Below are 898,877 nucleotides of genomic sequence, written 5' to 3' on the forward strand. Positions count from 1 at the left end.
CTACACCCGCTGGATCGAGACCGACTTCACCAACACCATCCCCGCCTTCACCCCCACCGGCACGGACACCGACGAACCCGACACCCGCGAGACCGTCGTGGTCGAGGTCGGCGGCAAACGCATCGAGGTGTCGCTGCCCGCCAACCTCGCGGCCAGCAGCAGCAAGCCGGCCGCCGCCAAGTCCAAGCGCCGCACCGCCAGCACCAAGGCCGGCTCCGCGGCGTCGGGCGACACCCTCGCCTCACCGATGCAGGGCACCATCGTCAAGGTCGCCGTCGAGGAGGGCCAGGCGGTCGAGGCAGGCGATCTCATCGTCGTCCTCGAGGCCATGAAGATGGAGCAGCCGCTCAACGCCCACAAGACCGGCACCGTGGTCGGCCTCACCGCCGCCATCGGCGCCACCGTCACCAGCGGCGCGGCGATCTGCGAGATCAAGGACTGACCACCGTCCCACCCCCTCCCCCACCTACGGGAGGGGGTGGGACGGGGCGGGGTGGTCGCGGCAGGGGCCGTCAAAGCGAGAAACGGGTGCAATCGGCGAAATAAGGGCACCTCGACGAGAAAGCACCCGTTTCGCAGCAGGCCCCAGAGCGACTTCCCCGACCCGGCCCGCCCCCGCACACAAACCCGCGCCGCAGGCAAACCCCAGGCCAGCGCAGCGCAGCGCCCCGCGCCGCAGCAAACCTCACCCCCGGGCGACTCCTCGCGCCACCGGCAGCGCCGCCCTCCGCTGCGCCGGAAACGCCACCCCGGAGGACGCCGCCCCCCGCCCAGCGGCGGAACCGCACCCGTCGGCGGGACCACCGGCGCCACGCACACCTGGACCCCCCGATCCGCCAGCGCGTCCAGCTCCCTCGACGCCACCTCGGACATCCCGGCCCCCTCGTCCGTCACCAGGCAGGCGATGCCCTCCGCGGCGACGGTCTGGAACATGGTGTCGGAGCCGAGCTTGCCGTGGTCGGCGAGCACGACGACCTCCGCCGCCGCGCCGACCAGGGCCCGGTCCACACTGGAGGAGAGCATGTTGGTGGTCGACAGCCCCCGCTCCGCGGTGAGCCCGCTGCCGGAGATGAAGGCACGCGTCACCCGCAGCCCCTGCAGCGACTGTTCGGCGCCGCTCCCGACCAGGGCGTAGTTGGACCCGCGCAGGGTGCCGCCGGTCATCACCACCTCCACCCGGTTGGCATGGGCCAGCGCCTGGGCCACCAGCAGCGAGTTGGTGACCACGGTCAGCCCGGGCACCCGGGCCAACCGGCGGGCCAGTTCCTGCGTGGTGGTGCCGGCGCCCACCACGATCGCGTCGCCCTCGGCGACCATCGAGGCGGCCAGGTCGGCGATCGCGCTCTTCTCCGCCGCGGCGAGGTGCGTCTTCTGCGGATATCCCGGCTCTCTGGAGAGACCCCCGGGCAGCACCGCTCCACCGTGTCTGCGGTCGAGGAGGCCTTCGGCCTCCAGGGCACGCACATCACGGCGGACGGTCACTTCGGAGGTCTGGACGACTCGGGCGAGCTCCCGGAGCGAAACCGCTCCATTGGCGCGCACCATTTCGAGGATCAACTGGCGACGTTCTGCTGCGAACACGAAACAGACGGTAACGTGCATGACCATCTGCTTTCAGGCGTTTGCCCTTAGTAGTCGAAGTTGTCCACCACGGACGGGCGCGCACCCCTACAATGCGCGCCGCCCGTCACTACTTCACGCCCCGCCCGCGCTCTCCGCCCGCTTGCGGATGTGCAGTTGCCGGGCCGCCTCCGCGATCGATCCGGAGACCGACGGGTAGACCGTGAACGCGCTGGCCACCTGCTCGACCGTCAGATTGTTGTCCACCGCCAGCGAGATCGGGTGGATCAGCTCGCTGGCCCGCGGCGCGACCACCACCCCGCCCACCACGATCCCGGTGCCCGGACGGCAGAACAGCTTCACAAAGCCGTCCCTGATGCCCTGCATCTTCGCCCGCGGGTTCCCGCGCAGCGGCAGCTTCACGCAGACCGCGTCCATTTTCCCGCACTCGACGTCGGCCGCGCTGTAACCGACCGTAGCGATCTCCGGGTCGGTGAAGACATTGGACGCCACCGTCTTCAGGTCCAGCGGCTGCACCGCGTCCCCCAACGCGTGGTACATCGCGATCCGGCCCTGCATCGCCGCGACCGACGCCAGCATGAAGACCCCGGTGCAGTCCCCGGCCGCGTAGACGCCCGGCGCGCTGGTGCGGGAGACCCGGTCCACCTTCACCTGGCCGCCCTCGGTGAGCTTCACCCCGGCCGCCTCCAGGCCCATCCCGGCGGTGTTGGGGATCGAGCCGACCGCCATCAGGCAGTGCGAGCCGGTGATCACCCGTCCGTCGGCCAGGGTCACCTCGACCTTGTCGCCGACCCGTCGCACCGACTGGGCCCGGGACTGCGACATCACGTTCATGCCGCGCCGGCGGAACACGTCCTCCAGCACATTGGCGGCGTCCGGGTCCTCGCCCGGCAGCACCCGGTCCCGGCTGGACACCAGGGTCACCCGCGACCCCAGCGCCTGGTAGGCGCCGGCGAACTCGGCCCCGGTGACGCCGGAGCCGACCACGATCAGCTCCTCCGGCAGCTCGTCCAGGTCGTAGACCTGGGTCCAGGTGAGGATCCGCTCGCCGTCCGGCGCCGCGTCCGGAAGCTCCCGCGGGTGCGTGCCGGTGGCGATCAGCACGGCGTCCGCGCGCAGCTCCTGCGATCCGCCCTCGGCGAGGTCCACCACCACGCCGCGCGAGCCGTCCACGCCCTGGCCGCCCTCGGCGAGCCGGCCGAAGCCGCGCAGCAGGGTGACCCCGGCCCTGGTGACCGACTGGGTGATGTCGTGCGACTGGGCGATCGCGAGCCGCTTCACCCGTCGGTTGACCTTGCCCAGGTCCACCCCGACCACCCGGGCCCGCGCGGTGGGGCTGTCGTCCGCGACCGTGATGCCCAGCTCCTCGTAGGAGCTGTCGAAGCTCGTCATCACCTCGGCCGTGGCGATCAGGGTCTTCGACGGCACGCAGTCCGTCAGCACCGCCGCGCCGCCGAGGCCGTCGCTGTCCACGACGGTCACCTCCGCGCCGAGGTCCGCGGCGACAAGCGCCGCCTCGTATCCGCCTGGTCCGCCACCGATGATCACTATCCGAGTCACATGCGCCATTGTCCCGCACCTTTACCCCTGGACCACACCGGGCTCGGCCGTCCGGAGCCCGCCGCCAGCCACGTCTCCCGTACGCTGTGACGCATGTCGCTCTACGCCGCCTACGCCAGCAACCTCGACGCCCGGCAGATGAGCCGCCGTGCCCCGGCCTCGCCGCTGCGCGGCACCGGCTGGCTGGACGGCTGGCGGCTGACCTTCGGCGGGGAGCAGTTCGGCTGGGAGGGCTCGATCGCCACAGTGGTCGAGGACGAGAAGGACCAGGTCTTCGTCGGCCTCTACGACATCGCCCCGGGGGACGAGGCCGGCCTCGACCGCTGGGAGGGCCTGCCGCTGGGCTTCTACCGCAAGCTGAAGGTCAGGGTGCACACCCTGGAGGGCGACCTCACCGCCTGGACCTACGTCCTCAACGACTACGAGGGCGGCCTGCCCTCGGCCCGCTACCTCGGCATCATCGCCGACGCGGCGGAGTCGGCCGGCGCCCCGCACGACTACGTCATGGAACTCCGCAAGCGCCCCTGCTGAGCGCCCCGGCCGGGCCGGACCCGCCTCGGATCCAGGCAATTGGCGGACCGTACAGTCCGCACCCGCTCGACTGTCGGAAATGTCATCCGTTCGTTCTTCTACGCGCGTAGGGTGAACGGATATCCTCGTCAGTGTGAACGCATCCCCTCAGCCGGTCGCCGCCGCTGACACCAGCAGCAGGACCGCCGACGACACCCCCGCCGACCCGTACTCGCCGTACGCCGCCGCCAAGGAGGCCGCCGCCGCGCTGCGCGCACTCACCGGTGTGGAGAACCACGATGTCGCGCTGGTCATGGGCTCCGGCTGGGTTCCGGCCGCCGACGAGCTCGGCACGCCCGACCACGAGTTCCCGATCACCGCGCTCCCCGGCTTCCCCCCGCCCGGAGTGGCCGGCCACTCCGGCATGGTCCGCTCGATCACCATCGGCGGCGTCCGCGCCCTGGTCTTCCTGGGCCGCACCCACTACTACGAGGGCCACGGCGTCGCCGCCGTCGCCCACGGCGTCCGCACCGCCGTCGCGGCCGGCTGCCGCACGGTGGTGCTGACCAACGGCTGCGGCGGGCTCCGCGAGGGCATGGCCCCCGGCCAGCCGGTGCTGATCAGCGACCACATCAACCTGACCGCGGCCTCGCCGATCGTCGGCGCGAACTTCGTGGACCTCACCGACCTCTACTCCACGCGGCTGCGCACCCTGTGCCGGGAGATCGACCCGAGCCTGGAGGAGGGCGTCTACGTCCAGTTCACCGGGCCGCACTACGAGACCCCGGCCGAGATCAGCATGGTCCGCGCCATCGGCGGCGACCTGGTCGGCATGTCCACCACGCTGGAGGCCATCGCCGCCCGCGAGGCCGGGGCCGAGGTGCTGGGCCTGTCCCTGGTCACCAACCTGGCCGCGGGCATCACCGGCGAGCCGCTGAACCACGCCGAGGTCCTGGAGGCCGGCCGCACCTCCGCCACCCGGATGGGCGCGCTGCTGGCCAAGGTGCTCGAACGGCTCTGAGCCCCGCCGCCCCCACCGCCGCCCACCGCCCCCACCCGCAGCCCTCCCCGCAGCCCTCCCGCGGGCCGGACGAACCGAGCCCACCCCTGGCATCCGCCGCTTCCCCGTGGCGGGTGCCATGCTCGTTGTACGGACCTGAACCAGAGATAGAACGGACGAAGCGATGAAGCCGACCGCCGGCACCGACCTGCTGACCCGGGCCCGTACCTGGCTCGCCGAGGACCCTGACCCGGACACCCGGGCCGAGCTCACCGAGCTGCTCGCGGCCACCGAGGGCGACGCCTCCGAGGAGCACTCGCGGGCCTGGTCGGTGCTCTGCGAGCGCTTCTCCGGGACGCTGCAGTTCGGCACCGCCGGCCTCCGCGGCGAGATGGGCGCGGGCCCGATGCGGATGAACCGCGCCGTGGTCATCCGTGCCGCCGCCGGGCTCGCCGCCTATCTGAAGCGGGACGCCGCGCACGGCCTGGTGGTCATCGGCTACGACGCCCGGCACAAGTCCTACGAGTTCGCCCGCGACACCGCCGCGGTGATGGTCGGCGCCGGGCTCAACGCCGCACTGCTGCCGGGACCGCTGCCCACCCCGGTGCTGGCCTTCGCGGTGCGGCACCTGGACGCGGCGGCCGGGGTGATGGTCACCGCCAGCCACAACCCGGCCCGCGACAACGGCTACAAGGTCTACCTCGGCGGCGAGCTGGAGGGCTCGCAGATCGTTCCGCCGCACGACGCCGGCATCGCCGACCGGATCGACGCGATCGACTCGCTGGACCAGGTCCCGCTGGCCGCCGAGGGCTGGGACGTGCTCACCGAGGCCGAGATCCTGGAGCCCTACCTGGCCCGCGCCGCCGCCGTGGTCGACCCGCACGCGCCGCGCGACCTGTCCGTGGTCTACACCCCGCTGCACGGCGTCGGCCGGGACACCTTCCTCGCCGCGTTCAAGCGCGCCGGCTTCCCCACCCCGAGCACGGTCGCCGAACAGGCCGACCCCGACCCGGACTTCCCCACCGTCAGCTTCCCCAACCCGGAGGAGCCCGGGGCGATGGACCTGGCCTTCCGCACCGCCGCGGCGCTCGGCCCGGACCTGGTCATCGCCAACGACCCGGACGCCGACCGGCTCGCGGTGGCCGTCCCCGACCCGGCCGCCGACTCCGGCTGGCGGATGCTGCGCGGGGACGAGGTCGGCGCGCTGCTCGCCGCCCACCTGGTGTCCCGGCGGGCCACCGGGGCCTTCGCCACCACCATCGTCTCCTCGTCCCTGCTGTCCAGGATCGCCGGGGCGGCCGGCCTCCCCTACGCCGAGACGCTGACCGGCTTCAAGTGGATCTCCCGGGCCGAGGGCCTGCGCTACGGCTACGAGGAGGCGCTCGGCTACTGCGTCGACCCGGACGCCGTCCGCGACAAGGACGGCATCAGCGCCGCGCTCACCGTCGCCGAACTGGCGGCGGGCCTCAAGTCGTCCGGCCGCACCCTGGGCGACCTGCTGGACGACCTGGCCCTCACCCACGGGCTGCACGCCACCGACCAGCTCTCGGTCCGGGTCGCCGACCTGCGCCGGATCGCCGACGCCATGGCCCGGCTGCGCGCCCACCCGCCGACCGCCCTGGCCGGGCTGCGGGTGGACTCGGCCGAGGACCTGGAGCGCGGCAGCGAGGGGCTGCCGCCCACGGACGGGCTGCGCTACCGGCTCAGCGGCGCGGCCGTCACCTCGGCGCGGGTGGTGGTCCGGCCGTCCGGCACCGAGCCCAAGCTGAAGTGCTACCTGGAGGTCGTCGTCCCGGTCGGCTCGGGCGACGTCCTCGGCGACGCCCGGAGCACCGCCGCCGAACTGCTGGCCGCGCTGAAGCGGGACCTCGCCGAGGCCGCGGGGATCTGACCCCGTCACAGCGGGTCCAGGCACCCTGCCGTCACAGCGGGTCCAGGCACCCTGCCGTCACAGCGGGTCCAGGCACCCTGCCGCGCTGTCAGCGGGCGGCTCTAGGGTGAGGGGCATGGAGACGGACCAGCAGCACCCCACCCCCACTCCCACCCCCGGCGCCGACCGGCTGATCAGCATCCCCGGCGTCCGCAACCTCCGCGACGCCGGGGGCTTCGCCACCGCCGACGGCGGCAGCGTCAGCCTCGGCCTGCTCTACCGCTCGGCCTCGCTCTGCGAGTTGGGTCCGGACGGCGCGGCCCGGCTCGCCGCGCTGGGTCTGCGCACCGTCGTCGACCTGCGCAGCGCGGAGGAGGCCGTGTACTGGCCCAACCAGCGGCACGGGCTCGACTTCGAGCTGGTCTCGCTGCCGACGCTGCCGCCGTACGAAGCGCCCGCCCAGCTCGCCGAAGCCGCCGCCGACGCCGACGAAGCCAGGGCGGCCGCCGCCCCCACCGGGAACCCGGACACCGCCGCCGCCGAGGGCGAGGGGCTGGAGGGGATGTACGCCTTCATGGCGGAGACCGCGGGCCCGCCGATCGTGGCCTGCATCCGCCGACTGATAGCCCCGGACGCGCTCCCGGCCCTGGTCCACTGCGCGGTCGGCAAGGACCGCACCGGCGTGACCATCGCCGTCATCCTCTCCGCGCTCGGCGTGGACACCGCCGACATCGCCGCCGACTACGCCCTGTCCAACGCCGGCCTGGGCCTGCTCGACGGCCCGGTCTTCTACCTGGACGAGCACGGCGCCGAACGCCCTTCGCGCCCGGTGCACGCCGCCCTGCTCGCGCTCTTCCTCGGCCGCGTCCACACCCGGCACGGCACCACGGCGGGATTCCTGCACCACCACGGGCTGAGCGCCGAGGAGCTGGAGCGCCTGCGCGGCCTGCTGGTGCGCGAGGCGGCCCCCGCGCACCCTCCTAGGACCGGATTCAGCCGAGCAGCCCCAGCACCACCAGGGCCACCGCGCCCGCCACGGCCGGAGCGATGATCCACCAGGTCCAGACGACCGAGACGCTGCCGACCGCAGCAGGACGCGCCTCCGCCTCGTCGGACAAGGTGTTCAGCTCCGCCACGACCCGGTCGGCCCAGGCCAGGCCCGCCGGTGCGGCGCCGTCGTCGCCGGAGCCCGCACCGCCGCGTGCGCGGCCGCGCAGCAGGCCGGGGCCGCCCACCGGGTAGCTCCCGGCGCCGCCCGCGCCGCCGAAGCCGGTACGGGTGCGGCGGGAGTCCATCATGGCCGCGTCGCCCTTGGCCATCATCGCCCGCCGACCGACCCGCTTGCGCTGGCGCAGCGACACCGGGACGGCCCAGACCTGGTACTTCTTGCCGCCCGCACGCAGTTCCACCGACAGCGCCGCCTGGACCGTCTCGACCTCGCCCCAGGGCGCGGTGATGGTGCGGAACGGGTTGCGGACCAGCAGCCGGTCCCGGTCGGCCCGGACCACGGGCCAGAAGGTGAAGGCGGTGAACAGCGGCAGCACCAGCGCCAGCGTCGCCAGCCCGAACCACGGCGTCCGGCCGTGGCCCTCGACCATGGCGTCGATGCAGAGCCACAGCGCCAGCGCGGTCAGCAGTCCTCCGGCGACCATGCTCGGCACGGAGCGGTAGCGGCGCTCGGCGTAGCCGGGGTCGGCCGGGTCGGCGTCGGCGTCGACCAGGCCGGCGGGGGCGACCGAGCCGGCGGGGACGACCGGGCCAGCGGTGTCAGCCGAGCCAGCGGGGGCGACCGGGTCGGTGTCGGCCGAGCCAGTCGCGACCGGGTCGGCCGTCGGGTTCAGCGGGGCCGCCTCGCTCGGGCCGGGGGTCTCCTGGCCTGGAGTGTTGCGGTCTGATGTGCTCTGGCCATGGGGGTCGCTCATGGTGAACGATTCTGCCCCAGCCGACCACCGGGATCGGCCGGGGCTCTGGTTGCGGTATGGCATCAGCTGCCCATACCGGGCGGAATGGGGCGGCCAGGCCGCCGCCGAGGCCCCGCGGGGCGGCCACCGACGGCCGACGAGGCCCCCGCCGACAAAAGTCACACCCGATCGGCGCTGACGAAACGCTACGCGTGTAGATATGCTGATCTGGTGAGCATGCCCACCACTTCCCCAGCCGCCACCGCCGCCGGACTGACCGAGGTCGCCTCGTCGGAGGCGACGCTGCGCCGCTTCCTGCACGGGCTGCCCGGCGTCGACGCCGTCGGTCTGCAGTCGCGTGCCGCGTCCCTCGGCACCAGGTCCATCAAGACCACCGCCAAGGCCTACGCCATCGACCTGGCCATCTCCATGATCGACCTGACCACGCTCGAGGGTGCCGACACCCCGGGCAAGGTCCGCTCGCTCTGCGCCAAGGCGATGCGCCCCGACCCCAGCGACCCGACCACGCCACGCGTCGCCGCCGTCTGCGTCTATCCCGACATGGTCCCGTTCGCCAGGGCCGCCGTCGGCGGCAGCGGCGTGCGGATCGCCTCGGTCGCGACCGCGTTCCCGTCCGGGCGCGCCGGGCTGCCGGTGAAGCTCGCCGACACCGCCGAGGCGGTCGCCGCCGGGGCCGACGAGATCGACATGGTGATCGACCGCGGCGCCTTCCTCTCCGGCCGCTACCTGGAGGTCTTCGAGACCATCAGGGCGATCAAGGAAGCCTGCGTCCGCCCCGACGGCAGCGCCGCGCACCTCAAGGTGATCTTCGAGACCGGCGAACTGCAGACCTACGACAACGTCCGCCGGGCCTCCTGGCTGGCGATGATCGCCGGGGCCGACTTCATCAAGACCTCCACCGGCAAGGTCGCGGTCAACGCCACCCCGCCGGTGACCATGGTGCTGCTGGAGGCGGTCCGCGACTTCCGCGCCGCGACCGGCGCCCAGGTGGGCGTGAAGCCCGCCGGGGGGATCCGCACCACCAAGGACGCCATGAAGTACCTGGTGATGGTGAACGAGATCCTCGGCGACGACTGGCTCTCCCCGGACTGGTTCCGCTTCGGCGCGTCCAGCCTGCTCAACGACCTGCTGATGCAGCGTCAGAAGCTGACCACCGGCCGGTACTCCGGTCCTGACTATGTGACGGTGGACTAGCCGTGGCGAAGAAGAAGCCCAACGAGACCGAGACCCCGGCTGCGGCCGCGGCGCCGGCCACCACCACCCCCGGGCGCAAGCTGTTCGAGTACGCCCCCGCCCCCGAGTCCCGGGCCGCCGCGGGCGAGATCGCCAGCTCCTACGGCCACTACATCGGCGGCGAGTTCGTCGGGAGCAGCGGCACCGAGTCCCTGAAGACGGTGGACCCGTCCACCGAGCAGGTCCTGGCCGAGGTCGCCCAGGGCACCGCGGAGGACGTCGACCGCGCGGTGAAGGCCGCCCGCGACGCCTTCCCGGCCTGGTCGGCGCTGCCCGGCGCCGAGCGCGGCAAGTACCTGTTCCGGATCGCCCGGATCATCCAGGAGCGCTCGCGCGAGCTGGCGGTGCTGGGAGTCGATCGACAAGCGGCAAGCCGATCCGGGAGACCGCGACGTCGACCTTCCGCTGGTCGCCGCGCACTTCTTCTACTACGCGGGCTGGGCCGACAAGCTGGAGTTCGCCGGCTACGGTCCCAATCCGCGTCCGGTCGGCGTGGCCGCGCAGGTCATCCCGTGGAACTTCCCGCTGCTGATGCTGGCCTGGAAGATCGCCCCGGCGCTGGCCACCGGCAACACCGTGGTCCTCAAGCCCGCCGAGACCACCCCGCTCACCGCCCTGCGCTTCGCCGAGATCTGCCGCCAGGCCGGGCTGCCCGGCGGCGTGGTCAACATCGTCACCGGCGACGGCCGCACCGGCGCCGCGCTGACCGGGCACCCGGGCGTGGACAAGGTGGCCTTCACCGGCTCCACCGAGGTCGGCCGGTCCATCGCCCGCACCCTGGCCGGCACCCGGACCCGGCTGTCGCTGGAACTGGGCGGCAAGGCGGCGAACATCGTCTTCGACGACGCCCCGATCGACCAGGCCGTCGAGGGCATCGTGGACGGCATCTTCTTCAACCAGGGCCATGTCTGCTGCGCGCGGGCTCGCGCCTCCTGGTGCAGGAGTCGGTGCACGACGAGGTGATCGACGCGCTGAAGCGCCGGATGGAGACGCTGCGGGTCGGCGATCCGCTGGACAAGAACACCGACGTCGGCGCCATCAACTCGGCCGAGCAGCTGGCCCGGATCCGGGAACTGACCGACGCCGGCGAGGCCGAGGGCGCCGAGCGCTGGGCCCCCGCCTGCGAGCTGCCGACGTCCGGCTACTGGTTCGCGCCGACGATCTTCACCGGCGTCAGCGCCACCCACCGGGTCGCCCGCGAGGAGATCTTCGGCCCGGTGCTCTCGGTGCTGACCTTCCGCACGCCCGAAGAGGCCGTCGCCAAGGCCAACAACACCCCGTACGGGCTCTCGGCGGGCATCTGGACCGAGAAGGGCTCGCGCATCCTCTGGATGGCCTCGCAGCTCAGGGCCGGTGTGGTGTGGTCCAACACCTTCAACAAGTTCGACCCGACCTCGCCCTTCGGCGGCTACAAGGAGTCGGGCTACGGCCGCGAGGGCGGTCGCCACGGCCTGGAGGCGTACCTCGATGTCTGAGACCCAGCAGATCCGCCTTGATGTCTACAAGACCTACAAGCTCTATGTCGGGGGCAAGTTCCCCCGCTCCGAGAGCGGACGGGTGTACGAGGTGACTGACCGGAAGACCGGCGACTGGCTCGCCAACGCGCCGCAGGGCACCCGCAAGGACACCCGCGACGCGGTCTCCGCCGCGCGCAAGGCGGTCAGCGGCTGGTCCGGCGCGACGGCGTACAACCGCGGGCAGATCCTCTACCGCGCCGCGGAGATGCTGCAGGGCCGGCGCGAGCAGTTCGCCGCCGAGGTGGCGGTGAGCGAGGGCGTCAGCGCCAAGAAGGCCGCCGCGCTGGTGGACGCGGCCGTCGACCGCTGGGTCTGGTACGCGGGCTGGACCGACAAGGTGGCGCAGATCGCCGGCGCGGCCAACCCGGTCGCGGGCCCGTACTTCAACCTCTCCACGCCCGAGCCCACCGGCGTGGTCGGGATCCTGGCCCCGCAGGGCGGGAACGGCTTCTCGCTGCTCGGCCTGGTGTCGGTGCTGGCGCCGGTGATCGCCACCGGCAACACCGCGGTGGTCGCCCTGGCGACGGACGCGCCGCTGCCCGGGCTGTCCCTGGGCGAGGTGCTGGCCACCTCCGACCTCCCCGGCGGAGTGGTCAATCTGATCTCCGGACGGACCGAGGACATCGCCCCGACCCTGGCCTCGCACCAGGATGTCAACGCCCTCGACCTCTCCGGCGTGAATTCACCGGAAGGCCCCGGCTCGGCGCGAGCTCTGGAAGTGCTCGCAGCGGATACCCTTAAGCGTGTAAGGCGGCCCGACATCGGCAACGACTGGACGGCTGCTCCGGGTACCGACCGTCTCCTGGCCTTCCTGGAGACCAAGACGGTCTGGCACCCGATGGGGATCTGACCGACGGTCGGGCCCCCTCCACAAGCCGGGCGGCCCGCCCCACCCCCCCTGGGCCCGGTCGCCCGCTGAGAACGGGCACGCGCTCCTCCCCCCGAGTGCGTGCCCGTTCGCTTTTCCCGCGCAGCCGGCGGTGCCGGGCGCGATGATGGGCGCCATGAGCGATCAGGGCTACTCGGGCACACCACTCGCGAAGAAGCTGCGGATCAAGCCGGGCCACCGGGTCGCCCTGCTGCACCCGCCGCAGGACTGGACCGTCGCCGCGATCCCCGGCCTGCCGGACGGCGTCGAGCAGGCGGACGGCCTCGCCGACGCGGACGTCACCCTCGCCTTCTTCCGCACAGCGGCCGACCTCAAGGCCGAGGCCACGGGGCTGGCGGCGGCGCTGCCCTCGGCCGGCTGCCTCTGGATCGCCTGGCCCCGCCGCGCCGCCGGACACAGCAGCGACATCACCGACAACCTGCTCCGCGAACTGTTCCTGCCCACCGGCATCGTGGACGTCAAGGTGGCCGCCCTCGGCACCGACTGGTCCGGCCTGGCCTTCGTCCACCGCCTCGCGAACCGGTAGGGCCGTAGCGACCACCGGGGCCGATGCGTCAGACTTGGGTCCTGTGAGCAGCCAATCCGTGAACAGTCCGCATCCGGCCCGTGTCGTCCTGCTGTGCGGGCCCTCGGGGTCGGGGAAGTCGACGTTGGCGGAGCGGTCCGGGCTGCCGGTGCTGCAGCTCGACGACTTCTACAAGGACGGGGACGACCCGACCATCCCGCGGCTGCCGGACGGCGCCGGGCCCGACTGGGACCACCCCGGGTCCTGGCACCGGGCGGACGCGATGGCGGCGATCCGGGCGCTGTGCACCGCGGGGCGGGCGGAGATCCCGGTGTACTCGATCCCCGACAACGGCCGGGTCGGCACCCACACCCTGGTCCTGGACGGCGCGGGAGCGTTCGTCGCGGAGGGGATCTTCGCCGCCGAGATAGTCCGCGGCTGCGCGTCCGAGGGGCTGCTCGGCGACGCGATCTGCCTGCGCAACCGCCCGGCCGCCACCGCGTGGCGGCGGTTCCGCCGGGACGTGCGCGAGCGCCGCAAGTCGGTCCCCTACCTGCTGCACCGCGGCTGGCGGCTGATGCGCGCCGAGCGCGGGATCGTCGCCCACCAGGTCGACCAGGGCGCCTTCGCCTGCGCCGGCGCCGCCGCGCTGACCCGCATCGCCGCGGTGGCCGCGGCCCCCGCCCCGGCCTACGCGGGCTGAGCCCGGCTGAACCGAGGCAGGAACCCCGCCCGGCCCCGTCGCCCGAGCCCGGCCCGGCCCGGCAGGGCCGGAACGCACGGAACGGGCAGCGGCTCCCTCCCCCGAGGTGCCGTGCCCGTTCCGTTCTCCGCTGTCGCGGGCCTTCCCGGCTCCCCCGAGCCGGGCCCCCGCCCGCGACGCCCCCTCCCCCGTTCCCCCCTGGCGTGCTCCCGGGAGTGCGGGCCCCATGATCCCCCCGGACCACGCGGCTCCCCGGGTTTTTCCCTCGGCGAGAAGAGTTGTGCCTGGTCAGGTCGTGCTCAAGCGACCAGCTCGCCGAAAGCCTGTCCCGCGTCGCCGTCCCGCGACGCCAGGATCTCGTCGTCCCGCAGCCGGCGCAGTGCGCGCCAGATGCTGCTCTTCACGGTGCCGACGCTGATGTTGAGCACGTCGGCGATCTCGGGGTCGGTGCGACCCTCGTAGTAGCGGAGGACCAGCATGGTGCGCTGGGTCTCCGGAAGCTTGGCCAGCGCCTGCCAGAGCACGGCGCGCAGCTCGGTGCCGCCCATGGCGTCGGTGTCGCCGACGGTCTCCGGCATCTCCTCGGTCGGGTACTCGTTGACCTTGCGGCGACGCCAGGCGGAGATGTGCAGGTTGGTCATGGTGCGGCGCATGTAGCCGCCGACCGCGGCCTTGTCGGTGATCCGGTCCCAGGCCCGGTAGGTGCTGAAGAGCGCGCTCTGCAGCAGGTCCTCGGCGGCGAAGCGGTCGCCGGTGAGGTGGTAGGCGGTGGCGTACAGGGAGGCACGGCGTTCCCGGACGTAGGCCGAGAACTCCTCCTCGCTGGTGAGCGAGGTCTCCCCCGTCGTGCCCTCCTGTACGCCGACCGCCACCGCGGCCTGGAGGCCGCTCTCCCCCGTACCCCCGTTGCCCGTCCCCCCGGCGGGCAGCTCGCGGACGGTGGTGCCGCGCACCACGCCGCGAAGTGTGAGTGTGACGGTGCTGGAACCGTCGTGCGCCCCGCCGCGTCCGACACCGTGAAGTGCCTGCAGCGAAGAGGTGCGGTGCGGTGCGGTGTGTGCGGCGGTGCCGTGCACAGGGCGCACAGCGCGAAGTGCCGCGGAGCTCCGGGCCTCGGTGACTGCGTTCATGCTGCGCTCCCTGGTGGATGTTGGTTCTGTTGCGCCGGAGTCCCCCGACTTCGACAAGCAAAAGCTTCCCTCGCCGGCGTCATGGCCGTGTCCGCCGACTGTCACAGCCCTGTCACAGAGGCAGGGCGGGGGTAGGGGTCGATCAAATACGCCCGATGGGCAAGAATGGCTGCCGTGTCACATCTGCTGCTCATCGAGGACGACGACGCCATCCGCACGGGCCTTGAGCTCGCGCTGACCAGGCAGGGCCATCAGGTATCGGCTGCCGCATCGGGCGAGGACGGCCTGAAGCTGTTCAAGGAGAAGCGTCCGGATCTGATCGTCCTGGACGTGATGCTGCCCGGTATTGACGGTTTTGAGGTCTGCCGCCGGATCCGCCGCACCGACCAGCTGCCGATCATCCTGCTGACCGCGCGCAGCGACGACATCGACGTGGTGGTGGGCCTGGAGTCGGGCGCGGACGACTACGTGGTGAAGCCGGTGCAGCCGCGGGTGCTGGACGCCCGGATCAGGGCCGTGCTGCGGCGCGGCGAGCGGGACAGCTCGGACTCCTCCGCGTACGGGGACGTGGTGATCGACCGCAGCGCGATGACGGTCACCAAGGCCGGCGTGGACCTCCAGCTGACCCCCACCGAGCTGCGGCTGCTGCTGGAGCTGAGCCAGCGGCCGGGGCAGGCGCTGTCCCGGCAGCAGTTGCTGCGGCTGGTCTGGGAGCACGACTACCTGGGCGACTCCCGGCTGGTGGACGCCTGTGTGCAGCGGCTGCGGGCAAAGGTCGAGGACGTGCCGTCCGAGCCGACGCTGATCCGTACCGTGCGGGGCGTGGGCTACCGCTTGGACCCGCCGCAGTAGGCTGCCCCGCGACCACCCCGGCGGCACACCGGGTCAGACCCAGTCCCAGGCAGCGAAGGCACCGTGACCGAACAACCCGAGGCCCCGGCCTCCCCGCCCCGTACCCGCAACGGGAGCTGGCTGGCGCGCTGCCTTCGGCTGACCTCGCTGCGGATACGGCTGATCGCCGTGTTCGCGCTGGTGGCGCTGGCCGCCGCGGTGTCCGCCTCGGGCATCGCGTACTGGCTGAACCGGGACGCGGTGCTGAAGCGCACCCAGGACAACGCGCTCTCCGACTTCCGCGGCCAGGTCAGCCGGACCGTCACCGAGCTGCCGCTGCAGCCGAGCTGCGAGCAGCTGGGACGGGCCGCCAACGTGGTGGCCCACTCCGGGCTGCAGTACAGCGTGGTGATGGTGGAGCACGACTGCTCGGTCTCCACCGACCCGAACCTCACCCAGGCGCTGATCCCGACCCGGCTGCAGACCTCGGTGACCACGCCCTGCGCGCTCTGCACCAGCCAGCCGGACCAGTACCACCTGTTCTGGCAGCGGATCACCGTGAACGGCACGCCCTACCTGGTCGGCGGCAGCGAGGTGGCCCCGGACGGGCCCACCGCCTACATGTTCAAGTCGCTGGACGGCGAGCGCCGGGACATGGACTCGCTGGCCTGGTCGCTGGGCATCGCCACGCTGCTGGCGCTGGTCGGCTCCGCGCTGCTGGCCCAGGCCGCGGCGTCCACGGTGCTCCGCCCGGTGGCCCGACTCGGCGAGGCAGCACGGCAGTTGGGGGCCGGACGGCTGGACACCCGGCTGGAGGTGAGCGGCGCGGCCGAGCTGGCCGAGCTGTCGGCGACCTTCAACCGGACCGCGGAGTCGCTGCAGGCGCAGGTGGAGGAGCTGAGCGCGCGCGAGCACGCCAGCCGCCGCTTCGTCGCCGACATGTCGCACGAGCTGCGGACCCCGCTGACCGCGATGACCGCGGTGACGGACATCCTGGAGGACGAGGCCGACACCCTCGACCCGATGATCGCCCCGGCGGTCCGCCTGGTCGTCAGCGAGACCCGCAGGCTCACCGAACTGGTCGAGAACCTGATGGAGGTCACCCGCTTCGACGCCGGCACCGCCAAGGTGGTGCTGGACGAGATCGACGTCTCCGACCTGCTGACCTCCTGCATCGACACCCGGGCCTGGCTGGACGCGGTGGAGCTGGACGCCCCGCGCGGCATCGTCGCCAGGATCGACCCGCGCCGGGTGGACGTGATCCTGGCCAACCTGATCGGCAACGCGCTGAAGCACGGCGGCTCGCCGGTCCGGGTCCGGGTCAGGGCGGAGCAGGACGAGCTGGTGGTCCGGGTCGCCGACGGCGGTCCCGGCATCCCCGAGGACGTGCTGCCGCATGTCTTCGACCGCTTCTTCAAGGCGGACGCGGCCCGGCGGCGCTCCGAGGGCAGCGGGCTCGGCCTGTCGATCGCCATGGAGAACGCCAGGATCCACGGGGGGACGATCAGCGCCGAGAACGGCGAGGTGGGGGCGGTGTTCACACTTCGCCTGCCGATGACACCCCCGGTCGAGGCCGGGCACCCGCTCGCCGCGGACGGCGGGCCCAGCGGCGGGAACCTGGGCGGCAGCGGCAGCAGCGGTCATGGCAGCAGCGGTGGCAACAGCACGGCGAAGGGCGGCACCGCGTGATCAGCGACAGCAGCACCAGCAAGGCCCGCCGGGCCGGTCTGCTCGGCGCCCTCGGCGCGGTCACCGCCGTGCTCGCGCTGACCCTCAGCGGCTGCGGGATCCGGGACACCGCACTGCCGGTCGACGCAGGGGTCGCGGCGTCACGCACCGCCTGCCCGCCCGCACCCGACGCGACGCTCAGCAAGCTGGAGCACGACGAGAGCATCCTGCCGACCGGCGTCGCCGTCCCGCTTCCGCTGCCCACGGCGGTCGACAAGCGCGCGGCCTCGGCCGAGGCCCAGGCCCAAGCAACGGCCCAAGCAACGGCCAAGGCCAGGGCTCAGGCTTCGGGCAAGGTCCAGGCTTCGACTGAGGCTTCAGCCAAGGGCACGGCCAAAGCCACGGCCCAGCAGGAGGGGCGTCCGGCCGAGCCCCCGACCGCCACCGCGGCCCCGACCAGCTCGGCGCCGACGCCCAGCGAGACCAAGACCGCCGCCGGCCTGGGCTGTCTGCATGTCTCCGCCACGGGTACAGGCACCCCGACCGACCTACCCGTCCCGACACCCTCGGCCACCACTTCTCCCTGACGGCGGGAACCGAGCAGGCCACGACGCGCGTCCTCCCCGGCGTGCAGCGAGGAGACACCGGCGTGCGAACCGGTTTCGACCAGCGGTCCCCCGAGGGTGACCGCCCCGACCCCGACGACCGGTCCGACGACCGCTCCGAGGTGCACCGGGGCGCGCGGAGGCTCGGACTGCTGCTGCTCGCGGTCCACCTCGGCCTGGTGCTCTGGACGTCCTTCCTGCCGGTCTCCGCGGCCTGGATGGCGGACACCAATCTGACGCCGTTCGCGACGGTCCGCACCGAGCTGATGGCCGGGACCCAGCACGCCTACCTGGAACTGCTCCGCGGTCTGCTGCTGCTGGCGCCGCTGGGCCTGCTGCTGCCGCTCGCGGGGGGCAGGGCGACCTCGACCACGCTGTCGTCCTTCCTGCGCACGGTCTTCGCCGGGGTGCTGCTGGCGACCGGGGTGGAGGTGCTGCAGTCGACGCTGACCAGCCATCTGCTCAATGTGGACGACGTGCTGCTGGCCGCGGTCGGGATCGCCGCCGCGCACCTCGCCGTGGTGCCCGCCTTCCGCGCGGCGCTGCGCCGCAGGGACCGCGGCGACCACCACGGCAAGGGCCCCAGCCTGCCGGCCACCGCGCCGGGCTTCGGCGTGGCCCGCTCCGCGCACTGACGCTGCGCGCGACGGCGGGTCGGCGCACTGACCGGTTCCGCGCGACGGCGGTCGGCGGGTTCTCAGGGGTGACCCTGAGGGCGGCCCTGAGAACCCGTCGTTCCTGAGCCGGGGGCGGGCCGGGGCCCGGATCGTCGAAGCGGAGGACGTTTCCCGCCCGCCGCCGCGGGAGGCTTGAAGCATCCCGACGGAGCACCGTCGCGAGAGACCTCAGGCATCCAGGAGTCACCGATGAACGCCACCGCCACCACCCTCGCCCGCCCCCGCAGCAACCGCATGATCGGCGGAGTCTGCGCCGGCATCGCCAAGCGCTTCGGGCTGGCGCCCAGCACCGTGCGGGTGCTGGCCGTCCTGTCCTGCCTGCTCCCCGGCCCGCAGTTCCTGGTCTACCTGGCGCTCTGGCTGGTGCTGCCCCAGGAGCCCTGACCCGGCTCCGGGGGCCCGCCCGTGCTGACCTATCCCAGCGGGGAGTGGACCGGGAGGCCCGAGGTGACCTGGCTGAGGCCGGACGTCGGCGAGGTCTGGCCGAGCACCGGCAGGCTGTTGCCCTGGCCCAGCTGGCCCACCACCGGCAGACCGCCGTCGAGCCCGACCGGCAGGGCGCGGGTCTCGGGCATCGACCGCACCGAGGGGGTCGCCGAGTTGACCAGGCCCTGGGCGGTACCGGTCACCGCGTGCACACTGCCGTTGGGCGAGCCGAGCACCTGCTGGGTGTCCGTCACCGGTCCGCCGGCCAGCTTGGAGAGGTCGCTGGTCGGCAGCCCGCTGGTGAGGGGGCCGGTGGTGAGGGGCCCGGTCGGCGCCGCGGCACTGGCCTGGGCCGCACCGGCCGGAGCCGCGCCGAGCACACCGCCGAGGCCGTCCGCCGCAGCAGCCGGGGTGACGGCGGCCGCGGCGAGCGCGACACCGAGCACAGCGGTTCCGGCGGCCTGACGCATTGCCTTCTTCATGGGCTGTTCCCTCGTGTCCTCGGGTCTGGAACGGAACGGAACGACTACGCCCCGTGTCCGACTGGCGGCCCAAGGTATCCACGAGGGGGGACCGCCCCCAAATCTCCGTCCCCCGGTCGGCCTAACCGGCCGTCAACTTCTCATATCCCGGCTTGATCACGTCGTTGATCAGGGCGAGCCGCTGCTCGAACGGGATGAAGGCCGACTTCATGGCGTTGATGGTGAACCAGCGCAGATCGTCCAGGGTGTAGCCGAAGGCCTCGGCGAGGTGCTCGAACTCCCGGCTCAGGCTGGTCCCGGACATCAGCCGGTTGTCCGTGTTGACGGTCACCCGGAACTGCAGCTTCCGCAGCAGCCCGATCGGGTGCTCGGCGTACGAGACGGCCGCACCGGTCTGCAGGTTGGAGGTCGGGCACAGCTCCAGCGGGATCCGCTTGTCGCGCACGTACTCCGCCAGCCGGCCCAGCTTGACGCCGCCGTCCTCGGCGACCGAGATGTCGTCGATGATGCGCACGCCGTGGCCGAGCCGGTCCGCGCCGCAGCACTGCAGCGCCTCCCAGATGGACGGCAGGCCGAAGGCCTCCCCGGCGTGGATGGTGAAGTGGTTGTTCTCCCGCTTGAGGTAGTCGAAGGCGTCCAGGTGACGGGTCGGCGGGTGCCCGGCCTCGGCGCCGGCGATGTCGAAGCCGACCACGCCCAGGTCGCGGAAGCGGTTGGCCAGCTCGGCGATCTCGCGGGAGCGGGCGGCGTGCCGCATCGCGGTGAGCAGCGTGCCGATCCTGATCCGCTGCCCCTTGGCGGCGGCGCGGGCCTCGCCGAGCCGGAAGCCCTCGTTGACGGCCTCGACCACCTGGTCCAGGGTCAGTTCGGCCTCCAGGTGCTGCTCGGGCGCGTAACGGACCTCGGCGTAGACGATGCCGTCGGCGGCCAGGTCCTCGGCGCAGTCGGCGGCGACCCGGACCAGGCCCTCGCGGGTCTGCATCACCGCGCAGGTGTGGGCGAAGGTCTCCAGGTAGCGGACCAGCGAGCCGGAGTCGGCGGCGTCCCGGAACCAGGCGCCGAGGGCGACCGGGTCGGTGGTCGGCAGGCCGTCGTAGCCGACCTCGGCGGCGAGCTCGACGATCGTCTCCGGACGGAGGCCGCCGTCCAGGTGGTCGTGCAGCAGCACCTTGGGCGCGCGGCGGATGACCTCAGCGGTCAGGGGTGCGGGGGTGAGGGTGTTCTCCATCACGCAACGATACCTCCTACGCGCGTAGATGCAGGTGTATTTCCGCCCACACCGCCCGCCCGCACTCCCGCCTTCAGCTGTGCAGCGGCAGCTGGCCCCTGACCGACAGCACATAACTGCGGAAGGCCTCCGCCGGGGGCGTCAGCGGACGCCCGGTCACCCAGGTCAGCGCGATCTCCCGGCGCGCCCCCGGCGAGGAGAGCTGCAGCTCGGCCACGTCCGGGCGGGCCACCGTGGCCGGGGGCAGCACCGCCACGCCGAGGCCCGCCGCGACCAGGCCGCGCAGGGTCTCCGACTCCTCCCCCTCGAAGGAGATCCGGGGCGTGAAGCCGGCCTCCGCGCACAGCGCGTCGGTGATCCGCCGCAGCCCGTACCCGGGCTCCAGGGTGACGAAGGCCTCCTCGGCCACGTCCCGCAGCCGCACCCTCTGCCGTCCGGCGAGGCGGTGGTCGGCCGGGACCACCAGCCGCAGCCGCTGCTCGCCGAGCCGACGCGCCGTCAACTCCGGTCCGTCCGGGCGCGGCGAGACCAGGCAGAGGTCCAGCTCGCCCTCGCGCAGCCGCTGCAGCATCGAGTCGGTGTAGTCCTGCACCAGCTGGAAGCGCACCCGCGGATGCTCGGCGCGGAAGCCGCGCAGCAGCATCGGCACCGCCTCGGACCCCATGGTGTGCAGAAAGCCGAAGGCCACCCGCCCGCCGGTCGGGTCGGCCTCGGCGCGGGCCGCCTCGGCCCCGCGCTCCACCTCGGACAGCGCCCGCTCCACCGCACCGAGGAAGATCCGCCCGGCCCTGGTCAGCCGTACCGTACGGCCCTCGCGGGCGAGCAGCGCCACGCCCAGCTCCTCCTCGAGCCGGGCCACCGCGCGGCTCAGCGTCGGCTGCGGCATCCCCAGCTCCGCCGCCGCCCGGGTCACATGCTCCAGCCGGGCCACCGCGGCGAACTGCGCCAGCAGCGGGGCGAGCAGCACGGCGGGAGCGTCGGGGGCGAGCTCCGCGACCACCGCAGGCATGTCATCTGCGTCACGCGACTGTTTCCCGGTATCGGCTGACCTGTCTTCATACGCCACAGCATCAATCATCCCGGTTCCATGCATTGGACGCATCAGACCGGCCGTCCTAGTTTTGCGGTATGCCGCCTGCACCTAGCGGGGCATTCGACGACCAGCCGTCGACTGCCCTCACCTCGCCGATCCGTTCCACTGCCGCCGTCACCTCGACCGCAATCGCCGTCGCCGAGGACCTGCGCCACCTCCCCGGCAGCCGGGGCCTGCGCCGCACCCAGCTCGCGCTGTTCGGCGCCGGTCTGGCGACCTTCCTACTGCTGTACTCCACCCAGGCGCTGCTCCCGGCACTGTCGGCGAGCCTGCGGCTGACGCCGGCCCAGGCCAGCCTCACCGTCTCGGCGGCAGCGATTGGCCTGGCCCTGGCGGTGATCCCGGTCAGCGCCCTGTCCGAGCGCTACGGCCGTACCGCGGTGATGACCGCCTCGGTGTTCACCGCCGCCGCCATCGCGCTGATCCTCCCGTTCGCGCCGGACCTCACCACGCTGACCGTGCTCCGCACCCTCCAGGGCGTCGCGCTGGCCGGGCTGCCGGCCACCGCCATGGCCTACCTCGCCGAGGAGGTCCACCCGACCGCCCTGGCCTCGGCCATGGGCCTGTACGTGGCGGGCAACAGCATCGGCGGGATGAGCGGGCGACTGGTGTCCGGCGTGGTGGCCGGCTCCTTCGGCTGGCGTTGGGGCCTGGCCTCGGTAGCCGTGCTGTCGCTGCTCTGCGCCATCGCCTTCCGGCTGCTGATCCCCCGCGCCCGGCACTTCCGCCCGGGGCCGATCAACCCGGCGGCGCTGCTGCACACCGTCACCTCGCACCTGCGCAACCCGCTGCTGGGACGGCTGTTCGCGCTGGGCCTGCTGTTCATGACGGTCTTCGGCGCGGTCTACACGGTGATGGGCTACCGGCTGGTGGCGCTGCCGTTCGGGCTCTCCCAGGGCCTGGCCAGCTCCATCTTCGCGGTCTACCTGGTCGGCACCTTCGCCTCCGCCGCCTCGGCCCGGGTGACCGGCCGCTTCGGCCGCCGGGGCACTCTCTACCTGGCCGTCGGCACCACCTCGGCGGGCCTGCTGCTCACCCTGCCCGACTCGCTGCCGCTGGCCCTGCTCGGCCTGGTGCTGATCACCGCCGGATTCTTCACCGGCCACTGCGTGGCCTCCGCCTCGGTCGGCCGCACCGCGACCCACGGCCGCGCCCAGGCGTCCGCGCTCTACCTCGCCGCCTACTACCTGGGCAACAGCCTCGGCGGCACCCTCGGCGCCGACGCCTACCACGGCAACGGCTGGACCGGCACCGTCCTGGTAGCCCTCGCCGCCATGGCTTTGGCAGCCGGCGTCACCCTCTACGGCACGGTCCACGCCCGCGTCACCGCCCCGGGGGCGGTGGCGGCCGCCCGCTGAGCAGCTTGCAAGCTAGCTAGGCTCTGGTCATGAGCGTTGACGCTGCCACGTATGCCAGGTTGCGCGAGATCGCCGGCCAGGTGCCGAGGATTCCCGGGACGGGGCCGGTGGAGATCGCCAACGGCAGGGTCGTCCTGACGCTCTCCCCGGTGCGGCGGCATGAACTGGCCGTACTGCGGATCGGCAAGCAGCTCAACGAGCAGTTGGCGGCCACCCACCCCGGCTTGGTGGCACACCCGGGGCCGACCTTGAGGACGTGGGCCTGGGGCGGTTGCGGCGGCCCGACCTCATGGTGTTCCCCGAGTCCGTGCTGGAGGAGGACGCCTCGGCCGTCTACCCCGCCGATGTGCTGCTCTCGGTCGAGGTCGTCTCGAAGTCGAACCCGGAGAACGACTACGACGAGAAGGTCAGGGACTACGCCGCCATGGGCATCCCGCTCTACCTGCTCGTCGACCCGCGCGACGGGACCGGCACCGTCCACTCGCAGCCCGGGTACACCCACCGCGAGCGCTTCGTCTTCGGCGACACGGTCCAGGTCGGACCCTGGCGGATCGACACCGGCGGGCTGCTCACCTACGGCGCGTGAGTAGGCAGCCCGCCAGGGCGGTCAGCTGATGCGGTCGAGGATGATCGGGGCGCGCTCGAAAGCCGTGCCGGGCGCGGCGATGGTGATGCCGGTGGCGAGGGCTTCCAGGGCGTAGTCGAAGCGCTCGGGGGTGTCGGTGTGCAGGGTCAGCAGCGGCTGGCCCGCGGTCACCGTGGCGCCGGGCTTGGCGTGGAGCTCGACGCCGGCGCCGGCCTGGACCGGGTCCTCCTTGCGGGCGCGGCCTGCGCCGAGGCGCCAGGCGGCGACGCCGACGGCGTAGGCGTCCAGCTCGGTGAGGACGCCGGAGGCGGTGGCGGTGAGGACGTGCTGCTCGCGGGCGACCGGGAGCGGGGCGTCCACGTCGCCGCCCTGGGCCGAGATCATGCGGCGCCAGTGGTCCATCGCCGAGCCGTCCTTCAGCGCGGTCTCAGGGTCCTTGCCGCCCGAGACCCCCGCCGCTGCCAGCATCTCCCGGGCCAGGGCCAGGGTCAGCTCGACCACGTCGGACGGGCCGCCGCCGGCCAGCACCTCGACCGACTCGCGGACCTCCAGCGCGTTCCCGGCCGTCAGGCCCAGCGGGGTGGACATCCCGGTCAGCAGCGCGACGGTGTTGACGCCCGCGGCCTTGCCCAGGCCGACCATGGTGCGGGCCAGCTCCTGGGCGTCCGCCAGCGACTTCATAAAGGCGCCGGTGCCGACCTTGACGTCCAGCACCAGCGCGCCGGTGCCCTCGGCGATCTTCTTGGACATGATGGAGGAGGCGATCAGCGGAATGGCCTCGACCGTGCCGGTGACGTCCCGGAGCGCGTAGAGCTTCTTGTCGGCCGGGGCCAGGCCGTCGCCCGCCGCGCAGATGACCGCTCCGGCGTCGCGCAGCACCTGCATCATCTCGTCGTTGGAGAGCGAGGCGCGCCAGCCGGGGATGGACTCCAGCTTGTCGAGGGTGCCGCCGGTGTGGCCGAGGCCGCGTCCGGAGAGCTGGGGCACGGCCGCGCCGCAGGCGGCGACCAGCGGGGCCAGCGGCAGGGTGATCTTGTCGCCGACCCCGCCGGTGGAGTGCTTGTCCGAGGTCGGCAGCGGCAGCGAGGAGAAGTCCATCCGGATCCCGGAGCGGATCATCGCGTCGGTCCAGCGGCTGATCTCGCGCAGGTTCATCCCGTTCAGCAGGATCGCCATGGCGAGCGCGGACATCTGCTCGTCCGCCACCTCACCCTTGGTGTAGGCGTCGATCACCCAGTCGATCTGAGGGTCGGTCAGCTCGGCGCGGTCGCGCTTGGCGCGGATGACGGAGATGGCGTCCATCGGAAGTCCTCTTCAATGCGAGTGCGTACGAGCAGGCGAGCAGGCGAGCAGGAGGAAAAGAAGGTCAGAGCCGGTCGGGGCCGAAGGCATCCGGCAGCAGTTCGGACAGCGGGCGGATGCCGGAGACCGACTCCACCAGCAGGTCCGCGCCGCCGTGCTCCCAGAGCAGCTGCCGGCAGCGGCCGCAGGGCATCAGCACCGCGCCGGAACCGTCGCAGCAGGTGAACGCGACCAGCCGGCCGCCGCCCGAGGCGTGCAGCGCCGAGACCAGCCCGCACTCGGCGCACAGGCCGAGCCCGTACGAGGCGTTCTCGACGTTGCAGCCGCTGACGGTCCGTCCGTCCTCGACCAGCGCCGCCGCGCCGACCGGGAAGCCCGAGTACGGCGCGTAGGCACGGGACATGGCCTCCTGGGCGGCCAGCCGGAGCTTGTCCCAGTCGACGGTCATCGGGTCGGGATTCATCGGCGAAGCTCCTAGCGAGTGCGGAGTGCGGTTCAGCCCTTGACGTACGGCTTGCCGGACGCCGCCGGCGGCCGGGCCAGGCCGCCCAGCGCCGCGACCACGAAGATGGTGACCAGGTACGGGGCCATCGACAGGAACGCGCCGGGGATCGGGGTGCCGAGCGAGGACAGCGCCAGGTTCAGCTCGGTGGCGAAGCCGAACAGCACCGCCGCGCCGAGGGCGCCCAGCGGCGACCAGCGGCCGACGATCAGGGCGGCGATGGCGATGTAGCCCTTCCCGTCGCTCATGTCCTTGCCGAACTGGCTGTCCAGACCGAGCGTCAGCCAGACCCCGCCGAGCCCGGACAGCAGGCCCGCGGTGATGACGTTGCGGTAGCGCAGCCCGATCACCTTGATGCCGACGGTGTCGGCCGCGGTCGGGTGCTCGCCGACGGCCCGGGTGCGCAGGCCCCAGCGGGTGCGGAAGAGCAGGAACCAGACGATCGGCACCAGCAGGTAGGTCGCGTAGAACAGGATGTTCTGGTTGAACAGCGCGGCGCCGATGATCGGGATCGAGGACAGCCCGGGAATGGAGATCGCGGAGAAGCCGGGCGGGGTGTTGTAGGTGGCGCCGTCCGTCGACATCAGCCGGTCGTAGAGGAATCCGGTGATGCCGGAGGCGAGCAGGTTGAGCACCACGCCGAGGACGACCTGCTCGATCAGGTAGCGGTTGGCGAACACCGCGAGCAGCGAGCACATCAGCGCGCCGCCCAGGCAGCCGGCGATCAGGCCGGCCCAGACCGAGTGGGTCATCGACGCGGTCAGCGCGGCGGAGAAGGCGCCGAACAGGAACTGGCCCTCGACCGCGATGTTGACCACGCCGGAGCGCTCGCAGAGCAGCGCGCTGAGCGAGCCGAGCACCAGCGGCACCGCGGCGATCGCGGTCTGCTCGATGATCGAGGGGACGTTCATGCCGATGCCGGAGCCGGCCGCGGCCCAGATCAGGAAGGCGAGCACGACCGAGCCGAAGTAGCCGGCCGCCAGCCAGCGCTGGGCCTTCGCGGAGATCGGGGCGAACGCCCGGACCAGGCCGCAGATGATGGCGATGCCGGTCAGCACGATCGCCACCGGCTGGGCCGGGGCGGAGATCGAGCCGGGGCCGCTGCCGGCCGGGTCCAGCTTGAGCACGAACAGGGTGTGCGCGCCGTGCGCGGTGCGGGAGCCGAGGCCGAAGGCCCACAGCCCGTAGAGGCCGACGACGGCCTGGGCGACGCCGCCGATCAGCTTGGACCGGTCGGTCTTGACCACGGGGGTACCGGCGGGGCGGGTCTCGGTGGTTGCGGTGGTCATGCCTGGCCTCCAGCAGAGGTCGCGTGGAAGGGGTCGGGGCTCACCGGGGGCGGCGGCGCCGGGCTCTTGTCGACATCGACCCGGGTGGCCCGCAGCCGGAAGATCTCCTTCACCAGCCGGGGGGCCGCGACAAAGATCACGATCATGGCCTGGACCACGGTGATGATCTCGATCGAGACCTGGGCCTGGGTCTGCATCAGCGCGCCGCCGGCCTGGAGTGCGCCGAACAGCAGCGCCGCCCAGACCACGCCCCAGGGCTTGGTGCGTCCGAGCAGGGCCACGGTGATCGCGGTGAAGCCGAGACCGGCGTCGATGTTGGGGGCGATCGCGTTGTTGTTGGGGTTGGCCAGACCGATGGTCTGAGTCACCCCGATCATGCCCATCAGTGCCCCGGAGATCAGCATCGAGGCGATCTGCACCCGGGCCACATTGATACCGGCGGTCCGGGCGGCGCTCGGGGTGAGCCCGACCGCACGCACCTCGAAGCCGAGCTTGGAGCGGTTGAAGAACCAGGCCACCGCGAAGGTCGCGGCCAGCGCGAGCAGCAGCCCGAAGTCGGTGTTCAGACCGGAGCCGAACAGGTGCGGCAGCACCGCGTCCGGGTCGGCCTCCTTGGAGATCGCCTGGCCCGCGTTCTTGGTGCTGTGGAACACCGAGGTGTTCAGCAGCCAGCCGCCGAGCAGCAGGTAGGCGACGTAGTTGAGCATGATCGTGACGATGACCTCGTGCGCGCCGCGCTTGGCCTTGAGCCAGCCGACCACGCCGCCGTAGAGCAGCCCGCCGACCAGTCCGGCCGCGACCGTGACGACCAGGTGCAGCACACCGGGCAGCGAGGTCCAGGAGAAGGCCACGTACGAGGTGAAGATCGCGCCGATGATGGTCTGGCCCTGGCCGCCGATGTTGAACATCCCGGCCCGGAAGGCGACCGAGATGCCGAGGCCGCCGAAGATCAGCGGGGTGGCGTACTCCAGGGTGTTGGTGATCGGCCCGAAGAACTGGGACGGGGTCCCGGCCAGCGTCGAGGGGTCGAAGATGGCGCCCTTGAACAGCGAGGAGTAGGCGCTGGAGATGTTGTCCCAGGCCGAGGAGAAGAAGTCGCCCGGGCTGGCGAAGAAGTACGCGGCCTTGTCCATGGTCGCGGTGTTCGACAGCACGATCAGCACCGCGCCGACCACCAGCGAGAGCACGATCGCGAGGACCGTGACCAGGGTGCTGTTCTCGGCGGTGAAGACATTGCGCAGCACGGTGCCGAGGCTGCGGTCCGAGCCGGAGGGGCCCTCCGGCCCGGGCTTCGCGACGACGGCGGCGGGCTCCGCGGCGGCGGGCTGCTCCGCAGGCGTCTCGGCGGAAGCCACGGGCGTCTCGGCGGCGGGAGCCTGCTCCGGGTCCGGCGTGGTCTCGGGGGTGGTCATGAGGTCGCCTCCTCCGTCCTGGTCGTGGCTGCGTCGGTGGTGACACCGGCGTCGTTGGTGGTGATCCCAGCCATGAGCAGGCCGATCTCTTCCCGTGAGGTGTCCGGAGGAACGGTCGCGACGATCTTTCCGCGGTACATCACGGCGACCTTGTCGGCGAGCGCGAGGACCTCGTCCAGCTCGGTGGAGACCAGCACCACCGGCCTGCCCTGGTCCCGCTCGGCGACGATCCGCTTGTGGATGAACTCCATCGCGCCGACGTCCACGCCGCGGGTGGGCTGCGAGGCGACCAGCAGCCGCAGCGGCCGGGACAGCTCGCGGGCCACCACCACCTTCTGCTGGTTGCCGCCGGACAGCTTCCCGGCCGGGTGGGTCGGCTCGGTGGGACGGATGTCGAACTCCTCGATCCGGTGCCGGGCGTTCTTCTGGATCTCGCCCAGGTCCAGCGAGAGTCCCTTGCCGAACGGCGCCGAGGTGTAGAGGTCGAGCACCAGGTTCTCGGCGATGGTGAACTCGCCCACCACGCCGTCGTGGCCGCGGTCCTCGGGGATGAAGCCGACCCCGGCGTTCAGCGCCTGGCGCGGCGTCAGCCCGGTCAGCGCGGTGCCGTCCAGGGTGATCGTCCCGGACTCGGCCTGGGCCAGGCCGAGGATCGCCTCGGCCAGCTCGGACTGGCCGTTGCCCTGCACCCCGGCGATGCCGAGGATCTCGCCCTCGTGGACGGTGAACGAGACGTCGTCGACCGCGGCGTTGCCGTGCTGGTCCCTGACCGTGAGGTGCTCGACCTGCAGCGAGGCCGCGCCCGGCGTCTTCGGCTGCTTGTCGACGACCAGCTGCACCGAGCGGCCGACCATCAGCGAGGCGAGTTCCTGCTCGCTGGACGAGGGCGAGGCCTCGCCGACGACCGCGCCGCGCCGGATCACCGTGATCCGGTCGGCGATCGCCTTGACCTCTTTGAGCTTGTGGGTGATGAAGACGATGGACTTCCCGGCCTCGCGCAGCGAGTTCATGACCGTGAAGAGGTCCTCGATCTCCTGCGGGGTGAGCACCGCGGTGGGCTCGTCCAGGATCAGCGTCTGGGCGTCGCGGACCAGGGCCTTGACGATCTCCACCCGCTGCTGCACGCCGACCGGCAGGTCCTCCACCAGCGCGTCCGGGTTGACCGGCAGGCCGTAGCGCTCGGAGACCTCGCGCACATGCGCCTTGGCCCGGCGCCGGTCGAGCAGCCCGAGCGGGCCGCGCTTGGCGCCGAACTCGGCCTCGTCGCCGAGGATCACGTTCTCGGCCACGGTGAACACCGGGACCAGCATGAAGTGCTGGTGCACCATGCCGATGCCGTTGGCGATCGCGTCGCGCGGGCTGCCGATGGTCTTGGCGACGCCGTCGACCAGGATCGCGCCCTCGTCCGGCTGGTGCAGTCCGTACAGGACGTTCATCAGCGTGGACTTGCCGGCGCCGTTCTCACCCAGCAGGCAGTGGATCTCGCCGGGTTCGACGGTCAGGTCGACGTGGTCGTTGGCGACCAGCGAACCGAATCGCTTGGTGATACCGCGCAATTCCAGACGCACTAGTGAACACACCCCTCACGCCGCGCACCATTGTCGGTCGGCGAAAGCTATCGAGGTCTTGTCTGACAGGGAATTAAGAGTGACCAGCAATTGGTGGCTGGCGTCGCGGGCCGATGGCTCTCGCCTGGCCGGGTTGTCGTCGGTCGCCAGTGCTCCGCAATGGCTCCCTCCTCCGCCCCGCCCAGACTCGGCCCTCGACCCGCTCCTTCACCCAGCCACCAATTGCCGGTCACTCTAGGCGGGCGCAGAACGCGCCCGCCTCAGCTCGTTACCGGATCAGTTGGACGGCTGGTTCTTGGAGGTGATCTTGATGGTGCCGCTGACGATGTCGGCCTTGACCGTGGCCAGCTCGGTGGTCAGCGCCGCCGGGACCTTGGACTCGAAGGCGTGGTACGGGGCCAGGCCGGTGCCGTTGTTGGCCAGGGTGCCGATGTACGGGGTCGAGGAGAAGGAGCCCTTGGCCGCGTCGGTGACGGCCGTGGTGACCGCGCTGGCGATGCCCTTGGTGACCGAGGTCATGATGACCGAGCCGTAGGAGGCGTTGGACAGGAAGCCGTCGTCGTCGACCCAGATCGCGTTGAGCTTGCCGCCGCTGGCCTTGGCCTGGGCGAGCGCGCCGATGCCGGTGCCGCCGGCGACCGGGAAGACGATGTCCGCGCCCTCGGACTGGAAGGTCGCGGCGATCTGCTTGCCGCCGGCCTGGTCGGTGAAGCTCTGGGTCGGGTCGAAGGTGCCGGCCTGCTTGGCCTCGTCCCAGCCGAGGACCTGGACCTTGGTGCCGTGCTTCTGGTTGTAGTACTGCACGCCCTCCCAGAAGCCGTCCATGTAGACGGTCACGGTCGGGTACTTGGCGCCGCCGAAGGTCGCGACCTTGCCGGTCTTGGTCATCCCCGCGGCGAAGTAGCCGCCGAGGAAGGCGCCCTGCGCGGTGTTGAACTCCAGGCCCTGGACCTGCTTGGGCGAGGAGGCGTTGTCGACGATCGCGTACTGCTGGTTCGGGTTCTTCTTCGCCGAGGCGACGGTCGCGTCGTCCATCGCGAAGCCGACCGTGACGATCAGCTTGCAGCCGGCCGAGACGAAGCCGGCGATGTTGCTGGCGTAGTCGTTCTCGGTGGCGGAGGTGGCGTTCTGCACCGCGATGCTCGGGTTCGCCTTGGCGGCGTCCTGCATGCCGGCCCAGGACTCGGCGTTGAAGGAGTGGTCGTCCAGACCGCCGGTGTCGGTGACCATACAGGCCTTGAACGCGGCAGCCTGGCTGCTCGCGCTCGCGCTGCTGCTCGAGGTCGCGCCAGTGGTCGACACCGGCTTCGACCCGCAGGCCGAAGCGGTCAGGGCGACCACTGCCGAGATCGCTACGAGCGCGAGGGGCTTCTTCATCGATTCCTCCTGATAAGAGCCGACGTCCCAGAGCTCGGTTGCGGCGAGCCTCGGCCGGATTGAAGGCGACGTTAACGCGCGTAGAACACGATTGTGTTACGTACACGCTGGCGTTATCAGATCGTCGCAAACAGGCGCCGTCCACCTACGATGATCCGGGCATCGAGTCGGCATCGAATGGAGTACAGGGCATGACAAAAGGTCAGTTCGACGGCAGGGTGGCCGTGGTCACCGGGGCGAGCAGCGGCATCGGGGCCGCGACCGCGCGGCGGCTGGCCGAGGAGGGGTTCCGGGTGGTCCTCGCCGCCCGCCGCACCGAGCGGATCGAGGAGCTGGCCAAGGAGATCGGCGACGCCGCCACCGCGTACACCGTGGACGTCACCGACCGGGCCGCCGTCGACGCCTTCGCCGCCTCGCTGGACCGGGTGGACGTGCTGGTCAACAACGCGGGCGGGGCCTTCGGCGCGGAGAGCGTCGAGGCCGGCGACCCGGCCGACTGGCTCCGGATGTACGAGGTCAACGTCATGGGCGTGCTGCACGTCACCCAGGCGCTGCTGCCGGCGCTGCGGGCGAGCGGCGAGGGCACCGTGCTGGTCCTCTCCTCCACCGCCGCCTTCGTCCCCTATGAGGGGGGCGGCGGTTATGTCGCGGCCAAGGCCGGCGCGCACGCCATCGCCGGGACGCTGCGGCTGGAGCTGGTGGCCGAGCCGATCCGGGTGATCGAGATCGCCCCGGGCATGGTCCGCACCGACGAGTTCGCGCTCACCCGCTTCGACGGCGACGCCGCGAAGGCCGCCAAGGTCTACGCCGGGGTGGCCGAACCGCTGACGGCGGAGGACGTGGCCGACAGCATCGCCTGGGCGGTCACCCGTCCGGCCCATGTGAACGTCGACCTGCTGGTGCTGCGGCCGCGCGCCCAGGCCGCCGCGCACAAGGTGCACCGGGAGGGCTGAACGCGGGCGCCAGGGAGGGCGGGCCGGGGGCGGGAGTCGGGGGTTCACCTTCCGGAAGCCGTCGCATCATTCGGCGGCAAGGGTCTCGACTTGATAGCCAATTCGAGTGAATCCTTATCTCGGGGGCAAACCGGCCTGAACGCTAGGACTGCCTTGCCGCGTATGGCCTCTGAACCCCTGTTCACTCCTTCGGCACGCCCCGACCCCAGGAACCGGAACCGTCACTACGCCGTCGCAGCCTGCACCGGCAGGCCGGTGCTCCGCGGCGAACTCCCGATAGCCTCGACAACCGTGCGAGCCCGCCCTTCCACGCTCGACCGAGGAGGACCCGCTGACCAGTGACATTCCGGCGCAGGCGCGCACCACCGCCGCGTCCGGCCTGCGACGTTTCAACGACGCCTCGCTGGGCGCCGCCGAGGAGGCGCTGCTCGCCTGCTGCGGCAGCCGCCGCTGGGCGCTGCGGCTGGCCCTGCACCGTCCGTACCCCACCGTCCCCTCGCTGCTCGCCGCCGCCAGCGAGGCCTCCTACGACCTCTCCTTCCCCGATCTGACCGAGGCGCTGGCGGACGAGAGCTGCATGCCGCAGCCGCTGCTGGGGATGCGGGCGCCGGGCAGCCAGGCCGCGCACACCGCGCTGCGGGCGGCGCACGCCGCGTACGAGGCGAGGTTCGGCCATGTGTTCGTGGTCTTCCTGGACGACTGCCCGCCGGAGGAGATGCTGGACCAGGTCCTGGTGAGCCTGCGGGCCCGGCTCGGCAACGACCCCGACGAGGAGCGCAGCACCGCGGCCGAGGAACTGCGCCGGATCGCGCTGAGCCGACTGGAGCATCTGGTCGCGTCTCACGCCTCGGCGGCAACGTGAGACGACCGGAGTGATCTCTCCCACATCCGCTGACCTAGCGTCGGACAGGACAGCAGTACAGGACCCCGGGGCCGTTAGGCCGGGCAGGGCTGTTTGATCATCCGATGGACCCCCGGCGGGCTGAGTGCCTGCTGGCGTGGCTACGATGGCCAGGGCCGGTGGACCATACCCGGCCGGGCCGACCGACGCTGACGCCGGCCGAGCCCCCGCCCCGCTTCCGGAGGGTTGTTCCGTGCCGGCTGGAACGCTGTACCGCGGCCGGGAAGGAATGTGGTCGTGGGTGGCTCATCGAGTCACCGGCGTACTCATCTTCTTCTTCCTGTTCGCCCACGTCCTCGACACCGCTCTTGTCCGGGTCTCACCACAGGCCTACAACAGCACGATCGCGACGTACAAGACCTGGCCCGTCAACCTGATGGAGTACGGCCTCACCGCCGCCATCCTGTTCCACGCGCTGAACGGCCTCCGGGTCATCGCGGTGGACTTCTGGGCGAAGGGTCCGAAGTACCAGCGGCAGATGCTGTGGACCGTGGTGACGGTGTGGGTGCTCTGCATGGCGGGCGCCTTCTACCCGATCCTGCAGGCCACCCTTCGCGACTGGTTCGGGTGAGGCGAGAGATGGCAATCGAGACCGACAGCATCGAGCTTGTGGACGGCGGTCCGGTCGCGGACCCCTCGGCCTTTCTGATCGAGGCGCCGCGGGCCCGCACCAAGCGCAACAACGGACGCAAGTCCCGTACCAACTTCGAGATGCTGGCCTGGCTGTTCATGCGGCTGTCCGGCGTCGTCCTGGTGTTCCTGGTGCTCGGCCACCTGGTCATCCAGCTGGTGCTGGACGGCGGTGTCTCCAAGATCAGCTTCGCTTTCGTCGCCGGTCGCTGGGCCTCGCCGTTCTGGCAGGGCTGGGATCTGCTGATGCTGTGGCTGGCGATGCTCCACGGCGCCAACGGCATGCGCACGGTCATCAACGACTACGCGCAGCGCGACAAGACCCGGCTCTGGTTGAAGCTCCTGCTGGTGACCGCCACGGTGTTCACCGTGCTGCTGGGCACCCTGGTGATCTTCACCTTCGACCCGAACATCAGCTGAGCGCGGACGGACGAGGCAGCACTGACATGCAGGTACACAAGTACGACACCGTCATCGTCGGCGCCGGCGGCGCCGGAATGCGCGCGGCCATCGAGTCGACCAAGCGCAGCCGCACCGCCGTGCTGACCAAGCTCTACCCCACCCGGTCCCACACCGGCGCGGCCCAGGGCGGCATGGCCGCCGCCCTCGCCAACGTCGAGGAGGACAACTGGGAGTGGCACACCTTCGACACCATCAAGGGCGGCGACTACCTGGTCGACCAGGACGCCGCCGAGATCCTGGCGAAGGAGGCCATCGACGCGGTCCTCGACCTGGAGAAGATGGGCCTCCCGTTCAACCGGACCCCCGAGGGCAAGATCGACCAGCGCCGCTTCGGCGGCCACACCCGGGACCACGGCAAGGCGGCCGTCCGCCGCTCCTGTTACGCCGCGGACCGCACCGGCCACATGATCCTGCAGACGCTCTACCAGAACTGCGTCAAGGAGGGTGTGGAGTTCTTCAACGAGTTCTACGTCCTGGACCTGCTGCTGGCGGACGTCGACGGGGTCAAGCGGACCTCCGGCGTGGTCGCCTACGAACTGGCGACCGGTGAGATCCACGTCTTCCAGGCGAAGTCGGTCATCTTCGCCTCGGGCGGCAACGGCAAGTTCTTCAAGGTGACCTCCAACGCGCACACGCTGACGGGTGACGGCCAGGCCGCCGCCTTCCGGCGCGGGCTGCCGCTGGAGGACATGGAGTTCTTCCAGTTCCACCCGACGGGCATCTGGCGGATGGGCATCCTGCTGACGGAGGGCGCGCGCGGCGAGGGCGGCATCCTCCGCAACAAGGACGGCGAGCGCTTCATGGAGAAGTACGCGCCCGTCATGAAGGACCTGGCCTCGCGTGACGTCGTGTCCCGCGCGATCTACACCGAGATCCGCGAGGGACGGGGCTGCGGCCTCGACGGCGACCACGTCTACCTGGACCTGACCCACCTCCCGCCGGAGCAGCTGGACGCCAAGCTCCCGGACATCACCGAGTTCGCCCGGACCTACCTCGGCATCGAGCCCTACACGGACCCGATCCCGATCCAGCCCACCGCGCACTACGCCATGGGCGGCATCCCCACCAACGTCCAGGGCGAGGTGCTGATGGACAACGACACCGTCGTCCCCGGCCTCTACGCCGCGGGCGAGGTGGCCTGTGTGTCGGTGCACGGCGCCAACCGGCTCGGCACCAACTCGCTGCTCGACATCAACGTCTTCGGCCGCCGGGCCGGCATCGCCGCCGCGGACTACGCCTCCACCGCCGAGTACCTCGAGCTGCCGGAGGACCCGGCGGCCCAGGTGCTGGCGCAGCTGGAGCGGATCCGCAGCGGCGACGGCACCGAGCGGGTCTCGGACATCCGCAGCGAGCTGCAGCAGACCATGGACACCAACTCCATGGTCTACCGCACCGAGGCGACCCTGAAGCAGGCGATCGAGGACATCGCCGCGCTGAAGGAGCGCTACCTGAACATCTCGGTGATGGACAAGGGCAAGCGCTACAACACCGACCTCCTGGAGGCCGTGGAGCTGGGCAACCTGCTCGACCTGGCCGAGGTCACCGCGGTCTCCGGGCTCGCCCGGAAGGAGTCCCGCGGCGGTCACTTCCGCGAGGACTACCCGACCCGCGACGACGTCAACTTCATGCAGCACACCATGGCGTACCGCGAGGTGGACGCCGACGGCAAGGACAGCATCCGCCTGGGCTACAAGCCGGTCGTGGTGACCCGCTACCAGCCGATGGAGCGTAAGTACTGATGAGCACCCCCACGATTGAGAACGCACCGCAGCACCACTCGGCGGGTCTGGACGCCGCCGAGTCGGGCAAGGTCGAGCTGGTCACCATCACCCTCAGGATCCGCCGGTTCAACCCGGAGGCGCACCCGGACGCGGTGTGGGTGGACTACCAGCTGACGGTCGACCCGAAGATCCGCGTCCTGGACGCGATCAACACCGTGAAGTGGGAGCAGGACGGCACCCTGACCTACCGCCGCTCCTGCGCGCACGGCGTCTGCGGCTCGGACGCCATGCGGATCAACGGCAAGAACCGGCTCGCCTGCAAGACGCTGATCAAGGACGTCAACCCGGCCAAGCCGATCACGATCGAGCCCATCAAGGGCCTCACGGTCCTGAAGGACCTGGTCGTGGACATGGACCCGTTCTTCCAGGCCTACCGCGACGTGATGCCGTTCCTGATCACCACCGGCAATGAGCCGACCCGTGAGCGGATCCAGTCCGAGGAGGACGTGCAGCGCTTCGAGGACACCACCAAGTGCATCCTCTGCGCCGCCTGCACCAGCTCATGCCCGGTGTTCTGGAACGACGGCCAGTACTTCGGTCCTGCCGCCATCGTCAACGCGCACCGCTTCATCTTCGACTCCCGCGACGAGGGCGCCGAGCAGCGGCTGGAGATCCTGAACGACCGCGACGGCGTCTGGCGCTGCCGGACGACGTTCAACTGCACCGACGCCTGCCCGCGTGGCATCGAGGTCACCAAGGCGATCCAGGAAGTGAAGCGGGCCCTGGTCACGCGTCGCTTCTGAGCTCCTCAACCGAGCACAGGGAAAGGCCGGCCACTCGCAACGAGTGGCCGGCCTTCTTTGTGCGGTGACGACTACTTCAGGCCGACCCAGGTCTGGGCCGAGGCGGCGGCACCGCTGGTGCCGTTGCCGCCGTAGACGTAGCGCCAGCTGCCGCCCGCGCTGTCCTTGACGGTGGTGCTCAGCGCGCCGGTCCTGCCGGACTTGACCCACTTGACCGTGGTCCAGGTCTTGCCGCCGGTCTTGCGGAACTCCAGGCGCACCTGCTGGGCGCCGTAGCCCTGGTAGGCGAACGTGTCCCAGTTGGCCCGGTTGAGCTGGCCCCTGACGGTCAGGTTGGCGCCCTTGCGCACCTTGGTCGCGGAGACCTTGGCGGTGAGCCGGTCGGCGCGCTTGAGGGCGAAGGTGGCCGCCTTGGCGTTGAAGGTGGTGCTGCCGTCCTTCGCGGTGACCAGAACCGCCAGCTGCCAGGCGCCGGCCTCCTCGTTCAGCGGCATGTCGCCGCGGACGGCCTTCTCCGTGGCGGTCTCCGACGCGGTGGCGGTGGTGGCGGTGGCGGAGTGGATCTTCAGCGCCTCGCCGCCGTCGGCGACGTCGGCCGCGGTGATCGGGCCGTACGCCTTGAGCAGCGCGACCGGGAGGGGCAGCACCTTGATGCTCTTGATCCCGGAGGCGTCCTTGGCGCTGACCGCGAGGGTCAGCTTGTAGGTCCCGCTGAGCCCGACGGTCAGCGAGCTCCCCGAGGCCTTGGTGATGACCGGCTTGGCGGTGGCCGCGAAGGCGGCGCTCGGCACCGCGAGGGCGCCGAGGACGAGCGCGCCGGCGAGGACCGGGGCGGCTATGGCAATACGCATGATGCTCCTGTCACGAAGACCCCACCGTGCGGGATCTTGTGTGCCAGTTATAGAACATCTTCCTGCTGCTTCCGCACGCCGCCCCTGAGGCTGCGCACCCCGACCCAGCCGACCACCAGGCCCAGGACCAGCGAGGTCAGCGCCAGGGCGGCGTGGATCCAGAAGTACGCGGTCGGCTGCGAGTGGTCCCCGTGCACGAAGGCCAGGCCCTCGCCGTCCGACCAGAGGTTCTTGAAGAAGGTCGCCCAGATCCAGATGCTCCAGACACCGAAGGCGGCGAGGAACCAGGAGGCGCGGCGGCTGAGTCTCATACGACGATTATCGGGGAGGCATCCGTGGGTTCTTACCGGGGGGTGGTTCGTACGCGGGGTTCGATTGGGTACGGTCGTGCGGTGTCCAATGAACCCGCCACCACTGCCAGGATCACCACTGCCGCCCTGCTCGCGCTGGCCGCCGGGCTGGTCGGGGTGACCCCCGCCGCCGCTGCCGTGCACAGAGGCGCCAAGGTCCCGCAGCCGCCCGCGCGGATGTCCGTGGTCGGTGGCGAGCGGCTCGGCCTGCCCGGGCTGCAGGTGGCCCCGCAGGCGGGGGCGCCCGCGGTGCCGGCGAAGCTGTCGGCGCTGTCCTGGATGGTGTCGGACCTGGACACCGGCCAGGTGCTCGCGGCGGACAACGCGCACTGGGCGCTGCCCCCGGCGAGCACCCTGAAGACCCTGTTCGCGGACACGGTGCTGCCGAAGATCCCCACCGCGGGCAGCCACAAGGTGGTCGACGCCGACCTGGCCGGGATGGGCTCGGGCAGCAGCCTGGTCGGGGTGCTACCCGGCAAGACCTACAAGGTCACCGACCTGTGGCTGGGCGTCTTCCTGCGCTCCGGCAACGACGCCGTGCACGTGCTCGCGGCGATGAACGGCGGGGTGGCCGCGACGGTGACCCAGATGCAGGAGCAGGCAGTACGGCTGGGCGCGGACGACACCCATGTGGTCTCCCCCGACGGCTACGACATGCCGGGGCAGGTCTCCTCGGCGTACGACCTGAGCCTGTTCGCCAGGGACGGCCTGAAGAACGCCGACTTCGCCCGCTACTGCTCCACCGTCAAGTCGGAGTTCCCCGGCGGCCCCAACACCAAGGGCAAGCCGTTCGAGATCGACAACACCGACCGGATGCTCGGCGGGATCGACGGCGTGCCGCGCTACGCAGGCCTGATCGGGGTCAAGAACGGCTACACCACCAATGCCGGGAACACCCTGGTGGTGGCGGCCAAGCGGAACGGCCACACCGTGCTGGTGAGCATCATGAACCCGCAGAGCAAGGCGCTCAACTCGGTCTACACCGAGGCCGGGAAGCTGCTGGACTGGGGCTTCGCCGCCGAGGGCAAGGTCGCTCCGGTCGGCAGCCTGGACCAGGCCCCCGCCACCCCCGCGCCCAGCGCGTCCCGGCCGCCGGCCAAGGCCCCCGGCGGCCCGCTGAACGCCTCCGGCAGCAGCTCCACCGCCTCGTTCGGCCTGAACGGGACCGAGGCGGTGGCCGCCGGGGTGGTGGTGCTGGCCGCGGCCGGCGGCGCGATCGCGGTCACCCGCCGCCGTCGCCGCCGGGTGCTGCGGTAGGGCTGGGACCGACCGACCCTACTGGCTCGGGTCGGACGCGGCATCCGAGTCGGCGGCGGCCGCCGCGCTCTGAGCCGCGTCGACCTTCTGCTGCATCTGCTGGACCGTACTGGCGGAGACCCCGGTCGGCGTCGCCGCCGGCCCGGCGTGCCCGGAGGAGCAGCCGGTGAGACATCCGCTGAGGCCGAGACCTGCCAGCACGCAGGCGGCGAGCAGCAGCACCGGCTTCCGGCCGGACATCAGGAGGCCCCGAGGTGGTTGGCGCCGCACCAGCTCTCGACGCCCTTGAGGTCGGCCTGCCGGGTCGTCAGCGTCCCGACCAGGGCCTGACGGGCGGTCAGCCGGTCATTGAGGTAGGTCTCGATCGCGGTCTGACCCGCCCCCTTGGCGAGGTCCACCCGCTTCTGCAGCCGGGCGATGGAGCCGCGCTCGGTGGCCCTGCCGTGCAACCGGGCCAGCGCCCTGGTGATCCTGGCGTCCACCTTGGGCGCACGGACGCAGACAGCCTTGGCCTGACGCTGCGCCGGGGAGGTACTGGGCGTCGCGCTCGCAGCCGAGGCGGGGGTGACCGCTCCGAGCAGGGCGCCGGCCAGGGCGAGCCCGGCACAGGCCGAGCCGAGAGCAGTACGGCGGATGGGCATGGTCGCTTCTCCTCACACACTGTCGGAACGTCCGGCTGACGCCCCGTCCGCGGCGAGCGTAGGAAGCTTCCTTGTGGAAACTATGTGGCAGCGGTGAGCCAGTCGCGGCGTGGGTGCAGCGTGGGCGGGGAGGTGAGGGGGAGGCGGATCTCGGCTCTGGTGCCCTGTCCTGACGGGGTGTCGGTGAGTCGTACGGTGCCGCCGTGCAGGGCGATCTGCTGGGCCACCAGGGTCAGTCCGAGTCCGGAGCCCGGACTGTCCCGGCCGCGCCGAAAGCGCTCGAAGACCTGCTCGCGCTGCTCGGCCGGGACGCCGGGGCCCGCGTCGTCCACGGTCAGCACCAGCTGGTCGTGATCGGTCCGCAGCTCCACCTCGACCTGGGGCGGGCCACCGGCGCTGCCGCCGTGCACCAGGGCGTTGACCAGCAGGTTGTCCACCGCGAGCCGCAGCCCGGGCTCCCAGCCGCGGAGCCGCGGCGCGGGCGCGCACCGTACCGTCAGCCGGGCCTGCGGCTCGCGGCGGCGGGCGTCCGCGGCGGCGGCCTCGACCAGCTCGGCGAGGTCGACGTCGGCGAAGGCGTCCGCCTCGACCAGGTCGCCCTGGGCCAGCGAGCGCAGCGCGGTGAGCAGCCCGAGCATCCTGGCGTGCTCGTTCTGCAGGTCGTCCAGGACCTCGGCGCGCTCGCGCGGGCCGAGCCCGGGGTGGTCGGTGAGGATGTCCAGGTTGGTGCGCATGCTCATCAGCGGGGTCCGCAGCTCGTGCGAGGCGGAGGCGGCGAAGGCCCGCGCGGTCTCCAGCGCCTCGGCGGTACGGGCCGCCTGGGCGTCGTAGCGGCGCAGCACCGACTGCAGCGTCCGGGCCAGTTCGTCCACCTCGGCCACCCCGGTCGGGCGTTCCGCCAGGCTGAGCCTGGTGGCCGGATCGTCCGGGTCGAGCCCGCTGGTACGGCGGCGCAGGGTGCGCAGCGGACGGGCGGCGCGCTCGGCCACGCCGAAGGCCAGCAGCCCGCCGAGCGGCGCGGCGACCAGCGCGACCAGGCCGATACGGCGGCGTACCGACGCCACTTCGTCGCCGACCTCGGCGGCCGGGGCGAACAGCCACAGGGTGCCCGGTGGCTGCCCGGCGGCCCGGGTGACCGGCTGGGCCAGCACCCGCCAGGACACTCCCCCGGCCCGGAAGCTGACCGGGCCGCCCGCGGCGGCGGCCCCCTCCGGCAGCGGGACGCCCGGGTCGGGCTGGGCGCCCTCGGCCACCAGCACGCTGCCGTCGGCGGCGGTGAGCCGCACGCCCGCGTCCAGGGCGGCGGCGGAGAGCCGGTGCTGCTGGTTGGCCTCCTGCCGGGTGCGCCCGGTCGCCTCCGCCCGCAGCGCGGTACGGGCGGACGGCAGCGCGGAGGCAGCCCGGTCGCGCAGCCGTCCATCCTGTCCCGCGTGCAGGTCCCGGTTCACCAGGCCGAGCAGCAGCAGCCCGGCGAGCAGCACCATCACCGGCACGATCGCGGCGGTGACCAGGGCGATCCTGGCGGACAGCCTCATCGCTGCTCCTCCCGCAGCACAAAGCCGACACCCCTGACCGTGTGCACCAGCCGGGGTCGGCCGCCTGCCTCCAGCTTGCGCCTGAGGTAGCTGACGAAGGTGTCGACCACATCGGTGCGGACCTCGAAGTCATAGCCCCAGACCCGGTCCAGCAGCTGATCCCGGCTCAGGACCAGGCCGGCGTTGCGGGTGAGCGCCTCCAGCAGCTCGAACTCACGGCGGGTCAGTTCCACCGGCTGCCCGCCGTAGTGGACCTCCCTGGTGGACGGGTCGACCGTGAGCGCGCCGACGGTGAGCGGCTCGGTCGCCCGGGGCGGCCTGCGGCGGAGCAGCGCGTGCAGCCGCAGCACCAGCTCCTGCAGCGCGAAGGGCTTCACCAGGTAGTCGTCGGCGCCGGCCTGCAGCCCGGCGATCCGGTCCTCCAACTGGTCCAGCGCGGACAGCATCAGCACCGGGGTCTCGTCCCCCGCCGCGCGCAGCCTGCGGCAGACCTCGGTGCCGGACAGGTCCGGCATCGAAACGTCCAGCACCAGCACGTCGGGCGGCGCCTGCTCCAGCGCGGCCAGGGCGGCGAGGCCGCCCTCGGCCAGGCCCACCGCGAACCCGCTGAGCCGCAGCCCGCGCTCCAGCGACCTCCGGATCGCCGCATCGTCGTCGACCACCAGCACCCGGCCCTGCCCCTGCCCAGCCATCGCGCCCCACCCCGCCCTCGGCCCCGTGGGGAGCCACCCTAGGCCCTACCGGCGCAGCCTCCGCAGGACCCCGGCGGCAGCCGCGGCGGAGAGCGCCGCCCCCTCCACCCGCCCGCGCCCCCGCCCCGCCGGGGCAGCCGGCGCCGACGCGGCGGAGAGCACCGGGTCAGGCGCCGGGGCCTTCGCCAGCGCGACCGCCGCGCCGCCTGCCCCCGCCGTACCGGAAGCCCCCGCCGCAGGCGGCCCCGCGCCGAGCTGGACGGCCAGCCCGTCCGCCGCGGTCAGCGCCTCCTCGGCCCGCTCGCGGGCCCGGACGGCCGCCGCCGCGGGGTCCGCGCTGGCGGTCCAGGCCACGCAGAAGAACAGCCAGCGGAAGATGAAGTCGATCCACAGCAGCAGCGCCACCGGGGTGCCGAACGCGCCGTACATGCTCTTTCCGGCGACCTTGCCGAGGTACGCGGAGAGCAGCAGCTTCAGTAGTTCGAAGCCCACCGCGCCCAGCAGCGCCCCCTGCGCGACGATGCGTTTCCGCTGGTCGGCGATCCGTGGCAGGCCGACCAGCAGATAGGCGAACATCAGCATGTCCGCGCCCACCGCGATGACGAACCCGGCCGCGCCCAGCAGCACCGAGCCCCAGGCCGAGTGGTCCAGGCCGAGCCAGTCGGCGACCTGCCCGGTGAGCGCGGTGGTGAGCGAGGAGGCGCCGATCGAGACCGCCCCGACCAGGCCCAGGCCGACCAGGACGCCCACGTCCAGCACCTTGCGCAGCACCGGATTGCCCGGTTCGACCGGCAGCCGCCAGACCGTGCGGATGGAGACCCGGGTGGTGTCCACCCAGCCGAGGCCGGAGACCAGCAGCAGCACCCCGCTGACCAGTCCGACCGTCCCGGCGTTGCGGACCAGGGAGTCCAGGTCGAGCGACTGCGCCAGTGCCGGGACCTGCTTCTCGATGCCGTTCTGCAGGTGCCGCACCTGCTCGTCGCTGAGCCCCGCGGCCGCGGCCGCCATCGCCACCGTGAGCAGCGGGAACAGGGCCAGGAAGCCGAAGAACGTCACCGACCCGGCGAGCCGGTTGCCGCCCACGTCGTTGAAGTACTGATAGACCCGGTACGGCCGGGTCCGCAGCACCCAGGAGACCACCGGCCCGATCACGGGCAGTCGGGTCAGCACGTCCACCGGTGGTCCCCCTGTCAGGTCGGGCCAGGTCCTGCCGGAACAGATCCTGTCGGGACAGGTCCTGTCAGGCCAGGTCCTGCCGGGCCGGCCGACCCGCTGTCAGCCGGCCTTCCCTGCAGCGATGATCTCCTGCTCCGGCGGTTCCGGGTGCTCGACATCCGGGGCGGCCGGGAATCGCTCCGCCAGCTTCCGGTCCCGGGAGCGGGTGATGGTGGCCAGCGGGAGCGACAGCACACCGATCATCAGCGGCCCGGCCATGTACCGCCAGACCTGCGCCGGGCTCGCCGCGATGACGGTGAGCTGGAGCGACAGCGTCGGGAGCAGCAGCAGCAGCCAGACCTTGTTCCGCCGGACCCAGGCCAGCCGCAGCACCAGGGCGTAGAGGATGTAGCACCAGATGGCTCCGCGCCAGACGATCCACTGGATCGAGGCCACCGTGCTGTTGACGGAGTACTTCCGCTCGAAGCTGTTGAGCTTGTAGGAGAGCGGATGCTGCTTCTGCAGCACCTTCCAGTACGGGCTCTGCTTGATGTTGCTGCCGTGGTAGGACCAGTTGGCGTTGTCGTAGGTCCAGTGCATCATCGCCTTGGTGACCCAGGGCACCTTGATGTTGGTCTGGCCCTGCACGCTGGTCGGCCCCTGGACGACGCCCCAGGCGATCTGCGACCGGCAGATCCGGGCCTTGGCGATGTCCTGCGGGGTGCGCAGCAGGATCCGGGTCCACAGCGACAGCAGCTCCGGGCCCTTCGCGGCCGCCTCCGGGCGGTTCATCGGAGCGGCCATCGCCCAGTCGGCGTCCCAGCAGTTGGCGGCCCGCCCGCGCCAGTGGGACAGCGGTGCCACCTGGGCCATGAGCGCGACGTCGGCCGGGGTGAACGAGCTGGGCGAGTCCTTGTAGGCAAAGGCGATGTCGGCGATGTTGATGCCGAGCACCGCGTCCTCGTGCGGCAGCTTGACCCCGGCGGCGGGATAGACGAACAGGGTCAGCACCAGGGCGACCGCCGTGGTGACCGCGCCCGCGGCCAGCACCTTGAGCCGGACCCCGGGAACCAGCAGCAGGATCCCGACCACCACCACGATGACCGCCGGGTAGCTGTTGTTGCGGAACACCAGGATCGCCGCGAAACCGGCCGTGAGCCGCCACAGCCCGGGCCTGACCAGGACGGCCCGGTCGGCGGCCCTGCGGAGGTTCCCGTCCTTGGCCACCCCGGCCAGCAGGATGCAGCCGGAGAACATCAGCACGCCGCCGAGGACGTAGGGCACGTCCTTCCAGATGAACACGAAGAAGGTGCCGGTCGACGGCAGCAGCACCACCAGCGCCGACGCGATCACGGTCCAGCGGGCCCGCACCCCGATCCGGTGCAGCGAGACCGCCGTGTCGGCCATCAGCAGCGAGGCGACGAAGGTCTGCAGCAGGGTCAGCAGCCAGAGGTTGCCGGTGCCCTTCAGCGACAGCCAGACCAGCGAGTCATAGGCGATCGAGTGGTCGGACACCCAGTTCCCGGTGGTGACCTGCCAGACGTAGGTGAAGGAGTCCGGGCTGTACAGCGCCGGCCAGAAGGCCGCCCAGTGGACCAGGAAGAGCGCCTGGCAGAGGACCAGCACCGTGAGCGCCAACCGCTGCGGCGCGGTCAGGCCGCCCCATCTGCGCGTGACGGCATGGACTGCGGGCGGCATGCTGGGCATTGTCGGTACTGCTCCCTCGTCGTCAGGTGGTGCTGCGTCCTGCGGACCGCCGTCAGCTCATCACGGTGGCGGACTCGATCGCGTTCTGCCTGCGCGGCTGGCGACCCAGGGCGGCCCTGGCCACCAGGTCGTCCAGGGCCATCTGGAACCGGGTCATCGAGCTGGGCTCCTCGGGGCCGAGCAGGTACGTCCTGAGCTCTTCGCGCTGCTCGGCCAACAGGTCGGCGGCCGGGTCGCGCACTGCCGCAAGCAGCGTATCGAGACCGGTTGAGTCCGGGGTAAGAACGACCGCCGCCCGCGCCGCCGTGTTGCGGAGCCGGAACTCCTCCTCGCCGAGGCCGGCCGAGTCGGTGATGGCGTAGGGCTTGCCGGTGGCCATGAAGTCGGACACCACGCTGGAGATGTCGGAGACCAGGGCGTCGCTCTCGTTGAAGCAGTCGTACAGCGCGTAGTCGTCGCCGATGGCCAGGCGGTGCTCCGCGGGACGGCCGACGAACCAGACCAGCTCGCCGCGGCGGCCGCGGAGCCAGGTGACCCGCTCCTCCTGCGCGCGGGTGAGCCTGCAGTCCCTGGTGCGGTCGGCGCCGTCGCCGTGGGCGCCTTCCCAGCCGCCGAGGATCGAGGCCAGCTCGGCCCGCACCTCGGCCAGCTCGGCCTGGGCGGCCTTCTGCTCGGCGGTCTGCGCGGCCGAGGTGCCGGCCGCGGCGGCGGCGTTGGCCTGCGCGATCATCACCCGGATCCTGGCGTCGACGTCGGCCATCCGGCGGTCCCGCAGCCCGGTGAACGGGTGCGGCCGGTAGAGCACCCGGAGCGGCTCCGGCGAGGCCAGCAGCTTGGCGATGATCTTCTCGCCGGCCACCCCGAGCGAGGTGTTGCCCGGGTCCTCGGTCCAGCTCTCCCAGGTGGGCGCGTAGAGGACGGTACGGACGCCGCCCTCGCGGGGGCCGTGCTTGATCCGGCCGAGCTGGGGCCGGCCGACCTCGACCAGCGCCTCCTCGCGCACGCCGACCTGGGCCTGGTCGTAGCGGTCCACGCCGGGCCCGGCCCGCGGTCCAGATCTCGTCGTAGACCCGGCTGAAGGGGTTCACCGAGGCGAGCTTGTCGCTGTCGCCGTGGCCGAGGAAGACGTGCCGGGCGGTGGGCAGCCGCATGGTCTGGATGCTGGGCGCCACGTTGGCGGCGTAGAAGACCACCTTGACGCTGGACCAGTCCAGGTTCATCAGCTCGGCGCCGACCGGGATGCAGACCACGGGCAGGCTGGTGGGCGCCAGCTCCTCCATGATGTGACGGTCGCTCAGCAGGATCATGGTCCGGCTGTCCAGCTGGGCCAGCGTCTCCAGCCACATGTTCAGCTGGTAGCCGGAGGTCCGGGTGCCGGCGAAGTGCAGCATGGTCTGCGGCTGGTAGCCGTCGATCCACTTCTGGACGTGGGCCAGGGCCTGGGTGCGGTTGGCGATCCGGCGGTTGCGCAGCAGGATCGGCGCCAGGTAGCAGCACCAGGCGCCGGCCACCAGCAGCATCAGGCCGCTGCCGAGCAGGCTGAGCCAGAGCACCCCGGTGCCGACCGCGAGCAGCGGCCCGGCCATGCCGAGGAAGCCGGAGACCTGGTTGACCTGGACCGCCAGCGGGCCCAGTTCCTTGGCCGCGCCCTTGGCGATGCGCAGGCCGGTGGCGTCGACGTTGCGGGTCTCCACCGCGAGCTTCCTGGTCCGCCACAGCCGGCCCATGGCGGCCGTGCTGGGCATCCGGAGCAGCCGGCGCAGGATGAAGGCGCTGACGATGAGGATGACCGCCCGCGGCATGTGGTCGTCGGGCCAGCTGCGGACCAGCAGCAGCACCAGCAGCATCTCCCGCAGCGTGGTCCTGACCTCTATGCCGGCGAAGTTGTCACGGAGTATCCGCCTGAGCCAGGAGGGCTGCCGCTCGCCCTGGAGTTCGGCGCCGACCCCGAGCACGGCCCCGGCCAGGAACACCCAGGGCTGCTCGGCCACGACCGCCACGACCATCAGCAGATGGCCCAGGAGCAGGCTGAGGTCCCTGCTGCCGGCGACTCCACGCTTCACGCGGTCACCGCCTGGGAGCCGTCGGCGGCCTGGGAGCCCGCGGTCTGCGGGGCGCCGGCCGGGGTCAGCCGGATGTCCACGACCTGGCCGGTGAGCGGGGCGAGCAGCATGTCCAGCGAGGTGCGGGCGACCGCTTCGGAGCTGAGCAGGGTGCCGGGGTTCTCGTCCCCGAAAGCACGCTGGCGCATCGGTGTCCTGGTTCGTTCGGGGTTGATGCAGTTGACCCGGATGCCGTCGGGGGCCCACTCGTCGGCCAGGGCCTGGGCCAGGTTCACCACGGCGGCCTTGGCGGAGGAGTAGAGGCTGTAGCCGGAGCGGCCCCGGGTGTAGCTGCTTGAAGTGTAGAAGAGCAGGTGGCCGCTGGTCTCGGCGAGGTGCGGGTGGGCCGCCCTGGCGATCCTGATCGGCGCGAGGTAGTTGACCTCGAGCGCCTCGGCGATCTGGGCGTCGTCCTGGTCCGCGAGCTGACCGATCTGCAGCGACCCGGCGGAGTTGACCACGAAGTCGATCCGGCCGAACCGCTTCTTGGCGTCGGCCAGGGCGTCCTCGATGTCCTGCTGGCTCTTGACGTCGGTGCCGGTGGTGGAGCGGCCCAGGGCCAGCACGTTCGCGCCGTAGCCCTCGGCCAGCTCGGCGACCCCGGCGCCGATTCCGTAGGAGCCGCCGAAGACCACCACCGTGCGGCCCTCCAGGGCGGCCCGGTAGTAGGCGTCGTCGTGCGAGGGCGGCGGCTCGTGCGAGGCCAGCTGGAACAGCTTGTCGATCAGGTAGACGTCGAGCGGGTGGGTGACCTTCATATTGTGGTCGTCACCCTGCACCACCAGGATCGGCACGTCCGGCAGGTACTTGAGCACCACCGAGCAGTCGTCGGTGGCCTGGAAGTTGGGGTCGAGCGAGGCCAGCTCGTACGCCTTGCGGATGGTCGACAGCCAGAAGCCCTGCGGGGTCTGGCCGCGCCGCAGCCGCGAGCGGTCCGGGATCTCGGTGATGAACTCGCCCTCGTCGCCGTGGGTGCGGGTGACCACCACGGTGTCCGCCGAGGGGATCGCCACGTCCACGGCCTGGTGCCGCTGCAGCGCGGCCACGCAGTCGGTGATCACCCGCGGCGACAGCAGCGGCCGGACCGCGTCGTGGAACAGCAGGATCCGGTCGTCCTCGCCCGGCGCCAGCCGGTCGGCGACCTCGGCGATCGCGCGCTCGGTGGTCTCGTTCCTGGTGGCGCCGCCGGCGACGACGGCGACGACCTTGCCCTGGCCGACCGGCACCGCGAGCTCCTCGGCCACCGTGAGGTGCGAGGCGGTCATCATCACGATGATCTCGTCGACCTGGGGCGAGGAGGCCAGCGCGGCGACCGTGTGCTCCAGGATCGTGCGCCCGGCCACCTTGAGGAACTGCTTGGGGACGTTCAGTCCCATCCGCTCGCCGACCCCGCCGCCGAGCACGATCGCCGTGACACCTCGGGTTGTGGTTGAGGTGTTCGCCACCATGATCGACCGCCGTTCTGCTATGCACCGGACTCAACTCTACGGACGGGCTAAAGGTACACGCCCTGTTCGGCTCAGCCGATCCCGGGCAACCCGCATGCAGTAACAGGAATGCAACATCTGGAAGGGTGATAGCGCATCCTTCGGCCAGGGACTTCGTTGGGCATCGGGAGTTCCCATCCCAGGAGTGCGAATGCCCCCGCCCGATGTCACGGTCATCACTCCGGTGCACGACACCCGTGACTACCTGGGCCCGTGGTTCACCTCACTGCTCGACCAGACCATGCCCAGGGACCGGTTCGAGGTGATCGCCCTGAACGACGGCTCCACCGACGGCAGCGCCCAGGTGCTCGACGAACTGGCACATGACTGGCCCGAGTTGCTGCAGGTCGTCCACCTGCCGCCGAGCGGGGGGCCGGCCCGGCCGCGCAACCTCGGCCTGGAACTGGCGAACGGCAGGTACGTCTTCTTCCTCGACTCGGACGACCGGCTGGGCCCGGAGACGCTGGCGCGGCTCACCGCGTACGCGGACCGGCTCGGCTCGGACGTGGTATTGGGAAGAATAGTGGGAATCAACGGCCGCCGGGTTCCCCGGGACGTGTTCCGGCACAATCGCGGGCAGGCCGACATCAAATCATCGGGTATCCTCTACGCCCTCACTCCGGCGAAACTCTTCCGCCGCGAATTACTCGATCAGCACCGGATCCGCTTCCGCACCGAGCTGCGCATCGGAAGCGATCATCCTTTCGTGGTGGAGTCCTATCTGCGGGCCCGGCGGGTCTCGGTGCTCGCCGACTACCCCTGCTACTACCTGGAGGCCAGGGACGGCGGCGGAAACATCTCGCTCGGACCCGCGGTGACCTCCTCGCTGCGGCTGCCCTACATGCGCGCCTCGGCGGAGACCGTGCTGCGGGTCGACGGTCCTGGGAAAATCCTGGACGCACTGCTCAGACGGGTGCTGCGGATCGAGTTCACCGACCTGCTGGGGCCCGGATTCACCGCGCTCCCGCCGTCCGCGCAGCGTACCGAGATGGCCGGCCTGCGGGCCTACCTGGACGACTGGTACCGGGCCGAGCTTTCCCGGTCGCTGCCCTCCTGGGTCCGCTGGCGCATTCACTGCGTACAGGAGGGGAAAAGGAGTGCGCTGTGCGCCCTGATCGCCACCGAGAAAGCCGACGGGCTCGGCTTCCGCGCCGATGACAGCGGCAGTGCCGCGCCCGTTCTGGTGTCCGAAGGGCACGCCTATGCGAATCTCCCCGGGTTCCGTGATCCGGCGTTCGGAATTCCGGACTCCTGTTATGACATCACCGCTGAGCTGGCGGTGGACCACCGGCTCGGCGAGGTCGCCCTGGACCGGGACGGACTGACCCTCGCCGGAACCGTCGGCCTGCCCCGGCTGGCCGGGCCGCCGTCGGCCGTCGAGGTCTTCGCCAGGGAGCGCGGCGGCGGGGCGGTGGTCCCCTTGTCCACCGAGCACCTGAACGGCGGTTTCCGGGCCCGCTGGGCGGCGGACGGGATGGCCCGTCCGGGCACCTGGGACCTGTTCGCCGAGGTGTGCTGCCAGGGGGTGCGCCGGGAGGTACGGCTCGGCAGCAGCCGCGACCCCGGGCTGACCCTGCCGTCCCCGTGCTACTGGACCGCGCCCTACGGCAACCTCAGCCTGCGGGTCGAGGCCCCGCCGGCGGTCGCCGCCGTCCCGCTGCCCCGGCCGCAGGCGGCGCAGCCCGCCCCCGCCCCGCGCGGGCTGCGCCGGCTGCGGCCCGGCCGAGCGGGCTCCGGGGCGGCGGCCCCGGGGGCGGCCGGCGCGGCCCCGGGGGCGGCCGGTTAGCGCCGGCGGCGGGCCTGCTCCGGGGTCGGGGCCGGGGTGCGCTGCGCCAGGGGGACCACCGGCAGCGGCTCGGTCTCGCCCAGGAAGACCCGGCGGACCACCCGCTCCGCCGCGTTGCCGTCGTCGAACTGGCAGAACCGCTCCCGGAACGCCGCCCGCAGCCGGGCCGCCTCGGGCGAGCGCCAGGAGCCGTCCTGGAGCAGCTCCGCCAGCTCGTGCTCGCTCCGGGCCACCACGCCCGGGGTCTGCCCCGGACGGCCGGACAGCAGGTCCAGGTAGACGCCGCGGGACTGCCGGTAGACCTCCCAGTCGTCCGCCAGCACGATGATCGGCCGGTCCAGGTTGGCGTAGTCGAACATCACCGAGGAGTAGTCGGTGATCAGCGCGTCGGCGGCGAGCGCCAGCCGCTCCACCGAGGGGTGCCCGGACACGTCCACCACCTGCGCCCCGGCACCCGGGGCCGGCAGCGCGGCCCGGTCGTAGTAGTAGTGCGCCCGGTTCAGCAGCACATAGCCGGGGCCGAGGGTGCGGGCCAGCCGCTCCAGGTCCAGCTGCGGCCGGTAGGAGGCCCGGTAGTCGCGCATGGTCGGCGCGTAGAGCAGCGCCACCGCGCCCTCGGGGATGCCCAGCTCGGCCCGCGCCTTGAGCACGTCCTCGGCGCTGGACCGGTAGTAGACGTCATTGCGCGGATAGCCGTACTCCAGCGTCTCGTAGCCGGACGGGTAGACCCGCTCCCAGATCAGCGAGGTGAAGCGGTTGGCGGTGAGGCTGTAGTCCCAGCGGTCGACCCGGCGCAGCAGCTTGTCGAAGTCCATGTCGGCCGAGGCCGCCGGATAGTCCTGCAGGTCCAGGCCCATCTTCTTGACCGGGGTGCCGTGGTGCGTCTGCAGGTGCACGGTGCCGGGGCGCTTCGGCACGTTGTCGGGGAAGTTGACGTTGTTGACGAAGTACTTGGCCCGGGAGACCGCCTCCCGGTAGGCGCGGGAGCCGGGTCCGACGAAGGTCAGCCCCTCGGGCGCGTCGGCCCGGCGGTCGGCCTTCACCACCCACACCGTTCGCATGCCGGGCACCAGCTCGCGCAGTTTGGCGTGGATCGCCAGCGGGTTGCAGGCCGGGCCGCGGCTCCAGTACGAGGCGAAGACCGCCAGGTCCTCCTCGATCGGCAGCGCCCGCTGGATCCGCTGGTAGCCGCCGAGCACCGGCCGGACCACCGCGCCGCGCAGCCCGGGGCGGGCGCTCCGGGCCGCCTGCTTGGCCTTGCGGGCCGCCTCGCCGAGGGTGCCGACCCGCCAGCTGCCCTTGCTCCGGGCCGGCACCGGCTGCGCCCCGGCCGGGCGGTGCCGCTGCTCGGCCTGCGCCGCCAGCTCGAAGAACTCCCGGTGCGCCGCGTGCGGCACCCGGCCCGGGTGGTTGCCGATGGTCCCCAGGTGGTTGACCATCCGCAGGTACATCGCATGGTGCCAGTGCTCGAGCTCGGGGTGCTCGTCCAGGAAGGCGAACACCCGGTCGTACTGCTCGAAGATGTCGAAGTGCTTGCGGCTGACCGTGGAGAGGATGCTGCCGCCCCCGCGCCGCTGCCGGTAGTGCACCACCACCCGGTCCAGCAGGGTGATGCTGGTGGCCGCGAGCAGCGCCGGATAGGTGTACGGGATGTCCTCGTAGTACCCGGTCGGGAAGCGGAAGCCGTACTGGTCCAGGAAGCCGCGCTTGTAGGCCTTGTTCCAGACCACGGTGAGCAGCCCCAGCAGCTCCTTGCGCTGCGACACCTCGAACACGTCCGGGCGGTCCGGGCCCGGGGCGAACACCTTCTGGTCCACGCTGCGGATCAGCCGGCCGTCCCAGAAGGACCGGGCGTAGTCGAAGACCACCAGGTCGGGCCGGCCGGTGGCGTCGATCCGGTCGGAGATCGCCTGCAGCGAGCCGGGGGTGAGGGCGTCGTCGCTGTCCAGGAAGAGCACGTAGTCGCCGCTGGCGAGGGCCAGCCCGGCGTTGCGGGCCCGGCCCAGGCCGACGTTCTGCGGCAGGTGCAGCACGGTGACCCGGAGATCCCGGCTCGCGTACTCGTCGAAGATCTCGCCGCAGCCGTCCGGGGAGCAGTCGTCGATCCCGATCAGCTCGAAGTCCGCGTACGACTGGTCCAGCACCGAGGCAAGGCATTCACCCAGGTAGGCCTGGACGCGGTAGGCAGGGACGATCACGCTGAAGCGGGGCATGGGGATTTCCACAGGGTCGACCGGCGGGACGCCGTCACTCTAGCGCGACGCCCCGGCCGGGCCCTGGTGAAGATCACCGAACGGGAAGGCGCGCAGCGGCCGCCACACCTCGTCCGCGCCGAAGCGGTACAGGCTGAACCCGGCCACCTCGAAGTCCGCCCGGTAGCCTTTCAGCCCGGTGTACGCCCGGTCCAGCGCCTCCTCGGCGACGGCGTGGGCGACGGTGACGTGGGGATGGTAGGGAAAGCTCAGCTCCCGGGCCAGCAGTCCGGAGCGGACCGCGGCCTCGACCGTGCGGCACTCCAGCGCCCCGGCCTCCACCCGCAGGTAGACCACGGGGGACACCGGCCGGAAGGTCCCGGTGCCGAGCAGCAGCAGCCGGAACGGCCGCTGCGCGGCGGCCGCGGCGGCGAGGTGCCGCTCGACCTCGGGCAGCGAGTCCGCCGGGACCTCGGTCGGCGGCAGCAGCGTCACATGGGTCGGTATCGACCGTGCCAGCGGGTCGCCGTAGCCCGCGCGGGCGTCCTGCACCTCGCGCGCGTACGGCTCGGGCACGGCGATCGAGACGCCGATCACGATCGGGCCGGTCATCGCGGCCTCAGTGCTTCGCCGGGAGGAAGCCGATCCGGTCGTACGCCGACGCGAGGGTCTCCGCCGCCACGGCGCGCGCCTTCTCCGCGCCGCGGGCCAGCACCGCGTCCAGTTCCGCCGGGTCGTCCAGGTACAGCCTGGTCCGCTCCTGGAACGGGGCGACCCACGCGCTGTACACCTCGGCCAGCTCGGTCTTCAGCGCCCCGTACATCTTGCCGTCGAAGTGCTCCACCAGCTCCGGCACCGGCCGACCGCTGATCGCCGAGTAGATGCCCAGCAGGTTGGACACGCCGGGCTTCTCCTTCTCGTCGTAGGAGACGACCGTGCCGGTGTCGGTGACCGCGCTCCTGAACTTCTTGGCGCTGACCTTGATCTCGTCCAGCAGGCTGACCAGGCCCTTGGGCGAAGAGGCCGACTTGCTCATCTTGGCGGTCGGATCCTGCAGATCGTAGATCTTGCCGGTCTCCTTGGGGATGTACGGGTTGGGCACGGTGAAGGTCTGCCCGTAGCGGTGGTTGAAGCGCTCGGCCAGGTCGCGGGTCAGTTCGACGTGCTGCCGCTGGTCCTCGCCCACCGGGACCTGGTCCGCCTGGTACAGCAGGATGTCGGCGACCTGCAGGATCGGGTAGGTGAACAGGCCGACCGAGGTGTTGCCGGAGCCGTACCTGGCGGACTTGTCCTTGAACTGGGTCATCCGCGAGGCCTCGCCGAAACCGGTGATGCAGTTCATCACCCAGGCCAGCTGCGCGTGCTCGGGGACGTGCGACTGCACGAAGAGGGTGCAGCGCTCCGGGTCCAGGCCCGCGCCGAGCAGCTGCGCCACCGACACCCGGGTGTTCTCCCGCAGCAGCGCCGGATCCTGCTCCACGGTGATCGCGTGCAGGTCGACGACCATGTAGAAGGCGTCGTGGGTCTCCTGCAACGACACCCACTGGCGCACCGCGCCCAGGTAGTTCCCCAGGTGGAAGGACCCGGACGTCGGCTGGATACCGGAGAGCACGCGAGGGCGATCAGTGACCATGCCGCCATTCTCTCAGGAACCGGCAAGCACTTTGCGCACGGTCGGCCGCCGCCGCGCTCAGGACGGCGCCGCGCTCGGACCGCCGCCCGCGCTCAGACCGGCGGCTGCTCCGGCTCCGCCACCGAGACCCGGACCCGGTCCACCCGGCGGCCGTCCAGCGCCGCCACCGCGATCCGGTAGCCGGGCACCCCCTCCGCCAGCGGCTCCACCGCCACCTGGTCGCCGGGCTCCGGCAGCCGGCCCAGCTCGGAGACCACAAAGCCGGCCACCGTCTCGTACGGGCCCTCGGGCAGCTCGACCCCGGTCTCCTCGGCGAAGTCGGTCAGGTTGAGCAGCCCGTCCACCTCGATGCTGCCGCCGGCCAGCCGCCGGGTGGTGCTGACCTCCTGCGAGTCGTACTCGTCCCTGATCTCGCCGATGACCTCCTCGACCAGGTCCTCCAGCGAGACGATGCCGGCGGTGCCGCCGTACTCGTCCACCACGATGGCCAGGTGGTGGCCCTCGTGCCGCATCTCCGACATCGACGGCAGCACCCGCTTGGTCGCGGGCAGCAGCTTCACCGGCCGGGCCAGGTCCCGCACGGTCTGCGCGACCGGGCCGCCACCGGGCTGCGGGGCGCGGTAGAGGTCGCGGACATGGACGAAACCGACCACCGCGTCGTAGGAGCCGTCCACCACCGGGTAGCGCGAGTGCGGGTACTGGCTGACCTCCTCGCGCACCTCCTCGAGCCGGCGCGAGGCGTCCAGGAAGGTGACCTCGGTCCGCGGCACCATCACCTCGCGCAGCTGCCGCTCCCCCGCCGCGAAGACCTCGGCGATCAGCCGCCGCTCGTCGCTGCCCAGCTCGGTGTTGGACGCGACCAGGCCGCGCAGCTCCTCCGAGCTCATCGCGTTGCGCCCGGCCTTGGGGTCGCCGCCGAGCAGCCGCACCATCAGGTTGGTGGACCGGGACAGCAGCCAGATCACCGGCCGCAGCACCACCGAGATGAAGTCCACCAGCGGCGCGGCCAGCAGCGCGATCGACTCGGCCCGCTGCAGCCCGATCCGCTTGGGCGTCAGCTCGCCGAGCACCAGCGACACATAGGAGATCAGCAGGGTGAGCAGCACCAGCGCCACGGCGTCGGCCAGCCCGTCGCTCATCCCCAGGTCGGTGAACAGCGGCGCGGCCTTGGCCGCGAGGGTGTCCGCGCCGAACGCCGCCGACAGGAAGCCCATGCAGGTCACCCCGACCTGCACGGCCGCGAGGAAGCGGTTGGGGTCGCCGGCCAAGTGGGCCGCCCTGACCGCGCGCTTGGTACCGCGCTCGGCCAGGGCCTGGATCTGCCCTTCGCGCAGGGAGATCAGCGAGATCTCGGCAACGTTGAAGATTCCACCGATGATGATGAAGATCAGGACCAGTCCCGCGTCCTGGAGGGTCTCGCTCACGGGGACAGTCTAGGAACTTCTACGGAGTCAGTTCACCGGAAGGCCGGGCGCCGGGTACGCGTCCATGAGTTCCTTCACCTCGGCGCGCACCTTGCCGACGGTCTCCTCGTCGCCGTCGCGGGCGGCCAGCACCGTGCGGTCGATCCACTCGGCGACCGCGGCCATCTCCGCCTCGGGGATGCCGCGCGAGGTCAGCGAGGGGGTGCCGATCCGGATCCCCGAGGGGTCGAACGGCTTCCTGGTGTCATAGGGGACGCTGTTGTAGTTCACCACGATGCCGGCCCGGTCCAGCGCCTTGGCGGCCACCTTGCCGGCGATGTCCTTGCTGGTCAGGTCGATCAGCAGCAGGTGGTTGTCGGTCCCGCCGGACACCAGCTCGAAGCCCCGGGCGGCGAGCTGCTCGCCCAGCGCGCGGGCGTTGCCGACCACCTGCGCCGCGTACGTCCGGAAGTCCGGGCCCGCGGCCTCCTTCAGCGCGACCGCGATGGCGGCGGTGGTCTGGTTGTGCGGGCCGCCCTGCAGACCGGGGAAGACCGCCCGGTCGATCGCCCGGGCATGCTCCTCGGTGGACATCAGCATCGCGCCGCGCGGGCCGCGCAGGGTCTTGTGGGTGGTCGTGGAGATCACATCCGCGTACCCGGCCGGCGAGGGGTGCGCCCCGCCCGCGACCAGCCCGGCGATGTGCGCGATGTCGGCCACCAGCACCGCCCCGACCTCGCGGGCGATCTCGGCGAAGGCCGGGAAGTCGATGGTCCTGGGGACGGCCGTGCCACCGCAGAAGATCACCTTGGGGCGCTCCTTCAGCGCCAGCGCGCGCACCTCGTCCAGGTCGGTCCGCCCGGTGTCCCGCCGGACGCCGTACTGCACCCCGCGGAACCAGGAGCCGGTGGCCGAGACGCCCCAGCCGTGGGTCAGATGGCCGCCCATCGGCAGCGCCATCCCCAGCACGGTGTCACCGGGCTTGAGGAAGGCCAGGTAGACCGCGAGGTTCGCGGGCGAGCCGGAGTACGGCTGGACATTGGCGTGCTCGACGCCGAACAGCGCCTTGGCCCGGTCGATCGCCAGCGTCTCGACCTGGTCGATGTTCTGCTGGCCCTCGTAGTAGCGCTTCCCCGGGTAGCCCTCGGAGTACTTGTTCTGCAGCACCGTCCCGCTGGCTTCGAGGACGGCGGCGGAGACGTAGTTCTCACTGGGGATCAGCCGCAGCGTGTCCGCCTGCAACTGCTCCTCGGCGGCGACCAGCGCGGCGATCTGTGGGTCTGTCTGCTGAAGCGCGCTCATGGCGTTCCTCCGGGTCTGGTCCAGTGACGGGTGACCCGGATGCCCAGGCGTACGGCACTCCGGTGGCTCTGCTCCGTCGCTCCCTCGTGGTTCCTTCCACGTGCGCCAGTCGCGACAGCTGCCAGCTTAGGGCGCGACCCGGCAGAAAATCCCTTCGTCCCGCTGAACGAGACGGAATAGCGTTGGGGCATGCACCCCACCGCCGACCCCGACGACCACCCCGCCTGGCGCGATGCCCTGGTCCTGGTCAACCGCGACCTCGCGGTCTCCGAACCGGGTCTGGAACCGCTGGCCCTGCTGGACTTCGCCGAGAACGGGATCTACGTCGGCCTGCCCTCCTGGGGTTCGCAGGGAAACGCCCTCTTCCCCTCGTCCGACTACCACGAGGTCGAGGCGGACGCTCCCGCCGCCACGCCCGACCAGACCCTGCTGACGATCGCCGATGCCGGGCAGGAATCGGTGATGGAGTACGCGTGGCGGGCCTGGCCGGTCTGCCCCGTGCACCTTCTCGGCATGCACCCCCGCCCGGACCCGGACGCCGGCGGCCGAGCCTCCTGGTGGTGCCGGGGACGGGACGCCGCCGGCCATGTCGAGGCGGCCATCGGCGAACTCACCGCGCTGCCCAGCGCCGACCCGCGCAGCAAGAGCGAGCGCCGGCGGCAGCGCAAGGCACGCAAGCCGTAAACGCCTCCGCCCGCCGGTACAGGTTGCGTACGGGCGGGCGGGGGCGCGGTGCGGTGGTCCGTGGCGGGGACTAGATCAGGCCGAGACCCTGGACCGCGTCGCGCTCCTCGACCAGCTCGTTGACCGAGGCGTCGATGCGGGCGCGGGAGAAGTCGTTGATGTCCAGGCCCTGGACGATCTCGAACTTGCCGTCCTTCGCGGTGACCGGGAAGGAGGAGATGAGGCCCTCCGGGACGCCGTAGGAGCCGTCCGAGACGACACCCGCGCTGGTCCAGTCGCCGGTCGCCGTGCCGTTGGTCCAGGTGAAGACGTGGTCCAGGGCGGCGTTCGCGGCCGAGGCGGCCGAGGAGGCGCCGCGGGCGTCGATGATGGCCGCGCCGCGCTTGGCCACGGTCGGGATGAAGAAGTCCGCCAGCCAGGCGTCGTCCGAGACGGCCTTGGCCGCGTTCTCGCCGTTGACCTCGGCGTGGAAGACGTCCGGGTACTGGGTGGCCGAGTGGTTGCCCCAGATGGTGAGCTTCTTGATCTCGGAGACCGTCACGCCGAGCTTCTTGGCGAGCTGGGCCACGGCCCGGTTGTGGTCGAGCCGGGTCATCGCGGTGAAGCGGTCGGCCGGTACGTCCGGCGCGTTGCGCTGGGCGATCAGGGCGTTGGTGTTGGCGGGGTTGCCGACGACCAGGACCTTGATGTCGTCCGCGGCGTTGGCGTTGATGGCCTTGCCCTGCGGGCCGAAGATGCCGCCGTTGGCGGCGAGCAGGTCGCCGCGCTCCATGCCGGGACCGCGCGGGCGGGCGCCGACGAGCAGGCCGATGTTCGCGCCCTCGAAGCCCTTGTTCGGGTCGTCGAAGATGTCGATGCCGGCGAGCAGCGGGAAGGCGCAGTCGTCGAGCTCCATCGCGGTGCCCTCGGCGGCCTTGACGCCCTGCGGGATCTCCAGCAGCCGCAGCTTCACCGGAACGTCGGGACCGAGGAGGTGGCCGGAGGCGATGCGGAAGAGCAGCGCGTAGCCGATCTGGCCGGCGGCACCGGTGACGGTGACGTTGACGGGAGTGCGGGTCATGAGAGATCTCCTGCTGATACCTGGGATGCTGAATTCCTGGGTGGTAGGGCTTCGGCGGCAGGCAGCAGAGCACGTGCAGGGCACGCCCGCGGTGCCGGACCCTGATCGATCTCTTGACTTCAAGAGACCGCTGTCAGGTTATCCCAGCGAGACGGATGCGTGTGACGACGGGCGGAGACGCGAGAGCGTCCTTCGTCACGTTTTCCCCAGCACTGGCTCTGGAGCCCTAGCTCTGGTCCCTTCCGAAGAACCGGGCGATATCGGTGACATAGGGGATGGTGATCACCGGATCCGGTTCCGCCGCCAGCGCCAGCACGATGATGGCGGCGCCGAGCACGCCCATCACCACGATGTCGGTGAACCGGCTCCGCACCGCGAGCATCCCGACCTCGGGCAGCACCCCGCGCAGCACGCAGCCGAGCAGCAGCGCCACCCCGATGGTGATCACGCCGGGACGGAAGTCGTCCAGCGCGGTCACCGCCAGGCCGACGCCGACCAGGGTGAGCACCACCACTATCGGCCACTGCCGGACCGGGACCGGCTGGCTGCGGTCCGCCGCCGCCGCGGAGCCCTCCGGCGGAAAGGTGCCGACGGTCTTCTCCGGACGGCGGCGGGACTTGGCTCGCGCCCGCGCCCGTTCCGGCTGCTCCGGGACGGACTCGTCCCCCGTCGCGGGGGACGAGTCCGCCGTCGGCTCCGCGGTCGGCTCGGAGTCAGCTCGCGGCACGCTCGGCCGCCTCGACCACATTGCTGAGCAGCATCGCCCTGGTCATCGGCCCGACCCCGCCGGGGTTGGGCGACAGCCAGCCGGCCACCTCGGCGACCGCCGGGTCCACGTCCCCGACCAGGCCGTTGGCGTCACGGCTCACGCCGACGTCCAGCACCACCGCGCCCGGACGCACGTCCGAGGGCTTGACCAGGTGCGGCACTCCGGCCGCGGCGACGATGATGTCGGCCTGGCGCAGGTGCGCCGAGAGGTCGCGGGTGCCGGTGTGGGTGAGGGTGACGGTGGCGTTCTCGCTGCGGCGGGTGAGCAGCAGCCCGATCGAGCGGCCGACGGTGATGCCGCGGCCGATGACCACGACGTTGGCGCCGTTGGTCTCCACCTTGTGCCGGCGCAGCAGCTCGACGATGCCGTTGGGGGTGCACGGCAGCGGCCCCTCGATGCCCAGCACCAGGCGGCCCAGGCTGACCGGGTGCAGCCCGTCGGCGTCCTTGGCCGGGTCCATCAGCTCCAGGACGCGGTTCTCGTCCAGGCCCTTGGGGAGCGGCAGCTGCACGATGTAGCCGTGGCAGGTCGGGTCCGCGTTGAGCTCGCGGACGACGTCCTCGACGTCCTGCTGGGTGGCGGTCGCGGGCAGCTCGCGCTGGATGCTGGCGATGCCGACCTGGGCGCAGTCGCGGTGCTTGGCGCGGACGTAGGAGTGGCTGCCGGGGTCGTCGCCGACCAGCACGGTGCCGAGGCCGGGCTGTACGCCCCGGGCCCTCAGCGCTTCGACGCGGACGGCGAGCTCGGACTTGATCGCGGCGGCGGTGGCCTTGCCATCGAGAATCTGGGCGGTCATGGAGCCATTCTCGCGGATCGGGGAGCGTCCGCGCACAGCGCCCTGCTGCTGGGGGCAGGGTTGGCGGCGATGGCCGGGGGAATACCCGGATTGTTCGCCTCCGATTGCAGTACCACTACAACTCCGATCCGAGGCGTGAACGCGATGGACAGCGCGCGCGGAGATGGCAACGATGGTCGTGCGAGAGTAACGGCATCAAATTTCGGGGGAGACCGTGAGCAACCCGTACCAGCCGCAGGACCCGTACAGCCAGAATCCCTACGGTGAGCAGGCGCCGCCGCCGCCACCGCAGCCGGGGTACGGCTACCCGCAGCAGCCTCCGCCCCCGCCGGGCGCGCCGTACGGGCAGGACCCCTACGCGCAGCAGCCCCCGCCGCAGCAGCCGGGGTACGGCTACCCGCAGCAGCCCGGCTACAGCGGGTACCAGCAGCCGGGCTACGGCGGCGGCTACGGGCAGACCGGCGAGAACAACGGCATCGCCGTCGCGTCGATGGTGGTCGGCATCGTCTCGATCGTCGGCATCTGCTTCTTCGGCGGCTTCCTCGGTCTGGTCGCGCTCGGGCTCGGCATCGGCGGGCTGAACCGGTCCAAGACCACCGGCACCGGCCGCGGCCAGGCCATCGCCGGGATCGTGACCGGGTCGGTGGGGGTCCTGGTCGCCGTCATCCTGCTCGCCGCCATCCTCAGCAGCCCCAGCTTCAGCACGTACTGACCGCCGCCCCGCCATGAGCAGCGACCAGGTGACAGCGTTCCGCCCTGTCCCGCCCGCATCTGTCCCGCCCGCCCCTGCCGCAGCACGCGCACCGCTCTCGCGGCGCCTCCGCGACGTGCTGCTCCGGGGTGGCGGCGCGGGTGCGGCCGCGGTGGCCGTCGCCGCCCTGCACTCGGCGCACGATCCGGGGGTCGTCTGCCCGCTGCGGCTGCTGACCGGCATTCCCTGCCCGGTCTGCGGCAGCACCACGGTGTTCGTCGAGCTGGGCTCGGGCCACCCGCTGGCGGCGCTGCTGGCGAACCCGTTCACCGTGCTGTTCGGCCTGGGCCTGCTGCTGGCGCCGCTGGGACTGCGGGGCTGGTGGCAGGGACGGTCCCAGCGGCTGCGGGTGGGCGTGCTCGTTTCCGCGGCGGTTCTGTCCTGGTTCTGGCAGCTGCACCGGCTTGGACTGCTTTCCCACTGACTGTCAGACAACTCCGATAATCTCACCGCGCGCTCACCTTTTATCCATCCACTCTCCTGTCCGGAGGACCGCATGAGTTACCCGCCCGATCCCAACAATCCCTATGCACAGCAGCCCCAGCAGCCCCAGCAGCCGCCGCAGCAGCCCGGCTACGGCTACCCGCAGCAGCCCCCGGCCCAGCCGCAGTACGGCTACCCGCAGCAGGGAGTGCCGCCGCAGGGCGCGCCGCAGGACCCGTACGCCCAGCCGCCCGGCTACGGCTACCCGCAGCAGCCGCAGCAGGACCCCTACGCCCAGCAGCAGGCCGGTTACGGCTACCAGCCCGAGGCGTACGGCAACACCGGCGGCGGCTACGGCCAGGGCGCGTACGCGAGTTGGGGGGCGCGCTTCGCCGCGTACCTGCTCGACGGCCTGATCGTCGGGGTGGTCCCGTTCATCCTCTACATCATCGCCGCGATCGCCCTCGCCAGCAGCGAGCACACCTCGACCGACTCCTACGGCTACACCTCGACCACGACCAGTGGCGCGGGCGCCGGGATCGCCGTCATCTTCTACCTGCTGGGCGCGGCACTGGGCCTGGCCGGCGCCCTGTGGCTCTGCTACAAGGAGGGCACCACCGGGCAGAGCCCCGGCAAGAAGATCATGAAGATCCGCCTGGTCCGCGAGGCCGACGGCCAGGTGATCGGCTTCGGGACGGCCTTCGTCCGCAAGCTCGCCCACTTCCTGGACGCCATCGCCTGCTACGTCGGCTTCCTGTGGCCGCTCTGGGACGCCAAGGCGCAGACCTTCGCAGACAAGGTCATGAGCACCGTGGTCGTCAAGGCCCAGTAGCAGCAACGGCAGTACGCGGAGAGGCCCGCTGCCCCCGATCGACGGGACAGCGGGCCTCTGCGCGTGCCGACGGTGCTACCGGCTCAGTGGAAGAAGTGCCTGGTCCCGGTGAGGTACATGGTGACCCCGGCGGCCTTGGCCGCCTCGATCACCAGGTCGTCGCGGATCGAGCCGCCGGGCTGGACGACCGCCCTGACACCGGCCGCGAGCAGGATCTCCAGACCGTCCGGGAACGGGAAGAACGCGTCCGAGGCCGCGTACGAGCCGACCGCGCGCTCCCCCGCCCGCTCGACCGCGAGCTTGGCCGAGTCCACCCGGTTGACCTGGCCCATGCCGACCCCGACCGAGGCGCCGCCCGAGGCCAGCAGGATGGCGTTGGACTTGACGGCCCGACAGGCGCGCCAGGCGAAGGACAGTTCGGCCAGCGCCGCCGGGTCCAGCGCCTCGCCGGTGGCCAGGGTCCAGGTCGACGGGTCGTCACCGGCCGCGTCGATCCGGTCGGCCTGCTGCAGCAGCACCCCGCCGGTGACCGCGCGGGTCTCGATCGCGGCGGCGGCGGGAGTGCCGCGCAGCACCCGGATGTTCTTCTTGCGGGCCAGCACCTCGACCGCGCCGTCCGCGTAGGAGGGGGCGAAGACCACCTCGGTGAAGATCGGGGCGATCTGCTCGGCCAGCTCCACGCTGACCTCGCGGTTCACCGCGATGACCCCGCCGTAGGCCGAGACCGGGTCGCAGGCGTGCGCCTTGCGGTGCGCCTCCGCGACGTCCGCGCCGACCGCGATGCCGCAGGGGTTGGCGTGCTTGATGATCGCGACACAGGGCTCGTCCTGGTCGTAGGCGGCGCGGATCGCGGCGTCGGTGTCCGCGTAGTTGTTGTAGGACATCTCCTTGCCGTGCAGCTGCTCGGCGGCGGCGAGACCGGTGCCGCTGCCGTCCGTGTAGAGCGCGGCGGCCTGGTGCGGGTTCTCGCCGTAGCGCAGCACGTTCTCGCGCTCCCAGGTGGCGCCGAGGAAGGCCGGGAAGCTCTCGTCGTCGGCAGGCGCGTACGCACTGGCGAACCAGGAGGCCACGGCCACGTCGTAGGCGGCGGTGTGGGCGAAGGCCTCACCGGCCAGGCGCTTGCGGGTGGCCAGGTCGAAGCCGCCGGCGGCGACGGCGGAGAGCACGTCCGCGTAGCGGGCCGGGGAGGTGACCACGGCGACCGAGGGGTGGTTCTTGGCGGCGGCGCGGACCATGCTCGGCCCGCCGATGTCGATCTGCTCCACGCACTCGTCGGCGCTCGCGCCGGAGGCGACGGTGGCCTTGAACGGGTAGAGGTTGACGACCACCAGGTCGAACGGGGCGACGCCCAGCTCGGTCAGCTGCTCCCGGTGCGACTCCAGCCGCAGGTCGGCCAGGATCCCGGCGTGCACCCGCGGGTGCAGCGTCTTGACCCGGCCGTCCAGGCACTCGGGGAAGCCGGTCAGCTCCTCGACCGGGGTGACCGGCACCCCGGCCGCGGCGATCCGCGCGGCGGTGGAACCGGTGGAGACCAGCTCGACACCGGCCGCGTGCAGGCCCTGCGCCAGCTCCTCGAGACCGGTCTTGTCGTAGACGCTGACGAGGGCGCGGCGGAGCGGCCGCACGTTCTCTGAAACGGGAGCGGGCTGGTTGCTGCCGGAGCTCATTGCTGAATCCTTTTGGTGTGGGGTACGTCGGTGGGAGTTACTGCGTCGGTGGGAGTTACTGCGTCGGTGGGAGTTACTGCGTCGGTGGGAGTTACTTCTGGGACGGCAGCGGGAGCACCCGGCGGCCCTGGACCCGGTGGCCCTCGCGCGCCAGCCGTCCGACGGCCTCGACCAGCAGACCGCGCTCGACCGCCTTGATCCGCTCGTGCAGGGCCTCGCCGCCGTCCTCGTGGTCCGCGTCGGTGACCTCGACGGCGCCCTGCGCGATGATCGGGCCGGTGTCCACGCCCTCGTCCACCAGGTGGACGGTGCAGCCGGTCACCTTCACGCCGTACGCCAGCGCGTCCCGCACCCCGTGCGCGCCGGGGAAGGCCGGCAGCAGCGCGGGGTGGGTGTTGATGATGCGTCCCTCGAAGCGGCGCATGAAGCCGCCGCCGAGGATCTTCATGAAGCCGGCGGTGACCACCAGGTCCGGGGTGTGCGCGGCGGTGGCCTCGGTGAGCGCGTGGTCCCAGTCGGTGCGCTCGGGGAAGTCCTTGACCCGGAGCACGAAGGTCGGGATCCCGGCCTGCTCGGCCCGGTCGAGACCGGCGATGGAGTCGCGGTCGGCGCCGACCGCGACGATGCGGGCGCCGTAGGCGGGATCGGCGCAGGCCTCGATCAGGGCCTGCAGGTTGGTCCCCGAACCGGAGATCAGGACGACCAGGCGGGCGGGGTTTTCCGGTGCGTTGAAGTCGAGGTGGGGGGCGGTTGGCGAGTACGCCAAGGCTCAGTCCTCCATAACGGCGCGGCCGTCCCCCGGCGACTGGTTCGATCCTGCGCACGGGCACAAACCGGGCACTGCTGGCTGCGAAGGTGGGGTGTCATCTTGTGACCGGCATCCACGTCCGCCGACGGGCCCACGGCGGCGCCACGGGCCGACCAGGAACCCCAGAGGGGCGCCGGTCGTCAGCAACGATACCGGCCCCCGTCACCCGGTTCGCACTGCTGGTCGACGATCATGGGGTGGGGACGCGCCACAGCGGGGTACAGGGTGAGAGGGTGTCCCTCAGCGGGACAGTGCGACAAAGCGCGGGACAGCGGACGTTCACAGGCAGGAGTACGGCGAAGACCATGGTCCAGAAATCGGACAGCGGCACACCTCCCGAGGGCCCGCGCGACCCCTTCGCCCCGCCACCCAAGGACGCACCCGACCGTCCCTGGCAGTCCCGGCAGCACCCGGTGCACCCCGGCGAGCGCGGCTGGGCCAACGAGGACCCGCCGCCGCACGGCCAGGGCGGGCAGGGCGGCCACCAGCACGGGAACAACGGCCAGGGCGGGGAGAACGGCGCCCCGGCGGACGGCAGCGGACAGGGCGGCAACGGACAGAGTGGCAGCGGGCAGGGCGGCGCCCCGGCGGGCGGCGGACAGAACCCCCCGCCGCGGCCGACCGTACCGCCGCCGCACCCCTGGAGCCCCGGCTACCAGGGCTCACAGCCCCCGAACCTCGGCTACGGCCCCTCGCTGCCGCCGCAGCCCCGCTTCGACCCCAGCGACCCGGTGCAGCGGCGGGCCAGGTACGCGCTGCTGAGCGGGATGTGGGGGATCTTCTTCCTGATCCTGGACATCCCGGACATCACCCTGGCGCTGGCCTCCCTGGCGCTCTACTGGTCGATCAGCTCGCTGCGCGGCACCGCGAAGACGCCGGTCACCGCGTTGACGGCCGGGGCGCCCTCGGGCCAGAACGGGCAAGGCGGTCAGGTGGGCCAGAGTGGCCAGGTGGGCCAGCACGGGCCGGTCGGCCAGCCCGGTCCGGTCCCGCCGCCCGCCTATCTGCAGTCGGGCCAGGTGCCGCCCTACTACGCGGCGAAGCCGCAGCTCCCGGCCGCGCTGGGCGGTCTGATCGCCTCCCTGGTCGGGCTCTCGCTGGTGGCGGTCGTCTTCGGCGTGCAGCTGTACTACAAGAACTACTACGACTGCCAGACGAACGCGCTCACCAAATCCGTCTACAGCCAGTGCGCCACCAGCGTGACCCCGGAGCCTCCGCAGTGGCTGCGGAAGCTCGGCGGCGACAACTGATCCTCCAGCGCAGCAGCACCGCCCCGGGCACCCCGGTGGCGGCGGTCCAGGCCAGCACGGCCAGCCCGGTCCGCCAGGGCGAGGGGCCGACCTGGGCGAGCGCGGCCGTACCGAGCGCACCGCCGGACGCGGCCGCGCACAGGGCGGCCAGCAGGCCGGTCCCCAGCGCGGCGGCGAGGGCGACCTCGGCCGTCGCGATCGGCCCCCAGCTCCGTCCGCCGCTCTCGGCCGCTCGGCCGACGATCACCGCGGCCACCGCGCCCGCGGCCGGCGCCAACGCCAGGGTGAGCAGCCCCAGCACCGTCCGACCAGGCCCGGGCAGGGCCGTGAGCAGCGGAAACGCAGGTACGTTCACGACCGCCGCGGTGCCGGCGCCGGTGCCCAGCGGGCCGAGCCAGCCGCCGAGGGCAAAGCCAGGACCGGTCGCGTAGGCGGCGCCCCAGACCGCGGCATTGGGCAGCACCACCGCGCAGAGCAGCAGCAGCGCCAGCCGTCCGGCCAGGTCCGGGGCGGTCTGCGCGGCCATCGTCCCGGCCGCGCCGAAGTGCGTCAGCAGGGCGGCCAGCAGGACCAGGCCGCCCACACCCAGCAGCGCCGCGCCACCGCCCAGGGCGGCCCGCAGGGCCACCGCGGCGCCGCCGGGGGCCCGGGTGCGGTCCGGCAAGGCGGGGACGGCGATGGAGACCTTCGGCAGTCGGCTCGACAGTCGGCCCCACCACTCACCGAGGGCGCCCCTGGGGACGCCGGGGATTCTGGGAACGCTGGGGACCGGGTACCCGCCGGGGCCGGTCCCCATCCGTACCCCCAGCGCGGCGACCGGCAGTGCGACCAGGGCGACCCGGCCGAAGGCGGCGAGCGGGGCGGCCAGGCCGATCGGCCCCGCCGTGGCGGCGGCCACGGCGACGGCGGCGACCAGCAGATAGCCGGCCCCGAGGCCGAGCAGGGCGGACCAGGCGTGCGGCTCGGAATCCGGTTCCGCCTCGTCCTGGCCGTCGTCCTCGTCCGCGTCCTGGTCCTGGTCCTGGTCGGAGGGCGGCTGCGGTGAGCCGGCCCGGACCCCGGCCCGGTACAGCGGCAGCAGCGCCAGCACGCTGACCAGCAGCGGCGTCACCGCGAGCGGCACCCCCGGGCCGCCGTAGCCCGGAGAGCCGTAGGTGGCCGGGCGGACCAGATCCGCCCCGTGGGCCAGCAGCCAGACGCAGGCGGCGAGGTGCACCACCCCGCCGGGGCCCGCCACCACGTACGGGGTGACGATCCACAGCAGCAGTATCGGCAGCGCCACCAGGGCCAGGCCCAGGCCGGCCGCCACCGCCCCGCCGATCAGGCCGCCCCTGAGCGCCGCCAGCTCGACCCCGGAGGCAAGGGCCCGCTGCCGCGCCGCCACCGGGCGCAACCGCTCCATCAAGAACGCCATGCCCCACCATGCGCCGAGAAACCACCCGTTATGCCCACCGACATGGCAGTTGTCACTCTTCGGGAAAACAATTCGTATATGTCACTTATCGGGTCGGTGGAGACCTCGGCGCAGGCTCCTGCCCCTGCCGTCTTCGAGGCGCTGCACCAGGACTCCTACACACGCGTGGCCCAGCAGACCTTCCTACTCACCGGGCACCGGCGGCGCGCGGAACGCTGCGCCGACCGGGCCTTCCAGCTGGCCTGGAGCAACTGGGACACGGTCGGGGCGGACCCCTCCCCCGAGGGCTGGGTCCGGGCCACCGCGTTCGAACTGGCGCTCTCGCCCTGGCACCACCCCAGGCTGCGCCGTGCGGACCCCGGCAACGGCCTCGGCGCAGCGGACCAGCTGCTGCTGGCCGCGCTGCTGCGGCTGCCCAAGGCCCAGCGCCGGGCGCTGGTGCTGCACGACGCGCTGGGCCTCAGCTGGGAGCAGGTCGCCCAGGAGGTGGAGTCCAGCACCCCCGCGGCCTACGGGAGGGTGGTCAGGGCCCGGCTGGGGATCGCCAGGCAGGCCCCCAAGGCGGCCGGCGCCGACGCCCGGAAGCCCGGCTTCGCCCGACGCCTGGGCCCGCTGCTGCGCGGCCTGGCGGTGCGCGGCTGCCCGGCGCCGGACGGGGCGCTGCCGTCGAACCAGCTGCAGCGCCGGGCCAGACTGCACGAGGGCGGGGTGAACGCCGCGGCCGGCCTGGCCGTCGCCGCGGTCGCGGGCGGCGTCATCGCCGGTCTGGCGCTGGGCACCCCCTGGCACCCGCCGACCCCCGCCTTCATCACCTTCGGCCACCGCGCGGCGCCGCCGGCGTTCGTCCTCCCGGCCGGACCGGTGACGGCCGCCAAGACGGGACCGGGCGCCAAGACGGCGCCGGTCAGCACGCCCGTGCCGACCGCTGCCGTGGCGCGGAGTTCGGCGGATGCGGACCGGATGCGGGCGCCCGCACTGCCTCTGAACCTGTTCCGCTTCCCTGCCACCGCGCCCGCCCACCCGGTCGCCCGGGTCGCGACCCCGTCCCTGCTGGCCGTGCCCTCCGGCGACCCCGCCCGAGCCCCAGAACCTGCGCGCTGACCAGCCCGTTCTGCTGACCCGGACAGCACGGAGCCGCCCCGCACTGAACCCTCCAGTGCGGGGCGGCTCCGCCGTGCTGTGGTCCTACTTGAGGATCAGCTCGCGCGCCAGGCGGGCGGTCTCGGACGGCGTCTTGCCGACCTTGACCCCGGCGGCCTCAAGGGCCTCCTTCTTGCCCTGGGCCGTGCCGGAGGAGCCGGAGACGATGGCGCCGGCGTGGCCCATGGTCTTGCCCTCGGGCGCGGTGAACCCGGCCACGTAGCCGACGACCGGCTTGGTGATGTGCTCGGCGATGTACGCCGCCGCACGCTCCTCGGCGTCGCCGCCGATCTCGCCGATCATCACGATCAGGTCGGTGTCGGGGTCGTCCTGGAACGCCTGCAGGGCGTCGATGTGCGTGGTGCCGATGATCGGGTCGCCACCGATGCCGACGGCGGACGAGAAGCCGATGTCGCGCAGCTCGTACATCATCTGGTAGGTCAGCGTGCCCGACTTGGACACCAGGCCGATCCGGCCGGGCTTGGTGATGTCGCCCGGGATGATGCCGGCGTTGGACTGGCCGGGGGTGATCAGGCCGGGGCAGTTCGGACCGATGATCCTGGTCTTGTTGCCCTTCTCGCCCGCGTACGCCCAGAACGACGCGGAGTCGTGCACCGCGATGCCCTCGGTGATCACGACGGCCAGCGGGATCTCGGCGTCGATCGCCTCGACCACGGCGGCCTTGGCGAAGGCCGGCGGCACGAAGATGACCGAGACGTCGGCGCCGGTCGCCTTGATGGCCTCGGCCACGGTGCCGAACACCGGGACCTCGGTGCCGTCGAAGTCGACGCTGGTGCCGGCCTTGCGCGGGTTGACACCGCCGACGATGTTGGTGCCGTCAGCCAGCATGAGGCGGGTGTGCTTCAAGCCGGTGGCACCGGTCATCCCCTGGACGATGACCTTGCTTTCCTTGGTGAGGAAGATAGCCATGGTTGTGGAGTCCTCGTCCCTTACTTCGCAGCCAGCTCGGCGGCCTTGTCGGCCGCTTCGTCCATGGTGTCCACACGCTGCACCAGCGGGTGGTTGGCGTCAGACAGGATCTTGCGACCCAGCTCCGCGTTGTTGCCGTCCAGGCGGACGACCAGCGGCTTGGTGACGGCCTCGCCACTGGCCGCGAGCAGCTCCAGCGCCTGCACGATGCCGTTGGCGACCTCGTCACAGGCGGTGATGCCGCCGAACACGTTGACGAACACGGACTTGACGTCCGGGTCGCCCAGGATGATGCCCAGGCCGTTCGCCATCACCTCGGCGGACGCGCCGCCGCCGATGTCGAGGAAGTTGGCCGGCTTCACGTTGCCGTGCTTCTCGCCGGCGTAGGCGACCACGTCGAGGGTGCTCATCACGAGACCCGCGCCGTTGCCGATGATGCCGACCTCGCCGTCGAGCTTGACGTAGTTGAGGTTCTTGGCCTTGGCCGCGGCCTCCAGCGGGTTGGCGGCGGCGTGGTCCACCAGCGCCTCGTGCTCGGGCTGGCGGAAGTCGGCGTTCTCGTCCAGGGAGACCTTGCCGTCCAGCGCGACGATCTTGCCGTCACCCGTCTTGACCAGCGGGTTCACCTCGACCAGCAGGGCGTCCTCGGCGATGAAGACCTTCCACAGGCTCTTCAGGACCTCGGCGATCTGGTCGGCGACGTCGGCCGGGAACTTGGCCGCCGCGACGATCTCACGGGCCTTGGCGTCGGTCACGCCCTCGTTGGCGTCCACCGCGACCTTGGCCAGCGCCTCGGGGTTCTCGACCGCGACGACCTCGATCTCCACGCCGCCCTCGACTGAGGCCATGGCCAGGAAGGTGCGGTTGGTGCGGTCCAGCAGGAACGAGACGTAGTACTCGTCCCTGATGTCGGCCGTCTGGGCGAGCATCACCTTGTGGACCGTGTGGCCCTTGATGTCCATGCCCAGGATCTGACCGGCCTTGGCCACCGCGTCGTCCGGGTCGGAGGCCAGCTTCACGCCGCCGGCCTTACCGCGGCCACCGACCTTGACCTGCGCCTTGACGACCGCTCGGCCGCCCCATTCCTCAGCGATCGCCCGCGCCTCTTCAGCGCTTTCGATGACTGCACCGCCCAGCACCGGTACACCGTGCTTGGCGAAGATGTCCCTCGCCTGGTATTCGAACAGGTCCACGCGCGTCCGTCCTTGTGATCGCGACTTCGAAGTGGTCGGTCACAGAAGGGCCGGCCACCCCTATCTTCCCAGCGTGCCGCCCGAAAGCTCGCCGCTGTGGCCGTCGTGGCAGTCGGTACGCGGAGCCCCGGGGGAATCTCGCGTCCAGCCTCTCGCCCCGCTACGGGGAGCACACGGCCTGGCGGTCGGACGGGCAGGCATGTCCGTCTCGCAGGTTATCCCCGTACGACGTGCGTGTTTCACCGTGAGCCTGGCTGAGCCCGGTGATAACCGTCACAGCGGGCGCGTCGCCGGGTCGGACCGCGATCGTCCCAGGGGGAGCGCGCCACTCCCCTCACTTCGGAAAATTGCGCCCCGATAAGGCGAATCCCGCCAAGGAAGTTGCTTCTGCAACCTTACTCGGGGAGTGTTTCTTGAGTAACGGTGAACACACAGACCGTAGCGACGCCGCGCGCGGAGCCAGTGGAGACCCTGCTTCGTACGACTGCCCCCAGAAGCGGATGCTCGATGCACAGCGCACGCCATCGCGTTCAGACCCCTCCGGATCCCGAGCCGGAGCCGGAGGCGCCTCCCGAACCGGGCCGGGCCGAGCTCGGCAGTGCCCGCAGCACCTGGGCGATGGACCGCCAGGCCGCGGCCACCTTCCCGGCTGCGCCCGAGTCGGTCGCGACCGCCCGGCGCTTCGTCCGGATCACCGCGGCCATGTGGCGGCTGTCCGGCGACACCCTCGCCGACGCCGAGCTCTGCATGTCCGAGCTGGTCTGCAACGCGGTCACGCACACCCGCAGCAGCCGGGTGCACTGCCGGCTCTGGAGCGCGCGCGGCGTGCTCTTCCTGGAGGTCGACGACGAGGACCGGCGTGACCTGCCGCAGCTGGAACGGGCCGAGGACGAGGACGAGCACGGCCGCGGCATCCTGCTGATCGACACCTTCGCCACGGCCTGGGGCGCGGTGCCCCGGCCTGGGTGCAGCGGCAAGACGGTCTGGGCCGCGCTGAAGCTGCCTCTTTGAGTGAAGCTGCCGCTGTGAGTCAGGACTGGTCGGGAACCGGCAGCGGGAGCTTCTGGATCGCGGCGGCCATCACCTCCGGGAAGAGGTCGGGGGTGCAGGCGAAGGCGGGCGCGCCGAGCGCGGCCAGCGCCGCCGCGTGCGAGCGGTCGTAGGAGGGCGCGCCGTCGTCGGAGAGCGCGAGCAGGGCGATGAACTGCACCCCGGAGGCCTTCATCGCGGCCACCCGTTTGAGCATCTCGTCCCGGATGCCGCCCTCGTAGAGGTCGCTGATCAGCACCACGACGGTGTCGGCGGGGCGGGTGATCCTGGACTGGCAGTAGGCCAGCGCGCGGTTGATGTCGGTGCCGCCGCCGAGTTGGACCCCGAACAGCACGTCGACCGGATCGGTCAGCTGTTCGGTGAGGTCCACCACCGAGGTGTCGAAGACCACCAGACGGGTGCTCAGCGAGTGCATCGAAGCGAGCACCGCGCCGAAGACCGAGGCGTGGACCACCGAGGCGGCCATCGACCCGGACTGGTCGATACAGAGGATGACCTCCTTCCGCACCGCGTTCTGGGCCCGGGCGTAGCCGATCAGCCGCTCCGGGACGACGCTGCCGTGGGCGCGCTCCCCGGTCGGCTCGATGTAGTTCTTGAGGTTGGCGCGGATGGTGCGGTTCCAGTCGATGTCCCGGTGCCGGGGCCGGTTGACCCGGGCGCTGCGGTCCAGCGCGCCGCCGACCACCGAGCGGGTCCGGGTGGCGATCCGGCGCTCCAGGTCGGTGACCACCTTGCGGACCACCGCGCGGGCGGTCTCCCTGGTGGTCTCCGGCAGCGCGCGGCCCAGCGAGATCAGCGTCCCCACCAGGTGCACGTCCGGCTCGACCGCCGCCAGCATCTCCGGCTCCATCAGCAGCTGGGCCAGGCCGAGCCGTTCGATGGCGTCCTGCTGCATCAGCTGCACCACGCTGGTGGGGAAGTACTCGCGGATGTCGCCGAGCCAGCGGGCGACCTGCGGCGCGGAGCCGCCGAGGCCCGCCTGTCGCGGGGCGCCGCGGTCGACGGCGCCGCCGGTGTCGCCCCGGTAGAGGGCGGAGAGCGCGCGGTCCATCGCGGCGTCGCGGCCGGCGAGTTTGCAGCCGGTGCCGTCGGCCTCGCCGCCGAGCACCAGCCGCCAGCGGCGCAGCCGCGCTTCTTCGGGGAGATCGGGGAGATTCGCGGGGAGAGCGGTCATCGCTGAACCTCCGTCAGTTCTTCTTCCGGGTCGATGCCCAGCAGCAGGGCCGCGGTGGCGCGGGCGGCGGCGGCGCGGTCCTGGTCGAGGGTGTCGGCGAAGCCGGGACGGTCCGAGGCCCGGGCCGACGCGGGCTCCGCCGCGCCGCTGCGGATCCGCTCGCCGATGGTGCGGCGTACGCCGGCCTCGAAGTTGGAGAAGGTGCGGCGCAGCAGCGGCAGCACATCGGGGAAGGCCTCCTCCGGGACCGAGCCGAGCCAGTTGTCGACGAGCCCGAGCAGCTGGGTGTCATGGACCAGCAGCATGCCGCCGCCGGCCAGGAAGCCCTCGATCCACCCGGCGGCCTCCGCCGGCGGCGTCACCGGTGACAGCGCCAGCCCCATCTGCCGAGCGGCCTCCAGCCCGTCCCACACCCCGTCATCCAGCAACAACCGCACGGCGCGTCCGCGCAGCAACCCCGGCACTGTGTCCCGCCCGGCCAGCACCCGCAACGTCCCCACCCACCGCTCCCCCAACGCGGCGCGCCCAGCCGCGGACCGCTCGGGCGCAACGGACTGGGGCTCAGCAGAGCCCGTGCCCGAGGCAGCCTCCGCGCCGGAAGGCGCGACCGCACCCCCGCCGGAGGCGACCTCCGCGCCTGCGTCCGCACCCCCCTCGGCGCGCAGGAGCGCCACCGCGGTGTGGGTGGCGCCCAAGTGGGCGGCCATCGCGCCGGCCCCCTCGGCGTCGAGGCCGGCGCAGGCGGCCGGGAGGCCGATGCAGATCCGCACCGCGAGCCCCTCGGCCAGCTCCCGCAGGGCCCTGGCGTCGGTGCCGCGGACATCGCCGTAGCGGAGCGAGCGGACCAGCGCGGGCAGCGCCTCGGCCAGATGCGCCACGTCGGCGTCCAGCGCGGCGCGGTCGGCCAGCGCCTGGAGCACCGTGGGCAGCGCCTCGGCGAGACCGGCCAGCAGGCAGACCTCGGCGAGACCGGTGACCTCCGCCAGCGAGCCCGCGTGCGCGGCCCGGTCCCGGGCCCTGGCTGTGGCGGCGGCTTCGACGGTGGTGCCCCAGATACCCGCCTCGGCGATGGCCACCGCCAGCTCGGGCTCCCAGCGCAGCAGCCAGCTCTCCCGGAAGGTCCCGGTGTTCCCGGTGCGGGAGGCCGCGGCGCGGCCCCAGTGGATGCCCAGCAGCGCGAGCCGGTGCAGCAGCCGGCTGCGGGCGGCGCCGGTGTCCTCGCGCAGGTCGAGGTCGAGTTCACGTTCGACCGGTTCCGGCTTCAGCCGCAGGCTTCGCTGAAGCCGGGTCAGGTCCCGCTGCAGCGGCACCGCGGGCGCCTCGTCCGGGACCTCGCCCAGGCAGTCGCCGACCACCATCCGGTCCTCGACCAGGGCCAGCGGGACGTCCGAGCCCTCGCACATCACCGCCCGCACCGCGTCGGTGGCCTCGGCCAGGCCCGGCAGCGGACGGCCGCGCATCGCGGCCAGGGTCTCGGCCAGCCGGACCGCCTCGATCACATGCGCGGAGGAGACCGGGTGGTCCTCCTCCCGCAGCAGCGCGGCGACCCTGGTCATCCAGCGGACCACGGTCTGCTCCGGAGAACCGAACAGATGCTGGTACCAGCCGGGCGAGGCGATGCCCGCGCCGTAGCCGGTGTGCTGCGCCAGCCGGCGATGCGTCCAGGGCACCCAGGTCAGCTTGACCTTGACCTTGGGCAGCCCCTTGAGCAGCGCGTTGTCCGCCGCCACCGGCACCTTGGCGGCCAGCGCGGGGACGTGCCAGGCGCCGCAGACCACAGCCACCCGGCGGTGACCGGCCCGCCCGGCGGCCCGCAACTGCCGCCGCATGAACGCCTCCCGCAGCAGGTCCGAGCGTCGCTCCCCGGTCGCCCCGGTCCCCTCAGCAGGCCGCAGCGCCGTCATCGCCTCGGCGATGGCGCGGAACGGCGCCAGCGCGTCCCCGCCCCCCTCCGGGAGCCGGTGCTCCACCGCGTCGTCCCACCACTGCTCCGGATCCTCGTGGCCGGCCAGTCGGGCCAGCTCGGCGATCGGGTCCAGCGGGGCCCGCTGCGCCTCCTCGGTCGGCTCGACCAGCGCGAAGGTGTGCGCCGCCGGGAGGTCGATGAAGTGCACCGGGATCCCCCGGTCCAGCGCGTGCCGCAGCGCCACCCACTCCGGTGAGAACGCGGCGAACGGCCAGAACGCCGCCTGCGCCGGGTTGTCCATGACATGGGCCAGCAGCGCGACCGGCGGCACCATCTCCTTGCCGGCCGCCAGGCCCAGCAGCGGATCGGCCTCGGCCGGGCCCTCGATCAGCACCACGTCGGGCCGGTACTGCTCCAGCGCGGCGGCCACCGCCCGGGCCGATCCCGGCCCGTGGTGCCGCACCCCCAGCAGCACGACCGCCGGCGTCTGCTGCGGTGTCTGACGTTCCATCACACCCCCTCCACGAGTTCGACGGACCGGTTCAGCGGGCGTCCGCGTCACGGCAGCTGCGGTAGAAGTCCTTCCAGTCGTCGCGCTCGCGCACCACGCTCTCCAGATACTCCTGCCAGACCAGCCGGTCGGCGGCCGGGTCGCGGACCACCGCGCCGAGCAGGCCCGAGGCGATGTCGGCCGGGCGCAGCACCCCGTCGCCGAAGTGCGCGGCCAGCGCCAGCCCGCTGGTCACCACCGAGATCGCCTCGGCGGTGGAGAGGCTGCCCGAGGGCGACTTGACCTTGGTCCGGCCGTCGGCGGTGACCCCGTCCCGCAGTTCCCGGAACACGGTGACGACCCGTCGGATCTCGGCCGAGCCGCTGGGGACGGCGGGCAGCTCCAGCGAGCGGCCCAGCTCGCCGACCCGGCGGGCGACGATGCCCACCTCCTCCTCCAGCGAGGCGGGCAGCGGCAGCACCACCGTGTTGAACCGCCGCCGCAGCGCGCTGGACAGCTCATTGACGCCCCGATCGCGGTCGTTGGCGGTGGCGATCAGATTGAAGCCGCGCACCGCCTGGACCTCCTCCCCCAGCTCGGGGATCGGCAGGGTCTTCTCGGAGAGGATGGTGATCAGGCTGTCCTGGACGTCGGCCGGTATCCGGGTCAGTTCCTCCACCCGGGCGGTCATCCCCTCGGCCATCGCCCGCATCACCGGGCTGGGCACCAGCGCGTCCCGGCTGGGGCCCTCGGCGAGCAGCCTGGCGTAGTTCCAGCCGTAGCGGATCGCCTCCTCGGGCGTCCCCGCGGTGCCCTGGACCAGCAGCGTGGAGTCGCCGCTGACGGCGGCGGCGAGGTGCTCGGACACCCACGTCTTGGCGGTGCCGGGGACGCCGAGCAGCAGCAGCGCCCGGTCGGTGGCCAGGGTGGTCACCGCCACCTCGACGATCCGGCGCGGGCCGACGTACTTGGGCGAGATCACCGTCCCGTCCGGCAGCACCCCGCCCAGCAGGTAGGTGGCGACGGCCCAGGGGGACAGCAGCCAGCGCGCCGGGCGCGGACGGTCGTCGGCGGCGGAGAGCGCGGCGAGCTCGTCGGCATAGGCGGTCTCGGCGTGCGGGCGAAGGGCTTCCGAGGCAGCGGGCATGAAGGCTCTCCTCAAAGGGCGTCCGGGTTGCCCACCACTCTGCACCCAGCCACTGACAATCCGACAGGACCCGTCCCCACCTGGGGTTTTCTTCGGGCAGCCGGATTGTCAGTGGTGCCGTCTACCGTCGTTGCCATGGAGGATCGCTGGACACCGGAGCATGTTCTCTCACTCGCCCCCGACGCGCCCTCGCGCAAGGCGGCGACCAAACTCTCCACGCCCGCGCCCTGGTCGGGCACCGGCTGCGACACAGCCACGGCCTCGGCCGCCGTCTGGGGCGAGTGCAGGGGCAGCGGGAGCACCCCGTACCGGGTCGTGGTGGACCTCACCGGGCCCGCCTACCAGTGCAGCTGCCCGAGCCACAAGTTCCCGTGCAAGCACGCCCTCGCCCTGCTGCTGCGCTGGTCGGCGGGCGCGGTCGAGGCCGGCGCGGTCGAGGCGGGCGCCGTCGAGGTCAATGCGGGTGCAGCCGCTGCCCCGGACTGGGCCGCCGACTGGCTGAAGGGACGCCGCCACCGGGCCGAGCAGCGGGCGGCGCGGGAGTCCGACGCCGCCTCGGCCGTTCCCGACCAGGCGTCCCTGCTGGCCGCCGAGCGGCGGCGCGAGCGCCGGGCGGCGCGGGTCGCGGCCGGCGCCTCCGAGCTGGAGGCGCGGCTGGCCGATCAGCTGCGCGGCGGGCTGGCCGACGCCCCGGCCCAGGGCTACGCGGGCTGGGCCGACGTCGCGGCCCGGATGGTCGACGCCCAGGCGCCCGGATTGGCCTCCCGGGCCCGCGAGCTGGGCGCGGTGCCGTCCTCCGGCCCCGGCTGGCCGTCCCGGCTGCTGGAGGAGTACGGGCTGCTGCACCTGCTCGCCACCGGCTACCGGCGGGTGGACGCCCTGCCCGGGCCGCTGGCCGCGACCGTACGGGCCCGGGTCGGCTTCACCGTGGACGCCGCCGAGCTGCTGCGCGGGCCCCGGGTCCGGGACCGCTGGCTGGTCCTCGGCAGCCGCGACAGCGCCGACGAACGGGTCACCACCCGCCGGATCTGGCTGCGCGGCGGCGAGACCGGCCAGGACGCCCTGCTGCTGTCCTTCGGCCGTCCAGGACTCGCCCCGGAGCTGGCGCTGCCCACCGGACTGCTGCTGGACGCCGAGCTGGCCTTCCACCCCGGCGCCCGCCCGCTGCGCGCGGTGCTCGGCGCCCGCTACGGCGTCCCCGCCCCGCCGCCGCCCGCCGCGGCGGTCCCGGCCGGGCTCACCCTGGACGCCGCGCTGGACGCCTACGGCCGCGCCCTGGCCGACGACCCCTGGCTGGAGTCCTGGCCGGTGGCGCTGCACCAGGTGGTGCCCACCCCCACCGCGCACGGCTGGGAGCTGGCCGACCGCTCGGGCCCGCTGTCGACCGCGATACCCGTCGACCGGCGCGGCACCCCGGACGCCGCGCTGTGGCGGCTGGCCGCGGTCTCCGGCGGCCGGCCGATCACCCTGTTCGGCGAGTGCGGCCACCGCGGCTTCGCCCCGGTCACCGCCTGGTACCCGGACGGACCCAGGATCCGCACGCTGGGAGTAGCGGCATGACGAACCTTCAGCAGACCGGCACCGCCTGGCCGGAGCTGGTCAGCACCGCCCTGCTCGGCACCGACCGGCGCCCGCCCGCCACCGCGGTGGACCTGCTGGACCGGGCCGCGCTGCAGGCCGTCCAGCGGCGCTCGGGGCTGCGTCCGGGGCCGGCCGCGGCGGCGGCACCGGCCGAGGCCCCGGCGGACCCCAGGCCGTCCCTGCCGGAGCCCGCGGCCCAGCGGCTCGGCCTGCTGCTGCCGGGGCCTGACGCCTCGTCGCAGGGCTCCGGCAGCCTCGCCAACATCAGCGAGCTGCTGCCGCAGTACCTCACCGCCGCCGCCGGGCACGGCTACCGCGCGCCGGCCGCGCTGGTCCCGCCGCTGCTGGACGCCGCCCGCGCCCGCAGCGAGCTGCGCACCGACGCGGTGCTGCTGGCCGGGCCGCTGGGCCGCTGGCTGGCCGAGCGCAACCCGGACTGGCGCTATGTGCTGCGCACCCCGCTGCCCGGCGACACCGCCCCGGCGGACGAGCGGATCTGGCAGGAGGGCCTGTTCGCGGAGCGGGTCACCCAGCTCACCCGGCTGCGCCGCCGCGACCCCCCCGCCGCACGGGAGCTGCTGCGGACCTCCTGGGCCAAGGAGCGGGCCGAGGACCGGCTGCTGTTCCTCGACGCCCTCCAGGAGCGGCTCTCGGCCGAGGACGAGCCCTTCCTGGAGACCGTCCTCAGCGACCGCTCCAAGAACGTCAGGCTGACCGCGGCGGAGCTGCTCTCCACCCTGCCGGGCTCGGCGCTGGCGCTGCGGATGGCCGAGCGCGCCCGCGCCGCGGTCCGGCTCGCCGCCACCGCGGACGGCCCCCGGCTGACCGTGCATCCGCCGACCGCCTGCGACGCCGCGATGCTGCGGGACGGGATACCGCCGTCCTCCCCCACCGGACGGGCCGACCGGGCGTTCTGGCTGGGCGAGATCCTGGCGGCGACCCCGCTGGATACCTGGCAGGCGGAGTTCGGCCGCCCGGCCGAGGTGCTGGCGCTGCCGGTCTCCGACACCTGGGCGGCGGAGCTGCGCGAGGCCTGGTCCCGGGCCGCGGTCCGGCAGAACGACGCCGGCTGGGCCCGGGCGCTGCTCGCGCATACCCCCGCCACCGGGCCCGCGGGCGGCGGCGCGGCCAAGCTGCTCGGCGTGCTGCCCCCGCGCGAGCGGGCCGACTGGACGGCGTCCCACCTGGACCGGCACAGCCTGGACTCGCACAGCCTGGGCGAGGCGTTCCAGCTGCTGGTCGCCTGCCCGGCGCCCTGGCCGGAGCCGCTGGGCAGCGCGGTGCTGCGGGCGCTGGCCCGGGTCGCCGAGGGCGGCGGCTACCCGTGGAGCCACAGCGGGGTGCTGGGGGTGGCGGAACGGGCGCTGGCCCCGTCGGCGGCGGCCGAGCTGGACGCCCTGGCCGAGGACGCGGGCTCGGCCTGGGCCGAGATGTTCACCCGGCTCGCCGCCACGCTCCGACTCCGCGCCACGATGCTCGCGGAGCTCGCGGGGTAGGCCGCCGCAGGTCAGGCGGTGGCGGAGTCGCGGAGGTGGCTCTGGACCCAGGCGACGATGTCCCCGGTGGTCGCCCCCGGGGTGAACACGCCGTCGATGCCCAGCTCCTTCAGCAGCGGGATGTCGTCGTCGGGGATGATGCCGCCGCAGAACACGGTGATGTCGGCCGCGTCCCGCTCCTTGAGCAGCTGCACCACCTTGCCGCAGAGCGTCATGTGCGCGCCGGAGAGGATGGACAGGCCGATGCCGTCGGCGTCCTCCTGGACGGCGGTGTCCACGATCTGCTCGGGCGTCTGGTGCAGCCCGGTGTAGACGACCTCCATGCCCGCGTCGCGCAGGGCACGGGCGATCACCTTCGCGCCGCGGTCGTGGCCGTCGAGACCCGGCTTGGCCACGACCACACGGATAGGTCCGGACTCGCCCATCGCTGCCTCCTCTGAGATGCCGCCGATGTTAACGAACGTTAGCCCCCTTTCCCGGCACCGCGTTGTCGGCACCACGGCGACCTGCCGACCGTTTCGCCGTCCGCACCGGGGGGAGAATCACAGCGGAGGCCCGCGTGAGCAGTCTGTTCCGTCGCGCAGCGACGACCGTACGAGCCGTCACCCAGGAGACCGCCGCACTCGCCGAGCACCTCCTCCGCTATCCGACCGGGATCCCCGGCGAGCCCTGGCCGCTGCCCGCCGCCCGGTGCGCCCACGAGACCCACCGCCCGGTCCTGCTGCTGCACGGGCTGTTCGACAACCAGGCCGTGTTCACCAGGATGCGCCGCTCGCTCAACGCCGACGGCTGGGAGCACGTCCACGGGCTGAACTACAACCTGCTCACCGTCGACGTCCGCAGCGCCGCCGAACTCCTCGGCCGGCATGTGCAGCACACCAGCGAGGTCTACGGCGGCGAGCGGGTGGCCGTGGTCGGACACAGCCTCGGCGGGCTGATCGCCCGCTACTACGTGCAACTGCTCGGCGGCGACGCGCTCGTCCACACCGTGGCCACGCTCGCCACGCCGCACGGGGGGACGCTCAGCGCGCACCTGCTGCACCCGCTGCCGATCGCCGACCAGCTGGTGCCGGGCAGCAGCGTGATCGAGGAGCTGCGCGCCCCCGCGCCGGGCTGCCGTACCCGGTTCCTGGCGTTCCGCGGCGACCACGACCCGCTGATCCTGCCGCCGGGCCGCGGCGAGCTGCGGCACCCCGACCTCTGGGCGGAGAACGTCCTGGTGGCAGGCACCGGACATATCGCCCTACCGGTCCACCGGACCGTGATCACCCGGATCGCAGCCGCCCTGGCGAACCCGCCGGGACAGGCCCGACCGGGCGCGGACCGGCTCAGCGCCTAGGACATCCGTGGCCAATTACTCTTATCCACCCAAAGACGGATAGATCTCTCAGGAGATTGTGGCTGGTCCGTTACGGGGGATACAGTCACGCTCACTTTCCTTTGGGTTGTGGATTGGGACTTCCGTGGTGGACACCGAGACCGGCTGGTACGGGTACGCAGCGCCGACGCCTGCGCAGCCCTACTATCCGGAGCAGGACACGGCGTACTACGGCTACGCCGCCTATCCGGTCTACCAGGACCCGATGCCCCAGCAGCAGTACCCGCAGGAGCAGTACACCCAGCAGCAGCAGTACGTGCAGGAGCAGTACTACTACCCGACCGAGCCTCTTGCCGCCTATGAGCAGGAGTTCGCGTACCTGCCGGAGCCGGAGCTGCAGTTCGAGCCGGAACCGGAGCTGGAGCCCGAGGCGGAGCCAGAACTCGAGCCGGAACTCGAGCCCGTACTGGCCGCCCCCGTGGTCGTCACCGGCGGCCGCGCCGCGGCCCGGGTGGCCCGGGGCCGGACCAAGCGCCGCCGCTCGGCCGTGCTGACCATCGCCGTCCCCTCGGTCGCCGTGCTGGGCATCGCCGGCGCCGCCGCCGCGACCCTCGCCCCCGAGGCCAGCAGCCATCCCGTGGCCGCGAACGACGCCAGCAAGCCGCTCACCGCGAACGACCAGAAGGCCAAGGACCTGGCCGCCGCGCAGGCCAAGGCCTCGGCCGAGCAGGTCAGCCGGGACCAGGCCCGGCAGGCGCTGACGCTGCGGACCGCGGCCGCCAAGAAGGCCGCCGCCGAGGCCCCCCGCTATGTCATGCCGATCACCGCGCACACCGGCCTCAGCGCCCTCTACGGCCAGGCCGGGACGCACTGGATGTCGCTGCACACCGGCATCGACTTCCCGGTCAGCACCGGCACCCAGGTGCACGCCGTCACCAACGGCACCATCAGTACCAAGTGGAACGCCTACTACGGCAACATGCTGATACTGACCGCCCCCGACGGCACCCAGACCTGGTACTGCCATCTCAGTGCCTACAAGAAGCGCAGCGGCTCGGTGAAGGCCGGAGACGTGGTCGCCTACTCCGGCGACACCGGCAACTCCACCGGACCGCACATGCACTTCGAGGTGCACCCCAACGGCGGCGTGGCGATCGACCCGCTGCCGTGGCTGCTCTCGCACGGCCTCGACCCGCGCTGACCGAGCAGCCGCAGGCCGAGCAGCCGCGCAGGCCGACCGCGCTGAGCAACCGTCAGAGCTTCTCCACCGGGGCGTAGCGCAGCAGCAGCTGCTTGGTCCCCTCCGCGCCGAAGTCGATGGTCGCCTTGGCGTCCTCCGCGGGCCCGCCGACGGCGACGACCGTGCCCAGGCCGAAGCGATCGTGCGTCACCCGGTCGCCGACGGCCAGCGAGAGGGCCGGCCGCTCCTTGATCCGCCCGGCGTTCTTGCCCCAGCCCGCCGGAGCCGTGCGCTTGCCGCCGCCCGCCCCCGAAGAACTGCTGCCGAAGGCTCCCCGCGCGGCCGGCACCGCGGCCGAGGCCGTGCGCTTCTCATGGACCAGGGCCGGCGGGATCTCCTCCAGGAAGCGCGAGGCCGGGTTGTACGAGGGCTGACCCCAGGCGCTGCGCAGCACCGCCCTTGACAGGTAGAGCCGCTCCCGGGCCCGGGTGAGCCCCACATAGGCGAGCCGCCGCTCCTCCTCCAGCTCCTTGGCCTGGCCGAAGGTCCGCATGTGCGGGAAGACGCCGTCCTCCATGCCGGTCAGGAACACCACCGGGAATTCGAGGCCCTTGGCGGTGTGCAGGGTCATCAGCGTGACCACGCCCTTGCTCTCGCCCTCCTCGTCATCGGGGATCTGGTCCGAGTCGGCGACCAGCGCCACCCGCTCCAGGAACGCCGCCAGACCAGTAGCCACCGGCTCCACCTCAGCTGCCGGGTCCGCCTCCGGATCCGGCACCTCGGCGGCAGCCGCGGCCGCGGCTTCCTCCTGCTCGAACTCCAGCGCCACCGCCGCGAGCTCCTGCAGGTTCTCCACCCGGGTCTCGTCCTGCGGGTCGGTGGACGCCTGCAGCTCGGCCAGGTAGCCGGTCTCGGTCAGCACGGCCTCCAGCACCGCGGCCGGACCCGCTCCCGAGTCGACGACCCCACGCAGTTTGGCCAGCAGCTCATTGAACTTCTTCACCGCATTGAGCGAGCGCGCGGCCATCCCGTACGCCTCCTCCGCGCGCCGAAGCGCCTCGGCGAAGGAGATCCGCTCGCGCTGGGCCAGCGCGTCGATCATCGCCTCGGCTCGGTCGCCGATCCCGCGCTTGGGGACGTTGAGGATCCGGCGCAGCGGCACGGTGTCCTCGGGGTTGGCCAGTATCCGCAGGTAGGCCAGCACGTCCCGGACCTCCTTGCGCTCGTAGAAGCGCACCCCGCCGACCACCTTGTAGGGCAGTCCGGTCCGGATGAACACCTCCTCGAACACCCGGGACTGGGCGTTGGTCCGGTAGAACACCGCGACGTCGCCCGGACGGGCCTTGCCCGCGTCGGTGAGCCGGTCCACCTCGTCGGCGACGAACTGCGCCTCGCCGTGCTCGTCGTCGGCGACATAGGCGGTGATCAGCTCGCCGTCTGCGCCGGCCGTCCACAGGTTCTTGGCGCGGCGGTTGGTGTTGCGCTCGATCACCGAGTTGGCGGCGCTGAGGATGGTCTGGGTGGAGCGGTAGTTCTGCTCCAGCAGGATCGTGGTCGCGCTGGGGTAGTCCTCCTCGAAGTCGAGGATGTTGCGGATGGTCGCGCCGCGGAAGGCGTAGATCGACTGGTCCGCGTCACCCACCACGCACAGCTCCGCCGGGGGCACGGTGGCGAGACCGGCCGAGGCCGGGTTGACGAACTCCCCGTCCGCGGTCATCTTCGGGCGGAGCCGCTCGCGCCGCCGCTCAGCTCCCTGACCAGCATGTACTGGGCGTGGTTGGTGTCCTGGTACTCGTCCACCAGGATGTGCCGGAAGCGTCGGCGGTAGTACTCGGCCACGTCCGGGAAGGCCTGCAGCAGGTGCACCGTGGTCATGATGATGTCGTCGAAGTCGAGGGCGTTGGCCTCGCGCAGCCGGCGCTGGTAGAGCGCGTAGGCGTCGGCGAGCTTGCGCTCCATCGGGTTCTCCGCCTTCGCGGCGAAGGTCTCCTCGTCCACCAGCTCGTTCTTGAGGTTGGAGATCTTGGAGGTGAAGGACTTGGGCGGGAACTGCTTGGGGTCCAGGTCCAGATCCCGGCAGCAGAGCGCCATCAGCCGCTGCGAGTCGGCGGAGTCGTAGATCGAGAAGCTGGAGGTGAAGCCGAGCCGCTTGCTCTCCCGCCGCAGGATCCGCACACAGGCGCTGTGGAAGGTCGACACCCACATCACCTTGGCCCGGGGGCCGACCAGGTCCTCGACCCGCTCGCGCATCTCCCCTGCGGCCTTGTTGGTGAAGGTGATCGCCAGGATCTCCCCCGGCTGCACCCCGCGCGCGCCCAGCAGGTAGGCGATCCGGTGGGTCAGCACCCGGGTCTTGCCCGAGCCGGCCCCGGCCACGATGAGCAGCGGCGATCCGGCGTGCACCACGGCCTCGCGCTGCTGCGGGTTCATCCCGTCCAGCAGCGCCTCCGGGTCGATCGCCGGACGCGGCGCACCGTTCCGGTAGTGGGCGTCGCGCTGCGGCGGAGGCGCGTCGAAGCGGCCCGCGAAGAGGTCGGCGGGGATCTCCTCCTCGTAGGGGGCGTCGTCCGGCGGCTCGGGCTCGGCCGCGAAGGCTCCGGGCTCGGCGAAAGATCCGGGCTCGGCGTGGGAGCCGTCGAGGCCGGGAAGCGGGATGTCGTCAAAGAGGCTGCTCATCGGACACGAGTCTAGGCCGCCGCACCGACAGCCCTCCGCAAAACCAGGAGACGCCCGGATCGGCCGTCGCTATCGTCGCTGATATGTCCGAAATCACAGACCCCGGCCGCGAAAGACGGCTGGTGAAAATCTCCAGACACCTCTCCCTGGTGCTGCGTCACAACCCCGGTTCGATCGGGATCACCCTGGACTCCGCAGGCTGGGTCGACGTCTCCGTCCTGCTGGCCGCACTGGCCGCCCACGGCCGCCGGCTGAGCCGGGCCGACCTGGACGCGGTGGTGGCCGACAACGACAAGAAGCGCTTCGCCTTCGACGACACCGGCAGCCGAATCCGGGCCAGCCAGGGGCACACCGTCCCGGTGGACCTCGGCTACACCGACTCCGAGCCGCCGGCCCGGCTGTTCCACGGCACCCATCCGGCCGTCCTGGACCAGATCCGGCGCGAGGGGCTGCGCCCGATGAAGCGCCATGAGGTCCACCTCTCCCCCGACCCGGAGACCGCGACCCGGGTCGGCGCCCGCCGGGGCCGTCCGGTGGTGCTGACCGTGGACGCCGCCAGGATGTCCGCCGACGGCCACAAGTTCCGAGTGAGTGCCAATGGCGTCTGGCTGACCGACTCAGTCCCGCCGGGGTACTTGAGTCACTGATCACATGATCCGATTGATCAGCTTTCTGATCGTTGGATGTCAGAAGAGGTTCATAAACCGCCGCCACTGGGCGAATCGGAACGATTGATTCCGGCAGAACGGGCCAACCTCGGACTCTGCCCCGCACGCCCCTCCCGTACCGGACTAGCGTCCCGGCCCATGGCGTCCCACCGAAAACCACACGTCGTACGGCTGCCCCGCACCACCCTCACCCTGGTCACCGCGGCCGCTGCCTCGGTCAGCGTGCTCTCCCAACCGGGGCACGCCGCGCCCAGGCTCACCCCGGACGAGGTGAAGGCCCAGCTGGACACCCTCTACCAGCAGGCCGAGAGTGCCACCCAGGACTACGACGGCGCGGTCGCCCGGGCCGCCGAGCTCCAGCGCCAGGCGGTCCAGCTGCAGCAGCAGGCGGCCAGGACCGAGGCCGCGATGAACGGCCTGCGGACCCAGCTCGGCTCCATGGCCGCCGCCCAGTACCGGGAGGGCGGCATGGACCCCACCCTGCGCCTGCTCACCACCGCGCACCCGGACGACTACCTCCAGCTGGCCGGCTCGCTCGGCCAGGTCTCCGCGGCGCAGCAGCAGGTGCTGGACCAGTACGCGTCGCAGCAGCGCAGCTGCCAACAGCAGCAGGCTGCGGTCGCGGCCCGGCTCAGCACGCTCCAGGCCCAGCAGCAGCGGATCTCCGCGGCGCGCACCCGGATCACCAGCAAGCTCGCCGCCGCCCAGCGGCTCCTGGACACCCTGACCGCCGCCCAGCGCGCCACCGTCCAGCAGGCCGAGTCCGGCAACGGTCAGCAGCCCACCACCCACCCGCCGAGCCCCGCCACACCTGTGAGCTCCGCGAACGTCCCGGTCTCCGGCCGAGCCGCGGCCGCCGTGGCCTTCGCCCGGGCCCAGCTCGGCAAGCCCTATGTCTGGGGCGCCACCGGACCCGGCTCCTTCGACTGCTCCGGGCTGACCCAGGCCGCCTGGCGCGCCGCAGGCGTCTCCCTGCCACGCACCACCTACCAGCAGATCGACGCCGGCCGGCGGATCCCCACCAGCCAACTGCAGCCGGGCGACCTGGTGTTCTACTACTCAGGCATCACCCATGTCGCCCTCTACGTCGGCGGCGGCCGGATCATCCACGCCCCGCACCCGGGCGCGGCGGTGGAGTACGCCCCGGTCGGCGAGATGCCCATCTCCGGTGCGGTGCGCCCGGCCTGACCGATCGTCAAAAACGTCAGAAACTCAGACCAGCCGCCGCGCGGTGGCCCAGCGGGTCAGCTCATGACGGTTGCTCAGCTGCAGCTTGCGCAGCACCGCCGAGACATGGCTCTCCACCGTCTTCACCGAGATGAACAGCTGCTTGGCGATCTCCTTGTACGCATAGCCGCGGGCGATCAGCCGCAGCACCTCGCGCTCGCGCTGGGTGAGCCGGTCCAGGTCCTCGTCCACCGGCGGGGTGTCGGTGGCCGCGAAGGCGTCCAGCACGAAGCCGGCCAGGCGCGGCGAGAACACCGCGTCGCCGTCGGCGACCTGGAAGATCGCGTCGACCAGGTCGGTGCCGGTGATGGTCTTGGTGACGTAACCGCGGGCGCCGCCGCGGATCACCCCGATCACGTCCTCGGCCGCGTCGGAGACCGACAGCGCCAGGAAGCGCACCGCCCCGGCGCCCTCCACCGAACTGGCGGGCGCGGTGCCGCCGGGCATCAGCGAGGCGCAGCGGCGCAGCACCTCGACCCCGCCGCCGCCGGGCAGGTGCACGTCCAGCAGCACCACGTCGGGCCGGGTCGCGGTGACGATGGCGACCGCCTGCTCCACGTCCGCGGCCTCGCCGACCACGTCCACGCCGGTCCGCTCGGTCTGGCCGATCTCGGCGCGCACCCCGGTCCGGAACATCCGGTGGTCGTCCACCAGGACCACCCTGGCCCTGCGCTCGACCGTCCCCTGATCAGTGCTTCCCTGGTCAGCAGTTCCCTGGTCAGCAGCCATCTCGTCCCCGCCCGTCGTCATCCGCCCGCCCTCTCCATCTCCAGCTCGACCTCGGTACCCCCGGCAGGTGCCGGACGTACCCGCGCGTGCCCGCCGTTGCGCTGCATCCGGCCGATGATCGACCCGCGCACGCCCATCCTGTCCTCGGCACCGAGTCCAGGTCGAAGCCGGGGCCGCGGTCGCGGACGAACACCCAGACGGTGTTCCCCTCGACCTCGGCGTACATCGAGACCGGCTCGCCGCCACCGTACTTGGCCGCGTTGACCAGCGCCTCCCTGGCGGCCTGCAAGGTGACCACCAGTTTCTCGTCCATCGGGCAGTCGCCGACGCAGATCACCTCGACCGGCACCCCGTGCAGGTCCTCCACCTCGGCGGCGACCTTGCGGGCGCACTCGGCGAGGGTGTCCGGGGTGTCGTCGGCAGCGTCGGGCCCGGTCGGCCGGTAGAGCCACTGGCGCAGGTCCCGCTCCTGGGCCCGGGCCAGCCGGGACACCTCCTTGGGGTCCTCGGCGTTGCGCAGGATCAGGGTGAGCGTGTGCAGCACCGAGTCATGGATGTGGGCGGCGACCTCGGCCCGCTCCTGGGCCCTGATCCGCTCGCCGCGCTCGGTGCTCAGGTCCTGCCACAGCCGCAGCAGGTAGGGCCCGCCCAGCAGCAGCGCCCCGGCGAAGACGGCCAGCACGGCCTGGGCGACCTTGGCGAAGTCGGCCAGCGATCCGGAGACGAAGAGGAAGCCGGTGACCCCGGCGCCGACCAGCAGCACCCCGGCCCCCAGCCGCAGCGCGGCCGAGCCGCGCTTGCTCTCGCCGATCGAGAACCAGCGGGCCCAGCGGGCGTCGTCCGCCTGCCGCCAGACCATCGCCACGCCGAGCCGGTGACCAGTATCGGCCAGGTGTACGGCGAGGTGGCCTGCTTGGTGACGATGTTGAGGAACACCAGCAACCCGGCCACCACAGCGATCAGCGCCAGCAGCGGCCCCCGGTGGTCCTCGGCGTCCTTGGCGCCCGGCGCGGCGGACGCTCCGGGCACCCCGGACCCCCCGGGCCCCGGCAGCGGCTCGCCCTGGATCGTCTGCTGCAGCAGCTCCCGCACCCGGCGCAGCCCGCGCGGCTTCTTCACCAGCGAGTACGGGCCGACGCCGCCGGCCTGCCAGGTGGTGACCGGGGCCGCGCCGGCCCGCAGCCCCATCGGCACCGCGAACCAGAACGCCGCGTACAGCAGCGCGCCCAGGCCGTTGCCGAGCAGCAGCACCACGAACGCGACCCGGACCCAGAAGGTCGCGATGCCCAGATGGGCGGCCAGACCGTTCGCCACCCCGCCGAGCATCCGCCCGTCGGGGATGCGGTAGAGCTTGCGGACGGGCTCCGGCCCCGGCTCGTGAAGCAGGGTCGGATCAGGCTCGGTGCTGGAGTCGATGGATGCCACACCCCGATCGTCACATGTCCGGGCTCGTCTGAGGCACCCTTAGGGATGGATCTCAGGGTCGGACCAGGGAGATGACGGATGGGCGCGGCGCCGAACGGACCGCAGGATGGTGGCATGACCGAAGACGCGCCACCTCCCCAGCCGCTCCACGACCCGGCGGCCCCGTCCCGATCGGCCCGGCCGCCGCTGGAGCGCAGCCGCGACCGCCGGGTCGTGGCCGGGGTCTGCGGCGGCCTGGGACGGCATCTGGACATCGACCCGGTGGTGTTCCGGGTGGTCATCGCCGTGCTCTGCCTCTCCGGCGGGGTCGGGCTGTTCATCTACGGCCTGGCCTGGCTGATCGTCCCGGTCGAGCGGACCCGGCGGAACGAGCTGCAGCGGCTCCTCTCGGGCCGGGTGGACGGGCAGTCGCTGGGCGCGGTGCTGGTGACGGTGCTCGGCACCGGCATCTTCTTCTCCTACATGGGCAGCGCCGGCCACATCTTCCCGCTGCTGCTGATCGCCCTGCTGGCCTTCGCCGCGCTGCGGTACGACCCGGCGAAGCACCCGCGCCGCCGGCTGCAGCAGCCGCTGCCCCACGATCCGGTCGGCGAGGACGGTGAGCCGACCGGCTCCTCCGGCTTCGAGGCGACCATCTTCGGGGTGAGCTTCCGTTCCGGCACGGCGCCGAGCACCCCGCCGGAGCAGCCGACCGTCCCGGTGCCGCCCGGCGCCCCGGCCTGGTGGAAGCGGACCGACCCGCTGGCCAAGGACGCGCCCGAGGACACCGTGGTCATGGACGCGCCGCCGACCGACGCCCCGCCGTGGACGCCGCCGCCCTGGACCGCGCCGTCCCCGCCGCCCGCACCCCCGTTCGTGCCAGTCGGCGTGCCGGTGCGGGAGCGCCGCCCGCGCTCCTTCCTCGGCTCGGCCTTCTTCTTCCTCGCCCTGATCACCGGCGGCTCGGTCTGGTGGATCGCCGCCAAGGAGCACCGCGACGTCGATGTGCTGACCGTGCTGGCCTCGTCGCTGCTGGTGCTGGGCCTGGGTCTGATCATCTGCGCCCGCTGGGGCCGCGGCCGCAGCCTGGCGGTGTGGGCCACCCTGCTCACCCTCGCCATCACCGCGGTGGGCGCCAGCCCGGCCAAGCTGAGCACCTCGTACCAGCGCCAGGTCTGGACGCCCACCGCGGCGGCCTCGCTGCAGCCGACCTACAACCTGGGCACCGGACAGGCCACCCTCGACCTGAGCCGGATCACCCCGATCCCGGGGCAGACCCTGAGCACCGACGTGCACCTCGGGGTGGGCAAGCTGCTGGTCATCCTGCCGCCCGGCAGCAGGGTCGAGATCACCGCCCATGTCGGCGTCGGCAGCATCCACCTGCCCGACGAGGACGGCGACTCCAGCGGCACCGGCGGCGTCTCGGCCAACCGGTCCGCGGACCTGAACCCGACCGGCGCCCCCGCGCACGGCACCATCGACCTGGACCTGAGCGTCGGGGCCGGAGACCTGGAGGTCACCCAGTGAAGCGCCATCAGCTCGATCTGTTCTCGCTGATCACCGGGCTGACCTTTGTCGCCATCGCGGTGGTCTACCTGATGGACGCGGCGGGCCGGCTGAGCGTGAACGGCCGGCTGGTGATCCCGCTGCTGCTGATCGCGCTGGGGGTGGCCGGGCTGGCCGCCGCCGTCTACCGGATGGCGAACGGCCAGCGCAGCGCGGCCGCCGCGCCGGAGGCCGGGGCCGAGTCCGAGCCGCAGTTCCAGGCCTCGGCCCCGGTCGGTCTGTCCCGCTACGACAGCCTGTCGCCGGACCTGGAGGCGCTGGGCCTGCTGGACGACCCGGTCGACCCGGTCGAGTCGGCCGGACCCACCGACCCGGAAGCGCCCAGGGACCGGTTCTGACCCGTGTGCCCGGCCCGCCGGGACGCCAGCCACCGGTCCAGCGACAGGTACGGCGTCCCGGCCAGGACCAACGGGGTCCAGGCCATCAGATAGATCAGGTCGTTGCCCAGGTAGTACGGGTGCACCTGCCAGCTGACGGTCAGCCAGAAGCTCAGATTGAGCAGCACCCCGCCCAGCGCGGCGACCCGACCCAGCAGCCCGAACAGGGCGCCGAGGCCGACTGCCAGCTCACCGATCGCGATGGCGATCGCGAAGGCGGTGGGGGCCTTGAGGGCGACGTCCAGCAGCGGTGCGATCGGGCTGCCGGACTTGACCCCCTGGGTCATCGAGGCGAAGGACAGCGGATCGCCGGCCCCGGCCAGATAGTGCGAGTCGGTGAGCTTGTCCAGCCCCGCATAGATGAAGGTCACGCCCAGAAAGAGCCGCAACGGCAGCAGCGCGAACTGCGCCATCCGCTCCCGTGGCCCGGTCACCGTGCTGTGCTCGGCCATAACCGCCGCCTCTCGTCCGCCGACCGCACAACCGTACGGCCAATCCTGACTACGCGGTCGGCGGACGAGAGGTTCACTTCAGGGGTTACTGAAGGGGTTGCTACAGGAGTCGCTAGAGCGCGCCCTCGTAGGCGTCGGCGTGGCCGGCGGCCAGCGGCTGGTAGTTGATCCAGGCCACCAGGTCGTTGCCGAGCTGGTCCCGGGTCAGCACGGCGCTGTCGTGGTCCACGTGCACCGGCTTCCCGGCCGCCTTCGCCATCAGCTGCACCTGGCAGGACCGCTCCATGGTGATGAACCACCAGGCGGCCGCGTCCACCGAGTCGCCGACGGTCAGCAGACCGTGGTTGCGCAGGATGACCGCCTTGTGGCCGCCCAGGGCCGTCGCGATCCGACGCCCCTCCTCCTGGTCCAGCACCACGCCGGTGTAGTCGTCGAACAGTGCGTGGCTCTCGTAGAAGGCGCAGACGTCCTGGGTCAGCGGCTCCAGCAGCTCGCCCAGCGAGGACAGCGTCTTCCCGTAGAGGGAGTGGCTGTGCGCGGCGGCGATCACGTCCGGACGCGCCGCGTGGACCTGGGAGTGGATCGCGAACGCGGCCGTGTTCACATGGTGCCGCCCCTGGACGACCTGGCCCTCGTGGTTCACCAGGATCAGGTCGCCGACCGTGATCTGCCGGAAGGACATCGCGAACGGGTTCACCCAGAAGTGGTCGGTCCACTCGGGGTCGCGCACGGTGATGTGCCCGGCGACCCCCTCCTCGAACCCGAACTTCCCGAACAGCCGCAGCGCGACGACCAGCCGCTCCTTGCGGTGCCGCCGCTCCTCCTCGACCGTCTCGAACTTCTGGGGCAGCGCGAAGTGCAGCTGGTCCATGGGTACCGGGAAGGGGGCGGGTTGGTCATCTGGGCTCTCCTCACGGGGGTGGCGTCCTGGCTTGGAAGCTACCCCCCGGTAGCAGCGAAGACCAGAGCCTGCCCCCGAACCGAAGGACCGGCGAGGAGGGCTACTCCCACTCGATGGTGCCCGGGGGCTTGCTGGTGACGTCCAGCACCACGCGGTTGACGTCGGGGACCTCGTTGGTGATCCGGGTGGAGATCTTGGCGAGGACCTCGTACGGCACCCGGGACCAGTCCGCGGTCATGGCGTCCTCTGAGGAGACCGGGCGCAGCACGATCGGGTGGCCGTAGGTCCGGCCGTCGCCCTGGACGCCGACGCTGCGGACGTCCGCGAGCAGCACCACCGGGCACTGCCAGATGGAGCGGTCCAGGCCGGCCGCGGTCAGCTCGGCGCGGGCGATGGCGTCGGCCTCGCGGAGCAGGTCGAGCCGCTCCTTGGTGACCTCGCCGACGATCCGGATGCCCAGGCCCGGGCCGGGGAAGGGCTGCCGCTGGACGATCTCCTCGGGCAGGCCCAGCTCCGCGCCGACCATCCGGACCTCGTCCTTGAACAGCTTGCGCAGCGGCTCGACCAGGGCGAACTGCAGGTCCTCGGGGAGGCCGCCGACGTTGTGGTGCGACTTGATGTTGGCGGTGCCGGTGCCGCCGCCGGACTCGACCACGTCCGGGTAGAGGGTGCCCTGGACCAGGAACTCCACTGACTCGCCGTGGCTGCCGGCCTCGGCCACGATCTCGGCGGCGGCCTGCTCGAAGACCCGGATGAACTCCCGGCCGATGATCTTTCGCTTCTGCTCCGGGTCGGACACCCCGGCCAGCGCGGAGAGGAAGCGCTCCTCGGCGTCGACCACCTTCAGCTGAACGCCGGTGGCCGCCACGAAGTCCTTCTCGACCTGCTCCGACTCACCCTTGCGCATCAGCCCGTGGTCGACGTAGACGCAGGTCAGCTGGTTGCCGATGGCCTTCTGCACCAGCGCGGCGGCGACCGCGGAATCCACCCCGCCGGAGAGGCCGCAGATGGCGCGCTTGTCGCCGACCTGGGCCCGGATCAGCGCGATCTGCTCGTCCACGACATTGACCGTGGTCCAGTCGGGGGCGATGCCGGCGCCGCGGTAGAGGAAGTGCTCCAGGATCTGCTGGCCGTGCGTGGAGTGCAGCACCTCCGGGTGGTACTGCACGCCGTAGAGCTTGCGGACGTCGTCCTCGAACGCGGCGACCGGGACCACGTCGGTGGAGGCGGTCACGGCGAACCCGGGAGGCGCGGCGGAGCAGGCGTCGCCGTGCGACATCCACACCGACTGCTCGACCGGGGTGCCCTCGAACAGCGTCGACCCTGGCTTGCTGACGGCCAGGGAGGTGCGGCCGTACTCGCGCGCGCCGCTGTTGTCGACGGTGCCGCCGAGCGCGACCGCCATCAGCTGGAAGCCGTAGCACATGCCGAAGACCGGGACCCCGGCCTCGAAGATCGCCCGGTCCAGCGAGGGCGCGCCCTCGGCGTAGACCGAGGACGGCCCGCCGGAGAGGATGATCGCGGCGGGCTTCTTGGCGAGGATCTCGGCCACCGGCATGGTGGAGGGGACGATCTCGCTGAAGACCCGGGCCTCGCGGACCCGGCGCGCGATCAGCTGGGCGTACTGGGCGCCGAAGTCGACGACCAGGACGGTGCCGTTCGGCGACGGCGTCGTCGTCGGGTGGTGGTCGGGGGTCGCTGTGGGCACGGGGCGGCCTTCCGGCAGTGCAGTGGGAGCGGACCCCCATCCTACCGTCGCCCGCCCGGCCCCCTCGCTCAGCCGAAAGCTAGGCCCGCCCGCGGCAGAGCTCCAGCAGTTGCATGGCCACCTCGGTGCCCTGCGGGCCGAGCGCCGCCCGGTAGCGGGCCAGCACCTCCAGCTCGCGGGACAGGGCCAGCCGGGGCCCGCCGCTGCCGATCCGCGCGGCCTGGACCTCGGCGGAGACCGCCATCCGTTCCTGGACCAGGGTGATGATGCGGGCGTCGAGGTCGTCGATGCGGCCGCGGGCCTCGGTGATGACCTGCTGCGCCTGGGCCGGGGTGAGCGTGCTGTTCTCCATGGTGGGTCTCCCTCTGGGTGGCGGCGATCCTGGCCCGACCGGCCCCGGGCAGACGACAGGCGCCCCGGGCCAGATGGCCCGGGGCGCCTGTGCGAAGCCTGATGTCTGCTGAGCGTCAGACGGCGTCACCGTGGCAGCCGGAGCCTCCGGTGCCATAGCTAAACTCGTACGCCGTCGTCCGTGAACATGGGCGACATCATAGCCGCTTCACCCGTTCGGCCGGGACCGCGCTGCGTGACTCCTCGTCAGGAGAATCGTTGTCCCTCTTGACCGCACGGGGTTCACCTCTCCGCCAGGGAAGTGAACCCAGCCCCCGCCAGGGGGCCAGGTGCGGCAGCAGGACCACGCGTGGAGTGTCACCACAGTCAGCCGGAGCGATGAGACGTGCCTTCACCGGTACGTCGTGGGACCTCGCCCCGGTGCTGTGACCGGTATGCAGGGGACAGCGGCCCGGTCGCGACTGAAGTGAAGGGGCGGTCGGAGCCGGGGACGCTCGGACCGGCCGCCCCCGATCAGATCCCCTCAGGCCCCCTCAGGCCCCCTCAGGTCCCCTTGCAGAGCGTGACAATTGATCCGCCGTGGCCCGGGCGGCACATCTACGCGCGCAGTCGCCGAAATCGGCTGTGCCGAGTATGCCGAACTGGTTGCGCGTCACCCCCCGTATCCTCCACGATTGCTGGTGAGGGGGTTGCGTCGAACACAGCGGAACGGTAGCCGGGGAGGCAGTTCCCGCCAGACGCCGGCGCGTCCGTCCGAGGACCCAGCCTGGTCACTCGGAGTAGCGAAGACACCCTCACGATGACCAACTGACAAACGGCGCCACTCCCCCGGTGCCGTTTCCGCAGCACCGGCGCTGCCCTGACGCCGGCTGCCGCAGACCGAGGGCCCCGTCTTCCCCCGCGGGGCCCTCCGTCGTTGGCCCGCGACCTCGGCCCACAGTCGTCAACCGGCCGAGTAGGGGTATCACCCGACCGCGGCTCCTCCGGCTCCTCGCCCTCCCGCAGCGGCACCGGCAGCTGGTTGAAGCCGTAGTACACCGCGAGCAGCCCGTGCAGGCCCAGTGTCAGCGGCGCGGACAGGAACGAAAGCCCGACCAACACCGGGTAGACCACCGTGCCGAGCGCGAAGCGCAGCCTGGTCCCGCGCGCGGCCTCGACGTCCACCCGGGCGTCGAAGAGGTGTCCGGTGCGGGTGAGCCACCACCAGAGCGGCCCGAAGGTGAGCGCGTGGGCGACCATGAAGCCGCTGTAGACCGCCAGCGCCACGGCTGCCCGCGCCGTGGTCCGGACCGTCCAGGTAGTTGGCGACCAGCCCGGCCGCCCAGGGCAGCGCCGAACAGACCATCAGCAGAAGCAGGTTGAGGAACACCAGGACCCGGTCCACCCGGGCCACGTAGCCGAAGACGGTGTGGTGGTTCGCCCACATGATGCCAATGTTCAAGAAGGTCACCACATAGGCGGCGTACGACGGCCAGTGGTGCAGCAGCTGGTGTCCGATCCCGGGCCCCGAGGGGACCTTGACCTCCAGGATCAGCAGGGTGATCGCGATGGCGAACACCCCGTCGCTGAATGCCTCCACCCGGCCTGAATCATTCAGTCTGGCCACGTCGCACCCTCCCCCGGACATGACACCGCCCGCGGCGGCGGTGATCCGTCAACGCGGGCGGGTTCTGAACGCACAATGTACTGATCGGATCGTCACAGCGGCGGAGAGTTCCCAGGAATGTGACCTGGATCGCTTTCCCGGGCCGGCCGCTCTCAGTCCGCTCTCAGTCCGCTCTCAGTCCGCTCTCAGTCCGCTCTCAGTCCGCGACGGCCTTCGGCGGCACCACCGGGACCGGCAGCAGCAGCTCCGCGAACGCCCCCGCGGGCACCGCGGGCTGCCGCGGGGCGACCGCGGCACCGGGGCGTAGGCCGCGCCCTGGGCCGGTCGGGGGTCCGGCTCGCCCTTGTTGGGCCACATCGACAGCGCCCGTTCGGCCTGCGCGGTGATGGTCAGCGAGGGGTTCACCCCGAGGTTCGCCGAGACCGTCGAACCGTCCGCCACGGTGATCCCCGGGTAGCCGTAGAGCCGCTGGTACGGGTCGATCACCCCGTGCTCGGGCGAGTCCCCGATCACGCAGCCGCCCAGGAAGTGCGCGGTGAGGGTGCGTCCCAGCAGGTCGCTGACGCCGCTGCCGGCCTGCCCGCCGATCTCGGCGGCGACCGCGCGGGCCGCCTCCTCGGCGGCCGGGATCCACTTGGGGTTGGGCGCGCCATGGCCCTGACGGGAGGTCAGCTGCCCCTTGCCGACCCCGGACTTCTTCCGGGACACGATCACCGAATTGTCCAATGACTGCATCACCAGACCGATGATGGTCCGCTCGGACCAGCGCCGTTTGTCCAGCATCTGCAGCAGCAGGTTCGGCCGGCGCAGGGCGATCTTGGCGAAGCGCAGCAGCGGGGCCCGGCTGCCGCCCGGCACCTGCATGATCGACATCAGGCTCATCGCATTGGAGCCCTTGCCGTAGCGCACCGGCTCCACATGGGTGTGCTGGTCCGGGTGCACCGAGGAGGTGATCGCCACGCCCTTGGTGAAGTCGGCCCGCTTCCGGTAGCGCCGGTCCGTGGTCATCGCGCCGACCAGCGCCTCCGAGTTGGTCCGGGTCAGCTCGCCCAGCCGGGCCGAGATCCGGGGCAGATGGCCCTCGTCCCGCATCTCGTGCAGCAGCTTCTGGGTGCCGTAGGTCCCGGCCGAGACCACCACCCAGCGGGCCCTGATGATGCGTCGACCGTCTGCCTTCTTCGCGCGGGCGTTCGCGCGGGCGTCGGTGGGGCGGACAGCGACCGCGTAGCCGTCGCCGTCCTCGGTGATCCTGGTGACCGTGGTCATCGGCAGGATCTGGGCGCCGTTCTGCTCGGCCAGGTAGAGGTAGTTCTCGGTGAGGGTGTTCTTGGCCCCGTGCCGGCAGCCGGTCATGCACTCGCCGCACTCGGTGCAGGCCTTCCGGCGCGGTCCCGCGCCGCCGAAGTACGGGTCCTCCACCTCGGCGCCGGGCGCCACCCTGGCCCCGGCCCCGCCGACGTCCTGGCCGTCCCCGAAGAACACCCCGACCGGCGCCAGGTGGAAGGTGTCGCCGTAGCCCAGCTTGTCGGCGGCGTCCCGCAGGTGCACGTCCGAGGGCGTGACGGTGGGGTTGGTGCGGACGCCGAGCATCCGCTGCGCCTGGTCGTAGAAGGGCGCCAGCTCCGCGGACCAGTCGGTGATGTGCTTCCACTGCGGGTCCTGGAAGAACGCCTCCGGCGGCACATAGAGGGTGTTGGCGTAGTTCAGCGAACCGCCGCCGACGCCCGCGCCGCCCAGCACCATCACGTCCTTGAGCACATGGAAGCGCTGGATGCCGTACAGCCCCAGGGCCGGGGCCCAGAGGTAGTTCCTGGTGTCCCAGGAGTTCCTGGGCAGCGTGGCCGGGGTGAACCGGCGGCCGGCCTCCAGGACGGCCACCGAGTACCCCTTCTCGGTCAGCCGCAGGGCCGAGACCGAACCGCCGAAACCCGAACCGACGACCACCACGTCGTAGTCGAAGCCCGCATCTACCGTCGCCATTGACGCTGCTCTCCCTGACTCGGGGGCTCTACCTGGGGGCCCTGCCTGGAGGGTGTGCCTACTTGAGCCGCAGGGCCTTCATCGCACCCAGCGCGCGGGTCTGGAACTTGGCGTAGCCCTCGTCGTCCATGCCGAACGAAGGCGCCATGCTGATCAGCTTCTGCACCGCGATGGTCTGCGGTTCGGTGTACTTGAGGATGCCCTCGGAGCCGTGCCGGCGGCCGATGCCGCTGTCGCCCATGCCGCCCATCGGCGCGCCGACGCTGGCGTACGCGGGGGCGTAGCCCTCGTTGACGTTGACCGTGCCGGAGTGCAGCCGGGCCGCGACCGCCACCGCGTGCCTGGTGTTCCGGCCCCAGACGCTGGAGTTCAGCCCGTACGGGGTGCCGTTGACCTTGGCCACCGCCTCGTCCTCGCTGTCGAAGCGGTAGATCGAGACGACCGGGCCGAAGGTCTCCTCGGTGCACACGGCGCTGCCCTCGTCCACCCCGTCCAGGATGGTCGGCTCGAAGAACAGCGGGCCGAGGTCGGGCCGGGCCTGGCCGCCGGCCAGCACGGTGGCGCCGTTCTTGACGGCCTCCTCGACGTGCCGGGTGACCGTGTCCAGCTGCCGCTGGGCCACCAGCGAACCCATGTCGGCGCCCCAGGCGAGGGTGTTGCCGAGCCGCAGCGCCCGGGTCCTGGCGGCGAACTTCTCCAGGAAGGCGTCGGCGATCGTGCGGTCGACATAGAGCCGCTCGATGGAGATGCAGAGCTGACCGGCCGAGGAGAAGCAGGCACGCACTGCGCCCTCGGCGGCCTTGTCCAGGTCGGCGTCGGCGAGCACCAGCATGGCGTTCTTGCCGCCGAGCTCCATCGAGGCGCCGATCAGCCGGGCGGCCGCGCGCTGGGCGACGTCCCGTCCGGTCCTGGTGGAGCCGGTGAAGGAGACGTAGTCCGCGTGGGCGACCACCTCGGGGCCGATCACCGGGCCCTCGCCGATGACGATCTGCCACAGCTCGGCCGGCAGCCCGGCCTCGACCATCAGCTCGCGGGCCCGCAGCGCGGTCAGCGCGGTCTGGCTGTCGGGCTTGGTGACCACGGCGTTGCCGGCCGCGAAGGCGGGCACGGCGTCGCCGACGAACAACGCCAGCGGGTAGTTCCAGGGGGAGATCTGGCCGACCACGCCCTTGGGCTGGCGCAGCTCGCGGACCTGGGTGAGCACCGGGTAGACCCCGCCGCGGCGGCGCGGCTTGAGGTACTTGGCGGCGGCCCGGCCGTAGTGGCGGGCCTCCAGCGCAGCGGCGGTGAGCTCCTCGAAGGCGTGCCCGCGGGTCTTGCCGGTCTCCGACTGGACCAGGTCCAGCAGTTCCGACTGCGCGGCGAAGACCAGGTCGTGGAAGCGCAGCAGCACCGCCGCGCGCTCCCGGACCGGACGCAGCGCCCAGGCGGCCTGGGCCACCCGGGCCCGGGCGAAGGCGTCGGCGACGTCCGCCGGGGTGGACTCGGGGATCTCCGCGAGCACCTCACCGGTGAACGGGTCGCGGCTCTGCGCGAAGGTGGGCTCGGGGCCCGTCACCACGCCGCGGACCAGCCGGGCGACCAGCTCGGGCGTCACCGCATCGGCGCTGGTCCGGGGCCCGGCGGCCGCGACCGGGTTGCGCTCACCGATGGCACCGCTGGTGCTGATGTCAGTCATGACGTGCAGCGTAAGCGGTTTTGCCGCGCTTGGGTACCTGCCGGTAACAAAGAACTGACCGTGGCGGGGCCGTCTGCCCGCCGGGCGGGCCGGCGGGCAGACGGGATCACTGGTCCTCGATTTCTAGATGCGGCGCGCGGTGTATCCCCCCTGGATGGAGGTGACCAGTGAGGCGATCTTTCTGCTCCCGAGGGGTTTCCCTGGGAACAGGAGCGGTTGCCGTGGTGCGATCTCCAGCAGCAGGGACTCCTGGTTGATGGTCACGGTGATCCGGGTCAGCCATCGGAGCACTGTTCCGAGGTCGACCCCCCATACCCCTTCTCGGATCTTTCGGACTTCGAATTCAGGTGCAAGCGAGCGAATGAAGCCCGCGGCCTCGACACCGGATCCGGTCGCAGCCGGATCGAATCTCATGATCTGAGTCGACCACAGCTGCGCCGTTGCCGGACCCCGCGTTCGCCTGACCCGAACGAGATGCGCCCCGGTCACCACCATCGCTATCCCCGCGGCACCGAGGGGCGCCCTCTCCAGGGCGTGTCCACCGGCCCGAAGGGCGGGATAGAAGAACAGCCCCTCCACGAAAAGGAGTACGGCGATCAGTGCCAGGCAGAACAGGAACTGCACAAGCAGCATCCGGGCACAGAGCAGCAGAACGGCTCTTCTCGTCGGTTCTCGCGTCATCGGCAGTTTCCCCCTCCAACGGCTTCGGTGGTGACGAGCCGTTAGGGGCCACCGGGGCACCAAGCTTCGCATGGGCCTCCGCGGCCCGGCGTCACAGGTCCTTGAGCGCGTCCCCCACCGCACGGTGGAAGGTGGGGTAGGCCCAGATCGTCGCGCGCAGCTCCTCCAGCGGCATCCTGGCCTGCACCGCGAGGGTCAGCAGCCCCAGCACCTCGCCGCCGGAGGGGCCGGCCGCGGTCGCGCCGACCAGCACCCCGCCCGCGGCGACCAGTTTCACGAAGCCGTCGTTGCCCGCGCCGTGGACGAAGCCCCGGCTGCTCGCCGCCAGGTCGACCACCGAGGTCCGGACGCCGGGCCCGTCGGCGCGGGCCTGCGCCTCGGTCCGGCCGACCGCGCCGATCTCCGGGTCGGTGAAGGTCACCCTGGGCACCGCGTGGTACTGCGCGGCCCGGCCGCCCTGCCCGAGGATCCCCCGGGCCGCGACGTCCGCCTGGTACATCGCCATGTGCGTGAACGCCCCCTTGCCGGTGACGTCGCCGACCGCCCACACCCCGGGCGCGCCCAGCACCCGCATCCGCTCGTCCACCGGCAGCGCCCTGGCGTCGGCCGGGACGCCCAGCGCGCTCGCGCCGAGCCGCTCCAGGTCCACCCGCCGGCCTGAGGCGACCAGCAGCCGCTCCGCGCCCAGCCGTTCGCCCCGGCGGCAGACCACGGTGAAGCGGCCGCCCTGGTGGCTCACCGACACCGCCTCGACCCCGGTGTGGATCTCGATCCCCTCGGTGGTCAGCACCCGCATCAGCAGGTCGGCGGCCTCCGGCTCCTCCTGGGACAGCAGCCGCGACTGCGCCTCCAGCACGGTCACCTGGCAGCCGAAGCGCTGCACCGCCTGGCTCAGCTCCAGACCGATCGCCCCGCCGCCCAGCACCAGCAGCGAACCGGGCAGCTCGGCCGCCTCCACCAGCTCGCGGTTGGTCCAGTACGGGGTCCCGGCCAGACCGGGGACCGGCGGCACGGAGGGACGGCTGCCGACCGCGAGCACCAGGGCCCGGCGCGGCCGCAGCACGGTCTCGCTGTCGTCGGGACCGGTCACGCAGATCTCGTTGGGGCCGGTCAACCGGGCGGTGCCGCGCAGGAAGCGGCCGCCGCGGGTGGTGAAGCGGTCGACCGCGACCTTGTCGTCCCAGTCGTCGGTCGCGCCGCGGACATGCCGGGCGACCGGCCGCCAGTCGGTCTGCACCCGGCTGATCCCGGCCGACCCGGGCACCCGGTGGGCCTCGGCGACCAGGTTTCCGGCCCGAACCATGATCTTGGAGGGGATGCATCCCCAGTAGGGGCACTCCCCGCCGACGAGTCGTTCGTCGATGCCGACGACGTCCCATCCGGCGTCCGCGAGACGTCCGGCCACCTCCTCCCCAGCCGGACCCATTCCGATGACGACGGCGTCAGGTGTGGAGACTGCGGAGGCGACCATGACCGGCTCCCTAATCTGCGCTGGGGATTGGCCTTCGTCGTTCCACCGTACTCGGGACGGGTTCCGGCGTCCTGTGCTCGGACGTCCTGCTCTCAGCCGTCCCCGGCGAAGCCGTTGGTGATGTCCAGGAACCGCTGCAGTCCGGTGGTCCAGTCACTCTCGGGATAGTCGACCAGGATGTCGTACTCGGTCCCGTCGGTGTCCTTGAACAGCTCCTCCATCGCGTGGTGCGGCAGATTGTCCTTCTTGTTGGTGAAGGTGTACTCCCACTGGGTCGCCTGGAGGTTCCGGTGGAAGGTGTCGCCGGACACCATCTGCACCAGCTGGTAGCTGGCGTCGACCTTCTGGACCTGCTTCTGCATGGTCTCGGCGTGCTGCAGCGGGGTGCCGGTCTGGTTCGGGGTCACCCCGAAGATGACCTTGTGCAGGCCACTGTCCGGGCTGTAGGTGATGGCGATGGTGCCGCCGCCGGGGTTGCTCCTGGTCCAGTCCGTCCCGCCGAACGGCGGCGGGAGCGGGAAGGTGAAGCCGGCCTTGTCGTGCAGGAACCGGTAGCCCTCCGGCAGCGTCGGCTTGAACTCCGAGGGCGGCGTGGCGGAGGCGGACGGGGTCGGATCGGCCGGGGTCTGCGTCTGCAGGCCCACCGCGTCCTGTCCCGGGCTGTTCCGCAGACTGACCTCGTAGGCCGCGCCGCCGCCCGCGGCGGCGGCGACCAGGCCCGCGACGACCAGCCACGGCCAGGTACGGCGGCGCCGGCGCGGCGGAGGGGCGGGTGCGGGCGCCCGGGTCAGGCCGGTCGGGTGCGCCGGGGCGGGCGCGGGGGCGTACCCGGCCTCGGTCCGGCCCGTCTCGCGCCCGGTGTCCCGATCAGTCGTCTGGGGGTGGGCTGCTGCTTCCCGGTGATACTCCGACTCGACGTAGGTCGGCCGGATCGGCGCGGCCTGGAAGGCGGTCGGGGTGTACTGCTCGCGGCGGTCCACCAGCGGCACGTGCTGGGTCGGGTTGCGCAGCGGGACGGCCGCGGCCGGGACGCTGATGTTGGTGGTCAGCCCGGCCGCCACGTCCTGCAGCATCCTGATCGCGTCCGGCGCGCTGGGGCGCTCGGACGCCTCCTTGGTCATCAGGGCGTGCAGCACAGGGGCCAGCGCCCCCGCGCGCTTCGGGTCCGGCAGCGGGTCGGTGACCACGGCGGCGAGGGTGGTCAGCGGCGAGTCACGGCGGAACGGCGACTGCCCCTCCACCGCCGCGTACAGGGTCGCGCCGAGGCCCCACAGGTCGGACTCGGGGCCGGGACGGTGGCCGTGCACCCGCTCGGGGGCCAGGTAGTCGGGCGAGCCGATCAGGTCGCCGGTCCGGGTGAGCGCGGAGTCGCCCTCGTAGGTGGCGATGCCGAAGTCGGTCAGCACGACCCGCCCGGTGCCCCGTTCCAGCAGGACGTTGGCGGGCTTCACATCGCGGTGGATCACGCCGACCTGGTGGCCCCGGTGCAGCGCGGCCAGCACCTGCGCGCCGATCTCGGCGGCCTCCCGGGGGTTCAGCGTCCCCTCCTGCTCGACCAGCTCGGCGAGCGAGCGGCCGTCGATCAACTCCATCACGATCCACGGCTTGCCGTCCTGCTCCAGGACGTCGTGGATGGTGACAACGCCGGGGTGCTTGATCCTGGCGGCGGCGCGCGCCTCCTGCCGCATCCGGGACTGGACGATGAGGAGGTCCTCCTCGGCCAGATGGTTGACCGAGAGCTCCTTGACCGCGACCGCGCGGTCGAGCATCTGGTCGTCGGCCCGCCAGACGGTGCCCATACCGCCCCGGCCGAGCCGGGCGCCCAGCAGGTAACGGCCGGCCAGCATCCTGGGCGCGGCGACATCGGCGTGCGTGGCCGGGCCCCGCGTCGCCTCGTCACCTCGTCCCGGTTCCACTGCCGGACCCTCTTCCGTACCCACCGTGCTCCCCCTTGCCTGCGTCCTGCCGTGTACGTCCAAGCCTGCGGCAGGAACCGACGGCACCGCACGACAACCCCAGGGTTTGCTGCACAGCCTAGGCACCTGGCCAGTCGGGTGGAAAGGCAGGGCCACTCATGAGACCCGGCTGTGACGCTCAGCCCATCACCGATACCACCAGTACCAGGGCCAATAGGACGAAAAGAATGATGCCACCGACCAGGATCGCACCCAGCAAAGCTGGGTTGCGGCGTGGCGCGGCATGGCGGTGATGGGGGAACTCGGGGTGCGGGAAGACCTCGCCGCCCCGCTCGGCCCCCGCTCGCTGCCCCGCTCGCGCCGCCGGCGCTGCTGGTCCGGGTCCGCCGGCATCAGGGCCGCCGCGGACAGCTGGGCGTCCTGGTTGATCGGCTCGGGCGCGCGCAGCAGCAGCTGCCGGATCCGCTCGGCCACCTCGGGCAGGGACGGCCGGGCGGCCGGATCGACCCGCAGCAGCCGCTTCAGCAGCGGGCCCAGCGGCCCGCACTCCGGCAGCTCGGGCGGCGGCTGGGTCGGCTTCGCCCCGCGCGGGAGCAGCGCCGGGACGACCGGCTGCCCGAAGCGCCCCTCCCTGATCGCGGCGAACAGCGCACCGGTGTCCTGCTCCTCGCCGTCCCGGCCGGGCACCGGCGACTCACCGGTCACCGCGCGGTAGAGCAGGACGCCCAGCGCCCAGGCGTCCGCCTCGGGGCCCACCGGAGGAGCCGGCGGCGGTGCGCTGCCGGCCGGCCGCGCGTCGAAGGGCGGCCGCGCGTCGAAGGGCGGGGGGCCGATCTGCTCCGGCGACCAGCGCTCGGGGACCGCGCCGACGATCACCGCGCGCGCGTCCCTGGCCCGGATCCGGACCGGCGCCCAGGGGCCGCCGGGCACGCCCGCACCCGGCTGGTCCGCGCCGGGCCCGCCGCACAGCGCCTCCTGGGCCACCCCGGTCACCAGCCCGCAGAGCAGCGCGGTGCCGTCGTCGCAGACCAGCACCGTGTCCGCGGTGACATTGCCGTGCACAAGACCGGCCGCGTGCACCGCCCGCAGCGCCATGGCCAGGTCGTACCCCAGCTCGGCGGCCCGGAAGGGCGGCAGCGGGCCGCCGCGGTCGAGCAGGGTGCGCAGGGTCACCCCCGGCACCGCCTCCCCGGCCACCCAGAGGTAGCCGTCCTCGTCGAACACCTGGAACACCTGGCTGAGCCGGGGGTGGTCCGGGACGGTCTCGGCCACGAACGCGGCCAGCGTCAGCGCCCGCGCGGTGGTGCTGTCCGGACGGGGGGCCACCGCGGGCCGCGCCACCTGGTCGAACGGCTCAAGACCCTGGTCCTCGGGGCCGACCAGCTCCGGCAGCGGCACCCGGTCCAGCTGCACCGCCGCGCCACTGCGCTGGTCCTCCGCCGCGACCCCGGACCCACGCGACCGCCCGGACAGCAGATAGCGCCCGCCGAGCATCCGTCCGCCGCCGGCCACCGCGCCACCTCCCTCGCCCTTCGACCTCAGCGTACGTGCTGACATCGGATCAACTCGCAGGCTGGAAGCTGGAAAAGAAACGGTTCAGCAGCTCCTGGTTCCTGGCGCCGCTCCAGGTCGCGTTCGGCGCGGTCCAGTAGATCGCGTAGCCGTGGGTCGGACCGGTGACGAACCCCCGGTTCAGCGCGTGCAGCGCACCGCTCTTCGCGGAGTCGTAGGTCCACTCCCAGTCCGCCGCGTCCCAGCCGCCCCGGTAGTGGACGGTGGCCAGCCGGAGCCGGTGGTAGTTCGCGAAGCTGTGCGCTATGGCCCCCTCCTCCGACTGCCAGGCGCCCAGGGCGCTGCTGCCGGGCGAGCTGGTCGCGTCGATCTGCAGGGTCCCCTCCGGGCCCTTGTACTTCCAACTGCTCGCGCTCTGGCTGACGACCCGCCAGCCGACCGGGATGTCCAGCGCGGAGCCGCCGGGGCCCTGCACCTTGCGATAGGCCCCGGCCTCCGCCGAGGGCGTGGCGGATACCGAGGCCGAGGCGGAGGCCGGCGCCGACGCGGGGACGGACAGCGGCGCGGCGGCCCCGGTGCTCGCCGGTGTGCCGCTGACCAGGGCACCGGCCTTGTGCCCGGCTCCGCTCGCCTTCCCGTGGCCGTGCGCCAGCACCGCGATCAGCGCCCCGCCGGCCGCGACCAGCACCAGCGCGACCAGCAGCGCGATCCACGGCTTCCAGTTCCGGGCGGCGGGCTCCGCACCGCCAGACTTCGGCAGCGGCGCGGCCGCCGGTGCGGGCGTCGGCGCGGCGGCCGGGAGCGGCTGCACCCGGGTCGGCGGGCTCAGCGCGGCCCGCTGCTCCGGCAGCTGCGGCGCCGCGGGCTCGGGCACGGCCACGGCGGGCGCTGGAGCGGCCACCGCGGCGGTCTCAGGGGCGGCCAGCACCGCCGCCAGCATCCGCCGCGCCGCGGCCCCGTCCAGCCGCTCGTGCGGGTCCTTGCGCAGCAGCCCGTCGATCACCGGCGTCAGCGCCCCGCCGTTGGGCGGCAGGGTCAGCTCCTCGGTCATCACCGCGGTCAGCGTCGACAGCGCCGAGCCCTTGTCGTACGGGGGGTAGCCCTGGACCATCGCGTAGAGCGTCGCCCCGAGCGACCACAGGTCGGCCGGCGCACCGGGTATCCCGCCCCTGGCCCGCTCCGGCGAGATGTACGAGGGCGCGCCGACCAGCATCCCGGTCGAGGTCACCGAGGGGTCGCCCTCGACCCGGGCGATGCCGAAGTCGGTGAGCACCACCCGCCCGTCGTGCCCGATCAGCACATTGGACGGTTTGACGTCCCGGTGCAGGATGCCCGAGCGGTGCGCCTCGGCGAGGACGCCCAGCAGGTCGAGGCCGATCTGCGCGGCCCGGCGCGGCGGCAGCACGCCGTCCTCCCGGATCACCTCGCTGAGCGAGCGGGACTCGACCAGCTCCATCACGATCCAGGGCCGGTCGTCCTCCTCGACCACGTCGTAGACGGTGACCGCGGAGGTGTGCCGGATCCGGGCGATCGCCTTGGCCTCGGTCAGCGCGCGGGCGATCAGCCGGTGCCGCTCGTCCTCGCCCACCCCGGCGGTGAAACGCAGCTGCTTCACCGCGACCTCGCGCCCCAGCACCTCGTCCTTGGCCCGCCAGACCGTGCCCATCCCGCCCCGGCCGAGCACGGACTCCAGCCGGTAGCGGCGCGCCAGCAGCCGCCCGGCAGCATCCTGGTCGCCGGCTTGGTCACTGGTCTGCTCGCTGGTCATCCGGCTGAGGTCCCCTCCGTCGTGCGCGTACCCCTATCGTCCCCTACCCCAGGGGCACGATGTCCTGCGCCCCCAGCCGGGCCGCGTCCGCGGTCAGGTCGTCGGGCTGCTGCTGGGACTCGCGCTCGGCCTCGACCCGCTTCCGGTAGTGGTCCACCTCCCGGTCCACCTGCCCCTTGTCCCAACCGAGTTCACCCGCCATCAGCTCGGCGGCCTCCTGCATCGAGGTGGTGCCCCGGTCGAAGGTCTCGATCGAGATCCTGGTCCGCCGGGCCAGTACGTCGTCCAGATGCCGGGCGCCCTCGAACCGCGCCGCGTAGACCACCTCGGCCCGCAGATAGTCGTCCGCCCCGGTCAACGCCTCGGCCAGGGACGGATCCTGGACGATCAGCGCCATCACCTCCTCGGCCAGCGAGCCGTAGCGGTTGAGCAGGTGCTCGACCCGGGCGATGTGCAGCCCGCTGCGCCGGGCCAGCTCGGCCCGGCCGTTCCACAGCGCCTGGTAGCCCTCGGCGCCGACCAGCGGCACCCGTTCGGTGCAGGACGGGGCGACCCGCTGGTCGAGGCCGTGCACCACCTCGTCCACCGCGTCCTTGGCCATCACCCGGTACGTCGTGTACTTGCCGCCGGCCACCACCACCAGGCCGGGCACGGCGTGCTGCACCACGTGCTCGCGGCTGAGCTTGGAGGTGGCGTCCGACTCCCCGGCCAGCAGCGGACGCAGCCCGGCGTAGACGCCCTCGACGTCCTCCCTGGTCAGCGGCACCGCCAGGACCGAGTTCACATGGTCGAGCAGGTACTCGATATCGGCGCTGCTGGCCGCCGGGTGGTCCTTGCCGAGGGTCCACTCGGTGTCGGTGGTGCCGACGATCCAGTGCCGGCCCCAGGGGATGACGAACAGCACGCTCTTCTCGGTCCGCAGGATCAGCCCGGTCGAGGAGTGGATCCGGTCCCGCGGCACCACCAGGTGGATGCCCTTGGAGGCGCGGACGTGGAACTGCCCGCGCGAGCCCACCAGTGCCTGGGTCTCGTCGGTCCACACCCCGGTCGCGTTGACCACCTGGCGGGCCCGCACCGCGAACTCGCCGCCCTGCTCCAGGTCGAGCACCCGGGCGCCGACCACCCGCTCCCCCTCGCGGAGGAAGCCGACCACCCGGGCCCGGTTCGCCGCCAGCGTCCCGTAGGAGGCGGCGGTGCGGACCAGGGTGGTGACGAAGCGGGCGTCGTCCATCTGCGCGTCGTAGTACTGCACCGCGCCGACCAGCGCGTCCTTGCGCAGGCAGGGCGCCTGGCGCAGCGCCTGGCGCCGGGACAGGTGCCGGTGCACCGGCAGTCCGCGGCCGTGGCCGCCGGCCACCGACATGGCGTCGTACATCGCCACCCCGGAGCCCACGTACGGACGCTCCCAGCCCCGGTGCTGCAGCGGGTAGAGGAAGGGGACCGGCTTCACCAGGTGCGGGGCGAGGGTCTGCAGCAGCAGGCCGCGCTCCTTGAGCGCCTCCTTGACCAGGGCGAAGTCCAGCATCTCCAGATAGCGCAGCCCCCCGTGGATCAGCTTGCTCGACCGGCTGGACGTCCCGGACGCCCAGTCCCTGGCCTCGACCAGACCGGTGGTGAGGCCCCGGGTCGCGGCGTCCAGCGCGGTCCCCGCGCCGACCACCCCGCCACCGACCACCAGCACGTCCAGTTCCTGCTCGGCCATCCGGGCGAGCGACTCCGCCCGTTGGTCCGGACCCAGCTTCGCGCTACGCAAAATCTTCCTCCGCAGGGTGCTGTCCTGGTGTTTCGCCGTCCTGGCCGCTCTCGCTCACAGTCTGCCCGGGTACCTGCCCAAAACGGGCAGGTGGACACATGGCAGCGCCCCCGGCACGGGCTGTACCGGGGGCGTCTGCGCAAGGGAGGGGCTGCGGCTACTTGTGCGCCACCGTGACCTCGACCCGCTGGAACTCCTTGAGCTCGGAGTAGCCGGTGGTGGCCATCGCCCGGCGCAGCGCGCCGAACAGGTTCATGGTGCCGTCGGGGGTGTGCGAGGGCCCGTGCAGGATCTCGGCGGTGCTGCCGACCGTGCCCAGGTCCACCCGCTTTCCGCGCGGCAGCTCCTCGTGCACGGCCTCCATGCCCCAGTGGAAGCCGCGGCCCGGCGCGTCATTGGCGCGGGCCAGCGCCGCGCCGATCATCACCGCGTCGGCGCCGCAGGCCACGGCCTTGGCCAGGTCGCCGCTGTAGCCGACCCCGCCGTCCGCGATCACATGCACATAGCGGCCGCCGGACTCGTCCATGTAGTCCCGCCGGGCCGCCGCCACGTCCGCGACCGCGGTCGCCATCGGCACCTGGATGCCCAGCACGGTCCGGGTGGTGTGCGCCGCGCCGCCGCCGAAGCCGACCAGCACCCCGGCCGCGCCGGTGCGCATCAGATGCAGCGCCGCGGTGTAGGTGGCGCAGCCGCCGACGATCACCGGGACGTCCAGCTCGTAGATGAACTGCTTGAGGTTCAGCGGCTCGGCCGCGCCGGAGACGTGCTCGGCGGAGACGGTGGTGCCGCGGATCACGAAGATGTCCACGCCCGCGTCCACCACGGCCTTGGAGAACTCGGCGGTGCGCTGCGGCGACAGGGCGGCGGCGGTGACCACGCCGGAGTCGCGGATCTCCTTGAGCCGGCGGCCGATCAGCTCGGCCTTGATCGGCTCGCGGTAGATCTCCTGGAGTCGGCGGGTCGCGACGGCCTCGTCCTTGACCTCGGTGATCTCCTCCAGCAGCGGGCGCGGGTCCTCGTAGCGGGTCCACAGCCCTTCCAGGTTGAGCACCCCCAGGCCGCCCATCTGCCCGAAGGCGATGGCCTGCTCCGGGGAGACCACGCTGTCCATGGGCGCGGCCAGGAACGGGAGCTCGAAGCGGTAGGCGTCGATCTGCCAGGCGATCGAGACCTCCTTCGGGTCCCGGGTCCGCCGGCTCGGTACGACGGCGATGTCGTCGAAGGCGTACGCCCGTCGGCCCCGCTTGCCCCGCCCGATCTCGATCTCGGTCACGTCCAGCCCTTCGCTCAACCTGCTACTGCCAGGTCCCAGTATCCCGCACCGGCGGGCAGGGCCGTGCGAAGCGCTCACCCATGCGGGCCGACGGGCCGTCCGAGGGTCCTCGCCATCCGGTGGAGACCGGGAGCCAGGTCGATGTCAAAGCTCATCAGGACCAGGCCCTTGGAATTCTTGTAGGGACCGAGGCTGACCCGGCCGCGCCAGGACTCACGCATCCGGCCGACGGTCAACCATCCGCCGTCGAGCGAGTCCTCGGAGAGGAGCCTGCCGCGCACTCCCACAAGGTCGACTAGTTCGACCAGCGGCACGATCCCCTCGCGCGCCTCCATCCCCAGTGCCGCGTGCACACCGGCGCCCAGAGGCGTCCGGACGTCGGCGAGGACGTCCCGGGCGCTCATCATCAGGCGCTCGCCGACCCGCCTCGCCGAGTCCAGCTCCCCGGCGGAGACCCGGCAGTTCCACCCCGTACCGGCCACAAGGATGAAGTCGTCAGGCCCGAGGATCCGGGCAACGAGCGCACCGGCCTCCTCGGCGACCAGGTCGGGCCTGGATCCGGCCCGCGCTTCGGCCGCGACCCGCTGCGCCCACGGGCCCGCGAACGCGGACTCCTCCAGGCACCGGATGTGGCAGGGGCCGCCGACCCCCGCCCCGTCCGTCATGACGTCGAGCGGGTCACCGGCGAAACGCCGTTGGGACAGCCGGCAGTCCTGCCCCCGGATGCCGAGGACCGGATCGTCGCAGAGAAAGCAGAGCTCCCAGGCGAACCCCCCGGAGGCGCTCACCAGGATGCGCCGATGATGCGCCGGATCCGGCCGGGGGTGCCCTGCTCGAACAGCTCGGACCGTGCCCGGCACCATTCCCGGCCGGCGGCGGGGTTCCGCCCCCAGCCCTCCCGCAGATATCGCCGCACCAGCCATGGTCTGAGGACCGCCGGGATCTCCTGCGGATACGGGATCCGGTGGCAGGTGTCGGCGATGCTCTCGATCCGAGCCATCGTCCCCTCGTCCGGTCCTCCGGGGTGGTCCGGTCCTCCGGGGTGGAGGCGGGCGAGCGCGGCGATGTCCGCGTACCCCGCGGACATCACCTGGTCGCACCAGAGCACCGAGCCCGACCGGAACCGTTCAGCGGTCCTTCGGCCCTCCGGTCCGGCGGACGGGCCTTCTGGCGGAGGACCGGCCCGGCGGCCTGCCAGGAAGGGGGACGCCGCGGCCTGGCCGACGTACGTCCGCAGCGTGTCCTCCAGCCAGTGCCGTCCGGCAGGGCCGGCCCCCGACCAGCCCCGGCCGAGCGCCGTCAGCCCGTCCTCCCGCTTGCCCGGGACCGTCCGATCGCGAGGCAGACGCCCGCGAGCCCTTCATGACCCCCCGGTCGTCTCCGGAACCGCTCGTCGAAACTAGTTGCCGTGGTAGTTCGGGGCCTCGACCGTCATCTGGATGTCGTGCGGGTGGCTCTCCTTGAGCCCCGCCGAGGTGATCCTGACGAAGCGTCCCTTGGACTCCATCTCGGCGATGTTCGCCGCGCCGACGTAGCCCATGGTCTGCCGCAGCCCGCCGACCAGCTGGTGGGTCACCGCCGAGAGCGGACCGCGGTAGGGGACCTGGCCCTCGATGCCCTCGGGCACCAGCTTCTCGTCCGAGCCGACCTCGGCCTGGAAGTAGCGGTCCTTGGAGTAGGACTTCGCCAGCCCGCGGGACTGCATGGCGCCCAGCGAGCCCATGCCGCGGTAGGACTTGAACTGCTTGCCGTTGATGAACAGCAGCTCGCCGGGCGACTCCTCGCAGCCCGCGAGCAGGCTGCCCAGCATCACCGTGTCGGCCCCGGCGGCCAGCGCCTTGCCGATGTCGCCGGAGTACTGCAGCCCGCCGTCGCCGATCACCGGGACGCCGGCCGCGCGGGCGGCCACGGCCGCCTCGTAGATCGCGGTGACCTGCGGGACGCCGACGCCGGCCACCACCCGGGTGGTGCAGATGGAGCCGGGGCCCACGCCGACCTTGATGCCGTCCGCGCCGGCGTCGATCAGCGCCTGCGCGCCGTCGCGGGTGGCGACGTTCCCGGCCACCACGTCGACGTTGATGTTGGCCTTGACCTTGGCGACCATCTCCAGGATGCCCCGGCTGTGGCCGTGCGCGCTGTCGATGACCAGGAAGTCCACGCCCACCGCGACCAGCGCCTGGGCCCGCTCGTAGGCCTCGTCGCCGACGCCGACGGCGGCGCCGACCAGCAGTCGGCCCTCGCCGTCCTTGGCGGCCAGCGGGTACTTCTCGGCCTTGACGAAATCCTTGACCGTGATCAGGCCCTTGAGCCGGCCCTCGGCGTCGACCAGCGGCAGCTTCTCGATCTTGTGGCGGCGGAGCCGGCCGATCGCGTCCTCACCGCTTATCCCGACCTCGCCGGTGATCAGCGGCATCGGGGTCATCACCTCGCGCACCTGGCGGCTGCGGTCGGACTCGAAGGCCATGTCGCGGTTGGTGACGATGCCCAGCAGCCGTCCGGCGGCGTCGGTGACCGGCACCCCGCTGATCCGGAACTTGGCGCAGAGCGCGTCCGCCTCGGCCAGGGTGGCCTCGGGGCCCACCGTGATCGGGTCGGTGACCATGCCCGACTCCGAGCGCTTCACCAGGTCGACCTGGTTGACCTGGTCGGCGATGGAGAGATTGCGGTGCAGCACCCCCACGCCGCCCTGCCGGGCCATGGCGATCGCCATCCGGGACTCGGTCACCTTGTCCATGGCGGCGGACAGCAGCGGGATGTTCACGCGTACGTTCCGGGACACCCGTGACGACGTGTCCACTGCGTTCGGCAGGACCTCGGAGGCGCCGGGGAGCAGCAGGACGTCGTCGTAGGTGAGCCCGAGCATCGCGAACTTCTCGGGGACACCTGCGGCATTCAAAGACATTGGGGCACCTTCCCGTACCGACCCGAATACTTGAGTCTACCGGTAACCGGGTGACCCCCCTTGCGCATCGTGGCCCCTGTGTGCTCAGGGACACAGCACCCGGTCGGACCGTCGACGGGGTGCTAGGCGGAGAGCCCCTCGGGTCCGCCGAGGGCCAGCGCCCGGAGCCGGCTGAGTGCCCGGTGCTGGGCGACCCGGACCGCGCCCGCGGACATGCCGAGCACCTCCCCGGTCTCCTCCGCAGTGAGCCCGGCCGCCACCCGCAGCAGCACCAGCTCGCGCTGGCGGGCCGGCAGGCAGGCCAGCAGTTCCCTGGCCCAGGCGGCGTCGCTGCTGAGCAGCGCCCGCTCCTCGGGACCGAGGGCGTCGTCGGGGGTCTCCGGAAGCTCCTCGGCCAGGAAGACCGACTGTCCCGGGCCCTTCATCGCGGCCCGCTGTAGGTCCGCGATCTTGTGCGCGGCGATGCCGTAGACAAAGGCCTCGAAGGGCCGCCCCTCGTCGCGGTAGCGCGGCAGGGCGCAGAGCACCGCCAGGCAGACCTCCTGGGCGACGTCGTCCACATGGTGCCTGGCGCCGCCGGGCAGCCGGACCAGCCGGGCCCGGCAGTAGCGCAGCACCAGCGGGTGGACCCGCCCCAGCAGCTCGTCGGTGGCCTCGGACTCGCCGCCGACCGCACGGACCACGAGAGCGCCGATCGGGACCGGAGCCCCGCCGGTGGTCTGCACGCCGCCCGAGGCAGCGCTGATGTCGTCGTCACGCACCGGTCCATGGTGCCTGGTCGCCGCAGCAAACGCGGCACCGCGCCCCGACTTGTGCACAGGAACGTTATGCGCCACCGTCGCCCCCTTCCGCCGTCCGCCCGCACTCCCCCGAGGATCCCATGCCTTCCATGGTGCGTCCTCGGCGGGGAAACCGGAAACAGACCACCCCCGCCCATCGGGCGGGGGCTGTGTTTCGCACAGGCTCGCGTCCGTCAGCGGACCAGGCCCCAGCGGAAACCCAGCGCGACGGCGTGCGCGCGGTCGGAGGCTCCGAGCTTCTTGAAGAGCCGGCGGGCGTGGGTCTTCACGGTGTCCTCGGAGAGGAACAGCTCGCGGCCGATCTCGGCGTTGCTGCGGCCGTGGCTCATGCCCTCCAGCACCTGGATCTCCCGGGCGGTGAGGGTGGGCGCGGCGCCCATCTCGGCGCAGCGCAGCCGGCGCGGGGCGAGCCGCCAGGTCGGGTCGGCCAGGGCCTGGGTGACCGTGGCCCGCAGTTCGGCCCGCGAGGCGTCCTTGTGCAGGTAGCCGCGGGCGCCGGCGGCCACCGCGAGCGCCACGCCGTCGAGGTCCTCGGCGACGGTGAGCATGATGATCCGGGCCCCCGGATCGGCGGACAGCAGCCGGCGCACGGTCTCGACCCCGCCGAGGCCGGGCATCCGCACGTCCATGAGGACCAGGTCGGACCGGTCGGCCACCCAGCGGCGGAGCACCTCCTCGCCGTTGGTCGCCGTGGTCACCCGGTCCACGCCGGGCACGGTGGCGACCGCACGGCGGAGCGCCTCCCGGGCGAGCGGTGAATCGTCACAGACGAGAACGGATGTCATGACCGTCCTCCGTAGCTGATCCGCGTCACGTTGAGCCTCCTGGCTGGTACGAGCAGGTACGAATCGTCATTCGACACGGCCTCGGCCACCGGCGTCTTCCCCGACGCCCGGGCCGTTCACCGCCTCCGCACTCCCAACGACCGTCACCCGAATGAGTTACGGGGTGGCAGCCGTCCCACCACTGTATGTGGCCGACCCACTACGGATCATCCCCTGTTGGGCGCACTCCGGCGCACAGGCGCGCCAACCGGACGGTTTGCCCGGTTTGTTAGATTTTCAGAATCTTAATGAGCATATGCAACGCGGATGGCCTCTTGTCCGATTAGATCTACATGAGTCATATTTTCACCAGAGTGCCGACAACACCGAGGGAATGAGCAATGGCAGACTTCTCCCGCCTCCCTGGCCCCAACGCAGACCTCTGGGACTGGCAGCTCTCGGCCGCCTGCCGCGGCGTCGACAGTTCCCTGTTCTTCCACCCCGAAGGAGAGCGCGGGGCAGCCCGCAGCTCCCGCGAGCAGTCCGCCAAGGAGGTCTGCACCCGCTGCCCGGTGCGGACCGAGTGCGCGACCCACGCCCTGGCCGTCCGCGAGCCGTACGGCGTCTGGGGCGGCCTGACCGAGGACGAGCGCGAGGAGCTGCTCGGCCGGTCCCGGCACCGCCCACTCGACGTCGCCGAGCCGGCCGACGCCGACGACGAGGCCCTGATCAGCGGCTACTGAGCCGCCCCGCAGGCCGGGTGAAGAAACGATTCTGCAGCGCCCTCACCCGGCCCGCGGGCATCAGCCGGGCCTCAGCGCGGCCCCGGCTCAGCGGCCTGCCGACAACCGGTCCAGCATCAGCTCCACGGCCGGCACCTGGGCCAGGTCGGGCAGGGTCAGCGCGACGATCTCGCGGAACACCCCGGAGGCCAGCGGCACCACCGACACGCCGCTCGGCCGGACCGACGCCAGCGCCAGTTCCGGCAGTACGGCCACGCCCAGACCCGCCGCGACCAGCCCCAGCACCGCCGGGTAGTCGTCGGTGGCGAAGTCGATCCGGGGCGCGAAACCGGCCTCGGCGCACATGTCCACCAGATGCCCCCGGCACTGCGGGCAGCCCGCGATCCACTGCTCCTCGGCCAGCTCGGCCAGCCGCACCGGGTGCTCGTCGCCGCGCCCGGCCAGCGGATGCCCGGCCGCGACCACGCCGACCAGCCGGTCCCGCAGCAGCGGCCGGACCACCAGGTCGGACCAGTCGCAAGCGGCGGCCGAGGCCGAGGCCTCCACCACCGCGTCCGCCCGGGCCTGCCGCCGCAGCCCGGTCAGATCCCCGGCCGGGAAGTGCAGGGCCAGCCCCTCGCCCGTCACCGCCCCGGCACGGAGGCGCTCCGCGCCGGCCAGCCCCTGGTCCGGGTAGCGGAAGGCGAGCGCCACCTCGCAGTCGCCGCCGCGCAGCATCGCCAGCGACTCCGGCGGCTCGGCCTCGGTCAGCGACACCCGGATGCCGGGGCTGCTGCGCCGGACCGCCGCCACGGCGGGCGGGACCAGGGTGGAGCTGGCCGTCGGGAAGGACACCAGCCGTACCCGGCCGGCCCGCAGCCCGGCGATCGCGGCCAGTTCCTCCTCGGCCGCGGTCAGCCCGGCCAGGATCCCCGTGGCGTGCCGTACCAGCACCTCGCCGGCCTCGCTGAGCTGCACCCCGCGGCCGACCCGGACCACCAGCGGGGTGCCGACGGACTTCTCCAGCGCCTTCATCTGCTGGCTCACCGCGGGCTGGGTGTAGCCCAGCTCCCGCGCGGCGGCGGAGAAGGAGCCGGTACGGGAGACGGCGCGGAGCACTCGGAGATGGCGGGCCTCTATCACCGCTCCAGCATAAGCCGCGCTTGGGCTCAGGCCCATAATCGGTCTGTCTACTTATGGGCTCTGGCCCGTAATCGGTGGTGGCCCTCCGTGGCTATGACTGGAGCAGGATCCGTTGGCGGAGGAGGGGGAAGGCGGCGCGGCCGTGCATCTGCCTCATGATCTTCTTGGTGCTGGTGTTGACGCCCTCGGTGCGGCCGTTGTGGTACGGGAGAGTGAGGCCGGCGTCGACGGCGGCTCGGTCGAGTTCGAGGCCGTTGGCGAAGGAATGCAGGTGGGGCAGGTCAGCGGCGCGGACCTGGCTGATCCAGGTGGTGAGTTTCGCGTCGTTTCCCTCTATGGGTGTCAGGAGTTGGGCGAACTCGCCTGCAAGTCGGGTGAGTTCGGTCATCTCTGGGCAGGACGTGGTGAGGTTTCGCAGTAGTTCGGTGTCCTTGTCGCGCAGGTTGTCGGGGCGGGTCAGGAGGAGTCGGGCCAGGCGGTTGGGGGTGATGGTGGGCCGGTCGCCCTCGGCGCGGCCCTGGGTGAGGTACCGCACCAGCAGGTTCGCGCTGCCGGTGTAGCCCATTTCCTTGATCTCGCGCAGGAGTTGCGTGGCGGGGACGGCTGGGTCGGTGGCGCGGCGTTCGCGCAGGTGGTCGCGGTAGGGGTCGACCAGCGTGGTCCGGTACTGCGGCACCCGGCGCTGGGGGGCGGGCTCCGTCATGCGGGCGTACCGCTTGACGGTGTTCAGTGCCACGTCCAGGCGGCGGGCGCATTCGAGCAGGCCGACGCCTTTGCCGAGCAGGTCGTGGACGTGCCGCCAGCGCTGGAGGGTGGTCTGCTCGCGGACCCCGGCGGGGCGGGCCGGATTCGCGGTCGCCCAGCACGCGGCGTGGGCGCGGACCTCGGACAGGGCTCTGCCACACAGGTTGATGGGTCGGGCCGGGGCGCCCTGCCGGGATTACTCCCGGTGGGTTTCCCCGACCCGCCCTCCGAACCCGGCGTGCGGCTCTCACCGCACCGGGCTCTCCACGAGATCATCCGTTGGAAACGGGCTGCCCAGAGCGTCCGGCCAAGGGCTGGGGATGCCGTTCGTGCCTCGGTAGCGATACCGAGTGATCGGTACTCTGCCGAGGTCGAACAGTTGGATCCCGTCCATTTCGATGGGCTTCCACCGCCCGTTGGGGCCGCGGAGCCATCGCCGGATGGCCGTCCACGTCATGCGGTGCCGGTGCATCACCCAGCGGACGATGCGCCACCAGACGAAGGTGTGCAGGGTCTGCAGGGTGTGCTTGGCGACCGCGTGCCTGAAGTAGTTGGCCCAGCCGCGCAGGATCTGGTTGATCCGGATCAGCGTGATCTTGTAATCGAGATGCGACAACTTCTGGGTCAGTGCCTTGATCTTCCGTTTCAGCGACGCGACCGGTTTGTCGGCGATGAACGTGTAGACGTGCCACTTGTCCGTTCCGCGTTTCCGCATCCAGACGATTCGGAAGCCGAGGAAGTCGAACCCGTCCGCAAGGTGCACCACCTGGGTCTTGGCCTCTGACAGCACCAGGCCCATCGGGGCCAGGACCTCGCTCACATGCTCGCGAAGCGCCTCGGCGTGCTCGCGGGTGCCGTGGACCATGACGACGAAGTCGTCCGCATAGCGGACCAGTCGCCAGGTCGGCAGGCCCCGCCGCCGTTGCCGCTCGCGATCGCGCCGACTGCCCATCATGCTGGTCCACTGCTCGGCGGCAAAGTCGTCGAGCACGGACAGTGCGATGTTGGCCAGCAGCGGCGAGAGGATCCCGCCTTGCGGGGTTCCCGAATCGGTCTCGTTCCGCTCGCCGAGCTCGGTCATGATCCCGGCTTTGAGGAACGCCTTCACCAGCGCGAGCACCCGCTTGTCCTTCACCCGCGCCCGGACACGGCCCATCAGGGCCGTGTGGTCGATGCGGTCGAAGCACGCCTCGATGTCCGCGTCCAGCACCCAGCGGTATCCCTGAGAGCCGAACAGGTGGATCTCGGCGATCGCGTCGTGTGCACGCCGGTTGGGCCGGAACCCGTAGGAGTACGGACGAAAATCCGCCTCGAACACGGGCTCCAGGACCAGCTTCAACGCAGCCTGCACCACCCGGTCCGCAACGGTCGGGATCCCCAGCCGGCGCAGTTTCCCGCCCGCCTTGGGGATCATCCGTTCGCGCACCGGCAGGGGCTGGAAGGCCCCGGCCCGGAGCTGGTCGCGGATGTGGTTCAGGTGCGCTGTCACTCCGGACGCCAGGACGTCGGCGGCGCGAACGCCGTCCACGCCTGCTGTCCGGGCTCCGGTGTTGCCCGCGACCCGCTCAAACGCCATCACCAGGACGGCCGGGTCACAGACGAAGTTGAACACATCGTCGAACCGGAAGCCGTGATCGGCTACCGCCCAACGGTGCAGCTTGGTCTGCATCTTCCGTACCCGCGCCTCGGCAACCAGCACCGAGGGCCACGCGACCAGGGCATCCACCCCGGTGTCTTCGGACATTGCAGTTCCTCCCTTGCAATCTCGCTGCCGCCCTTCCCCATGCGCCGGGCTCTCCCCGGCTCGGAGTACTACGGCGGCTCCGCCCCTCCCCGGCCCGGTCGGCCGACGGTGGACCCAGCCCGGTTCCCGCGCTGGCCGCGCGGAACCCGGGCAGAGCCGGGGAGGTTCCCGTGTTCACTGATTGATCGATCGTCGGAGTAGGCACCCGGCTATACCCCCGCGGCATCGCCACGGCTACCCCGCAGCACTTCACCGTGGCCTCCCCGGCGCTCTGGCAGAAACCGCCGGGAAGTTGCCCGCCTTGGCACCGGCGAGCACGCACCGCAACCAGCCCAGATCCGCCAGGTTCGAGCTGATGTCACCTTAGGAGGCTTCGAACACCGGTTCCTCTCGTATACCTCTCCGTCTCGCTCGCCGGACCCGCACCATCTGGCAGTGCTGACACGTCCCGGCTTCGTCAGGGCCGCTTGCCACCCTCCCCGGCACCTCCCGGGTCAGGCTGCCCCCAGCTTCACCGCCCTGCTGCGACAGGACAGCGGCGAAGGTCTCCCACCTCCACTCGATCAATCAGCGCCTCACGGCGCACGTGCCATAGATGCCATCGGTCACTGACCTGCACTGCTTCCGGCAGGGATCGGCGGATTGCCTCCCCGTAGGAGCCGGATCCGTCGCGGCACACATACGCGGCTCCGGGGTGCTCGCGCAGCCACTTCGCCAGCGTGTCCGCACTGCGGTCGGGCAGGACATCGATGCGCTCGCCGGTCTCGGCGTCGATGATGTGGCACATCCCGTGAGCTCCCCTGCGGTCGGGTGGGTGATTGCCCCTGTGGTCAGGGCGTTCTTCCTCCTTCGGGTGGCTTGCTGGACGGTGACGTAACTTCGGGATTCCTGAAGCGTTCTCATCTTGTCTGACCGATCTGCGGTCTGGTCGAAGGCGAGGAGGCTCGGGTTGGCTTCGCTGGCGGTCGTGAGGGATCTGCGCGAGTTCCGGGCACCTGTCTCGGCGGGTGAACTGGAGCGATTCGAGACGGACGTGCTGGCCGGCTTCGTGCTCGCGCGGGCGTCGGCGGGCCTGGCGGACAGCACCATCCGCGGCGACGTCGGGAATCTGGAGCAAATGCGGACCTGGTTCGGGCAGCCGTTGTGGGACATGGAGCCGAAGCATGCGGACTCCTACTTCGGCCAGGTCCTGCGAGGGTCGCCCAGCGGCACCCGCCTGGCGCGGTCCCAGGCTCTGACCACGTACTTCGCGTTCCTAGAACTGCGGCACAAGATCGAGATCCACCAGATGACCGGCCGGGTCCTGGAGTGCCCGATCGATGAGATGAACCGGCCTCGCGGGAGCAAGGACGCCCAGCTCCGGATCCCACCGAACACCGCCGAGGTCGCCGCGCTATTCACGGGCTGGGGCGGGGAGTTGGCGACGTGCCGCAAGTTCGGCCCGACGGCCCGGAACTACGCGGCTGCCAGGCTTATGGCCGAGGTCGGGCTGCGGGTCAACGAAGCCTGCCGTCTGGATCTGGGTGACATCAAGTGGGACCTGGGCCGGTTCGGGAAACTACACGTCCGCTATGGCAAGGGCTCGCGGGGTTCGGGCCCGCGTGAGCGCATGGTGCCGTTGATCAACGACGCCGGGCGGACCCTGCAGTGGTTCATCCAGGACGTATGGGCCCAGTTCGGGGGTGACCACACCCGGCCCGGAGTCCCGCTCTTCCCCTCCGAACGCAAGAGCGTGGACGGCTCACCGCGACGGGTCGGCGACGACGCCCTGAGGTCCGGGCTCGCCGACGCGGCGGCAGCCCATCTTCCCGCCTGGACAGACAAGTTGACGCCACATGTGCTGCGGCACTTCTGCGCGTCCGAGTTGTATCTCAACGGCCTGGACCTGATCTCGATCCAGGAAGTACTGGGGCATTCGTGGATCGCCACGACGATGCGCTACGTCCACGTGCACCGCACCCGGGTCGAGGACGCCTGGATGGCCGGCAACGAACGGGCCGCACGGCGGCTGGGAAGTCTGGTCCGATGAAGTGGAACCTGCGGCTGACGGCGGCGAACCATGGCGTCTGGAAGGCTTCCGACCTGCAGCGGAGCCTGGCCGAGCACGGCCTGGTGATCTCAGCGGGGAAGATGTCGGGTCTGTGGTCCGGTCAGCCGGTCTCCCTCAAGCTCGACGATATCGACGTCATCTGTGTGGTCCTAGGCTGCGAGATCACCGACCTCCTGGTCCCCGAGCCCGAGAAGGTGTCCCGGCCAGGACACGGCGACGGGCAGCAGGCGGCGGTGGCTTCCGGCGGGACGGCGCCGAGCGTGGTGCCCCGGCGTCGTGACGGCCGCTCTCTTCCTCCGATGTGACGGGCAACAAGACGATGACACCACCGCGAACGGACAAACCGGCGTCCTCCTGCAAGGCCTGCTTCTCCTGGGGGCAGTTGCCCGGATACTCCTGCCGGGCCTGCTTCACCTTCGCCGGCCTCCACGAGGTGGGCCAGTGCTCGGCCTGCCACCGGTCGGTGCCCACCAAGAAGGGCTACTGCCGGCTGTGCTGGCTGCAGGCGAGCCTGGAGGCCAGGACCAACGGAGATGTCGTCGTTCTCGCGCCCTACCTCGCACAGCTCCAGCACCAGCAGCTGTTCCTGGCCAGGATGCATCGCATCCGCCAGCCCGGCCCCCTGCTGGGCAGGGCGGGCCGCCGTCCCGCGCGGCACGCACCGGAACCCGCACGCTCACCGTCCCCATGGATCCAGATGTCGTTGCTCGACGCGCCCCGGGACTACCGACGCTTCGATCGACGCCGTGACCAGGACCTGGACAACCCCTGGCTCGTCAAGGCACGCCATTTCGCGAGGGAGTTCGGCGAGGCCCGGGGCTGGACGCACTGGACCGCCCCGGAACGTGTCAAGTCAAATGAGACGTTCGTACGGTTATGCGCTCTGTTGTGCTGATTCGGGTTCTCTGCGTTTGGCGGGGTCGTTGATCCACGCCTGATCGGGGATCTTGGGCGGGCGGGGGCGGCGGGCGAAGCGTTCGGGGTGGCGGGCGTATGCCTCGTTGAGCGTGACGGCGCGCTGGTCCTGGACTTGGCCGGCGGTGCCGAAGTGCACGGACGCAGGCGTGTGCAGCCCGATGCCCGAATGGCGATGCTCATGGTTGTAATAGGCAATGAATGAGTCGAACCACTCGCGTGCGTGGTTCAGGGAGTCGAACCGCGCCGGGTAGTCGGCCATGTACTTCGTGGTTTTGAACTGGCTTTCGCTGTACGGGTTGTCATTCGAGACCTTGGGGCGCGAGTGCGAGCGCGTCACGCCCAGATCGATGAGCAACTGCGAGACTTTCTTGCTGGTCATCGAGGTGCCGCGGTCCGCGTGCAGGTGCTCGGGGGCGATGCCGTTGCGTTCGACGGTCTCGCTGATCAACTCCTCGGCGCGCTCGGCCGATTCGGCCATCTCCACGGTGTAGCCGACGACGTAGCGGCTGAAGATGTCGATGATGACGTAGGCGTGGTACCAGATGCCCTTGTCTGGTCCGGCCAGTTTGGTGATGTCCCAACTGAAGACCTGCGAGGGGGCGGTGGCCACGAGTTCGGGGATGGACTTGGCGGCGTGGGTGGCCTGGCGGCGGCGCTCGCCGGTCTGGCCCTGGGCCTCCAGGATCCGGTACATCGTGCGCACTGAGCAGTAGTAGCGGCCCTCGTCCAGTTCGCGCGCCCAGATCTGGGCAGGTGCCAGTTCGGCATAGGCCGGGCTGTTCATCAGTGCCAGGATCCGCGCGCGCTCCGCCGGAGCCAGAGCTGAGGGCGGCGAGGGGCGCGGAGCGCGCTCGCGCGGCGGGGGCGGGTTGAGCCGACGGTAGTGCGTGGCCCGTGAGCGACCGGTCAGCCGGCAGGCCGCAGTGGTGTTCAACTCCCGCTCCAGCGACTGGAAGAGCTCGTCGGCGACCTGCTCGGCCTCGGCTTTCAGCCCGCACTCTTGGAGAGCAGTTCCAAGAGTGCGGAAGCTTTTCCCAGCAGCTCCAGGGCGGCGTCCTTCTGCGCCAGCTCCCGTTCCACGACGGCCAGCCTCTTGCGCAGCCGCTCGGCCTCGGCTGCTTCGGCGGGCCTCTTGGGGCGTGCGGGCGAGGTCCGCCGGTCGGCGAGCGTGGCCATCGCTCCGGCGTCTCGCGCGGCCCGCCACTCGATGATGTGCGAGTGGTACAACCGCTCGCGGCGCAGGACCGCGCCCTTCTCCCCGCTGGGGGCGGCATCGTACTCAGCGACGATCCGCAGCTTGTATTCCGCCGTGAACGTGCGCCGCTTCGGCCGCGGGGCCGGGTCGGGCTCGGGGGCTGTGCGTGAGGTGGTGGTATTGGAAGCCATGCCGGGAATCTCCTGTCTCGCCCATCCAGACTAACCCGGACGAACCGGACGTCTCAGTCGAGACTGTCAGAGAGGGCCCGCGACGTGGACCGCGCACTGGTCATCGCCCTGTCGGGCTTCACCGCCGGAGACACCGTGCGCTACTGCGAGTTGCTCCCGGCCCTGCGGGAACGCGGACTGAATACCGGACGCACCATCGAAGTCCTGAACCGGCTCGGCCTGTTCCAGGACGACAAGCCCACCGTCGCCCGATGGCTGGACCGCAAACTCCAGGGCGTCGCCCCCGGGATCCGCCACGATGCCGAGGACTGGGCACGCACCCTTCTCGACGGCGGACCGCGCAGCAGACCGCGGGGCCAGAGCACCGTCTGGCACTACCTCAGCAGCGTCGCACCCGTGCTCCTGGCATGGTCGAATGACCACGACCACCTGCGGGAAGTCACCCGCGAAGAGCTGCGAGCCGTCGCCGAAGCGCGCCAGGGCAGCGAACTCCACCACACACTCAGTTCGCTGCGGTCGCTGTTCCGGCACTGCAAAGCGACCGGGACCATCTTCCGCGATCCCACCGTCCGGATCCGCCGTGGACGCCGCAGTTACGCAGTGATCCTCCCCCTCGAGGCCGGCCAGATCCATCAGGCGGTAGCCGCCGCGACCACCCCCACCGCCAGGGTCGTGATCCTGCTGGCCGCCATCCACGCCGCCCGGTCCAAGACCATCGCCGAACTCCGCCTCGAGGACATCGACCTCGGCCAGCGCACACTCGTCCTCGCCGGACGCGCCCGCCCCCTGGACGATCCCACGCGCCAAGCAATCACCGACTGGCTCGACTGCCGCCGACAGCGATGGCCGAACACCGCCAACCCCCACCTGCTGATCAACCGGCGAACCGCCCTGGGGACCGAGCCGGTCGGCCGGCTCTGGCTCACCAACCCCCTCCGCCACCAGGTCGCCACCCTTGAACGACTCCGCATCGACCGCCAACTCGAAGAAGCCCTGACCCACGGCCCCGACCCGCTCCACCTCGCCGAGGTCTTCGGCATCGCCGAGATGACCGCGATCCGCTATGCCACCGCAGCCCGCCAGATCCTGGAGTCCTCCGCGGAAACCGACTCCTCAGCTTCCTCCCGAACCCACGGGTCCACCAACGACCAGCACACCAACAGACCCTCGGGTTCCCGCTGAGAACCCCTCAGTTCGCCGGAACCCACGGCGGAGTGATCGTCGCGTAGCGGTGGCGGCGTTTGAGTGCGAAGTCGTCGATGCCGATCACCCGCGGCACGCGCAGTGGAGCGATCGGCAGGCGCATGAGCTTGCGCAGGGCCGTCGAACGGGAGACGGCGAAGGCCAGGGAGCGGGAGAGGCGGGAACCCGCCCGGCCCGCTAACTCCTTGACCACAGAGCCGAGTTGTCTGTCAAGGCGGTGGGTGCGGCGCTGGTAGCGCTCCACGAGGCCGGGCACCTGCTCGCGGAATGTCTGCCGCGGGCATCCCAGAACCGGACAGACCAGACGCCGCAGCCGCACCGAGACGACAACCCGCCGCCCGTCCACCGGCACGTCCATCAGGGTCCGGCCGTGGAAGCCGTGCACCTTCGAGGTCAACGTCCCGCAGGCCGGACACGGCACCGGACCGCCCCGCGTCCGCGCCACGACCCGGATCACCTCGACTTCGTCCGCCACATCCTCCACGACCAGCGCAGACAACCCGGAAAAGACCATTGCCACAAGCGAGTTGACGTCAATCATGCCCAATCTTGGCACGCTGTCACTAATCGTCACCACCGATTACGGGCCAGAGCCTACTTATGTGTGCGCGGGACCGCCGCGCTCTACGCTGAACGGCATGGGGAATCTGCTGTCACTGAACGTCGGCCGGAGCCGCGCCACCGGCCACAGCGATGTCGGCGCCACCGCGATCGACAAGCGCCCGGTTCCTGGCCCGGTCAGGGTCACCGCCCCGGGGCCGCGCGGCAGCGGCGGCAGCGGCAGCGCGCTGGTCGGCGACGAGGTCTGCGACCAGCGGAACCACGGCGGCGACGACCAGGCGGTGTACGCCTACAGCCGCGAGGAGCTGGACGTCTGGGAGCGGGAGCTCGGCCGCGCGCTGCCCAACGGCGTCTTCGGCGAGAACCTGACCACGCTCGGGATCGACACCACCGACGCGCTGATCGGCGAGCGCTGGCAGGTCGGCGGGCAGCTGGTGCTGGAGGTCTGCGCGACCAGGATCCCCTGCCGGACCTTCGCCGGCTGGCTGGACCAGGCCCGCTGGATCAAGCACTTCACCCAGCGCGCGCTCCCCGGCGCCCATCTGCGGGTGATCACCCCGGGCGAGATCAGCGCGGGCGATGCGATCACCGTGCTCTCCCGTCCGGACCACGGCGTGACCAGCGGCATCGTCTTCCGCGCGCTGACCCTGGAGCCCGACCTGCTGCCGCTGCTGGTCCCGATCGAGACCCTCGGCGCCCACCAGCGCGCCCGCGCCCTCAAAAGGGTTCAGTAGGCAAACGCCAAGGGGCGCGAGGAACTGCGCTGCCAACCATGCACTCACGTGCACCAAGCAGCACAGCTCCTCGCGCCCCTACCAGGCGTCAGCGACTAGTGGCTGTGCCCGTGGCCACCGTGGCCGGCCGCAGCCTCTTCCTCGGCCGGCTTCTCGACGACCAGGGTCTCGGTCGTGAGCAACAGCGAAGCGATCGACGCGGCGTTCTGCAGCGCCGAGCGGGTGACCTTGACCGGGTCGATGACGCCGGCCTTGAGCAGGTCGCCGTACTCGCCGGTCGCGGCGTTGTAGCCCTGGCCCTCTTCGAGCTCCGACACCTTGCTGGTGATGACGTAGCCCTCGAGGCCCGCGTTCTGGGCGATCCAGCGCAGCGGCTCGACCAGCGCGCGGCGGACGACGGCGACACCGGTCGCCTCGTCGCCGACCAGGCCGAGGCTGCCGTCGAGCACCTTCTGGGCGTGCACGAGGGAGGCGCCGCCGCCGGCGACGATGCCCTCCTCGACCGCCGCGCGGGTCGCCGAGATGGCGTCCTCGAGACGGTGCTTCTTCTCCTTGAGCTCGACCTCGGTGGCAGCGCCGACCTTGATCACGCAGACCCCGCCGGCCAGCTTGGCCAGGCGCTCCTGCAGCTTCTCGCGGTCCCAGTCCGAGTCGGTGTTCTCGATCTCGGCCTTGATCTGCGCGACCCGGCCGGCCACCTCGGAGGAGTCACCGGCGCCGTCGACGACGGTGGTGTTGTCCTTGGAGACGGTGACCCGGCGGGCGGTGCCCAGCAGCTCCAGACCGGCCTGGTCGAGCTTGAGGCCGACCTCCTCGGCGATGACCGTGGCACCGGTGAGGGTGGCCAGGTCGCCGAGCATGGCCTTGCGGCGGTCGCCGAAGCCGGGGGCCTTCACCGCGACGGCGTTGAAGGTGCCGCGGATCTTGTTGACGACCAGGGTCGACAGCGCCTCGCCGTCGACGTCCTCGGCGATGATCAGCAGGGGCTTGCTGGCGCCGCCCTGGAGGATCTTCTCCAGCAGCGGGAGCAGGTCCTGGATCGAGGAGATCTTGCCCTGGTGGATCAGGATGTAGGGGTCCTCCAGGACCGCCTCCATCCGCTCCTGGTCGGTGACCATGTAGGGCGACAGGTAGCCCTTGTCGAACTGCATGCCCTCGGTGAACTCGAGCTCGAGGCCGAAGGTGTTGGACTCCTCGACGGTGATGACACCGTCCTTGCCGACCTTGTCCATCGCCTCGGCGATCAGGTCGCCGACCTGCTGGTCCTGGGCGGACAGACCGGCGACGGCAGCGATGTCCTCCTTGCCGTCGATCTCACGGGCGATCGAGAGCAGGTGGTCCGACACGGCCTTGACGGCGGCGTCGATGCCCTTCTTCAGCCCGGACGGACCGGCGCCGGCGGCGACGTTGCGCAGACCCTCGTTGACCAGGGCCTGGGCCAGCACGGTGGCGGTGGTGGTGCCGTCACCCGCGATGTCGTTGGTCTTGGTGGCGACCTCCTTGACCAGCTGCGCGCCAAGGTTCTCGTACGGGTCGTCGAGCTCCACCTCACGGGCGATGGTGACACCGTCGTTGGTGATGGTGGGAGCGCCGAACTTCTTGTCGATGACGACGTTGCGGCCCTTGGGGCCGAGCGTCACCTTCACGGTGTCGGCCAGCTTGTTGACGCCACGCTCGAGCGAGCGGCGGGCGTCCTCGTCGAACTTCAGGATCTTCGCCATGCTTAGGGTTTCCCTCTCAAACAACCGAGCCCGGGCACCCGGTCTCACTCAGTGAAGACTGGGGGCCCGGGCGGGGTCACGACTCTGCGGTCAGCGTCGTGGCTGCAAAACAGCCAGGTGGTACTTCTCGACTACTACTTCTCGACGATCGCGAGAACGTCGCGGGCCGAGAGGACGAGGTACTCCTCGCCGTTGTACTTGACCTCGGTGCCGCCGTACTTGCTGTACAGCACGATGTCGCCGACGGCGACGTCGAGCGGCAGGCGCTGGCCGTCCTCGAAGCGACCCGGGCCAACGGCCAGGACAACGCCCTCCTGGGGCTTCTCCTTCGCCGTGTCCGGAATGACCAGGCCAGAAGCCGTGGTCTTCTCGGCTTCGAGCGGCTGGACCACAATGCGGTCCTCGAGCGGCTTGATGGCAACCTTGGAGCTGGTGGTCGTCACGTTCCGACCTCCCCCTTCGGAGATCACGGGGTGATTCATGTCTTGGGTCGCGAAGAGTGTGGTGCGAAACCGTCGTCGCGGTGCCGGAATCGCCCCTTCGCGGGGTTAGCGCTCTCACAAGGAGAGTGCCAACGACGACACTAGGCCGCCGTTAGCACTCAGTCAACCAGAGTGCCAACGACGCGCTTACGGGATGATGTCCGGGTGGAGACCGAATCGTTCCTGGCCCTGCTCACCGACGAGGGCCAGACCCTGCTGGCACAGCTGCGCGACCACGCCCCGGGGCAGGAGCTGGCGGTGGCGACCAGGCTGCGGCGTTCGCACCCGGCGGAACTGGTGTCGGCCGCGATCGGCCAGGCCCGGCTGCGGCAGCGGGCGGTGGCCAAGTTCGGCGCGGCCGACGCGGGGCGGATGTACTTCACCCCGGACGGGGTGGAACAAGCCACCCGAAAGAGTGTCGCCGAGTGGCGCGCGCAGCGGTTCAAGAGCCTGGGCGTGGCCCGGCTGGCCGACCTCTGCTCGGGCGTGGGCGGCGACGCGGTCGCGCTGGCCCGGGCCGGCATCCAGGTCCTCGCCGTCGACCGGGATCCGCTGACCTGCGCCGTCGCCGAGGCCAACGCGGCGGCGCTGGGCCTGGACGGACTGATCGAGCAGCGCTGCGGCGACGTCGCCGAGGTGGCCCTGGACGGGTACGACGCGGTCTTCGTGGACCCGGCCCGGCGCGGGGGCCGCGGCAGGATCTTCGATCCTGAGTCGTATTCGCCGCCGCTGAGCTGGGCGGTCGCCGCCGCCCGGCAGGCGCCGTTCGCGGCGCTCAAGGTGGCCCCGGGCATCCCGCACACCGCCGTTCCCGAGGGCGCGGAGGCCGAGTGGGTCTCCGACGGCGGGGACGTCAAGGAGGCGGTGCTCTGGTTCGGCACCGACCCGGCCGTGGAGCAGCCCCATCGCGCCACCCTGCTCCCCTCCGGCGCGACCCTCGCCGGCGGCCGGCTCCCCGACCCCGAGCCGGGGCCGGTCCTCAGCTACCTCTACGAGCCGGACGGCGCGGTGATCCGGGCCCATCTGGTCGCCGAGGTGGCCCGGGAACTGGACGCGACGCTGATCGACCCGACCATCGCCTACCTGACCGCCGACACCCTGCGAGCGACCCCGTTCGCGACGGCGTACGCCATCAGCGATGTGCTTCCGTTCGGGCTGAAGAAGCTCAAGGCGCTGCTCCGCGAACGCGGTGTCGGCACCGTCGTCATCAAGAAGCGGGGCTCGGCGGTGGAGCCGGAGGACCTCCGCCGCAGGCTCAAGCCGCAGGGCCCGCACTCCTGCACGGTCTTCCTGACCCGGGTCGCCGGCGCCCCGATGATGCTGCTGGGGCAGCCCGCTGACTGAGCGGCAGCTGGACCACGGCCGAGCTACGGCCGCTGGATGTAGTCGTCCAGGCGGGCGACGGTGAAGCCCTGCTCCTCGATCCGCTTGACCATGTTGGCGAACATCTTGGTCATGCTCTCGCCCTTGAGCTCGGACGGGCCGCGGAAGTGGGCCAGGATGATGTCGCCGTCGTGCAGCTTGTGCACCGCCGTCTGGTACTGGAAACCGGTGATCTGCATGGTCTCCTTCCAGTAGACGATGGCCCGCGGACCGCAGGCCTGGACCGCGGTGTTGAGGCTGTCGGTGTGGGCGCCGGCGCCGTACGGGGGGCGGAACAGGAACGGCGCGGTGCCGTACTGGGTGGTGAGGATCTTCTGGTCGCCGCAGACCTCCTCCTTCTGCCGGGCCTCGGAGATGGTGTTCATCGCCGGGTGGTGCAGGGTGTGGTTCTGGATGCTGTTGCCCAGGGCCTGCAACGGCTTGAAGTAGCCGTAGTCGTTCTTGATGGTGTCGTTCATCAGGAACATCGTGAAAGGGATCTTCAGGTCCCGCATCATCTGGACGAACCTGGGGTCCTTCTCCGCGCCGTCGTCCAGGGTGATGAAGACGACCTTCTGCGTGGTCGGGATGCTGTCGAGGACCGGCACCTTCCCGGTCTTCGTCAGCTTGACCGGGCGGTCGGCGGGCGGGGCCGGGGTCGGCAGCAGCGGTTTGAGGCCCCACTTCTTCCACAGCGCGGCGGAGACCGCGGCCGAGTCGGAGGAGGGCGCGCCGGCCGAGGGGGCGACCGTCCCGGCGCTCGACAGCGGGCTCACCGACGGCGCAGGTGTCGACGCGGAGTCACCACCGCCACCGCTGCAGCCGGTGGCCAGTGCCGTCAGGGAGAGAGCCCCCGCCGCCAGTGCGAGGGCCCTGCTGTTCCGCATCACCGTGCTGTGCTCCCTGCGTCCGACCAGCCCCGTTGTCTGCACAGCAGGACGCTATCGGCTCCCAGGCAGTTCCCAGTCGGTAGTCAGGTAAGGATTATTCAGAGAGCCGGTGCAGCTCGTCGTGGGTGGCGGGGACGTGAGTCTCGGTGACAGGCAGTGACGAGTCGGCTGAGAGGTCGAACGAGGACGGGGTGCGGTTGCGCCAGACCATCTCCGAGCCCAGGGCCGCCACCATGGCCCCGTTGTCCGTGCACAGCTTCATCCGGGGCACCCGCAGCTCGATCCCGGCCCGCTCGCAGCGCTCCAGCGCCATGGCCCGCAGCCGCGAGTTGGCGGCGACCCCGCCGCCGATCATCAGATGGTCCACCCCGTGGTCCTTGCAGGCGCGGACCGCCTTCCGGGTAAGAATGTCGGTGACGGCCTCCTGGAAGGACGCGGCCACGTCCCGGACCGGGACCTCCTCGCCCGCGCGCCGCTTGGCCTCGATCCAGCGGGCCACCGCCGTCTTCAGGCCGGAGAAGGAGAAGTCGTAGGCCGCGTCGCGCGGCCCGCTGAGCCCGCGCGGGAACGTGATCGCCTCGGGGTCGCCCTCGGCGGCGTAGCGGTCGATCACCGGGCCGCCGGGGAAGCCCAGGCCGAGTACCCGGGCCACCTTGTCGAAGGCCTCCCCCGCCGCGTCGTCGATGGTCGCGCCGAGCGAGCGGACGTCGCTGGTGATGTCGGAGGTGAGCAGCAGCGAGGAGTGCCCGCCGGAGACCAGCAGCGCCATCGTCGGCTCGGGCAGCCGGCCGTGCTCCAGCTGGTCCACGCAGATGTGCGAGGCCAGGTGGTTCACCCCGTAGAGCGGCTTGCCGAGGGCGTAGGCGTAGGCCTTGGCGGCGGAGACGCCGACCAGCAGCGCCCCGGCCAGACCCGGGCCCGCGGTGACGGCGATGCCGTCCAGGTCGCTGGCCTTGATCCCGGCCTCGTCCAGGGCCCGCTGCACGGTCGGGACCATCGCCTCCAGGTGCGCCCGGCTGGCGATCTCGGGCACCACCCCGCCGAACCGGCTGTGCTCCTCCACGCTGGTGGCGACGGCGTCGGCGAGCAGGGTGGTGCCCCGGACGATCCCGACGCCGGTCTCGTCGCAGGAGGTCTCGATGCCGAGGACCAGCGGTTCGTCAGCCATCGTGGCTCAGTGCTCCTACGTCGTTCTTCGCCGAGGGGGTCGGCGAGGGGGTGGGGAGGGTGAGGTCGTCCAGCCGCATGACCAGGGCGTCGACCCCGGAGGGCTGGTAGTAGTTGCGGCGGATGCCGATCGACGCGAAGCCGAAGCGCTCGTAGAGCCGCTGGGCGCGCGGGTTGTCCACCCGCACCTCCAGCAGCAGCTCCTCGCAGCCGGCCGCGGCGGCCTGCTCGATCAGCACGGTCAGCAGCCGGGCGCCGAGGCCGGTGCCCCAGTGCGGCTGCGCCACCGCGATGGTCTGCACGTCCCCGCTGCCGGCCACCGCCATCAGGCCCGCGTAGCCGACGATGGTGCCCGCGGCGTCCTCGGCGACGGTGTACCAGCGGGTGGCCCGGGGGTGCCGGGTGTCGGCGAGCTCGGACCAGAACATGCCGGTGGACCAGGCGTCCTCGGGGAACAGCTCGCGTTCGAGCTGGAGCACCGGGGCGATGTCCCACCAGCGCATCTCCCGCAGCGTGGTCGTCTGCGGGGTCGTCGCGGTCATGCCGGCAGGACCGTCTTGTAGTTCTTGGGCACCTCGGCGTCCGGGCGGCGCAGGTACAGCGGCGTGGGCGCCGGCAGCGGGCGGCCCGCCGCCAGCTCGCCGGCGGCGTACGCCGCCAGCGCGGCGGCCGACTGGTGCGCGGGCATGCCGGGGACGAGGCGGCCGAACACCTCCGGGTACAGCTCCGCGCCCGCGCCCACCGCGGGGACGGCCCCGAGGCGCTCGGCGAGGTCGGCCGGGCGGTCCACGGCCGGTCCCTCCACCCTGGCGCCCTCGGCGTCGTAGGAGGCCCAGTAGACCTCCTTGCGGCGCGCGTCGGTGGCGGCGGTGAAGGCGCCCGTCAGCCCGGCCGCACGAGCCGCGTGGGCGATCCCGTCCAGGGTGCAGGCCCCGTGCACCGGGATGCCGAGCGCATGGCCGAGCGCGGCGGCGGTGACCAGACCCACCCGCAGCCCGGTGTAGGGGCCGGGACCCGTTCCGACGACGATCGCGCCCAGCTGCTCCTTGCCCACCCCGGCGGCGCGCAGCACCCGGTCGATGGTGGGAAGCAGCAGCTCACCGTGGCGGCGGCCGTCGACCTGGTCGGCGGCGGCGAGGGTCGCTCCGCTCCCGGTGTCGTGGACGGCGGCGGTGACGGCGGGGGTCGCGGTGTCGAACGCAAGCAGAAGCACCCCACCAGGTTAGACGGATACCGGGGTGAGGATGAGAAGCTGGGCTTTTGTAAGAGTTTCCGGCACATGGGGAGAGTCGTGGCAAGGATCGGTTCCGGCACCGTCGTCACCGGGTTGACGGGGTTGGCGCTCGCGCTTGTCACGCTGCTGGCGCTGCAGGCGAAGAGCTCCGCGCACGAGACCCCGGTGGCCGGCGGCGGCAAGCCGGGAGCGTCGCCGACCGCCACGGCGGGCCCGTCCGGCCGTCCCAGCGCCTCGCCCAAGCCGGTCGCGGTCCCGGCGCACTCGGGCACCGGCAAGCGGATCGTCTACTCGCTGGGGGCGAACCGGGTCTGGCTGGTCGACCCCGCCAAGCCGGCCGTCGACCGCACCTTCACGGTGCAGCCGAGCACGGTCGACCCGCTGGTGGGCAACTACAGCGTCTACCGGACCACGGCCACCCCGTACCAGGGCTCGGACGGGGTCAACGTCAAGAACGGCGTGCTCTTCGCGCAGCACGGTTCGACGGTGATCGGCTTCAGCTCGGCCGTGGACGGCACCACCCCGACGCCGGACCCCAACAAGAAGACCGGCGGCATCAGGGAGACCCTGGGCGACGGCCAGGCCCTGTTCGACTTCGCCCCGAACGGGACGAAGGTCGTCGTCGTCGCCTGAGTCAGGCCGCTGCGGCCCGGCGCTGATGCCCGGATGACGGCTGCTCCGCGGCCTCCCGCTGCGGCTCGGCGGTCTCGGGCCCGCTCGGCGGGGTGCTCAGCGCGGTGGCCGAGCGGGTGGCGGCGAGCAGCGCGGCCACGCTGACGGACCGTTCCCCTGGGTGGGTGGTCGTGTCGGACATGTCGCCTCCCGTGGCTCCGCCGCGCAGCGCGTTCCTGTGAGGAACATCTTCCCGACAGCGCGTCGGAATAACAACCGGTGCCGACCAACTCTCTCGGCGGCCCCTCCCTCCCCGTCCTCCTCAGAGGCGGGACCAGTCGACGGCTGACCAGCGGTCGCCCAGGCCGGTGAGGGTGACCAGCCGCTCGTCCGGGCCGTCCTCGATCGACAGGTCGTCCCCGCCGAGGGCGCGGGCGATGCGTACCTCCAGCCGGGAGTCGGCCAGCTCCTCGACCTTGCCCTCGCCCCACTCCACCACCACCACCGAGTCGGACAGCGCCACGTCCAGGTCCAGGTCCTCCATCTGGTCGAGGCCGCCGCCGAGGCGGTAGGCGTCGACGTGGACCAGGGCCGGGCCGCCGGTCAGCGAGGGGTGCACCCGGGCGATGACAAAGGTCGGCGAGGTGACCGCGCCGCGGACGCCGAGGCCCTCACCGAGGCCCCGGGTGAGGGTGGTCTTGCCCGCGCCCAGCTCGCCGGAGAGCAGCACCAGGTCGCCCGGGCGCAGCAGCCCGGCCAGGCTGCGGCCGAGGTCCTGCATGGCTGCGGGGTCGGGAACGGTGGCGGTGGTGGTGTTGCCCATGGTCCTGCGGCTGCCTTTCCTGGTTCCGGTGCTGCTTGCTTCTCAGAGCTTCAGATTCAGAGCGTCAGATCAGAGCCGGCGGTGCGACGCCGGCCTCCGGCAGGCCCAGTGCCAGATCGCGGACGGCCTGCGGCAGCGGCGCGCCGGTGCGCCGCGCGGCCTGTTCCAGCAGCAGCGCCAGCTGGGTGTTGACCAGGTCGGGCCGCTCCAGCAGGACCAGGTGGCCGGCGTCCTGGACGATCACCAGCTCGGCGTCCGGCAGCTCGGCGGCGATGGCCTCGCTGTGGGCGGCCGGGGTGAGCAGGTCGCGGGTGCCGGCCAGGACCAGGGTGGGTATGCCGCGGAAGGCGGCCAGCGCGGCCTTCTTCTCGTGCAGGTCGAAGGCGGGGAAGAACTCGGCGACCACGTCGATCGGGGTGGCCTCCAGCATCCGCTGGGCGAAGCGCTCGACCGCCGGGTCCACGTCCTCGGTGCCGAAGGAGAACTTGCGGTAGAGCACCGAGGTCAGGTCGCTGCCGAGGCGGCGGCTGCGTTCCACCAGGTCGCGCTGCCGGCCCAGGGCCTTGAGCACGCCGGGGGCGAGCCGGTGCAGCACCTTGGCCCCGTAGCCGGGCAGGCCGAGGGTGACCCCGGACCAGCCGCCGGAGGTGGTGCTGATCAGGGCGACGGCGGCCACCCGGTCGGCGAACAGCTCGGGGTGCTGCTCGGCGAGGGCCATCACGGTCATGCCGCCCATGGAGTGGCCGATCAGGACCAGCGGCCCGGTCGGGGCGACCGCGTCGATCACGGCCTTGAGGTCGCCGCCGAGCTGGTCGATCGCGGCGGGCTGCCCGGCCAGGTGGCTGCGGCTGCGCTCGGAGCGGCCGTGGCTGCGCTGGTCCCAGAAGACCAGCCGCAGGCCCTCCCGGAAGGCCGCCCGCTGGAAGTGCCAGGAGTCCTGGTTGAGGCAGTAGCCGTGGCAGAAGACCACGGTCAGCGGCGGGGTGGGGGCCATCCCGAGCCAGCTGCCGACGCCCGACAGGACGCCGCCGAGCGGGCCGCCGCCGGTCGCCTGGACCCCGCCCGCGGGCCGGAACCGGCCGAGCCAGCCCTTGCGCCCGCCCGTCCCGTTGGCAGCACCGGCGCCGTTCGCAGCCGTAGCACTGCCGTTGGCGGCGTCGTTGCTGGTCACCATGGGTGCCTCGGCGCCCGGGCCGGGCCAGCCGCCGCCGTCCAGCTCCACGTACAGCTCGGTGCCGTCGGGTGCGGCGACGGTCTGCGGGCGGCCGCGCAGCGAGCCGAAGGGGGTGGCCGCGTCCACCTCGATGCCGGCCCGGCGGCGCATGTCCCGGCCGAGGGCGAGCCGCTCCACGGCGACCCCGGCCGCGGCGCCCGCGGCGACCACGCCGACGGTCAACCCGACCAGGCCGGCCCGGCGCCAGCGCCCGGCCGCCACGTCGCCCACCACGGACCCCGCTGCCGCCGCCACCTGTCGGCCGGCCTCGGCCGCTGCCGCTCCGGCGACGGCGGAGATGCTCTCCTCGCCGCTCATCCGCTCCCCCTGACGTCCGTCCCGGCCCCCGTGTACCGGCGAGGGACTCTTGCCCCGATCCTGGTGACAATCTCGTAGGAGATCGTCCCGGTCGCGCGGGCCCAGTCCTCGGCGGTGGGCTCACCGCGGTCGCCCGGGCCGAACAGCACGGCCAGGTCGCCGACCTCGGCCAGGTCGCCGCCCAGGTCCACCACGAACTGGTCCATGGCGACCCGTCCGGCGATGGTGTGCCACTTGCCGCCGATCCACAGCGGCCCGGTGCCGCTGGCGTGCCGGGGGACGCCGTCGGCGTAACCGATCGGGACCAGCGCCAGCGTGGTCTCGCCCTGGGTGGTGTAGCTGTGGCCGTAGCTGACGCCGTGTCCGGCCGGCACCCGCTTCACCTGGGCCAGCCGGGCCTGAAGGGTCATCACCGGGCGCAGCCCGAAGTCCTCGGGCCCGCCGACCTCGGGCACCGGGGAGAGCCCGTACTGGGCCAGCCCGGCCCGGACCAGGTCGAAGTGGGTCTCCGGCATCAGCAGGGTGGCCGGGGAGTTGGCGAGGTGCCGCACCTCGGGCCGCAGGCCGGCCGCGTCGGCGACGGCCAGGGCCTCGTGGAAGGCCGCGAGCTGGGCGGCGTTGGCGGGGTGGCCCGGCTCGTCGGCGCAGGCGAAGTGGGACCACACCCCGGCCACGGTGAGCAGCCCCTCGGCCTCGGCCGCGCGGGCGGCGGCCACCAGCGCGGGCCAGTCGTGCGGCTGGGCGCCGTTGCGGCCCAGGCCGGTGTCCGCCTTGAGGTGGATCCTGGCCGGACGCCCTGTGGCCCGGACCGCGTCCAGGACGTGCCGCAGCGCCCACTCGCCGCTGACCGAGATGTCCAGCTCGGCGGTGACGGCCTGCTCCCAGGGCCCGGCGGGCGTCCACAGCCAGCAGAGCACCCGGGCCAGGGCCGGGGTGATCCCGGCCGCGCGCAGCCCCAGCGCCTCCTCGGGCGTGGCGGTGCCGAGCCAGGTCGCCCCGGCGTCGAGGGCCGCCAGGGCGCAGGGCACCATGCCGTGGCCGTAGGCGTCGGCCTTGACCACGGACATGACCGCGGCCGACCCGGTACGGGCGCGGAGGGCACGGATGTTCCCTCGCAGCGCGGCCAGGTCGATCACGGCTTCGGCACGCATCGCAGTTTCCATTGCCGGTGATTCTCCCAGACCGAGGGGGCTGCCCGGCGAGCGCGGCCGATCAGGTGCCGGGCTTGCGCCCGAAGATCTTGACCGGGTCGTGCAGCTTGAGGATGCTCCAGGCCTTCTTGGCGTCCCAGGTGTTCATGTTGACGCAGCCGTGCGAGCCCGGCGGGGTGGACATCGGCTCATTGAGGCCGTGCAGCGCCTCGCCGCCGGAGAAGAACTCGCTGTAGGGCATGGCCACGTTGTAGAGCGTGGACCAGTGGTTGATCTGACGGCTGTAGATGTGCCAGAGGCCGGTCCTGGTGGCGTAGCCGCGGCGGCCGGTGCGGACCTGCACCGGGCCGAAGACCACCTTCTTGCCGACCTGGATCCACATCCGCTGGTGGGTCAGGTCGACGCAGGCGATCCGGCCCAGGTTGGTCGGGCAGAGCCCGGCGGCGTTGGGCCCGGCGGCCTTCGCCACCGCGGCCTTCGCCACCGCGGCCGTCGCCGCCACGGCCTTCGGCGCGGCGGCCTGCTGTGACACGGCCTGCTGCACCACAGCCCGCTGCATCACGAACTTCTGCGGCGCGGCGGCCTGCGCGTCGGTCGCCCCGACACACGCCGTCGCGACGATCCCGGCCCCGGCAAGCAGCGCCCCGGTCCGCTTGGTCAGTTTCAACTGGCCCTCACCCTCTGTCCGTTCCATCAGCACTCTTACCTATGAGAGGCCGTGGTCAAGCCCCGCGGTTGCACACGTCCCAGCAGATTCTCAGCTGTCGCTCAACCGAACGGACAGTACGGTTCAGCGGGCCCCGGCCACATCGCGCCACGCCGCCGGAAGCGCCGCCGCGACCTCCGACGCGGTGATCGGAGCGCCGGCGGCGGCCCCGCTCGCGGTCCGTCCGGCGAGCCCGTGCAGATAGGCCGCCACCGAGCCCGCGTCCAGCGGGGCGAGGCCTGCCGCCAGCAGCGATCCGGCCAGCCCGGACAGCACGTCGCCGCTGCCCGCGGTGGCCAGCCAGGGCGTCCCGGTCCGGTTCACCCGCACCGCCGCGGCCGGGTCGGGTCCGGCCACCAGCGTGGTCGAGCCCTTGAGCAGCACGGTGCAGCCGTACAGCTCGGCCAGCTGCCGGGCGTACCGCAGCCGGGCCGCCTCGACCTGCTCCCGGGTGGCCTGCACGCCCGCCCCGGCCAGCAGCGCCACCGCCTCGCCCGCGTGCGGGGTCAGCAGCAGGTCGGCCCGGGGCGCCGGCCCGCGCCGGGCCAGCAGCCGCAGCCCGTCGGCATCCACCAGCAGCGGGACGCCGGCGTCCAGGGCCTCGTCCAGGGTCCGCCGCGCGTCCTCGCCCTCGGACAGGCCGGGGCCGACCACCCAGGCCTGGACCCGTCCGGCCTGCTTCAGGCCCCGCTCGGACACCAGCACTTCCGGATGCGCCCGGACCACCTCTTCGGCCGCTGAGCCGACGTAGCGGACCGCGCCCGCGCCGCCGTGCAGTGCCGAGGAGACCGCCAGCACCGCGGCGCCGGGGTAGCGGGCCGAGCCGGCCGCGATGCCGACCACCCCGCGCCGGTACTTGTCGCTCTCGCCGGAGGGACGCGGCAGCAGCACCGCCACATCGGCGTGCTGCAGCGCCTGCACCGCGGCGGGCGGCGTGCTGGTCCCGATCGGCACCAGCCGCAGCACCCCCGCGTACTCCGCACCCGGGTCGACCAGCTGCCCCGGCTTGTGGGTGCCGAAGGTCACCGTCACCGCCGCGCGCACGGCCTCCCCGGCCACCTCGCCGGTGTCCGCGTCCACCCCGCTGGGCAGGTCCACCGCGACCACCCGGACCCCGGCCCGCTCGGCCGCCCGGACGTACGGCAGCGCCTCGGCGCGCAGCCCGCCCCGGCCGCCGATGCCGACGATGCCGTCCAGCACCAGATCCGCCCGCTCGATCTCGGCGCAGCCGTCCGGCTGATCCCCGGTCAGCAGACCCCCGGCGGCCTGAAAGGCCGTCAGCCCGGCCTCGTGCACCCGTTCCGGGCTGAGCAGCACCGCGCTCACCCGGGCCCCGCGCCCGGCCAGCCGGGCCGCGGCGAACAGGGCGTCACCCCCGTTGTCCCCGCTGCCCGCCAGCACCACCACCCGGCTGCCGTAGACCCGGCCGGGCCGTTCCGACAGCAGCCCGGCGCAGGTCACCGCAAGCCCGGTGGCGGCCCGTTGCATCAGCACCCCGCTGCGCAGCGCCTCGCCCTGCTCGGCCTCGGCCGCCCGCACCTGCTCCACCGTGTGCGCATTCCGCATGACGACTCTCCTCAGCCCTCGGCGATCACCATGGCCGACGCTACGCCCGCGTCATGGCTCAGCGAGAGGTGCCACGTCCGCACACCCAGCTCCGCCGCGCAGGCGGCCACCGTGCCGCGCACCGCCAGCACCGGACGTCCGGACGGCTCGGTCCGCACCTCGGCATCGGTCCAGACCAGTCCGACCGGCGCGCCCAGCGCCTTGGCCAGCGCCTCCTTCGCCGCGAAGCGTGCCGCCAGCGAGGCCGTGCCGCGCGGCTCGCCGCTCGGCAGGAGCATCTCGGCCGGCGTGAACAGCCGCGCGGCCAGCGTGGGCGTCCGCCGCAGCGACACCTCGAACCGGCCGATGTCCGCCACGTCGGTGCCGATCCCGATGATCATTCATCCACTCCCTCGTCGAGCCCCACCCGGGACCGCGTTCATCATCGTGCACCAGCCCGACTGCTTTCCCTGGAGAATGGGCCCGTGCGGATACAACTGCTCGGCCCCCTCCAGGTCACCGACGCCGACGGGACGCCCGTCGACCTCGGTGGCGCGCGGCTGCGCCTGCTCCTCGCCGCACTCGCCCTGGACGCGGACCGGCCGGTGTCCGCGAGCAGCCTGGCCGAGACCCTGTGGCCGAACGGCGACCGCCCCGGCAATCCCGCCAACGCCCTGCAGGCCCTGGTCTCCCGGCTGCGGGCCGGCGTCGGGCGCGAGCTGGTGGCGGCGACCCCGACCGGCTACCGGCTGGCCCTGGACCCCGACCAGGTGGACGTCCACCGCTTCACCCGGTTGCTGGACCGGCCCCGGCCGAGCCGGGAGCAGCTCACCGAGGCGCTGGCGCTGTGGCGCGGCCCCGCCCTCGCGGACGTGCCCGGTCTGCCCGAGGCCGCCGCCCGGCTGGACGCGCTGTGCGCCCACGCCCGCGAGGATCTGCTGGAGCACCGGATCGCCGCAGGTGAGGGCGCCGAACTGCTCGGCGAGCTGCATGCGCTCACGGCCGAGGCCCCGCTCCGGGACCGACCGCGCGCGCTGCTGATGCAGGCCCTGCACCGGGCCGGGCGGACCGCGGAGGCCCTCGCCGTCTATGAGCAGGGCCGCGCCCTGCTGGCCGAGGAGCTGGGCGCCGACCCCTCGACGCTGCTCCGGGACGCCCATCTGGCCGTCCTCACCACGGAGGCGCCCGCCGACAAGCCGGCCCCGGCCGCAGCGCCTGCCGCGGCACCCGCTTCTACGCCTGCCTCCGTGCCTGCCTCGGTGCCTGCCGAGGCGCCGCCGCTGCCCGCCCCGCTCACCAGCTTCCTCGGCCGTGAACCCGACCTCGCCGCCGTGCACGCCGCGCTCCGCGCCGCCCGGCTGGTCACCCTGATCGGCCCGGGCGGCACCGGGAAGACCCGGCTGGCCCTGGAGGCGGCCGGGCAGACCGAGTCGGTCCAGGTGCGGCTGGTCGAGCTGGCCCCGCTCACCGACCCGGCCGACCTGCCGTCCACCGTGCTGGCCGCGCTCCAGCTGCGCGAGTCGGCGGTGGCCCAGCGCACCAACATCGCCGCCAAGCCGCAGCTGGTGGCCGAGGCCACCGAGCGGATCGTGTCCGCCCTCGGCGGCCGGCCGCTGCTGCTGGTGCTCGACAACTGCGAGCACCTGATCGAGGCCGCCGCCGTCCTCTCCGCCCGGCTGCTGGCCGGCTGTCCGGGGCTGCGGATCCTGGCCACCAGCCGGGAACCGCTCGGCATCAACGGCGAGCAGCTGCACCCGGTGCCGCCGCTCGGCTTCCCGGTCGAACCGCAGCTGGACCGCACCCTGACGGTGGATCAGGCCTTCGCCTTCCCGGCGGTACGGCTGTTCGCCGACCGGGCCGCCGCCGTCCGCCCCGGCTACCGCCCCTCCCCCGCCGACCTGCCCGCCGTGCTGCGGATCTGCCGGGCCCTGGACGGCCAGCCGCTGGCGATCGAGCTGGCCGCCGCCCGGATGCGCAGCCTCACCCCGGAGCAGATCGACCAGCGGCTGGCCCGCCGCTTCCATCTGCTGACCGGCGGCAGCCGGGCCGCGCTGCCGCGCCAGCGGACCCTGCGCGCGGTGGTCGACTGGAGCTGGGACCTGCTGGAGAAGCCGGAGCGCTCACTGCTGGCCCGGATGTCGGTGTTCGCGGGCGGCGCCGAGCTGGAGACCGTGGAACAGGTCTGCGCCAACGAGGAGCTGTCCTCCGACGAGGTGATGGACGCCCTCGCCTCGCTGGTCGACAAGTCGCTGGTGGTGCGCACCCCCTCGGGCCGGCACCGGCTGCTGGAGACGATCAGGGTCTACGCCACCGAGAAGCTGGACGACACCGGCGCGACCGCGGCCACCCGCGACGCCCATGCCCGGTACTTCCTGACGCTGGCCGAGGAGGGCGAGCCCTGGCTCTACCGCTTCGGCCAGGTGGTCTGGCTGGCCCGGTTCAAGGCCGACCACGAGAACCTGATCTCGGCGCTGCGCTGGTCGGTCGAGCAGCGGGACGCGGTCACCGCCCAGCGGCTGGTCGCGGCCCTCGGCTGGTACCTGTGGCGGCGCGGCGAGCGCGGCGAGAACCTGCCGCTGGTGCACCAGGCCCTGGACCTGCCGGACGCCGAGGTCCCGCTGCTGGCCAGGGCGGTGGCCCGGGGCATCACCGCCCTGTACAGCCTGGACACCACCTGGAACCTGCCGTCGACGCTGAGCCTGATGCGCAGCGCGATCGAGCTGCGGGAGCAGCTGGACGATCCCACCGCGCATCCGCTGCTGCCGATGCTGGACATCATGTCCTCCATGTTCGAGCAGAAGGACTGGCGGATCGGGACCCTAGCCGAGCGCATGTTCGACTCACCGGTCGAATGGGTCCGCGCCATCGCCCGGATGTTCATGGGCTACTCGCTGCAGAACAGCGGCCGGGCGGACGAGGCCGAGGTCTATCTGATCGACGCCGGCGAACGGTTCCGCGGCATCGGCGACCTGTGGGGCCAGTCCTTCTGCGCGGCCGGCCTGGCCGACTTCGCGCAGTGGCGCGGTGACATCGCGGAGGCGGTCCGGCTCTGGGAGCTGGCCATCGAGTACGAGCGGCAGCTCGGCATCAGCGCCGACTCCGACGACTACCGGGCCAGGCTGCTGACGCTCAGGACGATGGGGCTGACCATCACCGAGGAGTCGATCGCCGAGCTGGAGCAGGAGGCCGCGACGGCGCTCAGGGAGGGCACCTGGACGGTGGTGATCGCCACCCACAGCACCCTCGCCGAGGCCTACCGCAGGGCCGGCCGGGCGGAGGAGGGGCGGGCGGTGCTCACCACGGCGGCCGACCACGTCAAGCTCCGCTCCGGAGGCCTGCCGCAGGTCCAGGCCCTGCTGCTGAGCGCGCGCGGCTACATCGAGGCGGCCTGCGGCACCTACGAGGTCGCCACCGGCTACCACCGGCTGGCGCTGGAGGCAGCGGCGACCGCGTACGACGGCCCGGTGGTCGCCCACTGCCTGCAGGGCTGGGCCGACCTGGCCCTGCGCCAGGGCGATCCGGCCAGGGCGGCGGAGCTGCTGGGCGCCGCCCACACCCAGCGCGGCATGCCCGACCTGTCCTCCCCCGACGTCCTTCTGGTCGGCGCCGCGGCCACCGAGGCCCTCGGCGAGGAGGCCTACGCCACGGCCTACGAACGCGGCAGGACCACCCCGCGCGACGAGATCATCACCTCGCTCGGAGTGGTGCCCATGGCCGTCCCGGCCTTCGACGAGTTCTAGGCCGGTCCGGGTCCAGCCGCGCCGCTGGTAGGCGCCCCGTTCGGCCCCAGCACGCCCAGCACCGTTCCAGTGCGGGCCACCAGGTCCACCCCGTCCGGCACCTTGGCCTCCTTGAAGGTCTTGACCAGGCCCTCGGCCTGGAACGCGTAGGTCATTCCGGGTCTCCCCCGTTCGCTCGCCGTCTTCCTCGGTGACGACTGTGCTCCACCCCACTGACAGACGGCTGAGATGAATCTCTCGCCGCTGACAGCCCGCTGACGCGCACCACCGGGCCCCACGCCCGGAGAATGGACAGGTGCCGACCACGCTGGAAGCCCAACGCCGCGCTGACGCGTCCCCCTTCGTCGATCTCGACCGAGCGGAGTGGAGCGCGCTGCACCAGCGCACGCCCCTGCCGCTGAGCGCCGACGAGCTGGAAGGCCTACGAGGCCTCGGCGACGTCATCGACCTGCAGGAGGTCCAGGACGTCTATCTGCCGCTGTCCCGCCTGCTCAACCTCTATGTCACCGCCACCACGCAACTGCGCGGCTCGCTGAACGCCTTCCTGGACAGCAACGAGCACACCCACACCCAGCAGGGGACCCCGTTCGTGATCGGGGTGGCCGGCAGTGTCGCGGTCGGCAAGTCCACGACCGCGCGGCTGCTGCAGGCGATGCTGGCCCGCTGGCCGGAGCACCCCCGGGTGGAACTGGTCACCACCGACGGCTTCCTGCTCCCCAACGCGGAGCTGCGCCGGCGCGGCCTGATGGCCCGCAAGGGCTTCCCCGAGTCCTACGACCGCAGGGCGCTGACCCGCTTCGTCGCCGCGGTGAAGTCCGGCCGGGCGGAGGTGAGCGCACCGGTCTACTCGCACCTGGTCTACGACATCGTCGAGGGCGAGAAGAACACCGTGCACCGCCCCGACATCCTGATCGTCGAGGGCCTCAATGTGCTCCAGCCCGCGCTGCCCGGCCTGGACGGCCGGACCAGGGTCGCCGTGGCGGACTTCTTCGACTTCTCGATCTATGTGGACGCCCGGGCCGACGACATCGAGCGCTGGTACCTGGACCGGTTCCGCAAGCTGCGGCAGACCGCGTTCCAGGATCCGTCGTCCTACTTCCGCCGCTTCACCGAGGTCCCGGAGGAGGAGGCGATGGACTACGGCCGTCAGGTCTGGCGCAGCATCAACCGCCCCAACCTCCTGGAAAACGTGGCCCCGACCCGGGGCCGCGCCAGCCTCATCCTCCGCAAGGGCGCCGACCACAAGGTGCAACGGGTCCGCCTGCGGAAGTTGTGACCGCGTGTGCATGGTTGTTCGCGCAGTTCCCCGCGCCCCTGGGGGTCTGCAACTGGGTCAGCTGCAGCACCTCAGGGGCGCGGGGAACTGCGCGAACAGGTAGCTGAACTCAGCCCAGACGTTCCCGCACAACCCCAGCCAACCGCTCAGCGACAACCTGCGCCTGCGGGCCGTCCGCCGCCTCCACCATCACCCGCACCAACGCCTCAGTCCCCGACGAGCGAAGCAGCACCCGCCCCGTGGAGCCGAGTTCCGCCTCCGCCTCGGCGACAGCCAGCAACAGGCCCTCGTCCGTCGCGGCCCGCGACTTGTCCACGCCCTTGACGTTGATCAGGACCTGCGGAAGCCGCGTCATCACTCCGGCCAGATCCGCGACCGACTGCTTCGTCGCCGCCAGCCGCGCCGCCAGCATCAGCCCGGTCAGCGTGCCGTCACCCGTCGTCGCGTGGTCCAGGAAGATCACATGGCCGGACTGCTCACCGCCGAGGTTGTACCCGTGCTGCTTCATCGACTCCAGTACATAGCGGTCCCCGACCGCGGTCTGCACCAGCTCGATCCCCTCCTGCTCCATCGCCAGCTTGAAGCCGAGGTTGGACATCACCGTGCCGACCACGGTGTTCTTGCCCAGCGTCCCGGCCTCCCGCATCGCGCAGGCCAGCACCGCGAGGATCTGGTCGCCGTCGATCTCATTGCCCGCCGCGTCCACCGCCAGGCAGCGGTCCGCGTCGCCGTCGTGCGCGATCCCCAGATCCGCCCCGTGCTCGACCACCGCCGCCCGCAGCGGAGCGAGGTGCGTGGAGCCGATGCCGTCGTTGATGTTGAGGCCGGTGGGGTCGTCGCCGATGGTGTGCACGACCTCCGCCCCGGCCCGCCGGAACACCTCGGGGGAGACCTTCGCCGCCGCGCCGTGCGCCCCGTCGATGACGACCTTGAGCCCGTCCAGCCGGTTCGGCAGCACCGACAGCAGGTGGGCCAGGTACTGCTCGAAGCCCTCGGCATGAGTCCGCACCCTGCCCACCGCCGCGCCGGTGGGGCGGTTCCACTCATGGCCCTCGAAGCGCTCGTACTCGGCCTCGATGGCGTCCTCGACCTCGTCGTCGAGCTTGTGCCCGCCGCGCGCCAGGAACTTGATGCCGTTGTCGGGCATCGCGTTGTGGCTGGCCGAGAGCATCACGCCGAGGTCGGCGTTCAGCAGGTCGGTCAGATACGCCACGGCCGGTGTCGGCAGCACGCCGACCTTCAGCACGTCCACGCCCGAGCTGGCCAGGCCGGCGATGACCGCCGCCTCCAGGAACTCGCCCGAGGCCCGCGGGTCGCGGCCGACCACCGCGACCGGGCGGTGCCCGGCGAACGCGCCGGCGTCCCCCAGGACGTGTGCGGCGGCGACCGAAAGGCCCAGCGCCAGTTCCGCGGTGAGGTCGGCGTTCGCCAGCCCCCGTACGCCGTCCGTGCCAAAGAGTCGTCCCACTGCTGTTCCTCCGCGGCTCATTGCCAGTCAAAGTCCATAGAACGCAGCACGCCCCGGGAGCACATGGTGTGCTCCCGGGGCGTGACAGTCCAGCTTCGCGCCGCGCTGAATCCCTCCAGCACGGCAGCTAGGCGGGGAGGCTTAGCGCTTGCTGTACTGCGGCGCCTTGCGAGCCTTCTTCAGACCGGCCTTCTTGCGCTCGACGGCGCGCGGGTCACGGGTGAGGAAGCCGGCCTTCTTCAGGGCCGGGCGGTTCGCGTCGACGTCGACCTCGTTCAGCGCGCGGGCGACACCGAGGCGCAGGGCGTATGCCTGGCCGGAGATGCCGCCGCCGTGGATCCGGGCGATGACGTCGTAGCGGCCGTCGAGCTCAAGGAGCTTGAACGGCTCGTTGACGATCTGCTGGTGCACCTTGTTGGGCAGGTAGCCCTCCAGGGTGCGGCCGTTGATCTTCCAGACGCCGGTGCCGGGGACGATGCGCACGCGGGCGATCGCCTCCTTGCGGCGGCCCAGGCCGGCGGCCGGGATGGCCTCGGCGAAGCGGCCCACGAGGGACTCGCTGGTGTACTCGGTCTCCTCGACCTCGACGTCGAAGGTCTCTTCGACCTCGAGCGGGGTCTCGGCAGTGGTCTCGGCCACGGTTCTCCTCAGCTACGTTCTTCTAGATTCGGGGTGTGGCCGGTATTACTGCGCGACCTGGGTGATCTCGAACGGCACCGGACGCTGGGCAGCGTGCGGGTGCTGGTCGCCCGAGTAGACCTTCAGCTTCGAGAGCATCTGGCGACCCAGGGTGTTCTTCGGGATCATGCCCTTGATGGCCTTCTCGACGGCCTTCTCCGGGTTCTTGCTCAGGAGGTCGTCGTAGCGCACGGAGCGCAGGCCACCCGGGTAACCGGAGTGGCGGTAGGCCAGCTTCTGGGTCTTCTTGTTCCCGGAGAGGTGCACCTTGTCCGCGTTGATGATGATGACGAAGTCACCCATGTCAAGATGCGGCGCGTACACCGGCTTGTGCTTGCCCCGGAGGAGGTTCGCTGCCTGGGAGGCCAGACGGCCGAGAACGACGTCTTGGGCGTCGATGATGAGCCACTGACGCTGGACGTCGCCGGGCTTGGGGCTGTACGTACGCACGGTCGTAGCCTTCGCTTTTCAGTGAGTGTGTCCTGACAGGACCACCCGGACGATCGGAAGCAGCCGAGACGCACTTCCCCGGACGCAATCGGATGGGCGCGTCGCTGCTTATCGGCCGGTTGGACCGGCGTACCGACCTCTCACGTGAGATGGAGCGAGCCAATACGCACAACGAACTCGCAGGATACCGGGACGGAGCCGTACGGGTCAAAATCGCCCGATCGGGACCGCGGTATCCCGCAAGCCGTTCTCCAGTCTACGTCCTGTTTCGGGGTCATCTCTCCCGGGTGACCCGGGACTCGTCCCAGACCGGCTCGGGAGCCTCGTAGACCCGACCGTCGGAGCCGAAGACCACGAAGCGGTCGAAGCTGCGGGCGAACCAGCGGTCGTGGGTGACCGCGACGACCGTTCCGGCAAAGCTCTCCAGGCCCTCCTGCAGGGCCTCGGCGCTGTCCAGGTCCAGGTTGTCGGTCGGTTCGTCCAGCAGCAGCGCGGTGGCCCCGGAGAGCTCCAGCCGCAGGATCATCAGCCGGGCCTGCTGGCCGCCGGAGAGGTCCTGGAACCGCTGCTCCTCCTGGTGATGCAGCTCATACCGGCGCAGCACACTCATCGCCGCCTTGCGGTCCAGCGCGTGCTCGGACTCCAGGATCTCCCGGGTGGTCCGGCCGAACAGGTCGGGGTGCGCGTGGGTCTGCGCGAAGTGCCCGGGGACCACCCGCGCGCCGAGCTTCCAGCTGCCGGTGTGCGCGACCTGCTGGCCCGCCAGCAGCCGCAGGAAGTGCGACTTCCCCGAGCCGTTGGAGCCCAGCACGGCGACCCGCTCGCCGTAGAAGACCTCCAGGTCGAAGGGCTTCATCAGCCCGGTCAGCTCCAGCTTCTCGCAGGTCAGCGACCGTACCCCGGTGCGGCCGCCGCGCAGCCGCATGGCGATGTTCTGCTTCCGCGGCGGCTCCGGCGGCGGGCCGATCTCCTCGAACTTCCGCAGCCGGGTGACCGACGCCGCATACCGCGAGGCCATGTCGGGGCTGCGGGCGGCGTAGTCCCGCATGTCCAGCATCAGCTTCCGCAGCTGGGCGTGCTTCTCGTCCCAGCGGCGGCGCAGCTCGTCGAAGCGGGCGAAGCGGTCCTCGCGGGCGGCGTGGAAGGTGCCGAAGCCGGAACCGTGCACCCAGACCTCGCTGCTGCCCGCGCCGGTCTCCACACTGACGATCTTGTCGGCGGTGCTGGCCAGCAGCTCCCGGTCGTGCGAGACGAACAGCACGGTCTTGGGGGTGGCCCGGATCGCCTCCTCCAGCCAGCGCTTGCCAGGGACGTCCAGGTAGTTGTCCGGCTCGTCCAGCAGCAGGACCTCGTCGGGACCGCGCAGCAGGGCCTCCAGCACCAGCCGCTTCTGCTCGCCGCCGGAGAGCGTGTTCAGGCCGCGGAACTGGGCCCGGTCGTACGGCATGCCCAGAGCGGCGGTGGTGCAGACGTCCCAGGTGGTCTCGTACTCGTAGCCGCCGACGTCGGCCCAGTCGGACAGCGCCTGGGCGTACGCCATCTGCGTCTTCTCGTCGTCCTGCGCCATCATCGCCAGCTCGGAGGCGTCCACCGCGCGGGCAGCGCCGCGGATCCGCGGCGGCGCGACCGAGACCAGCAGGTCGCGGACCGAGGCGTCGGCCGGGAGCACGTGCTGGTTGTCCTCGTCCGCCTCGGCCACCCGCCCGGTGGTGCCGACGAACTGGCGCATCACGCCCAGGCCGCCGCTGATGGTCACGGTGCCGCCGTGCGGTTGCAGATCGCCCGCGACGATCTTCAGAAGTGTGGTCTTGCCGGCCCCGTTGGCGCCGACCAGGGCGACTGCCGCGCCCTCCCCCACCCGGAAGGACGCGTCGTCGAACAGCACCCGCCCGTCCGGCAGGTTGTACTCCAGGTGCGAAATCTCGACATGTCCCATAGCCGCAATTCTGCGCTGCCCGTCTCCGCAGCCCAAACCGGTTTTTTGCCGACCGCGGCGCGGTCGGGTCTAGGATGCGTCGCCATGAGCAACGGGTCAGCGCGGGACAACGCCACCAAGCCGCTCCCGCGCCGGGACGCGGACAGATCGGGACGCATTCCCACGAAGTACGGTCCGGGCAACCCGGTCTCGGACCGGCTGAAACGGCATCAGTTCCGGGTCCGGCCGGGCGCGCCCAACCTGCCCGTCCCCGAGCCGCAGCAGGCCGGTTCGCCGACCGCGGAGCCGCTGACGAGCTACGCGGTCAGGCCGGGCACCCCGGCCGACCCCGACCCCCGGCCGGACCCGGCCGACGCGGAGCCGCGGACCGACCGGGACCGGCCGCGCCGGCTGCTCTGGCTCGGCGTGGCCGTGGTCGCCCTGATCGGCCTGGTCGGCGCCTGTACGGCGCTGCTCGGCTCACACTCCGTCAAACCGGTGGCCGAGAAGGCTCCTTCGACCGCTCCCGCGCTGCCGCTGCCGTCAGCCGCGACCCCCACCACACCCGCCCCCGCGCCCAGCCCGGCCGGCCCGGACCCGGTGGCCCTGATCTCCAGCGCGGGCACGGACACCGCACCGCTGAGCGCGGTGACGCTCTTCCCCGGCAAGAGCGTCACCGTCCACGGACATTCCTATACCCAGGCACTGACAAGCGCCTCGGCCTGCGCCCCCGCGGCCACCCCGCCGCTGGCCGCGGTACTCGCCAAGAACGGCTGCCGGCAGCTGTTCCGGGCCAGCTACACCAGCGGGACCACCGCGGTGACCGTCGGCGTCGCCGTCTTCGACAGCGCGGCCCAGGCCGCCGCCGTCAAGCAGCAGGCGCTGGCCGGCAATCTGCAGCCGCTGGCCGGGGGCGCCCTGCCGGCCTTCTGCCACGCCGTCGCCTGCCGGCTCTCGGTCAACGCCTTCGGCCGGTACGCCTACTTCACCGTGGCCGGCTACACCACCGGCAAGCCGGTGCCGGCCGCCGACACCTCCGCGCTGGCCGCGGGGACGGACATGAACGCCATGGCCTTCGAGAACCTGGCCACCCGGGCCCGCGCAGAGGCAGCCACCGCGGCGCCCTGACCGTCCGTCAGCCCGGGGTCAGCACCCGCAGGTTGCGGGCCTCGCGGCTGCGCGCGGCGAGGTCGGCGTCCGGCGGGTAGCCGACCTCCTCCAGGGTCAGCCCCCACGGCCGGACCACATTGACCGCGGAGTGGCGCACGCCCCCGGCCAGCACCTGGGCCGGGAAGGACACCGGCTTCAGCCCGCCCCCGACCAGCAGCATCGACCCGACCAGCGCCCGCACCATGTTGTGGCAGAAGGCGTCGGCCCGGACCGTCCCGATCACCAGCTCCGGCATGACCGGCCCGAGCAGCACGTCCCCCGGCTGCCGCTCCCAGCGGAAGTCCAGCAGCGACCTGATCGTGGTCGCGCCCTCACGCTTCTTGCAGTACGCCGCGAAGTCGTGCTCGCCGAGCACCAGCGCGGCCGCCTCGTTCATCGCGGCCACGTCCAACGGGCGGTCGTGCCAGAGCACATGGGAGCGCCGCAGCGGGTCGGCCCCGGCCGGGTGGTCGCAGACCCGGTAGGCGTAGCGCCGCCAGATCGCGGAGAAGCGCGCCTCGAAGCCGGGCGGGGCCTGCTCCACCCGCCAGACCCGCAGATCCCCCGACAGCTTGCCGGCCAGACGGCGGCGCAGCTTGGCCCCGTGCCCGGCCCAGACCTCCTCCGGCAGGTCGACATGGGCGACCTGGCCGCGTGCGTGCACCCCGGCGTCGGTGCGCCCGGCGACTGTGAGCGGAAACACCTCGGGCTGCCGCAGCACCACCCGGATCGCCTCCTCCAGCTCGCCCTGGACCGTCCGCCGGCCGCCGGCCTGCTTGGCCCAGCCGGAGAAGTCGGTCCCGTCGTAGGACAGGTCGAGCCGCACCCGGACGAACCCCTCGGCCGGACCCTCCCTGCGGGGCGCCCACTCCTCCACACACTCAGTCATCAACTCTCCTGGGTCCATGAGACCTGGGTACATGGGAACGGGCCCGCCCTCCCCGAGGGGAGAACGGACCCGTCACAGCTGTCACAGCAAGCGAAGGACGATCAGGCGTCCTTCGGCTCCTCAGCGGCGTCCTCGACCGGAGCGGCGTCCTCGACGACCGGGGCGGGAGCCTCGGTCTCCTTGACGGAGCGCTTGGTCGCGGCCTCGGCCTCGCCGACAGCGGTCTGGGCCACAGTCAGGGCCTCGACCAGCTCGATGACGGCCATCGGGGCGTTGTCGCCACGACGGGGGCCGATCTTGGTGATGCGGGTGTAGCCACCGGGGCGGTTCTCGTAGCGAGGCGCGATCTCGGTGAACAGGGTGTGCAGCACAGCGATGTCGGTGATGACCTTGCGGGCCTCACGGCGGCTGTGGATGTCACCCTTCTTGCCCTTGGTGATCAGCTTCTCCGCGAGCGGACGCATCCGACGGGCCTTGGCCTCGGTCGTGGTGATGCGGCCGTACTGGAACAGCTCACGGCACAGACCGGCGAGCAGCAGACGCTCGTGGGCCGGGCCGCCACCGAGGCGGGCACCCTTTGTGGGGCGGGGCATGGTGTCTCCTTGAATCTCCGGCTCCCGGCCGTATCAGGTACCGGGACGGGCGTACGGGCACTGTTGCCCGCACGGCTTGGTGGCACAGCTGTCAAGAATACGGGACCGCCGAAGCGGTCCCGTACCCGTCAGGCTCAGTACTGCTCGGTCTCCGCGAAGCCCGGGTCGTCGTCGTCGGCGCCGAAGGCGTCGGCGGCGGCGGTCGGGTCGAATCCGGGCGGGCTGTCCTTGAGGGCCAGGCCCATGCCGGCCAGCTTCGCCTTGACCTCGTCGATCGACTTCGCACCGAAGTTGCGGATGTCGAGCAGGTCGGCCTCGGAGCGGGCGACGAGCTCACCCACGGTGTGGATGCCCTCGCGCTTGAGGCAGTTGTACGACCGAACGGTGAGCTCGAGCTCCTCGATCGGCAGGGCGAGATCAGCGGCCAGGGCCGCGTCCGTCGGCGACGGGCCCATGTCGATGCCCTCGGCGTCGATGTTCAGCTCGCGGGCGAGACCGAACAGCTCCACCAGGGTCTTGCCGGCCGAGGCCATGGCGTCACGGGGACGCATGGCGGGCTTGGTCTCGACGTCGACGATGAGCTTGTCGAAGTCGGTACGCTGCTCGACTCGGGTCGCCTCGACCTTGTAGGTGACCTTCAGCACGGGCGAGTAGATCGAGTCGACCGGGATCCGGCCGATCTCCTGGCCCGACTGCTTGTTCTGGACGGCGGAGACGTAGCCGCGACCGCGCTCGACGGTCAGCTCCATCTCCAGCTTGCCCTTGCCGTTGAGCGTGGCCAGGACCAGCTCGGGGTTGTGCACCTCGACACCGGCCGGGGGCGCGATGTCGGCGGCGGTGACCAGACCCGGGCCCTGCTTGCGCAGGTACATCACGACGGGCTCGTCGTGCTCCGAGGAGACGACCAGCTGCTTGATGTTGAGGATCAGGTCGGTCATGTCCTCCTTGACGCCGGGCACGGTGGTGAACTCGTGCAGGACGCCGTCGACCCGGATGCTGGTGACAGCGGCACCGGGGATCGAGGAGAGCAGGGTGCGGCGGAGCGAGTTGCCGAGGGTGTAGCCGAAGCCCGGCTCCAGCGGCTCGATGACGAACCGGGAGCGGAACTCGTCGACGACCTCTTCGGTCAGCGACGGACGCTGAGCGATCAGCATGGGGTGAATCCTCCAGATAGATCTTCGGCACCCACTATTTGATGCCGACGAAAGCAAGGATACGGCCCTCGCGTGAACGAGGGCCGTATCCCGAGTACTACTGCTGCTTCAGAAGCAGCCGTGCGTCAGACGCGACGGCGCTTCGGCGGGCGGCAGCCGTTGTGCGGGGTGGGGGTGACGTCCTGGATCGAGCCGACCTCCAGGCCGGTGGCCTGGATGGAGCGGATCGCGGTCTCGCGGCCGGAGCCCGGACCCTTCACGAAGACGTCGACCTTGCGCATGCCGTGCTCCTGGGCGCGACGCGCGGCGGCCTCGGCGGCCATCTGCGCGGCGAACGGAGTCGACTTGCGGGAGCCCTTGAAGCCGACGTGGCCCGACGAGGCCCACGCGATGACGTTGCCCGCGGGGTCCGTGATCGAGACGATCGTGTTGTTGAAGGTGCTCTTGATGTGCGCGTGGCCGTGGGCCACGTTCTTCTTTTCCTTGCGGCGGATCTTCTTCGCGCCTGCAGCCTGACGACCCTTGGGGGGCATAAGTCTGTTTCTCCTACTGAGGTGGTCGGTCCGCTAGCCCAGCGGGCCGGATTCAAGTCCGGTTTGTGGGGCGGACTACTTCTTGCCGGGCTTCTTCTTGCCGGCGATCGCGCGACGCGGGCCCTTGCGGGTACGCGCGTTGGTGTGGGTGCGCTGACCGTGGACCGGCAGGCCGCGACGGTGACGAATACCCTGGTAGCAACCGATCTCGACCTTGCGGCGGATGTCGGCGGCGACCTCACGGCGGAGGTCACCCTCTACCTTGTAGTTGGCGTCGATGAACTCACGCAGCTTGACGAGGTCTTCCTCGGTGATGTCACGAACACGGATGTTCGGGTTCACACCGGTCTCGGCCAGAGCCTGCTGCGAGCGGGTACGGCCAATGCCGTACACGTAGGTGAGGGCGATCTCGATCCGCTTTTCGCGGGGGAGATCAACGCCGGCGAGGCGTGCCATGAATGTGGCTCCTGGTTTCCTTCGGAGGTCTGGCGCGATGCCTCCCCTTCGACTCACGTCGATGGAGCCCCGGCCTCCGGACCGAGGGTGGCAGTCCACCCGTTCTCTGCTATTGAGGAGAACGAGCGGATCGGGCATCCCGCTTCATGTTGTTTTTCGCGTCCTGCGAAGAGTTACGACCCGTGAAGGGAAGTGATCAGCCCTGACGCTGCTTGTGACGCAGGTTCTCGCAGATCACCATGACCCGACCGTGGCGGCGGATCACCTTGCACTTGTCGCAGATCTTCTTGACGCTCGGGTTGACCTTCATGTGATTCAGGTTCTCCGGGTCCAGCGCGCCGCGTGTCAGCGCGGTGCGAGATCTACTGCTTACTTGTACCGGTAGACGATGCGTCCACGGGTCAGGTCGTACGGGCTGAGCTCGACGACGACCCGATCGTCCGGGAGGATGCGGATGTAGTGCATACGCATCTTGCCGCTGATGTGGGCGAGGACTTTGTGCCCGTTCTGCAGCTCTACCTTGAACATGGCGTTCGGCAGAGACTCGATGACGGTGCCCTCGATCTCGATGGCGCCTTGCTTTTTGGCCATGTCCTGCGGGTATCGCCTTCCGGGGTTCGACTACCGTAATCGGCACCTCACGCAGGACCGCTAAGTCCACCCCGCCGTATCCGGGCGGGGGCATGCAGGGGCAAGCTACGAGTGAGCCGACACAGCAGTCTACGTCAGCGGACAAGCGATCGCGAAATCGCCTCGGGCGACGCTCAGGCGGGCGCTCGGCCAACGCTCAAGCAGGCGCTCGGGCGGCCGCTCAGGCCAGCGGGTCCGGGGCAGCGGTGATGCCCAGCTCGGCCAGCTTGGCCCGGCCGCAGTCGAAGGCGGTCAGCACCAGCGGACCCTCCTCGGTCACCGCGATGGAGTGCTCCCAGTGCGAGGCCCAGGTGCCGTCGTTGGTCTTGACGGTCCACTCGTCGGCCAGGGTGTGGGTCTTCGGGGTGCCCAGGCTGATCATCGGCTCGATCGCCAGGCAGAACCCGGTGACCAGCTTGGGGCCCCGGCCGCGGGCCCGGTCCACGTAGTTCAGCAGGTGCGGGTCCATGTGCATCTCGGTGCCGATGCCGTGGCCGCCGAAGTCCTGGATGATCCCGTACTTGCCCTTGGCCGGCAGCGGCTGCCGGCGGATGTAGGACTCGATCGCCCGGCTGACGTCCACCAGGCGGTTGTTCTTCTTCATCGCCGCGATGCCGGCCCACATCGAGTCCTCGGTCACCTGGCTGAGCTGCAGCACCTCGGGGGCGTGGCCCTCGCCGACGAAGACGGTGATGGCCGAGTCGCCGTGCCAGCCGTCGACGATGGCGCCGCAGTCGATGGAGATCATGTCCCCGTCCTCGAGCTTGCGGTCGCCGGGGATGCCGTGGACCACCTCGTCGTTGACCGAGGCGCAGATCACCCCGGTGAAGCCGTGGTAGCCGAGGAAGTTCGACTTGGCCCCGTGGTCGCTGATCACCCCGGCCGCGATGGCGTCGAGCTCACGGGTGGTGATCCCGGGCGCGACCGCCTGCTCGCAGGCCTTCAGCGCCTCAGCGACGACCAGGCCGGCCTCCCGCATCTTCCTGATCTGCTCGGGAGTCTTGATCTCAACCATGCGCTCTCGCCTTCCCCATGCCACTTCCGGTCACCGATCCCTGCCGCCGACCGTTCCACGGTACGCGGCGGCCCACCGAAACGTGCTCCGGCCGCGACGCCCTTGCGGGCACCGCGGCCGGTTCGCTACGTCTGACGACTCACTCGGAGTCGACGGTGGCCTTGTTCTCCCGCAGCGCCTCGATGGCGCGCTGGGTAACCTCGTCCACCTTGCCCAGGGCTGGGATCGTGGTGACGAGTCCCTGCTTCTGGTAGTACGCGATGATCGGCTCGGTCTCCGTGTGGTAGACCTCGAGCCGGACCCGCACCTTGTCCTCGGCGTCGTCCCCGCGCTGGTACAGCTCGCCGGTGCAGACGTCGCAGACGCCGTCCACAGCCGGGCGGTTGTACTCCACGTGGAAGATGTGCGCGCTGTTCTGCCGGCAGATCCTGCGCCCGGCGATCCGGCGGACGACCTCGTCCTCCGGCACCTCCAGGTCCAGCACGCCGTCCAGGGCGATGCCCCACTCGGCCAGGGTCCCGTCCAGCGCGACCGCCTGGGCCACGTTGCGCGGGAAACCGTCCAGCAGGAACCCATCGGCGGCGTCGGGCTCGGCGAGCCGGTCCTTGGCCATCCCGATGGTCACCTCGTCGGGTACCAGCTTGCCCGAATCCATGATGGCCTTGGCAGCGAGACCGAGCTCGGTGCCCTGGCTGATGTTGGCGCGGAACAGGTCACCGGTGGACACGTGGGGAATGGACAGGGTCTTGGCGAGCAGCGTCGCCTGAGTACCCTTCCCGGCCCCGGGCGGCCCGACGAGGACAATACGCATCAGCGGAGGAACCCTTCGTAGTTGCGCTGCTGGAGCTGGCTCTCGATCTGCTTGACAGTTTCAAGGCCGACACCGACAACGATCAGAATGCTCGTACCGCCGAACGGGAAGTTCTGTGAAGCGCCGAACAACCCGAGGGCGACCAGCGGAACCATGGCGATCAGGCCCAGGTACAGCGAGCCCGGCCAGGTGATCCTGGTCAACACGTAGTTCAGGTATTCGGCCGTCGGGCGGCCCGCCCGGATACCCGGGATGAAGCCACCATACTTCTTCATGTTGTCGGCAACTTCTTCGGGGTTGAAGGAGATGGCGACGTAGAAGAAGGCGAAGAAGACGATCAGCACGAAGTACAGCAGCGCATACAGCGGTTTGTCGCTCTTGGTCAGGTTTGTGGTGACCCACGCGGCCCAGGGAGCGGTGCTCCCGCTGAGGGTGACGATCAGTCCGGGGATGTACAGCAGCGAGCTGGCGAAGATGACCGGGATCACACCGGCCTGGTTCACCTTGAGCGGGATGTAGGTCGAGGTGCCGCCGTAGGCACGGCGTCCGATCATCCGCTTCGCGTACTGCACCGGGATCCGGCGCTGCGCCTGCTCGACGAAAACCACCAGGGCGACCATGGCCAGGCCCATCACGATCACGAAGGCGAAGGTGGCCCAGCCCTTGGTGGTCTTGATGCCCCAGAGCGAGGAGGGGAACTGGGCGGCGACCGAGGTGAAGATGAGGATCGACATGCCGTTGCCGATGCCGCGGTCGGTGATCAGCTCACCCAGCCACATGATGACGACGGTTCCGGCGGACATGGTGATGACCATGACCGCGATGGTGAAGATCCCCCGGTTCGGGACGATCGAGCTGGTGTCGCAGTTCACGCCGCTGAACAGGGCGCCGGTGCGGGCGGTGGCCACGATGCCGGTCGCCTGCAGGATGGCCAGGGCGATGGTGAGGTACCGGGTGTACTGGGTGATCTTGGTCGTCCCGGCCTGCCCCTCCTTCTTGAGGGCCTCCAGGCGCGGGATCACCACGGTCAGCAGCTGAAGAATGATGCTGGAGGTGATGTAGGGCATGATGCCCAGCGCGAAGATGGTGATCTGCAGCAGTGCGCCGCCACTGAAGAGGTTGACCAGGCCGAGCAGCCCGGGCGACTTCGAGGACGCGCTGACGCACGCCTGGACAGCGGTGAAGTTCACTCCGGGAACGGGGATGTGCGCACCCATCCGGAAGACGACCACGATGCCCAGCGTGAACAGCAGCTTCTTGCGCAGGTCAGGCGTCTTGAACGCCCGGGCGAACGCGGTGAGCACGGTGCCTCCTGCAGCTCCCTGCCTGGGGCGGCGGGAGGGACGGTGTATCTGGGCCCAGCACGAATCGAAACGGGGCCGGAAGGTGGGTTCTGCCACCTGCGGGCACGGCTCGCAGACACATCCTGCGGCCAGCCTACAAGTGGACTCCACGGACTCTAACAGTCCGTGGCCGCTCGAATGAAGCGCGTGGCCCCCTCAGCTTCAACTCGACTGGCGCCCCGGGTGTTGCGGGGACGACAAAAGGCCCGGTTCACCCCTGCGAACAGGAGTGAACCGGGCCTTGAAGGCTTGTCAGGCGCGAGCTCAGATGAGCTCGGTGACCGTACCGCCCGCAGCGGTGATCTTCTCGGAGGCGGAACCGGAGACGGCGTCAACCGAAACCTGCAGCGCGACCGTGATCTCACCGGTGCCGAGCACCTTGACGAGCGAGTTCTTGCGAACCGCGCCCTTGGCGACCAGGTCCTCGACGGTGACCTCGCCACCCTCGGGGTAGAGCGCACCGAGCTTGTCCAGGTTCACCACCTGGAACTCGACCCGGAACGGGTTCTTGAAGCCCTTGAGCTTCGGCAGGCGCATGTGGAGGGGCATCTGGCCACCCTCGAAACGCGCCGGCACCTGGTAACGGGCCTTGGTGCCCTTGGTACCACGACCAGCGGTCTTACCCTTGGATGCCTCACCACGACCGACACGGGTCTTGGCGGTCTTGGCACCGGGGGCGGGCCGCAGGTTGTGGATCTTCAGCGGGTTCTGCTCCGCCATTTAGTCCACCTCCTCGACCGTGACGAGGTGGCGGACGGTCTGGGCCATCCCGCGGATCTCGGGACGGTCCTCCTTCACAACCACGTCGTGCATGCGCTTGAGACCAAGCGAACGCAGGGTGTCACGGTGGTTCTGCTTGCTGCCGATGTAGGACTTGGTCTGCGTGATCTTCAGGCGAGCCATTACGCAGCCCCCTGCCCGGCAGCACGCGCACGCAGCAGGGCTGCGGGAGCGACATCCTCGAGCGGCAGTCCACGACGGGCCGCGATCTCCTCGGGGCGCGAAAGGCCCTTCAGAGCGGCGACCGTGGCGTGCACGACGTTGATCGCGTTGTCGGAGCCCATGGACTTCGACAGGATGTCGTGGACGCCGGCGCACTCGAGCACGGCGCGCACGGGACCACCGGCGATGACGCCGGTACCCGGGGAAGCCGGCTTGAGCATGACGACGCCGGCCGCCTTCTCACCAGTGATCGGGTGGGGGATGGTGCCCTGGATGCGGGGAACCTTGAAGAAGTTCTTCTTCGCTTCCTCGACACCCTTGGCGATGGCCGCGGGAACTTCCTTGGCCTTGCCGTAACCGACACCGACAGTGCCGTCGCCGTCTCCGACCACGACCAGGGCGGTGAAGCTGAAGCGACGACCACCCTTGACTACCTTGGCAACACGGTTGATCGCGACAACGCGCTCGACGTACGCGGTCTTCTCGACGACAGGAGCGCCGTCACGACCATCACGCTTGCGGTCACGCCGCTCGCCACCGCCGGTGCCGCCGCCGGCACCGGTGCCGCCGCCGGCGCCGCTACCGCGGCGCTGGGGTCCAGCCATTGGATTTACCTCTCTCGTTTACGTCCGCCAGCTTGGCGAGCGGGTCAGAAGTCGAGCCCGGACTCACGGGCAGCGTCCGCCAGGGCGGCGATGCGCCCGGCGTACTGGTTACCCGCGCGGTCGAAGACGACCGACTCGACGCCGGCGGCCTTGGCGCGCTCGGCGACCAGGGCTCCGACCTTCTTCGCCTGCTCGGTCTTGTCACCGTCGACGCCCTTGATGGACACGTCGAGGGTGGACGCCGAAGCCAGCGTGTGGCCCGCGAGGTCGTCGATCACCTGCGCCAGGATGTGGCGGTTGGACCGGGACACGACCAGGCGCGGACGCACCGGCGTACCGGAGACGCGCTTGCGGACGCGGATGGCGCGGCGCTTGCGGGCGGCGGCCTTGTAGCCGTTGCCCTTACCGATCTTGACACTGAGGCTCATGAGCTACTTACCACTCTTTCCGACCTTGCGGCGGATGACCTCGCCGGCGTACTTGACACCCTTGGCCTTGTACGGGTCGGGCTTGCGCAGCTTGCGAATCTTCGCAGCCACCTCGCCAACCTGCTGCTTGTCGATGCCGTCCACGTGGAACTTGGTGGGCGACTCGACCACGAAGGCGATGCCTTCGGGGGCCTCGATCAGGATGGGGTGGCTGTAGCCGAGCGCGAACTCCATGGAGGAGCCCTTCGCTGCGACGCGATAGCCGACGCCGCTGATTTCCAGCGACTTGCGGTAGCCCGCGGTCACGCCGGTGATCATGTTCGCCACCAGCGTGCGGCTCAGGCCGTGCAGGGCCTTGGACACGCGCTCGTCGTTGGGGCGGGTGACGAGCAGAGTGCCGTCCTCACCCTTGGCGATGTCGATCGGCGCGGCAACGGTGTGGGCAAGGGAACCCTTGGGGCCCTTGACCGAGACCGTGCGGCCATCGATGGTGACGTCCACGCCGGCGGGAACCGGGATGGGCAGCCGTCCAATGCGAGACATTGCTGTACCTCCGTTTCCCTGAGTTACCAGACGTAGGCGAGGACTTCCCCACCCACGCCCTTCTTGGCTGCCTGCTGTCCGGTGAGCAGACCCGCGGAAGTGGAGACGATCGCCACTCCCAGGCCGCCGAGCACCTTCGGCATAGCGGTGGACTTGGTGTAGACCCGCAGACCCGGCTTGGAGATCCGCTTGATGCCCGCGATCGAGCGCTCACGGTTCGGGCCGAACTTCAGGTCGAGCGTCAGCTTCTTGCCGACCTCGCCCTCCTTCGGGTCCTCGACCTTCCATCCCGTGATGTAGCCCTCCTGCTGGAGGATCTCGGCGATGTGAGTCTTGATCTTGCTGTGGGGCATCACGACAACGTCGTGGTAGGCCGAGTTCGCGTTTCGCAGACGCGTCAGCATGTCTGCGATCGGGTCGGTCATGGTCATGATGGCCTGTGGCCTCTCTCACCGGGGTTTCCCGAAGCGCGCAGCCCGGGGATGAACCAGAGCGGGCGCGGCGCGGGGACCTACGGCGTAGTAAGACGAATCAGGGGCGCGGGGCCCCGACCTCACCACCTTACGGGAGACTCCACTGGAGTTCCAAAAAGGCCGATCTTGGTCGGGGACCCTGCTTGCCCAGAACTACCGGACTACCAGGAGCTCTTGGTGACGCCCGGGAGCTCGCCGCGGTGAGCCATCTCACGAAGGCAGATGCGGCAGAGACCGAACTTGCGGTACACGGAGTGCGGCCGGCCGCAGCGCTGGCACCGGGTGTAACCCCGGACAGCGAACTTCGGCTTGCGGGCCGCCTTCGCGATGAGGGACTTCTTAGCCATGTGCTCAGTTCTCCTTGAACGGGAAGCCAAGGGCACGCAGCAGCGCCCGGCCCTCGTCGTCGGTCTGGGCAGTGGTGACCACGGTGATGTCCATGCCCCGGGTGCGGTCGACCTTGTCCTGGTCGATCTCGTGGAACATGACCTGCTCGGTCAGACCGAAGGTGTAGTTGCCCTTGCCGTCGAACTGCTTCGGCGACAGACCGCGGAAGTCGCGGATGCGCGGAAGCGCCAGCGACACCAGGCGGTCCAGGAACTCCCACATACGGTCGCCACGCAGGGTGACGTGGGTACCGATCGGCTGGCCCTCACGCAGCTTGAACTGCGCGATGGACTTGCGAGCCTTGGTCACGGTCGGCTTCTGACCGGTGATCGCGGTGAGGTCGCGGACCGCACCGTCGATCAGCTTGGAGTCGCGGGCGGCGTCGCCCACGCCCATGTTGACCACGACCTTGACCAGGCCGGGGATCAGCATGACGTTCTGGTAGGAGAACTCCTCCTGCAGCTGGCCCTTGATCTCGGAGCGGTAGCGCTCCTTGAGACGGGGGCTCACCTTCTCAACAGAGGTGTCGGTCATCAGATGTCCTCACCGGTTCGCTTGGCAACACGGATCTTGTTGCCCTCGTCATCGAAGCGGTAACCGACCCGGGTGACGACCTTCTTGCCGTCCTTCTCCACGACGAGCTGAACGTTGCTCACGTGGATCGGGGCCTCAGTGGTCACGATGCCGCCGGTCTGGGCACCACGGGCGGTCTGGCCGACCTTGGTGTGCTTCTTGACCCGGTTGACACCCTCGACCAGGACGCGGTCCTCAGTAGGGATGGCCTGAATGACCTTGCCCTGCTTGCCCTTGTCCTTGCCGGTGATGACCTGGACCAGGTCACCCTTCTTGATCTTCATGGCGTTCTTGGTGATGTACTTCGCGCGGCCGGTCGTCATGGCTAGAGCACCTCCGGCGCAAGCGAGATGATCTTCATGAACTTCTTGTCGCGCAGCTCACGGCCGACCGGGCCGAAGATGCGCGTGCCGCGGGGGTCACCATCGGTGTTCTTGAGGATGACGGCGGCGTTCTCGTCGAAACGGATGTAGGAACCGTCCGGACGACGGCGCTCCTTCACGGTGCGGACGATGACGGCCTTGACCACATCGCCCTTCTTCACGTTGCCACCGGGGATCGCGTCCTTGACGGTGGCGACGATGACGTCACCGATACCCGCGTAGCGTCGGCCGGAGCCACCGAGAACACGGATGCAAAGGATTTCCTTCGCACCAGTGTTGTCGGCGACTCGCAGTCGCGACTCCTGCTGGATCACAGCTTTCTCCTGATCGTCAACGATCGGGACCGGGCCGGCCCGCTGCTCACCCGAGCGATCCCCTCACGGGGAACCTCGGGCACATACGAGCCGCGCCCAATCGCGTTCGTTACTACTTGGCCTTCTCGAGGATCTCGACGACGCGCCAGCGCTTCGTCGCGGACAGCGGCCGGGTCTCCGCAAGGAGGACACGGTCGCCGACGCCCGCGGCGTTGGCCTCGTCGTGCGCCTTCAGCTTGTTCGTACGGCGGATGACCTTGCCGTACAGCGCGTGCTTGACGCGGTCCTCGACAGCGACGACGACGGTCTTGTCCATCTTGTCGCTGACGACGAGACCCTCACGGGTCTTACGGGCGCCGCGTGCAGCTGCTTCGTTCGTGTTCTCAGTCATCAGGCGCTCTCCACCGTCTCGATGCCCAGCTCGCGCTCACGCATCAGGGTGTAGATCCGCGCGATGTCCTTCCGGACCAGCTTGAGCCGTCCGTGGTTGTCGAGCTGCCCGGTCGCCGCCTGGAAGCGGAGGTTGAACAGCTCCTCCTTGGCCTCGCGGAGCTTGGCGACGAGACCCTCGCCGTCCAGCTCACGAAGCTCTGCAGCCGTGGTGGTGGCCGACATCAGCTCTCACCTGCCTCGCGCCGGACAATCCGGCACTTCATAGGAAGCTTGTGCGCGGCGCGGGTGAGCGCCTCGCGAGCAATCTTCTCGTTGGGGTACGACAACTCGAACATCACGCGTCCGGGGTGCACGTTGGCAATCCACCACTCCGGCGAACCCTTGCCGGAACCCATGCGGGTCTCGGCCGGCTTCTTGGTGAGGGGACGGTCCGGGTAGATGTTGATCCAGACCTTGCCGCCACGCTTGATGTGACGAGTGATGGAGATACGAGCGGACTCGATCTGCCGGTTCGTCACGTACGCCGGGGAGACGGCCTGGAGGCCGTACTCGCCGAACGCCAACTCGGTACCGCCCTTAGCCATGCCACGCCGCTTGGGGTGGTGCTGCTTGCGGTGCTTGACCCTGCGAGGGATCAGCATCTGGGTCAGGCCTCCGTTCCGCTGTTCGTAGGTGCTGCCTCGGCCGGAGCCTCGGTCACCGCGGCCGGAGCCTCGGTACCGGGACGACGGGCGCGGCCACCGCGCTCGCCACCGGCGGGGCGCTCAGCACCACGACGGGGACGCTCAGCCGGAGCGCCACCCGCACGGGGCGGACGGTTCCCGGCCTTGGCCGCGGCGTTGTCGGCGCGGACCTCGGCGATGTTCTTGACATTGCCCTTGTAGATCCACACCTTGACACCGATGCGACCGAAGGTGGTCTTGGCCTCGAAGAAGCCGTAGTCCACGTTGGCGCGCAGGGTGTGCAGGGGCACGCGGCCCTCGCGGTAGAACTCGGAGCGGGACATCTCGGCGCCGCCGAGACGACCGGAGCACTGGACCTTGATGCCCTTGGCGCCGGACTTCATCGTGCCCTGCATGCTCTTGCGCATGGCACGACGGAAGGAGACGCGCGAGGACAGCTGCTCCGCGACGCCCTGAGCCACGAGCTGGGCGTCCAGCTCGGGGTTCTTGACCTCGAGGATGTTCAGCTGGACCTGCTTGCCGGTCAGCTTCTCGAGGTCGCCGCGGATGCGGTCGGCCTCGGTGCCGCGACGGCCGATCACGATGCCGGGACGTGCGGTGTGGATGTCCACCCGCACACGGTCACGGGTGCGCTCGATCTCAACCTTCGAGATGCCGGCGCGCTCCATGCCGGACGTCATCATCCTGCGGATGGCGACGTCTTCCTTGACGTAGTCCTTGTAGAGCTTGTCGGCATACCAGCGGGACTTGAAGTCCGTGGTGATGCCGAGGCGGAACCCATGCGGGTTAACCTTCTGGCCCATTACCGGGTCCCTTCCTTCGACGCGAGAACCACAGTGATGTGGCTCGTCCGCTTGCGGATCCGGTACGCGCGGCCCTGGGCCCGCGGACGGAAACGCTTCAGAGTCGGGCCCTCGTCGACGTACGCCTCAGCGACGTACAGCGACTCCACGTTGTTGTGGTTGTAGTTGTGCACAGCGTTGGCAATGGCGCTGTCAAGCACCTTGCCGACCGGCACAGTTGCGGCCTGCGGAGCGAAACGCAGGACCGCCTGGGCCTCCGTGGCATTCATGCCACGGATGAGGTCCACCACGCGGCGGGCCTTCATGGGCGTGACGCGGATGTACCGCGCCTGGGCCCTGGCTTCCATGGTTGTCCCCTTGTTGGTGTCTGTCATGGTCTTCGCTTTCCGCCGATCAGCGACGACGCGACTTGCGGTCGTCCTTCTCGTGGCCGCGGAAGGTGCGGGTCGGCGCGAACTCGCCGAGCTTGTGGCCGACCATCGACTCGGTGACGAACACCGGGACGTGCTTGCGACCGTCGTGCACCGCGAGGGTGTGGCCCAGCATCGCCGGCACGATCATCGAGCGCCGGGACCAGGTCTTGATGACGTTCTGGGTACCTGCTTCGTTCTGGACATCCACCTTCTTGAGAAGGTGGTCGTCGACGAAGGGCCCCTTCTTGAGGCTGCGCGGCATCGAGACTGCTCCTAGCGCTTCTTGTTCGTCTTGCGGCGGCGGACGATGTACTTGTTGCTCGCCTTCTTCGGCGAACGAGTACGACCCTCCTTCTGACCCCACGGCGAAACCGGGTGGCGACCACCGGAGGTCTTACCCTCACCACCACCGTGCGGGTGGTCGATCGGGTTCATGGCGACACCACGCACGGTCGGGCGAACGCCCTTCCAGCGCATACGGCCGGCCTTGCCCCAGTTGATGTTCGACTGCTCGGCGTTGCCGACCTCGCCAATCGTGGCGCGGCAGCGGGCGTCGACCAGGCGAACCTCGCCGGAGGGCATGCGGAGGTGGGCGTAGACGCCCTCCTTCGCGAGCAGCTGCACGGAGGAACCCGCGGAACGGGCGATCTTCGCGCCGCCGCCGGGCCGGAGCTCGATGGCGTGGATGACCGTACCGACCGGGATGTTGCGCAGCGGCAGGTTGTTGCCGGGCTTGATGTCGGCCTGGGGGCCGTTCTCAACCCGGTCGCCCTGGCCCAGCTTGGCCGGGGCGATGATGTAGCGCTTCTCGCCGTCTGCGTAGTGCAGCAGCGCGATGCGTGCGGTGCGGTTCGGGTCGTACTCGATGTGAGCGACCTTCGCCGGGACGCCGTCCTTGTCGTGACGACGGAAGTCGATGACGCGGTACGCACGCTTGTGACCGCCACCCTGGTGGCGAACAGTGATGCGACCGGTGTTGTTACGACCGCCCTTGCTGTGCAGCGGGCGGACCAGCGACTTTTCCGGCTCGGACCGCGTGATCTCGACGAAGTCGGCAACGCTGGAGCCACGACGGCCCGGCGTTGTCGGCTTGTACTTGCGGATGCCCATGGCTTCTTCTGTCCTCGTCCGTTTCGGTTATCCGACTCGCCGTCAGGCGGAGGTCGGAGCCCCGAAGATGTCGATGGGCTTGCTGCCCTCTGCCAGCGTCACGATGGCGCGCTTGGTGTCCTTGCGCTTGCCGAAACCGGTCTTCGAGCGCTTGCGCTTGCCGACGCGGTTGATCGTGTTGACGTTGGCGACCTTGACCGCGAAGACCGCTTCGACGGCCTGCTTGATCTGGGTCTTGTTGGAGCCAGGCGCCACGATGAACGTGTACTTGCCCTCGTCGAGGAGCGCGTAGCTCTTCTCCGAGATGACCGGCTTGACCAAGATGTCACGGGGGTCCGTGAAGGTCTTGCTCGTGATGTCTGCGTCGCTCATCAGGCGTCGCTCCCTTCGAGCTCGCTCGAGGAGGCAACGGCCTTCGCGGACGCGGCAGGGCCGGCCACGAAGCGCTCGAAGGCGGCCTGGGTGAAGACCACATCGTCGGAGACGAGCACGTCGTAGGTGTTCAGCTGACCGGCCTCAAGAATGTGCACCTCGGGCAGGTTGCGGGCGCTCTTGATCGCCAGCTCGTCGTCACGCTCGACCACGAGGAGGACGTTCTTGCGCTCGCTGATCTTGCCGATCAGGATGCGGGCAGTCTTGGTGGACGGCGCCTCGCCCGCGGTCACGCCGGTGACGACGTGGATGCGGGAGTTGCGGGCCCGGTCGGTCAGGGCGCCACGGAGCGCGGCGGCCTTCATCTTCTTGGGCGTCCGCTGCGAGTAGTCGCGCGGCTGGGGGCCGTGCACGACGCCACCGCCGACGAACTGCGGAGCGCGGGTCGAACCCTGACGGGCGCGGCCGGTGCCCTTCTGGCGGTAAGGCTTGCGCCCACCACCGCGGACCTCGGCGCGGGTCTTGGTCTTGTGCGTTCCCTGGCGGGCCGCGGCCAGCTGGGCGACGACGACCTGGTGGATCAGCGGAATGCTGACCTTCGCGTCGAAGATCTCGGCCGGCAGCTCAACGGTGCCGACAGTCTCACCCGCAGGGGAGAGAACATTGATGGTGCTCATTGCTTCAGACCCCCTTCGCCGCGGTGCGGACCAGGATGAGGCCGCCGTTCGGACCGGGGACCGCGCCCTTGATGAGGAGCAGGCCCTTCTCCGCGTCAACGGCGTGGATGGTCAGGTTCTGGGTGGTCACGCGCTCGTGGCCCATGCGACCGGCCATCTTCATGCCCTTGAACACGCGACCCGGGGTGGCGCAGCCACCGATCGAGCCGGGCGAACGGTGCTTGCGCTGCACACCGTGGCCGGCGCCCAGACCGTGGAAGTTGTGGCGCTTCATGACACCCGCGAAGCCCTTGCCCTTGCTGGTACCGGTCACATCGACCTTGATACCGGCCTCGAACACCTCAGCGGTGATCTCCTGGCCGAGGGTGTACTCGGCGGCGTCGCTGGTGCGAAGCTCGACGAGGTGGCGACGGGGGGTGACACCGGCCTTGGCGAAGTGGCCCGCGAGGGGCTTGTTCACCTTGCGCGGGTCGATCTCGCCGAAGCCGATCTGCACGGCGTCGTAGCCGGTGCCGTCAGCGGTGTGGACCTGGGTCACGACATTCGGCCCGGCCTTGACGACGGTCACCGGAACGATCCGGTTGTTCTCGTCCCAGACCTGGGTCATGCCGAGCTTCTCGCCCAGGATCCCCTTCATCTGCTTAGCCATCTTCGTTCAGCCCCTTCAGAGCTTGATCTCGATGTCGACGCCGGCCGGGAGGTCGAGTCGCATCAGAGAGTCAACGGTCTTGGGGGTCGGGTCGAGGATGTCGATCAGACGCTTGTGCGTGCGCATCTCGAAGTGCTCGCGCGAGTCCTTGTACTTGTGCGGCGAGCGGATGACGCAGTAGACGTTCTTCTCAGTGGGCAGCGGCACCGGGCCCGCGACCTGCGCACCAGTACGCGTCACCGTCTCGACGATCTTCTTCGCCGAGGAATCGATGACCTCGTGGTCGTAGGCCTTGAGCCGGATGCGGATCTTCTGTCCCGCCATGGCTTCTTGTAGTCCTTCGTGTCGTCTTGCTGCTTCTGCGGCCGAGTTCCCCGGATGGGGTTCCCGGTGGCGTTTCGTTCGACCCACGCGGTCGGGCGTGTCGCGCTGCCCGCCATAGCTGTGCCTGACCCAAAAAACGGGCCTTGGTCGAACTTCTCAGCTCCGGGCGGCGGAACCGTGAGGTTCACACCCGGGGCGAAACGCCGGATCGAGGGCCTGTCTGCACTTCCCGGAAGATTCCCGTACGTCCGCGCCGCAGCTGCCGCGCTTCGTCAGAATCAACTAGGCAACGGCCATCACGGGCACGACGAGTACTGTGGGACTCGCTTCCGGTCCTCCCGACGGGAGGCGCGCAACATCGACGCTCAACCGAGCAACTTGGCTAGTGTGCCATACCGGACACGCGGCACGCCAATCGGGGCCGATGAGGGTACCCAGGCGTCAGCCCTTGTCAAACCTGGTGCGGGCGCCAGACCACCAGATAGCCGCCGCTGTGCGGATCGGTGTCGCGGAGCACCAGTTGCGGGGCCCAGCCGGGCGGGGCGTCCGGCCAGCCGGACGCCGGCAGCACGGCCACCGTGGCACCCGCCGGGAGCCGCCGCCCCCGGCTCAGCCCGGTGCACCAGGTGCGCCCGGGGAAGACCTGGAAGGGCTGGATCCTGATCAGGTACTTGTCCAGGCTGGAGTCGAGGACCAGGTCGTCCCCCGGCCTGATGCCCGCGGCCGCGGTGAACCCGGGCCCGGCGAAGTGGTGCTCCTTCATCCGGGGGTGCACCAGGACCGCGCTCACCGTGACCGTCTCCACCAGCGCCAGCGCGATCCCGGTCAGCGCCAGCGGCAGCAGCGCCCGGCGGCGGCCGGGACCGGCGATCGCCGCGGCGCAGAGCAGCAGCAGCCCGCAGCCGGCCGCGGTGGCCACCGGCACATCCAGCCGGTGCGCGTTCCCGCCGAGGAACAGCGCGTCGGGCATGCCCCAGGGGGCGAACACCCCGGTGCGGAGCCGGGCGCCCAGACCCACCGTCAGCAGCGCGCCGAGGCCGGCCGTCAGCGCGGTCACCGCGGCGGCCCCGCGCAGGATCCAGCGACGGCTGTACCGGCTCAGCCCGGCCGCGCCGATCGCGAAGAACACCGGCAGCAGCACCGCGAGGTAGCGGGCGTAGACCCAGTCGTCGATCCGGTGGTCGGACGGCAGCGCCGCGGCGGCGGCCAGGTCGATCCCGGCGAAGGTGGTCAGCAGCACCCCGGCCAGGATCCGGGTGGCTCGATCGGTACGGCGCCGCACCAGTTGGGCGCCGGCCACGACCAGCCCGAGGGCGCCGACACCCCAGCTGGAGACCGAGAAGTACCAGAGCTGACCGAGGCAGCGGACCGCTGTGCGAACCAGCAGGTGCGGATCGAACAGGCCCTTGACCACGGCGTCGGCGACCGCGCTGGGAGGCGCCTGGAACCGGGCCAGCAGATAGCCGGAGAGCAGTTCCGCGCCCAGCACCCCGGCCCCGAGCCCGGCCAGCGACGCCAGCACCGCCGGCCGCGGCGCCCAGCGCAGGACCAGGGCGGCCAGCAGCAGCACCCCGGTCACCACCACGATCAGGGTGCCCCGGTCATGGGTCGCCATCGCGCACCCGGCGGCGAGTCCGGCCACCGCGCCCAGCAGGGAGCGGCGCCTGGTCGGCCCCTCGGAGAGCAGGACGTGCAGCGCGACGACCCAGCCGAGCACCAGCACCGGGAGCACCGTGTCCGCCATGGCGAACTCGGAGTAGAAGAGGACCGGGGTCAGCAGGGCGATCAGCAGCGCCGTCAGAAAGGCTCCGCCCCGGGTCAGCCGGAGCCGCCGGAGCAGCAGGTACGCCAGCGGCATGACCAGGGAGTTGAGCAGCGCGTTGGTCAGCATCACCAGGTGGTAGGCGTCGGCCGGGGTGCGCCCCAGGGCCAGCGCCGGGGCGAGCAGCAGCGGGTAGCCGCCCGGGATCAGGATCCCGGCCGGGAGCGCGGTCACCGCGTGGCCGGCCAGCACCCGGGCCTCCACCAGGTAGGTGCCCTCGTCGGGCTGGACCGTGGGGAAGCTCATCGACGCGGTGAGCAGCAGCCGCAGCGCCACCTGCCCGGCGTAGCCGAGCAGCAGCCCGATCGGCAGCAGCCGGCCGCGGCCGGCCGCCGCGGCGCCCCCGGCGGCCGCGCCCCGGCCCGCGGCGGCCGCTCGCGCGGGCGCCCGGTCGTCCACCATCGATTCCATCGTTCCCCGATTCCCACTGGTGCGGGCAGTCCGCTCCACATGGGTGCCCAGGAGGCTCACAGTGCGTGCCCAGGACGGTGTGGGAAAAGCCAGTTGGCCGAGTGTTCAACCAATCCACACCTGGGTTGACACCAGGGGAAGGGCGGCTACCGGGTCAGCGGTCGCCGCGGGTGGGAGCGAGTGCGAATCGGGTGAGACTTCGGGCCCCCGCGGTGTGGCCGTTGCGCAGGGCCCCCGGCAGCAGCGTCAACGCGTGCAGCCGGGTGGAGCGGTGCCGACGGGCGGCCCGGGCGGCGCGGTGCCAGCCCAGTCGGTCCATGCGTCCGGCGGTCTCCAGGAAGAACCTCCTGGCTTCGACGAACCGGGCACCGCTGAACGCCTGCGCCGAGGACTCGCTCAGGGCGTGCCGGCGGTAGCTGAAGCAGACCTCGTCCGCCAGGGCCAGTTGCTCTCCCGCGGCGACGAGTTCGAGCACCAGGGCCAGGTCCTGGATGACCTTGAGGTCCGCCCGGAATCCCCGCGCCGGCAGCGCGTCGGCGCGCCAGCAGATCGACGGGAAGTAGAGCCAGTTGCCGTGCAGCAGGCTCACCGCCAGCTCCTCGCCGCCCAGCAGGCGGCCCCCCGACCGGATCCGTGCGTGTATCCGCCGCTTCACCGCGTCGGCCGAGGAAGCGGCCGGTCCGCCGTCGCTGCCGATGACCTGGACCCCCGGCTGCACCATGGCCGCGCCGGGAGCGGCCCGCAGCGCCTGTTCGACCACCCGCAGATAGCCGGGGTGCATCAGGTCGTCGCAGCCCATCAGCACCACGTACGCGGCGTCCGCCAGCTGGAGGCAGCGGTTGAAGTTGCCCGAGACGCCCAGGTTGCGGGGATTGCGGAAGTACCGCACCCGGGCGTCGTCCAGGCCCGCGAACCACTCGGCGACCCCGGGCTCGGCGCCGTCGTCCACCACGGTCAGCCGCCAGTCGCCGGCGTCCAGCGCCAGCACGCTGCGGACGGCGGCCTGCAGCAGAGCGGTGTCCCCGTAGTGGGGCATCAGGATGTCGAAGCGCGGCGCCGCGTTGACCACGCTCAGCCGGCCGCCGGCGACGGCGCGTCGTGGGAGGACACCGGGCGGTCCGGCATCCGCCGGATCATGGCGAGCAGCAGCACGAAGCCGGCCCGGCCCAGGTAGACCATCGCCTTCACCGGCGACGCGCTCGGGGTGCCGGTGGTGCGCTCGCGCATGGCCACCGGGACCTGCTGCACGGTGAAACCGCAGCGGACCGCCCCGACCATGCTCTCCACGGTGTCGCCGAGGTACTCCACCGGGTACCAGTGCGCGAAGAACGCGATCAGGTGCTTGTTGCAGGCCCGGAAGCCGGAGGTGGTGTCGGTGAGCCTGGTGTGAGCTATCCGGGAGAGCACCGAGGACAGCAGCCGCATGGCCCACTTGCGCGGACCGCGGACCGAGTACTCGCCGGTGCCGGCGAACCGTGCGCCGATCGCGAGGTCGCAGGTCTCCAGCGCCTTCAGCAGGTCGGGCACGTAGGACGGGTCGTGCTGGCCGTCCGCGTCCACCTGGATGGCGATGTCGTAGTCGTGCTCGTAGGCGTAGCGGTAGCCGAGCCGCATCGCGCCGCCGACGCCGAGGTTGTAGGGCAGCCGCACCACACTGGCGCCCGAGGCGGCGGCGACCCTGGCCGTGTCGTCCAGCGAGCCGTCGTCCACCACGAGTGCGTCGACGCCGGGGAGCTTGGTCTGGATCTCCTTGAGGACCATCGGCAGGCCCTCGGACTCGTTCCAGGCCGGCAGGATGATCAGGACACGCTGCTCCGGGTTCATGCCTGGACCTCGTGCTCTTCCTTGAGTTCCGCCGCGGCCGCGTTGTCGGGGACGGCCGGGCGCAGGGAGTCGAGCAGGACTGAGTGTTCGATGACCTTGCTGCGCACCAGGGCGACCTCTTCGGACAGTATCCGGGTCTCCGCCTCCAGCCGGCTGGCCTCCCAGCTCAGGTGCAGGCAGACGAGCAGCAGCAGGATGATGCCCGCGAAGAGCACCAGGCTCACGCCGTTGGCCACGCCGAGCCGGTGGGCCACACCGTCGAGCAGGCTGGGGAAGAAACCGAGCGCGGCGACGACGACGCCGATCGTCAGCCAGATGACCGCGTACTTCTCCCGGAGCTGCTGGCGGCGCAGCAGTTCCAGGATGCACCCCAGCACCACCACGGCGGTGATGGAGGTGAGCACGGAGAGTTGCACGGGAGTCGCGCCTTTCGACTGGGCTTCGCTAGAGGGATTCGGTGGCCCGGGGCATCGCCACCGGGCCGAGTTCCTGTGCGTCGGCGGCCGCTCCGGGACGCGGGGTCCGCCTGGACTCGCGCCAGATGAGCCCGAGCAGCAGCAGAGCTGTACCGAGCGATCCCAGGAAGTATGACACCTCGACCCGTGTCGCCACCGGGCCGGGGACACAGCTGACTCCTAGCAGGACCGCGGTGCCGAAGGCCCAGCCCACCAGTTGCAGCACATGGCGCCCCATGGCCACCAGCGCCTGCCCCAGCACCATGGCGAGCATGTAGAACATGGTCCCCGCGGAGAACCAGAAGAGGTCCATCGAGCCCAGCACCGGCGGGGCGCCCATGAAGGTCTGCAGCAGCCAGGGGCCGATGATCACCGCGGGAACCGCGCCGAGCACGCCCAGCCCGCCGACCACCGCGCAGGTCTGCACCAGCATCTTCCGAAAGCCGGGGCCGTCCCCCGAGGTGGCGGCGGTGGAGAGGCCGGTCATCAGGGTCGGCTGGAGCGAGCCGAAGACGAACAGCGGGACCCGGCACACCACCCCGGCGTTCAGGATCGCCACCTGGAGGTCGGTGTCGTGCGGCGCCAGCAGCCCGGTGGTGAGCACGGCCGCGTTCACCACGACCTGGGCCAGCAGGGAGGAGGAGATCAGCAGCCCGGTGTTCTGGAACAGCTCCGACCAGCGCATCTGCGGCCCGGGGAAGCAGCCTCTGAGCATGGCGGGCAGGGTGCACAGCACCGCGCCGAGCGGCGCTGCCACCAGGACCAGGGCGTACGCCAGGGCCGAGTGCACGCCCGCCGCCAGCAGGCCCAGGGCCAGCAGGATCCGCAGGCCGCCGTCGATGCCCAGCGAGACGCCGTAGGCGTTGAAGCGGCCGAGGCCGGCCAGCACGCCCCGGCTGGCGAAGGCCAGGCCCATCCCGGCCATGGCCGCGGCGAAGGCCCACAGCAGCTGGCTCTGCCCGTGCAGGAAGAGCCTGGCCACCGGGCCGGAGAAGGCGGCGATGGCGAGGGAGAAGAAGACGATGATCCCGAAGGTGACCGCGGCGGCCCTGCGCACCACCGGCAGGATGCCGTCGCCCCGGACCGCGCGGGCCGCGACCACCCGGGTCAGCTCCTGCTCGACCGGGAAGAACAGGCCGAGGGTGAGCATCATGATCAGCGACCAGAGGGCGGCCACGGCGGCCCGGGAGTCGCCGGTCAGGGCGTGGTTCGCGGCGGCGATCTGGATGTACGAGGCCGCGCCGAGGACCAGGGTTCCGCCGATGACCAGATGGGTCCCCGGCGGTACGACGCTCAGGACGCGAGCGATCTTCTTGTTCATTGCGGTTCGTCTCTTATCGCTGACCGGCCGGTTGAAGTTGCTGGAAGGCGGGGCGCCGGAGCGCCTGCTCCAGTCCGGACCGCCAGTCGGGGAGCGGCTCCAGGCCGGCCCTGGCCCAGCCGTCGTGACCCAGCACACCGTAGCGGGGCCGGTTGGCCGGTCGGACGTACGCCGTGGAGGTGGTCGGCCTGATCCGCTCGGGATCCAGGCCGGAGAGCCCGAACACGGCGCGGGCGAGCCCGAACCAGGTGGTGGCCCCGGCCCCGGTGCCGTGGTAGATGCCCGCGGGCGCCCGGCCGTCGACCGCGGCCAGGCCCAGCGCGGCCAGCTGCCCGGCCAGCTGGTACGACCAGGTCGGTTGTCCGCGCTGGTCCTGGACCACGTCGATGGTCGGCCGCTGGGCCGCCAGCTTGAGCATGGTGGCCACGAAGTTGTGGCCGTGCTCCCCGTAGAGCCAGGCGGTGCGGACCACGTAGCCCAGTTCGGGCAGCAGCTCGATGACGGCCCGCTCGCCCAGCAGCTTGGTGCGGCCGTAGGCGTTCAGCGGACCGGTGCCGGCCTGCTCCGGGTACGGCATGGTCGCGGAGCCGTCGAACACGTAGTCGCTGGAGACCTGGAGCAGGACCGCGCCCCTGGCCGCGCAGGCGGCCGCGAGGTTGGCCACGCCGTCGGCGTTAACCGCCCTGGCCGTGGCCTCCTGGGTCTCGGCGCCGTCCACGTCGGTCCAGCCCGCGGCGTTGACCACGATGTCGTGGTCCGCGACGGCAGCCAGGACCGCCTCGGGATCGGTGATGTCCAGGTCGTTCCGGGTCGCCCCGGTGACCCGGGCACCCGGTACCGCAGCGAGCACGGCCAGCAGGTCCTGGCCGAGCATCCCCCCCGCGCCGGCGACCAACCAGCTGCTGTGCTCGGACCGGCTCACGGCTCCAGTGCTGCCTTCCGCTTGAGCGGCTCCCACCAGGCGCGGTTGTCGCGGTACCAGGCGATGGTGGCTGCCAGGCCGTCCTCGAACCGTACCTGCGGCGCGTAGCCGAGTTCTTCGCTGATCTTGCCGATGTCGATCGAGTAGCGCAGGTCGTGGCCCTTGCGGTCGGCGACCGGCACGACCATGTCCCAGCCGGCTCCGGCCGCGTCCAGCAGCAGGCCGGTGAGCTCCTTGTTGGTGATCTCGGTGCCGCCGCCGATGTTGTAGACCTCGCCGGCCCGGCCCTTGTTCAGCACCAGTTCGATGCCCCGGCAGTGGTCCGAGACATGCAGCCAGTCCCGGATGTTGCCGCCGTCGCCGTAGAGCGGCACCTGCGTGCCGTCGAGCAGGTTGGTGGTGAACAGCGGGATGAGCTTCTCCGGGAACTGGTAGTGCCCGTAGTTGTTGGAGCAGCGGGTCACCACGACGTCCATGCCGTGGGTCCGGTGGTAGGCGAGCGCCAACAGGTCCGAGGCGGCCTTGGAGGCCGAGTACGGGGAGTTGGGCTGCAGCGGCCACTCCTCGGTCCAGGAGCCCTCGCGGATCGAGCCGTAGACCTCGTCGGTGGAGACGTGGACGAAGCGGCCGACCCCGTGCTTGCGGGCGGAGTCCAGGAGCACCTGGGTGCCGAGCACATTGGTGGTCACGAAGGGGCCGGCGCCGGCGATCGAGCGGTCGACGTGGGACTCGGCCGCGAAGTGCACCACGGCGTCGTGGCCCGGCATCACCTGGTCGACGCTGTCGGCGTCGCAGATGTCGCCGCGGACGAAGCGGTAGCCGGCGTGGCCCGCGACGGGCGCGAGGTTCTCCTCGACGCCCGAGTAGGTGAGTTTGTCGAAGACAGTGATCCGGGCGGAGTCGTCAGCGCCGAGCAGCTGGCGCACGAACTCCGACCCGATGAAGCCGGCGCCGCCGGTCACGAGAATACGCATAGTAAGGGCATCATACGGGCCCCCGCGCTCCCCGGCGGGGGGACCGGTCAGCCCGGAGCCCATAAGCTTCGGTCATGCGTGGAATCCTCTTGGCCGGCGGCACCGGCTCGCGACTCTGGCCCCTCACCCGGGCCGTGTCCAAGCAGCTCATGCCCGTCTTCGACAAACCGATGATCTACTACCCGCTGACCACCCTGATGATGGCGGGGATCAGCGAGATCCTGATCATCACCACCCCGCAGGACCAGGAGCAGTTCGAGCGGCTGCTCGGCGACGGCTCCCAGTGGGGCCTGCGCCTGGAGTACGCGGCGCAGGAGCACCCCGAGGGCATCGCCCATGCCTTCGTCGTGGGCGCCGATTTCATCGGTGACGAGTCGGTGGCCCTGGTCCTCGGCGACAACATCTTCCACGGCAGCGGTCTCGGCATCCGGCTCTCCACCCACGGCCCGCTGGTCGGCGGCCGCATCTTCGCGTACCCGGTGGCCGACCCCAGCGCCCTCGGCGTCGTCGAGTTCGACAGCGAGGGCACGGTGATCTCCATCGAGGAGAAGCCGGAGAAGCCGAAGTCCCGCTACGCCGTCCCCGGGCTGTACTTCTACGACAACCGCGTGGTCGCCATCGCGCGCGACCTCAAGCCGAGCGCGCGCGGCGAACTGGAGATCACCGCCGTCAACGACACCTACCTCCGGCTGGGCGAGCTCCATGTGACCGTGCTGGACCGCGGCACCGCCTGGCTGGACACCGGCACCTTCGACTCCCTGGTCCAGGCCTCGGAGTACGTCAGGGTGCTGGAGCAGCGGCAGGGCCTCAAGGTGGGCTGCGTCGAGGAGGTCGCCTGGCGGATGGGCCTGGTCGACACCGAGCAGCTGCTGGAGCTGGCCCAGCCGCTGCTGAAGAGCGGCTACGGGCAGTACCTGGTGGACCTGGTGAACGAGGAGAGGAGCAAGGCGTGAAGATCAGCCCGCTGAGCATCGAGGGCGCCTGGGAGATCACTCCCCAGCAGCACGGCGACCCGCGGGGCATGTTCATGGAGTGGTACCGCTTCGACCTGCTGGCCGAGGTGGTCGGGCATCCGCTCCGGCTCGCCCAGGCGAACATGTCGGTCTCGGCGAAGGACGTCGTCCGCGGGATCCACTTCGCCGACGTCCCCGAGGGGCAGGCCAAGTACGTGACCTGTGTCCGCGGCTCGGTGCTCGACGTGATCGTGGACCTGCGGGTCGGCTCCCCCACCTTCGGCCGCTGGGAGGGCGTCGTGCTGGACGCGACCGAGCGCCGCGCCGTCTACATCTCCGAAGGCCTGGGGCACGGCTTCTGCGCGTTGGAGGACGACGCCACCCTGTCGTACCTCTGCTCGACCACCTACAACCCCACCGGCGAGCACACCGTGCATCCGCTGGACCCGGACCTGGGCATCGAGTGGCCCGCCGGAGCACCGCAGCTGTCCGCCCGCGACACCGAGGCCCCCTCGCTGGCGGAGGCCGTCGCCTCAGGCCTGCTGCCGGACTTCGCGGTCTGCACGGCCTACACCGAGGGCCTCGGCCGCTCCTGAGCCTCGTCCGCACCTGAGCCTCGTCCGCACCTGAGGAAGGGCCGGCCGGGGCCCTGGAGGGTTTCAGGCGCCCTGGCCGACCGACACACTGCTCGGCGGGTCCGCCGCCGGGAGCCCGGCCTGGGTCTCGCTCGGGACCTCGGCCCGGCGGCGCGGCCGCCCGGGGATCCAGCCGGGCCGGTTCGGGCTCCAGTCCTTGAGCCGCATCGCCTGCCGCTCGACCAGGTGCCAGGACAGGAACGCCACGACCACCGTCACGGCCAGGGCGGTCGCGAAGTAGCGCGGCCCGCCCCAGTGGGCGGCGCCGTACACGCACAGCACCTGCTCCACCACGAATCCGTAGATGTAGATGCCGTAGGAGTAGTCGTTCTTCCGCCCCACCCAGTGGACCTGCTTCGGCAGCCGGAGCCCCAGCCAGATCAGCAGGTAGGCGAAGGCCGGGTAGCCGATCACGGTGAACATGCCCCAGCGGAACGTCGCCAGCACCACCAGCGCGGACAGCACCCCCAGCAGGTCGTTCACCGGGACCTTGTCGCGGAACAGCTGGAAGCACGCGCCGAGCATGAAGGCGAAGGTCAGGTAGATGATGTAGTGGCTGTTCGCCCCGCCGAGGATCGGGATCCGGATCGAGGCGGCGGACTCGTTCGAGGGGCCGCGGAAGGTGGTGGCGTGCAGGGTGTTGGCCCACATGCTGGACCACAGCGCCAGGGTGAACAGCAGCACCGTCCGGGGCGCGCGCCTGAGCACTCCGCCGGCCGCGAAGATGCCCACGATCACGTAGCAGAGCAGTTCGTACTTCAGTGACCACAGCGCCCCGTCGAAGGCGGCGTCGTGGATCAGGCCGCGCTGGGCCGCGGTCCGCATCACTCCGGAGATGTCGTAGCCGGAGGCCAGGGCGGTGCTGGCGGTTCCCTTGATGTACTCGAAGGGGCCGTCCGCGTGGTTCCAGTAGCCGCTGGTGCTGCCGTGCAGGTGCGCGTACAGGACCGGGCCGACGACCAGCGCCGTGACCAGCACGCAGACCCACAGCCCGGGGAAGATGCGCAGGGCCCGGTGCCAGGAGTAGCGGCCGATCCCCAGCCGCCGGCCACTGGAAGTGATCATGAAGCCGGAGAGCACGAAGAAGCCGACCACGGCCATCTTGCCGACGTCCGTCTGATGGCCGCTGATCGCCCAGAGCGGGTCCTCGTCGTTGTAGGCCAGCGGGAAGACGTGCGCGTACACCACTGATGTCGCCAGCAGCAGCCTGAGCAGCCCGAAGGCATTGGCCCGGCCTGACAGCAGCTGTCCCAGTGTTCCCCGGGACCGGAGCCAGGCCAGGCGCGGGTTGCTCTCAGCGGTAGCTGTGGACATCGTGGGTTTCATCCTCGTGTCTTGCTGCGGGGTACCGTGTCGCCGCCGTCACGGCAGGCGGTGGCGGACAGCCTAGTCGCCCCCGGAAGGCGGTTCGGCATCGAGTCGACTCCCGGCGAGTGCCTTTGTTCGACTGCCCCTAGCATAGGGGCGGGACTCTCCCTCTCCAGCTATTGAGGACTCCGTTGACAAGCGCACCTGGTACGCCCGTCACCGAGGGCGGCAGCCGTCGGGCTCCACAACCCGGCTCCGCCACGGACGCCGGAACCGCACCCCCGGCGGGCTCGCCGGCCCGCAAGCTCCTCGGGGCGGTCTGGCTGTGGCCGGCCCTGGTCGCGGCGGGGCTGACGCTCTACAACCTCGGCGGCCCGGTCATGTGGCACGACGAGCTGGCCACCCTCAGCGTGATCAACCGCTCGACGAGCCAGATCGTGGCCATGCTGCACCACGTCGACGCGGTGCACAGCGCCTACTACCTCTCCCTGCACTTCTGGGTCTCCCTGGTCGGGGACTCCCCCTTCGCCATCCGCTTCCCCTCCGCGGTGGCGATGGTGGTCGCGGCCGTCTGCACCGCCCTGGTCGGCAAGAAGCTGTTCGGGCACCGGTCGGGAATCGCGGCCGGGCTGGTCTTCGCCCTGCTCCCCACCGTCGCCAGGTACGGGCAGGAGACCCGTTCGTACGCCCTGGTCGTGATGAGCTCCGCGCTGGCCCTGTTCCTGCTGGTCCGCGCGGTGGAGCGGCCCGGGCCGCTGCGCTGGGTGCTCTACACGCTCTCGGTGGGGCTGGTCGGCTACTTCAACCTGGTCGCGCTCAGCTTCCTGGCCGGGCACGCGCTGCTGGTGCTGGTGCGGTACCGGGAGACCAGGGCCCGGCGGCTGCTGGTCGGCTTCACCGCCTCCGCCGTCGTCGCCGTCGTGCTGGTCTATCCGGTGCTGCACCTGGGCGGACAGCAGTCGAAGCGTCAGATCGGCTGGGTCCCCAAGCCCACCGTCCACGGCCTGGCCACCATCTGGCCGCAGATATTCGGCTCGCTGCCGCTCGTGCTCCTGCTCCTGGTGCTGGCCCTGCCCGCGCTGCTGCGCAAGCCGCGCGGCGAGGTCGTCGCCGTGGTCGGCATGGTCTTCATACCCTGGCTTCTGGTCTGGGCGGTCTCGCACGGCAGCAGCTCGTACTACCTGTCCAAGTACCTGTTCTTCCTGCTGCCCCCCGCCGCGGTGCTGGTCGGGGCCGGTCTGGGCACCCTGCGCACCCGCTACCTGGTGCCGCTGACCCTCGCGGTGGCCGCGGTCGCCGCTCCGGCCCAGCGCGACATGCACGCGACGCTGTCCCACGCCGAGTACACCTATCCCGAGCCGCTGTGGTTCACCCCGCTGGACTACCGCGGCGCCGCCGACATCGTGGCGGCCGGCTACCAGCCGGGCGACGCCATGGTCTACGGGCAGAAGTACTCGGTGTGGTGGGAGGAGAGCGTCGGGGTCCCCTACTACCTGCCCTCCGACGTCCAGCCCCCGACCTTGTTCATCGGTGAGACCGCGACCAAGCGCAACGACCTCTGGTTCACCTTCGCCAAGGACCCGGCGGCCGCCCTGGGCGACCACCCGAGGATCTGGCTGGTGGCGGTGGGCGGCGACGTCAAGGACGCCTTCTCCTCGGTGCCCGCCAACCAGGCGAACGTGCTGCGCCAGCACTACACCGTGCAGGAACGCAGGACCGTCTCCGGGATGACCGTCTTCCTGCTCGTCCGCAAGGCCTGAACGGGCGGGGCGGCCCGGCCTGTTCAGGCAACGGGCCGCCCCGGGGCTCGCTCAGCTGCGGGTCTGCTCAGCTCGGGCTCAGCTCTGCTCGCTCGGGCTCAGCTCTGCTCGCTCGCGACGGCCTGCCACAGCCCCTTGACCGCGGCGGACAGCGGCTCCAGCGGCTCCCAGCCCAGGGTCTGCCGGGCCAGCCCCGCGTCCAGGCACTGCCAGTCGGTCTCAGGACCCGCGCCGACCGGGCCCGGGTCCTCGGTGACGACCGTGGGCACCCCGCTGACCTCGATCAGCAGTTCCACCATGGTGCGGGCAGAGACGCCCTCGCCCCGGCCGACGTTGACCACCGGAGCGGGCGCGGCGGCACGGATCGCGGCCGAGACCGCGAGGACCGCGTCGGCCAGCCCGATGAAGTCGCGCCGGGCGGTGAGCGGGGCGAGGGTGAGCTCCGCCGGAGCGCCGGCCGCGGCCGCCCCGGCCAGCTTGCGGGCCATCACCCCCAGCAGGCTGTGCCCCGGCTGCCCGGCCCCCACCACATTGCCCACCCGCAGGACCACCGCGTCCAGCCCGCCCGCGGCCACCGCCTCGGTGATCAACCGGGTGGCCTCCAGCTTGAGTTCGCCGTAGACCATCTGCGGCCGGGGCTCGAAGTCCTCGGCCTGGACCGTCCCGATCGGGGCCAGCCCGTACTCGTGCACCGAGCCCAACTGGACCAGCCTGACCCGTCCCTGCAGCAGGGTCAGCGCCTCCATGATCCGGCGGACCATGCCCACATTGGCGTCGACCATCTGCTCGTCGGTCAGCCCCCACATGCCGCCGGCCGCGTTGACGACCGTGTCGACGCCGTCGGCGCGCAGGATCTCGGCGAGCTCGGCCGGGGTGCCGGTACCGAGGTCGAAGCGGCGGAACGAGCCCGCGGGCAGGACGGCCGGCTGGTTCCTGGCGAAGGCGAAGACCTCGTCGCCGGCGTCGCTGAGGGCCTCGCAGAGGGCCCGTCCGATGAAGCCGGTCCCGCCCAGCACCGCGATCCGTCGGCGTTCCTGGTCAATCATGCGCTCAACTCCTGCACTTGCCCGCTCGTGGCGTTGGTCCTAGATACGTCGGGCCGGGCCCGCGGCGTACTTGAACAGGGTACGGGCCCCGTCGCGTCGGCCCGCCCGCAGCGCACCCGGCACCAGGGTCATGGCATGGATGCGGGAGGAGAGGTGGAGTCGGGACGCCTTGGCCGCCTTGCCCCAGCCGGCTTCCTCCATCCGCTGCGCCTCGTCCAGGAAGTAGCGGCGCGACTCGGTGAAACGGCTGCCGGAGAACGCGGTGGCGGAGGAGATGCTGACGGCGTGCCGGCGGTACTGGAAGCACAGGGTGTCGTCGACGATCATCTGCTCGCCGTCCCGCAGCAGGTCGATAACCAGGGCGAGGTCCTGGATGATCTCCAGACCGGGCCGGAAGCCCATCTTCCGCACCGCGTCGGTGCGCCAGCAGATCGAGGGGAAGTACAGCCAGTTGCCGCGCAGCAGACTGACCGCCAACTGCTCCCCGCCCATCAGCTTCCGGCCGGTGAAGCGGGGGGCGTACAGCCGCCGCTTGGACTCGTCGGCCAGGGTGGTGCTGGGCCTGCCCTGACCGTCGATCACCTGGACGCCGGGCTGGACCATCGCGGTGCCGGGGAACTCCGCCAGCGCCGCGCGCACCCCGGCCACATAGCCGGGCAGCATGATGTCGTCCGTGCCCATCATCACGAAGTGGTCGGCCGCCACCAGGCCGAGGCACTTGTCGTAGTTGCCGGTGACGCCCAGGTTCTGCTCGTTGCGCTCATAGCTCACCCGCTCGTCGCCGAGGGCGGCGAACCACTCGGGCACGCCCGGCTCCTTGCCGTCGTCGACCACGTGCAGGCGCCAGTCCGGGTCCGTCTGCGCCTGGATGCTGCGGACGGCATCCTGCATCAGGGCGACATCGCCGTAGTACGGCAACATGATGTCAATGGTCGTCATACCTAGAGCACCCAGTCGGAGTAGGAGTCCTGCGGTACCGCAAGGATGAGCCAGTCTACTGGTTGCCCACCGCTGCCCCTTCGGGCTCCGGGACGGCGGCCGCCGGTGCCGGGGCCTGCTCGGCTGACGGCCGGGGCGCGACGACCGCGCGCCGCCGCCGGTTCTGCGGGCCGATCTTGCGCAGCCACTGGTCGGCCGGATGCTCCACGAAGCGGTAGCAGAGCCAGGACAGCACCACCGCCAACGACAGCCAGGTCCACAGCGGCACCAGGTTCTGCCAGTGACTGCCCGGCACCGTCTTGACGTAGTGCCGCAGCGATTGGATCACCGTGAGGTGGATCAGGTAGAAGGCGTACGACCAGGTCCCCAGGGCGACCAGGATGGGCGACCGGAACACCGAGCGCTTGCCCGCGAGGTCGCGCCCCGCGGCGGAGATGATGAGCAGCGCGAAGGCCGGGGTCAGCAGCTGGTTCCACCAGTACATCCCGAGCCAGTGGTGCTGCATGCAGTAGCGGATCGCGTAGACGTCGGCCGCGATCACCAGCAGCGCGACGCTCATCGGGACCCGCGGCCGCCAGCCCTGGAGCATGGCTGCGGCGACGACGATCCCCAGCAGGAACTCCAGCGCCCGGTACGGCGGAATCCGCAGCACCAGCAGCAGATGGAAGGTACCCGGGTGGTGCGGGAGGTAGCTGTCGAACGCCCACTTGCGAAAGCCCAGATCCAGGCCGATCAGCAGAACGGCCAGCGCGGCCAGCACCATCGGCTTGGCCTTGATGATCGGGCGGATCACAAAGGGGAAGATCAGATAGAAGAAGGCCTCGGCCGACAGCGACCACGACACCGGGTTGCCGGTCAGCAGCACATTGGGATGCCAGGCCTGCAGCATGGTCACGCTGAGGATCACGTCGTTGTGGGCGACCGACCACACCTGGTGCAGCGCGACATACGCGAAGGCGGTGGTCACCACCAGGGCCGGCCAGATGCGCACCAGCCGGCGCCAGTAGAACACCCTCATCCTGGTGTCCTCGGAGAACGACCAGGCCAGCACGAACCCCGACAGGATGAAGAAGAACGCCACCCCCGCGTCACCGTAGAGGGTGTACTGACCGAGATACGGTATGCGGCACACCTGGCCGCTGTGGTAGACGAACACCGCCAGCGCGGCGAACCATCTGAGGCCGGTGAGCGAGTCCAACCGCTGGCTCCGGCGCTTGGGCGTGGATGGCAGTGACATTCAAAGAGTCCAAGAATTAGATGGGCGCGGTGCCAGGCTCAGAATATTAACAAGGGTCACACGCCACTCCTGCCCCGCTCATCCTCGGCCTTCGACCGTGTACGGCACAAGGGGCCCGCGGCATCGGATGATGCTGCGGGCCCCTTGGTGCACTGGTGGTGCAGGCAGGTCGGATCGTCCTACTTGATGATCTTGGTGACCTGGCCGGCGCCGACGGTCCGGCCACCCTCACGGATGGCGAACTTCAGGCCCTCCTCCATGGCGATCGGCTGGATCAGCGCGACCGTCATGGCGGTGTTGTCGCCGGGCATGACCATCTCGGTGCCCTCGGGGAGGGTGACGACGCCGGTCACGTCCGTGGTGCGGAAGTAGAACTGCGGGCGGTAGTTGTTGAAGAAGGGGGTGTGACGGCCACCCTCGTCCTTCGACAGGATGTACGACTGGGCCTCGAAGTCGGTGTGCGGCGTGACCGTACCCGGCTTGATGATGACCTGGCCGCGCTCGACGTCCTCGCGCTTGATGCCACGGAGGAGCAGACCGACGTTCTCGCCCGCCTGGCCCTCGTCGAGCAGCTTGCGGAACATCTCGATGCCGGTGACCGTGGTGGTGGTCTTGGCTTCCTTGATGCCGATGATGTCGACGGTCTCGTTGACCTTGAGCACGCCGCGCTCGATACGACCGGTGACGACGGTGCCACGACCGGTGATCGTGAAGACGTCCTCGATCGGCATCAGGAACGGCTTCTCGACGTCACGGGCCGGGGTCGGGATGAACTCGTCCACGGCAGCCATCAGGCCGAGGAGCTTGTCGCCCCACTCCTTGTCGCCCTCGAGCGCCTTGAGCGCCGAGACCCGCACGACCGGAAGGTCGTCACCCGGGAACTCGTACTCGGAGAGCAGCTCGCGGACCTCGAGCTCGACGAGCTCCAGGATCTCCTCGTCGTCCACCATGTCGGCCTTGTTCAGGGCGACGACGATGGAGGGGACGCCGACCTGGCGGGCCAGGAGCACGTGCTCCTTGGTCTGCGGCATCGGGCCGTCGGTGGCGGCGACGACGAGGATCGCGCCGTCCATCTGCGCGGCACCGGTGATCATGTTCTTGATGTAGTCCGCGTGACCGGGGCAGTCGACGTGGGCGTAGTGACGCGCCTCGGTCTGGTACTCGACGTGCGCGATGGAGATGGTGATACCGCGCTGGCGCTCTTCCGGCGCCTTGTCGATCTGGTCGAAGGCCGAGGCCTCGTTCAGGGTCGGGAAAGCGTCGTGCAGCACCTTGGTGATCGCCGCGGTAAGGGTCGTCTTACCGTGGTCGATGTGACCGATGGTGCCGATGTTGACGTGGGGCTTCGTCCGCTCGAACTTCGCCTTCGCCACTGGGGTCCTCCTGAGGACTGGTTCTGTACGCCGTACGACGTCAGGTGGTCTGGATTCGCGCCGGTCCCGGCAGCGGGGCTGCCGCTCGGTTCCGGCCCTGGGGGTGGGGGCCGGAGGGAGCCCGGAGACCGCCGTTGACACGGCGGGCTCCGAGCGTCCTCCTACAGCCTAAGGGGTGCTAACTCCCGGAATGTCCGGGAGTTACTCGCCCTTGGCCTTCGCGATGATCTCTTCCGCCACGTTCCGGGGAACCTCGGCGTACGAGTCGAAGGTCATCGAGTAGCTGGCGCGGCCGGACGTCTTGCTGCGCAGGTCGCCGACATAGCCGAACATCTCGGACAGCGGGACCAGAGCCTTGACGATACGGGCACCGCTGCGCTCCTCCATGGCCTGGATCTGGCCACGACGGGAGTTGATGTCGCCGATGACATCGCCCATGTAGTCCTCGGGCGTGGTGACCTCGACGGCCATCATCGGCTCGAGCAGCACGGGGGACGCCTTGCGGACACCCTCCTTGAACGCCATCGAACCGGCGATCTTGAACGCCAGCTCCGAGGAGTCGACATCGTGCGAGGCGCCGTCGAGCAGGATCACTCGAACACCCTGGAGCGCGTAGCCGGCGAGGATGCCGAACTCCATCGCTTCCTGGGCGCCGGCGTCCACCGAGGGGATGTACTCCTTCGGCACACGGCCACCGGTGACCTTGTTGACGAACTCGTAGCCCTCGCCGGACTCCAGCGGCTCGATCGCGATCTGGATCTTCGCGAACTGGCCCGAACCACCGGTCTGCTTCTTGTGCGTGTAGTCGATGCGCTCGACGGCCTTGCGGATCGTCTCGCGGTAGGCCACCTGCGGCTTGCCGACGTTGGCCTCGACCCGGAACTCACGCTTCATACGGTCGACCAGCACCTCGAGGTGCAGCTCGCCCATACCCGCGATGATCGTCTGGCCGGTCTCCTCGTCGGTGTTGACCTGGAAGGACGGGTCCTCCTCGGCCAGCCGCTGGATCGCGACGCCCAGACGCTCCTGGTCGCCCTTCGACTTCGGCTCGATCGCGACGCGGATGACCGGGGCCGGGAAGTCCATGGACTCCAGGATCACCGGGTGCTTGTCGTCGCTCAGGGTCTCGCCGGTCGTGGTCTGCTTGAGACCCATGACGGCGACGATGTCGCCGGCGCCGACCGAGTCGATCTCCTCGCGCTTGTTGGCGTGCATGCGGTAGATCTTGCCGATGCGCTCCTTGCGGCCCTTCACCGAGTTGAGGACGGCGGTGCCGGCCTCGAGTCGCCCGGAGTAGATCCGGATGAAGGTCAGCTTGCCCAGGTGCGGGTCGGACATGATCTTGAACGCCAGCGCCGACAGCGGCTCGTCGTCCGAGGCCTTGCGGAAGATCTCCACCGACTCGTCACCGGGCTTGTGGCCCATGACGCCCTCGACGTCGATCGGCGAGGGGAGGTAGTTCACCACCGCGTCGAGCAGGGGCTGGACGCCCTTGTTCTTGAACGCGGTGCCGCAGAAGACCGGGGTGAAGTTACCGGCGATGGTGCCGCGGCGAATGCCCGCGACCAGCTGCTCCTCAGTGGGCTCCTCGCCCTCCAGGAACAGCTCCATCAGCTCGTCGTCGCCCTCGGCCGAGGTCTCCAGGAGCTTGGCGCGCCACTCCTCGGCGATCTCGGTGTGCGACGCCGGGATGTCGACGGTGTCGTACATCTCGCCCTTGGCGGCCTCGGCCGACCAGAGCAGCGCCTTCATCCGGACCAGGTCGATGACGCCGATGAAGTCGGCCTCAGCGCCCACGGGGAGCTGCATGACCAGCGGGACGGCGCCCAGGCGGTCGATGATCGAGTCGACGCAGCGGAAGAACTCCGCGCCGGTGCGGTCCAGCTTGTTGATGAAGCAGATGCGCGGGACGTTGTAGCGGTCAGCCTGACGCCACACGGTCTCGGACTGGGGCTCGACGCCGGCGACACCGTCGAACACCGTGACGGCACCGTCCAGGACACGCAGCGAACGCTCCACCTCTACGGTGAAGTCCACGTGGCCGGGGGTGTCGATGATGTTGATGGTGTTCTCAATGCCGTCCACCGACCAGTGACAGGTCGTCGCGGCCGACGTGATCGTGATGCCGCGCTCCTGCTCCTGCTCCATCCAGTCCATGGTGGCAGCGCCATCGTGGACCTCACCGATCTTGTACGAGACGCCGGTGTAGAAGAGGATCCGCTCGGTGGTGGTCGTCTTGCCCGCGTCGATGTGCGCCATGATCCCGATGTTGCGGACCCTGGCAAGGTCAAGGGAGGTTGCAGCCATGGTGGCTCGTCTCTCTCTTTCTTGTTTCTGACGGGGTTCGGACTACCAGCGGTAGTGGGCGAAGGCCTTGTTGGACTCGGCCATCTTGTGCGTGTCCTCGCGACGCTTCACCGAGGCACCCAGGCCATTGCTGGCGTCCAGGATCTCGTTGAGCAGGCGCTCGGTCATCGTCTTCTCGCGACGGGCGCGGGAGTAGCCGACGAGCCAGCGCAGCGCGAGGGTGTTGGCACGACCCGGCTTGACCTCGACCGGCACCTGGTAGGTGGCGCCACCGACGCGGCGGGACTTGACCTCCAGCGTCGGCTTCACGTTCTCCAGCGCGCGCTTGAGCGCGACGACCGGGTCGGCGTTGGTCTTCTCGCGGACGCCCTCGAGGGCGCCGTACACGATGCGCTCAGCGGTGGAGCGCTTTCCGTGCAGAAGGATCTTGTTGACAAGCGACGTCACCACAGGGGAGCCGTAAACCGGGTCGATGATGACCGGGCGCTTCGGGGCGGGGCCCTTACGAGGCATTGTTTACTTCTCCTTCTTGGCGCCGTAGCGGCTGCGGGCCTGCTTGCGGTTCTTGACACCCTGGGTGTCGAGCGAGCCGCGGATGATCTTGTAACGCACACCCGGCAGGTCCTTCACACGACCGCCACGCACGAGCACGATGGAGTGCTCCTGCAGGTTGTGGCCCTCGCCCGGAATGTAGGCGGTGACCTCGATGCCACTGGTGAGGCGCACGCGGGCGACCTTGCGAAGCGCCGAGTTCGGCTTCTTCGGGGTGGTCGTGTACACACGCGTGCAGACACCGCGGCGCTGAGGGGAACCCTTCAGTGCGGGCGTCTTGTTCTTCTCGACCTTGTCCTGCCGGCCCTTTCGGACCAGCTGCTGAATCGTAGGCACGCTATCTCCGTCTTCTTTGTGCCATCTCTTGGTGTAACTACCCTGGTTGTGTCACGTCGACGTCCGACCCACGCGGTCGGGTGTGTCGAGCCACTCATCCCTCCACTCGACCCCTTGCGGAGGAGCGGTGCGGCAAGTGCGGTTCCCATGAAGCGGCGGCGAATACGCACGCACGCACAAGAGACCCGGGGACACCCCAGGCACAAGGACAGAGCCTACCTAGCGCATCGGCGCGGGTCAAAACAAATAGATAGCGGTCGACTGCTAGCCGTCCGCGGTCGGCTGCCCTCAGCCGCCCTGGCCGCTGGAGGCCACCGAGACGAAGATGATCAGGATCCAGAACGCCACGCCCAGCCAGCCGAGGACCAGCCCGGCGGTGGCCATGCCGTCGCCCTCCTCGTCCTGCCGGTGGATCTGGGACTTCGCGATGTGGCCGCAGATGACGGCGGGGATCGCGGTGGCGCCGAAGGTCGGCAGCTGGGCCAGGCCCAGCACCAGCGAGGCGACGGCGAGGCCGTTCTTCGGGCGCCGGTAGACGGGCGGCGGGGCGAACGGGTTGCCGTACCGGTCGTACGGGCGCTGGTAGCCGTAGCCGTAGGGGCCGGGGGCCGGCTGCGCGTAGATGTACGGCTGCGGGTGACCGTACGGCTGCGGGTAGGGCTGCGGCGGGTACGCGGCGAAGGGCGCCGGGACCGGGCCCGGCGCCAGGTACGGCGTGGGCATCGGCCCGCTGGGGAGGTCGTGGACGATGCCCGCGAGCTGGCCGTACGTCTGCGCGCGGTAGATCCGGTCGACCCGCTCGTTGTACTCCTCCGAGGTCAGCCGCCCTTCGGCGAAGGCCGACTTGAGGACGTCCACGGTGCGCTCCCGGTCGGCGTGGGAGGCCCGCATGGTGGCGACCTCGTCCATCGACGGCTGCGCGGGCAGCGGGCTGCTCTGCTGCGGCGGGGCCTGGCTCGGGCTCGGCTTGGCCAGCGGCACGCCGTCCTGCCACGGCTGGACCGGATGCCTCGGCTGCTGGTTCGTGGACAAGGACGACCTCCCCGAATGCGCCCGGACGCGGAGGAGCGGGCACGAGCTCTGAACCCCATAGTGCAAGACGATCGGGCTGAACGCATCGTGCCCGCCAGGCTGTCGAGGAGTTGTGACACAACCTCAGGCCCCGCGGCGGCTCGTGGACGACTGCTACGGGGAGACCCCTACTGGGTGACCCCGTCGTAGCGGGCCAGGAAGCGTTGCTCCAGCTGGGGCCAGGCGCGGCGCAGGGTCTCCGTGCTGATCGGCCGGTCCCCGCTGGGGGCGGCCAGCCCGCGGAACTCGAACAGGTAGTCGGCCAGCTGGGCCGGCGCCGGGTCGTGGTTGTACGCCTCGCGGTAGGCGACCAGGCCGTCGAAGTAGGCGTCCAGGGGGTCGGTGCCCTGAGCCGGGTCTGTCGCGGCCTCGGCCGCGGCTGCGGCCTCGGTCGGGAGGTCGGCGCGCGGGGGCTCCGGCTCGGGGTTCGTCCTGGGCTCGAACCAGGCCTCGGGGCCGTCCTCCGCGGCGGAGTCGGCGTCACCGGGGTGCTGCTGGGGGGTCCAGGCGCCGTTGCGGACCGCGCCGTTCGCCGACGCCGCAGCGGCCGCAGGCCGGGACGGGTCCTCGGCGGAGGCCTCGGGGTCGTGCGGCGCGATGTCGTGCAGCGGGGTGCGGTGGCGGTGGGTGGCGAGCTTGGTGAGCAGGCTCACCGCGACCGGGTCGGGGCCCTGGGGCTGCGGTACCGCCTGCGGGGGCTGCTGGTGCAGGGGCTGGGGCTGGTTCTGCTGGGGCTGGTTCTGCTGGGCGAGTTGCTGCGGGGTGGGCCAGGGCTCGGCCGGCGCGGTGGCCTGGACCGGAGCTGCCGCCGGAGCCGCGGCGGCGACCGGCGCTGCGGGGGCGGGGGCCGCTTCCTGAGCGGCGGGCGCGGCGGGGGCCGGCAGCGCCTGCTGCTGGGCCGACTGGGCCGGTATCCGGCGGACGACGTCCAGGTCGAGCGGGACGCCGTACTTGGCCAGCTTCAGCGGCAGCAGCGTCTCGATCGGCGCCTGGCGGCGCCAGGCCCGGCCGTACTGGGCCCGCAGGTGGGTGCGGTAGACGAGACGGTTCTGCTCCAACCGCACCACCTCGTCGTAGGAGCGCAGCTCCCACAGCTTCATCCGGCGCCAGAGCCGGAAGGTGGGCACCGGCGAGAGCAGCCAGCGCATCAGCCGCACCGACTCCATGTGCCGGTCGGCGGTGATGTCCGCCATCCGTCCGATGGCGTGCCTGGCCGCCTCGACCACGACCACGAAGAGCACCGGGATGATCGCGTGCATGCCCATCGCCAGCGGATCGCCCCAGGAGGACGCGGCGTTGAAGATCACGGTGGCGCCGGTGAGCAGCCAGGCGGTCTGCCGCAGCAGCGGGAACGGGATCCGCAGCCAGGTGAGCACCAGGTCCAGGGCGAGCAGGACGGCGATGCCGACGTCCACGCCGATCGGGAACACATAGGAGAAGTCGCCGAAGCCCTTGTGCAGGGCGAGGGTGCGCACGGCGGCATAGGACCCGGTGAAGCCGATGCCGGCGATGATGAAGGCGCCGACGGCGACCACGCCGATGAGCGCGCGGTGCGCGCGGGTTATCGCAGGGCCAGCCATGGCTCGTTCAACCCCTGGGTGTGACGGTCGATGGTTCCGCGATGGGACGTGAGTGGAGGACAGCTTGCCACAAGCGCGTGTCGGTTCGGCTCCGGGCTCAGTTCACCTGGGACTCCTGGACAATGGGGTCAGCGAAGGTGGCCGTACGAGCAGGAAGAAGGAGGGCTGTGATGGGCAGGCGCAACCAGGAGCACCGCCGTGGGCGGAAGCGGGAGCAGGCTGCCCATGAGCGCCCGCAGCAGTCCCAGCAGCAGGCCCATGCCCAGGAGGGCGGCCCGGGAGAGCCCTCGTTGCAGGAACTGGTGGAGGCGGCCTTCAGCGGGGTGCTGTACGCCTCGGAGGCCGGCTACCACCTGGCCCTCGACCAGGGCGCCAGCATGCTCTCCGAGCCGGCCGCACGCTGGCCCAGGACCAGCCGGGCGGCGCTGCTGGTGACCGCGGCGCTGCTGGCGCGGCTGTGGCAGGCCGGCTGGCAGCCCGCCGACCTGGCGCGGGCGGTCCGGCGGGAGCTGACCCCGCAGCACTCCCGGCTCGTGGTGGACCTGGTCGCGGCCGAGGTCCGCGGTTATGCGGCGGCCGCGCTTGACCCGCGCTGGTCGGACCAGCTGCGGGAGTTGGAGGCCTCGGTCTGGTGGGCGGACGACGACGCCTTCCTCGGCGGGATCGCCGAGCGGGAGCGGGCGGACCGGTTCACGGTGGCCACCCTGCTGCTGGAGCTGTACCGGCTGGTCGGACGGCTGCCTCCGCTGACGCCGCTGGGCCCGCCGCCGGGAGCGGTGCCGCGCAACGGCGGCTCGACCGTGTTCTTCGCGCAGAAGACCGGTTCCGAGCCGAGGATGCTGGGCCGGATCAGGGCGCTGCTGGCCAAGGCCGAGTCCACCGAGTTCCCCGACGAGGCGGAGGCGCTGACCGCCAAGGCGCAGCAGCTGATGGCGCGGCACAGCATCGACGAGGCGCTGCTCGCGGCGTCCTCGGGCAGCCGGGCCGAGCCGGGGGCCTGCCGGATCGGCGTGGACAACCCCTACGAGGCGCCCAAGGCGCTGCTGCTGGACGCCGTCGCCCACGCCAACCGGGCCACCTCGCTGTGGACCAAGGAACTGGGCTTCTGCACCGTGGTCGGCTTCCCGGCCGACCTGGAGGCGGTGGAGCTGCTGTACACCTCGCTGCTGGTGCAGGCGACCACGGCGATGAACAGCGCCGGCATACAGGGCGGAGGCGCCGGGGGCTCGCGGACCAAGTCGTTCCGGCAGTCGTTTCTGATCTCCTACGGCTCGCGGATCAGGGAGCGGCTGGCCGAGGCCACCGCGCAGGCGACGGAGGAGGCTCTCGCCGGGCTGCGGGCGCAGGACCCGGGCCTTGACGGCACCGGTTCCGAGGGCTCGGACGGCTCGGACGGCGGCTCCTCGCTGCTGCCGGTGCTGGCCGCGCGGGAGGAGGCGGTTCGCGAGTCGACCGAGCGGATGTTCCCCAACGCCCGGGCCGGCCGGGCGATCCGGGCCAGTGACTACGAGGGCTGGACCCAGGGACGGGCCGCGGCAGACCGGGCGCAGCTGCGCGGCCACGGGGCGGCGCTGCGGCGGTAGTGACCGCTGCGGCCACGGGCGGAGAGCCGTCCGCGCTACGGTCGACTGGTCCGACGGTTACGTCCCGGGAGAGCACCTGTGAAGACCCTCCAAGCCCTGGCCGAGCAGCTCTCGGCGCTCAGCCCTGACGACCTGGCCGCGCTGCTGGACACCCGCCGGGTGCGTGCTGTTTCCCAGCGTTCGGGTCCACAGCGCTCGGGCGCACAGCGCGGGGCCTCGGGGCCGGCCGAGTTCGAACGGCTGGCCGGGGCGCTGCTGGAGGACCGGTCGGTGGCCGAGGCGGTGGGCCGGCTCGACACCCCCGGGGTGCAACTGCTGTCCGCCGCGGTGTGGCTGGCCGCGCAGCGGCACGGGGTGCTGCGGGAGCAGCCGTACTGGACCCAACTGGAGCCGTCCGAACGGGCGGTGCCGGTACCGGCGCTGCTGGACTTCCTGGCCGGGGACGACGCCGGGTTGCGGAAGGCGGCGGAACGGACCCTGACGGGCCTTCAGCGGCTGCTGCTGGTCCTCCCGGCCGGGGAGGGCGAACTGGCGCTGCCGGCCTTCGTACAGCGGCACCTGGCCGAGGCGGTCGGGTTGGGTCGTCCGGCCGGGCGACTGATGACCGACGCCTTCAACGCCCCGGAGGTGCACCGGATCGCGGCCGGTCTTGATCTGCCGGCCAGTAGGAGCCGGGACGCCGCACAGGCCGCCGTGGTCGCCGTGCTGGGCGACCCGGAGCAGGTACGGGCGCTGCTCGCCGCGGCCCCGCAGCCGGCCCGCGACCTGGTCCTGCGGATGGTGCGGGAGGCGCCGCGGCTGCGGGTCGGCTGCTTCGTCCCGCTCGGCGGCTTCCACTACGGCACCGGGACCAAGTACCAGCTGCGGCCGGTCGGATCCGGCTCCCCCGGGGCGGACTGGCTGGCCGAGCACGGGATGGTCGTGCCGATCGGCCTGGAGCTGGTGGAACTGGTGCACGAGGTGATCGCCGCCGTCACCGACGGCCGGGTCACCGCGCGCTTCGATCCCGAGCCGCCGGAGCTGACCGCAGGGCTGCGGCCGGTCCCCGACTCGCTGAGCGAAGCCCAGTCCGCGGCCGCCTCGGCCAGCCGCAAGGTGGAACTGCTGCTGGCCGCCTGCGCCGCCGCTCCCCCGGCCATCCGCAAGGTCGGCGGCCTGGCCGTACGGGACACCCGGCGGCTGGCCAAGGCGATCGAGGCGGCGGAGGAGCAGACCCGGCTGTGGATCGACCTGGCCTACAACGCCGACCTGCTCGGCGACCACCAGGAGCCGTCCGACGTCCCCGCACCGCGCGGGCGGGGACGTCGGCCCGTCGCGCCGAGCGCGCCGCTGCGGCTGCTGCCGACCGGTCGCTACGACGCCTGGCTGGCGGGGTCGCCCGCCGAACGGCTGGTCCCGGTGGTGACCGCCTGGACGGTGCTGCCGGAGCTGCTGACCTGGTGGCCGGACCAGCAGGAGGAGACCCCGGTGGCCCTGGTCGCACCGGCCGACCGGGACGCGGTGCCGCTGCGCAGGGAGCTGCTGGCGGCCCTGGCCACGCTGCCGCCGGGCCAGGGCCTCGGCCCGGCCGCCGGGCTGGCCGCCGACGACCTGGCACGGCTGGTGGAGCTGGTCAACTGGCACTGCCCGGCGAGCGTGCCGGTCGGCCGGACCAGCGGGGAGCGGGTGCTGGCCACCCTGGTCGAGGCCGAGCTGCTGGGCGCCGTCGCCCACGGCAGGCTGACGCCGCTGGGCGTGAGCGCGCTGGCCCTGCTGGAGACCGACGCGGCCGAGTGGTTCCCGGCCGTCCCGGGGATCGCCCAGGGCGGCAGCGGCTACCGGAAGCTGGTGGACGGCCTGCGGGCGGCCGCAGCCGGGCTGCTGCCGCCACCGCAGCGGACCGCGCGGTTCCAGGCCGACCTGACCGCGATCGCCGCCGGAGCGCCCTCGGCGGAGCTGGCCGAGCTTCTGGGCTCGGCCGCCGACCGGGAGTCCGAGGGGCATGCGGTGGTGTGGCGGTTCAGCGCCGCCTCGGTACGCCGCGCGCTGGACGGCGGGCGGTCCGGGGAGGACCTGCTGGCGGGGCTCAGGGAGGTCGCCGAGGGCTCGCTGCCGCAGCCGCTGGAGTACCTGGTCCGCGACGCCGGGCGGACCCATGGCCGGGTCCGGGTGGTGCGCTCCGCCTGCTGCGTCCGCTCCGACGACGAGGCGCTGGTGCTGGAGCTGTCGAAGAGCCGGATGCTGGCCAAGGTGGGGCTGCGCCGGATCGCGCCGACGGTGCTGATCAGCACCCACTCCCCCAGCGCCACCCTGGACGCGCTGCGCGCGGCGGGGTACGCGCCGGTGCTCGAAGCGGAGACGGGCGTGACCGTGGTGGAACGCGCCCCGGGAACCCGGGCGGAGTCCCGGATGCCGTCCATGGAGCGGATGCGCCGGCACCGGGGGCTCTGAGCCGCGTCCAGGCCTTCTTGCCCGCCGGACCTTCGGTGGGAACGCCGCAGGGCGGCCACCCCGAGTGATCGGGATGGCCGCCCTGCGGTTTGCTGCGGTGCTACGAGGCTCAGCCCGTGTAGGGGCCGTAGTCGTAGTCGTCCAGCGGGACTGCCTGGCCGGAGCCGGAGCCGAACGGCGAGTAGTCGATGTCGTCGTAGCCGACGGCCGAGTACATCGCAGCCTTCGCCTCCTCGGTGGGCTCGACCCGGATGTTGCGGTAGCGGGGAAGACCCGTACCGGCCGGGATGAGCTTGCCGAGGATGACGTTCTCCTTGAGGCCCAGCAGCGGGTCCGACTTGGCGTGGATCGCCGCGTCGGTGAGCACCCGGGTCGTCTCCTGGAAGGAGGCGGCCGACAGCCAGGACTCGGTCGCCAGCGAGGCCTTGGTGATACCCATCAGCTGCGGACGGCCGGAGGCGGGCTGGCCGCTCTCGGACACCACACGACGGTTCTCGGTCTCGAAGCGGCCGCGCTCGACCAGCTCGCCGGGCAGCAGCTCGGCGTCGCCGGACTCGATGATCGTGACCCGGCGGAGCATCTGCCGGATGATGATCTCGATGTGCTTGTCGTGGATCGACACACCCTGCGAGTTGTAGACCTTCTGGACCTCGGCGACCAGGTGGATCTGCACCTGGCGCTGGCCCAGAATGCGCAGCACGTCGTGCGGGTTGACGGTACCCGCGGTGAGCTGCTGGCCGACCTCGACGTGCTCGCCCTCGCTGACCCGGAGCTTGATGCGCTTGGAGATCGGGTAGGGGATCTCCTCGCTGCCGTCGTCCGGGGTGATGACGAGCTTGCGGGTCTTGTCGGTGTCCTCGATCCGGACCCGGCCCTCGGCCTCGCTGATCGGGGCCACACCGCGCGGGTTACGGGCCTCGAACAGCTCGACCACACGGGGCAGACCCTGGGTGATGTCGTCACCGGCCACACCACCGGTGTGGAAGGTGCGCATCGTCAGCTGGGTGCCGGGCTCACCGATGGACTGGGCGGCGATGATGCCGACCGCCTCACCGATGTCGACCAGCTTGCCGGTGGCCAGCGAGCGGCCGTAGCACATGGCGCAGGTGCCGACGGAGGACTCGCAGGTCAGGATCGAGCGGGTCTTGATCTCGGTGATGCCGAGACGGATCAGCTCGTCGATCAGGACGTCGCCGAGGTCGGTGTTGACCGGGGCCAGCACCTGCCCGTCGATGACGATCTCCTCGGCCAGCGCCCGGGCGTAGACCGCGGTCTCGACGTCGTCCCGCTTGCGCAGCACGCCGTCGGCGCCACGGTCGGCGATCGGCAGCTTGAGGCCGCGCTCGGTGCCGCAGTCCTCCTCGCGAATGATGACGTCCTGGGAGACGTCGACCAGACGACGGGTGAGGTAGCCCGAGTCGGCGGTCCGCAGGGCGGTGTCCGCGAGGCCCTTACGGGCGCCGTGGGTGGAGATGAAGTACTCCAGCACGGAGAGGCCCTCACGGAACGACGCCTTGATGGGTCGCGCGATGGTCTCGTTCTTCGCGTTGGACACCAGTCCACGCATACCGGCGATCTGACGCATCTGCATCATGTTTCCGCGAGCCCCGGAGTCCACCATCATGAAGATGGGGTTGGTCTTCGGGAAGTTCGCGTTCATCGCCTCGGCGACCTCGGCGGTCGCCTTGGTCCAGATCTCCACGAGCTCCTGCTGGCGCTCGTCCTTGGTGATCAGGCCGCGCTCGTACTGCTTCTGGACCTTCTCGGCCCGCTCCTCGTAGCCCTCGAGGATCTGGGGCTTGTTCGGCGGGACCACGATGTCCGAGATGGAGACGGTGACGCCGGACCGGGTGGCCCAGTGGAAACCGGTCGCCTTCAGGTTGTCCAGCGTTGCCGCCACGACGACCTTGGGGTACCGCTCGGCGAGGTCGTTGACGATCGCCGAGAGGTGCTTCTTGTTGATCTCCTCCTCGACGAACGGGTAGTCCTCGGGGAGCTGCTCGTTGAAGAGCGCGCGGCCCAGGGTGGTCCGCAGACGGACCTGCTCGCCCTCCTGCCAGGTCGGCTTCCCGTCCTCGTCGACCGGGGGGACCCAGCCGCGCGGCGGGACGGTGCCCAGCGGGAGGCGCAGGTCGATCTCGGCCTGGAGGTCCAGGTCCTTGGCGTCGAAGGCCATGACGGCCTCACCGGTCGAACCGAAGGCGCGACCGACACCGCGGAGGGTGTCGGGCTCACGGGTCGAGGTGAGGAAGAACAGGCCCAGCACCATGTCCTGGGTCGGCATGGTGACGGGGCGACCGTCGGCCGGCTTCAGGATGTTGTTGGAGGACAGCATCAGGATGCGGGCCTCGGCCTGCGCCTCCGCGGAGAGCGGAAGGTGCACGGCCATCTGGTCGCCGTCGAAGTCCGCGTTGAACGCGGTGCAGACGAGCGGGTGGATCTGGATGGCCTTGCCCTCGACCAGCTGGGGCTCGAAGGCCTGGATACCGAGGCGGTGCAGGGTGGGCGCACGGTTCAGCAGCACCGGGTGCTCGGCGATGACCTCTTCGAGGACGTCCCAGACCACCGGGCGGGCGCGCTCGACCATGCGCTTGGCCGACTTGATGTTCTGCGCGTGGTTGAGATCCACCAGGCGCTTCATCACGAACGGCTTGAAGAGCTCCAGCGCCATGGCCTTCGGCAGACCGCACTGGTGCAGCTTGAGCTGCGGGCCGACGACGATGACCGAACGGGCCGAGTAGTCGACCCGCTTGCCGAGCAGGTTCTGGCGGAAACGACCCTGCTTGCCCTTGAGCATGTCGCTCAGGGACTTCAGCGGCCGGTTGCCGGGACCGGTGACCGGGCGACCGCGGCGGCCGTTGTCGAACAGCGCGTCGACGGCCTCCTGCAGCATCCGCTTCTCGTTGTTCACGATGATCTCGGGGGCGCCGAGGTCAAGGAGACGCTTGAGGCGGTTGTTGCGGTTGATCACGCGGCGGTACAGGTCGTTCAGGTCGGAGGTCGCGAAGCGGCCACCGTCCAGCTGCACCATCGGGCGGAGGTCCGGCGGGATGACCGGGACGCAGTCCAGCACCATGCCCGAGGGCTTGTTGGTGGTCTGCAGGAACGCGGAGACGACCTTGAGGCGCTTGAGCGCCCGGGTCTTCTTCTGGCCCTTGCCGGTCTTGATGATCTCGCGGAGGCGCTCGGCCTCCTCCTCCAGGTCGAAGGTCTCGAGGCGCTTCTGCAGCGCCGCGGCACCCATCGAACCGGAGAAGTACGTGCCGAAGCGGTCGCGCAGCTCGCGGTAGAGCAGCTCGTCGCCCTCGAGGTCCTGGACCTTGAGGGTCTTGAAGCGGGCCCACACCTCGTCCAGGCGGTCCAGCTCGCGCTGGGCCCGGTCCCGGAGCTGCTTCATCTCGCGCTCGGCGCCTTCGCGCACCTTGCGGCGCACGTCCGCCTTGGCGCCCTCGGCCTCGAGCTCGGCGAGGTCGCCCTCGAGCTTCTTGGCGCGGGTCTCCAGGTCGGAGTCGCGGCGCTGCTCGATCTGCTGCCGCTCGACGGACACCTGGGCGTCCAGCGAGGACAGGTCACGGGTACGGCGCTCGTCGTCGACCCACGTGATCATGTAGGCGGCGAAGTAGATGACCTTCTCGAGGTCCTTGGGAGCAAGGTCCAGGAGGTAGCCGAGGCGTGAGGGCACGCCCTTGAAGTACCAGATGTGCGTGACAGGGGCGGCCAGCTCGATGTGGCCCATCCGCTCACGACGCACCTTGGCGCGAGTGACCTCGACGCCGCAGCGCTCGCAGATGATGCCCTTGAAGCGGACACGCTTGTACTTACCGCAGTAGCACTCCCAGTCCCGGGTCGGGCCGAAGATCTTCTCGCAGAAGAGTCCGTCCTTCTCGGGCTTGAGGGTGCGGTAGTTGATGGTCTCGGGCTTCTTAACCTCGCCATGGGACCACTGACGGATGTCGTCAGCGGTCGCAAGGCCGATTCGCAGCTCATCGAAGAAGTTGACGTCGAGCACGGGTCGTCAGTCCCACCTTCGGGGTCGAAGTTTAACGCTGGTCTGAGGGGGTCCTGGGGGTGACGGGCCGGCGCTGGTTCTCAGCGCCGACCCGAACCTCCGTCAGACCTCTTCGACGCTGCTCGGCTCACGCCGGGACAGGTCGATACCGAGCTCCTCGGCGGCGCGGAACACGTCCTCGTCGGAGTCGCGCATCTCAATGGACATGCCGTCGGAGGACAGCACCTCCACGTTCAGGCAGAGCGACTGCATCTCCTTGATGAGCACCTTGAAGGACTCGGGGATGCCGGGCTCGGGGATGTTCTCGCCCTTGACGATGGCCTCGTAGACCTTCACGCGGCCGAGCACGTCGTCGGACTTGATGGTGAGGAGTTCCTGGAGGGCGTAGGCGGCTCCGTATGCCTCGAGCGCCCACACCTCCATCTCACCGAAGCGCTGACCACCGAACTGCGCCTTACCACCCAGCGGCTGCTGGGTGATCATCGAGTACGGACCGGTCGAACGGGCGTGGAGCTTGTCGTCGACCAGGTGGTGCAGCTTGAGGATGTACATGTAGCCGACCGAGACCGGCATCGGGAACGGCTCACCGGAGCGGCCGTCGAACATCCGCGCCTTGCCCGAGGAGCCGACCAGGCGGTCGCCGTCCCGGGTGAGGGTGGTGTGGTCGAGCAGACCGGTGATCTCGTCCTCGCGGGCGCCGTCGAAGACCGGGGTGGCCAGGTTGGTACCGGCCTCCACCTTGTGGGCGCCGATCTTCTGGAGCCGGCGGGCCCACTCCTCGCTCAGTCCGGAGACGTCCCAGCCGGTCTTGGCGAGCCAGCCGAGGTGGGTCTCGAGCACCTGTCCCGGGTTCATTCGGGACGGGACACCCAGCGGGTTGAGCACGATGTCGACCGGGGTGCCGTCCTCGAGGAAGGGCATGTCCTCGACCGGAAGGATCTTGGAGATGACGCCCTTGTTGCCGTGGCGGCCGGCCAGCTTGTCACCGTTGGTGATCTTGCGCTTCTGGGCCACGTAGACCCGGACCAGCTGGTTGACGCCGGGCGGCAGCTCGTCGCCCTCCTCGCGGTCGAAGACGCGGACGCCGATGACCTTGCCCTGCTCGCCGTGCGGCACCTTCAGCGAGGTGTCGCGGACCTCACGGGCCTTCTCACCGAAGATGGCGCGCAGCAGGCGCTCCTCCGGGGTCAGCTCGGTCTCGCCCTTGGGCGTGACCTTGCCGACCAGGATGTCACCGGTAGTGACATCGGCGCCGATCCGGATGATCCCGCGCTCGTCCAGGTCCGCGAGGACCTCCTCGGAGACGTTCGGGATGTCCCGAGTGATCTCCTCCGGGCCGAGCTTGGTGTCGCGGGCGTCGACCTCGTGCTCCTCGATGTGGATCGAGGAGAGGACGTCGTCCTGCACGAGGCGCTGCGACAGGATGATCGCGTCCTCGTAGTTGTGGCCCTCCCACGGCATGAACGCCACGAGCAGGTTCTTGCCGAGCGCCATCTCGCCCTGGTCCGTGCAGGGACCGTCGGCGAGCACTTGGCCCACCTCGATCCGCGCGCCCTCGTCCACGATGACCTTCTGGTTGAAGGCCGTGCCCTGGTTGGAGCGGGTGAACTTGGCCACGCGGTACGTGGTGTAGGTGCCGTCGTCGTTGGCGATGGTGACGTAGTCCGCGGAGACCTCCTGGACCACACCCGCCTTCTCGGCGGCGATGACATCGGCGGCGTCGACCGCGGCGCGGTACTCCATGCCGGTGCCGACCAGCGGCGACTCGCTCTTGAGGAGCGGGACGGCCTGGCGCATCATGTTGGATCCCATGAGCGCGCGGTTGGCGTCGTCGTGCTCGAGGAACGGGATCATGGCGGTCGCGACCGACACCATCTGGCGCGGCGAGACATCCATGTAGTCGATCTCGACACCGGGGATGTAGTCGATCTCCCCGCCACGGCGACGGACCAGCACGCGGCCCTCGGCGAAGTGGTTGTCATCGGTCAACGGCGCGTTGGCCTGGGCGATGACGAACCGGTCCTCCTCGTCCGCGGTGAGGTAGTCGAGGTCGTCGGTGACGATGCCCTCGACGACCTTGCGGTACGGGGTCTCCACGAAGCCGAAGGCGTTGACCCGGCCGTAGGAGGCGAGCGAACCGATCAGGCCGATGTTCGGGCCTTCCGGGGTCTCGATCGGGCACATGCGTCCGTAGTGGGACGGGTGCACGTCACGGACCTCGAAGCCGGCCCGCTCACGGGACAGACCGCCGGGGCCCAGCGCGGACAGACGACGCTTGTGGGTCAGCCCCGACAGCGGGTTCGTCTGGTCCATGAACTGGGACAGCTGGCTGGTGCCGAAGAACTCCTTGATGGAGGCGACGACAGGCCGGATGTTGATCAGGGTCTGCGGCGTGATGGCCTCGACGTCCTGGGTCGTCATCCGCTCCCGGACCACGCGCTCCATACGGGCGAGGCCCGTACGCACCTGGTTCTGGATCAGCTCGCCGACGTTGCGGAGACGACGGTTGCCGAAGTGGTCGATGTCGTCGTCCTCGACCACGATGGTGTTGCCGTTGGGAGCGACCGTCTCGGTCTCCCCCGCGTGCAGCTGCACCAGGTACTTGATCGTGGCAAGGATGTCGTCGGTGGTAAGGACGCCGCCGTCGAGGGGCTGCACCACGCCGAGCTTCTTGTTGATCTTGTACCGGCCGACCTTGGCGAGGTCGTAGCGCTTCGGGTTGAAGTAGAGGTTCTCCAGAAGCGTCTGCGCGGCCTCGCGGGTCGGCGGCTCGCCAGGACGCAGCTTGCGGTAGATGTCGAGCAGCGCGTCGTCCTGGCCCTGGGTGTGGTCCTTCTCCAGGGTGGCGCGCATCGACTCGTACTGGCCGAACTCCTCCAGAATCTGCTCGGAGGTCCAGCCCAGGGCCTTCAGGAGCACGGTGACCGACTGCTTGCGCTTGCGGTCGATGCGGACACCGACCATGTCGCGCTTGTCGATCTCGAGCTCGAGCCAGGCACCACGCGAGGGGATGACCTTGGCGGAGTAGATGTCCTTGTCGGACGTCTTGTCCAGGGTGGTGTCGAAGTAGACGCCCGGAGAGCGGACCAGCTGCGATACGACGACACGCTCGGTGCCGTTGATCACGAAGGTGCCCTTGTGGGTCATGAGCGGGAAATCGCCCATGAAGACCGTCTGCGACTTGATCTCGCCGGTCTCGTTGTTGGTGAACTCGGCGGTGACGAAGAGCGGAGCCGCGAACGTGAAGTCGCGGTCCTTGCACTCGTCGATCGAGTTCTTGGGGGGCTCGAAGCGGTGGTCGCGGAAGGTCAGCGACATCGAACCGGAGAAGTCCTCGATCGGGGAGATCTCCTCGAAGATCTCCTCCAGACCTGACTTCTGCGGGACGTCGTGTCCTTCTGCGAGTGACGCCTCGACCCTGTCCTTCCACGCCTGGTTGCCGAGGAGCCAGTCGAAGCTCTCGGTCTGCAGGGCGAGGAGGTTGGGAACCTCGAGGGGCTCACGAATCTTCGCGAAAGAAATACGGAGCGGTGCGGTGGATGCGGAGTTGTTCGAGGCGTTGCGCGAGGCGGCCAAGAGGGGGTCCTTCCGAGGGCTCGGACTCACTACGCGCGTACCGGGCCCACCCTTCGCACGGGTAGCATCCGCGCTTCCGCACGTGCTCAGGGGCCTGGAAGAATCTCCAGGTCGGAGCCAGTGCGCAAACGGGGTGCCACCCCTGGTCGGGGCAGTGCATACTCCGGGGGTCGAGTCACGGAGCAGCTAAAAGGCAGCGCAAAGGGACAGTGTAGCCTCACGGCACACTGCTGTCCAGTCCGGATTCGGAGACCGAATCGTCGAACTCCCTACCTCGCGGGATCACCCTCTCCGAGGGCGCCCCCTGGGGCGGTCACTGCCTACTGGGTGTGTATTCCCCACCACACCCCGGTTCCATGCCTGCCGTCCGCAGATTCTGCGGAAGACGGACCCGAATCCCTCGTCCTGAGAATTGCGCGCCGCGTCCGGTTCGTCAAGGGCGAGCCCGCAACAGGGTGCTCACGGGCGGCGGCCGGGCCGGGCGACTGCCCTGGTGGGGCGGGCCGCTCGGCGACCGCTGCGCGGTGCCCGCCACGGACAGGTCGTACCCGCAGCGACGACGATCACCCTACTCGCCCCGGCCCGTCATGGGCAGCAGCCTGGCGACAGAAGTGGCGAATCGTCATAAATCGTCCAAGCAGCCGGGCGTGGTCCGCCGGCCGGGACGCAGCGGGAACGCAGCGGGAACGCAAAAGCCGGGCCGGCCACCCGTGAGGGTGACCGACCCGGCCTGAACCGCAGTCAGGTAGTCGAGACTACTTGACGGTGACCGAGGCGCCAGCGGCCTCGAGAGCGGCCTTGGCCTTCTCGGCAGCGTCCTTGGCAACCTTCTCCAGGACGGTGGCGGGCACGCCGTCAACGAGGTCCTTGGCCTCCTTCAGGCCGAGGGAGGTGAGGGCGCGCACCTCCTTGATGACCTGGATCTTCTTGTCGCCGGCGGCGGTGAGGACGACGTCGAACTCGTCCTGCTCCTCGACCTCTTCGGCAACGGCGCCGGGGCCCGCGGGGCCGGCGGCGACCGGGGCGGCAGCCTTGACGTCGAACTTCTCCTCGAACGCCTTGACGAACTCGGAGAGCTCGATGAGGGTCAGGGTCGCGAACTGCTCGAGCAGCTCGTCCTGGGACAGCTTCGCCATGATGGCGTCCTTCCACTATTTCGGCAGGTGCCGGATGTACGGATAGGCGGGCGTACGGGCCCGCTGCGAGGCAGGAGGAAGGCGGAGGGTTACTCCGCCACCTCGTCCTCGGCGGCGGGAGCCGGCGTACCGGCACCGCCCTGCTCGACCTTGGCCCGGAGCGCCTCCGCAGTGCGGACGAACTCCGTGAGGGGGGCCTGGAAGGTGGCGGCGGCCTTGGCCATCGACGCCTTCAGGCCACCCGCCAGCTTGGCGAGCAGCACCTCGCGGGACTCAAGGTCCGCGAGCTTCTTGATGTCATCGGCGGACAGCGCCTTACCGTCAAGGACACCGCCCTTGATGATCAGTGCGGGGTTCTCCTTGGCGAAGTCACGCAGAGCCTTCGCCGACTCGACCGGGTCACCGGCGATGAAGGCGACAGCCGTCGGACCTGCGAACAGGTCGTCCAGCGTATTGATCCCGGCCTCATTGGCCGCAATCTTGGTCAGCGTGTTCTTCACCACGGCGTAATGGGCGTTGTCGCCGAGCGAGCGACGCAGCGTCTTCAGCTGCGCCACGGTCAGACCGCGGTACTCGGTCAGCACTGCCGCGTTCGAGTCACGGAACTTGTCCGTGAGATCGGCGACAGCATCAGCCTTGTCGGGCCTTGCCATAGGCTTACGCCTCCTTCCGTGATGTCGATGCGTGGCCGACCGTTGAGTCGACCTGCTACGCCCGTCCCGCCGGAAGAAGTGCTTCGAAAAAACACGACAGCCCCGGCGCAGGCGCACGGGGCTTCAACATGCTCGACATGTGACGTACCTTGCGGCACGCACGCGGAGCGCGATTGTCCTCATCCATCCTGCGCGGGTCGTCCGCATCCTTCGCGGATCCTTCGGTCGCCACACCACCCCTTGCGGGGCACGCGGCAACGACCAGCGGTCTTTGGCAGTCTTCACTGTACGGGATGCCCGTCCCGATGAACAAATCGCTCATCGGGACGGCCAACCGCCTGCGCTTCAGCTGCTCTTGGCCTGCTTGAGCAGGGTCGCGAAGTCCACCGTGTCGGCGGCCGGGGGCGGGGTGACCTTCACCGGAGTGGTGCCGAAGTCGGAGTACTCGACGGTGATGTCGATCGGGCCCTGGTTGCTAGTGGCCGTCTCGTGCACCTTCACCGGGAGGCTGCGGGAGTCGACCCACAGGTCCACCTTCTCGGTGGTCATCCCCAGCTGTCCGGCCTGGTCGATGATGGTCTTCAGACCGCTGTCGGCGCCGGCCTCCTGGGTCGCCAGCTTCTTCATGTCGACCGTGCCCGCGTAGTGGGTGGTCGGCACGCCGTCCACGGTCTCCTGGCCGACCTTCTTGATGTCGCCGGAGGTGGTCAGCAACTTGATTGCGTCGGACGGGTCCTGGCCGTTGCTCTTGTTCATCGCGCTGGAGAGGGCCTTGCCCTGGGCACCGAGCGCGGTGAAGTCCATCTTCACCCAGTGCTTTCCGCCGAACTCCTTGGCACCGGAACTGCCGAGGTTCATGTACATGGTGCTGCCGGTCATCATCATCTGAATGGAGGAGGAACCGAGCTCGCTGGTCAGCTGCGGGTTGGACATGGTCATCCGCATGGCGAGCGGGTCGCGGGACATCACACCCGTGGCCGTGCTCGTACCGACCTTGGGCATGACCTCGGTCATCTTCATCTTCATCGAGGTGTACTTGGCGGTCTGCTGGGTCGTCAGCGACATCGCGTCCGCGACCGAGACCACCGCGCTCTTGGCCGCACCGGTCGCCGTGCCGCCGGCCTTGGAGGCAGCGGTGCAGGAGGTGAGGGCCGCCAGGCCCAGGGTCGCGCCGGCGACCATACAGAGCGCACGTGTGTGGCGCATGTGGAACCCCCCAGTGGTTCGTATGAGATCTCTGCCAAGAAGCTACACCGGGGGTACGACACGCAGACGGGCCGGTCGCCCTTCCGTTACGGAAGAGGGACCGGCCCGTCGAAGACGCGACTACGTCCTGATCGGAAGGATCAGAGCGACGCCGGGTCCTCCTCGACGAGGAGGTTCCGGGTGCGGCTCGGGTCGACCTGGATGCCGGGGCCGATCGTGGTGCTGAAGGCGATCCGACGGATGTACCGGCCCTTGGAGGAGGACGGCTTGGCGCGCAGCACCTCGTCCAGGGCGGCGGCGTAGTTCTCGACCAGCTTCTCGGTGTCGAAGGACACCTTGCCGATGATCAGGTGCAGGTTCGAGTGCTTGTCGACGCGGAACTCGATCTTGCCGCCCTTGATCTCGGTCACGGCCTTGGCCACGTCCGGGGTCACGGTGCCGGTCTTGGGGTTCGGCATCAGGCCACGCGGGCCGAGCACGCGGCCCAGACGACCGACCTTGCCCATCAGGTCCGGGGTGGACACGACGGCGTCGAAGTCGAGACGGCCCTTGGCCACCTCGTCGATGAGCTCGTCGGCGCCGACGATGTCGGCACCCGCAGCGCGTGCGGCCTCGGCGCGGTCACCGGTCGCGAAGACCAGGACCCGGGCGGTCTTGCCGGTGCCGTGCGGGAGGTTGACGGTGCTGCGGACCATCTGGTCGGCCTTGCGCGGGTCGACACCCAGGCGCATGGCGACCTCGACGGTGCCGTCGAACTTGGAGGTGGAGGTCTCCTTGGCGAGGCGAATGGCCTCGAGGGGGGCGTACAGACGCGCGGGGTCGATCTTCTCCGCCGCGGCGTTCAGAGCCTTGCTGCGCTTCACTGCTGCTCCTGTGGATATTAATGACGTGGAGTTGTGGTGGCTGCGGACCGCGCTCGGTCCTACCACTGCCGTAGGTGCACGGCCGTACAGAGTGCTGAGGGGTGCTCAGCCCTCGACGGTGATGCCCATCGACCGGGCGGTGCCGGCGATGATCTTGTCGGCCTGCTCCAGGGAGTTGGCGTTCAGGTCGGGCAGCTTGGTCGTGGCGATCTCGCGGACCTGGGCAGCCGTGATCTTGGCGACCTTGGTCTTGTGCGGCTCGCCGGAGCCCTTCTCCACGCCCGCGGCCTTGAGGATCAGGCGAGCGGCCGGCGGAGTCTTGGTGATGAAGGTGAAGGAGCGGTCTTCGTAGACCGTGATCTCCACCGGCACGACCATGCCGCGCTGCGACTCGGTCTGCGCGTTGTAGGCCTTGCAGAACTCCATGATGTTGACGCCGTGCTGGCCCAGCGCGGGGCCCACGGGCGGCGCGGGGTTGGCCGCGCCCGCCTTGATCTGGAGCTTGATCAGCCCTGTGATCTTCTTCTTCTTGGGAGGCATGTTCTCTCTCCGGGTCCTTACGAGAGGTGTTCCCGACCGGCACGCTGAAGCGCGGCGGCGGGGCCTGGGATTTCTGTGTGGCTCGCCGGCCGGATGGCCAGGCTCCACGCACACATCGAACCAGGATAGCCCGAAAGGGTCGGCGATCCTAAATCACGCCTCGGAGGCAGGCGGGGCAGGGGGTTCGGGGCGCGATTCCGGCTGCGGCTCGCGGCTGGGTTCGGGCTGGGGTTGCGGGCGTTTGCGGCCGAGCAGGCCGACCAGCATGGCCGCGCCTCCCAACAGTGCACCGGCGGCACCGGCGGCGGCCTTGACCGGGGAGGGGAGGGCCGAGTCACCGAGCATCCCGCCACCGCCCTGAACAGTACGGCCGCCCGACGGCGCGGCCAGGGCGAACTCCGAACCGGTCGGGGCGGCTGCGGTCGGGGCGGCTGCGGTGGAGGGGGCTGCGGTGGAGGGGGCTGCGGTCACGACGTCGCGGAGTTCGTGCCGGGCGACCGCCGTACCGTCCTGGTGGGCGGTGAGCCGCAGGCCCACACCCAGCTCTACGTCGACCAGCACTTCCAGACCGTCGAAGGCCATCAGGGGCATCGCCCTGGTCTCCCCAGGGCCGCAGGTCACCGCGACCCGGAGCGCCGTCCGGCCGCCGTACTCCACCAGGCCCTCCACCACGAGGTGGTGGCGGAGCAGCCAGGAGAGGTCGAGCGCCTGGGCCAGGTCGAACTCGGGGGGCGCCGGCGGGACCGTGACCAGCCGGTCGGGGAACAGCCGGTAGCCGGTGGCGCCGTCACAGGCGAGAGCCAGCGGCTTGCCCTTGGTCTCCAGCCGGTTGTCCAGGCGGTAGTGCAGCAGGTCAGCGAAGACGACGCGGTGCACCCGGTGGTGGCGTGCCGGAGCCGTCTCGCCGAGCGCCGACCAGAACGGCTCCGGACCGAAGATGCCCTCGACCGCCGGCTCGGACTCGCGGAGCGCCCGGAAGACGCCCAGGAGTGCTCCGGTGTCGAGCCAGCAGTGCAACTCGGCGGTGAAGCGCGGGGTTCCGCGTCCACTGCGGTGCAGCAGCCAGCTCAGCTCGTCCTGGGAAGGAATCTGCTGGTCCGGCGCGGGCGATGCCGGCGCGAGGTCGAACCAGGGCTCGTCGTCGGCCGGCTCGGGGACGTGCTGGAGCTTGGCTCCGATCCGGACCGCCTGGCCCAGGGCGGCGCCCATGCCCTGGGCGATGAGGCGGACCGGCTCCGGGATGTTGTCCTTGAACGCGGCGAAGGAGTCGTCGTCCTCCTCGTCGTCAGCCTCGTCCTCCTTGCCCGGTGCGGCTGCAGGTTCCGGGGGCGGGGGGTCGAGGACCAGGTCGGAGAGTTCGACGGTGCGGCAGAGTTCATCCTCGAAGAACTCGTCGATACGGAGCAGGATGCCCAGCTCACGGTCCATCAGCAGGTCGATCCGGCTGAGCAGGGCCCGGTCGTGCACCCAGCTCTCCGGGGTGGCGCAGGGACGGGTTTCCGCCGTGACCCGCACCGCGTTCCAGACCGAGTCCCGGGCCGGCTGCTCGGTGCCGACGGACAGCTCGAAACCGGACAGCAGCCAGTCGGGGCAGAGGAGTTCACGCAGACCCGCGGGCTCGTCGGCGGGCTCGTAGTCGGGGTCGCGGAGGTCGGCGGGATCGAACCGGAAGGGTTCGCTGCGCTCGGGCCGGTCGGCTCCGTCGAATTCATCGGCTTCGACGTGGCCGCCCAGGAAGCGGGTGAAGCGCGAGGCGCCGGCGCCGAAGGCCCGGTCGCGGGCCTCGCTCATGCCCCGGTTGAGCAGGCGCAGCCGGACCTCGGCCACCTCGCGGACGGTCAGCGTTCCGGCGATGCTGCGCCCACTGTGCGACGCCCGGTGCAGCAGGGCTACGACCTCGGCTGGCCTCATGGCAGGGGCCTACCCACGCAGAGAGGTCCCGTACCGCCGACATCGTCGCGGTACAGGACCTCTGAGCTGGACATATGGGGCCGATCAGTCGTTCTTGGCGATCTGGTCGAAGGAGAGCTCGACCGGGGTCTCCCGACCGAAGATCTCGACCAGGCCCTTGACCTTCTTGGAGTCCGGGTTGATCTCGTTGATCGTCGCCTGCAGGGTGGCGAAGGGGCCGTCGGTGACGGTGACCGAGTCGCCGACCTCGAAGTCCAGCACCTGGATGTCGGAGGGTCGGACCTGCGAGGGGCGGCCGGCTTCCTTGGCCGCGGCGCGCTCGACGTCCGGGGCGAGCATCTTGACGACCTCGTCCAGCGTCAGCGGGTACGGGTCGTAGGCGTTGCCGACGAAGCCGGTGACACCGGGGGTGTTGCGGACGACGCCCCAGGACTCGTTCGTCAGGTCCATGCGCACCAGCACATAGCCGGGGAGCTTGTTCTGGCGGATGGTCTTGCGGTCGCCGTTCTTGATCTGGACGACCTCTTCCTGGGGCACCTCGGCCGCGTAGATGTAGTCCTCGACGTTGAGCGAGACGGCGCGCTGCTCAAGGTTGGACTTCACCCGGTTCTCGTAACCGGCGTAGGTGTGGATCACGTACCACTCACCGGGCGCGACCCGCAGTTCCTCGCGGAAGGCGACGATCGGGTCGATCTCGACCTCGTCCTCGGCGGTGACCTCGGCGTCCGCCTCTTCCTCGGCCTCGAGGGCCTCGGACTCGTCGGCGGTGACGACGGTCAGCGCGGACTCCTCGGCGGAGTGTCCGGCGGCGTCGTCGGCAGCCTCCACCTCGTCCTCGTCACCGTCGGCGTTGTCGATGATCTGGTCGGCGGAGTCGTCGGCCTCGGCCCACGTGTCCTGCTCCGCAGCGCCGGCCGACTCGACGGCCTCGTCAGCCTCGGGGGCCTGCGCGGCGTCATACGGGTGGGACTCAGACACGTTGGCTGCTTCTTCCTGGAGATGAAGGGTGGGACGGTTCCGGACCGTCCACAGGGAGAAGCAGGGCTTGGCTGCGGACGGCTCGGAGACTCAACGATACCGACACAACGGTAGCGGAGCGCCCGGACATCGCTGTCCCACGAGGGTCAGGCAGGGGTTTGTACAGAGATTCGGACAGGCCGGACTCAGGCGAAGACGAGCTGAGCCAGCTTGGCGAAACCAGTGTCAAGACCGTAGACCAGGGCCATGATCACCACGACGAAGACGATGACGACCGTCGTGTACGTGGTGAGGTCGTTCCGGCTGGGCCAGACGACCTTGCGAAGCTCGGCGATGATCTGGCGGTAGAAGAGGGCAGTACGGGCGAAGATGTTCGGGCGATCGCCACGCTTCTTCTTGCCGTCCTTGCCAGCGGCCTTGTTGGCACGCTTGCGGTCACGACGCGACAGGGTCTCGCCCTGTTCGTCCTCCGCGCTACCACGATCAGGTGTCGCGGTGGAGCCCACGGTCTCCGTCACTCGTCCCTCACCTGAAATCGGGTACCTGTCGAGTTTCGCAATGATTGCGAGCCCGTAAACGCTTTGCTGAGGGTACCGCCTGTTGCCGTTAGGCAACAGGGCGGACAGCAGGGCCGGAGGGAATTGAACCCCCAACCGCCGGTTTTGGAGACCGGTGCTCTACCAATTGAGCTACGACCCTTTGAATCCGGACGGGCCGGATTCGCGTACCCCAACCTACCGTACCGGGACGAGTGCGCGAGGTGCGCTTCGCCCGAGCCTTCGGCCGGGTCCATCGAGGCTTGAGTGTAGGGGGTGGATGCCCGATTGGTCGAATGACATGCCTGGCCGGGCCCGGTGACCGGCTGGTGGAGGCCAGAGGCTCAGCTGGTGGGAGCCGGAGGGCCAGCTGGTGAAACCACGATGCCCCGCCCGTACGGCTTCTGGGACCATGCAGCTATGAGCGCTGCCACTCCCCACCCAGACCCCAGCATCCGTCCGGCCGACCGTCGGGTCTCGGCCCGCATCGGCGCGATCGCGGAGTCCGCCACCCTCGCCGTGGACGCCAAGGCCAAGGCCCTCAAGGCCGCCGGGCGTCCGGTCATCGGCTTCGGCGCCGGCGAGCCCGACTTCCCGACCCCCGGCTACATCGTGGACGCGGCGGTAGCCGCCTGCCGCGACCCGAAGAACCACCGCTACACCCCCGCGGGCGGGCTGCCCGAGCTGAAGTCGGCCATCGCGGCGAAGACGCTGCGCGACTCCGGCTGGGCCGTCGACGCCTCCCAGGTGCTGGTGACCAACGGCGGCAAGCAGGCCATCTACGAGGCCTTCGCCGCGATCCTCGACCCGGGCGACGAGGTGATCGTCCCCGCGCCGTACTGGACCACCTACCCGGAGTCGATCCAGCTCGCGGGCGGTGTCGCGGTCGATGTGGTCGCCGACGAGACCAGCGGCTACAAGGTGTCGGTGGAGCAGCTCGAGGCGGCCCGCACCGAGAACACCAAGGTGCTGCTGTTCGTCTCGCCGTCCAACCCGACCGGTGCGGTCTACACCCGTGCCGAGGTCGAGGCGGTGGGCCGCTGGGCGGCGGAGCACGGTCTGTGGGTGCTGACCGACGAGATCTACGAGCACCTGGTCTACGGTGACGCCGAGTTCGTCTCGCTGCCGGTGGCCGTGCCGGAGCTGGCCGACAAGTGCATCGTGGTCAACGGCATCGCCAAGACCTATGCGATGACCGGCTGGCGGGTGGGCTGGGTGATCGGCCCGCAGGACGTGATCAAGGCGGCGACCAACCTGCAGTCGCACGCGACCTCCAATGTGAGCAATGTCGCGCAGGTGGCGGCGCTGGCGGCGGTGTCCGGCGACCTCTCGGCCGTGGACGAGATGCGGACCGCCTTCGACCGGCGCCGGCAGACCATCGTGCGGATGCTGAACGAGATCCCCGGTGTGGTCTGCCCGACGCCGGAGGGCGCGTTCTACGCGTACCCGTCGGTGAAGGCGCTGCTGGGCAAGGAGCTGCGCGGGCAGCGTCCGCAGAGCTCGGCCGAGCTGGCGTCGCTGATCCTGGACGAGGTCGAGGTCGCGGTGGTGCCGGGCGAGGCCTTCGGCACCCCGGGCTACCTGCGGCTCTCGTACGCGCTGGGCGACGAGGACCTGGTCGAGGGCGTGTCACGGCTGCAGAAGCTGCTGGGCGAGGCGCAGGACTGACGTCCTCGGGCCCGCCGTCCTGATCTCGGTCGGACGGCGGGCCCCTCGCTGGGCGCGAGCACGGGGGCACGACGTCACCGTCGCACGCTGTTCTTTCACCCGATCGAGCGTCTTGACCTCGTTGTTTTCCGCCGTCAGGCTTAATACGCGAGGATCTCCGAATGGAACAGGTACCCGCTCCCCCGGCCGCCACCCCTTCCATTCGCGATGTCCGCCTGCTGCCCAAAGCGCATCTGCACCTGCACTTCACCGGCTCCATGCGTCCGTCCACGCTGCTGGAGCTCGCCGACAAGCACGGAGTGCACCTGCCCGAGGCGCTGAGTTCCGGCGAGCCGCCGAAGCTCCGGGCGACGGACGAACGCGGGTGGTTCCGCTTCCAGCGGCTGTACGACATGGCGCGATCAGTACTGCGCGACGAGAGCGACATCCGGCGGCTGGTGCTCGAGGCCGCCGAGGACGAGCGGGCCGACGGCAGCGGCTGGCTGGAGATCCAGGTCGACCCGACCTCCTACGCGCCCCGGCTGGGCGGGTTGATCCCGGCCCTGGAGCTGATCCTCGGCACCGCCCAGGACGCGTCGAGGGCCACCGGGGTGGGGATCAGGGTCCTGGTCGCCGCGAACCGGATGAAGCACCCGCTGGACGCCCGTACCCTGGCCCGGCTCGCGGTCCGTTACAAGGACCAGGGCGTGGTCGGTTTCGGGCTCTCCAACGACGAACGGCGGGGCATGGCGCGGGACTTCGACCGGGCCTTCACCATCGCCAGGGAGGGCGGCCTGCTCGCCGCGCCGCACGGCGGGGAGCTGGCCGGTCCCGCCAGCATCAGGGCCTGTGTGGACGACCTGGGTGCGGGCCGGGTCGGCCACGGGGTCCGGGCCGCGGAGGACCCGCGGCTGATGCAGCGGCTGGCGGACCGCCAGATCACCTGCGAGATCTGCCCGGCGTCGAATGTGGCGCTGGGCGTCTACGAGAAGCCCGCCGACGTACCGCTGCGGGCCCTGTTCGAGGCCGGGGTGCCGCTGGCGCTGGGCGCGGACGACCCGCTGCTGTTCGGCTCGCGACTGGCGGCGCAGTACCAGTCGGCACGGGATGTGCACGGCTTCAGCGATGCCGAACTGGCGGAGCTGGCACGGCAGTCGGTGCGGGGGTCGTGCGCACCGGAGGAGGAGCAGAAGCAACTGCTGGCCGGGATCGACAGCTGGCTGGTGAGCTGAGGGCTGGTGAGCTGAGGGCTGCTACCGGCTGCTGACGGCGGGTCTCGGCAGATCGGCTGCGCTCAGAGGTCGACGCCGACCAGGACCGGCTCGTTGACCAGGGTGACGCCGAACGCGGCGTGGACGCCGTCCCGCACCTCGCGGGCGAGGGCGAGCAGGTCCTCGGTGGTGGCCCGGCCCCGGTTGGTGAGGGCCAGCGTGTGCTTGCCGGAGAGACGGGCCGGGCCGCTGCCGTAGCCCTTGCCGAAGCCCGCCCGGTCGATCAGCCAGGCGGCCGAGGCCTTGGTGCTGCCGTCCGCCGCCGGGAAGGCCGGGAAGGCGGCGTCCGGGCCGAGCCGGTCGCGGACCCGGGCGGTGAAGGCGGCGAACTGGTCCGGGTCCAGCACCGGGTTGGTGAAGAAGGAGCCGGCCGACCAGGTGTCGTGGTCCTCGGGGTCCAGCAGCATGCCCTTGCCCCCGCGCAGCAGCAGGACCTGGTTCAAGGCCGCCCCGACCGGCACCCGCTCGCCCTGCTCCACGCCGAGGGCGCGTGCCACCTCCGCGTAGCGGACGGGGGTGGAGAGCCCGCCCGCGTCCTCCAGGGCGAAGCGGACCCGGAGCACGACGTAGCGGTCGGGCTGCGCCTTGAAGATGCTGTGGCGGTAGGAGAACCCGCAGGCGGCGTTGGGGAGGGTCACCGTCTCACCGCTGCTGCGGTCGTACGCGACAACCTCGGTGAGGGTGTTCGCCACCTCCTCCCCGTAGGCGCCGACGTTCTGCACCGGGGTCGCGCCGACCGAGCCGGGGATCCCGGCCAGGAACTCGATTCCGGCGAGGCCGTGCTCCAGCACCATGCCGGTGACCAGGTCCGACCAGACCGCACCGGCCGCGACGTCGAGGGCGGTGCCGTCCCGGTCAACGCCGGTCGTGGCGATGTGGAGGGCGGTGCCCTCGAAGCCCTTGTCGGCGATCAGCAGGTTGCTGCCGCCGCCGATGATCAGCAGCGGCTCACCGGTCTGGTCCGCGCGCCGCACGGTCTCGACGACCTCGGCATCGGTGGTGGCCGTCACCAGCCTCCGGGCCGGGCCGCCGAGGCGGAAGGTGGTCAGCGGGGCGAGGGGGGCGTCCTGGAGTTCCTGCACGCGACCAGCCTAAGGGGCGGACACGGCGGTGCCCCGCCGGTCCCCGGGTGGGGAGGGCAGGGCACGTACGCCGTGGGCTGCGGATCAGTTGACCTGGACCGGGGCGAGGGCGGGCGTCCCGGCGTCCTGCTGGGCTTCCTGCGGCTGAGCTTCCTGCGGCTCGGTCGTCTCGACGCCGGCGGCAGCGGCAGCGGCGGCTGCGGCTCGGCGGCGGGGGACGATCAGTGCGGCGACGGTCGCGGCGGCGATGGCGGCGGCGCCGACCCAGATCGCCGGGGTCAGGCCGTCGGCGTAGCGCTGCGGGCTGCTGAAGTCACCGTTGGCGGTGAAGACCGAGGCGAGGACCGCGATGCCGAGGGCTCCGCCGATCTCACGCAGGGCGTTGTTCGCGCCGGAGGCGACTCCCTGCTCCTCGGGCTTGACCGAGCCCATCAGCACGGTGGTGACCGGGGCGAAGAACAGGGCCATACCGGTGCCGGAGAGGACCAGCGGCGGGATCTGCGCGCTGTAGTCGACATGGGCGGCGATGATCAGCGCGAACCAGACCAGGCCGGCGGCCTGCAGGGCGAGCCCGGCGGCGATGATGATGCGTCCGCCGATCCGGTCCGCCAGCATTCCGGCGAGCGGGGCGACCACCATCGGCATGGCGGTCCAGGGCAGCATCCGGACGCCGGCCTCCATCGGGCTGTAGCCCTGGGCGGTCTGCAGCCACTGGCTCAGCAAGAAGATCGAGCCGAACATGCCCATGGACATCAGCAGCGAGGCGCCGTTCACGGCGGCGAAGGCACGGTTGCGGAAGAGCCGCATCGGCAGCAGCGGGGCGTCCGTGCGCAGTTCCCAGACCACGAAGGCGACCAGCAGGAAGACTCCGGCGATCAGGCCGGTGAGGACGGTGGGGCTGCTCCAGCCGTCGGCGTTGCCGCGGATCAGGGCGAAGACGATGCCGAAGAGGCCGGCGCTGGCGAGAGCGGTGCCGGGGATGTCGAGGCGGCCGTTGGGCCCACGGCTCTCGGTCAGGCGGAGCCGGGCCAGGGGCAGCAGGGCCAGGCCTATCGGCACGTTCAGGGCGAAGATCCACTGCCAGGAGAGGTGCTCGACGATGGTGCCGCCGATCAGTGGACCCATCGCGATGGCCATGCCGTTGACCGCGCCCCAGGCGCCGAAGGCCAGGCCGCGCTTGGCCGGCGGGACGGCGGAGGTGAGCAGGGTGAGGCTGACCGGGGTGAGCAGCGCGGCGCCGATGCCCTGGGCGGCACGGGCCGCGATCAGAGTGTCGATTCCCGGCGCGAAGGCCGCTCCGAGCGAGGAGAGGGTGAACAGCGAGAGGCCGATGATGAAGAGCTTGCGGCGGCCGAAGCGGTCGCCCAGGGCGGCGCCGAGCATCAGCAGCACCGCGAAGGTGAGGGTGTAGGCGTTGACAGTCCACTCGAGGTCGGAGATGCCTCCGCCGAGGTGGGTCCGGATGGAGGGGAGCGCGGTGGTGACGACGAGGTTGTCCAGCGCGGCCATGAAGCCGGCGGTGCTGGTGATGACGAAGGCCCAGACTGCGGGGTTGCCCTTGCGCATGACGGTTCCCTTGGTGTGCAGTGGCTTTTATTAGTGATTGATCAATTACTTTTGAGGGCAGAGGTCAGCATGCGCCTCTGCTCCGACCGAAAGCCGCCATCAGGCCTTGGAGCCGTCAGGCCTTGGGGCCGCATCCCTCCCAGAGCCGGTGCTCCGGCGGGAAGCCCATCGCGACGAGTACGTTGATCAGCATGCCCTGGGCGAAGAAGTCAGTGGCCTCTTGGGGGGTCATCCCGGCCGCCTCCGCGACCGAGTCCCAGAGTTCGACCCAGAGGGCCCTGACCGCCTCGCCCACCTCGGTGTCGCCATTGGACTCAGCGGCGGCCACGGAGACGTACATCTGCATCTGCATCAGCAGACGGCTGCGGTCGGCGATCAGGTCGAAGTAGGCCGCCCCCATGGCATCGCGGGCCTCCTCGGGCCCGAGGCCCTTGGCTGCGTCGACGAAGGCGGTGCGAATGTCGTCCATGCAGCGGCGTACCGCGGCTTCGAACAGCGCCCGCTTGCTGGGGAAGAGCCGGAACAGGTACGGCTGGGAGACGCCGACCCGGTTGGCGATGGCCTGAGTGGAGGTGCCGTTGTAGCCCCGCTCGGCAAACTCGATCATGGAGGCTCGGATGACGCTCTCGCGCCGCTCCTCCGCCGACATCCGCTCACTGGTCTTCGCCATGAGTAGAAAGTTAGTGGTTGATTACTAACAAGGCAAGGGCTTGCCAGAAAGTGAGAGGCGCCCCTCCGGAAAACTCCGGAGGGGCGCTCCCGGGCAGGCCGCCGGGGCTGGGCACCCGCTCAGGCCGGTCTCGGGCTCGGCCCTCAGGCCTGGGGCCCGGCTTTCGGGCCCCAGCATTCAGGCTCGGCTCTCAGGCTCGGCTCTCAGGCTCGGCTCTCGGGCCCGGCTCTCGGGCCCGGCATTCAGGCCCGGCTCTCGGGCCCCGGCTCAGGCCAGCTGGACCACGGCGCGGGACATCCCGAGGACCTTCTCGCCGGCGCTGGTGGCCAGCAGGTCCACCCGCACCCGGCGGTCGTCCAGCTTCACCGCGACCTTGGCGGAGACCTCGACCAGGGCGCCGACCCCGTCGTTGGGGACGACCACCGGCTTGGTGAAGCGGACCCCGTACTCGACCACCGCTCCCGGGTCGCCGAGCCAGTCGGTGACCACCCGGATCGCCTCGGCCATGGTGAACATGCCGTGCCCGATGACATTGGGCAGGCCCACGGCGGTGGCGACCGCCTCGTTCCAGTGGATCGGGTTGAAGTCGCCGGAGGCCCCCGCGTACTGGACCAGAATGGCGCGGGTCACCGGAAAGGACTGCGCCGGGAGCGCGGTGCCGACCTCGACGTCGTCGTAGTTCACACGTGCGGACATGCTGCTCACTCCCCCTCGGCGGCGCGGGCCACCAGCATCATGTGGGCGGTCACGACGTGCTCGCCGCTGTCGTCGCGGACCTCGCCGCGGACCGAGATGACGTCATTGCCGGCCAGGGACTTGATCGACTCGATCACTGAGGTGACCCCGAGCCGGTCACCCGCACGTACCGGGCGCGAGTAGACGAAGCGCTGATCGCCGTGGACCACCCGGGAGAAGTCCAGCCCGAGTTCGGGATCCCCCACCACCAGGGCGGCGGCGCGGTAGGTGAGCGCAAAGGGGAAGGTCGGCGGTGCGATCACATCGGGATGACCCAGGGCCTTGGCCGCCTCGGCGTCCAGATAGGCGGGATTGGCATCGCCGACGGCCTCCGCGAACTCGCGGATCTTCTCGCGGCCGACCTCGTAGAACGTGGTGGGCGGGTACGTCCGCCCGATGAACGAGGGGTCGAGCGGCATGGGGCAGCTCCTCACGGTTCAGGAAAACGCGATGTCTCACACGGCACAGGGGTCAAGGAAATCAGACAAACGGTCGCCCTGATCGCGCGGCACCCGGAGCTGGAAGGATCACAGACTCCGGCAGCCCGCGGAACCGACGTCCATGGACCGGGAACCCCACGGACCGGAACCCACGGACCGGAACCGATGGACCGGAACCGATGGATCACCGATGGATCACAGGAAGCCCAGGGAACGCAGCGAAGGCCGCCCCCACGGATGGGGACGGCCTTCGCCGACGGCCTGGACGATATTCCGTCGGCCCTACGTCGAAACGGAGGGTCAGCGGGTCTCGCGGTGCGCGGTGTGCGCATTGCAGCGGGGGCAGTGCTTCTTCATCTCAAGACGGTCCGGGTCGTTACGCCGGTTCTTCTTGGTGATGTAGTTCCGCTCCTTGCACTCCACGCAGGCCAGCGTGATCTTCGGGCGGACATCAGTGGCGGCCACAGGAGTGCCTTCCTCGGACAGACAACGTTATGAACACAGACAAGAGTAGCCGACTTGAGCGGTTAACCCGACAATCGGCCACAGGCGTGGTAGCGGTGACCGGACTTGAACCGGTGACACAGCGATTATGAGCCGCTTGCTCTACCAACTGAGCTACACCGCCACGACGATCGAGCGCCCCGCCGAAGCGGGGCACCCTCTCATCCGGGCCCCCATGCGGAATCGAACCGCAGACCTTCTCCTTACCATGGAGACGCTCTACCGACTGAGCTATAGGGGCTGGCCGAGAGAGACATTACACGGTCCGCCGCCCAACCGTGAAATCCGTTTCGCCCCGCTCGGACAGCGGCCGAACGCCCGTCGCACGCAGGTCCAACAGTGCCCCGCTGGCGACGCCCATCGCGTCCGGGCGACAAGGCCGCAGCCGATCACGAGGCAGTACGACTTATCCAGCACGAACCCCTCCCCCACGCGCCTTCCCTGGTCCGGCGCGGCTTCGCCCTAGGCTCCCCTCATCGATCTTGGCCCGAGCACCCCGGTGGGAAGGAGCAGCGAATGCCCGCCGACATGCCCACGGGTGAGCAGACCGCGCCGATCGGCCCCGCCCTGCTGCTCTCGGGCGCACGGCTGCTGGACGGCCGCACCGTGGACGTACGCATCGCCGGGGACCGAATCGAGGCGGTGGAGGCCGCCGGGAGCCTCAGCGCCGCCGAGCGGGTCGACCTGTCCGGCTACCTGCTGCTCCCGGCCCCGGTGGAACCGCACGCACATCTGGACGAGGCGTTCAGCGGGACGCCGGCGCCCGGCTCGGCGATCACAGCTGCCGCTGCCGCGGCAGCCAGTGCCGCTGCCGCCGCTGGGGGCGGCCCCGGCACCGGCGCCGCGCGGGAACCGGGCCAGGGGCCGCAGCTGGAGGATCTGCAGCGGCGGATCACCGAGGCCGCGCTGACCGGGCTCGGCTACGGCGCCACCGTGCAGCGCACCCACGTACGGATCGGCGGCGCCCAGGGGCTGGTCGGTATGACGGCGGCCCTGCAGGCGGCGCGGGCACTGCACGGGCTGATGGAACTTCAGGTGGTACCCCTGCCCGGCCCACTGACCGGGCTCGCCGGGGCGGAGGGGCGGGCGATGCTCAAGGAGGCGCTCGGCATGGGCGCGCACGCCGTTGGCGGCTGCCCCGATCGTGACCCCGACCCCGACGGCCATCTGGACGCCGTGGTCGGCCTGGCCGAGGACTGCGGCCTCTCCGTCGACCTGCACACGGACGCGGCCGATCCACGGCGGTTGGCGAGGCTCGCGGCGGTGCTGGGATCGCTGCGTTCCCGGGCCGTGATCGGGCCGTGCTCGGCGCTCGGCCTGCTGGCCCCCGAGGTGGCGGCCCGGTGCATGGCGCAACTGTCCGCGGCCGGAGTGTCCGTGGTCACCCTGCCGCAGTGCGCACGCTGCGTGGGATCCCGGCCCGCGGGCGCGGCCGGGCCCGGCGGCGCCGAGGCAGCACGGCCCGCCCCGGCCCGGCTGCTGCTGGCGGCGGGGGTGTCGGTGGCGGCGGGGAGCGGGGCCCTGCGGGACACCGCCAACCCGGTCGGGCGGGTGGACCCGCTGGAGGCGGCGTTCCTGCTCACGGCATCCGGAGAGCTGGACGAGGGCGCCGCGTACGAGACGGTGAGCGGGGCGGCCCGAAGGGCCCTGGGGCTGGCCCAGGTGCGGGTCGCCGCGGGATTCCCCGCCGATGTGCTCGCGGTGCGCGGGGAGAGCCTGCGCGGGGTCCTCTCCGGAGGGCACAGCCGGGTGGTGGTGCACGGCGGACGGATCGTCAGCAGGACGAGTGCGGTGCGGGAGTTCGCCGAGGCCAGCGCGCCGGCCGTACCCCGCCAGGGGCGGAGCGGGCCGACCTGCTGAGCACCGCGGCGCGGACGGACGCGCGCGGCTGGAACGGCTGGGTGCTGTGTGCTGTGTGCTGGGTTCTGGGTGGGTGCGGACAATTGGATGCGGACCTGTCGGCGCGGGATCAGTCGGCGCGGGATCAGCCGGCGAGGCTGCGGCGGTAGTGGACCAGCAACTCGCCCCAGTCGTCGACCCGGACCCGGCCGCTGCGACGGAAGTCCATCGCCTTGTATAGCCGATTGGCCCTCAGATTGTCGGCATGCGTCCACAGTTGGGCTTCGCGGAAGCTGCCGGCCAGGGCCCGCGTGAGCACCGCCTCGACCAGCAGTCGGCCGACGTGCTGGCCCCAGCGGTCGGGAGCCACGCTGAGCAGGGATATGTGCAGCAGCCCTGGCAACGGCGGCCCTGCCCCGTCCTGGTCGCGCCCCTGGACACCGAGGATCGTCCCGATCAGGTCGGCGCCGTCGGCTTCCGGGCGGTGGGCGAGCAGCAATAAGGCCTCGGGAGCAGCCATCCGCTCCTGGGCCAGCGTGATGTGGGCCTCCGGCAGGGGCCTGCCGTTGCGCCGCGCGACATGCGACAACGTCCACAGCGCCACCGCCGACTCGATGTCTGCGTTCCCGGCCTCGCGCACGACCACGGTTTCGCCCATAGCGTCCCCTGCCCCTCTGTTGTGCCCTGCTGCTCCCCCACCACTGAACCCGCTTTCTACCACGCCCTTCTGGCAACGGGCTCCGGCAGGTAAGACAAAAAGCGCCTCTCATCCGTGTTTCCGCAGATGAGAGGCGCTTCTGTTTCCCTGGTGGCGGGTAGAGGGTTCGAACCTCTGTAGGCAGAGCCGGCAGATTTACAGTGTCCGATGATCAACGATCTTCGGGACTGCTGCCGTGCAGGTCAGACAGGCGCCAGGGCACCAGCCGCACCGTCGTCACCCTCGTCGTGCCGTCCGCGTGCCGTAATTGCTTGATCGCGGAGAACGTCCAATGCGGCGGCGGCTTCATCCTGACGAGCCTCCACAGCCCGAGCATAGTGCCGAGTCGTCACGCTCGCGTTCGAGTGGCCCAGCCGCTTCGCAGCCACCATGACGCCCAGCCGATCAGCCACCCAGGTAGCGTGCGTGGCCCGAAGATCCTTGGGCGTGATCTCCGACAGCCCAGCCCGCAACGCCGCCGGGTCGAACACCTGATCCCGCCACCAGTCGTAGCGCAACGGCCGACCGAGCCGATTCCCGACGAAGACCAAGGGATCACCATCCGCCGGCAAGGTCGTGATCACCAATCGCAGCGCGACGATCACACTGGGCGGGATCGTGACCTCCCTGGTCTGGTGCGACTTGGGCAAGCCGAAGACCTGCTTCCCGGCAACCTCCGTCACGCTGGCCACGACATGTACCCGCTGGCCGGCGAGATCGACGGAGGACCGGCGGAGCGCGAAGGCTTCACCGAGGCGGAGTCCGGCGTACGCCAGCAGCATGACCAGGACGCGATGCTGTCCGGTCAATTCGGCAAGCAGCCGTTCCACCTGCTCCGGGGTGAGGATCGACGGCTCTGCCTGAGTGACGCGCGGAAGCTTCACACCCCGGCAGGGCGAGGAGGCGCGCAGTTCGTTGTTCACCGCAGCAGCCATCAACTGGTTCAGCACGATGTAGGCGTGCCGGATACGGGACGCGCTGAGACCGTCGCCACGCATCCCGGCCACCCACTCAGCCACCATGATCGGACGCAAGTCAGCCACGGTCACCTCACCCAAGACCGGCTTGATCCGAGAGCGGATCAGTCCGGCGTACAGGGCATGCGTGCTGGGCTGGAGTCCAGGACCGGCGGACTTGAGCCAGCGATCCGCCCACTCCCCCACCGTGATCTTCCCGGCATCGGGGTCCAGCCAGCGCCCATCGGCGATCTCGGCACGCTTCGTGTCCAGCCAGAGCCCGGCATCCGTCGCAGTGGCGAAAGTGTGGTCAGCCGGGCGGATGATCCCGTCAGGGCCGGGGTAGCGAGCCTGCCAACGGCCTGACGGCAGCTTGCGGATCGCACCGAACTGACGGCGGTTCTTGCGCTTCTTCGGAGCCATCAGGCAGCCACCCCCAGCCGGCGACGCGGGGCTACCGGGTGCACGGTGTTCGCAGTCAGGTAGGCGTGCACCGCGGACTCGGGGATGCGGACGTGGCGGCCGACGTGGACGAATTCGATCCGGCGTTCCTCGATCAGGCGGCGCGGGAAGCGTTCGGTGGTGCCGAGGAGTTCGGCGACCTGGGCGACGGTGAGCATGTGGTTCACGGGCGTTCCTCCATCTCTTGGGTGAGTCGTTGCGACTCCTCTCGGGCGGTGGTGCGGTTGTGCTCGAGCTGTTCGGCGATGCCCGCGGCGAGTAGAGATTCGCCGGGGGTCAGGCCGGAGCCGGCGTAGGCCCAGTGGGCGAGGACGAGGGTTTCCGCCTCGGGCAGGTCGTCCAGGTCCGGGAACCCGTCCGCGAGCAGACGTTCGCGAAGATCGGAACGGGCTTGTTCGGCGCGGAAGTCGGCGCGGATCTTGCGCAGGGCACCGAGGGTGGTGGAGTAGGAGGGGGACTTGGAGGAGAAGTGGCCTCGGAAGCCGAGCATGTGTGACCAGTGCGCGAGCAGCCGTTCCGGGTACAGGTCGTCCAGGTCCCAGCAGGCTTCGATGAGCCGGCGGGTGTGGTCGGGCAGTCCGAGGCGGGCCAGGTCGTGGCGTTCGGTGATCCGGCGATCAACACTCTCGGTGGCCTCAGCGGACTTGGTGGCGTACTTGGCCACGTAGGAGGCCACGGCTTGTTCGGTGATGGCGGAGCCGTCGCCGAACGCCTTGATCGGCCGGACGTCGACCTGTGTGCCCCAGCGCAGGACCAGGGCGGGCATGTCGGCGACCGCTTCCAGGGGCACGAAGGTGCGCCGGGCAGCCGAGCGGATCGCCCGATCCAGCAGCGCGACCGTAGCCCAGGCCGGCGGGGTGGTGCTGGCGCCCTCGGGACCGTCGATGCGGATCACAGCGTGGAAGTGGACCGCCCCGCGACGTTGGTACTCAGCGACCTTCCCGAAGGAGATCTTGGCGTGGTCGCCGAACTCTGTGCGAGTCAGGCCGGCAGCGCGGGCCAGGTCGCGGCGCAGGTAGATCGTGAAGCGGCGCCACAACTCAGGGGCGTGGTTGTTCCACAGCACCGCTTGCCGGTAGTCGTAGCGCTCAACGTGCAGCGGGGTGCCGACCAGCGGATCGGTCACCGGGTGCTGCCGGCCGCAGCGACACGCGGCGTGGTCGCGTCGGTTGTGGACCGGGCCAAACGAGGGTGCGGTCAAGGTGGCGAACACGCGGGGGTGATCGCGGACCGTGGCCGGGACGCCCTTCGTGGTGTCGCCGATGAGGCCGGCGCGGATCAGGTGGTAGGTGTCGCCGGCGTAGGTGCGGGCGCAGGAGGGGCAGCGGGAGGCGCGCCGGTTGCCGCAGGCCACCCGCAGCCGGGCACCAGGTTCCCCGTCGGTGGCGTAGCGGTGCAGGATCTGCCCGGTTGGGGTGTGTAGCAGGGTTTTGAAGCCTTGCAGGTGGACGGGGTTGGCGCAGCCGGAGGTGCGGCGGAGCTGGTCCACGAGCTGTGGCAGGTCCCCGCGGGCGGACAGTCGGGCAAGGTCCAGGGTTGCGGCGTACTCCCGCTCAGCGGCCGGCGCGAGGAGGGTGGCCGTCATCGGTCGGTCCGGGAGTCCGCGGGGGCGGAGTGCCCCTCGATCCAGTCCTCTGCGCAGACCTTGTGGACCGGCTTGTCACGGTCCGAGCGCAGGTTGGTGGGCTTGTCGCACAACACGCACGGGGCCGGGGTGTTGTCCCAGTGCTTGGAGTCGCGCCAGTCCAAGTGGGCCATCAGGTTCACCGGCTCACGAGGACGCGGGCGGGCAGGGCGGTGGTGCGGGTGCCGGTGCCGCGGCAGGTCGGGCAGGTCATGGGCAGGGTGGGCAGGGTGCCGTCTGGACGGCGGGTGCCGGTGGTGACGGCGACGGTGGGGAAGCCGTCGCAGGTCGGGCAGAGGCGGGTGGTGTGCGCGGGGAGGCTGTTGGTGGGCATGATGGGGTTTCCTGTCTGCTCTGTTGGGTGGTCGGGTGCTCGGGGCGACCGGTCTTCCTGCCAGGGATGTGGGCGGTCGCCCCGAGGTCGAGCTAGGTGTGTGCGGCGCGACGGCGAGCCATGAGTGCGGCCAGGCCGGCACGGTCGATCGGTTGGGCACCGACGCGTAGAGCCGCGGTGCGCTTGCCGGGGGTCACGTCGTAGTGCCAGCGGTAGTTGCCGGCGTTTTGGAACCAGGCGCGGCGCAGGCCGATTCGGTCGGCGAAGGCGTGCAGTTCCTCGCGGGTATCGGCGGTCAGGTGGGCCCATCGGGTGGTGCGAAGACCCGCGGCCCGTGCAATCTCGCCGTAGTCGGTGATCTCATCCACGTAGACCGCCACAATCAACGCCCCCTGCGCTGCGGGGAGTTAAGCAGTCCGCGGAGTACGGCGATCACGACAGCGATAGCCAGGGCGCTGACGGCGAAGGCGACGAGCAGACCGACCAGGACCACGCCGACTACGACCACGGCGCCGACTGCCCCGATGCCAGCGGCGACGTAGGGAGCGATCGAGGGCCGCGGTGCAGCGACCGGAGCCGGGGCGTAGTTCATCGGGGTCGGGGTGTGCTGCTGGCAGCCACAGGCCGGCGCCGGGACCGCGGCGGGCGGGTAGTTCGCGGGCAGGTGTGCGGTGGTCTGGTAGACGTCGTTGGAGGTGGGGGCGTAGGTCGGGTGCAGGAACATGACGGCGGTTTCCCTTCGGATCAGTGGTTGTTGACGATCTGGACGCCGGTGCGGGTGCCGGAGTCGATGGCGGGGGCCATGAAGGTGTGGGCGAGGAAGAACCCGAACAGGACCAGGGCGAGCACGGCCCAGAGCTTGAGCCGGAAGAACTTGACGATCAGCCAGGCTGCGAAGCCGAGGATCACGACCAGGGGCAGGTTCACGTTCACAGCGGATTTCTCCTTCTCAGAGCTGTGCGGCGATAGCGACAGCGAGGGGTTCGGGCACCCCAAGCAGGGACCGCAGGGCATCCAGGTCCAGCGGGGCACCGGTGCGGGCGGTGTGCGCGGCGGCCACGGTGCGGGCATGGGTCAGTAGTGCGGCCGGAACCTCCATCACCGCGGCGACCGGGGAGGCCAAGGCTGGCGGAAGCGCCGGCGCAAGGTCCGGTTCGACCAGAGCCGGGACCGGGGCCGGAGCCGGCGAGGGCGGGGGCGAGAGGGGTTCGAGGTAGACCGAGTCCGCCGGATGCTCGGCAGCGGGGGCGGTTGAGGGGCTGTGGGCCAGCAAGGTGCCGCCGAGGAACGCCGCGGCGGGCCAGCCGGCGACCAGGATCCGCAGCCAGGACGGGACAGCGTGCAGGTCCAGGAGGCCGGCTGTGGCGACGTTGGCCCCGAGCGAGGCGAACAGAGCCACGGTGAACCAGATCCAGGCCAGACGAACCGGGGTGCCGGCAGCGCGCCCTTGTCGTAGGCGGCGCCACGAGGCGACGAGCAGCAGGTCGACGGAGACCGGGTAGGCCCAGGCTTTCCAACCGGACTGTCCAGCAGCACCAGCGATGTCGTGCAGGTGAGCGAAGGACAAAGCGGCGGCGATCACCGCTTGCACCAGGACTGGATCAACGCGGGCGAGAAGGCGGCGCATGCCGATCAGCCCCAGTCCGTGTCGATGTCCAGGCTGTCCCAGGGGCAGTCGCGTTCGTCGTGGTCGATGCCCGTGCTTTGGCCGTTTTCATCGCCGCAGTGTTCGCAGAACATGGGTGCCTCCTTCGTGCATGGGAAGTTGGGGCCGGTGTCGGGCGGGGCGCGCGGCCGGCCGCCCCGCACCAGCAGTTCAGGGGTGATCAGGTGGGTTCGGGTGCGGGGGCTTCGCCGGTTCCCCAGCACGCCAGGCAGGCACCCTGCTGGGAGCCGACGTTGCGCTGCCGGCGGCCGACCCGAACAGCCTTGGCGACCAGTCCCGAGCCCTCGCAGGGTTCACAGGGGACCATCGGGTCAGGTGCGGGCGCGGTCTTCGGCGTGGACTTGCGGGAGGTCACCATGTCGTCAACTCCCGTCTTCAGTAACGGTGTTGGCAACGGCGAAGATCTCCAGGGCGGTGACGTAGCGGGCGGTGGCGTCCGCGAGGGAACGGGCGAAGGCCAGGTGGTCAGCGAGGGGACCGCGGTCGTGCGTACTGATCGACAAGTGCGTCCGGTCTTCGGCCAGTGTCAGGATCGGGGTGCGCTCGGTGCCGTAGGTGTTCAGGTCAACCCGGGTGTTCGCGTCGGCGTGCAGCGACATGAAGGCGGACACGGTTGTCCCCTTTCGGGATGGTTTCGGGCATGGGCGGGGTAGGGACGTGGCGCGAAAGGGTCACGCCAACCAGGAAGAACAGGAGCGCTATGCGGGAGCGGGGAGGTAGACCGAGGCATCCTCAGGCGATACAGGCGCACAGCCGGGACCGGACGGAAGGCATCCAGGGCGGGCAGGTCCGAGACTAGGTGAGCTGTCACGGCGCAGACCGCGGCAGTCTCGGACAGCAAGCGGTAGGGGGTGCGGATGCGCTGCCAGTGCCCGGAGGTGTCGCCGATGATGGCCATCCCCGGCAGGTCGGGGCTGATCTGGGTGGCAGCTTTCACGCCCTGCTCCGATACGTCGCCCAGGCCCATCTTGGCGGTTTCAATGTCGTTGACACGGTGCACCACCCGGTTGGTGAGCTGCGATCGCAGGAGCGTGGCGCCCTTACCCAGCTCGGCCCCGAAGCGCTGGCCCATGATCTCCAGGTAGATGCCGGCGGAACGGGCCAACTGTGCGAGGCGGATCAGGAGTGTGACGGTTTCCGCGCTGCGGGCCTTATGGGCTGTCGTGGCGCCGAGGAACAGTTCCGCGATCTCATCCACGATCACCACGATCGGCACCGGCCGGATCTTCGCGGGCAGACCCCAGATGTCAGCCGTGATGTCCGAGCCGGGCACGTCGCCGGGGATCCCCATGTACGAGCGGATCAGATCGAAGCGCGCTTCCATCTCAGCGACCAGGACCCGCAGCAGTTCCAGCGCCACATCCGGATCCGTGGCCAGAGCCGACAGGCGCGGAGCGAACGGAGCCTGCTCCACTCCCTTGCAGTCGATGCCCACCAGAGCCACCGGCTGACCAGCCAACCCGTGGAACAGGTTGCGGGCATACATGCTCTTACCCGAATCGGTCGCACCCAGAGTCAACGCGTGCGGAGAACGGCGGTAGTCACGCACCACCACCCGCCCGTCATCACCCAGCGCCACCGGCACCCGAACCGGGCTAGTGGACTTGGCGACCACCCGAGCCGGCAACACCACCCGCCGCAGCACATCGAAGCCAGTGATCCGCAGATCAATGATCCCCGGACGCACCTCGACCACATGCACCGAATGCACCTGCCAGGCATGCCGCAGACTCTCAGCAGCGTTGGTCATGTCCTCGGTCGCCAAGCCGCGCGGCAGCCGAAGCCGCAGCCGAAGGCCCATGGTCGAAGCTGTCAGGCCCCGGAGCTTAGGCGCCGTGGGCTTGATCTCGGCCTCACCACGGCGAGCGGCAATGACCCGCCACATCGGAGGCTCAGCCGACAGCCCACAGGCCTCCATCGTCTCCGCCCAGTCATGGCGAATCCGAGCCACCGTTAGTGGCAGGCTGACCGTGGACCAGTACACGCGCGGATGACGCTCACGGGCATACACCGCGCCACCGCCAGCAGCAGCCAACGGGCCAGCCGTCTCCAACAGGGCCAGGACCTGATTCATGATCCTCAGCCCCTCGCCGCAGCCGGGACCAGCGAAGTGACCGCCAGCGCGCGGAACGAGATCCCATGCCGCTTCTGACCGTTGAACTCGTTCTCCCAGTCACGCGCCCGCAGCCCCGTCACCGCCACCGGCATCCCTAGGGCCAGGTTCGCCGGGATCCCCGACTCCGGCACGCTCACCGTCAGCAGCTCAGCCGAGCCGTCATCGGCCACGGTCAGGCCGACCGTCATCATGTGCTCCCGCGTCTCACGGTCAAGCGCGATCTCACCGGTCTCCCGGTTGATCACCTTCGGCGCAGCCGGGACCGCCACGAAGACGACGGCGGTCGAGAGATCAATCTTGAAGGAAGGCATCTGCCTACTCCTTGGGTTGCTGTCACATGAAGTACTTAGTACTTCATCTTCCCTATGAGAGTGAACCTAACCCACTTGGTATGTCAAGTGAGTTGGCGTGATTGGCTGTCGACCAGCGCCAGTGGGATGTGGTCCACTTGTTACAACAAGTACGGAGAGGGGATATGGCGCAGTTCAGAGGGCGTGCGGAGTATCTACGGATCGCGGATGAGATCAAGGTCAAGATCCGGGAGGGCCTCATCCGGCCGGAGGCCAAACTGCCGTCCGAGGCAGAGATCATGCAGCAGGAGGGCGTCTCGCGGACGGTCGCCCGTCAGGCGATCTCTCGGCTCCGGGAGGACGGATACGCGTACTCGCACCAAGGCAAGGGGAGCTTCGCGGCCCTTCCTGATGCCCAGACGTCGAGCAAGCACAGTCCGGAGTACGAGCAGATCAACGAGAGCCTGTTGACGGTCCTTGCCGAGGTTCGCCGGCTAGCCACTCGGCTTGACGAGTTGGAGGCTCACGTCCGTCCCCCGAAGCCGCCAAGTTAGCGATGCCGCCAGCACGATTGGCTAGGCCGCGCAGCAGCTCGCTCACGATGTTGATTCGCATTGCCAAGTCCGACCGCTCAGCCGGGGTGAGTACCATCCGAGCCCCCATGACGTGATCTCAAGTCCGCTCAACCCCTTTGGGGTTGAGAGCAACGCTAGATCCGAACGGAAGTCCCACCCCGGAAAATCCTTCCGGGGCACCGAGGATGAGCGGGGGCAACCTCTTCCCATGCGAGGAATGACAGCGAGTCTCACTATCGGCGAGCGAGTGGCCTGGTACCGCCGACGCCGAGGCATCTCACAGGAAGTGCTAGCTGGTCTGGTTGGCCGGACGGTCGACTGGCTCAGCAAGGCCGAGAACAACCGAATAGAGCTTGACCGACTGTCAGTGATCAAGTCCCTGGCCGATGCCCTGGACGTGACCCTTGGGGACCTGCTCGCGGAACCGAGTCTTCTGGAATGGACACCGGACAGCGGGAAACAGACAGTCCCCGCCCTGCGTACCGCCCTGATGAACTACCGCCAACTGACCCCACTTCTCGGTGTACCGACTGAGGGTGAGCCGTCTCCGCTCGGTGAACTGCGCAGCAACGTCGCTGAGGTTTGGGACGCCTACCAGGAGTCGCGGTACGGATTCGCCACCCGCCGGCTCCCGCTACTTCTAGCCGACGCGCTCATTGCCGTTCAGAGCTACGACGGGCGGGAACGGGAGCAGGCGTATGAACTCATGGCGATGACCTACCAGGGTTCGGCCATGGTGCTGACCAAGCTCGGTGAGGTCGACCTCGCATGGATTGCCGCGGACCGTGGATTGGCGGCAGCCCAGCTGTCAGGCAACGGCGTGATTATCGGCTCCCTGTTCCGCTCCGTCACTCACTGCCTGCTCTCGAACGGCCGCTTCGACTCTGCGGTTCAACTCGTCAACGATGCCGCCGGATATCTCCAGGGCGGCTTGGGCGATGCCAACCCCGAGTACTTGTCGATCTACGGCACGTTGTTCCTCACGGGAGCGATAGCGGCATCCCGCGCCGAGGACCGGGCGACCACGCGCAGCTTCCTCGCCGAAGCAGACCAGACCGCACAGCGGCTTGGAGCAGACGCGAACCACATGTGGACGGCATTCGGACCCACGAACGTAGCCATCCATCGCGTCGCAACAGCCGCAGAACTCGGAGACATGCAGGTCGCCATGGATCTCGGTCCCGGAGTCGACACCAGCGGATTGCCGACCGAGCGCCGGACACGGCACAACCTGGAGATGGCTCGCGCTTTCAGCGCCCGCAACCGGGTGGACGGTGCACTCGAACTCATCCTTCAGGCCGAAGCTTGGGCGCCCGAACAGGTGCGGAGCCACTACCTCGCCCGAGAGCTGGTGCTGAGCTGGGTACGCAATCAGCGAGGACGCCCAAGTCGACCGATGGCTGATCTGGCACAGCGCCTCCACGTGGTCTGACCTCTGTACCCTCGTTCTCATGCCGACGAATGAAGACCAGGCTGAAGCCTCCATGGCGCACCCGCGAATGGCTGCGGGTGCGCTCTTTTTTGATGCCGCCGGACGCGTGCTGATGGTCGAGCCGTCATACAAGTCGTATTGGGAGATCCCAGGCGGATACGTCGAGACTGGAGAATCACCGCTCATGGCATGCGTCCGCGAGGTTCAAGAGGAGTTGGGGATTGCGCCGCCGATTGGCCGACTTCTTGCTGTCGACTGGGCGCCAAGCGATGCCGAGGGAGACAAGGTGCTCTACATCTTCGACGGCGGCCAGCTCACCAGCGAACAACTTGCCGAGGTCCGGCTCCAGGCCGAGGAACTGACCAGCTTCAAGTTTCTTGATCTCTCCGACGTGAAGCAGACCACGATTCCACGACTGGCACGCCGCATCCTCGCTGCCGCAGAGGCTCGAACAGGTCTGAGTCCGGTCTATCTCGAACACGGTCAGCCTGCTGCCTGAGTCAGCCCACTTCCCGCCGGGGCCGAGGTCAGCTGTCATTGTCGTGGTGATGGATTTCTCTACTTCATCAAGGCTCGCTCTGCTCGCTGGCGCGGTCCCCGTCCGCGCCACGGAGCCATCCCAGCAGCAGAGAAGCAGCAGGGGAAAGGGGGAGGGCATCGGAAGCACATCGAAGCGGAGGACCGCGACACGATTCCCGGATCTCTCAGGAACTGCAAGCAGTCTTCAACACAGAGGTTGAAAGGGGCCGCGCGATGCGCGGCGGCGCCGGCCGTGCGCCGACGCCCGCCCGCCCCCATGTCTTCGCCGGGGCGGGCGGTCGCCGTCGCCCGCCCGCGCCCACAGGGGGCGTAAAACACAGACCGGGGCTGGGAAACGAACCCAAAGCCACACCCACCAAGCACCCCGCAGGGGCAGACGCCAGGCGACAGGACCCGGGCCATGCCTCCGGCGGGGAACGCCCCGACACCGGGATGGCCGCGGTTCAGCCGGCGAGCACCCATCGTTCATGGCTGAGGTAGGGGGCTGCCATCCCGTCTGCCGTCGTCCCAGGCAGAGCCGAGCAGCCTTGCCCCCTGGTGTCCAGGTCGTTCGTACAGTGGCGCGCTCCACCTGGACACCAGGGGGCAAACCCGCTCCACGGTGTGTGGGACGACGGCAGACGGGATGGCAGCGGGGCGAGCCGTGGTACCTGCGGAGCCGCTGGAGCATTGGTAGGCCCGATCTCAGCAGTGCGGCACACGACCGCTAGACCTGCACGTTTGTCTTTGCTGTGTCGTAGGCTTGATGATGAGGAGGATGTCCATGGGACTCATCACGGGATTCTTCGGTTGGCGCACGTCGAAGAACACATCCAAGACAGCACGCAACACGCGCGCGACGGCACGCAATACTCGCGAGACGGCTCACAGCACGGCCACCATCGCCACCGCCCTGAAGCAGCAGTCCGAATCGGCAGCCAGGGACCGTCACAACGCCTACGTTGCCAGCACTTCTCGCTTCAACCCCGAGACCGGCAAGTGGGAGAGCACTCTTGTGGACGTCGACAGGGAAAAACGGGCTGCCTATTGGGCAACCATCAAGGATGGTCAGGTACCACCCTCTCCGCCCGCGTCATGATTCACAACATCACAGGCGCAGAGCGTAGCCCGTGCCAGTCACGTGCCAGACGAGGCGGGAAACCATGGGGAGTAGCGGTGAGACAGTCGAGCCCAGGCAGCAAACAGCCCCTGACCGTTTGTGCTGGTCAGGGGCTGTCCCGTTCCCTGGTGGCGGGTAGAGGGTTCGAACCTCTGTAGGCAGAGCCGGCAGATTTACAGTCTGCTCCCTTTGGCCACTCGGGCAACCCGCCAGGGATGTCGCGCGGTTCCCCGCTCGACGTCGTAAACAATACCTGATCCGAGGGGGTGCTCCGCCACTCGGTTGATCGGGTGTGGCGGCGGGGACGGGGTGGCCCTCGGCGACAGCGCGCGGGGCCGCTGATGGCTAGGCTGGATCGGCAGCCTCTCCGCGCGGGGAGGCCTGCGCCGTCCGTGCCACCGCACTGTCAAGGAGACTCACTGATCATGGCCGACTCCAGTTTCGACATCGTCTCGAAGGTCGAGCGGCAGGAGGTCGACAACGCGCTCAACCAGGCCTCCCGCGAGCTGACCACCCGTTTCGACTTCAAGAACGTCGGCGCCTCCATCGAGTGGTCCGGCGAGAAGATCGAGATGAAGGCCAACTCCGAGGACCGGGTCAACGCGATCCTGGACGTCTTCCAGACCAAGTTGGTCAAGCGGGGTATCTCGCTGAAGTCCCTGGACGCCGGTGAGCCGATGCTCTCCGGCAAGGAGTACAAGATCTTCGCCACCATCGAAGAGGGCATCTCCCAGGAGAACGCCAAGAAGGTCGCGAAGATCATCCGTGACGAGGGCCCCAAGGGCGTCAAGGCCCAGGTCCAGGGCGAGGAGCTGCGCGTCACCTCCAAGAGCCGGGACGACCTGCAGGCCGTGATGGCCCTGGTCAAGGGCAAGGATCTGGACTTCGCCATCCAGTTCGTGAACTACCGCTGATCCGTACGCCGGACCGTACGCGTCCTTGCACAGGGGGCTGAGGCGCCCCCTCGGATGGCCTCAGGTCTCGCCGATCACCCGGGCGGCGAGACGGCGGAGGGCGCGGCGGTTGGCGGGAAGGGTGGCCACCGGGAGCAGGGCGGCGCGGCCGGGGATGCGAATGCCGCCGGTCGCGGCGACCAGCGTGCCGTCCGGGGTCGGGACGGCAGCGATGCCGATCATCAGGAAGCGGCTCTGCATCCAGCACCAGCCGGGTTCCAGTTCGACGTCGAAGCGCGCGCGGAGGCCGATCCGGCCGCGGGCGCGGGCCTCCGTGCGGTCGCCGATCCGCCGCACCACGACCCGGTGCATATCGGGCTCGAAGGTGCCGAGTTCGTTCTCGAGGTCGGCGACGATGTCCCAGACCTGCGTGAAGGGGGCCGGGATCAGCCGTTCGGCGACCTGCGCCCCGGAGATGCCGGCGGCCAGCACCCGCAGGCGGCGGACCTGGTCGAAGTCGGCCACGGGCCACGGACCGTTCATGCGCTCCACGCCTTTCGGAAGTTGTCGCGGGCCCGGTGCAGTCGGGATTTGACCGTGCCGACCGGCAGCGCCAGCACGGCGGCGGCCTGGACCTCGTCCAGGCCTTCGAGATCACGCAGCACGATCACCGCACGGTGCTCGGGACTGAGCCGGGCCAGGACGTCATGGATGTCGGTGGCCTGCTCCACGTCGGTACGGGAGGGGAGCTGGTCGAGGCCGTCGACAGGAGCGCTGCGGGCCGAGCGCTTGGCCAGCCGGACCGACTCGCGTACGGCGATGGCCCGCACCCAGCCGTAGCAGGCCCCTGGATCCTGCAGCGAGCGGAGGTTGCGGAAGACCGCGATCAGCGTCTCCTGGGCCGCGTCGGCGCCGTCCGCGAGGGCGATCGGGCCGCAGATCCGGGTCGCGTACGGAGTGAGCCTGGCGAGCAGGTCGCTCATCGCCATGGTGTCGCCGCGCTGAGCTCTGCACACCAGGAGTGAGAGGTCGTCAGCTGTCATTCGGGGCTCGCCGGTGTCTGGTCCACACCTACAGGAGTACTGCGGGGCGACGGACGTTCCCTCGGGTTTGGTCGAGTTTCCGGCGAGCCGGTCGCGAGCGGCAGGTCGCGATCGGACGGTCGCGAGCGGCAGGTCGCGATCGGAGGGAACGCGCGGGGGCGTCGGCGCCTCTTCCTGGCGGGGCCCGCGGAGACGCCGCGGGCGCGAGCAGGAGGAAACGATGAGGATCCGCAGCAAGGCGGCGATCGTGGCGGGCGTGCTCACGGTGGACGCGGCGATCCACCTGTACTGGGCCACCGGGGCGACCTGGCCGGCCCGCTCCACCGCTTCCCTGTCCCAGGCCGTGCTGAACATGGAGGTGCCCTTCACCCCGCCGAGTCTGCTGCCCATCGCCGGGCTGCTGCTGTCGGGCTCCGGCCTGCTGCTGGCGCGGGCGAACGGACGGGGCGGGCGGCTCGCGGCACTCGGCAGCGGCGCAGTGGGCGCCGGGATCGCGCTGCGCGGCGCGGCGGGACTGCTGTGGGCCACCGGACTGGGCACCGACACCGCTGCACCGTTCTACTGGCTCAATCTGCTGGCCTACACCCCGGCCTGCCTGGTGCTCGCACCGCTGGCGCTGGGGGTGGCCCGGGGAGAGAACGCTGCTGCGGGCCTGGAGGCCGGTGTCCTCAGCGCGCGGTGAAGGGCTGGTCGCTGGAGACGATCTCACGTCCCAGGGGCATCAGCGAGATGGGAATCATCTTGAGGTTCACCCAGGCGAAGGGGATGCCGACGATGGTGATCGCGAGGGCGATGCTGGTGGCCAGGTGACCCAACGCCAGCCACCAGCCCGCGAAGATCAACCAGATGACGTTGCCGACGCAGGACGCGCCCCCGGCGTCGGGGCGCTCGCGGGTGGTGCGGCCGAACGGCCACAGCACATATCCGGCGATGCGGAACGAAGCGATGCCAAAGGGGATGGTGATGATGAGGATGCAGCAGATGATTCCTGCGACGACGTAGCCGAGGGCCATCCAGAACCCCGCGAAGATCACCCAGAGAACGTTGAGCAAGAACCTGAGGACATCCATGTGCTGCCGCCTCCCGCACGTCCGAGGGAAATCAGGGTCACTGAGATTCTGACACGACTGTGATCATGGGGCCGGGTGAGCGGTCGTCAGGGGCGGTAGCCGGCCATCGCCTCGAGCCGGGCGATGCGCTCCGCCATGGGCGGGTGGGTGGAGAACAGCTTTCCGCCCGTCCCACCGGGGCGGAACGGGTTGACGATCATCATGTGGCTGGCCGTCTGGAGCTGCGGCTCCGGCGGCAGCGGCAGGCGGGCGGCGCCGGCGTCCAGCTTGCGCAGGGCGCTGGCCAGGGCCAGCGGATCGCCGGTCAGCTGGGCTCCGGAGGCATCGGCCTGGTACTCGCGGGAGCGGCTGACGGCCAGTTGGATCATGCTCGCGGCGATCGGGCCGAGAATCATCATCAGCAGCATCCCGACCAGCCCCGGGCCGTCGTCGTCATCCCGGCCGAACGGGATCAGCCAGGCGAAGTTGACCAGGAACATCACCACCGAGGCCAGGGAGCCGGCCACTGAGGAGATCAGGATGTCGCGGTTGTAGACATGGGAGAGCTCATGGCCGAGGACCCCACGGAGCTCGCGTTCGTCCAGGATTCCGAGGATGCCCTGGGTGCAGCAGACGGCCGCGTTGCGGGGGTTGCGGCCGGTGGCGAAGGCGTTGGGGGCCTCGGTCGGGGAGATGTAGAGGCGGGGCATGGGCTGCCGGGCAGATGTGGAGAGCTCGCGGACGATCCGGTACAGCCAGGGCGCCTCGATCTCGCTGACCGGGCGGGCACGCATGGCGCGCAGGGCCAGCTTGTCGCTGTTCCAGTAGGCGAATCCATTGGTCGCCAGGGCCACCGCCAGGCCGATCAGCAGACCGGTACGCCCCCAGAAGGCGCCGATGAGGATGATCAGCGCCGAGAGGCCGCCGAGGAGCGCGGCGGTTTTCAGACCATTGTGCTGGCGGTGCACAGGTGCCCTCCAAGACGTGCGATGAGGGGCGTCTTCTTCCACAGCCCTTGAGTCCGTTCCTCCGGTTCAACGGCCGGGATGGATGCCCTGGTTCCCTTGTCCGCTGCTGGGCGGCCCGGCGCAACCGGAGCACCGCAGGGCCGGGGTCAGCGGAAAAGCGATCCCGAGGCGACCTGGAGCACGAGTTGCGGGGCCACCGAGAGCACCACTCCCACGGAGGCGGCCAGGCCGAGGCAGAGGGCGACCGACACGGGCAGCCGCCGTGCGGTGACGGCTGCGGCAGCCGGGGTCCCAGCGGCGGGCTGGAACAGTTTCGCGGCCCAGCCGAGGTAGTAGTACAGGGCGACGACGACGTTCAGGGCCATCACCACGGCGAGCCAGCCGAGGCCGGAGTCGACGGCGGCCCGGAAGACCACGATCTTGCCGAACAAGCCGATCACGCCGGGCGGCAGGCCCGCCAGGCAGAGCAGGAAGAAGGCCATGGCCAGGGCGGTGGCCGGGCGGGAGGCGAAAAGCCCCCGGTAGTCGTCGATACGCCCGGCGACCAGGGCCACCACGGCGAAGGCTCCGAGATTGACCACGCCGTAGATCAGCGCGTAGGCCACGGTCGCGCCGAGCGGGTCACGGCCGCTGCTGGTGCCGTAGCCGGCCGCGGCGATGGGGACGAGGAGGTAACCGGCCTGGGCGATCGAGGACCAGGCCAGGAGTCGCACAGCGCTGTGAGGGGTGTCGGAGCGCTGGCGCAGTGCTGCCACATTACCCAGCGTCATGGTGATTGCGGCGAGAATGGCGAGGGCAAGGCCCCAGGTTCGCCCGTACGAGTGAAAACCAACCACTGCCACCAGGGCAAGGCCCGAAAGACCGGCTACCTTGCTCACGACGGAGAGGTACGCTGCCACCGCGACGGGCGCACCGGCATACGTGTCGGGCACCCAGAAGTGGAACGGCACCGCGGCGGTCTTGAAGGCGAAGCCGACCAGCGTCAGCACCGCCCCCACCAGAGCCAGGGTCTTCAACTGCGCGGGGACGTGCGGCAGGGCCGCGGCAATCCGAGTGAGATGCATACTGCCGGTCGCGGCATAGACGAAACTGACGCCGAGAAGCATGACGGCGGTCGCCGTGACCGAGGACAGGAAGAACTTCAGCGCGGCCTCACCACCCCGTCCGTCACGGCGTAGGCCGACCAGGGCGAAGGCGGGGAGCGAGGCGGTCTCGAGGGCGACCACCAGGGTCGCCAGGTCACGGGAAGCGGGCAGCAGGGCGGCGCCCGCGGCGGAGCTCAGCAGCAGGAACCAGAACTCACCCGAGGGAAGCCGGTCGGCCTCGACGGTGTGGATCGAGAGCAGCGCGACCAGCAGCGCGCCGGCGAGCACCAGCAGCTGGATGACCAGGGCGAAGTGGTCGGCGACGTAGGAGCAGCCGGAATTGTCGGTGGCCCCTGCCAGAGTTCTGAGACAGAACGTGGAACGGTCCCCGTCGCGCAGTGGGACGAGTGAGAGCAGGGCCAGCAGCAGGCCCCCGACAGAGATCCAGCCCAGGAGCTTCTTGCGTGGCTCCGGCAGGAAGAGGTCGCCGACCAGGACGGCCAGGCCGACGGCGGCGGTGATGAGGGGCGGCGCGACGGCCGTCCAGTCGATGGACTGGATCAGCGAGCCGGCAGCGGCGACAGCGAGATGGGTCATGACTCAGCTGCCTCCGAGCAGGGCCTTGACGGCGGGGTTGCTGAGGCCGAGGAGCACGGCCGGCCAGAGCCCGGTGACAAGGGTGAGGGCGACGAGGGGGGTCCAGGCCGCGAGTTCGTAGGTCTGGACGTCGGAGAAGCCGGGGGCGGGTCCGGCCGCTGGATCGCCCATACAGACCCGGCGGACGACGCCGAGCAGATAGCCGGCGGTGAGCAGGGTGCCGAGCCCGGCGAGGGCCATGAAGACCAGGTAGGCGGGGCGGGAGAGCCCCGCCGCGGGCTGGAAGGAGCCGAACATGGCGAGCAGTTCACCCCAGAAGCCGGCCAGGCCCGGCAGGCCGAGACTGGCGACGGCGGCGAAGGCGAGGAGCCCACCGAGGCGGGGGGCGCGACCGTAGAGGGCGGCGCCGGAGCCGGCGCCGAGGCCGGCCAGGCGGTCGAGATCGGCGGTGCCGTGGCGGTCCTTGATGGCTCCGACCAGGAAGAAGAGCAGGCCGGTGACCAGGCCGTGGGCGATGTTGGCGAAGAGGGCGCCGTTGACCCCGGTGGGGGTGAGGGTGGAGATGCCGAGCAGGACGAAGCCCATGTGGCCGACCGAGGAGTAGGCGATGATCCGCTTGAGGTCACCGCCGGCCCCGGGACGGACCAGGGCGAGGCAGGCCAGGGAGCCGTAGATGATGCCGACGACCGCGAAGGCGGCGAGGTAGGGGGCGAGGGTCGCCATGCCGCCGGGCGCGGAGGGCAGCAGGATCCGGACGAAGCCGTAGGTGCCCATCTTCAGCAGCACCCCGGCGAGCAGGACGGATCCGGTGGTGGGCGCCGCGGTGTGGGCGTCGGGCAGCCAGCTGTGGAAGGGCCACATGGGGGCCTTCACGGCGAAGCCCAGGCCGATGGCCAGGACCACGAGGACCTGGGTGGTGTGGGAGAGGCCGCGGCCGTGGCGCTGGGCCAGGACGGTCATGTCGAAGGTCCCGGCGTGCAGGCCGAGCAGCAGGAAGCCGAGCAGCATGATCGCGGAGCCGAGCAGGGTGTAGAGGATGAAGCGGGTGGCCGCAGGGCCGCGGTTCTCGCCGCCCCAGCGGGCGATGAGGAAGTACATGGGGATGAGCACGACCTCGAAGGCCAGGAAGAACAGCAGCAGGTCGAGCACCGCGAAGGTGCCGAGCATGCCGGTTTCGAGGAGCAGCAGCAGGCCGGTGTAGGCGCGCGGGCTGGGGTGCCGGGGGCGTCCGGGAGCCTGCGCAGGGAGTAGATCGCGCAGAGGAAGGTGAGCAGGGTGGTCAGCAGCAGCAGCGGCAGCGAGATGCCGTCGACTCCGAGGTGCAGCCGGACGTTCAGGGCCGGGATCCAGGACCGGTCGGTGACGGCCTGCATCCTGGCCGAATGTCCCCGGTCGAATCCGACCGCGAGAGCGATCGCCAGCAGCAGGGTGCCGCCGGTGACGGCGACGCCGAGGTACAGCGCGCGGCGGCCGGCGGTGTGCTCGTCCGAGCCGAAGAGGCCGGGGAGGAGGGTGGCTGCAGCGCCGACCAGCGGGAGCAGCAGCAGGGCGATGAGGACGGCGTTCATCGGGTGGCCTCCATGTGCCGGTCGGCCTTGGGGTCGGTCACTGGGCCACCACCACGAGGACGGCGAGGACGACGACGGCTCCGGCGAGCAGGGCACTCAGATAGGTCTGGGCATTGCCGTTCTGGGCCCGTCGGACGGCGGCTCCGAGGAGCTTGGGCGCTCCGGTGGCTCCGGCGAGATAGGTCTCGATGACCTCGCGGTCGAGGAAGCGGACCAGGCTCGCCGCGGCGAGGAAGGGGCGGACGAAGGCGGCGGCATAGAGGCGATCGAGGCCGAAGCCGTTGCTTGCCGGGCCGAGCAGGGGGCCCAGGAGCAGCCGGGCCGGGTCGGGGACGTGGGCCGTCTCGGCGGCGAGGGCGGCGCTGCCGGCGTCGGCGAGGGCCTGGTCCGGGGTGCGGCCGGGGACGGTGGCCAGGTCGGCGGTGACCTGCTCCGGGTCGGCCACGGTGGTGTGCGGGCGGGTGGCCTCGTCCAGTTCGTGCGCGGCGAGGCTCGGTGCGGCCGTGCGGGCGTCGGTGACCAGCGAGGTGGCACGGCGCCAGGCGGCGTAGGAGATGAGGACGCCGAGCACGGCCGCGCAGCTGCCGAGGACGGCGGTGGTGGTGGAGGGGGTCAGTGACGTTCCGTCGAGGAAGGAGGGGAGCCAGTTGGTGCGCAGTCCGACGACGCCGAGGGCGACGGTGGGAATGGCGAGGAGCCACAGCGGCCAGCGCATGGCCTGGGGTTCATCCGTGGTGTGGGCCTGGTGGGCGGTCTGGGCGTCTTTGGCGGCCTGGGCGGTGCTGCGGGCGCCGCTCGGGTCGGGCGCCCGGAAGGCGAGCAGCCACAGGCGGGTGGCGTACATGGCGGTGAGCAGCCCGGTGAGCAGCCCGGCGACCAGGATCAACCAGCCGACGAAGGCGGGGACGGCACTGGCCGGGCCGAGGCCGCCGGTGAGAGCCGCGCCGTCGGCGGCGTGCTCGGCGGCGGTGAGGACCGACTCCTTGCTGAAGAAGCCTGCCAGCGGCGGGATACCGGCCAGGGCCAGCAGGCCCAGCGTCATGGTCCAGAAGGCATCCGGGACGCGCTTGCGCAGGTCGGGCATCCGGGACATGGCCGTGAGCGAGTTGGTGTGCGAGGCGTGGATGACCACGCCCGCGGCGAGGAAGAGCAGGGCCTTGAAGGCACCGTGGGTGAGGAGGTGGAAGACAGCGGCGTCGCGGTCGCCGGTGGCCAGAGCCCCGGCCATGTAGCCGAGCTGCCCGACCGTGGAATAGGCCAGCACCCGCTTGATGTCGTCCTGGGCCAGGGCGCATAGGGCGGAACCGACCATGGTGACGGCGGCCATCACGGCGAGGACGACCAGGGCCGTCGAGGAGAGCAGGAAGACCGGCAGCAGCCTGGCGACCAGGTAGATGCCGGCGGCGACCATGGTGGCCGCGTGGATCAGCGCCGACACCGGGGTCGGGCCCGCCATTGCGTCGGGCAGCCAGGTGTGCAGCGGGAACTGCGCGGACTTGCCGGCGACGCCGCAGAGCAGCAGCAGCGCGATCAGCGTGGGGTGGTGCAACTGGCCGTCGGTCGCGGCGGCGAGGACACCGCTGATCCGGAACGTCCCGGCGTCGGCGGCGAGGGCGAAGATGCCGAACAGGAAGGGGATGTCGCCGAGCTTGGTGACCAGGAAGGCCTTGATGGAGGCGGAGCGGGCGTCGTCCTTCTCCCAGTGGTGGCCGACCAGGAAGTAGGAGCAGATGCCCATCACCTCCCAGCCGACGAGCAGCACGATCAGATCGCCGGAGTAGAGGACCAGGAACATCGCGGCAGTGAAGAGGGACACCAAGGCGGCGTAGGAGGGATAGCGCGGGTCGTCGCGCAGATAGGAGGTGGAGTAGATCTGCACACAGGCGGCGACCACGCCGACCAGGACGGCGAGCAGGGTCGAGAAGCCGTCCAGGTGCAGGGCCAGGTCGATCGGGATGCCACCGGTGGGAGTGAGCTGGGTGGCGGCGTCCAGGTGGCGTCCGCTGCCCAGGTCGATGGCCACGACGACGGCGAGGGCCGCCGAGGCGAGCGAGGGCAGCACGGCGAGGGGACGGACCAGGCCGGGGGCCCGGCGGCCGGCGGCGAGACCGGCGAAGGCACCGAGGAAGGGCAGCAGTGGGACGAGCACCGCCAGGGTGAGGGTCATGCGACGGTGGCCTTCCCCGAGGAGTCGGGCGCGGATGCGGGGCCGGTCGTGGGGCCGGACGCAGGACCGCTCGTGGGGCCGGATTCCGTGGCGGTGTCCGCCTCCGGCTCCGGGCCGGAGCCGGGGTTGCCCGGCCGGTCCGCGAGGGCGCGCAGCCGGTCGATGTCAGCGGTGCCCTGGGTACGGAAGACCATCAGGATGATGGCCAGGCCGAGGCCGATCTCAGCGGCGGCGATGGTGATGGTGAACAGGGTGAGCGCCTGGCCGGCATGAAGGGTGTCCCGCAGCCAGACGTCGAAGGCGACCAGGTTGAGATTGACCGCGTTGAGCATCAGCTCGACGGACATCAGTACCAGGACGGAGTTGCGCCGCGCGAGCACTCCGTACAGGCCGACGGAGAACAGCAGGACCGCCAGGACGGCGGGGTAGGCGAGATGCATGGGGCTCAGCGCTCCTCTCGGTGGCGGCGAGAGATGACGATGGCTCCGACGAGCGCGGCGAGCAGCAGCACGGACAGGGCCTCGAAGGGCAGCACCCAGTAGCGGAACAGGACGGCGCCGTCGGCCTGGGTACTGCCGCTCCCGGTGGCGGCGTTGAGGTCGAGCCAGGTGCTGCGGAAGGCGTCCACGACCAGGGTGACCAGGGTTCCGGCGGCGGCGAGGGCCACCGCCAGGGCGACCCAGCGGTTGCCGGAGTCGGCGTCGGGCGAACGGCCGATGGGGGCCTTGGTGAGCATCAGCCCGAACAGGACCAGGACGACCACCGAGCCGAGGTAGATCAGCACCTGGACCCAGGCGATGAACTCGGCGGTGAGCAGCAGGTACTCGATGGCGAGACCACCGAGGGCCACGACCAGCCAGAGGGCGGCGTGGACCAGTTGCTTGGTGGTGACGGTGAGCAAGGCTGCGCCGAGGACGGCGAGGCCGACCAGGACGAAGACGATCTCGACGCCGGTGGGCGAGAGGAAGGAGTGGCCTGCGGAGGAGAGGACCGTGGCGTTCACGGGGTGGGCTCCTCTCCGGGAGACGGGGTGGCGGCGGCCGGTGCCTCGGTCGTGGCGGCGGCTGTGGCTTCGGCGGCTGCGGCGGCCTGGGCGGCGGCGGCGATCTTGTCGGCGGACTTGCGGGCGGCGGCGATCTCCTTGGGCGGCTCGGCGGCAGCGTCCAGGGCCGGCGGGGTCGGGACGGTCCACATCCACTCGCGGAGGCGGTCCCGCTCATGGGTGAGCTCGTGAATGTCGGTCTCCGCGTACTCGAACTCGGGCGACCAGAACAGCGCGTCGAAGGGGCAGACCTCGATACAGATGCCGCAGTACATGCAGAGCGAGAAGTCGATGGCGAATCGGTCCAGGACGTTGCGGGTCCTGGCCCTGGCGTTGGGCTCGACCGCCGGCAGCGTCTCCTTGTGGGAGTCGATGTAGATGCACCAGTCGGGGCACTCGCGGGCGCAGAGCATGCACACCGTGCAGTTCTCCTCCAGCAGCGCGATGACGCCGCGGGAGCGGGGTGGCAGGTCCGGCTGGGCCTCCGGGTACTGGGCGGTGACGGTGCGCTTCATCATCGTGCGCAGGGTGACCGCGAGGCCCTTGGCCAGGCCGCGACCGGGGAAACCGCTGTGGTCGGCGTGGCCGGAGTGGCTGCGGTGGGTGGGGTGGTCGGCGTGGGTGGGCTGGTCGCCGTGGGTGGCGGAAGGAGGGGTCATGAGATCGCCACCTTGACGATGCCGGTGAGGACGAGCTGGGCGAGGGCGAGCGGGATGAGGACGATCCAGGCGAAGCGCATCAGTTGGTCCTCACGCAGCCGCGGATAGGTGACACGCAGCCAGATCACGACGAAAGCGAGAGCGAATGTCTTCAGCAGGGTCCACAGCCAGCCGAGGTCCGCCGAGAGCGGGCCGTGCCAGCCGCCGAGGAAGAGCACCGAGGTGAGCGCGCAGAGCACCAGGATTCCGGCGTACTCGGAAAGCAGGAACAGGGCGAAGCGCAACCCGGTGTATTCGGTGTAGGCACCGAAGATGATCTCGGAGTCGGCCACCGGCATGTCGAAGGGCGGGCGCTGCAACTCGGCCAACCCGGCCGTGAAGAAGACGAAGCCGCCGACGATCTGCCACGGCACCCACCACCAGTGGAACGCCCGAGGATCCCGGGGAGCGACACGGTCCCGGCCGCCATGGCCACTGAGGCCGCGGCGAGCAGCATCGGCAGCTCGTACGCCAGCAGTTGCGCGGCGGTGCGGATGCCGCCCAGGAGGGAGAACTTGTTGGCCGAGGCCCAGCCGGCCATCAGTGAGCCGAGGACCCCGACGCCCATGACGGCCAGTACGAAGAAGAGGCCCGCATCGAGGGTCTGCCCCACGAAACCGCCGGGTCCGACCGGGACAGCGATCAGGACGACGAGATAGGGGAGCAGTGCGACGGCGGGTGCGAGCTGGAAGACGCGGCGGTCCGCACCGGAGGGGACGATGTCCTCCTTCTGCGCGAACTTGACTCCGTCGGCGATGAGCTGGGCCCAACCGTGGAAGCCACCCGCGTACATGGGGCCGAGGCGTCCCTGCATATGGGCCATGACCTTGTGTTCGGTCTGACCGATGATCAGAGGGAAGGTCAGGAACACCACCAGGGCCGCGAGGCAGCGGAGCAACGCTTCGAGTGCGCTGATCATGCGTCGTCTCCTGTCGGGCTCGGCGGGGTTGCCTCCGGCGGAGGGGTGGCCTGCGGCGGCGGGGTGGCCTCCGGCGGGGCGGTCTCTGACGGAGGAGTGGCCTCCGGCGGGGTTGCGTTCGGCGGCAGGGGGATCTGCCAGGGGGCGTCGGGGGTGGCGGCGGCGGTGGCCGGGGTGTCAGTGGCCGGGGAGTCGGTGGGGGGCGCCTGGCTGGCGGATCCCTGGTCGACGCTGCGGTTGCGGCGCGGACGGTCCGCGCGGACCGCCGGGCGTTCGTCCGGGGCCGCGGTCGCCGCAGCGGCGCGTGGGCCTCGGGCGGCGCCGCGGGCCGGGCGCTCGGCCACCGGAGGGAGGGTGCCGGCGAGTGGCCCCCACTCATTGGGGTCGGGTACCCCCGGGGGCAGCATCCTGCGGCGCGCGGCGGGGGCACCCTCGGCGGAGCCGTGGTCGCTCTCCCCCGGTTCCTTGGCTCCCGGCCAGGCCTTGGCGACCCGTGCCGCGAGGACGAACTCCTTGCGGAGCGGGTGGCCCTCGAAGCCGTCCGGGAGGAGAAGCGGGGCGAGGTGGGGATGCCCGGGGAAGTCGATGCCGAACATCTCGTGGGTCTCACGCTCGTGCCATCCGGCGCCGGCGAAGAGGCCGGTGGCGGTCGGGAGGGAGGCGGCGCCCCGCGGGATCCGGGTCCGCAGCAGGACCCGGCGGATCCGGCCGACGCCCTCGCCGGGGGGTGGGGGCGTTGCACCCACGGGAGGGGAGGGTGTGGACGTGGACGTACCCGTGCCCGTGCCTGTGCCCGTGGCAGGGACGCCCGCAGCGGTGGTGCCCGCAGCGGCGCTCACAGCGGCAGTACGCACGGCGGGGGTGCTGCCCACAGCGGGGGTGCCCACGGCGGCGAGGTGGACGGCGACGGAGAAGCCGTCGGCGAGTTCGTCCACGGCGCTGAGCCAGTCGAAGAAGGTGAGGCCGAGGGTGTCGCGGGCTGCTGTCAGCGCCTCGATCCAGTGCTCGGCGGGGACGTCCACGGTGAGCAGCGCGAAGGCTTCCTCGGCGGCGGCCCAGGGGCCGATCGCGGCGGCGGTGCGCTCGGCAGGCGTCAGTTCCGGGTCGGCGGCGGGCGTCAGTTCCGGCTCGGCGGCGGGTCCGTCACCGGTCCGGTCGTCAGCTGGCCCGTCGTCGGTCCGGTCACCGGAGCCCTGGCCTTCGACGGCCTGGACATCGGGACCCTGGGCGTCGGCGCCCTGGTTGGCAGCGGTCTGGTCAGCAGCGGTCTGGACGTCGGGGCCCTGTACGTCAGAGCCCTGTGCGTCGGCACCCTGGTTGGCAGCAGCCTGGCCGTCGGGGCCCTGGGCGTCGGCGGCGCGATCGTCGGGGCCCCGGTCGTCGGGGGTCGGAGTGTCGGCGGGGGTCACTGGTGGGGGGCTTCCGACGGGGCGTCAGGGGCAGGGAGGAGCGGACGGGCCAGCGTGGCCGCTGACGGGGGGCGGACCGGGTACTGGTCCGGGAGGGACTCGTGGGCGATCTTCTCCTGGAGCTTCAGGATGCCCTGGAGCAGCGCCTCCGGCCGGGGCGGGCAACCAGGGACGTAGACGTCGACCGGGATGATCTGGTCCACGCCCTTGGTCACCGAGTAGGAGTCCCAGTAGGGGCCACCGGAGTTGGAGCAGGCGCCGAAGGAGATGACGTACTTGGGTTCGGGCATCTGCTCGTAGAGGCGCTTGATGGCCGGGGCCATCTTGTCCGTCACCGTGCCGGACACGATCATCAGGTCGGCCTGCCGCGGTCCCGGCGCAAAGGGGATCACACCCAGACGGATGAAGTCGTGCTTGGACATGGACGCGGCGATGAACTCGATCGCGCAGCAGGCGAGACCGAAGTTGAAGCACCACAGGCTGTAGCGGCGGCCCCAGTTGAGGACGACCTTCACCGGGTCGGGCGCGAGCCGGGCCAGCGGGCCGAGCCGGCGCGGCTCCACCGCCCCGCCCGGGGCGGAGGGATCCGGGATGCCCAGGGGAACGGGGCCGCCGCCCGGTGCCGCGGAAGTCGCGTGCGCGTGCGAAGTCGCGTGCGCGTGCGAAGTCGCGTGCGAGTGCGAAGTCGCGTGCGAGTGCGAAGTCGCGTGCGAGTGCGAAGTCGCGTGCGAGTGCGGGGTCACGTCCATTCCAGGACACCCTTCTTCCAGGCGTAGAGGAGGCCGACAGCGAGGAAGCCGATGAAGACGAACATCTCCACGAGCGTCCCCGCCCCGAATCCGGGGGCGGCGAAGACAGTGGCCCAGGGGAAGAGGTAGATGGCGTCCACCGCGAAGATCACATAGAGGAAGGCGTAGACGTAGTAGCGCACCTGGGTGTGGGCCCAGCCCTCCCCCACCGGGTCCACGCCGCACTCGTACGCGAGCAGCTTCTCCGGTGTGGGCGCATAGGGGCGGAGCAGCGCGTTGGCGCCGAAGGCAGTGGACACGAACAGCACCCCGACCACAGCCAGCAGGCCGACCACGGCATAGGCGTGGAAGTAGCCGGTTTGCGCAGGTTGGCCCGGTTGTCCCGGCTGCGCGGACGCGGCCGCTGCCACTGCCGCCAGTACCTCCATGCTCGCCAGCCTCCGGTCCCGCCAGGCACAGTGATGCCTTTACGTATCCATGACGTTCTTTACGCACGGGAGTCTAGGTCCACAGACACCGCGTCCGTACACCGCGTCCGTACACGGCGCCCGCTTCGCGGACGGCGGCGGGGGTGGGGTTATCCCCCCTTCCACGATGCCGACCTGCCCCATCGTCACCCTGCCGTGCTCAAGGCAGGCTGGATTCCGCAGGTCGACGCCTGCGCCCGACCGGCGTAACCGAGGATGGCCCGATGGACACCGTGCGAGAGAACGACCCCTGGAACGACCGGCCCGACCGGCCCGAGCGGTCGGAACGGCCCGACCTGGTCGTCCGGCCGCGTCCCGGTTACAACCGGCTGATGTGGCGCGAGGTGCTGTTCCTGCTGACGAACCTGCCCATGTCGATCGCCGGCTTTGTGCTCACCGTGACCGGGCTCGCCCTGGGAGCGGGGCTGATGGTGACCATCGTCGGCTTCTGGGTGCTGGCCGGCTCCCTGTTCGCGATCCGCGCCTACGGACGGGTGGAACGGGCGCTGCTGCGGTCGCTGCTGGACGAACACATTGCCGAGCCGCTGCCCGTGGGGGCGGGCCGCGACCGGAACAGCGCCTGGCGGCGGGTCTTCGACGTGCTGTCCGACGGCCTGTCCTGGCGGACGGCGCTCTACCTGTTCATCAAGCTGCCGTGGGGCATCCTCACCTTCGCCGTGACCCTGGTGGCGCTGATCGTGCTGTGGCCGCTGCTGCCCTGGATCACCCGCGGCCTGTCCACCGTCGACCGGATGCTCGCCGGCTCGCTGCTGGCCCCGGCGAAGCTCACCGAGCGGGTGCGGGAGCTGGAGCAGGACCGGGGCACGGTGGTCGACTCGGCCGCGGCCGACCTGCGGCGGATCGAGCGGGATCTGCACGACGGGGCGCAGGCCCGGCTGGTCGCCCTGGCCATGGACCTCGGCCTCGCCAAGGAGAAGCTGACGGAGGACCCGGTGGCGGCGGCGAAGATGGTCTCGGACGCGCACGGCGAGGTGAAGCTCGTCCTGCAGGAACTGCGTGACCTGGCCCGGGGCATCCACCCGGCGGTGCTGACCGACCGCGGGCTGGACGCGGCGCTGTCCTCGGTCGCGTCCCGCTGCACCGTCCCCGGCGGGGCGCGGGTGCGGGCCGACCTGCCCAGCGGCTCGGACCGGGAGTCCCGACCGGACTCGGCGGTGGAGGGCATCGCCTACTTCACGGTCAGCGAACTGCTCACCAATGTCTCCAAGCACTCCGGGGCGCGTACGGCGACGGTCGACGCGTGGCGGTCGGGCGACCGGCTGATGCTGCAGGTGGGCGACGACGGCGAGGGCGGCGCACTGGAGGCACCGGGCGGCGGGCTGGCCGGGCTGGCGGAGCGGATCCGGGCCGTGGACGGGGTGTTCGTGGTGGACAGCCCGGTGGGCGGCCCGACCACCGTGACGGTGGAGCTGCCCTGGCGCACCGGCAGTCGGAGTTAGGGGCAAGGCTGCTGCCGGTCGGGGGTCTGCGGGGTGGGGGTAACCCCACCCAGGGACACCGAACCGCACCAGGGTTTTTCGGGGCGCGGAACGGCAGGCTGGTCGGGACGGAGCACAACGGAGCACACCCACAACGAAGCACGCACAACGCGACCGACCGACAGTCGGTCTGACACGGGAGAGCCGGAAACATGAGCAGCATGGCGGACAGCCAGCAGTACCGGGACGTCACATACAAGGACACGGCGCGGCAGCGGCCCCAGCGGCCCGGCTTTATGACCGCGCCCTTCGAGGGACTGGTCTGGCGCGAGTCGCTGCACATGCTGGTCAACCTCCCGGTCGGGATCGTGACCTTCACCTATGCGGTGGCGATGCTGTCGCTCGGAACCGCCACGGTGCTCACCTTCGTGGGTCTGCCGATCCTGGCCGCGGCCCTGCTCGGCTGCCGGGCGTTCGGCGCGGTGGAGCGGGCCCGGGCACGGGCCACGCTGGGCCTGGACGTCGCGGCGCCCGAGCGTCGGCGCCGAACGCGTCCGGGTCTGACCGGCTGGATCGCGGCGACGCTGAAGTCGGGGCCTGGATGGCGCAGCGCCCTCTACAGCCTGCTGATGCTGCCGATGGGGGTGCTGTCCTTCTCGGTGACGGCGATCATGTGGATCTTCGGCATCGGCTACGGCAGCTACCCGCTGTGGCAGTGGGTGTTCCCCACTACGTGAATGTGCCGGGCCTGCAGCTCTACGAGAACAACGGCCACACGGTGTATCTGAGCAGCGTCCCGCAGATCGCCGGGGTCTGCGCGGCCGGCCTGCTGGTGATGTTCCTGACCCCGTGGGCGGTACGCGGCCTGGCGGCCGTGCAGCGGGCCATGGTGCGCGGGCTGCTCGGCTAAGGACCCCACACCAGCGCAGGCTGCTCGGCTGAGGACCCCGTCCCCGTCCCTGGCCCCGTCACCGTCCCTGGCCCCGTCCCTGCCCCCGTCCCCGTCCCTGCCCCTGCCCCGCCCCCACCAGCAGCGCGGTCAGCTCTGCTCGGCTCGGAGCATGCGCAGGAACGCCTTCAGCCCCGCCACCAGTTCCTGGTTGTCGGTGTAGCTGTCGAGGGCGTCCTCGAACCGTCGGGCCAGCGTCTGCACCTGCTGCGCCACCTGGTCGCTGCGGGCCGCGAAGCGGGTCTCCAGCTGGTCCGCACGGGAGGTGGCCCTAGCCTCGATCCGGTCCGCGCGGTCGGCCAGCCGGGATTCGACCAGGTCCGAGCGGCGGGCCGCGTCCGCCTCGCCTGCGGTGATCCGTTCGGACTGCTCGCCGATCCGCAGCTCCAGCTGGTGGAACAGCTCATGGAGGCTGACCCGCTCGGCCTCCGCCCGCTCCACCCCCGCCTTGAGCTGCTGGATGTCGTCGCGCGGGAAGCGGGTCTCGGTCAGCATCGTCCGCAACTGCCCCCGGATATGCGTCAGATAGGCCTGGGCCGGCCGGAAGACCGTGCTGAGCAGGTAGAAGCCGGAGAAGTAGTAGCCGACGGTGCGGCCGGAGAAGTAGCTGATCACGGCCACGACAGCCGCAGTGACCAGGTGAGCCCCGATGGCGAGCAGCCGCAGCCTGCGGGCGATCCGGGCGGCTTCGGCGGCCCGGTCCTGCGGGACCTCGATCCCCCGTTCCTGGCTGGCCACGGTCTCCTTGACCACCTGCCGCGCCTGGAAGTAGAGGCTCCAGGGCACGGTCAGCAGCAGCACCTGCCACAGCAGGAAGACACCACCGAGGCCCACCGCGAGCAGGTCGGCCAGCGTCACCTTGGCGAAGAGGTGCAGCAGCAGCGCCACCCCGGCCGCGAGCACTCCGAGCACGATCCACACATGTCTGGTCTTCATCGACTCCCCCGTCCCACCACACCTGACATGGTGGGACGAACCGATGCCGTCGGACAGGGCCGAGATACTCAGATGTGCTACTCAGTAAGCGATCTGAGTAGCAGTCAGCAGTCAGCAGTGGGAAGTGGGAAGTGGGAAGTCAGCAGTCAGCGCGTCGGCACGGTACGGGTGTCGCGGCCGGAGCGGAGCACCGTCCCGGGCACGGCGCCGGTCAGTTTGTCCTCCCGCACCGTCTCGACGCCGTTGACCCGGACGCTGACCACGCCCTCGGCCCGCGAGTCCAACCGGGGGCTGTCCCCCGGCAGGTCGTGGACCAGGGTGGCCGGGCCCGCGTCGATCCGCTCGGGGTCGAAGAGCACCAGGTCGGCATGGTTGCCCACGGCCACGGTGCCCCGGTCCCGCAAGCCGAAGAGCTCGGCCGGGTCGGAGGTGAGCATCTGCACCGCCTGCTCGATCGGGACCAGCCGGCGTCGCCGCAGGCTGTCGCCGAGGAAACGGGTGGTGTACGGGGCGCCGCACATCCGGTCCAGGTGCGCGCCGGCGTCGGAGCCGCCCAGCATCACGTCGGGGTGCTGCCAGGTCTCACGGCGCAGATCCCAGCTCGCCTGGTCGTTGTCGGTCGGCATCGGCCAGAGCACCGTCCGCAGTTGGTCGGCGGAGCAGATCTCGACCAGGGTCGAGAAGGAGTCCCGGCCGCGCTCGGCGGCGATGTCGCGGACCACCCGGCCGCTGAGCCCCTCGTTGGCGGCGGCGTAGGTGTCGCCGATGACATAGCGGCCGAAGTCGGCGAGCCGCCGGAACACCCCGGCCTCGGGGCTGTTGGCCCGCCGCAGCATCTCCGCCCGGACGTCCGGGTCGGCCAGCCGGGCGATCCGCTCGGGCACCGGCAGGCTCAGCACCTCGCCCCAGCCGGGGATGAGGTTGAGCGCGCAGAAGGTGCCCAGGCTCATGTTCATCGGGGTGAGGATCGGCATGGTCAGCGCGATGATCCGGCCACCGGCCGCGCGGGCCCTGGACGAGGCCTGCAGCTGGCGCGGCACCCGGGCCGGCACCGAGGCGTCGATGGTGAGGACGTTCCAGTTGAGCGGCCGTCCGGCGATGACCGACATGTCGATGAAGAGGTCGATCTCCTCGTCGCTGAACTGGTCCAGGCACCCCGACACAATGGCCTCGATCTGCGTGCCCTCGTGCTCCCCCACGGCCTGGCTGAGCGCCAGCAACTCCTCGCGGGAGGCATGCCGGGAGGCGACCGGCTGCCCGTCGCCGTCCGAGTGGGTGGACGACTGGGTGGTGGACAGGCCCCAGGCGCCCTCCGCCATGGACTGCCGCAGCAGCGCGACCATGGCGTCCAGCTGGGCCGGGGTCGGCTGCCCGCCGACGGCGTCCGGGCCCATCACATAGCGGCGCAGCGCGCAGTGGCCGACCATGAATCCCGCGTTGACGGCGGTGTGCCCGTCCAGCGCGTTCAGGTACTCGCCGAAGGAGGACCAGCCCCAGGGCACGCCCTCCTCCAACGCGGCCAGCGACATGCCCTCGACCCGGCACATCATCCGCCGGGTGTAGTCGGCGTCGGCGGGGCGGGCCGGGTTGAGCGGGGCGAGGGTGAAGCCGCAGTTGCCGCCGGCGACGGTGGTGACGCCGTGGCCGAGTGAGGGAGTGGCGTAGGGGTCCCAGAACAGCTGGGCGTCGTAGTGGGTGTGCGGGTCGACGAAGCCGGGGGTGAGGATCAGCCCGGTCGCGTCCTCAGTGGTCGCGGCCTGCTCCTCGGTGGCGCCGGCGGCGGTGATGCTGACGATCCGTCCGGCACGGATGCCGACGTCGGCGGTACGGGAGGGCGCGCCGGTGCCGTCCACCAGCGTCGCGCCCTGGATGAGGTGGTCGAGCATGGTCGTCCCTCCGGAGGTCGAGTCGTCATGTCAGCTAGAGCGGAAATGCGGGCGGAGATGCGGGCGGAGCGGGAAAAGCGGGCGGGCACGGGTCGCAGGCCGCTGCTTCCTGTGCCCGCCCGGTCAGTGGGCCGCCCGGCGAGTGGGCCGCCCGGCGAGTAGGCCGCCCGGGCGGGGTGCCCGTCAGGCCGGTGCGCCGCCCGGCGGAGGGTCAGGCGGAGGCCGTCAGGCGGGCGGGCAGGCCGTCAAGCGGGGCGGGCGGGCCGTCAAGCGAGGCAGGCGGCCCGTCAGGTCAGGAGGCTGCCTGGCGGAAGCGGGTGGTGCGGTGCACCGGGTCGGTGTCGATCTTGGGGATGACGTGCTCGCCGATCAGCTTGATGGTCTGGGCCGTGTTCTCCGGCGAGATGCCGATCGGCAGCCCGAACACCAGCTGGTCCGCCCCGGCCGACTCCCAGCGCTTGCACTGCTGCAGCACCTCGTCCGGGTCGCCGCAGATCATCAACTCCTCCGCGATGAGCAGGTCGATCAGCTCCTCGGTGTACTCGGGGATCAGCTCCGGCCAGACCGGGATCCCCTCGATCCGGGGGAAGGTGTCGTGGTACCGGAACAGCAGCGACTGCAGGTAGTTGAGCCCGCCGCCGACCGCGATCCGGCGGGCTTCCTTGCTGGTCTCGGCGCAGATCGCGGTCGAGGTCACCATCACGTTGTCGTTGACGAACGCGCCGATCGGCTCGGCGTCGCGGACCGCGTTCTTGTAGGAGTTGACGACCCACTCCATGTCGGAGACCTTCTGCACGCTGAAGCCCAGCACGCCGAGGCCCTTGCGGGCGGCCATCTCGTACGAGGAGGGGCTGCCGGCCGCGTACCACATGGCGGGGTGCGCCTTGCCGTACGGCTTGGGGAGGATCTTGCGGGGCGGCAGCGACCAGTGCTTGCCCTGGAAGCCCTGGTACTCGTCCTGGAGCCACATCTTGGGGAACTCGACGATCGCCTCCTCCCAGATCTCCTTGGTGCCGTTCATGTCCGTGAGCTCGGGCATGAAGCCGAGGATCTCGTGGCTGCCTGCGCCGCGCCCGGTGCCGAACTCGAAGCGGCCCTCGGAGAGGTGGTCCAGCATGGCGACCCGCTCGGCGACCTTGACCGGGTGGTTGACCTTCGCCAGCGGGTTGAAGATGCCGGAGCCCAGGTGGATCCGCTCGGTGGCATGGGTGAGGTAGCCGATGCACACGTCGTTCGCGGAGATGTGGGAGTACTCCTCCAGGAAGTGGTGCTCGGTGATCCAGCCGTATTTGAAGCCCGCCTTGTCGGCCTGGACGATGTAGTCCATCTCCTCCATCAGGGCGTGGTGCTCTGCCAGCGGGTCGACCTGGGAGCGACTCTTGGGCACATAGCCCTGGATGAAGATGCCGAACTCCATTGCTTCACCGTCCTGTTTGGGTCAGCCATATCTGACGATCCGTCAGATATGGCTTGACTCTTACATCGTGGGCCTGGTCAGTCAATAGCTGACGCAGCGTCAGCCCGACCGCGAACAAGGTCATCTGATCGTCACCCCGGCCAGCCAGCCGCCGTCGGCGACGATCGGCTGCCCGGTGATGTACGAGGAGTCCTCCGAGGTCAGGAACAGCGCCAGCTTGGCGATCTCGTCGGCCCGTCCGATCCGCCCCAGCGGGATCAGCCGGGCGTAGAGCTTCGCCGTGGCCGCCGCCAGCGCGGCCCCGTCCTCGGTGGTCATGGCCGGCCGGCCGCTCGCGTCCATGAGGGCGTTCGCGGGGTTGGCCATCGGGGTGTCCACCGAGCCGGGGCAGATCGCGTTGACCCGGATCCCCTTGGCCGCCAGCTCCATCGCCGCCACCCTGGTCATGCTGAGGATCGCGCCCTTGGTCGCGGCATACGAGGTCAGCATGGCCATACCGGACTGTGCGGTGAACGAGGCGGTGTTGACGATGCTGCCGCCGCCGGCTGCCTCGATCGCGGGCGCGGTGGCCCGCATGCCGAGGAAGCAGCCGACCTGGTTGACCCGCACCACCGTCATGAACTCCTCCAGCGGGGTGCTGACCAGCTCGTTGAAGCGGAGGATGCCGGCGTTGTTGACCAACCCGTCCAGCTTCCCGAACGCGGTGGCGGTGGCCTCGACCGCGGCCTCCCAGTCCGCCTCGCTGCTGACGTCCAGGTGCTGGTAGCGGGCCCGGTCGTCGCCGAACCGCTGGGTCAGTTCCTTGACCAGCGCCTCACCCAGGTCGTCCAGGACGTCCGCGACCACCACCCGGGCGCCTTCGGCGGCGAACAGCCGCGCCTCCTGCTCGCCCTGGCCGCGGGCGGCTCCGGTGACCAGGATCGTACGGCCGGCGAGCCGGGTTCCTTCGGATTGGGACATGGGACTCCTCCAGGCGACGGGGCACGGTCGAAGCGACGACGACAGCGGCAGCGACAGCTGCATATCTGACGCACCGTCAGTCTCTGGCGAACGCGGGGAGGAGGGAAGGGGTACGAGCAGCCGAAAACCCCGATCCCGGCATCGGGGTCGGGGCAGCGGGCAGTAGCCGGAGGGCGGAGCGAGGCACGGGGAGGCGGCCCAAGCCCAAGCAGGCGCCCACCGTTCAGACCAGCGGCAGCACCTCCACCGCGATGCGGTTCAGCTGCTCCAGGTACTCGTCCACCCCGCGGCTGCGCGGCCGCAGTTGCAGATGGGTGGCTCCCGCAGCGACATAGCCGCGCAGCGTCTCGGCGAGCTGCTCGGGCTTGCCGGAGACCGACCGGCGGCCGAGCTCCCAGCCCGGCTCGCCGACGAACAGCGCCGGCGGGATGACGTTCACCGCGAACGGGCCGCTGTGCCCCGCCTGCTCCCGGGTGGTCCGGATCAGCTCCACCTGGTCCGGCAGGGTGGCGAGGGTGTCGCCCTGCGACAGCCAGCCCTCGCCGAGGGTGGCCGCCCGGCGCACCGCGCGCGGCGAGGAGCCGCCGACCCACAGCGGCGGCCGCGGCGACTGCACAGGCCGGGGGCTGACGCTGAGGCCGCTGAACGAGAAGCGCGGCCCGGTGTGCACCGGGTACTCCTCGCTCAGCGCCAGGTCCAGGGCGACCAGGGTCTCGTCCAGGATCGCCCCGCGCTGGTGGAAGTCCACGCCCAGCGCCTCGAACTCCTCGGGGACGTGCCCCGCGCCGACCCCGAGCAGCAGCCGTCCGCCGCTGAGCAGGTCCAGCGTGGCGTACTGCTTCGCCGACAGCAGCGGGTGCCGCAGCGGCAGCACCGCGACGTGCGAGAGCAGCAGGGTGCGGGTGGTCAGCGCGGCCAGCCAGCCAAGGGTGGACACCGGGTCGTACCAGGTGGCGCCCATCGCTCCGGCCAGCCGCTCGGGAATGGCGACATGGTCGCAGACGGCCACATAGGCGAAGCCGAGCCGGTCGGCAGCCTTGGCGACAGCGGCGATCTCGACCGGGCCCGCCGTGGTCTCCCAGGGTTCGCAGTAGATGGTGCTCTGCGACTGCACCGGGAGCTGGATGCCGAAGGACACCGGCCCGGAGAAACCGGCCGAGCCGGACAGGCTGGGCTCAGACATGGGTCGACCCCTTCCACAGCCCCTCCGGGGTCAGGTCCAGCAGCTTGATCGCGTTGCCGCGCACCAGCTGCTCCACCACGTCCGGCGCCAGGTGCCCCATCTGCGACTCGGCGACCTCGCGGCTCTTCGGCCAGGTCGAGTCGGAGTGCGGGTAGTCGGTCTCGTAGAGGACGTTGGCGGCGCCGATCGCGTCCAGGTTCCTGACCCCGTGCGGGTCGTCGAAGAAGCAGCCGTAGATGTGCTCGGCGAAGATCTCGCTGGGCCGGGTCAGCACCTTGTCGGCGACACCGCCCCAGGCCGCGTTCTCCTCCCAGACCACGTCGGCGCGGGCCAGGATGTAGGGGATCCAGCCGATCTGGCCCTCGGCGTACATGATCTTCAGCCCGGGGAAGCGGTCGAACTTGCCGCTCATCAGCCAGTCCACCATCGAGAAGCAGCAGTTGGCGAAGGTGATGGTGGAGCCGACGGCGGGCGGCGCGTCCGCCGAGGTGGACGGCATCCGACTGGAGGAGCCGATGTGCATGGCGATGACCGTGCCGGTCTCCTCGCAGGCGCGCAGGAACGGGTCCCAGTCGTCGGTGTGGACGCTGGGCAGCCCCAGGTGCGGCGGGATCTCGCTGAAGCACACCGCCCGGACCCCCCGCGCGGCGTTGCGACGCACCTCGGCCGCGGCCAGCTCGGCGTCCCAGAGCGGCACGATGGCCAGCGGGATCATCCGGCCCCGGGCGACCGGGCCGCACCACTCCTCGACCATCCAGTCGTTGTAGGCGCGGACGCAGAGCAGCCCCAGCTCGCGGTCCTTGGCCTCGGTGAAGGTCTGCCCGCAGAAGCGGGGGAAGGTCGGGAAGCACAGCGCGGACTGGACGTGGTTGAGGTCCATGTCCTCCAGCCGCTCGGGTATCGAGAACGACCCGGGACGCATCTGCTGGTAGGTGATGGCCTCCAGCCGCACCTCCTCCCTGGGATAGCCGACGGCAGTGTCCAGCCTGGTCAGCGGGCGGTGCAGATCCTCGTAGACCCACCAGTCGGCGATGGTCCCGGCGCTGCCCGGCTGCCCCATCACCGGCGCGAACCGGCCGCCGACGAAGGTCATCTCGGCGAGCGGGGCGCGGACGATCCGGGGGCCGGTCGCGCTGTACTTGGCGGGCAGGCGGTCCTGCCAGACGTTCGGCGGCTCGACGGTGTGGTCGTCCACCGAGATGATCCAGGGGAAGCTGTCCCCAGCGTCGCTGCTGTCCGTGGCATCCATAGCGGCCAGGCTAGCGCTGATCTGACGATCCGTCAGGTAGTGCGTCACGGGCTTCTGCCGACACCGGGCGAGCACCGCCCGAACGCCGTGCGGACGCCGCCCGAACGCTGCCCAAAACGCCGTGCGGACGCGGAAGCGCCCCGCTGCTCCGCAGTGCAGCGAGGCGCTTCCCCTCCCCGCGCAGACAGGCAGCGCATACGCGGGGCGGTGGGGGCCGGATGGTTCAGGTGGGTGCCGAAATGGTTCAGGTGGGGGCCGGAAGGGTTCAGAGGGTGCCGAGGGTGACCGTCACCGTCTGCTGCGTACCGCCGCGCAGGACGGTGACCGGCACCTGCTGGCCCGGCTGCAGCCCGGCCAGGGTCTCGCTCAGCTGGTTGGAGCTGCTGATCGGGGTGCTGCCGACCTTGGTGATGACGTCCCCGGCCTGGATCCCGGCCTTGGCGGCGGGCCCGCCGCTGACCACCGACACCACCCCGGCGCCGGTGTTGGCGTCCCCGGCACTGGTCAGCACCGTCCGCGAGGAGATGCCCAGGGCGGCCCGGCCGGAGTTGGTGACCTTGCCGTCCTTGATCATCTGGTCGGCGAGGCTGGTGACCGTGGACGCCGGGATCGCGAAGCCGATGCCCGGGGCCTGCGCCCCGGTCTGGCCGGCGTCGGTCGCGGCCAGGGTGTTGATGCCCACGATCTGGTCGGCGAGGTTCACCAGCGCGCCGCCGCTGTTGCCCGGGTTGATCGCCGCCGAGGTCTGCACCATGTTGGGGATGGTCGCCCCCGGCGAGTCCTGGCTCCTCGGCTCGGAGACGGTACGGCCGACCGCCGAGACGATGCCCTGGGTGACGCTGCTCTCCAGACCCAGCGGGTTGCCCATGGCCAGCACGATCTGGCCGACCTCGACCTTGGTCGAGTCGGTGAAGGTGGCGGGCTTGAGCCCGGCCGGCGGCTTGGTCAGCTTGATCACGGCGAGGTCGCTGGCCGGATAGGAGTAGACCAGCGTGGCGTCGAGGGTGTCGGAGCTGTTCGCCAGCGTGACCTTGAAGCTCTTCCCGCTGCCGATGACATGGGCGTTGGTGACCACGTCGCCCTTGTTGTCGTAGACGATCCCGGAGCCGAGGCTGTCGCCCGCCGTGATCTGGACCACCGAGGGCAGCACGGCCTTGACGGTGTCCTGGTAGGCGGTCTGCAGGTCATTGCCGCCGGCCGCGGCGGCGGAGGCCGTGCCGGAGGCGGAGGCGGAGCTGCTGGAGGACCCGCTGCTGCAACCGGCCGCGGCCGCGAGGACGAGGCCTGCGGCCAGCACCGTGGCGGCGCGGGTGACTGCCGTTCGGGTCACGACGTTCCTCTCGGACAACTCAGACGACTCGGACAATCTTGGGAGATTTGACCCTGTTGTCCATTTAGTGAGGTTTTCCGAGACGGAGGCGCGCCGACGCGAAAACCCCGGTACGGAGAGAGGGCGCGGGGGCGCCCTCCGGCCGTACCGGGGATGGGGGTGCGTCAGTTGGCAGCGGTGCGGCAGGTCAAGGAGAAGATCAGAGGCCGAGCGACTTGGCGATGACCAGCTTCATGACCTCGCTGGTGCCGCCGTAGATGCGGAACACCCGGTTGTCGGTGTAGAGCCGCGCGATCGGGTACTCCAGGATGTAGCCGTAACCGCCGTGCAGCTGCAGGCACTTGTCGACCACGCGGGAGCAGACCTCGGTGGTGAACAGCTTCGCCTTGGCGACGTCGGACGCGGTCAGGTCGCCGATCTCGAACGCCTCCAGCGCGCGGTCCACGACCGCCTGGGCGGCGTCCACCTCGGCCTCGCAGGCGGCCAGCTCGAACTTGGTGTTCTGGAACTCGGAGACGGACTGGCCGAAGACCTTGCGGTCCTTGGTGTAGGCCACCGCCAGGTCCACCGCGGCCCGGGCCGCGGCGAAGGCGCCGACGGCGATGGCGAGGCGCTCCTGGACCAGGTTGTGGGCCAGGTAGAAGAAGCCCTTGCCCTCCTCGCCGAGCAGGTTCTCGACCGGGACCTTGACGTCCACGAAGGACAGCTCGGCGGTGTCGGACGTGCGCAGGCCGATCTTCTCCAGCTTGCGGCCGACGGTGTAGCCCTCGGAGGTGGTGTCGACGCAGAGGATCGAGAGACCGGTGCGGCGGTTGTCCGGCGAGGCCGGCGAGGTGCGGGCGACGACCAGCATCAGGTCGGCCTGGACGCCGCCGGTGATGAAGGTCTTGGCGCCGTTGAGGACGTAGTGCTTGCCGTCCGCGGAGAGCTTGGCGTTGCTGGTCATCCCGGCCAGGTCGGAGCCGGTGCCCGGCTCGGTCATGGCGATGGCGGTCATCATCTCGCCGGAGACGAATTTCGGCAGCCAGCGCTTCTTCTGCTCGTCGCTGGCGTACTCCATGATGTACGGCAGGCACAGGCCGGTGTGGACGCCCGAGCCGCCGAAGCTGACGCCCGCGCGGGCGCACTCCTCGGTGACGATCGCCTGGTACTTGAAGCCGCTCATCCCGGCGCCGCCGAACTCCTCCGGCACCTCGATGCCGAAGACGCCCAGCTCGCCGAGCTTCAGGTAGAAGTCCTTGGGCGCGGCCCCGGCCTTCTCCCACTCCGGATAGACCGGCACGACCTCCTTGGCGATGAAGTCGCGGATGGTGTCCCGGAACGCCTCGTGGTCCTCGGTGAAAACGGTGCGGCGCACGATGGCGCTCCCTTCCAGCAGCTCCAGCATCGGTCATTCGTCGTTTGTCGAACGAACGTTAAGTTAATCGCCAGTAGGTCGTCTGTCCAGGGGGCCGGGGTGTGACCTCCACCCCTATCGGCCGCCCAGCAGCTGAACGATCGATAAGGAGCTGTCGAACTTTCCTGTCGCCCGGCCGGTCCGGTCAACCTACGATCAACCTACGGTCACTTTGTCCGTATTGTCCTAACGGTTCTTTTGCTGGTCGACCTGACAGTTGTCCTGATGGTCGTCCTGATGGTTGTCCTGATGGTGCGAGGAAGGGCGGTCCCGGGGTGGACGCACGACGGGCACGGCAGACGGCGGCGGAGGGGTGGGTCTACGGCTACGCCCTGCTGGAGAACTACCGGACCATGTACGCCCAGGCGATCGACAGCGACGACCCCCGCTACGTCGGGGGCTTCGGCGTCTTCCGGCACTACGCGCAGCCCTTCACCCCGGCCAACACCGATGTGGTGACGCCCAACAACGACACCCCCTACTCCTGGGCCTGGCTGGATCTGCGCAGCGAGCCCTGGGTGCTGTCGGTCCCGGCCGAGGACCGCTACTACGTGGTCCCGATCCATGAGCTGGACACCGTCTACCTGGGCTTCGTCGGCGCCCGCAGCACCGGCCGGGAGGCCGGGCACTACCTGGTGGCCGGCCCGCACTGGGACGGTCCGGTGCCCGAGGGGGTGACCGGGGTGCTGCGCGCCGCCACCCAGCTGCTGGGCCTGGTCGGCCGCACCTGCCTCACCGGCACCGGGGCCGAGGACGTCGCCGCGCTGCGGGCCATCCAGGAGCAGTACCGGCTGCGGCCGCTGCACGCCTTCGCGGGCACCCCGGCCCCGGAACCCGCCCCGGAACCCGACTGGCCGGTCTGGCGCGAGGAGGCCCTGCCGACCCTGGAGTTCTTCGGCTACCTGGACTTCCTGCTCGGCTTCTTCCCGGTGCTGCCGGAGGAGTCCGAGCTGCGCTCCCGGCTGGCGGCGCTCGGGATCAACGGGCGCGGCAGCTTCGAGCCCGGGACGCTCCCGGACGAGCTGCGGGAGGCGCTGGCCCAGGGCATGGCGGACGGGGCCGCCCGGCTGGAGCAGGCCGCGGCCACCGTCAGCGGCACCATCGGACTGTTCGGCACCCGCGACACCATGGGCACCGACTACCTGCACCGGGGCATCGGCGCCCAGAAGGGCCTCTACGGCCTGCCGTCCGAGGAGGCCTGGTACGGCGGCTGGCTCCAGGACAGCGCGGGCAACCGCCCGCCGGACGCCTCGCAGCGCGACTATGTGATCCACTTCGCACCCGGCACGCTGCCCCCGGCCCGGTTCTTCTGGTCCGTCACCATGTACGGGCTGCCGGGCCGCGGCCTGGTCGACAACCCGATCGGCCGCTACTCCATCGGGGACCGCACCCCGGGCCTGGTGTACGACGCCGACGGCGGGCTGACCCTGCAGCTGCGGCACCAACGGCCGGCGGACCCGGCCGAGGCCGCCAACTGGCTGCCGGCCCCGGACGGCCCGTTCTCCGCGATCATCCGGGCCTACGGCCCCGGCCCGCGGGTCCTCAACGGGAGCTGGACGGTCCCGCCGCTCGAGCCCCGTAGCCCCCGTCCATGAGGGAGCCGGCCAAGCTGGGGCAACTGCTGCGGGGGCTCGGCAGGCCGACTGCCTCCGATGTCTCGTCCGGGCTGGTCACCGGTCTGTTCAGCATTCCGGAGGGGATGGCCTACGCCTCGATCGGCGGCTTCAACCCGGTCACCGGGATCTACGCCGGGGTCTGGCCCACCGTGCTGGGCTCGTTCTTCGCCCGGACCGTGCTCATGGTCACCACGCTGACCAGCGCCATCGCGCTGACCGCGCACAGTGTGCTGGCCGACGCCAAGCTCGACCCCACCAAGCCGGGCAATGTCGCCGCGCTGACGCTGCTGGTCGGAGCGGTGATGCTGCTGTTCGGGCTGCTGCGGCTGGGCGTGGTGCTCAGCTTTGTCTCCAACGCGGTGATGACCGGCTTCGCGACCGGCATCGCGCTGCAGATCATCACCGGGGTGCTGGACGACGCCACCGGCTACAAGCCGCCCGAGCACAACAAACTGGTCCAGCTCGGCGACTGGGTACTGCACTTCGGCTCCTGGGAGACCGCGCCCACGCTGGTGGCCATGGCCACCGTCTGCGTCTATCTGGCGGCGCACCGGGTGAAGCGGCTGGAACCGGTGGCGCTGCTGGTCGCGCTGGTGGTGGTGAGCCTCGCGGTGGGGGTGCTCGGGACCAAGGTGAAGCTGGCCAAGGACATCGGCGCCATCCCCGGTGCGCTGCCGCCGATCTCGCTGCCGGACTGGTCCGCGGTACCCCATCTGTGGGGCGGCGCGCTCTCGGTGGCTCTGGTGGCGCTGGCCCAGGCGGCCGGGATCGGGTCGTCGGTGCCCAACCCGGACGGCAGCCGCTCGGACATGAACGCGGACTTCCGGGCCCAGGGCCTGGCCAACCTCGGCGGCGGGCTGACCTCGGCGCTGCCGGCCGGCGGCTCGCTGTCCCGGACCGGGGTCGCGGTGAGCGCGGGTGCGAAGACCCGCTGGGCCGGGATCTTCGCCGGGTTGTGGCTGGCGCTGATCGTGCTGCTGCTGGGGTCACTGGCCGGACGGATCCCGATGCCGGTGATCGGTGGGCTGATCCTGGTCATCGGGATCGAGCTGATCGCCGGGCGGCGCAAGGACATCCTGCTGGTGCTGAAGACCTCGCCGCTGTCGGCGCTGGCCATGGCGGTCACCTTTCTGGCCACCACCCAGCTGCCGCTGCAGCAGGCCATCATCATCGGCGCGGTGCTGTCGCTGCTGCTCTACTGCGTGCAGGCGGCCCGGCAGTCGAAGCTGGTGGCGCTGACCCCGGCGGAGGACGGCGGCTGGACGGTCGGCCCGGTGCCGGCCCGGCTGCCCTCGGACCAGGTGACCGTCCTCTACTACGCCGGGGTGAACCTCTTCGCGGAGCTGCCGAGGATCGACGCGCAGCGGCCCGACCCGCAGGGCAGCGAGCGCGCGGTGGTGGTGCTGGCGATCCGGGGGCGGCCGGACGTGCCGTCCTCGGCGGTGCTGAAGCAGCTCGGCCGCTACGCCGACGAGCACCGGGCCTGCGGCGGGCGGCTGATCGTGGCCGGGGCCGACGAGGGGACCGCCCGGCTGCTGGAGACCACCGGGGTGTCCGCGCGGCTGGGCCCGGGCGGGGTGGTGCGGAGCACACCGCAGCTGATGGCGGCGGTGGAGCAGGCGGTGGCGGAGGGGCAGCGCTGGATCGCCGAGGAACGGCAGCGGGCCGGGCCGTGAAGCGCGGAACGCTGGAGGGGCCGCCCGGTCCCGGAGGACGGGGCGGCCCCTCAGCGGTCGCGTCGCCGGCCTACGGGGTGAAGTAGCCGGTCAGGCCGGCGACCAGGTCGACCGTCCCGGTGGCGTTGGAGAAGTTCACCTTGCCGTTCACCACCGGCACGATCACCAGGTTGGAGATCAGCGCGCCCTGGGTGAAGCTCAGGCTGGACACCGCCGGGACGGTCTTCAGTCCGTACGGGTAGACGGTGACGGACCCACTGCTCGACGGCTTGACCGCGGTGACGTTGAGGATCACCGCGGTGGCGTTCAGCGGGACCCCGTTGCGCCCGCCGACCTGGAGCGTCACCACGCCGCCCGGGCCCAGCTTGCCGGTGCGCACCCCGAAACCGGTGCGGGTGTCCATCGCCCGGACCGGGCCCGCCGTGTGGAACACCCCGCCGCCGCCGTCACGGGTGAAGTAGCCGGTCAGGTCGGCGAGCAGGTCGACCGTCCCGCTGGGGTTGTAGAAGTCGACCACGCCGTCGGTCACCGGGACGATCACCAGATGGGGGGTGCTCTCCCCCGCGGTGAAGCTCAGCGTGGACCCGGACGGCGGCGTCCTCCCGTTCGTACCGTTCGTACCGTTCGTACCATTCGGACCGCTCGGACCGTCCGGGTAGACGGTGAGGAAACCGGACGCGGACGGCTCGGCCGCCGTCACGTTCAGCGCCACCGCGGTGACCCCGGTGGCCGGGACCCCGGGAGTGCCGGCCACCCGCAGCCTGACGGTGCCCTGGGGCTGCACCCGGGCCTTGGCTGCGCCGACGCCGCCGACGGTGTCGAGGATCCGGCTGGGGCCGGTCGGCACGAAGGTGGAGCCGACCGTGGTGTCGGTGGTGAAGTAGCCGGTCAGGTCGGCGAGCAGGTCGACCGTCCCGACGGCGTTGTAGAAGTCGACCTTGCCGTCCAGCACCGGCACCACCACCAGGTTGGGGACGGCCAGGTTCTCGGCGTAGGCGAAGTTGATGCTGGAGACGGCCGGCCGCGACCGGCCGTCCGGGTAGACCGTGACGAAGCCGGACGCGGACGGCTGGACCGCCGTCACCTTGAGCACGACCGCGGTGACCCCGGTGGACGGGACCCCGGGAGTGCCGGTGACCTGCAGCTTGACCGTGCCCTTGGCCTTCAGTCGGGCCTTCGGCACACTGCCGGTGCCGTCCATGGTGCTCATCACCCGGGTCGGCCCGACCGGCACCAGGGTCCCGGTCGGCGGGGCCTTGGGCGTGGTGGTCTGCACGTCGGACGCCAGCACATAGGCGAGCCGGTGGTTGTACCGGATCTCGTAGTACTGGGTCGTCCCGATGACCACCTTGCAGGCGGCGGTGGCGCAGTCGGCGTCGTCGTAGTCGTAGAAGTCACCGGCCAGCGCGCCGCCCGGTGGTGGTGTAGGCCTGGCCGGGGGCGATGCTGTAGTGCGGGAGCGCCACCAGCGGCTGCACATCGGCCGGGACCCCGGCCGTGGTGTAGGCGGCGGCCTCCGGGTAGGCACGGCCGTACACCTTGATCGGGGTGCTGCCCTTGGGCAGGACCAGGTTCTGGGCGGGGTTGCCGTTGGCGTAGGTGTTCACCCCGCCGGGGTTGTCGAACCACGCCTCCTGGCCGCCGTACCAGATCGCGGTCCAGTCGCCGGAGACGCCGGCCACCACGAAGCTCTGTCCGTAGACCGCCTTGTCGCTGACGTCCGCGCCGCCGGTGGTCGCGGAGGTCGTCCGGACCGACTTCAGCAGCGCGTCGCTGATCAGCGGCGCCGAGGAGGAGGGGCTGGTCCGCAGGTAGACGAAGTTCGCCGGGTGGGACACGCAGGCGCCGCCGCTGCAGCCGGTCAGCACCGGCTTGTTGCTCGCGTAGTCCGGCGCGATGGTGACCGTGCCGCCGACCAGCGGCATCCCGGTGCCGTCCAGCGCCGGGGCGCCGAGCAGGCTCAGGTAGTGGGACCAGTCCCAGTACGGGCCCGGGTCGTCCTGCTGGTCGGTGACGTAGTCGCCGGTCACATAGGGCACGTCGTCGTGGCCGAGGATGTGCTCGCGGTCCAGCGGGATGCTGTAGAGCTTGGCGAGTTGCTTCACCAGGGCGGCGGAGGCGTCGTACTCCACCTCGGAGACCCAGCTGCCGGTCTTGAGGGCGTAGCCCTCGTCCTCCACGCCGATCGAGTGCGAGTTGATCGTCTTGTTGTCGGCCTGGAAGGCCACGTCCTTGGTGTGCACCAGCTGGGTGACCGCCCCGGTCGCGGCCACCACGAAGTGGGCGCTGGTCGGGTTGCTCGGGTTGTAGGTCCGGAAGGTGTTGATCGCCGAGGCCGCACTGCCCTCGGTGGTGTGGATGACGATGTCGCGGACGGTGTCGCCGTCGGCCGCGTTGAGGCGGTTCGCCACGTCGAAGTTGCCCGCAGCCGCGGGGACGAAGGTGCAGCCCGCGGGGCCCGCCTCGCAGGTCTGGGCCGCGGTGAGGCCGCGCGCCCTACCGGGCGCGGTCTGCGGCTGCGGCTTCACCGCGGGTTCGGCCGCCAGCAGCACGGCCTGGTTGTCGCCGGTGGTGCGGGCCGCGCCGGTGGCGATGACGCCGTACACCCCGTCGGCGAACTGGTTCTGGGTGGCGGTGTCGGCGGCCTGGGAGAACTGGGCGACGGCCGGGTACCACTGGCCGGCGTCGGTCGGCAGCGAGCCCTTGGCCGCCTTCTCGTAGGAGGCCAGCAGGGCAGCGCCGCCCCGGACGCTCTGCTTCATCTGACCGCGCAGGGTCGAGTCGGGCTGCTTGATCAGCGCGGCGGCGGCGTCCAGGGTGTGCAGCGCGGGAGCGGTGGTGTCGACCGTCTCGAACTGGGCCAGCTGCTGGGCCGCGGCGGCGGAGGCAGCGGCGGCCGAGGCGGTGCTCTTCTTCGCGATCTGCGCCGGGTCGCCGGCCGCGCCGGCCAGGTCCGCCTTCTTCTCCGCGGTGGTGACCGGGTTCAGGTCGGCGGGGTTGACCGAGGTCAGGCCCATCACGTTGTAGTTGCCGGTGACGCTCGGCTCGCCCTGGTGGGACTCCCAGAGGGTCTCCTGGTAGGAGACCGCCAGCAGCACGCTCACCGGGACCTGGAACTCGGCCGCGGCCGCGGTGAAGTCCGCCTGCAGCGCGGCGGAGGCCGGCGGAGCGGTCGACGCGGGGGACGCCTTCCGCACCGCGGTCGGGGTGGTCCCGGTGGCGGCGTTGGCCACCGCGCCGACCACCAGCCCGCCGACGGCCAGCCCGGCCGCGGCCCCGGCCCACAGCCGTGACTTGGTCCTGACGTGTTTCGGCGCCCGCTTCGCGGTCGATTGCGGAGCCCTGCCCCGTGCCGGCCGACCATGTCCCGCTGTCAAAGCTGTGCCCCTGCCCTGTACTCATGTACGGGTCAGCCGCGACGCACCCGGTCCCCCCGGTTCCCCTGGCCCCGGCCTGACTACCCCGCCTGTGTGAACGCTGTCCGCGTCGCTGCGGACAGTGGTGCTCCCCATGCGTCGGGACGCTGTCCCCCGGACGCGATCCCCTGCGATTCGAACACATGCCAAGTGCGGAGAGAGGCTAGCAGCAATTGGTTTGGTTGCGACCGTTGGGGCTCCTGTGCCGAAGCCGGTCGTGCGACGATATGCACATGGTTGACGCGAACCGCACGCATCGCAGCGACGCTCCCGCCGGCGAGGAGCCGCTCTCCCCCACCGGCCCCCAGCAGGTCATCGAGTACGGCGACTACCGCGCGGTGGTCACCGGTGTGGGGGCGGGCCTGCGGGCCTTCAGCCACCGCGGCCGACCACTGATCGTCAAGCACCCGGTGGACCAGACCCCGCCCGGCGGGGCCGGCCAACTGCTGGTGCCGTGGCCGAACCGGGTGCGCGACGGCAGGTACGCGTTCGACGGCCACGAACAGCAGCTCGACATCAGCGAGCCGCCGAACCACAACGCCAGCCACGGCTTCGTCCGCTGGCTGCCCTGGCGGGTGGTCGCCGAGGACGCCGCCTCGGTCCGCTTCGGCCTGCGGCTCTACCCGATGCACGGCTACCCGCACATCCTGGAGCTGACCGCCTCGTACGAGCTGGGCGAGGACGGCCTGAGCGTCTCGGTCGCCGCCCACAACGTCGGACCCACGGCGGCCCCGTACGGCATCGGCGCGCACCCCTACCTGACCCTGGGCCGGGGGCCCGGCAGTGTCGACGACATGGTGCTGGAACTGCCGGCGGACACCTGGCTCCCGGTCGACGAGCGGATGATCCCGACCGGCGCCCGGGAGGACGTCAGCGGCGGCTTGTACGACTTCCGCAAGGCCCGCGGCATCGGCGACACCCTGCTGGACACCGCCTTCACCGGGCTCCAGCGCGACCCGGACGGACGCGCCCGGGTCCGGCTGACCAGCGCGGACGGCAACCACGGGGTGGAGATGTGGGTCGGCGAGGGGATCGGCTGGCTCCAGGTCTACTCGGCCGACGGGCTGCCCGGCGGATACCGGCGCGCGGGGGTCGCGGTGGAGCCGATGAGCTGCCCGCCGAACGCCTTCGCCACCGGCGAGGACGTGATCCGGCTCGAACCGGGCGAGCGGGTGGCGCACCACTGGGGCATTCGCGCGCTGTAGTCGCATTTCACCACTGCCGTAGAGCCCCTCTTCCACCGTAGAGTTGGGCGGACGAGGGGGTACCGCACATGGGCATGTCGCAGGGGTGGACCAGCACGGGGCCGGAGTCGGCCGAGGAGATGATCACGGAGGCGCGGAAGGCGTTCTTTGTGATGTTCGGCTTCATGGTGGTCATCTGGGTGCTCCAGATCGTCAACTGGGCCGGGCACTACCAGCTGGACCGGGAGTACGGCCTGGTCCCGCTCCGGGTCAGCCGGCTGCCCGAGATCCTCACCTCGCCGTTCCTGCACTTCAGTTGGCAGCACATCGAGGGCAACTCGGGCCCCCTGTTCGTGTTCGGCTTCCTGGCCGCCTACCGCGGCGTCGTCCGCTTTCTCTGGCTGACCCTGCTGGTCGCGCTGACCAGCGGATTCGCCGAGTGGTTCTTCCAGGGGACGAACACCCTCGGGGTCGGCGCCAGCGGGCTGATCTTCGGCTACTTCGGCTATGTGGTGCTGCGCGGGATCTTCGACCGGCATCTGATCGACACCCTGATCGGGGTGGTGATGGCGGCGTCCTTCGCCTACCTGGTCACCATCGCGCTGCCGGGCACGCCCGGGGTGAGCTGGCTGGCGCACCTGGGCGGGCTGATCGGCGGCATGGCCGGCGCCTGGCTGCTGCGGGACCGGCACCCGAAGGCGGCGGCGGTGCCGACGGCTCCCGAGGCCTCGGGCGCTTTTGGGCCTTCGGCCGGTGCTGGTGCTGGTGCTGGTGCTGCTGGTGCCGGTGCGGCCCCCGGTTCCGGGGTGAACCTGCCCGCGCAGGCGTCCAACCGCAGTGACCTGCACAAAGAGCTGGGCGATCTCGGCCTGCTGTAGCGGATGAGCGGAACCTGGGAACCCCCGGGCGAAATTGCCATGGAATCCACAGGACCGCCACAGACCGGCCTCATGGGTTTCTCATCTGTTCTCGGCAACGTATCGGCATGACCACAACTTCCTCTGCCTCCGACGCGGCCCCGGCCGACCTCCGCCGACCCGACGGCTCCCCGGTGCGTGTGCTCGTGGTCGACGACGAGGCCCCGCTGGCCGACCTGCTGTCGATGGCGCTGCGCTACGAGGGCTGGCAGACCGCCACCGCCGGCGACGGCGCCGAAGCGCTGCGCGGCGCCCGCGAGTTCCGCCCCGACGCGGTGATCCTGGACGTGATGCTGCCGGACATGAGCGGGCTCGAGGTGATGCGCAGGCTGCGCGCCGACCAGCACGACGTGCCGGTGCTGTTCCTCACCGCCAAGGACGCGGTCGAGGACCGGATCGCCGGGCTCACCGCCGGCGGCGACGACTACGTGACCAAGCCGTTCAGCCTGGAGGAGGTCGTCGCCCGGCTGCGCGGCCTGCTCCGGCGCTCCGGCACGGCCGCGGCGAGGGCGGAGTCGGTGCTGGTCGTCGGCGATCTGACGCTGGACGAGGACAGCCGCGAGGTGTTCCGCGGCGACGACTCGATCCGGCTCACCGCCACCGAGTTCGAGCTGCTGCGGTTCCTGATGCGCAACCCGCGCCGGGTGCTCAGCAAGCCGCAGATCCTGGACCGGGTCTGGTCCTACGACTTCGGCGGCCAGGGCAATGTGGTCGAGCTCTACATCTCCTACCTGCGCCGCAAGATCGACGCCGGACGCAAGCCGATGATCCACACCATGCGCGGCGCCGGGTACGTGCTGAAGCCCGCCGACGCGGGAGCCCCGGGGCGATGAGATCCGCGACGGGCAGCGGGACCGACCGGTTCCGGCGCTGGTCGACCTGGTCGCTGCGAACCCGGCTGCTCGTCACCACGACCGTGATGCTCGCCGTGGTGAGCGGGGCGATCGCGCTCACCACCACGCTGATGCTGAAGCAGGACCTCACCGCGGCCGCCCGGACCAAACTGGACCAGGCCTTCGCGCAGACCTTCAACCACCCAGGGGGCGGCCCCGGCGGTTCCGGTGCGACCGGCGGCCCCGGCGGGCGGCACCAGGGTGACGACCCGTTGGACTACGTCGGGGTGCTCCCCGAGAACGCGATCGGCGGGACGATCGTGAACGGCGTGGTCACCGCCGCCGTCAACTCCGGCATCAACTACAGCACCTTTCCGCCACGGGCCGCGACGGTGACCCTCACCGCCGACCAGACCGCGCCGCTCGCCGCCGCCGCGCACGGGGCGGAGCACCTGACCGTCAACATCCCCGGCTCCCAGTACGGGGACTACCTGGTCAACGCCCAGGTGGTGAACGGGACCACCGTGCTGGTGGCCGTCCCGCTGGGCCCGGCCGAGGCCCTGGTCGACAAGCTGATCGCGGTCGAGGCCGTGGTCACCGTCGGCGGGCTGATCGCGGCCGGCTTCCTCTCCTTCGCGCTGATCCGGATCTCGCTGCGGCCGCTGGACCGGGTCGCCGCCACCGCCGTGCGGATCTCCCGGCTGCCGCTGGACCGGGGCGAGGTCGGCGAGCTGGTCCAGGTCCCCGACGCGGACACCGACACCAGGACCGAGGCCGGCCAGGTCGGCGCCTCGCTGAACCGGCTGATCGAGCATGTCTCCAACGCCCTCGCCGCACGGCACGCCAGCGAGACCAGGGTCCGGCAGTTCGTCGCCGACGCCAGCCATGAGCTGCGCACCCCGCTGGCGTCCATCGCCGGCTACGCGGAACTGACCCGGCGCGGACGGGAGACCGTCCCGCCGGACACCGCGTACGCGCTGAGCCGGGTGGAGTCGGAGGCCGCGCGGATGACCCGGCTGGTCGAGGACCTGCTGCTGCTCGCCCGCCTGGACGCCGGACGCCCGCTGGACCGCGAACCGCTGGACCTGTCGCCGCTGGTGATGGACGCGGTACGGGACGCCCACGCGGCCAACCCGGACCACCGCTGGCAGGTCGACCTCCCGGACGACCCGGTGATGGTGGACGGCGACCCGCACCGGCTGCAGCAGGTGCTGGTCAACCTGCTCGCCAACGCGGGCAAGCACACCCCGGCCGGGACCGTGGTCACCGCGTCCATCGTCAGCCTGATCGACACAGATGATTGTGAGCTGCGGATCACCGACAACGGCCCGGGGATCCCGGAGGCGCTGCTGCCCACGGTGTTCGAGCGCTTTGCCCGCGGCGACAGCTCCCGCTCCCGCGCGGCCGGCAGCACCGGCCTGGGCCTGGCCATCGTCGCGGCGGTCGCCGCCTCGCACGGAGGCCAGGTCAGCGTGCAGAGCGAGCCGGGGCGGACGGTGTTCGCGGTGCGGCTGCCGCAGGCGGCGTCCGAAGGGACGGACCAGGTGGCTTCGGAGGTTGTGGCTTCGGAGGTTGTGGCCACGAACCGATAGGCGGCTCACAGCACCGGCATACGTCGGCGACAGGGCGGCGGGCGAGATTGGCAGAGTGCCCACTCCGCAGCCCCGAGAAGGCTTTCCGATGACCGAGACCGCTCCGCAGCCCCAGGTCGTAACCCCTCCTCCGCTCCCCGAGGCCACCCCGGCCACCGCCCGCGCGAGCGACCCGCGCTGGGTCCGGCCCGCCTTCGTCGCCCTGCTGCTGGCCACCGCGGTCCTCTACCTGTGGGGGCTGGGCGCGTCCGGCTGGGCCAACCAGTTCTACTCGGCGGCCGTGCAGGCCGGGACCAAGAGCTGGGAGGCGATGTTCTACGGCTCGTCCGACGCCTCCAACTTCATCACCGTCGACAAACCGCCGGCCGCGCTCTGGCCGATGGAGATCTCCACCAGGATCTTCGGCGTCAACTCCTGGGCCATCCTGGTGCCGCAGGCGCTGGAGGGGGTCGGCACCGTCGCCGTGGTGTACGCGGCGGTCCGCCGCCGCTTCTCGCCGCAGGCCGGGCTGATCGCGGGCGCGGTGCTGGCACTGACCCCGGTCGCGGCGCTGATGTTCCGCTTCAACAACCCGGACGCGCTGCTGGCGCTGCTGCTGGCGCTGGCCGGCTATGCCGTGCTGCGGGCCCAGGAGCAGGCCCAGACCCGGTGGTTGGTGCTGGCAGGGTTGTGTGTGGGAACGGCGTTCCTGACCAAGACCCTGCAGGCGTTCCTGATCCTGCCCGCGCTCGGAGTCACCTATCTGGCCTTCGCGCCCACCGGGATGTGGCGGCGGATCAGGCAGCTGCTGGTGGCGACGCTGGTGCTGGTCGTCAGCAGCGGGTGGTGGGTCGCCATCGTGGAACTCACCCCGGCCGAGTACCGGCCGTTCGTCGGCGGCAGCCAGAACAACAGCTTCCTGGAACTGACCTTCGGCTACAACGGGTTCGGGCGGCTCAGCGGCGCCGAGACCGGGAGCGTGGGCGGCGGGGGCGGCGGCGCGGCCGGCAGCACCGGGATGTGGGGCAGCACCGGTCTCGGCCGGCTGTTCGGCTCGGAGATGGGCGGGCAGATCGCCTGGCTGCTGCCTGCGGCGATGCTGCTGCTCGTGGCCGGGGTCTGGCTGACCCGGCGCAGCCCGCGGACGGATCCGCGGCGGGCGGCGTTCGTGCTGTGGGGAATCGCCCTGGTCACGACGTTTCTGACGTTCAGTCTGATGAAGGGGATCTTCCACCCCTACTACAACGTGGCCCTGGCCCCGTACATCGCGGCGCTGGTCGGCATGGGCGGCGCGCTGCTGTGGGAGCGGCGGCAGACCTGGTTCGCGTCCGCGACGCTGGCCGTGGTGGTGGGCGGGACGGCGGTGTGGTCGTATGTGCTGCTGGAGCGCAGTGCGGACTGGTATCCGTGGCTGCGGTATGCGGTGCTGGTCGTCGGCATGCTGTCCGCGCTGGGCCTCATCGGCGCGGGGCAGCTGCCGGACCGGATCGCACGTGCGCTGGCGGTGACCGGGCTGCTGGCCTCGCTGGCCGGGCCCGCGGCCTACACCCTGCAAACGGCCGGCACCGCGCACGGCGGCTCGCTGCCGACGGCGGGGCCGACGGTGGCGGGCGGTGGCGGCTTCGGCGGCGGGGGTGGCTTCGGCGGGGGTGGCTTCGGCGGGGGACGTGGGTTCCCTGGGGGCGGGGCCGCAGGCGCTACGGGCGGCGCGGGTGGCGCTGCGGGTGCTGGGCGTCCGGCCGGCGGGTTCCCCGGTGGGACGCCGCCGCAGGGGGCGCCTGGCGGCGGGGCCGGTGGTGCCGGTGGTGCCGGTGGTGCCGGTGGCCTGCGGGGCGGCGGCGCGGGGGGTGGCGGCGGGACCTTCCTGAACGGCTCCACGCCGGGCGCGGCGATCACCTCGCTGCTCAAGGCCGGTGCGTCCAAGTACACCTGGGCCGCGGCGGCGATCGGCTCCCAGAACGCCTCGGGATACCAACTGGCCACCGGCGAACCGGTGATGTCCATCGGCGGCTTCAATGGGACCGACCCGGCCCCGACCCTGGCCCAGTTCGAGCAGTATGTCCGCAGCGGCAAGATCCACTACTTCATCGGCGGCGGCGGGATGCCGGGCGGCAGTAGCGGGAGCGGCGACTCCTCGCAGATCTCGACCTGGGTCGCGGCCCACTACACCGCCAGCACGGTGGGCGGGGTGACGGTCTACGACCTGACCAAGGCGAAGGCGACGACGACTGGGTGAGGGCTGAGGTTGGCTGAGAGCTGAGAACGGGTGCGGGCCGAGGACGGGTGCGGCCCGAGCGGGGTGCGCTGCGCGGGTGGGGTCGGCCTTCCCCGAGCAGCGCCCCCGCTCCGTCTCGCGCCTCCGGCGCAAAGCAGCCAACTACGCGGAGCCGGCTGCTAGGCGGCGCAGGCTGCTAGGCGGCGCAGGCTGCTAGGCGGCGGCTTCCGCGTGGCCTTGGCGCCAGTAGCCCATGAAGACGACGGCGTCGCGGGGGAAGGCGCGGGTGTTGACCAGGTGTCGGCGCAGGTTGCGGACCTGCGCCGCCTCGCCGGCGAGCCAGGCGCAGGGGGCTCCTGACGGGAAGTCAGCCGTGGTGACGACCTCCGCGAGTGTGGTGTCGCCGTGGAGCCAGTGGAATCGGGCCGAGGCGGTGGTGCGCAGCGGCTGGCGGTCGGCCGGGTCGGCGGTGCGGATGAACACCTGGACCGGGAAGCCGCCGGGGAGGGATTCCAGGATGCAGGCGATGGCCGGCAGCGACGTCTCGTCCCCCACCAGCAGCGCCCAGTCCGCCGTCGCCGGGAGGTGGAACTCGACGCCGCCGGCGTCGGGGACGGCGGGACCGAAGACCGCGATCCGGTCGCCCGTACGGGCGGCACGGGCCCAGCGCGAGGCGGGGCCCTCGCTCGCGCCGGCGTGCAGCGCGAGGTCGATGTCGATCTCGCGGGCGTCGGCGCGCTGGGCCCGGACGGTGTAGGTGCGCAGGACCGGGCGCCAGGCGGTGGGCATCCGCTGCCAGGCGCGGTACCAGCCGCCGTCCGCGTCCTGGTCGGGGAGGGTCGGCTCGGTCTGTCCGGGCTGCGGGAGCAGCAGCTTGATCCGCTGGTCCCGGCCTCCGTTGACAAAGCCGGCCAGGTCCTCGCCGCCGAGGGTCACCCGCATCATGCCGGGGGTGAGCCGTTCGGTGCGGACGACATGGACCGAGAACAGTCGGAAGGGGCTGACGGCGGGGGCAGCAGCAGAGGAGGGGGCGGGGGCGACGGCGACGGACATGCGGACTCCAGGCGGCCTAGAAAGTTAGCTTAGGCTAACCTAACTAAAACTCAGGCGCATCCCCCTGCCCCCGTCGTGTCACATCCGCGGCCACTGCTCTGTCCTACCGGTTGAAAGCTTCACACAGCAGCACAGCAACCGGGGAGACGACATGAACATCCTGCTGGCAGGCGGAAGCGGCGTACTGGGTCAGTGCATCCGGGAGGCGCTGACCGCGGACGGGCACCAGGTCTCCGGCCTCGGCCGGGGCGCCGCGAACGAGGTGCGGGCGGACCTGCTCGACCGGGACTCCGTGCTCCGGGCGGTGGACGGCCTGGAGTTCGATGTCGTGGTGCACGCCGCGACCGCGCTCTCCGGCAAGTCCCTGACTCGGCACCAGGACATGGTCGGGACCAACGCCCTGCGCCTGGACGGCACCCCGCACTTGATCGAGGCCGCCCGGGCCACCGGCGCCCGCCGCTTCGTCGCCGAGTCGATGATCTTCGGCTACGGGTACGGCGCCCACGGCGGCGCGGTGATCACCGAGGACGGCACCCCGTTCGGCCCCAAGGGCGCCAACCCCTGGCTGGAGAAGCACGTCGGCGCGATGCGCGCCAAGGAGGAGCTGACCCTGGGCAGCGACGGCATCGAGGGCGTAGCACTGCGCTTCGGCCTGTTCCACGGCGCGGGGGTCACCGACACCACCATCGTGCCGCTGCTGCGCAAGCGGTCGCTGCCGGTGGTGCCGGAGCGCGGGCTGCTGCTGTCCTGGGTGTCGGTGCAGGACGCGGCGGCCGCGGTCGCGGCGGCGGTCAGGACCGGCCGCGCGGGCCGGGCGTACAACATCGTGGACGACACCCCGGTCAGCTTCGGCGCCCAGATCCGCGCGATCGCGGAGGCGTTCGGCACGCCGAAGCCGATGACCGTCCCGCTGTGGCTGCTGCGGGCGGCCCCGCTGGCGCACACCCTGTTCAGCACCGACCTGCGGGTGTCCAACGCCCGGGCCCGGGCGGAGCTGGGCTGGGCCCCCACCCACGCCTCCAGCCTGGACGCGGTGCGGGCGCTGGCGGCGGGACAGCCGGAGCGGGTGGCCGTCTGAGCGAACGGGCTGGTTGGACCGGTCGGGCGGGTCGAGTCGGGCCGGTTAGGCCGCTCAGGGGATGGGGACCGCCGTGCCGGAGACCCGGATCCGGCGGTCGCCGTCCCGCAGTTCCACCCGGAGCAGACCGGGCCGCCCCAGGTCCGCGCCCTGGTACAGGGTCAGTTGGGCGGAGGGGCCGACCGCGCCCAGCTCGCGCAGATACGCGCCGAAGGCGGCCGCCGCCGCGCCGGTGGCCGGATCCTCGACCACGCCGCCGACCGGGAACGGGTTGCGGACGTGGAAGACGTCGGCGCTCTCCCGCCAGGCCAGCTGCAGGGTGGTCAGGTCACGTTCCGTCATATGGCGGGCCAGGCCGTCGAAGTCGTACGCCAGGTCGGCGAGGCGCTCGCGGGTCCGCACCGCGAGGACCAGGTGTCGGGCTCCGGCGTAGGCGATCCGGGGCGGGAGGGCCGGATCCAGGTCGGCCGGCTGCCAGCCGAGCAGCCGCAGCGCCTCGGAGACATCGGCGTCGGCGACCGGCTCGACCCGGGGGTCGACGCTGGTCAGGGTGGCCGCCATGACCCCGTCCGGGCCTGCGGCCACGAGCACCGGGACCTCCCCGGCGCGGGTGCGGAAGAGCAGCTCGCCCGGGCCGGTGAGGTGGTCGGCCAGGGCGACGCCGGTGGCGACGGTCGCGTGGCCGCAGAACGGGACCTCCGCCTTGGGGCTGAAGTAGCGCACGTCGAAGCCGCGTACCTGGGCGCCGCCCGGTTCGACCTCGTCACGTCCGGTCACGAACGCCGTCTCCGAGTAGCCCAGCTCCGCCGCGACCGCGAGCATCGCCTCCTGGTCCAGTCCGCTCGCGTCGAGGACGACACCGGCGGGGTTGCCGCCGGCGGGATCGGTGCTGAAGGCGGTGTAGCGAAGGATGTCCATGCCGGGGGAAACGGACCGGTGGACCCTGGTGTTCCGGGGTGCGGACGGGGGTGCGGGCGAGGGCGCGGACAGGGGTGTGGACGGGGCGTCCGGTGCGGAAGGGACTGAAAGGGATTGGCAGTCCACTCTGCAAGATTCTGCAAGAACTTGCCGCAGGAGTATTGACGCGCCCGCGCCACTCCGAGCATGGTCGGGCCACCACCCCCCTCCACCCAGGGAGCCCCTGATGCGCCGTCAACCCCCGGAGCCAGGCCCACGCAGAGGCCGGCTCCGTGCCGTCCTCGCCTCGGGCGCGCTGCTCACCGCCGGCATCGTCCCGCTGACCCTCGCCGCCACCGCCGGGACCGCCCACGCGGCCATGAACAGCAGCGATGTCATCGCCAACCTCTTCATGTGGAACTGGAAATCGGTCGGCAACGAGTGCACCACCGTGCTCGGCCCGTCCGGGTACGGCGGCGTGCAGGTGGCGCCGCCGCAGGACTCCACCACCGCCGCGGGCCACCCCTGGTGGGAGATCTACCAGCCGGTCGACTACAACCTGACCAGCCGGATGGGCAATGAGGCCCAGTTCGCCGCGATGGTCTCCAGCTGCCGCGCGGCCGGGGTCAAGGTCTACGTGGACACCGTGATCAACCATATGACCGGCCAGGGCAGCAGCTCCTACGGCGGGGTCACCGGCTACAGCAAGTACAACTACCCGGGCCTCTACTCCAGCGCCGACTTCCACAACTACCCCACCGACTGCGCCGAGTCCGACGACCAGATCCACAACTGGAACGACTTCAACGAGGTCACCCACTGCGAGCTGTCCAGCCTCGCCGACCTGCGCACCGAGTCGGACTACGTCCGCACCGAGATCGCCGGGTACCTCAACAAGCTGATCGGCTACGGCGTCTCCGGCTTCCGGGTCGACGCCGCCAAGCACATCGGCCAGACCGACCTGGCCGCCATCGAGGCCAAGCTGCACACCACCGCCGACGGGACGGCCCCGTACGTCGCCCAGGAGGTCGCGCTGGGCAGCACCGGACAGCTCGCGCCGTCCGCCTTCGAGGGCACCGGCAGCCTGCTCGGCTTCGACTACGCCGACGACCTGGCCCAGCAGTTCAACGGGAACATCGCCAACCTGAAGACCTTCGGCGCCTCCTGGGGCCTGCTGCCCAGCAACAAGGAGCTGGTCTTCGTCGAGAACCACGACACCGAACGCGACGGCTCCACCCTCAGCTACAAGTCCGGCGCCAGCAACACCCTCGCCACCGAGTTCGAACTCGCCTGGGGCTACGGCACCCCCGAGGTCTACGCGGGCTTCGACTTCAACGGCCGCGACGACTCGCCCCCGGCCGACGGCAACGGCTTCGTCACCGACACCAGCTGCGGCAGCGGCTGGGAGTGCACCGACCGGATCACCGGGGTGAACCACCTGGTCGCCTGGCACAACCACACCGCCGGGCAGTCGGTCGCCAACTGGTACGACGACGGCTCCAACCTGATCGCCTTCAGCCGCGGCAACGCGGGCTGGATCGCCCTCAACAACGAGGGCTCGGCGCAGACCAGGACCTTCGCCACCGGACTCGCCGCGGGCAGCTACTGCGACATCGTCCACGGCGCGGTGAGCGGCGGCAGTTGCAGCGGTCCCACGGTCATCGTGGACGGCAGCGGCAACGCGAGCGTGACCGTGCCGGCCAAGGACGCGGTCGCCTTCGACAGCACCGACCTGGTCACCACCGGGACGGCCTCGCCGACCCCGACGCCCACGCCCAGCTCCGGGGTGACCGAGACCTTCACCGTGGCCGGAGCGCCGGGCACCACGCCGATCTACCTCACCGGATCGATCGGCGCGCTCTCCAACTGGTCGCCCGCGACGGCGATCCCGATGACCAAGAACGGCGCGTACTGGACCGTCACCGTGAGCGGGCTGCCGGCCTCGACCGCGGTGCAGTACAAGTACATCGCCAGGGACGCGAGCGGGAACGTCACCTGGGAGCCGGGCGGCAACATGGCCCTGACCACGGCGGCGAGCGGATCGGCCGCGGTCAGCGACGTCTGGACCGGCTCCGGGGCGACCGCCTCGCCCAGCGCGTCACCCACCGCCTCGCCCACCGCCTCGCCCAGCAGCCCGGTCGGCTCGGTGAGCGAGACCTTCGACGAGAACGCCACCACCGTCCTCGGCCAGAACGTCTACGTGGTCGGTTCCATCCCCGCCCTGGGCAGCTGGAACACCGGCAGCGCCGTCCTGCTGTCCTCGGCGGCCTACCCGGTCTGGGCCGGAACGCTGTCCCTGCCGCCCAGCACCGCCTTCGAGTACAAGTACTTCAAGAAGGACGGGAGCGGAAACGTCACCTGGGAGAGCGGAGCCAACCGCACCAGCACCTCACCCGCCTCAGGCAGCGCCACCCTCAACGACACCTGGAAGTAGTCGCCGCCACCACAAACGTAAGGGCCCGCGCAGCATGTGCTGCGCGGGCCCTTACGGCTCGCTGTGCCCCCGGCAGGATTCGAACCTGCGACCCTTCACTTAGGAGGCGAATGCTCTATCCCCTGAGCTACGGAGGCCTTGGCCAGGCGGTACACAGCCAACTGCGCCGCGACCGACCCCCCACAGACTAGCGGATCGCCGGGCGCGGATTCGCCCCCCTTTCCCCGACCGGCCGCCGAAACCGCGCGGACGGCCCGCCTCAGCGGGTGTCGGCCGGGCGGGTGGCGGCCGGGCCTGCGGCGGCCTGGCGGAGGTGGTGGCTGAGGTCGCCGACCAGGCGGACCTGGACTCGGCGCTCCACGAAGCGCCAGGTGCCGTCGTGGCGCTCGAAGCGGTCGTGGTAGCGGCCGCCGGCGATGGGTTGCAGCGGCAGGTCGGGCAGCGCCTGAAGCGCGGTGAAGTACGCCCGGGAGACCGCCGTGCCGGCCTCCTCGTCCACCTCCACCAGGACATTGGTGACGCTGTGCTGGGTGCGCGGTGTGCCGTCCTCGTAGACGATCAGGGTGTCGTGGAACATCTTCTCGATGGCGTCACCGCCGCTCACCGGCGCACCGCCGCCGATGAAGACGGCGTCGGCGAGCAGGACGCCGAGCCCGGCGAAGTCGCCGTCGTCCACCAGCTCGGCGTAGCGGGTGATCAGGTCCTCGACGGCCTGCCGGCTGGACCCGGATGTCGACATGGTTGCTCCGTAGGGTGTCGGGCGGCCCAGGGGGCCGGGGCGGGCCGGTCAGACCCGGATGACGTGCGGGCCGAGCTGCGAGTAGCGGTGCGCTTCCGCGCTGGACAGGCCGGTGTCGGTGACGATCGCCTCGAAGTCGGCGACCTCGGCGAAGCGGCAGAAGCTGACGGCTCCGAACTTACTGTGGTCCCCCAGGAAGATCCGGCGGCGCGACACCTGGAGCGCCTTGGACTTGACGTCGGCCACGACCGGATCGGGGGTGGTCAGCCCCAGCTCCCGGGAGATCCCGTTCGCCCCGAGGAACGCCAGGTCGATCACAAAACCGGAGAGCATGGCGCAGGCCCAGGAGCCCACGGTGGCCAGGGTCCGGGCCCGGACCCGGCCGCCCAGCAGCAGCACGGTCGTACTGGGCGAGTCGGCGATCGCCGCGGCCGTGGTCAGCGACGCCGTCACCACCGTCAGCGGCCGGTCGGCGGGCAGCAGCGCGGCCAGGATCTGCGGGGTGTAGCCCTCGTCCACGAAGATGGTCTCCGCCTCGCCGATGAGGGTCACCGCCTCGGCCGCGATCCGGCGTTTGCTCTCGACATGGAGCGTGACCCGCTGGGCCAGGTTGGTCTCGAAGCCCGCGCTCTCCACCGGGTAGGCGGCGCCATGGGTACGGCGGACCAGTCCCCTGCGCTCCAGCTCGCTCAGATCCCGCCGGATCGTCTCCGGCGCGACCCCGAACTCGGTGGCCGCGGCAACCACCTCGACCCGGCCCTCGTCCCGGGCCAGCACGAGGATCCGGTGCTGCCGCTCGTCTGCCCGCATCCGTGGGGTCCCTCCTCTCGCCGGCTCTGCGCCCGAGACCGACATATGCCGGTAAGTGAGGTATACCGTCGCCCCCCAGCAGTACACCGCCCTGGACCGGGCAATACTCCTCACCCCACGGGTGACCCGTCCAGCAGTCGGGCCCGGGCGCGGGCGAGGTGGGTGCGCATGGTGGCGGCCGCGGCGTCGGCGTCCCGTTCCCGCAAGGTGTCGAGGATGCGCTCGTGCTCCCGGCAGGTCTCCTCGGCGATGCCCTCACGGAAGGAGAGCCGGTAGAGGTGGGTGTGGGCGTGCAGCCGCTCCAGGGTGGCGCGCATCAGCGCGCTGCCGCCCGCCGCGGCGATCCGGTCGTGGAAGAGCGCGTCCTGGCGGACGAACAGCTGCAGCGCCTGATGCGGGCCCGCGCCCTGGGCCCGGCGCATCTCGGCCAGGTGTCCGGCGAGTGCCCGCAGGTCGTCCTGGTCGGCGCGGTCCGCCGCACGGGCCGCCGCGGCGGGCTCCAGCAGCGTCCGCAGCTCGAAGAGTTCGTCGAACTCCTCATTGCTGAGCAGCGCCGCCGCCGTGTAGCCGGCCAGCGTCCGCTTCAGCACCAGCCCCTCGGCCTCCAGCCGGGCCAAGGCCTCGCGGACCGGTGTCGGGGAGACGTCCAGCTCCAGGGACAGCGCGTTGATGTTGAGCTTGGACGCCGGTTCGATGGCGTGGTCCAGCAGCCGCTGCCGGAGCGTGTCATAGACCGTGTCCGCCAGCACCTGCCGCTGCGGGCTGGATACCATGGCCGAAATCCTACACGATCAGCATCCACATGCCCTGGAGTTGAGCTGAAAAGGCACGATAGTCTCTTGGAAAATATAGGAAGAGGCAGAGATGACACTGATCGTCGCAGCGAGCGCCTATCTGATCGACGTCGAGGTGGAGCAGGAGCGCACCGACGCGGTGCAGGCGTTCCTCAAGCAGGAGACCGTCCTGGTGGAGATCCGCACCGACGACGGCCGCACCGGCGTCGGCTACTCCTACACGATCGGCACCGGCGGGCGCTCCGTCCTGGCGATGCTCCAGGAGCACCTGCTGCCCCGGCTCCCGGGCCAGGACGCCCGGGTGGTGGAGGCGATCTGGTTCGACCTCTTCGCCGCCACCCGGGCCACCACCGTGGGGGCGATCACCTCACTGGCCCTGGCCGCCGTGGACACCGCCCTCTGGGATCTCCGGTGCCTGCGCGCGGACGAGCCGCTGTGGCAGCTGGCGGGCGGCTTCCGGCGCCAGGTCCCGCTCTACGACACCGAGGGCGGCTGGCTGCACCTCTCCACCGAGGAACTGGTCGCCGGGGCGCTGGCCTCGCAGGCCGCGGGCTGGCACGGCATCAAGCTCAAGGTGGGCAAGCCGAGCGCGGGCCAGGACGTCGAGCGGCTGCGGGCGGTCAGGGACGCGGTCGGCGCCGGGATGGAGATCATGGTCGACGCCAACCAGTCGATGACCCACGCCGAGGCCCGCCGCAGGGCCGCCGCCTTCGAGCCCTTCGACCTCGCCTGGTTCGAGGAGCCGCTGCCGGCCGACGACGTGGCCGGCCACGTCCTGCTGTCGAACTCCACCTCCATCCCGGTGGCGGTCGGTGAGTCGCTCTACTCGATCGGCCAGTTCCGCGACTACCTGGCCCGCGGGGCGGCCTCGATCGTCCAGGTCGACGCGGCGCGGGTGGGCGGGATCACGCCCTGGCTGAAGGTGGCCCATCTCGCGGAGGCGTTCAATGTCCAGGTCTGCCCGCACTTCCTGATGGAACTGCACGTCAGCCTGGCCGCAGCGGTGCCCAACGGGCGCTATGTGGAGCATATTCCGCAGCTGCGGGCGATCACCGAAGGACAGTTGGAGATCATCGACGGGCACGCCGTCGCACCCGACCGCCCCGGGCTCGGCATCACCTGGGACCAGGACGCGATCGACGACCGCAGGATCATGTGACAACGTTGTCTATAGTGGACGGACAAACAAGTCCGTCCCCTGCCAGCCGCACCGTCAGCCACCCCGGAGCCCGCGCCGTGAATCTCCCGCCGATCCCGCCCGAGCGTCTGATCAACTCCGTCCGCGGCTACGCCTGGGGCTCCACCCGTGCCCTGGCCGAGCTGCTGGGCGAGGAGCCGACCGGTGAGCCCCAGGCCGAGCTGTGGATGGGCGCCCACCCCGGAGCGCCCTCCCTGGTCGACCGGGGCGCCGGGCCCCGCCCGCTGGACCGGCTGATCGCGGACGATCCGGAGGCGGAGCTCGGCCCGGCCGTGCTGGCCCGGTTCGGCCCGCAACTGCCGTTCCTCTTCAAGGTCCTGGCCGTGGGGCAGGCCCTGTCCGTCCAGGTGCACCCCACCCTGGAGCAGGCCCGCGCGGGCTTCGCCGACGAGGAGGCACGCGGCATCGCGCCGGACGCGCCCGAGCGCACCTACCGGGACCGCAACCACAAGCCGGAGATGATCTGCGCGCTCAGCGACTTCGACGCCCTGTGCGGTTTCCGCCGCTGCGCCGAGACCGCCGACCTGCTCGACGCCCTGCGGCTGCCGGCGCTGGACCGCTGGTCAAAGCTGCTGCGCAGCGCGCCCGAGCCGGAGGCGCTACGGACCGTCCTGGCCGAGGTGCTGAGCGACGAGCACCGGCGGCAGACCGCCCGCGCGGTCGCCGCCGCACTGCCCGGGGCCGCGACGGCCGCTGCCGACGCGGGCACCGCGTATGCCGCCGCGCTGGCGGCGTACGCCGGGGTGGTCCGCGACTACCCCGGCGACCCCGGGATCCTGGCCGCGCTGCTGCTCAACCATGTCCGGCTGCGGCCGGGGCAGGCACTCTTCCTGGGCGCAGGGGTGCCGCACGCCTATCTGGGCGGCCTGGGCGTCGAGGTGATGGCCAACTCCGACAATGTGCTGCGGTGCGGGCTGACCCCCAAGCACATCGATGTGCCGGAACTGCTGCGGGTGGTCGAATTCCAGGCCGCCGCCCCGGGCCTGGTGGATCCCGTGGCAGTGCCGGGGACAGCGGGTGTGGATGTGTACCCTGCCCCCGTGGACGAGTTCCTGCTCACCCGCCACACCCTGACCGGCGCGGCGACGCAGCGCATCGACGGCGAGGGCCCGCAGATCCTGCTCTGCGTCGCGGGCGAGGCCGTCCTGGTGGACGGGCTGGACGGGGTTGGCGGACTGGACGGGGTTGGCGGGCGGCTGCGGTTGGTCAAGGGGCAGTCGGCCTATCTGCCCGCCGCGGCCGGCCGCACCACGATCGAGGCGGACGACGCCGTCCTGTTCCGGGTCGGCGTCCCCGCCCCGAGCCGGTAGCAGTAGCAGCACCCAGCAGCACCCAGCAGCACCCAACAGCACTCGACCGAACGAGACAGGGAACCAGCACGATGCAGCGATTCGCCGGGGTGATCCGGTTGCGCCCGGAGTTCGAGGCCGAGTACCGCGCCCTGCACGCCGAGGCCTGGCCGCAGGTGCTGGCCGCGCTGAAGCGGGCGCACATCGGCAACTACTCGATCTTTCTGCGGGACGGCCTGCTGTTCAGCTACCTCGAGTACACCGGTACGGACTACGCGGCCGACACGGCGGCGATCGCCGCCGATCCGATCACCCGGGAGTGGTGGGCCCACACCGACCCCTGCCAGCAGCCGGTGGACAGCGCGGCCCCGGGCGAGTGGTGGGCCCCCGCGGAAGAGGTCTTCCACCTGGACTGACCCGTCACACCGCAACCGCTTGCTCGGCCGGTGCCAGTGCCAGGTCCGCGGCCCAGAAGGTGCCGTGGGGGTAGGCGAATTGCACCAGCGTCTCGGGGTGCATCTGGGCGGAGAAGCCGGGGGTTTGGGGGGCTTGGTAGTGGCCGTTGCGGATGGTGGCGGGGGCGAGGAAGTGTTCGTGGAGGTGGTCGACGTATTCGATGACGCGGTCGTGGGTGGTTCCGGAGAGGGCGAGGTAGTCGAACATGGACAGGTGTTGGACCAGTTCGCACAGTCCCACCCCGCCGGCGTGGGGGCAGACGGGGATGTTGTAGTGGGCGGCGAGGAGCAGGATGGCGAGGTTTTCATTGACGCCGCCGACGCGGGCGGCGTCGATCTGCAGGATGTCGATGGCGCCGGCTTGGAGGAGTTGTTTGAAGATGATGCGGTTGTGGACGTGTTCGCCGGTGGCGACGCGGATGGGGGCGATGGCGGTGTGGATGGCGGCGTGGCCCAGGATGTCGTCGGGGCTGGTGGGTTCTTCGATCCAGTAGGGGTCGTGGGGGGCCAGGGCGCGGGTCCATTCGATGGCCTGGTCCACGTCCCAGCGCTGGTTGGCGTCGATCGCGATGCGGATGTGCGGGCCCACGGCGGTGCGGGCGGCGCTGAGGCGGCGGGTGTCGTCGGCCAGGTCGGCGCCGACTTTGAGTTTGATCTGGGTGAAGCCGTCGGTGACGGCTTGTTTGGCCAGGCGGGTGAGTTTGGTGTCGGTGTAGCCCAGCCAGCCGGGGGAGGTGGTGTAGGCGGGGTAGCCGGTTGCCAGGAGGTCCTGTTCGCGTTGGGCGCGTCCGGCTTGGCCGCGTTGGAGCAGGTTCAGGGCTTGGGTGGGGGTGAGGGCGTCGGTGAGGTAGCGGAAGTCGACTTGGGAGACGAGCCAGGCGGGGTCGGCGTCGGCGAGGAGTTTCCACAGGGGTTTGTTCGCGCGTTTGGCGGCCAGGTCCCACACGGCGTTGATGACGGCGCCGATGGCCATGTGCATCACGCCTTTTTCCGGGCCGAGCCAGCGTAGTTGGCTGTCTCCGATCAGGGCCCGGTTCAGGGTGCCGGGGTCTGCGCACAGCTCGGCCACGGGTAGGCCGATGACGTGGGTGCGCAGGGCGTTGATGGCGGCGACCTGGACGTCGTTGCCGCGGCCGATGGTGAAGGTGAAGCCGTGGCCCTGCAGTCCGTCCTCGGCGTCGGTGTGCAGGATCAGGTAGGCGGCGGAGTAGTCGGGGTCGGGGTTCATGGCATCGGAGCCGTCCAGTTCCCGGGAGGTGGGGAAGCGGATGTCGAAGGTCTGCAGGTCGGTGATGCGCGCGGTGGGGGCGGGCATGCTGGTTCCTCTCATGCCTGCTCGAAGGTCTGGTGCTGGGCGCCGAGGCGGTCGATGGACAGCTCGACCACGTCGCCGGGGCGCAGGTAGGGGTGGTCGGGCAGGCCCAGGGCGACTCCGGCCGGGGTCCCGGTGTTGATGACGTCACCGGGTTCCAGCACCAGGTACTGGCTCAGGTACCAGACCAGGTGGGCGACGTCGAAGACCATGCTCTTGGTGCGCCCGTCCTGGCGCTTGACGCCGTTGACGGACAGGTACAGACCCAGGGCCTGGGGGTCACCGACCTCCTCGGGGGTGACCAGCCAGGGGCCCAGCGGGTTGAACGTCTCGCAGGACTTCCCCAGATCCCACTGACCCGAGAACTCCAACTGGAACTCCCGCTCCGAGACGTCATTGCTCACCGCATACCCGGCGATCACCTCGACTGCGGCCAGCGGCGATGCCAGATAGCGGGCCTGACGGCCGATCACCACCGCCAATTCCACCTCCCAGTCGGTCTTGGCCGAGTTCCGGGGGATCAGCACACGGTCGTCGGGGCCGACCACCGTGCCGGGGTCCTTCATGAACACCACCGGCCGCATCGGGATCTCGGCACCGGTTTCCCGGGCGTGGTCGCGGTAGTTGAGGCCGATGCAGACGACCTTGCCCGGCCGGGCCACCGGGGCCCCGATCCGCTGATGCGGGTCAAGCTCCGGCAGCAGCCCGGCCGCCTCAGCGGCGCGGGCCCGATCTGGCCCGTCCCCGGCCAGAAACGCACCGTCGATGTCACCGGTGACCGAGGACAGGTCCAGCAGTCGACCGTCCTCAGCCAGCAGCGCCGGACGCTCGGCACCGACCGGGCCAACACGTAGCAGCTTCATATCAGTTGGTCCCTACGCTGGTGGAGTCGGTGGAGTCGGCCGGCGAAGCAGCGCCAAGGTTCGACAAGGTGCCTACGCCGGGCACATGCACGGTCGTCAACACAGGCGAGGCCCCCACGGATCCGCAGAAGCTCGGCTCGAAGCCGAACAGCCCGGATATCACCGCCTCGGTCGTGGCCACCCCCGCCACCGAGTCGCGGTTGGAGACGCCGTCCTCGGCGACCCGGGTCCACTGGCCCCGCGCCTCGTCCTGCACCACCTCCATGGCCTGGCCCCACAGCCCGCCCGAGGCCGCGGCGTGGACCCGGCCGAGCAGCTGCGCGGCGAGGTCCTTGCGCCCCAGCTTCGCGAAACCGTGCGCGGTCACCCCCGGCCAGGCGCCGAAGGCCCCGGCCGCGCCGTGGTCGGGGCGGTCGGCCAGCGGGGCGGCCGGGTCGTCGGCGGCGAGCGCCCGCATCCAGGTGGTGGTCAGCAGCTTCTGCGAGACAAAGTCGACCATGGCCGCCCGCTGTTCCTCGCTGAGGTCCTCGTGCAGATGCGCGGCGACCAGCCCGAAGTCCAGGACGTGCCCGATGGACTCGTCCCCCTGCGGGTGCCTGATCTGCCACCGGCCGTCCGGCAGCGCCAGTTCCAGCAGCGCCGCGGCCATGGCGTCCGCCTGGGCGAGCGCGGTGTCCGCCTCCTCGTCGCGGCCGACCGAACGCAGCAGGCCCGCGAAGGAGCGCATCATGCCCACATAGGCCGCGTTGAAGGACGCCACCACATTGACGTAGTTGGGGACGCACTCCAGCAGCAGCCAGGGGTCCTTGCCGAAGTCGGCGAGGACGCCGCCGGTGGCCGCGGTGGTCTTGTCACGCCAGCCGTGGGCCAGGTGGTCCAGGTGCTCGAACACCGTGCGCGAGCCGGCCTGCTGATCCAGGAACGCCCGGTCACCGGTGACGCAGACATAGTGCTCGACCAGCCGGAACAGCGCGTAGTGGCTGGCGGTGTACTCATTGCCGAGCGGTCCGCCGTTCCTGGTGTCGAAGCCGAACGACTCGTCATACGGGCCCGACAGCGCCCGGTGCAGCCAGGAGCGCAGGCCGGCCGGCTCCAGCAGGGCGTAGCTGCGGCTCCACTCGGTGTGGTCCCAGTAGTACGTGGTGGTCGGGCCCAGCCGCGGGCCGCCGGTGAGGAAGATCGGCTCGGTGTCGCTGATCCTGGTGTTGCGCATGTAGAGGGCCAGCAGCGCGCCCATGTAGTAGGACTTGGCGACGCCGGGATCCTCCGCCACCAGCGCCGGGAGGTGGCCGCTGAAGTGGGGGTTGCCGGGGGTGAACATGCCGCGCCACAGCTCGCGGTAGCCGCGCTCGCCGGCCGCCAGCGCCCCGGGTACGTTCTGCGCGGTGTCCGAGGCGGCGGCGGCCACGGCGGCGGTGTCGTCCCCGTAGGCGCAAACGATGCCGATCTTCCGGGTCTGGCCGGGCTCCAGGGTGATCGTCCAGTGGGCGCGGGCGCCGGAGCCGAGGTCCTCGACCGTGTCGGGGGCGGTGTCGAAGCCGTAGGCGGCGCGGGCCGGGGAGCAGCTGTCGGCGACGCTGACCAGCGAGTCGGCGGCCAGCGCCTTCCAGCGCGGCGAGGCCGACCAGTGGCTGGTGGCCGCGACCTGCTCGCCGTCCAGCGACAGGCTGACCCGGGTCTCGTCCAGGGTGACCGCGACCCGGTACCAGCGGCCGGGCTCGATGGGGGGCGCGGCGAACTCCTGCTCGCCGCAGATGCCGAACCAGAGCCGGCCAGCGTCCAGGCCCAGCTGCAGCGAGTCGGGGTGGTTGCCGTGGGTGAGCAGGATGCCGGTCTGGTCCGGGGCGTCCGAACGGAACTCCAGTTCGAATATCTGACCAGCAGTCAGCTCCAGGGCACCCAGCGCGACCTCGCTGGTGATGTCCGTCAGCGCGATCTCACCCTCGGAGCACTGCTCCACAACGGAAGCACCGCTCTCGTCGCCGCCAGAGGCCCCCGAGCGGCGCAGGCCGCGCAGGGTGGCCAGGGCGCTGTGCCGGTGCGGGTAGACGGTGTCCTGGCTGACGTGCCGGGGCAGTTCGAAGGCCAGCGACATCGCCTCGGTGTCGGCGTCCCGCTGGATGCCGGGCAGCCGGGGCCGGCCCAGCCGCAGCCGGCGCTCCCCCGGGCCGAGCAGATAGCGGCCCTGCGCGGGCCCGTCGCCGCAGGTGGTGGCGCGGGTGGTGGCGCGGATCCGCTCCAGCGACATGAAGTCATGGTGGTTGCCTGCCGTCCACGGCACGTCGTAGAGCCAGCCCCAGCCGGTCTCGGTGTGCGCGACCATCGCGAACAGGTCCTGCGACACGGTGTGCCGGACCGTCGTGTCACCGTCGTTGACCAGCTCGATCTGCCACAGCAACTGCTGGTCGGACAGCGCCATCCGGCTGTCCGTACACACCGTCAGCCCGCCGTCGACGTACTCGCGCTGGACCCCCCACGGCTTCCAGCGGAAGCGCTGCGCGGGCAGCACCGCACCGTCCAGGCGCAGCACCCCGGTGTGGTAGCCGAAGGTGTACGGGGGCGCGGCCAGCCAGGACATTGAACTGAGGTCGTGGTTGACGTGGCCCTGGCCCCACTGGTTGCGCAGCGAGGGCAGGTGCGCCAGGTCCTCCGCGTCGACCCACTCGCCGGACACGTCGGCGAGGTCGGGCACGCCCTCGGGCAGGTCGGTCACGCCCTCACATAGCTCGCCCTCGGGCAGCAGCGGATCGCGAGCTCGGCCGGACGGTTCCGGCGGCGTGGCGGTCACTTGGTGGATCCCGCGGTCAGCCCGGCGATGAACTGCCTCTGCATCAGCAGGTAGCCGACCACGGGGATGATCCCGGCCAGGAACATGGTCCCGAACAGCTGTCCGTAACTCATCGAGAACTGCCCCACAGAAAGATAGAGACCGGTGGTGATGGTCTGGCCCTGCAGCGGGCCGAGGATGAACAGGGGATTGAGGAAGTCGTTCCAGATCCACAGCGAGAGGAAGATGGCGACCGTCGCGGTCGCGGGCCGCACCAGCGGCATGATGATGCTCCACCAGATCCGCAGGCCGCTGGCGCCGTCGATCCGCGCCGCCTCGACGATCTCGTCCGGGACCGCCCGCATGAAGCCGACGTAGACGAAGACCGCGAACGAGAAGTAGCCGCCGCCCAGGTTGGACAGGATCAGCCCGGGATAGGTGTGGTCCAGCCCCAGCAGGGTGAGGATGTGGATCGTCGGCAGCAGCACCACCTGCGGCGGGATCATCAGCCCGGCGGCGAGCAGGGCCAGGATCGCGGCGCGCAGCCGGGTCCGCCGGCGGGAGATGTAGAAGCTGAACGCCGAGCCCAGCGGGATCAGCAGCAGCACCGAGCACACCACCACGATCAGCGAGTTGCGCAGGCCCAGCTGCACCAGGTGGTCCGGCCGGTTCAGCACGGTGGAGAGGTTGCTGAGGGTGGGGTGGAGCGGGGGCGCCGCCGGGTCGGCGACGATCGCGTCCTCGTGCTTGAAGGCGTTGACCACGGTCAGGTAGATCGGGCTGACGAAGACCAGCGTCACCAGCACCGCGAACAGCAGCCTGGCCCGGCCGAGCAGCAGGCGCGGGGTCCGCCGCGGCGGGCGGGCCGCGGGTCCGGGGACGGTGGAGGAGGGCAGCCGGGGGGAGGCGTGCTGGACGGTCACAGGTCGACCTCCCTGCGGCGCAGGAGACTGGTGGTGGACAGGGCGATGACGGCGGAGATCAGCAGCAGCACCATGGCGACGGCCGAGGCGTAGCCGAACCGGTCGCTGGTGAAGGCCATCTTGACGATGTACTGCGCGGTGGACTCGGTGGCGTTGGCGGGCCCGCCGGAGGTGAGCACCGCGATCACGTCGTACAGCTTCAGCACGGTGATCAGCGAGATGGTGACGCTGATGGTGGTGGCCGGCGCCACCATCCGCACAGTGATCATCCGGAACTGCTGGCCGCTGCTGGCGCCGTCGATGGAGCTGGCGTCGTAGAGCTCGCCGGGAATGTTCTGCAGCGCCGCCAGGTACACCACGGTGGTGAACCCGGACAGGACCCAGGCGACCACGACGCCGATCGACAGCTGCGCCAGGTGCGGGTCGCCGAGCCAGTCGACCGGCTCCTTGACCAGGTGAGTACGCGTCAGCACATCGTTGAGCAGGCCGTCCTGGATGAAGATGGTCTTCCAGACGAAGCCGACGATCACCCCGGAGACCACCTGCGGCAGGAACGCGATGGTGCGCAGCACCCGGTAGCTGAGCTGAGTGCGGTTGAGCAGCGTGGCGAAAGCGAGCCCGATGGTGTTGGCCACCACCGTCACCCCGAGCGCGAGCAGCAGGGTGAACACGACGCTGGAGCGCAGCTCGCTGTCGTGCAGCATCTCCGTGTAGTTGGAGAAGCCGATGTAGTTGCTCCCCGACTTCAGCGGGTTCTCGTCGGTGAAGCTGCTGCGCAGGCTCATCAGCACCGGCACGACGATGAAGACGAGGTAGAGCAGCAGGCCCAGGGCGGCGATGCTCCGCAACCCGAAGTCCTGTTTGGCGGCGCGAAACCAGTGCGTGAGCGGCTTCACTGTCCCTGTCCTTTCTTGCCGGAGCGGAGCGTGGTGGGCTCCGCTCCGGCAGGGCCAGTCGGTCGTTGGTGCGGTCCGTGGATCACTTGGTGGCGGTGGTCCAGGCCTGGTCGAGCTTGTTCATCTGGCCCTGCACGTCATTGGTGTTGAACAGCGCCTGGGCGGCGGCGTAGAAGTCGTTGTTGAGGGCGCCGGGCATGGCGTCGTCGTTGGTGGTCCAGCCGATCGAGCTGACCTTGTTGTTGGTGTTGGTGACGAAGCTGAAGGAGTCGGTGAAGACCGGGCTCACCGTGACCTTGTAGTCGGCCAGCGTCTTGCCCTTGAGCATCGGGAACGCGCCGTCGCCCTCGATCAGCGACTTGAGGTTGGCCGGGTCCAGCGACCAGGCCTCGGCGAACTTGGTGGCGTCGGCGACGTTCTTGGTCTTGGAGCTGATGGCCATCGAGCCGCCGACCGCGAACGGCACCACGACCGAGCCGTCGTCGGTGGGCCACGGGAACACGCCGATGTTGCTCCACTGGTCCTTGGGGACCGAGCCGAGGTACCAGCTGCCCATCGGGTACATCGCGGCCTTGCCGGCGTTGAACTGGGTGATCGAGTCGGCGTAGCTGACGTTCAGCGCGCCCTTCTCGAAGTAGCCGTTGGTCACCAGGGTGCGCATCTTGGTCGCCGCGGCCACCACGTCGGCGTCGCCGAACTTCACCGACCCGGCATAGCGCTGCTGCAGCCACTTGGGGTTCTTGCCCAGCACGTCCGCGCTGAGCGCGCCGGTCAGCGGCATGGCGGCGGCGAACGGGTCGTTGCCGCCCAGCTCCAGCGGGGTGATCCCGGCGGCCTTGAGCTTGGCGTTGACCTGCATGAACTCGGCCCAGGTCTTCGGCGGCTGCACCCCCGCCTTGGCGAACAGCGACTTGTTGTAGAACACCAGCGGGATGATCTGCGAGTTCGTCGGCGGGACGTAGACCTTGCCCTTGATCGCGTTGCCCTGCGGCAGCAGGAAGTTCGCGTCGATCCAGGACTGGTCGTACGGCGTCAGCAGGCCGGCGTCGGTGTACTGCGACGGGGTGATCGACTGCAGCAGGTCCGGGAACTGTCCGGACGCCTCCAGCTGCTTGGCGTAGGAGTCGCGGTCGGTGCTCGGCGCCACCACCTGCTTGATGGTCAGGCCGGGGACGGTCTTCTGCGCGGCGGCGATCGACGACTTCCAGAAGGCGGGGGTCAGCGAGGGGGTGTTGAAGGTCAGGTACGTGAGCGTCGCACCGCCGCCGCCCGCCGCACCGGTCTTCGTCGAGGAACTCGAGCACGCGCCCGCCAGCAGCAGCACGCTCGCGGCAGCGGCCACAACAGCACTTCGTCTGAGCATGAGGGTGTCCCTTTCAGGGGTGGGATGTCAGGGAGTGAAGGTTCTTGAGGGTCTCGGCGCCGAAAACGTTTACCGTTCCGACCCGGCGAGATAACGTTGTCTCGCCGAGAACTGTAAGGTTCCCGGACGCAGTGTCAAGCCCCTTCGCGATCACGGACAGGTCTCGGGGCAGCGGGGGCAGATCATGAACGATCGACTGAGGGGAAGCAACGTGCCAGGTCCTGGGTCCTTGGACAAGAGCGGTCCGCCACGCCCGCGCAGACCCACGATGGTCGATGTCGCACGGGAGGCAGGCGTCGCTCTGCGCACGGTATCGCGCGTGGTCAACGGGGATGCGACCGTGGGCGAAGGACTCGCCCGGCGGATCCGCGAGGCCATCGAGCAACTCGGCTACCAGCCCGACGAACGGGCCCGGCAGCTGCGCAGCGGACGCAGCGGCACCATCGGCGCGGCGGTGCGGAACATGGCCGACGCCCACCCGGTGCTGCGCGCGGTCGAGGAGTCCGCCCGCGCCGCGGGGCTCAACGTGGTCGCGATGTCCACCGACGACGACGAGGCCCGCGAGCGGGAGGCGGTGATGTCCATGTGCGGCCGCCGGATGGACGGGATCATCATCGAGCCGACCGCCGAGGACCACCGCTACCTGCAGCCCGAGATCGACTCGGGCATGGCCGTGGTGGCCTTCGACCGGCCCGCCGCCGGCATCGCCGTGGACACCGTGCTGAGCGACAACCGCGGCGGGATCCAGCAGGCCTTCCAGCACCTGGCCGCCCAGGGCCACCGCAGGATCGGCTACATCGGCGACGACGAGCGGATCTACACCGGCCTGGAGCGCACCACCGCGTTCCGCGAATGCCTGCGGAGCATCGGCGCCCCGATCGAGGGCCTGGTCCACCCCGGGCCGATCGAGCCGGCCCGGATCGCGGCGGCGCTGGCCCGGCTGCGCAGCGGCCCGGGCCACGCCACCGCGATCGTCACCGGCAACGCCTCGACCACCATCGAGGTGATCCGCCAGCTCGGCGACGACTTCGCCGGCACGGCGCTGGTCGGCTTCGACGACTTCCCGCTGGCCGACCTGCTGCGCCCAGGGCTGACCGTGGTCGCCCAGGGCAACCGCGAGATCGGCGGAACGGCCATCGACCTGCTCCAGGCCCGGCTGGCGAACCCGGCCGGACCGGCCCGAACGGTCGTGGTGCCGACCACGCTCATCGTCCGCGGCTCGGGGGAGGTCGCCCCCTGACCGCACCCCGAAGTCGGGAGAAAACGTTATCCGACCCCTTTACAGCCCCCTGGGAACACGTCTATAAACAACCCCAGGCATCCGGCGGCACTATGCGTCGGAATGTTTTCGGACGTGCAGCCCGTTCAGATCCGCGTCCGCCCCCCACCCGTTCTGCGGCCGCTCAGATCGGCCCCACCTGCAGTTTCTGATGCCGTGTGCCCGGGCATCGCCATGCCCGGAATCAGTCGCCCGAGACTGCTTCGAGTGGAAACTGTCGCCGTGGCGGACGCAGGTCAAGCCCAAGAAAGGCAACGTGCCCATGAGGCTCAGGTTGCTACTCAGAAGGGCCGCAAGCGCGGCCACGGCCACCGCGCTGGTCAGCGCGGCCCTGGCGGCTGTCGTGTCCCAGCCGGCGGTGGCCGACACGGTCACCGCCAACCAGGCGATGCGCGTCGTCTCGCAGTACCAGGGCGTCTGGACCACCCCGCCGACCCAGCTCACCTCCGGCGAGACCGTGGACGCGCCGGAGCTGGGCAACGGCGACGTCGGGGTCGCGGTCGGCGGGTCGATCGACAACCAGACCTTCTACCTCGGCAAGAACGACTTCTTCTCCGCCGCCAGCCATGCGATCAAGCCGCTCGGCCGGATCGTCCTCGCCGTGCCGGGGATGGCCGGCGCCAGTTACCACGTGGTCCAGGACATCGCTCATGCCCAGGTCAAGGGGACGTACGGGCTCGGCGGCTCGACCCTGACCACCACCAGCTGGATGTCCGCCACCGAGAACCTCTTCGTCACCTCGGTCACCCTCAGCGGCTCGGCGAGCCAGAACGCCAGCTTCACCGTGCAGAACGGCGCCGGCGGCACCCCCACCGTGTCCAGCAGCGGCGGCGTGCTCAACGCCGACGTCGCCGCCGACACCGCCGGTTCCAACAACCCGCTGGCCCGGATGGCCTCCCGGGTGATCGGCGGCAGCCCCACCGTCTCCGGCAACAGGATCAGCCTCACCCTGCAGCCCGGCACCACCTACACCTTCACCTCGGGCATCGTCAGCAGCATCGACAGCACCAGTTTCCAGGCCACCGCCGACTCCCTGGTCAGCAGCCTGCAGCAGGCCGACCTGAACACCCTCAGCAACTCGCACCAGGCCTGGTGGCAGACCTACTGGTCGCAGTCCTTCGTGGAGATCCCGGACAAGTCGGTCGAGAAGAGCTGGTACGGCTCGCTGTACCTGCTGGGCTCGGTCTCCCGCCCGGGGAAGTACGCGCCCGGGCTGTGGGGCAACTGGATCACCGGGAACATGAACTGGAACGGTGACTACCATACCAACTACAACTACCAGACCCCGTTCTACGCTGCGCTGTCGACCAACCACATCGACCAGATGGCCTCCTACGACCAGCCGGTCCTCGACTACATGTCGGCCGGCCAGGCGCTCGCCGCACAGAACGGGTTCCAGGGCGTGCTCTACCCGGTGGGCATCTCCCCCAAGGGCACCAGCGCGGACACCAGCCTGCACAACCAGAAGTCCAACGCGGTGAACCTGGCCAGCGACATGGTCATGCGCTACGAGTACACCCACGACACCACCTACGCCGCCACCGTCTACCCCTACCTCAAGCAGGTCGGGCTGTTCTGGCAGAACTACCTGACCCTGGACTCCGGCGGCACCTACAACATCACCAATGACGCGCCGCAGGAGGACGACGCCTACCCGCAGACCAACAGCATCCTGTCGCTGGGCCTGGTGCACCAGCTGTTCCAGGGGCTCACCGACATCAGCACCGCCCTGGGCCAGGACGCAAGCACCCGCACCACCTGGCAGAACATCAACACCCACCTCGCCCCGCTGCCCACCATGACCCGCAACAGCCAGACCGTGTTCCGGGAGACCTCGGTCGGCGCGGACTGGGTCAACGACGGCAACGACATCGACATCCAGGCCGTCTACCCGGGCAACCAGGTCGGCCTCGACAGCAGCTCCACCCTGCTGCAGACCGCCCGCAACACCGTCGACCAGCTGACCGCCGCCTGGAACGGCGGCAACGCCCCCGGCACCTTCTACACCGCCGCGGCCAGGGTCGGCTACAACCCCGCCACCATCATGACCAACCTGCACGACGAGGCCGCCAACCAGAGCTTCAACAACCTGGCGGTCCATCACAACGGCGGCGGCATCGAGAACATCAACGTGGTGACCTCCGGCCTGGACGAGATGCTGCTGCAGTCGGCCCAGAACGACATCAAGGTGTTCGCGGACTGGCCCGCGAACTCCAACGCCAAGTTCGGCGACCTGCTCGCCTACGGCGACTTCCTGGTCTCCAGCAGCATCTACGGCAACACCGTCCAGTACGAGCGGGTGGTCAGCCAGAAGGGCGGCGGCTTCACCTTCACCAACCCCTGGCCGGGCCAGAACGTCGAGGTCTACCGCAACGGCACGGACACCGGCACGGTCTCCGGCACCAAGATCACCATCGCCACCTCGGCCAACGACACCCTGGACCTCGCCCCGGCGGGGACGCCGCTCAGCACCGTCACCACCGAGCTCGGCCAGGCCGTGCAGACCGGAAGCGGCAGCACCAGCAGCAGCTTCAGCTCCGGCTTCGAGTCCAGCGACCCCGCGCCGACCTGGACCGACAGCGTCGACACCACCGGCGGCGGACTGAACAACGTCGCCGGAATCTGCTGCGGCGCCACTGGCCCGGAGACCGGCCCGCGCAGCGGCGAGACCGCGCACACCGGCAGCAGCGCGCTGATGTACTCGGGCTCCGCCAGCGGCAGCAACCCGCACGCCTATCTCAAGGTCTACGACCTCAGCGGCAGTCCGCTGGCGATCGGCGCCACCAAGACCCTCAGCTACTGGATCTATCCGCAGAGCAGCGCCACCACGCCCTGGGTCGCGGCCGGATCCACCAACAGCAGCTGTGTCGCCGTGGATCTGATCTTCAGCGACGGCAGCACCCTGCGCGACTCCGGAGCCATGGACCAGAACGGCCACCAGGCCCACCCCGCGCAGCAGTGCGGACACCTGACCCTGGACGCCTGGAACCACGTCACCGTCAACCTCGGCACCAACAACAGCAACAAGCAGATCAACCGGATCCTGGTCGGCTACGACCAGCCCGGCGGCAGCGGCGGCTACCGCGGCTACGTCGACGACATCAGCATCAGCTGAACCCCGGAGCCGGGCGGTGCGGCGGTGCGTCCGCCGCGCCGCCCGGCCCCCAAGGAGAGGAGCAACCACCGTGGGCACCCGGGTCGAGGTCGACGCCGAGGCGGTGATGCGCGACGGCACCGTGCTGCGCGCCGACATCTACCGGCCGGACGGGGAGGGGCCCTGGCCGGTGCTGCTGGTGCGCTCGCCCTATGACAAGGCGGACGCCCGCATCCTGGAGCTGCTGGAACCATGGGGCGCGGTGCGCCGCGGCTATCTGGTCGTCATCCAGGACACCCGCGGCCGGTTCCGCTCCGAGGGCGACTGGCAGCCGCTGGTCAACGAGCACGAGGACGGCTGCGACAGCGTCCGCTGGGCCGCCCGCCTGCCCGGGGCGAACGGGCGGGTCGGGATGTACGGGCCCAGCTACCTGGGCCAGGCGCAGTGGGCCGCCCTCGCCGCCAAAACACCCGAACTTCTCTCCGCCGCAACGGAGTTCACCTGGTCCGACCCCGCCGACGGGCTGTTCGCCCGGGGCGGCGCCCGCGAATTGGGGCTGATGACCCAGTGGACCCTCACCCTGGCCGCCGACCTGCTGCGCCGACGCCATGCCGACCGGCCCGCCGAGCTGCACCGAAAACTGACCGAACTCGACGAAGCAGTAAGGGAGTTGCCCACCCGAACCTACTGGGAGCTGCCCAGCTCCGCCCTGCCCACGCTGGCCCGGCTGAACCTGCCGGTGCCGGGCGCCCCCGGCTCCCCCGAGATCCAGCGGGTCGGCGACGGCCTGGACCGGCTCACCGCACCGACGCTGACCGTGGCCGGCTGGTACGACTCCTTCCTCCAGGGCAGCCTGGACAACCACTGCGGCGCCCGCGACAGTGGACAGCCGGCCGCGCTGATCGTCGGGCCCTGGTCGCACAACAACCAGACCAGCCTGGTCGGCGAGGTCGACTTCGGCCCCGGCGCGGACGCGGCCGGGATCGACGGCGGCGGCTCGCTGCGCTCCCGCGAGCTGGACTGGCTGGACCTCCGACTGCGGCCGGAGCAGCCGCCGGCCCGGGCCACGCCGCCGGTGCTGCTGTTCGTCATGGGCGCCAACGAGTGGCGCCGAATGGACCGTTGGCCGCCCCCGGCCGTCGACACCGCCTGGTATCTGCGCTCCGACGGGGTGCTGTCACCGGAGCCGCCGGGCCCGGACGAGCCGGCCGACCGCTTCCGCCACGATCCGGCCGACCCGGTGCCGACCTGGGGCGGCCCGGTGCTGCTGACCGACGACTACCCGGCCGGACCGCTGGACCAGCGCAGGACAGAAGAACGTGCCGATGTCCTGGTGTACACCAGCGCACCGCTGCCGACCGCGCTGGAGGTGATCGGCCGGATCCGGGCCCTGGTCACGGCCTCCTCCTCGGCGCCCGCGGCCGACTGGGTGGTCCGGCTGTGCGACGTGGACCCCGCGGGGGTGTCCCGCACCATCGCCGACGGCATTCGGCGGGTCGACGTCAACAGCACGGAGGAACAGGAGCATGCGATCGACCTCTGGTCCACCGCCCATGTGTTCCGGACCGGCCACCGGCTGCGGGTGCAGGTCACCTCCAGCAACTTCCCCCGCTGGGACCGCAATCCCGGCGCCCTGGCCGGGACCGCCGAGCAGACCGTCCACCACGACGCGGCCCGGCCGTCGCGGATCGTGCTGCCGGTGCTGCCAGTACTGCCGGTGCTGCCGCTCAGCCCGCCGTAGCGGGACGCCCGACCACGGCCCCCTGGACGCCGTTGCCGGGATCGACCCGGATCCGGGCGGCGATCTGCCCCCGGGAGGGAATGTCCAACTTGGCCAGGATGCGCTCCAGATGGGCGTCCACGGTCCGTTTGGAGATCACCAGGTACTCGGCGATCTCACGGTTGGACCTGCCGTCCGCCGCGAGCAGCGCCACCTCGTTCTCACGCCGTGTCAGCGGGGTTCGGCCGCGCAGCAGTCCGGGACGCGCGGACGGCCTGCGGTGGGTCAGCTCGGTCGCCCGGGCGATGACCAGATCCAGCGCCTCGCTGGTCCCCTCGTGCCGCAGCGCCTCGCAGCGGTCGGCGCCCAGGGCCTCCTTGGCCGAGCGCACCGCCGCCTGGTGCAGTTCCTCCAGGATCACCGTGCCGCCGAGCCGGGCCCCGGCGCGCTGCCACAGCGGGTCGGCGGCGCCGAGCAGCCAGACCGCGTCGGCGTAGCGCTGCTCGCGCGCGGCCAGCCAGGCCAGCAGTTCCAGGCAGTACGCCATCCCGACGCCGTCGCCCAGTTCGTACTTGATCCGCAGCGCGGTGATCGCGGACTGGGTGCTGCGGTCGTGCTCGCCGCGTCCGAACCGGGCCACGCCGATCACATAGTGCAGGTAGCCGCGCACCCAGCCCTCGGTGGAGTGCTCGCCCAGCCGCCCCAACCCCTGTTCACAGGGGGCGATGGCGCTGTCGTGGTCCCCGGCCAGCTGGTGCATCAGGCCGATCTGGGTCTCCAGGGTGACCAGGCCGACCCGGTCGCCCGCGGCCTCCAGCAGGGCGTGGGCCTCCGCCCCGGCCACGGCCGCCTCCTCGTGGCGGCCCATGAAGGTCAGCGAGAGGTGCAGGTAGACCCGGCCGCGGCCGGCCACCACCGGGTCGTTCAGCTCGTCCGCGATCGACACGCACTCCTCGGCCTGGGTCAGCGCCAGCGGGTCGGCCTGGAACGCGCCGAGGTAGCTGCTCTGGGCCAGCGCCCAGGCCCGTTCACGGACCCGGCCCGGGTAGCGGTCGGTGATCTTCGCGTACCAGTGCCGCCCCTCGGTGTGCAGCCCGGCGATGTGCCAGAACCCCCAGATGTGCCCGATCAGGGCGGCGGCCTTGGCGTCGCCGCCGGGGATGGAGAGGGCGTACTTGATGGCCAGCCGCAGGTCGGCGTGCTCGGCGCGGAGCCGGCGGTACTGCGGGATCTGGTCGTCGGCCAGGAAGTCCTGGTCGAACCGCCGGGCCAGGGCCAGGTAACGGGCGAAGTGCCGCTCGCGCTGGGCGCTCTCCTCGCCGCTGGCGATCAGCCGTTCGGCGCCGAACTCACGCAGGGTGTCCAGCATCCGGTAGCAGGATCCGGACTCCTGCACCCGCAGCACCACCGACTTGTCGACCAGGCCCACCAGTGCCACCAGCAGGTCCTCACCGCTGAGGGTGCCGGCCGCGCAGACCTCCTCGGCGGCGGCGAGGTCGAAGGCCCCGGCGAAGACCGAGAGCCGGGACCACAGCAGCTGCTCCTGGTCGGTGCAGAGGTCGTAGCTCCACTCGACGGCTGCGCGCAGGGTCTGGTGCCGCGGCAGCGCGGTCCGGCGGCCACCGGTGAGCAGCCGGAAGCGGTCGTCGAGCCGGTCGACCAGCTCGGCCAGGTCCACCGCGCGCAGCCGCACGCTGGCCAGTTCGATCGCCAGCGGCATCCCGTCCAGGTGCCGGCACAGCCGGAGCACGTCCGCGTGGTTGCCCTCGTCGACCACGAAGCCCGGCACGGCGGCGGCGGCGCACTGGGTGAACAGCTCCACCGCGTCCCCGCCCTCGGCCTCGATCGGCAGCGGCGCCACCGACCAGATCAACTCCCCCGGCACGTCCAGCGGCTGGCGGCTGGTGGCCAGCACGGCGACCCCGGCGACCTCCCGCAGCAGCGTGTCGACCAGCAGCGCGCAGGCGTCCACCAGGTGCTCGCAGGTGTCCAGCACCAGCAGGATGTGCCGGTCGCGCAGGTGCTCAAGCACGGTCTCCAGCGCGGAGCGGGTGTCCTGCCGGTCCAGGTTGAGGCTGGCGGCCAGGGTGTGCGGCAGCAGTTCGGGGTCGCGCAGGTCGGAGAGCTCGATCAGGCAGAGCCCGTGCTCGAACTGCTCGGCGATGCCCGCGGCGGCCCGCAGCGCGATCCGGGTCTTGCCGACCCCGCCGGGGCCGGTCACGGTCACCAGCCGGGACGAGCGCAGGGCGGAGCGGACCTCGGCGACCTCCGTGGTCCGGCCGACGAGCGCCGTCACCTCGACGGGAAGGTCACCGGCCCGTCTGCGGCTCGGCCCAAACGTCATTTCGCGCCCCCGCCACCGATAATTCGGCCATCCGTGCCCCGACGATACCCAGCGGGACAGAGAGCCCACCAAGGTCGTCAAATCCGCCGTGCCACACGGCTGTCAGCACTACAATCTACCCTCCTTCGGCAACCAGGGAACGGGGTTCACCGGACAAGTACGAACGGGTCTCCCGCCGGGCCTCCGGCGTCACCCAAGCGGATGCAGCAGCGCAGCACACGGCATAGTGTCCTGTTTGTCTGTTTTTATCCGGCTTGGATCGGAGCGCCCCATGTCCCGTCCGACCACCACCACCACCAGTCAGGGCGCCATCGCGCGCACCGCCCGCGCCCCCAGCGAGAACCACCGCTGGTGGGTGCTCGCCGTCATCGGCCTGGCCCAGCTGATGGTCGTGCTGGACGCGACCATCGTGAACATCGCCCTGCCCTCGGCCCAGGCCGACCTCGGCTTCAACGACAGCGACCGGCAGTGGGTGGTCACCGCCTACGCGCTGGCCTTCGGCAGCCTGCTGCTGCTCGGCGGGCGGGTCGCCGACCTGGTCGGACGGAAGCGGATCTTCCTGATCGGCCTGGTCGGCTTCTCGGTCGCCTCCGCCCTCGGCGGCGCCGCCCCCAGCTTCGAGATCCTGGTCATCGCCCGCGCCCTGCAGGGGGCCTTCGGGGCCCTGCTGGCGCCCGCCGCGCTGTCCCTGCTGACGACGACCTTCACCGACCCCAAGGAGCGCGCCAAGGCCTTCGGGATCTACGGCGCCATCGCCGGCACCGGCGGCGCCGTCGGCCTGCTGCTGGGCGGCCTGCTCACCGAGTACCTGAACTGGCGCTGGTGCCTGTTCGTCAACCTGATCCTGGCCGCCATCGCCTTCGCCGGCGCGGTCCGGCTGCTGCACGCGGGCGCGCCGGAGAACCCGCCCAAGCTGGACATCCCCGGCACGGTCCTGGTGTCGCTCGGCCTGTTCGGCCTGGTCTACGGCTTCTCCAACGCCGAGACCCACTCCTGGAGCACGGTCAACACCTGGGGCTTCCTGCTGGCCGGCGTGCTGCTGCTGATCGCCTTCGCCTGGTGGCAGACCAGGACCCAGCACCCGGTGCTGCCGCTGCGGGTGGTGCTCGACCGCAACCGCGGCGCGTCCTTCCTGGGCATGTTCGTGGCCGGTGCGGGCATGTTCGGGGTCTTCCTGTTCCTGACCTACTACCTGCAGCAGTCGCTGAACTACTCCCCGGTGCTGACCGGCGTGGCCTTCCTGCCGATGGTGGTGATGATGATCATCACCTCGGTCACCGCCACCAACGTGCTGGTCCCCCGGTTCGGCGCCAAGCCGATCGTCCCGGTCGGGATGCTGCTCGGCGCGGGCGCGATGATCTGGCTGACCCGGCTGACCCTGCAGAGCACCTACCCGGCGGACGTGCTGCCGCCGCTGCTGATCCTCGGCCTGGGCATGGGCCTGATCTTCGCTCCGGCGATGTCGCTGGCCACGGCCGGGGTCGCCCCCAACGACGCGGGCGTCGCCTCGGCCACGGTCAACACCAGCCAGCAGGTCGGCGGCTCGATCGGCACCGCGCTGCTGAACACCCTGGCCGGCAGCGCCGCCACCGCCTACCTGGTCGGCAAGCAGCGCACCCCGGCCAACCTGGCCCAGTCGCAGCTGCACAGCTACTCCACGGCCTACTGGTGGTCCGCCGGGTTCTTCCTGGCCGGGATGGTGGTCTGCGGGCTGCTCTACCCCTCGGGCAAACCGGTGATCAACCCGGAGGGCGGCGAAGCCCCGGTGCACATGTGAGGCACCGGGGCTCCGGGGTCCGGCCGCGGCGGTCGGCCCGTGCTGCTAGCCGAGGCGGGTGAGCCTGGACTGGTAGGACGGGGTGACCAGGTCGGACTGCAGCGTCACCGGGATCTGCTGGGCGGTCGGTCCGGTGCCCACCATCAGGGTGCCGACCGTCGTCCCGGCCTTGGCGGTGTGCGGGAGGCCGCCGGTGGGCTTCACCAGCGACATGTCCACCGACAGGCCGCCCCAGCCGGCCACGGTCACGTCCTGGGACACCACCACCGGCACCTTGCCGCCGAGGCCGTCGTCCACATAGCCGACCACGTCGCCCTTGGCGGCGATGCGGTGCGACTGGAGCGCGGCCTCGGCGCTGACGATGACCTTCTTGCTGTTCGCCAGCACCATCGGCAGGTAGCCGACACCGTTCACGGCCGGCTGGCTGAGCACCACGCCGAGCACGGTCTGGGTGGTGCCGCCGATCTTCTTCTCGGCGGCCCACATCAGGCAGCCCAGGGCGGCGGTGCTCGACCCGGTCTTGACGCCGATCACGCCGTTCGTGCCGAGCAGGGCGTTGTTGTTGTAGGTGATCTTGTCACCGGGCGGGGTGAACGAGGGGGTGCTGACGATCTCCCGGAAGACCGGGTCAAGCATCACCGCCTCGGCCAGCTTCAGCTGGTCGTTCGCGGTGCTCTTGGTGGTGCCCTCAAGGCCGCTGGGGTCGGTGTAGGTGCTCTTGGACATCCCCAGCGCGGTCGCCTCGGCCTGCATCTTGGCGATGAACGCGGGGTCGCTGCCGGCGTCCCAGCGGCCCAGCAGCCTGGCGATGTTGTTGGCCGAGGGGATCAGCAGCATCTGCAGCGCCTCGTACTCGCTGATCTGCTCGCCGGTGGTGACCTTGGCGGAGGACTCGCCGCTGGTCGCGGACGCCTGGTACTCCTGCTGCGCCTGCTTGTCGACGGTGATCAGCGGGCCCTGCTCGCCGGTCTTCAGCGGGTGGTCCTTGAGGATCAGGTGCGCGGTCATCACCTTGGTCACGCTGGCGATCGGCACCGGGTTGTCGGAGCCGGTGTGGCCGAGCGAGCCGAGGCCGTTCACCTCGGCGGTGGCCTGCCCGCTGGCCGGCCAGGCCAGCACCGGCGCGGAGCCGCTGAACGCGTAGTTCGACGCGCTGGTCAGCTTCAGGTCGGGCGAGGGCAGCGGCCGCAGCACCTGGACCACGGCCAGGACCGCCAGCAGCACGCAGAGCAGGCCGCCCCAGATGCTGATCCGCTTGGCCGCGGAGCGCAGCGCGGAGGCCGGCCGGCGGTTCAGGGTGGCCAGCACCTCCATCGCCTCGGAGGTGGTCTCCGGGAACTCGTCCGGGGACGGCGCCGGGGCCTGTCCCGGGCCGGGGGACGGCGGGGGCGGGGTCCAGGAGGGCGTCGCACGGGTGCGCTCGGCCTCGGGGGCGGCGGCCCAGGGCGGGGAGACCGGGGCGGGGGGCTCAGCGCGCCATGCGGACTCCTGCGGGCTCTGCGGGCTCTCCGGGCGCGGCGGGCTCTCCTGGCTCGGCGGGGCCTCGACGGAGCCGGTGTCGGCGATCTGCTGGCGCAGCGTCCGGGTGGGGTCGTCCAGGGAGACCCGCAGGGCGGTGGTGGGCGAGTCCAGCGTGCTGGCGGGGGCGCCCTCGGGCGGGCCCGCGGGGGTGCTCCCGGGGCTGGGCTCGGGGCTGGGCTCGGGACGGGGTTGGGGCTCGGGCTGGGGCTCGGGACCGAACTGCGGCCGGGCCTCGGGGCGGGGCTCAGGCTGGGGCTCGGGGCGTTGCTCCGGCTCGGGCCAGGGCTGGGCCTCCGGCCGGAGCTGGGGCTCGGGGCGGACCTCGGGCCTGGGCTCGGGTTGGGGCTCGGGTTGGGGCTCGGATTGGGGCATGGGGGGTCGTTCGGCGCTTGCCCTGACCGGATCGTTCGTGATCGATCCGAATCCTGCCGCCCCGGCGCTCGGCGCAGCCGGCCGCGCGAACCAGGACTCGGGCGCCGCCGCCCGCCCCTCGCCTGTTTCGCCGTTCCGTTCCGCCCTGTCGGGGGACTCGCCCACGTGATCCAACCTCCTCGCACACCCGAAGAAGCGCCCGAGTCCGGACGCCTCCCCACAAGTTTCTTTCACAACCATGACAACAGTGGCCCAGGGCGGCTCTCACCGGCGATTCTCAAGTGACACCAGCCCCTCCAGTGCCAGACGTGGGGCCAGGACCGGCGGTTCCCGAGATCACGTAGTGGTGTCACTCTCCAGGCACCCTCGACAGCAGGGTGTGAGAGGCGTCACTCTGTCTTCATCCACGCGGGGAGGCCTGGATGGGAAAGAGCCGCAGAACCATTCCCGAGGAACTGCTGCTGCTCGCACTGGACCCGACGACCGGGACCACCGCGCAGCCGCAGACCCTTGACCTCGGACTGGCCGGAGCACAGCTCGTCGAGCTGGCGATGGCCGGAAGAATAGTCCCGGACGGGGACCGTATCGCCGTGGTGAACCCACGGCCGACCGGTGACCCGACCCTCGACCACGCTCTCGAGCTGCTGCGCCGTCGTGGCAGCGCGGTGCGTGCCGTGCACTGGATCGGCGGGCCCCGACTGGGGCTGCGCCAGACGTACCTCGCGCACCTGGAACGGTGCGAGATGGTGCGTGCGGTGCCGGGCCAGGTGTGCGGGGTGCTGCCGACCACGCGCTATCAGGCGTCCGACGACTGCACGAACAGCGCCATCAAGGAACGGCTGGACACGGCGATCCGGACCGGGGTACCCCCCGATCCACGGACGGCCGCGCTGGCAGCCCTGGCCCACGCCGTGGGTCTGGGAAAGCACCTCTACCCCGGCAACGAGGGTCGCTCCTCCAGGTCGCGCCTGCGCGACCTGATCCGGTACGACCCGCTGGGCGGGATGGTCGCGCACGCCGTCATGGACGTGCAGAACGGCCTGCCCGCACCGCAGGTCCGGGGAACCGCTCCCGGACGCACGCCCGCGCGGACGGCAGCCCGTCCGTCCGCGCTCCCGGGGATGGCCCGCGCCGCCGCGCGCTGACCGTCCTCGTCCCGAAACGCCGACCGCCGTCCCGTGCCGCGACCACCCTCGCGGCACCGGGCGGCGGTCGGCGTTTCCGCGCCCGACCGCAGGGACGGAAGCAGGGACGGCAGCCGGGAGGCGCGCGTCCCGGAGCGCGCGCCGTCCTGCGCGCCGATTGATGCACATGGGTGACCTTGGCAGTGGCATGCTCTGAACGGAATGCATCCCAACCAATAGCGAGAGCGAGAGCCGGAGGCCCCGTGTCGTCCGCCAGCATCAACCCCACCGTCCGCCGCCGCAGGCTCGGGGCGGAACTGCGCAGGCTCCGCGAACAGAAAGGCCTGACCGCGGAGGACGTGGCTCAGCAGCTGCTGGTCTCCCAGTCGAAGATCAGCCGCCTGGAGAACGGCCGCCGCAGCATCAGCCAGCGCGACGTCCGCGACCTCTGCACGGTGTACGGGGTCGCCGACGAGGCCATGGTCGAGGGCCTGATGACGATGGCCCGGGAGTCGCGGCAGCGCGGCTGGTGGCACGCCTTCGGCGACCTGCCGTACAGCGTCTACATCGGCCTGGAGCAGGAGGCGGCGAAGATCCTGGTCTATGAGTCGCTGCTGCTGCCGGGGCTGCTGCAGACCCGGGACTACGCGACCGCGCTGGTCGCCGGGATCCAGCCGGACCGGGACCTGGACGCGGTGCAGCGCCGGGTCGAGGTGCGGATGCAGCGCCAGGAGCGGATCCACGGGGAGGACCCGGTGGACGTCTGGTCGGTGATCGACGAGGCGGCGCTGCAGCGGGTGGTCGGCGACCCCGAGGTGATGCGGGCGCAGCTGGAGCACCTGGCCCAGTTGTGCGAACTTCCGCACATCAACATCCAGGTGCTGCCGTTCCGTTCGGGGGCACATCCGGGCATGACGGGGGCATTCTCCATCCTTGAGTTCCCCGAGTCTGCTGATACGGCTGTTGTGTACCTCGAAGGAGTGACAAGCGACCTCTACTTGGAGAAGGAACCGGATGTCCGCCGGTATACCGGACTGTACGAGCACCTGCGTGCCTCGGCTCTCAGCACGGCCGAGAGCAAGGCGCTGATACTGGACAAGGCGAAGGAGCACTCACCATGAGCGACACCATGAGCACTCGTACTCCCCTCGACAACAACGCGCTGACCTGGCGCAAGAGCAGCCACAGTGGCGCGAACGGCGCCTGCGTCGAGGTCGCCGAGCCCGGTGGGCCGGTGATCGCCGTGCGCGACTCCAAGGACCCGCAGGGGCCGGCGCTGACCTTCTCGGCCGACGCCTGGTCCGCCTTCGTGGCGGCGGCGGCCGCCGACTCGTTCGGGGCCTGAGCGCGCGTACAGAGGCGGGTACGAGGTGCGGCCGCGCCGGTCGGGACGAGGAGATCCGACCGGCGCGGCCGGCTTCCACAGCCAGTCGGGTTCCACCGACCGGCGCTTCAGCGCAGTTGGTCCACGTAGGCGTCGGTGCCCGGCAGGGTCGGGATGAACGGCGCGACCAGTTCCACCCGGGCCCCCGGCACCGCGGCGGCGACCTGGGCGTCGAGCCCGGTGAAGGCGTCCCAGCAGCCGCGCGGGTCCTCCTGGAGGAACCAGAGCAGGGTGAGCCGGGTGTCGGTGCCGTCCACCGGCTTCACATAGGACATCTTGTCCACCGGCAGCGGCAGCGGGCGGAAGACCACGCACATGGCCGCCGGGCTCCCGGTCCGCAGTTTGGCCGGCAGTCCGCGGTCGAGCAGCCAGTCCAGCAGCTGGTCCCGCTGCTCCGCGCTCTCGGTGTCGATGACCTCCAGCACCAGCCCGGCGTACGGGTGGTCCAGCGCGTGCTTGTCCCTGGGCCCGGCCGCGCCGTCGCGGTAGGCGGCGCCGGCGTGCTGCTGGAACGAGGTGAAGACATGGGTGCGGTCGCGGTAGACCCGGCCGTCCCGGTTGAGGCGTTTGTTGATGCCCACGGTCCAGCGCATGTGCGCGTCCTGGCGGCCCTCGGTGATCCAGTACACGGAGAGGTAGCAGCCGGTGCCGACCGGCTCGGCGACGGCCGACTTCTCCGGGTAGCGCAGCAGTTGCAGCTCCCGGGTGGCCACCCAGCGCCGGCCGGCGAACATCCAGGGCATGGCCATCGCCCCGCTGTAGAAGTGGTCGTCCTCGTACCAGCGGTTGTAGCCGTACTCATGGCCGGGGTGCGGCTCCACCATGGTGATCAGCGCGGATCCGATCTCCACGCCGTAGGGCCCTTGCGCGGCCAGCTCGGCGTACTGCTCCAGGTCGTCAGTCATAGGAACTGACGGTACGTCAGACGGAGTCGACTGCCCAGCCCCCGCGGCTCTGGCAATTCCATTCACCCGCACCTAAGCTGACGCCCCATCAGATACTGGGAGGGCTGAGGCATGTCACTGTTCGCAGGTCGTACCGTCGTGGTTTCCGGGGTCGGCCCCGGGCTCGGCCAGCAGATCGCCGTCCGCGCCGCGCGGGACGGGGCGAACGTCGTCCTGGGCGCCCGTACCGAGGAGAACCTGGCCAAGGTGGGGGCGGAGATCGAGGCGGCCCACCCCGGCGACGGGCGGGTCGCCTGGCGCTCCACCGACATCGCCGACGACGACGCCTGCCAGGCGCTGGCCGCGCTCGCGGTCGAACGCTTCGGCCGGATCGACGCGGTGATCCATGTCGCGGCGCTGGACAGCTACTTCGGCGGTCTGGCCGACGCCGACTTCGCCTCCTGGCGGCAGGTGCTGGACGTCAACCTGATCGGGACGCTGCAGCTCACCCGGGCCTGCCTGCCCGCGCTGCGGGAGCGCGGCGGCTCGGTGGTGATCATCGGCACCCAGTCCGCGGTGGCCTCGCCGAGCCAGGTCAAGCAGGCGGCGTACGCGGCCTCCAAGGGCGCGCTCACCTCGGCGATGTACTCCATGGCCCGGGAGCTGGGCCCGGACCGGATCCGGGTCAACACCGTGGTCCCCGGCTGGATGTGGGGGCCGGCGGTGGAGATCTACGTGCAGTGGACCGCGGGCACCGAGAACATCAGCGAGCAGGAGGTGCAGACCAGGCTCGCCGAGCGGATGGCGCTGCCGGAGCTCGCCTCGGACGGGGATGTCGCCGAGGCCGCGCTGTTCTTCGCCTCGGACCGCGCCAAGTCCATCACCGGGCAGTCGCTGCTGGTCAACGCGGGCGAGTTGATGCGCTGAGCGGTGGTGCGGAGGCGTTTCGCGACCCTCCCTTCTGCGATGGTCCCTGCGGTGGTCGATCCGGGTGAGCCGGAGCCGGTCGGTCCTGGCGAAGCGTGTGTTCATGGTGGGGACAGCCGAGTGCTTCAAGCAATCACCAGGAAGGTCAAGGAATAGTAAAATCGTTCCGCCTGTAGATCGATGTTCAGGAATATGAACTTTTATATCCACTCCAAACCGCCCAGGAGCTGACAACTCGCCCTGGCAGACGGTCCTGGATGTGAACGCGCGCTCTTGACCCCTGGTCAGGAGCGCGCTTCAATCCCTGAGCAGCACACATCAAGTCAAACACCTTTACACAACGCCCCTGCCCCGTCGCCCCACCCCGTACGCCCCGGAACGGTTCGGTCCTGCGAAGCGCGCTACCGACCACCACCCCGGTACGTTCACGAGACAAGGCGATTTCGCAATGACGCAAACCGCAGCAACGGCGCCACCGTCGTCCCTACGCAGAATCAACCCGGCCGTCCTCTACTTCTTCGGTGCGCTGGGCGGCATCCTCTTCGGCTACGACCTCGGCATCATCAGCGGCATCCTGGTCGTCATCTCCAAGGCCTGGAACCTGGACGGCTTCGGCAAGGGCGTGCTCACCGCCAGCCTCTCGGTCGGCGCCATGGTCGGCGCCGGGCTCGCCGCCAGGCTCACCGGACGGGTCGGCCGGCGGCGCACCATCATGGTCGCGGGCGGCGTCGTCATCGTCGCCACCGTGGCCTGCGCGTTCGCCCCCGGCTTCGGGGTGCTGGTCGCCTTCCGCACCGTCCTGGGCGTGGGCATCGGCCTCTCCTCGGCGACCGTGCCGACCTACATCTCCGAGCTGGCGCCCAGCCGCATCCGCGGCGCGATGGGCGCGCTGAACCAGATCTTCATCGTCAGCGGCATCCTGATCGCCTTCCTGGTGAGCTACTGGCTGCAGCCGGACCACCTCTGGCGCTGGATGTTCGCCGGCGCGATCGTCCCCGCCACCATCCTGGTGATCGGCCTCAACTTCCTTCCGGAGACCCCGCGCTGGCTGCTGAACGTCGGCAAGGAGGACGAGGCGCGCGCGGTCCTGGCGAGCACCCACGCCGCGGACGGCGACGACATCGACGCCGAGGTCGAGTCCATCCGCGAGGTCATCCGGCTCGACAGCGAGCAGAACTACCGGATCCGCGACCTGGGCCGGAAGTGGGTCCGCCCGATGCTGTTCGTGGCCCTGCTGCTGGCCGTGGGACAGCAGTTCAGCGGCGTCAACGCGATCAACGCGTACTTCCCGACCATGCTGATCTCACTGGGCTTCACCGCCAACACCGCGCTGCTGTCCGCGATCGTCCTGGGCGTCACCAAGCTGGCCTTCACCGCCTGGGTGGTCTTCGTGGTCGACCGCTGGGGCCGCAAGCCGCTGCTGCTGATCGGCAACGCGGTCATGGTGGTCACCCTGGCCGCCACCGGCTGGGTGGTCCTCAACGTCCACGACAAGGACACCCTGGGCACCCTGGCCGTCGTCCTGCTGGTCCTCTACCTGGCCGGCTACGAGCTCGGCTGGGGCGCGGTGGTCTGGGTGATGATGGCCGAGGTCTTCCCGCTCAAGGCCCGCGGCGCGGGCATGGGCGTCGGCGCGGTCGTGCTCTGGGGGGCGACCGGCATCATCACCGCGGTCTTCCCGATCATGTCCGACCACAACCATCTGGGCATCGGGAAGTCCATGTACGTCTTCGCCGGGATCAACCTGCTGCTGTTCGGGCTCACCAAGTGGCTGGTCCCGGAGACCAAGGGCCGCAGCCTGGAGCAGATCGAGCTGAACCTGCGCGACGCGGCCTGACGGCTGCTCATCACACAGGCGTCATCACACAGGCGGAGGGGTGTCCCGGTGGAACCAGGACACCCCTCCGTCCTTGCTGTGGCGGTTATTCCAGCACCGGCAGCAGCTGCGGCAGGTGGCCGTCCGAGGCCAGGGCGGCGGTGCGGCGCTCCGCCGGGACCTCCCCGTACAGGGTGGTGCGCTGGGCGGAGGGGCGGCCCGCCAGGGCGGCGATGGCCTCCAGGCCCTGGATCGACTCGTAGCTGCCGTAGGCGGAGCCGGCCATCCGGGAGATGGTCTCCTCCATCAGCGTCCCGCCGAGGTCGTTGGCGCCGCTGCGCAGCATCTCCGCCGCGCCGTCGGCGCCGAGCTTGACCCAGCTGGTCTGGATGTTGGGGATGCGCTCGTGCAGCAGCAGCCTGGCCATCGCGGTGACCGCGCGGTTGTCACGCAGGGTCGGCCCGGGGCGGGCGATGCCGGCCAGGTAGACCGGGGCGTTGGTGTGGATGAAGGGAAGGGTGACGAACTCGGTGAAGCCGCCGGTCCGCTCCTGGATCTGCGCCAGCAGCCGGAGGTGGCCGAGCCAGTGCCGGGGCTGGTCGACATGCCCGTACATCATCGTGGAGGAGGAGCGCAGGCCCAGCTCGTGGGCCGTGGAGACCACCTCGACCCAGGTCGCCGCCGGGAGCTTGCCCTTGGTGAGGATCCAGCGGACCTCGTCGTCCAGGATCTCGGCCGCGGTGCCGGGGATGGAGTCGAGCCCGGCCTCCTTGGCCTGCTGCAGCCACTCGCGGATGGACAGGCCGGTCCTGGTCGCGCCGTTGACCACCTCCATCGGCGAGAAGGCATGGACGTGGATGCCGGGCACCCTGGCCTTCACCGCCCGGGCGATGTCGAAGTAGGCGGTGCCGGGCAGGTCCGGGTGGATGCCGCCCTGCATGCAGACCTCGGTCGCGCCCACCTCCCAGGCCTGAGCGGCCCGGTCGGCGACCTGGTCCAGCGAGAGGGTGTAGGCGTCCGCGTCGGTGCGGCGCTGGGCGAAGGCGCAGAAGCGGCAGCCGGTGTAGCAGACATTGGTGAAGTTGATGTTGCGGGTGACGCAGTAGGTGACGGTGTCCCCCACCGTGTCCCGGCGGACGTCGTCGGCGATCCGGCAGAGCGCGTCCAGGGCGGCGCCGTCGGCGTGGAACAGCACCAGGGCCTGATCGTCCGTCAGCTTGGTCGGATCGGCGGCGGCGGTTGCCAGCGCCTCCCGGACGTCCCCGTCCAGCCGGGACGGGACGGAGGAGGCCACTGCCTGCTCGCGCAGCGAGTCCCAGTCGCCGTAGACCTCGTCGAAGTCGGTGCGGCGGTCGTCGGTGCGGCCCTCGGTGTCGACGGCGGTGTGCAGGTCGGTGCGGCCGGAGGCGGTGAAGGCCTCGTCCGGCTCCTGCCAGGGCAGCCCGACGGGCATGGCCCCGTCGCGGGCCAGACCCGTCTCCGGGTCGGCCAGGGCCCGGACGTGCGGCAGGATCCGCGGGTCGAGCCAGGGCTCGCCGTGCTTGACGTACTCGGGGTAGACGGTGAGCCGCTCGCGCAGCTCGAAGCCGTTGGCGGCGCACTGGGCGGCCAGGTCGTCGATCTGCGGCCAGGGGCGCTCGGGGTTGACATGGTCCGGCGTCAGCGGGGAGACGCCGCCCCAGTCGTCGATGCCGGCCCCGATGATCAGCGCGTATTCAGCGTCGACCAGGTTGGGCGGGGCCTGGATCCGGGCGGAGGGGCCGAGGATGACCCGGGCCACCGCGATGGTCGCGGCCAGCTCCTCCAGCTCGGCGTCCGGCATGGCCCGCATCGCGGTGTCCGGCTTGGCCCGGAAGTTCTGGATGATCACTTCCTGCAGCCCGTGGTACTGCCGGGCGATCCGGCGCAGCGCGAACAGCGAGTCCGCGCGCTCCTCGTAGTCCTCGCCGATGCCGATCAGGATCCCGCTGGTGAAGGGGACGTTGGAGCGCCCGGCGTCCTCCAGCACCCGCAGCCGGACCGCCGGCTCCTTGTCCGGCGAGCCGTGGTGCGGGCCGCCGGGCTCGGACCAGAGCCGGGTGGCGGTGGTCTCCAGCATCATCCCCATCGACGGCGCCACCGGCTTCAGCCGCTGGAAGTCGGTCCAGCTGAGCACCCCGGGATTGAGGTGCGGCAGCAGCCCGGTCTCCTCCAGCACCCGGATCGACATCGCCCGGACATAGGCGAGGGTGTCGTCGTAGCCGTGCGCGTCCAGCCACTCGCGGGCCTCGGGCCAGCGGTCCTCGGGGCGGTCGCCCAGGGTGAACAGGGCTTCCTTGCAGCCCAGGGCCGCGCCCTGGCGGGCGATGTCGAGCACCTCGTCCGGCGAGAGGTAGAGCCCGTGGCCCTCCGCCCGCAGTTTGCCGGGGACGGTGACGAAGGTGCAGTAGTGGCAACGGTCCCGGCAGAGCCGGGTCAGCGGGATGAAGACCTTCTTGGAGTAGGTGACGACGCCCGGGCGCCCGGCCTGTTCCAGTCCGGCGTCACGGATCCGCGCCGCGGTGGTACAGAGGTCGCTCAGGTCGCTGCCCCGGGCCTGGAGCAGCACGGCCGCCTCCCCGAGGTCCAGGGCGACGCCCTCCCTGGCCCGGTGCAGGGCGCGACGCATGGCGTTCGCGGTGGGCGGGACCGGCGGGGCGGGGGCGACAGCGGGAACGGAAGCGGCGGCGAGGGGACGCTGATCCTTCATGTCCTGAACCATAGACGAGCGGATCGGGGAAGCGAGATAGGGACCCTGAGGTCGTCTAAGGGTCCACTGCGCCGAGAGGCGGAGAGGAGTTCGACCGCGCGGGCGATCCAGCCGATGCGATTGAGGCGTCTAATGGATGGAAGAAGAGAAGAAGGCATGCGGCCGCCGAGGGGAGCGGTGCGGCCGACCGCGGATGTTGAGGGGACACGAGGATGTCGAACCAGTCAGACCAGGAATTCCCGGGCCAGGGTGACCGGCTCGGCGAGCCGACGGCCGCCGCGGCCGACGTTCCGCGGATCAGGGGACGCCGCGGCCGGATCCTGCTGCCGGCGGCGGTCGCGGTCGTGGTGGCGGCGGGGGTGGCCGTGGTGCCGGCCCTGGCGGCGAGCCAGGACCTGCCGTCGATCACCGCGCAGCAGCTGCTGACCAAGGTGCTGTCCTCGCATGTGCAGACCTTCTCCGGCAATGTCACCGCCACCGTGGACCTGGGCCTCCCGGCCGGGGTGACCGGTCTGCTGCCGTCCGCCGCCGCGAGCGGACCGGCCGGCAAGGCCGCCCAGTCGCAGGCCGCCGCCGCGCAGCAGCAGCTGCTGGCGCTGCTGTCCGGCGGCAAGCACACCTTCCAGGTCGCGGCCGACGGCCCGGACCGGCAGCGGGTCTCCTCCACCGACACCGGCACCGCCTTCACCCTGGTCCACAACGGCGGTTCGGCCTGGGCCTACGACGCCCAGGGCAACACCGCCACCCATCTGACCGGCGTCACCGCGGCCACGGCCGGCACCGACAGCCGGCTCAGCGACCCGCAGCAGGTCGCGACCGAGGCGCTGAAGGCGCTGGGCCCGTCCACCACGGTCTCGGTGGCGGGCACCTCCAAGGTGGCCGGCCAGTCGGTGTATGAGCTGAGCGTCAAGCCCAAGGGGGCGGGATCGACCGTCGGCGAGGTGCGGATCGCGGTGGACGCCGCCAACGGCATGCCGCTGCAGGTCCGGGTGAACCCGGCGGACGGAAGCACCCCGATCCTCAATGTCGCCTTTGCCAAGGTGTCTTTCGTCACACCGGCCGCGAGCACCTTCGCCTACACCCCGCCCAGCGGCGCGAAGGTGAGCACCCAGGCCGCGCCTGAGGGAACAAAAGACTCGAAGGGCGCGAAGGGCACAAAGGGTATTAATTCCGGCGCCGCTTCGAACGAGCGGACGATCGGAACCGGTTGGAGCACGATCTATTCTTTCGCTCCGTCGGCAACCGGCGCCAAGAGCGGAAGCGCGGCAAGCGACATCAGCGGCCTGAAGGCCCTGGGCAAGGCGGTTCCCGGCGGCACGCTGATCTCCACCAAGCTGGTGAACGTTCTGATCTCCGACAATGGGACGGTCTACGCCGGCGCGGTCACTCCGGCACTGCTGCAGCAGGCCGCCGGAAAGTAGCGGTTGACCTGCGCGCCTAGATATCGCGCAGGTCACGGAGTATCGAGCCGGTCACGGAGCGGCACCAGGAGGGGCGTCCCAGTCACGGGCGCCCCTCCTGTCCGCTCGTGCACCACGCGCAGTGGTGTCAATTCCTCCACCGAATGAATCCGAAATGTGCCCGGAATCCGTCTCATTCAATGAATCCTGACTTGACTCGCAGGCTTGTTGGACTGTCAGATGATGCCTATTCATCTGAACGTGTGACAGTAATCCGTGCCGGGTCGTGTGGATCCCCCTCTCCCTCAGTCCCAGGACCGAGCGGCGGCGCGGGCTGCTTCGTGCCGCCTTCGTGCGAGGGCGGCACCGCACGTTCGCCCGCACGACAGGAGACATCCACACATGGCCATGAGCCGCCGTTTCTTCCTCGCAGCCGCCGGCGTCGTCGGTGCGACCGCGAGCACCGGGCTGCTCTCCGCCTGCAGCAGCGGAGCCAACTCGGCGACCGGGGCCAACGGCTCCGCCGGCCAGATCGAGGTGTTCTCCTGGTGGACGGCGGGCGGTGAGCTGGATGCGCTCGACGCCTTGGTGTCGGTGTTCAACCAGGGCAACCCGAACATCAAGTTCATCAACCGGGCGGTCGCGGGCGGTGGCGGCGACGCCGCCAAGGCCCTGCTCGCCACCCGGCTGAAGGCCAAGAACCCGCCGGACACCTTCCAGGCCCAGGCCGGTGAGATGGTCGGCGACTACATCACCGCGGGCCAGATCGAGGACCTCTCCTTCCTCTACCAGCAGGAGGGCTGGGAGAAGCAGTTCAGCCCCAAGGTGCTGAAGCTGATCCAGCGCGACGGCAAGTACTACTCGGTGCCGGTGGACACCCACCACATCAACGTCCTCTGGTCCAACCCCAAGGTGTGCGCGGAGCACGGGGTCAGTGCCAAGCCCACCTCGCTGGACGAGTTCATCGGCAACCTGCGCAAGCTGAAGAAGGCCGGTGTCATACCGCTCGCGGTGTCCCTGGACCCGGGCCAGGAGTGGCAGGTGAAGCACATCATGGAGACCGTCCTGGTGAGCACCCTCAAGGCCGACGCCTGGGCCGCCCTGTGGAAGAAGGGGGCGGACTGGAGCACCCCGCTGGTCACCAAGGCGCTCAACACCTTCGCCGAGATCATGACCTACGCCCCCGGCACCGCACCCGCCGCCAGTTGGGACCAGGTCTGCACCCTGGTCGGCAACGGAAAGGCCGCCTACCAGATCATGGGCGACTGGGTCGAGGCCAACTTCACCGTGACCCAGAGCCTCTACCCGGGCCGGGACTACTCCTGGTGCGCCGTGCCCGGCACCGCGGGCACCTTCCTGTTCGCGTCGGACTGCTTCACCCTGCCGGTCGGCGCCAAGGACCGGAAGGCCACCATCGCCTGGCTGACCACCTGCGGCAGCAAGGCCGGACAGGACGCCTTCACCGCGGTGAAGGGTGCCATCCCGCCCCGGGCCACGGTCGACACGGACGAGCGCACCCTGTTCGACCCCTACCTGCAGTGGTCCCTGGACGAGTGGGACAAGGACATCCTGGCCGGCTCGCTCACCCACGGCGTGGTCGCCTCCGGCGCCTGGAACACCGCGGTCGACGCGGCGGTGACCGGCTGGATGAAGGACAAGAGCGTGGCCAAGCTGCAGCAGGGACTGGTCAAAGCCGCTGCTCAGTTCGCGGACCAGTCGCACAGCTGACCTGCGCTTGGGCGGGGGCGGCCGGGACGCTGCGGGCCGCTGCCGCCCCGGCCCGGGCGGTGCGCAGCGCGTCCCGGCTGAGCAGCAGCAGCGCGGCCCAGACCAGGGCGAAGCCGGCCCAGCGGACCGGCGGCATCTGCTCGTGGAACACCGCGATGCCCAGGCCGAACTGGAACACCGGGGCGAGGTACTGCAGCAGCCCGAGCATGGTCAGCGGCACCCGTACCGCCGCCGCGCCGAAGGCCAGCAGCGGCACCGCCGTCACCAGCCCGCAGAGCACCAGCAGCACGCTGTGCCCCCAGCCGTAGGAGCCGGGGTCGGTGCGGCCCAGGGTGCCGTGGCCGCTGACGGCCAGGTACACCAGGAAGCCCAGCGCGGGCAGGAACTGGAACGCGGTCTCCCCGGCCAGGCTCTCCAAGCCGCCCAGGTCGAGCTTCTTCTTGATCAGGCCGTAGCTGCCGAAGGAGAACGCCAGCGTCAGCGCGATCCAGGGCAGCTGCCCGTACCCGATGGTCAGCACCACCACGGCGAGCGTGCCGACGCCCACCGCCGCCCACTGCGCCGGACGCAGCCGCTCGTGCAGCACCAGCACCCCGAAGGCGATGGTGACCAGGGGGTTGATGAAGTAGCCGAGCGAGGTCTCGACGACATGGCCGCTGTTGACCCCCCAGATGTAGACGCCCCAGTTGACCGATATCAACGCCGCGGCCAACGCCATCAGCGCCAGCTTGCGCGGCTGCCGCAGCAGCGGACGGACCCAGCCCCAGTGCCGCGTGGCGATGAGGATGGCCAGGACGGCGACCAGTGACCACACCATCCGGTTCGCCAGGATCTCGCCCGCGCCGCTGGGCTTCAGCAGCGGCCAGTAGAGCGGGAACAGTCCCCACATCCCGTAGGCGGCCACGCCGAACCAGAACCCTCTTCGCGTCTCCTGCATGCCACTGAAGGTAGAGGGAGCGAGGGCCCGGTGTCATGTCCGTATAGCGGCCATGGTGCTGTCAGTGCACCATCCAGCTGTTCAGTGCACCACCCAGGTGTCGGTGCCGGCCAGCAGGGCCGCCAGGTCGCCCGGGCCGCGCAGGGCCACTGCCTCGTCCAACTGGTCGGCCATCTGGGTGTCGTAGACCGGGCGCTGGACGCTGCGGAGGATGCCGACGGGGGTGTGGTGCAGGGTGTCCGGGTCGGCCAGCCGGGTCAGCGCGAAGGCGGTGGTGGGGCTGGCCGCATGGGCGTCGTGGACCAGGACCCGGTCGCGGTTGGCGTCGGTGACCGGGGCCGTGGTCAGGTCGCCGGTGGCCGGGTCGCGGAAGACGCCCTCGCCGCCCTCGGCGCCGAAGACGATGGGTTGGCCGTGCTCCAGCCGGATCAGGGCCAGGTCGCGGGTGGCGGGCTCCTTCAGGGCCTCGAAGGCGCCGTCGTTGAAGATGTTGCAGTTCTGGTAGATCTCCACCAGCGCGGTGCCCTGGTGCTGGGCGGCGGCGCGCAGCACGGACTGCAGATGCTTGCGGTCCGAGTCGATGGTGCGGGCGACGAAGGACGCCTCGGCGCCGATGGCCAGCGACAGCGGGTTGAAGGGGGCGTCCAAGGAGCCCATCGGGGTGGACTTGGTGATCTTCCCGACCTCGCTGGTGGGCGAGTACTGGCCCTTGGTCAGCCCGTAGATCCGGTTGTTGAACAGCAGGATCTTGAGATTGACGTTGCGGCGCAGGGCGTGGATCAGGTGGTTGCCGCCGATGGACAGGGCGTCGCCGTCACCGGTGACCACCCAGACGCTCAGATCGGTACGCGAGGCCGCCAGACCGGTGGCGATGGCCGGCGCCCGGCCGTGGATCGAGTGCATGCCGTAGGTGTTCAGGTAGTACGGGAACCGCGAGGAGCAGCCGATGCCGGAGACGAAGCAGATGTTCTCCCGGGCCAGGCCCAGCTCCGGCAGGAAGGACTGCACGGCGGCCAGGATCGCGTAGTCACCGCAGCCCGGGCACCAGCGCACCTCCTGGTCGGACTTGAAGTCCTTCATCGTCTGCGGGACAGCTGTCTTGGGCACCAGCGTCAGGGAGGGGAAGGAGCCGTTGCTGTCAGGCATGGTCGGCCTCCAGTTCGGCGAGTTCGGCGGTGAGGGCGTCGGCGAGCTGCTCGGCCTTGAACGGCAGGCCGGTGACCTGGGTGAAGGAGTGGGCGTCGACCAGGTACTTGGCCCGGATCAGATGCGCCAGCTGGCCCAGGTTCATCTCCGGGACCAGCACCCGGTCGTACCCCTTCAGCACCTCGCCGAGGTTGGCCGGGAAGGGGTTCAGATGCCGCAGGTGCGCCTGGGCGACCTGGCCGCCGGCCGCCCGCACCCGGCGCACCCCGGCCGCGATCGGGCCGAAGGTCGAGCCCCAGCCCAGCACCAGCAGTCTCGCGCCACCACCGGGGTCGTCAACGGACAGGTCGGGGACGGTGATGCCGTCGATCTTGGCCTGGCGGATCCGGACCATGTGGTCGTGGTTGGCCGGGTCGTAGGAGATGTCGCCGCTGCCGTCCTTCTTCTCGATCCCGCCGATCCGGTGCTCAAGGCCCGCCGTCCCCGGCACCGCCCATGGACGGGCCAGCGTCTCCGGATCCCGCAGATAGGGCCAGAAGCTGCCGTCCGGACGGTTGGGGCCGGTCGCGAACTCGACGTGCAGGTCGGGCAGCTCCGCGGGCTCCGGGATCCGCCACGGCTCCGAGCCGTTGGCCAGATAGCCGTCCGAGAGCAGGAACACCGGCGTGCGGTAGGTCAGCGCGATCCGGGCCGCCTCCAGGGCGGCGGTGAAGCACTCCGCGGCCGTCGCGGGCGCCACGATCGGCACCGGGGCCTCACCGTTCCTGCCGTACATCGCCTGCAGCAGGTCCGCCTGCTCGGTCTTGGTCGGCAAGCCGGTCGAGGGGCCGCCGCGCTGGATGTCGATGATCAGCAGCGGCAGCTCCAGGGACACCGCCAGCCCGATCGTCTCCGACTTCAGCGCCACCCCGGGGCCCGAGGTCGTGGTCACCCCCAGCGCCCCGCCGAAGGCCGCGCCCAGCGCCGCCCCGATCCCGGCGATCTCGTCCTCGGCCTGGAAGGTGCGCACCCCGAAGTTCTTGTGCTTGGACAGCTCGTGCAGGATGTCCGAGGCCGGGGTGATCGGGTACGAGCCCAGGAACAGCGACAGCCCCGACTGCTGCGAGGCCGCCACCAGACCGAGCGCCAGCGCCAGGTTCCCGGAGATGTTGCGGTACCGCCCGGGCGCGAAGGACGACGTGGCCGGCGCCACCTCGTAGGAGACCGCGAAGTCCTCCGTGGTCTCGCCGTAGTTCCACCCCGCCTTGAAGGCCAGGATGTTCGCCTCGGCGATGTCCGGCTTCTTCGCGAACTTGTTGCGCAGAAAGCGCTCCGTCCCCTCGGTGGGGCGGTGGTACATCCAGCTGAGCAGCCCCAGCGCGAACATGTTCTTGGCCCGCTCCGCGTCCTTGCGGGCCAGACCGCTGTCCTTCAGCGCCTCCACGGTCAGGCTGGTCAGCGGCACCCGGTGCACCGAGTACGCCTCCAGCGAGCCGTCCCCCAGCGGATCGGCCGGGTAGCCGACCTTGGCCAGGGCGCGCTTGGTGAACTCGTCGGTGTTGACGATGATCTCCGCGCCGCGCGGCACGTCCCCCAGATTCGCCTTCAGCGCCGCCGGGTTCATCGCCACCAGCACGTTCGGCGCGTCACCGGGGGTCAGGATGTCGTGGTCCGCGAAGTGCAGCTGGAAGCTCGACACCCCCGGCAGGGTTCCGGCAGGGGCCCGGATCTCGGCCGGGAAGTTCGGCAGCGTCGACAGGTCGTTGCCGAACCCCGCCGTCTCCGTGGTGAACCGGTCCCCGGTCAGCTGCATGCCGTCGCCCGAGTCGCCCGCGAAACGGATCACCACCCGGTCGAGCTTGCGCACCTGTTTGTCGGCCTGTTGCCCGCCGCCCAGCGGGGCTGTCGGTTCGCCGTCCGTGGACTCCGCTACCTCGACCTGACTGGTCACCGGGACCGGTCCTCCCTCGCCGCCGTTGGCTGGTGCTCTCCTTCGCATCATAAGCCGGGAGGCTCAAGCCGCGGGGGAAGCCGCGTCAAGCCGTCCGACCTCGGCATACAGTTTATCTGACCTCCCGTCAATAAGGCCTCGACGTCAGGAGTTCAGGTGCGTCAGCACCGCCAGCACCCGCCGGTGGTCGTCCGAGCTCTGGGTCAGCCCGAGCTTCATGAAGATATTGCTGACGTGCTTCTCCACCGCCCCGTCCGACACCACCAGCTGCCTGGCGATGGCGCCGTTGGTACGCCCCTCGCCCATCAGCCCCAGCACCTCGCGCTCGCGCGGGGTGAGGGCGTCCAGGACGTCGTGGCGGCGGCTGCGGCCGAGCAGCTGGGCCACCACCTCCGGATCCAGCGCCGTGCCGCCCTGGGCCACCCGCTCCACCGCCTCGACGAACTCGCGCACCTCGGCCACCCGGTCCTTCAGCAGGTAGCCGACGCCCCGGGTGGACCCGGCCAGCAGCTCGGAGGCGTAGCGCTCCTCGACGTACTGCGAGAGCACCAGCGTGCCCACCCCAGGATGCCGCTTCCGCAGCTCCACACAGGCCCGTACGCCCTCGTCGGTGTGCGTGGGCGGCATTCGTACGTCCGCGACCACCACGTCCGGCAGAGCCTGCTCGGAGGCCAGCCGCTCGATCACCGCGAGCAGCTCCTCGCCGTCCCCCACCGCGGCGACGACCTCCAGGCCCCGGTCGGTGAGCAACCGGGTCAGCCCGTCCCTCAGCAGTACCGAATCCTCCGCGATCACTACCCGCAGCACGTTGCGCGCTCCCCACGTCGTCGGTCCCGGCCGCTGCCGCTGCCGCCATCACATGGTACGGAGCGCCACCGCGTCGCAGAGGCCCTCGAGGGCGGCCTTGGCCGCGCAGTCCGGCAGCGGGGTGAGCAGGGTGCGGGCCTGCTCGGAGTAGCGCAGGGTGGCCTCGCGGGCCTGGTCCAGGGCCGGGTGGGCGCGCAGCAGGGTCAGCGCCTCGGCGTGCCGGGCGTCGCTGTCCGGGTCGTCGGCGGGGAAGCCGAGCCCGATCAGCTGGCGCAGCCGCAGGTCGCCGGGGACGGCCGGGTCCGGGGCGGAGGCCTGCAGCAGCAGCACCGGCAGGGTGGGGATGCCCTCGCGCAGGTCGGTGCCCGGGGTCTTGCCTGATTCGTGGCTGTCGCTGGCGATGTCCAGGATGTCGTCGGCGAGCTGGAAGGCGATGCCGATCCGCTCGCCGTACTGGGTGAGCACCTCGGCCACCCGCTCGTCCGCGCCGGCCAGCAGCGCGCCCAGGTGGCAGGCCACGGCGATCAGTGAGCCGGTCTTGCCGGAGAGGACGTCCAGGTAGTGCTGGACCCGGTCCTCGCCGGGCAGCGGGCCCGCGGTCTCCTGGATCTGGCCGGTGACCAGCCGCTCGAAGGCGCCGGCCTGGAGCCGGACCGCCTCCGGGCCGAGGTCGGCGAGGATCTTGGAGGCGCGGGAGAAGAGGAAGTCGCCGGTGAGGATGGCCACCGAGTTGTCCCAGCGGGCGTTGGCGCTGGGGGCGCCGCGGCGCATGGCCGCCTCGTCCATGACGTCGTCGTGGTAGAGGGTGGCGAGGTGGGTGAGCTCCACGACCACGGCGGCGGGGATCACGCCGGGCGCGTTGGGGTCGCCGAACTGCGCGGCGAGCAGGACCAGCAGGGGGCGGAAGCGCTTGCCCCCGGCCTCCTTGAGGTGCTGGGCGGTGACCGTGATGAACGACACATCACTCTTGGTGGCCTCGGCCAGCGCCTGCTCGACGCCCGCGATGCCGATGTGGACGTCCGCTTCCAGTGCCTGGTCCTGCATGCTCAGCCCGAAGGGCCCCACGACGGTCACCGGGAACTCTCCTGTCACTGGTCGGTCGCTCATTGCGGCTCCTACCCGGGGCACGCCGTCCCAGGGGTTGCCGCAGCCATCCTGTGCAGCGTATCCGGTCCGAAGACGATCACTGCGCCTGCCCGGCGTGCCGGGCAGGCGCAGTACGACTCAGTGGACGAACAGCGACGCCTGGTCCGCCAGATGCAGGAAGTACTGGGGCAGGATGCCCAGCCCGATGGTGACCAGGACGCCCAGCGCGATCGCGGTGGCGGTGAAGGCGCTGGGAACCGCGACCGTGGGCCCGTTGGGCTGCGGGTCGGAGAAGAACATCAGCACGATCACCCGGATGTAGAAGAACGCCGCGACCGCCGAGGACAGCACACCGACGATCACCAGCGGGGTGGCCCCGCTGCTCGCCGCCGCCTGGAAGACGGCGAACTTTCCAGCGAATCCGCTGGTCAGCGGGATGCCGGCGAAGGCGAGCAGAAACAGCGCGAAGGTCCCGGCGACCAGCGGGGAGCGCCGGCCGAGCCCGGCCCAGCGGGAGAGGTGGGTGGCCTCGCCGCCGGCGTCGCGGACCAGGGTGACCACGGCGAAGGCGCCGAGGGTCACGAAGGAGTACGCGCCGAGGTAGAACAGCACCGCCCCGAGGCCCTGCTTGTTCATGGCGATCACGCCGGTGAGGATGAAGCCCGCGTGGGCGATCGAGGAGTACGCGAGCAGCCGCTTCACATCGGTCTGGGTCACCGCGATGATCGCGCCGACCACCATGGTGAGGATCGCCACACCCCACATCACCGGGCGCCAGTCCCAGCTGAGGCCGGGGAAGGCCACGTAGAGCAGCCGCAGCAGCGCGCCGAAGCCCGCCACCTTGGTCGCCGAGGCCATGAAGCCGGTGACCGGGGTCGGCGCGCCCTGGTAGACGTCCGGGGTCCAGGCGTGGAAGGGGACCGCGCCGACCTTGAACAGCAGGCCGACCCCCAGCATGGCCAGGCCGATCAGCAGCAGCGCGTCATTGCCTGTGGTGTTGGCCAGCGCCGGGGTGATCGGGGCCTTGCCGGAGACCACGTCGGCGATGCCGCCGAGCGAGACGGTGCCCGCGTAGCCGTAGAGCAGGGCCAGGCCGAACAGGAAGAAGGCCGAGGAGAACGCGCCGAGCAGGAAGTACTTGACCGCCGCCTCCTGCGAGAGCAGCCGCCGGCGCCGGGCCAGCGCGCAGAGCAGGTAGAGCGGGAGCGAGAAGACCTCCAGCGCCACGAACATGGTCAGCAGGTCGCTGGCGGCCGGGAAGAGCAGCATCCCGCCGACCGCGAACATGGTGAGCGGGAAGACCTCGGTGGTGGCGAAGCCGGAGCGGGCGGCGGACTTCTCCGCGTCGCTGCCGGGACGGTCGCGCCCTGCGGCGTGAAGGCGTCCACCGGGGCGCCGGTCGAGGAGCGGGGCTCCAGCCGGCGTTCGGCGAAGCCCAGCACCGCCACGATCGACACCAGAACGATGGTGCCGTCCAGGAAGAGTGACGGTCCGTCAACCGCGACCGCACCCATCGCGGCCAGGTGCGCCCTGGTGGTGGCGTACCCGTCGGCGGCCAGCAGCACGATGGCGACGAAAGCGCCGATCAGCCCGACCATGGCGATGCCGATCTGGGCCCAGTAGCGGTTCCGCCGGGGCAGGAAGGCCTCGGCCAGGATGCCCACCGCGGCGGCGCCGAAGACGATCAGCATCGGCGACAGCTGGGTGTACTCGATGTGGGGGGCCGGGATGGTGGCCACCCCGTTGGAGTCGGCAGCGAGCGTCCACAGGCTGTGGACAACGTTCGGCGCGGCGCTCACTGGCCACCTCCGTTAGCGGTCGTGGGCGCCACCTGCGCCAGGGGAGCCGGGTGCGGCGGGGCCGGGTCGGTGCGGTGGACGTCGGACAGGGTGGCCCGGACCGCCGGGTTGATGATGTCGGTGAGCGGCTTCGGGAAGACGCCGAGCACCAGCAGCAGCGCGATCAGCGGAGTGACCACGACCAGCTCGCGGGCGCGCAGATCCTTGAAGCCGGCCACCTCGGGCTTGACCGGGCCGGTCATGGTCCGCTGGTAGAGCACCAGGACGTAGAGCGCGGCCAGGACGATGCCCACGGTGGCGATGATGCCGATCACCGGGTAGCGGGTGAAGGTGCCGACCAGGACCAGGAACTCGCTGACGAACGGCGCCAGACCCGGCAGCGACAGCGTCGCCAGGCCGCCGATCATGAACGTCCCGGCCAGGACCGGGGCGACCTTCTGGACGCCTCCGTAGTCCGCGATCAGGCGGCTGCCCCGGCGGGACATCAGGAACCCGACCACCAGCAGCAGAGCCGCGGTGGAGATGCCGTGGTTGACCATGTAGAGGGTCGCCCCGGACTGGCCCTGGCTGGTCATCGCGAAGATGCCCATGATGATGAAGCCGAAGTGCGACAGCGAGGCGTAGGCGATCAGGCGCTTGATGTCCTTCTGGCCGACCGCCAGCAGCGCGCCGTAGATGATCCCGATCACCGAGAGGACCAGGATCGCCGGGGCGAAGGTCTTCGAGGCGTCCGGGAACAGCTGCAGGCAGAAGCGCAGCATCGCGTAGGTGCCGACCTTGTCGACCACCGCGGTGATCAGCACGGCGACTCCGGCGGTGGACTCCCCATCGCGTTGGGCAGCCAGGTGTGCAGCGGCCACAGCGGGGCCTTCACCGCGAAGGCGAACATGAAGCCCAGGAACAGCGCGTTCTCGGCGACCGGGGAGAAGTGCAGCTTCCCGGAGGCGAGGGCCTGGGTGATGGTGCTGAGGTCGAAGGTGCCGTGCCCGTCGGTGCCGATGCCCTGCTTCGCCGTGATCACGTAGAGGCCGATCACCGCGACCAGCATGATCAGGCCGCCGAGCAGGTTGTAGAGCAGGAACTTCACCGCGGCGTAGGAGCGCTGGCGGGCGTCCTCGCCGTGGGTGCGGTCGCCGAAGCCGCCGATCAGGAAGTACATCGGGATCAGCATGGCTTCGAAGAAGACGTAGAACAGGAAGACGTCGGTGGCCTCGAAGGAGATGACCACCATCGCCTCGACCGCCAGGATCAGGGCGAAGAAGCCCTGGGTGCGGCGGCTGCGCTCGAAGGTCCCGGCGTCGTTGGCGACCGGGTCGGCGTCGTGCCAGGAGGCCAGCATCACCACCGGCACCAGGACGGCGGTGAGCAGGATCAGCACCACCGCGATGCCGTCCACGCCCAGGCTGTAGCTGACGCCGAAGTCGGCGATCCAGGAGTGGTACTCGGTCAGTTGGTAGCGCGCGCCGCCGGGCTTGAAGCGGAGCGCCACGATCGCGGCCAGGACCAGCGTCAGGACCGAGATCCCGATCGGCACGGCCTTGTTGAGGTCGCGCCGCTTGGCGCTGGTGGCTGCGGGGAGCGCGGCGGTGAGGACCGCGCCGACCGCGGGGAGCGCGGCCGCGACGGTGAGGAGAGGGAAGGAGCTCATGCCATCCTCATCAGGAGAGTCGTGGCGACCAGCACCAGCGCACCGCCGAACATCGACAGCGCGTAGGAGCGGACATAGCCGTTCTGGAGCTTGCGCATCCGGCCCGACGTGCCGCCGACCGCGGCGGAGATGCCGTTGACGACCCCGTCGAAGCCCTTGGCGTCCAGGTAGACCAGGAAGCGGGTCAGGTGCTCGCCGCCGCCGACCAGGACGACGTGGTTGAAGTCGTCCTGCAGCAGGTCGCGGCGGGCCGCGCGGGTGAGCAGCGAGCCGACCGGGGCGGTGGCCGGGACCGGCTGCCGTCCGTAGACCAGCCAGGCGATCACGATGCCGACGACGATCACGGCCATGGTGACGAACATGACCACGGTGGCGGAGAGGGGCGAGTTGCCCTCCTCGTGGCCGGTGACCGGGGTCAGCCACTTCACGAAGGAGCTGTTCCAGTTGAACAGGAAGCCTGCGCCGACCGAGCCGATGGCCAGCACCACCATGGGGATGCCCATGGTCTTCGGGGACTCGTGCGGGTGCGGCTCGTGGCCCTCGGCGTCCGGCACCCAGCGCTTCTGGCCGAAGAAGGTCATCAGCATCACCCGGGTCATGTAGAACGCGGTGACCGCGGCGCCGACCAGGGCGGCCGCGCCGAGGATCCAGCCCTCGGCGCCGCCGTGGGCGAAGGCCGCCTCGATGATCTTGTCCTTGGAGTAGAAGCCGGACAGGCCGGGGAAGCCGATGATCGCCAGATAGCCCAGACCGAAGGTGGCGAAGGTCACCGGCATGTACCTGGCCAGGCCGCCGTACTTCCTCATGTCGACCTCGTCGTTCATGCCGTGCATGACCGAGCCCGCGCCGAGGAAGAGACCGGCCTTGAAGAAGCCGTGGGTGACCAGGTGCATGATCGCGAAGACGTAGCCGATCGGGCCGAGCCCGGCCGCCATGATCATGTAGCCGATCTGCGACATGGTCGAGCCGGCCAGGGCCTTCTTGATGTCGTCCTTGGCACAACCGACGATGGCACCGAACAGCAGCGTCACCGCGCCCACGCACACCGTCGCCAACTGGGCGGTCGGGGCGAGGTTGAAGATCGCGCTGGAGCGGACGATCAGGTAGACGCCGGCGGTGACCATGGTCGCCGCGTGGATCAGGGCCGAGACCGGGGTCGGGCCCTCCATCGCGTCACCGAGCCAGGACTGCAGCGGCACCTGGGCCGACTTGCCGCAGGCGGCCAGCAGCAGCATCAGTCCGATGCCCGTGAGCGTGGCCTTGGAGGCGGTGGGGGCGGCATGGAACACCGGGCCGAAGGCGAAGGTCCCGAAGGTGCTGAACATCAGCATGATCGCGACCGAGAGGCCGATGTCGCCGACCCGGTTGACCAGGAACGCCTTCTTGGCGGCGGTGGCCGCGCTGGGCTTGTGCTGCCAGAACCCGATCAGCAGGTACGAGGCCAGGCCCACGCCCTCCCAGCCGAAGTACAGCAGCAGGTAGTTGTCGGCGAGGACCAGCAGCAGCATCGCCGCCAGGAACAGGTTCAGATAGGCGAAGAAGCGCCGCCGCCGCTCGTCGTGCTCCATGTAGCCCACCGAGTAGAGGTGGATCAGCGAGCCGACACCGGTGATCAGCAGCACGAAGACGACTGACAGCTGGTCGAGTTGGAAGCCCATCTGGGCCTGGAAGCCCTCGACCGGTACCCAGGTGAAGAGGTGGTTGTGGATCGGCCGGGCGTCGGCGGACCGGCCCAGCATCGAGAAGAACAGGACGAGCCCCACGGCGAAGGACGCGGTGGAGGCGAGGACGCCCAGCCAGTGGCCGAAGCGGTCCAGTCGGCGGCCGCCCAGCAGGAGCACGGTGGCTCCGGCCAGGGGCAGGCCAACCAGGAGGGGGATGAGATTGTCCACGGTCAGTCAGCCTCCGCCGCTACAGCTTCATGAGGTTGGTGTCGTCGACCGAGGCCGAGTGACGGGTGCGGAAGACACTCACGATGATCGCGAGACCGACGACAACCTCGGCCGCGGCGACCACCATGGTGAAGAAGGCGATGATCTGTCCGTCCAGGTTGCCGTGCAGCCGGGAGAAGGTGACCAGGGCCAGATTGGACGCGTTCAGCATCAGCTCGACGCACATGAACAGCACGATCGCGTTGCGCCGGACCAGCACGCCGGTGGCGCCGATGGTGAACAGCAGCGCGGCGAGGTAGAGGTAGTTGACGGGGTTCATTCGCTCTCCTCCACAACCGCCGCAGGGGTGCTGGTCGTGGTGTTGACGTTGGCCAGCTCGGTGCTGGTGCGCTGCTTGGGCGTCTTCCGGCCGAGGTATCCGGCGGTCGACTCCTCCAGCTCGCCCATCCGGTGCACCAGCTCGCCGCTGACGTCCCGCATCTGCCCGCGGGCGCGCAGCGTCGGGTTGACGGACAGCTCGGAGACCGTGCCGTCCGGCAGCAGGCCGGGGATGTCCACCGCGTTGTGCCGGGCGTAGACGCCGGGCGCGGGCAGCGGGGTGATCTGGGTGCCGAGCCGGATCCGTTGCTCGGCCAGCTCGCGCTGGCTCTGCCGCTCCTCGGTGTGCTCACGGTGCGTCAGCACCATGGCGCCGATGGCGGCGGTGATCAGCAGCGCGCCGGTGACCTCGAAGGCCCAGACGTACTTGGTGAAGATCAGCACGGCCAGGCCCTGGACGTTGCCGCCGGCCTTGGTGTTGGCCGCGCCGGTGCCGACGAAGGTCCGCAGCTTGGCGTTGGCGATCCCGGCGCAGAGCAGCACGCCGAAGCCGAGCCCGGCCACGACGGCCGCGATCCGCTGGCCCCTGAGCGCGTCCTTGACGGTGTCCTCGGCGGTGACCCCGACCAGCATCACCACGAAGAGGAACAGCATCATGATCGCGCCGGTGTAGACCACGATCTGGACGATGCCCAGGAAGACCGCGCCCTCGGCCATGTAGCAGATCGCCAGCGAGAGCATGGTCCCGGCCAGGCAGAGCGCGGAGTGCACCGCCTTCCGACAGAGCACCATGCCCAGCGCCCCGGACACCGCGATCACCGCGAGGACCCAGAACTGGACGGCCTCCCCGGTGGACGCGGCCCCGGTGAGGGGGGTGGCGAGTTCGATCATGCCGTCGCCTCCTCGGGTTCGGCGGGGGTCTCGCCCTTGCCGACCGTCTCGCCCTTGCTGACCGCGACCTGGCGCTCGGTGCCGGGCGCGGCCTCGGTGACCAGGCCGCGGTAGTAGTCCACGTCCTCCATCCCCGGGAAGATCGAGTGCGGGGAGTCGACCATGCCCTCGGTCAGCCCGGAGAGCAGCTGCTCCTTGGTGAAGATCAGCGACTCACGGCTGCTGTCGGCCAGTTCGTACTCGTTGGTCATGGTGAGCGCCCTGGTCGGGCAGGCCTCGATGCAGAGTCCGCAGAGGATGCAGCGGGCGTAGTTGATCTGGTACACCCGGCCGTAGCGCTCCCCCGGGGAGTAGCGCTCCTCCTCGGTGTTGTCCGCGCCCTCGACGTAGATCGCGTCCGCCGGGCAGGCCCAGGCGCACAGCTCGCAGCCGATGCACTTCTCAAGGCCGTCGGGGTGACGGTTGAGCTGGTGCCGGCCGTGGAAGCGGGGCGCGGTGGGCTTCTTGTACTCCGGGTACTGCTCGGTGAGCCGCTTCTTGAACATGGCCGTGAAGGTCACGCCGAAGCCTGCGGCGGTCCCAAGAAATCAGGCATCGTCATCCGCTCCCTTCAGTGCTGCAACGGGTTCTGGCGTACGTGAGCGCCGACGCGGGACGGGCGGCAGCTGCTGCCCGGGCAGCGGCGGGACGGGGAAGCCGCCCGCCATCGGGTCGAACTCGTCGGCGGCCGCCGCGGCGACCGGCTCCGGCTTCTTGCGGAGCGAGTCCCAGAGGATCGACAGCAGCAGCAGGACGACGACGGCTCCGCCGATGTAGAGGGCGTTCTGGCCGAAGCTGTAGCCCTTGTTGCGCAGCGCGCGGAAGGTGGCGACCATGACCAGCCAGACCAGCGACACCGGGATGAGGACCTTCCATCCCAGCTTCATGAACTGGTCGTAGCGCAGCCGGGGCAGGGTGCCGCGGAGCCAGATGAAGAAGAACAGCAGCAGCTGGATCTTGACGATGATCCAGATCATCGGGAACCAGCCCTCGTTCGCCCCGGCCCAGAAGGTGCTGATCGGCCAGGGGGCGCGCCAGCCGCCGAGGAACAGCACCGAGGCGACCGCGGAGACGGTGACCATGTTGATGTACTCGGCCAGCATGAACATCGCGAACTTCAGCGAGGAGTACTCGGTGTTGAAGCCGCCGACCAGCTCGCCCTCGGCCTCGGGGAGGTCGAAGGGGGCCCGGTTGGTCTCACCGACCATCGAGATGATGTAGATCACGAAGCTGACCGGCAGCAGGCAGATGAACCAGGTGTGCGACTGCGCGTCCACGATGCCCGAGGTGGACATGGTGCCCGAGTAGATGAACACCGCCGCGAAGGACAGGCCCATCGCGATCTCGTAGGAGACCATCTGCGCGGCCGAGCGGAGGCCGCCGAGCAGCGGGTAGGTCGAGCCGGAGGCCCAGCCGGCCAGCACGATGCCGTAGATGCCGACGGAGGCGGCGGCCAGGATGTACAGCATCGCCACCGGGAGGTCGGTGAGCTGCATCGTGGTCCTGGTACCGAAGATGCTGATCTGGTGGTCGGCCGGACCGAACGGGATCACCGCGATCGCCAGGAAGGCCGGGATCGCCGCGATCACCGGGGCCAGGATGAACACCACCTTGTCGGAGGCGGTGACCACCAGGTCTTCCTTGAGCGCGAGCTTGACGCCGTCGGCGAGGCTCTGCAGCAGGCCCCAGGGGCCGTGCCGGTTGGGGCCGATGCGCAGCTGCATCCAGGCGACGACCTTGCGCTCCCAGACGATCGCGACCAGCACGGTCACCAGCAGGAACGCGAAGCAGAACACCGCCTTGATGACGACCAGCCACCACGGGTCGGTCCCGAACACCGACAGGTCCTCAGTGGCGAGGAGAACTCCCTGCGGGGCCATCAGTTCACCTCCGTAGCGATCGCGGCCGAGGCCTGGGCCAGGCCGACCACGCGGCCGGGAACCGCGCCCAGGGCGCGGAAGGCGCCGCCGGGGGTGGAGTTGAGCGGGATCCAGACCACCCGGTCGGGCAGGTCGGGGGTGAGCACCAGCGGCAGCGTCACCGTTCCGGTCGGGCCGGAGACGGTGAGCGGCGCGCCCTCGGCGATGCCGACCTCGGCGGCGGTGGCCGGCGAGAGCCGGGCGACCGCGGGGTGCCGGGTGCCGGCCAGCGCGGTGTCGCCGTCCTGGAGCGTGCCGTTGTCCAGCAGCTGCCGCCAACCGCCCAGCACCGCCTCGCCCACGCTGGGGCGGGGCAGCGGACGGGCCGGCTCGGCCGGCGCCTCGGCGTGCTCGCCGCTCCAGCCGCTGAGCGCGTCCAGCTCGCGCCGGGCGGCGGTGGTGTCCGGCAGGCCGAGCCGTACGCCCAGGGCGTCGGCCAGCATGTGCAGCACCCGCAGGTCGCTGGACAGATGACGCTGCGCCAGCTGATCGGCCCTCAGCGCGGGCTCGAAGAGCCGAACCCGGCCCTCCCAGTCCAGGAAGGTGCCGGCCTTCTCGGCCACCGCGGCGACCGGGAAGACCACGTCGGCGCGGTCGGTGACGGCGGAGGGCCGCAGTTCCAGGCTGACGATGAAGCCGACCCGGTCCAGGGCCTCGTCGGCGGCGACCGGATCGGCCAGGTCGGCCGGATCCACCCCGCCGACGACCAGCGCGTCCAGGTCGCCGTTGGCGGCGGCGGTGAGGATGCCGGCGGTGTCCCGGCCGAAGCGGGCGGGCAGCTGCTCCGGAGTGAGCCCCCAGGCGGCGGCCGTCTCGGCGCGGGCGGCCGGGTCGGTGACCGGGCGTCCGCCGGGCAGCAGGCCCGGCAGTGCGCCGGCCTCCACCGCTCCGCGTTCACCGGCCCGGCGCGGGATCCACGCCAGCCGGGCCCCGGTGCTGCGGGCCAGCCGGATCGCGGCGCTCAGCGCGCCGGGGACCCCGGCCAGCCGCTCGCCGACGATCAGCACCGCGCCGGGCTCGCGCAGCGCGGCGGCAGCCGCACCCGCGTCGCCGTCGAGGGGGTCGCCGTCGGACAGTGCCTCCAGCCATTCGGCCTCGGTGCCGGGGGCGGCCGGCAGCAGTTTGCCGCCCAGCTTCACCAGGCCGCGCGAGGCGTGCGTGGCGACCGAGTAGACCTTGAGCTTCTTGGTCCTGGCGGCCTTGCGGAGCCGCAGGAAGACGATCGGCGACTCCTCCTCCGGCTCGAAGCCGACCAGCAGCGCGGCCGGGGCGGACTCCAGGCCGGCGTAGGTCAGGCCGGTGCCGTCCAGGTCGATGCCCCGGCCGGCCACGGCCGCCGCGAGGAAGTCCGCCTCCTCGCTGCTGTGGATCCGCGAGCGGAAGTCCACGTCATTGGTGCCCAGCGCGACCCGGGCGAACTTGGCGTAGGCGTAGGCGTCCTCGACCGTGGCCCGGCCGCCGACCAGCACCCCGGTGCGGCCCCGGCTGAGGCCGGCCGCGGCTGCCCGCAGCGCCTCCGGCCAGGAGGCCGCGACCAGCTCGCCGCTGGCGTCCCGGACCAGCGGCGTGGTCAGCCGCTCCTTGGACTGCGCGTAGCGGAAGCCGAAGCGGCCCTTGTCGCAGGACCACTCCTCGTTCACCTGCGGCTCGTCCCCGGCCAGCCGGCGCATCACCTTGCCGCGCCGGTGGTCGGTGCGGACCGCGCAGCCGGAGGAGCAGTGCTCGCAGATGCTCGGCGAGGAGACCAGGTCGAACGGCCGCGAGCGGAACCGGTAGGCCGCCGAGGTCAGCGCGCCCACCGGGCAGATCTGGATGGTGTTGCCGGAGAAGTACGAGCGGAACTCGTCGCCCTCGCCGATCCCGACCTGCTGGTTCGCGCCGCGCTCCAGCAGCTCGATGAAGGGGTCGCCGGCGATCTGCTCGCTGAACCGGGTGCAGCGGGCGCAGAGCACGCAGCGCTCGCGGTCCAGCAGCACCTGGGTCGAGATCGGCACCGGCTTCTCGAAGGTCCGCTTGACCCCCTCGAACCGGCTGTCCGACTGGCCGTGCGACAGCGCCTGGTTCTGCAGCGGGCACTCGCCGCCCTTGTCGCAGACCGGGCAGTCCAGCGGGTGGTTGATCAGCAGCAGCTCCATCACGCCGCGCTGCGCCTTCTCGGCGACCGGCGAGGTGAGCTGGGTGCTGACGACCATGCCGTCGGTCACCGTCATGGTGCAGGACGCGACCGGCTTGCGCTGGCCCTCGACCTCGACGATGCACTGGCGGCAGGCCCCGGCCGGGTCCAGCAGCGGGTGGTCGCAGAAGCGCGGGATCTGGACGCCGATCAGCTCGGCGGCGCGGATGATGAGGGTGCCCTTGGGCACATGCACCTGGACGCCGTCGATGGTGACGGCGAGGAGCTCCTCGGGTGGCGGAGCCGCAGGCGTGGCAGGGGTGTTGGCCACTGTCGTCATGCGAGCACCCCCTTCTCCTGGGCAGTGGTGTGGGTGGGTACGTGGTCGCGCGGCCCGCGGTGCTCGTCGGCCCAGACCGTGGAGGCGGCCTGGTCGAACGGGCAGCGGCCCTCGCGGAGGTGCTGCTCGTACTCCTCGCGGAAGTACTGCAGCGAGGAGAAGATCGGGCTGGCGGCGCCGTCGCCGAGGGCGCAGAAGGACTTGCCGTTGATGTTGTCGGCGATGTCGTTCAGCTTCTCCAGGTCGCCCTCGACGCCCTTGCCGTCCTCGATCCGGCGCAGCAGCTGGACCAGCCAGTAGGTGCCCTCGCGGCAGGGGGTGCACTTGCCGCAGGACTCGTGGGCGTAGAACTCGGTCCAGCGGGTGACCGCGCGGACCACGCAGGTGGTCTCGTCGAAGATCTGCAGCGCCTTGGTGCCGAGCATGGAGCCGGCCGCGGCGACGCCCTCGTAGTCGAGCGGGACGTCCAGGTGCTCGTCGGTGAACATCGGGGTGGAGGAGCCGCCCGGGGTCCAGAACTTGAGCCGGTGCCCCTCGCGCACTCCGCCGCTGACGTCCAGCAGTTGACGCAGCGTCACCCCGAGCGGGGCCTCGTACTGGCCGGGGTTGGTGACGTGCCCGGAGAGCGAGTAGAGGGTGAAGCCGGGCGACTTCTCGCTGCCCATGCTCCGGAACCACTCCTTGCCCCGGTGCAGGATGCTCGGCACCGAGGCGATCGACTCGACGTTGTTGACCACGGTCGGACAGGCGTAGAGGCCGGCGATGGCCGGGAACGGCGGACGCAGCCGGGGCTGGCCGCGGCGCCCCTCCAGCGAGTCCAGCAGCGCCGTCTCCTCGCCGCAGATGTAGGCGCCGGCCCCGGCGTGGACGGTGATGTCCAGGTCGAAGCCGGAGCCGAGCACGTCCTTGCCGAGGTAGCCGGCCGCGTACGCCTCGGCCACCGCGGCGTGCAGCCGGCGCAGCACCGGCACGGTCTCGCCGCGCAGGTAGATGAAGGCGTGGTTGCAGCGGATCGCATAGCTGGCGATGATCATGCCCTCGATCAGCACATGCGGGTTGGCGAACAGCAGCGGGATGTCCTTGCAGGTGCCCGGCTCGGACTCGTCCGCGTTGACCACCAGGTAGTGCGGCTTGCCGTCGCCCTGCGGGATGAACTGCCACTTCATCCCGGTGGGGAAGCCCGCGCCGCCGCGGCCGCGCAGTCCGGCGTCCTTGACCAGCGCGATCACCGCGTCCTGGTCCATCCGCAGGGCCTCCTGCAGGCCCTGGTAGCCGTCGTGGCGGCGGTAGGTGTCCAGGGTCCAGGGGCGGTCGTCGTCCCAGCTGTCGGACAGGACCGGGGAGAGCAGTTTCTCCGGGTGCTCGGCGCTCACTCTGCCGTTCCTTCCTCATGGTCGGGGTCGGAGGCCGACGTCTGGGCGGGGCCCTCGGCGTCGTGCGCGCTCGGGGTCTCGGCCGGGGACGGTGAGGTGCCGCCGGCCGGTGCGTCGTCCCTGGGTGCGTCCTCGTGCCGGGGGCGACCACGCGGGTGGCCCCGGCCGTGCCCGGCAGGGTCTCGCCGCGGGCCAGCCGCAGGCCGGCCATGGTGGCTGCGCCGCCGGCGCCGGACTCGTGCACCGCGCCCTCGCGCGGGTCAGGGAAGCCGGCCAGGATCCGCGAGGTGTCGCGGAAGCTGCACAGCTTGGCGCCGCGGGTGGGCTGGACGTCCTGGCCGCCCGCGCGCAGGTCGTCGACCAGCTGCCGGGCGCTGTCCGGGGTCTGGTTGTCGAAGAACTCCCAGTTCACCATCACCACCGGCGCGTAGTCGCAGGCGGCGTTGCACTCGATGTGCTCCAGCGAGACCGAGCCGTCCTCGGTGGTCTCGTTGTTGCCGATGCCCAGGTGCTCCTGCAGCTCGGTGAAGATCTGGTCGCCGCCGAGCACCGCGCACAGCGTGTTGGTGCAGACGCCCACGTGGTACTCGCCGGCCGGCCGCCGCCGGTACATGGTGTAGAAGGTGGCGACGGCGGTGACCTCGGCCGTGGTCAGCCCCAACTGCTCGGCGCAGTACCGGATCCCGGTACGGCTGACGAAGCCCTCCTCGGCCTGCACCAGGTGCAGCAGCGGCAGCAGCGCGGAGCGGCTGCTCGGGTAGCGGTCGATCAGCTCGCGCGCGTCCAGGTCCAGCCTGGCCCGCACCTCGGCCGGGAACGCCTTGGCCGGCAGCTCGGGCAGGCCGAGCAGCGTCGGTTCTGTGTCCTGAGTGGTCACCTGTCCACGCCTCCCATCACGGGGTCGATCCCGGCCACGGCGACGATGACGTCCGCGACCTGCCCGCCCTCACACATCGCGGCCATCGACTGCAGGTTGGTGAAACTGGGGTCGCGGAAGTGCACCCGGTAGGGGCGCGTGCCGCCGTCGCTGACCACGTGCACGCCCAGCTCGCCCTTGGGCGACTCCACCGCCACGTACGCCTGTCCGGCCGGGACGTGGAAGCCCTCGGTGACCAGCTTGAAGTGGTGGATCAGGGCCTCCATCGACTCACCCATGATGGTGCGGATGTGGTCGAGCGAGTTGCCCATGCCGTCCGGGCCCAGCGACAGCTGCGCGGGCCAGGCGATCTTCTTGTCGGCGACCATGACCCGGCCGGTCGCCCCGCCGCGCAGCTGGTCCAGGCACTGCTCGACGATCCGCAGCGACTGCTCCATCTCGGCGAGGCGGATCAGGAAGCGGCCGTAGGAGTCGCAGGTGTCGGCGGTCGGCACCTCGAACTCGTACTGCTCGTAGCCGCAGTAGGGGTCGGTCTTGCGCAGGTCGTGCGGCAGGCCGGTGGAGCGCAGGATCGGCCCGGTCGCGCCCAGCGCCATGCAGCCGGCCAGGTCGAGGTAGCCGACATCCACCAACCGGGCCTTGAACACCGGGTTGTTGGTCGCCAGCTTGTCGTACTCGGGCATCCGGCCGCGCAGCGTCTTCACGCCCTCGCGGATCTGGTCCAGCGCGCCGGGGGGCAGATCCTGCGCCAGGCCGCCGGGGCGGACGTAGGCGTGGTTCATCCGCAGGCCAGTGACCAGCTCGAAGATGTCCAGGATGATCTCGCGGTCGCGGAACCCGTAGATCATCAGGGTGGTGGAGCCGATCTCCATCCCGCCGGTGGCCAGGCAGACCAGGTGCGAGGAGATCCGGTTGAGCTCCATCATCAGCACCCGGATGACGGTGGCCCGCTCCGGGATGTCCTCGGTGATGCCGAGCAGCCGTTCGACCGCCAGGCAGTAGGCGGTCTCGTTGAACAGCGGGGTCAGGTAGTCCATCCGGGTCACGAAGGTGGTGCCCTGGACCCAGTTCCGGTACTCCATGTTCTTCTCGATGCCGGTGTGCAGATAGCCGATCCCGCACCTGGCCTCGGTGACGGTCTCGCCGTCGATCTCCAGGATCAGCCGCAGCACGCCGTGGGTGGACGGGTGCTGCGGGCCCATGTTGACGATGATGCGCTCGTCGTCGGCCTTCGCCGCCGCCTGCACCACGTCGTCCCAGTCGCCACCGGTGACGGTGTAGACCTTGCCCTCGGTGGTCTCCCGACCCGGGGCCTCCGCGTGTGCTGTCTCGTTCGCGGCCATCAGTTGTACGACCTCCGCTGGTCGGGAGCCGGGATCTGCGCGCCCTTGTACTCGACGGCGATCCCGCCGAGGGGGTAGTCCTTGCGCTGCGGGTGGCCCAGCCAGTCGTCCGGCATCATGATCCTGGTGAGGGCCGGGTGGCCGTCGAAGACGATGCCGAAGAAGTCGTAGGTCTCGCGCTCGTGCCAGTCGTTGGTCGGGTAGACCGCGAACGTGGACGGGATGTGCGGGTCCTCGTCCGGGGCCGATACCTCCACCCGGATCAGCCGGTTGTGGGTGATCGAGCGCAGGTGGTAGACCGCGTGCAGCTCACGGCCGCGGTCGCCGGGGTAGTGCACCCCGCTGACGCCGGTGCAGAGTTCGAAGCGCAGCGCCGGGTCGTCCCGCAGCGTCCGCATCACCTGGACCAGGTGCTCGCGCCGGACGTGGAAGGTGATCTCGCCGCGGTCCACGACCGTCTTCTCGATCACCGACCCTGGGAGCAGCTCCTGCTCCTCCAGCGCGCCCTCGAACTCGTCGGCCACCTCGTCGAACCAGCCGTGCCCGTACGGGCGGGGGTCGGTCCGGGCAGCACGATCGGGCTGACCAGCCGGCCGTAGCCGGAGGTGTCGCCGCTGCCGCCGCCCACTCCGCGGCCGCCGCCGAACATCCCGTGCCGGACGCCGACCACCTCGAGCTCGGTGGCGCCCTCGGCCGGGGTCGGCACGCTGCCTTCCTGGGTGTTGTCGGTCACCGCAGCAGCCCCTTCATGTCGATCGTGGGGACCGCCAGCAGCGCCTGCTGCTCCGCCTCGTCCTCGGCCTTGGCCTTCTGCGCGCCGAGCTTCTCGTGGCGGATCTGGTCGTGCAGCTTGAGGATGGCGTCCATCAGCATCTCCGGCCGCGGCGGGCAGCCGGGCAGGTAGATGTCCACAGGGATGACGTGGTCGACGCCCTGGACGATCGCGTAGTTGTTGAACATCCCGCCGGAGGAGGCGCAGACGCCCATGGAGATGACCCACTTGGGGTTCGCCATCTGGTCGTAGACCTGGCGGACCACCGGGGCCATCTTCTGGCTCACCCGGCCGGCCACGATCATCAGGTCGGCCTGGCGCGGGGACCCGCGGAAGACCTCCATGCCGAAGCGGGCCAGGTCGTAGCGGCCGGCCCCGGTCGTCATCATCTCGATCGCGCAGCAGGCGAGCCCGAAGGTGGCCGGGAAGAGCGAACTCTTCCGCACCCACCCGGCGGCCTGCTCGACCGAGGTGAGCAGGAAGCCGCTGGGGAGCTTCTCCTCGATACCCATCCGGTGTCCTCTCAGCTCTCGGTGGACGTTGTGGCGGTGCTCTGGCGACAGCCGGTCAGTCCCACTCCAGGCCCCCGCGCCGCCAGACATAGGCGTAGGCGACGAAGACGGTGGCGATGAACATCACCATCTCGACGAGGCCGAAGATCCCGAGGGAGTCGAAGGAGACCGCCCAGGGGTAGAGGAAGACGATCTCGATGTCGAAGACGATGAAGAGCATCGCCGTCAGGTAGTACTTGATCGGGAACCGGCCGCCGCCCTCCGGCTGCGGAGTGGGCTCGATGCCGCACTCGTAGGCGTCCAATTTGGCGCGGTTGTACCGTTTTGGGCCGGTCAGCGCGGCCATCGCCACGGAGCCGACTGCGAAGGCAGCCGCGAGGGCGCCAAGTACCAGAATCGGCGCATATGCGTTCATACCGAACGACCTCCCAGGCGTCAGTCCATTCCGACTTCCCTGTCGGTGACTGCGAGTCAATACAGCTCGGAAGCGTGATCACCTCATGTGAGGCGGTTCACAAGCCCCCAAGACGGCTGCATCCTATGCCCGTTCAGGTGTGATCTGCGACACGGGTGTCAGCCCCTTCAATGTGATCTACGCCACCTGATGGATGATCATGAAGTAATGAGAGGGCAAAATCAGCCACGGGGCGTGTGCTTCCGTTCACAAACCGTAGGGCATCCCACTGACAACGCAGGTCAGCGGCCCTGCGTCTAGCATCCGACAGCGATCCATAGCAAGTTTTGCGACGCCCAGCCACCCGTGTTATTGAACCTGGGCCACGTCGGAGTGGCTTCCGGATCCGGCCGTTGACGCGCACCCCTGGACGCCCCCGCCGCCCAGGACCGAGGCTGGCGGAATGCTCCTCCGCCAGCTCGAGTACCTGGTCGCCCTCGCCCGCGAACGGCACTTCTCCCGCGCCGCCGACGCCTGCTTCGTCTCCCAGCCCTCGCTCTCCGCCGCGATCCGGAAACTGGAGCACGAGCTCGACGTGCCCATCGTCCGCCGCGGCCGCCGCTACGAGGGGCTGACCCCGGAGGGCGAACGGGTGCTCGCCTGGGCGCACCGGATCCTGGCCGAACGGGACGCGCTGCAGCAGGAGCTGTCGGAGATGCGCGGCGGCCTGACCGGCACCCTGCGGCTCGGCGCGATCCCCACCGCGCTCACCGCCGCCTCGCTGCTCACCACACCGTTCTGCGGACGGCACCCGCTGGTCCGGGTCAGCCTGGAGTCGCTGTCCTCCCGCGAGATCACCGACCGGCTGGCCGAATTCGAACTCGACGCGGCGATGACCTACCTGGACGACGACACCCTGCGCCACATCCGCCGGATGCCGCTCTACGAGGAGCGCTATCTGCTGCTCACCCCGGCCGAAGGACCGCTCGCCGGGCAGCGCACCGCCCGCTGGTCCCAGGCTGCCACGCTGCCGCTGTGCCTGCTGTCCCCCGGATGCGCAACCGCCGGATCATGGACGAGTGCTTCGCCGCGGACGGCGCGACCGCCCGTCCGGCCATCGAGTCGGACACCGTGGCCGGCCTGTACGCGCATCTGACCAGCGCCAACGGCCGCTGGTCCAGCGTGATCTCGCATGCCTGGCTGCATATGTTCGGGGTCCCCGAGGCGATGCGGGTGCTGCCGCTGGAGGGCCCGGCGCACGGCCCCCGGGTCGGCCTGGTGGTCGCCGACCACGAACCGGGTTCGGTGCTGGCCCGCGCGCTGTGGGAGGTGGCCCGGGAGGCCCGGGTCCGGGACACCCTGGAGCAGTTGCTGGCGTCCCACACCGGCCCGCCCGGACTGCGAAGTTGATAGGCGGCGGCTATCACGCGATAGCAACTTTCGCTTTGACCCCGCTCAGCCGCCGCGAGGACCGTAAGGGCCACACCCCCTCCCGGACCAGGAGCTTCCACCATGGCCAAGGTTCTCTGCGTTCTCTACGACGACCCCAAGGACGGCTACCCCGCCTCCTACGCCCGCGACGACCTGCCCGTGATCGACCACTACCCGGGCGGCCAGACCGCGCCCACCCCGAAGGGCACCGACTTCACCCCCGGCCACCTGCTCGGCAGCGTCTCCGGCGAACTCGGCCTGCGCACCTTCCTGGAGAGCCGCGGCCACACCCTGGTGGTCACCTCCGACAAGGAGGGCGCGGCTCGGTCTTCGACCGCGAGCTGGTGGACGCCGACATCGTCATCTCCCAGCCGTTCTGGCCGGCCTATCTGACCCCCGAGCGGATCGCCACCGCCAAGAACCTCAAGCTGGCCGTCACCGCCGGCATCGGCTCCGACCACGTCGACCTGGACGCCGCGGTCGCGCACGGCCTCACCGTGGCCGAGGTCACCTACTCCAACAGCATCAGCGTCGCCGAGCACGTGGTGATGATGACGCTGTCCCTGGTCCGCAACTACCTGCCCTCGCACCAGACGGTGCTGGACGGCGGCTGGGACATCGCCGACTGCGTGGCCCGCTCCTACGACCTGGAGGGCATGCAGGTCGGCACGGTCGCCGCCGGGCGGATCGGGCTCGCCGTGCTGCGCCGGCTCGCGCCGTTCGACGTCGGCCTGCACTACACCGACCGGCACCGGCTGTCGCCCGAGCTGGAGCAGGAGCTCAACCTCACCTGGCACCCCAGCGCCGCCGACCTGGTCCCGCACTGCGACGTGGTCACCATCAACGCGCCGCTGCACCCGGAGACCGAGGGCCTGTTCGACGACAAGCTGATCGGCAGCATGAAGCGCGGGGCATACCTGATCAACACCGCCCGGGCGCTGATCGTCGACCAGGACGCGATCGGCCGGGCCCTGCGCAGCGGGCAGCTGGCCGGCTACGCCGGGGACGTCTGGTACCCGCAGCCGGCTCCGGCCGACCACCCCTGGCGGACCATGCCGCACCACGGGATGACCCCGCACATCTCCGGCTCCTCGCTCTCGGCCCAGGCCCGCTACGCGGCCGGGACCAGGGAGATCCTGGAGTCCTGGTTCGACGGCACCCCGATCCGCGACGAGTACCTGATCGTCCGGGGCGGGGCGCTGGCCGGGACGGGCGCGCACTCGTACGCGGTCAGCAAGTAGCTCTCGCAGGGGGCGGGGAACAGCGCGGCTCAGTGAGAGTCGGCCGCGCGGTTCCTCGCGCCCCCAAGCGTCAGGCCCTGGGGGCGACCTTGGCGAGGCCGTTGATGATGCGGTCCATCGCGTCGCCGCCCTGCGGGTCGGTCAGGTTGGCCAGCAGCTTCAGCACGAACTTCATCAGCACCGGGTGGGTCAGGCCGCGCTGCGCGGCCAGCCGCATCACCACCGGGTTGCCGATCGCCTTCACAAAGGCCCGGCCCAGCGAGTAGTAGCCGCCGTAGACCTCCTTGAGGATCTTCGGGTAGGCCTCCAGCGCCCGCTCCCGCCCCAGGTCCGTCTGCCGCGCCAGCGCTTGAACGATGACCCCGGCCGCGATCTGCCCGGATTCCATCGCATAGGCGATGCCCTCGCCGTTGAACGGGTTGACCATCCCGGCCGCGTCCCCGACCAGCAGGAAGCCCCGGGTGTAGTGCGGCTGCCGGTTGAAGGCCATCGGCAGAGCGGCCCCGCGGATCGGCTCGGTCATGTTCTCGGGGGTGTAGCCCCACTCCTCGGGCATCCCCGCGCACCAGACCTTGAGCAGGTCGCGGTAGTCGATGTCCTTGAAGGACTTGGTGGTGTTGAGCAGCCCCAGGCCGACATTGCTGGTGCCGTCGCCCATCCCGAAGATCCAGCCGTAGCCGGGCAGCAGCTTCTCCTGGCCGCCGCGCCGGTCCCACAGCTCCAGCCAGGACTCCAGGTAGTCGTCGTCGCTGCGCGGCGAGGTGAAGTACGTCCGGTAGGCGACGCCCATCGGGCGGTCCTCGCGCCGGTGCAGGCCCATGGCCAGCGACAGCCGGGTGGAGTTGCCGTCCGCGGCGACCACCAGCGGCGCCCGGAACTGGACCTCCCTCTTCTCGTCGCCGAGCTTGGCGGTCACCCCGACGATCCGGCCGGTCCGCTCGTCCAGCACCGGTCCGGTGACGTTGCACAGCTGGTGCAGCTTGGCGCCGGCCTTCTCGGCCTGGCTGGCCAGCAGCTCGTCGAAGTCGGCCCGCTTACGGACCAGGCCGTAGTCGGGGAAGCTCGCCAGCTCCGGCCAGTCCAGCTCCAGCCGGACCCCGCCGCCGATGATCCGCAGGCCCTTGTTGCGCAGCCAGCCGGCCTCCTCGGAGATGTCGATCCCCATGTCGACCAGCTGCTTGGTGGCCCGGGGCGTCAGCCCGTCCCCGCACACCTTCTCCCTCGGGAACTGCGCCTTCTCCAGCAGCAGCACCTCAAGCCCGGCCCTGGCCAGGTGGTACGCCGTGGTCGCGCCAGCCGGGCCGGCCCCGACCACGATCACATCGGCCTCCGCCTCGACGGCTGCGGTCTGCTCGGTCACCTGCGACACCTGGACTCCTGCTGATCGTGGGGAACGCGCGGCAGCCCGCGAGGGGCCACTGCGAAGTCTAGGAGATGCGGCCTACCCTGATCCGGATCCCCCAACAGATCAGAACCGGATCAGAACCGGATCAGACCGGTCGGTCTCAGCCAGGAGCATTGATGCACATCGGAGTTATGGGCCACACCGGCCTCTCGGAGATCACCGAGATGCTGGTCCGCGGCGAGCTGTGGAAACTGCTCACCGGCTACCAGACCTACGGCCTGGTCGGGGTGAGCCCGCTCGGCGAGGGCCCGGAGACCTGGTTCGCCGACGCCCTGCTGGAGCACGGCGGCACGCTGGAGGTCCTCGGCGCGCCGACCTCGCCCACCGCGGCCCCGCTGCTGCGCCGGGCCCGGGCCGTGCACCGGCTCGCCCCCGGCCTGGACCCGATCGAGTCCCTGCTCGGCCTGGTCGACGAACTCGTCGCGGTCTGGGACGGCGAGCCCGGCTCGGCCCTCGCCGACGCGGTCTCCCGGGCCCGCGCCCGGGGCACCTACGTCCACGTCATCTGGCCGGAGGGGTCGGCCCGTTCCTAGTCTTCGGGAGCTGTTCGGCGGCCCGGGTGCCGCGGTGCAGCGCGACGATGCCGCCGGTGAGGTTGCGCCAGCCGACCCGGACCCAGCCGGCCTGCTGGAGCAGCGCGGCGAGCGCGGGCTGGTCCGGCCAGGCGCGGATGGAGTCGGCCAGGTAGACATAGGCGTCCGGGTTGCTGCTGACCGCGGTGGCGACCGGCGGCAGCGCCCGCATCAGGTACTCGCTGTAGACGGTGCGGAACGGCCGCCAGGTGGGGTGGCTGAACTCACAGATGACCACCCGGCCCCCCGGCTTGGTGACCCGCAGCAGCTCGCGCAGCGCGGCGTCGGTGTCCTGGACGTTGCGCAGGCCGAAGGAGATGGTGACGGCGTCGAACACGCCGTCGGCGAAGGGCAGCCGGGTGGCGTCCCCGGCCGTCAGCGGCAGCTCGGGGTGCCGGCGCTTGCCCTCGCGGAGCATGCCGAGCGAGAAGTCGCAGGGCACCACGGTGGCACCGGCCTCGGCGAAGGGCAGCGAGGAGGTCGCCGTCCCGGCCGCGAGGTCGAGCACCCGGTCGCCGGGCCGCGCGTCCACCGCGCGGGCGACGGCCTTGCGCCAGAGCCGGGCCTGGCCCAGCGAGAGCACGTCGTTGGTCATGTCGTACTTGGCCGCCACGTCGTCGAACATCGAGGCGACTTCGTGCGGCTGCTTGTCCAGAGAGGCTCGGGTCACGCCCCCCATTGTTCACCCACCGAAGTGCGGCTCACGCACGGCGGTGGACGAGTCGCCCGGCGAGCACGGTGGCCAGGCACTCGCCGTCCTCGGCGAAGACCGCGAGGTCGGCGCGGGCGCCCACGGCCAGGACCGGCGCCCGGTCGGTGGCGGCGAGCCCGTTGCGGCTCGCTGCGGCGCGCAGCGCGGGGTCGGTGAGGTGTTCGGGGAGCGCGGCGGTTGCGCCGGCGCGCAGCAGTGCGTGCACCTGCTCGCGCGCGCTGGGCGCGTCCGGCAGCGGCCCCTGGTGCAGCCGCCCCGGGCCGAGCGTGCCGCGCCAGCGGCGCACCCGGGCCGTCGGGTACGCCGCTTCGAGCTCCGCCGCCGGGCCGATCGCGGCGATCAGTTCACCGTCCACGGCCACGCCCTGCTCCGCCGCGATATGAAGGGTCAGCAACTCGGTGACGCCGCGTCAGTTGGCGTTGAGGAGCTTCAGCTCCGGGTGCGCCGTGCCGCCGGCGATCGCGGTGGAGGCGATGTGCGAGTAGGCGTGGTCGTTGACCGGGTCGTTCGCCGGGTCGTCGTGGATCACGATGTGCTCGTAGGTGGTCGCGCGCTGTGCGGGGACGCGTCCGGCCGAGCGGATCAGGTTGATCAGCTCCATCCGGTTGGAGCGGTGCTTGGCCCCGGCCGAGGAGACCACGTTCTCCTCCAGCATCACCGAGCCCAGGTCGTCCGCGCCGTAGTGCAGCGTCAGCTGGCCCATCTCCTTGCCGACGGTCAGCCAGGAGCCCTGGATGTGGGCGACGTTGTCGAGGAAGAGGCGGGCGACCGCGATCAGCCGCAGGTACTCGAACAGCGTGGCCTGGGTGCGGCCCTTGAGCTTGTTGTTCTCCGCCTGGTAGGTGTACGGGATGAAGGCCCGGAAGCCCCCGGTGCGGTCCTGCACGTCGCGGATCATCCGCAGGTGCTCGATCCGCTCGGCGTTGGTCTCGCCGGTGCCCATCAGCATGGTGGAGGTGGACTCCACGCCCAGGCCGTGGGCGATCTCCATGATCTCCAGCCAGCGCTCGCCGGACTCCTTCAGCGGCGCGATGGCGGTACGGGGGCGCTCGGGCAGCATCTCCGCGCCGGCGCCCGCGAAGGAGTCCAGCCCGGCGGCGTGGATCCGGCGGATCGCCTCCTCGGCGGTGACGCCCGAGATCCGCGACATGTGCTCGATCTCGGACGCGCCGAGGGAGTGGATGACCAGCTGCGGATAGTCCTTCTTGATCGCCGAGAAGGCCCGCTCGTAGTACTCCACGCCGTAGTCGGGGTGGTGGCCGCCCTGGAACATGATCTGGGTGCCGCCGAGCTCGACCGTCTCCGCGCAGCGGCGCAGGATCTCCTCGAGGTCGCGGGACCAGCCCTTCTCCACGTCCTTGGGGGCCGCGTAGAAGGCGCAGAACTTGCAGGCCGTCACACAGACGTTGGTGTAGTTGATGTTCCGCTCGATGATGTACGTCGCGATGTGCTCGGTCCCGGCGTAGCGGAGACGGCGCGCGGCGTCGGCGGCCCGGCCGAGGGCGTGCAGGGGGGCGCGGCGGTAGATGTCCAGCGCCTCCTCCGGGGTGATCCGCCCCCGGCCGCGGCCCGGTCGAGGACAGCCTGCAGATCCGTCTCCTGGGGCTGGGCGGTCTCAAGCACCTCGGGCGTCCTCTCACTTCGGCGGTGTTCAGCGACTGGCGTGTTCTGTCACTGGCGGTTCGTCGCCCAGACTACGCCAGCCCCTCACCCCACCTTGTGGAAGTCCCCGCTGGGGGTGCCGCTGCCCGGGTCGTCGTCGCGGTGGTGCAGGGTGCCGTCCGGGTTGAGGGTGAACAGCTGGGTCCCGGTGCCGGCCGTGCAGAGGCCGGTGGAGCTGCCCTTCAGCAGCCGGTCGTGGAAGGTGATCGAGGTCGCGGTCGCGGAGACCAGCGACTCGCCGCCGAGGCAGGCCGCCCCGGCGACCCCGGCGACGGTGGTGATGCTGGTGGTGTTCTCGGCCCCGGCCGGCCCCGGCCGGATGGTGATCGAGGTGGGCTCGCTGAGCAGCCCGTCCGAGGTGGTCATCACCCCGGTCCAGGTGCCCAGGAAGGCCGCGGGGACGGCATTGGGCTCGCTCGGCCCGGGGGACGGCGCGGGGGGCGGGGAGGACGGGACGGCGCCGGTGGTGGTGCCGGTGCCGTCGTCGCCGCTGCTGGCGGCTGTGGTGGGCTGCTGCTGGGTCGCGGTGGAGGCGGCCGTGGTCGGTCCGCCGCCGGTGGCGTTCGCGTGGTTGCTCTTGTGATTCAGCAGCAGCGGCACCAGCACGGCCGCGAGCAGGACCAGCACCACCCCGGCGACCACCGCGGGGGCCCGCCGCCGGGCCGCAGTCGGGGCCGGTGGCTCCGCCCCGGTCGGCACGGCGTCCCAGACCGCGCCCGTACCCATCTGCTGCGGCTGCTGATACGGCTGGGGCCACGGCGTGGGGTTCATCACCGGCGCGGGTCCGAACCCCGGCCCCGGCCCCGGCCCCGACGCCTGCCCCGGCCCCGGGACCCCCTCCCCCACCGTCTCCAGATCCAGCAGCTCCGCCGTCCGCCTCCCCACCGAGGCGACCAGCAGCGGCGGCAGCCAGCCGTCCGAGGGGACGACCCCGCCCAGCGCCTCCCGCAGCTCGCGCGGTGTCGGCCGGTCCCCCGGTTCCTTGGCCAGGCAGCGCTCGACGATCTGGCGCAGCGGCCCGTCCGCCATCGCGGCCATCCCGTCCAGCCGGGGCGGCTCGTGCATCACCCGGTAGAGCAGGACCGGCGCGCTCGCGCTGTCGCCGAAGGGGCCGACCCCGGTCGCCGCGAAGGCCAGCACCCCGCCCAGCGAGAACACATCGCTCTCAGGACCGGCCGGCTCCCCCGCGCCCTGCTCGGGCGACATGTAGCCGGGCGAGCCGACCACATAGCCGGACCGGGTCAGCGCCGTCGCCGCGTCCAGCGCCCGGGCGATGCCGAAGTCGATCAGCCTCGGCCCGTCCAGGGTGATCAGCACATTGGACGGCTTGAGGTCCCGGTGCACCAGCCCGGTGGCGTGGACTCCCGCCAGGGCGTCGGCCAGCGCGACGCCCAGCATCCGCACGGACGGCGCCGGCAGCACCCCGAACTCGCGCACCGCGGCGTCAAGGCCGGGGCCAGGGACGTAGCCGGTGGCCACCCACGGCTGCTCGCCCTCGGTGTCGGCGTCCAGCACCGCCGCCGTCCAGACTTTTCCGACCCGGCGGGCCGCCGCGACCTCCTGCCGGAAACGGGCCCGGAAGTCCCCGTCGTCGGCCAGCTCGGACCGCACCACCTTCACCGCGACGGTACGGCCCCCCGCCGTCCGCCCGAGGTAGACCCGGCCCATTCCGCCCGCGCCGAGCCGCCCCAGCAGCCGGTACGCACCTATCTGCCGCGGATCTCCCGCCCCCAACGGTTCCATGGCACACCATCATGGACGCCGGCCGGATGATCCGTCAGCTTTCCAGCACCTCCACGTGCTCCGTGCTCGCGTCGATCCGCCGGGCGAACTCGCGCATCCCGGCGAGCTGCCGCTCGCCGAAGGAGAAGTCCAGCGCCTCGGCGAAGTAGCGGCGCAGCACCTCCTGGTCGAACAGCTCCCAGCGGGCGGTCTGCTCGGCGACCTTGTCGACTTCGGACATGGACAGGTCGCGCGAGTCCAGGAAGGCGCGGTGCACCTCGCGCACGGTCTCCGGCTCGCGGGCCAGGAAGTCGCGGCGGACCGCCCACACCGCGAAGACGAAGGGGAGCCCGGTCCAGGCCTTCCACATCGCACCCAGATCGTGCACCTCCAGGCCCAGCCGGGGCCCGTCGTGCATGGTGGCCCGGAGCGCGGCGTCGCCGATCAGGACGGCCGCGTCGGCCTCCTGCATCATCAGCGCGAGGTCGGGCGGGCAGGTGTAGTAGTCGGGCTGGACCTGGTACTGCTCGGCGAGCAGCAGCTGGGCGAGCCGTACAGACGTACGACTGGTGGAGCCCAGGGCGACCCGTCGACCGTCCAGCTGCTCCAGCGGCACCTGGCTGACGATCACACAGGACTGCACCGGCCCGTCGCTGCCCACCGCGATATTGGGCAGGATCACCAGCTGGTCGGCATTGCGCAGGTACTCGACGCAGGTGATCGGGGAGATGTCGAGGTCTCCGGACACAAGCTGGTCGCTCAACCGCTCCGGGGTGTCCTTGTGCAGGTCGAGGTCGAACAGGGTGCCGGTACGGGCCAGGCCCCAGTAGATGGGGAGGCAGTTCAGGAACTGGATGTGTCCCACGCGGGGCCGGCTACGCCCGGTCGCGCTGTCGGGGTCGCCGTCACGCTCGGTGTAAGTGTCCACACCAGCACAGTAGACCGGAGCCTGAGATCTTCCCTGGCCGGGCCCGGAACTGCGTGCTAGGGTCTCCGCAGTTGCAGTTTGATTTCCCATGCAGTACTCAAGCCTGCGGAGCATGTGACCGCGGGCTTGTGTAGTTTTCAGCGCTTTGTCAAAGAAGTACCTGAAGGCGGGGCGATCAGCGCAGCGGACCGGGCATCACGAGGTGTGGTGTCCTTTACGTCCCTCGCAAGGAGAACGGTATGGCGACCGGAACCGTCAAGTGGTTCAACGCCGAGAAGGGCTTCGGCTTCATCGCCCAGGACGGCGGCGGCCCCGACGTCTTCGTCCACTACTCCGCCATCAACGCGAGCGGTTTCCGTTCGCTTGAGGAGAACCAGCCCGTGGAGTTCGACGTCACGCAGGGTCCGAAGGGCCCGCAGGCGGAGAACGTCACCCCGGTCTGACATCCAACCAATGATCACCAGCGCCTGACCGGACCCGGTCGGGGCATCTGATCGTCAGGTGGCTCCCACAGCACCGCCCCCAAGAGGGCCCGCGCCGCTGCAGCGACGACGGGCCCTCTGCCTTCTTCCTGCCCTTGCCCGCGCTTACTTGTCGGGCTTGCCCGCACCTACTCGGCCTCGATCGGACCGTCCATCAACTCCCGCCCCCGCAGGGCGAGTTCGATCTCAAAGCGCGCGTCCGGATCCGTCAGTGCCGGGCCGAACAGCTCCTCCAGCCTGCGCATCCGCTGCCGCGCGGTCTGCGGGTGCAGCCCGAGCCGCTCGGCGACCTCGGGCGCGCTGCCGCGGGAGCTCTGCAACCACACCAGCAGGGTGGCCTCCAGCCGGCGGCGGCGCTTCTCGGTCAGCCCGTCCAGCGGGGCCAGCCGACGCGCGGCCAGCAGCCTTACCAGTTCCTCGTCCCCGAGCAGCAGCACCGAGGAAAGTCGCTGGTCGCAGCGCACCATGCCGAGGGCGGCCCCGTGTGCCGCCGCCTTGGCCGCGACGGTACGGGCCCAGCGCAGCGACTGCCCGGCCTGGGCGAGCGGAACGGTGGGCCCGAGCACGGCACGGCGGTCGGCCAGCACCCGCCCCAGCTGGTCCCGGCGCCCCGGCTGCTCCGGATCGGCCAGGAACAGGCAGGGCTCAGGACCGTCCAGCTCGGCCAGGACGAACAGCAACGGCCGCAGCCCGGCCGCGACCGCGGCAAAGCCCTCCGGGCCGGAGCTACCCAGACTGCCGGGGTTGCCTGCCGCGTGTGCGCCGTGTGCGCCATGTGCACCGCCTGCGTTGCCTGAGCCGCCGAGTTTGCCCGCCCCGGCGGGTCTGCCCGCGCTGCCCGCGCCGTGGAATCCGCCGCCGGGCACCAGCGCCACCGCGGCCAGCTGCGTCGGCAGCTCCCAGCGCGCCGACCGCGCGGCCTCGACCAGCACCGGCAGGGCGGCGCCCTCGGTCAGCAGCTCCACCAGCCTGCGGCGGGAGCGCCGCAGCGTTCCGACCGCATCGGCCCTGGCCTCGCTGTACCCCTCCACCGAGGCGGCGGCCATCTCGTCGATGTGCGCGAAGATCGCCTCCGCCAGCACCGCCGTGGCCGCCGGCGGCATCCCGGCCCGCCGCGCCACCTGCGCGTACCGTCGCCAGGCCAGCCGGCCGCCGAGACGGTAGGCGGCCTGCAGCGCGTCCAGGCTGCGCCCCTCGCGCCACTCCCCCCGGCCCAGCGCCCGGTACACCTGCAGCGACTCCTCCGGGGGTGCCTCGTCGTCCGCGATCAGCTCGGCGAACTGCGCCAGCGCGCGGGCCGCTCCGCGCTGGATGCCGAGCCCGAACCCGCCGCCCAACGGGCGTGCGTACTCGGGTATCTGCCGCCTTATCTCATGCACGATCTCCGGGCCGAGCCGTACATTCTCCGCTCTGATCAGCGCCGCGAGCCCGTGCGGAAGCACGGCCCAGGGCCGGTCCCGTACAAAGGAATTCACCCGGTCGTTCACGGGCGTCACGGGCGGGACCAAGGGGGCATTCGCGGGTCATCGAAGTTGATGGGTCATCAGCTTGCCGCGTGCCCTTCGGGTGGTTGCGCAGTGTGATCGCAGGCGTTGGCTCTGGCGGTTGCGAAAGCCGTAGGCCTTGCGGGCTTCGAGTTTGATCACGCGGTTGTTCCCTTCGGATGCGGCGTTCGTTATGCCGGTTTTGATGTAGTTCTCGATGCCGTCCCACCACTGATCGACCGTCTCGGCAAGAGTGACGAGCTCGACCAGGTAAGGGTGGTCGGCGCAGAAGGCCTGGAAGCGGTAGCGGGCGGCGGAGACCGCGGAGCGGTCGGGCAGGACGTGGGCGTGCTTGGCAGTGAGCCGCAGCAGATCGCGCAGGAGCTCCTTGGCTCGCCAGCCGTCGAGGATCTGTTTGCCGTAGGTGCCCATGCCGGTCAACTCGCCGGTGAGTGTGGCGAGTTCTTCGGCGGTGAGGTCTTCCTTGTTGCGGCGCAGGAGCTTGCGGACGCTCCAGACGGGGTCGCCCTTGCGGGCGCGGCGGCCGTGGTGCCTCCAGGTGAGGCGGCGGCGCAGGTCGGCGAGGTGGCGCTGGGCGAGCTGGACGACGTGGAAGCAGTCCACGACGATCCGTGCGTGGGGCAGGGCCGTGCGCACGGCGGCGCGGAAGGTGGCGCACAGGTCGATGGCCACGTACTTGACCTGCTGTTTCCAGGTCCCGGGCTGGATGGTGAGCCAGGCGGCGACGGAGGCGGCATTGCGGCCCTCGACCTGCCCGAGCAGGCCCTGGCCGCCGACCGCGTCGACGAAGCCGATGTGCCAGGCGTCCGCGACCAGCTCCCACCTGCCCGTCTCGGGGTTCTCCCGCCACACCGGCTTGCCCCGGCGAGTCTCGTCGATGCCGACGGCCTCGGTTGCGGGCGTCTGATCAGGCAGGACGAGCTCGGCGTACTGTTCGAAGGCGGCTTGGGTGGTGGGCCAGGAGATGCCCAGGTCGCGGCCGGCCTGGAGGACCGTTCGGCCGCCGTCGGCCACCACGCGTCCGGCCTCGCGTCGCAGCACGTCGGTCAGCCGGGCCCCGGCCGGAACTTGGCGGACCTGTTCGGTGAACGAGGAGCGCGGGCACAGTCGCTCACGGCAGTGCCATCGGGACTTGTGCCAGCGAAGATCCACCGCCCGCCCACCGTAGGACAGTTGGCGCGGGCTGGTGACGCGGCCACCCTTGCGCGTACCGGAGAGTACCCCGCACCCCGGGCATGCCCGCGCGGATCCGTCCACGGTTGCCACGTGCACGACCAGAACCGCACCGGCCTCCTCCACCCTGATCACCCCCAGACCCTCCAGGCCCAGCAGCAGCGTCGCGTCCGAATCGGTACAGGTATCGTTGATGTTCAGCCCGCAGGTGTTCCGTGGTTGGTTCTCTAGACAAGAACCATGATCACGAAGCCCTGCGGGCTCCCTGCGTCCGGGGTACCAGCACCCTCACATCATCACCCAGCGTCACGAACAGATGGCCTCACGCCGCTGACGACCCATCAAGTTCGAAGACCCGCATTCGCGGGCACCACAGCGGGCATGAAACCTCCTGCGCCGGACCGGAATCGGCCTGCCACCGAGGCGGTTCTGACAATTGCCAGCATTCGGTGGCAGATTCCGAAGATTCACATCCCCCCGACGTGAAGAATCTGCGCACAATCCCTTCAAGAAAGGCAACGTGGATTGCCTGGCTCGCAGTATCTGCCGCTTGTCACCAGCGTGTCAACGTTCCGGCCCCGCAGCGGCGCTGGCCACCCGCGCGGGCTCGACCCGGTCACGGTGCCGGACTCCGCCCGCAGTCAGGCCGAAGTCCAGCCGCAGGCCGCCCGCAGTCAGGCAATGCGCGATCACCCCGAAAATGTCGCCGGAGATCGACTAGAAAGGAGGCATGGAGCTCACCCAGCCTGAATCTTTCACCGCAGCGGCCCGTTGATCGTGTGCCCGGGTTGTCGCTTTTGCTCTGCCTGGCGGGCTTCGCCGGGTACAGGGCTGTTGCAAGGTCGGGTAATCTTGTGAACTCGCTGGTCAGCGTGCCGTGTCCGGGATAGACGAAGCTCCGTTGTGGTCGATGACCTCACAAGTCCTCGACAAACAACGGAGCTTCGGTGATTCCTGAGTCTGCCATGTCCAGTCGGCTTCCATGGGGCGCGGGGAGCGTGTCGCCTGGTGCCACGGTGTTCGCGCTGGTCAACGGCTTGCGTGACCCGCGTGATCCGCGTGGGCGGCAGTATCCGCTCGGTGCGGTGCTGCTGGTCGCGCTGTGCGCGCTGTCGTGCCGGTTCGAGTCGTTCCGGGCGATGGGGCAGTGGGCGGCCGCGGCGCCGGCGTCCACGCTGGAGCGGCTCGGATTGCGCCGCTGCGGGGTCTTCGGGCTGGTCAGGGCGCCGAGTGCGTCCACAATCCGCCGGGTAGTCGGTGCTGTGATGCCCGGCGGGCTGGAGGGGCTGCTGCGAGCCTTTGCGGTCCAGGCGCGGGAGGTGGCGGTGGACGGCAAATGTCTGCGGGGCTCGCGGGACCAGGCCGGGCAGGCGGTGACGGTACTCGGGGCGATAGTGCAGGACGGCACACTGGTCGCGCAGCAGCGGGTTCCCGACAAGACGAACGAGATCACCGGGTTCGCGGCGCTGCTGTCGGTGCTGGACCTGGCGGGGGCGGTGGTGACGGCGGATGCTCTGCATACGCAGCGTGACCATGCCCGGGTGCTGGTCGAGGAGTTCGGTGCACACTACGTTTTCACGGTCAAGCGCAACCAGCCCGAGCTGTGGACGGCGTGCCGGGCGGTGCCCTGGGAACGGGTCAGCACGTCCTCCCGGTCCACGGTCCGAGCGCACGGCCGGGTGGAGACCCGCATCATCCAGGCCGTGACCTGGAACGATCTCGACTTTCCGCACCTGCGACAGGTGGCCCGGCTGACTCGGCACCGCACCGACAGCAAGACCGGGAAGCGTTCGCGGGAGACGGTGTACGTGATCACGGACCTGTCGTCGGCGCAGGCCGACCCGCAGATGATCGGGGCTTACGTCCGCGGCCACTGGGGAGTGGAGAACAAGATCCATTACGTTCGTGATGTTGCCTTCGGCGAGGACGCCTCCCGCATCCGCACCCGCCACGGAGCCCAGAACATGGCCACCTTGAGGTCAGTCGCCATGAACTTCCTCCGCAGGAGCGGGAGTTCCATCGCCGATGCACGTCGAGCCATGGCCCTCGCGCCCCACACAGCCCCGCTCGAACTCTTCGGCATCCCTACTGACCTGCACGTTCACCCATGAAATCCGACCTTGCAACAGCCCTGTCGCCGGGTAGGGCTGCGCGTCGACTGTCGCGTCGGTGGCGCCGGGTTCCACGGGCCCGGGGACTGCGGGTCGGCCTCCTCTCGATGCTCTGCTGGGCGGTTTGCCCAGGTCAGGTTGGGTAGGGCAGGGCCATGAGGCGGCGGAAGGCCTGGACGACCGCGTTCGCCCAGGGCCAGGTTCTGGGGATCTTGAGGGTGCGTTTGCGCTGGCCGCGCACGATCACGGCGGGCACGTGCAGGAAGCGGAAGCGCAGGGTCTTTGGGGTGGCTTTGGCCATCTCGCCCTCACAGCCGAGGAGTTGGAGCCAGTTGCGGAGGTCGCAGGCCAGCGCGGTGGCCAGCAGCCACGCCTGGTTGACCTTCATGTGGCGCGAGGGGAACCGGTTCAGGCCCGCGTCCTTGCTGTCGCGGATCTTCGCCTCGACCCGGGCGTGAGTCCTGTGGCGGGCATCGAGCCATGAGGCCTGACGGTCGGGAGTGTTGGTCGCGAACGTCTGCAGCCGCATGCCGTGTTCGAGCTCGTAGGGTGAGGCGTCCTTGACGTAGCGCGGGTGCAGCGGTTCGCGGCGCACGATCACCCGGTGCCCGGGCGGCCAGAGCGAGAGGTCGCCGAGCAGTCCGGTGATGTCGGCGACCTGCGCGTCCTCACGCGCGGCACCGTCGGCGTCGAGGGCGGCCTGCCACACCGAACGGCCCTGCTTGCGCTCCTGCTTCTCCAGTTCGTCCAGCGCCGTCACGGCCGTCATCTCACGGTCGGTGAACGCCCAGCCGGTCGAGTACTGCCAGGTGAAGGAGGGGTGGCGACGGCCACCGGCCTTCGCGATCCACGTCAGGAGCCCGTGGGAGAACCCGGCCCCGTCGATCCGGAACAAGATCTTGCGGCGGTAGGCGGCGGGCAGCTGCTCGACCGCGGCGGCGAAGCAGGCGATGTTGTCCTCGGCGCTGTTGCAGCCCGCGTCGCCGGGACGCAGCTCCTGCGCGAGCATCTCCCCGGTGTTGTCACAGAAAGCGATCATGGGGCACAGGCCGTAGACGCCCTTCTTGTACGTCCCGGCCGCGCCCTCCTTCTCCGAGGCGCAGGCCACCGGCGTGGCATCGGAGTCGATCACCGTCCAACCGGTCAGCGCCGCACCGTCCACCACGATCCACGGGAACCCCTGCGGCCGGTTCTCCAGCCAGGACCACACCTGCCGGCGCACCGTCGCCCGGGCCCGGGCGACCCGGCGCACCTGCAGCTCGCCAACCTCGTCCAGGACCCGCCACACCGTGGGCGGCGACGCCACCGCCGGGCCGCCCGCCATCACCTCGCGCTGATGCTCCAGCACCGCGATGTCGCCGATCGCCACCGCCCCCAGCACGATCGCGCAGGCCAGGTCCACCAGCACCCGCCCCCGCTCGTGCCCCGGCCGGAAACCCGGGCGCCGCATCGCCTGCGTCAGCGCCCCTGCCAGCCCCGCCCGCTCGGCCAGCACCTGCAGATGCACCCCACCCGCATGCCCGACCTGCCGCCTCCTGTCAGCCGACATGGCCAGATCGGTCAGACGTCCAGTATTCTTCCCCACGGATTCGGTGCCCCACCTCGCGACGATACGTTTCTAGATAACTCGCATCATTGCAGGTAGGGGCACCGTCTCTGCATCCAGGTGACGCTCAGTCACCACACGCCAAGGGCTCGTGAATCACCGAGGCCAGATACGCCTCCTGGTGTCCGACTTCCCGGCCGTCTACCGCTTCTACCGCGACGTCCTCGGCCTCAAGCCGCAGTTCGATGCGGAGGACGGCCCGTACGCCAAGTTCACCCCCGACACCGGCCACGCCGCCATCGCCCTGCAGGACCGCGCGACGATGGCACAGGTCCTGGACCAGTTGGCAGCACCCCCGACCGGCTACCGCGCCCTGATCGTCCTCCGCGTCGACGACCTCGACGCCACCCACGCCGAACTCACCGCCCGCGGAACCCAGTTCGCCCAACCGCCGGCCCCCATGGGCGACCGCATCCGCGTGGCCCACCTGCAGGACCCCGAGGGCAACCTGATCGAACTCCAACAATGGCTCGCCCTGCGCTGACCGGTGCCCAGGAAGCGACCAGTCACCGAGCGGAGCGAGTCATCCCGAGCAGTCGGCTGAGATCCAGGACGCATTCAGGTCATGCACCGCTGTCCGTGGAAGTCGTAGTGCCCGGTGTCGGTGGCGAACGCCCGCGCTCCCCAGGGCAGTTCCTCAGCCAGGGCAGGCAGGCGCGCGAGATAGCCCAACGCGCTGATAACGCCAGTCAACGCTCCGACCCTGGCGTCGAGACTGACGTACTTCATCTGCTTCTCCTCCGACTGCAGCCCGAACAGGTGCCATGGCCCCGACCTCATCGTAGAAGTCGGGGCCATGACGTTTGTTGGATCAGGCGGTGACCAGCGGCCGGGCCTCGGCGTCGGCAGCCTCGGCGGCTTCCAGCTCCACGTCCGCCTCGGCGAGGTTGAAGTCGGGCTTGGGGGCCGCGAAGGCCTCGCGGTCGAGGATGCCCTCACGGGCGGCGACCAGGATCGGGACGACGGCCTGGCCGGCCACGTTGGTGGCGGTGCGCATCATGTCGAGGATCGGGTCGATGGCGATCAGCAGGCCGACGCCTTCGAGCGGCAGGCCCAGCGTGGACAGCGTCAGGGTCAGCATCACGATGGCGCCGGTGAGTCCGGCCGTCGCGGCGGAGCCGATCACCGAGACGAAGGCGATCAGCAGGTAGTCGGCGATGCCGAGGTGGATGCCGTAGACCTGGGCCACGAAGATCGCCGCCAGCGACGGGTAGATCGCGGCGCAGCCGTCCATCTTGGTGGTGGCGCCGAACGGGACGGCGAAGGCCGCGTACTCGCGCGGGACGCCCAGCCGGGTGGTGACGCGCTGGGTGACCGGCATGGTGCCGACCGAGGAGCGGGAGACGAAGGCGAGCTGGATCGCGGGCCAGGCGCCCCGGAAGAAGTCCAGCGGGTTGACCTTGGCGACGAAGCGCAGCAGCAGCGAGTAGACCCCGAACAGCACGATGGCGCAGCCGACGTACACGTCCGCGGTGAAGGTGGCGAGCGGGCTGAGCAGGCTCCAGCCGTACAGCGCGACGGACTTGCCGATCAGGCCGAGGGTGCCGAGCGGGGCGAGCCGGATGACCCACCACAGCGCGGTCTGCACCAGGTCCAGCACGGACTGGGTGAGCTTCAGGAACGGCGCGCCCTTGGCCTCGCCGACCTTCAGCAGCGCGATGCCGAAGACGATGCCGAGGAACACGATCTGGAGGACGTTCATCTGGACGAAGGAGTCCACGATGTTGGTCGGGATCAGCCCGGTGAGGAAGTCGGTCCAGGACGCGGTGACGTCGGTCAGCTTGGAGCCGTCGTGCGGGGTCAGTCCGGTGCCGTGGCCGGGGTTGGTGAGCACGCCGATCAGCAGGCCGATGCTGACCGCGATCAGCGAGGTGATCGCGAACCAGAGCAGGGTGCGGGCGGCCAGCCGTGCGGCGTTGTTGACGTTCCGCAGGTTGGCGATGCTGACCACGATCGCGGTGAACACCAGCGGCGGGACCGCCAGCTTCAGCAGCTGGACGAAGATCGTGCCGATCTGGGTGAGCGTGGTGGTGAGCCAACCGACCTCGGCTTCACGGGCGACGAAGCCGAGGGCGACCCCGAGGACCAGTCCGAGCAGGATCTGCGCCCAGAAGGGGGTCCGCCGGATCCGGCGGAAGAAGGACGCGGCGGACGATCCGAGCAGGGAGCCGAAGGAGGAGGGTCCGGAGGACGGCGGCGGCGCGGGCTGCGAAGGCGTGGGAGAGGAGGGCGTGCGGGAGTTCATGGGTGGGATGGCTCCAGTGCGGGGCCGGGTCACGTCCCGGACAGAACAGGGGGACGGACGGCCGAAGGGCGGGGCGGCGTGGGGCGATGGGCAGCGCGCTGCGGTCAGACGGACCGGGGGGAGGTGCGCACCGCCTGCCGACAACACACGCAGGCAGCAGCAGACGTCAGCGCCGTGAGCCGGGGGCTCAGGACGTGCTGCGGGTGCGTGGTCGGGGCGAACATGAGAACGACCCTAGCATTCTTACTTTGGGAATCTCAAAGCAATGCTTTGATGTGACAACGCAGCGTAGGTGAGGTGCGGTGGTCGGAGTCACGCCGGGCGGTGGCGTCGTCGCCGTCGCCGTCGGAGTACCCGACGAGGTTCCAGGAGGTGACCGGGAGCCCGGAGCCGTCCGGGGCGATCACCGCCGACGACGGCCGGTCCAAGCCTGCACCGGCGGTGGTGTTGGCGTCGCTGAGCACCAGACCGCTGGCCTGGTCGGTGAGGACGAGCGAGCCGTCCGGGCTGGTTGATGATGGCGAGGTTCGCGCCGTTGATCTGAATCTGGACGAGCGGATCAGACATGGAAGTCCTCCGGGGAGCAGATACGTACACCGCCGAAGTTCTGGCACCCGCGATCCTGCTCGACGGGGCAGGGGGCAACAAGGTTGCACGGCCTCCCCCACGCGCCCCTGGGCGTACGCCGTCAAGAACCGGCCCTGTGCGCCCCACTTCGAGCCATGCCACCAAGGAGGGCGACCAAAAAGTGACAACCGCAGCGATCAGAACGTCCCAAACGGAAGGAGAGACAGGTTTGGCGGATGCTGTGCTCAGGGCGGGAGGGGGTCATGGGGATGAGTTTCCGGCTGGCGGCGTACGCCGTGTGCATTGAGGGCGGGCGAGTGCTGCTCTCGCGCCATGTGTCACCGAAGGGCGAAAGCAACTGGACTCTTCCGGGCGGCAGGGTCGAGCACGCGGAGGATCCGTTCGATGCCGTGATCCGGGAGGTTGCCGAGGAAACCGGATACGACGCGACGGTCGAACGCCTACTGGGCGTGGACTCAAGGGTGATCCCCTCGGCCGTCGCGCGTACGGGAGTTGAGCATCAGAATGTCGGGATCTTCTACCGGGTCCGCATCACCGGGGGCCGACTCCGGCCTGAGCCCAACGGCGAAATCGCCGAGTCGATCTGGACTCCGATCCCCGACGCCGCCTGCCTGCGCCGGTCATCGCTGGTCGACATCGGCCTCGCCCTGGCGCGGACCGCTCCAGCCACCGGCCACGTCCCTCCCGTCGCCATCGGCGGCCTGATCCAGCACTGAGCCACGAGGCACCGGTCGTGATCACGGGCGGGGGTTTTGCCATCGGTCAGTTATACGTATAACTTGAAGAGTCCCCCGCTCCCTGCCACCCGAGGAGACCGGCCTTCGTGGGCTACCTCACCGTCCTGCGCAGCCCCCAGGTCGCGCGTCTGCTGCTCGGCACTCTGGTCGGCCGCCTGCCCGCCGGGATGACCGTCGTCGCCGTCGCGCTCTCGCTGCACGCGGCGGGTGCGGCGTACACCCAGATCGGGTTGACCACCGCCGCCTACGCGGTCGCCGCAGCGATCGGCGGCCCGGTGCTCGGCCGGGCCGTGGACCGGGTCGGCCAGCCGCGGGTGCTGCTCGCCTCCGCCGCCGTCGCCGCCTGCGGCTACGCGATCCTGGCCGTCGACCCGCGCGACCCCGCCGCCGCGATGGCCGGCGCGGCGCTGGCCGGGCTGGCCATGCCGCCGCTGGAACCGTGCCTGCGCTCGCTCTGGCCCGACATCGTCGCCCCCGCCGCGCTGGAGACCGCGTACGCGCTGGACTCCGCGTCCCAGCAGGTGCTGTACGTGGCGGGGCCGCTGCTAGTGGCCGGAGTCGCCGCGGTCGGCAGCCCGTCCGCCGCGCTGTGGCTCGCCGCGGGCCTCGGCCTGGTCGGCACCCTCGCCGTCGCCACCGCGGCCCCGGCCCGCGCCTGGCGGGCGCCGGTGCGCGTCGCTCCTGACGGACCGTCAACAGGCAGCGACGGCAAGGGCAGCGGCAGCAAGGGCAGCAGCGGCTGGCTCGGTCCGCTGCGCTCCCCCGGGCTGGTCCTGCTCCTGCTCGCCTTCGCCGGGACCGGCTGGTCCGTCGGCGCGCAGAACATCCTCTTCGTCGCCTACGCCCAGTCCCACCCCGGCATCCCCGGCGGAGCGGGCGCGCTGCTCGCGCTGGCTGCGCTGGCCGGGCTGCTCGGCGCCCTCGGCTACGGGGCGATCCGGTGGACCGCCCCGACCGCCACCCGGACCTGGGCCCTGGCCGGGGCGATGGCGCTCTGCTATCTGCCGCTGCTGCTGGTGCCAGGACCCGGCGCGATGGGCGTGGCCGCGTTCGTCTCCGGCCTGGGCCTGGCCCCGTTGCTGGCCGCCGCGTTCGTCCTGATCGCCGAGCTGGCCCCGACGGGCACCACCACCGAGGCCTTCGCCTGGCTGGTCACCCTCTTCGCCACCGGCAACGCCCTGGGCTCCGCCGTCTCCGGCGTCGTGGTCTCGCACTCGCTGCGCGGAGCAGCGGCCGTAGCGGTCGGCGGAATCGCGGCAGGAGCTTTGCTGCTGCTCGCCTCACGGCGGGTCCTGGCCGCAGGCTCAGCCGCCGCAGCGGTCCAGTCGGCAGCCGAGGCCGACGCCGACGCCCATGCCGACGCCGACGCGGAGGCCACGCAGGCGGCCTGAGCCACGACCGGGTGGTCCGCCGTCGCCCCTCGCTGGAACAGGCTTTGGGCCGGCCCCAACAGGCGACGCCAGCCCTGGCCTCAACCGCCGAGCAGGTTCTTGACCACGGATGGTCCGGTGAAGTCGGCAGCGAGCGGCGGCACTGAACGTTGTGGGCAGCGAGGTGCACGATGGGCGCTGGGCAGCGACCTGGTGCTCGATGGCGCCCCAGCTCGCGTTAGGCGTGCTGGCCGACGTCGCTTTCCTCCAGGGCACTGGGCCCCGGCGGGAGTCAGCAGTCCGCTGGTGAGCAGGGCGCAAGAGCAGCGGCAAGAATCGCGGCGCTCACGGCGACTGCGATGTGCCACACGGCTTCCCCCCTCGACGCCATCCGAATGCGGCTCTCTGGAAGGCCGAGAACACCCAGCCGATTCCCATGGCAGGCCACATATACGGCGAGTATGGTTGCCTATATGGCATCTAAGAAGGTCACAGTAACCATCCCCGAGGATCTCCTCGACGAGATCCGCACAGAGGCGGACGAGCGGGGCATCTCCGCCTATGTCACTGAGGCGCTGCGCGCGAAGCGTGACCGGGACCGGCTCCTGGAGCTCGTGCAGTGGCTCGAAGAGGAGCATGGGCCGGTCACCGACTCCGAGCGCTCGGCTTCCTACGACGCGCTGGACGATCTTGATGCCGAGCACGCGCGCCGTCAGGCGGCCACTGCCAAGCGCGCCGGCGAGGCCGCATGACGCCGAAGCGCGACCACCAGGCGAAGCCGCTCCGTGTCTTCGTGCTGGACTGCGAGGCGCTGTCGCTAGCCGTCCGCGGGGACCGCACGATGATCGGCTGGCTCGACATCGCCGCACGCGGAGAAGCCGACGTCATCACCTCCCCCATGACACTGGTCGAGGCGTACGACGGCAGGACAACCGAGCAGCGATGGGACTGGGTGCTCTCCCGGGTCAAGGTGGCCGATCTCGGCAAGGAGGAAGCACGACGGGCCCGCAGGCTGCTGGCCGATACGAAACTGCACGGCCACAAATACGCCATCGCCGCCATGCTCGCCGTCGTCGCAATCTCGCAACGCGGCCAAGTCACCGTCTTCACCTCCGACGTGGACGACCTGGAGAAGCTGCTTCCACCCCATATTGTGGTCAAGAAGGTCTGACCCAACTGCGTGGCTTGCACTCACCCACGGATACGTCTGAGTAAGTATCAATCCCTGCAATCGTAGAGACCCACAGGTCAGACGACTGAAGCGCGCATCGGGTCAGTCGGAATGATCTCGTGCTCGTCGAAGAGTTGTTCCAGCGCTTCGTGACCGTGCTCGCGACGGAACGTGATCTCGGCGGCCGTCACCGGCAGCGTCCAGAGAATACGGGCGTGGCCGTCGGGCAGTGGACACTGCTCCAGGTCGGGGCCATGCAGGTAGGGAAGGCTGACCAGCAGGTGGTCGCAAGTGGATCCGGGAACCCAGGGCTCGCCGATCGGCATGCTGTGCTCAAGATCAAGGTGGTGGCCTGCGTGGTAGTAGGCGATCTTTGCGGCGAGATCGACAAAGCTCTCATCGCCGCCTGGGGACGTCAGGACGAACTCCAGGCCGTGGCCGTTCCTTTCCACCGCTGACCAGCAACCAGCGGTGACGTAGGCCCAGCTATCAGTCCGGGGGCCTGGACCGGCCACGATGATGCGGAGTCCTGGAACTGCGTCGCGCCGTCCGGGGCCGAGTTCGTAGTCGTGGGCCTCGATCGTGTGGCCCGCAAAGAAATGGCGGACGTGGGCTTCGACGCCCGATATGGCCTGCTGCCTGCGTTTCGTTGCGAACATGGCGGCGATGATCTCATGTGCCTGAGTGCCTGGTAGCAGCTGAGCTCGGAGGCGCTGTCCTCGGCGTAGCTCTCACTCTCGGATGAGCTGTGGGAGTGGGACGATCACTCCACTCGTCATGACCTCGCCCCGTGAACTGTCGGTGCAGGCTCCCCCGCTCTCCTCTGTCCGCTACGGGCAGCGGACGACCTGGCCGGCGTAGGCGAGGCCGCCGCCGAAGCCGAGGAGCAGCACCGGGGCGCCCGAGCGCAGCTCGCCGCGTTCGACGAGCTTGGAGAGGGCCAGCGGGATGGACGCCGCCGAGGTGTTGCCTGAGTCGATGACGTCGCGGGCGACGACCGCGTTCGGGGCACCGATCTTGGCGGCGATGGCGTCGATGATCCGCAGGTTCGCCTGGTGCGGGACGAAGCCCTCCAGCTCGGCCGTGGTGATCCCGGCCTTCTCACAGGCCTGCCGCGCCAGCGGGGCGATCTGGGTGGTGGCCCAGCGGAAGACGGACTGGCCCTGCTGGGTGATCGTCGGATCCCAGCCGTCGATGCGGACGGCGTCGCTCTTGGTGGTGTCGGTGCCCCAGACCACCGGGCCGATGCCCGCCTCCGCCGAGGCCTCGATCACCGCCGCGCCCGCGCCGTCGCCGAAGATCACGCAGGTGGTGCGGTCGGTCCAGTCGAGGGTGTCGGACATCTTCTCAGCGCCGATGACCAGCGCCCGCGTGGACGCGCCCGCGCGGATCGCGTGGTCGGCGGTGGCCAGCGCGTAGGAGAAGCCGGAGCAGACCGTGTTGATGTCGTACGCGGCCGGGGTGGCGATCCCCAGCCGGCCCGCGACCTGGGCCGCGGTGTAGGGGCTGCGGTCGATCGCGGAGCAGGTGGCGACCACCACCAGGTCGATCGTGGACGCGTCGAAACCACTGGTGGCGAGGGCCTTCTCGGCGGCGCGGAAGGCGAGGTCGGCGACGGTCTCGTCCTCGGCGATGTGCCGGGTACGGATGCCGACGCGGCTGCGGATCCACTCGTCGTCGGTGTCCACCAGCTTGGCGAGGTCGTCGTTGGTGAGGACCTTCGGCGGCTGGTAGTGGCCGAGCGCGACGATGCGGGAACCAGTCATGTCTCCACTCAAGCCGGTTACCCGTGGGTCACCGGAGGCTGCCAGGGACAGTATCCGGGCGATGTAGCTGTAGGGCTCGGACAACTCCCCTGTGGGGGCTGGCCCCCACAGGGCAAGGGCCAGTACTGAGTTTGATGAGACAGCCCCGGTCGGACCCGGTGTCTCCGCAGGTCAGGCGCGCAGCGAGGCCGCGTCGCCCATGACTATGACCGGGTGCTTCGACGGGTCGAGATCCCTGAGCAGTATGGCCATGTTCGCCTTGGAGAGGCTGATGCAGCCGTGCGTCGGGCCGCCGTGGTCCACGTGGATCCAGATGCCGCCGCCGCGCGAGGCGCCCATCGGGCGGTCCGCGGAGAGCGGGCTGGTGCCGGGGTCGTGGTTGTAGTTGATGGCCACCACGTAGTCGAAGGCGTCGGCGAGCGACTCGCCCTCGAAGCCCGTCCCCAGCGCCTTGAACGCGGAGGAGTGCAGATACGGCAGCTTGGTACCGGGGTTGGCATCGAGGCCGCCCGCGTCGGTGAGGCTGTAGACGCCGATCGGGCTGTGCAGGTCACCGGCCATGTGGTCGGCGGTCCAGCCGTCCTTGGCGTTGTGCGCGGCCCAGGACGTGCCGGGCAGCCAGCTGCCGTCGGCGGTACGGGTGTACAGCACGGCGGTGGAGGTGTTGGCGTTCTTGCCGGTGCCGGTGACCAGCAGCACCTGCTGCGCATTGGCCGGGACCTTGGCGCGGAAGGAGGCGCCGAGGCCGGGGAGCTGCTTGAGCGCGGTGGTCGGGGTGGGCCGGGTGACCGAGCGCGAGGCGTCGGCGGGGGCGCTGCTGCTGCGCCCGCTGTCGACGGTGGGGGACGCGGCGGCGTTGGCGGCGGCCCTGGTCGGCTCGGGGTGCAGGAAGCCGGCCACGGCGATGACCGCCACGGCGGCGACCGAGCCCACGCCGAGGAAGCCGTTGCGCACCCGGCGCTTGCGCCGCGCACGGGCCTTCGCGGCGGCGCGGACCTGGGTCCTGGTGCCGGTGCGGGACACCGCGCGGGAGCCGACACGGGCCTCGGGACGGGCGGCGGGGCCGCCGGGACGCTCCGCGGACAGCGAGGCGGGTGCGGGCGCAGCGGCGGCGGGGCCTCGGCGTAGACCGGGTCGAGGTCGTCGGTGTAGTCGGTGTAGCCCATGTGGTCGGCCGGCGGCGTGTACTGCCCGTAGGGCTGCTGCTGCGGCTGGTACTGGCCGTACGGCTGCTGGGCGTAGCCGGTCTGCTCCGCGTAGGAGGGGTCGGGCTCAGGAGCCGGGTAGTACCCCGCCTGCCCCAAGTTCGGCTGCCCCAAGCCTGCCTGCCCGTAGCCGGATCCGTAACCACCGTTGGTCGGTGCCGCGGGCTGGTACGGAACGCCGTACGGCTCGCCCTGCCCGTACCCGTCGTAGCCGGCCCCGTACCCGCCGTAGCCGGCCCCGTCGTACCCGTACCCGCCCTCACCGGAGCTGTATCCGTCGGCGGAGCTGGGTTGACCGGAAGGGTTGGGGTGACTCGACATGTACGGTTCGTTCCTCGCAGGGTGGGGGGCGCGTCCGGTGGGGTGGCTGCGGTCAGCAGGGCGGGGCTGGTGGCGTTCCGGTCACTCCTTGTCACGGGCCGGTCGCACCTCAGTCGGCGCAACCATTTCCAGCGTCACGGTACCCCCATCGGGTGACCCGACACAGGAACCGGAGCGCCGTCATCACCATGCCCTCACACTCCCGCAGCACCCTCCTGCCCCATGCCCGGCCCGGGGCGACCGGCGATCATCAACGGTCAGCCGGACGGAAGACGGGCGCGGCGACCGGCCCTGAGCCGGCCTCAGCTGCGTAAACCTCTGTGGGCAAGGTCACATGCAACCTCTGGCCGACACAGAGCGTCAGGGGGTCGCAGTCCACGACCGCCGTCATCATCCGGGGCCCCTCGGCGAGGTCGACCACGGCCGCGACATAGGGCAGCCGGTCCCGGAACGGCGGCAGGTCGTTGGCGTGCACCACGGACCAGGTATAGAGGACGGCCTCGCCGGACGCCTGCTCCCAGCCGACGTCCTCGCTCCAGCAGTACGGGCAGAACTCGCGCGGGTAGTGGTGCGCACGGCCGCAGCCGCCGCAGCGGCGCAGCAGCAGCCGGCCCTGGGCGGCGGCCTCCCAGTAGGGGCGGGTGAAGGCGTCGGGCTCGGGGCGGTCGACAACGGTCATGGCAGGGGCTCCCTCAGGCGCCGAAGAAGTGACGGTCATGGGCAGGGGGCACTCTCAGGCGCCGAAGAGATGGAAGACCGCGTCCAGCGACCAGGCCTGCCAGCTCATCGCCAGCAGCGCGACCAGGGAGATCATCGCCATCATCAGGTTCTGCCCCTGCTCGGCCCAGTCGTGGATCATCAGCACCAGGTAGAGCAGGTTCAGCAGCAGCCCGGCGGCCAGGGCGATCGGGGTGAGCAGCCCCACCGTCAGGCCGAGGCCGAGGGCGAGTTCGGCGAAGACCACCACATAAGCCATCGGCTTGGGCCGGGGCGCGACGATCCGGTCGAAGGAACGGCCGACGAAGGGCCAGCGGTGGCCGGCCGCCACGCCCTTGGCCCAGTCGATGCCGGTGCCGCGCTGCAGCCAGCCCTTCTTGTCCTTGTGCCGCCAGCTCTCCAGCCACCACAGGCCGAGGCCGATGCGCAGCAGGGCGAGCCAGTGGGCGGCGCTGAGCCCGTAGGTGTGGACGACCTGCATGGACGGACTCCCTGGTGGCGGTCGGAGTTTTTCTGACGTTCCGTCAGTTCAGCGTATGCGCGGAGCCTGGCGCAAGGGGCGGGACGGTCTCCGCCCTCTTCCAGCACAAGCTTCCGGCCAGTAATCTGATGGAACGTCAGATTTAATGAAGGAGGCTCGCCATGCTGGACGCGGGGGACGAGACCGATGTCAGCGGACGGCCGGTGCACGGCCGCCCGGTGGACCTCGACGCCTTCTTCCGCCCCGCGACCGTGGCGGTGATCGGCGCCTCCGACACACCGGGGCGGCCCAACACCGGGATCACCCGCCAACTGGCCGCCTGGGCGGCCAGGGTCGGGGCGCGGATGTACCCGGTGAACCCCGGCCGGGCAGAGGTGGACGGGGAGCCCTGCTACCCCGACCTGGCCTCGGTGCCGGTCCCCGGCGGGGAGTCGATCGACCTCGCGGTGATCCTGCTGAGCGACCCCGAGCCGGTGATCCCGCAGCTGATCGAGGCCAAGGTGAAGTTCGCGGTGGCCTTCGCCTCGGGCTTCGCCGAGACCGGCGCGGACGGCGCGGCGGCCCAGCAGCGGCTGGCCCAACTGATCGCCGAGGCCCCGACCGGACTGCGGCTGCTCGGGCCGAACACCAACCTCAACGCCTTCGAGCGCTTCCGCGAGGACCTGACCGGACCCGCCATCGCCCTGATCACCCAGAGCGGCCACCAGGGCCGCCCGCTGTTCTCGCTCCAGCAGATCGGCATCAGGCTCAGCCACTGGGCCCCCACCGGCAACGAGGCCGACCTCGAAGTGGCCGACTTCGTCCGCTGGTTCGCCGACCAGCCCGAGGTCGGGGCCATCGCCGCCTATATCGAGGGCCTCAAGGACGGCCGCGCCTTCCTCCTCGCCGCCGACCACGCCGCCCGGCGCGGCGTCCCGGTGGTCGCGGTCAAGGTCGGCCGGACCAGGGAGGGGGCCCGGATGGCCGCCTCCCACACCGGCAAACTGACCGGCGCGGACGACGTGGTGGACGCGGCCTTCCGGCAGTTCGGGGTGATCCGGGTCGACGGCCTGGACGAACTCCAGGACACCGCAGCCCTGTTGGCCCGGGCCAAGCCGCCGCAGGCGGACGGGGTGGCGGTGTACTCCATCTCCGGCGGAACCGGCGCCCACCTCGCCGACCTGGCCTCGGCGGCCGGTCTGACGATGCCTCAACTCTCGGACGCCAAGCAGGCCGAGCTGCACCAGTGGATCCCGAAGTACCTCAGCGTCGCCAACCCGATCGACAACGGCGGCCACCCGGTGGGCGACTGGCGCGGCCGGAAGATCCTGGACGCGATCCTCGCCGACCCGGCCGTGGGGGTGCTGATCTGCCCGATCACCGGCCCCTTCCCGCCGATGAGCGACAAGCTGGCGCAGGACCTGGTGGAGGTGGCCGAGACCACCGACAAACTGGTCTGCGTGGTCTGGGGGTCGCCGGTCGGCACCGAGGCCGCGTACCGGGAGACCCTGCTCGGCTCCTCCCGGGTGGCCACCTTCCGTACCTTCGGCAACTGCGTGGGCGCGGTGGCCGCGTATCTGGAGCACCACCGCTTCAGCGCCGCCTACCGCAGCCCTTTCGAGCAGGCGCCGCAGGCCCCCTGTGCCGGGAAGGCCAAGGCGCAGCGGGTGCTGCGGCCGGGGCAGCAGCTCAGCGAGGTCGCCGCGAAGCAGCTGCTGCGCGCCTACGGCCTGCGGGTGCCGCGCGAGCAACTGGTCACCAGCGCGGCCGGCGCGGTGCGGGCGGCCGGGGTGGTCGGCTACCCGGTGGTGCTGAAGGGCTCGGCGCCCGAGGTGGCCCACAAGACCGAACTCGGCCTGGTCCAGGTCGGGTTGACCTCGGCCAGCCAGGTCAGGGAGGCGTTCCGGATCCTGACCGACAACGCCCGGGCGGCCGGGATCCCGCGGCTGGAGGGCGTGCTGGTGTGCCAGATGGTCGAGGCGGGGGTGGAGATGGTGCTGGGCGTCAACCAGGACCCGACCTTCGGCCCCACGGTGACGGTCGGCATGGGCGGCATCTTCGTCGAGGTGCTGGCGGACACGGCGGTCCGGGTCCCCCCGTTCTCCTGTCCCGACGTCCGGACCATGCTGCGGGAGCTGCGCTGCTGGCCGCTGCTGCAGGGGGTGCGGGGCGGGCCGCCGATGGATGTGGACGCGCTGGTGGAGGCGGTGATGCGGGTGCAGCGGATGGCGATGGAACTGGGCGACGACCTGGCCGAGCTGGACATCAACCCGCTGATGGTGCTGGAGCGCGGCAAGGGCGTGGTGGCGCTGGACGCCCTGGCGGTGTGCAAATGAGCGCCCCGCAGGCGGGTGCCCCGCTGCTGGTCGAACGGGATGGCGGCAGCAGCACCGTGCTCCGGCTGACCCTCAACCGGCCGGAGACCCTCAACGCGGTCACCGCGGAGATGCGGGAGCAGCTGATCGCCGAGCTGGACGCGGCCTCCGCCGACCCCGGGATCCGGGCGGTGGTGCTGACCGGCGCGGGGCGGGGCTTCTGCTCCGGCGCGGATCTGCGCTCGTCCGGCGGCGGCCCGGCCGGCCCGCGCGTCCCCGGCGACGTCGCACGGGTGCTGCAGCGCGGCGTCCAGCGAATGATCGCGGCGGTGCTGGACTGCGAGAAGCCGGTGCTGGCCGCCGTCAACGGCACGGCGGCCGGAGTGGGCGTGCACCTGGCGCTGGCCTGCGACCTGGTGCTGGCGGCCGAGGGTGCGAGCTTCGTCGAGGCCTTCGTCCGGCGCGGGCTGGTGCCGGACGGGGGCGGCGCGTATCTGCTGCCGCGGCTGGTCGGGCCGCAGCGGGCCAAGGAGTTGATGTTCTTCGGCGACGCACTGTCGGCCGCTGAGGCGGAGCGACTGGGGCTGGTCAACCGGGTGGTCCCGGCCGAGGAGCTGCAGAAGACCGCCCAGGAGTGGGCCGAACGCCTGGCCGCGGGCCCGACCCGGGCCCTGGCCATGACCAAGCAGCTGGTCAACGCCTCACTGGAGTCCGACCGGGCCACCGCGTTCGCGGCCGAGGCCACCGCACAGGAGATCAATATGACCACCGCGGACGCCCCGGAGGGGGTCCGTGCCTTCGTCGAACGGCGCCCGCCGAGCTTCGAGGGACGCTAGCGACCTGGTGACGTCACGGTGCGCACAACAGGATGCGCGCGGCTCAGCCCTCCAGGACCTCTACCGCGCCGATGTAGCCGGTGGAGTGCTCCAGGACCGCCTCGGCCTCGCGGCGGCGGTACTGGGCGGCGCCGGCCCGGAGCACCGCGCCGTAGGGGTGGGTGTCCAGGTCCAGGACGGTGGCCTGCCAGCCGTGGCCGAGGGCGGTGTCGGCGTCGACCTTCAGCACGATCCGCGGACGGGTGCCGGGCAGCGGCTCCCACAGGCCGGCGGTGATCGAACCCTCGCTGCCGCCCCGGCCGTGGGCGGAGGTCAGGGTGAAGACGCCGTCCGACTCGAACTCCAGGACCCCGCCCGGGGTGTCCCAGACACCGAGGATTTCGGGCGATATCCGGTCCCGCTCCGGCCGCGGGGTCCGGTCCCGCAGGATCCAGCAGCCGGCGGCCAGGCCGAGGGCGGTGGTGTTCGCCAGGTTCACGGCGCCGAACACCAGCCCCGAATAGCTCTCGATGGCTCCGTGGAAGGTGAACCAGCTGGTGCCCAGCGCGGCGAGGGCCAGCAGGAGCCCGCCGACGACGACACGGAACCGCCCGCGCAGCAGAAAGCGGCTGATCAGCAGGGTCAGCGCGAGCAGGAGCGGGACCGCCAGGGTCTCTCCCAGCGGCCACAGCAGACCCTCGCCCATCAGTGTCCAGCGGTTCGACTGCGGGCCGCCGCCGTATCCGTTCGAGCCGCTCATCTGCCACAGCTCGTAGATCTGCCAGGAGTTCATCAGGCCGACTGCGCCCGCAGCCGCACCCGTGATCAGAATCCAGCGCCTGAGCTGCTCGTTCATGGTTCCCACTCCCTGGGCTCTCCCCAGAGCCGAGCCGCAAGAGTACGCAAGCACTGATCATCCGCGTCAAGGGGAAATCTCATTCCCTTCCGATCTGACGTACCGTCAGGTTTAATGGAAGGCGGACCCGGCACGCCCGGGTGTCACCCACACCCTGCGAGGTACCGATGGGCCACGAAGGCATGGCGGTGGCCGCCGTCCGCTATCTGCGGACCGCGGCACCAGCACCGGAACCGTCAGCCCTTCCGCTCGCCCCGCCCCCGCTGCGCGCGGTGGGCCCGGACGAGCGGCTGCCGAGCGCCGTCACCGACCCACGCCTGCTCCGTACCGTGCTCGGCCACTTCTGCACCGGGGTGACCGTGATCAGCGCCGTGGCGGAGGGCGGCAGCCCGGCCGGCTTCGCCTGCCAGTCCTTCTCCTCGCTGTCCCTGGAACCCCCGCTGGTGAGCTTCAACGTCGCGCGGACCTCGGCCTCCTGGCCCCGGATCGCGCACGCGGGCCGCTTCTGCGTCAACGTCCTGGCCGCCGACCAGGGCGAGCTGTGCCGTGCCTTCGCCGTCAGCAGCGCCAGCGGCGCGGACAAGTTCGCGGACGTGGACTGGGCCCCCTCCCCCGGCACCGGCTCGCCCCGGATCGCCGGGGCGCTGGCCTGGATCGACTGCACCATCCACGCCGTCCACATCGGCGGCGACCACCTGATCGTGCTGGGCCGGGTCTGCGACCTCTCGGTCTCCGAGGAACGGGCCGGGACCGGGCCGCTGCTGTTCTACCGCGGCGGCTTCGGTGCACTGACGCCGTAGCGCTGGCGGTGGCTCACGCGGTGGCGAGCTGCCGCGCCTGCGGCACCGCCGGGGGCTTGGCGCGGAGCAGCAGGGCGCAGCTCGCGGCGATGACGCAGAGGGCGCCCGCGCCGTACCAGGCGGCGTCGTAGCTGCCGAGCTGGTCGCGGACCAGGCCCGCGCCGAGGGCCACCGCGGCGGCGCCCACCTGGTGGCCGCAGAAGACCCAACCGAAGACGATCGGGGCGTCCTCGCCGAACCACTGCCGGCAGAGGGCGATCGTCGGCGGGACGGTGGCGACCCAGTCCAGGCCGTAGAAGATGATGAAGATGACCATGCTGGGGTGCACCGTGCGGGCGAACAGCGCGGGCAGGAACAGCAGCGAGGCACCGCGCAGCAGGTAGTAGACGCCGAGCAGCTTGCGGGAGTCCAGCCGGTCGGTCAGCCAGCCCGAGAAGACCGTGCCCACCACGTCGAACACCCCGACCAGCGCCAGCAGTCCGGCCGCCGTGGTCTCCACCATGCCGTGGTCGCCCGCCGCCGGGATGAAGTGGGTCCCGACCAGGCCGTTGGTGGTGGCGCCGCAGATCGCGAAGGATCCGGCCAGCAGCCAGAACGGCCGGGTCCCGGACGCGGTGCGGAGCACCCGCAGCGCCCGCAGCCCCTTGCCCGCACCGGACGCACCGGCCGCCGAGGCGGCCGGCTCCACCGGCTCGGTCGCCCCGTACGGGAGCAGCCCCAGGTCGGCGGGGTACTCGCGCATCAGCAGCAGCACGATCGGGACCACCGCGAGCGAGCAGCAGCCGACCGTGATCGAGGCGCTGCGCCAGCCGTAGTCGCTGATCAGCCAGGCCAGCACCGGCAGGAAGACCAGGTTCCCGGCCGCGCTGGCCGCCGTCAGCACCCCGGTGACCAGCCCGCGCCGGGCCAGGAACCAGCGCCCTGTGATGGTCGCGGTGAACGCCAGCGCCATCGAGCCGCTGCCGACGCCGACCAGGACGCCCCAGCAGAGCACCATCTGCCAGGACTGGGTCATGAACACCGTGGCACCGCTGCCCAGCGCCATCAGCAGCAGCGCGGAGGCCGCCACCCGGCGGATCCCGAAGCGGTCCATCAGCGCGGCGGCGAACGGCGCGGTCAGGCCGTTGAGCAGCATGTTCAGCGAGACCGCGGAGGAGATGATCCCGTGCGACCAGCCGAACTCGGTGTTCAGCGGCTCCATCAGCAGCGCCGGGGTGGACCGGAACCCGGCCGCGCCGACCAGCACCAGCAGGCAGACCGCGGCGATGACCCAGGCGTAGTGCAGGCCCGGGGCTCGGGGACCGGAAAGGGCTACACGTACGGAGGTGGGATGAGTCTGCTGTTCAGTCACCCGATGATTCTTACGCTGCTCCTACACTCCGGCGAGTGGCCGGAAGGACAGCTTGCGCAAGGATCGGGCCACGGCGCACAGTAGTGGCATGCCCGCACTCCCCCGTCCGCACCCCGCACCGCACCGCGTCGCGGTCCTCGCGCTGCCCGGGGTGATCGCCTTCGAGCTGGCCACCCCTCCAGGATCCTGGAGTCGGCCCACCTCCCCGGCGACGCCCCGCTCTACCAGGTCATGACCTGCACCCTGGACGGCGCCCCGGTGCAGACCAGCGCCGACTTCCGGATCGCCGTCGAGCACGGCCCCGAACTGCTCGGGGACGTCGACACCGTGGTCATCCCGGCCAGCCGCAACCTGGTGCCGACCCTGGCCGAAGGACGCCTCCCGGCCGAGATCGGCGCCGCGCTGGCGCTGATCCGGCCCGGGACCCGGCTGGTGTCCATCTGCACCGGCGCCTTCGTGCTCGCCGCGGCCGGGCTGCTGGACGGTCGGCCCGCGACCACGCACTGGAGCTACACCGACCAGTTCCGCAGGCTGTTCCCCCAGGTGCGGCTGGACCCGGACGTGCTGTTCGTCGACGACGGCGACGTGCTGACCTCGGGCGGGGTCGCCGCCGGGGTGGACCTCTGCATGCACATCGTGCGGCGGGACCACGGCTCCGGCATCGCCAACCTGGTCGCCCGCCGCTGCATCGTCCCGCCGTGGCGCGAGGGCGGGCAGGCCCAGTACATCGACCTGCCCGTCCCCGACCCCGGCGCCGACGGCACCGCCCCGGCCCGGGCCTGGGCGCTGCAACGGCTCGGCGAGCCGCTGGCGCTGCGCGACCTGGCCGACCACGCCGGGATGAGCGTGCGCACCTTCACCCGCCGCTTCCGCGACGAGACCGGGCTCAGCCCCGGCCAGTGGCTGGTCCGCCAACGCGCGCACCAGGCCCGGCAACTGCTGGAGGGCAGCGATCTGACGGTGGACCGGATCGCCCGTCAGGTCGGCTTCGGGACGGCGGCGTCCATGCGCCAGCACCTGCGCGACACCCTGGGCGTCGCCCCCAGCGCCTACCGCCGCACCTTCCGCGAGGCGAGCTGAACCGGGCCGCCAACCAGGACACCGCTACGCGAAGTCGGCCCGGTGGTCGCCGACCCACTCGGCGAAGGTGCGGCCGGGACGGCCGGTCAGCTTCTCGACCGCGCCGCTGACCGCGACCGGGCCGTCGAGCGACTCCGACCACTGGGTGAACAGCGCGTCGATCACCGGCTCGGGGACGTGGAAGCTCAGCATCTGCTCCCGCACCACCTCGGGCGGCAGCTCCTGGTAGCTCACCGGGCGGCCGAGCACCTCGCCGACCGTGGCCGCCTGCTGGGCGTGCGACAGCGACTGGGGCCCGCTCAGCTCGTGCACCGCACCGGCGTGGCCGTCCTGCACCAGCGCGACCGCGGCCACGGCGGCGATGTCCGCCTCATGGATCGGCGCCATCTGCGCCTCGGCATAGGCGCCGCGGATCACCTCGCCGCCCTTGAGCTGCCCGGCCCACTGCAGCGCGTTGACCGCGAAGGCACCCGGACGCAGGATCGTCCACTCCAGACCGGAGGCCCGGACCGCCTGCTCGATCTCGCCGTGCCACTGCGCGAGGACGTCCGGCTGCTCCTCGACCCCGTCCTGCACCGACGCGGAGGAGAGCAGCACCACCCGCGCCACCCAGGCCTGCTTCGCCGCCGCGAGGAAGCCGGGCGCGGCGCCGGGCGTGGGAAAGAGAAAGGCCGCCCGCACCCCGGCCAGGGCGGCCGGCAGCGTGGCCGGGTCGGTCAGATCCCCGCGCACCACCTCGACCCCGGCCGGCAGCCCGGCCTGCTCGGGGTTCCGGGTCAGCGCCCGCACCTGCTGTCCGTCCGCCAGCAGCTCGCGCACCACGTTGCGTCCGACATTGCCGGTCGCTCCGGTTACCAGAATCACGATGAGGCTCCCTCGTTGACTGCCTGCTCGAACCAGTACGCGGACGAGCCTACGGGTGAGGGAGAGTCAACTGTCCGACAGCGTCAGAACACCAGCACCGCCCGGGCCACGCCGCCGCTGTGCGTGGCCTCCGCTGCCGCGTCGAAGGCGTCGATCGGGTAGGTGGCCGTCACCAGCTCGTCCAGCAGCAGCCGGCCGCTCCGGTAGAGGTCCGCGTAGAGGGCGATGTCGACCAGGGGCCGGGAGGACCCGTAGCGGCAGCCGAGGATGGACTTGTCCAGGAACATCTCGGCCGGACGGAAGGACGCCTCCGCCTCCGGGCGGGTCATTCCCAGCAGCACGGCCTGGCCGTGCCGGTTGAGCAGGTCGACGGCCTGGCGCACCAGCGCCGTCGCGCCGACGCACTCGAAGGCGTGGTCGACGCCCTCCGGCAGCAGCGCCTTCACCGCGTCCACGGTGGAGTCCACCGCCCGCGCGTCGATGAAGTCGGTGGCGCCGAAGGTCCGGGCCATCGCCTCCTTCTCGGCGACCGCGTCCACCGCGATGATCCTGGAGGCCCCGGCCAGCCGCGCGCCCTGGATGACGTTCAGCCCGATGCCGCCGCAGCCGATCACCGCGACGGTGTCGCCGAGGCCGACCCTGGCCCGGTTCAGCGCCGCGCCGACCCCGGTCAGCACACCGCAGCCGATCAGGGCGGCCGAGGTGAAGGGGATCGACGGGTCGATCCGGACCGCCTGGACCGCCTTCACCACCGTGCGTTCGGCGAAGACCGAGGTGGAGGCGAAGTTGTAGAGCGGGACGTCGGGCTGCGAGCTGCGGATGAAGGGCTTGCCCGGGAAGCCGATGGCCTTGCGGCACATGGTCGGCCGCCCGCGCCCGCACTCGGCGCAGGTCCCGCAGTTGGCGAGGGTGGACAGGGCGACATGGTCCCCCGGCTGGACGTGGACCACGCCGGGGCCGACCGCCTCGACCGTCCCCGCGCCCTCGTGGCCGAGGACCACCGGGACCGGGAAGGGGATGGTGCCGTCGATCACGGACAGGTCGCTGTGGCACAGCCCGGCCGCCGCGATCCGGACCAGGATCTCGCCGACACCCGGGTCGCGTACCTCCAGGTCGTCGACGACCTGGGCTTCCTTGCCGTCGAAGATGACGCCTTTCATATCTGCATCCCTAGGTAGAAACGAAGGTGACGGAAGGTCAGGACTGCCAGACCAGGGCCTGCAGCTCGCTGTACGCGCTCAGGCCGTACGAGCCGCCGTCCCGGCCGATGCCGCTCTGCTTGAAGCCGCCGAACGGGGTCTCCGGGTGGCGCTGCGCGGTGTTGATGCCGACATTGCCGGTGCGCAGCCGGCCGGCCAGGGCGTAGGCGCGGGCGGTGTCGGCGGAGAAGACATAGTCGTAGAGGCCGAAGTCGGTGGAGTTGGCGATGGCGACGGCCTCCTCCTCGTCCCGGAACGGGATCACCACGACCACCGGGCCGAAGACCTCCTCCCTGGCGATGGTCATCGTCGGGGTGACGTCGGCGAGCAGGGTCGGCGCGACATAGAAGCCGGTGCCGGGCAGATCCTGGCTGTCGGCCGCGTGCTCCTTCCTGGTCCCGCCGGCCACCAGCCGGGCCCCTTCGGCGACCGCGCCCGCGATGTAGGCCTCGACCCGGTCCCGGTGCAGCGCGGTGATCACCGGGCCGACCACGGTGGTCGGCAGCAGCGGATCGCCGACCGCCAGCGCGGCGGCGTAGCGGGCCAGCCCGGCGACGACCTCCTCGTAGCGGGACTCGTGCACCAGGGCGCGGGTGGGGGCGGTGCAGATCTGGCCGGAGTGGAAGGACCAGGCCGAGCCGATGGCGGCAACGGCGCTGCGCAGATCGGCGTCCTCCAGCACAAGGCCGGCGCCCTTGCCGCCCAGCTCCATCAGCATCCGCTTCATGGTGGGCCCGCCGTCGGCGGCGATCCGGCGGCCGACCGTGGTGGAGCCGGTGAAGCTGATCATGTCGACCTCGGCCGAGGCCACCAGCGCGGCCCCGGTCGCCGCCCCGGAGCCGGTGACCACATTGAAGATCCCGGGGGGCGCCCCCGCGTCCTGGAAGACCTCGCCCAGCTTGAGGCACCCCAAGGGGTCCTGCGGAGCCGGTTTGGCGACCACGGTGTTGCCCATCGCCAGAGCGGGCGCGAGCTTGCCGGCCAGGTTGACGATCGGGAAGTTGTAGGAGGTGATGCAGCCCACCACCCCCACCGGACGCCGCACCGCCGCCGCGCTGGTCAGCCCCCCGGCCGCCAGCGGCGTGGCCGCCACCGGGTAGGGGGCCAGGGAGCTGACGGTGGCTTCGAGCGCGCCCCGGGCATAACGACGGAACCGCTCGGCGGCGACCGGGACCTGCATCGACGAGGCCACCCGGATCGTCGCCCCGGTCTCGGCCTGGAGCAGCGGCACGAACTCCTCGCTACGGGCCAGCAGCGCGTCCGCGATCCGGTTCAGCACGGCCGCGCGCTCCACCGCGCTGGTGCGGGACCAGCCCTCGAACGCCTCCCTGGCGGCGGCGACGGCGTCCGCGACGTCGGCGGCCGAGGCCTCCGGGGCGTGGCCGACGACCTGCTCGGTGGCCGGGTTGACGACGGGATAGCTGCCGTCGCCGCCCTCGCGCCACTCGCCGTTGACGAACAGCCGGTGCGATGCGGATTCTTGCGACTGGGTGGTCATTGTGCTGCCTTCTGCTCGCGGGGCAGGCCGAGGACGCGCTCGGCGATGAGGTTGCGCTGGATCTGGTCGCTGCCGCCGTAGATGGTGTCGGCGCGGGAGAAGAGCATGCTGTGCTGCGCGGCGAGCAGCGGGTACCCGTCCGGGTCGTGCGCGCCGCCGCCGGCCAGCGCCCCGTCCGGGCCGAGCACCTGGACGGCCAGCTCGCCGAGCCGCTGGTGCCAGCCGCCCCAGACCAGCTTCGCCACCGCGGCGGTGCCGGGCTCGGCCGTGCCGAGAGTGCGCAGCGCGTTGCAGCGCATCACATGCAGCTCGGCCCACTGCCGGGTGAGGCGTTCACGGAGCACCGGATCCTGCTCCGCCCCCGAGGCGGCGGCCGAGGCCAGCACCGCGTCCAGCTCCCGGGTGTAGCCGATCTGCCGGCCCAGCATCCCGACCCCGCGCTCGAAGGACAGCAGGTCCATGGCCACCCGCCAGCCCTGGCCGACCTCGCCCAGGACGTGCGCGGCGTCGGCGCGGGCGTTGTCGAAGAAGACCTCGCTGAACTCGGACTCCCCGTCCAGCTGCCGGATCGGGCGGACCTCGATCCGTCCGGGCTGGTCCATCGGCAGCAGCAGCAGACTGAGGCCGTGGTGCCGCTGCGAGCCGGGCTCGGTGCGGGCCAGCACGAAGCACCAGTCGGCCCACTGCGAGAGCGAGGTCCAGGTCTTCTGACCGTTGATCAGCCAGGCCTCCCCGTCGGCCGTCCGCTCGGCGGTGGTGCGGACGGCGGCGAGGTCGGAGCCCGCGCCGGGTTCGCTGTAGCCCTGGCACCAGATCACCTCGCCGCCGGCGATCCCCGGCAGGAAGCGGGCGCGCTGCTCCTCGGTGGCGTGGCGCAGCAGGGTGGGGGCGAGCAGGTGCTCGCCGACGATGCCGATGGGCGCCGGGGCAGCGGCCCTGGCGTACTCCTCGGCCCAGATGATCTGGCTGGTCAGCGGGTGCTCGCACCAGCCCAGGCCGATCCAGCCGCCGCTGCCCAGCTCACGCTCCCAGGCCCGGCGGCGGTCCGGGACGAAGCCCTCGGGGGTGCGCAGATCGGCGAAGGGACGGCCGTCGGCGAGGCGCTCGGTGAGCCAACCGCGGGCCCGGGCCCGGAATGCCTCGTCCTCGGCGCTGAAGGAGAAGTCCATGGTGGGTGCCGACCGCCCCTCAGGCGTTGGGGCGCTGTTTGGCGGCGGCGGCTGCCGCCATGGCGTCGAGCTGGGCCAGCATCGGCATCGGGTCGGTGCCGACCGAGCCCGGCAGCACGGCGGCGATCCGCTGCGGCGTCCAGACCGGGCCGCTGCCGTCCGACGTAGCACTTTCCGCGTGCACGGCGCGCAGTTTCGCGCGGCTGGGCCCAGACCGCGATCTTCGGCCCGGCGACGGTGTAGACCTGCCCGGTGATCCCGGCGGCCTGGTCCGAGAGCAGATAGACGACCAGGGCGGCCACGTCCTCCGGCTCGCCGATCTCGGTCAGTTCCATCGGGACGTTGGCCGACATCCTGGTCCTGGCCACCGGGGCCACGCAGTTGGCGGTGACCCCGTACTTGTGCAGGCCCAGCGCCGCGCTGCGGACCAGCGAGATGATGCCGCCCTTGGCCGCGCTGTAGTTGGGCTGGCTCACGCTGCCGGTGTGGTTGCCGCTGGTGAAGCCGATCAGGGTGCCGCTGCCCTGACGGCGCATCAGTGCGGAGGCGGCCCGGAAGACGGTGAAGGTGCCCTTGAGGTGGGTGGCGATGACCGGGTCCCACTCCTCCTCGGTCATGTTGAAGAGCATCCGCTCGCGCAGGATCCCGGCCACGCAGACCACCCCGTCCAGCCGGCCGTACGTCTCCACCGCGGTCCGGACGATGCGCTCGCCCGCCGCCATGGTGGACACGTCGTCGGCGACCGCTACGCCTTCTCCCCCAGCTGCCTGGATCTCCTTGACCACGCCCTCGGCCACCTCGCTGGTGGGGTCGGCGCCGTCCATGCCCACGCCGTAGTCGTTGACCACGACCCTGGCGCCCTCGGCGGCGCAGGCCAGCGCGACGGCTCGTCCGATGCCGCGCCCCGCGCCGGTCACCGCGATCACTTTGCCGTGCAGGAACTCGCCCACGTCGCAGCCCTCCTCAAGAATCTGACGGACCGTTAGATTCTAGGTACGAGACGGGTGCGGCAACAGACCTGAGTGCCCGTCAGATCTCATTCACACCCGTCCGGGAGGCCGACCGTGCCCGCACTCACCGATTTCGACGAGTTCCGCGACATCGCCAAACGCGTCAACAACTGGGGCCGCTGGGGCGCCGAGGACGAGATCGGCACGCTCAACCTGATCACCCCCGAGGTGGTCCGCGCCGCCGCCGCGACCGTCCGCACCGGCCGCCGCTTCGCGCTGGCGCTGCCGCTGCAGCAGTACGGGGTGCAGACCGGGCTGATCCCCGGACGGGTCAACCCGCTGCACACCATGACCGCGCTGAACTGGGAGATGTTCGGCCCCGGCGCCATCGCCACCAGCGACGACGTGGTGACCATGGGGCTGCAGGCAGCCACGCACTGGGACGGCCTCGGCCATGTCAGCCACGGCGGACGGATCTGGAACAACCGCCCCGCCGCCAGCATCACCCCGCACGAGGGCGCGCTCTTCAGCGGCATGGAGAAGGCGCCCCCGCTGGTCAGCCGGGGCGTCCTGCTGGACGTCGCCCGGGCCCGGGGCCTGGCCCGGCTGCCCGGCAACCACCCGGTGACCCCGGAGGACCTGGAGGCGGCCCAGGAACTGGCCAGGACCACCGTACGGGCCGGGGACGTGGTGCTGGTGCGCACCGGGCAGATCCAGCTCTACCTGGGCGGCGACCGGGACGCCTACGCCTTCCCGTCCCCGGCCTGTCGCTGCGGACGCCGGAGTGGTTCCACGCCAGGGACGTGGCGGCCGTCGCCAATGACACGCTGACCTTTGAGATCTTCCCGCCCGAGGTGGACGGGCTGTACCTGCCGGTGCACGCCCTGGACCTGGTGGAGATGGGGATGCTGCAGGGCCAGAACTGGAACCTGGAGGCACTGGCGGCCGACTGCGCCGAGGACGGGGTCTACGAGTTCCTGCTGTCGGCCCCGCCGGAACCGTTCACCGGCGGAGTCGGCGCGCCGGTGGCGCCCATCGCGGTGAAGTAGCCGAAGTCGGCGAAGTAGCCGACGTAGTAGTCAATTCGGCCGACCGGTCTGGACAACTCGCCACAACCCACCCGGACGACAAGGGAGTTCGTGATCGCACACGAGCCTTCGGGCGGCCTCTGCCGGCCTGCCGGAAAGACCTGGTGGCGGGACGCCGTGTTCGCCTCGAGCTCGACACGGAGACCCGCCACCCTGCCTCGACGCATGGGCCCTGACCAGCGTCGATGCGATCCGCACTCGCCAAGGACAGGCAGGCTTGGCTAGGCCCGCGGCCGCCCTCGACGTCCCCTCGCAACGAATCGCTGCGTCCAAGCGTGATCAGGCAGACACGTCACGTCAATGGGTTACCCGGAATTCGGATTCGTTGCGTACGCTTTCGGACGACTGATCCACTCGGCGATGGCGCATTCCCCATGCCTCGCTCAGAGCCCCTCCGTGCGCCGCGCAGCCGCGGCATAACGCTCGCCCATCACCCGCTGGTACGGCGGGTCCGGATGCAGCCCGTCGCTGAGCCCGCCCGCCCCTGCGTCCGCCGGTCCAAAAAGAGATCGCGGCCATCTGCCCAGGTCAGAGCCCTGTCACCGCGCCTGCGCAGAACATCCACCACTCCTTCGGCAATCCCTCGTATCTGCTCCAGGGTCAGATCCCCCTCGACGTCGAGACCGCTTCCGTCGGCCGCGCGGCGGCAGGCGACCGTCGATTTCTCGCGCTCCCCGCCGAACACCGGGCCGAGAAGTGCTATCGGGACGCGGGGTCGCCGTGACCGGATCGTTGCCAGGAATCCATGCAGTACCGGTGCGAACGTACGTTCTCGCAGGCCAGCGGTATTGTGTACGTTTATACCGATTTTGAGGGTGATGTGATCGATCGGCAGCTCGGCAATCATCCGCGCCACCAGGGGGTCCAGCAGGCAGGCTCCGGCATAGCCGAGGTTGGTCACACTGCGGCCGAGCAGCCGTGCCGCCACCGCAGGCCAGGTCTGCGCCGGGTCGGCCCCGTGCCCGTGGGTGATGCTGCTGCCGTGCACCAGCCAGCGCGGACGGCGGTCTGGCGGGGCCGGGAGCAGGGCCGCCCCGTCCAGCGCGCGCAGACCGCGGAGCCGGATCCCGGGGAGGGTCGGCAGCCACAGCTCGACCTGCTTCTCTCTGCCCGGGAGGTGGTCGAAGCCCACCCCGTCCTGACTCAGCTCGGCTGTGGCGAACGACTGGCCGTCCAGCAGCAGTTCGCAGATCGAGGGGAAGAGTGGCGCGGGCGCAGTCCCTGGAATTGACGTCGGCAGCGCCGGTTCCGCGTCCAACCACAGCCGTCGCGAGGCCGTCACCAGCCGCAGCCGCACCCCGCTTGGGCACATCGCCGGGACCACGAGCTGCGGGTGGTACAACTCGACGTCGGCGAACGGCAGCCGCCACGGCTGCACCGCGCCGGGCGTGCGCTGGACGTCCACCATGCCGACCAGCGCCTGCTCCAACTCCGCCGGACCCCAACGGGATCCAGGAGCGGGCGGTGTCACGGACATTCAGCCCCCCATCGACGCCCAGTTGCCTGCCGCTGCCTGCCCGTTCACACCCAGCCACCTGCCCGGTTCACAGCATCCCGGCGCGGCCTGCGATCATCTCTCATGACAGTCTTACCCATTGCCTCCATCACTCCCCGAGGATCACGTGTCGAACCGCCGTCGCCCCAACCAGCGCCGCCGCTACGGCGTGCTCACCCTCAGCGCCGTGGTCCTCCTCGGCGGCGGCGCGGCTGTCGCCGTGGCCGCGACCTCGGGCGGAGGCGACTCCGGCAAGGCCCGACTGATCGTCAGCGCCGATCCGCTGCAGAGCCCGGGCGACGCCTCGGCCTCCGCCGGCGCGTCGGCGTCCGCGGGGTCGGGAGCGTCTGGGGCGTCAGGGACGGCGTCGGCCCAGGCCGGTGCGAGCGGCTCCGCCTCCGCCTCCTCCTCCAGCAGCGCCAGTGCCCAGGCCGGCAGCAGTGCCGGCGCCAAACACACGGTGCCGATTCCCGTCACGCCGGCGAAGAGCGTCCCGCTGCCCGCGCACGCGCCGGCCGTCTTCACCGGCAAGGCGTTCGACGCCTGCTCCGCGCCCAAGCTCGCCACCATGACCGCCTGGCGCAAGAGCTCCCCGTACGGCGCGGCGGCGGTCTACATCGGCGGCAAGAACCGCGGCTGCTCGCAGCCCCAGCTCACCAACTCCTGGGTGCACTCGGTCAGCTCGGCCGGCTGGAAGCTGATCCCGCTCTATGTGGGCGCCCAGCCGCCGTGCCAGACCGGCGGCAACCCGGAGCGGATCAGCGCCGCCAACGCCACCTCGCTCGGCACCACCGACGGCGCCGACGCCGCCGCCAAGGCGTCCGCGCTGGGGATGCGCGCCGGGAGCGCGATCTACCTGGACATGGAGTCGTACGACATCAGCAACACGTCCTGCGTGGCGTCCGTGCTGAGCTACGTCCAGGCCTGGGACCGGGCCGCCCACAGCAAGGGCTACTGGGCCGGGTTCTACGGCTTCAGCCAGTCCAGCGCCGCCGCCGTCGCCACGGCGAAGTCGGCCGGGAAGGCCGACCTGCCGGACGCTTTCTGGTACGCCCGCTACGACAACAACGCCAACACGACCACCGGCTTCCCGTGGCCGAGCAGCCTGTGGTCCGGGCACCGCAGGGGCCACCAGTACGCGGTGAACTTCAAGGAGACCTTCGGCGGCGCGAGCGTCACCGTGGACCACGACGCCTGGGACGGCCCGGTCGCGATCGTCTGACAGGTGCTGGCTGTGTGCTGACTCAGGTTGCCGTTCAGCCGACGAGGAGCTGATGGAGCGTCCGCGCCGTCTCCTCGTCCAGCAGCGGGACGGCCTGCTCACGCGGCTCGCGCTCGATCTCGCACCAGACCCGCTTGCCGCCGCCGTCGGGGAACCAGCCCCAGCGCTCGCAGAGGTTCTCCACCAGCTCCAGGCCGCGCCCGTTGGTCGCCTCGCCGGGCGCGTGCCTCGGCTTCGGCGGCCGGTCGCTGGCATCGGCGACCTCGACCCGCACCGGATACTGCTCCGCGCCGGGGCCGACCGGGAACTGCAGCCGCAGCACAGCGCTGTGGCCGGTGTGCACCACCGCATTGGTGACCAGCTCGGAGACGACCAGCACCAGCGCCTCGGACAACGAGGCCTCCGGGTCGTACCCGCAGCCGGACAGACGTGACCTGGCCCATCTCCGGGCACGCCCGACCTCGGCCGGGTCCGCCTCGACGGCGATCTGCAACTGAAGCACCTGCACCGCTCACACCACCCGTACTTGCGGGATCAGCTGCGCCTTCGGAACTGTCCGACATCGCGGACAGCGCAGAGAGCGCACCCATGCGCATCTGTTCCAGGATGTTTCGTCCGCACCGATTCCAGCAAGCGCTTCGGGCATATTCCAACACGGGGACCACCCCACGGTGCATACTGCCCCGGCCCTCTGTTTTGTCGCAGCTTGTGCCGCGACTGAGCAGACTGCAGGCCCTGCTGTCCGATGCGTGCGCACTCCGCGAGCGTAACCGAACCGTGGCCGGATCATGGGAACCCTGCGGACGCCCCGCCAGAACCACCCTTACGACAAGTGTCCGACGTACGTCTCTGCCATGCTGCTGAGCAGCCCGGATGCCACTTTCTCAGCACATTCGGCACTTCCCGCGAACATACGCTCCAGCAGCCAGGCGCGTTTGAGCAGCAGATGGACGTCAGCCTCCCAGGTGAACCCCATTCCCCGTGGACCTGAAGGCAGTCCCGCGCGCCGCGCACCGCCGCCTCGTCCGCGAGCAGCTTCGCCCCGGCGACCTCGACGGCGTCGAGCAGCGGGGTGGTTGGGGAGGTTGGGAAGGTTGCGGACAGTGCGGCGGCCCGGACCGCGGCCCGGGCCGGCTCCACCCGCGCCAGCATCTCCGCGCACAGATGCTGCACCGCCTGGAACGCCCCGATCGGACGTCCGAACTGCTCGCGCTGCGCGGCATAGGCCACCGCCGACTCCACCGCCCGCGTGGCCAGGCCGACCTGGAGCGCGGCCGTCAGCAACGTCCCCTCGGCCCAGAGCACCTCCGGATCGACGCCGGGCAGCAACTCCCCGCGCGGCAGCGGGGCGGTGAGCTCCCAGAGCGGGGTGAGCGGGTCGAGAGACCGGACCTGCCGGGCCGTCACCTGCCGAGGATCCACCGTCCGGACCTCCCCGGCCTCGGCGTCCAGCACCAGCAGCACGCTCAGCGACGGCAGCCGCTCCACCAGCACCGGCCCGCGGGGTGGTGCGGACACGGACGCAGGCACCCGCACCACCCCGGCGCGGCCCGTGCGGGTTTCCGCGGCTTCTGCGGCGTGCACCGCCGCAAGCTCCGTCGCCACCAGCGGGCCTGGGACCAAAGCCCGTCCCAGCTCCTCGAACGCGAGCACCGCCTCCGCCATCCCGAGACCGAGGCCCCCGTCTGCGATCGGTCGCCGCAGAGCGAACAGCCCTGCCTCGGTGAGCGCCTCCCACACCCCGTCCACCGGCCCTTCGGCCGGCCCTTTGGCAGCGGCGCGCAGCTGCTCCGCCCCGAACCGTCCCGCCAACAGCGCCCGCAGCCCGTCCCGCAGCTCCACCTGATCCTGAGTCAACCGAAAGTCCATCAGCCCGCCGCCCCCTCTCCCTCTCCCTCTCCGCAATTCGTCAAGCTACTTGTCCGATTTCGGCAACCCCAGCACCCGCTGCGCCACGATGTTCCGCTGGATCTGCGACGTCCCCGCCGCGATGGTGTAGGAGAGGCCCTGCAGCCGCTGCGCCGTCCAGCCCTCAGCGCCGGAGGCCTCCTCGTCCAGGACCAGCGCGCCCGGGCCCAGCACCTCGGCCGCCAGGTCGTACAGCTCCTGCCGCGCCTCGGAGAAGCGGAGCTTGAACACCGAGGCCCCCGGGCCGGGCACCCCGCCGCCCTGGGCCTCCGACACGTTCCACTGCACCAGCCGCCACAGCGCCCCGAACCGCGCCGCCAGCAGCCCAATGCTCCGCCGCACCCCCGGCTCGTCCCACGCGCCGTTGCCCTGCGCCAGCCGCGCCAGCGCCGCCAGCGAGCGGCGGCAGCCCACCACCTCGCCCGCGAACGCGGTCCCGCGCTCGAACGAGAGGGTCACCATGGTCACCCGCCAGCCGTCGTTCTCCGCCCCGACCCGGTTGGCGACCGGAATCCGCACCTCGTCCAGGAACAGCTCGGCGAACTCCGCTGTCCCCATCAGCGTCCGCAGCGGACGGACCGTCACCCCCGGCGCGTCCATCGGCAGCACCAGCCAGCTGATGCCCCGGTGCTTGGGCGCCTCGGGGTCCGTGCGGACCAGCAGCTCGCACCAGTCGGCGACTTCGGGCGTGCGAGGTCCACAGCTTGCTGCCGCTGACGACGTACTCGTCCCCGTCCCGCACGGCCCGGGTGCGCAGCGCGGCCAGGTCGGAGCCGGCCCCGGGCTCGCTGAACCCCTGGCACCACACCTCCGCGCCGCTGAGGATCGGCGGCAGCCAGCGCCGCCGCTGCTCCGGCGTGCCCTCGGCGGCGATGGTCGGCCCGGCGTGCAGCAGCCCGACGAAGTTCGCCCCCACGTACGGGGCGCCGGCTCGCTCGGTCTCCTCCAGGTAGATCAGGTGCTCGACCGGCGTCGCCCCCTGGCCCCCCGCCTCGCGCGGCCAGTGCACCCCGGCGTACCCGGCGTCGGACAACCGCCGCTGCCAGGCGGTGTCGTAGGCCCGACGACCGGGCCAGTCGGCGGGGTCGGGGGGCGGGGGCAGGTCAGGCAACGCCTTGGCCAGCCACTCACGCAGACCACGCCGAAAGGCCGCCTCGGCGGGGGTGTCACGTAGGTCCATACGGCCGGCTCCTGGTCTCGTCTCTGGGGCTCAAGGTCAAAGCTTTCGCTGCGCGGGTGGGGTCGGCCTTCGCCGTACCAGCGGCTGTTGCGCCGTCTCGCGTCTCCGACGCAAAGCGGCCAACTACGCGGGAGCAGGGCGGGGCCGAGCGCCGTCCCTTTCCTGCGGGGCGGCGGTGGTGCTGCGCCAGCCCGCCACCGCCCAGAGCCGCCCCCGCCTCGCCGCCGCCCGGGAACGGCGCCCCGCCCCGCACCCCCTCGGCGCAGTTGGCTGCTTTGCGTCGGAGACGCGAGACGGCGCGCGGGCCGCCGTTACGGCGAAGGCCGACCCCACCGGCGTGGCGCGAGCCGTAACCCGAACCCCCACCACCTACCGATCCAGATCCAGATCCAGATCCAGATCCAGCATCCGGATCGCGTTCCCCCGCATGATCTTGTAGACCACGTCCAGCGGCAGCCCCGCCACATGGTCCAGGGCCACCGCCTTCGTCTCCGGCCACGTGGAGTCGACGTGCGGGTAGTCGGTCTCGAAGGTGACGTTGTCGACCCCCACCTGTTCCAGCGAAGCGACCCCGTGCTTGTCGCGGAAGAAGCAGGCGAAGATCTGGCGGTAGTAGTACGTCGACGGCGGCTCCGGGATGATGTCCCGCACGCCGCCCCAGGCGCGGTGCTCGCGCCAGACGTCGTCGGCGCGCTCCAGGGCGTACGGGATCCAGCCCATCTGGCCCTCGCTGTAGGCGAGTTTCAGGGTCGGGAACTTCACCAGCACGCCGGAGAACAGAAAGTCCGTCATCGACGCCATCGCGTTGTTGAAGCTCAGCGTCGCCTGCACCGCCGGCGGCGCGTCGGGCGAGGCGGCCGGCATCTGCGAGGAGGAGCCGATGTGCATGCAGACGACGGTCCCGGTCTCCGCGCAGACGGCGAAGAAGGGGTCCCAGTAGCCGCTGTGGATCGACGGCAGCCCGAGGTAGGTGGGGATCTCGCTGAAGCAGACCGCCCGTACCCCCCGTGCCGCGTTCCGCTTGATCTCGGCGACGGCCAGGTCGACGTCCCAGAGCGGGATCAGGCAGAGCGGGATCAGCCGGCCGCCGCTGTCGCCGCACCACTCCTCCACCATCCAGTCGTTGTAGGCGCGGACGCAGGCCAGCGCCACCTCCTTGTCGTGCGCCTCGGCGAAGGTCTGGCCGCAGAAGCGGGGGAAGGTGGGGAAGCAGAGCGAGGCCTCGACGTGGTTGTTGTCCATGTCGTCGAGGCGGGCCTTGGGGTCCCAGCAGCCACGCCGCATCTCCTCGCGGGTGATGCCTTCGAGGGTCATCTCGTCGCGGTCGAAGCCGACGGCGGCGATGTTGCGCTTGTACGGGAACTTCAGGTCCTCGTAGATCCACCAGTCGGTCGGCGGACCGTCCGGGTCCATGGTGATCTGGTACTTCCCCGCGACGTAAGCCAGTTGGCCGATGCCGGCCCGGAGCGGCCGGGGGCCCCGGTCGCGGTACTTGGCGGGCAGCCAGGTGTCGAAGAGATGGGCGGGTTCGATCACATGGTCGTCCACGCTGACCACCCTGGGGAGGTTGTCAGCAGTGACCGGCTCGGGGTTGTCCATAGGTCTCCCTCCGAGGTCCGGCTGCCCGAACCCTTTACCTGACGATCCGTCAGATTGAGACTAGTGAGGCATGCGCTGGGCGGCAAGCGCCCGGAGGAGTGAGCCCGAACCGACCCGGAGGAGCCACCGTGACGACAGCCGACGAACGACTGGACGCACTGCTCGACCCCGTGCACACCGCGCTGGTGACCTGCGAGTGCCAGAACGGGGTGCTCGGCCCGGACGCCGTCTTCCCCGAGCTGGCCGCCGTCGCCGAGAAGGCGGATCTGGTCGGACAGATCCGGGAGTTGTCGGCGGCGGCCCGGAGCGCGGGCGTCCCGGTGCTGCACTGCACCGCGCTGCGGCGCGCGGACGGGCGGGGGGCGAACGCCAACGCCCGGCTGTTCGCGGCGGCGGCGAAGGTCGCCGCGCTGAAGCCGGGGGCCGCGCTCGCGCCGGGGTCGGCGGCGGCCGGGCTGCACCCGGGCATCGGGGCGGACCTGGGGGCGGATCTGGTGCTGCCGCGACTGCACGGGCTCGGCCCGTTCCAGGACACCGGACTGGCCTCGGTGCTGCGCAACCTCGGCGCGCGGACGCTGGTCTGCGTCGGGGTGTCACTGAACGTCGCCCTGCTGGAGCTGGCCTTCGGCGCGGTGGACGCGGGCTTCCAGGTGGTGCTGCCGCGCGACGCGGTGGCGGGCACCCCGGCCGAGTACGCGGAGGCGGTGCTGACGCACACCCTCGCCCTGGTGACGACGGTGACCGTGACCGAGCGGGTGGTACGGCGCTGGTCCGGCGCCGACTCTTGAGTCGGAGGACGCCGATCGGTAGCCTCGATCCAGATCTGACGACTAGTCAGATATCAGGGGAGGCCGCCATGACCACCAGCACCAGCACCGTAGCCGATGCCCGTACCTTCTGGGAGCTGCTGGAGCGCCGGGTCGCCGAGACCCCGGACGCGCCGATGCTGATCCAGGAGGTCGACGCCGCGAGCGGGCAGGACCGGGTGCTGAGCTTCCGCCAGGTCCGCGACCTGGCCCTGCGGACCGCCGCCGGGCTGCACCAGCGGTACGGCGTCGGCGAGGGGACCAGGGTCGCCTGGCAGCTGCCGACCCGGGTGGAGACGGTGGTGGTCTCGCTGGCGCTGGCCCGGCTGGGCGCGGTGCAGACGCCCGTCATCGCGATCTACCGGGGCTCCGAGGTCGCCCAGATCCTGCAGGAGGCGCGCCCCGAGCTGTATCTCGTCCCCGGTGAGTGGCGCGGGTTCGACTACCTCGCCTTCGCCCAGAAGCTGGCCGCCGGGCTGCCGACGCCCCCGCGCGTCCTGGTGCTGTACGACGCCGAAGACCTGCCCCAAGGGGACGTGGACGCGCTGCCCGCGCCGCCGCGGACCGATCTGTCCGACAAGCGGGCGCCGATCCGCTGGGTCTACTACACCTCGGGCAGCACCGGCACCGCCAAGGGCGCGCTGCACACCGACCGGACGCTGATAGCCGGCGGCGTCGGCATGGCCGACGCGCTGGGGATGGGGCCTGCGGACGTCGGCTCGATCGCCTTCCCCTATGCCCACATCGGCGGCCCGGACTACCTGGTCACCATGCTGGTGCACGGCTTCCCGGCGCTGCTGGTGGAGGTGTTCGCGCTGCCCGACTCGCTGCCCGCGTACGCCCGGCAGCAGGTCACCATGGCCGGCGGCAGCACCGCCTTCTACGCCGCCTTCCTGGCCGAGCAGCGCAAGCGCCCGCCGGGCGAGCGGCTGCTGCCCAGCCTGCGGGTGATCTCCGGCGGCGGCGCGCCGCGTCCGCCGGAGATGTACCGGGAGGTGCGGGACGAGCTGGGCTGCGTGCTGGCGCACGGGTACGGGATGACCGAGGTGCCCGCCATCTGCATGGGCTCGCCCAGCGACACCCCGGACCAACTCGCCCACACCGAGGGGCATCCGGTCACCGGGGTCGAGGTGCGGATCGTCCGCACCGCCGACGGCGCCGAGGCGGAGACCGGGGAGGACGGCGAGGTGTGGCTGCGCGGCCCGATGGTCTGCCGGGGCTACACCGACCCCGAACTCACCCGGGAGTGCTTCACCGTGGACGCCGACTCGGCCGGGCTGCTGCCCTGGCTGCACACCGGCGACCTGGGGCACGTCCGCGAGGACGGCCATGTGGTGCTGACCGGGCGGCTCAAGGACATCATCATCCGCAAGGGCGAGAACATCTCCGCCAAGGAGATCGAGGACCTGCTCTACCAGGACCCCCGGGTCGGGGCGGTCGCGGTGATCGGGCTGCCGGACCCGGTGCGCGGCGAGCGGGTGTGCGCGGTGGTCGAGCGGAAGCCGGGGGTGGAGCCGCCGACGCTGGCGGAGATCGCGGCACGGCTGCGGGCGGCGGGGCTGATGGCGCAGAAGATCCCGGAGCAGCTGGAGATCGTGGACGCGCTGCCGCGCAACGAGACCCTGCGCAAGGTGCTGAAGCACGAGCTGCGCGCGCTGTTCGCGGTGCTGCCGTGGCAGGACCCGGCCCGCGGCGGTTCCCGCACACTGCCCTGAGAGAACCCTGACCCGCCCCCCGCCGTCCGGCCAGGGGTCGCTCATCCATTGGTATGAGGCTCCCAGAAAGCTCACAGGTAGGCTCGGATGTGAAGCCATCACCCGGGCTTCTCCCACCAAAGGTCACCAATGAGTCTCACAGGCATGCCCTTCTTCGTCCTCACCATCGCCCTGGTCGTGCTGACCGTGGTGGCGCTGGTGCTGGTCTGGAACCGGATACCCGGGCCGGCCCCGGCGCGGATCGCCGCCCGGGTCGGCTTGACCGTGTTCAGCCAGGCTGCCGCGGTGGTGATGGTCCTGGTGTACGTCAACAACAGCATGGGGCCGTTCTACGACAGCTGGGGCTCGCTGGTCGGCGAGAACGCCGAGGTGCAGCTGCCGCCGAGCGCCGGCGGCAAGCCGGTGGGATCGGGCGGCAACGATGCCGGCTCGGTCACCCAGAAGCTGGTCTTCACCAAGTACAACTCCGACGTGATGCGCACCACCGCCGTCGGCCCGGACTCCCGGATCAAGGGGGACCTCTACGTCTGGCTCCCGCCGCAGTACAACGACCCGGCGTACGCGCACACCAGCTTCCCGGTGCTGGAGCTGCTGCCCGGCACCCCGGGCGTGCCGCAGACCTGGTTCGGCACCCTCAAGGCCGACCGGACCATGGCCCAGCTGATGCAGCAGGGCAAGGTCAAGCCGATGATCCTGGTGGCGGCCCGGATGAACATGTTCGGCGGCACCAGGGACTCCGGCTGCGCCGACCTGCCCGGCAGCTACCGCACCGCGACCTGGCTGGGACGGGACGTGCCCGCGCTGGTCAAGGAGCACTTCCGGGCGTCGGCCGACGCCAAGAAGTGGGCGATCATGGGCTACTCGGCCGGCGGCTACTGCGCCGCCAATGTCGCGGTGCACTACCCGCACACCTTCCATGCCGCGGTCAGCATGTCCGGCTACAACGCCCCGATCTCCGCCGCGGTGACCCATGACCCGCAACTGGCCGCCGCCAACAACCCGCTGCTGGAGCTGCGGAGCCAGGCCGTGCAGCCGGACCTGGTGCTGATGGCGATGGGCTCCAGGCAGGACCCGGGCACCGTCGGCGACGCGACGGCGCTGGTCAAGGCACTGCACCAGCCGAAGACCAGCCAGGTGCTGACCCTGGCCAGGGGCGAACACGACACCGGGACCTTCATCGCCGAGATGACGCCCGGGCTGGAATGGGCGTCGCAGCAGATCGCCGGCTGAGCGGGTCTCGTCAGGGCCCTAGACCGGGAAGACCGCGCGGACCACGCGTTCGGCCGCGCCGCCGTCGTCCCAGGGGCAGAACCGCTCCCGGAACGCCGCCCGCAGCTTCGCCGACTCCGCCGCAGCCGGGGCAGCGGCCTCGGCCGTGGCCGGCTCGGCCAGCAGCGCCGCCAACTGCTCCGGGGTGTCGGCGACCGGGCCCGGGGGCTGCTCCCTCAGGTCGAAGTAGACCCCGCGGAAGCGCTGGTACTCGGCCCAGTCCGGGGTGAACAGCACGATCGGCCGGTCCAGCACCGCATAGTCGAACATCAGCGAGGAGTAGTCGGTCACCAGCACGTCGGCGGCCAGGCACAGCTCCTCGACCGAGGGGTACGCGGAGACGTCCAGGACCTGCCCGGCGCCCAGCTCGGCCGGACGCGACGCGGTGTAGTAGTAGTGGGTGCGGACCAGCAGGGTGGTGTCCGGGCCGAGCGCGGTGGCCAGGGCCTCGAGATCTGTCGCGGGGACGTAGCCCGCGTGCTGCTCCCGCCGGGTGGGCGCGTAGAGCACGGTCCTGCGCCCCTCGGGGATGCCCAGCCGCTCCCGGATCTCCCGCGCCTCCGCCGGGGTGCCGTTCGCCAGCCGGTCGTTGCGGGGGTAGCCGGTCTCCAGCACGCGGTGGTCGCCCGGGTAGGCGGTGCCGAAGGCCGCGGTGGTGTGCGGGTTGGGCGAGACCAGGTAGTCCCAGCGGGCCACATGCTCCAGCAGCCGCTCGAAGTCCATCTCGTCCGCGCCGCCGGGGTGGCCCCGCATGTCCATCCCCATCAGCTTGACCGGGGTGCCGTGCTGGGTCTGCAGGTGCACGGACCCCGGCCGCTTGGTCATGTTGCCGGGGAAGTTGACGTTGTTGACCAGGTACTTCGCGGTGGCCATCAGCTTCAGGTAGGCGGGCGTGTTGGCGATCACATAGGGCACGCCGGCCGGCAGCGCGGCGGCCTTGGCGGCGTCCGCGACCACCCACACCCCGCGTACCTCCGGGGCCAGCTCGCGGGCCTTCTCATAGATCGCGGCCGGGTTGCAGGCATAGCCCCGGTACCAGTACGCCGCGTACACCGCCAGCTTGTCGTCCAGCGGAAGCTGCTGGTAGGCGGCGTAGAGCCCGCGTCGGGCGGTGCCGCGGACGGCGCGGCGGGCCAGCGGCACGCTGCGCCGGGCGGTGGTCCTGACCGCGCCCTTCACCGTGCGCGGCAGCGCCTGCAGCGGGCGCAGCCGCTGGTACGCGCCCCAGGAGTCCCGCTCGACCAGCCGGTACTGCACCCCGCGCAGCCCGCTGGGGTGCCGGTGCCCGGCCGGGCGGTGCCGGCGGACGTGGTCGGCGGCGCGGGCGAAGAACTCGCGGCGCAGCTCGGCCGGGACCAGGCCCGGGGTGTCCAGCACGGTCACCGCCTGCCGCAGGGTGCGGTCGAAGACCAGTCGGCGCAGCTCGACCGGGAGGTCGGGGCGGCTGTCCAGGAAGGCGAAGATCGCGTCGTACTCGGCGAAGACGTCCAGGTGCTTGGGCGAGGGGGTGGTGGTGATCGCCCCGGGGCGCTGCCGCCGGTAGTAGTAGACGTCCTGGTCCAGGAAGCTGATCCGGGCCGCCCCCAGCAGCAGCGGGTAGGCGACGGCGATGTCCTCGTAGTGGCTGGGGCCGAAGCGCACCCCCTCCGCGCGCAGCCGCTCCAGGTAGGCGCGGCGGGTGACCTTGTTCCAGACCGCCAGGATCATGCTCAGCACCCCGGGCCACTCGGCCAGGGTGAAGCTCTCCGGGGCCCCGGCCATCAGCCCGCGCCAGGTGTCGGCCTCGACCCCGCCGTCCGGGTAGGCCCGGACGAAGCCGGTGACCAGCACGTCCGGGCGCTCGGCGGCGGGGAAGGCGGTCAGCCGGGCGGTGACGGCCGCGGCCGCGCCCTCGGCCAGCCAGTCGTCCGGGTCGACGAACCAGACGTAGTCGCCGGTGGCCAGGTCGAGCCCGGCCTCGCGGGCGCCGCCCTGGCCGCGGTTCTCCGGCAGGTGCAGCACGGTGAGCCGGGGATCGCGGGCGGCGTACTCGTCCAGGATCGCGCCGGAGGCGTCCGGCGAGCAGTCGTCCACGGCGATCACCTGCAGGCCGGGGAGCCCGGCGGGCCCGCCGGCCAGGATCGAGTCCAGGCAGCGGGGCAGGTACTCGGCGACCCCGTGCACGGGCAGGACGAGGGAGAGGGTCACGGCGGGGTTCACGGGGGTCTTCTCCAGGGGCCGGGGATCGCGCAGTCCCGAGCCTACTTGGCGGAGGCCAGCATCCTGACCGGCAGGGGCGAGCGGACCGCGGTGGCCGAGGCCAGGTCGGGGTGGATGTCGAAGAGGCGGTGGATGCCCAGCGCGCCGAAGACCCGGTGCACCTCGGCGCAGCCGCCGTCCCGGGCGTCCGGCAGGACCAGCCGCAGCTCGCCCGCGCAGGAGCGCAGCAGCCGCCGGGCGGCGATCAGCACGCCCACGCCGGTGGAGTCGCAGAAGCGCACCCCGCTGAGGTCGAGCACGATGGTCCGGCTGCCCGCCGCGACCGCGCGCTGCACCTGCTCGCGGACCATGCCGCCGGAGACCAGGTCGATCTGCCCGGCCACCCGCAGCAGCAGCAGTTCGCTGTCGCCCGATCGGGGGCCGGCGCGGTGGGGGCCAGGGTTTCGGGGGTCACTGTCAATGTGGTCACGCTGTGCCGCGATTCTCGGGTCGGAGGCGAGCCATGGGGCAGAAGTGACGTCGATCCGGTCACAGAGCGTCCATGACGAAGCATCAGGTTAACCGGAGTGAACAGGAGAAGGCACGAGGGCTGACCCGCTCCGCGCCACCGTTTCACCAAATCCGCGCGTATCCCCCGCCAGGAGCGATACGTTTGGCCAAGCGCCCAAGTACGGTGCTCAGAGGAAGGGGTGGTGCCCATGGCAACGCCGGCCCCCATCCGTTGGGACCGTCAGATCCAACGCCGCCTGGCCCGCGGCGAGGAGTCCGCGCTCGGCGAGCTCTACGACCAGTTCGCGCCTCTGGTGCACGGTCTCGCCAGCCGGGTGCTGCCCGATCCCACCGCCGCGGAGCAGATCACCCGCGAGGTGTTCGCCCATGTCTGGGAGCATCCGGAGGAGTTCGACCCGGCGCACGGCTCGATGCGCTCCTGGATCGGCACGCTGACCCACCGCCGCGCCGTCGAACGGCTGCGCGAGGACCAGAAGGAGACGGACAGCCCCGAGGGCTACCCCATACCGCTGGAGTCCTCCAGCGTCGAGGAGCAGGTCCTCGCCGAGGCGACCGCCGCCCGGGTGCAGTACGTCGTCACCTCCCTCCCGCAGGCGCTGCGGGAGACCCTGGTCCTCACCTACTTCGGCGGCAAGACGTACCAGCAGGCCGCCCAGGAGCTGGGGATCAGCGCGGCCACCGCGAAGCACCGGATGCGGCTCGGCCTCCAACTCCTCGCCACCGCCCTCTCGACGGAGCACAGCCCATGACCGGTCCCCTGCGCCCGGGCACCTCCGGGGAAGCACAGCCAGACCACGACACCCTGCGCGGCCTGCTCGGCGCCTGGGCCCTGAACGCCTGCCCGCTGGCCGAGACCGAGTGGATAGAGAAGCACCTGGACGGGTGCCCCTCCTGCGCCGACGAGGCCGGCCGGCTGCGGGACGCGGCGGGCTGGCTCTCCGCCCACGAGCCGCTCGACCCGGCGCCGACGCTGCGCACCCAGGTGCTGACCCGGGCCCTGTCGGTCCGCCCGGCCGGGATCAGGGTGCCCGAGTACGCCTCCGGATTCGTCGCCGAGACCGCCCGGCTGGACGCGCTGCTGCGCGACCTGGGCGAGTCCGACTGGATCCAGCGGGCCGAGCTGCCCTGGCACGGCGGGACCGAGCAGCAGCGCCCGGCCGAGGTGCTGTGCCACCTGGCCGCGGTGGACGGTGTGCTGTCCCGGGCGCTGGGCCTGCCCGACCCGGTGCCGACGGGCCCGGCCGGCGCCGATCCCGGTGTCGACCTGGTGCAGCGCACCGCCCGGCTGCAGGAGGCCCACCGCCGCCGCGGTCCCGAGGCGGTCCGGGCGTTCTGGCGCGAGCAGACCAGGGCCCTGGTGGAGACCGCCTCCCTGGCCGAGACCAGGGACGGCCTGAGCGCCGGCAACGTCATGGTCGACTACGGCACGTTCCAGCTGCCGGTGCGGGACGCCTTCGTCGACCGTGCCTTCGAGTGCTGGATCCACGCCGACGACATCGCCGAGGCCATCGGCTGGCCCTACGGGCCGCCGCGCGGGGTGCACATCCGCGCCATGGTCGACCTGGCCACCCGGCAGCTGCCGCAGGCCATGGCCGCGCTGCGGGTCGAGGGGATGGCCTCGCTGACCTCCTGGCACGACCCGTCCTACGGCGACCCGCGCGGGATCAGGGCGGTGAAGCTGATCATCGAAGGCCGCGGCGAGAGCGAGTGGCTGGTCCCGATGGAACCGCTGCCGCCCGGCTCGGGACCGCTGCCGCACGACATCGAGCCGGTGGCCACCCTGGCCATCGACGGCGTGGAGTTCGCCTTCCTCTGCTCCGCCCGGCGCGATCCCGACCGCACTCCCTGCGGCATCACCGGCGACCGCGCCGCGGCCCGCGACCTGCTGCACGCGGCCCGGCTGCTGTCCCGCCCGTAGAACCTGGCGCGGGTCAGGTGAAGACGACGGTGCGGCTGCCGTTCAGCAGCACCCGGTGCTCGGCGTGCCACTTCACCGCGCGGGCCAGCGCCTGGCACTCGGCGTCCCGGCCCAGCGCGACCAGCTGCTCCGGGTTGACGTCGTGGCTGACCCGGACCACCTCCTGCTCGATGATCGGGCCCTCGTCCAGCTGCGCCGTGACGTAGTGCGCGGTCGCGCCGATCAGCTTCACGCCGCGGGCGTGCGCCTGGTGGTAGGGCTTGGCGCCCTTGAAGCTCGGCAGGAAGCTGTGGTGGATGTTGATCGCCCGGCCGGTCAGGGCCTTGCAGAGGTCGTCCGAGAGCACCTGCATGTAGCGGGCCAGCACCACCAGGTCCACCCGCTCCTGGTCCACCAGCCGCAGCAGCGCCGCCTCGGCCTCGGCCTTGGTGTCGGCGGTCACCGGGATGTGGTGGAACGGGACGCCGTAGGAGCCGGCCAGCTCCTGGAAGTCGGTGTGGTTGGACACCACCCCGACCACGTCCACCGGCAGCGCCCCGCTGCCCGCGCGGAACAGCAGGTCGTTGAGGCAGTGGCCGAACTTGCTCACCAGCAGCAGCACCCGGGCCCGCTCGGCCGAGGGGTGCAGCTGCCACTCCATCCGGAAGGCGTCCCCGGTGGCGGCGAAGCTGGCCCGCAGCTTCTCCAGCGTCACCGGCTCCTCGGCCGAGAAGTGCACCCGCATGAAGTAGAGACCACTGGTGGCGTCGCCGAACTGCTGGCTGTCGACGATGTTGCAGCCGGTGAGGAAGAGGTAGCTGGAGACGGCGTGCACGATGCCCTGCTTGTCCGGGCAGGACAGGGTCAGAACGTACTGGCCGGTACCGGGCTGCTGCTGTGCCACCGGGAGTGGTCCTCTCGTGCGATCCGCTGAGAGGCCCAGGGTGTCACAGCCCGCTGCCGCCCGGCGGGACCGTCTCAGGCTGCGACCCTCGTCAGGATGCTGAGCACCTCCAGCGACCGCGGCGGCGCGTCCGGGTCCTCGCCGTCGTTCAGGGTCAGCCGTATGTGCGCGTCGCGGCAGGCGCGGACCGCCTCGGGCCAGGCGTGGTGCTGCAGGTACGCGGCGGACGGGGCGTCCGGGCCGACCTGGTGCAGGATCCGCAGCACCCGGAGCACCGCGGTGTCGACCAGCGCGGCCTCCGCGGAGTCGCGGAACACCGCGCCGACGTACTTCTCGGCGGACCAGCGGTCCAGCCAGGTGTCCTCGACCAGGCGGTACACGGCGTCGGTCACGTCGCCGTAGCCCTCCCGTCCGGCGACCCAGCAGTCCTGCTGGAAGGCGGGGTCTCCGAGCATGTGCAGGGCTGAGCGGACCCGGGCCCGCCAGCGCCACCAGGTGATGTCAGTGAGCGGCATAGCGCCCATGGTGCTGGAGCGAGTGCCCGTTCGGGAAGACTTCGCCGAATTGTGCTGTGAACCCTGCATGGGAAGGGATCCTACGTTCCGATCCGATCCTGCTGTTCCCCGCGCGTTGGTTCACCGTTCCCCGAACGTGCGCCCTGCCGCCCGGCGTGCCGTCAAAGCTTTGATCCGCAAGTGGTCGCTGGGGCACGTGACTGGGAGGGGTACCACAGCAATGCGTTCCACCAGGAGGTTCGGGCGGTTCGCCGTGGCCGCTGTCGGCGCGGCCCTGCTGGTCGGCGGGCTCGCCGGGTGCGGCGGGGACGCGGACGCGTCCGAGGGGTCCACGGTCAAGGTGATGACCTGGGCCCCGGAGGACGACGCGGTGGGCGGCCAGCCCGGGGTGACCGCGCTGGCCCAGGCGATCGAGAAGCAGGTCAATGACACCGGCGGGCTGCAGGGGCGCCACCTCCAGGTGCTGACCTGCAACGAGCACGGCACCGCGGCCGGGGTCACCGCCTGCGTGAACCAGGCGGTCAGCGCGCAGGTGGTCGCGGTGGTCGGCTCGTACAGCCAGAACGCGGACGTCTTCATGCCGCTGCTGGAGTCCGCCGGGATCCCCTACATCGGCGGTTTCGGACTCTCCTCGGCGGAGTTCACCTCGCCGTACTCCTTCCCGGTCAACGGGGGCTACCAGGCGCTGCTGGCGGGCAACGGCGAGCAGCTGGTGCAGTCCGGCTGCCGCCGGGTGGCCGTGGTCAGTCCGGACACCAGCGCCGCCGCCAGCATGCGCGCCTTCCTCGACGTGGGGCTGGCCACCGGGCACATCCAGGCGGTGGCCATCACCGCCACCCCGGGCCGGACCGACTACACCGCCGAGGCGGTCAAGGCCATCGGCGCCGACCTGAAGCACTCCTGCGTCACCACCACCCTCGACGCGGCGTCCACCGCGACCTTCTTCGACGACTACCGGCGGCTGGCCCCCCGGCACACCCAGCTCTCCTCGGTGATCGGCAGCTTCCAGCAGTCCCTGGTCGACTCCACCGGCGGGGACAACGGCCCGCTCCGGGCCGCCCTCGCCACCAGCTGGTACCCGCCGGACAACAGCCCGGTCTGGGACGAGCTGCACGCGGCGGTGAAGAAGTACGCCTTCACCGACAACCGGATCAACACCGCGGACCCGGGCGAGCAGACCACCTGGATCGCCTACGAGGTGCTGCGCAAGGCCGCGGCCGGGATCAAGGGCCCGGTCACCGGGCACTCGCTGCGCGACTTCCTCACCTTCTGCGACCCGATCACCACCGGGCAGACCCCGCCGCTGGCCTGGCGCAACAGCGACATGCTGGCGCTGGCCTCGGCGCCCCGGCTGGTGAACACCAGGGTCACCTTCCTCCAGGTGCGCAACGGCCAGCTGGCGCAGGCCGGGACCGGTCCGGTGGACGTCAGGGCGCTGCTGGTGGACAGCGCCACCGCCAACGCCTGAGCCGGCTCAGAGCTGGATGCTGGAGCGCTTGGGCAGGTCGGTCGGCGAGGCGATGGCGTTCCACAGCTCGGACGCCTTCTTCTTGGCGATCGTCGCGGTCGAGCTGGCGCTGTCGCCGGCCGACTTCTGCCCGCCCGACTTCGGCTTGTGCTTGTGGTCGCACTCGCTCTTCGACTGCTTCGCCCAGGCCGCGTAGTGGGCGTCGGCGTCCCTGGAGGCGTTCCAGCCCTGCCGCAGCGCGGTGACCAGCTCGGTGCCGCTGGGGAGCTTGTCGGTCTGCAGCGCCGCGAGCTGCTGGAGCAGCTGGCCGCGGTAGGCGGCGGCGGCGGTGAGGTCCTGGGCGGCCCCGTCCAGGTTCTGGCAGTGCTCGATGTTCCCCACCGCGGCGACCACCGCGGTGCGGCTGTTGGAGGCGCCCTTGAGCAGGTCGGACAGCGCCTGGGCCTGGGCCTGGTCGGCCGGGGCCGCCGCGGAGCCGCCGCCGGCGGGCTGGGAGGCGCTGCTGGACGCGGTCGCGCTGCTGGACGCGCCCGCGCCGGACGTCCCGCCGCCGCCGCTCATCGCGGCGGCCACGCCGATGCCGAGCACGGCGCAGCCGGCGACCACGGCGATGCCGATCGCCATCGGGCTGAACCGGCGCCCGGCCGACGGTCCGGCCGGTCCGCTCGGCGGGGCGTAGCCGGGGCCGGCCGGCGGCGGGGTCTGGTACCCGCCGTAACCCTGCGGCTGCGTCGGGTAACCGCCGTACTGCTGCTGCGGCTGCGGTTCGGCCGGGAAGGGCGGCATGAACTGCGTCGACGCCTCTTCCACCGGCTGCGGCGGCAGCTGCGGCTGGTACGCCGTCTGCTGGTACGGGTCGGCCTGCTGGTACGGATCGGCCTGCGGCGCGTAGGGCGCCGGGGCCTCGCCGAAGTACTCCGGCTGCTGCGACGGCGGCTGGGCCGGGGTGTTCCACGGCATGTCGTTGGACCGGACCACCTCGCCGGGAATCGTCGTACCCTGCGAGGGCTCCGGCCTGAACAGATCCTCGGGCGTCAGCTCGTCATGGCTCGGGCGGCGGTGGTTCAACGCGATTCCTCTGTCGGGACAGCTTGCTCTGCGCCCACGCTACCCGTTCACTCCGACGAGTGGCCACCAAGCCTCCGCTTTGACCGGTTCCGGGCGCGCGGCCGCGGTCAGGCAGCCGCCTCCGCCAACGTCCTGGCCTGGAACTCCCTTACCGCGCGCTGCTCCCGGTAGGGCTCCAGCCTGCGCCGGAAGTCGTCCAGGTACTCCGCGCCGCGGGCCGAGCGCAGCCCGGAGAGCAACTCGACCGCCCGGGCCCCGGTTTCGCACGCCTGCTCGATGTCCCGCAGCTGCAGCTGCGCGGTGGCGAGCAGCACCAGGTCCACCGCGCGGCGGCGGACCCGGGTCTCCGGGTGGCCGTGCAGGGCCCGCTCGGCGTGCCGCGCGGACTGCTTGGGCTGGTCCAGATCCCGGTGGCAGTGCGCCAGTTCATCGGCCAGGTAGGCCGCGTCGAAGTGCCTGATCCACTCCGGGTCCTCCTCGGGGCGGCTGTGCTCCATCGCCTCGACGGCGCGTCCGGCCACCGCCTCGCAGGAGCGCGCGTCGCCCAGCAGGGCGTGCCCGCGCGCCTCGGCGACGTAGAACATCGCCATCGCCGTGGGCGTGGCCTCACCGCGGGCGCCCTCCTGGGCGGCGCGGGCGAGTTGGGCGATCTCCCGGGGATTGCCCAGGGCGGCGGCGAGATGGCTCATCGAGGCGGCCAGCACATAGCCCCCGTAGGCGCGGTCCCCGGCCGCCTGGGCCAGTCGCAGCGCCTGGATGTAGTACCGCTGGGCCAGTCCGGCCTGGCCGGTGTCGATGGCCATGTACCCGGCCAGCTCGGTGAGTCGGGCCACCGCGGCGAACAGCGCCCGCCCGGTCTCCTCCCGGTAGGCGCCGGAGAGCAGCCCCGAGGCCACGCTGTTGAGGTAGTGCACCACCACCGGACGGACGTGCCCGCTGCCGAACCGGTGGTCCAGCTCGACCAGCATCTCGGTGGTGGCCCGGACCGCCGCCACGTCCGCGTTGCCGACCCTGGCGCCCCCGGTCCTGGCGACCTGGGCGTCCGGGCGGGTGATCAGCCAGTCCCGACTGGGCTCCACCAGCGCCGAGGCGGCGACCGAGGCGCCGGTCAGGAAGTCGCGGCGGCCGACATCGCTGCGCCACAGCTCGCAGGCCTGTTCGACCGCGCCGGACAGGGTCGGTGCGAAGTGCAGCCCGATGCTGGACGAGAGGTTCTTCCCGTCCGCCATGCCGATCTCCTCGACGGTGACCGGACGTCCGAGCTTGCGCCCGATCGCCTCCGCGATCACCGCCGGGGCCTGGCCCCGGGGTTGCTGGCCGCGCAGCCAGCGGGCCACCGAGGTCTTGTCGTAGCGCAGGTCCAACGCGTGCTCCGCGCCGCACAGGTTGACCCGGCGGGCCAGGCCCGCGTTGGAGCAGCCGGCCTCCTGGATCAGCGCCTGGAGCCGTTCGTTGGGCTGTCGTGCGACCAGTGGTCTGGCGGCCATGGACGTGCCTCCCCCTCGAGCGTGGTGGTCACCCCGACAGGTCCCCAGCATTCCCCGGAGCGAGGCCCTTGAAGCCTGGACAGACGAGTCTCTCGCTGCGTCAGTGGGTTGGCGCGGCATGGCATTTGAGACATTCCGTCCAGGGTAGCGAGCGGACTCCCCGCAGAGATACCCGTTACCGGTCCCGGAACCCCGTGTGCGCCCCGTCAGTGCCCCGACGCGCCCCCTGGTCGCTGATCACGCCGCGGCCGTGACCCGGCGTCAAAGCGCCCGTTTGAGGCAACGCCCGTAACCCGTCCCGCCTGCGCGAGTTGTGCACGGCGTGGAAGACACCCTCGGAGCCGTCCTGCCGGCCTCCGTCCCCCAGGACACCGCCCGCGACCTCTTGATCGAGTCGGCCATCCGCTACGCGGAGGAACGCCATTGGGAGGTCGCCCCCGGCACCTGGCTGGTCGAGGACGACGGACCACTGCGCTGCTCCTGCGGCGATCCCGGCTGCGCGGCGCCCGGCGCGCACCCCGCCACCCGCGACTGGGCCCGCAAGGCCAGCGCCGGGCCCGGTGTGGTCCGGCGCTGGTGGACCGAGAACCCGCTGGCCTCGATCCTGCTGCCGACCGGACGCGCCTTCGACGCCATCGACGTGCCGGAGATCGCGGGCTGCCTGGCGCTGGCCCGGATGGAGCGGATGGGCGTGCAGCTGGGCCCGGTGCTGGCGGTCCCCGGCGGCGGGGGCGGCCGGGGCCGGCGGCTGGTCTTCCTGGTCCTGCCGGGATCGCTGCCCAAGCTCCCGGACCTGCTGCGCAAGCTCGGCTGGGGCCCGGGACGACTCGACCTGGTCGGCCACGGCGAGGGCGACTGGGTGGTCGCCCCGCCGACCCGGGTGGGCGCCTACGGCTTCGCCCAGTGGGCCAGGGAGCCCACCACCCTGAACCGCTGGCTGCCCGAGGCCACCGAGCTGATCAACCCCATCGCCTACGCCTGCGGCCGCGAGGCGCCGCTCTCTGCCTCACTGCACTGAAAACCCCTCTTTCGAGTGACAGGGCTCAAGGATTGCCGAGTTCTGCCGAGGGGAGGAATGGGGTCGTAAGGACTCCACGGCACAGAGACGGAGGCGGGCAGCACTCAGCGGCACGGCAACAGGGGAGGGCCCGGAGGGGAAGCCGGGTGCAGGGGGGACAAGGGGGAGGTGAAAGGACCCGGCGCTCGGGGAAAGAGCCGGGTCCTTTTGCTGCACGTGGCGGTACGTGTACGTGTGGGTCAGGCGCGGGCGACGAAGACGTGCGCGGCGATGTCCTTGTCCAGCTCGGCGGCCTCGCCGCCACTGCTGACCAGGACCCCGCCGGGAGCCTCGGTCACACTGACCACCGCGCCCGGCTGCACGCCGGCCCGGCGCAGGGTGTACATCAGCTGGGCGTCCGTCTGGATCGGCTCGCCGATCCGGCGGATCACCACGCTCTTGCCCTCGATGCCCGGGGCCAGCAGATCCAGGGTGATCAGCGTCTCCCCGTCGCCCTCGTCCACCGACGGCGCCTCGCCCAGCTCCTCCAGGCCCGGGATCGGGTTGCCGTACGGGGACTGGGTGGGGTGGCGCAGCAGTTCGAGCACCCGGCGCTCCACCGCCTCGCTCATCACATGCTCCCAGCGGCAGGCCTCGGCGTGGACCTGCTCCCACTCCAGGCCGATGACGTCCACCAGCAGGCACTCGGCGATGCGGTGCTTGCGCATCACCCGGGTCGCCAGCTGGCGGCCGCCCTCGGTGAGCTCCAGGTGGCGGTCGTCGGCGACCTCGAGCAGGCCGTCGCGTTCCATCCGGGCCACGGTCTGGCTGACCGTGGGCCCGCTCTGCTCCAGGCGTTCAGCGATTCGGGCGCGCATGGGTACGACGCCCTCCTCCTCCAGTTCGAAGATCGTGCGCAGATACATCTCAGTCGTGTCGATCAGGTGCCCTGACATCGGCCGCGGGCTCCGTTCCTCGTGGGCTGTCGTGGTCGCTGAGCCAATTCTGACGCATGACGCCGACAAACCCGCCTGTTCGAGCCGGTGACCCTGTTGACAGCGGCCCGGCCGAGGCACCAGCGTGCCTCCGGATAGAGCAGAACCCGAGCGAAAGCGAGCGCATTCCCGATGAGCGATCTGGCCGGGCAGTACTTCGACGCCGCGATCTCCCTGCTCCAGCGGGTCCGCACGGAGGAGGCCGAGGGCATCGACCGCGCGGCGGAGGCGCTGGCCGAGACCGTGCGCAGCGGCGGCCGGGTCTTCGCCTTCGGCGCCGGGCACTCCTCACTGGCCGCGCAGGACGTGGTGTACCGGGCCGGCGGCCTGGTCCTGATGAATCTGCTGGCCGTCCCCGGGGTAACCGGCATCGATGTGATCCCGGCCCACCTGGGCAGCTCGCTGGAGCGGGTGTCCGGGCTGGCCCCGGCGACCCTGGACGCCAGCCCGGCCCGGCGCGGCGACCTGCTGTTCGTGATCTCGCTCTCGGGCCGGCAGATGATGCCGGTGGAGCTGGCCATGCACGCCCGCGAGCGGGGGATGACGGTGGTCGGGATCACCTCCTTGGCCTATCCGGCAGCGGTGTCCTCGCGGCACCCGTCAGGTACCTACCTCAAGGACCAGTGCGACATCGTGCTGGACAACAAGATCGCGGTCGGGGACGGCGAGCTGACCGCGGAGGGTGCGGACACCACCTTCGGACCGGTCTCCAGCATCACCACCATCGCGCTGATGCAGGCCGTGGTCGCCACCGCGGTCGGGCTGCTGGCCGCGCAGGGGCTGACCCCGCCGCTGTTCCGCTCCGGGAACGTGGACGGCGGGATGGACTGGAACGCCAAGCTGATGGCCGAGCACCGCGACCGGGTCTTCTACACCTTCTAGACCCGGCTCTGGGCCAGGTCCACCGCGGCGGCGACCCTGGTCGCGATGTCCTCGGCGTAGGCGATGTCGGCCCGGTCGAAGCGGGGCCGGGTGCTGCCGCGCAGGAAGGTGAGCACCCCCACCGTCCGGCCGCGGCTGCGCAGCGCCGTGCACAGGCCGTGCACGGTGCCGCTGGGCCAGTGCCGCAGCAGCGCCCAGTCCGGCTTGGGCGCGACCGGCGCACCCGGGCCGGCCACGGGGGCGGCGGGCGCCGCGGCGGCCGGCACGTCCGAGACGGCGACCGTTCCGGCCCGCTCCAGGGCCCGTACCGCGGGGTGGACCTCGCCGTAGCGGGCGGGGATGCCGGAGGGCTCCAGCGCGGCCTCCTGCCCGGCCGAGCCGATCGGGGACACCGCCGCGCGCAGCAGCCCGGCGCCGGGCGCGTCCTCGTCCACCGGGGTCTGCACCACGTCCAGCAGCGCGTAGTCGGCGAAACCGGCCAGCACGAAGTCCAGATAGCCGACGGCGCCATCCATCGGGTCCTCGCACTCGGCCGCGGCCTGCCCGGCCCGGCGCAGCTGGGTGGTGCGGAACCGCAGCACCGTCCCCTCCTGCTCGGACTGCTCGTGCAGGGTCACGTCCTCGAAGAACCAGGCCACGCCGAGCGGGACCGGCTCCTCGCCGAGCGGGGAGCCGAGCCGGACGAACTCGCTGCGCCAGCAGCGGCGGCGGGCCGGGTCGGCCCGCAGCGCGGCCCAGAGCTTGACCCCGCTGAGCGGCTTCCCTGTGGCGAGGACGTGCTGCAGGGCGGCCTCCAGCTCCTGCACGCCGTCGCCGAGCACCTCCCCCAGCGGGTGGCCGAGCAGGGCGTTGCGCTCGCAGTCCAGCCAGCGGGCGGCGGAGTCGCCGACGGCGGCGGGGCGCAGGTCGGCGTCCACCAGCACCACGCCGGTGGGGGCCTCGTCCATCATCGCCTCGGCCAACGCCAGCGAGCGTTCCAGCTCGACCTGGGCGCCGGCCTCGGAGAAGGCGAAGTAGAGGCCCAGCGGGCGGCCGTCGGGGGCGGTGACCTGGTGCGCCTGGGCCCGGACCAGGACCCGGCGGCCGTCATTGGTGAGCAGCGCGAACTCGTGCACCCGGGGCGGCGCCCCGGCACTGGCGCCGAGCAGCTGGGTACGGACGGTCTCCGCGTCGGCGGGGCGCAGCGCCCAGCCTTCGAGCCCGGTCCGCCCGACCGACTCCTCGGCGGTCCAGCCGAGCATTCTGGTCGCCTCGCGGTTCCAGTGGGTCAGCACGCCGTCGCGGTCCATCGCGGCGAGGCCGACCTCCATGCCGTCGAGGAGGGCGGCCAGCAGCCGCGCGTCGGCGTCGGGCTGCCGCACTGTCGCACCCCGCACCGCGGGTCCTTGGGCGTTCACCTGCTGGGCACCTCCCCTACCGGGTTGAGCCCATTCAACTCGCCTGCCCCGCCGGGTACACAGGTTTCCGCCAAATGTCCCCCGACCGGGAGGATTCGCGCTATTGGAGCCTGCGCGGAAAAGCCGTTGCCCGCTCCCCGGTCGCCTGCTTACAGTGACGGCACACTGAACCCGAATCCACCGGCTGATCATTTCGGGGTTGCTCTCCTGCCCGTGGACGGTCGGCCGCTGGGGGCAACAGGTTGAGGGTGTGCGGTAGCCGCCGTGCGCGGGTCGCGGCCTGTCCGAGGGGTTGTGCGGGGTCGGGAGCGGTTGGTGGCGCTGTCGCCGGTGGCCGTCGGGCCGTCGCGGTGCGGGATCTTGTGGCGGTCAGGCCGCCGGGCGCGGCGGTGGGGAGTGGACGGCCTCGAACAGGGCGGTGAAGGCGTCGCGCCAGGGCCAGTGCTCGGGCAGATGCACCGTCAATTTGGTGCGCGCGGTGCGCGCGAGCCGGGCCGGGACGTGGACCAGGTGGGCGCGCAGGGTCGCTGTGGTGGCCTTGGCGTGGAAGACCGAGGTCAGCGCACCGGCGGCCCGCAGCAGGTTGTGCGACATCGCCCACAGGGTCAGCCACGCGGCGTTGGCCTGGAAGTTCCCGGACGGCAGGTGGGCCAGAGGCCCGGACTTCCCGTCCGCGATCACCTGCTCCACCACGGCGTGCTGCCGGTGGTGCAGTTCCGCCTGCAGCACCGCGAAGGAGCTGTCGGTGAAGACGGGGTGGTAACGCCAGGCGGTGAACAACTCGCCCTGACCCTGGGCCACTTCGGCGTTCAATCGGCGGACCCGGCGCACGATCAGCCGGGCGGTGACGTGCTCGGACTTCCTTCGGCCGGTGAAGGCGGTGTAGGGGATCTCGGCGACCTCGGCGTCGGAGACCATCTCGCCGGTGTCGGGGTCGACGAAGGCGTCCGGGTAGCGGATCGCCGTCCAGGACTCCTGCGGGATGCGGGAGATCGCGCCCGCGATGGAGGGGTTCATGCCGGTGGTCAGGGAGAATCGGGCGCCGGCCCGGCGGCAGGCGGCGACCACGTCGGCGGTGTAGAACTTGCTGTCCGCGCGGACCAGGCGGATCCCGGTGCCGCCGGTCTCCTTCGCTATGGCCAGGGCCTCGCTCACGAAGCTCTCGGCTCCGCGGACGTCGGCGGCCTTGCCGCGGCGCAGGCGGACCGCGCCGATCACGGGCCGGGCGATCGGGTGGACAGGGTGGCCAGGATCGGGTGCAGGGTGCGCTGGCCCTTGAGGCGGCCGACCTGCGCGCCCTGCTTGGCGTGGCCGTACACGCGGCGGTGGGTGGGGTCGATGTCGATGAACATCAGTGTGTCGGCGCCGGGCAGCAGTGGGGTGCTGCGGGCCAGTCGGGCCAGGAAGTCGCGGTGAACGCGGTGGAGCTGGCGGTTGTGGCCGTGGGTGAAGGAGCGCAGGAAGGTGCCCAGGGTGGAGGGCGCGCGGACCGAGGTGAAGGCGCGGTCCATCGCGCCGTGCCGCAGCCGCGCCGCGTCGTCGATGCTGTCCGCGCCCGCGCACATCGCGCTGATCAGCGACATCACTTTGGCGGCCGGGTTGGCTCCGCCGCTGTTGTCGGCGCCCTCGATGCGGAGCGCGGACGCGGCCAGTTGCCGCAGGCCGGCCCGCTCGGCCAGCCGGACCAGCGACAGCAGCCCGGCATCGGCGATCAGGTTCGGCTCGTCGAAGACGGCGGAAACCGCTGTGGCGGCATGGCAGGATTGCATCTCGCGGATGTTCTCTCGTTCTGGCGACTTGGTTCTGTAGGAAGTCCCATCGTCCCAGGTCAGAGGGCATCCGCGTCGTTATGTCCAGGCCTCGGACAGGTCATTCATCGGTGGATTCGGGCTGAAAGGAGGTGATCCGAAAGTATGAGTACTTCCGGGACTCGTGAGGTGGCTGCGTCCTAGCAGCCCTTACCCGCTGAGCGCTTAAGGGCGGCGGGGCATTCCCCAGCAGTCACCCGGCCCCTGGGCTCGCCGGCCGTCCTCCGGCGCCCGTCCCCCCTTCGGGACGGGAGCAGGCCCAGGGGCCGTTCCCTTCTTCCCTCCGTGCTTCATCCCCCCGTGCTCCCAGGAAAGTTCGGCGCATACGTGTGCTGTGCAGAGCCGCTGGGCAGCGTCAGACTTGGCGCAGCCGGGCAGTTCCATGCGACACAAGGGGGATGTCGATGATCCAGAAGGATTCGTCGAGCCAACGCGAACGGGAACTGCTCCCTGAACCGTTCTGGGCGGTCGACACCGCCTCGCTCCAGGGCCAGGCGCGTTCGATCACCTGGTACCGGGGCCAGATGCTGATGCTGGTCCTCGCCGCGCTGGCGGGAATAGGCGATGTCGACCGGAACCACCTGAACTGGCTCCAGGGCATCTCTGCCCTGCTGTTCGCCGGCGCCGGCTACTTCTGGTGGCGGCTCGGCCGCGACAAGCCGCAGGCCCTCTGGTACGAGGGCCGGGCCGCGGCGGAGTCGATGAAGACCCTGGTCTGGAAGTACGTGGTGCGGGCCTGGCCGTTCGCCGGGGACGCCGACTCCGGCGAGGCCGACGAGGCCTTCCTGAAGCAGATGAACGAGGTCTTCCTCGCCTTCGGCGACAGCGCGGTGATACCGTCCGACGCGCGGCCGGGGATCACCCACGCGATGCGCACCCAGCGGCAGTTGTCGCTGGGGCTCCGCCGCGACGTCTATCTGCAGGAGCGGATCCGGCCGCAGCGGACCTGGTACCAGTCCCGCGCCGACCGCTGCGAGAGCGCGACCACCACCTGGCAGCTGATCTCCAGCGCCACCATCATCATCGCCGCGGCCTTCGCCGTGATCCAGTTCCTGGGCCTGGTCGACCTGCACCTGCTCGGCGTGTGCACCACCATCGCCGCCGCGGTGACCGCCTGGACCCAGCTCAAGCAGTTCCGTCCGCTCGCCTCCGCCTACCGGCTGGCCGCCTCCGAACTCGGAATGATCGAAGCCGAGTTGACCCACTTCGACCTCAGCGACCCGCTGGCGGAAGAACGCTGGTCACGGCTCTCCAGCGACGCCGAGGACGCGGTCTCCCGGGAGCACACCATCTGGCGGGCCCGGCGCGACCGCAGGGTCTGACCCGGCGTCGGCTCCCTGTGAATGTGCGCACGCGTCCTGTACGGAGTCGATCCCCCTGGCGCAGACTGGAGGCGACGCCAGGGGGAGCCTATGCCGCACCGGGAACCGCCGCGCCGCCGTGAGGCGGAGCTGCTCCCCGATCCTTTCTGGGCCGCCGACCTGGCCGCACTGAGGGGCAGGACTCCGCCCTGTACTGGTACCGCTGGCAGTTGGGGCTCACCCTGCTGGCCGCCCTGTTCGGAGTGTTCCCGGCCCACCTGGTGAACGGGGTGAACATCGTTCCGCTGCTCTCGGTCGCCTCCTTCCTCGGGGCCGGCGGATTCGCCCTGGCACTGCACCGGCGCACCCCGCAGGAGCAGTGGTACCAGGGCCGGTCCGCCGCCGAGTCGTTGAAGAGCCTCACCTGGAAGTACCTGGTGCAGGCCCGCCCCTTCGACGGCCCGGCCCAGTCCCCGCTGGACGACCGGCGGTTCCTGGACGCGCTCCAGGACATCCTGTCGTCCTACCCCGAACTGGTCGGGCCGGAGGTCGGGCCGGACGGGTCCACCGGGGCGGCGATCACCCGGCAGATGCGCGACGAGCGCCGGAAGCCGCTGCAGCAGCGCCGCCAGCTCTACCTGAACGAGCGGGTGTACGCGCAGCGGACCTGGTACCTGTCCCGCGCCGACGAGTGCGACCAGAAGTCCCGGGTCTGGGGGCTGTGCACCGGGATGATGATCACTGTCGGCATCCTGGTCGCGGTGCTGGAGGCCACCAGCTACCCCTCGCTCCGCATCCTCGGCCTGTTCTCGGCCGGCGCGGCCACCGTGACCGCCTGGACCCAGCTCAAGCAGTTCCGCCCGCTCGCCGCCGCCTACCGACTCGCCGCCCGCGAACTCGACCGCCTCGCCGCCTTGTTGACCCGGATCGACCTCACCGCGAAGGACGCCGAGGAGACCTGGTCCCGGCTGGCGGGCAACGCGGAGGACGCGATCTCCCGCGAGCACGTCATCTGGCGCGCCCGCAGTCAGCACCGGACCTGATCCGGGGTGCCAATGGGGAACCACTTCAAGGGAGTGACATTGCCGGGAACGACCGTCGAGCTGCCCGACCGGAGAACACTCGCAGTGGAGACGTCGGGCAGTCCGCGCGGCAAGCCGGTCTTCCTGCTGCACGGCACCCCCGGCAGCCGGCTCGGCCAGGCACCACGCAGTGCGCTGCTGTCCTGGATGGGCATCCACCTGATCACCTTCGACCGTCCCGGCTACGGGGACTCCGACCGCTTACCCGGGCGCCGGATCGTGGACGGCGCCGCCGACGTCGCCGCCGTGGCGGACGAGCTGGGCCTCAAGGAGTTCGCCGTGGTCGGCCGCTCCGGCGGCGCCCCGCACGCGATGGCCTGCGCCGCGCTGCTCCCGGACCGGGTGACCCGGACCGCGGTGCTGATGAGCCTGGCCCCCAGGGGCGCCGCCGGTCTCGACTGGTACGCCGGCATGGCGGCCTCGAACGTCCGGGACTACTCCAGCGCGCAGAACGGCAACCCGACGCTGGCGCCCTCGCTGCGGGCACGCTCCCGGGACATCAGGAACGACCCCTACCAACTGGTGGCCGCGCTCAAGGAGGAGATGCCCGCCTCCGACCAGCGGGTGGTCGCCGACCAGGGCGTACGCGCCATGCTGCGGGCCAACTTCCGCGAGGCCATGCGCAGCCACGACGCCGGCGGCTGGATCGACGACGTCGTGGCCTTCAACCAGCACTGGGGCTTCGATCCCGCCGACATCCCGGGCCAGGTACTGATCTGGCACGGCGAGGACGACGTGTTCTGCCCGGTCGAGCACGCCCGCTGGCTCGCCGACCGGATCCCCCGCTCGCGGCTGCGGATCGCGCCGGGCGTCGCCCACTTCGGGGTGCTGCGGGTGCTTCCCGCGATCCTCCAGTGGGCGGCGGCCTGACCGGTCGTCGACCGGTCACACCGGCTGCAGCTCCAGGTCGCGGCCGTTGCGCTTCCAGCCCCTGACGTTGCGGGTGGCCGGGTGCTCCTCGCCGAGCTGCCGGATCAGTTCGGCGACCACCCGGTTGCGCAGCGCCACCGCCTCCTCCTTGCGGCCCGAGTCCCGCAGGGTGACCGCGAGGTTGCCCTCGCAGACCACGACGTCGGGGTGCAGCGGCCCGTACCGCTCGGTCAGCCCGGCGAGCGCCTGGCTGCCCAGTTCCTCGGACCTGGCGTAGTGCCCGCTGTCGCCGTAGCAGTTGGCCAGGTTGACCATGACCGACATGGTGAACGGGTGCTCGGGGCCGAGGACCCGGCGCATCGAGTCCAGGGTGGACTCGCCGAGTGCCGTCGCCTCGGCGATCTGGCCGCTGTCGCGGAGGTAGATCCCGACGTTGTTGGCGCAGGCCAGGGTGAACGGGTGCTCCGCCCCCAGCGACTCCCGGTAGCCCTGGTGCACCGACTCGGCGAAGTCCCTGGCAGCCTCCTTGTCCCCGACCGCCGAGTAGTCGGCGGCCAGGTTGAGCGCGCAGGCCAGGGTGTCCGGGGCGGAGGCGCCGTAGCGGTCCAGGTAGCGGTCGTAGGTGTCCTTGGTGAGCTGCCTGGCCTCGGCCTGCCGTCCGATCCGGCGCAGGGCCACCGCGAAGCTCTTGGCGTAGCGCAGCGTGGGCAGGTCGGTGACCGGTACGGCGGTGTAGGCCTCCTGGAACTGCTCCAGCAGTTCCACCGAACCCTGGTAGTCACCGAGCGCCCGCAGGTCCTCGGCCAGCGAGGCCATGCTCGCCAGGGCGTCCTGGTGCTGGCGTCCCAGCACCGAGATCCGCTTGTTGAAGGTCTCCTCGTCAAGTCCGCGCGCGGCCTCGTAGTCTCCGTTGAAGCGGTAGTCGAGGGCCAGGTTGTTGGCGAGCTTGAGCGTACGGGGGTAGTCCTCGCCGTATATCTCCCTGAGCTTGGCGTAGGTCTCGTGGTCGAGATCCAGGGCTTCCGAGAACCGGCCCAGGGCCCGCAGGTCCGCGCCCACGTTTCCGGCCGTCATCAGGGAGTGCAAATGGTCCCGGCCGAGCAGGGTGCGCTGCCGGTCCCAGGTGTTCTGGTCGAGCTCCAGCGCCTCCTCGAACCTCCCCTGGAAGCGCACCACGTTGGCGAGTTGGAAGCGCAGCACCAGGGTCTGCCGGTCGTCGGGGCCCATCTTCTCGGTCCAGGCCACGTTGAGCCGATGACCGAGTTCTTCGGCCGCTTCCAGCTCACCGCGCACCCACAGGTAGCGCACCCGGTCGACGAGCAGCTGGCGACCCTCGGGCTCGTCGCAGAGGTGCGCCTCCGAGGGGGTGAGGTGCGGCCAGATCAGCTCGAAGTCCGGCCAGCTCCGCCAGTCGTCGACCTCGCGGTTCTTCGGGCGGGCCGAGGCCAGAATCTGGTGCACCTCGTGCTTGGTCGTCTCCACCTGCGCGCTGTCCAGTTCGGACCGGATCACCGCCTGCACCATGCGGTGGACCTGGAAGGTCTGGCTGTTGGTGTCGACCTTCGCCAACCCGTAGCGGGTGACCGCCCGGACCACCTTGCCGAGCATCACGTCTTCCTGCAGGTCGGGGTCGAAGGAGACGAGGGATTTCCCCATCTGCTCGTTGTAGATCAGGCTGAGCGCCACCGGGTCGGCCGAGAGGTAGGCGCACAGTTGCAGCAGCCTGTTGGCGGCCGGCGACTCCTCGCGGAGCCGGGCGATCGAGACGTTCCAGGTGGCGCTGAACCGCTGCGGGTATTCCGGGATCTCCAACTGGGTGGTGGTCAGCGCCTTGACGGCCTCGCGCTGCAACTCGGCGATGTAGGAGCTGACCGGGGTTCCGGTGGTCTCCAGCCAGGCAGCGGCGATCTCCACGGCAAGCGGCAGGTCGCCGACGGCCTCGGCGACCTGGTCCGCGTCGGCCCGACTCAGGCTGGTGCTGCGGCGGCGCAGGTGCTCGACGCTCTCGTTCCGGGTGAAGACGTCGACCGGCAACGGTTTGGCCTGAGCCGTCCAGGCCGGGTTGCGGGAGGTGATCAGCACATGCCCGGGTCCGCCGGGAAGGAACCTGGCGATCTCGGACGGCTTGTCCGCGTTGTCGAAGATCAGCAGCCAGCGGTCGGTGGTCGTGCCCTGACGCAGCGCCTCCCTGGCCGCCTCCGCGGCCTCGGCCACACTGTCGCCGACCCGCAGTTGCAGCTTGCCGGCGAGTTCGGCCAGTGACAGCATCACCTGGTCCGACTGCTCCGCCTCGACCCACCACACCAGGTCGTAGTCGGCCATGAAGCGGTGGGCGTACTCCAGCGCGACCTGGGTCTTGCCCACACCGCCCAGTCCGTAGAGCGTGGTGGGGGTGGGCAGCACCACGGCCGGGCTGCCGCCGCGCAGTTGGTCCCGCAGGTTCTCCAGGATCACCGACCGGCCGGTGAAGGCCGGGTTGCGGAGCCGGACGTTCCAGATGTTGGGGCGGGTGCCCGGGAACCGCGGCCCCTCCGCGGTGAGCAGTTGGGTGAGGTCCTGGCCGTCCCGGCGCAGGGCGCGCAGCAGCGCGTTGGCCGCCTGGTCCTCGTCCATCCGGACCAGGTCGACGGCGTTGCGGTTGTTGAAGGGTGTCGACAGCCGCACCTCGCCGACCCGGACCGGAATCAGCTCGCGGCGGACCCCGGCCGGGTCGGAGTCGGTCACCGACCCCCACACCGCCGTGGCCTGCGGGGAACGCATGTACGAAGGGGACAGCACCACCAGGGTGCGGGCCGCCGCGTCCATGCCGTGCTCCGTCTCCGCCCTGGGCTCGGCGCCGACCTCGTTGGGCAGCACCCGCAGACCGGCCCCGGACAGCAGGGCCGCGATCCAGTCGGCCCACATCCGGTCCTCCGGCGCGTACGAGAGGAAGATGTCCTCCTGGATCGCCGGCCGGCGGCGGGTGAAGGAGTCGGCGTAGCGCAGCCGCACGTCCTCGGGCATCACCGGCAGGCTGGTCACCGTGCCGCGGGTGAGCTCGGAGGTCAGCCGCTCGCAGGCGGACAGCATCGAGGTCGGCGATCCCGGCTGGTCACCGAAACTGGCCAGGATCTCCTCGTAGGCGTAGAAGGGCCGGTAGGGGATCTCCACCGCGCCCCAGTACTTGGCGAGCCGGGCCTCGTTCATCTCCTCGGGCAGCCCGGCGAAGCGCTGTCGGGCCAGCGCCCGGCCCGCGTCCGCCTTCACCTTCTCGAAGTCGTCCACCCGCATCGGCACCGGCAGGATCCGGATGCCCCGGCCGCGGAAGCGCTCGGTGATGGTCCGGGCGATGGAGGAGGCGCCCTCGATGCTCTGGTCACTGAGGGTGAAGCAGACCACCAGGTCGTCCGGCATCTCCACGGTGCAGATATCCGCTATGTCCGAGAGGCCGGTGCGGCTGTCGATCAGGATGTAGTCGTAGTGGCGGCGCATGTCCTCACGCATCGCGGTGAAGAACTGGCTGCCCTCAAGATCCTGGTAGAAGTCGTCCCAGTTGATGCCGGCCACGGTGGCCGCGTAGTCGCTCCTGATCAGCCCGGCCGAGAGGAAGTCCAGACTCCCCCCCTCCTGGAACAGCGGCCAGTTGACGGAGAGGGCGTGCCGCCGGACCCTGGCGAACTCCTGGTGCCAGCCCTCCTCGCGGACCAGGCCGCGGAGCGCCTCGTCCCGGTAGTCCATGATCAGATCGATCACGCCGGTGGTGCCCGCCAGGGCCTCCTGGTCCAGGAAGGGCCGGAAGAAGTGCGCCAGCCCGGGCGCCTCCAGGTCCCAGTCCACCGTGAGCACCCGGTTGCCGTTCGCGGCCAGGATCCAGGCGGTGTTCGCCAGCGCCATCGTGCGCCCGGTACCGCCCTTGTAGGAGTAGAAGGTGATGATGCGGCCGTTCCTGTCCTCCACCTGGTACTCGGTCATGGGTACGCTTCCTCCGCCGGGTCCGCTTGGCTGCTGTCAGGATTCCGTGCTGCCGGGCTGCTCCGCGCCCGGGTCATACTCGGTGCCTGCCGGTTCGGCGCTGGTCGGTGGTGAGTGGCCGGGCACGGCCCGCAGGCTCGGCCGACCGGAGCCGGGAGCCACGGTCGGCGACGCGACCCGGTGCGCGGACGGTTTGCCGCGGTCGTTGAACCCGTAGATGGCCCGCTGAGCGGCGCGGGGCAGTTCCGCCTCGAAGGAGTCCAGGGTCGGCAGTCCGTCGAAGCCGCCGCGCAGGCTCGGCCGGGAGTCCCGGCGCCGGTGCCGCAGGGCCTCCTCGGCCGCGCTCTGCAGCTCGCCGTTCGCCTGCTGGCATTCCGGATCGTCGGCGCTCCACGGCTCCATCAGGCTGATCCAGGCGGGATTGCGCTGGTCGAAGGCCTTGACCAGCTCCCGGCGGGCCGGGTCGAGCAGGGCCCAGCGGTCCAGCAGCAACAGCCCGGGAGCGGTGGGGTCCTCCGCGTGCAGCACCGCGTCGACCTCGTCCTCGAAGTCATGGATGCTCGGGTGGAAGCCGAGCTGCCGGGCCACCCGGTCGGCGTGCTGCACCAGCGGACGGGTGGAGTCGGGCCGGTAGGGCTGCCAGTCCAGCGGGCTCTGGCCGTAGGCGTCCGCCGAGCGGCCCGGTGGCAGCTTGTCGGAGTCGCAGGCCAGCACGGCTATCCGTAACTGGCGCGACGGCGCCGGATCCTCGAACGCGCAGGGCCTGGTCAGGAACTCCTCGCGACGGCCGACCGGGATCATCGTCTGCTCCGCCACCTGCACGATGCGCTGGGCCAGCCGGTGCACCGCCAGGTCGTAGGCGTCCCGGAAGTAGTTCAGCTTGAGCAGGGCGTACAGGCCCTCCCTGACGTAGTCCTGGCCGAAGTCGCTGTGGTTGAACTGCAGCCTGCTGGCGACCGGGGGCAGCGAACTCTGCGGGAGGGTCACCCACAGCGCCGGCACGATCCCGCTGGCATGGCCGCTGTTGCGGGGTATCCGGTACACCGGGCGGGAGGCGAAGGCGTCCCATTCCTGGCCGCAGGCGACACTGCGGAAGTAGCGCGGCGAGTACAGGGGCACGAACACCCGGCAGTGCGCCAGCGCCTCGGCTATCCGTTCCGCCCAGCCCTCGCCCAGGTGCATACCGCGGTCCATGAATCCCGGCGGCTCGTCCGCCGGCAGGTCCGTCAGCTCCAGCACGGCCGCGCAGAGGTCCTTGTAGAGCTGGTGCACCCAGTGACTCGGGTCGCTGTCCACATGGCTGTTGGCCGGAGTGTGGGCGTAACTCAGAAAGAAGTAGGGCCGGGGTGCGTCCTCACCCCATCCTTCGCGAGCACTCAAGCGCCACCCCGAGACGGCGTCGTCCAGCAGAAGGCATGCGAACACAGGCTCCCCCGAATCGTCAATCATACGACAGAGTATGTGTGATGAGTGCTCGTCAGGAAGGCCGCCCTCGAAAAGCCGTACCTCAGCGGGCCGCCGAATCCCGTCGCCGCCGCGCCAGCCACTCGGTCGCGGCGTCGACCGCGGGAACGAGCGGCACCAGGTAGGACCGGGCGTCGCCCAGTCGGCCCTCCCCGAAAGCCACCCGCTCCCTGACCGCCGCACCCAGCTCCGGAAAGTGGAGGTCGTCCAGGTCCACGCCCTCGAAGTCAACCCAGCGGGGTTCGCCGCCCACGCCGGGCAGCACACATGAATAGCGCCGCCGGGGCGGGTCCTGCACCCGGCAGTCGGCCAGGTGGTAGGGCGTGAACAGCCAGTCCTGGATGCCCACCAGGAGCACCGAGGCGTCGAGTTTGTAGAGCCTGGCGAGCGGGGAGTCCTCCCCCAGGTGGGACTCCAGCCGGTGCTGCTCGACGATCCACCGGGCCTCCGGACCGATCGCCGCGAAGGAGGTCTGCGGATGCGCGCTCCGGAGCGCGCCCGGCGTGGTCCTGACCTCCTCCGCCAACCGCCCGACGGTCGGCGAGCACGGCGTCCGAGCAGGATCGAAGGCCGGCATCCGGGCCCGGAACCCCCTGGCCTCCTCGGGATCAAGACCGGCCGTCGCCGCCAGGTACAGCGGCGAGGACAGCGAGTTCTCCGGAGTCGCGGTGTAGGCGACCAGGGTGCCCTCCGGCCCCAGCACCCGCCGGAGTGCCCGCACCACGGTCCCGGCCCCGCCGTCGACCGGGCCGACGCTGCGCAGCGAGGACTGCACCAGCAGTACGCCGCCGCGCCGTACCCGGGACCGGACCAGGTCCTCGACCAGATCGTGCTCGGTCCACACCGTCAGCCCCTCGCCACCGGCGCCGGACCCGGCCCGGCCGGACGGGTCGCACACGGTTCGTCCAGCCAGGGTGCCACGGTGGCCCGCATTCCGGCGGCGAAGCGCTGTCCCAGTTCGGTGAGGGAACCGGAACCGGCCACATCCTCCACCGCCTTGGCGGTGTGCCAGCGCCAGGTGTCGAACTGCTCCGCGGCCTGTTCCACCTGTTCCGCCGGCGCGCCCCGCTCCATCAGGTCGAGCCGCCGCGAACGCCAGTACTCGGCGACCGCCACATGGGCGTAAGTGCCCTGGAGCAGGCCTTCCAGGGGGCGCGGGTCGGGGCGCCAGGGCGGGAAGAACCTCGGCTTGGTGTCGGCCGGGTCGAAGAGGTCGTACAGATCGAGCACAGCTCCCAGCTTCACGTGCTGGAACTCATGGATGACCAGCAGCGCCAGCAGGTCCGAGGCCTGCGGATGGGCGATGCCCACCGCTCCGAAGGCCTGCCGCGCCGCCGCGCTGACGGACCGTCCGGCCGGTGCCGCCGCGAGCGGGGTGATGGTGGAGAGCCCGGCGGCCACGCCCTCGGTGTACCCGGGCAGGGTGCGTCCGAGCAGGTGCCAGGCCTCGGCGAGCCCGGAACGCCAGGCCGCCGCCTCGGCGGACGACAGGCGTCCGGCGACGGGGTGCAGATGGGCGTCCCGCTGCGGATCCGTGTCCTCCAGCGCCACCCGCCAGCCCGGCAGTTCGCAGTGCCGCACCGGCTGCCAGCGCGGGTCGGCCTCGTCGTCCTGGCGGATCCGCAGCACCTCGCCGGAGCTGGAACGCACGGTGAAGCCGCCGGGCTCCGCGGTGACCAGCGCCTCGGACGCGCCGTCCAGCAGCACCGCGCCCAGCGTGGGCAGCCGGAGCAGTCCGCCCCGCACCGGGACGACCACGCCCCGGTCCTGGCCGGCCAGCACTGCGGCGGCGGCGGCGATCTCGGCGATTCCCCCGGCGTCCGCCGCCGGGCCGCCGCCCTCGGGCTGCAGGCAGCGGAGGGCCCAGGCCCGGGTGTACGGGTGCGCCAGCACCGGATCCAGCGCCTCGGGCGCCTCAACGTCCAGCTCGGTGATCAGCCCCCAGGCCGCCCGGACCTCGCTTCCCCGCCCCGCTCGGTCGAACACCGCGGACAGCAGTTCACGGCTCAGGTCCAACTGGCTCTCGGCGAGCGCACGCACCGTCCCGGTACTGCCGTATCCGGCTGCCAGCTCCTGCAGTTGATCATCCGTCAGCGGCGCCGGATCGGGGACGGCCTCGCTCTGCGCCGGCACGGTGCGCTCCTTGATGTGGGTGACGAGTTCCAGCAGATCCGGACAGAAGACTGACGGGTTGTCAAAACCGGTGCCGGCGTGGTAGCGGTGGGCGTAGAGGCCGCCCCCGCAGGACTCCACCACGGGGCAGCTGCGGCACTGGGCGCAGAGGCCCTCCAGGCCGTGCTGACGGTCGATCATGCCCGGGTGCCGGGCGGCGGTGTCCAGATCGTGGGTGAAGATGTCGAAACCGGTGGCGGCGGCGCCGTCGAAGGCGGTCTTGAGGGAGTCGGCCTGCTCGATGGTGCCGTCGGTGTCGATCACCACCAGGTCGGCCGGATCCAGGCCGAGCGACTCGGTCAGGCTGTTCAGCCCGCGCAGGGTGCGCAGCACGGAGTCGAAGATGCGCACCGGCACCTGGCGGCCCTGCGCGTCCCAGCGTTCGAAGACGGCTGCCAGCCAGTCGGCGTACGGGGTCCGGGCACCGTCGGGCCGAAGCGGAGGTTCGTCCCATGTCGCGTGGGGTAAGAGGAAATCGACATGGGGCGGATCGAGGGCCATCAGGGCGTCGTACACAGCGATCGGGTCGTTGCGGACGTCGATGGTGCAGAGCAGACCAGCGTAGAGGTGGCGGTAGTGGGGCCGGTTCAGCAGAGCGATCGCCTTGAGCACCTTGGCGTGGCTGCTGCGACCGTCCGCATAGCGCCGGTGCAGGTCGTTGGCCGCCTTGTCGCCGTCCAGCGAAATGCCGACCTTGATGCCGTATTCGGCGAAGAGGTCGCAGAAGCGTTCGTCGAGCAGCACGCCGTTGGTGTGGATGCGCAGGTCGAGTGCGCACACACCGGCCAGGGCGCGGCTCAGTTCTTCGGCCGCGCGGCGAAGCCGCGGCAGACCGGCGAGCAGGGGCTCCCCACCGTGCAACACCACGTGTACGGCCTTGAGTCCGTGAGCCCTCGCGTGCTCAGCGATGCGTTCCGCGGTGCGCGCGAGCACCTCGTCGGAACTCGCTTTCGGACGGCCTCTCCAGCTGCTGTCGGCGTGTTCGTAGATGTAGCAATGGTCGCAAGCAAGGTCGCAACGACTGTGCATCTTGAGAACGAACTGACGGAAAGGCACCAAGGTAGTGTCCATGACGTAGCGGCGGGGAGCCCTCGGCAATCAGATGGACGAACTGAACGCGGCGACCTCGACGCGATCCTCGCCTGCGCCGGGAAGGATGCGCTGGAGCCTGAAACTCGGTGCGGCACCACCGCCCTTCACCATGCGGGCGAGAGGGGTACGGGTCGGCTTGACGGAAGCCGCAAGGGCCTCCGTGGGCTTGACTGCCACAGGAGTTTTCATTGACCGGAGCCCAATCAGGGGAAGGGATTGAATGACTCGGTGGTTGACCTGACGCGACGAAAGCTCGACTCCGGGCGACTTCATGATCAACCAGCTCCAGGAGACCCCCGGGGCGTTTTCTCGCGCGCGCGTTCAACCACATAGCTCAAAGAGGAACGTTACCCTTCCCCCAGGTCGGAGTATGTGGATTGGGCCATCTCGCGCTATAGCGACGCACGAGTCCCACTCCAAGGGACGCCTGGGCTCCGCTTCCTCGAAACCCTCCGGACCTGGCCTTTTGCCCCGGCCTGAATTTCATCCGGTCGAGTGATCTTCAAACTGCAGATCGATAACAATTCAGCATCACCACCCGCCTCACCTGCCCCACCCGTGGGCCCGGCCGGGAAGGGCTGAGACCAGCGTTCCCCGAGCCGCCTCCGGTACCCATACTGACAGGGTGCCCAGCCACCGCGGCGGGAACGGATATACGTCAGTTCCATGGCAGCGCAAGGCATCTCACGTATCATCACGCACACGTCGTACGCACGGCCGGACAAGCACGCGGCCGGAGGGGCTTGCGGAGCGGCACCTCAGGGCTCTGATGTCGTACTGGCGTGCCTCCGGTAACCCGATTGCGTGAACCGCGGAGGGGCGATTTCGTGTCTGCTGGGTCAGAGTTCACCGGTTCCGCCATCATGAGTGCCCTGTCGGAGGACCTGGCAGCGGCGGGGGGCACGGGTGAGGACGACGTCGCCTTAGGCACCCGCGGTCCGGCGCCCGGGAGCCCCCCTGTGAACCACATGTTCAAGAACAGAGCCGGACGCCTGCTGACCGTGAGCGAGTGGGGCAAACGCACCGGAACGCCGGTGTTCCTGCTGCACGGCACCCCGGGCAGCCGCCTCGGAGTGGCTCCGCGCCCCAGCGTGCTCTACCAGCTCGGTGTCCGCCTGATCGCCTACGACCGCCCGGGGTACGGCGGTTCCGAACGGCACGAGGGCCGCACGGTCGCGGACGCGGCCGCCGACGTCAGGGTCATCGCCGAGGAACTGGGCATCGAGGAGTTCGCCGTGGTCGGCCGCTCCGGCGGCGGTCCGCACGCGCTGGCCTGCGCCGCCCTGCTGCCCGACCTGGTGACCAGGGCGGCCGCCCTGGTGAGCCTCGCCCCCAAGGAGGCGGCGCACGGAGGGATGGGCCCGGCGTGGTTCGAGGGGATGAGCCAGGGCAACATCGATGTGTACCGGCGGGCCGAGCGGGGCATCTCCCATCTCGCCCCCGGCCTGACCGCGCGCTCCACCACCATCGGCGCGAACCCCGCCGCGCTGATCACCCAGTTGCTCGACGAGGTGGTGGACTCCGACCTGCAGGTGATCTCCGACGCCGGCATCCGCAGTCTGCTGAGGGACAACTACCAGGAGGCCTTCAGGGAGTCGGGCGACGGGTGGATCGACGACGCCATGGCCTTCACCCACGACTGGGGCTTCCGGGTCGAGGACATCACCGTTCCGGTGCTGCTCTGGCACGGCCAGGAGGACGTCTTCTCACCTGTGCGGCACTCCGTCTGGCTAAGGGAGCGCATGCCCGGCTCCACTCTGCGGCTGGAGCCGGGAAAGGCCCACTTCGACGCGGTCTCGGCCCTTCCCGGCCTGCTCCCCTGGCTCAAGCAGCCCTGAGCCCGCGGGGTCGGCGGCGTTGGCGCCGGCCTTGGCGTCACCAGGAGTGCAGCTCCAGCACATGGCTGATCCGCTCCCACCGCCCGACCCGCACCGTCTCCGGGTGCGAGCTCCCGAAGTTGCGGTTGCCGTCGAGATGCCGCAGCGCGGCGTCGTGCAGCAGTTGGGCCTCGTCGGTCTGGCCGAGCGCCCGCAGGGTCACCGCCAGGTTGGACCGGCAGGCCAGGGTATCGGGGTGGACCTCGCCCAGGGTCCTGACCATCCGGGCCAGGCAGGACCGCTCGCTCCGCTCCGCCGCCGCCAGGTCGCCCAGCTCCGCCCGTGCGTTGGCCCAGTTCACCTCCGCGCAGAGGGTGAAGGGGTGCTCCTCGCCGAGGTGGAAGCCCAGGTTCAGGGTGATCTCCTCACCCAGCGCCGCCGACCTCCGCAACCGCTGCGGCGAGGCTCCGGGCGCACGCAGGTAGACCGACACGTTGTCGCCACTGGCGAGGGCGTCGGGGTGCCGCGCGCCGAGTTCCCGGATGAGGTGCCCCCAGACCTCCTCGGCGCGCCGCAGCGCCTGCTCGTGCCTCCCCGCGCACCAGTCGTCGGCGGCGAGGTTCAGTCCGCAGGTCCAGGTGTCGGGGTGGTCCTCGCCGTAGCGCTCGACATAGCGGGCGTAGGTGTCCCTGGTCAGCTCGGCGGCCTGCTCGTAGGCCCCGAGAACGCGGTGCGAGACGGCGAGGCTCTTGGCGGTCCGCAGGGTCTCCGGGTGGCTGTCGCCCTTGGTCGCGCGGCAGGTGCCCAGCAGCCGCTCCAGGTCCCCGGCGGCCTCCCGGAGCTGCCCGCCGTCCCGCTTGTCACGCGCCAGGTAGAGCTGGGAGCTGAGCGTCCGGTCGTGCAGCGGTCCCAATGTCTGCCTGCGGAGGCGCTCGGTGCGCTCGTCGAACTGCTGGGCGCTCCTGGAGTCGCCCAGCAACCGGTGGTCGATGGCGATGTTGTGGCTCAGCGAGAGCACCTTGTCGTCCTCCTCGAGGAACAGCTGGAGCAGGCTCTCGTAGGTCTTCAGATCCCGGTCGAGCGCCTCCCGGTACATCCCCAGGGCGCGCATGCCGGCGGCCATGCCGCGCGCGGTCGCCAGCGTTCCCGGTTCCTCCTCCCCGAACAGCTCGCACTGGCTCTGCCAGGTGCGACGGTCCAGCTCCAGCGACTGCCGGTACTCCCCGCGGTCGCGCAGGATGTTGGCCCGCAGGCAGCGCAGCGCCAGCGTCTGCTCGTGCTCCTCCCCGAGGGTGCTGCTCCAGAGCGCGTCGATCCGGTCGGCCTCGGCGCCCGCGAGCGTGAAGTCCCCGCTGCGCCAGTGGAGTCGGACGAGATCGATCATCAACTGCCGGACCGCGGGGTTGTCGGAGGACTCGGCCGAACAGGCGGACAGGTGCGGGCGGATCTGCTCGAAGGCCGGCCTGTTCTCCGGGTCCTCCACCTCGCCGCCCAGGGGCCGCTGTCCGGCCAGGATCTCCTGCACCTCGCCCCGGACCCGCGCCTGCTCGTCCTCGGTCATCTGCAACCGCAGCAGGACCTGCAGCAGGCGGTGGACCTGGATGGTGCCCTGCTGACGGTCCACCTTGGCCAGGGAGAGGCGGCGGACAGCACGGACGACCGTGCCGAGCTGCACCGGTGACCGCGAACCGACGTCGTGTGCGGACAGGGCCCTGACCATCTCCGGGCTCTTGTAGACCAGTGTCTGCGAGAAGGCCTCCGGGCCGAGGAACACGGACATCTGCAGCAGCCGCTTGGCGGCCGGCCACTCGGTCTCCAGCTTCTTCAGCGAGAGGGCGAACGTGGTCATGATGGGCAGCGGGTAGTCCATGCTCGTGGTGTCACCGAACATGTCGGAGGGATAGGTGTCCAGGAGATCCAGATAGGTGTCCACGGACATGCCGGTGATCAACAGGTAGGCCGCGGCCTGTTCCACCGCCAGCGGCAGGTCGCCCAGCGCCTCGGCCAGCCGGCGGGCCTGGTCCGGATCCATGTCGACCACCCGGCGGCGCAGGTGGACCACGCTCTCCTCGGGGGTGAACACGTCCACCTCCATCTCCGCCGCGTACTGGTCCCAGACCTGGTTGCGCGAGGTGATGAGCACATGGCCCTGACCCCCCGGCAGGAAGCCGCCCAGGCTGGCCGGATCCTCCGCGTTGTCGAAGATGAGCAGCCATTTCGGGTAGGGCCGCCCCTCGGACAGGGCGTTCAGCACCGCTGTCGCGGCGTCGGCGTCGCTCAGGCTGCCGACCCGGAGCTCCAGCACCGTCGCCAGCTCCGCCAGCCCGGTGGTGACGGATCCCGGGAGTTCGGACGGAATCCACCAGACCAGGTCGTAGTCCGGCAGGTACCGGTAGGCGTACTCGAGGGCCAGCTGGGACTTGCCCACCCCGCCGAGTCCGTGCAGCGCCTGGGCGCCGTCCCGGGCGGAGCCGCCGCGAGCGGTGAGGCGGCCGCGCAGCCGGTCCAGTTCCCCGGCCCGGCCGGTGAAGTCGGCGTTGCGGCTCTGCAGGTTGACGATCACGGCCCGCTGCCCGGGGTAGCGCGGTGCGTCGACGGCCTCGACGGCCGCCCGCACCTGCCGCACCGATGCGTCGTCCGCGCCGACGTGGTGCAACAGCTGCTCCGCGGCGAGCACGGCGTTGAGCGAGGGCGAGGACAGGTCCAACGGGGCGGTATGGCCGGCCGGGACCCCCGGCTGCACCGCGCCGAGACGGAGCCCCACCGTGCGGGCCCGCGGCCCGGCCAGGTGGCCGGCCGCCAGCGGGCCCCAGACCTCTCCCGCCCGCGCGGTGCGCTCGAAGTGACGGGTCAGCAGGGGCATCGAGACCAGCTCCTGGTCGGCTTCCCCCTCCCCCTGGGCCTGCGGGTCGACCGGTCCCTCCGGCTCGGCGTCGATCCTGGACGCGGTCACCGGGTAGCCGGCCCGGCCCAGGACGAACGCGACCCAGTCGGCCCACATCTGGTCCTCGGCCGCGTACCAGAGCTGGAACGCGGCATTGGCCTGCCCGTTGACGGCCTTGCGGACGAACCTGGCGACCGTGCTCTCGCGCAGATCCGCCGACATCTCCGGAAGCCCGCTGACCTCGCCCCTGGTCAGCTCACCGACCAGCCGCTCGCACGCGCCCAGCACGGTGCTGGGCACGCCGGGCTCGTCCCCGAAGGTGGCCAGCACCTCCTCGTAGGCGTAGAAGGCCCGGTAGGGGATCTCGACCGAGCCCCAGTACTGCATCGTGGAACTGAAGGTGTGGAGTTCCTTGGGGAAGCCGCGGAACCGCTGGCGGGCCACCGCTCGACCGCGGTCGGCGCGGTCCTTCTCGTTCTCGTCGACCCGCATCGGCACCGGAAGGATCCTGATGTTCCGGTCCCCGAAGCGGCTGTCGATGAGCCGGGCGACCCCGGCGGCCCCGTCGATGCTCTGGTCGCTGAGGGTGAAGCACACCACCAGGTCGTCCGGCAGCTGCTGGGTGCAGATCTTGGACGAGTCGCTCAGGCCGGTACGGCTGTCGATGAGGGTGTAGTCGTAGGTGCGGCCCATCTCCTCGCGCAGGGCGTCGAGGAAGGTCCCGCCCTCGTAGTCCTGGTAGAACTGGTCCCAGTTGAGGCCGTTGAGGATGGTCGAGTAGTCCTCGTTCTGCTTGCCCGCGGAGATGAAGTCGATGCCGCCCCGGCCCGGGAAGGGCCAGTCGAGGCTGGTGGCGTGGCTGGACACAGCCGCGTAGCCGCTCTCCTGCGCGTGCTCGGGCGTCGGGCCCGAGTCGATGGCCCGTTCCAGGTAGTTGTTGATCATGTTGACCACGCCGCCGGTGGTCGCCAACCCGCGCTGGTCCAGGAACGGGTGGAAGAACCGGGACAGCCCCGGCGCCTCCAGGTCCCAGTCCACCGCGAGCACCCGCTTGCCGTTCGCAGCGAGGATCCAGGCGGTGTTGGCCAGCGTCATCGTGCGCCCGGTGCCGCCCTTGTAGGAGTAGAACGTCACCACCCTCCCGGCGCGGCGGTCGCTCGTCTCCTGCGCTGTGCCATCCATCGCGGACCTTTCACCTGGTTCGTGGTTCTGAGGTGGGGGTGTCAGCGGCGCTGGGCGAAGAACGCCTGCCTCGCCTGCTCCAGTGCCTTGGGCAGCAGGTCCGCGAAGGAGGAGGCGTCTGGAATCCCCCTGCGCAGCTGTGCGAAATCGGGTTTGGGTCGTCCCAACGCGCGGTCCAGGGTGGTGAGGGTCAGTTCCTGCAACTCGCTGTCGAACACCTGGGCACCGGGTATTCGAGGGTTCCAGGGAACCATCACCGCCAGCGGATGCCGGCGATTCCGGTTGTACGTCAGCAGTAGATCCCGTAACCGGGTGCTCCGCAGCGCCCATCGGTCCAGCAGCAGCAGTTCCGGACCTCCGAGGCGGTAGGACTCCGATTCCTTGCCGGCCGTCTCCTCGAAGTCGTCGACACTGGTGACATGCCAGTTGCGTTCCAGCACCAGCCTGCCGGCGAGTTCCGCGACCGGCGCCGCATCGGCAGCCCCGTAGGGGAGCCAGTCCTGGGGCAGATCACCGTAGCGGGTGGCGTCGCAGCCTGGCGGCAGGGCGTCACGGCTGCGGTAGGCCAGCACATTGATCCGCAGGCTGCGCGCCAGCGGATGGTCGGGCCACGGCCTGGGCCCGCACTCCAGCGCACCCGCCGCACCCGCCGCCAGATCCACCTGCTCGGCGGCCGTGTGCACCGCCTCGGCCACCCGCTCCACCCCGTTCGCGTACTCCTCGCGCAGGCGCGGCCTGGTGAGTGCCGCGCGCAGGCCGTCCGCTCCGTACTGCCGGGCCAGGGCCCGCCGGTCCAGGCCGGCCCGCCCCGGGTCGTCGGTCCACAGCCGCTCCCACAGCACCGGCACCACGGCCTGGCGCGGGCTGCCGCCGGGCGCCAGGCGCTGGTGGAACGCCGTCCATTCACTGTGGCACTCGAGATCGGTGAAGTAGTCGGGCGAGCACAGCGCGACCAGCACCCTGCACCGGGACAGTGCGGTCACCCGCCGCTCCCGGCGGAGCGCCTCGCTGCCACCGGGCACATCCATGAACCCGTGCGCCTCCGGGTCGGTGCTGCCGACGCGGTCGAGGAGCGCTCTGACCAGATCCGCGTGGAACCTGGCCACCCAGGTGTCCACCGACGGCGAGTTGCGCCTGTGCGCATAGCTCAGGAAGAACCATGGGACGGCTCCCCCGGCGCCTGTGCTGTCCAGCACGGCAGTTACCGATCCCTTCCCCGTCCGACGCAGCGTCAGAAGTCCCTCTCGACAACGGTAGCGCGCATCCCGGCCGCGAAGAGGTCGCCCGCCGGAGACAGTGCCCCGGATTCCAGCAGCGAGCCCGCCACGGCGTCGGTCCAGTCCCGGAACCGCTCGCTCCGCCGCTGTGCCCGCGCGCGGTCGCGGCCGTCCAGGAGGCCGGCCCTGGCGTGCCAGAAGTCGCCGAGGGCGAGGTGCGCGTAGGCGCCCTGCAGCGCGCCCTCGACCGGCCGCCGGTCCGGGCGCCAGGGGACGCTGAAGCGCCCCCGGTGGCCCCGGTCGTAGAGGTCGCCCAGGTCCAGCACCGCCCCCAGCTTCACATGCTGGAACTCGTGCAGCAGCAGCTCGGCGAGCTGTTCCGGGGAGCCCGGCCTGGCGATGCCCACCGCGCCGAACGCCGAACGGGCCGAGGCGCTGAGGAAGCGTTCCGCCGGGGGCCGCACCAGCGGGGTCAGCACCGACAGCCCCGCGCGCAGACCCGAGGCGTACCCGGGCAGGCTCTCGGCGATCATCGCCCAGGCGCCCGCCAGCTCCTGCTCCCAGCTGGACAGTTCCGCCGGGTCCAGCCGCCCGGTGACGTCCGTCCGGTAGCAGGCACGCTCGGGATCACCGTCCGCCAGGGCGAGTTGCCAGGCGGCCTGCCCGTCGACGGCCGGCATCCGCAGCGATCGGACCGGCTGCCAGCCGGGCTCGTCCCGGTGCAGCCGCAGCTGCTCGCCCCCTGCGGTCACCCGCCACTCGCCGGCTTCCACCACCACCCGGTCCACGGCTCCCACCCGCAGCACGCCCAGGGTCGGCAGCCACAACAGCCCGTCCCGCACCGGAACCTGGATCTCCGCCGCCGCTCCGGCCCGCAGCGCCATCGCCGCTGCCACAGAAGCGAGTTGGGCCGGTTCCCCGGGTTCCTTGCGACCGTTCAGCAGGGCCCGTTCGGCCCAGGGCCGCAGATAGGGGTGGGCCAGGACCTGATCCACCGCCTCCGATGCCTCGTCGCTGAGGCGGAGGACGAGGTCCCAGGCCGCGGCGACCAGGGGGTCCTCCCCCGCTCGGCGGCGCAGGTTGTCGAGCAGGACGCCGTTGATGAAGCGCTCGGCGTCGGCCAGCTCCCCGATCGCCCCGGGGCTCCCGGGCCCGGCCGCGAGCTCGCGCAGTCGGCTGCCGCCCAGCTCGGCCGGGTAGCGGGCGGGCAGGTCGGCCGCGGTCTCCCGGTCCTGCGCCATCCGGCCGATGAACTCCTTGAGGTCGGCGCAGTAGACACTGGGGTTCGCGAACCCGGTGTCCAGTCGGTACCGGTGCGCGTAGAGGCCGCCGCCGCAGGAGCGCAGCACCGGGCAGGACCGGCAGGTCGCGCTCAGCCCCGCCGCTCCGCGCCGGCGGTCGGCCAGCCCGGGATGCGCGGCGGCCTCGTCGAAGCTGTGCTGGAAGACGTCGAGGCCGGTCCGCGGGGCCCCGTCGTACGCGGTCTTCAGCGAGTCGGCCTGCTCCAGGCTGCCGTCGGTCTCGATCACGACCAGATCGGACGGTTCCAGCCCGAGCGACTCGGTCAGGCTGCTCCGTCCCTCCAGGGTGCGCAGCACCGAGTCGAACATCCGCACCGGCACCGCACGGCCCTCCGCCTCCCAGCGGTCCCGCACGACCCCCAGCCACTGGGCGTACGGGGTGCTCGCCGGGCCGTCCGGGCGCAGCGGCGGCTGCTCCCAGGTGGCGTGGGGCAGCAGGAAGTCGATGGCCGGCGGGTCGAGCTCACGCAGGGCCGCGTAGACGGCGAGCGGATCGTTGCGGACGTCGACGGTGCAGAGCAGCCCGGCGTACAGGTGGGCGTAGCGGGGCTGCCGCAGCAGGGCCACGGCCCGCAGCACCCGGTCGTGGCTGCTGCGCCCGTCCGCGTAGCGGCGGTGCCGGTCATTGGCCGCGCGGTCGCCGTCGAGGGAGATCCCCACCCTGATCCGATGGGTGTCGAAGAGGTCGAGAAAGGCCTCGTCCAGCCCCACCCCGTTGGTCTGGATACTGAGGTCGAGCACACAGCGTCCGCCGAGCTCCTCCCGCAGCGACTCGGCCGCCAGCCGAATGGTCGCCAGCCCGGCCAGCAGCGGCTCGCCCCCGTGCAGCACGACACGCACCACGGGCAGACGGTGCGCGAAGGCGTGTTCGGCAATCCGCGCGGCGACCACGCGCAGCGTCGCCGGCGTGACCTTGCGGGGTTTGTCGCGCCAACTGGTGTCGGCGTGCTCGTACACATAGCAGTGGTCGCAGGCCAGATCACAGCGGCTGTGCAGCTTCAGTACGAACTGCCGGAACACTGCCGCGTCGGATTCCATCGGGTTACCGCGGACCTCGGTTCAGATGGAGGAATTGAAGGTCGCGACCGCCAGGCGGGTCTCTCCGTCCGCCGGCAGCACCCGGGCCAGCAGCCGGGAGTCGTCGGCGACCACGCGCTCGTGGAGCTGCCGCATGGGCACCGGCCCGGGCGACCGCCGCGCCGGATCGGCCGTACCGGATTCAGCAGAGGTGGATGCGCTCATCGAGTACCAACCTTCAGCAGAGTGGAGAACCCACAGGACTCATCAGGACGCGTGCCGATTCCTGCAACAGCGTCGCCGGACCGGGCACTCGTCGCAAGGTCCCGGTCGCCGATGGACCGGATACGTCCCAAAAATGCGCGACTTCCGGCCAGAACCGTCCACCGCGTCACGGGCAGAGCCGCTGCACCGTCCAGCCCTCGCCCACCGCCGCCGCGTCCTCCCGCTCGTACCGCAGTCGGTCGTGCAGGCGGTTCTCGCGGCCCTGCCAGAACTCCACGCTGGCCGGGGTGACCCGGTAGCCGCCCCAGAACGGCGGGACCGGGACGTCCTCGCCCTCCGGGTAGCGGTCCGCCAGGTCCGCGTAGCGCTGCTCCAGCTCCTCCCGGGAGTCGATCGGCCGGGACTGCTCGCTGGCCCAGGCGCCCAGCTGCGAGCCGTGCGGGCGGCTGCGGAAGTAGGCCGCGGTCTCCTGGCGGCCGACCCGCTCGGCCCGGCCCTGGACGATCACCTGGCGGGACAGCGGGTGCCACGGGAACAGCAGCGCGACCTGTGGATTGGCGTCCAGCTCGGTGCCCTTCCGGGAGCCGTGGTTGGTGTAGAACACAAAGCCGCGCCGGTCGTACCCCTTCAGCAGGACGGTCCGTACGCTCGGCCGGCCCTCGGCGTCGGCGGTGGAGACCACCATGGCGTTGGGCTCGTCCAGTCCGGACTTCGCCACCTCGGCGAACCAGCGGTCGAACTGCTCCATCGGCTCGTCGGCGAGCGCCGACCGGTCGAGGCCCTCCGCGGTGTAGTGGCGGCGCATGGCGGCGACCGCCGAGGAAGGGGCGACAGGGAGCGAGGGTTCCGGAGGCTGCACGTGCCACATCATCCCCCACCTGATCCCCCGCCCGGCGTCCGGACGTTCTTTTCATCACTACAACATCTCGATATCAAGAGATAAGGTGTCCGGATGAATCCCGCCCCCGTGCGGGGTATCACCCTCGCGTGGTCTGGCGCATTGCACCCAGTGCCTGCCACCCTGACACTGCGTGCCACACGCCAACTGCCTGCCACACGCATGCCACCACCGCGCAACCGCGCGACACGTCCAGACACCGACGACTTGGCCACACCACAGTCACCGACGTCAGATCCAGAGGAGCCGCCTGATGTCCGATTTCGTACCCGGACTCGAGGGAGTCGTAGCGTTCGAGACGGAGATCGCCGAACCCGACAAGGAGGGCGGCTCGCTCCGCTACCGCGGGGTCGACATCGAGGAGCTGGTCGGCCACGTGTCCTTCGGGAACACCTGGGGCCTGCTCGTCGACGGCAAGTTCAACCCCGGCCTGCCGGCCGCCGAGCCCTTCCCGCTGCCGATCCACTCCGGTGACATCCGGGTCGACGTGCAGTCCGCGCTGGCCATGCTCGCCCCGGCCTGGGGCCTCAAACCGCTGCTCGACATCAGCCCCGAGCAGGCCCGCGACGACCTCGCCCGCGCTGCCGTGATGGCCCTCTCCTACGTGGCGCAGTCCGCCCGCGGCCAGGGCCTGCCGATGGTCCCGCAGAGCGAGATCGACAAGGCCGAGACCATCGTCGAGCGCTTTATGATCCGCTGGCGCGGCGAGCCCGACCCCAAGCACGTCAAGGCCATCGACGCCTACTGGACGTCGGCCGCCGAGCACGGCATGAACGCCTCCACCTTCACCGCCCGGGTCATCGCCTCCACCGGCGCCGACGTCGCCGCGGCCCTGTCCGGCGCGGTCGGCGCCATGTCCGGACCGCTGCACGGCGGCGCCCCCTCCCGGGTGCTCGGCATGATCGAGGAGATCGAGCGCACCGGCGACGCCTCCGCGTACGTCAAGAACGCGCTGGACAAGGGCGAGCGGCTGATGGGCTTCGGCCACCGCGTCTACCGCGCCGAGGACCCCCGCGCCCGCGTGCTGCGCCGCACCGCGATGGAGCTGGGCGCGCCGCGCTACGAGGTCGCCGAGGCGCTGGAGAAGGCCGCGCTGGAGGAGCTGCACGCCCGCCGTCCCGACCGGGTCCTGGCCACCAACGTGGAGTTCTGGGCCGCGATCGTGCTGGACTTCGCCGAGGTCCCCGCGCACATGTTCACCTCGATGTTCACCTGCGCCCGCACCGCGGGGTGGAGCGCGCACATCCTGGAGCAGAAGCGCACCGGCCGCCTGGTCCGCCCGGCCGCCCGCTACCTCGGCCCGAGCAGCCGCAGCCCGCACGAGGTCGAAGGCTTCGACGACATCGCGCGGTAACTTTCACGCAAACGGCCAGTAGCACCACCCAGGGGCGCGGGGAACTGCGCAAACAGCAACCCGCGCCCACCGGTGGGCCGCCCCTGAACCCCTGGTGTCTCAAACGGCGGACCTCCCTCTGCGGTGCTGACGGCAGCCGCTAGGCTGCCCCCGTGGCTGAGATCCAGATCCCCGCTGACATCAGGCCCGTAGACGGCCGTTTCGGCGCAGGTCCCTCCAAGGTTCGCCCCGAGGCGCTCAGCGCCCTCGCCGCGACCGGTAGCTCGCTGCTCGGCACCTCCCACCGCCAGGCCCCGGTGAAGAACCTGGTCCGGCGCGTGCGCGAGGGCGTCAGCAGCCTCTTCTCGCTCCCCGAGGGCTACGAGGTGGTGCTCGGCAACGGCGGCTCCACCGCCTTCTGGGACATCGCCGCGTTCGGCCTGGTGCGGGAGAAGTCCCAGCACCTCAACTTCGGCGAGTTCTCCTCCAAGTTCGCCGCCTCCACCAAGGCCGCGCCCTGGCTCGCCGACCCGTCCGTGATCAAGTCCGACCCGGGTACGCACCCGGTGCCGGTGGCCGAGGCCGGCGTGGACGTCTACGCGCTGACCCACAACGAGACCTCCACCGGCGTCTCCGCGCCGATCGCGCGGGTGGCCGGCGCCGACGAGGGCGCGCTGGTGCTGGTGGACGCGACCTCCGGCGCGGGCGGCCTCCCGGTCGACATCACCGAGACCGACGTCTACTACTTCGCCCCGCAGAAGTCCTTCGCCTCCGACGGCGGGCTGTGGATCGCGGTGTTCTCCCCGGCCGCGCTGGCCCGGGCCGCCGAGATCGCCGCCTCGGGACGCTACATCCCCCCGTTCTTCGACCTTCCGACGGCCATCGACAACTCGTCGAAGGACCAGACGTACAACACCCCGTCGCTGGCCACCCTGTTCCTGCTCGGCGAGCAGCTGGACTGGCTGAACGGCAACGGCGGCCTGGACTGGTCGGTGGCCCGTACCGCCGACTCCTCCTCGCGGCTGTACGGCTGGGCCGAGAAGGCCTCCTACGCGAGCCCGTTCGTCGCCGACCCGGCCGAGCGCTCGCAGGTCATCGGCACCATCGACTTCGACGACTCGATCGACGCGGCGGCCATCTCCAAGGCCCTGCGCGCCAACGGCATCGTGGACACCGAGCCCTACCGCAAGCTGGGCCGCAACCAGCTGCGGGTGGCGATGTTCCCGTCCGTCGACCCGGCCGACGTCGAGGCGCTGACGGTGTGCATCGACTATGTGATCGACCAGCTCTGATCAGAACCTGACTGAGGGGCCGTCCGGCACCGCCGGACGGCCCCTCAGTCATTTCAGTACGAGGGCTCAGCGCACCAGCGCGCCGATCACGACGGCCAGCAACAGCAGCACCAGGGCACTGCTCACGATCCTGCTACGAGTCTTGGGGTCCACGGTCCGAGCGTACCTCCGCCGGGTCGGCCGCCCGCGTGGAGCCCCTCACCACCAGGGTGGTCGGCAGCGGTTCGGGCGACGGCGGGGCGGAGCCGCCGATCAGCGCCGCCAGCAGGTCCACCCCGGCCCCGCCGAGCCGCTCGCCGGGCAGGTCCACCGTGGTCAGCGCGGGCGCCAGCAGTGCCGCGGCGAGGATGTTGTCGATGCCGACCACGGACAGGTCCTCCGGGATCCGCAGGCCCAGCTCGGCCGCCGCGTGGTAGAGCCCGGCCGCGACCACGTCGTCGTCGCAGACCACCGCGCCGGGACGGTCGGCCCGGGCCAGCAGCTCCCGTCCGGCGGTCCGGCCGGCCTCCAGGCCGCCGTTGACCGACACGCCGACCTCCACCACCGCCAGCCCCCGCGCGGCCCGCTCGAACCCGGCCTGCCGGGAGCGGAAGGTGTGCGCGGAGTCGGTCGACCGCAGATGGCCGATCCGGACGTGCCCCAGCTCGCGCAGATGCCCCACCGCGGCGGCCATGCCCCCGGCCACGTCCAGCTCCAGGGTCCGGCGCAGCGGCCGCAGCGGGGAGTCGGCCGGGCCCGGCTCGGCGTCCAGGAAGACCACCGGGACGGCCTCGGGCAGCTCGCCGAGCTGGCTGTCGTCCGGGGAGCAGAGCAGCAGGCCGTCGAACTGGCCGGTGCCGTGCACCCGGGCCAGGGTGTCGCCGTCCCAGCCCGAGCTGGCCACCACGGTCAGGCCCAGCGCGGCCGCGGCGCTCTGCGCCCCGTCCAGCACCCGGGCGAAGAAGGGGCCGAGGATGTTCGGCACGGCCAGGTGCAGCAGGCCGGTACGGCCGAGCCGGAGCTGTCGTCCGGCCGCCTGCGGCTGGTAGCCGAGCTGCCGGGCCACCGCCCTGACCCGCTCCCGGGTGGGCCCGGAGACCCGGGCCCGGGTCAGCTCGCTGTCCGAGAACACCAGCGAGACCGTGGCCTGGGAGACCCCCGCGGCCTGCGCCACATCACGCCCGGTGGGGCGGGCCCCGGTCACCGGTTTCAGGCCGTGCCCTGCTCCGCGCGCACCGCGTCGTCGAGGGCGTCCTCGGCGGCGTTCTGGGCGGCGATGCGGTCCTTCATGCTGCCGCCGCCCCTGGCCCGGCGCTGGTCCAGGCCGGTGGTGATCTGCTCCGACACCTGGTCCCGCTGCTTGCTCAGCAGCACATAGCTGAGCAACCCGGACACCAGCAGGGAGATCATCAGCAGCAGCAGGACGCCGGATCCGCCGGCCATCACCGGGAAGATCTTGAAGTGGGCCAGCATCAGCGAGACGAAGAAGCAGGCCCCGAAGATGCTGAACCGCATGGAGGTGTAGCGGAGGGTGGCATGTGACTTGCTGCTCACGGCGCTGGGCTCTCTTTTCCGAGCGGTTGTGGACGACCCGTCCAGTACAGCACGGGGGACGGGCCGATCTTCAGGAGGGGGCTGGCTGCGGCCGGGTGGCGGCCGGGGTCAGCGCTGTCCGCGCAGCTCCAGCCACATCAGTACGTCGTCGTACTCCTCGTCCGGGGCCACCCGGATGGCCCCGGGGATCCGGCCGACCTCCTTGTAGCCGCTGCGGCCGTAGAAGGACTCCAGGCCGCGGCCCCCGCGCAGGGTCAGCCGCAGCCCGGCCAGCCCCCAGCCGCGGGCGATCCGCTCGGCCTCGGCCAGCAGTAGGCCGCCGTAGCCCGCCCCCTGGTGCCGGGGGTGCACCATGACCCGCTTGAGCAGCCGCCAGTGCGCCGTCAGCTCGAACCGGGTGTCCTCGAAGAAGAGGCAGGCGGCGAGTTCCCCGGTGCGGTCGTCCCGGCCGATCAGCAGCCGGTCGTGGCCGGCCGCCACCCCGGCGAACTGTTTGTCGGCGGTCGGCAGGACCCGCTCGACGGTGACCGGCGGGACGAAGCCCACGGCCCCGCCGGCGTTGCTGACATCGGTCCAGAGCTCGATCAGCTCGGCCCGGAGGGCAGGGGTGAGCTCCGGGTCCAGCGTGAAGAGAAGTGCCATGTTCCTTGTCCGGGGAGTTCCGGTGGGGCTTCCTAGAAGCGCATCAGCTGCGGGGTCTCGCGGCGGTCGGCCACCGGGCCGTCGTACTCGCGGATGATCTCGTAGCGGGTGTTGCGCTCGACCGGGCGGAAGCCCGCGTCGCGGATCAGGTCGAGCAGGTTCTCCCGGCTCAGCTTGTTGGGCGTGCCGAAGCCGTCCGCGTCATGGGTGATCTTGTACTCGACCACCGAGCCGTCCATGTCGTCGGCGCCGTGGTTGAGCATCAGCTGCGCGCCGTCCAGGCCGTGCATCACCCAGAACACCTTGACGTGCGGGACGTTGTCGAACAGCAGCCGGGACACCGCGAAGGTCTTGATCATGTCCGCGCCGGTGGCCATGGTGGTCTTGGCCTGCAGCTTGTTGCGGACGATGCCGTCCTTGGAGTCGTGGAAGTCGTGCTGGTAGCGCAGCGGGATGAAGACCTGGAAGCCGCCGGTCTCGTCCTGCAGCTCACGCAGCCGCAGCACGTGGTCGACCCGGTGCCGGGGCTCCTCGATGTGGCCGTAGAGCATGGTCGCCGGGGTCTTCAGGCCCTTGGCGTGGGCGAGGCGGTGGATCCGCGACCAGTCCTCCCAGTGGGTGTCGTGGTCGACGATGTGCTGCCGGACCTCCCAGTCGAAGATCTCCGCGCCGCCGCCGGTCAGCGACTCCAGGCCGGCGTCGATCAGCTCGTCCAGGATCTCGCTGGCGGAGAGCCCGGAGATCTTCTCGAACCAGTGGATCTCGGTGGCGGTGAAGGCCTTCAGCCCGACGTTGGGCAGCGCCTTCTTCAACTCCCGCAGGCTGCGCGGGTAGTAGCGCCAGGGCAGGGTCGGGTGCAGCCCGTTGACGATGTGCAGCTCGGTGAGCTGGTCGTTCTCCATCGCCTTGGCCAGCCGCACGGCCTCCTCGATGCGCATGGTGTACGCGTCCTTCTCGCCCGGCTTGCGCTGGAACGAGCAGTAGGCGCAGGAGGCGGCGCAGACATTGGTCATATTGAGGTGGCGGTTGACGTTGAAGTGGACGACGTCGCCGTTCTTCTGCGTCCGCACGTAGTGGGCCAGACCGCCCAGCCAGGCCAGGTCGTCGGTCTCGTAGAGGGCGATGCCGTCCTCGCGGGACAGCCGCTCCCCGGCATAGACCTTCGCCTCGAGCTCCCGCTTCAGTCCTGCGTCCATCCGGCCCTCAGCCCTTTCCGCGCTAACCAGTAAACCCCGATGAGCCTACGCCAGCAGTTCAGCCAGCATTGACGGCTCCACATTCCCCCCGCTGACCACCGCGGCGATGCTCCGCCCCGGCGGCAGCTGCTCCGCGTGGTGCAGGTACGCCGCCGTGGTCACCGCACCTGACGGTTCGGCGACCAGCCGTCCGCGTCGGGCCAGCACCGCCACCGTGGACCGGATCTCGTCCTCGGTGACGGTGATGATGTCGTCCACATAGGCCTGGACGTGCTCCCAGGGCAGCACCCCGAGCGAGTTGGTGCGCAGGCCGTCCGCGATGGTCCGGTGGGTCTGCTCGAACGGCCAGACCTTCCGTTCGCCGCTGCGGAAGCTCTCCGCCGCGTCCCCGGCCAGCTCCGGCTCCACGCCGATGACCCGGACCCCCGGCATGGTCAGCTTCAGCGCCGCCGCCGTGCCGCTGATCAGCCCGCCGCCGCTGACCGGGACCAGCACCGTGCGCAGGTCGAGGTCCAGCGCGGTGGCGTCCTCGGCGATCTCCAGGCCGACCGTGCCCTGCCCGGCGATGATCCACGGGTCGTCGTACGGCGGCACCCAGACGTAGCCGTGCTCGGCGGCCAGCTCGGCCGGGGTGGTGTCGCGCTCGTGCATCCGGACCAGCACCACCTCGGCGCCGAAGGAGCGGGTGTTCTCCACCTTCACCGCGGGCGAGGTGTCCGGCATCACAATGACCGCCTTGATCCCCATCTCCCGCGCCGCGTACGCCACCGCCTGGGCGTGGTTGCCGCTGGACTGGGCGACCACACCGCGGGCCCGCTCCTCCGCGGTCAGCACCGAGAGCCGGTTGTAGGCGCCGCGGATCTTGAACGCCCCGGTCGGCTGCAGGCTCTCCGGCTTCAGGTGCAGCGAGTGCGCCTCGGTGGCGGCCCAGGGGCAGGGGAGCAGCGGGGTCCGCACCGCCACGCCGGCGATGCGCTTCTGCGCCGCGCGCAGGTCGTCCAGGGTCACCAGCGCCATTCGCGGGTCACGCCTTCCGGTCGCTGAGGGCGTCGGTGTCGGGCAGCTCGGTGGCCCGGTTCTCCCACTTGGTGGACAGCACCACCGTGGTCCTGGTCCTGGCCACGCCCTTGGTGCCGGACAGCCGCTTCACGATCGACTCCAGGCCGTCCACGTCGGGCATCCGGACCTTCAGCATGTAGGAGTCGTCACCGGCGATGAACCAGCAGTCCTCGACCTCGCTGAGATCCCGCAGCCGGTGCGCCACGTCGTCGTGGTCGGCGGCGTCCGAGAGCTGGAGCCCGATCAGTGCGGTGACGCCCAGGCCCAGCGAGGCCGGGTTGACCGTGGCCCGGTAGCCGGTGATGATCCCGGCCTGCTCCAGCCGGTTGATGCGGTCCGTGACGCTCGGTCCGGACAGGCCCACCAGCCGCCCCAGCTCGGCGTAGGAGGCGCGGCCGTTCTCGCGAAGAGCTTGGATGAGCTGTCTGTCCACCGCGTCCATGCTGGAAACCCGCGCCTTCCGATCGTTGGGCAACGAGCCGACATTATCCGGAATCGAAGACCCCCGACCTGTCGACCCTGACATCCCAACGACAATACCCCGCCCGGGTGAGCTACCTCACTCCGGGCGGTTCCCCCCGCCCAGCTCGCCTTTCCACCGGCGGTAGAGATCGTGCGGCACCCTGGCCGCGTCCAGCACCCGGCCGGCCACAAAATCCACCAGCTGCTGCGCGCTGCGCGTCCCCGCGTAGAACCCGGGGGCGGCCGGCAGCACCACCGCCCCGGCGTCGTCCAGCGCCACCAACTGACGCAGCGTCTGGCCGCTCAGCGGGGTCTCCCGGACGCACACCACCAGCGGGCGGCGCTCCTTGAGGGTGACGCTCGCGGCCCGCTGCAGCAGGTCCTTGGACAGCCCGAGCGCGATCCCGGCGACGCTCGCCGTACTGCACGGCACCACCAGCATCCCCCGGGCCGGGTAGGAGCCGCTGGACGGCCCGGCGGCGAGGTCGCCCGCCGCCCAGTAGCGGACCCGGTCCAGGTCACCGACCTGCGGTTTCCCCGCGTCCAGCGGCTGCGCCAGCCACTCCGCCAGGTCCTCTTCCCAGTGCCCGTCCCGGAACGGGATCCCGGTCTCGTCCAGGATCGTCAGCCGCGCGGCCCGGCTCACCACCAGATCGACGGCCTCCCCCGCCGCGAGCAGTCCGCGCAGCACCGCCGCCGCATACGCCGTCCCCGACGCCCCGGACACCCCGACCACCCACGGTTCTCGCTCCATCCGACCGAGCCTACCGGCGCCCCCACTCCGCGACGCCGCAGGACGGCTCGCGCCTCGGGTGATCAAACACCCTTGCGACGGTGGGTCGCGTCCCCTAAATTCCAGGTCCGGCGCAGGCAGCGCAGACCAAGCGCCACCGACCGGGTGGGAGACGCTGCTCCGGGTCGTGCTGGGACTGGTGATCGCCTACCTGCTCGTCTGCGTGGGCCGGCTCGTCTTCGTGGTCCACGAGACCTCCACGCTGGTCGGCCTGGTGAACCGACCGCCGACGGCGGACGGCAGCACGACCATGGACTCGCTGTCGGGAACGGACGGAAACCTGCTCACCCTGCAGTCGGTGACCGCTTGGGCCTACCTCATCGGCTACGTGCTGCTCGCCCGGAAGATCCGCTGGACGCTCAGCGAGCACACCCCGCTGTCCCCGAGCACGGTGTTCAGCCACTGGACGGTCTATGTCTGGACCGGGGGCAGTCTGCTGACCCTGGCGCTCGGCCTGCTGCATCCCGCGAGCACCGATCTGTCCGGCTACTACCCCGGCCCGTTCAGCCCGACCGGCCCTCAGCCGCCGAGGCCGCGCAGCAGCAGGTCGAGCAGGGCGAAGGCGAAGAGGGAGATCCCGACGAAGCCGTTGACCTGGAAGAACGCCCGGTTCAGCCGGGACAGGTCACCCGGCTTGACGATGGAGTGCTCGTAGAGGAAGGCGCAGCAGACCACGATCAGGCCCAGCCAGAACGCCCACCCCGCGTCGGTCCGCACCGCGTACCAGCCGAGCAGCAGCACGGTGATCAGGTGCGCGCCGCGCGCGCCCCAGATCGCGGCGTCCACGCCGAAGCGGGCTGGTACCGAGCGGACCCCGTCCACCCGGTCGGCGGCGACGTCCTGGCAGGCGTAGATCAGGTCGAAGCCGCCGATCCAGACGCCCACCGCGAGGCCGAGCACCACCGCGTCCCAGGACCAGGTGCCGGTGACGGCCAGCCAGGCCCCGATCGGGCCCATCGCCTGCGCAAGACCGAGGATCGCCTGCGGGAAGTCGGTGAACCGCTTGCCGTAGGGGTAGACCACCATCGGAATCACCGCGACCGGCGCCAGCGCCAGGCAGAGCGGGTTGAGCAGCGCCGCCGCGCCCAGGAAGACGCAGAGCGCCACGGCCGAGCCGGTGTACGCGGTGCGCATCGACACCGCGCCGGTGACCAGCGGGCGCTCCGCGGTACGCGGGTTGCGGGCGTCGATCTCCCGGTCGATGATCCGGTTCGCGGCCATGGCGAAGGTCCGCAGCCCGACCATGGCCAGGGTGACCAGCAGCAGCTGCAGCCAGTGGATGCTCTGGTTGTCCAGGAACATCGCGGTCAGCGCGGCGATGTAGGCGAACGGCAGCGCGAAGACCGAGTGCTCGATCATCACCAGCCGCAGGAACGCCTTGGTTTTCCCCGGTACCGGGACGACTGCCGCCGTGGTCGCGCTCACAGGCCGTACTCCTTCCAGCGACGGGTGACCGTCGCGGCCGTCTGCGGGTCGGACTCGACCATCTCCGGCCAACCCCCGTCCCTTGTGTACCCCTCCTCGGGCAGCTTACGGGTCGCGTCGATCCCGGCCTTGCCCCCCCAGAACTGCTGGTAGGAGGCGTGGTCCAGATGGTCCACCGGTCCTTCGACCACGCTCAGGTCCCGGCTGTAGTCGACGTTGCCGAGCGCCCGCCAGGCGACCTCCTGGTAGTCGTGGACGTCGCAGTCCTTGTCCACCACCACGATCAGCTTGGTCAGCGACATCATGTGCGCGCCCCAGATCGCGTGCATCACCTTCTGCGCGTGCTTGGGGTACTTCTTGTCGATCGAGACGATCACGCAGTTGTGGAAGCCGCCGGCCTCGGGCAGGTCGTAGTCGACGATGTCCGGCACGATGATCTTCAGCAGCGGCAGGAAGAACCGCTCGGTGAACTTGCCCAGCGGCCCGTCCTCGGTCGGCGGCCGGCCGACCACGATGGACTGCAGCAGCGGACGCTTCCGCATGGTCACGCAGTCGATGGTGAGCGCCGGGAACGGCTCCTGCGGGGTGTAGAAGCCGGTGTGGTCGCCGAACGGGCCCTCGGGCAGCATCTTCCCCGGCTCCAGCCAGCCCTCCAGCACCACCTCGGCGTCGGCCGGCACCTGCAGCGGCACGGTCCTGCAGTCCACCATCCGCACCCGCTCCCCGGCCACGAAGCCGGCGAACAGGTACTCGTCGATGTCCCCCGGCAGCGGCGCGGTCGCGGCGTAGGTCACGGCCGGCGGGCAGCCGAAGGCGATCGCGACCGGCAGCCGCTCGCCGCGCCGCTCGGCGACGGCGTAGTGGTTGCGGCTGTCCTTGTGGATCTGCCAGTGCATCCCGATGGTGCGCTTGTCGTGCCGCTGCAAGCGGTAGAGGCCGAGGTTGCGGATGCCGCTGTCCGGGTCCTTGGTGTGGGTCAGCCCCAGGTTGAAGAAGGAGCCGCCGTCCTGCGGCCAGGTGAACAGCGCCGGCAGCTGCTCCAGGTCCACCTGATCGCCTGTCAGCACGACCTCCTGCACCGGGGCGTCCCCGGACTTCACCTTCTTCGGCGGCACGTGCGCCATCCCGGCCAGCTTGCCGAAGGCGTCCCGGACGCCGGTGAAGCCGTGCGGCAGCTCGGGCTTCAGCAGCCCGGCGATCTTGTCGGCGATGTCCTGCGGGCCCTTCAGGCCCAGCGCCTTGGCCAGCCGCCGCTCGGTGCCGAAGACGTTCATCGCCAGCGGCATCGACGCGCCCTTGACGTTCTCGAACAGCAGCGCCGGGCCCTTGGCCTTCTGCACCCGGTCGACGATCTCCCCGACTTCGAGGTACGGGTCCACCTCCGCCTTGATCCGCTTGAGGTCGCCCTCGCGCTCCAGCGCCCGGAGGAAGGACCGAAGATCGTCGTATGCCATGCCTGCCAGTATCCGCCACCGGTTAGGCTGCCTTCGACGCACACCGCCGTGACCACCCCCGGCAACCTCGCGGCCACGTACAGAACGTACGCCGTACCCCCGCGTAGACCCGTCGTTCCGACCGTTTACGGGCTCCATACGCACCCGGACACTGACCGTATGACCGCCGCCCCCACAGAGATATCCGCGTACGGCGACCACGTACTCGCCGTCGAACCCACTGGCGCAGAGCCCATTCCGGACGAGGCCAGGCACGGCCGGCCGCTCGGCCTGCTGTGGACCTGGACCTCCCCCAACATGGAGTTCGCCACCGTCTTCATCGGCGTGCTCGCCGTCGGCATCTTCGGCCTCGGCTTCTGGTCGGCCGTGCTCGCCATCGTCCTCGGCACCGCGCTGGGCTCCGTCGCCCACGCCTTCCTCGGCCTCAGCGGCCCCCGCTTCGGGGTGCCGCAGATGGTGGCCGGCCGCTCGGCCTTCGGCTACTGGGGCAACGCCCTCCCGGCCGGGCTGAACGCGCTGACCGCGGGCATCGGCTGGTTCGCCGTCAACAGCGTCAGCGCCTCCTACGCGCTGAACACCCTGCTCGGCTGGCCGGTGCTGCTCTGCCTGTTCATCGTGGTGATCCTGCAGGTGGGCATCGCCTACTTCGGCCACAACTTCATCCAGAGCGCCGAGAAGTACACCTTCCCGCTGCTGACGGTCGTCTTCCTGATCGCCTCGGTGGTGATCCTCAGCAAGTCCGACATAGGCGCCGCGACCGGGGCGCACGCCTTCAAGGGCGCGTTCCTGCTCACCGCCGGCGCGGCCTTCGGCTACGCGGCCGGCTGGACCCCGTACGGCTCCGACTACACCCGCTACCTGCCGCGCAGCTCGGCCAAGTGGGCCGTCGGCCTGTGGCCCGCGCTCGGGGTCTTCCTCTCCTGCGTGCTGCTGGAGACCGTCGGCGCGGCCTCGGCCACCATCGTGGTGCCCAAGGACCTCAGCCTCACCGACGCCTTCACCCACGCCCTGCCGACCTGGCTGGCCGACCTCACCCTGCTCGCCATCGCCGTCGGCGGCATCGCGGCCAACGCGCTGAACATCTACTCCGGCTCGCTGTCCTTCGTCGCCATGGGCATCAGGCTCCCGGCCGCCGTCCGCCGGGCAACCGTCGCCCTGGTCTTCGGTGTGGCCGGCACCGCGGTCGCCTGGAGCGGGCTGAGCGACTCCGGCACCAAGTACGAGGACTTCCTGCTGGTCATCACCTACTGGATCGGCCCCTGGCTGGCCGTGGTCTTCATCGACCGGGTGCTGCGGCGGAACCAGTCGGACGCCCAGGTCGGCGCGCTGCTGGGCGACCGCTCCTTCAGCAACTGGGCGGCGCCGATCGCGATGGCGGCCGGCACCGGGATCGGGGTGTGGCTGTTCTCCAACCAGTCCGACTACACCGGCCTGGTCGCCAAGCACTTCCCCGGCATCGGCGACATCGCCTTCCTGGCCGGCTTTGTCATCGCCGGGGCGCTCTACCTCGCGCTGCAGCTGGTGCCCGGGCTCGGCCCGGTCAGCCGCACGGCCGCGGACGTCCCCGCCCCGGCGGCGGAGCCCGCGGGAGCCTGACAACCGCGGCGGTCCTGACCACAGCGGGAGGGGCCCAAGCCCCTCCCGCTCCCCCTGCAGGACAGCTATTCCCCGGCCCGCAGCAGCCGGTGCGCGCAGCAGGCCAGCAGCAGCTCGCCGTGGCTCTCGGCCTCCCCCACCGGCAGCCCCAGCAGCGACTCGATCCGCTCAAGCCGCTGGTAGAGCGACTGCCGGCCGACGTGCAGCAGGGCGGCGGTGCGGGTCGGGCTGCAGCCGTTGCGCAAATGCACCTCCAGCGTCCGGACCAGGTCGCTGGCGTGCGCGGCCTCCCATTCCAGCAGCGGGCCGAGCGCCCGGTTCACCAGATGGGCGAGCCGGTCCCGGGACACCGGGGTCAGCCCGTCCCCGACCAGCTGCCGCTCCAGCGCCAGCGCCCGGGAGGAGGTGACCTGGACCCCGCCGACCGCTCCGCCGCCGACCGCGCAGCAGTCCGGCTCGGGGGCCGGCACGGTCAGCGCCAGGGCCAGCGTGGACCGGGCCTCGCGCAGCGACTCGCCCCAGCGGCTCCAGGCCGCGTCCACCGGCGCGGCCGGTCCCAGCGCCACGGTCACCCCCGCCCCGGTGGCCGCGAGCAGCGCGCTCTGCGCCGTCCTGACCACATCGCCGGCCTTGGCCGGGACCGCGAACAGGGCCGCCACCGCGCCGCCGGGGACGGGCGCCCGCAGCAGCGGCGCGTCCAGCGCCTCGGCGGCCTGGTCCAGCACCGCGAGCACCGCCAGCGGGTCCGCCCCGGTCGCCGCCAGGCCGAGCAGCCGTCGGCTGCGGTCCGGGCGGAAGTCCAGCGCGCGGGCCCGTTCCAGCACCTCCGCCTGGCTCAGCGCGGTGCCCTCGGCCAGGGCGGCCAGCAGCGCGGCCGCGCGGCCGTCCCGGTCGGCGGCGGGGTGCGGGCGGTCCGCCAGCGACTGGGTGACGATGGCGGTGTTGGCGGCCTCGGCGATCCGGATGAACGGCACCACCGCCCGCAGCACGACCAGCGGCAGCCCCCGGCGCCGGCTCTCGTCCAGCAGTTCGTACGGCATCTCGGTCAGCGACCGGCCCAGCTCCACCGCGATCCCGGCGATCCCGCGTTCAGCCAGCTCCCGGACGTAGTGGCGGCGGGCCCCCGCGTCCGCCCCGGCCAGTCCGAGCCCGGTGGTGAGCAGCAGTTCACCGCCGGAGAGCAGCGGCCCGATCTCATAGATCTCACTGGAGTGCACCCAGCGCACCGGGCGGTCCAGGCCCTTCTCCCCGCACAGCAGTTCCGGCGCGGCGGGGCCCAGGACGTCGAAGGAGAGGATCTCGCGGAGCGTGAGTGCGGCCATGGCGACTCCCAGGGATCGAACGGGCGACACGGTGTCAGCGGCGAAGTGCGCTGGAGCGTACTTTCCGCACGTTGCCGAGGTGTTTCGCGGACGGGACAGTGGTGCCATGACTGACACCGCAACACTGCTGGCTGTCGCCGTCGAGGAGGCCAGGCTCGGGCTCGCCGAGGGCGGCATCCCGATCGGCGCCGCGCTGTTCGGCCCGGACGGGGAACTGCTCGGACGCGGCCACAACCGCCGGGTCCAGGACGGCGATCCCTCGACCCACGCGGAGACGGCGGCCTTCCGCGACGCGGGGCGGCTGCGCGGCTACGGCCGCACCACCATGGTGACCACCCTCTCCCCCTGCTGGTACTGCTCGGGCCTGGTACGCCAGTTCGGCATCGGCCGGGTGGTCGTCGGCGAGGCCGAGACCTTCCACGGCGGCCATGACTGGCTCGCGGAGCACGGCGTGCAGATCGTGCTGCTGGACGACCCGGAGTGCAAGACCCTGATGCGCGAGTTCATCGCGGCCAGGCCGGAACTGTGGTTCGAGGACATCGGCGAGTGACCGCTGTCGGAGCACCGAGAAGGAGCGACATGTCCCCCCGTATCCCCGTGATCGACCTGGCCCCCTGGCTGTCCGAGGACCCGGAGGCCCGGGCCCGGACCGCCGCCGCGGTGGACGCGGCGCTGAGCCAGGCCGGCTTTCTGCTGATCACCGGCCATGGCGTGAGCCGCGAGGAGCGGGCCGGGGTACGCGAGGCCGCCCGTGCCTTCTTCGCGCTGCCGGAGGAGGTCAAGCAGCGCTACGGGGTGAACGTCGGCGGCCGCGGCTGGCTGGCGAAGGGCGTGGAGGCCAACGGCTACTCGGAGGGCACCGAGACCCCGCCCGACCTCAAGGAGTCCTGGACGGTCGGCGCCGACCGGCCGATCGGCGACCCGGAGATCGACGACTTCTGGTTCCAGCAGAACCGCTGGCCGGAGGCGGAGGCCCCGGCGCTGCGGAAGGCGGTCGAGGACTACCTGGCCCGGATGCGGGTGGTCGCGGACGAGGTGCTGCGGCTGCTGGGCGCGGCGCTGGGCCAGGATCCGTCCTTCTTCACCGACCACACCGCGCACCCGACATACACCCTGAACATCAACTGGTACCCGGGCACCGGCGTCGTCGGCGAACCCCAGCCAGGGCAGTTCCGGATCGGCCCGCACACCGACTTCGGCACGGTCACGCTGCTGGACCGGCAGCAGGGCCGCGGGGGCCTGCAGGTCTACGTCGACCCGGCCGACGGCGGCATCGGCTGGGAGGACGCCCCGTACGACCAGGACGCGCTGACGGTCAACATCGGTGACCTGATGGCCCGTTGGACCGGCGACCGGTGGAAGTCCGGACGCCACCGGGTGCTGCCGCCGTCGCCGGACGCGCCCGAAGAGGACCTGATGTCGCTGGTCTACTTCTACGAGTGCGACCCCCGCACCACGGTGCGGCCGGTCGGCGGCCCGGTGGCCTATGAGCCGGTCGACTCCTCGGCCTACCTGCGGGCCAAACTGGAGTCCATCAGCATCGACTGACGACCGGTCAGCCGACGACCCGTCAGCCCGGTGCGGGCCGGCCGACGGCAGGTCAGCTGTGGCCGAGCTCCTCGGCCGGGTCGTCGGCGGCCACCGAGCCGCCGTCCCGGTCGGGGTGCAGCGGGAAGTCCTCGTCGAGGAACTCGTCCAGCACCGGCGGCGGGGGCTGCGGCGGGGTCGGCATCACCGCTGCCTCGGAGTGGCCGCCGCAGCCGTAGTCCAGGGCGACCACATGGCCGTCGGCCGGGCCGAACTCATTGGCGCAGATCCCGAAGGTCTGGCTCAGCGTCCCGGCCACCGGCACCAGGAAGCCGCAGCTCGAACAGTCGGCCGGGGCGGCCTGGGCCATCGGGCTGTGCGCGCCGAAGTCCTTCTCCCAGCGGTCCGCCGCGAGGTGCAGGCCGAGCCGGGAGAGCACTCTGGTCCGGCCGAGGCCGAGCTCCAGGGCGACCGCGGCGATCGAGCCGCGGACGGTGGGCGCGGCCAGCGCCTCGGCCCGGGCGGCGGCGTCCGCGCCGTCCTCGTCCCGCTCCTGGGCCGCGGCCAGCTCGGCGTCGACCAGGGCGGAGTTGGGCGCGGGCTCGTCCGCGCCGGTCCAGCCCGGCTCCAGCCGCAGGTCGTCCTCGTCGGTCGGCAGCAGGTCGCCGGGGCCCATGTCGCCGGGGCGCAGCCGCTCGCTCCAGGGCACCCACTGCGGAGCGATCAGCGCGTCGGCGCCGGGCAGCAGCACCGTTTCGTCAAGCGTGACCAGCTTGCTCCGGGAGGCCCGGGTGACCGTCACGGCCCAGCGCCAGCCGCGGTACGCCCACTCGCGGGTCGCGAAGTAGTGCGTGACGACGCGCTCACCGTCTGCGTCCATGCCCAGGTACTCGCCGACCGCGGCCTCGCCGGCCATCTCGACCGCGGCACCCCGGGCGAACTCGACGGCATCGGCACAGAGCCGGTCGGGGGTACGGCTTCGCGTCGTCGCAGCACTCATCACAGGATCGATTCTCTCCCAAGCTTCATCCATGGATCGCCACAAGCGTCGGGCGGCATGGCGCGGATGGCCTGCCGGGAGGCGCCGGGCGTCCCTTACTTCCGCGTGATTCCGCGGGCCGATCCGGACGGGAGACCTTGTTCAGGAGAGTCCGGGCCGCCGCAGGAGTTCACGCGACGCACTACAGAAAAGTGTTGGCGCGACACGCTCCTCGGAGAATGCCACTGAGTGCACGGTACCGGTCGCGCCGCCAACCGGGACAGTACCTGGCCACTTGTCACCCTGCGGCGTCGCCCGGCGACACGGCGGAAGCCGCGGCCGGAGCACCGGCCGGAGACACGGCGGCGGACGCGGCAGGACCGGAAAGTCCGGCATGACCCGGCCTGCTTCGGGCAGGATGGGCGACGTGGCCGAAGAAGCACCCCGGGGAGCGACTCCCGGAGGTTCCGAAAGCCCCGCACCATCCCGGGAAGGGTTGGAGGGGCAGGCCCCGGCTGAGCCGGCGGCCCCCGCCCCGACCTCACGGGTCGGCGGCGCGCTGCACCGGGCGGCCTCGGCCACCGCGCGCGGCACCGGCCACGCCGTGCACGCCACCGGGCGGCGGATCCGCCGGGCCACCTCCGCCGAGGGCGCGGGCGAGTCCGGACTGGCCAAGCTGATCGAGCTGCATGCGATCAGCTCGGCCGGCGACATGATGATCACCGTCGCGCTGGCCTCGACCATCTTCTTCTCGGTGCCGACCGGCCAGGCCCGGGACCGGGTGGCCCTGTACCTGCTGATCACGATGGCCCCGTTCGTGCTGCTGGCACCGGTCATCGGCCCGCTGCTGGACCGTCTCCCCAGCGGACGGCGCGCCGCGATGGCGCTGTCGATGCTGGCCAGGGCCGCGGTCGCGTGGATGATGACCAGCTCGATCGCGGGCGGCGGCCTGCAGATCTACCCGGAGGCGCTGGGCGTGCTGGTGGCGTCCAAGGCGTACGGGGTGATCCGCAGCGTGGTGGTGCCACGGCTGGTCCCGGAGCAGGTCACGCTGGTGAAGGCGAACTCGCGGGTGACCCTGGCCGGGCTGCTGGCCACCGGTGTGGCCGCGGCGATCGGCGGCGGACTGCACCTGATCGGACCGACCTGGCCGCTGCGCGGGGCCTTCCTGGTCTACCTGGTCGGAGCCTTCCTGGCCTTCTCGCTGCCGCACCAGGTGGACTCGGCCGAGGGCGAGGAACGGGCCGTGCTGCACGGGGATCCGGTCCCGGTCTCGCTGAGCAAGCAGCCGCAGGCGCCGGCGGAGCCGCCGACACCGAAGCAGCCGCCGACACCGGTGGAGCCGCCGGCCCGGGTGAACCTGCGCACGGTCGGCCCGTCCGTCATCCTGGCGCTGCGCGGCGAGGGCACCCTGCGCGGGCTGTCCGGATTCCTCACCTTCTTCCTGGCCTTCCTGCTGCGCGAGCACCCCTTCAGCGGCCTGCGGCCCACCGTCGCGCTGGCCTTCGTGGTGGGCGCGCTCGGCATCGGCAACACCCTGGGGACGGTGCTCGGCTCCTGGCTCCGGGCCCGGGGGCCTGAGATCCTCGTCACGCTGATGCTGACCGCCGCCACCGTGGCCGCCGCGGCCGCCACCCTGTTCTACGGGCTGCTGACGGTCACCCTGCTCGCGGGTGTGGCGGGCATCACCCAGTCCCTCGGCAAGGTCGCCCTGGACGCGCTGATCCAGCGGGACGTCCCCGAGCTGGTCCGGACCTCGGCGTTCGCCAGTTCGGAGACGCTGATGCAGCTCACCTGGGTGATCGGCGGCGGGCTCGGCATCGTGCTGCCGCTGGTCGGACGGCTCGGCACCGCCACCGCGACCGGCATCCTGGCGGTGTCGCTGGCCTTCACCGTCCGCGGCCTGATCCGGCTCCCCCGCGTCACCACCCGACCCCACCTGGCCTAACACCCGGCGCGACCACGGCCCCCCGACGTGGCGTGATCACGGACGGACGGTAGCCTCAGCACCATGAGTCTCAACCGCGCTGTCGCCGCCCTCGGAGCCGTCGCCGTCGTCGGCGCCCTGACGGTGGGCTTCTCCGTCGTCAAGGCCAACGACGCGGGCAAGCCCGTGCCCCGGATCTTCGTGACGGCGGGATCGACCTGGACCCCGGTCACCAAGCTCTGCTACAACGACGGCAAGCCGCTGACCGCCAAGCAGCTGGCCGCCTGCAACACCGCGTTCCAGAAGCTGGCCACGGCCAACAGTGCCAAGCCGATCTCGATCCGGCCGAACACCAGCTTCACCATCAGCGTGGACAAGCAGATCACCAAGGTGGGCTGGTACGCGAGCAGCGCCACCATGCTGGTGCCGCTGACCAAGGACTACCAGGCGAACAACCTGCCGCTGAGCGGCGTCTTCGCCAGCAGCACCGATCAGAGCACCGGGGCCACCACCACGGCCGACAAGGGCACCGTGCTGGTCCTGGAGCGCAAGAGCGCGAGCAGCCCCGACATCTACGGCGCCTGGGTCTTCACGCTGAAGTCCACCGCCGCGACCTCCTGACGCTGCTGAGCGGGTGCGGCGGATGAGCCCGGCGCAGCGGCGACTGCTGGTGGTCACCGCCGTCGCCCCCGAGGCGGCGGCGGTGCTGCGCGGCGTCCCGGAAGGTCCCGAAGCCGAGTCCGAGCTGGTCCTGCCCGGCGGCTATCCGCTGCAGCGCCGGGGCCCGGTGGACGTGCTCGTCGCCGGGGTCGGCCCGGCCGCCGCGGCCGCCGCCACGGCCACCGCGCTGGCGCTGGCCGCCCAGCCGTACGCGCTGGTGGTCTCGGCCGGCATCGCCGGCGGTTTCGCCCCGCTCGCGGCGGTGGGCTCGCTGGTGGTCGCCGACGCGATCGTCGCCGCCGACCTGGGCGCGGACACCCCGGAGGGCTTCGCCACCGTCACCGAGCTGGGCTTCGGCCGGGTCCGCCACAAGACCGCGCACTCCGCCGGCGTCGCCGCCGCGCTGCGCGCCGCCGGGCTGCCGACCGCGGTCGGTCCGGTGCTCACCGTCTCCACCGTCACCGGCACCGCCGCCCGCGCCGAGCAGCTGACGGGCCGCCACCCGGGCGCGGTCGCCGAGGCGATGGAGGGCTTCGGCGCGGCCGAGGCCGCGGCCGGCCACGGCACCCCGGTGCTGGAACTGCGCAGCGTGTCCAACCCGGTGGGACCGCGCGACCGCGCCGCCTGGCGCCTCGGCGAGGCCTTCGCCGCGCTGGAACAGGCGTTCCGGGCCCTGCCCTACGAGCAGCTGCGCTGAGCCGGGATCGGCTGGGTTAGGGTCGAGGGCATGACTGCCGCCGCGGATGTGCTGAAGGTCGCCTACTCGCCCTGCCCCAATGACACCTTCGTCTTCCACGCCTGGGCGCACGGCCTGGTCCCGGCCCCGGTGGTGCCCGAGGTGACCTTCGCCGACATCGACATCACCAACGGCATGGCCGAACGCGGCGAGCTCGACCTGCTGAAGATCTCCTTCGCGGCGCTGCCCTGGGTGCTGGACGAGTACACCCTGCTGCCCTGCGGCGGCGCGCTGGGCCGCGGCTGCGGCCCGCTGGTGCTGACCGGCCCGGACGCGTCGGCGGACCCGGCCGAGCTGGCCGGGAAGACCGTGGCCGTCCCCAGCGAGCGGTCCACCGCGTACCTGCTGTTCCGGCTGTGGGCGGCGGAGGCCGTCCCCGGCGGGCTCGGCGAGATCGTGGTGCTGCCGTTCGACGAGATCATGCCCGCCGTCCGCGACGGCAAGGTCGACGCCGGACTGGTCATCCACGAGGCCCGGTTCACCTACCAGCGGTACGGCCTGCGCTCGCTCGCGGACATGGGCGAGGCCTGGGAGGCCGCGACCGGCCTGCCCATCCCGCTCGGCGCGATCATCGCCCGGCGCGACCTCGGCGCCCAGCGGCTCCAGGAGCTGGCGGCGGCGATCCGGGCCAGCGTGGAGCACGCCTGGGCGCACCCGGAGGACAGCCGCGGGTACGTCCTGGACCACGCGCAGGAGATGGACCCGGCCGTCGCCGACCAGCACATCGCCCTCTATGTGAACGAGTTCACCGCCGACCTCGGCGAGGCCGGCTACGCGGCGGTCCACGGCCTGCTGGACCGGGCCGCCGCGGCCGGCCTGCTGCCGGCGGTGTCCCCGTCGGCGCTGGCCTTCCCCTAGCCGCGCCCCCGGCCCGGTCAGACGTCCAGCTGGTCGGCGACCGCCCGGAGCAGGGTGGCGACCTGGTGGCCCGCCTGCTTCTCGGGATAGCGCCCGCGCTGCAGCCCCGGCAGGATCCGCTCCAGCAGGGTGGTCAGGTCCTGCACGATGGGCGCGAGGTCATCCGGTTTGCGGCGGTTCTGCGCCGCGAGCGACGGCAGGTCCTCCAGCACGGTCACCTTCTGCGCCTGGTCGCCGCGGTGACCCGCGATCACCTCGAACTCGACCCGCTGGCCGGGCTTGAGTGCTTCGACCCCGACGGGCAGCGCCTTGGAGTGGACGAAGACGTCGCCGCCGTCGTCACTGGAGAGAAAGCCGAAGCCCTTCTCGCCGTTGAACCACTTGACCTTGCCCGTGGGCATACCGAAACCTCGTCGCTGCTGGGATGGGGTTGAAAGGATGAAGCTCACCACATGGAGGTGGCGCGTACAGATCAGTGCCGCGCCATTGTTCCAGGCCCGCGGTGTGTTGATCGAGGGGTTTCCGCGGCGAACTGCGCGGAGGCGCCGGGATGCGCGGGTTGGCTACGGAGTTTCGCGAGCCGTTTCGCCCGTCGTCCTGCCGCGACCATGACACACCCCCCATGCCTTCGCGGGGCTGCCTCCGGACGGTCTCGGCGCAATCCCCGTGCGTGACGTGCATACCCTTGCGGGGTGACTACTGAAACTCCGCAGCCCGGCGACGCCCTGGTACGGGTCGGCGCGATCCTGTTCCTCATCGGCGCGGTGGCGACCATCGCGACGGTGACCCCGCTGTTCCTGGGCGTGGCGGCACTGCCGACGCCCGCGTACTTCGTCAGCATGGTCATGCCGCTGGGCTTCGGCATCGCCCTGGTCGGGCTGTTCCGCTCGGCCCGCGCACAGCGACGGAGCCCGGTGCGGACCAGCGCCACCCGGTAGCCGCGGGCGGTTCAGCGGCGCAGGTGCTGTTCCAGCCACTCCGGGAACGCGGTGAGGTCGGGCAGCACCACGTCCGCGCCCGCCGCGGCCAGTTCCTCCGCGCGGTAGGGGCCGGTGGCGACGGCGAGGGCCAGCGCGTCGGCCGTCCTGGCGCCCAGGATGTCGCCGAGGTGGTCGCCGACGTAGACCGTCGCGCCCTCCTCGCGCAGCACCGTGCCCTTCTCCGGGCCGAAGACCGAGCCGTGGACCGCGTCCACCGCCAGGTCGAGGGCGTCCAGATTGAGCCGGGCGTTGGGGGTGTGCTTTCCGGTGACGACGACGGAGCGGCCGCCGTGCTTGCGGACCGCGGCGAGGGCGTCGCGCGCGCCGGGGAGGGCCAGGCAGTCGGCCACGCCGTGGTCCGCGTAGAGGGCGCGGTAGCGGTCGGCGACCTCGCGCACCTGCTCGGCCGGGAACCAGTGGGCCAGCTCCTGCTCGACCGGCGGGCCGAGCCGGCTGACCACCAGCTCGCTGTCGATGAAGACCCCGGTCTCGGCCGCGAGCAGCTCGTAGACCTTCCCGATGCCGGGCCGGGAGTCGATCAGGGTCATGTCGAGGTCGAACCCGATGGTGAGAGCCGTGCTTCCGATCATGTGTCCAACCCTACGGTGTGGACCGGCGGCCGCCGGGTTCCGGAAGTTCCTGACGGCCTGACAATTCCGGTACGCCTCTTGTGACCCACGTCACCCCGTTCCACCATGGCAGGATGCCGACCACAGCAGAGCAGGCAGGACAGACACCTTCGGACGTCAAGCGCAAGGCCGAGATCGCCCAGGGCTTCGACCTGGTGGCGGACACCTTCGGCTCAGGCAGTGGCTCAGAGGAGAGCGGCTCGGAGAAGAGGAGCGGCTCAGCAGGCGGCTCCTTCTTCGAGCAGGTGGGACGACGGCTGGTGCGGAGGGCCGGGCTGCGGCCCGGGGACCGGGTGCTCGACCTCGGCTGTGGCCGGGGCGCGGTGCTGCTCGCCGCCGCCGAGGCCGTGGGCGCCGACGGCTACGCCGCCGGGATCGACCTCTCCCCGGAGATGGTGCGGGCCACCGCCGCCGAGATCAGCAGCCGCCGGCTGCGCAATGTCGCGGTCCGGGTGGACGACGCGGAGGACCCCGGCTTCCCGGCCGGCTCCTTCGAGGCGGTGCTGGCCGGGCTGATGCTGTTCATCACCCCGGACCCGGCCGCCGCACTGGCCTCCGCGCACCGGGTGCTGGTGCCCGGCGGGCGGTTCGGGATGACCAGCTTCGCCCCGGAGGACCAGGGCTGGCAGCGTCCGCTGATCGCCGCGCTGACGGCCGGCGGCCGGGAGGCCGACGCCGGGGAGTGGAGCCGCAACAAGGGCAGCAACGGACTGCTCGACACCCCCGAGCGGATCGCCGAGCTGCTGCGGCAGGCCGGCTTCACCGAGGTGGAAACGGTGGAGGAGGAGCAGGTCACCACCTATGCCGAGCCCGAGCAGTGGTGGACCTCGCTCTGGTCCAGCGGTCGCCGGGCCGCCCTGCTGGAGCACATCCCCGAGGACCGTCGCGAGGCCGCCCGCGAGGCCGCCTTCGCGGAGCTGGCCGCCCTGGCCGTGGACGGCGTCCTCACCCGCCGCACCGCGATCCGCTACACCACGGCCGTGCGCGACTGAGCCGGTCCGCGACTGGGGTCGCCGTCGTTGCTAGTGCGGTGACCGGGTGACTTCGCCGGGTCGGTGGGCTATGCGACGGCGAGGAGGGGGCGTCCGCCCCAGCGGATGCCCTTCTCGCTGCGGATGCGGGCGCGTTCGCGGCGTTGGGCGGCCAGGACGTCGGGATGGCGGGCGTGGGTGTTGCGCCAGCGCAGGTAGGCGTGCAGGGCCCGGGTCTGGACGGTGTGGTTCGGGTGGTGGGAGTTGGCCAGGGTGAACTGACGCAGGGGCCCGAAGTGGGCCTCGATCGGGTCGGCCCAGGAGGCGTTGGTCGGGGTGAAGCACAGTTCGACCTGGTACTTCTTCGCCCAGGTGCGGATCTTGGTGCCCTTGTGGGCGGACAGATTGTCCATGATCACGTGTATCGGTGCGCCGTCGGGTCGCGCGGCCCGGATTGACTTGAGCGCGGCCAGGGAGTTCACGCCGCTCTTGTGGCGGCGGTTGACGCCCCACAGGGTGTCGGTGCCCACCGAGTAGCAGCCGTGGAAGTAGGTCACGCCGTGGGTGCGGTGGTAGGTGGCCGGCAGCCGGTTCGGGCGGCCGGACGGTGCCCAGCCGGACCCGGCGGTGGGGCGGATGCCGAGCGGTCCGAACTCGTCGAACGCGAAGACGCGCCCGGGTGCGTGCTCCAGCAGGTACTCGATGCGGTCGAGCTTGGTGTCGTAGTGGGGTTCGGTGGACTCCTTCCAGGTGCTGGTGCGCTGGAAGGTGACGCCGCGTCGGGCGAGCAGGCATCGCAGGGCCTCGCGTCGCAGGCCGATGGCCCGTCCCGGGACGGTGGGCAGGTAGTCGGCGAGTTTGCGCAAGGACCAGTGGGTGAAGGGCTGGCCCAGGCGGGTGGGTCGGGTGGTGGCCGTCTTGACGACGAAGTCCTCGTCGTCAGGGCTGAGCTGGCGGGGACGGCCTCCCGCCCACTGAGGGTCCAGTGCGGCCAGGCCGATCTCGTTGAACCGGTGGATGACGTCGCGCACGGTGTCCTCGTCGGCCGCCACCAGCTGGGCGATGACCGGGACCCGGTTGCCTCCGGCCGAGGCCAGCAGCATCATCGCGCGCCGGTAGCGCACCGTGTTCATGGTGCCGCGCCGCACGATCTGCTGCAGCTTCTGGCCCTCCTGGTCGGATAACCGACGGACCCTGACTGGCTCTGCCACCACGCCTCCGCGAAGCCGGAAAAGTTGAAGCCCAACAGTCCACCGTCCCACACCCCACCAACCCGGCGAAGTCACCCGGTCACCGCACTAGCGGCGTCGGGAGATGCGCCAGGCCAGGAAGGCCGCCGAGCAGCCCGCCGCCGCGCGCAGCCAGACCACGACGGCGGACCGCACGGCGGCCTTGAACTGAACGTCCGTCAGATGGTGCCCGGCGGGCTGGCCGTGCACATGGGCGTAGAGCCAGTACCCGCAGCCGAGGGCGGTCAGCAGCGGGATCCAGAGCCCGGCGAAGTGCGCGGCCTGCCGGGTGATCCGGCGGCCGGTGTAGGCGAGGCCCCAGCCGAGCAGGGCGACGTACCAGAGGCCGAGGACGGCCGAGGCGACCAGCACCAGCGCGGCCAGCGACTCCACCAGCGGCAGCGGCGGGCGGACCACCACGACCGGCTCGGCGACGGTCTCGACCACCGGCGGCGGGCCGCTGAGGATGCGTCGCAGCAGCGGGCGCCGCGGCGGTCCGGCGGCGGCCTTCTTCTGGATCGTGACCGCGGCCGGCGCGGTCCCCTCGGTCGGCTGCCGCGGCGGCGGGACCCGGCGGCGCTCGCTGGGGTCGATGTAGTCCGGGTCCAGGAAGTCGGGCTCATAGGTCGCCCGCCAGCCGGGCAGCTCCCCGAGCGACGCCCCGCCCAGCGGCGGCACTCCCCCGGCGCCCAGCTCCGGCACGCCACCGCCCCAGCCCCAGCCGTCACCGGCGCCGCCACCGCGCGTGCCCGCACCGCCACCGCCACCGCCACCGCCGCCCAGGCCCGCGCCACCGCCGCCGCCGCTGTCGCGCCAGCCGCCGTCCCGGGGGGAACCGGTGGGCACCGAAGGACCGTCACCCCTGCGCTCGCCCCCGCGCTCACTCCCCCGCTCGCGCGCGGGCTCGCGCCGCCCCGGCACGCCGTTGCTGACGGCCTGTCGGACCACCTCGTCCGGGCTCCCGATCCCGGACAGGATCTTCTGCACCGCCGAGGCCTCGCCCCGGCTCGACCCGATCGTCGCGCCCGCGGCGGGCCCGCGCCGGGTGTCGATGGTCTCGCGCAGCCCGGAGACCAGGCGGGCCCGTTCCGCCGCGGTCAGCGACGTGGCCTGGGCCAGGTCGCCCACCCTGCTGAGGTAGTCGTAGACCACCTGGTCGCTCTCGATCCCCATAGCGGCGATCACCTTCCCCAATACCCGCCCCGGGCCCGACCGCCGGAAGCCCGCGATCGAAAGCTTAGGGTGGCCTGATGGATGCCATCTCCGTACCCGCAGAACCACTCTGGCACGCGCTGCCGCCGCAGCTCCGCCGGATGCGCCGCACGCTCGTACTCGCGTTCGGGCTGCTGGTGAGCGTGGTCCTGGCGGCGCTGCTCGGGCTGCTGGCCGGGTGGAGCTGGGCCGCCGTCGCGCTGCTGCCGCTGCTGGCGACGGCCTGGGGCTGGTACGCGGTCGGCCGGAACTGGCGCAGCTGGCGATTCGCCGAGCGCGAGGACGATCTGCTGATCACCCACGGCGTGCTGTGGCGCCGGCAGCTGGTCGTCCCCTACGGCCGGATGCAGGCCGTGGACGTGGCGGCCGGGCCGCTGGAGCGGGCCTTCGGGGTGGCCTCGGTGCAGCTGCACACGGCGACCGAGCACACCAGCGCCAAGATCCCGGGGCTGCTCCCGGCCGAGGCGGAGCGGCTGCGGGACACCCTGGCGGAGCGCGGCGAGGCCCGGCAGGCGGGGCTGTGACCCCGACCGGCTCCCCCGCGGCACCCGGGCCCGGCGCACCGGCGGCACCCGGCTCGCCCGCGAAACCCGAGTTCCGCCGGCTGCACCCGCTCACCCCGCTGATGCGCGGCTGGGCGATCGTGGCCGCCGTCCTCTACTTCCTCGCCCGCAACCTGCAGGACCTGGCCAGGGACATCACTCCGGACCGGGTCGGCCTCGGGCTGCTGGTGCTGGTCCCGGTCGCCCTCGGCTACGGCTACCTGTCCTGGCGCTTCACCCGCTACCGGATCGAGGACGACCAGCTGCGGGTGGAGACCGGGGTGCTGTTCCGCCGCACCCGGCACCTGCGGCTGGACCGGGTGCAGAGCATCGACGTGGTCCGGCCGCTGCTGGCCCGGATCATCGGCCTGGCGATGCTGAAGTTCGACCTGGCCGGCGGCGAGAAAGACAAGTCGACCCTGGAGTACCTGTCGGTGCGTCAGGCCGGGCAGTTGCGCGCCGAGCTGCTGGCCCGCGCGGCCGGGGTGGAGCCGACCGCGGGCGAGGCCCCGGAGCGGGTGCTGTTCCAGCTCGACACCGGCAAGCTGCTGGCGTCCATCGTCCTGTCGCTGGCGCCCTGGATCGCGCTGGGCTTCGCCGTGCTGGTGTCGCTGCCGCTGCTGCTCGCCGGAAGCTGGGCCGGGTTGCTGGCGGCCGTGCCGGTGCTGCTGGGCGTGTGGCACACCACCTTCGGCCATTTCGCCAAGTCCTTCTCGTTCACCCTGGCCGACTCCCCGGACGGCCTGCGGATCAGCGCGGGGCTGCTGGAGCACGCCCACCACACCGTCCCGCCGGGGCGGGTGCAGGCGCTGCGGATCGAGGAGCCGCTGCTGTGGCGGCGGTTCGGCTGGGCCAAGGTGGAGATCAATGTCGCGGGCAAGGACAACTCCGCGGTGCTGCTGCCGGTCGGCCCGCGCGCCGAGGCGCTGGCGCTGCTGGAACGGGTGCTGCCCGGGGTGCGGATCGAGGAGATCGCGCTGACCCGGCCGCCGCGCCGGGCCCGGCTGATCGCGCCGCTGTTCTGGTCCCGCTCCAGCTGCGGTGCGGACGACCAGGTGTTCGTCAGCCGCAAGGGCCTGGTCCGGCGGCGGACCGAGGTGATCCCGCACGCCAAGGTGCAGAGCCTGGAGCTCACCCAGAACCCGCTGACCGCCCGGCTCCGGCTGGCGAGCGTGCGGCTGCACTCCACCGACGGGCCGGTGAAGGTGGTCTCCCGGCTGCGCGACCTGGACCAGGCCGAGCAGTTGCTCGCCGCCCAGGCCGAACGCTCCAGGATCGGGCGCAGGACCGACATACCGGCGCGCTGGATCTCCGGCCGCCTCCCGGTGCCCGCGCCGTCGCCCACGCCAGAGCACGCGCCGCCGTCCGAGCCCGCGCCCGAGCCGCTGCCCACGCCGCTGCCCGCGCCCCACGGCGAGCCCTCCGGCTGAGCCGGGCAGTCCGGGTTCGCGGCCAAACCGGCTAGCCTGGGTCGGATGAGCAGCAGTCCGAGCAGCGCCACGCCCGCGCCCCGCGCACCGCGGACCACAGCCGCGCGGACCTCCGCTGCGCGGCGGCAGCCGCCCCCCGCACCGCGCACCCTCGCCGAGGAGCTGCGGGCGCGGTCCGACGACGGCCTGGCCGCGCTGCTCCGGGCCCGCCCGGACCTGCTGCACCCGGTTCCCAGCGACCTGACCCAGCTGTCCACCCGGCTGTCCACCCGCGCCTCGGTGGTCCGCGCGCTGGAGCGGCTGGACCAGTTCACCCTGCAGACCGCCGAGGCCCTCGCCGTCGCCCCGGACATCTGCCGCTACGACACCCTGCGCGACCTGCTCACCGGCACCGTCCCGCACGAGGACGTGGACGCCAGGGCGGTGGTCAAGGCCCTCCCCGGCGCGCTGGCCGCGCTGCGCACCCAGGCGCTGGTGTGGGGCGGCGACGACCAGCTGCGGCTGGTCCGCACCGCCCGCGACGTGCTGCAGCCGGTCAACGGCGCGCCGGGGCCGACCGGCCTCGGCCCGACCTACCCCGAGGCCGCGGCGATCGCCAAGCTCTCCCCGGGACGGCTCCAGGAGATGCTGGCCGACGCCGGGCTGCCGACCACCCACGACCCGGTCAGCGCCGTCGCCGCGCTGGCCGCGCTGTTCGAGGACCGGCCCCGCGCCACCGCCCTGCTGGCCGAGTCCCCGCCCGGGGTCAGGGACGTGCTGCGGCGGCTGATGTGGGGCCCGCCGTACGGGGCGTCGCCGCCGCGCGCGGTCCGCGCCGCCGAGGCCCGTACCCCGGTCGAGTGGCTCCAGGCGCGCGGCATCCTGCTGCCCGCGGGCCGGGAGAACGTGGTGCTGCCGCGCGAGGTGGCGCTGTACCTGCGCGGGGGGCGGGCGCACCAGCAGGTCGAGCCCCGGCCGCCGGCCGTCACCGCGGCCGCCGTCCACGAGCCGGAGCAGGTGGACCGCACCGCCGCCGCCCAGGCGTTCACCGCGGTCCGCACCGTCGAGGAGGCCCTCGACCTGTGGAGCACCGAGGCCCCGATCGTGCTGCGCACCGGCGGCCTCGGCGTCCGCGAGCTGCGCCGCACCGCCACCGCGCTGGACCTGCCGGAACCGGAGACCGCGTTCTGGCTGGAACTCGCCTACGGCGCCGGGCTGCTCGCCAGCGACGGGGAGACCACGGAGCGCTGGGCGCCCACCCCGCTGTTCGACGAGTGGCTGCGGCAGCCGGTCGGCGACCGCTGGCTGCTGCTGGTCCGCGGCTGGCTGGCGAACAGCCGGGTCGCCGCGCTGGTCGGCAGCAGGGACGCCAAGGACAAGGTGCTCGCCGCCCTCGGCAACGACCTGGACCGCCCGTCCGCCCCCGACCTGCGGCACAGCGTGCTGGCGCTGATCGCCGGGCTGCCCGCCGGCGGCGCCGCCGACAAGGACAGCCTGCTGGCGCACCTGCGCTGGCGCAGCCCGCTGCGCGGCGGCTCGATCCGGGACCGGCTGGTCGGCTGGACCCTGACCGAGGCCGAGCTGCTCGGCCTCACCGGCCGGGGCGCCCTGGCCCGGCACACCGGGCGGCTGCTGGACGGCACGGACCCGCTGCCGCTGCTGGAACCGCTGCTGCCCGAGCCGCTGGACCATGTCATCCTGCAGCCCGACCTGACCGCCATCGCGCCGGGCCCGCTGCACACCCCGCTGGCGCAGACCCTGGCCGTCGCCGCCGACATCGAGTCCAAGGGCGGCGCCACCGTCTACCGCTTCACCCCGGACTCGGTCCGCCGGGCCCTGGACGCCGGGCGCAGCGCCGACGAGCTGCACTCGTTCCTGGCCCGGCACTCGCGCACCCCGGTGCCGCAGCCCCTCAGCTATCTGATCGACGACGTGGCCCGGCGGCACGGGGTGCTCCGGGTCGGCGGCGCGTCCGCGTACCTGCGCTGCGACGACGACGCGCTGCTCGGCGAGCTGCTGGCGGACCGCCGGGCGGCCCAGCTGCGGCTGCGGCGGCTGGCGCCGACCGTACTGGCGGCGCAGGCCGACCCCAGCACCCTGCTGACCCTGCTCCGGGCGATGGGCTACGCGCCCGCGGCGGAGTCCCCGGACGGCGATGTGCTGATCTCCCGCCCGGACGCGCTGCGCACCCCGCCGCGCAGCGCCCCGGTCCCGGTCTCGGACGGCCCGCCCCCGGTCGGCGACGGCCTGCTGGCCGCAGCGGTGAAGGCGGTCAGGGCCGGCGACCGGGCGGCCACGGTGGCCCACCGCGACCCGGCCGCGGACCCGTCCGCCGCCCCGTCCAGGACCGCCCGCGCGCTGCCCAGGACCAGCGCCGCCGACACCCTGGCCGCGCTCCAGGCCGCCACCATGAGCGGCGAACCGGTCTGGATCGGCTACGTCAACGCCGACGGCGCGGCCAGCCAACGGGTGGTCGAGCCCAAACAGGTCGGCGGCGGCTTCGTCACCGCCTACGACCACCTCCGCGAGGAGGTCAGAACCTTCAGCCTGCACCGCATCACCGGCGTCGCCGAGCTGGCCGACTAGCCGTGTCCTTCGCACATGGGGAAACGTGTGTCGAGCCAGCGGGGGTGGGTTGGGTCGACTTCGAGTATGTCGAGGAGTCGGGCCTGGATGCCTTCGCTGACTAGGACGACCGGTGGGTTGGTGGCGGTGCCGCTGCGCATGCGCAGGTCGGACAGCGCGGTCAGGATCAGTTCGCCGGTGGGTCGCAGGGCCTGGTTGCTGCCGGGCTGGAGGCCGTGCATAGTGCGCTGGTCGCCCAGGGCCTGGCGGACCTGGCGCTCGATCAGGCAGAAGACGAGCAGGGCTAGGCAGATCACGGTGATCAGGGCGGCGATGCGGCGGTTGTTCTGCAGGAACATCGGCGCGATCGCGAAGGGGCCCTTGACGTGGCTGTAGCGGCGTTCGACGGTGCCCTGGCCCTTGTAGTGCAGTAGGACCTGGGCGGCGGTGGCCTGGTCGGCGGGCAGGTTGGTCAACAGCGCGTACCAGCCGTCGACGGCCGCTTCGGCGTCGATGGCAGCCTGGTCGAAGGACCAGGCCAGGGTGGGTTTCCCGTCCGGGCCGGTGCCGACGTCGGTGTGCAGGTAGGCGGTGACCCGGTGTTTGGTGGCGATCACCGCGACCGTGTCGGCGACCTTCTTGGCGTCGGGGTAGTGGCGGGTGCCCAGGTTGCGCTGGACCTTCTCCAGGTCCTCGCGGGCCCGGGCCAGCTTCTTGGTCCGGGCCTTGAGCTGGCCGGTCGCGTTGGCGCTGGAGTGGACCAGGATCCGGCGCATCGTCAGCGCGGGGTCCTTCTTGCGCCGGGGTTTCCAGGTGAACTCGTCCTCCAGGACCCGGTAGGCCGCGCGTTGGTCGGCCGGCTTGTCGGCGTCGCGTTCGGCGGTGTAGTCCACGGTTGCGGCCGATTCCAGGTCCAGGGCGGCGTAGACGGCGCTGTCGACGCTGGCGGCGGCGGCCGGGGCCAGGAAGTGGACGCCTTCGGCCGTCATCGCGGACACGTTGTCGTAGGTCAGCAGCTTGCTGTCGCCCACCAGCAGCAGGTCCGGGCGCTCGGCGATCTGCCGCAGGGCGGTCATCGCGCCGGTGACCTGGGAGACCTCGGCGGCTCCGCCGCTGAAGGCGCGGTGGGTGACGGGGATGCCGCCGTCGCCGGTGACCGCCATTCCGGCCTGGATCTGCTTCAGGTCGGTGCGCCGGTCCTTGGGGTGCCCGAACCTGACCACGGGGTAGTCACTGTCGGGGTTCTCGTAGGCGCCGTAGAGGGAGACGCTGGTCATGTCCCAGTGGCAGCGCGAGGCGTCGATGCCGAACTCGGTGATCGCCTTGGCCCCGATGGATCCGATGAGTTCGTCCAGATGCGGGGCGACGGCGTCCAGCGCGCGGGCGATGCGGTCGTCGTTGAGGAAGTCGGCGTGGATGCCGAAGACGTCCTCCACCGCCCACTGCTCGGCCCAGCGAGCCACCTTGAACAGCGGTGTGGGCGAGGACAGGCGGTTGGCGATCAGCGCCTCGATGACCTGTCCGTGGGTGAGGTGAGCGACGTCGCGCACCGGGCACAGTCCGTCGATGATGCCGGCGACGTCCAGCCGGCGCAGGAAGTGCGCACAGGCCGGCAGCGCCCCGAGCCGCTTCTCGACCACCGCAGTGATCAGAAGCTCGGCTCGGGGACGCTGCACACGGGAACGATCGCGACCGACGGAGACAGGCACGCCACCATCAACGCCCACAGCTCGATGACGACACCGCCCAAGGCTGCGAATCGCCACAAAGAGTCATGTGCGAAAGACAGGACTAGCCTCAGGCCGATTGCCGTGACGGCTTCGGACTCCGGGCTGGCACACTGGAGGGTCTGCCCTGTGCTCGACCCTCCGGAGGCTCCGCTCGTGAACGACGGCCCGCTCATCGTCCAGTCCGACAAGACCCTGCTCCTGGAGACCGGCCACCCGCAGGCCGGCGAGTGCCGCCGCGCCATCGCGCCGTTCGCGGAGCTGGAGCGCGCCCCCGAGCATGTGCACACCTACCGGGTGACCCCGCTGGGCCTGTGGAACGCCCGCGCCGCCGGGCACGACGCGGAGCAGGTGGTCGACGCGCTGGTGAAGTACTCCCGCTACCCGGTGCCGCACGCGCTGCTGGTGGACGTCGCCGACACCATGTCCCGCTACGGGCGGCTGACCCTCAGCAAGCACCCGGTGCACGGGCTGGTGCTGACCACCACCGATCGTCCGATCCTGGAGGAGATCCTCCGCTCCAAGAAGGTGATCCCGCTGGTCGGGGCCCGCCTGGACCCGGACACTGTCGCCGTCCACCCGTCCGAGCGCGGGCAGATCAAGCAGGTGCTGCTGAAGCTCGGCTGGCCGGCCGAGGACCTGGCCGGGTACGTGGACGGCGAGGCGCACCCGATCGAGCTGGACCAGGCCGACTGGCAGCTCCGCCCCTACCAGCAGCAGGCCGTGGAGGGCTTCTGGCACGGCGGCTCCGGAGTCGTGGTGCTGCCCTGCGGGGCCGGCAAGACCCTGGTCGGCGCGGCCGCGATGGCGACCGCCAAGGCCACCACGCTGATTCTGGTGACCAACACGGTCTCGGCCCGGCAGTGGAAGCACGAGCTGGTGAAGCGCACCTCGCTGACCGAGGAGGAAATCGGCGAGTACAGCGGCACCCGCAAGGAGATCCGCCCGGTCACCATCGCCACCTACCAGGTGATGACGACCAAGCGGAAGGGCGTCTACGCGCACCTGGAGCTGTTCGACTCCCGCGACTGGGGCCTGATTGTCTACGACGAGGTCCATCTGCTGCCCGCGCCGGTCTTCAAGTTCACCGCCGACCTGCAGGCCCGCCGCCGGCTCGGGCTGACCGCGACCCTGGTCCGCGAGGACGGCCGCGAGGGCGACGTCTTCTCGCTGATCGGGCCCAAGCGCTTCGACGCGCCGTGGAAGGAGATCGAGGCCCAGGGCTACATCGCCCCGGCCGACTGCTGCGAGGTCCGGGTCACCCTCACCGACACCGAGCGGCTCGCCTACGCCACCGCCGAGCCGGAGGACCGCTACCGCTACTGCGCGACCACGGCCAGCAAGCGCCGGGTCACCCAGGCCCTGGTGGAGAAGCACCGCGGCATCCCGACCCTGGTCATCGGCCAGTACATCGACCAGCTGGACGAGTTGGGCGAGGCGCTGGACGCTCCGGTGATCAAGGGCGAGACCACCAACCCGCAGCGCGAGAAGCTGTTCGACGCCTTCCGCAACGGCGAGATCACGGTGCTGGTGGTGTCCAAGGTCGCCAACTTCTCGATCGACCTGCCCGAGGCCACCGTCGCCATCCAGGTGTCAGGCACCTTCGGCTCGCGCCAGGAGGAGGCCCAGCGACTGGGCCGGGTGCTGCGTCCCAAGGCGGACGGCCACACCGCCCACTTCTACTCGGTGGTCGCCCGCGACACCATCGACCAGGACTTCGCCGCGCACCGCCAGCGCTTCCTGGCCGAACAGGGCTACGCCTACCGCATCGTCGACGCCGACGACATCCTCACCGGCGAGGACGTCTGACCGACGGTCCAGCGGTAGGCGGTCAGCGGCGGGGGTCGTCGACGCCGTCGCTGCCGAGCAGGACGACGCGCCAGGCGGTGTCGAGGAAGACGCCGGTGCCGCGCAGGGCGGTGCGGACGGGGTGGCGCCGACCGGAGTCGGCCTTGGTGCTGCCGTGGACGCTGCCCTGGCAGGCGCTCGCGCCGGCCACGGCCTTCGGGGAGATCTGTGCGGTAGCCATGGCTCCACCGTAGGTTTTCGGGCGGCCGAAAACGTCGCCCCGAAGACCGAGCCGACCGCCGCCGGGGTGTCCTACCTCGGAGGTACCCGCGCTCATCCCGGCTCAGGGTTTCCCCCGAGACGTGTCCCGAGGAAACCCGTTCGCGCTCGACCGGCTCGCAGGTCTAGGATGCTCGGTCTGCCGCCTTCCCCTCCGCCCGGAGCCGGGGAGTGCGCCGCCCGGCCGGTACCGGGCGGCTCTCAAACTCCATCGCAGACTTTTGAGACCGCTGCACGCCGGGCACCCCCGTGCCCGCGCAGCCGGGAAGGCTCCTCCATGCCCGCGCACGCCCCCGCCTCCGCCGACCCCGACGGCTCCGACGATGCCGCCGCCTCCACCGATCCGCTGCAGCGCGAACGCGCCCACCTCGCCGCCTCCCGGGCCGCGCTCCGCGCCATGCGCGCGGACGTCGAGTCGCTTGACCTCTCCGACGTCACCGGGAACTGGGTGAACGCCGCGATCCTGCAGCGCGAGATGTCCGACCGGATCAAGGCCCTGGCCGACCTGGCCCACACCCCGCTCTTCTTCGGCCGCCTCGACTACCTGCACGCCCCCGGCCTGGACGGGGCCGGGGACCGGGCCGAGGAGCAGTTCTACATCGGCCGCCGGCACGTCCACGACAACCACGGCGACCCCATGGTCATCGACTGGCGCGCACCCGTCTCCCAGCCCTTCTACCGGGCCAGCCGCAAGGACCCGCTGGACGTCGGCCTGCGCCGGCGCTTCGGTTACACCGCGGGCGAGTTGACCGCCTACGAGGACGAGCACCTGACCGACCCGGCCGAGCTGGACACCACCAGCGCCCTGCTCGCCGCCGAGATCGAGCGCCCGCGCGTCGGCCCGATGCGCGACATCGTCGCCACCATCCAGCCGGAGCAGGACGAGATCGTCCGCGCCGACATCCACGGCACGGTCTGCGTCCAGGGCGCGCCGGGCACCGGCAAGACCGCCGTCGGCCTGCACCGCGTCGCCTACCTGCTGTACGCGCACCGGGAGCGGCTGGCCCGCACCGGCACCCTGGTGATCGGGCCGAACCGCTCCTTCCTGCACTACATCGAGCAGGTGCTGCCCGCCCTGGGCGAGCTGGACGTGGCCCAGGCCACGGTCGAGGAGCTGGTCTCCCAGGTCGCGGTGACCGGCGCCGACCCGGCCGGCACCGCCGTGACCAAGGGCGACGCCCGGATGGCCGCGGTGCTGCAGCGCGCCGTCCGCTCCGGCATCCGGCTGCCGACCGAGCCCTGCGTGGTGGTCCGCGGCTCCCGCCGCTGGCGCGTTCCGGCGTACGAACTGGAGGAGCTGGCGCAGGAAACTGATGGACCGTGACATCCGCTACGGGGCGGCCCTGGCGGCGCTGCCGCAGCGGATCGCGCACGCCGTCCTGGTCAAGATGGAGAACGGCGGCGAGGCCCCGGACGACCGGGTCCAGGACGCGGTGGCCCGCAACCCCGCGGTGAAGGCCGCGGTCAAGGCGATCTGGCCGGTGGTCGACCCGGCCAAGCTGGTGTTCCGGCTGCTCACCGAGCCGGCCTTCCTGGCCGCCTGCGCCGAGGGCATCCTCACCCCGGCGGAGCAGACCGCCGTGCTCTGGGCCAAGCCCCCGCGCAGCTTCCGGGCCGCGCCCTGGTCGCTCGCCGACGCGGTGCTCATCGACGAGGCGCGGGACCTGGTGGAACGGACCCACTCGCTCGGCCATGTGGTGCTGGACGAGGCCCAGGACCTCTCGCCGATGCAGTACCGCGCGGTCGGCCGCCGCTGCACCACAGGATCGGCCACCGTCCTCGGCGACATCGCCCAGGGCACCACCCCGTGGGCCACCGCGACCTGGGCCGAGGCGCTGGAGCACCTCGGCAAGCCGGGCTCCAGGATCGAGGCGCTGACCAAGACCTTCCGGGTGCCCAGCGAGGTGATCGGCTACGCCTCCCGGCTGCTCCCCGGGATCGCCCCGGACCTGGCCCCGGCCGAGTCGGTCCGCGAGTCCGAGGGCGCGCTGACCGTGCGCCGGATCCAGGTCGACGGCCCGGCGACCGCCGCCGACCGGGCGCACGCCGCGGACGACTCCGCCGCCCTGGACGCCGCCTCGGCGCTGACCCCGCCCGCCGCCGCCCCGGCGGCCCCGACCGCGCTGACCGACGCCGTGGTCGCCGCCTGCCGGGAGACGCTGCGCCAGGAGGGCTCGATCGGCCTGATCGCCGCCGACGCCCGGATCCCGCTATTGGCCGCCGCGCTGGCCGCGGCGGGCCTGCCGCACCTGGAGCCGGGCACCGAGACCACCGCCGAGTCCCGGCTCACCCTCGTCCCGGCCTCGCTCGCCAAGGGCCTGGAGTACGACTACGTGGTGCTGGACGAGCCCGCCGCCATCGTCGACGGCGAGCCCGACCTCAGGACCGGCCTGCGCCGGCTGTACGTCTGCCTGACCCGCCCGGTCTCCGGCCTGACCGTGCTGCACTCCCGCGACCTGCCGACCGCGCTGGTGGCATGACGCCGGGGGCATAGACAAGTGAGGTGCGGGTGGCGGCTCCGGAGAGCCGCCACCCGCACCCTGCCTACAGAGAACTACGCCGCCGCGTGCACATCGGTGTCGACCAGCCGACGCCACTGCTGGACCAGACCGGTGTCCACCGGGCCGTCCCAGCCGGCCTTGCGGACCATCCCGCCGACATGGAAGCCGGCGATGCCCAGCGCGCGCAGCCCGGGCACCTGGTCGGCCTTGAGGCCGCCGCCGACCAGGATCTGCGGGCGGTAGCCCGGTTCGCCGGACCGGGCCGACTCGGCCGCGAGCACGTCTATCCCGGCCGCCACCCCCGCCGGCGAGCCGGCCGTCAGCACCGTGTCCAGGCCGGGCAGGCCGTCGATCGCGGCCCGGACCGAGGCCCGGTCCGCGGCGTTGTCCAGCGCCCGGTGGAAGGTCCAGCTGCAGCCGGGAATCGCCTCCAGGACGGTACGGACCGCCTCCAGGTCGACGGTGCCCTCCGGCGTGAGGAAGCCGAACACGAACTCCTCCGCGCCCTCGGCGCGCAGCGCCTGGGCGGTGGCGGAGAGCTGGTCCAGGTCGCGCGGCCGGAAGCCGTCGCGGTCGCGCAGCATCACCCGCAGCGGGATGTGCACGGCCGCGCGGATCCGGGCGAACTCCTCCACGGACGGGGTGAGCCCGTCGGCGCCCATGTCGACGGCCAGCTCCAGCCGGTCGGCACCACCGGCAGCTGCGGCCACCGCATCCTGGGCGGACGTGGCGATAACCTCGAAGATTGGTCTAGACATATTGCTTAGCCTGCCATATCCGGCCGCTTCGCGGCGAGTCCTGGACGTCCCTTGATCGCGTGAACTTCGGCGACCCTCAGGTCCACGATGGCGTCATCCCCAGGCCTCCGCATCCCGGGGCCGAGCCATCCGCCGCCCGGCAACCCCACGGGCGGGTCCCACCCACCGCGCCGTCCGGCCGCCGTCCCGGACCGGGCGGCAGCGCCGGCAGTGGCGGTGGCGTGCGAACTCAGCCCGAATCCACCGGCTGATCATTTCGGGGTTGCTCTCCTGCCCGTGGACGGTCGGCCGCTGGGGCAACAGGTTGAGGGTGTGCGGTAGCCGCCGTGCGCGGGTCGCGGCCTGTCCGAGGGGTTGTGCGGGTCGGGAGCGGTTGGTGGCGCTGTCGCCGGTGGCCGTCGGGCCGTCGCGGTGCGGGATCTTGTGGCGGTCAGGCCGCCGGGCGCGGCGGTGGGGAGTGGACGGCCTCGAACAGGGCGGTGAAGGCGTCGCGCCAGGGCCAGTGCTCGGCAGATGCACCGTCAATTTGGTGCGCGCGGTGCGCGCGAGCCGGGCCGGGACGTGGACCAGGTGGGCGCGCAGGGTCGCTGTGGTGGCCTTGGCGTGGAAGACCGAGGTCAGCGCACCGGCGGCCCGCAGCAGGTTGTGCGACATCGCCCACAGGGTCAGCCACGCGGCGTTGGCCTGGAAGTTCCCGGACGGCAGGTGGGCCAGAGGCCCGGACTTCCCGTCCGCGATCACCTGCTCCACCACGGCGTGCTGCCGGTGGTGCAGTTCCGCCTGCAGCACCGCGAAGGAGCTGTCGGTGAAGACGGGGTGGTAACGCCAGGCGGTGAACAACTCGCCCTGACCCTGGGCCACTTCGGCGTTCAATCGGCGGACCCGGCGCACGATCAGCCGGGCGGTGACGTGCTCGGACTTCCTTCGGCCGGTGAAGGCGGTGTAGGGGATCTCGGCGACCTCGGCGTCGGAGACCATCTCGCCGGTGTCGGGGTCGACGAAGGCGTCCGGGTAGCGGATCGCCGTCCAGGACTCCTGCGGGATGCGGGAGATCGCGCCCGCGATGGAGGGGTTCATGCCGGTGGTCAGGGAGAATCGGGCGCCGGCCCGGCGGCAGGCGGCGACCACGTCGGCGGTGTAGAACTTGCTGTCCGCGCGGACCAGGCGGATCCCGGTGCCGCCGGTCTCCTTCGCTATGGCCAGGGCCTCGCTCACGAAGCTCTCGGCTCCGCGGACGTCGGCGGCCTTGCCGCGGCGCAGGCGGACCGCGCCGATCACGGGCCGGGCGATCGGGGTGGACAGGGTGGCCAGGATCGGGTGCAGGGTGCGCTGGCCCTTGAGGCGGCCGACCTGCGCGCCCTGCTTGGCGTGGCCGTACACGCGGCGGTGGGTGGGGTCGATGTCGATGAACATCAGTGTGTCGGCGCCGGGCAGCAGTGGGGTGCTGCGGGCCAGTCGGGCCAGGAAGTCGCGGTGAACGCGGTGGAGCTGGCGGTTGTGGCCGTGGGTGAAGGAGCGCAGGAAGGTGCCCAGGGTGGAGGGCGCGCGGACCGAGGTGAAGGCGCGGTCCATCGCGCCGTGCCGCAGCCGCGCCGCGTCGTCGATGCTGTCCGCGCCCGCGCACATCGCGCTGATCAGCGACATCACTTTGGCGGCCGGGTTGGCTCCGCCGCTGTTGTCGGCGCCCTCGATGCGGAGCGCGGACGCGGCCAGTTGCCGCAGGCCGGCCCGCTCGGCCAGCCGGACCAGCGACAGCAGCCCGGCATCGGCGATCAGGTTCGGCTCGTCGAAGACGGCGGAAACCGCTGTGGCGGCATGGCAGGATTGCATCTCGCGGATGTTCTCTCGTTCTGGCGACTTGGTTCTGTAGGAAGTCCCATCGTCCCAGGTCAGAGGGCATCCGCGTCGTTATGTCCAGGCCTCGGACAGGTCATTCATCGGTGGATTCGGGCTCAGCGGTTCAGCACGCCACCGTGAAAAGCATGTTCAGACGATTGAATCGCCGCAGCTCACGAGCAGTTCTGCACAGCCGCTATTCGCACAGGTGTGGCCTGAATGAGAAAAGCGATGATCGACAACTGCGACCGGGTCGGGTCACCGAGCTTCCTCCGAATGTTTGAGATATGGAATTTGACGGTCCGCTCACTGATTCCCAGCAGCCCGGCCAGTACCGGCGAGGACTCCCCCTCGCTCATGGCCATGAGGACTTCGATCTCCCTGCTGGTCAACTCTACGGAGCGGGCTAACGCCACGCTCACTGGGTGGTCTGATCCATCGGACTGCTGCGGGATCTGCAAATTGAGCAAAGTCGACATACGGCGCGGCCTTCCCCCGGCTCGGCGTACATGCGCAAGGCAACGCTCACCACTGTAATCGACATCGCGTGAAACCTGTGTGAGTTGTTCGTGAAGCTGAACGGAATCCCGGCATTACCTTGTCAATGAATCGGCAAGCTTGATACGTTCGTCCATTTCCGTCCTAGCCTGTGCCAAGGTCTGCGCATTCTGTTCGACCACGCGCTTCTGGTAGGCGACCTCGACGGTGTACCAGATCCCCACCAGGTTGACCTTCTGCTTGCAGGCGACGTCCTTCTTGGCGGCGTCGATCGCCTTGGGGCTGGAGAAGGTGGCCTCGGTCAGCCCCAGGTCCTGCTGCGGACTGACCGGGTGGGTGCTGTGGTAGCCGCTGGCCGCCATGCAGCTGGACCAGTCGGCGATCGCCTTCACCACCCGGGAGTCCTGCTCCGCACGGGTGAAGGAGTCCATCGCCAGACCGGTGGCGAACTCGATGTCGACCGCGCCCTTCTTGGGCGCGTACAGCTGCAGGAAGGACTCCCGGGAGCAGCCGCCGACCGGGATGGCCGCGCCGTTCACCGAAGGGGATCCGGCCTTCGCCTTCGCGCTCGCCGCCGCCGCCTGCTCCTCCTCCAGGCTCATCGGCATGGCGCTGATGGCCACCGCCGGGCCGCTGAGGGCCAGCGTCTCGTTCGCACTCAGCGAGGGCTGGACCGGCTTCGCGGGCGCGGTCACCGGGTTGCGGTAGCCGTAGGTGGCGGCGGAGACCGCGTCGGTGAGGCCGTACTTTCTGCTGTTGGCCGATCCGGCGGGCTGGTTCCCGACGGTCAGCCCCTCCGGGGTGTAGTCGAACCCGAAGGTCTTCATGCACCGGCTGATCAGCAGGTTCTGCGCCTGGGTGAACTCGTCCACCTGACTGTTCGTCTCAAGGTAGGAGTCCAGCGGGTAGCTCAGCGTGGCCGTGCTCAGCAGGGTGGGGACGGCGCCGATGGCCGGCTCCCCGGAACTGCCCGACCCGCCGTGCGAGGAACTGGAGCAGCCGCTGAGGGCGACGGCCACGAGGAGCGCGAGGACGGGGGCGGCGTGGGTTCGACGCATGGCGGTACTCCAGGGGAGAGCGGCGGGTACGATACTGCGAAGCCGTCGCTCCGCCCGCTGATTCCGGGCGGAGCGACGGCATTTGTGTGTCAGTGCGAACTACCTGGCAGGCCTGGGTCAGCGGGCCTTGTAGTAGTACGCGGAGGAGATCTTGTTCTTGAAGCCGGACGAGGCGTTGCCGACGTAGCCGACCGGCAGGCTGCCCTCGGAGCCGCCCGCGCTGGCGTCCGTGTAGACCCACCAGACGTTGACGTCGTCGTTGCGGTACGAAGCGGTGTTGTCGTTGACACCGATCCCGTGGTTCGAGGGGAAGACCTCGCCCTGGAAGTTGGTGTCGGCGACGAACAGGTCGAACACCGGGCCGGCCTCGCCCGAGTTGTAGTACAGGCCGAACTCGCCGCTCTCCAGCACGCCGTTCTTGCCGGTGGCGGCCGAGGCCGAGCCGGCGGTGGCCAGCGCGCCCGCGCCGACGGCGACGAGGACGAGACTGGTCGCCGCGAGGCGACGGAGCGTCAAACGCTGAGACATGGTTGTCCTTCCGATTGGTTCCCGTAAACCCCGACCGGATTGCCGGGTGTTTACGGGTCGGAAGCGAACCATCGCCGACTCCTGCGCGTCTACTGTCCGGAAGGACAGTAGCAACTCTCAACCCAGGAGCCTAGATTGCGGTTACCCGGTGATCACGCAGACCTGCGCCCGGCCGAACCACAGCGAGCGGCGGACGGCCGCGGAGGAATCCCACTCATGATGCAGAGCACCGCCCGACGTCTTGCCGCGCCGATGCTGATGGTCGCCCTCGGCCTGACCGCCTGTTCGAGCAGTGGCGGCACTCCGACCGCAGCGGGCTCCGGCGGCACCGGAACCGCGGCCGCACCGGGGGTGAGTGCCTCCTCCGGGGCGACCACCTCCTCCGGAGCCGGCGGCGCCTCCGCGGCGGCCTACCTCAACTGCCTTGGCAGCAACGGCGTCAAGCTCACCGCGGACGGCAAGCAGATCGACAAGAACGCCAACACCCAGGCCCAGGAGGACGCGGGCTTCAAGGCCTGCAAGAGCCTGGAACCGGCCGTCCAGGCGGACCCGGCCAAGGTGAAGGCGGCCAAGAAGGTCACCGACTGCATGCGCTCGTCCGGGTTCAAGGACTACCCGGAGCCCGACGCGGCCGGGAACATCAACCCCAGCGGCGCGGTCGCCGACGAACTGAAGAGCAGCCCGAAGGCCATCGCGGCGCTGAAGAAGTGCGCTCCCTCCTCCGGCGGCGGAGGGACAACGGTCAACGGTGGCTGAGGACCCGGAGCAGACGATGGTGATGGACGTACCGGACCCCGACAACGAACCGCCGCAACCCCCGTCGCAGGAGTCACAGCAGACGCAGGAGCCGCAGCCGTCGCCGGAGGACTCGGCCACCGGGTCGGGCCTGTCCCGGAGGCGGCGGTGGGCGCTGGCCATCACCGTCGGCGCGGTCCTGCTCTCCGGCGCGGGGGTCGCCGCCACCGCGGTGATCAAGTCACCGGCCCAGGTCGCCGCGGAGACCGGGCCGCCGCCGCAGGACGTACTGATAGCCCGGGTGGAGAAGCGGGTGCTGCAGGAGACGGTGGTGCTCCGCGGCACCGTGGCGGCCGGACAGTCGGTGCAGGTCACCCCGACCGCCTCCGGCGGCGAGGGGGCCGGGCCCGCGGTGGTCACCAAGCTGTCCCTCAAGGCCGGCGCGCAGATCCACTCCGGCCAGGTGCTGGTGGAGGTCTCCGGCCGGCCGGTGTTCGTCCTGCCGGGGAGCGTGCCCTCCTACCGGGACCTCAAGCCGACCTCCACCGGCCAGGACGTGGCCCAGTTGCAGAAGGCGCTGCGCGGTCTCGGCCACGGCACCGGAGGGGACGCCTCGGGCACCTTCGGCTCCGGGACCAAGGCGGCGCTCAAGGCCTTCTACGCCTCGATCGGCTACGACCCCAAGCCGGCCGTGGACGACAACGGCGCCGCGTTGAAGAGCGCCCAGGACGCCGTGCTGTCGGCGAACCGGGCCGTGCAGGACGCCCAGTACGCGGTGGACCAGGCCCGTACCGCGGCCACCAGCGCGGGTGCGAGCACCGGCGGCGCCGCGGGCGGCACCGCGGGCACGGGCGGCGCCAAGACCGGCGGGACCAGCGCCGGAGCCGGCGCCGGCAGCAGCGACCAGCACATGCTGAACGAGACCCTGAGCCGGGCCAAGCAGGACCGGACCACCGCCCGGTCCACACTGGCCGCCGCCCAGGCCGCCTCGGGTCCGATGCTGCCCTCCGGCGAGGTGGTCTACCTGGACAGCTTCCCGGCCCGGGTGGACGCGGTGTCGGCGAAGGTCGGCTCGACCGTCAGCGGACCGGTGATGACGGTGTCCTCCGGCGCGCTGGTCGCCCAGGGCTATGTGCAGGACTACCAGAAGGGCCTGGTGCACCCGGGCCAGAAGGTGCAGATCCTCTCCGAGGGCACCGGCACCACGGCCACCGCCACGGTGGAGAGCGTCGCGGCCCAGGCCAGCGTCGCCGCCGGCACCACCCAGGGCTCGTCCACGGGTCAGAGCGGGACCGACGACTCGGGCGGGGGCTCGGCGGCCGGCGGCAGTCTCGGCTACCTCATCGTGATCAAGCCGGACCACAAGCTCCCGGCCGTCCTCTCCGGCGCGGACATCCGGCTCACCATCGAGGCGGCCTCCACCAACGGCAAGGCACTGGTCGTCCCGGTGACCGCGGTGTCGGCGGGGGCCGACAGCAGGACCGTGGTCACCAAGGTCGACGGCACCGGCCGGCAGACCAGGGTGGAGGTGAAGACCGGCACCACCGGCGACGGCTATGTCGAGGTCACCCCGGTCGTCGCGGGCAGCCTGTCCGAGGACGACAATGTGGTGACCGGCATCAACCCCGGTGCCCCCAAGGGGAATCCGTGACGGACACCACCGACCTGGTCGACATGCAGCCCCAACAGCCGGTCCCGGTCATCGAGTTCACCGGGATCGGCTTGACCTACCCCGGCCCGCCACCGGTCACCGCCCTGTCCCACTGCGATCTGACGGTCGGTCGGGGCGAGTTCATCACCGTGGTCGGCCCGTCCGGCTCAGGCAAGTCGACCTTCCTCAATGTGGTCGGCCTGCTGGACGCCCCCACCTCGGGGGTCTACCGGCTCGACGGCATCGACACCGGCGGCCTCAAGGACCGCGACCGCACCGCGCTGCGGGGCCGCCGGATCGGCTTTGTGTTCCAGTCCTTCCACCTGCTGCCGCACCGCAGCGCCCTGGAGAACGTGATGCTGGCGATGGTCTACACCGCGCAGCCGCGCGCGGAGCGGCGGGACCGGGCCCGGGCCGCGCTGGAGAGCGTACGGCTGGGCCACCGGCTCAGCGCCGTGCCCGGCAGGCTGTCCGGGGGCGAGCGGCAGCGCGTCGCCATCGCCCGGGCCCTGGTCGGCAACCCCTCGCTGCTGCTCTGCGACGAGCCGACCGGCAACCTGGACACCTCCAACGCCGCCTCGGTCCTCGACCTGCTGGACGACCTGCACGCGGCCGGCATGACCATCGTGGTGATCACCCATGACAACGAGGTGGCCGCGCGCGGCGAGCGCTCGGTGACCATCAGGGACGGGCTGCTCCGAGAGCAGGTGAGCAGCTGATGCGGACCCTGCGACGCACCCCCCGCTCCGAACGTCCGATCGAACCCACCCGGTTCGTGCTGCGGGACGTCCTGGACGAATCGCTCGCCGGGGTGCTCCAGCGCCCCGGCCGCTCCCTGCTCACCGCGCTCGGCACGGTGCTCGGAGTGGGCACCTTCGTGGCCATCCTCGGGCTGACCGCCACCACCTCCTCGCAGATCGACTCCCGGTTCTCGGTGCTCAGCGCGACCGAGGTGACCGTCACCGGGGTGTCGCCGGGCCAGGACTCGTTCGCCGGGTTCCCCTTCCCCGCCGACGCCGACCAGCGGGTCGGACGGCTGCACGGGGTGCGCGGCGCCGGGGTGTACTGGCCGGTCGCGCTCGCGGACGGGGTGACCGTACGGTCCGCCCCGGTCGGCGACGGGGCGGCGCCGGGCGACCAGATCAGCGTGATCGCGGCCTCCCCCGGGGTGTTCACCGCGGTCCTGCCCACCTTGGCGCAGGGACGGGTGTTCGACTCCTTCGCCGACAACGGTTCCCAGGCCGTCGCGGTGATCGGCGCCGGCACCGCCGCCAAGCTGGGCATCTCCACACTGACCGCGCACCCCGCCGTGTTCATCGGCGACCAGGCGTTCACCGTGGCCGGGATCATCTCGGACGTCCAGCGCGAGCCCGACCTGCTGTCGGCCGTGATCGTGCCGCGCCGGACCGCCGAGAAGCTCTGGGGGCCGCCGAAGGACCCGGGGGACGCGAAGATGGTGATCTCCACCGCGATCGGGGCGGCCCAGCAGCTCGCCGCCGAGGCCCCGACCGCGCTGCGGCCGGACCACCCGGAGTACCTCAAGGCCACCGCGCCGCCCGACCCCCGGACCCTGCGCACCGATGTCACCTCCGACCTCAACCAGCTGTTCCTGCTGCTCGCGGCGATCTGCCTGATCATCGGGGCGGTGGGCATCGCCAACACCACCCTGGTCGCGGTGCTGGAGCGGACCGGCGAGATCGGCCTGCGCCGGGCGCTGGGGGCGCGGGGCGGCCACATCACGCTCCAGTTCCTGGCCGAGTCGGGGGCCCTGGGGCGATGGGCGGTCTGATCGGCACGGCGCTGGGCGCGGCCACGGTGGTCCTGGTGGCACTCGCCCGGCAGTGGACCCCGGTCATGCACACCAGCACCGTCGCCGCGGCCCCCCTGGTCGGCCTGCTGACCGGCCTGGCGGCGGGCCTCTACCCGGCCTGGCGCGCGTCCCGGATCCAACCGGCGGAGGCGTTGCGGCGCTGACGGCCGCCTTGGCCGCCCGGGGGTGCCCCCTCTTGCTTCACAATGGCCTCATGCCCATGCCCCAGCATCCCGACGCCGAGCTCGCCGCCGCCCTCCTGGAGCGCTGGACGGCCCTGCTGGACCGCGTCGCAGCCCCCGGTTCGGCGCCCTCCGCCGGCTTCGGCGACGAACTGCTGCGCCGCTGGTCGGAGCCGCAGCGGCGGTACCACACGCTCAGCCATCTGGCCGCGGTCCTGGACGGGGTCGACGAGCTGGCCGAGCTGGCCGAGGACGCCGACGCGGTCCGGCTGGGGGCCTGGTTCCACGACGCCGTGTACGCGCCGGACCGCGCCGAGAACGAGGAGCGCAGCGCGAGGCTCGCCGAGCGGGTCCTGCCGGAGGCGGGGGTGCCGGCCGCGGTGACGGCCGAGGCGGCCCGGCTGGTGCGCCTGACGACCGGTCACGACCCCGCGCCGGGCGACCGCAACGGCGAGGTGCTGTGCGACGCGGACCTGGCCGTCCTGGGCCGCAGCCCGGCCGCGTACACCGCTTACGCGCTGTCGGTACGGGAGGAGTACGCCTTCGTCCCCGACGAGGACTTCCGGGCCGGACGCGCGGCCGTCCTGGAGCAGCTCCTGGCACTGCCGACGCTGTTCCGCACGCCTGTCGCCAAGAAGCGCTACGACGCAGCCGCCCGGAGCAACCTCACCAGGGAACTGGACACTCTGCGCCCGTAGTAGGCAGGTGGCCAGCCAGGCAGCTACCTGGGGGCGCGGGGAACTGCGCGAACAAGTGCCCCTACAGACGTGCACCTTTCCGCCGCCTCAGCCCTGCCGCGGTAAGCCTGGCGACGACCTCACGGCTCCGCACAGGCACCGCCCCCGCCGCCACCGCCGCCTCGTACAGACGTTCAGGAACGTCATAGTGGTCGCGTTCGAACCCCCGCTCGGGAATGTCCAGCCGCCGCGCGAACGCATGCAGCTCCTCGAAGGAGACGTCGCTGACGAGGTGCGACCACAGTCGCCCGTGCCCCGGCCAGGCCGGCGGGTCGATCAGGATCATGCCTCGAGCGCTCCGACCGCGGCGATCACAATGCCCTCCTTCTCGCACACCCAGTGCGGGTCAGGACCCAGCTCCGGATCCACGCTGAGCGCCTGCAGCTCCCCCTCGACCGCGCAGGACCCGCACAGCGGCCAGCGGCCGTAGGCCTCCAGCAGGGCGTCCTGGATGTCCTGGGCGACCAGCCCCAGCAGGAACCCGGCGCCGTCCGGCCACTGCTCCACCCACCAGCGGCGCTGCGCCACCGCGTCCTCCAGCAGCGAGACGACCGCGGCGTCGGCGATGTCGCGGGTGGTCAGGTCGCGGAGCACGCCCGCACGGGCGGTGTGGAGGGCGGATTCGATCCCGGGGTTCGAGCTTTCGGCGGAGTCCATCCCCCCATTGTCCCAAACCCGGCAAGCCCCAGGACATCGCCGGCCCCCGGGACACAGCAAAGCGGCCCTCCCCTCAACAGGGAGAGCCGCCTCGCACGCGGGTACTACTGATCCGACCGGCAGGTCAGGATCAGAAGTCCATGTCGCCGCCCGGCATGCCGCCGCCGCCGGCAGCGGCACCGGCCTTCTCGGGCTTGTCGGCGATGACCGCCTCGGTGGTGAGGAAGAGCGCGGCGATGGAGGCCGCGTTCTGCAGGGCGGAGCGGGTGACCTTGGCCGGGTCGATGATGCCGGCCGCGATCAGGTCCACGTACTCGCCGGTCGCGGCGTTCAGGCCGTGGCCGTAGGGCAGGTTGCGGACCTTCTCGACCACGACGCCGCCCTCGAGGCCGGCGTTGAAGGCGATCTGCTTGATCGGGGCCTCAAGGGCGACCTTGACGATGTTGGCGCCAGTGGCCTCGTCGCCCTCCAGCTCCAGCTTCTCGAAGACCACCGAGGCCTGCAGCAGCGCCACGCCGCCACCGGCGACGATGCCCTCCTCGACGGCCGCCTTCGCGTTGCGAACGGCGTCCTCGATGCGGTGCTTGCGCTCCTTGAGCTCGACCTCGGTCGCGGCGCCGGCCTTGATGACGGCCACGCCGCCCGCGAGCTTCGCCAGGCGCTCCTGGAGCTTCTCGCGGTCGTAGTCCGAGTCGCTGTTCTCGATCTCGGCGCGGATCTGGTTGACCCGGCCGGCGACCTGGTCGCTCTCGCCGCCACCGTCGACGATGGTGGTCTCGTCCTTGGTGATGACGACCTTGCGGGCGCGGCCGAGCAGCTCCAGACCGGCGTTCTCAAGCTTGAGGCCGACCTCCTCGGAGATGACCGTGCCACCGGTGAGGATGGCGATGTCGCCGAGCATGGCCTTGCGACGGTCACCGAAGCCCGGAGCCTTGACGGCGACGGACTTGAAGGTGCCGCGGATCTTGTTGACGACCAGGGTGGAGAGCGCCTCGCCCTCGACGTCCTCGGCGATGATCAGCAGCGGCTTGCCGGACTGCATGACCTTCTCCAGGATCGGGAGCAGGTCCTTGACCCCGCCGATCTTGGAGTTGGCGATCAGGATGTAGGGGTCCTCGAACGAGGTCTCCATACGCTCCAGGTCGGTGGCGAAGTACGCCGAGATGAAGCCCTTGTCGAAGCGCATGCCCTCGGTGAGCTCGAGCTCCAGACCGAAGGTCTGCGACTCCTCGACGGTGATGACGCCTTCCTTGCCGACCTTGTCCATCGCCTCGGCGATGAGCTCGCCGATCTGGGGGTCAGCGGCGGAGATGGAGGCGGTGGAGGCGATCTGCTCCTTGGTCTCCACGTCCTTCGCCTGCTCGAGGAGCTGGGCGGAGACGGCGGCGACGGCCTTCTCGATGCCGCGCTTCAGCGCCATCGGGTTGGCGCCGGCGGCGACGTTGCGGAGACCCTCGCGGACGAGCGCCTGGGCGAGCACGGTGGCGGTGGTGGTGCCGTCGCCCGCGACGTCGTCCGTCTTCTTGGCGACCTCCTTGACGAGCTCGGCACCGATCTTCTCGTACGGGTCCTCGAGCTCGATCTCCTTGGCGATGGAGACACCGTCGTTGGTGATCGTGGGGGCGCCCCACTTCTTCTCCAGGACGACGTTGCGGCCCTTGGGGCCGAGCGTGACCTTGACAGCGTCGGCGAGCTGGTTCATCCCGCGCTCAAGGCCGCGACGAGCTTCCTCGTTAAACGCAATGATCTTGGCCATGGAAGTGGTCCTCCCGGACAGGGTGGCTGCGTGTGGACCGCGCTGGCGCCCGCGACGGACGGCCCCGACCTACGACGGTCACTTCCCGTCGCGTCCGGAGCCTCACCTACCCGGCCCGTTGTCACTCTCTACCTCAGAGTGCTAACGCCAATGATTAGCACTCTCACCCCTTGAGTGCAAGGTGCGGCCCTTCAGGGCCTCGATGAGGGGTGGCGGTCGGGCGACGGGTGGGAGCAAGCAGATGTCTCACTCGGACCCCGGGAACGCCCGTGGGCCCGCCCTCCGAGAAGGAGTGCGGGCCCACCGAAAAGCGTCTCGACGATCGCTCGACCGAGCGGTCACACCACGCGGACCATGTCCGCCTGCGGACCCTTCTGACCCTGCGAGATCTCGAACTCGACCCGCTGGCCCTCCTCGAGCGACCGGTAGCCGTCCATCTGGATCGCGCTGTAGTGGACGAACACGTCCGCACCACCGTCGACCGCGATGAAGCCGTATCCCTTCTCCGCGTTGAACCACTTGACGGTGCCCTGAGCCATTCCGTACTCCCCTATTACTGGCCCTTTCACGGACCGCACTCCGCGGACCGGATCGAGCGCCCACGCTCTGCGCGACGCTTGACCGACGCTGAATGTATCCACTCAGATGCCCTCCGCAACAGGGCGCACGGCGGAGAATTCTCAGCCGGTATTAAGGGGCAGAGCAGTGCTTATGCCAACAAAGGGCAGCAAAGCGCTCCGGGCATAGCGGACCTGAAGGACAAATCGCTTCAGGATTTCTCGGCGAACCCGTGGGGGCGCGGCAGCCCCTTGGGCTGCAGGTGGTGGCAGATACCGGAAGAGAAGGGGTTTGAATACCGCGCGGACCGCGCGGCCTGCCTCAACCGGAAGCCACTCTACCGCTGTCCCGGGAAAGCAAGAACCGGGGTGCCCTCCTGATGGAGGAAGGCACCCCGGCTTTTGTCAGGCGGCGGAACGAATGAAATCAGCCACCGGCCACGGCGGGAATGATCGACACCGCGCCGCCGTCGGCGATCACGGTTTCCAGGCCGTCGGCGAAACGCACGTCGTCGTCGTTCACATACACATTGACGAAACGTCGCAGCTTGCCGCTGTCGTCGAGGATGCGGCCGCCGATCCCGGCGTGGTGGGCCTCCAGGTCGGCGATGACAGCGGCGAGGGTGGCGCCCTCGGCCTTCACCTCGGCGGCGCCGCCGGTGTAGGTGCGCAGGATGGTCGGGATGCGGACGGAGACGCTCATGCGAGGCCAGCCTCTCGGAAGGAGTCAAGGGTGGGGCGGATGGTGGCGGACAGGCCGGTGGTGGCTTCCACCGCGTCCAGGGTCTTCAGGCCGTCGCCGGTGTTGAGGACCACGGTCTCGACGGCCGGGTCGAGCAGGCCGTTCTTGATCAGCTTCTGCAGCACGCCCACGGTGACCCCGCCCGCCGTCTCGGCGAAGATCCCCTCGGTCCGGGCCAGCAGCTTGATCGCGTCCACGACCTCCTCGTCGTTGACGTCCTCGACCGCGCCGCCGGTGCGCCGGCAGATGTCCAGCACATAGGGGCCGTCCGCCGGGTTGCCGATCGCCAGCGACTTGGCGATGGTGTTCGGCTTCTGCGGGCGGATCACGTCGTGGCCGGCCTTGAAGGCCACCGAGACCGGGGAGCAGCCCTCGGCCTGGGCGCCGAAGATCTTGTAGGGCTTGTCCTCGACCAGGCCGAGCGCGATCAGCTCCTTGAGCCCCTTGTCGATCTTCGTCAGCTGGGAGCCGGAGGCGATCGGGATCACCAGCTGGTCCGGCAGCCGCCAGCCCAGCTGCTCGCAGATCTCGTACGCCAGGGTCTTCGAGCCCTCGCCGTAGTACGGCCGCAGATTGACGTTGACGAAGCCCCAGCCCTCACCGGCCGGGTCGCCGATCAGCTCCGAGCAGAAGCGGTTCACATCGTCGTAGTTGCCCTCGATGCCGACCAGCTCGCCGCCGTACACGGCAGCCATCACGATCTTGCCCTGCTCCAGGTCCTGCGGGATGAACACGCAGGAGCGGAGCCCGGTGCGGGCGGCGGCGGCGCCCACCGCTCCGGCCAGGTTGCCGGTGGAGGAGCAGGAGAGGGTGGTGAAGCCGAAGACCCGGGCGGCCTCGACGGCGATCGCGACGACCCGGTCCTTGAAGGAGTGGGTCGGGTTGCCGGAGTCGTCCTTGACGTACAGGCCGCCGGTGACGCCCAGCTCGCGGGCCAGGTTGTCGGCCTTGACCAGCTTGGTCCAGCCGGGGTTGATGTTGGGCCTGGTCGCCACGTCCGCGGAGACCGGCAGCAGCGGCGCGTAGCGCCAGATGTTCGCCGGGCCCGCCTCGATCCGCGCCCGGAGCGCCTCGGGGTCGCCGCTCGGCAGCTCGTAGGCCACCTCAAGGGGCCCGAAGCACTCGGTACAGGCGAAGTCGGGGGCGAGCGGGGTCCGCGCACCGCACTCCCTGCAGGACAGGGCGACGGCGGGACCGAAAGACTCGGGTGTGACAGTTACAGCAGCCATGATGGCGAGGCCCTCTCTCCTCATCTTCCCCGCGACGCGTTTCGCCGCAGGACGGAATTGGCACCTTCCCCACCAGGGCCTTGACGGCTGTAGCTGGCAGGAGGGTTGCCGGGACTTCAACGGGCCGTTCCCTCAGTCCCTCTGGATGAGCTCTATGGCGACCGGTCGCAGCCGGACCGCGTTTGTGCTCCGGCGCTTGGATACTGTGGTCGCACCGGAGTGGAGCTGACGACGTGTGTCCACCGTGCGGCGGACGCGTGTCATCCCCAAGACTGTAACCGAAGCGACGCCCGCGATCACTGGGCGTCCGCGAGACGAGACGCGCATCACGGCCCGTGTCACACCAGAGGAGTCCTGTGCTTGACGAGGTCGCGGACTGGCTGCGCCACCGCTCCTGGGCGGCCGCCGACCGCTCGCTGCCCGAGCTGCTCGCCGCCAAGCGGGCGAGCGGCAGCACCGTCAGCGTGGTGCTGCCCGCGCTGGACGAGGAGGCCACGGTCGGCGGGATCGTGTCCGCCATCCGCCGCGACCTGATGGACGCCGTGCCGCTGGTGGACGAACTGGTCGTGGTCGACTCCGGCTCCGGCGACCGCACCGCGCAGGTCGCCGCCGACGCCGGGGCCCGGGTGGTGCACCGCGACTCGATACTTCCCGAGCTGCCGGTGCTGCCCGGCAAGGGCGAGGTGCTGTGGCGCTCGCTCCTCGCCACCAGCGGCGACATCGTCTGCTTCATCGACGCCGACCTGCGCGAGTTCGACTCCGCCTTCGTCTCCGGCATCGTCGGGCCGCTGCTCACCGAGCCCGAGGTGGCCTTCGTCAAGGCCATGTACGACCGGCCGCTGGAGACCGAGGACGCGGTCATCCCGGCCGGCGGCGGACGGGTCACCGAGCTGGTCGCCCGCCCGCTGCTGAACCTCTACTGGCCGCGGCTGGCAGGTTTCGTCCAGCCGCTCGGCGGCGAGTACGCGGCCCGGCGCTCGCTGCTGGAGCGGCTGCCCTTCCCCACCGGCTACGGCGTGGAGCTGGGCCTGCTGGTGGACGCCCTGGAGCTGGCCGGGCTCGACGCCCTGGCCCAGGTGGACGTCGGCGTCCGGCACCACCGGCACCAGGACGCGCAGGCCCTCGGCCGGATGGCGGCCACCATCCAGCTCACCGCGCTGGACCGGCTGGTCCGCAGCAACCGGATCAAGGCCGCGGACGACCTGGCCACCCCGAGGCTCACCCAGTTCACCCGCACCGCGGCCGGATTCACCCCCACCACCGCGGACATCCCGGTCACCGACCGGCCACCCATCGTCACGCTGACCGCGAACGACGTTTGACCCGGTCACGAGTAGGCAAGGCTGAGCACCATGGTCACAGCTAGTCCGGCATCGATTCTGCTCGCCTCCAACCGGGGTCCGATCTCGTTCACCGTCGAGGACGACGGCACCCTCACCCCACGCCGGGGCGGCGGCGGGCTGGTCTCCGGGCTGAGCGCCATCGGCGACGAGGTCGACTCGGTCTGGGTCTGCGCCGCGCTGTCGGAGGGCGACCGCGCCGCGACCCGGCAGGGTCTGGACGACCCCTCGGTACGGATGCTGGACATCGACCCGGGCACCTTCGCCCGGGCCTACAACGGGATCGCCAACTCGACCCTCTGGTTCGTCCACCACCTGATCTTCAACACCCCGACCACCCCGGTCTTCGGCAGCTCCTTCCGGCGCGAGTGGGCCTCCTACGAGGCGTACAACACCGCCTTCGCCGAGGCCCTGGCCGAGAACGCGGCGCCGGGCGCCACCGTGCTGGTCCAGGACTACCACCTGTCACTGACCCCCCGGCTGCTCCGCGAGCTGCGGCCCGACCTGCGGATCGGGCACTTCTCGCACACCCCCTGGGCCCCGCCGGACTACTACCGGCTGCTGCCCGACGACGTGGCCCGGGACGTGCTGGCCGGGATCCTGGGCGCGGACCACGCCGGGTTCCTCACCCGGCGCTGGGCCGGCGCCTTCGCCGACTGCTGCGAGGCGATCCTCGGCGCCGACGTCGACCGGGACGCCCTCACCGTCACCTACAAGGGCCGGACCACCCAGCTCGGGGTGCACGCGCTGGGCGCGGACGGCGACTTCCTGCGCGAGCGGGCGCACCGTCCGGACGTGGACTCCCGGCTGGCCTCGCTGCGCGAGGCGGTCGGCGACCGGAAGACCGTGGTCCGGGTGGACCGGACCGAGCTGTCCAAGAACATCGTCCGCGGCCTGCACGCCTACCGGCACCTGCTGCGGACCCGCGACGAGTGGCTGGACCGGGTCGTCCACATCGCCTTCGCCTACCCCTCCCGGCACGACCTGCCGGAGTACCGCGAGTACACCGCCTCGGTGCTGCGGGTGGCCCAGGAGATCAACGACGAGTTCGGCACGCCGACCTGGCAGCCGGTGATGCTGCAGGTGGACGACGACTTCGCGCGCTCGCTGGCCGCGTACCGGCTGGCCGACGTGGCGTTGGTGAACCCGATCAGGGACGGCATGAACCTGGTCGCCAAGGAGGTCCCGGTGGTCTCCGACCAGGGCTGCGCCCTGGTCCTCTCCCGCGAGGCCGGCGCCTACGAGGAGCTGGGCCAGGACGCCATCGTGGTCAACCCCTACGACATCATCGCCACGGCGGAGGCCCTGCACACCGCCCTGACCATGCCGGAGCAGGAGCGCACGGCCCGCAGCCGGCGGCTGGCCGCGGCGAGCACGGCGCTGCCGCCGTCGGCCTGGTTCCTGGAGCAGTACCAGGCCCTGACGGAGGATCAGAAGGGCTGAGCTATTGCGAGGTTATTTCGAGCAGGAGTAGTTGAAGGTGGCGGAGGCGGAGTGGTCACCGGGCTCGGTGATCTCCACCGTCGCCGTCGCCTGCAGATTGCCGCGGCCCTGAACGGTCCAGTGGAACGGCAGCGACACCTGGTGCACCCCCGAGGGGACGGTCCTGGTCTGCATCCCGTCGTCCTCGCCGTCACTGCGGAGCCAGCGGTACTGGATCTTCCCGGAGCCGCCGTTGGTGTTGACCACGGCGTTGATCTGCTCGGTGCCGTCGCAGGCCAGGGCGGCCGGGCTGGTGGTGACCTTGACCGAGCTGATGGCCAGCGGGGTGGCGAAGTGGTTCCACAGCAGGAACGCGACCACCCCGAGGAAGACCAAGGCGGCCAGCAGGAAGCCGCCCAGCAGCCGCTTCTTCGGCTTCTTCTCCTCGGCGCCGGCAGCGGCGCCGGCCGGGCCGGCGCCTTGCCAGACGGCCATGGTCCGCGCGGTCTTGGGGTCGGGCACGCCCGGCCCGAACCTGATCAGACTCTCAGCGGGCGGCTCAGCGCCGGGCGCGGGCGTCGGCGAGAACACCGTCGGCGTCGCCTCATACGCCGGCATCGGCGCGCCGTACCCGTACCCGCCGCCCCCACCCAGCTGCACGGTCGAGGTGTCCGGCGGGGGCGCAGGCTCATACTGCGGCCGCAGCCGAAAAGTGCCGTCCTGCGGAACGGCGTCGTAGGGGGTGTCTTCCGGGGTGGTCATCCGATTACCTCGCAGTACAGAACGACGCTGGCGTTGGACCAGAGGAAGTTGGGATCATCGGGGATCGAGTGCGAGAAGACCTGCTGGCTGGCGCACCCGTTGGCCAAGGTGACAGCGGTGAAGCCGTCGGCCAGGAGGAGTTTCTGCGCCGAGGCGAGCGTGTAGCGCTCGGTCAGGACCGGGAACGCCAAGCAGGCGTAGGTGCGTGACGAGAAGCTCACCTTGCTGGTCTTGGGCACCGAGGTACCGGCACGCAGGCTCTGTGCGTAGACCCCGGCCGGGGCGGCGGCAGTGCACGTCTGAGCCAGGGTGTAGGTGATGTTGTCCTTGGCGAAGCCGACCCTGACCAGCGTCGCCTGGGCGGTGCCGGTGGCCAGACCGTTCAGGTTGGGAACGGTGACCTTGGGGACCGGGGGGACCGTGGTCGGCGGGGCCTTGGTCGGCGGCGTCGTGGGGGCCTTCGTTGGGGCCTTGGTGGTGGGGGCGACCGTCACCGGCCCCCCGCCGGCCGGCGCGGTGGTCGGGGGCACCACCGTGGGGCTCACCGAGGCGGTCGGGGTCGCCGAGGGGGTCGGGGTCGTACTCGGGGTGGGCGTCGGCACCGGGGTCGGGGTGCCGCTCGGGGTGAATGACGTGATCGCGGTGGGGACCGGGTCGGCGACGGTCTTGGTGTGGCCGTTGCCTATCGCGCCCGAGGCGTACCCCCCGCCGAGCAGGGCCAGCAGCAGGGTTCCGGCCACACTGCCGACCAGCACCCGCTTGCGGATCAGCCGACCGCCCGACTTGCCCACGGCTCCGACACCCCCCAGGACCGTCGTCGCCACCGCCGTGGAGCCGTCCGCAGCGACACCCCCCGCGGAGGGGAACAGCAGCGGCAGCAACGCCGCCAACGCGGCCAGCTTCCGCTGGCCGGTCTCCTCCCAGCCCTCGCCGTAGGCGACCCCCGCGACCGACTCCAGCTCCGCGACGAACGCCGCCGCACTGCTGGGCCGCTCCTCGGCGGTCTTCGCCAGGCCGTGCCGGATCAGCGGGCGGACCGCCTCCGGCGCCAGCTCGTCCGGGATCGGGGCAGTGGTGTGCTGCACCACCAGCTCGGCGAACTCGGTGCCCGGGTACGGGCGCTTCCCGGTCAGGCACTCGAAGAAGGTGGCCGTCGCGGCGTAGACGTCCGCCGCCGGCGTGGCCGGGTCACCGGCCCACTGCTCCGGGGCCATGTACGGCGGGGTGCCGGCGATGCCGACCGCGTCGCCGGTCTTCACCGCGATGCCGAAGTCCACCAGCTTGGACGAGCCGTCCGCCGCGACCAGCACGTTCTCCGGCTTGTAGTCGCGGTGCACCACGCCCATCGCATGCGCTGCCGCAAGACCCAGCAGCGAGCCCTTGAGGACCACCAGCGCGGCCTCGGGGCCGGTCGCCCCGGCCTGCCGCAGCAGCGCCCGCAGGGCGATGCCGTCGACCAGCTCCATCACGATGGCGGCGCCGAGCGGCCCTTCCACGTACTCCCAGAGCCGCACCACGTACGGCGTCTCCAGGTCTCCGAGCAGCCGTGCCTCGTCGCGGAACTCCGCCAGGAAGTCCGCGTCGGCGCGGAGTTCCTCGCCGAGGTACTTGATGGCGACCGCCATGCCGGTCTCATCGTGCAGCGCCAGCACCACGCGCCCGCTGGCGCCCGAGCCGAGTTCTCGCGTGTGCCGGTATCCGGGAACAACCCATTCCATGCTCCTACTACCCCCTGTTTGACTTCCGCCCCGCGCTACAGCGCGAGGATTCCGGCTGCGCCTACGGCACGGGGGCTTCGCCCCGCAGGTGTACGCGGCGCCGGTGGTTGGCGCTTCGCGGACCGGCTGACGCCGAAGTCTCCACGCCCTGACACCGCATGCCCTGCGGCGTTTTGGTACTTGTCGAGGATGTTCTTCGCCGCGTTCACGTCGGCGTGCGCCAGGTGGCCGCAGGACGTGCACTCGAAGGCCGCTTGGCTCTCGCGGTTCTTCGGGTCCACGTGCCCGCACGGATTGCACGTCTGCGACGTGTACGCGGGATTGACCAGTACGACTGTGGTCCCGGTGTACCGGGCGGCGTTGCGCAGGGCGAGTTCGAGCAGGTGCCACCCCTTGTCCAGGATGACCCGGTTCAGGCCCCGCTTGGCAGCGACGTTGACGCCAGGAGCGTTCACTGTCCCGGCCGCGCTGCGGGTCATACTCTTCGTTCGAAGGTCTTCCAGGACCACCACGGCATTGTCCGTGGCGAGGCGGTTCGCGGCGTACGCGCAGAAATCCGCGCGCCGGTCCCGCACACGACCGGTGATGGCGTTGATCGCCGCGACGTTGGCCCTACGCCGGTTACTGCCGCGCTGCTGCCGCGCCAGTCTCTGCTGCAGCCGTCGCAGCCTGCCACATTCGCCGACAGTGGTGAACTTCCGGTCAAGGAACCGGTTGTCGGACGTTGTCGCGGCGACCTTCACACCCCGGTCCACGCCCACGGCCGTGGAGGGCATCGCGTGCTCATCCGGCGTAGCGCGGCCGTCATCGACCAGAAATGAGACGTGCCAGTGCGCGCCCGACCGGGAGACGGTCGCCGACCGGACCTCACCTCCGAGCGGTCGGGAGCAGCGGAACCGAACCCAACCCAACTTCGGGAGTTTCGCCCGGCCCCACTTGCGGCCGATGCGTTCCACTGTGATCAGCTTGCCCATCGGAAATCGGAACGAGGGCGACCAGCGCGCCTTCGCACGCCAGCGAACCTTGAACGTCCCGTGGGTCCGGCACGCCCTGTCCAGATCCTTGAGGGTCTGCTGCAAAACATGGGACGGTGCCTCGGCGAGCCAGGGGAACTCACGCTTCGCGTCGGCCATCTCGGCGCACTGGGGCACATAGTCCATCCACGCATCGCGCCTGCGGTACATCCGGCGCTGTTCGAGCGCGGTGTTCCACACGCTGCGGCATACGTCACCGAACGTCTCGGCCTGAACAGCCTGAGCATCAGTCAGTTCAAGTCGGTACCTGCGGCCCGTCAGCATAGAAACACCCCCCTTCGGTCACCGTAGCGCAGGCCACTGACAACGCACGGACCTCCGCCGCTGCACAGCTCCGAGCCAAGGACGGGCCAATCCCGGCCGAGGCCGGGGCTTGCGCTCAGGAGTCCCGGCCATTGGGAAGGTAGCGCCTGGGAGGTCTCCACGGGGTCTTCGAAATGTCACCGTTATCCGACAGAACACGCTTCGTTGACGGATGGTCAGTCTACGTACTACTTCATCCGCCCAGTGCTTCGGCCAGGGCGTTGATCAGTGCCACCACACCCTCGGGCCCGGGGACGATCAGGTCGGCGCGGTCGGCCAGGGCGCGGACCGGGGGCTCTCCCGTGGTCGGGGCGCTGCACACCAGCAGGGCGTCCATCCCGGCCGAGGCCCGCAGCCCGTCCACCGCCGCGAAGGCGGCGAGATCGCCGAGGTCGTCGCCGGCGAAGAGAACGCTTCCCACCTCGTGCTCGCGCAGGAAACCGGTCAGGGCGACGCCCTTGTCCATGCCGGGGGGCCGCAGTTCCAGCACCATCCGTCCGGGCTCGACCGCCAGCCGATGCCGGGCGGCGGCCGCCCGCAGCGGGGCGTCCAGCGCCGCCAAGGCGGCGTCGGGCTCGGCGGCGCGGCGGGTGTGGACGGCGAGGGCATGGCCCTTGTCCTCCAGCCACACCCCCTCCGGCGCGGTGGCGAGCAGCCCCGGCAGCTCGGCCCGCAGCGCGGTGACGCCGGGGTGCTCGGCGGGGGCGTGCAGCTCGCCGGTCGCGGCGTCCCAGCGCTCCAGCCCGTAGTGGCCGAGGACGGTGAGGTGCTCCAGGCCCGGCGCCCCGGCGAAGCCGGCGTACTCCACCGCGGTGGCGGCGGGGCGTCCGGTGACCACCACCACCGCGGCCAGCCGCGGGGCCAGCCGGGCCAGCGCGGGGACCACGCCGGGGTGGGCCCTGGCCTGCTCGGGGTCGGCCACGATGGGCGCGAGCGTCCCGTCGAAGTCGAAGCCGGCGACGGCGCGGGCGGGGTCCTTGAGCAGCGCGGCGAGCCCGGCTGCGCCGGCGGTGGTGCTCGGTTCAATGACGGCCATGCGTTCGAGCCTATCGGCGCGAGCGCCGCGCCTCCCGCAACCTCCGCAGCCGGTTGACCAGCACCGGGTCGTGCACCAGCGCGGCCGGGCGGTCGAGCAGGCCGTTGAGCAGCTGGTAGTAGCGAACCGGGGCCAACCCCAGCTGCTCCCTTATCGCCGCCTCCTTCGCCCCGTCGGTGCGCCACTGCCGGGCCTCCAGCGCCAGCACAGCCCGGTCCCGGTCGGTGAGTTCGTCCACCTGCTCCAGCCCTCCTGCAGCCCTCCCGCGGCCCTCCCGCTCCCGGGCCCCGCTACGACCTGTCATTCTGCCGCGCGGGTACGACAGACTGTGCCGCTGCCCCGCCGCCGCCCCCAGCGGTTAGCGTCGAGGCCATGACCAGCATGAGCAGTTTCGCCGTACACATCCCGGACGCGGAGTTGGAAGCCGACCCGCTCGACCCGGAGCAGATCATCGAGGGCGCCCCCGAGGTCTCCGGCAAGGTGCTCTGGGAGTCCGAGGACGGCAGCCAGATCCGCGGAATCTGGCAGATCACCCCGGGCACCGTCACCGACACCGAGGCCAATGAGCTTTTCGTCGTGGTCAGCGGCCGGGCCACGATCGCGGTGCAGGGCGGCGACACCTTCGACGTCGGCCCCGGCGACGCCTGCGTCCTGCGCGAGGGCGACCGCACGGTCTGGACCGTGCACGAGACCCTGCGCAAGGCGTACCACATCAGCCTCTGAGCCGGAGAAGCAGAAGGAGGGGTCGCCCCCAGCGGGGTGCCCCTCCTCTGCTGTGCCGAGGTGCTACTTGACCGAGCCGGCCGTCAGGCCGGAGACGACCTTGCCCTCGATCAGGGCGAACAGGATGATCACCGGGATGGTGGCGATCACCGAGCTGGCGAACAGGTGCTGCCAGTCGGTCGAGTACTGGCCGATGTAGGTGGAGGTCTTGACCGTCAGCGGCTGGTGGTTGACCGAGGTGGTCAGCGTCAGCGCGACGACGAACTCGTTCCAGGCGGCGATGAAGGTGAAGATCAGCGCGGTGACCAGGCCGGGCATCGCCAGCGGGATGATCACCCGGAACATCGCGCCGACCCGGCTGCAGCCGTCCACGATCGCGGCCTCTTCGATCTCCTTGGGGATCGCGCTGAAGTAGGCGTTGAGGATCCACACCGCGAAGGCCATGTTGAACCCGGCGTTCACCAGGATCAGCGACCAGACCGAGTCAATCAGGTTGAACTGCAGGAACTCCCGGTAGATTCCGACGATCATGGCGGTGGGCTGGAACATCTGGGTGACCAGCACCAGCAGCAGGAAGAACCGCTTGCCGCGGAAGTTCCGCCGGGCGGTGTAGTACGCGGCGGGCACGGCCACCAGCAGCACCAGCAGCGTGGCGCCGATGGCGATCTCCAGGCTGACCCCGAGGTTGGTGCCGAGGCCGGTGTCGCCCTGCCCGGCGGACCAGACGTTGGTGAAGCTGGAGAAGCTGAAGTGGTGCGGCAGCAGGTCCCGGTCCTTGAGCTCATTGGACGGACGCAGCGCCGTGATGATCATTTCCAGGTACGGCAGCAGGAAGATGACACCGATCAGGTATGCGGTGCCGGCGATCAGCACGGTGCGCAGCTTCGGCGTCTTGCGCTTGCTGCCGTCGCTCTTCCGACCGGAGGGAACGGGCACCCGCGCGGGTGCGGTCTGGGTGGTCATCTGTCAGTCCTCCGCGGAGTTCCACTTGGACGCCCGCAGGAAGAGCAGGACGATCACGATGATGAAGCCGAAGTTGACGACCGACATCGCTGCGGCCTCGCCGATGTTCGACGACTTCAGGGTGTACATGAAGATCGTGGTGGTGGCCGTCTGGTCGCCGGGGCCGCCGCCGGTCATCTCCCAGATGATCGGGAACGAGTTGAAGACGTTCATCACGTTGATCAGGACCGCCACCAGCAGCGCGGGGCGCAGCAGCGGCAGGGTGACGGACCAGTAGGTCCGGAACGGGGAGGCGCCGTCCAGCTTCGCGGCCTCGTACACCTCGGCCGGGATCGACTGCAGGCCGGCCAGCAGCGCGTAGGTGGTGAAGGGGACCGAGACGAAGACGGCGACCAGGATCGCCCAGCCGAAGGCGTAGGTCGGGTTGCCGAGCCAGTCGGCGTTGCCGGCGTTGAAGCTCTTGAGCAGGCCCAGGTCGTGCAGCAGCACGTTGAAGGCGCCGTTGCTGGGGTCGAGCATCCAGCGGAAGACGATCGAGGTCATCACCACGGAGGCGGCCCAGGGGGCGATCAGCGCCCAGCGGGCCACCCGGCGTCCGGGGAACTCCTTGTTGAAGAGGTTCGAGACGGCCAGCGAGACCAGCAGGGTGATCGCGACCACGGCCACCACCCAGAGCACGGTGCGCAGCAGCACGCCGGGGAGGTCGGTCTCGTCGAACAGCTTGGTGAAGTTGGTCCAGCCCGCAGAGCCCATGTCGCCGCCCAGGGAGCCGAAATGCCTCCGGGAGGTCTGGAACATCGCGACGACCGGCCAGATCACCACAAAGAGGATGAGGCCGGTGGCCGGGGCGATCCAGGGCAGCGGTTCGAGCGCCCGCCCCAGCCGCCGCAGCGGGCTCATCGTGGTCCGCGACACCGAGGGGGCCTCCCCCGGACCGGGCGCCGCACCTGGCGCGTCGGCATGAGTCGTTTGGGTCATGGTCTTCTCCATCGGTGCGCGCCGGAGGCCGGCGCAGCGAACCTGCTCGCTGCGCCGGCCTTCAGCAGTGCGGATCAACTAGTTGCTGGTGGCGGACTTCTGGAGGTCGCCCAGAACCGTGGCCGGGTCGGTGCCCTGAGCAGCGGTACCGATGTCCTTCTTGACCAGCGCGGAGAGGCTGTTCCAGTTGGTCTGGTTCGGGTAGACCACGGCGTTGGGGACGGTGGCCAGGAAGCCGGCCGCGACCGGGTTGCTCGCGGAGATCGCGGTCGACGCGGAGGTGGTGGCCGGGAGCAGGTTGTACTCGTTGTCGAACTGGATCTGGTACTTGTCGGAGTACGCGAAGTCCAGGAACTTCTTGATCTCCGCGGCGTGGCCGCCGGCCTTGAACGCGGTGATGTCGTCGTGGACGGCGAGCGACTTGGTCAGCGGGCCGGACTTGCCGGGCATCGTGGTGACGCCCCAGTCCGCGGCCTGCAGCTTGCCGGCCTTGGTGATGCCGCCGATGAGCGAGCCGGAGCCGCCGGCCATGCCGACCTGGCCGGCCGCGAAGTCGTCCCAGATGGTCTGGCGGTTGGTGGTGGCCGGGCTGGGCTGGGTGTCCCCGGCCTTGACCAGACCGGTCAGGAACTTGAAGGTGTCGATGTTGGCGGGCGAGTTGATCGCGTACTTGTTGGAGTCGTCGACGTAGCCGCCGCCGTTGCCCAGCATCCAGATGTAGGACTCGGCCTGCGCCTCCTCCGAACCCAGCGGCAGACCGTAGCCGATGGTGCCGTTGCCGAGCGCCTTGATCTTCGCGGCGTCGGTCTGCAGCTCGGCCCAGGTGGTCGGCGGGGCGGCGATCTTCGCGGCGGCGAACAGCTTCTTGTTGTAGAAGAGGGCGCGGGCGCTGGTGGTGAACGGGGCGCCGTAGGCGGTGCCGGAGGCGTCGTCCTCCTGCTTGGCGAAGACCGGGATCAGGTTGCTGATGGTGCTGGCGGACATCACGTCGCTCAGCGGGTACAGCAGGCCGTTGGCGGCGAGCTCCTGGGGGGCGTCGCCCTCGAGGATGTCCGGGTACTGCTTGTTCTGGATCTGGGTGGCGACCTGGCTCCAGTTGTCCCAGGCGATCGTCTGCACCTTGACGGTGATCGTCGGGTTGGCCGCGTGGAAGGCGTCGGCGATGCCCTGCCAGTAGGTCTGCGAGCTGTCCGGGCCACCGGCGGTGCCGTAGTCGGCAGCAAGAAGCTTGATGGTGGTGGCGCCACCGCTTGCGGCGGGCTTGGAGGAGGAAGAGGAGCTGCTGCCGCAGGCCGTCAGGGCCATGGCGCCGACGACGCCGATTGCAGACAGGGCAAGCACACGACGCTTCACTAAAACTACCGCCTTCGCAGATGCGAACCCGGTCCTGGCCGGGTTCGAATGTGAGTCCCAGGTCGGCAGCAACCACCGGATGGCGTAAGAGAACCCGCCCCACTCCGACTGGAAGACCTGCCGTCCCCGCTATGGGCGTCAGTCTGTCCGCGTGGCGCTCAAGAGGTCTACACCATTTACCGAATAGCTGGACTTCGTTGCAGCCTGTGCAACGACTATTTGGACATATCGCTGTATTTTCCATCAGCTAAACCCATCCGACGAGGGCTCAGGTGTCGAAAAGTAACGACAGAAAAGGTTCTTGTGGTGAATTTTCTGGAACACCCTTGCGGAATCGAGGGGCCGATGACCTGCGGTTCCACTTGGTCTAGACCACAGCGCCCGGCAATTCGGCATCTCCGCAGCTCAGCGCATTGTCACAATCCGTAGTCGAGTGACGACAAATCTGTCCATTACCCCCGCCGAGCTGCCCTTCTGGGCCTGGACCAGACCAATCCGCAAACTGGACTAGACCTCTGATCCCTCGTACAGGGAGACTGTCCCCCGTGAAGCACGTCATCGCACTCGATGTCGGCGGGACCGGCATGAAAGCCGCACTCGTCGCCCAGGACGGCACCCTCCTGCATGTGGAGCGCCGTTCGACCGGCAGGGAGCACGGGACCGACGCGGTCGTCGCGACGATCCTGGACTTCGCCGCGCACCTGCGCGACGAGGGCCTGCGCCGCTACGGAACGGCCGCCTCGGCGGCCGGCGTCGCCGTGCCCGGCACCATCGACGCGGAGCACGGCATCGCCGTGTTCTCCGCGAACCTGGGCTGGCGCGACCTCCCGATGCGGCAGCTCCTGAGCGCACGGCTCTCCGACCACGGGGAGGAGGTGCCGGTCGCGCTCGGGCACGACGTCCGCACCGGCGCCCTGGCCGAGGCCAGGATCGGGGCGGGGCGGGGCATCGACCGCTTCCTCTTCATGGCCCTGGGCACCGGCATCGCCGGCGGCATCGGCATCGACGGGCGGATCGAGGCCGGGGCCCACGGCAACGGCGGGGAGATCGGCCACATCATCGTCCGTCCCGGCGGGGAGCTGTGCGGCTGCGGGGCGCGGGGCTGCCTGGAGACCGTGGCCTCGGCCGGCGCGGTCACCCGGGCCTGGGCCGCCGCCAGCGGCGACCCGGCCGCGGACGGGGCCGACTGCGCCCGGGCCGTGCAGGCCGGGGACAGGCGCGCGATCAGGGTCTGGTCCGAGGCGATCGCGGCGCTGGCCGACGGGATCGTCTTCGCCCAGAGCCTGCTCGACCCCCGAACAGTCATCATCGGTGGCGGCCTCGCCGAAGCCGGTGACACGCTGTTCACACCCCTGCGCGAGGCGGTCCAGGAACGGATCACGTTCCAGGTGCCGCCCGTGCTCGTACCGGCGATGCTCAAAGACACCGCCGGATGCCTGGGCGCAGGGCTGCTCGCCTGGGATCTGCTCTCACTGGAGGTGACCGCGTGAGCAACGCGGACCGCACTGTGCTGGCCGGGGCCAGGCTCGTCCTGCCCACCGGCGTCGTCGACAACGGACGGCTGACCATCGAGAACGGCCGGGTCGTCGAGGTCCGCAGCTCCGAGGTCGGCGGCGCCGGGACCGACGCGGCCGACGACGGCACCACTCCCCCGGTCGGAGCAGCCCCACCGCTCGACCTCACCGGCTACACCGTGGTCCCCGGCTTCGTGGACATGCACGTCCACGGCGGCGGCGGCGCGTCCTACGCCTCCGGCATCGCCGCCGAGGCCCTGGTCGCCGCCAGGACCCACCTGGAGCACGGCACCACCACCACCGTCGCCAGCACCGTCACCGGGGAGATCGACGAGGTCTGCCGGCAGGCATCGGTGCTCAGTGAGCTGGTCGAGGACGGGGTGCTGGCCGGGGTGCACTTCGAGGGCCCCTTCATCAGCATCAACCGCTGCGGCGCGCACCAGCCCGACCTGCTCCGCGACCCGGACCCGGCGCTGGTCCGCAAGCTGGTGGACGCCGCCCGCGGCACCGCCAAGATGGTCACCCTGGCCCCCGAGCTGGACGGCGGCATCGAGTCGATCCGGCTGCTCAAGGAGCTGGGCGTGATCGCGGCGATCGGCCACACCGACGCCCGCTACGACAAGGTGCTGGACGGCATCGAGGCCGGCGCCACCGTGGCCACCCACCTCTTCAACGCCATGCCCGGCATCGCCCACCGCGCGCCGGGCCCGATCGTGGCGCTGCTGGAGGACGAGCGGGTCACCGTCGAGCTGGTCGGCGACGGGGTGCACCTGCACCCCGCGGTGATCGACCTCGCCATCAAGGGTGCCGGCCTCGACCGGGTGGCGCTGATCACCGACGCCATGTCGGCGGCCGGCTTCGGCGACGGCCTCTACCCGCTGGGCCCGCTGCAGGTGCGGGTCGAGGACGGGGTGGCCCGGCTGGTCGAGGGCGGCTCCATCGCCGGCAGCACGCTCACCCTGGACGTGGCCTTCCGCCGCGCGGTGGCCCTGAACGGCCTCTCCCTGGTCCGCGCGGCCCAGGTGCTGTCGCTGAACCCGGCCCGGCTGCTCGGGGTGGACGACCGGGTCGGCTCGATCGAGGTCGGCAAGGACGCGGACCTGGTGGTCCTGGACGAGGCCAACGAGCTGGTCGCGGTGATGCGCAAGGGCGAGTGGATCGTCGGCGCGGACGTGTTCCAGGTCCCGGCCCGGGTCTGACCGCGAACGCAGCAGGGCCCGGTGACGCTGCTGCGTGACCGGGCCCTTGTGCGTCGCGGCGCTGCTTCCAGGCGCTGCTTCCAGGTGCTACTTCCAGGTACTGGGACGGCTGCTGGAGTCGGTGGGCGGGGTCAGCGCCAGCTGGTCCAGGTTGAAGTTGCAGGCCACCGGGGGGGTGCAGGTGATGGCGATGGTGTTCTGGCCCTTCTGCAGCGAGACCCCGCTGTAGGAGCTGAACCAGGAGTCCCAACTGCCCTTGCTGCCGTAGTCCTTGAGCCCGATGGACCGGCTGGAGGAGGCCTTCTGGTTGACCGTCACCATCGCGCCGGAGTCCTGGCCGGTCGCGTTGGCGTAGTGGACCCAGAGGAAGTAGCTGCCCTTGGCCGGTGCGTCGACGGTCCAGGTGACGGTGGCGCCGGGGGTGGTCATCCCGTCCACGAAGGTGCCGCCCGCGCTGAGGGCGTTCTTGTGGTCGGTGTTGGTCTTGGCCCCGCCGGACAGGGTCAGCGTCGCGGCGTCGACCGGGGCGACGATCCCGGTGGTCGGCGCCACCGAGGGGGTCGTCGAGGCGGAGGCGACCGGGGGCAGCGCGGCCGGGGCCGAGCTGCTGGCGGCACCGGTCTTGCCGGCATTGCCGGACTTGTCGGGACTGCCGCTGAACGCCACCACGCCGATGACCACCACGACCGCGACGCCCACGCCGATCGCGCCGAACATCACCCCGCGGCTGCTGCCCCGACCGCCGCCGGCGGCCCTGGTCCCGGCCCGGCCCCCGCCTGGCGGCGGGGTCGCCTTGGCCGGCGCGGCACCGGGCCCGGCCTGGTACGGCGAGGCCTGGTACGCCGAGGGCTCGCCTGCCGGGCGGTACTGCGCCGTCGGCTGGTCCTGGTGCGGCAGCTGCGGCTGCGGCTGATAGCCCTGCGGGGCCTGCTGCGGGGCCTGCTGCTGTGGCTGGCCGTACTGGGTCCGGCCGACCTGGGTCGCCTGGTGGTACGAGGTACGCGGCACACCGGGCAGCGGGGCAGTCTCCTGCACCGACGACCCGTCCGCACCGCCCTCGCCCCGGTAGAGGTAGGCGAACGGGTCGTCGTCCTCGGCACGCCGTGGTTCTCGGACGACATCGAGATCTCAACTCCCCAGGGGTGGCAGACCGTCCGCTCCCGCTCGGGCGGAGGAAGGTCAACGTACATGATCATTTGTCTGCGCCGCGCCCGGGTTGGCCTGATCCGGCGGACACACGTGTCAACGCACACTACCTGGCTCCGGTGACACTCAGGTAAGTACGGGATGAGCCGCCGGGGAACCCGGGTCAGCCCGCCCGGCGGTGCGAGCGGTTGCCGGTGCCGGGCTGGCGGCTGCCGCCGGCCGCGCCGGCCCTGGCCCGCTTCTCCAGGTACATCCGCTCGTCGGCGGTGTGCAGCACCTCGTCGATGGACATCCCGCAGCCGGCCCAGCCGATGCCCAGACTGACCCCGACCCGCACCGCGCGGCCGTCCACCCGCATCGGCGGGATGATCGCCGTCCGCAGCCGTCCGGCCAGGTCCTTGGCCTCGTCCCGGCCCACGCCGTCGGCCAGCACCACGAACTCGTCGCCGCCCAGCCGGGCCACCGTGTCACCCTCACGGACGACGTGCTGGAGCCGCCGGGCGACCTCGATCAGCACCGCGTCGCCCGCATTGTGGCCGAAACGGTCATTTATCGACTTGAAACCGTCCAGGTCGCAGAACAGCACCGCAAGCCCGCGCCCGCCGCGGCCCTCGGCGGCGGGGTCGTCCGGCAGCATCGCGTGCACGTGCTCGAAGCCGCCGTCGAAGGGGCCCCCGCCGTGCGGCACCGGCTGGTAGCCGTGGGCGCCGCTGCCGAAGGTCCCCAGCGCGCCGGGGCCACTGCCGGAGCCCGCGGTGACCGCCTGCCGCTCCTCGCCGCCCTGCGGCTGCTCGCAGAGCCGCAGCGTCAGCCGGGCCCTGAGCTCGGCCGCGTTGGGCAGCCCGGTCAGCGCGTCGTGGCTGGCCCGGTGCGCGAGCTGCAGCTCGTGGCGCTTGCGGTCCTCGATGTCCTCGATGTGGGTGAGCAGGAAGCGCGCGCCCTCCTCGGTGTCGGCGACCACCGAGTTCCGCAGGTAGACCCAGAGGTAGCCGCCGTCGCGGCGGGCCAGCCGCACCTCGGCCCGGCCGTTCTCGGCGGAGACCCGGCGCAGCAGCCCCTCGTCCTCGGGGTGCACCAGGTCCTCGAAGCTCTGCCGCTGCAGCGAGGTGCGGGGGCGGCCGAGCAGCCGGCACAGCGCGTCGTTGACCCGGGTGAGCTTGCCGCGCTGGGCGCCGTGCAGCTCGGTGATGGCCATCCCGCTGGGGGCGTACTCGAAGGCCTGCCGGAAGCTCTCCTCGCTGGCCCGCAGGGTGTGCTGCTCGCGCTCCAGCCGGACCAGGGCCCGCTGCATCTCGGCGCGCAGCCGGGCGTTGCCGATGGCTATCCCGGCCTGCTGGCTGAACATCTCCAGCGACTCGCGGGTCCACTGCCCGGGTCTGCGTCCGCTGCGCGGCCGGTCCACCGAGAGCACGCCGAGCAGTTCGCCGCCGAGGCTGTACATCGGGGCGAGCAGGACGTCGTCCGGGTGCCAGGGGTGACCTGGGGGCCGGCGGCCGGCGAGAGGCCGTCCCGGACTCCGCCACCCTCCCAGTTGGGCAGGTCGGCGGAACGGGCCCAGCTGCGCTCGTGCGGGACGAAGACCAGCGAGCCCCAGACCTCGCCGACGTTGAGCAGCCGGTTCCAGGAGTCGCGGGAGCCGATCTGGCCGAGCAGGGAGTCGATGCCGGACCCGTGCCCGGCCCCCTCGCCGTGCTCGGCCTCGGTGTCGTGCTCGCCCTCGCTCCAGACCGCGGCGACGACCAGATCCCCGTCCGGGCGGACCAGGTTGACGACGGCGCTCTCGAAGCCGAGGCCGGTGACCGCGCCCTCGACCACGGCCTGCAGCGTTCCGGCCAGGCTGCGGGCGGCATTGAGGTCCGCCACGACCCGGTGCAGTGTGCGCAGGGTCGCGAGACGGACGTACGGCTCCGACTCGGGGTCCATCACGCACTCCCTCCGTGACAGTGGCAGATTCGGGATTCCAGTCATGCCTATCGTCCGATTGCCAAGCAAACTGAATCACAGGGAGCACATCAATAGGCACGCTGGGTCAGCAAATGAACGTCACTTGTGACCCAACTCACACAACTGATCAGCCCTGATAAGCAGTTCATCTGGGGCAAACCCGGCCAATCCCCTTCTGGGACCCTCCCCCGATCCGGCTTCAGGCGCCAAGAACTGAAGTCATCATCGCGCCACCACGGCTCCCGCGTTCACCCCTGGGGGCGAAAATTCGCGTTTCGCCCACACATGAAGCCCACTTCCCCCACTTCCCGACGCCAAGCCCCGGCCCGACGCCCTCCTAGGACCATCGATGTGGGCAGGTATACACCGCTGGTCCGATGCGGTCGACGGGTGGGCGAAGATACCGTGCGTTACGTGTACAACGCCGCGCACCCTTCCCCGACCAGTCCCAGCACCGGCCCTGCCGCCGCCGCAGAGGCCCTCCAGGCGACCCCTGAGGAGTTCCGGACCGCCCTGAGCCACCTCGCCTCGGGGGTGGTGCTGCTGACCGCGCACGACCCCGAGGACGGCCCGCGCGGCGAGGACGTGGGAATGACCGCGACCGCGTTCCTGTCGGTGTCGCTGGATCCGCCGCTGGTGATGGTCTCGGTGCGGGAGGACTCCCGGATGGAGGAGACGCTGACCCGGATCGACCGCTGGGCGGTCTCGGTGCTCGGCGCCGACCAGCGCACCGCGGCGGCCCGCTTCGCGATGAAGGGCAGGGTCAGCGACCGGCTGCTGTTCGCCGACCTGCCGCACCGGCGCGGGGACGCCTCGGGGGCGCCGCTGGTGGACGGGGCGCTGGCGACCGTGGAGTGCCGCACCGAGCAGCGGATATCCGCCGGGGACCACGTGCTGCTGATCGGCCGGGTGCTCTCGGCCGAGGTCGCCGCGGCCGAGGGCAGCCCGCTGCTCTACTTCCGCGGCCAGTACCGGCAGCTGGGCTGAGGGCTCGGCAGCTGGGCTGAGGGCCCGGCAGCCGGGCTAGTCGAAGTTCTTGCCGGAGCGCCCGCGCTTCACGTCCGCGCGGCGCTTCTTGTCGGTGAGCCGGCGCTCCACCATGCCCCGACTCGGCTTGGTCGCCCGCCGGGTCCGCGGCGGCGGGGCCACCGCGTCGCTCAGCAGGGCCCCCAGCCGCACCGCGGCGGCCTCCCGGTTCCGCCACTGCGAGCGGTGCTCGGAGGAGCGGACCACCAGCACCCCGCCGTCGACCAGGCGTCCGGAGAGCCGCTCCAGGGCGCGGTCCTTCCAGACCTGGGGCAGCACCGCGGAGCCGACGATATCGAACATCAGCTCGACCTGGGTGTCGGAGGTGTTGACATGCTGACCGCCCGGGCCGGACGAGCGCGAGAAACGCCACAGCAGCTCGGCGTCGGGCACGACGACCGAGCCGCGGACGCGGACGGGAATGGACATACCCCCATGATCCCTGCTCCGGGGCCCCGCCCGCCAGAGGATTTCGCACGTACGAACGCCCGCACGACCGGCTCAGCCCGCCGTGGGACCATCGACCGGTGATCGACCTCGGCTACTCGCTGTCCAACCGCTTCCCCGACCCCCGCAGACCGACTACCGCAGCGTCGGCGCCCGCCCGCTGCGGCACGACCTGTTCTGCGGCGACATCCACCTGGAGGGCGAGGGGGTCGACCTGTCCACAGCCTGGGGATGGGTGCCGGTGCTGGACTTCGCCTGGGCGCTCTGCGACATCGTCGAGGAGATCGACCAGGACCCGGCCGGGGCCCGCGGCTCCCGGCTGCAGCAGGCCGACCTGGACTTCACCGAGTCCGCCGACCTGCTGCGGTTCAGCCGCCGATTCAACTGGGTCGAGATCCACGCCGAGTGGGTGGACCGGCCCCCGATCACCGTGCGCCACCCGGATCTGCGCCGGGAGGCCCGCGACTTCCTGCAGGACCTGATCGCCGACCTCGCGGACCTGCACGAGGGCTTCGCGGACAACGCGACGGTGTGGGAGGTCCAGGCCCGTTTCCCGCGCATCGGATAGCCCCCGAGAAACCGGACATTCCGGGGAACCGTAAGAGGTGCCTCCCGCGTTCTTACCGGCGAAGCACCTGAGCGGCAGACTGTGGCCGCAAGAATGCGCGTATCCGGAAGAGCAACGCAGGAACAGGAAGGGGCTCCACCATGCCGGTAAGCCTGTCCAAGGGCGGAAATGTCTCCCTCACCAAGGAGGCTCCCGGTCTCACGGCCATCATCGTGGGTCTGGGCTGGGATGTTCGCACCACCACCGGGACGGACTTCGACCTGGACGCCAGCGCCATCGTCCTGGACGCTTCGGGCAAGGTCCTCTCGGACAAGCACTTCGTGTTCTTCAACAACACCGCCACGCCGGACCAGACCGTGGTCCACACCGGTGACAACGTCACCGGCCAGGGTGACGGCGACGACGAGCAGATCAAGGTGAACCTGGCCGGTCTGCCGCCCGAGGCGGACAAGATCGTGTTCCCGGTCTCCATCTACGACGCCGAGAACCGCAGCCAGAACTTCGGCCAGGTCCGCAACGCCTTCATCCGCGTGCTGAACCAGGCCGGCGAGGCCGAGATCGCCCGCTACGACCTCACCGAGGACGCCGCGACCGAGACCGCGATGCTCTTCGGCGAGATCTACCGCAACGGCGCCGAGTGGAAGTTCCGCGCCACCGGCCAGGGCTACGCCTCCGGCCTGGCCGGCATCGCCGGCGACTTCGGCGTCCGCCTCTAGTCAGCCACCGGGACGGGCCGCCCGGGGACGCGTTCCCCGGGCGGCCCGTCCTGTCTGCGGTCAGGCCGCTGCGGTCAGGCCGTGCCGCGGCCCAGGGTGAGGCCGTGGCCGTCCGGCGAGCGCCCGAGCTCCTGGAAGCCCAGCCGGTCGTAGAAGGCCCTGGCGCCGGTGTTGGCCGTGCTCATGCCCAGGTGCACCCGGGCCACCCCGGCCGCCCGCAGCGCCGCCAGGAAGCGCTCGATCATGGCCCGTCCCGCGCCCTGGCCCTGGGCCTCCGGCAGCAGGTCGATGTGCAGGTGGGCCGGGTAGTCGACCAGGTCCTCGCGCCACATCCACTCCGGATGGTGCAGCTCCTGGATCCGCCCGGCTTCCAGGCCGGTCCCGCTGCCCTCCGGATAGCGGGCGGCCACGGTCGGCAGCCAGCGCTCCCGGTAGGCCGCGACGAAGGCCGGGGTGTCGGCGGTGCCGATGACGTACCCGATCGCCCGGTCCTCGGCATCGGCCAGCACGAAGGCCAGCTGCGGCTCCAGCGCGAGATAGGGCCCGGTGAAGATGTCCGGCAGGATCCGCGGGTCGGTGTAGAGGCCGCTGGCGTCCTTCCCGGCGTGCCCGGTACGGACGCAGATGTCGTACATGGCGTCGTGGTCGGCTGGGCGGTAGGGGCGAATCGTCGGCATCCCGCCAGCCTTTCACAGCCGACGGGACGCCTCGGAGGGACCTGCCCAGGACCTGCCTACCAGGCCGTGGCCACCCAGCTGGGGCTGAGCGCGAGGGCCTTGAGCTGACTCAGGGTCAGCACCGGCTCGGGGCGGTCCTTGGCGCTGGTGAAGGCGGCGGCGTTCAGCTCGCTGACCACGATCCGCCGGCCGTCCTTGTGCAGCACCTGCACGGTCCACTGGACCGCGCCGGCGCCGCCCTTCTCGGACGGGCCCTGGTCCACCACGATCCTGGTGCCGTCCGCCAGCACGGTCGCTCCGCCGAACACCTGGTCGACGGCGTCGCCGGTGGTGCCGAACCAGTCGGCGTTGACGCCGATGACGCCCGCGCCGTGGCCGTCGTTGATCCGGCCGGAGGCGTAGCCCTCCTCGTTGTCGCCGTCCATGGACAGGGTCAGCCCCTTCGGCAGCGCGGCCCGCAGGGTCCCGGTGATCCGGTCGGCCGAAAGGCTGTTGTGGGTCGGACCGGTGTGCAGCGCCGGGGGCGGCGGCGCGGGCAGCGACGAGGTGACCTTCGTCCAGAACGGGTCGGTCACCACGGCCTTGAGCTGCTTCACCGAGAGCACCGGCTCGGGCCGCGAGACCGGACCCTTCTCCAGGGCGGAGTTGGTCTCGTCCAGGGTGATCAGCGAGCCGTTGGCGGTGGCCAGGTACGCCGTCCAGTCCTTCTCCTTGCTGGTGCCGACCGGGCTCTCCAGCCCCTGCGTCACGGTGAGCACGGTCCCGTTGGGGAGGGTCTTGCGGGTGCATTGGATGTCCGGCCGGGCGCTGTGGCTCGGGCAGGCGAGGTACTGCTGCACCTGCTGGTCGTTGACGGTGGTCGCCAGCCGCTGGATGATGATCGAGATCGCCGACGGGCCCTTGCCGTCGTTGAGGACCAGGGAGAGCAGGGCCCGCTGGGCCCTGGAGCCGTTCTGCAGGCTGTCGAACCCTTCGGCCTCGACGGCGGAGAGATGGCCCTTGGGGAGCATCGCCTCAAAGCCGGTCAGCAGCTCCTGGGGGCCGAACTCCCGGACCACCACGCCCTTGGTCGCGCTCGCACCGGGGCTGCTCGGCAGCTGGGTCGGGACGGCCGCGGGGCCGACCGGCCTGGCGTCGGCCTGCAGCACGCCGGAGGCGACCGTCCCGCCGATCCCGACCAGGGCGAGCGCGGTGACGCTGCCGATCACACCGACGGTACGGCGCCGGCGCCGACGGCGCCCGTCCGCGATCCCGGCGTTGACCAGCCGGCTCGGATCGGTCTGGAAACTGTCCCCGGTGCTGCGCAGCGCGTCGGTCAGTTCGTCCTCAAAAGGCATGGCAGTGCCACCATCTCGGGTCAGTGGGCGGTTCCCGGAAGTCGGGGGAGGGGGAGGTGCGCACCGCTAGGGGTGTGCGAAGTCGCTGAGGCTGTCGCCGAGCACCAGCCGAAGCCTGGCCAGTGCGCGCGAGCTCTGGGTCCGGACCACTCCGGACCTGAGCCGGAGCAGGGTCGCGGTCTCCTCGACGCTGTGGTCCTCCCAGTAGCGCAGGACCACCACCGCCCGGTCCCGCACCGACAGCTCGCCCAGGGCGTGCAGCAGGGTGATCCGCAGGGCGGTGTCCGCCTCGGGGGCGACGCCGTCCGGCAGGTAGCCGGACGGGCGCTCGTCACTGCTGCGCCGGCGCCGGTGCGTGAGGAACGCCCTGACCAGCACGGTGTGCGCGTACGCGGCCGGATTGTCGGCCGCGGACACCTTGCGCCAGTGGACGTAGACCCGTCCCAGCGTCTCCTGGACCAGATCCTCGGCCAGGTGGCGGTCGCCCCCGGTGAGCAGGCAGGCCGTCCGGTAGAGCGGTGTACTTCGTGCGGTCGCGAACTCCAGGTACTCGTCCACGTCTTTCTGTTTCACTGGCCCCCGCAGGTGTTCCGGCTGTGCTTCCTTCTCTGCTCCCTATGACGCGGGACCGCAGGGCGCACGTTACAGGGAAGCCCCGGAATTTCTTCCGGGGCTTCCCTGGGGGGGGTGTGGCTCAGCGTGGGGTCGGCAATCGGTCCAGGAAGACCTTGAAGGCCGTGGGCTCGATCTTGGTCACCCCGTCGAAGGGGTAGTTCATCTCCTTGATCAGGATCAGCGACCCCACCACCAGCGCGGTCAGCGACAGCACCATCAGGGCGTGGGCCAGGGTGTTGGACAGGCCGAAGAGATAGGTGAAGCCGATGGTCAGCACCGCGCCGAGGATCAGCGCCCCCCAGAGGATCGGCGGCACCGAGTCCTCCACCTCGGTCAGCCGGGCCCTGCGCTCGGTGGCCAGCTCCTCCACATGGGACACCGCGTGCTCGAACAGCACCTGCTGGGCCGGGGTCGTCGGCTGGTAGGAGTTGACCGCGTTACGGATCGCATAGACCTCCTGGGTGGCCTGGGGACTGCTCTGGTGGCTCGCCATCAGCGGCCACTCGGTGTCCTCCACGGTGTGGGCGTAGTCGAGGGTGTCGTGTTCGATGGTCGCGCCGAGCGGCAGCGGCAGGTCCCGGGAGATCCAGTAGATCCCGGCCAGTGCGTCGGCCTCCTTGAAGGTGGTCTGCCGGGCCGCGTCGACGTTCTCCCAGACGGAGATGACGACAAAGGCCAGCAGGACCGCGTAGATGACTCCCACGCCGGCGAAGATGAAGCCGGCCACGTCATTGCTGCCCTCCCGGGCGGGTGCGGGACGAACCGCTGCACCGCCCAGAGCAGGAAGCCGGCGAAAGCCAGCGAGCCGAAGAAGATCAGTAGGTCCGACCAGCTCAATGGGCACGCTCCGTTCCTCGGTCAGTCGCGCTCCGTTCCTCGTCAGTCGCGCGGGTGCGCGACCTCGACGTTCTCCAGCACCCCGAGCGCGTCCGGGACCAGCACCGCGGCCGAGTAGTAGGCGCTGACCAGGTACTGGATCACGGCCTTCTCGTTGATCCCCATGAACCGGACCGACAGGCCGGGCTCGTACTCGTCCGGGAGACCGGTCTGGTGCAGCCCGACCACGCCCTGGTTGTCCTCGCCGGTGCGCAGCACCAGGATCGAGCTGGTGTGGCCGCCGTTCACCGGGATCTTGTTGCACGGGAAGATCGGCACCCCGCGCCAGGACGGGATCCGGTGCCCGCCGACGTCCACCGCGTCCGGGTAGAGCCCGCGCTTGCTGCACTCCCGGCCGAAGGCGGCGATCGCCCGCGGGTGGGCCAGGAAGAGGTTGGAGCCGCGCCGGCGGGAGAGCAGCTCGTCCAGGTCGTCGGGGGTGGGCGGGCCGCCGTGGGTGTGGATCCGCTGCTCGTGCTCGGCGTTGTGCAGCAGCCGAACTCGGGGTTGTTGACCAGCTCGTGCTCCTGCCGTTCGCGCAGCGCCTCGACGGTGAGCTTGAGCTGCTGCTCGATCTGGTTCATCGGCTGGTTGTAGAGGTCCGCGACCCGGCTGTGCACCTGGAGCACGGTCTGCGCGACGCTCAACTCGTACTCGCGCGGCGCGAGTTCGTAGTCCACATAGGTTCCGGGCAGCTCCTCCTCGCCCTCGTGCCCGGAAGCGAGCTCGATGGCGGCCTGGCCGTGCTTGTCCTTGGACAGCTCGGCCTCGGCCAGGTAGAGCTCGACCTGGACCCGGAGCTCCGGTGAGCGGTCGACCAGTCCGGCGAAGGCCTCCTTGGGCAGCGCCAGCAGGGTGCCGGCGGTCGCCGCCTTGGCGGTGTAGCCCCAGGTGGTGCCGGCCCCGGTGAGGACCTCGGTGAGCGCCTCGTCGCCGAAGTGGTCGCCGTTGGCGAGGGTGCCGAGGACGGCGTCGTGGTCGCCGAACTTGCCGTCCCCCAGCTTGCGGATCTTGCCGTGGGCGACCACCAGGACATGGTCCACCGGAGCGCCGAGGGCGGCGATCACCTCCCCGGCCTCGAACTCCGCTGGCTGAAGCGCCCGGCCAGCTCGGTGAGCAGTTCCTCGTCCTCGAAGCCCCTGAGCACCGGCAGTTCGCCGAGCGTGGGCGGGACGATTCGGACCTCCGAGCCGGTCTGCGCGATACTGAGCCGCCCCCGACCGGTCGCGTAGGTGAGCCGGCGGTTCACCCGGTAGGTGCCGCCCGACACCTGGACCCAGGGCAGCATCTTCAACAGCCACCGCGAGGTGATGCCCTGCATCTGCGGGGCGGTCTTGGTGGTGGTCGCGAGATTCTTTGCCGCTGCTGTGCCGAGAGCGGTCTGCTGGTCCGTCATCTGCTACTGCCTCCCCAGAACGTGTGACCTGCGGTTCCAGAGTGGCGGTCGGGGAGGCTCCGTTCCATTCCCTGAAAGAGTGCGCATGTTCGACACCCGTTCGGGGTAGTCCCAGCCGCTGTTCGCATATGCAGCGAGGCATATGACGTAGCGTCACCGAAATCTCAGCCGGCGTCACCCAGCGCATCCAGCAGGTGGGGCCAGGCCGCGGAGAGCGGGTCGATCAGACCGAAGTGCTCCATCCCCGCGAGCTCCACCAGCCGCACCGGATCACCGCTCCGCTCGGCCAGCCCGGCGTACTCGCGGCTCATCGCGGCCGGGACCACGTCGTCCTCGCTGCCGTGCAGCAGCGTCACCGGGACGCCCAGCGGCAGCAGCGCGCCGGGGTCGGCCAGGGCGTAGCGCTCGGGGACGGCGTCCACACTGCCGCCGAGCAGGGTCGCCGTCGCGCCCCGGCCCAGGTCCCAGATGTCGGAGAGGGCCAGCGAGGCGCAGCCGGCCAGCGACACCACCGCGTCCGGGCGCCACTCGGTCCGCCAGGGCGAGCCGACCGGCAGCCGGTGCCTGGCGGCGGCCCACAGCGCCAGGTGGCCGCCGGCGGAGTGGCCGACCAGCACGGTGCGCTTGAGGTGGATGCCGCGGGCGGCGGTGATCATCCGCAGCGATTCGGTGAAGATCGCCAGGTCGTCGAAGGTGCCCGGCCAGCCGCCGCCGGGCGAGCCGACCCGCCGGTACTCGGGCACCGCCACCGCGAACCCGGCCCGGGCCAGCGCGTCCGCGAGCGGCGCGGTGTGCGCCCGGTCGTAGGCGACCCGCCAGAAGCCGCCGTGCACCAGCACCACCAGGGTGCTCGGCGGCGGTCCTTCCGGCGGCAGCCGCAGGTCGACGATCTGCTCGGGGTGCGGCCCGTAGCGGGCGGTGTGGTCGGGCGGCGGGGCGGCGGGCCGCTCCTGGAGGGACTGGAGGACGGCGTCGTCGTCGCTCGGGCTCACGTCGGTGCTCCTGGTTTGTCGTCAGTGCGTCATCAGGTCGTCAGGTCGGCGGGTCGCCAGTCAGGTCGGCTGCACGGGGCGCCACTGGACCGGACTGGAAAGGATCATCGTGCTGGCGGGCTGCCCGTACTCCGACAGCCGGTCGATCAGCGCCTCGAACTCCGCCATCGACGCTACCGCCACCATGAGCACGCAGCAGGCGTCTCCGGTGACACGGTGCAGTTGCAGTACTTCCGGCCAGTCGGCGACGGCCGGATCCCGCAGTACGCAGTGCGGGCCGTAGCACTGCACCTGTACCAGGGCACTCACCGGCCGGCCGGCCCGGACCAGGTCCACCCGGGCGTGGTAGCCGGCCAGCACCCCGGTCGCCTCCAGCCGCCGCACCCGCTCGGCGACGGCGGGCGAGGACAGATTGACCCGCCGCGACAGCTCGTTGAAGGAGAGCCTGGCGTCCTGCTGCAACTCGGCCAGCAACCGCCGGTCCACCGCGTCCACAGGCTGTGCCTTTCGTTTGGAAACCCGACGGCATGATCTGCCTTTCCCATGGTAGGCAGCAGCGCCCAAGTGGCATCCGACGCCCATTCAGCGCAGGGTCGAAACAATCAAGAATGACGTGACCGCTTGAACCGTCGTCCAGAGACCCGAGGAGGCATGCCATGGAGCCCAAGCTCGACTTCGGCGAGCCCACCACCCGTACGCCGCCTACGCGGGCATCGACACCCTGCACTCGCTGCAGCACCCGCGCAGCAAGGAGCCGGCCGAGCGCACCTTCATCGTCGCCACCCAGGTGATGGAACTGCTGTTCGCCCAGCTCCGGCAGGAGTGGGTCGGCGCCCAGCACGCCCTGCGCGCCGACGACCTGACCGGCGCGACCGCCGCGCTGCGCCGCGGCCTCGGCGTCCAGGAGGTGCTGGTCGGCTCCTGGGAGCTGCTGGCGGCGATGACCCCGGTCGAGTTCAGCGCGTTCCGCCCGTACCTGGGCGAGGCCAGCGGCTTCCAGTCGTTCAGCTATCTGCACCTGGAGTTCCTGCTCGGCAACAAGAACGAGCGGCTGCTCGCGCTCTACGCCGGCCACCCCCAGGTGTACGACGAGCTGGCGGAGACCCTGCACGGCCCCTCCCTGTACGAGGACGCGGCGGCGGTGCTGGCCCGGCGCGGCCTGACCGGCCCCGAGCCCTGGGTGACCGTCTACGGCGACCCCGAGTACAGCGATCTGGCGCTGCTCGGCGAGCTGCTGCTGGACGTCGCGGAGCGGGTCACCCGATGGCGCCAGCGCCACCTCAGCTCGGTCAAGCGGACCATGGGCGCCAAGCCGGGGACCGGCGGCTCCAGCGGCCTGAGCTGGCTCCGCAAGGCCGCCGAGCAGGACGTCTTCCCCGAGCTGTGGAGCGCCCGCAATGCGCTCTGAGCCGCAGGCTGTCCCTTCGCAGCCGGTGGATGTCGAGGCGCTGGACGCCGCCGACCCGCTGCGTTCGTTCCGGGACCGCTTCACCCTGCCCGAGGGCGTGCTCTACCTGGACGGCAACTCCCTCGGCGCGCTCCCCGCGCACACCCCGGAGCGGATCGCCCGAATGGTCGAGCAGGAGTGGGGCCGCGGCCTGATCCGCAGCTGGAACGAGGCCGGCTGGTACGACCTGCCGCGCGGCCTCGGCGACCGGATCGGCCCGCTGGTCGGCGCGGCGGCCGGGCAGACCGTGGTCTGCGACTCGACCTCGGTCAACCTCTTCAAGGTGCTGACGGCGGCCCTGCGGCTGCGCCCGGACCGCCGGGTCATCGTCTCCGAGCTGGGCAGCTTCCCCACCGACCTCTATCTGACCGAGGGCGCCGGGCCCGGCCGCGACCGCCGGCTGCTCGGCCGCGACGGGGACACCCTGGAGCAACTGCTGGACCAGGACGTCGCCGTCGTCCTGCTCTCCCATGTCGACTACCGCAGCGGACGGCTCCAGGACATGGCCGCCGTCACCGAACTGGTGCACCGGCACGGCGCGCTGGTGGTCTGGGACCTGTGCCACTCGGCGGGCGCGCTGCCGGTCCGGCTCGACGCCTGCGCGGTCGACTTCGCCGTCGGCTGCACCTACAAGTACCTCAACGGCGGGCCCGGCTCCCCCGCCTTCCTCTACGCCGCCGCCCGGCACCACGAGGCCGCGGAGCAGCCGCTCACCGGCTGGTTCGGCCACGCCGACCCTTCGCCTTCGAGCCCGGCTACCGTCCGCCCCCGGCATCGGCCGCTTCCTCACCGGCACCCCGCCGCTGCTCAGCTTCGCCGGACTGCAGGCCGCGCTGGACCTCTGGGACGAGGTGGACCTCACCGCGCTGCGAGCCAAGAGCCTCGCCCTCAGCTCGCTGTTCCTGCGGCTCACCGAGCCGCTGGGGCTGCCCTCGCTGACCCCCGCCGAACCGGAGCAGCGCGGCAGCCAGGTCTCGCTGCAACACCCGCACGCCTACGCCGTCATGCAGACGCTGATCGAACGCGGGGTGATCGGCGACTTCCGGGCCCCGGACGTACTGCGCTTCGGCTTCACCCCGCTGTACCTGAGCCACGCCGACGTCCGCGACGCGGCGGCGGTGCTGACCGAGGTGCTGACCTCCGGCGTCTGGCGCGAGCCCCGCTTCGCGGCGGCGGCAGGGGCGGTGACCTGACGCAGGCGGTGACCTGACAGCAGCATCAGTTATGGACACCCCTGTCGCCGCAGGCCCTCGCGCTGCCAGACTGGGCCGATGCGCACCTCCACCCCCACCCCCGCTGCGACCCGGCGCCGAACCGGCCTCACCCTCGCCCTGCTCTCCGCCTGCGCCTTCGGCGGCTCAGGGACGGCCGCGAAGCCGCTGATCGAGGCCGGGCTGACGGCGATGCAGGTGGTGTGGCTGCGGATCGCGCTCTCCGCGCTGGTGCTGCTGCCGGTGGCGATCCGGCACCGCGACCTGCCCCGGCGGCACCCGGGGCTGCTGATCGGCTTCGGCCTGATCGGGGTGGCCTGCGTCCAGGGCTGCTACTTCTATGCGATCTCCCGGATCCCGGTCGGGGTCGCCCTGTTGATCGAGTACCTCGGCCCGGTACTGCTGCTGGGCTATGTCCGCTTCGTCCAGCGGCGCCGGGTGAGCCGGGCCGCGGTGGTCGGCGCGGCGGCGACCATGGCCGGGCTGGCCCTGGTGGTGCAGTTCTGGACGGCCTCGGCGGCCTGGACCCGATCGGGGTGGCCTCCGCGCTGGCGGCGGCCTGCGGGATGGTCGGCTACTTCATCCTGTCCGAGAAGTCCGGCACGGCCGGCTCCCCAGGCGCGGTCGCAGTCGACCCGATGGGCATGACCGCGTACGGGTTGATCATCGGCACCATCGTGCTGCTCCCGGTGGCCCGTCCCTGGGAGACGCACTGGCAGCTGCTCGGCCGGGACGCGTCCATGGGCGGCACCCCGGTCCCGGCGCTGCTGCTGCTCGGCTGGGTGGTGCTGATCGCCACGGTGCTGGCCTATCTCACCGGGGTCGCCTCGGTGAGCCGGCTCTCCGCTCCGGTGGCCGGCGTGGTGGCCTGCCTGGAGGCGGTCGTGGCGACGGTGCTGGCATGGGTGCTGCTGGGCGAGCACCTGGCGCTGCCGCAGATCCTCGGCGGCCTGCTGGTCCTGGCCGGGGCTTGCGTCGCGCAGACCTCGACGCCCTCCGCCCCGGCTGCTGTTGCCGCGGCCGAGGTGGTCATCGGTCCCGCTTCGTCGCCGCCACCTGCTCGACGGCCCAGCGTGCCCACTCCTCCCGCATCGCGGTGAAGCGCAGCCCGAACTCCAGCGCCAGCCTGCCGTTGGTGGACAGCATCCCGCCGTCCCATTCGATCGACTGCTCCAACTGCTCCAGCGCGCCGTGCTCGCCGGCCGCGGTCTCGGCCATGCCCCGCAGATAGGCCAGCGCCTGCTCGTCGGTCAGCACGCCCAGGAAGAACACCCGGAGCAGGGTGTCGCTGCGGCGCGGCGGCTCCGGCTGGGTGTCCACCAGCCAGCGGCGCAGTTCGGCCAGGCCCTCGTCGGTGAGCGCGTACTCCTTGCGCCCGCGCGGGCCCTCGGCCGAGACCTCCAGCAGCCCGGCGGCGGCCAGTTTGGCCAGCTCGCCGTAGACCTGGCTCTGGGTGGCGGGCCAGACATTGGCCAGTGAGGTGTCGAACAGCTTCATCAGGTCGTACCCGCTGGCCGTTTTGTCGACGAGAAGTCCGAGGAGTGCGTGGCGAAGGCTCATACGACCCACTCTACCTTCCACTGTTGACAGGTCATAGCTAGACCTTCTAGTTTTGACCTATCAGAGTTGGAACGTCGCAGTGGAACGTCACATCGAGGGGAACGACCACCATGAGCTACCTCCGAGGATTCATCCCGTGGATCGCCTTTGCCGCTCTCTCCTCAGCCGGCTGGCAGTGGGGCGCGCTGGCCGCGCTGGCCATCGGGGTCTGGCTGCTGCTGCAGGACCGCAGGGCCGGCGTCGCCGCCGACGCGCAGATGCTGGAGATCAGCACCGTCGGCTACTTCGCCCTGCTGACCGCACTCGCCTTCGCCGCCCCGCACTCGCCGCTCGAGCACTACGACGGCGCCCTCTCCTTCGCCTGGCTCGCCCTCACCGCCTGGGGCACCCTCGCCGCGGGCCGCCCGTTCACCCTGGGCATCGCCAAGCGGCAGACCCCGGAGGAGTTCTGGGACAGCCCGGTGTTCCTGCGGATCAACACGGTGCTCACCGCGGCCTGGGCCATCAGCTTCACGCTGACCGCTGTCGCCACCGCGGCCTGCAGCGCAGCCGACGCCGGCACCCTGGCCCGGGTCGCCTGCCAGGTGGTCGGGTTCGCTGCCCCGGCCGTCTTCACCTCCCGCTACCCCAAGGCGGTGCAGGCCCGACTGGCCAATGCCGCAACCGCTGCCGCCGCCGCCCCGGTCCGCTGACCCCCGCCACCGATCACCTCAGGAGCCCGTCATGAGCACTGCCACCGCCCCGCACCTGCTCGGCAACTACGCCCCGTCGCGGACGAGATGACCGTCACCCAACTCCCGGTCAGCGGTTCGATACCGCCCGAGCTCAGCGGCTGGTACCTGCGCAACGGGCCCAACCCGCGCGAGGCCGCTTCCGCCCACTGGTTCCTCGGCGACGGCATGGTGCACGGCGTCCGCCTCGACGGCGGCCGGGCCACCTCGTACCGCAACCGCTGGGTGCAGACCGACTCCTTCGCCCACGGCGCGGCGTTCCGCGACGAGCGGGGCGTGCCCAATCTGGCGGCCGGGGTCGCCAACACCCATGTGGTCCGGCACGCGGGCCGCACCCTGGCCCTGGTCGAGTCCTCCTATCCGTACGAGCTGGACTGCCGCCCCGGCCATGAGCTGGAGACGATCGGGGTCCATGACTTCGGCGGTCGGCTGCGGACCCCGATGACGGCCCACCCCAAGACCTGCCCCACCACCGGTGAGCTGCATTTCTTCGGCTACGGCGGGCTGTCCGCCCCGTATCTGACGTACCACCGGGCGGACGCGAGCGGGGAGCTGACGGTCAGTCGGCCGGTGGAGGTGCCGGCCCACACGATGATGCACGACTTCCAGCTCACCGCCGGGCACGTGGTCTTCCTGGACCTGCCGGTGGTCTTCGACCTGGAGCGGGCCAGGGCCGGGGTCGGCATGCCCTACGCCTGGACCCCTGACTACGGCGCCCGGCTCGGCGTACTGAAGCGGGACGACCCGTACGGCGCGGTGCGCTGGTTCGACATCGCCGCCTGCTATGTCTTCCACACCCTCAACGCCCATGAGGAGGGCGACAGCCTGGTCCTGCACGCCATGCGCTACGACTCGCTGGCCGACGGCGCCAGGGTCGACACTCCCGCCACGCTCTGGCGCTGGACCCTGGACCTCGCCACCGGGGCCGTCCGCGAGGAGCAACTGGACGACCGCGGCGCGGAGTTCCCGCGGATCGACGACCGGCTGGCCGGCCTCCCCAGCCGCTACGGCCACGCCGCGGCGACCAACGCCGTCCACCGCTACGACCTGCTGACCGGCGCCGGCAGCAGCCATCTCTTCGGCCCCGGCCGCACCCCCGGGGAGGCGTCCTTCGTGCCCAAGGACGGCGCCCCGGCGGCCCCGGCTGGCTGATGACCTTCGTCCACGACGCCGACACCGACCGCAGCGACCTGGTCGTTCTCGACGCGGACGACCTGGCGGCGGCGCCGGTGGCGACGGTGCACCTGCCCCGGCGGGTGCCGTTCGGCTTCCACGGCAACTGGCTGCCGGACGCCGAGGCCTAGGAGGGTGCTCTCGGCCCTGGGGTGCTACCGCCCCAGGGTCGGGGTCATCCGGGTCGACACCGCGATCCGGTTCCAGGAGTTGATGGTGAAGACGACCGCGATCAGATGGGCCAACTCCTCCTCCTCGAAGTGCTTCGCCGCGCGCTCATAGACCGCGTCCGGGACGAATCCGTCGGTCAGCACGGTGATCGCCTCGGTCAGGGCGAGGGCCGCCTGCTCCTTCTCGGTGAAGACCGGGCCGGCCTCCTCCCAGGCGCTGAGGAGGTGGATCCGCTCCTCCGACTCCCCCGCCTTCCGGGCGTCGCGGGTGTGCATGTCGAGGCAGAAGGCGCAGTGGTTGAGCTGCGAGGAGCGGATCCGCACCAGCTCAGCGAGCACCGGGTCCACCCCCTTCCTGGACGCCTGGTCGAGGGCGACCATCGCCCGGTAGACCTCGGGAGCGAGCTTGCCGAGGTTCATGCGCTGGGTGTGCGTCGTGGTGGTCATGGATCAAGCCTAGGTCGGCAGTGGCGCAGGAGTATGGTCCATTTCCATGGCAGAATCCTGGGCCAATTCCCAGCCCGAAACCCAGCCCGGCAGCGTCGACCTGCATCTCGACCTCGACCTGACCGGTCCCGGCGGGATCCGCGCGTCGCTGATCCGCGCCCTGCGCGAGGCGGTGCGGTCCGGGCGGCTCGCCCCCGGCACCCGGCTGCCGCCCTCGCGCTCGCTCGCGGTGGATCTGGGCGTGGCCCGCAACACTGTCGCCGATGCCTACGGGGAACTGGTCGCCGAGGGGTGGCTCTCGGCCCGCCAGGGGTCGGGGACCCGGGTGGCCCAGCGCGCCGGCAGCGGCGCGGCGGCCCGGCGGCGACCCCAGCGGGCCCGGCGTCCGAGCGACCCGCGTCCGAGCGACCCGCGTCCGGCCGACCCGCGTCCGCTCCGGGCCTTCGAGCCGTTCCACGGCCCCGGCAACGGCAGCCTCTTCGCCGGCATCCCCGACATCTCCGCCTTCCCCCGCGCGGCCTGGCTCGCCGCCGCCCGGCGGGCCCTGGCCGTCGCGCCCAACTCGGCCTTCGGGTACGGGGATCCGCGCGGCTGCGAGGAGCTGCGCCGGGCGCTCGCCGACTACCTGGCCCGGGCCCGCGGGGTGCGCACCGACCCGGACCGGATCGTGGTCTGCTCCGGCTTCACCCAGGGCCTCTCGCTGCTCAGCCGGACCCTGCGCGGCAGCGGTGCGCGGACCCTGGCCGTCGAGTCCTACGGCCTGGACCTGCACCGTGGTGTGATCACCGCCGCCGGACTGCGCACCCTTCCCCTGGAGGTCGACCATCATGGCGCAAGGACAAGCAGCTTGACGGTTCATCAGCGCGTGGGCGGGGTCCTGCTCACCCCCGCGCACCAGTTCCCCACCGGCGTCCCGCTGCACCCGGACCGCCGGACCGCGGCGGTGGACTGGGCCAGGAGCAGCGGCGGGCTGATCCTGGAGGACGACTACGACGGCGAGTTCCGCTACGACCGCCAGCCGGTGGGCGCGCTGCAGGGGCTCGACCCGGAGCGGGTGGCGTACCTCGGTACGGCGAGCAAGAGCCTCGCCCCCGCGCTGCGGCTCGGCTGGATGGCGCTGCCGGGTCATCTGGTGGACCAGGTGGTGGCGGCCAAGGGCGCGGGCGAGCGGCATCCGAGCGTGCTGGACCAGCTGACCCTGGCCGAGTTCCTCACCTCCGGCGGGTACGACCGGCATCTGCGCGCGATGCGGCTCCGCTACCGCCGCCGGCGCGACCGGCTGGTCGCCGCGCTGGCCGAGCGCGTCCCCTCGGTGCGGGTCAGCGGTATCGCCGCCGGGCTGCACGTGGTGCTGCGGCTGCCGCCGGGCACCGAACGCGAGGCGGTGCGGGCCGCGGACTGGCTCGGCCTCGCCGTCCAGGGCCTGGACGGCTTCCGCTACCCGGGCCAGGCGGCCCGGGGCACGGCCGCCAAGGGCCAGGCCGCGGAGGTGATGGACGGCCTGGTCGTCGGCTACGGCACCCCCGCCGAACACGCCTTCGGCGAGGCCCTGGACACCCTTTGCCAGGCCCTGGAGACGGTACAAAGGACCCTGTGACCACCAAAGCTCTGCGCGACGCCTGGGCCAGCCTCGTCCCCGACCGGCGGGACGACCCCGAGAACCGCCAGGGCCCGCTGCCGCCGCTGCTGCTGACGCTGACCCTGGTCACCGGGCTGGTCGACGCGTTCAGCTATCTGGTGCTCGGCCGGGTCTTCGTCGCCAATATGACCGGCAATGTCATCTTCATCGCCTTCTCCCTGGCCGGTTCGCCCGACTTCTCGCTGAGCGCCTCGGTGGTCGCCCTGCTCTCCTTCGCCGCGGGCGCGGTACTCGGCGGACGGCTCGGGGTGCGCTTCGCGGCCCACCGGGGCGGCTGCTGTTCGCCGCGGTGGTCGCCGAGGGCGTGCTGGTGCTGGCCTCGTACCTCTGCTGCCTGCTGGTCCCGCAGGCCGAGACCGGCGGCGGCCGCTATCTGCTGGTGGTACTGCTCGGGCTGGCCATGGGCGGGCAGAACGCGGCGGCCCGCAGGCTCGCCGTGCCCGATCTGACCACCACCGTGCTGACCCTCACCATCACCGGCCTCGCCGCCGACAGCCGACTGGCCGGGGGCCCGGACAGCAAGATCGGCCGACGTCTGCTGGCGACCCTCTCCATGTTCCTCGGCGCCCTGGTCGGCGGCCTGGTCGCGCTGCACGGCCACACCGCGCTGCCGCTGCTGCTGGCCGTGGTCCTGCTGGCGCTGGCCACCGCGGCGCTGGCCGGCCAGACCCGCTCCACCCTGCCCTGGACCCGACGGCCCTGACCCTGCAAACCCGCCGTCAGAAGCCGGGAGGCGTCAGTCGCCGGCCTCGAACCGCCTGCGCCCCGCGCCGGCCGAGGGGCCGGCCGGCGGCCCGGCCATGGGATCGACCCCGGGGGCGAGCCGCATCGAGAGCTGCACCGCCGAGCCGTCCGCGCTGCCCACGATCTCGTCGCAGAGCGCCCGGGCGATCCGCCAGCCCCGCCCCGGCCCCACCGCCGGATCGGTCAGCCGTGACACCGGGCGCGGCAGACCGGAGCCGGGGACGGCCGCGGTCTCCCGGATCTCGCAGACCACCCCGTCCGGGATGTCGCCGATCAGCAGCATGGCGGGCCTGTCGTCCACCGCGAAGGCGCAGACGGCGATCTCATGGACGGCCAGCACCAGGTCGTCGGTGCGCTCGTCGGAGAACCCGGCGAGCCGGGCGAGGCAGCGCACCAGATCCCGGACCTGGTACAGGTCGTTCAGGCCGAACAGCAGGACTTCCTCGGGATCCCTGCAGTCGTCCTGGCTCGATTGGCTCACGGGGCTCCTCCCGGCTCCGGGTCCGTCTCTGCTCTCAGCCCGCTCGCGCTGTCCCAGCCGAGGATCGTCAGCACCTTGCGGACGGTCGGCGTGGGCGAACGGACCACTATGCTGCGCTTCTTGTCCAGCCGCGACGCCGCCAGCAGCAGCGCCTCGACCGCACTGGCGTCGGCGAAGGCCAGCGAGGAGAGGTCGACGATGATGTCGGCGTCGTCCGCGGTACGCGCCGCCGCCTCGAAGAGCGCGGTGTCGAGAAGGTGCCTGACCGTCAGGTCGGCCTCGCCGATCAGCCGCAGGCCCCTGGCCGTCTCCAGGATCTGCAGGCTCGGCGCCCGCACCCGCCCCGGTCCGGCGACCAGCGAGTGGTGGTGCGCGCGTTCCTCGATCTCGGCCAGGGTGAACTCGCGGGGGTCGTAGATGCAGAGGCCCATCCCCGGCCGGTTCTTCAGCCCGTCCTCGATCAGCCGCTCCATCTCCACCAGCTCGGGGTGGCTGACAGAGTGTCGCGGGCCCCAGGACATGTTCGGAGCAGACCCGCAGGCCCCGGTAGCCGTCGGCGAGGGCCCCGTCGATGGCGTCGAACATGATCTGGGCCGAACCGGTGGACGAGAAGTCGCCCTGCCAGGTGGGGGTCAGGCTCATGTCGACGATCACCAGCGAGCCGTCGGCCTCGTGCTTCTCCACCGGAGTACGGGCCGCGACCAGCGCGTCCACCAGCCAGGAGCGCTCGCGCAGCCCCAGGACGCAGAGGATGCGGTCGTCGGCGGCCAGTCCGTCGCGGACGAAGCCGGTGAGCGCGAGCTGGGTGATGTCATCCTGGTCGGAGACGAAGCAGCAGTGGCTGCCGTACCTCATCGCCCCTACCGCCGCCACGGCGGCTCCCGCCTGGGATGTGTCCATCCTCGCGCACTCCCTGCCCCCGAAGGTATCCGGCCGACACTTCGCCCATGTAATGATTCGCCGCCGGGACATCACCGGATTGGCCACAATCAAACAGTATTGTCCCAGGGATCGGCCACCGCAGTCCCCGAACGACCCGAAAGATGACAGGAGTTCGGGAAGCCGGTCAGGTCGCGGCGGGGGTTTTTGCGAACTTTGCGGCAATTGACAAGATCCGCCCGGGGTGCGGGCGTACTGCGGGCGCAGTAGGCCGAAGTGTCGGCGGAGGGCCAATGACGAGAGAACGCCGGATCGCGAGGGTTGACGGGTCAGCCTTGCGTGTTCCCGTCCTCCCGGAGGCCCCTGATGTCCACGTTCGCCCGATGGTGCTACCGGCGCCGGCTTGTCGTCGTCCTGCTGTGGGTCGCCCTGTTCGTGGGCCTGTCGGTCGGTCTGTCCGCCCTGGGCAGCAACTTCAGCAGCATCACCACCGCGTCGAACACTGAGTCGAGCAAGGCCACCGCACTGCTGCGGCAGAAGTCGCCGGGCGAGGCCGGGGCCAGCGGCACCGTGGTCTGGCACACCGGCTCCGGCCGGGTCACCGATCCGGCCGTGCAGCAGCGGATGTCCGGTGCGCTGGCGCAGATCGCCCACTCGCCGGGCGTGGCCAGCGTGCTGAGCCCGTACGGCGCGCAGGGTGCGTCGGAGATCAGCAAGGACGGCAGCACCGCGTTCGCCACGGTGAAGTTCAATGACAACAAGCCGACCGACGCCATCACCGAGCCGATCGAGAAGATCGCCACGGATGCCCGGGCCAGTGGCCTCGACGTGCAGCTCGGCGGCTCCGCCTTCTCGGTCACCCCGTCCGGGTCACCGATCGGCGACGTCCTGGGCATCGCGGTGGCGGCCGTCATCCTGTTCCTGATGTTCCGTTCCGCCTGGGCGGCCGCGCTCCCCATCATCACCGCGATCGCCGGGGTGGGCAGCGGCCTGCTCAGCATCGTGCTGCTGAGCCATGTGACGTCCATCGCCGACACCGCGATCTCGCTGGGCACGCTGATCGGCCTGGGGGTGGGGATCGACTACGCCCTGTTCATCGTGAACCGGCACCGCAAGAACCTGATGACGGGGATGAGCGTCCCGGAATCGCTGGCCAAGGCACTGAACACGTCCGGGCGGGCGGTGCTCTTCGCCGGGCTCACCGTGATCATCGCCCTGCTGGGCATGTTCACCCTGGGGCTGACCCTGCTCAACGGCATGGCGCTGGGCGCGGCCGTCACCGTGGCGCTGACCGTGCTCTCGGCGGTCACCCTGCTGCCCGCGCTGCTCGGCTTCCTCGGGCTGCGGGTGCTCAGCCGCAAGCAGCGCCGCCGGCTGGCCGACCAGGGTCCGGACCGGTCGGTGCCGCGCGAGGGCTTCTGGGGACGCTGGGCCGGACGGATCCAGTCCCACCCCAAGCGGATGGGCCTGATCGCGCTCGTGCTGCTGGCCGGGATGGCGCTGCCCACCCTGTCCATCCGCCTCGGCTCGGCCGATGCCGGCAACCTCCCCACCAGCAGCACCAACCGGCAGGCCTACGACCTGCTGGCGCGGGGGTTCGGCCCCGGCTCCAACGGCCCGTTGGTGCTCGCCGCCGAAGCCTCCGCGCCCCGGGACCAGCAGGCGCTGACCGCGCTGGTGGCCGAGCTGCGGACGGTCCCCGGAGTGGCCGGCGTCAACGCGCTGCCGATGACCTCCGGCGAGACGGTCGGGGTGGTGAGCGTGGTGCCCACCACCTCGCCGCAGTCGCAGCAGACCGTCGACCTGATCAAGCACCTGCGCAAGGACGTGATCCCGCAGGCGGAGCAGGGCACCGGCCTGCGGGTGTACGTGGGCGGTGTGACCGCCTCCAACGCCGACTTCGCCTCGGTGCTGGTCGGCAAGATCCCGGTGTTCCTCGCGATCATCGTGGCGCTGGGCTTCCTCCTGCTCACGGTCGCCTTCCGGAGCCTGCTGATCCCGGCGCTGGGCGCGGTGCTGAACCTGCTGACCATCGGCGTGGCCTTCGGCGTGGTCACCCTGGTGTTCCAGTACGGCTTCGGGGTCAGCCTGCTGGGGGCGGGCTCGGCCGGGCCGATCGAGGCCTTTGTACCGATCCTGGTGGTCGGCATCATGTTCGGCCTGTCCATGGACTACCAGGTGTTCCTGGTCAGCCGGATGCGCGAGGAATGGGCCCACTCGGGTGACAACCACCGCGCGGTCCGGGTCGGCCAGCGCGAGACCGGCCAGGTGATCGCGGTCGCTGCCTGCATCATGTTCTCGGTGTTCTCCCCCTTCGCGGTGGGCGGGACCCGCGTGATCGCCGAGTTCGGCCTCGGCCTGGCGGTGGCGGTCCTCTTCGACGCCTTCCTGGCCCGGATGATCCTGGTCCCGGCGCTGATGCACCTGTTCGGCGACGCCAACTGGTGGCTGCCCAGGTGGCTGGACCGGGCGCTGCCGAACGTGTCCGTGGAGGGCCCGGCCGACGAGGACCCGGACGCGGTCGACTCCGCCCCGCGACAGGAGACCGCAGGCGTCCGCGGCTGACCGTGCAGGCCCGGGCCCCGGGGAGGGGTCGGCCGACCCCTCCCCGGGGCCCGGGCCGCGTACCGTGAGGGAGTGCAGCTGATGAACGCGGTTCGCGGATGGCTGGAGCGGCATGAGCGGGTGTCCGACCTCGCCCCCGCCCTGATCGTGCCGCTGATCCTGCTCATGATCAGCACCGTGCACGACGACGCGCACCCGCATCGGGCGGCCGGCTTCCTGCTGACGCTGCTCGCCTGCGTGCCGCTGCTGTTCCGCAGCCGCTGGCCGGTCCCGGTGGTGGCGGTGACGGTGGCCGTGGAGATCACGCACCTGCTGCTGGCCCGCACCGTCCCGCTGGTGCCGGCCGCGAGTCTGATCGCGATCTACTCCATGGCCGCCAGGACGCCCCGCCGGACCGCCTGGACCGTGGGCGGCGTCGCGACCGCGGCGATCACCCTGACCGCCGTCCTCACCCGTCCCTTGTCGGTCTCGCCCTGGGGCGATCCGATCGTGCTGGACCTGCTGCTCGCGGCAGCGGCGCTCGGCGTCACCATCCGCAGCCGCCGGCTCCACCTCGCCGCGGTGGAGGAACGGGCGGCGCACGCCGAACGCACCCGCGAGGAAGAGGCGCGGCGGCGGGTCGCCGACGAGCGCATCCGGATCGCCCGTGAGCTGCACGACGTGGTCGCCCACCACATGACCCTGGTCAACGCCCAGGCCGGGGTGGCCCACCACCTGCTGCGCACCGACCCCGAGGCGGCGTACCAGGCGCTGGCCCACCTCAAGGAGACCAGCCGGGCCGCGCTGGACGAACTGCGCGCCACGGTCGGGCTGCTGCGGCAGACCGAGGACCAGCCCGACTCCCGCGAACCCCTGCCGGGCCTGGGCGACCTCGACCGGCTGATCACCTCCTTCCGGCAGGCCGGACTCCCGGTGGAACTCCACCGGCAGGGCGAGCCGAGCACCCTCGCCCCCGCCACGGACCTGACGGCCTATCGGATCGTCCAGGAGGCACTGACCAACGCCCACAAGCACGCCGCGGGCCGGGCCGTCCGGCTGGACCTCGGCTACCGCGCCGACGCCCTGTCGATCACGGTGGCCAACGACGGCCCGTCCACCCGGGTGGACGCCCCCGGCACCGGGCACGGCCTGATCGGCATGCGCGAGCGCGCCACGATCGTCGGCGGCACCCTCAGCGCGGGCCCGCAGCCGCGCGGCGGCTTCCTGGTCAGCGCCGAACTGCCCCTTCCCGCCGTCCCGCCCGTTCCCGCCGTTCCCCCCGCCCCGCCCGTCTCCCCCGTTCCTCCCGTCTCCCCCGTTCCTCCCGTTCCGCCCGTTCCCTTCGGCACGAAGGATCCCCGATGACCATTCACGTCCTGCTCGCGGACGACCAGGCGCTGCTGCGCGGCACCTTCAGGCTGCTCATCGACGCCCAGGAGGACATGGAGGTCGTCGCCGAGGCCTGCAACGGCCGCGAGGCCGTCGAGCTGGCCCGCAGCCACCGCGCGGACGTGGTGCTGATGGACATCCGGATGCCCGAGCTCGACGGCATCGCCGCCACCCGGCTGATCGGCGCGGACGAGGACCTCGCCGGGGTCAAGGTCCTGGTGCTGACCACCTTCGAGGTGGACGAGTTCGTGGTGGAGGCGCTGCGGGCCGGGGCCAGCGGATTCCTCGGCAAGGGCATCGAGCCGGCCCAACTGCTGGACGCCATCCGCCTGGTGGCCTCCGGCGAGGCCCTGCTGTCCCCGGCCGCGACCAGGGGCCTGATCTCCCGGTTCCTGTCCCAGCCCAGCGTGGGCGGCCGCGCCGACTCCGGGCGCCTCGACGTGCTGACCCCCCGCGAACGCGAGGTGATGGGCCTGGTGGCGCTCGGGCTGTCCAACGACGAGATCGCCGAACGCCTCTTCGTCACCTCGGTCACCGCGAAGACCCACGCCAACCGGGCCATGCTCAAGCTGGGCGCCCGGGACCGCGCCCAACTGGTCGTCATCGCCTACGAGACCGGCCTGGTCCGCGCCGGCGGCTGAGTCAGCCGAGCCGGCGGCTGAGTCAGCCGAACTGGCCCGGCTGGTAGTCGCCGGCCGGCTGCTGGATGATCACGTTCAGCCGGTTGTAGGCGTTGATCAGGGCGATCAGGGACACCAGCGCGGCCAACTGGTCCTCGTCGTGGTGCTTGGCGGCGTTCGCCCAGGCCTCGTCGGTGACGCCGCCGGCGGCGTCGGCGATACGGGTGCCCTGTTCGGTCAGTTCCAGCGCGGCCCGCTCGGCCTCGGTGAAGACCTTGGCCTCCCGCCAGGCCGCGATCAGATTGAGCCGCAGCGAGGTCTCCCCGGCGTGCGCGGCGTCCTTGGTGTGCATGTCGGTGCAGAAGCCGCAGCCGTTGATCTGGCTGGCGCGGATCTTCACCAGCTCCTGCGTGGCGGCCGGCAGCGTCGAGTCCGCGACGGCCTTGCCGGCCGAGTTGATGTACTTGGTGAACTTGGCCGCGGTCGGGCTGCCGTAGAGGTTGAGTCGGGCGTCCATGGTGGCGTTCTCCTTGCCGTGTCGATGGTTACACCGCTCTGACACGCACCACCGACGACATGTGACAGCCGGCCCGACCCGGCGACTGTGACGTACGTCTCACCCCCGAGCCCGCGCTACTTCGGAGGGAGCAGGGTCGCCTTCCAGAGCCAGGTGCCTTCGCTTCCGTCCGGAGCGCCAGGTCCGTCCCCGGCGCTGAACACAGGGGCGTCAACCTCCTGGCCGGGCTCCGCCCTGGGTGGTACCAGAACCTCCGGCGGGTGGATCGCATCCGCCAGAGCCCCGGTCGGGGAGGGCTGGGGGGATCCGCCGTCGTCGCCGGGCTCCAGATCACGCCGCGTGGCCTCGGAGATCTCACAGCCAGGGGTGGTCGAATCCAGCGGGGTGACCATGCCGCCGCTCGAAAAAGTGGACCACCCAGGGGCCGCGTAGTACAAGAAATGCCCCGGGTTGTACCCGGTCCCGAGGCCACTGCTGGAACAGGACAACCCGATCAGGTACGCCTCACGCCGGCTCGTGGGGTTGTGGACGGTCAGCGCGCAGTGGAAGAAGTCCAGGGACACGCCCCCGACGTCCGTGGGCGTATCCGTCACGCAGGGTCCCGTGGTGACCTCAGCCATGGCGCCGTGCTCGACCGGAGCCGAACTGCCGCAGGCAGTGAGCAGCATCCCCACAGTCAGCGCAGCAGGTATCGCACGCAGAGCAAGGCGCATACGCGGGTCTGTCCCATCTGCTCAATGTCCTACACCAGCACCAGACGGGTCGAGGCAGCCTACTGGCCATGGGGCGCAAGCACGACAACTGCCCGCTGAGGCCGGACCGGACAACGACCTCGGGTTGAAACGGTGCGCGACCATGGCCGGGTGAACAAGGTAGAGGGCCAGACACTAATGCGAGTTGTGCAGACGTGTTCCACCTACCCATCTCAGTGGGACGCTTGGACGGTTGACGGCCAGTACCTGTATCTCCGCTACCGGCATGGCAAAGGCTGCGTCGCGCGGCATCCTGGCCCCAACTCCGCGCCGAATTGAACGCATTCGGGCACGGCATCGCGGACGTGGGCCGCACAACCCCGGAGGCAGCAACTCGACTCGCTGAACTCCTGGACCTGGCCGGCGGGCTGGTCGCTCACCATGACCCTGAGCTGCACCGGAATAGTGGATCGTTGTCAGCGCCGCGCCCCTTTGGCTGACCTCGCACGGCCCCAAGACGGCCCCAGCACCGCGCCTAGGTCTCGGCGCCCAAGACGAGTTGATATCGCCACGATCATGAAGTGACGCTGTCATCATCTGCTCATGGCCACGCCGAGAGAGTCTTTACCTTGGTCCGACGAGCCCAGGAGCCCACAGATCCGACATTTGCGATCTGCGATGTCCGAGGCGGCAGCGGAAGCCGCTGAGCAGGCAACCGCAGCCCGTCGATGGGGATCGATTTGGGGCGCTGCTCATCTCACCTTGGGATTGCCCAGTGCTGTGCTGGCCGTGCTGTCCGGAGCTACTGGGCTCGCCTCGGCTGATGCCCGGGTCCCTGCGGCCGTGCTTGCTCTGATCTCCGCCAGTTTGACTGCTGCCGCTGGATTCCTACGCAGCGATGCGAGGTCGCTTGAGAACGATCGCCGAAGCAGCGCCTGGTTGGCCTTCGAAACGGATCTGCGGCGGATAGCGGCGAGGGAAGGCTATATGGGCGCCGCGCCTTTGGGTGAGGCTTGGGCCAGTCTTCTTGAACAACGCAAGCTGATCCTCGCTGGAGACTACGAGGCAGCTCTCGGTGTCTTCAAGGGGGAGCCCATCAGGTTCAGGGGCGCTTACGGGGGTGATCTCCTCATCAGCCCGAATCCACCGGCTGATCATTTCGGGGTTGCTCTCCTGCCCGTGGACGGTCGGCCGCTGGGGGCAACAGGTTGAGGGGTGTGCGGTAGCCGCCGTGCGCGGGTCGCGGCCTGTCCGAGGGGTTGTGCGGGGTCGGGAGCGGTTGGTGGCGCTGTCGCCGGTGGCCGTCGGGCCGTCGCGGTGCGGGATCTTGTGGCGGTCAGGCCGCCGGGCGCGGCGGTGGGGAGTGGACGGCCTCGAACAGGGCGGTGAAGGCGTCGCGCCAGGGCCAGTGCTCGGGCAGATGCACCGTCAATTTGGTGCGCGCGGTGCGCGCGAGCCGGGCCGGGACGTGGACCAGGTGGGCGCGCAGGGTCGCTGTGGTGGCCTTGGCGTGGAAGACCGAGGTCAGCGCACCGGCGGCCCGCAGCAGGTTGTGCGACATCGCCCACAGGGTCAGCCACGCGGCGTTGGCCTGGAAGTTCCCGGACGGCAGGTGGGCCAGAGGCCCGGACTTCCCGTCCGCGATCACCTGCTCCACCACGGCGTGCTGCCGGTGGTGCAGTTCCGCCTGCAGCACCGCGAAGGAGCTGTCGGTGAAGACGGGGTGGTAACGCCAGGCGGTGAACAACTCGCCCTGACCCTGGGCCACTTCGGCGTTCAATCGGCGGACCCGGCGCACGATCAGCCGGGCGGTGACGTGCTCGGACTTCCTTCGGCCGGTGAAGGCGGTGTAGGGGATCTCGGCGACCTCGGCGTCGGAGACCATCTCGCCGGTGTCGGGGTCGACGAAGGCGTCCGGGTAGCGGATCGCCGTCCAGGACTCCTGCGGGATGCGGGAGATCGCGCCCGCGATGGAGGGGTTCATGCCGGTGGTCAGGGAGAATCGGGCGCCGGCCCGGCGGCAGGCGGCGACCACGTCGGCGGTGTAGAACTTGCTGTCCGCGCGGACCAGGCGGATCCCGGTGCCGCCGGTCTCCTTCGCTATGGCCAGGGCCTCGCTCACGAAGCTCTCGGCTCCGCGGACGTCGGCGGCCTTGCCGCGGCGCAGGCGGACCGCGCCGATCACGGGCCGGGCGATCGGGGTGGACAGGGTGGCCAGGATCGGGTGCAGGGTGCGCTGGCCCTTGAGGCGGCCGACCTGCGCGCCCTGCTTGGCGTGGCCGTACACGCGGCGGTGGGTGGGGTCGATGTCGATGAACATCAGTGTGTCGGCGCCGGGCAGCAGTGGGGTGCTGCGGGCCAGTCGGGCCAGGAAGTCGCGGTGAACGCGGTGGAGCTGGCGGTTGTGGCCGTGGGTGAAGGAGCGCAGGAAGGTGCCCAGGGTGGAGGGCGCGCGGACCGAGGTGAAGGCGCGGTCCATCGCGCCGTGCCGCAGCCGCGCCGCGTCGTCGATGCTGTCCGCGCCCGCGCACATCGCGCTGATCAGCGACATCACTTTGGCGGCCGGGTTGGCTCCGCCGCTGTTGTCGGCGCCCTCGATGCGGAGCGCGGACGCGGCCAGTTGCCGCAGGCCGGCCCGCTCGGCCAGCCGGACCAGCGACAGCAGCCCGGCATCGGCGATCAGGTTCGGCTCGTCGAAGACGGCGGAAACCGCTGTGGCGGCATGGCAGGATTGCATCTCGCGGATGTTCTCTCGTTCTGGCGACTTGGTTCTGTAGGAAGTCCCATCGTCCCAGGTCAGAGGGCATCCGCGTCGTTATGTCCAGGCCTCGGACAGGTCATTCATCGGTGGATTCGGGATCAGTGACGAAGATGACGAATATCCGTCGTAATCCGAGGTTCATCGACCTACAAGAGCGGCTCACGCTGCCATGAACAACCTGGGCGCGCCGCCGCACCGGTCGGCCAGGGCGACAGGGGCGTCTGTGCGGGTGGCGACGGGCTCTCCGGTGGTGGTCCAGCGGATGGCGTCGGCTTCGGTGTAGTGGCCGGTCTTGTCCCCATCCCGCCTCCGCTCATCCCCGTCTTTGAGGAGGCCTGGCAGCAGCAACAGCAGGAGCGGACTGCCGCCGGCGAGGCCCGGCAGGACAACGACCTCGTGTTCTGCCGCCCCGACGGTCGACCGATCGGCCCCCGTGACGACTGGGAGGAGTTCAAGGAGCTGCTCAACGATCATGGAGATCCTCGGCCACACCCACTCAGCATGACCCGCCGCTACGTGCACGCCACCACCCCGCTCACCGAGGAGGCCGCACGCCGCATGGGGGACGCGCTCTGGCCCCAGCCGAAAACTGAGACCAGAACTGAGACCAGCCCCACGAAGGACGCTCGGGCCCGACGCCGCAGACGGCTCCGGTAGACGAGAAAAGCCCCGGTCAGAGTGATCCGACCGGGGCTTCAGCTGGAGCCCCCTGTCGGATTCGAACCGACGACCTACGCATTACAAGTGCGTTGCTCTGGCCAACTGAGCTAAGGAGGCGCGGTACCTGTCCGCAGCGTGCCACGGCAGGACCAGGGTGGAGTCTACCGGGAGAGGGAGGCGTGCCGCGATCAGCTTTCGGGTGGGTCGTCGGCGCCGGAAGGGCCCCGGAAGGGCCCCGGAAGGGCCCCGGAAAGGCATGGCGCCGACCTCTTTCCGCCGCCACGACAGGCCCGCCGCCGACGTCGCGCACCGCGGTCGATCGGGGTCGCTGGATTTTGGTCCCGGGAAGGTACTGACAGGACGGGTTTGTGAAGGTAGCGTCACCAGGAGTTTACCGACAGGTGGACTAGACCTCTGGCACACCGTGCCGCTCCGGCGGGTTGGCACGGCAGGATGTCGGGGGATGCACCACCCCCGCACCATCCGCCTTTACTCGGATCGTCCGGCACGTTCCTGCCGGTGAAGGAGAGCAACAGCATGCCTACCGTGACTTTCGACAAGGCCACGCGCATCTACCCCGGCGGCACCAAGCCCGCTGTCGACGCCCTTGAGCTGGACATCGCCGACGGCGAGTTCCTCGTCCTGGTCGGTCCGTCCGGCTGTGGCAAGTCGACCAGCCTGCGGATGCTCGCGGGCCTGGAGGACGTGAACGGCGGCGCCATCCGCATCGGCGACCGCGACGTCACCCACCTCCCCCCCAAGGACCGGAACATCGCCATGGTGTTCCAGAACTACGCGCTCTACCCGCACATGACCGTCGCCGACAACATGGGCTTCGCCCTGAAGATCGCCGGCGTGAACAAGGCGGAGATCCGCGCGAAGGTCGAGGAGGCAGGCAAGATCCTCGACCTCACCGAGTACCTCGACCGCAAGCCGAAGGCGCTCTCCGGCGGTCAGCGCCAGCGTGTCGCGATGGGCCGCGCGATCGTCCGCGAGCCGCAGGTCTTCCTCATGGACGAGCCGCTGTCGAACCTGGACGCCAAGCTCCGCGTGCAGACCCGCACCCAGATCGCCTCGCTGCAGCGCCGCCTCGGCATCACGACCGTCTACGTCACCCACGACCAGGTCGAGGCCATGACCATGGGCGACCGGGTCGCGGTGCTGAAGGACGGCCTGCTGCAGCAGGTCGACTCCCCCCGCAACATGTACGACCGCCCGGCGAACCTGTTCGTGGCCGGCTTCATCGGCTCCCCCGCGATGAACCTGATCGAGGTCCCGCTCGCCGACGGCGGCGTGAAGTTCGGCAACTCGGTCATCCAGGTCTCCCGCGACGCCGTGGCCGAGGCCGCCAACGCGGGCGAGACCACCGTCACCATCGGCGTCCGTCCGGAGCACCTGGACCTGGTCACCGAGGGCGGCGCGGACGGCAAGGGCGACGGCCTGGCCGTCACCGTCAACGTGGTCGAGGAGCTCGGCGCCGACGGCTACGTCTACGGCACCGCGCACGTCGGCGGCGAGGACAAGGACCTGGTGGTCCGCGTGAGCGGCCGCGCCGTCCCGCAGAAGGGCGAGACCCTGCACGTGGTCCCGCGCGCCGGCGAGACCCACGTCTTCTCCACCGCGACGGGCGCCCGGCTCAGCGACTGACCCGGCTTGAACGACTGAACCTTCCCTGGTGGGCATTCGGCCCACCAGGGAAGGTTTATTCATGGAGATAACCAACACGCCATCACTCATTTGAGTGACTGAATGTCGCTGAGCCATTACTCATCGCTAGCATCACCAGCGTGAACCAGCTTGCGAGCCGACTCGGCAAAACCCTCGCCTTCGTCCTCCCCTTCGTCCTGGTGACGACAGGCACCCTCGCGGTGACCCGCGTCTCCTGGGCCCCAAGCGGCTCCGGGGACAAGCAGGTACTCGCCGCCTCCTCCCTCAGCGTGGACCGCGCGCCGGCGAAGGCGGCACCGGCGAAGGCCGCTCCGCAGGACGTCCTGCGCGACCGCCTGCTGCGCACGCTCCGCACCGAGAACCCGGGCACCGCCCTGGACGCGCTCGCGCAGGCGATGCAGCAGCAGCCCTCGCTCACCCGGTACTGCACCGACATCGCCCGCGACCTCGGCCAGGCCGCCGTCCGCAAGTACCACGGCGACGTGAAGCGGGCGCAGTCCTACGCCCGGCCGGTCTGCGACGGCTCCTTCGCGGTCGGGACGCTCACCCCGGCCGGCTGACCGCCCCGGCCGGCTGATCACCCCGCCCGCCTGATCACCCCGGCCGACTGATCGCCCCCGGCGGGCTGATCACGGCACGATCATGGGCGGCGTCTAGAGTTCTCCCCATGACCGCTGACCTCATCCCCTCCATCGAGCGCTCCCCGCTCTCCTCACCGCCGGTGACCCAAGCCGTGATCCTGGCCGGTGGACAGGGATCCAGGCTCCGTCCGCTCACCGACACGCGCCCCAAGCCGATGATCGAGATCCCGGGCACCGGGATCCCGATCATCGGCCACCAGCTGCAGTGGCTGGCCGAGGAGGGTGTCTCCGATGTCGTGATCTCCTGCGGATACCTGGCCGAGGTGCTCCAGGACTGGCTCAAGGCCGCCGACCTGCCGCTGAACGTCACCACCGTGATCGAGAGCGAGCCGCTCGGACGCGGCGGCGGTCTGAAGTTCGCGGCCTCCTCGCTCCCCCGCAAGGACGAGCCCTGGTACGCCACCAACGGCGACATCTGGACCCGCTTCAAGCTCAGTGAGATGGCCGACTTCCACGCCGAGCGCGATGCCCACGCCACGCTCGCCCTGGCCCGCCCCCGCCTCCCCTGGGGCACCGTCACCACCGACCAGTTCGGCAGCATCCTCGACTTCATCGAGTCCCCGCCCTCGCCCTACCTGATCAACGCCGGCGTGTACGTCTTCTCCGCCGAGTTCACCGCGATGCTGCCCGACCTGGGCGACCACGAGCGCAGCACCTTCCCCCGGCTGGCCCGCGAGCACCGGCTCTCCGGCTGGGAACTCCCCCAGGGCGTCTACTGGCGGGCCATCGACACCGCCAAGGACCTCACCGAGGCCGCCAAGGAGCTCGCCGCCACCCGCAGCGGCGAATAGTCGCCGCGGCGAATAGTCCGAACGAAGCGGCGAACAGTCCGCAGCAAGATGTGGCCGGTACCGACCATCGGTACCGGCCACACTGCTGTCCTGCTCCTCGGCCCCGAGGGCTCAGGTCACCGGCTGCTGGTGGCTGGCGCCACCGCTGGACATGCCCAGCAGCGGCAGCGGGGCCCCGCTGCCGAGCAGGCCGCCGATCACGCCGTTGCCCCCGGTCGGCTTGCCCGCGGGCGGGGTGTGCCGGGCCGGCGGCTTGCTGCTCTTGGGCGCGCTGCCGGTGGCCGGGGCCCCGCCGCCGGACGGCGTGCTGCCGCCGCTGTGGGTGGTGCCCGGGGTGTGCTTGGCGGGAGGCGCCGTGTGGTGCTTCGCCGCCGTGCTCGCCCCCGCGGTGGGCTTGGCCGGGTGCTTGTGCTTCCCGGTCGGCGCCTTGCCGGTCAGGGCGGCCCCGGTCGGGTAGATCGGGCTGGGGTACTGGGTCGGCACGCTGGTGGTGGTGGCCGGCTGCACCGTCTCGACCGGCTTGGCGCTGCGCACCGCCGCGCCGAACGCGGAGCCCAGCAGCAGGGTGCCGCCGATCACCATGGTCGCCACCACGAAGCCCCGGCGCAGCACCCGCCGCCGCAGCGCCGACACCGCCGCCCGCTCGCCCAGTCGGCGCCAGGCCTCGATGGCCAGCCGTCCGTCCAGTGAGAACAGCGGGGCGCCGGCCAGCAGCAGCGGGCTCCAGGCGGCCAGGTAGATGATCTCCGGCGCGTCGTACGCGGGGACCGCGCGCCAGCTGACGGTCAGCAGCAGCGCCAGCGCCAGCACCATTGCGGCGCCGGCCGCCAGCCGCTGCCACAGGCCGAGGATGGACAGCACGCCCACCACGATCTGGACGAAGGCCACCGCGAGCCCCGCCCCGACCGGGTGGGTCAGCGCGAACTGCAGCAGCGGCTGGGCCATCGGCCAGGGGTGCAGCGACTGCAGCCAGTGCATCATCGAGCCGCGGGCGCCGCCGTCGAAGTAGACCGGGTCGCAGAGCTTGACGAAGCCGGCGTAGATCGAGATGCCGCCCAGGAAGACCCGCAGCGGCAGCAGCACCAGCCCGAGGTCGACCCGGCGGCCCGGGTACCAGGCGTGCCGAACCGGTTCTCCGGAGTCGCGCTCCTCCAACTGGTACTCGGGCCCGGAGAACCGGGGCTCGCGCCCGTCCACGTACCGCGGCTCGTCGGCGAACGGGTCGGCGTAGCCGGCGCCGGGCCGGACGGCCTGTCCGGCCTGGGCGCCGACCAGCGGGAGCAGCTGGGTCTCCCCGGTCTCGCCGGAGCCGCCGGGGGAACCGGTCAGCTGGTTCGGCAGCGTGCCGCCCAGCCGTACCGCGTCGAGCAGCGGGGCGGCGCCGCCGGTCCAGGTGATCGGGGTGACCCGGGCCAGCCGGCGCGGCGCCGCCGAGGAGGCGTGCGCACCCGCGCCGACGAGGGCGGGCAGCACCACCATCGGCTGGGTCTCGTCGGGCGCGAGCCCCGGGTAGCGGGTCGAGGGGGCGGCGGCGAAGGCCGGCGCGGCCGTGGCCGCGTCGATCAGCGGGCGCGCCGACGTGCCGAGACGCACGCGGAAGCTGGCGGTGGTGCTGCTCAGCCGGGCCGGGTCGGTCGGTACCTTGACCGTGTAGAGCCCCGGTCCACCGTCGCTGTCCTCGGCGCCGCGCCCCCCCTGAAAGCGGTTTGGTGTTCTGGTGTCCACACCCCACTAACCGGTTGGGAGGCCGTTTGGACACCCTCCGGAGTGAACTCCGCTCAGCTCAGGTTTCGGAGCTTGCCTTTCGGGCCCCCGTCGCCCGCGCTTTCAGTGCCTGCCGCTCAGCGCCTGCCGCGCAGCCGTGCCGCCTCGTAGAGCACGATGCCGGCCGCGACGCCCGCGTTGAGCGACTCGGCGGTACCGGGCATCGGGATCCGGACGACCAGGTCACAGGTCTCGCTGACCAGCCGGGACAGCCCCTTGCCCTCCGAGCCGATGACGATGACCACAGGCCCGGTGAGCGCCTCCAGATCACTGATATCGCCCTCCCCGTCGGCGGCCAGGCCGACCACGAAGCAGCCGGCCTTCTGGTAGGCCTCCAGGGTCCGGGTCATATTGGTCATCCGGGCCACCGGCACCCGGGCCGCGGCACCCGAGGAGGTCTTCCAGGCGCCGGCGGTCATCCCGGCGGCGCGCCGCTCGGGGATCACCACGCCGTGGCCGTCGAAGGCCGCCACCGAGCGGACGATGGCGCCGAGGTTCCGCGAGTCGGTGATCCCGTCCAGGGCCACGATCAGCGGGTCCTCGCGGTTCTTGGCGGCCCGCGCCAGCAGGTCGTCCGGGTGCGCGTACTCGTACGGCGGCACCTGGAGGATCAGGCCCTGGTGGTTGTGGCCCTCGGCGAGGTTGTCGAGCTGCATCCGCGGGGCTTCCATCAGCGGGACGCCGCGCTCATTGGCGAGCTGCAGCGCCTCACGGACCCGCTCGTCGTTGTCGATGAACTGCTGGACGTAGAGCGCCGAGGCCGGCACGCCGCCCGCCAGCGCCTCCACCACGGAGTTGCGGCCGTAGACCAGCTCGGAGCTGGCCTTGCCGCCGCGCCGGGCGCTGCCGCGGGACTTGTTGCCCGCGGTGGCGCGCTTGGTGGCGGCGTTGGCCATCCGGTTCTTCTTGTGCCCCTTGCGCTCCGACGCCTTGGGCGTCGGGCCCTTGCCCTCGAGCGCCTTACGGCTGTGGCCACCGGTGCCTACCGAGGGACCCTTCTTCGAGCCGGGCTTGCGGGCGTTCCTGCGCTGGCTGTTGCCGGCCATCAGTTGAGTCCTGCTTCCATGAATCCACGAACAAAGAACAGCGATTTAGTTGAGCGTCCAGCGGGAGCCGTCGGCACGGTCCTCGATGGCGAGACCGGCTTGGGAGAGCCGGTCCCGGATGGCGTCGGAGGTCGCGTAGTCCTTGCGCTCGCGCGCCGCCTGCCGCTGCTCCAGCACCAGCTTGACCAGGGCGTCCACCACACCGTGCAGGTCCTCGCCCTGCGCCGGACCGGCCCACAGGGCGTCCAGCGGGTCGAGACCCAGCACACCGAGCATCGCACGGACCTCGGCCAGACGCGCTACCGCGTTCTCCTTGTCGTCCGCCGCGAGGGCCGCGTTCCCCTGCCGGACCGCGGTGTGGACGATGGCCAGGGCCTGCGGGACGCCGAAGTCGTCGTCCATCGCCTCGGCGAACGCCGGGGGCACCTGCGGGGCCGGCTCGACCGTCCCGTGCAGCTCGGTGACCCGCTGCGCGAAGCCCTCGATCCGGGCGAACCCGGTCTCGGCCTCCCGCAGCGCCTCCTCGCTGTACTCGATCATCGAGCGGTAGTGCGGGGTGCCCAGGTAGTAGCGGAGCACGATCGGACGCCACGCCCGCACCATCTCGGAGACCAGCACCGAGTTGCCCAGCGACTTGCTCATCTTCTCGCCGCTGAGGGTCACCCAGCCGTTGTGCATCCAGTAGCTGGCGAAGTCGTCGCCGAACGCCTTGGACTGCGCGATCTCGTTCTCGTGGTGCGGGAAGACCAGGTCGCGCCCGCCGCCGTGGATGTCGAAGGCGGAGCCGAAGTACTTGTGCACCATCGCCGAGCACTCCAGGTGCCAGCCCGGACGGCCGCGCCCCCACGGGGTCGGCCAGCTGGGCTCGCCCGGCTTCACGTTCTTCCACATCGCGAAGTCGCGCGGGTCCCGCTTGCCGGTCTCGCCGTCGCCCTCGGGCTGCCGCAGGTTCTCCAACTCCTGGTGCGACAGCGCCAGGTAGTCGGGGTACGAGGTGACGCTGAAGTAGACGTTGCCGTCCGCCTCGTAGGCGTGGCCGCGCCGGATCAGCTCCTCCATCATCTCGATCATCTCCGGGATGTGCCCGGTCGCCCTCGGCTCGCCGGCCGGCCGCAGGCAGCCCAGCGCGTCGTAACCGTCGCTGAAGGCGCGCTCGTTGGAGTAGCCGATCTGCCACCAGGGCAGGCCGGTCTCCCGCGACTTGGCGATGATCTTGTCGTCGATGTCGGTGACGTTCCGCACGAACGTGACGTCGTAGCCCCGGTAGGAGAACCAGCGACGGATGATGTCGAAGTTCAGATTGGACCGGACGTGCCCGATATGCGGAGGCGCCTGCACGGTCGGCCCGCACAGGTAGATCGAGACACAGCCCGGCACGATCGGGACGAAGTCGCGTACCTGGCTGGCGCTGGTGTCGTACAGGCGAATGCTCACAGCGTCAAGCGTAGTGGGAACGACGGGGTGCCCTGTGCCCATCCGGGCACAGGGTCTCGATACATTCACACCGACGCAATGATCGGCGGGCCTTCCGAAGCGGTCAGAGGCCCCGCTCGATCACCCGGCGCGGGGTCACCCGGATGACGGTGCGGACCGCCTCCGGCGGCTCGGCCGGGTACTCCTTGCCGTTGTACTTCCAGGACAGCTCGTTGATCAGCTCCGGGCCGCCCTCGGTGTCCAGCGTCGCCGTGCCGCGCACCTCGACATAGGAGAAGGGCGCGTCCGCCGGGTTGAGCAGCAGCGTCACCCGCGGGTCCTGGACCAGGTTGAGATGCTTGCGGCGGCCTTCGAGGGTGGAGATCAGGATGTCCTCACCGTCGGTCTTCGCCCACACCACCGACAACTGCGGCGTGCCGTCCGGCTGGATCGTCGCGACAGATACGTAGTTCTTGCCGTCGAAGAGCGCCTTGGCCTGGTCGGAGAGCTGGTCTGGCATTCCCGGTCCTTCCCGCGAGCGAGTACATCTGTCGCAGGGTCAACCACAGCCCCCGCCGGACTGTTCCCGGCTCTGCCCCGAAAGAGTGAGGACCGGTCAGTTCCCGGGAGACCGAGCGCCGGCCTCAGTAGACGAGCGCGGTCGCCAGGGCGACCAGCCCCTCCTCGCGTCCGGTGAACCCCAGCGCGTCGGAGGTCGCGGCGGAGACCGAGACCGGGGCGCCCAGCGCCTCGGAGAGCACCCGCTGCGCCTCCTCCCGCCGCTTGCCGATCTTCGGGCGGATGCCGATGACCTGCACCGCGACATTGCCGATCTCGAACCCGGCGGCCCGGACGATCCGGCCGGCCTCGCCTAGCAGCCGGACGCCGGAGGCCCCGGACCACTCCGGCCGGTCGACCCCGAAGTGCGCGCCCAGGTCGCCGAGGCCGGCCGCGGAGAACAGCGCGTTGCAGGCGGCATGGGCGACCACGTCGCCGTCGGAGTGGCCGGCCAGGCCCACGTCGTAGCCGTCCCAGCGCAGCCCGGCCACCCACAGCTCGCGGCCCTCGGCGAAGGCGTGGATGTCCGCGCCGATCCCCGTGCGGGGAAGCCTCATGGGCGGTGGTGCAGGAATCTCAGAACTCATCGAGCGACCTCCGTCGCGCCAGTACCGCCTCGGCCAGCACCAGGTCCAGCGGCCTGGTCACCTTGAACGCCTCCTCGTGGCCCGGGACCACCATCACGCTGCCGCCGTAGCGCTCGACCAGCCCGGCGTCGTCGGTCGCGTCCACGCCGTCGTGCAGCGCCTTGTCGTGCACCCGGAGCAGCAGCTCGCGGCGGAAGCCCTGCGGGGTCTGAACCGCGCGCAGGGTGCTGCGGTCGGGCGTGCCGACCACCGGCTCCGGGCCGCCGGGCACGGCGGCCGGGCCGACCTGCTTGACCGTGTCGGCCAGCGGCACGGCCGGGACCACGGCCTCGGCCCCGTCCGCGACGGCGCGGGCGACCGCGTCCACCACGTCCACCGGGACCAGCGGCCGGGCGGCGTCGTGCACCAGCACCACCTCGGCCGTCGCCGGGACGGCGGCGAGGCCGAGCCGGACCGACTCCTGCCGGGTCGCGCCGCCGGGGACCACGGTGACGGCGGTGCCGTCCTGGCCGTCCAGCCCGTAGCCGTCCAGCAGCGCCCGCACCCGGGCGGTGCCGTCGGCGGGCGCGACCACGACCACCAGGGTCACCACACGGGAGCGCGAGAGCGCGCGGACGGCGTGCACCAACAGCGGCACGCCCCCGAGGTCACGCAGGGCTTTGGGGGCACCGGGGCCCAGTCGTTCGCCCCGCCCTGCGGCGGGAACCACTGCTGCGGCGTTCAGGGTTTTGTTCCTTCGGGGAAGTGGGTATGGCCAAGGCGTGGAACATTACCGGGACGGCCCCGGTTTCCACGGGGGTCAGGACATGACTCAGCGCCCGCCGTCGGAACGGCGAGCGCTGGATCGTTGTGTACGCAGGCGTGGGGCCGGCGGCTCAGGAGGCGAGGACCTCGTCGAGCAGCGTTTCGGCCTTGTCCTCGTTGGTGTTCTCAGCGAGTGCCAGCTCGCTGACCAGAATCTGCCTGGCCTTGGCCAGCATCCGCTTCTCACCGGCGGACAGCCCGCGCTCGCGCTCACGTCGCCAAAGGTCGCGCACAACCTCCGCGACCTTGATAACGTCACCCGAAGCAAGCTTTTCCAGGTTCGCTTTGTAGCGGCGGGACCAGTTGGTGGGCTCTTCGGTGTACGGTGCCCGCAGCACCTCGAAAACCCGGTCCAACCCATCCTGGCCGACCACATCGCGGACGCCTACGAACTCTGCGTTCTCCGCAGGTACGCGAAGCGTCAGGTCACCCTGCTGCACCTTCAGCACCAGGTAGGTCTTGTCCACACCCTTGATCTGGCGAATTTCAATTGCCTCGATCAGCGCGGCCCCGTGATGGGGGTAGACCACGGTGTCGCCAACCTTGAACGTCATGTGACAGGTACCCCTTCCGTGGCTTTCCAGAATAACACGGTTGCGGCCATATCCGAAGGGCGTTTTCGCAGGTCAGAGCGGTTCTCAGGGCTTGACAACCACCCCTGTCGCGTGCTGCGACCCCAGTTCGAGACAGGCTTCCCGCAGGTCGGAGCGCTTGCGCACGAACCGACCGACCCCGCGAAAGCTGATGTCGATCTTACGCAAAAGGCGTAACCGAAACGTGATCTGATCTTGGCCCGGCCGGGTCGAGGGGCCGTCGGCGGCGGAAGTGGATCACGTAGTAGGTTGCGATCGGCGCTCGACACGGGGCCACCCCGTGCAGAGCCGACAAAGGGGCTCGGTAACCTGATCGCGGCCAGCCAGCCACATCTGTCGCACAACTGAGGAGAAGTCACCGCCGTGAGCCGCAGTCTTCGTCGCGGCGCAGTCGCCGCCGTCATCATCGCGACCGCTCCCATCCTCGCCGCCTGCTCCGCGGGGGACAACGCGGCGACCCTCCAGGTGAAGCCGGACAACGCGGCCACCTCGATCCCGCTCGCCGACGGCACCGCGCTCAAGCTGAACGGCATCGCCGTGGTGACCGACGCGACCGGCAAGGCCCCGGCCGGCGTCGTCGCGAACATCGCCAACGGCGGACCGACCGAGGACACCCTGACCGGGGTCACCGTGAACGGCGTGCCGGCGGTGCTCAGCGGCCCCGCGACGATCCCGTCGCTCGGCTCGCTGAAGCTCGGCGGCCCGGGCCAGCCCTCGGCCACGGTGCCGACGCTGACCCCCACGCCCGGCCAGAACACCACCGTGGCCTTCACCTTCACCACGGCCGGCTCGGTCCAGGTGCAGGCGCTGGTCACCACCGGCACCGGCGAATACGCCTCGTACGCGCCCTCGCCGTCCCCCACGCCGACGCCGACGCAGACCCCGACGGCGGTCGTGGCGGCGACCAAGAAGCCGGTCGGCTCGGCGACCGCCACCTCGACGGCCACCGCGACCAAAGAAGCCCTGACTCCTCACCCGATCGGGTACAGCTGTGCCCCCGGAAGGATGATCCTGCCGGGGGCACAGCCAATCAGGTACAGATACGGCTTACGGCTCGAACTTGTAGCCGAGGCCGCGGACGGTGACCAGGTAGCGCGGGGCGCCCGGGTCGGGCTCGATCTTCGCGCGCAGCCGCTTGACGTGGACGTCCAGGGTCTTGGTGTCGCCGACGTAGTCCGCGCCCCAGACCCGGTCAATCAGCTGCATCCGGGTGAGCACCCGGCCGGCGTTGCGGAGCAGCATCTCCAGCAGGTCGAACTCCTTGAGCGGGAGGTCGACCTTGGCGCCGTCCACGGTCACCACGTGCCGGTCGACGTCCATCCGCACCGGGCCCGCCTCCAGCGCGCCGGGGCCGCCGATGGTGGTCTCGGGCTCGCCGCGGCGGCGCAGCACCGCGCGGATCCGGGCCACCAGCTCGCGGGTGGAGTAGGGCTTGGTGACGTAGTCGTCGGCCCCTATCTCCAGGCCGACCACCTTGTCGATCTCGCTGTCCTTGGCAGTCACCATGATCACCGGGACGCTCGACTTGGCTCTGAGCTGGCGGCAGACCTCGGTGCCGGGCAGGCCCGGCAGCATCAGGTCGAGCAGGACCAGGTCGGCGCCGTTGCGCTCGAACTGGTCCAGGGCGTCGGGGCCGGTGGCGGCGATGGCCACCTCGAAGCCCTCCTTGCGGAGCATGTAGGAGAGGGCGTCGCTGAAGGACTCTTCGTCCTCGACAACAAGCACACGGGTCACGGCTGGACCTCCGGGGCAGGCGAATGGGCAGACAAGGGGACGGGGGCGGGCTCCGGGTCAGGTTCTGGCTCCGGGTCCGCGAAGGGGGCGCGGTCGCGGGCGGAGTCGCCCCTAGGCGCCGTGGGAAGGCGCAGGGTGAAGGTCGAGCCCTGGCCCTCGACGCTCCACACCGAGACCGTGCCGCCGTGCGAGGCGGCGACGTGCTTGACGATGGAGAGGCCGAGGCCGGTGCCGCCGGTGGCCCGGGAGCGGGCCGGGTCGACCCGGTAGAAGCGTTCGAAGATCCGCTCGCGGTCCCGCTCGGAGATCCCGGTGCCCTGGTCGGTCACCGATATCTCCACGGTCTCGACCTTGGTGCCCGGCACCTTGCGGGCCGCGATGGCGACCCGGGTGCGGGCGGGGCTGTAGTTGACGGCGTTCTCGACCAGGTTGCCGAGGGCCGCGGCCAGCTGGCCGCGGTTGCCGTGCAGGCGGAGTCCGGCGATGCCGCCGGCGGCCATGGTGATCTGCTTGGCCGCGGCCTGGTGCCGGCAGCGGTCCATGGCCTCGGCGACCAGTTCGTCCACCGCGACCGGCTCCGGGTCGGTCAGGCGTTCGTCGTCCTGGACCCGGGAGAGTTCGATGATCTCCTGGACCAGGCTGGTGAGCCGGGTGGCCTCGATCAGCATCCGCCCCGCGAAGCGGCGGACCGCCTCCGGGTCGTCGCTGGCGTCCTGTACCGCCTCGGAGAGCAGGGACAGGGCGCCGACCGGGGTCTTCAGCTCGTGCGACACATTGGCGACGAAGTCGCGGCGGACCGCCTCGATCCGGCGGGCCTCGGTGAGGTCCTCGACCAGCACCAGGACCAGCCGCGAGCCGAGCGGGGCGACCCGGACCGACACCGCGAGGGCGTCGGCCGGGAGCTTTCCGCCACCGCGGGGGATGTCCAGGTCGGCCTGGCGTATCTCCCCGTCGCGGCGGGTCATCCTGGCCATCGCCAGCATCTCGTCGACCGCGATGGCACCACCTCTGACCAGGCCCAGCGCATACGCGGCGGAGCTGGCCTTGATCACCTGGTCACTGTCGTCGAGCACCACCGCGCAGGAGCGCAGCACCGACAGCACCGTGTCCACTCCGGGTGGGAGTTCTGGTTCGGGCTGCACATCGATCCGTTTCACGGACTTCTTTCGGTCCTTCTCGCTCCAGCGGAAGGACAGCGCGGCGGTAAGGCCGACTCCGAGCCCGGCAAGCGCGCTCGCTGCGGCTTCAGCCACGTTCACGTCCATGCGTTCAGCGTAAGCGCAGAGTGATGACCTGCTGTAACCCCTGGACAAGGGCATCAGCCTGCGGTCGCCGAGAATTCACCTTGGCGTCGGCGCTGGTTCACTCCTTCTGGCCAAGAGGGACGTCCGGACAGCCCATGGTGGGGTTATACGTTCGGATCAGAGGCAGACCAGTCAGCAGGAGGAGCGGGACGATGCGCGACGCGTACCACGAGGAACTCGATTCGATCGGCGACGGCCTGGTCGAGATGGCCCGGCTGGTGGGCTCGGCGATGGGGCGGGCTACCACGGCGCTGCTCGACGCGGACCTCGCGCTTGCCGAGAGCGTCATCGCGGCCGACGAGAAGGTCGACGCACTGCACCACGACCTGGAGAACCGGGCGATCGCCCTGCTCGCCCGGCAGCAGCCGGTGGCCACCGACCTGCGCATCGTGGTGACGTCGCTGCGGATGAGCGCGGACCTGGAGCGCTCCGGCGACCTGGCCCGCCATGTGGCGAAGCTGGCCCGGCTGCGCTACCCCGAGTCCGCGGTCCCGGCCGACCTTCACCCGATCGTCCTGGAGATGGGCCAGCTGGCCCAGCGCCTGGTCGCCAAGGCCGGCCTGGTGATCGCGTCCAAGGACGTGGACGCCGCGCTGGAGCTGGAGCGGGACGACGACGAGATCGACGAGCTGCACCGCCAGCTGTTCTCGCACCTGCTGGACGACCGCTGGCAGCACGGCATCGAGACGGCCGTGGACGTCACCCTCTGCGGGCGCTACTACGAGCGCTTCGCGGACCACGCGGTGTCGGTGGCGAAGCGGGTGGTGTTCCTGGTGACCGGCGAGCACGCGGACGACTTCGTGGCCGACCCCAAGTAGACCGGCCCCACGTAGACGGGCCCCACGTAGGGGGCGCGCGAGCGGGCGTACGGGCGACTCCGTACGCCCGTTGACGCTGTGTACACGGGCGGCTTCACTGGGGCATAGGCATGACCGTCTGCAGAAGGGTCCACCCATGGCTCAGACTCCGAATCCGCCCACCGCGCCCGCTGCCGAACCGGCCGATCCCACCGCCCAGCAGACCCTGCGGATCCCGCTGCCCCTGCTGGCGGCCTGCGGCTGCGGTTCGGGCTGCGGCTGCGGCTGCCAGTCCGGCGGCACCTGCCAGTGCGGCGGCAAGCACTGACCTGATCCGCCCCGCGGCTGATCGAAAGGGCCCCCACCGGCGTGCTGGTGGGGGCCCTTGGGGGTTCGGCCTGGGGACTACTTCTTCTTGCCCTGGTTGGCCACGGCCTCGGCGGCGATGGCGGCGGCCTCCGGGTCGAGGTAGCGGCCGCCCTTGGTGAGCGGCTTGAAGTCGGCGTCCAGCTCGTAGAGCAGCGGGATGCCGGTGGGGATGTTGAGCGCGGCGATGTCCGCGTCGGAGATTCCGTCGAGGTGCTTGACCAGTGCCCGCAGCGAGTTGCCGTGCGCGGTGACCAGGACGGTGCGCCCGTCGGCGAGGTCCGGCACGATCGCGTCGTACCAGTAGGGCAGCATCCGGTCGACGACGTCCTTGAGGCACTCGGTCTGCGGCCGGACGTCGGCGGGGAGTTGGGCGTAGCGGGAGTCGTGCGCCTGCGAGTACTCGGCGTCGGCGGCGAGCACGGGCGGCGGGGTGTCGTACGAGCGGCGCCAGAGCATGAACTGCTCCTCGCCGAACTCGGCCAGGGTCTGGGCCTTGTCCTTGCCCTGGAGCGCACCGTAGTGACGCTCGTTCAGGCGCCAGGAGCGGCGGACCGGGATCCAGTGGCGGTCGGCCCGGTCGAGGGCGATCTGCGCGGTGCGGATGGCGCGGCGCAGCAGGGAGGTGTGCAGAACGTCGGGAAGGAAGCCCTCGGCGGCGAGGAGTTCACCGCCGCGCACGGCCTCCTTCTCGCCCTTCTCGTTGAGGTCGACGTCGACCCAACCGGTGAAGAGGTTCTTCTCGTTCCACTGGCTCTCGCCGTGGCGGAGCAGGACAAGACGGTAGGGAGCTTCAGCCATGGCCAGAAGCCTAGTCGAGTTGGCCGTATCGGAAACCCGGTGGCGGCGGGGGCGAGACAGTGAGTAATCTCCGAACTGCTTAAGTGACACTTACACCTGCCGCTCAGGAGCCCTGCCATGCCTCGGTACCCCCTACCCCGTCCGGGTCTCGCCGAGCGGCTGGGGGCGTCCTTCCGCGAGACGGCGGGCGGGCTGCCCAGCGCCTTCTGGTGGCTCTGGCTGAGCACCCTGGTCAACCGGATCGGCGGCTTCGTCGTCCCCTTCCTGGCCCTCTACCTGACCCTGGGCCGACACACCAGCCCCGCCTTCGCCGGGCTGGTCGCCTCGCTGTACGGGCTCGGCGGCAGCGTCGCGTCCGTGGTCGGCGGCGTCCTCGCGGACCGGGTCGGGCGGCGCCCCACCCTGCTCGCGGCGCAGTCGGGGACGGCCCTGGCCACGCTGGCGCTGGGGCTGGTCCACCCGCTCTGGGCCATCGCCGTCGCGGCCGCGGTGGTGGGCTTCACCAGCAACGCCGGACGGCCGGCCGTCTCCGCGATCATGGCGGACCTGGTCCCGGCGGCGGACCGGGTCCGCGCCTACTCGCTCAAACTACTGGGCCATCAACATCGGCTTCGCCTTCTCCTCGGCGGTGGCCGGGCTGATCGCGGCGCACGGCTACCTGCTGCTGTTCGTCGGCGACGCGGCGACGACGCTGCTCTGCGCGGTGGTGGTCTTCGCCAAGGTCCCGGAGACCAGGCCGGTGGGCCCGTCCACAGCGGTCCAAGTCAGCGCCGCCCCCAAGGCCGGCCTCGGCGCGGTGCTGCGCGACCCGGTCTTCATGGCCTTCGTCGGCCTCACCTTCCTGATCGCCTGCGTGGACGGCCAGGGCAGCATGGCGCTGCCGATCGTGATGGGCCGCAACGGCTTCTCCCCCACCGACTACGGCCTGGTGGTCAGCCTCAACGGGGTGCTGATCGTGCTGCTGCAGATCCCGCTGACCCGGCTGGTCCAGGGCCGGAACCGGGCCGCGATGCTGGGCGCGGCCGCGCTGCTCACCGGCTGCGGCTTCGGGCTGACCGCGTTCGCCGGGGCGGCCTGGGGCTACGCCCTCACCGTGACGGTGTGGACCGCGGGCGAGATGCTGCGGGTCCCGGCCGGGACGGCCATCGTCGCGGAACTCTCCCCGGCGCACGCCCGCGGCCGCTACCAGGGCGTCTACTCGCTGGCCTGGAGCGGCGCCTCGTTCCTCGCCCCGCTGACGGCGGGTCTGCTGCTCACCGCGGGCGGCGGTGACGCGGTCTGGATCAGCTGCACCGTGCTCGGCGCGATCACCGCGGCCGGGTTCGTCCGGCTGCTGCGCGGACGGACGCCGGGGCAGGTCAGGACGCTGCGGGCGGCGGTACCGACGGTTCCGCTAAATGCGGATGCCACGACGGGCGCGGCCTCGTAGGGTGCCAGGCATGGGACAGCAAGGCGAAGACAGCGAGCAGGACCAGATCCAGATCCGGGTGGTCGAGGAGGACGAGCTCCTCGACTGGGGCAGGGCCCTCCAGGCCGGCTTCATGGAGGCCATGGGCGACGGCAGCCTCGAGGTGCGCAAGGCCTACTTCGATCCCGGGCGGACCCTGGGCGCCTACCACCGGGGCCGCTGCGTGGGCACCTTCCGCAGCATGGAGCGCGAACTGACCGTCCCCGGCGGCGCCGTCCTGGTCACCGACGCGGTCACCAATGTCACCGTCTCCGCCACCCACCGCCGACGCGGGCTGCTCAGCCGGATGATGACGCGGGATCTGGCCGCCGCCGCCGAGCGCGGGGAGAGCCTGGCCATCCTGATCGCCGCCGAGCACCGGATCTACGGCCGCTACGGCTTCGGCCCGGCCACCCAGCGCAAGAACTACACCGTCGACAAGCTGCGCGCGGGCGGGGTCCGGGTTCCGACCGAGGCCGAGGGCGGCAGCTTCGAACTCCTGACCATGGAGGAGTGGCGCAAGATCGGCCCCGATCTCTACGACCGCTTCCGGCGCACCCAGCCCGGCGCGATCAACCGGGCGCCGACCACCTGGCGGCTGCTCACCGGGGAGCTCCAGGGCGCGGACAAGTCCTGGAAGGAGCCGCTGGTCGTACTGCACCGCGACGCGGCGGACCAGCCGGACGGGATGCTCGTCTACTCGGTGGCCGACGAGTGGCCCAACCTGGTCGCCAAGGGCGCGCTGACGGTCCAGGACATCTTCGGGCTGGACCGGGGCGCGACCGCCGCGCTGTGGCGCTACGCGCTGAGCGTGGACTGGGTCGACCGGATCCTGATCCCCACCATCGCCCCCGACGACCCGCTGCCGCTGCTGCTCGACGACCCCCGGGCCTGCGTGGACGGCGGCGACACCGGCGCCGACTTCATGTGGCTGCGCGTGCTGGACGGCCCCGCGGCCTTCGGGGCCCGCAGCTACGCGGCCCCCGGCCGGGTGGTGCTGCAGATCCACGACCGGCTCGGCTACGTGGACGGCCGCTGGGCGCTGGAGGCGGCGGCGGACGGCACCGGCAGCTTCACACGCCTGGACACCGCCGACGCCGCCGCGGCCGACGACCCCGCCGACCTCGCCGACCCCGCCGACCTCGCCATGGACGTACGCGAGTTGGGGACGCTCTACCTCGGCAGCGACTCGGTGGCCCGGCTGCACGCCGCCGGCCTGGTGCGGCAGCTGCGCGAGGGCGGGGCGGCCCGCGCGGACGCACTGCTGCGGACCGACTTCCGCCCGTGGTGCCCGGAGACCTTCTGACCGCCGAAAACAGCGGTCAGCCGGTCCGGGTCCGGGCGGTGGACCAGGTGGCCAGCGGTGGGCTCGACGCCGCCAGGACGGTGAAGCCCGCAGCCAGTGCCGCCCAGCCGGCCGGGCCGCCGGCGATCGCCCAGCCGACCGCCACCGGGCCCGCCACCTTGCTGGAGCCGTCAGCCAGGAACTGCCACATCCCCTGGTAGTGGCCGAGCAGGTGCTCCGGGGCCAGGTCGTAGGAGAGGGTCCAGCCGGCCGCCGCGCCCAGGATCTCGCCGAACGCCAGGGCGGCGCAGGCGAGCGCGAACAGCGGCCAGACCAGGGCGGCCGGGCGCGGGCCCTCGGCGAGGGCCAACGCCGCGCAGCCGAGCCCGGTCAGCCCTCCGGCCCACAGCAGCGACCGGCCGCACCCGGCGAGGTCGGCGGCCCGGCCGCTCAACGGGGTCTGCAGCAGCACCACGGTCAGCGTGTTGGCGATCATCGCCGCCGAGACCGCCCAGTGCGGCAGGTGCGTGCCGTAGACGACCCACAGCGGGAGGCCGATGGAGACCACCGACCGGTTGACCGCGTGCGCGGCGTTCAGCAGACCCGCGGTGAGGTAGCCGGGGTCCACCAGTGCCTCCCGGGCCAGGCCGCGGCGTCGGGCGCCGCGGCCGGTGCCGGGCAGCCTGGCGGTGGCGTACGCGCCGAAGCAGTACGTCGCCGCGTCCAGGGCGAGCAGGGTGGACAGCGCGGTCGTGCTGCCGTCCGCCAGGGCCAGGCCGGAGAGCAGCGCGCCGACCGAGAAGCCGGCGTTGGAGACCGATCGCTGGTAGGCGCGCAGGGCGGCCCGCTCGGCGGGCGGCACCAGGCCGCCCATCAGCGTCGCCCGGGCCGCCGTGTTGCTGCTGGTCGCCAACTGCCGTACGGCCAGGCACAGCGCGCACCACCAGGCGCTGTCCGCCGGAAGCAGCAGCAGGGTGGCCACGGCGCAGAGCAGTTCGGTGACGATCGCCATCGCTCTGGCGCCGAAGCGGTCGCTGAGCTGCCCGAGCGGCAGCGCGCCGAGCACCCCGGCCAGTCCGGCGGCGGCGAGCAGCCAGGTGGCCTGCGCCAGCGGGAACCGTTTGACCACGGCAAGGAAGACCACCAGCGCGGACATGGTCGCGCCGGTGCCGGTCATATTGACCAGGTTGCCGAGGGCCAGCAGGCGCTGGGTCCGGTCGTCGGGGACGAGGCGCACGGTCACTCCCCCAGGGACAGTCGGGCCAGCCGCTGGACCCGGCGGTCGGCGACGCCGAGGGTGCGGGTCCCGTCCGGCTCGGTGCGCAGGCCCACCGTGGAGGTCCCGCCGGGGTGCCGGACCGCGAGGTCCGCCGGGCCCGGGGTGGCGCCGGCCACCAGCGAGGCGACCGCGACCAGGCCGGTGAGCGCCAGGCCGGGATGCCAGTCGTCGGCGGACAGCGCCTTCGCGTACAGCCCGCCGTCGGCGGTGCGCAGCAGCAGCGCGGGCTTGGGCAGCACCTCGGAGTCGCCGAGGCCGAGCCGCGGCGCCAGCTGGGCGCGGACCTGCCGCAGCACCGCGCGGACGTCGTCGCCCGCCGCGAGCAGCGCCGCGCCGTCGCCGATGCCCAGGGCGGCGGCGTCCACGAAGGCGTACGGGTTGCCCCGGTCGACCACGGTCACCGGCACCGGCCTGCCGTCGATCCGGAGCAGGACCGGCTCGGCGCCGAGCGGGAGGGCGGTGCCGCGGTCGTCGTCGAGCGGGAACCCGAGCCCGGCGTCGTGGATCCCGCGCTCCCGGTCGAGAGTGCGGATGTCGCAGCTGACGATCCGGCGGACGCCGGAGCGCCGGGTGAGCAGCCGCAGCGGTCCCGGGCCGGGCGGGACCAGGCCCCGGGCATGCAGATGGGTGGCGGTGGCCAGCATGGAGTGCCCGCACTCGGGGGTGAGGTCCAGCACCTGTCGGCCGTCGCGCCGGACCACCTGCGCGAAGACGTACTCGGCGGCGACCTCGCTGCCGTCGTCGGCCGGGTGGGCCAGCGCGACCTTGTCGACCGGCCGTCCGATCGCGGCCACGGCGGTCTCCAGGACCGGCAGCGGGTCAGCGAGTCGCCGGGAGCTGGCGACGACCAGGGTGGGGGCGGCGGCGCCGCCGACGCTCCACAGCCCGATGTCGACCCCGACCGTGCGCACCCGGTCGGCGGTGAGCGCGGTCATCGGCTGCCTCCGGCGGTGTCGCGCAGCCACAGCTCCAGGACCAGCAGCGCCCACACGGTGTGCGCCAGCGGCTCGGTGCGCTGCTCCTCGAACTGCGCGAGCAGCTTCTCCACCTGGGCGGGTTCGAACAGGCCGCGCCGCGCGCCGGGGTCGGTGAGGACCTGCCGGGCCCAGTCGAGGGCCAGTCCGCCGTCGTCCAGCAGGTGGTCGCTGAGGCGGAAGGTGAACGGCTGCTTGGGCCGGTCGACCACCTGCGCGGGGGCCCAGCCGTAGCGGGCCGCCGCCCGGTTGAGGGTGACCTTGGCGGTGCCGTCGGCGCCGACCCTGTCGGCCGGGCCCAGGGTGCGGGCCAGGCCGGTGACGCCGTCGCGGCAGAACGGCACCCTGGCCTCGACCGAGTGGGCGGCGCTGAGGTGGTCCACCCGCTGCAGGTGGTACACCGGCAGCCGGTGGCGCAGCTCGAACGCGGTCGCCGCCTCGGCGGCCGTCCGGCCGGGGGCCGGTGGCCGGGCCCAGGGGCCGTCGTCGGGCCGCCGGGCGGTCCGCAGCCGCTCCCGGGCCTGGCCGGTGTAGAGGGCCGAGCGCCAGGACTCCGGCACCCCGGCCAGGGCTGAGCGGTACCCGGCGCTGTCGCCGTCGGCGACCAGCGCCCGGAACCGGTCGTATCCGCCGAAGTGCTCGTCGCTGGCGTCGCCGGTCAGCGCGACCGGGTAGCCGGCCTCCCGTACCGCCTGGAACAGCCGGTAGGTGCTGACGATGATGGGGTCGGAGTTGGGCTGGCCCAGGCTGCGCACCGCCGCCGGCAGCAGTTCCGGCAGGTCCCGGCCGCCGACCCGGACCTGTTCCAGCCGGGAGCCGGTGGACGCGGCGACCAGCTGGGCGAAGGGCAGTTCGTCGAACGCGGACGGGGATCTGGGCACCACCGTGAACGTCTGCAGCGGCCCCCCGGCGCGGGCGGCGAGGGTGGTGACCACCGAGGAGTCGAGTCCGCCGGACAGCACCGAGCAGTACGGCACGTCGGTCGGCAGCATGTCCGCGACCAGTCCCGGCAGCCTGCGGCCCAGCTCCGCCACCGGGTCCTCGATCTGTTCCGGAGCCGGCTCCGCGAGCGCGGTGACCTGCGGGGCGCCACCCGGGACGAGCGCCAGCAGATGGCCGGGCGGCAGCGTCCGCACCCCCTCGACCAGGGTCGGGTCGCCGAGGGCGCCGGGCTCGGGAGCCGCCCCGTAGACGGCCTTGAACCGCAGGTAGCGGTCCAGGCCGTCGGGGTCCAGCGCGGTGGCGCCGCCGCGCAGCCGCAGCAGCGCCGGGATCTCCGAGGCGAAGCCGAACCGGCCGCCCGCGGCGAAGAAGTACAGCGGCTTGATCCCGCTGCGGTCGCGGGCGAGCAGCAGCCGGCGGCTGCGGTGCTCGTAGACCGCGACCGTGAACATCCCGTCGAGCAGTTCGGCGGCGGCGGCCCCGTGGCGGGCGAAGAGCGGGGCGAGCACCTCGCCGTCGCAGTCGGTGCGGAACACCGCGCCCTCGGCGGCGAGTCGGCGTCGCAGCGCGGGCGCGTTGTAGATCTCCCCGTTGTAGAAGACCGTCACTCCCTCGGCGGTGAAGGGCTGCCACCCCGCCCCCGGGTCGGAGATCGCCAGTCTGGTCCCACCGAGCAGCGTCCCCTCGTGCACGCGGTGGGCGTGCCCGTCGGGGCCGCCGTGGTGCAGCAGCCGGGCCAGGTCGTCACCCTGCCGATGCAGTTCCTGTTCGCTGAGGCCGACGTCGATCAGGCCGAATATCCGGCACATGGCTCCTGCTCTCGCTTCCGTTCTGGCGGTGTTCGGCCCGTACGGAGCCTGGTCGGACCGGTGGTCAGTGGTGGGTGAGATCGGCGTGGGCCTCCAGGAAGGCGGGCCACTCCGGGTTGGCGTACCAGGTGTCGAGGGTGTCGTCGGCGGGGCAGCGCCGGCGGTCGGCGAGGTCCCTCAGGGCGTCCAGGGCGGCGGTGTCCAGGCCGTGGTCGGCGAGGCCCTTCTCGGCGCGGTCGAGGGCGTCGTCGACCAGCGCGCCGGCGTCCACCGGCTGGAAGTGCCGGTCGAGCAGCGGCGCCCGGTAGCCGTGCACGGCGGCCTGGCGCATGTTGCGGTCGGCGAAGGGACTGGCGACGCGGTCGAACTCGCCCTGTTCCAGCATCAGTCCGGCGACCAGGGAGGAGTAGCCGCGGATCAGGTCGAGCCGGTTGGTGATGTCGACACAGGTGACCTCCTTGCGGAAGTACTGGTCGTCGCGGAAGTACATCGGGCGGCGGGTGAAGCTGCGGCGGTAGGAGCGCTCGGACTTGCCGACCACCCCGTCCACCTGCCAGGGGCCGTCGCCGCGGACCGGGGTGTTGGCGCTGAGCAGGATCAGGGCCGGGCCGAACCAGTCCATCTTGGCGTAGAGGTAGTCGCGGTCCAGGCCGGCCTCGACCGCCTCCGGGAAGCTGACGTTGACGTGGATGCCCCAGGTCATCATGGCGGTCTCGGCCGCCGCCCAGCCCTCCACGCTGCGTCCGCCGCGCGGGCCCCGGTACTCCTCGGTCGAGGCGTGCGCGCCGTAGGCGCTGCCGCGCAGGCCGACCCCGGCCAGCAGGGTCTGCATCTCCTCGTAGTGCTGGACCAGGAAAGCCTGCTGCTGGTGCACGTCCTCGGCGATCGGCGTGCTGATCTCGATGCCCTTGACGTGCAGGTCGGTGATCTCGCCGCGCTCGTCGGTGAGGTCGTAGCCCTCCAGGTAGAAGCTGCGCTGGTCGGAGCCGGGGTACTTGACCGCCATGTAGTCGTTGGACGGCGCGTTGGACTTGCCGATGACCTCCTTCAGCACCGGGAAGGACAGCTCCTTCCAGTGCTGCGGGCGGCCGTGGGCGTCGACGACCTGGTACTCGAACTCGATGCCCATGCGGTAGGCGTCGGGGTTGTATCCGGGCATGGTGATGTCCTCTCGGAAGGGAACGAAGGGAAGGCAGGGAAGGAAGGGAAGGCAGGGGGGACGGTCAGCCGACGGTGGCGTGGTCCAGGAACCAGCGGTGCAGGGCGAGCAGCCGCTCGGTGGTCTGCGCGCGGTCGTCCCCCAGCGCGACCGCGCTGACCAGGTAGGAGGAGGAGGCGACCTCGGCCGCCGGTCCTTCGGCGGGCGGCAGCACGCTCTCGTAGTGGCTGATGCCGGGCACCGGGCAGTCGGCGGGTGCGGTGCCCCGGGCGCCGTCGGCGTCGTAGACCAGCAGGAAGCCGCCGGTCGGCGCGGCAGCCCTGGCCACCAGCTGCTCCGGGGAGGAGCCGGTCTGGTGCCGGGCGGCCAGCTCGACCAGGTCGATCCCGTGCAGTCGGCGCAGGGTCGGCTGGATCCGGCCGCCGCCGACCCGGCTGGCCGCCTCGTTCACCACGATGCCGTCGGCGGTGTCGAAGAACTCGATGTGGAAGGCGGTGACCCGGGGAGTGGGCAGCGCCCGCAGGGTCTCCTCGGCCAGCCGGACCACGGTGGCCCTCCGGGCGTCGTCCCGGTCCAGCGTGACGGCCATGGTCGGGGTGGGCTCGTCGCGCACGGCCAGCATGGTGCTGGACCAGGACCAGACCTCGGAGAAGACGGCCAGCCCGTCAACCAGTACCCCGTCGCAGTGCAGGAGTTCGTGCGGGGTGAACGCCTCGGCCAGGTAGTCGCCGAGCGAGTCGCCCTGTTCGGCGGCGAACCGGGCGGCGCCGGTGTCGTCCGCGATCCGCTCGATGCCCTGCGAACCGGTGCCGGTACGCGGTTTGGCGAGCACCGGGTAGCCGACCCGGGCAGCGAACCGCTCCAGGTCGCCGGGGTGCTCCAGGGCCGCGTAGGGCACCACCGGCAGCCCGGCCCGGTCCAGCAGCCGCTTCATCCGCAGCTTGTCCCGGTACGCCTCGGCGCTCTCGGTGTGCTGCCCGTCCAGGCCGAACTCCTCGCGCAGCCGTGCGGCGCGCAGCACGTCGTGCTCGGAGAAGGCGATGACGGTGTCGATGCCGTGGGCGCGGATCCACGCACGGGCGGTGGAGATCAGTTCCGGGTTGCCGATGTAGTCCTCGAACTCGGCGATCCTGGTGTAGCGCGCCCGGATCGCCTCGGCCTCGGGATGCCGGTCGACGGCCCTGGTGGCGCAGTTGAGCAGGAACAGCTCGTGCTCCGGGTCCAGCCAGCGGTGGAAGGCGGCGGACTGGAGGCGGTAGCGGTTGAGGATCAGCACCCGGCTCATGGCTGCTCCGTCCCGGTCGCGGCGGGCAGGGCGGTGGTGTGGATGACCACGTTCGCGGCCAGCGCGTCGGCGGCCTCGACCGCCCGCTGCCGTCCCTCGGCGAAGGCGACGACGACGGCACGCATCCCGTTGCCGTTCTCGATCGGTTCGAGCCGGTCGCCGGGGTGGACGAAGCAGCGGGTCAGCAGATGGTGCCCGCGCAGCTCGGGCGGCAGCTCGCCGATCTCCACCGACCGCACCAGCCCCTCGGCCTGGTCCAGGCAGCGCCGGACCGCGTACCCGCGCTGCTCCGGGACCAGCACCGGAGCAAGGCCGTGCAGCACGTCGTACCAGGCCCGGTAGAGGTCGACGCCGGTGACGGCGCGCACCATGTGGGCGATGAAGACCCCGCCGATCCGGCCGTTGACCTCGACGATGCGCGGCCCGTCCCGGGTCAGCCGGACCTCGGTGTGGGCGGGCCCGTCGTGCAGGCCGCAGGCCAGGACCGCGTCGGCGGCGACCCGCTGCACCGCCGAGCGGTCGGCGGCGTCGAGCCGGGCCGGCAGCTCCGCGTCCAGCTTGAGCACCCCGGTCCGGCCGCCGATGCCCTTGCCGGTGACCGCGACGGTGGTCACCACGCCGTCCGCGACCACGGCCTCGACGCTGTACTCGGGTCCGTCCAGGTACTCCTCGACGATCACGTCGGCGCCCCAGGACTCGGCCAGCGCGGCCCGCACGGCGATCTCCAGCTCCGGTTCGGAGGAGACCACCGAGACCGCGCAACTGGCCGCCCGGTCGGCCGGTTTGACCACCACCGGCCAGCCGGACTCCTTGGCGAAGTCCCGCGCCCGGGCCAGGTCGCGGCAGGCCGCCCAGCGCGGCTGCGGCACCCCGGCGCGGTCCAGCGCGGCCCGTTGCAGGCGCTTGTTGGAGCAGGTGAGTCCGGACCGCTCGGTGTGTCCGCGCAGCCCGAGCCGCTCGTTGAGCCGGCCCACCAGCGGCAGCAGGTAGTCGAAGTCCGCGAACACGGCGGTCAGCGGGTGGCGGGCGTGGAAGTCGCAGATCCGCTGCTCCAACTCGCCGACCCGGTCGGCCCGGAACGCCCCGGGGATGTTCGGCAGCAGCAGCTGCAGGTCGCCGAAGCCGACCAGGTCGTTGTCCGGGTGGTCGGCGACGACGATCTCGGCGCCGGTCCTGGCCAGCGTACGGAGCGCGGCCTCGCGTTCCTTGGACGGGCGGATCACCAGGACCCTGGGGGTCGGGGGATGTTCCATCTTCCTTCTCTCCTCTGCTTTCCTGCGCCTGCTTTCCTGCGCCTGCTTTCCTTCACCGCCGTCACAGCGACGGCAGTACCTCGCTGCTGAGCAGGGCCACCGATTCCAGGGCCTCCTCGATCGGGGCCCCCGACCAGTGCACCCGCAGGACCAGCTCGGTGGCGCCGGACCTCCGGATCCACTCGCGCAGGACCCGTCGGCAGTCGTCCGGGTCGCCGATCACGAAGCGGTCCCGGGACAGCTCGGTCAGGTCGGCGTCGAAGCGGTCGCCGTCCGGCAGCACCGCGTCCTGACCCCAGTCCTTGTAGACCGCGTACTTGGCGGCCAGGTGGCGCCGGGCCCGCGCGGCGGCGGTGTCCCGGTCGGGGGCGCAGACCACTTCCCGCATCAGCGGCACCTCCACCGGTCCGGAGCGCCCGGCCTCCGCCCTGGCGGTGTGGAACAGCTCCAACTGCCGCTCGACCGTGGCCATCGCCGCGTGCGGGTTGACCATCCAGGCGTCGCCCAGGCGCGCCGCCCTGGCCACCGCCCGGTCGCTGTTGGCGGCGAGCCAGACCGGCGGTCCCGGCCGCTGCACCGGCAGCACCGAGAGCCGGGCGCGGTCCAGCCGGCACCAGGGCAGGTCGGCGTCCACCTGCTCGCCCGCCCACAGCCGCCGGACCAGGTCCAGGTTGCGGGTGAACCGGCCGAGGCGGGCGCCCGCCGGAACCCCGAAGGCGTCGTACTCGAGGTCGCGGTAGCCGAGCCCGGCGCCGAAGACCAGGCGTCCGCCGGAGAGGATGTCCGCCGTGGCGTACGCCTCGGCCACGTCCACCGGATTCTGCAGGGCCAGCAGGCAGATCCCCGCGCCGAGGCGCATCCCGCCGGACAGCGCGGCCAGGCGGCCGAGCAGCGGCAGCGGTTGGAGGTGGGCCATCCCCTCGCTCAGGTAGTGCTGGGCCACGAACACGGAGTCCCAGCCGGCCGCCCTGACCGCGTCGACCAGCCGGAGGTGGTCGTCCAGCGCGCGGGCCGGATCCTCGCCGTGCGGGTACTGCAGGGTCAGGTTGAGCCCCACCCGCACGGTTCTCTCAAGGGTGTCCATCACTGTCCAGTACTCGGGTTCCGGTGGAGGGCCGCTGCTCGCGCAGTCGGCGCAGGTCGCGGGCGACCAGGATCTGTTTGAGCCACTCGCCCGGGTGGCGGCGGAGGTCGTGCACGGCCTGGTGGTTGTCGATGACCAGCACGCTGCCGGGCTCCAGCGTGACGGTCCGGCGGCACGCGTCCAGGCCGTCCAGCAGGGCCCGCAGAGCCGCCCCGGCGGCCCCGTCCCCCGCCGGGGCCCGGGCCCGGAACGGGTCGATCCGCAGGTAGGGGGCGGTGCGGCCACCGCAGAGCAGCGCTCCGACGTCGGCGCCGTCAGCCGGTTCGGCACAGCTGAAGCGGGGTTGCCGCAGCACCGCGCGGTTCCCCTCGGTCAGCGGGACGTCCCCGACCGCGGCGATGTCGATCCGCACCGGTCCGGCGCCCCGCGGCGCGAGGAGGCCGACGTAGTCGGCCCGCCCCGGCCCTGGCCCGTCGGCGGTGCCCCAGGCCGCCGCCAACTGCTTCGGCAGCAGGTCGCCGATGACGCGGGCGCCCTGGCGTCCGGCCCGGGCGAACGGCTCGCCCAGCCCCATCGACACCAGGGCCAGCAGCAGTTCCTCGTGGTGGGTCCGCCACGGCGGCGGGGCCGGGAATCCGGTGGCGGGCGGTTCGCCGAGCACCTGGTCGTCCAGTCGCAGGCCCTGAATCAGGAAGGCCGCCGGGGACTCGGCGGAACGGAACTCGTACAGTGCCTTGCGCAGTCCCGCCGGAAGCTCCGGCACCAGCTCCCAGGAGTGCTCGTACAGTTCGCCGTGAGCCGGGTCGAGCCGACTGTCCAGGAGGTCCTCGACCAGGGCCTCGATCCGACGGCAGTCCGCGATGCCCAGGCGGTGCACCAGCGGCAGGGCCACGCTTCGCACGGGAGGTCAGCCCCAGCCGAGGTCCAGCGGGGCGGCCTGGACCGCGCCCGCGGAGGCAGTGGCCGCGGTGGAGCCGGTAGCGACTGTCGGCCCGGCCGCCGTGGTGATGGTCGGTCCGGTGAGCTGGACGACCAGTGGCAGGGCCAGAGCGGCCAGCCCGAGCAGAAGGGATCCGACGACGGTGCGCTGCTTCATGGTGGTGTCCCCTGGGGTGGCAAGTGGTGAACCGAGCAGGTGGTAGCTCCTGCCGGCCTCTCCATCTTCACCGCGCCGTACTGGATAGGTATCCATTCCAGCGTATCCTTTTGTGCGATGGCGAATCGCGACAGGTGGACGGACATGCACGGAAGCGAAGAAACCAGACAGAGCGACCTGCCCCGGCTCAGCCCGGTCGAGGTGCGGGTGTACGAATGCGCGACCCGGGTGCTGCGCTTCTCGATCGCGGAGCTCGCCGAGGCGGCCGAGCTGCCGGACCAGGTCGCCGAAGAGGCGGTACGGCGTCTCACCGAGCTGCGGCTGCTGCGGCGCAGCACCGACTACCCGGAGCTGCTGACCGCCGTCTCACCGGAGAACGCCCGCGAACAGCTCACTCGGCCGGTGCTGCGCCGGATCTCGCAGTTGCAGGCCGCCGCCGACCGTCTCAGCGAGGACCTCGACCAGCTGGTACCCGCGTACAGCGCCGGCGCCGCCCACCAGGCCCGCCGGGAGGGAGTGGAGGTGATCCCCGAGCTCTCGACCGTCCGGCACCGGCTCGCCGACCTGGCGGCCGGGGTCCGCACCGAGGTGCTGACCTCGCAGCCCGGCGGCGCGCGCAGCGAGGAAGTACTCACCGAGGCCATGGACCGCACCAGGAAGGTCCTGGCCAGCGGCGTCCGGATGCGGACCCTCTACCAGCACACCGCCCAGTTCAGCCAGACGACGGTGGCGTACGTGGAGCAGGTGACCTCGCTCGGCGCGGAGATCCGCACCCTCGGTGACGGTTTCCACCAGGTCATCGTGCTGGACCGGGAGGTGGCCGTGATCCCGCTGCGCGGCAACCCGGTCGGCGCCGCACTGGTCCGCGACCCGCACATGGTCGACTTCGTCGTCGCAGCCTTCGAACGGGCCTGGTCGGCGGCGCTGCCGTTCCCGTCCGAGCACGGGCGGACCCAGGCCATCGCCGCCTCGGAGACGATCAAGGCGGACATCATCCGGCTGCTCCTGACCGGCGAGGACGACAAAGCGGTGGCCCGGCGGATGGGCATGTCCATCCGCACCTGTCAGCGCCACATCACTGAGATCATGAACCGGCTCGGCGCCCGCAACCGGGTCCACCTGGGGTTCCTCCTCAGCCGACAGAGTTGAGTTCGGCGATCGCCTCCTCGGGCAGTCGCAGGTCGGCCGCGGCGATGTTCTCCCGCAGGTGGGCGACGGAGGAGGTGCCGGGGATCAGCACCGTCGACGGCGAGCGCTGCAGCAGCCAGGCGAGCGCCACCTGGTGCTCGGAGGCGCCGAGGCGGCGGGCGACGTCGCGCAGGGCCCGTGACCGCAGCGGGTGGAATCCGCCGCCGAGGGGGAAGAACGCGGCGTAGGCGATGCCCTCCTCGGCGCAGCGATCGACCAGGTCGTCGTCGGCGCGGTCGACCAGGTTGTACTGGTTCTGCACGGTGACCACGGGGGCGATGGCCTGGGCCTGGGTGAGCTGGGCGGCGGTGATCCCGCTGAGGCCGAGGTGACGGATCAGGCCCTGCTCACGCAGGCCGGCCAAGGTGCTGAACGGCTCGGCGACGGAGGACCCGTCACCGTCGAACGCGGCCGTGCGCAGGTTGACCACGTCCAGGGTCTCCAGGCCGAGGTGCCGGAGGTTCTCGTGGACCTGGGCCTTGAGGTCGGCGGGGTCCAGGGCGGTGATCCAGCCGCCGGAGGCGCTGCGGCGGACGCCGACCTTGGTGACGATGTGCAGACCGGCCGGGTAGGGGTGCAGGGCCTCCTTGATCAGTTCATTGACGACAGCCGGCCCGTAGAAGTCGCTGGTGTCGATGTGGGTGATGCCGAGTTCGACCGCTGCGCGCAGCACGGCGATCGCCTGAGTGCGGTCCCTGGGCGGTCCGAAGACACCGGGACCGGTCAGCTGCATCGCTCCGTACCCCATCCGAGTCAAGCTCAGGTCGTCGGCGAGGGTCAGCGTCTGCAGGGCGGGGATACTCATCGGAAGGCCTTCCATAGGTGCGGCGGAGCCAGGAATGCGTTCGGGTGGCCAGGGGCGCGAGCCCCTGGCCACCCGACTTTTTCACACTGGCGGTTCAGGCGAGGGACGCTGCCGGACTGTTTCCGGCAGCCGCCCTGGCCGCGTCATCCTGCGGGGAAGTGCGAGCGACCGTCGCAAAGTTGAACGCCTTGTCGCGAATGCTGATGGTCCACGAGAGTCCGGACCTCGCGCCCACGGTGAGCCCCAGCACGATGAGCGGCATGTGCCACTCGTACCTCACCAGCGTGCCCTGGTCCGCATCGGTGTCCGAGCCGTCGTGCGCCGATACATTGCCGTAGTTGTTGACGGCAAAGACGTCGGGCGTGGCAATCATCTTCCCGATCCTGGCCTGGCCGGCCTCGATGAAGTCCTCTCGCCGCTCGATGCCGGACAGCAGGTCGATCTGCCGTTGCTCCTCGGCGCGGTAGTAGTCACGGATCTGGATTCCCGTGCTCTGCTCGATGACGCTCCGCGGCACCGTCAGAAACTGGAGCGAGTTGCCGAGGGGCAGCTTCGGCGAGTAAAGGCTGTTCTTGAGGACGAACATGTTCGCGCTGTCCCGGTCGAGGAAATCCGCCTTCATCCGCTCCAGGAAGGGGCCGATCCTGGTCGCCGGGTCAACGCTCTCGGTGAACGTGACCGGGAGTTCCTTGTTCGCACTGGCGGGCGAGGTCTCGGCGGGCGGCAGGAATTCCGCCAGCTCGTCGGCCCGGATCCCCAGCTCGGCGAGGCCCTGGGTGATCTGGAAGGCGTCCTCCCGGGTCTTCAGGGTCCTCATCAGCGCCTGATGGAATCGGAAGGTCTTGTATCCGTCCTGCAGCGGAAACGGCACGCAGGTGAAGATGCCCTGCCGGTGCGGGTCGGAGCGGTAGGTGACGGAAGCGAGCAGAAAGCTGTCGTAGTAGCTTTCGTACTTCTCCGCGAGAAGCCCCTGGAAGGACGAGAGGGGGAAATCCTCAGGAGTGTCGAAGGTCAGCTCCACCAGGTGGCACTTGGAGAAGAGCGGATTCCCCCGGAAGAAGTGCGCCATGGCCTCCTCGAACTCGGCGAGTTCGAAGGGCCTGTCCACCTTGTAGGTGGAGAGCGCCGGAAAGAACTGTGACGCGTCCAGGAACGAGAACGTGGTCAGGGAGAGCCGGAGGACTTTATCGGCGATAGAGAGGGGCATTTGGTTACCTCCATTAACTGGTGTGTGCCGGGAAGCGCCGTCGGCGATTTCCCGCGAAAACGCGCCACATGATGCCCGGGGTGGACAGTCTTGTCGGCGGTTCAAGCAAGTACTGGACTTTCAGGAATCTCTCGGCCACGACCATGTCCGTTTCGGCCGCGGCGAGCACCTTGTCCATGTAGGAGTTGATGAGCCGTACCGGAAGCGGCCTCGGGCCTTCGATCTGAGGGAGGGCCAGGTCACTGCCGGTCGCCATCTGCCAGGCGACGCCGATGGGTTTGGCGGCCTTGCGGAAGAATCGTTGCGCGACCTGGTCCAGGTCACCGCTCAGCGAGTCGCGCAGCGCCATCGCCTGGAGCGAGGCCACCGTCATCCCCTGGGCGTAGATGGGGTTGAAGCTGGATATCGCATCGCCTACCACCAGCAGCCTGCGCGGGAATCGGGTCAGCTTCTCGTAGCGACGGCGCACGCTCGCCGGGAACCGGTGCGCGGAAATCTCGCTGAGCGGCTCGGCGTCGCGGATCGCCGCGAAGACGTGCTCGGGGACCAACGGCCTGGCGAACTCCACCCATCCGGCCGGGTCGGTCGGCGGGTGGTGGTCGCGGTAGCCGATCAGCGTCAGGACCCAGCGGCCGTCCTCTTCCTCCAGGAACTCCGCGCCCATGGGGCTCCCCGGCGCGTGCCCGATGATCACGACCTTCTCGCGGCCCATCGAACCAGGGGCCGGCCGCAGATACCGGCTGGTGTACATGATGTCGACGTCGATACGCTCCTCGACCGGCGCCTCGTACCCCATCTCGACCAGCCACTTGGTGCTCCGTCCGGACCGGCCGGTCGCGTCCACCACCAGGTCGGCGGGGATCACGTCCTCGGAGCCGCCCTCGTACCTGACCCGCACGCCGGTGACGGCGGCGTTGTCCGGGGTGGTCTCGAGGCCGGTGACCTGGCACTGGTCGACCAGCTTGATCTGCGCAAGAGCCCCGATCCGGGCGCGGAGCTGACTCTCCAGATGCGGCCGGCTCGGCTGGTAGGTGCGGGACAGATCGGCGTACTCGCCGTCCATGCACAACAGGTGCCCGCCCAGGCGCATCCGCAGCTCGGCAGGTCCGTCGATGACGGGCGCGCCACCGGCGACGAATTCGTCGAGTATCCCGGGGAACAGCTCCTCGAAGATCTTCGCACCCTTGGAGAGCAGGCCGTGAGCGTGGCGGCCCTGCGGCACACCCCGCCGCTGAGTCCGCTGCCCGTCCGGCAGCTGGTCGCGCTCTATCACCGTTACCCGGTCGAATGCCTCGGAGAGCACCCGGGCGGCTAGCAGACCCGAGATACTCGCGCCCAGCACCACCGCATGTTCACCGATACGCTTCACTGGAATTCCTTCTAGTCGGGCGAGCGTCTTGTGTGGGGTATGCCGTGCCATATAGGGGTGATCGCGGCCCGCTCGGGCGATGGTTTCCCGAATCCTTCGATATGGATAAGCGAGGTTTTCGGTACGCACAGCGAATGTAAGTGCCCCCCAGGTTTCCCCACCGCGCGTGGCGCAGTATTGACTTGTTCGTTCCATCGAGCGCGGCCCGCGTGGCCGAAATTCACGTCGGATGCGAGGCTCCGGCGCGCCGGCGTCCCTCGCCCGGAGCGTTGATCAGGTGGTGTCCGCGCGCGTCCGCGGTCCCGGGGAGCGCTCCGGCCAGGGTGGCAGGACCGGCTCGATCAGCGCCCACAGCTCGTCATCGACCGTCCACGGTGCACGGGTGTTCGGGCAGAGTCGTGCCCGCCATGGAGCAGATCCTTCAGATCGGTGATACCCGTTGGAATCTTTTGACCAGACAGCGGTGATCGGCTTCCCGAACCAGCCAGGGTGTGAACAAAATCTGGCATACCCGTCGTGCACGGGATGGCGGGGTCGACAGAAATCTCCTGAACCAATGCATGATTATGCTCTTCAGCATGGTCGTGATGGTTGAGCCTGCCCTTGTGCGCGCGGTGATCCGGCTTTACTTCGGCACTACAGGAAGAGCCAATGGTCGACATCACCGGCACCGCTGAGACCACCGATACATTGTCGAAGTCCCGAAGCGACGCGGAACAGCGAACGAGCAACCGCGCGATCGTGGAACAGTACATGAATACCCGTGGGCAGGATCGCCTGCGTCGGCACCTCCTGTTCACCGAAGACGGCACCGGCGGTCTCTGGACAACGGAAACCGGGCAGCCGATCGTCATCAAGGGCAGGGACCGACTGGGCGACCACGGCCAGTGGTCGCTCCAGTGCTTCCCCGACTGGGCCTGGACGAACATCGAGATCTTCGACACGCAGGACCCCGACCGGTTCTGGGTCGAATGCGACGGCGAGGGAACGATCCGCTTCGCCGACTATCCCGACGGCCACTACCGCAACCACTTCCTGCACTCCTTCCTGTTCGAGAACGGGAAGATCAAGAGCCAGCGCGAGTTCATGAACCCCTGCGAGCAGTTCCGGGCTCTGGGCATCGCCGTCCCTCAGGTCAAGCGGGCTGACATACCGACCTGAACGCCGTTCGCCGGGCGTCTTCCTATCAAGCAATGGAGCAGGTCGTTATGGGAAACATCCTTGCCGACATCGAGAGGTCCCAGGCGCGCCATCAGCCCGAATGGGGCAATCCCTCACAGGTCGAGCTCGTACGAGCGATGCTGTCGTCCGTCACACCGCTGGTGACCGCGGTGCAGGTAGAGAACCTCCGCTCCCACCTGGCCCGGGTCGCCACCGGCGAGATGCAGGTGCTGCAGGCCGGCGATTGTGCGGAGGACCCGGCCGAGTGCACCGCCGGGCACATTCAAGGCAAGACCGGACTCATCGACCTGCTCGCCCGGAACCTGGAGACCGCCACCGGCAAGCAGACGCTGCGGGTCGGGCGGATCGCAGGGCAGTTCACCAAGCCCCGCTCCAGCCGGGTCGAAAAACTCGGAGACGGCGAACTGCCGTCCTTCTTCGGGCACATGATCAACGGGCCGGAGCCGACCCACGAGAGCAGACGTCCCGATCCCCTGCGCATGCTCACCGGCTACATGGCGGCGTGGGAGATCATGATGCAGCTCGGCTGGGTCGGGTCGACGCCCCGGCCTGACGGAGTTGTCGTCTGGACCAGCCACGAAGCGCTGCTCCTGGACTACGAGATGTCGATGCTCCGAGAGCTCGACGGCGGTCGGCACTGGCTCGGCTCCACCCACTGGCCGTGGATCGGCGAGCGGACCCGGCAGATCGACGGGCCGCACGTCGCCCTGCTCGCCGGGGTGGTCAACCCGGTTGCCTGCAAGGTCGGCCCGTCCATGACCGCCGGCGAGATCGTCGAGCTGTGCGACCGGTTGGACCCGGAGCGGGAGCCGGGCCGGCTTTCCCTGATCGTGCGCATGGGCGCCGACCTCGTCGCCGACCGGCTGCCCCGGCTCGTCGAGGCCGTGCAGTCGGCCGGGCACCCGGTGGTCTGGCTCAGCGACCCGATGCACGGGAACACCGAGAGCGCGGCTGACGGCACCAAGTACCGGCTGGTGGGAACCGTCGCCCGGGAAGTCCGCGGCTTCCGGCGGGTCCTGGACCTGGCGGGGGTGCCGGCCGGGGGGCTTCACCTCGAGGCGACCCCCGACCACGTGACCGAGTGCGTGCTGGACCCGGCCGAGCTGGGGTCGGGCCCCGTCACCAGCCTGTGCGATCCGCGGCTCAACACCCCCCAGGCCGTCGAGGTGGTCTCGGCGTGGTCCGAGTACTGAGATTCCTAGAGAGAAGGAGCCTTTGATGACGGGAATACCGCCGATCGCGCCTTACCGACTGCCGCCGAGGGATGCGCTGCCGGACAACACCGTGCGCTGGACCGTCGACCCGGACCGGGCGGTGCTCCTCATCCACGACATGCAGAGCTACTTCCTCGAACCCTTCGACGACGGCATGCGCAGCGAACTGGTGAGCAACATCGCCGACCTCAAGAAGCGCTGCGGAGCGCTGGGGGTGCCGGTGGCCTACACCGCCCAGCCCGGCGGGATGACGGACCGGCAACGCGGGCTCCTGAAGGACTTCTGGGGCCCCGGCATGCGCACGGACGAGGCCGAACGCGCGGTCGTGCCCGAGCTCGAACCCGACCCGGACGACTGGATGAGCACAAAATGGCGCTACAGCGCGTTCTTCGGGTCGGAGCTGCTGCAGCGTATGCGCGCGCTGCAGCGTGACCAGCTGATCATTTGCGGCGTCTACGCGCACATCGGTGTGCTGTCGACCGCTCTGGACGCGTTCTCCAACGACATCCAGCCCTTCCTGGTCGCCGACGCCCTCGGCGACTTCTCCGAAGCCCGCCACACCATGACCCTCGAATACGCGGCACGGTGCTGCGCCATGGTGGTCCGAACCGAGGACGTGCTCGCATGAGCGCCCTGCTCGAGCAGGTTCTCGCGCTGGAACTGCCCGCCTTCGCGATCATCCACCGTCCCGAAAGCGGCTCCCCCGGCACGCTGGACGTCCTGACCGGCCAGGTGAACGAGTACAAGTCGCTGGAAGACATCCCGTTGGCCGACGACTCCGGGCCGGGTCCCGCGCTCGACACGCTGGTGCTCGTCCCCTACCGGCAACTGGCCGATCGCGGCTTCGCGGCGCGGGACGACGCCGCACCCCTGCTCGCGATGAGCCTCACCGCGCGCGACACGGTGCCGGTTGCCGAAGCGCTTGCCCGCTTCCCGCAGGTCCCGACGGAACTGACCGGCGGACACTTCGACGTGGACGACGCCGCCTATGCGCAGATGGTGCGCCAGATCGTCACCGAGGAGATCGGCACCGGCGAGGGCGCCAACTTCGTGATGAAGCGCTCGTTCGTCGCCGACATCGGCGACTACTCTCCGACCAGCGCCCTGTCGTTCTTCCGGCGGCTGCTGGAGCGCGAGGAGAAGGCCTACTGGACCTTCATCATCCACACCGGCCGCCGCACTCTCGTCGGTGCGACACCGGAGCGCCACATCTCGCTCGCCGACGGCGCGGCCGTCATGAACCCGATCAGCGGCACGTACCGGTATCCGTCCGGCGGCCCCACCCTGCAGGGGGTCATGGAGTTCCTCGCCGACACCAAGGAGACCGACGAGCTCTACATGGTCCTCGACGAGGAACTGAAGATGATGGCCCGGCTGTGCGACGACGGGGGACGCGTCCACGGGCCGTACCTGAAGGAGATGGCGCGGCTGGCGCACACCGAGTACCTGATCGAGGGCAGGACCAGCCGCGATGTGCGTGAGGTCCTGCACGAGACGATGTTCGCCCCGACCGTCACCGGGAGCCCGCTGGAGAGCGCCGCCAGGGTCATCTGGCGCTACGAGCCGCAAGGACGCGGCTACTACAGCGGGGTCGCCGCGCTGATCGGACGGGACACGGCCGGACAGCAGACGCTTGACTCGGCGATCTTGATCCGGACCGCCGACATCGATCCCGGCGGCCGGATGAACATCTCCGTGGGGGCCACCCTGGTGCGCCACTCCGACCCGATGGCTGAAGTCGCCGAGACCCACAGCAAGTTGGCGACCCTGCTCAACGCGCTCAAGTCCGACCGTTCATCCGGCTACGCGGCCGACCCGGAGGTCCGCGCCGCCCTGGACCGCCGCAACGAGGGGATCGCGGAATTCTGGCTCCGGGACACCTATGACCGCCCGCCGGCCGGGGCCCGGCTGGACGGCATGACGGCACTGGTCGTGGACGCGGAGGACACCTTCACCGCGATGCTCGACCAGCAGTTGCGGTCACTGGGGTTGTCCGTGGAGGTCCGCCGCTTCGACGAGCCGTACGACGTGGCGGCCTACGACCTGACGGTCTTCGGTCCCGGTCCGGGAGATCCGCGGATGGCCTCCCACCCCAAGATCGCCAAGCTGCGGCAGTCGATCGACACCGCGCTGGCGAGTCGCCGGCCGATGCTGGCCGTGTGCCTGAGCCATCAGGTGCTCAGCTTGAGGCTCGGCTTCGACCTGCACCGCCGCGAGGTGCCCAACCAGGGTGTCCAGCGTGAGATCGACCTGTTCGGCGTGCGCGAACGCGTGGGCTTCTACAACACGTTCGCCGCGCACAGCGCGGTGAGCAAGCGAACCGTCGAAGGGATCGGTGTGGTCGAGGTGAACCGGGACGAGGAGACCGGCGAGGTGAACGCGCTCCGCGGGCCGGGCTTCGCCTCGGTTCAGTTCCACGCCGAGTCGGTGCTCACCGTCGACGGTCCGCGCATCATCAGCGAGGCGATACAGGGGGTGCTCAGCCGATGAGAGTGACTGTCGTCTGGTGGGACCTGGCCAGATCGCAGCAGACCGTCGAATCCCTGGAGCAGGATCTTCGTGACGGCTCCGTCGAGCCGTGGCGCGAGGTCGAGGGACTGCGCCTGAAGCTGTGGATCGCCGACCGCGAACGCGGCCGTTGGGGCGCGATCATGTGGTGGGATCCGGATGTTCCGGCAGATCAGCCGCTGCCCCCCAACCGGGCGGCCGAGCTGATCGGATACGCGCCCGACCACCGCGCCAGCTTCGACGTCGCAGCGGTGGCCGAGGGGATCGACTCGCTCGGCTTCGCCTTCTCCGCCCGGCCCTCGATACCGGCCCAAGCCGTGGAGCGCTGAACTCATGCACCGATACATGGTCGTAGACGCTTTTGCCAGCGAGCCGTTGCTGGGCAACCCGGTCGCCGTCTTCTTCGACAGCGAGGATCTGACCGGTGGGACGATGCAACGCATCGCGAAGGAGATGAACCTCTCCGAGGTCACCTTCGTGCTGCCGGCCGAGCAGGGCGGCGACGCACGGATCAGGATCTTCACCCCGGTGAACGAACTGCCGTTCGCCGGGCACCCGATGCTCGGCACAGCCTGTGCGCTCGGTCGGACCTGGAGCCGCGACAGGTTCCAGCTGGAGACCGCGATGGGTGTCATCCCGTTCGAGCTGGGCACCCGCGACGGCGCCGCGTGGGTCCGGATGGAGCAGCCGGTTCCCAGTTGGAAGCCCTACGATCTCGCCGCGGACCTCCTGGCCGCACTCGGGATCGGGTCATCGACGGCCCCGGTCGAGATCTACCACAACGGGCCGCGGCACGTGTTCGTGGGGTTGCCCGACGTCGAGGCGCTTTCCGCGCTCCACCCGGATCATCGCGCCCTCTCGCACTTCCCCGACATGGCCGCCAACTGCTTCGCCAGGGCGGACGGGGGCTGGCGGACCCGGATGTTCTCCCCCGCCTACGGGGTGGTCGAGGACGCGGCGACCGGTTCCGCTGCCGGGCCGCTCGCGATTCACCTGGCCAGACACGGGTTCGCCGAGTACGGGCAGGAGATCGAGATCACCCAGGGAGTGGAGATGGGACGCCCGTCGGTCATGAGGGCGACCGCCGAGGGGGCCGGCGAGTCGATCCGCTCGGTCCACGTCGGCGGGCACGCCGTCGTCGTCGCCGAAGGGACCATCCATGTCTAGCGTGGAGACTCCCGTGGACGCGAGTAAATTCGAGTCCCTCAGCGGGAAGGTCGACCTCCCCTTCCCCGAGTACGACCAGCCGCCGTCGGAGCCGCTCCAGCTGGTGCGCAGCTGGCTTTCCGAGGCACGGGACATCGGAGTCCGCGAGCCCGCCGCGCTGGCGCTGGCCACGGCGGACTCCCGCGGCCGCGCCTCCAACCGGGTGGTCGCCATCACCGAGGTCACCGACCTCGGTCTGGTGTTCACCAGCCACAGCTGCAGCCAGAAAGGACGCGAACTCGCTGCTACGGGGTGGGCGTCGGGATTGCTGTACTGGAGGGAGACCGGTCAGCAGATCATCCTCTCCGGTCCGGTCGTGCTGCTGCCCGACACCGAGTCGGACGCCCTGTGGTCCGCCCGGGCGATTCCGTTGCACGCCATGTCGACGGTCACTCAGCAGAGCGAGCCGCTGGGGGGGTTGGCGGACGTCGAGGCTCTGCGCGCCAGGGCCCGCAGCCTGGAACTGACCGGAGCGCCCCAGCCCCGGCCCGAGTTCTTCGTCGGCTACCGGCTGCAGCCCGACGTCGTCGAATTCTGGTCCGCGAGCTCGGACCGGCTGCACCGCAGGCTGCGCTACGACCGCGACGCGCCCGAGTGGCGCACGAGCCGCCTTCAACCGTAGGTCCCAGCCACACCCGACCCTTTCCACGAGGAAGAGACCATGCCTCTCACCGCAGAACAGATCCTGGATCTTCCGTTCGACGTCCAGCCCGATCCGGACGAATTCATCCGCGCCGCCATGGAGTGGCACTTCAATCCCGAGACCGGCTCCCCGTTCTGGCTGGACCGAGCCGCCACTCTCGGCTTCGATCCGCGGGCCGACGTCAAGTCCTACGAGGACCTCCGGCTCTTCCCGAACGTGGCGGCGGAGCTCCGTGACGTCCGCGGCGAGGACCTGATTCCCAAGGGCTACGGAAAGCAGCCCGACGTGATCGGGTTCTTCGAAAGCGGCGGCACCACCGGCGCCCCGAAGCGGGTCGTGCTGATGCGCGACTGGCTGGACCGCATGGTGGGCTGGAGCAACGCGAACCTCGACCGGCACGGTGTGCCGCGCGGAGCGAACTGGCTGGGAATCATCCCGACCGGGCCGCACGTCGTGGGCGCCCTGTTCCGGCAGCACGCCGTCACGCACGGCCGCCACGGCTTCACCATCGACCTCGACCCGCGCTGGGTGAAGCGGCTCATCGCCGAGGGTCAGTTCGGGCAGGTCGACGCCTACGCCCAGCACCTCATCGACCAGGCCGCCGAGGTCCTGCGGACGCAGGACGTCGGCCTGCTCACCATCACCCCCCCGCTGCTGGAACGGCTGTCCAGGGACGAGAAGTTGGTCGCCCTGGTGAACGAGCGGGTGAAGTGCATCAGGTGGGGAGGCACGCAGATGGACGCCGACTCCCGGCGCATCTTCAAGACCGAGGTGTTCCCCGAGGTCGCGCTGTGCGGCGAGTACGGAAGCACGATGATCATCGGGGTCGCGGGCGAGCGTGCCGGGATCTCCCTCGACGATCCGTGCATCTTCGACTCGTTCTCCCCGTACGTGACCTTCTCGGTCGTCGATTCGAAGAGCCTTGAGCCGGTGCCCTACGGAGAGCGGGGCCGGGTGCTGGTCAACCACGTCAGCAAGTCCTTCCTACTGCCCAGCAACCTGGAACGTGACCTCGTCACGCGCATTCCGCAGGTGAGCGGCCTGGTCGGGGACTCGGTCGCCGACGTCTCCACGGTCGCGGTGTTCGAGGACGAGGACGTCATCGAAGGGGTCTACTGATGATCGACCTACCCGCGCTCGGTGCAAAGGGCGCCTTCCGCGCCAGCAACAGGCAGACGGTCCCCGATGTGGCAGGCACTCCCCTCGCCGAGCTGAGCCTCGTGCCGCCGCTGTACGTGAACCGCACCATGGCGGCGCTGCGCCGGGGCGGCGTCATGCCGGCCGACGAACGGGCCGACGCGATGATCCGTGCGGCCGCCCTCTTCGCGACCGCGACGATCGACGGCCTGACCGTCGAGGAGTACCAGTACGCCGTCAGCAGGGTCGGTGGAGTCCCGATCTCCTCCGTCGTCACGGCGACCACGACGGTCGCCGAGCGGGTGGCGAAGGCTCATGCGAGCGTCCAGTACGCGCGCCCACGGGGGGCGGTCGACAACTGGCGCGATCCGCTGACGCGGACCGGGCGTTCGGTGTGGACCCGGCGCGGAGACGTGTTCGCCGTGCACGCCGCGGGCAACCATCCCGGCACCCACAGCATCTGGCCGGAGGCCCTGGCGCTGGGCTACCGCGTCGCGGTCCGCCCGTCCAGCCGCGATCCCTTCACCCCGCACCGGCTGGTGTCGGCACTGCGGAGCGCGGGATTCGCCGACGACCAGGTGGTGCTCCTGCCCACCGACCACGCCGGCGCCGACGCCGTTCTGCGCGGCGCCGACCTGGGGATGGTCTACGGCGGCGAGGAGGTGACCCTTAAGTACGGCGAGGCCGCGACGGTGCTGCCGCAAGGGCCGGGCCGGTCGAAGATCCTGATCACGGCCGATGTGGACTGGCGCGACCACCTGGACGTGATCGTGGCATCCGTGAGCGGCCACGGCGGGACCGGATGCGTGAACACGACAGCCGTCTTCGTGCAGGGCGACCCGACTCCGCTCGCCGAGGCTGTCGCGGCGCGGTTGTCCGCCGCGATGCCCTTGCCGCCCGAGGACGACAAGGCCGTCCTGCCCGTACAGCCGCTCGCGGTCGCCAGGGCGATCGAAACGCACCTGCTGAAGAAGGCGGCGGGCGCCCGGCCCTGGCTCGGCGGCGACGGCATCGTCGGTGAACTCGGGGACGGGAGCGCCGCGTTGCTGCCTGCCGTCCACCAACTCGACGATCCAGCCGATCCGCGGGCAGGTGTGGAACTGCCGTTCCCTTGCGTGTGGATCGCGCCGTGGACACCCGAGGCCGGTACGGGCCCGCTGAAGAACACGCTCGTGCTCAACGCGATGACCCATGACGCCCAGCTCATCGACCGTCTGCTCGACGAGCCGACCATCAGCAACGTGTACCTGGGAAGCCAGCCCACCCACTGGATGGATCCCTCGGTACCGCACGACGGCTACCTGGCCGACTTCCTCATGCGGAACAAGGGCGTCATCCGGAACTGACCTCCGGTGCCGGTCAGCCCGCTCCCACTCCAACAAGATCGAAAGGGTCATACCTTGTCCCACTCCGTCGAACCAGCCGACGTCCTGATAGTCGGCGGCGGGTCGGCCGGCGCAGTGCTCGCCGCTCGCCTGAGCGAGAACCCCGCCCGGCGCGTCGTGCTGCTCGAGGCAGGGCCGGACTACGGCCCCACCCGGTTCCCCGACGCGCTGCTCGACGCCAACCGCATCGCCGATCCCGATCACGACTGGGGATACACCTCACGGGGCGGGCGACTGAGCCCCGAGATCGCCACTCTGCGCGGCAAGGTGATGGGCGGGAGTTCCGCCGTCAACGCCGGTGCCGCCCTCCGCGCCCGGGTCCGCGACTTCGCCCGCTGGGCCGAGAACGGGCTCGACGACTGGAGCTTCACCGACGTCCTGCCGTACTTCCGCGCCCTGGAGAACACCCCCACCGGCGAGGACGAGTTCCACGGGCGAAGCGGGCCGATGCCGGTGCGCCAACTGGGCGAATCCGAGCTGACCCCCGCGCATCGCGGCTTCATCGACGCCGCGGTCGCCCGTGGCCACAAGCGGATCACCGACTTCAACGGCACCGAGCAGGACGGCGTCGGAGCCTTCGCGGTCAACGTCCTCGATGGGATCCGACAGAACACCGCACTGGTCTACCTCACCGCTGAGGTGCGCGCTCGCCGGAATCTCACCGTGCACGGCGCCGTCGACGTCGACCGGGTCCTGTTCGGCGGTGGCAGCGCGACCGGAGTGGTCACCGCCGACGGGGTCGTGCACCATGCCGACGAGGTGATCCTCTCTGCCGGGACCTACGGAAGCGCGGCGATCCTGCTGCGCTCCGGCATCGGCCCGGCCGGCGACCTGGCGTCGCTCGGCATCGAACTCCTCGCCGACCTACCCGTCGGACAACACCTGCAGGACCACCCCTTCTTCCACACGATCTATGCGCTCCCCCCCGAGCGGGCGGAGACGACTCCGGCCCTCGGCGCGCTGCTGTGGACCGCCTCCAGCGAGGCCGCGGACGGTGAACTCGACCTGAACGTCGTCGCCGTGCATCCCAACGGGCTTCCGTTCCTGCCCCCCGGCGGCGTCTTCGCCCTGTCCACGGCTCTCGTGCTCCCCGACGCGCAGGGCACGCTGCGCCTGGCCAGCCGCGATCCGCTTGCCCAGCCCTTGATCGACGACAACTACCTCGGCACCGAGCGCGACCGCCGACGCATGCTCGAAGGCGTACGAATCGCCCGTGAGCTGGCCCGTGACCCGGCCCTCGCGCCGTACCTCGCCGGGCCCCTGTTCCCGCGCGAACTGCCCGACGATGACCGGGAACTGATGCAGGTGATCGAATCCAACCTCTCCATCTACGGTCACCCCACCTCCACCGCCCCCATGGGTGCCGCCGACTCGCCTCAGGCCGTCGTCGACTCCCGCGGAGCCGTGCACGGACTCGCCGCCCTGCGGGTCGTGGACGCCTCGATCATCCCGTACGTGCCCTCCAGCGTCACCAACCTCACCACGATCATGCTCGCCGAACGCATCGCCCACCTCGTCTACAACCACTGACTGCCAGGGGCTTTCCCCGGCTGGACTCGACGGGAGTTCAGCCAGGGAAAGCCCGGCTCGCGTCAGGCTGAATGGCTGCGTCTGGGGGTGCTGTGCAGGAACGGACTGGAGGTTTTCAGGGTCCTCTGGACCGGACTTGTTTCGAGCATGCGGATGGAGTCCAGCGTGCTGAGCCGATGGGCCAGGTAGTCGTGCAGTTCGCTGGGACTCTTGCACAGGACGAGGGCCACCAGGTTGGTCGGGCCGGTGGTGGAGGCCAGGAAGGCCAGCTCGCTGTGTTTGACCAGGGTGCTCGCCACCTGGTTCAGGTGCGCGGGGGCGACCGACATCCACAGCAGGGCTTGCGTGGTGATGCCGTACACCTCCGCACTGATCTCGACGTCGAAGGTGAGCATGCCGCTGGCCTGCAACGCAGCGAGCCGGCGGGTAATGGTCGAGGAGGACTGGCCGGTCTCGGCGGCGAGGTCGGTGTAGCTGATGCGGCCGTTGTTCTGCAACGCGGCCAGCAGCTGCCAGTCCGCCTGGGTCAGGGATGAGCGCAACTTGGGCTCGTCAGCGCCTTCTGACGAGTCGATTGCTCGGCGCAGTTGTTCCTGCTGCTCGTCGGTGAGAGCGGCCGTGTGCCCCTGCCATGCGGTGGGGCCGCCCAGATAGGTGTGCAGCAGGCGGTGCGCAGACACCTCTATGATGTTGGCCACCCGAGGGATCTCGCGGAACAGCAGCGTGTGGTGCGCATCGGAGCTCATGACGAAGCACATTTCGGTTCCCCCGGACATGAGCCGCACCCAGGTGGTGTCGTCCCGCCGAGCCAGGCTCTGCGCGACACTCTGAGCGGTGTTCGGGCTGGCCGTGAGCCTCAGGATCCATTTCCCGCCCGACGGTCGCCGCGGGTTCACCACCCCGACGACGCGAAGCGAAAGCTCGCTGCTCAGCCGCCCGTAGCGACGGGCGACTGTTTGCGTGGAGACGCCCAGAACCTCGGCGATCCGGCTGAACGGCGCCCGACCGTCGATACGCAGGGCGTGAATAATACAGTGGTCCAATTCATCGACCACGGGGACCGTTGGCTCAGAAAAATCGCCCACTGACCGTCTAGGGCCAGGGGCGCTCAGCAAGGTTTACTCAGCACGGTTTGCGGCACCAGTTTTCCTCGGATAGCATGGAACAGGACCTCGGATGAACTTGGCTGTCGGCGACGGCGTTCCATGGTGGTGGTCAGCCAGTTCTCGTGATCGGTCATGCTCTGCCGAATTTGGCGCGCGGGCATGGAGTCGCAATAATCGTGGTTTAAGGAATACGTGTTCGGTACCGCCGGCCTGCCGGCCTCGGACGCGTTTCCCAGCGACCTGGCGGTCCGTCAACAGCTGCATTGATCCGCGGAGTACCGGCGCCAGGCCCGCACCGCGCGGCTGCCCGGGAACCCCTCCGCCCTGCCCGACCTGGCATTCCAAGCGGTGAAGGCCGACCGATTCGGCATTGTTCGCTGACACTGCACCAGCCCCCCGACCAGCTCCTGAACTACTCGGGCGAGTGTACATGTTCTTGCTCTTCGTGGCGGGGCTGGTCGAGAAGTTCGCAGGTTGCTGCCGCATCCGGATGGGCGACGTCGGCGTCTGGTATTCGACGCGGACGCGCGGGCGCTGGGACACAGCGGGATTCGTGTGGCGGCGGGTGCCACAGGGGTTTCGCCCTCGGGGCGCGTGCGTCGCCCGGCCGGGGCGGGGCGCAAGCAGCTGCGCGCGCACGACTTCCCGGAGAAGGGCGCGCAGCAGGCGCTGCCCTCTAAGGGATCTACGACCCGGCCGCGGACGCCGGGCGGGTCTCGGTGGGCTGCGACGGGGACACTGCGGCGTTCGCCGTGGCCACTCTGCGCCGCGCTGGTGGGAGTCGGAAGGACGGGCTCGAGGTATCAGAGCCTGAGCCGCCGCTTCCTTCGCTGAACTCTCGTCGAGTTCAGCGAAGGAAGCGGCGGTGCCGTGCGGGAACGCGCGGCCCGGGGCTCGGCCCCGGAGTGGACCTTGATTATTCGTGAAAATTCGAGGAATTCACGAATAATCGAGGTCCACGAATGCCCGAGGTCAGCCGACCGGCTTCTCACCGGCCGAGATGAGCCTGCGGTATTCCTTGGCGTCCAGGGCGAGGTCCTCGTCCGACGGGTCGAACATCACGCCGTAGACGGCGTGAAAACCCTGGTAGTCGAGCTGGCAGAACGCCAGCGTCTGGGCGACCGGGGCGAGGTACTCCTCGAGGGTCCGTCGGGCGAGGCCCTCCGCGGTGTAGGTCTCCAGGGTGGTGCCGGCCGTGATGGCCAGCCAAGCCTTCTTGCCGCGCAGTTCGGAGGCGGAACCGTCGAAGGTGAAGGCGAAACCGGGAACCAGGACCGCGTCGAACCAGGCCTTGACCATCGGGGTCACGTTGTACCAGAAGACCGGGAACTGGAGAACGACGGTGTCGTGCTCGCGCAGCAGCTGCTGCTCGCGGGCGACATCGATGTTGAAATCGGGGTAGGCCTCGTAGAGGTCGTGGACGGTGGCGTTTTCCAAGTCCTTGATCTCGGCGATCCGGGCGGCGTTGGCGCGGGATTCCGTGAGGTTCGGGTGGGCAACAATGACGAGGGTGCGATTGGTGGTCACTAACTGGTCCATTTCTCGTGTTAGGACGCGAACCGTGTGCGTCCTCACTGCCAATGTTGGCGAGCGGGTCGGCCGTGGCCGCAGCCATGCGCTCTTCTCGATCGCCTGCAAAGGGTGATCGCTTTCGGAACGAGCGGCTGCGTCTCTTCAAGTAAAGGCGGTCGGCGACCCGAGCGGCATTTATCACGCAATATTGAGGGACTCATTCCACCGGTGCCCGCCCAGGTGGTGGATATTCACGCGCACCCCCGGCGCCCCGGGGCCGCCGCAACGTCGGCCCTGCAGGTCAGTCCCGGGCGCCCAGCAGGAAGTCCGGGTACAGGTGCACCGTCTGCTCGACCAGCCCGTGCAGCCCGGCGACGTACCCGCCCACTCCCCCGGCCTCCTCGACACTCGCGTGCAGCCCGTCGATCAGCGGCCCGGCCGTCGCCGCGTAGGCCCGCAGGCGGCTCGGCTCGGTCAGTCGCGCCGCGAACTCGTCCCGGGCCGCCGCGGAGTCCGCGCACCCGGCCAGCAGCTTCTCCGCCACCGCGCGCTCCGGCTCGGACAGCGACTCCAGGTACTGCACCACCATAGAGGTGGCCGTGCCGTTGCGCAGGTCCTCGTACCGCCCCGAGGAGATGTCCCGCTGGTCGTTGACCATCTGCCGCAGCACCCCGAAGCGCACGCCGAAGTCGCGCCAGGCGTCCACCTGCGCCGCATCGCACCCGGCCAGCACCGCGCCCATCGCCGCGGCCATCCCGTACGGGGCACCGGTCTTGCCCCGGTAGCCGGCCGTGACCTCTTCGGCGGTCGCCGTCGCCGCGGTCGTCGTGAGGTCGGTGAGCTGCCCGGCTATCGCCCGGTGCCAGCAGCGCGAGAGCTCCTGACGCAGCCGCAGCGCCATCTCCGGGTCGTCGCGGCAGGCCTCGTCCAGCACCTCGGCCGACAGGTGGCAGGCGATCCCGACCACGGCGAGCAGCTCCCGGTCCGCACCGTCCGTGCCGTCCGCACCGACGGCCGACGGCCGGGGTTCGGCGTCGGACAGGTCGTCCAGGTAGCGTGCCGAGACCCACCACAGCACATGCGCCATCGCCGCGGGTTCGGCCGCGGCCGGGTCGCCGGAGTGCGTCCCGTGCACCAGGAACGGCAGCGCGACGATGCCGTCCACGGCCGGCCCCGAGCCGCGCCCGGCGATCCGGTCCAGGAAGCCGGTCAGGGCCCGTCCCATCGCCCGGTCGGCGGCTGCGCCGGGACCGTCGGAGACGGACAACTCCTCCCCCAGGCCGCGCAATCGCCGCAGCACGCCGTCCGAACTCCACAGGGGTGCATTCGCTGTCATGGTGCCCTCCACAGTCGACAATCAGGATGCTGAGACGCTAACTTGTGCCAGCCGAGCACATGGAACTCGCATGGTGCTGAAGGTAGTTGTGCCATTCATTTGTGACCGCCGTGTTTCGGCACGGGATCCGGCACGACCAGGGGGAGGGGAATACCGGTGGCCGACACGGACCGGCAATTAGTCTGGCGACAGACGATCACACCCGCACTGTTCGCTATTGGTCTGGTGGTGAACACCGTCGGATTGGCAATCGTCTGGAGCCGCCACGACCAGCCAGGACGCATATTCGCGCTGGCGTTCATCGGCCTCAACCTGCTGTGGCTGCTGGCCGAGGCACCGGTCAGCCTGGGCCGGCCGAGCGCCCCGCCGCGCGAGGTGTCCACGCTCGTCGTCTACGGCCTCACCCGGTTCGCGACCGTCGCCGCGGCCCTGTTCATCGTGCCGCTGGGCGCCGAGACGGTGCTGCGCGAGACCGCCGCGGTCGCGGTGTTCGCGGGCGGCGTGACGCTGCGCCTGGTGGCCATCAGGACGCTGGGGCGCTTCTACTCCCATCACGTGATCCGCCACGACGCGCACGCGATCGTCTCCACCGGCCCCTACCGCCTGATCCGGCACCCGGCCTACGCGGGCATGCTGCTGGGGCACGCGGGCCTGATCGTGTTCTTCTTCAACTGGCCGGCGCTGGTGCTGCTGACCGGGCTGGCCTGCGTGCTGTCCTGGCGCATCCGGGTCGAGGAGCGCACGCTGCTGGTACTCCCGGCCTACAGCACCTACGCGGCGCAGCACGCCCGCCTCGTGCCGGGAGTGTGGTGACCCTCCCGGCGGGGATACCCGGGCTGGACGCCGACGTCTGCGACCGACTGCTGAACACCACGCGGTCGGTCCGGCGCGGCCTGGACCTGGAACGTCCCGTCCCCCGGGCTGTCGTCGAGGACTGCATCCGCCTCTCGCTCCAGGCGCCCAACGGCGCCAACCGGCAGGACTGGCGCTGGATCCTGATCACTGATCCGCACCGCCGCGCGCAGGTCGCCGAGATCTACCGGCGTGCCTTCCGCGCGAGGCACGGCCCGACGGCTCCGCAGAACGGCGTCCTCCGCGACGCGAGCGACCTCGCCGAACGACTGCACCGGGTGCCGGTGCTGGTCCTGCCCTGTCTCCAGACCGGCGAGCCGCTCCCGGAGGGCAACCAGGCCGGCCTCTGGACCTCGCTGCTCCCGGCCGCGTGGAGCTATGCGCTGGCCGCCCGCAGCCGGGGCCTGGGGACCACCCTCACCACGGTCCACCTCGGCCTGGAGGCCGAGCTGGCCGAGCTGCTGGGCCTGCCCGAACACGTCCACCAGGGACCGCTCATCCCGACCGCTTACACGCTCCGGCGGACCTTCGGGCCCGGTCGGCGGCGTCCGCTGGAGGAGGTACTGCACGTGGACGGCTGGCAGTCGGAGACCGCGACGGCGGCCGCGGGACCGGGCCGATGACGGCGGCCGTCGAGGCCCCGAGCGGCGGCCTGGCGGAACGTCAGGGCCCGGTCGGCGAACCGGTTCCCGGTCTGCTCCGCGAGAAGCAACTGCTCGATCCGACCGCAGCGGGCCACAAGTTCTCCCGGCTGGCCGAACTGCGCGCCGCCGGGTTCGCCGTGCCCGACCTGTTCGCGGTGCCCGCCGCCGCCTTCGACCGGGCGCTCGCGCCGGTGCTGGCGGGCCTGGCCGCGCCGCCGACCGCCGCCGACCCGGAGGCCGTGCGGCGCTGGAGCGAGCAGGCGCGCGCCGCGGTGCTGTCGGTCGAGGTGGACGACGACCTCGCCCGCGCCGTCCGGCTCGCGTTCGACGAGGTCATCGGCCCCGACGGGCTTGCCGCCGTGCGCGCGTGCGTCGTGCCGGGCCGGGGCCAGCAGGGCGAGGACAGCGCGGCCGACCCGTTCGCCGGACTGAGCGACAGCTTCCTGTACGTACCGCGCGCCGACCTGCTCCGGCGGATCGTCGAATGCTGGGCCTCGGCCTACAACGCCGAAGGGGTCCTCTACCGGCTGCGGCGCGGCACCGATCCGGGTGCGGCCCGGGTCGCGGTGGGCGTCCAGCAGATGGTGCTCGGCGCCGGCTCGTTCGTCGCGTTCACCCGCGACCCGCGCGACGGCGCCGACCGGGTGGTCGTGGCGGCCGCCTACGGCATCGGCGAGGGCGTCGTCCAGGAACGCGCCGACGTCGACCACTACTTCGCCGAGCGGGCCACCGGCACGGTGCGGCAGGAGATCGCGGTCAAGCGCCGTATGGTCGGGGCGCCGGAACCGGGCGGCCCGGCCGGACCGACGCCCTGCGAGGTCCCCGCGGAGCTGGCCGAGCAGCCGGTCCTGAGCGAACACGCGCTGGCGCTGGTGGTCGGGACCGCCCGCAGGATCGAGGAGTTCTTCGGCTGCCCGCAGGACATCGAAGGGGCCCTCACCGCCGACGGAGAACTCCGGATCGTGCAGTCCCGGCCGCTCGCGCAGCTCCCGGCCCAGGTGCTGTGGAGCAACCACAACATCACCGAGAGCTATCCGGGGGTCTCCTGCGCGCTGACGTACTCGCTGGCGCGCGACTTCTACCGGACCGCCTTCACCGACCTCTACCGCCGGATGGGCGTTCCCGAGGAGCGTCTGCGGGAGAACGCGCAGCATCTGGAGCGCATGGTCGGCCTGCGCGAAGGCCGGGTCTACTACCGGCTCGACGCCTGGTACGCGCTGCACGGGATGATGCCCGAGTTCGAGTTCGTCCGGGGCTGGTGGGAGCACTCGATGGGCCTGCGCCCCGAGCCGGGGACGGACCTGTCCCCCGGCTGGCGCCGCCGGGCCCTGCGCACGGCGCCCGGCACCCTGCTCCGCAGCGCCCGGCACTTCCGTCAGGTACGGGAGTTCCTCGCCCGCTGGGACCGGACCGCCGCGGACGCGGGCGACCTCGAATCGCTGGACGCCGAGGCCCTGGTCGCGTTCTACCGCCGGCTGTGGGCCGAGGTCGGCACGCAGTGGGGCGTCACGCTCACCAACACGGTCCTGGGCATCCTCCCCGCGGCAGGCTACGAGAGCTCGCTGCGCCGTTGGACCGGCGCCCGGCACCGGGCCCTGTTCGGCGCGTTGCTGGCGGGCGGGCCGGAGAACCGCACCCTGGCCGGGCTCCGCGGCGCGCTGGAGCTGTCCGACCTGCTCCGCGCGCGGCCCGACGCCCGCGACCGGATCCTGAACGCCGCGACCGCCGCCGAGGGCGCCGCCGTGTGGCGGGAGCTCGTCGACGGCGTCCACGGGCCCGACATCGCCGAAGCAGCCCGGCGCCAGCTGCGCCTGTTCGGCGATCGGGCCGTCGGCGACCTGAAGCTGGAACAGCTCACCCCGCGCCAGCGGCCGGAGATGCTGCTCGACATGTTGCGCCCGCAGCTGCGGCAGGCCGCGGGCGCCGAGGCCAGCCGCGCCGACGAGCGGAAGATCCGCGCGGACGGCGAACGCGAACTGCGCGAGAGCTGCCGCAACCCCCTGCGACGCGCGGTCATCCGCGCCCTCGCCTCCCGGATGCGCGCACACGTCAAGGCGCGCGAGGACGCACGGCTCTGCCGCACCGAACTGTTCGGCCTGTCCCGGCGGGTGCTGCTGCGGCTGGGGGTGCTGCTGGCGGGCGCCGGACAGCTCGACGATCCGCGCGACGTCCTGGACCTGACCGTGGAGGAGGTCCTCGGCGCGTTCGACGGCACGTTCCCCGGCGGCGACCTGCGCGCGCCCGCGGCTCTGCGCCGTGCCGACCGCGAGCGCTGGGAGACGCTGCCCGCGCCGCCCTCGCAACTGGTGAGCCTGGCCGGGCGGCCGCTGGACCCGGCCCGGCCGGCGGCGGCCACGCATCCCGGCGACGGCGGCACCCCGGGCGATCCGGACGATCCGGACGTGCTGCGCGGCCTGGCGTCGAGCGCGGGCATCGTCCGGGCGCGGACCCGCGTGGTCCTGGACCCGAACGTTCCCGCCGACACCTGCCGGGACGCGATCCTGATAGCCAGGGAGACCGACCCCGGCTGGCTGTTCCTGATGACCGCGGCCCGGGGCCTGGTGGTCGAACGCGGGACGCTGCTGTCCCACACCGCCGTCACCGGCCGACTCCTCGGGATACCGACCGTGGTCGCGGTCGCGGACGCCACCACCCGAATACCGGACGGCGCCGAGGTCGAACTGGACGGCGGGGCCGGCACCGTACGCATCCTGGCGGTCCCGGCCGAGGACAGCGCACCGTGACGGTCCGGCTGCGCCGCTACCTGCGGGGCAGCTTCCCACCGGCGCTCTACCTGCCCTACGCCCTGGCCTGGGCGCTCGGCGGGACGGCCATGTTCGCGCTGGCCCGGCCCGGCGAGCACGGTCAGGGAACCTGGCGGCCCGGCTGGGCCACCCTCGCCACGCTGGCGTCGTTCACGGTGCTGCTGCTGCTGGTCCGCGCCGTCGACGACCTGCGCGACCTGGACTACGACCGCGAGCACAACCCGCGGCGACCGCTGGCCTCCGGCGCGGTCGCCGTCCGCGACGTCGGCGTGCTCATCACCGTCGGGGCCGTCGTCGTGCTGGGGCTGAACCTCCCGCGCGGCATCGCCTGGACCGGTGCGGCCGCCGCCCTCCTCTATCTGCTCGCCCTGCTGGCCGCCGACCGACTGGCGCACTGGCCCTCCGGCGACGCGATCGTCCTCAGCGCCCTGACCGGTCTGCCGGTGCAGCTGCTGCTCGGCGGCTACCTGTACGCCGCGCTGCTGCACGACACCCACCGGTCGGCCGGCCCCTCCGCGCTGCTGCCGCTGGCCACGATGCTGGCGATCTTCACGCACCTCGAACTCGCACGCAAGACCACCCGTGCGCCGAAGCCGGGCGAGCGGACCTATGTGGCCGTGTTCGGCGTGGCGGCGACGGCGCGCGCCGCACTGGCCGCCGCCGCCGTGGCGACCGTCCTCGCGTTGGCGCTGACCCGGCCCTGGAACCCGGGCGCCGAGGCCGGGTGGCTCGTCGTCGTCCCGGCCGTGCTGCCGGTGCGCGGCGCGCTGCGCTTCTTCCGCGGCGGCGCCGAGCGCTGGCCTCCGGCCGACTCTGGCTTCTACCTCCTCGCCGCCTTCACCGCGTTCCTCGTGGTCGACCTCCTGGAAGGCCGTACCCCATGACCGACGAGCTTCCGGAATTCCCGTTCCCGCATCCGCCCAGCGCGCGACCGCCCGCGCGGTTCGCCGAGCTCACCGCCGAGCCGGGGCTGCCCAGGGTGGTCCTGTCCAACGGCGCGTCGGCCCTGCTGGTCAGCCGGTACGCCGAGGTGCGGGCCGTGCTGTCGGACGACCGGTTCAGCCGCGCCTCGTTCGCCGGCCGGCCGATGTTCGCCCGCTCCAGCGGCTCCCTCGCGCTGGCCACCAGCGACCCCCCGGTGCACAGCCGTCGCCGGCAGGCCGTGGCCGCCGAGTTCACCGCCCGGCGGGCCCGCGAGACGGAGCCGCGGCTGCGCCGACTCGCCGCCGACTGCGCCGCGCGGCTGCGCACCCTGCCGCAACCGGCCGACCTGGTCGAGGAGTTCACCGTCCCGTTCGCGCTGCGCACCAGCACCGAACAGCTCGGCCTGCCGTACGACGACGCCCTCCGACTGCGCCCGGCCATGGCCGTGATGATGTCGTTCGGTCTCCACACCCCCGACGAGGTGGCCGCCGCGCACGCCGAGATGCACGGCTACTTCACGGCCCTGGTCTCACGACGCCTCAACGAGGCCGCCGCGGGCCGGCCCCACGACGACCTGATCACCCGGCTGCTCACCGGCAAGGGCTCCGACCGCCTCAGCCGTGAAGAGGTCGCGGTCTTCGGGTCCGGACTGCTGATGGCCGGATTCGACACCACCTCGCGGCAGCTGGCGATGGCGGTGCTGACGGTGCTGCGCGACCCGGCTCTGACCGCGCGCCTGCGCGAGCAGCCGGAGGCGCTGACGCCCGCGCTGGAGGAGGTGCTGCGCTGGAGCTCGCTCATCGGGACCGGCGGCGCGGCGCACGTGGCGCTGGAGGACGTGCGGCTCGGCGACGTGCTCATCCCGGCCGGAGAGGTGGTGGTCCCGCTGACCGCCGCCGCCAACCAGGACGCCGCGGTCTTCGCCGACCCCGACCGCTTCGACCCCGAGCGCAAGGACAACCCGCACGTCGCCTTCGGCCACGGCCGCCACTACTGCCTGGGCGCGCCGCTGGCCCGGCTGCAGCTGGACCTCGGGATGACCGCTCTGCTGGCGGAGTTCCCGGTGCTGCGCCTGGCCGTACCCGAAGACCAAGTCCGTTGGACCACGGGCCAGTTCATCCGCGGGCCGCTCGCGCTGCCGGTGCGCTGGGACGGCGGGGGGTGGCCCGGCGCGGGATGGCCCGGCGCCGCGCAGCCGACCGCCGCGCACCCTGCCGGGAACCGCGCTGGAGATCGGGCTGGAGATCGCGCCGAGGCGGCGTCCGGATGCCCGTGGTCTCCAGGGCCGACGAGAGGAACCGAGTAGCCATGAGTGGGATGCCGTCATCCGCCAGCACACCGATCGTCCTGGTCGGGGACCGCTTCGAGTACTTCATCGCCGCCGGGCTCGGGACGAGCGCCCACGGCCTCGCCGAGGCCGTGGGCCACGGCGCCTGGGACGGCCTCGCCGAGCCGATCCAGATCCACCTCGGGCAGGGCCTGGACGAGGCCGCGGTCGCCACCGTCGGCGAGGCCGTCGAGCGCCGCGGCCTGGGCGACCGGCTGCTCCTGGACCCGCGCGACCTGCCGGCTCCGGTTCCGCCGGACGCCGTGCACAAGCGCGACGCCCGCAACGTCCTGCTCGCCGACCTCGTCCACGACGGCGCGCACACGTTCGAGGCCTCGCTGCGCCTCCACAACGACAACGAGCTGGTCCTGGACCACCAGTCCGGCCCGCACCTGCAGGGCATGGTCCTGGTCGAGGCCGCACGCCAGCTGCTCCTGGCGGTGTGCGAGCTCGAATACCTGCGCCCGTGGCCCGACTGGACCTTCTCGTTCCTGCTGACCAAGCTCGACACCCGGTTCCACCGGCCGGTGTTCCCGCTCCCCCTGCGGATGCAGATGACCGCGCACCGCTCGGACACCGCCGACGTGAACCGGATGCGGCTCGACCTGGAGACCCGGTTCGTGCAGGGCGGCCGGGAGGCCGCCACCTCGACGGTGACCGCCTCGGTGCACCCGTCGGAACGGTTCCGTCCGATGGAGCGCAGGACCGCGGAGGCGGCCATCGCCGCTCTGCCGGCGGCCCGGCCGCTCGCTGTGCGCGCGAGTTCCGGCCCGCGGTCCGGCCCGTATTCCGGCCCGCATTCCGGCCCGCGTTCCGGCCCCGAGCCATCGCGCTCCTAGCCGACGGGCGTTCCCGTCGAGGCGTCCTCCAGCGTCCCGCGCAGCAGGGCGAGGGTGGACGCCAGCCGCTCCAGCGAGTCGGCCGTCAACGGATCGGCGAGCCAGCAGCGCAGCCCGTCCTCGAACGTGGGCGTGGCGGCGGTCAGCAGTCGGCTGCCGTCGGGGGTCAGCTCCAGCAGGGACGAGCGGCGGTTGCTGGGGTTGGGGCGCCGGACCACCCATCCTGCGGCCTCCAGGCGGTCCACCCCCTTGCTGGTCGCCCCGACCGTGATCGCGGCCTCCTCGGCCAGGTCGTTGACCCGGCAGTCGTCCCGGGTGTCGATGATGCGCAGGAACTCGTACTGGCCCAGCGTCAGACCGTGCTCGGCGCGCAGTCGTTCGCCCAGCGCGTTGTAGAGCCTGGTCTCGTAGCGGATGAGGTCCATGAACACCTGCGTGAGGTCGGTCACACTCTGCTCCAGATTCGCGGGAATGTTATTCCTAGGAATATAGTTCCTAGTGAAGAACTACGCGTCACCTGGAGGATCGCATGAGCAAGGCACAACGCGCGACAGTGGACGCCCTGATGCGGCAGGCCCCGTTCGACCACACCCGCCCGCCGGAGCAACTGCGCAAGGACTTCGAGATCCGGATGACCTCGGGCCCGGCTCCGACCGGGGTGACGGTCACCCCCTCCGTCCTCGGCGGGCGTCCCGCCCTGACCGTCGAGCCCGAGGGCGGCCCCGCCACCGGGACGATCCTCTTCTTCCACGGCGGATGCTGGGTCTTCGGCTCACCCGCCACGGGCCTGCGGCTCACCGCCGCGCTGGTGCGCCGCACCGGCGTCCGCGCCATCTCGGTGGACTACCGGCTCGCCCCGGAGGACCCCTTCCCCGCTGCCGTCGAGGACGGCCTCGCCGCCTACCGCGACCTGCTGGACCAGGGCGTCCCGGCCGAGCAGATCGTCCTGGCCGGGGAGTCGGCCGGCGGCGGCATCAGCATCACCACCCTGCTCACCGCCCGCGAGGCCGGACTGCCGTTGCCGGCCGCCGCGGTCACCTTCTCCGCCGCCCTGGACACCACCCGCTCGGGCGAGAGCATGACCACCAAACACGACGCCGACCCGATCCTGAACCACGCCGAACTGACCGCCGTCTTCGGCCACTACCTGGCCGGACAGGACCCCGAACAGCCGCTGCTGAGCCCGGCCCTGCACGCCGACCTGACCGGGCTGCCCCCGCTGCTGCTCCAGGCCGGCTCCAACGAGGTCCTGCTGGACGACTCCACCCGGCTGGCGGTCCGGGCGGCCGCGGCCGGGGTGGACGTCCAGCTCGACGTCACCGCCGACGTCCCCCATGTCTTCCAGGGCTTCGAGGGCCTGCTGGACGAGGCCGGCGCGGCCCTGTCCCGCGCCGCCGGCTTCATCACCGCCGCACTGGCCCGCACCGCCTGAACAGTTCCTCGACACTGCGCGACACCGAGCGCCACAACGCCCGGCCATGCCAGGCTCAGCACCTGCACTGACGGCCGGAACCACCGCGCCCACCCATTCACCTGGACCAAGCGACACCAGAGAAGGCGGCAACCAATGAAAATTCGGGACCTCCACAACGAATTCACCGCGGACCGCGCCGCCGCTGAGCGTGCCTACTACGGGAAATACCTCACTCTCGAGGGAATCTCGGTCCGAACGGGCAAAAGCCAGTACGGTACGCCGGTGGTGGAGGTGTCAGACGTCCCCGGAGGCACCTACCTGGCCATCTTCGTGCTGCCGTTCGACCAGCGGATCAAGGAATCATTCCGGATTGTGCGAAGCGTCCCCCTGGGCGTCACCGTCACCGTCAGGGGAGAATGTCGGGTCTTCAGCGAGGACGGAACAGTGCTGGTCATCAAGGAGTGCGAAATCCTCACCCCTTGAGCCCGAATCCACCGGCTGATCATTTCGGGGTTGCTCTCCTGCCCGTGGACGGTCGGCCGCTGGGGGCAACAGGTTGAGGGTGTGCGGTAGCCGCCGTGCGCGGGTCGCGGCCTGTCCGAGGGGTTGTGCGGGGTCGGGAGCGGTTGGTGGCGCTGTCGCCGGTGGCCGTCGGGCCGTCGCGGTGCGGGATCTTGTGGCGGTCAGGCCGCCGGGCGCGGCGGTGGGGAGTGGACGGCCTCGAACAGGGCGGTGAAGGCGTCGCGCCAGGGCCAGTGCTCGGGCAGATGCACCGTCAATTTGGTGCGCGCGGTGCGCGCGAGCCGGGCCGGGACGTGGACCAGGTGGGCGCGCAGGGTCGCTGTGGTGGCCTTGGCGTGGAAGACCGAGGTCAGCGCACCGGCGGCCCGCAGCAGGTTGTGCGACATCGCCCACAGGGTCAGCCACGCGGCGTTGGCCTGGAAGTTCCCGGACGGCAGGTGGGCCAGAGGCCCGGACTTCCCGTCCGCGATCACCTGCTCCACCACGGCGTGCTGCCGGTGGTGCAGTTCCGCCTGCAGCACCGCGAAGGAGCTGTCGGTGAAGACGGGGTGGTAACGCCAGGCGGTGAACAACTCGCCCTGACCCTGGGCCACTTCGGCGTTCAATCGGCGGACCCGGCGCACGATCAGCCGGGCGGTGACGTGCTCGGACTTCCTTCGGCCGGTGAAGGCGGTGTAGGGGATCTCGGCGACCTCGGCGTCGGAGACCATCTCGCCGGTGTCGGGGTCGACGAAGGCGTCCGGGTAGCGGATCGCCGTCCAGGACTCCTGCGGGATGCGGGAGATCGCGCCCGCGATGGAGGGGTTCATGCCGGTGGTCAGGGAGAATCGGGCGCCGGCCCGGCGGCAGGCGGCGACCACGTCGGCGGTGTAGAACTTGCTGTCCGCGCGGACCAGGCGGATCCCGGTGCCGCCGGTCTCCTTCGCTATGGCCAGGGCCTCGCTCACGAAGCTCTCGGCTCCGCGGACGTCGGCGGCCTTGCCGCGGCGCAGGCGGACCGCGCCGATCACGGGCCGGGCGATCGGGGTGGACAGGGTGGCCAGGATCGGGTGCAGGGTGCGCTGGCCCTTGAGGCGGCCGACCTGCGCGCCCTGCTTGGCGTGGCCGTACACGCGGCGGTGGGTGGGGTCGATGTCGATGAACATCAGTGTGTCGGCGCCGGGCAGCAGTGGGGTGCTGCGGGCCAGTCGGGCCAGGAAGTCGCGGTGAACGCGGTGGAGCTGGCGGTTGTGGCCGTGGGTGAAGGAGCGCAGGAAGGTGCCCAGGGTGGAGGGCGCGCGGACCGAGGTGAAGGCGCGGTCCATCGCGCCGTGCCGCAGCCGCGCCGCGTCGTCGATGCTGTCCGCGCCCGCGCACATCGCGCTGATCAGCGACATCACTTTGGCGGCCGGGTTGGCTCCGCCGCTGTTGTCGGCGCCCTCGATGCGGAGCGCGGACGCGGCCAGTTGCCGCAGGCCGGCCCGCTCGGCCAGCCGGACCAGCGACAGCAGCCCGGCATCGGCGATCAGGTTCGGCTCGTCGAAGACGGCGGAAACCGCTGTGGCGGCATGGCAGGATTGCATCTCGCGGATGTTCTCTCGTTCTGGCGACTTGGTTCTGTAGGAAGTCCCATCGTCCCAGGTCAGAGGGCATCCGCGTCGTTATGTCCAGGCCTCGGACAGGTCATTCATCGGTGGATTCGGGTTGAGTCCCCGCGGGCCATTTCCCCTTTCGTTCGCCCACCGCCGACTGCGGTGCCGCTGCGGGCGTGGAAGACTGCCGCGGTGATGGCTACGGCCAGGGGCAGCGTGCCGAGGGCGACCGCCGCAGCCGTCCCCGGCGTCACTTCGCCGTTGCCTCGCGGTAGGTGCAGGCAACGCCGGCGTCCGGGTCCCCGATGGTGACCACGATGACGAGGCCCTTGGCGTCCTGGCCGAAATCGGCTTCGTAGGCCGACGCATCGGCGCGGAGCGAGCCCGTGGATCAGGCTTCGTTCCGCCGCTTGCGCTTGGTCGTCCAGGTCGTGCTCTCGGGCGCGACCGCTGCGGTCGCCTTGGTGGGTGTGGCCTTGCCGATGGTGGGCAGGACGAATTCCTGGATCATGTCGACCGCGTCGCGGACCAGCGGGCGGAAGACCCGGTAGCGGGAGAGGGCGACCATCTTGGCGACGAACGGGGCGCAGCGCTTGACGAAGGCCTGGGTGCGCTCGGTGTCCTCGGTGCGGTCGAAGACCCATCCCGCGCCGGGTGCGACTCGTTGGAGAACGGGCTCAACGCACTGGGATGTGTGTGCAATCGTGTGTGAAATCCACCTGCCTGCGGTGCCGGAATCCGAGGAGACGCCGTCCGGCGTCGGTCTCGGGTGGGGTGATGCGAAGGTATTCTGTGCGATTGAAAAGCATGCGTGCGTCAATCGCCAGGCGATCACCAACGTGCTCCGGGGCGAGGTGTGGCCGGACATGCTCACCCTGATCGACCTGGAAGGCGCACTCGGGGTCGTCCTGTGGCCCACCGAACACGTCCACTGGAAGATCCCCGCGCCGGGTACGCCCGCGGGCGCGGAGCAGAGCGCCTCCTCGGACAAGGATCGCCGATCCGAACGCTGACGTCAGTCTCGGCTCCGCATCGGGCAGCGTGGACCCCTGCCCGATGCGGTGCCGACAGGTAAAGTCATGCCCATTCACGGAGCCTGGTCGGACCGTGGTTGGTCAAGGGACGGGGGAGTCTGTGACACGGGCATGGGTAGTGCGGGCTGGCTCCGAAGGAGAGCGGGAGCAACATGCCCTCGACGAGAACCTGGTCGCCGCCGGTTGGGAGGAGATCGAGACGGATCTCAGCACCTGCCGATCGATCGAGGAGCTCACAGGTGTGCTCAACGCCACCTACCCCGACGTGGCCGCCCCCACCCTCAACAACTGGAAGCACCAGTTGTGGCGGTTCAAGGAGGGGATGAGCGCCGGCGACTACGTCGTCATGCCGCGCAAGTTCCAGCCTTTCGTCGCAGTCGGCGAGCTGACCGGCCCCTACGAGTACCGAGCCGACGCAGAGCCGGGTCTTCGCCACATGCGACCCGTGAGCTGGCGACGCAAGGACGTCATGCGCTCCGCGATCGCCGGGGACCTGCGCGACAGCATGGGCGCCTTCTTGACCGTCAGTGAACTGAGCAGGCGCAATGCCGCGCTAAGGGTCCAGGAGCTGGCGAGGACGGGCATCGACCCAGGCTACGACGGCGACATCGAACCGCCAGCCGATGCCGATGCCCTGGCACAGGAGGTCGAACAGGCGGGCACTCGGCAGCTCACCGCCCGCGCACTGATCGGCCTGTGGGGCTGGCAGCGCCGCACCAGCGACGTCATCGACATCGTCGACGCCGAACTGGCCGACCGCGGTCTGCGCAGCACCCCGCATTTCACCGAGGTCCCACTCGACGGCCTGGTCACCGTCTCAGCCACGGACGCCACCCAGACTCCGGCCGGTACCCCTGCAGCGCAGGACACGGATCAGTCCGGCAGCAATGGGGCCGGGGTGGACCTGGGGCGCCATTGGCGCATCGGCAGCCTGCTCCCCATCGTTCGGAACGTGTCCACCGTCAGCTACGACGCGCCGCTGAGCGCCGCTCTGAGCTGCATGGTCGAGAACGATTTCTCCCAGCTCCCGGTCGTCAACCACAACAATGTGCTGCGCGGGGTCATCACCTGGGAGAGCATTGCCCGCGCCCAACTGGCAAAGCGCGAGCCCACCGTCGCGGCCGCCATCGACCCCCACCCGCACACCGCCCATGAACAGGAAGAGCTCCTGGTCCGCATCGGCGACATCCGGCAGCACGGATTCCTGATCGTCACGGACAGGTACAACCTCGTCATCGGCATCCTGACCGCTTCCGACCTCGCCGAGCAGCTCAGGCTCCGCGTCGAGCCGTTCATCCTGCTCGGTGAGGCAGAACGCCGACTGCGCCGGCTGACCCGCAGCATCGAGCCCGATCACCTGCCCGAAGCGTCCGGGATCCGTAGGAAGAAGCTCAGCCGGAACGAGGAACTCACCCTCGGGCAGTACCCCACCCTGCTGGCCGACACCGCCTGCTGGGCGGATCTGGACTGGCCCTACGACCAGCAGGAAATGGTCGACCGCGTCACCGTGGTCAAGAACTACCGCAACGAGCTCGCGCATTGGGACGTGGACGCCCCTGAGCAGAAGACCGAGCCGCTCGCTGCCACCAAGCGCCTTCTGAAGTTGCTGAAACTCTTGGACTATGACCCGCAGCCCTGAGGCCTCCTGACTGGCCGGCCACGGCGCTGGTCTACTCGGGGGTGGCCCGCCGGGTCGCCGGCGGGCCATGTCGTCGGGTCTATCGGTGGCGACCGCGTGCGGTCTTGGGCGGCCGTACGCGCGAGCGCCGCCGTAGTCGCCACTGGGTCCAGCGCTGCTGGGCGCGCCGCAGCGCGCGGGCTCCCTCGGTTCGGACATGGACCGCTACGGTCTGGGCACGGAGAAGAAAGTCCCGCAGCCGTTGCCTGCTCTCCTCACCCCACAGCGGGGCAGCGGCCGCCACGGCGGCCGAGACCAGGGTGACGGCGGCCACCCGGATTCGGGTCACAAGATCAAGCAACGAGTCCTGCCAGCCCTGCACGGGCACCTGCGACGGGGCATCCGTAGGCTGTGCCGGCACCACGGCTGCGGCGGGTGTCCTGTGCGGGCGCTCGCGCAGCCCGTCTGCGGCCCGGGCCGCAACCCGCGCGCGTAGAGCGTGGCCGAGGACTCTGTGCGCCTCGGCGGGCAGGTCCGTCAGGGCTCCTGCGGCTTTCTCCAACTGCCCCAGGAATCTCACCGCCCGGTCGTCATCGAGTGCTGCGTTGACCTGCCCGGTGGCCAGGGCCAGCAGGGCGGGGTCGGCCAGTACGACGGACGCAGTTCGTTCCACAAGGGCAGGGTGGCTCTCGCCAGCAGCGGCGACGAAGAGCAGGGTCCGTTCGCGTTGACGCGGTGCCAGGTCGGGCTCGACCAGCAGGCTGGGCAGCAGCATGTCGTTGTCCAGGTCAGCGGCGGCGACTACCTCCCGGCTAAGGATCATGGGCCCGATGTCCCCCCACCGAGCTCCGTCCAGCGGGGGATACAGCTCAGCCAGAGCCTGCTCCCACCGTTTGCGCTGCGCCGCCGACGGCAGCGGTGCGTCAGTACCCTCGTAGTGGGCGCGGATGCAGGTATCGACCACGCAACGGGCCTCGCCTCGCGATGTCGCGCCGGCCAGGCTCTGCGCGGCAACCATCGCGCGTATCAACTCGATGTCGAACTCGTCCTCGGACAGGTGGGTGTCGGCGACCATCTCCCAGTACACCTCTTCGCGGCGCACCAGAACTTTCACAGGGTCGTCCAGGCGGGCCAGGTCGGGGTAATGCTCGACCAGGACCTGCGCCAAGGCCGCAACGTGGACCGCCATGACCGTGGTGGTCCCTCCCACGGTCTCGGGGCTGTAGTGGCGACCTGGTGCTGCGGGCGGGTCGTTCGGCAGCTGTCCGAGGCCGAGGTCGGCGAGCAGGTGGAGCCGGTCGGTGAAGGCGTCACGTGCCTGGGCAGCAGCAACAACCTGGCCGTCCGGCAAGGCGTCCTCGGCTTCAAGGTGGACTGACGGGCCGAAGCCGGGCAGGTGGGTTGCGGTGCCCACCCGATCCCACCACTTCGCGATCAGTTCCTCCCACTTGCGGGCGTTCCCGCGGGCAAGCAGAAGGACCCGCACCTTCGCACCCTGCCGAGGCGCGGCCAGCACATCCAGGAGCCCCTCCAACTGCTCGGCGCGTGCCTCGGCGTAGTCGACCACGAGCAGGAGCGGGTGGGAGCAGTCGCCCAGAATCCGCTGGCCGGGTCTTGTTCGGCGGGGCTTCGCGGCAAGGAAGCCGGCCACCCACGGCAGGCCGTCATAGTCACCCTTGCCAGCCAGATGCCGGGCCAGCTCGGTGGCCAGTCGGTTCTTGCCGGTGCCACCGGAACCGGTGACCACGGCGAGGTCGACCGGCGCCGGACCGAGGCACCAGTCCTCCAGCTGGTCCAGCGCTCCGCCCTCCTCCTGGTAGGGCACCACCTGTGCCTGGGGGTCCAGGAGGTAGGAGCAGGACAGGCGGGGGTCCGGCTCGTCCACCAGCAGCGTGTCGAGATCTGCAGGCCGCACCTGGGCGGGGAGGCCGCTGTACTCGCGCACCGCTTCAGCGAAGTCCGGCTCCGCCAGCAGTCGGTACGCCGGCACGACACGCAGCATCCCCCCGTTCCATCCGGCTGCTGCGATCACGGCGAATCCGATCACCATCGGACCGCAGAACACCGCTGCCCCGGAGATGCCCGCCCATCCCTCGACCCCACCCGGCGAGGCATCGCCCACCTCGAGCGAGTACAGCCCCGACCGCAGTTCGCTGCTGGGCTTGATCCGCCCGTCGACGGACTTCGGGTCCTGCATGCCCTCGTACTCGGGATCGGACATGAGCATCGCGCGCGGGAATCCCGTCACGGTACACACCGGACGAGCCCAAGCGGTATCGCAGACCATCCGCCCCCACCGCACCGGCGAGAGGTCCGGTCCCACCAGGTCCGGATCGCACCAGAGCAGCACCGCGTCCAGGGATGCGTCCGCCCACACCACTGCTGCGTCCACCAGCACCCCGCCGTCCAGCGTGCGCACCACAATGCCCTCCTCCGAGCGCCCGAAGCACGCCACGTGATACGCCGTCAGCACCAACCCGGGTGCCACCACCGACCCCGAGCCGAACGTCTGCGCTCCCGGGTTGAAGACCTCGACCGCACGCTGTCCCGCAGATCCCCCCACGGCCGTGCGCCCTCAGCCCTGCAAACCCGGGCGCGCACTGGGCAACGGCGACAACCCCGGCCTATGGTCGCCCACTCGGGCGTCACGCCCCTGCAGGTCCTCCGCTCCCAACCGCACCGTCAGCCGGTGCCCGCGCGTCTGGGCCCGCTCCCCCTTGCCTTCCACGTTCACCACATACGCCTTGATCCCGCCGCCGCCCGAGACCGTGTGCCGCAACTCGATGTCCATCTCCAGCACCACCTCCCGGACGACCAGCGGAATCTGTGAACCCGAGCCCTCACGCTGTGCTTGCAGCAGTCCCTGCCGGATCGCAGCAACAGCCTGCGCCAACTCCGTCGGCTCAAGATCCATCTTCCGCACCATCCCCATGCTCGCTTGACGACGTTCCGTCAGTTTGCCTACTGCATGGGCTTGCCACGTGTGAAGCCGGAAATTCGATGCATCCTCCAGCAGGTTCGTGATCCAGACGATTGCTCCGGCAGCGCTGCTGACAGGTCAGGGGCGTCGGTGCGCGACAGGATAAGGTTCCTCATCTCGGTGATGGGGCGGTCCCAGCGCATCGGCCCCGCGGATCGGCGCAGGGCGGCGGGGTAGCTGTCGGGCGCGTAGTCGTTGGTCAGGTGGTGGAGGTGGAATCCGCGCCGGAGCAGCGGCTCCAGGACGTCGTCCACCGAGCGGCCCTGTTTGGCCAGCGAGCGCGGGGTCACCTCGATGACGATTTCCGCCTCCGGCCGTAGCCGGTCCAGTGCTGGTTCGAGCCCATGGATGACTGTGCCTCCCCTCGTAGCGTAGAGACCATGGTTGGAGGGGAAGCTGGGAGTCATGGCGGAGAAGAGGCGGAAGTTCGACGCGGAGTTCCGTGAGGGGGCTGTGCGGATCGTCGTCGACCTCCTCGGGACCGCCGCGCGCCCTGGGCTCCAGATCGCGCCGCGTACCGTCGCTGAGCGAAACTCCGGATGCATCGAATGCGCTGCGATATAGGGGCGAGGTAGAGCGCTCCCGCACCGAGCCGACCGTTCACTGGGTCATGACACTGACAGCGATCCGCGCAAGGCACACAAAGCAGGACTCGCCACTACGCGGCCCACGCATGCGGCCCTCAGAGAATGCAAAACGGAGGCTGGCTTAGCCGAGATCCTTGACTTAGGATCTCGTAGCGGGTCGGCACTGCAAGGCTTCCAGAGCGTACGTATGGCTCATCAGCACTCCCACAGCCCGGCATGGATATTCGAGTCGAAAATTTCCACCTGGAAGCCAACCGCCGAAATATCCATCCAGCAGAGGGATGATCCCTGACGGGAAGACCGATTGGCGATTCATCATCAATTCGTCCAACTCCCACCAAGCATGCGTCGCCATATTCGCTGCGTCGATCGGTGATGGGCTGGCTGCGGCAACACGGAGAATGAGAACCGACAGGGCCGACCTGCGACTGCGTTCCCACGTCGGCATCGGTGACGGCCACACGCACAGAGGTCGCCGACCAGCCGTCCTTTGGCCGCCAGGGCCTAGGCGACGATCAACAGCCGTGCCCACCGCCGTGGCCAATGCCAGCCCGGCGAGGATCCGCGCCGTGACAGGGACACCGAAGAGCTCCGTTTCGTTCATGTGCCGCTCACCTTCCACGCGTTCGGCCCGACCGGGGTGCACCGGCTGACCGGCACGGTCACGGCCTCGCCGTGCCGGTCCGGGGAGGGGTCGAAGATGTCGTCGTCCACGACGACCGAGAGGCGGGCGCAGGAGCCGGTGGAGGGTGGGGCAACGGTGACGACCGCGTCCTGGACCCCGTCGATGGTGCTGTCCTGGAAGAAGACGGTGGCGCGGACCCCTTAGGGGCCGGCCTCCAACGGGTTCTGCTCGCCTCCCGGCCAGTCGACCGCCTTGAGCAGGTCGCAGTCGATGCCGGGGTGCTCGCTTAACCAGGTACGGGCCAGGGTCGACAGGAACCCGGCCAGTCGGCGGCGGCCACCTGGGCCGCCAGGCCGACCCGTACCCGACCTGCCCCGTCGGCGCGACGCCGGGCACGCCTCGTGACCGCGCTCATCGCCCGCTCACCTCGGTGCCTGGCGGGTCCGATCGGTGCGCGAGGTAGGCGGCGACGGCGATGGCGGCGGCCAGGACGATGCCGTTGACGCCGACCAGGTGGAGGAAGACGGCACCGGGCCGGTCGTCCCAGGAGTTGTACGGGCCGAGGGCCATGGGAGTGGCGAGAAGCAGCGCCAGTGACGGGGGAACCAGGACGACGGCCTTGAGGGCGGCCCCGGTCATCAGGAACCGGGTGCGGCGCAGCAGCAGGGTGCCCAGCGGCTGGAGGAGCAGGGCGAGCGGCACCCAGCCGAAGAGGAGCGACGCATCGCCGCCGAGGAACCGCGCGAGGCCGAACAGCAGCACCGGCAGGAGCAGCAGCTGCCACCAACTGGCCGCACGGGCCAGGGCCACCATCCCGGCGCGGGCCCGCTCCCCGCGCTGGTGGCACACGCCGATCACCGAGAGCCCGAACAGCACGGACGCCACCACGACCAGGACGAAAAAGGCCGGCCGGGTCTGCAGCCAGGCATCCAGGAGCAGGAGGTACAGGAACAACACGTACAGCACGGGCGAACACACCACGGCACCCAGGACGACCACCAGCAGCGCCCACGGCGCCAGCCCCAGCAGTTCCCGTTCGCGGGCGTCACCCCGCTTCACGTGCCGCAGGCTGGAGTTGACAGTGTTCGGCAGTTCCATGGGTCCCCCTGGGCCGATGTCGGCGCAGGGGTGACGACGTGTCAGCCGTCCTTGCGCCGTTTGCGTTTGGTGGTGGCGGCGGTGCCGGCGGGCTTCGCCAGCGTGGTGCTACTGCCGATGGTGGGCAGGACGAACTCCTGGATCATGTCGACCGCGTCGCGGACCAGCGGGCGGAAGACCCGGTACCGGGAGAGGGCGACCATCTTGGCGACGAACGGGGCGCAGCGCTTGACGAAGGCCCGGGTCCGCTCGGTGTCCTCGGTGCGGTCGAAGACCCAGTACAGGACGATCACCATCAGGTGCAGCCAGAGCAGGTCCGGCAGCAGTTCCTCCAGCTCCGGGTCCAGCTTCGGGCCGAGGTCCGAGCCGTCGATGACCTCGCGGAAGATCTGCACCGCCGTCTCCCGGGCCGGGTGGGACTCGTTGGAGAACGGGCTCAGCGCACTGTTCGGGTCCGCCGCGGTCCGGAAGAACTGCGCCGCGAACTCGTGGTAGTCGGCCGCGCAGTCCACCCAGGAGTCCAGAGCGACCTGCAGCCGCTCCGCGAAGTCCGTCTTCCCCACCATCCGGGCCCGGGCCTCGGCCGCGTGCTCGTGCGTCATCCGGTCGTAGAACCCCTGGATCAGGAATTCCTTGCCCTCGTAGTAGTGGTAGGCATTTCCGACCGAGACGCCCGCTTCGGCCGCGATGGCCCGCATGGTGGTCTTGTCGTACCCGCGCTCCTCGAACAACCGCATGGCGGTCTCCAGGATCAGCGCTCTGGTCCGCTCCCCCTTGGGGAGCAGCTCGGGGGCGGGGGTCTCGGTCGGCGGCGTGGGCACAGCGTCGTTCACCCTCCTCAGGCTAGTCGTCGTGGGTGCCGCAGTGCCCCTCGCAGGGCGCGGGCAGCCGCTCGGCGGGCTGCGGCGGCCGTACCGGGGCCGGCAGCACCCGGTACTTGGACGGCTCCCACGACGTCCCGTTCCAGCTCCACGGGCCCTCCGGGGTGGAGGGGGACGTTCCCGGCCGACCGGCTCTCCCCTGTGCAGTCGGTCGACCGGTGGTCGCGGACCTCTGCCGCCACTTCGCGGCGCTGAGCACCATGCCCCGGGCGAGCTGGGCCCCGCTCGGCGTGGCGAAGCGGTGCGACATCGGCCGGTAGGCGCGCAGCGCCCACAGGCAGACCACCCAGGCCGCCGCGCCCTCGTAGACCTGGCCGGCGTCGGCGACGACGGTGATCTCGCGCAGCGTCCTGGAGTGGTCCAGCGCCGGGAAGCACTGCCGCGCCTGCGGCGTCCCGGCCGGCACGAAGTCCAGCGGGACGAGTTTGCTCTGCCGCTCCAGCCAGCCGCGGACATGGCGGCAGAGCGGGCAGTCCTGGTCGTAGAGAACGGTGAGGCGGCGGACCGGGGCGTCGCTGAAGCCCCGGTCGGCACCCTGTGTTGCTGCGGTCATCGTGGTTGTCGCCGTCGTTGCCACTGGCTCGGCTCAGGCCTGGAGCGGGGCGGCGGGCGGGGTCCAGCCCTGCGGCGGGACGGGCGGACGCTGCTCGCCGTCCATCAGGCCGCGGCGGCGGATCCGGTTGAGCACGTAGACGTTCATCAGGTGCAGCACACCGAGCACCAGCAGCACCGTGCCGACCTTGTAGGACAGCGCGGTGAAGATGCCGGGGACGTCGGTGATATCGGTGTCGCCGCCGCGCAGCCAGAGCGCCACAAAGCCCAGGTTGACCAGGTAGAAGCCGACCACCAGCAGGTGGTTCACGGCGTCGGCGAGCTTCTCGTTGCCCTGGAACACGTCGGCGAGGAAGACGTTGCCGCTGCGGCTGAGCGTCCGGGCCACCCAGATGGTGAGACCGATGCTGAGCACCAGGTAGATGACGTACGTGCTGACCGTGTCGTTCATGCTCCACCCCTTGTGGGAATTCTTGAACGCGTTCAACTTCTGCGTTGATCAGGACTGTAGCCATGTTTTTGAACATGTTCAAGTACGAGTTCCGGCGGCGCTGCGTAGGATCAGCGACCATGAGCGAGGACGGCAGCTCCACCCCTGGTCCCGGCATTCCGGCGAGCCTCGCGGCGGCCTGGGGGCTGCGCGAACAACCGACCAAGGGGCCCCGGCGCGGGCTCAGCCTGGAGCGGATCGTCCAGGCCGCGGTGGACGTCGCCGCGCGGGAGGGGCTGCCCGCCGTCTCCATGGGGCGGGTCGCCAAGGAGATCGGCTCCTCGCCGATGTCGCTCTACCGCTATGTGGCGACCAAGGACGAGCTGTACCCGCTGATGGTGGACGTGGCCTACGGGCGGCCCGAGCCCCTCCCGGCGGACGCCGCCGGCTGGCGCGAGGCCCTCACCCACTGGGCCCGGGGGCAGCACGACGCCCTCTACGCCAATCTGTGGGTGCTCTACATCCCGCTGGCCGGCCCCCCGCTCACCCCGGGCCAGCTGGCCTGGATGGAGGCCGGTCTCGCCGCCCTGCACGGCACCGGCTTCAGCGAGCAGGAGAAGCTCTCGACCATGCTGCTGGTCAGCGGCTTCGTCCGGAACGAGGCCCGGCAGATCGCCGACCTCACCACCGGAGCGGCGGCGGCCGGCCTCAGCCCGGAGCAGGCCATGCGCAACTACGGCGTGCTGCTGGCCCGGCTGATCGACCCGGAGCGGTTCCCCTTCGTCCACACCGCGATCAACTCCGGCTCGCTGGAGGACGAGGACGGGATGGACGGCGAGTTCCGCTTCGGCCTGGAACGGATCCTGGACGGGGTGGACGCGCTGGTCCGAGCCCGGGGAATGGCATAGCGTCGCAGTCGCTGTCTCAAAAACCTTCATGCACAGGGGAGTTGTCACCATGTCGGATACTTCGCCGTCTTCGCCGTCTTCGCCGCAGAACGTCGTCACCGAGTGGGTCGAGATCGCCGCCGGGTTCGCCGGCTACGCGGCCAGGCCGGCCGGACCGGAGGCCGCGGGGGCGGTGGTGGTGCTACCCGAGCTGTTCGGCCTGAACGCCGACATCCGCGGCGTGGTGGAACGGCTCGCCGCCGAGGGGTACGCGGTGGTCGCGCCCGACATCCACTGGCGCCGTGAGCCGCGTGCCGCGCTTCCGTACGGCGCGGCCGGGCGGGACCGCGGCTTCGAGCTGCTGCGCGCGATCGACCGCGCGGAGGTGCTGGCCGACATCGACGCCGCCCGGCTGGCCGCCGCGCGGCATGCGCCGAACGGCCGGGCGGCCGTGGTCGGGTTCAGCTTCGGCGGCCATCTGGCGGTGCTCGCCGCCACCACCCTTCCGTTCGCCCTCGCGGTCTCCGCCTACGGCGGGTGGACCGTCCACGGCGGCATCCCGGTCGCCGAGCCGCGCCCGCCGATGACCGACGCCCCGCTGATCGCCGCCAACGGCACCTTTGTGCTCGGCTTCTACGGCGACCAGGACCACGCCGTCCCGGTCTCCGAGGTGAAGGAGATCGAGGCGCTGCTCGGCGACGCCGAGGCGGCGCACGAGATCGTGCTGATCCCCGGCGTCCACCACGGCTTCCTCTGCGAGGCGCGTCCGGACGACTACGACGCCCGGGCGGCGGCCCTGACCTGGGCAAAGATCAACGAGACGCTCCACGGGCAGCTCGCCGCCGAGGCCGGTTGAGCCTGGCGGCGCCCCGGTTCAGACGAACAACAGGGCCAGTTGCGGGGGGTTGTCCTCCCGGGTCAGGACCAGGGCATGGCCCTGGCCGGTCGTGGCGACCCCACTGAGGACCGGGTCCGCCCAGTCCGCGCCCAGGGGCACCTCGCGTCCTTGGACGGTGTCGACATAGCGGTGCGGGCCGCCGACCCACCGTGCCACCAGGGTGGCGCCGTCCAGCACCAGCAGGCCGCTGCTGTGCTCCGTGGTGAAGCGCAGCGCGTGGTGTCCAGGGCCGCGGACCTGCCAGACGGAGAAGGGCGCGGCAGGCAGAGCACCGGCCGGGGTGGCAGACCGCACACCGTTGCGGTCGAGCCGGACCGCGGTGACGCGGCCGTCGTCGGCGACCGAGTACAGCAGCGCGGCGCCGTCCGGGGCGGCCTCGGCGAGCAGCAGGAACGCCTCGTCGGGGTCGCGTACGACCGGGAGTTCCCGGACCACGGCGAGGGTGTCGGGAGCGAGGACGCGCAGCATCGCGAGGCTTGTCGGCCCAGCCGTCTCCGGGCCGGCCATCTCCGGCCCAGCCCCCATCGGCTCGTCGTCCAGCGCGAGTACGGCCAGGTGCGTCCCGCCGGTGCAGACCACGGCGTCGCGTGACTGCGGCAGGGGCAGCCGCACCGGGCACCGGAACCGCAGCCGCGGACCCTTGGTGCCGGAGCTGAGGTCGGCGGCCTGGATCCGGGCCGGCCTGCGGGTGTCGAAGACGTCGTCCAGGTGCCAGAAGGCGCGGTTTCCGATCCAGCCGACGAAGTCTCCGGCGAAGGGGGACGTGCGCGGGGGCTGTTCCCAGCCGCTCCGCCCGCGCAGCGGCAGAACCGTGTCGGGCTCCTGGTCCGAGCCGTCCTCAAGCAGCGACATCCGCATCCACGGGGCGCCGTCCGGGCCGGCGCAGAGGGCAGGGGTGGCCGCCGTCACCTCTTCCACCAGCACCTCCCTGACGCCTTCGGGCCCCACCTCCAGATAGAGGAGCTCGCGGCCGCCCCCCGACCGGTTCCGGTCGGCGGCGATCACCACCGCGTCGCCGGTGCCACCACGGACGCTCCGGAACACCACGCTCTGCAGAGTGACCAGGCGAACGCCGGACGTGGTCTCCGACCACCACTCGATCGGCGACGGCGAAGCAGTCAGTTCACGCATACGGTCATCGTAGGGACCGGAAGATCAACGAGAATGCCGTGTCGCCCAATGATCCGCAGGAGCCCCGCCATGAGCACGTCCCAGCCCGCCGACACCGGCCCCGGCCCCGGCCCCGGCCCCGGCCCCAACGCCCACGCCCACGCCCACGCCCACGCCCACGCCAGTCTGGACGGGCTGGTCATGGGCGACGCCTTCGGTGACAGCTGGTTCACCCGCTCCGACGAGCCCGTCGAGGAACTGTGGGCCGCGCGGGAGCTGCGTCCCACACCCTGGCTGTGGACCGACGACTCCGCCATGGCCTTCGTCCTGCACGCCCATCTGATGACGCACGGGGAGGTCCGCCAGGACGGCCTGGCAGCGGAGTTCGCCGCCGAGTACGCCCGCGACCAGGGGCGCAAGTACGGCCCTTCGATGCACAGCGTGCTGCGCCGCATCGGTGCGGGCGAGGACTGGCGGACCGTCACCACCGGGCAGTTCGGCGGCCAGGGGTCCTACGGCAACGGCGCCGCGATGCGGGTCGCCCCGCTGGGCGCCTGGTTCCACGACGACCTGGCGGCAGCGGCCGCCCAGGCCCGGCTGTCCGCGCTGGCCACCCACGCCCACCCGGAGGCCGTCGCGGGCGCCGTGGCGGTGGCGGTCGCCGCGGCCCTGGCCGCCGCCGGCGCGGGCCAGGACGCCGCGCCGCGCGCCGAGTTCCTCCGGGAGACCGCCGCGCATGTGCCGGAGAGCGACGTCCGCTCCCGGCTACTGGTCGCCGCGGGCTTCTCCGAGCGCACCTCGGTCCGGCACGCGGCGTCGGTGCTGGGCTCGGGGACGCTGATCTCGGCCCCCGACACGGTGCCCTTCGCCCTGTGGTCCGCCGCCGGGCATCCGGACGACCTCACTGAGGCGCTGTGGCAGACCGTCTCCGGGTGGGGCGACCGCGACACCACCTGCGCGATCGCAGGCGGCGTCGTAGCCGCCCGCACCGGCGCCGACGGCCTGCCGCCGGCCTGGCGACAGGCCCGCGAGGCCATCCCCGACTGGAGCCGCTGGGCTCGCTGAGCCCGCTGAACGTCCCCCGTCAGCCGCCGACGCAGACGCAGACGGGTCGGCCTGCCGACACAGGCGGCTCAGCCGCCGACGTAGGCGGCGAGGTGCTCGCCGGTGAGGGTGGAGCGGGCGGCGACCAGGTCGGCCGGGGTGCCCTCGAAGACGATCCGGCCGCCGTCGTGCCCGGCGCCCGGGCCGAGGTCGATGATCCAGTCGGCGTGCGCCATCACCGCCTGGTGGTGCTCGATGACGACGACCGACTTGCCGGAGTCGACCAGCCGGTCGAGCAGCCCGAGCAGCTGCTCGACGTCGGCGAGGTGCAGCCCGGCGGTCGGCTCGTCCAGGACGTAGATGCCGCCCTTCTCGGCCATGTGCGTGGCCAGCTTGAGCCGTTGCCGCTCGCCGCCGGAGAGGGTGGTGAGCGGCTGGCCGATGCCGAGGTAGCCGAGTCCGACGTCGGCGAGCCGCTTGAGGATGGCGTGCGCGGCCGGGATGTGCGCCTCGCCGGCGCCGAAGAACTCCTCGGCCTCGGTCACCGGCATCGCCAGCACCTCGCTGATGTCGCGTCCGCCGAGGTGGTAGTCCAGCACCGACGCCTCGAACCGCTTCCCCTCGCACTCCTCGCAGACGGTGGCCACACCGGCCATCATCGCCAGGTCGGTGTAGATGACGCCGGCGCCGTTGCAGCCGGGGCAGGCGCCCTCGGAGTTGGCGCTGAACAGCGCCGGCTTGACGCCGTTGGCCTTGGCGAACGCCTTGCGGATCGGGTCGAGCAGCCCGGTGTACGTGGCCGGGTTGCTCCGCCGCGAGCCGCGGATCGCGCCCTGGTCGATCGACACCACCCCCTCGACGCCACCGCCTGCCACACCGCCGCTCCCGGCACCACCGCCCGACGACTGCCGCAGCGACCCCCGCGCCAACGACCCCTGCACCAGCGAGCTCTTGCCGGAGCCGGCCACGCCGGTGATCACCGCGAGCACCCCGAGCGGGATGTCCACGTCGACGTCGCGCAGATTGTGCGTGGTCGCGCCGCGGATCTCCAGCGTGCCGGTGGGCTTCCGCACCGACTCCTTGAGCGCGGCCCGGTCGTCGAAGTGCCGGCCGGTGAGGGTGCCGGCGGTCCGCAACCCCTCGACAGTGCCCTCGAAGCAGACCGCGCCGCCCGCCGTACCGGCCCCGGGGCCGAGGTCGACCACATGGTCGGCGATCGCGATCAGCTCCGGCTTGTGCTCCACCACCAGCACGGTGTTGCCCTTGTCCCGCAGCCGCAGCAGCAGCTCGTTCATCCGGCCGATGTCATGGGGGTGCAGGCCGATGGTGGGCTCGTCGAAGACGTAGGTGACATCGGTGAGCGAGGAGCCGAGGTGGCGGATCATCTTGACCCGCTGCGCCTCGCCGCCGGACAGCGTGCCCGAGGGCCGGTCCAGCGAGAGGTAGCCGAGGCCGATCCCGACGAAGGAGTCGAGCGTCTGCTGCAGTGTGGCGAGCAGCGGCGCCACCGAAGGCTCGTCCAGGCCGCGGATCCATTCCGCCAGGTCGCTGATCTGCATCGCGCAGGCGTCGGCGATGTTGACCTTGCCGATCCGCGAGGACCGGGCCGCCTCGGCCAGCCGGGTGCCGTCGCACTCGGGACAGGTGGTGAAGGTGACCGCGCGGTCCACGAACGCCCGGATGTGCGGCTGCATCCCCTCCCGGTCCTTGGCGAGGTAGGACTTCTGGATCCGCGGGATCAGACCCTCGTAGGTCATGTTGATGCCCGCGATCTTCATCCTGACCGGTTCGTGGTGCAGGAAGTCGTTCAGTTCCTTCTTGGTGTACTTGCGGATCGGCTTCGCCGGGTCGTAGAAGCCCGACTCGCTGTAGAGCCGGTAGTTCCAGCCGCCCGGGGTGTAGCCGGGGATGGTGAGCGCGCCCTCGGCCAGCGACTTGGAGTCGTCGTAGAGCTGGGTGAGGTCGATGTCGGAGACGGCGCCCCGGCCCTCGCAGCGCGGGCACATGCCGCCGGTGACGCTGAAGCTGCGCCGCTCCTTCACGGTCTTCCCGGCGCGCTGCACGGTGACCGCACCCGCCCCGCTGATGGAGGGGACGTTGAAGGAGAACGCCTTGGGCGAGCCGATGTGCGGCTTCCCGAGCCGGCTGAAGAGGATCCGCAGCATCGCGTAGGCGTCGGTGGCGGTGCCGACCGTGGAGCGGGGGTCGGCGCCCAGCCGCTGCTGGTCGACGATGATCGCGGTCGTCAGCCCTTCCAGGACGTCGACCTCGGGCCGGGCCAGCGTCGGCATGAAGCCCTGCACAAAGGCGCTGTAGGTCTCGTTGATCAGCCGCTGCGACTCCGCGGCGATGGTGCCGAACACCAGCGAGCTCTTGCCCGAGCCGGAGACCCCGGTGAACACCGTCAGCCGGCGCTTCGGGATGGCGATGCTGACGTCCTTGAGGTTGTTCACCCGCGCGCCGTGCACCCGGATCAGATCGTGGCTGTCGCCGACGTGCGAAAGGTTGGTCTCCATGGCTTCGACGCTACGGGGCGTCGGTGGATTTTGCTTCTCTGATCCTGACCGGTCGGGTGTGGATCTTGGCGAGGCAGGCCGGGACGTCGGCGCCGTCCTCGTGCGAGCGGGCCCGGTAGGCGCTGGGGCTCTCGCCGACCAGCTCGCTGAAGCGGGTGCTGAAGGTGCCCAGCGAGGTGCAGCCGACCGCGAAGCAGACGTCCGTGACGCTCATGTCGCCCCGCCGCAGCAGCGCCTTCGCCCGCTCGACCCGGCGGGTCATCAGATAGCTGTAGGGGTCTCCCCGAAGGCGGCCCGGAAACTGCGGGAGAAGTGCCCGGGCGACATCAGGGCGGCCGTCGCCAGCGCCGGAACGTCCAGCGGCTGGGCGTAGTCGCGGTCCATCCTGTCCCGGGCCCGACGCAGCCGAACCAGGTCCTCCAGATTCATGCTCCCCAGCATCGCACGGCAGCGGCAGCCCGCCCCGGCGTTCGGGGGAAGGTCCCGACGCGGTCACCAGTCCCGGCCGGGGCCGTGCCCGGGCCTGCGCCGCCGACGGCGCAGCACGGCGACGGGGACCGACCAGAGCCAGGCGACCGCGAGCACCCCCGCGATCGCCCCTACGGTCGCGTCGGCCCCCCGTCCCGGGCCGCCTCCTTCGACGAGGTCCGAACCCACCGTCACCAGGCTGCCGAAGATCATGAGTGGGGCGCAGGCCTTCCACAGGACGTGGTCGAGCAACTGCCGCCGCAGGGATCGGAGCAGAAACCGCCTGCTGCGGACCGCTGACGGCGGTTGGACGGTGAGGTCCCCCGCCAGTGTCCTGCCCGGGGCGACCTCAGCCATGACGGTGCGCAGCCGCTCGACGTCCAACGACCACATCCGTATCGTCCGACTGGCCCTGGCCTCCTGGCCGGTCACCCGACGGTTGAACCGTCCGTAGCCGAAGCCCCGCGGCAGTTCGGCGCCGCCCGGGTGACGCACGACGGCGATGCAGGGGATCCGGGCGCGACCGGCCGGGTGCTCCCACAGCCGCAGGCACATCACGTCCGGCCAGGGAATGAACGCCGTCGAGGATCGGTAGCGCGGCGGCAGGCCGCCCAGGGTGACCCCGTCGGCATCCACCCGGAACGCGACCCGGCCGCCCATCAGTGCCGCGGTCATCCGTCCGGTCGGCCGGTACCGCTCCTGGTACACCTGCTCGGCGAGATCCACGGCTGCATCATGCCACCGCTACCCGCGGCGTCCCCAGGCGGAGATCATCGGGGCGGTGGCCAGGTCGAGCCGCCCGGTGGCGACGTTCGCCAGGTGGCGGTCGATCTCCTCGTCGGTGGCCAGACCGGCCTCCAGCAGACGGTGCCGGATCTGCCGCACCGTCGCGTCCTCGAGCACGGCGCAGGCCGGCGAGGTGATCGGGAAGTACGCGTCGGCCTGCACCTCGTCAAGACCGGCTTCGCGGAGCACCCTGGGCAGGGTCCGCCCGTAGCCGAGATCCGCGCCGCGCGCCGCCATCAGGCTGCGGAAGCCGGACCGCAGCCGGTTGGCGAGCTGCTGCTCGGGACCCGACTCGTCCGGGCACAGCAGCGGCTGCAGCGCGGGGTCGGCGTCCTCCAGCAGCAGCCAGCCGCCGGGCCGCAGCGCCTGGACCATCCGGCGCAGCGCCTCGGCCCGGTCGGTGACGTGCACCAGGACCAGCCGGGCGTGCACCAGGTCGAAGCCGCCGGGCGGCGGCGGGTCGGCGGCCACATCATGGGAGACCACCTCGATCGCGCTGCCGGCGATGTCCCGGGTCCAGGACACGTCGATGTCGGTGGCGACCACCGTGCCCCCGGGGGCGACCCGTTCGGCCAGCCCGAGGGGGACCGAGGGACCGCCGGCGCCGACCTCCCAGCAGCGCATGCCGGCGCCGATCCCGAGCCGGTCGACATGACGAAACGTCACCGGGTCGAACAGCTCGGCCAGGGCGGCGAAGCGGACACCCGCCTCGGACTGCGCGTTGTCCAGCAGGTATCCGCGTTCGGTGCCGTGTTGGGTGCCATGTTCGGTGCCGTGCTCAGCCATGGCGCGATTCTGGCAGACCGGCGCGGGCCAGCCAGGCGCGCCGGGTGTCCGCCGCCGCGGCCGGTCAGTGCGGAAGCTCGACCGACAGGTACGGCGCCAGCGACCGCAGGAAGTCCGCCGCGTCGAACATCGCGCCGGCCGAGGCCACCCCCGTGGTGCGGGTCCGCCCGGCCAGGATCCGCTGGACGGCCTCCACCACCAGCGGCGCGGTGATCGCGTAGATGTCCTGGCCCCGGGCCGTGGCGCGGCGCTCGACGCCGTCCGCGCGGACCAGGACGTCGACCACGAAGGTCTGGTCCGACCGTCCCAGCTCGTCGACCGCCTCCGGGGCCGGCGTGTCCTCTCCCGCCAGGTCCCGGGCGGCTTCGACGCTCATATAGGTGCGGACCTCGGGCACCGCCACATGGCTGGGCACGGTGATGACATCGGCCATGGTGAACTCGGCGACCACCGTCCGGCGGCCCAGCGGCTCGGGGAAGATCCAGTCCTGTTCCCACGGCTGGTCGTCGTGGTACTGCAGCGCGCCGTCCGCGAACCGCACCCGCCGGCCGGCACGTCGCTGGTGGGAAACCTCACCGGCCTCCCGGGTGCCGGTCGTGGGGCGCCAACTGCTCAACCCGTACGCCACGTGCACCTCGTCCGCGGCGGTCCACTCCCCCATCGCCGCGGTGACCAGCAGATCGCCCAGTCCACCGTAGAAGGCCATGGCCGGCACCACGGGCGTCTCCGACTTCCGGGCGGCCTCCGCGTAGTCGGCGAACATCCCGGCATTCGCCTCCAGCTCCGCCGCGACGTCGAGGTACGGGATCCCCGCGCGCATCGCGGCCTCGACCACCGGGCCCGCCGTGACCGCGAACGGACCGGCGCAGTTGATCACGGCCGCCGCACCGGCCAGGGCCCGGTCCAGCGAGCCCGCGTCGTCCACCGTGGCCGGCCGCACCTCCACATCGCCCCACGCGGCCGCCAGCACCTGCAACCGGGCCGCGTTGCGGCCGGAGACGACAGGGGTGAAGCCGCGCCTCCGCAGTTCGGCGACGATGAAACGGCCGGTGTGCCCGGTCGCCCCGTAGACCACCACTGCTGCCGCTGTGCTCATGATTCCCCGTTTCTCCGGTGCTGATGAGTCCAGTGTGGCCGCGGACCGGAGCCGACGGTGATGGTCCGGAACGACATCATGCGTACACTTTCGGACATGCCCACCGCGCCCGTCGTGCCTGCGCCCGTTGTGCCCGCTGCACCCACCGTCGCCGTGCTGACGGCCGGTCACCTGCTGCACTTCGAGCTGGCGGTGGCCTATGAGATCTTCGGCAATCCCCCGCTCGAAGCCACCGGGGGCTGGTACGACGTCCAGCTCTGCGGGACCGGACCGGTACGGGTCGGCCCGTTCATGGTCGAGCCCGAGCACGGTCTCGACCGGCTGGTCGGCGCCGACACCGTGATCGTGCCCGCCTGCGCCGACGTCGACGATCCGCCGTCGGCCGAGCTGGTCGAAGCCGTGCGCGCGGCCCATGAGTCGGGCGCCCGGATCGCCTCCCTCTGCACCGGGGCGTTCCTGCTCGGCGCCGCGGGCCTGCTGGACGGCCGGCGGGCCACCACCCACTGGGCCCACGCCGCGGAGCTGAGCGCACGCCATCCGCTGGCCCTGGTCGACCCGGACGTGCTCTACACGGACAACGGCAGTGTGCTCACCGCCGCGGGCAAGGCCGCCGCCGTGGACCTCTGCCTCCACCTGGTCCACCTCGACCACGGCGCCGCCATCGCCAACTCCGTCGCCCGACGCCTGGTCACGCCGCCGCACCGGGCCGGCGGGCAGGCCCAGTTCGTGGCCACGCCGATGCAGGTCAAGGGCGACCACGTGCTCGCCCATCTGTTCGCCTGGGTCCAGCAACGGCTGGACCAGCCGTTGTCGGTGACCGACATGGCGCGGAAGGCGAACACCAGCCCGCGCAATCTCGGACGGCAGTTCCAGTCGGTGATCGGGCAGACGCCGATCCAGTGGCTGCTGACCCAACGCGTCCGCCGCGCGCAGGAGTTGCTGGAGGCCACCGACGAGAGCATCGAGGCGGTCGCCCTCGCCACCGGCATGGGCACCGCCACGACCCTGCGACGCCAGTTCAAGCGGATCGTCGGGGTCCCGCCCGACAGCTACCGCCGCTCGTTCCGCAGCGCGCGGCCGGCCTGACCGGCAGGGCGGTCAACCAGGCACGAGCCCACCACCCGCGACGATGACTACCTGGACGACTACCACAGGGTTTTCGGCGACGCGGGCGACGAGGTCTGGTATCTGGAACGGGGCCGGGGAGCGGTCCAGATCAGCGACAACGGCTGCGGAATGACCGGCTGGCTCATCATCGTCGGCCCGCACCGCGGCGAACTCCGGGACCGGGACTGTGCGGCCAACCCGCCCTTCGAGCCGTATGTCGACAAGCACGGAATACGCCATGGCTTCGGCAGCTGGTACCTCGAATGGCTTGAACAACGCGAGGCAGCGGCCAGGCCGGACACGTACGTCAGTCAGGCGCGATGAGTTCCGGGTTCCCCGCCGGTATGTACTGGTGGGCCTGTCGCAGGCCCTACGGAATCCGAGCAACGAGGAGCGAACGACGATGACTGTGACCCGATCGCACGACGAGGCCGCCATCAAGGGTGTCCTGGAAAACGTCTACCAGGCCTGGGACGCCGGCGACGCCGACGCCTTCGTCGCGGACTACCGGGAGGACGCCACCGCGATCCTGCCCGGCTCCTACCGCAGGTCCAAGGAGGTCGTCCGCGAGAACATGGCCGTCGGCTTCGCGTCCTTCCTCAAGGGCAGCACGAGCGTCGACAAGCTGGACAGCATCCGCTTCCTCGGCGAGAGTGCCGCGGTCGTGGTGAGCGAGACCGGCATCAGGTTCCCGGGCGAGACCGAGATCCCCGCCGAGCGCACCGTGTACGCCACCTGGGTGCTGGAGAAGCGTGACGGCGCCTGGCTGGTCGTGGCCTACCACAACAGCCCTGCCATCGTGCCGAACTGACGCTCGGGACTGCGCCCGGCGCAACCCGCGGGCGGCGCTGGGCGTGGGGCGGACGCGTGGCGGCTACCGCGCGTCCGTCCCGGCCAGCTCCTCCGGCAGCCCGAAGGCGGCGAACACCTCGGCGTCCTGGAACACCGTGTTGCGGCTGATCCCGGCCGCGGTGACGGTGAACACCTGCAGGGTGTGCAGGTGGTAGCCACCGCCCTCGACCCGCCAGTAGGCCGCCAGCGCGGGCTGGCCGTTGGCCGCGGTCCGCACCATCCGCCAGTCCTTGCACATCGAGAAGACCCAGTCCATGAACGTGCCGTAGTGCTCGCGGCCGATGAACCAGTTGACCATCGGCGGCATCTCCAACAGCACGTCATGGGTCAGCAGTTGCTTGATCGCGGCCACGTCGGCGCGCTCGAAGGCCTCGACGAACCGGTCGATCCGCGCGCGCACCTCCTGCTCGGACGGCTCGGCGACCTCCTCCTCGGGGACTCCGGCCTCGCGCAGTCGCCCCCGGGCACGCTGCAGGGCGCTGTTGACCGCCGGCGTCGACATACCGAGGATCTCTCCCGACTCCGCCGCCGAGAAGCCCAGGACGTCGCGCAGGATCAGCGCGGCCCGCTGACGAGCCGAAAGGTGCTGGACCGCCGCCACGAACGCCAGCCGCAGCGACCCGCGATCCACCGCGACCCTCCCCGGGTCCGCCCCGAGCAAACGCGCCTGCCCCGAGCAGCGTCTCCGCCCCGAGCAGCGCGTCCGGCAGGGGCTGCAGCCAGGTCACCTCACCGCGCACCAGCGGCGCGGCCGGGTCCTCGCTCGGAGCCACCAGTCCCGACGGCAGCGGACGCCGGCCCCGGCCCTCGATCGCGGTCAGGCAGGCGTTCGTCGCGATGCGGTACAGCCAGGTGCGGACCGACGCCCGGCCCTGGTCGTACTGGTCCCGGGCCCGCCACGCCCGCAGATAGGTCTCCTGGACCAGGTCCTCGGCGTCGTGGACCGATCCCAGCATCCGATAGCAGTGCGCCAGGAGCTCCGACCGGTACCCGTTGATCCGCTGCTCGAAGTCCCCCGCGACGGGCGCCATCGTCCCCTGCCTCTCCGGTGCCACAGCTGCGGCCGACCCTATCCCAAGGGTCCCAGGCACTCGGCCCTCAACCCTTGACGGACTCGGCGATCCGCAGGGCGACCTGGGCGGGCGTGAGGTGCGTGGTGTCGACGACCTCGGCCTCGCCGTGCAGCCAGCTGCGGGCCGCCTCGGCGTAGGGCTCCAGGTACTGGAGCCGGAAGGGGGAGTCGGGACCGAGGACGGTGTCCCCCGCGATGCGCCCGCGGAGGGTGTCCTGGTCGGCGTGGAGGACGAAGTGCCGTACCGGAATGCCGTAGTGAGCCAGGCCCGCGCTGATCTCGCGCCAGTACTCCTTGACCAGGACGGTCATGGGCATCACCAGAGTGCCCCCGGTGTAGTCCAGCACGCGGCGGGCGGTCTCGACGACGAGGGGCCGCCACGGCGGCCAGTGCTGGAAGTTGTCCGTCCCGGGCAGCCCCGGGGTGATGTCCATGAGCGTCTCACCGACCTTCTCGGCGTTGAACACCCTTGAATCCGGGAGCAGTTGCTGCACGAGGGCACTGGTCGTCGTCTTGCCCGCGCCGTGGGTGCCGTTCAGCCATACGATCATGGGACCCCACGCTAGCGCGACCGGGCCCGTGCGTCGGCGAGGACCTGTGCATCAAGGGTCAACTCGCCACGAAGCCAGGGCGATCCACCTCCTCGGCGACGTCCCTGGTGGTCTCGATGAACGCGGCCAGGGTCGGGGACGGCTCGCTCCGCCCCCACACCAGCCCGATCCGCCAGTGCGCGGCGGGATGGACGACGGGGATCAGGCGCAGGTCCGGGGCGATGGCGCCGGCACGGGCCGACACCAGCGTCGCGCCGACGCCCGCGGCCACCAGGGCGAGCACGGTCCGGATGTCGCGGGCACGCTGCAGGACGCGGGGCCGGAGCCCGACCGCGGCCAGGTAGCGGTCGACCTGCGCGCCCAGCCCGGGGCCTTCGACGTCCGTCACGGACACCAGCCCCAGCTCCCGGATCAGCGCTTCGGCCCCCGGCGACGGGTCGACGTCCCCCGGTACCGCCAGCACCAGCTCGTCCCCGCCGAGTTCGAGCACCGACAGTTCCCGGTCGACGGGGAGGCGCACGAATCCCGCGTCCAGCTCCCCGCGTCGCAGGCGTCCGATCTGGACCGGCGAGGCCATGTCGTCAAGCGTCACCCGGACCCGGGGACGCCGGCGGCGGAACTCCGCGACGGCGCGCGGTGCGACGTCGATCGTCGACAGGCCGAAGCCGAGGGTGAGCCGCTCGGTGCCTCCGGCGGCGAGGCGGCGGGCCCGCAGGGCGAACGCGTCCAGCCGCTCGACCGCGTCGCGGGCGTCCGGGAGCAGGGCTCTGCCGAGCGCGGTGGGCTCGGCGCCGTGCCGGCCGCGCCGGAACAGCGAGCCGCCGACACGTCCCTCCAGCGCTTGGATCTGCTTGCTGAGCGCGGGCTGGCTCAGGGCCAGCACCCGGGCGGCCGCGCCGTAGGTGCCGTGGTCGGCCACCGCGACGAACGCCCGCAACAGCCGGTCTTCCATTCCCTGAGGTTATCGGAAAGCCCAAAAGATTCATTGGACGCATGGAAACGGCACCGCTTCCATGGGGAACGGCGGCACGCGCCCCCTACCCGAAAGGGACTGATCCCTTGATCCCCGCACCACCGGCCCGGCCCCGGCTGGACACCCACGTGGGCTTCCTGGCCATCGCCATGGGACTGACCTGCGGTTACGACGCCACTGCCATGGCCGGCGCACTCCTGCTGGTCACCCACCGCTTCGCCCTGACGACGACTCAGCAAGGCCTGCTGTACGCCACGTCGGCAGCCGGAACGATCGTCGGCGCGCTGCTGAGCGGCAGACTCGTCAACGCGCTCGGCCGTCGTACGACGCTGCTCTGGATGACGTTCCTGTACCTGGCGGCCACCGTGCCGGCCGTGACGTCGAGGAATCCGGCCTGGCTGGACTCGAGCCGCTTCGCCCAGGGCACGGCGATAGGCATCGCCATCGTGGCGACCCCGATCCTCATCGCCGAATCAGCCTCGACCCGCGCTCGCGGACGCATCGCTGTCCTGTACCAGGTGGCCACCGCCTTCGGGTGCGCGCTGGGCTACTTCGGCGGCTACTTCCTCGCGGGCAGCGGGCAGTGGCGACTGATGCTCGCCGTCCCCGGCGCCCTCGCCCTCACCGGCGCCCTGACGCTGGTGCGGCTTCCCGAGACCAGCCGCTGGCGCCAACTCCGGCAGCAGCGGCAGCAGTTCCAGCAGCAGCCGCAGCCGCAGCCGCAGGCCCAGCAGCAGGCCGGCCCAGGAGCCGGGGCCGGGGTCCGACTCCAGGGTGTCCTGCGCGCCATGCTGAGCCCCCGCTACCGGACGCTGACGCTGTTCGTCGCCGCACTGGGCTTCTTCGTGCAGGCCACAGGCATCAACGCGATGGTGTACTTCAGTCCGCGGATCTTCCAGCAGATGGGCTACACCGACAGCTTCGGGCTGCTGATGCTGCCCGGTTTCGTCCAACTCGCGGGCGCTGTAGCAGCACTCTTCTGCGCCCTGACGATCGACCGGTTCGGCCGACGGCCCGCTCTGCTCACGGGCACCGCCCTCATGGGCCTGGGACACGCGGCGATGGTGCTCCTGTTCGCCACCGGAGCCCCCGAGACGGTGGGCTTCATCGGCTTCATCGGCCTCATCGTCTTCACCATCGGCTTCAACTCCGGCTTCGGAGCGCTGGTTTGGATCTTTGCGGCGGAAGGCTTCCCGGACCACCTCCGCGGCGCCGGAGCTTCGGTGATGCTGCTGACGAACCTCACCACGAACTTCTTCGTCGCCCGGTTCTTCCTCGACCTGCTCAATGCCGCCGGCGGCGCAACGACCTATTCGATCCTTCTCGGCGTCACCGTCCTGGCCTGGCTCTTTGTGCGCTTCCTCGCTCCCGAGACAAAGGGCCGTTCTCTGGACGAGGTCCAGTCCTACTGGGAGAACGGCAGACGCTGGCCTGCCCGGTCCACCGCGGCGACCGGGCCTGTCGTCACCGCTCGTCGCGCGCCGCGGAGCGTTCGGTGATTTCGGCCTTGACCGTCTCGCGCAGTTCGTCCGGGGTGAAGCCGAGGGTGCGCAGGATCTGCGCGGCCAGGCCCTGCTCGGTGCGGATCAGGCCCAGCAGCGAGTGCTCCGTGCCGACCCAGTCGTGGCCGAGGTCGGCCGAGGCGCGGAGTGCCTGCTCGATGGCCTCCTTGCCCTCCGGCCGGAACGCGATGTGACCACGCAGCGCCTTCTCGCCGGCCGGCGGCATCGCCTCCTCGATCACGTCGCGCACGCGCTGCTCCGACCCGGCTTTCGCCACCAGCAGCTCGTACGCCAGACCCCGCGGTTCGCCGAGCAGGCCGAGCAGCAGGTGTTCGGTGCCGATGAAGTCGTGCTTGTGCGTCCGGGCGGCCTCCTGCGCCAGCACGATGGTGTGCCGGTTCAGGTTGGTGAACTGCTCGAACGGGGCGGGGGTGTGGCGCTGCTGGGCGGCCTGCCTGGTCACCCCGATGGCGTCGCCGATCTCGCTCCAGGACGCGCCGCCCTGCTTGGCCTTGCTGACGTAGTGGTCGAGGAGCTGGTCCCCGAGGTCGGACAGGGTCTGGGCACGCAGGCGTGCCTCGCTGATGCGGGCCAGCTCGCCGGCGTCGGGGAGTTCCTCGTTGAGACGGGCGATCAGGTCGGCGAGGCTGATATCGAGTGGGCTCATGCGTCAATCGTAAATTGACGATCCTGCAATCGTCAAGATGAAATTGACACCCGTTCGGGGGATACGTGGCACAGGAACCGCCCCGTCCGCACGGGGAATATTGCCGACGGTTCGCCGTCCGGGTCGGCTAGGGTGCGGACATGTGCTGCTGCGCCGCCATGACCACCCGTACTACCGCCGCTTACGGCGCGGTGTACGAATAACGATCGTGGTATTGCCCGGACATGAAGCAGGCCGTGCGGTGGAGTGGTGTTGTGACGCATCACCCGGGCCGCACGGCCTTGTCCAAGCGTATCTTCACCGGCCTCCAGCCGCGGCGACTCGGCAAACTCGTCGCCGAACTCGCCGGCGTCTGGACTGCTGCCGAGGAATCCCGGCTGCGTGAACGCCGAGGCCACGAGCGGTTGCGTGCGGCCGGGGCCGGCCCCGACCACGATCTGGTGTTCGTGGACCGGATCATCGTGACCCTGGTGGCGCTGCGCTTCCAGCTCCCGCACGCGGCCCTGGCCGAGCTGTACCGAGTGGACCGCTCCACGGTCACCCGCGCGATCCGTGAGATCAGACCGCTGCTGGCCGCACGCGGATTCGCCGTCAAGGACCATCCCGAGCTGCGGCTTCGCACCCTGGCCGACGTCTTCGCCTACGCGGCGGCCGAGGGCGTCGAGCTGCGATTCGACGGGACCGAGGTCCAGGTCCGCCGCCCGCGCGCCAACAAGCCCGGCCGACGTGCGTTCGTCTCGGGCAAAAAGAAGATGAACACCAAGAAGGCCACCGTCGTCACCGACGGCCAGGGCCGGACTCTGTGGGCCGGGGCGTTCCGCCCCGGGCGGATGCACGACCAGACGGCGGTGCGCACCGAGGGAATCGCCGACCTGTTCAGGCAGTTCCCACAGGTCAAAGCCAAGGTCGACGCCGGATACCGGGGCCTGGCGAAGGAGTTTCCCGACCAGGTCCAGGCTCCGCCGCTCAAACCGAAGAAGGACGCGACACCCCAGGAACTCGCGGCCTGGAACGCGGAACGCCACCAGCAGTCGTCGGAGCGCATCTGCGTGGAGCACGCCAACGCCGAGCACAAGCAATGGCGCACCCTGCAACGCTTCCTCGGCCGCCGCGAAGACTTCGACGAGACCTACACAGCCGTAGCCGGCCTGGTCTCCGACCGCGCTGCCGAGAGGTGATCACCCATCAGACAACCCGCCAGGCCGACACGCCCTGACCTCAATCGCACACAGCGCCGTTAGCGGCGGTACCCGAGGCTGCGCTGTCACCGCGGCCTCATGGCTGCCCCCGGTCGGGGGCAGTGCCAGGACGTACCGCCCGATCAGAGTCCCGCCGGCAGCCGCTGCCCAGATCTGTGCTGCCGGGCCGTCCTGCCTGATCAGGGGAGCAATGTCGCAGTCGCAACGTTTCGATTCACCGGACGAAATCCCATTCCCGTGCCCGCAGCCGGCCGGACCTGTCGTCACGCAGGATCCGGGTGTCGCCACCCTGTTCCTGATGGTCGGGCTCCCCGGAGCCGGGAAGACCACCCGGGCCAAGGAGCTCGCCGCGACGCACCCGGCGCTGCGACTGACCCCGGATCACTGGATGGTCCCGCTCTTCGGCGATTCGATGGCCGACGGCAGGCGCTGGGTGCTCGAAGGACGGCTCATCTCGGTCGCCCTGCAGGCGCTGCGGCTGGGGACCAGCGTGGTGCTCGACTACGGGCTCTGGGGCCGCGACGAACGGTCGGCGCTGCGCTGGCTGGCACGGTCGGCCGGGGCAGCGTGCCAGGTGGTCTACGTGCCCGTGGACAAGGAGGTCCAACTCGCCCGCATCGCGCTCCGCCAGGCGACGGAACCGCATCAGACGTTCCCGATGAGCGAAGCCGACGTGGACCGATGGCGCGAGCAGTTCCAGGTGCCCGACGCCACCGAACTCAACGGCGGCGAACTCGACGGCGGCGAGATTCCCGCCCCACCGGCGGGCTGGCCGGGCTGGCCGGAGTGGGCGGTGGACCACTGGCCCACATGCACCGACAGCTGACCAGGCCGTCCGAACCATAGGAATGATCCATATGGCATCCACCTCCACATCCACCTCTCCCTCCACCCACTCCTCTCGTCCGCGGCAGGCCGGCGAGGCAAACACCACCTTTGTGCTCGTGCACGGCTCGTGCTCCAGTTCGTTGATGTGGGCTCCGGTCCAGCGTGAACTGGCGTTGCTCGGCCATCGCAGCTTCGCCGTCGATCTGCCGGGACACGGCTTCGACGCGCAGTACCCGGCCGCCTACCAGGCGCCGCAGGACCTCGACGCGTGGGCGGCCGAGCCTTCGACGCTGGCCGCGGTCACCCTGCAGGACAACGTCGACATGGTCGTCGACGTCGTCCGACGCCTGGCCGAGCACGGGCCGGTGGTACTCGTGGGCGCCAGCCTCGGCGGGACCACCATCACCGGGGTGGGCCACACCGTCCCCGACCTGGTGAGCCGACTCGTCTACATCTCCGCGTGGTCGTGCGTGCAGCGCGCGAACCCTATCGAGTACATGCAGGAGCCCGAGTTCGGCGACAACCTGATGGCGCCGCTGGCCTCTCTGAACGTCGGCAACCCCGCTGAACTCGGCGTCGGCCGGGCGAACTACCGCACCGCCGACCCAACCCTGCTCGCCGCCCTCAAGGCAGCGATCATGGCGGACGGCACCGATGAACAGTTCCGGGCCTTCCTCAACATCCTTCAGCCGGACGAATCCCTGGCGGTGATGATGTCCGATGCCCGTGGCCACGCCGACACCTGGGGCACCGTCGCCCGCACGTACATCCGCCTCACCGACGACCGGTCCCTTCCGCTGGCCATGCAGAACCGCCTGATCGCCGAAGCCGACGCCCTGACCCCCGACAATCCCTACGACGTGCACACCATCGCCACCAGCCACGTCGGATTCCTGCTCAAGCCGGCAAAGCTGGCCGGCCTCCTGGACCACCTGACGGGTGGCCACCGCCCTTAGAGGGTGTCTGCCGGCCCTGGTACGCGGGGTGGCGGCCGGCAGGCTAGTTTGGTCGGGTGAGTCTCCTTGATGATGTGGCCGAGCGCGACAACTGGCGCTGCTGGGTGTGCGACGAACCGGTCGACCCCGACATGTCGGTGAACGACCCGCGGGGGCCCAGCGTCGACAGCCGGACCGCCGACCGGAAGGCCAAGGTCGCCGAACGGCTCGCGCACCGCGGGTGCAACACCCGCAAGGGCGCGGTCAAGGTGGACATCGCCTGGCCGGACCGCCTGTACGTGGTCGAACCCGCGCCGCTGATCACCGTCGCCGGGAGGCTGGAGCGCAAGGGGGGCCGCGAGATGGTGGGCCGCTGTCCGACCCGGAAGGACGCCCAAGAGGCAGCGGACTGGCTGGTGGACCGCTTCTCGCGACTGGTACCGGGGCTGCCGGTGACCGCCGCCATCGAGCCGGGCGGCGGCCAGTTCCTCGTCATCCTGGCCACCGGCCGCCGCTGACCGGACGCGTCCGTCCTCGCTGCTTCGCCGCTGCTTCACTGCCGGTAGCGCTCGGGGATGGCCGCTGCGGGGCTACTTGAGGAGCCGAAAGTTCGGCGTCGCAGCGAAGGCACGCAGGAACGCGCCGGCTCCGAGGGCGAAGGGCCTGTAGTCGAGTGTCTTGGTGGCCAGGTGGAACAATCCGGGCAGCGTCCGGACGAGGTCGACCTGGCGGTCCAAGAGCTCGACATCGGCCGTGCCGCCGATGACATCCGTGATCGCAGCCGTCAGAAGCGCCGTGACCGCGTGGTCGACCGTGCCATTGCACATCGCGATGACGCTGATCATGTTGGCCGGTTTGAAGCCCAGCAGCGCCGGCAGATACTCGGACTCCGGTTCAGCGAACCGGCCTTGCTCGAAGTAGTCACCGTCCCCGTAGCCGGGGCCGTCCACCTCCAACAGGAAGGGACGGGGGCCTTCCCGGTCGCTTTCGGTGATCCCAAGGCGCAGCGGGTCCACCGAGAGATGCCAGTATCCGGGCCTCGGGTGCTCAAACGATTGCGTCACCAGCTCCACGAGGCAGGAGTTCAACCGGGCTTCGAGCTGGTCAGTGAAGGGTTGCGGAAGCGCGATGCTGATCACTGGTCCTGCCATGGCCAGGATCTTCGCACCGTCGATCGGCCCTGGCGACTCATATAGCCACAGTCCCGGGTGAAGAGGCGATCATCGCAGGGGGGACGGTGGTGGCCGGTGCACTACGCGACAGCGCCGGACCGAAGCCGAAGCCGTGCCCGCGCCCGTCGCCGCCCCGACCGGCGGTACAGGCGATGGCCGGTACCGCCGTGATCGGGGCGGGCGGTGGCTACCTCAGGTGCCGGGTGAAGAACTGCGCCGCGCTGTCCCCGGCGAACTGCGGGACGCCGGTGTGCCCGCCCATGTTGGCGTGCAGGGACTTCTCCTTGGAGCCGAAGGCGTCGAACAGGTCCAGGGCCGCCTGCCGGTCGTTCCCCTCGTCGTCCCACTGCAGCAGGACGTGCAGCGGAATGGTGACCCGCCGGGCCTCCTCGAACATGGCGCGGGGCACAAGACTCCCGGCGAACAGACCGGCGGCCGCGATGCGCGGCTCGACCACCGCCAGCCGGATGCCGCTGGAGATCACTCCCCCCGAGTACCCGACCGGGCCGCCGATCTCGGGCAGCGCGAGGAGTGCGTCCAGGGCGGCCTGCCATTCAGGGACCGCCTTTTCGACCAGCGGGAGGATGAGGGCATCGACGATCTCGTCGCTGACCGGCTCGCCGGCCGCCATCGCCCGGCGCAGGTCGGCGCGGGCCTGATCGACGGCGGGCCAACGGGGCCGGTCGCCGCTTCCGGGGAGTTCGATGGTGGCCGTGGCGAAGCCCTCCGCCGCGGAGTGCCGGGCCCGGTCCACCAGTCGGGGTACATCCTGCGCAGCCCGAGGGGAGGGTGGCCGAGCAGGATCAGCGGCGCCGGTGCGGATGCGGAAGCCGGTGCGGGTCCGGATGCGGATCCGGGCGTCCACAGGATGCCGGGGATCTCGCCGAGGGTGAACTCACGCTCGAGGACGCCGTCGTCGAGGCGCTGCTTCTGAAGTGAATCGCATGGTCATGCCTTTCGGGAGTGCTCGCGAACGGCGCTCCCGGACGACCTATCGCCCGACCATGACCCCTGAGGGGAGCGCCCATGTCGTTACTGCGTTCACGGGTACCACCTCCTCGTTCTGTCGCACGGTCTCCGGCAGATTAGCAGTGGCCGCCGTGGTCCGCTAACAGGTTTTCGCAAGGGCTCCCGGGGTGCCTCGCAGCGACAGTCCGTACGCAGCCAGCGGAGTCCGTGCTGACACCGGGTGATTCATGCCTGGTCGGCCGTTGTGGTACCGCTGGCCGCCATCGGCGTCGCGTTCGTCCCGCCGCCCTTTCAGAGCACGCCGGGGGCTGTGATCGGCATCCCCGCCGTGATGTGGATCCTGAGGCAGGACCAGCTCAGGCGGGTCCCGACACCGGCGAAGGACGATCCAGCCGAGGACTCCTGAGCCGAGCGCAGACCATGGCCGAAAAGCCTGTCCCGATTGGCCGAGTAGCCTGTCGTCTTTGGCCATCCAACGTGAGTGAGTGTTCCGGTGCCTGGCCGACAACGTCGCGCCCCCCGGGTCAGCCGATCGGAGTCGTCGAGCCCGCCCTGTCGGCTAAGGCCGGGCAGGTCTGCGGCCGTGTCTCAGACCTGTAGAACAGCCTCGATCAGGCGGGTCTCCTCGGCGGTCGTCCCGGAGACCTCCACGCGCTCGTCTCCCGGGCGCCGGCCCCACAGCAGCAGCAGGCGATCGGACGGAGAACAGGTCATGGTCGGCAGGACGTCGCTGTCCCGGCCTGGTTCCAGAAGCCGGAACTCCGGCTTCGGAGATACGCGCACGACGACGTCCTCGCAGTCGGGGCTGGCCAGTCGGAAGGCGAATCCGTCGGGCACGCCGGATGCCCGCGCGACGCGTGCTGCCAGGGATTCCTGAAGTGAGTCCATCGCAGCGAGGACCTTGACCGCGTGGGCGGTGAGTTCTGGCTGTGCGAGCAGGGTCTGGCCGAGGTCGTCGTCGCCGACGACGTCCCAGCGGTGAAGGGCCAGCTCCGACCGGCCGTGCATGCGGAACTCGGCGCCTGACAGGTGGGCGCCGGTGAATTCCACGGTCCCGCCGATATCTGTCAGGTCGGTGATGGCGGCGTCCAAGCGTGCGGCTTCGTGGGCCAGCGTGGCGAGCAGCCGCGGGTAGGGCAGGACACGCAAGGCGTCTTCCCGCTCAGCGAAGGGGCGCGTCGGCCGGCCCGGAGTCCCGGCCAACGCGGCCTCGATCAGCTCGGACTCCTCCCTGGCGCCGGCGGCGATGTGGACGACGAGGTCGCGCACCCGCCAGTCGCGGCATGCGGTGGGCCCGTCGGGCGATCGATCTGCCAGGGTGGTGAAGAAGGCCTGTGGTTCGTTCATGGCCCCATGTTCACGACCGGCCGGGCGGCACGCTGGCGGCCATCGGACGCCGCACTGGCCTGTCACTTGGCCACCTACGGAGTCCAGGCACAATCAGTCACACGCGACATGGGTCACAGTTGCAAGCGGTGTGCTTGCAATAGTTAGCACTCTGGGTGCAGAGTGGAGCCATGGCCTCACTGAACGTCGGCTCGCTCGGCGAGTACATCCGTGAGCAGAGGCGGCATGCGCAGTATTCGCTGCGTCAGCTGGCTGATGCCGCAGGGGTGTCCAACCCGTACCTCAGTCAGATCGAGCGCGGGTTGCGCAAGCCGAGTGCGGAGATTCTGCAGCAGATCGCCAAGGCGCTGCGGATCTCGGCGGAGACGCTGTACGTGCAGGCGGGGATCCTCGACGAACGCGAGGAGGTCGGCCTGGAGTTCCGGGCTGCGATCTTCGCGGACTCACTGATCAACGAGCGGCAGAAGCAGGTGCTGCTCGCCGTCTACGACTCCTTCCTCAAGGAGAACGCGAACGCCCAGGCGGACGCGGGCACCGAGGCCGGAGCGGGGACGAGTGCCGGCAGGACCCAGGAAGATCCCGACTAGGGGAGGAACTCCCATGCCCATCAACGATGATCTGCGCAAGACCCTTTCGGACCCCACCCCGCTGTACGCCCTGGCCGGTGTCGGCGATCTCGCGGTGGCCAAGCTCCGCGAGGTGCCCGAGAAGGCTGCGACCCTGGCCTCCACCGACCGCACGGTCGTGCAGGAGCGGGCGACCGCACGGCTGAAGGAGGCCCAGGTCCGGCTGACCGAGGCGCAGACCAAGGTCAGCGAGACGGTGTCCGGCCTGCCGAGCGACTTCAAGTCACTGCAGGAGAAGGCCCAGGACTTCGCCCTGCAGTCGGTCGGCCGCGCCGCCGAGCTGGCCGTCAAGGCCCGCGAGGTGTACGACGAGCTGGCCGAGCGCGGCAAGGTCGTCGTCGACCGGCAGCGCAAGGACGCGGCGGACGAGCTGGTCGGCATCGCCGGCCAGGCGGAGTCCAAGGCCGACGCCTTCGCGGCCGAGGTCGACAAGGTCGCCGACGTTGCTGCAAGCAAGGCGACCGACGTCGCCGCCGCGGTCGAGCCCGAGCCGGAGGCCCCCGCCGCCGCGCCGAAGCCCGCCGCCAAGCGGACCACGCCGCGGAAGAACACGCCCAAGGCGTGACGCCCCGCCGGTAGCACCGCACCACCGCGCGACAGAACACCGCACAGCAGAACACAGCAGAGGGACGCGCCGGGCACGCTCGGCGCGTCCCTTTCGTTCTCTCCCCGGGGAGCGGCCCCGTGGGACACTCCACATCCGAACAGGATTTCAGCGGGTCGAGGGAGAAGTGATGGTCGAGCAGCTGACTGCGAGCGCCACCCTGGTGGACGGGTTCAACACAGGGCTGTACTGGCTGACGCTCGCTCTGCTGGCGTTCAAGGCCATCGCCTTCATCGACGCGGCCATCCGCCGCCCGGCCGCGTACCCGGCGGTCGACAAGCAGACCAAGACCTTCTGGCTGCTGGTCCTGGCCTTCGCGGTGGCGGTGGACTTCCTGCCGATCCCGTTCATGGCCCAGATGCTCAGCCTGATCGGCCTGGTCGCGGCGATCGTCTACATGGTGGACGTCCGCCCCCGGGTGCGGGCGATCGCGCCGAAGCGCACCGGGAAGCTCGGCGCATTCGGCAAGATCGGGCGTTCGAAGAAGGACGGCGAGCGGAACCACATGGGTCCTTACGGGCCCTGGTAAAAAAACTAGAACCGGCCGGCTCAGCCCACCAGCGCTGCCGCCGCCGCGACCGCGCCGCGGGTGAGCAGCAGGACGGCGACGTCGTCGGCGAGCGCGCCGCCGTTGAGGTCCTCGACCTCGGACATCGCCGTGTCGATCAGCAGTTCGTCGCGCAGGCCGTTCTCCTGGTGGTCGCCGATCATGGCGATCAGCCCCTCCTGGCCGAGGCGGCGGGTGCCCGCCCCTATCCGGCCCTCGATCAGGCCGTCGGTGTAGAGCATCAGGCTCCACTCCTCGCCCAGCCGGACCTTCCGCGGCGGCCACTGCTCCTCGCCCGCGTCCGGCTCCAGCGGCAGCAGCCCCAGCGCCGGGCCGCCGAAGTCGTACGGCAGCAGTTCGGGGCGGCAGCCGTCCTGGAGCAGCAGCGGGGCCGGGTGTCCGGCGAGGTGCAGCTCGGCGTACTCGCTGTCGGGTTCGATGGCGAGCATGCACAGGGTTGCGAAGATCTCCTCGCTGCGGCGCTCGTGCTCCAGCACCCGCTGCAGGGTGCCGAGCAGCGCCTCGCCGTGCAGTCCGGCGAAGACCAGGGTGCGCCAGGCGATCCGCAGGGCCACGCCGAGCGCGGCCTCGTCAGGACCGTGTCCGCAGACGTCGCCGATCACCACATGGACGGTGCCGTCGGCGGTGCGCACCGCGTCGTAGAAGTCGCCGCCGAGCAGGGCGCGGCGGCGTCCGGGCCGGTAGCGGGCGTGGAAGGCCAGGCCGGAGCCGTCCAGCAGCGGGGTGGGCAGCAGATGGCGCTGCAGTCGGGCGTTCTCCTGGCCGCGCAGCTCGGCCTCGACCAGGCGGCGCTGGGACTCGTCGGCGCGCTTGCGTTCGACGGCGTAGCGGACGGCCCGGGTCAGCAGCCGACCGTCGATCTCCTGCTTGACCAGGAAGTCCTGCGCGCCGGCCGCGACCGCGGCGGCGCCGAGGTGGACGTCGACGGTGCCGGTGACGGCGAGGACCGCGGTGCGGGGCCAGCGGCGGAGCAGCCGGCGCAGGCCGTCGAGGCCGCCGCCGTCCGGGAGTTCGAGGTCGAGCAGGATGCAGGCGGTGTCGGCGTCGATCATCGTCGCGGCCTGGTCGAGGGTACGGGCCCAGCGGAGCCGCACCTCGGCGCCGACCTCGGCGAGGAGGTTGTGGAACGCCGCGGCGTCCTCGGTGCTGTCGTCGATCAGCAGGACCGAGAGCGGGGTGGCGGGGCGGGGGCGCGGGTGCGGTATCGGCGCAGCGGCACTGGACGTGCTGGGCTGCGGTTCGTGCGCGCGTTCAGTCGCGGGCATCAGCGGTACCTCCCTCTCCCCGACGGTGCAACGGTTGGGCGACGGTTGCAGTGCCCATCAGACACCACGTTCCTGGGGCATCCCCGTGACCCTAACGTGATCTCCACAGCCCCTCCGCACCTCGGGTCACCCCGATGGCCGTTTCCGCGATGATGGCCGTGGCCTGCGGGACTGCCCGTGAAGGCGAAGAAGTCCGGGCGGTTACCGGGCTGTGGCGGCCTCGGCGCACCGAGGGGGAAAAGGGGATCGTGATGGAGATCACGCTGGTGCGAGGTGACATCACCGAACAGCGGGTGGACGCGGTGGTGAACGCGGCGAACTCGTCGCTGTTGGGGGGTGGCGGTGTCGACGGCGCTATTCACCGCAGGGGCGGGCCCGAGGTGCTGGCGGCCTGCCGGGCGTTGCGGGCCTCGCACTACGGCAAGGGGCTGAAGGTGGGTCAGGCGGTGGCGACGACGGCCGGGCGGCTGCCGGCGACCTGGGTGATCCACACCGTGGGACCGGTGTACGCGGCGGACGATCCGGGGCGTGCCGAGCTGCTCGCCTCCTGCTACCGCGAGGCGCTGCGGGTCGCCGACGAGCTGGGCGTGCGGACGCTGGCGCTGCCGGCGGTCTCGGCCGGGATCTACGGCTGGCCGCTGGCGGATGCCGCGCGGATCGCGCTGGAGACGGTGCGGGGAGCGGTGAGCGGGGTCGAGGAGGCGCGGTTTGTGCTGTTCGGGGCCGATGCCTATCAGGCGTTCGATTCCGTACGCCAAGAGTGGGACGAGGGACGGGGGCTGGGCCATGGGTCCATGGTGGACTGAGTGAGCGCCGACACGCCATGAAAATTCGATAACTTGTTCGAATTATGTTTGTTCGTGTCACCTACGGACAACTACGGACAACGTGGAGCGATCGCCTCCCAACGCACCGTCAGCTCCCCCAGCCGCCACCGGCTCGGGCCGCCGACCAGGGGCCAGTCGGCCGCCACCGCGCGGGCGGTGGCGATCCAGCGCTGCCGGGCCCCGAAGTCGGCGTACGGGGCCGCCGCCGCCCAGGCCCGGTCCAGGTCGCGGAGGAAGGCGTGCACCGGCTCGCCGGGGACATTGCGGTGGATCAGCGCCTTGGGCAGCCGCTCGGCCAGCTCGGACGGCCGTTCGAGCCCGCCGAGCCGGGCGGCGAAGGTCACCGTGCGCGGGCCGGCCCGGTCCAGGGCCACCCAGACATGCCGTCGGCCGATCTCGTCGCAGGTGCCCTCGACCAGCAGCCCGTCCGGGGCCAGCCGGCTGCGGAGCAGCGCCCAGGCGTCCGCGACCTGGGCCTCGTCGTACTGGCGCAGCACGTTCGCCGCCCGGATCAGCAGCGGTCGGCCCGAGTCCAGCGGGACCTCGAAGCCGCCGCGGCGAAAGCTGAGCGCGGGCGGACGCGCATGGCGCTGCGCCAGCGCGACCCGCTCCGGCTCGATCTCGATGCCGACCACCTGGACGTCCGCCCGGACCGCCGCCAGCCGGCCGTGCAGTTCGACGGCGGTCCACGGCGCGGTGCCGTAGCCGAGGTCGACGGCGACCGGGGGCGCCTCCGCCCGGCGGAGGGCGGGGGCCAGTTCGGCGGCGATCCAGCGGTCCATACGACGCAGACGATTGGGATTAGTGGTGCCACGGGTCACCGCGCCGACCGGCCGACCCGCCGCTCGACCCGTCAGCCGTCCGGTCCCGGCACCCGCGCGCACACCCATGCCAGGCAGCGTATGCGAGCCGAGGACCGCCCCGAACGTGGCGGAATCGGCAGCGGAGCCCGACAAAGGCCCGGCAAACGGAAGACAAAGGGAATCAGTCGGGCTTTCCTGCTGTTGCTAGCTCTGTTGACGGGTCGCCGAGCGGCCGGAGCTGGACTGAGAGGACGAACCGGTGACCCAGCGCCCTGGCCGTGTCGCGATGCTGAGCGTGCACACCTCCCCCCTGCACCAGCCGGGGACCGGTGACGCCGGCGGGATGAACGTCTACATCGTCGAACTGTCCAAGCGCCTGGCCGATCTCGGTGTGGAGGTGGAGATCTTCACCCGCGCCACTTCCTCCGACCTGCCGCCGACCGTGGAGCTCGCCCCCGGCGTGCTGGTCCGGCATGTCACGGCGGGGCCGTTCGAGGGCCTGGTCAAGGAGGACCTGCCGGCCCAGCTGTGCGCCTTCACCCATGGCGTGCTGCGGGCCGAGGCCGGCTACCGTCCCGGGTACTACGACCTGGTCCACTCGCACTACTGGCTGTCCGGGCAGGTCGGCTGGCTCGCCGCCGAGCGCTGGGGCGTGCCGCTGGTGCACACCATGCACACCATGGCCAAGGTCAAGAACGCCGCGCTGGCCTTCGGCGACACCCCCGAGCCGGCCGCCCGGGTGATCGGCGAGACGCAGGTGGTGGCGGCCGCGGACCGGTTGATAGCCAACACCGCCGAGGAGGCCGAGGAGCTGGCGGTGCACTACGCCGCGCGGCCCGACCAGCTCTCGGTGGTCCACCCCGGGGTCAACCTCGAAGTGTTCCGCCCGGCCACGGCGACCCCGGTCGGCAGCGTCGGAGACGCGCTGAGCCATAGCGAGCGAGAATCCGCCCGGGCGGAGATCCGAGCCAGGCTCGGGCTGCCCCGGGACGCGACCGTCCTGCTCTTCGCCGGACGGATACAGCTGCTGAAGGCCCCGCACGTGCTGCTCCGTGCCGTCGCCGTGATGCTGCTGCAGGATCCCTCGCTGCGTGACCGGCTGGTCGTCCCGGTGGTCGGCGGTCCCAGCGGAAGCGGGATGGCGCGGCCCGAGAGCCTGCACAAGCTGGCCGCCCAGCTCGGCATATCCGATGTGGTCCGGTTCCACCCGCCGGTCAAGCAGGACGAGCTGGCCGACTGGTACCGGGCCGCGACGGCGCTGGTGATGCCGTCCTACAGCGAGTCCTTCGGCCTGGTCGCCCTGGAGGCCCAGGCCTGCGGCACCCCGGTGGTCGCCGCCGCCGTCGGCGGGCTGCCGGTGGCCGTCCGCGACGGCGAGACCGGCTTCCTGGTGGACGGCCATGAGCCGACCGACTGGGCCCACGTCCTGCGCCGCTTCGTCGACGACCCGGGTCTCGGCGCCCGGATGGGCGCGGCCGCCGCCCAGCACGCCGCCTGCTTCGGCTGGGCGAACGCCGCCGCCGCGACGGCGGAGGTGTACACCGGGGCGATGGGGCGGATGGCAGACAGGATGGCGGACCCGCTGGCAGACCCCTTGGCGGACCCGGACCGGCTGACCGGTACCGCGCGGTAACGTCGGAGCCATGGACTCACCCCGCACCGCGACCCGCGCCCAGGCGCTCGACGTCCTCCGTTCGGCGCTGGACGACGCCGGGGTGGCTTGGGAGCAGCCCGCCGACGACCCGTACACCTGTGTGGCGACCCTGCCGGGGACCCGGAAGCTGTCCACCACCTGCTCGCTCCGGGTCGGCGAGCACACGCTGAGCATCAACGCCTTCGTGGTCCGGCACCCCGACGAGAACCACGAGGCGTTCTACCGCTGGCTGCTGGAACGCAACACCCGGATGTACGGACTGGCGTACGCGATCGACCGCCTCGGTGACGTCTACCTGGCCGGACGGCTCCCGGTCGCGGCGGTGACGGCCGAGGAGGTGGACCGGCTGCTGGGCTCCGTGCTCAGCAACGCCGACGAGCCCTTCAACACCCTGCTGGAACTGGGCTTCGCCACCGCGATCCGGCGGGAGTGGGAGTGGCGCACCAAGCGCGGCGAGTCCACCCGCAACCTGGACGCCTTCACCCACCTGACCGGCCCGGCGGACGGCCGGGAACCCGGCTAGAAACCAGCTGGAGGGACCGTCAGAACGCCGCCCGGACCGCCCCCACCACCCGGCCCCCGCCGTACAGCGGCGCGGCGGCGATGCGGGAGAGGGTGTCCCCGTCCGCGGCCACGCCCATCCGCTCCAGGACGGCGGCCAGGACCGGGCCGACCGCGCGGTAGCCGCCGTCGTCGACCTTGAAGGCCAGGGCCCGGCCGTCGGCGAGGGCGACGGCCTGCACGGCCTCGGCCCCCATCTTGGACATCGCGCCGGGGACGCCGCGCATCAGCCAGGTGTCGATCCGGCGGGTGCCGGCGACGTACTCGGGGTGGGCCCGCATGGCGTCTGCCACGCGCCGCTCGGGGGTGCCCGGGTCGGCCAGGACGATGGCGCGGAAGGCGCGGGCCAGGCCGACCAGGCTGGTGGCCAGCAGCGGCGCGCCGCAGCCGTCGGTGCCGGTGGCGGCGGCGCTCCCCCCGGTGAGCTGCTGGAACGTGGCGAGCACCTGCTGCTGGACCGGGTGCTCCGGGTTCAGGTATCCGGCGGTGTCCCAGCCCCGGGCCACGCAGGCGGCGAGCATCGCGGCGTGCTTGCCGGAGCAGTCCATCAGGATCGGCTCGGGGTGGCCGCCGGCGCGGATCCAGGCCTCGGCCTCGGCCTCGTCCAGCGGCAGCGAGGGGGGCGTCTGCAGGTCGTCCGGGGTCAGTCCGGCGGAGGCGAGGAGCTTGCGCACCCCGTCCAGGTGAAACGTTTCCGCGGAGTGGCTGGCGGCGGTCAGCGCGAGCAGCTCGCCGTCCAGGTCGAGGCCGGTGCGCAGGATAGCCGCCGCCTGCATCGGCTTGTTGCTGGAGCGCGGGAAGACCGGGCGCGAGGGGTCGCCCAGGGTGAGCGCGGCGTCGACCGAGCCGTCGGCGGCGAGGACCACCAGCGAGCCGCGGTGCCGGCCCTCCACGAAACCGGACCTGACCACCTCGGCGAGGACCGCAGAACCGGGTATCGAGGAGGTGGTCTGGGTGGTCATGGTGGGTCAGCCTCCGGAGAGCAGATCGTCGACGCGCGCTTCCCCCTCACGGTACCTGCGGGTGATCTCCGCGCTGCATCCGTCGACGGTCCGCTGCAGGCCCTGGCGGCGCAGCGACAGCGTGCGCTCATGGGCGGTGAGCCTGATGCAGGCCGCCTGGAGCGCCGGGTCGGACTGGGAGCGCAGGTCGGCGAGGCCGACATCGTCCATGAGCTCGTCCGCGAGCGCCTGGTACTCCTCGCTGCGCGGCGTGTGCAGGGTCACATGCCGGGCGGAGTTGCGGACCTCCGAGGGCAGGTCGGTGAGGATCTCGGCGAGTTGCTCCAGAAGGGTGTCCGCCACCGGCGTCCGCCCGCTGCGACGGGTCAGCTCGGCCCGCAGGATGTCGACCCGGCCGTGCAGCAGCCGGCGGAGGTAGGAGAGGTCGGCCTCGTCCTCGGTGGCCCGGCGGCGCAGCTCGCGCAGCGCGTCCAGGCCGAGGGCGCCGAGCGCGCCGAGGCCCGGGGCCAGGGCCGTCGCCGTGGACTTGACGGGGCCCGGGGCCGGGGCCGGAACCCGGGCCGCCGGACGATCGGTCGTGCACTGTTCGGGCATCCGCTGCTCCCTCTGGTCGTGCCTGTCGCCCACCACGTTCGCCGTCCCGAGGTCGGATCCAGTTCGGCGTCGGCCGCGGGTTCCGCTCCGCGCCGCGCCCTCAGGCCGCATCGTGCCACCCGGTGCCTGCCCAGCGCAGGCGAGCTGCACCCAATCGGGCCCAATCCGACCCCTGGCGAATTCGGGTGGCTCATACGACCGGCGCATATTCCCAGCGCACAGCCACGGACCCGGTACTCCAGGGGCGTGCGGCGATCACCCTCACGCCCCCGCGCACAGCACCGCGCCGCGGTCCGCGAGAATGGGCCCATGCGTGCTGTGGCTCAGGTAGTGACCGAAGCGAAGGTGACCGTCGACGGGGAGGTGGTGGGCTCGATCCTCGGCCCGGGGCTGTGCGTCCTGGTCGGGGTGACCCATGAGGACACCCCGGAGCAGGCGGCGCTGCTGGCCCGCAAACTGTGGTCGCTGAGGGTGCTGGAGGGTGAGAAGTCCTGCTCCGACCTGGCCGCCCCGCTGCTGGTGATCAGCCAGTTCACCCTCTACGGCGACGCCCGCAAGGGCCGCCGCCCCACCTGGAACGCCGCCGCGCCGGGCCCGGTGGCCGAGCCGCTGGTGGACGAGGTGGTGGCGCAGCTGCGGGCGCTCGGCGCGACCGTGGAGACCGGCCGCTTCGGCGCGGACATGAAGGTGTCGCTGGTCAACGACGGCCCGTTCACCGTGCTGCTGGAGTTCTGACCACCGCACCCGACAACAACCCCTACTGCGGGACGATGACGTCCTGGGTCGCCGGGACGGTGCCGGCCACCAGCTCGGCGTCCACCGGCACATTGCGCTTGACCAGGGCCAGCGCCACCGGCCCCAGCTCGTAGTGCCGGACCGAGGAGGTCACGAAGCCCACCGGACGGCCGCCCGGACCGTCCGCCGCGACCCGCACCTCGGCACCGTGCGGAGGCAGCACCTCCATGCTGCCGTCCAGGTGCAGGAAGACCAGCCGGCGCGGGGGCCGGCCCAGGTTGTTCACCCGGGCCACCGTCTCCTGGCCCCGGTAGCAGCCCTTGTCCAGGTGCACGGCGGTGCCCAGCCAGCCCAGCTCGTGCGGAATGGTGCGGTGGTCGGTCTCGAAGCCGAGCCGCGGCCGGTGCCCCTCGATCCGCAGCGCCTCGTACGCCCAGAGCCCGGCCGGGGCTCCGTATCCGGCGGTGGCGGCGGCCAGCTCGGCCCGCGGCAGGAACAGGTCGCGCCCGTGCGCCAGCTCGCGGACGGCGGCGGCCTCGGCGGCGGTGGCGGTGTGGCCGGCCGGGAGGTGCACCACGGCGTAGTCGGCGGTCGCGTCGGCGATCTCGACCTGGCTGAAGAACTTCATCTTCTCCAGGTACGCCACCAGTTCCCCGGTAGTCCCCGGCTCGACGTGGATCCAGGTGGTCGCGCCGTCGTCCACCAGGTAGAGCGCGTGCTCGACATGGCCGTTCGGGCTGAGGACCAGCGCGTCCGCGGCCTGCTGCGGGGGCAGCTGGCTGACGTGCTGGGTCAGCAGCAGGTGCAGCCAGGTCAGCCGCTCCGGGCCGCTGACGGTGATCACACCGCGGTGCGACAGGTCCACGAAGCCGCGGCCCGCGGCCAGCTCGCGCTGCTCCCGGAACAGCTCGCCGTAGTGGGCGGCGACCGGGGCGTCGATCCCGTCCCCGGCGACCGCGCCGCGCAGGGAGAGCAGGGGGCTGGCGGATACGGTCGTCGTCGCGGTCACGTGGCGTCCTTGCTGGAGCAGTCGGCGCACCGGCCGAAGATGGCGAAGTGCTTCACATCAGTCTCGAAACCGTGCGCGGCCCTCAGGGATTCCACGAACGGGGCCGCGAGCCCCACATCGGTCTCGGTGACCTTGTCGCAGTCGCGGCAGACCAGGTGCATGTGCTGGTGCCGGTCGGCCAGGTGGTAGGTGGGCGCGCCGTGGCCGAGATGGGCGTGCGAGACCAGCTGGAGCTCCTCCAGCAGGTCGAGGGTCCGGTAGACCGTGGAGATGTTGACCCCGGTCGCGGTGCGGCGGACCTCGGTGAGGATGTCGTCGGGGGTCGCGTGCCCCAGCGCATCCACGGCCTGGAGCACCAGTTGGCGCTGCGGCGTGAGCCGGTAGCCGCGCGCCCTCAGATCGGTCTGCCAGTCGGTGTCGCTCACCACGCCGCCCCTCTGCACGCGGAAGTCCCGCACCCCCGAGTCTAGGGCGGTGCGGGACTCTTGCGGACTCCGGCCGGGTTCGGGCTTCGCCGGCTCAGCGGAAGAAGGCGATGCCGTCGTCCGGGAGGTCGTTGATGTCCTGAATGAGCTGGGCCGGGCTGAGCACCTTCTTCAGCTGCCCCGACATGTACGGACGCAGCGGAACCTCCGGGGCCGACTTCTCGCCGACCCACATCAGCTCGCCGCTGACCAGCCCGTACAGCCGCTTGCCGCCGCTGTACGGCGGTGCGCCCTCGATCCGGGCGACCGCGTCGGTGACCAGCTCGATCTGCGGCTTGCCGTCGGCCAGCTCGCCATACCAGATCTCGACGGTGCCGTCGTCGCGGACCGAGGAGACCTCGATCTCACGGGCGCCGGTGTTGCCGTGCGGGTTGCCGGTGACCCGCCAGAAGCCGGACTCGCTCTCCAGCGGGCGGACCTTCTCGCCCCCGGCGTCCAGCACCCAGCTGCGCGAGCGGAACTCGACGAACGGCCGGCCGTCGTGCCGGAAGACGATCTCCTGGCCGAAGTTGCACTTCTCCGAGCCCGGGAAGTCGTGCACGCCCGCGCCTTCCCAGGTGCCGAGCAGGAAGGCCAGCGAGATGACGTCCTTGTGCAGGCCCGACGGGATCTCGATCATCTCAGCGCTGGCCCTGGTAGAGCTTCTTCACCGAGAAGTAGGCGAACCAGAGAACGGCGACGGTCATGATGCCCAGCAGGACATCGAAGAATGTGACGAGCATGGAGCCTGCTCCTCTAGTGACGCGGACGGTGGGGCTGCTGCTGAGTCTAATCTGCGATCAGCGGCGGCTCATGGTGAGGCCCGCCACTGCCGCCGCTGCCGTCACCGCAAGGGCCGCGACTGCATAGGCTGACGGTATGTCGAAGAAGCTGGTCATCAAGGTCACCGCGGGGGCGGACGCGCCGGAGCGCTGCTCACAGGCTTTCACCGTGGCGGCGGTCGCGGTCGCGAGCGGGGTGGAGGTGTCGCTCTGGCTGACCGGGGAGTCCGCCTGGTTCGCGCTGCCGGGGCGCGCGGCGGAGTTCGAGCTCCCGCACGCCGCGCCGCTGCCGGAACTGCTGGACGCGCTGCTCGCCGGGGGGCAGGTCACCCTGTGCACCCAGTGCGCAGCCCGGCGCGGGATCGTCCAGGCGGACGTGCTGGACGGGGTCCGGATCGCCGGGGCCCAGGTGTTCGTCAGCGAGATCGTGGCAGACGGGGTGCAAGCGCTGGTCTACTGACTCACTGGTCTACTGACTTATTCGTCCCACCATCGGTCGTCCGGACCTTTTCGGTTGGCGACGATCGCGGCGACCGGCGGGATGAACATGGCCACCAGGCTCATCGCCACGGCGGCGGGGACGGACCAGAGCCGGACCACGTTCCACGCCAGCACGATGAGAACCAGGCAGATGCCCATCAGCACGAAGTAGGAACGCCGGCGTCTCGACTGCATACGTCGAGGGTAGTTCCGGCAGCGGTGGAACGACGAAGCCCCGCTCGGTGATCACCGGGCGGGGCTTCGAGGAAACGCTTGCCGATCAGACGGCGATGGCGACCTCGGCCACCGAGCCCTGCTGGGCGGAGACGACACGGTCCACCGTCGCGCCGGGCACGAGGGCGCGGAGCGTCCAGGTGCCGGGGGCGGCGAAGAAGCGGAACTGGCCGGTCGCCGAGGTGGGCACCTCGGCGGTGAACTCGCCGCCCTCGTCCAGCAGACGGACGTAGCCGTTGACCGGCTCGCCGTCGCGGGTCACCGAGCCCTGGATGATGGTCTCGCTCGCCACGTCAACTCCTGCCAGATCGGGGCCGCCGGCCTTCGCACCACACATGTGCGGTCTCCTTCGGGTCGGGCTGCCCTGGGTTCGGTACAGCCGGTTGTGCTGCTGGATGGGACGGTGGATCAGTTGGAGCCGAGCTCGATCGGCACGCCGACCAGGCTGCCGTACTCGGTCCACGAGCCGTCGTAGTTCTTGACGTTGGTCTGGCCGAGCAGCTGGTGCAGCACGAACCAGGTGAGCGCGGAGCGCTCGCCGATGCGGCAGTAGGCGATGGTGTCCTGGGCCAGGTCCACGCCCTCCTCCTCGTAGAGGGCCTTCAGGTCCTCGTCCGACTTGAAGGTGCCGTCGTCGTTGGCGTTCTTGGACCACGGGATGTTGCGGGCGCTCGGCACGTGGCCGGGACGCTGCGACTGCTCCTGCGGAAGGTGCGCCGGGGCGAGCAGGCGGCCGGAGAACTCGTCGGGCGAGCGGACGTCGACCAGGTTCTTGGCACCGATCGCGGCGACCACGTCGTCACGGAAGGCGCGGATGGACGCGTCCTGGGCCTTGGCCTTGTACTCGGTCGCGGCACGGGCCGGGACCTCGGCGCCGTCGACCAGGTCGCGGGAGTCGAGCTCCCACTTCTTGCGGCCGCCGTCGAGCAGGCGGACGTCCTGGTGGCCGTACAGCTTGAAGTACCAGAAGGCGTAGGAGGCGAACCAGTTGTTGTTGCCGCCGTAGAGGACGACGGTGTCGTCGTTGGCGATGCCCTTGGCGGACAGCAGCGCCTCGAAGCCGGCCTGGTCGATGAAGTCGCGGCGGACCGGGTCCTGGAGGTCCTTCTTCCAGTCGATCCGGACCGCGTTGCGGATGTGGTTCTTGTCGTACGCGGCGGTGTCCTCGTCGACCTCGACGATGACGACCTTCGGGGTGTCCAGGTTGTCCTGGACCCAGTCGGCGCTTACCAGGACGTCACTGCGGCTCATGGGGATTCTCCATCCGGGGCAGGTGCGGAAGGCGTGCCGCGCGGGCATGCGTCCAGAGGGGAGTCCGGATCGTGGGACGCGCGGCAGTGGTCTGCGAGAGGTGCAATGCGAGGGGGGTGGGCTACGACGAGCCCAGCGGCCTGCGGGCGAGATGCCGCCCTGTCAGCGCATTCGACAGAGGCAGGCAGACACACGGCACAGGTCTACCGCCCGCCGCTTGGTGAGATCCGCCTGTCGCTTCATGGTGTCGATGCTAGGGAACGATGGCGGCGCTGTCATTGATGTCTTGAATGGCGAGACGAAACCATCCGTATGGTGATACTTCGAGTATCGACACCCTGCGGGAGTGGTGCCTGGGCGACAGCGGGGGTGGCACGGAGTGACCGCGAACCGATCCGCGAGACGGGCGTGGACAGCCTGTCTCGCGGATCGGGACGGCGGGGTCGGGCGGCGGCGGTCGGCCGCCGGTCGGCCGCCGGTCGGCCGCCGTCAGTTGCTGTTGCTGAGCGAGACGTCGGTCCCCGAGACCTGCACGGTGACGCCGTCAGGACCGGCCTGCACGCTGTTGAGCTTCAGCCCCGCCGGCAGTCCGGCGATCTGCAGCTTGGGCTGCAGGAAGGAGGCGACCAGGTCGCCGACCCCCGGGGCGACGCCGGTGATCCCGCTGAGGTTGTTCAGGCTGATCTCGGTGCCGTCCACCACGCTCACATCGGCCCTGCCGGAGACGTTCTGCGCACCCAGGACCGGGAGGTCGACCTTCCCGGAGACCTTCACCTTGCCGGGGGCGCCGCCGTAGGCGACGACCGTGTGGTTGGGCAGGGCGTTGGTGAGGTCGCTGTAGGAGATCAGCGCGCTGCCGGTGCCGCTGCCGGCGACGATCCCGGTGTAGTTGCCGGTGACCCGCACGTCCTTGCCGTCGATGGCGAAGTTCTGCAGCCGGAGGTTGGGGCCGCCCTTGCCGTCGTTGACCGTCAGCTCCGGTGAGGTCACCTTCACCTCGTCGAACTTGGAGCTCAGCAGCTGGGTCAGGAAGGGGAACCCTTCGATGCTGACCTTGGGCTTCTCCGGCAGGTTCCGGGAGGTCTGCATCTTGGTCGCCGCCTCGCTCTCGGCGAAGTGGAGGGCGATCCGGTCCGCTGCCACGAACAGTCCGAACAGGACCAGTAGGACGATGAGCAGGCGACGTGCGGCGCGCATGGGGTTCCCCTCCGACGGTGACGGTTCCTCGCGGTAGCTGGGACTCCGGGAGGAGCCCGGCGGTTCTCCTGCCCGGACAAGTGTTCGTTCAGCCCGCGAGCAGGTGACCTACCAGGAAGACCGCCGGGGCGGCACAGGCGAGCGGCAGCACCACACCGGCGGTGAGGTGGACGAAGCGGGACGGGAAGTCGTACGCCGCGACCCGGCGCCCGACCAGCGCGCAGACGCCCGCGGCGAGCCCGAGCGCCAGTCCGCCGCCGAGGCCGACCCCGCTGAGCACCCCGAGCAGGGCCCCGACGACCAGTCCGGCGACCCCGCCCGCGGCGAAGTCGAGCTTCGCCGGGAGCATCGGCAGCGCCGACACCGCGGTGGCGACCCCGGCCGAGAGCGCACCGACCACGACCACCGCGCCGGTGGACCAGCCGTGGTGGCTGAGCGTCCCCGCCGCGAGGAAGCTGCCGGCCAGCACGGTCATCACCGTCGCCGAGGCACTGACGGTGAGGGCGTAGAAGCGCTCGTCGGGGTTGCTCGGCCGGAAGATCTGCAGGATCAGCACCAGCAGGAAGAACCCGCCGAGGGTTCCCGCCAGCACCGCCGGAGCGGTGCCGCCGGCCGCGGCCAGCGCGGCGGCGTCGGCGGTGAAGCCGCCCAGCGCGGCCAGCGCGATGCCCTGCCGGGCCGGCCACATCCCGTTCAGCCGGAACCAGCCGGCCGCGGTGACCGCCTGCAGCAGCAGCACCGGGACGACCAGCCCGAAGCGTCCCAGCAGCGCGGCGAGCGCGAGCAGGACCGCGAGGGCGAGGGTGGCGGCGGCGGGCTGGATGCCGGGGTCGATGATCGGCGAGCCGGTACGGGCCGCGGGGGCGGCGGGGGCCGCGAACGCCGCGGGTGCGCCGGGTGCGGCGGTAGCTGCGGTCGCGAAAGGCTGTGCGGGGGCCTGCTGGCCGGGTGCGACCGGGCCGGTGGGCCGGGCCGCGGCGAAGGCCTCGCGGAGCGAGCCGCCGGGGGGCTGCTGGTCCAGTTGCGGCGGGGGCGGGGGCGCGAAGGACCCGGCCGGGCCGGTGGGCTGCGCGGCGGCGAAGGTCTCCCGGAGGGAGGACGGCGCGGCGTAGGCGACCGGGGCGTCGGTCCAGCCGGTGGCCCCGGGCGCGAGGGGCTCCGCCTGGAGCTGCTGCTGGGGCTGGGCCTGGAGCTGCTGCTGCGGGGGGTAGGGCGGGTACGCCTGCGGCGGGGGTGCGGCGTAGCCGGAGGGGACCGGGGGGAGCATCGCGGTCTGCTCAGCATCGGCCCAGTTGGGCTGCGGCTGGGCCTGCTGGGCCGGGTACTGCGGTGCCTGCGGCTGAGCCGGGTACTGCTGCGCGGCGTACTGCGGGGCCTGCGGCTGCTGGCCCTGCTGCGGGGGTGTGGCGTAGCCGGGCTGCTCGGGGCCGGCCCAACCGGGCTGCGGCTGCTGCATCTGCTGCTGGGGCTGCCAGGCGGGGGGCGGGGCCGGGGTGCCGGCCTGGGCGGGCTGCTGGGTCCAGTGCTCGGGCCAGGCCGGGTCGGCAGGCTGGCCCTGGCCCTGCTGCGGCGGAAGCGGCGGGAGCGGGACCTCGGTGGTGGCGTACTTCTCATGGATCTGGCTGAAGTGGGAGCTCGGCGGCGGCTGCGCCTGGTCCCAACCCTGGCCCTGCGGCGGCTGCGTCTGGTCCCAGCCCTGGCCCTGCGGGGGAAGCGGCGGGACCGGGGGCAGCAGCGCCGTCGGCTCGGCATCCGCCCAACCGGGCTGCGGCTGCTGCGGATGGGGCTGCTGCTGTACCTGGTGCGGGTCCTCGGCCGGGAAGATCGGCGAACCCGAGTAGTTGTCGGACATGTTCCGGGTCACCCTCCAGCGAACGGCGGCAGGACCTCGACGGTGCCGCCCTGGGCCAGTTCCACCGTCGCGTGGTCGCGGGTGCCGACCGGGGCGCCGTCCACCAGGAACGAGCACAGGCCGAGCACCTGGGCGAAGCGCGGGCGGTCGGCGTGCAGCCGCCGGGCCGCGTCCAGCGCCTCGGCGAGCGTCGCCGCGCGGTAGGGCTCCTCACCGGTACCGGCCTCGGCCTTGGCCGCCGCCCAGTAGCGGATCACGCCCTCGTGCACCCGCGCTGTCTCTGTTTCCGTGGAACCTCGCATCGGCCCATCATGGCCTCCCCACCGCGGGTTCGTCACCGCGCCCTGGTCAGAGGGCCCTGCCAAGCCACTCGCCCACACGTTCGAGCAGGGCGTCGTCGGCGGCGTTCTCGGCGTGGCCGAAGCCCGGCTCGATCCACAGCTCGGCGGCGCCGTTCGGGGCGGCCGCCCGGTACAGCGAGCGCGGGTGGTCCAGCGGGAAGTAGGGGTCGCTGTCGCCGTGCACCACCAGCAGCGGGACCCGCAGCAGCGCCGCCGCCCGCACGGGCGGAAGCGGGACCTCCACCCAGTCGTTGGGGTCGATCCTGGTGTGCAGCCCGAGCCGGCCGACCACCCGTCCGAGCGGTTTCATCACCACCCAGTGCAGCCGCCGCATCGGCACCGTGCCCCGGTAGTACCAGCGGGCCGGGGCGCTGACCGAGGCCACCGCCCCTACGCCCCCGTAGAGCGCGGCGTGGCGGATCGCGACCGCGCCGCCCATGGAGAAGCCGACGGTGACGATCCGGCGGTAGCCCAGCGAACGGGCCCAGGACACCGCCGCCTCCAGGTCCAGCACCTCCAGATCGCCCACCGTGGAGCGGCCCTCGGAGCGTCCGTGGCCGCGGAAGGAGAAGGTCACCACGCCGGCCCTGGCGGACAGCACCTCGGCCGCGCGGCGCACCGCCGGACGCTCGACCGCGCCGCTGAAACCGTGTGCGACCACCACCGCCAGGGTCGCCCCGGCCTCGGCCGCAGGGCGGTGCTCGGCGTGGATCCCGACCCCGTCCCCGGTGATCAGCAGTGCCTCGGCGGGCGCACCCCACGGGCGCGCGCTCCCTCTGTTCCTGGTCAGACCCTTCGCGGCAGCGTCCATGTGGGCTATTCTCCTTCTCCAAGGGATCCGGGCAGAGTCGCCCCCGGATCCTTTTGTGCTTTGGAACGACCGGCACCACCACCAGCACGGTCCGCACAGCGTTGTGCGGCCGGCTGGATCAACGGGAGTCGCCGACCCCTCCGTCCCACCCGGAAAGGGGACCAACCGGGTATGAGTTCTCTGCTGCTGCTGACCAACGCCCTTCAGCCGTCCGCCGAAGTACTTCCCGCACTCGGGCTGCTGCTGCACAACGTGCGCGTGGCCCCCGCCGAGGGCTCCGCCCTGGTGGACACCCCCAGCGCCGACGTGATCCTGGTGGACGGACGCCGAGATCTTCCGCACATCCGCAGCCTCTGCCAGCTGCTGCGCTCGACCGGCCCCGGTGCGCCGGTGGTCCTGATCGTCACCGAGGGCGGCCTCGCCGCCGTCACCGCCGAGTGGGGCATCGACGACGTCCTGCTGGACACCGCGGGCCCGGCCGAGGTCGAGGCCAGGATCCGGCTCGCCACCGGCCGGATGCAGGTCATCCAGGACGACAGTCCGATGGAGATCCGCAACGGCGACCTCTCGGTCGACGAGGCCACCTACAGCGCCAAGCTCAAGGGCCGGGTCCTGGACCTGACCTTCAAGGAGTTCGAGCTGATCAAGTACCTCGCGCAGCACCCGGGCCGGGTCTTCACCCGGGCCCAGCTGCTGCAGGAGGTCTGGGGCTACGACTACTTCGGCGGCACCCGGACGGTGGACGTGCACGTCCGTCGGCTGCGCGCCAAGCTCGGCCCCGAGCACGAGCAGCTGATCGGCACCGTGCGCAACGTCGGCTACCGCTTCGTGGTGCCGGAGAAGGCCGAGAAGGGCGTCGTGCCCAGGCCCGGCGACAGCGCCGGGGCCACCACCGAGCCGGCCGAGGGCGACGCGGCCTCCAGTGCGGCCGCGGTCGAGGCGAACGTCGAGGTCTGAGGACCGGGCGCGGGGCAGGAGGCCGGGGGCTTCCGGGTTCCTGCCGCGCGCCCGGGCCGGTTCCGGCTGCCCGGTTCCGTGGTTTTGGACAGGTCCACCCCGCATCGTCTGTGCGCGTAGACTGCGGCCGTGCCCAAGGTGACCCGCGACGATGTGGCCAGGCTGGCAGGGACCTCGACCGCGGTCGTCAGCTACGTCATCAACAATGGCCCCCGCCCGGTCGCCCCGGCGACCCGCGAACGCGTGCTCGCGGCGATAGCCCAGCTCGGCTACCGCCCCAACAGCGTCGCCCAGGCGATGGCGAGCCGCCGTACCAACCTCATCGGCATGGTCGTGCCCGATGCCCGCCAGCCGTTCTTCGCGGAGCTCTCGCACGCGGTGGAACGGGTGGCCTCCGAGCGCGGCAAGATCGTGCTGATAGGGAACTCCGACTACGTCGGCGACCGCGAGATGCACTATGTGCGGGCCTTCCTCGGCATGCGGGTGGCCGGACTGATCCTGATCAGCCGCAGCGCCTCGCAGCAGGCCGCGCACGAGTTCGCCGCCCAGGACGACTCCCGTCTTGTGCTGCTGCACCTGCGCCCGGAGACCGCCGAGGACGTCGCGGTGGTCACCGACGACATCGGCGGCTCGGAGCTGGCCGTCACCCATCTGCTGGAACACGGCCACCCCTATGTGGCGTGCATCGGCGGCCCGGTCGAGGTGGCCGCGGCCGGCGACCCGGTGATCGACCACATCGAGGGCTGGCGCCGGGCCATGGCCGCGGCCGGCCTGTCCACCGAGGGCCGGCTGATCGACGCCCCCTTCGACCGCTACGGGGCGTACAACGTGGCGGTGGAGCTGCTGCGCTCCCCCGACCGCCCGCCGGCGATCTTCTGCTCCACCGACGACCAGGCGATCGGCGTGCTCAGGGCCGCCCGCGAGGTCGGCGTTCGGGTGCCGGAGGACCTGGCCGTGGCCGGCTTCGACGACATCCCCGAGGCCGCGTTCTGCGACCCGCCGCTGACCACCATCGCCTCCGACCGGGACGCGATGGCCCGGGCCGCGGTGGACCTGGTGCTGGACGACTCGCTGCTGGTGCCGGGCTCGGACACGCCGCGGGTGCGCCGATTCCCGAACCGCCTGGTCACCCGGCGTTCCTGCGGCTGCCCCGCAGACGGGTCAAAGCCGCTGTAGAGCGGCCGCTCATCTGCGGCTCCTGAGTCCGAAGATTCTTTCGTCGGGCTATGAGCTGGCTCTCAGTGGGCTCTCATGTTGCGGGCGGACCTTAATCACATGAGCGATACGCACCGGAATCCTGCAGGCGCCCCCGAGCCGGGCGCGTACCCCCACTACACCGAAGCGGCGGGCGCCGACAGCACCGCGCAGCTGCCCCCCATGCCGGGGCACGCCCCGACGGCGCACGAGCGGCCGATCGAGGGCACCGTCCTCCCCACGCCGTACCCGTACGGCAACGACCCCGGCTTCGGCGGCGGCGCGGGCGGCCCCGGCGAGCCCGGCGGCCCCGCGCACCACGCCGGTGAGCCCGCGCCGAAGAAGCGCAGCAAGCTGCGCCGCCCGATGGCGCTGGTCGCCGCGGTGGCCCTGGTCTCCGCGCTGGCCGGCGGGGTGGCCGGCGGCGTGATCAGCGCCGACCGGAGCACGCCCGGCAACTACAGCACCGCCGCCGTGGTCACCTCCGACTCCAAGAGCACCAGCAACACCGCCGCCATCGCCGCCGCGGTCTCCCCGGCCACCGTGCAGATCACGGTGACCTCGGGCAGCAGCGAGGACATCGGCACCGGCATCGTGCTGACCTCGACCGGCCAGATCCTGACCAACTTCCACGTGATCTCCTCCGCGGCCTCCGACAGCAGCGCCACCATCAAGGTGACCTTCAGCGACGGCAAGACCGCGACCGGCAGCATCGTCGGCACCGACTCCGGGCTCGACGTCGCGGTGATCAAGGCCGCCGGCGTCAGCGGGCTGAAGACCGCCTCGCTCGGCGACTCCGGCCAGGTGGCGATAGGCGACTCGGTCGTCGCCATCGGCAACCCCGACGGCCTCACCGGGACGGTCACCTCCGGCATCGTCAGCGCGCTGAACCGCAAGGTCACCGTGGACGTCAGCGAGAGCACCGTGCAGAGCAACGGCGGCTACGGCTACCCCAGCTGGCAGGGTGAGCAGGGCGGCGGCGGCCTGGGCGGCAGCGGCGGCTCCTCCAGCGGCTCGGGCGCGCAGACCGCGACCTACAGCGCGATCCAGACCGACGCCTCGCTCAACCCCGGCAACTCCGGCGGGCCGCTGCTCAACAGCTCCGGCCAGGTCATCGGCATCAACGCGTCGATGTACTCGTCCTCGGACTCCAGCAGCTCCGGCAGCCAGGCCGGAAGCGTGGGCCTTGGTTTCGCCATCCCGATCAACGCGGTGAAGGCGGTCCTGCCGCAGCTGCAGGCCGGGCACAGCGTCACCTCCTGACGCGTGGCGCGTCGTTGCCGGAGAATCGCGTAGGGATGCCATCGTGGCGTCCGTCCGCCACCGAGAAAAGCCGAGGAACATCCAGATGACTGCCGCAGCAGCCCAGCCAGGCGCCAATGAGCCCAATGGCACGGAGGAGGCGCTGGCCCGCGTGCTCGTCGTGGACGACGAGCCCGCCCTGCGGGACGCGCTGGAGAGCAGCCTCGCCTTCGAGGGCTACGAGGTGACCACCGCCTCCGACGGCCTGGAGGCGCTGGACGCGATCGCCGCGAACACCCCGGACCTGGTCCTGCTCGACATCATGATGCCGCGGCTGGACGGACTGACCACGGTCCGCCGGCTGCGGGCCCGGGGCGACTCCGTCCCGGTGCTGATGCTCACCGCCCGGGACGCGGTCGGCGACCGGGTCACCGGTCTCGACGTGGGCGCGGACGACTACCTCGCCAAGCCGTTCGAACTGGACGAGCTGCTGGCCCGGGTCCGGGCGCTGCTGCGGCGCAGCACGATCGTGGCGGCGGCCGGGCTCGGCAGCGCGGCCGAGGACGAGGTGCTCTCCTTCGAGGACCTCCGGATGAACACCACCACCCGCGAGGTCACCCGCGGCGGCCGGCAGGTCGAGCTGACCCGCACCGAGTACATGCTGCTGGAGATGTTCCTGGCGCACCCGCGCCAGGTGCTGACCCGGGAGCAGATCCTCAAGGCGGTCTGGGGCTTCGACTTCGAGCCGTCCTCCAACTCGCTGGACGTGTACGTGATGTACCTGCGCCGCAAGACCGAGGCCGGCGGGCAGTCCCGTCTGGTCCACACCGTGCGCGGCGTGGGCTACGCGCTCCGCGCGGGTGTGGGCACGTGAGCGGGGACGCTGCCCCCGCGGAGGTCAGACCGCAGCGGTTCGGCGGCTGGTTCAGCCGGATGTCGCTGCGCGGACGGCTGTCGATGCTCACCGCCGCGGCGGTGGCCGTGGTCATCGCGGCCTCGGCCCTGGCCTGCTTCTTCATCGTGAAGGACCAGCTCTACAGCCAGGTCGACAAGAGTCTGGCGAGCGTCCAGCCCCATGACATCGACTCGCAGGGGTACGTGTGCGCGACGACCCCGACCGCGGCCCTCGCTGAACTCACCGCCCGACAGAACTCCGCCGCCCAGCTCGGGGCCCAGAAGCAGTCGTCGCTGCGCTGGGACCTGCAGGTCTACCAGGGGCAGAGTTGTCTGCCCACCTCCGCGACCCGGGCCATCGTCGTCAATCAGTCCGACTACTCGCTGCAGGCCACCACCACCCGGTCCGGCAAGTACACCGACGGAACCTCTGCCCGGGTGCGCGTCGTGCCCATCGGAAACGGCAACGTCCTGTTCGTCGCCGTGCCGCTGAAGGCCACCGAGGACGCGCTGCGCGGGCTGCTGCTGGCGCTGGTGGCGGTCGCCGCCACCGGTGTGCTGGGCGCGGCCGGGGTCGGCCTGCTGGTGGCCCGGGCGGCGCTGAAGCCGGTGGACCGGCTCACCGAGGCGGTCGAGGAGATCGCCCGCACCCAGGAGCCCGGCACCACCATCGCCGTGTCCGGGAAGGACGAGATCGCCAGGCTGAGCGAGGCGTTCAACTCCATGAGCACTGCTCTCGCCAGCTCCCGGGACCGACAGTCGCAGCTGATCGCCGATGCCGGGCACGAGCTCCGCACCCCGCTGACCTCGCTGCGGACGAACGTCGACCTGCTGGTGCGCAGCGAGGAGACCGGACGGGCCCTGCCCGAGGCGACCCGGACTCGGATGATGGGCAATATGAAGGCCCAGATGGTGGAGCTCTCCACCCTCATCGTGGACCTGCTGGAGCTGTCCCGGCCGTCCCGTCCCAAGGGCTCCAAGCCCTTGGAGGTGCTGCCGCTGCACGACATCGTGGCCCGCGCGCTGGACCGGGCCCGGCTCCGCGGCCCGGGGCTGACCTTCGCCGTCGACCTGCGCCCCTGGTACGTCCGGGCGGACGCGCACGCGATGGAGCGGGCCGTGATCAACCTGCTCGACAACGCGGTGAAGTTCAGCCCGGCCGGCGGCGCCATCGACGTCCGGCTGCGGTTCGGCACGCTGACCGTGCGGGACCGGGGGCCCGGCATCCCGGCCGAGGACCTGCCGCATGTGTTCGACCGCTTCTGGCGCTCGCCGTCCGCCCGGCAGATGCCGGGTTCTGGCCTCGGCCTGGCGATCGTCGCGCAGACCGTCCGCGAGGCCGGCGGCGAGGTCTCGCTGGCCGCGGCCGAGCCGGGCCCGGACGGGGTGACCGGCGGGGCGCTGGCGACGGTGCAGCTGCCGGGCGCGCCCACGCCCCCGCCGCCGACGCCGCCGCAGGGCCCGCCGACGCCGACGCCCATGGTGACGCCGACCGAGACCGTGTCCAACATCTGACCGTGTCCGACATCTGATACGAACTGTCCCAACTGGCGGATGCCACGCCATCATGACCGCATCGTCCATCCGGATCTGCGGGGAGTCAGCCATGGGCAGCAGCAGTCAGCCGACAACAGGCACAGCACCGACGCCGGAGGCGACCGGCGGCAACCGGCGCTGGCTGATGCTGGCGCTCGGCACCGCCGCGCAGACCAGCTCCTTCGCCTTCGTCTACGGGCTGCCGTACCTGATCCCGACCCTGCGCCGGACCGAGGGCCTGGACCTGACCCGGGCCGGGGTGCTGGTCGCCTGCCCCACCGTGGGCCTGCTGCTGGCGCTGTACGCCTGGGGCGCCGCCACCGACCGCTACGGCGAGCGGGTGGTGCTGGCCACCGGGCTGGGGCTGTCGACGCTGGCCCTGGCCGGGGCGCTGCTGGTGCACGGGCTGGTGCCGCTGGGGCTGATGTTCGCGCTGGCGGGAGCAGCCGGGGCCTCGGTGTCCGCGGCGAGCGGGCGGGTGGTGCTGGGCTGGTTCGCCCCGGAGCAGCGCGGCCTGGCGATGGGCATCCGGCAGACCTCGACCCCGCTGGGACTACTGGTGGCGGCCGTCTCGATGCCCCCGCTGGCGGCGGCCTACGGGCTGCACGGCGCGCTGGTGTTCGTCACCGTGCTGAGCGGGGTGATGGCGGTCCTGGTGGCCGCGCTGGTGGTGGATCCGCCCCGGCGCCCGCGACCGGCCCCGGCGGCGCCAAGCCGGCCTCCCCGTACCGCGGCGCGTCCACGCTGTGGCGGATCCACGGCTCGGCCGCGCTGCTGGTCTGGCCGCAGTTCACGGTCGGGGCGTTCGGCCTGGTCTTCCTGACCGACGTACGGCACTGGTCGCCGGTCGCGGCCGGGCAGCTGATGGCCGTCGGCCAGGGGCTGGCCGCGGCCTGCCGGATCGGCGCGGGCCGCTGGTCCGACGCGGTCGGCAGCAGGCTGCGGCCGATGCGGGTGCTGGCGGTGGCGGTCGGCACGCTGTCGCTGCTACTGGCCGCATTCGCCCAGTGGTGGCCGTCCGCAGCCTCGGTGGTGGTGCTGATCGCCCTGTGCGGGCTCTCCGCCAGCACCAACGGGCTGTCCTTCACCTCCGTCGCCGAGCTGGCCGGACCGCACTGGGCCGGGCGGGCGCTGGGGGTCCAGAACATCGGCCAGAACCTCACCGCCTCGCTGGCCCCGCCGATCGTCGGCGCGATCATCACCTCGGCCGGCTACGGCACCGCCTTCGCCTGCGCGTCCGGCTGCGCCCTCGCCGCGATCGCCGTCATCCCCGCCGACGCCGCCTGACCCGCCCGCGCGCCGCCCGATACCCCTCGACGCCGCCTGAACGACCGCGCGTACGACCCTCGCTCGGACGTATCGTCGGTGCCATGGATGCAGTCGTGGTGGTGGGGTCGGTGGACGGCGGACAGCGGGCCGAGGTGGAGGCGCTGCTGGAGGCCTCGGCCAAGGCGGACGGCAAGAACGCCGTGTCGGAGCAGGGACGACTGGCCCTGCGCGGGCCGCGCGAGGGAGTGCATCATCTGCTGCAGTACGACGGCGGCGCACTCGTCGGCTACGGGCAGGTGGATGCCGGCGGGACGGCCGAGCTGGTGGTGGATCCGGCCCGGCGCGGCGAGGGCTTCGGGCGCGGCCTTGTCGGCGCGGTGGTCTCGACCGGCGCGGAGCGGGTCTGGGCGCACGGCGGCCACCCCGCCGCCCGGCACCTGGCCGGGGCGCTGGGGATGGAGCTGGTCCGCGAGCTGCGGCAGATGCGCCGCCCGCTGCCGGTCGAGGACGTCCGCGCGGAGCTGCCGGAGGGCGTCACCCTGCGCACCTTCGTGCCCGGCGCCGACGAGGCCGAGTGGCTGGCGCTGAACGCCGCCGCCTTCGCGCACCACCCCGAGCAGGGCGGCTGGACCAGGACCGACCTGGAGGACCGGCTCGCCGAGCCCTGGTTCGACCCGGAGGGCTTCTTCCTGGCCGAGCGGGCCGGAAAGGACGGCGCCAAGCTGGTCGGCTTCCACTGGACCAAGGTGGAGCGCGACCTCGGAGAGGTGTACGTGGTCGGGGTCGCCCCGTCCGAGCAGGGCAGCGGCCTGGGCCGGGCGCTGACCGCGGTCGGCCTGCGGTACCTCGGCGAGGAGCGCGGGCTGCACACCGTACTGCTCTACGTGGACGCCGATAACCCGGCGGCAGTCCGGGTATATGAACGACTGGGTTTCACGGTGTACGAGGTGGACCTGATGTATCGAACCGTGCACACAGGGTGACCTGCCCTGAGCCGTCCGCCTCAGCTTTCCTGCAGGCCACCCTGTATTTACCTTGAGTTCAGACGCCGTTGCAAAGATCACGAAATGCAACCCGCAGGGACCATGACAGCACCGGAAGACCCCCTGCAGGAGGAGCCGCCCGCCATGACCGCCGCACCCGTTCCCGGACCAGTCGCCGTACCCGTCCCCGTGCCCGCCAATGTCACCGTCCTGCTGCCCGACACCGGGGTCGAGGACGCCGCCGAGGAGGAGCTGCCGCAGGGCCGCTTCCTGGACCGCGAGCGCAGTTGGCTGGCCTTCAACGAGCGGGTGCTCGAACTCGCCGAGGATCCGGAGACCCCGCTGCTGGAGCGGGTCAAGTTCCTGGCGATCTTCGGCAGCAACCTGGACGAGTTCTTCATGGTCAGGGTGGCCGGGCTGAAGCGGCGGATCGCCACCGGCGTGGCCCAGCGCTCCGCCGCCGGGCTGCAGCCGCGCGAGGTGCTGGAGAAGATATGGACCCGTTCGCGTGAGCTGATGGCCCGCCACGCCGCCTGCTTCCATCAGGACCTGCTGCCCGAGCTGGCCGCCGAGGGGATCGAGCTGGTCCGCTGGAGCGAGCTCGGCGACAAGGAGCAGGGCCGGCTGCTGACCCTGTTCCGGCAGAAGATCTTCCCGGTGCTGACCCCGCTGGCGGTCGACCCGGCGCACCCGTTCCCGTACATCTCCGGCCTCTCGCTGAACCTGGCGGTGGTGGTCCGCAACCCGTCCAGCGGCCACAAGCACTTCGCCCGGGTGAAGGTGCCGCAGTCGCTGAGCCGCTTCCTGGAGGCCTCGCCCGAGCGCTACGTCCCGCTGGAGGACGTGATGGGCGCGCATCTGGAGGAGCTGTTCCCGGGCATGGAGGTGCTGGAGCACCATGCCTTCCGGGTGACCCGCAACGAGGACCTGGAGGTGGAGGAGGACGACACCGAGAACATCCTCAAGGCGCTGGAGAAGGAGCTGATGCGGCGCCGCTTCGGGCCGCCGGTGCGGCTGGAGGTCGAGGAGTCCATCGACCCGTACGTGCTGGACCTGCTGATCCGCGAGCTGAACATCACCGAGTCCGAGGTCTATCCGCTGCCCGGGCCGCTCGACCTGACCGGTCTGTTCGCCATCGCCGGTCTCGACCGTCCGGAGCTGAAGTACCCGCCGTTCGTGGCGAGCACCGCGCGCGGGCTCTCCGACGTGGAGTCGGCCTCGCAGCCGGACATCTTCGCCGCGGTCCGCGAGCGGGACGTGCTGCTGCACCACCCCTACGACAGCTTCTCCACCTCGGTCACCGCGTTCCTGGAGCAGGCCGCCAACGACCCCGACGTGCTCGCGATCAAGCAGACCCTCTACCGGACCTCGGGCGACTCGCCGATCGTGGACGCCCTGATCGACGCCGCCGAGTCCGGCAAGCAGGTGCTGGTGCTGGTCGAGATCAAGGCGCGGTTCGACGAGCAGGCCAACATCAAGTGGGCCCGCAAGCTGGAGGAGGCCGGCTGCCACGTGGTCTACGGCCTGGTCGGGCTGAAGACGCACAGCAAGCTGTCGCTGGTGGTCCGCCAGGAGGGCGACACCCTGCGCCGCTACGCCCATGTCGGCACCGGCAACTACCACCCCAAGACCGCGCGGATGTACGAGGACCTGGGCGTGCTCACCGCCGACCCGCAGGTCGGCGCGGACCTCTCCGACCTGTTCAACCGGCTCTCCGGCTACTCCCGCCGGGAGTCCTACCGCCGGCTGCTGGTCGCCCCGCGCTCGCTGCGGCAGGGCCTGGTCTCCCGGATCCACGACGAGATCGCGCACCACCGCGCCGGACGCCCGGCCCGGATCCAGTTCAAGGTCAACTCCATCGTGGACGAGGGCGTCATCGACGCCCTCTACCGGGCCTCCCAGGCGGGAGTCCCGGTGGACATCTGGGTCCGCGGCATCTGCGCGGTCCGGCCCGGCGTCCCCGGACTCTCCGAGAACATCAGGGTGCGCAGCATCCTCGGCCGCTTCCTGGAGCACTCCAGGATCTTCGCCTTCGGCAACGGCGGCGACCCCGAGGTGTGGATCGGCAGCGCCGACATGATGCACCGCAACCTGGACCGGCGGATCGAGGCGCTGCTCCGGGTCACCGACCCGGGCCACCGGGCCGAACTCGCCGGACTGCTGGAGCTCGGCACCGCCGACGACACCTCGTCCTGGCACCTGGGCCCCGACGGCGCCTGGACCAGGCACTCGCACGACGCCGAGGGCAGACCGCTGCGCAATGTGCAGGAGCTGCTGATCGAGTCGCGGCGCCGCAAGCGCAGCACCGGTGGCTGGAGCCAGAGTGGCTCGACCGCCTAGCAGGACCACCGGCCCCGCGGCCGGCACCGGCCTCGGGGCCACGACCGGCCTCGGAGCCAGGACCGCGGCGGCCGCCAACGACGACAACGGGGAATTACGCACCATGACCGACGCACCCCTCGCTACGCAGGCCCCGCCGGGCGGCGACGGGCTGCTCGACGACAGCAGGACTGCCGCCGAGGCGCTCGCGGCCCACCTCGCCACCGAGGCGGGCAGCTTCCTCCGCGAGCTGCCCTCGGTGGACCTGCACACCCTGCGCCGGGTCGGCGCGGCGCTGCACACCTTCGAGTCGCTGCTGGACCCCGGCTGGTCGCTGGAGCTGCGCGAGGAGCTGAGCCGCCTCGGCGGCCTGCTCGGCCAGGAACGGGCTTACGGACGCCGACTGGCCCGGCTGCTCGGCAGCCTGGACTCGCTCACCTGCGCGGACGCCGGGGGCGCGGGTACGGGCGCCGGAGCCGAGCACCGCACCGCGGGCCCGGTGCCGCAGCAGCGGGAGGCGGAGGGGCTGCTGGCCCGGCACCCCGGCGCGCCCAAGGCCCGGGCGCTGCTGGAGCGCCAGCTCACCCTGGGCCGCTCCCGGGCCCACACCACCGCACTGCAGGAACTCGGCTCGGCCCGGTTCCACGCCCTGGCCGACCGGATGACCCTGCTGGTCTCCGACCTGCCGCTGCGCCCCGGCGCCGAGCAGGTCCCGGCGGGCGCGCTGCTCCCCTGCGCGAGCGCGGAGGCCGACACCCTGGTCGCGGCGGTGACGGCGCTGCCGCTGGACCGCGCGGCCGTCGCGTACACCGGCGACATGCTGCACGACCCCGGCGACGACCAGCGCTGGCAGCAGGTCCGGGTGCTGGTGCTGCGCACCCAGTACGCGCTGGAGGTCTGCGCCCCGCTGGCCGGCGCCCGGGCCACCCGTCCGGCGGCGGCCCTGGCCGACCTGGCCCGGATCCTGGCCCGCCACCGCGACGCCGCCGAGGCCGCCGAGGCCGCCGCGCTGGCCGCCCTGACCCCGCGGATAACCCCCGCCACCGCCTACGTCCTCGGCGTGGTCCATGCTGATCAACGACTGGAGGTCGAAGCCGCACGCCACGCCTTCAGCAGCACCTGGCCCGACCTCGACCACTCCGGACGGCTGACCGACGCATGGCTGACGAATCGCTGAAGAACGACGACCTGATCCGCGCCGCCGGAGTGGTCTTGTGGCGGCCGGGGCGTTCCGGGGGGCCGGAGCTGGCGTTGATCCATCGGCCGAAGTGGGGCGACTGGACCTTTCCCAAGGGGAAGCTGGAGGTCGGCGAGCGGCATCGGGACGCGGCGCGGCGAGAGGCCTGGGAGGAGACCGGGATGCTGGTCGAGCTGCGCTTCAAGCTGCCGACCCAGCGCTACGAGGTCAAGGGGCGGCCCAAGCGGGTGCGCTACTGGGCCGCGGTCCGGGTCGGCGGGGCCTTCGCGGCCAACCGCGAGGTGGACCGGCTGGTCTGGCTGCCGGCCGCGGCCGCCCGCGAGCGGCTGAGCTACGGGCACGACCAGGAGCTGGTGGACGCCCTGCTCGCCGCGTCGGCCCAGCTCGCCGCCGACCCGTCCTGACGCCGCGTCAGCACGGTCCTTCTTAACCACGCCGTGTTGCCGCCGTGGCGAAACCGTTACTACCGCACGGCGTATCCCGACGTCCGTCCCAGGTTCACCCTCCGTTCATTTGTGCTGGCCCGTCACTTCACCTCCCCCGCCTAACGTCCTGTTTGTCGAAGGCCGCAGGGCCCTCGAACCACAGCGAAGCCCCAGGTCAGCGGTGCCCCTCACGGGAGCCCCGAACCGGCGGGCCCCCAGAAAGGGACACCAAGTGAAGCTCCAGCGGAACGGCCGCACCAAGGCCCTCGCCATCGGCGCCGTGGCGGTCGTCAGCTCGCTGACGCTCGCGGCGTGCGGCTCCGACAACAACACCCCGGCGGCCAGCACCAGCACCTCCGCCGCGGCCGGCACCAGCGCGAGCGCCGCCGGCGCCGACTGCGGCAGCGGCCAACTGCTGGGCGCGGGTTCCACCGCCCAGGCCAACGCGGTCACCCAGTGGGTCAAGGACTTCCAGGCCAAGTGCCCCGGCGTGACGGTCAACTACAACGCCAACGGCTCCGGCGCGGGCATCACCAGCTTCGAGTCCGGCAAGGTCGCCTTCGCCGGCTCCGACGCCGCGCTGAAGGACGCCGACGTGACGGCCACCAAGGCCGCCTGCCCCGGTGGCCAGGGCATCGACCTGCCGATGATCGGCGGCCCCATCGCCATCGGCTACAACCTCCCCGGCGTGACCGGCCTGATCCTCGACGCGCCCACCCTGGCGAAGATCTTCAACGGCAAGATCACCAAGTGGAACGACCCGGCCATCAAGGCGCTGAACCCGAGCGCCACGCTGCCCGGCCTGGCGATCCAGACCTTCCACCGCGTGGACGGCTCGGGCACCACCGCCAACTTCACCGCCTACCTGGCGGCCACCGCGGCCTCGGACTTCCCCTACGAGGCCAACAAGCTGTGGCCGGCCAAGTCGGGCCAGTCCGCGAACGGCTCCGCCGGTCTCGCCGCCCAGGTGAAGAAGGTGGCCGGCTCGATCTCCTACTTCGAGCTGTCCTACGCCACCGCCGGCAACATCTCCACCGCGAAGATCGCGACCGGCGCCACCGCCCCGGTCGACGCCACCGCCGCCAACGCCTCGGCCGCCGCGGCCGACGCCCCGGTCGTGGGCACCGGCGCCGACCTGGCGCTCAAGCTCAACTACGCCACCAAGGCCGACAACGCCTACCCGATCATCCTGGTGACCTACGAGATCGCCTGCGACAAGGGCAACAAGGCCGCCACGCTGCCCGCCCTGAAGGCCTTCCTCAACTACACCGTCAGCGACGCCGGACAGCAGTCCGTCTCCTCGCTCGGCTACTTCCCGCTGCCGGCCGCCCTGGCCACCAAGGTCAAGGCCGGCATCGCCGCCCTCGGCTAGGACCCACCGGTCCACCGCAGCAGCCAGCTGCAGAGCCGCACGACTCGGCGCCGTCCGGTCCCGCCCTCGGGGGGAGAGCGGGACCGGACGGCGCCGGTACTCCCCCCAGCCAGTCCGGTGCACCGCCGCCAGGCGACGTCCGTCCGACGCCGCCATCAGACCGGAGAAGTCATGGACATACCCGACACGGCACCTCCCCAGGACGTGCCAGCCGCCGAGGACCTCCTCGGCTCCCCCGCCGACGCTCCCCGCGAACCCCGGCGGGGCTCTGCCGCGTCCAAGCTCAGCGGAAAGGGCTCGTCCCGCCTCGGCGACCTGCTCTTCGCGGGCTCCTCGCGCGGGTCCGGCATCCTGCTGCTGGTGATCATGGCCGCGATCGCGGTCTTCCTCACCATCCGCGCGGTGGTCGCGATCCACGCCGACACCGGCAACTTCCTCACCACCTTCGACTGGAACACCCAGCTCGGCACGCCGCCGAGCTTCGGCATCGCACTGCTCGCCTTCGGCACGGTGGTGAGCGCGCTGATCGCCATGGTGCTCGCGGTGCCGGTGTCGATCGGGGTGGCCCTGTTCATCTCGCACTACGCGCCGCGCCGGATGGCCCAGGTGCTGGGCTACGTGGTGGACCTGCTGGCCGCCGTCCCCAGCATCGTCTACGGGCTCTGGGGCGCACTGTTCCTGGTGCCGCACATGCTCGGGGTGAACGCCTGGCTGAACCAGTACTTCGGCTGGACCTACATCTTCGGCGAGGGCGACCAGGTCGGCACCCAGCCGCGCAGCCTGTTCAGCGTGGGCGTGCTGCTGGCGATCATGATCCTGCCGATCGTCACCGCGGTGACCCGTGAGATCTTCCTCCAGGTCCCCCGGATGTACGAGGAGGCGGCCCTGGCGCTGGGCGCCACCCGCTGGGAGGTCATCCGCACCTCCGTTCTGCCCTTCGCCCGCTCCGGCATCGTCAGCGCCTCGATGCTCGGCCTCGGCCGGGCCCTCGGCGAGACCATGGCCGTGGCCACCGTGCTCTCCTCCAACCTGGTGTTCAGCCTGCACCTCACCAGCCCGGGCGGCAGCACCATCGCGCAGAACATCGCCACCCAGTTCGGCGAGGCGCAGGGCGTCGGCCGCGACGCGCTGATCGCCTCCGGGCTGGTGCTCTTCCTGATCACCCTGCTGGTCAACGGTGGTGCTCGACTGATCATCGCCCGTCGCAAGGAATACTCGGGGGCGAACGCCTGATGAGCACCACCACCTCCTCCCCGACCTGGCTCCGCGCCCCGCCCCGCTGTCGGGCTCGCTGGTCGAGCGCCGGCTGCCGCGCTGGGCGCCGGCCGCCACCGTCCTCGGCGCCGCGGTCCTGGCCGTGGCCCTGGGCCTGGGCTTCGACATCAGCAGCAAGCTGCAGTGGGCGCTGATGGCCGCGATCTTCTTCGTCGGCGGCCAGCACCTGCTCGCCCGGCTGGTCGAAGGACCCCGCCAGGCGAAGAACGGCCTGATCAGCAGCCTGGTCTGGGTGGCCTTCCTGCTGGCACTGCTGCCGTTGGTCGGCCTGCTGTACTACACCGTCTCCAAGGGCATCGGCGTCATCAATGTCGACTTCCTGACCCACTCGATGAACGGGATCGCCTCCAACCAGACCGGCGGCGGGCTCTACCACGCCCTGATCGCCACCCTGGAGCAGGTCGGCATCGCCACCCTGTTCGCCGCGCCGATCGGCATCCTCACCGCCGTCTACCTGGTCGAGTACGGGGCCGGACGGCCGCTGGCCAAGGCGGTCAGCTTCTTCGTCGACGTGATGACCGGCGTGCCCTCGATCGTGGCCGGCCTGTTCATCCTGACCTTCTGGATCGTGGTCCTGAACCAGAGCTACACCGGCTTCGCCGGCAGCCTGGCGCTGATGATCCTGATGCTGCCGGTCGTGGTCCGCTCCACCGAGGAGATGCTCAAGCTCGTCCCCAACGAGCTGCGCGAGGCCAGCCTGGCCCTGGGCGTGCCGAAGTGGCTGACCATCATCCGGATCGTGCTGCCGACCGCCATCGGCGGCATCACCACCGGCGTCATGCTGGCCATCGCCCGCATCATCGGCGAGACCGCACCGATGCTGATGCTGGTGTTCGGCACGGATCTGATCAACACCAACCCCTTCAAGGACCCGCAGTCCTCCCTGCCGCTGTACGTCTACCAGCAGTACGGGAACGGGACCGACGCCTCCGAGGCCCGGGCCTGGGGCGGCGCGCTGGTGCTGATCGCCCTGGTCATGCTGCTGAACCTGGTCGCCCGCGGGATCGCCCGCTGGAAGGCCCCGAAGGCTTCGCGCTGACGCGCACCGGCCACCCACAGACTTCACGACAGGAAACAGACATCATGGCCAAGCGCATCGACGTCAGCGGGCTGAACGCCTACTACGGAAGCTTCCGGGCGGTCGAGGACATCTCGATGACCGTCGAACCCCGCTCGGTGACGGCCTTCATCGGCCCCTCCGGCTGCGGCAAGTCCACCTTCCTCCGCACCCTCAACCGGATGCACGAGGTCGTCCCCGGCGCCCGGGTCGAGGGCAAGGTGCTGCTCGACAACGAGGACCTCTACGGCAGCGGGGTCGACCCGGTGGCCGTGCGCCGCACGGTCGGCATGGTCTTCCAGCGCCCCAACCCGTTCCCCACCATGTCCATCAAGGAGAACGTGGCGGCGGGCCTCAAGCTCAACGGGGTGCGCAACAAGAAGCTGATCGACGAGGCCGTGGAGCGCTCACTGGTCGGCGCCAACCTCTGGAACGAGGTCAAGGACCGGCTCGACCGTCCGGGGGCCGGCCTCTCCGGCGGCCAGCAGCAGCGGCTCTGCATCGCCCGCGCCATCGCGGTCGAGCCCCAGGTGCTGCTGATGGACGAGCCCTGCTCCGCGCTGGACCCGATCTCCACCCTCGCCATCGAGGACCTGATCGGCACCCTCAAGGAGCAGTTCACCATCGTCATCGTGACCCACAACATGCAGCAGGCGGCCCGGGTCAGCGACCGCACCGCGTTCTTCAACCTCTCGGCGGTGGGCCAGCCGGGCCGGCTGATCGAGATCGACGCCACCGAGAAGATCTTCTCCAACCCGTCGGTCCAGGCCACCGAGGACTACATCTCCGGCCGCTTCGGCTGAGCCGTCGAACCGGCCGCACGAACTGCTCCGCGGCGCTGCTAGGCGGTGCCGCCGCGGAGCAACAGGAAGGGCCCGCCCCGGTCTGGTACCGGGAGCGGGCCCTTCATCTGTCAGTAGCGGTCAGTACCCGTCAGCCGACGATCGCCCAGCTGATCCAGAAGACGACCGCGGCGACCAGTCCGGCCGCCGGCATGGTCAGGAACCAGCCGATCACGATGTTCTTGGCGACGCCCCAGCGGACCGCGCGGACCCGCTTGGTCGCGCCGACGCCCATGATCGCCGAGGTGATGATGTGGGTGGTGGACACCGGCACCTTGTAGGCGTAGGCGGTGACGTAGAGGATCGTCGCGCCCACCGACTCGGCCGCGAAGCCCTGCGGCGGGTCCAGCTCGATGATCTTGCGGCCCAGGGTGCGCATGATCCGCCAGCCGCCGGCCCAGGTGCCCAGCGACAGCGCCAGGGCGGTGCTGGCCTTCACCCAGACCGGGATGTCGGTCCCGGAGTAGTGGTGCGAGATGGTCAGCGCCATCACCACGATGCCCATGGTCTTCTGCGAGTCCTGCAGGCCGTGGCCCAGCGCCATCGCCGCCGCGGAGACGGTCTGCGCCATCCGGAAGTTGCGCTTGGCCCGGTGCGGATTGGCCCGGCGGAAGATCCACATGATGGCCAGCATCACCGCGAAGCCGAGCAGCAGGCCGACCACCGGCGAGGTGATCATCGGGATGACCACCTTCTCCCAGACCCCGGTCCAGTGCACCTCGGTGCCGCCGACCAGCGCCGCGCCCACCATGCCGCCGAACAGCGCATGGGTGGAGGAGGACGGCAGGCCGAAGTACCAGGTCACCAGGTTCCAGGTGATCGCGCCGAGCAGCGCGGCCCAGAGGATGACCATCCCCTTGGTGCCCTGCGGAGTGGCGATGATGCCCTTGCTGACGGTCTGCGCGACCCCGACCCCCAGGAAGGCGCCGGCCAGGTTCATCACCGCCGCCATCATCAGCGCGACCTTGGGGGTCAGCGCCCTGGTCGAGACCGAGGTCGCGATGGCATTGGCCGAGTCATGGAATCCATTGGTGTAGGCGAAGCCGAACGCCACGCCCACGACAAGGATCACTCCGAGCATGTTCAATTCGCTCAGGACTCCTTGACGGCAATGGTCTCCACGGTGTTCGCCACATGCTCGAACGCGTCGGCGGCCTCTTCGAGGACGTCCACGATCTGCTTGAGCTTCAGCACCTCGAGGGCCTCGTAGGTACCGCCGAACAGGTGGGCGAGCAGCTTGCGGTGGATCTGGTCGGCCTGGTTCTCCAGCCGGTTGACCTCGATCCAGTACTCCGCGAGGTTGTCCATGGTCCGCAGGCTGGGCATGGCGGCGGCGGTCAGCTCGGCCGCCCGGGCCAGCACCTCGATCTGCTGCTCCACCCCCTTGGGCAGGGCCTCGATCTCATAGAGGACGACCAGGTCGACGGCCTCCTCCATGTAGTCCATGACGTCGTCGAGGGACGAGGCCAGGTTGTAGATGTCCTCCCGGTCGAAGGGGGTGATGAAGGAGGAGTTCAGCTGGTGGAAGATCCCGTGGGTGATGTCGTCGCCCGCGTGCTCGGCCGCGCGCATGCGCTCGGCGAGCTCGGGTCGCGCTGCGACGTCCGCGCCGAGAAGTTCCAGCAGGAGCTTCGAGCCGGTGACAAGGTTGTCCGCAGAGGCGGCGAACATGTCATAGAAGCTCGTCTCCCGGGGGGTCAGACGAATACGCACAGAGGTCTCCGAAGTACAGGGTGCGGTCGAGGCGATGCTAAGCGCTGCGTGTGGTCGGTGCGCCCACCGGGGTGGCAGCGGCGGCACCCGTGCCCTGAAAGTCATCCTTGCCTACGGATCGTTACTGTGCCGCCCGGAGGTTGTGCACCATCAGTGTGACGGAAGGTCGGCCCTGACGCTGCCCCTCTGCGCACTGGTGTTCACCAGCGACTGTCGCAGCAGGGAAGGCCCTCGGGAGGGACGTACCGGCGCAACGCGCCCTACGATGGGCCGGTGGAGGCAGAAGAGACAGTCCCCGAGCACGCCGCGGCCGGGCCGCACGGCCCGCATGGTCCGCACGGCTACAGCGGGCAGCGCGACGCGCACGTCAAGCGGCTGCGCCGGATCGAGGGTCAGATCCGCGGGCTGCAGCGCATGGTGGAGGAGGACGTCTACTGCATCGACATCCTCACCCAGGTCTCGGCGAGCACCAAGGCGCTCCAGTCCTTCGCGCTGAGCCTGCTGGAGGAGCATCTGCGGCACTGCGTCGCGGAGGCGGTCCAGAGCGGGGAGCCGGACGGCGAGGACAAGGTGGCCGAGGCCACGGCGGCGATCGCGCGGCTGCTCAGGACGTAGTCGCCGGAGTGCCGGAGCCGTCGCGCTGGACCGGGACCCGGGCGTCCTCCTCGGGCTCGGACTCGTCCGGACGGACGCCGTCGGGGCGGACGCCGTCGGGGCGGACCTCTTCCGGACGGACGCCGTCGGGGCGGACCTGGAGCACCTGGTCGATCCTGGCCGCCGAGAGCCGGTCGAACGGGGTGGCCGCGGCAGCGATGATCAGATCGCCGTAGAGGTCGATCTCTGCGAGGGCCACCGGGTCGTGCGCAGCCACACGAACCACCTCCTCGTCAGGCCCCGGACGCCGACGGGATCAGCCCGGCGATCAGTCCGCTGGTGTCGTTGGGTAGTCGACTCTTTACAGAGTAGGGAGCGCACGGGGGGCGCGCATGGCACGTCTGGGTCATTTCCTGGACCCCCCGTTCGGGGCAGGCGCTCCCCCTGGCTCCCCCTCGGCTTCCCCCGCCGTTCACTTGGAGGGCTGGGCCCCGTACACGTCCGCGGCCGGGGGGAGGGCGACCGTGACCGGGGTGCCGTAGCCGGAGAAGACATTGCTGGAGGTGACCACGACCTGGTCCTTCTTGGCCGTGGAGCCGGCCACCTTGCTGAAGGTGAAGGTCTCGACGATGCGCTGGATCCGGCCGTGCTGGTCCAGCCAGACCTCGTAGGGGATCTGCTTGACGGTGAAGGTGTGCCCGGCCAGGGCAAGACCGGCCGAGGCCCCGCCGCCGGTCGCGCTCGCGGCCTTGGCCAGGTCCAGGGTGCCCTTGTAGTGCTTGAGCAGCACGCCGTCGACCGTCTTCGAGCCGAGCAGCACCGCCGTCGCCGCGCCGCGCAGGGCGTTCGCCGCGGTGGCCGGATCCGTCGCCCCGCTGCTGACCAGGTTGCCGTCGGCGAGCTGCTGCACGTCCACCTTGACCCACTTGCCGGCCGGGACCTTGGCGCCGCTGTTCTGCATGTAGACCACGCCGGGGCTGACCACCTCGACCAGCTCGCCCTTGGTGGCCCCGCCGGGCGGGACGGTGACCTGCACCCGGCCGAGCCGGGTGGTGTAGTCGTAGACCGCGCTGCCGCGCAGGATCTGCTTCTTGGTGTCGGAGGCGGTCTGCAGGCTGCTCACGGACTGGACCGAGCCGGTGCGCCCGGTGATGTCGGCGGCGGCGCGCACGGCCGCGAGCGGATCGGCGGCGAGCACGTCGAGGAGCTGCCGCGCAGCCCGGCGGAGGTGTCGGCGGCGCCACCGCCGCTGGCACAGCCGGCCAGCAGGCCCGCCGCCGCGGCGGCGACCAGGACGGTCAGGACGCGCGGAGCCGCGCCCTCTCGGCAACCGGACTGACGATTCACCACGCGCACGCAACTCCCTCGGAACACACCCGGTACCGGGCTTCCCACAGTCAACGAGAGAGCGTGGCGGAGGTTACGGCGTCCGGGGGGCGCTACGGCGTTCGACCATCCGGGTTACCGTGATGCACGTGGAAAGCGATCCGCCGGACTCCCAGGCCCCAGGCCCGGGAGCCGGTACCGAGACCGCTGCCACGCATCTGACGACGGTGGTGGAGAAGGGCTCGTTCAGCACCGCGCGCTGCAGCTGCGGCTGGTCCGCGCCGGCCCGGCGCTCCCGCGACAAGTCCCGCAAGGACGCGGCGCAGCACAGCGGCCAGTAGGGCACCGGCAGTAGGGCGTCGGCCGGTAGGACGTCGGCCAGTAGGACGTCGGCCAGTAGGGCTGGGACGCGAACCGGCGGGTACCGTTCCGCCGTCCCTAGTCTGTGGAGCGGGTCGCCCGCATCCCCCTGATTGGAGAGCCAGCGCATGGACGAACCGACCACCTCCCGCAGGACCGTACTCGGGGCCGGTGTGCTCACCGCCGCGAGCGTGGCCGGGCTGACCGCCTGCTCCCCGGTCAAGGGGAGCGCCGGTGCGTCCACCACCGTGCCCGCGGCGGCCGGCGGGAGCACCGGCTCGTCCCGCCCGGCGGTCGGCTCGGCCAGCGGCTCGGTCGCGCCGACTCCGCCGAAGGCCGCCGACTGGGCCGCGCTCAGCAAGGACCTGGACGGGCTGCTGATCCGTCCCGGCGACAGCCGCTACACCTCGGCCCGCAAGCTGTTCCAGCCCCAGTACGACTCGATCGCCCCCAGCGGCGTGGTGTACGTCGACGGCGCCCACGACGTGGCGACCTGCCTGGCGTTCGCGCGCCGGCACAACGTTCCGGTGACCGCCCGCAGCGGCGGGCACAGCTACGGCGGCTGGTCCTCGGGCAGCGGCCTGGTCCTGGACGTGAGTCGGCTGGCGACCGTCACCGCGGCCAAGGGCGCGGCCACGGTCGGCGCCGGGGCCCGGCTGATCGACGTCTACACCGGTCTGGCCGGACACGGGGTGACCATCCCGGCCGGCTCCTGCCCCACCGTCGGGGTGACCGGGCTCACCCTCGGCGGCGGAGTCGGCGTGACCGGCCGCGCCTACGGCCTGACCTGCGACAACCTCACCGGCGCGGAGATCGTCACGGCCGACGGCAAGACCCGCAGGGTCAGCGCGAGCAGCGACCCCGACCTGTTCTGGGCGCTGCGCGGCGGTGGCGGCGGCAACTTCGGCGTGGTCACCTCGCTCTCCTACCGCACCCACCCGGCGGCGGAGTGCGCGTACACCTTCCTCAGCTGGCCCTGGTCCCGGGCGGCGGCGGTGATCCGGGCCTGGCAGGCCTGGGCGCCGAGCGCGCCGGACAACCTGTGGGCCGATCTGCACCTGCTGGTCTGGGCGGACGGCCGGACCCAGCTCGGCAGCACCGTCAACTACCTGGGCCCGGCGCACGAGCTGTCCACCCAGATCGACCGGCTGACCGTGGCGCCCGCCGCCCACACCGTGCACACCCGCTCCTACCTGGAGACCATGCAGGTCATGGGCGGCGTGCTGGGCTGGACCCAGGCCGCCTCGCACCTGCCCGGCAGCCTGCCGGGGCAGCGTCCCACCGGGAAGGTCACCCGGGAGTCCTACGGGGCGAAGTCGGACGTCTTCACCCGCCCGATCAGCGCGGCCGGCGCGGCGGCCCTGGTCGCGGCGATCGAGCGCTATCCGAAGACCGGCCCGCAGGGCGGCAGCGCCGGCGTGGCCTTCGACGCCCTCGGCGGGGCGATCAACCGGGTCCGCCCGGCGGACACCGCCTTCGTGCACCGCAACGGCCTGTTCCTGGCCCAGTACACCGCCAACTACCCGGCGGGCGTGGTCGGCGGCACCGGGGCGGACCGCTCCTGGTCCTGGCTGAACGGCGTCTGGACCGCGATGCGGCCCTACTCCAGCGGGCAGGCGTACCAGAACTACATCGACCCCCGGCTCAGCGGCTGGGAGCAGGCGTACTACGGGGCGAACGCGGCGCGGCTGCGGACGGTGAAGCGGGAGTACGACCCGAGCGGCCTGTTCCACTTCCCGCAGTCGGTGCCGCTGGCCTGAGGGCTCTGACTGATCCGGGCTTCAGGCCGCGAGAGCTAGGCCGCGAGGACTAGGCGGTGAGGTCTAGGCCGCGAGGTCGCCGCGGGCGGCCACCCCGGTGTCGGGGTGGCCGGGACGGTCGGTGTGGTCGCCGCCGACCGGGGCCGGCACCGACCCGCGGCCGGTGCGGCCGCGGCGCGGGGCCAGCACCACCGGGGCGAAGGAGGTACGGGCCAGCGAGTGGGTCAGCGGCACCAGCACGGCCATCGCGATCGGCGCCAGCAGCAGCGTCGCGGCCGTGCCCAGGGCGAAGCCGCCGATCACGTCGGTCGGGTAGTGCACCCCATGAAGACCCGGAGGAAGCCCTCGAACCCGGCCAGGGCCATCGCCAGCAGGCCGTACTTCCGGTTGACCAGCAGGATGCCGACCGCGACCGCCATGGTGAAGGTGGCGTGGTCGCTGGCGAAGGAGCCATTGGCCTGATGCTTCGTCAACAGGTCCAGCCGGCCCGGATGCGCGACGAACGGCCGCGGCCGCTGCACCATCGCCCGGACCGGGACGTTGAGCACCAGCGCCACCCCGGCCGCGAGGCCGGCCCAGAGCACCCCGGCCACCGCGCCGGGCGCGTCGTCCGGACGGCGCCGGGCCCAGAGCCAGGTCGCCAGCAGCAGAACCACGGACAGCAGCGGCACGCCGTACTCGCCGAGGAAGCTGAGGATGCTGTCCACACCGGAGGGGAGATGGCGGGCCAGGCCGTTGACATGTGAGACGAGAGTCCAGTCGATGGACCCGTCACCCTCAATCGGCAGCGCCGTCACACCACACCTCCGCCATCTCTTCGCACACGCCCGAGCTGCTCAGGGTCGAGTCCGCCCAACGGGGTTCCGGTGCGGCACAGCCAAGTGTCCTCCCCCGCCATCAGGCACAACGGCATGAATCACCCATAGTGTTCCGATACCGGGGGAAGTTATGCGAACGTGACGCTATGATCACCGGTCCGCCACAAGACCGCTCCCGAGGCGTGACCCTGAGGGTCCGTGGCGGGCCCGTGGCGGGTCCGTGGCGGGTCCGCGCGGCGTCCGTCTCGCTGTCGTGTCCGTCAGCTGGACGCCGGGGCGCCGCCGTTGGCGATGGTCCCGCCGGGCTGGAGCGTCGGGAGGGCCTGGGCCCCGGCGGCGGTCACCCGGGTCGCCCCGAAGTAGTCGCCCTCGGAGTCGAGCGAGTCGTAGCGGATCACCGCGCCGGTGTGCGGGGCGTTGATCATCATGCCGCCGCCGACATAGATGCCGACGTGGTGGATCTGCGCCGGGTCGTGCGGGTCGTGCGAGAAGAACACCAGGTCGCCGGGCTGGAGCTGACTGCGGCTCGGATGCGGCCCGGCGTACCACTGGTCGGCGGCGACCCGGGGCAGGGTGATCCCGACGCTGGCGAACGCGGCCTGGGTCAGCCCGGAGCAGTCGAATCGGTAGCCCTGCGAGGCCAGCCCTTCGCCGCCCCAGAGATAAGGGGTGCCCAGTTTCTGCTGCGCGTAGTAGATGGCCCCGGCCGCCTGCGCGGAGAAGCTGATGACGGTGGTGCCGGTGAAGGACTGGGCGAGCTTGGTGATCGAGCTGACGTAGTTCTGGGTCTCCTTGAAGGAGGGGACGCCGCCCGCCTTGATCACCGCGTACGGGCCCGCGTTGTAGGCGGCGAGCATATTGGCGGTGTGGTTGCCGGGGACGCTGCTGGTGTCCTTGGCGAGCTGGCAGTCGTACGAGGCGGCGGAGGGGATGGCGTCCGCCGGGTTCCAGACATCGGGCACATGGGTATGAGTGGGGTCGATGCCGTAGATCGCCCAGGTCGCCGGCATGAACTGGGCCATGCCCTGTGCACCGACCGGACTGACCGCCTTCGGGTTGAACCCGCTCTCCTGGTACATCTGCGCCGCGAGCAGAGGGGGCGTCAGTTCCGGGCAGAGCGTGCCCCACTTCTGGATCAGCGGGGCATAGGAGGCGGGGACGGTGCCGGGCGCGAGCTGGACGGTGCCCTGCGCCTGGGCCTGATCGAGCGATCCCGAGGCCGAGTAGGTGCCGATGACCAGGAAGAGCAGTATCCCGGCAGCAGCCATACTGCCGCCGCCGAACAGGGTCCAGGCCCGACGGAGCGTCATGAGACCTGCCAGGGGTGGTAAATGGGGCGCAGCAGCGGAGAATGGATGCGCATGTGCCACCGTCCCATGCCTCGGGTGCCTGCCGATACCTCCACAGAGTCTGGACCAGGGCGTTGCTCTGCGCAATCACTAGTGATACACACAGTAAGCGATACGCTCATCCGAGCGGCTGCAGGACCCATGAGGCCCAATGCTGGCATCTGTGGCGCACAACTCAACGACGTTCCTCGAGAAAGTGGCCAAGTCGACTTCGGTTCTGGCCAACAATAGGGCCGGGCCCTACACCACGGCCGGGTGCAGGGCTTTGAATGATGATCAGGTAGGTGACTGCTATGTATCTCAGTGCGGGCAAGGGTGACATCAACACCATCATCGGAGGTATCGCCCCGAACTGGGGCCCCTTCGCCAGTCTTGGCAGCGAGGCCAAGACGATGGTGGAGGTCGTCATGGCCGTGGCCATCCTGGGCTGCCTCGCCATCGCCATCTGGGGCGCGGCGAAGCAGCGGATCGGTGCGACGGCGTTGCGCGACACCTTCAGCGCGGAGCAGGGGAAGGGACTGATCGTCGCCGGTTTGACCGGCGTGTTCATCATCGGATCGCTCGGTACGTTGTTCACCATTGTGTATGGGATGGCGATCTGATCATTCGCCTGATTGGCGTCCCATGATCGGCGTCCCATTCGAACGACGCGTACCGGTTCGGCCTGCCCTCCCCACGGGCGGCCGTCCGGGTGACACCCTGTCACGAGCGTTCCGCCATGCCAGTTCCCGCTGTCCTGTCCGCCTGCCCACCCTCGTCCCAAGGGGGCCGCTGTGTCCGTGCCCGACGACCAGCCGCATACGCGTACCCGCTATCCGGCGGGTGAGCAGCCGCCGGAGCCGGCGGCGCGGCGACCCCTGCGGACGCTGGCGGCGGTGCTGGTGGTGGTCGTGGTGCTGGTGGGGGCGGTCGCCGTGCTGAACCGCACGAGCGGCACCCCGACGGCGAACCCCGGCGGGGGCGGCGGGGCCGGGACCTCGGGCGACGGCGCCGGGACGTCCACCGCGGCGACGGGGACCCAGCCGGTGACGACCACCCGGAACGGGATCGCGGTCGGCTTTCCGCACACGGGCGAGGGGGCGCAGTCCGCCGCGGTCAACTACGCGGTGGCCCTGGGCTCCGCGGACATGTACGCGGCAGCGAGCCGCAGGAGCATTATGCAGACCGTCACGGATCCGGCGGTCACCTCGGGGATGCTTGCCCAGTCCGACAAGGCTTACTCCAGTCAGGGAGCAACCTTCGGGCTCACCGACGGACACGCACCGGCCGGACTGACCTTCGTGTCACGGACGATCCCGGTGGGAAGCAAGATCGACAAGCAGGCGGGCGACCAGGCGACTGTCGAGGTCTGGTGCGACGCCCTGGGCGGCCTGGCCGGACAGGGATCGACCCGACCGGTGACCGAGTACTGGTTCACCGAAGTCCTGCAACTGCACTGGATCAATGGGGACTGGAAGATCGCTGCCTACTCCCAGACCGACGGCCCGGTACCCATCAGCGGCAACCAGCCTGCCTCCAGCGCCAGCACCATCGCAGGCGCAGTCACCCAGTTCGGGGGTTTCCGCTATGCCCGCTAGCAAGCGAGTGGCTGGACTGAGTGTCGCTCTGGCATCCGTACAGCTGATGATCCTGACCCTGGCGAACTCCGCCTTCGGGGCCCCGAACCCCTCGCCCACTGCCACGGCGAACTGCAACGACCTCGTCGGACTCAGCAAATCCTTGTGCGAGCAGGGCCCCAACGGGAGTGGCGGCAACGTCACTTCCCCCCTCACCTCCTCGCTCGATCCCCTGCAGTCGTTGGCCAACGCCTGCGCCACCGCCGCGGCCTGGGTGGTGCGGAAGCTGTCGGACGGGATCAACTCCACCACCAACGTCGACTTCACCAACCCCTCCTTCCTCAAGCAGTACGGCGTCGTCTTCGGCGCCTCGACGTTTCTGACGCTGATCCTCTGGCTCCTCGCCGTGGCCAAGCGCGCCGCCCGAGGCGCCCCGCTGCAGCAGGCGATAGGGGAGGCCGTCGGCTTCCTCTGGCTGACCGTGATCGCCTCCGCGTTCACCCCGCTGATCCTGTACACCGTCGTCAGCGCCACCGACGGCATCACCGAGGCCATCGCCGCAGGCACCCGCACCGACACCACCAACTACCTGGGCACCTTCGCGGACACCCTCACCAAGGGCGACCTCGGCGGCGGCCCCATCATCCAGGTCCTGGTCTCGCTGCTGGCGATCCTCGCCGCCGCCGTGCTCTGGCTGGAGATGCTGATCCGGGCCGCGATGCTGTACGTCGGCGCGCTCCTCGGCACCGCCGTCTACGCGGGCCTGGTCGACAAGCAGCTCTGGAAGCACGTCCGCCGCTGGGCCGGCCTGATGGTCGCGGTGGACCTGATCAAACCGGTGATCGTGATCATCCTCGGCCTGGCCGGGGCGATCGCCTCCAACGCCGGGGCGAACGACGCCTTCTCGACCGTCCTCGCCGGGCTGGCGATCCTCACCCTCTCCATCTTCGCGAGCACCGCGATCTACCGCTTCATCCCCGGTTTCGGCGACGACATGGCGGCGATGCGGCAGGCCCGCGCCTCGGCCGTGAGCGCGGGCTCGGCCGTGGTGAACGGTCCGGCGAACTTCATGAAGCAGGGCATCAACACCCACGCCGGACGCGAGTCCGAGCAGGGCGGCGGCGGCAAACCCGGCGGCGGTGGCGCCGGCGGCGGCAGCGTCGCGCCCGGGATCGCCGCGCACGCGTCCCGTACGGGGGCAGCCACGCCCCCGCAGCAGGGCGGGGGCGGCGGCGGTAGCGGCAGCCGGGCTCCCGCAGGCACCGGTACCAGCAACAAGGGGGCTCGGCAGTAGTGACCACCCAACCCGTCGGTGGTTACCGGCGTACGTATCTCCTCGGCAAGGCCAAGCCCAATGCCGTGGTCGGCAAGAACCGCGAGAGCGGCGAGGTGTTCCTGATCATCTTCGGGGCGTTCCTGGGGATGATGTGGGGCATCACCGTCCCGGTGCTGCCGCTGCGGATCCTCGGGCTGCTGGCGTTCCCGCTGCTCGCCTTCGCGATCGTCTACCTGCCGTACCGCAAGCGGACGATCTACAAGTGGGCGGAGATCAACCGCACCTACCGGCGCACCGTCCGCGGCTCCACCGCGACGTACCACTCGTACGCCCCGGAGGCCGGGACCCGGCTGGACGGGCGGGAGGTCGAGGTCGGGCCGCCGCCCGGGATCGGGCGGATCCGCTGGCTGGCCGCGCCGTTCGGCCCTGACGAGGTGTCGGTGCTGCTGCACCTCACCCGGCGGACCGTCACCGCGGCGATCGAGATCGAGGGCCCCGGGGTCGGCCTGCGCGACTCCGAGGACCAGGAGACCCTGGTCGAGCGCTTCGGGACGCTGCTGAAGCACGTCGCCAACGGCGACGGCTTCGTGACCAGGATCCAGATGCTGGCCCGCACCCTCCCGGCCGACCCGGACGCGCACGCCAAGGACGTCGCCCGGCGCGGCGACCCGAACTCGCCGGAGTGGCTGAAGGACTCCTACGACCAGCTGCAGTCGATGGTGTCCACCTCCTCCGAGCAGCACCGCGCCTACCTGGTCGCCTGCATGCCGTACACCCGCGAACTGGCCGCCGAGGCGCACGCCATAGGGCGCACCGCGCAGACCAGGGCCCGCGGCGACGAGGGCCTGTCCGCGGTGATGGCCCGTGAGCTGACCGACATCTGCGCCCGGCTGGCCGAGGCGGACATCCGGGTGCGGCAGCCGCTGGGCCAGGCCCGGCTCGCGTCGCTGCTGCACTCCATGTACGACCCGGACCACCAGATCGACCACATCCAGGCGATGTCCCGGCGCAACGCCTGGCCGGCCGAGCTGGACGCCACCCACGCCAACTTCCTGCAGGCGAAGACCCGGGAGTCGGAGACCCGCGAGCCGTGGTGCCATGCCACCGCCTGGGTGAAGGAGTGGCCGCTGACCCCGGTGGGCGTCAACTTCCTGGCCCCGCTGCTGGTGCACACCCCGGATGTGATCCGCACCGTCGCGGTGACCATGGACCTGGAGCCGACCGATGTCGCCATCGAGCGGATGCTGACCGAGAAGACCAACGACGACGCGGACGCCAGCCGCGCCGCCAAGATGAACCGCACCGTGGACCCGCGCGACTCGGCCCACAGCGGCCGGGTGGACCAGCGCGGCGAGGACCTCGCCTCGGGCGCGGCCGGGGTCAACCTGGTCGGCTACATCACCGTCAGCTCCCGCTCGCCGGAGGCGCTGGCCCGCGACAAGCGGACCATCCGGGCCTCGGCCGGCAAGAGCTACCTCAAGCTGGAGTGGTGCGACCGCGAGCACCACCGGGCCTTTGTGAACACCCTCCCCTTCGCCACCGGCATCCGCCGCTAATCCACCGCCCCCTGGAGGTACCGCATGGCAGCACCCGTGGGCGGCCTGTCCGACGCCTTCACCAGCTTTCTGTTCGGCAAGATCGAGACCACCCGGCTCCCGGTCCGCACCTCCACCGGGCAGGCCCAGGCGGTCTACCTGCCGACGGCCGCGCCAGGACTGGGCGACTCCGGTGTGATCATCGGACGCGAGGTCTACAGCGGCAAGGGGTACGTCTACGACCCCTTCCAGCTGTACGGGCAGCAGCTGCCGGCCCCGCACTGGCTGGTGCTCGGCGAGTCGGGCAACGGCAAGTCGGCGCTGGAGAAGACCTACGTCCTGCGCCAACTGCGCTTCCGCGACCGGCAGGTGGTGGTGCTGGACGCCCAGGGCGAGGACGGCGTCGGCGAGTGGAACCTGATCGCCAGGGCGCTGGGGATAATGCCGGTGCGGCTGGACCCGCAGGCCGCCCTCAACGGCGGCGTCAAGCTCAACCCGCTGGACCCGGCGATCACCCTGACCGGGCAACTGGCGCTGCTGCGCACCATCATCGAGGTCGCCATGGGCCGCGGCCTGGACGAGCGGGCCGGCTTCGCGCTCAAGGCCGCGCACGCCCATGTCATCGCCACCAGGACGGCGCGCCAGCCGATCCTCGGCGACATCATCGACACCCTGCGCAACCCCAACACCGACTCGGTGGACGCCCTCGGCGTCTCGCTGGACGACATCCAGGTCTGGGGCCTGGACGTGGCCCTGGTCCTGGACCGGCTGGTGGACGGCGACCTGCGCGGCATGTTCGACGGCCCGACCACCACCGACATCGACCTCGACGCCCCGCTGATCGTCTTCGACCTGTCGCACATCGACCGCAACTCCATCGCGATGCCGATCCTGATGGCGATCGTCGGCGTCTGGCTGGAGCACACCTGGCTGCGACCCGACCGGAAGAAGCGGATCTTCCTGGTCGAGGAAGCCTGGCACATCATCAACTCCCCTTTCGTGGCCCAGCTGTTCCAGCGGCTGCTGAAATTCGGACGGCGGCTCGGGCTCTCCTTCGTGGCGGTGGTGCACCACCTCTCCGACGTGGTCGACGGGGCCGCCTCCAAGGAGGCCTCGGCGATCCTGAAGATGGCCTCCACCAGGACCATCTACATGCAGAAGGCGGACGAGGCCCGCGCCACCGGGCGGGTGCTCGGGCTGCCGCGCTGGGCGGTGGAGATCATCCCCACGCTGTCGCCTGGCATCGCGGTCTGGGATGTGAACGGCAATGTCCAGGTGGTGAAACACCTGATCACCGAGCATGAGCGACCACTTGTCTTCACCGACCGCGCCATGACCGAGGACGCGATCATCGAGCGCACGCGGGCGTCGAAACAGCTCGCGGACGACCCGGCGGCGTGACCCACGTGACCCGCGTGAGCCGGGTGAGCCGCGTGAGCCGCGTGAGCCGGGTGAGCCGCGTGAGAGGGGCGGGGCCATGTCGTCGATGAACGGGCGGCAGCAGCGCCCGTCCGGCCGGTACGGCCCTCCGGGGGGCTCGGGGGGTCCCGGTGCCTCGGGGCCTCCCGGCGCTCCCGGGTTTCCCGGCGGCGGCGGGGGTGGCGGGTTTCCCGGGGGCAGCGGGCCCTCGGGCCAGTACCGGCGGAGCGGGATACCGGACGGTGCGATCGTCGGGCTGCTGGCGACGCTGCTCGGCGCGACCGCCCTGGTCTGGTTCTCGACCGCGCTCGGCGCGCTGGTGACGCACCGAAAGCTGCCGCATCCGATGCCGTTCAGCGGCACCCCAGGAGCGATCCGCAGCCTGGCGCTGAAGCCGAACAGCATGGGTGCGGCCTGGCCGGGGACGCCGGTGGCCGAGCTCCCCTCGGCGACGACGTTCTGGGTGACCTTCTTCCTGATGCTGGCCCTGCTGATCGCCCTGGGGCTGACCATACTGACGGCCTGGATGCGGCTGCGGGCCGCACGGCGGACGGCCGGACAGGTGCCCGGGTACGAGAAGGGGCTGCCCGGTCCGAACGGGCACGACGGCGTACCTGCGCCCCGGGCCGACCCCGCACCGGGCCTCGCACCGGGCCAGGCCCCGGGCCCCGCACCGGCGGCGGCCCCGGTTGTCGCCACCGCGGCCACGGCCGCTCCCGCCCACCCACCCGAGCGCGTCGCTGAACCCGGGCCCGCGTCGGCGTCACCGCCACCGCCACCGCGTCGCGAGACCTTCGCGTTTCCGGTCGGGATGACCGCGCTGCTGGTGCCCGACCCCGCCGCCGCGTCGGCCAAGCGCAAGCTGCTGCAGCGGGCGGTGGAGACCGCCACCGGGCCGGTCCTGGTCGTCACCGACGACCTCGCGCTGTGGGAGGCCAGGCCCGCCCACCGGGACGCGCGGCTGTTCGATCCGCTGCGGCTCGTCAGCGAGGTGCCCGATGCCGACACCAGGGTCCGCTGGGCCCCGCACGACCACTGCGAGGACCCGGCCACCGCCACCTCCCGCGCCCGCGCCCTGCTCGCGCCCACCGTCCGCGGCGGCGCCGACGGCGCCCGCTCGCAGAGCGAACGGAGCGTCAGGGAGACCGCGCAGACGCTGCTCCGCTGCTGGCTGCACGCCGCGGCGCTGGACGGACGGCCGTTCCGGCACGTCCAGCGCTGGGCCTCGGGCACCGGCCGGGGCGAGGCGCCGGCCATCCTCCGCTCCGCCGATCCGCACCGGGCCGCCGACGGCTGGGACGGCGAGCTGCAGGCCCTGCTGACGCACTCCGACGAGCTGCGGGACGCCGCGATCGACCGGATCCTCGACGCCCTCGACGTCCTCTCCGAACTCCAGGTGCAGCAGGCCTGCGCCCCGTCCTCGGCCGCCGACGGGCTCGACCTGGACGCGCTGCTGCGCAACCGCGGCACCCTCTACCTGCTGGGACGCGCCACCGAGAGCAGGGTCGGCGGCTCGTCCGACCGGGCCGACGGGCCGCGCAGCGCGATGCCGCTGCTCACCGCCCTGGCCGAGGACCTGGTGGAACGGGCCCGGCGGACGGCCGGCCAGTCGTCCGCCGGTCGGCTCGACCCGCCGCTGCTGTGCGTGCTCGACAATGTGGCCGCCGTCGCCCCGATCCCCGGCCTGCCCGAGCTGATGGCCCGCGGCGAACCGCTCGGCCTCGGCGGCGTCGCGGTGTTCCGCTCCCCCGAGCAGGTCCGCTCGCGCTGGGACGAACGCGCCGTCCACAGCCTGTGGACGAAGGCGGACGCCCGCGCGGTGGTCGGACCGCTCGGCGCCACCGCGCTGGAGGCGATGCTCGGCGCCCTGCAGACCGCCCCGCCCGAGTTGGAGGGGGCGCTGGGCCCCGGGGCGCTGGGCGATGGGGAACTGCTCCTGCTCGCCGCCCGCCACCCGGCCCAGCGCTTCGGCGTCGGCGCGGGCGCGGGCGCGGGCTTCGGACCCGGCGCCGGTTTCGGCTCCGGCTCCGGCGCCGGGGGGAGTGCGGCGTCCGGGAGTGCTCCCGTACCCTCGGGAGGCCACACAGCGCCGCAGTAGCGGTGGCGGGGGACAAAGGGCGAGGAACAGCAGCGATGAGCGGCAACACGGGGTGGGGCGGACCTGGCACGCCGGGCGGCGGCTACGGTCCTGGCGGGCCCGGCGGCTACGGGCCCGGCGGGCCGGGGCCCTGGGCGCACCGGTACATACCCCCGGCGCCCAAGCCAGGCGTCATACCGCTCCAGCCGCTGAGCGTCGGAGAGATCATCAACGGGGTCTTCGGCACCCTCAAGCGCTACCTCAAGCCCGTCTACGTACCGCTGGCCGTCGTCGCCGCGGTCACGGCCGTACCGGCCTGCGTCCTCGCCGCCCTGGCCTACGGACCGCTGCACACCATCGCCACCAGCAGCCGGGACAACCCGGACTACTCCCCCAGCAACAGCCAGATCGCCCAGCTGCTCACCTTCGGCGGCCTGGCCTTCCTGCTGGCGGCGCTGATGTTCTTCAGCTGCTACGTGGTCGCCTCGACCGTCTGCACCACGGTGCTGCGCCACGCGGTGCTCGGCGAGAAGGTGACGACACGTCAGGTCTGGGCGGAGTCGCTCCCCCACCTCTGGCGGGTGGCCGGGGACAACCTGCTGCTCGGGCTGGCGAGCATGCTGAGCATCGCCGTCCCGATCGCCCTGGCCGCCGGGGTCGGTGCCGTCACCGGCAGCGCGGCGGCCTTCGGGCTGCTGGCCCTGCTGGTCTTCCCTGGCCTGGGTTTCGCGGTGTACGTCTCGGTGCGGCTGGTGCTGGTGGCCCCGGTCCTGGTGCTGGAGAACGAGCGGCCCATCGCCGCGCTGCGGCGGGCCTGGCGGCTCAACGAGGGCGCCTGGTGGCGCAGTCTGGGGATCCCCTACCTGGTCAACCTGATCGGCTCGTTCGCCGGCCAGGTCATCCTGATCCCCTTCGCCATCGTGGCCGTGCTCGCGGGGATGACCACCATGCCGACCGGGTCGACCTACCAGGACGGAACCGACCCGACCTTCCCGCTGGGTTCGATCATGGTGTTCTACCTGGTCATGTCGGTGGCCATCGCGGTAGTCAACCTGCTGACCACTCCGCTGGCCCCGCTGACCAACGGCCTGCTCTACATGGACCGGCGGATCCGCAGGGAGAGCCTGGACGTGGCGCTGGCGGCCCAGGTCGGGGTGGATCTGCACCGTGGCCCGATGCCGCCGATGCCGCCGGTGCCGCCGGTGCCGCCGATGCCCCAGGACAGCCCGGCCGAGGCCGAGGGCGAGAAGCCGGAGGACAGCGCGTCCGAGGACTCGTAGGCTCGGGCACATGCCCGCAGACAACGATCAGGAAGTGCTGCTCACCGGTGGCGGCGTCAACCGGGTCACCCGGCTCGGCGACACCGTCCTCCGCCCGGTCGGCCCGTGGACCCCCAGCGTGCACCGACTGCTGGCGCACCTCGCCGCCAGGGGTTTCACCGGGGCGCCCCAGGCCCATGGGCTGACCGGGGACGGGGCCAGGGAGATCCTGGACTTCGTGCCCGGCGAGGTCGGTCACTACCCGCTGCCGCCGTACGCCCGCACCGACGACTCGCTGCGGTCCGTCGGCCTGCTGCTGCGGGCCCTGCACGACGCCGGCGCGGACTTCCCGCACCTTCCTGACGAGGTGTGGATGCTGCCGCCGCGGGAGCCCGCCGAGGTCATCTGCCACGGCGACGCGGCGACGTACAACTGCGTGTTCCGGGACGGCGTCCCGGTGGCCTTCATCGACTTCGACACCGCCCACCCGGGGCCCCGGGTCTGGGACGTCGCCTACACCGCGTACCGCTTCGTCCCGCTGCACGCCCCCGGCAGCGACGAGGGCACCCTGCCGCCGACCGAGCAGGGCCGCCGGCTCCGGCTGATCGCCGACGCGTACGGGCTGACGGCGGACGAGCGCGGGGCGCTGGTGCGTACCGTGGTGGACCGGCTGCACGCCCTGGTCGGCTTCATGACCGAGCGGGCCGCCGCGGGCGACGCCGCGTTCGCCCGGCATCTCGCCGACGGGCACCACCGGCTCTACCTCGCCGACGCGGACTATGTCTCAGGCCATGCCGCCGACTGGACCGCCGAGCTGGGCCGGGCGCAGTAAGCGCCGTGGGAGCAGTGACGGTATGACAAATGTACTGGCGAAGACGGGAGGAGCGGCCCTGACGGCCGACCCGCCCGCTACGGGAAGCTGATGCATGTCGGCAGGGAGCCGGCGGCACAGTCCCAGGGGGCAGCAATGAGCAGCATCACCGCCACGTTCGAGAAGCAGGGCACCGAGCAGGCCACCGTCGCAGGCGCCGCTGATCTGCGGCAGATGAAGCCGCTGCCGGCCTGGTTCTTCGCCTTCGAGGGGATCTTCGGCGGGGCCTACGACATCCTCAAGGCCAACCCCGACGCCTGGACGGTGCTGGTCGGCTTCGCCCTGGTGAACATCACCATCAGCCTGACGGTGCTGGGAAAGCGCCGGAAGCTGGTCCGGGCGATGCTGAAGAACAGCCGGACCCGCGCCATCGCGATCGGGCTGATCGCCCTGCGCGTCGGCGTCCACCTGGCCCTCGGCGCCCTCGGTGCGGCGGTGTCGACGGCCACCGGCCATCTGGCGCTCGCTTTTGTGATGACCGGGATCACCGTCGGCCTGCTGTGGTTCGACCAGCGGGTCACCTTCCGCGCCCTCGGCATCCCGCTGAACCGCTGACCACTGAACCGCTGAGCCGCAGGGCAGTTGGGTTTCAGCCCGCCGCGCCTCTGCTCCGGATGCTGTTCTTCTTGGCCCGGTTGCCGCAGGCCCCCATCGAGCACCAACGACGGTTCCCTGGGCGCGAGTTGTCACTGAACAGCGCACCACAGGACTCGTCGGCGCACTCCCTGACCCGGTTCAGCCCGGCGGAAGTGACCAGGTCCACGGCGTCCCGCGCCACCAGTGAGAGAGTTGCCGACACAGCGTCAGATGCACTCCACAGCAGGGCTCCTGACGCATCGACACGTGGCGTCGGGGTCGGGAACTTGGCCGCCCGATTCACCAGCTCGCGCGACAGGAAGCTGGACGAGGCCACCCCGCCGGTGCTGCGGCCCACGGCGATCAGCTCATACACCGCCTCACGGAGGCTGCGCGCATCGCGCAGCTGGGCATCGTCGCCGGACACCGGCTGCCCGGCCAGATCGCACGGACCGCACTGCACCACCCAGGCCAACAGAGCGGCGGCGTCCGGCAGTTCCTCGATCGCGTCGAGCGTCCCGCGATGGCGGAGGGTGCGCAGGAAGTCCAGACACAACCTCCCCGCCCCGGTCCGGAAGCACGGGACGACCGTGGCGGTGTCGACAGTGGGGGCGGCGGTCATGGCGGACACCCTACTGCGCGAACCGGTTTAACTGATAGCGTGAGGAACCGGTTTAACTGGTTCCCATGTGAGGGAAGTCCCATGCCCGTGCCGGCCGCCAAGACCCTGACCGACAGCCACCCGATCACCTCGGGGCCACCGCGCCGACTGGTCCTGCTGCTCGCCGTCTCCTGCGGACTGACCGTCGCCAACCTCTACTACGCGCAGCCGCTGCTCAGCCACCTCCGCCAGGTCTTCCACATCGACGAGGCCACGGCCGGCGGCCTGGTCACCGCCACCCAGGTCGGCTACGCGTTCGGGCTGTTGCTGCTGGTCCCCTCGGCGACCGGGTGGAGAACCGCAGACTCGCCACCCTGCTGCTCGGCCTCACCGCCGCCGGCCTGGTCCTGGCCGGTCTGGCCCCCGGCTTCGGCGTGCTGCTCGCCGCCTCGCTGCTGTTCTCCACCACCCTGGTCGTGGTGCAGATCCTGGTCCCCTTCGCCGCCGACCTCGCCCCCGACCACAGCAGGGGACGCGTCGTCGGCCAGGTGATGAGCGGACTGCTGGCCGGCATCCTGCTCTCCCGCACCCTCGGCAGCCTGCTCGCCGAGGCCACCAGCTGGCGCGTGGTCTACCTCGCCTCGGCCGGCATGACTGCTCTGCTCGCCCTGGTCCTGCGCCGCGCGCTGCCGCAACGGCATCCGAGCAGTCGGCTCAGCTACGGCGAACTCCTGCGCTCCACCCTTCGGTTGGCGCGCGAGCATGAGCCGTTGCGGCGGCGGGCGCTCTACCAGGCGACCATGTTCGGGGCGTTCAGCGCCTTCTGGACCACCATCTCCTACGTCCTCACCAGCCCGCCGTTCCACTACAGCCAGGTCGGCGTGGGCCTGTTCGCGCTGGTCGGCGCGGGCGGGGTCGCGGTCGCCCCGCTGGTCGGACGCTGGGCCGACCACGGCCTGACCCGGCCGATGACCGCGGTGGGGCTGGCCGCCGCGGCAGCCGCCTTCGCCCTGGCCGGGTTCGGTCGGCACAGCATCGTCGCCCTCGGCGCCGCGGCGGTCCTGCTCGACATGGCGGTGCAGACCACGATGATCCTGGGGCAGCACGTCATCTTCCAGCTGGATCCGGCCTCCCGGGCCCGGCTGAACAGCGTCTACATGGCCACCTTCTTCCTCGGCGGGGCCCTCGGCTCGGAACTCGGCTCGCTGGCCTACCGGGCCGACGGCTGGGACGCGGTCGTGCTCCTCGGCGCGGGGCTGCCGCTGGCGGGGCTCGCGTACTGGGTCACGGAGCGGCGCTCTCGGTGAGCCACCAGGTGGGGAGCGGGTCAGGGGACCGGTCAGTGGGCTGGTCAGGGAGCCGGCCAGTGGCGCTCGGTGGGAGCCCAGCGGCGGACGGCTGCGGCGGCGAGCAGGGTCGTCAGGGCGAGGGAGCCCCAGAGCGCAGCTGAGCTCCAGGCCAGCAGGGCGGTGAGGATGGCCGGGGAGGCGGCGAGGCCGACGCCGCTGGAGAGTTGGAACCGCGAGAGCGCTGCTCCGAGTCGGTTCGGATCAGTGCTCGCAACGATGAGCGCTGTCGCACTGCCGGTGTACATGATCTCCCCGGCCGTATAGAGGACGGAGACCGCCGCGACCCCTGCCGCCGCGCCCAACCACCGAACGCCCCCGATGCCCAGAAGCCCAAATAGGACATCGCCAGTACGACCCCGGAGCAGGCCATCGCGGAACGGCGGGCGAAGCGGGACATCCACATCACCACCGCGATCTGGGTGGCGACGACCAGCACGGTATTGCCCACGAAGATGCCGGCCGACCAGGCCGGGGCCACGTGCAGCCGGGTGACCAGAAAGGCGGGCAGGGCGACCTCAAGGACGTTGAAGCAGAAGGCATAGGGCAGATTGGCGACGTCCAGCACGGTGAGCCTGCCGCTGGCGACCGCCCGGCGGCGGACCGACTGCTTCTTCCCGACCGGCTGTTCCTGCCCGGCCGGGTGCCCCTGCCCGGCCGGGTGCCCCTGCCCGGCCGGGTGCCCCTGCCCGGCCGGGTGCCCCTCCCCGGCCGGGTGCCCCTCCCCGGCCGGGTGCCCCTCCCCGGCCGGGTGCCCCTCCCCGGCCGGGTGCCCCTCCCCGGCCGACTGCTTTCCGACCGACTGCTCCGTCCCAGCCGGGTGCCCCGCCCGTACCCGCATCGGGAGCACCAGCGCCGCCGCGACCAGATAGCCGACCGCGGTCACCCCGGCCAGCGTCCGTAGCGCCCCCACCCCGCCCGCCGTGCTCACCGTCGCGATCAGTGCGCCGGCGCCCATCCCGGCGTTGCGCAGTGAACGCCCCATCGCCAGCGCGGCGTCCCGGTAGCGGGGTTCGGACAGGGTGGCGACCACTGCGGCGTGCGCGGGCGGCCAGCACTGGTTGCCGATGCCGAGGAACAGCGCGGCCAGAGTGAACCCCCAGAGCGGTGATCCGCCGAGCAGGGGTGCGGCCAGCAGGACCACCACCCCCAGCACCCGGACCAGCATCGCCGCGGCGACCGCCGCCGTCCGGGCACCGCGGTCGATCCAGCGCCCGGCGAAGGGCACCGCCACCAGTCCGGCCAGCATCCCCACCGACATCGCCGTACCGGACCGGACCACGCCCAGCCGGCACACCTCGATCCCGTAGAGCAGGAGGAAGGGCCGCAGCATGCCGGAGCCGAGGGAGTCCACGGTCACCGCCACGGCATAGCGCGGTCCGCCGGAAGCGCGGATGAGCGCGCGGACCTTCGGGCGCTCGGGGGCAGGTGGTGGCGGGAGCATGGGGGTGGGCGACTGATCCAGGGTGGTCATGGTCGCTACGGTGGTCCCGCACCCCGACAGTGGTCACGCGGATTGACGACAACCGTCAATCGTCGGCCTTCAGTGCACTGTGAGCTGCGACGATAGTTTCCATGAGCCTCACCGTCGACATCACCGGGGTACCGCCGGAACGGATGCTGTTCGCCGCCTCCCCGCTCGCGGAACTGACCGCGATGCTGCATGTGCTGGCAGCGCCGCCGCACCACCCGGCCACCGTGGCCTGGGCCGCCCGGGTACGGGCCGACCTCCGGCCGGAACTGGCCGAGCGGCTCGCCGAGGCCGAGTTCCTGTGGCGCTCGTCCCGCGCCGACTTCCTGCTCCCGGGCCGCCCGGCGCCGACCCTGGCGGGAGAACTGGACCAGCTCGACCAACTCGACGACAAGACCTATGTGTCAGCGGCCCTGGTGACGACCTGCGGCTCGGACCGGGTGCTCTTCAACACCCCCTCGCCGCTGGTCGATGCGGACTCGCACGGTCGGGCGATGGAGCTCGCCCAGGCTCGAGGACCACAGCAGGCCGCCTTCGCCGAGCGGCTACTGGCCGACCCGCCCCTGGTCAGAGCCCGGGTACGGGAAACCCTGGAAGCCTGCGGCCCGGCCTTCTTCGACCGGGCCTGGCAGCAGATCAAGCCCCAACTCGCCGCGGACCTAAGACTCAAGACCGATCTGCTGGCCCGCCACGGGCTGGCCGGGACGCTGGCCTCGGTCTCGCCCTCGCTCAGCCTGGACGAAGACCGGCAGCGGATCGTGATGGACAAGCTCCAGGACAACAGCACCACCGCGGCCGGCGACGGGGTGACCTTCATCCCCTCCGTCTTCGGCCATCCGCACCTGGTCTGCGTCCACGCACCCGGCTGGCGACCGGTGCTGCAGTACCCGATCACCGGGCGGTCGACGGAGACCCCCGGCCCCGTCCCGCTGGACCAGATCCAGCAGCGGCTGGACGCGCTGGCGCACCCGACCCGCATCCGCCTGGTCCGCACCCTCGCCCGCGGCCCCCACACCACGGGCGAACTGGCCAGCGCCTGGGAGTTGAGCGCACCCGAGGTCTCCCGCCACCTCGCCGTCCTCCGCAAGGCTGGACTCCTCACCACCCATCGCCGCGGCCGCTACGTCCACTACGAACTGGACGCCGCGACAGCAGCGTCACTGGGCACGGACCTGCTGGACGCGCTCCTCCGCTGAGCGCTGTCCGCTGCGCGGACGACCAGGAACGGAGGCAGCCCGGCCCGCTGCGGCTGGGCGGCGACGAGCGCCTCGGTAGGAGCTGGTTCCGCCACGGCGTCGACCGTGAAGCCGTGGCGGAACAGGGCGTTGAGGTAGGTGGCCATGGTCCGGTGCTGATTGCCGGCCCGGCGCGCGCCCTCGGGATTGCCTGATCGCCAGAAGCCTTCAGTCAGGTAGTCCCGACCACCCGGCGTACGGTCCCGTCCTCGGCATGTGTCCAGGTCGCATGCGGGGCCTCGAAGCAGGGGTGCGGGATCGTGAACACGCAGCCGCCGCCTGGCACCAGGACCCGTCGGATCGCCTGGAGGGCGGCGGCGAGGTCGGGGACATTGTTCAGCGAGAGGCCTGCGGTCACCCAATCGACGGAGCTGTCGGGGACGGTGGCCAGGGTGCAACCGTCATCGACGGCGTAGGCGACTGTGCCGGCGTCAACCTGGGTCGCGCGGGCGTGATCGATCATCCGAGGTGACGAGTCGATTCCGAGGACGGATGCACCGCGGGCGGCAAGGGCGCGGACCACGATCCCCTCCCCGCAGCCGAGGTCGAGAACGCGCTGTCCGGAAAGCTGGTCGGGCAGCTGCTCCAGGAGGATGTCCCGATTGAAGTCATGCATGGCGGAGCCGGCGGCGAGACGCTCCACGTACCAGTCAGCGATGGAGTCCCACGAGTCATCAGTCATCAAGAGGTAGAGGCTAGTTAGCCGGGTGCAAGCCCGCAACGCAGTAAAGCCCCGACCGGGAACCCAGTCGGGGCTTTACTGTAATGGTTGTTCGGCGGCGTCCTACTCTCCCACAGGGTCCCCCCTGCAGTACCATCGGCGCTATGAGGCTTAGCTTCCGGGTTCGGGATGTTACCGGGCGTTTCCCTCACGCTATGACCACCGAAACACTATGAAGTTGACACGCACCTGCCTAAGCAGGCGGGTCGTGACTTCAGAACTGCACAGTGGACGCGTAGCAACTATGGTCAAGCCCTCGGCCTATTAGTACCGGTCAGCTCCACCCCTTACAGGGCTTCCACATCCGGCCTATCAACCCAGTCGTCTACTGGGAGCCTTACCCACTCGATGGTGGTGGGAGTCCTCATCTCGAAGCAGGCTTCCCGCTTAGATGCTTTCAGCGGTTATCCTTTCCGAACGTAGCCAACCAGCCATGCCCTTGGCAGGACAACTGGCACACCAGAGGTTCGTCCGTCCCGGTCCTCTCGTACTAGGGACAGCCCTTCTCAAGACTCCTGCGCGCGCAGCGGATAGGGACCGAACTGTCTCACGACGTTCTAAACCCAGCTCGCGTACCGCTTTAATGGGCGAACAGCCCAACCCTTGGGACCTACTCCAGCCCAGGATGCGACGAGCCGACATCGAGGTGCCAAACCATCCCGTCGATATGGACTCTTGGGGAAGATCAGCCTGTTATCCCCGGGGTACCTTTTATCCGTTGAGCGACGGCGCTTCCACAAGCCACCGCCGGATCACTAGTCCCTGCTTTCGCACCTGCTCGACCCGTCGGTCTCACAGTCAAGCTCCCTTGTGCACTTACACTCAACACCTGATTGCCAACCAGGCTGAGGGAACCTTTGGGCGCCTCCGTTACATTTTAGGAGGCAACCGCCCCAGTTAAACTACCCACCAGACACTGTCCCTGATCCGGATCACGGACCCAGGTTAGACATCCAGCACGACCAGAGTGGTATTTCAACGACGACTCCACCCAAACTGGCGTCTGAGCTTCAAAGTCTCCCACCTATCCTACACAAGCCGAACCGAACACCAATATCAAGCTATAGTAAAGGTCCCGGGGTCTTTCCGTCCTGCTGCGCGAAACGAGCATCTTTACTCGTAATGCAATTTCACCGGGCCTATGGTTGAGACAGTCGAGAAGTCGTTACGCCATTCGTGCAGGTCGGAACTTACCCGACAAGGAATTTCGCTACCTTAGGATGGTTATAGTTACCACCGCCGTTTACTGGCGCTTAAGTTCTCAGCCTCGCCCCGTCGAAACAGAGCTAACCGGTCCCCTTAACGTTCCAGCACCGGGCAGGCGTCAGTCCGTATACATCGCCTTACGGCTTCGCACGGACCTGTGTTTTTAGTAAACAGTCGCTTCTCGCTGGTCTCTGCGGCCGGCCCCAGCTCAAGGAGCAAGTCCCATCACCAGTTCCGGCCCCCCTTCTCCCGAAGTTACGGGGGCATTTTGCCGAGTTCCTTAACCATAGTTCACCCGAACGCCTCGGTATTCTCTACCTGACCACCTGAGTCGGTTTGGGGTACGGGCCGCCATGAAACTCGCTAGAGGCTTTTCTCGACAGCATAGGATCATCCACTTCACCACAATCGGCTCGGCATCAGGTCTCAGACTATATGTGCGACGGATTTGCCTATCACACGTCCTACACCCTTACCCCGGGACAACCACCGCCCGGGCTGGACTACCTTCCTGCGTCACCCCATCGCTCACCTACTACCCTGTTGGGTCAGCGGCTCCACCACTCCCATCCATCCGAAGACTTCAGGGCGGCTTCGCGGCTTTAGCATTCAGAGGTTCGACGTTGGCGCTTCAAAGCGGGTACGGGAATATCAACCCGTTGTCCATCGACTACGCCTGTCGGCCTCGCCTTAGGTCCCGACTTACCCTGGGCAGATCAGCTTGACCCAGGAACCCTTGGTCAATCGGCGCAAGAGTTTCCCACTCTTGTATCGCTACTCATGCCTGCATTCTCACTCGTGAACCGTCCACGACTGGCTTCCGCCGCCGCTTCACCCGGCACACGACGCTCCCCTACCCATCACAACACCCGTTGGGGCTTCACGTTGCAATGACACGGCTTCGGCGGTGTACTTGAGCCCCGCTACATTGTCGGCGCGGAATCACTTGACCAGTGAGCTATTACGCACTCTTTAAAGGGTGGCTGCTTCTAAGCCAACCTCCTGGTTGTCTCTGCGACTCCACATCCTTTCCCACTTAGCACACGCTTAGGGGCCTTAGCCGGTGTTCTGGGCTGTTTCCCTCTCGACCATGGAGCTTATCCCCCACAGTCTCACTGCCGCGCTCTCACTTACCGGCATTCGGAGTTTGGCTAAGGTCAGTAACCCGGTGGGGCCCATCGCCTATCCAGTGCTCTACCTCCGGCAAGAAACACGCGACGCTGCACCTAAATGCATTTCGGGGAGAACCAGCTATCACGGAGTTTGATTGGCCTTTCACCCCTAACCACAGGTCATCCCCCAGGTTTTCAACCCTGGTGGGTTCGGTCCTCCACACGGTCTTACCCGCGCTTCAACCTGCCCATGGCTAGATCACTCCGCTTCGGGTCTTGGGCGCGCTACTCAATCGCCCTATTCGGACTCGCTTTCGCTACGGCTACCCCACACGGGTTAACCTCGCAACACACCGCAAACTCGCAGGCTCATTCTTCAAAAGGCACGCAGTCACGACAGATCATCACAAGTGACGTCTGCGACGCTCCCACGGCTTGTAGGCACACGGTTTCAGGTACTATTTCACTCCGCTCCCGCGGTACTTTTCACCATTCCCTCACGGTACTGTCCGCTATCGGTCACTAGGGAATATTTAGGCTTAGCGGGTGGTCCCGCCAGATTCACACGGAATTTCTCGGGCTCCGTGCTACTTGGGAACAATCCAAGAGAGCCGTACAAGTTTCGTCTACGGGGGTCTTACCCTCTACGCCGGACCTTTCGCATGTCCTTCGACTACCCATACGGTTTCTGACTCTCCGCTCGGCCGGCAGACCAAACAAGAACTGTCCCACGACCCCAACCACGCAACCCCTGCCGGGTATCACACGTGACTGGTTTAGCCTCATCCGATTTCGCTCGCCACTACTCTCGGAATCACGGTTGTTTTCTCTTCCTGCGGGTACTGAGATGTTTCACTTCCCCGCGTTCCCTCCACACCGCCTATGTGTTCAGCGGCGGGTGACAGCCCATGACGACTGCCGGGTTTCCCCATTCGGACACCCCCGGATCAAAGCTCGGTTGACAGCTCCCCGGGGCCTATCGTGGCCTCCCACGTCCTTCATCGGTTCCTAGTGCCAAGGCATCCACCGTGCGCCCTTAAAAACTTGGCCACAGATGCTCGCGTCCACTGTGCAGTTCTCAAGCAACGACCAACCACCCACCAGTACAAGCATGGGGCCGGCGTTCAGAGGGGACTTCCGTTCCCTCAGGACCCAACAGCGCGCCCGACCCGACCGCTCGAAGACTCAACGTTCCACGCACCGAGGTGCAGTACTTGCTTCGTCCCAAACGATCGTGCCGAATAGTCAACGTTCCACCCATGAGCTGGCCACCGTCAGACAGATGCTGACGCAGTGGCACTGTGCTCCTTAGAAAGGAGGTGATCCAGCCGCACCTTCCGGTACGGCTACCTTGTTACGACTTCGTCCCAATCGCTGGTCCCACCTTCGACAGCTCCTTCCCTTACGGGTTAGGCCACCGGCTTCGGGTGTTACCGACTTTCGTGACGTGACGGGCGGTGTGTACAAGGCCCGGGAACGTATTCACCGCAGCAATGCTGATCTGCGATTACTAGCAACTCCGACTTCATGGGGTCGAGTTGCAGACCCCAATCCGAACTGAGACCGGCTTTTTGAGATTCGCTCCACCTCGCGGTATCGCAGCTCATTGTACCGGCCATTGTAGCACGTGTGCAGCCCAAGACATAAGGGGCATGATGATTTGACGTCGTCCCCACCTTCCTCCGAGTTGACCCCGGCAGTCTCCTGTGAGTCCCCATCACCCCGAAAGGCATGCTGGCAACACAGAACGAGGGTTGCGCTCGTTGCGGGACTTAACCCAACATCTCACGACACGAGCTGACGACAACCATGCACCACCTGTATACCGACCACAAGGGGGCGTACATCTCTGCACGTTTCCGGTATATGTCAAGCCTTGGTAAGGTTCTTCGCGTTGCGTCGAATTAAGCCACATGCTCCGCTGCTTGTGCGGGCCCCGTCAATTCCTTTGAGTTTTAGCCTTGCGGCCGTACTCCCAGGCGGGGAACTTAATGCGTTAGCTGCGGCGCGGACCACGTGGAATGTGACCCACACCTAGTTCCCAACGTTTACGGCGTGGACTACCAGGGTATCTAATCCTGTTCGCTCCCCACGCTTTCGCTCCTCAGCGTCAGTAATGGCCCAGAGATCCGCCTTCGCCACCGGTGTTCCTCCTGATATCTGCGCATTTCACCGCTACACCAGGAATTCCGATCTCCCCTACCACACTCTAGCCTGCCCGTATCGAATGCAGACCCGGAGTTAAGCCCCGGGCTTTCACATCCGACGCGACAAGCCGCCTACGAGCTCTTTACGCCCAATAAATCCGGACAACGCTCGCACCCTACGTATTACCGCGGCTGCTGGCACGTAGTTAGCCGGTGCTTCTTCTGCAGGTACCGTCACTTGCGCTTCTTCCCTGCTGAAAGAGGTTTACAACCCGAAGGCCGTCATCCCTCACGCGGCGTCGCTGCATCAGGCTTTCGCCCATTGTGCAATATTCCCCACTGCTGCCTCCCGTAGGAGTCTGGGCCGTGTCTCAGTCCCAGTGTGGCCGGTCGCCCTCTCAGGCCGGCTACCCGTCGTCGCCTTGGTAGGCCATTACCCCACCAACAAGCTGATAGGCCGCGGGCTCATCCTGCATCGCCGGAGCTTTCCACGCACACCCCATGCGGAGATGCGTCGTATCCGGTATTAGACCTCGTTTCCAAGGCTTGTCCCAGAATGCAGGGCAGATTGCCCACGTGTTACTCACCCGTTCGCCACTGATCCACCCCGAAGGGCTTCACCGTTCGACTTGCATGTGTTAAGCACGCCGCCAGCGTTCGTCCTGAGCCAGGATCAAACTCTCCGTGAATGTCATCAGGTAATCCTGATAGCACCCGCGAAAGAGCGGCACGACGATCAGCGGAATAGCCGACCCCGTGCACTGCGTCCTCGCTAGTGTTTACTGCATTATCTTGCCAAATGAAACTTGGCGTTGACTTTTGGCACGCTGTTGAGTTCTCAAGGAACGGACACTTCCTTCAGGCGGCTTTCAGACCGACCCTCCGGGCGCTTCGTTCGTACTTCGTTTTCTACTCTAGCAGACCGTTTCCGCTCTGCTTTCCGTCCTCCCGGCCCGTTTCCGGCCCGTTCCGACGAGTGAAACTCTAGCGGAATTCCTCGATCCGAGCCAATTCCGCTATTCCTTCGAAAAGAGCGCATGCCAAAGAACAGCCCTGCGATTCTTGCGATGGAGTGGCTGCCCAGGACCGGCCGCGCTCAGCGCGTTCGGGGCTCCTGTTCAGGCAGCTCGACGTACATTAGGCGGCTGCCCGGACGATGTCAAACCGATTGCTGACGAGTCGTCTGACGCGCTGCCGGGAGCAGGAAGTCGCACCAGACGGCCTTGCCGCCGTCCGGAGTGCGGCGGGTTCCCCAGCTGCTGGCGATGGTCGCGACGATGGCGATGCCGCGGCCGGTCTCGTCGGCCGGCTCGGCGCTGCGGCGGCGCGGGAGGTGGTCGTCGGCGTCGGTGACCTCGATGGTGAGTCGGCGGTCGGTGCGGCGCAGCCGGAGGTGCATCGGGGGTGGCCGTGGGTGAAGGAGTTGGAAACCAGTTCGCTCACCGCGAGCACGCCCAGGTCGAGCAGTTCCTCCCCCAGCCGCCAGCTCGACAGCACCCCCGTGGTGAAGGCCCGGGCGCTGGAGACCGCCTCGGCGCCGCCGAGCAGGTCGAGCGACGCGCCGCGGAAGAGCTCGGCGGTGTCCGGGTCGTGCTCCGGCAGCTGGAAGACCAGGGCGGCCACGTCGTCGTCGTGGTCGGGGGTGACCCCCATGGCGCGGAGCAGCCGGGAGCAGATGACGTCCGGCATGCCGTTCGCCCCGGCGAAGGTGTGGGCCAGCGCGTCGAGCCCCTCGTCGATGTCCTGGCCCCGGCGCTCGACCAGGCCGTCGGTGTAGAGGACGCCGGTGGCGCCGGTACCGAAGGCGAGGGTGCCGGAGGTGTGCAGGTAGCCGCCGGTGCCGAGCGGGGGGCCGCAGGGCTCCTCGGGGCGGGTGACCGAGCCGTCGGTCTCCCTGATCATCATCGGCAGATGGCCGGCGAGGAGTAGGTGATGCGCTGCTCACTGGGGTCGTAGACCGCGTAGACGCAGGTGGCGATGAGCGTCGCGTCGATCTCCGAGGCCAGCCCGTCCAGCAGTTGCAGCACCTCGTGCGGGGGCAGGTCGAGCCGGGCGTAGGCGCGTACCGCCGTCCGCAGCTGGCCCATGACGGCGGCGGCGCGCATGCCGCGGCCCATGACGTCGCCGATGACCAGGGCGGTGCGTCCGCCGCCGAGGGTGATCACGTCGTACCAGTCCCCGCCGACGGCGGCGTCGGCGCCGCCGGGCTGGTAGGTGGCGGCGACGCGGAGGTCGTCCGGCTGTTCGAGCTTCTGCGGGAGCAGGCTGCGCTGCAGGGTGACCGCGGCCTCGCGGTGCCGGCGTTCGCTCTCCCGGAGCCGCTCGGTGACCTGGACCTGGTCGGTGACCTCGGCCCCGAAGACCAGCACGCCGCAGACGTCGGCGGCGTTGCTGCTGCGGCGCAGCGCGCCGAGGGTGGTGGTGATCCGCCCCTGCTGGTGCTGGTGGGTCGAGGCCAGGGCGGTGATCTGCCGGCCGAGGTCCTCGCTGTCGCGGACCGGGACGCAGATGAAGGTGTAGTAGCGCGGGCGCTCCGCAGCCGAGGCAGCCGAAGCCGCCGAAGACCCGGCAGGAGCAGCAGAAGGGGAACTGGTGAACGAGGAGTGGGTGACCTTGCGCGCCTTGACGGTACGGGGCCGCCCGGTGCGGAACGCCTGGTCCATCAGCGGCAGCAGGCCCAGCTCTTCCAGCTCGGGCATCACCTGGTGCGCGGGCACTCCCGTGGGCCGGGGGCCGAAGACCTCGGTGTAGGCACGGTTGAGGTAGCCGAGCCGGTGTCCGGGACCGTAGCTGACCACGACCAGCGCGGGCAGGTGGGCCAGCACGTCCTGGACCGTGGGCTGCTGGTCCGGCCTGCCGTCCCTGCTCCCGCCCGACCCGTCAGCGGACCCGGACGGCGATCCGGTGGCCGGGGCGTGGGCGTCGAGCAGTTCCCGGGCGGTGGGGAGCAGGGCTTCGCCGCCGACGGCGCCGCCAGCGGATGCTGTCACCTGGGGCGACGCCGAGGCTCGGCGCTGCCCTCCGGGGAGCCGGGCGCTCCAACGCGTGAGATTCACAGGACCTTTCCTGTATGTGTGTCCAGCAGGGTCCAGCCTGGATGTTCATCCTGACGGGCGGCTCGGTCGGCGGGCGGCCCGGCGGGACGGCGCGGGACGTCCGACCAGTGTGGCTGATGTCCCCGGCGAGCGACATCATGCCTGGGTTCCAGTGCCTGGGTTCCAGTGCCCGGGTTCCCCGTGCCCGGCTTCCCCGTGCCCGGCTTCCCGCGCGCTACTCCCGGTCCTGCTCCATCACCGTCTCGAAGCCGGCCCGCGGCTGCTCCATCGCGCCCATCGACACGATCTCCCGCTTGAGCACCCCGGCCAGGAACCAGTCGGCGAGCACCCGGGCCTTGCGGTCCAGCGTGGGCACCCGGCGCAGGTGCACCGCGCGGTGCAGCAGCCAGGCCGAACGGCCGTGCAGGGCGCGGCCGCGGAGCTGGGCGACGCCCTTGTGCAGCCCCAGCGAGGTGAGCGAGCCCCGGAGCTCGTGCCGGTACTCGGTGGTGGGCTCGCCTCGGAGCTGGGCGAGGATGTTGTCAGCGAGCACCCGGGCCTGCCGGACCGCGTGCTGGGCGTTGGGGGCGCAGCACTCCTCCCCTCCCCTGGCCAGGTCCGGCACCGCGGCGCCGTCGCCGGCCGCCCAGATGCCCTCCTGCCCGAGCACCCGCATGGCGGCGTCGCAGCGCAGCCGTCCCTGCGCGTCGACCGGCAGCCCGGTCGCCCGCAGCACCGGGCTGGCCCGGACCCCGGCCGTCCAGACCAGGGTGCGGGCGGCGAAGCGGCTGCCGTCGGAGAGGGTGACCACGCCGTCGGCGACGGATTCGAGCCTGGTGCCGACCCTGACCTCGATATTGCGTCCGCGCAGTTCGGCGGTGGTGCGCAGGCCGACGTCCGGTTCGGTCTCGGGCAGGATCCGCTTGCCTGCCTCGACCAGGACCCAGTGCAGGTCCTCGGCGTCGACGCCGGGGTAGTGCCTGGCCGCGTAGCGGGCCATGTCCTCCAGTTCGGCCAGCGCCCCGGTGCCGGCGTAGCCGCCGCCGATGAAGACGAAGGTCAGCGCGGCCTCGCGGAGCGCCGCGTCACGGGTGGAGGAGGCGAGGTCGAGCTGCGCCAGCACGTGGTTCCGCAGCGACACCGCCTCTTCCACGCTGTGGAAGCCGATGCCGTGCTCGGCCAGCCCCGGGACCGGGAGTATCCGCGGGATCGCGCCCGGCGCCAGCACCAGCAGGTCGTAGCCGAGTTGGAGGTCGCGTCCGGAGTGCCCGTGCACCGGCGCGGGGACGGTCACGGTGGCGGTGCGGCTGGACGGGTCCAGGCCGCTCAGCCGTCCGAGCACCACCTGGGCACGCGGCAGCACCCGCCGGAACGGGACGACGACATGCCGGGGGTCGACCGCGCCCGCGGCGGCCTCGGCCAGCAGCGGCTGGTACGTCATGTAGGACTTGGGGTCGACGAGGGTCAGTTCCGCTTCGCCGGGGCGCAGCCGCTGCTGCAGCCGCAGGGCGGTGTAGAGGCCGACGTGGCCCCCGCCGACGAGCAGGATCCGTGGGGGTGGGGCTGGTGGGGTGGTCACCGGTGTCACCGGTCCATTTCGCACCCTCGGCGGCCGGATGTACATAGTCCGCGCTTGAATCCGGTGAGACGGGTGGGTCGGGGGTGGTGAAATCCGGACAGCTGTGGGATGGGTGGTACACCCCGTATTGTCCGCCCGTGGCTCCGTGCTTCTGCCCATATGCCCTACGTTGCCCCCGGGTTGTGCGGTGCGCGTAGCGGAGGCGGAGCCGCCCAATCCTTGGCGAGGCCCCTGTTCTGTCCGATCGGCTCTCAACTATGGTCGTGGAGTCTGTGTGCCGGTCGCCGGCGCACTGCATCGTGTGCGTGTCGGGGGGGCATCGCTGAGGACGGGGTGCCCACGGGGGGAGGACGATCGTCATGGTTCAGCAGGAACATACAGTTCCGCACGGCTCGGAACGTGCGATTCCGGAACAGCGGAACGGACGGCTCGGCGGCGCGGAGGGTTCGGGAAGCGGGGGCGGCGGGGTGGGCAGCGGGAGCGGCTCGGGCACCGCTGCGGGTTCCGGCGGCCGGCTGCGGGTGGACGCCCGCCGCAATCTGGAGAGCGTGCTCCGCGCCGCCCGCGAGGTCTTCGGCGAACTCGGCTACGGCGCACCGATGGAGGAAGTCGCCCGGCGGGCCGGGGTCGGCGTCGGCACGGTGTACCGACGCTTCCCCAGCAAGGAGGTGCTGGTCCGCCGTATCGCCGCGGAGGAGGTCTCCTGGCTCACCGCGCAGGCCCTGGAAGCGCTGGAGTCGCTGAACGGCGAGGCGCAGCCCTGGGACGCCCTGGCCGGGTACCTGACCCGGGCGGTGGCCACCGGCGCGGGCCGGCTGCTGCCGCCGGAGGCCTTCCGCTACGCCGAGCGGATGGAGCGGATCCCGGTGCAGCGTGCGGCCGGTGGCGCTCCCTCACTCGAGGTCGCGGCGGTGGCCGGCGGGGAGGGCGGCGCGGACGCGGATCCGGCGCGGCTGCTGGAGCTGCTCGCGCAGCTGGTCGAGCGGGCCCGCTCGACCGGTGAGCTGCGGACCGGGGTGACCGTGTCGGACGTGGTGCTGGTGCTGACCGCGTCGGTGCCCGCCTACACCTCGCCGAGCGCCCCCGGGCCCACCGCGACGGGTACGGGGACGGCCGACGGCATCGAGGTGGGCCTGGGCTCGTCGACCAGGCTGCTGCGGATCCTGCTGGACGGCCTGCGGGCAAGCTGAGGACGCCAGGTGACGGCCCGGCGACTCGCGCCGACCCGCTGGGAGCGGTCCTGTGTACGGGTGTCGTACGCGGGACCAGTTCCGTCCGACCCGGAAGAGTGGTCAGTGGCCGAACCGGCCGTGTCGGCCCAACCACCGTGGCAGTGTGTGGCCGTGGATCGACACGGGGGCTGCCATGCGCGTTGACGGCCAGGACGACGAGCGGGGCGCGGACGACCCGGAGGCCCGGGTCGCTCCGCAGCTGCCGCAGATCCCGGCCCAGGGCCCCCGGCACCGCTCCGGGCCCGGAGCGGGCACCGGGCCGGCAACAGGTACCGGATCAGAATCGGGCGCGGGGACCGGAACGGGCACCGGCTCGGACCACGGACCGGGGTCGGCGAGCGGCCCTGCCGCCACCGTCCCGGCCCCCGGCGGCCCGGTCGACGCCGAGGACCTGCCCGCCTCCGACACCGCCCTCACGGCCGCGGTACGGGCCGGGGACGACTCCGCGTTCGAGGAGCTGTACCGGCGCCACGCCGACGCCGTCCGCCGCTACGCCCGTACCTGCTGCCGGGACGCGTTCACCGCGGAGGACCTGGCCGGCGAGGTCTTCGCCCGTACCCTGCAGGCGCTGCGGTCGGGAAAGGGGCCGGAGTTCGCGGTCCGCGCCTATCTGCTGACGGCGGTCCGCAACATCGCCGCGACCTGGAGCCGCAGCGACCGGCGCGAGCAACTGGTCGACGACTTCACCCTGTTCGCGGCGACCTCGGCGGTGGTCGCCGATGTCAGCGTCACCGATCCCGGCGCGGACGCCTGGGCGATGGTCGGCGTCGACCACTCGCTGGTGCTGCGGGCCTTCAGCAGGCTGGAACCCGACGACCAGCTGGTGCTCTGGCACACCGAGGTGCAGCAGGAACCGCCGCGCGAGGTGGCCGCGATCATCGGCAAGACCGCCAACGCGACCGCGGTGCAGGCGCACCGGGCCAGGGACCGGCTCGCCGCCGAGTTCCTGCAGGCGCACATCTCCGACTCCCAGGCCCGGCCCTGCGAGGAGCACGCGCGCCGGCTGGGCGCCTTCGCCCGCGGCTCGCTGGGCAAGCGGGCGGCCGGGGACATCCGCGGCCACATGAAGGAGTGCGACCGCTGCTCGGCGGCGTACCTGGAACTGGTGGACCTCAACCACGGCCTGCGCGAGCTGCTCCCGGTGGGCGTGCTGGTGTGGATCGGGTCGGGGTACTTCACGGTGCTGGCCGCGGGTGCGGCGGGCGCCGCCGGGATCGGCATCGGGGTGGGCGTCGCCGCCGGCGGGACCACCGGCACGGCCGCCGCGGGCACCGCGGCCGGAGCGACCGCGGGAGCGACTGCCGGGGCGGCCGCGGGCGGAGCAGCCGCGGGTGGCGGAAGCAGCGCGGCCGGCGGCGGCGCGGCGGTGAGCGAGGGGCTCGGAATTCCGGCGAAGGCCGGGATCGCCGCGGCCGTCACCGTGGTGGCGGTGGCCGGGGTGGTCTTCGCCCTCACCGGCAGCGAGCACAAGCCGCCGCCGCCCCGACCGCACGCGGTGAAGGTCATTCCCAGGCCGGTGGCCACCGTGCCGCCGGCCACGCCCGCGGCCACCGTGGCGCCCAGCCCGGCGCCCGCCGTGGTCCCCCCGGTGGTACGGCCCAGGCCGCGTCCCTCGGTCCGGCACACCACGGCGCCCCCGGTGAAGCCGCGTCCGGTGGCCAGCCCCAAGCCGGTGCCGAAACCCACGCCCAGGCCGACGCCGAAGCCGAAACCGCCGGTGCCGCCGCCCGCCCCGGCCGACTACTTCGTGGACGCGCTGCCCTTCACCGGGGTCGGCCCGGCCACCGGCCCCAGCGTGGACGGCAGCGTGTCCAGCTGGCTCTGGCAGCGCAGCCGCGGGGTGCGGATCGGCGGCCAGAACTTCGGGCGCGGGATCACCGTGCACGCGCCGTCCTCGGTGACCATCCAGCTGAACCGGCAGTGCAGCGAGTTCGACGCCTCCGCCGGGATCGACGACATGACCCTGGGCCTCGGCGCGGCCCGCTTCTCGGTGCTGGACGCGAACAGCGGGCGCACCCTGTGGAGCTCCGGGGTGATGCACGGCGGCGACACGGCCGTGCCGGTGGACGTCCCGCTGCGCGGGGTGACCGCGATCCGCCTGATCGCGACGGGCGGGCGGAGCGGCCCGTTCGGCTCGGTGGTGAATGTCGCGGACTGGGCGAACGCGCGCTTCCGCTGCCAGTGAGGCCAGAGCTGAGGCCAGGTCAGATGGGGTCAGGTCAGGTGGGTCAGACCGCGCAGCTGCCGTCCGCGCAGGCGCCCGCGTCACCGTGGTCCGAATGCGTCGCGGTCGCGGTCGCCGCTGCGGCCTGCTCCAGCGCGCGGAGGAAGGTTGAGGTCTCCTGGGCGCCCTGCACCGCCCAGGTCTCGTCGATGACGAAGGTGGGGACGGAGCTGATGCCGATGGCGCGGGCCTGCTCCAGCTCGGCGGTCAGCTCGGCCGCGCCCTCGTCGGAGCCGAGGTAGCCGGTGACCCGGTCCCGGTCCAGACCGGCCGCGACCGCGATGTCGGTCAGGGCGGCGTGGTCGCCGACGTCGACGCCGTCGCTGAAGTGGGCCGCGAGCAGCCGCTCCTTGAGGTCGTGCTGGACCGGCAGCCCGTACTCGGTGGCGGCCAGGCGGAGCAGCCGGTGGCCGTCGAAGGTGTTGGCGTGCAGCGCGGCGTCGAAGTCGTACGTGATGCCCTCGGTCGCGCCCAGCGCGGCCACCCGGTCGTCCATGGCCCGGGACTGCGGCCCGTAGCGCTCGGCCAGCCAGGCCCGGTGCGGGGTGGCCTCGGCGGGAGCGTCGGGGACCAGCTGGTACGGGCGGTAGACGACCTCGACCGGGTGCGGGAAAGCAGCCAGGGCGCGCTCGAAGCGGCGCTTGCCGATGTAGCACCACGGACAGGCGATGTCGCTGAACACGTCGATCTTCACGGCTGAACGCTCCCTTTGTCTGCTTGGTCAGGTGATGTCAACCGGTGTCGTGAGCGGGGTATTCCGGGCCGGGACCAGCAGCACCGGGCAGGCCGCGTGGTGCACCAGCGCCGAGGCCACCGAGCCGAGCAGCAGCCGGCTGAAGCCGCCGTTGCCGCGGGCGCCGACCACCATGGTGTGCTGCCGGGCGGAGGCCTCCAGCAGGATGTCGATCGGGTTGCCCAGGACGGCGAACAGCGCGGGCGTCGCGGCGTCGGGGTGGCGCTGGGCGACGGTGGCGATGGCCCGCTCGGCAACCTGGCACATGCCCTGGAGCAGCCGTTCGGCGCTCTCCTCGGCCAGCTCGGCCACGCCGGGGGCGTAGCCGGCCGGGGAGGGGTTGACCGCGGAGAGCACATGCAGCGGCAGGGCGAGCGCGGCGGCCTCGGTGAAGGCCCGGTCGAGCGCCCAGAGCGAGCCGTCCGAGCCGTCGACGCCGACGACGATGCCGGGGGGCGCGGTGCTGAACGGGCTCGCTGACGGGGAGGGTGCGGTGGGCATGGCACCCATGGTTGGCCCTGCCGGACGCCCGACGGCTACGGCACGCCGATCGGATCCCGCCCGGCCTCCCGCCCCGGATCCTGCTCCCCCGGCTCCCAGGGCGGCTGCCGCACTGGCTCCCGCACCGGCTCGCGGCTGCCGATCGCCCGCCGCTCGGCCAGCGGCAGGCCGGTCCAGCAGGAGCCCTGGCGGGCGTGCAGCCGGCGCAGCCACAGCTCGGTGGAGACCACGGCGGCCAGCCCGTCCAGCGGGACCGGGCGGTCGCCCGCGGCGGCATGCAGCGCGCGGCGGAAGACCCGGGCGTCCAGCAGGCCCAGGTCGGCGAGCAGCGGGGCGGCGAACATCCGGTCCAGCGCGGGCAGGGCGTGTCGCAGCCCGGCCCGGACGCTGGTGGCGGCGGCGTAGGGGTCGGGCTGGGTGGACGTCCCCCAGTCCGCGGGGAGCGCGGTCACCCCGGCGCCGGCCAGCACGCTGCGCAGGATCGCGTGCCGGGAGCCCGGCTGGACCCTGGCCGAGGCCGGGACCAGTCCGCAGGCGCGCACCACCTGGTTGTCGAGGAAGGGGGCGTGCAGCCGCTGGTCGTCCTCGACGATGTGGCTGAGCACCCGGAACTCGGCCGCCTGCCGTTGCAGCGCCAGCCGCGCCCGCCGCTCGCCGGGGCGCAGGTCGGGGACGGTGCGCCGGGTGGCCAGCCGCAGCCGCACGGCGACCGCGGACAGCGCGTCGTCGGTCAGCCAGCGGGCCGCCGGGGCGGGATCGCACCAGCTCAGCGACTGCACCGAGGCCGAGCCCGCGGAGTTCGCGGTGGGCCGGCGCCGGGCCATCAGCCAGGCCGCGGTGTCCTCCAGGCCCTCCGCGTAGCTGGTGCGGGCCAGCCGGCGGGCGGCGCGGAGCACGGTGATGGGGGTGCCGAAGGCCCCCTGCAGCGGGTGCGCGCCGCTGTCGGCCCGGGCCAGCGCGGTGATCGGGCGGAGCAGCGGCATCCGGTGGTGTTCCAGCAGCAGGTCGGCGAGCCGGGCCGGGTGCCCGTCCAGGACGTGCCGTCCGCCGTGCCCGCTGAGGTGGTCGGTGCCGGCCGCGGCCAGCCGGCGGCGGTGCCGGGCCCCGGCGATCAGGGCGGAGCCCGGCTCGTCGGTGAGCGGTCCGGCCAGGTCGGGGTCGAGCAGGTCGGCGTAGGGCAGGGTGTCAGGACCGCCGGCCACCAGCAGGTGGTCCAGCCGGGCGTCGGCGGTGCCGAGGGCCTGGGCCCGGAGCAGTTCGGCGGTGTGCGCCGGGTCGGCCGCCGCCTGCTCGGTCGCGGCGCTGCTGTCGGTCCAGGTGACCACCAGCAGCGGGTGGTCGGTGGCGGCCCCGGTCGTGCCGCCCCTGGCCCAGGAGCCGCGGACGGCGCCGGTACGGGCCGGTTCGTCGGCCGGGGCGATGCTGGGCGGCCCGTGGTGCAGGGTGCGGGAGCTGCGGGGGTCGCCCCAGCGCTCGTCGACGGACTGCCGGGGCACCTGGAGCCGGCCCGGCAGCTGACCCGGCTGCTGGCCCGCCAGCTGACCCGCCGCGGACGCGGGTCGGGGCGGGCTGCCGGCCGGTCGCGGTATCCCCGCCGCGAGCAGGGTGAGCACGGTGGAGGCGCTGCCGCCGGACAGGTCGGTGCTGATCCGGCGCGGCTGGTCGCTGCCGCTGCGGACCCGGCTGCGGACCGCCTCCAGCAGGCTGCGGGTGACCTCGCCGGTCGCGGTGGCCTCGGCCATCCCGGCCCGGTCCAGCGGGTTGCCGCCGCCGACGCTGCCGCCGACGCTGGCCTGGTGCGGCTCGTACGGCTGCTCCTGCGGCCGACCGGCGCGGATGCTGAGCGCGCGCGCCGGAGCGACCCGGTGCACGCCGGTGAACGCGCTGTGGTCGGCGACGATCTCCGGGGCGTCCGGGACGGCCAGCCTGGCGGCCAGGTACAGCGGGTCGACCCTGGCCCCGACCAGGTCGGCCAGCGGCAGCCCGGCGGTGGCGTACGCGGTCCCGCCGCACCAGGGGGTGTGGAACACCGGCCGGACCCCGACCAGGTCGCCGAGCAGGGTGGTCCTGGTGCCCTGCTGCAGCACCACGGTGTAGCTGCCGGGCCAGGCGGTGAGGTGGCGCAGCGCGCCGCCGCTGGCCGCGAGCAGCGCGCCGCGCAGGGCGGCGTCGCCGGCGCCGCAGCGGCCGACCACGGCGAGCCGGGCGACGGCCCCGTCCCCCGCGGCGGGGTCCTCGGGGTCCTCGGGCAGGTCGGGGAAGCCGGTGCGAACCGCGTCGGCGGTGGCCTGATGCTGCCGGTAGACGCTGACGGTGCGGATCTCCTCGGGACGCCAGTCGCCGACCGCCCAGAGCGGGTCCGGGCCGGGCCAGATCAGCCGCCCGCCGAGGGGGCGCAGCTCCCGCAGCCGGGGCTCGTTGACGGCGGACGCGCCGTTCCACCCCACCAACCACCGCATCGACGCCTCCTGGGCTCCGAGACGGGCGCAGCAGGCTGCTTGTCGCACCGTCAGGGGCTGTCAGAAGACATCGTGCCATCAGCGCGCCCGGACATCCGCAGCGTGCGCGCGATCAATTTCAGAAAACAACGGAACAGCGAAAACAAACGGAACAGCGAAAACATACGGAACCGCCCTGCGCCCGGGCCGCCCCCTCCCCGGTCCGGACGCAGTCGCGGAAGAGGCTCCGGGCCCGGGGGTGTCCGCACACCCCCCGGGCCGACCGGCCACCGCGCGGGGAGTGCGGCACCGTTCCCCCGACCTGCTCTCCTCGACCGCAGGCCGACCCACACCCGGAATCCAACTCCCGCCCCTCCCGCGCCGGGGGGGCACGGCAGGGCGCACTGCCACACACCGCGGGTGCATGCCCGTCGCCCGGGCCGGGGCCTGCGGCAGCCGTGCCGTGAGAGCGGTATCTCGCCATCCGGGACACAGGCTCTTAACCCTGGGCAGGCGGGGAACTACTCTGGGTGTACGTGCGGGTGCAGGACGAGGGAATACCCGGGCTGACCGGAAACCGGCGGGGAGGTGGCACAGGGCATGACCACCACTGGGCGCGAGCCCAACGAGAGGCTGGGCACGCTGCTGGCGCTCGCCGGCATCAGCAACGCCGGGCTGGCCCGGCGGGTCAACGACCTCGGTGCGCAACGGGGTCTGACCTTTCGTTATGACAAGACCTCGGTGGCCCGCTGGGTCGGCAAGGGATGGTTCCGCAGGGGGCGGTGCCGCAGCTGATCGCCACCGCGATCGGCGGGAAGCTGGGCCGCAGCGTCCCGCTGGAGGAGATAGGACTGGCCGGAAGCGACCCCGCGCCGGAGATCGGCCTGGCCTTTCCCCGGGACGTCCCCGAGGCGGTCCGGCATGTCACCGAGCTCTGGCGGCTGGACTCCGGTGCGGCGGCGCGGTCGGAGGGCCGCGGCCGCGGCTGGTGGGACAACCTGGCCGGGACCTTCTCGGTGACGGCGTACGCGACCCCGGTGTCCCGCTGGCTGATCACCCCGGTGGACAGCTCGGTCGCGCGCGAGGCCGCGGACCTGCAGGGCGCGGCGCAGCGGATCCGGTCGGTGAGCGGGGATCTCACCGAGGTGCGCGGCGAGGCCGCCCGGGTCCGGGCGGCGGCGGGGGACGGACGGACCTACCGGGTCGGCCACGCCGACGCGGCCAAGCTGCGGCAGGCGGCGGGCGAGGCCCGGCACTGGGACTCCCGCTACGGCGGCGGCGACTGGCGCTCCTCGATGGTGCCGGAGTGCCTGCGCCAGGACGCCACCCCGCTGCTGCTGGGCTCCTACAGCGACGAGGTGGGCCGGGCACTGTTCGGCGCGACCGCCGAACTGACCCGGTTGGCCGGCTGGATGGCCTTCGACACCGGCCAGCACGAGGCCGCCCAGCGCTACTACATCCAGGCGCTGCGGCTGGCCCGGGCAGCGGCGGACGTCCCCTTCGGCGGCTATGTGCTGGCCTCGATGAGCCTGCAGGCCACCTACCGGGGCGCGGCCGAGGAGGGGGTGGACCTCGCCCAGGCCGCGATCGAACGCAATCGGGGCCTGGCCACGGCCCGCACCATGAGCTTCTTCCACCTGGTGGAAGCGCGGGCGCACGCCCGCGCGGGCAGCGCGCACGCCTGCGCCCAGGCGCTCGCGGCGGCGGAGAGCCGGCTCGAACGCGCCCGCTCCGGCGACGCCGACCCGCCCTGGATCGACTTCTACTCCTACGACCGGCTCGCCGCCGACGCCGCCGAGTGCTACCGCGACCTCGGGGTGCCGCTGAAGGTCCGTCAGTTCACCGCGTACGCGCTGGCCAGCCCCACCGAGGAGTACGTCCGCTCGCACGGGCTGCGGCTGGTGGTGTCCGCGCTGGCGGAGCTGGACGACGGCGACCTGGAGGCCGCGGTGGCCGCCGGCACCAGGGCGGTGGAGGTGGCCGGACGCATCTCCTCCCAGCGGACCAGGGAGTACGTCCAGGAGATGCTGCGCCGCCTGGAGCACTTCAAGGGCGAGCGCGCGGCGGTGGAACTCGCCGAACGCGCCCGGCTGGTGCTCGCCGCCCCGGCCTGACCCGGCCGGCCGGGTGCTCGGATGCACCTGGCGTACCCGGTTGTCCTACCCCCATGGGACGATCCACCCGTCGGCGCGAAAGCGGGGCTCGGCGGAAGGAGCGGGGTGTGCGGTACGACTGCGAGGTCGTGGTGGTCGGCGGCGGGATCGTGGGGCTCTCCACCGCGTACGCCCTGAGCCGGGCCGCGCCCGGGGCCTCCGTCATCGTGCTGGAGAAGGAACCCGCGCTCGCGCAGCACCAGACCGGCCGCAACAGCAATGTGGTGCACAGCGGCCTCTACTACAAGCCGGGCTCGCTCAAGGCCGAGTACGCGGTCGGCGGCGGCCGGGAGCTCGCGGAGTTCTGCCGCGAGCAGGGGCTGCCGTACCGGGCCACCGGCAAGCTGGTGGTCGCCACGGCCGGCGAGGAGCTGCCGCGGCTGCACGCCCTGGCCCAGCGCGGGCGCGAACACGGGCTCGCGGTGCGGGAGCTGGGCGCGCTGGGCATCGGCGAGTACGAGCCGCAGGTGCGCGGGGTGGCCGCGCTGCACATCGGCGACACCGGCATCACCGACTACCCGGCGATCGCCCGGGCCTACGCCAAGCTCTCCGGCGCGGAGCTGCGCACCGGCGGCGAGGTGCTGCGGATCGCGCGCCGGGCGGACGGGGTGACCGTCACCACCGCGCTGGCCGAGGTACGCGCCAAGGTGCTGGTCAACTGCGCCGGCCTGTACAGCGACAAGATCGCCCGCCTGGCCGGGGACGAGCCCGGGGTGCGGATCATCCCGTTCCGCGGCGAGTACTTCGAGCTCTCCGAGCGCAGCAGCGGGCTGGTGAACGGCCTGGTCTACCCGGTACCCGACCCGCTGTTTCCCGTTCCTCGGGGTGCACCTCACCAAGGATCTGCACGGCGGCGTCCATGTCGGCCCCAACGCCGTCCCCGCGCTCGCCCGCGAGGGCTACCGCTGGGGCACGGTCAATCCGCGGGAGCTGGCCGGGACGCTCGGCTGGCCCGGCGCCTGGCGCCTGGCGGCGCGGCACTGGCGGGCCGAGGCGGTGGAGGTACGGCGCTCGCTGTCGCTCCGCGCCTTCACCCGCGACGTGCAACGGCTGCTGCCCGCCGTCACCGAGGCCGACCTGCTGCCGGTCGCGGCGGGGTGCGGGCCCAGGCGGTGAGCCGCGACGGCACCCTGCTCGACGACTTCGCCTTCGCCGAGGCCCCCGCACCGTCCACGTCCTCAACGCCCCCTCCCCGCGGCCACCGCTTCGCTCCCGATCGGCCGCGAGGTCGCCGCGCGAGCCTTGGCCGCACTGGCGCAGTAAGCGCCTGCAGCGGGAGGCCGCCGCAGGCGCAGGCCCCCGCGCAGCGCGAGGGCGCCAACCGCCCCGGAGGGGCCCTGCGGGGGGTCGTTAGACTGGGCGGCATTGTGACCAGCGAAATCGTGCCCCCCGCCGCCCCCGCCCCGACCCCTCCGGCCGACGACGACCAGCTGCGGGCCCGGCGCCACGCCCGGCTGCTGGCCCGTGAGGCGACCGCGCAGGCCCTGCACCGGGAGCAGCGGGTGCGCAGCTTCCACCCGCGCAAGGGCCGGATGAGCGACGCCCAGCGCGAAGCGCTCACGCGTCTCTGGCAGACCTACGGGATCAAGGTCGACGGCAGCCGGGTACTGGACCTCGACACCCTCTTCGGCATCGCCCCCGGCGACCGCCTCCCGATCGTGCTGGAGATCGGCTTCGGCATGGGCGACGCCACCGCGACGATGGCCGCCGCCGACCCGTCCACCGGGATCCTCGCCGTCGATGTGCACACCCCGGGACACGGCAACCTGCTGCGCCGGATCGAGTCGGACGGCCTGGCGAACGTGCGCCTCGCCGAGGGCGACGCAGTCGTCCTGCTGCGCGACCAGCTCGCACCCGCCTCGCTGGACGGCCTGCGGATCTACTTCCCCGACCCCTGGCCCAAGGTCCGGCACACCAAGCGCCGGCTGATCCAGCCGGAGTTCCTGGCGCTGGCGCTGTCCCGGCTGCGCCCCGGCGCCACCGTCCACTGCGCGACCGACTGGGAGCCCTACGCCGAGCAGATGCTCGAGGTGCTGGGCGCCTCGCCGGAGCTGGTCAACCTGCACCCGGACCAGGACGGCGGCTACGCCCCGCGCCCGGACTGGCGTCCGGTGACCAAGTTCGAACGGCAGGGCATCGACAAGGGACATGTCGTGCACGACCTCCTGTTCCGCCGCCGCTGAGCAACAGCTGGGCACCCACCGGGCCGCTCCGCGGAACCCCGCTGCTGAAACCGCTTACGGGCGGCTCCGAGCCCCCGCTATGGTCGTACGGTGAGCAGCCCGCAGCCCGACCCGTCCGCTCCCGAGGACACCGCCCCCGACGACCTGGCAGCCCTGGACGCCCTCCCCGTGCCGCAGGCCGAGGAGGGGGCGCAGTTCCAGCTGCCCGGAAGGCTCCGCTACAAGCCGCGCCGCAACCCGTTCGAGAGCAAGGCGCTGCGGCTGACCGCGCTGATCGTGCTGCTCGCGCTCTGCGCGGTGGCGATCCTGGCGCTGGTGCAGCGGCAGACCGGGACCTCCGGGCTGCTGATCGGGATCTCGCTGGCGGTGCTGCCGGTGCCGCTGGTGCTGGGCGCGTTCTACTGGCTGGACCGGATCGAGCCCAAGCCGCTGCGCAACCTGCTGTTCTGCTTCGCCTGGGGCGCCTTCGCGGCCACCCTGGTGGCGCTGCTCGCCAACACCTGGGCCACCTCGCTGCTGATCGAACACCAGATCGGCAGCGGTGAGACGGTCGGCGCCAGCGTGATCGCGCCGCTGGTGGAGGAGTCCGCCAAGGGCTCGGCGATCCTGCTGCTGTTCCTGTTCCGGCGCCGCGACTTCAGCGGCATCGTCGACGGCATGGTCTACGCGGGGTTCACCGCGACCGGCTTCGCCTTCACCGAGAACATCCTCTACATCGGCCGCTCGGTGACCGAGGGCGAGAAGGACGGCCACGGCTTCGCGCTGACCGTGATGACCTTCATCCTGCGCGAGGTGATGTCGCCCTTCGCGCACCCGCTGTTCACCGGGATGACCGGGGTCGGCTTCGGCCTGGCGGCGATGACCCGCAAGCGCTGGCTGATGGTGCTGGCCCCGATCGCCGGCTGGGTCTGCGCCATGTTCATGCACGGGACCTGGAACGGCTCCTCGGCGCTGGGCGGGCTCGGCTTCCTCGGCGTGTACTTCCTCTTCATGGTGCCGGTGTTCGGCCTGATGGTGTGGCTGGTGGTGTGGTCCAGGCGGAGCGAGCTGCTGGTGGTGGAGCGCCAGCTGCCGGTGTACGTGGCGGCGGGCTGGCTCGCGCCGCAGGTCCCGCTGGTGCTGTCGACGCTGCGGACCAGGCGGCAGTCCAAGGACCTGGCCCGCTTCATGCAGGGCAAGGACGGGGCCCGCACCATGGGCGAGTACCTCAGCTTCGCCACCTCGCTGGCGTTCCTGCGGCAGCGGGCCGAGCGCGGGCTGGCCGGGAACGACTTCACCGAGCGGGAGCAGGAGCTGCTGCACCACCTGTGGGAGCGGCGGGACCGGGTCGCCGAGGTGTTCGCCCGGGTCGGCGCGCAGGAGTGGTACCGCAAGCACCCGCAGCCCCGCCGCCCCTACGGCTACGGCCTCCCGCAGGCCCCGCGCCCCGGCTACGGGCCGGGCCCGTACCCCCAGGCAGGCCAGTACCAGCAGCCGGGCCCGTACCAGCAGCAGCCCGGCCCGTACCGCCAGCCCGGCCCCTACGCCCAGCCGGCCCCGTACGCCCAGCCCGGTCCGCACCCCCAGGCCGGCCCGTACCCCAGGCCGGCCCGTACCCCCAGCAGGGCCAGTACCAGCAGCCCGGCCAGTACCCGCAGCAGCCCGGCTACCAGCCGCAGCAGTTCCCGCAGCAGCAGCCCGACCCCTACGCCCGCCCCACCGGCTACCGGGCCACCGGCTACCCCCAGCCGCAGCCGCAGGCCCCCGCGCCGTACCTGCCGGCCCAGCCCCCGCCCGGGTTCCGCCCGGCGGCCTACCCCGGCCCGCAGCCGCTGCAGCCCCTGCCGCAGCAGTACCGCCCGGCCGAACCGGAGCCGGCCGAGGCCCCCGCACACCCCGGGCACGACAGCGCGCAGTAACGGCGCGCAGCACCCCGCTCACGCCTCCGGCTGATCGCACCGGAACCATCGGAGGCCCTCTCCACGTTGTTCTCTTGACACCCGCACGCAACGTGCAGTGACGCCGAGAACGCGTCAGGAGGCCAGCGGATGACAGACGGCATCTATCGCATGGCCGTGGCCAGTGGCCACGGCCACCGGGACACGGTTTCCCTCGCGGGCCAGCAGGTCAGACACTGGCTGAAGGCACAGCACTACGAGGATCCCGGCGCCGAGGACGGTCGGCACCGGGTCGGCCCCCAGGCCGTGCTCGACTGCGCGCTCAAGGAGCGGATCCGCGGTGCCACCGGCGCGAAGGAGTCGGTCGCGCGCTGGCGACTACGGGAGTTCACGCCCCAAGGAATCTGGCAGACCTCACTGACCGTCAGCACTCCCCCGACCGGTGCCACCTGGGTCAGACTCGACGCCGAGCAGCTGCCGGTCCGCGGCACCTCGGCCACCAAGGCCCCGGTCCCCACCCTGGCCAGGGGCCTGCTGGACGTCCTGGCCGCCACCGAGGGCGAGCACCAGGGCGCGGCCAGGATGCACGGCCTGCCCACCGTGATCGAACGCGGTGACGTGGACGAGGTGCTCGACGAGCTCTGCGACCCGGACCGGCGGATGCCCATCGTGGTCGCCAGCACCCCGCCCCGCACCGACTTCGACGACTGGCTGGCCGAGACCGTCGACCCGCTGCTGCGCGGCTGCGCCGGGCTCGCCGTCCTCTACGCGCTGGCCCCCGGCGCCGAGCGCGACTTCAACCGGGCCCTGGAGCACCACCGGGTGTACGGCGGCGCGGTCCGCACCTACCTGCCGGGACTCGACCCGGCCTGGGCCCCGGAGGCCCAGCGGCACCGGGTGATGGGCCGGCACACCCTGGACGCCGACCTGCGCCGCGCCAGCGGCCTGCTGGCCTGGCTGCCGCGCCGGCTCGCGGTGCAGTCCCCGCTGCCGGACGCGCTGGCCGGGCTGCCGCCGCTGCGCGCGGGCGGCCGGACCAGCGGGCCGATCGAGAGCAGCCCGGAGATCGACGGCGTCCAGCCGGGCTCGCTGCTGGTGGACCACCACGAGGAGGAGGTCCACGAGGAGCGCGCCCGCGCCGAGGAACTGCAGGAGGTACGCCGCTGGCTGCGCGCCGCCGAGGAGCGCGAGTCCCAGCTCGCGGCCGAGTACGACGAGCAGTACAGCGAGCTGCGCGAGGCCAGGACCCAGGTCCGCTCGCTGCGCGGACGGCTGGCCGAGGCCGACGGCGACGCCGCGCCCGCCACACTGCCGGAAAGCCTGCGGGTCGATCCGGTCTCCTTCGCCGAGCTGGTGGACCGGCTGGACGAGTTCCCGCTGCTGGCCTTCACCGGGGACCACCGGCTGGCCCGGGAGCTGGACGACCAGACCGACCACCCCACCTGGGTCAGGATGGCCTGGGACGCCCTGCTCGCGCTGCAGGACTACGCCGAGGCGGCGGTGCACGGCGAGTCCGGCGGCGACTTCCGCAGATGGTGCGAGAACACCCCGGCCGACTGCCATGTCTTCCCGCCCCGCAAGGTGATCAGGGACGAGTCCAGGACGGTGCGCACCAACGGCAAGTGGAAGGGCGAGCGCGAGCTGCCGGTCCCGGTCGAGGTGAACCCGGCCGGCAAGGTCTTCATGGGCGCCCACCTGCGGATAGGCGGTGGCGGCACGGCCCCGCGACTGCACTACCACGACGACTGCTCGGGCACCGGGCGGATCTACATCGGCTACATCGGCCTGCACCTGCACAACACCAGAACCAACTGACCCCCTGCCCGCCCGACCCGCCGCTCACCCGCTCACCCGCCGAAGGACTCGCTGTGCAGCCGGCCCCTCGGCACTCCGGCGCGCCGCAGCGCCACGACCGCCGCGGCCGTCATCCCCGGCGGTCCGGCCAGGTAGACCCGGTGCTCGGGCAGGTCGGGAATCGCGGCGCGCAGGGCGCGGCCGGTCAGCGGCAGCCGGTCGGGGCCGGCGTCGTCACTGGCGTAGATCACCCGGGCGCCCCGGGCCGCGGCGATCGCGTCGATCTCCTCGCGCAGCACGAACCGGCCGGCGTCGCGGGCGTAGTAGAGCAGGACGATCCGCCCCGGCAGCGTCTCCAGCAGGGCGCGCAGCGGCGCGATGCCGGTGCCGCCGGCGAGCAGCAGCACCTTCTCGTCGGGCCGCCGCGGACCGGTGAGCGAACCGTAGGGCCCTTGCAGGAGGAGCCGGGTGCCCGGACGCAGCCGGCCCAGGGCCCGGCTGTGCCGACCCGCGTCCTTGACCGTGATCCGCAGCAGCTCGGCGGTGGGCGGGGCCGACAGCGAGTAGGGGTTCGCGCTCCACCACAGTCCGGGGGCGAGGAAGCGCCAGCGGAAGAAGTGGCCGGACCGCGCGCCCAGCTGGTCCAGGTGCCGCCCGCTGATGTACACCGACACCACGTCCGGGCCCTCGCGGCGGACCGCGGCGACCCGGGGGCGGTGCCGGGACCAGCGCCGGATCGGGGCGAGCACCCGGTACCGGGCCACCAGCAGCGCACTGCCCAGGTAGAGCGCCCGCCACAGCAGCAGCATCAGCGGCGAGGCGATCAGGTCGGGACCGGAGAGCTGGTGGCCGATGGCCAGGTAGACGGCCGCATAGCTGGTCATGTGCAGGCCGTGGCTGACGGGGTGGCCCAGCCGGCGGCGCAGCGCCCCGGCGGAGGCCGCCGCCACCAGGCACAGCAGCACGGTGGCCAGCAGCGCCGCGACGAGCCGTCCGTCGGCGGCGAACGGGCCGAGCAGGCGGGCCGGCAGCGAACCCGGGCCGGACACCGCCCACTCGGTCAGCGCCGACCCGGCATGCAGCAGGGTCAGCAGGATGGTCCAGCGCCCGCCAGGGCGTGCCAGCGGACCAGGCGGGCGATGCCCACCCGCTGCTCCAGCAGCGGTACCCGGGCCATCAGCGCGATCAGCAGGATCGCCGCGAGCCCGGCCAGCAGCCCGCTCAGATGCGCGGTCGCCGCGGGAACGGCGGACAGCCTGGTGGGCGGTCCGGTTCCGCGCCACCAGGCCAGGACCACGGCGCCCAGGAGCACACCCAGGGCTGCGCGCAGGGCGGTCGCCACCGGTCAGGGCTTGTGCTGGTCGACGCCGTAGCCGTTGCACTGGCGACCGCCGTTGATGCAGTGCGCCACCAGCTGCTCCAGGCGGGGCTGCTGCCAGCCGTTCATGAAGTCGTAGTGGAACGAGTAGCTGGCCCCGGAGGAGTAGCGCAGTCCTGCCGTGCTGCCGCCGGGCAGCTGGTAGGGGACCTTGATCTCCAGCATCGGCAGCGGCACCGGGAACGCCGCCGGGCAGACGCCCTTGACCGGGTAGGCCATGTGCGAGCGGTGGTCGGCGGTGTCCAGGTGGATGCCGTCCCAGCAGCTCGGCGCCTGGAGGTGCACCACCAGCGAGGAGCCGGCCGGGCAGGAGCTCGGGAAGGTGTCGGAGACCTGGTTGCCGCAGCGCCAGTTGCCCTTGAAGTCCGCCGCCGAGGGGGTGTGCATGTCCCCGACGATCAGCCGGAAGCCCTGCGGGAACGGCATGACGGTGCGGTAGTCCTTGACGCCGGACTTGTAGTAGACGGTCACCGTGGTCGGGTTGACCACCTTGTCGTTCTGGTAGAGCGTCGGGAACCAGTAGCCGGAGGTGTCGCCCTGGTCCTGGCAGGAGGTGCCGCCGCCGGCCCGCAGCGAGGCCGGGGTGGAGTCGGCGTCCGTGCCGCGGTTGCCGATGAAGGTGTGGTTGTGCGAGGCGCCGGGCTGGCCCGGGTAGACGATCGGGTCGTCGGAGAGCTGGCGGGTGGCCGTGCAGTCCGCGTGGATCTCGTGGTACTGGGCCTGCGGCGGCGGGCCGCTGAAGGTCCGGGTCGGGACGACCTTCTGCGGCAGGGTGGCATCGGCCGGAAGCGTCGCCGGAGCGCCGCTGGGCGATGTCCCGGGCATGCCGGGCATGCTCGGCATGCCCGCCGCCGTGGACGGCTGCCCGGTCGCCGCGGCGGTACGGCCGCCCTCGGACGCCTGGGCGGCGTCGCCGAACACGGGAGCGACCACCACCCGGCCGGCCAGCACCAGACCGGCTGCCAGGGCGACCGCGAGCACCACGCGGCCCCGGCGGAGCCGGTGCCGGGCCGGACGCGGCGCCGGCTCGGCGGGGGGTGCGCCGGGCCGGCGCGGGGGCGGGTATTCGGTCATGGGGGTCCCTTCGAAGGATCGGGTCGGCGGCGGGTGCACGCCGGCGCCGGGCGCCCTGGGGCGGGCCGCGCCCTGCCCGGGGAAGGTGGGGGCAGGGCGGGTGCCGGCGCCGACTCGTGCTCGGCAGGAGCGGTTGCCGGCGCCGACTCGTGCACGGTAGGTGCCGCGGCGGGCCGCCCGATGGGTCGAAGGTCCCGGGTCGGCGGACGAACCGGCCCGGTTCACGGGACCTGAGCGGCCCGGGGCCGGGCCTCGGACCGACCGGCCGCGAACCGGTCGGGCCTCAGCCGGACCAGGTGACGATCGCCTCGGTGCGGCTGGCGACGCCGAGCTTCGCGTAGGCGTGGCTGAGGTGGTTCTTGACGGTCTTCTCGCTCAGCCCGAGCCGGGCCGCGATGGAGGCGTTGCCGAGACCCTGCGTCAGCAGGTCGAGGACCTGCCGCTCACGCCGGGTCAGCCCGTACTGCTGCTGGGCCGACCAGCGCCGGGTGGCCTGCTCGCGCTCGCGGTCCTGCCGGCCGGGCCGCTCGCGCAGCAGCGAGGTGGCCACCCCGACCGCGGTGGGCGAGAGCCAGCCCTGCCCCGAGGCCACGGCGGTGACCGCGCGCAGCAGCTCGTCCGGGTCGAACTGGCCGTGCACCAGGTAACCGCGGGCCCCGCCCTGGAGCATGCCGGTGACCACCGGGACGCTCTCGTCGCTGGTGGTGACCAGCACCGCCGCGTACTGGGACAACTGGCTGATCACCGAGAGGCCGTCGGCCAGCGGCATCCGGTAGTCGAGCAGGACCACGGCCGGCCGCAGCCGCCGGGCCAGGTCCAGGGCGTCGAGTCCATTGGCGGCCTCGCCCACCACCCGCACCCGCTCGCTGGCCGCCAGGAAGCCGCCGAGCGCGGCGCGGACGATCGGGTTGTCGTCCACGATCAGCACCTCGACCACCCCCGCCGCCTCGAACCAGCCGGTCATGGGCGCCGGCCCGAGCCACGGCCGCGGCCGCCGGGAACCGGCGACGGCGGTCCGGCCGGCGGCACCCGCAGGGTGACCCGGGTGCCGACCCACCGGCCGGGTTCGACCAGCACCGTGCCGCCGATCGCGGCGGCCCGCTCGGCCATGCCCATGATCCCGAAGTGGCCCGCCGCCTGCAGCTCGCGCGGATCCCTCGGCGCCCCGCAGCCGACGCCGTCGTCCACCACCGTCAACTCGGCGGTACCGGCGGTGTGGGCGAACCGGACCTCGACCCGGGCCGCCCGGGCATGCCGGTGCACGTTCTCCAGGGCCTCCTGGAGTATCCGGGCGCTCTGGTAGCGGACCTCCAGCGCCGGATCCGCGCCCTGGAGCGACACCGTCGCGGGCACCCCGGAAACGGCGGACCAGCTCCGGCAGACCCGCTCCAGGGTCTCCGCGAACGGCCGGTCCGGCTCGTCCTCGCGCAGCCCCTGCACCAGCAGCCTGGCCTCCCGCGAGGCCGCCTCGGCGCCGCGCGAGACGGTGTCCGCCAGTTGCTCGGCCAGGCCCTCGGAACGGCGCATCGAGGCCGGCAGGGCCAGCGCCGCGAAGGAGACCCCGCGCAGGGTCTTGGCCACCGAGTCGTGCAACTCCCGTGCCAGCAGGCTGCGTTCGGAGGCCGCCGCGGAGGCCTGGGCGGCGCCGACCGCCTCCACCACCAGATCCATGGAGCGGACCAGCGCGGATCTGGCCACCGCTCCGCCGATCCCGGCCAGCACCAGCGTCATCGGCAGCGCCATCACAAAGGCGACCACGTCCGGGGCCGGGTCGAAGCGCCGGGCCAGCTCCGCGGCCACCGCGAACCCGACCGCCGCGTGCAGCGCCCACCAGGGCAGCGCCCGCATCCCGGCCAGGGTCCCGGCCAGCGCCGTCGACCCGGCCGCGCAGCAGAAGTACGCCATCCCGCCGTTGCTCAGCAGCAGCACCGCCACGGCCGGCAGCGCGTCCACCGCCACCACCGGGACAGGTCGGCGCAGCACGCCCGGCCACCGGGTGAGCACGCTCAGCTCGGCCACCGTGGCCACGGCCGTGACCAGCAGCACCGCCACCACCCGCCAGCGCTGCTCGACCAGCAGCAGCCCGGCGCCGGCCGCGGTGAGCGCGAACGCCGCACGGCCCAGCAGCACGGCCCGGCACAGCGCGGCGGAGGCCACCACGGGATCGACCCCGGCGACCGCGCGCGCCGCGTCGGGCAGCTGCCGGCTCACGGCGCCAGCACCACGTCGTCGAGGAAGAAGTGGTAGGTCTGCGGGAGCTGGTCCTGGGCCACCACCAGGTCGATCCTGCGGATCGCGCGGAGGCCGAAGCCACCGAGGTCGACCACCACCTCGGACCACTGCTCCGGCCCGGACTGCGCGGTGACCCAGGTCCTGGCGTTGCGGACGGCGGGGTCGGCGGACGCCGAGATCCGCAGCACGGTCCCGTACTGCCGCCCGCCGTACAGGCGCAGCCGGAGCTTGGACCCCGGGGCGAGGGTGACTGGCGCGGCGGCGGTGAAGGTCACCGCGGCGTCCTCGTTCCTGCGGTCCACCCGGATCGACGGCTGCCCGGAGCCGGTGACCTGCTCGCCCGGCGCCACCTTGGCGCCGGTCCCGGTCAGCTGCCAGCCGGTGCCCAGCGCCGACGCGTACAGCAGGCAGGAGGGCCGCCCGGCGTTCTGCGCCAAGGCGCGCCCGGGGGTGGACGGCGCGCAGTTCAGCCGGGCCGGGGCGGTCGTCGGCACCGGCGCGGACGTCGTGGCCGCCGCGGTGGACGGCACGGGCGCGGGGACGGCGGCCGGCGCGGAAGCGGCCGGGACCGGCCGACGGGCAGCGGCCGACTTGTGCCCGGGTGCCAGCAGGGCCGGCAGCACCACCGTCAGCACGGCCGCCACCAGGGCGAGTCCCAGGTAGCCGCCGCGCCGCAGACCGGTCGGGGAGGAGGAGCCGCGCGCGCCGCGGGCGCGGGCCCGGGGCCGGGTCGCTCCCATCGCAACGGCCTCCTTCGACGAGCACCCCCGTGAACACGGCGACAATAGCCCAGATGCCCGCACCCACGGACCGGTCGGAGGCCCCGCTGCCCGGACCCTGCCCGGGCACACCGAAGGCCCCGCTGTCGGGGGGGTGTCAGCGGGACCCTCGGAATCCTTGGAGCCCTCGGTCAGAGGGCGAGACCGTGCCCGGCCAGCCAGGTCGACGGGTCGACCGGCTCGCCGCCCGCCGGACGCACCTCCAGGTGCAGGTGCGGGGCGGTGACATTGCTGCCGGTCGCGCCGACCCGGCCGATCGGCTGACCCGCCGTCACGGCGCCCGCGCCGACGCCGATCGCCGACAGGTGGCAGTACCAGAGCTCGGTGCCGTCGGCCAGGGTCTGCACGACCCGGTAGCCGTACGCCCCGGCCCAGCCGGCCGAGGTGATCCGGCCGGCGCCGACGGCCACCACCGGGGTCCCGGTGGGGGCGGCGAAGTCCTGGCCGGTGTGCAGATGCGCCCAGAACGAGTCGGCCTGGCCGAAGCCCACCCCGGGGGCGGAACCGGCGACCGGGGCCACCAGCGCGCCCACCGACCCACCGCTCGGCGCGGCCTGTACGGCGGTATCGGCAGCGGCGGCGGCCTGCGCGGCGCTCGCGGCGGCAGCGGCGGCCTCCGCGACCTCGGCGGCGGCCTGTGCGGCGGCCGCGGCCCGGGCCTGGTCCTCGGCCGCGATCTGCTGCGCCCTGGCCTGCTTGGCCGCGGCCGACTGCGCGGCCTGCCGGCGTGCGGCGTCCTCGGCGGTGGCGCGATGCTGGACCGACTGGGCCCGGATCCGCTGGGTCAGTGCCAGACCGGGGTCGGTGGCCGGCAGGGCCACGGACTCGCTCCGGTCGTGCTCCTGGGCGACCAGCAGGGTGCCGCCCCGGGCGGGTTCGTTCACCGCCGCCTGTGCGGGCACCCCGGCGAAACCGGTGGCTCCGACGGCCGCCATCGCCGCGAAGCCGAGCACGGCCGTGGACTGTGCGGGTGCCCAAGTGGGCTGGTGCGACGCCACGTTCGGCGTACTCCTTTCCTTCCCTCTCGCCGACCGGGTTAGCTGACGGGTTCGGAGAGGAAGGTCCCCTACAGCCAGGTTTCGGCTGATTCACCCCAGAAGTACGTGGTTCCCCGGTTCCCAACTGCAGGATTAGGCGATCGCATGCGACGCCGTCCGTCGAACGGCTGAACTTCGCTCTGCGTTATAGAAAGGTAATCCTAGTGACGGTTGAAACCAAGGGATTCCGGGGGGGCAGTTGGGGATGGAGCGTCAGTTCCCGGGATACAGCCAGTCCACCAGGATGTTCGCGGCCTGGTCCGGGTTGAGGGTCCTGGCGTCGGCGAAGCGGCCGGCGTCGCCGGGACGGCTCGGCGTCCCGTCCGGGCCGAGCGGCAGCAGCGCCGGGATGCCGCTGCTGCTGAGCGTCACATAGCGGCCGGCCAGGTCCATGTTGTGGTCGTAGTGCCCGACGTCGATCGTCACCAGGTGGTAGTTGCGGGCCAGGATCTGGTGCACCCCGGGGTTCTGCACCAGCGTGGACAGCGCCCGGCAGTCGTCGCACCAGGTCGAGCCGAAGTCCAGCAGCACCGGGCGCCCGTCGGCACGGGACGCGGCGAGGGCGGCGGCCACGTCGGCCGCGGCGTCGCGGGCCGGGTCGTAGCCGTCCGGGACGGCGGCCGGGGTGATCGCGGGCAGCGGCAGGAAGGGCCGGGCCAGGCCGAGCGAGTCGCTGGAGGCCGAGCCGGTCCGGTGCGCCGGGGGGAGCGCCCTGCCGCGGACCTCGACGCAGCCGCTGAGCCCCAGCAGGGCGAGCGCCACGGCCAGCGCCGCCCATCGCCGTCGACCGGTCATCGGGCCTGCCATTCCTCGCCGCCGGGTACGCCGGATATGTCGGGTACGTTCAGACGATCATTCGAGCAGAGGAACGAGCCGGAACCCGGCATACGCGCCGCTCGACCACCCGTACGAGGGACACCGGGCGAGCGAAGGGCGGTGGTCAGCTCAGGGTCAGGTACGCCAGGCTGCCGAGGCCGGCCACGGTGCAGTAGATCGCGAACGGGGTCAGCGTCCTGGTCTCGAAGTACTTGGTCAGGAAGCGCACCGCGACATAGCCGGCCACGAACGCGGCCACCCCGCCGGCCAGCACCTGCCCGCGGATGCCGTCGCCCTCGTGGCCGAGCAGCGAGGGCACCTTCAGCAGGGCCGCCGCGCCGATCACCGGGGTGGCCAGCAGGAAGGCGAAGCGGGCCGAGTCCTCGTGCCGCATGCCCTTGAAGATGCCGGTGCTGATGGTGACGCCCGAACGGCTGATGCCGGGCAGCAGGGCGAGGATCTGGGCCGCGCCGATGACCAGCGCCGAGGCCCAGCCGAGCTTGGTGATCCGGCGGTCGGACAGCACGTCGGGGTGGACGTCCTCGTCGCCGGGGAGCGGGACGGCCGGGTCGTCGCCGGCCCGGCGGCGTCCGGTGCCGCCGCGGCGCAGCCGCTCGGCCACATAGAGGACCACGCCGTTGAGGGTCAGGAAGATCGCCGCCGGGATCGGCTTGCCCAGGGACTCCCGGAACACCTTGTCCAGCGCCAGCCCGGCGATGCCGACCGGGATGGTCGCCACGATCAGCAGCCAGGCCAGCTTCTCGTCCACGGTCTCGATCCGCCGGTGCCGGACCGAGCTGACCAGCCCCGATATCACCCGGATCCAGTCCCGCCAGAAGTAGACCACCAGCGCCAGCGCGGTGGCCAGGTGCAGCCCGATCAGCACGTTCAGGTACGGGGAGTCGGCGGCGGAGACATTGAGGTCCGCCTTCCAGTGCCCGCCGAGCAGGGCCGGCACCAGGATGCTGTGGCCGAGACTGGAGACCGGGAACAGTTCGGTGACGCCCTGGAGCAGGCCGACGCTGATCGCTTCTGGATAGGTGAGGACGGACATCTGCGGCCTTCGGCAGGGGGGCGAATCGCTGGGCAGTCAGAAAGTACTACAGCGATGTAGACCCTCAATCCCCGTGCGACTCCTGTTCACCACCCTGCCGCCCAGCGTTCACCAGCAGCCCGCCCGGGCCGCCGATCCGGCCCTGATCGGGCCCCGCTCAGGCCGCCAACTGGGGCTCCATCGCGTCGCTGCGGCTGGAGCCCGCGACCACCCGCTGCCTCCGCACCGCGTTGTCCTGCACTCCGGTCAGCTGCTTCCGCAGCCGCAGCGCCAGCACCACGATCAGCACCGTGCTGCCGGCCATCACCAGCAGGTACAGCGGCGAGAGTCCGGCCCCGACCAGCAGCACCCCGGCCGCCGGGCCCATCGCCACGGCGACCTGCTTCACCAGCGAGAACGCCGCGTTGTAGCTGCCCAGCAGATGGGCCGGGGCCAGGTCGGCGACGATCGGGCCGAGGGTCGGCGCGAGCAGCGCCTCGCCGACGCCGAACAGCATGTAGACCGAGAGCATCGCGGCGGTCGCGACGGTGGCGTCGGACACCAGCCCGGCGATGGCCGCCGAGGCCCAGGCGCCCAGCCAGACCAGGCCGGTCGCGGCGATCGCGGTGCTGCGGCGGCGGCGCGCGGTGATCCGCACCACGATCATCTGCAGCACCACGATGGCCAGGGTGTTCACCCCGAGCGCCAGGCCGAGCACGGACGGCGAGGTGCCGACCACGTCGGTGGCGTAGGCCGCCACACCGGACTCGAACTGGCCGTAGCAGGTGAAGAAGATCAGCCCGGCGAGCACGCAGATCCGGACCATCGCCTTGTCGGCCAGCAGCGTCCGGAAGTCCGAGCGCGGCCGGCTCCCGGCCTTGGCGGCGGCTGCGCCGGAGAACGCCGGGGCGGCCGGGATCCGGACGCTGCCGGTCACCGCGGCCAGCACCAGGAACATCAGCGCCTCGACCGTGAACAGCAGGGTCAGGCTGGCCGGGCGGTCCACGTCGACGATCTGGCCGCCGATCATCGCGCCGATCCCCATTCCCAGGTTGACCAGGGTGAACTGCAGCGCGAAGGCATGCGCCCTGGTCTCCGCGGTGGAGCAGCGGACGATCATCGTGGCCAGGGCCGGCTGCACCGCGGCCACCCCGCCGCCGAAGAGGAAGGCGGACATCAGGATGTGTCCGGTGCCGGTGGCGTGCCCGAAGGCGAGCGCGCCGAGCGAGGCGGTGACCGCGCCGGCGATCAGCACCGGACGGGGGCCGTAGCGGTCGATCCCGCGCCCGGCCAGCGGCAGCGCGACCAGGGCGGCGAGGGCGAACAGGGTGAAGACCAGCCAGGCGGTCATCGAGCCGAGCCCGCGCACCTGGTTCACGTACACGAACATGTAGGGGACGGTGAAGCCGCTGCCGAACGCGCTGAGCGCGTTGCCGACCTGTACCTGCCGAATCGTGCGAGCCATGCTGCACCGCCCTTCTCTTCCCTGCCAACGTTTCCTCCGAAAGAGTACACTACTAAAGTCTTCGGCAAGAAACCCTGTAGCTCGGAAGCCTTTAGGCGCCCGTGAGACACTGGGGGCATGACCACAGAGCTGCAGATCGACGAACAGGTCGCGGCCTACCAGCGCGAGTTCCCGATGGTCGACCCCCAGGTCGAGACCATCGTCTCCACGCTGTCCCGGCTCGCCCGGCGGATGAGCGTCGCCTACGGGCGGCAGCTCACCGAGCTGGGCATCAGCTCGGCCGACTGGGAGGTGCTCAAGGCGCTGATCGTGGCCGGCAGCCCCTACCGGCTCGGCCCGGGCGAGCTGGCCCGGCGGCTCGGTCTCACCCCGGCCGCGATGACCCACCGGGTCGACCGGATGGCGGCGGCGGAGCTGGTCACCCGCACCAGGGACGAGAGCAACCGGGTCCGGGTGAACATCGAGCTGACCCGGCTCGGGCGGGAGAAGTGGCTGGAGTCGATGCGGATGGCCGCGGTCTTCGAGGAGGAGCTGCTGCGGGACGCCTCCACCGCGGAGAGAGCAGTGCTCTCGGGCCAGCTGGGGCAGATGCTGCGCCGGGTCGAGGAGCACCAGCCGGACGCCCTGGGCCGCTGCGACGACCTCGACCCCCAGCAGGCCTGACCGCCTGACCCTCAGCGCATGACGGAGGGCCGGCCACCGCGGGATGCGGTGACCGGCCCTCAGGTCGGTCGGGGTCGAACGGGATCAGCCGAGGCCGACCGAGGTCAGCCAGGTCTGCGCCACGGCCGCCGGGTCGGTGCCGCCGCCGACCTTGGTGTCCAGGTCGAGCAGGGTCGCCGTGTCCAGCTTCGCCGAGACCGCGTTGAGCGCGTCCGTGCCCGCCTGGGACAGCGCGCCCTTCTGCGCCACCGGGATCACGTTCTGGTAGCCGAAGAGGCCCTTGTCGTCGACCAGGGTGACCCACTTCTTGGCGCTGATGGTGCTGTCGGTGGTGAAGATGTCACCCACCTGGATGCTGTTCTTGCCCAGCGCGCCCTCGGTGAGCGGGCCGCCGGCGTCCAGCGCCTTGAAGCTCTTGAAGGTCAGGCCGTAGACGGACTTCAGCCCGAGCAGGCCCTCCTTGCGGGTCTGGAACTCCGGAGCCGCGCCGAGGGTCAGCTGGCCGGCGATACTGGTCAGGTCGGAGATCTTCGAGGCCGAGGTCAGCTTGTACTTGGCCGCCGTCTCCGCGTTGACCGTCAGCGAGTCCTTGTCCTCGGCCGGGGACGGGTTGAGCAGCGTCAGGTTGGTGGCCAGCTTGGCGCTGAGCTTGGCGTCGGTGTCGTCCGAGGAGGTCGGCACCGCGGACTGGTCCAGGAACGCCAGCAGCGCGCCGTTGTACTCCGGCATCACCGTGATGGTGCCGTTCTTCAGCAGGCCGTAGCTGATCTCACGGCTGCCGATCTGGTACTTGTAGCTGACCTTGACGCCCTTGGCCTTGAGCGCGCCGCCGTAGATGTCGGCGAGCAGGGTGCTCTCGGGGAAGTTGTTGCCGCCGATGACCACGGGTCCGCCCGCGGAGGCGGAGGCCGAGGGGGCAGCGGCCAGCGGGTTGCTGTCAGTGGTCTTCGTCGATGACGAGCAGGCGGCCATCGAGACAGCGGCCGCAGAGGCGATGAGGGCGGCGGCGATGCGACGGCCGTTGGTACTGGTGGAGGTCATGTTCCATTCCGGAGGTGAGAGGAGCGTGTGCACGGGCGTGAAGGCGTAGTCGGCATAACTCAGGGGCGATCAAATCCGTTCGCCTCGTGGCCAGTCAACCGCCATCCGACCTGTGGTCGTCGACGTTTGAGACCCCGCCCCCGGCCTGACCTGCGGCCTTGACACCCATGAGCCAGTGATACTGGGCTCCGAACTGGTCCCGGGGAAGGATTTTGGCGACTTCGTATCACAATGTTCACAACCCCCACTGACGATCTTGGCCTGTGAGCCGGTAGTCTCCGCGAGGTCAGATTTTCGATGCCGGCATTCCGGTTCGAGCAGACGTGCCGTCAGTTTCCAGGCTCCCGAGCCGATCGAGGAGATTCGCTTGTCCCGGCAGGACGCACGCCCGGCCATGCCGGACGCCCCCTCGGCCCTCCCGCTCACCGAGCCGTCACGGCTGTCCGAGAGAACGCCGTCGCGGGGGTTCCGGGCCGGCTTCGGGCTCGCCATCGAACGGGTCGCGTTCCGGCAGAAGCTCAACCTGCTGGTCGTGATCCCAGTGGTGGTGATGGCCATCCTGTTCGCGGTGATCGTCAACAGCGAGATCCAGACCGCCCGGTCGGCCGGCAACCAGGCCGATCTGTTCCGCGCCAGCGAGCAGGTCGCCCAGCTGGTGGACGACGTCCAGGCCGAGCACCAGCAGGCCAACATCCTGGCGGCCCGCTACGACCTGGCCCACCTCCAGCCGAGCAGCGCGCACCCCAGCACCGCGGCGTTCCAGCAGGCGACCCGGGCCACCCAGGCGCAGACCGCCGTCGTCCGGCAGGCCTTCGGCTCCTCGCTGCCCGCCGCCGAGGCCGAGGCGCTGCAGCAGGTCGACGCGCTCGACCAGATCCGCGTCCCGATCGTCTCCGGCCAGCTGGTCGCCAACAACATCGACGTCGGCTACGAGCTGGCCGCCGACAGCCTGATCGACGGCCTCGGCCTGGACACCGGCCACAACGGCAACCAGCTGCTGGGACAGCGGCTGGACGCCCTGCTGCGGACCGACAGCACCCACTCGGCCTACGAGACCAGCCTGCTGTCCGCGCAGACCAGCGGCAGCAACGCGCTGATCGAGTTCATGGCCGCGGTCGGCTTCCAGGACCAGTACACCGAGCAGAAGGCCCGCTTCGGCCGGCTGGCCACCCCGGCCCAGAACGGCGCGCTGAGCGGCATCGACTACAACACCAACGAGAAGTACCTGGACCAGCAGTTCTCGCAGCTGCAGGTCGACCCCTCGCCGCTGACCGGGATGATCACCGCCCGCAGCCTGCGCGACGCCGAGCGGGACGCCGTCGAGCCGACCTTCCTCCAGGTGGTCAAGGAGTCGGCGACCCGGCTGGCGATCACCCGCTCGCTGACCGAGCAGATCGCCGACGAGGCCGACAGCACCTCCAGCACCGCCTGGTGGCGGGCCGTCCTGCTGCTGCTGCTCGCACTGCTGTTCTCGGCCGCCTGGATCACCCTGTCGGTGCTGATCCGGCACTCGGTGGTGCGCCCGGTGCAGCGGCTCACCGCCGCCGCCCGCAAGGTCGCCACCGTCTCCGAGGCCGAGCTCTCCCGGGTCGCCGACGACGACGCCGTGGACGAGAGCCCGGCCCGGCTGGAGGCGCTCCCGGTCGTCTCCAGGGACGAACTCGGCTCGCTGGCCGAGGCGTTCAACCTGGTGCAGGTCACCGCGGCCGGGCTGCTGGAGCGCCAGGTCACCAGCCGCCGCAACATCGCCGAGATGTTCGGCAACATCGGCCGCCGGGTCAGCAACCTGACCACCCGTCAACTCGCGCTGATCGACGCGGTGGAGCGCGGCGAGACCGACCCGGAGCTGCTGGAGCAGCTGTACCGGATCGACCACATCGCGGTCCGGATGCAGCGCAACGCCGACAGCCTGATGCTGCTGGCCGGCATCCGCGAGTCCGAGCTGGACGGGCGCCCGGCCGCGGTCAGCCATGTGGTGCGGGCCGCCCTGGGGCAGATCGAGGGCTACCAGCGGGTGGTGCTGCAGGCGCAGACCGATCTGACGGTGTCCCCCGACATCGTCGGCGACCTGGTGCTGATGCTCGCCGAACTGCTGGAGAACGCCGCCTCCTTCTCCCCCGCGCACAGCAATGTCGAGGTGACCGTCCGCTCGGCGGCGGGCGGACAGGCCGCGATCGAGATCGTGGACCACGGACTGGGCATGGGCTCGGACCGGCTGGCCGAGGAGAACGCCCGGCTGGTCCGGCGCGAGCGGCTGGACCTGGTCCCGACCAAGGTGCTCGGCCTCTTCGTGGTCGGCACCCTGGCCCGGCGCTGGGGCATCACGGTCACCCTGGCCAGGACCCCCGGCGGCGGCGTGACCAGCCTGATCACCGTCCCGGCCGAGCTGCTCGCGGCGGCCCCGCCGGCCCCCGCGGTGCACCAGCCGCCCGCGCCGCCGGCCGCCCTGGCCGCGCCGGCCCCCGCCGCCGACCCGTACCCCGCCCCGGCCGACCCGTATGCCGACCCGGCCTACCCCTACGCCGCCCCGGCCGATCCCTACGCCGCCCCGGCCAGTGCCTACGCCGCCGCGCCGGCGCCCGAGCTGCCGGCCCCGCGGGCCGCGGCCGCCGCCGCGCCGGTGTCCACGGTGCTGGCGCCCGCCACCGACGGCGGCCTGCCCCGGCGCGCACCCCGGCGGACGGCGGAGGAGCCCGTGCACACCCACGCCCCCGAGCCGGCCCCGGCCGAGGCCAGCCGCCCCGAGGGGCTGCGCCGGAGGGTCCGCGGCGCGACGCTCAGCACGCCGAGCCCGGCGCCCCGGGTCGAGGTGGTCCCCTCCGCCCCGCTGCCGGTGCAGGACGCCGAGGAGGTCCGCTCCTCGCTGGAGGAGTTCGAGGCCGCCGTCAACCGCGCCGAGCGCGACAGCACGCTGACCAACCTCCATGCCCTTGATGTCCGCAGTACCGAGCACACCGCACCGCAGGAACTTCCGGAAGGAGTGGGACCGTGACCACGCCCACAGATGGCGCCGCCGCCCCCCACACAGGTACGTCCGATCCCGCAGCACCGGCGGACCTCCGCAGCGCGGCTGCCGACTTCACCTGGCTGCTGAACCGCTTCGCCACCGAGACGGCCGGGGTGGTGGACGCCATCGCGGTCTCCTCCGACGGCCTGCTGATAGCCGTCTCCCGGCTCCGCGACCCGGCCGACTCGGAGCGGCTGGCCGCGATCGTCTCCGGCATCACCAGCCTCGCCGCCGGGGCCTCCGGCAACTACGGCCTGGGCGCGCTGAACAAGGTCATCATCGACCTGGAGGGCGGGCACCTGCTGGTCTCCGCCATCGGCAACGGCTCGGTGCTGGGCGTGGTGGCCTCCAAGGAGGCCAAGCTCGGCAACATCGCCTACGAGATGACCCTCTTCGCGAACCGGGCCGGGGCGGCACTCAGCCCGCAGCTGATCATCGAGCTCAAGAACGGGGTCGGCACACCCATCGGTGGCTGACCCGCTCACGCACCATCACCGCACGGGGGCAAGGACCGAGGAGAGGACGACGACCATGGTGGGCAGCGCGGTCACCACCGAGGGCGGGTACGACACCCCGCCCCCAGGGGTCGTACGCCCCCTGCGCCCGTACGTCATGGCGGACGACGACCCGGAGCCCGGGCCGGCCCCGCGGCCGCAGCCACCGGCGCCCCCGCCCGCACCTCCGGCGCCTCCTGCGGTGCCCCCGCCGCCGGTGGCGCCGGTGGCGCCGGTGGAGGCCACCCGCAGCAGCCTCGCGGTACGGCCGTTCCTGCTCACCGCGGGCCGGGTGGCCGGCGCCGGCTTCGCGGCCGGCGGCGAGGACTCGGGGCCGCTGCCGCTGGAGACCCAGGTGGTCTCCACCTCCGAAGGCCTCTCCGCCCTGGCCGGACTGACCTTCGAGCACCATGCCATCGTCGACGCCTGCCGCGTCCCGCAGTCCCTGGCCGAGCTGGCCGCGAGGCTGCGACTGCACCTCAACGTGGTCCGGGTGATCGCCGGCGACCTGCGCGGAGCTGGGCAGTTGGCCGTCTACGTCCCCCAGGCCAGCACCGCCCAGGACGTCTCCGTACTGCGAAGGGTTATCGATGGTCTCCGCGCCGTCCCCGACTCCCGAGGGCTCCCGCGTGACAACCGCCCTGCCTGAGAGCGACCGTCCCAACCGATCGGTGGAAGCACCATGAGCACCGTGACCGCCCGTCCCCCGCTGCCCGTCAAGATGGTGATCGCGGGTGGGTTCGGCGTCGGCAAGACCACGACCGTCGCGGCGATCTCCGAGATCGAGCCGCTGACGACCGAGGCCAGCATCACCGAGGTCGCCGCAGGCGTGGACGACCTCACCCACACGCCGCACAAGACCACGACCACCGTGGCCATGGACTTCGGCTGCATCACCCTGGATCCCACGCTCAAGCTGTACCTCTTCGGCACGCCGGGGCAGGACCGCTTCGGCTTCATGTGGGACGACCTGGTGGAGGGCGCCCTCGGCGGCCTGGTCATCGTGGACACCCGGCGGCTGGACGACTGCTTCGCCGCCGTCGACTACTTCGAGAACAAGGGCCTGCCGTTCGCGGTCGGGGTGAACGTCTTCGACGGCAGCCTCGGCCACGACCTGGACGAGGTGCGCTGGGCGCTCGACATCGGCGAGAGCGTGCCGCTGGTGCTGTTCGACGCCCGCGAGCGCGGCTCGGTCAGGGACGCGCTGCTGGTGGTGCTGGAACTGGCCCTGGCCCGCGCCGAGCGCTGAGCTGAATACAACAAGCAGAGGAGGGAGGGGCCGCCACCGGTGGCGGCCCCTCCCTCCTCCTGTCTGCCTGTCCGCGGCGGCTACCGCTGCCGGCGGACCCCCGGCGAGACGAACACCCGTCCGGCGATCCAGAACAGGATCAGCGTCACCACCGCGAGCCCGGCGACCAGCACCGCGCCGCCGACCACCTGGTAGTAGTCCACCTGGTAGAGCCCGTCCACGATGTAGCGGCCGAGGCCGCCGAAGGAGACGTACGCGGCGATGGTCGCCGTGGAGACGATCTGGATCGCCGAGGAGCGGATCCCGCTGAGCACCAGCGGCAGCGCCACCGGCAGCTCGACCTGGAACAGCACCCGCACCGGGCCCATCCCCATCCCCCGCGCGGCGTCCACCAGCGAGCGGTCCACGGTGCGGATCGCCTCATAGGTGGTGACCAGCATCGGCGGGACGGCGAGGGCCACCAGCGGCACCATCACCGGAGTGAGGCCGAGGCCCATCAGGATGGTGAGCAGCACCAGCAGCCCGAAGCTCGGCAGCGCCCGGGCCGCCGTGGCGATCATCGCCAGGGCGTTGCCGCCGCGGCCCGTGTGCCCGGTGACCAGGCCGACCGGCAGCCCGATCACCGCGGCGATGCCGAGGGCCATCAGCGAGTACTGGACGTGCTCCCAGAGCCGGGTCGGGATGCCGTCGGGGCCGTGCCAGTGGGCGCTGTCGCTGAAGAAGACATTGGCGAAGTGGAAGATGTTCACCGCACCGCCCAGGGAGTGAGGAGCCGGCGCATCAGCACCAGCAGGCCGTCGATGACCATGGCCAGGACGGCGGTGGTGAGCACGGAGTTCCAGGCCAGCAGCGGCCGGTGGTACTGGCTGGCGTCCGCCAGCAGGTTGCCGAGCGCGCCCTGGTTGCCGATCAGCGCGCCGATGCTGACCATGCTGATGCTGGACACGGTCGCCACCCGCAGCCCGGCGACGATCGCCGGGACCGCGATCGGCAGCTCGACCTGGAGGTAGCGGCGGATCGGCCCGAAGCCCATCGCGGTGGCCGCGGCATGGGTCTCGACCGACACCGAACGGACGCCCTCGACGATGGCGGGGATCAGCACCACCAGGCTGTAGACCGTGAGCGGGATCTCCACGGTGGTGTCGCTCTGGCCGGTGTAGTCGATCAGGACCACGAAGAAGGCCAGCGAGGGCAGCGAGTAGAGGACGCTGCTGACCGCCAGCATCGGCCCGTACAGCCAGCGGTAGCGGGCGCAGAGCTGGCCCACCGGGAGCGCGATCAGCAGCCCGAACGCGACCGGGATCAGCGCGAGTTGGAGGTGCCAGAGGACCAGCCCGCCCCAGCTGTGCTGGAGGTCGCTGGGGAGGTCGAAGAAGCCCCCCATCAGGCGTCCGCCTGCCTCTCGGCGTGGGCGGACCGGATCGCGGCGGCGATGGTCTCCTGGGAGGCGACCCCGACCGCGCGTCCGTTCTCGTCCACCGCGACCGCCCACCCGGTGGGCGAGATCACCGCGGAGTCCAGCGCGGCCCGCAGCGAGTCCCGGCCGGCGATGAAGCTGTGGCCGTAGGGGATCAGCGCGTCGTCCCCGGAGGCCCGCTTCTTGGCGTCGGCCCAGCCCACCGGTCGGCCCTCGGTGTCGGTGACCAGCAGGTACGGCAGCTCCGGGATGGTCCGTTCGGCGATCTGCTCGGTGCTGCTGTCGACCGCGACGATCGGGCGCGGGTTGAGCTCGACCCCGGCCGCGGTGAAGAAGGACAGCCGGCGGACGCCGCGGTCCACGCCGAGGAAGTCCTCGACGAAGGGGTCGGCGGGCGCCGACAGCAGCTCGGACGGGGGCGCGTACTGGGCCAGCTTCCCGCCCTCGCGCAGCACCGCGACCATGTCGCCGAGCTTGATCGCCTCGTCGATGTCATGGGTGACGAAGACGATGGTCTTGCCCAGCTCGGACTGGATCCGCAGCAGTTCGTCCTGGAGGCCCTTGCGGACCACCGGGTCGACCGCGGAGAAGGGCTCGTCCATCAGCATCACCGGCGGGTCGGCCGCGAGCGCGCGGGCCACCCCGACCCGCTGCTGCTGGCCGCCGGAGAGCTGGTACGGGTAGCGCTTGGCCAGCGAGAGGTCGAGGCCGACCCGCTCCATCAGCTCCAGCGCGCTGGCCTTGGACTCGCGCCGGTCCCGGCCGAGCAGCCGGGGCACGGTGGAGATGTTGTCCACGATGGTGCGGTGCGGGAACAGCCCGGCGTTCTGGATCACATAGCCCATGGAGCGGCGCAGCGCGTTGACGGGTTGATCGCGGATGTCCGCGCCGTCGAGGGTGATCCGGCCCTCGGTGAGGTCGACCATCCTGTTGATCATGCGCAGGGTGGTGGTCTTGCCACAGCCCGACGGGCCGACCAGAACGGTGATGGAACCGTCCGGGATCTCGAGGGTGAGACGGTCCACCGCGGTGGTGCCGTCCGGGTACCGCTTCGTCACAGCATCAATCAGTATCAAAGCAGTACATAACCCTTCGGGCACACCTGAGTAACGGGCCCCCCATTTTCCGGGCGGGCGCAGTCACGAGTCAACGATCAAAAGTTCGGTCTTGCTCACATCCGTACGACCTTGGTACGACCTGTGCCGGGCCGGTGGGCCCGGGTGACCGACCCCCACATGGAGGTCCGACGGGGGCGGGTGGCAGAGTAGACCCTTACACCTGCGAGCCCCTGGCACGACTCGCAGTCCTTAGGTATTACTCACGATCGCTTGCTACATTGCGCAACCGTGGAACCGGACACCAGGAATGGACAGTCCTCCCTCCTGCACCGTTCTGACCCGAAGGATGTGACCATGACCGACACCAGCAGCGGCGGCAGGGCTGCCGCCCGACGCGGTGCCGGAAGCGCATCCCCCCAGGACGGCGGCGGCGAGAACGGCGGCGGCCGGAACGGCAGCGGCTCCACCACCTACGGCGGGCGCGCGGCGGCCCGGAAGAACCGCAAGCGCGGCAAGAGCCGTAAGAAAAAGGTCCTGCAGATCACCGCCCTGGTGGTGCTGGTCCCGCTGGTGGCCGGCGGCGGCTACCTCGGCTACACCGCCTACAAGCTCGACCACAACATCAAGAGCGACGCCCTCTTCAACGGCACCTCCGGCGACGCCGGCAAGGAGAAGCCGGACGCCTTCGGCAGGACCCCGATCAACCTGCTGGTGATCGGCTCCGACGGACGCGACAACGCGGCCGACTGCAAGATCGGCGGCGACTGCGGTCCCGGCGCGAACGCCGACGTCGAGATGGTGGTCCACATCTCCGCCGACCGTTCCAACGCGACGGTGATGAGCATCCCGCGCGACCTGGAGACCGAACTCCCGGCCTGCACCGACCAGAAGACCGGCGCCCACCGCAACGCGGGCACCGGCATGATCAACAGTGTGCTGACCTACGGCCCCGGCTGCAGCGTGGCGGCCGTGCACCAGCTGACCGGCATTCCGATCGACCACTTCGCCATGATCGACTTCAGTGGTGTGGTGAACATGTCCGACGCCGTCGGCGGGGTGACCGTCTGCGTCAACAACAACGTCTACGACCCCTACTCGCACCTGAAGCTCAAGAAGGGGACGCACACCCTCAAGGGCCTCGCCGCCCTGGAGTTCGTGCGGACCCGGCACGGCTTCGGCAACGGCGGCGACCTGGGCCGGGCCGACGCCCAGCACATCTTCCTGACCCAGACCATCAACGCGATGAAGAGCTCCAAGACCTTCACCAACCCCGGTCGGATGCTCAGCCTCGCCACCGCCGCGACCAAGGCGCTGACCGTCGACAGCGGGCTGAAGAGCATCACCAGCCTGCTCGGCCTGGCCGACGACCTGAACAAGGTCCCGACCGACCGGATGACCTTCACCACCATGCAGACCGGGGCCGACCCGGCGGACGCGAACCGGCTGGTGATAGCCACCGGCGCACAGACCCTGTTCAACACCATCAGCAACGACCAGTCGCTGACCACCGCCTCCGGCAGCACCTCGGCGGCGGGCAAGGCCACCGCGGCGCCGTCCGCGCCGGCCGCCCCGGCCTACAAGTCGGTGCCGGCCAGCCAGATCGCGATCCAGGTGGAGAACGGCAGCAGCACCAACGGCCGGGCCACCACCCTCCATGACGCACTGGTCAAGCAGGGCTACAGCAGCAACAGCACCATAGGCAACGCGCCCAGCAACAGCGTGAAGACCACCTCGCTGGAGTACGGCGCCGGGCGCCTGGACAACGCCAAGCAGGTCGCCGCGAGCCTCGGCCTCCCGGCCTCCGCGCTGAAGCAGGTCTCCGGCAGCAGGATCACCCTGGTGATCGGCGCCGACTGGCCGACCGGCACCGCCTTCCCCGGCGGCACCGTCAAGGCCCCGGCCGCCAACACCAAGGTCGCCCTGGACAACGCCAGTGCGAAGACCGGCAACCAGGTCAACAAGTGCGCGCAGGTGGGCACCCAGAACACCGTGTCGCTGCCCGGCTACGGCGGCATGACACCGATACGGGCATACTCACTGAGTCCGAAGGTGAAGGACTCCGCCCCGTAGCAGGGTGCTGAGGCCTCCACCCCGCAGCACCCGAGAACGCCGAGGTCGCCGCACGTGCCCGCAGCGCCCGCAGTGCCCGCGCCGCCCCCGTCCCCGGCGTCTCCCGCGGCGGAAGGCCACCGGGGCCAGCGCGACATCGTCGCCGTGATCGCCCTCGGCGGCGGTCTCGGCAGCCTCGCCCGGTACGGGCTGGCCCGGCTCTGGCCCACCGCGGCCGACGGCTTCCCCTGGGCGACCTTCGTCACCAACGCCCTCGGCAGCCTCGCCCTGGGCGCGCTGATGGTCTGTGTGCTGGACGTCTGGCCGGCCTCCCGCTATCGGCGGCCCTTCCTCGGCGTGGGGATCCTCGGCGGGTTCACCACCTTCTCCACCTACCTGGTGGAGACCAGGGGGCTGCTGGCGGCCCGGCAGTTCGCGCTCGCGGGGGGCTACGCGTTCGGCAGCCTGCTGACCGGGCTGCTCGCGGTCTGCCTCGGCGCGGCCCTGGCCCGCCGGCTGAGCCGGGCGGCGAGGTCCGGGGCGGCGACCTCCGGGCCCGCGCCGATCGATCCGGACCTGCCCGGCGACGGCTCGCCCGCCGCCAGCACGGAGCGTGCGCCCCGATGACCCCGATCACGGTCCTGATGGTCTTCCTCGGCGGCGCGGTCGGCGCCCCGACCCGCTACCTCACCGACCGCGCCGTGCAGTCCCGGCTGGCCGCGCGCGGCGGAGGCTTCCCCTGGGGCACCTTCACGGTCAACGTCAGCGGCTCACTGATCCTCGGCTGCCTCTCCGCCGCGGGCGCGGTCCACGGCCTGCCGGCCGACCTGGCGCTGCTGCTCGGCACCGGCTTCTGCGGCGGTCTCACCACCTTCTCCACCTTCAGCTACGAGACGGTGAAGCTGCTCGAACGAGGCGCGCCGACCTCGGCCGCCCTGAACGCCCTGACCAGTCTCGCCGTCGGCCTGGCTGCGGCGGCAGCCGGGTATGCGCTGGTCAGCGCGCTCTGACCGTCCCGCTTCCGGCGCCGACCGGGCCCCCTGAGCCTTCCGGGCCGCCCGGGGCGGACAGGTGCAGCAGCTGGAACCGGTCGCCGGGAACGCCCTCGGGGGCGTCGCCCGCCCAGAGGGTGGCGTGCAGCAGCTCCCAGTGGTGCGGGTCGAGCGCGACGGCGCTGGTGTGGACGCCGGCCGTACCGGCCCGGGCGGCGAGCTCGGCGGCGGCCGCGGCCATCGCCTCGACGGGATCGGCGCCGTCCGCGACCGGGGTCCGGCACAGGGTCGCGGTACGGGGTGCGAGCTGCGCGGACGGGCCGGTCGCCAGCCCCGCGCCGATCCAGTGCCGGACGGTCGGCCGGCCGAAGTCGGTGACGATCCGGCCGAAGCCCTGGCCGCCCCAGAGGAAGCGGCCGAGCGCCTCCGGGTCGTTCCAGAAGTAGAGCGGGGCATAGGCGTTGACCGGCGAGCCGTCGACCCCGCGCTCCCGGATCAGATACGCCTTGAGGCCGAGACCGGTGAAGTCGTCCAGCAGATGGCCGCCCAGCTTCACCCGGCGGCGGATGATCGCCATGTCGTAGTCGGCGGGCAGGCTGATCGTGTACTGCATCACATGCGTCAGCATGACGCCGACTGTACCTACTAGTATGTACTGCCAGCAAGCAGAAAAGCAGGCGAGGCACCGCAATGCCCCGCCCGCTTTCCCTTCCCCCTGTTCGACCCCCCCGCTCGCCCCCTGCCCCCCGGCTGGGCGGACCCCCGTTCGGGCGGGGCCGTCGTCAGGTAGCGCTGAACGGCACCAGTACCACCGGTGCGCTGGTCGGCTTCGGCGAGCCGCCCGCGGGCTCCACGGTCACACCGACCCCGGCGGCCCCGTCGGGGGTACCGGTGAGCATGGTCGCCCCGTTGCCCGCCCCCGACACCAGACCGGCCGGGACCAGGCCCGCCGGGACCATCTGCCCGTCCTTGCTGTACCAGAGTTCGTACACCTTGGTCGGGGGCAGCGCCGGCAGGCCCCGGTAGACGAAAGCGGTCTGCTGCAGCGAGGGCGAGGTGACGACCGTGCTGCTGCCGCCGCCCTTCACCGCCGCGGTGTGGAAGCTCGCGTCCGGCGCGGCCAGCAGCGAGCTCAGCACCGCCGCCTGCGACTGGGCCTGGACCACCTGCGAGCGCTGGTGCTGCACGTCGTGCTCCGCGTTGACCGCGAAGCCGCCCGCCACCAGCGCCGCCGCCAGGCAGGCGGCCAGCGCCAGTTGGGGCATCCGGTGCCGCCAGCGGCGCCAGCGCTGCGAGGCGGACCAGGACACGGCGTCCGTCCCCGGCACCCGCGGCGGCAGCTGCCGCACCTCCGGAATGGCCGCCATGACCCGTGCCCGGAACTCGCCGGACGGCGTCTCGGCCGCGGCGAGGGCCAGCCTGGCCGCGGTCTCCTGGAGTTCGCGCACCTCCTGGCCGCAGGCGGCGCAGGCCGCCAGATGCCGGGTGAACTCTTCGGATTCTCGATCGGACAGCGCGTGCAGCGCGTAGCGCGTAGGCTCCGGTCAGCGTATGCAGATCGGCACTGGTCACGAGGTCACCCCCAGGCAGTCGCGGAGCCGGATGAGTCCGTCCCGGAGTCGGGTCTTCACGGTCCCCAGGGCGGCGCCGAGCAGGTCGGCGGTCTCCTGGTAAGTGCAGCCGCGGTAGTAGGCAAGCATCACCGACTCGCGCTGCAGTTCGGTCAGCGAGCTGAGGCAGCGGCGCACCTGCTCGCGTTCGAGCCTGCGCTCCACCTGCTCACTGACCTCGTCGAAGGCTGGAGTGTGGTCGCGTACCGCCGCCCGGTGCTCCCGGTCGGTGGACGCCTGTGCCGAACGCACCCGGTCCACGGCCCGCCGATGCGCCAGGGTCATCACCCAGGACATGGCACTGCCCTTCTCGGGGTCGAACCTGGCGGCGCAGCGCCAGACCTCGATCAGTACCTCCTGCGCCACCTCCTCCGACTGCGCCGGATCGCGGAGCAGTCGCCGGACCAGGCCGAGCACCGGCCCGGCCACCGCGGAGTAGACGGTTTCGAAGGCTTGCTGGTCACCCCTGGAGACGCGGTCGAGCAGCAGCTCAAGAGCGCCGTAGCCACTGGCAGAGCCAGGGGCCACCGGCTGATCGCCGCGTGATGCCGCGTGCATACACGTACCTCCGGAGGTCTGGGTGCAATGGTGATTCGTGACTGGCACCCGAAAGGATTGGTCCGGGCGAAAAGATTTCCGCCCGGATCGCCTCACTGTCCGGCGACTACGCCAGGGGCATAAGCACGGTGTCAGGTCTGGGCCAACCTACCGCCGCGGACCCGCCCGCGGTCCCCGCGGCGGTTTCCGGGGCCGATCCCGCCAGCGGGCGACCGCCGAAGGGACCGCGATCCACAGCGTCACCGCGCAGCCGACGACAACGAGCAGCAGCAGCCAGTTCCGCAGGTACGGCAGCGGCAGCAGGGTCGGGTTCCCGTTGTGCTGGTCCTCCCTGAGCACCGCGGGCAACCCGATCGCGGTCAGCGCCGCCGCCGTGATCAGCCCGACCACGACCGGGCCGCGCACCCGGGCCGGCACCAGCCGGGCCACCACCGCGCCGACCAGCAGCAGCACCGGCACCCACACCCCGTCGTGCAGCACGATGCCGCCGCCGGCCCACAGCAGCACCTGGAGCCGGTGCCCGGTGAGGTACGGCTCCCCCAGGAACCCGGCGATCCCGAACCCGACCAGCGCCAGCCCGCCCGCCAGCACCAGGCCCCGCGCCACCGCCTGCGGCCGCAGCCGCGGCTTCGTGTTCAGCCTCATGCGATCACCTCCAGCCGGGAGACCCACTTGGTCTGCAGCACGCCGGGCCGGTTCGGCGCGATGATCCGCGCCGGGTAGCCGTGGTCGGCCGCCAGCACGTCCCCGTTGACCCGCAGCGCCAGCAGGGTCAGCGGATCGCGCGCGTAGGAGGCCTCCATCTCGGTCACCCCGTAGGCGCCGCCCCGGTCCAGCGAAACCACCCGCAGTCGCGCCGTACCGTCGGCACCGGCCCGTTCCACCAGGTCACGGATCCGGACCCCGGTCCAGTGCGCGGAAGCGCTCCACCCCTCCACGCAGGAGATCGGCAGCTGCGCGGTGTACTGCGGCAGCGCGCCCAGCTCGTCCAGGGTCAGCGTGTACGGGCGCGGTCCGGCGACGGCGAGCCGCCAGTCCGCCCCGGAGACATGCACCATGCCGGCCGCCTGCGCCGTGCGGTTGACCGGCAGGCCCTGCGGGCCGAGGTCGGGGCGACGCGGGGCCAGCAGGTCGAACCGGCGCAGCCAGGGCACCGTCTGCCCGGCGGTGACCAGGGTGACCGTCAGCACCGACAGCGCCACCCCGCTCAGGAACGCCCGCCGCCCGGGAACCGCGCCGACGCCGGCGGCGTCCCCGGGCTGCCCGTCGAGGGCTTGCTGCTCGGACCTGACCCTGCGCCAGTTGGCCGCGATCTCGGGCCACTTGGCCGCGATGTGCAGCAGCAGCCCGCCGATCGCGATCCAGGCCAGCCAGAAGTGCGTCTGCCGGAACGGGAACGGCCAGGGGTACCACTGGAGCGTGTTCAGCAGCCCGGTGAAGACCTCCAGCAGCGCCGACCCGACCAGCAGGACGATGCCGAGCCGCTCCAGCGCCTGCAGCACGCTCTTCGCGGGGGGCCAGGCGAAGAGCTTGGGGTAGACCGTCCACAGCTTGGCGCCGAGCAGCGGGATCGAGGCGATGCCGCTGATCACATGCAGGCCCTGGGTGACCCGGTAGCCGTTCACCGGTCGGCTGGGCAGATGGCCCCGCAGCCAGCCGGGCGGATCCTGCAGGCCGTGGCTGATCAGTCCGGTCGCGAAGCAGATCAGAAAGGTCGCGCCGAGCCAGCGCCCGATCACCACCGCCGTCCGCGGCTCATGCAGCTTCGAGCTGAAGGCCGCCTGCAGCTCCTCCGGCTTGGGCGGCTTCGGCAACGCGGACAGCTTCGAGACCACCGACGACTTCGGCAGCGTCGGCAACTTCGGCAACTTCGAGCGCAAGGACAAAAGCGGATGTCTGGGCACATCTCCATGAGACAGCCCGGACCCCCTCCGAACCCTGTTCGGCGTGCTTACGAAAGTCCTACACCCGGTCCGGGACCGGTCTGTCACAGCCGGGCAACAACACCCGGCCCGGGCCAACAAGACCGCTCCGGCGCGGGTCATTCCCTATGAGGGCAACCGCACGACCGAACCTGCCCCCGCCACGATCACCTCCCCAAGGAGCGGCACCATGGCACCCAAGGGCCCCCGCAAGGCCGTCGCGTTCGTCCTGCTGCTCGCCGCCGCCGTACTCGGCGGCGCGAGCGCCTGTACGCCCAGCCCGTCGCCGCCGGCCGCCCGGCCCGGCCAGAGCGGCCAGAGCGGCCAGAGCGGCCAGGGCGGCCAGGGCGCCGCTCCGAGCGCGTCCACGGCCGGCACCCACCCACCCGTGACCATCACCATCGATCTGGCGAAGAACGCCGCTGGGGACGTGCTGACCGACAAGCCGGTCCGGATCACCGTGCAGGGCGGCAGCCTGGCCTCGGTGACCGTGGCCGACTCCAAGGGCGACCCGGTGCCCGGCAGCACCAGCCTCAGCGCCGGCACCTGGACGCCGGCCTCGCCGTTCGGGGTGGGCGCGCGTTACACCCTGACCGCGGACGCCACCGCCCAGGGCGACCCGAGCGCCCAGCCGACCATCAACCGGGTCGGCTTCACCGCGGCCACCCCGGCGAAGACCATGACCCTGGACTCCATCACTCCCGCCAAGGGGGCGACGGTGGGCGTGGCCATGCCCATCTCGATCGTCTTCTCCGACCCGGTGGCCCAGGCGAACCGGGCCGGCGTCGAGAAGCAGCTCAAGGTCAGCGCGTCCCCCGCCGTCACCGGCAGCTGGCACTGGTTCAGCGACCGGCGGGTGGACTGGCGTCCCAAGGACTTCTGGAAGTCCGGCACCAAGGTCACCGTCGCCGCCGACCTGAACGGCGTCAACGGCGGCAACGGCCGCTATGGAAAGACCGACTACCAGCACTCCTTCACCATCGGCCGCGACGTGGAGGCCGTGGTCGACGCCCCGGGCCACACCATGAAGGTCTATCTGAACGGCGGCTTGGACCGCGTGCTCCGGGTGGACACCGGCAAGCCGGGCTATGAGACCTGGGGCGGCACGATGGCGGTGATCGACAAGCAGGCCTCGGTCGTCATGAACTCCTGCAGCGTCGGAATCCAGTGCAACCCCAACGGCCCGAACTACTACAACCAGCCGTTCCCCTGGGCCGTCCACCTGACCGGCAGCGGCACCTACGCCCACTTCTCCGACGGCGACTCGGACCCGGGCCTGGACAACAGTTCGCACGGCTGCATCCACCTCTCGCTCAGCGACGCCAAGTGGTTCTTCGACCTGGTCAAGCAGGGCGACCCGGTGACCGTCAAGGGTGAACCCAAGAACGTCGCGCCCGACAACGGATACGCCGACTTCACCCTCGGCTGGGCCCGGTGGACCGCCGGAAGCGCCCTACACAACGCCTGAATCCGGCCGCCGGACACCCGGCCGTCCCGCCGTCCCGTGCGACCGTTTCCACCGGTTTGCCGGGGCGGGATGTCCGTGTCCGGCGGCGGGGACGCCCGGGTGCCGGTACCGTTCTCTCCAGTAGCAGTCGTGGTTCCCGAGCTCGTCTCGCCCGTGATCGCGATCACGGGCGTTTTCACTGCCCTGGATCGCACACGGCGGACCGACCGAGGACATGGCGCCCGCACACCGCGAGCGCTGGTGCGACTGCCCTCGCGAGGAGATCCCAGTATGGCCAGTGGCACCGTTAAGTGGTTCAACGCCGAAAAGGGCTTCGGTTTCATCGAGCAGGACGGCGGCGGCCCGGACGTCTTCGCCCACTACTCCAACATCGCCGCCCAGGGCTTCCGTGAGCTCCAGGAAGGCCAGAAGGTGACCTACGACGTCACTCAGGGCCAGAAGGGCCCGCAGGCGGAGAACATCGTTCCGGCCTGACCCCCTCACGCACGAACCGTGCCCCGGTCCCAGCCACTCGGCTGGGCCCGGGGCACGGCCGTTTCCTGAGCCGTACGGGAGCAGCTCACCGGGCCCGCGGCGCCGCGTCGGTCACCTCTCCTCGGTGAGGAACGGCGGGCGGCCCTGGTCGGTGCGCGAGTCGCGACGGACCGCGGCGGCCTCGGCCAGTTCGGCGACAAAGGCCTCGAGTTCCGCGGCGAGCTCGCTGAACCTGCCGACGTCGCTCCAGCGCGACGGAAGGCGCTTCGCGACGTCGCGAAGTCTCTCTTGGGTCGCGGCAGCGTCCCCGGGGGTGTTCGTCACGGCGGTGACGCTACTGGCGGATTGCGTCGGAGGCCATGGGTTTGCTATGGCCAATGCGCAAACCTCTGGTGGAGTCCGGCCCCAACCCCAGAATCGCACCCCCGGAACGGGCGGCAGGGGGACGTGACGTCGGCGGGGGCGGGGCAGGAATGGGGACGTAACGTCGGCCGGGCCGGGGCCGGGGGCCGGGGCGGGACGGGTACGGGAGCGGGGGCCCTGCTCGACCTAGGCCAGGACCCCCACCCGCGCAGCCTACGGGCCGACCACGGGCCGGTGCACGGCTGCCCCCGTCCAGGACCGACCGGTCCACCGCAGGTTCAGCCCCGGAACCCCTCGGCCTGCAGGCCGTCGAGGATGCGTTCGAGCCCATAGCCGAAGCCGTCCTCCCGGCCGACCTCCGGATCCACCGCCCGGTAGGCCACGTACAACTCCCTGAGGTGCGGGTACGGCTGGGCGGCCCGCTCGGCGGTGGGCAGCAGGGCCGCCACCCACTCCTGCTCGCTCACGCCGCTCCGGGCGATGGTGGTGAGCATCGCGGCCTCACCGGTGGCCATGCCCAGGACGTAGGCGGTGACGGTGGTGATCGCGTCATTGGCCTTCAGCAGCGTGAAGCCGGCCGCCCGGTACAGGCCGAGCATGCCGTCGGACAGGCGCATCATGTTCGGTCCCAGATAGGACAGCCCCGACTCGCCGAGCAGGCCGCCGACCCAGGTGTGCCGCAGGACCATCGCCCGCACGCTGCGGGCGTACTCGACCGTGGCCGCCCGCCAGACCGCCGGGTCGGCGGCGTCGGCACCCTGGAGGTCCGGCGCGCGCAGTTCGCCGTAGACCTCGTCGACGACCAGCTCGACCAGCTCGTCCTTGCTGGGCACATGCCAGTAGATCGAGGTGGCTCCTGATCCCAGCCTGGCCCCGAGCTTGCGCATGCTCAGCGCGGCGATCCCCTCCTCGTCCAGCAGCGCCACCGCCTCGGCCACGATCTGCTCCCGGCCCAGCGCCGACGGCTGGCGCTGCGGACGGCGGGGTCGGGTCCAGACCGAGGCGATCGTCTGCTCCCCGGCGGGCGCTGCGGCGGTCTCTGCGGCGGTCTCTGCGGCCGGCATGGGGCCTCCCTCTGCTCCAGCGTGCTCCGGTTTTGCTCAAGGCCAGCATAGCGACTCTCCAGAACACCGTGCGAGCCACTTGCACACCGTGCGATATGACTCGTACAGTGTGCGAGTCAAAGAACTCGCACACTGTACGAGAATGGGGTGGGCCCGATGGAGACGGTGATGTCCAGCGCGAGGCGCTGGCTGGTGCTGACCGTGCTGTGCCTGAGCACGCTGGTCCTGGTGATCGACAACATGGCGCTGAACGTCGCGGTGCCGTCCCTGGCCCACGACCTGCACGCCGGGTCCGTCGGCATCCAGTGGATCCTGGACTCCTACATCCTGGTGTTCGCCGGACTGCTGCTGCCGGCCGGCAGCCTGGCCGACCGCTTCGGCCGCCGCCGGACGCTGATCACCGGTCTGGTGCTGTTCGGCGGCGCCTCACTGGTCGGCGCATACGCGACCACCGTGGCCGAACTCATCGGCGCGCGGGCGGTGATGGGGATCGGCGGCGCGGTGATGATGCCCAGCATGCTGTCCATCCTGATCACGGTGTTCACCGATCCGGTCGAGATGCGCAAGGCGATCGGCATCTGGAGCACCGTGTCGGTGGTCGGCCTGGTCACAGGACCGGTCGTGGCCGGCGCCCTGATCAGCGAGTTCCGGTGGGGCGCGGTGCTGCTGCTGAACGTCCCGGTCGCGATCGTCGCCGTGCTGGCGGCCCGGGCCTGGATGCCCGAGTCCCGCGGGCCCTGGGCCAAGGCCGATCCGATCGGCGCGGTGCTGTCGGTGGTCGGCATGACCGCCCTGGTCTGGGCGATCATCGAACTGCCGCACGGCGGCCTGTCGAACACGTCCACCCTGCTCGCACTGATCCTCGCCGTGGCGAGCCTGGTGTCGTTCGGGCTGTGGGAGCGCCGCTCCGCCTCCCCGATGGTCCCGCTGGCGCTGTTCCGGAACCGCGACTTCTCCGGCGCCTGCTTCTCGCTGGTGCTGCTGGAGTTCGCCCTCGGCGGCCTGCTGCTGATCCTCACCCAGTACACCCAGTCGGTCCTCGGCTACACCCCCACCGAGGCCGGCCTGGCGCTGATCCCGATGGCGGCCGCCATGATCGCGGTCTCCAGCCTGGCCACCACCCTCGGCAAGAGGATCGGCAACCGACCGATGATCGCCATCGGTCTGGCCGTGATGGCCGCCGGCCTCGGCGTCCTCGCGACGGCCACGGACACCAGCGGCTTCGCGGTGCTGGGCACCGCTCTGGCCCTGCTGGGCGCCGGCGGCGGCCTGGCGATGCCCGCGGCCAGCGCCGCGCTGATGGGCGCCGTCCCGGCCGAGCACGCCGGAGTCGGCTCCGCCCTCAACGACACCGTCCAGCAGACCGGCGCGGCCCTCGGCGTCGCCGCCCTGGGCAGCGTCCTGGCCGGGCGCTACCACGCGGCCATGCCCGGCACGGCGCCCACGGCGGCCAAGTCCTCGATCGGCGACGCCCTGAACGCCGCGGCCCGCCTCCACGACCCCGCCCTGGCCGCCGCCGCCCGCCACGCCTTCACCACGGCGATGAGCGCAGGCTTCCTGATCGGCGCCGCAGCGGTCATCATCGGGGCTGCCCTGGCCGTCATCCTGATCCGCGACCACAGGCCCGAGGCTGAGGCCGCGCCGGACGCCGAAGCCGCGCCCGCCCTCACCCCCGAAGCCATCAGCCACTGACCCCAACGCCCCGCATCCACAAGGCAGTTCAGCCTTCAGGCTTCAGGCTTCAGGCTTCAGGCTTCAGGCTTCAGTCGACGAAGCCGAACCCGAACGCCATGAACGGCATCAGGACCAGCGTCCCGGTGACAGTCACCGCGACGAGGATGTGGTTCCAGGGCCGCGCCCGCCGGGGCGCGGCCCAGGTCGCGATCTCGCCGATGAGTACAGCCGCCAAAAACCACAGCACGGTCTGCTGCCGTGCACTCGCCTCGAACGCGTATATGAAGCCCACCGGCCACCCCCTTGGTCAGGCGCCACACCCTAGCCGCGCAGGCCGGCGACCCAGAGAGGCGGGTCCCGCCTGCCGCCAGGCGGGTTGCGCATTCCGGCATACCTGTTGGGCCGCTGGAGTGACACCAGGTATCGACGTCGAGAGGAAGGGCACAGTCAGCTGATCATGCAGAAGGAGAAAACGATGGACGATGGTGCAGACAGTGCACAGCAGCGCCGGATCCCGCCGGTCGAGATGGGCCCGATGCTCGGCCGGGCGCGGATGCGCGCCGGGCTGCGCGGCCGGGAGTGCGCCCGGTTGCTGGGCATCCCGCCCGGCTACCTGGTCGGCCTGGAAACGGGACAGCGCTGCCCGTCCCTGACCATCGCGGAGCGCATCGCCGGCATCCTGGCCCTGGACGAGACGGAGCTCGGCATCCTCCTCTCCGGTTCGATCACCGACGCCGGCCCCGACCACGCAGGCCGCGACCACGCCGAACGCGGCCACCCGGCCAGACGCGCAGCCTGATCCCGACGCCCGCCGCGACGCCCGCCCCTCGATCACTCCCCGTCCCCGCTGGGGAGTGATCGGCAGTCGTCACCCCGGGGCACTCCCCATCCCCCTTGCGCGGACGTCTCGTACACCCCACGACCTACCGCCCGTCACAGTTCGTCCCCAACCCCGGCCCGGACCTCCTCGCCCCCGCCGTTCTCCCCCATCAGACCTCAGCTGACTTTGCATAAGCAGAGCTCTGCCCCGATGAACTCCTCACCGCGCTGAACACCGAGGCGGGCCACGAGAGCATCACCGCCCTCCTCAAGCAGCACAGAGCCATGAAGCGGTAGCGCCGTCCCCGCTCCGCCGCCGCCGCACGTTTCCTGCCGCGCCAATCGGGCAACCGCGCCACATGGCAGCCAACGAGAACACCAATGACGACCACCTGCTTCTCGCCGCCGACACCAACGGCGACGGCAAGCCCGACCTGTGGGCCACCGACACCACCGGCGACGGCAAAGCGGACCTGTTCCAGTTCGACACCACCGGCAGCGGCGAGCCCGACATCACCCTCACCGACGTCGACGAGGAGGGCCGCGCCAAGCACATCGTCGAGGGCGACGCCGGACACCCCGTCCAGGCGTGACCCCCACCAGCGGGCGCAGACTCAGCCGAGTCTGCGCCCGCTTTCTCCCCACTCCTGACGACTCCTCAGGACTTTTCGCATCTCCTCACATCTCCTCAGGACTCCTCCGGCGCACCAAGAAGTTCGGGCCCGTCATTCCGCACCGAATTGACCGCGCTGGACACCGCCCGCACGTCCAACTCCCCGCCGGCCGGGGCCTGGAGAAGCGCGCGCAGATCGTCGACATCCGTGTGCTCGGGGTTCAGCCAGTCGCCGTAGTGCTCCGTGCCGACGGTCAGCGGCATACGGGGGTGGACCCGCCCGGCGCTGTCGGTGGCCTCGGTGGTGATGATCGTGCAACTGACGACCCAGGGGCCGTCCTTCGGCCCGGCCGGGTCGCGCCAGAACTCGTACAGCCCGGCCATCGCCATCGCGGTGCCGTCGGCGGGGTGGATGAAGTACGGCTGCTTGCGCGCCTTGGTGCCCTTGCCGGCCGGGACGGCCTCCCACTCGTAGAACCCGTCGGCGGGCAGAAGGCACCTGCGGCTGCTGAAGGCACGACGGTAGGCGGGCTTCTCGTGGACGGTCTCCACCCGGGCGTTGATCATCCTCGCCCCGACGGACAGGTCCTTCGCCCAGGACGGAACCAACCCCCACCGCAGCGCCCGCACCTCACGTCCGCGCGGCTCGGCCCCGTCCTTCGCCGCACGCTCCAGCACCCCCCACACCAGATCAGTCGGCGCAACGTTCCACGACGGCGGCAGCACCACATCCGGACCCGGCGGCTGCGCCCGGAACTCGGTCGCCAGATCCAGCGGGCTCCGGGATGACACATATCGACCGCACATTTTCCCTCTACCGTCCGCGTGTTGAAGGGCTGTGGAAGTGGCGGCTCAACGCACCGCAGAACCCGGGCCGGAGCGGCGCGTCGAAGTCCAACCGGGAGCCGGCTGCGTTCGCGACCTTCTTCACGTGGGCGCATAGAAACCAGTATGTGCCGGTGTGCCCGGTTTCGACGCGCAAGGCCATCGGCCCGCGACATCGAGTCGTACACCGACTCCCCCCCGGGCCCGGTCCGTGATTCCGCCGCGACGCCCTACGTACAGCAGCCCCATCCGCGAGTAGCCCCGCGCTTGATCAGTCGGGTAGAGCGGGCCTCCAGGCCTGAGCAGCTGACTGGGACGGCCGCCGGTTGCGCCGTTGTAAGCGCACGCGATCAAGTCGAGGCCGTCGACAAAGAGAGACGTGTGTACGGCGCTGCACGTGGGTGGCCCAGGGCAGGCGGCAATCAGCAGCGTGCTGACTGAGTCGTGCCCCTGGCGATCCGCAAAAGCCGGCGCACACCAGGCGCGGGGACTTACGCGGCATCCGATCTTCGCGACATCACGGTCCTGATGGCAGGTGGCCCATGGTCCGTCCGGCAGTTCCATTGCCCGGCGGCGTGCGCGACACCGACCTCTGGCCAGGTCAAGTCCACCACTTTTGTGAGGAGTCCTAAGGCAGGGGTGCTTCGGGCAGACTGGGGTGATGAGCTTCGGGGCGGGGCATGGCGAGGGTGGCTGGGACGATGACGGGGCCCTCCGGGCTGCGTTGAAACATACGGCCGAGGAACTCGGGCTCCCCCTGCCTGAGTCGGACTCGAAATGGGGTCGCATCGCGGAGTACCGCGACGCGGGGAGCGGTCGGCGCGTGACGGTGTACCCGCCCGCCGAGGGGCGGCGGCGGACCTTCCAGGTGAACCTTCAGGGCAACGGCGCGCGCCTGGCGTGTGGGTCGACCGCGGACCTGACCGAGGTCGTCAGGGCGACGGCGGCATGGTCGGGCGGCGCGGGGCTTGAGGAGACGCGGGCGCGCGCCTCGTTCGTCCGGTTCAGGCCCTGGGCCCTCACCCACGAGCGGGAGCCGTTCGGTGCCGTCGAGTTGACGTGGCAGGCCAAGCTCGACCGTATTCACATGCCGCCCTATGACCGGCACCCGCGCGCCCACGCCCTGCTGGCGGCGGCGTACGCCCAGCCGGTGCTGCGCCGGCTGATGCCGGTCAACAGCCACTTCAACCTCTGGTTCTCCACCGGTGTCGAGGAGTTCTGGAAGAGTCGGGTCGGGTATGTCATCCACAACACCAGTGCGTTAAGCCTGTGACCTGCGGCGCAACCCCGGCGTGAACGTCGAACGGGACTCCTGATAGATCATCTTGCTGCCAAGCTCGGATGATCATCGGGAGTCCCGTTGCGCGATCAGTCTGCCACCACGCCCGCCATGCAGGTGATCCCGGGGGTCTACGCGCCGGGCCACTTGGGCGAGTTGACCCAGATCGTGGATTTTGCCCTGGTGGACGCCGTGCTGGAGGAGACCGGGGCGCGGGAGAAGCGGCTGCGGCTGCTGCCCGCCCGCGTGATGGTGTACTTCGTCCTGGCTCTCGCGCTGTTCGAGCACGCCTCGTACCGGGCGGTGTGGGGAAAGCTGACCGCGCACCTGCCCGCGGCCGTGATCGTCCGGCCAGCCGTCTCCTCGCTCGCCCGGGCGAGGCGCCGCCTGGGTGCCCGCCCCCTCAAGGTGCTGTTCGAGACGCTGGCGGGTCCTGTCGGCGAGCGCCACCGCCCCGGCTCCTTCTACCGGGGGCTGCGCACAGTGGCCGTCGACGGCACCAGTCTGCACGTGCCCGAAGACGCGCAGGTCACCTGGCTCTATCCCAAACGGGTCGGCGAGAAGAGGGAGTTCGGCTACCCGCTGCTACGCCTGCTGGTGATCGTCGAGTGCGGCACCCGGGCTCTGCTGGGCGCGGCCTTCGGCCCCGAGGCAACCGGTGAACTACCCTACGCCACACGCCTGTTGCACGTGCTAGACGCGTCGATGCTGCTGCTGGCCGACGCGGGCTTCGACGCCGTGCACTTCCTGGCCGACACCGCCGCGACCGGCGCCCACTTCCTGGTGCGCTCGGGCGCCAGCCGCTGCCCCACCGCCCTTCAACACCTCGCAGACGGCTCCTACCTGGCCCGCCTGCGCGCCCCCTACCGGGCCGGCCTGGGCTACTCGCCCCTGCCGGTGCGCGTGATCGAGGCCGAGGTCACCGTGACTCTGTCCGACGGCACCGTACGCACCGAGCAGTGGCGCCTGCTCACCAGCCTCCTCGACCACACCACCCACCCCGCAAGCGAACTCCTGCACCTCTACCACGAGCGATGGCAGGCGGAGACCGCCTATTTTTCGATCAAGGCCAGCATCCTGGACGGCCGCGTCCTACGCTCGCGCAGCATCGACGGCCTCGACCAGGAGGTCTGGGCACTGCTGACCGCCTACCAGGTGCTGATTCGCGCCGCTGCCGACGCGATCACCGACCAGCCCGCCCTGGATATGGACCGCCTCAGCTTCACCGTGCTGCTGCAGGCCGCCGCAGACACCGTCCTGACCGCCGCCGGCACCACGATCCAGGACAAGGCCGACCTGGTGGGAAGGATCGGCGCAGCGATCCTCGCCGACCTGTGGCCCGCGCACCGCCGACAGCGCGTCAAGGCCCGCAGCAAGAAGAACACCACCAGCAAATACGCCCCGAACGCGGGCAAGCACCCCCAGAGCGCACCCACCTACACCTTCAGCGCCAAGATCGGAATGCTGGAGAACGGACTCACTGCCCGCCCACGACGCTGACAGCCACGCAGGCCACGGTTGCACCGCAGGTCAACGCCCTAACGCACTGGTGTTGATGTCATCCACCCCTACGACCAGGGGCTCTACGGGGTGTGGAACCAAGGCGAGCCGGTCGCACGCACCGGGACGCCGGAGGAAGCCGTGGCCCTCATGGCGGCTGCCCTCCCAGAGGGGCTCGGGCCGGCCAGCTGAGGCGACGTGGTGGACCGTGGGCAGCACGCAGGGCTTCTGCAGCACGGGAAGTCGGACCGGCCGCGTTCCCGTGATGAGGGCGAGATCCGTAAAAATCAGGCCATAGCCAGCATCAACTACCCACCGTCTCGGATCTTTGGCCGGGTAATTGATCCTTCGTCTGGTGCGCGGCAGGCTGCTCCAGGCTGTGATCGTAGAGGTGGTCGTGGGGCGTCGCCCGGGAGTGTTCGTCCGGCCCCAGGCCGAGGAGCAACTTCGCCCCCCGACTCACCTATCCGCGGCTGGACCGGCTACCCGGCGAAGGCAGCAGAGCACCTCAGCCAGCGACCGGGAACGGATCACAAGGCCGAGAGGACCAGTCCACCGCCCAAGGCACTCCCCGAGCAGGGATTGAGGATCGCTGGGCAGGGGTTCCACAGCTCCACCCCGGCCCTGATCAACTCCACTACCGCGCATTGCTCGTCGGGAGTCCACGTGGCGACTTGCCTTCGAACAGTTTCTCGTAGGCGCTGTTGTGCGCTGTTCCCTGCTCCGGCAACCGGTGGACCGCATCGAGGCCTCGGGCCTGACAAGCTTCCGGCCACGTCGGCGCGCATATACCCGGGCCTGCCGGACAGTCACAAACACTGGCACGTGCCAGCGGCCCGCTTGCTACACCGCAAACACCCGTTCGAGTTCGTCACCCAGACCGCCGATCCACAGAACCACGGCACTGCGTCCGCGCCCACGCACCCGGTACGGATGGAGACCCCCACCTCCGCGGCGGCGTCCGGGCGCGAATACCTCTGCCCTCTCGACCTTTGTCACGCCCTCACACTGACAGGCCACGCAAGATCCGTCGCGGCATATCTCCGCAGCGTCTGGCGGTTGTACCCCGCGGGGCAGGCGCCGTCAGTGGCGGTGTCGGGTGAGCAGCCGTAGGACGGTTGCGCCGGCCATGCCACCGACGAGGATCGCAACGCCCTTGCCCACGGAGTCGACCCAGGAGTGCGGCGGGATCAGCACGTGGTCGATCACGGTCGCCACGCAGGCGCACACGGTCAGGCCCGCTGCTGCGGTCAGCCAGTACCACCACCGGTTCGTGCCAGCTACCCGATCGGGCTTCATGGGAGCTGCCGCTGGTGGCGGCGGACGATCCCGGCCAGCATCAGCCCAGCGGCGACAAAGCCGACCGCTCCCACCGCGATCCACCACCCACCGAGGATGCACGCCACGACGGCGATCACGAGGAGCGCTGCCACCCCGATCCAGTCCCCGCTCTTCTGGTAGAGCACGGAGTTCTTCAGGGCGGGGTCCTCGCGGCGTTGGCTGCGGTAGATCTGCATCAGGCGGTGGCGTGTGCCGGGTTCGGTCATGAATTGCCCCTGCCCCGAGCCGGCGAGTTTGCTCAGGGCGCAGTTGGGAGAATCCCGAGGGCATGGCCCCCTGGCGGCACAAGGCTGAGGAGTCGGCATCGCCGCAGACCGACTTCCGGCTGCCACTCCGAGGTGCTCGACCATCCGGAACGAGACGTCACAGGATGGCAAATCCGCCGCCTCGGTCAGGGTCGCCCTGCCACGGTGAATCCCCACCGACCAGCAAGGGGAACCACCATGGGCTTCATGAACGACTCCAAGGCCGCCGACGCCGCCAAGCAGGCTCAGAAGGCCTACGCCAACGGCGATCAGGTCCTCGTCTACAAGTTCATCGAAGCCAACGCGACCAGCAAGACCACCGCACCCATGACCGGAGTCGCCCCGCAGATCGAAGCCGTCGAAGCCGCCGGCTGGACGCTCTACAACCTGGCCGCCGCCGAAGGAAAGACCCTCACCGGCGAACGCATCGCCCTGGTCTGCCTCTTCCGTCGAAGGGTCTGACCTCTGACCACAAAGGTTGTCGCAATCAGCGGGCTGCGAGGGGTTCAAGTCCCCGGAGAGATCAATCCGACAGGTCCGCAGTTCCTCGGAGCAGGTCTGCGACGAACTCACCAGCCCGGAACTCTCCTGAGTGGGTTTGACCGACGAGTTCGTCGACGGGGTTCAGGAACCACCGAACGCATTCGGCGAAGACGTCCGGCTGGTCATGGTGGACGACGTGCCCGGCGGGCATTGCCACCATTGATGGAGAACGGCCCGCCTCCGAGGCGCCGGCCAGTACCGCCCGCCTGCGGCCACCCGCACGTCGATCAGCTGCGAAGATGCTGTTCCGTGTACGCCATGGCTCCCATCCTGCCCAGTACTTGTACCGATTCCCGGGGCAACTTCCCCAACCCCCCGCCCGGTTACTGCGGCAGAGCCTACGATCCCGGTGTGACTGAACCCTCGGACTACGAGCTCGAAGCGTGGCGTGACATCCAGCGCTTCAAAGGCCGCCCGCTGTCCCGCAAGATGGGCGAGGCCGGTGAGCACCTGGCCGTCAGCGCAGCGAAACTCGGCAGGCGCGCGGCCAAGCAATTGGAGAGCCACCCGCGGGCCCTGTCCGCGGTGACGCGCGGACAGGAGATCGTCGCCAAAGGCGCCCAGAAGGCGGGTACCGCCGCGCGCGGTGCCACCGACGCACTGCCCGACTGGAGCAGCACGGTCCTCCACTCCACCCGGCAGACGGTGGGGCGACTGTCACGAGCAGGGCTGACCCCCGCACGGGTGGTGAAGCGCCATCAGAAGCGCGGCCATGATGTGACGTCGCTGGCCGACCTTCGCCGACTCGATCTGGAGCAGATCGACGCCGCTCGGGGACGCGGGGCCAGTTGGTACTACCCGGCCGCCGCGGCGCTGTCGGGAGCGACGGCGGGGCTGGTGATCTCGGGCGGGGAGCTGGTCGTCGTCGCCTCCGCGGGGGCTGCGTCGGCGCCCTCGGGAGGGATGATCGTGGGTGCCCTCGCGGGCGACGCCGCGATCGTCCTCGGGCTGGCGTCCCGGGTGGTCGGACATGTGTCGCTGTTCTACGGCTACGACCCCGAATCGCCCGCCGAGAAGCTGTTCGTGATGTCCGTGGTCAACGCCGGTACGGCGGTGTCGGCCTCCGCCAAGACCGCTGCGATGGCTGACATATCCCGGCTCACCCAGGCACTCGTGCGCGGCAAGGCATGGAACGTCCTGAGCGATTCCGTGGTCGCCAGGGTCTCCGTGGAGTTCGCCAGGGCATTCGGCATACGCCTCACCAAGAAGGGCCTCGGCAAGGTCGTTCCCGGGGTCGGGATCCTCGTGGGCAGCACCCTCAACTGGTCCACGCTGGAGCAGATCGTCGACACCGCCGACATGGCCTACCGACGCCGGTTCCTCCTCGAGAAGTATCCGCACCTCAGCAACGAGGAGGCGACCGGTTCGTTCCTGGACGCCGACGAGGACGAGGACGACGTGGACTCCACCGACGAGCCGATCAGCGTCCTCACCGAACTCTCCAAGGCAGGCGGACCCGACCTTCCCTGATCAACCAGTTGGTCCTGCTGATCTCCCCCCGATCCGACTGCACGACCTGCGCCACGGTGCCGTCAGCCTCGCGATCGCCGCCGGCCTCGACTTCAAAACTATCTCCGTTCGAGTCGGGCACAGCAGAACAGTTACCACCGTCGACACCTACATGTCCGTACTCCCTGAGCTGGCCCGCAGTGGCTCAGAGGCCGTGGCACAGCTCCTCCTGGACGGTGTGAACGAGATCCCCCGCACCATCCGCCAGCAGCCCAAACGCGGCAGGCACCGCAGGAAGAACGCACCCGGCACCCAGGAATCCGCGCATTCCCGCAGTTCAGACTAGGGTTCCACCCCACGTTGCCGTGCCTCTGCGACCCACCCGGGTCCCACCCATGACTCACCACAGAGCCGAACATACGAAAGGGCGTCTCCCTCGTGAGGGAAACGCCCTGGTCAAGCATGCATTGATCTTGTGGGCCGTGTGGGACTCGAACCCACAACCTATGGATTAAAAGTCCACAGCTCTGCCAATTGAGCTAACGGCCCGTCAGCTTGGCGGGGACCCGTAGGCGGGTTGCCAGCCACCGTGATCCTACCCGGTGATGCGGGGGCTGTGGCCACTGCCTTTCCGTGCCTTCGCCCGGGCGGGCTACCGGGGCGCCGGCGGCGGGGCGAGGGCGGGCTGCCTCACCGCGTCCAGCTTGCCGGGAACGCGGGAGGGCCGCTGTTTCCACCCGACTTCTCGGGTGGAAACAGCGGCCCTCCGCGCTAAGTCAGCTCTCAGTCAGCGCTGAGTGCTTCACGTGCGTGCGTGCGTGCGTCAGTTCTTCCAGCGCGGCTTGTTGTCGCGGTCGCCGAACGAGCGGCTCGGGCCGCCCGAGGACGGGCGGTCGTCGCGGCGCTGGAAACCACCGGAGCGGTTGTCGCGGTCACCGAAGGAGCGGCTGCCGCCGGTCGAGGCCGGGCGGTGGTCGTCGCGGCGGCCGAAGGCCGGGCGGCTGCTGCCGGAGGCCGGACGGTCGCCGTAGGAGCGGCCGGCGCCCGAGGCGGGACGGTCGTCGCGGCTCTGGTACGGAGTGGACGGACGCCCGCTGCGCTCACCGAAGCTGCTGCCGCCGCCGTTGCTACGACCCTGGTAGCCGCCCGAGGAGCGGTTGTCGCGGTCGCCGAACGAGCGGCTCGCGCCACCCGAGGACGGACGGTCGTCGCGACGCTGGAAACCACCGGAGCGGTTGTCCCGGTCGCCGAACGAGCGGCTCGCGCCACCCGAGGAGGGACGGTCGTCCCGGCGCTGGAAACCACCGGAGCGGTTGTCCCGGTCACCGAACGAGCGGCTCGCGCCACCGGCGGCCGGACGGTCGTCGCGACGCTGGTAGCCACCGCGGTCGCCGCCGCGGTCACTGCCGCGCTCGCCACCACGGTCGTCACGGCGCTGGAACCCGCCGCGGTCGCCGCCGCGGTCATCCCGGCGCTGGTAGTTGCCGCGGTCGTCACGGCCACCGCGGTCGTCGCGCGAGGAGGTGCTGCGCGCCGGACGGGTGTCCTCCACCTCGGCGGAGGAGCCCTGCGCCGGGACGGTGGCCGCGATCGCGGTCCCGGCCTCGGCGCCCTCGACCGGAGCGGTCGTCTCGTCGTCCTCGATGCCCAGCTCGGCCCGCTCGCGGGCCGCACGGGCCTGCAGGCGGTCGGCGTCGGCCCGCAGGTCGGCGGCGTGCTTGGTGGCACGCTCCAGCTCGCGGGTCAGGTCCTGGACGTCACGCTCGGCCTGCTTGGCCTGGGTGGCGACCGACTCGGCCTGGACGTCGCTCAGCGAACGAGCGCCGGTGATCTTGATCAGGTCGGCGTCGAAAGCGCCGCCGACGATGTGGCGGGTGGCCTCGACCCCGGCGTCCTCAAGCAGGCGGAACAGCGGAACACGCCGCGGCGCTGGTGCGGAAGGATCAGGGTGACGACCGTGCCGGAGCGGCCGGCTCGCGCCGTACGGCCCGAGCGGTGCAGGTAGTCCTTGTGGTCCCCGGCCGGGTCGACGTTCAGCACCAGGTCGACGTCGTCGACGTGGATGCCGCGCGCCGCGACGTCCGTCGCGACCAGGACGTTGACGTAGCCGTCCTTGAAGTCGCCCAGGGTGGCGGTGCGCGCGCCCTGGGTCATGCCGCCGTGCAGGGCGTCGGCCAGCACGCCGGCGTCGCGCAGCTGCTCGGCGACGCGGTCGCAGCCCATCTGGGTGCGGACGAAGATGATCGTCCGGCCCTTGCGGGCGGCGATGGCGTTGGTGATCGGGGCCTTGTCCTTGGGCTTCACGACCAGGACGTGGTGGGTCATGGTGGTGACGGCGCCGGCCGACGGGTCGACCTCGTGCGTCACCGGGTTCTTGAGGTAGCGCTTGACCAGCGAGTCGATCTCGTTCTCCAGCGTGGCGGAGAACAGCATCCGCTGGCCGCCGGCCGGGACCTGGTCGAGGATCTCGGTGACCTCGGGCAGGAAGCCCATGTCGGCCATCTGGTCGGCCTCGTCCAGGACGATGACCTCGGTCTCGTCCAGCTTGCAGGCGCCGCGGTTGAGCAGGTCGCGCAGGCGGCCGGGGGTGGCGACGAGGACGTCGACGCCGCGCTCCAGCGCGTAGATCTGGTTGGACATCGAGGTACCGCCGCAGACGACCTTGAGCTTGAGGCCGAGCACCGAGCCGTACGGCTCCAGCGCGTCGGCGACCTGCATGGCCAACTCGCGGGTCGGCACCAGGATCAGGCCGCGCGGACGCTTGGCCTGGCTGCGGCTGCCGCCGAGGCGGGTGAGCAGCGGCAGGCCGAAGGCCAGCGTCTTGCCGGAGCCGGTGCGGCCACGGCCGAGGACGTCCTTGCCGTCCAGCGCGTCCGGGATGGTCGCGGCCTGGATCGGGAAGGGCTCGGTGACGCCGCGCTTGGCGAGCGTACGGACCAGGTCCTGGTGCAGGCCCAGGCTGCCGAAGGTGATCGTCGGCTCAGCGGGCTCGACGGGCTCAGCGGGCTCGATGGTGATGTCGGCCTCAGCGGCCTCGTCGGCCGGGGCGGTCTCGGCCTCGGTGGTGACGGTGGTGTCGGTTGCGGTGTCCACGGACTCGACGGAGTCCGTGATGACGGTGGCGGCGGGAGCCTCGATGCCGTTTTCGGGCATGGCGAAGCGGTCGTCGTCAACGAGAGACATGAAGAACCTTCCGGATGTTGGCACGCGCCAAGTCCGCGGGGTTCACCTACAACCGCCTCAATGCGGTCAGCCACGGAGTGCACGGTACGCGCCAGGGCGCCTGTTGGGAGTAAATAGCGGCGCCGGGCAAATGAAACAAACTAACGATCTACCAAGATAGCCTACGGTCGGCCTCAGCTGCAAACAGCCCAACCTGGGCCTGCGGCGCCGAGGGCCTCACCCCTTTCTCAGCAAGCGCGACGCCGCGGTTGTTCCCGTTCCGCTCCTGCTTTTCAGGAGGGCGGGTGCTTCAGGAGGACGGGCGCTTTCAGGAGGACGGGGTCGACGTGGCCGACGCGGGCGGCGGCTGGGACGCGGGCGGCGGGTCGCTGGGACCGGAGGAGGCGGGCGGAGCAGCCGTGGGGCTCGCGGACGCACTCGGCGCGCCGGTGGCACCGCCCGCGGACGTACCGCCGCCGCCGCCCGCCGCAGCGCCCTGAGTCGGCACGCCGCCGCCCGAACCGCCGGCCGGCGGCCGTACGCCCACACCGGCCACCACCCCGGGCGGAAGCGGCTTGACCCCGCCGTCGGCACCGCTGGCACCCGGGCTGGGCACCGCAGTTGACGAGGCGCCGGGAGACTGTCGGTGCTTGTCACCGGCCCGCGCGCGCACCGCTCCGTCCTGCGAGCCCGCGGTGGCGGAGGGACCGCCCACCACCGGGGTTCCGGCCGACCCCGGCTGACCGGAACCGCCCACGTCCATGCACCCGGACAACGCCCCCGCCGCGAGGACGCCCAGCACGGCGGCCGTCACTGCGGCCCGGCTGACCCCGACATCGAACTTGACCACCGTGCGCGGCCCCGCTTTCCCGATCGGTCCGGCGACCGCCCTCAGCGGTCCCCTCACCGGCCCAACGGCGGCACCAGGTGAAAAGACACGGCCGTTCGGCGCAACCGCGCCTCCTTTTCTTCGCGAGCCGTCTTCTTCGCGGGCTGCCGCGGGCTGCCGCGGGCTGCCGCGAGCCGCCGCGTGCCGTCGCGAACCTTCGCGTGCCGCCGTGAACCTTCGCGAACGTGCCGGGGCCGGGGGCCTTTTCGGGGTTCTGCCCGGAGAATGGCCGTGTGATGGAGATGACACGCGAGGCCTTCGAGGAACTGGTCGGCGATGCCCTGGACCAGATACCCGCCGATCTGACCCGGCTGATGGACAACGTGGTGATCTTCGTCGAGGACGAGCCCGAGGCCGGCGACCCGGAACTGCTGGGCCTGTACGAGGGGACGCCGCTGACCGAGCGGGGCGAGTGGTACGCGGGGGTGCTGCCGGACCGGATCACCGTCTACATGGCCCCCACCCTGCGCCTGTGCCGGACCCCGGACGAGGTGCGGCACGAGGTGACCACCACCGTGATCCACGAAGTGGCGCACCACTTCGGCATCGGCGACGCCCACCTGCACGACCTGGGCTGGGGCTGAACCACGGCCTGCAAACGGCCGGCCATGGGTCAGGACGAGTCCGGCCCGGCGGACGCCTCGAAACCATTTTGGCGATACCCGCTCCCATCCCATATGCTTCTGAACGTCCCCGACGGCCGCAAGGAAGCCGGGAGGGCCAGCGCCCTCATCGTCTAGTGGCCCAGGACGCCGCCCTTTCAAGGCGGTAGCACGGGTTCGAATCCCGTTGGGGGTACGCATTAACACCGCGTGCAGGTTCGCCTGTGCGAGGCCTCGTGGAGAAGTTGGTTATCTCGCCACCCTGTCAAGGTGGAGATCGCGGGTTCAAGTCCCGTCGAGGTCGCAGTGCTTCCCCTTTCGGGGGGAATCACGGCCAGGTAGCTCAGTTGGTACGAGCGACCGCCTGAAAAGCGGTAGGTCGGCGGTTCGACCCCGCCCCTGGCCACAGTGCCGGAAACAGAGCCCCCAGCGGATTCATCGCTGGGGGCTCTGCTGTTGGGGCCCTGCGGGAAGGGCCGGGGCGGGCGAGGATGATGGAGCCACCCCAGGCGGAGAAGGCCCAGGCGGAGAAGCCCCCAGCGGAGAAGCCCCAAGAGGAGATGTCCATGACCGAGACCGTGGGCCGCCAGGCCTCCCTCCGTACGTCGGCGGCCGCGCTGCAGCCCGAGCTGGTGGCCCTGCGCCGGGCGCTGCACCGCGAGCCGGAGGTCGGTCTGGAGTTGCCGTTGACACAGGCCAGGGTGCTCGCCGCGTTGGAGGGCCTGCCGCTGGAGATAACCCTGGGCAAGCTGCTCGGTTCGGTGACGGCGGTGCTGCGCGGGGCCCTGCCGGGGCCCGTGGTGCTGCTGCGCGCGGACATGGACGCACTGCCGGTGCAGGAGGCCCCGGGCCTGCCGTACGCCTCGGTGCTGCCGGGGGTGATGCATGCCTGCGGGCACGATCTGCACACGGCGGGGCTGGTCGGCGCGGTTCGGCTGCTCTGCGAGCGGCGGGAGACCCTGGCCGGGAGCGTGGTGTTCATGTTCCAGCCCGGCGAGGAGGGCCTGGGCGGGGCACGGCTGATGATCGAGGAGGGCGTGCTCGACGCCGCCGGGAGCACCCCGGTCGCCGGGTACGCGCTGCACGTCGCGGCCTCGGTGCTGCCGCACGGCTGGGTGGCCACCCGTCCCGGGCCGATCATGGCGGCGGCCGACGTGCTGACCGTGACCATGCGCGGTCGCGGGGGCCACGGTTCCAGTCCGCATCTGGCGCTGGACCCGGTCCCGGCCGCCTGTGAGGCGGTGACCGCGCTGCAGACCATGGTCACCCGCCGCTTCGACGCCTTCGACCCGGTCGTGGTCACCGTCGGCAGCTTCCACGCGGGCACCACCGACAATGTCATCCCCGAGGAGGCGGTCTTCGCCGCCACCGTCCGCTCCTTCTCCCCCGAGGCCAGGGACCGGGTGCTGGCGGAGGCCCCGCGCCTGGTCCGCGGCATCGGCGAGGCGCACGGGCTGACCGTGGACGCGGTCGTCACCGAGGGCTACCCGGTCACCGTCAACAACGCCGCCGAGGCGGCCTACGCGGCCGAGACGGCCCGCCAACTCCTGGGCGTGGACCGCTATGTGGAGATGCCGCGGCCGGTGGCCGGCTCCGAGGACTTCGCCGTCGTGGCCGAGGTGATCCCCGCCGCCTATCTGATGCTCGGCGCCTGCCCCACCGACCAGAACCCCGGCACCGCCCCCTACAACCACTCCCCCGAGGCCGCCTTCGACGACGCGGTGCTGGCCGACGCGGCGGCGCTGCTCGCGGAACTGGCCCTGGGACGGCTCGCCCGCGGCTGAACCCCGAGCGGCCCCGAAAGGCCCGAGCAGGCCCGAGCAGGCCCGAGCCGCCCCGACTGGCCGACGGCTGTCCGCGGGCGCAGCATCGAACTGACCGGTCAGCTGCCCGCGCTTTGTCCTGGAGGTGTCCGCCATGGCGGTCGGACCTGTGGAGTACCTGGTGGTCGCGTTCCCGGGATCCCGGTTCCGCGGCGACATCCTGCCCGAGCTGAGGAAGCTGGTGGACGACGGTGTCATCCGGATCCTCGACCTGACCTTCGTCAGACGCGACGACGACGGCCTCGTCCGCTTCCTCGAACTTCGACTCCCTGGACGCGGACGAGGCGGCGATGTTCGCCGACATCGACGGCGAGGTCGGCGGCCTGCTGAGCGAGGAGGACCTGGCGCTGATGGCCGAGGAGATCCCGCCGGGCTCCTCCGCCGCGCTGCTGGTCTGGGAGAACACCTGGGCGGCACCGATCGCGGCGGCGATCCGGACGGCCGGCGGCGTGCTGGTGGCCCATGAGCGGGTGCCCGAGGTACTGGTGGAGCTGGATCTGCAGGCGATCGCCCGGGAAGAGGCACTGTCATGATCGGTCGACGGCTCAGCCGGGGCGGACGCCCGGGGCTCATCGGAGTGGCGGCCAGGACCGCTGTGGTCGCCGGGACCGCCTCCGCGGTGAGCGGACGAGTGGCAGCGCGGCAGCAGCAGGCCCACGCACCCGCCGCCGCAGCGCCCGCACCCACGCCCGCGCCCGCACCCACGCCTGCCCCCGCGGCACCAGCGCCCGCACCGGTGCTCGACGACCATGCGCTGTCCGCGCTGGAGCGCCTCGGCAGCCTCTATGCGCAGGGCCTGCTGTCCGAAGCGGAGTTCGCTGCCGCCAAGCAACGCGTGCTGGCCCCTTGACCTCCCCGAACTCCGACGCCGACGCCGACGCCGACTCCGCAGCCGGCATCGACGTAGACGTCGGCGTCGGCATCGACGTCGTCAGTGAGGCCCTGGACGACCTCCACCGTCGCCATCGGGCGCTGGACGAGGGCGCCGTCGCCGACTACATCCCGCAGTTGGCCCTGGCGGACCGGGACTGCTTCGGTCTTGCGCTGGTGAGCCTGGACGGGCACCGCTACCAGGCCGGGCAGTCCGAGGTCCGGTTCACCCTGCAGTCGGTGACCAAGCCCTTTGTGCTCGCGCTCGCCCTGGCCGAACTGGGCACCGAGGAGGTCGGCCGCAGGGTCGGCGCGGAGCCCAGCGGGGAGGCCTTCAACGCGATCAGCCTGGACCCGGTGACCGGCCGTCCGGCGAACCCCATGATCAACGCCGGCGCCATCGCGGTCACCGCGCTGGTCCCGGCGGCCGATCCGGCCGAGCGCTTCACCCGGATCCTGGACTGCCTGGGCCGCTTCGCCGGCCGCGCCCTGGACGTGGACGAGGAGGTCTACCGGTCGGAGGCCGGGACCGGGCACCGCAACCGGGCGCTGGCCCACCTGATGCGCGGGAGCGGTGCGCTGCGGGGCGACCCCGACGAGGCGGTGGAGACCTACTTCCGCCAGTGCGCGGTCCGGGCCACCGTCGCCGACCTGGCGGTGATGGCGGCCACGCTGGCGAACGGCGGGGTCAACCCGGTGACCGGCGCGACCGTGGTGCCCGAGCCGGTGGCGGTGCAGGTGCTGTCGGTGATGGCCACCTGCGGGATGTACGACGCGGCCGGCGAGTGGATGGTGCGGGTGGGGCTGCCCGCGAAGAGCGGGGTGTCCGGCGGCCTGGTCGCCGTGAGCCCGGCCCGCTTCGGCGTCGCCGTCCACAGCCCGCCGCTGGACGGCTTCGGCAATCCGGTCCGGGGCGTCGCTGCGCTGCGCGAGCTGTCCGAGCGCTTCGGACTGCACCTGATGCACAACGCCGCTCCGGGCGCGGCCACGGTCACCCGGTCGACCACGGCCGAGGACGGCCGGACCGCGCTGGTCGCGGCCCAGGGCGCGCTGGACTTCACCGCGGCCGAACGGGTGCTGTTCGCACTGGGGCAGCAGGCCCCCGGCCCGGCCGGCCGGGTGCTGCTCGACCTCGAACAGGTGACCGCGATCGACGCCACCGCCACGGCGATGCTCGATCGCGCCCTGACCCTGCTGGCCGAGCGCGGTCACCGGGTGACGGTCACCGGGAACATCCTGCTCAGGGCAGATGGACCGGGGCGCCCGGGCCGAGCGGGATCCCGATCAGATACCAGGCGATGAAGAAGACCAGCCAGCCCGCAGCGACGATCAAGGTGTACGGCAGCATCATCGACACCACCGTGCCGACCCCGGCCTCCTTCTTGTACTTCTGGGTGAGCAGCACGATGAAGGGGATGTAGACCATGAGCGGGGTGACGATGTTCATCGGTCCGTCGCCGACCCGGTAGGCCGCGAGGATGGTCTGCGGGGCGACGCCGAGCCGGATGAACAGCGGGATGAAGATCGGTGCGAAGATCGCCCACTTGGGGATCACCCCGGGGATGATGATGTCCAGCAGCAGCGTGACCAGGATGAATCCGATCAGCAGCCAGACCGCCCCGACATTGGCCCGCTCAAGGGCGTCGGCCAGTTTCACCGCGATCACGGTCGCCATGTTGGTGTAGTTGAAGTAGGCGATGAACTGGGCGATGATCAACAGCAGGAAGATCAGGCCCCCCAGACCGGCGAAGGTCTTGGTGATGGCGGCCATGGCGGCGGCGCTGCCCTTGAGGGTCTTCGCGCCGGCCCCGTAGCAGAGCCCGGTGACCAGGAAGATCAGCATGATGATGAAGATCAGGCTGTCCATGAACGGAGAGTCGTCGAACAGGCTGCCGGTCTCCTGGTTCCGCAGCGGTGCGCTCGGGAACACGGACAGCAGCACCAGTAGCAGCAGGACGCCGAGCAGGCCGTAGAGCGCCCAGCGGAGTCCGCGGGCCTCGGCCTCCGGGCCGCCGGGCGTCTCCTCGGTGGCCTCGGCCGCCTCGTGCGGGATGTAGCGGCCCAGGCTGGGCTCGACGAACTTCTCGGTGATCACGGTGATCAGGATGGCCAGGAAGAACGTCGAGGCGATGCCGAAGTAGAGGTTGGAGGTCAGGTCGATGGTGAGGCTGGGATCAGCCAGCCGGACCGCCTCATTGGTGACCTCGGTGATGATGCCGTCGGTCGGGGTGATCAGGACGTTCACCCCGAAGGTGGCGCCGACCGCGGCGAACGCGGCGGCCAGCCCGGCCAGCGGATGGCGTCCCACGCTCTTGAAGGCGACCGCGCCCAGCGGGATCAGCACCAGGTAGCCCGCGTCCGAGGCGATGCTGGACAGGATGCCGAGCAGCACGATGATGAAGGTCAGCGTGGCCGGCGGGGACACCGCGACGAGTTTTCGGATCAGCGCCCCGATCAGCCCGGCCTCCTCGGCCAGGCCGACGCCGATCATGGCCACCAGGATCACCCCGACCACGCCGAAGCTGGTGAAGTTGTCCACCGCCGAGGTGAAGATGAAGCGGACGCCGTCCGCCGTCAGCAGGCTCTCGATCTTGGTGGTCTCGTGGGTCACCTGGACGTCGGGGTGGTGCAGCGCGTCCGGCGGGTAGCTGACCGAGGGCTCGGTGGTGCCCTGCGGGTAGTAGAGCTTCCCGGCCACCGGGGCCGGGGCGGCGGACTCGTAGGTGACATGGACGCCGACCGCGGACAGGATCGCGGACAGCACGATGACCAGCAGGATCAGCAGCAGGAAGATGACGGCGGGGTGCGGGACCTTGTTGCCCGCCTTCTCGATGCCGTCCAGCATCCGCTGGGTGAACGACCTCTTGCCGCTCTCGGCCGCGGCGACGGCACTGCTCATGCGGAGACTCCTGACGAACGGGTGAAGCCGAGCGCGAGCTCGGTCAGCAGGCGGGCGCCGAAGCCGGTGCAGCCGCGCGGGTGCCAGGAGTCGGCCGCGTCGTTCTGGGCCGGGCCGGCGATGTCGATGTGGGCCCAGTCCCGCCCGGCAACGAAGGCGTCCAGGAACAGGGCAGCGTGGATCGCCCCGCCGTTGGGGCCGCCCATGTTCTTGATGTCGGCGATGTCGGAGTCCAGTTCCTTGCGGTAGCGCCGCGCCAGCGGTAGCTGCCAGGCGGGCTCGTCGGTGAGCGCCGCGGCGGCCAGCACCTGGTCCACCAGCGGCTGGGCGTTGCCGAACACCCCGGCGATCTCCGCGCCCAGCGCACGCAGGCTCGCCCCGGTGAGGGTGGCGATGTCCACGATCGCGTCGCCGGGCTCCTCGGTGGCCAGGACCAGGGCGTCGGCCATCACCAGCCGGCCCTCGGCGTCGGTGTTGATGACCTCGACCGTGGTGCCGCCGCGGATGGTGAGCACGTCGCCGAGCTTGGTCGCGCTCCCCGAGGGCATGTTGTCGGTGCACATCAGCCAGCCGGTCACCACCGTGGGGCAGTCCAACGCCCGCAGCGCGGTCATCGCCGCGAGAATCGCCCCGGCGCCCGACATGTCGTTCTTCATCGTGGCGTGCACGGCGTCGGAGGGCTTGAGGCTGATGCCGCCCGAGTCGTACATGATGCCCTTGCCGACCAGGGCGAGCCGGCCCGCCGCAGCAGTGTCGGCAGGCCGGTGCACCACCTTGATCATCCGTGGTTCGTCGGTGCTGCCCGCGTTCACCCCGAGCAGCCCGCCGCAACCGAGCTGCCGCAGCGCCGCCCGGTCGAACACCTCGACCTCGAAGCCGCACTCGTCGGCCAACAGCACCGCGCAGTCGGCCATCACCTCCGCGGTCATCATGCTCGGCGGACAGTTCGCCAGGTCACGGGCCACCGCCTGGGTCCGGGCCAGGATCCGGCCCCGCTCGGCGCCACGGGCGACGGCGTCCAGGCCGTCCGCGGGCGCCAGCAGGACGAGTTCCTCCAGTGCCGGGCTGTTCGCGGACTCCGCCTTGAGGACCGGGTAGCGGTAGCGGGCCAGCAGCGCCCCCTCCACCAGCGCCTGCGCGGCCACCTCCGGGGACACCAGGGTGTGCTGAGGCAGCACCAGGGCGATCCGGCGGTGCCGGGCGGCGGCCCGGGCGAAGGCCGCAGCGGCGTCGCGCAGGGCGTGGGCGTCCGCTGCCCCCTCGGCGCCGACGCCGTAGAGGACCAAGGTGCGCCCGCCCGGGCCCGGGTGGGTCAGAGCCTGGCCCACCGCGCCGTCGAAGCCCGCCGCCCGCAGGGCGTCCGGGCCCAGATCGAGCCCGGCGGGGGGTCCGCCCGAGGTGGTGACCGGCACCCCCTGGGCGCTCAGCGGGTCCAGCGCCTGGTAGCCGCCCTCCGGCAGCGCCGCGGCCGACACCTGCGTCACCCCGGACCAGGAGGGGACCAGCTCACGTACGTCCTCAGCAGCCGTCACAGGCGGAACTCCTCATAGGGACATCACCGGGGGCGGGCAGTATGCCCTTGCGCATCCCCTCAGATATCCCATATGAGGCTTAAATAACTATTCAGGCACGCCGCCATGACGTCGTGTCAGTAGCGCTGGGCCTGGGCCACCCGGGGGATCAGGGCCTGCTCGGAGGGCTTGGTGCTGAAGCCGACCGGCTGCGCCTTCTGGCCGGCGGCCAGGTTCTCGGTTCCGACCACCGTGCTGTCGACCACCTTGCCGGTGCTGTCCTCGAAATTGATCTTCACGGCATAGGACGCGGTGGCGCCGCTGCGGTTGGTGATGTTGACGACCACCGCGTTCAGGCCCCCGGTCCGGCTGCGGTTCAGCCCGGTGAGCCCGACCTCCGCCACGGCGTTGCCCTGCCCCGACACCTTCGCCAGCTCGGCCTTCGCCGCCGCGGTGGCCCGGCCGGACTCCGCCGACACCGATGCCTCGAACGCCGACGCGGCGGCCGAGGCCGAGGCCGCCGCCGCCGAGGCGGCGGCCTGGCCCGAGCTGGCCAGGGAGGCCAGCGCGGAGGGCGGCTGCCCGGAGAAGGACTGCGGATTCGGCGAGAACGAGGGCGTCGAGGCCGAGGAGAGGTTCGCACTCGTCGAGGAGCTGCCGCACGCCGCCAGCCCGACCACACCGGCCATCCCGCCGGCCAGCAGGCCCCCCGCCAGCAGCAGCCGCCTCGCACCCGAGCCCACCTGTGAAGTTCGCACTGTCGCACCCATCGTCCAGGGCCGGGCTCCGGATCCCGCGCCTGTCCTCCAGCCTCACCCTGCCCCGTCCCGGCCGCGACCGCAGTCAGCCATCCAGTGCAGCGCCGTCGGGCATCCGATCGACTGTCCGACTGATCCCCGGGGGCGATCCGGGCGTGGTGTGCCGGGAACCGCGCCGGGAGGTGGATCCATGGAAGGTGATCACCCTGCCGTCCCTGCGTGCCCATGGTCGGCATGCGCCAGCCCGGAGGAACCATGGACACCGCACCAGCACGCCGGACGACCCGGACCGGCCTGCGGAGGAACCGGGCCGGCCGGCTGACCGTGCTGGCGGGGCTGGCCCTGACTCCCCTGGTCGGCGTCCTGGTGAGCGTCTCGGCCGCGCCGCTGGCACCGCCGCTGGGAGCCTGCAGCGGGCCGGACTGCCCCGGCACCTTCCCGCCGCCGAACAACGGCGACTTCGCCGGCCGCGACGCCAGCATCAACGTCTTCGTCGGCGGGAACTACACCGCCCAGGGCCGGGCCGCCGAGGCGGAGGGGAAGATCGTCACCCTGGGCAACCTGCTGATCGACAAGAACGGTGGCGGCAGTTTCAACATGGCCGTGGTCGGCGTGGGCTCACGGGTGCCGCCGCCCAACGGCACCGACTTCGTCACCGTCGGCGGCAGTCTCACCGTCCGGCCGGGCAACACCCTGCTCACCGGGGGCGTCGACAGCACCTCCACCGCCTGGGGCAACATCCGCCACGGGGGCACCAGCACCGGCACGGTGAGCGTCGTCGCCCCGGGGCAGCAGATCCACGATCCGGACGCGGCGACGCCGTTCCTCCCGGTGCGCACCCAGATCGAGGAGGCCTCCGCGTGCAGCGGCAAGGCCGCGGCGACCGGCACCGTCGACCTGAGCAGCTTTCAGGCGACCTTCACCGGCGACGGTACGAGCAGCCGCCAGGTCTTCAACGTCACCGGGAACCTGACCTCGCCCGGCGGCGGATCGATCGGCCTGGAGTTCACCGGAATCCCCAGCGGAGCCACCGTCCTGGTGAACATGCTGTCCGCCGATCCGGTGATCAACACTTACACCGGGACCGGTACGGATCCGATCAGCGCGCTGCGGCCCCGGCTGATGTGGAACTTCCCGAACGCCACCGGCCCCAGGATCACCGGCGGCGCCCAGTTCCAGGGCTCGGTGCTGGCAGGCAACCCGGCCGGCACCACCACCGTCGACGCCCCCGGGATCAACGGCCGGGTCTACCTGGCGGGCAACCTGGTCCAGCAGGGCGGCGGTGGCTACGAGATCCACAGCTACCCCTTCATCGGCGACCTGCCGGACTGCACGACCCCCACGCCCACACCCACCCCGACGACGACCACCACCCCGACCACCACGCCCACGGTGACCCCCACCAGGACCCGCACCCCGGACGCAACACCGAGCGACTCGCAGACGGCGACCACGACCCCGACGCCGACTACGACCCCGAGCCGAACGCCGACCCCCGGACCGAGCCCGACCAGTCCGACCAGTCCGACACCGGGCCGTCCCGGAGAGACCCTGGCCGACACCGGCAGCGCCGTCCTCCCCGCCCTCGGCGCGACCGTCGGCCTGCTGACCGCCGGCTACACCGCCTTCCGGTTGCAGCGCCGGACCAGGCGGCGGAGCTGAGCAAGCAGGCCGGCGCTACTCCGGACGCATGATCAGCAGGCTGCTGGTGGCCGTCGCGATGACCTTGCCGCCCGCATCGACGATGCGGCCCTCGGCGAGCGCCGTGCGGCGGCCGAGGTGGACCACGGTGCCCACGGCCGTGATCGGACCGGTGGCGATCGAGACCGGCCGCAGGAACTTCACCGAGAGATCCAGGCTGGTGTAGAAGACGCCCGCCGGAAGGCTGGTGTGCACGGCGCAGCCGAGGGCCGAGTCGAGCAGGGTCGCGAACACGCCGCCGTGCACCGAGCCGATCGGGTTGTAGTGGAACTCCTCGGGCGTCAGCCGGAACTCGACCCGGCCCTCCTCGAAGGTGATGCCTTCGAAGCCGAGGGTGCTCAGGATCGGCGGCGGTGACACCCGGCCCTCGGCCATCGCGGTGAAGAACTCCAGGCCGCTCAGCCCCGCCCCGAATCCGGCCGTCTCCAGCGGATCGGCCCAGGTGTACGTACGCTCCCGGACCACGGTCTGCTTCGTACCGGTCATCGGTCGCCCTCGTTCCACTCGTCGGACAGTGTCTGAGACGACGCTAGGACATCTGGGTTTCTATTCGCAACTCAGATCGTTAGAATCCTGCCATGACCCCGCCCCGTTCAACGCCTTCGACAGCGAGACCTGCTCGATCGCGCGCACGCTGGCCCTCGTCGGCGACCGGTGGACCCTGCTGGTGCTGCGCGACGTGGCGAACGGGGTGGGCCGGTTCGACGACCTGGCCGCCCACCTGGGCATCGCCCGCAATGTGCTGTCCCGGCGGCTGGCCGCGCTGGCCGAGGCGGAGCTGCTGGTGCGCTCCGCGTACCAGGTCGAGGGGGCCCGCGAGCGGCACGAGTACCGGCTCAGCCCGGCCGGGCGCGAGCTGATGCCGATCCTGCTGGCCTTCATGGGCTGGGGCGACCGGCACCTGGCCGGGCCCGAGGGGCCGCCCGCGGTGCCGGTGCACGCGGACTGCGGCGAGCCGGTCCAGGTCTCGGTGACCTGCGCGGCGGGGCACGAACTCGGCGCCAACCCCCGGCTGCGGCTCCACCCCGGCCCCGGCAGCCGCCGCCGCTGACCGCCCACCGAGGCCGAAGGGCCTACTCCTGCAGGTGCGGGTACTCCGCCGAGCGGTGCTGGAACGCCAGCACGGCCGGGTTGCGGATGACGCCCGCGTGGATCTCGATGGCGCGGCGGATGGTCTCGTCGGCCTCCCAGGCGTCGGGGCCGTCCAGCACCGATCGCAGGTACGGCATCAGCGCCTCGCTGTTCTCCCAGGTGGCGGAGTTCCACAGGTAGGAGGGGCTGTGGTCGACGCCGTAGTAGTGCACATTGTCACCGACGGTGAACATGGGCTCGGTGAAGGTGGTGGGACGCGCCCAGCTGAACCCCATCCCCTCGTCGCAGGAGACGTCGATGATCAGGGTTCCGGGGGCCAGCGTGTCCAGGTCTTCCTCTATCAGGAAGGTCAGCGGCGCGGCGGTGTCCTGGAGCACGCAGTTGACGATGATGTCGTGGCCCGCGAGGAACTCCGCGAGCGGCTGCCGGCCGTCCTCGGTGAGGGCGTGGCTGCGGCGCGGGTCCTTGGTGTCGTCCGCCTCGTCGTGGTCGAACTGGACGATCCGGGCGGAGTGGATCGGCGAGCTGACCGCGGTGACGCCACGCGCGGTGAGCACGTCCACGTCGTGCACGCCCAGCGAGTTGAGGGCGGTCACCGCGCCGCGGGCGGTGGCGCCGAAGCCGATCACCACGGCGCGCAGCCGGCGGCCGTAGTCGCCGGTGGAGCCGATCAGCTGCATCGCGTGCAGCACCGAGGAGTAGCCGGCCAGCTCGTTGTTCTTGTGGAACACATGCAGGTTGAACGAGCCGTCGCTGGTCCAGTGGTTCATCGCCTCGAAGGCGATCAGGGTCAGCCGGCGGTCGATGGCCGTCTGGGTGATCTTCTGGTCCTGGACGCAGTGCGGCCAGCCCCAGAGCACCTGTCCCTCGCGCAGCTCGGCGACGTCCTCGAGCATCGGCTTGCCCAGCAGGATGACGTCGCACCCGGCGATGAGCTCGGCCCGTGGCGCCAGCCCCGCGACGAGGGGGGCCAGCTGCTCGTCGGAGATCCCGAAGCGCCGGCCGTAGCCCTGCTCAAGGTGGATCCGTCCACGGAGGTCGCTGTCGATCCGCTCGAAATGCGCGGGGTGGATCGGCAGTCGATGCTCGTTCTCCTTGCGTGACTGCGCCATGATGCCGAGCTTGAGTTGGTGCAAAACGCCCCTTTGGTTACTCCCTGTTTACCACATGGTGGCCCGCCGGGAGCGGTGCGTACCGGGGCGGGCCCTATGCTGGCGGGCGACCGGGAACGGGGCCGGGGACGGGGAGGGACGGGCCGGATGACGCTGCTGATCGCGCATCGCGGGGATCCGCTGGTGCTGCGGGAGAACACGCTGCCTTCGGTGCTGTCCGCGATGACCGAGGGCGCGGACTGGGTCGAGATCGATGTGAAGCTGACCAGGGACGGAGTGGCCGTGCTGCTGCACGACGACACCCTGACCCGGCTGTGGGGCCACAACCGGCGGGTGGAGTCGCTGTCGTACGCCGAGCTGGGCGAGCTGACCCGGGACGACCGCTGCCGGATCCCGACCCTGCGGCAGGCGCTCGACCTGGCCCGGGAGACCCGGGTGCCGCTGATGATCGACGTGCCCAGGCTGCCCGAAGCGCTGGCCGCGGCGGAGCTGGTGCGCGCCGACGGCCGCTTCGCCGAGGCGGTGTTCACCGGACCGCCGTCCGCGCTGGCCGGGGTGCGCGCGGTCGCCGACCAGGCCTGCATCGCGATGAGCTGGGAGTCGCCGCTGCTGCCCAGGGCCGCGGTGCTGCGGCGGGTGCGGCCGGACTACTTCAATCCGCACCACCGCTGGCTGACCCCGGGCCGGATCGCCCGGCTGCAGCGCCGCGGGCTCAAGGTCAGCACCTGGACCGTGGACTGCCCTCGCCGTATGGCCGACCTGGCCGGCGCCGGGATCGACGCCATCATCTCCAATGACCTCAGGTCGCTGCGGCAGGTGCTCGCCATTCATTCCCCGAACCACCAGAAGTAATTATATTTCAATTACCTCGTATGCCACAGGAATGTGCGCCCGGCAATTGCCGACGTGTATATTTCCCCCATAAAGCTCGCACGGCAATCATGGGGATATCAAATGGGCGGCGACTCCAAGACCCTGCCGGAGCGCCTCCGGGCGTGGGACGTGCGGCAAGCGGGCTGGGGCGGGCCGATCTACCGTGGCCGGGCCCGGCCCGAGCCGGGCGATCTGGTGCTGATGTCCAATGACTACCTCTCCCTCGGCAGCGCCCCCGACGTGATCGAGGCCCAGGTCAACTCGCTTCTGCGGAACGGCAACGGGCTGATGATGTCGGGCGCCTTCACCGGCGACGCCGACCCGCAGCGGGCGCTGGAGCAGCGGCTGGCGGAGTTCATGCAGGCTCCCGCGACGATGCTCTGCCAATCCGGCTGGGCCGCGAACGTGGGATTGCTGCAGGCGATCGCGCCGACCGGTTCCTCCGTGTACGTCGATGCCACCGCTCATATGTCGCTGTGGGCCGGCATCGAAGCCGCCGAGGCCATTCCCAGGCCCTTTCCGCACAATGACCTGGAATACCTGGAACGGCTGGTCGGACGGCATGGCCCCGGGGTGATCGCGGTCGACGCCCTCTACAGCGTCACCGGGGACCTCTGCCCCTTGGCCGAGCTGGTCGCGGTGGCCGAGCGCACCGGCTGCGCGGTGATCGCGGACGAGTCGCACACCCTGGGCGTGCTCGGCCCGCAGGGCGCCGGGCTCACCGTCGCGCTGGGTCTCGCCGACCGGGTCGCCTACCGGACCGCCAGTCTGGCCAAGGCCTTCGCCGGACGGGCCGGCCTGGTCGCCTGCTCCCGGCGGACCGCCGACTACCTGCCGTTCCACTCGCACGGAGCGATCTTCAGCTCCACCCTGCTGCCGCACGATCTGGCCGGTCTCGGAGCGGTGCTGAATCGTATCCTCACCGCCGACGACCGGCGGGAGCGGCTGGTGCGGCAGTCCGCCGCGCTGCGCCGGGGGCTGACCGCGCTGGGCTACAACATCGCGCCCAGCGAGAGCTGGATCGTCCCGCTGCAGCCCGGCACCGAGCGGCAGATCTCCCTGCTGCAGCACCTGCTGGACGGCGAGGGGGTGTTCGCCGCGCCGTTCATCCCGCCGGCGGTGGGCAACAACCGCTGCGTGCACCGGATCTCGGTGCACTCCGAGGTCACCGACGCCGAGCTGGACCGGGTCCTGGACGCCTGCGCCCTGGTCCGCGACAAGGTCGGCGTGCGGGAGTGGAAATCCACCCGCCGTCTCAACGCGACCCTCTGACCTGAACGTTTTCGTCATACAAGGAGCACCGCCATGGACACTGTCACCCAGACCGACGACCGGATCACCAGGATCACCAGGATCGTCAGCGACCACCTGGAGATCGAACCGGACGAGATCGCCCCCACCGACCGCTTCGTGGAGGACCACGGCGCCGACTCGCTCGCCCTGATCGGCGTGCTGGCGGCGCTGGAGGCCGAGTTCAAGGTCGGCATCGACCAGTCCGAGCTGCCGCGGATGACCGACATCAGCAGCGTGGACCGGGTCATCGCCGAGATCAGCGCCAGGTAGGCGGCCGATGTCCCCCACCCTCCTCGACGGAGGAGAACGACGCGACCGCCGGCCGCCGGCCCGCCGCCGGGTCGTCGTCACCGGTCTCGGCGCGGTCTCCAGCATCGGGATCGGCCAGGCGGAGTTCTCCGCCGGGCTGCGCGCCGGCCGCAGCGGCGTCAGCCCGATCACCGCGTTCGACACCACCGGGTACGCCCACGCCAACGGCTGCCAGGTGCTCGGCTTCCGTCCTGAGGAGTGGATCCACCGGGTCCCGGTGGCCGACCTCGGCCGGGCCGGGCGGTTCTCCGCCGCGGCCGGGCGGATGGCGCTGGAGGACTCCGGGCTGACCGAGCAGGACCTGCGCGCGGTGCGCTGCCAGATCTCGGTCGGCACCACCGACGGTGAGTCCTTCGACCTGGACCGGCTCACCGCCGCCGAGGTGGCGGGCGGCCCGGAGGCGATGAGCCCCCGGCTGACCCGGCGGATCGCCTCCACCCGGCTCTCGGTCGCGGTGGCCCGCGAACTGGGCCTGACCGACGCCGAGGTGCTGACCGTGGGCACCGCCTGCTCGGCCGGCAACTACGCGATCGGCAACGGCCTGGACGCGATCCGGGCCGGCGAGGCCGACATCGCCCTGTGCGGCGGCGCGGACGCGGTCTGCCGCAAGACCTTCACCGCGTTCTACCGGCTCGGCACTATCGCCCCCGACTGCTGCCGTCCGTTCGACGCCGACCGGCAGGGCATCCTCACCGGCGAGGGCGCCGGGGTGCTGCTGCTGGAGAGCCTGGACTCGGCGCTGGCGCGCGGGGCCAGGATCTACGCCGAGGTGCTCGGCTACGGGCTGAACTGCGACGCCTCGCACCCGGTCGCCCCGAACCAGGCCAGCGTGGCCCGCTGCATGGACCTGGCGCTGGCCGACTCGGGGGTGAAGCCGGAGGAGGTGGATCTGATCTCGGCGCACGGCACCGGGACCAAGGCCAATGACATCACCGAGAGCCGGGCGATCCGCGACGTCTACGGCGACCGCCCGCCGCGCACCGTCTCGCTGAAGTCGATGCTGGGTCACACCATGGGCGCCGCAAGCGCGTTGGGCGCGATCGCCTGCTCGCTCGCGATCACCCACGGCTTCATCCCGCCGACCATCAACCACCGCAGCACCGACCCGGAGTGCGCGATCGACTGCGTGCCGAACCAGGCGGTGGCGGCGGATCTGCGGATCGTGCAGAACAACGGGCTGGCCTTCGGCGGCAACAACGCGGTGGTCGTCCTCGGCAGGCACGACCAACTCCCGGGACTGGAGCGATGAGCAGCACCATGCAGACCACCAGGCAGACCGCCGCACGGCCGGAGCTGCTGACCGTCACCGGCTGGTCCGCGGTCTCCCCGTACGGGCTGGGCCGGGCCGCGTACACCGAGGGGGTGCGCAGCCGCCGGCGGACCGACACCGCGCTGGATCCGGAGCAGTGGCGGGTGCCGGACGCCCGCGCCTGCCTGGTGCCGGGGTTCGACGTCCGGGCGACGCTGGGCAGGAAGGGCACCCGGGCGATGAACCGGGTCACCGGTCTTGCGGTGACCGCCGTCGGCGCGCTGGCGCAGAAAGCGGGCGAAGGACCGGGCGAGGGCCCTGACACCGCGCTGGTGCTGGGCACCACCACCGGCAGCCTGCAGTCGATGATGGACTTCACCCGGGACTCGCTCACCGGCGACCGCCCCTTCGACGTCGACCCCACCGTCATCCCCAACAGCGTGATGAACTGCGCCGCCGCCCAGTGCGCCATCTGGCACCGGATCGAGGGCCCCAACACCACCCTGGCCTGCGGGCGTCCCAGCGGCCTGCTGGCGCTGGCCTACGCCCGCCGGCTGCTGGTCAACGGCCGGGCGGTCACGGCGCTGTGCGGGGCGGCCGAGGAGTACACCGGCGCCCGCTCCTGGATCGAGCACCACAACCGGGACGCCGCGCCCGCCCTGCTCGGCGAGGGCGCGGCGGTGCTCCGGGTGGAGCTGGGCCCGGCCGGTCCGGACGGTCTCGGCGACCCCGGGCAGACCGTGGTGCTCGGGCTGCACTCCAGGATGCGGCTGCCGGACGCCCCCACCGCCGAGGTGGTGGCCGAGGTGGTCGCCGAGGCGATGCGGCGGGCGGGCGGCGACTGGTCCGCCCAGGACGTGTGGGCCGCGGTGCCGTCCGGGCTCTGCGCCGAGGAGACCGAGGCGCTGGAGGCGGCCTTCGGCGCGGAGGCGCTGCGGCAGCTGCCGCTGACCTCCGACCTGCTCGGCGACACCGGCGCGGCCTCGGCCGCGTTCCAGCTGAGCACCACCCTGGCGATGGCCGGGCAGGCCCCCGGACGGATCGCGGTGGTCACCTCGGTCGACGGCGACGGCATGGTCGCGGCAGCGGTGCTGCGGCTGGCCCACGAGCAGCAGGAGCAGCAGACGTGACAGGAATCGCGCTGGTCAGCGGTGGTTCGCGGGGCATCGGCGCGGCCACCGTGCGGCGCCTGGCCGAGGACGGCTGGGACGTCGGCTTCTGCTACCGCTCGGACGAGCAGTCCGCCCGGCTGGTCGAGAAGGCCGCCGGCGAGCTGGGGGTCCGGGTGCTCGCGGTGCGGGCGGACGTGGCCGACGCCGCCGAGTCCAAGGCCTTCGTGGCCCGGGTCGAGGACGAGCTGGGCCCGGTCACCGCGGCGGTGAGCTGCGCCGGGATCACCCGGGACCGGCCGCTGGCGCTGATGGACGACGCCGACTGGCACCAGGTCATCGACACCAATCTGGACGGGGTGTTCCACCTCTGCCGGGCCGCGGTGTTCTCGATGATGAAGCGCCGCACCGGCTCCGTGGTCACCCTCTCCTCGGTCTCCGGGGTCTACGGCAACGCCTCGCAGGTCAACTACGCCGCGTCCAAGGCCGGGATCATCGGCTTCACCAAGTCGCTGGCCAAGGAGGTCGGCCGCTACGGCATCCGGGCCAACTCCGTCGCCCCCGGCATGATCGACACCGATATGACGGCGGAGCTGCCGGAGCAGATCCGCGCGAAGATACTGGGCTCGGTGGCGCTGCGCCGCTTCGGCACCGCGGAGGAGGTGGCCGAGCTGGTGGCCTTCCTGGTCTCCGAGCGGGCGTCCTATGTCACCGGCAGCGTGCTGGAGGTGCACGGTGGCATCTCACTCTGACTCATCGTCAACTACCGCTTATGACGCGGTGATCGTCGGCGGCGGCATGGGCGGCCTGGTCTGCGCCGCCTACCTGGCCGTGGCCGGACGCCGGGTGCTGCTGGCCGAGCAGCACGACGTGGTGGGCGGCAACAGCCAGGTGTTCCGGCGCCGCCGCCGCTACGAGTTCGACGTCGGCGTGCACTACCTCGGCGACTGCGGTCCCGGCGGCATGATCCCGGCGATCCTGTCCGGCCTCGGCGCGGCCGGTCGGATCAGCTTCCGGCCGATGGACCCGGACGGCTTCGACCGGCTGCTGCTGCCCGGCCTCAGCGTGGACGTCCCCACCGGCTGGGACCGCTACACCGACCGGCTCACCGCCGCGCTCCCGGCCGAGGCCGCCGGGATCACCCGCTGCACCGCGGTGATCCGGGCGGCGGCCGACGATCTGCGGAAGCGGCTCACCGGGCAGTGGCAGCCGGCGCCCGCCGCCGAACGCGAGCTGCTGCTGCAGAGCTCGTGCACGCTGGGGCAGTTGTTCACCCGCTGCGGCCTGTCCAGCCGGGCGGCGACACTGCTCGCGGCCCAGTCAGGGAACTACGGCAGCCCTCCGTCCAGCACCCCGGTCAGCGTCCACGCGGCGATGCTGGACCACTATCTGCGCGGCGCCGCCTACCCGGTCGGCGGCGGGCAGATGCTGCCGGCCACCCTGGTCGAGGTGATCGAGGCGCACGGCGGGACGGTGCGCACCCGCTGCCCGGTCGAGCGGATCGAGGTCGGCCAGGACCACCGGGTCCAGGGGGTGCTGCTGGCGGACGGCGCGAGCGTCCGGGCCCCGGTCGTGGTCTCCAACGCCGACTACCGGCACACTGTGCTGACGCTCTGTCAACCAGGCGTCTTCCCGGCCTCGGTGGCCTCCCGGACCGAGGCCGCCAGTTCCCGCGCCGCGGTGGCCGTGGTGTATGTGGCGCTGGACCGCCCGTTGCAGCTGCCCAATGCCAATCTGTGGTGCTGGAACGGCGACGACATCGAGCGCTCCTACGCCCAGGCGCTGACCCCGGGCCTGCCCCGACAGAGAATGGCCGAAAACGATCGGGTCCCCTTTGCTTTTCTCTCCTTCGCTTCACTCAAGGACCCGGACAGCCGCACCGTCTGCCCGCCAGGACACAGCAACTTCCAGGTGATGACGCTGGTCCCGCCGGACTCCGGCCAGGAGTTGGGCGGCTACCGGCGCGGCGCCGACTACCTCGCCGCCAAGGCCAGGATCACCACCGCCATGCTGGACACCGCCGAGCAGGCCATCGGCCCGTTCCGGGACCGGATCACCCATCAGGAGTCGGCGACCGCGCTGACCAACCGCCGCTACATCGGCGGAAGTTCGGGCAGCCCCTACGGCTTCGCGGCCTGGGGCGGGGCCGGCCGCCGACCGGACGTCAGGACCAGCGTCGAGGGGCTGTACGTGACCGGGGCCAACACCCGGCACCAGTCCGGCATCGCGGGCACCGCCGTCAGCGGCATCACCGCCGCCGGGCACATCCTGGGCCGCCCCGGGCTGCTGCCCGAGGTGTACGCGGGCGCGGTGCTGGGCGATCCCGACCTGCTGCCGGAGCGCGGACCGGGATTCGACCCGCTGCGGGTCTCCCGCGGCCTGGCCCGCCGGGACGCGCGCGGGCTGGCGCTGGTCGACCTGCCCGGGCCGAACGCGCCGAACCGGGCCGACCGCAGGGCTGGGTCGGTCCTGTCGCCCGCCGACGACAGGACCTGACTCCTTAGAGACGCCCTGAGCCGGTCGGAATGTTGCACGCTATGTGCGGATACTTCCGGCAACTTCGGCGAGGACGCAGTCGCCGCAGAGAGCCGCCCCGGCTCCGACCCCGGTCGGGGCCGCCCGGTAGATCAGGCAGCAGCTGCGGCGCCGGAAGCCGCCGGGCGCACCGGGGCCCGGCTGCGCGCCGGTGCTCGCGCCGCGCAGCGCGGGCTGCTCCAGCAGCGCCGCCGCCAGCGCCCGCCCCCCGGCCGCGACCGGGCCCGGCGCGGTCGCGGCCAGCGCCGAGGCGGCGCCGTTGACCGCGGAGGCGACATTGCCCCAGAGCACCTGCCGGGAGACCGACAGCTCCGCCGCCGCCTCCACCAGGGCCCGTACCGGGCCGTCCAGCAGCCCCTGGCCCAGCAGCCCGCCGAGCTCTCGCGGATCCGCCTGCGGCAGCTCCAGCGCCGCCTGGACGGCCTCCTCCGGCAGCGAGAGCGGGAACCCGCCGCCGAGCAGCGGCTGCCAGCGCAGTCGGTCCAGGCCGACCACCAGCGGGCGGCCGTGCAGGGCCGCGAAGCCGAGGGCGGGCGACAGCAGCCGCGCCACCAGGCCCAGCTGCGCCACCGAGGCGCCCACGCGCAATTCCAGCGCTCCGGCGGGGCGTCCGCCGCCGGCCGCCAGGTAGGTCCGTACCGCCTCGGCCCGGTCCCGCAGCACGGCCGGGTCCTGGACCAGCTCGGCCATCGGCCGCCAGGCCCCGGTCAGGGGCGCCCGCGCCGGATGCGTCTCGAAGCCGAAGAACGGCCCCAGCGCCGCGACCTCCCGCAGCACGCCCATCCGCACACCCCTCCCGACAGCCAGACCGCCCCGGCGACCGAGCGTACGGGGTGTCAGCCGACGCCCCCTTGACCGAACCGGCAGACTCCGGGGGTGACCACAGATGTGACCGCGCCGGCCGAGCCGCACCACGAGGGCCTCGGCAGCAGGCTGAACTGGCTCCGCGCCGGAGTCCTCGGCGCCAACGACGGAGTGGTGTCCACGGCCGGCATCGTGCTGGGCGTCGCCGGGGCCACCAACGACACCCAGACCCTGCTCACCGCCGGGCTGGCCGGACTGCTGGCCGGATCGCTGTCGATGGCGGCCGGCGAGTACGTCTCGGTCAGCACCCAGCGCGACTCCGAGCAGGCCGCCCTGGACCTGGAGCGCCGCGAACTGCGGAACACCCCGGAGGCCGAGCTGGAAGAACTGGCCGGGCTCTACCGGGACAAGGGGCTCAGCGCCGAACTGGCGCACGAGGTCGCCGTGCAGCTGACCGCGTTCGACGCGCTGGGCGCCCACGCCGAGACCGAGCTGGGCATCGACCCGGACGAGCTCACCAACCCCTGGCACGCCGCCTGGGCCAGCCTGGTCTCCTTCACCGTGGGCGCGCTGCTGCCGCTGCTCGCCATCGTGCTGCCGCCGGCCCCGGTCCGGCTTGTACCTGACCGTGGGCACGGTGCTAGTGGCGCTGGCGCTGTGCGGCTGGATCAGCGCCCGGCTGGGGCGGGCCCCGGTCCGGGCCGCAGTGCTGCGCAACATGGCCGGCGGCGCGGTGGCCATGGGGGTCACCTACCTGGCCGGAAGCCTGCTGGGGGCGTCGTCCGGCGGTTAGACCTCGGCCCGGAGGATGCAGTACAGTCTCACGAGTCAGCACAGCCTGGCCTCGTGGAGAAGTTGGTTATCTCGCCACCCTGTCAAGGTGGAGATCGCGGGTTCAAGTCCCGTCGAGGTCGCAGTCGAGCAGCCCGAATCCTTCCGGATTCGGGCTGCTCTGTTTGTGCTGACCACCCGTCAGCGTCCAGGGCGGCCATGTGACACGCGTCACTTACCTTTTCTTGAGACTCCCTCACCTTGGCGGCCTCCCGCCAGGCATCCATTTTATATATGCAATTGCACCCTGGTCAGGGGCATTGCCCGGCCCTGTTCCGCAACTCCCCACAACACAGAAAGCCGCACCGAACCCGGCGGAGTTCGGTGCGGCTGACTGCTTTTCAAGATCCTCTATTTCTGCGTGCCGATGCAGAAACAAAAGGGGTTACTACGGTGATGCGAAGCCCCTCAGGCTTCGCTGCGCTGCTGAGGGATGCCTGCAAGCAGGGCACGTACCTCGGCCTCGCGGTAACGACGATGTCCACCCAGCGTCCGGATCGACGTGAGCTTGCCGGCCTTGGCCCAGCGAGTGACCGTCTTAGGGTCAACGCGGAACATGGTGGCAACCTCAGCCGGCGTGAGCAAGGGTTCGGCGTCAGGTGTACGAGCGGTCATGAGCGGCCTCCTCGGGAGAACCGAACCAACGCGGTTCTTTCCTTCAAATTCTGCACCTTGGTCTGCGATGCCCGAAATGGCGCACGCCTACCGAGTCGGTAATCGGACGAACGGCTTGCCTTCGGCACTACAACTACACCATCCGTCCAGTGCTAACGGCCAAACCGTCGGATTCAGCCCCTCGGGGCTCAAGCTCGACGGATGGACATGGACCATGCCATAGCGGACAGTCACAGGATCGTGACGATCAGTCATGACATGAACCAGACCCCCCGCATCCCCCGCGAAGTCTCTCGATCTCCCGTAGACCATCGTGCTGTGCACGACAAGCTACGGTGAGGCTGGTTGTCCTATTTTGACACCCTGAGGGCACTTCGCGTCAACGGTGAGTCACGTCACGTTCGTGGGGTATTGACCCGATCCAGGACGTTGGTCCCATGTGGGAGGGAGATAAGCCCTGGTGTGACGTATGAGGGAAGAATGCCATGGGGGTTCACCACTGGTCTGGTCCATAGCTGGCGCGATCTGTCGTGGCGGAACCCCGCCACCGCGGCGACAGCCCGGATCCGGCCCGCGGCCCCGTGACGGCCCGGCCCGGCGGAGCGGACGTCAGTTCGCGTACTGCAGCTCCTGGACCAGCCGCCAGCGCTCGGTGACCGCCCGGTACGAGCGCCCCGCGCCGGCCCCGTCGCCCTCGCGCAGGGCGGCGATCCCGTCGGCGACGTCCTGCACCGATGCGTCCCCGGCCAGGCCCTCCTCCGGGATCGCGTGCACCAGGCCGCCGTAGTCCAGCTCCACCAGCGAGCGCGGGTGGAACTCCTCCAGCCAGCGGCCGACCTCCTCCACCCCGGAGACCATCGGGCCCTCGTCCAGCGCCTCGCGCAGCACCCGGTAGCCGCGGGCGACCCGTCGCCGGGCCTGCGCCATGGGCGTGCGGTAGCGCAGCACCGGCGCGATGCGCCGCTTCACGCCCCCTGACTGCCCCTCAGCACCCGCCTCCGGTCCGGCAGCGCCGGTCGCGGGCCCATCGGCCCCCTCCGGGCCGTCAGCGCCCCCGGACCCGGACCCGGCCGGCTCCGCGGGCTCGTCCTGCTCCCAGCGGGACGGGGCGAACTCCCGGTCCTCCGGTCCGAACAGCAGGAACCAGCGCATCGGCACGTTCCAGGTGGTGGTCAGGATCCACGGCCGCCCGTCCGGGTTCTGCGCCCGCCAGCGGTCCCAGTCGGCCTCCGCCTGCTCCCGGACCACCGACGGCACCACCGCGTCCAGCAGCGTCGGCGGCAGCAGCTCCTGGAGCTGCTCCAGCGCCATCCAGCTGCGCAGCCGGGTGCGCCAGGGGCAGAGGTAGGTCACCCCGTCCGCCTCGTGCACGAAGGCGTCCCTGCTCTCCTGCTCGGGGACGGCGACCGGGGGGACCGCGATCAGGTCCGCCAGCCGCTGCCTGGCCTCCTCCAGGGCCGTCGGAGCGGCCACCGCGCCCGGCCCGCGCCGCTCGGCGGCGTAGCCCTGCCAGTACGAGCGCTCGGGCTCCCGGAAGGCAGCCAGCGGCTCGTACACACGCAAGTAGGCGGCGTAGGGAGGACGCACCGAGGTCCGCAAGGTAGGCACGTCCCGCATCGTCGCACGGAGGGCCCCCCGCGCGGCCCGGAAGCCGCAGCTCCGCACCGGGGGCAGCGGTAAGTCCTAGGCTTCAGGGACAACGTCCGCACCACAGCAGCGGGCGCGAGTCGACAATGGAGTCACCACCGTGACCGATGTCAGTGAGCACTCCGGCGTACTGCGCCGGATCTTTGCCTCGGAGTCAGCAGCAGCACCGGGCGACAGCCACGAGCAGGTCGTCCTCTGCCACGACCGCGACAGCGGCCTGAAGGCCGTCATCGCCATCCACTCCACCGCCCTGGGCCCGGCCCTGGGCGGCACCCGCTTCCACCCGTACGCCTCCGAGGAGGAGGCCGTGCAGGACGCGCTGAACCTGGCGCGCGGGATGTCCTACAAGAACGCCCTGGCCGGGCTCGACCTCGGCGGCGGCAAGGCCGTGATCATCGGCGATCCGGCCACCGTCAAGACCGAGGCGCTGCTCCGCGCCTACGGCCGCTTCGTCCAGTCCCTGGGCGGGCGCTACGTCACCGCCTGCGACGTCGGCACCTACGTGGCCGACATGGACGTCATCGCCCGCGAGTGCGACTACGTCACCGGCCGCTCCCCCGAGCACGGCGGCGCCGGGGACTCCTCGGTGCTGACCGCCTTCGGCGTGTTCCAGGCCATGCGCGCCTCGGCCCAGCACCAGTGGGGCGCCCCCAGCCTGGCCGGGCGCCGGGTCGGCGTGGCCGGCATCGGCAAGGTCGGCCACTACCTGGTCGAGCACCTGGTTGAGGAGGGCGCCCGGGTCGTGGTCACCGACGTCCGCCCGGAGGCCGTGGACCGGGTGCTGGCCGCCCACCACGGCGTGGAGATCGAGGTGGTCGCCGACGCCGAGGCGCTGATCCGCGCCGAGCTGGACGTCTACGCCCCCTGCGCCCTCGGCGGCGCCCTGAACGACCGCACCGTCCCGGCCCTGACCGCCACCGTCGTCTGCGGCGCCGCCAACAACCAGTTGGAGCACCCCGGTGTGGAGAAGGACCTCGCCGACCGCGGGATCCTCTACGCGCCCGACTACGTGGTCAACGCCGGCGGAGTGATCCAGGTCGCCGACGAGATCGACGGCTTCGTCTTCGAGCGGGCCAGGGCCAAGGCAGCGAAGATCTTCGACACCACCCTGGAGATCTTCGCCAGGGCCCAGGCCGACGGGGTGCCCCCGGCGGTCGCCGCCGACCGGCTCGCCGAGCGCCGGATGGCCGACGTCGGCCGGCTCCGCTCGATCCTGCTGCCCGGAGGCCGCCGCCGGTAGCCGGGCGACAAGAACCGCATTCTCACCTGATGCACCCATCCGGGCGATACCAGCTCCCCGGAAGGGGGACAATGGTCCCGGGGCGGCCCCTTCCGGCGCTCCGGGACGACTCCTGCGAAACCACTTATATCCCCTGTGACCTGCATCGATATGGTTACAACGGGGGTCAGGGTGCAGCATCTCGTACGGGCGGCGTACCGTACGGCGCTGTAAGCAGGTACCGTTATTGCTCTAAGGACCGACCCTCTCACTCCGGCGAGGGGTCGTTCCTCATCATGAACGCGTGTCAAGACTCGGGGCCATGAGCCCCGTCGTTGAGGGGGTCGAGCCATGGGGCGCGGCCGGGCCAAGGCCAAGCAGACAAAGGTCGCCCGCCAGCTGAAGTACGGCGACGTGGGTTTCGACCCGTCACGCCTGGCCAACGAGCTGGGCGCATCGCCATCGAGGGAACCGGTCACTCCGGAGCCCGTCGTGGACGATGAGGATGACGACGACGATCCGTACGCCTTGTACGCACAGCTGTACAACGGCGAGGACGACGACGAAGAGGACGAGCGCAAACACGCCTGACCTCTTCTGTTCCAGCCGATAGCCGATCCGGGTCCGCCCGGGTCGGCCATTCGGCGTTCCGCCCGCTGCGGGGAGGGGCAGCACTGGACGGAGGCGCCGCCGTCCTCGGCCGCGCCCCCGTACCGGACACTGTCCTACTCGGCGTACGTCCCGTACAGGGCTGCGCCGCCGTTGTTCCAGTCGCCCGTGCGGTCGACGATGTCGCCGAGCAGCCAGGCCTCGACGTCGCGGTCGGCCAGGATCGCCAGCACCGCGTCCACGGACTCCGGCGGGACCACGGCGACCATGCCGATGCCCATGTTCAGGGTCTTCTCGATCTCCAGGGTCTGCATCCGGCCGACCTCGGCCACGGTCTGGAAGATCGGAAGCGGGGTCCAGGTGCCCCGGTCGAGCCGGGCGTGCAGGCCCGCGGGGACCACCCGGGCCAGGTTGGCCGCCAGGCCGCCGCCGGTGACGTGGGAGAAGGCGTGGACCTCGGTGGCCCGGGTCAGCGCCAGGCAGTCCAGGGAGTAGATCCTGGTCGGCTCCAGCAGCTCCTCGCCGAGGGTCCGGCCGAACTCCTCGACCTGGCGGTCCAGCTTCCAGCCGGCCTCGTTCAGCAGCACATGGCGGACCAGCGAGTAGCCGTTGGAGTGCAGTCCGGACGCGGCCATGGCGATCACCACGTCGCCGGCCCGTACCCGCTCCGGGCCGAGCAGCGCGTCGGCCTCGACCACGCCGGTGCCCGCGCCGGCCACGTCGTACTCGTCCGGGCCGAGCAGCCCGGGGTGCTCGGCGGTCTCGCCGCCGACCAGGGCGCAGCCGGCCAGCACGCAGCCCTCGGCGATGCCCTTGACGATCTGGGCCACCCGCTCCGGGTGGACCTTGCCGACGCAGATGTAGTCGGTCATGAACAGCGGCTCGGCGCCGCAGACCACCAGGTCGTCCACGACCATGCCGACCAGGTCGTGGCCGATGGTGTCGTGCTTGTCCAGGGCGGCCGCGATGGCCACCTTGGTGCCCACCCCGTCGGTCGCCGAGGCCAGAAGCGGCCGCTCGTACCGCTTCAGCGCGCTGGCGTCGAACAGCCCGGCGAAGCCGCCGATGCCGCCGACCACCTCGGGCCGGGTGGCCTTGCGGACCCACTGCTTCATCAGCTCGACGGCGAGGTCCCCCGCCTCGATCGAGACGCCTGCCGCGGCGTAGGTGGCTCCGGTGGGAGTGGTCTGGTCGCTCACGGGAACGGCCCTCTCAGGGTTTGTCACAACTGAAGACTGAACTACGGGCGGCGCAGCGCGTCGGAGGCGCCGATGCCGCCGACCATGGACTGCACGCCGTCGGCGTCGGAGCGGTGCTTGGCCGCGTTGCTGCGGGTCGCCGGGGGCTTCCCGGCCGAGGCGATCTCGGCCTCCAGCAGGTACTTGCCGAGCAGCTCCGGGTCCGGCAGCTCCATCGGGTACTCGCCGGTGAAGCAGGCGGTGCAGAGCCGCTCCTGGGGCTGGTCGGTCGCTTCGACCATGCCCTCGGTGCTGATGAAGGCCAGCGAGTCCGCGCCCAGCGAGGCGCCGATCTCCTCGACCGACAGGCCGTTGGCGATCAGCTCGGCGCGGGTGGCGAAGTCGATCCCGAAGAAGCAGGGCCACTTGATCGGCGGCGAGGAGATCCGGATGTGGACCTCGGCGGCGCCGGCCTCGCGGAGCATCCGGACCAGCGCGCGCTGGGTGTTGCCGCGGACGATCGAGTCGTCCACCACGACCAGCCGCTTGCCTCGGATGACGTCCTTGAGCGGGTTCAGCTTCAGCCGGATGCCCAGCTGCCGGATGGTCTGGTTGGGCTGGATGAAGGTACGGCCGACGTAGGCGTTCTTCACCAGGCCCGAGCCGTAGGGGATCCCGCTGGCCTCGGCGTAGCCGATCGCGGCCGGGGTGCCCGACTCCGGTGTCGCTATCACCAGATCGGCCTCGGCCGGGGCCTCCTTGGCCAGCCGGCGGCCCATCTCCACCCGGGAGAGGTGCACGTTCCGCCCGGCGATGGTGGTGTCCGGGCGGGCCAGGTAGACGTACTCGAAGACGCAGCCCTTGGGCTTGGCCTCGGCGAAGCGGGAGGTGCGCAGGCCGTTCTCGTCCACGGCGATCAGCTCGCCGGGCTCGACCTCGCGGATGAAGGAGGCGCCGACGATGTCCAGCGCCGCGGTCTCCGAGGCGACCACCCAGCCGCGCTCCAGCCGGCCCAGCACCAGCGGGCGGATGCCCTGCGGGTCGCGGGCCGCGTAGAGGGTCTGCTCGTCCATGAAGACCAGCGAGAAGGCGCCCTTGACCTTGGGCAGGATCAGCCGGGCGGTCTCCTCGATCGACAGGTCCGGGTAGCCGGCCAGCAGGGCCGTCACCAGGTCGGTGTCATTGGTGACCGCGGAGCGGCCGGAGCGGGAGACGTGCAGCTCGCCCGGCAGCTCGGCGACCATCTCGGCCAGCTCGGCCGTGTTCACCAGGTTGCCGTTGTGGCCGAGCGCCAGCGAGCCGCGGGCGGTGGCCCGGAAGGTCGGCTGGGCGTTCTCCCACACCGAGGAGCCGGTGGTCGAGTAGCGGCAGTGCCCGACGGCGATGTGGCCGAGCAGGGAGCCGAGGGAGGTCTCGTCGAAGACCTGGGAGACCAGGCCCATGTCCTTGTAGACCAGGATCTGCGAGCCGTTGCTCACTGCGATGCCCGCGGACTCCTGTCCGCGGTGCTGCAGGGCATACAGCCCGAAATAGGAGAGCTTGGCGACCTCTTCGCCGGGGGCCCAGACACCGAAGACACCGCAGGCGTCCTGGGGGCCCTTCTCGCCGGGAAGGAGGTCATGGCTGAGTCGTCCGTCACCGCGTGGCACGGTACCGAGTCTAGGGCAGTCCGGCACCGGGAGCCGAATGGGCGACGAGCCGCAGGTCACCGCGGCCGGACCGGACGCGCGTAGACCAGCGTCGGATCCGGTCAGCCCATCACCGGGAGTAGCGGCGAGAGATCGCTGCGCTCACCGCTGGCCGTGAGTTCCGCCACGTCCAGCGCCTGGGCCCAGCTCCGGCGGCCGGTCGCCAGCCGGATCCACACCAGCGGGGCGGTCTCCACCACATTGGGCGGCGTCCCCCGGGTGTGCCGGGGCCCGGCGACGCACTGGACCACCGCGAACGGCGGGATCCGCAGCTCCACCGAGCCGCCGGGGGCCTGCGCGGCGAGGGTGTCGGCCAGCAGCCGGGTGGTCGCCGCCAGGGCCTGCCGGTCGTGCGGCAGCTCGGTCCCCAGCGCCGCGGCCAGGTCGTCGCCGTGCACCACGGTCTCCAGCACCCGGGTGACCAGGTAGTCGGTGAACAGCATCGGGCCGAAGCGGGTCGGGACGCGCAGCCCGGGCGCGAAGTCCGGGGCGTCGGCCAGGGTCCTCAGCATCCCGTCGACGGCGGCGTCGACCGCGGCCGCCACCTGGTCCGGAGTACCGCCGAACCGCTGGTCGGCGGCGGCCTCCCCGGCGGCGACGGCGGCGATGTCCGCGGCCTGGGTCCTGGTCGCGGTGGCCCAGCCGGTGAGGGTCAGCGGCTCCCCGGCCCCGCCGTCCAGACCGGCCTTGCGGGACACCGCGTCGAAGACCGTGCCCAGGTGCGCGACCAGCTCCCGCACCCGCCAGGCGCCCAGCCGGGTCGGCGCGGCCAGCAGCGCCTCCGCGGCCGGGTCCGTGCACAGGGTGTGGACGGCGGTGCGGAGCACCTCCGCCTGGGCAGCGAGGGCGGTGCGGGTCCGGCCCGGGTCGTAGGTACGGGCCCGGGGGGTGCGGGTGGCTGGCGGCATGTGAGCGACAGTAGGCACGAATCTCGCTTGTCGCCAGGACATAAGGCCAGCGACGCTGCTGTCATGAGCGCCGAACCCGTCCTTGCCCCGTCCCCGCCCGCCGCCACGCCCGTCCGTTCGCAGACCCTGCTCGCCTCCGCCGCCGCCGGGGTCACCGTGCTGCTGTGGGCCTCCGCCTTCGTCGGCATCAGGGCCGCCGGGCACGCGCTGCAGCCGGGGCCGCTGGCCCTGGCCCGGCTGCTGATCGGCAGCGTGGTGCTCGGCGGCTTCGTCGCGCTCCGGCGCGAGCCGTTCCCGGCCCGCCGGGACCTGCCCAAGATCGCCGCCTGCGGGGTGCTCTGGTTCGGCCTCTACAACGTGGGCCTGAACGCCGCCGAGCGGCTGGTGGACGCGGGGACGGCGGCGATGCTGATCGGGGTGGGCCCGGTGCTGATGGCGCTGATCGCCGGGGTGGTGCTGCGAGAGGGCTTCCCCAGGCCGCTGATGGCCGGAATCGTGCTCTCCTTCGGCGGCCTGGTGGTGATCGGCTTCTCCTCGGCCAAGGGCGGCGGCTCCTCAATGGGCTGGGCCGCGCTGCTCTGCTTCGTCGCGGCGCTGGCGTACGCCTGCGCGGTGGTGATCCAGAAGCCGCTGCTGACCCGGGTCTCGGCGCTCCAGGTGACCTGGCTGGCCTGCACCGTCGGCGCGGTCGCCTGCCTGCCGTTCGCGCCCGCCCTGGTCCGGGAGACCTCGCACGCCAGTGCGTCGCCGCTGCTCTGGGCGCTCTACCTGGGCGCGCTGCCGACCGCGGTCGCCTTCACCACCTGGGCCTACGCGCTGGCCCGGACCAGCGCCGGCCGGCTGGGCGTGACCACCTACCTGGTGCCGCCGATCTCGATCCTGCTGGGCTGGCTGATCCTCGGCGAGGTCCCGACCGCGGTGGCCCTCGGCGGCGGCGCGCTGTGCCTGGCCGGCGTGGCGGTCTCCCGGCTGCACGGGCGGCGCTGAACGGAGTCAGGCCTTCGGCACGGTGACGTGTCCGAGCTTGTCGGGGTTGCGGACCAGCCGGATGCCGGTGATCCCGGTCCGGTCGTCCAGCTCCAGCACCATCACCGAGTCGGTGGTCTCGCCCGAGCTGAACAGCAGCCCCGGCTGACCGTTGATGTCGACGTGGTGGATGCCGAAGTCGGGAATCCTGCGCTCGACGATGCCGAGGATCCAGCGGGCCGCCTTGTCCGCCCCGCTGATCGGCCGCAGCGCGGCCTTGACCTTGCCGCCGCCGTCGGACCACAGCGTCACGTCCGGCGCGAGCATCTCCATCATCCGGTTCAGGTCGCCGCCGACGCAGGCCGCCAGGAACTCGTCGGTGACCTGGCGGCGCAGCTCCGGCGGGGCCTCGTACCGGGGCCGCCCGGCGTGGACGTGGGCCCGGGCCCGGCTGCCGACCTGACGCACCGACACCTCGGTGCGGTCCAGCATCCCGGCGATCTCGGCGTAGGCGAAGCCGAAGACCTCCTTGAGCACGAAGACCGCCCGCTCCAGCGGCGAGAGCGCCTCCAGGACCACCAGCACGGCCAGTGAGACGTCCTCGGCCAGCTCCACCTCCCCGCCCGCGTCCGGGACGGTCACCAGCGGCTCCGGCAGCCAGGTGCCGACATAGGCCTCGCGCCGGACGGCGGCCGAGCCGAGGCGGTTCAGCGACAGGTTGGTGACCGTGCGGGCCAGGTAGGCGCGGGGCTCGGCGACGCCGGCCAGGTCGACCCTGCTCCAGTTGAGCCAGGCGTCCTGGAGGATGTCCTCCGCGTCGGCGGCGCTGCTGAGCATCCGGTAGGCGATGCCGAAGAGCACCGGGCGGTGCTCCTGGAACAGGGCGAGGGCGTCGTCGGTCATGCCCCGGAAACTACCGCAAGCACCGCCGCCCCCGACCGGCCGGGGAGGCCGTCGGGGGCAGCGGGTGATACGGGTGACGCGTGGTGACGGTGGGTCAGGGTCAGCCGATCAGGGCCTCGATGACGCCGGTGTGCGCCTCGCGGAGCTCGTCCAGGGACAGCGTGAACTGGCCCTGGATCTCGATCACCGCGCCGTCCAGCACCCCGATCCGGGTGGCCGGGAGGCCGCGGACCCCGCACATCTCGGTGAAGCGGAGCTCCTCGCTGCGCGGGACGGCCACGATCGCCCGCCCGGCCGACTCGCTGAAGAGGAACACAAACGGGTCGAGACCGTCCGGGACGACGATCCTGGCGCCCTGGCCGCCGCGCAGGCAGCTCTCGGTCAGCGCCTGGATCAGGCCGCCGTCGGAGAGGTCGTGCGCCGCGTCGACCATGCCGTCGCGGGAGCCGGAGATCAGGATCTCGGCCAGCAGCCGCTCCCGCTCCAGGTCCAGCCTGGGCGGCAGGCCGCCGAGGTGGTCGTGCGCGACCTGGGTCCAGGCCGAGCCGCCCAGCTCGTCCGCGGTGTCACCGAGCAGGTAGACCAGCTGGCCCTCCTCCGCGAAGGCCATCGGCGTCCGGCGGTTGACGTCGTCGATGACGCCGAGCACCGCGACCACCGGGGTCGGGTGGATGGCGACCGTCCCGGTCTGGTTGTAGAGCGAGACATTGCCGCCGGTGACCGGGGTGCCCAGGACCAGGCAGGCGTCCGCGAGACCACGGGTGGCCTCGGCGAACTGCCACATCACGTCCGGGTCCTCGGGGGAGCCGAAGTTGAGGCAGTCGGAGACCGCCAGCGGCTTGGCGCCGGTCGCGGCGACATTGCGGTACGCCTCGGCCAGGGCCAGTTGCGCGCCGGTGTACGGGTCCAGCTTGGCGAAGCGGCCGTTGCCGTCAGTGGCGATGGCCACGCCGAGGTCGGTGTCCTCGTCGACCCGGATCATGCCGGAGTCCTCGGGGGTGGCGAGAACCGTGTTGCCGAGCACGAAGCGGTCGTACTGCGAGGTGATCCAGGACTTGTCGGCCTGGTTCGGCGAGCCGACCAGCTGCAGCACGGCCGCGCGCAGCTCGTCGCCGCTCGCGGGCCGCTTCAGCCGCTCCGCGGTGGGGGCGTCGGCCTGCAGCGCGTCCTGCCAGGACGGGCGGGCGTAGGGGCGGTTGAGCACCGGGCCGTCGTGGGCGACGCTGCGCGGCGGCACGTCCACGATCTGCTCGCCGTGCCAGAAGATCTCCAGCCGCTCGCCCTCGGTGACCTCACCGATGACGGTGGCGATCACGTCCCACTTCTCGCAGATCTCCAGGAAGCGGGCGACGTTGCCGGGCTCGACGATGGCGCACATGCGCTCCTGCGACTCGCTCATGAGGATCTCCTCAGGAGTGAGCGTGTTGTCGCGCAGCGGCACGTCCTCGAGGTGGACCCGCATGCCGCCGGAACCGGCCGAGGCCAGCTCGCTGGTGGCGCAGGACAGGCCGGCCGCACCGAAGTCCTGGATGCCGGAGACCAGCTTCTCCTTGAAGATCTCCAGGGTGCACTCGATCAGCAGCTTCTCCTGGAACGGGTCGCCGACCTGGACCGCGGGACGCTTGGACGGCTTGGTCGCGTCGAAGGTCTCCGAGGCCAGGATCGAGGCGCCGCCGATGCCGTCGCCGCCGGTGCGGGCCCCGTACAGGACGACCTTGTTGCCGGGGCCGAAGGCCTGCGCGAGGTGGATGTCCTCGTGCTTCATCACGCCCACGCAGAGCGCGTTGACCAGCGGGTTGCCCTGGTAGCAGGGGTCGAAGACGACCTCGCCGCCGATGTTGGGCAGGCCCAGGCAGTTGCCGTAGCCGCCGATGCCCGCGACGATCCCGGGCAGCACCCGGCGGGTGTCGGGGTGGTCCGGCGCGCCGAAGCGCAGCGGGTCCATCACCGCGACCGGGCGGGCGCCCATGGCCAGGATGTCGCGGACGATGCCGCCGATCCCGGTGGCCGCGCCCTGGTAGGGCTCGATGTAGGACGGGTGGTTGTGCGACTCGATCTTGAAGGTGACCGCGTAGCCCTGGCCGACGTCGACCACACCGGCGTTCTCGCCGATGCCGACGAGCATGGCTTCCGTCTCGGGCTTCTTGTCGCCGAACTGCTTGAGGTGCACCTTGCTCGACTTGTACGAGCAGTGCTCCGACCACATCACCGAGTACATGGCCAGCTCGGCCCCGGTGGGGCGGCGGCCCAGGATCTCGCGGATCTGGGCGTACTCCTCGGCCTTGAGGCCGAGCGCGGCCCAGGGCAGCGGGGCGTCCGGGGTCCCGGTCGCGTGCTTGACGGTGTCGAGAGTCATCAGGCGCTCACCAGTCGCTTCAGGATCGAGGTGAAGAAGCCGAGACCGTCCGTGCCGCCGGTGCCGATCAGCGGCTCGACCGCGTGCTCGGGGTGCGGCATCAGGCCGACGACATTGCCGGCCGCGTTGGTGATCCCGGCGATGTCGTTGATCGACCCGTTGGGGTTGACGTCCAGGTAGCGGAAGGCCACCCGGCCCTCGGCCTCCAGCGCCTCGATGGTGCGCCGGTCCGCGGTGTAGCGGCCGTCCACGTTCTTCAGCGGGACGCTGATCTCCTGGCCGGCCGTGTAGTCGGCGGTCCAGGCGGTGTCGGCGTTCTCGACCCGCAGCTTCTGGTCCCGGCAGATGAAGTGCAGGTGGTTGTTGCGGAGCATGGCGCCCGGCAGCAGGTGGGACTCGGTCAGCACCTGGAAGCCGTTGCAGATGCCGAGCACCGGCATGCCGCCCTTGGCCTGCTCGATGACCGACTCCATCACCGGCGAGAACCGGGAGATCGCACCGGCCCGCAGGTAGTCGCCGTAGGAGAACCCGCCGGGCAGCACCACGGCGTCGACCTGGTGCAGGTCCTTGTCGCGGTGCCACAGCGCGACCGGCTCGGCGCCGGCCAGGCGCACGGCGCGCTGGGCGTCGCGGTCGTCCAGGGAGCCGGGGAAGGTGACGACGCCGATCCGAGCGGTCACGCGGCATCACCCGAGGACTGGGGCTCCTCCACCCTCACGGTGAAGTCCTCGATGACGGTGTTGGCGAGAAAGGTCTCGGCGGCTTCGCGGATGCGGGCCAGGGCGGCGTCGTCGACGGGCCCCTCCAGCTCCAGCTCGAAGCGCTTGCCCTGGCGGACGTCCGCGATCCCGGCGAAGCCGAGGCGCGGCAGCGCGCGCTGCACCGCCTGGCCCTGGGGGTCGAGGATCTCCGGCTTGAGCATGACGTCGACAACGACGCGTGCCACGGGTACTCCCGGTGAGGTGTGGTGCGGGGGGAGTCCCCACTCTACTGGGGGAACGGAGGGCTCCTGGATGATCCCACTGTGCAACGCGCGTAGAACCGGGGTGACGTGCGGAGGTTCACACAACTGGGCGCCGCCGAGTACCGGCGTAAATCATGCCGGAATTTGCCTCATTCTCCGCATTGTGAAGGTTTCCCCCAGGTGTCGGCGAGGTCTCGAACCGACACGGAATAGCAGACAGAAAAAGTTACCTCTTCGATTTTGGAGCACTTTAGGGGCAGAATGGCGGGCACCGGCAGCGGGCACACCCCGCGCCCGGCACAACACGTGGCGTCCGCACTCTCGCGAACGCCCAAAATGTACCTGCGACCTGCGGGTTTCAGCTGCTGCTACGGCCTCGGCGAAATCCGATGAGGATTGGCTTCCATGGCTCAGCGCGTAGTGGTAACTCTCTCCGACGACATCGACGGTGGGACGGCCGAGGAAACCGTCCACTTCGCCGTGGACGGGAAGTCGTACGAGATCGACCTGTCGGCCCAAAACGCGGGAAAACTGCGCGAAGCGCTCGCTCCCTATGTGGCGGCCGGCCGCAAGCAGGGCCGTGGCGGCAAGGCACTGCGCCGGACCGAGATCGCCCCGGACCCGGCGACCGTCCGCGCCTGGGCGCAGTCCCGCGGCATCGACCTGCCGGCCCGGGGCCGACTGCCGAAGCACGTCTACGAGGCGTTCGCCGAGGCGAGCTGACGTTCCGTGGGGCAAACCGGACTTTCATGACCATTGCTCTCTAATCACCCACCCTCGTGGATCGGTCCCGATCCATGGGCTAGTGTTCTCTTCAGCGGAACACGCCGGAGACGGAAGCCGAAAGGCCCAGGTCAACGGGGTGGGCTCGCAGGTGTAGCTCAGTAGTAGAGCGCTCCCTTCCAGGGGAGAGGCACAGTGTGCAATCCCTGTCACCTGCTCGACTCGTACCGTCCGAAATGCTGGCGCAGGCCAGGTTGCGGATCAGGTAGAGTAGTTCTCGCCGGAACACGGCGAACGCCATGCGGATGTGGCTCAGTGGTAGAGCATCACCTTGCCAAGGTGAGGGTCGCGGGTTCGAATCCCGTCATCCGCTCCATCGTTTGAGGGCCGACTCGAAAGAGTCGGCCCTCAAGTGTTTTCCGGGGTGCCTTCTCGCGGTCGGGCCCCCGCGGCGGGGGCCCGACCGGCCGGGTCAGGCCCAGTTCTGGCCGGTGAGGCGCTCAAAGGCCTCGACGTACTTGGCCCTGCTCTGGCTGATGATCTCCTCCGGGAGCGCCGGTGGCGGCTCCTCCGAGTGCCGGTCCCAGCCGGAGGCCGGGGAGGCCAGATAGTCGCGGATGAACTGCTTGTCGAAGGAGTTCTGGGCCCGGCCCGGCTCCCACTCGTCGGCCGGCCAGAAGCGGGACGAGTCCGGGGTCAGCACCTCGTCACCGATGATCAGCTCACCGTCGGCGAGGCCGAACTCGAACTTGGTGTCGGCCAGGATGATCCCCCGGTCCCGGGCGATGTCACGGGCGCGCCCGTAGACGGCCAGGGTGGTCTGCCGCAGCTGGGTGGCGGTCTCGGCGCCGATCCGGCGGGCGATCTCCTCGTAGGGGACGTTCTCGTCGTGGTCGCCGACCTCGGCCTTCAGCGCCGGGGTGAAGATCGGGGCGGGCAGCTCCGAGCCGTCGACCAGGCCCTCGGGAAGGGCGATGCCGCAGACCGTCCGGTGCTGGTCGTACTCCACCAGGCCCGATCCGGTGAGGTAGCCGCGGGCCACGCACTCGACCGGGAGCATCTCCAGGTTGCGGCAGACCAGGGTGCGCCCGGCCCAGTCCTCCGGCGCCCCGTCCGGGACGTCGGTCGAGATCACATGGTTGGGGACCAGGTCGGCCAGCTTGTCGAACCACCACAGCGAGAGCTGGGTGAGGATGCGGCCCTTGTCCGGGATCACCGTGGGCAGCACCCAGTCGAAGGCGGAGGTCCGGTCGCTGGCGACCATGACCAGCTCACCCGTGTCGTTCCGGTACAGGTCACGAACCTTGCCGGTGTGCAGATGGACCAGACCGGGCACCTGGACCGGCTGGGGCTTCTCGACGAATCCGCTCAAGACATGTCCCTCAGTGAAAGTTCTCGGGGGTAGGGGTGGCCGACCTGAGTCTTTCACAGAGGTTTCGAGGGGGATCTGCTCAGTGCACCCGGCAGATGCTCAGTGCACCTTGCAGATGCGGTCCAGGAGGTTGGCGGTGGCGCGTTGGACCCGTTCGTCGGTGTGGCCCGGGCGGTCCAGCGCGGGGGACCAGGCGAAGGTGCCGCTGGCGAAGACATAGGCGCCGCCGGGGGCCCGGTAGAGCGAGGTCTCCTGGTGCTGCGCGGCCCCCCTGGCGTCCCGGTAGGGGGAGTGCGCCAGCAGCGTGCGCTCGGTGTGGTCGGGCAGGGCCACCCGGGGGAAGTAGCGGTCGGACTCCCCCGCGACCAGGCCCGGGATCAGGTCGCCGTCGCGCAGCCCGGTCCCCTCCCAGAGCCAGTGGTCGGTGTTGTGGACCACCATCGGCACCGGCTCGGGCACCCGGCCCGCGTACTGGATGCCCAGCAGGTGCTGCTCGGGCCGGCCCAGGTCGCGCCACAGCACCGACCCGCTGCCGCCCTGGCCGCCCGCCGGGTGCTGGCGCTTGCGGCAGGTCAGCATCCGGTCCGGCTCGCCGTTGACCCCCGGCTCCAGCTCGACCTGCCAGTACATGGTGTTGGCGCTGAGGAAGACCAGCGAGGTGCCGCTGTCCCTGGCGTCCTCGACCGCGTCCCGCATCGGGGCGGACCAGTACTCGTCGTGGCCGGGGAAGACCAGGCCGCGGTAGTGCTGCGGGTCGATCCGGCCCCGGCCGCCGGCCGCGGCGGACCCGCTGGCGTGCAGGTCGGTGGCGTTGGCGTAGGCCAGGTCGTAGCCGTAGCGCTCGGCCCAGCGGATGAAGTCGTAGGCGTGGCCGATGTGCAGCGGCAGCCCGGCCCCGGCGTACGGGCGGTCGAAGGACACCGTGGTCGCGGCCTCCTCCTCGCCCAGCAGCTCGCCCTCGGCGTTCCAGGCGTGGTAGAGGCTGGCGCCGGTCCGGCCGTCCTCCGGGTACAGGTTGTACGCCTGCCAGGTCACGTCGGGGAGCAGCAGCAGCAGGTCGGCGGCCTTGTTGGAGCGGACCGTGAACGGGATGTGGCTGCGGTGCCCGTGGTCGGCGGTGGTGAGCACCGCGACATAGGCGCCGGGGCTCCAGTGCAGCGGGATCTGCAGCCGCCAGGACATCCACCAGTGGTGGCAGGAGACGGTCTTCCCGGCCACCAGCGGGGCCGGCTGGATCAGTCCGGAGACCCGGGGGCTCGCGGCGACATGGCGGGCGCCGGCACCGCCGTAGTGGCCGATCCGGTACACGTCGACGGTGAACTCCCGGGCCGAGCCGACGCTGACCCGCAGGTCCAGCGAGCCGCCAGGTCGGTGGCCGCGGCGGCGAAGCCCTTGAGCTGGCCGCCGACGTCGTCCGAGGTGCGGGGGCGGCCCAGCGCGGGGCGCTGGTCGGCCTCGGGCTGGGTCCTGGCCCGGGGCAGCTGGCCCTGGGTCTGACCGAGGTCGACGTACCAGGGGACCATCAGGCCGGTGTCGTCGAAGTACTGGTCCGTGCCGCGCAACCAGGGCAGCGGGCCCTGGCCGAACGGATCGGTGACGCCGTGGGCGAGCGCTCCTGACTCCCAGCGGCGGATCTGCTCCGCGCTCACGCTCCGCTCCCCCTGACTGCGTGTCCTGTTGCGCCTGTTGCTGTCGCCGGATGCGGCAGCATGGTCCTACGGTCGTGCGTGGCGCACATGGTGACGGACCGTCACCGATTGCGGTCGTCCGCTCCCCAGGTGTGCACTCATCGTACGTGCTGACGACCTGTCAACGTCAGGGCAGGCGCACAGGCTTCTCCACCGGGATGCCGATCTCGTCCAGCCAGGCGCACAGCGGCTTGTCGTCGCCGTGGTCCACGGCCAGCGCGATCGGGGCGGCCAGATCGGTCCGGCGGACCCCGCCGACCAGCAGCACCGGGCCGTCCAGCCAGTCCAGGCCGGCCTCGGCCGCGCCGCTCTCCACGGCCGCCGAGCAGACCAGCGCGGTGAGGTGCTCGCCGAGCAGGTCGCGGCCGGTGCGCGGGGGCTGCAGCTGGAACTCCGGCTGGTGCGGCCCGGCGGCCCGCAGCCGACGGCTGGTCAGCGCGCTCGCCAGCTCCTCGGCGTGGCCGCCGCGGAGCCGGCCGAGCAGCCGGTCGATGGGACGGCTGCCGGGACGGTCGCCCCCGTCGTCGTCCGGGCCCAGCAGGGCGGTGAGCTCGTCGGACTGGGAGCGCCAGATCCGCTCGACCACCTCGACCGGGTAGTCGGCCCAGTCCACCGGGGACCAGTGCGCGGTGTCGGCCCCCGCGCCGTGGAACAGCCGGGCGGCGAGCAGGGAGACGGCCTCGTCGATCCGGCCGGGCTCCTCCAGCAGGTCGCAGGCGGGGCGTTCGCCGAGCCGGGTCTCGAAGCCCTCGGCGAGGCGGTCGCGGCGGGAGAGCTCGGTGAGCGCGGCGACCACACCGGCGTCCAGGCGTCCGGGCCAGCGGCCGATCCGCCAGGCCGGCAGGGCGACCCTGGTCAGCAGCCGGTCCCAGCCCGCGTAGGCGAGGCCGACCTGTTCCTGGGCGGCGATCCGCAGCCCGTAGTCCACCTGCTTGGCCTGCTCGGAGGCCCAGGTGGCGACGGCGCGCTCCATCTCGGCGGCATGGCCCCGGCAGCGGCGCAGCAGCAGCAGGGCCACCCGGCCCTGCAGCACCAACCAGGGGCGCTGCCAGCCGGGCCGCTCGGCCCGGTCCGCGGCGAGGCCCAGGGTGGCGTCCAGCGCCCGGACGAAGCGGCGGGCCGCGGCTATGTCGGGGTCGGCGGAGCAGGCCGTGCCGGCCACCACCGGGGCGAGCAGGGCGCGCAGCTCGGCGACCCGCATCCACCACATGAACGGGGAGCCGACCACCAGGGTCGGCGCGGGCAGCGCGGCCGCCTCGCGGCCGAGGGCGTCACGGCCGAGGGCGTCGGCGGCCAACGGGCCGCGGGGGGCGCCGGCGGGCGCGGTCTCGGCCGGGACCCCCGGCAGGGGGTCCTCCAGCCAGCTGTCGCAGTCCGGGGTGAGCGCGACCCGGGCCGGGGCGGGGACGTCCATCCGCTCGGCGAGGTCACGGACCAGGCGGTAGAGCTCGGGCGCCTCGGTCTCGGCGATGAGGACGGCGGGGACCTGCGGGAGCTTCACCCGGCGCAGCACCAGCCCGAAGGCCAGCGCCGCGAGCAGCACCAGCAGGGCTATCGCGCAGACCACCCACCGCGCCACGTCCCAGCCGGCGGCGTCGGACGACCCGGCCGCACCGAGCCGACCGGTGATACCGCCCGCGACCAGGACCGCAGCGACGGCCGTCGGCAGCGCGGCGACCGCGAGGGCCGCCCCGCGAACGCGCAGCACCGCCTGGGCGCGGTCGCGTGCCGCTTCGACTCCGGCCATGTTCGGTCACCCCCAACCACCGACTCGACTGACTCCACTGGAGCCGGATCCGCCTGTCCACCATGACGACGAGCGGCCCGGCCCTGGCGTTCCAGAAACGGTCCGGAACCACTCGGACAAGTGATTCCCACTGACCGCAGCCTCCCCCCTCCGCGGCGGCAGCACCCTGAGGGGCCACCCGAGTCGCTTCGGTCCTGCGCACCATACGACCCGATGCGGCCGGGCGTCAGCCGGATGAGGTTCCCTTCACCCGAACGGTTGGGTCCTTGCGCCTCTTGCCTCCGGCGGGGTCACCGATAGGACATGGGGCGGGGATTGGGCCTGGCGAGTGGTGGTGGGTCCGCCCTGAGCGGGGTGGCTCAGGGCGGGGCAGTTCAGGGCGGGGCGGGTCAGAGCTTGGCGGCGATGTCGCCGCGGTGGTGCGCGCCCTTCAGGGTGATCCGGGCGGTGGCGGCGTAGGCGCGCTCACGGGCCTGCGGGATGTCCCGCCCGGTGGCGGTGACCGAGAGCACCCGGCCGCCGGCGCTGAGGACGGTCCCGTCCGCGTCAGCCCTGGTGCCTGCGTGCAGGACGTAGGCGGTGCCGTCCTCGGCCTCCGCCTCGGCCAGGCCGGAGATAGGGTCGCCGCTGCGCGGGGACTCGGGGTACCCCTCGGCGGCGATGACCACGGTCACCGCCGCACCGTCGCGCCAGCGCAGGTCGGGGAAGTCGGCGAGGCGGCCGGTGGCGGCGGCGTGCAGCAGGCCGTTCAGCGGGGTCTTCAGCCGGGCCAGCACGACCTGGGTCTCCGGGTCGCCGAAGCGGGCGTTGAACTCGATCACCCGGACCCCGCGGGTGGTCATCGCCAGACCGGCGTAGAGCAGTCCGGAGAAGGGGGTGCCGCGCCGGCGCAGCTCGTCCACGGTGGGCTGGAGCACGGTCTCCATGACCTCGTCGACCAGCTTGGGGTCGGCCCAGGGCAGCGGCGAGTAGGCGCCCATGCCGCCGGTGTTGGGGCCCTCGTCGTCGTCGTAGGCGCGCTTGAAGTCCTGGGCCGGCTGCAGCGGGACGACGGTGACGCCGTCGGTGACGGCGAAGAGGGAGACCTCGGGGCCGTCCAGGTACTCCTCGATGATCACGCGCTCGCAGGAGGCGGCGTGGGCCAGCGCGGCCTGCAGGTCGGCGGTGACCACGACGCCCTTGCCGGCGGCCAGGCCGTCGTCCTTGACCACGTAGGGGGCGCCGAAGGCGTCCAGCGCCTCGGCGGCCTCGGCCGGGGTGGTGCAGAGGTAGGAGCGCGCGGTGGGGACGCCGGCGGCGGCCATCACGTCCTTGGCGAAGGCCTTGGAGCCCTCCAGCTGGGCGGCCTCGCCGCTCGGGCCGAAGACCGGGATGCCGCGGGCCCGTACCGCGTCGGACACGCCCGCGACCAGCGGGGCCTCCGGGCCGACGATGACGAACTCCGCGCCGAGCGCGACCGCGAGGTCGGCCACCGCCGCGCCGTCCATCGGGTCGACCGGGTGGGTCCGGGCGGTCTGGGCGATCCCGGCGTTGCCGGGGGCGCAGTGCAGCTCGGTGACATCGGTGTCGAGGGAGAGTGCGCGGCACAGGGCGTGTTCGCGGGCACCGCCGCCGATTACAAGGACCTTCACAGGGGTGAGCTTAGTGCCTGCCGCCGGGGCCTCCGCCGGGGCGCCCGCCGAGGGCCCGGCCGGGGCCGGGTCAGGTACGCTCCAGCGGGCCACCCACCCGTACGGGTGAGAATCGGGTCGGCCGGAGCAGGGGTGCCTGTCAGCGGTTTCGTTGACAAATTCACGTCCGAATCCGAGCGGAACGGCCCCATGCTCAGCCATTTGGCGGTAAGAAGTGGCTTGGAACCAGGAGGGCTGAGGGCAGTGCTTGTGTCAGTGGCACCTGGGACGATCGGGTCCAATGGGCCGGAAGGACAGGGAGTTCCCACGGTGAGCCAGCCTGAAATGCAGCCCGAAGAGAGTCCGTGGGGCACGGACCCTGGGATCGACGAGCAGGTCGGCGCCGCCCCGGCGCAGCCGCAGCCGGTGGTGACCAGCAGTGGACGCGACCTCAGCATCCGGCAGTTCCCGCTGGGCGACTGGGGCGAACCCGCCGAGCGCCTCGAGGAGCTCTACCGCTGGTCCGAGGAGCGCGCGGTCGAGGCGATCGACTGGTACGCCCGCGACCGCCGCTGGAAACGCTTCGGCGCGCGGACGCTGCGCTACCTGGCGGCGCTGCTCGGCGTGGCCGGCGCGGTGCTGCCGCTGATCGACCTCACCCATGTCTGGCACGGCGCGGCGGCCTGGGGCTACGTCCTGCTGCTGCTGGCCGGCGCCTGCCTGGGCGCCGACCGGGGCTTCGGCCTGACCAGCGGCTGGATGCGGGACGTCAGCACCGGGCAGGCGCTGCAGCGCCGGCTGGAGGCGTTCCAGTTCGACTGGGCCTCGGAGTGCGTGCGCGAGGTGCTCGGCCCGACCGAGGGCACCGCGAGCGAGGCGGCCGAGCGCTGCCTCGGCGTGCTGCGCCGGTTCTGCGAGGACGTCTCGGACATGGTCAGGACGGAGACCTCGGAGTGGATGCTGGAGTTCCGCGCGCAGATGTCGCAGCTGCCGACGCAGACCCCGGGCGTCTGGGGCGGCCGGGCCGAGGGCTCGGGCGCGCAGGTACGGGTGCTGCCGCCGCTGGGCGGCCGCCCGACCATGCCGCGGCAGCGTCCCCCGGAGGGGCCGCTGCGGTAGGGCATTGAAGCAGTGAGGGGGGCCGCCGGTGGCGGCCCCCCTCACTGCTTCGCAGGCTTCAGGCGAAGACGACCATGGAGCCCTGGCCGAGGGCGCGGATGGTGGCCGCGTGCAGGCCGGTCCAGGCGTGGCGTTCGCGGGAGAACGGGCCGTCGTTGGCGGCCGGGGGGTGGGCCGGGCCTTCCAGCGTGGTGGGGGCGACCGGGCGGACCGGGACCGGCGGCAACTGGTGGTCGATGCCGATCCAGGGGGCCACCGCCTCCAGCTCGCGGAGCAGCCCGTGCAGGGAGCCCAGCGGGCCGCCGCTGGCGAGCAGGGCGTCGTCCACGATCGGCCGTTCGAACTCGATCGGGACGTAGGCCCCGGCGTGGTCGAAGTGCCAGACCAGGTGCGAGTGCTCGGCGGTCTCCTCGAACATCTCCAGCAGCTGCTCGTAGTCGCCGCCGAGGCCGTCGACCGGGGTGACCGGGAGGTTGGTGAGCTGCAGCAGGTAGGCGCGGCGCAGGTAGTGCAGTGACTCGTAGTCGAACGCGGCGATCGGCTCGACGTCACCGCTGAGGCCCGGCATGTACCGGAACACCGGCACCGGGGGCAGGCCGTGGGCGGCGAGCGAGCCGTTGTAGATCGCCAGATCCTCGGCGAAGGGGTTCTCCGGACTGTGGACGAGTACGTCGACGAGCGGGACGAGCCAGATGTCACAGGCCACGGGCACTCCTGGGTGCGGCTGCACCGGTTAGGGGCTTAGAGCTTCCGGTGCTGGTGGGCTGGCGTCGCGGGGCGATGGCCGTCGCCTGAACGGGTTGTCCTCAGTCGACCGATGCTCCGCATCGACTCCTTCGTCCGCCCCGCCCAGGCTCGGCCCTCGCCCCGCTCCTTCACCCAGCCCACCAGCACCGGAAGCTCTTAGTCTTCACACGATAACGCCCGGCGCGGCAGCCGTCAGGAGGTCCCGCGCTGTGCGGGGACGGCCGGGAGGTCGTCGTAGCCGCGGAGGTGGTCGTCGGGGCTCTCGCCGCAGAGTTCGGCCATCTGCCGCAGCGACTCGCGGTTGTAGTCGATCATCATCCGGTGCACCGCCCCGCGGTCCCGGGCGATCAGCCGCTCGGTCAGCTCCGCGTGCCCGGACCAGCAGTAGGCGGCGAGATCGGGACGGCCGCGCAGATGCGGGGCGGAGAAGATCCAGTACTGGATCCGGAGCCAGTCCAGGTAGTCGGTGAGCTTGCGGTTGCCGACCAGTCCGGCCAGCTCGGCCCAGAACCGCCGGTCGCAGCCCACGAGCACGTCCAGCTGCCCCGAGCGGGCGGCCTGCACGGCGGCGTCGGCGCGGCGCTGGACCGAGGGGATCCGCTCCCAGTCGATCTCGCCGAAGCGACCGCTCAGCCGGCGGAACATCCCGTCCGCGACCAGGGTCCTGGCCTCGACGATGTCGATGAAGTCGGACCAGGTCAGCTTGGGGACGGTGAAGCCGCGGTTGTGCTCCATCCAGAGCAGGTCCTGGCCGGCCAGGTCGACCAGGGCCTCCCGGACCGGGGTCGCGGACACCCCGTACAGGTCGGCGATCTCCTTGACGGTGAAGTGGGTGCCGGCCGGCATCCGCCCGGCCATCATCTCGTCCCGGAGCGCGCCGGCCACCTGCTCGCGCAGGCTGCTGCGCTTGAGCGCGGCGCGGACGGTGAAGGGGGGCGTGAGCCCACTGGGCGGCGGTGGCACAGTGGTTTCCTCCCCTTCTTCTCGGCGCGTTTTCCCAAGAGTAAGGCCCTCAATCCACCCGGAAGAGTGAATTAAGGGCCTTGATCGCTATTTTTGCGAGGATTACTCAGGTTTTTGTCACACCGTGTGCGCGTCGGCCAGGGTCAGCACGTCGTCCAGGATCGCCAGACCCTCCCTGACCTCGGCCTCGCTGCTGTTGCACGGCGGCACGACATGGAACCGGTTCATGTTCACAAAGGGCCACAGCCCGCGCTTCTTGCAGGCGGCGGCCAGCTCGGCCATCGGCGCGGCCGCGGCGCCCGCCGCGTTGTACGGGGTCAGCGGCTCACGGGTGGCGCGGTCCTTGACCAGCTCCAGGGCCCAGAACACGCCGAGCCCGCGGACCTCGCCGATCACCGGGTGGCGGTCGGCCAGCTCGCGCAGACCGGGGCCGATCACGGTCTCGCCGAGGTGCTTGGCGTGCTCGACGATGCCCTCCTCGGCCATGGCGTTGATCGTCGCCACCGCGGAGGCGCAGGCCAGCGGGTGGCCGGAGTAGGTGAGGCCGCCGGGGAAGGGGCGCTCGGCGAAGGTCTCGGCGATCGCGCCGCTGATGGCGACGCCGCCCAGCGGGACATAGCCGGAGTTGACGCCCTTGGCGAAGGTCAGCAGGTCGGGGGTGACCCCCCAGTGGTCGGCGGCGAACCAGGCGCCGGTACGGCCGAATCCGGCCATCACCTCGTCCAGGATGAAGACGATGCCGTAGCGGTCGCAGATCTCGCGGACCCCGGCCAGGTAGCCGGCCGGCGGGATCAGGATGCCGGCGGTGCCGACCACGGTCTCCAGGATGATCGCGGCGATGGTCTGCGGACCCTCGAAGGCGACGGTCTCCTCCAGGTGCGCCAGCGCCCGCTCGCACTCCTGCGCCTCGTTCTCGGCGTGGAAGTTGGAGCGGTAGGCGTAGGGGCCCCAGAAGTGCACGATGCCGGACACGCCGGTCTCGTTGGCCCAGCGGCGCGGGTCGCCGGTCATGGCGATCGCGTTGGCGGTGGCGCCGTGGTACGACCGGTAGGTCGACATGACCTTCTGTCGACCGGTGTGCAGCCGGGCCATCCGGATGGCGTTCTCGTTGGCCTCGGCGCCGCCGTTGGTGAAGAAGATCTTGTCCAGGTCACCGGGGGTGCGTTCGGCGATCAGCCGGGCGGCCTCGCTGCGCACGTCCACGGCGAAGGCCGGGGCGAAGGTGCACAGCTTGGCCGCCTGCTCCTGGATCGCGGCGACGACCTTGGGGTGCTGGTGGCCGATGTTGGTGTTCACCAGCTGGGAGGAGAAGTCGAGGAAGCGGTTGCCCTCGTAGTCCCAGAAGTACGAGCCCTCCGCGCCGGCGACGGCGAGGGGGTCGATCAGGGCCTGCGCGGACCACGAGTGGAAGACGTGGGCGCGGTCGGCAGCCTTGACGGCCTGCCCCGCTGCGGAGTCGACAGAGATGCTCATGGCCGCAGCCTACGGAGCGGAATCGGCCGTTGGCAGCGACACCCTGTTCGGGGAAACCGAGGGAGGGCTACAGGATGTCAATGGGCCGGGGTGAGCGGTTCGAGCCGGACGCGGTGACGCACATCGGCCCCACCGCGGCTGAGCGCGGTGGGGCCGATGACGAACGAGGGCGGCTAGGACAGGAACGAGTTGATCTGGATCGTCTCGGTCCGGCCCGGGCCGACGCCGATCGCGGAGATCGGGGCGCCGGACATGTCCTCCAGGGCCTTGACGTACGCCTGGGCGTTCCGCGGCAGGTCCTCGAAACTTTGGGCCTTGGTGATGTCCTCGGACCAGCCGGGCAGGTTCTCGTAGATCGGCGTCGCGTGGTGGAAGTCGGTCTGCGAGTAGGGGAGGTCCTCCACCCGCCTGCCGTCGATCTCGTACGCCACGCAGACCGGGATCTGCTCCCAGCCGGTGAGCACGTCCAGCTTGGTGAGGAAGAAGTCGGTCAGGCCGTTGACGCGGGTCGCGTAGCGGGCGATCGGGGCGTCGAACCAGCCGCAGCGGCGGTCACGGCCGGTGGTCACCCCGCGCTCCGCGCCGATCCGGCGCAGGGCCTCGCCGTCCTCGTCCAGCAGTTCGGTCGGGAACGGGCCCGAGCCGACGCGGGTGGTGTATGCCTTGAGGATGCCGATGACCCGGTCGATCTTCGTCGGGCCGATGCCGGAGCCGGTGCAGGCGCCGCCGGCGGTCGGGTTGGACGAGGTGACGAAGGGGTACGTGCCGTGGTCCACGTCCAGGAGGGTGCCCTGGCCGCCTTCCATCAGCACGACCTTGCCCTCTTCCAGGGCCTTGTTCAGGACCAGCACGGTGTCCGCGACGTACGGACGCAGCTTCTCGGCGTAGCCGAGGTACTCCTCGACCACCAGCTCGACCGGGACCGCGCGCCGGTTGTAGAGCTTGACCAGGATCTGGTTCTTGTCGTGCAGCGCGGCTTCGACCTTCTGCAGCAGGATGCTCTCGTCGAACAGGTCCTGGACCCGGATGCCGACCCGGTTGATCTTGTCGGCATAGGTCGGGCCGATGCCGCGACCGGTGGTGCCGATCTTGCGCTTGCCCAGGAACCGCTCGGAGACCTTGTCCAGGGTCCGGTGGTAGGGCGTGATCAGATGCGCGTTTCCGGAGACCAGGAGCTTGGAGGTGTCCACGCCGCGGTCCTGCAGGCCCACCAGCTCGGAGAACAGGACGCCGGGGTCGATGACCACGCCGTTGCCGATCACCGGTGTGCATGTCGGGCTGAGAATGCCCGAGGGAAGCAGGTGCAGTGCGTATTTCTGATCGCCTACGACCACCGTGTGACCGGCATTGTTGCCGCCTTGGAAGCGGACTACGTAGTCGACCGAGCCACCGAGGAGGTCGGTGGCCTTCCCCTTGCCCTCGTCGCCCCACTGAGCGCCGACCAGCACGAGTGCGGGCACAGGCGTACACCCCTTTCGGGCGGGGCACAACAGACGGCGGAAGGCCGCCGTTCTGGCCCCGGATAGACCAAGCCCCTGGCGCAACAGCGCAAGGGGCTCTTACACCGAGAGATTACCCGAGGAAGGAGTGCGGTGTCGGCTGCGCGATCGGCGGGAGTGGCACTCCTGGTGGTGGTCTCCCCCGCTGCCCTGGCCCTGGACGGGGAATCCGTGCGGGTGGCCAGGGACGTCCTGGGGGCCGCCTTCGAGGTGAAGCTGGTGGTGCCGCGCAACCTCTCCGAGCTTGAGCGAACGCTTTCGCGGAGGGGTGGAAGGCGACTGGTTGTGATCGGTGACGACCATGCCTTGCATCAGGTGGTGCAGCTGTTGCACGAGCACTCGGAACTGGCCTCCGGACCAGTCGGGATCATCCCGATCGGAAAGGGCGAAAAGGTGGCCCTGGCCAGGTCACTGGGGGCGGCCGGGCGTCCGGTGGAGGCGGCCAGGGCGGTCGTCCGGGGCAGCGTGAGAAGCCTGGGACTGCTGGTGGACGAGAGCGGCGGAGTGGTTCTCGGCGGGCTGCGGATCCCCGGCAGGGGCGGACCAGGACAGGGCCTCGGAGCAGCGGCGGAGCAGGTCCGCGGCGCGGCGTCAGGAAATGGCCGGGCCGCCGCGACGGGAGGTCGGGAGGTGCCGCCGCAGGTCCGCGGCGAGGCCGCCGAGCGTTCGCTCAGGGCGAACAAAGCTGCGGCCGGGCGAGGCGTTCCGCTGTCCTCCGCCTGCCTGGAATGGGGCGCGCAGCTCGGCCGGGCCGCCCGGACCGTCGCGGCCCAGCTGCTGCCGGCCCGGAACGGGCCGGGACAGGCGCTGCGGGTGGAGGCCGACGGAAGACTGCTGGCCGACCTGGACCACCCGGTCCGGCTGGTCGCCGCGTGGAACGCGGAGGCCCGGGGCAGTGCGGCGAACGGGGGCGGCGGAGGTTCCGGCGGTTCGGCGAACGGGGATGCCTGCCTGATGGAGGTGCTGGTGAGCGCGGCCTCGCTGTCGGGCGCGCCGGTGCGGATGCAGGCCCGGCGGATCACCGTCACCGGCGGCCCGTCCACCAGCTTCACCTACGAGGCCGACGACGCCCCCGGCGGCCCGGTCCAGCAGCGCACCTGGACCGCCGAGCCGGCCGCCTGGCAGCTCACCGTCCCCCCGGCCGCGTAGGGCTTTCGCGCCAGTCAGCCCGCCAGGTGCAGCTGGTCGCCGGAGCGGGTGAGGCCGACCCGGGCCAGGGCCCTGGTGGCCGGGCCCTGGAGCACCGCGCCGGTGGCGGCGTCGAAGCAGGAGTTGTGGCAGGGGCAGACGAACTTCCCGTCCTTGGGCGGGTTGACCGTGCAGCCGGAGTGGGTGCAGACGCCGGAGAAGGCCGCGTACGTCCCGGCCTCCGGCTGGACCACGTACACCGGGTCGCCGCTGCCGGGCGCGGTGGTGCGCACCGCGCCGCCGACCGGGACCGAGGCGGCGGGGACGGTCGGGCCGGCCGAGGCCGCGACCGTGGGTGCGGTGCTCGGGGCGGCTTTGCCGCGGGTGCGGGTGCGGGCCACGGCCGTGCCGGTGAGCAGGCCCGTTCCGGCCACGGCCAGGGCGGCGATGGCGCTGTCCACCAGCACCTGGCGGCGGCGGGTCCCATCGATGGCGACGGCGTTGCGGCGCAGGATCAGCGCGTCCAGCGACAGGGCGGGCGTCCCGGTCAGCACCAGCGGCGTCCAGGCCAGCAGATAAGCGAGGTCATTGCCCAGGTAGTACGGGTGCACGCCCCAGCTGACGCTGAGGAACAGCGACAGGCTGATCAGCGCACCGCCGACCGCCGCGATCCGTCCCCACAGGCCGACCAGGACGCCGAGCCCGACCGCCAGCTCGCCGAAGGCCATCGCCAGACCGGTCGGCGTCGGTGTACGGACCGCGAGGTCCAGCAGCGCGCCGATCGGGCTGTGCCCGGCGGCGGCGTGCGCCTGGGAGGCGAAGGAGGCCGGATCGGCCAGGCCGCCCAGGTAGTGCGGGTCGGCGAGCTTGTCCAGCCCGGCGTAGACGAAGGTGACCCCGAGGAACAGCCGCAGCGGGAGCAGGGCGTGCCGGAGGGCGGGCGTGGCTGTGGGCGCGGCTTCCGGCGTGACGGTCGGCGGGGCTGTCGGCGTGCTGGCTTCGATGCTCAACGGGTACTCACTTCTCGTTCTCCTGGCGGACAGTGACGAGGCATCAGTCGGCGGAACCGCTGCCGCCGGTCGCGAGGGAGCAGACCTGCCGGGCGTCGCCGCTCAGTTGCGGGCAGAGCTTTGAACCGGCCGAACCGTCGTGGTAATTGACGTTCCAGTAGCTGACCATCCCGCTGATGCAGTCGGGACGCTGCCCGGGCGACGCCTTCTCGCACTGCGCCGCTGTCCAGGCCGGGCGGTCGATGTTGTACTTCATCAGCCGTGAGCCGGTGCCGCGGGTGCAGTCCGCGCGGCCGGTCCTGCTCGGAGCCTTGAGGCACCAGGCCAGGGCCTGGACGTAGGCGCCGGGGTGGGTGGTGTAGTCGTGCGTCTGCAGGAAGTAGGAGGGCGCGTAGAAGTAGCAGGCGCTCTGGTAGCCGGTCGGCTGCTCCGGGCAGGGGTAGAGCGGCTCGGCGGCCAGCTTCTTCGCCGGGAGCTTCGCCATCGCCTTGGCATCGCTCACGTCCGGCTCGAACAGCTGCATGAACACGCCTTCGGCGCACGCCTCCAGCTGGTAGACCTGCGGAAAGCGGTCGCACAGCTGCTCGGCACCGCGGACGTCCAGATCGGCGACGAACATCGCGCCGTGCCCGATGCCATGGATGCAGGACCCGGTCTGGGCCGGCGCGCAGAGGGTGGTGACGGCGGTGGTCGGGTTGGGGCTCTCCGAGAGCTTCTCCTCCACCACCCCGTGCAGGAAGCCGGAGCCGCAGACGTCGTTGCGGTAGGAGACCGCCTTGGCGAAGTTCCCCTTGTACTTGGCCAGGGCGGCATGGCCGATCTCATGGGCCACCGGGTGGCAGAAGCCGTCCACGTAGGGGGAGGTCCGGGTGATCCGGTCGAGGTCGGCGAGGGCGACGCCCGGATCCTTGGCCTCGGTCACGGCCACCAGGTAGTTGCGCAGGGTACTGAGGGTCCAGGTGGTCGGGGTACCGGACGGGGAGGGGGTCGGCGCGGGTCCGGCAGTGGCCTTGGCCGTGGCGGCCGGGGTCGGCGCGGTGGCGGTGGTCAGGGCGTCGGCGCTCAGCGGCGCGACCCCCGCTGTGGCCATGGCCGTCCAGGGGGTCGTCGCGAAGGCCCACACACCGGCGACATAGAGGAAGAAGGCGAGGAGCAGCGCCAGTGGTCGGTACATCCGTGGCCCCCTGCGGATGGGTCTTTCGCGTGCCTGCAATCGGTACACGCATGGTCCGGGTCGCGTGGTTCCAGGTGGCAGACTGCACAGCATGAGCATCCACAAGAACCTTCTCGGCGGCCCCGAGCCGACCCTGCTTCCGGAGGACGAGCAGCCTTATCGCATGCTAGCTGAGGAGTCCGCCTCGCCCGTTCAGGTCGCGGCCGAGTTTCCGACGTTTTCGCTGGCCTGGGCCATGCTCGCCGACGACGCCTTTGCCGCGGGCCACGTCGTGGAGTCCTACGCCTACGCCCGTACCGGCTACCACCGCGGCCTGGACTCGCTGCGCCGCAGCGGCTGGAAGGGCCACGGCCCGGTGCCGTGGGAGCACCGCGCCAACCGCGGCTTCCTGCGCTGCCTCGCCGCGCTGGCCCGGGCGGCCGGGGCGATCGAGGAGACCGAGGAGTCGGTGCGCTGCTGGGAGTTCCTCAAGGACAGCAGCCCCGAGGGCTACGCCGAACTGAAGCAGTAGAGCCACCGCATACGAAGGGGCCCGGTACGCGTCACGCGTACCGGGCCCCTCCTTCGTTGCTGCCTACTTCAGGCGGGTACCGGCCGAGCGCAGGCTCTGCGCGGCCTCGGTGACCCGGGCGGCCATCCCGGCCTCGGCCAGCTTGCCCCAGGTGCGCGGGTCGTAGGTGTTCTTGGTGCCGACCTCGCCGTCGACCTTCAGCACGCCGTCGTAGTTGCGGAAGACGTGGTCCACGATCGGACGGGTGAAGGCGTACTGGGTGTCGGTGTCGAGGTTCATCTTCACGACGCCGTTCTCCAGCGCGGTGGCGATCTCCTCGGCGGAGGAGCCCGAGCCGCCGTGGAAGACGAAGTCGAACGGGTCCTTCTTGCCGTACTTCTTGCCGATCGCGTCCTGCAGCTCGCGCAGCAGCTCCGGCTTCAGCACGACGTTGCCCGGCTTGTAGACGCCGTGGACGTTGCCGAAGGAGGCGGCCAGCAGGTAGCGCCCCTTCTCGCCGAGCCCGAGCGCCTCGGCGGTGCGGACCACGTCGTTGACCGTGGTGTAGAGGTTGTCGTTGATCTCGTGCGAGACGCCGTCCTCCTCACCGCCGGTCGGGGTGATCTCGACCTCAAGGATGATCTTCGCGGCGGCGGCCTTGGCCAGCAGCTCCTGCGCGATGGTCAGGTTGTCGTTGAGGTTCTCGGCCGAGCCGTCCCACATGTGCGACTGGAACAGCGGGTTCTCGCCGCGGGCGACGCGCTCGGCGGAGACCGCGAGCAGCGGGCGGACGTAGCCGTCCAGCTTGTCCTTGGGGCAGTGGTCGGTGTGCAGCGCGACGGTGATGTCGTACTTGGTGGCCACGATGTGGGCGAACTCGGCCAGCGCGACCGCACCGGTGACCATGTCCTTGTTGTGCTGGCCGCCCAGGAACTCCGCACCACCGGTGGAGATCTGGATGATGCCGTCGCTCTCGGCCTCGGCGAAGCCGCGCAGTGCGGCGTGCAGGGTCTGGGTCGAGGTGACGTTGATGGCCGGGTAGGCGAACTTGCCTGCCTTGGCCCGGTCCAGCATCTCGGCGTAGACCTCGGGAGTTGCGATAGCCACGGGTGATCCGCTCCTGTCGGTGATGCATCTTCGGATACTGCGACCCCGACCAGGAGTCGGGCACCTGAGCCATTCTCCCATCCCCAGCCTCAGGGTTCACCCCCACGGGGGACAGGCATCACCTTCTGCGTCGGTAGTGGGTCCGAATGGATTAAAAAGGATCATCAGGGTGAATCGCCCTCCCCCGAACGGGAAGCGTCCCCCTTTGTTATGCTTTGCCGTGGTGATGAGATGAAGTCGGTGGCGTGTGATGGCGGTTCGTAGCGGATGGTTCGGCGCGGTGGTGGCAGCGGCCGGGGCGGCGGCGATGGTGCTGGTCGGCGCGGGGACGGCCGCGGTCGCCGACGCGCAGCCGGCCGCCGGCGCCGATGCCGTCGCGGCGCAGGACGCCTGCGGGGCGTACTCCTCCGAGCTGGTGGCCGCCGCCGCGCCGGTCGAGCCGGGGCCGGCCGCCGAGCAGCTCAGGGCCGTCGGGGCGGTCGCGCAGCCGCTGTCGTACCGCCAGGCCGACCAGCTGCCGATCGGGCTGTGGTCCGCCGCCTCGGTCACCCTGCGCGTCCCGGCCGGCCGCGGCACCGTCCGGCTCGCGCTGACCAGCAAGGGCTTCAGCACCGACTCCATGGAGGTCCAGCGCTGGGTGCCGACCGCCCACCGCTGGGTCGACCTGACCAGCAGCGTCAGCGACGCCGCCTTCCCGACCCGGGCGACCTTCAGCTTCACCCTCACCACCTCCGCCGATGCCACTGCCTCCGGTGCTACCGCCGCCGCCGCGCATCCGGAGACCGTCGCGCTGCGGCTGCAGGACCTGGACCGGCCCGGCAGCCTCAGCGTCGCGGCCTCGTACACCGACAGCCACGGCCACACCTCCCGCGCTCCGGCCCTCCGCTCCCCGGTCACCCGCCCGGAGAGCCGGTTCACCGGCTGGCCCGCCCACGCCTCGCTGACCCGGGGCGGCCCGGCGCACACGTTCACGCTCACCGTGCGGAACACCACCGACCGGGTCTACCCGGACGTGACCGCGCTGTTCTACGCCTACGGCATGGGCGGCGGGCAGACCCTCACCCCGCGCGACCTGGTGCTGCAGCAGTACCGGGCGGGGCGCGGCTGGACCGCGCTCCCGCTGGTGGCCAGCGGCTGCGACCCCGGCATGAGCGCGGTGCCGCGGCCCGCCGCCGGGGTGCGGCTGGCCCCCGGCGCGACCGAGACGGTACGGCTCCGGCTGGCCGTCGCCAGGACCGCCCCGCGGGGTGACCAGCGCGGAGGCCGGGCTCTCGGTGCAGAGCGGGGAGGCCTCGCTGGCGTCCAGGAGCCTGCCCTTCGCAGTACGGGGATAGCCGGGCGCGTTACTCTGCCCAGGTGACCGCGACTCTTGCGTTGAACGTCTCGAACGTCCTCGACGCCAAAGCCCTGATCGCCCAGGTGGGTACGGTCGGTCTGCTGGCGATCATCTTCGCCGAGACCGGGCTGCTCATCGGGTTCTTCTTTCCCGGCGACTCGCTGCTGATCCTCGGCGGGGTGGCCGCGTCCAGCGCCGGGCTCAAGGTGCTCGGCACCCAGATGCCGATCGGGGTGCTGCTCGTCGGCGCGCCGATCTGCGCCATCGCGGGGGCGCAGCTGGGGCATCTGATCGGCGCCAAGGCCGGCCCCCGGCTGTTCAACCGGCCGAACTCACGGCTGTTCCGCAGAGAGCATGTGGAGAAGGCCGAGCAGTACTTTGTGAAGTTCGGCCCGGCGAAGGCCGTGCTGATGGCCCGCTTCATCCCGGTGGTACGGACGTTCCTCAACCCGGTGGCCGGGACGCTGGAGATGCCCGCGCGGTCGTTCTTCCTGTGGAACGTCATCGGCGGGGTGGTCTGGACCGAGAGCATGCTGCTGATCGGCTATCAGTTCGGCGCGTCGCTGGCACCGGTGATCGACACCTATCTGATCCCGGCGATGGCGCTGATCGTGCTGCTCTCGGTGGCGCCGATCGTGTTCGAGGTGCTGCGGGAGCGGCGGCGCAAGGCGGCCGGGCTGCCGGAGCCGACGACGGGCGGGTCGCTGCTGCTGCCGGAGGACGAGAGCGCCGTCGTGGCCGGCGGCGGCAGTGGCGGGCGTCACCGCAAGCGCTGACGCCCGACCCGTGCTTCTTACCGGGCGTTCAGAGGCCGAGGTCGGCCAGCTGGTAGACCGCGAGGTAGGGCAGGCCCTGGGCCTCGACGGTCGGAGCCGCGCCGCGCTCGACGATCACCGCGACCGCGACCACCTCGCCGCCGGCCTCCCGTACCGCCTCGACGGCGGTCAGCGGCGAGCCGCCGGTGGTGGAGGTGTCCTCGACCACCAGCACCCGGCGGCCCTTGACCTCGGTGCCCTCGATCCGGCGCTGCATCCCGTGCGCCTTCTGGGCCTTGCGGACCACAAAGGCGTCCAGGCGCTGTCCGCGCGCGGCGGAGGCATGCAGCATCGAGGTGGCCACCGGGTCCGCGCCGAGGGTGAGCCCGCCGACGGCGTCGAAGTCGAGCTCGGCGGTGAGGTCCAGCATCACCTGGCCGACGAGCGGCGCGGCCTGCCCGTCCAGGGTGATCCGGCGCAGGTCGATGTAGTAGTCGGACTCCAGCCCCGAGGACAGGGTCACCTTGCCGTGGACCACGGCCTTGGTCTTGATCTGGTCGAGAAGCGCGTCGCGGTGGTTGCTCATGAGGCCCCAGCTTAGAGCTCTCAGGGCTTGCGCCGGGACGCCCGTTTCGGCCCGTCAGCGCTCTCGGTGCCAGGTCCAGGTGGTGCGGGTCTCCAGCGGGTCGATCATCGTGACCAGGCGGGGGCGGTGTTGAGGCCGTTCGGCGGGCCGGTCTGCGGCTCGACGCAGATGCCGTCGGCCTGCTCGTCGAAGACCACCAGCCACTCGCAGTCGGCGGTGATCTCCAGGCTCAGCTCGCCCTCCCAGACCAGGGTGGCGGCGACGCCGTCGGGCATCCCGAAGCAGTCGTCGAGCGGGCCCGAGACCCGCTCGATGCGGCGGCCGGTGGGGAGGTGGTCGGGGCCGCGTTCCTCCTGCCAGGCCGGGGCGAAGTCCAGCCGGGCCTGGGCGCCGCCCTCGCTGAGCTGCTTGCGGAACCAGGGGTGCCAGCCGGCCTGGGCCGGGAAGGAGTCGGCGGCGGTCTCCACCGAGAGCGTGGTCCGCAGCGAGTCCGCGGTCAGCTCGAACAGCTGGGTGACCCGGCCGCGGTAGGGCCAGGGGTCGGCCAGGTCGTAGTAGAACGCGGCGGAGGCCGTCCCGTCCTCGTGGATGACCGGGGCGGCCTGGCGCCAGGAGGTGCGGATGCCGGTGCCGTGGATGGCGTGCGGCGGCATGTCGATGGGCAGCTCGTGCCGCACCTGGCCGTTGCTCCAGCGGCCCTGGTCGACCCGGCCGGCCCAAGGCACCATCGGGAAGGACCCGTACGCGAACACGCCCTGGCCCTGCGCGGAAGGATCCTCGGCGGTGCGGAGCAGCTCGGTGCCGCCGAGGCGGAGGCTGCCGAGGCGGCAGCCGTCGGCGGGGAGGACGGTGAGCTCGACGTCACCGACGCTGAGGCGGACCGGGGCGGGGGCCTGGGCAGGGGCCTGAGCAGCCGGGGTGGTGGGCAGCGGGGCTGGGCGGGACACGGGGCCTCCTGGCGCGGTGGGTCTTCATGTGGGGCGGGTGACCCTGCGGGGAGGGTGGCCCTGCTGGGACGGGTCGCCCTGCGGGGGCGGGTCCCCCTGCGGGGCGGGTCCCCCTGCGGAACGGGTCACTCGGCCGGGGGCGGGTCCCTCTGCGGGGGCGGGTCGCGGCGTCAGCCGCGTCTGCGGAGGCCGCGGACCAGGATGACGGCGCCGCCGAGCAGGGCCACTCCCCCGCCGACCACCCAGGGCAGCAGGCTGTGCTCGGCCTCCGCGGACGGCGGCTCGCCCATCCGGCGCTCGGGCGAGCCCCAGCGCGCGGCCGCCCGGGAACGGGCGCTCCGCGGCGGGAGGGCGGGCCCGTACCTCCCGCTGGGCGGCGCGTGGTCGACCTCCTCGGCGGAGCGGCCGACGATGCTGCGGCGGTTGGCGGGGGCGTCCGGCCAGGGTTCGTTGAGGGCCGCGGCGGCGTTGAAGGAGGAGGGCTCCTCGATCAGGAACAGACCGGATTCGTCGGTGTCCCCGAGATCGGTGAGGTCCGACAGATCCGAGAGGTCGGCGAGATCCCCCAGATCGGTCAGGTCCGCGAGGTCGGCCAGATCCGCGGGGTCGACCGGGTCGACGGCGTCCTCAGGGTCGATGGGGTCCCCGAGGTCGACGGGGCCTTCGGCGATGTCGGGGTCGACGGCCAGCGCGGCGCAGAAACGGTCCAGCAGGCGCTGGGAGGCGAGCAGCAGCGCCTGCGGCTGAAGCTCCTCTATCCGGCCCTTGCCGCCCAGCTCGCTGCGGAAGACGATCCGGGTGCCGTGGCTGCCTTCGGCCGAACCGGTGACCCGCAGCGTGCCGGACACCTCGCCGTCGCCGACGGACTGCACCGCCCTGATCCCGAACACCAGCTCCTCTGGAGAGGCTGTCGCCGAGTCCGTCTCGAGCAGCCGCAGCTCACCGCGGTAGGTGATGGAGCTGCTGCCGACCCGCAGTTTCAGCCGTCCGGCCAGCAGTGGCAGGCCGTGCCCCTGCTGGTCGCCCGGCTCCTGCTCGGTCGCCGGCGTCGGCACGAAGCCCGGCAGGCAGCGTGCCAGCACGTCGGGGCGGCGCAGCGACCGGCGGACGGCCTGCGGCGGCAGCGGGACCAGAACCTCATGCTCCATGTCTCGGAAGCGTACAGACCGCTCGGTGGGTTCTGTGGAATATCGGACCGGCGCAGGCAGGATCCGGGGTCAGCGGGGGTGCAGCAGGGTGGACGGGGCCTCGTCCCGGACCGGGCGGTGGGTGTCGGCGAGGGTGGCGGCGAGCCGCAGCGCGGCGGCACTCAGGCTGCCCGGCGCGGGCGCGGTGTCGGTGGACGGGCCCAGCACCGGCTTCTCGGCGGAGGCCAGGATGAAGCCCCAGTCGGCAGGACCGCCGCAGACCCGGTCGGCCGGGACGGAGTACTCGACGGTCTGCAGCCCGGTGGAGCGCACGGTGTCGTCCGCATCCCAGTAGGTGCCGGCCGCGACCGAGCCGGCGTGCACGGCCAGCCGTCCGCCGGGGGCGAGCATCCGGCGGACCATGCCGTAGAACTCCTGGGTGTAGAGCTTGCGGCCGGCGTCCAGGTCCGGGTCGGGGAGGTCGGCGACGATCACGTCGTACTGCCGTTCCTGCCGGGGCGCGGTCCGCAGCCAGGCGAAGGCGTCGGCGGTCACCACGGTGACCCGGCGGTCGGTCAGCGCGCGCTGGTTGAGCCGGGTCAGCACCGGGTCGGTACGGGCCAGCCGCAGCACCTCGGGGTCGATCTCGACGATGGTGACGTTCTGGACATCGGGATGATGCAGCGCCTCGGCCGCGGCCAGGCCGTCCCCGCCGCCGAGGACCAGGACCCGGGCGTGCGGACCCGCCAGGGCGGGCTGCACCAGGGCGGCGTGGTAGCGGGACTCGTCGGCGCCGCAGACGGCGAGCCGGCCGCCGAGGTACATCCGCAGCGTCGGCACCGGCACCGGGTAGCCGTCGGCTGCGGTCCTGGGCGGCGGCACCCGGACCGCGCCCTGGTGCACCGTCCCGGCGCCGGGCCCGGTTGCCTGCTTGGCGCTCTGCTTGCTGCTCTGCCTGGCGCCCTGGCTGGCGCCCTGCTTGGCGCTCCCGGCCGCGAGGGCGTGCGGTAAGGGCGGGGGCGGGTCCCCGGCCGGCCCGGTGAGGACGATCTCCTGGAAGCGGCTCTGCGCGACAAAGCGGATCGGCGCCCCGTACAGCGCGTGCCGGGCCGCGCGTTCGAACGCCCCGGTGAGCGCGGCCGCGACCGCGAGCACCACCAGGACCGTGCCGCAGACCCCCCAGAGCAGCGCCCGCACCCGGCGGGTGGGCTCCCTGGGGAAGAGCCAGAGCACCACGATCGCCCCGGCCACGGCGTTGACCGCGCCGGTCACCAGCGCGCCGGTGGCCTGCCCGAGCAGCGGCAGCAGCAGGAACGGAAAGGCGAGACCGCCGACCAGCGCCCCCACGTAGTCGGCCGCGAAGAGGTCGGCGACGGCGCGGCCGGCCTCCTGCCGGCGGATCCGCTGGATCAGGGTCATCAGCAGCGGGATCTCCGCACCGATCAGCATCCCGATCAGCAGGGCGACCGCGACCAGCGCCACCCGGTAGTGGCCGAGCCAGACGAAGCAGCCGTACAGGCCGAGCACGGAGAGGCCGCCGACCAGCGCCAGACCGCTCTCCACCAGCGCGAACGAGGTCGCCGGGCGCCGGGTGAAGCGTTTGGCGAGCAGCGAGCCCACCCCCATGGCGAAGACCATGACCGAGAGCACCACGGAGGCCTGGGTCACCGAATCGCCGAGCAGATAGCTGCCGAGGGCCACCAGTTCCAACTCGTAGACCAGCCCGCAGGCGGCGCAGACGAACGCCGCAAGCAGCACCAGCAGCCGGGCGGCCCGGGTGCCGACCGGCGGCGGCTGCGAGGATCCCGCGGAATGGTTGATCACGAACAAACGCTAGGCGACTGCGGGGTGTGCCCACTTCCCCCGGAAGAGTGATAGTCATGTGCACGGCATTGACGGTTCGATCAGGTGGACGTATTCACCAGAAATCCCGCCTCGGCCGGATCCTCCGCAGAGTCGCTCAGTCCCGCACCTTCAGCGAGGACCTGGTGCACACCAGCCGCCCTTCCTGCGGATAGGCATGCCAGGTACGCCAGTGGATCTCCCGCTCGTCGCCGCCCGCGAGCAATGCCGTGAAGGCGGTGGGATCGCCGGGGAACACTCCGGCGAGACCGTACGGATGGTTCTCGACGAGCACCAGCAACTCCTGGGCGCGACCGGCGAAGCTCTGCTCCGGGAGGTTTTCCACGCGCGCGGCGAATTCGTACTCCCAGCCCTGGAGCCGCTCCGCGACCCGGGCCGGCAGCGGCGTGCGACGGCCGGGGAGGCAGGCCACCGTCTCGGAGCAGCGCGCGGCGCCGGCCCCCAGGACCACCTGGTGGGAGGCACCGAGCAGGCGGAGTTGGAGGTCGATGGGACCGATGCGCAGATCCAGCACGGCCAGCGCGGGCAGCTCTGCGCTGCCCAGGCACCAGGCCAGGTCACCGGCACGGGTATCGGTGTAGGAGGTCTCAAGGGTGGTGAGCATTCTTGGCTCCGCGTACTCGGGTCACTCAAGGGCACCGGGATCGGAACAGCCGCCCTGGGCATAGTCGCCCTTCAACGGCAGGTCATTCAGGGGGACTACGAAGCAGGGAAGCACGAATACACCGCGTTGGTAGAACATTTACCCAACTTCGGCGGCCTGACGTCATTCCCCGTTGGATTCCTTCTGCTTGTGACGGCGGCTGTGTCGGAGTCTGCGCGTTGACGTGGGGAAACCGGGCCCATGGGCCTTGCACAGGCATGCGGTCACATGCTTTTGGCAATCAAACCCGGCACATTCCACCATCGTTCGTCACTCCAACGAGGGTCACTCGGACGACACAAACGCCCGTCAACAGCCAGTGCCCGAATCACTCCCAGGGGTGACTGGACCGCGAGGCGCGGCGAGCTTGTCCTCAGGCACGGCCCGGCACCAGGATGATCCGGACCGCATCACCGCACCACCGCACAGGTCGCTGAGGAGCTGGAATGAGCGCGAGGCCGCTGTTGAACCGCAGGCTGGTCGGGCTGGGCACGACCATTTTCGCGGAGATGTCGGCGCTGGCCACGGCCACCGGGGCGATCAACCTGGGGCAGGGCTTCCCCGACACCGACGGCCCCGCCGAGATCGCCGAGGCCGCCGTACGGGCGATCCGCGAGGGCCGCGGCAACCAGTACCCGCCGGGCCCCGGCATCCCCGAGCTGCGCACCGCGATCGCCGAGCACCAGCAGCGGTTCTACGGCCTCGGCTACGACCCGGACCGCGAGGTACTGGTCACCGCCGGCGCCACCGAGGCCATCGCCGCGGCGATGCTCGCCCTGCTCGAACCCGGTGACGAGGTCATCGCGTTCGAGCCCTTCTACGACTCCTACGCCGCCTGCATCGCCATGGCCGGCACCAGCCGCGTCCCGCTCACCCTGCGCGCCCCCGACTTCCGCCCCGACCTGGACCTGCTCCGTTCCCTGGTCACCCTGCGGACCCGGCTGCTGCTGCTCAACTCCCCGCACAACCCGACCGGCATGGTGCTCACCCCGGACGAACTGGCGGCCATCGCCGCACTCGCCGTCGAACGGGACCTGCTGGTCGTCACCGACGAGGTCTACGAACACCTGGTCTTCGAAGGCGCCCACCACCCCATCGCCGCCCTGCCCGGCATGCGCGAGCGGACCGTGTCCATCTCCTCGGCCGGCAAGACCTTCTCCTTCACGGGATGGAAGGTCGGCTGGGTGACGGCTTCGGCCGATCTCGTCGCCGCCGTCCGTACCGCGAAGCAGTACCTGACGTACGTCAGCGCCGGCCCGTTCCAGTACGCCATCGCCGAGGCCCTGCGGCTGCCGGACACGTACTACGACGGCTTCCGCACCGACCTGCTGCGCAAGCGCGACCTGCTGGACGCCGGGCTGCGGGCCGCCGGCTTCGAGGTCTACGAGCCGCAGGGCACCTACTTCATCACCACCGACATCACCCCCTTCGGCGAGAAGGACGCCTATGCCTTCTGCCGAGCCCTGCCCGAGCGCTGCGGCGTCGTCGCCGTCCCCAACTCCGTCTTCTACGACGACCCCGACGCCGGCCGCACCCAAGTCCGCTTCACCTTCTGCAAGAAGGACGACGTCCTTGCTGACGCCGCCTCCCGCCTACGACGAAAAGGAGGGAGCTGACCCGTCCCCTGGCGTCGTCGCCCTGATCTTACGGATGAGGCTGCTGTCGCTGGCCGAGCTTCCTCTGGGCCCAGTGCTTCACATACTCATTGCCGTTCTCGGCGATGTCAGCGAGGGCTGCTGTCGCAGCGGGGGTGGTGATGGCGGCAATCGCCCACACAGCCTTCACCCCAATCTGGCTGAACTCGTCCCAATCGTGCTCGGTGGATGCGATACGCACGAGGAGATCGAGGTTGCTCGGATCCCCGAGGTCGACGAGGACCTCAAGCGCGTCCTCGTTGGGCACCGCAGGCGCTTGCAAGGCCAGCGCAGCAGCGATGGGCGGCACATAACTCACGTCGGGATGGGCAGCTGCCACCAGCAGAAAAAGCTCGAACTTTCCCCAGTCCCCAGCTTCCTGAGCCTGACGAAGTCCAATCGCCGTAGTTTCCGTGACGCCATGAAGCGTCTGGACGCGATCGCGACGCTGCTCGAACGGAACAGAGGGGTCACGCAGCAGCGCTTCAAGTTCATCCGGAGTGATGTCTCTCACCAGTCTTTCGTGCCAAAGCCAAGGATCTTGCCATTGAATATTCCCACGGACTTCTTGCGGAGGCCGAAGTTGAGATAACCCTTCTCAGCCTTCACGTGCACCTTGTCGGCCTGGCCCCTGCCGAGGACGGGAAGGTCACCCAGACCCATGTCCCTGACCGCCTGCGACGCTGGGTCATCCCGTGCCCCCGCCGCCAGCAGCGCGTCCCTTGTCCCGGATTCCATCTCGAACTTGACCAGGACCTCGTAGTCCTCCGGATGGCGAGCGGCCAACTGTCGGATATAGGCCTCGTCCCAACGTCGCTTGGCTAGGCCGCGGCGGTGAAGTGTTCGAGTGTTCGTGATTGTTCGTCAAGGTTGTTGTGGGTGCAGAGGGTGACGACGGTTGCCGGGTTGCCGGGTCGGTGTGCCTGGGGGAAGAGCTGCAGCTTGACGGTGTGTGTGACGCGGGTGGTGGCGGGCTCGTCGGGTTTCAGGGTGCGGTATCCGGTGCCGCTGCGCTTGGCGGCACGGGGTGCGGCGCGTCCGGGTCGGGGTGTGACGGCCTGGCGGATGAGGTCGGCGCGGACGTCACGGGCCTTGGCGGCCAGCTGGCGAGGGGGGAAAAGCCGTCCCGACGGTGCGTCGGACGGCGGCGAGGGTGTTCTTGAAGCTGATCTCCGCGGCGGGAACGTGGGCCTGCTCGGCGGAGTCGAGGGCCAGCTCGTGGACTGCCTGGTAGACGCAGAGCATCGCCCACAGTTCCTGCTCGACCATGGCGGGGCTGTTCGAGCGCAGGGTGGCGGTGCGCCCGCCGCGCTGTTCGATCTTGATGTGCTTGAAGATCGTCTCGCTGGTCCAGCGGGACGTGTAGAGCTCGGCCAGCTCCTGTGCGGGCGCGGTGACGGGGTCGAGCAGGGTTGTGATCAGGCAAAACAGCTCCGAGGTCTCCTCCGTGGTCCCGTCGGGGCCCCAGGTGGTCGTGGTCACGGTGTACTCGATGACCCGCACCGGCATCCGCTCGCCCTTGCGTCGCCCGCGCAGTTCGCTCAGGTAGGTGCCGTCGGGCAGCACCTGGACCAGCGGCAGGGCGAACGACTGCGAGACGCGCCACAGGAGTTGGGCCCCGGTGGCCGCGGTGTCGGTGCACAGGCCGTAGGCGGGGAAGCCCCGGTCTGCCAGCAGCAGCATCTCTGGCCCCAGCAGGGGCAGCAGCCGCAGCGCCAGGGTCCGCTCGCCGACCGCGAAGGAGTCGAAGACGGCCCCGATCATCGCCTTGGTGCCGCACTCCACCAGGGCCAGCAGTCGTACCTGCGGATACGGCCCCGGGCCGGCGGCGTTCGAGGAGCGCGTGTACGCGGCGGTGTTCTTCTCGCTGTCGGGGACGTCGACCAGGGTTCCGTCCATGGAGGCCAGGCGCAGTCCGCGCCAGAACGCCCCCGGTGTGGCGGGCGTCCCCCTGGCGCCGGCGACCCGGTCGAACAGCAGCCGCAGCGGACCGGGCCCCACCCGCGCCCGCGCCTCGGTCAGGGCTCCCGTGGTCGCCGGCCGCCAGGTCTCGCCCGCACGGCGCGGCCAGTTCTCCACCAGCTCGCGCAGCACCAGCCCGTAGCCGTAGCCGGTGAACAGCCACATCGTCAGAACGAAGTTGACCATCAGCGACGAGGGCAGGGACTTGGTCCGCTCCTCCCGCGCCCCGGCCTCATCGACGACGAAGTCGACCAACTCGGGCGTAAAGGTGCGCGACAGCAGCCCCATCCGCAGCCGCTCCGGGTAGCTCTCACCAGCTATGTGATCACGTGGCACAAGATCCAGACCTTAGCCGATCATGAGCTTCCCAAGCGACGTTGGGCCTCGTCCTGTGTCACAAAGGTCTCCCCGAATTTGGGGTACAAGCCGTTCGTGGCCTTGAGCTGATCCTCATACTCGCCTCGGGACATTCCTCGGTAGAAGGTCTCGTGGGGCGAGAGTCCCAGGGGGTCGGTCCAGGCATGCGGATTGTTGACGTAGGTGTCGGGGTTGGGTGCGGGGATGAGTCCGAGGGGGTCGGGGCTGGTGTAGCGGGCGGTCTCGGGGTCGTAGTAGCGGTTGAGGTTGTAGTGGAGGCGGGTTTCGGGGTCGAAGTACTGGCCGGGGAAGCGGAGGGGGGTGTAGGTGGTGCTGTCGGCGGGCCAGGTGGTGTTGCCCCACAGAGTGGGGGTGGCCTGCCAGGCGGTGGTTTCCGTTGCCGGGTCGATGAGTTCGGTGGGTGTGCCGACCAGGTCGGTGACGATGGCGAAGAAACGGCGGTCGATCTGGTCCTGGGTGGTGATGGTCTCGGACTGGGTCAGCGGGGTGAAGCCGTCGTGGTCCCAGGTGAGGGTGTGCGGGCCGGGGAGGTAGGGGGCGTGGGTGGTCTGCTCGGCGAGGGTAGGACCGTCCCAGGTGAACTCGGTGCGTTCGACGACGGTGGTGCCGTCGGCGTCCAGGCGCAGTTTCGCGGTGCGGCGGCCGAAGGGATCGTAGAGGTAGCGCCAGACGGTGCCGTCGGGGGTGGTGACGTGGGTGAGGTGGTCCTCGGCATCCCAGGTGTAGTGCCAGGTGTCAGGTTTGCGGGAGAGCCGGGTGACCTGGCGCAGGACGGTGCGGCCAGCCGGGTCGTACTCGTAGCGAACCCGTCCTGCGGTGGCGAGTTGAGTACCGGTGTAGGTGCGGGCGCCTAGGGCGGGGCGGGTGGCCCCGGTGGCGGGCCAGTGGGCATCGGTAAGATTGCCGGCCGGGTCGTAGGCGTAGGTCTCGGTCGAGTCGGCGGCGTGGACGGCGGTGACACGCCCCGCAGCGTCGAGCTCGAAGCGGCGCTGCCCGGTGCGTCCGTCGTCGACGCCGGTGAGGCTGCTGTCGGCTCGGTAGTGGTACGCGCGGTGAGTCAGCGGTGAGGTGCGGGTGCCCAGGCTCTGGCCGGTCAGTCGGTGTCGGGTGTCCCAGACACTGGTCAGGGTGAGCGTCTCGCCGATGGTGCGTTCGAGTTCGCGGCCGAGTGCGTCATGGGCGAAGTCGAGGCTGCCGCCGGAGGTCCGCAGCGCGGTGGGCAGTCCGGTAGCGCTGTAGGTCCATTCGCTGGTGTGTCCGCCCGGGGTAGTGCGGCGGGTACGCCGGCCCAGAGGGTCGAGGGTGTTGACCAGGGTGCGGCCGTTGCTGGTCTCGGTGAGCAGGGAGCCGAGCGGATCCACGGTGCGGACCAGGTCGGCGTCAGGGCCGGTGGCGCGCAGGAGGTGTCCGGCCGGGTCGTAGGAGTAGGCGGTGACCTGTCCGGCGGCGTCCTTGACGGTGGTCCGGCCGAGGTCGTCGTAGGTGTAACGGGTCTGCTGGCCCAGCGGGTTGGTGGCAGAGGTGAGCTGTCCGGCGGCGTCGTACTGGTAGCTGACGGTACGTCCGTTGAAGTCGCTCTCGGCTGTCAGACGTCCGGCCGGGTCGTAGGTGTAGTTCCAGGTACGGCCCAGGGCATCGGTGACGGTGGTCAGTTGCATGTGGGCGTCGTGGGTGAAGGTGATCCGCGCGCCGTCCGCGCCGGTGCGGGCGGCGAGGGTCTCGAAGTGGGTGTACTCGTAGCTCGTGGTCCGGCCGGTCTCATCGGTGCGGGCGAGCAGGTTGCCCTCGGCGTCGTAGGTCCAGTGTTGTTCGCTGCCGTCCGGTGCGGTGTGGGAGGCCGGGTAACCCTCGACGGTCCAGGTCAACCGGGCGGTGTTGCCCAGGGCATCGGTGACGGCAGCCGTGCGACCGAAGGCATCCCGCTGGTAGCGGGTGGCGGTCCCGGTCGGACCGGTCACCTCGACCGGGAGTCCGGCCGGGTTGCAGCGCACCAGGGTGGTGCTGCCCAGGGCGTCGGTGATCGAGGCGAGATGCCCGTGTTCGTCGTAGCCGTAGCGGGTGGTGGCACCTGTAGGGTCGGTGACCGAGGTGCGTCGGCCGGTTTCGTCGTAGGTCTGCTGCCAGACAGCGCCGCCTGCTTCCACGATCATCGAGGGCAGGCTCAGGGTGCCCTCGTAGGAGGCGGTGGCCTGGGTCCCGTCGGGGCGAATGACCGTGACCAGGTCGCCCGCGCCGTCGTACTGATAACGGGTGGTTCGGCCCAGCGGATCGGTCTGGGCCAGCAGGCGGTCGTAGTCGTCGCGTTCGTAGCGGGTGGTGTTGCCGAGCGGGTCGGTCTGGGCGGTGATCTGGGCGTGCTCGTTGACCTCGTAGCGGGTGGTGTGGCCCAAGGCGTTCGTCTCGGTGTGGATTTTGAGGCCGGTGGCGGGGTTGGCCTCGCCGTAGCTGAAGCGGAAGCGCAGCGAGCCGTCTGCGCCGCCCTCGTCCAGGACCCGGTTGAGGTGGTCGTAGGAGTAGGTGTAGTGGCTGTCGTTGCGGTCGGTCCAGGACACCACCCGGCCCTGGGGGTCGTTGGCGAAGGACATCGGCAGACCGGAGGAGTTGCACACCTCGCTCAGGTGCCCGTCGGTGTAGCCGTACCGCATGATCGTCCGGTCCGTGCCGTCGTCGCCCGCACCGGCCAGCAGCAGCTTGGTGACCCGGCCCGCGGTGGTGGTGACCTTGAGCCGGTAGCCGCCCGAGTGCTGGATCTCCAGCGGGGTGCCCTGGCCGTCGTATCGGTAGTCGATGCGGTGGCCGTGGCGGTCCCGTACCTGGGTGAGCAGCGCCTCGGTGCCGCCCGGTTGTGCGGTGAACTCACGCACCAGTCCGGTGGAGCGCTCGGTCAGGGTGTAGCAGCGGGCCTGGGCGTCGACGGCCAGGTCCAGGCGCTGTCCGGCGCTGGCCTGGACCGGGGGCTGTCCAGGTTCCGGGTGGGGGTAGGCCTGCGTGATCCGGTTGGGACGCAGGTGGACCACTCCCTGGTCGTCGACCTCCAGGCGCTCGTCGAAACTGCACACCCAACGGGGCCCCATCCAGCGACCGGCCTGGTAACCGGACTCGAAGCAGCGGGTGAACGCCAGTGGGAGGGAACCGGGCAGCGTGATGTCGGTCTGGTCGATGAACATCCGGCCCGTCGCCATGTCGACCGGCTCACCGCCGCCACACACCGCGTCGTCGGGACGCCCCGCCTCACGCGGGTCGGCCACCTGCTGACGGCCGGCCCCCCTACCCGGTTCGTCGCCACCGCCCGGCTTGCTACCGGTTCCTCCGTTGCCCTCGGCCGGATGCGGATCGGTGACCTCGGGCTTGCCGTGCTCGGCAGCCTTGCCCAGGTCATCGACGGTCTTCGCCTCGTTCTCCGCGACATGGTCCGCGACCTGACCGGTCTTCTGCTCGGTCTCCTTGAGGATGTCGTGGTAACCGGTGGCGAAGTCCTTGGCCAGCCCCTGTTCGGCCTTCTTCGCCGCATCTTCCAACGCGTGCGCGATCTGACCGCTCATTCGTACCCCCGTACGCCCCACGTCCCCGACGTTCCGTCACAAACACGCTACCAAGGACGACAAGCTCGTTCGAATGAGTGCACGAAAACGGAGTGGCCTGGGTGACCGCGTCAGCTCCGCTGGTGGCCGCCGTTCGAACGGCGAAGCAGTACCTGACGTACGTCAGCGCCGGCCCGTTCCAGTACGCGATCGCCGAGGCCCTACGGCTGCCCGACTCCTACTACGACGGCTTCCGCGCCGATCTGCTGCGCAAGCGCGACCTGCTGGACGCCGGGCTGCGGGCCGCCGGCTTCGAGGTCTACGAGCCGCAGGGCACCTACTTCATCACCACCGACATCACCCCCTTCGGCGAGAAGGACGCCTACGCCTTCTGCCGAGCCCTGCCCGAACGCTGCGGCGTCGTCGCCGTCCCCAACTCCGTCTTCTACGACGACCCCGAGGCGGGGCGCAGCCAAGTCCGCTTCACCTTCTGCAAGCAGGACGATGTCCTCACCGAGGCAGCGGCCCGGCTGCGGCGTCTGGGAGTGTGAACCCGGTTCACTGGACCGGGACCTCCAGCAGTCGGCCGTGTTTGTGCGCGGTCGTGGGCTAGCCCCGCTGCGCCCGAAGCGCGGCCGTGGCCCCGCGGAACTCCTGGAGGGCCGAGAGAAAGTCGACCCTGCCCGCGTCGGCCTCGGGAAGTCCTTCGGCATGGGACGCGGAGAACCGCTCCGCTGCTTCGAGCAGGGCGGCCAGGAGCTCCGACCGGGAACAGACCGCCACCAGACCCGCGCGGTTCAGGATGGAGATGCCGTTCCGGCCGGCTCGGAAGTCCAGGCTGTAGGACGAGTCCGCGCCGGTGAACGCCAGGTGCGACCTGTTGCTCCGCACGAAGTCGGATACCTGATCGAGGAGCAGGGCCACCGACAGGTAGATCATCATGCCCTGGTCCGGGACCTGCCCGGCCGAATGCGCCGAGCCATGCTGCCCCGAGCAGACCATGTCCCCCAGGTCGAACCCGCTGGCTTCGCCCTGTCCTGGTCGCACGGAGAATCGGAATTCAATCATGGGGTATGCGACTTTCCTACGGGGAAGAACGTGATGATGCGATTTCCGTCGGCCGAGTCGACGATGAGACGGTACCGCGCCCGCGTTCCATTGACGACCATGCGCTTCTCGAATGTCTGGACGGTTCGCGCGGGATCGCTGACACGTGTCCCCTTCTGCAGCACCTTCTTCGCCGCCGCGTCGACCTGGGCCCGCGTCGTGGTGGGTGGCATCAGATCGCCGTGGCCTCCAGCGCTCGTCCCGGAGATGTGGCGTTCGTCGATGTGCTGCCAGCCCTCTTTGGGTGTTCCGTCCTCCATCCGTGGAGAGTCATGGCAGAGGGTGAGTCCAAGGGGGTCGGTCCAGCTGAGGGGATTGGGTACATAGCTGTCCGGATTGGGGGCAGGAGCGAGGCCGAGCGGGTCCGGGCTGGCGTAGCGGGCCGTTTCGGGATCGTAGTAACGATGGACGTTGTCATGGAGACGGCTTTCCGGGTCGAAATACTGTCCCGGGAACCGGAGCGGCGTGTAGGTGGTGCTGTCGCCCGGCCAGAAGGTAGCCCCCCAGAGGCTGGAGGACGCCCGCCAAGCGACGGCCTCGGTCTCCGGATCGACGAGTTCGGTGGGGGTTCCCACCAGATCGGTGACAATCGCGAAGAACCGGCGATCGGTCCGCTCCTGGGTGGTGATCCTCTCCGTCCGGGCCAGCGGATGGAGTCCGTCGTGGTCCCAGCTCAGGGTGTGCGGGCCGGGAAGGTACGAGGCGTAGGTCGTCTGCTCGACGAGGGTGGAACCGTCCCAGACGAACTCGGTGCGCTCGGCCACCGTGCTGCCGTCCTCAGCCAGCCGAAGCTTGCTGGTGCGGCGACCGAACGGATCGTACAGATAGCGCCAGCGGGTGCCGTCAGGAGTGGTGACCTGGACCAGATTGTCCTCGGCGTCCCATCAGCTGGGTACCCGAGTAACGGCGGGCGCCCACCGCCGGGCTGGTCGCCCCGGCTGCCGGCCAATCCGCTTCGGTGACATTTCCGGCCCGGTCGTAGGCATAGCTCTCGGTCCAGTCCGCAGCCCGGACAGCGGTGACGCGACCGGCTGGATCGAGTTCGAACCGGCGTGGCCCGGTCAGTCTGTCGTCGACGGCGGAGAGCTGGCCGTCGGCTCGGTAGCGGTACTCACGATGGGTCAGCGCCGGAGTGCGACCGCTCAGCGTCTGGCTGGTCAGCCGTTGGTCCGCGTCCCAGGTGCTGCTGAGCGTCAGAGTCCCACTGATGGTGCGTTCGGTCTCACGGCCGAGGGCGTCGTAGCCGAAGCCCAGACTCCCGCCGGTGGTCAGAAGTCCCGAGGGCAGACCGGACGCATCGTAGGTCCACTGGCTGGCGTGCCCTCCGGGGGTGGCCCGATGGATGCGGCGGCCCACCAGGGCGAGGGTGTTGACCAGGGAACGGCCATTGCTGGTCTCGGAGAGCAGCGATCCGAGCGGATCCACCGCGGTCCCGTGGGAACGGTCAACCGTAGAAGGACCTCGACGGCGTGGCCGCCGATGATGTTCAGGATCAGCTCGAACAGGGTGGCCGGGTCGCCTTTCCGGATCAGCTCCCACACCCGATCGGAGCCGGGAAGCGCCGCTCATGTGAAGTTCAGCCCCGCTATGCCGCCCGAAAAGGTCTGGGCGTGGCCCTGGACGGTCTGGGCGTGCTGGGCGAAGACCTTCGCGTTGGCCCGCAGGTCGTCCGGGTGGACGGTGAAGCCGTCGCCGGGGCCGTTGCCGGAGACACCGAGCATGTCCTCCAGCGCCGAGTACGTCATGCCCGCGACGGCCTTGGTGATCACACCCAGCAGCGGCGTCAGCGCCGCCTCCACCACCTGCGCGATGATGTACTGGATCAGCTGCTGCTCAAGGAAGTCCACCGCCTTCTCGGCCGCCTCCACCACCAGCGCCTCGGCCGCCTCGGCCAGACCGAAGGTGGCCACCGCGGCGGCCTGGTCGGCGACGAAGGAGATCGCCAGCAGCGTCAGCTCACCGATGCACTCCAGCTTCATCGCCACGATGTAGTCCGCCGCCGCGTCCAGGGCGGTCGCCAGCGCATGGCACGCGGTGAGCAGGTCGTTCATATGGCCGTTCGACAGGTGCGCCCACTTGGACACCAGCAGGTCGTAGGAGTTCGCCTGGTACGAGGCGCCCATCGCCTTGACCGTGCCGGTCGCCTGCTCATGGGTGTCCTCGATGTTTGTCGCGAAAGCACGCACGTGCGTCGCGAAGGTACGCACCGAATCCTCGTTCACCTGGGGCCAGTTCACCCCGATGAACTGCAGGAACGACACCACCTCACCCGGCAGCTCGATCGCCATACGCACCCCCGCACGCCACAAGCACCCCGACATCCCGCCATGAGCACGCTACCAACAAGCACAAGCCCGTCCGCAGGGGTGGTGTGTCACCCTTGGGGGGTGAGTGCCAGTCCGGCCTTGACCGGCGACGCCCAGCCCTCGAAACTGCGGCAGTTGCGGCAGCTGCGGCTGTCCAAGGACGCCATGGACCGTGATTGGGCCGAGCCCATGGACCTCGACGTGGTCGCCGCGCACGCGGGCTATTCGCGCTATCACTTCGTCCGCGTCTTCAAGGCCGTGTACGGGCAGACGCCCGGGCAGTATCTGAGCCGCCGCCGCATCGAGCGTGCGGAGGACCTGCTGCGCACCGCGGATCTGTCGGTCACCGAGATCTGCACGCTGGTGGGTTTCACCAGTCTGGGATCCTTCTCGTCGAGTTTCCGGAAGCACACCGGCCTCACCCCGAGTGAGTACCGTGCCCGGCATGTCGGACAGGGGTCGGCGCTGATCCCCGGGTGCTATGCGCTGCTCTGGCACGGGAGTTTCAAGGGGCTGCTGCAGCGCAGCACCGAAGAACGCAGTACCGAGGAGCGCAGCACCGAAGAACGCAGCGCCGAAGAGCGCAATTCTGGAGAAGCCCCGTAAGGCGGCGGTAGCTACGGTTGGTCGCAGCTGGTTGGGGCGAACGGCGCCCGGCCGAATCCAGGGAGTCAGCCATGATCAAGGGCTTGTCCATTGCCAATGTCTGGGTTCTCGACCACGACCGGGCCAGGACGTTCTACACCGAGAAGCTGGGGCTTGAGGTCCGTACCGATATGACGATGGGCGAGGGCGGAATGCGCTGGCTCACCGTCGGCGCCAAGGACCAGCCGGATCTGGAGATCACGCTGATGGTCCCGGGGCCGCCGGCGCTCGATCCGGAGTCCGCCGAGGAGCTGAAGAAGCTGGTGGCCAAGGGCGTGCTGGGGGCCGGCGTCTTCGCCACGGACGACATCCAGGCCGACTACCGGGCGATGACGGCCCGCGGCGTGGAGTTCCTGCAGGAACCGCAGGAGCGGCCGTACGGAACCGAGGCGATCTTCCGCGACGACTCCGGCAACTGGTTCTCCTTCACCCAGCGCAACGAGCAGCTCGACCTCGACAAGGACTGGAGCTGACGGCCGTCGATCAACCGACCCGGGCGGCGATGGTCCGGGCAGCGATGGTCCGGGCGCACGCCACGGACTCCGCCTTCGACGTGTCCACCTCCGGCAGGACTGCCTGCAGACACCGGGCGATCCCGGACTTTCCCGAGCTGGATCCGCCGTTGAGAACGATCACTTGAGTCGTCATCGCGCCACAGTAGAGGGGTCACCGCGATGCGTGAAACGGAATTCCCGGGGTTGGCTGTCGCACCATGGAGACGTCGATCGGGTCCTGGGCCTCCACGGTGAAGCCGTGGCGTTCGTAGAGGCGGCGGGCGGCGCTGCCCTGCAGGACGTGCAGGCGGACCGGCGTGCCGGCGGTGTCGGCCCGTTGCAGCAGGGTGCGCAGGACGGCTGAGCCGAGGCCCCGGCCCTGGAGGCCGGGGTCGAGGTAGAAGTGCTCCAGCCACTGCCCGTTCTCGACCGGTCGCAGGGCGACGCAGCCCGCGAAGGCGTCGTCGGCCAGGATGACCGACGTGTGCGGCGGGGAGAAGGAGTCCCGGAACCGCTGCCGGACGCGGTGCTGGTCGAAACGGCCCAACCGCTCCAGATCCGGCCGCATCACCACGGCCCGCAGCTCCGCGATCAGCTCGACGTCGGCCGGGCTCGCGGAACGCAGCGCCCACTCCCGGGGGAAGCCGGTGATGTCGTTCGGCGGATCAAGGTCGACGTCCATGGCGGCATGGTACGTCGCGGATCCGGTCCGTACGTTCCGGGGTTCCAGGGGGCCCGCGGGGTGTCCGGGTGGCTTGCTAGGGTCGGCAGCGCACCGGGTCAGGGCGGTCCGGCTGGTTGGGGGAGGGCACCTGTGGGTCTGGTGGACCGCATTCGCGGAGAGTTCATCGACATCGTCGAGTGGACGGACGACAGTCGCGACACCATTGTCTGGCGCTTCCCGCGCTACGAGAACGAGATCAAGATGGGCGCCCGGCTGGTCGTCCGGGAGTCGCAGACCGCCGTCTTCGTCAACGAGGGCCGGATCGCGGACGTCTTCGCGCCCGGGACCTATGAGCTGGAGACGCAGAACCTGCCGCTGCTGGCGACCCTGAAGGGCTGGAAGTACGGCTTCCACTCGCCCTTCAAGGCCGAGGTCTACTTCGTCAGCACCCGCCAGTTCACCGACATGAAGTGGGGCACGCAGAACCCGGTGATCCTCAGGGATCCCGAGTTCGGGATGGTCCGGGTGCGGGCCTTCGGCGCGTTCGCCCTGCGGGTGAGCGACCCGGCCGCGCTGCTGCGTGAACTCGCGGGCACCGACCCGCAGTTCCGCACCGAGGAGGTGCAGGAGTACCTGCGCCAGCTGATCGTCGGACGGCTGGGCAACGCACTCTCGACCGCGCAGGTCCCGCTGCTGGACCTGGCCGGGCGCCAGGACGCCATCGGCGCTCAGCTCGCCGGGGTCCTCACCGCGGAACTCGCCTCCTCCGGCATCGCCATCCCCAGGTTCGTGATCGAGAACATCTCGGTTCCGCCGGAGGTCGAGCAGGCCATCGATACCCGCTCCAGGATGGGCATCGCTGGCAATCTGGATGATTTCACCCGGTTCCAGGCCGCCAACGCGATCGAGACCGCGGCGGCCAATCCGGGCGGGGCGGGCGAGGGCCTCGGGCTCGGCGTCGGCATGGCGATGGGCCAGCGGATCGCGGCGAGTCTCGCACCGGCTCCCGTACCTGCTGACGCGCCGGCACCGGCACAGGCCCCCGCACCGGCCCCCGCACCGACAACCGGCCCGCCGCCGCTGCCGGTGCAGGCCGAGTGGTATCTGGGCGCGGACGGACGGCAGTTGGGCCCGTTCGAGCCGTCCGGGCTGGCCGCCCAGGTCAGCGCCGGGGTGCTGAACCCCGGCACGCTGGTCTGGAAGGCCGGCATGGCCGCCTGGCTGCCGGCCGGGCAGGTCCCGGAGCTGGCGCAGCTGCTGGCCCGCACCCCACCGCCGCTGCCGCAGCCCTGAGGAGACCGAGACCATGAGCGACTACAACGGGACCTCTCCGGCTGCCCCCGACACCGCCTGGGCCTGCGAGTCCTGCGGCGCCGCGCTGCAGTTCGCGGCCGGCACGGCGGCGCTGGACTGCCCGTACTGCGGGCACCGGCAGGGCATCGCCGCGGTGCCGCGGCAGGTGCGCGAGCATCCCTTCGCGGAGCTGGCGCAGCTCCCGGCGAAGCCGATGGCGCTGCCGGGCGGGGTGAAGACCTTCGTCTGCCCCGGCTGCCGGGCGGTGACCGAGAGCGACGCGCTGTCCGACCGCTGCCAGTTCTGCGCGACTCCCCTGGTCGCCGACGCCTCGCTGACCGAGCGGGTGGTGCCGGAGGCCGTGGTGCCGTTCGCCCTGGACCGGAACGCGGCACGTGACGCGCTGCGGAAGTGGACCTCCTCGCGCTGGTTCGCGCCGTCCAGTCTGAAGAAGGTGAGCGAGGCCGAGACCTTCAAGGGGACCTACCTCCCGCACTGGACCTATGACTCCGACACCCGCTCCGACTACCGGGGTGAGCGCGGTGAGCACTACTACGTGACCGAGACGTACACGGTCACCGTCAACGGCCAGACCGAGAACAGGACCCGCCAGGTGCGGCACACCAGGTGGTGGCCGGCCGGCGGGACGGTCCAGCGGTTCTTCGACGACGTGCTGGTGGCGGGGACCACGACCGTGCCGGAGAAGCAGCTCGACAAGCTGACCCCCTGGCCCCTGGAGCAGGCCGTCCCGTACCAGCAGGAGTACCTGGCGGGTTTTCAGACCCTGCGCTACGACGTCGAGCCCGAGCCCGGTCTGGAGACCGCGAAGCAGCGGATGGCCACGGTCATCGAGCAGGACTGCCTCCAGGACATCGGCGGCGACGAGCAGCGGTTGCACCGGGTCGACACCAGCTACTACGCGACCGCCTTCAAACTGCTGCTGCTGCCGGTGTGGTTCCTGACGTATCTGCACGCGGGCAAGCCGCTGCAGGTGATGGTCAACGCCCGCACCGGCGAGGTCATCGGCGAGCGGCCCTACAGCGCGGCGAAGATCTCCGCGGCGGTGCTGGCGGCACTCGTCGTGATCGGCATCGTGGTGGCCGTGCTGAAGTTGAGGTCGCCACACTGACCAGTGCCCTCGCCGCCCGGCGGCGAATACCCGAACCGGCCGACGGCTCCGCCGGGGCCGCGGCCGCGCGCTCGGCCGTACTCGCAGCCGTACGGCGGGTCGGTGCGGCGGTGGGCGGGTACCTGGCCGCGCGGGCGGTCGGGCTGCTGGTGCTGCTGGTGTACGCGCACAGCCGGCACACCTCGCTGTTGGCCCGGCTGGGCGGCACCTGGGACGCGGGCTGGTACGTACGGATCGTCAGAACCGGTTACGCCGTCTCCAACGGGCTGATCGGCAGGGACGGGATCCCCTACTCGCCGCGGGCCTTCTTCCCGCTCTACCCGGGGCTCGCCGAACCCCTCTACCGGCTGCTGCCGGTCAGCGCCGGCACCGCGCTGGTGCTGGTGTCGGCGGTGTCCGGGGCCGCCGCCGCGGCCGGCGTCTACGCCTGCGCCGCGCACAGCCACGGGCACCGGGCCGGGGTCGTCGCGGCGGTGCTGTGGGGGGTGCTGCCGCTCGCGGCGGTCGAGAACATGGCCTACTCCGAGTCGCTGTTCACCGCCTTCGCCGCCTGGACCATGTACGCCGTGCTGACCCGCCGTTGGCTCTGGGCCGGGACACTGTGCGTGCTGGCCGGGCTGACCAGGCCGACCGCGATGGCGATCACCGCGGCGGTCGGGGTGGCCGCCCTGGTCGAACTGCGGCGGACGTACCTGCTGCGGCGTGACGGCGGCGCGGAGGACGGCGCGGAGGACGGCGCGGACGGAGGCGCGGTGGGCGGCGCGGCGCCGGACGGCTGGTGGCGTCCGCCGGCCGCCGGGCTGCTGGCTCCGCTGGGCTGGGTCGGCTACATGCTGTGGACCGGCTGGGTCGAGGGCTCCTGGGGCGCGTACTTCCACATCCAGGACGCCTGGGGGTCGAGCTTCGACGGCGGCCTGTCGGCCGTCCGCCGCCTGGTCCACCTGGGGTCGGGCGCGCCGCCGGGGCCGGCCGCCGGGGCGGGCCCGGCGGCGGCGTCCGGACCGGCCGGCGCGGCCGTGCAGCACGCCCCGCAGATCAGCACGGCGGTGACCGTGCTCACCGTGGTGGTCATGGTGGCGACGCTGCTGGTCTGCCTGGCGCTGTTCGCCGTCACCGCGGCCCGGCGCCAGCCGCTGGTGCTGCTGGTCTACAGCGCCGCGCTGCTGGTCATGGACCTGGGGAACGCCTCGTCCAGCCCGCCGCTGGCACGGTTCCTGCTGCCCGCCTTCGCCCTGCTGTTCCCGCTCGCGACCTGGCTGGCCGACCGGCGGCCGCGCTGGACCGCGGCCGCCGCGCTGGCCGCCTGCGCGCTGCTGTCCGGCGGGTACGGGATCGTGGTGGTCTTCGTCGGTGGCGCACCCGCGTGAGGCGCCCGCCCCGGGCGCTGGACTAGACCTTGAGGTACTTGCGGAGGGTCAGGAACGCGGCGATGGAGGCCATGCCCACGCCCAGGACCAGCATCAGCGGCATCACTTCGAACACCGGCCGCCAGCCGATGAAGGTGATCAGCTTGATCTGCGATCGGAGGAAGTGGTCGATCAGCAGGTACTTGCCGAGCGCCAGCATCCCCGACGCCAGGATCGCGCCGACCACCGCCGCGAACGCGGCCTCGGCGATGAACGGCATCTGCACGTAGTAGTTGGACGCGCCCACCAGGCGCATGATCCCGGTCTCGCGTTTACGGCTGAACGCCGAGACCCGGACCGTGTTGACGATCAGCAGCATGGTCACCGACAGCATGATGCCCATCACCACCAGGGCCACCACCTGGGCTCCGTTGAGCAGTTTGAACAGCGGTTTCAGCAGCTCGCTCTGGTCCTCGGCATAGGCCACCCCCGGTTGCCCGTCGACCAGGTCGGTGACCGCGACATACTGCGCGGGATCCTTGAGCTTGATCCGCAGCGCGCCGTTGAAGGCGTCGAGGTTCACATAGGCGGCGAGGCCGGTCTTTCCGTACTCCTGCTTGTACTCCGCCAGTTGCTGGTCCCCGGTCTGGGTGTAGATCTTCTCGATGATGCTGTCCTTGGCCAACTGGGCTTTCACAGCGTCGATCTGACTCTGCGTCGCCGGACCCGAGGCACAGTTCTTGTGCTGCGGGTTGGTCACGTCGTCCTTGGCGCAGAAGTACACCGAGACCTCGACCCGGCCGATCCAGAACTGCTGCATGCTGTTGACCTGGTCCCGCAGCAGCAGCGCCGCCCCGGCCAGGGACAGCGACAGCGCGACGCTGATGACGACTGCGATGGTCATGGTCAGATTTCGGCGCAGACCGATGCCTATCTCCGATATGACGAACTGTGCTCGCATGACGTCCTGTCAGGTCGGTCGGGTACGGATCAGCGCAGATCCAGTAAGGGGCATCCGGTCGCTCAGTGTAGGCGGAAGAATGTTCGGGCGGCCCGGCAATGCAGAACCTTCGCACACAGTTCTCATGATCGAACACAGCGCGACAGAAAGTGCGACAGAAGGAAGGGCCGGTACGCCCGAGGCGTACCGGCCCTTCCCTTGTGGTCATCTGCGGGACCCGACGGGTCCGGGTGCTCAGCCCTCGGCGGAGTCGCCCTCGGCCGAGTCGTCACCCTCGGTGTCGTCACCCTCGGTGTCGACGGCCTGGGCCAGGCCCAGCCGCTCGGCGAGCCAGGCGTCGAAGCTGACCGCGGCCTGGGTCCAGTTGGCCGTCATCGCCACGAAGTAGTTGACGTTGACGCCCATGCCGACGATCATCTGCGACTCGCCGATGACCCGGACCACGCCGTCGTCGTGGGTGTGGGTGTAGACCTTCGGCCAGAGGGTCTCCCGGTTCCACTCGTCCAGGGCTTCGAGCAGCTCGGCCTTGGAGTCGATCGAGTGCGGGCGGTCGTAGAAGGCACGGACCGCGAAGAGCTCCTTCTGCTCGCCACGGAACATGTAGTACACGCGGAAGCCGTCCCAGGGGGCGAGCAGGTCGCCTTCCTCGTCCACCGCGTGCTTGAGCTCCATCTGGTGCAGCAGCTGGGTGACCAGGTCCTGGTCAGGGATGATCACCGGCGGCGGGCCTTCGTCGCCCGTCGGCTGCGGCTGCTGCTGCGGCGCCCCGAAGAAAGGGATGGAAGACGGGTCGATGCTCATGTTGGCCGAGTTTCCCTTCGAATGGACTTACCACCACCATCCTGCCTCATGCCCGTGTGCCTGGCGAAGCCGTCACCCCTTCTTCACGAAGGACGCCGCCGCCGGCGCCGCGTCCGCCCGGTGGACGGTGAGGTGGTCCGCCCCCGGCTCGGCGTCGACCTCGACGGTGTCGCCGTCCCGGACCGTGCCGCCCAGGATCGCCCGGGCCAGCTGGTCGCCGATGGCCGACTGCACCAGCCGGCGCAGCGGACGGGCGCCGTACGCCGGGTCGTAACCGGTCAGCGCCAGCCAGTCGCGGGCGGCCGGGGTGACCGTCAGCGTGAGCCGGCGGTCGTCGAGCCGCTTGGCCAGCGAGGCGACCTGGAGGTCGACGATCCGGGCCAGCTCCTCCATGCCCAGCGGGTCGAACACCACGATGTCGTCGAGCCGGTTCAGGAACTCAGGCTTGAAGGCGCTGCGGACGGTCTCCAGCACCTGCTGCTTCTTGGTGGCGTCGTCCACGGACGGGTCGGTCAGCCACTGCGAGCCGAGGTTGGAGGTGAGGATCAGGATGGTGTTGCGGAAGTCCACCGTCCGGCCCTGGCCGTCGGTGAGCCGGCCGTCGTCCAGCACCTGGAGCAGGATGTCGAAGACCTCCGGGTGCGCCTTCTCCACCTCGTCCAGCAGCACCACCCCGTACGGGCGGCGGCGGACCGCCTCGGTCAGCTGGCCGCCCTCCTCGTAGCCGATGTAGCCGGGGGGCGCGCCGACCAGCCGGGCGACGCTGTGCTTCTCGCCGTACTCGCTCATGTCGATCCGGACCATGGCCCGCTCGTCGTCGAAGAGGAAGTCGGCGAGGGCCTTGGCCAGCTCGGTCTTGCCGACCCCGGTCGGGCCGAGGAACAGGAACGAGCCGGTGGGCCGGTCCGGGTCGGAGATGCCGGAGCGGGAGCGGCGGACCGCGTCGGAGACGACCTGAACCGCGGCGGTCTGGCCGATCAGCCGACGGCCCAGCTCCTGCTCCATCCGCAGCAGCTTGGCGGTCTCCCCCTCCAGCAGCCGGCCGGCCGGGATCCCGGTCCAGGAGGCCACCACGTCGGCCACGTCGTCCGGGCCGACCTCCTCCTTCACCATGGACGCGCTGGTGGCCTCGCTGCGGGCGTCGTCCTGGGCCTCGGCCAGCTCCTGCTCGGCGGCCGGGATGTCCGCGTACATCAACCGGGAGGCGGTGGTGAAGTCGCCGTCGCGCTGGGCCCGCTCGGCGGTGCCGCGCAGGTCGTCCAGGCGCTCCTTGAGCTCGCCGACCTTGTTCAGGGTGGCCTTCTCGGCCTGCCAGCGGGCGGTCAGCCCGGCCAGCTGCTCCTGCCGGTCGGCGAGGTCGCGGCGGAGCCGGTCAAGACGGTCGACGGAGGCCGCGTCGGACTCCTTGGCCAGCGCCATCTCCTCCATCCGCAGCCGGTCGACGGCGCGCTGCAGCTCGTCGATCTCCACCGGGGAGGAGTCGATCTCCATCCGCAGCCGGGACGCGGCCTCGTCGACCAGGTCGATGGCCTTGTCCGGCAGGAAGCGGGAGGTGATGTAGCGGTTGGACAGGGTCGCCGCGGCGACCAGGGCGGCGTCCGAGATCTGCACCTTGTGGTGCGCCTCGTAGCGGGACTTCAGGCCGCGGAGGATGGCGATGGAGTCCTCGACGGTCGGCTCGCCGACCATCACCTGCTGGAACCGGCGCTCCAGCGCGGCGTCCTTCTCGATCCGCTCGCGGTACTCGTCCAGGGTGGTCGCGCCGACCATCCGCAGCTCGCCGCGGGCCAGCATCGGCTTGAGCATATTGCCGGCGTCCATGGCGGAATCCCCGCCCGCGCCCGCGCCGACGAGCGTGTGCAGCTCGTCGATGAAAGTGATGACCTGGCCCTCGCTCTGCTTGATGTCCGCGAGCACGGCCTTCAGCCGCTCCTCGAACTCGCCGCGGTACTTCGCCCCGGCGACCATGGCGCTGAGGTCCAGCGAGACCAGGCGCTTGCCGCGCAGCGACTCGGGGACGTCCCCGGCCACGATGCGCTGGGCCAGGCCCTCGACCACGGCGGTCTTGCCGACGCCGGGCTCGCCGATCAGCACCGGGTTGTTCTTGGTCCGGCGGCTGAGCACCTGGACCACCCGGCGGATCTCCTGGTCCCGGCCGATGACCGGGTCCAGCTTGCCGTCGCGGGCGGCCTGGGTGAGGTCGGCGCCGTATTTCTCCAGCGCCTTGTAGGTGCCCTCGGGATCGGCCGAGGTGACCTTGGCACTGCCCCTGACCTCCTTGAACGCAGCCAGCAGGGTCTTCGCGGTGGCGCCCTCGGCCTTGAGCGCGTCGGCCACCGAGCCGCCCTCGGCGGCCAGGCCGACCAGCAGGTGCTCGGTGGAGACGAAGGCGTCGTCCAGGTCGGCGGCACGGGCGCCGGCCTCGTTGAGGGTGTTCACGATCTGCCGCGACAACTGCGGCGCGGAGACGGTGGACCCCTGCGCCGAGGGCAGCGCGGCGGCCTGCCGCTGGATCACGGAGCGCAGCCGGGCCGGATCGGCGCCGACGGCCTCCAGCAGCGGTCCGGCGATGCCCTCGGGCTGCTCCAGCAGGGCGAGCAGCAGGTGCACCGGGGTGACATCGGGATTGCCCGCGCTCGACGCCCGTCGGATCGCCGCCGACAGGGCTTCCTGTGCCTTGGTGGTGAGCTTGCTCGCGTCCACGCTGATGTGTCCTCCTGTGCTCGGCGGTCGTGCCTTGTCCTGCCAGTGTCAGCATGACGTAAGTTGAGTCTATTCCACTCAAGGCCGTTCCGGGGGCACAGCCCTCGAGCACAGGGGGACGGCAGCCGTCAGTCGTGGTGCTCGATCCGCTGCAGGTGGTCCACGCAGACCGCGACGCAGAGCAGCAGCGGCACGTCCTGGCCGTCCTCGATGTCGATCCCGTAGGTGTCGCGGAAGGAGAACCACTTCCTGGAGACCCGGGCGACCCGGTGGCCGCCCTCGTCGTCGATGTCGAACTCGTGGTCGAGGAAGTCGCCGTGCACCTCGAACTCACGGCCGTCGGCGAGCTGCGCCTCGTACTTGTCGCGGAACGGGGTGAACAGCTTCTTCTTCACCGTGGCGAGGGTCTCGCCGTCGCGCTCGATCCGCATGGCGTCGCGGACGCTGACGATCTTCTTCTTGATCACCGCGACCTTGACCCCGGCGGTGTCCTTCAGTTCGAAGGTGTCCGAGACCCGCAGCACCTTGCCGTCGACCAGGAATGCCTTGTCGCCGTGCTCGGTGGTGATCCAGTGATCGTCGCCGACCGAGAACATCCGATCCCGCATCAGGAACTTCATGACGTCTTCGCCTCCGGGTTTCGTCCTACACCGAATAGGACGCTTTCCCTCCGGAGGGAGTTCCTACCGCGTTCCGATCCCCGACCACACGTCAGGTCGCTTCGGCTCAGGTCCTGAAGGTGAAGTTCTGCCAGGGGCCGGCGGTGCTGAGGTTGGCGGTGTCGGCGGCGCTGTGCGCGTAGCGGGCCGAGAAGCGGTAGAGGTGGCCGGCGGCCCTGGGCAGGGTGAGCGTGCCGGCCGCGGTGCTGCCGGAGTTCAACTTCTGGCAGGAGGTGCTGATCACGGTGTGCCAGGCGCCGGCGGAGTACTCCTGCACCTGGAAGTAGACGCACTCGCCGGTCTTGTTCGGTGCGACCCCCACCGCGATCTTCGGGTGCGCGGTGTGGTGGTACACCCGGTACAGGGTCGAGCCGCGGTGGGTGCTGGTGTAGTAGCCGGCCTGGGCCTCGGCGAGCTGGGCGTAGGCGTAGCCGACCGCGCTCGCCGTCGCCGGGGCGGTCCGGTAGTCCCCGGCGAAGGAGACCGTGAACACGGTGCGACGGGTGATCCTGTAACTGGCCGTCAGCTTGCCGTGGGCATCCACCGTGCCGGTCCTCACCAGCACCTTGGCGCCGCCGTACGGCTGGGCGTAGATCGACAGGGTGCGCCCGTTGTAGCTGGTCCCGAGGTGTGCGGTCACGGTGGCCGTGGCGCCGTAGCCGTAGTCGGCCGCGTTGGTGGCGAGGGAGACCGCGGTGGCGGCGCGGGAGACCTGCACGGTGGTGGGCTCGGTCACCGCGCTGTGGGTGGCGTCGCCGGGGTAGGACACCGTGTAGACATTGGGGCCGCCGGTCTGCGGGGTGTCCTGGAACGACAGGCTCCCGTCGGCCGCCACCACGGCCGTACCGAGGCTGTACCCGTTGGGATGGGCCAAGTCGGTCTTGGTGATCTCGACGTTCTCGTCGGCCGCCGCGTACGGCTGATAGGGATCGTCGGTCAAGTTGCCGGTGATGGTCAGCTGGGCCGCGCGGTTCGCGGAGGACGGCGCGTGCAGGGTGAGCCCGGGGGTGTCCGGCTGGAAGCTCACCGAGGTGCTCGACGCCGAGGCCTCCAGGGTGGCGTTCCCGGCGAAGGTCAGGTCGTAGCGGAAGTGCAGGCCGGGGCCGGGCACATCGCTGACGGTGAAGGTGTGGGTGACCGGGTCGATCGGGGCGTCGGGCAGTTCGGTGGACTGCTGGGTGTCCGTGTCGACCCGGGTCACCTGGATCGTGCTGCCGGGCGGCACGATGCCGACGCCCAACTCGGTGAAGAGCGTGCCGCTGAAGACCACCCCGGACGGACCGACCTTGCTGAGGTCCGAGGCGGGGATGTCGGTGGACAGCTTGGACACGGCCAGGTGGAGCGAGGCCGTGGACGGCCGGTGCGTCGGGTCGCCCGGGTAGCTCACCTGGTAGCTGTACGAGCCCACCGCGTTCACGGTGTCATTGATGGAGTACGAGCCGTCCGCGCCGACCGTCGCGTCCGGCAGCGCGGTGCCGTCCCGGGTCACCTGCAGCGCGGCCCCGACCGGGGTGGCGCCCTTCGTCGTGAGCGTGCCGGAGAGCGTGAACTGCTGGGTGGGGACGGGCCAGCCGACGACGGCCAGGCTCAACGCGGTGTCGGTGAGCCGGGGGTTGCTCAGGACGTTGAGCGTGTAGCCGCCGGCGGAGTTCCTGGTCACGGCGTACAGCGACAGGCCGTCCCCGTTACCGCTGCCGCTTCCGTCCCCGCTCCCGCCCCAGGCCAGGCCGTCGGGGGCCAGCGTGCTCGGGGTGAAGGCGAAGCTGCTCATCGGCTGCTTGCCGCTGGCGGTGAGCCACACGTCCGGGCCGGAGGCGATCTGGCTGCCGGTGGCGATGGTGCCGTCGGCGGCGAGCGCCACCGCGTCCGGCCCGTAGGTCGCACCGCCGGCGTAGCCGCCGGGGGTGGCCGACAGCAGCGTCGACGTCAGGAAGGAGCCGACCTGGAACTGCTGCGGCGCGGCGAGCAGCACTCGGCTGCCGTCGGCGGTGACGGCCATGGAGGCGGCGGTGCCGCCGTAGACGAGGGTGTCCGCGACGGTACGCGGGGAGGTTGCGGTTGCGCCGGTACCGGTGGTGGTGCCGGTGGTGGTGCCGGTGACGTCGAAGGTCGCCACGTGGCTGAGGCTGTCGTCGGGCTCCTCGGCGGCGAGGATGCCGCCTCCGGTCGCGAGGACGGGCGCCTGGGTCCAGTGGGACATGGCCGGCTGCGGCGTCGCCACCGGAGCGGAGGCGGCGGTGTCGATGTCCCCGATGCCGCCCGCACCGGGCGAGGTGCCCGCCGGGGCCGCCTTGGTGTAGCCGTACCAGAGAGTGGTGCCACCGGTCAGGGCCAGGGACGTCGGCGCGCTGCCTGCACCGGTCGGGTAGCGGGTGGTCTCCGCGAGCGTCGTGGTGTCGATCGCCGCGATCGCGTCCCCGCCGGACAGGGCCGCGTACAGGGTGGCCCCGTCGGCGGAGAGGACGAGGCCGGTCGCCCCCGCCTCACCCGGGATGGTGCCGACCTGGTTCCCGGACAGGTCGGTGACCAGGATCGAACTGCTGCCCGCGCCCTGGCTGAAGAACAGGTGCTGATGGGCGGCGTCGACCACCAGATGGGAGTAGTTCGACACCGCTAGCACGGTCGAACCGTCGGCCTCCGCCGGAGCAGCGGTGATCCCGAGGGTGCTGACAGCCCCGGCGACAACGGATACGACCGTCGCGAGGGAGACCTGGCGGAGACGCATGGAGCTCCTGTGAAGTGCGTGACAGAACAAGCACGCGGAGACTAGCGCAACCCACCGACACCCACGCCACGGGCCCTACGGCCGCCCGGGCCGCCTGGGCCGCCCGGGCCGCCCGGGCCGGCACGTCAGACTCCCGGGGCCGTGCGGGATGCGATCTATTCGACCGCGAAGGGGGTGTACCCGGAGGGCACCTCGTTCACCTGGAGCTCGGAGAAGACCAGGGTGAGGTCTTGCGCGTTGGTCTGGATGCGGACCTCGTGGAAATCGACTCCGACTGCCTGGGACCAGGTCCGGGCGCTCTCCGAGTCGGGAACGACCTGGGCTCCCGGATAGAGCATGTGCCACTTCACGCCCCAGACGTAGCCGTCGAGGTCGACACCCGTCTCCTAGTCGGTGAGCCGATCGTCCAACGACTCGCGCCAGGAGGTCGCCCGGCGGGGGTCTAGCCGAGATGGGGCGCGGGCCGGTGCTCGAGGAAGTGTTGCAGCCTCAGCCGCTGGGTGTGGTGCATGGGCAACGTCGGCCATTCCTCGGCCGCGACAAAGCGGAGCTCTGTCGACTCGTCGGAGACGGCCGACTGCCCGCCGACGACGCGCGCCGTGAAGCAGATGTTGAACTGCCGGCGCACTTCCCCGTCGCTGTAGGCGATCACATGCCGAGGGTCGGTGTAGGTGCCGACCAGGCCGGTGTTTGCAGGCACCGGAGTACGCGCGGGCCGTGTTCGCCCGGAAGGGCCTCACCGAGGAGCAGTTGTCTCGGGCCGTCCCGCCTCGTCTCCGTCTCCAGGCTCCCGAACGTGGATGTACAGGTGGTGCCTCTCGCCGGCTGCCACGCCGATGTGCCAGGGCACTCGTTCGTCATCCGCGATGACCGCTCCGTGACCGTTGAGACAGTGCACGCCGAGCTGATCGTCACCGACCCTCGGGACATCGCCACCTACGTATCCAAGTTCGATGGATTCGCAGGTGAGGCGCTGTCCGGTGACGACATGCGGGTCATGGTGGAGAGCATCCGGGACGGCTTCTTGCGGGAACAGGAAACACCCTGGATTCGGCCGGCAATGCGCCCGGATGCTGAGCCCCACCACTGCATCCCGCAAGGAGGGCGACAGCCCATGGCCGATATTGAGAATGACCCGTACCGGCTGGCCATCGTCGCCGCTGAACGTCTGCGGGCGGCTCTGGCGATACACGGCCTTGGGATTCCTTCCCTGCGCGGCAGCCGCCCGGCGCGTGACGTCCCGTTCGTGGAGTTGGGCGGCTGCTCAGCTGGCGTGGCCGAAGCGCTTGCCGCCGTTCTGGAGAAGGTGGAGACCACATGACCGTCCCGGCACCGGCTCGCCGCTCCGGGGCGTGCAAGTACGACGATCACCCGGCCATGCACACCGTGTGCCCCGGGGTGTTCATCCACTACCCGCTGACGGCGAGTCCGGAGCAGCGCCGGTGCGCATGCCCGTGCCACACGCCAGAGGGGGTGCACATGCGACGGGACAGGACAGTGAAGGCAGGGCGCGCTGATGGGCACCACGACTTCTAGCCTTCTGCTGTCTGAGACTGGTCGCATCAGCACCGATCGTTCGCTGTTTCCACCACGCCGACTACGTTGCCTGTTCGAAATTTCAGTCGCCGACCACAAGCGGGACCGAGGACAGAACTCCCGCGACGAAGGCGATGCGCGCGTTGTCGGAGCCTTGGCTCCTGGCAAGGCGAAGCGCCTTCTGGGCCTGCTCACTGCGTCCGGCGCGCATGAGGGCCACAGCCAGGGTGCAGTAGGCCATGGAACGCCGAAGGGGCGCACTCCCGACCCGGACGGCAACCCTGGCCTCATCCACGGCCAACTCCGCATCGCCCGTGACCAGGTAGTACAGGCTTCGCAGATCACTGCCCGAGGTCACCTGAGCCCGAATCCACCGATGAATGACCTGTCCGAGGCCTGGACATAACGACGCGGATGCCCTCTGACCTGGGACGATGGGACTTCCTACAGAACCAAGTCGCCAGAACGAGAGAACATCCGCGAGATGCAATCCTGCCATGCCGCCACAGCGGTTTCCGCCGTCTTCGACGAGCCGAACCTGATCGCCGATGCCGGGCTGCTGTCGCTGGTCCGGCTGGCCGAGCGGGCCGGCCTGCGGCAACTGGCCGCGTCCGCGCTCCGCATCGAGGGCGCCGACAACAGCGGCGGAGCCAACCCGGCCGCCAAAGTGATGTCGCTGATCAGCGCGATGTGCGCGGGCGCGGACAGCATCGACGACGCGGCGCGGCTGCGGCACGGCGCGATGGACCGCGCCTTCACCTCGGTCCGCGCGCCCTCCACCCTGGGCACCTTCCTGCGCTCCTTCACCCACGGCCACAACCGCCAGCTCCACCGCGTTCACCGCGACTTCCTGGCCCGACTGGCCCGCAGCACCCCACTGCTGCCCGGCGCCGACACACTGATGTTCATCGACATCGACCCCACCCACCGCCGCGTGTACGGCCACGCCAAGCAGGGCGCGCAGGTCGGCCGCCTCAAGGGCCAGCGCACCCTGCACCCGATCCTGGCCACCCTGTCCACCCCGATCGCCCGGCCCGTGATCGGCGCGGTCCGCCTGCGCCGCGGCAAGGCCGCCGACGTCCGCGGAGCCGAGAGCTTCGTGAGCGAGGCCCTGGCCATAGCGAAGGAGACCGGCGGCACCGGGATCCGCCTGGTCCGCGCGGACAGCAAGTTCTACACCGCCGACGTGGTCGCCGCCTGCCGCCGGGCCGGCGCCCGATTCTCCCTGACCACCGGCATGAACCCCTCCATCGCGGGCGCGATCTCCCGCATCCCGCAGGAGTCCTGGACGGCGATCCGCTACCCGGACGCCTTCGTCGACCCCGACACCGGCGAGATGGTCTCCGACGCCGAGGTCGCCGAGATCCCCTACACCGCCTTCACCGGCCGAAGGAAGTCCGAGCACGTCACCGCCCGGCTGATCGTGCGCCGGGTCCGCCGATTGAACGCCGAAGTGGCCCAGGGTCAGGGCGAGTTGTTCACCGCCTGGCGTTACCACCCCGTCTTCACCGACAGCTCCTTCGCGGTGCTGCAGGCGGAACTGCACCACCGGCAGCACGCCGTGGTGGAGCAGGTGATCGCGGACGGGAAGTCCGGGCCTCTGGCCCACCTGCCGTCCGGGAACTTCCAGGCCAACGCCGCGTGGCTGACCCTGTGGGCGATGTCGCACAACCTGCTGCGGGCCGCCGGTGCGCTGACCTCGGTCTTCCACGCCAAGGCCACCACAGCGACCCTGCGCGCCCACCTGGTCCACGTCCCGGCCCGGCTCGCGCGCACCGCGCGCACCAAATTGACGGTGCATCTGCCCGAGCACTGGCCCTGGCGCGACGCCTTCACCGCCCTGTTCGAGGCCGTCCACTCCCCACCGCCGCGCCCGGCGGCCTGACCGCCACAAGATCCCGCACCGCGACGGCCCGACGGCCACCGGCGACAGCGCCACCAACCGCTCCCGACCCCGCACAACCCCTCGGACAGGCCGCGACCCGCGCACGGCGGCTACCGCACACCCTCAACCTGTTGCCCCCAGCGGCCGACCGTCCACGGGCAGGAGAGCAACCCCGAAATGATCAGCCGGTGGATTCGGGCTGAGCGGGCGCGTCACGCAGTTCTCGGCACAATTCGAGGAACCGCTCGCGATCGCCTGGCTCCGCTGACGTGCTCTCCATCGCATACGCAAGCGCCCGCGCAAGGCTCTGCTGGGCACCCGCACGTTCCAGCGCAGAGACCCCTGGCGCCTGCGCCACGCTCGCTGCGACCGTCGCGGCCTCGCGGTAGCGGCCTTCGCCCAAGAGCACCGGCAGTTCGACCTTCCTGCCCTCGGCAGAACCGCGCCACTCCGGGTCTGAGCAGTCCTCGATCAGCCGCCGCGCCTCCGTGACACTCCGCTGGAGAGCAGCCAACACCTGCAAGCCCTGATCCTCTCCACGGTTCTGGGAGCCGACGGAGAGGCTGCCCACTGCGGCACTCCGAAAGCTGCGAAACCCGCCCAGCCGAACCAGTGCCGTCCCGAGGCAAACAATGCCTGCCGCCACCCCGAAGGGGCCCGGAGCAAACAGCAGCCCCCAGCCCGTCAGCCCTTGAAAAGTCAGCGTGATCAGCACGAGAGCCACGAGGCGCGCCTTCGTCGTTCCCGCAGGCTGCACGGCCACCCGAGTCCTGAGCACAGGGACAGGGATTCGACGGACCACGAGGATCCGGCTGCTGCTGAGGGAGGTGCGGAGCGCAGGCCCCAATCCCCATGAGATGATCTTGGCCTCCACCCCGAGGCGTCGCCCGAGCGTAAGAACGATCAGCGACCACATCGTGACTGGCAGGGCTGCGCCCAGATAGGCGCCACCGAGCGAAGCGCCGATCCGCTCTGGAGTGACTGGCGCACCGAACAGTGCGAACTCGTATCCACCCAGGACAATCAGCCCTGAAAGCACGCGAATGACGGCCGTGGCGCCAGTGGAGGACGATCTTCGGTCAGCCATGGCGGAGATGCTCCCAGAAGCGCACCGGACGAGGGCCACCGGGTGTGCCCTTCAGCGGGGAGCAATGCCGGAATACGTCCACAGCCCGATGGGGTTGGATACGGGTATGGCTTCACGTGCACGGGTACGCGCCCCCGAACTTGTCGGCGCTGGCGGTTGGCTGAATACGGGCGGTCGGGAACTGACGCTGGGGGGTCTTCGGGGGAAGATCGTCCTGCTCGACTTCTGGACCTTCTGCTGCATCAACTGTCTGCATGTCCTGGACGAGCTCCGGGAGTTGGAGGAGAAGCACCGGGACACCCTGGTGATCGTCGGGGTGCACTCGCCCAAGTTCGTGCACGAGGCGGAGCACCAGTCCGTGGTGGACGCGGTGGCGCGGTACGACGTGCGGCATCCGGTGCTGGACGATCCGGAGCTGGTCACCTGGAAGCAGTACGCGGTGCGGGCCTGGCCGACCCTGGTGGTGGTGGATCCCGAGGGCTATGTGGTGGCCCAGCACGCCGGCGAGGGGCATGCGCACGCCATCGCCGCGCTGGTTCAGGAGCTGGAGACGGAGCACGCGGCCAAGGGCACGCTGCGGCGCGGGGACGGGCCCTATGTGCCGCCGGCGGCCGAGCCCGGGGCGCTGCGCTTCCCCGGGAAGGCGCTGCGACTGCCGGGCGGCAGCTACCTGGTCGCCGACTCGGGGCACCACTCGCTGGTGGAGCTGGCCGAGGACGGCCAGACCGTGCTGCGGCGGATCGGCGACGGCGAGCGCGGGCTGCTCGACGGCCCGGCGGAGCACGCGCGGTTCAGCGAGCCGCAGGGGCTGGCGCTGCTGCCGGACGGCGCGGTGATCGTCGCGGACACGGTGAACCATGCCCTGCGCCGGGTGGATCTGACATCGGGCCAGGTCAGCACGGTCGCCGGGACCGGCCGCCAGTGGTGGCAGAACTCCCCCACCGCAGGCCCGGCCCGCGAGGTGAGTCTGTCCTCGCCCTGGGACGTGGCCTGGTTCGACGGCCAGGTGTGGATCGCCATGGCCGGGACGCACCAGCTGTGGACCTACGATCCGGCGGCGGACACCGTGGCGGTCGCGGCCGGGACCACCAACGAGGGACTGGTGGACGGACCGGCAGCGGAGGCCTGGTTCGCCCAGCCGTCCGGACTGGCCGCGACCGAGGACCGGCTCTGGGTGGCCGACTCCGAGACGTCATCCATTCGCTCTGTTTCACGTGAAACACACCAGGTGAGCACGGCCGTGGGCACCGGCCTGTTCGACTTCGGCCACCGGGACGGGGACGCCGCGCAGGCACTGCTGCAGCACCCGCTCGGGGTGACCGTGCTCCCCGACGGCTCGGTCGCGATCGCCGACACCTACAACCACGCCCTGCGCCGCTTCGACCCGGCCACGGGTCAGGTCAGTACCCTGGCCACGGACCTGCGGGAGCCCAGCGGCGCGGTGGTCGTGGACGGGGACATCGTCGTGGTCGAGTCCGCCCGGCACCGGCTGACCCGGCTGCGGCTGCCCGAGGAGGCCGTCCGGGTCGAGGCCGCCGCGCACCGGACCAAGCGGCCCGCGACCGAGGTCAGCCCGGGACTGCTGCAGCTGGACGTGATCTTCACCCCGCCGGCCGGGCAGAAGCTGGACGAGTCGTACGGCCCGGCCACCCGGCTGCTGGTCAGCTCCACCCCGCCGGAACTGCTGCTGGACGGCACCGGCGCCGACCCGGCACTGAGCCGCGGGCTGCGGCTCAACCCGGAGGTCGGCGAGGGCGTGCTGCACATCAGCGCGATGGCGGCGAGCTGCGACGACGACCCGGCGATCGAGTACCCGACCTGCCACGTCCACCAGCAGGACTGGGGCGTCCCGGTACGGCTGGTGGCCGGCGCGACGGACCGGCTCCCGCTGGTCCTGGCCGGGATGGACGGATAGCCGAACCGGATGCCGGGGGGCGGGGCCCCGGGGGGCAGGTGCCCGGGGGGCAGGTGCCCGCAGCGAACGGGTGCCCGCCGCCGCGTCAGCCCGTCCCCGGCGTCACCCCTCCAGGAACGCCTTCAGCGCCGCCGCCAGCAGGAACGGGTCGTCCGCGCCGCACAGCTCCCGGGCCGAGTGCATCGACAGCGCGGCGACCCCGCAGTCGACCGTCGCGATCCCCAGCCGGGCCGCGGTGATCGGGCCGATGGTCGTGCCGCAGGGCATCGCGTTGTTGGAGACGAAGGCCTGCCACGGCACCCCGGCCCGCTCGCAGGCGGCGGCGAAGACGGCGCGGCCGACCCCGTTGCTGGCGTAGCGGTTGTTGACGTTGACCTTGAGGATGGGGCCGCCGTTGGGCATCGGACGGTGTCCCGGCTCGTGCCGCTCGCTGTAGTTGGGGTGCACCGCGTGGCCCATGTCGGAGGACAGGCAGACCGTCCCGGCCAGGGCCCGGGCGCGGTCCTCCAGCGTGCCGCCGCGGGCAAAGACCGAGCGCTCCAGCATCGTCCCGAGCAGCGGCCCCTGCGCGCCGGTGTCCGACTCGCTGCCGTTCTCCTCGTGGTCGAACGCGGCCAGCACCGGGATGTACGGGAGCTCCCGGCCGCCGGTGGCGACCGCCGCGAGGGCGGCCGTGCCGGCGTGCACCGAGAGCAGGTTGTCCAGCCGCGGCGCGGCCAGCAGCTCGCGGTCGCGGCCCAGGTAGGACGGCGGCTGGATGTCGTGGACCATCAGGTCCCAGCCGGACACCTGCTCCGGGTCGAGGTCGGCGGCCGCGGCGACGTAGTCGATCAGCGAGCCCTCGTCGACCTGGCCCAGGCCCCAGATCGGGGTGAGGTGCACCTGCCGGTCGAGCGTCATCCCCTCGTTGACGCCGCGGTCCAGGTGGATCGCCAGCTGGGGCACCCGGAGCAGCGGCTCGTCCAGCTGGACCAGCCGGGTGCTGCCGTCGCGCAGGGCCAGCCGCCCGGACAGGCCGAGGTCGCGATCCAGCCAGGTGTTCAGCGGAACCCCGCCGTAGATCTCGACCGCGACCTGGCGCCAGCCGGCCCGGCCGGTGTCGGGGATCGGCTTGACCCGGAGGTTGGGCGAGTCGGTGTGGGTGCCGACGATCCGGAAGGGCGTGGCCGGGGTGGTCCCCGCCGGGACGTACCAGGCGATCAGCGCGCCGCCGCGGATCAGATAGCGGCCGCCGGTGGTCCCCTCCCAGACCGCGGTCTCCTCGACCTGACGGAACCCAGCCTTCTCCAGCCGCTCCGCGGCGCTGGCGACCGCGTGGAACGGCGACGGGCTGGCCTGCAGAAAGGCGATGAGGTCGTCGGTGTGGCCGCGGTCGAAGGCGACGCGGCCCGCGCCGGCTGCGCTGGTCAATGCTGCTCCAGGGGTGAGGGGGTTCCCGGGACGGGGCCTGGGCCGGATGGGTCGTCGGCGCCGCATGGTGCCGTCCGAGCCTACGCCCGGGCCGGTGGCTCAATTGTCACGTGCCGCGGGAGCGCCGACGAGCCACCGCACGGAGCCCCGACGAGCCACCGGCCCGGACGCCGACGGCCCGGTCCACGCGGCAGGGCCCCGAGGCGGATGCCTCGGGGCCCTGGATGCGCTCAGCTCAGGCCCGTCCGGCCGGAGCCGGGGAGCCGGAAGGACTTCAGAAGGACTCGACCGGCAGGTCCATGATCGAGTTGTCGATGCCCTCGGCGATCAGCCGCTGCGCGTGGACGGTCGGCAGGATGGTCCGGCTGAAGAAGCGTGCCGCGGCGACCTTGCCCTGGTAGAACGCGGTGTCCTTGGCGGAGACGCCGCCCTCGGCCAGCTTGGCCTGGGCCACCGCGGCCTGGCGCAGCAGCAGCCAGCCGATCACCACGTCGCCGGAGACCAGCAGCAGCCGGCTGGTGTTCTGGCCGACCTTGTACATGTTGCGGGTGTCCTGCTCGACCGAGGCGAGCTGGTTCAGCATCGCGCCGACGATGGCCTCCAGGTCGCCGGCCGAGGCGGCCAGCTGCTCCCGCTCGTCGGCCAGGTCGTCGCCGCCCAGGCCGTTGGCGATGGACTTCTGGATCTGCTCGGAGAGCGAGGTCAGGGCCTGGCCCTGGTCCTTGACGATCTTCCGGAAGAAGAAGTCCTGGCCCTGGATCGCGGTGGTGCCCTCGTACAGGGTGTCGATCTTGGCGTCCCGGATGTACTGCTCGACCGGGTACTCCTGCAGGTAGCCGGAGCCGCCGAAGGTCTGCAGCGACTGGGCCAGCTGCTCGTAGGACTTCTCCGAGCCGTAGCCCTTGACGATCGGCAGCAGCAGGTCGTTCAGCCGCTCGGCGGCGTCCGCGGCCTCGCCGCGGGCCTTGAGCAGCTGGATCTCGTCCTGGACGCTCGCGGTGTAGAGCACCAGCGCGCGCATGCCCTCGGTGTACGCCTTCTGCGTGAGCAGCGAGCGGCGGACGTCGGGGTGGTGGGTGATGGTGACCCGGGGCGCGGCCTTGTCGAGGAACTCGGCGAGGTCCGGGCCCTGCACCCGCTCCTTGGCGTACTCCAGCGCGTTCAGGTAGCCGGTGGAGAGGGTGGCGATGGCCTTGGTGCCGACCATCATCCGGGCGAACTCGATGATCCGGAACATCTGCCGGATGCCGTCGTGCTTCTCGCCCAGCAGCCAGCCCTTGGCCGGGTGCCGGTCGCCGAAGGTCAGCTCGCAGGTGTTGGAGGCCTTGAGGCCCATCTTGTGCTCGACGTTGGTGGCGTAGACGCCGTTGCGCTCGCCCAGCTCGCCGCTCTCCCAGTCGAAGTCGAACTTCGGCACGATGAAGAGGGAGAGGCCCTTGGTGCCCGGGCCGTGGCCCTCGGGGCGGGCCAGCACCAGGTGGACGATGTTCTCGGACATGTCGTGCTCGCCCGAGGTGATGAAGCGCTTGACGCCCTCGATGTGCCAGCTGCCGTCGGCCTGCTGGACGGCCTTGGCCCGACCGGCGCCCACGTCCGAGCCCGCGTCGGGCTCGGTGAGCACCATGGTGGAGCCCCAGCCCTTGTCGGCCATCAGCCGGGCGACCTTGAGCTGCTCCTCGGTGCCCTCGTCGGCGATGACGCCGGCGAAGGCCGGCCCGGAGGAGTACATCCAGATCGCCGGGTTGGCGCCGAGCACCATCTCCGCGTACGCCCAGATCAGGCTGCTGGGGGTGGGGGTGCCACCGATGGACTCGGGGATGCCGAGGCGCCACCACTCCGCGTCCATGTAGGCCTGGTAGCTCTTCTTGAAGGTCTCCGGCACCGGAGCGGTGTTGGTCGCCGGGTCGAAGACCGGGGGGTTGCGGTCGGCGTCGGCAAAGGACGCGGCCAGCTCGTTCTCGGCCAGTCGGGATATCTCGGCGAGGATGCTCTTCGCCGTCTCCACATCCATGTCGGCGAAGGGACCGGTGCCGTAGACCTCGTCCCGGCCGAGCACCTCGAAGAGGTTGAACTCCAGGTCTCGCAGGTTGGATTTGTAGTGACCCATGAACGTTCTCCGGTCATCGCGTCGGTAGGTGCCGGGATCTGCGTGGCGCAGCAGACTACGCCCCCTACCCAGCGGTAAGTACCATGATGCTACCCGTAGGTAACTTAATTCAACCCCACCGGGCCGTTCGGGTGGCGGCGAACTCGATAACCTTGGGCATGTGTACGGCTACGAGCAGACGACGAGCGGCGCCGGACCCGGCTACCAGGGCGGCCCCTACCAGCAGCAGGCACCCCAGCCGGGGATGGGTCCCGGCATGGGCGGACCCGACCTCGGCGCCGGGATGGCCCCGGACATGAACATGGGCGGCTACGGGCCGCAGCAGCCCCAGCAGCCGCTCTACCCGGAACCGTCCCCGCCCTCGCTCAGCGACGCCGTCCGGGCCTTCACCACCGGCGGGCTGCCGGTGGAGGACTTCCAGTCGATCTTCATCACCTCCAAGGTGTACTGCCCGCGCGGCGAGCGCCCCGGCTTCCTGGCGCTGCACAACACCCCGCAGCCGGTGATCCCGATGTTCAGCTCGCTCAAGGAGCTGCGCCGCTACGCGGGCAAGGACTCCAAGTACTTCACGGTCACCGGGGCGGAGGTGCTCGACCTGCTGCCGACCGGCTACGGCTTCGCGATGGACATGGAGGGGGAGCACCGGATGGTGTTCGACGCCAAGGCGGTGGAGCAGATGGTCGACTTCACCATGCGGAGGATGTACGGCTAGCAGCGGGCGACTACCGGCCAGCGGGCGGCTTCGGCGGCTAGTTGAAGGTTCAACTTGCTTTCGGTTGACGCATCAACTAATCTCGTTGATGTCGGCACCGCTGGTGCCGTACGCATCGAGGAGGTTGCCATGCCCGCAGTGACTGTCGAGAATCCGCTGGTCCTGCCGCGAGTGGAGGCTCCGGACCCGACCACCGCCGTGGCCCGCCCGGTGCTCCAGGTCGCGACCGCTCCTGAGGGCTTCGAGGGCGAGGGCTTCCCCGTCCGCAGGGCCTTCGCCGGCATCGACTACAAGCGTCTCGACCCGTTCATCATGATGGATCAGATGGGCGAGGTGGACTACCAGGCGGGTGAGCCGAAGGGCACCCCGTGGCACCCGCACCGGGGCTTCGAGACGGTCACCTATCTGATGGACGGCACCTTCGTCCACCAGGACTCGCACGGCGGCGGCGGCGTGATCACCGACGGCGACACCCAGTGGATGACCGCGGGTTCGGGCCTGCTGCACATCGAGGCCCCGCCGGAGTCCCTGGTGCTGAGCGGCGGGCTGTTCCACGGCCTGCAGCTCTGGGTGAACCTCCCCGCCGCGGACAAGATGATCGCCCCCAAGTACCAGGACATCCGCGGCGCCAGCGTGAAGCTGCTCGCCTCCGGCGACGGCGGCGGACTGGTCCGGCTGATCGCCGGCGACATCGCGGGCTTCCAGGGCCCGGGCGCGACCCACACCCCGATCACCATGATCCACCTGTCGGTGAGCCCCGGCGCCGAGGTCGTGCTGCCGTGGCGGTCCGACTTCAACGCCCTGGCCTACGGCCTGGCCGGCAGCGGCTCCGCGGGCGCGGAGGGACGTCCGTTCCGGATGGGCCAGTCGGTCGTCTTCGGCCAGGGCGACTCGCTGACGATCCGGGCGGACGCCCACCAGGACTCCCGCAGCGAGAACTTCGAGGTGGTGCTGCTCGGCGGGCAGCCGATCCGCGAGCCGATGATGCAGTACGGGCCGTTCGTCATGAACACCCACGCCGAACTGGCGCAGGCCTTCGACGACTTCCAGGCGGGGCGGCTGGGCACGGTTCCGGCCGGCGCCTGAGGCCGGGGGCTGGGGCCTGGAGCTGAGGCCTCAGGCCTGGAGCTGAGGCCTGAGGCCGGGGTCGCCGGGCCGGTGCCGTAGTACGGTTCGGATCATGGACAGCACGTCGGCACGACCCGCGTTCGCCCGTCTCACCGACGGCATGAGCAGGACCGACGCCGTGGCGGAGTCGGTGGACCTGGGCCCGAGGATGAAGCGGCTGGGCTACTTCGTGAGCGTCCGGCGCTGGGGTACGGGCTGGGCCGTCTACGCCGTCCCGGCCCCGGACGACAGCGAGACGCCGACCAGCGCGGGTCAGCTCGTCTGACCGCCGAGTTCCATCGGGCGGCCGGCGGGCACTCGGCGAATGGGAGTTGATTGGCTTCCGAATCGCCGCTGATTGCCCACCGGGAAGGCACAGTTCGGACAAAGAGGGTCGACCTGGACGTCGGCCCTCTTTCCGTTATGCAACAGTGTTGTCACAGCCTCCCCTCAGCCTTCACATGTCGGACCCATGTCGTAATCTCAGTTCGTTGACCGCGGCAGCGAGGGAGCAGGGGGCTTCTCTGCCCGCGCCGCGGCACGTGCTCACGCACGCTCTACTGGGGGCTCAACTTGAAGCTTCGCATCTCCATCGGCACCGCTGTGGCCGCTGCCGCCAGCGTCCTGGCGCTGACCGCCGGCTCCGCCGTGGCCGCCACGCCGGTCGCGCACACCGCCGTCACCGCCAGCACGAAGGCCGCCGCCCGCGTCGCCACCCACCTGACGCTGAAGACCAGCACGGCGAACGCCAAGGCCGGCACCTGGATCACGCTGACCGCTCACCTCGACAAGCACGGCACCAACCGCACCGTGGTCGTCTACGGCCAGGCCTGGGGCAAGGGCGACAAGCCCTTCGTCGTCGGCAAGGGCGCCGTCGACAAGCACGGCAACCTGACCATCAAGTACCACAGCTACCAGAACCACACCTTCTGGGCCACGTTCAGCGGCGGCGCCACCTACGCCGCGTCCCACTCCAGCCAGCACATCGTGCGGGCCACCGCCGCCGTGAGCGCCAAGCTGAGCGGCTACTACAGCAGCTACACCTGGGCCGGCCACTCGGTCCACAAGTTCCACGCGAAGACCGCCCCGGTCGTCCGCGGCACGGTGTCGCCCAGCAAGGCCGGGCAGAACTTCACCATGTACGTCCAGGTCTTCTACAAGGGCAAGTGGATCGCGGCCAACACGCCCGTCGTGTTCAAGCTCGACAGCCACAGCAACTACGCGGTCAACTTCCCCAACTGGGAGAAGGGCTACGTCTTCCGTTCCGCCGCCTCGTTCCGTGGCGACGCTCGCGACCACGCGGGCAGCGCGGCCTGGTCCTACTGGACCATCACCGCGTAGTACGGCAGTACAGCACTGATGCCCGGGTGGGACGGTCCGTCGACCGTCCCACCCGGGCACAGTCAGATCAGGGCACAGTCGGATCAGGGCATCAGTCAGATCCGGGCGAAGAGGATGGTCGCGTCGTCGCGGATCTTGCCGCGGGGCCAGCGGGTGCAGTCGGCGTCGTCCGCCTCGACCTGGCGGACGCGGTGCAGCAGCTCGGCCGGCCCCTGGTCCTCCAGCAGGGCCAGCGCGTCCGGCCAGCTGCCCAGGTCAAAGCGTTCGACGTAGCGGGACGCCCCGTCGGTGAGCGCGGCGAGGGAGCGCAGCTCGGCCAGCGGGACCGACCCGGTCTCGGCGTACTCGGCGGCCTTCGGCAGGGCGGCGGCGATCCAGGGCCCGCGCCCGGTGTTCCTGGCGGCGCGCACGGCCAGGGCGTAGCGCATGTGCAGCACCGCGCGCTCCGGCGTGCCCGGCGGAGTGGCGTGCACCTGCTGCCGCAGCGGCTCCCCGGCCGGGAAGGGCTGGTTGTCGCCGACCACGGCCACCTCGCCGAAGCGGTCCAGCACCAGCAGCGAGTCGCCCAGGACCAGGTACTGCAGCGCGGGCCCGTGCAGCCGGACCGCCACCACCATCGCGGCGGGCGTATTGGGGTGCGCCAGATCGCAACGCGCCCCGTGCAGCGAGGCCGTCTCGGCGATCGCGTCGCTGAGGCACTGCGCCATCGTCCGGTCCGGCCGGTCCACCATTCGAGCGAGCAGATGTACGCCGAGCCGGCGCGCGTACCAGGCGGTGCCGTGCTCGCAGCCGGACTCCATCGCCGCGGGCGAACTCGATCCGTCCAGCAGTACCAGGGCCTCCGGCGTCGCCGCCACGTAGTCCTCACTCGCCCGGTCCGGGCGCTGCGACTCGCCTGACATCTCCACCCGCATAGCCATCAGTGTGCGGGAGAGCCCCATTCGGGGACAGAGTTTTGGCCGCGCGGTCCCCCGCAGTGATGATCACTGGCACGGCTGTGCGGGCTTTTGTTCGGGCCTCGATCTCATCTCAACTCAGCGGCGAACCTGCCAGCCGCTCCTTAACAAGCGCATACTGCTGGTAATGACCAGAACCGCCGCGACCCGGCGCCACATGCCCACCAGTCCCTTCAAGGCACCTGCCGAACCCCCGACCCCCGAGAGCTTCGCTGTCGGGGATCTGGTGACGGACGACCAGCACGGGCTCGGACGGATCATCGGAGTCGAGGGGGAGACCGCGGTAATGGTCGACTTCGGCTCTCGTCAGCTCCGCATCCCGACCCCCTTCACCAAGCTCAGCAAGCTCTGACGCACCACCCGGCTCCACCCCTGTTTTCTCTGTCATCCAGCTCCACCCCGCCCTGTCCCCCGTACGGCGCGGTAGGCCCGGCCCAGCACAGCTGACGGCCGGGCTTACGGTGTTCACCGCCACCTGCGTGTCAGCCGTAGATGTGGTCGCCGTAGTGGGGTCCGTAGTACTGCTCCAGCTCCTCCAGGGACTGCTCGGGGCGCTCCAGGCTCTTGGCGATGCGTGCGCGGGAAGGCGCTGCCTGCGGGTCCCAGGTCTCCGGCTTCCACATCGCGGAGCGCAGGAACGACTTGGAGCAGTGGTAGAAGACCTCCTCGATCTCCACGAGCAGGGCGAGCTGCGGCCGGTGGCCCTTCACCGTCATCCGGTCGAAGAACGGCGCCTCCCGGACCACCCGGGCCCGGCCGTTGATGCGCAGGGTGTCGCCGCGGCCGGGGACCAGGTAGAGCAGGCCGACGTGCGGATTGCTCAGCACGTTCAGATAGCCGTCCGCCCGTCGATTGCCCGGACGCTCCGGGATCGCGATCGTGCGGTCGTCCAGGACCAGGGTGAAGCCCGCCGGATCACCCTTCGGGGACGCGTCGCAGCTGCCGTCCGCCGCCGCCGTCGCCAGCAGGCAGAACGGTGACGCCGCCAGCCAGGCCTTGTCGTGCTCGTGCAGCACCGTCCGTACCTTGCCGGCGTCCCGCGGGTTCGGCGCACCGAGCAGCTCCCGTAGTTCGTCCGCCGACGTGACCTCCACCAGCCCAGCCGTCTCCGCCGTGTCCACTGACGAACCCTCCCCACCAGTCCGCGACCGCGTCGCAGCCGTCGCAGCCGTCGCAGCCGTCGCACCGAGCCTAGGTCACCGGGCCCGGGTCAGTGCAGGGTGCGCAGCGCCTCCGGGGAGAAGGGGGTCAGCTCGGCGATGCGGCCGGAGAGGACCTTGGCGGCCCAGGAGGGATCGGCCACCAGCGCGCGTCCGACCGCGACCAGGTCGAACTCGTCCCGCTCCAGGCGCTGCAGCAGGTCGTCGATGTCGGTCGCGGAGGCGGTCCTGCCCTGGAAGGAGCTGGTGAACTCGATGTCCAGGCCGACCGAGCCGACGGTGATGGTCGGCTTGCCGGAGAGCTTCTTGGCCCAGCCCGCGAGGTTGAGGTCGGAGCCGTCGAACTCGGGCAGCCAGTAGCGGCGGGTGGAGGCGTGGAAGGCGTCGGCGCCCGCCGCGGCGAGCGGGGCGAGCAGGGCTTCGAGCTCCGCGGGCGTCTCGGCGATCCTGGCGTCGTAGGTGTTCATCTTCCACTGGGACAGCCGGAAGATCACCGGGAAGTCCGGGGAGACCGCCTCGCGGACCGCGGCGATCACCTCGGCGGCGAAGCGGGCGCGGGAGCTGACGCTGCCGCCGTAGCCGTCGGTGCGGCTGTTGGTGCCCGACCAGAGGAACTGGTCGATCAGGTAGCCGTGGGCGCCGTGCAGCTCGACTCCGTCGAAGCCGAGGCGTTCGGCGTCGGCGGCGGCGGTGGCGAAGGCGCGGATGACCTCGTCCAGATCGCTGTGGGTCATCGCCCGGCCGGCGCCGGACGCGGTGCCGTCCAGGGCCAGGCCGGACGGGCCGAGGGCGGTCGCCCCGGGGAAGGACGTGGCCTCGGCGGTGCGGGTCATCCCCACGTGCCAGAGCTGCGGCACGATCTTGCCCCCGGCCTGGTGCACCGCCTCGGCGACCTTGGCCCACCCGGCCAGCGCGTCCGCTCCGTGGAAGTGCGGCACCCGGTCGCTCTGCCCCGCCGAGGGGTGGCCGACATAGGTGCCCTCGGTGATGATCAGGCCCACGCCGCCCGCCGCCCGCCGGGCGTAGTACGCGGCCACGTCCTCGCCGGGCACGCCGCCGGGCGACTGCTGCCGGGTCATCGGCGCCATCGCGATCCGGTTCGGCACCGTGAGCCCGCCCAGGGTGAAGGGACGGGACAGGGTCTGGGTCGCAAGGCTGGTCACGGAAGATCTCCTGAATCGGCTGAGCACAGAGCGGCGACGGTGCCCGACAGCACCGTCCGCCCTGAGCAACCACCAGGGATGCGGATCTCATTCCGCCGGTGCCGGCGTCGAGTCGGCCGGTGGTCAGGTGAAGCGGGAGCTCGGCACCGGGCCCATGGCGCGGACGCGGTCGCGGGGGCCCTGGAGCCAGGTGCCGGCCACGGCGGCGGCGAAGGACGTGAACGCGGCGTCCGGGTCGGGCGGAGTGGCGCCGTCACCGGCGTCCGTCTCGGGGCTCGCCGAGACGATCTCCGCGGCCAGCTCCGAGTCCGGCCGCTGGTCGGCCGGAAGACGGTCCACGCCCGAGTGGTCGGGGCTGCCCTGGAGCAGCTCGCCCCACGGCGGAGTGACCGACTGCGCCAGCAGACCCACCGAGTCGGCGGTGACCGGCGGGGTGTCCGTCCAGCAACTGGCGTGCTCGTGGAGGATCTGGCCAGGGGTGCGGGCCGCGAGAGCCTGTAGCGCCTCAACGCCCGCGTCGGGCGCCTCCGGCGCCAGCAACTCCCTCAGGTCGTAGGCCACCACGAGCGTGGCCTCGCGCTCCGGCTCGAAGGGCACCGCGGGCAGGCCCAGCAGCTCGGCCGCGGCCAGGCCCAGGATCCGGCTGCCCCGGTCCGGGAGCAGCGAGACGGTGGTGGGCCGCTGCCCGCTCGCCTCCAGGGCCAGGCGCAGCCGCTCGATCCCGGTGCGGCAGGCGGCGTAGGAGTCCTGCAGGTAGGCGTAGCGGCCGCGCATACCCGCGTCGAAGCCGTACGGCGAGAGGTGGCCGAGCAGCGAACCGCGCAGCACGTACTGCCAGCCGCGCAGGTCGGTGCGGTCCAGCGGTGCCGCACCCGTGGCGCGCACCGCGGCGGCGCGGGCCATGACCCGGCCCAGGCGCGCGTGGACCGGCTGCCACATCTCCTCGGACGGGGCGGCGAGCTTGCCGAACTGCTGCTCCGCGAGGTCCAGTCGGCCGGAGGTGACCGCGTTGAAGACCAGCAGGTAGCGGTCCGGCCAGTGGTCCAGGTCGTCCTCGTGCGGCAGCAGCAGGTCCGCGGCCTCGCCGTGGCGGTCCTGGCCCTCGTACGCGGACACCAGCTCGCGGCGTGGGCCTGCGGCCTGCGGGTGGGTCCGGACGACCTCGCGCAGCGCCGGGATCGCGAGGTAGCCGACGCCCCGCTCGACGCACGCGTAGCCGAAGTCGTAGAGGGCGCGCGCGTCCTCCGGGTCCCCGACGACCTTGGCCGCCGCGTCGCGCAGGTCGTCGAAGCCCGCTGCCGCTGCGGCCCGCCCGGCCACCTGGGCGATCTCACCGAGCGGAGCGCTTTCGGCGCAGGCCCGCAGCTTGCGCAGGGCGCCGGGCACGTCCCCCGCGTCGAGCTGCGCCCATGCCTCGGCCACCTCGGCGGTGCCGAAGGCGGGCCCGGTGGGCTGAGCGGCCTGGGTGGAGGATGCACGGCGATGACGTCGGGAGAACATGCGGCCGAGCGTCGCAGACCCGTCGGGCGTCGGGCAATCGAATACCCTGATCCACCTCGGACCACGGGAGAGTCAGATGGCGCGTCAGCATGAGATCAAGTTCCGGGCGGTCACGGCGTTCCAGCGGCGGATCCTCAATCCGGTGCTTCGGCGGGTGCCGATTCAGACGCTGTTGGAGACGACCGGGCGGACGTCCGGGCTGCCCCGGGCGACGCCGGTCGGGGGGCGGTTGGTCGGGGAGGAGTTCTGGCTGGTGTCGGAGTACGGCGAGAAGTCGCAGTACGTGCGGAACATCCAGGCCCACCCCGAGGTCCGGGTCCGGATCGGCGGGCGGTGGTACCCGGGCACCGCCCGGCTGCTGCCGGACGACGACGCCGCGGCGCGGCTGCGGAGCCTGCCGCGGCTCAACAGCACCGCGGTCCGGGCCTTCGGGACGAACCTGCTGACCGTGCGGGTCGACCTCCTCAGTGGAACCACTGGGAGTCGGTGAGCAGCAGCCTGCCGTGGGCGTCGTAGACCTTGATGAAGCGGTCGGACTGCCCGGGCTTCTTCGCCACGGCGAACCAGCGGACCGGGGAGTCGCCGACCTTGAGGACGGCGGGACGGGAGGTGCTGCCGTCCTGCCAGGTGACCACGACCTTGGCGGCGTCGCTGCCGACCTGTGCCAGCAGGACCGGGGTGGTGCCCATCTCGCCGCCCTTGAAGCCGAGCAGCGTGCCGATCAGTTCGTTCCCCTCGATCTGCTTGGTGCTGCTGGACCAGGGGCTGCCGGGCGCAGGAGTGGTCTGCACCGAGTCGTCCACCAGGCGCTTGCCGTCCACGGTCAGATAGAGGTTGACGAAGTCGTTGTCCTGCTGCCAGGACCGGTCGGCGTCGCTCTGCGTCGCCGGGGGCAGCTGCGGGATCGCCTTGACCCTGACCGCGTCCATGGCCTGCAGCTGCTGCAGGTCGTGCTGCTGGTCGACGGCCGGCCAGAGGTCGGCCCAGGCCTTCCAGTGCTTGCCGCCGGAGGTCCCCTGCGCCAGCAGGGCGGTGATCGGCTTCATCGGGTCGCGGGCGGGCGGGGCGGACGGATGGGCGGAGCCGGTCCGGGCGGTGGGCGCGGCGGTGCCGCCGGTGGCCGTCGAGGCGGTGGCGCCTTTCGCCGGGTTCGCCGGCAGGCCCAGGCCCAGGGTGGTGCCGAGCACGGCCGCGGTCGCCACCGCGGCGCCGGCCAGCGCCAGGGTCCGCCGCTGCCTGCGCCGGCGGCGTCCGCCGCGGAGCACCTCCTGGTAGGGGGCGGGGGTGATCTCCAGGCTGTCGGCGAGATCGGTCAGGCCGTCGGTGAGGCCCTCGGCGAGCCAGTCGCCGGGCCGGCCCGCGTCGTCGGTGCCGTATTTGCTGTTGTCGCTGCTGCTGCTGTCGGCAGTCATGCCGCTCCTCCCAGTCGGGTCACGCCGGCCGGCAGGAAGACGGCCCGCAGTTTGGCGACGCCCTTGGACGCCTGGCTCTTCACGGTGCCCACCGAGCAGCCCATGGCCGCGGCGACCTGGGACTCGCTGAGGTCCTCCCAGTAGCGCAGCACCACCGCCTGCCGCTGCCGGGGCGGCAGCCCGGCCAGGGCGGCGAGCAGCGCGGTACGGTCGTCGACCCGGCCGAAGCCGCCCTCGGCCGCGCGCTCCGGCACCGAGGTGACCAGGTGCTCCCGCAGCCGCCGACGGAAGCGGCGGGCGTGCTCGTTCACCAGGATCCGGCGGACGTACGCGTCCGGGTCGTCGGCCCGGCTGACCCGCCACCAGGCCACAAAGGCCCGCTCCAGGGTCGTCTGGACCAGGTCCTCGGCCGTGTGCCGCTCCCCCGCCAGCAGGAACGCCGTCCGCAGCAGTCTCGGCCAGGCGACCGTGACGAACTGGTGGAACTCGTCGTCCCGCTCCTCGTTCTGGGCTCCCATTGAGCACCTCCCTGCCCATAGGGAGTCCATGGGGGCTCAAACCGTTGCCCCGTCAAGGGGATCGGTCAAAGCATCGGTTAACCTGGCGCGTCGGCTGGTGGGCTTGGGGGGAAAACGCGTGGTGTCCGCTGGATGGACCGAGGTACTGGGCGAGGTCGCCGCGACCGGGCGGCGGCTGCGGCGCGAGGAGCTGGAGCAGCTGCGGGAGGTCGGGGACCAGGCCGCGGCGACCGGCCAGGGGCTGGCCGAGCTGATAGACGAGCAGTTGGCCGCGACCGGCACGGTCTGGGTGGGCCGGACCGTGGACGCCGCGTCGCTGTCCGCGCTGCGGGCCGGGGTGGCCGCGCTGGCGGCCGGGCACGGACGGGCCCACCGGCAGCGGCTGCACCAGGAGGAGGCCTCGCGCCGGGAGTTCCTGGCCGACCTGCTGAGCAGCCGCAGCGACCAGGGGCGGCTGGCCGAGCACGCCGAGCGGTTCGGGCTCAACCTGGCCTGCGCGCATGTGGTCGCGGTGGCCGAGGGGGACGGCTACGACCTGGAGGACCCGCTGGTGCGCGGGGTGGAGCGGCAGTTGCTGGGCCGCTTCGGCGACCAGGAGGTGCTGCTCGCGGTGAAGCACGGACGGCTGGTCTGCATCGTCCCGAGCGGGACCGGCGAGGCGCCGGCGGTGCAGGAGTTCGCGGCGCTGACGGAGGGCCGGCGGGTGGTGGTGGGCCGGCCGCACAGCGGGCCGGGCGGGGTGGTCCGCTCCTACGAGGAGGCCAGGAACGCGCTGGAGCAGGCGACCAGGCTGGGCCTCCCCGGGCGGCTGCTGCGGGCGGCGGACCTGCTGGTGCTGCCGGTGCTGCTGCGGGACCGGGAGGCGCTGGAGGATCTGGTGCACGGCGTGCTCGGGCCGCTGACCACGGCCAGGGGCGGCGCGAAGCCGCTGCTGGAGACGCTGGCCGCGTACGCCGAGTCCCGCTATGTGGCCGCGGAGGCGGCCAGGCGGCTGGGGCTGAGCGTACGGGCGCTGTCGTACCGGCTGGAGCGGATCACCCAGCTGAGCGGACTCGATCCGGACGACGCGCTGCAGCGGTACACGCTGGAGACGGCGGCGCTGGGGGCCCGGTTGATGGGGTGGCCGATGACGACGATGACGGGTCAGGAGCTTCGGTAGGGGGCGGTGAGTTCGGCCCAGCGGATATTCTGATCCGGCGTCAGTCCGCCTCGCAGCAAAGCGAGTTTGAGCAGGTTGGCCTCGGCGGCGGGGCCGAGGGTCTGCGCCTCGGCGAGGTAGTGGTCGTCGAGCAGGGCCTCGAGTTCGGTGTCGTCCAGCACCGGGTCGACCCGGGTGGCGAGCGCGGCCATGGTCCGGTAGGAGCCCTGGAGCAGGAACGGCGGTTCGGTGCGGGTGCCGTCCTGCTGGGCGGCGGAGGCGATGTAGGCGCGGTTGACGGCGAGCACCGTGCGCTGGATCCGGCGCAGCCGGGTGAGCACGGCCAGGGTCCGGTCCAGGTCGTGGACCGGACGGGACAGCTGGTCGGCCTGCGCGGCCGGATCGCCGGAGGCGAGCCGCACCAGCAGCCGCAGGTCGGCCGGGTCGCCGCCGGCCAGCGGGGCGAGCACCGGGTTGGCGGCGAGGGCGTTCTCCAGGAAGCTCAGCGCGAAGAGTTCGTCGCGGCCGGTGAGGACCTCGCCGAGGTTCCACACGTCCGCGCGGTTCGCCAGCATGTCGGGGATCTGGAAGCGGCGGCCCGAGGTGGTGTAGGGGTTGCCGGACAGGCACACCGCGAAGCGGCGTCCGCGCAGGTCGAAGCTGCGGGCGGCGCCCTCGCTGACCGCCTCGATCCGGCGCTGGGCGTCGCAGAGCGGGATGAACTTCTGCAGCAGCTCCGGTGAGAGGTGCTGGATGTCGTCGAGGTGGAGCAGCACGTTGCTGCCTGCCTCCAGCGCGAAGACGATCTTCTCCACCTCGCGGCGGGCGGCCGCGTCCGGGGCCCGGTCCGGGTCGAGCGAGGTGGTGCCGGCGCCGAGGGCCGGGCCGTCGACATGGACCATCAGCAGCCCGAGCCGGTCGGCGACGTACTCGAGCAGGGTGGTCTTGCCGTAGCCGGGCGGGGACAGCAGGAGCAGCAGGCCGCTGCGGTCCGGGGTGCGCGAGTCGGCCGCGCCGAGCTGCTTGGCGAGGTTGTCGCCGATCAGCGGGAGGTAGACCTCGTTGATCAGCTGGTTGCGGACGAAGCCGGCCAGTGGGCGGGGGCGGTAGTCGTCCAGGCGGATCCGGGAACGTTCTGCGCTGAGGGCGTCCGCACGCTGTCGCTGGAAGGCGCGGTGGGCCGGCACTCGACGTTCCCGGAACTCCTGGGCCCGGAAGGGCAGTTCGTCGACTCTGACGGTGAGTCGGCCGTGCTGGATCCGGGGGTGGCTGCCGAGCAGGCCCTCGACCGTCTCGGACAGCGGGGCGGTGAGGTCGTAGCGGGGCAGTTCCGGGGCGCAGAGCAGGGCGGCGGCCTCGGCCAGATCGGCCAGTTCGGCCGCGTGGCCCGGATCCTTCTGGTCATCGGGCGCGGTGGTGGTGGCCTGGGCATAGGAGCCGAGCCAGGCGCTGGCGAGCTGGTGCCGGGCGGCCAGGTCCTGGTCCAGGAACCGCAGGTCGTCGGTGAGTTGGGAGCTGCCGAGGGTGTGCTGGAACTTGTCGAGCAGGGTGCGGGCCGCGCTGCTGGTGGCGAAGCCCTCGGGCGCGGCGGCCAGCTCCTCCAGCAGATAGACGCCGGTGTCGGGTTGATCGGGGAGCCCCCTGATGGTGTTGAACTCGCTTACGGCGGTGGACAGTTCTGCGGCCAGCTCAGCCAGCGCGGCGACCGGGCCGAAGGTGCTGCGGGCCAGCGCGAGGGACCGCGCGCGGCGGGTCCAGGAGGCGCGGGCGGTGTCGTCCGCGCCGTGGGCCCAGAACAGTTGGGCCGCCGCGCGCTGGGCGGCGGGGTAGCGCAGCAGCCCGGCGCCGGCGCGCAGCCGCAGCAGTGCGCCGAGGATCAGCGCCGCGTCCTGGTCGTGCACGCCCCGCTCGTAGCCCTCGTCGTACGCCCCCTCGGCCGCCCGGCGGACCTGATTGAGCAGCGGTTCGTCCGACAGCGGTCCGTCCGACAGCGGTTCGTCGGACTCCTGCTCCAGCAGGGCGGTGGCCAGGTATTCCGAGCGGTAGAGCTCAGGGGATTCGCTGACCAGCGGCTGGGTCCAGAACGCCCGCCCGGCGAGCAGCCCGGGACTGATGGCGGCGCGGCGGTAGGCCGTCCCGGTGACGGTGAAGACCAGCCCGTCGGCCTCCGGCAGCAGGGTCAGTTCCAGCGGCTCGCGGCGGACCGCGAAGCGGTGCCGGCCCAGCCGGACGGTGGCGCCGCCGTCGGCGGAGAGGTCGGCCTGATCGCGCAGGGTGCGCACGGCGGACTGCGCGGCGGCGGTGAGCCCGTCCTCCAGCTCGGCCGCCCGGACCGGGTCGGCGAGCCGGCGCAGTTCGGCGGCGGCGGCGCGGACCCTGACCGCCATCGGGTCGGCGGCGAGGGCCGTGTGCACCTCCTCCGGGGCACGCAGCCCGGCCAGCCGGCGGCCCAGCGCGGTGAGCGCGCGGGCGGCCGAGGCGGCCAGCCGGTCGGCCCGGGCGGCGGCCTGGTCCAGCAGGGCCTGCCGGCGTCCGGCGAAGACCTGCTGGACCTGCTCGCGGTGCGCGGTCAGCTGCTCGGCGAGGTCCTCGGCCTCGGCGAAGCGGGCGTCCAGGCCGTCCAACCGCAGTAGCAGCCGGGCCAGTTGGTCGTCGGCCGCGGCCGGGGTGTCGGCGGCGGCCAGCGCGGCGGTGGTGGCCTGGGCGAGCAGCGCGGACTCGGCGGCGAAGCCGGCCCGGTGCTCGCTGTCGAGCAGCGCGCGACGGCGTCCGTCCAGGATCGCCCGGGCCCGGTTGACGGCGGCCAGGACCTCGCCGATGGCGAGCAGGACAGCCGTCGCGGCAGCGGCGGCCTCGGGATCGGCCGATTCACCCTCCGGGCCGGAGGCCTGGACGCCGTTGGTCTGGGTGCCGGTGACCAGGTCGGTGACCCCGGCCAGGGCGTCGGCCTGCTCGGCGAGCCGCTCCGCCAGCCGGGTCGCCTCGGCGGCGGTGCCGACCGCCGCGGCCTCGTCGGCGGCGGCCCTGGCGGCGGCGAGGGGCGCGGCGAAGGCGTCCGCGGCGGGGTCGGAGAGATAGGCCAGGGCGCGGACGGTGGCTGCGGTGAGCTCCTCGGCGAGCAGCGCCTCGACCGCCTCCAGTGCGGGCAGGTCCAGTTGCGGCAGCTCGCGCAGCAGCCTGGTGCCGCCCTGGGCCCGGCGCAGCTCGGTGAGCAGCTCGGTCCAGGCGTCCGCGCTGGTCGGGGGCTCGCCCTGGGAGCGGCGGAGCAGGGACGCCGCCTGCTCGCGGGCGCCGGCGACGGCCTCGGCGGCGCGGGCGGTGAGGGCTCCGATGCGGGCCTGCTCCGCGCCCAACTGCTCTGCGGCGGAGCGGAGTTCGGCCAGGGGTTCGAGCAGTCCGGTGTCGGCCAGCCAGTGGTGCCGGTCGGCGGCCTTGGCACAGGCGTCGAGCAGGACGGCGGCCTCAATGCCGGCCCCAAAGGCGGCGCCGCCGCCCGCGTCGGCGGTGCGGACCACGTCCAGGCAGTCGGCGATGCCCCGCACCAGGTCGGCGTTGCCGATCCGTTCCAGCGGGCCGCTGCCGGCCGGTTGCGCGGCGGCGTACTCGGCGGTGGTGAAGGGCGTGCGCCAGAGCTGGACGTCATGGCTGCGCACCGGCTCGGGCGCGGGCTTGAGCAGGACGAGCGCGCCGTCCGCGAGCAGCGTGTGCCCCGCCCCGTAGAGCGGCGCCGCGGCCTCCCGGCGCAGGGTGTTCCACGGCAGCAGCAGCACCTGGGAGCGGCCGGGACGGCGCAGCACGTAGAGCAGGTCCTCGCCGTTGGGCGAGGCGACCACGGCGTCGAAGCGCAGCCCCTCGATGTCGGTGCGAAAGCTGCGGTGGGTGCCGTCGGCCAGTTCGTAGCCGCCGGCGAAGATCAGGCCCTGTTCGGCGGGCAGCAGCCGGCAGCCCTGGGCGATGGCGTCCCGGCGGCGGACCCCGCCGGTCCTGGTGTTGACGACCAGGTAGCGGTCCTCCGCCTCGTTGTAGGGGCGGACCCGGAGCAGCAGCAGCGGCGCCAGCGGCGCGAAGGCGATCGCGGCGTCGGCGAGGCTCTGCAGCGGATCGTCGACCGGCTCCTGGTACAGCAGCCGGCCGTCGGCGGCCCGCACCGTGAGGCTGCCCCCGGTGGTGGCGACGGAGATGCCGTCCGGGCCGGTCAGCACCCGGTTGTCGTGGTGCTGCTCGCGGTCGGTCAGGGTCCAGTCGAGCTGCTCGAAGGCGGGCAGCTGCGGCAGGTCGCGCTCGCCGTAGTTGTCCAGGTAGCTGACCTGATCGTCCGTCACCTGCCAGCGCAGCACCCGGAGATCGGCCCCGGCCGGGTCGGTGGCGAAGACCGCGAGCAGCCGTCCGGCCGGCGTCCGGCAGAGGTCGACCAGCCGGGCGTCGCGGTAGTAGCGGAGCAGCTCGGCCAGGTCGTGCTGGAACCGCTCGTCGTCCAGCAGGCCGGGGACGGCGGCCGGGTCGACCGGCTCGCCGTCCGGGGTGTGCAGCGAGAGCATCCCGGCGGCAAGCGTCGGCGCGGAGCTGCCCAGCAGCAGCACGCCCGGCCGGACCACCACGATTCCGCAGGTCAGAGCCTCGCCGCTGGTGTGCAGTCGGGCGGAGCCGACGAGCTCCAGGGCGGCGGCGCCGAAGACCTCCTGCCGCTGGGCGTTCAGCGCCGCGATCCGCCGCCCCAACTCCCCGGCCCGGTCGGCGAGCCGTGCCCGCAGGACCTGGTAGGTGCCGTCCTCGACGCCCATGGCTTGACTGCTCCCCTTGCTGAAATCTGACGGACTGCCTGATCTGACGGATTGCTTGACGGACTAGTTGGTGGTGCCGTTGAGCAGCTTCTGCAGCGCGAGCAGGTTGAGCGGGCCGCCCTTGCCCAGCGCGGTCAGCACCTCGGTGGCGTCGGTGGCGAAGCTCTTCTCCCCGCTCAGCCACTCCCCGCCGAGCGCCTTCAGAGTGTCCGAGCTCTGCACCGCCCCGTCGATGCCCTTGCCGAAGGACACCGCAGCGACCAGCCGTTCCAGGAACATGCTGTCGCCGCCCACGATGTCGATGTCGGCGCTCTCCAGACCGGCCGCGAGCACCGAGGCCTGGGCCTCGGCGACCTGGCGCTGGACGTCAAGACCGGCCAGCCGGATCTCCTTCTCCGCCGCCAGCCGCAGCCGGAACTCCTCGTGGGTGCGCGAGGCCTCGTCCAGCGCGGCCATCGCCACGGCCTTCTCCTTCAGACCTGCGGCCTCGCCCAGCAGCCGCTCCCTGATCCCGGCGGCGTCCGCGAGCGCCTTGCTCTCGGTGACGGCGGCCTCGGCCAGGCCGACCTTCTCGATGCCCTGGGCCTTCCGCAGCAGTCCCTCGGCCTCGGCCTCCAGCTTGGACCTGATGCCGACCGCGTCGGCCAGCGCCTGACGCTCCGACACCTCGGCCGCCGCCAGCCCGGCCGCGCCCGCGGTGGCCCGCGCGCCCTCGGCCCGCCGCACCGCGGCGGTCGCCTCCAGCTCGGCGCTCTGCTGGCCGGCCTCGGCCAGGACCAGCTGCTCCCTGGCCCGGAAGGTGGCGGACTGCTCGGCGGCCTCGGCCGCCTTGATGTCCTTGACCAGCGACTCCTGTGCCTCCGCCTCGGCCGCGATGACCACGGCCTCGCGGGTGCGCTCGGCCTCCTGGACCACCCGGACCCGCTTGATCGCCTCCTCCTGCTCGGCGACGGTACGGTCCACCGCGATCCGCTCGCGGACCACCTCGGCGACGCCCCGGCGCTCCACCTCGACCTGCTTGTCCTTGCCGGCCCGGGAGAGTTCGACCTCCCGCTCGCGGTTGACGACCTCCAGCAGCCGGTCCTTCTCGATCCGCTCGGTCTCGATGGCGATGACCCGCTCGCGGTTCTTCTCGGCCACGGCGATCTCCCGGGCCTGGTTCTCCCGCTGCACGCCCAGCAGCTCCTCGGTGCGCAGCAGCGCGCTGTGCGACTTGAGCCGCTCCTCCTCCTGGACCTGGGCGGTGGTGGACTCCTCCTTGGCGCGCAGGGTGTCGACCTCGCGGCGCTGCCGGATCTCCGCCTCGGAGCGGCGGCGCTCCAGCTCCAGCACGGCCTCGCGGGCGTCCACGTTCTGCCGGGTGATCTCCTTCTCCTCGTTGCGCTGGAAGTCGTTGGTGCGGATGTGCTCCAGCGCGGTCAGTTCGGTGATCTTGCGGATGCCCTGGGCGTCCAGGATGTTCGCCGGGTCGAGCTGGGTCAGCGGGGTCTGCTCCAGGTGGTCGATCGCCGCGTCCTCGAGGTGGTAGCCGTTGAGGTCGGTGCCGATGGCGCCGATGATCCGGTCCCGGAACTCCTCGCGCTTGGTGTAGAGCTCGACGAAGTCCAGCTGCTTGCCCACGGTCCGCAGCGCCTCGGCGAACTTGGCGGCGAACAGGGTCTGCATCGTCTCCTGGTGGCTGGCCCGGTCGGTGCCGATGGCCTGGGCGACCTTGATGACGTCCTCGGCGGTCTTGTTGACCCGGACGAAGAAGGTGATCTGGATGTCGGCGCGGATGTTGTCCTGGCAGATCAGGCCCTCGCGGCCGGTCCTGGTGATCTCGATGGTCTTCACCGAGATGTCCATCACCTCGGAGCGGTGCAGCACCGGGATCACCAGCGCGCCGGTGAAGGTGACCTCCACGTGCTTGGGCTTGGAGATGATCAGCGCCTCGCCCTGGGTGACCTTCCGGAACAGCCGGCCGAAGAGCAGCAGCGTGCCCAGGCCGATGAGCAGGAGGACGGCGACGAGCACGCCGATTCCGATCGTGACAACAGACATGGCTGGTCCTTCTCCGGACTGGTACGAGATGGGTTGGAAGACCTGGTGGAAGATCTGGAGGTTCTGGAAGACCTAGAGGAGGGCCGGGAGGTCCGGGATGACCCGGAAGAACTCGCCCTCGGCGTCGTAGTCGTAGATGAGGGCGGACGCGCCCGAGGTCAGCACGCTCCCCGGCCCGGTGGCCTCGTCCGCGCTCTGCCTGACCTGCACCACGGCGGAGGACCCGTCCTCGGCGCGGACCTCGGCCTGGCCGAAGTCGGGGCCGACCCGGCCGGTGCGGATCACACAGCCGCGGCCGACGAAGTCCAGGCGGGACGGCGGGGGTCCGGGCGCCGGCATCAGCCGCCGCAACGGCCACACCAGCACCCGGGCCCCGAGCCATCCCCCGACCAGTGCGGCCGGCAGCAGGGCTCCCCCGTGCCTGCCGTCCAGCAGCACCGTCCCGGCCAGCGCGCTGAACCAGGCGAGGGCGATCAGCAGTGACACCGCCACCGTGATCGGCACCCCGCCCAGGCCCAGCGTGCGCCGCAGGCCCCCGTGGCCGTGGTGATGCCCCCCGTGGGTGCTCTGGTGTCCCCCGTGGTGCCCGCCGTGGAAGTGAACTCCCCCGAGCAGGACCACGAACCAGTACCCGACCACCACTACCAGAGCGAAGCTGAACACCACGGTGGGAAAGCCCGTCACCACCCTCAGGAAGCCGCCCACCGCGAGTCACTCCACCCCTGCAGCAACCGGTACGACCCCCACGGCCGTACCTGGCCGAGGACAGATTGACAGCGCGGGGCAGCGGGTCGCACTGCATGATCCCGGCAATCTTGACGGCTCCTTGACGTCCGGGATCTGACCCCGGCCGGAACCGGTACCGGCGCTGCCTGCAGCGGTTCCGTGTGACGATGCTCGGCATGACCAACGATCAGGCTGAGTACGACGAGTGGGAGACCGGCACGCTCGATCTGGACGGGTATCTGCTCCGGATCGGCCACCGCGGCGAGCTCCGTCCGGACCGGGCGACGCTGACCGCGCTGCACCGGGCGCACCTCGCCGCGATTCCGTTCGAGAACCTGGATCTGATGCTGGGGCGCGGGATCCGGGTGGATCTGGCGAGCGTCCAGCAGAAGCTGGTGGGACAGCGGCGCGGCGGCTACTGCTTCGAGCACGGCACGCTGTTCGCGGCGGTGCTGACCCGGCTCGGGTTCCGGGTGGACCGGCTGCTGGCGCGGACCGGGGACGATCCGACCCGGCCCCGGGCCCGCTCGCACCTGGTGCTGAAGGTGACCGGCGCGGGCGGGGAGCAGTGGCTCGCGGACGTCGGCTTCGGCTCGGGGCTGCTGGAGCCGCTGCCGTTCATCGCGGGGGAACCGAGCCGGCAGGGCGGCTGGAGCTACCGGCTGGTCCGCGACCAGGACGGAACCGGCTGGTGGCTGACGGAGCTGCAGGGCGCGCAGTGGACCAGGCTCTACCGGTTCACCGAGGAGCCGCAGCAGGCCATCGACATCGAGGTGGCCAACCACTACATCGCCACCTACCCCACCTCGCCGTTCCTGCGGCGCCCGGTGGTGATGCGCAAGGGCGACCGGGAGACCCGGGAGCTGCTGGGACGCCGCTTCTCGCTGGTCCGTCCGGACCGGGCGGCCACCGAGCGGGAGCTGGCCGACGGCGAGCTGGCGGGGGTGCTGCGGGAGGAGTTCGGTCTTGAGCTGTCGCCGGCGGAGGTCGAAGCGCTGGTCGCCGCCATCCCCGACTGAACCCCGATCAGATCAGGCTGTGCCGTTTCACGACACCCCGCGCGGGCGGAACTGGATGCTGATCCGAGGGCCGACCGGCCGCGCGGTCTTGGGCACCGCGTGGTCCCAGGTCCGCTGGCAGGAACCGCCCATGACCAGCAGGTCGCCGTGGCCCTGGGACAGCCGGACCGTGGCGGGGCCGCCGCCCCGGGGCCGCAGCAGCAGCGCGCGGGGTTCGCCGACCGAGAGGATGGCGACCATGGTGTCCTGGGTCCGGCCCCGGCCGGACCGGTCACCGTGCCAGGCCACGCTGTCCCGGCCGTCGCGGTAGTAGCACAGCCCGGCGGTGCGGAAGGGTTCGCCCAGCTCGGCGGCATAGTGCGCGTTCAGCGCGGTACGGGCCGCGGCCAGCAGCGGGTGCGGCAGCTCGGCCTGCTCGCCGTAGTGGGCCAGCAGCCGGGGGACCTCGACCATCCGTTCGTACATCTCGCGCTCTTCCGCCCGCCAGGGGGCGTTTTCCGCCAGATGTTCGAACAACGCATTGGAGTCGGGCAGCCAGCCCGGCAGCACGTCGACCCAGGCGCCGTGGGAGAGGACGGTTCTGCGCAGACCGCAGAGATCAGGCAGCCCGTCCGCCGACGGGCTGCCTGAGTCTGAAAAGAGCGAACCCTGGAACACCACTGTCATGGGTCCAGGGTAGACCCTGCTCGAATAAGCGTTCGATATTATGAACCCAGCGTGTCGAAGAAGGTCCGGACGTCGGCCACAAAGGCCTCCGGCTGCTCCAGCGCCAGGAAGTTGCCGCCCCGCTCCAGCTCGCTCCAGTGGGTGATGTTGTGGTCCCGCTCGGCGAAGCGGCGGATCGCGATGTCCGTGGTCAGCGCGACGGCCACGCCGGTCGGCACGGTGCCGCGCGGCTTGGGGGCCCAGGCGCTCGCGTCGTGTCCCGCCTCGTAGTACAGGTTCGCCGAGGAGCCGGCCGTCCCGGTGAACCAGTAGACGCTGATGTTGGTCAGCAGCCGGTCCAGGCCCACCGCGTCCTCCGGGAGGTCCGCCGCCGCGTCGGTCCACTCCTTGAACTTCTCGGCGATCCAGGCCGCCTGCCCGACCGGCGAGTCGTGCAGCCCGGCCGCCAGGGTGTGCGGGCGGGTGGACTGGATCGCGACGAAGCCCATCGCGTCCTGCTGGAAGGTCTCCAGACGGGCCAGCCGCCCCTGCTCGGCCCCGGTCAGCCCCTCGAACTCGGCCGGGTCTCCGGACGGGAACGTGACCAGGCCGTTGACGTGCACGCCGACCACCTTCTCCGGCGCCAGCCGGCCCATCTCGGCCGCGATCCAGGCGCCGCCGCCGGTCCCCTGCACCCCGTAGCGGGCGTAGCCGAGCCGGGCCATCAGCTCGGTGAAGGCCCCCGCGATCCGGCCGGTGTTCCAGCCGGCCTCGCCGAGCGGTCCGGAGAAGCCGGTGCCGGGGGTGGAGGTCACGATGACGTGGAAGTTCTCCGACAGCGGCCGGATCACATCGGCGAACTGGACGAAGGAGCAGGGCCAGTCGTGCATCAGCAGCAGCGGCAGCGCGTCCGGGTTCTCCGAGCGGACGTGCAGGAAGTGCACGTTCTGGCCGTCGATCTCGGTGGTGAACTGCGGGAACTCGTTCAGCTCGGCCTCAGCCTTGCGCCAGTCGAAGCCGTCGGCCCAGTAGCCGGCCAGGGCCTTGAGGTACTCGGTCGGGACGCCGCGGCCCCAGCCGGTGCCGGGGATGTCGCTGCCCCAGCGGGTGCGGGCCAGGCGGTCGCGCAGGTCGTCCAGCTCGGCCTGCGGCACATCGATCCGGAAGGCGTGGATCCTGGGGTCGGCGCCGGCTTCGGTGCTGGTGGCGGCGTTGCTGCGGCTGGTGTTCTCCGTGGTCTCCATAGGTAGAACTGTAGAATCGATATAGGCACGATAGCTTCCTAATGAACGGGCAGGCTGCAGACCATGTTGGATACCTCGGCACGCCTGCTGCGCCTGCTGTCCCTGCTGCAGACCCCCCGCGCATGGCCCGGCTCCGAGCTGGCCGAACGCCTCGGCGTCAGCGGCCGGACCGTGCGCAACGACATCGACCGGCTGCGCGAGCTCGGCTACCCGGTGGACGCGACCCGCGGCTCCACCGGCGGCTACCGGCTGGTCGCGGGGGCGGCGATGCCGCCGCTGCTGCTGGAGGACGACGAGGCGGTCGCGGTGGTGATCGCGCTGCGCACCGCCGTGCAGGGGGCCGTCCCCGGCACCGAGGAGACCGGGCTGCGGGCGCTGGCCAAGCTGGAGCAGGTGCTGCCGTCCCGGCTGCGGCGCCGGGTCCGGGCGCTGCAGGCGTACACCGTGGCGGTGCCGGCCGACCGGCCCGGGCCGACCGTCAGCGCGGAGCTGCTGACCACGCTGACCGCCGCCTGCCGGGACCGGGAGCGGCTGCGCTTCGACTACCGCAGCCACGACGGTACGGCCGGCCGCCGGCTGGTGGAGCCGTACCGGGCGGTGAACTGGGGGCAGCGCTGGTACCTGGTCGCCTGGGACGTGGACCGCGCGGACTGGCGGACGTTCCGGGTCGACCGGATCGAGCCCCGGCTGCCGGCCGGCCCCCGGTTCCCCCCGCGCGAGTTCCCCGGCGGGGACGTGGCGGCGTACGTCTCGCGGCGGGTGTCAGGGGCGGCCTGGCGCTACCGCGCCCGGGTGACCGTGCACGCCCCGGCGGAGGAGGTCACCGCCCGGATCAACCCGGCCGTGGGCACGGTGGAGCCGGTGGACGCGGACACCTGCGTACTGGACACCGGCGCGGATACGGTGCAGACGCTGGGGGTCTACCTGGGCATGCTGGGGCTGGACTTCGACGTCACCGAACCACCGGAACTCGTGGCCCACCTGCGGGAACTGGCGGTCCGTTACGGGCGCTCGGTCTAGCCCTGCCGGCAGCTACGGGTTGATCGCCAGGAAGACGAAGGCCGCGAGCAGCACCAGGTGCACGCCGCCCTGCAGCCGGGTGGCCCGGCCCGGGACGATGGTCAGGATGCTGACGAAGACGGTGATCGCCAGCAGCACCAGCTGGGTGGCCCCGAGCCCCAGCAGCAGCGGGCCCTTCAGCCAGATCGAGGCGACCGCGATGGCCGGGATGGTCAGCCCGATGCTGGCCATCGCCGATCCGTAGGCCAGGTTGAGGCTGATCTGCACCCGGCGCCGGCGGGCCGCGATCCCGGCGGCCAGCGTCTCGGGGGCCAGCACCAGCAGGGCGATCACCACGCCGACGAAGGAGGGCGGGAAGCCGACCGCGTGCACCGCGGACTCGATGGTGTGGGACTCGACCTTGGCCAGCCCGACCACGTCGATCAGCGCGACCAGCAGCAGGCCGAGGCTGATCAGCGCGGCCCTGCTGGTGGGCGGCGGCGAGTGCACCTCCTGGTCGGGCGGGGCCGCGCTCTCCACCGGCAGGAAGAAGTCGCGGTGCCGTCCGGTCTGGGTGAGGACGAACATCCCGTAGAGCGCCAGTGACGCCAGCGCCGCGAAGGTCAGCTGGCTGCCGGAGAACTCCGGGCCCCGGGCGCTGGTGGTGAAGGTCGGCAGCACCAGTGCCAGCCCGCTGAGGGTGGCCACCGTCGCCAGCGCCGCGCCGCTGCCCTCCGGATTGAACAGGGCGACGCCGTTGCGGATCGCGCCGAGCAGCAGGGAGACCCCGACGATGCCATTGGTCGTGATCATCACCGCGGCGAAGACGGTGTCCCTGGCCAGCGAGGAGGTGTCCGAATCCGAGGTGCCGGAGATCATCAGGGTGACGATCAGCGCCACCTCGATCACCGTCACCGCGACCGCGAGCACCAGCGACCCGAACGGCTCGCCGACCCGGTGCGCCACCACCTCCGCGTGGTGCACCGCGCAGAGCACCGCCGCGGCCAGCACCACCGCGATCACCACGGCCAACCAGGTGTCGATGTGGTGGCCCCAGGTCACCGCCAGCAGCAGCAGCGCGACCGGCGGGGTGAGCACCGTCCAGGACAGCAGCGGGGAGCGGCGGCGGGTGGCGTCTGACATGGGATCAGATTGACACAGCGAACCGGACAATCCCACCATTTCGACCGGGCGGGCCCGGTGTGGAACGGTCGTGGACGTCGCACTATGATCACGCTCCTCGCATCATCTTCCTGGGGGCCCGCTGTGCGGCGTATACCGCTTTCCCTTGCTCTGACCGCAGCTCTGCTGCCGGTCCTGCTCACCACCTCGGCCGGGCCCGCCTCGGCCGCCGGCAGCTCGCTGACGGTCACCACCCTCGGCCGGAACGGGACCAGGGTCGCCTCGTCGCTCATGGTGCTGGGGCTGAACGACGGCTCCCGCCGCACCCTCTCCGCCAACAAGCTGCACAGCCTGCCCAAGGGGCGCTACGGCGTGGTGGTGGACATCCAGAACCAGAAGGGGGTCTTCACCGACACCCTGGCCGCCCAGATCGTCACCGTCTCCGGCAGGACCTCGCTGACCCTGGACGCCCGCAAGGGCAAGGCGGTGAAGGTCTCCGTGGACGCCGCAGGCCGCCCGGCGGACTCGCTGACCGCCCAGGTGTGCGCCGGCGGATGGGCCAACGGCATCCAGGCGGGGAACGCGCCGGGGTCGCTCTTCGTCATCCCCAACTCCAACAAGGCGCTGAGCTTCGCCTACCTCGCCGGCTGGCACGGTGAGAAGAACTACGTGGTCAGCGGCGCCACCCGAGCCGGGATCCCCAGCAGCCCCGGCGGCCGCTACGCGGCCACGTCGCTGGCCAGGGCGACCTACCAGGTCCGGGCCAACGAGGAGAAGGGGTCGATGAACCTCACCGCGCTCCAGCCGGAGCCGGCGGTGAACAGCTGCCAGACCGACCTGTTCACCGAGTTGGCCTACGGCACCGCCCCCTACACCGTGAGCACCTATGTCTCACCAGGCCGCTGGATGGCCCGTGACGACATCGAGGCGCCGAACGGCGACTTCATCGACTTCACCTTCGCCAAGCCGCAGACCTACGCGGCCAGGGGCTCGTACTCCCGGGTCTTCAACCGTGCCGTCTGGGGACCGGTCCACGCACTTCCCGAGGTCGCGCAGCGGGCGATCCAGTTCAGCCCGGACAGCATGATCACCGACCCGACCCCGGTGCCGTCGTCGAGCGGGGGCATGCCGGCCACCGCGACGAACCGGGCCACGGTGCAGCTCACCAAGGGCGGCAAGCTCATCAAGAAGTCGACGCTGCACAGCTACGGCAACGGGCCGCAGGAGTTCACCGGCCGCATCAGCACCGCCGGCTGGTACCGGCTGACCGTGGACGCCAGCCGCTACCGGCCCGGGGTCGGCAACCCGGCCGGGCTGCTGTCCCAGCGGACCACGCTGAATCTGCACTTCTACGCCAACCCGGCGAAGTCGCAGACCGCGCCGGTCTTCCTGACCACCTTCACCCCCGCCGGGCTCAACGGCTACAACCACGCCGCGCCCGGCAGCACCACCGCCGTCGGTGTGGCCGCCGGCCGCGACAGCCAGGGCGACACCCCGCTGGGCAAGGACAAGGTCAAGACGCTCAAGGTCTGGGCCTCCACCAACAACGGGAAGACCTGGCACGCCGTGGCCGTCACCCGCACCGGCAGCACCTGGTCGGCGAAGGTCCACAACCCCGCCTCCGGCGAGGTGTCGCTGCGCTCGGTGGTCACCGACGCGAGCGGCAACTCCTCCACGGAGACGGTGTACGGGGCCTACGGCATCGGCTGAGGCAGCCCCCGGCACCCGGCCAGGTTTTTCTCCGGCCCTGGACCCCTCGTCGCCGACGCCGACGGCGGGGTTCAGGGCTGGAAGCGGTAGCCCATGCCGGGTTCGGTGACCAGGTGGCGCGGGTGGGCCGGGTCGGGTTCGAGCTTGCGGCGCAGGCCGGAGAGGTAGACCCGCAGGTAGTTGCCCCGGTTCTCGTGGCCCGGGCCCCAGACGCTGAGCAGGATCTCGCGGCCGGTGACCAGCCGTCCCGGGTGGTTGACCAGAATGGACAGGATCCGCAACTCGGTGGGGGTGAGCCGGAGCGGTTCCGCGACGCCCGGCGTGGTGGCCCGGACGGTGCAGCCGGCCAGGTCGACGGTCCAGTCGCCGATCACCGCGTGCACCCCGGCCGCCTCGTCCGTGGCCGGACGGCGCAGCGCGGCGCGGAGCCGGGCCAGCAGTTCGTTCATGGAGAAGGGCTTGGTGACGTAGTCGTCGGCCCCGGCGTCCAGCGCGGCTATCTTGTCGGCGGCGTCGGTGCGGCCGGACAGCACGATCACCGGCACCGAGCTCCACACCCGCAGCGCCCGGATCACGTCGATGCCATCCAGACCGGGCAGGCCGAGGTCGAGGATGATCGCGTCCGGGGGCAGCCTGGCCGCGTCGTCCAGAGCGCGGGGGCCGTCCGGGGCGGTGGCGACGGTGTACTGACGGATGTTCAGGTTGATCTCCAGCGCGCGCAGCAGCTGCGGCTCGTCGTCCACGATCAGGATCCTGGTCACGGCTGCGGCACCCCCGCCGAGGCCGCCGCTTCGGCCTCTACTGAGGCCCCTGCTGAGGTCGCTGCCGAGGTCGCTGGCAGGGTGAGCACCATGGTCAGGCCGCCGCCGGGGGCCGCACCGAGGAAGACCTTCAACCTGCCTCTCCGGCCGCTCGCGCGGGGGTGGAGCGGTGGTGGCGAGGGCTGCTGCGGTGCGGCCACCGGCGGTGGCTCCTTCCACTGGGTGTGCAGGGGGCTCAGCCGAGCTTGGTGAGGGCGATGTTGAGTTGCAGGACGTCGACTCTGGGTTCGCCGAGGAAGCCGAGGGTGCGGCTCTGGGTGTATTTGGCGACCAGGGACCGGACTTGACTGTTAGTCAGGCCGCGGGCTTGGGTGACCCGGTTGACCTGGATCGCGGCGTAGGCCGGGGTGATGTCGGGGTCCAGGCCCGAGCCGGACTTGGTGATGGCGTCCGGGGGGACCTGGCTCTGGCTGACTCCGTTGAACTTGGCGATGTCGGCTTTGAGTTGGGTGTAGGTGGTGGCCAGGTCGGGGTCGTTGGTGCCCTTGTTGCTGCCGGCCGAGGCGGTCGGATCGTAGCCGTCCGCTCCGGCTGCCGAGGGGCGGGACTGGAACAGTTTGGGGTCGGGGCTGACGGTCTTGCCGTCCTTGCTGGTGACGGTGAAGTTCTGGCCGATCAGCGAGGAGCCGACGGTCTTGCCGCTGGCGTCCTTCACGAGTGAGCCGTTGGCCTGCTTGCTGAAGGCGACCTGGGAGACTCCGGTGATCGCCAGGGGGTAGGCCAGACCGCAGATCAGGGTGAACAGCAGCAGGATCCGCAGACCCGTCAGGTGGTTCCGCACCGGGGTGGGAAGGGGTTTGGCCATGATGTGTGACACCACTTCTCTCAGTGCAGACCGGGGATGAACTGGATGATCAGGTCGATGACCTTGATCCCGACGAAGGGCAGGATCAGCCCGCCGACCCCGTAGATCCCCAGGTTGCGACGTAGCAGCGACTGGGCCGAGGAGGGCTTGTAGCGCACGCCGCGCAGGGCCAGCGGGATCAGGCCGATGATGATCAGCGCGTTGAAGATGATCGCCGAGGTGATCGCGGACTTGGGGCTGTGCAGACCCATCACATTGAGCTGGTCCAGCCCCGGATACACCGCGGCGAACATGGCCGGGATGATCGCGAAGTACTTGGCCACGTCGTTGGCGATCGAGAAGGTCGTCAACGCGCCGCGGGTGATCAGCAGTTGCTTGCCGATCTCGACGATCTCGATCAGTTTGGTGGGGTTGGAGTCCAGGTCCACCATGTTCCCGGCCTCCTTGGCGGCCGAGGTCCCGGTGTTCATGGCGACGCCCACGTCGGCCTGGGCCAGCGCCGGAGCGTCGTTGGTGCCGTCCCCGGTCATCGCGACCAGCTTGCCGCCGGCCTGCTCCTGCTTGATCAGGGCCATCTTGTCCTCGGGGGTGGCCTCGGCGAGGAAGTCGTCGACGCCGGCCTCCTCGGCGATGGCGGCGGCCGTCAGCGGGTTGTCCCCGGTGATCATGACGGTGCGGATGCCCATCGCCCGCAGGTCCTCGAAGCGCTGCTTGATCCCGGGCTTGACCACGTCCTTGAGGTAGATCACGCCCAGCGCCCGGGCCGGGTTGCTGCCACGCTGCTCGGCGACCACCAGCGGGGTCCCGCCGCGGTGGGAGATCCGCTCGACGGCGACATCCAACTCGGTGCCGGTGCTGCCGCCGTTGTCCCGCACCCAGGCGGCCACGGACCCGGCCGCGCCCTTGCGGATGCGGTGCACGCCGGAGGCCTCGTCCAGGTCCACGCCCGACATCCGGGTCTGGGCGGTGAACTCGATCCAGGTCGCATGGCCCAGTTCGCCCTGTGCGCGCTCGCGCAGCCCGTATCCCTCCTTGGCCAGCACGACGATGGAGCGGCCCTCGGGTGTTTCGTCGGCCAGGGAGGAGAGTTGCGCGGCGTCGGCGAGTTGACGGTCGGTCACCTGGTCCACCGGGAGGAACTCGGCGGCCTGGCGGTTGCCGAAGGTGATCGTGCCGGTCTTGTCCAGCAGCAGGGTGGAGACGTCGCCGGCCGCCTCGACCGCGCGCCCGGACATGGCCAGCACGTTGCGCTGCACCAGCCGGTCCATCCCGGCGATGCCGATCGCGGACAGCAGCGCCCCGATGGTGGTCGGGATCAGCGCGACCAGCAGCGCGACCAGGACCACGATGCTCTGCTCGGCGCCGGCGTACTTGGCCATCGGCTGCAGGGTGACCACGGCCAGCAGGAACACGATCGTCAGCGACGCCAGCAGGATGTTCAGGGCGATCTCGTTGGGCGTCTTCTGCCGGGAGGCGCCCTCGACCAGGGCGATCATCCGGTCGATGAAGGTCTTGCCGGGCTCGGAGGTGATCTTCACGACGATGCGGTCCGACAGCACCTTGGTGCCGCCGGTCACCGCGGAGCGGTCGCCGCCGGACTCGCGGATCACCGGTGCGGACTCGCCGGTGATCGCGGACTCGTCCACCGAGGCGACGCCTTCGACCACGTCGCCGTCGCCCGGGATGGTCTGCCCGGCCTCGACGATCACGAAGTCGCCCAGCTGCAGGTCGGCTGCCGCGACCTCTGCTTCGGCGACTCCGGCGGCGCCGGGGATCCAGTGGCCCTGGACCTTGCGGGCCACGGTGTCGGTCTTGGTGCGGCGCAGGGTGTCGGCCTGGGCCTTGCCGCGGCCCTCGGCGACGGCTTCGGCCAGGTTGGCGAAGACGACGGTCAGCCAGAGCCAGATGGTGATCACCCAGGCGAAGACGCTGGGCTTCTCGATCGCCGAGACCGTGGTCAGCAGCGAGCCGATCTCGACCACGAACATGACCGGGCTCTTGACCATGACCCGCGGGTCGAGCTTCCTGACCGCGTCGGGGAAGGAGGTGAGCAGTTGCCTGGGGTCGAGCAGTCCGGCCGAGAGCCGGTGTTCGACCTGTGCTGATGTCTGCTGCGGGTCCGGTTCCAGGACCGGGGTCTTGAGGGCGGGGGTGGACATCAGTGGAGGCCTTCCGCGAGCGGTCCCAGTGCCAGGGCCGGGAAGTAGGTGAGTCCGACGACGATGAGGATCACGCCGGAGAGCATGCCGACGAACAGCGGGCTCGTGGTCTTCAGGGTCCCTGCGCTCTCGGGGATGGGCTGCTGCTTGGCCAGCGAGCCGGCCAGGGCCAGCACGAACACCATCGGCAGGAAGCGGCCGAACGCCATCGCCAGCCCCAGGGCGGTCTGCCAGTGCGGCGAGGTGACGGTGATGCCCGCGAACGCGGAGCCGTTGTTGTTGGCCGCCGAGGTGAAGGCGTACAGCACCTCGGAGAAGCCGTGGGGTCCGGAGTTGTTCATCCCGCCGCCGTGGCCGGCCTTGAGCGCCATGGCCAGGCCGGTGCCGCAGAGCACGATCGCCGGGGTGGCCAGGATGTAGAGCGAGGCGAACTTCATCTCCCGGGCGCCCAGCTTCTTGCCCAGGTACTCCGGGGTGCGGCCGACCATCAGACCGGCCACGAAGACCGTCACGATCGCCAGCACCAGGATCCCGTACAGGCCCGAACCGGTCCCGCCCGGCGCGATCTCGCCGAACATCATGTTGAGGATCGCCATGCCGCCGCCCAGCGGGGTGAACGAGTCGTGCATGGAGTTCACCGCACCGGTCGACGTCAACGTGGTCGAGGCCGCGAACAGCGAGGAGCCGGGGATGCCGAAGCGGACTTCCTTGCCCTCCATCGCCGCGCCGGCGATGTGCGCGGCGACGCCGGAGTGCTGGTGCTCGAAGAAGGTGATCAGCGCCGCCGAGGCGGCCCAGTACAGGCCCATCACCGAGAGGATGGTGTAGCCCTGGCGGTGGTTGCCGACCATCTTGCCGAACGTGCGGCACAGCGCGAAGGAGACCACCAGCAGCAGGTAGATCGCCAGCAGGTTGGTGAACGGGTTGGGGTTCTCGAACGGGTGCGCGGAGTTGGCGTTGTAGAAGCCGCCGCCGTTGGTGCCCAGCTGCTTGATGACCTCCTGCGAGGCCACCGGGCCGCCCGGGATCGACTGCGAGCCGCCGGACAGGGTGGTGTAGAGGTGCGCGGCGTGCAGGTTCTGCACCACGCCGCCGGCCACCAGCACCAGCGCGAACACGACCGAGATCGGCAGCAGCACCCGCAGCACGATCCGGGTCAGGTCGACCCAGAAGTTGCCGAGGTGGTCGGTCTTGTTGCGGGTGAAGCCGCGGATCAGCGCCGCCACCACGGCGATGCCCACCGCGGCGGACAGGAAGTTCTGCACCGCCAGCCCGCCCATCTGCACCAGGTGGCCCATGGTCGACTCACCCGAGTACGACTGCCAGTTGGTGTTGGTCACGAACGAGACAGCGGTGTTCCACGCCATCGCCGGAGTAACCGCAGAGAAGCCCAGCGACAGCCACAGGTGCTCCTGCAACCGCTGGAACCCGTAGAGGAACAGCACCGACACGAAGGAGAACGCCAGCACACTGCGCAGATAGGACGCCCAGGTCTGCTCGGCGTCACCGTCCACCCCGATCACCTTGAAGATGCCGCGCTCCACCCGCAGGTGCCTGCGCGTGGTCAGGGTGTACGCGATGTAGTCACCCAGCGGCCGATAGGACAACGCCAGCGCCCCGACCAGCGCCAGGGCCTGCAGAAAACCCGCAAGAGTAGCGTTCATGGTCAGAACTTCTCCGGGAGGATCAGAGCCACGATCAGGTATCCGACGAGGGCGATCGAGACGATCAGGCCCACGATGTTGTCGGCGCTCACAGCTTCTCCACTCCCTTGACGATCAGAGCGAGGACGGCGAACACAAGGATCGTCACCCCGACGAAGAGCACGTCGAGCATGAGGGTTACACCCCAGAGGTCGAGTGGGTTGGGTACCGGCGAACACCGGCAACGCAAGGAAAGCGCACGTCAGGGGGTGGTTTGCGGCGCGTTGACGCGTCCCTTGCGGGTGCGTGGGGAACGTTGACGCGTCCTTGACGCGGGCTGCTGACCGGTGCCGATCGGCAACGGCAGGACCGGCGTTAGGGAGTCGCTAAGATCCGAGACGATTCCTTAACACTGGTCCCTTTTGTCCGATTATTCGGGTGCGCCGGAGGAGCAATCTTGGCTCCGACACACGCTGCACCTCTTGGATCGGACCCCCAGCCATGGAACTGCCGGAAAGCCTCGCCTACCGGGTGAAGAAACGGTTGCTCGGCAAGCCCCTGGTCACCGAGGAGCTCAGCCACGAGAAGCTGTCCAACCCGGTCGCCCTCGGCGTCCTCGCCTCCGACTGCATCTCCTCCTCGGCCTACGGTTCCGAGGCGATGCTGACGATCCTGATCCCGGTCATCGGCGTCGCCGCGTTCACCCTGCTGCTGCCGGTCACCCTGGCCATCCTCTGTGTGCTGACCCTGCTCACGCTCTCCTACCGGGACGTGGTGATGGCCTACACCCGGGCCGGCGGCTCCTACGTCGTCGCCCGGGAGAACTTCGGCCCCAATGTCGCCCAGGTCGCGGCGGTGGCGCTGCTGATCGACTACATCGTCACCGTGGCGGTGCAGACCGCGGCCGGCACCACCGCGCTGCTGTCACTGGTGCACCTGCTCGGCGGCGACGCCTACAACTGGGTGGACGGCTACCAACTGCCCATCTCGCTGGGCGTGGTGCTGCTGCTCTGCTGGGGCAATCTGCGCGGCATCCGCGAGGCGGGCAAGGCCTTCGCCGCCCCCGCGTACCTCTTCATCGGCGGGATGGCCCTGCTGTTCGGCGTGGCCGCGGTCCGGCTGGTCTTCGGCGACCTGCCGCACGCGAACGTCCACGCCGGCGGCGCGCTCGGGCTCGGCGGCGCCGGCAACCACACCAGCCTGCTGATGGGCGCCTCGGTGTTCCTGGTGCTCAAGGCCTTCGCCAACGGCGGCACCTCGCTGACCGGCCTTGAGGCGATCTCCAACGGCGTCAGCGCCTTCCGCAACCCGCAGGGGCCCAATGCCAGGAAGACCCTGGTGGCGATGTCGGTCACGCTGGGCACCCTGGTCCTCGGCGTCTCCGGACTGGCCTACCTGACCCACTCGATCCCCTTCCGCACCGGCAACCCCAGCGTGCTGTCCCAGGAGGCCAGCCTGGTCTTCGGCGGCAGCTGGCTCGGCCAGGCCGGCCTGGTGTTCCTGCAGCTGGCCACCGCGCTGATCCTCTACACCGGCGCCAACACCTCCTTCAACGGCTTCCCGTTCCTGGCCAGCTTCGTCGCCGAGGACTCCTTCCTGCCGCGCCAGCTCACCAGGCGCGGGCACCGGCTGGCGTTCTCCTCGGGCATCCTCACCCTCACCGCGGTCTCCATGGCACTGCTGATCGGCACGGACGCCAAGCTGGACAGCCTGCTCGGGCTGTACGCGATCGGCGTCTTCACCGGCTTCTTCATGGCCGGCACCGGCTTGGTGAAGCACCACTGGACCCGGCGCGAGCGCGGCCGCACCGCGAAGCTGGTGGTCAACGCGCTGGCGGCGATCGTGTCCCTGGGCATCGTGCTGACCTTCGCGGTCACCAAGTTCACCGAGGGCGCCTGGATGGTCGTGGTGCTCTTCCCGATCGGGGTCTGGGCGCTGATCCGGGTCAACCGCCGCTACCGCGAGGAGGCCGAGGCGCTGGCCGCCGCGCCGGCTGACACCACCACCCCGCTGCACCGCCGCCAGGTGATGTACATCCTGGTGGACCGGGTCGACCTGGCCGCGCTCAAGGCGATCCGCTACGCCCGCTCGATGCGTCCGCAGGAGATCCGGGCGGTGCACTTCATGATCGACAACCGGGAGGCCGAGAAGCTGGCCGCGCAGTGGACCGACGCCCAGGTCGGCGACCTGCCGCTGGAGATCGTCCAGTGCCCCGATCGTAGGATCACCCGCTCACTGCTGGAACTGATCACCCGCACCACCGCGGACCAGCGCAGCCAGATCACCCTGCTGATCCCCGAGCGCAACTACTCCCCGGTCCTGGGCCGGCTGCTGCACCGCCGCACCGCCGACCACATCGCCCGCGCGGTGGGGAAGCTGCCGCATGTGGTGGCGACCATCGTGCCCTTCGACGTGGTCGAGGCGCACGAGGAGTTGGAGGAGGCGGAGGCGGCGGGGGCGAGACTGAGCAAGGTCGCCGGCTGAGCCGGGTGGCCGGCTGAGCCGGGCCTTGCGCGCGTTGGTTAGTAGCACTAACTTATGGCTAGTGAGACTAACCAACTCCGAGGAGCCTGCCATGACCACCCTCTCCGCCACCCCCGTTCAGAGCCGCCGCGGCCTTCCGGCGCTGCCCGCCGTCGTCGGCACCGCCTTCTCGGTCTCCTGGATCGCCGCCCTGTCGGTCGGCCCAGGAAACCTCGACTCCGGCGCCACCGGCGCCGAGGTCGTCGCCGCCTACAGCGGCCGGGCGGCCTCGGGCGCCGCGCAGTACCTGCTCTCCGAGGGCCTGCCCGCGATCGGGCTGGCGGTGGTCGGGCTGGCCCTCGCCGCCGCCGCCCGCCGGGCCGGGCTGCTCCGCAGCGCCAGGATCACCGCCGTCAGCGCGGTCGCCGCCGCAGTGATCTCGGTGACCCAGTGCCTGCTCGGGCTGGTGATGGTGCTCGGCACCGTGCCGAGCGGCGCCACCGGCTCGACCCACCTGCTGTTCGAGCTGGTCAATAGGATGGACGGCGTGAAGATGTTCGCCCTCGCCGCACTCGCCCTGAGCGGGGCCGCCCTGGCCGGGGCCGGGGTGGCCGCCCGCTGGCTGCGGATCCCGGCGTACGCGCTGGCCGCCACCATCGCCGGCTCCGGCGTCGGCTACCTGCTGCTGCTGGACGGCCTCACCCCGCTCGCCTACCTGTCGCTCCCGCTGCTGCTGCTCTGGGTCACCGGCTCCGGCATCACCCTCTCCCGCAAGGCCCGGTGACCCGTGGTGCCCCGCCCAGGACTGACCCGCCCGCGCATCGTCACCGAGGCGGCGGCCGTCGCCGACGAGACCGGCCTGGAACGGCTCACCCTGGCCGCCGTCGCCAAGCGCTGCGGGGTGTCCCTGCCCGGCCTGTACAAGCACATCGACAGCCTGGAGGCGGTCAAGCGCGACCTCGCCGTCCAGGCCGTGCGCGAGCTGACCGCGGCGATGGCGATGGCGGCGGCCGGCCTGGCCGGACGGGACGCGCTGCACGCCGTGGCCGACGCCTACCGCGCCTTCGCCGCCGCGCACCCCGGCCTGGCCGCCGCCGGGATCAGGGCCCCGGCCCCCGGCGACGCCGAACACGCCGCCGCCGGGCTCGGCGCGGTCACCGTCCTCGGCTCGGTCCTCAAGGGCTACCGCATCGAGGGCGAGGACGCGACCGACGCCATCCGCGCCCTGCGCGCCGTGCTGCACGGCTTCACCAGCCTGGAGGCGGCCGGCGGATTCGGCCTCCCGCAGTCGGTCGACGCCAGTTTCGCCCGGCTGATCGACGGCCTGGACACCGCCTTCCAGCACTGGCCCGACCGCTGACCCCCGGGCCCACCGGGCCCCGGGCGCTGCTGGTTTCCTGGGAACCGCTTGCCCGTATCCGGATCGGATGCGAGGGTGCGGGTGCGGGAGGTACCACTCCTGGGATCGGGAGGGGACCGTGGAACCGAGGGGACTGGCCAGGCAGCCGCTTCTGGTCGGGCTGCCCTTCGTCATGATGGCGGGGGTCGCCGCGGTCGACGTGCTGACCGGACCCGACGCCGGCTACCTCGCGCTGTTCTCGCTGGGACCCGCCTTCGCCTGTGTCACCGGCTCGATCCGGCGGGCCCTGCTGGTCGGCGTGCTGGCCCTGCTGATGTGCCTGGGCACGTCCGGGTACGACCACCTGATAGGCACCCACCGGGCCGCCGTGGCCATGCTCTCCATCGGCGGGTCCACCGCGGCCGCCGCCCTCGCCGCGACGATCCGGCGCCGGCACGAGCGCGAGCTGGCCGACGTCCGCTCGGTGGCCGAGGCCGCCCAGCGGGTGCTGCTGCGCCCGGTGCCGCTGCGGGCCGGACGGATGCGGATCGCGGTGTCCTACACCTCCGCCGCGGCCTCGGCCCGGATCGGCGGCGACCTGTACGAGGTGGTCCCCACCTCGCGCGGGACCAGGGTGATCGTGGGGGACGTCCAGGGCAAGGGACTTGAGGCGGTGGAGACCGCCGCGCTGGTGCTCGGCGCCTTCCGCGAGGCCGCCCCGGACGAGAAGACCCTGCAGGAGGTCGGCGACCGGCTCGAACGCTCGCTCAACCGCAGGCTCAGCGGCGAGGAGTTCGTCACCGCCGTGCTGGCCGAGATCGACGCCGACCACACCATGACCCTGCTCAACTACGGCCACCCGGCCCCGCTGATCCTGCGCGACAACGGCGCCGTGGAGTTCGCCGAACCGGCCCTGACCGCGCCCCCGCTGGGCCTGGCCGTACTGGGCCCCGAGGGCCCGAGCCCGTACCAGGTCGAGCTGGGCTCCGGCGACCAGATGCTCTTCTACACCGACGGCGTCACCGAGGCCCGCGACAGCGAGCGGGTCTTCTACCCGCTCGCCGACCGCGCGTTCCTACTGGACCAGGAGGACCCGGACGAGGCCCTGGAGACCCTGCGCCAGGACCTGGTGATGCACACCGGCGGCCCGCTGCACGACGACGCCGCGATGCTGCTGCTCCGCTACCGCGCCGACCCGGGCGCCGCCTGAGCCCAGGCGCTCGCCGAGCCGGGCGCCGCCCGAGCCCAGTGCCGCCCGAGCCGGACAGCGGTGACGTTCAACGCACAGACCATGAGCGCCCACCGCGCCGACCAGCTGCCGGTCACTCCTATGCTGGGGGCATGGTCGAGTCGTTGCCTTCCCCCGTCGCGGGTCGGTGGCGGCCGGGTGCCGGGTTCACCGTTCGGGTCGGGCGGGTGGGCCGTCGCACCCTCGTGGAATCGCTGTATCTGCTCACCGCGCCGTTGAGCGCCGTGGTCGGCCTGTTGCTGGTGGTCGGCGGCCTGTGCCTCGGGACGGTCGGTTCACTGCTGCCGAGCGGGTCGCCCCTCGCCGCCGGAAGGGCCCTGGCGCTGGCGCGCCGGCCCGGTGATCTGGAGTGGTGGCGGATCGGCACGGTGCGTTCCTGGGCCGGCGGGGCAACGGGCTCGGACCCAGGCTCGGAAACGGGCCCGGGCCGACGACCGAGGTCGACGGCGACCGTCGACGCGGCCGATCCGGGTCTGTGGCTCGATCTGGCGCACGCGGTGCTGGTGCTCCCGGTAGTCGTGGTCACCTCGGTGCTGACGGCGCTGTGGTGGTGCCTCGGAGTCGCGATCGCCACGTACCCGCTGCGCAGCGGCCGGGTCACCCCAGGATCGCTGCGCCCGATGACCCTGTACGCGGGCAGCGACCGCTCCCACGTCGCGCTGAGCCTGGGGCTGACCTCGCCGGCCGACCGGCTGGCCTTCGCGATCACCGTCGCCGTGCTGCTGCTGTGCAGCCTGCCGCTGGTGACCCGGGTATGCGTGGCCGGTCAGGCCGGTCTCGGGCAGGCGCTGCTGTCCAACCTGTCCGCGCTGCACCGCAGGATCAGCGGCCTCGAGCAGGAGCGCGACACCGCCCGCGCCCAGGCCGTCGCGGCGGTGACGGCCGAGGCGGCCGCTCTGCGCCGACTCGAACGCGACCTCCACGACGGGCCGCAGCAGCAGTTGGTCCGGCTGGCGATGGAACTGGGCCGCGCCCAGCACCACTTCGACAGCAGGCCGGAGCTCGTCCGGGCCGCCCTCGCCGACGCGGTGGTGCAGACCCAGCAGGCGCTGGAGGAGCTGCGGGCGCTGTCCCGGGGCATCGCCCCGCCGATCCTCACCGACCGGGGACTGCGGGAGGCGCTGTCCGCTCTGGCCGCGCGCAGCGTCGTCCCGGCCGAGCTGGACGCCGCTCCGCTCAGCGGCGGTGTGGACGCCGCCGTCGAGACCGCCGCGTACTTCGTGGTCGCCGAGGCGCTGACCAACGTGGCCAAGCACAGCCACGCCCGCCACTGCACGGTCGGCATGCGCCACACCGAGGGAGTGCTTCGGGTCTGGGTGACGGACGACGGGGTGGGCGGCGCCGCGCTGGCCAAGGGACACGGGCTGCGGGGCCTGGCCGACCGGGTGCAGGCGGTCGGCGGCCGACTGCGGGTCAGCAGTCCCGAGGACGGCCCCACCACGGTCACCGCGGAGCTGCCATGTCACTGACCTCCCCCACCTCGGACGAAGACGAAACAGCTCCGGCCACCGCGGGCCGCCGTCCGCTGCGGATCGTCGTCGCCGATGACGCGGTGCTGCTGCGCGAGGGCCTGGTCCGGCTGCTCACCGAGGACGGCCACCAGGTGCTGGCGGCGGTCGGCGACGGCCCCGCCCTGGTCGAGGCGGTGCTCGCGCACCGCCCGGACGTGTCGGTGGTCGATGTGCGGATGCCCCCGACGCACACCGACGAGGGCCTGCGGGCGGCGATCACCGCCCGCGCCCAGCTGCCCGGCTCCCCCATGCTGGTGCTGAGCCAGTACGTCGAGGCCTCCTACGCCGCCGACCTGCTCGCGGACGGTTCCGGCGCCGTCGGCTATCTGCTGAAGGACCGGGTCGCCAAGGTCGAGGAGTTCCTGGACGCCTTGGACCGGGTGGCCCGTGGCGCGACGGTGCTCGACCCCCAGGTCGTCGCCCAACTGCTGGCCGGACAGCGCCGCAACGACCCGCTGGACACGCTGACCGCGCGGGAACGGCAGCTCCTGGGGCTGATGGCCGAGGGCCGTTCCAACACCGCCATCGCCCGCCGACTGGTGCTCTCCAACAGCGCGGTGGAGAAGCACATCGGCAATGTCTTCGCGAAACTCGGCCTACCCCCGACGACACCCAGCACCGCCGCGTACTCGCCGTCCTCGCCTACCTCAACGGCTGACGGCCGATCACTCCTCACCAGCCGCCCTGGAAAAAGGCCAACAGGGCCGGGGCCGGGTCGGCTGTGGTGCCGATGTTCGCTGCGGCGACGACCATGACGGACAGCGACAGCAGGGCCGCGAGCAGGCCGAACGACCTGAACACCCGCCTGGTGCGCCGGTCGGACGCCGCCGTGCCGGCGAACCGCCGCCATGACACCGCGGTCAGACCGACCAGGACGACCGCCACCATCGGCGCGGCCACGGCTATCACCGCGTGGTAGCGGGAGAAGTCGTCCACCATCACCGTGAGGGCGGCCGGAGTCCGGGCCCCGGTGTTCGGGTAGTGGGCCAGGCGCTGCCTGACCTGGTCGAGGGTGTCGGCGAGGGCCCCGTGGGACGGGAGGACCGGCAGCATCGACATCAGGGAGGAGAAAGGCGCGATCGCACCCTGGATGTTGGCCGCCACCACCGCCAGCGAGAACAGCGCGAGCGCCGTGACGACGGCCCCGGCCGAGCCGAGAGCGGCCCTGCTTCCCGCCCCGAGTCGGCCGGCCCGCAGGAACGCTTTCCAGAGGTGAACACCCAGCGTGATCAGCACGGCCAGCAGGATCGCCGCGATCACGGCCTTGACCTCGTGGTAGTGGCGCCAGTAGTCGACCACCCGCCCCAGGCTCGGGGGAAAGCTCCGGTCACCGGAGGCCCAGTAGTCGACGAACGAGGCGGAGAGGCTGTCGATCAGGCCGCGCTGACCGCCGAAGCCGCCGCCCGACATGCGCGCGGCCAAGGGGCCGGGGGCGAGGACGAAGGCGGGGAGCAGGGCCGCGGTGAGGGCGACGAGCGCAGCGGTGGAACGTGACGTTGTGGTCATGCGAACGACCCTGTCGCACCCGTACGTACCTGGTCACTGCGGTCGGCCACCCGGCTGGGGTGTGGCTGGCCACACCCCGGGACGGCGAACGGCGGCACCCGGTGTGTCGGGTGCCGCCGTTCGCCTCACCCGGACATGGGTCCGATACCGGCGGTCACTGCGGGTCGGCGGGCGGCTGGTTTCCGATCTGCTTGTTGATCTGGGACTGGGCCGCGTCGACCTGCGAACTGAACTTGCCCTGCGTCTTGGCGTCGAACATGTCACCGGCCTTCTCGACGGCCTGGTGGGCCTGGTCCTCGTGGCCCTTCAGCATGCCTTTGATCTTGTCGATAACGGACATGTGTTTCCTCCTTGCGCACATCGGACCCTTCCAGAGTCCCCGCAACCGGGCCCGCCCGCATCCTGACCGGCGCCCGATAGCGGCCCAAGCGGTCGGAGACCGTTTCGGCACGCCCACGAACGGCGGAATTCTCAGAGCTTTCTCACGCTCCGTGTTCGGATGATTATCCGATCTTGAGCGAACTGAGAGGATCCCGTGGACCACCGCATCGTAGGCACGCGCCCGTCGTCGAGCAGACTCCTCCGTCTGACCGCCGGTCTGGCGGTCGCGGCCATGGCCGTCGTGACGCAACTGGCACTGGCCCCCAGCTCGGGGGCGGCCGCGCCCGAGCGCCCCGGACCGGCGCACTCCCACTCGCTGCGCGCGGGCGACGACACCGGCCAGCACCCGCTGCCCCTGACCACCCGCTTCCACGAGGAGATGCACGGGTCGATCACTCGCATCGGCAACACGCTGATGACCTGCGACGAGACCAAGCCCGCGCTCACCAAGGGCGTGGCCTCCTGCGCGGACGCCCGCAAGGGCGTGGGCCAGGGGATCTTCAACAACAACTACCACATGCGGTACGTCAACCAGTACCCCGGCAAGTTCCCGCTCCCGCCGTCCGAGGGCGGCGGCTTCGAGACGCTGTACTCCTCCAGCGGCGCGGCGCTCAACCTGCTGCCGCAGTCCGAGGTGAAGTACGCGCGCCTCTACTGGGGCGGAACCCGCGGCCTGGGCAAGACCATCCTGCCGCTGTCCCAGGTCGACGGGGTGCTGTTCAAGACCCCGGACGGCAAGGAGTACCACGAGATCAACACCGACCCCTCGTACAAGGACCTCGGCTACATGACCGGGGTCGGCGAGGGCAACGCCCAGGAGCACGGCTACCAGGCCTCGGCCGACGTCACCGACCTGGTCAAGGCCTCCGGCAACGGCAACTACATCGTCGCCGACATGGACTCCGTGGTGGCCGACCACAGCTGGGGCGGCTGGTCGCTGGTGGTGGCCTACGAGAACTGCGCCAAGCCGCTGCGCAACATCCAGCTCTCCGACGGCTTCCAGATCGAGCTGCCCGACTCCCCGCCATCACCTCCACGGTGACCGGGATCAAGGTCCCGGACAGCGCCGACATCGCCGCCAACCTCGGCTTCATCGCCTACGACGCGGACCGCACCTACGTCGGCGACACGGTCACGGTGAAGTCCACCCACGGTCCGAGCACCGTCCTGTCCACCCCGGACAAGCCGGCCAACGACTTCATGAACTCCACCATCAGCGAGTCCATCCCCAGCGACCAGTTCGTCCGCGCGCCGAACTACGTGAACCAGCTGGGCTACGACTCGGACCGGATCGACATCTCGAAGCTGCTGCGCCCCGGTGACACCGACCTGAAGTTCACCTTCGACACCAAGAAGGACGGCTACCAGGTCGGCGCGATCTACTCCTGGGTCAACCTCGACCCCGGCGCCGACCAGAACGCCTGACCTGCGGCCAGGACCGCGCGTCCGCGTCCGCGGTGCCCACCCGTCCCGTACGGGAACGGCGCACCGCGGGCGCGGACCCCGGTCCCCCGAATGGCCCAGCACACGGCGCTCCCCAACGCGCCCTCCGCGTGCATCCGGGTGACCCTGAAGAAGGTCAACCGATGCTCGGATGTGAGGGAAGTGACTGGGATGAACGGTATCGACAAGCGTTCAATAATCAGCGAATTCCTGGGAACCCTGCTGCTGGTGCTGTTCGCGGTCGGGGCGGCGGTGGTGGCCGGCCAGTGGATCGGCGACCTCGGCATCGCCCTGTCCTTCGGCTTCACCCTGCTGGCCCTCGCCTACGCGTTGGGGCCGATCTCCGGCTGCCACGTCAACCCGGCCGTGACGCTGGGCTTCCTGGTCGCCAAGCGCATCGACGTGAAGACCGCGGTCGGGTACTGGGTGGCGCAGTTCGTCGGCGGCATCGCCGGGGCGGCGCTGGTCTTCGCCATCGCCAAGACGATCCCGGGGCTGCAGACGCACGGGAAGATGGGCAGCAACGGCTGGGGGGACCGGTCCCAGGTCCACATCAACCTGGGCGGCGCCTTCCTGGCCGAGGTCCTGCTGACCTTCCTGCTGGTCTTCGTGGTCCTCGCGGTCACCCACCGGGTGGCGGTGACCGGCTTCGACGGCCTGCCGATCGGTATGGCGCTGGTCGTCATCCACCTGATCGGCATCCCGCTGACCGGCACCTCGGTCAACCCGGCCCGCAGCCTGGGCCCGGCCCTGTTCGCCGGAGGCCCCGCGCTCTCCCAGCTGTGGCTTTTCATCGTCGCCCCCCTGGTCGGCGGAGCCGTCGCGGCGCTGGCGCACCTGTTCACACATCCGCAGCCGAACGTCCTCAGCACCGACCACACCGCCTGAGCGGTGCGGGCGGCCCGGTGGCCGGGGATCGTCGTCGCTACTCGCCCGGAGGGCACCAATGAAGTACCCCCGCTCGATCCCCGGACAGGGCGTCCTGGTCGTCGGAGCGGCTCTCGCCGCGATCGTGCTGGCGGCCGCGCCCGCGGCCGCCGCCTACCTGAGCTGCGACACGGTACGGCTGATCCTCAAGGACTGCCTCGGCTCCGACGGCGGGGCCGAGGAGGACAGCTGCCAGCCCGATGTCGACCAACTCGCGGCCGGGATCGGCCCGCAGGCGCTGCAGCGGGTCGCGGCCTGCGTCTGCGTCCACGACATCGAGGGCCAGGAACTGCACTACCACCCCAACCGCGACATCGCCGCCCTCAACCGGCGCCTCGCCGACAGCGGCCTCTACGCCTGGGACTGCGCCCTGCTGGTGACCCCGGCCGTGCCGAACTCCTGACCGCCTGCGGCGGGCTGCCCGGCAAGCTGACCGAGTTCCTCGAGTCCCCTTGAGCGTTCCTAGGCCGTGCGGGGCAGGGTGAGGACGAGTCTGGCGCCCTGCGGGCCTTCGGGGAGCGGGGGTCGGGCGGTCAGGGTGCCGCCGTGGGCGGTGGCGATGTCGCGGGCGATGGCCAGGCCGAGGCCGGTCCCCGCGGTGCCGGCGTGGTCGCGGGCACGGGCGTCGTCCAGGCGGGTGAAGCGGTCGAAGACCCGGTCGCGGTCCTCGGCGGCGATGCCGGGGCCGTCGTCGGCGACCTCGATCAGCACCGAGTCCGCGGTGGTCTCCAGCCGGATCCGGACCGTGCTCCTGGCGTGGCGGGCGGCGTTGTCCACCAGGTTGGCCAGCAGCCGGGTCAGGGCGGTCCCGCTGCCGAGGACCCAGGCGGGCCCGCCGGCTTCGTCGACGACGACCGGCAGGGGGGTGCGGGCTCCGGCCACCTGGTGGATCAGGTCGGCGGGGCTGATCCGGCCGTGGCCCGGCAGTTGACCGGCGTCCAGGCGGGCCAGCAGCAGCAGGTCCTCGACGATCTCCTGGAGCTGTTCGGCGTCGCGCAGCGCCTCGCGGCCGGTGTCCGGCCAGTCGGCGGCCTCGGGCCGGGCCACGGCCAGTTCCAACCGGGTGCGCAGGGTGGTCAGCGGGCTGCGGAGTTCATGGGAGGCGTCGGAGGTGAAGGTCCGCAGCCGGGCCACCGCGCGCTGCAACTGGTCCAGGGTGGTGTTCATGGTGCCGGCCAGCCGGGACACCTCGTCGCCCGCCTGCGGGTCGGGCACCCGGCGGTGCAGGTCATGGGTGGTGATCTCGGCGAACTCCGCGCGGATGGCCTCCACCGGCCGCATCGCCCTGCCCATCGCGACCCAGGTCAGCGCGGCGACCAGGAGCAGCACCAGCGGGATGCTGGGCAGCAGCAGCCAGAGCATGGTGGACAGCGCGCCGCTGACCGCGGTGAGGTCGGGGACGGCCTGGAGCAGGTAGGTGCCGTCGGAGGTGGGCACGGACACGCTGGCGGTCCCGGGGACGGCGGCGGTGACGGCCGCGGGGGCTGCGGCGGCGGTGCCTGCGCCGGAGGCGGTGCCGGTGGTCGGGGCGGTGCCGGTGGTTGCGGTGCTGGTGGGCGCGGTGGTGGGGCGCGGGGCGGTGCCGACCGGGATCGGGCTCGCTTCGGTGACGGTGACCTGGCCGGCCGAGGCCGCCGAGAGGTCGGCCGGGGTCAGGGCGCCGCTGCGGAGCTGGTCCGCGGCGGCGGTCACCTGCCTGGCGGCCGCGTTCTGGGCGGTGCCGACCAGATGGCCGTGCACCGCGTACAGCAGCAGGCCCGCACACAGCGACAGGGCCACCGCGGTGACCAGGGTGACCGCGGCGGTGGCCCGGCCCCGTACCGTGCGGGGGCGCAGCGGCAGGGAACGCAGTGAACGAAACCGCGGCGAACCGGACCGCGGCGGGCGAAACCGCGGCGGGCGGGGCCGGCGGCGCCGGTCCGGGCGGGCGGGGATCTCAGCCGCCGTCGGCGCGGAGGCGGTAGCCGGCCGCGTGGACGGTCTCGATGCAGGCCCGTCCGAACGGCTTGTCGATCTTCCGGCGCAGCGCACTGACGTAGACCTCCACGATGTTGAGCACCCCGTCGTAGGAGTCGCCCCAGATGGCGTCCACCATCTCGCCCTTGCCGACCACCTCGCCGACCCGCTGGGCGAGGTGCACCAGCACCGCGAACTCGCGGCCGGTGAGCGGGACGTCCTGCCCGGCGCGGCGGCAGCGGCGGGCCGCGGGGTCGATCTCCAGGTCGCCGAAGTGCCGTACCACCTGGCGGTCCGGACGGGTCCGCCGGACCAGCGCGCGGAGCCGGGCGATCAGCACCACGAAGGAGAAGGGCTTGGTCATGTAGTCGTCGGCGCCGGTCTCCAGGCCCTCCGCCTCGTCGTACTCGCCGTCCTTGGCGGAGAGCATCAGGATCGGGGTGCGGTCGCCGACCGAGCGGAGGTGGTCGCAGACCTTGTAGCCGTTCATCCCGGGCATCATCACGTCCAGGACGATCACGTCGTAGTCGCCCTCGGCGGCCAGCCGGATGTCCTCCAGGCCGTCGCCTGCGGCGTCCACCGCGCAGCCCTCGGCCCGCAGGCCCTGCCGCAGCAGTTCCACCAGGCGCGCGTCGTCGTCCACCACCAGTACCCGCATGCCTCCAGGGTGCCTCACCTGGCCCCGGAACCGCTGAAGGCGATCTTCAGGATCGACGGCAGCGGCAACCCGGCAGCGGCTCAGCGGCCGCGGTTCTTCATGGCCACGGCCAGCACCCGGCCGTATGAGCCGGGCAGCAGCCGGCCGAGCAGGTCGGGGATCCTGGCGCTCCAGCCGATCAGGACCCGGGTCCTGCGCCTGCGGACCCCCTCCAGGATCTGGGCGGCGGCGGCCGAGGGCTCGATGGTCAGCAGCTTCTCGAACTGCCGCTGCCCGGCGGACTGCTCGGCCGCGCTGACCCCGGCCGCGACCCGGGCGTTGGTGGCGATCGCGGTGCGGATGCCGCCCGGGTGGACGCCGGTCACCCCGACGCCCTTCTCCGGGAGCTCGTGGCGCAGCGCCTCGGTGAAGCCGCGGACCGCGAACTTGCTCGCCGCGTAGGCGGACTGGCCGGCCGGGGCGATCAGCCCGAACAGGCTGGAGACATTCACCAGATGGGCGCCGGGCGAGGCGTAGAGCATCGGCAGCAGGGCGTGGGTGAGCCGGACCTGGGCGTGGAAGTTGATGTCGACCACCCACTCGAACTCCTCGACCGACAGCTGGTCGAACCGTCCGGCCAGGGCCACCCCGGCGTTGTTGATCAGCAGGGTGATCCGCTCGTGGTCCGCGCGGACCGACTCGGCCGCGCGCAGGGTCGCCTCGGCGTCGCCCAGGTCGACCGTATAGCTGCGCACAGTGAGCTGCGGGTACTGGCCGCCGAGGTCCTTGACCAGGGCGTCGAGGCCGTCGGCGTCCCGGTCCAGCAGGGCGAGGTGGCTGCCGCGCTCGGCGAGGCCGTGGGCGAGCGCCGCGCCGATGCCGGAGGCGGCGCCGGTCACCACGGCCGTGCCGTGGGCGAACACATAGTCACGCATGGCTGGTCTCCGTCTCGTGTGTGCGAGTCTCTCGTTCACTGGTCTGCCGGGCGGTGGTGAGTCGGTAGAGCGAGGGGTCGAAGCGGCGCAGCAGCTGCCGGAACCGGGCCGCCCGGTGCGGCCACAGCGTGGTGTTCCGGCCCTCGGCGTCCAGGTAGAAGCTGGTGCAGCCGCCCTTGACCCAGACCGAGGTGCTGAGCGTCCGCTGTAGCCCGTCGTTGTACGCGGACTGGGCCTGCGGCAGCGCCTCGATGGCGGCGGCTCCCCGGCCGCGCATCAGCCGCAGCGCCTTCAGCACATAGTCGATCTGGGACTCGATGATGTAGACGATGCTGTTGTGGCCCAGCGCGGTGTTGGGCCCCACCAGCAGGAACAGATTGGGGAAGCCGGTCACGGTGGTGCCGTGCAGCGCCTCCATCCGGGTGCCCCAGTACTGCGCCAGGGGTATCCCGCCCCGGCCGTGGATCAGCTCGGCGACGGCCGGCTGGGTGGCGTTGAAGCCGGTGCCGCAGATCAGCACATCGACCTCGTGGTGGGCGCCGTCGGCGGTGACCACCCCGGTGGCGGTCACCCCGGTGATCTTCTCGGTGACCAGGTCGACGTTGGGGCGGTTCAGCGCCGGGTAGTACTCGTCGGAGACCAGCAGCCGCTTGCAGCCGATCCGGAAGTCCGGGGTGACCTTCGCCCGCAGCTCGGGATCGCGGACCTTGCGGGCCAGGTAGGAACGGCCCACGGCCTCGAAGCGGCGGCTGACCCAGGGGTACTTGAAGCCGGCGAACCTGCTCTCGGCCACCCCGAAGATCCAGGCCCGGGAGGCCTGTTGCAGCAGCGGCAGCCGGGCGAACCAGCGGCGCCTGGCGGCGCTGGTGGGGGCGTCGCCGCGCGGCATCACCCACGGCGCGCTGCGCTGAAAGACCGTCAACTGCCCGGCGGACTCCGCGATCCTGGGCACGAACTGGATCGCCGAGGCGCCGGTGCCGATGACCGCGATCCGCTTCCCGGCCAGCTCCACGCCGTGGTTCCAGGCGGCGGAGTGGAAGCTCTCCCCGGCGAAGTCCTCCAGACCGGGGATCTCCGGCCACTTGGGGGTGATCAGCGGGCCGTGGCCGGAGATCAGCACCCGGGCCAGGTACTCGCCCGCGCTGGTGGTGATCCGCCACAGCGCGGCCTCCTCGTCCCAGGCTGCGTGCTCCACCTCGTGCCCGAAGCGGATGTGCTCGCGGATCCCGAACCGGTCGGTGGTGTCCCGCAGATAGGCGTGGATCTCCTCCTGCCGGGCGTAGCGGGAGGTCCAGTCCGGGTTGGGGGCGAAGGAGAAGGAGTAGAGGTCGCTGCGGATGTCGCAGGCGCAGCCCGGGTAGGTGTTGTCGCGCCAGGTGCCGCCCACCTCCTGGGCCCGTTCGAAGACCACGAAGTCCTCGATGCCCTGCTGCTTGAGCCGGCAGGCCATGCCGAGGCCGGAGAAACCGGTGCCGATCACGGCGGCGTCCAGCACGTCCGGCCCGTCTGTTGCGTCCACTGCGGGGGTCATCTGAGTTCCTCCTTCAGGAACGCGGAGGCCAGTTCGTGGAACTCCTCGGCGCGCTCGATCTGCGGCATGTGGCCGGTGTCGGCGAACAGGTGGGTGCGGGCGTGCGGGAGGGACCGCCGGGCGTGGTCGAGGTGGGCGGCGGGCAGGATCAGGTCGTGGTCGCCCCAGACCACCAGCGTGGGCACCCGCAGCGGCGCGACCTGCGCCAGCAGCCGCTCGCGCCACTGCGGCCTGATGCCGCGCAGGGTGCCGAGACCGCGGACGGTCTCCAGGAAAACCTCGGCCGCGCCGGGCCGCTCGGCGGCGCGCAGGGCGTGCTCGACCCGCTCCTCGGTGGCGAAGCGGCGGTCGAAGAAGAGGGCCCGCTCGGTCCTGCGGGCGTTCCCCCGGTTCGGCCTGAGCAGGATCCGGCCCAGCGGGCGCAGCGCCAGCAGCCGCAGGACGAAGGCGACCTCCTGGCCGAACCCGGCGCTGTTGGCCAGCACCAGCGCGGACACCCGCTCGGGGGCGGCGGCCGCCACGGCGAGGGCGACCGCTCCGCCCAGCGAGTTGCCCATCACCACCACCCGACGGTGCTCCCCGACCGCGTCCAGGAAGCCGGTCACGAAGTCGGCGAACCCGGACAGGCTGCACGGCCCGTCCAGCCGCTGGGAGCTTCCGAAGCCGGCCAGATCCAGGCTGTAGACCCGGTAGCGGTCGCGCAGCCGGTGCTGCTGCTCGGTCCAGTCCTCCAGGGTCCGGCCGATCCCGTGCAGCAGCAGCACCGGTGGTCCTTCCCCGGTCACCCGGTAGTGCGCCCGCACTCCGCGCACCGGAACAAAGGCCTCGCCCTGTGTCGTCATACTGCCATTATCTGAAGGATTATTCATGTCTACAACTCGCGTTCGAATCGCCCGAACCCCCGGCTCCACCAGGGAGTTTCCGCTGTTGGGGGCAGGTGTTCCGGGCCGTTCGCCGACGTCATAAGTGAAGTGTTGCTCGCGTTCTCGGGCTGTGCGATGCTGCTCGAATGGCCAGAAACAGCCGCAGTGTGCGCGTGCCGCAGCAGGAGCGCAGCCGGCAGACCGTCGCCCGGCTGCTGGCAGCCGCGGGCCAGGTCTTCGTCGAGCAGGGGTTCGCCGCCACCACGACCAACCACATCGCCGAGCGGGCCGGCCTCTCGGTGGGATCGCTCTACCAGTTCTTCCCCGACAAGCACGCGGTGCTCTCCGCGCTGCAGGCCGAGTGGGCGGTGCGGCTGGGCGTCGCCCTGGACGAGGCGCTCGCGGACGCGGCCGAGCAGCCGCTGGAGGTCAGCGTGGACCGGGTGCTGCGGGTGCACGCCCGGCTCAACAGCGACCCGCCCGGGCTGCTCTGCTTCCTGCTGACGCTGCCCGAGCACCCGAGCCAGACCGAGGCCCTGCTGCGCACCATGGTGCAGCGGGTGGAGGAACTGCTCGCCGTCCTCGCGGTCCCGATGAGCCCGGTCCGCCGCCGGATGGTCGCCCTGATGGTGATCCACCTCAGCATGGGCCTGTACGCCCTGGGCGATGTCTCGGCGGCGAAGAACCCGGAGATCTTCCGGGAGACCAAGGACGCCATGCTCGGCTACCTCACCCCGCTCGGCCGCGCCGCTGGCTAGACAACGTTGTCAGAAGAGGCGACACTCGACCCGCCAGCCCCGACCGACCGAAGGCATCGCCATGAGCACGCAGCAGACCGACGTCCCGCAGTCGCGCACGCCCCTTCCCGGGCAGTTGGTCGCCGCCCTCGACATAGGCGGCACCAAGATCGCCGGGGGCTGGTGGACGCCGCCGGCACCCTCTGCCACCAGGTCCAACTCCCCACCCCGGCCGACGAACCGGGCGACTCCGTGCTCAGAACGGTGCACCGGGTGCTGGACCTGCTCGCCGCCGACCCGCGCTGGTCCCTGGTGCACATGCTCGGCATCGGCAGCGCCGGCCCGGTGGACATCTCCCGGGGCACGGTGAGCCCGGTCAACATCCCCGGCTGGCGCGACTACCCGCTGGTGGACCGGGTGGCCGCGCATCCGGCCGTGGCCGGGCTGCCGGTGGTGCTGGGCGGGGACGCGGTGGCGATGACGGCGGCCGAGCACTGGCGCGGGGCGGCCCGCGGCTGTGCCAACGCGCTGTGCCTGGTGGTGTCGACCGGGGTCGGCGCCGGGCTGGTGCTGAACGGCGCCGTGCACGCCGGGCCCACCGGGAACGCCGGACACCTGGGCCACATCAGCCTGGACCTGGACGGCGAGCCCTGCCCCTGCGGCTCGCGCGGCTGCGTGGAGGGCTTCGCCAGCGGCACCGCCATCGCCCGCCGCGCGCTGCGGGACGGCTGGCGGCCGCTCGGCGCCGACAGCTCGGCCGGTGCGGTCGCGGTCTCCGCGCGGGCGGGCGACCCGGTCGCGCTGGCCTCCTTCGACCGTGCCGCGCAGGCGCTGGCCGCGGGGATCGCGGCCACCGCGACCCTGGTGGAGATCGAGGTGGCCGTCGTCGGCGGCGGGGTGGCCCGGGCCGGCGAGACCCTGTTCGCCCCGCTGCGGCGGCATCTGCGCAGCTACGCGACGCTGCCGTTCACGGCCGGTCTGCGGGTCGAGCCGGCCCAGCTGGGCACCGACGCGGGGCTGGTCGGCGCGGCGGCGCTGGCGCTGGCAGGGGTGCGCTGAGCGCTTTCAGCCGACGGCCTCGACCGGTTCGCCGCGGAAGGTGGCGGAGAGCCGCTTGAGGTCGGCGACGATGTCGGTGGACGGGTCGCGGAGCCACTGGATCTGCAGGCCCTCCGCCGCCGCGAGCAGCACCCGGGCCTGCCAGGTCCGGCCGGGGCCGAGCAGAGCCTCAATCAACTCCGTTACCTGGACCGCGCGTTCGCGCATAAAGAGATGGGCCGGGTGCTCCGGCCGGGCCGAGGCGGCGGTCATGTCGACGAACAGCCGGAGCAGCCCCGGCGTCTCGGTGGTGTGCGCCATCAGCGCCCAGGCGCCGTCCAGCGTGGTCAGGTCGTAGGTGGCGGAGTACTCGGCGTCGCGGGCCGCGAGGATGGCGACGAGCAGCTCGTCCTTGCTCTCGAAGTAGTGCAGCACTCCGGCCTCGGTGAGTCCGACTGCGGCGGCGATGGACTTCAGCGAGGGCCCCTGCGGGCCTGAGGTTTCGTACGCGTCGAGGGCGACCTTGAGGATCTCGGCTCGGCGGGCGACCCCCTTCTGATAGGGACCGCGGCGTGCGTTGGTGGACATGCGGCCGAATGTACCCCGCCCCAGGTCGGCGACACTCACCCGGTTGAAAACCTAGTGTTACTTAGTTTTTAACGTCTACGGTGTTCGTATGACCACAGTCCAGAGCATCGTCGCCGTCGAGTCCGGCCCGGCCGCGGTGCCCGCCGCACCGGCCCGGCTGGGGCGGCTGGGGCCGCTGCTGTTCGCCGGGCACGCGGCCTGGGCGCTTCCGTCCACCGCCGCCGGGACGCTGCTGCAGGCCCTGCTCGCCGACGAGCGCCCCGGCTCCAAAGTGGCCTCCTACGCCGTGCTGACCACGGTCGGCGCGGGCTCGGCGGTGCTGACCACGATCGTGGCCGGCGCGCTCTCCGACCGGACCCGGAGCAGGTTCGGCCGGCGCAACCCCTGGATCCTCGGCGGCGCGGCGGTGGCCTCGGCCGCCCTCGCGCTGACCGGTCTCAGCTCGGTCTTCGCGCTGCAGGTGCTGTGCTTCGCGCTGTACCAGGTCGGCCTCAGCGCGATGCTGAGCGCGCTCTACGCACTGCTGCCGGACCGGGTGCCGCGCACCTCACTCGGCCGCGCCTCGGCGCTGAGCGGCGTCGGCTACCTGCTCGGCACCGGTCTGGGCGGGGTCGCCGCCTCGGCCGCCATCAACGTTCCCGCGGTCGGCATCAGGATCGTGCCGTGGACCATGCTCGCGGTCGCGCTGCTGGTGTTCTTCCTGGCCAGGGACGCGTCCAACCGGGACGAGCCGCGGCAGCGGCTGGACGCCAGGGCACTGCTGCGGTCGTTCATGCCGTCCAGGGACCGCGACTTCCTGTGGGCGTTCGCCGGCCGCTTCTGCGTGATCCTGGCCCTGTTCCTGGTCGTCTTCTACCAGCTCTACCTGCTCACCGACTACCTGCATCTGAGCGACAAGCGGGCGAGCGAGGTGATCGCGCTCGGCTCGGTGCTGCTCGCCCTGGCGGCGCTGCTGGCCACCACCGTGGGCGGGGTGCTCTCGGACCGCCTGGAACGGCGCAAGCCGCTGGTGGTCGCCGCCTCGGTGCTGGTCGGCGCGGCCGCGCTGCCCGCCCTGGTCAGCACCACCGTGCCGACCGTGCTGGCGTTCTACGTCATCTCCGGCTTCGGCTACGGGATGTACCTCTCGGTCGACCAGGCGCTGATGGTCGAGGTGCTGCCGACCAGCGGGACCGAGGCCAAGGGCCTGGGCTTCCTCAGCATCGCCAACACCGCCCCGCTGGTGCTCGGACCGCCGCTGTCCGCGCTGCTGGTGACGCTGGCCGGGTACCGCGCCCTGTTCGCCGTCACCCTGCTGCTGGCCCTGGCCGGCGGGGCCTGCATCGTCATGATCCGCCGCGTCCGCTAGCGGTCCTCCCCCAGCGGTCGTCCCCCCACACAGAAACTTTCAGAGAAGAGTGCTCCATGGACTCCGTGCAACGGCTTGACCGCTTCGAGCTGGCCGCCAGCGACCTCACCACACCCGAGGCGGTGCGGCAGGACCCCACCCTCACCTGGTATCCGGCCGTGGTCCCGGGGGGTGTGCACGAGAGCCTGATCGCCGCAGGGCGGATCGAGCACCCCTACTACGGCGACAACATGGAGGCGGCGCGCTGGATCGACGACGAGACCTGGTGGTACCGCACCGCGTTCGACTTCGACGCGCCGGACGGGCTGGACGGGGACGAGCGGCTGCGGCTGGTCTGCGAGAGCCTCGACACCGTCGCCGAGATCTGGCTCAACGGCGAGCTGGTCGGCAGCCATGAGTCGCAGTTCCGGCCGGCCGTGCTGGACGTCACCGGCCAGGTCCGCGCCCACAACGAACTGCTGATCCGCTTCACCCCGCCGCTGGCCGGTCTCACCACGCCGCCCGAGGTGGCGAACACCCTGGAGAAGATGAAGGCCCTGTTCGGCCTGCTGGTGCAGGACGGGCAGCCCGAGGACCCCGAGGCAGAGCAGCCGCCCGGGGTGATGTCGGCGAACCTGGCGCTGACCCTGCGCCGCAAGGGCACCTTCTCCTGGGGCTGGGACTTCGGCCCCCGGCTGCCGGCCATCGGTCTGGCGGGCGTGGTCCAGCTCCGTCGCGAGCGCGGCGCCGTGCTGAGCGGCCACCACATCCGGGCGACCTCGGTGGACGTGGCCGCCGCGACGGCCACCGTCGCCGTCGACGTCGAGGCGGACGCCTTCGGCCACAGCGGCGCGATGAACGCCCTGGTCACCCTGACCGCCCCGAACGGCCGGGTGCACCGCGCGGAGCTCGACCTCGGCGACGGCCGGGCCGGCGCCGTGCTCGACATCGACGACGCCCAGCTGTGGTGGAGCCACGACCTGGGCGAGCAGCCGCTCTACGACGTGGTGATCGAGCTGACCGGGAAGGACGGGCTGCTGCTGGACCGGGCCGAGGACCGGATCGGACTGCGCACCGTCACCCTGGACCGCTCCGCCGACGAGGAGGGCGGCCGGCTGTTCCGGTTCGTGCTGAACGGGGTCCCGCTGTTCGCCCGCGGCGCCAACTGGGTGCCGGTGAGCATGATGACCGGTTCGGTGACCGCCGAGACCGTCCGCGCCCTGGTGGAGGCGGCCAAGCGGGGCAATATGAACATGCTGCGGGTGTGGGGCGGCGGGGTCTACGAGCAGGACGGCTTCTACCGCTCCTGCGACGACCTGGGCGTGCTGGTCTGGCAGGACTTCATGTTCGCCTGCATCGACTACCCCAGCGACGACCCGGCCCTGCACGCCGAGGTGGTCCGCGAGGCGGAGTACCAGGTCAAGCGGCTGCGCAACCGCGCGTCCATGGCGCTGTGGGCGGGCAACAACGAGGTGACCGGCATCCACCAGCTGGTCTACCAGAACACCGACCCGGGCAACTGGGGCTGGTCCTTCTTCCACGAGGTGCTGCCCTCCGCCGTCACCCGGTTCAACCCCGAGGTCCCGTACTGGCCCGGCAGCCCCTGGGGCGAGGACGACCCGTACGGCATCAACGGCGTCCTCGACGGCGACCGGCACGCCTGGGAGGTCTGGCACGGCGTGGACCTCGGCGTCGGCGGCCCCACCGAGTTCGCGAGCAAGGGCGAGGAGGTGCACTTCGACCGCTACCGCTACGACAAGGGCAAGTTCATCAGCGAGTTCGGCATCCACGCCACGGCCGAGCTGGGCACCCTGGCCCGGTGGACCCCGCCGGGTTCGCTCGCCCTGCACAGCCCCGAGTTCGACAACCGCAACAAGGACGTGCCCAAGAACAAGGGCGACGACCTGATGTCGGTGGAGACCGGGCTGCCGACCGACCTGGAGCAGTACGTCGACTTCTCGATGGCCTGCCAGGCGGAGGGGCTGAAGTTCGGCATCGAGCACTACCGGCGCCGGCAGCCGCACTGCTCCGGCACCCTGCTCTGGCAGCTCAACGAGCCCTGGCCGGGCCTGTCCTGGTCGATCATCGACCACGACCTGATCGCCAAGGCCGGGTACTACTTCACCCAGCGCGCCTACCGCCCGGTGCTGGCCAGCTTCGTCAGGACCGACGACGGCGGGATCCAGCTGTGGGTCAGCAACAGCGGCCGGACCCCGGTGGAGCTGCGGCTCCGGGTCGAGGTGGCCGGCTTCGCCGGAGAGCAGTTCGTCGACGAGTACCTGGACCTGGTCGCCGCCCCGGGCAGCTCGCGCCCGGTGTGGTCGGCGCCCGCCGCCGCCTTCGGCCCCGGACCCGACCGCTTCGCCTGGGTCAGCGACGGGGCCGGCCGGATCGAGCCCAACCGGCTGTTCTTCGGGCCGCTCAAGGACCTCCCGCTGACCCTCGGCGAGGTCGAGACCAGGATCGAGCCCGGTGCCGCGGACGGCACCGCCGAGGTCGTGCTGACCTCGCACGGCTACAGCTACCTGACCCGGGTGCTGGCCCCCGCGCCCGGCGTCACCTTCGACCGCAACTACCTCGACCTGCGGGACGGTCAGCAGGCCCGGATCCTGGTCGGCGGCCTGCCGAAGGACTTCGACCCGGCCGATCTGCACATCGCCGGCTACGGCCGACCCTAAGGAGACGAAGAAGATGCTCTTCCAGACCGATTTCCCCGCCGACCGGGTGCGGATCGAGGGCGCGCTCGAACTCGAGCGGACCGGGCGCGGGCTGCGGCCGCGCCGGCTCCCCGCCTGGACCAGGCCCCAGATCAACGACCCCTTCTTCGAGCTGGCCGTCCAGGGCGCCGCGAACGTCCGGCTGGTGCTGCGCACCGAGGCGACCGAGCTGGAACTGGTCCTGCACGCCACCCGGGTCGGACTGCCCGGCGGCCCGGTGCCGGCCGTGGTCGACCTGGTCGTGGACGGCGAACGGCTGCGCCGGGTGCCCGTCCTGGGCGGCGACATCCTGCAGATCGTCTCGCTGGCGGGCGACACCCAGCTGATCCCGGGCAGCGCCGAGACGATCCGCTTCGCCGAGCTGCCGGCCGGCGACAAGAGGGTGGAGATCTGGCTGTCCCAGTCGGCCACCAGCGATCTGGTGTCCCTGGGCGGCAACGCGGAGCTCCGTCCGGCCGAGGAGTCGGCGAAGCCGCGCTGGGTCCACTACGGCTCGTCCATCAGCCACTGCCTGGAGGCGGACGGCCCCACCGGGACCTGGCCCGCGGTCGCGGCAGCGGCCACCGGGCTCGACCTGACCAGTCTCGCCTTCGCCGGCAACGCCATGCTCGACCCGTTCGTGGCCAGGACCATCAGGGAGCTGCCGGCCGACTTCATCAGCCTGAAGATCGGCATCAATGTGGTCGGCAGCGCCGGTATGCGCCGCCGCACCTTCCTGCCCGCCGTGCACGGCTTCCTCGACACCATCCGCGAGGGGCACCCGGACACGCCGATCCTGGTGGTCTCGCCGGTCTCCTGCCCGATGCTGGAGGACACCCCCGGGCCGTGCGCCACCGACCCGGCCACCGGCCGGCAGCAGCCGATCGGCGACCCGGCGGAGGCCGACGCCCTCGGCGCGCTGACCCTCGGCTGGGTCCGCGAGGCGCTGGAACTCCTGGTGCGGCAGCGGGCCGGGAGCGACCCCGCGCTGTCCTACCTGGACGGACGCCGACTGCTCGGCCCGGACGAGGCCGACTCGCTGGGGGACGGGCTGCACCCCGACGCCGCCGCCTACCACCGGATGGGGGCCCGCTTCGCCGACCACCTGCACACCGAGTACAAGGCGCTGACGGGCAACTGACGCACCGTCGGCCCGGGGCCCGACGGTCAGCCCTCGGGCCCCGGGCCCGGCCAGGGCGGCGGGGCCAGTCGCCGGCCCAGCCCGGTGGTGTCCAGCAGTCGGCGCAGCCGGGGCGGCATGTCGGTCAGATAGAGCGGGACGAACCGCTCGGTCGCGCACTGCTGGGCCTCCATCAGCGCCCCGAGCCCGGTGCTGTCGCAGAAGTCCAGCAGCGCGGCGTCGACCTCGATCCGGCGCACCCCCGGGATGTCGAGGATCCGGTTGACGGCGGACCGCAGACCGCGCACCCCGGAGAGGTCGAGCTCCCCCGCGAGCAGCATCCGGACGGTGCCGCCGGTGTCCAGCACGACGATGTCCAGCAGCGGGCGGCTGATCATGACGTATCCCGGGGGCCTGTGGGGGACGAGCCGGTGATGGTATCGGGCATGCGGCAGCAGCTCTCTGTGCCGTCCCTGGGCAGAGCTGGGGGAACGTGGGAGACCCGCCCGAAACACCGTCGGCTGCGCTTCCGAACCGTCTGCCCACCAGCATGCCAGAGAAGCCCCGGCCGCGGCACCGGCCCAGGATGATCCACCGCGTACGGTGGGAAGCCTAGGATGGCCGCGGCGGACCGGACGGTTGGGCGAGGCGGTGGGATGAAGGATCTGGCGCGGGTCGCGCAGGCGGTCGCGGCGGCGGCCCAGGGGCCGGCCGCCGGGCTGCTGAACCGGCTGTGCGCGGCCTGTTCCAGCACGCTGCCGGTGGAGGGGGTGGCCATCTCGATGATGGCCCAGGTCGGCCGCCCGATGGCCCGTTCGGCCAGTGACGAACGGGTGACCCGGCTGGAGGAGCTGCAGTTCACCCTCGGCGAGGGCCCCGGCATCGCCGCGTACACCAGCCGGGCGCCGGCCTGGACCACCGACCTGCTGCAGGTCGACAGCGACTGGCCGGTGTTCGCGGCCGAGGCCGCGGCCCTGGTCCTGGCGGCGGGGTGGGAGATCCGGTCGATGGTCGCCTTCCCGCTCCAGCTGGGCCGCGAGCCGCTGGGCATCGTGGACCTCTACCGGCGGCACAGCGGGGACGTGGACCCGGAGCTGATCGCCCAGGCCAGGATCGCGGTCGACGCGGTGGCGCTGGCGCTGCTGGCCGCCGTGGGGGACGGGGAGGGCGGCCCGGCCTGGCTCCCGCCGATGGTCACCGACGAGGTGACCGTCGACCAGGCGGTGGGCATGGTGATGGCGCAGCTCGACCTGGGGCCGGAGGCGGCGCTGGCCCGGCTCCGGGCGCACGCGTTCGCCCAGGGGCAGATGCTCGGCGACGTGGCCGCGGCGGTAGTCTCGCGGGCGCTTCGGTTGACCCGGGAGGACGGATGAGCGCGCGGAGAGGGAACGGGAGAGGGCGTAGCGTGGAGCCAGGAGGCCGTCATGGCGCATGACGCACAGTTGAACGGGATTCTCGCCGATCTGGCCGGGGTGCTGGTCAGCGACTTCGACCTCGGTGACCTGCTGCACCGTCTGGCCGACACCTGTATCGGCGTCTGCGGGGCGTCCGGCGCGGGGATCCTGGTGGCCGACCAGGACGGCGTGCTGCGCGACGTGGCGTACTCCAGTGAGAGCATCCGGCAGTTGGAGCGGGTGCAACTGGCGGCCGCCGAGGGCCCGTGCGTCGAGTGCTTCCAGATCGGCGCGCTGGTGCAGGAGCCGGATCTGGCCGCGGCCGCGGCCCGCTGGCCGAGTTTCGCCCCGGCGGCGCTCGGGCTCGGCATCGGTTCCGCGCTGGCGCTGCCGCTGCGGCTGCGCGGCCGGACGGTGGGCGCGCTCAACCTCTTCCACACCGCGCCGGGACTGTCCTCGGCGGACGTGCTCCGGGCCGCCCAGGCGCTGGCCGACCTGGCGATGGTCGGCATCGTCCAGTACGGGCACGGGCCCGACCTGGCCCAGTCGGTGGAGGACCACGTCAGGACGGCTCTGGTGGCCCGCTCGCTGATCGAACGGGCCAAGGGGTTCCTGGCCGAGCAGGGCAACATCTCGATGGACGCGGCGTTCCTCCGCATGCGCGACTACGCCGACGCCCAGGGGCTGGGGCTGACCCGGGTCGCCGAGGACCTGAGCAGCCGGGTGCTGCCCGCCGACGCGGTGCTGGGATCCGGCTGAACGGGCAGACTACTGTCAGCAGGACCGACGGCCGGGGGCGAGAGAGGAGTCAGCAGGTGGTGTCCGGGCGAACGGACGTGGCGATCGCCGCGCGGTTGGCACGCACCGCCCGTGAACTCCACGGCCATGGAAGCGTGCAGGAGACACTCCGGGCGATCGTGGACTCCGCCCGCGGGGTGATCGAGGGCTGTGACCACGCCGGGGTGACGGTGCTCGGCCGGGGCGGTGCGATCGAGAGCCCCGCCTGCACGGATCCGCTGGTGCTCGAACTGGACCGGCTGCAGGGCGCGCTCGACCAGGGCCCGTGCCTGGACGTGATGCGGGGTCAGGCGCTCCTGCGGATCGACGACACCGCCCGGGAGCAGCGCTGGCCCGCGTTCAGCCGCGGCGCCGAGGAACTGGGCGTCGGGAGCATGCTGGCCTGCCGGCTGGCCGGCAGCTGGGCCCCCACCGCCGCGTTGAACCTGCACTCGGGCCGCCGGTCGGCCTTCGACGACGGCACCGCGCAGATCGCCGTGGTCTACGCCGCCCATGCGACGCTGGCGCTGGCGAACGCGGGACTGGTCGCCTCGCTGCGGCAGTCGATGGACAACCGGCAGGCGATCGGCGAGGCCACCGGCATCCTGATGGAGCGTCACCGGATCACCTCCCGGCAGAGTTTCGAGCTGCTGGTCGCCGCCTCGCAGCGGCTGAACGTCAAACTCCGGGTGGTCGCCGCGCAGGTGGTCGACACCGGGGAGGACCCGCGCAGCATCCGGCGTGAGCAGCTTCCGCCCTTTCAGTGAGGGATCCGGTGGAATGGGTCGGCGGGAGCGGGGCAGGCGCTGTTCAGGAGGATGATAACTATGGGTCCTGTACTTCTGGTTCTGCTGCTCGCCCTGATCCTGGGCGGGGCCGGCTTCGCCATTCATATTCTGTGGTGGATCGCCATCGTGGTCCTGGTGCTCTGGGCACTCGGGTTCGTCTTCCGGGGCGCGGGCTCCGGCGGCAGCCGTGGCCGCTGGTACCGATGGTGAACGAGTGACGTGACGACGTGTACGACGTGTACGACGTGTACGGAGAGGCGGTCCCCGGTCGGGGACCGCCTCTCCGCATGTCATCGCCGCATGTCAGCGCCGCGTGTCGCCCGGCGGGGGGAGCAGGGGCTGTCCTGTCGTGACGGCGACATGGGCCGGGATTTCCTCGTGGCGGTCGCCGACGGTGGGGGTCCCGGTGGGCTCGAACATCAGGATCGCTGCGCCGTCCGGGGCGGACGGCCTGTGCTCGGTGCCCCGCGGGACGGTGAAGACCGAACCGGTCGGCAGCGTCACCACGCGTTCGCCGGCCGGCTCGCGCAGGGCGATCCGCAGTTCGCCTGCGAGCACCAGGAAGAACTCGTCGGTGTGCTCGTGGGCGTGCCAGACGTGCTCGCCCTCGACCTTGGCGATCCGTACGTCGTAGTCGTTGACGCCGGTGACGATACGAGGGCTCCACAGCTCGTCGAACGTGGCCAGGGCCTGGTGCAGGTCGATCGGATCGTTGCTCATGGGCCCCATCCTGCTCCGTGCGGCGGCGGGTCTGCGAGTGCTAGAAATCGCCTATGACGCAAGAATCCTCGCCGGCCCGCCCTCGGCGGCTGGTGCTCTGGGACGTGGACGGCACGCTGCTGGACCCGGCCGGCTTCGGACGGGAGGCGATGCACCAGGCGTTCGAGCAGCTCTTCGGCAGGCCGGTCACGGTCCGGGTGCCGTTCGCCGGGCGCACGGACCGGGCCATCGTGCGGGATCTCGTCGCCCAACTCGGTCCCCGACCGGGCTCGGCGGGGACGGACCTGGCCGATCCCGCCGCCGCGCTGCAGGACCTGGCCGGACGGGTCGCCGAGCAGCAGCGGCACAGGTTCCAGGCCGGCGGGGGCCGGGTGCTGCCCGGGGTCGAGGAGGCCCTCGCCGCCCTGGCCGACCGGCCGAACCTGGTCCAGTCGGTGCTCACCGGCAATATGCGCCGGATGGGCCTGGTCAAACTCGCCGCCGCCGGACTCGCCGGCCGGCTGGACCTGGAGGTGGCGGCCTTCGGCGACCACCACCTGGTGCGGGCCGATCTGGTCGACGTGGCCAGGGACCTGGCCGAACACAAGTACGGCATGGAATTCCCGGCGGCGTCGGTGGTGCTGGTCGGGGACACCCCGCTGGACGTCGAGGCCGCGCTGGCCCGCGGCGCCACGGCGGTGGCCGTCGCCACCGGCTCGTTCGGTGTGGCCGAACTGCGGGCCGCCGGAGCCCATGCGGTGCTGCCGGACCTGACCGACCTCCCCCGGCTGCTGGCCGCACTCGGTGCGAGCTGAACCGTCGCGGGCCGAGCCGGTGCGGGCCGAGCCGTCGCGGGCCGAGCCGGTGCAACGTTCCGGCACTGTCGTCCCGCCCCATACGCACCTCGTCTCGCTGACCGGCCCGCAGCTTCGGACCACCCTGGCCGAGGTGCTCGCGGAGCGGAACTGAGGCCGGTTTCTGAAGCGGGGCCATGAGCTTTCCAAGGGTCTGCCCGGAACCCTTGACAGCAGATTGGTCTAGTCCAAGTATTAGCGACGTTCAACTACCGCTGCTTGGGAGCCCAGATGCGACGATCGCCCAAACCCCTCCGCGCCGTACTCACCGGCATAGTCGCAACCGCCATCGCCTCGGCGGGGCTGCTCACCGCCGGCGCCGGCGCGGCCAGCGCCGCGGGCTTCCCCACGCACGGGAACACCGCCGTGAACCCCATCCCGGCCCATGTGTACGCGCCGTACTTCGAGGCGTACAACGGCGACGACCCGGCCGCCCTCGCCAAGGCGTCCGGCGCCAAGTACCTGACCATGGCGTTCATCCAGACCGCCGCGACCGGTTCCTGTACCGCGTACTGGAACGGCGCCACCACCACGCCGCTCACCTCGGCCACCTTCGGCAAGTCCATCGCCGCCATCCAGCGGACCGGCGGCACGGTCATCCCCTCCTTCGGCGGCTACACCGCCGACACCACCAACACCGACATCGCCGACAGCTGCACCAGCGTCGACGGCATCGCCAAGGTCTACGAGAACGTCTTCACCACCTACCACACCTCCCGGATCGACCTGGACGTCGAGGCCGACGCGCTGAGCAACACCGCCGGCATCGCCCGCCGCAACCAGGCCATCGCCAAGGTCGAGGCCTGGGCCGCCCGCACCGGACGCAACGTCAGCTTCTCCTACACCCTGCCGGTCACCACCACCGGACTCGGCGCCACCGGCATCGCCCTGCTGCAGAACGCCGCGCAGGAGCACGCCAGGATCGCCGTCGTCAACGCGATGACCTTCGACTACTACGACGGCACCGTCCACGAGATGGCGACCAACTCGGAGACCGCCGCGACCGGTGTGCACAGCCAGCTCGCCGCGATCTACCCGCACAAGTCCTCGGCCCAGCTGTGGAAGAGCATCGGGGTCACCCTGATGCCGGGCATCGACGACTTCGGCGCGGCCGAGACCACCACCCTGGCGGACACCGCCGCGGTCAAGGCCTGGGCCACCCGCCACAACCTCGCCAGCCTGTCCATCTGGGCGCTGCAGCGCGACAACGGCGGCTGCCCCGGCACCGTCGGCGCGGGCAGCTGCTCCGGCATCAACCAGACCACCTGGGCCGCCAGCCACATCCTGGAGCCGTTCACCAGCTGGAGCCGCAGCCCGTTCGACCGCTGACTTTCCGTCAAGTTGCTTGTCCATATTGGTCAAGTGACTTGTCCATAAAAGATTTCGGCGTCGCTCCCGCGGAACCTTCCGTGGGAGCGACGCCGAAGGTGCGTCCGGGTCAGGGGCCGGCCAGGGCCTCGCGCGGGGCGAGCCGGGCGGCGCGCATGGCCGGCCAGAGCCCGGCCAGGGCGCCGATCAGCATGGTGGCGCCGATGCCCAGGCCCAGCGACCAGGGCGGGATGACCACCTGCCAGTGCTTGGAGAGCGCGTAGCCGGCCGAGACGGCGGCGCCGATCGCGGCGCCCGCGGCCCCGCCGAGGGCCGAGAGCAGCACCGATTCGGTGAGGAACTGGGTCCGGATCTGGGCCCGGGTGGCGCCCAGCGAGCGGCGCAGCCCGATCTCGCCGCGCCGTTCCAGGACCGCGATGACCATGGTGTTGGCGACCCCGACGCCGCCGACCAGCAGGGCGATGGCGCCGATGCCCACCAGCAGGCCGGTGAAGGCCTGGTTGGCGGCCTGCTTGGCGGTGAGGGCGTCGGAGGGGCGGGAGATCGCCACGTCCGCGGGCGACTCGGGGTTGGCGGTGGCGGCCAGCACCTGGCGGACCTGGTCGACGGCGCTGTCGTCGGTGCGGGTGTAGACGGTGGTGGGGTGCCCGTCGTAGCCGAGCAGCCGCTGCGCGGCGGGTTCGCCGACCAGTGCGCTGGTGTCCAGTTCCGGTGCCAGCGCCGAGGGTTGGAGAATGCCGGTGACGGTGAACCACTGCCCGCCGAGCCAGATCTGCGAGCCCGGCCGGTCGATGCCCAACTGCTGGGCGGTCTGCGCGCCGAGGACGGTGGACGGGTAGGCGGCCTGGGCCGCGTTGAGCCAGCTGCCCGCGGCCAGGTCCAGGCCGACGGTGGCGGCCAGGTTCAGGTCGGTGGCGCTGACGGTGATGCCGCCGTTGGCGTTCGGGTCGATCCGGTCGTTGCGGTAGACCTTCACCTTGGGCAGCGCACCGGTCCCGGCCGCGTTCCGCACCGGGCCGATCCGCCGGACCATGCCGACCGCCTGCTTGGGGAGTTCGGTCTCCTTGCCGAAGACGTTCTTGCCCGGGGCGGCGGTCAGCAGATTGGTGCCGACCTTGGCGAGCTGGGCGTTGAACGCGGCCTGGCTGGAGGAGGAGATGGCGACCACGGCGACCATCGCGGCGATGCCGATCGCGATGCCGAGGGCGGACAGCAGCACCCGGGTGGGCCTGGTGCGCAGTCCCGAGCCTCCCACCCGCAGGGTGTCGGGCAGCGAGAGACGGCTGGGTACCAGCCTCGGGGCGGTACGGCGGGTCATATCAGCGTCCTCTGCGGGGCGGCGGGCCCTTCGGTGACGACGCCCTCGGTGACGACGCCGTCGTGGACATGGATGCGGCGCGGCAGGGTGGTGGCCAGTTCCGCGGCGTGGGTGATCACCAGGACCGTGGTGCCCGCGGCGTTGAGCTCGCGCAGCAGCTCCACCACCGCCGCTCCGGAGACGCTGTCCAGGGCGCCGGTCGGCTCGTCCGCCAGCAGCAGCGGCGGATTGCCGACCACGGCGCGGGCGATGGCGACCCGCTGCTTCTCGCCACCGGACAGCTCGTGCGGGCGGTGGTCAAGACGGTGCGCCAGACCGACCCTGGTCAGGGCGTGTTCGGCGCGTTCGCGGCGCTCCCCGCGCCCGATGCCCAGGTAGAGCAGCCCGTCCGCGACATTGTCGAGGGCGCTGACCCCCGGCGCGAGGAAGAAGTGCTGGAACACGAAGCCGATGGAGCGCGCGCGCAGGGCGGACAGCTGCTTCTCGCTGAGAGTCCGGATGTCGTGGCCGTCAATGGCGACGGTCCCGGTGGTCGGCACGTCCAGGGTGCCGATGAGGTTGAGCAGGGTGGACTTCCCCGAGCCGGACGGCCCGACGATGGCGCACAGTTCGCCGCGACCGATCCGGAAGGACACGTCGTGCAGCACCCGGGTGCCGCCGGGGTAGGTGTGGCCGACCCCGGCCAGCTCCACCAGCGGCGCGGGTCCGGTGCCGGCGCTCTCGGTCATGAGGCTGCCGGTCATGCGGCGACGCCCACGGTCTGGCCCTGGCGCAGGCCGGTGCCGCTGACCTCCACCCGGCCGTCGGCGAACATGCCGGTGGTGACCGGCACCACGGTGCTGGTGCCGTCGGGGCGGAGCACCTCGACCCCGTAGCCACCCTCGCTGAGGGCCAGCAGCGCGGTCAGCGGAACGGTGAGCACATTGTCCCGGTGGCCGTTCACCAGCGTGACGGTCACCGGAGCCTGGGTGAGCGCGCCCGCGGCCCCGCGGGCGAGGGTGATGTCGACGCCGACGGTGGACTTGTCGCCCTGGCCGTCCGGGCTGGGGGTGGTGGTCACGGTCTTGCTGATCGAGCCCACCGTGCCCTTGATCGTGCTGCCGTTCGGCAGGGTGACGGTGACCTGGGCGCCCTTGGCGACCAACTGCTGGTCCCCGACGTCGAGGTCGACATGGACGTGCTGGCGGTCGGAGCTGGCGGCGAGCACCGGCATCCCCGGCGCGGCGGGCGAACCGAGCGCGGACTTGGCCGCGGACACCATCAGCGGCCCTGCGGCGTAGACCACCCGGCCCCGCTCCACCACGCCGGTGACCGTCCAGCCCTGGTTCCGCTGCCAGCGGCGGACGGCCGCCGCGGTGTCCGCGTCGTAGCGGTCGTCGACGGTGAACCCGCCGTAGCCGAGCGCGCTGAGGTTCTGCTCGAACTGGCGCACGTCATTGCCGTGCTCACCGACCCGCAGGTCGCGGTAGGCGGGTTCGACCCCGTAGAACAGGACCACCCCCTGCCCGTCGACCTGGTACAGCTCCTTCCCCCGGGAGACGACGGCGCCGGGGGACGGCAGGTGGGTGATGGTGCCGGTGATCTGCCCGGTGATGGTGACCTGCCCGGAGTAGACGAGCTTTCCGTCGACCTGCTTGGTGTTGACCAGGTTCTGCCGGCGGACCAGGTCCGTGGCGGTCTTGGCCACGGGTGCGTGCTGCCCGGCGTCGGACGTCCGGGTGCTCAGGGCGTAGCCGCCGGCCCCGGCCGCGGCGGCCAGCACCACGGCGGCCGTCCACAGCGCCGTGCGCCGGGGGCGCTTCCTCCTGGGCGCCGGCCCGGCGCCCACCACCGGCTGGATGCCGGTATCGGCGCCGGTGCTGGTGTCGATGTCGGTGCGGCTCACTGGCCCGTCCCGGAGAACGTCATGCCGCAGGCCTTCATGGCGGCGTCGACGTTGGGCCCCTGGGGCATCTGCTGGGCCGTGCCGGGCTGCGGGTCGGGCATGTCGACGCCGTGCGCCCGCAGGCACTTGGCCTCGTCCAGCGCCTTCTTCTGCTGCGCCGGGTCGTTGGCGTTGCCCTGCTGAGCGGAGTCCAGGCTCTTGCAGGCGGCCAAGGCCTTGGTCATCTTCGCCTGGCCGTCGGCGTCGGAGGGCATCTGGATCGACAGGCCGCCCCCGGGGTTCTGGTCGGGCATCTCGACACCGTGGTCGCGCATGCACTTCGTGAAGGCGAGACGGGCCTGGGCGGGGTTCAGGCTGGCCGTGGCCGTCGGCTTCGCCGAACCGTTGCCGCTGCCGCCGCCCGCGCTGGCGACCTTCGTCCCACCCCCTCCGGAGCCGCACGCGCTCAGGGACAGGGCGGCGAGCAGCGCCGTGCAGGCGAGCACGGACGGGCGCGTCAGGGATCGGTAAGCCATGGTGGCGACACCTCGGGAGCAGCAGGGGACGTGGGAACGGCATCAGCGAAGCAGGGCGCCCCTTACAGGCGGATAAGACCGTCGGCGGCCGGGTCGGCGGTGTCGCTTATGCGGCTGCAATCGGCCCTGTGTTTGTCTGGCAGGACGCACCGGAGCAAAAACAGGCAAGGACCCCCCGTTGAGAGTGCTGATCGCCGAGGACCACCATGTGCTGGCCAGGACCATCGCCACCGGTCTGCGCCGGCAGGCCATGGCCGTCGACCTGGCCGCCTCCGGTGACGTGGCCGAGCGGATGTGCCTGTTCAACGACTACGACGTGCTCGTCCTCGACCGGGACCTGCCGGTGATGTCCGGTGACGAGGTGTGCCGACGGCTGGCCGAACTGGCCGACCCGCCCCGGATCCTGATGCTCACCGCGGCCGGCACCGTCGAGGACCGGGTGCACGGCCTGGACCTGGGCGCCGACGACTACCTCGCCAAGCCCTTCGAGTTCGCCGAGCTGGTCGCCAGGATCCGCGCG

Annotated in this window: 790 protein-coding genes, 13 tRNA genes, 3 rRNA genes, 59 pseudogenes and 3 riboswitches (2 of these 868 only partly in view); of the genes and pseudogenes, 338 read left to right on the plus strand and 527 right to left on the minus strand. The window is 71.2% G+C overall.

Annotated elements, in window-relative coordinates:
• A pseudogene (locus tag ACXKR8_RS19375) lies at nucleotides 1-442 on the plus strand (acetyl/propionyl/methylcrotonyl-CoA carboxylase subunit alpha) (it extends 1,303 nt beyond the left edge of the window).
• 224 nt (nucleotides 443-666) lie between these two features.
• On the opposite strand, the pseudogene ACXKR8_RS19380 reads toward ACXKR8_RS19375, so the two are convergent.
• Both ACXKR8_RS19380 and ACXKR8_RS19385 read right to left on the minus strand, forming a co-directional pair.
• Nucleotides 667-1,545: pseudogene (locus tag ACXKR8_RS19380) on the minus strand (DeoR/GlpR family DNA-binding transcription regulator); the annotation flags it as partial.
• Nucleotides 1,546-1,695: 150 nt separating this feature from the next.
• Nucleotides 1,696-3,150, minus strand: coding sequence for an NAD(P)H-quinone dehydrogenase (locus ACXKR8_RS19385; RefSeq protein ID WP_458274154.1), 1,455 nt, complete (start codon nucleotides 3,148-3,150; stop codon nucleotides 1,696-1,698).
• 84 nt (nucleotides 3,151-3,234) lie between these two features.
• Between ACXKR8_RS19385 and ACXKR8_RS19390 the strand changes: the two genes are divergently transcribed.
• The 4 genes from ACXKR8_RS19390 to ACXKR8_RS19405 all read left to right on the plus strand — a co-directional run bounded on the left by ACXKR8_RS19390 (nucleotide 3,235) and on the right by ACXKR8_RS19405 (nucleotide 7,572).
• Nucleotides 3,235-3,672, plus strand: coding sequence for a gamma-glutamylcyclotransferase (locus ACXKR8_RS19390; RefSeq protein ID WP_458274155.1), 438 nt, complete (start codon nucleotides 3,235-3,237; stop codon nucleotides 3,670-3,672).
• Between the two features lie 133 nt (nucleotides 3,673-3,805).
• Nucleotides 3,806-4,672, plus strand: coding sequence for a purine-nucleoside phosphorylase (locus ACXKR8_RS19395; protein WP_458274156.1), 867 nt, complete (start codon nucleotides 3,806-3,808; stop codon nucleotides 4,670-4,672).
• A gap of 163 nt (nucleotides 4,673-4,835) precedes the next feature.
• Complete coding sequence (locus ACXKR8_RS19400; protein WP_458274157.1) at nucleotides 4,836-6,542, plus strand: phospho-sugar mutase; 1,707 nt, start codon at nucleotides 4,836-4,838, stop codon at nucleotides 6,540-6,542.
• Nucleotides 6,543-6,657: 115 nt separating this feature from the next.
• Nucleotides 6,658-7,572 carry a tyrosine-protein phosphatase gene (locus ACXKR8_RS19405; protein ID WP_462100600.1) on the plus strand — a complete coding sequence of 305 codons (915 nt, stop codon included), beginning with the start codon at nucleotides 6,658-6,660 and terminating at the stop codon, nucleotides 7,570-7,572.
• Here ACXKR8_RS19405 and ACXKR8_RS19410 read toward each other — a convergent pair.
• Nucleotides 7,514-8,443 (minus strand): PH domain-containing protein, encoded by a 930-nt coding sequence (locus ACXKR8_RS19410; RefSeq protein ID WP_458274159.1) that lies wholly within the window; start codon nucleotides 8,441-8,443, stop codon nucleotides 7,514-7,516. The genes ACXKR8_RS19405 and ACXKR8_RS19410 overlap by 59 nt on opposite strands.
• Before the next feature lie 216 nt (nucleotides 8,444-8,659).
• On the opposite strand from ACXKR8_RS19410, the gene deoC reads away from it, so the two are divergent.
• From deoC to ACXKR8_RS19435, 5 genes and pseudogenes are all read left to right on the plus strand, one after another.
• A complete protein-coding gene (gene deoC / locus ACXKR8_RS19415) occupies nucleotides 8,660-9,637 on the plus strand; it encodes a deoxyribose-phosphate aldolase (protein ID WP_458274160.1) in 978 nt (325 codons plus the stop codon).
• Between the two features lie 80 nt (nucleotides 9,638-9,717).
• Nucleotides 9,718-11,151, plus strand: a pseudogene (locus ACXKR8_RS19420) (aldehyde dehydrogenase family protein).
• Nucleotides 11,144-12,043 carry an aldehyde dehydrogenase family protein gene (locus tag ACXKR8_RS19425; RefSeq protein WP_458274161.1) on the plus strand — a complete coding sequence of 300 codons (900 nt, stop codon included), beginning with the start codon at nucleotides 11,144-11,146 and terminating at the stop codon, nucleotides 12,041-12,043. Before ACXKR8_RS19420 ends, ACXKR8_RS19425 begins: the two are co-directional and overlap by 8 nt.
• Before the next feature lie 154 nt (nucleotides 12,044-12,197).
• On the plus strand, nucleotides 12,198-12,608 hold the full coding sequence (locus ACXKR8_RS19430) for a DUF3052 domain-containing protein (RefSeq protein ID WP_458274162.1): 411 nt from the start codon (nucleotides 12,198-12,200) through the stop codon (nucleotides 12,606-12,608).
• A 58-nt stretch (nucleotides 12,609-12,666) separates the two neighbouring features.
• Entirely contained in the window at nucleotides 12,667-13,290 is a 624-nt protein-coding gene (locus ACXKR8_RS19435) for an ATP-binding protein (protein WP_458274163.1), read from the plus strand.
• 299 nt (nucleotides 13,291-13,589) lie between these two features.
• Here the strand turns inward: ACXKR8_RS19435 and ACXKR8_RS19440 are convergent, their stop codons facing one another.
• The gene (locus tag ACXKR8_RS19440) at nucleotides 13,590-14,420 is read right to left on the minus strand and encodes a SigE family RNA polymerase sigma factor (protein WP_458274164.1); all 831 of its coding nucleotides are present in this window, start codon (nucleotides 14,418-14,420) and stop codon (nucleotides 13,590-13,592) included.
• A 174-nt stretch (nucleotides 14,421-14,594) separates the two neighbouring features.
• On the opposite strand from ACXKR8_RS19440, the gene ACXKR8_RS19445 reads away from it, so the two are divergent.
• The 5 genes from ACXKR8_RS19445 (at nucleotide 14,595) to ACXKR8_RS19465 (ending at nucleotide 18,585) form a co-directional block, all read left to right on the plus strand.
• Nucleotides 14,595-15,272: a response regulator gene (locus ACXKR8_RS19445; RefSeq protein WP_380503919.1), complete on the plus strand. Its 678-nt coding sequence runs from the start codon at nucleotides 14,595-14,597 to the stop codon at nucleotides 15,270-15,272.
• Nucleotides 15,273-15,392: 120 nt separating this feature from the next.
• Nucleotides 15,393-16,940 (plus strand): ATP-binding protein, encoded by a 1,548-nt coding sequence (locus ACXKR8_RS19450; RefSeq protein WP_458275028.1) that lies wholly within the window; start codon nucleotides 15,393-15,395, stop codon nucleotides 16,938-16,940.
• Nucleotides 16,937-17,506, plus strand: a complete 570-nt coding sequence (locus tag ACXKR8_RS19455) for a hypothetical protein (protein ID WP_458274165.1) — start codon at nucleotides 16,937-16,939, stop codon at nucleotides 17,504-17,506. Before ACXKR8_RS19450 ends, ACXKR8_RS19455 begins: the two co-directional genes overlap by 4 nt.
• Nucleotides 17,507-17,568: 62 nt before the next feature.
• Nucleotides 17,569-18,159, plus strand: coding sequence for a VanZ family protein (locus ACXKR8_RS19460; RefSeq protein ID WP_458274166.1), 591 nt, complete (start codon nucleotides 17,569-17,571; stop codon nucleotides 18,157-18,159).
• Nucleotides 18,160-18,390: 231 nt separating this feature from the next.
• Nucleotides 18,391-18,585, plus strand: a complete 195-nt coding sequence (locus tag ACXKR8_RS19465; RefSeq protein ID WP_458274167.1) for a PspC domain-containing protein — start codon at nucleotides 18,391-18,393, stop codon at nucleotides 18,583-18,585.
• A 29-nt stretch (nucleotides 18,586-18,614) separates the two neighbouring features.
• On the opposite strand, the gene ACXKR8_RS19470 is transcribed toward ACXKR8_RS19465, so the two are convergent.
• The 3 genes from ACXKR8_RS19470 to ACXKR8_RS19480 form a co-directional block, all read right to left on the minus strand.
• Nucleotides 18,615-19,109, minus strand: a complete 495-nt coding sequence (locus ACXKR8_RS19470; RefSeq protein WP_458274168.1) for a hypothetical protein — start codon at nucleotides 19,107-19,109, stop codon at nucleotides 18,615-18,617.
• 121 nt (nucleotides 19,110-19,230) lie between these two features.
• A complete protein-coding gene (locus ACXKR8_RS19475; protein WP_458274169.1) occupies nucleotides 19,231-20,337 on the minus strand; it encodes an adenosine deaminase in 1,107 nt (368 codons plus the stop codon).
• A gap of 73 nt (nucleotides 20,338-20,410) precedes the next feature.
• Nucleotides 20,411-21,346, minus strand: a complete 936-nt coding sequence (locus ACXKR8_RS19480; protein WP_458274170.1) for a LysR family transcriptional regulator — start codon at nucleotides 21,344-21,346, stop codon at nucleotides 20,411-20,413.
• A gap of 119 nt (nucleotides 21,347-21,465) precedes the next feature.
• On the opposite strand from ACXKR8_RS19480, the gene ACXKR8_RS19485 reads away from it, so the two are divergent.
• Both ACXKR8_RS19485 and ACXKR8_RS19490 read left to right on the plus strand, forming a co-directional pair.
• The gene (locus tag ACXKR8_RS19485; RefSeq protein ID WP_458274171.1) at nucleotides 21,466-22,788 is read left to right on the plus strand and encodes an MFS transporter; all 1,323 of its coding nucleotides are present in this window, start codon (nucleotides 21,466-21,468) and stop codon (nucleotides 22,786-22,788) included.
• A gap of 256 nt (nucleotides 22,789-23,044) precedes the next feature.
• A complete protein-coding gene (locus tag ACXKR8_RS19490; protein WP_458274172.1) occupies nucleotides 23,045-23,374 on the plus strand; it encodes a Uma2 family endonuclease in 330 nt (109 codons plus the stop codon).
• Between the two features lie 21 nt (nucleotides 23,375-23,395).
• Here ACXKR8_RS19490 and ACXKR8_RS19495 read toward each other — a convergent pair whose 3' ends face one another.
• From ACXKR8_RS19495 to ACXKR8_RS19520, 6 genes are all read right to left on the minus strand, one after another.
• A complete protein-coding gene (locus tag ACXKR8_RS19495; protein WP_458274173.1) occupies nucleotides 23,396-24,676 on the minus strand; it encodes a thymidine phosphorylase in 1,281 nt (426 codons plus the stop codon).
• Nucleotides 24,677-24,740: 64 nt separating this feature from the next.
• On the minus strand, nucleotides 24,741-25,139 hold the full coding sequence (locus ACXKR8_RS19500; RefSeq protein WP_458274174.1) for a cytidine deaminase: 399 nt from the start codon (nucleotides 25,137-25,139) through the stop codon (nucleotides 24,741-24,743).
• Between the two features lie 32 nt (nucleotides 25,140-25,171).
• Entirely contained in the window at nucleotides 25,172-26,467 is a 1,296-nt protein-coding gene (locus ACXKR8_RS19505; RefSeq protein ID WP_458274175.1) for an ABC transporter permease, read from the minus strand.
• Nucleotides 26,464-27,879, minus strand: coding sequence for an ABC transporter permease (locus tag ACXKR8_RS19510; RefSeq protein ID WP_458274176.1), 1,416 nt, complete (start codon nucleotides 27,877-27,879; stop codon nucleotides 26,464-26,466). The genes ACXKR8_RS19505 and ACXKR8_RS19510 overlap by 4 nt, the downstream gene beginning before the upstream one ends.
• Nucleotides 27,876-29,447, minus strand: coding sequence for an ABC transporter ATP-binding protein (locus ACXKR8_RS19515; RefSeq protein WP_458274177.1), 1,572 nt, complete (start codon nucleotides 29,445-29,447; stop codon nucleotides 27,876-27,878). Before ACXKR8_RS19515 ends, ACXKR8_RS19510 begins: the two co-directional genes overlap by 4 nt.
• Before the next feature lie 276 nt (nucleotides 29,448-29,723).
• A complete protein-coding gene (locus tag ACXKR8_RS19520; protein WP_458274178.1) occupies nucleotides 29,724-30,677 on the minus strand; it encodes a BMP family lipoprotein in 954 nt (317 codons plus the stop codon).
• A gap of 7 nt (nucleotides 30,678-30,684) precedes the next feature.
• On the opposite strand from ACXKR8_RS19520, the gene ACXKR8_RS19525 reads away from it, so the two are divergent.
• The 7 genes from ACXKR8_RS19525 to ACXKR8_RS19555 all read left to right on the plus strand — a co-directional run bounded on the left by ACXKR8_RS19525 (nucleotide 30,685) and on the right by ACXKR8_RS19555 (nucleotide 36,294).
• Entirely contained in the window at nucleotides 30,685-30,837 is a 153-nt protein-coding gene (locus tag ACXKR8_RS19525; protein WP_458274179.1) for a hypothetical protein, read from the plus strand.
• 178 nt (nucleotides 30,838-31,015) lie between these two features.
• A complete protein-coding gene (locus ACXKR8_RS19530) occupies nucleotides 31,016-31,777 on the plus strand; it encodes an SDR family NAD(P)-dependent oxidoreductase (protein ID WP_458274180.1) in 762 nt (253 codons plus the stop codon).
• Between the two features lie 343 nt (nucleotides 31,778-32,120).
• A complete protein-coding gene (locus ACXKR8_RS19535) occupies nucleotides 32,121-32,639 on the plus strand; it encodes a 2-oxo-4-hydroxy-4-carboxy-5-ureidoimidazoline decarboxylase (protein WP_458275029.1) in 519 nt (172 codons plus the stop codon).
• A 232-nt stretch (nucleotides 32,640-32,871) separates the two neighbouring features.
• Nucleotides 32,872-33,249, plus strand: a complete 378-nt coding sequence (gene sdhC / locus ACXKR8_RS19540) for a succinate dehydrogenase, cytochrome b556 subunit (protein ID WP_458274181.1) — start codon at nucleotides 32,872-32,874, stop codon at nucleotides 33,247-33,249.
• 8 nt (nucleotides 33,250-33,257) lie between these two features.
• Complete coding sequence (locus ACXKR8_RS19545) at nucleotides 33,258-33,728, plus strand: succinate dehydrogenase hydrophobic membrane anchor subunit (protein ID WP_458274182.1); 471 nt, start codon at nucleotides 33,258-33,260, stop codon at nucleotides 33,726-33,728.
• Nucleotides 33,729-33,754: 26 nt separating this feature from the next.
• A complete protein-coding gene (gene sdhA / locus ACXKR8_RS19550; RefSeq protein WP_458274183.1) occupies nucleotides 33,755-35,509 on the plus strand; it encodes a succinate dehydrogenase flavoprotein subunit in 1,755 nt (584 codons plus the stop codon).
• Nucleotides 35,509-36,294, plus strand: coding sequence for a succinate dehydrogenase iron-sulfur subunit (locus tag ACXKR8_RS19555; RefSeq protein ID WP_458274184.1), 786 nt, complete (start codon nucleotides 35,509-35,511; stop codon nucleotides 36,292-36,294). Before sdhA ends, ACXKR8_RS19555 begins: the two co-directional genes overlap by 1 nt.
• Nucleotides 36,295-36,365: 71 nt before the next feature.
• Here the strand turns inward: ACXKR8_RS19555 and ACXKR8_RS19560 are convergent, their stop codons facing one another.
• Both ACXKR8_RS19560 and ACXKR8_RS19565 read right to left on the minus strand, forming a co-directional pair.
• Nucleotides 36,366-37,145, minus strand: a complete 780-nt coding sequence (locus tag ACXKR8_RS19560; RefSeq protein ID WP_458274185.1) for a DUF5707 domain-containing protein — start codon at nucleotides 37,143-37,145, stop codon at nucleotides 36,366-36,368.
• A 47-nt stretch (nucleotides 37,146-37,192) separates the two neighbouring features.
• A complete protein-coding gene (locus ACXKR8_RS19565) occupies nucleotides 37,193-37,456 on the minus strand; it encodes an SCO4848 family membrane protein (protein ID WP_458274186.1) in 264 nt (87 codons plus the stop codon).
• 81 nt (nucleotides 37,457-37,537) lie between these two features.
• On the opposite strand from ACXKR8_RS19565, the gene ACXKR8_RS19570 reads away from it, so the two are divergent.
• Complete coding sequence (locus tag ACXKR8_RS19570) at nucleotides 37,538-38,752, plus strand: D-alanyl-D-alanine carboxypeptidase family protein (protein ID WP_458274187.1); 1,215 nt, start codon at nucleotides 37,538-37,540, stop codon at nucleotides 38,750-38,752.
• 18 nt (nucleotides 38,753-38,770) lie between these two features.
• On the opposite strand, the gene ACXKR8_RS19575 is transcribed toward ACXKR8_RS19570, so the two are convergent.
• The 8 genes from ACXKR8_RS19575 to ACXKR8_RS19610 all read right to left on the minus strand — a co-directional run bounded on the left by ACXKR8_RS19575 (nucleotide 38,771) and on the right by ACXKR8_RS19610 (nucleotide 48,032).
• Complete coding sequence (locus tag ACXKR8_RS19575; RefSeq protein ID WP_458274188.1) at nucleotides 38,771-38,992, minus strand: hypothetical protein; 222 nt, start codon at nucleotides 38,990-38,992, stop codon at nucleotides 38,771-38,773.
• Nucleotides 38,992-39,393 carry a hypothetical protein gene (locus ACXKR8_RS19580; RefSeq protein WP_458274189.1) on the minus strand — a complete coding sequence of 134 codons (402 nt, stop codon included), beginning with the start codon at nucleotides 39,391-39,393 and terminating at the stop codon, nucleotides 38,992-38,994. The genes ACXKR8_RS19575 and ACXKR8_RS19580 overlap by 1 nt, the downstream gene beginning before the upstream one ends.
• Nucleotides 39,394-39,473: 80 nt before the next feature.
• Complete coding sequence (locus ACXKR8_RS19585) at nucleotides 39,474-40,928, minus strand: sensor histidine kinase (RefSeq protein ID WP_458274190.1); 1,455 nt, start codon at nucleotides 40,926-40,928, stop codon at nucleotides 39,474-39,476.
• A complete protein-coding gene (locus ACXKR8_RS19590) occupies nucleotides 40,925-41,620 on the minus strand; it encodes a response regulator transcription factor (protein WP_458274191.1) in 696 nt (231 codons plus the stop codon). Before ACXKR8_RS19590 ends, ACXKR8_RS19585 begins: the two co-directional genes overlap by 4 nt.
• A 45-nt stretch (nucleotides 41,621-41,665) precedes the next feature.
• Nucleotides 41,666-42,796 (minus strand): YihY/virulence factor BrkB family protein, encoded by a 1,131-nt coding sequence (locus ACXKR8_RS19595; protein WP_458274192.1) that lies wholly within the window; start codon nucleotides 42,794-42,796, stop codon nucleotides 41,666-41,668.
• A 99-nt stretch (nucleotides 42,797-42,895) separates the two neighbouring features.
• Nucleotides 42,896-44,473, minus strand: a complete 1,578-nt coding sequence (locus tag ACXKR8_RS19600; RefSeq protein ID WP_458274193.1) for a hypothetical protein — start codon at nucleotides 44,471-44,473, stop codon at nucleotides 42,896-42,898.
• A 61-nt stretch (nucleotides 44,474-44,534) separates the two neighbouring features.
• Nucleotides 44,535-45,515 (minus strand): hypothetical protein, encoded by a 981-nt coding sequence (locus ACXKR8_RS19605; RefSeq protein WP_462100601.1) that lies wholly within the window; start codon nucleotides 45,513-45,515, stop codon nucleotides 44,535-44,537.
• Between the two features lie 1,026 nt (nucleotides 45,516-46,541).
• The gene (locus tag ACXKR8_RS19610; protein WP_458274195.1) at nucleotides 46,542-48,032 is read right to left on the minus strand and encodes an SDR family NAD(P)-dependent oxidoreductase; all 1,491 of its coding nucleotides are present in this window, start codon (nucleotides 48,030-48,032) and stop codon (nucleotides 46,542-46,544) included.
• Nucleotides 48,033-48,222: 190 nt separating this feature from the next.
• Between ACXKR8_RS19610 and ACXKR8_RS19615 the strand changes: the two genes are divergently transcribed.
• Nucleotides 48,223-49,857: a glycosyltransferase family 2 protein gene (locus ACXKR8_RS19615; RefSeq protein WP_458274196.1), complete on the plus strand. Its 1,635-nt coding sequence runs from the start codon at nucleotides 48,223-48,225 to the stop codon at nucleotides 49,855-49,857.
• Here ACXKR8_RS19615 and ACXKR8_RS19620 read toward each other — a convergent pair.
• From ACXKR8_RS19620 to ACXKR8_RS19640, 5 genes are all read right to left on the minus strand, one after another.
• Nucleotides 49,854-52,070: a bifunctional glycosyltransferase/CDP-glycerol:glycerophosphate glycerophosphotransferase gene (locus ACXKR8_RS19620; protein ID WP_458274197.1), complete on the minus strand. Its 2,217-nt coding sequence runs from the start codon at nucleotides 52,068-52,070 to the stop codon at nucleotides 49,854-49,856. The two genes, ACXKR8_RS19615 and ACXKR8_RS19620, sit on opposite strands and share 4 nt — an antisense overlap.
• 39 nt (nucleotides 52,071-52,109) lie before the next feature.
• Complete coding sequence (locus tag ACXKR8_RS19625) at nucleotides 52,110-52,661, minus strand: 2'-5' RNA ligase family protein (protein WP_458274198.1); 552 nt, start codon at nucleotides 52,659-52,661, stop codon at nucleotides 52,110-52,112.
• A 7-nt stretch (nucleotides 52,662-52,668) separates the two neighbouring features.
• Nucleotides 52,669-53,682 (minus strand): tryptophan--tRNA ligase, encoded by a 1,014-nt coding sequence (gene trpS, locus ACXKR8_RS19630; RefSeq protein ID WP_458274199.1) that lies wholly within the window; start codon nucleotides 53,680-53,682, stop codon nucleotides 52,669-52,671.
• A gap of 92 nt (nucleotides 53,683-53,774) precedes the next feature.
• Nucleotides 53,775-55,106 carry a hemolysin family protein gene (locus tag ACXKR8_RS19635; protein ID WP_458274200.1) on the minus strand — a complete coding sequence of 444 codons (1,332 nt, stop codon included), beginning with the start codon at nucleotides 55,104-55,106 and terminating at the stop codon, nucleotides 53,775-53,777.
• 27 nt (nucleotides 55,107-55,133) lie between these two features.
• A complete protein-coding gene (locus ACXKR8_RS19640) occupies nucleotides 55,134-56,387 on the minus strand; it encodes a serine hydroxymethyltransferase (RefSeq protein WP_458274201.1) in 1,254 nt (417 codons plus the stop codon).
• A gap of 34 nt (nucleotides 56,388-56,421) precedes the next feature.
• Nucleotides 56,422-56,510: riboswitch (ZMP/ZTP riboswitch) on the minus strand.
• A gap of 66 nt (nucleotides 56,511-56,576) precedes the next feature.
• Here ACXKR8_RS19640 and ACXKR8_RS19645 point away from each other — a divergent pair.
• On the plus strand, nucleotides 56,577-57,071 hold the full coding sequence (locus tag ACXKR8_RS19645) for a hypothetical protein (protein WP_458274202.1): 495 nt from the start codon (nucleotides 56,577-56,579) through the stop codon (nucleotides 57,069-57,071).
• A gap of 70 nt (nucleotides 57,072-57,141) precedes the next feature.
• Here the strand turns inward: ACXKR8_RS19645 and ACXKR8_RS19650 are convergent, their stop codons facing one another.
• From ACXKR8_RS19650 to ACXKR8_RS19660, 3 genes are all read right to left on the minus strand, one after another.
• On the minus strand, nucleotides 57,142-58,131 hold the full coding sequence (locus ACXKR8_RS19650; RefSeq protein ID WP_458274203.1) for a malate dehydrogenase: 990 nt from the start codon (nucleotides 58,129-58,131) through the stop codon (nucleotides 57,142-57,144).
• Nucleotides 58,132-58,357: 226 nt separating this feature from the next.
• Nucleotides 58,358-58,858 (minus strand): DUF3017 domain-containing protein, encoded by a 501-nt coding sequence (locus ACXKR8_RS19655; protein WP_458274204.1) that lies wholly within the window; start codon nucleotides 58,856-58,858, stop codon nucleotides 58,358-58,360.
• Nucleotides 58,845-59,696 carry a bifunctional methylenetetrahydrofolate dehydrogenase/methenyltetrahydrofolate cyclohydrolase gene (locus ACXKR8_RS19660; RefSeq protein WP_458274205.1) on the minus strand — a complete coding sequence of 284 codons (852 nt, stop codon included), beginning with the start codon at nucleotides 59,694-59,696 and terminating at the stop codon, nucleotides 58,845-58,847. Before ACXKR8_RS19660 ends, ACXKR8_RS19655 begins: the two co-directional genes overlap by 14 nt.
• Before the next feature lie 214 nt (nucleotides 59,697-59,910).
• Between ACXKR8_RS19660 and ACXKR8_RS19665 the strand changes: the two genes are divergently transcribed.
• The 3 genes from ACXKR8_RS19665 to ACXKR8_RS19675 all read left to right on the plus strand — a co-directional run bounded on the left by ACXKR8_RS19665 (nucleotide 59,911) and on the right by ACXKR8_RS19675 (nucleotide 61,702).
• Nucleotides 59,911-60,408: a DUF4190 domain-containing protein gene (locus ACXKR8_RS19665; protein ID WP_458274206.1), complete on the plus strand. Its 498-nt coding sequence runs from the start codon at nucleotides 59,911-59,913 to the stop codon at nucleotides 60,406-60,408.
• Nucleotides 60,409-60,523: 115 nt separating this feature from the next.
• Nucleotides 60,524-60,871: a DUF2752 domain-containing protein gene (locus ACXKR8_RS19670; RefSeq protein WP_458274207.1), complete on the plus strand. Its 348-nt coding sequence runs from the start codon at nucleotides 60,524-60,526 to the stop codon at nucleotides 60,869-60,871.
• 72 nt (nucleotides 60,872-60,943) lie between these two features.
• Nucleotides 60,944-61,702: an RDD family protein gene (locus ACXKR8_RS19675; RefSeq protein WP_458274208.1), complete on the plus strand. Its 759-nt coding sequence runs from the start codon at nucleotides 60,944-60,946 to the stop codon at nucleotides 61,700-61,702.
• An 83-nt stretch (nucleotides 61,703-61,785) separates the two neighbouring features.
• Here ACXKR8_RS19675 and purH read toward each other — a convergent pair whose 3' ends face one another.
• Together purH and purN are read right to left on the minus strand one after the other, a co-directional pair.
• A complete protein-coding gene (gene purH, locus ACXKR8_RS19680; protein ID WP_458274209.1) occupies nucleotides 61,786-63,369 on the minus strand; it encodes a bifunctional phosphoribosylaminoimidazolecarboxamide formyltransferase/IMP cyclohydrolase in 1,584 nt (527 codons plus the stop codon).
• 91 nt (nucleotides 63,370-63,460) lie between these two features.
• Complete coding sequence (purN, locus tag ACXKR8_RS19685) at nucleotides 63,461-64,135, minus strand: phosphoribosylglycinamide formyltransferase (protein WP_458274210.1); 675 nt, start codon at nucleotides 64,133-64,135, stop codon at nucleotides 63,461-63,463.
• Between the two features lie 347 nt (nucleotides 64,136-64,482).
• On the opposite strand from purN, the gene ACXKR8_RS19690 reads away from it, so the two are divergent.
• Nucleotides 64,483-65,427: a hypothetical protein gene (locus ACXKR8_RS19690; RefSeq protein WP_458274211.1), complete on the plus strand. Its 945-nt coding sequence runs from the start codon at nucleotides 64,483-64,485 to the stop codon at nucleotides 65,425-65,427.
• On the opposite strand, the gene ACXKR8_RS19695 is transcribed toward ACXKR8_RS19690, so the two are convergent.
• On the minus strand, nucleotides 65,342-66,841 hold the full coding sequence (locus tag ACXKR8_RS19695) for a cell division protein PerM (protein WP_458274212.1): 1,500 nt from the start codon (nucleotides 66,839-66,841) through the stop codon (nucleotides 65,342-65,344). The genes ACXKR8_RS19690 and ACXKR8_RS19695 overlap by 86 nt on opposite strands.
• 78 nt (nucleotides 66,842-66,919) lie before the next feature.
• Between ACXKR8_RS19695 and ACXKR8_RS19700 the strand changes: the two genes are divergently transcribed.
• The gene (locus tag ACXKR8_RS19700) at nucleotides 66,920-67,942 is read left to right on the plus strand and encodes an RNA polymerase sigma factor (RefSeq protein WP_462100602.1); all 1,023 of its coding nucleotides are present in this window, start codon (nucleotides 66,920-66,922) and stop codon (nucleotides 67,940-67,942) included.
• A gap of 84 nt (nucleotides 67,943-68,026) precedes the next feature.
• Here the strand turns inward: ACXKR8_RS19700 and sucD are convergent, their stop codons facing one another.
• Both sucD and sucC read right to left on the minus strand, forming a co-directional pair.
• Nucleotides 68,027-68,911 carry a succinate--CoA ligase subunit alpha gene (sucD, locus tag ACXKR8_RS19705; protein WP_458274214.1) on the minus strand — a complete coding sequence of 295 codons (885 nt, stop codon included), beginning with the start codon at nucleotides 68,909-68,911 and terminating at the stop codon, nucleotides 68,027-68,029.
• 20 nt (nucleotides 68,912-68,931) lie between these two features.
• A complete protein-coding gene (sucC, locus tag ACXKR8_RS19710) occupies nucleotides 68,932-70,104 on the minus strand; it encodes an ADP-forming succinate--CoA ligase subunit beta (RefSeq protein ID WP_458274215.1) in 1,173 nt (390 codons plus the stop codon).
• A gap of 507 nt (nucleotides 70,105-70,611) precedes the next feature.
• Between sucC and ACXKR8_RS19715 the strand changes: the two genes are divergently transcribed.
• Entirely contained in the window at nucleotides 70,612-71,115 is a 504-nt protein-coding gene (locus tag ACXKR8_RS19715) for an ATP-binding protein (protein ID WP_458274216.1), read from the plus strand.
• Nucleotides 71,116-71,134: 19 nt separating this feature from the next.
• On the opposite strand, the gene ACXKR8_RS19720 is transcribed toward ACXKR8_RS19715, so the two are convergent.
• The 3 genes from ACXKR8_RS19720 to ACXKR8_RS19730 are packed head-to-tail and all read right to left on the minus strand — an operon-like array spanning nucleotide 71,135 to nucleotide 75,871.
• A complete protein-coding gene (locus ACXKR8_RS19720; protein ID WP_458274217.1) occupies nucleotides 71,135-72,328 on the minus strand; it encodes a VWA domain-containing protein in 1,194 nt (397 codons plus the stop codon).
• Nucleotides 72,325-74,745 (minus strand): DUF5682 family protein, encoded by a 2,421-nt coding sequence (locus tag ACXKR8_RS19725; RefSeq protein ID WP_458274218.1) that lies wholly within the window; start codon nucleotides 74,743-74,745, stop codon nucleotides 72,325-72,327. Before ACXKR8_RS19725 ends, ACXKR8_RS19720 begins: the two co-directional genes overlap by 4 nt.
• A 31-nt stretch (nucleotides 74,746-74,776) precedes the next feature.
• Nucleotides 74,777-75,871 carry an ATP-binding protein gene (locus ACXKR8_RS19730; protein ID WP_458274219.1) on the minus strand — a complete coding sequence of 365 codons (1,095 nt, stop codon included), beginning with the start codon at nucleotides 75,869-75,871 and terminating at the stop codon, nucleotides 74,777-74,779.
• 135 nt (nucleotides 75,872-76,006) lie between these two features.
• Here ACXKR8_RS19730 and ACXKR8_RS19735 point away from each other — a divergent pair, with 135 nt between their 5' ends.
• Nucleotides 76,007-77,431 carry an SWIM zinc finger family protein gene (locus ACXKR8_RS19735; RefSeq protein ID WP_458274220.1) on the plus strand — a complete coding sequence of 475 codons (1,425 nt, stop codon included), beginning with the start codon at nucleotides 76,007-76,009 and terminating at the stop codon, nucleotides 77,429-77,431.
• Nucleotides 77,428-78,948 carry a DUF5691 domain-containing protein gene (locus ACXKR8_RS19740; protein WP_458274221.1) on the plus strand — a complete coding sequence of 507 codons (1,521 nt, stop codon included), beginning with the start codon at nucleotides 77,428-77,430 and terminating at the stop codon, nucleotides 78,946-78,948. Before ACXKR8_RS19735 ends, ACXKR8_RS19740 begins: the two co-directional genes overlap by 4 nt.
• Before the next feature lie 11 nt (nucleotides 78,949-78,959).
• Here the strand turns inward: ACXKR8_RS19740 and ACXKR8_RS19745 are convergent, their stop codons facing one another.
• Nucleotides 78,960-79,373, minus strand: a complete 414-nt coding sequence (locus ACXKR8_RS19745; RefSeq protein ID WP_458274222.1) for a cobalamin B12-binding domain-containing protein — start codon at nucleotides 79,371-79,373, stop codon at nucleotides 78,960-78,962.
• Between the two features lie 134 nt (nucleotides 79,374-79,507).
• On the opposite strand from ACXKR8_RS19745, the gene ACXKR8_RS19750 reads away from it, so the two are divergent.
• Together ACXKR8_RS19750 and ACXKR8_RS19755 are read left to right on the plus strand one after the other, a co-directional pair.
• On the plus strand, nucleotides 79,508-80,287 hold the full coding sequence (locus tag ACXKR8_RS19750; protein ID WP_458274223.1) for an esterase/lipase family protein: 780 nt from the start codon (nucleotides 79,508-79,510) through the stop codon (nucleotides 80,285-80,287).
• Between the two features lie 124 nt (nucleotides 80,288-80,411).
• Nucleotides 80,412-81,467 carry a M23 family metallopeptidase gene (locus ACXKR8_RS19755; protein ID WP_458274224.1) on the plus strand — a complete coding sequence of 352 codons (1,056 nt, stop codon included), beginning with the start codon at nucleotides 80,412-80,414 and terminating at the stop codon, nucleotides 81,465-81,467.
• Between the two features lie 52 nt (nucleotides 81,468-81,519).
• Here ACXKR8_RS19755 and pcrA read toward each other — a convergent pair.
• Nucleotides 81,520-84,122 (minus strand): annotated as a pseudogene (gene pcrA / locus ACXKR8_RS19760) (DNA helicase PcrA).
• Nucleotides 84,123-84,205: 83 nt separating this feature from the next.
• Between pcrA and ACXKR8_RS19765 the strand changes: the two are divergent.
• Nucleotides 84,206-84,769: an RNA 2'-phosphotransferase gene (locus ACXKR8_RS19765; RefSeq protein WP_458274226.1), complete on the plus strand. Its 564-nt coding sequence runs from the start codon at nucleotides 84,206-84,208 to the stop codon at nucleotides 84,767-84,769.
• A gap of 159 nt (nucleotides 84,770-84,928) precedes the next feature.
• The gene (locus ACXKR8_RS19770; RefSeq protein WP_458274227.1) at nucleotides 84,929-85,978 is read left to right on the plus strand and encodes a C40 family peptidase; all 1,050 of its coding nucleotides are present in this window, start codon (nucleotides 84,929-84,931) and stop codon (nucleotides 85,976-85,978) included.
• Nucleotides 85,979-86,002: 24 nt separating this feature from the next.
• On the opposite strand, the gene ACXKR8_RS19775 is transcribed toward ACXKR8_RS19770, so the two are convergent.
• A complete protein-coding gene (locus tag ACXKR8_RS19775; RefSeq protein WP_458275030.1) occupies nucleotides 86,003-86,746 on the minus strand; it encodes a LuxR C-terminal-related transcriptional regulator in 744 nt (247 codons plus the stop codon).
• A 17-nt stretch (nucleotides 86,747-86,763) separates the two neighbouring features.
• A pseudogene (locus tag ACXKR8_RS19780) lies at nucleotides 86,764-88,072 on the minus strand (PspC domain-containing protein).
• Nucleotides 88,073-88,285: 213 nt separating this feature from the next.
• Here ACXKR8_RS19780 and ACXKR8_RS19785 point away from each other — a divergent pair.
• Both ACXKR8_RS19785 and ACXKR8_RS19790 read left to right on the plus strand, forming a co-directional pair.
• Nucleotides 88,286-89,677, plus strand: coding sequence for a PspC domain-containing protein (locus tag ACXKR8_RS19785; protein WP_458274228.1), 1,392 nt, complete (start codon nucleotides 88,286-88,288; stop codon nucleotides 89,675-89,677).
• Nucleotides 89,674-90,054 (plus strand): hypothetical protein, encoded by a 381-nt coding sequence (locus ACXKR8_RS19790; protein ID WP_458274229.1) that lies wholly within the window; start codon nucleotides 89,674-89,676, stop codon nucleotides 90,052-90,054. Before ACXKR8_RS19785 ends, ACXKR8_RS19790 begins: the two co-directional genes overlap by 4 nt.
• A 14-nt stretch (nucleotides 90,055-90,068) precedes the next feature.
• On the opposite strand, the pseudogene ACXKR8_RS19795 reads toward ACXKR8_RS19790, so the two are convergent.
• The 19 genes and pseudogenes from ACXKR8_RS19795 to ACXKR8_RS19885 all read right to left on the minus strand — a co-directional run.
• Nucleotides 90,069-90,545: pseudogene (locus tag ACXKR8_RS19795) on the minus strand (DoxX family membrane protein); the annotation flags it as partial.
• A gap of 112 nt (nucleotides 90,546-90,657) precedes the next feature.
• Entirely contained in the window at nucleotides 90,658-91,416 is a 759-nt protein-coding gene (locus ACXKR8_RS19800; RefSeq protein WP_462100603.1) for a class II aldolase/adducin family protein, read from the minus strand.
• A gap of 130 nt (nucleotides 91,417-91,546) precedes the next feature.
• Nucleotides 91,547-93,154 (minus strand): glutamine-hydrolyzing GMP synthase, encoded by a 1,608-nt coding sequence (gene guaA, locus ACXKR8_RS19805; protein ID WP_458274231.1) that lies wholly within the window; start codon nucleotides 93,152-93,154, stop codon nucleotides 91,547-91,549.
• A gap of 79 nt (nucleotides 93,155-93,233) precedes the next feature.
• Complete coding sequence (locus ACXKR8_RS19810) at nucleotides 93,234-93,506, minus strand: chorismate mutase (protein WP_458274232.1); 273 nt, start codon at nucleotides 93,504-93,506, stop codon at nucleotides 93,234-93,236.
• 963 nt (nucleotides 93,507-94,469) lie between these two features.
• On the minus strand, nucleotides 94,470-95,132 hold the full coding sequence (locus ACXKR8_RS19815; protein WP_462100604.1) for a TMEM175 family protein: 663 nt from the start codon (nucleotides 95,130-95,132) through the stop codon (nucleotides 94,470-94,472).
• A gap of 175 nt (nucleotides 95,133-95,307) precedes the next feature.
• A pseudogene (locus tag ACXKR8_RS19820) lies at nucleotides 95,308-97,091 on the minus strand (GMC family oxidoreductase N-terminal domain-containing protein).
• 58 nt (nucleotides 97,092-97,149) lie between these two features.
• On the minus strand, nucleotides 97,150-98,769 hold the full coding sequence (locus tag ACXKR8_RS19825; RefSeq protein WP_458274235.1) for a succinic semialdehyde dehydrogenase: 1,620 nt from the start codon (nucleotides 98,767-98,769) through the stop codon (nucleotides 97,150-97,152).
• A gap of 123 nt (nucleotides 98,770-98,892) precedes the next feature.
• Nucleotides 98,893-99,402 (minus strand): hypothetical protein, encoded by a 510-nt coding sequence (locus tag ACXKR8_RS19830; RefSeq protein ID WP_462100605.1) that lies wholly within the window; start codon nucleotides 99,400-99,402, stop codon nucleotides 98,893-98,895.
• A 139-nt stretch (nucleotides 99,403-99,541) separates the two neighbouring features.
• A complete protein-coding gene (locus tag ACXKR8_RS19835) occupies nucleotides 99,542-100,921 on the minus strand; it encodes a dihydrolipoyl dehydrogenase family protein (protein ID WP_458274237.1) in 1,380 nt (459 codons plus the stop codon).
• A gap of 92 nt (nucleotides 100,922-101,013) precedes the next feature.
• Nucleotides 101,014-102,837 (minus strand): serine/threonine-protein kinase, encoded by a 1,824-nt coding sequence (locus tag ACXKR8_RS19840; protein ID WP_458274238.1) that lies wholly within the window; start codon nucleotides 102,835-102,837, stop codon nucleotides 101,014-101,016.
• A 186-nt stretch (nucleotides 102,838-103,023) separates the two neighbouring features.
• The gene (locus ACXKR8_RS19845) at nucleotides 103,024-104,394 is read right to left on the minus strand and encodes a protein kinase family protein (protein ID WP_462100606.1); all 1,371 of its coding nucleotides are present in this window, start codon (nucleotides 104,392-104,394) and stop codon (nucleotides 103,024-103,026) included.
• Nucleotides 104,395-104,398: 4 nt separating this feature from the next.
• Nucleotides 104,399-106,117, minus strand: coding sequence for a serine/threonine-protein kinase (locus ACXKR8_RS19850; RefSeq protein WP_458274240.1), 1,719 nt, complete (start codon nucleotides 106,115-106,117; stop codon nucleotides 104,399-104,401).
• A gap of 43 nt (nucleotides 106,118-106,160) precedes the next feature.
• Complete coding sequence (locus tag ACXKR8_RS19855; protein WP_458274241.1) at nucleotides 106,161-107,870, minus strand: glycerol-3-phosphate dehydrogenase/oxidase; 1,710 nt, start codon at nucleotides 107,868-107,870, stop codon at nucleotides 106,161-106,163.
• A 157-nt stretch (nucleotides 107,871-108,027) separates the two neighbouring features.
• Nucleotides 108,028-109,143, minus strand: a complete 1,116-nt coding sequence (locus ACXKR8_RS19860) for a GuaB3 family IMP dehydrogenase-related protein (RefSeq protein ID WP_380504153.1) — start codon at nucleotides 109,141-109,143, stop codon at nucleotides 108,028-108,030.
• A gap of 74 nt (nucleotides 109,144-109,217) precedes the next feature.
• Nucleotides 109,218-109,931 (minus strand): hypothetical protein, encoded by a 714-nt coding sequence (locus ACXKR8_RS19865; protein WP_458274242.1) that lies wholly within the window; start codon nucleotides 109,929-109,931, stop codon nucleotides 109,218-109,220.
• The gene (locus ACXKR8_RS19870; protein ID WP_458274243.1) at nucleotides 109,928-110,230 is read right to left on the minus strand and encodes a hypothetical protein; all 303 of its coding nucleotides are present in this window, start codon (nucleotides 110,228-110,230) and stop codon (nucleotides 109,928-109,930) included. Before ACXKR8_RS19870 ends, ACXKR8_RS19865 begins: the two co-directional genes overlap by 4 nt.
• 312 nt (nucleotides 110,231-110,542) lie before the next feature.
• Nucleotides 110,543-112,045, minus strand: a complete 1,503-nt coding sequence (guaB, locus tag ACXKR8_RS19875) for an IMP dehydrogenase (protein ID WP_458274244.1) — start codon at nucleotides 112,043-112,045, stop codon at nucleotides 110,543-110,545.
• A gap of 122 nt (nucleotides 112,046-112,167) precedes the next feature.
• Nucleotides 112,168-112,770, minus strand: a complete 603-nt coding sequence (shbA, locus tag ACXKR8_RS19880) for an RNA polymerase sigma factor ShbA (protein ID WP_458275032.1) — start codon at nucleotides 112,768-112,770, stop codon at nucleotides 112,168-112,170.
• Between the two features lie 248 nt (nucleotides 112,771-113,018).
• A complete protein-coding gene (locus ACXKR8_RS19885; RefSeq protein ID WP_030251459.1) occupies nucleotides 113,019-113,630 on the minus strand; it encodes a response regulator transcription factor in 612 nt (203 codons plus the stop codon).
• A gap of 380 nt (nucleotides 113,631-114,010) precedes the next feature.
• Here ACXKR8_RS19885 and ACXKR8_RS19890 point away from each other — a divergent pair, with 380 nt between their 5' ends.
• Complete coding sequence (locus ACXKR8_RS19890) at nucleotides 114,011-114,352, plus strand: WhiB family transcriptional regulator (protein ID WP_458274245.1); 342 nt, start codon at nucleotides 114,011-114,013, stop codon at nucleotides 114,350-114,352.
• A gap of 87 nt (nucleotides 114,353-114,439) precedes the next feature.
• Here ACXKR8_RS19890 and ACXKR8_RS19895 read toward each other — a convergent pair whose 3' ends face one another.
• From ACXKR8_RS19895 to ACXKR8_RS19910, 4 genes and pseudogenes are all read right to left on the minus strand, one after another.
• The gene (locus tag ACXKR8_RS19895) at nucleotides 114,440-115,474 is read right to left on the minus strand and encodes a LysR family transcriptional regulator (protein WP_458274246.1); all 1,035 of its coding nucleotides are present in this window, start codon (nucleotides 115,472-115,474) and stop codon (nucleotides 114,440-114,442) included.
• 91 nt (nucleotides 115,475-115,565) lie between these two features.
• A pseudogene (locus tag ACXKR8_RS19900) lies at nucleotides 115,566-116,384 on the minus strand (transposase); the annotation flags it as partial.
• A gap of 81 nt (nucleotides 116,385-116,465) precedes the next feature.
• A complete protein-coding gene (ltrA, locus tag ACXKR8_RS19905) occupies nucleotides 116,466-117,962 on the minus strand; it encodes a group II intron reverse transcriptase/maturase (RefSeq protein WP_458271087.1) in 1,497 nt (498 codons plus the stop codon).
• Nucleotides 117,963-118,518: 556 nt separating this feature from the next.
• A pseudogene (locus ACXKR8_RS19910) lies at nucleotides 118,519-118,740 on the minus strand (transposase); the annotation flags it as partial.
• Nucleotides 118,741-118,911: 171 nt separating this feature from the next.
• Here ACXKR8_RS19910 and ACXKR8_RS19915 point away from each other — a divergent pair.
• From ACXKR8_RS19915 to ACXKR8_RS19925, 3 genes are read left to right on the plus strand one after another with little or no spacing between them, the layout of a single operon-like run.
• Nucleotides 118,912-119,991 carry a tyrosine-type recombinase/integrase gene (locus tag ACXKR8_RS19915; RefSeq protein WP_458271117.1) on the plus strand — a complete coding sequence of 360 codons (1,080 nt, stop codon included), beginning with the start codon at nucleotides 118,912-118,914 and terminating at the stop codon, nucleotides 119,989-119,991.
• On the plus strand, nucleotides 119,988-120,317 hold the full coding sequence (locus ACXKR8_RS19920; protein WP_458271118.1) for a helix-turn-helix domain-containing protein: 330 nt from the start codon (nucleotides 119,988-119,990) through the stop codon (nucleotides 120,315-120,317). Before ACXKR8_RS19915 ends, ACXKR8_RS19920 begins: the two co-directional genes overlap by 4 nt.
• Before the next feature lie 14 nt (nucleotides 120,318-120,331).
• On the plus strand, nucleotides 120,332-120,907 hold the full coding sequence (locus ACXKR8_RS19925; protein WP_458274247.1) for a hypothetical protein: 576 nt from the start codon (nucleotides 120,332-120,334) through the stop codon (nucleotides 120,905-120,907).
• On the opposite strand, the gene ACXKR8_RS19930 is transcribed toward ACXKR8_RS19925, so the two are convergent.
• Nucleotides 120,887-121,921, minus strand: coding sequence for an IS3 family transposase (locus ACXKR8_RS19930; protein ID WP_458274906.1), 1,035 nt, complete (start codon nucleotides 121,919-121,921; stop codon nucleotides 120,887-120,889). The two genes, ACXKR8_RS19925 and ACXKR8_RS19930, sit on opposite strands and share 21 nt — an antisense overlap.
• Nucleotides 121,918-122,316 carry a transposase gene (locus tag ACXKR8_RS19935; RefSeq protein WP_458266979.1) on the minus strand — a complete coding sequence of 133 codons (399 nt, stop codon included), beginning with the start codon at nucleotides 122,314-122,316 and terminating at the stop codon, nucleotides 121,918-121,920. The genes ACXKR8_RS19930 and ACXKR8_RS19935 overlap by 4 nt, the downstream gene beginning before the upstream one ends.
• An 84-nt stretch (nucleotides 122,317-122,400) precedes the next feature.
• Between ACXKR8_RS19935 and ACXKR8_RS19940 the strand changes: the two genes are divergently transcribed.
• Nucleotides 122,401-123,498: a hypothetical protein gene (locus tag ACXKR8_RS19940; protein ID WP_458274248.1), complete on the plus strand. Its 1,098-nt coding sequence runs from the start codon at nucleotides 122,401-122,403 to the stop codon at nucleotides 123,496-123,498.
• Between the two features lie 34 nt (nucleotides 123,499-123,532).
• Here ACXKR8_RS19940 and ACXKR8_RS19945 read toward each other — a convergent pair.
• Nucleotides 123,533-124,060, minus strand: a pseudogene (locus tag ACXKR8_RS19945) (transposase family protein); the annotation flags it as partial.
• Between the two features lie 97 nt (nucleotides 124,061-124,157).
• On the opposite strand from ACXKR8_RS19945, the gene ACXKR8_RS19950 reads away from it, so the two are divergent.
• Nucleotides 124,158-124,814: an MOSC domain-containing protein gene (locus tag ACXKR8_RS19950; RefSeq protein ID WP_458274249.1), complete on the plus strand. Its 657-nt coding sequence runs from the start codon at nucleotides 124,158-124,160 to the stop codon at nucleotides 124,812-124,814.
• Nucleotides 124,815-124,909: 95 nt separating this feature from the next.
• On the opposite strand, the gene groL (ACXKR8_RS19955) is transcribed toward ACXKR8_RS19950, so the two are convergent.
• Entirely contained in the window at nucleotides 124,910-126,535 is a 1,626-nt protein-coding gene (gene groL, locus ACXKR8_RS19955) for a chaperonin GroEL (protein ID WP_458274250.1), read from the minus strand.
• 134 nt (nucleotides 126,536-126,669) lie between these two features.
• Entirely contained in the window at nucleotides 126,670-126,978 is a 309-nt protein-coding gene (gene groES / locus ACXKR8_RS19960; RefSeq protein ID WP_034089847.1) for a co-chaperone GroES, read from the minus strand.
• A 204-nt stretch (nucleotides 126,979-127,182) separates the two neighbouring features.
• Between groES and ACXKR8_RS19965 the strand changes: the two genes are divergently transcribed.
• Entirely contained in the window at nucleotides 127,183-128,361 is a 1,179-nt protein-coding gene (locus tag ACXKR8_RS19965) for a class I SAM-dependent methyltransferase (RefSeq protein WP_458274251.1), read from the plus strand.
• A 23-nt stretch (nucleotides 128,362-128,384) separates the two neighbouring features.
• Here the strand turns inward: ACXKR8_RS19965 and ACXKR8_RS19970 are convergent, their stop codons facing one another.
• The 4 genes from ACXKR8_RS19970 to tsaB all read right to left on the minus strand — a co-directional run bounded on the left by ACXKR8_RS19970 (nucleotide 128,385) and on the right by tsaB (nucleotide 131,649).
• Entirely contained in the window at nucleotides 128,385-129,266 is an 882-nt protein-coding gene (locus ACXKR8_RS19970; protein WP_458275033.1) for a polysaccharide deacetylase family protein, read from the minus strand.
• 97 nt (nucleotides 129,267-129,363) lie between these two features.
• Nucleotides 129,364-130,437 (minus strand): tRNA (adenosine(37)-N6)-threonylcarbamoyltransferase complex transferase subunit TsaD, encoded by a 1,074-nt coding sequence (tsaD, locus tag ACXKR8_RS19975; protein ID WP_458274252.1) that lies wholly within the window; start codon nucleotides 130,435-130,437, stop codon nucleotides 129,364-129,366.
• Nucleotides 130,430-130,978: a ribosomal protein S18-alanine N-acetyltransferase gene (gene rimI, locus ACXKR8_RS19980; RefSeq protein ID WP_458274253.1), complete on the minus strand. Its 549-nt coding sequence runs from the start codon at nucleotides 130,976-130,978 to the stop codon at nucleotides 130,430-130,432. The genes tsaD and rimI overlap by 8 nt, the downstream gene beginning before the upstream one ends.
• Nucleotides 130,975-131,649, minus strand: coding sequence for a tRNA (adenosine(37)-N6)-threonylcarbamoyltransferase complex dimerization subunit type 1 TsaB (tsaB, locus tag ACXKR8_RS19985; protein ID WP_458274254.1), 675 nt, complete (start codon nucleotides 131,647-131,649; stop codon nucleotides 130,975-130,977). Before tsaB ends, rimI begins: the two co-directional genes overlap by 4 nt.
• 78 nt (nucleotides 131,650-131,727) lie before the next feature.
• Here tsaB and ACXKR8_RS19990 point away from each other — a divergent pair, with 78 nt between their 5' ends.
• Nucleotides 131,728-132,303: a hypothetical protein gene (locus ACXKR8_RS19990; RefSeq protein WP_458274255.1), complete on the plus strand. Its 576-nt coding sequence runs from the start codon at nucleotides 131,728-131,730 to the stop codon at nucleotides 132,301-132,303.
• Nucleotide 132,304: 1 nt separating this feature from the next.
• Here the strand turns inward: ACXKR8_RS19990 and ACXKR8_RS19995 are convergent, their stop codons facing one another.
• The 7 genes from ACXKR8_RS19995 to ACXKR8_RS20025 form a co-directional block, all read right to left on the minus strand.
• On the minus strand, nucleotides 132,305-132,484 hold the full coding sequence (locus tag ACXKR8_RS19995; protein ID WP_458274256.1) for a hypothetical protein: 180 nt from the start codon (nucleotides 132,482-132,484) through the stop codon (nucleotides 132,305-132,307).
• A 120-nt stretch (nucleotides 132,485-132,604) separates the two neighbouring features.
• Nucleotides 132,605-133,105 carry a tRNA (adenosine(37)-N6)-threonylcarbamoyltransferase complex ATPase subunit type 1 TsaE gene (gene tsaE, locus ACXKR8_RS20000; protein WP_458274257.1) on the minus strand — a complete coding sequence of 167 codons (501 nt, stop codon included), beginning with the start codon at nucleotides 133,103-133,105 and terminating at the stop codon, nucleotides 132,605-132,607.
• A 64-nt stretch (nucleotides 133,106-133,169) separates the two neighbouring features.
• Nucleotides 133,170-134,636, minus strand: coding sequence for an alpha/beta fold hydrolase (locus ACXKR8_RS20005; RefSeq protein WP_458274258.1), 1,467 nt, complete (start codon nucleotides 134,634-134,636; stop codon nucleotides 133,170-133,172).
• On the minus strand, nucleotides 134,633-135,787 hold the full coding sequence (gene alr / locus ACXKR8_RS20010; protein WP_458274259.1) for an alanine racemase: 1,155 nt from the start codon (nucleotides 135,785-135,787) through the stop codon (nucleotides 134,633-134,635). Before alr ends, ACXKR8_RS20005 begins: the two co-directional genes overlap by 4 nt.
• Before the next feature lie 61 nt (nucleotides 135,788-135,848).
• Nucleotides 135,849-136,481, minus strand: coding sequence for a L,D-transpeptidase (locus tag ACXKR8_RS20015; protein ID WP_458274260.1), 633 nt, complete (start codon nucleotides 136,479-136,481; stop codon nucleotides 135,849-135,851).
• Nucleotides 136,482-136,577: 96 nt separating this feature from the next.
• A complete protein-coding gene (locus tag ACXKR8_RS20020; RefSeq protein ID WP_458274261.1) occupies nucleotides 136,578-138,059 on the minus strand; it encodes an NAD(P)H-hydrate dehydratase in 1,482 nt (493 codons plus the stop codon).
• 11 nt (nucleotides 138,060-138,070) lie between these two features.
• Entirely contained in the window at nucleotides 138,071-138,439 is a 369-nt protein-coding gene (locus ACXKR8_RS20025) for a holo-ACP synthase (RefSeq protein ID WP_458274262.1), read from the minus strand.
• Nucleotides 138,440-138,523: 84 nt separating this feature from the next.
• Here ACXKR8_RS20025 and ACXKR8_RS20030 point away from each other — a divergent pair, with 84 nt between their 5' ends.
• On the plus strand, nucleotides 138,524-141,778 hold the full coding sequence (locus tag ACXKR8_RS20030) for an ATP-binding protein (protein ID WP_458274263.1): 3,255 nt from the start codon (nucleotides 138,524-138,526) through the stop codon (nucleotides 141,776-141,778).
• Here ACXKR8_RS20030 and ACXKR8_RS20035 read toward each other — a convergent pair.
• A complete protein-coding gene (locus ACXKR8_RS20035; protein WP_458274264.1) occupies nucleotides 141,775-141,933 on the minus strand; it encodes a hypothetical protein in 159 nt (52 codons plus the stop codon). The two genes, ACXKR8_RS20030 and ACXKR8_RS20035, sit on opposite strands and share 4 nt — an antisense overlap.
• A gap of 140 nt (nucleotides 141,934-142,073) precedes the next feature.
• Here ACXKR8_RS20035 and coaA point away from each other — a divergent pair, with 140 nt between their 5' ends.
• The gene (gene coaA, locus ACXKR8_RS20040) at nucleotides 142,074-143,054 is read left to right on the plus strand and encodes a type I pantothenate kinase (RefSeq protein ID WP_458274265.1); all 981 of its coding nucleotides are present in this window, start codon (nucleotides 142,074-142,076) and stop codon (nucleotides 143,052-143,054) included.
• Nucleotides 143,055-143,163: 109 nt separating this feature from the next.
• Here the strand turns inward: coaA and glmM are convergent, their stop codons facing one another.
• The 4 genes from glmM to ACXKR8_RS20060 form a co-directional block, all read right to left on the minus strand.
• The gene (gene glmM / locus ACXKR8_RS20045; RefSeq protein ID WP_458274266.1) at nucleotides 143,164-144,522 is read right to left on the minus strand and encodes a phosphoglucosamine mutase; all 1,359 of its coding nucleotides are present in this window, start codon (nucleotides 144,520-144,522) and stop codon (nucleotides 143,164-143,166) included.
• A gap of 141 nt (nucleotides 144,523-144,663) precedes the next feature.
• Complete coding sequence (gene rpsI / locus ACXKR8_RS20050; protein WP_458274267.1) at nucleotides 144,664-145,161, minus strand: 30S ribosomal protein S9; 498 nt, start codon at nucleotides 145,159-145,161, stop codon at nucleotides 144,664-144,666.
• A gap of 45 nt (nucleotides 145,162-145,206) precedes the next feature.
• Nucleotides 145,207-145,650 (minus strand): 50S ribosomal protein L13, encoded by a 444-nt coding sequence (gene rplM / locus ACXKR8_RS20055; RefSeq protein WP_380504229.1) that lies wholly within the window; start codon nucleotides 145,648-145,650, stop codon nucleotides 145,207-145,209.
• 274 nt (nucleotides 145,651-145,924) lie between these two features.
• The gene (locus tag ACXKR8_RS20060; protein WP_458274268.1) at nucleotides 145,925-147,586 is read right to left on the minus strand and encodes an ABC-F family ATP-binding cassette domain-containing protein; all 1,662 of its coding nucleotides are present in this window, start codon (nucleotides 147,584-147,586) and stop codon (nucleotides 145,925-145,927) included.
• A gap of 84 nt (nucleotides 147,587-147,670) precedes the next feature.
• On the opposite strand from ACXKR8_RS20060, the gene ACXKR8_RS20065 reads away from it, so the two are divergent.
• Entirely contained in the window at nucleotides 147,671-148,693 is a 1,023-nt protein-coding gene (locus ACXKR8_RS20065) for a hypothetical protein (RefSeq protein WP_458274269.1), read from the plus strand.
• Between the two features lie 7 nt (nucleotides 148,694-148,700).
• Here the strand turns inward: ACXKR8_RS20065 and truA are convergent, their stop codons facing one another.
• The 38 genes from truA to rfbB all read right to left on the minus strand — a co-directional run bounded on the left by truA (nucleotide 148,701) and on the right by rfbB (nucleotide 173,939).
• Nucleotides 148,701-149,603 carry a tRNA pseudouridine(38-40) synthase TruA gene (truA, locus tag ACXKR8_RS20070; protein ID WP_458274270.1) on the minus strand — a complete coding sequence of 301 codons (903 nt, stop codon included), beginning with the start codon at nucleotides 149,601-149,603 and terminating at the stop codon, nucleotides 148,701-148,703.
• Nucleotides 149,604-149,704: 101 nt separating this feature from the next.
• A complete protein-coding gene (gene rplQ, locus ACXKR8_RS20075; RefSeq protein WP_458274271.1) occupies nucleotides 149,705-150,196 on the minus strand; it encodes a 50S ribosomal protein L17 in 492 nt (163 codons plus the stop codon).
• A 134-nt stretch (nucleotides 150,197-150,330) separates the two neighbouring features.
• The gene (locus ACXKR8_RS20080) at nucleotides 150,331-151,350 is read right to left on the minus strand and encodes a DNA-directed RNA polymerase subunit alpha (protein WP_123497011.1); all 1,020 of its coding nucleotides are present in this window, start codon (nucleotides 151,348-151,350) and stop codon (nucleotides 150,331-150,333) included.
• Nucleotides 151,351-151,475: 125 nt separating this feature from the next.
• On the minus strand, nucleotides 151,476-151,883 hold the full coding sequence (gene rpsK, locus ACXKR8_RS20085; protein ID WP_380504245.1) for a 30S ribosomal protein S11: 408 nt from the start codon (nucleotides 151,881-151,883) through the stop codon (nucleotides 151,476-151,478).
• Nucleotides 151,884-151,958: 75 nt separating this feature from the next.
• Complete coding sequence (gene rpsM / locus ACXKR8_RS20090; protein WP_458274272.1) at nucleotides 151,959-152,339, minus strand: 30S ribosomal protein S13; 381 nt, start codon at nucleotides 152,337-152,339, stop codon at nucleotides 151,959-151,961.
• A gap of 196 nt (nucleotides 152,340-152,535) precedes the next feature.
• Nucleotides 152,536-152,649, minus strand: coding sequence for a 50S ribosomal protein L36 (gene rpmJ / locus ACXKR8_RS20095; RefSeq protein ID WP_018682809.1), 114 nt, complete (start codon nucleotides 152,647-152,649; stop codon nucleotides 152,536-152,538).
• Between the two features lie 59 nt (nucleotides 152,650-152,708).
• Nucleotides 152,709-152,930 carry a translation initiation factor IF-1 gene (infA, locus tag ACXKR8_RS20100; RefSeq protein ID WP_003956442.1) on the minus strand — a complete coding sequence of 74 codons (222 nt, stop codon included), beginning with the start codon at nucleotides 152,928-152,930 and terminating at the stop codon, nucleotides 152,709-152,711.
• A gap of 220 nt (nucleotides 152,931-153,150) precedes the next feature.
• Nucleotides 153,151-153,984: a type I methionyl aminopeptidase gene (gene map / locus ACXKR8_RS20105; protein ID WP_458274273.1), complete on the minus strand. Its 834-nt coding sequence runs from the start codon at nucleotides 153,982-153,984 to the stop codon at nucleotides 153,151-153,153.
• Between the two features lie 139 nt (nucleotides 153,985-154,123).
• Complete coding sequence (locus ACXKR8_RS20110) at nucleotides 154,124-154,795, minus strand: adenylate kinase (protein WP_458274274.1); 672 nt, start codon at nucleotides 154,793-154,795, stop codon at nucleotides 154,124-154,126.
• The gene (gene secY / locus ACXKR8_RS20115) at nucleotides 154,795-156,099 is read right to left on the minus strand and encodes a preprotein translocase subunit SecY (RefSeq protein ID WP_458274275.1); all 1,305 of its coding nucleotides are present in this window, start codon (nucleotides 156,097-156,099) and stop codon (nucleotides 154,795-154,797) included. Before secY ends, ACXKR8_RS20110 begins: the two co-directional genes overlap by 1 nt.
• A gap of 303 nt (nucleotides 156,100-156,402) precedes the next feature.
• Nucleotides 156,403-156,858 (minus strand): 50S ribosomal protein L15, encoded by a 456-nt coding sequence (gene rplO, locus ACXKR8_RS20120; RefSeq protein ID WP_458274276.1) that lies wholly within the window; start codon nucleotides 156,856-156,858, stop codon nucleotides 156,403-156,405.
• Entirely contained in the window at nucleotides 156,859-157,041 is a 183-nt protein-coding gene (gene rpmD / locus ACXKR8_RS20125; RefSeq protein WP_030251557.1) for a 50S ribosomal protein L30, read from the minus strand.
• Complete coding sequence (gene rpsE / locus ACXKR8_RS20130) at nucleotides 157,041-157,685, minus strand: 30S ribosomal protein S5 (protein ID WP_458274277.1); 645 nt, start codon at nucleotides 157,683-157,685, stop codon at nucleotides 157,041-157,043. The genes rpmD and rpsE overlap by 1 nt, the downstream gene beginning before the upstream one ends.
• 44 nt (nucleotides 157,686-157,729) lie before the next feature.
• Nucleotides 157,730-158,113: a 50S ribosomal protein L18 gene (gene rplR, locus ACXKR8_RS20135; protein ID WP_380504269.1), complete on the minus strand. Its 384-nt coding sequence runs from the start codon at nucleotides 158,111-158,113 to the stop codon at nucleotides 157,730-157,732.
• A gap of 3 nt (nucleotides 158,114-158,116) precedes the next feature.
• Nucleotides 158,117-158,656, minus strand: coding sequence for a 50S ribosomal protein L6 (rplF, locus tag ACXKR8_RS20140; protein WP_458274278.1), 540 nt, complete (start codon nucleotides 158,654-158,656; stop codon nucleotides 158,117-158,119).
• A gap of 23 nt (nucleotides 158,657-158,679) precedes the next feature.
• Complete coding sequence (gene rpsH, locus ACXKR8_RS20145) at nucleotides 158,680-159,087, minus strand: 30S ribosomal protein S8 (protein WP_380504275.1); 408 nt, start codon at nucleotides 159,085-159,087, stop codon at nucleotides 158,680-158,682.
• Nucleotides 159,088-159,290: 203 nt separating this feature from the next.
• Nucleotides 159,291-159,476 (minus strand): type Z 30S ribosomal protein S14, encoded by a 186-nt coding sequence (locus tag ACXKR8_RS20150; protein ID WP_380504278.1) that lies wholly within the window; start codon nucleotides 159,474-159,476, stop codon nucleotides 159,291-159,293.
• Between the two features lie 4 nt (nucleotides 159,477-159,480).
• Nucleotides 159,481-160,050, minus strand: coding sequence for a 50S ribosomal protein L5 (gene rplE, locus ACXKR8_RS20155; protein ID WP_458274279.1), 570 nt, complete (start codon nucleotides 160,048-160,050; stop codon nucleotides 159,481-159,483).
• Nucleotides 160,050-160,373, minus strand: a complete 324-nt coding sequence (gene rplX, locus ACXKR8_RS20160; RefSeq protein WP_034093714.1) for a 50S ribosomal protein L24 — start codon at nucleotides 160,371-160,373, stop codon at nucleotides 160,050-160,052. The genes rplE and rplX overlap by 1 nt, the downstream gene beginning before the upstream one ends.
• Before the next feature lie 41 nt (nucleotides 160,374-160,414).
• On the minus strand, nucleotides 160,415-160,786 hold the full coding sequence (gene rplN, locus ACXKR8_RS20165) for a 50S ribosomal protein L14 (protein ID WP_030251577.1): 372 nt from the start codon (nucleotides 160,784-160,786) through the stop codon (nucleotides 160,415-160,417).
• Between the two features lie 112 nt (nucleotides 160,787-160,898).
• Nucleotides 160,899-161,177 (minus strand): 30S ribosomal protein S17, encoded by a 279-nt coding sequence (rpsQ, locus tag ACXKR8_RS20170; protein WP_458274280.1) that lies wholly within the window; start codon nucleotides 161,175-161,177, stop codon nucleotides 160,899-160,901.
• A complete protein-coding gene (gene rpmC / locus ACXKR8_RS20175; RefSeq protein ID WP_458274281.1) occupies nucleotides 161,177-161,401 on the minus strand; it encodes a 50S ribosomal protein L29 in 225 nt (74 codons plus the stop codon). The genes rpsQ and rpmC overlap by 1 nt, the downstream gene beginning before the upstream one ends.
• Nucleotides 161,401-161,820, minus strand: coding sequence for a 50S ribosomal protein L16 (gene rplP, locus ACXKR8_RS20180; RefSeq protein WP_030251586.1), 420 nt, complete (start codon nucleotides 161,818-161,820; stop codon nucleotides 161,401-161,403). Before rplP ends, rpmC begins: the two co-directional genes overlap by 1 nt.
• Nucleotides 161,821-161,825: 5 nt before the next feature.
• Nucleotides 161,826-162,665, minus strand: a complete 840-nt coding sequence (gene rpsC, locus ACXKR8_RS20185; protein ID WP_458274282.1) for a 30S ribosomal protein S3 — start codon at nucleotides 162,663-162,665, stop codon at nucleotides 161,826-161,828.
• Nucleotides 162,665-163,012 carry a 50S ribosomal protein L22 gene (gene rplV, locus ACXKR8_RS20190; protein ID WP_380505441.1) on the minus strand — a complete coding sequence of 116 codons (348 nt, stop codon included), beginning with the start codon at nucleotides 163,010-163,012 and terminating at the stop codon, nucleotides 162,665-162,667. The genes rpsC and rplV overlap by 1 nt, the downstream gene beginning before the upstream one ends.
• Before the next feature lie 46 nt (nucleotides 163,013-163,058).
• Nucleotides 163,059-163,340 carry a 30S ribosomal protein S19 gene (gene rpsS, locus ACXKR8_RS20195; protein WP_380504293.1) on the minus strand — a complete coding sequence of 94 codons (282 nt, stop codon included), beginning with the start codon at nucleotides 163,338-163,340 and terminating at the stop codon, nucleotides 163,059-163,061.
• 11 nt (nucleotides 163,341-163,351) lie between these two features.
• The gene (gene rplB, locus ACXKR8_RS20200) at nucleotides 163,352-164,188 is read right to left on the minus strand and encodes a 50S ribosomal protein L2 (protein WP_380504295.1); all 837 of its coding nucleotides are present in this window, start codon (nucleotides 164,186-164,188) and stop codon (nucleotides 163,352-163,354) included.
• Between the two features lie 42 nt (nucleotides 164,189-164,230).
• Complete coding sequence (gene rplW, locus ACXKR8_RS20205) at nucleotides 164,231-164,560, minus strand: 50S ribosomal protein L23 (protein ID WP_458274283.1); 330 nt, start codon at nucleotides 164,558-164,560, stop codon at nucleotides 164,231-164,233.
• Nucleotides 164,560-165,237, minus strand: a complete 678-nt coding sequence (gene rplD, locus ACXKR8_RS20210; protein WP_458274284.1) for a 50S ribosomal protein L4 — start codon at nucleotides 165,235-165,237, stop codon at nucleotides 164,560-164,562. Before rplD ends, rplW begins: the two co-directional genes overlap by 1 nt.
• Nucleotides 165,238-165,241: 4 nt before the next feature.
• Complete coding sequence (gene rplC / locus ACXKR8_RS20215; RefSeq protein WP_458274285.1) at nucleotides 165,242-165,886, minus strand: 50S ribosomal protein L3; 645 nt, start codon at nucleotides 165,884-165,886, stop codon at nucleotides 165,242-165,244.
• A gap of 15 nt (nucleotides 165,887-165,901) precedes the next feature.
• Nucleotides 165,902-166,210: a 30S ribosomal protein S10 gene (gene rpsJ / locus ACXKR8_RS20220; RefSeq protein ID WP_020549238.1), complete on the minus strand. Its 309-nt coding sequence runs from the start codon at nucleotides 166,208-166,210 to the stop codon at nucleotides 165,902-165,904.
• A gap of 451 nt (nucleotides 166,211-166,661) precedes the next feature.
• Entirely contained in the window at nucleotides 166,662-168,443 is a 1,782-nt protein-coding gene (locus ACXKR8_RS20225; RefSeq protein ID WP_458274286.1) for a phospholipid carrier-dependent glycosyltransferase, read from the minus strand.
• 154 nt (nucleotides 168,444-168,597) lie between these two features.
• Nucleotides 168,598-169,512 (minus strand): glycosyltransferase family 2 protein, encoded by a 915-nt coding sequence (locus ACXKR8_RS20230; protein ID WP_458274287.1) that lies wholly within the window; start codon nucleotides 169,510-169,512, stop codon nucleotides 168,598-168,600.
• Nucleotides 169,513-169,514: 2 nt separating this feature from the next.
• On the minus strand, nucleotides 169,515-170,267 hold the full coding sequence (locus ACXKR8_RS20235) for a glycosyltransferase family 2 protein (protein WP_458274288.1): 753 nt from the start codon (nucleotides 170,265-170,267) through the stop codon (nucleotides 169,515-169,517).
• A complete protein-coding gene (locus tag ACXKR8_RS20240; protein ID WP_458274289.1) occupies nucleotides 170,264-170,683 on the minus strand; it encodes a DUF2304 family protein in 420 nt (139 codons plus the stop codon). Before ACXKR8_RS20240 ends, ACXKR8_RS20235 begins: the two co-directional genes overlap by 4 nt.
• 28 nt (nucleotides 170,684-170,711) lie before the next feature.
• Nucleotides 170,712-172,043, minus strand: a complete 1,332-nt coding sequence (locus tag ACXKR8_RS20245) for a hypothetical protein (protein ID WP_458274290.1) — start codon at nucleotides 172,041-172,043, stop codon at nucleotides 170,712-170,714.
• A 13-nt stretch (nucleotides 172,044-172,056) separates the two neighbouring features.
• On the minus strand, nucleotides 172,057-172,965 hold the full coding sequence (rfbD, locus tag ACXKR8_RS20250; protein WP_458274291.1) for a dTDP-4-dehydrorhamnose reductase: 909 nt from the start codon (nucleotides 172,963-172,965) through the stop codon (nucleotides 172,057-172,059).
• The gene (rfbB, locus tag ACXKR8_RS20255; RefSeq protein ID WP_458274292.1) at nucleotides 172,962-173,939 is read right to left on the minus strand and encodes a dTDP-glucose 4,6-dehydratase; all 978 of its coding nucleotides are present in this window, start codon (nucleotides 173,937-173,939) and stop codon (nucleotides 172,962-172,964) included. Before rfbB ends, rfbD begins: the two co-directional genes overlap by 4 nt.
• Before the next feature lie 74 nt (nucleotides 173,940-174,013).
• Between rfbB and rfbA the strand changes: the two genes are divergently transcribed.
• A complete protein-coding gene (rfbA, locus tag ACXKR8_RS20260; protein WP_458274293.1) occupies nucleotides 174,014-174,892 on the plus strand; it encodes a glucose-1-phosphate thymidylyltransferase RfbA in 879 nt (292 codons plus the stop codon).
• A gap of 2 nt (nucleotides 174,893-174,894) precedes the next feature.
• On the plus strand, nucleotides 174,895-175,488 hold the full coding sequence (gene rfbC, locus ACXKR8_RS20265; protein WP_458275034.1) for a dTDP-4-dehydrorhamnose 3,5-epimerase: 594 nt from the start codon (nucleotides 174,895-174,897) through the stop codon (nucleotides 175,486-175,488).
• Nucleotides 175,489-175,551: 63 nt separating this feature from the next.
• Here rfbC and ACXKR8_RS20270 read toward each other — a convergent pair whose 3' ends face one another.
• Nucleotides 175,552-176,841: an acyltransferase family protein gene (locus ACXKR8_RS20270; protein WP_458274294.1), complete on the minus strand. Its 1,290-nt coding sequence runs from the start codon at nucleotides 176,839-176,841 to the stop codon at nucleotides 175,552-175,554.
• A gap of 185 nt (nucleotides 176,842-177,026) precedes the next feature.
• Here ACXKR8_RS20270 and ACXKR8_RS20275 point away from each other — a divergent pair, with 185 nt between their 5' ends.
• On the plus strand, nucleotides 177,027-178,595 hold the full coding sequence (locus ACXKR8_RS20275) for a glycosyltransferase family 39 protein (protein WP_458274295.1): 1,569 nt from the start codon (nucleotides 177,027-177,029) through the stop codon (nucleotides 178,593-178,595).
• A gap of 98 nt (nucleotides 178,596-178,693) precedes the next feature.
• Here ACXKR8_RS20275 and ACXKR8_RS20280 read toward each other — a convergent pair whose 3' ends face one another.
• The 9 genes from ACXKR8_RS20280 to ACXKR8_RS20320 form a co-directional block, all read right to left on the minus strand.
• Nucleotides 178,694-179,641, minus strand: coding sequence for an NAD-dependent epimerase/dehydratase family protein (locus ACXKR8_RS20280; protein WP_458274296.1), 948 nt, complete (start codon nucleotides 179,639-179,641; stop codon nucleotides 178,694-178,696).
• A 39-nt stretch (nucleotides 179,642-179,680) separates the two neighbouring features.
• The gene (locus tag ACXKR8_RS20285) at nucleotides 179,681-180,580 is read right to left on the minus strand and encodes a glycosyltransferase family 2 protein (protein WP_458274297.1); all 900 of its coding nucleotides are present in this window, start codon (nucleotides 180,578-180,580) and stop codon (nucleotides 179,681-179,683) included.
• Between the two features lie 55 nt (nucleotides 180,581-180,635).
• On the minus strand, nucleotides 180,636-181,817 hold the full coding sequence (locus ACXKR8_RS20290) for an acyltransferase family protein (protein WP_458274298.1): 1,182 nt from the start codon (nucleotides 181,815-181,817) through the stop codon (nucleotides 180,636-180,638).
• Between the two features lie 179 nt (nucleotides 181,818-181,996).
• Nucleotides 181,997-183,190 carry an elongation factor Tu gene (gene tuf / locus ACXKR8_RS20295; protein ID WP_458274299.1) on the minus strand — a complete coding sequence of 398 codons (1,194 nt, stop codon included), beginning with the start codon at nucleotides 183,188-183,190 and terminating at the stop codon, nucleotides 181,997-181,999.
• A gap of 201 nt (nucleotides 183,191-183,391) precedes the next feature.
• Nucleotides 183,392-185,497, minus strand: coding sequence for an elongation factor G (fusA, locus tag ACXKR8_RS20300; protein WP_458274300.1), 2,106 nt, complete (start codon nucleotides 185,495-185,497; stop codon nucleotides 183,392-183,394).
• Between the two features lie 42 nt (nucleotides 185,498-185,539).
• Nucleotides 185,540-186,010: a 30S ribosomal protein S7 gene (gene rpsG / locus ACXKR8_RS20305; protein WP_123497064.1), complete on the minus strand. Its 471-nt coding sequence runs from the start codon at nucleotides 186,008-186,010 to the stop codon at nucleotides 185,540-185,542.
• Between the two features lie 3 nt (nucleotides 186,011-186,013).
• Complete coding sequence (rpsL, locus tag ACXKR8_RS20310; protein WP_014144289.1) at nucleotides 186,014-186,385, minus strand: 30S ribosomal protein S12; 372 nt, start codon at nucleotides 186,383-186,385, stop codon at nucleotides 186,014-186,016.
• A 288-nt stretch (nucleotides 186,386-186,673) separates the two neighbouring features.
• Nucleotides 186,674-187,417, minus strand: coding sequence for a DUF1707 and DUF4190 domain-containing protein (locus ACXKR8_RS20315; RefSeq protein ID WP_458274301.1), 744 nt, complete (start codon nucleotides 187,415-187,417; stop codon nucleotides 186,674-186,676).
• A gap of 167 nt (nucleotides 187,418-187,584) precedes the next feature.
• Nucleotides 187,585-189,036 carry a DUF2637 domain-containing protein gene (locus ACXKR8_RS20320; protein ID WP_458274302.1) on the minus strand — a complete coding sequence of 484 codons (1,452 nt, stop codon included), beginning with the start codon at nucleotides 189,034-189,036 and terminating at the stop codon, nucleotides 187,585-187,587.
• Nucleotides 189,037-189,206: 170 nt separating this feature from the next.
• Here ACXKR8_RS20320 and ACXKR8_RS20325 point away from each other — a divergent pair, with 170 nt between their 5' ends.
• Nucleotides 189,207-190,619 (plus strand): DUF2786 domain-containing protein, encoded by a 1,413-nt coding sequence (locus tag ACXKR8_RS20325; protein WP_458274303.1) that lies wholly within the window; start codon nucleotides 189,207-189,209, stop codon nucleotides 190,617-190,619.
• Between the two features lie 78 nt (nucleotides 190,620-190,697).
• On the plus strand, nucleotides 190,698-193,049 hold the full coding sequence (locus tag ACXKR8_RS20330) for a helicase-associated domain-containing protein (RefSeq protein ID WP_458274304.1): 2,352 nt from the start codon (nucleotides 190,698-190,700) through the stop codon (nucleotides 193,047-193,049).
• A 109-nt stretch (nucleotides 193,050-193,158) separates the two neighbouring features.
• Here the strand turns inward: ACXKR8_RS20330 and ACXKR8_RS20335 are convergent, their stop codons facing one another.
• From ACXKR8_RS20335 to ACXKR8_RS20385, 11 genes are all read right to left on the minus strand, one after another.
• Entirely contained in the window at nucleotides 193,159-197,058 is a 3,900-nt protein-coding gene (locus ACXKR8_RS20335; RefSeq protein ID WP_458274305.1) for a DNA-directed RNA polymerase subunit beta', read from the minus strand.
• A gap of 102 nt (nucleotides 197,059-197,160) precedes the next feature.
• Nucleotides 197,161-200,634, minus strand: coding sequence for a DNA-directed RNA polymerase subunit beta (gene rpoB, locus ACXKR8_RS20340; RefSeq protein WP_458274306.1), 3,474 nt, complete (start codon nucleotides 200,632-200,634; stop codon nucleotides 197,161-197,163).
• Nucleotides 200,635-201,389: 755 nt separating this feature from the next.
• The gene (gene rplL / locus ACXKR8_RS20345; protein WP_458274307.1) at nucleotides 201,390-201,770 is read right to left on the minus strand and encodes a 50S ribosomal protein L7/L12; all 381 of its coding nucleotides are present in this window, start codon (nucleotides 201,768-201,770) and stop codon (nucleotides 201,390-201,392) included.
• Nucleotides 201,771-201,859: 89 nt separating this feature from the next.
• The gene (gene rplJ / locus ACXKR8_RS20350; RefSeq protein ID WP_458274308.1) at nucleotides 201,860-202,423 is read right to left on the minus strand and encodes a 50S ribosomal protein L10; all 564 of its coding nucleotides are present in this window, start codon (nucleotides 202,421-202,423) and stop codon (nucleotides 201,860-201,862) included.
• A gap of 345 nt (nucleotides 202,424-202,768) precedes the next feature.
• Complete coding sequence (locus ACXKR8_RS20355; RefSeq protein ID WP_458274309.1) at nucleotides 202,769-203,629, minus strand: SCO4651 family lipoprotein; 861 nt, start codon at nucleotides 203,627-203,629, stop codon at nucleotides 202,769-202,771.
• Nucleotides 203,630-203,769: 140 nt separating this feature from the next.
• Nucleotides 203,770-204,492, minus strand: a complete 723-nt coding sequence (rplA, locus tag ACXKR8_RS20360) for a 50S ribosomal protein L1 (protein ID WP_458274310.1) — start codon at nucleotides 204,490-204,492, stop codon at nucleotides 203,770-203,772.
• Between the two features lie 105 nt (nucleotides 204,493-204,597).
• The gene (gene rplK / locus ACXKR8_RS20365; protein WP_123497084.1) at nucleotides 204,598-205,032 is read right to left on the minus strand and encodes a 50S ribosomal protein L11; all 435 of its coding nucleotides are present in this window, start codon (nucleotides 205,030-205,032) and stop codon (nucleotides 204,598-204,600) included.
• 153 nt (nucleotides 205,033-205,185) lie between these two features.
• Nucleotides 205,186-206,943: a hypothetical protein gene (locus ACXKR8_RS20370; RefSeq protein ID WP_458274311.1), complete on the minus strand. Its 1,758-nt coding sequence runs from the start codon at nucleotides 206,941-206,943 to the stop codon at nucleotides 205,186-205,188.
• 84 nt (nucleotides 206,944-207,027) lie between these two features.
• Nucleotides 207,028-207,804, minus strand: coding sequence for a transcription termination/antitermination protein NusG (gene nusG / locus ACXKR8_RS20375; RefSeq protein ID WP_458275035.1), 777 nt, complete (start codon nucleotides 207,802-207,804; stop codon nucleotides 207,028-207,030).
• A 302-nt stretch (nucleotides 207,805-208,106) separates the two neighbouring features.
• Nucleotides 208,107-208,439: a preprotein translocase subunit SecE gene (gene secE / locus ACXKR8_RS20380; protein WP_458274312.1), complete on the minus strand. Its 333-nt coding sequence runs from the start codon at nucleotides 208,437-208,439 to the stop codon at nucleotides 208,107-208,109.
• Nucleotides 208,440-208,547: 108 nt separating this feature from the next.
• A tRNA-Trp gene (locus tag ACXKR8_RS20385) sits at nucleotides 208,548-208,620 on the minus strand.
• Between the two features lie 257 nt (nucleotides 208,621-208,877).
• Between ACXKR8_RS20385 and ACXKR8_RS20390 the strand changes: the two genes are divergently transcribed.
• Both ACXKR8_RS20390 and ACXKR8_RS20395 read left to right on the plus strand, forming a co-directional pair.
• Nucleotides 208,878-210,125, plus strand: coding sequence for a pyridoxal phosphate-dependent aminotransferase (locus ACXKR8_RS20390; protein ID WP_458274313.1), 1,248 nt, complete (start codon nucleotides 208,878-208,880; stop codon nucleotides 210,123-210,125).
• Nucleotides 210,126-210,286: 161 nt separating this feature from the next.
• A complete protein-coding gene (locus tag ACXKR8_RS20395) occupies nucleotides 210,287-211,336 on the plus strand; it encodes an adenosine deaminase (protein WP_458274314.1) in 1,050 nt (349 codons plus the stop codon).
• A 62-nt stretch (nucleotides 211,337-211,398) separates the two neighbouring features.
• Here the strand turns inward: ACXKR8_RS20395 and ACXKR8_RS20400 are convergent, their stop codons facing one another.
• The 8 genes from ACXKR8_RS20400 to ACXKR8_RS20435 all read right to left on the minus strand — a co-directional run bounded on the left by ACXKR8_RS20400 (nucleotide 211,399) and on the right by ACXKR8_RS20435 (nucleotide 216,613).
• Nucleotides 211,399-212,457, minus strand: a complete 1,059-nt coding sequence (locus ACXKR8_RS20400; RefSeq protein ID WP_458274315.1) for a UDP-N-acetylmuramate dehydrogenase — start codon at nucleotides 212,455-212,457, stop codon at nucleotides 211,399-211,401.
• An 84-nt stretch (nucleotides 212,458-212,541) separates the two neighbouring features.
• On the minus strand, nucleotides 212,542-214,023 hold the full coding sequence (locus ACXKR8_RS20405; protein ID WP_458274316.1) for a DHA2 family efflux MFS transporter permease subunit: 1,482 nt from the start codon (nucleotides 214,021-214,023) through the stop codon (nucleotides 212,542-212,544).
• Between the two features lie 115 nt (nucleotides 214,024-214,138).
• Nucleotides 214,139-214,693 (minus strand): TetR/AcrR family transcriptional regulator, encoded by a 555-nt coding sequence (locus tag ACXKR8_RS20410; protein WP_458274317.1) that lies wholly within the window; start codon nucleotides 214,691-214,693, stop codon nucleotides 214,139-214,141.
• 267 nt (nucleotides 214,694-214,960) lie between these two features.
• Nucleotides 214,961-215,389: a MaoC family dehydratase gene (locus ACXKR8_RS20415; RefSeq protein ID WP_458274318.1), complete on the minus strand. Its 429-nt coding sequence runs from the start codon at nucleotides 215,387-215,389 to the stop codon at nucleotides 214,961-214,963.
• Nucleotides 215,390-215,394: 5 nt separating this feature from the next.
• Nucleotides 215,395-215,847 carry an FAS1-like dehydratase domain-containing protein gene (locus ACXKR8_RS20420; RefSeq protein WP_458274319.1) on the minus strand — a complete coding sequence of 151 codons (453 nt, stop codon included), beginning with the start codon at nucleotides 215,845-215,847 and terminating at the stop codon, nucleotides 215,395-215,397.
• 321 nt (nucleotides 215,848-216,168) lie between these two features.
• On the minus strand, nucleotides 216,169-216,333 hold the full coding sequence (gene rpmG, locus ACXKR8_RS20425) for a 50S ribosomal protein L33 (RefSeq protein WP_004571794.1): 165 nt from the start codon (nucleotides 216,331-216,333) through the stop codon (nucleotides 216,169-216,171).
• An 87-nt stretch (nucleotides 216,334-216,420) separates the two neighbouring features.
• Nucleotides 216,421-216,496: transfer RNA gene (locus tag ACXKR8_RS20430), tRNA-Met, on the minus strand.
• A gap of 44 nt (nucleotides 216,497-216,540) precedes the next feature.
• A tRNA-Thr gene (locus ACXKR8_RS20435) sits at nucleotides 216,541-216,613 on the minus strand.
• A gap of 275 nt (nucleotides 216,614-216,888) precedes the next feature.
• Here ACXKR8_RS20435 and ACXKR8_RS20440 point away from each other — a divergent pair.
• Entirely contained in the window at nucleotides 216,889-218,232 is a 1,344-nt protein-coding gene (locus ACXKR8_RS20440) for an amidohydrolase family protein (protein WP_458274320.1), read from the plus strand.
• A gap of 124 nt (nucleotides 218,233-218,356) precedes the next feature.
• Here the strand turns inward: ACXKR8_RS20440 and ACXKR8_RS20445 are convergent, their stop codons facing one another.
• The 14 genes from ACXKR8_RS20445 to ACXKR8_RS20510 all read right to left on the minus strand — a co-directional run bounded on the left by ACXKR8_RS20445 (nucleotide 218,357) and on the right by ACXKR8_RS20510 (nucleotide 226,377).
• Nucleotides 218,357-218,869 carry a GNAT family N-acetyltransferase gene (locus ACXKR8_RS20445; protein WP_458274321.1) on the minus strand — a complete coding sequence of 171 codons (513 nt, stop codon included), beginning with the start codon at nucleotides 218,867-218,869 and terminating at the stop codon, nucleotides 218,357-218,359.
• 242 nt (nucleotides 218,870-219,111) lie between these two features.
• Nucleotides 219,112-220,287, minus strand: a complete 1,176-nt coding sequence (locus ACXKR8_RS20450; protein WP_458274322.1) for a tyrosine-type recombinase/integrase — start codon at nucleotides 220,285-220,287, stop codon at nucleotides 219,112-219,114.
• On the minus strand, nucleotides 220,287-220,484 hold the full coding sequence (locus tag ACXKR8_RS20455) for a helix-turn-helix domain-containing protein (RefSeq protein WP_458275036.1): 198 nt from the start codon (nucleotides 220,482-220,484) through the stop codon (nucleotides 220,287-220,289). Before ACXKR8_RS20455 ends, ACXKR8_RS20450 begins: the two co-directional genes overlap by 1 nt.
• 5 nt (nucleotides 220,485-220,489) lie before the next feature.
• On the minus strand, nucleotides 220,490-221,911 hold the full coding sequence (locus ACXKR8_RS20460; RefSeq protein ID WP_458274323.1) for a replication initiator: 1,422 nt from the start codon (nucleotides 221,909-221,911) through the stop codon (nucleotides 220,490-220,492).
• A complete protein-coding gene (locus ACXKR8_RS20465; protein WP_458274324.1) occupies nucleotides 221,908-222,084 on the minus strand; it encodes a hypothetical protein in 177 nt (58 codons plus the stop codon). The genes ACXKR8_RS20460 and ACXKR8_RS20465 overlap by 4 nt, the downstream gene beginning before the upstream one ends.
• A 5-nt stretch (nucleotides 222,085-222,089) precedes the next feature.
• Complete coding sequence (locus tag ACXKR8_RS20470; RefSeq protein WP_458274325.1) at nucleotides 222,090-222,284, minus strand: hypothetical protein; 195 nt, start codon at nucleotides 222,282-222,284, stop codon at nucleotides 222,090-222,092.
• Between the two features lie 92 nt (nucleotides 222,285-222,376).
• On the minus strand, nucleotides 222,377-222,652 hold the full coding sequence (locus tag ACXKR8_RS20475) for a DUF4031 domain-containing protein (RefSeq protein WP_462100607.1): 276 nt from the start codon (nucleotides 222,650-222,652) through the stop codon (nucleotides 222,377-222,379).
• A 14-nt stretch (nucleotides 222,653-222,666) separates the two neighbouring features.
• Nucleotides 222,667-223,008, minus strand: a complete 342-nt coding sequence (locus ACXKR8_RS20480; RefSeq protein WP_458274327.1) for a SpdD protein — start codon at nucleotides 223,006-223,008, stop codon at nucleotides 222,667-222,669.
• A 20-nt stretch (nucleotides 223,009-223,028) separates the two neighbouring features.
• Nucleotides 223,029-223,217, minus strand: coding sequence for a hypothetical protein (locus ACXKR8_RS20485; RefSeq protein WP_458274328.1), 189 nt, complete (start codon nucleotides 223,215-223,217; stop codon nucleotides 223,029-223,031).
• A 16-nt stretch (nucleotides 223,218-223,233) separates the two neighbouring features.
• A complete protein-coding gene (locus tag ACXKR8_RS20490) occupies nucleotides 223,234-223,911 on the minus strand; it encodes a DUF2637 domain-containing protein (RefSeq protein WP_458274329.1) in 678 nt (225 codons plus the stop codon).
• Between the two features lie 199 nt (nucleotides 223,912-224,110).
• On the minus strand, nucleotides 224,111-224,308 hold the full coding sequence (locus ACXKR8_RS20495; protein WP_458274330.1) for a hypothetical protein: 198 nt from the start codon (nucleotides 224,306-224,308) through the stop codon (nucleotides 224,111-224,113).
• A 4-nt stretch (nucleotides 224,309-224,312) separates the two neighbouring features.
• Nucleotides 224,313-224,561, minus strand: coding sequence for a hypothetical protein (locus tag ACXKR8_RS20500; protein WP_458274331.1), 249 nt, complete (start codon nucleotides 224,559-224,561; stop codon nucleotides 224,313-224,315).
• Nucleotides 224,510-226,024, minus strand: a complete 1,515-nt coding sequence (locus ACXKR8_RS20505) for an FtsK/SpoIIIE domain-containing protein (RefSeq protein ID WP_462100608.1) — start codon at nucleotides 226,022-226,024, stop codon at nucleotides 224,510-224,512. Before ACXKR8_RS20505 ends, ACXKR8_RS20500 begins: the two co-directional genes overlap by 52 nt.
• 5 nt (nucleotides 226,025-226,029) lie before the next feature.
• Nucleotides 226,030-226,377: an SCO3933 family regulatory protein gene (locus tag ACXKR8_RS20510; protein WP_458267414.1), complete on the minus strand. Its 348-nt coding sequence runs from the start codon at nucleotides 226,375-226,377 to the stop codon at nucleotides 226,030-226,032.
• Between the two features lie 164 nt (nucleotides 226,378-226,541).
• On the opposite strand from ACXKR8_RS20510, the gene ACXKR8_RS20515 reads away from it, so the two are divergent.
• The 4 genes from ACXKR8_RS20515 to ACXKR8_RS20530 all read left to right on the plus strand — a co-directional run bounded on the left by ACXKR8_RS20515 (nucleotide 226,542) and on the right by ACXKR8_RS20530 (nucleotide 229,981).
• Entirely contained in the window at nucleotides 226,542-226,910 is a 369-nt protein-coding gene (locus ACXKR8_RS20515) for a winged helix-turn-helix domain-containing protein (protein WP_458274333.1), read from the plus strand.
• Between the two features lie 238 nt (nucleotides 226,911-227,148).
• Nucleotides 227,149-228,363, plus strand: a complete 1,215-nt coding sequence (locus tag ACXKR8_RS20520; RefSeq protein WP_458274334.1) for a helix-turn-helix domain-containing protein — start codon at nucleotides 227,149-227,151, stop codon at nucleotides 228,361-228,363.
• A gap of 19 nt (nucleotides 228,364-228,382) precedes the next feature.
• Complete coding sequence (locus ACXKR8_RS20525) at nucleotides 228,383-228,862, plus strand: NUDIX domain-containing protein (protein WP_458274335.1); 480 nt, start codon at nucleotides 228,383-228,385, stop codon at nucleotides 228,860-228,862.
• A gap of 804 nt (nucleotides 228,863-229,666) precedes the next feature.
• A complete protein-coding gene (locus ACXKR8_RS20530; RefSeq protein ID WP_458274336.1) occupies nucleotides 229,667-229,981 on the plus strand; it encodes a hypothetical protein in 315 nt (104 codons plus the stop codon).
• A gap of 147 nt (nucleotides 229,982-230,128) precedes the next feature.
• Here the strand turns inward: ACXKR8_RS20530 and ACXKR8_RS20535 are convergent.
• Nucleotides 230,129-230,213: transfer RNA gene (locus ACXKR8_RS20535), tRNA-Tyr, on the minus strand.
• 214 nt (nucleotides 230,214-230,427) lie between these two features.
• Here ACXKR8_RS20535 and ACXKR8_RS20540 point away from each other — a divergent pair.
• Nucleotides 230,428-230,916: a YajQ family cyclic di-GMP-binding protein gene (locus ACXKR8_RS20540; protein WP_458274337.1), complete on the plus strand. Its 489-nt coding sequence runs from the start codon at nucleotides 230,428-230,430 to the stop codon at nucleotides 230,914-230,916.
• A 60-nt stretch (nucleotides 230,917-230,976) separates the two neighbouring features.
• Here ACXKR8_RS20540 and ACXKR8_RS20545 read toward each other — a convergent pair whose 3' ends face one another.
• Together ACXKR8_RS20545 and ACXKR8_RS20550 are read right to left on the minus strand one after the other, a co-directional pair.
• Nucleotides 230,977-231,438 (minus strand): hypothetical protein, encoded by a 462-nt coding sequence (locus ACXKR8_RS20545; RefSeq protein WP_458274338.1) that lies wholly within the window; start codon nucleotides 231,436-231,438, stop codon nucleotides 230,977-230,979.
• Nucleotides 231,435-231,938: an RNA polymerase sigma factor gene (locus ACXKR8_RS20550; protein ID WP_458274339.1), complete on the minus strand. Its 504-nt coding sequence runs from the start codon at nucleotides 231,936-231,938 to the stop codon at nucleotides 231,435-231,437. Before ACXKR8_RS20550 ends, ACXKR8_RS20545 begins: the two co-directional genes overlap by 4 nt.
• A gap of 220 nt (nucleotides 231,939-232,158) precedes the next feature.
• Between ACXKR8_RS20550 and ACXKR8_RS20555 the strand changes: the two genes are divergently transcribed.
• On the plus strand, nucleotides 232,159-232,620 hold the full coding sequence (locus ACXKR8_RS20555) for a DUF3995 domain-containing protein (protein WP_458274340.1): 462 nt from the start codon (nucleotides 232,159-232,161) through the stop codon (nucleotides 232,618-232,620).
• Here ACXKR8_RS20555 and ACXKR8_RS20560 read toward each other — a convergent pair.
• The 12 genes and pseudogenes from ACXKR8_RS20560 to ACXKR8_RS20615 form a co-directional block, all read right to left on the minus strand.
• Nucleotides 232,607-233,008, minus strand: a complete 402-nt coding sequence (locus tag ACXKR8_RS20560; protein ID WP_458274341.1) for a YccF domain-containing protein — start codon at nucleotides 233,006-233,008, stop codon at nucleotides 232,607-232,609. The two genes, ACXKR8_RS20555 and ACXKR8_RS20560, sit on opposite strands and share 14 nt — an antisense overlap.
• 86 nt (nucleotides 233,009-233,094) lie before the next feature.
• Complete coding sequence (htpX, locus tag ACXKR8_RS20565; protein WP_458274342.1) at nucleotides 233,095-233,955, minus strand: zinc metalloprotease HtpX; 861 nt, start codon at nucleotides 233,953-233,955, stop codon at nucleotides 233,095-233,097.
• Between the two features lie 146 nt (nucleotides 233,956-234,101).
• The gene (locus tag ACXKR8_RS20570) at nucleotides 234,102-235,637 is read right to left on the minus strand and encodes an NADH-quinone oxidoreductase subunit N (RefSeq protein ID WP_458274343.1); all 1,536 of its coding nucleotides are present in this window, start codon (nucleotides 235,635-235,637) and stop codon (nucleotides 234,102-234,104) included.
• Nucleotides 235,638-235,640: 3 nt separating this feature from the next.
• Nucleotides 235,641-237,205 (minus strand): annotated as a pseudogene (locus tag ACXKR8_RS20575) (complex I subunit 4 family protein).
• Between the two features lie 37 nt (nucleotides 237,206-237,242).
• Nucleotides 237,243-239,372, minus strand: coding sequence for an NADH-quinone oxidoreductase subunit 5 family protein (locus ACXKR8_RS20580; RefSeq protein ID WP_462100609.1), 2,130 nt, complete (start codon nucleotides 239,370-239,372; stop codon nucleotides 237,243-237,245).
• The gene (gene nuoK / locus ACXKR8_RS20585; protein ID WP_458274346.1) at nucleotides 239,369-239,812 is read right to left on the minus strand and encodes an NADH-quinone oxidoreductase subunit NuoK; all 444 of its coding nucleotides are present in this window, start codon (nucleotides 239,810-239,812) and stop codon (nucleotides 239,369-239,371) included. Before nuoK (ACXKR8_RS20585) ends, ACXKR8_RS20580 begins: the two co-directional genes overlap by 4 nt.
• A 5-nt stretch (nucleotides 239,813-239,817) precedes the next feature.
• Entirely contained in the window at nucleotides 239,818-240,375 is a 558-nt protein-coding gene (locus ACXKR8_RS20590) for an NADH-quinone oxidoreductase subunit J family protein (protein ID WP_458274347.1), read from the minus strand.
• Nucleotides 240,372-240,932: a 4Fe-4S binding protein gene (locus ACXKR8_RS20595; protein ID WP_458275037.1), complete on the minus strand. Its 561-nt coding sequence runs from the start codon at nucleotides 240,930-240,932 to the stop codon at nucleotides 240,372-240,374. Before ACXKR8_RS20595 ends, ACXKR8_RS20590 begins: the two co-directional genes overlap by 4 nt.
• A 137-nt stretch (nucleotides 240,933-241,069) precedes the next feature.
• Nucleotides 241,070-242,031 (minus strand): annotated as a pseudogene (locus ACXKR8_RS20600) (complex I subunit 1/NuoH family protein).
• Nucleotides 242,028-243,128 (minus strand): NADH-quinone oxidoreductase subunit C, encoded by a 1,101-nt coding sequence (locus ACXKR8_RS20605; RefSeq protein WP_458275038.1) that lies wholly within the window; start codon nucleotides 243,126-243,128, stop codon nucleotides 242,028-242,030. Before ACXKR8_RS20605 ends, ACXKR8_RS20600 begins: the two are co-directional and overlap by 4 nt.
• Nucleotides 243,129-243,436: 308 nt before the next feature.
• Nucleotides 243,437-244,189 carry an NADH-quinone oxidoreductase subunit B gene (locus tag ACXKR8_RS20610; protein ID WP_462100610.1) on the minus strand — a complete coding sequence of 251 codons (753 nt, stop codon included), beginning with the start codon at nucleotides 244,187-244,189 and terminating at the stop codon, nucleotides 243,437-243,439.
• Nucleotides 244,180-244,617, minus strand: a complete 438-nt coding sequence (locus tag ACXKR8_RS20615; protein ID WP_458274349.1) for an NADH-quinone oxidoreductase subunit A — start codon at nucleotides 244,615-244,617, stop codon at nucleotides 244,180-244,182. Before ACXKR8_RS20615 ends, ACXKR8_RS20610 begins: the two co-directional genes overlap by 10 nt.
• Nucleotides 244,618-244,988: 371 nt before the next feature.
• Here ACXKR8_RS20615 and ACXKR8_RS20620 point away from each other — a divergent pair, with 371 nt between their 5' ends.
• The 3 genes from ACXKR8_RS20620 to ACXKR8_RS20630 all read left to right on the plus strand — a co-directional run bounded on the left by ACXKR8_RS20620 (nucleotide 244,989) and on the right by ACXKR8_RS20630 (nucleotide 247,005).
• Nucleotides 244,989-246,116, plus strand: a complete 1,128-nt coding sequence (locus ACXKR8_RS20620; RefSeq protein WP_458275040.1) for a sensor histidine kinase — start codon at nucleotides 244,989-244,991, stop codon at nucleotides 246,114-246,116.
• A 191-nt stretch (nucleotides 246,117-246,307) separates the two neighbouring features.
• Nucleotides 246,308-246,832 (plus strand): sensor domain-containing protein, encoded by a 525-nt coding sequence (locus tag ACXKR8_RS20625; protein WP_462100611.1) that lies wholly within the window; start codon nucleotides 246,308-246,310, stop codon nucleotides 246,830-246,832.
• Nucleotides 246,829-247,005, plus strand: a complete 177-nt coding sequence (locus ACXKR8_RS20630; protein ID WP_462100612.1) for a sensor domain-containing protein — start codon at nucleotides 246,829-246,831, stop codon at nucleotides 247,003-247,005. The genes ACXKR8_RS20625 and ACXKR8_RS20630 overlap by 4 nt, the downstream gene beginning before the upstream one ends.
• A gap of 129 nt (nucleotides 247,006-247,134) precedes the next feature.
• Here ACXKR8_RS20630 and ACXKR8_RS20635 read toward each other — a convergent pair whose 3' ends face one another.
• From ACXKR8_RS20635 to ACXKR8_RS20670, 8 genes are all read right to left on the minus strand, one after another.
• Nucleotides 247,135-247,980, minus strand: a complete 846-nt coding sequence (locus ACXKR8_RS20635) for a hypothetical protein (RefSeq protein ID WP_458274351.1) — start codon at nucleotides 247,978-247,980, stop codon at nucleotides 247,135-247,137.
• Between the two features lie 146 nt (nucleotides 247,981-248,126).
• Nucleotides 248,127-249,866, minus strand: a complete 1,740-nt coding sequence (locus ACXKR8_RS20640) for an N-acyl-D-amino-acid deacylase family protein (protein ID WP_458274352.1) — start codon at nucleotides 249,864-249,866, stop codon at nucleotides 248,127-248,129.
• Between the two features lie 292 nt (nucleotides 249,867-250,158).
• Nucleotides 250,159-251,283, minus strand: a complete 1,125-nt coding sequence (locus ACXKR8_RS20645) for an LLM class flavin-dependent oxidoreductase (RefSeq protein ID WP_458274353.1) — start codon at nucleotides 251,281-251,283, stop codon at nucleotides 250,159-250,161.
• A 120-nt stretch (nucleotides 251,284-251,403) separates the two neighbouring features.
• Nucleotides 251,404-252,243, minus strand: coding sequence for an SDR family NAD(P)-dependent oxidoreductase (locus ACXKR8_RS20650; protein ID WP_458274354.1), 840 nt, complete (start codon nucleotides 252,241-252,243; stop codon nucleotides 251,404-251,406).
• 223 nt (nucleotides 252,244-252,466) lie between these two features.
• The gene (locus ACXKR8_RS20655; protein WP_458274355.1) at nucleotides 252,467-253,426 is read right to left on the minus strand and encodes a TIGR03619 family F420-dependent LLM class oxidoreductase; all 960 of its coding nucleotides are present in this window, start codon (nucleotides 253,424-253,426) and stop codon (nucleotides 252,467-252,469) included.
• A complete protein-coding gene (locus tag ACXKR8_RS20660) occupies nucleotides 253,419-254,675 on the minus strand; it encodes an amidohydrolase family protein (RefSeq protein ID WP_458274356.1) in 1,257 nt (418 codons plus the stop codon). Before ACXKR8_RS20660 ends, ACXKR8_RS20655 begins: the two co-directional genes overlap by 8 nt.
• Nucleotides 254,676-254,940: 265 nt before the next feature.
• Complete coding sequence (locus tag ACXKR8_RS20665; RefSeq protein WP_458274357.1) at nucleotides 254,941-256,005, minus strand: S1C family serine protease; 1,065 nt, start codon at nucleotides 256,003-256,005, stop codon at nucleotides 254,941-254,943.
• A gap of 199 nt (nucleotides 256,006-256,204) precedes the next feature.
• Complete coding sequence (locus ACXKR8_RS20670; RefSeq protein ID WP_458274358.1) at nucleotides 256,205-257,362, minus strand: acyl-CoA dehydrogenase family protein; 1,158 nt, start codon at nucleotides 257,360-257,362, stop codon at nucleotides 256,205-256,207.
• Nucleotides 257,363-257,676: 314 nt separating this feature from the next.
• Between ACXKR8_RS20670 and ACXKR8_RS20675 the strand changes: the two genes are divergently transcribed.
• On the plus strand, nucleotides 257,677-258,996 hold the full coding sequence (locus ACXKR8_RS20675) for a DUF1254 domain-containing protein (RefSeq protein WP_458274359.1): 1,320 nt from the start codon (nucleotides 257,677-257,679) through the stop codon (nucleotides 258,994-258,996).
• On the plus strand, nucleotides 258,993-260,693 hold the full coding sequence (locus ACXKR8_RS20680; RefSeq protein ID WP_458274360.1) for a SulP family inorganic anion transporter: 1,701 nt from the start codon (nucleotides 258,993-258,995) through the stop codon (nucleotides 260,691-260,693). Before ACXKR8_RS20675 ends, ACXKR8_RS20680 begins: the two co-directional genes overlap by 4 nt.
• A 70-nt stretch (nucleotides 260,694-260,763) precedes the next feature.
• Here the strand turns inward: ACXKR8_RS20680 and ACXKR8_RS20685 are convergent, their stop codons facing one another.
• On the minus strand, nucleotides 260,764-262,173 hold the full coding sequence (locus ACXKR8_RS20685; protein ID WP_462100613.1) for a hypothetical protein: 1,410 nt from the start codon (nucleotides 262,171-262,173) through the stop codon (nucleotides 260,764-260,766).
• The gene (locus ACXKR8_RS20690) at nucleotides 262,088-264,070 is read right to left on the minus strand and encodes an N-acetylmuramoyl-L-alanine amidase (RefSeq protein ID WP_462100614.1); all 1,983 of its coding nucleotides are present in this window, start codon (nucleotides 264,068-264,070) and stop codon (nucleotides 262,088-262,090) included. The genes ACXKR8_RS20685 and ACXKR8_RS20690 overlap by 86 nt, the downstream gene beginning before the upstream one ends.
• Before the next feature lie 272 nt (nucleotides 264,071-264,342).
• On the opposite strand from ACXKR8_RS20690, the gene ACXKR8_RS20695 reads away from it, so the two are divergent.
• The 5 genes from ACXKR8_RS20695 (at nucleotide 264,343) to ACXKR8_RS20715 (ending at nucleotide 270,850) form a co-directional block, all read left to right on the plus strand.
• Nucleotides 264,343-265,314 (plus strand): aldose 1-epimerase family protein, encoded by a 972-nt coding sequence (locus ACXKR8_RS20695; RefSeq protein ID WP_458274362.1) that lies wholly within the window; start codon nucleotides 264,343-264,345, stop codon nucleotides 265,312-265,314.
• Nucleotides 265,315-265,382: 68 nt separating this feature from the next.
• Entirely contained in the window at nucleotides 265,383-266,171 is a 789-nt protein-coding gene (locus ACXKR8_RS20700; protein WP_458274363.1) for a rhomboid family intramembrane serine protease, read from the plus strand.
• 107 nt (nucleotides 266,172-266,278) lie between these two features.
• The gene (locus ACXKR8_RS20705) at nucleotides 266,279-267,043 is read left to right on the plus strand and encodes a response regulator transcription factor (RefSeq protein ID WP_458274364.1); all 765 of its coding nucleotides are present in this window, start codon (nucleotides 266,279-266,281) and stop codon (nucleotides 267,041-267,043) included.
• On the plus strand, nucleotides 267,040-268,635 hold the full coding sequence (locus tag ACXKR8_RS20710) for a sensor histidine kinase (RefSeq protein ID WP_458274365.1): 1,596 nt from the start codon (nucleotides 267,040-267,042) through the stop codon (nucleotides 268,633-268,635). Before ACXKR8_RS20705 ends, ACXKR8_RS20710 begins: the two co-directional genes overlap by 4 nt.
• An 88-nt stretch (nucleotides 268,636-268,723) precedes the next feature.
• A complete protein-coding gene (locus ACXKR8_RS20715) occupies nucleotides 268,724-270,850 on the plus strand; it encodes an ArnT family glycosyltransferase (RefSeq protein ID WP_458274366.1) in 2,127 nt (708 codons plus the stop codon).
• Between the two features lie 192 nt (nucleotides 270,851-271,042).
• On the opposite strand, the gene ACXKR8_RS20720 is transcribed toward ACXKR8_RS20715, so the two are convergent.
• Entirely contained in the window at nucleotides 271,043-271,882 is an 840-nt protein-coding gene (locus ACXKR8_RS20720) for a siderophore-interacting protein (protein WP_458274367.1), read from the minus strand.
• Between the two features lie 151 nt (nucleotides 271,883-272,033).
• On the opposite strand from ACXKR8_RS20720, the gene ACXKR8_RS20725 reads away from it, so the two are divergent.
• Nucleotides 272,034-272,960, plus strand: a complete 927-nt coding sequence (locus ACXKR8_RS20725; protein WP_458274368.1) for an NAD-dependent epimerase/dehydratase family protein — start codon at nucleotides 272,034-272,036, stop codon at nucleotides 272,958-272,960.
• Nucleotides 272,961-273,014: 54 nt separating this feature from the next.
• Here the strand turns inward: ACXKR8_RS20725 and ACXKR8_RS20730 are convergent, their stop codons facing one another.
• Nucleotides 273,015-273,878, minus strand: a complete 864-nt coding sequence (locus ACXKR8_RS20730; protein ID WP_458274369.1) for a PhzF family phenazine biosynthesis protein — start codon at nucleotides 273,876-273,878, stop codon at nucleotides 273,015-273,017.
• Nucleotides 273,879-274,104: 226 nt separating this feature from the next.
• Here ACXKR8_RS20730 and ACXKR8_RS20735 point away from each other — a divergent pair, with 226 nt between their 5' ends.
• Nucleotides 274,105-276,291, plus strand: a complete 2,187-nt coding sequence (locus tag ACXKR8_RS20735; protein WP_458274370.1) for a carbohydrate-binding module family 20 domain-containing protein — start codon at nucleotides 274,105-274,107, stop codon at nucleotides 276,289-276,291.
• A 64-nt stretch (nucleotides 276,292-276,355) separates the two neighbouring features.
• On the opposite strand, the gene ACXKR8_RS20740 is transcribed toward ACXKR8_RS20735, so the two are convergent.
• The 4 genes from ACXKR8_RS20740 to ACXKR8_RS20755 form a co-directional block, all read right to left on the minus strand.
• Nucleotides 276,356-276,428: transfer RNA gene (locus ACXKR8_RS20740), tRNA-Arg, on the minus strand.
• A 122-nt stretch (nucleotides 276,429-276,550) separates the two neighbouring features.
• Nucleotides 276,551-277,030, minus strand: coding sequence for a nuclear transport factor 2 family protein (locus ACXKR8_RS20745; RefSeq protein WP_458274371.1), 480 nt, complete (start codon nucleotides 277,028-277,030; stop codon nucleotides 276,551-276,553).
• A gap of 48 nt (nucleotides 277,031-277,078) precedes the next feature.
• On the minus strand, nucleotides 277,079-277,840 hold the full coding sequence (locus ACXKR8_RS20750; RefSeq protein WP_458274372.1) for a DeoR/GlpR family DNA-binding transcription regulator: 762 nt from the start codon (nucleotides 277,838-277,840) through the stop codon (nucleotides 277,079-277,081).
• 110 nt (nucleotides 277,841-277,950) lie between these two features.
• Complete coding sequence (locus tag ACXKR8_RS20755; protein WP_458274373.1) at nucleotides 277,951-278,613, minus strand: GntR family transcriptional regulator; 663 nt, start codon at nucleotides 278,611-278,613, stop codon at nucleotides 277,951-277,953.
• 91 nt (nucleotides 278,614-278,704) lie between these two features.
• Between ACXKR8_RS20755 and ACXKR8_RS20760 the strand changes: the two genes are divergently transcribed.
• The 3 genes from ACXKR8_RS20760 to ACXKR8_RS20770 all read left to right on the plus strand — a co-directional run bounded on the left by ACXKR8_RS20760 (nucleotide 278,705) and on the right by ACXKR8_RS20770 (nucleotide 281,537).
• Nucleotides 278,705-279,793, plus strand: a complete 1,089-nt coding sequence (locus tag ACXKR8_RS20760) for a mandelate racemase/muconate lactonizing enzyme family protein (protein WP_458274374.1) — start codon at nucleotides 278,705-278,707, stop codon at nucleotides 279,791-279,793.
• 77 nt (nucleotides 279,794-279,870) lie between these two features.
• Complete coding sequence (gene manA / locus ACXKR8_RS20765; protein ID WP_458274375.1) at nucleotides 279,871-281,142, plus strand: mannose-6-phosphate isomerase, class I; 1,272 nt, start codon at nucleotides 279,871-279,873, stop codon at nucleotides 281,140-281,142.
• 71 nt (nucleotides 281,143-281,213) lie between these two features.
• Entirely contained in the window at nucleotides 281,214-281,537 is a 324-nt protein-coding gene (locus tag ACXKR8_RS20770) for an L-rhamnose mutarotase (RefSeq protein ID WP_458274376.1), read from the plus strand.
• Nucleotides 281,538-281,541: 4 nt separating this feature from the next.
• Here the strand turns inward: ACXKR8_RS20770 and ACXKR8_RS20775 are convergent, their stop codons facing one another.
• The 6 genes from ACXKR8_RS20775 to ACXKR8_RS20800 form a co-directional block, all read right to left on the minus strand.
• Nucleotides 281,542-282,891 carry an L-fuconate dehydratase gene (locus tag ACXKR8_RS20775; RefSeq protein ID WP_458274377.1) on the minus strand — a complete coding sequence of 450 codons (1,350 nt, stop codon included), beginning with the start codon at nucleotides 282,889-282,891 and terminating at the stop codon, nucleotides 281,542-281,544.
• A gap of 11 nt (nucleotides 282,892-282,902) precedes the next feature.
• Nucleotides 282,903-283,751: a fumarylacetoacetate hydrolase family protein gene (locus ACXKR8_RS20780; protein ID WP_458274378.1), complete on the minus strand. Its 849-nt coding sequence runs from the start codon at nucleotides 283,749-283,751 to the stop codon at nucleotides 282,903-282,905.
• A gap of 1 nt (nucleotide 283,752) precedes the next feature.
• Complete coding sequence (locus ACXKR8_RS20785) at nucleotides 283,753-286,539, minus strand: laminin G domain-containing protein (protein WP_458274379.1); 2,787 nt, start codon at nucleotides 286,537-286,539, stop codon at nucleotides 283,753-283,755.
• Nucleotides 286,536-287,441, minus strand: coding sequence for a carbohydrate ABC transporter permease (locus ACXKR8_RS20790; RefSeq protein ID WP_458274380.1), 906 nt, complete (start codon nucleotides 287,439-287,441; stop codon nucleotides 286,536-286,538). Before ACXKR8_RS20790 ends, ACXKR8_RS20785 begins: the two co-directional genes overlap by 4 nt.
• Nucleotides 287,438-288,337, minus strand: coding sequence for a carbohydrate ABC transporter permease (locus ACXKR8_RS20795; RefSeq protein WP_458274381.1), 900 nt, complete (start codon nucleotides 288,335-288,337; stop codon nucleotides 287,438-287,440). Before ACXKR8_RS20795 ends, ACXKR8_RS20790 begins: the two co-directional genes overlap by 4 nt.
• Nucleotides 288,338-288,419: 82 nt before the next feature.
• Nucleotides 288,420-289,700, minus strand: a complete 1,281-nt coding sequence (locus ACXKR8_RS20800; RefSeq protein WP_458274382.1) for an ABC transporter substrate-binding protein — start codon at nucleotides 289,698-289,700, stop codon at nucleotides 288,420-288,422.
• Between the two features lie 268 nt (nucleotides 289,701-289,968).
• Here ACXKR8_RS20800 and ACXKR8_RS20805 point away from each other — a divergent pair, with 268 nt between their 5' ends.
• The 3 genes from ACXKR8_RS20805 to ACXKR8_RS20815 all read left to right on the plus strand — a co-directional run bounded on the left by ACXKR8_RS20805 (nucleotide 289,969) and on the right by ACXKR8_RS20815 (nucleotide 295,814).
• Complete coding sequence (locus ACXKR8_RS20805; RefSeq protein ID WP_458274383.1) at nucleotides 289,969-290,940, plus strand: LacI family DNA-binding transcriptional regulator; 972 nt, start codon at nucleotides 289,969-289,971, stop codon at nucleotides 290,938-290,940.
• Nucleotides 290,941-291,241: 301 nt separating this feature from the next.
• Complete coding sequence (locus ACXKR8_RS20810; protein ID WP_462100615.1) at nucleotides 291,242-294,094, plus strand: glycosyl hydrolase family 95 catalytic domain-containing protein; 2,853 nt, start codon at nucleotides 291,242-291,244, stop codon at nucleotides 294,092-294,094.
• 70 nt (nucleotides 294,095-294,164) lie between these two features.
• Nucleotides 294,165-295,814 (plus strand): CocE/NonD family hydrolase, encoded by a 1,650-nt coding sequence (locus tag ACXKR8_RS20815; protein WP_458274385.1) that lies wholly within the window; start codon nucleotides 294,165-294,167, stop codon nucleotides 295,812-295,814.
• Here the strand turns inward: ACXKR8_RS20815 and ACXKR8_RS20820 are convergent.
• The gene (locus tag ACXKR8_RS20820; protein WP_462100616.1) at nucleotides 295,801-298,089 is read right to left on the minus strand and encodes an ATP-binding protein; all 2,289 of its coding nucleotides are present in this window, start codon (nucleotides 298,087-298,089) and stop codon (nucleotides 295,801-295,803) included. The two genes, ACXKR8_RS20815 and ACXKR8_RS20820, sit on opposite strands and share 14 nt — an antisense overlap.
• A gap of 319 nt (nucleotides 298,090-298,408) precedes the next feature.
• Between ACXKR8_RS20820 and ACXKR8_RS20825 the strand changes: the two genes are divergently transcribed.
• Nucleotides 298,409-299,914, plus strand: a complete 1,506-nt coding sequence (locus ACXKR8_RS20825) for an MFS transporter (RefSeq protein ID WP_458274387.1) — start codon at nucleotides 298,409-298,411, stop codon at nucleotides 299,912-299,914.
• A 45-nt stretch (nucleotides 299,915-299,959) separates the two neighbouring features.
• Here ACXKR8_RS20825 and ACXKR8_RS20830 read toward each other — a convergent pair whose 3' ends face one another.
• Nucleotides 299,960-301,807, minus strand: coding sequence for a D-alanyl-D-alanine carboxypeptidase (locus ACXKR8_RS20830; protein ID WP_458274388.1), 1,848 nt, complete (start codon nucleotides 301,805-301,807; stop codon nucleotides 299,960-299,962).
• Nucleotides 301,808-302,229: 422 nt separating this feature from the next.
• Between ACXKR8_RS20830 and ACXKR8_RS20835 the strand changes: the two genes are divergently transcribed.
• From ACXKR8_RS20835 to ACXKR8_RS20845, 3 genes are all read left to right on the plus strand, one after another.
• On the plus strand, nucleotides 302,230-302,952 hold the full coding sequence (locus ACXKR8_RS20835; RefSeq protein ID WP_458274389.1) for a GOLPH3/VPS74 family protein: 723 nt from the start codon (nucleotides 302,230-302,232) through the stop codon (nucleotides 302,950-302,952).
• A gap of 242 nt (nucleotides 302,953-303,194) precedes the next feature.
• Complete coding sequence (locus ACXKR8_RS20840) at nucleotides 303,195-304,052, plus strand: helix-turn-helix domain-containing protein (RefSeq protein ID WP_458274390.1); 858 nt, start codon at nucleotides 303,195-303,197, stop codon at nucleotides 304,050-304,052.
• A complete protein-coding gene (locus ACXKR8_RS20845; RefSeq protein ID WP_458274391.1) occupies nucleotides 304,049-304,276 on the plus strand; it encodes a DUF397 domain-containing protein in 228 nt (75 codons plus the stop codon). Before ACXKR8_RS20840 ends, ACXKR8_RS20845 begins: the two co-directional genes overlap by 4 nt.
• Nucleotides 304,277-304,383: 107 nt before the next feature.
• On the opposite strand, the gene ACXKR8_RS20850 is transcribed toward ACXKR8_RS20845, so the two are convergent.
• Nucleotides 304,384-305,220, minus strand: coding sequence for a hypothetical protein (locus ACXKR8_RS20850; protein ID WP_458274392.1), 837 nt, complete (start codon nucleotides 305,218-305,220; stop codon nucleotides 304,384-304,386).
• Nucleotides 305,221-305,331: 111 nt separating this feature from the next.
• On the opposite strand from ACXKR8_RS20850, the gene ACXKR8_RS20855 reads away from it, so the two are divergent.
• Nucleotides 305,332-306,126, plus strand: coding sequence for an SDR family oxidoreductase (locus tag ACXKR8_RS20855; protein ID WP_458274393.1), 795 nt, complete (start codon nucleotides 305,332-305,334; stop codon nucleotides 306,124-306,126).
• A 448-nt stretch (nucleotides 306,127-306,574) separates the two neighbouring features.
• Nucleotides 306,575-307,963 carry a sugar porter family MFS transporter gene (locus ACXKR8_RS20860; RefSeq protein ID WP_458274394.1) on the plus strand — a complete coding sequence of 463 codons (1,389 nt, stop codon included), beginning with the start codon at nucleotides 306,575-306,577 and terminating at the stop codon, nucleotides 307,961-307,963.
• Between the two features lie 85 nt (nucleotides 307,964-308,048).
• Here ACXKR8_RS20860 and ACXKR8_RS20865 read toward each other — a convergent pair whose 3' ends face one another.
• On the minus strand, nucleotides 308,049-310,589 hold the full coding sequence (locus tag ACXKR8_RS20865) for a bifunctional FO biosynthesis protein CofGH (RefSeq protein ID WP_458275041.1): 2,541 nt from the start codon (nucleotides 310,587-310,589) through the stop codon (nucleotides 308,049-308,051).
• 293 nt (nucleotides 310,590-310,882) lie between these two features.
• Here ACXKR8_RS20865 and ACXKR8_RS20870 point away from each other — a divergent pair, with 293 nt between their 5' ends.
• Nucleotides 310,883-312,091, plus strand: a complete 1,209-nt coding sequence (locus ACXKR8_RS20870; RefSeq protein ID WP_458274395.1) for a LolA family protein — start codon at nucleotides 310,883-310,885, stop codon at nucleotides 312,089-312,091.
• Between the two features lie 381 nt (nucleotides 312,092-312,472).
• Nucleotides 312,473-313,798, plus strand: coding sequence for an ABC transporter substrate-binding protein (locus ACXKR8_RS20875; RefSeq protein WP_458274396.1), 1,326 nt, complete (start codon nucleotides 312,473-312,475; stop codon nucleotides 313,796-313,798).
• Here ACXKR8_RS20875 and rarD read toward each other — a convergent pair.
• The 19 genes and pseudogenes from rarD to ACXKR8_RS20970 all read right to left on the minus strand — a co-directional run bounded on the left by rarD (nucleotide 313,758) and on the right by ACXKR8_RS20970 (nucleotide 335,955).
• Nucleotides 313,758-314,735, minus strand: coding sequence for an EamA family transporter RarD (gene rarD / locus ACXKR8_RS20880; RefSeq protein ID WP_458274397.1), 978 nt, complete (start codon nucleotides 314,733-314,735; stop codon nucleotides 313,758-313,760). The two genes, ACXKR8_RS20875 and rarD, sit on opposite strands and share 41 nt — an antisense overlap.
• Before the next feature lie 81 nt (nucleotides 314,736-314,816).
• Nucleotides 314,817-315,881, minus strand: coding sequence for a 2-oxoacid:ferredoxin oxidoreductase subunit beta (locus tag ACXKR8_RS20885; protein ID WP_458274398.1), 1,065 nt, complete (start codon nucleotides 315,879-315,881; stop codon nucleotides 314,817-314,819).
• On the minus strand, nucleotides 315,874-317,811 hold the full coding sequence (locus ACXKR8_RS20890) for a 2-oxoacid:acceptor oxidoreductase subunit alpha (protein WP_458274399.1): 1,938 nt from the start codon (nucleotides 317,809-317,811) through the stop codon (nucleotides 315,874-315,876). The genes ACXKR8_RS20885 and ACXKR8_RS20890 overlap by 8 nt, the downstream gene beginning before the upstream one ends.
• A gap of 144 nt (nucleotides 317,812-317,955) precedes the next feature.
• Complete coding sequence (locus tag ACXKR8_RS20895) at nucleotides 317,956-318,615, minus strand: response regulator transcription factor (RefSeq protein WP_458275042.1); 660 nt, start codon at nucleotides 318,613-318,615, stop codon at nucleotides 317,956-317,958.
• A gap of 51 nt (nucleotides 318,616-318,666) precedes the next feature.
• Entirely contained in the window at nucleotides 318,667-319,692 is a 1,026-nt protein-coding gene (locus ACXKR8_RS20900; protein ID WP_458275043.1) for a polyprenyl synthetase family protein, read from the minus strand.
• Between the two features lie 150 nt (nucleotides 319,693-319,842).
• Nucleotides 319,843-321,503: pseudogene (gene nuoN, locus ACXKR8_RS20905) on the minus strand (NADH-quinone oxidoreductase subunit NuoN).
• A pseudogene (locus tag ACXKR8_RS20910) lies at nucleotides 321,500-323,151 on the minus strand (NADH-quinone oxidoreductase subunit M). Before ACXKR8_RS20910 ends, nuoN begins: the two co-directional pseudogenes overlap by 4 nt.
• Nucleotides 323,148-325,043 (minus strand): NADH-quinone oxidoreductase subunit L, encoded by a 1,896-nt coding sequence (gene nuoL, locus ACXKR8_RS20915; protein WP_458274402.1) that lies wholly within the window; start codon nucleotides 325,041-325,043, stop codon nucleotides 323,148-323,150. Before nuoL ends, ACXKR8_RS20910 begins: the two are co-directional and overlap by 4 nt.
• Nucleotides 325,044-325,062: 19 nt before the next feature.
• On the minus strand, nucleotides 325,063-325,362 hold the full coding sequence (nuoK, locus tag ACXKR8_RS20920) for an NADH-quinone oxidoreductase subunit NuoK (RefSeq protein ID WP_030261239.1): 300 nt from the start codon (nucleotides 325,360-325,362) through the stop codon (nucleotides 325,063-325,065).
• Entirely contained in the window at nucleotides 325,359-326,252 is an 894-nt protein-coding gene (locus ACXKR8_RS20925; RefSeq protein ID WP_458274403.1) for an NADH-quinone oxidoreductase subunit J, read from the minus strand. Before ACXKR8_RS20925 ends, nuoK (ACXKR8_RS20920) begins: the two co-directional genes overlap by 4 nt.
• Nucleotides 326,249-326,797 carry an NADH-quinone oxidoreductase subunit NuoI gene (gene nuoI, locus ACXKR8_RS20930; protein ID WP_462100690.1) on the minus strand — a complete coding sequence of 183 codons (549 nt, stop codon included), beginning with the start codon at nucleotides 326,795-326,797 and terminating at the stop codon, nucleotides 326,249-326,251. The genes ACXKR8_RS20925 and nuoI overlap by 4 nt, the downstream gene beginning before the upstream one ends.
• Before the next feature lie 42 nt (nucleotides 326,798-326,839).
• Nucleotides 326,840-328,171, minus strand: a complete 1,332-nt coding sequence (gene nuoH / locus ACXKR8_RS20935; protein ID WP_458274405.1) for an NADH-quinone oxidoreductase subunit NuoH — start codon at nucleotides 328,169-328,171, stop codon at nucleotides 326,840-326,842.
• Nucleotides 328,171-330,663: an NADH-quinone oxidoreductase subunit G gene (locus ACXKR8_RS20940; RefSeq protein ID WP_458274406.1), complete on the minus strand. Its 2,493-nt coding sequence runs from the start codon at nucleotides 330,661-330,663 to the stop codon at nucleotides 328,171-328,173. Before ACXKR8_RS20940 ends, nuoH begins: the two co-directional genes overlap by 1 nt.
• Nucleotides 330,660-332,036, minus strand: coding sequence for an NADH-quinone oxidoreductase subunit NuoF (gene nuoF, locus ACXKR8_RS20945; RefSeq protein ID WP_458274407.1), 1,377 nt, complete (start codon nucleotides 332,034-332,036; stop codon nucleotides 330,660-330,662). Before nuoF ends, ACXKR8_RS20940 begins: the two co-directional genes overlap by 4 nt.
• Nucleotides 332,037-332,199: 163 nt before the next feature.
• A pseudogene (gene nuoE / locus ACXKR8_RS20950) lies at nucleotides 332,200-332,913 on the minus strand (NADH-quinone oxidoreductase subunit NuoE); the annotation flags it as partial.
• On the minus strand, nucleotides 332,910-334,256 hold the full coding sequence (locus tag ACXKR8_RS20955; RefSeq protein ID WP_458274409.1) for an NADH-quinone oxidoreductase subunit D: 1,347 nt from the start codon (nucleotides 334,254-334,256) through the stop codon (nucleotides 332,910-332,912). The pseudogene nuoE and the gene ACXKR8_RS20955, both read right to left, overlap by 4 nt.
• Nucleotides 334,256-334,962: pseudogene (locus ACXKR8_RS20960) on the minus strand (NADH-quinone oxidoreductase subunit C). Before ACXKR8_RS20960 ends, ACXKR8_RS20955 begins: the two are co-directional and overlap by 1 nt.
• A gap of 23 nt (nucleotides 334,963-334,985) precedes the next feature.
• A complete protein-coding gene (locus tag ACXKR8_RS20965) occupies nucleotides 334,986-335,540 on the minus strand; it encodes a NuoB/complex I 20 kDa subunit family protein (protein ID WP_458274410.1) in 555 nt (184 codons plus the stop codon).
• Between the two features lie 55 nt (nucleotides 335,541-335,595).
• The gene (locus ACXKR8_RS20970; protein WP_458274411.1) at nucleotides 335,596-335,955 is read right to left on the minus strand and encodes an NADH-quinone oxidoreductase subunit A; all 360 of its coding nucleotides are present in this window, start codon (nucleotides 335,953-335,955) and stop codon (nucleotides 335,596-335,598) included.
• Nucleotides 335,956-336,397: 442 nt separating this feature from the next.
• Between ACXKR8_RS20970 and ACXKR8_RS20975 the strand changes: the two are divergent.
• Together ACXKR8_RS20975 and ACXKR8_RS20980 are read left to right on the plus strand one after the other, a co-directional pair.
• Nucleotides 336,398-337,344: pseudogene (locus ACXKR8_RS20975) on the plus strand (LysR family transcriptional regulator).
• Between the two features lie 102 nt (nucleotides 337,345-337,446).
• Nucleotides 337,447-338,606 (plus strand): annotated as a pseudogene (locus ACXKR8_RS20980) (NAD-dependent formate dehydrogenase).
• Nucleotides 338,607-338,676: 70 nt separating this feature from the next.
• On the opposite strand, the gene ACXKR8_RS20985 reads toward ACXKR8_RS20980, so the two are convergent.
• Nucleotides 338,677-339,966: a geranylgeranyl reductase family protein gene (locus tag ACXKR8_RS20985; RefSeq protein ID WP_458275045.1), complete on the minus strand. Its 1,290-nt coding sequence runs from the start codon at nucleotides 339,964-339,966 to the stop codon at nucleotides 338,677-338,679.
• Between the two features lie 161 nt (nucleotides 339,967-340,127).
• Between ACXKR8_RS20985 and ACXKR8_RS20990 the strand changes: the two genes are divergently transcribed.
• Entirely contained in the window at nucleotides 340,128-340,544 is a 417-nt protein-coding gene (locus tag ACXKR8_RS20990; RefSeq protein WP_458274414.1) for a hypothetical protein, read from the plus strand.
• Here ACXKR8_RS20990 and ACXKR8_RS20995 read toward each other — a convergent pair.
• The 5 genes and pseudogenes from ACXKR8_RS20995 to ACXKR8_RS21015 form a co-directional block, all read right to left on the minus strand.
• Entirely contained in the window at nucleotides 340,513-341,253 is a 741-nt protein-coding gene (locus tag ACXKR8_RS20995) for a demethylmenaquinone methyltransferase (RefSeq protein WP_458274415.1), read from the minus strand. The two genes, ACXKR8_RS20990 and ACXKR8_RS20995, sit on opposite strands and share 32 nt — an antisense overlap.
• A 31-nt stretch (nucleotides 341,254-341,284) precedes the next feature.
• Entirely contained in the window at nucleotides 341,285-341,689 is a 405-nt protein-coding gene (locus ACXKR8_RS21000) for an imidazolonepropionase-like domain-containing protein (protein ID WP_458274416.1), read from the minus strand.
• Between the two features lie 15 nt (nucleotides 341,690-341,704).
• Nucleotides 341,705-342,918, minus strand: a pseudogene (gene mqnC, locus ACXKR8_RS21005) (cyclic dehypoxanthinyl futalosine synthase).
• A gap of 84 nt (nucleotides 342,919-343,002) precedes the next feature.
• Nucleotides 343,003-344,700, minus strand: coding sequence for a serine/threonine-protein kinase (locus ACXKR8_RS21010; RefSeq protein WP_458274418.1), 1,698 nt, complete (start codon nucleotides 344,698-344,700; stop codon nucleotides 343,003-343,005).
• Nucleotides 344,701-344,734: 34 nt separating this feature from the next.
• Nucleotides 344,735-345,607: a menaquinone biosynthetic enzyme MqnA/MqnD family protein gene (locus tag ACXKR8_RS21015; RefSeq protein WP_458274419.1), complete on the minus strand. Its 873-nt coding sequence runs from the start codon at nucleotides 345,605-345,607 to the stop codon at nucleotides 344,735-344,737.
• Between the two features lie 239 nt (nucleotides 345,608-345,846).
• Here ACXKR8_RS21015 and ACXKR8_RS21020 point away from each other — a divergent pair, with 239 nt between their 5' ends.
• Nucleotides 345,847-346,050: a cold-shock protein gene (locus ACXKR8_RS21020; RefSeq protein WP_034088937.1), complete on the plus strand. Its 204-nt coding sequence runs from the start codon at nucleotides 345,847-345,849 to the stop codon at nucleotides 346,048-346,050.
• A gap of 167 nt (nucleotides 346,051-346,217) precedes the next feature.
• Here ACXKR8_RS21020 and ACXKR8_RS21025 read toward each other — a convergent pair whose 3' ends face one another.
• Both ACXKR8_RS21025 and ACXKR8_RS21030 read right to left on the minus strand, forming a co-directional pair.
• On the minus strand, nucleotides 346,218-347,564 hold the full coding sequence (locus tag ACXKR8_RS21025; RefSeq protein ID WP_458274420.1) for a PucR family transcriptional regulator: 1,347 nt from the start codon (nucleotides 347,562-347,564) through the stop codon (nucleotides 346,218-346,220).
• A 48-nt stretch (nucleotides 347,565-347,612) separates the two neighbouring features.
• Nucleotides 347,613-348,902 (minus strand): ISL3 family transposase, encoded by a 1,290-nt coding sequence (locus ACXKR8_RS21030; protein WP_458271150.1) that lies wholly within the window; start codon nucleotides 348,900-348,902, stop codon nucleotides 347,613-347,615.
• A gap of 881 nt (nucleotides 348,903-349,783) precedes the next feature.
• On the opposite strand from ACXKR8_RS21030, the gene ACXKR8_RS21035 reads away from it, so the two are divergent.
• A complete protein-coding gene (locus tag ACXKR8_RS21035; protein WP_458266617.1) occupies nucleotides 349,784-350,878 on the plus strand; it encodes an ISAs1 family transposase in 1,095 nt (364 codons plus the stop codon).
• A 133-nt stretch (nucleotides 350,879-351,011) separates the two neighbouring features.
• Here ACXKR8_RS21035 and ACXKR8_RS21040 read toward each other — a convergent pair whose 3' ends face one another.
• On the minus strand, nucleotides 351,012-352,427 hold the full coding sequence (locus ACXKR8_RS21040) for an IS1380 family transposase (protein WP_458267506.1): 1,416 nt from the start codon (nucleotides 352,425-352,427) through the stop codon (nucleotides 351,012-351,014).
• Nucleotides 352,428-352,575: 148 nt separating this feature from the next.
• On the opposite strand from ACXKR8_RS21040, the gene ACXKR8_RS21045 reads away from it, so the two are divergent.
• Nucleotides 352,576-352,968, plus strand: a complete 393-nt coding sequence (locus ACXKR8_RS21045; RefSeq protein ID WP_458274421.1) for a VOC family protein — start codon at nucleotides 352,576-352,578, stop codon at nucleotides 352,966-352,968.
• Between the two features lie 74 nt (nucleotides 352,969-353,042).
• Here ACXKR8_RS21045 and ACXKR8_RS21050 read toward each other — a convergent pair whose 3' ends face one another.
• The 3 genes from ACXKR8_RS21050 to ACXKR8_RS21060 form a co-directional block, all read right to left on the minus strand.
• Nucleotides 353,043-353,213, minus strand: a complete 171-nt coding sequence (locus tag ACXKR8_RS21050; protein ID WP_458274422.1) for a hypothetical protein — start codon at nucleotides 353,211-353,213, stop codon at nucleotides 353,043-353,045.
• Nucleotides 353,214-353,295: 82 nt separating this feature from the next.
• A complete protein-coding gene (locus tag ACXKR8_RS21055) occupies nucleotides 353,296-354,729 on the minus strand; it encodes a dicarboxylate/amino acid:cation symporter (RefSeq protein ID WP_458274423.1) in 1,434 nt (477 codons plus the stop codon).
• Between the two features lie 257 nt (nucleotides 354,730-354,986).
• Entirely contained in the window at nucleotides 354,987-355,193 is a 207-nt protein-coding gene (locus ACXKR8_RS21060) for a hypothetical protein (RefSeq protein WP_462100617.1), read from the minus strand.
• A gap of 372 nt (nucleotides 355,194-355,565) precedes the next feature.
• Here ACXKR8_RS21060 and ACXKR8_RS21065 point away from each other — a divergent pair, with 372 nt between their 5' ends.
• The 4 genes from ACXKR8_RS21065 to ACXKR8_RS21080 all read left to right on the plus strand — a co-directional run bounded on the left by ACXKR8_RS21065 (nucleotide 355,566) and on the right by ACXKR8_RS21080 (nucleotide 358,595).
• Nucleotides 355,566-356,033, plus strand: a complete 468-nt coding sequence (locus ACXKR8_RS21065; protein WP_458275046.1) for an NUDIX hydrolase — start codon at nucleotides 355,566-355,568, stop codon at nucleotides 356,031-356,033.
• A 107-nt stretch (nucleotides 356,034-356,140) separates the two neighbouring features.
• Nucleotides 356,141-357,445 (plus strand): MFS transporter, encoded by a 1,305-nt coding sequence (locus ACXKR8_RS21070; protein ID WP_458274425.1) that lies wholly within the window; start codon nucleotides 356,141-356,143, stop codon nucleotides 357,443-357,445.
• Between the two features lie 452 nt (nucleotides 357,446-357,897).
• Nucleotides 357,898-358,176 (plus strand): ribbon-helix-helix domain-containing protein, encoded by a 279-nt coding sequence (locus tag ACXKR8_RS21075; RefSeq protein WP_458274426.1) that lies wholly within the window; start codon nucleotides 357,898-357,900, stop codon nucleotides 358,174-358,176.
• Entirely contained in the window at nucleotides 358,173-358,595 is a 423-nt protein-coding gene (locus ACXKR8_RS21080; protein ID WP_458274427.1) for a hypothetical protein, read from the plus strand. The genes ACXKR8_RS21075 and ACXKR8_RS21080 overlap by 4 nt, the downstream gene beginning before the upstream one ends.
• A gap of 77 nt (nucleotides 358,596-358,672) precedes the next feature.
• On the opposite strand, the gene ACXKR8_RS21085 is transcribed toward ACXKR8_RS21080, so the two are convergent.
• The 5 genes from ACXKR8_RS21085 to ACXKR8_RS21105 form a co-directional block, all read right to left on the minus strand.
• Entirely contained in the window at nucleotides 358,673-359,254 is a 582-nt protein-coding gene (locus ACXKR8_RS21085; RefSeq protein WP_458274428.1) for a suppressor of fused domain protein, read from the minus strand.
• 171 nt (nucleotides 359,255-359,425) lie between these two features.
• Entirely contained in the window at nucleotides 359,426-360,361 is a 936-nt protein-coding gene (locus ACXKR8_RS21090) for a beta-ketoacyl-ACP synthase III (protein WP_458274429.1), read from the minus strand.
• A gap of 171 nt (nucleotides 360,362-360,532) precedes the next feature.
• Nucleotides 360,533-361,384 (minus strand): L,D-transpeptidase family protein, encoded by an 852-nt coding sequence (locus tag ACXKR8_RS21095; protein WP_462100618.1) that lies wholly within the window; start codon nucleotides 361,382-361,384, stop codon nucleotides 360,533-360,535.
• 753 nt (nucleotides 361,385-362,137) lie between these two features.
• A complete protein-coding gene (locus ACXKR8_RS21100) occupies nucleotides 362,138-362,566 on the minus strand; it encodes a Zn-ribbon domain-containing OB-fold protein (protein ID WP_458274431.1) in 429 nt (142 codons plus the stop codon).
• 54 nt (nucleotides 362,567-362,620) lie between these two features.
• Nucleotides 362,621-363,085 (minus strand): DoxX family protein, encoded by a 465-nt coding sequence (locus ACXKR8_RS21105; RefSeq protein WP_458274432.1) that lies wholly within the window; start codon nucleotides 363,083-363,085, stop codon nucleotides 362,621-362,623.
• A 161-nt stretch (nucleotides 363,086-363,246) separates the two neighbouring features.
• Between ACXKR8_RS21105 and ACXKR8_RS21110 the strand changes: the two genes are divergently transcribed.
• Both ACXKR8_RS21110 and ACXKR8_RS21115 read left to right on the plus strand, forming a co-directional pair.
• Nucleotides 363,247-365,400 carry an acetate--CoA ligase family protein gene (locus tag ACXKR8_RS21110; protein ID WP_458274433.1) on the plus strand — a complete coding sequence of 718 codons (2,154 nt, stop codon included), beginning with the start codon at nucleotides 363,247-363,249 and terminating at the stop codon, nucleotides 365,398-365,400.
• Nucleotides 365,397-366,215 (plus strand): enoyl-CoA hydratase/isomerase family protein, encoded by an 819-nt coding sequence (locus ACXKR8_RS21115; protein ID WP_458274434.1) that lies wholly within the window; start codon nucleotides 365,397-365,399, stop codon nucleotides 366,213-366,215. Before ACXKR8_RS21110 ends, ACXKR8_RS21115 begins: the two co-directional genes overlap by 4 nt.
• Nucleotides 366,216-366,258: 43 nt before the next feature.
• Here ACXKR8_RS21115 and ACXKR8_RS21120 read toward each other — a convergent pair whose 3' ends face one another.
• Complete coding sequence (locus ACXKR8_RS21120) at nucleotides 366,259-367,050, minus strand: hypothetical protein (protein ID WP_458274435.1); 792 nt, start codon at nucleotides 367,048-367,050, stop codon at nucleotides 366,259-366,261.
• Nucleotides 367,051-367,217: 167 nt separating this feature from the next.
• Between ACXKR8_RS21120 and ACXKR8_RS21125 the strand changes: the two genes are divergently transcribed.
• A complete protein-coding gene (locus tag ACXKR8_RS21125; RefSeq protein WP_458274436.1) occupies nucleotides 367,218-367,850 on the plus strand; it encodes a flavin reductase family protein in 633 nt (210 codons plus the stop codon).
• 13 nt (nucleotides 367,851-367,863) lie between these two features.
• Here ACXKR8_RS21125 and ACXKR8_RS21130 read toward each other — a convergent pair whose 3' ends face one another.
• The gene (locus ACXKR8_RS21130) at nucleotides 367,864-369,201 is read right to left on the minus strand and encodes an MFS transporter (RefSeq protein ID WP_458274437.1); all 1,338 of its coding nucleotides are present in this window, start codon (nucleotides 369,199-369,201) and stop codon (nucleotides 367,864-367,866) included.
• 88 nt (nucleotides 369,202-369,289) lie between these two features.
• Here ACXKR8_RS21130 and ACXKR8_RS21135 point away from each other — a divergent pair.
• A pseudogene (locus tag ACXKR8_RS21135) lies at nucleotides 369,290-370,281 on the plus strand (GlxA family transcriptional regulator).
• Nucleotides 370,282-370,305: 24 nt separating this feature from the next.
• Here ACXKR8_RS21135 and ACXKR8_RS21140 read toward each other — a convergent pair.
• The 5 genes and pseudogenes from ACXKR8_RS21140 to ACXKR8_RS21160 form a co-directional block, all read right to left on the minus strand.
• On the minus strand, nucleotides 370,306-371,145 hold the full coding sequence (locus ACXKR8_RS21140; protein WP_458274439.1) for an NAD(P)H-binding protein: 840 nt from the start codon (nucleotides 371,143-371,145) through the stop codon (nucleotides 370,306-370,308).
• Nucleotides 371,146-371,228: 83 nt separating this feature from the next.
• Nucleotides 371,229-372,305: a Zn-dependent alcohol dehydrogenase gene (locus ACXKR8_RS21145; RefSeq protein WP_458274440.1), complete on the minus strand. Its 1,077-nt coding sequence runs from the start codon at nucleotides 372,303-372,305 to the stop codon at nucleotides 371,229-371,231.
• A 37-nt stretch (nucleotides 372,306-372,342) separates the two neighbouring features.
• Nucleotides 372,343-373,842: an aldehyde dehydrogenase family protein gene (locus ACXKR8_RS21150; RefSeq protein ID WP_458274441.1), complete on the minus strand. Its 1,500-nt coding sequence runs from the start codon at nucleotides 373,840-373,842 to the stop codon at nucleotides 372,343-372,345.
• The gene (locus ACXKR8_RS21155) at nucleotides 373,839-375,011 is read right to left on the minus strand and encodes an acyl-CoA dehydrogenase family protein (protein ID WP_458274442.1); all 1,173 of its coding nucleotides are present in this window, start codon (nucleotides 375,009-375,011) and stop codon (nucleotides 373,839-373,841) included. Before ACXKR8_RS21155 ends, ACXKR8_RS21150 begins: the two co-directional genes overlap by 4 nt.
• Before the next feature lie 19 nt (nucleotides 375,012-375,030).
• Nucleotides 375,031-375,961 (minus strand): annotated as a pseudogene (locus tag ACXKR8_RS21160) (SDR family oxidoreductase).
• A 114-nt stretch (nucleotides 375,962-376,075) separates the two neighbouring features.
• Between ACXKR8_RS21160 and ACXKR8_RS21165 the strand changes: the two are divergent.
• A pseudogene (locus ACXKR8_RS21165) lies at nucleotides 376,076-377,010 on the plus strand (cyclase family protein).
• A 469-nt stretch (nucleotides 377,011-377,479) separates the two neighbouring features.
• On the opposite strand, the gene ACXKR8_RS21170 reads toward ACXKR8_RS21165, so the two are convergent.
• Entirely contained in the window at nucleotides 377,480-378,478 is a 999-nt protein-coding gene (locus ACXKR8_RS21170; RefSeq protein WP_462100619.1) for a GDSL-type esterase/lipase family protein, read from the minus strand.
• A 193-nt stretch (nucleotides 378,479-378,671) separates the two neighbouring features.
• Between ACXKR8_RS21170 and ACXKR8_RS21175 the strand changes: the two genes are divergently transcribed.
• Complete coding sequence (locus ACXKR8_RS21175; RefSeq protein WP_458274446.1) at nucleotides 378,672-379,766, plus strand: glycoside hydrolase domain-containing protein; 1,095 nt, start codon at nucleotides 378,672-378,674, stop codon at nucleotides 379,764-379,766.
• A gap of 34 nt (nucleotides 379,767-379,800) precedes the next feature.
• Here the strand turns inward: ACXKR8_RS21175 and ACXKR8_RS21180 are convergent, their stop codons facing one another.
• From ACXKR8_RS21180 to ACXKR8_RS21195, 4 genes and pseudogenes are all read right to left on the minus strand, one after another.
• The gene (locus ACXKR8_RS21180) at nucleotides 379,801-380,274 is read right to left on the minus strand and encodes an ATP-binding protein (protein WP_458274447.1); all 474 of its coding nucleotides are present in this window, start codon (nucleotides 380,272-380,274) and stop codon (nucleotides 379,801-379,803) included.
• 278 nt (nucleotides 380,275-380,552) lie between these two features.
• The gene (locus ACXKR8_RS21185) at nucleotides 380,553-381,623 is read right to left on the minus strand and encodes an acyl-CoA dehydrogenase family protein (protein WP_462100620.1); all 1,071 of its coding nucleotides are present in this window, start codon (nucleotides 381,621-381,623) and stop codon (nucleotides 380,553-380,555) included.
• A 57-nt stretch (nucleotides 381,624-381,680) separates the two neighbouring features.
• A pseudogene (locus ACXKR8_RS21190) lies at nucleotides 381,681-382,854 on the minus strand (acyl-CoA dehydrogenase family protein).
• A 369-nt stretch (nucleotides 382,855-383,223) separates the two neighbouring features.
• Entirely contained in the window at nucleotides 383,224-384,453 is a 1,230-nt protein-coding gene (locus tag ACXKR8_RS21195; RefSeq protein ID WP_458274450.1) for an amidohydrolase family protein, read from the minus strand.
• Between the two features lie 128 nt (nucleotides 384,454-384,581).
• On the opposite strand from ACXKR8_RS21195, the gene ACXKR8_RS21200 reads away from it, so the two are divergent.
• From ACXKR8_RS21200 to ACXKR8_RS21210, 3 genes are all read left to right on the plus strand, one after another.
• A complete protein-coding gene (locus tag ACXKR8_RS21200; RefSeq protein ID WP_458274451.1) occupies nucleotides 384,582-385,241 on the plus strand; it encodes an isochorismatase family protein in 660 nt (219 codons plus the stop codon).
• Between the two features lie 68 nt (nucleotides 385,242-385,309).
• Nucleotides 385,310-386,974, plus strand: a complete 1,665-nt coding sequence (locus ACXKR8_RS21205) for a class I adenylate-forming enzyme family protein (RefSeq protein WP_458274452.1) — start codon at nucleotides 385,310-385,312, stop codon at nucleotides 386,972-386,974.
• A gap of 144 nt (nucleotides 386,975-387,118) precedes the next feature.
• A complete protein-coding gene (locus ACXKR8_RS21210) occupies nucleotides 387,119-388,204 on the plus strand; it encodes an alpha/beta hydrolase (RefSeq protein ID WP_458274453.1) in 1,086 nt (361 codons plus the stop codon).
• 18 nt (nucleotides 388,205-388,222) lie between these two features.
• On the opposite strand, the gene ACXKR8_RS21215 is transcribed toward ACXKR8_RS21210, so the two are convergent.
• Together ACXKR8_RS21215 and ACXKR8_RS21220 are read right to left on the minus strand one after the other, a co-directional pair.
• A complete protein-coding gene (locus tag ACXKR8_RS21215; RefSeq protein ID WP_458274454.1) occupies nucleotides 388,223-390,442 on the minus strand; it encodes a bifunctional glycosyltransferase/CDP-glycerol:glycerophosphate glycerophosphotransferase in 2,220 nt (739 codons plus the stop codon).
• Nucleotides 390,443-390,483: 41 nt separating this feature from the next.
• Nucleotides 390,484-390,840 (minus strand): STAS domain-containing protein, encoded by a 357-nt coding sequence (locus ACXKR8_RS21220; protein ID WP_462100691.1) that lies wholly within the window; start codon nucleotides 390,838-390,840, stop codon nucleotides 390,484-390,486.
• A gap of 300 nt (nucleotides 390,841-391,140) precedes the next feature.
• Between ACXKR8_RS21220 and ACXKR8_RS21225 the strand changes: the two genes are divergently transcribed.
• Nucleotides 391,141-391,701 (plus strand): sigma-70 family RNA polymerase sigma factor, encoded by a 561-nt coding sequence (locus ACXKR8_RS21225; RefSeq protein WP_458274455.1) that lies wholly within the window; start codon nucleotides 391,141-391,143, stop codon nucleotides 391,699-391,701.
• A complete protein-coding gene (locus tag ACXKR8_RS21230) occupies nucleotides 391,698-392,870 on the plus strand; it encodes a zf-HC2 domain-containing protein (protein WP_458274456.1) in 1,173 nt (390 codons plus the stop codon). The genes ACXKR8_RS21225 and ACXKR8_RS21230 overlap by 4 nt, the downstream gene beginning before the upstream one ends.
• 13 nt (nucleotides 392,871-392,883) lie before the next feature.
• On the opposite strand, the gene purU is transcribed toward ACXKR8_RS21230, so the two are convergent.
• Together purU and ACXKR8_RS21240 are read right to left on the minus strand one after the other, a co-directional pair.
• A complete protein-coding gene (purU, locus tag ACXKR8_RS21235) occupies nucleotides 392,884-393,753 on the minus strand; it encodes a formyltetrahydrofolate deformylase (protein ID WP_458274457.1) in 870 nt (289 codons plus the stop codon).
• Nucleotides 393,754-393,827: 74 nt separating this feature from the next.
• A complete protein-coding gene (locus ACXKR8_RS21240; RefSeq protein WP_458274458.1) occupies nucleotides 393,828-394,337 on the minus strand; it encodes an SCO4402 family protein in 510 nt (169 codons plus the stop codon).
• Between the two features lie 151 nt (nucleotides 394,338-394,488).
• On the opposite strand from ACXKR8_RS21240, the gene ACXKR8_RS21245 reads away from it, so the two are divergent.
• On the plus strand, nucleotides 394,489-395,736 hold the full coding sequence (locus ACXKR8_RS21245) for an ABC transporter substrate-binding protein (protein ID WP_458274459.1): 1,248 nt from the start codon (nucleotides 394,489-394,491) through the stop codon (nucleotides 395,734-395,736).
• Nucleotides 395,737-395,742: 6 nt separating this feature from the next.
• Here ACXKR8_RS21245 and ACXKR8_RS21250 read toward each other — a convergent pair whose 3' ends face one another.
• Nucleotides 395,743-396,804 carry a hypothetical protein gene (locus ACXKR8_RS21250; protein WP_458274460.1) on the minus strand — a complete coding sequence of 354 codons (1,062 nt, stop codon included), beginning with the start codon at nucleotides 396,802-396,804 and terminating at the stop codon, nucleotides 395,743-395,745.
• 107 nt (nucleotides 396,805-396,911) lie between these two features.
• Complete coding sequence (locus ACXKR8_RS21255) at nucleotides 396,912-398,291, minus strand: transcriptional regulator (protein ID WP_458274461.1); 1,380 nt, start codon at nucleotides 398,289-398,291, stop codon at nucleotides 396,912-396,914.
• 313 nt (nucleotides 398,292-398,604) lie between these two features.
• On the opposite strand from ACXKR8_RS21255, the gene ACXKR8_RS21260 reads away from it, so the two are divergent.
• Nucleotides 398,605-399,309 (plus strand): bifunctional DNA primase/polymerase, encoded by a 705-nt coding sequence (locus ACXKR8_RS21260; RefSeq protein WP_458274462.1) that lies wholly within the window; start codon nucleotides 398,605-398,607, stop codon nucleotides 399,307-399,309.
• Nucleotides 399,310-399,548: 239 nt separating this feature from the next.
• On the opposite strand, the gene ACXKR8_RS21265 is transcribed toward ACXKR8_RS21260, so the two are convergent.
• The gene (locus ACXKR8_RS21265) at nucleotides 399,549-400,244 is read right to left on the minus strand and encodes a metal-dependent transcriptional regulator (RefSeq protein WP_458274463.1); all 696 of its coding nucleotides are present in this window, start codon (nucleotides 400,242-400,244) and stop codon (nucleotides 399,549-399,551) included.
• Between the two features lie 171 nt (nucleotides 400,245-400,415).
• Here ACXKR8_RS21265 and ACXKR8_RS21270 point away from each other — a divergent pair, with 171 nt between their 5' ends.
• Complete coding sequence (locus ACXKR8_RS21270; RefSeq protein ID WP_458274464.1) at nucleotides 400,416-401,165, plus strand: SIS domain-containing protein; 750 nt, start codon at nucleotides 400,416-400,418, stop codon at nucleotides 401,163-401,165.
• Here the strand turns inward: ACXKR8_RS21270 and ACXKR8_RS21275 are convergent.
• From ACXKR8_RS21275 to ACXKR8_RS21285, 3 genes are all read right to left on the minus strand, one after another.
• Nucleotides 401,162-402,541: a PAS domain-containing protein gene (locus ACXKR8_RS21275; protein WP_462100621.1), complete on the minus strand. Its 1,380-nt coding sequence runs from the start codon at nucleotides 402,539-402,541 to the stop codon at nucleotides 401,162-401,164. The genes ACXKR8_RS21270 and ACXKR8_RS21275 overlap by 4 nt on opposite strands.
• Before the next feature lie 390 nt (nucleotides 402,542-402,931).
• Entirely contained in the window at nucleotides 402,932-403,780 is an 849-nt protein-coding gene (locus ACXKR8_RS21280; protein ID WP_462100622.1) for a transposase, read from the minus strand.
• A complete protein-coding gene (locus tag ACXKR8_RS21285; protein WP_462100623.1) occupies nucleotides 403,777-404,331 on the minus strand; it encodes a transposase in 555 nt (184 codons plus the stop codon). Before ACXKR8_RS21285 ends, ACXKR8_RS21280 begins: the two co-directional genes overlap by 4 nt.
• A 443-nt stretch (nucleotides 404,332-404,774) precedes the next feature.
• On the opposite strand from ACXKR8_RS21285, the gene ACXKR8_RS21290 reads away from it, so the two are divergent.
• The 3 genes from ACXKR8_RS21290 (at nucleotide 404,775) to ACXKR8_RS21300 (ending at nucleotide 407,623) form a co-directional block, all read left to right on the plus strand.
• Nucleotides 404,775-405,692, plus strand: a complete 918-nt coding sequence (locus ACXKR8_RS21290; RefSeq protein ID WP_458274466.1) for a DUF4231 domain-containing protein — start codon at nucleotides 404,775-404,777, stop codon at nucleotides 405,690-405,692.
• A 146-nt stretch (nucleotides 405,693-405,838) separates the two neighbouring features.
• Nucleotides 405,839-406,714 carry a DUF4231 domain-containing protein gene (locus ACXKR8_RS21295; RefSeq protein WP_462100692.1) on the plus strand — a complete coding sequence of 292 codons (876 nt, stop codon included), beginning with the start codon at nucleotides 405,839-405,841 and terminating at the stop codon, nucleotides 406,712-406,714.
• 39 nt (nucleotides 406,715-406,753) lie between these two features.
• A complete protein-coding gene (locus ACXKR8_RS21300; protein WP_458274468.1) occupies nucleotides 406,754-407,623 on the plus strand; it encodes an alpha/beta fold hydrolase in 870 nt (289 codons plus the stop codon).
• Nucleotides 407,624-407,638: 15 nt separating this feature from the next.
• Here the strand turns inward: ACXKR8_RS21300 and fxsT (ACXKR8_RS21305) are convergent, their stop codons facing one another.
• The 4 genes from fxsT (ACXKR8_RS21305) to ACXKR8_RS21320 form a co-directional block, all read right to left on the minus strand.
• Entirely contained in the window at nucleotides 407,639-411,574 is a 3,936-nt protein-coding gene (gene fxsT, locus ACXKR8_RS21305) for an FxSxx-COOH system tetratricopeptide repeat protein (protein ID WP_458274469.1), read from the minus strand.
• A 36-nt stretch (nucleotides 411,575-411,610) separates the two neighbouring features.
• A complete protein-coding gene (locus tag ACXKR8_RS21310) occupies nucleotides 411,611-412,999 on the minus strand; it encodes a TIR-like protein FxsC (protein WP_462100624.1) in 1,389 nt (462 codons plus the stop codon).
• Nucleotides 413,000-413,081: 82 nt separating this feature from the next.
• A complete protein-coding gene (locus ACXKR8_RS21315) occupies nucleotides 413,082-413,936 on the minus strand; it encodes an AAC(3) family N-acetyltransferase (RefSeq protein WP_458274471.1) in 855 nt (284 codons plus the stop codon).
• Nucleotides 413,885-416,281 (minus strand): FxsB family cyclophane-forming radical SAM/SPASM peptide maturase, encoded by a 2,397-nt coding sequence (locus tag ACXKR8_RS21320; RefSeq protein WP_458274472.1) that lies wholly within the window; start codon nucleotides 416,279-416,281, stop codon nucleotides 413,885-413,887. The genes ACXKR8_RS21315 and ACXKR8_RS21320 overlap by 52 nt, the downstream gene beginning before the upstream one ends.
• A gap of 989 nt (nucleotides 416,282-417,270) precedes the next feature.
• Between ACXKR8_RS21320 and ACXKR8_RS21325 the strand changes: the two genes are divergently transcribed.
• Nucleotides 417,271-418,140 carry an alpha/beta fold hydrolase gene (locus ACXKR8_RS21325; RefSeq protein WP_458274473.1) on the plus strand — a complete coding sequence of 290 codons (870 nt, stop codon included), beginning with the start codon at nucleotides 417,271-417,273 and terminating at the stop codon, nucleotides 418,138-418,140.
• Nucleotides 418,141-418,177: 37 nt separating this feature from the next.
• Here ACXKR8_RS21325 and fxsT (ACXKR8_RS21330) read toward each other — a convergent pair whose 3' ends face one another.
• The 5 genes from fxsT (ACXKR8_RS21330) to pdxH form a co-directional block, all read right to left on the minus strand.
• A complete protein-coding gene (fxsT, locus tag ACXKR8_RS21330) occupies nucleotides 418,178-422,185 on the minus strand; it encodes an FxSxx-COOH system tetratricopeptide repeat protein (protein WP_458274474.1) in 4,008 nt (1,335 codons plus the stop codon).
• A gap of 41 nt (nucleotides 422,186-422,226) precedes the next feature.
• Nucleotides 422,227-423,381: a TIR-like protein FxsC gene (locus ACXKR8_RS21335; RefSeq protein WP_458274475.1), complete on the minus strand. Its 1,155-nt coding sequence runs from the start codon at nucleotides 423,379-423,381 to the stop codon at nucleotides 422,227-422,229.
• 35 nt (nucleotides 423,382-423,416) lie between these two features.
• On the minus strand, nucleotides 423,417-425,741 hold the full coding sequence (locus ACXKR8_RS21340) for an FxsB family cyclophane-forming radical SAM/SPASM peptide maturase (RefSeq protein WP_458274476.1): 2,325 nt from the start codon (nucleotides 425,739-425,741) through the stop codon (nucleotides 423,417-423,419).
• Between the two features lie 21 nt (nucleotides 425,742-425,762).
• Nucleotides 425,763-425,945: a hypothetical protein gene (locus tag ACXKR8_RS21345; protein WP_458274477.1), complete on the minus strand. Its 183-nt coding sequence runs from the start codon at nucleotides 425,943-425,945 to the stop codon at nucleotides 425,763-425,765.
• 166 nt (nucleotides 425,946-426,111) lie between these two features.
• Entirely contained in the window at nucleotides 426,112-426,813 is a 702-nt protein-coding gene (pdxH, locus tag ACXKR8_RS21350; protein WP_458275048.1) for a pyridoxamine 5'-phosphate oxidase, read from the minus strand.
• 283 nt (nucleotides 426,814-427,096) lie between these two features.
• Here pdxH and ACXKR8_RS21355 point away from each other — a divergent pair, with 283 nt between their 5' ends.
• Nucleotides 427,097-428,197, plus strand: a complete 1,101-nt coding sequence (locus ACXKR8_RS21355; RefSeq protein WP_458274478.1) for a citrate synthase 2 — start codon at nucleotides 427,097-427,099, stop codon at nucleotides 428,195-428,197.
• A 152-nt stretch (nucleotides 428,198-428,349) separates the two neighbouring features.
• Entirely contained in the window at nucleotides 428,350-429,468 is a 1,119-nt protein-coding gene (gene serC, locus ACXKR8_RS21360) for a phosphoserine transaminase (protein ID WP_458274479.1), read from the plus strand.
• 133 nt (nucleotides 429,469-429,601) lie between these two features.
• Here serC and ACXKR8_RS21365 read toward each other — a convergent pair whose 3' ends face one another.
• The 9 genes from ACXKR8_RS21365 to ACXKR8_RS21405 form a co-directional block, all read right to left on the minus strand.
• Nucleotides 429,602-430,651 carry a LacI family DNA-binding transcriptional regulator gene (locus ACXKR8_RS21365; RefSeq protein WP_458274480.1) on the minus strand — a complete coding sequence of 350 codons (1,050 nt, stop codon included), beginning with the start codon at nucleotides 430,649-430,651 and terminating at the stop codon, nucleotides 429,602-429,604.
• Between the two features lie 5 nt (nucleotides 430,652-430,656).
• On the minus strand, nucleotides 430,657-431,001 hold the full coding sequence (locus ACXKR8_RS21370; protein ID WP_458274481.1) for a DUF4229 domain-containing protein: 345 nt from the start codon (nucleotides 430,999-431,001) through the stop codon (nucleotides 430,657-430,659).
• Between the two features lie 108 nt (nucleotides 431,002-431,109).
• Entirely contained in the window at nucleotides 431,110-431,643 is a 534-nt protein-coding gene (locus tag ACXKR8_RS21375) for a GNAT family N-acetyltransferase (RefSeq protein ID WP_458274482.1), read from the minus strand.
• 32 nt (nucleotides 431,644-431,675) lie between these two features.
• Complete coding sequence (mqnE, locus tag ACXKR8_RS21380; protein ID WP_458274483.1) at nucleotides 431,676-432,839, minus strand: aminofutalosine synthase MqnE; 1,164 nt, start codon at nucleotides 432,837-432,839, stop codon at nucleotides 431,676-431,678.
• A 45-nt stretch (nucleotides 432,840-432,884) separates the two neighbouring features.
• Nucleotides 432,885-433,856 carry a threonine ammonia-lyase gene (locus tag ACXKR8_RS21385; protein ID WP_458274484.1) on the minus strand — a complete coding sequence of 324 codons (972 nt, stop codon included), beginning with the start codon at nucleotides 433,854-433,856 and terminating at the stop codon, nucleotides 432,885-432,887.
• Between the two features lie 7 nt (nucleotides 433,857-433,863).
• Nucleotides 433,864-434,340 (minus strand): Lrp/AsnC family transcriptional regulator, encoded by a 477-nt coding sequence (locus ACXKR8_RS21390; protein WP_458275049.1) that lies wholly within the window; start codon nucleotides 434,338-434,340, stop codon nucleotides 433,864-433,866.
• Between the two features lie 117 nt (nucleotides 434,341-434,457).
• The gene (locus ACXKR8_RS21395) at nucleotides 434,458-435,114 is read right to left on the minus strand and encodes a UbiX family flavin prenyltransferase (RefSeq protein WP_458274485.1); all 657 of its coding nucleotides are present in this window, start codon (nucleotides 435,112-435,114) and stop codon (nucleotides 434,458-434,460) included.
• Between the two features lie 558 nt (nucleotides 435,115-435,672).
• Nucleotides 435,673-436,578, minus strand: a complete 906-nt coding sequence (gene mqnP, locus ACXKR8_RS21400; RefSeq protein WP_458274486.1) for a menaquinone biosynthesis prenyltransferase MqnP — start codon at nucleotides 436,576-436,578, stop codon at nucleotides 435,673-435,675.
• Nucleotides 436,575-438,032: a menaquinone biosynthesis decarboxylase gene (locus ACXKR8_RS21405; RefSeq protein ID WP_458274487.1), complete on the minus strand. Its 1,458-nt coding sequence runs from the start codon at nucleotides 438,030-438,032 to the stop codon at nucleotides 436,575-436,577. The genes mqnP and ACXKR8_RS21405 overlap by 4 nt, the downstream gene beginning before the upstream one ends.
• 159 nt (nucleotides 438,033-438,191) lie before the next feature.
• Here ACXKR8_RS21405 and ACXKR8_RS21410 point away from each other — a divergent pair, with 159 nt between their 5' ends.
• The gene (locus tag ACXKR8_RS21410) at nucleotides 438,192-439,628 is read left to right on the plus strand and encodes a purine-cytosine permease family protein (protein ID WP_458274488.1); all 1,437 of its coding nucleotides are present in this window, start codon (nucleotides 438,192-438,194) and stop codon (nucleotides 439,626-439,628) included.
• A gap of 65 nt (nucleotides 439,629-439,693) precedes the next feature.
• Here ACXKR8_RS21410 and ACXKR8_RS21415 read toward each other — a convergent pair whose 3' ends face one another.
• Nucleotides 439,694-440,950: a PucR family transcriptional regulator gene (locus tag ACXKR8_RS21415; RefSeq protein WP_458274489.1), complete on the minus strand. Its 1,257-nt coding sequence runs from the start codon at nucleotides 440,948-440,950 to the stop codon at nucleotides 439,694-439,696.
• A gap of 106 nt (nucleotides 440,951-441,056) precedes the next feature.
• Between ACXKR8_RS21415 and ACXKR8_RS21420 the strand changes: the two genes are divergently transcribed.
• On the plus strand, nucleotides 441,057-441,500 hold the full coding sequence (locus tag ACXKR8_RS21420) for a nucleoside deaminase (RefSeq protein ID WP_458274490.1): 444 nt from the start codon (nucleotides 441,057-441,059) through the stop codon (nucleotides 441,498-441,500).
• A gap of 29 nt (nucleotides 441,501-441,529) precedes the next feature.
• The gene (locus tag ACXKR8_RS21425; protein WP_458274491.1) at nucleotides 441,530-442,498 is read left to right on the plus strand and encodes an isopenicillin N synthase family dioxygenase; all 969 of its coding nucleotides are present in this window, start codon (nucleotides 441,530-441,532) and stop codon (nucleotides 442,496-442,498) included.
• 52 nt (nucleotides 442,499-442,550) lie between these two features.
• Here the strand turns inward: ACXKR8_RS21425 and ACXKR8_RS21430 are convergent, their stop codons facing one another.
• Nucleotides 442,551-443,477, minus strand: coding sequence for a DUF3027 domain-containing protein (locus ACXKR8_RS21430; RefSeq protein WP_458274492.1), 927 nt, complete (start codon nucleotides 443,475-443,477; stop codon nucleotides 442,551-442,553).
• A gap of 397 nt (nucleotides 443,478-443,874) precedes the next feature.
• On the opposite strand from ACXKR8_RS21430, the gene ACXKR8_RS21435 reads away from it, so the two are divergent.
• From ACXKR8_RS21435 to ACXKR8_RS21450, 4 genes are all read left to right on the plus strand, one after another.
• Nucleotides 443,875-445,404, plus strand: a complete 1,530-nt coding sequence (locus ACXKR8_RS21435) for an MFS transporter (RefSeq protein ID WP_458275050.1) — start codon at nucleotides 443,875-443,877, stop codon at nucleotides 445,402-445,404.
• 63 nt (nucleotides 445,405-445,467) lie between these two features.
• The gene (locus ACXKR8_RS21440; RefSeq protein ID WP_458274493.1) at nucleotides 445,468-446,004 is read left to right on the plus strand and encodes a hypothetical protein; all 537 of its coding nucleotides are present in this window, start codon (nucleotides 445,468-445,470) and stop codon (nucleotides 446,002-446,004) included.
• 22 nt (nucleotides 446,005-446,026) lie between these two features.
• The gene (locus ACXKR8_RS21445; RefSeq protein ID WP_458274494.1) at nucleotides 446,027-446,740 is read left to right on the plus strand and encodes a futalosine hydrolase; all 714 of its coding nucleotides are present in this window, start codon (nucleotides 446,027-446,029) and stop codon (nucleotides 446,738-446,740) included.
• Nucleotides 446,741-446,770: 30 nt separating this feature from the next.
• Nucleotides 446,771-447,637, plus strand: a complete 867-nt coding sequence (locus ACXKR8_RS21450; protein ID WP_458274495.1) for a 1,4-dihydroxy-6-naphthoate synthase — start codon at nucleotides 446,771-446,773, stop codon at nucleotides 447,635-447,637.
• 17 nt (nucleotides 447,638-447,654) lie between these two features.
• Here ACXKR8_RS21450 and ACXKR8_RS21455 read toward each other — a convergent pair whose 3' ends face one another.
• Nucleotides 447,655-448,038: a cold-shock protein gene (locus ACXKR8_RS21455; protein WP_380504958.1), complete on the minus strand. Its 384-nt coding sequence runs from the start codon at nucleotides 448,036-448,038 to the stop codon at nucleotides 447,655-447,657.
• Between the two features lie 291 nt (nucleotides 448,039-448,329).
• Here ACXKR8_RS21455 and ACXKR8_RS21460 point away from each other — a divergent pair, with 291 nt between their 5' ends.
• On the plus strand, nucleotides 448,330-448,575 hold the full coding sequence (locus tag ACXKR8_RS21460) for a hypothetical protein (RefSeq protein ID WP_458274496.1): 246 nt from the start codon (nucleotides 448,330-448,332) through the stop codon (nucleotides 448,573-448,575).
• Nucleotides 448,576-448,586: 11 nt separating this feature from the next.
• On the opposite strand, the gene ACXKR8_RS21465 is transcribed toward ACXKR8_RS21460, so the two are convergent.
• Nucleotides 448,587-449,207 carry an HAD family hydrolase gene (locus ACXKR8_RS21465; RefSeq protein WP_458274497.1) on the minus strand — a complete coding sequence of 207 codons (621 nt, stop codon included), beginning with the start codon at nucleotides 449,205-449,207 and terminating at the stop codon, nucleotides 448,587-448,589.
• A gap of 113 nt (nucleotides 449,208-449,320) precedes the next feature.
• Between ACXKR8_RS21465 and ACXKR8_RS21470 the strand changes: the two genes are divergently transcribed.
• On the plus strand, nucleotides 449,321-450,238 hold the full coding sequence (locus ACXKR8_RS21470) for a class I SAM-dependent methyltransferase (RefSeq protein WP_458274498.1): 918 nt from the start codon (nucleotides 449,321-449,323) through the stop codon (nucleotides 450,236-450,238).
• A gap of 68 nt (nucleotides 450,239-450,306) precedes the next feature.
• Here ACXKR8_RS21470 and ACXKR8_RS21475 read toward each other — a convergent pair whose 3' ends face one another.
• Nucleotides 450,307-451,428 carry an IS630 family transposase gene (locus tag ACXKR8_RS21475; protein ID WP_458274499.1) on the minus strand — a complete coding sequence of 374 codons (1,122 nt, stop codon included), beginning with the start codon at nucleotides 451,426-451,428 and terminating at the stop codon, nucleotides 450,307-450,309.
• 87 nt (nucleotides 451,429-451,515) lie between these two features.
• On the minus strand, nucleotides 451,516-452,619 hold the full coding sequence (locus ACXKR8_RS21480; RefSeq protein WP_458274500.1) for a hypothetical protein: 1,104 nt from the start codon (nucleotides 452,617-452,619) through the stop codon (nucleotides 451,516-451,518).
• 77 nt (nucleotides 452,620-452,696) lie between these two features.
• On the opposite strand from ACXKR8_RS21480, the gene ACXKR8_RS21485 reads away from it, so the two are divergent.
• The 3 genes from ACXKR8_RS21485 to ACXKR8_RS21495 are packed head-to-tail and all read left to right on the plus strand — an operon-like array spanning nucleotide 452,697 to nucleotide 457,195.
• The gene (locus ACXKR8_RS21485) at nucleotides 452,697-453,182 is read left to right on the plus strand and encodes a PH domain-containing protein (RefSeq protein ID WP_458274501.1); all 486 of its coding nucleotides are present in this window, start codon (nucleotides 452,697-452,699) and stop codon (nucleotides 453,180-453,182) included.
• Nucleotides 453,179-454,630, plus strand: coding sequence for a PH domain-containing protein (locus tag ACXKR8_RS21490; RefSeq protein WP_458274502.1), 1,452 nt, complete (start codon nucleotides 453,179-453,181; stop codon nucleotides 454,628-454,630). The genes ACXKR8_RS21485 and ACXKR8_RS21490 overlap by 4 nt, the downstream gene beginning before the upstream one ends.
• Before the next feature lie 45 nt (nucleotides 454,631-454,675).
• Nucleotides 454,676-457,195, plus strand: a complete 2,520-nt coding sequence (locus tag ACXKR8_RS21495) for a helicase-associated domain-containing protein (protein WP_458274503.1) — start codon at nucleotides 454,676-454,678, stop codon at nucleotides 457,193-457,195.
• Here the strand turns inward: ACXKR8_RS21495 and ACXKR8_RS21500 are convergent.
• On the minus strand, nucleotides 457,192-458,850 hold the full coding sequence (locus tag ACXKR8_RS21500; protein WP_458267569.1) for an IS1634 family transposase: 1,659 nt from the start codon (nucleotides 458,848-458,850) through the stop codon (nucleotides 457,192-457,194). The genes ACXKR8_RS21495 and ACXKR8_RS21500 overlap by 4 nt on opposite strands.
• 207 nt (nucleotides 458,851-459,057) lie before the next feature.
• Here ACXKR8_RS21500 and ACXKR8_RS21505 point away from each other — a divergent pair, with 207 nt between their 5' ends.
• Nucleotides 459,058-460,710, plus strand: a complete 1,653-nt coding sequence (locus ACXKR8_RS21505) for a DNA repair helicase XPB (protein WP_458274504.1) — start codon at nucleotides 459,058-459,060, stop codon at nucleotides 460,708-460,710.
• 22 nt (nucleotides 460,711-460,732) lie between these two features.
• Here ACXKR8_RS21505 and ACXKR8_RS21510 read toward each other — a convergent pair whose 3' ends face one another.
• Nucleotides 460,733-460,930 (minus strand): hypothetical protein, encoded by a 198-nt coding sequence (locus tag ACXKR8_RS21510; protein WP_458274505.1) that lies wholly within the window; start codon nucleotides 460,928-460,930, stop codon nucleotides 460,733-460,735.
• A 315-nt stretch (nucleotides 460,931-461,245) separates the two neighbouring features.
• Between ACXKR8_RS21510 and ACXKR8_RS21515 the strand changes: the two are divergent.
• Nucleotides 461,246-463,448: pseudogene (locus tag ACXKR8_RS21515) on the plus strand (HelD family protein).
• Between the two features lie 74 nt (nucleotides 463,449-463,522).
• Here ACXKR8_RS21515 and ACXKR8_RS21520 read toward each other — a convergent pair.
• The 5 genes from ACXKR8_RS21520 to ACXKR8_RS21540 all read right to left on the minus strand — a co-directional run bounded on the left by ACXKR8_RS21520 (nucleotide 463,523) and on the right by ACXKR8_RS21540 (nucleotide 468,147).
• Nucleotides 463,523-464,227, minus strand: coding sequence for a copper homeostasis protein CutC (locus ACXKR8_RS21520; protein ID WP_458274507.1), 705 nt, complete (start codon nucleotides 464,225-464,227; stop codon nucleotides 463,523-463,525).
• A 93-nt stretch (nucleotides 464,228-464,320) separates the two neighbouring features.
• Complete coding sequence (locus ACXKR8_RS21525) at nucleotides 464,321-466,057, minus strand: IS1380 family transposase (RefSeq protein ID WP_462100625.1); 1,737 nt, start codon at nucleotides 466,055-466,057, stop codon at nucleotides 464,321-464,323.
• Nucleotides 466,058-466,236: 179 nt separating this feature from the next.
• Nucleotides 466,237-466,542 carry a response regulator transcription factor gene (locus ACXKR8_RS21530; protein WP_458274508.1) on the minus strand — a complete coding sequence of 102 codons (306 nt, stop codon included), beginning with the start codon at nucleotides 466,540-466,542 and terminating at the stop codon, nucleotides 466,237-466,239.
• Nucleotides 466,543-466,656: 114 nt separating this feature from the next.
• The gene (locus tag ACXKR8_RS21535) at nucleotides 466,657-467,619 is read right to left on the minus strand and encodes a hypothetical protein (RefSeq protein ID WP_458274509.1); all 963 of its coding nucleotides are present in this window, start codon (nucleotides 467,617-467,619) and stop codon (nucleotides 466,657-466,659) included.
• A 117-nt stretch (nucleotides 467,620-467,736) separates the two neighbouring features.
• Nucleotides 467,737-468,147 (minus strand): hypothetical protein, encoded by a 411-nt coding sequence (locus tag ACXKR8_RS21540; protein WP_458274510.1) that lies wholly within the window; start codon nucleotides 468,145-468,147, stop codon nucleotides 467,737-467,739.
• Nucleotides 468,148-468,363: 216 nt separating this feature from the next.
• Between ACXKR8_RS21540 and ACXKR8_RS21545 the strand changes: the two genes are divergently transcribed.
• From ACXKR8_RS21545 to ACXKR8_RS21565, 5 genes and pseudogenes are all read left to right on the plus strand, one after another.
• Nucleotides 468,364-468,903 (plus strand): hypothetical protein, encoded by a 540-nt coding sequence (locus tag ACXKR8_RS21545; RefSeq protein ID WP_458274511.1) that lies wholly within the window; start codon nucleotides 468,364-468,366, stop codon nucleotides 468,901-468,903.
• Nucleotides 468,896-470,533 (plus strand): peptidoglycan-binding protein, encoded by a 1,638-nt coding sequence (locus tag ACXKR8_RS21550; protein ID WP_458274512.1) that lies wholly within the window; start codon nucleotides 468,896-468,898, stop codon nucleotides 470,531-470,533. The genes ACXKR8_RS21545 and ACXKR8_RS21550 overlap by 8 nt, the downstream gene beginning before the upstream one ends.
• Nucleotides 470,534-470,556: 23 nt before the next feature.
• A complete protein-coding gene (locus ACXKR8_RS21555; protein WP_458275051.1) occupies nucleotides 470,557-471,252 on the plus strand; it encodes an ABC transporter ATP-binding protein in 696 nt (231 codons plus the stop codon).
• A pseudogene (locus ACXKR8_RS21560) lies at nucleotides 471,252-472,507 on the plus strand (ABC transporter permease). Before ACXKR8_RS21555 ends, ACXKR8_RS21560 begins: the two are co-directional and overlap by 1 nt.
• A 56-nt stretch (nucleotides 472,508-472,563) precedes the next feature.
• Complete coding sequence (locus tag ACXKR8_RS21565; RefSeq protein WP_458275052.1) at nucleotides 472,564-473,223, plus strand: HD domain-containing protein; 660 nt, start codon at nucleotides 472,564-472,566, stop codon at nucleotides 473,221-473,223.
• Between the two features lie 61 nt (nucleotides 473,224-473,284).
• On the opposite strand, the gene ACXKR8_RS21570 is transcribed toward ACXKR8_RS21565, so the two are convergent.
• The 6 genes from ACXKR8_RS21570 to thrC all read right to left on the minus strand — a co-directional run bounded on the left by ACXKR8_RS21570 (nucleotide 473,285) and on the right by thrC (nucleotide 478,227).
• The gene (locus ACXKR8_RS21570) at nucleotides 473,285-473,548 is read right to left on the minus strand and encodes a DUF4031 domain-containing protein (protein WP_458274514.1); all 264 of its coding nucleotides are present in this window, start codon (nucleotides 473,546-473,548) and stop codon (nucleotides 473,285-473,287) included.
• Nucleotides 473,545-473,919 (minus strand): hypothetical protein, encoded by a 375-nt coding sequence (locus tag ACXKR8_RS21575; protein WP_458274515.1) that lies wholly within the window; start codon nucleotides 473,917-473,919, stop codon nucleotides 473,545-473,547. The genes ACXKR8_RS21570 and ACXKR8_RS21575 overlap by 4 nt, the downstream gene beginning before the upstream one ends.
• Nucleotides 473,920-474,049: 130 nt before the next feature.
• On the minus strand, nucleotides 474,050-475,675 hold the full coding sequence (gene groL / locus ACXKR8_RS21580) for a chaperonin GroEL (RefSeq protein ID WP_458274516.1): 1,626 nt from the start codon (nucleotides 475,673-475,675) through the stop codon (nucleotides 474,050-474,052).
• Between the two features lie 338 nt (nucleotides 475,676-476,013).
• Nucleotides 476,014-476,214 carry a cold-shock protein gene (locus tag ACXKR8_RS21585; protein ID WP_030255564.1) on the minus strand — a complete coding sequence of 67 codons (201 nt, stop codon included), beginning with the start codon at nucleotides 476,212-476,214 and terminating at the stop codon, nucleotides 476,014-476,016.
• Nucleotides 476,215-476,659: 445 nt separating this feature from the next.
• Nucleotides 476,660-476,935 carry a MoaD/ThiS family protein gene (locus ACXKR8_RS21590; RefSeq protein WP_458274517.1) on the minus strand — a complete coding sequence of 92 codons (276 nt, stop codon included), beginning with the start codon at nucleotides 476,933-476,935 and terminating at the stop codon, nucleotides 476,660-476,662.
• A complete protein-coding gene (gene thrC, locus ACXKR8_RS21595) occupies nucleotides 476,932-478,227 on the minus strand; it encodes a threonine synthase (protein WP_458274518.1) in 1,296 nt (431 codons plus the stop codon). Before thrC ends, ACXKR8_RS21590 begins: the two co-directional genes overlap by 4 nt.
• Nucleotides 478,221-478,355, minus strand: a riboswitch (SAM riboswitch). (Overlaps the previous gene by 7 nt.)
• Before the next feature lie 204 nt (nucleotides 478,356-478,559).
• Here thrC and ACXKR8_RS21600 point away from each other — a divergent pair.
• A complete protein-coding gene (locus ACXKR8_RS21600) occupies nucleotides 478,560-479,525 on the plus strand; it encodes a glucosyl-3-phosphoglycerate synthase (RefSeq protein WP_458274519.1) in 966 nt (321 codons plus the stop codon).
• A 30-nt stretch (nucleotides 479,526-479,555) separates the two neighbouring features.
• Entirely contained in the window at nucleotides 479,556-480,986 is a 1,431-nt protein-coding gene (locus tag ACXKR8_RS21605) for an alpha,alpha-trehalose-phosphate synthase (UDP-forming) (protein WP_458274520.1), read from the plus strand.
• Between the two features lie 12 nt (nucleotides 480,987-480,998).
• On the opposite strand, the gene ACXKR8_RS21610 is transcribed toward ACXKR8_RS21605, so the two are convergent.
• The 5 genes from ACXKR8_RS21610 to ACXKR8_RS21630 all read right to left on the minus strand — a co-directional run bounded on the left by ACXKR8_RS21610 (nucleotide 480,999) and on the right by ACXKR8_RS21630 (nucleotide 486,122).
• The gene (locus ACXKR8_RS21610; protein WP_458274521.1) at nucleotides 480,999-481,727 is read right to left on the minus strand and encodes a hypothetical protein; all 729 of its coding nucleotides are present in this window, start codon (nucleotides 481,725-481,727) and stop codon (nucleotides 480,999-481,001) included.
• Complete coding sequence (locus ACXKR8_RS21615) at nucleotides 481,724-483,445, minus strand: serine/threonine-protein kinase (protein WP_458274522.1); 1,722 nt, start codon at nucleotides 483,443-483,445, stop codon at nucleotides 481,724-481,726. The genes ACXKR8_RS21610 and ACXKR8_RS21615 overlap by 4 nt, the downstream gene beginning before the upstream one ends.
• A gap of 35 nt (nucleotides 483,446-483,480) precedes the next feature.
• A complete protein-coding gene (locus ACXKR8_RS21620; protein ID WP_458274523.1) occupies nucleotides 483,481-484,743 on the minus strand; it encodes an RNA-guided endonuclease InsQ/TnpB family protein in 1,263 nt (420 codons plus the stop codon).
• A 232-nt stretch (nucleotides 484,744-484,975) separates the two neighbouring features.
• Entirely contained in the window at nucleotides 484,976-485,818 is an 843-nt protein-coding gene (gene otsB, locus ACXKR8_RS21625; protein WP_458274524.1) for a trehalose-phosphatase, read from the minus strand.
• A 10-nt stretch (nucleotides 485,819-485,828) separates the two neighbouring features.
• Nucleotides 485,829-486,122 carry a DUF3263 domain-containing protein gene (locus ACXKR8_RS21630; protein ID WP_458274525.1) on the minus strand — a complete coding sequence of 98 codons (294 nt, stop codon included), beginning with the start codon at nucleotides 486,120-486,122 and terminating at the stop codon, nucleotides 485,829-485,831.
• 68 nt (nucleotides 486,123-486,190) lie between these two features.
• Here ACXKR8_RS21630 and ACXKR8_RS21635 point away from each other — a divergent pair, with 68 nt between their 5' ends.
• Nucleotides 486,191-486,541: a cupin domain-containing protein gene (locus ACXKR8_RS21635; RefSeq protein WP_458274526.1), complete on the plus strand. Its 351-nt coding sequence runs from the start codon at nucleotides 486,191-486,193 to the stop codon at nucleotides 486,539-486,541.
• A gap of 63 nt (nucleotides 486,542-486,604) precedes the next feature.
• On the opposite strand, the gene ACXKR8_RS21640 is transcribed toward ACXKR8_RS21635, so the two are convergent.
• The 3 genes from ACXKR8_RS21640 to ACXKR8_RS21650 form a co-directional block, all read right to left on the minus strand.
• The gene (locus ACXKR8_RS21640; RefSeq protein WP_458274527.1) at nucleotides 486,605-487,504 is read right to left on the minus strand and encodes a carbohydrate ABC transporter permease; all 900 of its coding nucleotides are present in this window, start codon (nucleotides 487,502-487,504) and stop codon (nucleotides 486,605-486,607) included.
• Nucleotides 487,505-487,507: 3 nt separating this feature from the next.
• Nucleotides 487,508-488,482, minus strand: coding sequence for a carbohydrate ABC transporter permease (locus tag ACXKR8_RS21645; RefSeq protein WP_458274528.1), 975 nt, complete (start codon nucleotides 488,480-488,482; stop codon nucleotides 487,508-487,510).
• A gap of 78 nt (nucleotides 488,483-488,560) precedes the next feature.
• On the minus strand, nucleotides 488,561-489,823 hold the full coding sequence (locus ACXKR8_RS21650) for an extracellular solute-binding protein (protein ID WP_458274529.1): 1,263 nt from the start codon (nucleotides 489,821-489,823) through the stop codon (nucleotides 488,561-488,563).
• A 557-nt stretch (nucleotides 489,824-490,380) separates the two neighbouring features.
• On the opposite strand from ACXKR8_RS21650, the gene ACXKR8_RS21655 reads away from it, so the two are divergent.
• Both ACXKR8_RS21655 and nagA read left to right on the plus strand, forming a co-directional pair.
• The gene (locus ACXKR8_RS21655; protein WP_458274530.1) at nucleotides 490,381-491,325 is read left to right on the plus strand and encodes an ROK family protein; all 945 of its coding nucleotides are present in this window, start codon (nucleotides 490,381-490,383) and stop codon (nucleotides 491,323-491,325) included.
• The gene (nagA, locus tag ACXKR8_RS21660; RefSeq protein ID WP_458274531.1) at nucleotides 491,268-492,548 is read left to right on the plus strand and encodes an N-acetylglucosamine-6-phosphate deacetylase; all 1,281 of its coding nucleotides are present in this window, start codon (nucleotides 491,268-491,270) and stop codon (nucleotides 492,546-492,548) included. The genes ACXKR8_RS21655 and nagA overlap by 58 nt, the downstream gene beginning before the upstream one ends.
• An 87-nt stretch (nucleotides 492,549-492,635) precedes the next feature.
• Here nagA and ACXKR8_RS21665 read toward each other — a convergent pair whose 3' ends face one another.
• Nucleotides 492,636-493,583, minus strand: a complete 948-nt coding sequence (locus ACXKR8_RS21665) for a carbohydrate-binding protein (RefSeq protein WP_462100626.1) — start codon at nucleotides 493,581-493,583, stop codon at nucleotides 492,636-492,638.
• Nucleotides 493,584-493,857: 274 nt separating this feature from the next.
• Nucleotides 493,858-495,617 (minus strand): annotated as a pseudogene (locus ACXKR8_RS21670) (diguanylate cyclase domain-containing protein).
• Between the two features lie 435 nt (nucleotides 495,618-496,052).
• On the opposite strand from ACXKR8_RS21670, the gene ACXKR8_RS21675 reads away from it, so the two are divergent.
• Nucleotides 496,053-496,625, plus strand: coding sequence for a flavin reductase family protein (locus tag ACXKR8_RS21675; RefSeq protein WP_458274534.1), 573 nt, complete (start codon nucleotides 496,053-496,055; stop codon nucleotides 496,623-496,625).
• A 36-nt stretch (nucleotides 496,626-496,661) separates the two neighbouring features.
• Here the strand turns inward: ACXKR8_RS21675 and arfB are convergent, their stop codons facing one another.
• On the minus strand, nucleotides 496,662-497,093 hold the full coding sequence (gene arfB / locus ACXKR8_RS21680) for an alternative ribosome rescue aminoacyl-tRNA hydrolase ArfB (RefSeq protein WP_458274535.1): 432 nt from the start codon (nucleotides 497,091-497,093) through the stop codon (nucleotides 496,662-496,664).
• Nucleotides 497,094-497,191: 98 nt separating this feature from the next.
• On the opposite strand from arfB, the pseudogene ACXKR8_RS21685 reads away from it, so the two are divergent.
• Nucleotides 497,192-497,679, plus strand: a pseudogene (locus tag ACXKR8_RS21685) (hypothetical protein).
• 140 nt (nucleotides 497,680-497,819) lie between these two features.
• Nucleotides 497,820-498,395: a TerD family protein gene (locus ACXKR8_RS21690; RefSeq protein ID WP_458274537.1), complete on the plus strand. Its 576-nt coding sequence runs from the start codon at nucleotides 497,820-497,822 to the stop codon at nucleotides 498,393-498,395.
• A 74-nt stretch (nucleotides 498,396-498,469) separates the two neighbouring features.
• Here the strand turns inward: ACXKR8_RS21690 and ACXKR8_RS21695 are convergent, their stop codons facing one another.
• From ACXKR8_RS21695 to ACXKR8_RS21730, 8 genes and pseudogenes are all read right to left on the minus strand, one after another.
• The gene (locus tag ACXKR8_RS21695) at nucleotides 498,470-499,072 is read right to left on the minus strand and encodes a GNAT family N-acetyltransferase (protein ID WP_458274538.1); all 603 of its coding nucleotides are present in this window, start codon (nucleotides 499,070-499,072) and stop codon (nucleotides 498,470-498,472) included.
• A 56-nt stretch (nucleotides 499,073-499,128) separates the two neighbouring features.
• Nucleotides 499,129-500,409, minus strand: a complete 1,281-nt coding sequence (locus ACXKR8_RS21700) for a hypothetical protein (RefSeq protein WP_458274539.1) — start codon at nucleotides 500,407-500,409, stop codon at nucleotides 499,129-499,131.
• A 66-nt stretch (nucleotides 500,410-500,475) separates the two neighbouring features.
• Complete coding sequence (locus ACXKR8_RS21705; RefSeq protein ID WP_458274540.1) at nucleotides 500,476-500,982, minus strand: SigE family RNA polymerase sigma factor; 507 nt, start codon at nucleotides 500,980-500,982, stop codon at nucleotides 500,476-500,478.
• A 121-nt stretch (nucleotides 500,983-501,103) separates the two neighbouring features.
• On the minus strand, nucleotides 501,104-501,751 hold the full coding sequence (locus ACXKR8_RS21710) for a bestrophin-like domain (protein WP_462100627.1): 648 nt from the start codon (nucleotides 501,749-501,751) through the stop codon (nucleotides 501,104-501,106).
• A 152-nt stretch (nucleotides 501,752-501,903) separates the two neighbouring features.
• A pseudogene (locus tag ACXKR8_RS21715) lies at nucleotides 501,904-502,967 on the minus strand (family 2B encapsulin nanocompartment shell protein).
• Nucleotides 502,964-503,296 (minus strand): hypothetical protein, encoded by a 333-nt coding sequence (locus ACXKR8_RS21720; RefSeq protein WP_462100628.1) that lies wholly within the window; start codon nucleotides 503,294-503,296, stop codon nucleotides 502,964-502,966. The pseudogene ACXKR8_RS21715 and the gene ACXKR8_RS21720 overlap by 4 nt, the downstream one beginning before the upstream one ends.
• A 164-nt stretch (nucleotides 503,297-503,460) precedes the next feature.
• On the minus strand, nucleotides 503,461-504,288 hold the full coding sequence (locus ACXKR8_RS21725) for an alpha/beta hydrolase (protein WP_458274543.1): 828 nt from the start codon (nucleotides 504,286-504,288) through the stop codon (nucleotides 503,461-503,463).
• A 60-nt stretch (nucleotides 504,289-504,348) separates the two neighbouring features.
• The gene (locus ACXKR8_RS21730; RefSeq protein WP_458274544.1) at nucleotides 504,349-504,783 is read right to left on the minus strand and encodes an Lrp/AsnC family transcriptional regulator; all 435 of its coding nucleotides are present in this window, start codon (nucleotides 504,781-504,783) and stop codon (nucleotides 504,349-504,351) included.
• Between the two features lie 169 nt (nucleotides 504,784-504,952).
• On the opposite strand from ACXKR8_RS21730, the pseudogene ACXKR8_RS21735 reads away from it, so the two are divergent.
• The 5 genes and pseudogenes from ACXKR8_RS21735 to ACXKR8_RS21755 all read left to right on the plus strand — a co-directional run.
• Nucleotides 504,953-505,345, plus strand: a pseudogene (locus ACXKR8_RS21735) (tryptophan 2,3-dioxygenase family protein); the annotation flags it as partial.
• A 123-nt stretch (nucleotides 505,346-505,468) separates the two neighbouring features.
• Nucleotides 505,469-505,696: a tryptophan 2,3-dioxygenase family protein gene (locus tag ACXKR8_RS21740; RefSeq protein WP_462100693.1), complete on the plus strand. Its 228-nt coding sequence runs from the start codon at nucleotides 505,469-505,471 to the stop codon at nucleotides 505,694-505,696.
• Between the two features lie 163 nt (nucleotides 505,697-505,859).
• Nucleotides 505,860-506,378, plus strand: a pseudogene (locus ACXKR8_RS21745) (aminotransferase class V-fold PLP-dependent enzyme); the annotation flags it as partial.
• Nucleotides 506,379-506,586: 208 nt separating this feature from the next.
• Entirely contained in the window at nucleotides 506,587-506,928 is a 342-nt protein-coding gene (locus tag ACXKR8_RS21750; protein ID WP_462100694.1) for a kynureninase/PvdN C-terminal domain-containing protein, read from the plus strand.
• Nucleotides 506,929-507,006: 78 nt separating this feature from the next.
• Nucleotides 507,007-508,046: pseudogene (locus ACXKR8_RS21755) on the plus strand (EamA family transporter).
• Here ACXKR8_RS21755 and ACXKR8_RS21760 read toward each other — a convergent pair.
• Nucleotides 507,976-508,506 carry a PadR family transcriptional regulator gene (locus ACXKR8_RS21760; protein ID WP_458274548.1) on the minus strand — a complete coding sequence of 177 codons (531 nt, stop codon included), beginning with the start codon at nucleotides 508,504-508,506 and terminating at the stop codon, nucleotides 507,976-507,978. The pseudogene ACXKR8_RS21755 and the gene ACXKR8_RS21760 sit on opposite strands and share 71 nt — an antisense overlap.
• A gap of 110 nt (nucleotides 508,507-508,616) precedes the next feature.
• Here ACXKR8_RS21760 and ACXKR8_RS21765 point away from each other — a divergent pair, with 110 nt between their 5' ends.
• Both ACXKR8_RS21765 and ACXKR8_RS21770 read left to right on the plus strand, forming a co-directional pair.
• Nucleotides 508,617-509,198 carry a hypothetical protein gene (locus ACXKR8_RS21765; protein WP_458274549.1) on the plus strand — a complete coding sequence of 194 codons (582 nt, stop codon included), beginning with the start codon at nucleotides 508,617-508,619 and terminating at the stop codon, nucleotides 509,196-509,198.
• Between the two features lie 31 nt (nucleotides 509,199-509,229).
• Nucleotides 509,230-510,541: pseudogene (locus ACXKR8_RS21770) on the plus strand (carotenoid oxygenase family protein).
• Between the two features lie 24 nt (nucleotides 510,542-510,565).
• Here the strand turns inward: ACXKR8_RS21770 and ACXKR8_RS21775 are convergent.
• Nucleotides 510,566-511,027, minus strand: coding sequence for a carboxymuconolactone decarboxylase family protein (locus ACXKR8_RS21775; protein WP_458274551.1), 462 nt, complete (start codon nucleotides 511,025-511,027; stop codon nucleotides 510,566-510,568).
• 46 nt (nucleotides 511,028-511,073) lie between these two features.
• Between ACXKR8_RS21775 and pdxR the strand changes: the two genes are divergently transcribed.
• The 3 genes from pdxR to ACXKR8_RS21790 are packed head-to-tail and all read left to right on the plus strand — an operon-like array spanning nucleotide 511,074 to nucleotide 513,369.
• Nucleotides 511,074-512,624, plus strand: a complete 1,551-nt coding sequence (gene pdxR / locus ACXKR8_RS21780; RefSeq protein ID WP_458274552.1) for a MocR-like pyridoxine biosynthesis transcription factor PdxR — start codon at nucleotides 511,074-511,076, stop codon at nucleotides 512,622-512,624.
• Entirely contained in the window at nucleotides 512,621-513,115 is a 495-nt protein-coding gene (locus ACXKR8_RS21785; protein WP_462100629.1) for a YoaK family protein, read from the plus strand. The genes pdxR and ACXKR8_RS21785 overlap by 4 nt, the downstream gene beginning before the upstream one ends.
• Nucleotides 513,004-513,369: a DUF1275 family protein gene (locus ACXKR8_RS21790; protein ID WP_462100695.1), complete on the plus strand. Its 366-nt coding sequence runs from the start codon at nucleotides 513,004-513,006 to the stop codon at nucleotides 513,367-513,369. Before ACXKR8_RS21785 ends, ACXKR8_RS21790 begins: the two co-directional genes overlap by 112 nt.
• A gap of 33 nt (nucleotides 513,370-513,402) precedes the next feature.
• Here ACXKR8_RS21790 and ACXKR8_RS21795 read toward each other — a convergent pair whose 3' ends face one another.
• From ACXKR8_RS21795 to ACXKR8_RS21805, 3 genes and pseudogenes are all read right to left on the minus strand, one after another.
• Nucleotides 513,403-513,891 carry an ATP-binding protein gene (locus ACXKR8_RS21795; protein ID WP_458275304.1) on the minus strand — a complete coding sequence of 163 codons (489 nt, stop codon included), beginning with the start codon at nucleotides 513,889-513,891 and terminating at the stop codon, nucleotides 513,403-513,405.
• Nucleotides 513,888-514,412, minus strand: coding sequence for an STAS domain-containing protein (locus ACXKR8_RS21800; protein ID WP_458274554.1), 525 nt, complete (start codon nucleotides 514,410-514,412; stop codon nucleotides 513,888-513,890). The genes ACXKR8_RS21795 and ACXKR8_RS21800 overlap by 4 nt, the downstream gene beginning before the upstream one ends.
• Before the next feature lie 13 nt (nucleotides 514,413-514,425).
• A pseudogene (locus ACXKR8_RS21805) lies at nucleotides 514,426-514,863 on the minus strand (MEDS domain-containing protein); the annotation flags it as partial.
• Nucleotides 514,864-515,136: 273 nt separating this feature from the next.
• Between ACXKR8_RS21805 and ACXKR8_RS21810 the strand changes: the two are divergent.
• From ACXKR8_RS21810 to ACXKR8_RS21820, 3 genes are all read left to right on the plus strand, one after another.
• Nucleotides 515,137-517,335, plus strand: a complete 2,199-nt coding sequence (locus ACXKR8_RS21810) for an MMPL family transporter (RefSeq protein ID WP_458274555.1) — start codon at nucleotides 515,137-515,139, stop codon at nucleotides 517,333-517,335.
• A gap of 81 nt (nucleotides 517,336-517,416) precedes the next feature.
• Nucleotides 517,417-518,679: a sensor histidine kinase gene (locus ACXKR8_RS21815; protein WP_458274556.1), complete on the plus strand. Its 1,263-nt coding sequence runs from the start codon at nucleotides 517,417-517,419 to the stop codon at nucleotides 518,677-518,679.
• Nucleotides 518,676-519,344, plus strand: coding sequence for a response regulator (locus ACXKR8_RS21820; RefSeq protein WP_458274557.1), 669 nt, complete (start codon nucleotides 518,676-518,678; stop codon nucleotides 519,342-519,344). Before ACXKR8_RS21815 ends, ACXKR8_RS21820 begins: the two co-directional genes overlap by 4 nt.
• A 22-nt stretch (nucleotides 519,345-519,366) precedes the next feature.
• On the opposite strand, the gene ACXKR8_RS21825 is transcribed toward ACXKR8_RS21820, so the two are convergent.
• From ACXKR8_RS21825 to ACXKR8_RS21840, 4 genes are all read right to left on the minus strand, one after another.
• The gene (locus tag ACXKR8_RS21825; RefSeq protein ID WP_458274558.1) at nucleotides 519,367-519,840 is read right to left on the minus strand and encodes a carboxymuconolactone decarboxylase family protein; all 474 of its coding nucleotides are present in this window, start codon (nucleotides 519,838-519,840) and stop codon (nucleotides 519,367-519,369) included.
• A gap of 2,028 nt (nucleotides 519,841-521,868) precedes the next feature.
• On the minus strand, nucleotides 521,869-523,269 hold the full coding sequence (locus tag ACXKR8_RS21830) for an IS1380 family transposase (RefSeq protein WP_458266600.1): 1,401 nt from the start codon (nucleotides 523,267-523,269) through the stop codon (nucleotides 521,869-521,871).
• Nucleotides 523,270-523,452: 183 nt separating this feature from the next.
• The gene (locus ACXKR8_RS21835) at nucleotides 523,453-523,767 is read right to left on the minus strand and encodes a hypothetical protein (protein WP_458274559.1); all 315 of its coding nucleotides are present in this window, start codon (nucleotides 523,765-523,767) and stop codon (nucleotides 523,453-523,455) included.
• A gap of 226 nt (nucleotides 523,768-523,993) precedes the next feature.
• A tRNA-Thr gene (locus tag ACXKR8_RS21840) sits at nucleotides 523,994-524,070 on the minus strand.
• Between the two features lie 420 nt (nucleotides 524,071-524,490).
• Here ACXKR8_RS21840 and ACXKR8_RS21845 point away from each other — a divergent pair.
• The 3 genes from ACXKR8_RS21845 to ACXKR8_RS21855 all read left to right on the plus strand — a co-directional run bounded on the left by ACXKR8_RS21845 (nucleotide 524,491) and on the right by ACXKR8_RS21855 (nucleotide 527,053).
• Entirely contained in the window at nucleotides 524,491-525,600 is a 1,110-nt protein-coding gene (locus ACXKR8_RS21845; RefSeq protein ID WP_458274560.1) for an ABC transporter ATP-binding protein, read from the plus strand.
• A 140-nt stretch (nucleotides 525,601-525,740) separates the two neighbouring features.
• On the plus strand, nucleotides 525,741-526,181 hold the full coding sequence (locus tag ACXKR8_RS21850; RefSeq protein ID WP_458274561.1) for a hypothetical protein: 441 nt from the start codon (nucleotides 525,741-525,743) through the stop codon (nucleotides 526,179-526,181).
• Between the two features lie 107 nt (nucleotides 526,182-526,288).
• A complete protein-coding gene (locus tag ACXKR8_RS21855; RefSeq protein WP_458274562.1) occupies nucleotides 526,289-527,053 on the plus strand; it encodes a nucleotidyltransferase family protein in 765 nt (254 codons plus the stop codon).
• A 111-nt stretch (nucleotides 527,054-527,164) separates the two neighbouring features.
• Here the strand turns inward: ACXKR8_RS21855 and ACXKR8_RS21860 are convergent, their stop codons facing one another.
• From ACXKR8_RS21860 to ACXKR8_RS21905, 10 genes are all read right to left on the minus strand, one after another.
• Nucleotides 527,165-528,778 (minus strand): DoxX family protein, encoded by a 1,614-nt coding sequence (locus ACXKR8_RS21860; protein ID WP_458274563.1) that lies wholly within the window; start codon nucleotides 528,776-528,778, stop codon nucleotides 527,165-527,167.
• 116 nt (nucleotides 528,779-528,894) lie between these two features.
• The gene (gene rlmB, locus ACXKR8_RS21865) at nucleotides 528,895-529,863 is read right to left on the minus strand and encodes a 23S rRNA (guanosine(2251)-2'-O)-methyltransferase RlmB (protein WP_458274564.1); all 969 of its coding nucleotides are present in this window, start codon (nucleotides 529,861-529,863) and stop codon (nucleotides 528,895-528,897) included.
• Between the two features lie 45 nt (nucleotides 529,864-529,908).
• The gene (gene cysS / locus ACXKR8_RS21870) at nucleotides 529,909-531,297 is read right to left on the minus strand and encodes a cysteine--tRNA ligase (RefSeq protein WP_458274565.1); all 1,389 of its coding nucleotides are present in this window, start codon (nucleotides 531,295-531,297) and stop codon (nucleotides 529,909-529,911) included.
• Between the two features lie 103 nt (nucleotides 531,298-531,400).
• Nucleotides 531,401-531,796, minus strand: a complete 396-nt coding sequence (locus ACXKR8_RS21875; RefSeq protein ID WP_458274566.1) for a PPOX class F420-dependent oxidoreductase — start codon at nucleotides 531,794-531,796, stop codon at nucleotides 531,401-531,403.
• A 124-nt stretch (nucleotides 531,797-531,920) separates the two neighbouring features.
• On the minus strand, nucleotides 531,921-532,421 hold the full coding sequence (gene ispF / locus ACXKR8_RS21880) for a 2-C-methyl-D-erythritol 2,4-cyclodiphosphate synthase (RefSeq protein WP_458274567.1): 501 nt from the start codon (nucleotides 532,419-532,421) through the stop codon (nucleotides 531,921-531,923).
• Nucleotides 532,411-533,145, minus strand: coding sequence for a 2-C-methyl-D-erythritol 4-phosphate cytidylyltransferase (gene ispD, locus ACXKR8_RS21885; protein WP_458275053.1), 735 nt, complete (start codon nucleotides 533,143-533,145; stop codon nucleotides 532,411-532,413). The genes ispF and ispD overlap by 11 nt, the downstream gene beginning before the upstream one ends.
• A gap of 151 nt (nucleotides 533,146-533,296) precedes the next feature.
• Nucleotides 533,297-533,779 carry a CarD family transcriptional regulator gene (locus ACXKR8_RS21890; RefSeq protein WP_030255707.1) on the minus strand — a complete coding sequence of 161 codons (483 nt, stop codon included), beginning with the start codon at nucleotides 533,777-533,779 and terminating at the stop codon, nucleotides 533,297-533,299.
• Complete coding sequence (locus ACXKR8_RS21895; protein WP_462100630.1) at nucleotides 533,776-534,774, minus strand: hypothetical protein; 999 nt, start codon at nucleotides 534,772-534,774, stop codon at nucleotides 533,776-533,778. The genes ACXKR8_RS21890 and ACXKR8_RS21895 overlap by 4 nt, the downstream gene beginning before the upstream one ends.
• A gap of 91 nt (nucleotides 534,775-534,865) precedes the next feature.
• Entirely contained in the window at nucleotides 534,866-535,552 is a 687-nt protein-coding gene (locus ACXKR8_RS21900; protein WP_370077048.1) for a response regulator, read from the minus strand.
• A complete protein-coding gene (locus tag ACXKR8_RS21905) occupies nucleotides 535,549-536,817 on the minus strand; it encodes a sensor histidine kinase (RefSeq protein ID WP_458274569.1) in 1,269 nt (422 codons plus the stop codon). Before ACXKR8_RS21905 ends, ACXKR8_RS21900 begins: the two co-directional genes overlap by 4 nt.
• Nucleotides 536,818-537,008: 191 nt before the next feature.
• Here ACXKR8_RS21905 and phoU point away from each other — a divergent pair, with 191 nt between their 5' ends.
• Entirely contained in the window at nucleotides 537,009-537,674 is a 666-nt protein-coding gene (phoU, locus tag ACXKR8_RS21910) for a phosphate signaling complex protein PhoU (RefSeq protein ID WP_458274570.1), read from the plus strand.
• 136 nt (nucleotides 537,675-537,810) lie between these two features.
• On the plus strand, nucleotides 537,811-537,981 hold the full coding sequence (locus tag ACXKR8_RS21915; protein WP_458274571.1) for a hypothetical protein: 171 nt from the start codon (nucleotides 537,811-537,813) through the stop codon (nucleotides 537,979-537,981).
• A gap of 77 nt (nucleotides 537,982-538,058) precedes the next feature.
• On the opposite strand, the gene ACXKR8_RS21920 is transcribed toward ACXKR8_RS21915, so the two are convergent.
• Complete coding sequence (locus ACXKR8_RS21920) at nucleotides 538,059-538,820, minus strand: phosphoglyceromutase (protein WP_458274572.1); 762 nt, start codon at nucleotides 538,818-538,820, stop codon at nucleotides 538,059-538,061.
• Nucleotides 538,821-538,937: 117 nt separating this feature from the next.
• Here ACXKR8_RS21920 and ACXKR8_RS21925 point away from each other — a divergent pair.
• The 3 genes and pseudogenes from ACXKR8_RS21925 to ACXKR8_RS21935 form a co-directional block, all read left to right on the plus strand.
• Nucleotides 538,938-539,357 (plus strand): annotated as a pseudogene (locus ACXKR8_RS21925) (MFS transporter); the annotation flags it as partial.
• A 91-nt stretch (nucleotides 539,358-539,448) separates the two neighbouring features.
• Complete coding sequence (locus ACXKR8_RS21930; protein WP_462100631.1) at nucleotides 539,449-540,249, plus strand: MFS transporter; 801 nt, start codon at nucleotides 539,449-539,451, stop codon at nucleotides 540,247-540,249.
• Between the two features lie 10 nt (nucleotides 540,250-540,259).
• A complete protein-coding gene (locus ACXKR8_RS21935; protein ID WP_458274574.1) occupies nucleotides 540,260-541,573 on the plus strand; it encodes a GNAT family N-acetyltransferase in 1,314 nt (437 codons plus the stop codon).
• A 16-nt stretch (nucleotides 541,574-541,589) separates the two neighbouring features.
• Here the strand turns inward: ACXKR8_RS21935 and ACXKR8_RS21940 are convergent, their stop codons facing one another.
• The 9 genes from ACXKR8_RS21940 to ACXKR8_RS21980 form a co-directional block, all read right to left on the minus strand.
• Complete coding sequence (locus ACXKR8_RS21940; RefSeq protein ID WP_458274575.1) at nucleotides 541,590-542,789, minus strand: MFS transporter; 1,200 nt, start codon at nucleotides 542,787-542,789, stop codon at nucleotides 541,590-541,592.
• A gap of 2 nt (nucleotides 542,790-542,791) precedes the next feature.
• Nucleotides 542,792-543,766: a 2-methylaconitate cis-trans isomerase PrpF family protein gene (locus ACXKR8_RS21945; RefSeq protein ID WP_458274576.1), complete on the minus strand. Its 975-nt coding sequence runs from the start codon at nucleotides 543,764-543,766 to the stop codon at nucleotides 542,792-542,794.
• Nucleotides 543,763-545,556, minus strand: coding sequence for an asparagine synthase (glutamine-hydrolyzing) (asnB, locus tag ACXKR8_RS21950; protein ID WP_458274577.1), 1,794 nt, complete (start codon nucleotides 545,554-545,556; stop codon nucleotides 543,763-543,765). Before asnB ends, ACXKR8_RS21945 begins: the two co-directional genes overlap by 4 nt.
• 64 nt (nucleotides 545,557-545,620) lie before the next feature.
• Nucleotides 545,621-546,715, minus strand: coding sequence for a glutamate-cysteine ligase family protein (locus ACXKR8_RS21955; protein WP_458274578.1), 1,095 nt, complete (start codon nucleotides 546,713-546,715; stop codon nucleotides 545,621-545,623).
• Nucleotides 546,716-546,779: 64 nt separating this feature from the next.
• Nucleotides 546,780-548,000: an ATP-grasp domain-containing protein gene (locus ACXKR8_RS21960; RefSeq protein WP_458274579.1), complete on the minus strand. Its 1,221-nt coding sequence runs from the start codon at nucleotides 547,998-548,000 to the stop codon at nucleotides 546,780-546,782.
• The gene (locus ACXKR8_RS21965) at nucleotides 547,997-549,253 is read right to left on the minus strand and encodes an ATP-grasp domain-containing protein (RefSeq protein ID WP_458274580.1); all 1,257 of its coding nucleotides are present in this window, start codon (nucleotides 549,251-549,253) and stop codon (nucleotides 547,997-547,999) included. The genes ACXKR8_RS21960 and ACXKR8_RS21965 overlap by 4 nt, the downstream gene beginning before the upstream one ends.
• A gap of 61 nt (nucleotides 549,254-549,314) precedes the next feature.
• A complete protein-coding gene (locus ACXKR8_RS21970; RefSeq protein WP_458274581.1) occupies nucleotides 549,315-550,337 on the minus strand; it encodes an LLM class flavin-dependent oxidoreductase in 1,023 nt (340 codons plus the stop codon).
• A complete protein-coding gene (locus tag ACXKR8_RS21975; protein WP_458274582.1) occupies nucleotides 550,324-551,229 on the minus strand; it encodes a Fe(II)-2OG oxygenase family protein in 906 nt (301 codons plus the stop codon). Before ACXKR8_RS21975 ends, ACXKR8_RS21970 begins: the two co-directional genes overlap by 14 nt.
• 15 nt (nucleotides 551,230-551,244) lie before the next feature.
• Nucleotides 551,245-551,529, minus strand: coding sequence for a hypothetical protein (locus ACXKR8_RS21980; RefSeq protein ID WP_462100632.1), 285 nt, complete (start codon nucleotides 551,527-551,529; stop codon nucleotides 551,245-551,247).
• A gap of 48 nt (nucleotides 551,530-551,577) precedes the next feature.
• On the opposite strand from ACXKR8_RS21980, the gene ACXKR8_RS21985 reads away from it, so the two are divergent.
• On the plus strand, nucleotides 551,578-552,582 hold the full coding sequence (locus ACXKR8_RS21985; RefSeq protein ID WP_458274584.1) for a helix-turn-helix transcriptional regulator: 1,005 nt from the start codon (nucleotides 551,578-551,580) through the stop codon (nucleotides 552,580-552,582).
• Here the strand turns inward: ACXKR8_RS21985 and ACXKR8_RS21990 are convergent.
• From ACXKR8_RS21990 to ACXKR8_RS22000, 3 genes are all read right to left on the minus strand, one after another.
• Entirely contained in the window at nucleotides 552,566-553,426 is an 861-nt protein-coding gene (locus tag ACXKR8_RS21990; protein ID WP_458274585.1) for an oxidoreductase, read from the minus strand. The genes ACXKR8_RS21985 and ACXKR8_RS21990 overlap by 17 nt on opposite strands.
• Nucleotides 553,427-553,520: 94 nt before the next feature.
• Nucleotides 553,521-554,633: a hypothetical protein gene (locus tag ACXKR8_RS21995; protein WP_458274586.1), complete on the minus strand. Its 1,113-nt coding sequence runs from the start codon at nucleotides 554,631-554,633 to the stop codon at nucleotides 553,521-553,523.
• 13 nt (nucleotides 554,634-554,646) lie between these two features.
• Nucleotides 554,647-556,131, minus strand: a complete 1,485-nt coding sequence (locus ACXKR8_RS22000) for an FAD-dependent oxidoreductase (RefSeq protein WP_462100633.1) — start codon at nucleotides 556,129-556,131, stop codon at nucleotides 554,647-554,649.
• Between the two features lie 522 nt (nucleotides 556,132-556,653).
• On the opposite strand from ACXKR8_RS22000, the gene ACXKR8_RS22005 reads away from it, so the two are divergent.
• The 10 genes from ACXKR8_RS22005 to ACXKR8_RS22050 are packed head-to-tail and all read left to right on the plus strand — an operon-like array spanning nucleotide 556,654 to nucleotide 566,807.
• A complete protein-coding gene (locus ACXKR8_RS22005; RefSeq protein ID WP_458274588.1) occupies nucleotides 556,654-557,163 on the plus strand; it encodes a PhzA/PhzB family protein in 510 nt (169 codons plus the stop codon).
• A 47-nt stretch (nucleotides 557,164-557,210) separates the two neighbouring features.
• The gene (locus tag ACXKR8_RS22010) at nucleotides 557,211-558,377 is read left to right on the plus strand and encodes a 3-deoxy-7-phosphoheptulonate synthase (RefSeq protein WP_458274589.1); all 1,167 of its coding nucleotides are present in this window, start codon (nucleotides 557,211-557,213) and stop codon (nucleotides 558,375-558,377) included.
• 25 nt (nucleotides 558,378-558,402) lie between these two features.
• On the plus strand, nucleotides 558,403-559,026 hold the full coding sequence (locus tag ACXKR8_RS22015) for an isochorismatase family protein (RefSeq protein ID WP_458274590.1): 624 nt from the start codon (nucleotides 558,403-558,405) through the stop codon (nucleotides 559,024-559,026).
• The gene (locus tag ACXKR8_RS22020; protein ID WP_458274591.1) at nucleotides 559,023-560,888 is read left to right on the plus strand and encodes an anthranilate synthase family protein; all 1,866 of its coding nucleotides are present in this window, start codon (nucleotides 559,023-559,025) and stop codon (nucleotides 560,886-560,888) included. Before ACXKR8_RS22015 ends, ACXKR8_RS22020 begins: the two co-directional genes overlap by 4 nt.
• The gene (locus ACXKR8_RS22025; RefSeq protein WP_458274592.1) at nucleotides 560,885-561,235 is read left to right on the plus strand and encodes a hypothetical protein; all 351 of its coding nucleotides are present in this window, start codon (nucleotides 560,885-560,887) and stop codon (nucleotides 561,233-561,235) included. Before ACXKR8_RS22020 ends, ACXKR8_RS22025 begins: the two co-directional genes overlap by 4 nt.
• 16 nt (nucleotides 561,236-561,251) lie before the next feature.
• Nucleotides 561,252-562,073 carry a PhzF family phenazine biosynthesis isomerase gene (locus ACXKR8_RS22030; RefSeq protein WP_458274593.1) on the plus strand — a complete coding sequence of 274 codons (822 nt, stop codon included), beginning with the start codon at nucleotides 561,252-561,254 and terminating at the stop codon, nucleotides 562,071-562,073.
• Nucleotides 562,066-562,734 carry a phenazine biosynthesis FMN-dependent oxidase PhzG gene (gene phzG / locus ACXKR8_RS22035; RefSeq protein ID WP_458274594.1) on the plus strand — a complete coding sequence of 223 codons (669 nt, stop codon included), beginning with the start codon at nucleotides 562,066-562,068 and terminating at the stop codon, nucleotides 562,732-562,734. Before ACXKR8_RS22030 ends, phzG begins: the two co-directional genes overlap by 8 nt.
• Nucleotides 562,735-562,773: 39 nt before the next feature.
• On the plus strand, nucleotides 562,774-563,874 hold the full coding sequence (locus ACXKR8_RS22040; protein ID WP_458274595.1) for a phenazine antibiotic biosynthesis protein: 1,101 nt from the start codon (nucleotides 562,774-562,776) through the stop codon (nucleotides 563,872-563,874).
• Nucleotides 563,874-565,238, plus strand: a complete 1,365-nt coding sequence (locus tag ACXKR8_RS22045; RefSeq protein WP_458274596.1) for an aldehyde dehydrogenase family protein — start codon at nucleotides 563,874-563,876, stop codon at nucleotides 565,236-565,238. Before ACXKR8_RS22040 ends, ACXKR8_RS22045 begins: the two co-directional genes overlap by 1 nt.
• 54 nt (nucleotides 565,239-565,292) lie before the next feature.
• Nucleotides 565,293-566,807 (plus strand): GMC family oxidoreductase, encoded by a 1,515-nt coding sequence (locus tag ACXKR8_RS22050; RefSeq protein ID WP_458274597.1) that lies wholly within the window; start codon nucleotides 565,293-565,295, stop codon nucleotides 566,805-566,807.
• 62 nt (nucleotides 566,808-566,869) lie between these two features.
• Here the strand turns inward: ACXKR8_RS22050 and ACXKR8_RS22055 are convergent, their stop codons facing one another.
• Nucleotides 566,870-567,862, minus strand: a complete 993-nt coding sequence (locus ACXKR8_RS22055) for an Lrp/AsnC family transcriptional regulator (RefSeq protein WP_458274598.1) — start codon at nucleotides 567,860-567,862, stop codon at nucleotides 566,870-566,872.
• Between the two features lie 675 nt (nucleotides 567,863-568,537).
• Here ACXKR8_RS22055 and ACXKR8_RS22060 point away from each other — a divergent pair.
• A pseudogene (locus ACXKR8_RS22060) lies at nucleotides 568,538-568,712 on the plus strand (ISAzo13-like element transposase-related protein); the annotation flags it as partial.
• A 173-nt stretch (nucleotides 568,713-568,885) separates the two neighbouring features.
• On the opposite strand, the gene ACXKR8_RS22065 reads toward ACXKR8_RS22060, so the two are convergent.
• Together ACXKR8_RS22065 and ACXKR8_RS22070 are read right to left on the minus strand one after the other, a co-directional pair.
• Entirely contained in the window at nucleotides 568,886-569,440 is a 555-nt protein-coding gene (locus tag ACXKR8_RS22065) for an NAD(P)H-dependent oxidoreductase (RefSeq protein ID WP_458274599.1), read from the minus strand.
• 286 nt (nucleotides 569,441-569,726) lie between these two features.
• Nucleotides 569,727-570,761: a polyprenyl synthetase family protein gene (locus tag ACXKR8_RS22070; RefSeq protein WP_458274600.1), complete on the minus strand. Its 1,035-nt coding sequence runs from the start codon at nucleotides 570,759-570,761 to the stop codon at nucleotides 569,727-569,729.
• A gap of 156 nt (nucleotides 570,762-570,917) precedes the next feature.
• Here ACXKR8_RS22070 and ACXKR8_RS22075 point away from each other — a divergent pair, with 156 nt between their 5' ends.
• The 6 genes from ACXKR8_RS22075 to ACXKR8_RS22100 are packed head-to-tail and all read left to right on the plus strand — an operon-like array spanning nucleotide 570,918 to nucleotide 578,112.
• Entirely contained in the window at nucleotides 570,918-571,574 is a 657-nt protein-coding gene (locus tag ACXKR8_RS22075) for a methyltransferase family protein (protein WP_458274601.1), read from the plus strand.
• Complete coding sequence (locus tag ACXKR8_RS22080; protein WP_458274602.1) at nucleotides 571,571-572,236, plus strand: nitroreductase family protein; 666 nt, start codon at nucleotides 571,571-571,573, stop codon at nucleotides 572,234-572,236. The genes ACXKR8_RS22075 and ACXKR8_RS22080 overlap by 4 nt, the downstream gene beginning before the upstream one ends.
• The gene (locus ACXKR8_RS22085) at nucleotides 572,233-575,001 is read left to right on the plus strand and encodes a PEP/pyruvate-binding domain-containing protein (protein ID WP_458274603.1); all 2,769 of its coding nucleotides are present in this window, start codon (nucleotides 572,233-572,235) and stop codon (nucleotides 574,999-575,001) included. Before ACXKR8_RS22080 ends, ACXKR8_RS22085 begins: the two co-directional genes overlap by 4 nt.
• Nucleotides 574,998-575,906, plus strand: coding sequence for a hypothetical protein (locus ACXKR8_RS22090; protein WP_458274604.1), 909 nt, complete (start codon nucleotides 574,998-575,000; stop codon nucleotides 575,904-575,906). Before ACXKR8_RS22085 ends, ACXKR8_RS22090 begins: the two co-directional genes overlap by 4 nt.
• A complete protein-coding gene (locus tag ACXKR8_RS22095) occupies nucleotides 575,903-577,252 on the plus strand; it encodes a cytochrome P450 (RefSeq protein WP_458274605.1) in 1,350 nt (449 codons plus the stop codon). Before ACXKR8_RS22090 ends, ACXKR8_RS22095 begins: the two co-directional genes overlap by 4 nt.
• Nucleotides 577,253-577,263: 11 nt before the next feature.
• Complete coding sequence (locus ACXKR8_RS22100) at nucleotides 577,264-578,112, plus strand: AfsA-related hotdog domain-containing protein (protein WP_458274606.1); 849 nt, start codon at nucleotides 577,264-577,266, stop codon at nucleotides 578,110-578,112.
• On the opposite strand, the gene ACXKR8_RS22105 is transcribed toward ACXKR8_RS22100, so the two are convergent.
• A complete protein-coding gene (locus tag ACXKR8_RS22105; protein WP_458274607.1) occupies nucleotides 578,109-578,561 on the minus strand; it encodes a MarR family winged helix-turn-helix transcriptional regulator in 453 nt (150 codons plus the stop codon). The genes ACXKR8_RS22100 and ACXKR8_RS22105 overlap by 4 nt on opposite strands.
• Before the next feature lie 80 nt (nucleotides 578,562-578,641).
• On the opposite strand from ACXKR8_RS22105, the gene ACXKR8_RS22110 reads away from it, so the two are divergent.
• Together ACXKR8_RS22110 and ACXKR8_RS22115 are read left to right on the plus strand one after the other, a co-directional pair.
• Nucleotides 578,642-579,544, plus strand: a complete 903-nt coding sequence (locus tag ACXKR8_RS22110) for an alpha/beta hydrolase (RefSeq protein WP_458274608.1) — start codon at nucleotides 578,642-578,644, stop codon at nucleotides 579,542-579,544.
• A 117-nt stretch (nucleotides 579,545-579,661) separates the two neighbouring features.
• Nucleotides 579,662-580,009 (plus strand): annotated as a pseudogene (locus ACXKR8_RS22115) (OB-fold protein); the annotation flags it as partial.
• Nucleotides 580,010-580,209: 200 nt separating this feature from the next.
• On the opposite strand, the gene ACXKR8_RS22120 reads toward ACXKR8_RS22115, so the two are convergent.
• Both ACXKR8_RS22120 and ACXKR8_RS22125 read right to left on the minus strand, forming a co-directional pair.
• Nucleotides 580,210-581,610 carry an IS1380 family transposase gene (locus ACXKR8_RS22120; RefSeq protein WP_458266600.1) on the minus strand — a complete coding sequence of 467 codons (1,401 nt, stop codon included), beginning with the start codon at nucleotides 581,608-581,610 and terminating at the stop codon, nucleotides 580,210-580,212.
• Between the two features lie 400 nt (nucleotides 581,611-582,010).
• On the minus strand, nucleotides 582,011-582,187 hold the full coding sequence (locus ACXKR8_RS22125; protein ID WP_458274609.1) for a hypothetical protein: 177 nt from the start codon (nucleotides 582,185-582,187) through the stop codon (nucleotides 582,011-582,013).
• Nucleotides 582,188-582,323: 136 nt separating this feature from the next.
• Between ACXKR8_RS22125 and ACXKR8_RS22130 the strand changes: the two genes are divergently transcribed.
• Nucleotides 582,324-582,632, plus strand: a complete 309-nt coding sequence (locus ACXKR8_RS22130; protein ID WP_462100634.1) for a hypothetical protein — start codon at nucleotides 582,324-582,326, stop codon at nucleotides 582,630-582,632.
• A gap of 343 nt (nucleotides 582,633-582,975) precedes the next feature.
• Nucleotides 582,976-584,292 (plus strand): CBS domain-containing protein, encoded by a 1,317-nt coding sequence (locus ACXKR8_RS22135; RefSeq protein WP_462100635.1) that lies wholly within the window; start codon nucleotides 582,976-582,978, stop codon nucleotides 584,290-584,292.
• Between the two features lie 79 nt (nucleotides 584,293-584,371).
• On the opposite strand, the gene ACXKR8_RS22140 is transcribed toward ACXKR8_RS22135, so the two are convergent.
• From ACXKR8_RS22140 to ACXKR8_RS22170, 7 genes are all read right to left on the minus strand, one after another.
• A complete protein-coding gene (locus ACXKR8_RS22140) occupies nucleotides 584,372-586,747 on the minus strand; it encodes a hypothetical protein (RefSeq protein ID WP_462100636.1) in 2,376 nt (791 codons plus the stop codon).
• A 99-nt stretch (nucleotides 586,748-586,846) separates the two neighbouring features.
• Nucleotides 586,847-587,185: a trypco2 family protein gene (locus ACXKR8_RS22145; RefSeq protein ID WP_458274613.1), complete on the minus strand. Its 339-nt coding sequence runs from the start codon at nucleotides 587,183-587,185 to the stop codon at nucleotides 586,847-586,849.
• Nucleotides 587,186-587,232: 47 nt separating this feature from the next.
• Nucleotides 587,233-587,658: a hypothetical protein gene (locus tag ACXKR8_RS22150; protein WP_462100637.1), complete on the minus strand. Its 426-nt coding sequence runs from the start codon at nucleotides 587,656-587,658 to the stop codon at nucleotides 587,233-587,235.
• 1,216 nt (nucleotides 587,659-588,874) lie between these two features.
• Nucleotides 588,875-589,561, minus strand: coding sequence for a hypothetical protein (locus tag ACXKR8_RS22155; RefSeq protein ID WP_458274616.1), 687 nt, complete (start codon nucleotides 589,559-589,561; stop codon nucleotides 588,875-588,877).
• Nucleotides 589,562-589,602: 41 nt separating this feature from the next.
• The gene (locus ACXKR8_RS22160) at nucleotides 589,603-590,394 is read right to left on the minus strand and encodes a TetR/AcrR family transcriptional regulator (RefSeq protein ID WP_458274617.1); all 792 of its coding nucleotides are present in this window, start codon (nucleotides 590,392-590,394) and stop codon (nucleotides 589,603-589,605) included.
• A gap of 10 nt (nucleotides 590,395-590,404) precedes the next feature.
• A complete protein-coding gene (locus ACXKR8_RS22165; RefSeq protein ID WP_458274618.1) occupies nucleotides 590,405-590,995 on the minus strand; it encodes a thiol-disulfide oxidoreductase DCC family protein in 591 nt (196 codons plus the stop codon).
• Between the two features lie 33 nt (nucleotides 590,996-591,028).
• The gene (locus ACXKR8_RS22170) at nucleotides 591,029-591,445 is read right to left on the minus strand and encodes a hypothetical protein (RefSeq protein ID WP_458274619.1); all 417 of its coding nucleotides are present in this window, start codon (nucleotides 591,443-591,445) and stop codon (nucleotides 591,029-591,031) included.
• Nucleotides 591,446-591,507: 62 nt separating this feature from the next.
• On the opposite strand from ACXKR8_RS22170, the gene ACXKR8_RS22175 reads away from it, so the two are divergent.
• Nucleotides 591,508-592,332 carry a TetR/AcrR family transcriptional regulator gene (locus tag ACXKR8_RS22175; protein ID WP_462100638.1) on the plus strand — a complete coding sequence of 275 codons (825 nt, stop codon included), beginning with the start codon at nucleotides 591,508-591,510 and terminating at the stop codon, nucleotides 592,330-592,332.
• Between the two features lie 49 nt (nucleotides 592,333-592,381).
• Nucleotides 592,382-593,167 carry a dienelactone hydrolase family protein gene (locus ACXKR8_RS22180; protein ID WP_458274621.1) on the plus strand — a complete coding sequence of 262 codons (786 nt, stop codon included), beginning with the start codon at nucleotides 592,382-592,384 and terminating at the stop codon, nucleotides 593,165-593,167.
• 18 nt (nucleotides 593,168-593,185) lie between these two features.
• Here ACXKR8_RS22180 and ACXKR8_RS22185 read toward each other — a convergent pair whose 3' ends face one another.
• Nucleotides 593,186-594,340 carry a beta-propeller fold lactonase family protein gene (locus ACXKR8_RS22185; protein ID WP_458274622.1) on the minus strand — a complete coding sequence of 385 codons (1,155 nt, stop codon included), beginning with the start codon at nucleotides 594,338-594,340 and terminating at the stop codon, nucleotides 593,186-593,188.
• Between the two features lie 69 nt (nucleotides 594,341-594,409).
• Between ACXKR8_RS22185 and ACXKR8_RS22190 the strand changes: the two genes are divergently transcribed.
• Complete coding sequence (locus tag ACXKR8_RS22190) at nucleotides 594,410-595,384, plus strand: ADP-ribosylglycohydrolase family protein (RefSeq protein ID WP_458274623.1); 975 nt, start codon at nucleotides 594,410-594,412, stop codon at nucleotides 595,382-595,384.
• Nucleotides 595,385-595,452: 68 nt separating this feature from the next.
• Here ACXKR8_RS22190 and ACXKR8_RS22195 read toward each other — a convergent pair whose 3' ends face one another.
• The 5 genes and pseudogenes from ACXKR8_RS22195 to ACXKR8_RS22215 form a co-directional block, all read right to left on the minus strand.
• Complete coding sequence (locus ACXKR8_RS22195; protein ID WP_458274624.1) at nucleotides 595,453-597,879, minus strand: ATP-binding cassette domain-containing protein; 2,427 nt, start codon at nucleotides 597,877-597,879, stop codon at nucleotides 595,453-595,455.
• A gap of 10 nt (nucleotides 597,880-597,889) precedes the next feature.
• Nucleotides 597,890-598,308, minus strand: a pseudogene (locus ACXKR8_RS22200) (helix-turn-helix transcriptional regulator).
• A 63-nt stretch (nucleotides 598,309-598,371) separates the two neighbouring features.
• Nucleotides 598,372-599,073, minus strand: a complete 702-nt coding sequence (locus ACXKR8_RS22205) for a hypothetical protein (protein WP_458274626.1) — start codon at nucleotides 599,071-599,073, stop codon at nucleotides 598,372-598,374.
• Between the two features lie 18 nt (nucleotides 599,074-599,091).
• Nucleotides 599,092-599,919, minus strand: a complete 828-nt coding sequence (locus ACXKR8_RS22210) for a class I SAM-dependent methyltransferase (protein ID WP_458274627.1) — start codon at nucleotides 599,917-599,919, stop codon at nucleotides 599,092-599,094.
• A gap of 64 nt (nucleotides 599,920-599,983) precedes the next feature.
• Complete coding sequence (locus ACXKR8_RS22215; RefSeq protein WP_458274628.1) at nucleotides 599,984-601,015, minus strand: saccharopine dehydrogenase family protein; 1,032 nt, start codon at nucleotides 601,013-601,015, stop codon at nucleotides 599,984-599,986.
• A gap of 96 nt (nucleotides 601,016-601,111) precedes the next feature.
• Between ACXKR8_RS22215 and ACXKR8_RS22220 the strand changes: the two genes are divergently transcribed.
• From ACXKR8_RS22220 to ACXKR8_RS22230, 3 genes are all read left to right on the plus strand, one after another.
• Entirely contained in the window at nucleotides 601,112-602,101 is a 990-nt protein-coding gene (locus tag ACXKR8_RS22220; RefSeq protein WP_458274629.1) for a helix-turn-helix domain-containing protein, read from the plus strand.
• Between the two features lie 150 nt (nucleotides 602,102-602,251).
• The gene (locus ACXKR8_RS22225) at nucleotides 602,252-602,446 is read left to right on the plus strand and encodes a hypothetical protein (protein ID WP_458274630.1); all 195 of its coding nucleotides are present in this window, start codon (nucleotides 602,252-602,254) and stop codon (nucleotides 602,444-602,446) included.
• Nucleotides 602,447-602,525: 79 nt separating this feature from the next.
• Nucleotides 602,526-602,933, plus strand: coding sequence for an SgcJ/EcaC family oxidoreductase (locus ACXKR8_RS22230; RefSeq protein WP_458274631.1), 408 nt, complete (start codon nucleotides 602,526-602,528; stop codon nucleotides 602,931-602,933).
• 63 nt (nucleotides 602,934-602,996) lie between these two features.
• On the opposite strand, the gene ACXKR8_RS22235 is transcribed toward ACXKR8_RS22230, so the two are convergent.
• From ACXKR8_RS22235 to ACXKR8_RS22250, 4 genes and pseudogenes are all read right to left on the minus strand, one after another.
• Nucleotides 602,997-603,605, minus strand: coding sequence for a sigma factor-like helix-turn-helix DNA-binding protein (locus ACXKR8_RS22235; RefSeq protein WP_462100639.1), 609 nt, complete (start codon nucleotides 603,603-603,605; stop codon nucleotides 602,997-602,999).
• A gap of 223 nt (nucleotides 603,606-603,828) precedes the next feature.
• Nucleotides 603,829-604,005 (minus strand): annotated as a pseudogene (locus tag ACXKR8_RS22240) (sigma factor); the annotation flags it as partial.
• 67 nt (nucleotides 604,006-604,072) lie between these two features.
• Nucleotides 604,073-604,597: an AAA family ATPase gene (locus ACXKR8_RS22245; RefSeq protein ID WP_458274633.1), complete on the minus strand. Its 525-nt coding sequence runs from the start codon at nucleotides 604,595-604,597 to the stop codon at nucleotides 604,073-604,075.
• Nucleotides 604,598-604,655: 58 nt separating this feature from the next.
• A complete protein-coding gene (locus ACXKR8_RS22250; protein ID WP_458274634.1) occupies nucleotides 604,656-605,549 on the minus strand; it encodes a LysR family transcriptional regulator in 894 nt (297 codons plus the stop codon).
• 107 nt (nucleotides 605,550-605,656) lie between these two features.
• Between ACXKR8_RS22250 and ACXKR8_RS22255 the strand changes: the two genes are divergently transcribed.
• Complete coding sequence (locus tag ACXKR8_RS22255; RefSeq protein ID WP_458274635.1) at nucleotides 605,657-607,069, plus strand: MFS transporter; 1,413 nt, start codon at nucleotides 605,657-605,659, stop codon at nucleotides 607,067-607,069.
• Here ACXKR8_RS22255 and ACXKR8_RS22260 read toward each other — a convergent pair.
• The gene (locus tag ACXKR8_RS22260; RefSeq protein WP_458274636.1) at nucleotides 607,035-607,739 is read right to left on the minus strand and encodes a Clp protease N-terminal domain-containing protein; all 705 of its coding nucleotides are present in this window, start codon (nucleotides 607,737-607,739) and stop codon (nucleotides 607,035-607,037) included. The two genes, ACXKR8_RS22255 and ACXKR8_RS22260, sit on opposite strands and share 35 nt — an antisense overlap.
• 224 nt (nucleotides 607,740-607,963) lie before the next feature.
• Here ACXKR8_RS22260 and ACXKR8_RS22265 point away from each other — a divergent pair, with 224 nt between their 5' ends.
• The 4 genes from ACXKR8_RS22265 (at nucleotide 607,964) to ACXKR8_RS22280 (ending at nucleotide 611,219) form a co-directional block, all read left to right on the plus strand.
• Nucleotides 607,964-608,917 carry a transposase family protein gene (locus ACXKR8_RS22265; RefSeq protein ID WP_458266773.1) on the plus strand — a complete coding sequence of 318 codons (954 nt, stop codon included), beginning with the start codon at nucleotides 607,964-607,966 and terminating at the stop codon, nucleotides 608,915-608,917.
• 319 nt (nucleotides 608,918-609,236) lie between these two features.
• Nucleotides 609,237-609,764: a P-loop nucleotide/nucleoside kinase family protein gene (locus ACXKR8_RS22270; protein ID WP_458274637.1), complete on the plus strand. Its 528-nt coding sequence runs from the start codon at nucleotides 609,237-609,239 to the stop codon at nucleotides 609,762-609,764.
• Between the two features lie 31 nt (nucleotides 609,765-609,795).
• On the plus strand, nucleotides 609,796-610,722 hold the full coding sequence (locus tag ACXKR8_RS22275; RefSeq protein ID WP_458274638.1) for an alpha/beta hydrolase: 927 nt from the start codon (nucleotides 609,796-609,798) through the stop codon (nucleotides 610,720-610,722).
• Between the two features lie 56 nt (nucleotides 610,723-610,778).
• Nucleotides 610,779-611,219 carry a hypothetical protein gene (locus tag ACXKR8_RS22280; protein ID WP_458274639.1) on the plus strand — a complete coding sequence of 147 codons (441 nt, stop codon included), beginning with the start codon at nucleotides 610,779-610,781 and terminating at the stop codon, nucleotides 611,217-611,219.
• A 72-nt stretch (nucleotides 611,220-611,291) separates the two neighbouring features.
• Here the strand turns inward: ACXKR8_RS22280 and ACXKR8_RS22285 are convergent, their stop codons facing one another.
• From ACXKR8_RS22285 to ACXKR8_RS22295, 3 genes and pseudogenes are all read right to left on the minus strand, one after another.
• Nucleotides 611,292-611,840: a DUF6368 family protein gene (locus tag ACXKR8_RS22285; RefSeq protein WP_458274640.1), complete on the minus strand. Its 549-nt coding sequence runs from the start codon at nucleotides 611,838-611,840 to the stop codon at nucleotides 611,292-611,294.
• Nucleotides 611,841-612,060: 220 nt separating this feature from the next.
• Nucleotides 612,061-612,819 (minus strand): annotated as a pseudogene (locus tag ACXKR8_RS22290) (dienelactone hydrolase family protein).
• Between the two features lie 611 nt (nucleotides 612,820-613,430).
• Nucleotides 613,431-614,189 (minus strand): maleylpyruvate isomerase N-terminal domain-containing protein, encoded by a 759-nt coding sequence (locus ACXKR8_RS22295; protein ID WP_458274642.1) that lies wholly within the window; start codon nucleotides 614,187-614,189, stop codon nucleotides 613,431-613,433.
• A 170-nt stretch (nucleotides 614,190-614,359) separates the two neighbouring features.
• Here ACXKR8_RS22295 and ACXKR8_RS22300 point away from each other — a divergent pair, with 170 nt between their 5' ends.
• The 3 genes from ACXKR8_RS22300 (at nucleotide 614,360) to ACXKR8_RS22310 (ending at nucleotide 615,948) form a co-directional block, all read left to right on the plus strand.
• Nucleotides 614,360-614,776 carry a helix-turn-helix domain-containing protein gene (locus ACXKR8_RS22300; RefSeq protein WP_458274643.1) on the plus strand — a complete coding sequence of 139 codons (417 nt, stop codon included), beginning with the start codon at nucleotides 614,360-614,362 and terminating at the stop codon, nucleotides 614,774-614,776.
• 13 nt (nucleotides 614,777-614,789) lie between these two features.
• Nucleotides 614,790-615,380 carry a hypothetical protein gene (locus tag ACXKR8_RS22305; protein WP_458274644.1) on the plus strand — a complete coding sequence of 197 codons (591 nt, stop codon included), beginning with the start codon at nucleotides 614,790-614,792 and terminating at the stop codon, nucleotides 615,378-615,380.
• A 169-nt stretch (nucleotides 615,381-615,549) separates the two neighbouring features.
• On the plus strand, nucleotides 615,550-615,948 hold the full coding sequence (locus ACXKR8_RS22310) for a DUF2516 family protein (RefSeq protein ID WP_458274645.1): 399 nt from the start codon (nucleotides 615,550-615,552) through the stop codon (nucleotides 615,946-615,948).
• Between the two features lie 20 nt (nucleotides 615,949-615,968).
• On the opposite strand, the gene ACXKR8_RS22315 is transcribed toward ACXKR8_RS22310, so the two are convergent.
• On the minus strand, nucleotides 615,969-617,252 hold the full coding sequence (locus ACXKR8_RS22315; protein ID WP_458274646.1) for a PP2C family protein-serine/threonine phosphatase: 1,284 nt from the start codon (nucleotides 617,250-617,252) through the stop codon (nucleotides 615,969-615,971).
• Nucleotides 617,253-617,500: 248 nt separating this feature from the next.
• On the opposite strand from ACXKR8_RS22315, the gene ACXKR8_RS22320 reads away from it, so the two are divergent.
• Complete coding sequence (locus ACXKR8_RS22320) at nucleotides 617,501-618,058, plus strand: O-acetyl-ADP-ribose deacetylase (protein ID WP_458275054.1); 558 nt, start codon at nucleotides 617,501-617,503, stop codon at nucleotides 618,056-618,058.
• Between the two features lie 71 nt (nucleotides 618,059-618,129).
• Here ACXKR8_RS22320 and ACXKR8_RS22325 read toward each other — a convergent pair whose 3' ends face one another.
• Nucleotides 618,130-618,969, minus strand: coding sequence for a methyltransferase domain-containing protein (locus ACXKR8_RS22325; protein WP_458274647.1), 840 nt, complete (start codon nucleotides 618,967-618,969; stop codon nucleotides 618,130-618,132).
• A gap of 172 nt (nucleotides 618,970-619,141) precedes the next feature.
• Between ACXKR8_RS22325 and mshA the strand changes: the two genes are divergently transcribed.
• Together mshA and ACXKR8_RS22335 are read left to right on the plus strand one after the other, a co-directional pair.
• Entirely contained in the window at nucleotides 619,142-620,515 is a 1,374-nt protein-coding gene (gene mshA, locus ACXKR8_RS22330; RefSeq protein WP_458274648.1) for a D-inositol-3-phosphate glycosyltransferase, read from the plus strand.
• Nucleotides 620,516-620,525: 10 nt separating this feature from the next.
• Nucleotides 620,526-621,059 (plus strand): type III secretion system chaperone family protein, encoded by a 534-nt coding sequence (locus ACXKR8_RS22335; protein WP_458274649.1) that lies wholly within the window; start codon nucleotides 620,526-620,528, stop codon nucleotides 621,057-621,059.
• Between the two features lie 19 nt (nucleotides 621,060-621,078).
• Here ACXKR8_RS22335 and ACXKR8_RS22340 read toward each other — a convergent pair whose 3' ends face one another.
• Both ACXKR8_RS22340 and ACXKR8_RS22345 read right to left on the minus strand, forming a co-directional pair.
• On the minus strand, nucleotides 621,079-622,059 hold the full coding sequence (locus tag ACXKR8_RS22340; RefSeq protein WP_458274650.1) for an asparaginase: 981 nt from the start codon (nucleotides 622,057-622,059) through the stop codon (nucleotides 621,079-621,081).
• Between the two features lie 6 nt (nucleotides 622,060-622,065).
• Nucleotides 622,066-622,653 (minus strand): RsiG family protein, encoded by a 588-nt coding sequence (locus ACXKR8_RS22345; protein WP_458274651.1) that lies wholly within the window; start codon nucleotides 622,651-622,653, stop codon nucleotides 622,066-622,068.
• A gap of 309 nt (nucleotides 622,654-622,962) precedes the next feature.
• On the opposite strand from ACXKR8_RS22345, the gene dtd reads away from it, so the two are divergent.
• Entirely contained in the window at nucleotides 622,963-623,388 is a 426-nt protein-coding gene (gene dtd, locus ACXKR8_RS22350) for a D-aminoacyl-tRNA deacylase (RefSeq protein ID WP_458274652.1), read from the plus strand.
• 22 nt (nucleotides 623,389-623,410) lie between these two features.
• Here the strand turns inward: dtd and ygfZ are convergent, their stop codons facing one another.
• From ygfZ to ACXKR8_RS22365, 3 genes are all read right to left on the minus strand, one after another.
• Nucleotides 623,411-624,397 (minus strand): CAF17-like 4Fe-4S cluster assembly/insertion protein YgfZ, encoded by a 987-nt coding sequence (gene ygfZ / locus ACXKR8_RS22355; RefSeq protein ID WP_458274653.1) that lies wholly within the window; start codon nucleotides 624,395-624,397, stop codon nucleotides 623,411-623,413.
• On the minus strand, nucleotides 624,394-624,822 hold the full coding sequence (locus tag ACXKR8_RS22360) for a Fur family transcriptional regulator (protein WP_458274654.1): 429 nt from the start codon (nucleotides 624,820-624,822) through the stop codon (nucleotides 624,394-624,396). Before ACXKR8_RS22360 ends, ygfZ begins: the two co-directional genes overlap by 4 nt.
• Before the next feature lie 94 nt (nucleotides 624,823-624,916).
• A complete protein-coding gene (locus ACXKR8_RS22365; RefSeq protein WP_458274655.1) occupies nucleotides 624,917-625,501 on the minus strand; it encodes a heme-binding beta-barrel domain-containing protein in 585 nt (194 codons plus the stop codon).
• Nucleotides 625,502-625,740: 239 nt separating this feature from the next.
• On the opposite strand from ACXKR8_RS22365, the gene ACXKR8_RS22370 reads away from it, so the two are divergent.
• A complete protein-coding gene (locus ACXKR8_RS22370; protein WP_458274656.1) occupies nucleotides 625,741-626,103 on the plus strand; it encodes a DsrE family protein in 363 nt (120 codons plus the stop codon).
• A gap of 17 nt (nucleotides 626,104-626,120) precedes the next feature.
• Here ACXKR8_RS22370 and ACXKR8_RS22375 read toward each other — a convergent pair whose 3' ends face one another.
• From ACXKR8_RS22375 to ACXKR8_RS22410, 8 genes are all read right to left on the minus strand, one after another.
• The gene (locus ACXKR8_RS22375; RefSeq protein WP_458274657.1) at nucleotides 626,121-626,318 is read right to left on the minus strand and encodes a DUF3099 domain-containing protein; all 198 of its coding nucleotides are present in this window, start codon (nucleotides 626,316-626,318) and stop codon (nucleotides 626,121-626,123) included.
• Between the two features lie 85 nt (nucleotides 626,319-626,403).
• Nucleotides 626,404-626,694 (minus strand): DUF1416 domain-containing protein, encoded by a 291-nt coding sequence (locus ACXKR8_RS22380; protein ID WP_458274658.1) that lies wholly within the window; start codon nucleotides 626,692-626,694, stop codon nucleotides 626,404-626,406.
• Between the two features lie 71 nt (nucleotides 626,695-626,765).
• Nucleotides 626,766-627,608 carry a sulfurtransferase gene (locus ACXKR8_RS22385; protein WP_458274659.1) on the minus strand — a complete coding sequence of 281 codons (843 nt, stop codon included), beginning with the start codon at nucleotides 627,606-627,608 and terminating at the stop codon, nucleotides 626,766-626,768.
• A gap of 162 nt (nucleotides 627,609-627,770) precedes the next feature.
• Nucleotides 627,771-627,887: a putative leader peptide gene (locus ACXKR8_RS22390; protein WP_458274660.1), complete on the minus strand. Its 117-nt coding sequence runs from the start codon at nucleotides 627,885-627,887 to the stop codon at nucleotides 627,771-627,773.
• A 210-nt stretch (nucleotides 627,888-628,097) separates the two neighbouring features.
• Complete coding sequence (locus ACXKR8_RS22395) at nucleotides 628,098-628,805, minus strand: LmeA family phospholipid-binding protein (protein WP_458274661.1); 708 nt, start codon at nucleotides 628,803-628,805, stop codon at nucleotides 628,098-628,100.
• A gap of 88 nt (nucleotides 628,806-628,893) precedes the next feature.
• On the minus strand, nucleotides 628,894-630,657 hold the full coding sequence (locus ACXKR8_RS22400) for a hypothetical protein (protein ID WP_458274662.1): 1,764 nt from the start codon (nucleotides 630,655-630,657) through the stop codon (nucleotides 628,894-628,896).
• 8 nt (nucleotides 630,658-630,665) lie between these two features.
• A complete protein-coding gene (locus ACXKR8_RS22405) occupies nucleotides 630,666-630,959 on the minus strand; it encodes a MoaD/ThiS family protein (protein ID WP_458274663.1) in 294 nt (97 codons plus the stop codon).
• A gap of 46 nt (nucleotides 630,960-631,005) precedes the next feature.
• Complete coding sequence (locus ACXKR8_RS22410) at nucleotides 631,006-631,809, minus strand: alpha/beta hydrolase (RefSeq protein WP_458274664.1); 804 nt, start codon at nucleotides 631,807-631,809, stop codon at nucleotides 631,006-631,008.
• A gap of 171 nt (nucleotides 631,810-631,980) precedes the next feature.
• Between ACXKR8_RS22410 and ACXKR8_RS22415 the strand changes: the two genes are divergently transcribed.
• From ACXKR8_RS22415 to pstB, 14 genes and pseudogenes are all read left to right on the plus strand, one after another.
• Nucleotides 631,981-632,766, plus strand: a complete 786-nt coding sequence (locus ACXKR8_RS22415; RefSeq protein ID WP_458274665.1) for a response regulator transcription factor — start codon at nucleotides 631,981-631,983, stop codon at nucleotides 632,764-632,766.
• A 129-nt stretch (nucleotides 632,767-632,895) separates the two neighbouring features.
• Complete coding sequence (locus ACXKR8_RS22420; protein WP_458274666.1) at nucleotides 632,896-633,942, plus strand: LacI family DNA-binding transcriptional regulator; 1,047 nt, start codon at nucleotides 632,896-632,898, stop codon at nucleotides 633,940-633,942.
• 99 nt (nucleotides 633,943-634,041) lie between these two features.
• Nucleotides 634,042-635,223 carry a S1C family serine protease gene (locus ACXKR8_RS22425; RefSeq protein ID WP_458274667.1) on the plus strand — a complete coding sequence of 394 codons (1,182 nt, stop codon included), beginning with the start codon at nucleotides 634,042-634,044 and terminating at the stop codon, nucleotides 635,221-635,223.
• 85 nt (nucleotides 635,224-635,308) lie between these two features.
• The gene (locus ACXKR8_RS22430; protein WP_458274668.1) at nucleotides 635,309-636,076 is read left to right on the plus strand and encodes a response regulator transcription factor; all 768 of its coding nucleotides are present in this window, start codon (nucleotides 635,309-635,311) and stop codon (nucleotides 636,074-636,076) included.
• Nucleotides 636,077-636,135: 59 nt separating this feature from the next.
• Nucleotides 636,136-637,611, plus strand: coding sequence for a sensor histidine kinase (locus ACXKR8_RS22435; protein ID WP_458275055.1), 1,476 nt, complete (start codon nucleotides 636,136-636,138; stop codon nucleotides 637,609-637,611).
• Nucleotides 637,612-637,777: 166 nt separating this feature from the next.
• Nucleotides 637,778-638,919: pseudogene (locus tag ACXKR8_RS22440) on the plus strand (MFS transporter).
• A gap of 83 nt (nucleotides 638,920-639,002) precedes the next feature.
• Nucleotides 639,003-639,884 (plus strand): mycothiol synthase, encoded by an 882-nt coding sequence (gene mshD / locus ACXKR8_RS22445; protein ID WP_458274670.1) that lies wholly within the window; start codon nucleotides 639,003-639,005, stop codon nucleotides 639,882-639,884.
• Nucleotides 639,885-640,028: 144 nt separating this feature from the next.
• Nucleotides 640,029-642,224 carry an RNA degradosome polyphosphate kinase gene (locus ACXKR8_RS22450; protein ID WP_458274671.1) on the plus strand — a complete coding sequence of 732 codons (2,196 nt, stop codon included), beginning with the start codon at nucleotides 640,029-640,031 and terminating at the stop codon, nucleotides 642,222-642,224.
• Nucleotides 642,208-643,380, plus strand: coding sequence for a CHAD domain-containing protein (locus tag ACXKR8_RS22455; RefSeq protein WP_458274672.1), 1,173 nt, complete (start codon nucleotides 642,208-642,210; stop codon nucleotides 643,378-643,380). Before ACXKR8_RS22450 ends, ACXKR8_RS22455 begins: the two co-directional genes overlap by 17 nt.
• Entirely contained in the window at nucleotides 643,362-643,805 is a 444-nt protein-coding gene (locus ACXKR8_RS22460) for an NUDIX hydrolase (RefSeq protein ID WP_462100640.1), read from the plus strand. Before ACXKR8_RS22455 ends, ACXKR8_RS22460 begins: the two co-directional genes overlap by 19 nt.
• Before the next feature lie 253 nt (nucleotides 643,806-644,058).
• Nucleotides 644,059-645,198 carry a phosphate ABC transporter substrate-binding protein PstS gene (gene pstS, locus ACXKR8_RS22465; protein ID WP_458274674.1) on the plus strand — a complete coding sequence of 380 codons (1,140 nt, stop codon included), beginning with the start codon at nucleotides 644,059-644,061 and terminating at the stop codon, nucleotides 645,196-645,198.
• Nucleotides 645,199-645,369: 171 nt separating this feature from the next.
• Entirely contained in the window at nucleotides 645,370-646,431 is a 1,062-nt protein-coding gene (pstC, locus tag ACXKR8_RS22470) for a phosphate ABC transporter permease subunit PstC (protein ID WP_458274675.1), read from the plus strand.
• A 124-nt stretch (nucleotides 646,432-646,555) separates the two neighbouring features.
• The gene (gene pstA / locus ACXKR8_RS22475; protein ID WP_462100641.1) at nucleotides 646,556-647,512 is read left to right on the plus strand and encodes a phosphate ABC transporter permease PstA; all 957 of its coding nucleotides are present in this window, start codon (nucleotides 646,556-646,558) and stop codon (nucleotides 647,510-647,512) included.
• A gap of 44 nt (nucleotides 647,513-647,556) precedes the next feature.
• Entirely contained in the window at nucleotides 647,557-648,333 is a 777-nt protein-coding gene (gene pstB, locus ACXKR8_RS22480) for a phosphate ABC transporter ATP-binding protein PstB (RefSeq protein ID WP_458274677.1), read from the plus strand.
• Nucleotides 648,334-648,463: 130 nt separating this feature from the next.
• On the opposite strand, the gene ACXKR8_RS22485 is transcribed toward pstB, so the two are convergent.
• Both ACXKR8_RS22485 and ACXKR8_RS22490 read right to left on the minus strand, forming a co-directional pair.
• Complete coding sequence (locus ACXKR8_RS22485) at nucleotides 648,464-649,453, minus strand: inorganic phosphate transporter (protein ID WP_458275056.1); 990 nt, start codon at nucleotides 649,451-649,453, stop codon at nucleotides 648,464-648,466.
• An 11-nt stretch (nucleotides 649,454-649,464) separates the two neighbouring features.
• On the minus strand, nucleotides 649,465-650,085 hold the full coding sequence (locus tag ACXKR8_RS22490) for a DUF47 domain-containing protein (protein ID WP_458274678.1): 621 nt from the start codon (nucleotides 650,083-650,085) through the stop codon (nucleotides 649,465-649,467).
• A gap of 273 nt (nucleotides 650,086-650,358) precedes the next feature.
• Here ACXKR8_RS22490 and ACXKR8_RS22495 point away from each other — a divergent pair, with 273 nt between their 5' ends.
• Entirely contained in the window at nucleotides 650,359-650,700 is a 342-nt protein-coding gene (locus ACXKR8_RS22495; RefSeq protein ID WP_458274679.1) for a metal-sensitive transcriptional regulator, read from the plus strand.
• Here ACXKR8_RS22495 and ACXKR8_RS22500 read toward each other — a convergent pair.
• A complete protein-coding gene (locus tag ACXKR8_RS22500) occupies nucleotides 650,690-650,956 on the minus strand; it encodes a hypothetical protein (protein WP_458274680.1) in 267 nt (88 codons plus the stop codon). The two genes, ACXKR8_RS22495 and ACXKR8_RS22500, sit on opposite strands and share 11 nt — an antisense overlap.
• A gap of 195 nt (nucleotides 650,957-651,151) precedes the next feature.
• On the minus strand, nucleotides 651,152-651,877 hold the full coding sequence (locus ACXKR8_RS22505; protein WP_462100642.1) for an SCO4651 family lipoprotein: 726 nt from the start codon (nucleotides 651,875-651,877) through the stop codon (nucleotides 651,152-651,154).
• Nucleotides 651,878-652,148: 271 nt separating this feature from the next.
• On the opposite strand from ACXKR8_RS22505, the gene ACXKR8_RS22510 reads away from it, so the two are divergent.
• Together ACXKR8_RS22510 and ACXKR8_RS22515 are read left to right on the plus strand one after the other, a co-directional pair.
• A complete protein-coding gene (locus tag ACXKR8_RS22510; RefSeq protein WP_458275057.1) occupies nucleotides 652,149-652,346 on the plus strand; it encodes a hypothetical protein in 198 nt (65 codons plus the stop codon).
• A 147-nt stretch (nucleotides 652,347-652,493) separates the two neighbouring features.
• Nucleotides 652,494-654,125 (plus strand): FAD-binding oxidoreductase, encoded by a 1,632-nt coding sequence (locus ACXKR8_RS22515; protein ID WP_458274682.1) that lies wholly within the window; start codon nucleotides 652,494-652,496, stop codon nucleotides 654,123-654,125.
• Between the two features lie 63 nt (nucleotides 654,126-654,188).
• Here ACXKR8_RS22515 and ACXKR8_RS22520 read toward each other — a convergent pair whose 3' ends face one another.
• The 3 genes from ACXKR8_RS22520 to ACXKR8_RS22530 all read right to left on the minus strand — a co-directional run bounded on the left by ACXKR8_RS22520 (nucleotide 654,189) and on the right by ACXKR8_RS22530 (nucleotide 656,253).
• A complete protein-coding gene (locus ACXKR8_RS22520) occupies nucleotides 654,189-654,446 on the minus strand; it encodes a hypothetical protein (RefSeq protein ID WP_462100643.1) in 258 nt (85 codons plus the stop codon).
• Nucleotides 654,425-654,922, minus strand: a complete 498-nt coding sequence (locus ACXKR8_RS22525; RefSeq protein WP_462100644.1) for a phosphatase PAP2 family protein — start codon at nucleotides 654,920-654,922, stop codon at nucleotides 654,425-654,427. Before ACXKR8_RS22525 ends, ACXKR8_RS22520 begins: the two co-directional genes overlap by 22 nt.
• Nucleotides 654,923-655,203: 281 nt before the next feature.
• Nucleotides 655,204-656,253 carry a C40 family peptidase gene (locus tag ACXKR8_RS22530; RefSeq protein WP_458274684.1) on the minus strand — a complete coding sequence of 350 codons (1,050 nt, stop codon included), beginning with the start codon at nucleotides 656,251-656,253 and terminating at the stop codon, nucleotides 655,204-655,206.
• 332 nt (nucleotides 656,254-656,585) lie between these two features.
• Between ACXKR8_RS22530 and ACXKR8_RS22535 the strand changes: the two genes are divergently transcribed.
• The 9 genes from ACXKR8_RS22535 to ACXKR8_RS22575 all read left to right on the plus strand — a co-directional run bounded on the left by ACXKR8_RS22535 (nucleotide 656,586) and on the right by ACXKR8_RS22575 (nucleotide 666,840).
• Entirely contained in the window at nucleotides 656,586-656,894 is a 309-nt protein-coding gene (locus ACXKR8_RS22535; RefSeq protein ID WP_458274685.1) for a hypothetical protein, read from the plus strand.
• 171 nt (nucleotides 656,895-657,065) lie between these two features.
• Nucleotides 657,066-657,869: a hypothetical protein gene (locus ACXKR8_RS22540; RefSeq protein WP_458274686.1), complete on the plus strand. Its 804-nt coding sequence runs from the start codon at nucleotides 657,066-657,068 to the stop codon at nucleotides 657,867-657,869.
• Between the two features lie 46 nt (nucleotides 657,870-657,915).
• On the plus strand, nucleotides 657,916-659,142 hold the full coding sequence (locus tag ACXKR8_RS22545) for a hypothetical protein (RefSeq protein ID WP_458274687.1): 1,227 nt from the start codon (nucleotides 657,916-657,918) through the stop codon (nucleotides 659,140-659,142).
• Nucleotides 659,142-660,680 (plus strand): SCO6880 family protein, encoded by a 1,539-nt coding sequence (locus ACXKR8_RS22550; protein WP_458274688.1) that lies wholly within the window; start codon nucleotides 659,142-659,144, stop codon nucleotides 660,678-660,680. Before ACXKR8_RS22545 ends, ACXKR8_RS22550 begins: the two co-directional genes overlap by 1 nt.
• Nucleotides 660,681-660,704: 24 nt before the next feature.
• Nucleotides 660,705-662,060, plus strand: coding sequence for an ATP-binding protein (locus tag ACXKR8_RS22555; protein ID WP_458274689.1), 1,356 nt, complete (start codon nucleotides 660,705-660,707; stop codon nucleotides 662,058-662,060).
• A gap of 76 nt (nucleotides 662,061-662,136) precedes the next feature.
• A complete protein-coding gene (locus ACXKR8_RS22560; RefSeq protein WP_458274690.1) occupies nucleotides 662,137-664,176 on the plus strand; it encodes a type IV secretory system conjugative DNA transfer family protein in 2,040 nt (679 codons plus the stop codon).
• A 35-nt stretch (nucleotides 664,177-664,211) separates the two neighbouring features.
• On the plus strand, nucleotides 664,212-665,435 hold the full coding sequence (locus ACXKR8_RS22565; protein ID WP_458274691.1) for a DUF7544 domain-containing protein: 1,224 nt from the start codon (nucleotides 664,212-664,214) through the stop codon (nucleotides 665,433-665,435).
• Nucleotides 665,436-665,445: 10 nt separating this feature from the next.
• The gene (locus tag ACXKR8_RS22570) at nucleotides 665,446-666,246 is read left to right on the plus strand and encodes a phosphotransferase enzyme family protein (RefSeq protein WP_458274692.1); all 801 of its coding nucleotides are present in this window, start codon (nucleotides 665,446-665,448) and stop codon (nucleotides 666,244-666,246) included.
• Nucleotides 666,247-666,381: 135 nt separating this feature from the next.
• Complete coding sequence (locus tag ACXKR8_RS22575) at nucleotides 666,382-666,840, plus strand: hypothetical protein (protein WP_458274693.1); 459 nt, start codon at nucleotides 666,382-666,384, stop codon at nucleotides 666,838-666,840.
• A gap of 34 nt (nucleotides 666,841-666,874) precedes the next feature.
• On the opposite strand, the gene ACXKR8_RS22580 is transcribed toward ACXKR8_RS22575, so the two are convergent.
• Entirely contained in the window at nucleotides 666,875-667,483 is a 609-nt protein-coding gene (locus tag ACXKR8_RS22580; protein ID WP_458274694.1) for a CGNR zinc finger domain-containing protein, read from the minus strand.
• A 329-nt stretch (nucleotides 667,484-667,812) separates the two neighbouring features.
• Here ACXKR8_RS22580 and ACXKR8_RS22585 point away from each other — a divergent pair, with 329 nt between their 5' ends.
• On the plus strand, nucleotides 667,813-668,769 hold the full coding sequence (locus ACXKR8_RS22585; RefSeq protein ID WP_462100645.1) for an MFS transporter: 957 nt from the start codon (nucleotides 667,813-667,815) through the stop codon (nucleotides 668,767-668,769).
• A gap of 112 nt (nucleotides 668,770-668,881) precedes the next feature.
• On the opposite strand, the gene ACXKR8_RS22590 is transcribed toward ACXKR8_RS22585, so the two are convergent.
• Nucleotides 668,882-670,252, minus strand: coding sequence for an MFS transporter (locus ACXKR8_RS22590; RefSeq protein ID WP_462100696.1), 1,371 nt, complete (start codon nucleotides 670,250-670,252; stop codon nucleotides 668,882-668,884).
• A gap of 131 nt (nucleotides 670,253-670,383) precedes the next feature.
• Between ACXKR8_RS22590 and ACXKR8_RS22595 the strand changes: the two genes are divergently transcribed.
• Nucleotides 670,384-671,475 carry a DUF5937 family protein gene (locus ACXKR8_RS22595; protein WP_458274696.1) on the plus strand — a complete coding sequence of 364 codons (1,092 nt, stop codon included), beginning with the start codon at nucleotides 670,384-670,386 and terminating at the stop codon, nucleotides 671,473-671,475.
• A 211-nt stretch (nucleotides 671,476-671,686) separates the two neighbouring features.
• On the opposite strand, the gene ACXKR8_RS22600 is transcribed toward ACXKR8_RS22595, so the two are convergent.
• The 6 genes and pseudogenes from ACXKR8_RS22600 to ACXKR8_RS22625 form a co-directional block, all read right to left on the minus strand.
• Nucleotides 671,687-672,196, minus strand: a complete 510-nt coding sequence (locus ACXKR8_RS22600) for a class I SAM-dependent methyltransferase (protein WP_462100646.1) — start codon at nucleotides 672,194-672,196, stop codon at nucleotides 671,687-671,689.
• An 89-nt stretch (nucleotides 672,197-672,285) separates the two neighbouring features.
• Nucleotides 672,286-672,402, minus strand: a 5S ribosomal RNA gene (gene rrf / locus ACXKR8_RS22605).
• Nucleotides 672,403-672,479: 77 nt separating this feature from the next.
• A 23S ribosomal RNA gene (locus ACXKR8_RS22610) occupies nucleotides 672,480-675,603 on the minus strand.
• A 262-nt stretch (nucleotides 675,604-675,865) separates the two neighbouring features.
• Nucleotides 675,866-677,389 (minus strand): 16S ribosomal RNA (locus ACXKR8_RS22615).
• The 16S, 23S and 5S rRNA genes sit together here, the layout of an rRNA operon.
• 470 nt (nucleotides 677,390-677,859) lie before the next feature.
• Nucleotides 677,860-679,525, minus strand: a pseudogene (locus tag ACXKR8_RS22620) (ATP-binding SpoIIE family protein phosphatase).
• A gap of 445 nt (nucleotides 679,526-679,970) precedes the next feature.
• Nucleotides 679,971-681,314 carry an NAD(P)/FAD-dependent oxidoreductase gene (locus tag ACXKR8_RS22625; protein WP_458274698.1) on the minus strand — a complete coding sequence of 448 codons (1,344 nt, stop codon included), beginning with the start codon at nucleotides 681,312-681,314 and terminating at the stop codon, nucleotides 679,971-679,973.
• A gap of 359 nt (nucleotides 681,315-681,673) precedes the next feature.
• Here ACXKR8_RS22625 and ACXKR8_RS22630 point away from each other — a divergent pair, with 359 nt between their 5' ends.
• Entirely contained in the window at nucleotides 681,674-682,504 is an 831-nt protein-coding gene (locus ACXKR8_RS22630) for a TetR/AcrR family transcriptional regulator (RefSeq protein ID WP_458274699.1), read from the plus strand.
• 175 nt (nucleotides 682,505-682,679) lie between these two features.
• Nucleotides 682,680-684,731, plus strand: coding sequence for a sigma-70 family RNA polymerase sigma factor (locus tag ACXKR8_RS22635; protein WP_458274700.1), 2,052 nt, complete (start codon nucleotides 682,680-682,682; stop codon nucleotides 684,729-684,731).
• A gap of 43 nt (nucleotides 684,732-684,774) precedes the next feature.
• On the opposite strand, the gene ACXKR8_RS22640 is transcribed toward ACXKR8_RS22635, so the two are convergent.
• From ACXKR8_RS22640 to ACXKR8_RS22650, 3 genes are read right to left on the minus strand one after another with little or no spacing between them, the layout of a single operon-like run.
• Complete coding sequence (locus ACXKR8_RS22640; protein ID WP_458274701.1) at nucleotides 684,775-685,464, minus strand: DsbA family oxidoreductase; 690 nt, start codon at nucleotides 685,462-685,464, stop codon at nucleotides 684,775-684,777.
• A 27-nt stretch (nucleotides 685,465-685,491) separates the two neighbouring features.
• A complete protein-coding gene (locus ACXKR8_RS22645) occupies nucleotides 685,492-686,004 on the minus strand; it encodes a universal stress protein (RefSeq protein WP_458274702.1) in 513 nt (170 codons plus the stop codon).
• A gap of 35 nt (nucleotides 686,005-686,039) precedes the next feature.
• Nucleotides 686,040-688,463 (minus strand): asparagine synthase-related protein, encoded by a 2,424-nt coding sequence (locus ACXKR8_RS22650; RefSeq protein ID WP_458274703.1) that lies wholly within the window; start codon nucleotides 688,461-688,463, stop codon nucleotides 686,040-686,042.
• A 579-nt stretch (nucleotides 688,464-689,042) separates the two neighbouring features.
• Between ACXKR8_RS22650 and ACXKR8_RS22655 the strand changes: the two are divergent.
• The 5 genes and pseudogenes from ACXKR8_RS22655 to ACXKR8_RS22675 all read left to right on the plus strand — a co-directional run bounded on the left by ACXKR8_RS22655 (nucleotide 689,043) and on the right by ACXKR8_RS22675 (nucleotide 696,470).
• Nucleotides 689,043-690,556, plus strand: a pseudogene (locus ACXKR8_RS22655) (MFS transporter).
• A 53-nt stretch (nucleotides 690,557-690,609) separates the two neighbouring features.
• Nucleotides 690,610-691,858: pseudogene (gene lhgO, locus ACXKR8_RS22660) on the plus strand (L-2-hydroxyglutarate oxidase).
• A gap of 443 nt (nucleotides 691,859-692,301) precedes the next feature.
• Nucleotides 692,302-692,778 (plus strand): annotated as a pseudogene (trmB, locus tag ACXKR8_RS22665) (tRNA (guanosine(46)-N7)-methyltransferase TrmB); the annotation flags it as partial.
• Nucleotides 692,779-692,868: 90 nt separating this feature from the next.
• The gene (locus tag ACXKR8_RS22670; protein WP_462100647.1) at nucleotides 692,869-694,710 is read left to right on the plus strand and encodes a PrsW family intramembrane metalloprotease; all 1,842 of its coding nucleotides are present in this window, start codon (nucleotides 692,869-692,871) and stop codon (nucleotides 694,708-694,710) included.
• Nucleotides 694,711-694,805: 95 nt separating this feature from the next.
• Complete coding sequence (locus ACXKR8_RS22675; RefSeq protein WP_458274707.1) at nucleotides 694,806-696,470, plus strand: hypothetical protein; 1,665 nt, start codon at nucleotides 694,806-694,808, stop codon at nucleotides 696,468-696,470.
• A 32-nt stretch (nucleotides 696,471-696,502) separates the two neighbouring features.
• On the opposite strand, the gene ACXKR8_RS22680 is transcribed toward ACXKR8_RS22675, so the two are convergent.
• The 10 genes from ACXKR8_RS22680 to ACXKR8_RS22725 all read right to left on the minus strand — a co-directional run bounded on the left by ACXKR8_RS22680 (nucleotide 696,503) and on the right by ACXKR8_RS22725 (nucleotide 706,263).
• Nucleotides 696,503-697,498 (minus strand): ferric reductase, encoded by a 996-nt coding sequence (locus ACXKR8_RS22680; RefSeq protein WP_462100648.1) that lies wholly within the window; start codon nucleotides 697,496-697,498, stop codon nucleotides 696,503-696,505.
• 38 nt (nucleotides 697,499-697,536) lie between these two features.
• Nucleotides 697,537-697,791 carry a hypothetical protein gene (locus ACXKR8_RS22685; RefSeq protein ID WP_462100649.1) on the minus strand — a complete coding sequence of 85 codons (255 nt, stop codon included), beginning with the start codon at nucleotides 697,789-697,791 and terminating at the stop codon, nucleotides 697,537-697,539.
• A 3-nt stretch (nucleotides 697,792-697,794) separates the two neighbouring features.
• Nucleotides 697,795-698,901: a DUF1996 domain-containing protein gene (locus ACXKR8_RS22690; protein WP_458274709.1), complete on the minus strand. Its 1,107-nt coding sequence runs from the start codon at nucleotides 698,899-698,901 to the stop codon at nucleotides 697,795-697,797.
• A 283-nt stretch (nucleotides 698,902-699,184) separates the two neighbouring features.
• The gene (locus tag ACXKR8_RS22695; RefSeq protein ID WP_458274710.1) at nucleotides 699,185-699,865 is read right to left on the minus strand and encodes a LuxR C-terminal-related transcriptional regulator; all 681 of its coding nucleotides are present in this window, start codon (nucleotides 699,863-699,865) and stop codon (nucleotides 699,185-699,187) included.
• Nucleotides 699,862-701,112: a sensor histidine kinase gene (locus ACXKR8_RS22700; RefSeq protein WP_458274711.1), complete on the minus strand. Its 1,251-nt coding sequence runs from the start codon at nucleotides 701,110-701,112 to the stop codon at nucleotides 699,862-699,864. The genes ACXKR8_RS22695 and ACXKR8_RS22700 overlap by 4 nt, the downstream gene beginning before the upstream one ends.
• On the minus strand, nucleotides 701,109-701,873 hold the full coding sequence (locus ACXKR8_RS22705; RefSeq protein ID WP_458274712.1) for a hypothetical protein: 765 nt from the start codon (nucleotides 701,871-701,873) through the stop codon (nucleotides 701,109-701,111). Before ACXKR8_RS22705 ends, ACXKR8_RS22700 begins: the two co-directional genes overlap by 4 nt.
• Nucleotides 701,874-702,043: 170 nt before the next feature.
• The gene (locus ACXKR8_RS22710) at nucleotides 702,044-702,910 is read right to left on the minus strand and encodes a M23 family metallopeptidase (RefSeq protein ID WP_458274713.1); all 867 of its coding nucleotides are present in this window, start codon (nucleotides 702,908-702,910) and stop codon (nucleotides 702,044-702,046) included.
• Between the two features lie 12 nt (nucleotides 702,911-702,922).
• Nucleotides 702,923-703,059: riboswitch (cyclic di-AMP (ydaO/yuaA leader) on the minus strand.
• A 103-nt stretch (nucleotides 703,060-703,162) separates the two neighbouring features.
• Nucleotides 703,163-703,744, minus strand: coding sequence for a thioredoxin family protein (locus ACXKR8_RS22715; RefSeq protein WP_458274714.1), 582 nt, complete (start codon nucleotides 703,742-703,744; stop codon nucleotides 703,163-703,165).
• Between the two features lie 145 nt (nucleotides 703,745-703,889).
• Nucleotides 703,890-704,819, minus strand: coding sequence for an undecaprenyl-diphosphate phosphatase (locus ACXKR8_RS22720; RefSeq protein WP_458274715.1), 930 nt, complete (start codon nucleotides 704,817-704,819; stop codon nucleotides 703,890-703,892).
• A gap of 157 nt (nucleotides 704,820-704,976) precedes the next feature.
• Nucleotides 704,977-706,263, minus strand: a complete 1,287-nt coding sequence (locus tag ACXKR8_RS22725) for an MFS transporter (RefSeq protein WP_458274716.1) — start codon at nucleotides 706,261-706,263, stop codon at nucleotides 704,977-704,979.
• A gap of 117 nt (nucleotides 706,264-706,380) precedes the next feature.
• On the opposite strand from ACXKR8_RS22725, the gene ACXKR8_RS22730 reads away from it, so the two are divergent.
• The gene (locus tag ACXKR8_RS22730; RefSeq protein WP_458274717.1) at nucleotides 706,381-706,926 is read left to right on the plus strand and encodes a MarR family winged helix-turn-helix transcriptional regulator; all 546 of its coding nucleotides are present in this window, start codon (nucleotides 706,381-706,383) and stop codon (nucleotides 706,924-706,926) included.
• An 84-nt stretch (nucleotides 706,927-707,010) separates the two neighbouring features.
• On the opposite strand, the gene ACXKR8_RS22735 is transcribed toward ACXKR8_RS22730, so the two are convergent.
• Nucleotides 707,011-707,967, minus strand: coding sequence for an ABC transporter substrate-binding protein (locus tag ACXKR8_RS22735; RefSeq protein WP_458274718.1), 957 nt, complete (start codon nucleotides 707,965-707,967; stop codon nucleotides 707,011-707,013).
• Nucleotides 707,968-708,334: 367 nt separating this feature from the next.
• On the opposite strand from ACXKR8_RS22735, the gene ACXKR8_RS22740 reads away from it, so the two are divergent.
• From ACXKR8_RS22740 to ACXKR8_RS22755, 4 genes are all read left to right on the plus strand, one after another.
• Complete coding sequence (locus ACXKR8_RS22740; protein WP_458274719.1) at nucleotides 708,335-710,959, plus strand: HAMP domain-containing sensor histidine kinase; 2,625 nt, start codon at nucleotides 708,335-708,337, stop codon at nucleotides 710,957-710,959.
• Nucleotides 710,956-711,450: a roadblock/LC7 domain-containing protein gene (locus ACXKR8_RS22745; RefSeq protein WP_458274720.1), complete on the plus strand. Its 495-nt coding sequence runs from the start codon at nucleotides 710,956-710,958 to the stop codon at nucleotides 711,448-711,450. Before ACXKR8_RS22740 ends, ACXKR8_RS22745 begins: the two co-directional genes overlap by 4 nt.
• A 136-nt stretch (nucleotides 711,451-711,586) precedes the next feature.
• A complete protein-coding gene (locus tag ACXKR8_RS22750; RefSeq protein ID WP_458275061.1) occupies nucleotides 711,587-712,117 on the plus strand; it encodes a DUF742 domain-containing protein in 531 nt (176 codons plus the stop codon).
• 33 nt (nucleotides 712,118-712,150) lie between these two features.
• The gene (locus tag ACXKR8_RS22755) at nucleotides 712,151-712,717 is read left to right on the plus strand and encodes a GTP-binding protein (protein ID WP_458274721.1); all 567 of its coding nucleotides are present in this window, start codon (nucleotides 712,151-712,153) and stop codon (nucleotides 712,715-712,717) included.
• Nucleotides 712,718-712,797: 80 nt separating this feature from the next.
• Here ACXKR8_RS22755 and ACXKR8_RS22760 read toward each other — a convergent pair whose 3' ends face one another.
• From ACXKR8_RS22760 to ACXKR8_RS22770, 3 genes are read right to left on the minus strand one after another with little or no spacing between them, the layout of a single operon-like run.
• Entirely contained in the window at nucleotides 712,798-713,466 is a 669-nt protein-coding gene (locus ACXKR8_RS22760) for an ABC transporter permease (RefSeq protein ID WP_458274722.1), read from the minus strand.
• Nucleotides 713,463-714,101, minus strand: coding sequence for an ABC transporter permease (locus tag ACXKR8_RS22765; RefSeq protein ID WP_458274723.1), 639 nt, complete (start codon nucleotides 714,099-714,101; stop codon nucleotides 713,463-713,465). The genes ACXKR8_RS22760 and ACXKR8_RS22765 overlap by 4 nt, the downstream gene beginning before the upstream one ends.
• Entirely contained in the window at nucleotides 714,101-715,210 is a 1,110-nt protein-coding gene (locus ACXKR8_RS22770; RefSeq protein WP_458274724.1) for an ABC transporter ATP-binding protein, read from the minus strand. The genes ACXKR8_RS22765 and ACXKR8_RS22770 overlap by 1 nt, the downstream gene beginning before the upstream one ends.
• 336 nt (nucleotides 715,211-715,546) lie before the next feature.
• Between ACXKR8_RS22770 and ACXKR8_RS22775 the strand changes: the two genes are divergently transcribed.
• Genes ACXKR8_RS22775 through crcB form a run of 3 tightly spaced genes read left to right on the plus strand, consistent with a single transcriptional unit; the run spans nucleotide 715,547 to nucleotide 718,251 of the window.
• A complete protein-coding gene (locus ACXKR8_RS22775) occupies nucleotides 715,547-717,262 on the plus strand; it encodes an LCP family protein (protein WP_458274725.1) in 1,716 nt (571 codons plus the stop codon).
• Nucleotides 717,263-717,316: 54 nt separating this feature from the next.
• Nucleotides 717,317-717,868, plus strand: a complete 552-nt coding sequence (locus tag ACXKR8_RS22780; protein WP_458274726.1) for a fluoride efflux transporter FluC — start codon at nucleotides 717,317-717,319, stop codon at nucleotides 717,866-717,868.
• Between the two features lie 5 nt (nucleotides 717,869-717,873).
• Nucleotides 717,874-718,251: a fluoride efflux transporter CrcB gene (crcB, locus tag ACXKR8_RS22785; protein WP_458275062.1), complete on the plus strand. Its 378-nt coding sequence runs from the start codon at nucleotides 717,874-717,876 to the stop codon at nucleotides 718,249-718,251.
• Here the strand turns inward: crcB and ACXKR8_RS22790 are convergent.
• The 5 genes from ACXKR8_RS22790 to ACXKR8_RS22810 form a co-directional block, all read right to left on the minus strand.
• On the minus strand, nucleotides 718,238-718,861 hold the full coding sequence (locus ACXKR8_RS22790) for a DUF4865 family protein (protein ID WP_458274727.1): 624 nt from the start codon (nucleotides 718,859-718,861) through the stop codon (nucleotides 718,238-718,240). The genes crcB and ACXKR8_RS22790 overlap by 14 nt on opposite strands.
• Before the next feature lie 154 nt (nucleotides 718,862-719,015).
• Nucleotides 719,016-719,756: an anti-sigma factor gene (locus ACXKR8_RS22795; RefSeq protein ID WP_462100697.1), complete on the minus strand. Its 741-nt coding sequence runs from the start codon at nucleotides 719,754-719,756 to the stop codon at nucleotides 719,016-719,018.
• A 45-nt stretch (nucleotides 719,757-719,801) separates the two neighbouring features.
• A complete protein-coding gene (locus ACXKR8_RS22800; protein ID WP_458274729.1) occupies nucleotides 719,802-720,401 on the minus strand; it encodes a sigma-70 family RNA polymerase sigma factor in 600 nt (199 codons plus the stop codon).
• A 147-nt stretch (nucleotides 720,402-720,548) separates the two neighbouring features.
• Complete coding sequence (locus ACXKR8_RS22805) at nucleotides 720,549-721,046, minus strand: hypothetical protein (protein ID WP_458274730.1); 498 nt, start codon at nucleotides 721,044-721,046, stop codon at nucleotides 720,549-720,551.
• Nucleotides 721,043-722,188 carry a molybdopterin-dependent oxidoreductase gene (locus ACXKR8_RS22810; RefSeq protein WP_458275063.1) on the minus strand — a complete coding sequence of 382 codons (1,146 nt, stop codon included), beginning with the start codon at nucleotides 722,186-722,188 and terminating at the stop codon, nucleotides 721,043-721,045. Before ACXKR8_RS22810 ends, ACXKR8_RS22805 begins: the two co-directional genes overlap by 4 nt.
• A 325-nt stretch (nucleotides 722,189-722,513) precedes the next feature.
• Between ACXKR8_RS22810 and ACXKR8_RS22815 the strand changes: the two genes are divergently transcribed.
• Nucleotides 722,514-723,791, plus strand: coding sequence for a L,D-transpeptidase (locus ACXKR8_RS22815; protein WP_458274731.1), 1,278 nt, complete (start codon nucleotides 722,514-722,516; stop codon nucleotides 723,789-723,791).
• A 270-nt stretch (nucleotides 723,792-724,061) separates the two neighbouring features.
• Entirely contained in the window at nucleotides 724,062-724,265 is a 204-nt protein-coding gene (locus ACXKR8_RS22820; protein WP_458274732.1) for a cold-shock protein, read from the plus strand.
• 111 nt (nucleotides 724,266-724,376) lie between these two features.
• Here the strand turns inward: ACXKR8_RS22820 and ACXKR8_RS22825 are convergent, their stop codons facing one another.
• Together ACXKR8_RS22825 and ACXKR8_RS22830 are read right to left on the minus strand one after the other, a co-directional pair.
• Nucleotides 724,377-724,589 carry a hypothetical protein gene (locus ACXKR8_RS22825; RefSeq protein WP_458274733.1) on the minus strand — a complete coding sequence of 71 codons (213 nt, stop codon included), beginning with the start codon at nucleotides 724,587-724,589 and terminating at the stop codon, nucleotides 724,377-724,379.
• Nucleotides 724,590-724,906: 317 nt separating this feature from the next.
• Nucleotides 724,907-725,692 (minus strand): TetR/AcrR family transcriptional regulator, encoded by a 786-nt coding sequence (locus tag ACXKR8_RS22830; RefSeq protein WP_458274734.1) that lies wholly within the window; start codon nucleotides 725,690-725,692, stop codon nucleotides 724,907-724,909.
• Nucleotides 725,693-725,860: 168 nt separating this feature from the next.
• Between ACXKR8_RS22830 and ACXKR8_RS22835 the strand changes: the two genes are divergently transcribed.
• Nucleotides 725,861-727,384, plus strand: coding sequence for an MFS transporter (locus ACXKR8_RS22835; protein WP_458274735.1), 1,524 nt, complete (start codon nucleotides 725,861-725,863; stop codon nucleotides 727,382-727,384).
• A gap of 70 nt (nucleotides 727,385-727,454) precedes the next feature.
• Here ACXKR8_RS22835 and ACXKR8_RS22840 read toward each other — a convergent pair whose 3' ends face one another.
• A complete protein-coding gene (locus ACXKR8_RS22840) occupies nucleotides 727,455-727,658 on the minus strand; it encodes a hypothetical protein (protein ID WP_458274736.1) in 204 nt (67 codons plus the stop codon).
• Between the two features lie 183 nt (nucleotides 727,659-727,841).
• Between ACXKR8_RS22840 and ACXKR8_RS22845 the strand changes: the two genes are divergently transcribed.
• Nucleotides 727,842-728,165, plus strand: a complete 324-nt coding sequence (locus ACXKR8_RS22845) for a helix-turn-helix domain-containing protein (RefSeq protein WP_458274737.1) — start codon at nucleotides 727,842-727,844, stop codon at nucleotides 728,163-728,165.
• Between the two features lie 379 nt (nucleotides 728,166-728,544).
• On the plus strand, nucleotides 728,545-728,778 hold the full coding sequence (locus tag ACXKR8_RS22850) for a hypothetical protein (protein ID WP_458274738.1): 234 nt from the start codon (nucleotides 728,545-728,547) through the stop codon (nucleotides 728,776-728,778).
• Nucleotides 728,779-728,873: 95 nt separating this feature from the next.
• On the opposite strand, the gene ACXKR8_RS22855 is transcribed toward ACXKR8_RS22850, so the two are convergent.
• Complete coding sequence (locus tag ACXKR8_RS22855) at nucleotides 728,874-729,605, minus strand: SOS response-associated peptidase (RefSeq protein WP_458274739.1); 732 nt, start codon at nucleotides 729,603-729,605, stop codon at nucleotides 728,874-728,876.
• Nucleotides 729,606-730,284: 679 nt separating this feature from the next.
• Between ACXKR8_RS22855 and ACXKR8_RS22860 the strand changes: the two genes are divergently transcribed.
• The 3 genes from ACXKR8_RS22860 to ACXKR8_RS22870 all read left to right on the plus strand — a co-directional run bounded on the left by ACXKR8_RS22860 (nucleotide 730,285) and on the right by ACXKR8_RS22870 (nucleotide 732,594).
• On the plus strand, nucleotides 730,285-730,896 hold the full coding sequence (locus ACXKR8_RS22860) for a DUF6193 family natural product biosynthesis protein (protein ID WP_458274740.1): 612 nt from the start codon (nucleotides 730,285-730,287) through the stop codon (nucleotides 730,894-730,896).
• Between the two features lie 87 nt (nucleotides 730,897-730,983).
• Nucleotides 730,984-732,402: an IS4 family transposase gene (locus tag ACXKR8_RS22865; protein ID WP_458267007.1), complete on the plus strand. Its 1,419-nt coding sequence runs from the start codon at nucleotides 730,984-730,986 to the stop codon at nucleotides 732,400-732,402.
• 60 nt (nucleotides 732,403-732,462) lie between these two features.
• Nucleotides 732,463-732,594, plus strand: coding sequence for a DUF6193 family natural product biosynthesis protein (locus tag ACXKR8_RS22870; protein ID WP_458275064.1), 132 nt, complete (start codon nucleotides 732,463-732,465; stop codon nucleotides 732,592-732,594).
• 891 nt (nucleotides 732,595-733,485) lie between these two features.
• On the opposite strand, the gene ACXKR8_RS22875 is transcribed toward ACXKR8_RS22870, so the two are convergent.
• Both ACXKR8_RS22875 and ACXKR8_RS22880 read right to left on the minus strand, forming a co-directional pair.
• A complete protein-coding gene (locus tag ACXKR8_RS22875; RefSeq protein ID WP_458274741.1) occupies nucleotides 733,486-733,620 on the minus strand; it encodes a hypothetical protein in 135 nt (44 codons plus the stop codon).
• A 77-nt stretch (nucleotides 733,621-733,697) separates the two neighbouring features.
• On the minus strand, nucleotides 733,698-733,949 hold the full coding sequence (locus tag ACXKR8_RS22880; protein ID WP_458274742.1) for a DUF3040 domain-containing protein: 252 nt from the start codon (nucleotides 733,947-733,949) through the stop codon (nucleotides 733,698-733,700).
• A gap of 246 nt (nucleotides 733,950-734,195) precedes the next feature.
• Between ACXKR8_RS22880 and ACXKR8_RS22885 the strand changes: the two genes are divergently transcribed.
• Nucleotides 734,196-734,450, plus strand: coding sequence for a hypothetical protein (locus ACXKR8_RS22885; RefSeq protein ID WP_458274743.1), 255 nt, complete (start codon nucleotides 734,196-734,198; stop codon nucleotides 734,448-734,450).
• A gap of 432 nt (nucleotides 734,451-734,882) precedes the next feature.
• Nucleotides 734,883-736,001, plus strand: a complete 1,119-nt coding sequence (locus ACXKR8_RS22890; protein WP_458274744.1) for an EcsC family protein — start codon at nucleotides 734,883-734,885, stop codon at nucleotides 735,999-736,001.
• Nucleotides 736,002-736,456: 455 nt separating this feature from the next.
• Here ACXKR8_RS22890 and ACXKR8_RS22895 read toward each other — a convergent pair.
• Both ACXKR8_RS22895 and ACXKR8_RS22900 read right to left on the minus strand, forming a co-directional pair.
• Nucleotides 736,457-736,529, minus strand: a tRNA-Lys gene (locus tag ACXKR8_RS22895).
• A 274-nt stretch (nucleotides 736,530-736,803) separates the two neighbouring features.
• A pseudogene (locus tag ACXKR8_RS22900) lies at nucleotides 736,804-739,163 on the minus strand (DEAD/DEAH box helicase).
• A 284-nt stretch (nucleotides 739,164-739,447) separates the two neighbouring features.
• Between ACXKR8_RS22900 and ACXKR8_RS22905 the strand changes: the two are divergent.
• The 9 genes from ACXKR8_RS22905 (at nucleotide 739,448) to glsA (ending at nucleotide 744,628) form a co-directional block, all read left to right on the plus strand.
• On the plus strand, nucleotides 739,448-739,642 hold the full coding sequence (locus ACXKR8_RS22905) for a hypothetical protein (protein ID WP_458274746.1): 195 nt from the start codon (nucleotides 739,448-739,450) through the stop codon (nucleotides 739,640-739,642).
• Between the two features lie 622 nt (nucleotides 739,643-740,264).
• Nucleotides 740,265-740,615: a metallopeptidase family protein gene (locus ACXKR8_RS22910; RefSeq protein ID WP_458274747.1), complete on the plus strand. Its 351-nt coding sequence runs from the start codon at nucleotides 740,265-740,267 to the stop codon at nucleotides 740,613-740,615.
• 141 nt (nucleotides 740,616-740,756) lie between these two features.
• Nucleotides 740,757-740,829, plus strand: a tRNA-Glu gene (locus tag ACXKR8_RS22915).
• A 34-nt stretch (nucleotides 740,830-740,863) separates the two neighbouring features.
• Nucleotides 740,864-740,937: transfer RNA gene (locus ACXKR8_RS22920), tRNA-Asp, on the plus strand.
• Between the two features lie 28 nt (nucleotides 740,938-740,965).
• Nucleotides 740,966-741,039: transfer RNA gene (locus ACXKR8_RS22925), tRNA-Phe, on the plus strand.
• A 160-nt stretch (nucleotides 741,040-741,199) separates the two neighbouring features.
• Complete coding sequence (locus ACXKR8_RS22930; RefSeq protein WP_458274748.1) at nucleotides 741,200-742,417, plus strand: M20 metallopeptidase family protein; 1,218 nt, start codon at nucleotides 741,200-741,202, stop codon at nucleotides 742,415-742,417.
• A 329-nt stretch (nucleotides 742,418-742,746) separates the two neighbouring features.
• Nucleotides 742,747-742,989: a hypothetical protein gene (locus ACXKR8_RS22935; protein ID WP_462100650.1), complete on the plus strand. Its 243-nt coding sequence runs from the start codon at nucleotides 742,747-742,749 to the stop codon at nucleotides 742,987-742,989.
• Entirely contained in the window at nucleotides 742,986-743,306 is a 321-nt protein-coding gene (locus tag ACXKR8_RS22940; protein WP_458274750.1) for an SHOCT domain-containing protein, read from the plus strand. Before ACXKR8_RS22935 ends, ACXKR8_RS22940 begins: the two co-directional genes overlap by 4 nt.
• A gap of 71 nt (nucleotides 743,307-743,377) precedes the next feature.
• Entirely contained in the window at nucleotides 743,378-744,628 is a 1,251-nt protein-coding gene (gene glsA, locus ACXKR8_RS22945) for a glutaminase A (protein WP_458275065.1), read from the plus strand.
• Here the strand turns inward: glsA and ACXKR8_RS22950 are convergent.
• The 3 genes from ACXKR8_RS22950 to ACXKR8_RS22960 all read right to left on the minus strand — a co-directional run bounded on the left by ACXKR8_RS22950 (nucleotide 744,567) and on the right by ACXKR8_RS22960 (nucleotide 748,494).
• Nucleotides 744,567-746,225, minus strand: coding sequence for an AbgT family transporter (locus tag ACXKR8_RS22950; protein ID WP_458274751.1), 1,659 nt, complete (start codon nucleotides 746,223-746,225; stop codon nucleotides 744,567-744,569). The genes glsA and ACXKR8_RS22950 overlap by 62 nt on opposite strands.
• Entirely contained in the window at nucleotides 746,222-747,757 is a 1,536-nt protein-coding gene (locus ACXKR8_RS22955; protein ID WP_458274752.1) for a leucyl aminopeptidase, read from the minus strand. Before ACXKR8_RS22955 ends, ACXKR8_RS22950 begins: the two co-directional genes overlap by 4 nt.
• 116 nt (nucleotides 747,758-747,873) lie before the next feature.
• The gene (locus ACXKR8_RS22960) at nucleotides 747,874-748,494 is read right to left on the minus strand and encodes a hypothetical protein (protein WP_458274753.1); all 621 of its coding nucleotides are present in this window, start codon (nucleotides 748,492-748,494) and stop codon (nucleotides 747,874-747,876) included.
• Between the two features lie 255 nt (nucleotides 748,495-748,749).
• On the opposite strand from ACXKR8_RS22960, the gene ACXKR8_RS22965 reads away from it, so the two are divergent.
• Nucleotides 748,750-750,156 (plus strand): choice-of-anchor A family protein, encoded by a 1,407-nt coding sequence (locus ACXKR8_RS22965; protein WP_458274754.1) that lies wholly within the window; start codon nucleotides 748,750-748,752, stop codon nucleotides 750,154-750,156.
• Between the two features lie 15 nt (nucleotides 750,157-750,171).
• On the opposite strand, the gene ACXKR8_RS22970 is transcribed toward ACXKR8_RS22965, so the two are convergent.
• Nucleotides 750,172-750,681 (minus strand): PaaI family thioesterase, encoded by a 510-nt coding sequence (locus ACXKR8_RS22970; protein ID WP_458274755.1) that lies wholly within the window; start codon nucleotides 750,679-750,681, stop codon nucleotides 750,172-750,174.
• 28 nt (nucleotides 750,682-750,709) lie between these two features.
• Between ACXKR8_RS22970 and ACXKR8_RS22975 the strand changes: the two genes are divergently transcribed.
• Nucleotides 750,710-751,246: a winged helix-turn-helix transcriptional regulator gene (locus ACXKR8_RS22975; RefSeq protein ID WP_462100651.1), complete on the plus strand. Its 537-nt coding sequence runs from the start codon at nucleotides 750,710-750,712 to the stop codon at nucleotides 751,244-751,246.
• 22 nt (nucleotides 751,247-751,268) lie between these two features.
• On the opposite strand, the gene ACXKR8_RS22980 is transcribed toward ACXKR8_RS22975, so the two are convergent.
• On the minus strand, nucleotides 751,269-752,423 hold the full coding sequence (locus ACXKR8_RS22980; RefSeq protein ID WP_458274757.1) for a N(5)-(carboxyethyl)ornithine synthase: 1,155 nt from the start codon (nucleotides 752,421-752,423) through the stop codon (nucleotides 751,269-751,271).
• Between the two features lie 123 nt (nucleotides 752,424-752,546).
• On the opposite strand from ACXKR8_RS22980, the gene ACXKR8_RS22985 reads away from it, so the two are divergent.
• The 7 genes from ACXKR8_RS22985 (at nucleotide 752,547) to ACXKR8_RS23015 (ending at nucleotide 759,728) form a co-directional block, all read left to right on the plus strand.
• On the plus strand, nucleotides 752,547-753,251 hold the full coding sequence (locus ACXKR8_RS22985; protein ID WP_458274758.1) for a glycerophosphodiester phosphodiesterase: 705 nt from the start codon (nucleotides 752,547-752,549) through the stop codon (nucleotides 753,249-753,251).
• 102 nt (nucleotides 753,252-753,353) lie between these two features.
• Complete coding sequence (gene cqsA, locus ACXKR8_RS22990; protein WP_458274759.1) at nucleotides 753,354-754,544, plus strand: alpha-hydroxyketone-type quorum-sensing autoinducer synthase; 1,191 nt, start codon at nucleotides 753,354-753,356, stop codon at nucleotides 754,542-754,544.
• Between the two features lie 33 nt (nucleotides 754,545-754,577).
• Nucleotides 754,578-754,835 carry an acyl carrier protein gene (locus tag ACXKR8_RS22995; protein ID WP_458274760.1) on the plus strand — a complete coding sequence of 86 codons (258 nt, stop codon included), beginning with the start codon at nucleotides 754,578-754,580 and terminating at the stop codon, nucleotides 754,833-754,835.
• Nucleotides 754,836-754,842: 7 nt separating this feature from the next.
• The gene (locus tag ACXKR8_RS23000) at nucleotides 754,843-756,123 is read left to right on the plus strand and encodes a beta-ketoacyl-[acyl-carrier-protein] synthase family protein (protein ID WP_458274761.1); all 1,281 of its coding nucleotides are present in this window, start codon (nucleotides 754,843-754,845) and stop codon (nucleotides 756,121-756,123) included.
• A complete protein-coding gene (locus ACXKR8_RS23005) occupies nucleotides 756,120-757,253 on the plus strand; it encodes a beta-ketoacyl synthase N-terminal-like domain-containing protein (RefSeq protein WP_458274762.1) in 1,134 nt (377 codons plus the stop codon). Before ACXKR8_RS23000 ends, ACXKR8_RS23005 begins: the two co-directional genes overlap by 4 nt.
• On the plus strand, nucleotides 757,250-757,984 hold the full coding sequence (gene fabG, locus ACXKR8_RS23010) for a 3-oxoacyl-ACP reductase FabG (RefSeq protein ID WP_458274763.1): 735 nt from the start codon (nucleotides 757,250-757,252) through the stop codon (nucleotides 757,982-757,984). Before ACXKR8_RS23005 ends, fabG begins: the two co-directional genes overlap by 4 nt.
• A complete protein-coding gene (locus ACXKR8_RS23015; protein ID WP_458274764.1) occupies nucleotides 757,968-759,728 on the plus strand; it encodes a phytoene desaturase family protein in 1,761 nt (586 codons plus the stop codon). The genes fabG and ACXKR8_RS23015 overlap by 17 nt, the downstream gene beginning before the upstream one ends.
• A 39-nt stretch (nucleotides 759,729-759,767) precedes the next feature.
• Here ACXKR8_RS23015 and ACXKR8_RS23020 read toward each other — a convergent pair whose 3' ends face one another.
• Nucleotides 759,768-760,550 (minus strand): (2Fe-2S)-binding protein, encoded by a 783-nt coding sequence (locus ACXKR8_RS23020; RefSeq protein WP_458274765.1) that lies wholly within the window; start codon nucleotides 760,548-760,550, stop codon nucleotides 759,768-759,770.
• A gap of 105 nt (nucleotides 760,551-760,655) precedes the next feature.
• On the opposite strand from ACXKR8_RS23020, the pseudogene ACXKR8_RS23025 reads away from it, so the two are divergent.
• Together ACXKR8_RS23025 and ACXKR8_RS23030 are read left to right on the plus strand one after the other, a co-directional pair.
• A pseudogene (locus ACXKR8_RS23025) lies at nucleotides 760,656-761,364 on the plus strand (VIT1/CCC1 transporter family protein).
• Nucleotides 761,365-761,411: 47 nt separating this feature from the next.
• A tRNA-Asp gene (locus ACXKR8_RS23030) sits at nucleotides 761,412-761,485 on the plus strand.
• A gap of 325 nt (nucleotides 761,486-761,810) precedes the next feature.
• Here the strand turns inward: ACXKR8_RS23030 and bldC are convergent.
• Nucleotides 761,811-762,017, minus strand: coding sequence for a developmental transcriptional regulator BldC (gene bldC, locus ACXKR8_RS23035; protein ID WP_003949541.1), 207 nt, complete (start codon nucleotides 762,015-762,017; stop codon nucleotides 761,811-761,813).
• 609 nt (nucleotides 762,018-762,626) lie between these two features.
• Nucleotides 762,627-763,625, minus strand: a complete 999-nt coding sequence (locus ACXKR8_RS23040; RefSeq protein ID WP_458274766.1) for a hypothetical protein — start codon at nucleotides 763,623-763,625, stop codon at nucleotides 762,627-762,629.
• A 139-nt stretch (nucleotides 763,626-763,764) separates the two neighbouring features.
• Between ACXKR8_RS23040 and ACXKR8_RS23045 the strand changes: the two genes are divergently transcribed.
• Both ACXKR8_RS23045 and ACXKR8_RS23050 read left to right on the plus strand, forming a co-directional pair.
• Complete coding sequence (locus ACXKR8_RS23045; RefSeq protein WP_458274767.1) at nucleotides 763,765-764,904, plus strand: Glu/Leu/Phe/Val dehydrogenase dimerization domain-containing protein; 1,140 nt, start codon at nucleotides 763,765-763,767, stop codon at nucleotides 764,902-764,904.
• A gap of 330 nt (nucleotides 764,905-765,234) precedes the next feature.
• Nucleotides 765,235-765,474 carry a DUF3073 domain-containing protein gene (locus ACXKR8_RS23050; RefSeq protein ID WP_458274768.1) on the plus strand — a complete coding sequence of 80 codons (240 nt, stop codon included), beginning with the start codon at nucleotides 765,235-765,237 and terminating at the stop codon, nucleotides 765,472-765,474.
• A gap of 134 nt (nucleotides 765,475-765,608) precedes the next feature.
• Here ACXKR8_RS23050 and purM read toward each other — a convergent pair whose 3' ends face one another.
• From purM to ACXKR8_RS23065, 3 genes are all read right to left on the minus strand, one after another.
• On the minus strand, nucleotides 765,609-766,691 hold the full coding sequence (purM, locus tag ACXKR8_RS23055) for a phosphoribosylformylglycinamidine cyclo-ligase (RefSeq protein ID WP_458274769.1): 1,083 nt from the start codon (nucleotides 766,689-766,691) through the stop codon (nucleotides 765,609-765,611).
• 41 nt (nucleotides 766,692-766,732) lie between these two features.
• On the minus strand, nucleotides 766,733-768,319 hold the full coding sequence (gene purF, locus ACXKR8_RS23060) for an amidophosphoribosyltransferase (RefSeq protein ID WP_458274770.1): 1,587 nt from the start codon (nucleotides 768,317-768,319) through the stop codon (nucleotides 766,733-766,735).
• A gap of 101 nt (nucleotides 768,320-768,420) precedes the next feature.
• A complete protein-coding gene (locus ACXKR8_RS23065; protein WP_458274771.1) occupies nucleotides 768,421-769,266 on the minus strand; it encodes a sterol carrier family protein in 846 nt (281 codons plus the stop codon).
• A gap of 63 nt (nucleotides 769,267-769,329) precedes the next feature.
• Between ACXKR8_RS23065 and ACXKR8_RS23070 the strand changes: the two genes are divergently transcribed.
• Entirely contained in the window at nucleotides 769,330-770,253 is a 924-nt protein-coding gene (locus ACXKR8_RS23070; protein WP_458274772.1) for a DMT family transporter, read from the plus strand.
• A gap of 6 nt (nucleotides 770,254-770,259) precedes the next feature.
• On the opposite strand, the gene ACXKR8_RS23075 is transcribed toward ACXKR8_RS23070, so the two are convergent.
• The 4 genes from ACXKR8_RS23075 to purS all read right to left on the minus strand — a co-directional run bounded on the left by ACXKR8_RS23075 (nucleotide 770,260) and on the right by purS (nucleotide 774,437).
• Nucleotides 770,260-771,135, minus strand: a complete 876-nt coding sequence (locus ACXKR8_RS23075; protein ID WP_458274773.1) for an RNA polymerase sigma-70 factor — start codon at nucleotides 771,133-771,135, stop codon at nucleotides 770,260-770,262.
• A 100-nt stretch (nucleotides 771,136-771,235) separates the two neighbouring features.
• Entirely contained in the window at nucleotides 771,236-773,491 is a 2,256-nt protein-coding gene (gene purL / locus ACXKR8_RS23080; RefSeq protein ID WP_458274774.1) for a phosphoribosylformylglycinamidine synthase subunit PurL, read from the minus strand.
• Nucleotides 773,491-774,171, minus strand: coding sequence for a phosphoribosylformylglycinamidine synthase subunit PurQ (purQ, locus tag ACXKR8_RS23085; protein WP_458274775.1), 681 nt, complete (start codon nucleotides 774,169-774,171; stop codon nucleotides 773,491-773,493). The genes purL and purQ overlap by 1 nt, the downstream gene beginning before the upstream one ends.
• On the minus strand, nucleotides 774,168-774,437 hold the full coding sequence (gene purS / locus ACXKR8_RS23090) for a phosphoribosylformylglycinamidine synthase subunit PurS (protein WP_370149325.1): 270 nt from the start codon (nucleotides 774,435-774,437) through the stop codon (nucleotides 774,168-774,170). The genes purQ and purS overlap by 4 nt, the downstream gene beginning before the upstream one ends.
• Nucleotides 774,438-774,860: 423 nt before the next feature.
• Here purS and ACXKR8_RS23095 point away from each other — a divergent pair, with 423 nt between their 5' ends.
• The 3 genes from ACXKR8_RS23095 to ACXKR8_RS23105 all read left to right on the plus strand — a co-directional run bounded on the left by ACXKR8_RS23095 (nucleotide 774,861) and on the right by ACXKR8_RS23105 (nucleotide 775,554).
• Nucleotides 774,861-775,178, plus strand: coding sequence for a histone-like nucleoid-structuring protein Lsr2 (locus ACXKR8_RS23095; RefSeq protein ID WP_458274776.1), 318 nt, complete (start codon nucleotides 774,861-774,863; stop codon nucleotides 775,176-775,178).
• Between the two features lie 147 nt (nucleotides 775,179-775,325).
• Nucleotides 775,326-775,396: transfer RNA gene (locus ACXKR8_RS23100), tRNA-OTHER, on the plus strand.
• 83 nt (nucleotides 775,397-775,479) lie between these two features.
• Nucleotides 775,480-775,554: transfer RNA gene (locus ACXKR8_RS23105), tRNA-Gly, on the plus strand.
• A gap of 96 nt (nucleotides 775,555-775,650) precedes the next feature.
• On the opposite strand, the gene ACXKR8_RS23110 is transcribed toward ACXKR8_RS23105, so the two are convergent.
• The 4 genes and pseudogenes from ACXKR8_RS23110 to purD form a co-directional block, all read right to left on the minus strand.
• On the minus strand, nucleotides 775,651-776,550 hold the full coding sequence (locus ACXKR8_RS23110; protein WP_458274777.1) for a phosphoribosylaminoimidazolesuccinocarboxamide synthase: 900 nt from the start codon (nucleotides 776,548-776,550) through the stop codon (nucleotides 775,651-775,653).
• A 99-nt stretch (nucleotides 776,551-776,649) separates the two neighbouring features.
• Nucleotides 776,650-778,199, minus strand: a pseudogene (locus ACXKR8_RS23115) (N,N-dimethylformamidase beta subunit family domain-containing protein).
• Between the two features lie 166 nt (nucleotides 778,200-778,365).
• Nucleotides 778,366-779,985: a hypothetical protein gene (locus tag ACXKR8_RS23120; protein ID WP_458274779.1), complete on the minus strand. Its 1,620-nt coding sequence runs from the start codon at nucleotides 779,983-779,985 to the stop codon at nucleotides 778,366-778,368.
• Nucleotides 779,986-780,374: 389 nt separating this feature from the next.
• Nucleotides 780,375-781,616 (minus strand): phosphoribosylamine--glycine ligase, encoded by a 1,242-nt coding sequence (gene purD, locus ACXKR8_RS23125; protein WP_458274780.1) that lies wholly within the window; start codon nucleotides 781,614-781,616, stop codon nucleotides 780,375-780,377.
• A 309-nt stretch (nucleotides 781,617-781,925) separates the two neighbouring features.
• On the opposite strand from purD, the gene ACXKR8_RS23130 reads away from it, so the two are divergent.
• Nucleotides 781,926-782,714 carry an SLATT domain-containing protein gene (locus ACXKR8_RS23130; protein WP_458274781.1) on the plus strand — a complete coding sequence of 263 codons (789 nt, stop codon included), beginning with the start codon at nucleotides 781,926-781,928 and terminating at the stop codon, nucleotides 782,712-782,714.
• A 58-nt stretch (nucleotides 782,715-782,772) separates the two neighbouring features.
• Here the strand turns inward: ACXKR8_RS23130 and ACXKR8_RS23135 are convergent, their stop codons facing one another.
• The 4 genes from ACXKR8_RS23135 to ACXKR8_RS23150 all read right to left on the minus strand — a co-directional run bounded on the left by ACXKR8_RS23135 (nucleotide 782,773) and on the right by ACXKR8_RS23150 (nucleotide 787,357).
• Nucleotides 782,773-783,420, minus strand: a complete 648-nt coding sequence (locus ACXKR8_RS23135; protein WP_458274782.1) for a hypothetical protein — start codon at nucleotides 783,418-783,420, stop codon at nucleotides 782,773-782,775.
• A 233-nt stretch (nucleotides 783,421-783,653) separates the two neighbouring features.
• On the minus strand, nucleotides 783,654-784,424 hold the full coding sequence (locus tag ACXKR8_RS23140; protein WP_458274783.1) for a GntR family transcriptional regulator: 771 nt from the start codon (nucleotides 784,422-784,424) through the stop codon (nucleotides 783,654-783,656).
• A gap of 117 nt (nucleotides 784,425-784,541) precedes the next feature.
• On the minus strand, nucleotides 784,542-785,897 hold the full coding sequence (locus ACXKR8_RS23145) for an aspartate aminotransferase family protein (protein ID WP_458274784.1): 1,356 nt from the start codon (nucleotides 785,895-785,897) through the stop codon (nucleotides 784,542-784,544).
• A gap of 173 nt (nucleotides 785,898-786,070) precedes the next feature.
• Nucleotides 786,071-787,357: an adenylosuccinate synthase gene (locus ACXKR8_RS23150; RefSeq protein WP_458274785.1), complete on the minus strand. Its 1,287-nt coding sequence runs from the start codon at nucleotides 787,355-787,357 to the stop codon at nucleotides 786,071-786,073.
• A 132-nt stretch (nucleotides 787,358-787,489) separates the two neighbouring features.
• Here ACXKR8_RS23150 and ACXKR8_RS23155 point away from each other — a divergent pair, with 132 nt between their 5' ends.
• Entirely contained in the window at nucleotides 787,490-788,545 is a 1,056-nt protein-coding gene (locus ACXKR8_RS23155; protein WP_458274786.1) for a diacylglycerol kinase family protein, read from the plus strand.
• A 14-nt stretch (nucleotides 788,546-788,559) separates the two neighbouring features.
• On the opposite strand, the gene ACXKR8_RS23160 is transcribed toward ACXKR8_RS23155, so the two are convergent.
• The 3 genes and pseudogenes from ACXKR8_RS23160 to ACXKR8_RS23170 all read right to left on the minus strand — a co-directional run bounded on the left by ACXKR8_RS23160 (nucleotide 788,560) and on the right by ACXKR8_RS23170 (nucleotide 790,708).
• Nucleotides 788,560-788,991, minus strand: coding sequence for a QcrA and Rieske domain-containing protein (locus ACXKR8_RS23160; protein ID WP_458275067.1), 432 nt, complete (start codon nucleotides 788,989-788,991; stop codon nucleotides 788,560-788,562).
• A 36-nt stretch (nucleotides 788,992-789,027) separates the two neighbouring features.
• Nucleotides 789,028-789,447: pseudogene (locus ACXKR8_RS23165) on the minus strand (DoxX family membrane protein); the annotation flags it as partial.
• A 130-nt stretch (nucleotides 789,448-789,577) separates the two neighbouring features.
• On the minus strand, nucleotides 789,578-790,708 hold the full coding sequence (locus ACXKR8_RS23170; protein ID WP_458274787.1) for a hypothetical protein: 1,131 nt from the start codon (nucleotides 790,706-790,708) through the stop codon (nucleotides 789,578-789,580).
• 91 nt (nucleotides 790,709-790,799) lie between these two features.
• On the opposite strand from ACXKR8_RS23170, the gene ACXKR8_RS23175 reads away from it, so the two are divergent.
• Entirely contained in the window at nucleotides 790,800-791,219 is a 420-nt protein-coding gene (locus ACXKR8_RS23175; protein WP_458274788.1) for a DUF3151 domain-containing protein, read from the plus strand.
• A gap of 63 nt (nucleotides 791,220-791,282) precedes the next feature.
• Here ACXKR8_RS23175 and fbaA read toward each other — a convergent pair whose 3' ends face one another.
• Nucleotides 791,283-792,305 carry a class II fructose-bisphosphate aldolase gene (gene fbaA, locus ACXKR8_RS23180; protein ID WP_458274789.1) on the minus strand — a complete coding sequence of 341 codons (1,023 nt, stop codon included), beginning with the start codon at nucleotides 792,303-792,305 and terminating at the stop codon, nucleotides 791,283-791,285.
• 250 nt (nucleotides 792,306-792,555) lie between these two features.
• Here fbaA and ACXKR8_RS23185 point away from each other — a divergent pair, with 250 nt between their 5' ends.
• Both ACXKR8_RS23185 and ACXKR8_RS23190 read left to right on the plus strand, forming a co-directional pair.
• Nucleotides 792,556-793,665 (plus strand): hypothetical protein, encoded by a 1,110-nt coding sequence (locus ACXKR8_RS23185; RefSeq protein WP_462100652.1) that lies wholly within the window; start codon nucleotides 792,556-792,558, stop codon nucleotides 793,663-793,665.
• Nucleotides 793,662-794,417, plus strand: coding sequence for a DedA family protein (locus ACXKR8_RS23190; protein ID WP_458274791.1), 756 nt, complete (start codon nucleotides 793,662-793,664; stop codon nucleotides 794,415-794,417). The genes ACXKR8_RS23185 and ACXKR8_RS23190 overlap by 4 nt, the downstream gene beginning before the upstream one ends.
• Nucleotides 794,418-794,445: 28 nt before the next feature.
• Here the strand turns inward: ACXKR8_RS23190 and pyrE are convergent, their stop codons facing one another.
• The 5 genes and pseudogenes from pyrE to ACXKR8_RS23215 form a co-directional block, all read right to left on the minus strand.
• Nucleotides 794,446-794,982 carry an orotate phosphoribosyltransferase gene (pyrE, locus tag ACXKR8_RS23195; protein ID WP_458274792.1) on the minus strand — a complete coding sequence of 179 codons (537 nt, stop codon included), beginning with the start codon at nucleotides 794,980-794,982 and terminating at the stop codon, nucleotides 794,446-794,448.
• 54 nt (nucleotides 794,983-795,036) lie between these two features.
• Nucleotides 795,037-795,911, minus strand: a pseudogene (locus tag ACXKR8_RS23200) (aldose epimerase family protein).
• 188 nt (nucleotides 795,912-796,099) lie between these two features.
• Nucleotides 796,100-797,077, minus strand: coding sequence for a CoxG family protein (locus ACXKR8_RS23205; protein WP_458274793.1), 978 nt, complete (start codon nucleotides 797,075-797,077; stop codon nucleotides 796,100-796,102).
• Nucleotides 797,078-797,146: 69 nt separating this feature from the next.
• A complete protein-coding gene (locus ACXKR8_RS23210) occupies nucleotides 797,147-798,880 on the minus strand; it encodes a fused MFS/spermidine synthase (RefSeq protein ID WP_458274794.1) in 1,734 nt (577 codons plus the stop codon).
• A gap of 136 nt (nucleotides 798,881-799,016) precedes the next feature.
• Nucleotides 799,017-799,523, minus strand: coding sequence for a DUF2617 family protein (locus tag ACXKR8_RS23215; RefSeq protein ID WP_458274795.1), 507 nt, complete (start codon nucleotides 799,521-799,523; stop codon nucleotides 799,017-799,019).
• 485 nt (nucleotides 799,524-800,008) lie between these two features.
• On the opposite strand from ACXKR8_RS23215, the gene ACXKR8_RS23220 reads away from it, so the two are divergent.
• On the plus strand, nucleotides 800,009-801,178 hold the full coding sequence (locus tag ACXKR8_RS23220) for a pyridoxal phosphate-dependent aminotransferase (RefSeq protein WP_458274796.1): 1,170 nt from the start codon (nucleotides 800,009-800,011) through the stop codon (nucleotides 801,176-801,178).
• Nucleotides 801,179-801,206: 28 nt separating this feature from the next.
• Here ACXKR8_RS23220 and ACXKR8_RS23225 read toward each other — a convergent pair whose 3' ends face one another.
• The 5 genes and pseudogenes from ACXKR8_RS23225 to ACXKR8_RS23245 all read right to left on the minus strand — a co-directional run.
• A complete protein-coding gene (locus tag ACXKR8_RS23225) occupies nucleotides 801,207-801,710 on the minus strand; it encodes a hypothetical protein (protein WP_458274797.1) in 504 nt (167 codons plus the stop codon).
• Entirely contained in the window at nucleotides 801,707-801,982 is a 276-nt protein-coding gene (locus ACXKR8_RS23230) for a hypothetical protein (RefSeq protein ID WP_458274798.1), read from the minus strand. Before ACXKR8_RS23230 ends, ACXKR8_RS23225 begins: the two co-directional genes overlap by 4 nt.
• A gap of 297 nt (nucleotides 801,983-802,279) precedes the next feature.
• The gene (locus ACXKR8_RS23235; RefSeq protein WP_458267222.1) at nucleotides 802,280-803,494 is read right to left on the minus strand and encodes an IS4 family transposase; all 1,215 of its coding nucleotides are present in this window, start codon (nucleotides 803,492-803,494) and stop codon (nucleotides 802,280-802,282) included.
• 155 nt (nucleotides 803,495-803,649) lie between these two features.
• Nucleotides 803,650-803,937: pseudogene (locus ACXKR8_RS23240) on the minus strand (RHS repeat-associated core domain-containing protein); the annotation flags it as partial.
• A 2,607-nt stretch (nucleotides 803,938-806,544) separates the two neighbouring features.
• Nucleotides 806,545-807,078: pseudogene (locus tag ACXKR8_RS23245) on the minus strand (DUF6531 domain-containing protein); the annotation flags it as partial.
• 92 nt (nucleotides 807,079-807,170) lie between these two features.
• On the opposite strand from ACXKR8_RS23245, the pseudogene ACXKR8_RS23250 reads away from it, so the two are divergent.
• Nucleotides 807,171-807,608 (plus strand): annotated as a pseudogene (locus ACXKR8_RS23250) (aminotransferase class I/II-fold pyridoxal phosphate-dependent enzyme); the annotation flags it as partial.
• Between the two features lie 58 nt (nucleotides 807,609-807,666).
• On the opposite strand, the gene ACXKR8_RS23255 reads toward ACXKR8_RS23250, so the two are convergent.
• The 3 genes and pseudogenes from ACXKR8_RS23255 to ACXKR8_RS23265 form a co-directional block, all read right to left on the minus strand.
• On the minus strand, nucleotides 807,667-808,125 hold the full coding sequence (locus tag ACXKR8_RS23255) for a hypothetical protein (RefSeq protein WP_458274799.1): 459 nt from the start codon (nucleotides 808,123-808,125) through the stop codon (nucleotides 807,667-807,669).
• Nucleotides 808,122-809,289: pseudogene (locus ACXKR8_RS23260) on the minus strand (RHS repeat-associated core domain-containing protein); the annotation flags it as partial. The pseudogene ACXKR8_RS23260 and the gene ACXKR8_RS23255, both read right to left, overlap by 4 nt.
• Before the next feature lie 440 nt (nucleotides 809,290-809,729).
• Complete coding sequence (locus ACXKR8_RS23265) at nucleotides 809,730-810,452, minus strand: WXG100-like domain-containing protein (protein ID WP_458274800.1); 723 nt, start codon at nucleotides 810,450-810,452, stop codon at nucleotides 809,730-809,732.
• A 183-nt stretch (nucleotides 810,453-810,635) separates the two neighbouring features.
• On the opposite strand from ACXKR8_RS23265, the gene ACXKR8_RS23270 reads away from it, so the two are divergent.
• Together ACXKR8_RS23270 and ACXKR8_RS23275 are read left to right on the plus strand one after the other, a co-directional pair.
• On the plus strand, nucleotides 810,636-811,076 hold the full coding sequence (locus tag ACXKR8_RS23270) for a helix-turn-helix transcriptional regulator (protein WP_458275069.1): 441 nt from the start codon (nucleotides 810,636-810,638) through the stop codon (nucleotides 811,074-811,076).
• A 71-nt stretch (nucleotides 811,077-811,147) separates the two neighbouring features.
• The gene (locus ACXKR8_RS23275; RefSeq protein ID WP_458274801.1) at nucleotides 811,148-811,588 is read left to right on the plus strand and encodes a VOC family protein; all 441 of its coding nucleotides are present in this window, start codon (nucleotides 811,148-811,150) and stop codon (nucleotides 811,586-811,588) included.
• A gap of 88 nt (nucleotides 811,589-811,676) precedes the next feature.
• Here ACXKR8_RS23275 and ACXKR8_RS23280 read toward each other — a convergent pair.
• Together ACXKR8_RS23280 and ACXKR8_RS23285 are read right to left on the minus strand one after the other, a co-directional pair.
• Nucleotides 811,677-811,763: pseudogene (locus ACXKR8_RS23280) on the minus strand (phosphotransferase-like protein); the annotation flags it as partial.
• Between the two features lie 18 nt (nucleotides 811,764-811,781).
• Nucleotides 811,782-812,291 (minus strand): GNAT family N-acetyltransferase, encoded by a 510-nt coding sequence (locus tag ACXKR8_RS23285; protein ID WP_458274802.1) that lies wholly within the window; start codon nucleotides 812,289-812,291, stop codon nucleotides 811,782-811,784.
• Nucleotides 812,292-812,423: 132 nt separating this feature from the next.
• On the opposite strand from ACXKR8_RS23285, the gene ACXKR8_RS23290 reads away from it, so the two are divergent.
• The 3 genes from ACXKR8_RS23290 (at nucleotide 812,424) to ACXKR8_RS23300 (ending at nucleotide 816,062) form a co-directional block, all read left to right on the plus strand.
• On the plus strand, nucleotides 812,424-813,566 hold the full coding sequence (locus ACXKR8_RS23290) for an SPFH domain-containing protein (RefSeq protein ID WP_458274803.1): 1,143 nt from the start codon (nucleotides 812,424-812,426) through the stop codon (nucleotides 813,564-813,566).
• Between the two features lie 13 nt (nucleotides 813,567-813,579).
• Nucleotides 813,580-814,695, plus strand: coding sequence for a TFIIB-type zinc ribbon-containing protein (locus ACXKR8_RS23295; RefSeq protein ID WP_458274804.1), 1,116 nt, complete (start codon nucleotides 813,580-813,582; stop codon nucleotides 814,693-814,695).
• Between the two features lie 110 nt (nucleotides 814,696-814,805).
• Nucleotides 814,806-816,062: a glycosyltransferase family 39 protein gene (locus ACXKR8_RS23300; protein ID WP_458274805.1), complete on the plus strand. Its 1,257-nt coding sequence runs from the start codon at nucleotides 814,806-814,808 to the stop codon at nucleotides 816,060-816,062.
• 22 nt (nucleotides 816,063-816,084) lie between these two features.
• Here ACXKR8_RS23300 and ftsX read toward each other — a convergent pair whose 3' ends face one another.
• From ftsX to ACXKR8_RS23335, 7 genes and pseudogenes are all read right to left on the minus strand, one after another.
• Nucleotides 816,085-817,002, minus strand: coding sequence for a permease-like cell division protein FtsX (ftsX, locus tag ACXKR8_RS23305; protein WP_458274806.1), 918 nt, complete (start codon nucleotides 817,000-817,002; stop codon nucleotides 816,085-816,087).
• A gap of 234 nt (nucleotides 817,003-817,236) precedes the next feature.
• A complete protein-coding gene (locus ACXKR8_RS23310) occupies nucleotides 817,237-817,803 on the minus strand; it encodes a type III secretion system chaperone family protein (protein ID WP_458274807.1) in 567 nt (188 codons plus the stop codon).
• A 72-nt stretch (nucleotides 817,804-817,875) separates the two neighbouring features.
• Nucleotides 817,876-820,506, minus strand: coding sequence for an ATP-dependent chaperone ClpB (gene clpB, locus ACXKR8_RS23315; protein WP_458274808.1), 2,631 nt, complete (start codon nucleotides 820,504-820,506; stop codon nucleotides 817,876-817,878).
• A gap of 128 nt (nucleotides 820,507-820,634) precedes the next feature.
• Nucleotides 820,635-821,126 (minus strand): LURP-one-related/scramblase family protein, encoded by a 492-nt coding sequence (locus ACXKR8_RS23320; protein WP_458274809.1) that lies wholly within the window; start codon nucleotides 821,124-821,126, stop codon nucleotides 820,635-820,637.
• A gap of 106 nt (nucleotides 821,127-821,232) precedes the next feature.
• The gene (locus ACXKR8_RS23325) at nucleotides 821,233-823,890 is read right to left on the minus strand and encodes a YncE family protein (RefSeq protein ID WP_458274810.1); all 2,658 of its coding nucleotides are present in this window, start codon (nucleotides 823,888-823,890) and stop codon (nucleotides 821,233-821,235) included.
• A gap of 155 nt (nucleotides 823,891-824,045) precedes the next feature.
• A pseudogene (locus ACXKR8_RS23330) lies at nucleotides 824,046-824,321 on the minus strand (YxiG-like protein); the annotation flags it as partial.
• Nucleotides 824,322-824,332: 11 nt separating this feature from the next.
• Nucleotides 824,333-824,578: pseudogene (locus ACXKR8_RS23335) on the minus strand (NUDIX hydrolase); the annotation flags it as partial.
• Between the two features lie 78 nt (nucleotides 824,579-824,656).
• Between ACXKR8_RS23335 and ACXKR8_RS23340 the strand changes: the two are divergent.
• Nucleotides 824,657-824,932 (plus strand): annotated as a pseudogene (locus ACXKR8_RS23340) (Scr1 family TA system antitoxin-like transcriptional regulator); the annotation flags it as partial.
• A gap of 576 nt (nucleotides 824,933-825,508) precedes the next feature.
• On the opposite strand, the gene ACXKR8_RS23345 reads toward ACXKR8_RS23340, so the two are convergent.
• Complete coding sequence (locus ACXKR8_RS23345) at nucleotides 825,509-825,784, minus strand: hypothetical protein (protein ID WP_458274811.1); 276 nt, start codon at nucleotides 825,782-825,784, stop codon at nucleotides 825,509-825,511.
• A gap of 126 nt (nucleotides 825,785-825,910) precedes the next feature.
• On the opposite strand from ACXKR8_RS23345, the gene ACXKR8_RS23350 reads away from it, so the two are divergent.
• A complete protein-coding gene (locus tag ACXKR8_RS23350) occupies nucleotides 825,911-827,311 on the plus strand; it encodes an IS1380 family transposase (protein WP_458266600.1) in 1,401 nt (466 codons plus the stop codon).
• A 181-nt stretch (nucleotides 827,312-827,492) separates the two neighbouring features.
• On the opposite strand, the gene ACXKR8_RS23355 is transcribed toward ACXKR8_RS23350, so the two are convergent.
• Nucleotides 827,493-828,398: a hypothetical protein gene (locus ACXKR8_RS23355; RefSeq protein ID WP_458274812.1), complete on the minus strand. Its 906-nt coding sequence runs from the start codon at nucleotides 828,396-828,398 to the stop codon at nucleotides 827,493-827,495.
• Between the two features lie 106 nt (nucleotides 828,399-828,504).
• On the opposite strand from ACXKR8_RS23355, the gene ACXKR8_RS23360 reads away from it, so the two are divergent.
• Nucleotides 828,505-830,313, plus strand: coding sequence for an NHL domain-containing thioredoxin family protein (locus ACXKR8_RS23360; protein ID WP_458274813.1), 1,809 nt, complete (start codon nucleotides 828,505-828,507; stop codon nucleotides 830,311-830,313).
• A gap of 102 nt (nucleotides 830,314-830,415) precedes the next feature.
• Here ACXKR8_RS23360 and ACXKR8_RS23365 read toward each other — a convergent pair whose 3' ends face one another.
• Both ACXKR8_RS23365 and ACXKR8_RS23370 read right to left on the minus strand, forming a co-directional pair.
• On the minus strand, nucleotides 830,416-831,723 hold the full coding sequence (locus ACXKR8_RS23365) for a M18 family aminopeptidase (RefSeq protein ID WP_458274814.1): 1,308 nt from the start codon (nucleotides 831,721-831,723) through the stop codon (nucleotides 830,416-830,418).
• Between the two features lie 274 nt (nucleotides 831,724-831,997).
• The gene (locus tag ACXKR8_RS23370) at nucleotides 831,998-833,830 is read right to left on the minus strand and encodes an acyl-CoA dehydrogenase (protein ID WP_458274815.1); all 1,833 of its coding nucleotides are present in this window, start codon (nucleotides 833,828-833,830) and stop codon (nucleotides 831,998-832,000) included.
• Between the two features lie 160 nt (nucleotides 833,831-833,990).
• Between ACXKR8_RS23370 and ACXKR8_RS23375 the strand changes: the two genes are divergently transcribed.
• From ACXKR8_RS23375 to ACXKR8_RS23390, 4 genes are all read left to right on the plus strand, one after another.
• On the plus strand, nucleotides 833,991-834,542 hold the full coding sequence (locus tag ACXKR8_RS23375; protein WP_458274816.1) for an SseB family protein: 552 nt from the start codon (nucleotides 833,991-833,993) through the stop codon (nucleotides 834,540-834,542).
• A gap of 129 nt (nucleotides 834,543-834,671) precedes the next feature.
• A complete protein-coding gene (locus ACXKR8_RS23380; protein WP_458274817.1) occupies nucleotides 834,672-835,628 on the plus strand; it encodes a pirin family protein in 957 nt (318 codons plus the stop codon).
• A 94-nt stretch (nucleotides 835,629-835,722) separates the two neighbouring features.
• Nucleotides 835,723-835,935 carry a hypothetical protein gene (locus tag ACXKR8_RS23385; protein ID WP_458274818.1) on the plus strand — a complete coding sequence of 71 codons (213 nt, stop codon included), beginning with the start codon at nucleotides 835,723-835,725 and terminating at the stop codon, nucleotides 835,933-835,935.
• Between the two features lie 287 nt (nucleotides 835,936-836,222).
• Nucleotides 836,223-836,990 (plus strand): hypothetical protein, encoded by a 768-nt coding sequence (locus ACXKR8_RS23390; RefSeq protein WP_458274819.1) that lies wholly within the window; start codon nucleotides 836,223-836,225, stop codon nucleotides 836,988-836,990.
• A gap of 95 nt (nucleotides 836,991-837,085) precedes the next feature.
• Here ACXKR8_RS23390 and ACXKR8_RS23395 read toward each other — a convergent pair whose 3' ends face one another.
• Nucleotides 837,086-837,892 (minus strand): integrase, encoded by an 807-nt coding sequence (locus tag ACXKR8_RS23395; protein WP_458274820.1) that lies wholly within the window; start codon nucleotides 837,890-837,892, stop codon nucleotides 837,086-837,088.
• 181 nt (nucleotides 837,893-838,073) lie between these two features.
• Here ACXKR8_RS23395 and ACXKR8_RS23400 point away from each other — a divergent pair, with 181 nt between their 5' ends.
• On the plus strand, nucleotides 838,074-838,298 hold the full coding sequence (locus ACXKR8_RS23400; protein ID WP_380507338.1) for a hypothetical protein: 225 nt from the start codon (nucleotides 838,074-838,076) through the stop codon (nucleotides 838,296-838,298).
• A gap of 130 nt (nucleotides 838,299-838,428) precedes the next feature.
• Here ACXKR8_RS23400 and ACXKR8_RS23405 read toward each other — a convergent pair whose 3' ends face one another.
• The 3 genes from ACXKR8_RS23405 to ACXKR8_RS23415 all read right to left on the minus strand — a co-directional run bounded on the left by ACXKR8_RS23405 (nucleotide 838,429) and on the right by ACXKR8_RS23415 (nucleotide 841,769).
• Nucleotides 838,429-839,067 (minus strand): pyridoxamine 5'-phosphate oxidase family protein, encoded by a 639-nt coding sequence (locus tag ACXKR8_RS23405; RefSeq protein ID WP_458274821.1) that lies wholly within the window; start codon nucleotides 839,065-839,067, stop codon nucleotides 838,429-838,431.
• Nucleotides 839,068-839,156: 89 nt separating this feature from the next.
• Nucleotides 839,157-840,269 (minus strand): NADH:flavin oxidoreductase, encoded by a 1,113-nt coding sequence (locus ACXKR8_RS23410; protein WP_458274822.1) that lies wholly within the window; start codon nucleotides 840,267-840,269, stop codon nucleotides 839,157-839,159.
• 123 nt (nucleotides 840,270-840,392) lie between these two features.
• Nucleotides 840,393-841,769 carry a hypothetical protein gene (locus tag ACXKR8_RS23415; protein WP_458274823.1) on the minus strand — a complete coding sequence of 459 codons (1,377 nt, stop codon included), beginning with the start codon at nucleotides 841,767-841,769 and terminating at the stop codon, nucleotides 840,393-840,395.
• A 76-nt stretch (nucleotides 841,770-841,845) separates the two neighbouring features.
• Here ACXKR8_RS23415 and ACXKR8_RS23420 point away from each other — a divergent pair, with 76 nt between their 5' ends.
• A complete protein-coding gene (locus ACXKR8_RS23420; RefSeq protein WP_458274824.1) occupies nucleotides 841,846-842,259 on the plus strand; it encodes a nitroreductase/quinone reductase family protein in 414 nt (137 codons plus the stop codon).
• Here the strand turns inward: ACXKR8_RS23420 and ACXKR8_RS23425 are convergent.
• Both ACXKR8_RS23425 and ACXKR8_RS23430 read right to left on the minus strand, forming a co-directional pair.
• Entirely contained in the window at nucleotides 842,234-843,181 is a 948-nt protein-coding gene (locus ACXKR8_RS23425; protein WP_458274825.1) for a hypothetical protein, read from the minus strand. The two genes, ACXKR8_RS23420 and ACXKR8_RS23425, sit on opposite strands and share 26 nt — an antisense overlap.
• Nucleotides 843,178-843,699, minus strand: a complete 522-nt coding sequence (locus ACXKR8_RS23430) for a SigE family RNA polymerase sigma factor (RefSeq protein ID WP_458274826.1) — start codon at nucleotides 843,697-843,699, stop codon at nucleotides 843,178-843,180. Before ACXKR8_RS23430 ends, ACXKR8_RS23425 begins: the two co-directional genes overlap by 4 nt.
• A gap of 121 nt (nucleotides 843,700-843,820) precedes the next feature.
• Here ACXKR8_RS23430 and ACXKR8_RS23435 point away from each other — a divergent pair, with 121 nt between their 5' ends.
• Nucleotides 843,821-844,858, plus strand: coding sequence for a PucR family transcriptional regulator (locus tag ACXKR8_RS23435; RefSeq protein WP_458274827.1), 1,038 nt, complete (start codon nucleotides 843,821-843,823; stop codon nucleotides 844,856-844,858).
• Here ACXKR8_RS23435 and ACXKR8_RS23440 read toward each other — a convergent pair.
• The 3 genes from ACXKR8_RS23440 to ACXKR8_RS23450 form a co-directional block, all read right to left on the minus strand.
• Nucleotides 844,843-849,618, minus strand: coding sequence for a DNA repair ATPase (locus tag ACXKR8_RS23440; protein WP_458274828.1), 4,776 nt, complete (start codon nucleotides 849,616-849,618; stop codon nucleotides 844,843-844,845). The two genes, ACXKR8_RS23435 and ACXKR8_RS23440, sit on opposite strands and share 16 nt — an antisense overlap.
• Before the next feature lie 63 nt (nucleotides 849,619-849,681).
• Complete coding sequence (locus ACXKR8_RS23445; protein ID WP_458274829.1) at nucleotides 849,682-851,658, minus strand: SPFH domain-containing protein; 1,977 nt, start codon at nucleotides 851,656-851,658, stop codon at nucleotides 849,682-849,684.
• Nucleotides 851,659-851,730: 72 nt separating this feature from the next.
• Entirely contained in the window at nucleotides 851,731-852,363 is a 633-nt protein-coding gene (locus ACXKR8_RS23450) for a hypothetical protein (RefSeq protein WP_458274830.1), read from the minus strand.
• A gap of 197 nt (nucleotides 852,364-852,560) precedes the next feature.
• Between ACXKR8_RS23450 and ACXKR8_RS23455 the strand changes: the two genes are divergently transcribed.
• Nucleotides 852,561-853,403: an arylamine N-acetyltransferase family protein gene (locus ACXKR8_RS23455; RefSeq protein ID WP_458274831.1), complete on the plus strand. Its 843-nt coding sequence runs from the start codon at nucleotides 852,561-852,563 to the stop codon at nucleotides 853,401-853,403.
• A gap of 27 nt (nucleotides 853,404-853,430) precedes the next feature.
• On the opposite strand, the gene ACXKR8_RS23460 is transcribed toward ACXKR8_RS23455, so the two are convergent.
• Nucleotides 853,431-854,069: an alpha-ketoglutarate-dependent dioxygenase AlkB gene (locus ACXKR8_RS23460; RefSeq protein WP_458274832.1), complete on the minus strand. Its 639-nt coding sequence runs from the start codon at nucleotides 854,067-854,069 to the stop codon at nucleotides 853,431-853,433.
• A 38-nt stretch (nucleotides 854,070-854,107) separates the two neighbouring features.
• Nucleotides 854,108-855,292 carry an epoxide hydrolase family protein gene (locus tag ACXKR8_RS23465; RefSeq protein ID WP_458274833.1) on the minus strand — a complete coding sequence of 395 codons (1,185 nt, stop codon included), beginning with the start codon at nucleotides 855,290-855,292 and terminating at the stop codon, nucleotides 854,108-854,110.
• A 63-nt stretch (nucleotides 855,293-855,355) separates the two neighbouring features.
• Between ACXKR8_RS23465 and ACXKR8_RS23470 the strand changes: the two genes are divergently transcribed.
• The gene (locus tag ACXKR8_RS23470; RefSeq protein ID WP_458274834.1) at nucleotides 855,356-856,312 is read left to right on the plus strand and encodes a helix-turn-helix transcriptional regulator; all 957 of its coding nucleotides are present in this window, start codon (nucleotides 855,356-855,358) and stop codon (nucleotides 856,310-856,312) included.
• Between the two features lie 12 nt (nucleotides 856,313-856,324).
• Here ACXKR8_RS23470 and ACXKR8_RS23475 read toward each other — a convergent pair whose 3' ends face one another.
• The gene (locus ACXKR8_RS23475) at nucleotides 856,325-857,434 is read right to left on the minus strand and encodes a calcium:cation antiporter (protein ID WP_458274835.1); all 1,110 of its coding nucleotides are present in this window, start codon (nucleotides 857,432-857,434) and stop codon (nucleotides 856,325-856,327) included.
• A gap of 123 nt (nucleotides 857,435-857,557) precedes the next feature.
• On the opposite strand from ACXKR8_RS23475, the gene ACXKR8_RS23480 reads away from it, so the two are divergent.
• Entirely contained in the window at nucleotides 857,558-859,123 is a 1,566-nt protein-coding gene (locus ACXKR8_RS23480) for a hypothetical protein (RefSeq protein WP_458274836.1), read from the plus strand.
• Nucleotides 859,124-859,194: 71 nt separating this feature from the next.
• Here the strand turns inward: ACXKR8_RS23480 and ACXKR8_RS23485 are convergent, their stop codons facing one another.
• The 6 genes from ACXKR8_RS23485 to kdpF are packed head-to-tail and all read right to left on the minus strand — an operon-like array spanning nucleotide 859,195 to nucleotide 864,664.
• A complete protein-coding gene (locus ACXKR8_RS23485) occupies nucleotides 859,195-859,884 on the minus strand; it encodes a response regulator (protein ID WP_458274837.1) in 690 nt (229 codons plus the stop codon).
• Nucleotides 859,881-860,084 carry a hypothetical protein gene (locus ACXKR8_RS23490; RefSeq protein WP_458274838.1) on the minus strand — a complete coding sequence of 68 codons (204 nt, stop codon included), beginning with the start codon at nucleotides 860,082-860,084 and terminating at the stop codon, nucleotides 859,881-859,883. The genes ACXKR8_RS23485 and ACXKR8_RS23490 overlap by 4 nt, the downstream gene beginning before the upstream one ends.
• Before the next feature lie 35 nt (nucleotides 860,085-860,119).
• Nucleotides 860,120-860,749 carry a potassium-transporting ATPase subunit KdpC gene (gene kdpC, locus ACXKR8_RS23495; RefSeq protein WP_458274839.1) on the minus strand — a complete coding sequence of 210 codons (630 nt, stop codon included), beginning with the start codon at nucleotides 860,747-860,749 and terminating at the stop codon, nucleotides 860,120-860,122.
• Nucleotides 860,750-860,769: 20 nt separating this feature from the next.
• Entirely contained in the window at nucleotides 860,770-862,908 is a 2,139-nt protein-coding gene (kdpB, locus tag ACXKR8_RS23500) for a potassium-transporting ATPase subunit KdpB (protein ID WP_458274840.1), read from the minus strand.
• The gene (gene kdpA / locus ACXKR8_RS23505; RefSeq protein WP_458274841.1) at nucleotides 862,908-864,572 is read right to left on the minus strand and encodes a potassium-transporting ATPase subunit KdpA; all 1,665 of its coding nucleotides are present in this window, start codon (nucleotides 864,570-864,572) and stop codon (nucleotides 862,908-862,910) included. The genes kdpB and kdpA overlap by 1 nt, the downstream gene beginning before the upstream one ends.
• Before the next feature lie 2 nt (nucleotides 864,573-864,574).
• Nucleotides 864,575-864,664 (minus strand): K(+)-transporting ATPase subunit F, encoded by a 90-nt coding sequence (gene kdpF / locus ACXKR8_RS23510; RefSeq protein WP_458274842.1) that lies wholly within the window; start codon nucleotides 864,662-864,664, stop codon nucleotides 864,575-864,577.
• Between the two features lie 388 nt (nucleotides 864,665-865,052).
• Here kdpF and ACXKR8_RS23515 point away from each other — a divergent pair, with 388 nt between their 5' ends.
• The 6 genes and pseudogenes from ACXKR8_RS23515 (at nucleotide 865,053) to ACXKR8_RS23540 (ending at nucleotide 871,771) form a co-directional block, all read left to right on the plus strand.
• Entirely contained in the window at nucleotides 865,053-867,035 is a 1,983-nt protein-coding gene (locus ACXKR8_RS23515) for an APC family permease (RefSeq protein WP_458274843.1), read from the plus strand.
• 91 nt (nucleotides 867,036-867,126) lie between these two features.
• On the plus strand, nucleotides 867,127-867,798 hold the full coding sequence (locus ACXKR8_RS23520; protein WP_458274844.1) for a hypothetical protein: 672 nt from the start codon (nucleotides 867,127-867,129) through the stop codon (nucleotides 867,796-867,798).
• A 6-nt stretch (nucleotides 867,799-867,804) separates the two neighbouring features.
• Complete coding sequence (locus ACXKR8_RS23525; RefSeq protein WP_458274845.1) at nucleotides 867,805-868,374, plus strand: TetR/AcrR family transcriptional regulator; 570 nt, start codon at nucleotides 867,805-867,807, stop codon at nucleotides 868,372-868,374.
• 172 nt (nucleotides 868,375-868,546) lie between these two features.
• The gene (locus ACXKR8_RS23530) at nucleotides 868,547-869,563 is read left to right on the plus strand and encodes a PP2C family protein-serine/threonine phosphatase (RefSeq protein ID WP_458275070.1); all 1,017 of its coding nucleotides are present in this window, start codon (nucleotides 868,547-868,549) and stop codon (nucleotides 869,561-869,563) included.
• Nucleotides 869,564-869,787: 224 nt separating this feature from the next.
• Nucleotides 869,788-871,071, plus strand: a complete 1,284-nt coding sequence (locus ACXKR8_RS23535) for a sensor histidine kinase (protein WP_462100653.1) — start codon at nucleotides 869,788-869,790, stop codon at nucleotides 871,069-871,071.
• 56 nt (nucleotides 871,072-871,127) lie between these two features.
• A pseudogene (locus ACXKR8_RS23540) lies at nucleotides 871,128-871,771 on the plus strand (LuxR C-terminal-related transcriptional regulator).
• Nucleotides 871,772-871,785: 14 nt separating this feature from the next.
• Here the strand turns inward: ACXKR8_RS23540 and ACXKR8_RS23545 are convergent.
• Complete coding sequence (locus ACXKR8_RS23545) at nucleotides 871,786-872,619, minus strand: hypothetical protein (protein ID WP_458274847.1); 834 nt, start codon at nucleotides 872,617-872,619, stop codon at nucleotides 871,786-871,788.
• Between the two features lie 154 nt (nucleotides 872,620-872,773).
• Nucleotides 872,774-872,959: an antitoxin gene (locus tag ACXKR8_RS23550; RefSeq protein WP_458274848.1), complete on the minus strand. Its 186-nt coding sequence runs from the start codon at nucleotides 872,957-872,959 to the stop codon at nucleotides 872,774-872,776.
• Between the two features lie 282 nt (nucleotides 872,960-873,241).
• On the opposite strand from ACXKR8_RS23550, the gene ACXKR8_RS23555 reads away from it, so the two are divergent.
• The 4 genes from ACXKR8_RS23555 to ACXKR8_RS23570 all read left to right on the plus strand — a co-directional run bounded on the left by ACXKR8_RS23555 (nucleotide 873,242) and on the right by ACXKR8_RS23570 (nucleotide 875,773).
• A complete protein-coding gene (locus tag ACXKR8_RS23555) occupies nucleotides 873,242-874,042 on the plus strand; it encodes a hypothetical protein (protein ID WP_462100654.1) in 801 nt (266 codons plus the stop codon).
• Entirely contained in the window at nucleotides 874,039-874,425 is a 387-nt protein-coding gene (locus ACXKR8_RS23560; RefSeq protein ID WP_462100655.1) for a hypothetical protein, read from the plus strand. The genes ACXKR8_RS23555 and ACXKR8_RS23560 overlap by 4 nt, the downstream gene beginning before the upstream one ends.
• 189 nt (nucleotides 874,426-874,614) lie before the next feature.
• Nucleotides 874,615-875,331, plus strand: coding sequence for an MIP family channel protein (locus ACXKR8_RS23565; RefSeq protein ID WP_458274850.1), 717 nt, complete (start codon nucleotides 874,615-874,617; stop codon nucleotides 875,329-875,331).
• A 58-nt stretch (nucleotides 875,332-875,389) separates the two neighbouring features.
• Nucleotides 875,390-875,773, plus strand: a complete 384-nt coding sequence (locus ACXKR8_RS23570) for a hypothetical protein (RefSeq protein WP_458274851.1) — start codon at nucleotides 875,390-875,392, stop codon at nucleotides 875,771-875,773.
• Nucleotides 875,774-875,832: 59 nt separating this feature from the next.
• Here ACXKR8_RS23570 and ACXKR8_RS23575 read toward each other — a convergent pair whose 3' ends face one another.
• The 5 genes from ACXKR8_RS23575 to ACXKR8_RS23595 form a co-directional block, all read right to left on the minus strand.
• Nucleotides 875,833-877,149, minus strand: a complete 1,317-nt coding sequence (locus ACXKR8_RS23575) for a HAMP domain-containing sensor histidine kinase (RefSeq protein WP_458274852.1) — start codon at nucleotides 877,147-877,149, stop codon at nucleotides 875,833-875,835.
• A gap of 157 nt (nucleotides 877,150-877,306) precedes the next feature.
• Nucleotides 877,307-877,984 (minus strand): response regulator transcription factor, encoded by a 678-nt coding sequence (locus ACXKR8_RS23580; protein ID WP_458274853.1) that lies wholly within the window; start codon nucleotides 877,982-877,984, stop codon nucleotides 877,307-877,309.
• Nucleotides 877,985-878,064: 80 nt separating this feature from the next.
• The gene (locus tag ACXKR8_RS23585) at nucleotides 878,065-878,898 is read right to left on the minus strand and encodes an SDR family NAD(P)-dependent oxidoreductase (RefSeq protein WP_458274854.1); all 834 of its coding nucleotides are present in this window, start codon (nucleotides 878,896-878,898) and stop codon (nucleotides 878,065-878,067) included.
• Nucleotides 878,891-880,429: a flavin-containing monooxygenase gene (locus ACXKR8_RS23590; RefSeq protein ID WP_458274855.1), complete on the minus strand. Its 1,539-nt coding sequence runs from the start codon at nucleotides 880,427-880,429 to the stop codon at nucleotides 878,891-878,893. Before ACXKR8_RS23590 ends, ACXKR8_RS23585 begins: the two co-directional genes overlap by 8 nt.
• Nucleotides 880,426-881,271, minus strand: a complete 846-nt coding sequence (locus ACXKR8_RS23595) for an alpha/beta fold hydrolase (RefSeq protein ID WP_458274856.1) — start codon at nucleotides 881,269-881,271, stop codon at nucleotides 880,426-880,428. Before ACXKR8_RS23595 ends, ACXKR8_RS23590 begins: the two co-directional genes overlap by 4 nt.
• 167 nt (nucleotides 881,272-881,438) lie before the next feature.
• On the opposite strand from ACXKR8_RS23595, the gene ACXKR8_RS23600 reads away from it, so the two are divergent.
• On the plus strand, nucleotides 881,439-882,050 hold the full coding sequence (locus ACXKR8_RS23600; protein ID WP_458274857.1) for a TetR/AcrR family transcriptional regulator: 612 nt from the start codon (nucleotides 881,439-881,441) through the stop codon (nucleotides 882,048-882,050).
• A 61-nt stretch (nucleotides 882,051-882,111) separates the two neighbouring features.
• Nucleotides 882,112-883,088: pseudogene (locus tag ACXKR8_RS23605) on the plus strand (ROK family protein).
• 6 nt (nucleotides 883,089-883,094) lie between these two features.
• On the opposite strand, the gene ACXKR8_RS23610 reads toward ACXKR8_RS23605, so the two are convergent.
• Entirely contained in the window at nucleotides 883,095-883,655 is a 561-nt protein-coding gene (locus ACXKR8_RS23610; protein ID WP_458274859.1) for a TetR/AcrR family transcriptional regulator, read from the minus strand.
• A gap of 88 nt (nucleotides 883,656-883,743) precedes the next feature.
• Between ACXKR8_RS23610 and ACXKR8_RS23615 the strand changes: the two genes are divergently transcribed.
• The 3 genes from ACXKR8_RS23615 to ACXKR8_RS23625 are packed head-to-tail and all read left to right on the plus strand — an operon-like array spanning nucleotide 883,744 to nucleotide 888,819.
• Complete coding sequence (locus ACXKR8_RS23615; protein WP_458274860.1) at nucleotides 883,744-885,003, plus strand: MFS transporter; 1,260 nt, start codon at nucleotides 883,744-883,746, stop codon at nucleotides 885,001-885,003.
• A gap of 56 nt (nucleotides 885,004-885,059) precedes the next feature.
• Nucleotides 885,060-887,660 (plus strand): glycoside hydrolase family 2 protein, encoded by a 2,601-nt coding sequence (locus ACXKR8_RS23620; RefSeq protein ID WP_458274861.1) that lies wholly within the window; start codon nucleotides 885,060-885,062, stop codon nucleotides 887,658-887,660.
• A gap of 13 nt (nucleotides 887,661-887,673) precedes the next feature.
• Nucleotides 887,674-888,819 carry a GDSL-type esterase/lipase family protein gene (locus tag ACXKR8_RS23625; RefSeq protein WP_458274862.1) on the plus strand — a complete coding sequence of 382 codons (1,146 nt, stop codon included), beginning with the start codon at nucleotides 887,674-887,676 and terminating at the stop codon, nucleotides 888,817-888,819.
• Nucleotides 888,820-888,845: 26 nt separating this feature from the next.
• Here the strand turns inward: ACXKR8_RS23625 and ACXKR8_RS23630 are convergent, their stop codons facing one another.
• Nucleotides 888,846-889,196 (minus strand): STAS domain-containing protein, encoded by a 351-nt coding sequence (locus ACXKR8_RS23630; protein WP_458274863.1) that lies wholly within the window; start codon nucleotides 889,194-889,196, stop codon nucleotides 888,846-888,848.
• A 258-nt stretch (nucleotides 889,197-889,454) separates the two neighbouring features.
• On the opposite strand from ACXKR8_RS23630, the gene ACXKR8_RS23635 reads away from it, so the two are divergent.
• The 4 genes from ACXKR8_RS23635 to ACXKR8_RS23650 are packed head-to-tail and all read left to right on the plus strand — an operon-like array spanning nucleotide 889,455 to nucleotide 891,967.
• Nucleotides 889,455-890,171 (plus strand): ANTAR domain-containing protein, encoded by a 717-nt coding sequence (locus tag ACXKR8_RS23635; RefSeq protein WP_458274864.1) that lies wholly within the window; start codon nucleotides 889,455-889,457, stop codon nucleotides 890,169-890,171.
• Between the two features lie 51 nt (nucleotides 890,172-890,222).
• Nucleotides 890,223-890,951: a GAF and ANTAR domain-containing protein gene (locus ACXKR8_RS23640; RefSeq protein ID WP_458274865.1), complete on the plus strand. Its 729-nt coding sequence runs from the start codon at nucleotides 890,223-890,225 to the stop codon at nucleotides 890,949-890,951.
• Nucleotides 890,952-891,010: 59 nt separating this feature from the next.
• A complete protein-coding gene (locus tag ACXKR8_RS23645) occupies nucleotides 891,011-891,736 on the plus strand; it encodes a GAF and ANTAR domain-containing protein (RefSeq protein ID WP_458274866.1) in 726 nt (241 codons plus the stop codon).
• Nucleotides 891,737-891,796: 60 nt separating this feature from the next.
• Nucleotides 891,797-891,967 carry a hydrophobic protein gene (locus ACXKR8_RS23650; RefSeq protein WP_458268253.1) on the plus strand — a complete coding sequence of 57 codons (171 nt, stop codon included), beginning with the start codon at nucleotides 891,797-891,799 and terminating at the stop codon, nucleotides 891,965-891,967.
• 93 nt (nucleotides 891,968-892,060) lie between these two features.
• On the opposite strand, the gene ACXKR8_RS23655 is transcribed toward ACXKR8_RS23650, so the two are convergent.
• Nucleotides 892,061-892,477: a cupin domain-containing protein gene (locus ACXKR8_RS23655; protein ID WP_458274867.1), complete on the minus strand. Its 417-nt coding sequence runs from the start codon at nucleotides 892,475-892,477 to the stop codon at nucleotides 892,061-892,063.
• Between the two features lie 53 nt (nucleotides 892,478-892,530).
• On the opposite strand from ACXKR8_RS23655, the gene ACXKR8_RS23660 reads away from it, so the two are divergent.
• From ACXKR8_RS23660 to ACXKR8_RS23670, 3 genes are all read left to right on the plus strand, one after another.
• The gene (locus ACXKR8_RS23660; protein ID WP_458274868.1) at nucleotides 892,531-893,271 is read left to right on the plus strand and encodes an HAD family hydrolase; all 741 of its coding nucleotides are present in this window, start codon (nucleotides 892,531-892,533) and stop codon (nucleotides 893,269-893,271) included.
• Nucleotides 893,261-893,425 carry a hypothetical protein gene (locus ACXKR8_RS23665; protein WP_458274869.1) on the plus strand — a complete coding sequence of 55 codons (165 nt, stop codon included), beginning with the start codon at nucleotides 893,261-893,263 and terminating at the stop codon, nucleotides 893,423-893,425. The genes ACXKR8_RS23660 and ACXKR8_RS23665 overlap by 11 nt, the downstream gene beginning before the upstream one ends.
• A gap of 116 nt (nucleotides 893,426-893,541) precedes the next feature.
• The gene (locus ACXKR8_RS23670; protein WP_458274870.1) at nucleotides 893,542-894,639 is read left to right on the plus strand and encodes a chitinase; all 1,098 of its coding nucleotides are present in this window, start codon (nucleotides 893,542-893,544) and stop codon (nucleotides 894,637-894,639) included.
• A 109-nt stretch (nucleotides 894,640-894,748) separates the two neighbouring features.
• On the opposite strand, the gene ACXKR8_RS23675 is transcribed toward ACXKR8_RS23670, so the two are convergent.
• From ACXKR8_RS23675 to ACXKR8_RS23690, 4 genes are read right to left on the minus strand one after another with little or no spacing between them, the layout of a single operon-like run.
• Nucleotides 894,749-895,957 carry an ABC transporter permease gene (locus tag ACXKR8_RS23675; RefSeq protein WP_458274871.1) on the minus strand — a complete coding sequence of 403 codons (1,209 nt, stop codon included), beginning with the start codon at nucleotides 895,955-895,957 and terminating at the stop codon, nucleotides 894,749-894,751.
• The gene (locus tag ACXKR8_RS23680; protein ID WP_458274872.1) at nucleotides 895,954-896,700 is read right to left on the minus strand and encodes an ABC transporter ATP-binding protein; all 747 of its coding nucleotides are present in this window, start codon (nucleotides 896,698-896,700) and stop codon (nucleotides 895,954-895,956) included. The genes ACXKR8_RS23675 and ACXKR8_RS23680 overlap by 4 nt, the downstream gene beginning before the upstream one ends.
• Nucleotides 896,697-897,842 (minus strand): peptidoglycan-binding protein, encoded by a 1,146-nt coding sequence (locus tag ACXKR8_RS23685; RefSeq protein WP_458274873.1) that lies wholly within the window; start codon nucleotides 897,840-897,842, stop codon nucleotides 896,697-896,699. The genes ACXKR8_RS23680 and ACXKR8_RS23685 overlap by 4 nt, the downstream gene beginning before the upstream one ends.
• Nucleotides 897,839-898,357 carry a hypothetical protein gene (locus ACXKR8_RS23690; RefSeq protein WP_458274874.1) on the minus strand — a complete coding sequence of 173 codons (519 nt, stop codon included), beginning with the start codon at nucleotides 898,355-898,357 and terminating at the stop codon, nucleotides 897,839-897,841. The genes ACXKR8_RS23685 and ACXKR8_RS23690 overlap by 4 nt, the downstream gene beginning before the upstream one ends.
• Before the next feature lie 178 nt (nucleotides 898,358-898,535).
• Between ACXKR8_RS23690 and ACXKR8_RS23695 the strand changes: the two genes are divergently transcribed.
• A protein-coding gene (locus ACXKR8_RS23695) for a response regulator transcription factor (protein ID WP_458274875.1) crosses the window boundary here: on the plus strand, nucleotides 898,536-898,877 show its 5' portion. The gene runs 315 nt beyond the window's last position; 342 of the gene's 657 nt are visible here — the first part of the coding sequence; it begins with the start codon at nucleotides 898,536-898,538; its stop codon lies beyond the right edge, outside the window.

This window comes from Streptacidiphilus sp. PAMC 29251 (genome assembly GCF_054208735.2).

Bases quoted from the DNA above. Each gene is read 5' to 3' on its own strand.
- ACXKR8_RS20510 (WP_458267414.1), bottom strand. From the start codon at position 226,377: ATGCCTTCCTTCAAGATTGATCTCTCGACCGCCGTCGTCTTCGTGGCG.
- ACXKR8_RS23690 (WP_458274874.1), bottom strand. From the start codon at position 898,357: ATGGCTTACCGATCCCTGACGCGCCCGTCCGTGCTCGCCTGCACGGCG.
- ACXKR8_RS22245 (WP_458274633.1), bottom strand. From the start codon at position 604,597: ATGATCGTATGGCTGAACGGCACCCACGGCGCGGGCAAGACGACGACC.
- rpsH (WP_380504275.1), bottom strand. From the start codon at position 159,087: ATGACCATGACCGACCCGATCGCAGACATGCTGACGCGTCTGCGAAAC.
- ACXKR8_RS20615 (WP_458274349.1), bottom strand. From the start codon at position 244,617: ATGGAGGTACTGGCGGCAGTGGCAGCGGCCGCGTCCGCGCAGCCGGGA.
- ACXKR8_RS19610 (WP_458274195.1), bottom strand. From the start codon at position 48,032: ATGGTGGCGAACACCTCAACCACAACCCGAGGTGTCACGGCGATCGTG.
- ACXKR8_RS23515 (WP_458274843.1), top strand. From the start codon at position 865,053: ATGGAACTGCCGGAAAGCCTCGCCTACCGGGTGAAGAAACGGTTGCTC.
- ACXKR8_RS21615 (WP_458274522.1), bottom strand. From the start codon at position 483,445: ATGGAATGGGTTGTTCCCGGATACCGGCACACGCGAGAACTCGGCTCG.
- ACXKR8_RS20395 (WP_458274314.1), top strand. From the start codon at position 210,287: ATGGAACAGGTACCCGCTCCCCCGGCCGCCACCCCTTCCATTCGCGAT.
- ACXKR8_RS22300 (WP_458274643.1), top strand. From the start codon at position 614,360: ATGGCCTCACTGAACGTCGGCTCGCTCGGCGAGTACATCCGTGAGCAG.
- ACXKR8_RS22180 (WP_458274621.1), top strand. From the start codon at position 592,382: ATGTCGGATACTTCGCCGTCTTCGCCGTCTTCGCCGCAGAACGTCGTC.
- ACXKR8_RS23070 (WP_458274772.1), top strand. From the start codon at position 769,330: ATGAGCGCCGAACCCGTCCTTGCCCCGTCCCCGCCCGCCGCCACGCCC.
- ACXKR8_RS23065 (WP_458274771.1), bottom strand. From the start codon at position 769,266: ATGCCGCCAGCCACCCGCACCCCCCGGGCCCGTACCTACGACCCGGGC.
- rplF (WP_458274278.1), bottom strand. From the start codon at position 158,656: ATGTCTCGCATTGGACGGCTGCCCATCCCGGTTCCCGCCGGCGTGGAC.
- ACXKR8_RS20370 (WP_458274311.1), bottom strand. From the start codon at position 206,943: ATGAGGCCAGCCGAGGTCGTAGCCCTGCTGCACCGGGCGTCGCACAGT.
- ACXKR8_RS23145 (WP_458274784.1), bottom strand. From the start codon at position 785,897: ATGAGCATCTCTGTCGACTCCGCAGCGGGGCAGGCCGTCAAGGCTGCC.
- ACXKR8_RS20065 (WP_458274269.1), top strand. From the start codon at position 147,671: ATGAGCAACGGGTCAGCGCGGGACAACGCCACCAAGCCGCTCCCGCGC.
- ACXKR8_RS19390 (WP_458274155.1), top strand. From the start codon at position 3,235: ATGTCGCTCTACGCCGCCTACGCCAGCAACCTCGACGCCCGGCAGATG.
- ACXKR8_RS20110 (WP_458274274.1), bottom strand. From the start codon at position 154,795: ATGCGTATTGTCCTCGTCGGGCCGCCCGGGGCCGGGAAGGGTACTCAG.
- otsB (WP_458274524.1), bottom strand. From the start codon at position 485,818: ATGGCCGTCATTGAACCGAGCACCACCGCCGGCGCAGCCGGGCTCGCC.
- asnB (WP_458274577.1), bottom strand. From the start codon at position 545,556: ATGTGCCGGATATTCGGCCTGATCGACGTCGGCCTCAGCGAACAGGAA.
- ACXKR8_RS20440 (WP_458274320.1), top strand. From the start codon at position 216,889: ATGCCCGCCGACATGCCCACGGGTGAGCAGACCGCGCCGATCGGCCCC.
- ACXKR8_RS19995 (WP_458274256.1), bottom strand. From the start codon at position 132,484: ATGTCCGACACGACCACCCACCCAGGGGAACGGTCCGTCAGCGTGGCC.
- ACXKR8_RS21075 (WP_458274426.1), top strand. From the start codon at position 357,898: ATGGCATCTAAGAAGGTCACAGTAACCATCCCCGAGGATCTCCTCGAC.
- tsaD (WP_458274252.1), bottom strand. From the start codon at position 130,437: ATGGCTGACGAACCGCTGGTCCTCGGCATCGAGACCTCCTGCGACGAG.
- ACXKR8_RS23415 (WP_458274823.1), bottom strand. From the start codon at position 841,769: ATGTTCTCCCGACGTCATCGCCGTGCATCCTCCACCCAGGCCGCTCAG.
- ACXKR8_RS22630 (WP_458274699.1), top strand. From the start codon at position 681,674: ATGGTTCAGCAGGAACATACAGTTCCGCACGGCTCGGAACGTGCGATT.
- ACXKR8_RS21245 (WP_458274459.1), top strand. From the start codon at position 394,489: ATGCGTTCCACCAGGAGGTTCGGGCGGTTCGCCGTGGCCGCTGTCGGC.
- ACXKR8_RS19725 (WP_458274218.1), bottom strand. From the start codon at position 74,745: ATGGAACGTCAGACACCGCAGCAGACGCCGGCGGTCGTGCTGCTGGGG.
- ACXKR8_RS22450 (WP_458274671.1), top strand. From the start codon at position 640,029: ATGACCGCCGCACCCGTTCCCGGACCAGTCGCCGTACCCGTCCCCGTG.
- ACXKR8_RS22015 (WP_458274590.1), top strand. From the start codon at position 558,403: ATGACGGGAATACCGCCGATCGCGCCTTACCGACTGCCGCCGAGGGAT.
- ACXKR8_RS20545 (WP_458274338.1), bottom strand. From the start codon at position 231,438: ATGAACGGTCCGTGGCCCGTGGCCGACTTCGACCAGGTCCGCCGCCTG.
- ACXKR8_RS21270 (WP_458274464.1), top strand. From the start codon at position 400,416: ATGAGCGATCTGGCCGGGCAGTACTTCGACGCCGCGATCTCCCTGCTC.
- ACXKR8_RS21830 (WP_458266600.1), bottom strand. From the start codon at position 523,269: ATGCAATCCTGCCATGCCGCCACAGCGGTTTCCGCCGTCTTCGACGAG.
- ACXKR8_RS22165 (WP_458274618.1), bottom strand. From the start codon at position 590,995: ATGACCGCAGCAACACAGGGTGCCGACCGGGGCTTCAGCGACGCCCCG.
- ACXKR8_RS22775 (WP_458274725.1), top strand. From the start codon at position 715,547: ATGACCGACACCAGCAGCGGCGGCAGGGCTGCCGCCCGACGCGGTGCC.
- ACXKR8_RS22295 (WP_458274642.1), bottom strand. From the start codon at position 614,189: ATGAACGAACCACAGGCCTTCTTCACCACCCTGGCAGATCGATCGCCC.
- ACXKR8_RS21480 (WP_458274500.1), bottom strand. From the start codon at position 452,619: ATGGGGATCGAGAGCGACCAGGTGGTCTACGACTACCTCAGCAGGGTG.
- ACXKR8_RS22555 (WP_458274689.1), top strand. From the start codon at position 660,705: ATGGCAGCACCCGTGGGCGGCCTGTCCGACGCCTTCACCAGCTTTCTG.
- ACXKR8_RS23295 (WP_458274804.1), top strand. From the start codon at position 813,580: ATGAGCGACTACAACGGGACCTCTCCGGCTGCCCCCGACACCGCCTGG.
- ACXKR8_RS21905 (WP_458274569.1), bottom strand. From the start codon at position 536,817: ATGGACGTGAACGTGGCTGAAGCCGCAGCGAGCGCGCTTGCCGGGCTC.
- ACXKR8_RS23265 (WP_458274800.1), bottom strand. From the start codon at position 810,452: ATGGCGATCGAGCTGCCGGGTGAGGTGGTGTCGTTCCTGCAGTTCATC.
- ACXKR8_RS21240 (WP_458274458.1), bottom strand. From the start codon at position 394,337: ATGCAGGGTTCACAGCACAATTCGGCGAAGTCTTCCCGAACGGGCACT.
- ACXKR8_RS23000 (WP_458274761.1), top strand. From the start codon at position 754,843: ATGTCCCCCACCCTCCTCGACGGAGGAGAACGACGCGACCGCCGGCCG.
- mshD (WP_458274670.1), top strand. From the start codon at position 639,003: ATGGATGCAGTCGTGGTGGTGGGGTCGGTGGACGGCGGACAGCGGGCC.
- ACXKR8_RS21445 (WP_458274494.1), top strand. From the start codon at position 446,027: ATGAGCCCGGCGCAGCGGCGACTGCTGGTGGTCACCGCCGTCGCCCCC.
- ACXKR8_RS21535 (WP_458274509.1), bottom strand. From the start codon at position 467,619: ATGCGTCGAACCCACGCCGCCCCCGTCCTCGCGCTCCTCGTGGCCGTC.
- ACXKR8_RS22225 (WP_458274630.1), top strand. From the start codon at position 602,252: ATGACCGGCTGGCTCATCATCGTCGGCCCGCACCGCGGCGAACTCCGG.
- ACXKR8_RS21085 (WP_458274428.1), bottom strand. From the start codon at position 359,254: ATGTTCGCAACGAAACGCAGGCAGCAGGCCATATCGGGCGTCGAAGCC.
- ACXKR8_RS19620 (WP_458274197.1), bottom strand. From the start codon at position 52,070: ATGCCCCGCTTCAGCGTGATCGTCCCTGCCTACCGCGTCCAGGCCTAC.
- ACXKR8_RS21525 (WP_462100625.1), bottom strand. From the start codon at position 466,057: ATGCAATCCTGCCATGCCGCCACAGCGGTTTCCGCCGTCTTCGACGAG.
- ACXKR8_RS23530 (WP_458275070.1), top strand. From the start codon at position 868,547: ATGATGGCGGGGGTCGCCGCGGTCGACGTGCTGACCGGACCCGACGCC.
- ACXKR8_RS21495 (WP_458274503.1), top strand. From the start codon at position 454,676: ATGAGCAGCAGTCCGAGCAGCGCCACGCCCGCGCCCCGCGCACCGCGG.
- kdpC (WP_458274839.1), bottom strand. From the start codon at position 860,749: ATGGCCAAACCCCTTCCCACCCCGGTGCGGAACCACCTGACGGGTCTG.
- ACXKR8_RS22715 (WP_458274714.1), bottom strand. From the start codon at position 703,744: ATGACCGGTCGACGGCGATGGGCGGCGCTGGCCGTGGCGCTCGCCCTG.
- ACXKR8_RS22435 (WP_458275055.1), top strand. From the start codon at position 636,136: ATGTCGCTGCGCGGACGGCTGTCGATGCTCACCGCCGCGGCGGTGGCC.
- pstC (WP_458274675.1), top strand. From the start codon at position 645,370: ATGGACATACCCGACACGGCACCTCCCCAGGACGTGCCAGCCGCCGAG.
- ACXKR8_RS21355 (WP_458274478.1), top strand. From the start codon at position 427,097: ATGTCCGATTTCGTACCCGGACTCGAGGGAGTCGTAGCGTTCGAGACG.
- ACXKR8_RS22765 (WP_458274723.1), bottom strand. From the start codon at position 714,101: ATGGGGGGCTTCTTCGACCTCCCCAGCGACCTCCAGCACAGCTGGGGC.
- ACXKR8_RS20355 (WP_458274309.1), bottom strand. From the start codon at position 203,629: ATGCGCCACACACGTGCGCTCTGTATGGTCGCCGGCGCGACCCTGGGC.
- ACXKR8_RS22695 (WP_458274710.1), bottom strand. From the start codon at position 699,865: ATGACCGGCTGGTTCGAGGCGGCGGGGGTGGTCGAGGTGCTGATCGTG.
- ACXKR8_RS23425 (WP_458274825.1), bottom strand. From the start codon at position 843,181: ATGACTGCCGACAGCAGCAGCAGCGACAACAGCAAATACGGCACCGAC.
- ACXKR8_RS21810 (WP_458274555.1), top strand. From the start codon at position 515,137: ATGTCCACGTTCGCCCGATGGTGCTACCGGCGCCGGCTTGTCGTCGTC.
- ACXKR8_RS20005 (WP_458274258.1), bottom strand. From the start codon at position 134,636: ATGAGCGGCGAGGAGAGCATCTCCGCCGTCGCCGGAGCGGCAGCGGCC.
- ACXKR8_RS19730 (WP_458274219.1), bottom strand. From the start codon at position 75,871: ATGCCCGCTGCCTCGGAAGCCCTTCGCCCGCACGCCGAGACCGCCTAT.
- rpsK (WP_380504245.1), bottom strand. From the start codon at position 151,883: ATGCCCCCCAAGGGTCGTCAGGCTGCAGGCGCGAAGAAGATCCGCCGC.
- ACXKR8_RS19735 (WP_458274220.1), top strand. From the start codon at position 76,007: ATGGAGGATCGCTGGACACCGGAGCATGTTCTCTCACTCGCCCCCGAC.
- ACXKR8_RS21835 (WP_458274559.1), bottom strand. From the start codon at position 523,767: ATGATCGTTGAGCAGCTCCTTGAACTCCTCCCAGTCGTCACGGGGGCC.
- ACXKR8_RS22395 (WP_458274661.1), bottom strand. From the start codon at position 628,805: ATGCGCGCCGCACGTCGCCTGCTCATCGTCCTACTGGTCCTGTTCGGA.
- phzG (WP_458274594.1), top strand. From the start codon at position 562,066: ATGTCTAGCGTGGAGACTCCCGTGGACGCGAGTAAATTCGAGTCCCTC.
- ACXKR8_RS20280 (WP_458274296.1), bottom strand. From the start codon at position 179,641: ATGATTGACCAGGAACGCCGACGGATCGCGGTGCTGGGCGGGACCGGC.
- ACXKR8_RS22145 (WP_458274613.1), bottom strand. From the start codon at position 587,185: ATGGATCTTGAGCCGACGGAGTTGGCGCAGGCTGTTGCTGCGATCCGG.
- ACXKR8_RS19970 (WP_458275033.1), bottom strand. From the start codon at position 129,266: ATGCGGAACAGCAGGGCCCTCGCACTGGCGGCGGGGGCTCTCTCCCTG.
- ACXKR8_RS20755 (WP_458274373.1), bottom strand. From the start codon at position 278,613: ATGGTATCCAGCCCGCAGCGGCAGGTGCTGGCGGACACGGTCTATGAC.
- ACXKR8_RS23580 (WP_458274853.1), bottom strand. From the start codon at position 877,984: ATGCGGGTACTGGTGGTGGACGACGACGCGCGCCTGGTGGAACTGCTG.
- ACXKR8_RS23395 (WP_458274820.1), bottom strand. From the start codon at position 837,892: ATGTCAGGCGAGTCGCAGCGCCCGGACCGGGCGAGTGAGGACTACGTG.
- ACXKR8_RS22425 (WP_458274667.1), top strand. From the start codon at position 634,042: ATGAGCGATACGCACCGGAATCCTGCAGGCGCCCCCGAGCCGGGCGCG.
- ACXKR8_RS23360 (WP_458274813.1), top strand. From the start codon at position 828,505: ATGGCTTCACGTGCACGGGTACGCGCCCCCGAACTTGTCGGCGCTGGC.
- ACXKR8_RS21010 (WP_458274418.1), bottom strand. From the start codon at position 344,700: ATGGAACCGTTGGGGGCGGGAGATCCGCGGCAGATAGGTGCGTACCGG.
- ACXKR8_RS19410 (WP_458274159.1), bottom strand. From the start codon at position 8,443: ATGAGCGACCCCCATGGCCAGAGCACATCAGACCGCAACACTCCAGGC.
- kdpA (WP_458274841.1), bottom strand. From the start codon at position 864,572: ATGAACGCTACTCTTGCGGGTTTTCTGCAGGCCCTGGCGCTGGTCGGG.
- ACXKR8_RS21955 (WP_458274578.1), bottom strand. From the start codon at position 546,715: ATGCCCGGATACAACCCCGACGCCTACCGCATGGGCATCGAGTTCGAG.
- ACXKR8_RS20495 (WP_458274330.1), bottom strand. From the start codon at position 224,308: ATGGTGACCTCCCGCAAGTCCACGCCGAAGACCGCGCCCGCACCTGAC.
- ACXKR8_RS21510 (WP_458274505.1), bottom strand. From the start codon at position 460,930: ATGGCTACCGCACAGATCTCCCCGAAGGCCGTGGCCGGCGCGAGCGCC.
- ACXKR8_RS23625 (WP_458274862.1), top strand. From the start codon at position 887,674: ATGCTCTTCCAGACCGATTTCCCCGCCGACCGGGTGCGGATCGAGGGC.
- ACXKR8_RS19920 (WP_458271118.1), top strand. From the start codon at position 119,988: ATGAAGTGGAACCTGCGGCTGACGGCGGCGAACCATGGCGTCTGGAAG.
- ACXKR8_RS20660 (WP_458274356.1), bottom strand. From the start codon at position 254,675: ATGGATGCCACGGACAGCAGCGACGCTGGGGACAGCTTCCCCTGGATC.
- ACXKR8_RS23310 (WP_458274807.1), bottom strand. From the start codon at position 817,803: ATGAGCATCGACCCGTCTTCCATCCCTTTCTTCGGGGCGCCGCAGCAG.
- ACXKR8_RS21555 (WP_458275051.1), top strand. From the start codon at position 470,557: ATGCAGCCCCAACAGCCGGTCCCGGTCATCGAGTTCACCGGGATCGGC.
- ACXKR8_RS21980 (WP_462100632.1), bottom strand. From the start codon at position 551,529: ATGGATACCTATCCAGTACGGCGCGGTGAAGATGGAGAGGCCGGCAGG.
- ACXKR8_RS20290 (WP_458274298.1), bottom strand. From the start codon at position 181,817: ATGTCACTGCCATCCACGCCCAAGCGCCGGAGCCAGCGGTTGGACTCG.
- ACXKR8_RS21325 (WP_458274473.1), top strand. From the start codon at position 417,271: ATGTTCAAGAACAGAGCCGGACGCCTGCTGACCGTGAGCGAGTGGGGC.
- ACXKR8_RS21425 (WP_458274491.1), top strand. From the start codon at position 441,530: ATGTCCCCCCGTATCCCCGTGATCGACCTGGCCCCCTGGCTGTCCGAG.
- ACXKR8_RS23545 (WP_458274847.1), bottom strand. From the start codon at position 872,619: ATGACCACAACGTCACGTTCCACCGCTGCGCTCGTCGCCCTCACCGCG.
- ACXKR8_RS22005 (WP_458274588.1), top strand. From the start codon at position 556,654: ATGGTCGACATCACCGGCACCGCTGAGACCACCGATACATTGTCGAAG.
- ACXKR8_RS20020 (WP_458274261.1), bottom strand. From the start codon at position 138,059: ATGCGGAATGCGCACACGGTGGAGCAGGTGCGGGCGGCCGAGGCCGAG.
- ACXKR8_RS23325 (WP_458274810.1), bottom strand. From the start codon at position 823,890: ATGCGTCTCCGCCAGGTCTCCCTCGCGACGGTCGTATCCGTTGTCGCC.
- groL (WP_458274250.1), bottom strand. From the start codon at position 126,535: ATGGCGAAGATCCTGAAGTTCGACGAGGACGCCCGCCGCTCGCTCGAG.
- ACXKR8_RS20925 (WP_458274403.1), bottom strand. From the start codon at position 326,252: ATGATCGAACTCGCCACCCCCCTCACCGGGGCCGCGTCCACCGGGGAG.
- ACXKR8_RS23650 (WP_458268253.1), top strand. From the start codon at position 891,797: ATGGGTCCTGTACTTCTGGTTCTGCTGCTCGCCCTGATCCTGGGCGGG.
- ACXKR8_RS21945 (WP_458274576.1), bottom strand. From the start codon at position 543,766: ATGACCGCGCTCACCGCCGACCGGGTGCGCACGGTCGGGGTCGACATC.
- deoC (WP_458274160.1), top strand. From the start codon at position 8,660: ATGCCCACCACTTCCCCAGCCGCCACCGCCGCCGGACTGACCGAGGTC.
- rfbA (WP_458274293.1), top strand. From the start codon at position 174,014: ATGCGTGGAATCCTCTTGGCCGGCGGCACCGGCTCGCGACTCTGGCCC.
- ACXKR8_RS22645 (WP_458274702.1), bottom strand. From the start codon at position 686,004: ATGCCCACCGCACCCTCCCCGTCAGCGAGCCCGTTCAGCACCGCGCCC.
- ACXKR8_RS19590 (WP_458274191.1), bottom strand. From the start codon at position 41,620: ATGGCTGGGCAGGGGCAGGGCCGGGTGCTGGTGGTCGACGACGATGCG.
- ACXKR8_RS21570 (WP_458274514.1), bottom strand. From the start codon at position 473,548: ATGATCCTGATCGACCCGCCGGCCTGGCCGGGGCACGGGCGACTGTGG.
- ACXKR8_RS22070 (WP_458274600.1), bottom strand. From the start codon at position 570,761: ATGACAGCGAATGCACCCCTGTGGAGTTCGGACGGCGTGCTGCGGCGA.
- ACXKR8_RS20610 (WP_462100610.1), bottom strand. From the start codon at position 244,189: ATGGACGTGACCCCGCACTCGCACGCGACTTCGCACTCGCACGCGACT.
- ACXKR8_RS23385 (WP_458274818.1), top strand. From the start codon at position 835,723: ATGGACAGCACGTCGGCACGACCCGCGTTCGCCCGTCTCACCGACGGC.
- ACXKR8_RS23595 (WP_458274856.1), bottom strand. From the start codon at position 881,271: ATGACGACACAGGGCGAGGCCTTTGTTCCGGTGCGCGGAGTGCGGGCG.
- ACXKR8_RS20390 (WP_458274313.1), top strand. From the start codon at position 208,878: ATGAGCGCTGCCACTCCCCACCCAGACCCCAGCATCCGTCCGGCCGAC.
- ACXKR8_RS19425 (WP_458274161.1), top strand. From the start codon at position 11,144: ATGTCTGAGACCCAGCAGATCCGCCTTGATGTCTACAAGACCTACAAG.
- ACXKR8_RS23550 (WP_458274848.1), bottom strand. From the start codon at position 872,959: ATGTCCGTTATCGACAAGATCAAAGGCATGCTGAAGGGCCACGAGGAC.
- ACXKR8_RS20025 (WP_458274262.1), bottom strand. From the start codon at position 138,439: ATGATCATCGGGATCGGCACCGACGTGGCGGACATCGGCCGGTTCGAG.
- ACXKR8_RS23445 (WP_458274829.1), bottom strand. From the start codon at position 851,658: ATGTCTGTTGTCACGATCGGAATCGGCGTGCTCGTCGCCGTCCTCCTG.
- ACXKR8_RS21455 (WP_380504958.1), bottom strand. From the start codon at position 448,038: ATGCCCACGGGCAAGGTCAAGTGGTTCAACGGCGAGAAGGGCTTCGGC.
- ACXKR8_RS19770 (WP_458274227.1), top strand. From the start codon at position 84,929: ATGGCGTCCCACCGAAAACCACACGTCGTACGGCTGCCCCGCACCACC.
- ACXKR8_RS21825 (WP_458274558.1), bottom strand. From the start codon at position 519,840: ATGGACGCCCGACTCAACCTCTACGGCAGCCCGACCGCGGCCAAGTTC.
- rplV (WP_380505441.1), bottom strand. From the start codon at position 163,012: ATGGAAGCCAGGGCCCAGGCGCGGTACATCCGCGTCACGCCCATGAAG.
- ACXKR8_RS19765 (WP_458274226.1), top strand. From the start codon at position 84,206: ATGTCCGAAATCACAGACCCCGGCCGCGAAAGACGGCTGGTGAAAATC.
- ACXKR8_RS23620 (WP_458274861.1), top strand. From the start codon at position 885,060: ATGGACTCCGTGCAACGGCTTGACCGCTTCGAGCTGGCCGCCAGCGAC.
- rplE (WP_458274279.1), bottom strand. From the start codon at position 160,050: ATGACCGACACCTCTGTTGAGAAGGTGAGCCCCCGTCTCAAGGAGCGC.
- ACXKR8_RS22675 (WP_458274707.1), top strand. From the start codon at position 694,806: ATGACAGACGGCATCTATCGCATGGCCGTGGCCAGTGGCCACGGCCAC.
- ACXKR8_RS22535 (WP_458274685.1), top strand. From the start codon at position 656,586: ATGTATCTCAGTGCGGGCAAGGGTGACATCAACACCATCATCGGAGGT.
- rfbB (WP_458274292.1), bottom strand. From the start codon at position 173,939: ATGCGTATTCTCGTGACCGGCGGCGCCGGCTTCATCGGGTCGGAGTTC.
- ACXKR8_RS22730 (WP_458274717.1), top strand. From the start codon at position 706,381: ATGACCACAGAGCTGCAGATCGACGAACAGGTCGCGGCCTACCAGCGC.
- ACXKR8_RS23520 (WP_458274844.1), top strand. From the start codon at position 867,127: ATGACCACCCTCTCCGCCACCCCCGTTCAGAGCCGCCGCGGCCTTCCG.
- ACXKR8_RS23255 (WP_458274799.1), bottom strand. From the start codon at position 808,125: ATGATTGAATTCCGATTCTCCGTGCGACCAGGACAGGGCGAAGCCAGC.
- ACXKR8_RS21375 (WP_458274482.1), bottom strand. From the start codon at position 431,643: ATGGCACTTCTCTTCACGCTGGACCCGGAGCTCACCCCTGCCCTCCGG.
- ACXKR8_RS21055 (WP_458274423.1), bottom strand. From the start codon at position 354,729: ATGAACTCCCGCACGCCCTCCTCTCCCACGCCTTCGCAGCCCGCGCCG.
- ACXKR8_RS20595 (WP_458275037.1), bottom strand. From the start codon at position 240,932: ATGATGAAGCGCACCGTCACCGCCCAGTACCCGGAGGCCCAGCCGGAC.
- mqnE (WP_458274483.1), bottom strand. From the start codon at position 432,839: ATGGACGCAGGACTGAAGCGGGAGCTCGAGGCGAAGGTCTATGCCGGG.
- ACXKR8_RS22755 (WP_458274721.1), top strand. From the start codon at position 712,151: ATGAGCACCGTGACCGCCCGTCCCCCGCTGCCCGTCAAGATGGTGATC.
- ACXKR8_RS21620 (WP_458274523.1), bottom strand. From the start codon at position 484,743: ATGCTGACGGGCCGCAGGTACCGACTTGAACTGACTGATGCTCAGGCT.
- ACXKR8_RS21765 (WP_458274549.1), top strand. From the start codon at position 508,617: ATGAGCTACCTCCGAGGATTCATCCCGTGGATCGCCTTTGCCGCTCTC.
- ACXKR8_RS19545 (WP_458274182.1), top strand. From the start codon at position 33,258: ATGGCAATCGAGACCGACAGCATCGAGCTTGTGGACGGCGGTCCGGTC.
- ACXKR8_RS20700 (WP_458274363.1), top strand. From the start codon at position 265,383: ATGGGCATGTCGCAGGGGTGGACCAGCACGGGGCCGGAGTCGGCCGAG.
- ACXKR8_RS19485 (WP_458274171.1), top strand. From the start codon at position 21,466: ATGCCGCCTGCACCTAGCGGGGCATTCGACGACCAGCCGTCGACTGCC.
- ACXKR8_RS21265 (WP_458274463.1), bottom strand. From the start codon at position 400,244: ATGTCAGGGCACCTGATCGACACGACTGAGATGTATCTGCGCACGATC.
- ACXKR8_RS19675 (WP_458274208.1), top strand. From the start codon at position 60,944: ATGAGTTACCCGCCCGATCCCAACAATCCCTATGCACAGCAGCCCCAG.
- ACXKR8_RS23630 (WP_458274863.1), bottom strand. From the start codon at position 889,196: ATGATCAGCCGCCCGCTGCTGGACATCGTCGTGCTGGACACCGGCGGC.
- rpmC (WP_458274281.1), bottom strand. From the start codon at position 161,401: ATGTCGGCCACCACCACGGCTGCAGAGCTTCGTGAGCTGGACGGCGAG.
- ACXKR8_RS20245 (WP_458274290.1), bottom strand. From the start codon at position 172,043: ATGAACAAGAAGATCGCTCGCGTCCTGAGCGTCGTACCGCCGGGGACC.
- ACXKR8_RS22400 (WP_458274662.1), bottom strand. From the start codon at position 630,657: ATGTCCGACAACTACTCGGGTTCGCCGATCTTCCCGGCCGAGGACCCG.
- ACXKR8_RS19775 (WP_458275030.1), bottom strand. From the start codon at position 86,746: ATGGCTGCTGACCAGGGAACTGCTGACCAGGGAAGCACTGATCAGGGG.
- ACXKR8_RS19500 (WP_458274174.1), bottom strand. From the start codon at position 25,139: ATGAATCCCGACCCGATGACCGTCGACTGGGACAAGCTCCGGCTGGCC.
- ACXKR8_RS21105 (WP_458274432.1), bottom strand. From the start codon at position 363,085: ATGCAGGTCGTCCACACCTACGGGCTCAGCGCCGCCCACTGGCTCGCC.
- nuoI (WP_462100690.1), bottom strand. From the start codon at position 326,797: ATGTTCAAGAAGCGGCTCACCGAGCAGTACCCGGAGTACAAGAAGCCC.
- ACXKR8_RS23460 (WP_458274832.1), bottom strand. From the start codon at position 854,069: ATGACAGTGGTGTTCCAGGGTTCGCTCTTTTCAGACTCAGGCAGCCCG.
- ACXKR8_RS21405 (WP_458274487.1), bottom strand. From the start codon at position 438,032: ATGGCATACGACGATCTTCGGTCCTTCCTCCGGGCGCTGGAGCGCGAG.
- ACXKR8_RS21915 (WP_458274571.1), top strand. From the start codon at position 537,811: ATGGCTCAGACTCCGAATCCGCCCACCGCGCCCGCTGCCGAACCGGCC.
- ACXKR8_RS21720 (WP_462100628.1), bottom strand. From the start codon at position 503,296: ATGACGGACCAGCAGACCGCTCTCGGCACAGCAGCGGCAAAGAATCTC.
- ACXKR8_RS22155 (WP_458274616.1), bottom strand. From the start codon at position 589,561: ATGGAACTGCCGAACACTGTCAACTCCAGCCTGCGGCACGTGAAGCGG.
- ACXKR8_RS20825 (WP_458274387.1), top strand. From the start codon at position 298,409: ATGTCCCGTCCGACCACCACCACCACCAGTCAGGGCGCCATCGCGCGC.
- ACXKR8_RS20865 (WP_458275041.1), bottom strand. From the start codon at position 310,589: ATGCGTCGCGCCCTGCACCGGGCCAGGGAGGGCGTCGCCCTGGACCTC.
- ACXKR8_RS22720 (WP_458274715.1), bottom strand. From the start codon at position 704,819: ATGTCCGTCCTCACCTATCCAGAAGCGATCAGCGTCGGCCTGCTCCAG.
- ACXKR8_RS23095 (WP_458274776.1), top strand. From the start codon at position 774,861: ATGGCTCAGCGCGTAGTGGTAACTCTCTCCGACGACATCGACGGTGGG.
- ACXKR8_RS21605 (WP_458274520.1), top strand. From the start codon at position 479,556: ATGGTCACAGCTAGTCCGGCATCGATTCTGCTCGCCTCCAACCGGGGT.
- ACXKR8_RS20515 (WP_458274333.1), top strand. From the start codon at position 226,542: ATGGCGCAGTTCAGAGGGCGTGCGGAGTATCTACGGATCGCGGATGAG.
- ACXKR8_RS20525 (WP_458274335.1), top strand. From the start codon at position 228,383: ATGCCGACGAATGAAGACCAGGCTGAAGCCTCCATGGCGCACCCGCGA.
- ACXKR8_RS21530 (WP_458274508.1), bottom strand. From the start codon at position 466,542: ATGTCGACTTTGCTCAATTTGCAGATCCCGCAGCAGTCCGATGGATCA.
- fxsT (WP_458274469.1), bottom strand. From the start codon at position 411,574: ATGACCGAGTACCAGGTGGAGGACAGGAACGGCCGCATCATCACCTTC.
- ACXKR8_RS20870 (WP_458274395.1), top strand. From the start codon at position 310,883: ATGTCGAACCAGTCAGACCAGGAATTCCCGGGCCAGGGTGACCGGCTC.
- ACXKR8_RS22085 (WP_458274603.1), top strand. From the start codon at position 572,233: ATGACGGCGGCCGTCGAGGCCCCGAGCGGCGGCCTGGCGGAACGTCAG.
- ACXKR8_RS22725 (WP_458274716.1), bottom strand. From the start codon at position 706,263: ATGGCTCGCACGATTCGGCAGGTACAGGTCGGCAACGCGCTCAGCGCG.
- ACXKR8_RS19405 (WP_462100600.1), top strand. From the start codon at position 6,658: ATGGAGACGGACCAGCAGCACCCCACCCCCACTCCCACCCCCGGCGCC.
- ACXKR8_RS19885 (WP_030251459.1), bottom strand. From the start codon at position 113,630: ATGACATCCGTTCTCGTCTGTGACGATTCACCGCTCGCCCGGGAGGCG.
- ACXKR8_RS20720 (WP_458274367.1), bottom strand. From the start codon at position 271,882: ATGTCCGTCGCCGTCGCCCCCGCCCCCTCCTCTGCTGCTGCCCCCGCC.
- ACXKR8_RS21050 (WP_458274422.1), bottom strand. From the start codon at position 353,213: ATGAAGTACGTCAGTCTCGACGCCAGGGTCGGAGCGTTGACTGGCGTT.
- ACXKR8_RS23455 (WP_458274831.1), top strand. From the start codon at position 852,561: ATGACCAACGATCAGGCTGAGTACGACGAGTGGGAGACCGGCACGCTC.
- ACXKR8_RS20460 (WP_458274323.1), bottom strand. From the start codon at position 221,911: ATGACGGCCACCCTCCTCGCGCCGGCCGCTGAGCGGGAGTACGCCGCA.
- ACXKR8_RS21345 (WP_458274477.1), bottom strand. From the start codon at position 425,945: ATGAGCGCATCCACCTCTGCTGAATCCGGTACGGCCGATCCGGCGCGG.
- ACXKR8_RS20780 (WP_458274378.1), bottom strand. From the start codon at position 283,751: ATGAAGCTGCTACGTGTTGGCCCGGTCGGTGCCGAGCGTCCGGCGCTG.
- map (WP_458274273.1), bottom strand. From the start codon at position 153,984: ATGGTTGAGATCAAGACTCCCGAGCAGATCAGGAAGATGCGGGAGGCC.
- ACXKR8_RS19890 (WP_458274245.1), top strand. From the start codon at position 114,011: ATGGCAGACTTCTCCCGCCTCCCTGGCCCCAACGCAGACCTCTGGGAC.
- ACXKR8_RS21935 (WP_458274574.1), top strand. From the start codon at position 540,260: ATGGGACAGCAAGGCGAAGACAGCGAGCAGGACCAGATCCAGATCCGG.
- rpsQ (WP_458274280.1), bottom strand. From the start codon at position 161,177: ATGACTGAGAACACGAACGAAGCAGCTGCACGCGGCGCCCGTAAGACC.
- ACXKR8_RS20570 (WP_458274343.1), bottom strand. From the start codon at position 235,637: ATGACCCATCTCGCTGTCGCCGCTGCCGGCTCGCTGATCCAGTCCATC.
- ACXKR8_RS20745 (WP_458274371.1), bottom strand. From the start codon at position 277,030: ATGTCGACATCCGGGTCCAGCCGGCAGGCCGTCGAGGACCTGATCACC.
- ACXKR8_RS22170 (WP_458274619.1), bottom strand. From the start codon at position 591,445: ATGAACGACACGGTCAGCACGTACGTCATCTACCTGGTGCTCAGCATC.
- ACXKR8_RS22230 (WP_458274631.1), top strand. From the start codon at position 602,526: ATGACTGTGACCCGATCGCACGACGAGGCCGCCATCAAGGGTGTCCTG.
- ACXKR8_RS22210 (WP_458274627.1), bottom strand. From the start codon at position 599,919: ATGGCTGAGCACGGCACCGAACATGGCACCCAACACGGCACCGAACGC.
- ACXKR8_RS23350 (WP_458266600.1), top strand. From the start codon at position 825,911: ATGCAATCCTGCCATGCCGCCACAGCGGTTTCCGCCGTCTTCGACGAG.
- ACXKR8_RS22930 (WP_458274748.1), top strand. From the start codon at position 741,200: ATGACCGAGACCGTGGGCCGCCAGGCCTCCCTCCGTACGTCGGCGGCC.
- pdxH (WP_458275048.1), bottom strand. From the start codon at position 426,813: ATGTGGCACGTGCAGCCTCCGGAACCCTCGCTCCCTGTCGCCCCTTCC.
- ACXKR8_RS21090 (WP_458274429.1), bottom strand. From the start codon at position 360,361: ATGACTGGTTCCCGCATCGTCGCGCTCGGCCACTACCAGCCGCCGAAG.
- tsaE (WP_458274257.1), bottom strand. From the start codon at position 133,105: ATGGGCAACACCACCACCGCCACCGTTCCCGACCCCGCAGCCATGCAG.
- ACXKR8_RS22120 (WP_458266600.1), bottom strand. From the start codon at position 581,610: ATGCAATCCTGCCATGCCGCCACAGCGGTTTCCGCCGTCTTCGACGAG.
- ACXKR8_RS23475 (WP_458274835.1), bottom strand. From the start codon at position 857,434: ATGTCAGACGCCACCCGCCGCCGCTCCCCGCTGCTGTCCTGGACGGTG.
- ACXKR8_RS20695 (WP_458274362.1), top strand. From the start codon at position 264,343: ATGGTTGACGCGAACCGCACGCATCGCAGCGACGCTCCCGCCGGCGAG.
- ACXKR8_RS22510 (WP_458275057.1), top strand. From the start codon at position 652,149: ATGCACGTGGAAAGCGATCCGCCGGACTCCCAGGCCCCAGGCCCGGGA.
- fusA (WP_458274300.1), bottom strand. From the start codon at position 185,497: ATGGCTGCAACCTCCCTTGACCTTGCCAGGGTCCGCAACATCGGGATC.
- ACXKR8_RS20655 (WP_458274355.1), bottom strand. From the start codon at position 253,426: ATGTCTGAGCCCAGCCTGTCCGGCTCGGCCGGTTTCTCCGGGCCGGTG.
- ACXKR8_RS21590 (WP_458274517.1), bottom strand. From the start codon at position 476,935: ATGAGCGTCTCCGTCCGCATCCCGACCATCCTGCGCACCTACACCGGC.
- ACXKR8_RS19740 (WP_458274221.1), top strand. From the start codon at position 77,428: ATGACGAACCTTCAGCAGACCGGCACCGCCTGGCCGGAGCTGGTCAGC.
- ACXKR8_RS23565 (WP_458274850.1), top strand. From the start codon at position 874,615: ATGAACGGTATCGACAAGCGTTCAATAATCAGCGAATTCCTGGGAACC.
- ACXKR8_RS22935 (WP_462100650.1), top strand. From the start codon at position 742,747: ATGTTCGCCGACATCGACGGCGAGGTCGGCGGCCTGCTGAGCGAGGAG.
- ACXKR8_RS22020 (WP_458274591.1), top strand. From the start codon at position 559,023: ATGAGCGCCCTGCTCGAGCAGGTTCTCGCGCTGGAACTGCCCGCCTTC.
- ACXKR8_RS20715 (WP_458274366.1), top strand. From the start codon at position 268,724: ATGACCGAGACCGCTCCGCAGCCCCAGGTCGTAACCCCTCCTCCGCTC.
- trpS (WP_458274199.1), bottom strand. From the start codon at position 53,682: ATGGTCACTGATCGCCCTCGCGTGCTCTCCGGTATCCAGCCGACGTCC.
- nuoK (WP_458274346.1), bottom strand. From the start codon at position 239,812: ATGCATCTCGCCTACCCCGCCGTCCTGGCGGTCCTGCTGTTCTCCGTC.
- fxsT (WP_458274474.1), bottom strand. From the start codon at position 422,185: ATGGATGGCACAGCGCAGGAGACGAGCGACCGCCGCGCCGGGAGGGTG.
- ACXKR8_RS22485 (WP_458275056.1), bottom strand. From the start codon at position 649,453: ATGCTCGGAGTGATCCTTGTCGTGGGCGTGGCGTTCGGCTTCGCCTAC.
- ACXKR8_RS23380 (WP_458274817.1), top strand. From the start codon at position 834,672: ATGCCCGCAGTGACTGTCGAGAATCCGCTGGTCCTGCCGCGAGTGGAG.
- ACXKR8_RS20965 (WP_458274410.1), bottom strand. From the start codon at position 335,540: ATGGGTATCGAGGAGAAGCTCCCCAGCGGCTTCCTGCTCACCTCGGTC.
- ACXKR8_RS23655 (WP_458274867.1), bottom strand. From the start codon at position 892,477: ATGAGCAACGATCCGATCGACCTGCACCAGGCCCTGGCCACGTTCGAC.
- ACXKR8_RS22845 (WP_458274737.1), top strand. From the start codon at position 727,842: ATGGACGATGGTGCAGACAGTGCACAGCAGCGCCGGATCCCGCCGGTC.
- arfB (WP_458274535.1), bottom strand. From the start codon at position 497,093: ATGTCCATTCCCGTCCGCGTCCGCGGCTCGGTCGTCGTGCCCGACGCC.
- ACXKR8_RS22345 (WP_458274651.1), bottom strand. From the start codon at position 622,653: ATGCCCGAACAGTGCACGACCGATCGTCCGGCGGCCCGGGTTCCGGCC.
- ACXKR8_RS19745 (WP_458274222.1), bottom strand. From the start codon at position 79,373: ATGGGCGAGTCCGGACCTATCCGTGTGGTCGTGGCCAAGCCGGGTCTC.
- ACXKR8_RS22950 (WP_458274751.1), bottom strand. From the start codon at position 746,225: ATGAGCAGTGCCGTCGCCGCGGCCGAGAGCGGCAAGAGGTCGTTCACC.
- ACXKR8_RS20760 (WP_458274374.1), top strand. From the start codon at position 278,705: ATGACACTGATCGTCGCAGCGAGCGCCTATCTGATCGACGTCGAGGTG.
- ACXKR8_RS21485 (WP_458274501.1), top strand. From the start codon at position 452,697: ATGGATGCCATCTCCGTACCCGCAGAACCACTCTGGCACGCGCTGCCG.
- ACXKR8_RS23640 (WP_458274865.1), top strand. From the start codon at position 890,223: ATGGCGCATGACGCACAGTTGAACGGGATTCTCGCCGATCTGGCCGGG.
- ACXKR8_RS21210 (WP_458274453.1), top strand. From the start codon at position 387,119: ATGCCCTTCTTCGTCCTCACCATCGCCCTGGTCGTGCTGACCGTGGTG.
- rplC (WP_458274285.1), bottom strand. From the start codon at position 165,886: ATGGCTAAGCAGATGAAGGGGATCCTGGGCGAGAAGCTCGGCATGACC.
- ACXKR8_RS20775 (WP_458274377.1), bottom strand. From the start codon at position 282,891: ATGCCCGCCCCCACCGCGCGCATCACCGACCTGCAGACCTTCGACATC.
- ACXKR8_RS21690 (WP_458274537.1), top strand. From the start codon at position 497,820: ATGCCGGTAAGCCTGTCCAAGGGCGGAAATGTCTCCCTCACCAAGGAG.
- ACXKR8_RS22530 (WP_458274684.1), bottom strand. From the start codon at position 656,253: ATGACGCTCCGTCGGGCCTGGACCCTGTTCGGCGGCGGCAGTATGGCT.
- ACXKR8_RS23075 (WP_458274773.1), bottom strand. From the start codon at position 771,135: ATGACCGACGACGCCCTCGCCCTGTTCCAGGAGCACCGCCCGGTGCTC.
- ACXKR8_RS20800 (WP_458274382.1), bottom strand. From the start codon at position 289,700: ATGCTCAGACGAAGTGCTGTTGTGGCCGCTGCCGCGAGCGTGCTGCTG.
- ACXKR8_RS20580 (WP_462100609.1), bottom strand. From the start codon at position 239,372: ATGACCCTCACCCTGGCGGTGCTCGTCCCACTGCTGCCCTTCCTCGGT.
- ACXKR8_RS21995 (WP_458274586.1), bottom strand. From the start codon at position 554,633: ATGCCCCTCTCTATCGCCGATAAAGTCCTCCGGCTCTCCCTGACCACG.
- ACXKR8_RS23285 (WP_458274802.1), bottom strand. From the start codon at position 812,291: ATGGACGTCGACCTTGATCCGCCGAACGACATCACCGGCTTCCCCCGG.
- ACXKR8_RS21990 (WP_458274585.1), bottom strand. From the start codon at position 553,426: ATGAGTATCCCCGCCCTGCAGACGCTGACCCTCGCCGACGACCTGAGC.
- rpsC (WP_458274282.1), bottom strand. From the start codon at position 162,665: ATGGGCCAGAAGGTTAACCCGCATGGGTTCCGCCTCGGCATCACCACG.
- purL (WP_458274774.1), bottom strand. From the start codon at position 773,491: ATGACTCTCGACACCGTCAAGCACGCGACCGGGACCCCGGACGCCCCG.
- ACXKR8_RS21585 (WP_030255564.1), bottom strand. From the start codon at position 476,214: ATGGCTCAGGGCACCGTCAAGTGGTTCAACGCGGAGAAGGGATACGGC.
- ACXKR8_RS22850 (WP_458274738.1), top strand. From the start codon at position 728,545: ATGGCAGCCAACGAGAACACCAATGACGACCACCTGCTTCTCGCCGCC.
- ACXKR8_RS20150 (WP_380504278.1), bottom strand. From the start codon at position 159,476: ATGGCTAAGAAGTCCCTCATCGCGAAGGCGGCCCGCAAGCCGAAGTTC.
- ACXKR8_RS22735 (WP_458274718.1), bottom strand. From the start codon at position 707,967: ATGACCTCCACCAGTACCAACGGCCGTCGCATCGCCGCCGCCCTCATC.
- ACXKR8_RS20805 (WP_458274383.1), top strand. From the start codon at position 289,969: ATGGTCGATGTCGCACGGGAGGCAGGCGTCGCTCTGCGCACGGTATCG.
- ACXKR8_RS22250 (WP_458274634.1), bottom strand. From the start codon at position 605,549: ATGGAAGACCGGCTGTTGCGGGCGTTCGTCGCGGTGGCCGACCACGGC.
- ACXKR8_RS23205 (WP_458274793.1), bottom strand. From the start codon at position 797,077: ATGGAGCATGAGGTTCTGGTCCCGCTGCCGCCGCAGGCCGTCCGCCGG.
- sdhA (WP_458274183.1), top strand. From the start codon at position 33,755: ATGCAGGTACACAAGTACGACACCGTCATCGTCGGCGCCGGCGGCGCC.
- ACXKR8_RS22460 (WP_462100640.1), top strand. From the start codon at position 643,362: ATGGCTGACGAATCGCTGAAGAACGACGACCTGATCCGCGCCGCCGGA.
- ACXKR8_RS20420 (WP_458274319.1), bottom strand. From the start codon at position 215,847: ATGCCGCTCGACCCCTCGTTCATCGGGCGGACGTACCCGCCCACCACG.
- ACXKR8_RS20465 (WP_458274324.1), bottom strand. From the start codon at position 222,084: ATGGCCCACTTGGACTGGCGCGACTCCAAGCACTGGGACAACACCCCG.
- ACXKR8_RS19825 (WP_458274235.1), bottom strand. From the start codon at position 98,769: ATGACTGACATCAGCACCAGCGGTGCCATCGGTGAGCGCAACCCGGTC.
- ACXKR8_RS23670 (WP_458274870.1), top strand. From the start codon at position 893,542: ATGCGACGATCGCCCAAACCCCTCCGCGCCGTACTCACCGGCATAGTC.
- ACXKR8_RS22335 (WP_458274649.1), top strand. From the start codon at position 620,526: ATGGACTCACCCCGCACCGCGACCCGCGCCCAGGCGCTCGACGTCCTC.
- ACXKR8_RS20990 (WP_458274414.1), top strand. From the start codon at position 340,128: ATGCACATCGGAGTTATGGGCCACACCGGCCTCTCGGAGATCACCGAG.
- ACXKR8_RS22310 (WP_458274645.1), top strand. From the start codon at position 615,550: ATGGTCGAGCAGCTGACTGCGAGCGCCACCCTGGTGGACGGGTTCAAC.
- ACXKR8_RS20080 (WP_123497011.1), bottom strand. From the start codon at position 151,350: ATGCTGATCGCTCAGCGTCCGTCGCTGACCGAAGAGGTCGTCGACGAG.
- ACXKR8_RS22125 (WP_458274609.1), bottom strand. From the start codon at position 582,187: ATGGTCGCCCTCTCCCGCTACCGGGTCTTCCGCCCGCTGGTCCGCGAC.
- ACXKR8_RS21435 (WP_458275050.1), top strand. From the start codon at position 443,875: ATGGGCGACGTGGCCGAAGAAGCACCCCGGGGAGCGACTCCCGGAGGT.
- ACXKR8_RS22390 (WP_458274660.1), bottom strand. From the start codon at position 627,887: ATGACAGCGCCGCCATCGTTCCCTAGCATCGACACCATGAAGCGACAG.
- ACXKR8_RS21150 (WP_458274441.1), bottom strand. From the start codon at position 373,842: ATGACCACCCAGTCGCAAGAATCCGCATCGCACCGGCTGTTCGTCAAC.
- ACXKR8_RS20405 (WP_458274316.1), bottom strand. From the start codon at position 214,023: ATGCGCAAGGGCAACCCCGCAGTCTGGGCCTTCGTCATCACCAGCACC.
- ACXKR8_RS20320 (WP_458274302.1), bottom strand. From the start codon at position 189,036: ATGGCTGGCCCTGCGATAACCCGCGCGCACCGCGCGCTCATCGGCGTG.
- ACXKR8_RS22820 (WP_458274732.1), top strand. From the start codon at position 724,062: ATGGCCAGTGGCACCGTTAAGTGGTTCAACGCCGAAAAGGGCTTCGGT.
- rplR (WP_380504269.1), bottom strand. From the start codon at position 158,113: ATGAGCCTCAGTGTCAAGATCGGTAAGGGCAACGGCTACAAGGCCGCC.
- ACXKR8_RS20620 (WP_458275040.1), top strand. From the start codon at position 244,989: ATGTGGCGCGAGGTGCTGTTCCTGCTGACGAACCTGCCCATGTCGATC.
- ACXKR8_RS22415 (WP_458274665.1), top strand. From the start codon at position 631,981: ATGAGTTCTCTGCTGCTGCTGACCAACGCCCTTCAGCCGTCCGCCGAA.
- ACXKR8_RS22575 (WP_458274693.1), top strand. From the start codon at position 666,382: ATGAGCAGCATCACCGCCACGTTCGAGAAGCAGGGCACCGAGCAGGCC.
- ACXKR8_RS19585 (WP_458274190.1), bottom strand. From the start codon at position 40,928: ATGAGGCTGTCCGCCAGGATCGCCCTGGTCACCGCCGCGATCGTGCCG.
- ACXKR8_RS22385 (WP_458274659.1), bottom strand. From the start codon at position 627,608: ATGAGCCGCAGTGACGTCCTGGTAAGCGCCGACTGGGTCCAGGACAAC.
- ACXKR8_RS19385 (WP_458274154.1), bottom strand. From the start codon at position 3,150: ATGGCGCATGTGACTCGGATAGTGATCATCGGTGGCGGACCAGGCGGA.
- ACXKR8_RS21970 (WP_458274581.1), bottom strand. From the start codon at position 550,337: ATGGACACCCTTGAGAGAACCGTGCGGGTGGGGCTCAACCTGACCCTG.
- ACXKR8_RS21640 (WP_458274527.1), bottom strand. From the start codon at position 487,504: ATGACCACCCAGACCGCACCCGCGCGGGTGCCCGTTCCCTCCGGTCGG.
- rpsS (WP_380504293.1), bottom strand. From the start codon at position 163,340: ATGCCGCGCAGCCTCAAGAAGGGGCCCTTCGTCGACGACCACCTTCTC.
- ACXKR8_RS22135 (WP_462100635.1), top strand. From the start codon at position 582,976: ATGAGCGCCGGCGACTACGTCGTCATGCCGCGCAAGTTCCAGCCTTTC.
- ACXKR8_RS23585 (WP_458274854.1), bottom strand. From the start codon at position 878,898: ATGCGTGACTATGTGTTCGCCCACGGCACGGCCGTGGTGACCGGCGCC.
- ACXKR8_RS21450 (WP_458274495.1), top strand. From the start codon at position 446,771: ATGACTGCCGCCGCGGATGTGCTGAAGGTCGCCTACTCGCCCTGCCCC.
- ACXKR8_RS20225 (WP_458274286.1), bottom strand. From the start codon at position 168,443: ATGGAATCGATGGTGGACGACCGGGCGCCCGCGCGAGCGGCCGCCGCG.
- ACXKR8_RS21415 (WP_458274489.1), bottom strand. From the start codon at position 440,950: ATGGCCGCACTCACGCTCCGCGAGATCCTCTCCTTCGACGTCCTGGGC.
- ACXKR8_RS23175 (WP_458274788.1), top strand. From the start codon at position 790,800: ATGAGCATCCACAAGAACCTTCTCGGCGGCCCCGAGCCGACCCTGCTT.
- ACXKR8_RS21630 (WP_458274525.1), bottom strand. From the start codon at position 486,122: ATGACAGGTCGTAGCGGGGCCCGGGAGCGGGAGGGCCGCGGGAGGGCT.
- ACXKR8_RS23675 (WP_458274871.1), bottom strand. From the start codon at position 895,957: ATGACCCGCCGTACCGCCCCGAGGCTGGTACCCAGCCGTCTCTCGCTG.
- ACXKR8_RS21635 (WP_458274526.1), top strand. From the start codon at position 486,191: ATGACCAGCATGAGCAGTTTCGCCGTACACATCCCGGACGCGGAGTTG.
- ACXKR8_RS23465 (WP_458274833.1), bottom strand. From the start codon at position 855,292: ATGGAGACCACGGAGAACACCAGCCGCAGCAACGCCGCCACCAGCACC.
- ACXKR8_RS19430 (WP_458274162.1), top strand. From the start codon at position 12,198: ATGAGCGATCAGGGCTACTCGGGCACACCACTCGCGAAGAAGCTGCGG.
- ACXKR8_RS20530 (WP_458274336.1), top strand. From the start codon at position 229,667: ATGGGACTCATCACGGGATTCTTCGGTTGGCGCACGTCGAAGAACACA.
- ACXKR8_RS22430 (WP_458274668.1), top strand. From the start codon at position 635,309: ATGACTGCCGCAGCAGCCCAGCCAGGCGCCAATGAGCCCAATGGCACG.
- ACXKR8_RS22965 (WP_458274754.1), top strand. From the start codon at position 748,750: ATGGACACCGCACCAGCACGCCGGACGACCCGGACCGGCCTGCGGAGG.
- ACXKR8_RS22995 (WP_458274760.1), top strand. From the start codon at position 754,578: ATGGACACTGTCACCCAGACCGACGACCGGATCACCAGGATCACCAGG.
- ACXKR8_RS19470 (WP_458274168.1), bottom strand. From the start codon at position 19,109: ATGAAGAAGGCAATGCGTCAGGCCGCCGGAACCGCTGTGCTCGGTGTC.
- ACXKR8_RS20940 (WP_458274406.1), bottom strand. From the start codon at position 330,663: ATGACGACAGTGGCCAACACCCCTGCCACGCCTGCGGCTCCGCCACCC.
- ACXKR8_RS19850 (WP_458274240.1), bottom strand. From the start codon at position 106,117: ATGACCAGCGAGCAGACCAGTGACCAAGCCGGCGACCAGGATGCTGCC.
- ACXKR8_RS21465 (WP_458274497.1), bottom strand. From the start codon at position 449,207: ATGATCGGAAGCACGGCTCTCACCATCGGGTTCGACCTCGACATGACC.
- ACXKR8_RS21875 (WP_458274566.1), bottom strand. From the start codon at position 531,796: ATGCCAGACCAGCTCTCCGACCAGGCCAAGGCGCTCTTCGACGGCAAG.
- ACXKR8_RS20845 (WP_458274391.1), top strand. From the start codon at position 304,049: ATGAGCGACACCATGAGCACTCGTACTCCCCTCGACAACAACGCGCTG.
- ACXKR8_RS22860 (WP_458274740.1), top strand. From the start codon at position 730,285: ATGAGCTTCGGGGCGGGGCATGGCGAGGGTGGCTGGGACGATGACGGG.
- ACXKR8_RS22560 (WP_458274690.1), top strand. From the start codon at position 662,137: ATGTCGTCGATGAACGGGCGGCAGCAGCGCCCGTCCGGCCGGTACGGC.
- ACXKR8_RS22270 (WP_458274637.1), top strand. From the start codon at position 609,237: ATGGTCGGGCTCCCCGGAGCCGGGAAGACCACCCGGGCCAAGGAGCTC.
- sucD (WP_458274214.1), bottom strand. From the start codon at position 68,911: ATGGCTATCTTCCTCACCAAGGAAAGCAAGGTCATCGTCCAGGGGATG.
- ACXKR8_RS19660 (WP_458274205.1), bottom strand. From the start codon at position 59,696: ATGACCGCCCAGATTCTCGATGGCAAGGCCACCGCCGCCGCGATCAAG.
- ACXKR8_RS21225 (WP_458274455.1), top strand. From the start codon at position 391,141: ATGGCAACGCCGGCCCCCATCCGTTGGGACCGTCAGATCCAACGCCGC.
- ACXKR8_RS23355 (WP_458274812.1), bottom strand. From the start codon at position 828,398: ATGGCTGACCGAAGATCGTCCTCCACTGGCGCCACGGCCGTCATTCGC.
- ACXKR8_RS23020 (WP_458274765.1), bottom strand. From the start codon at position 760,550: ATGGGCGTGCTGCGGGAGGTCGCGGCGCTGGGGCCGTTCTTCGGCTTC.
- pstB (WP_458274677.1), top strand. From the start codon at position 647,557: ATGGCCAAGCGCATCGACGTCAGCGGGCTGAACGCCTACTACGGAAGC.
- ACXKR8_RS20830 (WP_458274388.1), bottom strand. From the start codon at position 301,807: ATGCCCCAATCCGAGCCCCAACCCGAGCCCCAACCCGAGCCCAGGCCC.
- ACXKR8_RS21145 (WP_458274440.1), bottom strand. From the start codon at position 372,305: ATGAAAGGCGTCATCTTCGACGGCAAGGAAGCCCAGGTCGTCGACGAC.
- ACXKR8_RS22380 (WP_458274658.1), bottom strand. From the start codon at position 626,694: ATGTGTGGTGCGAAGGCCGGCGGCCCCGATCTGGCAGGAGTTGACGTG.
- ACXKR8_RS21065 (WP_458275046.1), top strand. From the start codon at position 355,566: ATGAGTTTCCGGCTGGCGGCGTACGCCGTGTGCATTGAGGGCGGGCGA.
- ACXKR8_RS20455 (WP_458275036.1), bottom strand. From the start codon at position 220,484: ATGCTCACCGTCGCCCAGGTCGCCGAACTCCTCGGCACCACCGAACGC.
- dtd (WP_458274652.1), top strand. From the start codon at position 622,963: ATGCGTGCTGTGGCTCAGGTAGTGACCGAAGCGAAGGTGACCGTCGAC.
- ACXKR8_RS19520 (WP_458274178.1), bottom strand. From the start codon at position 30,677: ATGGTCACCGACACCGGCGGTCTGGACGACCACTCCTTCAACGCCGAG.
- ACXKR8_RS21520 (WP_458274507.1), bottom strand. From the start codon at position 464,227: ATGTCTAGACCAATCTTCGAGGTTATCGCCACGTCCGCCCAGGATGCG.
- ACXKR8_RS19625 (WP_458274198.1), bottom strand. From the start codon at position 52,661: ATGACCGGCCCGATCGTGATCGGCGTCTCGATCGCCGTGCCCGAGCCG.
- ACXKR8_RS20645 (WP_458274353.1), bottom strand. From the start codon at position 251,283: ATGGAGTTCGGCATCTTCATCCAGGGCTATGTGCCCAAGAGTCGCTCC.
- ACXKR8_RS22260 (WP_458274636.1), bottom strand. From the start codon at position 607,739: ATGAGCCCACTCGATATCAGCCTCGCCGACCTGATCGCCCGTCTCAAC.
- nuoK (WP_030261239.1), bottom strand. From the start codon at position 325,362: ATGAACCCCGTCAACTACCTCTACCTCGCCGCGCTGCTGTTCACCATC.
- ACXKR8_RS23320 (WP_458274809.1), bottom strand. From the start codon at position 821,126: ATGAAGTTCCTGATGCGGGATCGGATGTTCTCGGTCGGCGACGATCAC.
- ACXKR8_RS20285 (WP_458274297.1), bottom strand. From the start codon at position 180,580: ATGACGACCATTGACATCATGTTGCCGTACTACGGCGATGTCGCCCTG.
- ACXKR8_RS19785 (WP_458274228.1), top strand. From the start codon at position 88,286: ATGACCGAAGACGCGCCACCTCCCCAGCCGCTCCACGACCCGGCGGCC.
- ACXKR8_RS22515 (WP_458274682.1), top strand. From the start codon at position 652,494: ATGGACGAACCGACCACCTCCCGCAGGACCGTACTCGGGGCCGGTGTG.
- ACXKR8_RS21545 (WP_458274511.1), top strand. From the start codon at position 468,364: ATGATGCAGAGCACCGCCCGACGTCTTGCCGCGCCGATGCTGATGGTC.
- ACXKR8_RS21985 (WP_458274584.1), top strand. From the start codon at position 551,578: ATGCACGGAAGCGAAGAAACCAGACAGAGCGACCTGCCCCGGCTCAGC.
- ACXKR8_RS19800 (WP_462100603.1), bottom strand. From the start codon at position 91,416: ATGGACCAGCTGCACTTCGCGCTGCCCCAGAAGTTCGAGACGGTCGAG.
- ACXKR8_RS23185 (WP_462100652.1), top strand. From the start codon at position 792,556: ATGGCGGTTCGTAGCGGATGGTTCGGCGCGGTGGTGGCAGCGGCCGGG.
- ACXKR8_RS22405 (WP_458274663.1), bottom strand. From the start codon at position 630,959: ATGCGAGGTTCCACGGAAACAGAGACAGCGCGGGTGCACGAGGGCGTG.
- ACXKR8_RS20710 (WP_458274365.1), top strand. From the start codon at position 267,040: ATGAGATCCGCGACGGGCAGCGGGACCGACCGGTTCCGGCGCTGGTCG.
- ACXKR8_RS23430 (WP_458274826.1), bottom strand. From the start codon at position 843,699: ATGGGAGCCCAGAACGAGGAGCGGGACGACGAGTTCCACCAGTTCGTC.
- ACXKR8_RS23370 (WP_458274815.1), bottom strand. From the start codon at position 833,830: ATGGGTCACTACAAATCCAACCTGCGAGACCTGGAGTTCAACCTCTTC.
- ACXKR8_RS20035 (WP_458274264.1), bottom strand. From the start codon at position 141,933: ATGACCTACGCGTTCCAGGCCGAGGGCCTGGTCAAGACCTTCAAGGAG.
- ACXKR8_RS21205 (WP_458274452.1), top strand. From the start codon at position 385,310: ATGACCACCAGCACCAGCACCGTAGCCGATGCCCGTACCTTCTGGGAG.
- ACXKR8_RS23680 (WP_458274872.1), bottom strand. From the start codon at position 896,700: ATGACCGGCAGCCTCATGACCGAGAGCGCCGGCACCGGACCCGCGCCG.
- ACXKR8_RS20860 (WP_458274394.1), top strand. From the start codon at position 306,575: ATGACGCAAACCGCAGCAACGGCGCCACCGTCGTCCCTACGCAGAATC.
- ACXKR8_RS19575 (WP_458274188.1), bottom strand. From the start codon at position 38,992: ATGTCCGGCCGGAAGCCGGTGCTGCTGCTCGCCGCCTGCGTGCTGGCA.
- ACXKR8_RS19845 (WP_462100606.1), bottom strand. From the start codon at position 104,394: ATGTCAGCACGTACGCTGAGGTCGAAGGGCGAGGGAGGTGGCGCGGTG.
- ACXKR8_RS23660 (WP_458274868.1), top strand. From the start codon at position 892,531: ATGACGCAAGAATCCTCGCCGGCCCGCCCTCGGCGGCTGGTGCTCTGG.
- rpmD (WP_030251557.1), bottom strand. From the start codon at position 157,041: ATGGCTCGCCTGAAGATCACGCAGACCAAGTCCTACATCGGCAGCAAG.
- ACXKR8_RS20685 (WP_462100613.1), bottom strand. From the start codon at position 262,173: ATGTGCAGCCGCTGGTGGCGCTCCCGCACTACAGCATCGCCCCCGGCC.
- ACXKR8_RS22690 (WP_458274709.1), bottom strand. From the start codon at position 698,901: ATGACCGAATACCCGCCCCCGCGCCGGCCCGGCGCACCCCCCGCCGAG.
- ACXKR8_RS20015 (WP_458274260.1), bottom strand. From the start codon at position 136,481: ATGGAACGGACAGAGGGTGAGGGCCAGTTGAAACTGACCAAGCGGACC.
- ACXKR8_RS21285 (WP_462100623.1), bottom strand. From the start codon at position 404,331: ATGCAATCCTGCCATGCCGCCACAGCGGTTTCCGCCGTCTTCGACGAG.
- rpsM (WP_458274272.1), bottom strand. From the start codon at position 152,339: ATGGCACGCCTCGCCGGCGTTGATCTCCCCCGCGAAAAGCGGATCGAG.
- ACXKR8_RS20415 (WP_458274318.1), bottom strand. From the start codon at position 215,389: ATGTCCGCACGTGTGAACTACGACGACGTCGAGGTCGGCACCGCGCTC.
- ACXKR8_RS21115 (WP_458274434.1), top strand. From the start codon at position 365,397: ATGAGCGCCCCGCAGGCGGGTGCCCCGCTGCTGGTCGAACGGGATGGC.
- ACXKR8_RS20735 (WP_458274370.1), top strand. From the start codon at position 274,105: ATGCGCCGTCAACCCCCGGAGCCAGGCCCACGCAGAGGCCGGCTCCGT.
- ACXKR8_RS19925 (WP_458274247.1), top strand. From the start codon at position 120,332: ATGACACCACCGCGAACGGACAAACCGGCGTCCTCCTGCAAGGCCTGC.
- ACXKR8_RS21390 (WP_458275049.1), bottom strand. From the start codon at position 434,340: ATGGACGCGGTGGACAGACAGCTCATCCAAGCTCTTCGCGAGAACGGC.
- ACXKR8_RS19580 (WP_458274189.1), bottom strand. From the start codon at position 39,393: ATGCCCATCCGCCGTACTGCTCTCGGCTCGGCCTGTGCCGGGCTCGCC.
- ACXKR8_RS21290 (WP_458274466.1), top strand. From the start codon at position 404,775: ATGATCCAGAAGGATTCGTCGAGCCAACGCGAACGGGAACTGCTCCCT.
- ACXKR8_RS21820 (WP_458274557.1), top strand. From the start codon at position 518,676: ATGACCATTCACGTCCTGCTCGCGGACGACCAGGCGCTGCTGCGCGGC.
- ACXKR8_RS20445 (WP_458274321.1), bottom strand. From the start codon at position 218,869: ATGGGCGAAACCGTGGTCGTGCGCGAGGCCGGGAACGCAGACATCGAG.
- ACXKR8_RS20680 (WP_458274360.1), top strand. From the start codon at position 258,993: ATGAGGGAGCCGGCCAAGCTGGGGCAACTGCTGCGGGGGCTCGGCAGG.
- truA (WP_458274270.1), bottom strand. From the start codon at position 149,603: ATGACTGAGTGTGTGGAGGAGTGGGCGCCCCGCAGGGAGGGTCCGGCC.
- ACXKR8_RS20060 (WP_458274268.1), bottom strand. From the start codon at position 147,586: ATGGGACATGTCGAGATTTCGCACCTGGAGTACAACCTGCCGGACGGG.
- ACXKR8_RS20855 (WP_458274393.1), top strand. From the start codon at position 305,332: ATGTCACTGTTCGCAGGTCGTACCGTCGTGGTTTCCGGGGTCGGCCCC.
- ACXKR8_RS21155 (WP_458274442.1), bottom strand. From the start codon at position 375,011: ATGGACTTCTCCTTCAGCGCCGAGGACGAGGCATTCCGGGCCCGGGCC.
- ACXKR8_RS22580 (WP_458274694.1), bottom strand. From the start codon at position 667,483: ATGACCGCCGCCCCCACTGTCGACACCGCCACGGTCGTCCCGTGCTTC.
- ACXKR8_RS21920 (WP_458274572.1), bottom strand. From the start codon at position 538,820: ATGGCTGAAGCTCCCTACCGTCTTGTCCTGCTCCGCCACGGCGAGAGC.
- ACXKR8_RS21100 (WP_458274431.1), bottom strand. From the start codon at position 362,566: ATGACCGTTGTCGACCGCCCCGAGCCCGACGCCTTCACCCGCCCCTAC.
- ACXKR8_RS22190 (WP_458274623.1), top strand. From the start codon at position 594,410: ATGAGCACGTCCCAGCCCGCCGACACCGGCCCCGGCCCCGGCCCCGGC.
- ACXKR8_RS19400 (WP_458274157.1), top strand. From the start codon at position 4,836: ATGAAGCCGACCGCCGGCACCGACCTGCTGACCCGGGCCCGTACCTGG.
- rplJ (WP_458274308.1), bottom strand. From the start codon at position 202,423: ATGGCAAGGCCCGACAAGGCTGATGCTGTCGCCGATCTCACGGACAAG.
- ACXKR8_RS23610 (WP_458274859.1), bottom strand. From the start codon at position 883,655: ATGTCCACCAACGCACGCCGCGGTCCCTATCAGAAGGGGGTCGCCCGC.
- ACXKR8_RS20885 (WP_458274398.1), bottom strand. From the start codon at position 315,881: ATGCCTGACAGCAACGGCTCCTTCCCCTCCCTGACGCTGGTGCCCAAG.
- ACXKR8_RS22030 (WP_458274593.1), top strand. From the start codon at position 561,252: ATGGTCGTAGACGCTTTTGCCAGCGAGCCGTTGCTGGGCAACCCGGTC.
- ACXKR8_RS22970 (WP_458274755.1), bottom strand. From the start codon at position 750,681: ATGACCGGTACGAAGCAGACCGTGGTCCGGGAGCGTACGTACACCTGG.
- ACXKR8_RS23220 (WP_458274796.1), top strand. From the start codon at position 800,009: ATGAGCGCGAGGCCGCTGTTGAACCGCAGGCTGGTCGGGCTGGGCACG.
- ACXKR8_RS21430 (WP_458274492.1), bottom strand. From the start codon at position 443,477: ATGAGTGCTGCGACGACGCGAAGCCGTACCCCCGACCGGCTCTGTGCC.
- rplP (WP_030251586.1), bottom strand. From the start codon at position 161,820: ATGCTGATCCCTCGCAGGGTCAAGCACCGCAAGCAGCACCACCCCAAG.
- ACXKR8_RS19690 (WP_458274211.1), top strand. From the start codon at position 64,483: ATGGTCCAGAAATCGGACAGCGGCACACCTCCCGAGGGCCCGCGCGAC.
- nagA (WP_458274531.1), top strand. From the start codon at position 491,268: ATGCCTGGGCGCAGGGCTGCTCGCCTGGGATCTGCTCTCACTGGAGGT.
- ACXKR8_RS23400 (WP_380507338.1), top strand. From the start codon at position 838,074: ATGACCAGAACCGCCGCGACCCGGCGCCACATGCCCACCAGTCCCTTC.
- rplB (WP_380504295.1), bottom strand. From the start codon at position 164,188: ATGGGCATCCGCAAGTACAAGCCGACAACGCCGGGCCGTCGTGGCTCC.
- ACXKR8_RS22010 (WP_458274589.1), top strand. From the start codon at position 557,211: ATGGGAAACATCCTTGCCGACATCGAGAGGTCCCAGGCGCGCCATCAG.
- ACXKR8_RS20270 (WP_458274294.1), bottom strand. From the start codon at position 176,841: ATGTCCACAGCTACCGCTGAGAGCAACCCGCGCCTGGCCTGGCTCCGG.
- rimI (WP_458274253.1), bottom strand. From the start codon at position 130,978: ATGACCGCGACGACCCCGCAGACGACCACGCTGCGGGAGATGCGCTGG.
- ACXKR8_RS20730 (WP_458274369.1), bottom strand. From the start codon at position 273,878: ATGGACATCCTTCGCTACACCGCCTTCAGCACCGATCCCGCCGGCGGC.
- ACXKR8_RS19615 (WP_458274196.1), top strand. From the start codon at position 48,223: ATGCCCCCGCCCGATGTCACGGTCATCACTCCGGTGCACGACACCCGT.
- ACXKR8_RS22835 (WP_458274735.1), top strand. From the start codon at position 725,861: ATGTCCAGCGCGAGGCGCTGGCTGGTGCTGACCGTGCTGTGCCTGAGC.
- ACXKR8_RS19935 (WP_458266979.1), bottom strand. From the start codon at position 122,316: ATGGCTTCCAATACCACCACCTCACGCACAGCCCCCGAGCCCGACCCG.
- ACXKR8_RS20505 (WP_462100608.1), bottom strand. From the start codon at position 226,024: ATGAATCAGGTCCTGGCCCTGTTGGAGACGGCTGGCCCGTTGGCTGCT.
- ltrA (WP_458271087.1), bottom strand. From the start codon at position 117,962: ATGTCCGAAGACACCGGGGTGGATGCCCTGGTCGCGTGGCCCTCGGTG.
- ACXKR8_RS21800 (WP_458274554.1), bottom strand. From the start codon at position 514,412: ATGTCCTGGGGCCCGCGACACTCTGTCAGCCACCCCGAGCTGGTGGAG.
- ACXKR8_RS21340 (WP_458274476.1), bottom strand. From the start codon at position 425,741: ATGGAATCCGACGCGGCAGTGTTCCGGCAGTTCGTACTGAAGCTGCAC.
- rplW (WP_458274283.1), bottom strand. From the start codon at position 164,560: ATGAGCGACGCAGACATCACGAGCAAGACCTTCACGGACCCCCGTGAC.
- ACXKR8_RS20550 (WP_458274339.1), bottom strand. From the start codon at position 231,938: ATGACAGCTGACGACCTCTCACTCCTGGTGTGCAGAGCTCAGCGCGGC.
- ACXKR8_RS21230 (WP_458274456.1), top strand. From the start codon at position 391,698: ATGACCGGTCCCCTGCGCCCGGGCACCTCCGGGGAAGCACAGCCAGAC.
- guaB (WP_458274244.1), bottom strand. From the start codon at position 112,045: ATGTCTTTGAATGCCGCAGGTGTCCCCGAGAAGTTCGCGATGCTCGGG.
- ACXKR8_RS19695 (WP_458274212.1), bottom strand. From the start codon at position 66,841: ATGGCGTTCTTGATGGAGCGGTTGCGCCCGGTGGCGGCGCGGCAGCGG.
- ACXKR8_RS21470 (WP_458274498.1), top strand. From the start codon at position 449,321: ATGCCGACCACAGCAGAGCAGGCAGGACAGACACCTTCGGACGTCAAG.
- ACXKR8_RS20560 (WP_458274341.1), bottom strand. From the start codon at position 233,008: ATGGATGTCCTCAGGTTCTTGCTCAACGTTCTCTGGGTGATCTTCGCG.
- ACXKR8_RS20625 (WP_462100611.1), top strand. From the start codon at position 246,308: ATGAGCAGCATGGCGGACAGCCAGCAGTACCGGGACGTCACATACAAG.
- rarD (WP_458274397.1), bottom strand. From the start codon at position 314,735: ATGCAGGAGACGCGAAGAGGGTTCTGGTTCGGCGTGGCCGCCTACGGG.
- rplQ (WP_458274271.1), bottom strand. From the start codon at position 150,196: ATGCCCCGCCCCACAAAGGGTGCCCGCCTCGGTGGCGGCCCGGCCCAC.
- ACXKR8_RS19480 (WP_458274170.1), bottom strand. From the start codon at position 21,346: ATGCCTGCGGTGGTCGCGGAGCTCGCCCCCGACGCTCCCGCCGTGCTG.
- ACXKR8_RS23590 (WP_458274855.1), bottom strand. From the start codon at position 880,429: ATGACCCCCGCAGTGGACGCAACAGACGGGCCGGACGTGCTGGACGCC.
- ACXKR8_RS21020 (WP_034088937.1), top strand. From the start codon at position 345,847: ATGGCGACCGGAACCGTCAAGTGGTTCAACGCCGAGAAGGGCTTCGGC.
- ACXKR8_RS22940 (WP_458274750.1), top strand. From the start codon at position 742,986: ATGATCGGTCGACGGCTCAGCCGGGGCGGACGCCCGGGGCTCATCGGA.
- bldC (WP_003949541.1), bottom strand. From the start codon at position 762,017: ATGACCGCTCGTACACCTGACGCCGAACCCTTGCTCACGCCGGCTGAG.
- ACXKR8_RS19815 (WP_462100604.1), bottom strand. From the start codon at position 95,132: ATGTCCGGGGGAGGGTGCGACGTGGCCAGACTGAATGATTCAGGCCGG.
- ACXKR8_RS22600 (WP_462100646.1), bottom strand. From the start codon at position 672,196: ATGACTGATGACTCGTGGGACTCCATCGCTGACTGGTACGTGGAGCGT.
- ACXKR8_RS21565 (WP_458275052.1), top strand. From the start codon at position 472,564: ATGCCCCAGCATCCCGACGCCGAGCTCGCCGCCGCCCTCCTGGAGCGC.
- ACXKR8_RS22370 (WP_458274656.1), top strand. From the start codon at position 625,741: ATGTCGAAGAAGCTGGTCATCAAGGTCACCGCGGGGGCGGACGCGCCG.
- pyrE (WP_458274792.1), bottom strand. From the start codon at position 794,982: ATGAGCAACCACCGCGACGCGCTTCTCGACCAGATCAAGACCAAGGCC.
- ACXKR8_RS22220 (WP_458274629.1), top strand. From the start codon at position 601,112: ATGCCCACCGCGCCCGTCGTGCCTGCGCCCGTTGTGCCCGCTGCACCC.
- ACXKR8_RS20875 (WP_458274396.1), top strand. From the start codon at position 312,473: ATGGCCATGAGCCGCCGTTTCTTCCTCGCAGCCGCCGGCGTCGTCGGT.
- ACXKR8_RS21695 (WP_458274538.1), bottom strand. From the start codon at position 499,072: ATGCCGACGATTCGCCCCTACCGCCCAGCCGACCACGACGCCATGTAC.
- ACXKR8_RS21410 (WP_458274488.1), top strand. From the start codon at position 438,192: ATGACCGCCGCCCCCACAGAGATATCCGCGTACGGCGACCACGTACTC.
- ACXKR8_RS21120 (WP_458274435.1), bottom strand. From the start codon at position 367,050: ATGAACGAGCAGCTCAGGCGCTGGATTCTGATCACGGGTGCGGCTGCG.
- ACXKR8_RS21575 (WP_458274515.1), bottom strand. From the start codon at position 473,919: ATGGACTCCGCCGAAAGCTCGAACCCCGGGATCGAATCCGCCCTCCAC.
- ACXKR8_RS22110 (WP_458274608.1), top strand. From the start codon at position 578,642: ATGAGCAAGGCACAACGCGCGACAGTGGACGCCCTGATGCGGCAGGCC.
- ACXKR8_RS20480 (WP_458274327.1), bottom strand. From the start codon at position 223,008: ATGTTCCTGCACCCGACCTACGCCCCCACCTCCAACGACGTCTACCAG.
- ACXKR8_RS22340 (WP_458274650.1), bottom strand. From the start codon at position 622,059: ATGACCACCCAGACCACCTCCTCGATACCCGGTTCTGCGGTCCTCGCC.
- ACXKR8_RS20410 (WP_458274317.1), bottom strand. From the start codon at position 214,693: ATGGCGAAGACCAGTGAGCGGATGTCGGCGGAGGAGCGGCGCGAGAGC.
- ACXKR8_RS21385 (WP_458274484.1), bottom strand. From the start codon at position 433,856: ATGGCGCTGGTGACCCTGGACGACCTGCGCGCGGCGCAGAAGCGCATC.
- ACXKR8_RS23635 (WP_458274864.1), top strand. From the start codon at position 889,455: ATGAAGGATCTGGCGCGGGTCGCGCAGGCGGTCGCGGCGGCGGCCCAG.
- rplO (WP_458274276.1), bottom strand. From the start codon at position 156,858: ATGGCGGAGCAGAACCCGCTGAAGATCCACAACCTGCGGCCCGCCCCC.
- kdpB (WP_458274840.1), bottom strand. From the start codon at position 862,908: ATGTCCACCCCCGCCCTCAAGACCCCGGTCCTGGAACCGGACCCGCAG.
- ACXKR8_RS21080 (WP_458274427.1), top strand. From the start codon at position 358,173: ATGACGCCGAAGCGCGACCACCAGGCGAAGCCGCTCCGTGTCTTCGTG.
- ACXKR8_RS19640 (WP_458274201.1), bottom strand. From the start codon at position 56,387: ATGAGCGCGCTTCAGCAGACAGACCCACAGATCGCCGCGCTGGTCGCC.
- ACXKR8_RS22150 (WP_462100637.1), bottom strand. From the start codon at position 587,658: ATGACTCCCAGCTTCCCCTCCAACCATGGTCTCTACGCTACGAGGGGA.
- ACXKR8_RS21125 (WP_458274436.1), top strand. From the start codon at position 367,218: ATGGGCCACGAAGGCATGGCGGTGGCCGCCGTCCGCTATCTGCGGACC.
- groL (WP_458274516.1), bottom strand. From the start codon at position 475,675: ATGGCCAAGATCATTGCGTTTAACGAGGAAGCTCGTCGCGGCCTTGAG.
- ACXKR8_RS22195 (WP_458274624.1), bottom strand. From the start codon at position 597,879: ATGGAGACCAACCTTTCGCACGTCGGCGACAGCCACGATCTGATCCGG.
- ACXKR8_RS21420 (WP_458274490.1), top strand. From the start codon at position 441,057: ATGACTGACACCGCAACACTGCTGGCTGTCGCCGTCGAGGAGGCCAGG.
- ACXKR8_RS23420 (WP_458274824.1), top strand. From the start codon at position 841,846: ATGGCGCGTCAGCATGAGATCAAGTTCCGGGCGGTCACGGCGTTCCAG.
- ACXKR8_RS19530 (WP_458274180.1), top strand. From the start codon at position 31,016: ATGACAAAAGGTCAGTTCGACGGCAGGGTGGCCGTGGTCACCGGGGCG.
- ACXKR8_RS19440 (WP_458274164.1), bottom strand. From the start codon at position 14,420: ATGAACGCAGTCACCGAGGCCCGGAGCTCCGCGGCACTTCGCGCTGTG.
- ACXKR8_RS22185 (WP_458274622.1), bottom strand. From the start codon at position 594,340: ATGCGTGAACTGACTGCTTCGCCGTCGCCGATCGAGTGGTGGTCGGAG.
- ACXKR8_RS23005 (WP_458274762.1), top strand. From the start codon at position 756,120: ATGAGCAGCACCATGCAGACCACCAGGCAGACCGCCGCACGGCCGGAG.
- ACXKR8_RS20635 (WP_458274351.1), bottom strand. From the start codon at position 247,980: ATGAAGACCAGACATGTGTGGATCGTGCTCGGAGTGCTCGCGGCCGGG.
- ACXKR8_RS22095 (WP_458274605.1), top strand. From the start codon at position 575,903: ATGACCGACGAGCTTCCGGAATTCCCGTTCCCGCATCCGCCCAGCGCG.
- ACXKR8_RS22045 (WP_458274596.1), top strand. From the start codon at position 563,874: ATGATCGACCTACCCGCGCTCGGTGCAAAGGGCGCCTTCCGCGCCAGC.
- ACXKR8_RS20470 (WP_458274325.1), bottom strand. From the start codon at position 222,284: ATGCCCACCAACAGCCTCCCCGCGCACACCACCCGCCTCTGCCCGACC.
- ACXKR8_RS22830 (WP_458274734.1), bottom strand. From the start codon at position 725,692: ATGCCGGCCGCAGAGACCGCCGCAGAGACCGCCGCAGCGCCCGCCGGG.
- ACXKR8_RS20540 (WP_458274337.1), top strand. From the start codon at position 230,428: ATGGCCGACTCCAGTTTCGACATCGTCTCGAAGGTCGAGCGGCAGGAG.
- ACXKR8_RS20835 (WP_458274389.1), top strand. From the start codon at position 302,230: ATGGGAAAGAGCCGCAGAACCATTCCCGAGGAACTGCTGCTGCTCGCA.
- ACXKR8_RS20705 (WP_458274364.1), top strand. From the start codon at position 266,279: ATGACCACAACTTCCTCTGCCTCCGACGCGGCCCCGGCCGACCTCCGC.
- ACXKR8_RS21195 (WP_458274450.1), bottom strand. From the start codon at position 384,453: ATGGACAACCCCGAGCCGGTCACTGCTGACAACCTCCCCAGGGTGGTC.
- ACXKR8_RS21855 (WP_458274562.1), top strand. From the start codon at position 526,289: ATGACCGCTGACCTCATCCCCTCCATCGAGCGCTCCCCGCTCTCCTCA.
- ACXKR8_RS20490 (WP_458274329.1), bottom strand. From the start codon at position 223,911: ATGCGCCGCCTTCTCGCCCGCGTTGATCCAGTCCTGGTGCAAGCGGTG.
- ACXKR8_RS22985 (WP_458274758.1), top strand. From the start codon at position 752,547: ATGACGCTGCTGATCGCGCATCGCGGGGATCCGCTGGTGCTGCGGGAG.
- ACXKR8_RS22705 (WP_458274712.1), bottom strand. From the start codon at position 701,873: ATGGGAGCGACCCGGCCCCGGGCCCGCGCCCGCGGCGCGCGCGGCTCC.
- ACXKR8_RS20970 (WP_458274411.1), bottom strand. From the start codon at position 335,955: ATGAACGCATATGCGCCGATTCTGGTACTTGGCGCCCTCGCGGCTGCC.
- ACXKR8_RS22565 (WP_458274691.1), top strand. From the start codon at position 664,212: ATGAGCGGCAACACGGGGTGGGGCGGACCTGGCACGCCGGGCGGCGGC.
- ACXKR8_RS22885 (WP_458274743.1), top strand. From the start codon at position 734,196: ATGAACGACTCCAAGGCCGCCGACGCCGCCAAGCAGGCTCAGAAGGCC.
- ACXKR8_RS22325 (WP_458274647.1), bottom strand. From the start codon at position 618,969: ATGGGTGTGCGCGCGGGTGCCGGGACCGGACGGCTGACGGGTCGAGCG.
- ACXKR8_RS22805 (WP_458274730.1), bottom strand. From the start codon at position 721,046: ATGAGGCTGAACACGAAGCCGCGGCTGCGGCCGCAGGCGGTGGCGCGG.
- ACXKR8_RS21700 (WP_458274539.1), bottom strand. From the start codon at position 500,409: ATGCCTTTTGAGGACGAACTGACCGACGCGCTGCGCAGCACCGGGGAC.
- ACXKR8_RS21890 (WP_030255707.1), bottom strand. From the start codon at position 533,779: ATGACGTTCAAGGTTGGCGACACCGTGGTCTACCCCCATCACGGGGCC.
- ACXKR8_RS19830 (WP_462100605.1), bottom strand. From the start codon at position 99,402: ATGCTGCTTGTGCAGTTCCTGTTCTGCCTGGCACTGATCGCCGTACTC.
- ACXKR8_RS22305 (WP_458274644.1), top strand. From the start codon at position 614,790: ATGCCCATCAACGATGATCTGCGCAAGACCCTTTCGGACCCCACCCCG.
- ACXKR8_RS23615 (WP_458274860.1), top strand. From the start codon at position 883,744: ATGACCACAGTCCAGAGCATCGTCGCCGTCGAGTCCGGCCCGGCCGCG.
- ACXKR8_RS21395 (WP_458274485.1), bottom strand. From the start codon at position 435,114: ATGGAGCGAGAACCGTGGGTGGTCGGGGTGTCCGGGGCGTCGGGGACG.
- ACXKR8_RS21610 (WP_458274521.1), bottom strand. From the start codon at position 481,727: ATGACCACCCCGGAAGACACCCCCTACGACGCCGTTCCGCAGGACGGC.
- ACXKR8_RS19465 (WP_458274167.1), top strand. From the start codon at position 18,391: ATGAACGCCACCGCCACCACCCTCGCCCGCCCCCGCAGCAACCGCATG.
- ACXKR8_RS22635 (WP_458274700.1), top strand. From the start codon at position 682,680: ATGCGCGTTGACGGCCAGGACGACGAGCGGGGCGCGGACGACCCGGAG.
- rlmB (WP_458274564.1), bottom strand. From the start codon at position 529,863: ATGGCCGGCAACAGCCAGCGCAGGAACGCCCGCAAGCCCGGCTCGAAG.
- rplL (WP_458274307.1), bottom strand. From the start codon at position 201,770: ATGGCGAAGCTGTCCCAGGACGAGCTGCTCGAGCAGTTCGCGACCCTG.
- ACXKR8_RS19720 (WP_458274217.1), bottom strand. From the start codon at position 72,328: ATGACCGCTCTCCCCGCGAATCTCCCCGATCTCCCCGAAGAAGCGCGG.
- ACXKR8_RS20750 (WP_458274372.1), bottom strand. From the start codon at position 277,840: ATGCGGGCAGACGAGCGGCAGCACCGGATCCTCGTGCTGGCCCGGGAC.
- rplD (WP_458274284.1), bottom strand. From the start codon at position 165,237: ATGAGCACCATCAATGTTCTCTCCCCTGCGGGTGAGACTGTCGGCACC.
- ACXKR8_RS22315 (WP_458274646.1), bottom strand. From the start codon at position 617,252: ATGCCCGCGACTGAACGCGCGCACGAACCGCAGCCCAGCACGTCCAGT.
- alr (WP_458274259.1), bottom strand. From the start codon at position 135,787: ATGCGTGCCGAAGCCGTGATCGACCTGGCCGCGCTGCGAGGGAACATC.
- ACXKR8_RS23570 (WP_458274851.1), top strand. From the start codon at position 875,390: ATGAAGTACCCCCGCTCGATCCCCGGACAGGGCGTCCTGGTCGTCGGA.
- ACXKR8_RS22880 (WP_458274742.1), bottom strand. From the start codon at position 733,949: ATGACCGAACCCGGCACACGCCACCGCCTGATGCAGATCTACCGCAGC.
- ACXKR8_RS22595 (WP_458274696.1), top strand. From the start codon at position 670,384: ATGAGCCTCACCGTCGACATCACCGGGGTACCGCCGGAACGGATGCTG.
- rpsJ (WP_020549238.1), bottom strand. From the start codon at position 166,210: ATGGCGGGACAGAAGATCCGCATCCGGCTCAAGGCCTACGACCACGAG.
- ACXKR8_RS22815 (WP_458274731.1), top strand. From the start codon at position 722,514: ATGGCACCCAAGGGCCCCCGCAAGGCCGTCGCGTTCGTCCTGCTGCTC.
- ACXKR8_RS20235 (WP_458274288.1), bottom strand. From the start codon at position 170,267: ATGAACCCGGAGCAGCGTGTCCTGATCATCCTGCCGGCCTGGAACGAG.
- ACXKR8_RS19560 (WP_458274185.1), bottom strand. From the start codon at position 37,145: ATGCGTATTGCCATAGCCGCCCCGGTCCTCGCCGGCGCGCTCGTCCTC.
- ACXKR8_RS23270 (WP_458275069.1), top strand. From the start codon at position 810,636: ATGGACCGTGATTGGGCCGAGCCCATGGACCTCGACGTGGTCGCCGCG.
- ACXKR8_RS22215 (WP_458274628.1), bottom strand. From the start codon at position 601,015: ATGAGCACAGCGGCAGCAGTGGTGGTCTACGGGGCGACCGGGCACACC.
- pdxR (WP_458274552.1), top strand. From the start codon at position 511,074: ATGGCAGAATCCTGGGCCAATTCCCAGCCCGAAACCCAGCCCGGCAGC.
- ACXKR8_RS21540 (WP_458274510.1), bottom strand. From the start codon at position 468,147: ATGTCTCAGCGTTTGACGCTCCGTCGCCTCGCGGCGACCAGTCTCGTC.
- ACXKR8_RS21815 (WP_458274556.1), top strand. From the start codon at position 517,417: ATGAACGCGGTTCGCGGATGGCTGGAGCGGCATGAGCGGGTGTCCGAC.
- ACXKR8_RS22410 (WP_458274664.1), bottom strand. From the start codon at position 631,809: ATGGACGCTGCCGCGAAGGGTCTGACCAGGAACAGAGGGAGCGCGCGC.
- ACXKR8_RS23170 (WP_458274787.1), bottom strand. From the start codon at position 790,708: ATGTACCGACCACTGGCGCTGCTCCTCGCCTTCTTCCTCTATGTCGCC.
- phoU (WP_458274570.1), top strand. From the start codon at position 537,009: ATGCGCGACGCGTACCACGAGGAACTCGATTCGATCGGCGACGGCCTG.
- infA (WP_003956442.1), bottom strand. From the start codon at position 152,930: ATGGCCAAAAAGCAAGGCGCCATCGAGATCGAGGGCACCGTCATCGAG.
- ACXKR8_RS22790 (WP_458274727.1), bottom strand. From the start codon at position 718,861: ATGCTGACGCATGTGATGCAGTACACGATCAGCCTGCCCGCCGACTAC.
- ACXKR8_RS22375 (WP_458274657.1), bottom strand. From the start codon at position 626,318: ATGCAGTCGAGACGCCGGCGTTCCTACTTCGTGCTGATGGGCATCTGC.
- ispF (WP_458274567.1), bottom strand. From the start codon at position 532,421: ATGAGTTCTGAGATTCCTGCACCACCGCCCATGAGGCTTCCCCGCACG.
- ACXKR8_RS19950 (WP_458274249.1), top strand. From the start codon at position 124,158: ATGGGGAATCTGCTGTCACTGAACGTCGGCCGGAGCCGCGCCACCGGC.
- rpmJ (WP_018682809.1), bottom strand. From the start codon at position 152,649: ATGAAGGTCAACCCGAGCGTCAAGAAGATCTGCGACAAGTGCAAGGTG.
- rplX (WP_034093714.1), bottom strand. From the start codon at position 160,373: ATGAAGATCAAGAAGGGTGACCTGGTCCAGGTCATCACCGGCAAGGAC.
- ACXKR8_RS22265 (WP_458266773.1), top strand. From the start codon at position 607,964: ATGAAGCAGGCCGTGCGGTGGAGTGGTGTTGTGACGCATCACCCGGGC.
- ACXKR8_RS20325 (WP_458274303.1), top strand. From the start codon at position 189,207: ATGGGCAGGCGCAACCAGGAGCACCGCCGTGGGCGGAAGCGGGAGCAG.
- ACXKR8_RS21960 (WP_458274579.1), bottom strand. From the start codon at position 548,000: ATGAGCCGGGTGCTGATCCTCAACCGCTACCGCCTCCAGTCCGCCGCC.
- ACXKR8_RS19835 (WP_458274237.1), bottom strand. From the start codon at position 100,921: ATGGTCGCCTCCGCAGTCTCCACACCTGACGCCGTCGTCATCGGAATG.
- rplK (WP_123497084.1), bottom strand. From the start codon at position 205,032: ATGCCTCCCAAGAAGAAGAAGATCACAGGGCTGATCAAGCTCCAGATC.
- ACXKR8_RS22025 (WP_458274592.1), top strand. From the start codon at position 560,885: ATGAGAGTGACTGTCGTCTGGTGGGACCTGGCCAGATCGCAGCAGACC.
- cqsA (WP_458274759.1), top strand. From the start codon at position 753,354: ATGGGCGGCGACTCCAAGACCCTGCCGGAGCGCCTCCGGGCGTGGGAC.
- ACXKR8_RS19510 (WP_458274176.1), bottom strand. From the start codon at position 27,879: ATGACCACCCCCGAGACCACGCCGGACCCGGAGCAGGCTCCCGCCGCC.
- ACXKR8_RS22365 (WP_458274655.1), bottom strand. From the start codon at position 625,501: ATGATCGAGATCCCGTCGGGCCTGCACAAGGACGTCATCTCGCTGGCC.
- ACXKR8_RS19645 (WP_458274202.1), top strand. From the start codon at position 56,577: ATGCACCCCACCGCCGACCCCGACGACCACCCCGCCTGGCGCGATGCC.
- ACXKR8_RS22275 (WP_458274638.1), top strand. From the start codon at position 609,796: ATGGCATCCACCTCCACATCCACCTCTCCCTCCACCCACTCCTCTCGT.
- ACXKR8_RS23120 (WP_458274779.1), bottom strand. From the start codon at position 779,985: ATGGCCGGAGTCGAAGCGGCACGCGACCGCGCCCAGGCGGTGCTGCGC.
- ACXKR8_RS22650 (WP_458274703.1), bottom strand. From the start codon at position 688,463: ATGCGGTGGTTGGTGGGGTGGAACGGCGCGTCCGCCGTCAACGAGCCC.
- ACXKR8_RS22175 (WP_462100638.1), top strand. From the start codon at position 591,508: ATGTTTTTGAACATGTTCAAGTACGAGTTCCGGCGGCGCTGCGTAGGA.
- ACXKR8_RS22590 (WP_462100696.1), bottom strand. From the start codon at position 670,252: ATGCTCCCGCCACCACCTGCCCCCGAGCGCCCGAAGGTCCGCGCGCTC.
- ACXKR8_RS21775 (WP_458274551.1), bottom strand. From the start codon at position 511,027: ATGACCACCACGACGCACACCCAGCGCATGAACCTCGGCAAGCTCGCT.
- ACXKR8_RS19810 (WP_458274232.1), bottom strand. From the start codon at position 93,506: ATGGAGAACAGCACGCTCACCCCGGCCCAGGCGCAGCAGGTCATCACC.
- ACXKR8_RS19600 (WP_458274193.1), bottom strand. From the start codon at position 44,473: ATGCCGCCCGCAGTCCATGCCGTCACGCGCAGATGGGGCGGCCTGACC.
- ACXKR8_RS20450 (WP_458274322.1), bottom strand. From the start codon at position 220,287: ATGGCTCCGAAGAAGCGCAAGAACCGCCGTCAGTTCGGTGCGATCCGC.
- ACXKR8_RS20850 (WP_458274392.1), bottom strand. From the start codon at position 305,220: ATGACTGACGACCTGGAGCAGTACGCCGAGCTGGCCGCGCAAGGGCCC.
- ACXKR8_RS19565 (WP_458274186.1), bottom strand. From the start codon at position 37,456: ATGAGACTCAGCCGCCGCGCCTCCTGGTTCCTCGCCGCCTTCGGTGTC.
- ACXKR8_RS20650 (WP_458274354.1), bottom strand. From the start codon at position 252,243: ATGTCCCAATCCGAAGGAACCCGGCTCGCCGGCCGTACGATCCTGGTC.
- ACXKR8_RS20955 (WP_458274409.1), bottom strand. From the start codon at position 334,256: ATGGCCGCGAACGAGACAGCACACGCGGAGGCCCCGGGTCGGGAGACC.
- ACXKR8_RS23050 (WP_458274768.1), top strand. From the start codon at position 765,235: ATGGGGCGCGGCCGGGCCAAGGCCAAGCAGACAAAGGTCGCCCGCCAG.
- rpsG (WP_123497064.1), bottom strand. From the start codon at position 186,010: ATGCCTCGTAAGGGCCCCGCCCCGAAGCGCCCGGTCATCATCGACCCG.
- rpsE (WP_458274277.1), bottom strand. From the start codon at position 157,685: ATGGCTGGACCCCAGCGCCGCGGTAGCGGCGCCGGCGGCGGCACCGGT.
- ACXKR8_RS22040 (WP_458274595.1), top strand. From the start codon at position 562,774: ATGCCTCTCACCGCAGAACAGATCCTGGATCTTCCGTTCGACGTCCAG.
- purH (WP_458274209.1), bottom strand. From the start codon at position 63,369: ATGAGCTCCGGCAGCAACCAGCCCGCTCCCGTTTCAGAGAACGTGCGG.
- ACXKR8_RS21320 (WP_458274472.1), bottom strand. From the start codon at position 416,281: ATGGACACTACCTTGGTGCCTTTCCGTCAGTTCGTTCTCAAGATGCAC.
- ACXKR8_RS20555 (WP_458274340.1), top strand. From the start codon at position 232,159: ATGAGGATCCGCAGCAAGGCGGCGATCGTGGCGGGCGTGCTCACGGTG.
- ACXKR8_RS19505 (WP_458274175.1), bottom strand. From the start codon at position 26,467: ATGACCACCGCAACCACCGAGACCCGCCCCGCCGGTACCCCCGTGGTC.
- nuoH (WP_458274405.1), bottom strand. From the start codon at position 328,171: ATGGCCCCGCAGGGAGTTCTCCTCGCCACTGAGGACCTGTCGGTGTTC.
- ACXKR8_RS19870 (WP_458274243.1), bottom strand. From the start codon at position 110,230: ATGTCCGCGGGGTACGCGGACATCGCCGCGCTCGCCCGCCTCCACCCC.
- thrC (WP_458274518.1), bottom strand. From the start codon at position 478,227: ATGAGGAGAGAGGGCCTCGCCATCATGGCTGCTGTAACTGTCACACCC.
- ACXKR8_RS21440 (WP_458274493.1), top strand. From the start codon at position 445,468: ATGAGTCTCAACCGCGCTGTCGCCGCCCTCGGAGCCGTCGCCGTCGTC.
- ACXKR8_RS21645 (WP_458274528.1), bottom strand. From the start codon at position 488,482: ATGACCCAAACGACTCATGCCGACGCGCCAGGTGCGGCGCCCGGTCCG.
- ftsX (WP_458274806.1), bottom strand. From the start codon at position 817,002: ATGCGAGCACAGTTCGTCATATCGGAGATAGGCATCGGTCTGCGCCGA.
- ACXKR8_RS22545 (WP_458274687.1), top strand. From the start codon at position 657,916: ATGATCCTGACCCTGGCGAACTCCGCCTTCGGGGCCCCGAACCCCTCG.
- ACXKR8_RS21040 (WP_458267506.1), bottom strand. From the start codon at position 352,427: ATGTCGGCTGACAGGAGGCGGCAGGTCGGGCATGCGGGTGGGGTGCAT.
- ACXKR8_RS22570 (WP_458274692.1), top strand. From the start codon at position 665,446: ATGCCCGCAGACAACGATCAGGAAGTGCTGCTCACCGGTGGCGGCGTC.
- ACXKR8_RS20725 (WP_458274368.1), top strand. From the start codon at position 272,034: ATGAACATCCTGCTGGCAGGCGGAAGCGGCGTACTGGGTCAGTGCATC.
- ACXKR8_RS20520 (WP_458274334.1), top strand. From the start codon at position 227,149: ATGACAGCGAGTCTCACTATCGGCGAGCGAGTGGCCTGGTACCGCCGA.
- ACXKR8_RS20640 (WP_458274352.1), bottom strand. From the start codon at position 249,866: ATGCTCGACCACCTCATCCAGGGCGCGACGCTGGTGGACGGCACCGGC.
- ACXKR8_RS23600 (WP_458274857.1), top strand. From the start codon at position 881,439: ATGGCCAGAAACAGCCGCAGTGTGCGCGTGCCGCAGCAGGAGCGCAGC.
- ACXKR8_RS22100 (WP_458274606.1), top strand. From the start codon at position 577,264: ATGCCGTCATCCGCCAGCACACCGATCGTCCTGGTCGGGGACCGCTTC.
- ACXKR8_RS20810 (WP_462100615.1), top strand. From the start codon at position 291,242: ATGAGGCTCAGGTTGCTACTCAGAAGGGCCGCAAGCGCGGCCACGGCC.
- ACXKR8_RS21255 (WP_458274461.1), bottom strand. From the start codon at position 398,291: ATGGCCGCCAGACCACTGGTCGCACGACAGCCCAACGAACGGCTCCAG.
- ACXKR8_RS19650 (WP_458274203.1), bottom strand. From the start codon at position 58,131: ATGACCCGCACTCCCGTCAACGTCACCGTCACCGGTGCCGCCGGCCAG.
- ACXKR8_RS22750 (WP_458275061.1), top strand. From the start codon at position 711,587: ATGGCGGACGACGACCCGGAGCCCGGGCCGGCCCCGCGGCCGCAGCCA.
- ACXKR8_RS21760 (WP_458274548.1), bottom strand. From the start codon at position 508,506: ATGAGCCTTCGCCACGCACTCCTCGGACTTCTCGTCGACAAAACGGCC.
- ACXKR8_RS19555 (WP_458274184.1), top strand. From the start codon at position 35,509: ATGAGCACCCCCACGATTGAGAACGCACCGCAGCACCACTCGGCGGGT.
- ACXKR8_RS19495 (WP_458274173.1), bottom strand. From the start codon at position 24,676: ATGGACGCCATCTCCGTCATCCGCGCCAAGCGCGACCGCGCCGAGCTG.
- ACXKR8_RS21845 (WP_458274560.1), top strand. From the start codon at position 524,491: ATGCCTACCGTGACTTTCGACAAGGCCACGCGCATCTACCCCGGCGGC.
- ACXKR8_RS22800 (WP_458274729.1), bottom strand. From the start codon at position 720,401: ATGCACGCGGCATCACGCGGCGATCAGCCGGTGGCCCCTGGCTCTGCC.
- ACXKR8_RS20770 (WP_458274376.1), top strand. From the start codon at position 281,214: ATGCAGCGATTCGCCGGGGTGATCCGGTTGCGCCCGGAGTTCGAGGCC.
- ACXKR8_RS23470 (WP_458274834.1), top strand. From the start codon at position 855,356: ATGTTGGATACCTCGGCACGCCTGCTGCGCCTGCTGTCCCTGCTGCAG.
- ACXKR8_RS19475 (WP_458274169.1), bottom strand. From the start codon at position 20,337: ATGGAGAACACCCTCACCCCCGCACCCCTGACCGCTGAGGTCATCCGC.
- ACXKR8_RS23275 (WP_458274801.1), top strand. From the start codon at position 811,148: ATGATCAAGGGCTTGTCCATTGCCAATGTCTGGGTTCTCGACCACGAC.
- ACXKR8_RS22855 (WP_458274739.1), bottom strand. From the start codon at position 729,605: ATGTGCGGTCGATATGTGTCATCCCGGAGCCCGCTGGATCTGGCGACC.
- ACXKR8_RS19700 (WP_462100602.1), top strand. From the start codon at position 66,920: ATGTCACTTATCGGGTCGGTGGAGACCTCGGCGCAGGCTCCTGCCCCT.
- ACXKR8_RS23215 (WP_458274795.1), bottom strand. From the start codon at position 799,523: ATGCTCACCACCCTTGAGACCTCCTACACCGATACCCGTGCCGGTGAC.
- ACXKR8_RS19715 (WP_458274216.1), top strand. From the start codon at position 70,612: ATGCACAGCGCACGCCATCGCGTTCAGACCCCTCCGGATCCCGAGCCG.
- ACXKR8_RS21965 (WP_458274580.1), bottom strand. From the start codon at position 549,253: ATGGAACATCCCCCGACCCCCAGGGTCCTGGTGATCCGCCCGTCCAAG.
- ACXKR8_RS23440 (WP_458274828.1), bottom strand. From the start codon at position 849,618: ATGGGCGTCGAGGACGGCACCTACCAGGTCCTGCGGGCACGGCTCGCC.
- ACXKR8_RS21110 (WP_458274433.1), top strand. From the start codon at position 363,247: ATGCTGGACGCGGGGGACGAGACCGATGTCAGCGGACGGCCGGTGCAC.